At 62.3% G+C, this 922,746-nt stretch carries 731 protein-coding genes, 14 tRNA genes, 1 other RNA gene, 9 pseudogenes and 1 riboswitch (2 of these 756 only partly in view); of the genes and pseudogenes, 415 read left to right on the top strand and 340 right to left on the bottom strand.

What is annotated here, in order from left to right; genetic code table 11:
* The 4 genes from gcvP to IPM12_08095 form a co-directional block, all read left to right on the top strand.
* Nucleotides 1-2,249 carry the 3' portion of an aminomethyl-transferring glycine dehydrogenase gene (gene gcvP, locus IPM12_08110; GenBank protein ID MBK9147766.1) on the top strand. Its footprint begins 616 nt before the window's first position, so the window shows 2,249 of its 2,865 coding nt (coding positions 617-2,865); the start codon falls outside the window, past its left edge; its stop codon occupies nucleotides 2,247-2,249.
* Complete coding sequence (locus tag IPM12_08105) at nucleotides 2,249-4,006, top strand: hypothetical protein (GenBank protein ID MBK9147765.1); 1,758 nt, start codon at nucleotides 2,249-2,251, stop codon at nucleotides 4,004-4,006. Before gcvP ends, IPM12_08105 begins: the two co-directional genes overlap by 1 nt.
* A gap of 154 nt (nucleotides 4,007-4,160) precedes the next feature.
* Nucleotides 4,161-6,071 (top strand): T9SS type A sorting domain-containing protein, encoded by a 1,911-nt coding sequence (locus IPM12_08100; protein ID MBK9147764.1) that lies wholly within the window; start codon nucleotides 4,161-4,163, stop codon nucleotides 6,069-6,071.
* 263 nt (nucleotides 6,072-6,334) lie between these two features.
* Nucleotides 6,335-8,209, top strand: a complete 1,875-nt coding sequence (locus tag IPM12_08095) for a T9SS type A sorting domain-containing protein (GenBank protein MBK9147763.1) — start codon at nucleotides 6,335-6,337, stop codon at nucleotides 8,207-8,209.
* An 80-nt stretch (nucleotides 8,210-8,289) separates the two neighbouring features.
* Here the strand turns inward: IPM12_08095 and IPM12_08090 are convergent, their stop codons facing one another.
* Together IPM12_08090 and IPM12_08085 are read right to left on the bottom strand one after the other, a co-directional pair.
* Nucleotides 8,290-9,048: an ATP-binding cassette domain-containing protein gene (locus IPM12_08090; GenBank protein ID MBK9147762.1), complete on the bottom strand. Its 759-nt coding sequence runs from the start codon at nucleotides 9,046-9,048 to the stop codon at nucleotides 8,290-8,292.
* Nucleotides 9,045-9,755 carry an ABC transporter permease gene (locus tag IPM12_08085; protein MBK9147761.1) on the bottom strand — a complete coding sequence of 237 codons (711 nt, stop codon included), beginning with the start codon at nucleotides 9,753-9,755 and terminating at the stop codon, nucleotides 9,045-9,047. The genes IPM12_08090 and IPM12_08085 overlap by 4 nt, the downstream gene beginning before the upstream one ends.
* Before the next feature lie 295 nt (nucleotides 9,756-10,050).
* On the opposite strand from IPM12_08085, the gene IPM12_08080 reads away from it, so the two are divergent.
* The 16 genes and pseudogenes from IPM12_08080 (at nucleotide 10,051) to IPM12_08005 (ending at nucleotide 22,842) form a co-directional block, all read left to right on the top strand.
* On the top strand, nucleotides 10,051-10,716 hold the full coding sequence (locus IPM12_08080; protein MBK9147760.1) for a SprT-like domain-containing protein: 666 nt from the start codon (nucleotides 10,051-10,053) through the stop codon (nucleotides 10,714-10,716).
* Nucleotides 10,706-11,797, top strand: a complete 1,092-nt coding sequence (locus IPM12_08075) for an NTP transferase domain-containing protein (protein ID MBK9147759.1) — start codon at nucleotides 10,706-10,708, stop codon at nucleotides 11,795-11,797. Before IPM12_08080 ends, IPM12_08075 begins: the two co-directional genes overlap by 11 nt.
* Before the next feature lie 27 nt (nucleotides 11,798-11,824).
* Entirely contained in the window at nucleotides 11,825-12,949 is a 1,125-nt protein-coding gene (locus tag IPM12_08070; GenBank protein MBK9147758.1) for a ribonuclease D, read from the top strand.
* Between the two features lie 74 nt (nucleotides 12,950-13,023).
* Nucleotides 13,024-13,350, top strand: a complete 327-nt coding sequence (locus IPM12_08065) for a winged helix-turn-helix transcriptional regulator (GenBank protein MBK9147757.1) — start codon at nucleotides 13,024-13,026, stop codon at nucleotides 13,348-13,350.
* Nucleotides 13,351-13,352: 2 nt separating this feature from the next.
* Nucleotides 13,353-14,163: pseudogene (locus tag IPM12_08060) on the top strand (sulfite exporter TauE/SafE family protein).
* Nucleotides 14,164-14,207: 44 nt separating this feature from the next.
* Nucleotides 14,208-15,620: an MBL fold metallo-hydrolase gene (locus tag IPM12_08055; GenBank protein ID MBK9147756.1), complete on the top strand. Its 1,413-nt coding sequence runs from the start codon at nucleotides 14,208-14,210 to the stop codon at nucleotides 15,618-15,620.
* Nucleotides 15,621-15,651: 31 nt separating this feature from the next.
* Nucleotides 15,652-16,215, top strand: a complete 564-nt coding sequence (locus IPM12_08050) for a YeeE/YedE family protein (GenBank protein ID MBK9147755.1) — start codon at nucleotides 15,652-15,654, stop codon at nucleotides 16,213-16,215.
* A gap of 4 nt (nucleotides 16,216-16,219) precedes the next feature.
* Nucleotides 16,220-16,726, top strand: coding sequence for a YeeE/YedE family protein (locus IPM12_08045; GenBank protein ID MBK9147754.1), 507 nt, complete (start codon nucleotides 16,220-16,222; stop codon nucleotides 16,724-16,726).
* A 12-nt stretch (nucleotides 16,727-16,738) separates the two neighbouring features.
* Nucleotides 16,739-17,842 carry a c-type cytochrome gene (locus IPM12_08040; GenBank protein MBK9147753.1) on the top strand — a complete coding sequence of 368 codons (1,104 nt, stop codon included), beginning with the start codon at nucleotides 16,739-16,741 and terminating at the stop codon, nucleotides 17,840-17,842.
* Nucleotides 17,839-19,626 carry a 5'-nucleotidase C-terminal domain-containing protein gene (locus IPM12_08035; GenBank protein ID MBK9147752.1) on the top strand — a complete coding sequence of 596 codons (1,788 nt, stop codon included), beginning with the start codon at nucleotides 17,839-17,841 and terminating at the stop codon, nucleotides 19,624-19,626. Before IPM12_08040 ends, IPM12_08035 begins: the two co-directional genes overlap by 4 nt.
* Before the next feature lie 55 nt (nucleotides 19,627-19,681).
* Nucleotides 19,682-20,098 (top strand): DsrE family protein, encoded by a 417-nt coding sequence (locus IPM12_08030; protein ID MBK9147751.1) that lies wholly within the window; start codon nucleotides 19,682-19,684, stop codon nucleotides 20,096-20,098.
* A 3-nt stretch (nucleotides 20,099-20,101) separates the two neighbouring features.
* Complete coding sequence (locus IPM12_08025) at nucleotides 20,102-21,529, top strand: hypothetical protein (GenBank protein ID MBK9147750.1); 1,428 nt, start codon at nucleotides 20,102-20,104, stop codon at nucleotides 21,527-21,529.
* Nucleotides 21,530-21,600: 71 nt separating this feature from the next.
* The gene (locus tag IPM12_08020; protein ID MBK9147749.1) at nucleotides 21,601-21,906 is read left to right on the top strand and encodes a rhodanese-like domain-containing protein; all 306 of its coding nucleotides are present in this window, start codon (nucleotides 21,601-21,603) and stop codon (nucleotides 21,904-21,906) included.
* A complete protein-coding gene (locus tag IPM12_08015) occupies nucleotides 21,903-22,133 on the top strand; it encodes a hypothetical protein (protein ID MBK9147748.1) in 231 nt (76 codons plus the stop codon). The genes IPM12_08020 and IPM12_08015 overlap by 4 nt, the downstream gene beginning before the upstream one ends.
* Nucleotides 22,130-22,444: a thioredoxin gene (gene trxA / locus IPM12_08010; protein MBK9147747.1), complete on the top strand. Its 315-nt coding sequence runs from the start codon at nucleotides 22,130-22,132 to the stop codon at nucleotides 22,442-22,444. Before IPM12_08015 ends, trxA begins: the two co-directional genes overlap by 4 nt.
* A gap of 17 nt (nucleotides 22,445-22,461) precedes the next feature.
* The gene (locus IPM12_08005; GenBank protein ID MBK9147746.1) at nucleotides 22,462-22,842 is read left to right on the top strand and encodes a rhodanese-like domain-containing protein; all 381 of its coding nucleotides are present in this window, start codon (nucleotides 22,462-22,464) and stop codon (nucleotides 22,840-22,842) included.
* 65 nt (nucleotides 22,843-22,907) lie between these two features.
* On the opposite strand, the gene IPM12_08000 is transcribed toward IPM12_08005, so the two are convergent.
* From IPM12_08000 to IPM12_07985, 4 genes are all read right to left on the bottom strand, one after another.
* The gene (locus IPM12_08000; protein ID MBK9147745.1) at nucleotides 22,908-23,588 is read right to left on the bottom strand and encodes an acetolactate decarboxylase; all 681 of its coding nucleotides are present in this window, start codon (nucleotides 23,586-23,588) and stop codon (nucleotides 22,908-22,910) included.
* Nucleotides 23,585-24,979, bottom strand: coding sequence for a class II fumarate hydratase (gene fumC / locus IPM12_07995; protein ID MBK9147744.1), 1,395 nt, complete (start codon nucleotides 24,977-24,979; stop codon nucleotides 23,585-23,587). Before fumC ends, IPM12_08000 begins: the two co-directional genes overlap by 4 nt.
* 68 nt (nucleotides 24,980-25,047) lie before the next feature.
* Nucleotides 25,048-26,145, bottom strand: a complete 1,098-nt coding sequence (gene prfB, locus IPM12_07990; protein MBK9147743.1) for a peptide chain release factor 2 — start codon at nucleotides 26,143-26,145, stop codon at nucleotides 25,048-25,050.
* Nucleotides 26,146-26,208: 63 nt separating this feature from the next.
* Nucleotides 26,209-27,408: a proline dehydrogenase family protein gene (locus tag IPM12_07985; GenBank protein MBK9147742.1), complete on the bottom strand. Its 1,200-nt coding sequence runs from the start codon at nucleotides 27,406-27,408 to the stop codon at nucleotides 26,209-26,211.
* Nucleotides 27,409-27,497: 89 nt separating this feature from the next.
* Here IPM12_07985 and aroB point away from each other — a divergent pair, with 89 nt between their 5' ends.
* The 14 genes from aroB to ftsY all read left to right on the top strand — a co-directional run bounded on the left by aroB (nucleotide 27,498) and on the right by ftsY (nucleotide 43,071).
* Nucleotides 27,498-28,565: a 3-dehydroquinate synthase gene (aroB, locus tag IPM12_07980; protein MBK9147741.1), complete on the top strand. Its 1,068-nt coding sequence runs from the start codon at nucleotides 27,498-27,500 to the stop codon at nucleotides 28,563-28,565.
* A 346-nt stretch (nucleotides 28,566-28,911) separates the two neighbouring features.
* On the top strand, nucleotides 28,912-29,895 hold the full coding sequence (locus IPM12_07975) for a hypothetical protein (protein ID MBK9147740.1): 984 nt from the start codon (nucleotides 28,912-28,914) through the stop codon (nucleotides 29,893-29,895).
* A 205-nt stretch (nucleotides 29,896-30,100) separates the two neighbouring features.
* Entirely contained in the window at nucleotides 30,101-32,311 is a 2,211-nt protein-coding gene (locus IPM12_07970) for a tail fiber domain-containing protein (GenBank protein MBK9147739.1), read from the top strand.
* 68 nt (nucleotides 32,312-32,379) lie between these two features.
* A complete protein-coding gene (locus IPM12_07965) occupies nucleotides 32,380-33,600 on the top strand; it encodes a 3-phosphoshikimate 1-carboxyvinyltransferase (GenBank protein MBK9147738.1) in 1,221 nt (406 codons plus the stop codon).
* Nucleotides 33,601-33,670: 70 nt separating this feature from the next.
* Nucleotides 33,671-35,347, top strand: a complete 1,677-nt coding sequence (locus tag IPM12_07960) for a formate--tetrahydrofolate ligase (protein MBK9147737.1) — start codon at nucleotides 33,671-33,673, stop codon at nucleotides 35,345-35,347.
* Between the two features lie 79 nt (nucleotides 35,348-35,426).
* A complete protein-coding gene (locus tag IPM12_07955) occupies nucleotides 35,427-35,828 on the top strand; it encodes a hypothetical protein (protein ID MBK9147736.1) in 402 nt (133 codons plus the stop codon).
* A gap of 80 nt (nucleotides 35,829-35,908) precedes the next feature.
* Nucleotides 35,909-36,274: a hypothetical protein gene (locus IPM12_07950; protein ID MBK9147735.1), complete on the top strand. Its 366-nt coding sequence runs from the start codon at nucleotides 35,909-35,911 to the stop codon at nucleotides 36,272-36,274.
* Nucleotides 36,275-36,345: 71 nt separating this feature from the next.
* The gene (locus tag IPM12_07945; protein MBK9147734.1) at nucleotides 36,346-36,927 is read left to right on the top strand and encodes a tRNA-(ms[2]io[6]A)-hydroxylase; all 582 of its coding nucleotides are present in this window, start codon (nucleotides 36,346-36,348) and stop codon (nucleotides 36,925-36,927) included.
* 51 nt (nucleotides 36,928-36,978) lie between these two features.
* The gene (locus IPM12_07940; GenBank protein MBK9147733.1) at nucleotides 36,979-39,885 is read left to right on the top strand and encodes an insulinase family protein; all 2,907 of its coding nucleotides are present in this window, start codon (nucleotides 36,979-36,981) and stop codon (nucleotides 39,883-39,885) included.
* A gap of 138 nt (nucleotides 39,886-40,023) precedes the next feature.
* Nucleotides 40,024-41,286, top strand: coding sequence for a competence/damage-inducible protein A (locus IPM12_07935; GenBank protein MBK9147732.1), 1,263 nt, complete (start codon nucleotides 40,024-40,026; stop codon nucleotides 41,284-41,286).
* 136 nt (nucleotides 41,287-41,422) lie between these two features.
* Nucleotides 41,423-41,662, top strand: coding sequence for a 50S ribosomal protein L28 (gene rpmB, locus IPM12_07930; protein MBK9147731.1), 240 nt, complete (start codon nucleotides 41,423-41,425; stop codon nucleotides 41,660-41,662).
* 20 nt (nucleotides 41,663-41,682) lie between these two features.
* A complete protein-coding gene (gene rpmG, locus IPM12_07925; protein ID MBK9147730.1) occupies nucleotides 41,683-41,871 on the top strand; it encodes a 50S ribosomal protein L33 in 189 nt (62 codons plus the stop codon).
* Between the two features lie 23 nt (nucleotides 41,872-41,894).
* Complete coding sequence (locus tag IPM12_07920) at nucleotides 41,895-42,047, top strand: DUF4295 family protein (protein ID MBK9147729.1); 153 nt, start codon at nucleotides 41,895-41,897, stop codon at nucleotides 42,045-42,047.
* Nucleotides 42,048-42,114: 67 nt separating this feature from the next.
* Nucleotides 42,115-43,071, top strand: a complete 957-nt coding sequence (ftsY, locus tag IPM12_07915; GenBank protein MBK9147728.1) for a signal recognition particle-docking protein FtsY — start codon at nucleotides 42,115-42,117, stop codon at nucleotides 43,069-43,071.
* Here the strand turns inward: ftsY and IPM12_07910 are convergent, their stop codons facing one another.
* The gene (locus IPM12_07910) at nucleotides 43,072-43,317 is read right to left on the bottom strand and encodes a DUF2752 domain-containing protein (protein ID MBK9147727.1); all 246 of its coding nucleotides are present in this window, start codon (nucleotides 43,315-43,317) and stop codon (nucleotides 43,072-43,074) included.
* Between the two features lie 67 nt (nucleotides 43,318-43,384).
* Nucleotides 43,385-43,609 (bottom strand): TM2 domain-containing protein, encoded by a 225-nt coding sequence (locus tag IPM12_07905; GenBank protein MBK9147726.1) that lies wholly within the window; start codon nucleotides 43,607-43,609, stop codon nucleotides 43,385-43,387.
* Between the two features lie 294 nt (nucleotides 43,610-43,903).
* Here IPM12_07905 and IPM12_07900 point away from each other — a divergent pair, with 294 nt between their 5' ends.
* Nucleotides 43,904-47,290, top strand: a complete 3,387-nt coding sequence (locus tag IPM12_07900; GenBank protein ID MBK9147725.1) for a hypothetical protein — start codon at nucleotides 43,904-43,906, stop codon at nucleotides 47,288-47,290.
* Here IPM12_07900 and IPM12_07895 read toward each other — a convergent pair.
* Both IPM12_07895 and IPM12_07890 read right to left on the bottom strand, forming a co-directional pair.
* A complete protein-coding gene (locus tag IPM12_07895; protein ID MBK9147724.1) occupies nucleotides 47,272-48,270 on the bottom strand; it encodes a hypothetical protein in 999 nt (332 codons plus the stop codon). The two genes, IPM12_07900 and IPM12_07895, sit on opposite strands and share 19 nt — an antisense overlap.
* A gap of 15 nt (nucleotides 48,271-48,285) precedes the next feature.
* Nucleotides 48,286-48,726: a hypothetical protein gene (locus IPM12_07890; GenBank protein MBK9147723.1), complete on the bottom strand. Its 441-nt coding sequence runs from the start codon at nucleotides 48,724-48,726 to the stop codon at nucleotides 48,286-48,288.
* A gap of 156 nt (nucleotides 48,727-48,882) precedes the next feature.
* Here IPM12_07890 and IPM12_07885 point away from each other — a divergent pair, with 156 nt between their 5' ends.
* The 8 genes from IPM12_07885 to IPM12_07850 all read left to right on the top strand — a co-directional run bounded on the left by IPM12_07885 (nucleotide 48,883) and on the right by IPM12_07850 (nucleotide 55,687).
* Nucleotides 48,883-49,518, top strand: coding sequence for a response regulator transcription factor (locus IPM12_07885; protein MBK9147722.1), 636 nt, complete (start codon nucleotides 48,883-48,885; stop codon nucleotides 49,516-49,518).
* A gap of 73 nt (nucleotides 49,519-49,591) precedes the next feature.
* Nucleotides 49,592-50,620, top strand: coding sequence for a T9SS type A sorting domain-containing protein (locus tag IPM12_07880; GenBank protein MBK9147721.1), 1,029 nt, complete (start codon nucleotides 49,592-49,594; stop codon nucleotides 50,618-50,620).
* Between the two features lie 30 nt (nucleotides 50,621-50,650).
* Complete coding sequence (locus tag IPM12_07875; protein ID MBK9147720.1) at nucleotides 50,651-51,619, top strand: OmpA family protein; 969 nt, start codon at nucleotides 50,651-50,653, stop codon at nucleotides 51,617-51,619.
* A 57-nt stretch (nucleotides 51,620-51,676) separates the two neighbouring features.
* A complete protein-coding gene (locus IPM12_07870) occupies nucleotides 51,677-52,507 on the top strand; it encodes an AraC family transcriptional regulator (GenBank protein MBK9147719.1) in 831 nt (276 codons plus the stop codon).
* Nucleotides 52,508-52,565: 58 nt separating this feature from the next.
* Nucleotides 52,566-52,970: a DUF1761 domain-containing protein gene (locus IPM12_07865; protein ID MBK9147718.1), complete on the top strand. Its 405-nt coding sequence runs from the start codon at nucleotides 52,566-52,568 to the stop codon at nucleotides 52,968-52,970.
* Nucleotides 52,967-53,929, top strand: coding sequence for a PD40 domain-containing protein (locus IPM12_07860; GenBank protein MBK9147717.1), 963 nt, complete (start codon nucleotides 52,967-52,969; stop codon nucleotides 53,927-53,929). Before IPM12_07865 ends, IPM12_07860 begins: the two co-directional genes overlap by 4 nt.
* A gap of 207 nt (nucleotides 53,930-54,136) precedes the next feature.
* On the top strand, nucleotides 54,137-55,339 hold the full coding sequence (locus IPM12_07855) for a cation:proton antiporter (protein MBK9147716.1): 1,203 nt from the start codon (nucleotides 54,137-54,139) through the stop codon (nucleotides 55,337-55,339).
* Nucleotides 55,340-55,519: 180 nt separating this feature from the next.
* Nucleotides 55,520-55,687 (top strand): hypothetical protein, encoded by a 168-nt coding sequence (locus IPM12_07850; protein MBK9147715.1) that lies wholly within the window; start codon nucleotides 55,520-55,522, stop codon nucleotides 55,685-55,687.
* 7 nt (nucleotides 55,688-55,694) lie between these two features.
* Here IPM12_07850 and IPM12_07845 read toward each other — a convergent pair whose 3' ends face one another.
* The 4 genes from IPM12_07845 to IPM12_07830 all read right to left on the bottom strand — a co-directional run bounded on the left by IPM12_07845 (nucleotide 55,695) and on the right by IPM12_07830 (nucleotide 60,908).
* Nucleotides 55,695-56,204, bottom strand: coding sequence for an ankyrin repeat domain-containing protein (locus tag IPM12_07845; protein MBK9147714.1), 510 nt, complete (start codon nucleotides 56,202-56,204; stop codon nucleotides 55,695-55,697).
* Nucleotides 56,205-56,313: 109 nt separating this feature from the next.
* On the bottom strand, nucleotides 56,314-57,198 hold the full coding sequence (locus IPM12_07840; GenBank protein ID MBK9147713.1) for a T9SS type A sorting domain-containing protein: 885 nt from the start codon (nucleotides 57,196-57,198) through the stop codon (nucleotides 56,314-56,316).
* A gap of 91 nt (nucleotides 57,199-57,289) precedes the next feature.
* Nucleotides 57,290-58,498, bottom strand: coding sequence for a rhodanese-like domain-containing protein (locus tag IPM12_07835; GenBank protein MBK9147712.1), 1,209 nt, complete (start codon nucleotides 58,496-58,498; stop codon nucleotides 57,290-57,292).
* 7 nt (nucleotides 58,499-58,505) lie between these two features.
* Complete coding sequence (locus tag IPM12_07830) at nucleotides 58,506-60,908, bottom strand: ABC transporter permease (protein MBK9147711.1); 2,403 nt, start codon at nucleotides 60,906-60,908, stop codon at nucleotides 58,506-58,508.
* A gap of 148 nt (nucleotides 60,909-61,056) precedes the next feature.
* Between IPM12_07830 and IPM12_07825 the strand changes: the two genes are divergently transcribed.
* Nucleotides 61,057-62,202, top strand: coding sequence for a prolyl oligopeptidase family serine peptidase (locus IPM12_07825; protein MBK9147710.1), 1,146 nt, complete (start codon nucleotides 61,057-61,059; stop codon nucleotides 62,200-62,202).
* Nucleotides 62,203-62,371: 169 nt separating this feature from the next.
* Here IPM12_07825 and IPM12_07820 read toward each other — a convergent pair whose 3' ends face one another.
* Nucleotides 62,372-62,563, bottom strand: a complete 192-nt coding sequence (locus IPM12_07820) for a cold-shock protein (GenBank protein MBK9147709.1) — start codon at nucleotides 62,561-62,563, stop codon at nucleotides 62,372-62,374.
* Nucleotides 62,564-62,961: 398 nt separating this feature from the next.
* Here IPM12_07820 and IPM12_07815 point away from each other — a divergent pair, with 398 nt between their 5' ends.
* Complete coding sequence (locus tag IPM12_07815) at nucleotides 62,962-63,138, top strand: general stress protein CsbD (protein MBK9147708.1); 177 nt, start codon at nucleotides 62,962-62,964, stop codon at nucleotides 63,136-63,138.
* Nucleotides 63,135-64,226, top strand: coding sequence for an acyl-CoA desaturase (locus IPM12_07810; GenBank protein MBK9147707.1), 1,092 nt, complete (start codon nucleotides 63,135-63,137; stop codon nucleotides 64,224-64,226). The genes IPM12_07815 and IPM12_07810 overlap by 4 nt, the downstream gene beginning before the upstream one ends.
* Nucleotides 64,227-64,295: 69 nt before the next feature.
* Here the strand turns inward: IPM12_07810 and IPM12_07805 are convergent, their stop codons facing one another.
* The 4 genes from IPM12_07805 to IPM12_07790 all read right to left on the bottom strand — a co-directional run bounded on the left by IPM12_07805 (nucleotide 64,296) and on the right by IPM12_07790 (nucleotide 71,138).
* A complete protein-coding gene (locus IPM12_07805) occupies nucleotides 64,296-66,713 on the bottom strand; it encodes an ABC transporter permease (protein MBK9147706.1) in 2,418 nt (805 codons plus the stop codon).
* Between the two features lie 805 nt (nucleotides 66,714-67,518).
* Complete coding sequence (locus tag IPM12_07800) at nucleotides 67,519-68,694, bottom strand: PD40 domain-containing protein (GenBank protein MBK9147705.1); 1,176 nt, start codon at nucleotides 68,692-68,694, stop codon at nucleotides 67,519-67,521.
* A 54-nt stretch (nucleotides 68,695-68,748) separates the two neighbouring features.
* Nucleotides 68,749-69,114, bottom strand: coding sequence for a T9SS type A sorting domain-containing protein (locus tag IPM12_07795; GenBank protein ID MBK9147704.1), 366 nt, complete (start codon nucleotides 69,112-69,114; stop codon nucleotides 68,749-68,751).
* Between the two features lie 116 nt (nucleotides 69,115-69,230).
* A complete protein-coding gene (locus IPM12_07790; protein ID MBK9147703.1) occupies nucleotides 69,231-71,138 on the bottom strand; it encodes a tail fiber domain-containing protein in 1,908 nt (635 codons plus the stop codon).
* Between the two features lie 113 nt (nucleotides 71,139-71,251).
* On the opposite strand from IPM12_07790, the gene IPM12_07785 reads away from it, so the two are divergent.
* Nucleotides 71,252-73,114 (top strand): ATP-binding protein, encoded by a 1,863-nt coding sequence (locus IPM12_07785; protein MBK9147702.1) that lies wholly within the window; start codon nucleotides 71,252-71,254, stop codon nucleotides 73,112-73,114.
* A gap of 38 nt (nucleotides 73,115-73,152) precedes the next feature.
* Nucleotides 73,153-73,791, top strand: a complete 639-nt coding sequence (locus IPM12_07780) for a response regulator transcription factor (protein ID MBK9147701.1) — start codon at nucleotides 73,153-73,155, stop codon at nucleotides 73,789-73,791.
* 73 nt (nucleotides 73,792-73,864) lie between these two features.
* Here IPM12_07780 and IPM12_07775 read toward each other — a convergent pair whose 3' ends face one another.
* On the bottom strand, nucleotides 73,865-74,014 hold the full coding sequence (locus tag IPM12_07775) for a hypothetical protein (GenBank protein ID MBK9147700.1): 150 nt from the start codon (nucleotides 74,012-74,014) through the stop codon (nucleotides 73,865-73,867).
* Between the two features lie 238 nt (nucleotides 74,015-74,252).
* On the opposite strand from IPM12_07775, the gene IPM12_07770 reads away from it, so the two are divergent.
* From IPM12_07770 to IPM12_07760, 3 genes are all read left to right on the top strand, one after another.
* Nucleotides 74,253-74,570 carry a hypothetical protein gene (locus IPM12_07770; GenBank protein MBK9147699.1) on the top strand — a complete coding sequence of 106 codons (318 nt, stop codon included), beginning with the start codon at nucleotides 74,253-74,255 and terminating at the stop codon, nucleotides 74,568-74,570.
* A 95-nt stretch (nucleotides 74,571-74,665) separates the two neighbouring features.
* On the top strand, nucleotides 74,666-79,057 hold the full coding sequence (locus IPM12_07765; GenBank protein MBK9147698.1) for a CusA/CzcA family heavy metal efflux RND transporter: 4,392 nt from the start codon (nucleotides 74,666-74,668) through the stop codon (nucleotides 79,055-79,057).
* Between the two features lie 59 nt (nucleotides 79,058-79,116).
* Nucleotides 79,117-80,256 (top strand): efflux RND transporter periplasmic adaptor subunit, encoded by a 1,140-nt coding sequence (locus tag IPM12_07760; protein MBK9147697.1) that lies wholly within the window; start codon nucleotides 79,117-79,119, stop codon nucleotides 80,254-80,256.
* A 149-nt stretch (nucleotides 80,257-80,405) separates the two neighbouring features.
* On the opposite strand, the gene IPM12_07755 is transcribed toward IPM12_07760, so the two are convergent.
* From IPM12_07755 to IPM12_07730, 6 genes are all read right to left on the bottom strand, one after another.
* On the bottom strand, nucleotides 80,406-81,101 hold the full coding sequence (locus IPM12_07755; protein MBK9147696.1) for an ABC transporter ATP-binding protein: 696 nt from the start codon (nucleotides 81,099-81,101) through the stop codon (nucleotides 80,406-80,408).
* A gap of 37 nt (nucleotides 81,102-81,138) precedes the next feature.
* Nucleotides 81,139-82,383 (bottom strand): efflux RND transporter periplasmic adaptor subunit, encoded by a 1,245-nt coding sequence (locus tag IPM12_07750; protein ID MBK9147695.1) that lies wholly within the window; start codon nucleotides 82,381-82,383, stop codon nucleotides 81,139-81,141.
* 88 nt (nucleotides 82,384-82,471) lie between these two features.
* Nucleotides 82,472-82,897 carry an isoprenylcysteine carboxylmethyltransferase family protein gene (locus tag IPM12_07745; protein MBK9147694.1) on the bottom strand — a complete coding sequence of 142 codons (426 nt, stop codon included), beginning with the start codon at nucleotides 82,895-82,897 and terminating at the stop codon, nucleotides 82,472-82,474.
* Between the two features lie 5 nt (nucleotides 82,898-82,902).
* A complete protein-coding gene (locus IPM12_07740) occupies nucleotides 82,903-84,153 on the bottom strand; it encodes a pyruvate dehydrogenase complex dihydrolipoamide acetyltransferase (protein ID MBK9147693.1) in 1,251 nt (416 codons plus the stop codon).
* A 33-nt stretch (nucleotides 84,154-84,186) separates the two neighbouring features.
* On the bottom strand, nucleotides 84,187-85,221 hold the full coding sequence (gene pdhA / locus IPM12_07735; GenBank protein MBK9147692.1) for a pyruvate dehydrogenase (acetyl-transferring) E1 component subunit alpha: 1,035 nt from the start codon (nucleotides 85,219-85,221) through the stop codon (nucleotides 84,187-84,189).
* A gap of 78 nt (nucleotides 85,222-85,299) precedes the next feature.
* Complete coding sequence (locus tag IPM12_07730) at nucleotides 85,300-85,782, bottom strand: cytidine deaminase (GenBank protein MBK9147691.1); 483 nt, start codon at nucleotides 85,780-85,782, stop codon at nucleotides 85,300-85,302.
* Between the two features lie 85 nt (nucleotides 85,783-85,867).
* Between IPM12_07730 and IPM12_07725 the strand changes: the two genes are divergently transcribed.
* Together IPM12_07725 and IPM12_07720 are read left to right on the top strand one after the other, a co-directional pair.
* Nucleotides 85,868-86,629 (top strand): polyphosphate polymerase domain-containing protein, encoded by a 762-nt coding sequence (locus IPM12_07725; protein MBK9147690.1) that lies wholly within the window; start codon nucleotides 85,868-85,870, stop codon nucleotides 86,627-86,629.
* 17 nt (nucleotides 86,630-86,646) lie between these two features.
* Entirely contained in the window at nucleotides 86,647-87,297 is a 651-nt protein-coding gene (locus tag IPM12_07720) for a DUF4956 domain-containing protein (GenBank protein ID MBK9147689.1), read from the top strand.
* A gap of 8 nt (nucleotides 87,298-87,305) precedes the next feature.
* Here IPM12_07720 and IPM12_07715 read toward each other — a convergent pair whose 3' ends face one another.
* The 5 genes from IPM12_07715 to xth all read right to left on the bottom strand — a co-directional run bounded on the left by IPM12_07715 (nucleotide 87,306) and on the right by xth (nucleotide 94,395).
* Nucleotides 87,306-88,637, bottom strand: coding sequence for a DUF2851 family protein (locus IPM12_07715; GenBank protein MBK9147688.1), 1,332 nt, complete (start codon nucleotides 88,635-88,637; stop codon nucleotides 87,306-87,308).
* A 156-nt stretch (nucleotides 88,638-88,793) separates the two neighbouring features.
* The gene (locus IPM12_07710; GenBank protein MBK9147687.1) at nucleotides 88,794-90,869 is read right to left on the bottom strand and encodes a tail fiber domain-containing protein; all 2,076 of its coding nucleotides are present in this window, start codon (nucleotides 90,867-90,869) and stop codon (nucleotides 88,794-88,796) included.
* A 47-nt stretch (nucleotides 90,870-90,916) separates the two neighbouring features.
* Nucleotides 90,917-91,945 carry a hypothetical protein gene (locus tag IPM12_07705; protein MBK9147686.1) on the bottom strand — a complete coding sequence of 343 codons (1,029 nt, stop codon included), beginning with the start codon at nucleotides 91,943-91,945 and terminating at the stop codon, nucleotides 90,917-90,919.
* A gap of 850 nt (nucleotides 91,946-92,795) precedes the next feature.
* Complete coding sequence (gene pyrF / locus IPM12_07700; GenBank protein MBK9147685.1) at nucleotides 92,796-93,605, bottom strand: orotidine-5'-phosphate decarboxylase; 810 nt, start codon at nucleotides 93,603-93,605, stop codon at nucleotides 92,796-92,798.
* Between the two features lie 28 nt (nucleotides 93,606-93,633).
* Complete coding sequence (gene xth, locus IPM12_07695) at nucleotides 93,634-94,395, bottom strand: exodeoxyribonuclease III (GenBank protein ID MBK9147684.1); 762 nt, start codon at nucleotides 94,393-94,395, stop codon at nucleotides 93,634-93,636.
* A gap of 246 nt (nucleotides 94,396-94,641) precedes the next feature.
* On the opposite strand from xth, the gene IPM12_07690 reads away from it, so the two are divergent.
* The 14 genes from IPM12_07690 to meaB all read left to right on the top strand — a co-directional run bounded on the left by IPM12_07690 (nucleotide 94,642) and on the right by meaB (nucleotide 116,513).
* Nucleotides 94,642-96,312, top strand: a complete 1,671-nt coding sequence (locus IPM12_07690; protein ID MBK9147683.1) for a DUF1800 domain-containing protein — start codon at nucleotides 94,642-94,644, stop codon at nucleotides 96,310-96,312.
* Nucleotides 96,313-96,332: 20 nt separating this feature from the next.
* Nucleotides 96,333-97,916, top strand: coding sequence for a DUF1501 domain-containing protein (locus tag IPM12_07685; GenBank protein MBK9147682.1), 1,584 nt, complete (start codon nucleotides 96,333-96,335; stop codon nucleotides 97,914-97,916).
* Nucleotides 97,917-98,025: 109 nt separating this feature from the next.
* The gene (locus tag IPM12_07680; GenBank protein ID MBK9147681.1) at nucleotides 98,026-98,487 is read left to right on the top strand and encodes a DUF1573 domain-containing protein; all 462 of its coding nucleotides are present in this window, start codon (nucleotides 98,026-98,028) and stop codon (nucleotides 98,485-98,487) included.
* 18 nt (nucleotides 98,488-98,505) lie between these two features.
* Nucleotides 98,506-98,907 (top strand): DUF1573 domain-containing protein, encoded by a 402-nt coding sequence (locus tag IPM12_07675; protein ID MBK9147680.1) that lies wholly within the window; start codon nucleotides 98,506-98,508, stop codon nucleotides 98,905-98,907.
* A 96-nt stretch (nucleotides 98,908-99,003) separates the two neighbouring features.
* Nucleotides 99,004-100,233 carry a pyridoxal phosphate-dependent aminotransferase gene (locus tag IPM12_07670; GenBank protein ID MBK9147679.1) on the top strand — a complete coding sequence of 410 codons (1,230 nt, stop codon included), beginning with the start codon at nucleotides 99,004-99,006 and terminating at the stop codon, nucleotides 100,231-100,233.
* A gap of 120 nt (nucleotides 100,234-100,353) precedes the next feature.
* On the top strand, nucleotides 100,354-100,698 hold the full coding sequence (locus IPM12_07665; GenBank protein ID MBK9147678.1) for a hypothetical protein: 345 nt from the start codon (nucleotides 100,354-100,356) through the stop codon (nucleotides 100,696-100,698).
* The gene (locus IPM12_07660) at nucleotides 100,695-103,373 is read left to right on the top strand and encodes a hypothetical protein (GenBank protein MBK9147677.1); all 2,679 of its coding nucleotides are present in this window, start codon (nucleotides 100,695-100,697) and stop codon (nucleotides 103,371-103,373) included. Before IPM12_07665 ends, IPM12_07660 begins: the two co-directional genes overlap by 4 nt.
* 176 nt (nucleotides 103,374-103,549) lie before the next feature.
* A complete protein-coding gene (locus IPM12_07655) occupies nucleotides 103,550-103,999 on the top strand; it encodes a hypothetical protein (GenBank protein ID MBK9147676.1) in 450 nt (149 codons plus the stop codon).
* Between the two features lie 11 nt (nucleotides 104,000-104,010).
* Nucleotides 104,011-105,816, top strand: coding sequence for a hypothetical protein (locus IPM12_07650; GenBank protein MBK9147675.1), 1,806 nt, complete (start codon nucleotides 104,011-104,013; stop codon nucleotides 105,814-105,816).
* Between the two features lie 162 nt (nucleotides 105,817-105,978).
* Nucleotides 105,979-106,419 (top strand): hypothetical protein, encoded by a 441-nt coding sequence (locus tag IPM12_07645; GenBank protein MBK9147674.1) that lies wholly within the window; start codon nucleotides 105,979-105,981, stop codon nucleotides 106,417-106,419.
* Nucleotides 106,420-106,428: 9 nt separating this feature from the next.
* The gene (locus IPM12_07640) at nucleotides 106,429-109,896 is read left to right on the top strand and encodes a T9SS type A sorting domain-containing protein (protein MBK9147673.1); all 3,468 of its coding nucleotides are present in this window, start codon (nucleotides 106,429-106,431) and stop codon (nucleotides 109,894-109,896) included.
* A gap of 355 nt (nucleotides 109,897-110,251) precedes the next feature.
* Complete coding sequence (locus tag IPM12_07635) at nucleotides 110,252-114,889, top strand: T9SS type A sorting domain-containing protein (protein ID MBK9147672.1); 4,638 nt, start codon at nucleotides 110,252-110,254, stop codon at nucleotides 114,887-114,889.
* A gap of 65 nt (nucleotides 114,890-114,954) precedes the next feature.
* Nucleotides 114,955-115,518, top strand: coding sequence for a hypothetical protein (locus IPM12_07630; GenBank protein MBK9147671.1), 564 nt, complete (start codon nucleotides 114,955-114,957; stop codon nucleotides 115,516-115,518).
* A gap of 2 nt (nucleotides 115,519-115,520) precedes the next feature.
* Complete coding sequence (meaB, locus tag IPM12_07625; GenBank protein MBK9147670.1) at nucleotides 115,521-116,513, top strand: methylmalonyl Co-A mutase-associated GTPase MeaB; 993 nt, start codon at nucleotides 115,521-115,523, stop codon at nucleotides 116,511-116,513.
* Here the strand turns inward: meaB and IPM12_07620 are convergent.
* Nucleotides 116,485-117,021, bottom strand: coding sequence for a hypothetical protein (locus tag IPM12_07620; GenBank protein MBK9147669.1), 537 nt, complete (start codon nucleotides 117,019-117,021; stop codon nucleotides 116,485-116,487). The genes meaB and IPM12_07620 overlap by 29 nt on opposite strands.
* Before the next feature lie 99 nt (nucleotides 117,022-117,120).
* Between IPM12_07620 and IPM12_07615 the strand changes: the two genes are divergently transcribed.
* The 5 genes from IPM12_07615 to IPM12_07595 all read left to right on the top strand — a co-directional run bounded on the left by IPM12_07615 (nucleotide 117,121) and on the right by IPM12_07595 (nucleotide 122,432).
* Nucleotides 117,121-118,305, top strand: coding sequence for a pyridoxal phosphate-dependent aminotransferase (locus IPM12_07615; GenBank protein ID MBK9147668.1), 1,185 nt, complete (start codon nucleotides 117,121-117,123; stop codon nucleotides 118,303-118,305).
* Entirely contained in the window at nucleotides 118,302-119,297 is a 996-nt protein-coding gene (locus tag IPM12_07610) for a D-glycero-beta-D-manno-heptose-7-phosphate kinase (GenBank protein MBK9147667.1), read from the top strand. The genes IPM12_07615 and IPM12_07610 overlap by 4 nt, the downstream gene beginning before the upstream one ends.
* Nucleotides 119,294-120,016, top strand: coding sequence for a bifunctional demethylmenaquinone methyltransferase/2-methoxy-6-polyprenyl-1,4-benzoquinol methylase UbiE (gene ubiE / locus IPM12_07605; GenBank protein ID MBK9147666.1), 723 nt, complete (start codon nucleotides 119,294-119,296; stop codon nucleotides 120,014-120,016). The genes IPM12_07610 and ubiE overlap by 4 nt, the downstream gene beginning before the upstream one ends.
* A 43-nt stretch (nucleotides 120,017-120,059) precedes the next feature.
* Complete coding sequence (locus IPM12_07600) at nucleotides 120,060-120,785, top strand: PorT family protein (GenBank protein ID MBK9147665.1); 726 nt, start codon at nucleotides 120,060-120,062, stop codon at nucleotides 120,783-120,785.
* Between the two features lie 78 nt (nucleotides 120,786-120,863).
* Nucleotides 120,864-122,432 carry an FAD-binding protein gene (locus IPM12_07595; protein ID MBK9147664.1) on the top strand — a complete coding sequence of 523 codons (1,569 nt, stop codon included), beginning with the start codon at nucleotides 120,864-120,866 and terminating at the stop codon, nucleotides 122,430-122,432.
* Here IPM12_07595 and IPM12_07590 read toward each other — a convergent pair.
* On the bottom strand, nucleotides 122,414-123,181 hold the full coding sequence (locus tag IPM12_07590; GenBank protein MBK9147663.1) for an RNA methyltransferase: 768 nt from the start codon (nucleotides 123,179-123,181) through the stop codon (nucleotides 122,414-122,416). The genes IPM12_07595 and IPM12_07590 overlap by 19 nt on opposite strands.
* Between IPM12_07590 and IPM12_07585 the strand changes: the two genes are divergently transcribed.
* The 7 genes from IPM12_07585 to secA all read left to right on the top strand — a co-directional run bounded on the left by IPM12_07585 (nucleotide 123,180) and on the right by secA (nucleotide 134,028).
* Nucleotides 123,180-125,702, top strand: a complete 2,523-nt coding sequence (locus IPM12_07585) for a BamA/TamA family outer membrane protein (protein ID MBK9147662.1) — start codon at nucleotides 123,180-123,182, stop codon at nucleotides 125,700-125,702. The two genes, IPM12_07590 and IPM12_07585, sit on opposite strands and share 2 nt — an antisense overlap.
* Nucleotides 125,703-125,737: 35 nt before the next feature.
* Entirely contained in the window at nucleotides 125,738-126,538 is an 801-nt protein-coding gene (locus IPM12_07580) for an alpha/beta hydrolase (protein ID MBK9147661.1), read from the top strand.
* A 19-nt stretch (nucleotides 126,539-126,557) separates the two neighbouring features.
* A complete protein-coding gene (locus tag IPM12_07575) occupies nucleotides 126,558-127,340 on the top strand; it encodes a class I SAM-dependent methyltransferase (GenBank protein MBK9147660.1) in 783 nt (260 codons plus the stop codon).
* A gap of 81 nt (nucleotides 127,341-127,421) precedes the next feature.
* Nucleotides 127,422-129,560 carry a gliding motility-associated C-terminal domain-containing protein gene (locus IPM12_07570; protein MBK9147659.1) on the top strand — a complete coding sequence of 713 codons (2,139 nt, stop codon included), beginning with the start codon at nucleotides 127,422-127,424 and terminating at the stop codon, nucleotides 129,558-129,560.
* 31 nt (nucleotides 129,561-129,591) lie between these two features.
* The gene (locus tag IPM12_07565; protein MBK9147658.1) at nucleotides 129,592-130,143 is read left to right on the top strand and encodes a cob(I)yrinic acid a,c-diamide adenosyltransferase; all 552 of its coding nucleotides are present in this window, start codon (nucleotides 129,592-129,594) and stop codon (nucleotides 130,141-130,143) included.
* A gap of 128 nt (nucleotides 130,144-130,271) precedes the next feature.
* The gene (locus IPM12_07560; GenBank protein ID MBK9147657.1) at nucleotides 130,272-130,493 is read left to right on the top strand and encodes a DUF2795 domain-containing protein; all 222 of its coding nucleotides are present in this window, start codon (nucleotides 130,272-130,274) and stop codon (nucleotides 130,491-130,493) included.
* Nucleotides 130,494-130,656: 163 nt separating this feature from the next.
* The gene (secA, locus tag IPM12_07555) at nucleotides 130,657-134,028 is read left to right on the top strand and encodes a preprotein translocase subunit SecA (GenBank protein MBK9147656.1); all 3,372 of its coding nucleotides are present in this window, start codon (nucleotides 130,657-130,659) and stop codon (nucleotides 134,026-134,028) included.
* Between the two features lie 140 nt (nucleotides 134,029-134,168).
* On the opposite strand, the gene IPM12_07550 is transcribed toward secA, so the two are convergent.
* Genes IPM12_07550 through IPM12_07535 form a run of 4 tightly spaced genes read right to left on the bottom strand, consistent with a single transcriptional unit; the run spans nucleotide 134,169 to nucleotide 141,156 of the window.
* On the bottom strand, nucleotides 134,169-135,629 hold the full coding sequence (locus IPM12_07550; GenBank protein ID MBK9147655.1) for a T9SS type A sorting domain-containing protein: 1,461 nt from the start codon (nucleotides 135,627-135,629) through the stop codon (nucleotides 134,169-134,171).
* On the bottom strand, nucleotides 135,630-135,767 hold the full coding sequence (locus tag IPM12_07545; GenBank protein ID MBK9147654.1) for a hypothetical protein: 138 nt from the start codon (nucleotides 135,765-135,767) through the stop codon (nucleotides 135,630-135,632).
* Nucleotides 135,768-135,795: 28 nt separating this feature from the next.
* Nucleotides 135,796-137,283: a T9SS type A sorting domain-containing protein gene (locus IPM12_07540; GenBank protein MBK9147653.1), complete on the bottom strand. Its 1,488-nt coding sequence runs from the start codon at nucleotides 137,281-137,283 to the stop codon at nucleotides 135,796-135,798.
* On the bottom strand, nucleotides 137,284-141,156 hold the full coding sequence (locus tag IPM12_07535) for a hypothetical protein (GenBank protein ID MBK9147652.1): 3,873 nt from the start codon (nucleotides 141,154-141,156) through the stop codon (nucleotides 137,284-137,286).
* A 728-nt stretch (nucleotides 141,157-141,884) separates the two neighbouring features.
* On the opposite strand from IPM12_07535, the gene IPM12_07530 reads away from it, so the two are divergent.
* Nucleotides 141,885-142,241, top strand: coding sequence for a helix-turn-helix transcriptional regulator (locus tag IPM12_07530; protein ID MBK9147651.1), 357 nt, complete (start codon nucleotides 141,885-141,887; stop codon nucleotides 142,239-142,241).
* An 84-nt stretch (nucleotides 142,242-142,325) separates the two neighbouring features.
* Here IPM12_07530 and IPM12_07525 read toward each other — a convergent pair whose 3' ends face one another.
* From IPM12_07525 to IPM12_07490, 8 genes are all read right to left on the bottom strand, one after another.
* Entirely contained in the window at nucleotides 142,326-143,027 is a 702-nt protein-coding gene (locus IPM12_07525; GenBank protein ID MBK9147650.1) for an energy transducer TonB, read from the bottom strand.
* 130 nt (nucleotides 143,028-143,157) lie between these two features.
* Nucleotides 143,158-144,696 (bottom strand): YifB family Mg chelatase-like AAA ATPase, encoded by a 1,539-nt coding sequence (locus IPM12_07520; GenBank protein ID MBK9147649.1) that lies wholly within the window; start codon nucleotides 144,694-144,696, stop codon nucleotides 143,158-143,160.
* 1 nt (nucleotide 144,697) lies between these two features.
* Nucleotides 144,698-145,297 (bottom strand): D-sedoheptulose 7-phosphate isomerase, encoded by a 600-nt coding sequence (lpcA, locus tag IPM12_07515; protein MBK9147648.1) that lies wholly within the window; start codon nucleotides 145,295-145,297, stop codon nucleotides 144,698-144,700.
* Between the two features lie 35 nt (nucleotides 145,298-145,332).
* On the bottom strand, nucleotides 145,333-147,282 hold the full coding sequence (locus IPM12_07510) for a thioredoxin family protein (GenBank protein MBK9147647.1): 1,950 nt from the start codon (nucleotides 147,280-147,282) through the stop codon (nucleotides 145,333-145,335).
* A 104-nt stretch (nucleotides 147,283-147,386) separates the two neighbouring features.
* On the bottom strand, nucleotides 147,387-147,836 hold the full coding sequence (locus IPM12_07505) for a hypothetical protein (GenBank protein MBK9147646.1): 450 nt from the start codon (nucleotides 147,834-147,836) through the stop codon (nucleotides 147,387-147,389).
* Nucleotides 147,837-147,938: 102 nt separating this feature from the next.
* The gene (locus IPM12_07500) at nucleotides 147,939-148,226 is read right to left on the bottom strand and encodes a hypothetical protein (GenBank protein MBK9147645.1); all 288 of its coding nucleotides are present in this window, start codon (nucleotides 148,224-148,226) and stop codon (nucleotides 147,939-147,941) included.
* Nucleotides 148,227-148,292: 66 nt separating this feature from the next.
* On the bottom strand, nucleotides 148,293-149,636 hold the full coding sequence (gene tilS / locus IPM12_07495) for a tRNA lysidine(34) synthetase TilS (GenBank protein ID MBK9147644.1): 1,344 nt from the start codon (nucleotides 149,634-149,636) through the stop codon (nucleotides 148,293-148,295).
* Nucleotides 149,626-150,594 carry an anthranilate synthase component I family protein gene (locus IPM12_07490; GenBank protein MBK9147643.1) on the bottom strand — a complete coding sequence of 323 codons (969 nt, stop codon included), beginning with the start codon at nucleotides 150,592-150,594 and terminating at the stop codon, nucleotides 149,626-149,628. Before IPM12_07490 ends, tilS begins: the two co-directional genes overlap by 11 nt.
* Before the next feature lie 69 nt (nucleotides 150,595-150,663).
* Between IPM12_07490 and IPM12_07485 the strand changes: the two genes are divergently transcribed.
* A complete protein-coding gene (locus IPM12_07485; protein ID MBK9147642.1) occupies nucleotides 150,664-150,990 on the top strand; it encodes a hypothetical protein in 327 nt (108 codons plus the stop codon).
* Between the two features lie 4 nt (nucleotides 150,991-150,994).
* Nucleotides 150,995-152,317, top strand: a complete 1,323-nt coding sequence (locus IPM12_07480; protein ID MBK9147641.1) for a hypothetical protein — start codon at nucleotides 150,995-150,997, stop codon at nucleotides 152,315-152,317.
* Here IPM12_07480 and lnt read toward each other — a convergent pair.
* The 3 genes from lnt to IPM12_07465 are packed head-to-tail and all read right to left on the bottom strand — an operon-like array spanning nucleotide 152,303 to nucleotide 156,180.
* The gene (gene lnt / locus IPM12_07475; GenBank protein ID MBK9147640.1) at nucleotides 152,303-154,024 is read right to left on the bottom strand and encodes an apolipoprotein N-acyltransferase; all 1,722 of its coding nucleotides are present in this window, start codon (nucleotides 154,022-154,024) and stop codon (nucleotides 152,303-152,305) included. The two genes, IPM12_07480 and lnt, sit on opposite strands and share 15 nt — an antisense overlap.
* Nucleotides 154,005-154,709 carry a hypothetical protein gene (locus tag IPM12_07470; protein ID MBK9147639.1) on the bottom strand — a complete coding sequence of 235 codons (705 nt, stop codon included), beginning with the start codon at nucleotides 154,707-154,709 and terminating at the stop codon, nucleotides 154,005-154,007. Before IPM12_07470 ends, lnt begins: the two co-directional genes overlap by 20 nt.
* 1 nt (nucleotide 154,710) lies before the next feature.
* Entirely contained in the window at nucleotides 154,711-156,180 is a 1,470-nt protein-coding gene (locus IPM12_07465) for a proline--tRNA ligase (protein ID MBK9147638.1), read from the bottom strand.
* A 102-nt stretch (nucleotides 156,181-156,282) separates the two neighbouring features.
* Here IPM12_07465 and IPM12_07460 point away from each other — a divergent pair, with 102 nt between their 5' ends.
* Both IPM12_07460 and IPM12_07455 read left to right on the top strand, forming a co-directional pair.
* Nucleotides 156,283-157,281 carry a hypothetical protein gene (locus tag IPM12_07460; protein MBK9147637.1) on the top strand — a complete coding sequence of 333 codons (999 nt, stop codon included), beginning with the start codon at nucleotides 156,283-156,285 and terminating at the stop codon, nucleotides 157,279-157,281.
* Entirely contained in the window at nucleotides 157,278-158,774 is a 1,497-nt protein-coding gene (locus IPM12_07455; protein MBK9147636.1) for a hypothetical protein, read from the top strand. The genes IPM12_07460 and IPM12_07455 overlap by 4 nt, the downstream gene beginning before the upstream one ends.
* Before the next feature lie 49 nt (nucleotides 158,775-158,823).
* Here the strand turns inward: IPM12_07455 and IPM12_07450 are convergent, their stop codons facing one another.
* Both IPM12_07450 and IPM12_07445 read right to left on the bottom strand, forming a co-directional pair.
* On the bottom strand, nucleotides 158,824-159,639 hold the full coding sequence (locus IPM12_07450; GenBank protein MBK9147635.1) for a hypothetical protein: 816 nt from the start codon (nucleotides 159,637-159,639) through the stop codon (nucleotides 158,824-158,826).
* Nucleotide 159,640: 1 nt separating this feature from the next.
* On the bottom strand, nucleotides 159,641-160,735 hold the full coding sequence (locus IPM12_07445; GenBank protein ID MBK9147634.1) for a Nif3-like dinuclear metal center hexameric protein: 1,095 nt from the start codon (nucleotides 160,733-160,735) through the stop codon (nucleotides 159,641-159,643).
* Nucleotides 160,736-160,780: 45 nt separating this feature from the next.
* Between IPM12_07445 and lpxK the strand changes: the two genes are divergently transcribed.
* From lpxK to IPM12_07335, 22 genes are all read left to right on the top strand, one after another.
* On the top strand, nucleotides 160,781-161,881 hold the full coding sequence (gene lpxK, locus IPM12_07440) for a tetraacyldisaccharide 4'-kinase (protein MBK9147633.1): 1,101 nt from the start codon (nucleotides 160,781-160,783) through the stop codon (nucleotides 161,879-161,881).
* Nucleotides 161,853-162,665, top strand: coding sequence for a purine-nucleoside phosphorylase (locus IPM12_07435; GenBank protein ID MBK9147632.1), 813 nt, complete (start codon nucleotides 161,853-161,855; stop codon nucleotides 162,663-162,665). Before lpxK ends, IPM12_07435 begins: the two co-directional genes overlap by 29 nt.
* Before the next feature lies 1 nt (nucleotide 162,666).
* Entirely contained in the window at nucleotides 162,667-164,163 is a 1,497-nt protein-coding gene (gatB, locus tag IPM12_07430) for an Asp-tRNA(Asn)/Glu-tRNA(Gln) amidotransferase subunit GatB (protein MBK9147631.1), read from the top strand.
* A 353-nt stretch (nucleotides 164,164-164,516) separates the two neighbouring features.
* Nucleotides 164,517-165,305, top strand: coding sequence for a TlpA family protein disulfide reductase (locus IPM12_07425; protein ID MBK9147630.1), 789 nt, complete (start codon nucleotides 164,517-164,519; stop codon nucleotides 165,303-165,305).
* A 69-nt stretch (nucleotides 165,306-165,374) separates the two neighbouring features.
* Nucleotides 165,375-165,566 (top strand): 30S ribosomal protein S21, encoded by a 192-nt coding sequence (locus tag IPM12_07420; GenBank protein ID MBK9147629.1) that lies wholly within the window; start codon nucleotides 165,375-165,377, stop codon nucleotides 165,564-165,566.
* Between the two features lie 83 nt (nucleotides 165,567-165,649).
* Nucleotides 165,650-166,555, top strand: a complete 906-nt coding sequence (locus IPM12_07415) for a tyrosine-type recombinase/integrase (GenBank protein ID MBK9147628.1) — start codon at nucleotides 165,650-165,652, stop codon at nucleotides 166,553-166,555.
* Nucleotides 166,555-166,848: a ribosome-associated translation inhibitor RaiA gene (locus IPM12_07410; protein ID MBK9147627.1), complete on the top strand. Its 294-nt coding sequence runs from the start codon at nucleotides 166,555-166,557 to the stop codon at nucleotides 166,846-166,848. The genes IPM12_07415 and IPM12_07410 overlap by 1 nt, the downstream gene beginning before the upstream one ends.
* A gap of 161 nt (nucleotides 166,849-167,009) precedes the next feature.
* Nucleotides 167,010-167,082 (top strand) — tRNA-Thr (locus IPM12_07405).
* 15 nt (nucleotides 167,083-167,097) lie between these two features.
* Nucleotides 167,098-167,183 (top strand) — tRNA-Tyr (locus tag IPM12_07400).
* Between the two features lie 70 nt (nucleotides 167,184-167,253).
* Nucleotides 167,254-167,329, top strand: a tRNA-Gly gene (locus IPM12_07395).
* A 19-nt stretch (nucleotides 167,330-167,348) separates the two neighbouring features.
* A tRNA-Thr gene (locus IPM12_07390) sits at nucleotides 167,349-167,423 on the top strand.
* Nucleotides 167,424-167,528: 105 nt separating this feature from the next.
* Entirely contained in the window at nucleotides 167,529-168,716 is a 1,188-nt protein-coding gene (gene tuf / locus IPM12_07385) for an elongation factor Tu (protein MBK9147626.1), read from the top strand.
* Nucleotides 168,717-168,796: 80 nt separating this feature from the next.
* A tRNA-Trp gene (locus IPM12_07380) sits at nucleotides 168,797-168,872 on the top strand.
* Between the two features lie 21 nt (nucleotides 168,873-168,893).
* The gene (gene secE, locus IPM12_07375) at nucleotides 168,894-169,130 is read left to right on the top strand and encodes a preprotein translocase subunit SecE (GenBank protein MBK9147625.1); all 237 of its coding nucleotides are present in this window, start codon (nucleotides 168,894-168,896) and stop codon (nucleotides 169,128-169,130) included.
* A gap of 5 nt (nucleotides 169,131-169,135) precedes the next feature.
* Nucleotides 169,136-169,693 carry a transcription termination/antitermination factor NusG gene (gene nusG / locus IPM12_07370; protein MBK9147624.1) on the top strand — a complete coding sequence of 186 codons (558 nt, stop codon included), beginning with the start codon at nucleotides 169,136-169,138 and terminating at the stop codon, nucleotides 169,691-169,693.
* 112 nt (nucleotides 169,694-169,805) lie between these two features.
* Nucleotides 169,806-170,243 (top strand): 50S ribosomal protein L11, encoded by a 438-nt coding sequence (rplK, locus tag IPM12_07365; protein ID MBK9147623.1) that lies wholly within the window; start codon nucleotides 169,806-169,808, stop codon nucleotides 170,241-170,243.
* Nucleotides 170,244-170,254: 11 nt separating this feature from the next.
* Complete coding sequence (locus tag IPM12_07360) at nucleotides 170,255-170,953, top strand: 50S ribosomal protein L1 (protein MBK9147622.1); 699 nt, start codon at nucleotides 170,255-170,257, stop codon at nucleotides 170,951-170,953.
* Between the two features lie 13 nt (nucleotides 170,954-170,966).
* On the top strand, nucleotides 170,967-171,521 hold the full coding sequence (locus tag IPM12_07355; protein MBK9147621.1) for a 50S ribosomal protein L10: 555 nt from the start codon (nucleotides 170,967-170,969) through the stop codon (nucleotides 171,519-171,521).
* Nucleotides 171,522-171,608: 87 nt separating this feature from the next.
* On the top strand, nucleotides 171,609-171,989 hold the full coding sequence (gene rplL / locus IPM12_07350) for a 50S ribosomal protein L7/L12 (protein MBK9147620.1): 381 nt from the start codon (nucleotides 171,609-171,611) through the stop codon (nucleotides 171,987-171,989).
* A gap of 192 nt (nucleotides 171,990-172,181) precedes the next feature.
* Complete coding sequence (gene rpoB, locus IPM12_07345) at nucleotides 172,182-176,000, top strand: DNA-directed RNA polymerase subunit beta (protein ID MBK9147619.1); 3,819 nt, start codon at nucleotides 172,182-172,184, stop codon at nucleotides 175,998-176,000.
* A 47-nt stretch (nucleotides 176,001-176,047) separates the two neighbouring features.
* Nucleotides 176,048-180,346 carry a DNA-directed RNA polymerase subunit beta' gene (gene rpoC / locus IPM12_07340; protein MBK9147618.1) on the top strand — a complete coding sequence of 1,433 codons (4,299 nt, stop codon included), beginning with the start codon at nucleotides 176,048-176,050 and terminating at the stop codon, nucleotides 180,344-180,346.
* A gap of 91 nt (nucleotides 180,347-180,437) precedes the next feature.
* Nucleotides 180,438-180,758: a DUF3467 domain-containing protein gene (locus IPM12_07335; protein ID MBK9147617.1), complete on the top strand. Its 321-nt coding sequence runs from the start codon at nucleotides 180,438-180,440 to the stop codon at nucleotides 180,756-180,758.
* A gap of 54 nt (nucleotides 180,759-180,812) precedes the next feature.
* Here IPM12_07335 and IPM12_07330 read toward each other — a convergent pair whose 3' ends face one another.
* From IPM12_07330 to IPM12_07300, 7 genes and pseudogenes are all read right to left on the bottom strand, one after another.
* Nucleotides 180,813-181,052: a hypothetical protein gene (locus tag IPM12_07330; GenBank protein MBK9147616.1), complete on the bottom strand. Its 240-nt coding sequence runs from the start codon at nucleotides 181,050-181,052 to the stop codon at nucleotides 180,813-180,815.
* Nucleotides 181,049-183,331 (bottom strand): patatin-like phospholipase family protein, encoded by a 2,283-nt coding sequence (locus tag IPM12_07325; protein MBK9147615.1) that lies wholly within the window; start codon nucleotides 183,329-183,331, stop codon nucleotides 181,049-181,051. Before IPM12_07325 ends, IPM12_07330 begins: the two co-directional genes overlap by 4 nt.
* 72 nt (nucleotides 183,332-183,403) lie before the next feature.
* Complete coding sequence (locus tag IPM12_07320) at nucleotides 183,404-184,222, bottom strand: ABC transporter substrate-binding protein (protein ID MBK9147614.1); 819 nt, start codon at nucleotides 184,220-184,222, stop codon at nucleotides 183,404-183,406.
* 375 nt (nucleotides 184,223-184,597) lie between these two features.
* Entirely contained in the window at nucleotides 184,598-185,953 is a 1,356-nt protein-coding gene (locus IPM12_07315) for a pyridoxal-phosphate dependent enzyme (protein MBK9147613.1), read from the bottom strand.
* Nucleotides 185,954-186,080: 127 nt separating this feature from the next.
* Nucleotides 186,081-187,364, bottom strand: coding sequence for a UDP-N-acetylmuramoyl-tripeptide--D-alanyl-D-alanine ligase (murF, locus tag IPM12_07310; protein ID MBK9147612.1), 1,284 nt, complete (start codon nucleotides 187,362-187,364; stop codon nucleotides 186,081-186,083).
* Nucleotides 187,365-188,036: 672 nt separating this feature from the next.
* A pseudogene (locus IPM12_07305) lies at nucleotides 188,037-189,188 on the bottom strand (SUMF1/EgtB/PvdO family nonheme iron enzyme).
* Nucleotides 189,189-189,219: 31 nt separating this feature from the next.
* Nucleotides 189,220-190,149 (bottom strand): type IX secretion system membrane protein PorP/SprF, encoded by a 930-nt coding sequence (locus tag IPM12_07300; protein ID MBK9147611.1) that lies wholly within the window; start codon nucleotides 190,147-190,149, stop codon nucleotides 189,220-189,222.
* A 225-nt stretch (nucleotides 190,150-190,374) separates the two neighbouring features.
* On the opposite strand from IPM12_07300, the gene porU reads away from it, so the two are divergent.
* The 9 genes from porU to IPM12_07255 all read left to right on the top strand — a co-directional run bounded on the left by porU (nucleotide 190,375) and on the right by IPM12_07255 (nucleotide 201,691).
* Nucleotides 190,375-194,286, top strand: coding sequence for a type IX secretion system sortase PorU (gene porU / locus IPM12_07295; protein ID MBK9147610.1), 3,912 nt, complete (start codon nucleotides 190,375-190,377; stop codon nucleotides 194,284-194,286).
* A gap of 53 nt (nucleotides 194,287-194,339) precedes the next feature.
* The gene (porV, locus tag IPM12_07290; protein ID MBK9147609.1) at nucleotides 194,340-195,629 is read left to right on the top strand and encodes a type IX secretion system outer membrane channel protein PorV; all 1,290 of its coding nucleotides are present in this window, start codon (nucleotides 194,340-194,342) and stop codon (nucleotides 195,627-195,629) included.
* Nucleotides 195,629-196,141 carry a 2-C-methyl-D-erythritol 2,4-cyclodiphosphate synthase gene (locus IPM12_07285; GenBank protein ID MBK9147608.1) on the top strand — a complete coding sequence of 171 codons (513 nt, stop codon included), beginning with the start codon at nucleotides 195,629-195,631 and terminating at the stop codon, nucleotides 196,139-196,141. The genes porV and IPM12_07285 overlap by 1 nt, the downstream gene beginning before the upstream one ends.
* A 22-nt stretch (nucleotides 196,142-196,163) precedes the next feature.
* A complete protein-coding gene (locus IPM12_07280) occupies nucleotides 196,164-197,069 on the top strand; it encodes an SDR family oxidoreductase (protein ID MBK9147607.1) in 906 nt (301 codons plus the stop codon).
* A gap of 103 nt (nucleotides 197,070-197,172) precedes the next feature.
* Nucleotides 197,173-198,864: a sodium-dependent transporter gene (locus IPM12_07275; protein MBK9147606.1), complete on the top strand. Its 1,692-nt coding sequence runs from the start codon at nucleotides 197,173-197,175 to the stop codon at nucleotides 198,862-198,864.
* A 5-nt stretch (nucleotides 198,865-198,869) separates the two neighbouring features.
* Nucleotides 198,870-199,013 carry a hypothetical protein gene (locus IPM12_07270; protein MBK9147605.1) on the top strand — a complete coding sequence of 48 codons (144 nt, stop codon included), beginning with the start codon at nucleotides 198,870-198,872 and terminating at the stop codon, nucleotides 199,011-199,013.
* Between the two features lie 10 nt (nucleotides 199,014-199,023).
* Nucleotides 199,024-200,010: a helix-hairpin-helix domain-containing protein gene (locus IPM12_07265; GenBank protein MBK9147604.1), complete on the top strand. Its 987-nt coding sequence runs from the start codon at nucleotides 199,024-199,026 to the stop codon at nucleotides 200,008-200,010.
* Nucleotides 200,007-200,540, top strand: coding sequence for an adenine phosphoribosyltransferase (locus IPM12_07260; GenBank protein ID MBK9147603.1), 534 nt, complete (start codon nucleotides 200,007-200,009; stop codon nucleotides 200,538-200,540). The genes IPM12_07265 and IPM12_07260 overlap by 4 nt, the downstream gene beginning before the upstream one ends.
* Nucleotides 200,541-200,545: 5 nt before the next feature.
* Nucleotides 200,546-201,691 carry an acyl-CoA dehydrogenase family protein gene (locus IPM12_07255; GenBank protein MBK9147602.1) on the top strand — a complete coding sequence of 382 codons (1,146 nt, stop codon included), beginning with the start codon at nucleotides 200,546-200,548 and terminating at the stop codon, nucleotides 201,689-201,691.
* A gap of 17 nt (nucleotides 201,692-201,708) precedes the next feature.
* Here IPM12_07255 and IPM12_07250 read toward each other — a convergent pair whose 3' ends face one another.
* From IPM12_07250 to IPM12_07230, 5 genes are all read right to left on the bottom strand, one after another.
* On the bottom strand, nucleotides 201,709-203,238 hold the full coding sequence (locus tag IPM12_07250) for an NAD(P)H-hydrate dehydratase (GenBank protein ID MBK9147601.1): 1,530 nt from the start codon (nucleotides 203,236-203,238) through the stop codon (nucleotides 201,709-201,711).
* A 9-nt stretch (nucleotides 203,239-203,247) separates the two neighbouring features.
* Nucleotides 203,248-204,090 carry a hypothetical protein gene (locus IPM12_07245; GenBank protein ID MBK9147600.1) on the bottom strand — a complete coding sequence of 281 codons (843 nt, stop codon included), beginning with the start codon at nucleotides 204,088-204,090 and terminating at the stop codon, nucleotides 203,248-203,250.
* 74 nt (nucleotides 204,091-204,164) lie between these two features.
* On the bottom strand, nucleotides 204,165-204,575 hold the full coding sequence (locus IPM12_07240; protein MBK9147599.1) for a hypothetical protein: 411 nt from the start codon (nucleotides 204,573-204,575) through the stop codon (nucleotides 204,165-204,167).
* Between the two features lie 26 nt (nucleotides 204,576-204,601).
* Complete coding sequence (locus IPM12_07235) at nucleotides 204,602-205,432, bottom strand: hypothetical protein (GenBank protein ID MBK9147598.1); 831 nt, start codon at nucleotides 205,430-205,432, stop codon at nucleotides 204,602-204,604.
* Nucleotides 205,433-205,599: 167 nt separating this feature from the next.
* A complete protein-coding gene (locus tag IPM12_07230) occupies nucleotides 205,600-206,253 on the bottom strand; it encodes a protein-L-isoaspartate(D-aspartate) O-methyltransferase (protein ID MBK9147597.1) in 654 nt (217 codons plus the stop codon).
* A gap of 73 nt (nucleotides 206,254-206,326) precedes the next feature.
* On the opposite strand from IPM12_07230, the gene IPM12_07225 reads away from it, so the two are divergent.
* The 5 genes from IPM12_07225 (at nucleotide 206,327) to IPM12_07205 (ending at nucleotide 211,078) form a co-directional block, all read left to right on the top strand.
* Nucleotides 206,327-207,319: a Gfo/Idh/MocA family oxidoreductase gene (locus IPM12_07225; protein ID MBK9147596.1), complete on the top strand. Its 993-nt coding sequence runs from the start codon at nucleotides 206,327-206,329 to the stop codon at nucleotides 207,317-207,319.
* A 47-nt stretch (nucleotides 207,320-207,366) separates the two neighbouring features.
* Nucleotides 207,367-208,230, top strand: a complete 864-nt coding sequence (locus IPM12_07220; protein MBK9147595.1) for a hypothetical protein — start codon at nucleotides 207,367-207,369, stop codon at nucleotides 208,228-208,230.
* A gap of 107 nt (nucleotides 208,231-208,337) precedes the next feature.
* Complete coding sequence (locus tag IPM12_07215) at nucleotides 208,338-209,645, top strand: sugar transferase (protein MBK9147594.1); 1,308 nt, start codon at nucleotides 208,338-208,340, stop codon at nucleotides 209,643-209,645.
* 48 nt (nucleotides 209,646-209,693) lie between these two features.
* Nucleotides 209,694-210,581, top strand: coding sequence for a 3-hydroxybutyryl-CoA dehydrogenase (locus IPM12_07210; protein MBK9147593.1), 888 nt, complete (start codon nucleotides 209,694-209,696; stop codon nucleotides 210,579-210,581).
* On the top strand, nucleotides 210,578-211,078 hold the full coding sequence (locus tag IPM12_07205; GenBank protein MBK9147592.1) for a GNAT family N-acetyltransferase: 501 nt from the start codon (nucleotides 210,578-210,580) through the stop codon (nucleotides 211,076-211,078). Before IPM12_07210 ends, IPM12_07205 begins: the two co-directional genes overlap by 4 nt.
* Before the next feature lie 6 nt (nucleotides 211,079-211,084).
* Here IPM12_07205 and IPM12_07200 read toward each other — a convergent pair whose 3' ends face one another.
* Both IPM12_07200 and accC read right to left on the bottom strand, forming a co-directional pair.
* Nucleotides 211,085-211,771, bottom strand: a complete 687-nt coding sequence (locus tag IPM12_07200) for a DUF4294 domain-containing protein (protein MBK9147591.1) — start codon at nucleotides 211,769-211,771, stop codon at nucleotides 211,085-211,087.
* 79 nt (nucleotides 211,772-211,850) lie between these two features.
* Entirely contained in the window at nucleotides 211,851-213,350 is a 1,500-nt protein-coding gene (accC, locus tag IPM12_07195; protein MBK9147590.1) for an acetyl-CoA carboxylase biotin carboxylase subunit, read from the bottom strand.
* A gap of 63 nt (nucleotides 213,351-213,413) precedes the next feature.
* Between accC and IPM12_07190 the strand changes: the two genes are divergently transcribed.
* A complete protein-coding gene (locus IPM12_07190) occupies nucleotides 213,414-214,301 on the top strand; it encodes a hypothetical protein (GenBank protein ID MBK9147589.1) in 888 nt (295 codons plus the stop codon).
* Here IPM12_07190 and IPM12_07185 read toward each other — a convergent pair.
* A complete protein-coding gene (locus IPM12_07185; GenBank protein MBK9147588.1) occupies nucleotides 214,298-214,978 on the bottom strand; it encodes an alpha/beta fold hydrolase in 681 nt (226 codons plus the stop codon). The genes IPM12_07190 and IPM12_07185 overlap by 4 nt on opposite strands.
* A gap of 3 nt (nucleotides 214,979-214,981) precedes the next feature.
* Nucleotides 214,982-216,172: an ADP-forming succinate--CoA ligase subunit beta gene (gene sucC, locus IPM12_07180; protein ID MBK9147587.1), complete on the bottom strand. Its 1,191-nt coding sequence runs from the start codon at nucleotides 216,170-216,172 to the stop codon at nucleotides 214,982-214,984.
* A 70-nt stretch (nucleotides 216,173-216,242) separates the two neighbouring features.
* On the opposite strand from sucC, the gene IPM12_07175 reads away from it, so the two are divergent.
* The 6 genes from IPM12_07175 to IPM12_07150 all read left to right on the top strand — a co-directional run bounded on the left by IPM12_07175 (nucleotide 216,243) and on the right by IPM12_07150 (nucleotide 223,175).
* Nucleotides 216,243-216,896 (top strand): ABC transporter ATP-binding protein, encoded by a 654-nt coding sequence (locus tag IPM12_07175; protein MBK9147586.1) that lies wholly within the window; start codon nucleotides 216,243-216,245, stop codon nucleotides 216,894-216,896.
* Between the two features lie 33 nt (nucleotides 216,897-216,929).
* Complete coding sequence (locus IPM12_07170) at nucleotides 216,930-217,631, top strand: DUF4412 domain-containing protein (GenBank protein ID MBK9147585.1); 702 nt, start codon at nucleotides 216,930-216,932, stop codon at nucleotides 217,629-217,631.
* A 9-nt stretch (nucleotides 217,632-217,640) separates the two neighbouring features.
* A complete protein-coding gene (locus tag IPM12_07165) occupies nucleotides 217,641-218,258 on the top strand; it encodes a YdeI/OmpD-associated family protein (GenBank protein MBK9147584.1) in 618 nt (205 codons plus the stop codon).
* A 29-nt stretch (nucleotides 218,259-218,287) separates the two neighbouring features.
* Nucleotides 218,288-219,058: a TIGR02757 family protein gene (locus IPM12_07160; protein ID MBK9147583.1), complete on the top strand. Its 771-nt coding sequence runs from the start codon at nucleotides 218,288-218,290 to the stop codon at nucleotides 219,056-219,058.
* A gap of 853 nt (nucleotides 219,059-219,911) precedes the next feature.
* Nucleotides 219,912-221,798: a hypothetical protein gene (locus tag IPM12_07155; GenBank protein MBK9147582.1), complete on the top strand. Its 1,887-nt coding sequence runs from the start codon at nucleotides 219,912-219,914 to the stop codon at nucleotides 221,796-221,798.
* Nucleotides 221,799-221,993: 195 nt separating this feature from the next.
* A complete protein-coding gene (locus IPM12_07150) occupies nucleotides 221,994-223,175 on the top strand; it encodes a T9SS type A sorting domain-containing protein (GenBank protein MBK9147581.1) in 1,182 nt (393 codons plus the stop codon).
* A 5-nt stretch (nucleotides 223,176-223,180) separates the two neighbouring features.
* Here IPM12_07150 and IPM12_07145 read toward each other — a convergent pair whose 3' ends face one another.
* Genes IPM12_07145 through IPM12_07135 form a run of 3 tightly spaced genes read right to left on the bottom strand, consistent with a single transcriptional unit; the run spans nucleotide 223,181 to nucleotide 227,302 of the window.
* A complete protein-coding gene (locus tag IPM12_07145; protein MBK9147580.1) occupies nucleotides 223,181-224,233 on the bottom strand; it encodes an RluA family pseudouridine synthase in 1,053 nt (350 codons plus the stop codon).
* The gene (locus IPM12_07140) at nucleotides 224,233-226,494 is read right to left on the bottom strand and encodes a T9SS type A sorting domain-containing protein (GenBank protein MBK9147579.1); all 2,262 of its coding nucleotides are present in this window, start codon (nucleotides 226,492-226,494) and stop codon (nucleotides 224,233-224,235) included. The genes IPM12_07145 and IPM12_07140 overlap by 1 nt, the downstream gene beginning before the upstream one ends.
* Nucleotides 226,484-227,302 (bottom strand): PASTA domain-containing protein, encoded by an 819-nt coding sequence (locus IPM12_07135; protein ID MBK9147578.1) that lies wholly within the window; start codon nucleotides 227,300-227,302, stop codon nucleotides 226,484-226,486. The genes IPM12_07140 and IPM12_07135 overlap by 11 nt, the downstream gene beginning before the upstream one ends.
* Nucleotides 227,303-227,480: 178 nt before the next feature.
* Between IPM12_07135 and IPM12_07130 the strand changes: the two genes are divergently transcribed.
* The 5 genes from IPM12_07130 to IPM12_07110 all read left to right on the top strand — a co-directional run bounded on the left by IPM12_07130 (nucleotide 227,481) and on the right by IPM12_07110 (nucleotide 233,269).
* Nucleotides 227,481-228,536, top strand: coding sequence for a class I fructose-bisphosphate aldolase (locus IPM12_07130; protein ID MBK9147577.1), 1,056 nt, complete (start codon nucleotides 227,481-227,483; stop codon nucleotides 228,534-228,536).
* Between the two features lie 71 nt (nucleotides 228,537-228,607).
* Entirely contained in the window at nucleotides 228,608-229,453 is an 846-nt protein-coding gene (locus IPM12_07125; GenBank protein MBK9147576.1) for an acetyl-CoA carboxylase carboxyltransferase subunit beta, read from the top strand.
* Between the two features lie 72 nt (nucleotides 229,454-229,525).
* The gene (rpsO, locus tag IPM12_07120; protein ID MBK9147575.1) at nucleotides 229,526-229,795 is read left to right on the top strand and encodes a 30S ribosomal protein S15; all 270 of its coding nucleotides are present in this window, start codon (nucleotides 229,526-229,528) and stop codon (nucleotides 229,793-229,795) included.
* 146 nt (nucleotides 229,796-229,941) lie between these two features.
* Nucleotides 229,942-232,236, top strand: coding sequence for a polyribonucleotide nucleotidyltransferase (locus IPM12_07115; protein ID MBK9147574.1), 2,295 nt, complete (start codon nucleotides 229,942-229,944; stop codon nucleotides 232,234-232,236).
* A gap of 166 nt (nucleotides 232,237-232,402) precedes the next feature.
* Entirely contained in the window at nucleotides 232,403-233,269 is an 867-nt protein-coding gene (locus tag IPM12_07110; protein MBK9147573.1) for an RNA polymerase sigma factor RpoD/SigA, read from the top strand.
* Between the two features lie 49 nt (nucleotides 233,270-233,318).
* On the opposite strand, the gene gldC is transcribed toward IPM12_07110, so the two are convergent.
* Both gldC and IPM12_07100 read right to left on the bottom strand, forming a co-directional pair.
* Complete coding sequence (gene gldC, locus IPM12_07105; protein MBK9147572.1) at nucleotides 233,319-233,669, bottom strand: gliding motility protein GldC; 351 nt, start codon at nucleotides 233,667-233,669, stop codon at nucleotides 233,319-233,321.
* A gap of 103 nt (nucleotides 233,670-233,772) precedes the next feature.
* On the bottom strand, nucleotides 233,773-234,768 hold the full coding sequence (locus IPM12_07100) for a hypothetical protein (GenBank protein MBK9147571.1): 996 nt from the start codon (nucleotides 234,766-234,768) through the stop codon (nucleotides 233,773-233,775).
* A gap of 62 nt (nucleotides 234,769-234,830) precedes the next feature.
* Between IPM12_07100 and IPM12_07095 the strand changes: the two genes are divergently transcribed.
* Together IPM12_07095 and nadE are read left to right on the top strand one after the other, a co-directional pair.
* Nucleotides 234,831-235,535 carry an outer membrane beta-barrel protein gene (locus IPM12_07095; protein MBK9147570.1) on the top strand — a complete coding sequence of 235 codons (705 nt, stop codon included), beginning with the start codon at nucleotides 234,831-234,833 and terminating at the stop codon, nucleotides 235,533-235,535.
* A gap of 64 nt (nucleotides 235,536-235,599) precedes the next feature.
* A complete protein-coding gene (gene nadE, locus IPM12_07090) occupies nucleotides 235,600-236,397 on the top strand; it encodes an NAD(+) synthase (protein ID MBK9147569.1) in 798 nt (265 codons plus the stop codon).
* A 2-nt stretch (nucleotides 236,398-236,399) separates the two neighbouring features.
* Here nadE and IPM12_07085 read toward each other — a convergent pair whose 3' ends face one another.
* The gene (locus IPM12_07085) at nucleotides 236,400-237,389 is read right to left on the bottom strand and encodes a hypothetical protein (GenBank protein ID MBK9147568.1); all 990 of its coding nucleotides are present in this window, start codon (nucleotides 237,387-237,389) and stop codon (nucleotides 236,400-236,402) included.
* Between the two features lie 161 nt (nucleotides 237,390-237,550).
* On the opposite strand from IPM12_07085, the gene IPM12_07080 reads away from it, so the two are divergent.
* A complete protein-coding gene (locus tag IPM12_07080) occupies nucleotides 237,551-239,938 on the top strand; it encodes a TonB-dependent receptor (protein ID MBK9147567.1) in 2,388 nt (795 codons plus the stop codon).
* Nucleotides 239,939-239,982: 44 nt separating this feature from the next.
* Here the strand turns inward: IPM12_07080 and IPM12_07075 are convergent, their stop codons facing one another.
* The gene (locus IPM12_07075) at nucleotides 239,983-241,011 is read right to left on the bottom strand and encodes a 2-oxoacid:ferredoxin oxidoreductase subunit beta (GenBank protein MBK9147566.1); all 1,029 of its coding nucleotides are present in this window, start codon (nucleotides 241,009-241,011) and stop codon (nucleotides 239,983-239,985) included.
* Nucleotides 241,008-242,915 (bottom strand): 2-oxoacid:acceptor oxidoreductase subunit alpha, encoded by a 1,908-nt coding sequence (locus tag IPM12_07070; protein MBK9147565.1) that lies wholly within the window; start codon nucleotides 242,913-242,915, stop codon nucleotides 241,008-241,010. Before IPM12_07070 ends, IPM12_07075 begins: the two co-directional genes overlap by 4 nt.
* 231 nt (nucleotides 242,916-243,146) lie before the next feature.
* On the opposite strand from IPM12_07070, the gene IPM12_07065 reads away from it, so the two are divergent.
* Nucleotides 243,147-243,905 (top strand): T9SS type A sorting domain-containing protein, encoded by a 759-nt coding sequence (locus tag IPM12_07065; GenBank protein ID MBK9147564.1) that lies wholly within the window; start codon nucleotides 243,147-243,149, stop codon nucleotides 243,903-243,905.
* A 2-nt stretch (nucleotides 243,906-243,907) separates the two neighbouring features.
* Here IPM12_07065 and IPM12_07060 read toward each other — a convergent pair whose 3' ends face one another.
* The 4 genes from IPM12_07060 to IPM12_07045 all read right to left on the bottom strand — a co-directional run bounded on the left by IPM12_07060 (nucleotide 243,908) and on the right by IPM12_07045 (nucleotide 247,714).
* Nucleotides 243,908-244,924: a zinc-binding dehydrogenase gene (locus tag IPM12_07060; protein ID MBK9147563.1), complete on the bottom strand. Its 1,017-nt coding sequence runs from the start codon at nucleotides 244,922-244,924 to the stop codon at nucleotides 243,908-243,910.
* A gap of 68 nt (nucleotides 244,925-244,992) precedes the next feature.
* Entirely contained in the window at nucleotides 244,993-245,676 is a 684-nt protein-coding gene (gene rsmI, locus IPM12_07055) for a 16S rRNA (cytidine(1402)-2'-O)-methyltransferase (GenBank protein MBK9147562.1), read from the bottom strand.
* Nucleotides 245,673-246,938, bottom strand: coding sequence for a M20/M25/M40 family metallo-hydrolase (locus IPM12_07050; protein ID MBK9147561.1), 1,266 nt, complete (start codon nucleotides 246,936-246,938; stop codon nucleotides 245,673-245,675). Before IPM12_07050 ends, rsmI begins: the two co-directional genes overlap by 4 nt.
* Nucleotides 246,935-247,714 carry a hypothetical protein gene (locus IPM12_07045; GenBank protein MBK9147560.1) on the bottom strand — a complete coding sequence of 260 codons (780 nt, stop codon included), beginning with the start codon at nucleotides 247,712-247,714 and terminating at the stop codon, nucleotides 246,935-246,937. The genes IPM12_07050 and IPM12_07045 overlap by 4 nt, the downstream gene beginning before the upstream one ends.
* 97 nt (nucleotides 247,715-247,811) lie before the next feature.
* Between IPM12_07045 and IPM12_07040 the strand changes: the two genes are divergently transcribed.
* From IPM12_07040 to IPM12_07030, 3 genes are read left to right on the top strand one after another with little or no spacing between them, the layout of a single operon-like run.
* Nucleotides 247,812-248,408: a thymidine kinase gene (locus tag IPM12_07040; GenBank protein ID MBK9147559.1), complete on the top strand. Its 597-nt coding sequence runs from the start codon at nucleotides 247,812-247,814 to the stop codon at nucleotides 248,406-248,408.
* Complete coding sequence (locus IPM12_07035; GenBank protein ID MBK9147558.1) at nucleotides 248,405-250,870, top strand: bifunctional UDP-N-acetylmuramoyl-tripeptide:D-alanyl-D-alanine ligase/alanine racemase; 2,466 nt, start codon at nucleotides 248,405-248,407, stop codon at nucleotides 250,868-250,870. Before IPM12_07040 ends, IPM12_07035 begins: the two co-directional genes overlap by 4 nt.
* Nucleotides 250,871-250,887: 17 nt before the next feature.
* Nucleotides 250,888-251,553 carry a DNA alkylation repair protein gene (locus IPM12_07030; protein ID MBK9147557.1) on the top strand — a complete coding sequence of 222 codons (666 nt, stop codon included), beginning with the start codon at nucleotides 250,888-250,890 and terminating at the stop codon, nucleotides 251,551-251,553.
* Here the strand turns inward: IPM12_07030 and IPM12_07025 are convergent, their stop codons facing one another.
* Nucleotides 251,554-252,663 (bottom strand): hypothetical protein, encoded by a 1,110-nt coding sequence (locus IPM12_07025; GenBank protein MBK9147556.1) that lies wholly within the window; start codon nucleotides 252,661-252,663, stop codon nucleotides 251,554-251,556.
* Between the two features lie 35 nt (nucleotides 252,664-252,698).
* On the opposite strand from IPM12_07025, the gene IPM12_07020 reads away from it, so the two are divergent.
* A complete protein-coding gene (locus tag IPM12_07020; GenBank protein ID MBK9147555.1) occupies nucleotides 252,699-252,914 on the top strand; it encodes a DNA alkylation repair protein in 216 nt (71 codons plus the stop codon).
* 5 nt (nucleotides 252,915-252,919) lie between these two features.
* On the opposite strand, the gene alaS is transcribed toward IPM12_07020, so the two are convergent.
* Nucleotides 252,920-255,580 (bottom strand): alanine--tRNA ligase, encoded by a 2,661-nt coding sequence (gene alaS / locus IPM12_07015; protein MBK9147554.1) that lies wholly within the window; start codon nucleotides 255,578-255,580, stop codon nucleotides 252,920-252,922.
* A gap of 133 nt (nucleotides 255,581-255,713) precedes the next feature.
* On the opposite strand from alaS, the gene IPM12_07010 reads away from it, so the two are divergent.
* On the top strand, nucleotides 255,714-256,685 hold the full coding sequence (locus IPM12_07010) for a M23 family metallopeptidase (GenBank protein ID MBK9147553.1): 972 nt from the start codon (nucleotides 255,714-255,716) through the stop codon (nucleotides 256,683-256,685).
* Between the two features lie 13 nt (nucleotides 256,686-256,698).
* A complete protein-coding gene (locus IPM12_07005) occupies nucleotides 256,699-257,055 on the top strand; it encodes a MerR family transcriptional regulator (protein ID MBK9147552.1) in 357 nt (118 codons plus the stop codon).
* On the opposite strand, the gene rfaD is transcribed toward IPM12_07005, so the two are convergent.
* On the bottom strand, nucleotides 257,046-258,014 hold the full coding sequence (rfaD, locus tag IPM12_07000; protein ID MBK9147551.1) for an ADP-glyceromanno-heptose 6-epimerase: 969 nt from the start codon (nucleotides 258,012-258,014) through the stop codon (nucleotides 257,046-257,048). The two genes, IPM12_07005 and rfaD, sit on opposite strands and share 10 nt — an antisense overlap.
* 94 nt (nucleotides 258,015-258,108) lie before the next feature.
* On the opposite strand from rfaD, the gene IPM12_06995 reads away from it, so the two are divergent.
* The 6 genes from IPM12_06995 (at nucleotide 258,109) to IPM12_06970 (ending at nucleotide 262,382) form a co-directional block, all read left to right on the top strand.
* A complete protein-coding gene (locus IPM12_06995; protein ID MBK9147550.1) occupies nucleotides 258,109-258,528 on the top strand; it encodes a 6-carboxytetrahydropterin synthase in 420 nt (139 codons plus the stop codon).
* Entirely contained in the window at nucleotides 258,518-259,171 is a 654-nt protein-coding gene (folE, locus tag IPM12_06990; protein MBK9147549.1) for a GTP cyclohydrolase I FolE, read from the top strand. Before IPM12_06995 ends, folE (IPM12_06990) begins: the two co-directional genes overlap by 11 nt.
* Nucleotides 259,172-259,252: 81 nt before the next feature.
* Nucleotides 259,253-259,975 (top strand): Bax inhibitor-1/YccA family protein, encoded by a 723-nt coding sequence (locus IPM12_06985; protein ID MBK9147548.1) that lies wholly within the window; start codon nucleotides 259,253-259,255, stop codon nucleotides 259,973-259,975.
* Nucleotides 259,976-260,104: 129 nt separating this feature from the next.
* Nucleotides 260,105-260,995, top strand: coding sequence for an ACP S-malonyltransferase (fabD, locus tag IPM12_06980; protein MBK9147547.1), 891 nt, complete (start codon nucleotides 260,105-260,107; stop codon nucleotides 260,993-260,995).
* 61 nt (nucleotides 260,996-261,056) lie between these two features.
* Entirely contained in the window at nucleotides 261,057-262,115 is a 1,059-nt protein-coding gene (locus IPM12_06975; protein ID MBK9147546.1) for an Mrp/NBP35 family ATP-binding protein, read from the top strand.
* Nucleotides 262,116-262,118: 3 nt separating this feature from the next.
* Nucleotides 262,119-262,382: a NifU family protein gene (locus tag IPM12_06970; GenBank protein MBK9147545.1), complete on the top strand. Its 264-nt coding sequence runs from the start codon at nucleotides 262,119-262,121 to the stop codon at nucleotides 262,380-262,382.
* A 50-nt stretch (nucleotides 262,383-262,432) separates the two neighbouring features.
* Here the strand turns inward: IPM12_06970 and IPM12_06965 are convergent, their stop codons facing one another.
* The 8 genes from IPM12_06965 to rplU form a co-directional block, all read right to left on the bottom strand.
* Complete coding sequence (locus IPM12_06965; protein ID MBK9147544.1) at nucleotides 262,433-262,783, bottom strand: hypothetical protein; 351 nt, start codon at nucleotides 262,781-262,783, stop codon at nucleotides 262,433-262,435.
* A gap of 186 nt (nucleotides 262,784-262,969) precedes the next feature.
* A complete protein-coding gene (rsmA, locus tag IPM12_06960) occupies nucleotides 262,970-263,740 on the bottom strand; it encodes a ribosomal RNA small subunit methyltransferase A (GenBank protein MBK9147543.1) in 771 nt (256 codons plus the stop codon).
* On the bottom strand, nucleotides 263,737-264,045 hold the full coding sequence (locus IPM12_06955) for a DUF4286 family protein (GenBank protein ID MBK9147542.1): 309 nt from the start codon (nucleotides 264,043-264,045) through the stop codon (nucleotides 263,737-263,739). Before IPM12_06955 ends, rsmA begins: the two co-directional genes overlap by 4 nt.
* The gene (locus tag IPM12_06950) at nucleotides 264,042-265,895 is read right to left on the bottom strand and encodes a tetratricopeptide repeat protein (protein MBK9147541.1); all 1,854 of its coding nucleotides are present in this window, start codon (nucleotides 265,893-265,895) and stop codon (nucleotides 264,042-264,044) included. Before IPM12_06950 ends, IPM12_06955 begins: the two co-directional genes overlap by 4 nt.
* A complete protein-coding gene (locus IPM12_06945) occupies nucleotides 265,892-266,428 on the bottom strand; it encodes a hypothetical protein (protein ID MBK9147540.1) in 537 nt (178 codons plus the stop codon). The genes IPM12_06950 and IPM12_06945 overlap by 4 nt, the downstream gene beginning before the upstream one ends.
* A gap of 8 nt (nucleotides 266,429-266,436) precedes the next feature.
* Nucleotides 266,437-267,711 (bottom strand): serine--tRNA ligase, encoded by a 1,275-nt coding sequence (gene serS, locus IPM12_06940; protein MBK9147539.1) that lies wholly within the window; start codon nucleotides 267,709-267,711, stop codon nucleotides 266,437-266,439.
* Between the two features lie 110 nt (nucleotides 267,712-267,821).
* Nucleotides 267,822-268,088 (bottom strand): 50S ribosomal protein L27, encoded by a 267-nt coding sequence (gene rpmA / locus IPM12_06935; protein ID MBK9147538.1) that lies wholly within the window; start codon nucleotides 268,086-268,088, stop codon nucleotides 267,822-267,824.
* Between the two features lie 56 nt (nucleotides 268,089-268,144).
* A complete protein-coding gene (gene rplU, locus IPM12_06930) occupies nucleotides 268,145-268,630 on the bottom strand; it encodes a 50S ribosomal protein L21 (GenBank protein MBK9147537.1) in 486 nt (161 codons plus the stop codon).
* A gap of 175 nt (nucleotides 268,631-268,805) precedes the next feature.
* Between rplU and IPM12_06925 the strand changes: the two genes are divergently transcribed.
* The 4 genes from IPM12_06925 (at nucleotide 268,806) to IPM12_06910 (ending at nucleotide 273,861) form a co-directional block, all read left to right on the top strand.
* The gene (locus tag IPM12_06925; protein MBK9147536.1) at nucleotides 268,806-270,137 is read left to right on the top strand and encodes a HAMP domain-containing histidine kinase; all 1,332 of its coding nucleotides are present in this window, start codon (nucleotides 268,806-268,808) and stop codon (nucleotides 270,135-270,137) included.
* Entirely contained in the window at nucleotides 270,134-270,835 is a 702-nt protein-coding gene (locus tag IPM12_06920) for a response regulator transcription factor (protein MBK9147535.1), read from the top strand. The genes IPM12_06925 and IPM12_06920 overlap by 4 nt, the downstream gene beginning before the upstream one ends.
* A 72-nt stretch (nucleotides 270,836-270,907) precedes the next feature.
* A complete protein-coding gene (locus IPM12_06915; protein MBK9147534.1) occupies nucleotides 270,908-272,221 on the top strand; it encodes a hypothetical protein in 1,314 nt (437 codons plus the stop codon).
* Nucleotides 272,218-273,861, top strand: a complete 1,644-nt coding sequence (locus IPM12_06910; GenBank protein MBK9147533.1) for an amidohydrolase — start codon at nucleotides 272,218-272,220, stop codon at nucleotides 273,859-273,861. Before IPM12_06915 ends, IPM12_06910 begins: the two co-directional genes overlap by 4 nt.
* Before the next feature lie 5 nt (nucleotides 273,862-273,866).
* On the opposite strand, the gene holA is transcribed toward IPM12_06910, so the two are convergent.
* Entirely contained in the window at nucleotides 273,867-274,895 is a 1,029-nt protein-coding gene (holA, locus tag IPM12_06905; GenBank protein ID MBK9147532.1) for a DNA polymerase III subunit delta, read from the bottom strand.
* Between the two features lie 116 nt (nucleotides 274,896-275,011).
* Nucleotides 275,012-275,785: an AMP nucleosidase gene (locus tag IPM12_06900; GenBank protein MBK9147531.1), complete on the bottom strand. Its 774-nt coding sequence runs from the start codon at nucleotides 275,783-275,785 to the stop codon at nucleotides 275,012-275,014.
* A gap of 10 nt (nucleotides 275,786-275,795) precedes the next feature.
* On the opposite strand from IPM12_06900, the gene IPM12_06895 reads away from it, so the two are divergent.
* Nucleotides 275,796-276,269, top strand: coding sequence for a type I restriction enzyme HsdR N-terminal domain-containing protein (locus IPM12_06895; GenBank protein ID MBK9147530.1), 474 nt, complete (start codon nucleotides 275,796-275,798; stop codon nucleotides 276,267-276,269).
* Between the two features lie 19 nt (nucleotides 276,270-276,288).
* Nucleotides 276,289-278,934, top strand: a complete 2,646-nt coding sequence (locus tag IPM12_06890) for a S8 family serine peptidase (protein ID MBK9147529.1) — start codon at nucleotides 276,289-276,291, stop codon at nucleotides 278,932-278,934.
* Nucleotides 278,935-279,003: 69 nt separating this feature from the next.
* On the opposite strand, the gene IPM12_06885 is transcribed toward IPM12_06890, so the two are convergent.
* Entirely contained in the window at nucleotides 279,004-279,513 is a 510-nt protein-coding gene (locus tag IPM12_06885) for a hypothetical protein (protein ID MBK9147528.1), read from the bottom strand.
* Between the two features lie 115 nt (nucleotides 279,514-279,628).
* Here IPM12_06885 and IPM12_06880 point away from each other — a divergent pair, with 115 nt between their 5' ends.
* Nucleotides 279,629-281,983 carry an immune inhibitor A gene (locus IPM12_06880; protein MBK9147527.1) on the top strand — a complete coding sequence of 785 codons (2,355 nt, stop codon included), beginning with the start codon at nucleotides 279,629-279,631 and terminating at the stop codon, nucleotides 281,981-281,983.
* A gap of 25 nt (nucleotides 281,984-282,008) precedes the next feature.
* On the opposite strand, the gene IPM12_06875 is transcribed toward IPM12_06880, so the two are convergent.
* Nucleotides 282,009-283,034 carry a hypothetical protein gene (locus IPM12_06875; protein ID MBK9147526.1) on the bottom strand — a complete coding sequence of 342 codons (1,026 nt, stop codon included), beginning with the start codon at nucleotides 283,032-283,034 and terminating at the stop codon, nucleotides 282,009-282,011.
* Nucleotides 283,035-283,203: 169 nt separating this feature from the next.
* Here IPM12_06875 and apaG point away from each other — a divergent pair, with 169 nt between their 5' ends.
* The 4 genes from apaG (at nucleotide 283,204) to IPM12_06855 (ending at nucleotide 286,247) form a co-directional block, all read left to right on the top strand.
* On the top strand, nucleotides 283,204-283,590 hold the full coding sequence (gene apaG, locus IPM12_06870) for a Co2+/Mg2+ efflux protein ApaG (protein MBK9147525.1): 387 nt from the start codon (nucleotides 283,204-283,206) through the stop codon (nucleotides 283,588-283,590).
* A gap of 63 nt (nucleotides 283,591-283,653) precedes the next feature.
* Nucleotides 283,654-283,974: a hypothetical protein gene (locus tag IPM12_06865; protein ID MBK9147524.1), complete on the top strand. Its 321-nt coding sequence runs from the start codon at nucleotides 283,654-283,656 to the stop codon at nucleotides 283,972-283,974.
* A 58-nt stretch (nucleotides 283,975-284,032) separates the two neighbouring features.
* Nucleotides 284,033-285,598 carry a SulP family inorganic anion transporter gene (locus IPM12_06860; GenBank protein MBK9147523.1) on the top strand — a complete coding sequence of 522 codons (1,566 nt, stop codon included), beginning with the start codon at nucleotides 284,033-284,035 and terminating at the stop codon, nucleotides 285,596-285,598.
* A gap of 13 nt (nucleotides 285,599-285,611) precedes the next feature.
* Nucleotides 285,612-286,247 carry a carbonic anhydrase gene (locus tag IPM12_06855; GenBank protein MBK9147522.1) on the top strand — a complete coding sequence of 212 codons (636 nt, stop codon included), beginning with the start codon at nucleotides 285,612-285,614 and terminating at the stop codon, nucleotides 286,245-286,247.
* 6 nt (nucleotides 286,248-286,253) lie between these two features.
* Here IPM12_06855 and IPM12_06850 read toward each other — a convergent pair whose 3' ends face one another.
* The 3 genes and pseudogenes from IPM12_06850 to IPM12_06840 all read right to left on the bottom strand — a co-directional run bounded on the left by IPM12_06850 (nucleotide 286,254) and on the right by IPM12_06840 (nucleotide 289,290).
* Nucleotides 286,254-287,114 carry a hypothetical protein gene (locus IPM12_06850; GenBank protein MBK9147521.1) on the bottom strand — a complete coding sequence of 287 codons (861 nt, stop codon included), beginning with the start codon at nucleotides 287,112-287,114 and terminating at the stop codon, nucleotides 286,254-286,256.
* A 21-nt stretch (nucleotides 287,115-287,135) separates the two neighbouring features.
* Nucleotides 287,136-288,595: pseudogene (locus tag IPM12_06845) on the bottom strand (NADP-dependent isocitrate dehydrogenase).
* Complete coding sequence (locus IPM12_06840) at nucleotides 288,592-289,290, bottom strand: TetR/AcrR family transcriptional regulator (protein ID MBK9147520.1); 699 nt, start codon at nucleotides 289,288-289,290, stop codon at nucleotides 288,592-288,594. Before IPM12_06840 ends, IPM12_06845 begins: the two are co-directional and overlap by 4 nt.
* Nucleotides 289,291-289,359: 69 nt before the next feature.
* Between IPM12_06840 and IPM12_06835 the strand changes: the two genes are divergently transcribed.
* From IPM12_06835 to pruA, 3 genes are all read left to right on the top strand, one after another.
* Nucleotides 289,360-289,875: a mechanosensitive ion channel gene (locus IPM12_06835; protein ID MBK9147519.1), complete on the top strand. Its 516-nt coding sequence runs from the start codon at nucleotides 289,360-289,362 to the stop codon at nucleotides 289,873-289,875.
* A 9-nt stretch (nucleotides 289,876-289,884) separates the two neighbouring features.
* On the top strand, nucleotides 289,885-290,847 hold the full coding sequence (locus IPM12_06830; GenBank protein ID MBK9147518.1) for a sodium-dependent bicarbonate transport family permease: 963 nt from the start codon (nucleotides 289,885-289,887) through the stop codon (nucleotides 290,845-290,847).
* A gap of 63 nt (nucleotides 290,848-290,910) precedes the next feature.
* Nucleotides 290,911-292,533: an L-glutamate gamma-semialdehyde dehydrogenase gene (gene pruA, locus IPM12_06825; GenBank protein ID MBK9147517.1), complete on the top strand. Its 1,623-nt coding sequence runs from the start codon at nucleotides 290,911-290,913 to the stop codon at nucleotides 292,531-292,533.
* A 25-nt stretch (nucleotides 292,534-292,558) separates the two neighbouring features.
* Here pruA and IPM12_06820 read toward each other — a convergent pair whose 3' ends face one another.
* Nucleotides 292,559-293,419 (bottom strand): T9SS type A sorting domain-containing protein, encoded by an 861-nt coding sequence (locus IPM12_06820; protein MBK9147516.1) that lies wholly within the window; start codon nucleotides 293,417-293,419, stop codon nucleotides 292,559-292,561.
* 57 nt (nucleotides 293,420-293,476) lie between these two features.
* Nucleotides 293,477-294,106 (bottom strand): NifU family protein, encoded by a 630-nt coding sequence (locus IPM12_06815; protein MBK9147515.1) that lies wholly within the window; start codon nucleotides 294,104-294,106, stop codon nucleotides 293,477-293,479.
* A gap of 91 nt (nucleotides 294,107-294,197) precedes the next feature.
* On the opposite strand from IPM12_06815, the gene IPM12_06810 reads away from it, so the two are divergent.
* The 4 genes from IPM12_06810 (at nucleotide 294,198) to IPM12_06795 (ending at nucleotide 297,818) form a co-directional block, all read left to right on the top strand.
* Entirely contained in the window at nucleotides 294,198-294,593 is a 396-nt protein-coding gene (locus IPM12_06810; protein MBK9147514.1) for a hypothetical protein, read from the top strand.
* A 61-nt stretch (nucleotides 294,594-294,654) separates the two neighbouring features.
* Nucleotides 294,655-296,943, top strand: coding sequence for a TonB-dependent receptor (locus tag IPM12_06805; GenBank protein ID MBK9147513.1), 2,289 nt, complete (start codon nucleotides 294,655-294,657; stop codon nucleotides 296,941-296,943).
* The gene (locus IPM12_06800; protein MBK9147512.1) at nucleotides 296,940-297,296 is read left to right on the top strand and encodes a heavy-metal-associated domain-containing protein; all 357 of its coding nucleotides are present in this window, start codon (nucleotides 296,940-296,942) and stop codon (nucleotides 297,294-297,296) included. The genes IPM12_06805 and IPM12_06800 overlap by 4 nt, the downstream gene beginning before the upstream one ends.
* 3 nt (nucleotides 297,297-297,299) lie before the next feature.
* On the top strand, nucleotides 297,300-297,818 hold the full coding sequence (locus IPM12_06795) for a gamma carbonic anhydrase family protein (GenBank protein ID MBK9147511.1): 519 nt from the start codon (nucleotides 297,300-297,302) through the stop codon (nucleotides 297,816-297,818).
* Here IPM12_06795 and IPM12_06790 read toward each other — a convergent pair whose 3' ends face one another.
* The 3 genes from IPM12_06790 to IPM12_06780 all read right to left on the bottom strand — a co-directional run bounded on the left by IPM12_06790 (nucleotide 297,819) and on the right by IPM12_06780 (nucleotide 300,923).
* The gene (locus tag IPM12_06790) at nucleotides 297,819-298,703 is read right to left on the bottom strand and encodes an NAD kinase (protein ID MBK9147510.1); all 885 of its coding nucleotides are present in this window, start codon (nucleotides 298,701-298,703) and stop codon (nucleotides 297,819-297,821) included.
* Nucleotides 298,704-298,706: 3 nt separating this feature from the next.
* The gene (locus IPM12_06785) at nucleotides 298,707-300,107 is read right to left on the bottom strand and encodes a BamA/TamA family outer membrane protein (GenBank protein ID MBK9147509.1); all 1,401 of its coding nucleotides are present in this window, start codon (nucleotides 300,105-300,107) and stop codon (nucleotides 298,707-298,709) included.
* Between the two features lie 153 nt (nucleotides 300,108-300,260).
* On the bottom strand, nucleotides 300,261-300,923 hold the full coding sequence (locus IPM12_06780) for a CBS domain-containing protein (GenBank protein MBK9147508.1): 663 nt from the start codon (nucleotides 300,921-300,923) through the stop codon (nucleotides 300,261-300,263).
* A 72-nt stretch (nucleotides 300,924-300,995) separates the two neighbouring features.
* On the opposite strand from IPM12_06780, the gene IPM12_06775 reads away from it, so the two are divergent.
* The 6 genes from IPM12_06775 (at nucleotide 300,996) to IPM12_06750 (ending at nucleotide 307,269) form a co-directional block, all read left to right on the top strand.
* Nucleotides 300,996-301,709 (top strand): pyridoxine 5'-phosphate synthase, encoded by a 714-nt coding sequence (locus IPM12_06775; protein ID MBK9147507.1) that lies wholly within the window; start codon nucleotides 300,996-300,998, stop codon nucleotides 301,707-301,709.
* Complete coding sequence (locus IPM12_06770) at nucleotides 301,706-302,497, top strand: alpha/beta fold hydrolase (GenBank protein MBK9147506.1); 792 nt, start codon at nucleotides 301,706-301,708, stop codon at nucleotides 302,495-302,497. The genes IPM12_06775 and IPM12_06770 overlap by 4 nt, the downstream gene beginning before the upstream one ends.
* A gap of 272 nt (nucleotides 302,498-302,769) precedes the next feature.
* Nucleotides 302,770-303,309 (top strand): hypothetical protein, encoded by a 540-nt coding sequence (locus IPM12_06765; protein ID MBK9147505.1) that lies wholly within the window; start codon nucleotides 302,770-302,772, stop codon nucleotides 303,307-303,309.
* Between the two features lie 92 nt (nucleotides 303,310-303,401).
* A complete protein-coding gene (locus IPM12_06760) occupies nucleotides 303,402-304,451 on the top strand; it encodes an endonuclease/exonuclease/phosphatase family protein (GenBank protein ID MBK9147504.1) in 1,050 nt (349 codons plus the stop codon).
* 172 nt (nucleotides 304,452-304,623) lie between these two features.
* Nucleotides 304,624-306,174, top strand: coding sequence for a S8 family serine peptidase (locus IPM12_06755; GenBank protein ID MBK9147503.1), 1,551 nt, complete (start codon nucleotides 304,624-304,626; stop codon nucleotides 306,172-306,174).
* Nucleotides 306,175-306,243: 69 nt separating this feature from the next.
* The gene (locus IPM12_06750; GenBank protein ID MBK9147502.1) at nucleotides 306,244-307,269 is read left to right on the top strand and encodes a T9SS type A sorting domain-containing protein; all 1,026 of its coding nucleotides are present in this window, start codon (nucleotides 306,244-306,246) and stop codon (nucleotides 307,267-307,269) included.
* Nucleotides 307,270-307,361: 92 nt separating this feature from the next.
* Here the strand turns inward: IPM12_06750 and IPM12_06745 are convergent, their stop codons facing one another.
* Nucleotides 307,362-310,283: a gliding motility-associated C-terminal domain-containing protein gene (locus tag IPM12_06745; GenBank protein MBK9147501.1), complete on the bottom strand. Its 2,922-nt coding sequence runs from the start codon at nucleotides 310,281-310,283 to the stop codon at nucleotides 307,362-307,364.
* Between the two features lie 90 nt (nucleotides 310,284-310,373).
* Nucleotides 310,374-311,579, bottom strand: a complete 1,206-nt coding sequence (locus IPM12_06740; protein MBK9147500.1) for a GNAT family N-acetyltransferase — start codon at nucleotides 311,577-311,579, stop codon at nucleotides 310,374-310,376.
* 146 nt (nucleotides 311,580-311,725) lie between these two features.
* Here IPM12_06740 and IPM12_06735 point away from each other — a divergent pair, with 146 nt between their 5' ends.
* Complete coding sequence (locus IPM12_06735; protein MBK9147499.1) at nucleotides 311,726-312,946, top strand: YHYH protein; 1,221 nt, start codon at nucleotides 311,726-311,728, stop codon at nucleotides 312,944-312,946.
* Nucleotides 312,947-313,026: 80 nt separating this feature from the next.
* Here the strand turns inward: IPM12_06735 and IPM12_06730 are convergent, their stop codons facing one another.
* From IPM12_06730 to IPM12_06720, 3 genes are all read right to left on the bottom strand, one after another.
* Nucleotides 313,027-313,908 (bottom strand): hypothetical protein, encoded by an 882-nt coding sequence (locus tag IPM12_06730; protein ID MBK9147498.1) that lies wholly within the window; start codon nucleotides 313,906-313,908, stop codon nucleotides 313,027-313,029.
* A gap of 87 nt (nucleotides 313,909-313,995) precedes the next feature.
* The gene (locus tag IPM12_06725; protein MBK9147497.1) at nucleotides 313,996-314,331 is read right to left on the bottom strand and encodes a hypothetical protein; all 336 of its coding nucleotides are present in this window, start codon (nucleotides 314,329-314,331) and stop codon (nucleotides 313,996-313,998) included.
* Nucleotides 314,332-314,434: 103 nt separating this feature from the next.
* A complete protein-coding gene (locus IPM12_06720; GenBank protein MBK9147496.1) occupies nucleotides 314,435-315,739 on the bottom strand; it encodes an aminopeptidase P family protein in 1,305 nt (434 codons plus the stop codon).
* 229 nt (nucleotides 315,740-315,968) lie between these two features.
* Between IPM12_06720 and IPM12_06715 the strand changes: the two genes are divergently transcribed.
* The 3 genes from IPM12_06715 to IPM12_06705 are packed head-to-tail and all read left to right on the top strand — an operon-like array spanning nucleotide 315,969 to nucleotide 316,785.
* On the top strand, nucleotides 315,969-316,325 hold the full coding sequence (locus tag IPM12_06715) for a VOC family protein (protein ID MBK9147495.1): 357 nt from the start codon (nucleotides 315,969-315,971) through the stop codon (nucleotides 316,323-316,325).
* A gap of 17 nt (nucleotides 316,326-316,342) precedes the next feature.
* A complete protein-coding gene (locus tag IPM12_06710; GenBank protein ID MBK9147494.1) occupies nucleotides 316,343-316,549 on the top strand; it encodes a 2-oxoisovalerate dehydrogenase in 207 nt (68 codons plus the stop codon).
* Nucleotides 316,546-316,785, top strand: a complete 240-nt coding sequence (locus IPM12_06705) for a type II toxin-antitoxin system HicA family toxin (GenBank protein MBK9147493.1) — start codon at nucleotides 316,546-316,548, stop codon at nucleotides 316,783-316,785. Before IPM12_06710 ends, IPM12_06705 begins: the two co-directional genes overlap by 4 nt.
* 220 nt (nucleotides 316,786-317,005) lie before the next feature.
* On the opposite strand, the gene IPM12_06700 is transcribed toward IPM12_06705, so the two are convergent.
* Complete coding sequence (locus tag IPM12_06700; GenBank protein ID MBK9147492.1) at nucleotides 317,006-317,248, bottom strand: addiction module protein; 243 nt, start codon at nucleotides 317,246-317,248, stop codon at nucleotides 317,006-317,008.
* Between the two features lie 88 nt (nucleotides 317,249-317,336).
* Here IPM12_06700 and IPM12_06695 point away from each other — a divergent pair, with 88 nt between their 5' ends.
* Nucleotides 317,337-320,246, top strand: coding sequence for a hypothetical protein (locus IPM12_06695; GenBank protein MBK9147491.1), 2,910 nt, complete (start codon nucleotides 317,337-317,339; stop codon nucleotides 320,244-320,246).
* Nucleotides 320,247-321,076: 830 nt separating this feature from the next.
* Here IPM12_06695 and IPM12_06690 read toward each other — a convergent pair.
* Both IPM12_06690 and IPM12_06685 read right to left on the bottom strand, forming a co-directional pair.
* Nucleotides 321,077-321,592, bottom strand: coding sequence for a hypothetical protein (locus IPM12_06690; protein MBK9147490.1), 516 nt, complete (start codon nucleotides 321,590-321,592; stop codon nucleotides 321,077-321,079).
* A gap of 23 nt (nucleotides 321,593-321,615) precedes the next feature.
* Nucleotides 321,616-321,711: pseudogene (locus IPM12_06685) on the bottom strand (dihydrofolate reductase).
* 62 nt (nucleotides 321,712-321,773) lie between these two features.
* On the opposite strand from IPM12_06685, the gene IPM12_06680 reads away from it, so the two are divergent.
* The gene (locus tag IPM12_06680; GenBank protein MBK9147489.1) at nucleotides 321,774-323,342 is read left to right on the top strand and encodes a hypothetical protein; all 1,569 of its coding nucleotides are present in this window, start codon (nucleotides 321,774-321,776) and stop codon (nucleotides 323,340-323,342) included.
* 62 nt (nucleotides 323,343-323,404) lie between these two features.
* Here the strand turns inward: IPM12_06680 and IPM12_06675 are convergent, their stop codons facing one another.
* From IPM12_06675 to deoC, 8 genes and pseudogenes are all read right to left on the bottom strand, one after another.
* Nucleotides 323,405-324,073, bottom strand: a complete 669-nt coding sequence (locus tag IPM12_06675; GenBank protein MBK9147488.1) for an AbiV family abortive infection protein — start codon at nucleotides 324,071-324,073, stop codon at nucleotides 323,405-323,407.
* A gap of 21 nt (nucleotides 324,074-324,094) precedes the next feature.
* Entirely contained in the window at nucleotides 324,095-324,526 is a 432-nt protein-coding gene (locus tag IPM12_06670; protein MBK9147487.1) for a hypothetical protein, read from the bottom strand.
* A gap of 194 nt (nucleotides 324,527-324,720) precedes the next feature.
* Nucleotides 324,721-326,180 (bottom strand): annotated as a pseudogene (locus tag IPM12_06665) (aldehyde dehydrogenase family protein).
* A 79-nt stretch (nucleotides 326,181-326,259) separates the two neighbouring features.
* Nucleotides 326,260-327,984, bottom strand: a complete 1,725-nt coding sequence (locus IPM12_06660; GenBank protein ID MBK9147486.1) for a hypothetical protein — start codon at nucleotides 327,982-327,984, stop codon at nucleotides 326,260-326,262.
* Nucleotides 327,985-328,352: 368 nt separating this feature from the next.
* Complete coding sequence (locus IPM12_06655) at nucleotides 328,353-328,814, bottom strand: cupin domain-containing protein (GenBank protein MBK9147485.1); 462 nt, start codon at nucleotides 328,812-328,814, stop codon at nucleotides 328,353-328,355.
* A gap of 84 nt (nucleotides 328,815-328,898) precedes the next feature.
* Nucleotides 328,899-329,384 (bottom strand): DinB family protein, encoded by a 486-nt coding sequence (locus tag IPM12_06650; GenBank protein ID MBK9147484.1) that lies wholly within the window; start codon nucleotides 329,382-329,384, stop codon nucleotides 328,899-328,901.
* Between the two features lie 41 nt (nucleotides 329,385-329,425).
* Nucleotides 329,426-330,643 (bottom strand): T9SS type A sorting domain-containing protein, encoded by a 1,218-nt coding sequence (locus IPM12_06645; protein MBK9147483.1) that lies wholly within the window; start codon nucleotides 330,641-330,643, stop codon nucleotides 329,426-329,428.
* 95 nt (nucleotides 330,644-330,738) lie between these two features.
* Nucleotides 330,739-331,662, bottom strand: a complete 924-nt coding sequence (gene deoC, locus IPM12_06640; GenBank protein ID MBK9147482.1) for a deoxyribose-phosphate aldolase — start codon at nucleotides 331,660-331,662, stop codon at nucleotides 330,739-330,741.
* A 75-nt stretch (nucleotides 331,663-331,737) separates the two neighbouring features.
* Between deoC and cysC the strand changes: the two genes are divergently transcribed.
* From cysC to cysN, 3 genes are read left to right on the top strand one after another with little or no spacing between them, the layout of a single operon-like run.
* The gene (cysC, locus tag IPM12_06635; GenBank protein ID MBK9147481.1) at nucleotides 331,738-332,343 is read left to right on the top strand and encodes an adenylyl-sulfate kinase; all 606 of its coding nucleotides are present in this window, start codon (nucleotides 331,738-331,740) and stop codon (nucleotides 332,341-332,343) included.
* 5 nt (nucleotides 332,344-332,348) lie between these two features.
* Entirely contained in the window at nucleotides 332,349-333,254 is a 906-nt protein-coding gene (gene cysD, locus IPM12_06630) for a sulfate adenylyltransferase subunit CysD (GenBank protein MBK9147480.1), read from the top strand.
* 31 nt (nucleotides 333,255-333,285) lie between these two features.
* Nucleotides 333,286-334,560 carry a sulfate adenylyltransferase subunit CysN gene (gene cysN, locus IPM12_06625; protein ID MBK9147479.1) on the top strand — a complete coding sequence of 425 codons (1,275 nt, stop codon included), beginning with the start codon at nucleotides 333,286-333,288 and terminating at the stop codon, nucleotides 334,558-334,560.
* A gap of 66 nt (nucleotides 334,561-334,626) precedes the next feature.
* Here cysN and IPM12_06620 read toward each other — a convergent pair whose 3' ends face one another.
* The 5 genes from IPM12_06620 to IPM12_06600 all read right to left on the bottom strand — a co-directional run bounded on the left by IPM12_06620 (nucleotide 334,627) and on the right by IPM12_06600 (nucleotide 344,112).
* Entirely contained in the window at nucleotides 334,627-335,292 is a 666-nt protein-coding gene (locus tag IPM12_06620) for an energy transducer TonB (protein MBK9147478.1), read from the bottom strand.
* Between the two features lie 50 nt (nucleotides 335,293-335,342).
* On the bottom strand, nucleotides 335,343-335,726 hold the full coding sequence (gene vanZ / locus IPM12_06615) for a VanZ family protein (protein MBK9147477.1): 384 nt from the start codon (nucleotides 335,724-335,726) through the stop codon (nucleotides 335,343-335,345).
* Between the two features lie 5 nt (nucleotides 335,727-335,731).
* Nucleotides 335,732-336,112 (bottom strand): glycine cleavage system protein GcvH, encoded by a 381-nt coding sequence (gene gcvH, locus IPM12_06610; GenBank protein MBK9147476.1) that lies wholly within the window; start codon nucleotides 336,110-336,112, stop codon nucleotides 335,732-335,734.
* Between the two features lie 129 nt (nucleotides 336,113-336,241).
* The gene (gene sprA / locus IPM12_06605) at nucleotides 336,242-343,492 is read right to left on the bottom strand and encodes a cell surface protein SprA (GenBank protein ID MBK9147475.1); all 7,251 of its coding nucleotides are present in this window, start codon (nucleotides 343,490-343,492) and stop codon (nucleotides 336,242-336,244) included.
* An 8-nt stretch (nucleotides 343,493-343,500) separates the two neighbouring features.
* Nucleotides 343,501-344,112, bottom strand: coding sequence for a Holliday junction branch migration protein RuvA (locus tag IPM12_06600; protein MBK9147474.1), 612 nt, complete (start codon nucleotides 344,110-344,112; stop codon nucleotides 343,501-343,503).
* Between the two features lie 153 nt (nucleotides 344,113-344,265).
* Between IPM12_06600 and IPM12_06595 the strand changes: the two genes are divergently transcribed.
* Entirely contained in the window at nucleotides 344,266-344,964 is a 699-nt protein-coding gene (locus IPM12_06595) for an NAD-dependent deacylase (GenBank protein MBK9147473.1), read from the top strand.
* On the opposite strand, the gene IPM12_06590 is transcribed toward IPM12_06595, so the two are convergent.
* Nucleotides 344,954-345,706, bottom strand: a complete 753-nt coding sequence (locus IPM12_06590) for a T9SS type A sorting domain-containing protein (protein MBK9147472.1) — start codon at nucleotides 345,704-345,706, stop codon at nucleotides 344,954-344,956. The genes IPM12_06595 and IPM12_06590 overlap by 11 nt on opposite strands.
* Before the next feature lie 228 nt (nucleotides 345,707-345,934).
* On the opposite strand from IPM12_06590, the gene IPM12_06585 reads away from it, so the two are divergent.
* The 5 genes from IPM12_06585 (at nucleotide 345,935) to IPM12_06565 (ending at nucleotide 351,197) form a co-directional block, all read left to right on the top strand.
* Entirely contained in the window at nucleotides 345,935-347,665 is a 1,731-nt protein-coding gene (locus IPM12_06585) for an Omp28-related outer membrane protein (GenBank protein ID MBK9147471.1), read from the top strand.
* An 87-nt stretch (nucleotides 347,666-347,752) separates the two neighbouring features.
* On the top strand, nucleotides 347,753-348,247 hold the full coding sequence (locus tag IPM12_06580; GenBank protein MBK9147470.1) for a TlpA family protein disulfide reductase: 495 nt from the start codon (nucleotides 347,753-347,755) through the stop codon (nucleotides 348,245-348,247).
* A 10-nt stretch (nucleotides 348,248-348,257) separates the two neighbouring features.
* Nucleotides 348,258-349,952, top strand: coding sequence for a hypothetical protein (locus tag IPM12_06575; protein MBK9147469.1), 1,695 nt, complete (start codon nucleotides 348,258-348,260; stop codon nucleotides 349,950-349,952).
* Nucleotides 349,953-349,955: 3 nt separating this feature from the next.
* Nucleotides 349,956-350,813: an Omp28-related outer membrane protein gene (locus IPM12_06570; protein MBK9147468.1), complete on the top strand. Its 858-nt coding sequence runs from the start codon at nucleotides 349,956-349,958 to the stop codon at nucleotides 350,811-350,813.
* Between the two features lie 171 nt (nucleotides 350,814-350,984).
* Entirely contained in the window at nucleotides 350,985-351,197 is a 213-nt protein-coding gene (locus IPM12_06565) for a hypothetical protein (protein MBK9147467.1), read from the top strand.
* A 40-nt stretch (nucleotides 351,198-351,237) separates the two neighbouring features.
* Here IPM12_06565 and queG read toward each other — a convergent pair whose 3' ends face one another.
* Complete coding sequence (gene queG / locus IPM12_06560; GenBank protein MBK9147466.1) at nucleotides 351,238-352,176, bottom strand: tRNA epoxyqueuosine(34) reductase QueG; 939 nt, start codon at nucleotides 352,174-352,176, stop codon at nucleotides 351,238-351,240.
* A 160-nt stretch (nucleotides 352,177-352,336) separates the two neighbouring features.
* Between queG and cyoE the strand changes: the two genes are divergently transcribed.
* The 9 genes from cyoE to metH all read left to right on the top strand — a co-directional run bounded on the left by cyoE (nucleotide 352,337) and on the right by metH (nucleotide 361,537).
* Nucleotides 352,337-353,173, top strand: coding sequence for a protoheme IX farnesyltransferase (cyoE, locus tag IPM12_06555; protein MBK9147465.1), 837 nt, complete (start codon nucleotides 352,337-352,339; stop codon nucleotides 353,171-353,173).
* A complete protein-coding gene (locus IPM12_06550; protein ID MBK9147464.1) occupies nucleotides 353,170-353,898 on the top strand; it encodes a heme-copper oxidase subunit III in 729 nt (242 codons plus the stop codon). Before cyoE ends, IPM12_06550 begins: the two co-directional genes overlap by 4 nt.
* 23 nt (nucleotides 353,899-353,921) lie before the next feature.
* Nucleotides 353,922-354,824: a cytochrome c oxidase subunit 3 gene (locus tag IPM12_06545; protein MBK9147463.1), complete on the top strand. Its 903-nt coding sequence runs from the start codon at nucleotides 353,922-353,924 to the stop codon at nucleotides 354,822-354,824.
* A 41-nt stretch (nucleotides 354,825-354,865) separates the two neighbouring features.
* Nucleotides 354,866-355,237 carry a cytochrome C oxidase subunit IV family protein gene (locus IPM12_06540; protein ID MBK9147462.1) on the top strand — a complete coding sequence of 124 codons (372 nt, stop codon included), beginning with the start codon at nucleotides 354,866-354,868 and terminating at the stop codon, nucleotides 355,235-355,237.
* Complete coding sequence (locus IPM12_06535; protein MBK9147461.1) at nucleotides 355,237-355,977, top strand: SCO family protein; 741 nt, start codon at nucleotides 355,237-355,239, stop codon at nucleotides 355,975-355,977. The genes IPM12_06540 and IPM12_06535 overlap by 1 nt, the downstream gene beginning before the upstream one ends.
* Nucleotides 355,978-355,990: 13 nt before the next feature.
* On the top strand, nucleotides 355,991-356,542 hold the full coding sequence (locus IPM12_06530) for a DUF420 domain-containing protein (GenBank protein MBK9147460.1): 552 nt from the start codon (nucleotides 355,991-355,993) through the stop codon (nucleotides 356,540-356,542).
* Between the two features lie 56 nt (nucleotides 356,543-356,598).
* A riboswitch (SAM riboswitch) is annotated at nucleotides 356,599-356,711 on the top strand.
* Nucleotides 356,712-356,812: 101 nt separating this feature from the next.
* Nucleotides 356,813-357,838, top strand: coding sequence for a homocysteine S-methyltransferase family protein (locus IPM12_06525; protein MBK9147459.1), 1,026 nt, complete (start codon nucleotides 356,813-356,815; stop codon nucleotides 357,836-357,838).
* Between the two features lie 14 nt (nucleotides 357,839-357,852).
* Complete coding sequence (locus IPM12_06520) at nucleotides 357,853-358,749, top strand: hypothetical protein (GenBank protein MBK9147458.1); 897 nt, start codon at nucleotides 357,853-357,855, stop codon at nucleotides 358,747-358,749.
* Complete coding sequence (gene metH / locus IPM12_06515; protein MBK9147457.1) at nucleotides 358,715-361,537, top strand: methionine synthase; 2,823 nt, start codon at nucleotides 358,715-358,717, stop codon at nucleotides 361,535-361,537. Before IPM12_06520 ends, metH begins: the two co-directional genes overlap by 35 nt.
* A gap of 41 nt (nucleotides 361,538-361,578) precedes the next feature.
* Here metH and IPM12_06510 read toward each other — a convergent pair whose 3' ends face one another.
* Nucleotides 361,579-363,057 carry a hypothetical protein gene (locus tag IPM12_06510; protein MBK9147456.1) on the bottom strand — a complete coding sequence of 493 codons (1,479 nt, stop codon included), beginning with the start codon at nucleotides 363,055-363,057 and terminating at the stop codon, nucleotides 361,579-361,581.
* 141 nt (nucleotides 363,058-363,198) lie between these two features.
* On the opposite strand from IPM12_06510, the gene IPM12_06505 reads away from it, so the two are divergent.
* The 4 genes from IPM12_06505 (at nucleotide 363,199) to tsaB (ending at nucleotide 368,168) form a co-directional block, all read left to right on the top strand.
* Nucleotides 363,199-364,434, top strand: coding sequence for an OmpA family protein (locus tag IPM12_06505; GenBank protein MBK9147455.1), 1,236 nt, complete (start codon nucleotides 363,199-363,201; stop codon nucleotides 364,432-364,434).
* 99 nt (nucleotides 364,435-364,533) lie between these two features.
* Nucleotides 364,534-365,952, top strand: a complete 1,419-nt coding sequence (locus IPM12_06500; GenBank protein ID MBK9147454.1) for a TolC family protein — start codon at nucleotides 364,534-364,536, stop codon at nucleotides 365,950-365,952.
* 67 nt (nucleotides 365,953-366,019) lie between these two features.
* On the top strand, nucleotides 366,020-367,453 hold the full coding sequence (locus IPM12_06495) for an aldehyde dehydrogenase family protein (protein MBK9147453.1): 1,434 nt from the start codon (nucleotides 366,020-366,022) through the stop codon (nucleotides 367,451-367,453).
* Nucleotides 367,454-367,493: 40 nt separating this feature from the next.
* Nucleotides 367,494-368,168, top strand: coding sequence for a tRNA (adenosine(37)-N6)-threonylcarbamoyltransferase complex dimerization subunit type 1 TsaB (gene tsaB / locus IPM12_06490; protein MBK9147452.1), 675 nt, complete (start codon nucleotides 367,494-367,496; stop codon nucleotides 368,166-368,168).
* Nucleotides 368,169-368,181: 13 nt separating this feature from the next.
* On the opposite strand, the gene IPM12_06485 is transcribed toward tsaB, so the two are convergent.
* Together IPM12_06485 and IPM12_06480 are read right to left on the bottom strand one after the other, a co-directional pair.
* On the bottom strand, nucleotides 368,182-369,102 hold the full coding sequence (locus IPM12_06485; GenBank protein MBK9147451.1) for a hypothetical protein: 921 nt from the start codon (nucleotides 369,100-369,102) through the stop codon (nucleotides 368,182-368,184).
* The gene (locus tag IPM12_06480) at nucleotides 369,099-371,123 is read right to left on the bottom strand and encodes a thioredoxin domain-containing protein (GenBank protein MBK9147450.1); all 2,025 of its coding nucleotides are present in this window, start codon (nucleotides 371,121-371,123) and stop codon (nucleotides 369,099-369,101) included. Before IPM12_06480 ends, IPM12_06485 begins: the two co-directional genes overlap by 4 nt.
* Here IPM12_06480 and IPM12_06475 point away from each other — a divergent pair.
* Complete coding sequence (locus IPM12_06475; GenBank protein MBK9147449.1) at nucleotides 371,122-371,709, top strand: hypothetical protein; 588 nt, start codon at nucleotides 371,122-371,124, stop codon at nucleotides 371,707-371,709. The genes IPM12_06480 and IPM12_06475 overlap by 2 nt on opposite strands.
* Here the strand turns inward: IPM12_06475 and IPM12_06470 are convergent.
* Both IPM12_06470 and IPM12_06465 read right to left on the bottom strand, forming a co-directional pair.
* Complete coding sequence (locus IPM12_06470; protein MBK9147448.1) at nucleotides 371,699-372,145, bottom strand: LEA type 2 family protein; 447 nt, start codon at nucleotides 372,143-372,145, stop codon at nucleotides 371,699-371,701. The genes IPM12_06475 and IPM12_06470 overlap by 11 nt on opposite strands.
* A 53-nt stretch (nucleotides 372,146-372,198) precedes the next feature.
* Nucleotides 372,199-372,618 carry a DUF1801 domain-containing protein gene (locus IPM12_06465; protein ID MBK9147447.1) on the bottom strand — a complete coding sequence of 140 codons (420 nt, stop codon included), beginning with the start codon at nucleotides 372,616-372,618 and terminating at the stop codon, nucleotides 372,199-372,201.
* 166 nt (nucleotides 372,619-372,784) lie between these two features.
* Here IPM12_06465 and IPM12_06460 point away from each other — a divergent pair, with 166 nt between their 5' ends.
* Entirely contained in the window at nucleotides 372,785-373,222 is a 438-nt protein-coding gene (locus tag IPM12_06460) for a hypothetical protein (protein MBK9147446.1), read from the top strand.
* Nucleotides 373,223-373,346: 124 nt separating this feature from the next.
* Here IPM12_06460 and IPM12_06455 read toward each other — a convergent pair whose 3' ends face one another.
* Nucleotides 373,347-374,345 (bottom strand): T9SS type A sorting domain-containing protein, encoded by a 999-nt coding sequence (locus IPM12_06455; GenBank protein MBK9147445.1) that lies wholly within the window; start codon nucleotides 374,343-374,345, stop codon nucleotides 373,347-373,349.
* Between the two features lie 168 nt (nucleotides 374,346-374,513).
* Between IPM12_06455 and IPM12_06450 the strand changes: the two genes are divergently transcribed.
* From IPM12_06450 to IPM12_06400, 11 genes are all read left to right on the top strand, one after another.
* Entirely contained in the window at nucleotides 374,514-374,741 is a 228-nt protein-coding gene (locus IPM12_06450) for a hypothetical protein (GenBank protein MBK9147444.1), read from the top strand.
* On the top strand, nucleotides 374,741-375,040 hold the full coding sequence (locus tag IPM12_06445) for a type II toxin-antitoxin system RelE/ParE family toxin (protein ID MBK9147443.1): 300 nt from the start codon (nucleotides 374,741-374,743) through the stop codon (nucleotides 375,038-375,040). The genes IPM12_06450 and IPM12_06445 overlap by 1 nt, the downstream gene beginning before the upstream one ends.
* A gap of 393 nt (nucleotides 375,041-375,433) precedes the next feature.
* Entirely contained in the window at nucleotides 375,434-375,604 is a 171-nt protein-coding gene (locus IPM12_06440; protein MBK9147442.1) for a hypothetical protein, read from the top strand.
* Nucleotides 375,591-375,965, top strand: a complete 375-nt coding sequence (locus tag IPM12_06435; protein MBK9147441.1) for a PIN domain-containing protein — start codon at nucleotides 375,591-375,593, stop codon at nucleotides 375,963-375,965. Before IPM12_06440 ends, IPM12_06435 begins: the two co-directional genes overlap by 14 nt.
* Nucleotides 375,966-376,155: 190 nt before the next feature.
* Nucleotides 376,156-376,386, top strand: a complete 231-nt coding sequence (locus IPM12_06430; protein ID MBK9147440.1) for a hypothetical protein — start codon at nucleotides 376,156-376,158, stop codon at nucleotides 376,384-376,386.
* Nucleotides 376,383-376,682 (top strand): type II toxin-antitoxin system RelE/ParE family toxin, encoded by a 300-nt coding sequence (locus IPM12_06425; GenBank protein MBK9147439.1) that lies wholly within the window; start codon nucleotides 376,383-376,385, stop codon nucleotides 376,680-376,682. The genes IPM12_06430 and IPM12_06425 overlap by 4 nt, the downstream gene beginning before the upstream one ends.
* A 130-nt stretch (nucleotides 376,683-376,812) precedes the next feature.
* Nucleotides 376,813-377,025, top strand: coding sequence for a hypothetical protein (locus IPM12_06420; protein ID MBK9147438.1), 213 nt, complete (start codon nucleotides 376,813-376,815; stop codon nucleotides 377,023-377,025).
* Nucleotides 377,022-377,294, top strand: a complete 273-nt coding sequence (locus IPM12_06415; GenBank protein ID MBK9147437.1) for a type II toxin-antitoxin system YafQ family toxin — start codon at nucleotides 377,022-377,024, stop codon at nucleotides 377,292-377,294. The genes IPM12_06420 and IPM12_06415 overlap by 4 nt, the downstream gene beginning before the upstream one ends.
* A 248-nt stretch (nucleotides 377,295-377,542) precedes the next feature.
* The gene (locus IPM12_06410) at nucleotides 377,543-378,271 is read left to right on the top strand and encodes a DUF2007 domain-containing protein (GenBank protein MBK9147436.1); all 729 of its coding nucleotides are present in this window, start codon (nucleotides 377,543-377,545) and stop codon (nucleotides 378,269-378,271) included.
* 38 nt (nucleotides 378,272-378,309) lie between these two features.
* A complete protein-coding gene (locus IPM12_06405) occupies nucleotides 378,310-378,600 on the top strand; it encodes a hypothetical protein (GenBank protein ID MBK9147435.1) in 291 nt (96 codons plus the stop codon).
* Nucleotides 378,601-378,853: 253 nt separating this feature from the next.
* Entirely contained in the window at nucleotides 378,854-379,276 is a 423-nt protein-coding gene (locus tag IPM12_06400) for a hypothetical protein (protein ID MBK9147434.1), read from the top strand.
* 86 nt (nucleotides 379,277-379,362) lie between these two features.
* Here IPM12_06400 and IPM12_06395 read toward each other — a convergent pair whose 3' ends face one another.
* The 7 genes and pseudogenes from IPM12_06395 to IPM12_06365 form a co-directional block, all read right to left on the bottom strand.
* Nucleotides 379,363-379,554: a hypothetical protein gene (locus tag IPM12_06395; GenBank protein ID MBK9147433.1), complete on the bottom strand. Its 192-nt coding sequence runs from the start codon at nucleotides 379,552-379,554 to the stop codon at nucleotides 379,363-379,365.
* A gap of 86 nt (nucleotides 379,555-379,640) precedes the next feature.
* Nucleotides 379,641-380,477, bottom strand: a complete 837-nt coding sequence (locus tag IPM12_06390) for a hypothetical protein (protein MBK9147432.1) — start codon at nucleotides 380,475-380,477, stop codon at nucleotides 379,641-379,643.
* Between the two features lie 408 nt (nucleotides 380,478-380,885).
* Nucleotides 380,886-383,135, bottom strand: a pseudogene (locus IPM12_06385) (ribonucleoside-diphosphate reductase subunit alpha).
* Between the two features lie 271 nt (nucleotides 383,136-383,406).
* Nucleotides 383,407-384,408: a ribonucleotide-diphosphate reductase subunit beta gene (locus IPM12_06380; protein ID MBK9147431.1), complete on the bottom strand. Its 1,002-nt coding sequence runs from the start codon at nucleotides 384,406-384,408 to the stop codon at nucleotides 383,407-383,409.
* Nucleotides 384,409-384,909: 501 nt separating this feature from the next.
* Complete coding sequence (locus IPM12_06375; protein ID MBK9147430.1) at nucleotides 384,910-385,500, bottom strand: DUF3109 family protein; 591 nt, start codon at nucleotides 385,498-385,500, stop codon at nucleotides 384,910-384,912.
* Nucleotides 385,501-385,519: 19 nt separating this feature from the next.
* Nucleotides 385,520-386,092 (bottom strand): nucleotidyl transferase AbiEii/AbiGii toxin family protein, encoded by a 573-nt coding sequence (locus IPM12_06370; GenBank protein ID MBK9147429.1) that lies wholly within the window; start codon nucleotides 386,090-386,092, stop codon nucleotides 385,520-385,522.
* A gap of 8 nt (nucleotides 386,093-386,100) precedes the next feature.
* A complete protein-coding gene (locus tag IPM12_06365) occupies nucleotides 386,101-386,391 on the bottom strand; it encodes a hypothetical protein (protein MBK9147428.1) in 291 nt (96 codons plus the stop codon).
* Between the two features lie 408 nt (nucleotides 386,392-386,799).
* On the opposite strand from IPM12_06365, the gene IPM12_06360 reads away from it, so the two are divergent.
* The 5 genes and pseudogenes from IPM12_06360 to IPM12_06340 all read left to right on the top strand — a co-directional run bounded on the left by IPM12_06360 (nucleotide 386,800) and on the right by IPM12_06340 (nucleotide 390,981).
* On the top strand, nucleotides 386,800-388,341 hold the full coding sequence (locus IPM12_06360; protein MBK9147427.1) for a glycine--tRNA ligase: 1,542 nt from the start codon (nucleotides 386,800-386,802) through the stop codon (nucleotides 388,339-388,341).
* A gap of 95 nt (nucleotides 388,342-388,436) precedes the next feature.
* Nucleotides 388,437-388,691, top strand: a pseudogene (locus IPM12_06355) (GIY-YIG nuclease family protein).
* A 6-nt stretch (nucleotides 388,692-388,697) separates the two neighbouring features.
* Nucleotides 388,698-388,782, top strand: a tRNA-Leu gene (locus tag IPM12_06350).
* Between the two features lie 113 nt (nucleotides 388,783-388,895).
* Nucleotides 388,896-389,345: a dCMP deaminase family protein gene (locus tag IPM12_06345; GenBank protein ID MBK9147426.1), complete on the top strand. Its 450-nt coding sequence runs from the start codon at nucleotides 388,896-388,898 to the stop codon at nucleotides 389,343-389,345.
* A gap of 4 nt (nucleotides 389,346-389,349) precedes the next feature.
* Nucleotides 389,350-390,981: a S41 family peptidase gene (locus tag IPM12_06340; protein MBK9147425.1), complete on the top strand. Its 1,632-nt coding sequence runs from the start codon at nucleotides 389,350-389,352 to the stop codon at nucleotides 390,979-390,981.
* A gap of 47 nt (nucleotides 390,982-391,028) precedes the next feature.
* On the opposite strand, the gene IPM12_06335 is transcribed toward IPM12_06340, so the two are convergent.
* Complete coding sequence (locus IPM12_06335) at nucleotides 391,029-391,271, bottom strand: hypothetical protein (protein MBK9147424.1); 243 nt, start codon at nucleotides 391,269-391,271, stop codon at nucleotides 391,029-391,031.
* 127 nt (nucleotides 391,272-391,398) lie between these two features.
* On the opposite strand from IPM12_06335, the gene IPM12_06330 reads away from it, so the two are divergent.
* Entirely contained in the window at nucleotides 391,399-392,007 is a 609-nt protein-coding gene (locus IPM12_06330; GenBank protein MBK9147423.1) for a superoxide dismutase, read from the top strand.
* Between the two features lie 87 nt (nucleotides 392,008-392,094).
* On the top strand, nucleotides 392,095-392,475 hold the full coding sequence (locus IPM12_06325) for a TM2 domain-containing protein (protein ID MBK9147422.1): 381 nt from the start codon (nucleotides 392,095-392,097) through the stop codon (nucleotides 392,473-392,475).
* Here the strand turns inward: IPM12_06325 and glmS are convergent.
* From glmS to IPM12_06310, 3 genes are read right to left on the bottom strand one after another with little or no spacing between them, the layout of a single operon-like run.
* On the bottom strand, nucleotides 392,462-394,306 hold the full coding sequence (gene glmS, locus IPM12_06320; protein ID MBK9147421.1) for a glutamine--fructose-6-phosphate transaminase (isomerizing): 1,845 nt from the start codon (nucleotides 394,304-394,306) through the stop codon (nucleotides 392,462-392,464). The genes IPM12_06325 and glmS overlap by 14 nt on opposite strands.
* Nucleotides 394,307-394,312: 6 nt before the next feature.
* Complete coding sequence (locus tag IPM12_06315) at nucleotides 394,313-395,644, bottom strand: DUF4270 family protein (GenBank protein ID MBK9147420.1); 1,332 nt, start codon at nucleotides 395,642-395,644, stop codon at nucleotides 394,313-394,315.
* A gap of 14 nt (nucleotides 395,645-395,658) precedes the next feature.
* Nucleotides 395,659-396,483, bottom strand: a complete 825-nt coding sequence (locus IPM12_06310; GenBank protein ID MBK9147419.1) for a glycogen/starch synthase — start codon at nucleotides 396,481-396,483, stop codon at nucleotides 395,659-395,661.
* 87 nt (nucleotides 396,484-396,570) lie between these two features.
* Here IPM12_06310 and IPM12_06305 point away from each other — a divergent pair, with 87 nt between their 5' ends.
* The 8 genes from IPM12_06305 to IPM12_06270 all read left to right on the top strand — a co-directional run bounded on the left by IPM12_06305 (nucleotide 396,571) and on the right by IPM12_06270 (nucleotide 402,419).
* Nucleotides 396,571-397,419: a pantoate--beta-alanine ligase gene (locus tag IPM12_06305; GenBank protein MBK9147418.1), complete on the top strand. Its 849-nt coding sequence runs from the start codon at nucleotides 396,571-396,573 to the stop codon at nucleotides 397,417-397,419.
* A 70-nt stretch (nucleotides 397,420-397,489) separates the two neighbouring features.
* On the top strand, nucleotides 397,490-397,843 hold the full coding sequence (gene panD / locus IPM12_06300) for an aspartate 1-decarboxylase (GenBank protein MBK9147417.1): 354 nt from the start codon (nucleotides 397,490-397,492) through the stop codon (nucleotides 397,841-397,843).
* Nucleotides 397,840-398,862 carry a flippase-like domain-containing protein gene (locus IPM12_06295; protein ID MBK9147416.1) on the top strand — a complete coding sequence of 341 codons (1,023 nt, stop codon included), beginning with the start codon at nucleotides 397,840-397,842 and terminating at the stop codon, nucleotides 398,860-398,862. The genes panD and IPM12_06295 overlap by 4 nt, the downstream gene beginning before the upstream one ends.
* On the top strand, nucleotides 398,859-399,362 hold the full coding sequence (gene rfaE2, locus IPM12_06290; protein MBK9147415.1) for a D-glycero-beta-D-manno-heptose 1-phosphate adenylyltransferase: 504 nt from the start codon (nucleotides 398,859-398,861) through the stop codon (nucleotides 399,360-399,362). Before IPM12_06295 ends, rfaE2 begins: the two co-directional genes overlap by 4 nt.
* The gene (radA, locus tag IPM12_06285; GenBank protein ID MBK9147414.1) at nucleotides 399,355-400,731 is read left to right on the top strand and encodes a DNA repair protein RadA; all 1,377 of its coding nucleotides are present in this window, start codon (nucleotides 399,355-399,357) and stop codon (nucleotides 400,729-400,731) included. Before rfaE2 ends, radA begins: the two co-directional genes overlap by 8 nt.
* A 98-nt stretch (nucleotides 400,732-400,829) precedes the next feature.
* On the top strand, nucleotides 400,830-401,240 hold the full coding sequence (locus IPM12_06280) for a hypothetical protein (protein MBK9147413.1): 411 nt from the start codon (nucleotides 400,830-400,832) through the stop codon (nucleotides 401,238-401,240).
* Between the two features lie 60 nt (nucleotides 401,241-401,300).
* The gene (locus IPM12_06275; GenBank protein MBK9147412.1) at nucleotides 401,301-401,939 is read left to right on the top strand and encodes a response regulator transcription factor; all 639 of its coding nucleotides are present in this window, start codon (nucleotides 401,301-401,303) and stop codon (nucleotides 401,937-401,939) included.
* Between the two features lie 108 nt (nucleotides 401,940-402,047).
* Entirely contained in the window at nucleotides 402,048-402,419 is a 372-nt protein-coding gene (locus tag IPM12_06270) for a hypothetical protein (protein MBK9147411.1), read from the top strand.
* Between the two features lie 6 nt (nucleotides 402,420-402,425).
* Here the strand turns inward: IPM12_06270 and IPM12_06265 are convergent, their stop codons facing one another.
* From IPM12_06265 to IPM12_06255, 3 genes are read right to left on the bottom strand one after another with little or no spacing between them, the layout of a single operon-like run.
* On the bottom strand, nucleotides 402,426-403,007 hold the full coding sequence (locus IPM12_06265; protein MBK9147410.1) for a GrpB family protein: 582 nt from the start codon (nucleotides 403,005-403,007) through the stop codon (nucleotides 402,426-402,428).
* A gap of 4 nt (nucleotides 403,008-403,011) precedes the next feature.
* Complete coding sequence (gene fdhD, locus IPM12_06260) at nucleotides 403,012-403,833, bottom strand: formate dehydrogenase accessory sulfurtransferase FdhD (protein MBK9147409.1); 822 nt, start codon at nucleotides 403,831-403,833, stop codon at nucleotides 403,012-403,014.
* Nucleotides 403,834-403,847: 14 nt separating this feature from the next.
* Nucleotides 403,848-404,423 carry a DNA-3-methyladenine glycosylase I gene (locus tag IPM12_06255; protein ID MBK9147408.1) on the bottom strand — a complete coding sequence of 192 codons (576 nt, stop codon included), beginning with the start codon at nucleotides 404,421-404,423 and terminating at the stop codon, nucleotides 403,848-403,850.
* 51 nt (nucleotides 404,424-404,474) lie between these two features.
* Between IPM12_06255 and moaA the strand changes: the two genes are divergently transcribed.
* Nucleotides 404,475-405,464, top strand: coding sequence for a GTP 3',8-cyclase MoaA (moaA, locus tag IPM12_06250; GenBank protein MBK9147407.1), 990 nt, complete (start codon nucleotides 404,475-404,477; stop codon nucleotides 405,462-405,464).
* Between the two features lie 205 nt (nucleotides 405,465-405,669).
* Here moaA and IPM12_06245 read toward each other — a convergent pair whose 3' ends face one another.
* Nucleotides 405,670-407,316 (bottom strand): hypothetical protein, encoded by a 1,647-nt coding sequence (locus tag IPM12_06245; protein ID MBK9147406.1) that lies wholly within the window; start codon nucleotides 407,314-407,316, stop codon nucleotides 405,670-405,672.
* Nucleotides 407,317-407,475: 159 nt separating this feature from the next.
* On the opposite strand from IPM12_06245, the gene IPM12_06240 reads away from it, so the two are divergent.
* From IPM12_06240 to IPM12_06225, 4 genes are all read left to right on the top strand, one after another.
* Nucleotides 407,476-409,413 carry a T9SS type A sorting domain-containing protein gene (locus tag IPM12_06240; protein ID MBK9147405.1) on the top strand — a complete coding sequence of 646 codons (1,938 nt, stop codon included), beginning with the start codon at nucleotides 407,476-407,478 and terminating at the stop codon, nucleotides 409,411-409,413.
* Nucleotides 409,410-410,195: an MOSC domain-containing protein gene (locus tag IPM12_06235; GenBank protein MBK9147404.1), complete on the top strand. Its 786-nt coding sequence runs from the start codon at nucleotides 409,410-409,412 to the stop codon at nucleotides 410,193-410,195. Before IPM12_06240 ends, IPM12_06235 begins: the two co-directional genes overlap by 4 nt.
* 83 nt (nucleotides 410,196-410,278) lie before the next feature.
* The gene (locus IPM12_06230) at nucleotides 410,279-410,977 is read left to right on the top strand and encodes a queuosine precursor transporter (GenBank protein ID MBK9147403.1); all 699 of its coding nucleotides are present in this window, start codon (nucleotides 410,279-410,281) and stop codon (nucleotides 410,975-410,977) included.
* Nucleotides 410,974-411,498 (top strand): GNAT family N-acetyltransferase, encoded by a 525-nt coding sequence (locus IPM12_06225; GenBank protein ID MBK9147402.1) that lies wholly within the window; start codon nucleotides 410,974-410,976, stop codon nucleotides 411,496-411,498. Before IPM12_06230 ends, IPM12_06225 begins: the two co-directional genes overlap by 4 nt.
* Here the strand turns inward: IPM12_06225 and IPM12_06220 are convergent.
* A complete protein-coding gene (locus IPM12_06220) occupies nucleotides 411,495-412,487 on the bottom strand; it encodes a c-type cytochrome (protein ID MBK9147401.1) in 993 nt (330 codons plus the stop codon). The genes IPM12_06225 and IPM12_06220 overlap by 4 nt on opposite strands.
* A 69-nt stretch (nucleotides 412,488-412,556) precedes the next feature.
* On the opposite strand from IPM12_06220, the gene IPM12_06215 reads away from it, so the two are divergent.
* Complete coding sequence (locus tag IPM12_06215; protein ID MBK9147400.1) at nucleotides 412,557-412,730, top strand: hypothetical protein; 174 nt, start codon at nucleotides 412,557-412,559, stop codon at nucleotides 412,728-412,730.
* Here IPM12_06215 and IPM12_06210 read toward each other — a convergent pair whose 3' ends face one another.
* The gene (locus IPM12_06210) at nucleotides 412,731-413,531 is read right to left on the bottom strand and encodes a TIGR00266 family protein (protein ID MBK9147399.1); all 801 of its coding nucleotides are present in this window, start codon (nucleotides 413,529-413,531) and stop codon (nucleotides 412,731-412,733) included. It lies immediately after the preceding gene.
* A gap of 88 nt (nucleotides 413,532-413,619) precedes the next feature.
* On the opposite strand from IPM12_06210, the gene IPM12_06205 reads away from it, so the two are divergent.
* The 3 genes from IPM12_06205 (at nucleotide 413,620) to IPM12_06195 (ending at nucleotide 417,280) form a co-directional block, all read left to right on the top strand.
* The gene (locus IPM12_06205) at nucleotides 413,620-415,734 is read left to right on the top strand and encodes a tungsten formylmethanofuran dehydrogenase (GenBank protein MBK9147398.1); all 2,115 of its coding nucleotides are present in this window, start codon (nucleotides 413,620-413,622) and stop codon (nucleotides 415,732-415,734) included.
* 2 nt (nucleotides 415,735-415,736) lie between these two features.
* Nucleotides 415,737-416,381, top strand: a complete 645-nt coding sequence (locus IPM12_06200) for a phospholipase (protein ID MBK9147397.1) — start codon at nucleotides 415,737-415,739, stop codon at nucleotides 416,379-416,381.
* Nucleotides 416,382-416,467: 86 nt separating this feature from the next.
* Complete coding sequence (locus tag IPM12_06195; protein ID MBK9147396.1) at nucleotides 416,468-417,280, top strand: redoxin domain-containing protein; 813 nt, start codon at nucleotides 416,468-416,470, stop codon at nucleotides 417,278-417,280.
* Nucleotides 417,281-417,339: 59 nt separating this feature from the next.
* Here IPM12_06195 and IPM12_06190 read toward each other — a convergent pair whose 3' ends face one another.
* Both IPM12_06190 and IPM12_06185 read right to left on the bottom strand, forming a co-directional pair.
* Nucleotides 417,340-419,124, bottom strand: a complete 1,785-nt coding sequence (locus tag IPM12_06190; protein MBK9147395.1) for a M1 family metallopeptidase — start codon at nucleotides 419,122-419,124, stop codon at nucleotides 417,340-417,342.
* Nucleotides 419,125-419,304: 180 nt separating this feature from the next.
* A tRNA-Pro gene (locus IPM12_06185) sits at nucleotides 419,305-419,378 on the bottom strand.
* Between the two features lie 340 nt (nucleotides 419,379-419,718).
* On the opposite strand from IPM12_06185, the gene IPM12_06180 reads away from it, so the two are divergent.
* The 3 genes from IPM12_06180 to trxB are packed head-to-tail and all read left to right on the top strand — an operon-like array spanning nucleotide 419,719 to nucleotide 424,088.
* Complete coding sequence (locus tag IPM12_06180) at nucleotides 419,719-422,121, top strand: TonB-dependent receptor (protein MBK9147394.1); 2,403 nt, start codon at nucleotides 419,719-419,721, stop codon at nucleotides 422,119-422,121.
* Entirely contained in the window at nucleotides 422,103-423,086 is a 984-nt protein-coding gene (locus IPM12_06175) for a DUF4249 domain-containing protein (GenBank protein ID MBK9147393.1), read from the top strand. The genes IPM12_06180 and IPM12_06175 overlap by 19 nt, the downstream gene beginning before the upstream one ends.
* Before the next feature lie 51 nt (nucleotides 423,087-423,137).
* Nucleotides 423,138-424,088: a thioredoxin-disulfide reductase gene (trxB, locus tag IPM12_06170; GenBank protein ID MBK9147392.1), complete on the top strand. Its 951-nt coding sequence runs from the start codon at nucleotides 423,138-423,140 to the stop codon at nucleotides 424,086-424,088.
* A gap of 8 nt (nucleotides 424,089-424,096) precedes the next feature.
* Here the strand turns inward: trxB and IPM12_06165 are convergent, their stop codons facing one another.
* From IPM12_06165 to IPM12_06150, 4 genes are all read right to left on the bottom strand, one after another.
* The gene (locus IPM12_06165) at nucleotides 424,097-425,011 is read right to left on the bottom strand and encodes a hypothetical protein (GenBank protein MBK9147391.1); all 915 of its coding nucleotides are present in this window, start codon (nucleotides 425,009-425,011) and stop codon (nucleotides 424,097-424,099) included.
* A gap of 35 nt (nucleotides 425,012-425,046) precedes the next feature.
* Nucleotides 425,047-425,763 carry a hypothetical protein gene (locus IPM12_06160; protein MBK9147390.1) on the bottom strand — a complete coding sequence of 239 codons (717 nt, stop codon included), beginning with the start codon at nucleotides 425,761-425,763 and terminating at the stop codon, nucleotides 425,047-425,049.
* A 116-nt stretch (nucleotides 425,764-425,879) separates the two neighbouring features.
* An RNA gene (gene rnpB, locus IPM12_06155) (RNase P RNA component class A) lies at nucleotides 425,880-426,270 on the bottom strand.
* Between the two features lie 137 nt (nucleotides 426,271-426,407).
* Nucleotides 426,408-426,995 carry a Smr/MutS family protein gene (locus IPM12_06150; protein MBK9147389.1) on the bottom strand — a complete coding sequence of 196 codons (588 nt, stop codon included), beginning with the start codon at nucleotides 426,993-426,995 and terminating at the stop codon, nucleotides 426,408-426,410.
* Between the two features lie 18 nt (nucleotides 426,996-427,013).
* Between IPM12_06150 and IPM12_06145 the strand changes: the two genes are divergently transcribed.
* The 3 genes from IPM12_06145 (at nucleotide 427,014) to IPM12_06135 (ending at nucleotide 432,552) form a co-directional block, all read left to right on the top strand.
* Nucleotides 427,014-427,796, top strand: coding sequence for a TonB family protein (locus IPM12_06145; GenBank protein MBK9147388.1), 783 nt, complete (start codon nucleotides 427,014-427,016; stop codon nucleotides 427,794-427,796).
* Between the two features lie 237 nt (nucleotides 427,797-428,033).
* Nucleotides 428,034-431,519, top strand: coding sequence for a S8 family serine peptidase (locus tag IPM12_06140; protein MBK9147387.1), 3,486 nt, complete (start codon nucleotides 428,034-428,036; stop codon nucleotides 431,517-431,519).
* A gap of 139 nt (nucleotides 431,520-431,658) precedes the next feature.
* Nucleotides 431,659-432,552, top strand: coding sequence for a hypothetical protein (locus IPM12_06135; protein MBK9147386.1), 894 nt, complete (start codon nucleotides 431,659-431,661; stop codon nucleotides 432,550-432,552).
* Between the two features lie 82 nt (nucleotides 432,553-432,634).
* Here the strand turns inward: IPM12_06135 and IPM12_06130 are convergent, their stop codons facing one another.
* From IPM12_06130 to IPM12_06040, 19 genes are all read right to left on the bottom strand, one after another.
* On the bottom strand, nucleotides 432,635-433,120 hold the full coding sequence (locus IPM12_06130) for a sterol desaturase family protein (GenBank protein MBK9147385.1): 486 nt from the start codon (nucleotides 433,118-433,120) through the stop codon (nucleotides 432,635-432,637).
* On the bottom strand, nucleotides 433,117-433,617 hold the full coding sequence (locus IPM12_06125) for an SRPBCC family protein (protein MBK9147384.1): 501 nt from the start codon (nucleotides 433,615-433,617) through the stop codon (nucleotides 433,117-433,119). Before IPM12_06125 ends, IPM12_06130 begins: the two co-directional genes overlap by 4 nt.
* A gap of 1 nt (nucleotide 433,618) precedes the next feature.
* The gene (locus tag IPM12_06120; GenBank protein MBK9147383.1) at nucleotides 433,619-433,780 is read right to left on the bottom strand and encodes a hypothetical protein; all 162 of its coding nucleotides are present in this window, start codon (nucleotides 433,778-433,780) and stop codon (nucleotides 433,619-433,621) included.
* Nucleotide 433,781: 1 nt separating this feature from the next.
* Complete coding sequence (locus IPM12_06115) at nucleotides 433,782-433,943, bottom strand: hypothetical protein (protein ID MBK9147382.1); 162 nt, start codon at nucleotides 433,941-433,943, stop codon at nucleotides 433,782-433,784.
* A gap of 2 nt (nucleotides 433,944-433,945) precedes the next feature.
* Complete coding sequence (locus IPM12_06110; GenBank protein ID MBK9147381.1) at nucleotides 433,946-435,292, bottom strand: deoxyribodipyrimidine photo-lyase; 1,347 nt, start codon at nucleotides 435,290-435,292, stop codon at nucleotides 433,946-433,948.
* A gap of 1 nt (nucleotide 435,293) precedes the next feature.
* The gene (gene folE / locus IPM12_06105; GenBank protein ID MBK9147380.1) at nucleotides 435,294-435,977 is read right to left on the bottom strand and encodes a GTP cyclohydrolase I FolE; all 684 of its coding nucleotides are present in this window, start codon (nucleotides 435,975-435,977) and stop codon (nucleotides 435,294-435,296) included.
* Entirely contained in the window at nucleotides 435,971-436,525 is a 555-nt protein-coding gene (gene idi / locus IPM12_06100) for an isopentenyl-diphosphate Delta-isomerase (protein MBK9147379.1), read from the bottom strand. Before idi ends, folE (IPM12_06105) begins: the two co-directional genes overlap by 7 nt.
* Nucleotides 436,526-436,545: 20 nt before the next feature.
* Entirely contained in the window at nucleotides 436,546-437,388 is an 843-nt protein-coding gene (locus IPM12_06095) for a phytoene/squalene synthase family protein (protein MBK9147378.1), read from the bottom strand.
* Complete coding sequence (crtI, locus tag IPM12_06090) at nucleotides 437,385-438,872, bottom strand: phytoene desaturase (protein ID MBK9147377.1); 1,488 nt, start codon at nucleotides 438,870-438,872, stop codon at nucleotides 437,385-437,387. Before crtI ends, IPM12_06095 begins: the two co-directional genes overlap by 4 nt.
* Nucleotides 438,873-439,382: an RNA polymerase sigma factor gene (locus IPM12_06085; GenBank protein MBK9147376.1), complete on the bottom strand. Its 510-nt coding sequence runs from the start codon at nucleotides 439,380-439,382 to the stop codon at nucleotides 438,873-438,875. It lies immediately after the preceding gene.
* Nucleotides 439,383-439,573: 191 nt separating this feature from the next.
* On the bottom strand, nucleotides 439,574-441,100 hold the full coding sequence (locus IPM12_06080) for a hypothetical protein (GenBank protein MBK9147375.1): 1,527 nt from the start codon (nucleotides 441,098-441,100) through the stop codon (nucleotides 439,574-439,576).
* Between the two features lie 69 nt (nucleotides 441,101-441,169).
* Nucleotides 441,170-441,244 (bottom strand) — tRNA-Val (locus IPM12_06075).
* Between the two features lie 34 nt (nucleotides 441,245-441,278).
* Nucleotides 441,279-441,353, bottom strand: a tRNA-Val gene (locus IPM12_06070).
* Between the two features lie 72 nt (nucleotides 441,354-441,425).
* Nucleotides 441,426-442,643, bottom strand: a complete 1,218-nt coding sequence (locus IPM12_06065; protein ID MBK9147374.1) for a bifunctional folylpolyglutamate synthase/dihydrofolate synthase — start codon at nucleotides 442,641-442,643, stop codon at nucleotides 441,426-441,428.
* Between the two features lies 1 nt (nucleotide 442,644).
* On the bottom strand, nucleotides 442,645-443,400 hold the full coding sequence (locus IPM12_06060) for a hypothetical protein (protein MBK9147373.1): 756 nt from the start codon (nucleotides 443,398-443,400) through the stop codon (nucleotides 442,645-442,647).
* Between the two features lie 123 nt (nucleotides 443,401-443,523).
* Complete coding sequence (locus IPM12_06055; GenBank protein ID MBK9147372.1) at nucleotides 443,524-443,919, bottom strand: biopolymer transporter ExbD; 396 nt, start codon at nucleotides 443,917-443,919, stop codon at nucleotides 443,524-443,526.
* Between the two features lies 1 nt (nucleotide 443,920).
* Nucleotides 443,921-444,634, bottom strand: coding sequence for a MotA/TolQ/ExbB proton channel family protein (locus tag IPM12_06050; protein MBK9147371.1), 714 nt, complete (start codon nucleotides 444,632-444,634; stop codon nucleotides 443,921-443,923).
* A 45-nt stretch (nucleotides 444,635-444,679) separates the two neighbouring features.
* On the bottom strand, nucleotides 444,680-445,903 hold the full coding sequence (locus IPM12_06045; protein ID MBK9147370.1) for an amino acid dehydrogenase: 1,224 nt from the start codon (nucleotides 445,901-445,903) through the stop codon (nucleotides 444,680-444,682).
* Nucleotides 445,904-445,981: 78 nt separating this feature from the next.
* Nucleotides 445,982-447,034 carry an anhydro-N-acetylmuramic acid kinase gene (locus tag IPM12_06040; protein MBK9147369.1) on the bottom strand — a complete coding sequence of 351 codons (1,053 nt, stop codon included), beginning with the start codon at nucleotides 447,032-447,034 and terminating at the stop codon, nucleotides 445,982-445,984.
* Between the two features lie 130 nt (nucleotides 447,035-447,164).
* Here IPM12_06040 and dapF point away from each other — a divergent pair, with 130 nt between their 5' ends.
* Genes dapF through IPM12_06025 form a run of 3 tightly spaced genes read left to right on the top strand, consistent with a single transcriptional unit; the run spans nucleotide 447,165 to nucleotide 450,434 of the window.
* Entirely contained in the window at nucleotides 447,165-447,944 is a 780-nt protein-coding gene (dapF, locus tag IPM12_06035) for a diaminopimelate epimerase (protein MBK9147368.1), read from the top strand.
* A gap of 3 nt (nucleotides 447,945-447,947) precedes the next feature.
* Complete coding sequence (mltG, locus tag IPM12_06030) at nucleotides 447,948-448,973, top strand: endolytic transglycosylase MltG (protein ID MBK9147367.1); 1,026 nt, start codon at nucleotides 447,948-447,950, stop codon at nucleotides 448,971-448,973.
* Between the two features lie 60 nt (nucleotides 448,974-449,033).
* Nucleotides 449,034-450,434: a phosphoglucomutase/phosphomannomutase family protein gene (locus IPM12_06025; protein ID MBK9147366.1), complete on the top strand. Its 1,401-nt coding sequence runs from the start codon at nucleotides 449,034-449,036 to the stop codon at nucleotides 450,432-450,434.
* Here the strand turns inward: IPM12_06025 and IPM12_06020 are convergent, their stop codons facing one another.
* The gene (locus IPM12_06020; protein MBK9147365.1) at nucleotides 450,435-454,589 is read right to left on the bottom strand and encodes an FG-GAP repeat protein; all 4,155 of its coding nucleotides are present in this window, start codon (nucleotides 454,587-454,589) and stop codon (nucleotides 450,435-450,437) included.
* A 74-nt stretch (nucleotides 454,590-454,663) separates the two neighbouring features.
* Here IPM12_06020 and IPM12_06015 point away from each other — a divergent pair, with 74 nt between their 5' ends.
* Nucleotides 454,664-455,584, top strand: a complete 921-nt coding sequence (locus IPM12_06015; protein ID MBK9147364.1) for a DUF2279 domain-containing protein — start codon at nucleotides 454,664-454,666, stop codon at nucleotides 455,582-455,584.
* Here IPM12_06015 and IPM12_06010 read toward each other — a convergent pair.
* Complete coding sequence (locus tag IPM12_06010; GenBank protein ID MBK9147363.1) at nucleotides 455,575-456,141, bottom strand: NUDIX hydrolase; 567 nt, start codon at nucleotides 456,139-456,141, stop codon at nucleotides 455,575-455,577. The genes IPM12_06015 and IPM12_06010 overlap by 10 nt on opposite strands.
* Nucleotides 456,142-456,210: 69 nt before the next feature.
* Between IPM12_06010 and efp the strand changes: the two genes are divergently transcribed.
* From efp to IPM12_05995, 3 genes are all read left to right on the top strand, one after another.
* Nucleotides 456,211-456,774, top strand: a complete 564-nt coding sequence (efp, locus tag IPM12_06005) for an elongation factor P (GenBank protein ID MBK9147362.1) — start codon at nucleotides 456,211-456,213, stop codon at nucleotides 456,772-456,774.
* 85 nt (nucleotides 456,775-456,859) lie between these two features.
* Entirely contained in the window at nucleotides 456,860-457,783 is a 924-nt protein-coding gene (locus tag IPM12_06000; protein MBK9147361.1) for a UDP-3-O-(3-hydroxymyristoyl)glucosamine N-acyltransferase, read from the top strand.
* A 1-nt stretch (nucleotide 457,784) separates the two neighbouring features.
* Nucleotides 457,785-459,008, top strand: coding sequence for a PP2C family protein-serine/threonine phosphatase (locus IPM12_05995; protein MBK9147360.1), 1,224 nt, complete (start codon nucleotides 457,785-457,787; stop codon nucleotides 459,006-459,008).
* Here IPM12_05995 and IPM12_05990 read toward each other — a convergent pair.
* The 3 genes from IPM12_05990 to IPM12_05980 are packed head-to-tail and all read right to left on the bottom strand — an operon-like array spanning nucleotide 459,001 to nucleotide 462,432.
* Nucleotides 459,001-460,443, bottom strand: coding sequence for an O-antigen ligase family protein (locus tag IPM12_05990; protein ID MBK9147359.1), 1,443 nt, complete (start codon nucleotides 460,441-460,443; stop codon nucleotides 459,001-459,003). The genes IPM12_05995 and IPM12_05990 overlap by 8 nt on opposite strands.
* A 2-nt stretch (nucleotides 460,444-460,445) precedes the next feature.
* Entirely contained in the window at nucleotides 460,446-461,384 is a 939-nt protein-coding gene (locus tag IPM12_05985; protein ID MBK9147358.1) for a hypothetical protein, read from the bottom strand.
* On the bottom strand, nucleotides 461,374-462,432 hold the full coding sequence (locus IPM12_05980) for a hypothetical protein (GenBank protein MBK9147357.1): 1,059 nt from the start codon (nucleotides 462,430-462,432) through the stop codon (nucleotides 461,374-461,376). Before IPM12_05980 ends, IPM12_05985 begins: the two co-directional genes overlap by 11 nt.
* A 189-nt stretch (nucleotides 462,433-462,621) precedes the next feature.
* Here IPM12_05980 and IPM12_05975 point away from each other — a divergent pair, with 189 nt between their 5' ends.
* The 3 genes from IPM12_05975 to IPM12_05965 all read left to right on the top strand — a co-directional run bounded on the left by IPM12_05975 (nucleotide 462,622) and on the right by IPM12_05965 (nucleotide 468,282).
* On the top strand, nucleotides 462,622-465,393 hold the full coding sequence (locus IPM12_05975; protein ID MBK9147356.1) for a T9SS type A sorting domain-containing protein: 2,772 nt from the start codon (nucleotides 462,622-462,624) through the stop codon (nucleotides 465,391-465,393).
* The gene (locus tag IPM12_05970; protein MBK9147355.1) at nucleotides 465,390-466,844 is read left to right on the top strand and encodes a hypothetical protein; all 1,455 of its coding nucleotides are present in this window, start codon (nucleotides 465,390-465,392) and stop codon (nucleotides 466,842-466,844) included. Before IPM12_05975 ends, IPM12_05970 begins: the two co-directional genes overlap by 4 nt.
* 442 nt (nucleotides 466,845-467,286) lie before the next feature.
* Nucleotides 467,287-468,282, top strand: coding sequence for a hypothetical protein (locus IPM12_05965; protein MBK9147354.1), 996 nt, complete (start codon nucleotides 467,287-467,289; stop codon nucleotides 468,280-468,282).
* A 78-nt stretch (nucleotides 468,283-468,360) separates the two neighbouring features.
* Here the strand turns inward: IPM12_05965 and IPM12_05960 are convergent, their stop codons facing one another.
* From IPM12_05960 to IPM12_05915, 10 genes are all read right to left on the bottom strand, one after another.
* A complete protein-coding gene (locus IPM12_05960; GenBank protein ID MBK9147353.1) occupies nucleotides 468,361-469,803 on the bottom strand; it encodes an oligosaccharide flippase family protein in 1,443 nt (480 codons plus the stop codon).
* A 71-nt stretch (nucleotides 469,804-469,874) separates the two neighbouring features.
* Nucleotides 469,875-471,530, bottom strand: coding sequence for a hypothetical protein (locus tag IPM12_05955; GenBank protein MBK9147352.1), 1,656 nt, complete (start codon nucleotides 471,528-471,530; stop codon nucleotides 469,875-469,877).
* A complete protein-coding gene (locus tag IPM12_05950; GenBank protein ID MBK9147351.1) occupies nucleotides 471,530-472,090 on the bottom strand; it encodes a sigma-70 family RNA polymerase sigma factor in 561 nt (186 codons plus the stop codon). Before IPM12_05950 ends, IPM12_05955 begins: the two co-directional genes overlap by 1 nt.
* Before the next feature lie 63 nt (nucleotides 472,091-472,153).
* Nucleotides 472,154-473,917 carry a PKD domain-containing protein gene (locus tag IPM12_05945; protein ID MBK9147350.1) on the bottom strand — a complete coding sequence of 588 codons (1,764 nt, stop codon included), beginning with the start codon at nucleotides 473,915-473,917 and terminating at the stop codon, nucleotides 472,154-472,156.
* Nucleotides 473,918-474,065: 148 nt separating this feature from the next.
* Nucleotides 474,066-475,478 carry a T9SS type A sorting domain-containing protein gene (locus tag IPM12_05940; GenBank protein ID MBK9147349.1) on the bottom strand — a complete coding sequence of 471 codons (1,413 nt, stop codon included), beginning with the start codon at nucleotides 475,476-475,478 and terminating at the stop codon, nucleotides 474,066-474,068.
* Between the two features lie 53 nt (nucleotides 475,479-475,531).
* Nucleotides 475,532-477,556: a urocanate hydratase gene (locus IPM12_05935; protein ID MBK9147348.1), complete on the bottom strand. Its 2,025-nt coding sequence runs from the start codon at nucleotides 477,554-477,556 to the stop codon at nucleotides 475,532-475,534.
* Between the two features lie 49 nt (nucleotides 477,557-477,605).
* Nucleotides 477,606-479,093: a hypothetical protein gene (locus IPM12_05930; protein ID MBK9147347.1), complete on the bottom strand. Its 1,488-nt coding sequence runs from the start codon at nucleotides 479,091-479,093 to the stop codon at nucleotides 477,606-477,608.
* Nucleotides 479,090-480,535, bottom strand: a complete 1,446-nt coding sequence (locus IPM12_05925; protein ID MBK9147346.1) for a T9SS type A sorting domain-containing protein — start codon at nucleotides 480,533-480,535, stop codon at nucleotides 479,090-479,092. The genes IPM12_05930 and IPM12_05925 overlap by 4 nt, the downstream gene beginning before the upstream one ends.
* A complete protein-coding gene (locus tag IPM12_05920) occupies nucleotides 480,532-482,019 on the bottom strand; it encodes a T9SS type A sorting domain-containing protein (GenBank protein ID MBK9147345.1) in 1,488 nt (495 codons plus the stop codon). Before IPM12_05920 ends, IPM12_05925 begins: the two co-directional genes overlap by 4 nt.
* A gap of 37 nt (nucleotides 482,020-482,056) precedes the next feature.
* Nucleotides 482,057-482,215: a hypothetical protein gene (locus IPM12_05915; protein ID MBK9147344.1), complete on the bottom strand. Its 159-nt coding sequence runs from the start codon at nucleotides 482,213-482,215 to the stop codon at nucleotides 482,057-482,059.
* A 279-nt stretch (nucleotides 482,216-482,494) separates the two neighbouring features.
* Here IPM12_05915 and IPM12_05910 point away from each other — a divergent pair, with 279 nt between their 5' ends.
* Nucleotides 482,495-483,436, top strand: coding sequence for a glucosaminidase domain-containing protein (locus tag IPM12_05910; protein ID MBK9147343.1), 942 nt, complete (start codon nucleotides 482,495-482,497; stop codon nucleotides 483,434-483,436).
* On the opposite strand, the gene IPM12_05905 is transcribed toward IPM12_05910, so the two are convergent.
* From IPM12_05905 to IPM12_05875, 7 genes are all read right to left on the bottom strand, one after another.
* Complete coding sequence (locus tag IPM12_05905; GenBank protein MBK9147342.1) at nucleotides 483,433-483,804, bottom strand: group III truncated hemoglobin; 372 nt, start codon at nucleotides 483,802-483,804, stop codon at nucleotides 483,433-483,435. The two genes, IPM12_05910 and IPM12_05905, sit on opposite strands and share 4 nt — an antisense overlap.
* Before the next feature lie 21 nt (nucleotides 483,805-483,825).
* On the bottom strand, nucleotides 483,826-484,515 hold the full coding sequence (locus IPM12_05900; GenBank protein MBK9147341.1) for a TrkA family potassium uptake protein: 690 nt from the start codon (nucleotides 484,513-484,515) through the stop codon (nucleotides 483,826-483,828).
* A 6-nt stretch (nucleotides 484,516-484,521) separates the two neighbouring features.
* Nucleotides 484,522-486,279, bottom strand: coding sequence for a hypothetical protein (locus tag IPM12_05895; GenBank protein ID MBK9147340.1), 1,758 nt, complete (start codon nucleotides 486,277-486,279; stop codon nucleotides 484,522-484,524).
* A gap of 61 nt (nucleotides 486,280-486,340) precedes the next feature.
* Entirely contained in the window at nucleotides 486,341-488,896 is a 2,556-nt protein-coding gene (locus tag IPM12_05890; protein MBK9147339.1) for a hypothetical protein, read from the bottom strand.
* A 90-nt stretch (nucleotides 488,897-488,986) separates the two neighbouring features.
* Nucleotides 488,987-489,586: a ribonuclease HII gene (locus IPM12_05885; GenBank protein ID MBK9147338.1), complete on the bottom strand. Its 600-nt coding sequence runs from the start codon at nucleotides 489,584-489,586 to the stop codon at nucleotides 488,987-488,989.
* Between the two features lie 4 nt (nucleotides 489,587-489,590).
* Nucleotides 489,591-490,745 carry a glycosyltransferase family 4 protein gene (locus tag IPM12_05880; GenBank protein ID MBK9147337.1) on the bottom strand — a complete coding sequence of 385 codons (1,155 nt, stop codon included), beginning with the start codon at nucleotides 490,743-490,745 and terminating at the stop codon, nucleotides 489,591-489,593.
* A gap of 45 nt (nucleotides 490,746-490,790) precedes the next feature.
* Complete coding sequence (locus tag IPM12_05875; protein ID MBK9147336.1) at nucleotides 490,791-493,226, bottom strand: phenylalanine--tRNA ligase subunit beta; 2,436 nt, start codon at nucleotides 493,224-493,226, stop codon at nucleotides 490,791-490,793.
* A gap of 47 nt (nucleotides 493,227-493,273) precedes the next feature.
* On the opposite strand from IPM12_05875, the gene IPM12_05870 reads away from it, so the two are divergent.
* The 3 genes from IPM12_05870 (at nucleotide 493,274) to IPM12_05860 (ending at nucleotide 496,875) form a co-directional block, all read left to right on the top strand.
* Nucleotides 493,274-494,488, top strand: a complete 1,215-nt coding sequence (locus tag IPM12_05870; protein ID MBK9147335.1) for a sterol desaturase family protein — start codon at nucleotides 493,274-493,276, stop codon at nucleotides 494,486-494,488.
* Complete coding sequence (locus IPM12_05865) at nucleotides 494,485-495,015, top strand: GNAT family N-acetyltransferase (protein ID MBK9147334.1); 531 nt, start codon at nucleotides 494,485-494,487, stop codon at nucleotides 495,013-495,015. Before IPM12_05870 ends, IPM12_05865 begins: the two co-directional genes overlap by 4 nt.
* A 78-nt stretch (nucleotides 495,016-495,093) precedes the next feature.
* Complete coding sequence (locus tag IPM12_05860) at nucleotides 495,094-496,875, top strand: M28 family peptidase (GenBank protein MBK9147333.1); 1,782 nt, start codon at nucleotides 495,094-495,096, stop codon at nucleotides 496,873-496,875.
* On the opposite strand, the gene IPM12_05855 is transcribed toward IPM12_05860, so the two are convergent.
* From IPM12_05855 to IPM12_05845, 3 genes are read right to left on the bottom strand one after another with little or no spacing between them, the layout of a single operon-like run.
* Nucleotides 496,872-497,975 carry a hypothetical protein gene (locus IPM12_05855; protein MBK9147332.1) on the bottom strand — a complete coding sequence of 368 codons (1,104 nt, stop codon included), beginning with the start codon at nucleotides 497,973-497,975 and terminating at the stop codon, nucleotides 496,872-496,874. The two genes, IPM12_05860 and IPM12_05855, sit on opposite strands and share 4 nt — an antisense overlap.
* The gene (locus IPM12_05850; GenBank protein ID MBK9147331.1) at nucleotides 497,956-498,525 is read right to left on the bottom strand and encodes a sigma-70 family RNA polymerase sigma factor; all 570 of its coding nucleotides are present in this window, start codon (nucleotides 498,523-498,525) and stop codon (nucleotides 497,956-497,958) included. The genes IPM12_05855 and IPM12_05850 overlap by 20 nt, the downstream gene beginning before the upstream one ends.
* Nucleotides 498,526-498,531: 6 nt before the next feature.
* The gene (locus IPM12_05845) at nucleotides 498,532-499,284 is read right to left on the bottom strand and encodes a carboxypeptidase regulatory-like domain-containing protein (protein ID MBK9147330.1); all 753 of its coding nucleotides are present in this window, start codon (nucleotides 499,282-499,284) and stop codon (nucleotides 498,532-498,534) included.
* Nucleotides 499,285-499,418: 134 nt separating this feature from the next.
* On the opposite strand from IPM12_05845, the pseudogene mfd reads away from it, so the two are divergent.
* The 5 genes and pseudogenes from mfd (at nucleotide 499,419) to IPM12_05820 (ending at nucleotide 506,083) form a co-directional block, all read left to right on the top strand.
* Nucleotides 499,419-502,839 (top strand): annotated as a pseudogene (mfd, locus tag IPM12_05840) (transcription-repair coupling factor).
* 9 nt (nucleotides 502,840-502,848) lie between these two features.
* Nucleotides 502,849-503,616 (top strand): AraC family transcriptional regulator, encoded by a 768-nt coding sequence (locus IPM12_05835; GenBank protein MBK9147329.1) that lies wholly within the window; start codon nucleotides 502,849-502,851, stop codon nucleotides 503,614-503,616.
* A gap of 18 nt (nucleotides 503,617-503,634) precedes the next feature.
* Nucleotides 503,635-504,303 carry a hypothetical protein gene (locus IPM12_05830; protein MBK9147328.1) on the top strand — a complete coding sequence of 223 codons (669 nt, stop codon included), beginning with the start codon at nucleotides 503,635-503,637 and terminating at the stop codon, nucleotides 504,301-504,303.
* 245 nt (nucleotides 504,304-504,548) lie between these two features.
* Nucleotides 504,549-505,640, top strand: a complete 1,092-nt coding sequence (locus IPM12_05825) for a hypothetical protein (GenBank protein ID MBK9147327.1) — start codon at nucleotides 504,549-504,551, stop codon at nucleotides 505,638-505,640.
* Nucleotides 505,637-506,083 carry a GreA/GreB family elongation factor gene (locus IPM12_05820; protein MBK9147326.1) on the top strand — a complete coding sequence of 149 codons (447 nt, stop codon included), beginning with the start codon at nucleotides 505,637-505,639 and terminating at the stop codon, nucleotides 506,081-506,083. The genes IPM12_05825 and IPM12_05820 overlap by 4 nt, the downstream gene beginning before the upstream one ends.
* Before the next feature lie 19 nt (nucleotides 506,084-506,102).
* Here the strand turns inward: IPM12_05820 and IPM12_05815 are convergent, their stop codons facing one another.
* From IPM12_05815 to IPM12_05800, 4 genes are all read right to left on the bottom strand, one after another.
* Entirely contained in the window at nucleotides 506,103-507,317 is a 1,215-nt protein-coding gene (locus IPM12_05815; GenBank protein MBK9147325.1) for a hypothetical protein, read from the bottom strand.
* Between the two features lie 260 nt (nucleotides 507,318-507,577).
* Entirely contained in the window at nucleotides 507,578-508,990 is a 1,413-nt protein-coding gene (locus IPM12_05810) for a hypothetical protein (protein MBK9147324.1), read from the bottom strand.
* A gap of 73 nt (nucleotides 508,991-509,063) precedes the next feature.
* Nucleotides 509,064-510,488 carry a hypothetical protein gene (locus IPM12_05805; protein ID MBK9147323.1) on the bottom strand — a complete coding sequence of 475 codons (1,425 nt, stop codon included), beginning with the start codon at nucleotides 510,486-510,488 and terminating at the stop codon, nucleotides 509,064-509,066.
* A gap of 76 nt (nucleotides 510,489-510,564) precedes the next feature.
* Nucleotides 510,565-511,791 (bottom strand): hypothetical protein, encoded by a 1,227-nt coding sequence (locus tag IPM12_05800; GenBank protein ID MBK9147322.1) that lies wholly within the window; start codon nucleotides 511,789-511,791, stop codon nucleotides 510,565-510,567.
* 55 nt (nucleotides 511,792-511,846) lie between these two features.
* Between IPM12_05800 and IPM12_05795 the strand changes: the two genes are divergently transcribed.
* From IPM12_05795 to IPM12_05785, 3 genes are all read left to right on the top strand, one after another.
* A complete protein-coding gene (locus IPM12_05795; protein MBK9147321.1) occupies nucleotides 511,847-512,635 on the top strand; it encodes a TIGR00730 family Rossman fold protein in 789 nt (262 codons plus the stop codon).
* A 182-nt stretch (nucleotides 512,636-512,817) separates the two neighbouring features.
* Entirely contained in the window at nucleotides 512,818-513,447 is a 630-nt protein-coding gene (locus IPM12_05790) for a deoxynucleoside kinase (GenBank protein MBK9147320.1), read from the top strand.
* A 101-nt stretch (nucleotides 513,448-513,548) separates the two neighbouring features.
* Nucleotides 513,549-515,267 (top strand): hypothetical protein, encoded by a 1,719-nt coding sequence (locus tag IPM12_05785; protein ID MBK9147319.1) that lies wholly within the window; start codon nucleotides 513,549-513,551, stop codon nucleotides 515,265-515,267.
* 431 nt (nucleotides 515,268-515,698) lie between these two features.
* Here the strand turns inward: IPM12_05785 and IPM12_05780 are convergent, their stop codons facing one another.
* Together IPM12_05780 and IPM12_05775 are read right to left on the bottom strand one after the other, a co-directional pair.
* Nucleotides 515,699-516,148: a hypothetical protein gene (locus IPM12_05780; protein MBK9147318.1), complete on the bottom strand. Its 450-nt coding sequence runs from the start codon at nucleotides 516,146-516,148 to the stop codon at nucleotides 515,699-515,701.
* Nucleotides 516,149-516,319: 171 nt separating this feature from the next.
* Nucleotides 516,320-517,495 (bottom strand): sigma-54-dependent Fis family transcriptional regulator, encoded by a 1,176-nt coding sequence (locus tag IPM12_05775; GenBank protein ID MBK9147317.1) that lies wholly within the window; start codon nucleotides 517,493-517,495, stop codon nucleotides 516,320-516,322.
* 360 nt (nucleotides 517,496-517,855) lie between these two features.
* Between IPM12_05775 and IPM12_05770 the strand changes: the two genes are divergently transcribed.
* The 4 genes from IPM12_05770 (at nucleotide 517,856) to IPM12_05755 (ending at nucleotide 526,391) form a co-directional block, all read left to right on the top strand.
* Nucleotides 517,856-520,621 (top strand): hypothetical protein, encoded by a 2,766-nt coding sequence (locus tag IPM12_05770; GenBank protein MBK9147316.1) that lies wholly within the window; start codon nucleotides 517,856-517,858, stop codon nucleotides 520,619-520,621.
* 44 nt (nucleotides 520,622-520,665) lie between these two features.
* Nucleotides 520,666-523,503 carry a hypothetical protein gene (locus IPM12_05765; protein ID MBK9147315.1) on the top strand — a complete coding sequence of 946 codons (2,838 nt, stop codon included), beginning with the start codon at nucleotides 520,666-520,668 and terminating at the stop codon, nucleotides 523,501-523,503.
* The gene (locus tag IPM12_05760) at nucleotides 523,500-524,894 is read left to right on the top strand and encodes a hypothetical protein (protein MBK9147314.1); all 1,395 of its coding nucleotides are present in this window, start codon (nucleotides 523,500-523,502) and stop codon (nucleotides 524,892-524,894) included. Before IPM12_05765 ends, IPM12_05760 begins: the two co-directional genes overlap by 4 nt.
* 78 nt (nucleotides 524,895-524,972) lie before the next feature.
* On the top strand, nucleotides 524,973-526,391 hold the full coding sequence (locus tag IPM12_05755) for a hypothetical protein (protein ID MBK9147313.1): 1,419 nt from the start codon (nucleotides 524,973-524,975) through the stop codon (nucleotides 526,389-526,391).
* On the opposite strand, the gene IPM12_05750 is transcribed toward IPM12_05755, so the two are convergent.
* From IPM12_05750 to IPM12_05740, 3 genes are all read right to left on the bottom strand, one after another.
* Nucleotides 526,388-527,299, bottom strand: a complete 912-nt coding sequence (locus IPM12_05750; protein ID MBK9147312.1) for a phosphatase — start codon at nucleotides 527,297-527,299, stop codon at nucleotides 526,388-526,390. The genes IPM12_05755 and IPM12_05750 overlap by 4 nt on opposite strands.
* 74 nt (nucleotides 527,300-527,373) lie before the next feature.
* On the bottom strand, nucleotides 527,374-528,705 hold the full coding sequence (locus tag IPM12_05745) for an ABC transporter permease (GenBank protein MBK9147311.1): 1,332 nt from the start codon (nucleotides 528,703-528,705) through the stop codon (nucleotides 527,374-527,376).
* A 72-nt stretch (nucleotides 528,706-528,777) separates the two neighbouring features.
* Complete coding sequence (locus IPM12_05740) at nucleotides 528,778-529,719, bottom strand: ATP-binding cassette domain-containing protein (protein MBK9147310.1); 942 nt, start codon at nucleotides 529,717-529,719, stop codon at nucleotides 528,778-528,780.
* A 128-nt stretch (nucleotides 529,720-529,847) separates the two neighbouring features.
* Between IPM12_05740 and IPM12_05735 the strand changes: the two genes are divergently transcribed.
* From IPM12_05735 to IPM12_05725, 3 genes are read left to right on the top strand one after another with little or no spacing between them, the layout of a single operon-like run.
* Nucleotides 529,848-530,624, top strand: a complete 777-nt coding sequence (locus IPM12_05735; protein ID MBK9147309.1) for an ABC transporter permease — start codon at nucleotides 529,848-529,850, stop codon at nucleotides 530,622-530,624.
* 40 nt (nucleotides 530,625-530,664) lie between these two features.
* A complete protein-coding gene (locus IPM12_05730) occupies nucleotides 530,665-531,405 on the top strand; it encodes an ATP-binding cassette domain-containing protein (protein MBK9147308.1) in 741 nt (246 codons plus the stop codon).
* The gene (locus IPM12_05725; protein MBK9147307.1) at nucleotides 531,405-532,388 is read left to right on the top strand and encodes an MCE family protein; all 984 of its coding nucleotides are present in this window, start codon (nucleotides 531,405-531,407) and stop codon (nucleotides 532,386-532,388) included. Before IPM12_05730 ends, IPM12_05725 begins: the two co-directional genes overlap by 1 nt.
* On the opposite strand, the gene IPM12_05720 is transcribed toward IPM12_05725, so the two are convergent.
* Nucleotides 532,385-532,786 (bottom strand): DUF393 domain-containing protein, encoded by a 402-nt coding sequence (locus tag IPM12_05720; protein ID MBK9147306.1) that lies wholly within the window; start codon nucleotides 532,784-532,786, stop codon nucleotides 532,385-532,387. The genes IPM12_05725 and IPM12_05720 overlap by 4 nt on opposite strands.
* 132 nt (nucleotides 532,787-532,918) lie before the next feature.
* Between IPM12_05720 and IPM12_05715 the strand changes: the two genes are divergently transcribed.
* Nucleotides 532,919-533,287: a BlaI/MecI/CopY family transcriptional regulator gene (locus IPM12_05715; protein MBK9147305.1), complete on the top strand. Its 369-nt coding sequence runs from the start codon at nucleotides 532,919-532,921 to the stop codon at nucleotides 533,285-533,287.
* A gap of 1 nt (nucleotide 533,288) precedes the next feature.
* Complete coding sequence (locus tag IPM12_05710) at nucleotides 533,289-534,422, top strand: TonB family protein (GenBank protein ID MBK9147304.1); 1,134 nt, start codon at nucleotides 533,289-533,291, stop codon at nucleotides 534,420-534,422.
* A gap of 72 nt (nucleotides 534,423-534,494) precedes the next feature.
* Here the strand turns inward: IPM12_05710 and IPM12_05705 are convergent, their stop codons facing one another.
* The 4 genes from IPM12_05705 to IPM12_05690 all read right to left on the bottom strand — a co-directional run bounded on the left by IPM12_05705 (nucleotide 534,495) and on the right by IPM12_05690 (nucleotide 547,131).
* Complete coding sequence (locus tag IPM12_05705; GenBank protein MBK9147303.1) at nucleotides 534,495-543,881, bottom strand: T9SS type A sorting domain-containing protein; 9,387 nt, start codon at nucleotides 543,879-543,881, stop codon at nucleotides 534,495-534,497.
* Nucleotides 543,882-544,060: 179 nt separating this feature from the next.
* Nucleotides 544,061-545,125, bottom strand: coding sequence for a hypothetical protein (locus IPM12_05700; protein ID MBK9147302.1), 1,065 nt, complete (start codon nucleotides 545,123-545,125; stop codon nucleotides 544,061-544,063).
* A 20-nt stretch (nucleotides 545,126-545,145) separates the two neighbouring features.
* Entirely contained in the window at nucleotides 545,146-546,111 is a 966-nt protein-coding gene (locus IPM12_05695) for a T9SS type A sorting domain-containing protein (GenBank protein ID MBK9147301.1), read from the bottom strand.
* A gap of 3 nt (nucleotides 546,112-546,114) precedes the next feature.
* Nucleotides 546,115-547,131, bottom strand: coding sequence for a hypothetical protein (locus IPM12_05690; GenBank protein ID MBK9147300.1), 1,017 nt, complete (start codon nucleotides 547,129-547,131; stop codon nucleotides 546,115-546,117).
* A 181-nt stretch (nucleotides 547,132-547,312) separates the two neighbouring features.
* Between IPM12_05690 and IPM12_05685 the strand changes: the two genes are divergently transcribed.
* Genes IPM12_05685 through IPM12_05670 form a run of 4 tightly spaced genes read left to right on the top strand, consistent with a single transcriptional unit; the run spans nucleotide 547,313 to nucleotide 555,161 of the window.
* Nucleotides 547,313-547,909, top strand: coding sequence for a sigma-70 family RNA polymerase sigma factor (locus tag IPM12_05685; GenBank protein MBK9147299.1), 597 nt, complete (start codon nucleotides 547,313-547,315; stop codon nucleotides 547,907-547,909).
* Nucleotides 547,906-548,631, top strand: a complete 726-nt coding sequence (locus IPM12_05680) for a hypothetical protein (protein ID MBK9147298.1) — start codon at nucleotides 547,906-547,908, stop codon at nucleotides 548,629-548,631. The genes IPM12_05685 and IPM12_05680 overlap by 4 nt, the downstream gene beginning before the upstream one ends.
* A complete protein-coding gene (locus tag IPM12_05675; GenBank protein MBK9147297.1) occupies nucleotides 548,631-551,882 on the top strand; it encodes a CHAT domain-containing protein in 3,252 nt (1,083 codons plus the stop codon). The genes IPM12_05680 and IPM12_05675 overlap by 1 nt, the downstream gene beginning before the upstream one ends.
* 60 nt (nucleotides 551,883-551,942) lie before the next feature.
* On the top strand, nucleotides 551,943-555,161 hold the full coding sequence (locus IPM12_05670; protein ID MBK9147296.1) for a CHAT domain-containing protein: 3,219 nt from the start codon (nucleotides 551,943-551,945) through the stop codon (nucleotides 555,159-555,161).
* A 72-nt stretch (nucleotides 555,162-555,233) separates the two neighbouring features.
* On the opposite strand, the gene IPM12_05665 is transcribed toward IPM12_05670, so the two are convergent.
* The 4 genes from IPM12_05665 to folK all read right to left on the bottom strand — a co-directional run bounded on the left by IPM12_05665 (nucleotide 555,234) and on the right by folK (nucleotide 566,859).
* Nucleotides 555,234-557,831, bottom strand: a complete 2,598-nt coding sequence (locus tag IPM12_05665; GenBank protein ID MBK9147295.1) for a T9SS type A sorting domain-containing protein — start codon at nucleotides 557,829-557,831, stop codon at nucleotides 555,234-555,236.
* Between the two features lie 292 nt (nucleotides 557,832-558,123).
* On the bottom strand, nucleotides 558,124-565,107 hold the full coding sequence (locus IPM12_05660) for a T9SS type A sorting domain-containing protein (protein MBK9147294.1): 6,984 nt from the start codon (nucleotides 565,105-565,107) through the stop codon (nucleotides 558,124-558,126).
* A 34-nt stretch (nucleotides 565,108-565,141) separates the two neighbouring features.
* Nucleotides 565,142-566,128, bottom strand: a complete 987-nt coding sequence (locus tag IPM12_05655; protein MBK9147293.1) for a hypothetical protein — start codon at nucleotides 566,126-566,128, stop codon at nucleotides 565,142-565,144.
* Nucleotides 566,129-566,379: 251 nt separating this feature from the next.
* A complete protein-coding gene (folK, locus tag IPM12_05650; GenBank protein MBK9147292.1) occupies nucleotides 566,380-566,859 on the bottom strand; it encodes a 2-amino-4-hydroxy-6-hydroxymethyldihydropteridine diphosphokinase in 480 nt (159 codons plus the stop codon).
* 255 nt (nucleotides 566,860-567,114) lie between these two features.
* On the opposite strand from folK, the gene sppA reads away from it, so the two are divergent.
* On the top strand, nucleotides 567,115-568,905 hold the full coding sequence (sppA, locus tag IPM12_05645) for a signal peptide peptidase SppA (GenBank protein MBK9147291.1): 1,791 nt from the start codon (nucleotides 567,115-567,117) through the stop codon (nucleotides 568,903-568,905).
* A 130-nt stretch (nucleotides 568,906-569,035) separates the two neighbouring features.
* Here the strand turns inward: sppA and IPM12_05640 are convergent, their stop codons facing one another.
* A complete protein-coding gene (locus IPM12_05640) occupies nucleotides 569,036-569,809 on the bottom strand; it encodes a DUF2797 domain-containing protein (GenBank protein MBK9147290.1) in 774 nt (257 codons plus the stop codon).
* Between the two features lie 71 nt (nucleotides 569,810-569,880).
* Here IPM12_05640 and IPM12_05635 point away from each other — a divergent pair, with 71 nt between their 5' ends.
* The 3 genes from IPM12_05635 to IPM12_05625 all read left to right on the top strand — a co-directional run bounded on the left by IPM12_05635 (nucleotide 569,881) and on the right by IPM12_05625 (nucleotide 573,092).
* The gene (locus IPM12_05635; GenBank protein ID MBK9147289.1) at nucleotides 569,881-571,392 is read left to right on the top strand and encodes a GH3 auxin-responsive promoter family protein; all 1,512 of its coding nucleotides are present in this window, start codon (nucleotides 569,881-569,883) and stop codon (nucleotides 571,390-571,392) included.
* On the top strand, nucleotides 571,389-572,183 hold the full coding sequence (locus tag IPM12_05630; GenBank protein ID MBK9147288.1) for a hypothetical protein: 795 nt from the start codon (nucleotides 571,389-571,391) through the stop codon (nucleotides 572,181-572,183). Before IPM12_05635 ends, IPM12_05630 begins: the two co-directional genes overlap by 4 nt.
* A 153-nt stretch (nucleotides 572,184-572,336) precedes the next feature.
* Entirely contained in the window at nucleotides 572,337-573,092 is a 756-nt protein-coding gene (locus tag IPM12_05625; GenBank protein ID MBK9147287.1) for a deoxynucleoside kinase, read from the top strand.
* Between the two features lie 15 nt (nucleotides 573,093-573,107).
* Here the strand turns inward: IPM12_05625 and IPM12_05620 are convergent, their stop codons facing one another.
* From IPM12_05620 to IPM12_05580, 9 genes are all read right to left on the bottom strand, one after another.
* The gene (locus IPM12_05620; GenBank protein MBK9147286.1) at nucleotides 573,108-573,929 is read right to left on the bottom strand and encodes a glutamate racemase; all 822 of its coding nucleotides are present in this window, start codon (nucleotides 573,927-573,929) and stop codon (nucleotides 573,108-573,110) included.
* Nucleotides 573,930-573,941: 12 nt separating this feature from the next.
* Nucleotides 573,942-574,460: an OmpH family outer membrane protein gene (locus IPM12_05615; GenBank protein ID MBK9147285.1), complete on the bottom strand. Its 519-nt coding sequence runs from the start codon at nucleotides 574,458-574,460 to the stop codon at nucleotides 573,942-573,944.
* 12 nt (nucleotides 574,461-574,472) lie between these two features.
* Entirely contained in the window at nucleotides 574,473-575,126 is a 654-nt protein-coding gene (locus IPM12_05610; GenBank protein MBK9147284.1) for an OmpH family outer membrane protein, read from the bottom strand.
* Nucleotides 575,127-575,154: 28 nt separating this feature from the next.
* The gene (bamA, locus tag IPM12_05605; GenBank protein ID MBK9147283.1) at nucleotides 575,155-577,710 is read right to left on the bottom strand and encodes an outer membrane protein assembly factor BamA; all 2,556 of its coding nucleotides are present in this window, start codon (nucleotides 577,708-577,710) and stop codon (nucleotides 575,155-575,157) included.
* On the bottom strand, nucleotides 577,707-578,474 hold the full coding sequence (locus IPM12_05600; protein MBK9147282.1) for an isoprenyl transferase: 768 nt from the start codon (nucleotides 578,472-578,474) through the stop codon (nucleotides 577,707-577,709). Before IPM12_05600 ends, bamA begins: the two co-directional genes overlap by 4 nt.
* 28 nt (nucleotides 578,475-578,502) lie before the next feature.
* Nucleotides 578,503-579,348, bottom strand: a complete 846-nt coding sequence (locus IPM12_05595) for a hypothetical protein (protein MBK9147281.1) — start codon at nucleotides 579,346-579,348, stop codon at nucleotides 578,503-578,505.
* 225 nt (nucleotides 579,349-579,573) lie between these two features.
* Nucleotides 579,574-579,804, bottom strand: a complete 231-nt coding sequence (locus IPM12_05590; protein MBK9147280.1) for a hypothetical protein — start codon at nucleotides 579,802-579,804, stop codon at nucleotides 579,574-579,576.
* 28 nt (nucleotides 579,805-579,832) lie between these two features.
* Nucleotides 579,833-580,759: a hypothetical protein gene (locus IPM12_05585; GenBank protein MBK9147279.1), complete on the bottom strand. Its 927-nt coding sequence runs from the start codon at nucleotides 580,757-580,759 to the stop codon at nucleotides 579,833-579,835.
* A gap of 144 nt (nucleotides 580,760-580,903) precedes the next feature.
* The gene (locus IPM12_05580) at nucleotides 580,904-581,443 is read right to left on the bottom strand and encodes an RNA methyltransferase (GenBank protein ID MBK9147278.1); all 540 of its coding nucleotides are present in this window, start codon (nucleotides 581,441-581,443) and stop codon (nucleotides 580,904-580,906) included.
* A 60-nt stretch (nucleotides 581,444-581,503) separates the two neighbouring features.
* Here IPM12_05580 and mutS point away from each other — a divergent pair, with 60 nt between their 5' ends.
* On the top strand, nucleotides 581,504-584,143 hold the full coding sequence (mutS, locus tag IPM12_05575; GenBank protein ID MBK9147277.1) for a DNA mismatch repair protein MutS: 2,640 nt from the start codon (nucleotides 581,504-581,506) through the stop codon (nucleotides 584,141-584,143).
* A gap of 1,104 nt (nucleotides 584,144-585,247) precedes the next feature.
* On the opposite strand, the gene IPM12_05570 is transcribed toward mutS, so the two are convergent.
* Complete coding sequence (locus tag IPM12_05570; GenBank protein MBK9147276.1) at nucleotides 585,248-585,724, bottom strand: hypothetical protein; 477 nt, start codon at nucleotides 585,722-585,724, stop codon at nucleotides 585,248-585,250.
* Nucleotides 585,725-586,601: 877 nt separating this feature from the next.
* On the bottom strand, nucleotides 586,602-586,796 hold the full coding sequence (locus tag IPM12_05565; GenBank protein MBK9147275.1) for a hypothetical protein: 195 nt from the start codon (nucleotides 586,794-586,796) through the stop codon (nucleotides 586,602-586,604).
* Between the two features lie 56 nt (nucleotides 586,797-586,852).
* Between IPM12_05565 and IPM12_05560 the strand changes: the two genes are divergently transcribed.
* The 3 genes from IPM12_05560 to IPM12_05550 all read left to right on the top strand — a co-directional run bounded on the left by IPM12_05560 (nucleotide 586,853) and on the right by IPM12_05550 (nucleotide 587,355).
* Nucleotides 586,853-587,077 (top strand): hypothetical protein, encoded by a 225-nt coding sequence (locus IPM12_05560; protein ID MBK9147274.1) that lies wholly within the window; start codon nucleotides 586,853-586,855, stop codon nucleotides 587,075-587,077.
* A 44-nt stretch (nucleotides 587,078-587,121) separates the two neighbouring features.
* Nucleotides 587,122-587,194, top strand: a tRNA-Gly gene (locus tag IPM12_05555).
* Between the two features lie 76 nt (nucleotides 587,195-587,270).
* Nucleotides 587,271-587,355 (top strand) — tRNA-Leu (locus IPM12_05550).
* A 64-nt stretch (nucleotides 587,356-587,419) separates the two neighbouring features.
* Here IPM12_05550 and IPM12_05545 read toward each other — a convergent pair.
* From IPM12_05545 to IPM12_05490, 12 genes are all read right to left on the bottom strand, one after another.
* Nucleotides 587,420-588,403, bottom strand: coding sequence for a pyruvate dehydrogenase complex E1 component subunit beta (locus IPM12_05545; GenBank protein MBK9147273.1), 984 nt, complete (start codon nucleotides 588,401-588,403; stop codon nucleotides 587,420-587,422).
* Between the two features lie 54 nt (nucleotides 588,404-588,457).
* Nucleotides 588,458-590,296: a tetratricopeptide repeat protein gene (locus tag IPM12_05540; protein ID MBK9147272.1), complete on the bottom strand. Its 1,839-nt coding sequence runs from the start codon at nucleotides 590,294-590,296 to the stop codon at nucleotides 588,458-588,460.
* Nucleotides 590,297-590,583: 287 nt separating this feature from the next.
* A complete protein-coding gene (locus tag IPM12_05535) occupies nucleotides 590,584-590,862 on the bottom strand; it encodes a hypothetical protein (protein ID MBK9147271.1) in 279 nt (92 codons plus the stop codon).
* Between the two features lie 110 nt (nucleotides 590,863-590,972).
* A complete protein-coding gene (locus tag IPM12_05530) occupies nucleotides 590,973-597,701 on the bottom strand; it encodes a choice-of-anchor I family protein (protein ID MBK9147270.1) in 6,729 nt (2,242 codons plus the stop codon).
* A gap of 261 nt (nucleotides 597,702-597,962) precedes the next feature.
* Nucleotides 597,963-601,667: a T9SS type A sorting domain-containing protein gene (locus IPM12_05525; protein ID MBK9147269.1), complete on the bottom strand. Its 3,705-nt coding sequence runs from the start codon at nucleotides 601,665-601,667 to the stop codon at nucleotides 597,963-597,965.
* A gap of 68 nt (nucleotides 601,668-601,735) precedes the next feature.
* Entirely contained in the window at nucleotides 601,736-603,358 is a 1,623-nt protein-coding gene (locus IPM12_05520; GenBank protein ID MBK9147268.1) for a hypothetical protein, read from the bottom strand.
* Between the two features lie 319 nt (nucleotides 603,359-603,677).
* The gene (locus IPM12_05515; protein ID MBK9147267.1) at nucleotides 603,678-604,445 is read right to left on the bottom strand and encodes a hypothetical protein; all 768 of its coding nucleotides are present in this window, start codon (nucleotides 604,443-604,445) and stop codon (nucleotides 603,678-603,680) included.
* A gap of 9 nt (nucleotides 604,446-604,454) precedes the next feature.
* Nucleotides 604,455-605,822: a T9SS type A sorting domain-containing protein gene (locus IPM12_05510; GenBank protein ID MBK9147266.1), complete on the bottom strand. Its 1,368-nt coding sequence runs from the start codon at nucleotides 605,820-605,822 to the stop codon at nucleotides 604,455-604,457.
* Nucleotides 605,823-605,923: 101 nt separating this feature from the next.
* Nucleotides 605,924-606,847: a winged helix-turn-helix domain-containing protein gene (locus IPM12_05505; protein MBK9147265.1), complete on the bottom strand. Its 924-nt coding sequence runs from the start codon at nucleotides 606,845-606,847 to the stop codon at nucleotides 605,924-605,926.
* Between the two features lie 4 nt (nucleotides 606,848-606,851).
* Nucleotides 606,852-608,162 (bottom strand): T9SS type A sorting domain-containing protein, encoded by a 1,311-nt coding sequence (locus IPM12_05500; protein MBK9147264.1) that lies wholly within the window; start codon nucleotides 608,160-608,162, stop codon nucleotides 606,852-606,854.
* Between the two features lie 2 nt (nucleotides 608,163-608,164).
* On the bottom strand, nucleotides 608,165-611,224 hold the full coding sequence (locus tag IPM12_05495; GenBank protein ID MBK9147263.1) for a TonB-dependent receptor: 3,060 nt from the start codon (nucleotides 611,222-611,224) through the stop codon (nucleotides 608,165-608,167).
* 141 nt (nucleotides 611,225-611,365) lie between these two features.
* Nucleotides 611,366-612,730 (bottom strand): T9SS type A sorting domain-containing protein, encoded by a 1,365-nt coding sequence (locus IPM12_05490; protein MBK9147262.1) that lies wholly within the window; start codon nucleotides 612,728-612,730, stop codon nucleotides 611,366-611,368.
* Nucleotides 612,731-612,875: 145 nt separating this feature from the next.
* Between IPM12_05490 and IPM12_05485 the strand changes: the two genes are divergently transcribed.
* The 16 genes from IPM12_05485 (at nucleotide 612,876) to IPM12_05410 (ending at nucleotide 632,400) form a co-directional block, all read left to right on the top strand.
* Nucleotides 612,876-613,619: an electron transfer flavoprotein subunit beta/FixA family protein gene (locus IPM12_05485; GenBank protein MBK9147261.1), complete on the top strand. Its 744-nt coding sequence runs from the start codon at nucleotides 612,876-612,878 to the stop codon at nucleotides 613,617-613,619.
* Between the two features lie 51 nt (nucleotides 613,620-613,670).
* Nucleotides 613,671-614,609, top strand: coding sequence for an electron transfer flavoprotein subunit alpha/FixB family protein (locus IPM12_05480; protein MBK9147260.1), 939 nt, complete (start codon nucleotides 613,671-613,673; stop codon nucleotides 614,607-614,609).
* A gap of 120 nt (nucleotides 614,610-614,729) precedes the next feature.
* Nucleotides 614,730-615,323 (top strand): bifunctional nuclease family protein, encoded by a 594-nt coding sequence (locus tag IPM12_05475; GenBank protein ID MBK9147259.1) that lies wholly within the window; start codon nucleotides 614,730-614,732, stop codon nucleotides 615,321-615,323.
* An 81-nt stretch (nucleotides 615,324-615,404) separates the two neighbouring features.
* Nucleotides 615,405-616,787: a Na+ dependent nucleoside transporter gene (locus tag IPM12_05470; protein MBK9147258.1), complete on the top strand. Its 1,383-nt coding sequence runs from the start codon at nucleotides 615,405-615,407 to the stop codon at nucleotides 616,785-616,787.
* Nucleotides 616,788-616,892: 105 nt separating this feature from the next.
* Nucleotides 616,893-618,530 carry a hypothetical protein gene (locus IPM12_05465; protein ID MBK9147257.1) on the top strand — a complete coding sequence of 546 codons (1,638 nt, stop codon included), beginning with the start codon at nucleotides 616,893-616,895 and terminating at the stop codon, nucleotides 618,528-618,530.
* A 152-nt stretch (nucleotides 618,531-618,682) separates the two neighbouring features.
* Nucleotides 618,683-620,089 carry a chloride channel protein gene (locus tag IPM12_05460; GenBank protein ID MBK9147256.1) on the top strand — a complete coding sequence of 469 codons (1,407 nt, stop codon included), beginning with the start codon at nucleotides 618,683-618,685 and terminating at the stop codon, nucleotides 620,087-620,089.
* 209 nt (nucleotides 620,090-620,298) lie between these two features.
* Nucleotides 620,299-621,093, top strand: a complete 795-nt coding sequence (locus tag IPM12_05455; protein MBK9147255.1) for a thymidylate synthase — start codon at nucleotides 620,299-620,301, stop codon at nucleotides 621,091-621,093.
* Complete coding sequence (locus IPM12_05450; protein MBK9147254.1) at nucleotides 621,090-621,596, top strand: dihydrofolate reductase; 507 nt, start codon at nucleotides 621,090-621,092, stop codon at nucleotides 621,594-621,596. Before IPM12_05455 ends, IPM12_05450 begins: the two co-directional genes overlap by 4 nt.
* An 87-nt stretch (nucleotides 621,597-621,683) precedes the next feature.
* On the top strand, nucleotides 621,684-622,484 hold the full coding sequence (locus IPM12_05445; GenBank protein ID MBK9147253.1) for a hypothetical protein: 801 nt from the start codon (nucleotides 621,684-621,686) through the stop codon (nucleotides 622,482-622,484).
* A gap of 155 nt (nucleotides 622,485-622,639) precedes the next feature.
* Nucleotides 622,640-623,773 carry a histidine kinase gene (locus IPM12_05440; protein MBK9147252.1) on the top strand — a complete coding sequence of 378 codons (1,134 nt, stop codon included), beginning with the start codon at nucleotides 622,640-622,642 and terminating at the stop codon, nucleotides 623,771-623,773.
* Nucleotides 623,770-624,546: a response regulator transcription factor gene (locus tag IPM12_05435; GenBank protein MBK9147251.1), complete on the top strand. Its 777-nt coding sequence runs from the start codon at nucleotides 623,770-623,772 to the stop codon at nucleotides 624,544-624,546. The genes IPM12_05440 and IPM12_05435 overlap by 4 nt, the downstream gene beginning before the upstream one ends.
* Before the next feature lie 168 nt (nucleotides 624,547-624,714).
* Nucleotides 624,715-626,229, top strand: coding sequence for a hypothetical protein (locus IPM12_05430; GenBank protein ID MBK9147250.1), 1,515 nt, complete (start codon nucleotides 624,715-624,717; stop codon nucleotides 626,227-626,229).
* Nucleotides 626,230-626,341: 112 nt separating this feature from the next.
* Nucleotides 626,342-627,424, top strand: coding sequence for a DUF2911 domain-containing protein (locus tag IPM12_05425; GenBank protein MBK9147249.1), 1,083 nt, complete (start codon nucleotides 626,342-626,344; stop codon nucleotides 627,422-627,424).
* Nucleotides 627,425-627,517: 93 nt separating this feature from the next.
* The gene (locus tag IPM12_05420; protein ID MBK9147248.1) at nucleotides 627,518-630,076 is read left to right on the top strand and encodes a PIG-L family deacetylase; all 2,559 of its coding nucleotides are present in this window, start codon (nucleotides 627,518-627,520) and stop codon (nucleotides 630,074-630,076) included.
* 71 nt (nucleotides 630,077-630,147) lie between these two features.
* Complete coding sequence (locus tag IPM12_05415) at nucleotides 630,148-630,519, top strand: four helix bundle protein (protein ID MBK9147247.1); 372 nt, start codon at nucleotides 630,148-630,150, stop codon at nucleotides 630,517-630,519.
* Between the two features lie 78 nt (nucleotides 630,520-630,597).
* Nucleotides 630,598-632,400, top strand: a complete 1,803-nt coding sequence (locus IPM12_05410; GenBank protein MBK9147246.1) for a sodium:solute symporter — start codon at nucleotides 630,598-630,600, stop codon at nucleotides 632,398-632,400.
* Between the two features lie 50 nt (nucleotides 632,401-632,450).
* On the opposite strand, the gene IPM12_05405 is transcribed toward IPM12_05410, so the two are convergent.
* The 5 genes from IPM12_05405 to IPM12_05385 all read right to left on the bottom strand — a co-directional run bounded on the left by IPM12_05405 (nucleotide 632,451) and on the right by IPM12_05385 (nucleotide 637,032).
* Nucleotides 632,451-633,326, bottom strand: coding sequence for a DUF2911 domain-containing protein (locus IPM12_05405; protein MBK9147245.1), 876 nt, complete (start codon nucleotides 633,324-633,326; stop codon nucleotides 632,451-632,453).
* Between the two features lie 65 nt (nucleotides 633,327-633,391).
* Nucleotides 633,392-634,630 (bottom strand): ATP-dependent Clp protease ATP-binding subunit ClpX, encoded by a 1,239-nt coding sequence (gene clpX, locus IPM12_05400; protein MBK9147244.1) that lies wholly within the window; start codon nucleotides 634,628-634,630, stop codon nucleotides 633,392-633,394.
* A gap of 154 nt (nucleotides 634,631-634,784) precedes the next feature.
* Entirely contained in the window at nucleotides 634,785-635,462 is a 678-nt protein-coding gene (gene clpP / locus IPM12_05395) for an ATP-dependent Clp endopeptidase proteolytic subunit ClpP (protein ID MBK9147243.1), read from the bottom strand.
* A gap of 42 nt (nucleotides 635,463-635,504) precedes the next feature.
* Nucleotides 635,505-636,857 (bottom strand): trigger factor, encoded by a 1,353-nt coding sequence (tig, locus tag IPM12_05390; GenBank protein ID MBK9147242.1) that lies wholly within the window; start codon nucleotides 636,855-636,857, stop codon nucleotides 635,505-635,507.
* Nucleotides 636,858-636,950: 93 nt separating this feature from the next.
* A tRNA-Leu gene (locus tag IPM12_05385) sits at nucleotides 636,951-637,032 on the bottom strand.
* 84 nt (nucleotides 637,033-637,116) lie between these two features.
* On the opposite strand from IPM12_05385, the gene IPM12_05380 reads away from it, so the two are divergent.
* The gene (locus IPM12_05380; protein MBK9147241.1) at nucleotides 637,117-638,019 is read left to right on the top strand and encodes a flavin reductase family protein; all 903 of its coding nucleotides are present in this window, start codon (nucleotides 637,117-637,119) and stop codon (nucleotides 638,017-638,019) included.
* A gap of 42 nt (nucleotides 638,020-638,061) precedes the next feature.
* Nucleotides 638,062-638,454, top strand: a complete 393-nt coding sequence (locus IPM12_05375; GenBank protein ID MBK9147240.1) for a DUF3127 domain-containing protein — start codon at nucleotides 638,062-638,064, stop codon at nucleotides 638,452-638,454.
* Here IPM12_05375 and IPM12_05370 read toward each other — a convergent pair.
* Both IPM12_05370 and IPM12_05365 read right to left on the bottom strand, forming a co-directional pair.
* Nucleotides 638,451-639,593 (bottom strand): glycosyltransferase, encoded by a 1,143-nt coding sequence (locus IPM12_05370; protein ID MBK9147239.1) that lies wholly within the window; start codon nucleotides 639,591-639,593, stop codon nucleotides 638,451-638,453. The genes IPM12_05375 and IPM12_05370 overlap by 4 nt on opposite strands.
* Nucleotides 639,590-640,456 (bottom strand): flippase-like domain-containing protein, encoded by an 867-nt coding sequence (locus IPM12_05365; protein ID MBK9147238.1) that lies wholly within the window; start codon nucleotides 640,454-640,456, stop codon nucleotides 639,590-639,592. The genes IPM12_05370 and IPM12_05365 overlap by 4 nt, the downstream gene beginning before the upstream one ends.
* Before the next feature lie 9 nt (nucleotides 640,457-640,465).
* On the opposite strand from IPM12_05365, the gene ruvC reads away from it, so the two are divergent.
* Nucleotides 640,466-641,161 carry a crossover junction endodeoxyribonuclease RuvC gene (gene ruvC, locus IPM12_05360; GenBank protein MBK9147237.1) on the top strand — a complete coding sequence of 232 codons (696 nt, stop codon included), beginning with the start codon at nucleotides 640,466-640,468 and terminating at the stop codon, nucleotides 641,159-641,161.
* Here the strand turns inward: ruvC and IPM12_05355 are convergent.
* The 6 genes from IPM12_05355 to IPM12_05330 all read right to left on the bottom strand — a co-directional run bounded on the left by IPM12_05355 (nucleotide 641,158) and on the right by IPM12_05330 (nucleotide 651,574).
* Entirely contained in the window at nucleotides 641,158-641,547 is a 390-nt protein-coding gene (locus IPM12_05355) for an HIT family protein (GenBank protein MBK9147236.1), read from the bottom strand. The genes ruvC and IPM12_05355 overlap by 4 nt on opposite strands.
* Before the next feature lies 1 nt (nucleotide 641,548).
* Nucleotides 641,549-642,022 carry a transcription elongation factor GreA gene (greA, locus tag IPM12_05350; protein ID MBK9147235.1) on the bottom strand — a complete coding sequence of 158 codons (474 nt, stop codon included), beginning with the start codon at nucleotides 642,020-642,022 and terminating at the stop codon, nucleotides 641,549-641,551.
* Between the two features lie 73 nt (nucleotides 642,023-642,095).
* Nucleotides 642,096-643,142, bottom strand: coding sequence for a PorV/PorQ family protein (locus IPM12_05345; GenBank protein MBK9147234.1), 1,047 nt, complete (start codon nucleotides 643,140-643,142; stop codon nucleotides 642,096-642,098).
* A 25-nt stretch (nucleotides 643,143-643,167) separates the two neighbouring features.
* Nucleotides 643,168-647,187 (bottom strand): T9SS C-terminal target domain-containing protein, encoded by a 4,020-nt coding sequence (locus IPM12_05340; protein MBK9147233.1) that lies wholly within the window; start codon nucleotides 647,185-647,187, stop codon nucleotides 643,168-643,170.
* A 77-nt stretch (nucleotides 647,188-647,264) separates the two neighbouring features.
* A complete protein-coding gene (locus IPM12_05335; GenBank protein MBK9147232.1) occupies nucleotides 647,265-651,029 on the bottom strand; it encodes a carboxypeptidase-like regulatory domain-containing protein in 3,765 nt (1,254 codons plus the stop codon).
* Nucleotides 651,030-651,274: 245 nt separating this feature from the next.
* Nucleotides 651,275-651,574, bottom strand: a complete 300-nt coding sequence (locus tag IPM12_05330) for a hypothetical protein (GenBank protein ID MBK9147231.1) — start codon at nucleotides 651,572-651,574, stop codon at nucleotides 651,275-651,277.
* Nucleotides 651,575-651,623: 49 nt separating this feature from the next.
* On the opposite strand from IPM12_05330, the gene IPM12_05325 reads away from it, so the two are divergent.
* Nucleotides 651,624-652,064: a hypothetical protein gene (locus tag IPM12_05325; protein MBK9147230.1), complete on the top strand. Its 441-nt coding sequence runs from the start codon at nucleotides 651,624-651,626 to the stop codon at nucleotides 652,062-652,064.
* Nucleotides 652,065-652,070: 6 nt separating this feature from the next.
* Here IPM12_05325 and IPM12_05320 read toward each other — a convergent pair whose 3' ends face one another.
* Both IPM12_05320 and IPM12_05315 read right to left on the bottom strand, forming a co-directional pair.
* A complete protein-coding gene (locus IPM12_05320) occupies nucleotides 652,071-654,398 on the bottom strand; it encodes a TonB-dependent receptor (GenBank protein MBK9147229.1) in 2,328 nt (775 codons plus the stop codon).
* A 108-nt stretch (nucleotides 654,399-654,506) separates the two neighbouring features.
* Entirely contained in the window at nucleotides 654,507-655,472 is a 966-nt protein-coding gene (locus tag IPM12_05315; GenBank protein ID MBK9147228.1) for a hypothetical protein, read from the bottom strand.
* 336 nt (nucleotides 655,473-655,808) lie between these two features.
* On the opposite strand from IPM12_05315, the gene IPM12_05310 reads away from it, so the two are divergent.
* The 3 genes from IPM12_05310 (at nucleotide 655,809) to IPM12_05300 (ending at nucleotide 668,708) form a co-directional block, all read left to right on the top strand.
* Nucleotides 655,809-662,027: a hypothetical protein gene (locus IPM12_05310; GenBank protein ID MBK9147227.1), complete on the top strand. Its 6,219-nt coding sequence runs from the start codon at nucleotides 655,809-655,811 to the stop codon at nucleotides 662,025-662,027.
* 3,562 nt (nucleotides 662,028-665,589) lie between these two features.
* A complete protein-coding gene (locus IPM12_05305; GenBank protein MBK9147226.1) occupies nucleotides 665,590-666,525 on the top strand; it encodes a type IX secretion system membrane protein PorP/SprF in 936 nt (311 codons plus the stop codon).
* A gap of 2 nt (nucleotides 666,526-666,527) precedes the next feature.
* Entirely contained in the window at nucleotides 666,528-668,708 is a 2,181-nt protein-coding gene (locus IPM12_05300) for a carboxypeptidase regulatory-like domain-containing protein (GenBank protein ID MBK9147225.1), read from the top strand.
* 192 nt (nucleotides 668,709-668,900) lie between these two features.
* Here the strand turns inward: IPM12_05300 and atpC are convergent, their stop codons facing one another.
* Nucleotides 668,901-669,134 carry an ATP synthase F1 subunit epsilon gene (gene atpC / locus IPM12_05295; GenBank protein ID MBK9147224.1) on the bottom strand — a complete coding sequence of 78 codons (234 nt, stop codon included), beginning with the start codon at nucleotides 669,132-669,134 and terminating at the stop codon, nucleotides 668,901-668,903.
* Nucleotides 669,135-669,213: 79 nt separating this feature from the next.
* A complete protein-coding gene (locus tag IPM12_05290; GenBank protein MBK9147223.1) occupies nucleotides 669,214-670,725 on the bottom strand; it encodes a F0F1 ATP synthase subunit beta in 1,512 nt (503 codons plus the stop codon).
* Between the two features lie 221 nt (nucleotides 670,726-670,946).
* Here IPM12_05290 and IPM12_05285 point away from each other — a divergent pair, with 221 nt between their 5' ends.
* The 4 genes from IPM12_05285 (at nucleotide 670,947) to IPM12_05270 (ending at nucleotide 674,171) form a co-directional block, all read left to right on the top strand.
* Nucleotides 670,947-671,888 carry a bifunctional riboflavin kinase/FAD synthetase gene (locus IPM12_05285; GenBank protein ID MBK9147222.1) on the top strand — a complete coding sequence of 314 codons (942 nt, stop codon included), beginning with the start codon at nucleotides 670,947-670,949 and terminating at the stop codon, nucleotides 671,886-671,888.
* A gap of 8 nt (nucleotides 671,889-671,896) precedes the next feature.
* Entirely contained in the window at nucleotides 671,897-672,478 is a 582-nt protein-coding gene (locus tag IPM12_05280) for a leucine-rich repeat domain-containing protein (GenBank protein MBK9147221.1), read from the top strand.
* Between the two features lie 103 nt (nucleotides 672,479-672,581).
* Nucleotides 672,582-673,157: a nicotinamide mononucleotide transporter gene (locus IPM12_05275; GenBank protein MBK9147220.1), complete on the top strand. Its 576-nt coding sequence runs from the start codon at nucleotides 672,582-672,584 to the stop codon at nucleotides 673,155-673,157.
* Between the two features lie 282 nt (nucleotides 673,158-673,439).
* Nucleotides 673,440-674,171 carry a lysoplasmalogenase gene (locus tag IPM12_05270; protein MBK9147219.1) on the top strand — a complete coding sequence of 244 codons (732 nt, stop codon included), beginning with the start codon at nucleotides 673,440-673,442 and terminating at the stop codon, nucleotides 674,169-674,171.
* 5 nt (nucleotides 674,172-674,176) lie between these two features.
* Here the strand turns inward: IPM12_05270 and recG are convergent, their stop codons facing one another.
* Complete coding sequence (recG, locus tag IPM12_05265; GenBank protein MBK9147218.1) at nucleotides 674,177-676,276, bottom strand: ATP-dependent DNA helicase RecG; 2,100 nt, start codon at nucleotides 676,274-676,276, stop codon at nucleotides 674,177-674,179.
* 43 nt (nucleotides 676,277-676,319) lie between these two features.
* On the opposite strand from recG, the gene IPM12_05260 reads away from it, so the two are divergent.
* The 4 genes from IPM12_05260 (at nucleotide 676,320) to IPM12_05245 (ending at nucleotide 681,630) form a co-directional block, all read left to right on the top strand.
* A complete protein-coding gene (locus IPM12_05260; GenBank protein ID MBK9147217.1) occupies nucleotides 676,320-677,747 on the top strand; it encodes a hypothetical protein in 1,428 nt (475 codons plus the stop codon).
* Nucleotides 677,748-677,908: 161 nt separating this feature from the next.
* A complete protein-coding gene (locus IPM12_05255) occupies nucleotides 677,909-678,304 on the top strand; it encodes an RNA-binding protein (GenBank protein MBK9147216.1) in 396 nt (131 codons plus the stop codon).
* Between the two features lie 158 nt (nucleotides 678,305-678,462).
* On the top strand, nucleotides 678,463-680,976 hold the full coding sequence (locus IPM12_05250; protein MBK9147215.1) for an outer membrane beta-barrel protein: 2,514 nt from the start codon (nucleotides 678,463-678,465) through the stop codon (nucleotides 680,974-680,976).
* A gap of 27 nt (nucleotides 680,977-681,003) precedes the next feature.
* Nucleotides 681,004-681,630 carry a DUF4190 domain-containing protein gene (locus IPM12_05245; GenBank protein ID MBK9147214.1) on the top strand — a complete coding sequence of 209 codons (627 nt, stop codon included), beginning with the start codon at nucleotides 681,004-681,006 and terminating at the stop codon, nucleotides 681,628-681,630.
* A 163-nt stretch (nucleotides 681,631-681,793) separates the two neighbouring features.
* Here IPM12_05245 and IPM12_05240 read toward each other — a convergent pair whose 3' ends face one another.
* The 4 genes from IPM12_05240 to IPM12_05225 are packed head-to-tail and all read right to left on the bottom strand — an operon-like array spanning nucleotide 681,794 to nucleotide 686,928.
* A complete protein-coding gene (locus tag IPM12_05240) occupies nucleotides 681,794-682,645 on the bottom strand; it encodes a hypothetical protein (GenBank protein MBK9147213.1) in 852 nt (283 codons plus the stop codon).
* A gap of 41 nt (nucleotides 682,646-682,686) precedes the next feature.
* Nucleotides 682,687-683,640 (bottom strand): polyprenyl synthetase family protein, encoded by a 954-nt coding sequence (locus IPM12_05235; protein MBK9147212.1) that lies wholly within the window; start codon nucleotides 683,638-683,640, stop codon nucleotides 682,687-682,689.
* Nucleotides 683,641-683,642: 2 nt separating this feature from the next.
* On the bottom strand, nucleotides 683,643-684,506 hold the full coding sequence (gene rfbA / locus IPM12_05230) for a glucose-1-phosphate thymidylyltransferase RfbA (protein ID MBK9147211.1): 864 nt from the start codon (nucleotides 684,504-684,506) through the stop codon (nucleotides 683,643-683,645).
* Between the two features lies 1 nt (nucleotide 684,507).
* Nucleotides 684,508-686,928, bottom strand: coding sequence for an MMPL family transporter (locus tag IPM12_05225; protein MBK9147210.1), 2,421 nt, complete (start codon nucleotides 686,926-686,928; stop codon nucleotides 684,508-684,510).
* Between the two features lie 79 nt (nucleotides 686,929-687,007).
* Between IPM12_05225 and IPM12_05220 the strand changes: the two genes are divergently transcribed.
* Nucleotides 687,008-688,030: an SPASM domain-containing protein gene (locus IPM12_05220; GenBank protein MBK9147209.1), complete on the top strand. Its 1,023-nt coding sequence runs from the start codon at nucleotides 687,008-687,010 to the stop codon at nucleotides 688,028-688,030.
* On the opposite strand, the gene frr is transcribed toward IPM12_05220, so the two are convergent.
* Nucleotides 688,027-688,587, bottom strand: coding sequence for a ribosome recycling factor (gene frr, locus IPM12_05215; protein ID MBK9147208.1), 561 nt, complete (start codon nucleotides 688,585-688,587; stop codon nucleotides 688,027-688,029). The two genes, IPM12_05220 and frr, sit on opposite strands and share 4 nt — an antisense overlap.
* Nucleotides 688,588-688,651: 64 nt before the next feature.
* Nucleotides 688,652-689,362 carry a UMP kinase gene (locus IPM12_05210; GenBank protein ID MBK9147207.1) on the bottom strand — a complete coding sequence of 237 codons (711 nt, stop codon included), beginning with the start codon at nucleotides 689,360-689,362 and terminating at the stop codon, nucleotides 688,652-688,654.
* Between the two features lie 213 nt (nucleotides 689,363-689,575).
* On the opposite strand from IPM12_05210, the gene IPM12_05205 reads away from it, so the two are divergent.
* Nucleotides 689,576-690,094 carry a hypothetical protein gene (locus tag IPM12_05205; GenBank protein ID MBK9147206.1) on the top strand — a complete coding sequence of 173 codons (519 nt, stop codon included), beginning with the start codon at nucleotides 689,576-689,578 and terminating at the stop codon, nucleotides 690,092-690,094.
* Nucleotides 690,095-690,147: 53 nt separating this feature from the next.
* Nucleotides 690,148-691,371, top strand: a complete 1,224-nt coding sequence (locus IPM12_05200; GenBank protein ID MBK9147205.1) for a hypothetical protein — start codon at nucleotides 690,148-690,150, stop codon at nucleotides 691,369-691,371.
* An 8-nt stretch (nucleotides 691,372-691,379) separates the two neighbouring features.
* Here IPM12_05200 and IPM12_05195 read toward each other — a convergent pair whose 3' ends face one another.
* Nucleotides 691,380-692,591 (bottom strand): acyl-CoA dehydrogenase family protein, encoded by a 1,212-nt coding sequence (locus IPM12_05195; protein MBK9147204.1) that lies wholly within the window; start codon nucleotides 692,589-692,591, stop codon nucleotides 691,380-691,382.
* Between the two features lie 616 nt (nucleotides 692,592-693,207).
* On the opposite strand from IPM12_05195, the gene IPM12_05190 reads away from it, so the two are divergent.
* Genes IPM12_05190 through IPM12_05170 form a run of 5 tightly spaced genes read left to right on the top strand, consistent with a single transcriptional unit; the run spans nucleotide 693,208 to nucleotide 698,033 of the window.
* The gene (locus IPM12_05190) at nucleotides 693,208-694,107 is read left to right on the top strand and encodes a uroporphyrinogen-III synthase (GenBank protein ID MBK9147203.1); all 900 of its coding nucleotides are present in this window, start codon (nucleotides 693,208-693,210) and stop codon (nucleotides 694,105-694,107) included.
* Between the two features lie 48 nt (nucleotides 694,108-694,155).
* Entirely contained in the window at nucleotides 694,156-694,545 is a 390-nt protein-coding gene (locus tag IPM12_05185; GenBank protein MBK9147202.1) for a ribonuclease P protein component, read from the top strand.
* Nucleotides 694,538-694,786 carry a membrane protein insertion efficiency factor YidD gene (gene yidD / locus IPM12_05180; GenBank protein ID MBK9147201.1) on the top strand — a complete coding sequence of 83 codons (249 nt, stop codon included), beginning with the start codon at nucleotides 694,538-694,540 and terminating at the stop codon, nucleotides 694,784-694,786. Before IPM12_05185 ends, yidD begins: the two co-directional genes overlap by 8 nt.
* Entirely contained in the window at nucleotides 694,773-696,446 is a 1,674-nt protein-coding gene (locus tag IPM12_05175; GenBank protein ID MBK9147200.1) for a S41 family peptidase, read from the top strand. Before yidD ends, IPM12_05175 begins: the two co-directional genes overlap by 14 nt.
* A 12-nt stretch (nucleotides 696,447-696,458) precedes the next feature.
* Entirely contained in the window at nucleotides 696,459-698,033 is a 1,575-nt protein-coding gene (locus IPM12_05170) for an O-antigen ligase family protein (GenBank protein MBK9147199.1), read from the top strand.
* Here IPM12_05170 and IPM12_05165 read toward each other — a convergent pair.
* Complete coding sequence (locus tag IPM12_05165) at nucleotides 697,999-698,745, bottom strand: glycosyltransferase family 2 protein (protein MBK9147198.1); 747 nt, start codon at nucleotides 698,743-698,745, stop codon at nucleotides 697,999-698,001. The two genes, IPM12_05170 and IPM12_05165, sit on opposite strands and share 35 nt — an antisense overlap.
* 186 nt (nucleotides 698,746-698,931) lie before the next feature.
* Here IPM12_05165 and IPM12_05160 point away from each other — a divergent pair.
* From IPM12_05160 to IPM12_05125, 8 genes are all read left to right on the top strand, one after another.
* Nucleotides 698,932-699,003 (top strand) — tRNA-Arg (locus IPM12_05160).
* Between the two features lie 131 nt (nucleotides 699,004-699,134).
* Nucleotides 699,135-700,127, top strand: coding sequence for a gliding motility-associated C-terminal domain-containing protein (locus tag IPM12_05155; GenBank protein ID MBK9147197.1), 993 nt, complete (start codon nucleotides 699,135-699,137; stop codon nucleotides 700,125-700,127).
* Nucleotides 700,124-701,059: a type IX secretion system membrane protein PorP/SprF gene (locus tag IPM12_05150; protein MBK9147196.1), complete on the top strand. Its 936-nt coding sequence runs from the start codon at nucleotides 700,124-700,126 to the stop codon at nucleotides 701,057-701,059. The genes IPM12_05155 and IPM12_05150 overlap by 4 nt, the downstream gene beginning before the upstream one ends.
* A 13-nt stretch (nucleotides 701,060-701,072) precedes the next feature.
* A complete protein-coding gene (locus IPM12_05145; protein ID MBK9147195.1) occupies nucleotides 701,073-710,390 on the top strand; it encodes a gliding motility-associated C-terminal domain-containing protein in 9,318 nt (3,105 codons plus the stop codon).
* 4 nt (nucleotides 710,391-710,394) lie between these two features.
* Nucleotides 710,395-711,312, top strand: a complete 918-nt coding sequence (locus tag IPM12_05140; GenBank protein MBK9147194.1) for a type IX secretion system membrane protein PorP/SprF — start codon at nucleotides 710,395-710,397, stop codon at nucleotides 711,310-711,312.
* A 193-nt stretch (nucleotides 711,313-711,505) separates the two neighbouring features.
* Nucleotides 711,506-720,028, top strand: coding sequence for a gliding motility-associated C-terminal domain-containing protein (locus IPM12_05135; GenBank protein MBK9147193.1), 8,523 nt, complete (start codon nucleotides 711,506-711,508; stop codon nucleotides 720,026-720,028).
* Complete coding sequence (locus IPM12_05130) at nucleotides 720,025-720,948, top strand: type IX secretion system membrane protein PorP/SprF (GenBank protein ID MBK9147192.1); 924 nt, start codon at nucleotides 720,025-720,027, stop codon at nucleotides 720,946-720,948. Before IPM12_05135 ends, IPM12_05130 begins: the two co-directional genes overlap by 4 nt.
* Nucleotides 720,949-720,952: 4 nt before the next feature.
* A complete protein-coding gene (locus IPM12_05125; protein ID MBK9147191.1) occupies nucleotides 720,953-723,151 on the top strand; it encodes an OmpA family protein in 2,199 nt (732 codons plus the stop codon).
* Here IPM12_05125 and IPM12_05120 read toward each other — a convergent pair.
* Nucleotides 723,132-723,770: a polysaccharide deacetylase family protein gene (locus IPM12_05120; protein MBK9147190.1), complete on the bottom strand. Its 639-nt coding sequence runs from the start codon at nucleotides 723,768-723,770 to the stop codon at nucleotides 723,132-723,134. The genes IPM12_05125 and IPM12_05120 overlap by 20 nt on opposite strands.
* Before the next feature lie 4 nt (nucleotides 723,771-723,774).
* On the bottom strand, nucleotides 723,775-727,134 hold the full coding sequence (locus tag IPM12_05115; protein ID MBK9147189.1) for a DUF2723 domain-containing protein: 3,360 nt from the start codon (nucleotides 727,132-727,134) through the stop codon (nucleotides 723,775-723,777).
* Nucleotides 727,135-727,257: 123 nt separating this feature from the next.
* Here IPM12_05115 and IPM12_05110 point away from each other — a divergent pair.
* A tRNA-Gln gene (locus IPM12_05110) sits at nucleotides 727,258-727,330 on the top strand.
* 195 nt (nucleotides 727,331-727,525) lie between these two features.
* Here IPM12_05110 and IPM12_05105 read toward each other — a convergent pair.
* Nucleotides 727,526-728,041, bottom strand: a complete 516-nt coding sequence (locus tag IPM12_05105) for a hypothetical protein (protein MBK9147188.1) — start codon at nucleotides 728,039-728,041, stop codon at nucleotides 727,526-727,528.
* Between the two features lie 14 nt (nucleotides 728,042-728,055).
* Between IPM12_05105 and IPM12_05100 the strand changes: the two genes are divergently transcribed.
* Entirely contained in the window at nucleotides 728,056-729,063 is a 1,008-nt protein-coding gene (locus tag IPM12_05100) for an acyl transferase (GenBank protein MBK9147187.1), read from the top strand.
* Here the strand turns inward: IPM12_05100 and IPM12_05095 are convergent.
* On the bottom strand, nucleotides 729,060-730,382 hold the full coding sequence (locus IPM12_05095) for a tyrosine--tRNA ligase (GenBank protein ID MBK9147186.1): 1,323 nt from the start codon (nucleotides 730,380-730,382) through the stop codon (nucleotides 729,060-729,062). The genes IPM12_05100 and IPM12_05095 overlap by 4 nt on opposite strands.
* 67 nt (nucleotides 730,383-730,449) lie before the next feature.
* Between IPM12_05095 and IPM12_05090 the strand changes: the two genes are divergently transcribed.
* Nucleotides 730,450-731,448, top strand: coding sequence for an NAD-dependent epimerase/dehydratase family protein (locus tag IPM12_05090; protein MBK9147185.1), 999 nt, complete (start codon nucleotides 730,450-730,452; stop codon nucleotides 731,446-731,448).
* Here the strand turns inward: IPM12_05090 and IPM12_05085 are convergent.
* The 4 genes from IPM12_05085 to IPM12_05070 all read right to left on the bottom strand — a co-directional run bounded on the left by IPM12_05085 (nucleotide 731,388) and on the right by IPM12_05070 (nucleotide 743,958).
* Nucleotides 731,388-731,777 carry a DUF4296 domain-containing protein gene (locus IPM12_05085; protein MBK9147184.1) on the bottom strand — a complete coding sequence of 130 codons (390 nt, stop codon included), beginning with the start codon at nucleotides 731,775-731,777 and terminating at the stop codon, nucleotides 731,388-731,390. The genes IPM12_05090 and IPM12_05085 overlap by 61 nt on opposite strands.
* The gene (locus IPM12_05080) at nucleotides 731,774-733,111 is read right to left on the bottom strand and encodes a dihydroorotase (protein ID MBK9147183.1); all 1,338 of its coding nucleotides are present in this window, start codon (nucleotides 733,109-733,111) and stop codon (nucleotides 731,774-731,776) included. Before IPM12_05080 ends, IPM12_05085 begins: the two co-directional genes overlap by 4 nt.
* A gap of 4 nt (nucleotides 733,112-733,115) precedes the next feature.
* Entirely contained in the window at nucleotides 733,116-733,832 is a 717-nt protein-coding gene (locus tag IPM12_05075; GenBank protein ID MBK9147182.1) for a polyprenol monophosphomannose synthase, read from the bottom strand.
* Between the two features lie 109 nt (nucleotides 733,833-733,941).
* Nucleotides 733,942-743,958 (bottom strand): gliding motility-associated C-terminal domain-containing protein, encoded by a 10,017-nt coding sequence (locus tag IPM12_05070; protein MBK9147181.1) that lies wholly within the window; start codon nucleotides 743,956-743,958, stop codon nucleotides 733,942-733,944.
* 259 nt (nucleotides 743,959-744,217) lie between these two features.
* Here IPM12_05070 and IPM12_05065 point away from each other — a divergent pair, with 259 nt between their 5' ends.
* Genes IPM12_05065 through IPM12_05055 form a run of 3 tightly spaced genes read left to right on the top strand, consistent with a single transcriptional unit; the run spans nucleotide 744,218 to nucleotide 749,438 of the window.
* The gene (locus IPM12_05065; GenBank protein MBK9147180.1) at nucleotides 744,218-746,776 is read left to right on the top strand and encodes a TonB-dependent receptor; all 2,559 of its coding nucleotides are present in this window, start codon (nucleotides 744,218-744,220) and stop codon (nucleotides 746,774-746,776) included.
* Between the two features lie 24 nt (nucleotides 746,777-746,800).
* On the top strand, nucleotides 746,801-748,078 hold the full coding sequence (locus tag IPM12_05060; protein ID MBK9147179.1) for a choice-of-anchor J domain-containing protein: 1,278 nt from the start codon (nucleotides 746,801-746,803) through the stop codon (nucleotides 748,076-748,078).
* 34 nt (nucleotides 748,079-748,112) lie between these two features.
* Nucleotides 748,113-749,438, top strand: a complete 1,326-nt coding sequence (locus tag IPM12_05055; GenBank protein MBK9147178.1) for a carbohydrate binding domain-containing protein — start codon at nucleotides 748,113-748,115, stop codon at nucleotides 749,436-749,438.
* An 81-nt stretch (nucleotides 749,439-749,519) separates the two neighbouring features.
* On the opposite strand, the gene IPM12_05050 is transcribed toward IPM12_05055, so the two are convergent.
* Nucleotides 749,520-749,882: an arsenate reductase gene (locus tag IPM12_05050; protein ID MBK9147177.1), complete on the bottom strand. Its 363-nt coding sequence runs from the start codon at nucleotides 749,880-749,882 to the stop codon at nucleotides 749,520-749,522.
* A gap of 80 nt (nucleotides 749,883-749,962) precedes the next feature.
* Between IPM12_05050 and ygiD the strand changes: the two genes are divergently transcribed.
* The gene (gene ygiD / locus IPM12_05045; GenBank protein MBK9147176.1) at nucleotides 749,963-750,850 is read left to right on the top strand and encodes a 4,5-DOPA dioxygenase extradiol; all 888 of its coding nucleotides are present in this window, start codon (nucleotides 749,963-749,965) and stop codon (nucleotides 750,848-750,850) included.
* Here the strand turns inward: ygiD and asnS are convergent.
* Nucleotides 750,847-752,304 carry an asparagine--tRNA ligase gene (gene asnS / locus IPM12_05040; GenBank protein MBK9147175.1) on the bottom strand — a complete coding sequence of 486 codons (1,458 nt, stop codon included), beginning with the start codon at nucleotides 752,302-752,304 and terminating at the stop codon, nucleotides 750,847-750,849. The genes ygiD and asnS overlap by 4 nt on opposite strands.
* 196 nt (nucleotides 752,305-752,500) lie before the next feature.
* On the opposite strand from asnS, the gene IPM12_05035 reads away from it, so the two are divergent.
* Nucleotides 752,501-753,250 carry a response regulator gene (locus IPM12_05035; GenBank protein MBK9147174.1) on the top strand — a complete coding sequence of 250 codons (750 nt, stop codon included), beginning with the start codon at nucleotides 752,501-752,503 and terminating at the stop codon, nucleotides 753,248-753,250.
* A gap of 5 nt (nucleotides 753,251-753,255) precedes the next feature.
* Here the strand turns inward: IPM12_05035 and IPM12_05030 are convergent, their stop codons facing one another.
* Nucleotides 753,256-753,999: a DsbA family oxidoreductase gene (locus IPM12_05030; GenBank protein ID MBK9147173.1), complete on the bottom strand. Its 744-nt coding sequence runs from the start codon at nucleotides 753,997-753,999 to the stop codon at nucleotides 753,256-753,258.
* Nucleotides 754,000-754,138: 139 nt separating this feature from the next.
* Here IPM12_05030 and IPM12_05025 point away from each other — a divergent pair, with 139 nt between their 5' ends.
* The 4 genes from IPM12_05025 (at nucleotide 754,139) to IPM12_05010 (ending at nucleotide 760,933) form a co-directional block, all read left to right on the top strand.
* Entirely contained in the window at nucleotides 754,139-754,753 is a 615-nt protein-coding gene (locus IPM12_05025) for a TetR/AcrR family transcriptional regulator (protein MBK9147172.1), read from the top strand.
* A complete protein-coding gene (locus IPM12_05020) occupies nucleotides 754,753-756,081 on the top strand; it encodes a TolC family protein (GenBank protein MBK9147171.1) in 1,329 nt (442 codons plus the stop codon). Before IPM12_05025 ends, IPM12_05020 begins: the two co-directional genes overlap by 1 nt.
* A gap of 26 nt (nucleotides 756,082-756,107) precedes the next feature.
* Entirely contained in the window at nucleotides 756,108-757,265 is a 1,158-nt protein-coding gene (locus IPM12_05015) for an efflux RND transporter periplasmic adaptor subunit (protein ID MBK9147170.1), read from the top strand.
* Between the two features lie 116 nt (nucleotides 757,266-757,381).
* Nucleotides 757,382-760,933, top strand: a complete 3,552-nt coding sequence (locus tag IPM12_05010) for an efflux RND transporter permease subunit (GenBank protein ID MBK9147169.1) — start codon at nucleotides 757,382-757,384, stop codon at nucleotides 760,931-760,933.
* Between the two features lie 61 nt (nucleotides 760,934-760,994).
* Here the strand turns inward: IPM12_05010 and IPM12_05005 are convergent, their stop codons facing one another.
* The 3 genes from IPM12_05005 to IPM12_04995 all read right to left on the bottom strand — a co-directional run bounded on the left by IPM12_05005 (nucleotide 760,995) and on the right by IPM12_04995 (nucleotide 769,467).
* Complete coding sequence (locus IPM12_05005) at nucleotides 760,995-765,122, bottom strand: hypothetical protein (GenBank protein ID MBK9147168.1); 4,128 nt, start codon at nucleotides 765,120-765,122, stop codon at nucleotides 760,995-760,997.
* Between the two features lie 367 nt (nucleotides 765,123-765,489).
* Nucleotides 765,490-766,317 (bottom strand): DUF3108 domain-containing protein, encoded by an 828-nt coding sequence (locus IPM12_05000; protein MBK9147167.1) that lies wholly within the window; start codon nucleotides 766,315-766,317, stop codon nucleotides 765,490-765,492.
* Between the two features lie 126 nt (nucleotides 766,318-766,443).
* Nucleotides 766,444-769,467, bottom strand: a complete 3,024-nt coding sequence (locus IPM12_04995) for a leucine--tRNA ligase (GenBank protein ID MBK9147166.1) — start codon at nucleotides 769,465-769,467, stop codon at nucleotides 766,444-766,446.
* Between the two features lie 63 nt (nucleotides 769,468-769,530).
* Between IPM12_04995 and IPM12_04990 the strand changes: the two genes are divergently transcribed.
* The 8 genes from IPM12_04990 to rlmN all read left to right on the top strand — a co-directional run bounded on the left by IPM12_04990 (nucleotide 769,531) and on the right by rlmN (nucleotide 775,996).
* Nucleotides 769,531-770,406, top strand: coding sequence for a cell division protein FtsX (locus IPM12_04990; GenBank protein MBK9147165.1), 876 nt, complete (start codon nucleotides 769,531-769,533; stop codon nucleotides 770,404-770,406).
* 11 nt (nucleotides 770,407-770,417) lie between these two features.
* Complete coding sequence (locus tag IPM12_04985) at nucleotides 770,418-770,672, top strand: DUF3098 domain-containing protein (GenBank protein ID MBK9147164.1); 255 nt, start codon at nucleotides 770,418-770,420, stop codon at nucleotides 770,670-770,672.
* The gene (locus IPM12_04980; protein ID MBK9147163.1) at nucleotides 770,669-771,541 is read left to right on the top strand and encodes an undecaprenyl-diphosphate phosphatase; all 873 of its coding nucleotides are present in this window, start codon (nucleotides 770,669-770,671) and stop codon (nucleotides 771,539-771,541) included. Before IPM12_04985 ends, IPM12_04980 begins: the two co-directional genes overlap by 4 nt.
* A 4-nt stretch (nucleotides 771,542-771,545) precedes the next feature.
* Nucleotides 771,546-772,274 (top strand): tRNA pseudouridine(55) synthase TruB, encoded by a 729-nt coding sequence (gene truB / locus IPM12_04975; protein MBK9147162.1) that lies wholly within the window; start codon nucleotides 771,546-771,548, stop codon nucleotides 772,272-772,274.
* Nucleotides 772,275-772,411: 137 nt separating this feature from the next.
* A complete protein-coding gene (queA, locus tag IPM12_04970) occupies nucleotides 772,412-773,461 on the top strand; it encodes a tRNA preQ1(34) S-adenosylmethionine ribosyltransferase-isomerase QueA (protein ID MBK9147161.1) in 1,050 nt (349 codons plus the stop codon).
* Nucleotides 773,462-773,568: 107 nt separating this feature from the next.
* Nucleotides 773,569-774,231 (top strand): 2-C-methyl-D-erythritol 4-phosphate cytidylyltransferase, encoded by a 663-nt coding sequence (locus tag IPM12_04965; protein MBK9147160.1) that lies wholly within the window; start codon nucleotides 773,569-773,571, stop codon nucleotides 774,229-774,231.
* A gap of 22 nt (nucleotides 774,232-774,253) precedes the next feature.
* Nucleotides 774,254-774,886, top strand: a complete 633-nt coding sequence (locus IPM12_04960; GenBank protein MBK9147159.1) for a hypothetical protein — start codon at nucleotides 774,254-774,256, stop codon at nucleotides 774,884-774,886.
* 36 nt (nucleotides 774,887-774,922) lie between these two features.
* The gene (rlmN, locus tag IPM12_04955; GenBank protein MBK9147158.1) at nucleotides 774,923-775,996 is read left to right on the top strand and encodes a 23S rRNA (adenine(2503)-C(2))-methyltransferase RlmN; all 1,074 of its coding nucleotides are present in this window, start codon (nucleotides 774,923-774,925) and stop codon (nucleotides 775,994-775,996) included.
* A 65-nt stretch (nucleotides 775,997-776,061) separates the two neighbouring features.
* Here the strand turns inward: rlmN and IPM12_04950 are convergent, their stop codons facing one another.
* On the bottom strand, nucleotides 776,062-776,796 hold the full coding sequence (locus tag IPM12_04950) for a hypothetical protein (GenBank protein MBK9147157.1): 735 nt from the start codon (nucleotides 776,794-776,796) through the stop codon (nucleotides 776,062-776,064).
* 107 nt (nucleotides 776,797-776,903) lie between these two features.
* On the opposite strand from IPM12_04950, the gene IPM12_04945 reads away from it, so the two are divergent.
* The 3 genes from IPM12_04945 to dnaG all read left to right on the top strand — a co-directional run bounded on the left by IPM12_04945 (nucleotide 776,904) and on the right by dnaG (nucleotide 780,639).
* Entirely contained in the window at nucleotides 776,904-777,878 is a 975-nt protein-coding gene (locus tag IPM12_04945; protein ID MBK9147156.1) for a polyprenyl synthetase family protein, read from the top strand.
* 10 nt (nucleotides 777,879-777,888) lie between these two features.
* The gene (locus tag IPM12_04940) at nucleotides 777,889-778,320 is read left to right on the top strand and encodes a hypothetical protein (protein ID MBK9147155.1); all 432 of its coding nucleotides are present in this window, start codon (nucleotides 777,889-777,891) and stop codon (nucleotides 778,318-778,320) included.
* 369 nt (nucleotides 778,321-778,689) lie between these two features.
* Nucleotides 778,690-780,639, top strand: a complete 1,950-nt coding sequence (gene dnaG / locus IPM12_04935) for a DNA primase (protein ID MBK9147154.1) — start codon at nucleotides 778,690-778,692, stop codon at nucleotides 780,637-780,639.
* Between the two features lie 4 nt (nucleotides 780,640-780,643).
* Here dnaG and IPM12_04930 read toward each other — a convergent pair whose 3' ends face one another.
* Nucleotides 780,644-783,382 carry a tetratricopeptide repeat protein gene (locus IPM12_04930; GenBank protein MBK9147153.1) on the bottom strand — a complete coding sequence of 913 codons (2,739 nt, stop codon included), beginning with the start codon at nucleotides 783,380-783,382 and terminating at the stop codon, nucleotides 780,644-780,646.
* 216 nt (nucleotides 783,383-783,598) lie between these two features.
* On the opposite strand from IPM12_04930, the gene IPM12_04925 reads away from it, so the two are divergent.
* Together IPM12_04925 and IPM12_04920 are read left to right on the top strand one after the other, a co-directional pair.
* Nucleotides 783,599-784,525 (top strand): cation transporter, encoded by a 927-nt coding sequence (locus IPM12_04925; protein ID MBK9147152.1) that lies wholly within the window; start codon nucleotides 783,599-783,601, stop codon nucleotides 784,523-784,525.
* A 125-nt stretch (nucleotides 784,526-784,650) separates the two neighbouring features.
* Entirely contained in the window at nucleotides 784,651-784,794 is a 144-nt protein-coding gene (locus IPM12_04920; GenBank protein ID MBK9147151.1) for a hypothetical protein, read from the top strand.
* Between the two features lie 92 nt (nucleotides 784,795-784,886).
* On the opposite strand, the gene IPM12_04915 is transcribed toward IPM12_04920, so the two are convergent.
* From IPM12_04915 to IPM12_04885, 7 genes are all read right to left on the bottom strand, one after another.
* Nucleotides 784,887-785,711, bottom strand: a complete 825-nt coding sequence (locus tag IPM12_04915) for a hypothetical protein (GenBank protein ID MBK9147150.1) — start codon at nucleotides 785,709-785,711, stop codon at nucleotides 784,887-784,889.
* A complete protein-coding gene (locus IPM12_04910) occupies nucleotides 785,665-786,315 on the bottom strand; it encodes a hypothetical protein (protein ID MBK9147149.1) in 651 nt (216 codons plus the stop codon). Before IPM12_04910 ends, IPM12_04915 begins: the two co-directional genes overlap by 47 nt.
* A gap of 30 nt (nucleotides 786,316-786,345) precedes the next feature.
* Complete coding sequence (locus tag IPM12_04905) at nucleotides 786,346-787,290, bottom strand: hypothetical protein (GenBank protein ID MBK9147148.1); 945 nt, start codon at nucleotides 787,288-787,290, stop codon at nucleotides 786,346-786,348.
* 127 nt (nucleotides 787,291-787,417) lie between these two features.
* Complete coding sequence (locus tag IPM12_04900) at nucleotides 787,418-788,077, bottom strand: response regulator transcription factor (protein ID MBK9147147.1); 660 nt, start codon at nucleotides 788,075-788,077, stop codon at nucleotides 787,418-787,420.
* A 361-nt stretch (nucleotides 788,078-788,438) separates the two neighbouring features.
* Complete coding sequence (locus tag IPM12_04895; GenBank protein MBK9147146.1) at nucleotides 788,439-789,212, bottom strand: hypothetical protein; 774 nt, start codon at nucleotides 789,210-789,212, stop codon at nucleotides 788,439-788,441.
* Nucleotides 789,209-789,652 (bottom strand): hypothetical protein, encoded by a 444-nt coding sequence (locus tag IPM12_04890; GenBank protein ID MBK9147145.1) that lies wholly within the window; start codon nucleotides 789,650-789,652, stop codon nucleotides 789,209-789,211. The genes IPM12_04895 and IPM12_04890 overlap by 4 nt, the downstream gene beginning before the upstream one ends.
* A gap of 100 nt (nucleotides 789,653-789,752) precedes the next feature.
* Entirely contained in the window at nucleotides 789,753-790,382 is a 630-nt protein-coding gene (locus IPM12_04885) for a fibronectin type III domain-containing protein (protein ID MBK9147144.1), read from the bottom strand.
* 152 nt (nucleotides 790,383-790,534) lie between these two features.
* Between IPM12_04885 and IPM12_04880 the strand changes: the two genes are divergently transcribed.
* Nucleotides 790,535-790,909 carry a hypothetical protein gene (locus IPM12_04880; GenBank protein MBK9147143.1) on the top strand — a complete coding sequence of 125 codons (375 nt, stop codon included), beginning with the start codon at nucleotides 790,535-790,537 and terminating at the stop codon, nucleotides 790,907-790,909.
* A 150-nt stretch (nucleotides 790,910-791,059) separates the two neighbouring features.
* Here the strand turns inward: IPM12_04880 and IPM12_04875 are convergent, their stop codons facing one another.
* Nucleotides 791,060-791,758: a response regulator transcription factor gene (locus IPM12_04875; GenBank protein ID MBK9147142.1), complete on the bottom strand. Its 699-nt coding sequence runs from the start codon at nucleotides 791,756-791,758 to the stop codon at nucleotides 791,060-791,062.
* A 329-nt stretch (nucleotides 791,759-792,087) separates the two neighbouring features.
* Here IPM12_04875 and IPM12_04870 point away from each other — a divergent pair, with 329 nt between their 5' ends.
* The 3 genes from IPM12_04870 (at nucleotide 792,088) to IPM12_04860 (ending at nucleotide 796,693) form a co-directional block, all read left to right on the top strand.
* Entirely contained in the window at nucleotides 792,088-792,417 is a 330-nt protein-coding gene (locus tag IPM12_04870) for a hypothetical protein (protein MBK9147141.1), read from the top strand.
* Nucleotides 792,418-792,529: 112 nt separating this feature from the next.
* Complete coding sequence (locus tag IPM12_04865; protein MBK9147140.1) at nucleotides 792,530-793,534, top strand: hypothetical protein; 1,005 nt, start codon at nucleotides 792,530-792,532, stop codon at nucleotides 793,532-793,534.
* Nucleotides 793,535-793,546: 12 nt separating this feature from the next.
* Nucleotides 793,547-796,693 carry a zinc dependent phospholipase C family protein gene (locus IPM12_04860; protein ID MBK9147139.1) on the top strand — a complete coding sequence of 1,049 codons (3,147 nt, stop codon included), beginning with the start codon at nucleotides 793,547-793,549 and terminating at the stop codon, nucleotides 796,691-796,693.
* Here IPM12_04860 and IPM12_04855 read toward each other — a convergent pair.
* A complete protein-coding gene (locus tag IPM12_04855; protein MBK9147138.1) occupies nucleotides 796,683-796,919 on the bottom strand; it encodes a response regulator transcription factor in 237 nt (78 codons plus the stop codon). The genes IPM12_04860 and IPM12_04855 overlap by 11 nt on opposite strands.
* Nucleotides 796,920-797,384: 465 nt before the next feature.
* Here IPM12_04855 and IPM12_04850 point away from each other — a divergent pair, with 465 nt between their 5' ends.
* From IPM12_04850 to IPM12_04810, 9 genes are all read left to right on the top strand, one after another.
* Nucleotides 797,385-798,788 carry a hypothetical protein gene (locus IPM12_04850; GenBank protein MBK9147137.1) on the top strand — a complete coding sequence of 468 codons (1,404 nt, stop codon included), beginning with the start codon at nucleotides 797,385-797,387 and terminating at the stop codon, nucleotides 798,786-798,788.
* A gap of 30 nt (nucleotides 798,789-798,818) precedes the next feature.
* Entirely contained in the window at nucleotides 798,819-799,562 is a 744-nt protein-coding gene (locus IPM12_04845) for a hypothetical protein (protein MBK9147136.1), read from the top strand.
* Nucleotides 799,563-799,599: 37 nt separating this feature from the next.
* Entirely contained in the window at nucleotides 799,600-801,231 is a 1,632-nt protein-coding gene (locus IPM12_04840) for an SAM-dependent DNA methyltransferase (protein ID MBK9147135.1), read from the top strand.
* A 16-nt stretch (nucleotides 801,232-801,247) separates the two neighbouring features.
* On the top strand, nucleotides 801,248-802,414 hold the full coding sequence (locus IPM12_04835) for a restriction endonuclease subunit S (protein ID MBK9147134.1): 1,167 nt from the start codon (nucleotides 801,248-801,250) through the stop codon (nucleotides 802,412-802,414).
* Nucleotides 802,415-802,504: 90 nt separating this feature from the next.
* On the top strand, nucleotides 802,505-806,008 hold the full coding sequence (locus IPM12_04830) for a hypothetical protein (GenBank protein ID MBK9147133.1): 3,504 nt from the start codon (nucleotides 802,505-802,507) through the stop codon (nucleotides 806,006-806,008).
* A gap of 46 nt (nucleotides 806,009-806,054) precedes the next feature.
* Nucleotides 806,055-806,555, top strand: coding sequence for a hypothetical protein (locus IPM12_04825; protein ID MBK9147132.1), 501 nt, complete (start codon nucleotides 806,055-806,057; stop codon nucleotides 806,553-806,555).
* A complete protein-coding gene (locus IPM12_04820) occupies nucleotides 806,543-807,316 on the top strand; it encodes a Fic family protein (protein ID MBK9147131.1) in 774 nt (257 codons plus the stop codon). The genes IPM12_04825 and IPM12_04820 overlap by 13 nt, the downstream gene beginning before the upstream one ends.
* Before the next feature lie 54 nt (nucleotides 807,317-807,370).
* On the top strand, nucleotides 807,371-810,595 hold the full coding sequence (locus IPM12_04815) for a type I restriction endonuclease subunit R (protein ID MBK9147130.1): 3,225 nt from the start codon (nucleotides 807,371-807,373) through the stop codon (nucleotides 810,593-810,595).
* Between the two features lie 95 nt (nucleotides 810,596-810,690).
* A complete protein-coding gene (locus IPM12_04810) occupies nucleotides 810,691-810,984 on the top strand; it encodes a hypothetical protein (GenBank protein MBK9147129.1) in 294 nt (97 codons plus the stop codon).
* 137 nt (nucleotides 810,985-811,121) lie between these two features.
* On the opposite strand, the gene IPM12_04805 is transcribed toward IPM12_04810, so the two are convergent.
* The gene (locus tag IPM12_04805) at nucleotides 811,122-811,976 is read right to left on the bottom strand and encodes a 1,4-dihydroxy-2-naphthoyl-CoA synthase (protein MBK9147128.1); all 855 of its coding nucleotides are present in this window, start codon (nucleotides 811,974-811,976) and stop codon (nucleotides 811,122-811,124) included.
* Between the two features lie 11 nt (nucleotides 811,977-811,987).
* Nucleotides 811,988-813,472, bottom strand: coding sequence for a hypothetical protein (locus IPM12_04800; protein MBK9147127.1), 1,485 nt, complete (start codon nucleotides 813,470-813,472; stop codon nucleotides 811,988-811,990).
* A gap of 65 nt (nucleotides 813,473-813,537) precedes the next feature.
* Between IPM12_04800 and IPM12_04795 the strand changes: the two genes are divergently transcribed.
* The gene (locus IPM12_04795; GenBank protein MBK9147126.1) at nucleotides 813,538-814,518 is read left to right on the top strand and encodes a hypothetical protein; all 981 of its coding nucleotides are present in this window, start codon (nucleotides 813,538-813,540) and stop codon (nucleotides 814,516-814,518) included.
* 24 nt (nucleotides 814,519-814,542) lie between these two features.
* Here the strand turns inward: IPM12_04795 and IPM12_04790 are convergent, their stop codons facing one another.
* From IPM12_04790 to IPM12_04775, 4 genes are all read right to left on the bottom strand, one after another.
* Entirely contained in the window at nucleotides 814,543-817,314 is a 2,772-nt protein-coding gene (locus tag IPM12_04790; GenBank protein ID MBK9147125.1) for a S8 family serine peptidase, read from the bottom strand.
* A 111-nt stretch (nucleotides 817,315-817,425) separates the two neighbouring features.
* Entirely contained in the window at nucleotides 817,426-817,806 is a 381-nt protein-coding gene (locus tag IPM12_04785) for a phage holin family protein (GenBank protein MBK9147124.1), read from the bottom strand.
* Nucleotides 817,807-817,860: 54 nt separating this feature from the next.
* Nucleotides 817,861-819,387: a PDZ domain-containing protein gene (locus IPM12_04780; GenBank protein MBK9147123.1), complete on the bottom strand. Its 1,527-nt coding sequence runs from the start codon at nucleotides 819,385-819,387 to the stop codon at nucleotides 817,861-817,863.
* A 114-nt stretch (nucleotides 819,388-819,501) separates the two neighbouring features.
* Nucleotides 819,502-819,867: an RNA-binding S4 domain-containing protein gene (locus tag IPM12_04775; protein ID MBK9147122.1), complete on the bottom strand. Its 366-nt coding sequence runs from the start codon at nucleotides 819,865-819,867 to the stop codon at nucleotides 819,502-819,504.
* A gap of 201 nt (nucleotides 819,868-820,068) precedes the next feature.
* Here IPM12_04775 and carB point away from each other — a divergent pair, with 201 nt between their 5' ends.
* From carB to IPM12_04750, 5 genes are all read left to right on the top strand, one after another.
* Entirely contained in the window at nucleotides 820,069-822,879 is a 2,811-nt protein-coding gene (gene carB / locus IPM12_04770) for a carbamoyl-phosphate synthase large subunit (GenBank protein ID MBK9147121.1), read from the top strand.
* A 226-nt stretch (nucleotides 822,880-823,105) separates the two neighbouring features.
* The gene (locus IPM12_04765; protein ID MBK9147120.1) at nucleotides 823,106-823,600 is read left to right on the top strand and encodes a hypothetical protein; all 495 of its coding nucleotides are present in this window, start codon (nucleotides 823,106-823,108) and stop codon (nucleotides 823,598-823,600) included.
* A gap of 13 nt (nucleotides 823,601-823,613) precedes the next feature.
* Nucleotides 823,614-823,907: a hypothetical protein gene (locus IPM12_04760; GenBank protein ID MBK9147119.1), complete on the top strand. Its 294-nt coding sequence runs from the start codon at nucleotides 823,614-823,616 to the stop codon at nucleotides 823,905-823,907.
* A gap of 5 nt (nucleotides 823,908-823,912) precedes the next feature.
* Nucleotides 823,913-824,497 (top strand): Fic family protein, encoded by a 585-nt coding sequence (locus IPM12_04755; GenBank protein ID MBK9147118.1) that lies wholly within the window; start codon nucleotides 823,913-823,915, stop codon nucleotides 824,495-824,497.
* 35 nt (nucleotides 824,498-824,532) lie between these two features.
* Nucleotides 824,533-824,769, top strand: coding sequence for a hypothetical protein (locus tag IPM12_04750; protein ID MBK9147117.1), 237 nt, complete (start codon nucleotides 824,533-824,535; stop codon nucleotides 824,767-824,769).
* 123 nt (nucleotides 824,770-824,892) lie between these two features.
* Here IPM12_04750 and IPM12_04745 read toward each other — a convergent pair whose 3' ends face one another.
* From IPM12_04745 to IPM12_04720, 6 genes are all read right to left on the bottom strand, one after another.
* Nucleotides 824,893-825,255 carry a DUF5615 family PIN-like protein gene (locus IPM12_04745; protein MBK9147116.1) on the bottom strand — a complete coding sequence of 121 codons (363 nt, stop codon included), beginning with the start codon at nucleotides 825,253-825,255 and terminating at the stop codon, nucleotides 824,893-824,895.
* Nucleotides 825,255-825,488 (bottom strand): DUF433 domain-containing protein, encoded by a 234-nt coding sequence (locus IPM12_04740; protein ID MBK9147115.1) that lies wholly within the window; start codon nucleotides 825,486-825,488, stop codon nucleotides 825,255-825,257. The genes IPM12_04745 and IPM12_04740 overlap by 1 nt, the downstream gene beginning before the upstream one ends.
* Before the next feature lie 11 nt (nucleotides 825,489-825,499).
* Complete coding sequence (locus IPM12_04735) at nucleotides 825,500-825,646, bottom strand: hypothetical protein (protein MBK9147114.1); 147 nt, start codon at nucleotides 825,644-825,646, stop codon at nucleotides 825,500-825,502.
* A gap of 305 nt (nucleotides 825,647-825,951) precedes the next feature.
* Entirely contained in the window at nucleotides 825,952-826,251 is a 300-nt protein-coding gene (locus tag IPM12_04730; GenBank protein ID MBK9147113.1) for a type II toxin-antitoxin system RelE/ParE family toxin, read from the bottom strand.
* Nucleotides 826,248-826,475 carry a hypothetical protein gene (locus IPM12_04725; protein MBK9147112.1) on the bottom strand — a complete coding sequence of 76 codons (228 nt, stop codon included), beginning with the start codon at nucleotides 826,473-826,475 and terminating at the stop codon, nucleotides 826,248-826,250. Before IPM12_04725 ends, IPM12_04730 begins: the two co-directional genes overlap by 4 nt.
* A gap of 137 nt (nucleotides 826,476-826,612) precedes the next feature.
* The gene (locus IPM12_04720) at nucleotides 826,613-827,689 is read right to left on the bottom strand and encodes a prolyl oligopeptidase family serine peptidase (GenBank protein ID MBK9147111.1); all 1,077 of its coding nucleotides are present in this window, start codon (nucleotides 827,687-827,689) and stop codon (nucleotides 826,613-826,615) included.
* Nucleotides 827,690-827,977: 288 nt separating this feature from the next.
* Between IPM12_04720 and IPM12_04715 the strand changes: the two genes are divergently transcribed.
* Nucleotides 827,978-828,577: a heme-binding protein gene (locus tag IPM12_04715; GenBank protein MBK9147110.1), complete on the top strand. Its 600-nt coding sequence runs from the start codon at nucleotides 827,978-827,980 to the stop codon at nucleotides 828,575-828,577.
* 4 nt (nucleotides 828,578-828,581) lie between these two features.
* Here the strand turns inward: IPM12_04715 and IPM12_04710 are convergent, their stop codons facing one another.
* Nucleotides 828,582-830,045 carry a beta-lactamase family protein gene (locus IPM12_04710; protein MBK9147109.1) on the bottom strand — a complete coding sequence of 488 codons (1,464 nt, stop codon included), beginning with the start codon at nucleotides 830,043-830,045 and terminating at the stop codon, nucleotides 828,582-828,584.
* A 102-nt stretch (nucleotides 830,046-830,147) separates the two neighbouring features.
* Here IPM12_04710 and IPM12_04705 point away from each other — a divergent pair, with 102 nt between their 5' ends.
* The 3 genes from IPM12_04705 to IPM12_04695 all read left to right on the top strand — a co-directional run bounded on the left by IPM12_04705 (nucleotide 830,148) and on the right by IPM12_04695 (nucleotide 833,385).
* A complete protein-coding gene (locus IPM12_04705) occupies nucleotides 830,148-831,299 on the top strand; it encodes a T9SS type A sorting domain-containing protein (GenBank protein ID MBK9147108.1) in 1,152 nt (383 codons plus the stop codon).
* A gap of 278 nt (nucleotides 831,300-831,577) precedes the next feature.
* Nucleotides 831,578-832,276: a hypothetical protein gene (locus IPM12_04700; GenBank protein ID MBK9147107.1), complete on the top strand. Its 699-nt coding sequence runs from the start codon at nucleotides 831,578-831,580 to the stop codon at nucleotides 832,274-832,276.
* A 203-nt stretch (nucleotides 832,277-832,479) separates the two neighbouring features.
* Nucleotides 832,480-833,385: an SH3 domain-containing protein gene (locus tag IPM12_04695; GenBank protein MBK9147106.1), complete on the top strand. Its 906-nt coding sequence runs from the start codon at nucleotides 832,480-832,482 to the stop codon at nucleotides 833,383-833,385.
* A 102-nt stretch (nucleotides 833,386-833,487) separates the two neighbouring features.
* On the opposite strand, the gene IPM12_04690 is transcribed toward IPM12_04695, so the two are convergent.
* Complete coding sequence (locus IPM12_04690; protein MBK9147105.1) at nucleotides 833,488-834,999, bottom strand: hypothetical protein; 1,512 nt, start codon at nucleotides 834,997-834,999, stop codon at nucleotides 833,488-833,490.
* A 302-nt stretch (nucleotides 835,000-835,301) separates the two neighbouring features.
* Here IPM12_04690 and IPM12_04685 point away from each other — a divergent pair, with 302 nt between their 5' ends.
* The 3 genes from IPM12_04685 (at nucleotide 835,302) to IPM12_04675 (ending at nucleotide 837,012) form a co-directional block, all read left to right on the top strand.
* A complete protein-coding gene (locus IPM12_04685) occupies nucleotides 835,302-835,838 on the top strand; it encodes a dihydrofolate reductase (GenBank protein MBK9147104.1) in 537 nt (178 codons plus the stop codon).
* Nucleotides 835,839-835,880: 42 nt separating this feature from the next.
* Nucleotides 835,881-836,363: a DNA-binding response regulator gene (locus IPM12_04680; protein ID MBK9147103.1), complete on the top strand. Its 483-nt coding sequence runs from the start codon at nucleotides 835,881-835,883 to the stop codon at nucleotides 836,361-836,363.
* A gap of 109 nt (nucleotides 836,364-836,472) precedes the next feature.
* Nucleotides 836,473-837,012, top strand: coding sequence for a DUF4199 domain-containing protein (locus tag IPM12_04675; GenBank protein ID MBK9147102.1), 540 nt, complete (start codon nucleotides 836,473-836,475; stop codon nucleotides 837,010-837,012).
* A 34-nt stretch (nucleotides 837,013-837,046) separates the two neighbouring features.
* Here the strand turns inward: IPM12_04675 and lpxD are convergent.
* Nucleotides 837,047-838,073 (bottom strand): annotated as a pseudogene (gene lpxD, locus IPM12_04670) (UDP-3-O-(3-hydroxymyristoyl)glucosamine N-acyltransferase).
* A gap of 272 nt (nucleotides 838,074-838,345) precedes the next feature.
* Here lpxD and IPM12_04665 point away from each other — a divergent pair.
* Nucleotides 838,346-838,666, top strand: coding sequence for a hypothetical protein (locus IPM12_04665; GenBank protein MBK9147101.1), 321 nt, complete (start codon nucleotides 838,346-838,348; stop codon nucleotides 838,664-838,666).
* Between the two features lie 289 nt (nucleotides 838,667-838,955).
* Here IPM12_04665 and IPM12_04660 read toward each other — a convergent pair whose 3' ends face one another.
* The gene (locus tag IPM12_04660) at nucleotides 838,956-840,065 is read right to left on the bottom strand and encodes a hypothetical protein (protein MBK9147100.1); all 1,110 of its coding nucleotides are present in this window, start codon (nucleotides 840,063-840,065) and stop codon (nucleotides 838,956-838,958) included.
* A 243-nt stretch (nucleotides 840,066-840,308) separates the two neighbouring features.
* Here IPM12_04660 and IPM12_04655 point away from each other — a divergent pair, with 243 nt between their 5' ends.
* A complete protein-coding gene (locus IPM12_04655) occupies nucleotides 840,309-840,482 on the top strand; it encodes a hypothetical protein (protein MBK9147099.1) in 174 nt (57 codons plus the stop codon).
* Between the two features lie 24 nt (nucleotides 840,483-840,506).
* Here IPM12_04655 and IPM12_04650 read toward each other — a convergent pair whose 3' ends face one another.
* Nucleotides 840,507-840,929 carry a DUF1801 domain-containing protein gene (locus tag IPM12_04650; GenBank protein ID MBK9147098.1) on the bottom strand — a complete coding sequence of 141 codons (423 nt, stop codon included), beginning with the start codon at nucleotides 840,927-840,929 and terminating at the stop codon, nucleotides 840,507-840,509.
* Between the two features lie 329 nt (nucleotides 840,930-841,258).
* On the opposite strand from IPM12_04650, the gene IPM12_04645 reads away from it, so the two are divergent.
* On the top strand, nucleotides 841,259-842,206 hold the full coding sequence (locus tag IPM12_04645; GenBank protein MBK9147097.1) for a prolyl oligopeptidase family serine peptidase: 948 nt from the start codon (nucleotides 841,259-841,261) through the stop codon (nucleotides 842,204-842,206).
* Between the two features lie 227 nt (nucleotides 842,207-842,433).
* Here IPM12_04645 and IPM12_04640 read toward each other — a convergent pair whose 3' ends face one another.
* Nucleotides 842,434-843,534, bottom strand: coding sequence for a Fic family protein (locus tag IPM12_04640; GenBank protein MBK9147096.1), 1,101 nt, complete (start codon nucleotides 843,532-843,534; stop codon nucleotides 842,434-842,436).
* Between the two features lie 185 nt (nucleotides 843,535-843,719).
* A complete protein-coding gene (locus tag IPM12_04635; GenBank protein MBK9147095.1) occupies nucleotides 843,720-843,968 on the bottom strand; it encodes a hypothetical protein in 249 nt (82 codons plus the stop codon).
* Between the two features lie 141 nt (nucleotides 843,969-844,109).
* Between IPM12_04635 and IPM12_04630 the strand changes: the two genes are divergently transcribed.
* From IPM12_04630 to IPM12_04620, 3 genes are all read left to right on the top strand, one after another.
* Entirely contained in the window at nucleotides 844,110-844,316 is a 207-nt protein-coding gene (locus tag IPM12_04630; GenBank protein MBK9147094.1) for a hypothetical protein, read from the top strand.
* Nucleotides 844,313-844,753: a hypothetical protein gene (locus IPM12_04625; protein MBK9147093.1), complete on the top strand. Its 441-nt coding sequence runs from the start codon at nucleotides 844,313-844,315 to the stop codon at nucleotides 844,751-844,753. Before IPM12_04630 ends, IPM12_04625 begins: the two co-directional genes overlap by 4 nt.
* A gap of 298 nt (nucleotides 844,754-845,051) precedes the next feature.
* The gene (locus tag IPM12_04620) at nucleotides 845,052-845,240 is read left to right on the top strand and encodes a hypothetical protein (GenBank protein ID MBK9147092.1); all 189 of its coding nucleotides are present in this window, start codon (nucleotides 845,052-845,054) and stop codon (nucleotides 845,238-845,240) included.
* Here IPM12_04620 and IPM12_04615 read toward each other — a convergent pair whose 3' ends face one another.
* Genes IPM12_04615 through IPM12_04600 form a run of 4 tightly spaced genes read right to left on the bottom strand, consistent with a single transcriptional unit; the run spans nucleotide 845,241 to nucleotide 848,056 of the window.
* The gene (locus tag IPM12_04615) at nucleotides 845,241-845,882 is read right to left on the bottom strand and encodes a ribonuclease H family protein (GenBank protein MBK9147091.1); all 642 of its coding nucleotides are present in this window, start codon (nucleotides 845,880-845,882) and stop codon (nucleotides 845,241-845,243) included.
* Between the two features lie 16 nt (nucleotides 845,883-845,898).
* Nucleotides 845,899-846,675 (bottom strand): hypothetical protein, encoded by a 777-nt coding sequence (locus tag IPM12_04610; GenBank protein MBK9147090.1) that lies wholly within the window; start codon nucleotides 846,673-846,675, stop codon nucleotides 845,899-845,901.
* Nucleotides 846,676-846,677: 2 nt separating this feature from the next.
* Complete coding sequence (locus IPM12_04605; protein MBK9147089.1) at nucleotides 846,678-847,700, bottom strand: DUF4065 domain-containing protein; 1,023 nt, start codon at nucleotides 847,698-847,700, stop codon at nucleotides 846,678-846,680.
* An 8-nt stretch (nucleotides 847,701-847,708) separates the two neighbouring features.
* On the bottom strand, nucleotides 847,709-848,056 hold the full coding sequence (locus tag IPM12_04600) for a toxin (protein MBK9147088.1): 348 nt from the start codon (nucleotides 848,054-848,056) through the stop codon (nucleotides 847,709-847,711).
* A gap of 92 nt (nucleotides 848,057-848,148) precedes the next feature.
* Here IPM12_04600 and IPM12_04595 point away from each other — a divergent pair, with 92 nt between their 5' ends.
* Together IPM12_04595 and IPM12_04590 are read left to right on the top strand one after the other, a co-directional pair.
* Nucleotides 848,149-849,390, top strand: coding sequence for a DUF2130 domain-containing protein (locus IPM12_04595; GenBank protein ID MBK9147087.1), 1,242 nt, complete (start codon nucleotides 848,149-848,151; stop codon nucleotides 849,388-849,390).
* 23 nt (nucleotides 849,391-849,413) lie between these two features.
* Nucleotides 849,414-851,717 (top strand): AAA family ATPase, encoded by a 2,304-nt coding sequence (locus IPM12_04590; protein ID MBK9147086.1) that lies wholly within the window; start codon nucleotides 849,414-849,416, stop codon nucleotides 851,715-851,717.
* Nucleotides 851,718-851,835: 118 nt separating this feature from the next.
* On the opposite strand, the gene IPM12_04585 is transcribed toward IPM12_04590, so the two are convergent.
* The 3 genes from IPM12_04585 to fdhF all read right to left on the bottom strand — a co-directional run bounded on the left by IPM12_04585 (nucleotide 851,836) and on the right by fdhF (nucleotide 855,984).
* Nucleotides 851,836-852,507 (bottom strand): hypothetical protein, encoded by a 672-nt coding sequence (locus tag IPM12_04585; protein MBK9147085.1) that lies wholly within the window; start codon nucleotides 852,505-852,507, stop codon nucleotides 851,836-851,838.
* Nucleotides 852,508-852,515: 8 nt separating this feature from the next.
* Nucleotides 852,516-852,686 carry a hypothetical protein gene (locus IPM12_04580; protein MBK9147084.1) on the bottom strand — a complete coding sequence of 57 codons (171 nt, stop codon included), beginning with the start codon at nucleotides 852,684-852,686 and terminating at the stop codon, nucleotides 852,516-852,518.
* 433 nt (nucleotides 852,687-853,119) lie between these two features.
* A complete protein-coding gene (fdhF, locus tag IPM12_04575) occupies nucleotides 853,120-855,984 on the bottom strand; it encodes a formate dehydrogenase subunit alpha (GenBank protein ID MBK9147083.1) in 2,865 nt (954 codons plus the stop codon).
* 152 nt (nucleotides 855,985-856,136) lie between these two features.
* Between fdhF and IPM12_04570 the strand changes: the two genes are divergently transcribed.
* Nucleotides 856,137-856,685, top strand: coding sequence for a cupin domain-containing protein (locus IPM12_04570; protein MBK9147082.1), 549 nt, complete (start codon nucleotides 856,137-856,139; stop codon nucleotides 856,683-856,685).
* Nucleotides 856,686-856,800: 115 nt separating this feature from the next.
* Here the strand turns inward: IPM12_04570 and IPM12_04565 are convergent, their stop codons facing one another.
* The 8 genes from IPM12_04565 to IPM12_04530 form a co-directional block, all read right to left on the bottom strand.
* Nucleotides 856,801-858,420 (bottom strand): hypothetical protein, encoded by a 1,620-nt coding sequence (locus tag IPM12_04565; protein MBK9147081.1) that lies wholly within the window; start codon nucleotides 858,418-858,420, stop codon nucleotides 856,801-856,803.
* Nucleotides 858,417-858,731, bottom strand: a complete 315-nt coding sequence (locus IPM12_04560; GenBank protein MBK9147080.1) for a hypothetical protein — start codon at nucleotides 858,729-858,731, stop codon at nucleotides 858,417-858,419. Before IPM12_04560 ends, IPM12_04565 begins: the two co-directional genes overlap by 4 nt.
* A gap of 158 nt (nucleotides 858,732-858,889) precedes the next feature.
* On the bottom strand, nucleotides 858,890-861,010 hold the full coding sequence (locus IPM12_04555; protein ID MBK9147079.1) for an NAD(P)-binding protein: 2,121 nt from the start codon (nucleotides 861,008-861,010) through the stop codon (nucleotides 858,890-858,892).
* Between the two features lie 69 nt (nucleotides 861,011-861,079).
* Nucleotides 861,080-862,717 (bottom strand): FAD-dependent oxidoreductase, encoded by a 1,638-nt coding sequence (locus tag IPM12_04550; protein ID MBK9147078.1) that lies wholly within the window; start codon nucleotides 862,715-862,717, stop codon nucleotides 861,080-861,082.
* A gap of 66 nt (nucleotides 862,718-862,783) precedes the next feature.
* Nucleotides 862,784-865,990, bottom strand: coding sequence for an AAA family ATPase (locus tag IPM12_04545; GenBank protein MBK9147077.1), 3,207 nt, complete (start codon nucleotides 865,988-865,990; stop codon nucleotides 862,784-862,786).
* A gap of 327 nt (nucleotides 865,991-866,317) precedes the next feature.
* Nucleotides 866,318-866,653, bottom strand: coding sequence for an adenylate/guanylate cyclase domain-containing protein (locus tag IPM12_04540; GenBank protein MBK9147076.1), 336 nt, complete (start codon nucleotides 866,651-866,653; stop codon nucleotides 866,318-866,320).
* Between the two features lie 1,246 nt (nucleotides 866,654-867,899).
* Nucleotides 867,900-872,447: a hypothetical protein gene (locus IPM12_04535; GenBank protein ID MBK9147075.1), complete on the bottom strand. Its 4,548-nt coding sequence runs from the start codon at nucleotides 872,445-872,447 to the stop codon at nucleotides 867,900-867,902.
* A 408-nt stretch (nucleotides 872,448-872,855) separates the two neighbouring features.
* Complete coding sequence (locus tag IPM12_04530; GenBank protein MBK9147074.1) at nucleotides 872,856-875,036, bottom strand: T9SS type A sorting domain-containing protein; 2,181 nt, start codon at nucleotides 875,034-875,036, stop codon at nucleotides 872,856-872,858.
* Nucleotides 875,037-875,178: 142 nt separating this feature from the next.
* Between IPM12_04530 and IPM12_04525 the strand changes: the two genes are divergently transcribed.
* A complete protein-coding gene (locus IPM12_04525; protein MBK9147073.1) occupies nucleotides 875,179-875,592 on the top strand; it encodes a hypothetical protein in 414 nt (137 codons plus the stop codon).
* A gap of 3 nt (nucleotides 875,593-875,595) precedes the next feature.
* On the opposite strand, the gene IPM12_04520 is transcribed toward IPM12_04525, so the two are convergent.
* Nucleotides 875,596-876,570, bottom strand: a complete 975-nt coding sequence (locus IPM12_04520; protein MBK9147072.1) for an OmpA family protein — start codon at nucleotides 876,568-876,570, stop codon at nucleotides 875,596-875,598.
* Nucleotides 876,571-876,674: 104 nt separating this feature from the next.
* Here IPM12_04520 and IPM12_04515 point away from each other — a divergent pair, with 104 nt between their 5' ends.
* Nucleotides 876,675-877,388 (top strand): hypothetical protein, encoded by a 714-nt coding sequence (locus tag IPM12_04515; protein ID MBK9147071.1) that lies wholly within the window; start codon nucleotides 876,675-876,677, stop codon nucleotides 877,386-877,388.
* A gap of 6 nt (nucleotides 877,389-877,394) precedes the next feature.
* On the opposite strand, the gene IPM12_04510 is transcribed toward IPM12_04515, so the two are convergent.
* The gene (locus IPM12_04510) at nucleotides 877,395-879,092 is read right to left on the bottom strand and encodes an ABC transporter substrate-binding protein (GenBank protein ID MBK9147070.1); all 1,698 of its coding nucleotides are present in this window, start codon (nucleotides 879,090-879,092) and stop codon (nucleotides 877,395-877,397) included.
* Nucleotides 879,093-879,226: 134 nt separating this feature from the next.
* Between IPM12_04510 and IPM12_04505 the strand changes: the two genes are divergently transcribed.
* A complete protein-coding gene (locus IPM12_04505; protein MBK9147069.1) occupies nucleotides 879,227-882,718 on the top strand; it encodes a hypothetical protein in 3,492 nt (1,163 codons plus the stop codon).
* An 8-nt stretch (nucleotides 882,719-882,726) separates the two neighbouring features.
* Here IPM12_04505 and IPM12_04500 read toward each other — a convergent pair whose 3' ends face one another.
* A complete protein-coding gene (locus IPM12_04500) occupies nucleotides 882,727-883,635 on the bottom strand; it encodes a hypothetical protein (GenBank protein ID MBK9147068.1) in 909 nt (302 codons plus the stop codon).
* A gap of 87 nt (nucleotides 883,636-883,722) precedes the next feature.
* On the opposite strand from IPM12_04500, the gene IPM12_04495 reads away from it, so the two are divergent.
* From IPM12_04495 to IPM12_04480, 4 genes are all read left to right on the top strand, one after another.
* Entirely contained in the window at nucleotides 883,723-884,430 is a 708-nt protein-coding gene (locus IPM12_04495) for a ComF family protein (GenBank protein MBK9147067.1), read from the top strand.
* Nucleotides 884,431-884,481: 51 nt separating this feature from the next.
* The gene (locus IPM12_04490; protein MBK9147066.1) at nucleotides 884,482-884,967 is read left to right on the top strand and encodes a GAF domain-containing protein; all 486 of its coding nucleotides are present in this window, start codon (nucleotides 884,482-884,484) and stop codon (nucleotides 884,965-884,967) included.
* Nucleotides 884,964-886,571, top strand: coding sequence for an Ig-like domain-containing protein (locus tag IPM12_04485; GenBank protein ID MBK9147065.1), 1,608 nt, complete (start codon nucleotides 884,964-884,966; stop codon nucleotides 886,569-886,571). The genes IPM12_04490 and IPM12_04485 overlap by 4 nt, the downstream gene beginning before the upstream one ends.
* Nucleotides 886,572-886,742: 171 nt before the next feature.
* Nucleotides 886,743-891,650, top strand: coding sequence for a gliding motility-associated C-terminal domain-containing protein (locus IPM12_04480; GenBank protein ID MBK9147064.1), 4,908 nt, complete (start codon nucleotides 886,743-886,745; stop codon nucleotides 891,648-891,650).
* Here IPM12_04480 and IPM12_04475 read toward each other — a convergent pair.
* A complete protein-coding gene (locus IPM12_04475; GenBank protein MBK9147063.1) occupies nucleotides 891,647-892,426 on the bottom strand; it encodes an amidohydrolase in 780 nt (259 codons plus the stop codon). The two genes, IPM12_04480 and IPM12_04475, sit on opposite strands and share 4 nt — an antisense overlap.
* Nucleotides 892,414-893,562 carry a pyridoxal phosphate-dependent aminotransferase gene (locus tag IPM12_04470; protein ID MBK9147062.1) on the bottom strand — a complete coding sequence of 383 codons (1,149 nt, stop codon included), beginning with the start codon at nucleotides 893,560-893,562 and terminating at the stop codon, nucleotides 892,414-892,416. The genes IPM12_04475 and IPM12_04470 overlap by 13 nt, the downstream gene beginning before the upstream one ends.
* Before the next feature lie 89 nt (nucleotides 893,563-893,651).
* Between IPM12_04470 and dcm the strand changes: the two genes are divergently transcribed.
* Nucleotides 893,652-894,941, top strand: coding sequence for a DNA (cytosine-5-)-methyltransferase (dcm, locus tag IPM12_04465; GenBank protein MBK9147061.1), 1,290 nt, complete (start codon nucleotides 893,652-893,654; stop codon nucleotides 894,939-894,941).
* A gap of 5 nt (nucleotides 894,942-894,946) precedes the next feature.
* Here the strand turns inward: dcm and IPM12_04460 are convergent, their stop codons facing one another.
* Nucleotides 894,947-895,903: a hypothetical protein gene (locus tag IPM12_04460; GenBank protein MBK9147060.1), complete on the bottom strand. Its 957-nt coding sequence runs from the start codon at nucleotides 895,901-895,903 to the stop codon at nucleotides 894,947-894,949.
* A 144-nt stretch (nucleotides 895,904-896,047) separates the two neighbouring features.
* On the opposite strand from IPM12_04460, the gene IPM12_04455 reads away from it, so the two are divergent.
* On the top strand, nucleotides 896,048-897,367 hold the full coding sequence (locus IPM12_04455) for a 1-acyl-sn-glycerol-3-phosphate acyltransferase (protein ID MBK9147059.1): 1,320 nt from the start codon (nucleotides 896,048-896,050) through the stop codon (nucleotides 897,365-897,367).
* A gap of 117 nt (nucleotides 897,368-897,484) precedes the next feature.
* Here IPM12_04455 and IPM12_04450 read toward each other — a convergent pair whose 3' ends face one another.
* The 3 genes from IPM12_04450 to IPM12_04440 all read right to left on the bottom strand — a co-directional run bounded on the left by IPM12_04450 (nucleotide 897,485) and on the right by IPM12_04440 (nucleotide 901,162).
* Nucleotides 897,485-898,243, bottom strand: coding sequence for a two pore domain potassium channel family protein (locus IPM12_04450; GenBank protein MBK9147058.1), 759 nt, complete (start codon nucleotides 898,241-898,243; stop codon nucleotides 897,485-897,487).
* Between the two features lie 151 nt (nucleotides 898,244-898,394).
* Nucleotides 898,395-900,641 carry a catalase/peroxidase HPI gene (gene katG, locus IPM12_04445; protein MBK9147057.1) on the bottom strand — a complete coding sequence of 749 codons (2,247 nt, stop codon included), beginning with the start codon at nucleotides 900,639-900,641 and terminating at the stop codon, nucleotides 898,395-898,397.
* Nucleotides 900,642-900,763: 122 nt separating this feature from the next.
* The gene (locus IPM12_04440) at nucleotides 900,764-901,162 is read right to left on the bottom strand and encodes a hypothetical protein (GenBank protein ID MBK9147056.1); all 399 of its coding nucleotides are present in this window, start codon (nucleotides 901,160-901,162) and stop codon (nucleotides 900,764-900,766) included.
* Between the two features lie 108 nt (nucleotides 901,163-901,270).
* Here IPM12_04440 and yfcC point away from each other — a divergent pair, with 108 nt between their 5' ends.
* The 4 genes from yfcC to hflX are packed head-to-tail and all read left to right on the top strand — an operon-like array spanning nucleotide 901,271 to nucleotide 904,709.
* Complete coding sequence (gene yfcC, locus IPM12_04435) at nucleotides 901,271-902,686, top strand: putative basic amino acid antiporter YfcC (GenBank protein MBK9147055.1); 1,416 nt, start codon at nucleotides 901,271-901,273, stop codon at nucleotides 902,684-902,686.
* 45 nt (nucleotides 902,687-902,731) lie between these two features.
* The gene (locus IPM12_04430; GenBank protein ID MBK9147054.1) at nucleotides 902,732-903,166 is read left to right on the top strand and encodes a hypothetical protein; all 435 of its coding nucleotides are present in this window, start codon (nucleotides 902,732-902,734) and stop codon (nucleotides 903,164-903,166) included.
* Nucleotides 903,163-903,489: a cytochrome c gene (locus IPM12_04425; GenBank protein ID MBK9147053.1), complete on the top strand. Its 327-nt coding sequence runs from the start codon at nucleotides 903,163-903,165 to the stop codon at nucleotides 903,487-903,489. Before IPM12_04430 ends, IPM12_04425 begins: the two co-directional genes overlap by 4 nt.
* Nucleotides 903,486-904,709 (top strand): GTPase HflX, encoded by a 1,224-nt coding sequence (hflX, locus tag IPM12_04420; GenBank protein ID MBK9147052.1) that lies wholly within the window; start codon nucleotides 903,486-903,488, stop codon nucleotides 904,707-904,709. The genes IPM12_04425 and hflX overlap by 4 nt, the downstream gene beginning before the upstream one ends.
* Before the next feature lie 65 nt (nucleotides 904,710-904,774).
* On the opposite strand, the gene IPM12_04415 is transcribed toward hflX, so the two are convergent.
* Together IPM12_04415 and IPM12_04410 are read right to left on the bottom strand one after the other, a co-directional pair.
* Complete coding sequence (locus tag IPM12_04415; protein MBK9147051.1) at nucleotides 904,775-905,863, bottom strand: acyltransferase; 1,089 nt, start codon at nucleotides 905,861-905,863, stop codon at nucleotides 904,775-904,777.
* Nucleotides 905,864-905,888: 25 nt separating this feature from the next.
* On the bottom strand, nucleotides 905,889-907,718 hold the full coding sequence (locus tag IPM12_04410; GenBank protein MBK9147050.1) for an ABC transporter ATP-binding protein: 1,830 nt from the start codon (nucleotides 907,716-907,718) through the stop codon (nucleotides 905,889-905,891).
* Between the two features lie 82 nt (nucleotides 907,719-907,800).
* Here IPM12_04410 and rbfA point away from each other — a divergent pair, with 82 nt between their 5' ends.
* The 3 genes from rbfA (at nucleotide 907,801) to IPM12_04395 (ending at nucleotide 911,015) form a co-directional block, all read left to right on the top strand.
* Entirely contained in the window at nucleotides 907,801-908,139 is a 339-nt protein-coding gene (rbfA, locus tag IPM12_04405; GenBank protein MBK9147049.1) for a 30S ribosome-binding factor RbfA, read from the top strand.
* 77 nt (nucleotides 908,140-908,216) lie between these two features.
* Nucleotides 908,217-909,035: a class I SAM-dependent methyltransferase gene (locus IPM12_04400; protein MBK9147048.1), complete on the top strand. Its 819-nt coding sequence runs from the start codon at nucleotides 908,217-908,219 to the stop codon at nucleotides 909,033-909,035.
* Nucleotides 909,036-909,785: 750 nt separating this feature from the next.
* Nucleotides 909,786-911,015 (top strand): ABC transporter permease, encoded by a 1,230-nt coding sequence (locus IPM12_04395; GenBank protein ID MBK9147047.1) that lies wholly within the window; start codon nucleotides 909,786-909,788, stop codon nucleotides 911,013-911,015.
* Here IPM12_04395 and dusB read toward each other — a convergent pair.
* Nucleotides 910,991-911,983 (bottom strand): tRNA dihydrouridine synthase DusB, encoded by a 993-nt coding sequence (gene dusB / locus IPM12_04390; protein ID MBK9147046.1) that lies wholly within the window; start codon nucleotides 911,981-911,983, stop codon nucleotides 910,991-910,993. The genes IPM12_04395 and dusB overlap by 25 nt on opposite strands.
* A 62-nt stretch (nucleotides 911,984-912,045) precedes the next feature.
* Between dusB and IPM12_04385 the strand changes: the two genes are divergently transcribed.
* A complete protein-coding gene (locus tag IPM12_04385) occupies nucleotides 912,046-913,185 on the top strand; it encodes a cystathionine gamma-synthase (GenBank protein ID MBK9147045.1) in 1,140 nt (379 codons plus the stop codon).
* Here the strand turns inward: IPM12_04385 and IPM12_04380 are convergent.
* Entirely contained in the window at nucleotides 913,179-913,577 is a 399-nt protein-coding gene (locus tag IPM12_04380; GenBank protein MBK9147044.1) for a low affinity iron permease family protein, read from the bottom strand. The genes IPM12_04385 and IPM12_04380 overlap by 7 nt on opposite strands.
* Before the next feature lie 63 nt (nucleotides 913,578-913,640).
* On the opposite strand from IPM12_04380, the gene IPM12_04375 reads away from it, so the two are divergent.
* Genes IPM12_04375 through IPM12_04360 form a run of 4 tightly spaced genes read left to right on the top strand, consistent with a single transcriptional unit; the run spans nucleotide 913,641 to nucleotide 917,603 of the window.
* Nucleotides 913,641-914,531 carry a polyphosphate kinase 2 family protein gene (locus IPM12_04375; protein ID MBK9147043.1) on the top strand — a complete coding sequence of 297 codons (891 nt, stop codon included), beginning with the start codon at nucleotides 913,641-913,643 and terminating at the stop codon, nucleotides 914,529-914,531.
* A 36-nt stretch (nucleotides 914,532-914,567) separates the two neighbouring features.
* Nucleotides 914,568-916,319, top strand: a complete 1,752-nt coding sequence (gene aspS / locus IPM12_04370) for an aspartate--tRNA ligase (GenBank protein ID MBK9147042.1) — start codon at nucleotides 914,568-914,570, stop codon at nucleotides 916,317-916,319.
* A gap of 11 nt (nucleotides 916,320-916,330) precedes the next feature.
* Entirely contained in the window at nucleotides 916,331-916,810 is a 480-nt protein-coding gene (locus IPM12_04365) for a nucleoside deaminase (GenBank protein MBK9147041.1), read from the top strand.
* Between the two features lie 10 nt (nucleotides 916,811-916,820).
* Nucleotides 916,821-917,603 carry a zinc-dependent peptidase gene (locus tag IPM12_04360; GenBank protein ID MBK9147040.1) on the top strand — a complete coding sequence of 261 codons (783 nt, stop codon included), beginning with the start codon at nucleotides 916,821-916,823 and terminating at the stop codon, nucleotides 917,601-917,603.
* An 88-nt stretch (nucleotides 917,604-917,691) separates the two neighbouring features.
* Here the strand turns inward: IPM12_04360 and IPM12_04355 are convergent, their stop codons facing one another.
* The gene (locus tag IPM12_04355) at nucleotides 917,692-919,377 is read right to left on the bottom strand and encodes a Na/Pi cotransporter family protein (protein ID MBK9147039.1); all 1,686 of its coding nucleotides are present in this window, start codon (nucleotides 919,375-919,377) and stop codon (nucleotides 917,692-917,694) included.
* 124 nt (nucleotides 919,378-919,501) lie between these two features.
* Between IPM12_04355 and IPM12_04350 the strand changes: the two genes are divergently transcribed.
* Entirely contained in the window at nucleotides 919,502-920,536 is a 1,035-nt protein-coding gene (locus IPM12_04350; GenBank protein ID MBK9147038.1) for a sensor histidine kinase, read from the top strand.
* A gap of 3 nt (nucleotides 920,537-920,539) precedes the next feature.
* On the opposite strand, the gene IPM12_04345 is transcribed toward IPM12_04350, so the two are convergent.
* The gene (locus tag IPM12_04345; protein MBK9147037.1) at nucleotides 920,540-921,775 is read right to left on the bottom strand and encodes a DNA/RNA non-specific endonuclease; all 1,236 of its coding nucleotides are present in this window, start codon (nucleotides 921,773-921,775) and stop codon (nucleotides 920,540-920,542) included.
* An 18-nt stretch (nucleotides 921,776-921,793) separates the two neighbouring features.
* Nucleotides 921,794-922,746, bottom strand: partial view of a glycosyltransferase gene (locus tag IPM12_04340; protein ID MBK9147036.1) — the 3' portion only. 115 nt of this gene lie beyond the right edge of the window; the window shows 953 of its 1,068 coding nt (coding positions 116-1,068); the start codon falls outside the window, past its right edge; it ends in the stop codon at nucleotides 921,794-921,796.

The raw sequence follows: 922,746 nt of genomic DNA, 5'->3' as shown, positions 1-922,746 counted from the left end.
ACTTCGGCCTCGCGCTGCAATACCCGGCGATCGACGGCAGCGTGAATGATTACCGCGCGTTGGTGAGCAAGGCGAAAGCCGCTGGCGTGAAGACGGCCGTCTGCGCCGACCTGCTATCGCTTGTGCTCCTTGCGCCTCCGGGCGAGTGGGGCGCCGATGTGTGCGTGGGAAACAGCCAGCGTTTCGGCGTGCCCATGGGCTACGGCGGTCCGCATGCCGCCTTCTTCTGCTGCAGCGACGAATACAAGCGCTTGATCCCGGGCCGCATCATCGGCGTGAGCCAGGATCGCCGGGGCAAGCAGGGCCTGCGCATGGCGCTGCAAACGCGGGAGCAGCATATCCGCCGCGACAAGGCCACCAGCAACATCTGCACGGCGCAAGCGCTGCTCGCAGTGATGGCCGGCATGTACGCGGTCTATCACGGCCCCGAAGGCTTGAAGCGCATCGCCCGAAACGTCCACGCGCATGCGCGCTCGGTGGCCGAGGCGGCGAAGGCGATCGGCTACACCGTTGCGAACGGCTCGTACTTCGATACCATCACCCTCGCTGGCGTGAAGGATGTGAAGAAGCTGCGCGATGCGATGGAGGCGAAGGGCATCAACCTGCGCTACGAGGGCAGCAACGCGAGCATCACCCTCGACGAAACAGTGCGCCCTACGGATGTAAGCGACGTGATCACTGCGCTGGCCGAGGCCGCTGGCATGAAGGCGCCTGTCAGCGCTGGCAATGGCGCCAGCACAAGCGTTCCCGCCGATCTGCAGCGCAAGAGCGATTTCCTCACGCACCCGGTCTTCAACACGCACCATTCCGAGACCGATCTCATGCGCTACATGAAGCGCTTGGAGAACAAGGATTTCTCGCTCGTTCATGGCATGATACCGCTCGGCTCATGCACCATGAAGCTGAATGCGGCCGCCACCCTTTGGCCCATCACGAGGCCTGAATGGGCCTACATCCACCCCTTCGCGCCAGTGGAACAGGTGAAGGGCTACCAGCAGGTCTTCTCGGAGCTGAGCGAACAGCTCGCCAAGGCCACGGGATTCACAGCCGTATCGCTGCAACCGAACAGCGGTGCGCAAGGCGAATACGCCGGCCTTCTGGTGATCCGCGCCTACCACGCGGCGCGCGGCGATAAGCACCGCAACATCGCGCTGATCCCCAGCAGCGCGCACGGCACCAATCCCGCCAGTGCAGTCATGGCCGGCATGCAGGTGGTGGTGGTGAAGGCCGATGGCGAAGGCCATGTGGATGTGGCCGACCTGAAGACGAAGGCCGAACAGTACAAGGACACGCTGAGCTGCTTGATGGTGACCTACCCCAGCACGCACGGCGTTTATGAGGAGAGCATCAAGGAGATCACGAGCACCATTCACGCCAACGGCGGGCTGGTCTATATGGATGGCGCCAACATGAATGCGCAAGTGGGACTGACAAGTCCCGGTGAGATCGGCGCTGATGTGTGCCACCTGAACCTGCACAAGACCTTCGCGATCCCGCATGGCGGAGGCGGCCCCGGGATGGGCCCCATCTGCGTGAACGACAAGCTGAAGCCCTTCCTGCCCGGCCATCCGGTGATCAAGACCGGCGGAGAGCAAGCCGTTCCTGCCGTGAGCGCTGCACCATGGGGCAGCTCGCTCATCCTGCTGATCAGTTACGGGTACATCAAGATGCTCGGCGGCGAGGGCCTCACCGATGCCACGCGCTACGCCATCCTGAACGCGAACTACCTCCGCGCGAAACTGGAGAAGCACTACCCCATCCTCTACGTTGGCAGCCAGGGCATGGTGGCGCATGAGATGATCCTCGATTGCCGCGACTTCAAGCGCGCGGCCGGCGTGGATGTCAGCGATGTAGCCAAGCGGCTGATGGATTACGGCTTCCATGCGCCCACCGTGAGCTTCCCGGTGGCCGAGACGCTCATGGTGGAACCCACCGAGAGCGAGAGCAAGGCCGAGCTGGATCGATTCATCGAAGCCATGATCAGCATCCGCCAAGAGGTTGCTGCCATTGAGCAGGGCAAGGCCGACAAGGCCGATAACGTGCTGAAGAACGCGCCGCACACCAGCGAAGAAGTGTGCGCCAACGAATGGAGCCACCTCTACTCGCGCGAGCAGGCCGCATTCCCGGCGCAGGTGAACCGCGAGTGGAAATACTGGCCCACCGTGAGCCGTGTAGATAATGCCTTCGGCGATCGCAACCTCATCTGCACCTGTCCGCCGATCGAGGAGTACATGACCGTGGAAGCCTGATGCGGAGCCTGGTCCTTCTGCCCTTGGCGGCTCTTGTGCTCGGGCAAACCGCATCCGCGCAATCGCGCCAATCCACCTGCTTTTGGAGCGAGGACTTCGAGCAGGGCATTCCTGCGGATTGGAGCACGAATCAGGTCGAACGGCAGACTTCCTCCGGCACCGGCCTCGGCGAATTCGTACCGGCATTCTCAGCCGGAACAGCAATCGATGCCAACGCTGGCGGCTTCTTCCCGGTACCTGATGCGCCGGTGGGCAACCGCTTCGCCATGGCGAATGATGATGCCCCGCCTTGCAATTGCGACCTCGATTCAGCCGTGCTTGCCACACCAAGCATTGACCTCACCGGCCTCTTCGAAATTGCGCTCGATCTGCGCGTGCATCACACCCGTGCGCTCGGCGGCGGCGAGGCCCGCATCGACTTCAGTGCGAACGGCGGCGAATGGCAGCTCTTCGAGATGATCCCCTCCGGCGCTGGTTGGCAGCAACTCACCTATACCATGTCGCTGCTCGGCGGCATCAGCGATCTGCGCTTGCGTTTCCAATGGAGCGACAGCGCGAATTGGGCCAGCGGCTTCGCCATCGACGACATCTGCATCCGCGAGCGCTTGGATCGTGACCTCGCAGTGACCGGTGCGCGCATGGGCGATGCCACTGCTTCGCCCTTCATTCCCGGATCCAATGGCCTTGGCTACCGCCTGCTTCCGTTGGAGCAATCGCGCGCCATGGCCATGAGCGTCGATCTGCACAATGTGGGCATGGCCCAGCTCTTCGGAGTGGCTGTCAGTGTGATCGCCACGCATGATGGCGTGGATCACGGCCCTTACAGTGCCTCGCTCGATTCGATCAACAGCGGCGAACGCGCAACGGTCGTGGTACAGACTGACTGGGCTCCCGATGCACTTGGCGAGGTAACCTACACGGCAACGGCTTCCTCATCCACGGGTGAAGACGATGCAACGGATAACATCGGGATGGCGGTGATGACCATGACCGGACCGGGCTGGAACGATGGCTACGGAGCAATGGCGTTGGATGCTGGTACGGTGCAAGGACACGCGCGCAGCGAATCAAACTTCATCGCCGCCGTTCGATTCGAGTTGGTGAATGAAGGAAGCACTGCCCAGGGCATCAGCGCGGTGCTCGACCCGGGCTCTGAGGTGGGCCAGGAAGTGCGGGGCATTCTGATGGATGGCAACTTCGCCTTCATCGACACCACGCTCAGGCACGCCATTACATCAGAGGACCTTGCGGATGCGACGCAAGGCCTGCCGCTTTACCTGCCGTTTCCGACCCCGCCTGCGCTCTCCGCGGCGGACCTTTTTGCGGGGCTCCAGCGCTTGGAAGGCACTGGTCAGGTAGGATTGCTCACCAGCGGCAATGGCCCTGTTGGAGCGGCCGCCTTCATGGAGGGGCCCAACTTCGATATCGATTGGCTCACCGCCATGCCCATGGTAAGGTTGCACCTGAGCGAGTACGGGGTGGGCGTTGCCGAGCGGCTTGGAACGCCATCGAGCAGGATCTACCCGGTGCCCGTGAGCGGGGCGGCCATCCTCGAGCATGATTTCCGGACCGGTGTCCAAGCGGAATTGGTCCTGCACGATGCAGCTGGCCGTGTTATCCGGAGATTCGGCCTTGGAAGGCTCCATGGGCGCCAGACCATCCCTTTCGACCTTTCCGATGTGCCCTCTGGAGCCTATTTGCTGCGCATCGGCGGGGATGGATCCGGGGTCACCCTTCCGTTGATCGTAGCGCGCTGAGCCGCTGACCCCTACCGACGTAGCCGCTTCCTGATCGGAACCAACCACAACCTGCATCAAGCCTACCATTGAACAACGCATCCCCGGCTCATCGTGTCTTTGAGCGACAGTCCTTAGCTTCGTGCCCCTTCGGACCAGAAAACCCAACACAACAATGAACAAACGTTACCTCCTGCTCCCAGCCCTGCTGATCGCTGGCGGCGCCATGGCCCAATGGGCGAATGGCGTCCAGGCCCGCAAGGATTTCCGCGCCGCGACGCCCTCGCGTGATCATATTCAAGCCATTCCTGCCCAGGAGAACGACAGCCGCGATGGCGGTGATGTGATCTGGAGCGAGGATTTCGCCAACGGACTTGATGGCAATAACGGCGTTGGCCCTTGGACCGTGAGCGGTCCCAATGGCGCGATCTGGCGCCGGAAGACCACCGGCCCGCTGGGCGCATACACAGCGGTCACGCAGATCATCGGCAGCACCACGGCAGCCAATGGCTTCATGATGTTCAACAGCGACAGCGCCAACTGTACCTGGGTGGGCAATACCCCAACGGCATTGCCGGCCGATCAATTCATCAACTGGGAGGGCAGCTTGGAATCGCCCGTGCTCGACCTGAGCGCGACGCCTTATGTGGAGCTCCAATTCCAGCAGCGCTTGCGTTATTGCTGCGACAACTCACCGCACTATGTCGAGGTGAGCACCGACGGCGGCGCTACCTGGCCGGAGCGATTCGCGGTAGGCGCTGACATCGCGGTGAACGCCGTGAGCCCCACGCAGACCCGCAAAGTGAACCTGACCTGCGCGATCCAGGGCAACCCCAGCAGCGTGAAGTTCCGCTTCCGCCACGATGGCGACATGGGCACGAGCCACTACCAGTGGCAGGTGGATGACGTGCAGATCGTTGAACTGTACGATGCGGATCTCCGTGTGTTGAGCGCGTCGACCAGTGCTTTCGACCTCGACTTGGCCCTCACCTACGATTCGCTCCGCTATTCCCTTTACCCCTTCAACCAGCTGCGCCCTGTTCCTTTGAACATGACGGTGCTGAATAACAGCACTATCCCGCAGGATGGCACTGTAGCCAACTTCACCGTGGCGCAAGGCGGTAATACGGTGCTGAATCAGGATCAGAGCCTGGGTTCTTTCCCGCTCTGCCCCGCCGAGCAGAAGGTGTGGATCAATCCTTCGTTCACGCCCCCCGCTGTGGCCGGCACCTACGACGTCACCTTCGGCATCTCTGCCACCAACCCGGATAACACACCAGCCGATAACAGCGCCATGGCCAGCTTCGGCGTGAGCCAGTATTTCTACGGCCGAGACCTGGGCGCCATCTCCAGCTTCGAGGACGGCGCCGGCGACGGCAGCGTGCTGATCCTGGGCAACACTTTCTATGTAGCAAACGCCACTGACTTGCATTCGGCTCGTGTGGCTCTGAACACCGGTTCGGAGATTGGCGCCATCATCACCGCCGAGCTGCGCGATGTGAACCAGGCTGACTTCCCGATCATCGCCACCAGCGAGGAAGTGGTGATCGCACAATCGATGCTCGGCGGCAACGGAAGCAGCAATTTCACCAACATCACCTTCAACCCGCCCGTTGCCCTCGACGCCCAGACGGACTACCTGCTCACGGTGCACTGCTACGGCAATATCCGGGTCGGGAACAGCGGCACCAGCGAAGAGCAAACCTCCTTCATCTACTACATCAGCCCCACGCAAGGCGAGGACTGGTTCTACACCACCACCACGCCGATGGTACAGATGAACTTCGACCCGACGGCCAGCGTGGGCACGCTCACGGCGGTTGACGGCGTTGGTCTGGGGCAGAACATCCCGAACCCCAGCCGCAACACCACCGTGATCCCTTACACCCTGGATAAAGGCGCCAGCGTGGTGATCGAGCTGCACGATGTGAGCGGCAAACTGGTGAAGCGCATCGCTGAGGGTTACCGCCCGGCTGGCAGCTACCGCAGCCAACTCAATGTGCAGGAACTCACCGAGGGCCTCTACCTCTACACCCTGCGCGCGGGCGATGTGACCGTGACCAAGCGCATGAGCGTGGAGCGCTAGATCCAGCAGAGCTATCCAGCAGAAGCCGTCTCACCCCAGTGAGGCGGCTTTTGCGTTGGCCCTATGCCGAACCGTTCAGCCCACCCACCCGCCTCCAACCCGGCATAGCCGGCCAACACACGGATTACTCAGGGCCCATGAAGCCACCATTCGTCGGGCTCGCAAGATTGGCAGCCGAACTGCCACGCTTCATCCCTTGGAAATCAGGTGACGCGTGGTTTCTTTGCACCCTAACCCCTCGTGGATCCCGAAAACCAAAAACGATGAAGAAGATCTACTCGACCCTGCTGCTCTGCGTGGCCATTGCCGGCACCGTGAGCGCGCAGAAAACCGCCTATCAAGGCCCCCGCTTCACCGCCAAGCCCTCACTCGATCCTGCTGTTCAAGTGGGGCCGTTGCTGGGGGGCGCGCGCAGCACCATCCTCTGGGAGAGCGATTTCTCCAATGAAGCCGACTGGTCGATCAGCAGCGACCACCAAGGCACCCTTCCGAACAACAACCAATGGGAAATCGGCGTTGGCATCGCTGGAACGGGAGACTACCCCACGCCTGCCATCCAGAGCCCCACAGCCGGCAATGGATATGCGATGTACGACTCCGATGGCTTCAACAACAACACGGCTAACCTGGAGCGCGCCAATCTGACCACGGCCAACTCGTTCAGCACCGCTGGTTATCCGAACGTTATCGTTGAATTCCAGACGCAATACAGGGAGTACAACAACGAGCAGACCTATCTGGTGGTGAGCACGAACAACACGGATTGGCCCACCACGCTTGAGCCTGGTTCGGACATCAGCGGCATGAGCAATGTGTTCTACGTGTTCGAGCCCGGTGAACTCACCCAGGGTGTTTCGCCCGGCAACCCCACCCTGCGACGCATCAACATCTCTGCAGCTGCTGGCGACCAACCTCAGGTTTGGGTGCGCCTGCTCTTCGTGGGCATCTGGGGCTACACCTGGTACGTGGACGATTTCAAGGTGATGGACCAACCCCCTTACGATTTGGTGATGGAGAGCGGTTTCTTGAGCCACACCGGCAACGGCGAGGAGTATGGCCGCATCCCGGAGAACCAGCTGAACCCCACGATGCAGATCGGCGGCAATTACCTCAACTTCGGCGTGAATGCCATGACCAACGCCACCGTGGCGATGAACGTTACCGGCCCGACCCCCTTCCTGAGCACCAGCAACCCTGTGAACCTTGCAAGCGGTGAGGCTGGGCTTTGGGATGAGAGCTTCATGTTGCCGGGCGCCTTGGGTGTCGGCACTTACAACGCGACCTTCGGGCTTGCCGCTACGGAGACCCCGCAGGAGGACGACACGGACAACAACACCTACCTGCGCAACTTCGAGGTGAACAACGATTGGTACACGCTCGATGGAATCGGCAACCACCCTGCCGGTTACGAATCATTGACCTCCACGGGCACCAATAGCTTCACGGATGCCGCCGATGGCCTGGTGCTCTTCAATTACTACGAGATCAAGACGGCCACCACGATCTACGGCCTCGAGATCGGCATCACGAACGCTTCGGATGAGGGCGCCTACTTCTTCCCGGCCATTTACGACACGGTGCTCAGCGCCGCAGGCCAGCTCGAAGCCCCGTTGTACGAGAACCAGAACGTCACCGAGATCAACGCCGGGCACATCGCCGACGGCAAGGTGACCGTGGCCTTCGAGACGCCCTATGTGATCCAGCCCGGTGGCTACTACGTGGGCGTGAAGATGTACAGCAGCGGCGGCACCACGAACATGCGTGTCATCGACGACCTCACCGTGCCCCAGCCCGGCCTGGCCGCTGGCATCGAGATCCCTCAGGATCAGGTGTACACCAACGGCAATGCCTACCACATCCGATTGGGCCTGAACCCCTCGATCGGGATCACCGAGGCCAACGACCTCACCGGCATCTCGATCTTCCCGAACCCGAGCGCCGACGGCTTGCTGCAGTTCCGTGCTGAGCAGGGCGGCAGCTTCACCATCCAGGTCACGGACATGCTGGGCCGCGAGGTGCTTAACACCCGCACCACCGGCAGCTCCACCCTTGACCTCCGTGGAGAAGCCGCTGGCGTGTACACCGTGCGCGTGAGCGACGGCAAGGCCAGCACCGCGCAGCGCGTGACGCTGAAGTAAGGGATAGTCCAGAACGAGGAAGCCCCCGATGCGTCTGCATCGGGGGCTTCTTCGTTCTGATGATCCCGCAGCCCGCCGGATCAGCCGCCCATGGCCTTCTTCACCTGCCGCATGAGGCTGCCGGCGAAGACGAACTCGTTGAGCTCCTTGTTGTCGCTGTTGAGAAGCTCTTCCCGGCTGCCCTCCCACCATTTGCGGCCCTTGTGGATGAAGAGGATGTGCTCGCCGGTCTCCATCACGCTGTTCATGTCGTGCGTGATCACCACGGTGGTGATCCCGGCCTCCTCGGTGATGTCCTTGATCAGGTCGTCGATCACGATGCTGGTCTGCGGGTCAAGGCCGCTGTTGGGCTCGTCGCAGAACAGGTATTGCGGCTCCATGGCAATGGCCCGCGCGATGCCCACGCGCTTCTGCATGCCACCGCTCAGCTCCGCTGGGAACAGCGCATCCTTGTCGATGATGCTCACGCGCTTCAGGCAACTGTGCGCACGATCGGCCATCTCGCTCTTCGGCATGGTTCCGAACATCCGCAGGGGGAACATCACGTTCTCGATCACATTGAGGCTGTCGAAGAGCGCGGAGCCCTGGAAGAGCATGCCGATGCGCTGGCGGATGAGGCGCTTCTCCTCGGGCTCCATGTCATGGAAGGAACGCCCCTCATAGAGCACGCGTCCTTCTTCGGGACGGTGAAGCCCCACCATGCACTTGGCCAGCACGCTCTTGCCAGATCCGCTGCGGCCGATGACCTGGTTCACCTTGCCTTTGCGGAATTCCGCATCAATGCCCTCTAGCACCTGCACGCTGCCGAACCGCTTGCCCAGGCCTTCGACCGTGATCATAGCAGCAGCATCTGCGTGAGGATCAGGTTGGCCAGCAGGATGGCCATGCTGCTGAATACCACGGCCCGCGTGCTGCTCACACCCACCTCGCGGGTGCCGCCCCGGGTGTAATAGCCCTGGTATGCGCTCACCGTGGCGATCAGGAAAGCGAAGACGACCGTCTTGATCAGCGCGTACACCACGTGGTACACCTTGAAATCGAGCTGGATGCCGGTGAGGAAGTCGTCGCTCTGCACGATGCCAGTCTGCACGCCCGCGAACCACCCGCTGAAGATGCCCAGGAACATGCTGATCATGACCAGGAAAGGGTTGATCACCATGGTGGCCACGATCTTCGGGAGTATCAGGTAGCCGGCCGAGTTCACGCCCATGATATCAAGCGCGTCGATCTGCTCCTTCACGCGCATGGAGCCGATCTCGGCAGCGATGCTGCTGCCCACTTTGCCGGCCAGGATCAGCGAGATCACCGTTGGGCTGAACTCCAGGATGGTGCTCTGCCGGGTAGCGAAGCCAACGACCCAGGCCTGGATCAACGGACTGTCGATGTTGGTCTTGGTCTGGATGGTGATCACCGCGCCCATGAAGGCCGAGAGCAGAGCCACGATGCCGAGGCTCTTGACCCCAAGCAGGTCCATCTCTTCCAAGGTACGCGACCAATAAAGGCTGAGGCGCTCTGGCCGCATGAAGGTCTCGCGCAGCAGCAGCATGTACTGGCCGATATGGAACAGGACGCCCACGCTGGAGGTGTGCGGCGAATGTAGGCCACGCCCATACGCGCATACCTTGGCGCCGCGACTCGATGCCCACGCCCGCCCGTTCGATCCTGCTTGCCCTCCTCGTGGTCCTATTGGCCACGGCCTGCGGAAGCCGCCCCCGGAAAACGCTCAAATACCGGAAGAAGCGCGGCTGCGATTGCCCGAGCTGGGGCCATTTGCGCCCCCCTGTTGATGACAGCCTGGCGTTCCCGGGGCCGCAGCTGGGCGAACCTAGCTGAGCGGCACCATGCCCCCCCGCGCGCACGCTCTCGACCTCCTGCGCCAATCCCTGCCAGAAGGCGCTTGGCCGCCCGTGCTCGATTGGCTGCGCGCGCATCCCGTGCGGATCCGGATCACGCGGGCACGCGCCACCAAATTGGGCGATTACCGCAACGACCGATCGGGCCGATCGCCGCGGATCAGCGTGAACGGCGACCTGAACCCGTATGCCTTCCTGGTGACGTTGGTCCACGAGTTCGCCCATCACGCCGTATTCATTGAGGCTCCCCGCGCCGAACCGCATGGCCACGAATGGCGCATGGCCTACAAGCGATTGATGCGGCCGTATTTGAGCCCTGCGGTATTGCCTCCCGATGTGCTGCTGGCACTCACCCTGCACATGGGCCGCCCTCCCGCGAGCAGCTGCGCCGACCCCCAGCTCATGCGCGCCTTGCACCGGCATGACCCCAAGCCCGGCCTGCACTTGGAGGATCTGCCCGAAGGGGCCATTTTCAGATACCGCAAGGCCCTCTACCTGAAAGGCCCCCGGCTCCGGAAGAGATTCAAATGCAAATGCCTGAGCGATGGGCGCTCCTTCCTCATGGACCCGTTGATCGAAGTCGGGACAACCAAACCGGAAACGCTTCACTTGCCTGAGCCGGAGCCGATACCTTGCGCGCCGCATGAGCAATGAGAATACCTGGTGCGTGATCATGGCAGGCGGCGTTGGAAGCCGCTTCTGGCCCATGAGCCGCACCGCATATCCCAAGCAGTTCCTCGACTTCCTGGGATTGGGGCGCACGCTCCTTCAGCAGACCTACGACCGATTCGTGCCCATCTGCGGCAAGGAGCGCATCCTGGTGGTCACCAATGATCGGTATGCCGCCATCGTGCGTGAGCAGCTCCCCGACCTGGCCGATTGGCAGATCCTGGAAGAACCACAGCGCAAGAACACGGCACCGTGCGTGGCTTACGCGAATGCCGTGATCGGCAGGCACGACCCCAACGCAGCCATCATCGTGGCGCCAAGCGATCACCTGGTGCTGAAAGAGGAAGCCTTCCATGAGACGATCCGCACCGCGGTGAAGCAGGCGCGATCGGGCGATTGCCTGGTAACGCTCGGCATCGTGCCCAGCCGCCCAGATACCGGCTACGGCTATATCCAATTCCAAGATGGAGATGGCACCATGCATCCCCGCGTGAAGAAGGTGAAGACCTTCACGGAGAAACCCGATCATGCCACGGCCCAGCGCTTCATCGAGAGCGGCGATTTCCTCTGGAACGCAGGCATCTTCATCTGGACGCTCAAGAGCATCGACGCCGCTTTCCATCGCCATCTGCCGGAGATGCAAGCGTCGTTCGACAGGCGCAGCGGTTCGATCGGAACGGCAGAAGAGCGATCAGCCATCCAGGAAGTGTACGCCGAATGCGCCAGTGAGAGCATCGATTATGGCATCATGGAGAAAACCGCCGATGCCTTCACGGTGATGGGCGATTTCGGATGGAGCGACCTGGGCACCTGGGGCAGCTTGTACACCCACCTGCCCAAGGATGCGCATGGCAATGCGGCCATTGGGAGCTCCGTGAAGCTCCATGAATGCAGCGGCAATGTGGTGCATGCGCACGATGATCGGTTGCTCGTCCTGCAGGGCCTCGAGGATTGCATCGTGGTGAGCACCAACGACGCGCTCCTGGTCTGTCGCAAGCGTGACGAGCAGCAGATCAAGCAATTCGTGAACGAGCTCACCGCCGAGAGCGGCGAACGCTACATCTGACCCATTCGAAACGCTTCGCACACGAACGTGGCCAGCTTCGAACTAATCACCGCGCATGCCGCACTGGCCAAGTGCGCCACGGAACTCGGAGCGGCTTCGATCATCGCCCTCGACACCGAGGCAAGCAGCTTCCACCGGTACAAGGAGAAGGTATGCCTGGTGCAGCTCAGCACGCGCGACCGCACGTTCCTGGTGGACCCCTTGGCGCTGCCGGACCTGAAACCCCTGGCCGAGCTCCTCTCGGAGAAAGCCATGGAAGTGGTGATCCACGACGCTGATTACGACCTGCGGATCCTCGCGAAGTACCACGGCATCCGGGTGGAGAACGTATTCGACACGCTTGTGGCCGCAGAACTCATCAATGAGCCGGAGATCGGGCTGGCATCGCTGCTGCTGAAGTACCAAGGCGTGCGCGTGGATAAGAGATTCCAGAAGGCCGACTGGAGCAAGCGCCCGCTGCCCCCCGATATGCTCAGCTATGCTGCCGGCGATACCAGCCACCTGATCGCGCTGCGGGATGTGCTCAAGGAGAAGCTGATCGCCAAGCAGCGCTGGGAATGGGCCGAGGAGGAGTTCAGCCTGCTCACCGATGCGCCCTTCAACCTGCCTGTTGACGATGAGCCGGCCTACCTGAAGATCAAGACCGCGAAACTGCTGAAGCCCCAGCAGCTTGCCGTGCTCCGTGAGGTGCATGCCTTGCGCGAGCGGATCGCCGAGCGCATGGATCGGGCGCCCTTCATGGTCCTGGGCAACGAGCCGCTGCTTGCATTGGCCACCGACCCGCCGAAAGACATGCATGAACTGGGCAAACGGAGCGGCATCGGCGAACGGCTCCTGCAACGGCACGGGAAGGAACTGCTCGCCGCTGTGAAGCGCGGGCTCGAATCGCCGAAGGACCAATGGCCGCAAGTGCCTCGCGGCAAACGCTGGTCCCGCGATCCTGACTACGACGATCGCCTGAAACGCCTCAAACAGGTCCGGGACCGGCTCACCCAGGAGCAGGACCTGCGCCTCGGCATCGTGGCCAGCAACCAGATGCTCGCGGATATCGCCCGGACCTTGCCCGGCGACATCGAGGCGCTTGCAAGGGTGCCCGGCATGCGGCGCTACCAGGTGAAGCAATTCGGCGCGGACCTGCTCAAGGCCCTGTAGCGCGGGTCCCCCACGGGCTCAGTGAGCAAACTCACCGAGTCGCATAGAAGCATAGCTATACGTTTGCGCCCTCCATGACCGCGATCATCGCCACCGAGAGCCTGCACGAGCGGGTCGGACCTGAGAAGCTTGTTCGCGCCAGCGAATTGCTCAAGGCGTCGGCCCATCCGCAACGGCTCGACATCCTCGATGCCCTTAGCCAGCGCGCCCGGCTGTGCAACCGGGAGCTTGAGGGGATCCTCGGCATTGAGCAAGCCATCCTCAGCCAGCACCTCACCCTGATGCGCGACAAAGGCCTGCTCACCTGTGAGAAGGAAGGCAAGTACAGTTACTGGAGCCTGAAGCGCACCGAGTTCATGAATATCGTTTCGTGCCTGGAGAACTGCTGCGAGCAACTATGAGCATGGAGATCCTCGGCTACATCGGCGCGATCATCATGGGCCTGTCCCTCGGCCTCATCGGCGGGGGCGGCAGCATCCTCACGCTGCCCATCCTCGTGTACCTCTTCCACATCGACGCGGTGCTCGCCACGGCCTACTCGCTCTTCATCGTGGGCTTGACGAGCTTGATCGGGAGCCTCAGCCACATGCGCCTCGGCAATATCCACTGGCGAACAGCGGTGGTGTTCGGCATACCCAGCATCGCGGCGGTCTTCGCCACGAGGGCCTGGCTGGTGCCTGCCCTGCCCGACACGCTCTTCAACGTGAGCGGCGTTGCCGTGAGCAAGGCGCTGGGCATGCTCATCTTCTTCGCGTTGCTCATGGTGGCCGCAGCCTACAGCATGATCCAGAAACCCAAAGCGGCCTGGGACCCAACGAGCCGGCTGCCGGAGCCTCAGATTCAACTATCCACTGATCCTTGGGGAAGGTGCTGTTGTCGGCACCATCACGGGCCTGGTGGGCGCAGGCGGCGGATTCCTCATCATCCCGGCGCTGGTGCTGCTCGCGAAGCTTCCCATGAAGCAGGCGGTAGGCACCTCGCTCATCATCATCGCGGCCAAATCGCTGATCGGCTTCACCGGCGATCTCAAGGGCGATGAGTTCATCGATTGGGGCTTCCTCGGGATCTTCAGCGCGGTGGCCATTGTCGGCATCCTGGTAGGCAGCGCCCTTAGCAAACGCATCCCCAATGAGAAACTCAAGCCCGCTTTCGGATGGTTCGTGCTCGTGATGGGCGTGTACATCATCGGAAAGGAACTTTCAAAGCTCAGCTAACCGTGCGGGCGCATCATGACGCGCCCCAGCAACTCCAACTGAAAATGAAAATCGAACAGATCTACACCGGCTGCCTCGCACAGGGCGCCTACTACATCGAGAGCAACGGCGAGGCCGTGATCATCGATCCGCTGCGCGAAACGCATCCTTACCTCGAGCGCGCGAGGCAGAGCGGCGCCAAGATCAAGTACGTGCTGGAGACGCACTTCCACGCCGACTTCGTGAGCGGCCATCTCGACCTCAGCAAGAAAACCGGCGCGCCCATCGTGTACGGGCCCAATGCGAATCCGCAGTTCGAGGCGCACATCGCTTCCGACGGCGAGGTGCTGAACGTGGGCAAGGTGACCATCACCGTACTGCACACGCCCGGTCATACCATGGAAAGCACGACCTATCTGCTCAAGGATGAGAACGGGAAGCCGCACGCCATCTTCAGCGGCGATACGCTCTTCATCGGCGATGTGGGCCGTCCGGACCTGGCGCAGAAGATGGGCACACTGACGCAGGAGGACCTCGCCGGTTTCCTCTACGACAGCCTGCACAACAAGATCATGCCCCTGCCCGATGACGTGATCGTGTACCCCGCGCATGGTGCCGGCAGCGCTTGCGGCAAGAACATGAGCAAGGAGACCTTCGACACGCTGGGCAATCAGAAGCAGCACAACTACGCACTGAAGGCGGCCACGAAGGAGCAGTTCATCAAGGAGGTGACCGACGGCCTGCTTCCGCCGCCGGCCTACTTCCCGCAGAACGTGGCCTTGAACAAAGGCGTGATCGAAAGCGTGGACAGCGTGAAGGAACGCGGCATGCGCGCACTCACACCCGACCAGTTCGAGCTGGTGGCCGAGGCTGAAGGTGCGCTGGTGCTCGACACACGAAATGCTGAGGACTTCAAGGACGGCTTCATCCCGCGCAGCATCAACATCGGCATCAAGGGTGATTTCGCCCCGTGGGTGGGCAGCATGATCCCTGATGTGCAGCATCCGCTCCTGCTCGTGACCGATGAAGGCATGGAGGAGGAAGTGGTGACGCGCCTCGCCCGCGTGGGCTACGACAACGTGCTCGGCTTCCTGAAAGGCGGCATGAGCGCATGGAAGGCGAGCGGCAAGGAGATGGACGCCATCGAACGCATCGATGCGGAGGAATTCGCCAAGCGCTTCCACGCCGGCAAGCTGCGCGTGGTGGATGTGCGCAAGGATGGTGAGTACGAGGCCGAGCACGTGGATGGCGCCTGGCATGCATCACTTCAGTATATCAACCAGAACCTCGCCGCATTCAGCAAGGAGGAAACGAACTACGTGCATTGCGCCGGGGGCTATCGGAGCATGATCGCAGCTAGCCTGTTGAAATCGCGCGGCTATCACAACCTCGTTGAAGTGCGCGGCGGGTTCAATGCGATCAAGAAAACGGATGTGAAGGTTACGGACTATGTCTGCCCGAGCACACTGAAGAAGTGAACGCGGCGTGAACCATCGCCCCCCTCACCCCATGCTCGAGACCATCAAAGAACCCTGGCCCTGGTACGTGGCCGGCGCCCTTATCGGCCTCACCGTACCCTACCTGCTGCTCGTGGGCAACAAGAGTTTCGGGATCAGCAGCTCCCTGCGCCATTTGTGCGCGGCCTGCTTGCCCGCGAACATCTCCTTCTTCAAATACGATTGGAAGAAGGAAGCCTGGAACCTGTTCTTCGTGGGCGGCATCGCGGTGGGCGCTTTCATCGCCGCGCAATTCCTCAGCGACCCGAACCCGATGGTGCTGGCTGAGCCGACCGCCGAGTACCTCGCGAGCAAGGGCATCACGGACACGGGTCATCTGCTGCCTGCCGAGATCTTCAGCTGGGACCAGCTTTTCACGCTCCGCGGCCTGATCTTCTTCGTATTCGGCGGATTCCTGGTGGGCTTCGGCACGCGCTACGCCGGCGGCTGCACCAGCGGGCACGCCATCATGGGCCTCAGCAGCATGCAATGGCCGAGCCTCGTGGCCACCGTGATGTTCATGGTCGGTGGCATCACCATGACCTGGTTCATCCTTCCCTTACTCCTTTCCCTCTGAAGCCATGGAGCGCGATATCCTACAGGCGCCGGACGCCGACCTGAAGCAACGCGAGCTTGATGCGATCTGCGTGAATGAGAGCGAGCTGGTGCACCCGTGGTGGCACAATTTCAAGTACAGCGCTTGGGGCATCCTCTTCGGCATCGTCTTCGTGAAGGCCGAGATCATCAGCTGGTTCCGGATCCAGGAGATGTTCCGCTTCGAGAGCTTCCACATGTACGGCGTGATCGGCACGGCTGTGATTGTCGGGCTCATCAGCGTGCTGCTCATCAAGCGCACGAAGGCCAGGACCATCCATGGTGAGGAGATCCACATCCCGAAGAAGGAGTTCAACAAGGGCCAGGTGATCGGCGGCCTGCTCTTCGGCCTCGGCTGGGCCATCACCGGCGCGTGCCCTGGGCCGCTGTTCGCGCAGATGGGGGCCGGCTTCAGCGTGGTGATGGTGACCTTCTTGAGCGCGGTCGCGGGCACATGGGTGTACGGCCTCCTTCGCGAGAAACTGCCTCATTGATCGCGCACGGCCATGCTCGTGCCCGCGATCGTCCTGCTGGCCACCGTCCTTGTCCTGGTGGTGCTCTACGTGCTCGATGACGCGCTTGCCACCTTGCAGGAGCGCATCGGGAAGCCGCGCAAGGGAGGACTGAGCTGGAGCAAGCGCATCACTTGGATCCTGGTCGCGCTCGTGGCCGCGCAGTTCTTCCTCCCATCCGATATCCCGGACACGCAAGCACCGGATCCGTTGCCGCAAGCGGCCACGTACGATCCGGATGGGCTGTGGAGCGGCGCTGATACCGCTCGGCTCGCCTTCCTCGATGACGAGCGCGAGGACCTGGTCCGCTATGGTCGTGAGCTGATCACGAGCACGGCGCTTTACATCGGCCCGAACGGGATGGTGATGCGGAACACCAACGCGCTGAATTGCCAGAACTGCCACCTCGATGCAGGCACCAAGCCGTGGGGCAACAACTATGGCGCCGTGTGGAGCACCTATCCGAAGATCCGCGCGCGCAGCGGGAAGCTCGAGACCGTGGTGAAGCGCGTGAATGATTGCGTGGAGCGCAGCCTGAATGGAACCGCATTGGACAGCACCAGCCGCGAGATGCGCGCCATCCTCGCCTACCTGGAATGGTTGGGCACCGGCATTGCGCGGGACCAAAAGCCCAAGGGATCGGGCATCATGGAACTGGCTTTCCTCGACCGTGCGGCAGACCCCAAGCGTGGTGAGCAGGTCTTCCATGCGAAGTGCTCATCTTGCCACGGCACCGATGGACAAGGCATGCTGAAGGCCGATAGCATCACGCAACTCTATCCGCCGCTCTGGGGGCCTTTCAGCTACAATAGCGGTGCAGGGCTCTACCGCCTCAGCCGCTTCGCGGGCTACGTGAAGGCCAACATGCCGCAGGGTGCCACCTATCTTGCTCCGCAACTCACCGACGAAGAGGCCTGGGATGTGGCCGCGTACGTGAACTCCCAACCGCGTCCGGATCGGGATCTCACCGGTGATTGGCCAGACATCAGCAAGAAGCCCGTGGACCATCCCTTGGGTCCATACGCCGACCCCTTCCCTGAGCAGCAGCACAAATTCGGACCGTTCGGACCCATTGCATCCTATTACACGAAACCATGAGCGAGATCATCCACCCTCCTGGCTGCAGCTGCGGCGATCATGATGAGGCTACGTACAACGTGAGCCGCAGGCAAGCACTCAAATCGCTGGGCGCCCTGGGTGCTGGGCTCACGCTGGGCCCGACGGTGGCCATGGGCGCGTTGGCGGATCCGCAGCATCGCGAAGAACTGCTCGGCGCGCGAGCCGTGAGCACGGGCAAAGCAGGGAAATTCACCCTGCTATTCACCAGCGACATCCACGCGCAGTTGCACACGCATGACGAGTTCTTCCTCGAGAATGGGAAACCCGTGTACAAGAAGCGAGGCGGCTACGGCGTGCTGAAGACGATGATCGACGCGCTGCGCAACGAGGATCCCGCGAACACGCTGGTGATCGACGGCGGCGACTGCTTCCAAGGTGGTGGCGTAGCGGCCAAGAGCGAGGGGCGCGCGATCGTGCCCCTGATGAACGCGGTGGGCTATGACCTGCTGCTGCCCGGCAATTGGGAGGTGGTGTACGGCAAGGAGAACATGCTGAAGGACCTCGGTGGTTACCGTGGCGCGAAGATCTGCGCCAACATGTACCACGAGAAGCTGGCCGCCTACTGCGGCGATATGAAGGACCCGAATGCAGACCTCGCTGGCGAGATGATCTTCCACCCCTACTGGACGAAGCAGGTCGCCGGCATCAAGATCGGCTTCATCGGCTACAACGATCCGCTCACGCCCAAGCGCCAATCACCGGCCTACAGCTGCGGCATCAAGTTCACCAAGCCGGAGCTGAACGTCGCGAAGTACATCCGTATCCTGCGCGATTATGAGCAGTGCGCCATGGTCTTCCTCGTCACCCACATGGGCCTGGCGCAGCAAGTGGACCTGGCCAACAAGCCCGAAGTGGAAGGCGCGGACCTCATCCTTGGAGCCGACACCCACGAACGCGTGCGCACCCCCATCGAAGCCAAATACAGCAAGGTGGTGGAGCCGGGCGCCTTCGGATCATTCGTGGCACGCTTGGATGTGTTGGTGGAAGATGGCAAAGTGAAGGACAGCCACTATGAATTACTCGATGTGGACCCGGAGAAGTACCCCGCGGACAAGACGATGCTCGCGCTCGTGGATGAAGTGAGCGCGCCTTACAAGGAAGAGCTGAACAAGGTGGTGGGCAGCACGAAGAACACGCTGGTGCGCTACTACGTGATCGAGAATCCGATGGACAACCTGATCACGGATGCCATCATGTGGAAACTGAATCCCGACGTCGCCATCAGCAACGGCTTCCGGTTCTGCCCGCCCATCGTGGCCGATGGAAAGAACCCCGTTCCCATCACCAACGACAACCTCTGGAGCATGATCCCGGTGGACAGCGAAGCCAAGTACGGCGAAGCGACCGGTCAGCAGCTGTGGGACTGGCTGGAGAAGGAGTTGCACAACGTCTTCGCGAAGGATCCCGCCAAACGTTTCGGCGGCTGGGTGGTGCGCTTCAAAGGCATGACGGCCAACTTCACCATGCACAACGACCTGGGGAAGCGTGTGAACTGGATCAAGGTGGGCAAGAAGCCGATCGACCTGTCGCGCACTTACCTCATCGCCGCCTGCGAGCGCGAAGGTGATGCGGACGACACGCTCTGCCGCCTTGAGAAGGTGAAGAACCCGCGCCGGGCCGACATCACCATGCACACGATCCTGCGCGACTACTTCGGGGTGTTCTCCCCCGTCGCGCCCAAGGTGGAAGGCCGCATCACCGCGACCGATGCACCCCAGGATCTGCTGAGCCAACTTGAAGGCTACGACTACGAATTCCGCTGAATTGCGTGAGCCATATCACAGAACCGCGACCAGTCAGCTGCACACCTTTGCTGCCATGAAGAAGCTCCTCCTGCTGATTCCACTGCTGCTCGCAACCGTGACGGTGCCCGCCCAGGTCGGTATTCGCCAGCATCGCATCGTCATGCAGCTTACCAGCGGCGATACGCTCGTGCACAAGAACCTGATGAAGCAGATCAAGAACATGAAGGAAGCCGCTCCCACCCTTCAGCTTGAAGTGGTGTGCCACGGCCCCGGCTTGGACATGCTCTTGATCGACCGCAGCATCGTTCAAGGCAAGGTGAAGCAGTTCGCCGCACAAGGCATCGCTTTCCTCGCGTGCGAGAACACCATCCGCGAGCGTGATCTCGACCGGGCGAAAGTCCTCCCCGAAGCCGGTTACGTGAAGGCCGGCATCATCCACATCGTGGAGCGGCAGGAGGATGGCTGGAGCTACATCAAGGCGGGATTCTGATCCATGGCGCATCCGGGTTCGCACCGGTCGCGCAGCGGCCGGTACAGGGCACTGCTCATCCTTTGGGTCAGTTCGTCCATCGCTTCGCACGCACAGCAGAGCGAGCATGACATCCCTAGCAACGACAGCCTCCGCGGCGCGAGCCACCTGTACGACATCATGAAGCGCGGCGAACTCGAAGGCCGATTCCGCCTGTACAACATGCTGACGGTGAACGATGGGGCGACAAGCGACTATCACGCCGTCGCCTTCGGGGGAACGCTGGGATTCACTTCACTCCGTTGGAACGGCGCGCGCTTCAAACTGAGCGGCGGATACACCTTCGACCTGCGCTCGAGCGATCTGACCGCGAGCGATCCGTTGACAGGAGTGCCGAATCGCTATGAGATCGGCCTGTACGACGTGAATGACCCGCGGCGCACCAATGACCTGGCCTACCTGCACGAATTCCAGCTGGACTGGGCGTCGCACGATGAGCGCACGCAGATCGTGATCGGAAAGCAAGAACTGAACACGCCTTTCCTCAATCCGCAGGATGGCCGCATGCACCCCAGCCTCTTCGAAGGCATTTGGGCACAGCACCGAACGAAGCACGGAACGGTGCTGCAAGGCGGATGGCTCTACCGTGTGGCCCCGCGTGGCGCCAGCGAATGGTACACGGTGGACGAGAGCATGTCCGTTTTCCCGGTGGGCCGCAACGTGTACGGCGAAGGCGCACAGCATGGCGAGCATGTGGAGAGCGCGGGGATCTTCGCCGCGAGCATCACGCAGAAGATCCTACCGCGGGTGAATGTTACCGCTTGGGACCTGTACACGGAGAACGTCTTCAACAGCGCGTTGGTGCAGGTGGATGCGGGCAACAAGGACGACCAGTGGAGCATCTCCGGCATGGCGATAAAGCAGGACGCCGCCAAGGTCCACGGCCACACGAACGACTCGCTCCTCTACATGCCGCACAGCGAATCGTCGTGGGCCTTCAGCGGCAGATTGCGCCATGTCCTAGGCCGCTTCCGATGGCAGCTCAACTACACGCGCATCACTGCCCATGGCCGCTACCTGATGCCGCGCGAATGGGGCCGTGACCCCTTCTTCACCTTCCTGCCGCGCGAACGGAATGAAGGAGCGGGCGATGTACATGCTGCTTCGCTGAACCTGATCTGGAAGGCGGACAACGGCTGGCGGATCCAGGTGGATGGCGGATTGTCCCAGATGCCCGAACTCACCGATGCGCGGTTGAACAAGTACGCGATGCCATCCTACACGCAATTCGATGTGAACGCGCAGTACCGCTTCAAGGGTGGATGGAAAGGCCTTGCTGCGCAGTTGCTCGTGCTGGCCAAACTGCCGCTGGATGGTGGCCTCTCCGAGCGGCAGTCGATTCATAAGGTGGACATGCTGCACGCCGACCTGATCATCAACTATGTCTTCTGAGCCCCTGTGAGGCAAGTCACACTGTTCGCCTGTGCGTTGCCGGACCTTTGTGCCAACAGAAACACCCTCCCATGTTCAAGACATTGTTCGGCCTAGGAGGCCCCAAGGTGGACCTCAGCCAAATGATCAAGGAAGGCGCGCAGATCATCGATGTGCGAACGCCTGACGAATACCGCAGCGGCCATCCCAAGGGCGCGGTGAACATCCCGCTCGACCGCCTTCAAGGTCAGTTGGGCAAGCTCAGCAAGGAGAAGCCCGTGATCACGTGCTGCCGCAGCGGCGCCCGCAGTGGCATGGCGGCCGATGCACTGAAGAGCGCGGGCTTCGAGGCCTACAACGGTGGGCCATGGCAGAACGTGCAAGCACTGCTGTCATGACTGCGCTGCGCCACTGGCCTTGGACACGGTGGTTGCGGCTGGGGATTGGGCTGGCCTTCATCGGCCAAGGCTTCGCCAGCAGCGAGGCCTTCGCTCTCGGGGCGGGTGCCTTCTTCAGCATGCAGGCCATCCTCAACACCGGCTGCTGCTTCGTCGGCAGCTGCACGCCAGTACCTGCACGGGAACCGATCAACGACAACGAACTCACCTACCACGAAGTCAAATGACCGAAACTCAAAGAGCAACGAGCTTCAAGGACCTCATCGCCGGCGACAAGCCGGTGCTGGTGGACTTCTCCGCAGAATGGTGCGGCCCCTGCCGTGTGATGGGCCCCATCCTCGAGGACCTCAAGCGCCGCGTTGGCGACCTGGCCACAGTGATCAAGATCGATGTGGACCGCAATCCGGCGGCCGCGCAAGCCTATCAGGTGCAGGGCGTGCCCACGCTCATCGTCTTCAAGAAGGGCCAGCCCGTCTGGCGCCGCAGCGGCGTGATGAGCGCCGAGCAATTGCAACAGATCATCGCTCCGCATCTTTGACGCCCAACCTCGCTCCCATGAGACCTATCACACTCATCACCTCGCTCGCCGTTGCCATCCTCACCGCATGCGGGCAATCCACCGGTCCCGCATCGCTCGCTCCGGATGCATTCGAGAAAGCGATCACAGCCAAGGCCCAGCTGATCGATGTGCGCACGCCCGGGGAGTTCTCGGCCGGTCACCTGCCGGACGCACGCAACCTGGACTGGACCAGCGGCCAACTGGAAGCCAGCATGGGCCAGCTCGACAAGAATGCCCCGGTGCTGGTGTACTGCGCGGTTGGCGGCCGCAGCGCTGCTGCGCGTGAAGCCATGGTCAAGGCCGGCTTCTTGGATGTGCGCGACCTGGCTGGCGGCATTCAAGCGTGGAACGCCAATGGCAAGCCCATCGTGAGGTAGGCACACGTGGCTTGCCCAAGGAGGGGGCCCGGGGCGTATGCTCCGGGCCTCTCTGCCTCCCGTCATCAGGGCTTCCCGACAACGAGCACCACGCCCCCTGCCACGATCTTCAATGCATCCACATGGCCCATCACGCGGCCATCGCTGCTCAGGAAATGCATATGGATGAATGAATCGTGGTGCGTGAACACCGTGCGATGATGCCGGGAGAAAACACCGACAACTTCTCCTTCCGCTTCTTTCAAGCTGAAGTGCCGTTTGTAGCGCGCGCCTTCCATAGGACCGGTGAAAGTCGAGTCCGTGGGCAGGTCCCACACATGTATGTCCACCTCCTCGAAGCGGCCTGTCAAGCGGAAGAAGAAAGGTTCATCGTTGCCTCGCTTATCGAGGAATGCATCCAATTGCTCGGCAGACGAAACGTCGCTCGGGACCATGACTTCCTCCCATTGCGATACGCGTTCGTGCACGAAGAAGGGCGCCTTGGCTGCTGGATCAACGCATACCGCCAGTCTATCACCTACAACGCGCGCCGCAAGGCTTCGGCCATCGACCAGCGTGATCTCGCCGCGCATGTGCTCCAGTGGTCCCATGCCGTACGTGCCGGGCGCGCTCAACGAATCCATCGCGATCAATCCGCTGCGCTGGCCATCCCACATGGTGCGCTTGAGGGCGCCGGTGGCGATGACTTGGGCCTGCAGTGAACAGGTGAGCATGCTCGCGGCCGTGAGATGGGCCAAGCGGCTCATCCCTCGCTGCACATCTTGCTTGGATCCACCCACTTGTCAAAATCCTCCGCGCTCACATGCCCGAGCGCGATGGCGGCCTCCTTCAAGGTGGTGCCCTCCTTGTGCGCCTTCTTCGCGATCTCGGCGGCCTTGTAATAGCCGATGTGCGGGTTCAGGCTGGTGACCAGCATGAGCGAGTTCTCCAAGTGGCGCTTGATCACGGCCTCGTTCGGTTCAATGCCGACGGCGCACTTGTCGGTGAAGGAGACGCACGCATCGCCGAGCAGGCGGGCGCTCTGCAGCACGTTGGCGGCGATCAAGGGCTTGAAGACGTTCAGTTCGAAGTGGCCCTGCATACCGCCTACGCTGACGGCCACATCATTGCCGATGACCTGTGCGCACACCATCGTCATCGCTTCGGGCTGCGTGGGATTCACCTTGCCGGGCATGATGGATGAGCCGGGCTCGTTGTCGGGGATGATGAGCTCTCCGATGCCGCTCCGCGGGCCGCTGCTGAGGATGCGGATGTCGTTGGCGATCTTCATCAGGGAAACAGCGAGTCGCTTCTGCGCACCGCTCAGCTCCACCATGGCATCGTGCGCGGCCAGGGCCTCGAACTTGTTCGGCGCACTGGTGAACGGAAGCCCGGTCAGCTTTCCGATCTGCTCAGCCACCTTCGCCGCATAGCCCTTGGGCGCATTCAGGCCCGTGCCCACGGCCGTGCCGCCCAGGGCCAGTTCGCCCACCATGTGCAGCGCGTTGTCGATGGCGCGCAGGCCGTTATCCAGTTGCTGCACGTAACCGCTGAACTCCTGGCCCAGGGTGAGGGGCGTGGCGTCCATGAAATGCGTGCGGCCGGTCTTCACGATCGCATGGAAGGACTTCGCCTTCTGCGCGAGCGCTTCACGTAGCTTCTTCACGCCTGGGATGGTCAATTCCACCGTGAGCTTGTACGCCGCGATGTGCATGGCCGTGGGGAAGGTGTCGTTGCTGCTCTGGCTCTTATTGATGTCGTCGTTGGGGTTGAGGACCTTCTGCTCGTCGCTGAGGCTGCCGCCGTTGAGCACATGCGCGCGGTAGGCGATCACCTCGTTCACGTTCATGTTGCTCTGGGTGCCGCTGCCGGTCTGCCAGATCACCAGCGGGAACTGATCGTCGAGCTTGCCAGCGATGATCTCATCGCACACGCGGCCGATGAGCTCGCACTTCTCCTTCGGCAACTTGCCCAGCTCCAGGTTGGTGAGGGCCGCGGCCTTCTTGAGGTAGGCGAACGCATGCACGATCTCGCGCGGCATGCTGCCCGGCGGGCCAATCCTGAAATTGTTGCGGCTGCGCTCGGTCTGCGCGCCCCAGAACTTGTCGGCGGGCACTTTCACCTCGCCCATGGTGTCTTTCTCGATCCTGTAATCCATGTCGTTCTTCGTTCGGTTGCCAACAACCACTCATCGCCATCAGGTTCCGGGCGATGCTCGTATCGCCCCTACACTTTCTGGGATTGCCCGTGCATCATCAGGTAGGCTTTCAGGAACTCACCGATTCCTCCGTTCAGGACGTCATCCACGTTGCTCGTCTCATGCTCGGTGCGCACGTCCTTCACCAGCTTGTAGGGCTGCAGCACATAGTTGCGGATCTGGCTGCCCCACTCGATCTTCTTCTTGCCCGCCTCGATCTCGCTGCGCTTGCTGCGGCGCCGCTCCAGCTCGGCCTCGTACAGCTGCGACTTCAGCAGCTGCAGCGCCTTGTTCTTGTTCTCCAGCTGGCTGCGCGTCTCGGTGTTCTCGATGATGATGCCCGTGGGCCCGTGGCGCAGCCTCACGCCTGTTTCCACCTTGTTCACGTTCTGGCCACCGGCTCCGCCGCTGCGGAAGGTGTCCCATGTGATGTCGGCTGGGTTGATGTCGATCTCGATGCTCTCATCCACCAGCGGGTACACGTACACGCTCACGAAGCTCGTGTGCCTGCGCGCGTTGCTGTCGAACGGGCTGATGCGAACCAGGCGATGCACGCCATTCTCGCCCTTGAGCATGCCGAAGGCGAATTCACCATCCACTTCGAGCGTGGCCTGCTTGATGCCCGCGGCCTCGCCGTCCTGGTAGTCGAGCACCTTCACGCTGTAGCCTTCCTTATCGGCCCACATGCGGTACATGCGGAGGAGCATCAGCGCCCAATCGTTGCTCTCGGTGCCCCCCGCGCCGCTGGTGATCTGCACCACGGCGCTCAAGGGATCCTCTTCGGCGCTGAGCATGTTCTTGAACTCGAGTTCCTCCAGCACGTGCTCCGCCTTCTTGAACTGCGCCTCCAGCTCATCCTCGCTCACCTCCTTCGCCTTCCAGAAGTCGAACATCACGGCCGCATCATCCACCTCGCGCTTCACGCCCTCATACAGCCCCACCCAGCGCTTGAGCTCGCGGATCCGGTGCATCACGGCCTTGGCCTTCTTGGCGTCGTTCCAGAAGTCGGGGTCGAGCGTGTACTTCTCCTCCTCCAGGATGCGCCCTCGCTTCTCTTCGATGGCGAGGTATCCGTTCAGGGCTTCAAGCCGTTCCTGCAGGCCGGCGATCTTGTCGATTGTGATCATGAAAGCGGCGCGAAAGTAGGAGGCGTGGAGCAGCCCGATGCCGTGCGGCGCGCGCAGCCCGCTTCAACGCTTCGATCTCCTCGTCCTTTCCTCGATGATCAGCTTCAGCTCCCGGCCCATCTGCCCGGCCACGCTGGTGTTCTCCTGCGCGCGGCGGATCAGGTAGGGCAGCACGGCGCGCACCGGTCCGTAGGGCACGTACTTGGCCACCTTGTAGCCGGCTTCGGCCAGGTTGTAGCTGATGTTGTCGCTCATGCCCAGGAGCTGCGCGAACCACACGCGGCGGTCGTTTCGCGCGATGCCATGCTCTTCAAGGAGCCGCGCGAGCAACAGGGAGCTCTGCTCATTGTGGGTGCCGGCCATCACGGCCAGGCGATCGATGTGCGCCACGCAGAAGCGCAAAGCCTCATCGTAGTCGCGGTCCACTGCGGCCTTGTCGGCATGGATGGGAGAGGGGTAGCCCTTCTCCGCCGCGCGCTCGCGCTCCTTCTCCATGTAGGCGCCGCGCACCAGTTTCACGCCAAGGTGGTAGCCGCCTTTTTCAGCCGCCGCGAACGACTCCTTCAGGAAGGCAAGCCGGTCGTGGCGGTAGAGCTGTATGGTGTTGAACACGATGGCGCTCTTCGCATTGAATCGCTCCATCATCTGCGTGGCCACCGCATCAATCGCGGGCTGGTACCAGCTGTCCTCGGCATCGATGAGCACGGGGATGCTTGCATCGTGCGCGGCTTGGCAGATCCGTTCCACCCGTCCTTGCACGAGTTGCCATTCGTGCGCATCATCCGCGCTGAGCGCGTCGTTCTTGCTGATCTTCTCCAACAGCGCCGTGGGCGATAGGCCCGTGACCTTGAATACGCTGAAGGGAATGTCCGTGCGCTGCTTGGCGGCGGCGATGGTGAGCAGGATCTCGTCTCGCGTATGATCCAATGAATCATCGTCCTCCTGGCCCTCCACGCTGTAATCGAGGATGGTGCCCACGCCCACATCGCCGAGCTTCTGCGCGGTGAGCAGGCTCTCATCAATCGTCTCGCCGCCGCAGAAATGCTTGAAGAGCGTGGCCTTCACCGCCCAAGCAATCGGCAGGCGCAGCGCAAGGGCGGCTTGCGTGAGCACGCGGCCTGCGGCGTTGAGCCAGGGGATGCCGATGATGCGGAAGAGCCAATAGGCGCGCAGCAGGCCGCGATCGGTGTATTGGCGGAAAGCGATGCGGGTATCGCCGAGATCGGGAACCGTGATGGGTGGCGCTGGGGCCGTGGACGGCATGAGGGCTTCCTTCGTTCCTTTGGCCGGAAGGCCTTATTGAAGGGCGGCCAAAAGTAGAGATGGTCCCGAAGCGCGTGGAAGCAATCGTCATGGATGCCGGCCGCCATCCGGTGGCGCTCGGCGCCGATGCCTTGCGTGCCCTCGACCGTGATGTGAAGGAGACTGAGGCCACTGCGCATTTCATCCTCGGCGATGAGAATACCCTTCGGCACTGCCTGCCGGAACTGCTGGCCCATGCGCCGCGCTTGCGCGAAGCGGAGACCATCGGCGTGCCGGCGGGGGAGGCGAGCAAGAGCCTGGCGGTGTGCCAGGACATCTGGCAGCACCTCATAGCGCGCGCGGCCGATCGCGAGGCGCTGCTGATCTGCCTGGGCGGCGGCGTGGTCACCGATCTCGGCGGCTTCATCGCCGGCGCGTACAAGCGCAGCATCCGCTGCATGCACGTGCCCACCACGCTCATGGGCATGGTCGATGCGTCCATCGGCGGCAAGGCGGGCATCGACCTCGGCGGCGTGAAGAACGTGGTGGGCGTGTTCCACGATCCCCTGGGCGTTTACGTGCACGTGCCATTCCTGAAAAGCCTGGGCAAGCGCGAACTGCTCAACGGTGTGGCTGAGATGATCAAGCACGGCCTCGTGCGTGATGCATCGCACTACGAAGCGCTGCGTGAAGCGCCGCTGCACGACCTCGCCGCGCTCACGCCATTGGTGGCGCGCAGCGCGGCGATCAAGGCCGAAGTGGTAGCTGCCGACCCGCGCGAGAGCGGCATGCGCAAGCTGTTGAACTTCGGGCATACCATCGGGCACGGGATCGAGGCCTACTCCTGGGAGAGCCCGCAGCGCGCGCTGCTGCACGGTGAAGCCGTGGCCATGGGCATGATCTGCGAGGCCTGGCTCAGTTGGCGCCAGGGCCTGCTGCCGCGCGAGGACAGCGATCGCATCGCCGCGCATCTGCTATCGCTGTACAAGCCATTCGCCTTGCAGGGCGATGAGGACCACCGGATCATCGAGCTCATGCGCAATGACAAGAAGAACAGCGCGGGGCAATTCCGATTCGCGCTGCTCACGGGCATCGGCAGCGCGCAGGTCGATGCGGCCATCAACGCCGCGCAAGTGAAGGAGGCGCTGGATCATTACCGGCTGCTGGTGCGGGGCTGAGGCGGGCGGAGCTCCTGCATGTTGAGGTGACTGGGTGACATTGGTTCATAACTGGTTCGCACAGAGTGCATAACTCATAGTTCGATTTCCGGAAAGTGGAACTATAGCTTGTGAGCGCCTGTCGCGCCTCGGCTACAAGTGGCTTCGGCGAACAACGCATTAGCAGCATCGCACTTCGCAACGATTCAAGGCCAACACTGCTGTGCTGGCCAACTGCTGCGTTTGGCCGACTGGCCGACTGGCCGACTGGCATAGGTTTTCAACCGGGCAAAGTACCACCGACGCCCGAACGCCGGGTTTTGATCGCTGGCGGCGACGTACCTTCTTCGCTTCAAACCACATGGTCATGAAGCACGCCTGCATTTCTCTGCTCACGCTGGTTGCCCTCGCCTCGAGTGTTACGCGCTCACCAGCCCAGAACCTGGTGCCGAACGGGAGTTTCGAGGAGTATATCACATGCCCTTGGGCTCTGGCACAGGTCGATTCTTGTGTAGGCTGGAAAACGTGGTACTATACGCCTGATTACTTCCATTCGTGCAGTAAATCAAACTTGAATGGTGTTCCGCAGAACATTGTCGTGAACCAGTTGCCTTCCCACGGCGACGCATATTGTGGTTTTAATGCAGCACTTCCATTCCAAGACGCCGTTGAAATCCTTGGGGCGGAGCTTACCCAAGAATTAGACATCGGCGTCCCTATTCACGTTTCGCTGAAGCTCGCAGCAGGTATTGGAGGGACACAGATCAATTATCGCCACACCTGTGACAAGGTGGGTGTGCGGTTCACAACGACGGAGCAGCAATGGGTTTTAACAACGCCACTGCCGGATTATGCTCATCTGGTGCTGTCCGATCCGATTGAGACCATTGGCGAATGGACAACACTCTCAGGCACATTCGTGCCGGATTCAGCATACCGCTACATTTCCATTGGGCGGTTCCATACATGGGATTCCCTTCAATTCGTTGAGGTGAACCCGGATGGCACGAACCCAGGAGCTTACTTCCTTGTAGATGAGGTGTGCGTGGCTTTCGACCCTTTGGATTGCAGTTTCGCGCAGAGCCTTACTCAGAATGCGGGCTTTGAGGTAGATGTTTTCCCAAATCCATGCACTGAGGGGTTCTGGGTTCGAATGCGTGAATCAGGCATGTTGCCAATCCGCGTTCGGATCACAAATGGTATGGGCCAAACTGTGCGCGACCGGCGGTACACGGCGGGTGAGGATTGGTTCGTGAGCATGGAGGAGTACCCTGCAGGCTTATATGCTATTGAGCTAATGTCAGGCGGCCAATTGGTGCTGCCGATCAGAGTAGTCAAACTAACCCCCTAACCCATTCTCCATGAAGTACGGAGCATTTCGAACACTAGCCCTAAGCCTCACCGGTTGCATAGCAATCTCATCGGGGTTGGCGCAGAACGATGGTGATCACCCCGTTACTGATCCGGTCTTTAACGTAACGTATCTCGCTCCAGATGCGCAGGTGAACCTTGGAGCCACACAGCCCGCTGGCCTTACCGTGGGCACCGCACCTAGCTTGGCCGCCGCCCTCGTGGTTGATGGCGCGCAACTGGGCCATTTGAACACCTTCTGGACGCACGCCACGCAACCCAATTTGATCGACTGGCAGCGTTGGCAGATGAACAAGACGATACCGGGATTGGCCAACATCGGCATCGGAAGGCTTTTCAGCCGGGGCAACACGGACCATAGCTTCAACATCGACGCGATGTCCGGTGATCTGAGGCTATTCACGGATGGGCTGCCGAGGGCCGCTTTGTATTACCGCCCTGGCACTACCACGATCAATGGGGCAACCTTCAACCAGACCGGCTACTTCGCTCTTGCTGGGCGGCAGCAATTCTTCGACTGGACCACAGGCTCTGGTTCGCCCGGCCCCTTCAGCCGGTTCCACATGGTCGATGGTGCCGGCACCAATACGCCAGGCATATACGCGCCCACCTTGGGCTTCCGGGGCTGGCACCGAAACGGCATCACCATCACGGGCAACAGCGACCATTTGTACTTCGGCCACAAGTACGGCGCCAGCAACGGGCAGAGCCAAGCGGTGCTGCAATGGAGCGAGGGTACGCTCGATGCGAACCGGCAATCGCTGAGCTTCCGCTTTGCGACCACACCGGGCGCAGGGGGAGGCGCTGAGAGCGATGAGGGACTCGAGATCATGCGTCTTTGGCCGGAGAGCAACACCTCCGGCTACGTGGGCATCGGTGATTTCGTGGGCCAAGCCGCCATCCCCACCGAACGGTTGGATCTCTTGGACCGCACCATCCGCTTGCGCAACTTCACGGACAACACCTACCTGAACAACGATTTTGACCGTGTGCTGGTGGTGAATCCCGCCGATGGCCTCGTGCATTGGCGTGCTGCCAACACCTTGGGCATCGGCGATTGCGAATGGACGCTACAAGGCTCTGCTGGCACCAACAGCGATGTGGCTACGGCCTATCTTGGCAATACGGGTTGCCCTCAGGAAGATCGGGCGGTCGGCATCGGGATCCAACAACCGGCCTACAAACTCGATGTCGAGCATTCCGATGACTACATCCAACGACCGGGTGGACTCCGGGTGCGCGTGGAGACTGATAACGAAGGCTGGCGTTACGGCATTGACAGCCACTTGCAGCCGATGGCGGGAGGGGCCGAGCTGAAGTTCGCCGCAGGAGTGCTGTCCAATCTGAAGAACGTCGGTCTGTCAAGTGATGGCATTGCGGATGGTTATGCTGTGTTCGCACGGCACACCACCGATCAGGATCTGTTCGTGCGCAGTACGCACGGTGTTCATGGCGATGCCGTGGCAACTGCGGGCACGATCACCCTTGCGCATGGAGGCCTCTTCACTGCGCGCGTCACCGACGATGGCAACGTGTCAAGGAATTACGGCGTTTACGGCAGTGCTACTGGCGGCGCGGCGAACTTCAGCGTTTACGGGGCCTACCCAGGCGCCGGTGCGAATGACTGGGCGGGGTACTTCAATGGTGACGTCACCGTCACCGGCGCAGGTTACATCCCTGGTGGCACTTGGAACCCCTCTGATGAATCGCTGAAGACCAATGTGGAACCCATCGTCGGTGCTTCAGATGTGATCGCAGCACTGAACCCGATGAGCTATGAGTTCTTGGTGGATGAGCATCCCAATGCTGGCCTGCCGAATGGCTACCAAGCTGGCCTCATGATCCAGGATGTTGAACCCTTGCTTCCTCACCTCGTGCGCGATGTCGCAGTGCCTGCTTTGTTGGATTCAATGGGAAGCGTATTAGCTCCGGCTGAGACCATCAAGGCGATGAATTACACCGGTTTGATTCCCTATCTGATCGGCGCCATCAAAGAGCAGCAAGCCAGCATCACGGCGATGCAGGAGCAACTTGCAGCTACGCAGGAGCTAGTAGCCGCCTGCTGCGCCAACCCCGATGGCAGCGACGCCCGCTCCGGCTACGCGGTTGAAGAGGAGAGACTCTCCCCCGCCCAAGAGCGCCTGCTCCGCATTGCGCCCAATCCGTTCACGGACCGCACCACGCTCTTCTGCACCTTGGAGCGCGAGGGCCGCATGCAGCTCATGGCCAACAGCGCCGATGGCCGCAGCCTGATGGTGCTGAGCGAGGGCCAGCGAGAGGCCGGTGAGTTCCAGTATGATTGGAGCACGGAGAAGCTCGCACCCGGCGTGTACTACATCACCCTGCTGCTCGATGGCGAGCCGGTGGTGAAGCGCGCGGTCAAGGTGAAGAGGTAAGCGCCATTAGCATTGAACTTGTTCAGAAGGGCCCGGCGCATCTCCGCCGGGCTCTTCCTTTGCTGCCCATGTCCTCCATCACCATCACGCGCCCACCCGCGCCGATCCGCGCCCGCATCGCCCTGCCCCGCAGCAAGAGCATCAGCAATCGCGCTTTGCTCATGGCTTCGCTCTGCGGAGACCTCAGCCTCGTCTCCGGCCTGAGCGACGGCGACGACACGCGCGTGATGCGCGAATTGCTCGAACAGGGTCCGCGCATGATGGACTGCGGCGCTGGCGGCACCACCTTCCGCTTCCTGCTTGCCTGGGCCAGCGTACGCGTGGGCGAGGAGCATATCCTCACAGGCATCCCGCGCCTGCTCGAGCGCCCGCACGATGACCTTGTGAATGCGCTGAAACAGCTCGGCGCCGACATCGACCGTGTGCCCGAGGGTTTTCGCGTGCGCGGCCGATCATTGAAAGGCGGAGAGGTGCACTTCGATTCGCCCATCAGCAGCCAATACCTGAGCGCCTTGCTCATGATCGCGCCTCGCATGAAGGAGGGCCTCACCCTGCGCTGGACCGGCACGCGGCTGAGCGAACCCTTCGTGCACATGACCTTGAAGATGCTCGCGCACTTCGGCGTTTATCCGCGTTTGGAGCTCGATGGCGTGCGCGTGGATCCCGGCGACTACATCCCCGCGCCCATCGCCGTGCCGCCCGATTGGAGCAGCGCGGCGTTCTGGTACGAGATCGTTTCGCTCAGTCCCGGCAGCGAGATCATGCTGCAAGGCCTCACCGATGACACCATGCAAGGCGATCGTGAAGCGCAGCAGCTCTGGTCGCCGTGGGTGGAAACGCGCTTCACAGATGACGGTGCGCGCATCAGCCATCGCGCAACGTCGGGTAGGTGGGAGGAGCTTCCACGCAACCTCATGCCCGTGCCCGACCTCTTCCAGCCTCTGGCCTTCACCCTGGCCGCACTCAATCAGTCCGCGGTGCTCACGGGCCTTGACAACCTTCGCGTGAAAGAGACCGATCGCCTGCACGCCGTGGCCGATGCCATGGCCCGATTGGGCGGTGAGGCCGCCTTCGCCAATGGTGCCTTCGCCGTGAAGGGCGGTGTCACCCACGCTGCGGATGCGCCCTTTGACCCGGACCATGACCATCGCATGGCGCTGGCGCTCGCACCCTTGGCTTTGAAGTTCGGTACCATCACCATCACAGACCCGCAAGTGGTGACCAAGAGCTATCCGGGGTTCTGGGAGGATCTGCGGAGCGCGGGTTTCGGGGTGGGGTTGCACGAGTGAAGGCGATTGCGATCTTCGACCGGTCACCGCGTCCGTTCCATCTTTCCTATTCCAACATCAAGGTTCCCCCATGCCCTTCCCCACCGACCTCGAGATCGCGCAAGCCGCGCGCATGAAGCCCATCGCTGAGATTGCGAAGAACCTCGGCGTCGACCCGGAAGTGATCGAGCCCTACGGCCGCACCAAAGCGAAGCTTCCCATCAATCTCATTGACGAGAAGAAGCTGGCGAAGGGCAAGCTCATCCTCGTCACGGCCGTGAGCCCCACGCCGGCGGGTGAAGGCAAGACCACCACCAGCATCGGGCTGCACGAAGGGCTGAGCAAGCTGGGCAAGAAGAGCATCGTGGTGCTGCGCGAGCCGAGCCTGGGCCCCGTGTTCGGCATGAAAGGCGGCGCGGCCGGCGGCGGCTACGCGCAGGTGGTGCCCATGGAGGACATCAACCTCCACTTCACCGGCGACTTCAGCGCCATCGAGAAGGCCAACAACCTGCTCGCCGCGCTCATTGACAACAACCTGCAGAACCGCAAGCGCTCGCTGGGCATCGATCCGCGCACCATCGCCTGGAAGCGCGTGATGGACATGAACGACCGCGCGCTGCGGAAGATCACCATCGGCCTCGGAGGCGTGAACGGCGGCGTTCCGCGCGAGGACGGATTCAACATCACCCCAGCGAGTGAGGTGATGGCCATCCTCTGCCTGGCCACCTCGTTCGAAGACCTGAAGAAGCGCCTCGGCGACATCTACGTGGGGCAGCGCTGGGACCGCACGCCCGTGTATGCCCGCGACCTCAAGGCCGAAGCCGCCATGGCCATCCTGTTGAAGGACGCCATCAAGCCGAATCTGGTACAGACGCTCGAGGGCAACCCGGCGATCCTGCACGGCGGTCCTTTCGCGAACATCGCGCAAGGCGTCAATAGCGTGCTCGCCACCAAATTGGGGCTCAGCCTCGGCGACTACGTGGTCACGGAGGCGGGCTTCGGCGCGGACCTAGGCGCGGAGAAATTCTTCGACATCAAGTGCCGCGCTGCGGGATTGAAACCTGCAGCTGCGGTGATCGTGGCCACGGTGCGCGCGTTGCGCTACCACGGCGGCGTGGATGTGAAGGAGGTGAACAATGCCGCGCCCGACAAGCTAAAGGCCGGTCTCGCCAACTTGGGCCGCCATATCGAGAACATCAGCAAATTCGGTGTAAAGGCCGTGGTGGCCATCAACCACTTCCCCACGGATACAGCGGAGGAGATTGACATGGTGAAGGCTTACTGCAAGGAGCGTGGCACCGAGGCCGTGCTCGCTCAAGGCTTCGCGAAAGGCGGTGATGGCATGACCGATCTGGCTGCCGCGGTGCTGAAAGTGATCGACGAAGGCCAGAGCGATTTCAAACCGCTCTACGACCTCTCACTCTCCATCAAGGACAAGATCGCCACCATCGCCCGCGAGATCTACCGCGCTGATGGCGTGGACTACAGCGGCGATGCCGAGACCGCCTTGCGCCGGATAAGCAAGCTCGGCCTCGATGGCGTGCCCATCTGCATGGCCAAGACGCAGTACAGCTTCAGCGACAACAAGGAGCTGCGCGCCGCGCCCACCGGCTTCCGCATCACCGTGCGCGACATCGAGATCAGCGCGGGTGCCGGCTTCGTAGTGCCCATCTGCGGCGAGATCATGCGCATGCCGGGACTACCTGAAGTGCCTGCGGCGGAAGGCATGGACATCGATGCGAATGGCGTGATCAGCGGGTTGAGCTGATCTTGTGACAGGCCGTTCGCCGTGCCGTTACCTATTCGGTGATACCTGCATTCGATGGGAGTAACCAAACACACCCATCATGTTCAATCCAATCCCTCTCCTCGCTGCCGCGCTGTTTAGCGCCGCACCCTTCCATCCACGTGCAGCCGTTGTTCTCCCCGAAGACGGTGGCCCGCCCGCCATCCGCATCGCTGGCAAATCCGGCGGCGACATCACTGCTGCGCAATGGAACTCGATGAAGGCTGTGGACCTTGTGGGTTGCGTGCCTGGCGCCCGTATCGTCTCGCTGCGCCTGTGTGTGAGGGATTGCAAGGGGAAAGATGCCGGGCTGAATGCGAAGGAGCCCACGCTGACGGAATCGATGAAGGCGATGATCTCGAATCTGCCGGTGGGCACCCGGTTCCGCGTAGAGGTAGTGGTTACCGACCGCTCGGGGAAATCCTGGGATGTCCCGGATGCAGAGTTCGTGTGGAAGGGCTGATAGCCAATCGCTGTTAACGCAGTCCTGGTCCGTTGAACCCTGCGTGCGCGGCATCGTCACAGCCGCAAACAACCACGAACATGCGGAACACGATCATCGCTGCGATGCTGCTCTTCTCAGCGACAGCTGCGGCACAGGACAAGGTGAAGCGGAGCCCGGAGGAAATGGCAAAGGCGCGCACCGAGCGCCTGACCACGGTGCTCGAACTCACTCCAGAGCAGGCTGCGAAGGTGAATGCCCTCCATTTGGCCCATGCCCAGCATTCAGAGGCACGCCGCGCTGAGCAGGAAGCGAAGCGCGAAGCCATGCGCGCGGAGATGAAAGCGAAGCGCGAAAGGCACCAAGCGGAGATGAAGGCCATCCTCACTGCGGAGCAATTCGCGAAGTGGGAAGCGCTGAATGCCCAGCGCGATGAGCATCGCCGCCATCACGATACCGCGAAGTAGCCGCGCTGGGATCGGAGCCCCGCACGACATGCGGGGCTCCGCGCTTTCATCCCCCGCCCTTACTTCGCGCCATGCTCGGCCTCCAGCTCCCCACCGATCCGCGCTGGGCGGAACTCGTGAAGAACGACCTGCGCACCTTGCTCGTGGACCATGCCTGGTGCGAGCAGAAGGCCGCCAGCAACGCCATCAGCATGATCACCCGCTACCCGGAGAACAGCGCGCTGGTGGCAGAGCTGCTGCGCATCGCGCAGGAAGAGCTTGACCACTTCCGCCAAGTGGTGGAGCGCATCCACGCACGCGGCTGGGAATTGGGTCCTGAGCGAAAGGACCACTATGTGAACGAGCTGCTCGCCTTCGTGCGCAAGGATGGTTCGCGCGAAGAGCGCCTCGTGGACCGGCTGCTCTTCAGTGCCATGATCGAGGCGCGCAGCTGCGAGCGCTTCAAGCTGCTCACCGAGGAATGCCCGGACGAGGAACTGCGCGCATTCTACCGCGAATTGATGGAGAGCGAGGCGGGGCATTACGCCACCTTCATCGGCTTCGCTCGCCAGCATGGCGGGCGTGTGGACGTGGACCGCCGCTGGAAAGAGTTCCTGGCGCATGAGGCCGGCGTGGTGAGCCGCTACGGCACCGCGCCCACCATGCACGGCTGAGCCCCGGCGGTGCCGGGCTTTTCGGCATCTTCACGCCCCAATTCGAACCACATGCGCACCATCGGCCTCCTTTTGTCAGTGCTCTTCACGGCGCTCGTTTCACAGGCGCAGAAGACCTACCCCTACACCAGCGTCCCCGGGGATCCCCTCGAGGCGCGCATCTACACCCTCGACAACGGCCTACAGGTGTGGCTGAGCCGGAATGCTGATGCACCTCGCGTGCAGACCAACATCGCCGTACGCGCAGGCAGCAAGAACGATCCCGGCGATGCCACGGGCCTCGCCCACTACCTGGAGCATATGCTCTTCAAGGGGACCAGCCGGATCGGCACCAGCGATTGGGCCAAGGAGAGCGCGTTGCTGCAGCAGATCAGCGATGCGTACGAGCGCAGGCGCTGGTCGCGGGATGAGGGCGAGCGCGAGCGGATCTACCGCGCCATCGACAGCCTCAGCACGCTAGCCGCAGCCTACGCCGTGCCCAACGAATACGACAAGATGATCAAGAAGCTCGGCGCGCGCGGCACCAATGCTTACACGAGCACGGAACGCACGGTGTACATCAACGACATCCCGAGCGATGAACTGGAGCGCTGGATGGCCATCGAGAGCGAGCGCATGCAGGAATGCGTGCTGCGCCTCTTCCACACGGAGCTGGAAACCGTTTATGAAGAGTTCAACCGAGGGCAGGACAGCGATGGCAGGCAGCTCTTCCAGAAGAAGAATGAGCTGCTGTACCCGCTGCATCCCTATGGCACGCAGACCACGATCGGCACCGGCGAGCACTTGAAGAATCCCAGCATGGTGAAGATCCATGAGTTCTTCAAAACCTGGTACGTGCCGAATAACATGGCTGTCATCCTCGCCGGAGACATCGACTACGACAAGACCATCGCCCTGGTTGACAAGCATTTCGGCAAGTGGCAGCGGAGGGATGTCCCCGGTTTCAGCTTCAAGGAAGGACCTCCCGGCACCGGAAAGGCCGAAGTCTTCGGGCCGGAATCAGAATCCGTGAACCTCGCCTGGCGCTTCGATGGCTACACCCCGCGCAACGCCGCCATGCTCAAAGTCATTGATGGCCTGCTGAGCAACGGCACCGCCGGCATCATCGATCTCGATCTCGTGCAGCAGCAGAAGGTGCTGGAGGCTTATGCCTATACCAATGCGCAGACCGACTACAGCGAGCTCAACCTGGTGGGCAAGCCCAAGGAAGGCCAGCGGCTCGACGAGGTGAAGGACCTCTTGCTCGCTGCGGCCAACCGCCTGATCGAGGGTGACTACGACGACTGGCTCATCGGGGCCGTGGTGAACGACCTGAAGCAGCAGCAGATCCGCTATTGGAACGAGAACAACAGCCGGCGCGCCGCCGCCATGACCGATGCCTTCATCATCCGGAAGGACTGGAAGGATGAAGTGGCGCAGTTCGAGCAGATGGCGCAGTTCACGAAGGAGGACGTGACCGCCTTCGTGGGCAAGCGGCTGAGCCAACCCGATGTCCTGGTGTACAAGCGCACCGGCGAGAACAAGGGCGCGCACAAGGTGAGCAAGCCGAAGATCACGGCGATCGACATCAAGCGTGATGGCATGAGCGCCTGGCGGGCCGAATGGGAGAAGATGCCCAGCGGAACCGTGGCGCCTGAATTCATCGACTACAAGAAAGCCATTGACCGCAGGCCCTTGTCGAAGGGCGCTGACCTGGCGGTGGTGAAGAACCCCAGCAACGACCTCTTCAGCCTGCGATATATCGTTGACATGGGCACCCTGCACGACCGCGAGCTCGGCGTGGCCGTGGAGTACCTGCCCTTCCTGGGCACCAGCCGCCTGAGCGCCATCGACTTCAAGAAAGAACTCTTCAAGCTGGGCATGCAGCTCAGCGTATCCACCAGTGCAGACCGCTGCTATGTGACCCTGAGCGGGCTCGAATCGAACCTGGAGAAGGGCATCGACCTGCTGGAGGAATTGCTCGCGGATGCCCAGCCGGATAAAGAGGCCCTGGCGGGGCTGTTGGCCGACATCAGCAAGCAGCGGCAGGATGCCATGAAGGAGAAATGGCGCGTGCTCTACCTCGGGCTGTTCAATCAAGCGCGCTACGGAAAGCGCAATCCCTTCAACCATGTGCTGAACGAGAAGGAACTCGCCATGCTAACCCCGGAGGACCTGGTGGGCCGGATCAAGGGGATCATGGCTCACGAACACGCGGTGTTCTACTATGGCAAGCGCCCGGCAGACAAGATGGCCGAGCTGCTCAAGAAGAAGCATCGGTTGCCGGCCGCGCTGAAACCGGTGCCGCCGCCGGTGAAATTCGAGGAACAGCCCACCACCGAGAACCGCGTGCTCTTCGTGGACCATGACATGGTGCAGACCGAGATGCTGCTGGTGAGCAAGGCCGGTCCGTTCGACGTGGCGAAGCTCCCGATCGCATCGCTCTTCAACGAATACTTCGGAAGCGGGCTCAGCAGCATCGTTTTCCAGGAGATCCGTGAGGCCAAGGCCCTGGCCTACGGCGCCAACGCCAGCTACACCACGCCCGCGAAGAAGGACGAGGCCCATTACGTCCGCGCCTTCATCGGCACACAGGCCGATAAGCTTCCTGATGCCGTGGACGCCATGCTGAAGCTCATGAATGAGATGCCCGAGGCCGAAGCCCAGTTCGAGGGCGCCAAGGCCAGTGCCCTGAAGGTGATCGCCAGCACGCGCATCACCAAGGAGAGCATCTATTGGAACTGGGATGCGGCCAACCAGCGCGGGCTCGATACCGACACGCGCCGCACGACCTACGAGCGCATACCGTCCATCAGCATCCGGGACATGAAGTCTTTCTTCGACAATGAGATCAAGGGCAGGCCCTACACCTTCCTTGTGATCGGCAAGGAGAGCGCCATGGACATGAAGGCCCTGGAGCGCCTGGGACCCGTGATGAAGATCAGCAAGGAGCAGGTGTTCGGCTATCCGGAGAATTGAAACGATCCGGTTGCGCCAGGTGAAGGTTGAGCGGGTTGGGGCCGGCACGCGCCGCCTCAACCTGTCATTGCGAGGCTCCGCGAAGCAACAACCCCCAACCTGCCTTCGTCAAGCGAGCCTGAAACCCACAACCTGACCTTGAAGAAGGAAATCACCGCCGAGATCATCTCCATTGGTGATGAGCTGCTCATCGGGCAGACCATCAACACCAATGCTGGTTGGATGGGCGAGCAGCTCTCGCTCATCGGCATCAGGCCGATGCGTGTGCGCGTGATCGGGGACGACCGGCAGGCGATCCTGGATGCATTCGCGACCTCTACGGCTGACGTCGTGCTCATCACCGGCGGCCTGGGCCCCACCAAGGACGACATCACCAAGCAGGTGCTCTGCGAATACTTCGGCACGCGCCTGATCCGCCACCCGCACATCGAAGCCGCTATCGCCGCCTTCTTCCGCAGCATCGGTCGAGAGCCCTTGGAGGTGAACCTGGCACAGGCCGACCTCCCCGAATCCTGCACCGTGGTGCCGAACGACCGCGGCACGGCCAGCGGGATGTGGTTCGAGCGCAAGGGCCGCGTTTTCGTGAGCATGCCCGGCGTGCCTTACGAGATGAAGGCCATGATGCTCAAGCACGTGGTGCCCGATCTGAAGCGCGTCTTCCAACCGCCCACCATCGTTCACCGCACCATCCTCACCACCGGGTTGGGCGAGAGCCATCTGGCCCAGCGCATTGCGGCTTGGGAAGATAGCCTGGCCGCGGAAGGCATCAAGCTGGCCTATCTGCCCAGCCCCGGCCTGGTGAAGCTCCGCTTGAGCACCTACGCCAACAACGACCCTACCGATGCCCACCTACGCGTCGCGCGCAAAGCCGATCAGCTCTACCGCCTCATTCCGGAATTGATCTTCGGCGAAGGAGAGGAACGGCTGGAGGAAGTGGTGGGCCGCAACCTCAAAGAGCGCGGCGAGACGCTTTCCACGGCCGAGAGCTGCACCGGTGGCTACGTGAGCCACCTGATCACCGGAGTGCCCGGAAGCTCCGCCTACTTCATTGGTGGGGTGGTGAGCTACGCGAATGCGGTGAAGATGGAAGAGCTCGGCATCCCCAGCGATATGCTGGAACTGAATGGCGCCGTGAGCCAGCCCGTGGTGGAGCGCATGGCCTCCGGGGTGCGAGAGGCCCTGAAGACCGATTGGAGCATCGCCCTGAGCGGCGTGGCCGGGCCCGATGGCGGCACCGAGGAGAAGCCAGTGGGCACCGTATGGATGGCGGTTGCAGGCCCGGATGGCGTGCAGGCAGCCAAGGTCTATTTGCCCGGATCACGTGACCTGGTGATCAAGCGCAGTGCTTTGGCAGCCTTGAACATGCTACGCAAGTCCTTGTTGTTGAGGGCTGTAGATTGAGGGGTTGAGGGGTTGAGCCCCCACCTCCCGATACTTCAAGAATCCCACGGTACACAGCGCTTCCATCAACCTTCAACCCGTAGCCACCCAACTTCCATCTGAAACCCTAGATTTGCGCCCCGCAATTCAGAACGCCATGTCGAAAGTCTGCCAGATCACCGGGAAGAAGGTCACCGTGGGCCACAAGGTGTCGCACTCGAACATCAAGACCAAGCGCACCTTCGCTCCGAACCTCCAGGACCGCAAATTCTACATGCCCGAGGAGAAGAAGTGGGTGAGCCTGCGCGTGAGCACCGCTGGCATGCGCACCATCAACAAGATCGGCCTGGCTGAAGCCCTCAAGCGCGCCAAGGCGAAGGGATATCTCGCGGCTTGAACCAAGAACATCATTGAGCCATGGCCAAGAAAGCAAAAGGCAACCGCGTGCAGGTGATCCTCGAATGCACCGAGCACAAGACGTCGGGCCAGCCCGGCACCAGCCGCTACATCACCACCAAGAATCGGAAGAACACTTCCGAGCGGATCGAACTGAAGAAGTACAACCCGATCCTCCGCAAGGTGACCGTTCACAAGGAGATCAAGTAACCAGCGCCTAAGACCGAAGAGCCATGGCAAAGAAGACCGTTGCAACCCTGAAGAAAGCAGATGCCAAGACCTTCACGAAGGTCATCCGCATGGTGAAGAAGGAGACCGGCGGCTACTCATTCGTGGAGCAAGTAGTGCCCAGCGACGAGGCCGAGAAGCTCGCCAACGCGAAGTAGCGCGCGAAGACCCCATTGCCGGAAGGGCCTCCACACGTGAGGCCCTTTCGAGTTTCAGAGAACGACCATGGCATTGTTCGGATTATTCGGCAAGAAGAAGGAATCGTCGGCAGCGGCCGCAGAGCAACGGGCGCTTGATAGCGGGCTGCAGCGATCGCGCGAAGGCCTCCTGGGCAGGCTCACGCGCGCTGTCGCAGGCAAGAGCACCGTGGATGAAGAGGTGCTGGACGATCTGGAGGAAGCGCTGGTGGGCAGCGACGTCGGCGTGGAGACCACTTTGCGGATCATCGAGCGCATCCAGCAGCGCGTGAAGCGGGACAAGTACGTGGGCACCGGCGAGCTCAATGCCCTGCTGCGCGAGGAGATCGCCGCGCTGATGAGGGATCCTGCGCCGGTGGACCCGGCAATCAGGCCGTACGTGATCATGGTGGTGGGCGTGAACGGCGTGGGCAAGACCACCACCATCGGCAAGCTCGCCAATGCCTTCAAGAAGGAGGGCAAGAGCGTGGTGCTGGGCGCTGCTGACACCTTCCGGGCGGCGGCGGTTGACCAGCTGCGCATCTGGAGCGAGCGCGTAGGCGTGCCGCTGGTGCAACAGGGCATGAACGCGGATCCCGCCGCCGTGGCCTACGATGCCGTGGAAAGCGCCAAGGCCAGGGGCGCCGATGTGGTGATCATCGACACCGCTGGGCGCCTGCACAACAAAGTGGGCCTCATGAACGAGCTCACCAAGGTGCGCAACGTGATGCGCAAGGTGGTGCCGGACGCACCGCATGAGGTGCTCCTCGTGCTCGATGCGAGCACCGGACAGAACGCCATCGAGCAGGCGCGCCAGTTCACCAAGGCCACCGATGTCACCGCGCTCGCCCTCACCAAGATCGACGGCACGGCAAAGGGCGGCGTGGCCATTGGCATCAGCGACCAGTTCAGCATCCCCATCAAGTACCTCGGCGTGGGCGAAGGCATCGACCACCTGCAGGTCTTCGAGAAGAAGGCCTTCGTGGAGGCCCTGTTCAACGCCTGATCATGCGGCAAGGACCGATGTACGCCGTCCGGTGAGCAGGAGACGGATATTCCGGATCAGCTCACGCGCCCAAAGCCAAGCGAGCAGCGGAGCCAGGGCCAGGATGCCCCGATTGAATCGATAGGCATCCTCGAACTCGAGATGGAACAGGGAGAACACGCTGCGCGTCATGCCGCAGCCTGGGCAATCCGCCCCGGTGACACGTTTATAGAGGCACAGCGTGGGGCCTGAGCCGACCAGATCCATCGGGACCAAAGAGAGGGCTACCGGCAAGGCGATGAGCGCTGCGGTGACCAGGACCCGGATCCACCGGCTACTTCTTGAGCAGTTCGCGGCCCTGAGCATCCTTGAAGCTGCCGGTGGCGATCATGATCAGGTCAATGAGCGACCAGATGCCGCAGCCACCCAACGTGAGCAGTTGAACGATCCCGATGGCCGTATGGCCGGTGTAGAAGCGATGCACGCCCAAACCGCCAAGGAAAATGCAGAGCAGCAGCGCGGTGAGCCAATCTTTCTGAGGTGAGTTGATGATTTCCATGATGCATCCGGTTTGAACCGTCGGGGCGGGGATGATTGTTCGGGCCCAATATAGCAGGCGCTATCAACGGTGCTTCAGGCGCAGGTGGTGATCGACGCGAGCAACAGTCATCCCCTATTGTTCCTGTCGATGCACTGAAACGGATGATCCCTGTGGTCGAAGCCTTGCGGCTGTGCAGCCACGGCCATCAGAAGGCGGCTTGGAATAGAATCGAGCCCAGATCCATGAAGGGTATGACTCAGGGCTTGCTTCCTTCCGCCATGGATCCTCCAACTCCTCGAGCTACCTTGCTGCATGCTCCTACTCCGCCAAACCAACGGCAAACTGGCCCGGACCGTGGAGCGCATCACGTTCCGACAGGGCCACCAGCCGACGCATCATCGCGAAGTAGCCGTTCTGGACCGCGGCTGCGAGGTGGTGATCGACCTGAGCGACGCGCACAAGCAGCGCTGGCACGATGAGCACGGCGAGCGCTGCGACAGGCACAAGCGAGGCTGGCTAAGCGGCATGCGCACCACCCGCATCGTGCTCGTAATGGCACTTGTCCTTGGGTCAACATGGACAGCCGCTCAGACCGGTACGGTTACGTTCCATCACCTCACGATCGCGGATGGCCTGTCGCAGAATTCCGTGAACGCAATCGCGCAGGACCGCGACGGGTTCATGTGGTTCGGCACGCAGGATGGGCTCGACCGCTTCGATGGCCGCGAGTTCATCACCTACCGCCACAACGACCGGCCAAACAGCATCGGGAACAACTACATCTGGAGCCTGCTGGAGGACGTGGATGGCGGCTTGTGGATCGGCACCTTCGGCGGCGGGCTCGACCATCTCGACCCTAGCAACGGGACTGTTTCGCACTACCGCCGTGGCCCAAGCGGGCTTTCCGGCCACCGCGTGGTGGGGCTGCTCGAGCATCCCGTCGGGACGATCTGGGTGCGTACAAGCGTCGGGCTCGATCGCATCGATCGCGGCACCGGTGTGGTGACGCAGGTGCTCCGCAATGTGTTCGTGGAGGGCGATCTGATCGGCGCGATGGCACCCGCTGGCTCCGGGAGGATCCTGCTGCGCACATCTGCGGGGCTCTCCGAACTCGAGCTTCGCACAGGTAACCTGCGCACCATCACGATCGGTCAGGAGGTGAGCGCGCTCGCTTCGGCGGAGAACGGCTACTACGTCCTTGATGAGCACCGGCTCCTCCACATCGACAGGAATACGGGGAAGGAGGAGCTACTGGTACATGCTCAGGATGTACGTGAGGCCCATCCGCGCATCGGATCCCACTGCATGCTGATCCACGATGGACACATTTGGGTGGGGACCACGCACGGATTGATCCACAAGGATCCAATGGGCCGGACGACGCTTCACCGCCATGACCCGGAGGATCCGCGCAGCCTCGCTGACGACCATGTCCTTTCCTTGTTCGCCGGTAGAGGTGGCGAGATCTGGGTGGGCACGCGCAACGGCCTCGACCGCATCGAGCGCGTGGACCTTGTGGTGCATGGCCTCACCCACGTGCCGGGCGATCCAGTCTCCCTGCCCCATGCGAGCGTGACCTGTTTGCTCGAGGATGGGGACAAGATGTGGATCGGCACTCCGGCCGGCCTTGCCGCATGGGACCGTGCTTCCGGAATCATGGGCGTGCATCGCAACGACCCGCGCGATCCAGGGTCGCTCAGCGCCGACTACGTGCTCTCCACGGCGCGCGACAGCGCCGGGCGCATTCTCGTGGGCACGCTGGCCGGCGGTGTGAATCGGGTACTCACTGAAGGCCCTAAGATCCGGTTCCAGCGGTTGAGCGTCTCCCCGGACACCGATCCGAGGCGCAGCGCCATCGCACACGGGCTGCACACGGCGCACGATGGTCGCACCTGGGTGGCAACGGGCGGCGCCGGGCTGTGCTGCATCGGCCGTGATGGAGCCATGAGTTGCCTGCCCATCAACGGCCCCGGCGCTTCACCTCATCCATACCTCTTCACGGTGATGGAGGATGCAGCAGGTCACCTGTGGATGGGAAGCGCGGGCGGCGGTCTCGTGCTCTTCGATCCCACCACCACGCGCTTCGGTGCGTTGCGGAACAGCCCGGAGGACATGGGCAGCTTGAGCGATGACCTGGTCCTTTGCACCCATCAAGATCAGGATGGCCACCTTTGGGTGGGTACCGCGAATGGTCTTTGTCGATCGCATCGGCCACTGGATGATAGCCTCCGCAACGCCATTCTTGAGACGCGCACGCCTGCTGGCATCTTTCAGCGCGTCGGCCGCAGCGACGGATTGCCCAATGAGGTGATCTACGGCATCCTGGCGGATGGCGATCGACTTTGGTTGAGCACCAATGGCGGACTGGCTCAATTGGACCGATCGACCGGTCGCGTGGTACGCGTGCTTACGCGGTCCGATGGGCTGCTGGGCGATGAATCCAACCAGAACGCCTACCTGCGCACAGCCGACGGCACCTTGTACTTCGGTGGACCGAACGGGCTGAATTGGTTCCGTCCGATTGAACTGGCGATCGAGCGGTCCGCGCCGCCGGTGCGCTTCACCCGCTTCCTGCTGAACAACGAACCGGTGCCGCTGATCGCCGATAGCTCCAACGCCGCATTCGCCCTTCGGAACGCGATCCACCGCACGGAAGAGATCAGCCTCTCGTGGCGCGAAAAGGTGATCGGATTCGAGTTCGCCGCGCTCAACTTCATCGCGCCGGAAGGGAATCTGTACCGGTACAAGCTCGACGGCTTCGACGAGGATTGGGTGGATGCCGGCACGAGGCGCAGCGTCACCTACACCAACCTCGACCCCGGTGACTATGTGCTGCATGTGCAAGGCAGCAACAACGACGGGACCTGGAACCGGGAGGGCGCGTCGATCGCACTCAGCATCAGCACGCCGCCATGGCTCAGTTGGTATGCGTATCTGCTCTACGCGCTGGCTTTGCTCGGCATCGCCTATGGGTGGTACCGTTATCGCCTTCATGAGGCTACACGCGAATTCCAGACGGGATTGCGCATCGCGGAGGCGCGAAGCGAGGAGCGCGAGGACTTCCGGAAGCGCAGCGCAGCGGACTTCCACGATGAGAGTGGCGCCAGGCTCACGCGCATCGGCATGCATGCGGGCCTCGCGAAGCAGCACGCGCGCCATGATCCATTGCTATTGCCTCACTTGGAGCAGATCGAGCGGGCGCAGCGTGAACTGAGCGCCGGCATCCGCGACTTGATCTGGAGCATGGACCCTGGCCGGGATACGCTGCGCGATGTGCTGGACCGACTGGCTGATCTCGCCTTCGCGCTCTTCGATCGCACGGAAACGAGCTTCAAGCTGGAAGGGAACGATGATCGATTGAACTCGGTGAAGCTCGGCATGGAGCAGCGCCGCGCGATCATCCTGATCATGAAGGAAGCGATGAACAACTGCGCGAAGCATGCTCAAGCGCGGTCGTGCGCCCTCTCCGTAACAACTTCAGACGAGCACATCGACCTATTGCTGAAGGACGATGGCGTGGGTTTCGATGCAGCGCGATCGGATGCAGACCACTATGGCTTGCGCACCATGCCGGACCGTGCGGATAGCATCGGTGCGGAGCTGGTGATCACGAGCGCTCGCGGCCAGGGCACGGAAGTGCGATTGAGGCTCGGCGCGCGAACAGAGTCGCGCAAGGGCCCTCAGCAAAGCAGGCTGTAGCCGACCAACAGGCGACCATCCTTCCTCCATCGGATCCAGCCGGTGGGCGCGATGCGATCGGCGAGATCGTGCGTGCGCACCTGGAGCCAATCACCCTGCACTGCCACCGGGGCCAGCAGCGCATCGGCACCATCGGCCAGCACGGCGGCTGTTTCCAGGGGCTTCACGCGAATCGGATTCATCGCCGGATCGAGCGTCTCAACAGCGGTCGCGCTAATGATGAACTCCGGCCAGAGCCGCAGGATGCCCTGTGAGCGCGCCACCCATGCGGTGCGTCCATCGGTCTCATTCACGACCACCTCGACCCAATCGCTGGAGAGCGTGATCGCGCGCAGCAGCAGCAGGTCATAGTCGAGCTTCTTGTGCGCGGGCAAGAACCACGGCGGCCCGGAAGCGATATCGGCACGGTAAGGTCCTTGCGCGAAGATCAGGCTGTCGGTCACCGTCGGACCGTGCATCGGGTCGAGGAGGTCCGGTGCGGCATACATAGGCCATGCGCCCACGGCGATCGTGGGCGAGAACATGCCAAGGCCCATATCGACATCGCGGGAAACCGACGAAGCTGCGGCGATCACGGCGCCCTTCCACGACGCGAAACGAAGGGTGGCAGCGGGATCCGTCGGCCTCATGCGTTGCGGGCGCTCCTGTTCCTCCTGCCATGGCTCGATGGGCCCGCGCGCAACCGCGAGGATCCGGAAGGCGGTCCAAGCGATCAACAGCATCGCCAGCGGACCCATGATCACCAACGCGCGCACAGCATCGCGGCGTGGGCGCTTCGCGCACAGCAATCCAGCGAGCACCGCCAGCAGCGCACTCATCACGACCCCCGCAAGCGCAACGGTAGCCGCCCCAGCAAGGCCATCCGCTGGCTCAGCAAGGAAACGGCCCAGGAAACCACCGAGGAAAAAGCCGATGATTGCCACACTGAGCACCAAGCCGGCGACCGGCCAGCGCTTCGACGGTGATCCTGTCACCTCCATCTCACGCTAAACAGATCATTGGCCGGTCGCTGCCTTCATCTGTTCCAGCATGGCGGGGTCGAGGCCCTTGCCTTCCATCTGGATCATGGCCAGCTTCATCCCAAGATCGGCGATGCGTGGCGCGTACTCCAGGCTGATCGCATTGAACTCCTGCCAGCACTTGAGGCCCAATTCCCTCTCCCCGCGTGCTTCGATACGCTTGCTCAGCTCCGTGGCGCGCTCCGACCATTCGGCCTGCCGTGCTTGATCCACCTTGTGCGCTACCACCATCGCCTGCAGGCCGTCGGCGTAGTCGGCCATCAGGTCGCGGAACTCGCCCACGATCGGATCGCACGCCACGGCGGCTTCCACGGCAGGAATGGCGTCAGCTTCGTTCTCGATCACCACACCAGGGTCGGTGGGCTGGCCGCAACGCGCGAGGAGAAGCAGCAAGGGAAGCATCAAGGTGGCTCTCATATCGGTGATGGGTTGATCGGACAAAGGTGGATCGAAGCCTGCATCTCATCCACCACCCATTTGGGTGGATCGTTCATCGATCCACCTGGCATCCGTGAGCTCAGCGCCATCCATCAACGATCCGTCGTTCGCGCAGAACGGCCTTACATTCCCCTCATGAACGAGATCCCCAACTTGATCACCGTGGCCGTAGTAGAGGATGATCGCGAAGCACGCGAGGCCATCGCTGCGGTCATTGAAGCAGCCGATGGTTATGTGCTGCGTGGGGCCTTCTCGAGCGCGGAGGAGGCTATGGCGGCACTGCCTGACCTGGAGCCCGATGCCGTGCTGATGGACATCCAGCTGCCCGGCGCCAGCGGGATCGAATGCGTGCGCAAGCTGAAGGATCGATTGCTCGACACGGACTTCATCATGCTCACCGCGATGGATGATGAGGAGAGCGTGTTCCGTTCGCTGAGCGCCGGTGCCACTGGCTACCTGCGAAAAGGCGCCACTCCGCAGGACATCCTCGACGCGATCCGCGAGGTGAGGCAGGGAGGTTCCGCGATCACGCCCGGCATCGCACGGTTGCTCGTGCGCTCCTTCCAGCCGCAGCGCGATCCGGGGTTGAGCGATCGGGAGGCCTCGGTGCTTGCCCGGCTCTGCGAGGGCGAGAACTACCGCAGCATCGCTGACGCGCTCTTCATCAGCGCCAACACCGTGAAGGCGCACATCAAGAGCATCTACCTGAAGCTGCACGTGAACACGCGCGCCGAGGCGGTGCGTGCGGCCCTGCGCGATCGGCTGGTGTGACACGGATCCACCCATTTGGGTAATGGATGCCACTCGCGGGGCCCGATACGTTTGCCCCGCAACAACCATGGCCATGAATAGACCGCTACCCCTTTCCCTCGTGCTCTTCGCGGCACCCATCGCGCTGCTCGCACAGCCCACCATCAACCCCATCAACGTGCCGGTGATCGGCGATGTCGTCACCATCGGCTTATGCTCCGATATCGTGGATGCGAGCGCGCTCAATTCCAGTGCTGGCGCCATGCAGACCTGGGACTTCAGCGGATTAACAGAAACCACCGAGGAGGAATTCACTTTCGTTGATCCGGCGTCAACGCCTTGGGCGTCTGACTTCCCAGCATCGAACCTCTGCGGCATTAGTTGGGATGGTTCGCACAGCTATTACATCACCAATGCGAACGCGCTGGAAACGGAAGGGAACGCCATGGTCATTCCCGGATCGCCGCCGGAGGATACCGCCAAGTTCATCTTCGCCGTGGACCATGAACGGATCCTCGAACTCCCGTACACGTTCGGCGATGGGCATATCGATGGTTTCAGCGGAACTTTCAACGCCGGGGCCTTCATGGGCACCATGGATGGAACCATCGATGTGGATGTGGACGGTTACGGAACCCTCATCCTGCCGAACGGCACCTACACCAACGTGGTGCGCTACCATTTCAATCGGACCCAGAACAACACGATCCTGGGCAATACCACTACCCAGACAAAAGAGCAGTGGGGCTGGGTTTCTGAGGATCATCGTTTCTGGTTGCTGCTCATGGAGATCAACTTCGATGGTTTCGCGACGAACGATATCGTCTGGTACGACAAGAGCCCCATCATGGTGGGGCAGCAAGGCATGGATGATCCGGCCGGCTCATCGCTTGGCTTGTATCCTTCACCGGCCAGCACCGGCAGCAGCGTAACGATCACCGGGGCGACTAATCTCGCGAACGCGCACGTCCGGATCATCGATGCCTTGGGACGCACGGTGCTCATGGGCCCGGTTATGCGCGGCGCGTTCAGCACCACCGGACTCGTGCCTGGCCAGTACCTGGTCCGCTTGCTCGATGCCAATGGCCGTACCGCCCGCATCGGCCGCCTCGTGATCGAGTGATCCGAAATCCAGGACATGACCATGCGCCCTATGCGAACGCTCCTCCTCGCGCTGAACGTGTTGCTGTGCGCTTCATCTGCGCGTGCGCAGGACTCCGCCGGCTGCAAGGATCATCCGCTCATCACACGCTATCCCGGTGCCACGCTGGCTTGGTGCGAGGAGCAGAACCATGTGGAATACGCCATCGCCAAAGGCCCAGTGACCGGCTACAAGAAGATCGACGCGTGGAAAGAGGTGAAGGGCAGGCGTACTCGGCTCTATTACAGCATCAAGGGCGATTTCTCCATCCGCGACCTCTACCTCAACTACCAGAGCGCGCTGAAGAGCGCAGGCGCCACCATGCTCGCTGAAGGCCAGCAGGAGAAGTCCACCGCACCGGAAGTGGGCAGCCGCACCATGATCGGGATCCACTACTCGCGCAACGATTTCCCTTCGAGCGTGGGCATACGCCTGCTGCAAGGATCAGCGAGCAGCGGAGGCAGCTTCTACCTGGCTGGCTCGCTCGACAACAAGGGCACGCCGGTGCATATCGTGGTGAGCGGTTCGCAGTACACCAGTGAGGAGAAGGTGATGCTGGTGGATCTCATCGAAGAGGTGGGCGTGGCCACGGACAAGATCAAGGTGAACGCCGCGTGGATGAAGCAGCAGATCGAACTGCACGGCAAGGTGGCCCTCAACGACATCCTCTTCGATACCGACAAGGCCACGGTGCAAGCCGGATCACTGCCGATCATCGCCGAGATCGCGAAGCTGCTGGCGATGATGCCCGAACTGAAGGTGTTCATTGTAGGCCACACCGACATGACCGGTACGCTGGAACACAACCTTGACCTGAGCAAGCGCCGCGCTGCCGAGGTCGTGCGGCTGCTCACCACGGAGCACGGCATTGCAGCCGCGCGCCTCGATGCGCATGGCGCAGGCCCACTGGCACCTGCAGGCACGAACATGACGGATGCGGGCAGGCAGCTGAACAGGCGGGTGGAACTCGTTGCACGGTAGGCTGCCGGTGCATTCAGGGTGCATCAGCAGGATCGCGCTCGGCGGCTACATTGCCCCATGCTCCTGCTCTTCCGCCAGCCAGAGGGCCCGATCGCACACGCTGTAGAGCACATCACCTTTCATCAGGGCTATCACCCGCCGCACGCGCGCGAGGTCTTCGTGCCCGACGGCGGCTGCGAGGTGGTGATCGACCTGAGCGATGCGCCCAAGCAGCGCTGGCACGAGGAGCACGGCGAGCGCTGCGACGTGCATAAGCGCGGATGGGTGAGCGGCATGCGCACCTCGCGCATCGTGATCGGCGTGGGCAGCGGTGCGCCCATGCTGGTGCTGCGATTGCACCCAGGCGTGCTGCCTGCCTTGATCGGCATGCCAGCGAACGAACTGAATGATACCGTGGTGGACCTCGACCTATTGCTCGGCGCGCTCTTCAGCCCGGTGCGCGATGCGCTCGGTGAAACGCTGGAGCAACGCGGGGCACAGGCTATGATGGATGAGGCCGAAGATGTGCTGGCACCGCTCTTTCCCGCGATTACGGTGGAGCGACGGGTGGGGATCGCGTTGCACGCACTGCAACAACGCAATGGCATCGGAACGGTAGGCGCGATCAGCGATGAGCTGGGCTGCTCGAAGAAGCACTTGAACGACCTCTTCCGGCGCCATTGCGGGTTGGGACCGAAACGCTACGCGAGCCTCGTTCGCTTCCAAACGCTGCTGCGGCGCTTGGAGCACGAGACGGATCCCGATTGGGCGCAGCTTGCGCTGGAGCATGGCTTCTACGACCAGTCGCACATGGTGAACCAATTCCATGAGATGACCGGTTATACGCCCACCCGCTACATGCAGGTGAAGGGACCATTCCTGAATTGGCTGCCCGTGAACGACCGGTGAATTTTTTCCAAGCGGACCCTCATCACGGTCGGTTCCTTCGCGGCATACTCCTCATCACATGGACGTCCACCTGAACCACCTCGCCATCATCGTGGCCGCATTGAGCGACCTGCTCGTGGGCGCGCTCTGGTATTCGCCGCTGCTCTTCTACAAGCCCTGGCGCAATGCCAATGGCTTCACCGATGAAGGCATCAAGAAGGCTCTGAACCCAGCGAAGACCTACGGGCTCACCTGCCTCTTCGCGCTCATCATCAGCTACAACCTCGCCTTCTTCCTCGGCTCGCCGGACATGAACGCTTCGCAGGGTGCGACCTACGGCCTGCTCACCGGTGTATGGGCCGCGCTGGCCTTCATGATCGTCGGGCTCTTCGAGCAGCGCAAATGGGGCTACATGCTCATCAACGCGAGCTACATGCTGGTGGCCTTCACGCTGAAGGGGCTTATCATCGGGGCGTGGCGATGAAGACCCAACTCTTGCTCCTGCTTCTCGCGCTCACCGCATGCGGAACGCCACCGGTACCGCTCGAGGAGGCACCTGCGACACCGGACCTCCGCATCGCCTTCAACGTGTACACGAACACGCCCGAGGACAACTATGAGGTCTTCGTCATGGACCTCGATGGCGGCAACCGCAAGAACATCACGAACACGCCCGGTGTGGATTGGGTGTACGCGTCCTACGGCGATCGCCTCCTCTTCCTCAGCGACCGCGACACCTGCCACCGCTGCTACTTCCTCTACGAGATGGACGCAGAAGGCAACAACGTCCGTCGCATCAGCGATCGTCAATTACAGGACAGCTGGATGGGCTCGCGCTTCAACGGCACCGAGTTCATCGTGGATCCCAAGGGCATCAACGATACCGCCTTCTTCCGGATCGGCAAGGATGGCGTGATCCTAGACACGCTTTACCACGGCCTGACCTACGCCAACGACCCCTGCTTCTCACCAGATGGCGAACAGGTCGTCTTCCGGGGGGCGAGGGAGAAGGTGAAGCACGGCTATCCCGCCGAACTGCACATCATCAATACGGATGGCTGTGGCCTGCAGCAGCTCACGCACTATCCTGCCAACGATACCACCGCTGAATGGTGGGCCTATCACGCGGGTCCACCTCAGTGGCGGAGCGACGACCGCATCACCTTCTGCTCCAAGCGCAAGGGCAACCTCAGCATCTTCAGCATCAAGTCCGACGGCTCAGACGAGCAGCAACTGACGCCCGATGGCTTCGATGAGGACTGGCACGCCTGGAGTCCCGATGGCAACTGGCTCGTGTACAGCGGCACGCCGCTCGTGAGCGATGAGGAGCGCCCTGTTTACGACATCTTCCTCATGGACATGCGCACCATGCAGGCGAGACAGCTCACTACGGATACGCTGAGCGAACAGGCACCGGTATTCGTGCGGGCAGCCGCTCATTGACTGCCAAGGGTTCAAGCGGACTTCAACTCGTCCGGGAGAGCTGGCAGCTGTGGTTGCATTTCAGCCGTTCATCGTAAATGGCGCCCCCCCATGCAACCAAGCCCTCCAGTTGCATGAGGGGGCCCTCCCCCTCGCCAGAAACCATCGCTATGCATGGCCAATCCCGGCGATACGCGATCTTTCGCTCGCATGGACGCCTACAATGTGATGATCCTCCTGAGCGGGCTGGTCATCTTCAGCTACCTCTTCGACCTGTTCGCGCGACGCACACGGCTGCCGTCAGTGCTGCTGCTCCTCGGGCTCGGCATCGCGCTTCGCGCGCTCGTGAATTACTGGGGGGTGGCCGTGCCGCAGCTGGACGTGCTGCTGCCCACCCTGGGCAATGTGGGCCTCATCCTCATCGTGTTCGAGGGTGCGCTGGAACTGGAATACGAGCGCCGCAAGCGCCCCATGATCCGCAAGGCGGCCGTCTCCGCCCTGTTCCTCCTGTTGCTGACGACGGCGGCCATCGGGATCCTTTTCCACTACTGGCTCGGTATGGGCTGGCACATGGCCATCGCCAACGCGGTGCCGCTCAGCGTGATCAGCAGCGCTGTGGCCATCCCGTCGGTCGGCGGCCTGGGGCCGGAGAGTCGCGAGTTCGTGGTTTACGAATCCTCGCTCTCCGACATCCTCGGCATCATCCTGTTCAATTTCGTTGTTTCGAACACGGAGTTCGGCGCCAAGGCCGTAGGCGTGCTTAGCGCCGAGATCCTCGGGGTCCTTGCGTTGGGCGCCACTTTCTCCCTGGCCCTCCTATGGCTATTGGGCCGAATCAAGCACAAGGTGAAGTTCTTCCTCATCCTCGCCATTCTGGTGCTGGTTTACGCGCTCGGCAAGCAATTCCATCTATCCACGCTCGTGGTGGTTCTCGCCTTCGGGTTCTTCCTGGCCAACGTGGATCAGATCCCCTTGCGGTGGCTGCGTGAACGATTCCTATATCCGGCGTTCCACGACGATCTGCACCAGTTCCACTCGCTTTCGCGCGAGAGCGCCTTCCTGATCCGGACCTTCTTCTTCGTCCTCTTCGGGTTCACGGTGGTCATGGGCGAGGTGCTCAATGCCGAAGTCGCCCTGATCGGCGTTGCGCTGCTCCTGATCACGTATCTGCTGCGCGGGCTATTCCTGGGAGGCATGGTGCGCATGGCCCTGGTGCCGCTCATGTACATCACCCCACGCGGCTTGATCAGCATCCTGCTCTACTTCTCCTTGCCCGTTCAACTAAGGTCGCCGCAGGTGGGCATCGGATTGCTGTTCCTGGTGGTGCTAAGCACCTGCGTGATCATGGCAGTGGGCCTGCTGGCCACCGGCCATTCGGTTGAAGAATCCATCCCGGATGCCCAAGGGAATGGCACCGTCCAGGAACCCTGACCGTTGTCGGCGGGTGATCTTGCCGGTGGCGATTGGATGGCCCCTGCCCATGCCTTGAAGACAGGATTCGGCACCAGATGCGACAGGTGCTATGACAAACGCAGCGTGATCCGGCTCCACGTTAAGGCCCGCGGTGGCCTGCCGCACGCTTGCTGGCTTCGATGAGTATCCCAATGAACCATGACCGCAGGAGCACTGGGAGTGAACGCCGGCGCGCCGATCGTGTGCGATGAGGATCGTCCGGCCTACGACATCTTATTGATGCACATGCGCACCAAGCAGTCAAAGCAGCTCACCACGGATCCGCTGAGCGAGCAGGCGCCAGTGCTCGCGAAGGCACTACGCTAGCGCGGACTTAGGGCATCGGGAACTTCATCTCCGAAAGCCCAAGCCCTTGGATATGCTCCAGCAGCTCCTTCGCCGGTTCACCGCCGCGCGTCGCATGATGCAAGAGCGTGAGCCCGTGCGGACCCGTTGAGCGAAGCAGATTCGGGAAGGCCGCGAGCATGTTCCTTACTGCGGTCGTGTGCCCGAGCATCGTGAGCACGAAGATGTTCGCGCGCGCTCCTTGGCTGATGAGGTACTCTGCGATCTCGCGATCCCCCACATGCCCTGCGCCATCCAAGGCCGTTTCGAAGTCGCCGCCACCCACGTCCCAGCTCGCGTTCAGCAGGCCGGGGTGCTCCTTCAGCATGCGCTGCACCTCCGGCAGGTTGTTGTGGCCAACGCGCACGAACTCCTTCACCAGATCCGGCGCGATTTGCGTGGGCTTGGCGGGTTTCATGGCGTCTTGCGCGAGCAAAGGGGCGCCGCTGATGAAGGGAAGTCCAAGAGCGGTGGTGGCGAGGAAGCGGCGGCGGTGCATGTGGCAGATGTTATTCGTGACGTAGTGCCTTCACTGGATCCCTCTGCTCGGCACGAATCGTCCTGAAGCTCTCCGTGAATATCGCGATCGCAATGGCCTAGGCTGAGCGTTACAACTTCAGCACACGATGGCAACGGTTGGTCAGCCGAAGCAGGTAGGTGCCCGATGGCAGTGCGGCCAGATCAAGTTCCCCATGACCGCCTGCCCGGTGCATCGCGACCACACGGCCGGCGGCATCAAGCACGCTGACCAGCTGGCCGGCAGCGGCACTGCCAAGAACGCAGGCGTCGATCACGGGATTTGGGAATGGTTCAGCCGGTCGATCGCTACCCGGCTCCGCGACAGACAAGGCAAGGGATCCGCAACCATCCACGACCAGTTCATCGTCATGAATGGCGTAGGTGAGCAGACATCCGTATTCCTCAATGAACAGGCAGAGGTGGCCGAACAAACCGCTGCTCATGCCTATGCCTTCAATGATGTAACGGTCCCAGGGGCTGAAGTGGAAGCGCCTATGCCATGTGCTGCCAACCTGCACCGAGTCGACCGGACCCACCACATAGTTCTCGGCGCAATCGCCGAAGGTGCCGCTGAGCACCTGGCCTTCGATGAGGCCGAAGTCGTAGAGCAGTTCCTCGTTCAGGAATCCGGAGAAGACCACCCACCATTGCTGCTGCACGGTGTCCTCGCGCAAGGCACCGAGGTACTGATCGATGGGAACGATGGCGAAGGGATCCGTGCCCCCGATCGCCCAGAGTGTGTCAGTGCCCGTGCGTCGCAGGCGCTGGTAGTCCTGGCCACCGATCATTGTGTCGCCATCGAGCTGGATGACGAAGACGGAATGATGAAGGTAGCTCCCGTCGAAGTATGCGTATGTCTCCGTCCACGTGGACGTGGCGTGCAACCAGCCATTCTGGGACATGGCGGTACTGGCGCTTAGCACGATCGCAAACGCGCTGAGAAGGCCTCCGGTGGGTGGCAGGGTCAAAGCCATGCCGCAAGTTGGCCGCAAGCAGGGTCACGCACAGCATATGTGATGACCGGTCGTTGGATCGTCCACGAATGACGCGGCCTCCCCTGGTCCGTCACGGATCAACGAGCCAATGCCTCCACGCCTGATGATCATCCATGTTATGCACTGCCCAGCGCAGGCCCCAGATGCCACCGGCCAGGGTGCTTACATCAGTGTACCCTATGCTGCACAAGGTCCGCGCCGCGTCGAGCACAGGGCCGCCGGTCATGTCCCCAACAAGCACAACGGGAGTAGCCTTGTCGATGCCCATCTCCGTCATGCGCGACCCGATGTTGGTCGCAGGGAGATGCACGGCGTGCCGGAAGCGGTTCATCCGGCGCAGGCCGTTCGTACCCTCTTCGTTGTACACCTTCTCCGAGCGCACATCGACCACGTGACAGCGGCCTTCCTCGATCGCGTTGGTATCGAGTTCGGACAGTGGAGCTATCCTGTAAGGTGCTAAAGGGGTCCAGATCCCGTTCCGGCACGGGAACCTGGTGCTGTCCATCCCCATCAGGGACGCAAGTCCGTCGAACAGCACGTGCACATCGGTGAAGCCGTTCTCCTGGAGCAACATTGCTGCTCGAGGTGCATCACGTCCCCCCTCGTCGAGCAGGACGATCGCAATGTCCCGTGGCATTTCATTGTAACGGTCATGCAGCGCAGCCATTGGGATGTGCATGGAGCCCCTGATCGCACCCATGGCATTCACACGTTCGGGGCGCCTCGCCGGCGCGAGCAGTGAATCCGGGCGCACATCCAGGAGCACGACCGGCCGCGTCGCGACCATCTCGCAGAGCCCCTTCGCGTTGATGATGCCGTAGCTCGTATTCCGCTCGATGAGCGCACCAAAGTCGACGAGGCGGTCCTGTTCCAGCCAATAGAGGCTAATTCCAGCGTTCACGTTCACGACGTTCGTATAGCCACTATCGGCCAGGGCGTTGCTCACGCGCCTGCTGCGCCGGCTATGCGAGCAGTACACATAAATGGGCCGCTGCTTGTCGGACCCAAGCTCAGCCAGCCGCTGCGGCACTTGCTTGAAATTGATGTTGATGGCGCCGCGCAATCGCCCGATGTTCAATCCTGCCCATTCCGCCGTGTCGCTGAATTCGCCGGGTGAACGCACATCAAGAATCAATGCTCCAGACTGCTCCGCCAGTTCCGCAGGCAGGTCCTCCAGCGAGATGTTGCGGTACCGCACCCCATCGCCGGCGAATTGGGCCGCAGCCTGTGCGCATACCAGCAGGCAGAGCGGAACAAGGTGGATGCGGAAGCTTGTCACGTTGGGGTTACTCGTGACGAAGCGCCCGCACCGGATCCGTCTGCGCAGCCCGGATCGCCCTAAAGCTCACTGTGAACATCGCGATGAGCAGCACCACCAGTCCAGCGCCCACGAAGACCAGCGGCTCGATGTGCGTGCGGAACGCGAAGTTCTCCAGCCAGCGGCCCACGCCGAACCACGCAAGCGGCATCGCAACCAGCGCGCCGATGACCACCAGCAAAAGGAAATCGCGGGTTACCACCCAGGTGATTCGCATCGTGTCGGCGCCCATCACCTTGCGGATACCGATCTCGCGCGTGCGCTTCTCGGCGGTCCAACTGGCGAGCGCGAAGAGACCAAGGCAGGCGATGAACACCGCGAGCAGCGAGAAGATGCCGACCAGCGAGGCCAGACGGCCTTGTGCTTCGTACTGCATGTCGAGCTGGTCATCGAGGAACTGGTACTCGAATGGGAAATCGGTGGTGCGCGCGTTCCACTCCCTGCGTGCGGCCTCGATCACGGGCGTGGGGTCGCCGCCTTCGGTGCGGATGTAGATGTAGCGCAGCCATTGCCCGATATCGGTGGTCATGTCGAACACGAAGGGCTGCACGGCCTTGAAGAGCGGGTCGAAGGCGAAGTCCTTCGCGACGCCGATCACGCGCTCGTCGCCGTGCGGCGTGTCCATGCGGTCGCCGATGGCCTTGGCGGGATCATCAGGGTGCAGCTGCCGCGCGAAGGACTCGTTGATGATGACGCTGAGCGAATCGTCGCCGGGGAACTCGCGGCTGAACCAGCGTCCGGCGAGCAGCTCGATGTCCATGGCCTGCTGGAACTCAGGGTTCACGTACAGGCAGGGCAGGTAGGTCCATTTGCCCTGCTCCATGTCGGCCCAGTTGAACTCGTGGGTGTTGTGCTTCTTGCCGATGATGTCGTTGGCCCAGCTCACGGCCCTCACGCCGCTGATCTTCTTGAGCTCGGGGAAGACGGACATGTACACGTTGTACATCGGCGCGCGCACGGGAATGAGGATGACCTGCTCCTTGTTGAAGCCGAGCTCCACGCTCTGCAGGTGATCGTGCTGCTTCTTCACGAACACGGTGCCGATGATGAGCACCAGCGCGATGGCGAACTGCACCACGACGAGCGCTTTCCGTAATGCCTGTCCGCGCGAGGTGCCCGCCGCATTGGCCTTCAGCACCACCGCCGGTTGGAAGCTCGATAGGAAGAAGGCCGGATAGATGCCGCTGAGCAGGCCCACCACCACCGCGATGCCGAGCACGGCGGGCACGCAGGTCGTGGGCAGTGGGATCAATTCACCGGCGAGCTGGTTGAAGGCGGGCATCAGCAATTTGATGAGCAGCAACGCGATGACCGCGGCAACGAGGCTCATGAGCACGCTCTCCAGAAGGAACTGTCCGATGAGCTGCCCACGCGTGGCGCCGTTGGTCTTGCGCACGCCCACTTCGCGCGCCCGGTACGCGCTGCGCGTCGTGGCGAGGTTCATGAAGTTGACGCCCGCGAGCACGAGGATGAAGAAGCCGATGGCCCAGAGGATGTTCACGCTGCCCTTGTCTCCGTTCTGGTGCATCTCGAAATCGAGCTTGCTGGTCAGGTGGATATTATTGAGCGGCTGCAGCTCGTGGCCGATCTGGTTCTTCAGGAAATCAGGGTAGTATTTCTGGATGAAGTCGGGGAAGATCCTGTTCACCTCGGCCGCGCTGATGCCTTCCTTCAGCCGGACGTACGTCCAGCAGGGGTTCCACACCCAGTTGTTCTTCTCGATGTTGCGCCAGAACTGCGTGATGGTGTAGAAGGAGACGAGCCCCTCGAACTGGATGTGCGAGTCGCGCGGGATCTCGCCCAGGATGCCGGTGACCTGCACGTCCATGGCGTTGTCCCACTTCATCATCTGGCCCATCGGATCGGCGTCGCCGAAGTACTTCTTCGCCAATTCTTGCGAGAGCACAATGCTGCCGGGCTTGGTGAGCGCGGTCCTCGGATCGCCCACCAGCAACGGGTAGTTGAAGATGTCGAACACGGTGCTGTCCACCAGGTAGAGGCCGCTCTCGGTGAACATCTTGTCGGTGCTCAGGCTGTCGCCCACCTTCAGCGTGTGCTGCGGGTCCTGGAAATCGAACCAGCGGCAATAGCGCTCGATCAGTTCCGGATGGTCGCTGTACAAGGTCGGGCCGAGACCGAAGACCATGCTGCTGCTGTGCTCCCCTTGGCCTTCCATTTCAATCTCGCCCACCACACGATACACCCGCTCGTTGCTCGGCACGAAGCGGTCGAAGCTGCGCTGGTACTGCACGTACAGCCCGATGAGCACGAAGCACGCGATACCCGTGGCCAGGCCCAGCAGGTTGATGAGCGTGTAGAGCTTCTGCTTCCACAGGTTGCGGAAGCTGACGAGGAGGAGGTTCTTGAGCATGGGTGCAACGGGGTGATGCAAGGTCCCCCTGACCACCCTTTCGTTAGTTGGCTTCCGTGCGCTGAGGTTGCCTCGGTGACGGATGGTTCATGGCCGCCGCCATCCGACCTTTGCAGTGCCCGGTCGTCTCACCTGCAATTCCATTCGCATGCGCCGCGTCAGCCCACTCCTCTTCATCCTCCTCGCCATCACTATTCACGCCCAGACGGACACGATCACCGTTGGTGCCTTGGAGCGCACGTACACCCTCCGTTTGCCGAGCACCTATGACGGCACCGCGGACCTCCCATTGGTCATCGCCATGCACGGCGGTTTCGGCAGTGGCACGCAGCTCGAGAACCAATCGCAACTAACGGTGAAGGCCGAGCAGGAAGGCTTCATCGTGGTGTACCCCGATGGCTTGGGCGGCGCGCTCAATATCCGCACCTGGAATGCTGGCGGCTGCTGCGGCTATGCCATGAACAACGACATCGATGATGTCGGCTTCATCGACGCGCTGCTCGACACGCTCATTGACGGGTACAGCATCGACACATTGCGCATCTATGCCACCGGCATGAGCAACGGCGGTTTCATGAGCTATCGGTTGGCCTGTGAGCTGAGCGAGCGCATCGCCGCCATCGCCCCGGTGAGCGCGAGCATGACCATCGCCGCATGCGAGCCGGTGCGACCGGTGCCCGTGATCGGCATTCACTCCTACCTCGATACCAGCGTGCCCTACCTCGGCGGCATCGGCGATGGCGTGAGCAACCATTACAACTCGCCCCAGGACAGCGTGCAGACCGCCTTCGCCCTGCATGCCAATTGCGTTGTGCTCAATGACACGATCCAGCACGATGCGCAACTGACCGTGGTCCGCTGGCACGATTGCGATTGCCAGCAAGAGATGCTGCTCTACATGACCCAGGACGGCGGCCATAGCTGGCCCGGCGGCAACGGCACCGGCATCGGCGACCCGCCGTCGCTGACCGTTAGCGCTAACGACCTCATGTGGGGCTTCTTCCAGCAGCACTCCCTCGATTGCCTGAGCACACCGGTCGCCTCCGCCCCAGCGCAGGCATCAGGCATCACGGTCGGTCCGCAGCCGACCGATGGCTTCGTGCGCATCACCGGAGACGCGCTCATCGGTGTGGCGGTTCACGATGCTGCCGGAAGAGCGGTGGAACGATTGCAGGTTTCGCCCGCATCCTCCATCACCATCGACTTGAGCGCCATGCCCGCTGGCACCTATACGCTCTTGCTCACTGACGCCCGTCAGGTTGTGGCGACCCGGCGGCTGATCCTGCTCCGATGAAGCCCGCTATCGGTGGGTCCATCTGGCAGCAGCGAGGGGAGGTTGAAGTCATCCTCGCTGTTCTGCTCAAGCGCATTCACCGCAGAGGATCCGACAGGATGCGCTGAGACACGCACCAACGAAAGAGCCCCGGCGAATGCCGGGGCTCCCATCTTGCTCGTTGATGGCTTTAGGCCTTCTCCACGCTCACTGCATTCGCGCCTTTCGGGCTCTGCTCCACTTCATAGGTGACCTTGTCTCCTTCGTAGAGTTGCGCACGGGTGCCGGTCTTGTGGACGAACACGTCCTTGCCGCCCTCATCGGGGGTGATGAAACCAAAGCCTTTCTCCGTGTTGAAGAACTTCACTGTACCACTTGACATTGTACTGACTGTAATGCGTCCCGGTCGAAGCAGGACTTGTTGCAACCCGGCAAAAGCACCGGAGTGTTGGGGGCAAGGTAGGCCCTGAGCGCTCAGCAACCGGCCATTCGAAGGAATAAGTGCCGCATTCCCCCCAAAACATCACAATTCAGCCGGCCCGCGGCGGCATGGCCTACATTGTTCCCATGCCCGGCGACGCAACCGGGCATCCGAGGATCCCTGGATGATCCATTCCCGGTGAAGGTGCCGGGCAGCTGTGGCTGGTTGGCCCGGCACTGATCATCCAATGCTAGCCGGTTCGTGCTACCCGAAACGGCGAAGAGGCCATGCGCCCTCAAGCACCTCAACAAACCCATCCAATGGACGACCTCAATCTGCCGCAAGGGAAAAGATCGCTCTTGATCCCTCCAAATCGCTGGGGCCATAAGAAGATCAAGCTGAAGAATCGGTTCAAGCAACTGACAGACGCGGATCTGGATTTCAGCCCGGGCGAAGAGCACGAGCTCAGCTTGCGCCTGCAACAGCGCCTGGGCATGCAGGCCGACGAACTCCACTCCCTGATCGATTCCCTATGAGCCGCATCGCCGGAGCCCCCCGCTATGCAGGCTCGCCGGCGAACCGGGCCTTTGCCGCGAACGTGCGGTCCCGCGTGCATGCCTACTTCTCGGAAACCGGTACGCCCCTGAAGGCCGACGGCCGCCTGGTCATCAAGGTGGCGGCCATGCTCACGCTCTTCCTGGCACCGCTCATTGTCGTGCTCGTTGTCCCCCTCCCGGCATGGGCCGCTCTGCTCATGGCGCTGGTCATGGGCATCGGAATGGCGGGCATCGGAATGGGCGTGATGCACGATGGGCTGCACGGCGCCAGTTCCAGCAAGCCTTGGGTGAACGAACTCCTGGGCGGCACCATGTACCTGCTGGGAAGCGATGCCTTCACCTGGAAGCTCCAGCATAATGGGGCGCACCATACGCATACGAACGTGGACGAGATCGATCAGGACATCGACCCTCCGGATCTGCTGCGCTTCAGTGAGCACGCACCGCGCTGGCGCATCCACCGCTTCCAGCATATCTACTCCTTCTTCTTCTACGGGCTGCTCACCCTGGTGAAACTGGTCAACGATTTCTTCTCGCTGGCAAGGGCATCACGCGATCCAGGCAATCGCGGCCACAACTTCACCTTGCACTTCGCGGGAATGGTGACCGTGAAGCTCATTCACCTCTTCCTCTTCGTGGGGTTGCCTTGGTTGCTTACTCCGTTCGCGCTCTGGCAGGTGCTCATGGGCTTCCTGGCCATGCACTTCACCTGCGGCCTGATCCTGGGCACCGTGTTCCAGCTGGCACATGTGGTCGAAGGCGCCCAGCAGCCGCTGCCCGATGCACAGGGCGTTATCAACAACGACTGGGCCGTGCATGAGCTGCTCACAACCGCCGATTTCGCGCCGCGCAGCAAGCTCCTTGCGTGGTACACCGGCGGGCTCAACTTCCAGATCGAGCACCACCTCTTCCCCTACATCTCGCATCTGCACTATCCCGCCATCGCGCCTATCGTCGCGCAAGTGGCGGCCGAGCATGGCCTCGCGTACAACGTGAAGCCCACGCTCGCATGCGCCATCCGGTCGCACGTGCGGCGATTGCAGCAATTGGGCGGAAGCGCATCCTGAACGAGCTCAACCCTCAGCGCCAGAGACCCCGAAGCGTCCTGAACGACCGCGCGCGCTGCTCGGGTCTCCTCATTCATGCCGGAGCGCCCTAACCGGATCCGCCACCGCGGCACGATACGCCTGCACGGTGACCGTGAGCACCGTGACGGACAAGGTGATCAACACCGCTAACGCGTAGAGCAAGGGAGAGATCTCCGTGTGGTACGCGAAGGTCTCCAGCCAGCGCCCAATGGCATAGTAGGCCAACGGGAAGGCCACGATCAATGCGAACGCGAGGAGCACCACGAACTCGCGGTTCATGCGCTTCACGATGTCAGCGAGCGGAGCGCCCATCACGCGGCGGATTCCGATCTCGCGCGTGCGCTGCTTGGCGGTGAAGTACGCCAGCCCATAGAGGCCCATGACGGTGAGCAGGATGGTGAGCACGGCGAACGCGGTGAACACCCGGAATAGCTTGTCCTCTGCCTGGTAGAGCTGCGCGATGCTGTCGGTGAGGAAGCTGGCCTCCCAGTTGTCGTTCGGGCGCAATTGCTTCCAGCGCGCTTGCAGCGCGGCGAGCTGTGCGGCAGGATCGCCCGGGGCCAGCCGCAGGACCAGGTTGGCCACGCCGTAGCGGCGGTCGCTCTGGAACAGGCACATCGGCTCGATGGGCGTGTGCAAACTGGCGTAATGGAAGTCCTTCACCACACCGATCACGGAGAGCTCGTGCTCACCGGTATCACCGGGCACATAGATCTTCTCTGCCAGCGGGTCCTTCCACCCGAAGCTGCGCACAGCGCTTTCATTCACCACCACAGCGCGGTCGTTGTCGCTGGCGATCGCAGGATCGAACAGGCGGCCCGCCACCAACTGCAAGCCCAGCACGTCGGGGAAGTCGGGGTCCACGTTCATGGTGGGCATGGGCTTGTCGATCTTGCCCTCGGAGGTCTTCACTCGCAGCACCCAGCGACCGCCGCTATTGCCGGGCATGCTTTGCGTGAAGGCCGCGCCGGTCACGAAGCTCTCGCGCATGAGTTCCTGCTTCACCGGGCGCAGGGCATCCCATGCCAGCGTATCCGGCCCCGGCGGCTGGGGCATGGTGATGGTGAGCAGGTTCTCCTTGCGGAAGCCCATGTCAGTGCTGCGCAACCAGTGCAGCTGCGCGAAGACCGCGAGCGTGCCCACGACCATGAAGAGCGCGATGGCGAATTGCGCACCCATCAGCACCTTGCGCACGCGCTGCTTCCCGGATCCGCTCGCGATGCCCTCCTTCAGCAGCAGCTGCGGCGCGAAGCGCGAGAGGAAGAATGCCGGATAGCTGCCCGCCACGACCCCGATGAGCAGGACGATGAGCAGCACGACCACGAAGAAGCTGCCGCGCAGCAGGTAGCCCATGCCGATCTCCTTCCCAGTGATGGAGTTGAACGCGGGCAGGCAGAGCCACAGCAAGCCCAAGGCGACCACGATGCCGATGACCGCGATCAGTACGCTGGCGCCGATGAACTGTGCGACGAGCTGTCCGCGTTGCGCGCCGCTCACCTTGCGCAAGGCCACCTCCTTGGCGCGCCGCGTGGCATCGGCGGTGCTCATGTTGATGTAGTTGATGCAGGCAATGGCCAGGATGAGCACCGCGACGATCGCGAAGAGCGTGACGTAGGCCTTGTTGCCCTTCTTCGGCGTGTCGTAGATCAGTTCATCGTTGAAGTGCACCTCGCGCAGCGGCTCTAGGTTGAAGCGGATATCGCCCTTGAAGCCCCAGCCCTCCCAGCGCGGGATGATGTGCTTCGCCACGAACGCATCGATCTTGCCTTGGAAATCGCTCGCGCTGGTGCCCGGCGCCAGCACCAGGTAGTTGAAGCAGCTGTTGTTTCCCCAGCTCTGGGATAGCTGCTCCTTCGCCTGCGGCGGGAGGCCCATGCGGCTCATGAATACGCCCATGGGGATATGCGTGCTCTCCGCTTTCCCATCGATCACGCCCGCCACCTTCAGCGTGCGGCCATTGCGCGTGACCAGCTTGCCGATGGGATCCTCCGAACCGAACATGCGCGTGGCCATATCCTGCATGATCACGATGTGGTCCGGCTCATCGAGCGCATCGGGCCCGCCATGCGTGAAGGTGAAGTCGAAGGTGCGGAAGGTGCTGGTGTCGGCGTTGTAGCCGTTGTCGGCGCTGAAGCGCTGGCCTTCGTATTCGAGCGTGGTCTGGCCAAGCTGGAAAAGCGAAACGCCTGTTTCTATCTCAGGGTATTCCTGCAGCAGCACGTCCATGATCGGAAAGGGCGTGATACCGAAGTCATCCTTCGTATCGCCGAAGTGGTAATGGGCCTGGATGCGGAAGATGCGATCCGCTTTCCGGTGGTGCGCATCGAAGCTCAATTCATCCTGCACATAGATGTAGATGAGCATGCAGGCCACCACGCCGATGGCCAGTCCAACGACGTTGAGCGCCGCGAAGAGCTTGTCGCGCTTGAGGGTCCGCCAGGCGATGAGGAGGTAGTTCTTCCACATGCGCCGAAAGTGCGCCTTCGCCGGTCGCGGGGAAAGCGGGTGGTGGGCGGGTGTTGGGTGAGTGATGGATGGTTACGGCCCATTATACGGCGCTCTTGCTTGGCAACATCCCAGCGGACACGCTGTTGGAGCACATCATCGGTGCCCTCCCAACATCCGGAAATGATCGCGTCGGTTATCCCCTCAACAGTTAGGCTCACTTCATGGTATGGCAGCACCCCGCGCGGTCCCAGAAAGGAGCGCATGTCGCCCGGTTGTGCACGGAGCAAGACAGATCATGCGAAGCAGATCAAGAGAATGGTATCTCGTATAGCGGAAGTAGTAACAAATGGGTGAGTATCATTCACAATATTGCCTGTATCCCCCGTACAAACCGCGTTAGACCATTGTTCGCAGCTGCATGTGCAGCGCACCATGGCAAAAGGAATGATGGGCCTTGCACTTGGAGTTCTCCTGGTCAGATGCACTCCGGACGATGCTGCATCGCAGGTGGCGCCTTGTGCGGATGTGCCAGTTGCATTCAGGCAACATGTAAAGCAGGTTCTCGCCGACGCCGACGCCCGCTACTTCATTGACTATCCGACACCCGCACCGCTCACCTGCGAGCTGTTGGGATGTTGCAGTAGAGCAGGCCGGGCACCATCAACCTTTTCGGTTGGCGGCCCAAGGTGCGCAAGGACCGCGCCTACTTGAAGTACAAGCGGGCTATTACTTGTCCGGGCTTTGTGGAGCAGCAGCGGAAGTACTGCGAGGGGAACTAGGCGATAGACCTTCTGTAGATAACAACTGATCTAACGGCTGGCAGTCACTCGCGCGAGACCCGACCGAGCATTCGACCTCGTTGGTCGCTGATCAGGTATAGGCCTCGGGGCAACGAACTCAGATCCACTAGGACATCGTCCCGACCGATCCGCTGCAAGGAGACCACCATGGGTCGCCCGCGGGCATCAGTGATCGTGAAGCCTGCACCTGCATCGGTCCCGTGCACACGAACTGACCCATCGGTCGGATTCGGGAACACGCTGAGCCGATCACCATGCATGGTGGTTTCATCCACGCCCACGTCCAACCCCAGAGGCAGTGAGCCGGTCATGTACAGGATCTCTCCGCCCGGTGCTGTGGGGATGGTATCCACCAGCATGCTCCCGTCCGCCGCGATCTCCATCAGGCCATAGCGCCCGTTCAAGGAGCCTGCGGCGATGAAGCTCTCGCCGTTCTCGGTCCAGATAGCATTGCCCGTGAATGTGGCATTGGCGGTCGGAGCATTCCATGTGAGCTGCGTCAGGCTGTCCCCGTTCTGCTTGATCTTGTAGAAGTTCACCACGTTCAAGGCATAGTCCGCCGGCGAATACAGCGAACTGCTGCGACCGAAAATGATCCACTCTCCATCGGGGGACCAGGTGGGCCAGATGTCGTATTGGACCGTGTTCGGGATCGCCGTGCGTGCCGTGCCATCGCGTTGAACAGTGAACAAGGAGCTGAACACGTTGTGCCCTACGATCAGTTCATCGCTTTGCCGGATGCGGGGGAAGTCGTCGTTGCAGTCGGTGGTGATCGTACCCAGCACGGTGGCGTTGTCGAAACTGTTGTTGAGGATGTTGCAGGCGTAGGCCACTGCCGAGGTGCTGTCGCTGAGGAAGAGGTCGTAGCCTTGCGTGAAGTCGGTGCTGTTGAACAGCGTGAAATCATTGCCTGTGGCCAAGGTGCGCCGGTTCCATTGGCCGCCTGAAAGCAGGTTGTTGGCCGATCCGTTGATCAGGGTACTGCTCAGGTAGAGCAGGTAGCGTCCGTCCATGACCAATTGCGGCACGGTGGCGCTGTCGATCAGCATCGTATCCAGGCCTGCGCCATCGCTCAGGCGCAAGCTGGCGTGGTTGGCCTCAAGGCGGGAATAGATGATGCGGTCGGCATAGGACTGCGCGCTTAGTTGGACTGTGGCCGAAAGAGTGAAAGCCGCGATGATCACGTAGCGTGCGTTCATGTTCAATGGGTCTGAGGTGGGATGCCGATGTTGTTGTTGGAAGAAGCGGATCGCTCATTCCTGTTTCACGATCTTGATGGTCGTGGGTGGTTCAAGGTCGCGAACGATGCGCAGGAAGTAGTTGCCGGAGGATAGGGCGGACAGGTCGATCAGGAAGCGGTCATCCATGCGTTGGGCCACCATCGGGACCGACCGACCGGAAGCATCGAACAGGGCGAACTGCGCAACACCTACATGGAGTTCCGGCAGCAGGATGGTCAACCGATCACGCGTCGGGTTGGGGAACACGTCGATATCGGGAGGGTGTTCCTCTGGAAGACTGGTAGTGATGTCCGGATGGGTCTGCTGAAATCCCTGCGTGGCCATGAACGACGGGCTGACCGCTGTGCTCACCACCAGGTCTCCCAGCGATGCTTCCATGGATATGGTACCAGCGTTGGATAGCGCCCCCCAAGAAGACAGCAGGCTGCGCTCCAAGGTCACTTGCGCGGTTGCGCCGTGCAGCACTGCCCACCCAAGCAGCAGAACAAGGGCTCTCATCGCTTCTCCGAATTCATGGTCCCGATCAACTGCTGCAACCGTTCGACCTCCGCTCGCAGATCGATGATCATGTCCTGTTGCTCCTGCACGGCCTTCACCAAGGGCACCACGAATTGCTCGTAGCTCACGGTGTACAGTTGGTTCTCGTTCGGTGGTGGGGTCACGCCGCTGAATTCGTATCCGACCTCCTGCGCCGCGTGCTCCACCTGCTGCGCAAGGAAACCGCTGAACTTGATCCGCTCGATGTCGTACTTCTCCGGAAAGTCGCGTGTGGGCTTGTTCCCGGTGAGCTCGGCCTGCCGGTCGATATCCCGGTGGTAGGTGACGGGTCGAATGCGCAGGATGAAATCCAGGCCGTGCACGTCGTCGCGCACATCGGTCTTCACGCGTTCATCCGAGTAGGTGGACCACGTGACGTTCCCTCCGTTCCAAATGGTGCTCAGGTTGCCAATGAACGCCTGGTTGCCGAAGGCGTTCAGGTAACCCCAATTGCCGATGTTTATAGTGTTATTGAAACTGGCCGTGGTCCCTGATCCATATCCCACCGAGACATTGTCCCATCCACTCGTATTGGCACTCAAGGCATAGTTGCCGAGCGCTGTGTTATAGTTGCCGGAGTAGTTCTCGGCCATCGCTTCCACTCCGATCGCTACATTGTCATGCCCACTAAGGTTATCGACCAAGGCCGCATCGCCGACTCCCACGTTGTAGCTGCCATTGTTGTTCAACAGGGCCGATGCACCACACGCCGTATTGCTCGTTCCAATGATGTTGAAGTACAAGGAAGCATCACCGACGGACGTATTGTTGGAACCGGTGGAGTTGCCTGTCATTGCGAGCGCACCAACGGCTGTGTTGAATTGTCCGGTAAGATTGTTCTTAAGCGTATAGGCGCCGGCCGCGGTGTTGCGGAATGCGGTATTGTAACGCAAAGCCTGCACGCCCACTGCGGTGTTCTCGTAGCCATCCAGGTTGTTCTCCAGCGATAACCAACCAACGGCCGTGTTTTCCACCCCGGTCGTGTTGCCGAAGAGCGCGTCCTTGCCAACGGCGGTATTTTCCGACCCGGTCGAATTTGCTGTCAATGCCCCCGAACCCAGTGCCGTGTTGTTGCTGCTGGTGTTCGCGTACAGCGCACCGGTACCGACCGCAGTGTTGTGATCGCCGGCCGAGTTGAACGATAGTGCAGCTTGTCCGATGGCGGTATTGCTCGACCCCGTGGAATTGTAGCGTCCCGCGTAGCCGCCCACAGCTGTGTTGTATGATCCGGTGGAATTGGAGGTCAACGCATTCACACCGAATGCGCTGTTCACCTCACCGGATGTATTGGCGAGGAACGCGTTGGCACCCAGGCTGGTATTGCCGGTCCCAACGAGCCCGATCCTACCTGCTTCCACACCGGCTACTTTGAAGACCAAGGGCTGCGCGTCGCTCGTGCCGACGAAATCCGTGCTGGGATCGGTTCCGGAATTGCCGGTCAATCCCCAACCGCTCGGTCCACCGCCGCTGCTCTCCGCGTATTTGGCGTACGGCACGCTCACCATTTGTTGTGCGCCCAGGTCCACATACCCGCCACCAGGGTTCACTTCCACCTGCAGCCAATGGCTGTTCCCGCCCCAGTCGATCCCGGCGAAACTGCCGCTCACCACCGTGCCGCCACCCACCTGCGCGTTGAACACACCGTATGCATTGGTGGTCACACCATGCGTTTCGCGGTAGACGTTCGTGCCGTTGGCGCTGCCGGTCCGTATGGTGAACCGCACGGTGAGCGCCGTGTTCATCAGCACGATTCCGCCACCGTCGCGCGCAGCGGCCTGATAGTTCATCAGTGCCGGGGCTTGGGCGCTGGCATTGGCTGATGAGATCGTGATCAAGAGCAGGAGGAGAAGGGGACGGACCATCATGACGGAGACTATTGGCGTGTACAAAGGGAACCTGGAGGGATATCATTCTCCCTAACATCTTGATGCGAGGTGGATCCTGTGGTGGACAAGCCCACCTGTGCGACCTTTGGAGGATGATCCGCGCGGTCCGCATGTTGTTCCTGCTCGGCTCCTTGCTCTTCGGGCTAGAGGCCTTCGCGCAGCGGACCAACACGGATAGTCTGCTCCGTGTGGTCGATGCGTGGGAGCATCAGCACGCCCCTGGCGATACCACTGGCCTGGTGCAGATGAACAGGCTTGCCGTGATCTTCAGCATGCGGCTTCAGATCGATCAACAAGTAGACGTGCTGCGACGCGCAGTGGACGTCGCCGAGGCTGATCTCGCAAAGCTCCCACCGGGCAAAGCGCGGGATCGTGTGAGCAAGCACTTGATCGATAGTTACGGACTGCTCGGCGATGCGCTGACCTACCAAGGCGATCTTGAAGCCGCGATGCACAACAGCGAGCGCATGTACAGTGCGGCGCTGGAGATCGGGGACAGCGTTCAGGCGGCCGGTGCATGCCAGCACCTTTCGTTGCAATGCGCCATGATCGAGGACAACCAGCGTGCGCTGGAATGGTCGCGCCGTTGCCTGGCCTTGACCCCGAAGAGCAGTACCGTGCCGCTGGCCCAGGCTTACAGCGAACTGGCCCAACAGCTCTACCGGGCCGATGCCCCTGACAGCGCGTTGTTGCTGTGGCGTAAGGCGATCGCCCTTCACGTAGAGGACCGTGCTCCGATCACCGCGTTCGACGCGCACGACGGTTGTTTCCGCATCCACCTGGAAGCGGGGGACCTGGATTCCGCTGCGTTCCACCTGCGGCTGGCGCGCGAGGCGTTCGGTGCGGAACCGTCCGGCATCAATACCAGCCGCATGCAATTGATGGAGGCGCGGTATCTCATGGCGCTCGAACGGCCGGAGGACGCGTTACCCTACCTGCAACGAGCGGACAGCTTTGCGGTCGCCCACGGACTGCATGCGGGTCGGTATGCCATCGCACAGCTAATGTCCACCGTGTATCACAAGCTGGGCGATCTGCGCGCAAGCCGCATGGCCGCCGATACGGCGCTGGCCGAGGTCAAGCTTCACTTGGGCATCGACGAGGCCCGTCGCACGGCTGCATTCCAGGAGCGCATCACCGTGAAGGCAGAACAGCAAGCCTCCGCCGCTGCGCTTGCTGCACAGCGTCGGGTATTGGTCATCGCATCGATCGCCTGCGTGGTCCTGCTGATCGCCGGTGTGCTCTTGTTCGTCGCGGTGCGACGAGGCAAGCGTTACGCAGCTGAACTGGGGCGGACCAATCAACAATTGGTGGCCACCCAGGAACAACTGGTCCGTACGGAGCGTGAACGTGAGGCGGCGGCCGTGCGCACGAGGATCGCGCGCGACATCCACGATGAGCTTGGCGGGAACCTTACGAAACTGGCGTTGATGGGCGATCTGCTTCGTGGCAGCCCGGAGAATGCGCTGCCCAACGAGGTGTCCCTTGAGGCGTTGAGCATGGAGGCGCGGTCGCTTAAGGAAGGCCTGAACGATGTGGTGTGGGCCGTGGATCCAGGGGCCGATTCCGCGCAAGGACTGCTGGACCATGTTCGCGATCAGCTCACTCGGATGTTCGCGGGAACCACGACCCAACTTCATCTGGATCTGCGGACCAGCGGACCCGATGCCCTGCTCTCTCCGGATACGCGTCGTGCCATCTACCTCGTGGTCCGGGAGGCGGCGCACAATGCACTAAAGCATGCCAAGGCACAGTACGTTCAGATCGCGTTGGAGCTGGGCTTGGAACGCTTCCACGTGGAGGTCCGGGATGACGGTTCGGGTTTCGACCCGGACGCGATGGAAGGCCGAGGCCTGCCGAACATGCGCGAGCGCATCGCTTCACTTTCCGGAATGTTGGAGGTGAATGCGGCTCCAGGACAGGGTACACGTGTCTGTGCCTCAGGGAAGCTCTGACCCTGTGGCTTCGTCGAAGTACCTTGGTGTCCGCGATCATGGGCAACCCCGTACGGACGATCATTGTTGAGGACGACAACACGTTGCGCGCGATCATCTCCGCGTCGCTCAGCGCCGATCCACGCATCGAGGTGGTCGCCTCCTACCGCAATGGCGATGCCTTCCTGCAGGCGCTTCCTGCGTTGGAAGCTGATGTGGTGATCATGGACATCAACATGCCAGGGACCAGTGGCGTTGATTGCGTCGGTCAGGCCAAGCCCATGAAACCCGGAATGCAATTTCTGATGAGCACGGTGTTCGAGAATCCCACCTACATCTTCCAGGCCCTTTGCGCAGGTGCCACGGGCTATCTGGTCAAGAGCGTTCCGGGGGTTGAGCTTGCGAATGCCGTATGCGACATCAACAGCGGCGGTTCACCCATGACCCCGGCGATCGCCCGCATGGTGGTGGCCTCCATGCACGCGGCAGTTGCACCCTCTATCCGCCAGGAACAGCTCACGGATCGTGAACAGGAGGTGCTGGACGGATTGGCGGCAGGACTGATGTACAAGGAGATCGCAGCGAAGCACGGGATGGGCCTCAACACGGTACGCACCCATGTGCGCGGCATCTACGAGAAGCTGCAGGTGCATTCACGGCAGGACGCGGTGCGCAAGGCTTTTCCGGGTCGGGGGTGATCCGTTGAGCCGCAGGATCGATACGTGCCCAGCTGGCCTGGCAGGATGAATTGCATACCGGGTCAACGAGCCCTCACGTCTCAGCCACAGCTGCACGAACACGCCCCGGCCACTTGCTCACCATCGCGATCCAGGCGACCAAACAGATCCCGAAGATCACCATGCGCGAAGTGCCGCTCATGCCGTCCTGGATCAGTGCGTTGGTGCTGAGCAAGCTGCCCAAGAGGTGGAAGCACGCCACAGAGATCACCGAGCCCGCTTCTCCTCCCCCATCCGGTTGAAGATGCGTGACGGCAAGCGCACTGCGCGCTCAGTGCTTGACACGCACCCATAGCGGATATGACCTTCATCACACAAGCAGCGCTGGTGCCAGCTACTTTTGCGCGGTGAAGCCCCGCATCTGGTTCCTATTGCCCGTCCTTTGGGTGCAAGGGTTCTTGGTCAGCCCGGACCTGATGAGGATGCCCCTCCTCCTCGTGCACTACATTGAACATAAGGCCGCTTCCGAGGATCTCGACCTCGCCTCGTTCATCGCGCTGCACTACACGGACGAAGAGCACCATGCACAGGATCACAGCGGCCACGAGAATCTCCCCTTTCACCGCCATCACGGGGCTGGAATGGATCATGCATCGTCCAACGTGTTCGCCAACGAACCCCTGCGCCAAGTGAGTTTCCCCGCGCTTTCCGCTCTTTCGCCCATAGCGCTGCCCTACGACCAGGATGTGCTCGCTGGACACCATCCGGAGCTCCTGCGCCCGCCCCGAGCCCAGGCCTGATCCCAGGCCGGTCACAGCACTGCATTCTGCTCCGGTCGAACCGCTGGGCCATCACGCGTGGTTCGTGGTGCATTCAACCGTAAAGGAACTCATCCATGCTGGACCGCATCATCGCATTCTCCATCAAGCAGAAGCTCATCGTGGGGCTTCTCGTGCTCGGCCTCATCGGCTACGGTGCCTACAACGTCACCCAACTGCCCATCGACGCCGTGCCCGACATCACCAACAACCAGGTGCAGGTGATCACTGTTAGCCCTGCGCTGGGGGCCGGCGACATCGAACGCCTGATCACCTTCCCCATTGAGCAGGCCACGCGCAACGTACCGGGGATCATCGAGCAGCGCAGCTTCAGCCGCTTCGGGCTCTCGCTCGTCACCATCGTGTTCGATGACGCCACCGATGTGTACTGGGCTCGCCAACAGGTCACCGAGCGTCTGGCGCAGATCACCATCCCGGAGAGCCTTGGCAAACCGGAACTGGGTCCTGTTTCCAGCGGCCTCGGCGAGATCTTCCAGTACGTGGTGAAGCCCAAGCCCGGTTATGAGGGCAAGTACGACGCTTCGGAGCTGCGCACCATCCAGGACTGGATCGTGCGGCGCCAGCTCATCGGCACCGAGGGCGTGGCCGACGTGAGCAGCTTCGGCGGAAAGCTGAAGCAGTACGAGATCGCCGTGGACCCGGAGCGCCTGGGTGCAATGGGCATCACCATCGCCGATGTGTTCACCGCCGTGGCCCGGAACAACGCCAACACCGGCGGGGCCTACATCGAGAAGGGCCCGGCCATGCTCTTCATCCGCACCGAGGGCCTTATCGCCGACATGGAGGCCATCCGCACCATCCAGGTGAAGGTGCTGCCGGACCACACGCCCGTGCTGTTGCATGATGTGGCAGAAGTGCGCCTCGGCACTGCGACCCGCTACGGTGCCATGACCTACAACGATGAAGGCGAAGCGGCCGGTGCGGTGGTGATGATGCTGAAGGGCGCGAACTCCAGCGAGGTGATCAAGCATGTGAAGGAGCGCATCGCACAGATAAAAAAGACACTGCCTGAAGGCGTCACCATCGAGCCTTTCCTGGACCGCACCAAGATGGTGAACAACGCCATCCACACGGTGGAGACGAACCTGCTGGAAGGCGCGCTGATCGTGGTGTTGATCCTCGTGTTCTTCCTCGCCAACCTGCGTGCCGGACTGGTGGTGGCCTCCGTGATCCCGCTGGCCATGCTCTTCGCGGTGATCATGATGAACCTGTTCGGCGTGAGCGGCAACTTGATGAGCCTTGGAGCATTGGACTTCGGCTTGATCGTGGACGGCGCGGTGATCATCGTCGAGGCCGTTCTGCATCGGCTCCATGGCCACGGTCATGGGCTGGGGACCGGCCGGCTGGACCAGGAGCGCATGGATGAAGTGGTGCGCGGATCCGCGAGCCGCATGATGAACTCCGCCATGTTCGGGCAGGTGATCATCCTCATCGTGTACCTGCCGATCCTGTCCTTGTCTGGCATCGAAGGCAAGATGTTCAAGCCCATGGCACAGACCGTGGCCTTCGCTGTGCTGGGCGCTGCGATCCTCTCGCTGACCTACGTACCCATGATGAGCGCGATGTTTCTCAGCAAGAAGCTCAACCCACCTGCGACATGGACCGACCGGATGATGGAACGCCTCGGCAACTCATACCGGACCTGGCTCAACAAGGCCATCCTGAAACCCATGCTCGTGGTGGTGGCTGCGGTGGTGTTGCTCGTGGTGGCCAGCGGCATCATGGCGGCCATGGGCGGCGAGTTCATCCCCGAACTGGAGGAGGGCGACTTCGCGATCGACACGCGCCTGCTCACCGGAAGCTCCCTGACCAACACCGTGGAGACCTGCCAGAAAGCGGCCGCCATGCTGAAGGACCAATACCCCGAAGTGGAGAAGGTGGTGGCCAAGATCGGCAGCGGCGAGATCCCCACCGACCCCATGCCCATCGAAGCGGCGGACATGATGGTGATCCTGAAACCCAAGAAGGACTGGACCAGCGCGAAGACCTTCGATGAACTGGCCGAGAAGATGGGCAGCACCCTGAGCGTGTTGCCCGGCGTCACCTTCGGATTCCAATACCCCGTGCAGATGCGCTTCAACGAACTGATGACCGGTGCCCGCCAGGACGTGGTGTGCAAGATCTACGGCGAAGACCTCGACACCTTGGCCGCTTACGCCCACGAACTGGGCGAACTAGTGAGCAGCGTGGAGGGTGCTAAGGACCTCTACGTGGAGACGGTGGGCGGCCTTCCGCAGATCGTGGTGACCCATCACCGCGCCGCGTTGGCACGCTACGGGCTGGACGTGGAAGCGGTGAACGATGTGGTCCGCACGGCCTTCGCGGGAAGCGTTGCGGGGCAGGTGTTCGAGGGTGAACGGCGCTTCGACCTGGTGGTGCGCGCACGGTCCCAGAGCCGGTCCGACCTCAGCGATGTGCAGCGCCTGCTGGTGCCCACGCCCATGGGCAAGCCCGTACCGCTCTCGATACTCGCCGATGTGCGCATCGAAGATGGTCCTAATCAGGTGCAGCGCGAGGATGCGAAGCGCCGGATCACCGTGGGCTTCAACGTCCGCGGTCGTGATGTGCAGAGCATCGTGGAGGAACTGCAGGGCAAGGTGGATGCGCAACTGGACCTGCCTGTTGGGTACTACACCACGTATGGCGGGGCCTTCGAGAACCTCGTGGAGGCCAAGAAGCGCCTGGTGGTGGTGGTGCCATTGGCCCTGTTGCTGATCCTGCTCCTGCTCTACTTCGCGTTCGGTTCCCTGAAGCTGAGCCTGCTCGTCTTCAGCGCCGTGCCGCTCTCCGCGATCGGTGGCGTGTTCGCCTTGGCGGGAAGAGGCATGCCCTTCAGCATATCGGCGGGTGTGGGCTTCATCGCCTTGTTCGGTGTGGCGGTGCTCAACGGCATCGTGCTGATCAGTGAGTTCGAGCACCTGATGAAAGAAGGCATACTGGACATCAAGGAGCTGATCCGGACAGGAACAGCCAACCGCCTTCGCCCGGTGCTGATGACCGCCAGCGTGGCCTCGCTCGGCTTCCTGCCCATGGCCCTGAGCAACGGGGCTGGCGCGGAAGTACAGCGCCCCCTGGCCACGGTGGTCATCGGCGGCCTCATCACCGCGACCTTGCTCACCCTCTTCGTGCTGCCCTCGCTCTACATGCTGGCCTTCCGGAAGCCGAAGAACGGACGATCGAAGGGCCCGAAGCCTGCAGTGGCCATGATCCTGCTCGTCCTGCTTGGTGCTCCGCTGGCCGCACAGACGCAATCGACCGTGCTGCCCATCACCCTGGAACAGGCGGTGGACAGCGCCATGCGGAACAACCTCTACCTGAAGGGTGCGGCACTGCGCAGCGAGGCGGAGGAAGCGCTCATCGGCAGTGGATGGGACCTGCCCCAGACCAATGTCGACTTCGAGTACGGACAGGTCAACACCAACGCGAACGACGACCGCATCAGCCTCTCGCAGAGCCTGTCCTTTCCCACGGTCTATGCGCAACGGCGGAAGATGCTGAAGCACAACGCGGCCGGTGTCCGTTGGGAACAGGCCTTGCGCCAGCGTGAAGTGCGCGTGCAAGTGCACCAGACCTATCACGACGTGCTGATCCTGGGTGAACAAGTACGACTGCTTGAAGAAGCTGACAGCATCTACACCTTGGCCGTTGCAGGTGAAGAGCAGCGCTTCGATCTGGGATCAAGCAACGTGCTTCAACGTGCCACCGCCCGGACACAAGCCATGCTGATGCGTGCACGTGTTCAACAGGTGAGCGCCGATCTGGAACAGGCCCGCACACGCCTCGCGCAGCTGCTGAACCTGTCGAGTTCGCCGGAGGCCACCAAGTTCGTCCTCGAGCCTCAGCCGGTTCCGCTCAAACAGACCGTGACGGTGATACCTGGCGAAACGGCCGTTCAATCGCACCCAGTGGTCCGGGCTGCCAACGAACAGGTCGCTGCCGCTGATGCCCGTTGGCATATGGAACGCTCAACGATGTTGCCGAACCTCACGCTCGGGGTTTCGTCCATGACGCTGTACCAGTCGCCGTCCGTGCCTGATGGCTCGGTGATCTATGGGCGTGATGACCGTTTCACCATGGTGCGTGCAGGCATCGGTGTGCCGCTGTTTTTCGGCGCGCAGTCCGCACGCAACAAGGCCGCGCGCATCGACACGGAGCGCGCCACCAATGAGACCGCGGCGCTGACGCAGGAGATCCGCACGCAACTGCAACAGGCACAGCAACGCTACAGCGCCCAACTGGCCCGCGTGGAAGCCTTCGAACAAGGGGCCACGCAGGAAGCCGTACAGCTGCGCCGGTCAGCGGAGGAAGCCTACCTCAACGGCCAGATCGACCGGCTCGAATGGAGTTTGCTCACCGGCCAGTCCATCACCCTTTCCATGGAATACCTCGAGGCGCTCCGGGCCCTCGGCCGCGCCAGCATCGAGCTCAACGCCTTCAACGAACAATGATCCAACCACGCATCATGCGTCAGCACAATTCAATTCAGCACGTTCGACCCAGTGGGTCGATGCTACAAGTGCTTCTTGGCAGCACCTGCGCTACACTACTAACGCTTGCCTCCTGTACAACGGCGGAACCACCTGCGGATGCTGCCGCACCCGCATCGTCCGAAGCCACGGTCAGCCTCAGCGCCGACCAATTGAAGAACGCCGGCATCGTCACCGGCAAGGCGGAACGACGTTCACTCGGTGTGCTCATGCCCGTGCAGGGCGTGGTGGACGTGCCACCGCAGAACCTCGTGAGCATAAGCGCACCGCTCGGTGGCTACCTGCGCTCCACGGACCTGCTGCCCGGCATGGAGGTCCAAAAGGGGCAGACACTCGCGATCATGGAGGACCCGCGCTTCATCCAGCTTCAACAAGACTACCTGGTGACCGAGGGCAAGGTGAAGATGCTCACGCAGGACTTCGAAAGGCAGAAGGCCCTTAACGCCTCCAAGACCACCAGCGACAAGGTGTTCCAGGAAGCCACCGCAGAGCTCAACACACAGAAGGTCACCTTGCGCTCGCTCGGTGAACAGCTTCGGCTCATCGGTGTGGACCCGACGGCGCTCACCGCGGAGAGCATCTCGCGCAGCGTGGCATTACGATCACCGATCCACGGCTGGGTGGCGAAGGTGAACGTGAACATCGGGCGCTACGTGCAGCCCACGGACATCCTATTCGAACTGGTGGACCCCAAGGACATCCACCTGGCGTTGACCGTCTTTGAGAAGGATCTGCCGAACGTGCGCGTGGGCCAGGAGGTGCACGCGCGGCCCACGGCGCATCCCGATGATGAGTACGAGGCCGAGGTGATCCTCGTGGGCCGCAGCCTCGACGCGGACCGCAGCACCATCGTGCACTGCCACTTCACCAAGACCCACAAGGACCTGGTACCCGGCATGGCCATGAGCGCCACGCTCGAGATCGAGACCGATACCGTGTGGTGCGTGCCCGAAGAGGCCGTGGTGCGCAGCGGCGAAGGTCAGGCCGTGTTCACCGCCAACGCGGACGGCAGCTACACCATGGTGCCTGTTGCCACCGGGGCGAACGAGTACGGCTACTTCGAGCTCGTGGATCCCGGCGCTGAACTCCGGCAACGGTCATTGGTGGTCAAGGGTGCGTACAGCCTGCTCTCGACGCTGAAGAACAGCGGGGAGGAATGAAGTTGACCAATCGAGCCTCGACCCATTGGTCCGCCACACTCGACCGTGAAGCGGAATGCATGGCGTCGGACGCATTATCGGCCAGTCCAAGGGTGCATCACCCCTGCTGACCGCCGCGCATAACGGAATGGTGCGTGCGCCGAAGCGGATCAAAGCAGCGTCTGCACTGGCACATTCCCCTCCACCACCTTCCCGTCCAGCAATTTGATCGTGCGCTGCGCATAACCCGCATCACGCATGCTGTGGGTAACGATGATGATCGTGGTGCCTGCCTTGTTCAACTCGGTGAGCAGGCCCATCACCTCCTCGCCCATGGCGCTGTCGAGGTTGCCCGTGGGCTCATCCGCGAGGATGAGCTTGGGGCTGTTCACCACGGCGCGCGCGATGGCCACACGTTGTTGCTGGCCGCCGCTGAGCTGCTGCGGGAAGTGCTTGGCGCGATGCGCGATGCTCATGCGGTCCATGGCTTCCTGAACGCGCTGCTTGCGCTCGCCCTTGGGCATGCTCGTGTAGATCAACGGCAGCTCGATGTTCTCGGCGACCGTCAATTCATCGATCAGGTTGAAGCTCTGGAACACGAAGCCGATGGTGCTCTTTCGGACCTCGGCGCGCCTGCGCTCATTGTAGCCGCTCACGTCCTCACCGTTGACGAAGTACTGCCCGCTGCTGGGCGAATCAAGCAGGCCGATGATATTGAGCAGCGTGGACTTGCCGCAGCCGCTGGGGCCCATGATGGCCACGAATTCGCCTTGGGCGATGGAGATGCTCACCTCGTTCAGCGCGGTGGTCTCGATGGCATCGGTGCGGTAGATCTTCGAGAGGTTCTGGGTTTTCAGGAGGCTCATGGTTCTGGGGTTTGTCGGGGCCGGTCAGATCCGGCCCTTACTGGATCAAGAGTTCATCGGCGTCATTGAAAGCGGCATACCGGCTGGTCACTACGCGGTCGCCGGGTGCGAGCCCTTCGAGCACTTCGTACATCTCGGGATTCTGGCGACCGAGCCTCACATCGCGCTTGGTGGCCTTGCCTTCGGCATCCACCGCGTACACCCATTGCCCACCGGTGTCCTGGAAGAAGGGACCGCGCGGCAGCATCACGGCTTGCATGTCCTCGCTCAGCTGCAGACGCACCTGGAAGGTCTGACCGCGTCGCACCTCGGGACTCACGCCAACGAAGCGCAGGTCCACATCGAATTCGCCGTTGCTCACTTCGGGATAGACCTTGAAGACCTCAATCGCGTGCTCAGTGCCCGCGTGGGTGAAGGTGCCGACCAGGCCGATGCTCACACGGCTCACGTAATGCTCGGGGATGCGCGCACGCACCTTGAACCGTTCCAGCACATCAATCTGCGCGAGGCGCTCGCCGCGCTGCTTGGTCTGTCCCAGTTCGACGTTGAGGCCGCTGAGCTGACCGTCGATCGGTGCCTTGATCACCAGGTTCTGCAGGTTGTCACGCAGGAAGGCGAGGTTCTGGTCGATGAGAGCGAGGTTGCTGGTGATGGAGCCCACCTGGCTGAGCCGGAAGAGCGAATCGCTCCGCACGTTGGCCGCCAATAGCTTGCGCTTCTCGCGCATGTACTGCAGGTTCTCCAGGTTGCTCAGGTAGGCGTTGCGCGCCAGCAGCGAGTCCTTCACGAGCCGGTCATCCACGCGCTGGTCGCGCTCCAAGCGCCTCAGGTCCTTGTCGAGATTGAGCAGCTCATCCCTCAGCCGCGTGGTCTGCTGATCCATGGCCAGCCGCGTGTTGCGCAGGTTGTTCTGCTGATCGAGCAGTTGCGCCTCGCGGTTGATGGCATCCATGTGCAACTGCGGATTGCTCAATTCGATGATGGGCTGCCCCGCCTTCACCATGCTGCCGTCCTCTACGAAGCGGTGCTTCACCGTGCCGCCCTCGAGCGCGTCGAGGAATACCGTCTGGATCGGCTGAACTGTGCCAGTGATGGGGATGAACTCCTTGAAGAGCCCCTTCTGCACTGTGCCAATGGTGACTTTCGTCGCTTCTATACGCACACGGCTGGTTGCGAAGGAGCTGCTCCAGAAAGCAAGGATGAGCAATACGACTCCGCCAACGCAGCCAATGGCAACGATGCGTTTCCGGCGTGCCGGACGGGGATCGATCGCGCGGTCCATGAACGAGTGGACAGCAAGGTTCTCGCGCGCAAGAGCCGCAGGAAAGAAGAATGTGCGGACCGGAAGGGCGCGTGACGAACGGTTGCCCCTACCACACGCCTGGCAGCAGACGCTTGACGCCGCGCATGCGCTCGGCATAGTCCGGGTGCCTTGCAGTGAGCAGAGCCTCTTCGTGCTGGATCTTCAGCAGGAGAACCATGATGCAGACCGCCAGCGCCATCCACCGCAATGCGCTCGGCGAACCGAAGGCCAAGGCCGAGCCGCATAGCAGCACCGCCGTGTACATCGGATGCCGCACGAAACGGTAGATGCCGCGCGCGCTCAACGCATTCGTAGCCCGCGGATCAGGCATCACCGTGAGGTTATGGCCGCCTAGCGAGAACGCTGCCCAAACCAGTACGATCAGACCCATGCCGAAGAGCGCCCACGCCCACCACGGCAACTGCCAAGTGCCGCCCAACACGAGCGCACCGATGCATGTGAACTGGCCGATGACAAGCAGCACCGACCGCATCAGCCTTAGATCGCTCCCACCCCCAGCAGCAACGCCGGCTCTTCCATGTAGCCCTTGAAGGTCTGCAGGAAGGCCGCGCCGGTTGCGCCATCCACCACGCGGTGGTCGCAACTCAGGGTCACCTTCATGGTGTGGCCGGGCACGATGGCGCCATTCTTCACCACGGGCTTCTCCATGATGCCGCCCACGGCCAGGATGCAGGCATCGGGGGGGTTGATGATGGCGGTGAACTCCTCGATGCCGAACATGCCGAGGTTGGAGATGGTGAAGGTGTTGCCTTCCCAGTCGGCGGGCTGCAGCTTCTTCTCCTTGGCCTTCTTCGCGTAGTCGCGCACCTCGGCGCCAATGGTGCGCAGCGGTTTGCTATCGGCGAAGCGCACAACGGGCACGAGCAGTCCTTCCTCCACCGCGACGGCAACGCCGATGTGCACGTGCTGATTGAAGCGGATGCGATCGCCGAGCCAGCTGCTGTTCACCTTGGGGTGCTGCTTCAATGCAACTGCGACGCCTTTGATCACAAGGTCGTTGAAGGAAATCTTGTCGGGCGCGATGCTCTTGTTGATCGCCTCGCGCACTTGAACGGCGCGCCCCATGTCGATCTCGATCGTGAGGTAGAAGTGCGGCGCGGTGAACTTGCTCTCGGCCAGACGGCGCGCGATGGTCTTGCGCATCTGGCTCACCTCCACTTCGGTGAAGGCCTCCACCTGCGGTGCACTGTACGCCCCGCCACTGCCGCGATGGTTCTCGATGTCGCTCTTGGTCACGCGTCCATCGGGGCCGCTGCCACGTACGCGGCTGATGTCGATGCCCTTCTCCTCGGCCAAGTGCTTCGCGAGCGGACTGGCTTTCACGCGGCCGTTGGATGATACAGGGACAGGGGCAGGGGCAGGGGCAGGAGCAGGGGCAAGTGGCCTCGCTGCCTCCTGCGCCTGCACCTGCGCCTTGGGTTCTTCCTTCACCTCCGCCTTTTTCGGCGCTTCGGAAGCCGCGCTTGCAAGCAGGGCCGTGATGTCCTCCCCTTCCTTCCCGAACACGGCAAGGATGCTATCAACCGCAGCGCTCTTGCCAGCGGGCACGCCGATGTGCAGCAGCACGCCATCCACCGGGCTCTCAAAGTCCATGGTGGCCTTGTCGGTCTCGATCTCGGCGAGCAGGTCGCCGGTCTTCAGTTTGTCGCCCACGTTCTTGTGCCACTTGCTGAGACCGCCTTCGGTCATGGTGTCGCTCAGCTTGGGCATGCGGATGATCTCGGCCATGATGCACGCGCCGTTCTCCGGCGCAGGTTTAGGTCAGTCTTTCTCGAAGGGGTAATCGGACTGCATGTACACATCGGTGTACAATTCGCTGGCATCGGGCACGGGACTTTCCTCCGCGAACTTCACGGCCTCCTCCACTTCCTTCTTCGCGGCTTCGTCGATGGCCTCCAGCTCGCCTTCGCTAGCCCACTTGTTCGCGAGCAGGGTGGCGCGCACGCTCTCGATGGGATCCTGCTGCTTGTAGGCCTCCACCTCTTCCTTGGTGCGGTACTTCTGCGGGTCGCTCATGCTGTGGCCCTTGTACCGGTAGGTCTGGATGTCGAGCAGGATGGGCCCGTTGCCGCCGCGCACGTGCGCGCAAGCGTTGCTGATGGCCTCATGCACATCCTCGCAGCGCATGCCGTTCACGGCCACGCCGGGCATGTCGTAGCTCTCGCCCAAGCGGCGCAGGTCGTGCACATTGCTGGTGCGCGCCACGCTGGTGCCCATGGCGTACTGGTTGTTCTCAACGATGAAGATCACCGGGAGCTTCCAGGTCATGGCCATGTTGAAGGTCTCGTGCAGGATGCCTTGACGCGCTGCACCGTCGCCGAACATGCACAGGGTGACGTGATCCTCGCCGCGGTACCAATCGGCGAAAGCGATGCCGGCGCCGAGTCCGATCTGCCCTCCCACGATGCCGTGCCCCCCGAAGAGGTTCCGGCTCTTATCGAAGAAGTGCATGCTGCCGCCCTTGCCCTTGCTGGTGCCGGTGGTCTTGCCATAGAGCTCGGCCATGACGCGCTTGGGCGAATCGCCAAGGGCGAGCGGATGGCAATGGTCGCGGTAGCCGGTGATGATGCGATCGGTCTTGCGGATGGCGGTGACCATGCCCGCGAGCACGGCCTCCTGCCCGATGTAGAGGTGGCAGAATCCGCCGAACTTCTGCATCGTGTAGAGGTGGCCGCACTTCTCCTCGAAACGGCGCATGAGCACCATGTCCTTGAACCAGCGCTGGTAGGTCTCCTTCGGAAAGGCGGTGGAATCGGCCTTGGCGCGGCTGGCCTTGGCGGCGGTCTTGGTGGTCATGGGAAGCGATGGATCGCGTGCAGTGCGTGGCGGGCAAATATACCTGCCCGCTTTCCGGCGGCACCGGGCGCGGACCGCTCACTTCGGCAGGAAGGAAGCATCGAAATGCAGGGGCAGCAGATCAGCGGCCCGTGCCACTTCGACCACCGCGCCCGACGACGACGCTAACAGCACGCGCATGGGCGAGCCCTGCCGTGTTTCCTGCTCCAGCAGCGCTTGACGGCAGATGCCGCACGGCGAAACGGGCGCATCACCGGCCACTTGCGGCACCGCCACGGCGATCGCCTCCACCGAGGCCGATGCATCCATGGCCAAGGCATGGTGCAGGGCGGTGCGCTCGGCGCAGATGCCTGCCGGGAAAGAAGCGTTCTCTTGGTTGTTGCCTTCGATCACGGCGCCATCGCTCAAACGCAGCGCGGCACCAACGAAGAAGCGCGAATACGGGGCATAGGCGCGCTGCGATGCCTTGACCGCACGCGCCACCAGCTCCTGATCGGCGGGTGGAAGCTCCGCGAGCGGCATCCGTCGGTACATGAAGGTGTGCTGGTGCTGCTCGGCCATGCGACGGTCGAAAGGAGGGCGAATGTACTTGAACGCCACGCGGGCCCGAGGGTCGAATGGCGCCACTCGGTTAGTTTTGGCGGCCTTGCGGGAACCCGTGGATAACAGCTTCATCCTTCAGCGCTTCGAGCCGATCACCCTCGCGGAGATGGATGGCGTGAAGCTGCAGGACCGCGTGGACACCAAGTACGTGATCGGCGCCGACTCCCTGCCCAAGCTGCTGGAACAGATGCTCCCGCACTACCGCCTGCTCGAGGTGGATGGCAAGCGCGGCACGGCATACCGCAGCCTCTACTTCGACACGCCCGACCTGAAGCATTACCGCGACCACCACAACAAGCGCACGTTCCGCAGCAAGGTGCGCTTCCGCGAATACATCGGCAGCGGCCTCGCCTTCCTGGAGGTGAAGCGCAAGACGGGTCGCGGCCGCACGGACAAGGCGCGCATGCGCGTGGAGAGCATCCCGGAGCAGCTTGCCGGTGAACAGCTCCGCTTCGCGCAGGAGGCCGCGCACGATGCAAGCCCCTTGGTGCCCACCCTCTGGAACCACTTCACGCGCTACACCTTCGTGGCGAAGGACAGGCCCGAGCGCCTCACCATGGATGTGGACCTCCGCTTCTCCATGCCCGATGGCAGCGGGGCGCTCGATGGCATCGTGGTGGCCGAGCTCAAGCAGGAACGCGCCGACCGCAGCTCACCCTTCGTGAAGCTGGTGCGCGCCATGGGCGAGCGGCCCAGCGGCATGAGCAAGTATTGCATCGGCATGCTCACCTTGCGCCGCCCTGTGAAGCACAACGCCTTCAAGGAAGTGCTCCTCCGCCTCAACCGCCTGCGCAACGCCGCGTGAACAACTAAACGAACCGCATGAAATTCCTCGGCTGGGAGATCTTCCACGACGACTTCTGGGAACTCCTCTTCAAGTTCGGCCTCGACCTGCTGGTGGTGTACGTCCTGATCCGGTTGATCTACTACCCGATCCACCGCAAGAAGGACTTCCTCTTCACCTACTTCCTCTTCAACGTCCTCATCTTCTTCCTCTGCGGCCTGCTCAACAGCGTGAAGCTGAGCACGGGCTTCGCCTTCGGCCTCTTCGCGATCTTCAGCATCCTGCGCTACCGCACCGAGCAGATCAGCATCAAGGACATGACCTACCTGCTCGCGGTGATCGCCGTGGCGGTGATGAACGCGCTATTCGGCAAGAAGGTGAGCCTGGTGGAGTTGCTGTTCACCAACGCGCTGATCCTGATCACCACGTACGTGCTGGAGCACCTCTGGCTCACGCGCCACGAGGCCATGCGCCAGATCACCTACGAGCGCATCGACCTGATCAAGCCGGAGAACCGCGACAAGTTGATGGACGACCTGCGCGAGCGCCTCGGCGTGCGCCCGTCACGCATCGAGGTGGGCCGCATCGACCTGCTGCGCGACACCGCCCAATTGCGCGTGTTCTACTACGACGATGAGCAGGAGCTCGGTAGCTTCAACGAGCTGCCGCGCGATGATGGCGACGATTAGGCGTCAACTCATTTCAAGGTTGACCGCAGCAACTGCTGCCCGATGCCGCAATGCAGGCAGCGGCGCTTGTCGCAGTACTCGTTCTTGAGCTCGATGAGCGCTTGTCCTCGGCCGGCGTCCTGTGCGCTGAGCCCTGCAGCCTCCCATCCCTTCAGCACCGCATTCGATTCGGCCGGGAGCCGCTCGAGCAAGCGCATGGCACGGTCCGCATGGTCGGTGCGGCCCAGCACGCGGCCCAGGGCGAAGAGCGCGGGGACGACGGCGTTGATGATCAGGTGATCGGCGCCGACACGGCCCAGGTGCTTGGGTTTCGGCGCGCTCGGCTTGTCGAAGACCCAGTGATCGGTCCAATAGCCATCGGCTTCCACATCGAGCAGGGCCCGGACCTCACCGGGATCGTCTGATGCGATCAACGGACTCAGGTCGCCATCGCAGCGCATGATCAAGCGCGCGAACTGCGCCATGCGGATGGTGGGCAGGTTGATCGGCCGCATGCGCGCGAACTTCCAGGCGGCGAGCGGGGCCGGATGGAGGGCGTGCATGCGGGCGAGCAGGGCATGCTCGCGTTGCAGCGCGCGTGGGTGCTCGTCCACGAAATCGACTTGCAGCAGGCCGGCCTGACCGAAGAGCAGGGCCTCGGTGCGCAGCGCATCATCGCGGTACTTGTGCAGCACGCGCAGCGGCAGCGCCCGGGCCAGCATGCCGAAGGGCTCGGCATTCACCTTCAGGCCGAAGCCGCGCGCGAGCAGCTGGTAGAGCGTCTCCGACGCATCGCCGTTCAACTCACGGAAGAGCGATTCCACATGCGCCGTCTTGCGCTCCAACCGCTCCACCAGCACGCGCTCGAGCCAGGCGCTGGTGCGCAAGGGATCAGCCCGGTGCAGTTGCGCAGCGCACGGCACGAAGCCCTTGCCGCGCATGAGTGCTTGGTACAGACCGATGCTCTCCGTGGAGACGCGCGGCAGCAGCTCAACCGTGGGCAAGGTGCGGCCGCTCAAGGTGCAAGCCTCGGCATCGTGCTCATACACCACATGCAGCACCACGTTCTCATAGGCCGGGTCGTGGTGGTGGCCGTGCGCCCTCCACTCGCTCGATCGCAGATGCACCTCCACCGTGCCCGCCCAGAGCTGTCCATCGATCCGCACTTTCGCGTCGGCCAGATCGGGCCCACTGTCGCGCTGGATGCGGCCCGCCTTCACCACTTCCACAGGGCGTCCATCCGTGGTGCATAATCCTCGGCGCTCATACAGCCCTTGCTCCCAGATGAATTGGAGCAGGTCCTCGCCGTAGGGGAAGGCGGGGTCGAGGAGGATGGAGGGGGCGGGCGACGCGGAAGGCACTGGGTGAAAGTATCCGGAATAGGGTGTTGCCCGACAGCAGATGCCTTGCGTTAATGACCCCAAGGATCGCACCGCATCCAGCCGCCAATGAAAAGGGGGCCGTGCGATGGCGCGGCCCCCTTCCGACTTCGGCCTGAGAATCCGTCTGGCTGACTACTACCGCCCAACCTTCACCGCGCGCTTCACCACCGGCTCACCATCGAGCAAGAGGGTGATGTAGTACACGCCGGGCGACAGGTTCTCGGTGCTCCAGTCGTACTGGAATTCACCAGCCTCTCTCTCTCCCTCGCTCAGCACCAGGAGGCTGCGGCCATCGGCGCTGTTGGCAAGCAGCTGAATGCGGCCCGCGCGTTCGAGGGTGCAGAACAGTGTGGTGCGGTCCGTGAATGGGTTGGGCGCGATGCGGAGCAGGTGCTCTTGTGCAGGGGTGATTGCATCCTCGCCGGTTCCGCTACCGGAGGGGCCGATTCGGTGATCGCTATCCGTTGGCGCGGCGCAGCAAGCGGCGAGTTGTTGCTGAAGAATGATCAGCTGTGATTGCAATGCCTGCATCTGCTCTTGTGTGCTCGCTAGTATGGCCTGTTGCTCTTTGATCGCTGCAGTGAGCAGTGGCGTCAATGCGGTGTAGTTGACCGCTTTGAATGAGATTGCTGGTTCAAGTTCCTGGCCCGAGGAATCGACCTGAGCCGGACGGTTCACCACCCGAACCAATTGAGGGAGGACTGACTCCATCTCTTGCGCAATGAAACCCATTTGCTCACCTGAGGGCAGGTGGAGGTATGGGAACTGATCAACCGAGTATTGGTAAGTTCGAGGCTGTAGTTGTTCAATCAGGGCCAACGCGCCTGAGAGTTCGTCAACATCGGTCTTCAAGCTCGCATCCGACCCTTGGTAAGAGCCGCCATTGGAGTAGGTGCTGCCTTCGAACCAAGCGGCCCAATCGTTATTTGGATCCGTTGCGCCACTAGCCGCCCCCCATAGTCCCACGCACAGATCGCTGTTGGAGTTAGCGCGTGCTATTCCCATGACCCCAATGGTCTCTGCGGCATCCTGACCGCCCTGAGCGCCGGTAATGTCTGCCAAGCCATACACGCCAACCGATGAACGGGCGCCGTATGCACTGCCGCGCACGCCCATGGCCCGCATGGTCAGCAGCGGGCTTTGAGCGGTGGCCGGGCTCGCTTGCCCATGAACACCGGTGATCCATTGGCCTTGTTCATAGTCGAAGCTCGACTCGCCATAAATCGCGTCCGGCGCGAGCAGCGCATCACTGTTATGCACCACGTGCAGCTTGAACTTGGGGATCTGGATGCCAATACCCACACCATGGCGCCTGTTCCATGTGCAATTGCTTCCATCGTAGGTGTTCGAGACATGGGGCGGCGTATTGGGGAAGATGTCCTGCACCACCCAATCGCAACCTGCATTCAAGTTGATGTTGCGCCATTTCACCACACCGCGTTCGTTCGGGTCATTCGTATCATCCACCACCATCACTTTGAACGCCTGGTCCGTTTCCTGGTCATCGGGCAATTGCCGGATGCGCAGACGGCCGTCGAGCACATCGACGCGTTCGCCGGGAACTGCGCCGGCAGTGAAGAAATCGCCGACGCCAAGGAAGCCCTCATTGCCATTGATTGCCGGAACCATACGGGCCACCTCGAGGCCTCCGAGGCTGCTGGCCGTACTTGAATTGTCGGGCGTGCTGGTGAAGACGAAGCTCAGCGGGTCCATCTGGTTCTGTGCGTTGTCGTCATCCGACCAACTCAAAAGGCTGTGAGTCCCGCCGTTCCAGAGCCGCATGCCCGCGTACAGGCCATCGGACCCTTGCGTTGTGAACACCCCTACCCGCATCCATGGCCGGTAGCCTACCGTGATGCCGTTGAGCGCCGAGCTGTTGATGTGCAGATAGGTGAGCGGCAACTGCGGCGTGGGGTTACCAATGCCCAAGTGCCCGCTGAAATCCAGGTTGTTGTTCTGGTACCAGGCCCAGTTCTGGTTCAACAGCGTGGGGGTGAGCCGCATGCGCAGGAGCGCGTTCGTGTACCACTCGATCGGCTGATTGGCGTTGTGCCGCACCATCAGCGGGTCGTTAATCATCGTGTTGTCCCAGCCTAAATAGTCGCCAGGGACGCCCGCGTTGCCTAGCACAGATGCCTGACCAACCACCTGACCCGAGCTCAATAGCAATGCACCTATCGTCAGGTGCTTCAAGACGTTCTTCGTACTCATGTCTTTTCGTGTTTTTCAGTCCATCAAAAAGACCGGAACGATATTGCTTACTCGGCCAATACGAACTTATGGAACGTTATGCTCCTTCCACTATCCACACGCAGTGTGTAGCTGCCTCGCGCCCAATGCCGTACCAGCAAAGCATACCGCGCCCCGGACGATCGGCCCTGCCATACCACCCGCCCCAGTCCATCCTGCGCAGTTACCCATAGACCTTCCGCACCTTCCAATAGGAGTTGGTCAGTTGCTGGATTGGGGTATAGTGCCACCGTCGTCACTGAAGGTTCCTGGATCCCTTGGGCAAGCTCGCAACCCTTCGGGTTGGGCGACACGCAGACCGCGTCGATCAGTGTATATGCCCTCGGATACCAAGGAAAGACAGAGCTCGGAGAGGCAAAGTGCAGGGTATCCGTCAAGGCATTGCTGAAGAACTGCCCAATTATCACGTACTGGTACGCACTGTCTGCCACTAAGCTGCCGCTCACCAAGGTCCACCCCACCGTATCGCTAAGGACTTGGGGGTAATGGACGTGAGCTGTGTTCGGCGGTGATGGGAAAGGGTCACCCCAGGTCCACTCCCGGTCGTAGGTAGTGAACAGCATGCCCACCTTGTCGTTGGCCAGCCAGATTTGTGGATACTGCGCGTTACCCCCAAAGCCGGCATTGGCCCGGAAGCTGCAGTAGTAGGTCTGTCCAACTACCATAGGCTCCTGCAAGTGCGCCATAATCCATTCGCGCTGCTGGTCGGCAGGTCCATTCTGATGGTACGTGATCAGACCAACACAATTCTCACCCTCGAACGGGTACTGAAACGTGATCAAGTTCGACGGCAGACCATTTGCTGTACCGTAGGGTTGGCAACTCTGTAGATGGTCAGGGGTGACGTTCGCGCTATACCAATCCTGTAGTTCCCCAAGCCCCAGCCCGAAGGTGCAGCTATCGGTCTCCTCAAACCCCGGGTTGGGCACAAGGTTCTGCGCTGCGCAGCGGAGAGTAGCAACAAACCCTAGGCAGCCCAGCACCAAGCCGAGGCTAGCACAGGGCCGCTTGAGGTTCATCGCGCGTGTGGTCATCATTCGTTGTTCGTATCGGCCAGGAGCATCGTCCGGCCCGCCTCCTTGAGATACGGGTTGTCCGCGGCCATGGCGCCTTCCGCGTGCCCGCCCATAAGACCGCCTGGGCGGCGGGGGCGCTGCCCGAGACCTGCTCGGAGCAGCGCCCTACCTTTGCCTAGCTCGTTTCCATTTTCATAGCCGTGTTAGTGGGACATGGAGCAACCGGCCCCTGGCGTCGCAAGCGCTGGGGGCTTTTTCGTGAAGGAGGCCATGGCCTACCTTGTTGGGCTGGAAGAATGAGCAAGGCGCAAGGCGCAAGGCGCGGACGCCGCTCAGATATGAGGCATGGCTGGGCATGGTGAAGTAGATGCAAAGGGCTTCATTCAAGTTCAGACTAATCGAGCGATAGCTAACTGGTGGAACGAATGTATATGCTCGACGGGCAAATGCAAGCGATCGTGGAAAAAACGCGACGCGCGCCTCAAGTCTTGCCTGCAACGAACGTGCGAGCCTCGGACCGACAGCGTGTAGCGCGGTCGTGCGTTATGAACTGCTGTCTGGAACCGACCACCCTGTCCATGCACCCTTGGGACCCGGTCCGGGCTATCGCTCATCGACCACGGAACCGGTGCTTCGTCGTCGGCACAACGGCACCGAATTGAACTGAGAGCATATCGCCACGATTACGCTGCCGTGCCGCCGCCAAGCGCACCGGCCTCGCCCAAGCTCGCGCACCACCGGGTACTTCGCGCCTAAGGCTTCCACCAAGTTCGGCCGCGTCTTGACGACCGGCTTGCGCCGTGCAACGAAATCGACAGCGGTTTTAGCGCTGGTGCTGAAAAGCACATCCTCTTCAGACCAGTCCCTAGGCCTACATTCTCCGCGCCATCGCCTGCTGCATCTGCATCGCCGCCTTGCGCGCCATGGGGATGGCCTCTTCGCCCGCACCGGCATAGAGCACGCCGCGGCTGCTGTTGATGAGCAGGCCGCCATCGGCGATCATTCCGGCGTCGAGAACGGCGTCGAGGTCGCCGCCTTGCGCGCCCACGCCAGGCACGAGGAAGAAATGATCGGGCGCCAGGGCGCGCGCTTGTTGCAGCACTTCGGGTCGCGTGGCACCGGTGACGAACATGAGCTCATCGGGGCTTCCCCATTGCGCGCACTTCGCGATCACCGCTTCGAAGAGCCGCTGGCCATGCGCATCGGCGATGAACTGGAAATCGTCGGCGCCGGCGTTGCTGGTGATGCCGAGCACGATGGCCCACTTGCCGGGACGGTGCAGGAAGGGCTCGATGCTGTCGCGTCCCATGTAGGGCGATAGCGTGATGGCATCCACATCGAGCACGTCGAAGAAGGCCTCGGCGTACTTGCGCGCGGTGTTGCCGATGTCGCCGCGCTTGGCGTCGGCGATGATGAAGCAATCGCCCTTGCTGCGGATGTAGCCGATGGTGGCCTCGAGGTCGAGCCAGCCCTGATCGCCGAGCGCCTCATAGAAGGCGAGGTTGAGCTTGTAGGCCACGGCAAGGTCGTGCGTGACCTCGACGATCGCTTCGTTGAAGGCGCGAACAGGATGGCTCTCGGCGCGGAAGTGCTCGGGCACCAAGTGCTCCTCGGTATCGAGGCCCACGCAGAGCAGGCTGCGCTTCCGCTTGATGGTGCTGATGAGTCGCTGGCGCGTCACGGCCGCGAAGATGGCGTCAGCGGCCCGATCACCACACGATCCCTACCGGGCAATGATCGCTGCCCATCACCTCGTTGAGGATGAAGGCCTCCTTCACCTGCTTCTCGAAGCCCTTGCTCACCAGCACGTAATCGATGCGCCAGCCCACGTTCTTGGCGCGTGCGCCGAAGCGCTGGCTCCACCAGCTGTACTTCACCGCGTCCGGGTGGAGATGCCGGAAGGTGTCCACGAAGCCTGCCGCTTGCAGCGCGTCCATGCCGTCGATCTCCTGCTGAGTGTAGCCGCTGGTCTTGTTGTAGTTGTCCTTGGGACGCGCGAGGTCGATGGGCCGGTGCGCCACGTTCAGGTCGCCGGTGATGATGACCGGCAATTTGCCCTTGGCCAGCTTGGTGACATAGGCCTTGAACGCCGCATCCCATTCCGCGCGATAGCTGAGCCGTTTCATGCCCTCGCCGCTGTTGGGCGTATAGACGCAGACCACCACGTGGTCCTTGAAGGTGCAGGTGACCACGCGGCCCTCGTCATCGTGCCCTTTCATGCCGATGCCGAAATCGACCTTGGCGGGCTTCTCCTTGCTGGCGATGGCCGTGCCGCTGTAACCGAGCTTCTCCGCGCCATAGGCGTTCACGTGATAGCCGTTGGCGTCCTTCAGTGCAGCGGCTACTTGTTCCGGCGTGGCCTTGGTCTCCTGGAAACAGATGATGTCGGCATCGAGGGTGCGCAGGGTGTCGTGCAGGCCCTTGCCCACGCTGGCACGGATGCCATTCACATTGAACGAGATGAGCTTCATGGGTGCCCGTTGGGGGTTGAAGGTTGCCCCGGGTCAAGCCGGGATGACGGGGTTGCGGATTGCTGAAGGGCGCCGCAGCGCCCGGGCGAAGGTGGGCATCTGCCATGAATGCTGTGTTTCCGTCAGGGCAATCCACGCCTTCACCAGCGGTTTGGTGAGAACTGGTCCAAAACTTCTAGGAAATGATATGGGGGGCCGATCTAACTTTCCCCGACTTCGAGCGTCAACGCATCAACCTTCCTCCGCATGCCACTGACTCCGTACACCGGCCCCTTCGGTCGCCCGCAACTGCAGCACCTGCTGCGCCGCACGCTCTTCGGTTGCTCCAACGCCGACCTCGCCCACTTCCAAGGGCAGAGCCTCAGTCAGGTGGTGAATGCGCTGCTCACCGTCACCAACGACACCACGCCGCCCACCAAAGCGTATTGGGGGCTCAACGGCGGCAACCCGGACCCGAATGCGCTCGATCCGCAGGTGCCCTTCGGACAGACCTGGGTGGATACCGTGCGCTACGGCGCCAATGACACGGAACTCACGGAGCTCACCAGTGCGCGCCTGCAGAGCTTCCTGTGGTGGCGGACGGGGCTCATGGTGCACCAGGACCGCAACATCCGCGAGCGGATGACGCTCTTCTGGCACAACCACCTGCCAACGGAATTCGGCGCGATCTTCAATCCACGGCTCACCTATGTGTACGACCAGTTGCTGCGCACCCAATGCCTGGGGAACTTCCGCACACTGATCCACGACATCACGATCGATGGCGCGATGCTGGTGTACCTGAACGGCTACCTGAACACCGCCGCAGCGCCCGATGAGAACTACGCGCGGGAGCTGATGGAGCTCTTCACGCTGGGCGAAGGCAGCGGCTACACGGAAGAGGATGTGCAGGCTGCCGCGCGTGTGCTGACTGGCTGGACCGTTCGCGAGACCGATGCCTTGGGCGACATCGTTCTGCCCTATGTGGCCTATCGACCGAGCCAGCACGTCACCGCTGACAAGCAGTTCAGCGCCTTCTTCAACAACACGGTGATCCAAGGCGTTGCCGGAGATCCCGGCGGCGAGGCCGAGCTGAACGCCTTGCTCAACATGATCATGGCGAAGGAGGAAGTCTCGAGATTCATCTGCCGGGAGCTCTACCGCTTTTTCGTGCATGGCGAGATCGATGCTTCCGCAGAGACCAGCGTCATTGAACCGCTGGCCGAGATCTTCCGCGACAACGCGGCGGCTCCCGATCAGATGCGCATCGTGATGGAAGCCCTGCTCACGAGCGACCATTTCTTCAGCGCGAACGTGCAGGCCTGCATGATCATGAGCCCCGCCGACTGGGTGGTCGGCGCGGTGCGCAAGCTGGAAGTGCCCATGCCTGCGCCCACGCAGCTCGAAGCGCAGCACATGGTCTGGCGCGATGTGTACTATCTGATGGCCTATTGCGGCCAGCAACTGCACCAACCGCCCAACGTGGCAGGCTGGTCAGCCTACTACCAGTACCCAGCCTACGACGACCTCTGGCTCGATACCGCCACGTACCCGGCGCGCACCAACACGATCCAAGGGATCATGTACGCCGGCTTCTCAACACCGGCAGGCACTTATGAGCCGCAGAGCGCGAACCTCGAATTCAAGGTGAACTTCGTTTCGTTGGTGGGGCAATTCACGGATCCCTACGACCCGAACACCTTGGTGGTGGATGCGGCCGAACTGCTCTTTGCCATACCGGTGAGCCTATTGGTGCGCACCCAGTTGAAGATCAGCTATCTGCTGCTCGGTCAGATCACGGACAGCTATTGGACGGACGCGTACGAGCTCTATGTGCAGGACCCGAATACCACCGACATGACCGCCCAGCTGGTGCCCACCCTGCTGCAGCTGCTCTTCCTCGACATGGCCAAGGCCGCAGAGACCCAGATGCACTGAACCGCCGCAACACCAACCGCATGAACCGCAGGCAATTCCTCCGCACCTCTTCGGCAGCCACCGTAGGCGGCTTCACCGTGCAGGGCTTCAGCAGCCCCTTGATGCAGGCCCTCTGGAAGAATCGGGCAGCCGATGACCGCGTGCTTGTCATCATCCAACTCTTTGGCGGCAACGACGGCCTGAACACCGTGATCCCCCTCGACCAGTACAGCGTGCTCTCGGTGAAGCGCCCCTATGTGCTGATCCCGCAACCGCAGGTGCTGCCGCTGGCCGGCCTCGGCGGCACGGGCCTGCATCCCGCCATGACCGGTATGCAGGACCTCTGGCAGGACGGCAAGCTCGCCATCGTGCAGGGGGTGGGCTATCCAGAGCCGAACTTCTCGCACTTCCGCGCAACCGACATCTATGAGACCGGCGCGAATGCCGATCAATTGCTGAACTCCGGATGGACGGGGCGTTATCTCAATCAGGAGTACCCGAACTATCCAGCAGGCTACCCCAACGACGATATGCCTGATCCGCTCGCGATCCGGGTGGGCGGAGCGGTGGGCCTCGGCTTGCAGTTCCAAGGGCTCAGCATGGGTGTTTCCATCAACAGCACCGATGATCCGCTCAACCTCACCAACTACATCTATCAGGATCCGCCGAGTGCTCTATGCAATGGCGGCAAGCTCGATTTCGTGCGCCAGGTGCAGCGTCAGACGGACCTCTACGGCGATGTGATCGAAGCGGCCGCATCCGCCAACTGCGTGCAGAGCACCTTGTACCCCACGGGCAATGCCCCTGGCGCTCGTCTCGCGCAAGCGCTTAAAGTGGTAGCCAAGCTGATCTGCGGGGGATTGAAGACCAAGATCTACTGGGTGAGCCTCGGCGGGTTCGATACCCATGCCCAGCAGGTTCAGCAGGATGACCCTAGCATCGGCAATCACGCGAACCTGCTCCAAGGCCTGAGCGATTCGATCCATGCCTTCCAGGACGACCTGGGCCTGTTGGGCCTCGAGGACCGCGTGCTGGGCATGACGTTCAGCGAATTCGGCCGGCGCATCGTTGATAATGCCTCGCTCGGCACCGACCACGGCAGCACGCAGCCCATGTTCCTCTTCGGCACCAAGGTGATCCCAGGCATGCTGGGCACCAATCCGCAGATCCCGAGCAACGCCACCTACCAGACCAATCTGGCCATGCAGTACGATTTCCGCAGCGTTTACGCGAGCGTGCTCAAGGATTGGTTCTGCTTGGAGCCGAACGACATCGATGCGGTGCTGCTGAACACCTACCAGCCCCTGGCGCTGATCGATCCCGAGGGATGCCTGGGCACCAGCATCCACGAAGCCAACCAGCGCGCCGGTGATCAACTGCTGAACGCCTATCCGAATCCCTTCACCGAACGCACCACGCTTGATTACGTGAGCAACGGCGGCCGGGTCATGATCCAGGTCTTCAATGAGCAGGGCCAATTGGTGCAGACCGTCATGAACCAGCTCATGCCCCAAGGCAGCTACCGGATCGACGTGGATCTGGGCGACATGCCCGCAGGCGTCTATTACGCTCGCCTGCAGAACGAGGGGAACCAGCAGGTGCGCAACCTGCTGAAGGTACGCTGAGCGCTTGCCGCTGCCTGGGCTGTTAATGTCCTGTTAAGCGGGATGGGGCTCGTGAAAGGTCCCTCACTTTTGGCGTACCAACGTCGAAACAAAAACACCATTCACACCGATGAAGCAGCTCGTACTCTCTCTCGGATTCGGCCTAGCCGTGATCGCCGCCAGCGCCCAGCCCAACGCCAAGCCCGTTGGCGGAAGCGGCCCCATGATCAGCGTTGACAAGGACAGCCATGACTACGGCACCATTCCGCAAGGCGCCAATGGCACCTGCGAATTCACCGTGACCAATACGGGCGATGCTCCGTTGATCATCACCAATTGCCAGGGAAGCTGCGGCTGTACGGTGCCCAAGTGCGACACCACCCCGATCAAGCCCGGCGAGAAGAGCACCATCACCGTGAAGTACGACACCAACCGCCAAGGGCCCATCAACAAGAGCGTCACCATCACCAGCAATGCCGTGAACGCCCCGAGCAAGATCGTGACGATCCGCGGCACGGTCGAGGCATCGGCCGCTTCACCCACCTCGCCGGTGAAGGAGAGCAGCCCAATGGCGCCTGTTGAGAAGCATTGATCCGCTTTCCCCAACTCCATGATGAAGCTCCTTCCATTCGCATTCGCAGCACTGCTGGGAACAGCCTGCGCCGCGCAGACCGGTCCGATGATCCAAGTGGATAAGGACGTGCATGACTACGGCACCATCGCGCAAGGTGCGAACGGTGAATGCTCCTTCTTGGTGACCAACACGGGCGATGCCCCGCTGATCATCACCAACTGCAAGGGCTCTTGCGGCTGCACGGTCCCCAAGTGCGACACCACGCCGATCGCGCCTGGCCAGAAGAGCACGGTATCCGTGCGTTACGATACCAAGCGCACCGGGCCGATCAACAAGAGCGTCACCATCACCAGCAACGCCGTGAACGAACCGGATAAGATCGTGCGCGTGAAAGGCATGGTCTCGGGCGGCGCGGAGGACGGTGCCACGCCGAATTGAATTGAACCCGCCACTAAGGCGAAGCCCTTCCGAAAGGAGGGGCTTCGTGCTTTGCGGCGCATGACGAACTTCGCCCGCGCAACCAACGCCACGCCCATGCCTGCCATTTCGTCCAAAGGCCGATTGATGCCGCCATCGCCCATCCGCAAGCTCGTGCCCTATGCCGAGGCGGCCAAGAAGCGCGGCGTACAGGTCATCCACCTGAACATCGGGCAGCCGGACATCGCAACGCCCGACGTGGCCCTGGATGCCATGCGCAAGCTGGACCGCACCGTGATCGAGTACAGCCACAGCGCTGGGTACGAGAGTTACCGGAAAGGGCTGGCCGACTATTACGCAGGGCACGGCATCACGGTCACGCACGAGCAGATCATCGTAACCAACGGCGGCAGCGAAGCCCTGCTCTTCGGCATGATGAGCTGCTTCGAGCCGGGTGATGAGGTGATCATCCCGGAACCATACTACGCCAACTACAACAGCTTCGCGGTGAGCGCCGGCGTGAAGGTCGTTCCCGTACGCTGCTCCATTGACGATGGCTTCGCGCTGCCGCCGATCCAAGCCTTCGAATCCCTGATCACCCCGCGCACCAAGGGCATCCTGATCTGCAATCCGGGCAACCCCACCGGCTACCTGTACAGCCGCGCCGAATTGGAGACCCTTCGCAGCATCGTGCTGAAGCACGACCTGTTCCTCTTCGCCGACGAGGTGTACCGCGAGTTCTGCTACGATGGCGCCAGGCATGTGAGCGCGCTGGAGCTCGACGGCCTCGATCAGCACGCGGTGCTCATCGACAGCGTGAGCAAGCGCTACAGCATGTGCGGCGCCCGTGTGGGCGCCTTCATCACGCGCAACGCCGAGCTGCTCGCCACCGCGCTGAAGTTCGCGCAAGCGCGCCTGAGCCCGCCCACCTTCGGGCAATTGGCCAGTGAAGCCGCATTGCGCACCCCGAAGAAGTACTTCGACGATGTGGTGGCCGAATACGTGCAGCGGCGCGACATCCTGGTCGATGGCCTGAACACCATCCCCGGCGTGCGCTGCCCCAAGCCCAAGGGCGCCTTCTACTGTGTGGCCGAATTGCCCATCGACGACAGTGATGCCTTCTGCCAATGGCTGCTCGAATCCTTCAGCCATGAAGGGCACACCGTGATGATGGCCCCCGCCACCGGCTTCTATGCGGATCCGGAATCGGGCCGAAGGCAGGTGCGTCTGGCGTATGTGCTGGAACAGCCGCAGCTGAAACTGGCGGTCGATTGCCTTCGCCAAGCGCTGTCGGCATACCCGGGCAAGCCCGCAGCCGCCCACGCGGCAGTGGCCGAACCGAGTTAGGCCGGCCGTTCCCTTCCACTTGTCGGCGCACAATCCGTTGGTCCGCCTGTAACCGCTTTTCGTCGGATCCGTTGAAGCGGCCCGGCTTGGCCTACTCCGCCAGGCCCAATACGGACCGAAATGAGCACATGGAAACCATGGACAGGGCTGGTGCCGATGGCGTTCGCCCTCTTGTTCTCAGCCGACTCCAAGGCGCAGGGAGCCGAAGCGTTCACTGAAGAAGAGCACCGCTACCAGTTCAGCCTCACCGCTGCCCTGAGCGCCTATGATGAGAAGCTCTTCTTGGAGGCCGTCTCAGGCTTCGACCCGCGCATGAAGGTGAACATCGACCGGCCTTCGCGCTCGATGAAGATCCTGGCCTATCAACCGATCGATCCGCAGCAAGTGCTCAACCTCGCCGCAGGCATGGGCGTGGGGCTCGCGCCGCGCTCGAACCGGATCGACCCAAAATCCGAGAACCAATGAGCACCTCGATCACACTACCCAAAGTGCTGCGCGGCGCCCTCATCGGCCTGGCTATCACCATCTCGGACACGAGCGGCGCGCAAACCGCCACGAATACCTGCGGCTACAACGCCGGGAATGAGTACCCGGTAGGCACCTCCTGCACCTTCAACGACTTCAATAAGCCGGGATCCTTCTCCGCCACCTACACGGCATCCGGATGCACCGGCGGCAACTATGATGAGGCGTGGGGCTGGTTCACGGCAACCTACACCACCACGAACATCACCTTCGACCCGGACAACAACCACCGGCCGATCATGCATGTGTACACAGGGACCTGTACAGCCGGCCTCAGCCAAGTGGCCTGTGTGAACTCGGGCGGCAATGGCAACAACGCGGTGATCACCGGCCTGGCCACCACGCCCGGAACGGATTACATGATCCGGATCCAACGCCACAACGACAACAGCGGCATGGATGGCCGCCTCTGCATCTGGAGCCCCGTGCCTCCCGCGAACGACGAGCCTTGCTCGGCAACCGCGCTGACAACGAACACGTCATGCACCAACATCACTTCATCGAACCTCAATGCCACCGCTTCGGCAGGCATCCCTGCCCCGGGCTGCGCGAACTACGTGGGCGGTGATGTCTGGTTCACTTTCGTGGCCCCGGCGGTTGGGGCGATCACCTTGCAGACCAGCAGCAGCGGTGGCCTGGGCGACACCGGAATGGCCCTGTACAGCGCCGCCACTTGTTCGACGGGCATGGCACTGATTGACTGCAACGACGATGCGAGCGGTCTCGGGTTTTTCAGCAGGATCTCCGCTGGCGGCCTTGTTCCGGGGGCTACATACTATGTGCGTGTCTGGGGCTACGGCGGGGCAAGCGGGACCTTCAACATCTGCGCGATTGAACCACCACCTCCGCCGGCGAATGACAACCCTTGCGGCGCGATTGACCTTTCACCGGGAACGAGTTGCACACTAATCAATTACACCAACGTTAATGCGACCAACACCTCTGGGATCCCTGACCCAGGCTGCGCTGGCTACTCTGGCGGCGATGTTTGGTTCAAATTCACTGCACCCGCCTCCGGATTGGTGACCTTGCGCAGCACGGCTGGAACGCTCAACAACATCGGCCTGGCGGTATACAGTGCAACCGTCTGCAGCGGCTCCCTGTCGCTCGTGGTTTGCGACAATGCGACCGGACCCGGCAACATGCCCTTCATCACCCTTACTCCTCTTGAACTGAGTGCGGGCACCGTGTATTACGTGCGCGCTTGGAACAATGGCGGCGGCACTGGCACCTTCAACTTGTGCGCCTTCACGGCCCCCGGCACCGGAAATTGCGCCTATGCCTTGCACATGTACGACTCCCAAGGCGATGGCTGGGGCGGCAGCAACGTCAGCATCCAGATCGGTGCAGGGCCCGCGGTGAGCTACACCAATACCAACGCCGATCGTGATGTGGCCTACATCACAGCAACCATCGGACAGTCCATCCAGCTGACTTACAATTCAGTCGGCGGGAACCAGGGAGAAATCCGATACGTGCTGCAAATGATCCATGGCCCGGTCTATTCCGATGGCCCAACACCAGGCACCGGCCTTCGTTATGTGGGCACGGTCGATTGCCAATCAGCCACGCCCAGCACGAGCGACTGCTACGGGCGAACGGCCATCTGCGGCGCCCAGCAGATCAGCGACAATCCAACGAACACCGGACTCACGGCCGACCTGCATCTGCACTCGCGCGGTTGCCTCGGCTCGAATGAGCGCCAAGGCTCCTGGTACAGCTTCACGCCCTCTGCGGGCGGCACGGTCGGGTTCACGATCTCGCCGAACGATCCGGCCGACGATTATGACTTCGCCATCTGGGGTCCTTTCGTTACGCTGAGCTGCCCGCCTATGGCCACGCCGGTGCGCTGCAATTACAGCGGGGATCCCGGCGATACCGGCCTCTCCTCCGCAGGAACGAATCCCTCTGAGAATGCATCCGGGAATAAGTGGTCAACGCTGATGCCGGTGAGCACCGGTGAATTCTACCTGCTCTACATCAGCAACTGGAGCCAGAGCGGCCTTGCCTTCGACCTCACCTGGCAGCTCACCGATGGCGCCAGCCTCGATTGCAATCTGCTCCCGGTGCAGCTCGTGAGCCTGTTAGGGGCACCGGTGCCCGAGGGCATCCGGCTCGATTGGCTCACCGCTTCGGAGTCCGGCACCTCGCATTTCGTGGTGGAACGGCAGGACCAGACCGGCGCTTACCAGCAGATCGGCCAAGTGACCGCTGCGGGCAGCTCCGCCAGCAGCATTGCCTATGACTTCCTCGATGCCCAACCCCTGCCCGGCTTCAATTACTACCGGCTGAAGATGATCGATACTGATGGCAGCAGCGAACTGAGCGAGGTGGTGGCCGTGGCGAACCGCTATGGATCATTCGTCGGTGGTCTCTTCCCGAACCCGGCCGAGGACCAGATCAGCGTGGCGATCGACGCCGAGACCGACATGCTGGCTCATCTCCGCATCCTCGACTCAAGCGGCCGGCTCGTCCGCGAGCACCGATCCACTGTTGCCGCTGGACAGCAGGCCGTGACCATGCCGTTGAATGGCCTCGAAAGCGGGCATTACCTGCTCCTCGCTTCGTTCGGTGGCGATCAATCGCAGCACATCGGCCGATTCGTGGTGCGCTAGCCCGGGCCCCAACCCGATCATCAGCAAAGCCGGGCCATGAACCCGGCTTTGTGCATGGGGATCCTCTGCTGGACTTGGACGGATCGGAGCCAAGGCGTACTTTCGTCATTGACGCAGGAGGGCTAGACAACTTGACGGTGCAGCAAGCGTCTCTCAACTATACGGTTCACACGTTCATGATGCCGAATCGCAACGTACCCTGGAAACGCTTCCTTCGGATGTGGTGGATCGCCAGTGCATTCGCGGCCTTGGGCCACAGCGCCGCAGCGCAGGCACAGGCCGTGTACCACTTCCGTTGCGATGGGCTCTTGGATGGCAGCACCCTCAAGCACGCCGCCGAGAACCTCACCAGCCTCGATGATAAGGCGCTGCTATCGGCCGATGCGGAATACCTGAAGGTGCGCATCGATGCGTCCATTCCCTATGAGCGGATCCTTCGCGCGCTGAATGGCGGTGCCAGGCAATTCCAACCAGCCGCAGGAGCCACTGCCCAAGGGTTCCCGACGCGCGTGGATACTGGCGACCCCGCTGGTGACGACCTGCGCTACACGATCGCCAAGGAGACTTGGATCGCGGCGCATCAGCAGGAATACCAGCGGATGATCGGCGATGCACCACCACGTTGAACCGAGCAGCCATGGTTAGACACTACGCACGCCTCGCCTTCGCTGCTGCCCTGCTCGCCCCGGGTCCATCGGCCTTCGGCCAATGCCCGAATGACAACACCTATTGGCAGACCACCACGCCGGCGTGTCCCGGCACCACGGTGGCCAGCACCTGCCTCTTTGGCGGCGAGTACCAGCTCATCAATGTGGTGGCCGGCAACACCTACACGTTCAGCACCTGCGGAACCACCACCTGGGACACCCAGATCACCCTTTACAACAACGCGGGCGGCGGGTCGCTCGGCTACAACGACGATGCCTGCGGGGTGCAATCAAGCATCACATGGGTGGCCACTTTCACCGGGCAGCTGCGGGTGCTCATTGACCAATGGTCCTTGTTCTTCCCCTGCGGTTCGAATAGCTCTTGCGCCACCCTCACGGTCACCTGCACCACGCCTGTGGTTCCTCCGCCCGGCGGCTGCATCTACGTGCTCAACCTCTTCGATTCCTTCGGTGATGGCTGGGGCTCATCGAATGTGGGCGTGAGCATCAACGGAGGCCCCTTCCAGTACTACACGGTCACGGGAACATCGAACTCGGTGTCCATTCCGGTGATGCCGGGCAACAGCATCGTGCTTTCCTACAACAACTCGGGGCCCTATCAGGGCGAGAACAGCTACAACCTGACGCTGGGCGGCGGCGCGGTATTCAGCTCGGGCACGCCCCCAGCCAACGGGATCGTTTATGCAGGAACCCTGACCTGCGTGCCACCGCCTGCTCCGCCGGAGGATTGCATCGGAAGCGTCACCATCTGCAATGGACAGAGCTTCAACAACAACACCAACAACACGGGGCTGGTCGCTGACCTGAACCTTTCGACGGCCGGTTGCCTTGCCAATAACGAGCGCCAGGGCACCTGGTACAACTTCACCATCAGCGCCAGCGGCCAGATCGGCTTCACCATCAATCCGGCCGACCCTGCCGATGATTACGACTTCGCCATCTGGGGCCCCTTCCCGCCGGGCAGCACGCCGAGCTCCATCTGCCCTCCGCTCTCCGCGCCCTTGCGCTGCTCCTATGCAGCACCCAGCGGTGCCACCGGCCTGAACTTCACTGCTGGAGACCTCAGCGAAGGCGCCTTCGGTGATAAGTGGGTGCGGTACCTCGATGTCGTTGTCGGTCAGGTGTACCTCCTGTACATCAGCAATTGGAGCCAGAGCGGACTGGCCTTCAGCCTCGATTGGGACCTTCAGGGCGGTGCCTCGCTCGATTGCGCCATTCTGGGAGCCACCCTGTTGGGGCCCGAGGCCGAGGATGCGGGAGACCATGTGCGGGTGGAATGGCGGACCTTGGATGAACGCGAGGTCATCGCCTTCGAGGTGGAGCGTGCGATGGCCGGCGATGGCAGCTTCACCGCCATCGGCTTGGTTCAGGGCGCAGGAGGCACGGGGGGCACCACGAGCTATGAATTCATCGATCCGCACCCACAGGTCGGCCTGAATCAGTACCGCCTGAAGGTGCATGAAAGCAATGGCAGCGCCGGGTTCAGTGATGTGGTGAGCGTGCTGCATGGGGCCACCTTGGCCGACGCATCCATCAGCCCGAATCCGGCGAACGAGCAGGCCCTTCTCCGGTTCAATGCCTTGGCTGACGGGCCCTTGGGCGTGGAGCTCATCGATGCCGTGGGCCGCGTGCATCAGCGGCTCACGTTCACCGCCTCCGGTGGTTGGAACAGCCTGAGCCTCGGCGTGCATGGGCTTCCAGAAGGCCAGTACACCTGCAGATTGCAGCATCTGGGAGGCTCGCCGGTGCATCTGCGCCTGTCTGTGATGCGCTGAATGGATCGGATGGCGGCAACCCTTCGGGCATGCCGCGTCTTGGTCAGCCGGACCGGCTGATGATGGATTCAACCAGGCTGGTTGACAATCTGCTAGCACCGTCTATTACCTTGGAAGTCAGTTTCGTCTAATTTGGCGCCGCTGAATAAATCCACCCGAAACATGCGGTTCAAACTGCTGGTTGGCGTCGCTTGCCTGATTGCCGCTGCCTCCGTGCGCGCACAGCAAGGCCAGTTCATCTACTTCGAGGCTGCCCAGCCGGTGAGCATGGGGCAGTTGAAGCAACTCACCGAAGCGCTCCTCACCGTGGATGCCAATGCCACGGTGCACCACTCCGACGACATGCGGATCGTGCAGGTGAAGAGCAGCACGCTGCAGCCCGAAACCGTGTACCGCAGCGCCATGCAGGCACGCGGCGTGGTGCTATTGCCCGGAACGCGCAGCGCCGAAGAGCTCGGCATCCAGGCGCCGCCGGCCGTGCCGGTGTTCGTGCCCACGGGCGATGAGTCCGCGGACCTTGCGCGCTACCGCGCAGCCGTGGAGCAGTGGAATGCCCTGCACCCCGAAGCGCCCCTCAGCGCCACCCCGATCCACCACCGTTAATCAGGCACCATGATGAAGCATTACGCACTCGCGCTCTGCGCCGGCCTGATCGGGTTCTCGCTGCATGCGCAGCCGCCTTGCTTGGGCAATTTCACCACATATGCTCCTGGGCAGAGTCTGGTTAGCAACGCGTCCTGGAACCCCGCCTCCGTTCCACCGAACATGAGTGGCAACGTAGCCACCACCACCACCGCAGCCAGCACCACCGCAACGGTGCTCTCTGCGACTGGTTTGGTGATCGGCATGGGCGTATCGGGCCCGAACATTCCTCCCGGAACCACCATCGTGGGCATCGCCGGAACCACCCTTACGCTGAGCAACCCGGCAACAGGCACAGGAACCAATGTGCTGCACGCCTATACCACCTTGGCTCCTTGGGCCAACAACTATCCACCTACCAACCAGTTCAGCCCGGGTACAGCCACGAACTCAGCGGCTTGCTCCGTTTGCCCGGCCGTGTATTCCGTGAACATGTGCTCCGGCCAGTACATCACCGCCTATATGTGCGTTGGCAATGTGTACACCATCTCGATGTGCAGTGCCGCCTCGGCCTGGAATTCTGTCCTTGCGGTGACCACGACTGCAGGCACCGCGCTGGCATTGAATTCACCCCCATCATGGGACAACGACGGGTGCGGCACAGCAGGCGGCCATGCCACAGTGACCTATGCACCTCAAGTGACAAGCGCTTACCGCATTCGCCTTTGGAACAGCTCCTGCACCGTGAATGGCGCCAATTGCGGCACGATCCAGATCGCCTGCAACCCGGTGCCGCCGCCGCCGATCAACGATGAGCCTCAGACCGCCACCAACCTAGGCTCGCCAGCTCCCACCAGTTGCACCATGGTAAGCGGCACCGTGGCTTGGGCGACCACCTCAGCGGGCGTGCCGAGCGGTTGCACCACCGGTGGTTGCGCCACCGCTTCGGGCTCCTTCAGCGGCTACGATGTGTGGTACAGCGTGGGTGTTCCTGCCAGCGGCAACTTGTCGGTGATCCTGCAGGAGATCAGCGCCAACAACCTGGCCTTTGCGGTGTACACGGGCGTGCCCGGCGCGCTCACCATCGTGCCGAACAGCTGCAACTGCAACGACTTCGTTTCGCTGAGTGCCCTCACCGGCGGCACCACGGTCTATATCCGGGTATGGCCGCAGACCGGTGCGCCCAACATGGGCAGCTTCCAGCTCTGCGCCTATGAACCCATCCCCCCGCCCAACGACAGCCCGTGCGGAGCCACCGGACCTTATGCTTTGCCTGTGCCCACCTCGTGCTCGCTCACGCCGTTCAGCACCCAGAACGCCACCGCGCTGCCCGCGATCTACACCGTGCCCGCTCCTACTTGCGGAACCCCCGTGGCGGGCGGCGACGTGTGGTTCGCGGCGGTGATGCCCGGCACCGGTTCGATGACGATCAATACGCAGGCCGGCACGCTCAGCGACATGGCCATGACCGCCTATACCGTGTCCGGCGGCACCATGAGCACCAACTGCGCCACCCAAGGCGCCGTGACGCTCACCCAAGTGGCCTGCAATGACAATTTGGGAGCGAACCCGATGCCGGGCTTCAACCTCACGGGCACGCCGGGCGTCACCTATTACATCCGGATGTGGAACAAGACCACGGCGTTCGGAACGGCGAGCATCTGCGCCATCCAGAACGTTCCTCCGCCGAACGACAATCCGTGCGGAGCCTTGGCCTTGCCTGTTGCGGGCGGTTGCTATTTCAACCAGCCCTATTCCAACCAATTCGCTTCCACCACGGGCACCACGGCGCCCAGCGTGATCAACATCCCCAACCCGAGCTGCGGGGGCGCCCCGAACAACGATGTCTGGTTCACGGCCACGGTGCCGGCCAACGGGCAACTGCAACTGGATACGGATGACCTCCTGCTGAATGACGCCGCCTACGCGGTTTATACGGCCACGGGCAGCTGCGGCGGCAACAACCTGAGCCTGACCCAGGTGGCCGCGGGCAATGGCGGCTGCGCCATCGGCACCAGCACCAACGGTGCGAACATGCCTGCGGGCACGGTGACGGGCCTGGCGCCCGGGAGCACGGTGTACATCCGCGTGTGGCGCCAGTCCGGCAACGATGGCACCTTCCTGCTCTGCGCCCGCAGCACGGCCACGCCAGCTCCTTGCGCCTACACGCTGCGCCTCACGGATAGCGCGGGCGATGGCTGGAACGGCGGCTTCGTGACCTTGTGCATCAACGGCACCTGCACCAACTACACCGTTTACGGAGGCATCAGCAATGTGGTGTTCAGCGCGCCCTTGGGAGCCAACGTCACCTTGTCGTACACGCCGGTTGGCGGCTTCCAGAACCAGGTCGGCTTCAGCCTGATCGCGAACAACGGCTTCACCATGTACGCGAGCTCGAACCCGCCCACCAGCGGATTCAACCACGCGTTCACCGTGAACGGCACCTGCAATGTGCCACCGGCTCCGATCTCGGATTGCATCGGCGCCCAGCAGATCTGCAACTCGCAGTCGTTCACCTTCGCGCCGGGCAACTTCGGCAATTCGCAGGACCTGAACGCGACCAACCGTGGATGCATGCTGGCCAATGAGCGCCAGGGCGTCTGGCTTCGCTTCACCACGAATGCCCCCGGCACCATCGCCTTCAACGTGGCGGTGACCCCCGGCACGGATTACGATTTCGCCATGTGGGGTCCTTATGCGGGCACCCCACCCTGCCCACCCACCAGCCCGCCGATCCGCTGCAATTGGTCCGCCGTGGCGAACACCACCGGATTGAGCACCACGGCGCTGAATGCCACGGAGGGCGCCGGTGGCCCGCCGTTCTCCAGCGCGCTGCCGGTGCTTGCCGCACAAACCTACCTGCTCTACATCGATAACTACTCGATGAACGGTTTGTCGTTCACCCTGAACTGGAACAACACGCCGAGCACCATCCTCGATTGCAACCTGCTGCCGGTGGAGTGGTTGGGTCTGGCGGCGGAACCGAAGGGAAGCGAGGTGCTCGTGACCTGGCAGACCGCCAGTGAGCAGCACAGCGATTACTATCGCATCGACCGGTCGGAGGATGGCTCCTCGTTCCGGTCGATCGGCATGGTGGATGCGGCTGGGACGAGCCTTGCACCGACGTCCTACGCGTTCACGGACAAGCAGCCCGCCAATGGGCTCAATTACTACCGGGTGGAGCAGATCGCCATGGATGGGTCCGGACAACTCTCCCCCGTGGTCTCCGTGATGATGCGCGCGGGCGGCCAATTGGTGGTTTACCCGAACCCGGCCGGCGAGAGCCTTTGGGCCAGCTTCGAATCAGCGAACGATGGCCAGGCCAGTTGGCGGATCGTGGATGCCAGCGGTAGGGCCGTGGCGTGGGGCCGCACCAGCACCCTGACGGGCATGAACCAAGTGGAATTGCCCTTGACCATGGATGCCGGCAGCTACCTGGTTGAACTGGTGGATGAGCGCGGCGGCATGCTCGGCCACGCCCGCTTCATCAAGCGGTAGGCTCCCAAGCCTGACTCCATTCAACGCCCGGCTGCCTGCGCAGCCGGGCGTTGTTCATAGTGGGTCGGGAGAGCAGCCCGGCATTGGCCCGAATCCCTCGATTCCATTGGAGCGGTGCATGGAATTAACGGTGAATCACCACCTGCACTTATTCACCGTGGGGCAACCGCGCATATCGCCCACCGTCCCATGGTTGGGAAAACCCGATGCCCCCACCGCCGATTGGCGCTCAAAGCCCTCTCCAGGAATTGGCGCGAACCGACCGTAGCACTCGATGGTTATTCACATCAGACTGCTGGTATATTCACCCCCGCAAGTTCCGACTTGATTGAGGAACCCGCTCAGCCTCACCCGCATGACACGACGCTACTCCCTCCGCAGCAGGTCTTTCATCACGCGCTTGGCTCCCTTGGCCATGACCCTCGTGCTGGGTATCGCGTGGATGGCCGCACCGACCTCTTCGGCTCTGGCGCAATGCACCGGTACGGGCATGGGCGCAACGGCCTTGGCGCCCAATGGCAGTTGGCTGCCCGCTACAGTGCCTCCAGGGCCTCCGGCTTGGCCGAATAACTACCCGCCCATTGGCGCTTCTTTCGGGGCTCCTTTGACTTCTTCCTGCACCATCTGCCCGGCCACCTTCACGGTGCCGGTCTGCGGGAACAATTACGCGCAGATCTACATGTGCCAAGGCAACCAGTACACCTTCAGCCTTTGCACGAGCGCCCCGGCGAATAACTTCAGCCTGAGCATTACCACCGGCGCGTTCGCGGCTGTGGCGCCGGGCTATTACGGGCCCGCATTCGACAACGACGGTTGCGGCCCGGCCAATGGTCCTGCGCAATTGACTTGGACCCCGCAGACCAATGGCTTGTACCGGGTGCGCGTGTTCCAGAACCCTTGCGTGGTGAATGCGGCGCTGTGCGGCACCCTGGTGATCACGTGCAGCATCCCGACGCCTCCGCCGAACGATGTGCCCTGCAATGCCATCTCGTTCGCGGGCCCGCTTCCCATCGATTGCGTTTACGAGCCCGGAGCTGCTGTGTGGGGCAGCACGGAGACCGGCCTGGTACCCAATCCGGGGTGCGGCGCCTACTTCGGCCGCGACGTGTGGTACAGCGCCGTAGTGCCGGCCAGCGGCAACCTGCGGTTCGAGAGCTCATTGGTCAGCGCTGGTAGCCTGGGCATGGCCGTTTACAATACACCTGCTTGCAACGCTCCTCTGGCGAACTGGAGCGTGGTGGCCTGCAGCCCCGGCCCCACTCCGCTGCTGGATGTGAGCGGACTGGTCGTTCCCGGCAGCACGGTGTATATCCGGATCTGGCCGAACAGCAATATCGGCAACATGGGCACCTTCAACATCTGCGCGTTCGAGCCCACACCGCCCTTCAACGACCTTCCTTGCGGCGCCATCAATCTGCCCACGCCAGCGGCCTGCGCGCCACAGGAGTACGATACGGAATTCGCCACCAATAACCTGCCGCCGGGGCTCACCGCCGGCGCGCCCACCTGCGGCGGCGCCGTGAACAACGATGTCTGGTTCACGGTTACCGTGCCCGCTACCGGAGCCTTCACGGTGAACACCTTCGCAGGCACGCTCACCGATATGGCCATGGCGTGGTACCGGCTCAGCGTAGGCGGTGATGTCTGCCCTCCTGCCAGCGGCACGCTCACCCAGATCGCGTGCAACGACAATCAGTTCGCGGGGAACAACATGCCCCGGATCAACAGCCAGACCACCGCACCGGCCATCGCGCCGCCCTTGGCTCCGGGTGAGGTCATCTACATCCGCGTGTGGCCCCAAGGAGCAAACCTCAACGGCACCTTCAGCATCTGCGCCACGGAGAACCTTCCCCCGCCGAATGATGAGGCCTGCGGTGCCATCCCCCTTCCGACGAGCCTCACCTGCAACCTGGTCCTGACCACCAACGAAGGCGCATCGACCAACAACGCCTATGCGGTTCCGCCCTGCGGAGCACCCGTGCAGAATGATGTGTGGTATTCCGTGGTAGTGCCTACGAACGGCCAAGTGGAGATCAACTCGCAAGCCATTGGCCTGACCGACGCGGCGCTTGCTCTCTATACCTCTAGCGGTGGTTGCGCTCCTGCGAACCTCTCCTTGGTGCCGCCGATCAATTGCCAGGTGGGCGGCAGCTCATTCGGCGCCGCCATGCCGCAGCAGCTCTTCGCAGGCCTGACCCCGGGCAGCACCGTTTACGTGCGGGTATGGAGGCAAACGGGCAACGTGGGGCAATTCAACATCTGCGCGCGCCAGACGGCCGCCGCACCGATCTTCGGTTGCGACCTCAACAGCTCGGATAGCGGAGGGCCTACCGGCAACTACGGCAACAACGAGGTGTTCGAGCAGACCTTCTGCCCGGTGAACGCCGGTGATGTGGTGGCGATCGACTTCACCTCCTTCAGCACGCAGCTGAACGCCGACTTCCTCACCGTGTACAACGGGCCTTCGATCGCATCACCGGTGCTGGGCGTGTACTCCGGCGGCGCCTTGCCCCCGGGCCTGGTCTCTTCCGCTGCAGGGGGATGCCTTACCATCCGGTTCACCTCGAACGGCACCGTGGTGAGCACGGGCTGGGTGATCAGCGTGAGCTGCGGACCACCTATCCTGCCCGCCCCGGGGCCATGCCATACCACCACGGCTTCGGGCACGGTGCTCCAGGTCGTTGGCAGCAATTTCTATGATAGTGCAGGTCCAGCAGGTCAGTACGCGAACAATGAGCTGAGCACCTACACCTTCTGCCCCTCGGTGCCTGGTCAGGTGATCACCCTCACGTTCACCTCCTTCCAAACGGAGGCGAATTTCGATTTCCTCACGGTGTTCAACGGCCCCACAACGGCCTCGCCGATACTGGGTGGTCCATTCAGTGGCGCTGTAGCACCAGGCACTTTCGTGAGCACTCACCCTGGCGGCTGCCTTACCATACGCTGGACCTCGGACTTCAGCGTTTTGGGCAATGGCTGGTCGGCCATCATCCGTTGCGGTCTGCCACAACCGCCACCGCCGCCGCCGCCGCCGCCCACGGGCATTTGCGGCACCACCGTATATGACCCAGGAGGGCCGAATGCCAACTACTCGAACGCAATCAACCAGAACCCGAACAACTTCGGTGGGAACAACTGCTGGCCCTACACGTGCATCGGAGGTGGCGCGACCATCCCACCTGGATCCCCGAATTTCGGTGGAGCGGCGGGGGTGAACGCGTGGTGGCAGACCTACTGCCCGCAGATCCCAGGTGATGCCGTTACGATCAATTTCCTCACATTCAGCTTGGAGACTGGTTGGGACAATATGTACCTGTACAATGGGCCAGTGGTCTCCCCGAACAACGCGAATGGCACCCAGTGGTTGAGCGGTAACGGCTTGCCCACTTGCGGCGGACCGGCGGGTTGGTGCAATCAGACCTTGGGCGCTGGCGGCTTCACAGGCAATGCCAATCCGGGCTCATTCACGAGCACGCACCCGAGTGGCTGCATCACCATCGCCATGACCAGTGACGACATCGTGACCAATCCGGGCTGGTCGGCACTGATCTCCTGCCAGAGCTCCTTCAACCCGAATGCCGCCTGCATCTTCGCCTTGCGGATGTATGACATCTTCGGCGATGGCTGGGCAGGGTCGTCGATCACGGTGACCATCAACGGCGGAACACCCACTACTTACACCATGACCACCGGCCAGTTCGAGCAGGTGCTGATCAGTGCGAACAACGGAGACAACATCCAGATCACCTACAACGGCTGGGGCTACTTCCCGCAGGACAACTATTGGACGTTCGATCTGGTGGGCCAGCCCTACTCGATGTACCAGAGTGCGATCCCTGCCGTCTCGGGCACGATCAACCTCACGGGCGTGAACTGCTCCAACGCCATTCCACCGCCGAACGAGGATTGCCCGGGTGCCACCATCCTGTGCGACAACACGCCGGTGGTGATGCAGCCGACCAACAATGGCAGCGTGGGCGACCTCACCCCTGCAAACAGCGGATGCGTTGGCATCTATGAGCGTCCGGGCGAGTGGTACACCTTCCGTGCGGGCGCCACGCCAAGCATCGGCTTCAGCATCTCGCCGAGCATCGCGAACACGGATGTGAACTTCGCCATCTGGGGGCCATTCAGCCCCAGCCAGACGGTGCCGGACATGTGCACCCTGATGAACACCGCGCCCAAGCGCTGCTCTTTCGCCAGCGCGGCGAACACCTTCACCGCCACCTCCAGTTACAACACGGGCATGGGACACCCGGTGTATTCACCACCGCAGTTCCAACCCACCGCCACCATCGGGACCGAGACCGTGGCAGGCGATGGCTGGGTGCCCGGCATCACCGCAACGGCCGGCGACATCTTCGTGCTCTTCGTGAGCAACTACACGCAGAACCAGGCCCAGCTCACGCTCACCTGGACCAGTGGCACGGTCGATTGCTGGCTGCCCGTGGAATTCATTGACTTCAACGCTTATGCCCGTGAGGCGCATGTGGATGTGAAGTGGAGCACAGCGAGCGAATTGAATGCCGCCTGGTTCGATGTGCAGCGCTCCTCCGACAATTCGAGCTTCGAAACCATTGGCCGGGTGCAGGCGCAAGGCAATTCGTTGACCACCAACGAGTACACGTTCGTGGACCCGAAGCCGCTGATGGGGCAATCGTACTATCGCCTGCTGCAAGTGGACGCCGATGGCACCAGCGAGCTCACGCATTCCGTTCCCGTGTTCTTCAAGCCGAAGGATGCCCTGCTGCAGGTGTACCCCAACCCGGTGCGCGACGAGCTCTTCATATCGCTCGATGGCGCAGGTGAGGGCACGATCCAATGGCGCATGCTCGATGCCTCGGGACGCATGGCGATGACCGGCACCCTGGCATCGTCAGGCGGCACGCAGCAATTGCGGATCGGCACGGGCGCGCTGGAGAGCGGCGCCTACATGCTGGTGCTGCAACAGGGCACAGAGGAATTGGGGCGCAAGCGTTTCGTGAAGCACTGATCCGAAACCGAAAGGAGAAGCATCCGCCGCCGCAGCCGTACCTTTTCGCGCCTCAATCAAGCGTGATGAGAACGGTAGCGGCGACGCTCTTTCCCCTTCTGGTGCTCTGCGGTGGTCGGCCCGCACCGGTCGCCACGCACGTTTTCGGGATGAGCCTGATGACGGGCTTGAACAATGAGGTCTTCACCCTCTTCATCGTGAAGGAGTTCGAGGGTGAGGTGATCGAGGCCCAGCCGATCACACGAGGCCAGTTCGTGATGGAGGCGCAAGGAGCGGTGCCTAGCAAGGCCAACCCAAGCCGCTTGAACATGTTCCGGAAATACAAGGTCGAAGGCTGCATGCTGCCTCCTGCTCTTGACGACGGCACCCGCACGGTGAGCGACTGCGGGGTGTTCGACGATTTGTGGAAGCTGCGCTTCTGGGAATACCCATTCTTGGATCCCAGTGGTGGGCAACGCGGGCTCGGCTGGGCCGAGAGCCGCACGCAGCCCAGCCCGCGGCAGATGCTCCTGCTCTCGGGTTACGGGATCCATCGCCTCTCGGACATCACCTGCGGCGAGGACCTCTTCAGGCTCCTGCACGACATCGGCGACCCCGAATGGGTGGAGAATTACCAGAAGGGCTATTGAGGATGCCCGGGACTTCCGACCTCCTCGAGGCCCTGCGAAACGGCGACCGGGCCGCGCTGGGCAAGGCCATCACCTTGATCGAGAGCAACCGCGCTGCCGATCAGCAAGCCGCTCAGCAGCTCGTTGAAGCATGCCTGCCCATGAGCGGGATTTCATTGCGCTTGGGCATCACCGGCATCCCGGGAGCCGGCAAGAGCACCTTGATCGACGCACTGGGCATGCGGATGATCGAACGGGGTCATCGCGTGGCGGTGTTGGCCGTCGATCCGAGCAGCGCCCGCAGCGGCGGCAGCATCCTGGGCGACAAGACGCGCATGGAACGGCTCGCCGTGCATGAGGCGGCCTTCATCCGTCCGACACCTGCCAGCGGCTTGCTCGGCGGCGTGGCCCGTCGCACCCGTGAAGCCATCGTGCTCTGCGAGGCCGCTGGCTACGACCGCGTCCTGATCGAGACCGTGGGCGCCGGGCAGAACGAGCTCGAGGTGGACCAGCTCGCCGACCTCAACCTGCTGCTGCTGATCGCCGGCGCCGGCGATGAGCTGCAAGGCATCAAGCGCGGCATCATGGAATCGGCTGATGCGATCGCCTTCACCAAATGCGACGGCGATTCCCGGCCCAGGGCCGAAACCGCTCGCAGGGACCTCACGGGCGCGATTCAGCTGATGCCGCCGCGACCCAGCGGACGAAGGCCGGAAGTGATGCTCACGAGCGCGATCACCGGCGAAGGGATCGAAGATCTGCGCGTCCGGATCGAGGCGCTCCATGAAGAGGACCGTTCGCGAGGCGCACTTGAAGCGAAGCGCCGCGAGCAAGCGCTGCATTGGCTCGATCGCGAGATCGCGCATGGGCTGGAGCAGGCATTCCATGAGGATCGCGCCGTGGCGCAGGCCCTGCCCGCCCTTCGCGAATCCGTGCGCAAGGGGAGCATCACGCCATCAGCTGCGGCTGACCGGCTGATCGCCCTGTTCAGAACAGGCGGCGCACCTCGTCCTTGAGCGCCACGATGCCCTCTTGCGACGGGCTGTGCGTGAGCCGCGCGGAATTCTCGAACACCTTACGGCTTAGCTCTCCGCCGCTGGCGCCGTCGCCCACCTGCTCGAAGCTCATGTTCACCAAGCGGATGGTCTCTTCCTTGGCCTGCTTCACCTTCTGCCAGGCCCGGTCGCTCACATAGACCTGCTGGGTGACGTTGTGCTCGAACTCCTCCCGGATCGTGGAGGCCAGCGCCGATTGCAGGTCGCGGGCATCCATGTTGGCGCGATGGATGCGCAACACCAGCGGACCGGGCTGGATGCGCTCCAGGAAGAGCGTGAGCCTCTCGTAGGCCTGGAGCCGCAGCGGCAGCACCTGCTTGTGATCATCCTTGCGCAATCCGGCCAGCTGCTCGGCATGGCGCTCAGCGCTGCGCGCGCCGAGGAAATGGCGGATGGCGTAGAAGGCGGTGAGGAAGACCACCACGCTGGGCAGGATGGCCACCAGGACCAGGACAACTGGATCGTTCATCGTGTGGAAAGCGGTGGACGAATATCGGCCAAAGCGGCGGGAAGGCCGGGAAGCGCGGTGGTTAGATTCGCGCCTTGCCCGCCCATCGCAGGCCCATTCATGCAGCTATCGCCCGCCGTCCGATCCATTGTGGAGCCCGCCACCTTGCTCATGGCCCGCCGCAGCCGGGAGCTGCGCGCGCAAGGCCGCGACATCATCGACCTCAGCCTCGGCGAGCCCGACCATGCGCCGCCCGCCTTTGCCTTGGAAGCCGCGCACGAAGCCCTGCGCGGACCCTGGCACAAGTATCCGCCGGTGAACGGCTTCCTTGATGTGCGCGCGGCCATCGCGGCTAAATTCCAGCGCGACAACGGATTGCCGTACACCCCGGAGCAGATCGTGATCAGCACCGGCGCGAAGCACAGCATCATGAATGTGGTGATGGCGCTGTGCGGCCCCGGCGACGAAGTGGTGATCCCAGCGCCCTACTGGGTGAGCTACAGCGAACAAGTGAAGCTCGCTGGCGCCACTCCGGTGATCGTGCCCAGCACCCTCAACGAGGATTGGAAAGCACCGATGGAGCGCATCGCTGCGGCCATCACCCCGCGCACACGGCTGCTCATGTTCAGCTCCCCATGCAATCCCAGCGGTTCGGTGCTATCCCGCCAGGAACTCGATGCAATGGCCGCTGTGGTCGCGCAGCATCCCGGGCTGCACGTGATCGCCGATGAGATCTACGAGCACATCGTCTTCGATGGTGAGCATGTGAGCTTCGCTTCGCTGCCCGGCATGATGGAGCGCACCATCACGGTGAATGGATTGAGCAAGGCCTTCGCGCTCACCGGCTGGCGGATCGGGTACATCGGCGCCCCTTTGTGGATCGCCCAGGCCTGCACCAAATTGCAAGGGCAGTTCACCAGCGGTGCCAACAGCATCGCGCAGCGCGTCACCAAGGCGTGCGTAGAGGCCGACCCCGCGCTGCTCGCTCCCATGCGCGCCGACTTCCTGCGGCGGCGTGACCTCACGCTCAATGCCATGAAGGCCATTCCCGGCTGGCGATGCAATGTGCCGCAAGGCGCCTTCTACCTGCTGCCCGATGTGAGCGCCTCATTCAACCGCAACGAGATCAAAGGCGCGGTGGACCTGAGCCTATTCCTGCTCGACCGCGCTGGCGTGAGCCTGGTGGAGGGCGCGTCATTCGGTGCGGAAGGGACCCTTCGCATCAGCTACGCCACCAGCGACGAGAGGCTCACGGAGGCCATGGCGCGCGTGGCGAAGGCCATCACCCAGCTGGCACAGGCATGAGCGCTGCGGATGGCTTCCTCCCCAAGGCCGGACAGACCACCGTGCTGGTGGTGGGTGACGTGATGGTGGATGCCTACCTGTGGGGCCGCGCGGACCGCATCAGCCCCGAGGCCCCTGTTCCCGTGGTGCAGGTCACGCATCGAAGCGCGCGCTTGGGCGGCGCGGCGAATGTGGCCCTGAACCTGAAATCGCTGGGCAGCAGGGCCATCATCGCCAGCGTGATCGGGAACGATGACGATGCGGCGCGCGTAGAGCGCCTGCTCGATGAGCAAGGCCTGCCGCCCGATGGCATCATCAGGTCGCCGCTGCGCCGCACCACGGTGAAGACGCGCGTGATCAGTGCCAACCAGCACGTGGTGCGCGTGGATGAAGAGCAGGAGGACGACCTCAACGCAACCGACGAGTCAGCGCTGCTCGATCGCATCGCGCTGATCCTGCGCAACGACGGCCCGCAGGTGATCGTGCTCGAGGACTACAACAAGGGCGTGCTCACCGAGCGCGTGATCCACGGGATCGTCTCGCTCGCGAAAGAGCACAGCGTGCCCATTGCCGTGGACCCGAAGAAGAAGAACTTCCTCGCCTACCGGGGCGTTACCCTGTTCAAGCCGAACCTGAAGGAACTGCGCGAAGGCCTGAAGATGGACATCGACCCGACCGACGACACGAGCCTGAAGCGCGCGGTGATGGCACTTGAAGCGCACCTGGGCCACACGATCTCACTGGTGACCTTGAGCGAGCACGGCGCCTACGTGCACGATCGCAGCGGTGGGACGCGCATCGCGGCGCACAAGCGCAAGATCATCGATGTGAGCGGCGCCGGCGACACGGTGATCGCCGTAGCCGCGCTCGCCCTTGCCCAAGGGCTGAAGGCGGTGACCATTGCGCAGTTGAGCAACCTGGCTGGCGGCCTCGTGTGCGAGGAGGTCGGCGTGGCGCCCATCGACCCGGAACGCTTCAGGCTGGAATGCGAGCGCTTGAACCTGCCCGCATGACGGTGAAGCCATACACCGAGGATGGCAGCAAGCGCGCGCAGGTCGAGCACATGTTCGACGCCATCGCCCCGAAATACGACCTGCTCAACCGGCTCTTCTCGCTCGGCATCGATCAAGGTTGGCGCCGGAAGGTGATCCGCATGCTGAAGCAGGAGCCCTTGGAGCGGCTGCTCGATGTGGCCACCGGAACCGCCGACCTGGCGATCATGGCCGCAAAGCACGGCGCTGCGCCGCGAGTGACCGGTGCGGACATCAGCGATGGGATGCTGAAGCAAGGGCGGATCAAGGTGGAAGGCGCGGGACTCACGGATCAAGTGGAGCTGATCCGCGCCGACAGCGCCGAGCTTCCTTTCGCGGATGGTGCCTTCGATGCCGCAACGGTCGCCTTCGGCGCCCGCAACTTCGAGGACCTCGAAGGCGGCCTGCGCGAGATGCTGCGGGTGATCAGGCCCGGTGGCCGGCTCATCGTGCTCGAATTCAGCAAGCCCAAGGGCACCTTGATGGGCGCGCTCTTCCGCTTCTACTTCCACCGCGTGATGCCCTTCCTAGGCCGGTTGGTGAGCAAGGACAGCTCAGCCTACACCTACCTGCCCAAGAGCGTCGATGCGTTCCCGAGCGGCCATGAATTCGTGCAGGTGCTCGAGCGATGCGGTGCGCGTGATGCGAAGGCCTGGCCGCTCACCGGCGGGATCGCCACCTTGTACAGCGCCAGGGCCTGATGGCCGCACGCAACGATCACGTCCTACTTTCGTTGCCGAACACATGACCCACCTCGCGCGGCACCTCGCTATCGCCATATTGTCGGCCCTGGCCCTTCCGTTGGCCGCACAGCGTGATAAGCGCATCGTGCAGGAGAACCTGCCCACTTTCGACCTGCGCCCCTTCCATTTCGGCTTCCTGCTGAGCTACAACACCAGCGACCTTTTCCTGACGCTGAAGCCAAGCACGCTCACGGACACCTTGCTCGCCGTCGATCACATCCGCCAGCCGGGCTTCAACCTTGGCATCGTGGCCAGCTACAACCTCAACAAGAACTTCAGCGTGCGCTTATTGCCCACGCTCTCCTTCCAGGAAAGGAAGCTGCAATACACCTTCCAGCGCGCCGATGGCGTGGAGCTGATCTTCCAGAAGCCGGTCGAGAGCACCTACCTCGAATTCCCCGTGCTCGGGAAGTTCCGCAGCGACCGCATCAACAACTTCGCCGTGTACCTGATCGGGGGCGGCAAGTTCGCCATCGACATGGCCAGCCAGAAGGACGTGGACAACGCGCTCGATGATGAGATCGTGGTGAAGCTGGCCAAGTACGATTACGCGGCCGAGGCCGGCGGCGGCGTTGATATGTTCCTCCCCTATTTCAAGTTCGGCATCGAGCTCAAGGCCAGCTTCGGCATCCCGAACCTGTTGATCGACGACGATACCCGCTTCAGCCGCCCCATCGAGAGCATCCGATCCAAGGCCTGGGTGCTCACCTTCACCTTCGAGGGCTGATGGCCGGGCTGGCGGGAAGCCTGCGTGAGGCCAGCACCAGCACCATGGAACGCCGAGCGGGTTTCACCTTGCACGCCGATGCAGCGCACCGTTGAGATCGCACTCCCGCCTCGGGAAGCCACCGACCCCGTGATCGTGCGCGATGCCGCTGAGGAGGCAGCCTCGATGAAGCGCGGATCGGCCGTGGGCTCGCGGATCCTCAAGCGCAGCGTCGATGCCCGCAGCAAGCATCCGCTGATCCGCATGCGCGTGCTCGTAAGCGATGAGGCGCTCAGCGAGCAAGCCGTGGAGCGCCAGCATCTGCACGATGTGAGCGGCGCTGCTCCGGTGATCATCGTGGGCGCCGGACCCGCAGGGCTCTTCTGCGCGCTGAGGCTCATCGAGTGCGGCCTGCGACCCATCGTGCTCGAGCGGGGCAAGGATGTGCGCGCGCGGCGCCGCGACCTGGCCGCGATCAACAAGCTCCACACGGTTGACCCCGAGAGCAATTACTGCTTCGGTGAAGGCGGCGCAGGCACCTACAGCGACGGAAAGCTGTACACGCGCAGCCATAAGCGCGGCGATGTGGACGGCGTGCTGCGCGCATTGGTGGCCTTCGGCGCGAGCCACGACATCTTGATCGATGCGCATCCGCACATCGGCACCAACAAACTTCCGGGCATCATCACGGCCATGCGCGAGGCGATCATCGCAGCGGGCGGAGGAGTGCGCTTCGGCGCCAAGGTGATCGGCCTCCACCGGGAAGGCCCGGCAGTGAAGGGCGTGCTCATGGCCGACGGCAGCATGCTAAGCGCGGAGGCCACGGTGCTCGCCACGGGCCACTCGGCGCGTGACGTGTACCGTATGCTCCATTCGGGGGGGATCCGGATCGAGCGAAAGGACTTCGCACTGGGCGTCCGCGTGGAGCATCCGCAGGCGATCATCGATCAGGCGCAGTACCACTGCACGGTGCGCGACCCATACCTGCCGCCGGCCAGCTACAGCCTGGTGCAGCAGGTAGATGGGCTGGGCGTTTACAGCTTCTGCATGTGCCCCGGAGGGATCATCGCTCCGTGCGCCACGGCCCCCGATGAGGTGGTCACCAACGGCTGGAGCCCCAGCAAGCGCAACAACCCGTTCGCGAATTCAGGCATCGTGGCCACGATCTCCCCGGAGCACGCGCCCTCTTTGCCTTTCGATGGATCCGATCCGTTATGGTCCATGGGCTATCAGCGCATGCTGGAGCATCGTGCCTGGCAGGCGGGCGGCAAGCGACAGAGCGCTCCGGCCCAACGGCTCAACGACTTCATCGAAGGCTGCGCCTCGCAAGACCTTCCGGCGTGCAGCTATCCGCCGGGGATCGTGCCCTTCCGTGTGGATGAACTGCTGCCCGCGGAGGTCGCCGTGCGGCTGCGCGAAGCCTTCCGGGCCTTCGGGACGAAGATGCGGGGCTATCGCACCAACGAAGCCGTGGTGGTGGCCGTCGAGAGCCGCACGAGCTCGCCGGTTCGCGTTCCGCGCGATCCGCGCACGCTTGAGCACGTGGAGCTGGGCGGCCTGTACCCCTGCGGCGAGGGTGCCGGTTACGCAGGCGGGATCGTGAGCGCGGCGATGGATGGTCAGCGCGTCGCCGAGGCCATCGGCCTTCGCTACGGGGTGCGCGCCTGACGCATGAACTCCATGCAGAGCGCACTGGCCGCCATGGCCACATTGAGCGATTCCGCACCGCCTGCGCGCGGCACCGCGACCGTGATCGCACCGAGTGCGCGGATAGCGGCCGAAGGGCCGTGCGCTTCGCTGCCGAGGATCAGCACGGCAGGGCGCCGAAGCGCTACGGCGAAAGCCTCTTCGCCCTCCATGCTGGCGAGGTAGAGCGCGGCGCCGTCGGCCCGCAACCGATCGAGCTCGCGCCCAAGGTCGCTGCGCTGCACCGCCACGCGGAAGAGCGAACCCATGCTGGCCTGCACGCATTTCGGGTTGAACTCCTCCACCGAGTCGGCGCTGCAGAGCACACGCGTCGCACCGAACCAATCGGCCACGCGCAGGAGCGTGCCCATGTTGCCGGGATCGGCGATGCCGTCGAGCGCGAGCACCAGCTCACCAGCACGCAACGGATCGATGGGACCGGGCGTTGGCATCTCGGCAACGGCCACCACGGCATTGCCGCTCTCCAGCGTGCCCATTCGATCCAGCTCATGCGCGGGATGCACGCGCACCATTTCGTCCGGGAAGCCATGCTCGGCGCCTTCCGCCACATGCACGGCGCGCACGCGGATCGGCGAGGCCAGCAGCTCCGCCACGAGCTTGTGCCCCTGCACGAGGAACAATCCTTGCTCCTGCCGGCCCTTCTTGGCATGCAGCGCCCTTACGGCGCGCCGTTCCAAAGCTGTGCTCAACGCTCGGGTATATTTGGCCATGCCTGCGCAGGGCGCGCCAAGCCGGCCGCACAAAGTAGGCAGCACCTTCGGCTACTTGGGGCGCAGCACGCAGCATATCCTGTCAGGGCTCTCACTGCTGCTGCTGGCCGGTTGCGATCCAACGCGCCGCTTGGCGGCCGATCAGATCCTGGTCAAGCGCAATCAGGTGGAGCTCATCGGCACGCACGAGGTGCGGTCTTCGGAGCTCGAGGCCATCATCAAGCAGAAGCCGAACAAGCGGGTGCTCGCCATCCCCTTCTACCTGAACATGCACAACCTGCCCGACCCGGCGCGGATGCCGGTCTGGCAAGCGAAGAAGGATGCGCGGATCGACCGCAGGAATGAGCGCCGGGCCACGAAAGGCCGAGCGCCTGTGCCGTACAAGCGGACGCGCGCGCAATGGCTGCGCGAAACGGTGGGCGAGCCTCCCGTGATCCTCGATAGCACGCTCACCCAGCGGACCGCGGATCAGATGGTGCTCTACCTCTCGAAGGAAGGCTACTTCAAGGCGAGCGTGGATTTCACGGTGAAGCTCAGGCACCGGGCCTGGTGGGGCCGCAGGCTGCATCGGCCAAAGGCCGTCATCAGCTACACCGCGATCGCGGGCGAAGCCTATCGGTTGCGCGGCCTCCGTCATGAGGTGGACGATGAGCGCATCCGCTCCCAGGTGGAGGCCGATTGGGAGAAGCGCATGATCCGTGAAGGCCAGCGCTTCGATGGCGACCTGCTCGACCAGGAGCGGAACCGGATCACGGACGACCTGCGCAACAACGGCTACCTCTTCTTCACGCGCGACCTGATACAGTACCGGGCAGACACCACGGTGGGCGACCGGCAGGTGGACCTGGTGATGAGCTTCGAGCGGCTTGGTGCGCCGAATGACCGGGGCCTCACAGGCACGGCGGAAGGCACGCCGCATGACCTGCGCGACGTGTACATCAGCACCTTCAGGCCCTTACGCGGGAGCGTGGCCCCCATTGACACCCTGCGGGAGGGAGGATCCATCTTCCTCTATCAGGGTCGCTTGCGCTTCAAGCCGAAAGCCCTGCTGCACCAGGTGTTCCTGCAGTCCAGCGAGCGGTTCAACCAGGACCGCTCCGCGCGCACCTACCGCAGGCTGGTGGCCACCGGCGCATTCGACCGCGTGGATATCAACTTCGACACCACGGGCACGGGCCGTCCTGGCCTTGCTGATGCGCGGATCACCCTATTGCCCGCCCGGCAGCAGAGCGCGAGCACTGAAGGATTCGTGACCAACCGTGGCGGTGCATTGGGCACCTCGATCAATGTAGGTTATCGACACCGGAACATCCTGCGATCGCTGGCTTCGCTTCAGGCGCAGATGAGCGTGGGCTTCGAAGCCCAGCAGCGGATCGCAGGCAGTGGCGGCACGCAGGAATCGACCGGTGATGTGGGTGCGCTGACCACCTTCAATACGCTGAGCATCGGGCCCGAGGTCACCTTCTCTCTGCCGCGGCCCTTCGCTGGCCTCTTCAGCAAGAGCAGCGGCAGCCAGCTGCTGCTCAACGCGCTGTACAACTTCCAGCAGCGGCCGGACTTCACGCGCAACCTCACGAAGCTGAGCGCCGGCCTACAATGGCAGGAATCGCGCTCGAACACCATCGGCGCGTATCCGTTTGAAGTGAACTCGATCAAGATCCCGCGGATATCGGCCGGGTTCCGGTCCTATCTGGAGCAGGCGCGCAATCCGGTGCTGCTCAACAGCTACACCGACCACCTGTTCGTGAGCCACCGGGGCAGCTTCGTGCACAGCACCCCGGAGGCTTCGAAGGCCCGCGATGCCTATTACCTGCGATCCGTGGTCGAATGGGCCGGGCCCCTGCCCTCATTAATCAGTGAGAGCGCCACGGACAGCACAGGCCAGCGCTTCCGAACGGTATCGGATGTGCGTTACGCCGAATTCATCAAGGGAGAGCTCGATGCGCGTTGGCGCCGGCGGCTGCACGACCGCAGCAGCGTGGCCCTGCGCGTGGCCGGCGGCGCAGCCCTGCCATACGGCAACCTGGGCGTGCTGCCCTTCGAGAGCAGCTTCTTCGTGGGCGGCGCGAACGGCCTCCGCGCATGGCGCGCGCGCTCGGTGGGACCCGGCTCCTTCAGCGAGCCGCTCGTGGCCTTCGACCGCATCGGTGAGATGCGCCTTGAAGCCAATGCGGAGTACCGCTTCAAGCTCATCGGATTCCTTGAGGGCGCGCTCTTCGTGGATGCGGGCAACGTGTGGAACCTGCGCGAGAACCCGCGCCAGCCCGGCGGTGCCATCAGCAGCGAATTCCTCTCCGAGCTGGCCGTTGGCACCGGCGCCGGGGCGCGCTTCAATTTCGATTTCTTCATCGTGCGGATCGATGTCGGCCTGCAGACCAAGGACCCTTCGCTGCCCAAAGGAGAGCGCTGGCTGTACGAGCCTAAGGAGCAGCACGAGGCGCGTGTGACCGAATTACTCGGCAGCGCCTACCGCTACCGGCCGGAGGTGAATTTCAACCTGGGGATCGGGTATCCGTTCTGAGGGAGGCGGCCTGATGCCCCCGGTACCTTCGCGGCATGGCTTGGGTGCTGAGCGCGATCGGCGCGGCGCTGCTGATCTACGGCGGCGCGCTTGCCTTCTATTGGATCCTGCAGGAGCGCTTCATCTTCCTGCGCTACGACCCCGCGCTGCGCACGCGCTTCCGGTTCGGCGGCCGCTATGAGCAATGCTGGCTCGACAGGCCGGACGGCGCGAGGCTGCACGCGCTCTGGTTCAAGGCGCGCGAGCCCCGTGGCGTGCTGCTCTATTTCCACGGGCACTCCGGCAACCTCAAGCGCTGGGGCCGGTTGGGCGCGCGCTTCACCGCGCTGGGGCACGATGTGCTCATGCCCGATCCGCGCGGATACGGGAAGAGCTCAGGCCGCCTCAGCGAGCAAGCGCTGATCGCGGATGCCGTGGCCTGGCATGACTGGCTCAGTGAGCGCGTGGGCAGCGATCGCATCACGCTCTACGGCCGATCGCTCGGCAGCGCCCTGGCCACACCCGTGGCCGCGCAGCGCAATGCGCGCATGCTGCTGCTCGAGACGCCCTTCAACAACCTGATCGATGTCTGCTGGTCGCAACTGCCGCTATTCCCCTACCGCCTGATCCTGCGCTACCCGTTCCGGAATGAGGAGGCCATCCGCAACGCACGATGCCCGGTCCGGATCTTCCATGGAACACGTGACCAGATGGTGCCGCTGGCCTGCGCGCTGAAGCTCTATGCTGCCGTGCCGGGCCGGATCGATCGCGAAGCCATGGTGATCAAAGGCGCGCGTCACAACGACCTGTGGCGCTTCCCGCAGTTCCGCAACGCCATCCGGGACTGCCTCCGATGAGGCCTCTACCTTCGCCGTGATGAATGCCGCGCGCGTGAGCAGCTGGATCGCCCACCGGGTGATGGCCCGCACGCGGCATGGCGTCCACAGCCCGTTCGTCTTCCAATTGATCGAGCATGTTCTGCGCAGCAGGCCTGCGCTCCCGGCACATGCGCCCATTGAAGCGCTCCGCAAGGAATTGCTGCGCAGCGACCAGGTGATCGCCGTGCATGACCTGGGCGCAGGCTCGCGCGCTTTGCACGCGCCGTTGCGGCGCGTGGCCGACATGGCCCGCGTGAGCCTGAAGCCCGCACGGCAAGGGCGGATGCTGCAGCGCCTGGTGCAATGGACCGGTGCGCGCCACATGCTCGAGTTGGGAACCAGTTTCGGGATCACCACGCTGTATCTGGCGCAGGGCAACGAGGCGGGAAGCGTGACCACCATCGAGGGCTGCCCGCAGACGCATCGGATCGCGCTGCACCAATTCGAGCAGCTCCAACAACGCAACATCACCGCCGTGCTCGGGAGCTTTGAGCACGCCCTGCCCGAGGCGTTGCGCCGGATGGACCGGGTCGACCTGGCTTTCTTGGACGGGCATCATGCCGAGGAACCCACCATGGCCTATTTCGAGCAATGCCTTGCCAAGGCGCATGATGCCTCGGTGCTCGTGTTGGACGACATCCATTGGAGCCAGGGCATGGAAGCGGCGTGGGCGCGGATCAGATCCCATCCGCGCGTCGCCGTCACCATCGACCTGTACGACCTGGGGCTGGTGTTCCTGCGAAGCGGACAGGCGAAGGAGCACTTCCGCCTCCGCTACTGATCGGGGCCACGATCCGCTGTTCATCCGATTCGCGCTGCACCCATGCTGGACAAGGGCAATCCGCTACATTCGTCTTCCGAAATGGCCTTCGCGAATACCCAGCGGCTCCTTGTGCTCACGGCGCTGCTCGGCATGGCCGAAGCCCAGGCGCAATTGAGCAAATGGCCGCTCCGCTCCGGATCCGGTGAGGTGAGATTGATCGACTTCGCGGCAACGGAGCCGGTGGTCGGATCGCTGGTGCCTTCGCTGGGCCTTGGCGGAACGGAGGATGTGAACCTGATGACCGACGCGCAAGGCCAGGTGCTCTTCGTGACGGCAGTGGATGGCGAGGGCAGGATCTCGGTGCGGCGCCCGAATGGCGATCCGCTGGCCAACGGCACCAGTCTCCTCGGCAACAGCAGCAGCCAGGCCAGCGCCATCGTGCCAAGGCCCTGCCATCCGGGCCAGTACTACTTCATCCACCACGATGCCGACGCGCACCGCCACTACTACAGCACCATCGACATGAACGCGAATGGCGGTGATGGCGCGGTGGTCGAGAAGAACAAGCTGCTGCTGAACGATGTGGGCGAAGGCATCGCGGTTTCAAGGCAATTGCTGGCCGGATGCCGCTGGTTGTTCTCCTTCCGGGTGGTGGACGGCGCCTACCGGATCATGCGATCGCGCATCACGGCCAACGGGATCGAAGGAACAACGGCAGCAGGGACCTGTGCGCCCAGCGGCACCGCGCACTGGTGGAGCACGCTGAAGCTCTCGCCCGCGAATGACCTGCTCGCGGTGAGCTGTCCGGGCAGCACGCCGGCATCAGCGGACGACGTCGCGCTCTGGCATCTGGACCTGGAGCGCGGCGAATTATCGGGCCTCCACGCCATCGCCTTGAGCTCGCGCCCGGTGGTGGGCATCGAATTCTCGCCGGAGGGGCGCTACCTCTACTACGTGAGCAACACGGATCAACTCAACAACGATTTCGGGCGCTTCGACCTGGCCGCGCAAGCGGCGCAAGTGATCGACCCTGCCATCGGCTGGTGGATCGTGAGCATCGAATGCGCCGCGAACGGACGGCTTTACGTGGGAGCGCGCGGATTGGGAACGACCTTCCTTGCAGAAGTGCGCTACCCCGATGCGGAATCGATCGGCGCCCTCGGATACGACCCCGGGGCCATCAGCTTCTGGGGCTGGGGCATGATCCCGGCGCTGCCCAACAGCATCGAGGGCGAAACGCCGGGGAGCGCGCCGGCGCCGGAGCATGCGGCATTCGAGGTCATTGAGCAGCCCGATTGCGAAGGGCATCGATTCGTTCCATCGAGCTGCAATGGCACTGCCTGGCAATGGGATTTCGGCGATGGATGGACCAGCCAGGCAGAGCAGCCCGTGCACCATTATGGCGTGGGCACCTTCAGCGTGCGGCTCCGTGTATCGGCCTGCGGGCAATGGCATGAGCGCGTGCAAACCGGCTTGATCACCGTTGAGGGCATCCAACCCGAGGCCTCCTTCACGCATCCAGATACCGTGTGCCAGCGTGCGCCGGTGGGCTTCCAGAACACATCGGAGCATTCAACGGCGGCCACCTGGTACTTCGGTGATGGCGCTACGAGCAGCGCCATGGACCCGGACCATGCTTATGCGCAGCACGGCCCAATGACCATCACCCTCGTGGCGCGCAACGGTTGCATCATGGACACTGCCCGATCGGTCATGACCGTGCTGCCCGCGGGCCTCCCTTCGTTCCATACCAACAGCGACCCTTGCGATGAGCGCACCTATTTCATGAACACCAGCCTCGATGGCGAGCGCTACCTCTGGGACTTCGGCGATGGCGACACCACCGGCTCGTGGCACGATCCGGTGCACATCTTCCGAAGCGAGGGCGCCTTCGAAGTGCGCCTCACCACCGACCCCGGCGACCGCTGCGAGAACACATTCGCGCTCATGCTGCATGCGGGCTACGGCATCATCCCGGTGGCGTGGTTCGTGCCCAGCGCATTCAGCCCCAATGCCGATGGCGTGAACGATGTGCTTCGAATCAAGGGCCCTGAACCGTGTGAGTCACCGATGCTTAGCATCCACAACAAGTGGGGGCAGCTCGTATGGGAAGGCGATGCTGATAGCGGCTGGGACGGCTACCACGGCGGCGCACCTGCCCCCGAAGGCGTGTACGCGTACATCATGCGGCCCCGCTTGGGCGACGCGAAGCACGGCTGGGTGGTGCTGGTGCGGTAGTGCAATAGCTTGCGCCACCGGAAACCGTACCATGAAGATCTACACCCGCACCGGCGACCAAGGCCAGACTGGACTACTCGGCGGCGCGCGCGTGGCCAAGGACGATGCCCGCATTGAAGCGTATGGAACCGTGGATGAGCTGAACAGCCATGTGGGCATGCTGCGCGACATCGCGGCACCGCATCACGTGGAGCGTTTGATCGCGATCCAGGAAACGCTCTTCACCATCGGCTCCCACCTGGCCAGCAGCAGCGACGAGGAGCGCAAGCGATTCAAGGTGCCCGCCATCGATGAACAGATGATCGCGGCCCTCGAGCGTGCCATGGACGAAATGGACAGGGAGCTGGAGCCGATGCGCAGCTTCATCCTGCCCGGCGGCCACATCGCCGCATCGCAAGCGCACATCTGTCGCACCGTTTGCCGAAGGGCGGAGCGCCGCGTGGTGCAATTAAGCGGGGGCGCCGATCTGGACCCGATCCTGGTGCGCTACCTCAACCGCCTCTCGGATTACTTCTTCATGCTGGCACGGCACCTCAGCAAGCTGCACGGCGTGGCCGACACCACTTGGCAGCCGCAGGGCTGAAACGTTCCGAAAGCCTTGTCCGGCAAGGGATTGAGAGCCATTAACACCGGTTGAAAAGAAGCCGTGGCACGGAAGGGCATCCGTCTATATTTGCGCCCGTTTCAGAAAACCCTCAACAGGACCGCAGCATGTACTGGACCCTCGAACTCGCCTCTTACCTGGAGGATGCGCCCTGGCCCGCCACCAAGGAAGAACTCATCGACTTCGCCATGCGCACCGGCGCTCCGCTCGAAGTGGTTGAGAACCTCCAGGCCATCGAAGATGAAGAAGAGGTCTTCGAGAGCATCGAGGAAATCTGGCCGGATTACCCATCGAAGGAGGACTTCTTCTTCAATGAGGACGAGTATTGACCTCACCTGAACCATGCTCGGAGCCCCGCCAACAGCGGGGCTTCGTCGTTCCATCGGCCAGCGTGTCAGGCCGATCGCCGTGGCCCGGTCCGTGCCATCCGGCAGGCAGGTACATTTGCCAGCCTTTGTCCGGACACCCATCCGGCCCCAATCACACCGCATCATGATCGGCTCACTCGCCAAAGCCTTCAAGTCCGTATTCGGGGACAAGTACCAGCGCGACCTCAAAGAGGTGACCCCGCTCGTTGAGCGTACCAAGGAGGAATATGCCAAGCTCGCCGTGCTGAGCCACAATGAGCTGCGTCAGCGCACCGCCGACCTGAGGGCGCGCATCGCCGAGCGAACCAAACCCAATGATGATCGCGTGGCGCAGCTCCGTGCGGAGATTGACGCCGATGCGCGCATGGCGATCCACGAGCGCGAGACACGCTACGAGGAGATCGACAAGCTCGAGGAGAAGAGCGTGGAGCAGATCGAGGAAGTGCTGCTCGAGATCCTGCCCGAGGCCTTCGCCATCGTGAAGGAGACCGCGCGCCGGTTCTCGGAGAACAAGGAGCTGCGCGTGCGCGCCACAGAGCTCGACCGTGAGCTCGCCATCAAGCGGCCCGATGCCATCCGCATCGAAGGCGATGAAGCCATTTGGAGCAATTCCTGGATCGCGGCCGGCAACCGCATCACCTGGGAGATGGTGCACTATGATGTGCAGCTCATCGGCGGCGTGGCGCTGCACAAGGGCCGCATCGCCGAAATGGGAACGGGTGAGGGCAAGACGCTGGTGAGCACCCTGCCGGTCTTCCTCAACGCGCTGCCCGGCCGCGGCGTGCACCTGGTCACCGTGAACGACTACCTGGCCAAGCGCGATGCTGAGTGGATGGGTCCCATCCACGAGTTCCACGGCCTTCGCGTGGACTGCATCGACAAGCACCAGCCCAACAGCCCCGATCGCCGCAACGCCTACCTGGCCGACATCACGTACGGCACCAACAACGAATTCGGATTCGACTACCTGCGCGACAACATGGCGCACGCGCCGAATGCCTTGGTGCAGCGCAAGCACAACTTCGCCATCGTCGATGAGGTGGACAGCGTGCTCGTGGACGACGCGCGCACGCCGCTCATCATCAGCGGCCCCACGCCGAAGGGCGAGATCCACCAATTCGATGAGTACAAGCCGCGCGTGGAACGCCTCTACAGCGCACAGCGGCAGCTCGTCACCAAGCTGCTCACCGAAGCGAAGGAGAACCTCAAGGGCCTGGCCGATGGCAGCACCACCAAGGAGCAGCTCGAGAAGGGCGGCATGGCCTTGCTGCGTGCCTACCGCGGCCTTCCGAAGAACAGCGCACTGATCAAGTACCTGAGCGAGACCGGTGTGCGGGCGCACCTGCAGAAGACAGAGAACAACTACCTGCAGGACCAGGGCAAGGACATGCCCAAGGTGGATGCGGAGCTGTACTTCACCATCGACGAGAAGCAGCACGGCATCGAGCTGTGCGAGAAGGGCGTTGACCTCATCAGCGGCGATGTGAATGACCCCTCATTCTTCATCATGCCCGACGTGGGCAGCACCATCGCCGAGATCGAGAAGAGCGGCGCGCCGATCGAAGAGAAGGCCCGCCGGAAGGATGAGCTGCTGCGCGACTTCGGCGTGAAGAGCGAGCGCATCCACACCGTGAACCAGCTGATCCGCGCCTACGCCCTCTATGAGAAGGACGTGGAGTACGTGGTGATGGATGGCAAGGTGAAGATCGTGGACGAGCAGACGGGCCGCATCCTCGAAGGGCGCCGATACAGCGATGGCCTGCACCAAGCCATCGAGAGCAAGGAGAAGGTGAAGGTGGAGGCCGCCACGCAGACCTACGCCACCATCACCCTGCAGAACTACTTCCGCATGTACCACAAGCTCGCCGGCATGACGGGCACCGCCGAGACCGAGGCGCAGGAGCTGTGGGACATCTACAAGCTGGACGTGATGGTGATCCCCACCAACCGGCCGGTGATCCGAAAGGACAACGAGGACATGGTCTTCAAGACCAAGCGCGAGAAATACAATGCGGTGATCGAGGAGATCGACGCTCTGCGCAACGCCAACCGGCCCGTGCTCGTGGGCACCACCAGCGTGGAGGTGAGCGAGCTGATGAGCAAGATGCTCACCATGCGCAAGATCCCGCACCAGGTGCTCAACGCCAAGCAGCACCAGCGCGAGGCCGAGATCGTGGCCAACGCGGGCATGGCCGGCACGGTGACCATCGCCACCAACATGGCGGGCCGCGGCACCGACATCAAGCTCGGGCCCGGCGTGAAGGAAGCGGGCGGCTTGGCCATCATCGGCACCGAGAAGCACGAGAGCCGCCGCGTGGACCGCCAGCTGCGCGGCCGCGCCGGCCGCCAGGGCGATCCCGGCAGCTCGCAGTTCTACGTGAGCCTCGAGGATGACCTCATGCGCCTCTTCAACAGCGAGCGCATCGCCAAGATCATGGACACCATGGGCCTCAAGGAAGGCGAGGTGATCCAGGCAGGGATGGTCACGCGCAGCATCGAGCGCGCGCAGAAGAAGGTGGAAGAGAACAACTTCGGCATCCGCAAGCGCCTGCTGGAGTACGACGATGTGATGAACAGCCAGCGCACGGTGATCTACAAGCGCCGGCACAATGCGCTCTTCGGCGAACGGCTGAAGCTCGACATCCTCAACATGTTCCACGATGTGGTGAGCGGCACCGTGGCCGAATTCCACCCCACCGGTGACTTCGAGGGCTTCCAGTTCGAGCTCTTCCGGAAATTCAGCGCTGAGAGCGCGGTGGACGCGGAAGGATTCAAGCGCCTGAAGTCCGACGATGTGGTGGACAAGACCTTCGAGGCGGTAATGGCCACCTACGACCGCCACATGGCGCGCACGGCCGCTCAGGCCATGCCCGTGATCACCGATGTGTTCCTGAACCAGGGCGCGCAGTACGAGAACATCGTAGTGCCCATCACCGACGGCCTCAAGACCATGCAAGTGGTGGCGCACCTGCAGAAATGCTACAAGAGCGAAGGGCGCGAGCTGGGCAACAGCATTGAGAAGTACATCACGCTGGCCATCATCGACAACGAGTGGAAGGAGCACCTGCGCGAGATGGACGAGCTGCGGCGCAGCGTGCAGAACGCCGCACTGGAGCAGAAGGACCCGCTGCTGATCTACAAGCTGGAGAGCTTCAACCTCTTCAAGGCCATGATGGAGCGCATCAACGGCGAGGTGACCGGCTTCCTCGCCCGCGCCGGACTGCCCAGTGCACAGCCGCAGGTACAGGAAGCCCAAGCGCCACGCGCGCCGCAACAACGCTTGCAGACCAGCCGCTCCGATACGGCTCAATCAAGCGCATCCCGGCAAACAGCCCCTTCGCCTTCCGGCGGCCAAGGACCGCGAGGCCCCATGCCCCCGCAAGGACCACGTCAGCCCATTGCGCCCGTTCGCGTGGAGAAGGAGCCCGGCCGCAACGACCCTTGCCCCTGCGGAAGCGGCAAGAAGTACAAGCAGTGCCACGGGAAAGGGGTGTGATCGGCCATTCTCACGGAACCACGCATTGACAGGTCGCCGACGCATGGGCTGCAACTACAACGCACCCATCTCGTCGTCCATGAGCTCGTGCTCCTGAGGGATATTCTCCACCACTTTGCGCGCGGCTTGGGTCATCATGATCAATGCTGAATGACCACCCGCTGCACCACCGGCACATGCGCCTTGCTCCGCACTGCCACCGTGTACAGCCCTTCGGCATGCCGCGAGAGGTTCAATACCATGCTGGCACCGCTTATACGCTGCTGCATCACCATGCGGCCAAGGGCATCGCGCACTTCCACCTCTTCGCCACCGGAATAGCGATCCAGTTGAATGGTGAACTGGCCCGTGCTTGGGTTGGGGAAGACCTCGACATGAATTGGTTCCCGCTCACCTATGCCAACATTCAACCCATGCAACCGGCTCACGAATGCCTGCTGCGGGTAGTTGTTGGTGCCGTCGCCATAACCCACGTATGCGCCGTGTATGTAGTATTCGCCGTTGGGCGCGGGGACGATGCCCGCTATGTACCGGTAGTTCACCTCGATGCCCGTATAATCGCCGCAGCCAGGGCCGGTAAAGTAGTCGGCGCTCAGGCTCCCGTCCGCGTTGAGCAGAGCGATCGCCCCGCGTGCGACGCCATTGACGTGGTCGAAGCGGCCACCGATGATCATACGGCCATCGGCAAGGATGTGCGCGTCTTGCACGTTGGGCACCAAGCCAGGCGGGCCATCCTGCATGCTGATGCGCACTGGGGTGAACGAGGGATCCAACGAACCATCAGCCATCAAGCGCACCACGCCCAGCGTGTCGCTCACGCCAGTGATCTTGTAGCGACCCACCCCAAGTATCCGGCCGTCGCCCAGCTCCTGTAACTTGAACGAATAGCCGAAGGGATCCAATGGCGCGACAAAGCTGGGGTCGAAGGCGCCATCGGGCAATGCGCGGAAGATCCGCCCGACCGATTGCCCTTCGTAGGAACTGACAAAGCCGCTCAGCAGGAAACGGCCTTGTGCATCCTCGGTGATGGCCAATATGCTCCCATTCGCCTGCCGATGCACCCGCGTGGTATCCAAGTAGCCCGTGTTGCTGAACCAGATCAAGCGGTAGGGTCCTACGAAGCCCCTCGCCGTATCGTCCAGCAGGTGCGTGCCGGTCATCAGCACACGACCATCTGGGAACACATGGTAGTCGCCGCCTTGCAAGGAACTGAAGTAGAGGCTCTCGTACATCGGACCGAAAGACTGGTCGACCGTGCCGTCCAAGTTCGATCGAATCACTTCCTGCCCCCCAGAGTATATTTTATCGCTCCACCGAGTGAGTCTACCACCCATGCCTGGGTATTCTGCGAAGCCCATATCTCGACTTCCATCCCAGTTGAGGCGGGCACCATAATTCGGTATAAATGTGCTATTGCCCTCAAAGACCATCTTGCCCGAGACCACCAGATTACCATCCTCCATGACCAAGGCGGACGAGACATACTCCTGGATCAACTGGGTCTGGAAACTCTGGTCAAGTTCGAACGGTTGCTGTGCAGCAGCACTGGTGGCGGCCACCAGGGCCGCCACCAGTTTTGTGCTGTACAGCGTGTTGCGCATCTAGGGCTTCACGATCAGTTTCTCGGTCTGCATACGCTGGCCGTTGACCACGAGCTCCACATGGTAGAGGCCAGGCGCCACTTCGCGCGTGTCCCACACCAGTTGCCCGGCAGCTTGCTTCACCGCCAGGCGCTCCATGATCCTATGGCGGCTTGGGTCATCATGATCAATGCTGAATGACCACCCGCTGCACCACCGGTGCGCGCCCCTTGCTCCGAACCGCCAATGTGTATAGCCCATCGGCCTGTTGCGAAAGGTCCAACACCATGCTGGCCCCGGTGATGCGCTGCTGCAATACCATGCGGCCTAGCGCATCGCACACCTCCAATTCCTCAGCACCGGTGCAGCGGTCCAGTTGTATAGTGACATGCCCCACGCTGGGATTGGGGAAGACTTCGACGTGAATTGGTGCGCGCTCACCTATGCCAACATTCAACCCATGCAAACGGCTCACAAAGGCCTGCTGCGGGTAGTTGTTGGTGCCGTCGTCGTAGCCCACGTATGCGCCGTGTATGTAGTATTCGCCGTTGGGCGCGGGGACGATGCCCGCTATGTACCGGTAGTTCACCTCGATGCCCGAATAATCGCCGCAGCCAGGGCCAGCAAAGTAGTCGTCGCTCAGGCTGCCGTCCGCGTTGATCAGGGCAATGCCACCGCGTGGCACCCCGCGCACATGGTCGAAGTTGCCCGTGATGATCATGCGGCCATCGGGGAGCGGTAGGATGTCCATGCATTGCGGGAAGATCCAATTGGTGAATGCGCCTGAGGCACTAACCGGGACGGGATCGAAGGTGGCGTCCTGGGAGCCATCTGGCATCAAACGCATCACGGCGATGGTATCGTTGCCGCCCGCCAAGTGCCAGAACCCGCCCACAAGCGCACGCCCATCTGACAAGGGTTCGATCTCCACCACGTTCCTGAAACCACCGGAAGTTGTAGGTATGCTCTGAATAGGTGAGCTGTACGTGGGGTCCAAGCTTCCATCCGTCTCTATGCGGAAGACCACCGACACCGGCGAACCTTCGTAAGAGGTCATCGTCCCGCTGCACAGGAAACGCCCATTCAGCTCCTCTCTTATCAGCGAGATATTCGCGTTCGCCTGCCGATGAACACGCGTGGTGTCCAAGTAGCCCGTGTTGCTGAACCAGATCAGGCGGTAGTAGCCCACATAGCCGCGCGCCGGGTCGTTCAATTGGTGCGTGCCGGTCATCAGCACACGACCATCGGGGAATACATGGTAGTCGCCGCCCTGAAGTGAACTGAAGTAGGGACCCGCATTCATGTGAATAAAGGATGGATCAACGGTCCCATCCATGTTCAGCCGCCTCACTGTTTGACCACCAGAGCAATAAAATTGAGCACCGAACAAAGTAATACGACCACTCATTTCAGGATACTCCTGGAAAAGCAGATCTCGAGAGCCATCGGCGTTCAATAGGGCGCCAGCATTCGGAATAAACGTGCTATTGCCCTGGAACACGATTCTCCCGGACACGAGCAGCTTACCGTCCTCCACGACCAGCGCCGACGAGACGTACTCCTGGATCAATTGTGTCTCAAAGCTCGGGTCCAGGTCGAATGGCTGCTGTGCAGCAGCGCTGGTGGCGGCCACAAGGGCCGCCACCAGTTTCACGCTGTGCAATGCACTTCGCATCTAGGGCTTCACGATCAGTTTCTCGGTCTGCATACGCTGGCCGTTCACCACGAGCTCCACATGGTAGAGGCCAGGCGCCACTTCGCGCGTGTCCCACACCAGTTGCCCCGCAGCTTGCTTCACCGCCAGGCGCTCCATGCTGCGCCCTTGGGCATCCATGATCGTGATCCAGGCGTTCTGCGGTTCCATGGGCAGGGTGTAGTCAAATGTAGCCCAGGTAGTGGCTGGGTTGGGCAACACCACCAGAACGGGTTGCTCATCCGCGAGGAACGGCTTGCGGACCTCACGTGCGCTCTTCGGCGCGTTCTCCCCTCCCGTTACCGGCGGCGTGCAGCGGCCGTAGTGGAAGCAGAGCAGGTTCTGCGCCCATACCGCAGGGCGGTCGGCGTAAGGGCCCATCTGGGCTTCCAAGGCATCCTGTTCCGCTACGGTCAGTTCATCTTCTGCACGGTTGTCCGCTGCCACGGTTTCCATCAGGTCGATCAGCGCCAGCATGCGGCCGCGCTCGCCCATCTCATCGCCCTTCATTACATGCTCCTGCGGGATGTTCTCCACCACGGTACGCGCCGCCTGCCATTCGCCCACCTGCATGTAGCTGATCGCCTCGGCATAGCGTGCCCCTTGGCTGCGCACCTGCTGCCACACCATCCGCAAGCTGTCAAGCGGGTCGTTGATGCTGTCCTTGCTGAGCTCTTCCAGCCAGAGGTTGGCGGCCTGGGTCATCTCGGTGTGGTGGTCGGCCAGGGTGTTCTCCAGCTGGGTGCGGAAGGTCTTCGCTTCCCAACTGGCCACGATGCTGGCGACCATGCTCGGCGTCATGGGATACATGGCCTCGAATTCCAGCCATTTGATGAAGCCCTCCTTCTTGGTGGCATCGGGGTTGGCGATGCACACCTCCGCCTTCATGGCCATGGGGAAGCCGACCTTGTTCACCACGTCCTTCAGCACCTCCACCGTCAAGAAGGGGCTCTTGCTGAGCAGATAGGCGCGGAGGTCCCAGGCATCCTGGGGCCAGCTGGTCATGATCTCGGTGAGCACCTCGTCCCGGTTGCCGCCATCGATGAGCTGCTGGTAGAGGTATCGGGCATTGCCGTATGCCAGCTTCTCATCGGCCACACTCTGCTCCAATTCCACGATGCCGATGGTGGGCCCTGCCACGCGCACCAGTCGGCTTGCGCAGTTGTTCGCGGGACGTGTGATCAGCACGCCGTTCACCTCGTTGCTCTCTGTAACACAGGCGCCTGTAGTGGGATCGACACTCACGTAGATGGGCTTGTATGGCACATCTGGACTCGCCCACCAATAGCTGATGTGGTTGTTCGCGCAATGGTCATTAGCGAAGTCGATGCGGCCCGGCTCCTGATCGAAGGTGTTGTCCGCCGGGCGGTTCGAGCGGCCCTGGTTGGTGCGTATAGACTGGTTCTCGGGTGAGCCGCAACCGCTTACGAACCTGCTCCAGAAGTTCGTGGTGTTATCCGTGTTCTGGTTGCATTGGAAGTGCAGGCCCTTCACGGCACGCTCATCCAGGTCCACGCACTGCCCTTCGCCGATGTAGCCGCGCTCCAAATTGGTGGCGCTGTTGCGGAACACCATGTCGTTGTGGTCGCGGCTCAGGCCGATCACGATGCCCTCGGTGGGGTTGGTGCCCGCTTGCACCAGCGTATTGTCCTCTACGATGAAGCCGTAGCCGCTGAAGCTGTATATGCCGCGGTGATGCAAGGCCCACCAAGGATTCTCGATAGGATTCGTAGGCGGCACATTCCTATTCCCCAGCGAGAAATTGTTGCGCTTCGCCACGAAGTTGAGCACCCCGCTGCTGTACACCCCGCAGATGTTCTTGCTGAAGGTGGCGCGGTCCACGGTGAAGTTGCGCAGGACGTTGGGGCCGCCCAGGGCGTGTATGCCGTGGTCGAGGCCCTCGAACACGGTGGGCAGCACGTTGGCGGCGGGGCAGTCCTGGCCCGCGCCGATGATGGCATTGCAGCCGGGCCACACCTTGAACTCGCTCTCGTAGCTCTCGATGCCGTAGCCGAGGCCCATGCTGCCAAGCGGGTTGGAGCCCGAGGCGTACCAGGCATCGGCCACGGTGTTCTTGAAGGTGCACTGCTTGAACTGGATGCCGTTCACGCGATCGAGCCGGGCGTGGGCCGTGAAGGTGAAGACCCCGCCCTGTGGCTGCGACAGGTGGAAATTGGTGCGCGTGAAGCGGCTCTGGTTGGGCGCGGCCAAGGGGCCACCGGTGCTCCAGGACCACGGGTACTGGCGGAAGTCCACGCCGCGCTCGCAATTGCGCACGGTTCCGCCGTTCATGAGCACCACGCCACCGCCCTCGTAGGGCGAAGCCTGGAGGCCGGTCTGTGCCGCGCGGCGGCTCAACAGCACACCAATCTGCGCATTCTCAATGGTGGTATTCACCGCATTGAGCTTGCCCTGATAGGTTGGGATCTGGTAAGTGCCCGTGCTGATCTGGGTGTAGAAGGCATTGCCCCAGACCTCCACGCCCGGCCAGCGCGACTGATAGCAGGCCGTGCCGGTCAGCGTGCAGTTGTTCAGGTCCAAATAGCCGCCGGGCTTCACGATCACCTTGGCGTTGTTGGTGAAGCGCCAGGTCATGTTGCTGGCGAAGAGGCGCCCGCCGGGCTCCACCACCACATCGCAGTTGAAGACTACCTCATTGCTGCCAGGCTGTGCTTCATTGCTGGCACCGTTCCAGTTGCTCTGGCCCGCGGTGCGCGTGAAGCCGCCGGCAACTGCGCCGGGCACGGTCTGGAAGTACGAGCAGCAGGTTGCCTGGTTGCCGACCGAGAGGTGGGTGTCGCCTTCCACTGCCGTATTGAGAAAGCGGGGCATGTAATAGGATAGGTTACCACCGGCGAATACCGGCGGTTGGGCACCGATCAGTGGGGCCGTCTGGACACCCGCTGTCGTGGATCCCTCCCAGTTTGTCAGCAGCAGCACCCCCGAACCGTGCGGTACATAAACGCCTTCTTGGCTGGAGCCAGGCACGCGATTGCGATAGAACCGTGAACGCACATAGGCGCTTGCTCCCGGTATTGCTGCCGTCAGGTCCACCAAGGGACCGCCACTGAGCACCTGCCGTGCGATGTACGGGTACCAATTCGAGCAATCATCAGTAGCTTCCCCGGAAACAAGGATCTCACCTCCTGATGATGCGATAGAGCACCCTACTAAGCCGGGTTGACTGATGCCAGGAGCAGTGCCATTGCAGCCATTGGGTGGTGGGTGGATACGATAACCCTCAGTGCTGCCGGGTATCCACATCCCGGTGCCAGCCGTGAAACGGAGCGTGAGCAGGTTATAGGTCTCGTCCACTGCTGGCAAGGCATACATTCCATAGTTCGCAGTGATGGCCAAGCGAATTGACCCATCGGGAAGCCGTCTAGCGTCCGCGTCGTACTTGTACTGCTTGTCAGTCCAATCCGCGTCGTAAGGAAACCACAGGGGCATTTGGCCGAATGCGTTCGGCCCCAGCGCGCCAGCGGCTACGGTGTTAACGCGTGTGATTCCTTGGCTGGTGATGCTGTACACATACACTTGCGTGGTCATGATGGCGAACAGCAGCGTTGGTTCCCCAGGATTCTGCCCCTGAACCACACGCAGAATAGGCGATTGGCTCTTGCCATATTCCTCTTGACTCAGCCGGCTCACGTACAAGCTGGTTGGAACCTGAAGCTGCACCGGGACATCCGTGTTCTCCCAGATATATCCCAATCCTGCCCAAACGTCGAGTTCGGGGTGCAGGTTCCAGACCTCTTCGCTGAGCTCCAGTAACCTACCCTTGCGGGAGTTGCATGTACCTGGTGGTGCGTTGCTGTACGCAGTATTGTCCTCGCCCATGTCTAGGATAGACATCTGTACAAAGCCTTCCGTGAACTGTGTCCTCGCTCGTGCGGAAAACAAATAATACAGGTCGCAGTGACCAGGAATCGGAATGCTTACGAATTCCATGGTGCCCTGCTCCAAGCACTGCTGGCATCCTGGTGCCCGTTCATCGGCAATCAGGAACCCATCCCCATCGTACAATCGCCCGTCGACAGCGAAGAAGATGATTTGGCCAGCGCCGTTGGTCCGGATGTGCTGAGAGCGGGTCGGCATGGCGCCAGCGTATCCATACGCCCCGCCCGGTGTCGGAAGCGCGACTAGCGCAATGGACGAGCCCGATTGCACACCCTCCATGCGCGCCCAAGTGTTTCCTATTATCCACGCATCGGCCTGCCCCCTCACCTCCACTCTGCCCCAGCCGCACCACGCGGCTAGGCTTGCCGCGAAAGCGGCGGTTCGTATGGTCCTCGAAGTCCTCATGGTCCAAAGGGTTTTAGTGCAGCGGAGTTGCCGCCATCAAACCTTTTGAAGCCGGATATGCAAGTCCTTTGCAAGCGACGCAAATGATCTGCGATCTTCTTGCAGGCGGTGCAGATCTCTTGCGATCGGCGCAATCCCTTTGCATCGGGCGCAATTCGGCTGCAACCGGTGCATCTACGCTGGGCTGTAAATAATCGAGCGATGCTTGGAAGGGGATTCAGTAGCCTAACCCGATGCCGTATATCTTGGCGAGCACGATTATCCTATATCATCCGACAATGCACTTCGGCGAAAAACTCAAGAAGCTCCGGATTGATTTGGGGCTGGGGCAGAAAGAGATGGCCGATCGCTTAAGCATTGATGTGAGCACGTATTCACGCTGGGAGCACAAGGAGCGCCCAGCGATGCATGTGATCGAGCGCGTGAGCAAGGTCTTCGGGGTGCAAGCGATCGATTGGATACGCGAGCCGGAAGCAACCGATGCGGATCCTTCTGTGCAGCGACCGCGCGTGGTTCATCTGAAACCAGGGAATGAAGCAACGCATGCCGACCCCAACGAGACGGAGCGCTTGCGCTTATTCAACCGTGTGCTTGACTTCTTCGAGCGCGTGTTCGGCAAGCTGGGGGGGGGGTAGCAACCGCTTGTAATTCAGCATTTTAATACGCCGAGCGCCGGCCTTACGGGGCCGGCGCTTGACTATGGTGTATGGAATGTGGTTCTAGAACTGGACCGGCACGCGCATCTGCACGCGCACGGGTTGGCCTTTATCAGCGCCGGGCGTCCAGGGCTCGGTGCTCTTCACCGCGCCAGCGACGCTCTCACCGATCTTCTCATCCTGCCCTTGGATCACCTTCACCTCGCTCAATGAGCCGTCCTTCTCCACGATGAAGGTGGTGGTGTAGGTGCCCTTCACCTTGCGATTCGCATCCATCTCGACCTTCGTCTTGATGTGCCGCACGAAGGCCTTCTGGTCTCCATCCTTGAAATGCGGCATGGTCTGCGCACGGGTGTAAATGATATTGGCGAGCGGCTCCGGGTTGTAGATCTTCTCGGCCAGCGGCTCGCCCCAAGCGTCATAGCGCAACCATACGCCGGCCTTGCTTCCGTTGATGTATTGGCCCTTGCTCTCCACCCTGCCGTTCGGATGATAGAAGGTGAATTCGCCATGCGGCATGCTCATGGCCGCATCGAGATAGGTTCCTTCAACCTTCAGCTTGCCATCGATCGAATGCGTCTTCCCAATGAAGAGCTCGCCCTCCCTACCCGTCACTTCGCGGTAATACCTGGCCTTCTTCTTGGCGGCCGGCACCATTACCGCGCTCAGGTACTGGCGCTGGTCGTGTTCTCCTTGGGCGTAGGAGCTCTGCGAAGCAAGAGGCGCCATGAGCGCGGCGCAGAGGGCGATGGTATATGGATTCACGGTTGGGGGCTATTGAAGTCAGGCCCTTCCAACGGATAGTCCTTGCCTTGGTTACAAGCTACTCGATGGTTGAAAGTGGTTGCAGGTTGGCCACTGCGGTTGAGGGTTGCCAGAATCGCCAACCAAACCATCACCCCGCCCAGCCTTCCCGGTCCAAACTCCGGTACTGGATGGCCTCCGCCAGGTGCTCCGTGCGGATGTCCGCGCTGCCGGCCATGTCGGCGATGGTGCGGGCTACTTTCAAGATGCGGTCGTAGGCCCGGGCGCTGAGGCCGAGGCGCTCCATGGCTTTCTCGAGCAGTGCTTTTCCGGCGGCATCGATGCGGCAGATCTCGCGGAGCTCCTTGCTGCCCATCTGCGCGTTGCAATGGATTTTCTTTCCTGCGTAACGATCCTGCTGCACCTGCCTTGCTGCGATCACGCGCTCCCGCATCACGGCGCTCTTCTCGCTCGGGCGTTCCGCGCTGAGCTCGCTGAAGGGAACGGGCGTGACCTCGATGTGGATGTCGATGCGGTCGAGCAACGGGCCGCTCACCTTGTTGAGGTACTTCTGCACAACGCCCGGCGCGCACACGCAATCCTTGTCCGGATGGTTGTAGTAGCCGCAGGGGCACGGATTCATCGCCGCCACCAGCATGAAGCTGGCCGGGTACTCCACCGAGAAGCGCGCGCGGCTGATGGTGACCACGCGATCCTCCAGCGGCTGCCGAAGCACCTCCAATACCTGTCGCTTGAACTCGGGCAGCTCATCGAGGAAGAGCACGCCGTTGTGCGCCAGGCTGATCTCACCCGGCTGCGGGAAGGAGCCACCGCCTACGAGCGCCACATCGCTGATGGTATGGTGCGGGCTGCGGTACGGGCGAACGCTCAAGAGGCTGTCCTCCTTGCGCAGCTTTCCGGCCACGCTGTGGATCTTGGTGGTCTCCAGCGCCTCATCGATGGTGAGCGGCGGGAGGATGGTGGGCAGGCGCTTGGCGAGCATGGTCTTACCAGCGCCCGGTGGACCGATGAGGATGATGTTGTGACCGCCTGCCGCCGCGATCTCGAAGGCGCGCTTGATGTTCTCCTGCCCTTTCACATCGGCAATGTCAACCGGGTAGCTGCGGCTGCTGTTGGCGAATTCCTCTTCGATGTTCACCACCGTGGGTTGCACGCTGCTTCGACCATGCAAGAGGTCCACCACTTCGCGCAGGTGCTCCACGCCATACACATCGAGGCCGGTGACGATCGCCGCCTCGCGTGCATTCGCTGCGGGCAGGATGAGGCCCTTGAATCCGTTCTTCTTCGCTTCGAGCGCGATCGGCAACGCTCCCTTGATCGGGCGAACGCCGCCATCGAGGCTCAGTTCGCCCATCACCAAGTGCGTCTCCAGCAAATCGGCGGGCGCTTGCTCCGTGGCGCACAAGAGGCCCATGGCGAGCGGCAGATCGTAAGCAGTGCCCTCCTTGCGGATATCGGCGGGCGCGAGGTTGATCGTAACGCCCTTCCCCCTCGGTGCATACAACCCGTTGTTCCGCAGCGCGGCATCCATGCGCTGCTGGCTCTCCTTCACGGCGCTATCGGGCAGGCCCACCAGCTGGAAGAAGGCGCCCGTCTCCACGTTCACCTCGGCGGTGACGATGGTGGCGTTGATGCCGAAGACGGCGGCTCCGTATACCTTGACGAGCATATCAGTAACGGTCCTTGCGCGCCGGCTCGGCCAAGTCGCGTTCGATGTGATCAATGAATGCGTGGATAACCTTGATATGCACCTCTTGGATGCGATCAGCGAAGCCATCGTGGGGCACGCGTACCTCTACGGTGCAGAGCGATGCCAGCTTGCCGCCATCCTTTCCGGTAAGGCCGATCACGTGCATGCCTTTCTCGCGGGCCGCTTCGGCGGCGCGGAGCACATTGGGGCTGTTGCCGCTGGTGCTGATGGCCAGCAGCACATCGCCCTCTTTGCCGTGGGCCTGCACGAAGCGCGCGAAGACCTGCTCGAAGCCGTGATCGTTGCCCACGCAGGTGAGGTGGCAGGGGTCGCTGATGCTGAGGGCGGCGATGGGCGGACGATCATCGCGGAAGCGGCCGGTGAGTTCCTCGGCGAAGTGCATCGCATCGCACATGCTGCCTCCATTGCCGCAGCTCATCACCTTGGCGCCCTGTTTCAGGCAATAGCTCATGAAGGCGGCGGCCTGCTCCACCGCGGCGATGTTGGCGGGGTCGGCCAGGAAGCGCGCGAGCACGTCGGCGGCCTCGGTGAAATGGGAACGTATGCGATCGGCGGTCATCACGGCGAAGATGCGTCATCCCCGCGGACAACCTGCTACCTGCCCGCCTGCTGCCCCAGCACCTGCATGCCTTGCAGCCCTCGATCCAGGAAAGCCTTGTACTCATCGACCGCAGGCGTGTAGCCCACGGGATCGGTAAGCAACTTGCCATCGGGGCTCAACAGCGCATAAAGCGGCTGCGTGGCGCTCTTGAAGTTCTCGGTCTGCAATGTGGCCCACTTGTTCCCCACGGTGAGGATGGGCTTCTTGGTGCCATTGCTGGTCTCGAAGATGAACTGCTCATCCTTTGGCAGCTCGGCTTTCTCGTCCACGTACAGGGAGACCAGGACGTAACGCTCATTGATGGTGCGGTTGATCTCCGCCACGGGCCACACGTAGTCCTCCATCTTGCGGCAATTCGCGCAGCCATGACCGGTGAAGTCAATCAGGAGCGGTTTGCCCGACTTCTTGGCCTCATCCATACCGCTTTCCAGGTCGTGGTAGCAAGTGAGTCCGGCCGGGCATTCAGTGGCGAAGACCCAGCTGTAGCCCGGTGATGGCGAAATGCCGCTGAGCAGGCCAACAGGCGCCCAGGTATGCGACTTATCGTCGTAGCGGAAGCCCATGGCCATATACACGGTGAAGAGGCCGAAGGTGCTGATGAAGAAGATGCGCATGGGCGAATAACCCTTCACGGGGCTGTCGTGCGGGAAGCGGATCCTGCCGAAGAGGTAGAGCACGATGCCGATTCCGCAGATGACCCAGATGGCGAGGAAAAGCTCGTAGGGGATGAGGCCCCACTTCATCACGAGATCGGCCATGCTGAGAAACTTGAAGGCGAGCGCCACCTCCACGAAGCCGAGCACCACCTTCACGCTGTTGAGCCAACTGCCGCTGCGGGGCAGGCTATTCAGCCATCCGGGGAAGAGCGCGAACAAGCCGAAAGGCAATGCGAGCGCGAAGCCGAAACCGCCCATGCCCACGGTGAGCTGCCATGCGCCGCCATCGGCCGTGAGCGCGCCCGCCAGCAAGGAGCCCAGGATCGGGCCCGTACAGCTGAAGGATACGAGCGCGAGCGTGAGCGCCATGAAGAAGGTGCCAATGAGGCCGCCGAATTTGCTGGCGTTGCTATCCATCTTGTTCACCCAGCTGCTGGGCAGGGTGATCTCGAAATAGCCGAAGAAGGAGATGGCGAAGACGATGAAGATGACGAAGAATCCGATGTTGAGCCAGGGGTTGGTGCTGATCTCGTTGAAGATCTCCGGATTCACGCTGCCCAGCAGATGGAAGGGCACGCTGAAGAGCAGGTAGATCAGGAAGATGAAGCCGCCATAAGTGAGAGCGTTCTTCAATCCGGTGGCGCGATCGCTGCTGCTCTTGGTGAAGAAGCTCACCGTGAGCGGGATCATGGGGAATACACAGGGCGTGAGCAGCGCCACGAGTCCGCCGATGAAGCCGAGCATGAAGATCCACAGCAGCGAATTCTTCTCTTCGACCCTTGCGGCCGCATCGCGCACTACGGGGTTCGCGAGATCAACGTTGGGCAGCTTGAGGCCTGCGGCGTCGCTGCGCGTGGCGAGACCGGCGAACTTGGGATCGTTGGGATCAAAGGAGACATCGCCGAGCTCATAGGTGCCCGTGGCAAGGCCGATGATGAAGTACCGCACGATCGGTGGGGTGCAGCGCACATCATTGCAGGCCATGTACTCGAAGTACCCCGTCACCGGTTTCTCCGCATCGCTGGCCGCAATGCGCTGGAGGAAGTTGGCGCCCTGCTTGAACTTCTTCACCGGCACGCCGAAGACCGGATCCATGCCATCGACCACCTCAGGGCCGTCTTCATCGGCTTGGCCCAACGGCTTCACGCCCCCGACCGAATCCAAGACGATGAGGGTTGGCAAAGGCCCCATGTCACCCGCATCCTGCGAATAGATCCACGAACCCTTGGCCACCGTGGCGTGAAATCCGATCTGCCACTCGCCGTTACCGAGCTCCTTCGAGCTCATGGTCCATTGGACGGGATCGAACTCGGCTTCTTCATTCAACTGCGCTGCGACAGGCACTGCCATCATAACAGCAAGCAGCACGAGCACGGATCCGGCAATCGTTCTCATCGTCGCATCGTTTCAACATTCAGCCTGAATGGCACCACCACGGGCGGCAAACAGGTCTTGTCGTTGCACACCATGTACTCCACTTCACCCTCGACCAGGAGCGCACCCGGTCGGGCGGGTTTGATCACCTGCTCAAAGACGGGTGATCCATCGTGGTAGCGCACCAGCATGCCGAAGTTGGGATCGAACATTTCAATCGGCTCCGGTTCCGAGAGCTCACCATGCAGCGTGAACTCGTCGGAAGGCTTGAACCGGATGCTTGTGGCCAAAGGGCCTTCGTCGCTGGGCAAGGCGGTGGCGTAAATGTGCCAGCCATCCTCTACAACGGTGCGCAGCTCGATGTGAACCATTCCACCGCCAGCGGCCGTAGCCGCGAACTTCCATCTCACCGGACTCGATGGTTCGCTCGGGAGGAATGGGCTGAGCAACAGCAGGAGCGTGATCATGCGAGCAGGCGGGCAAAATTAACCGGGGCCACGCACCGTGCGGCACGGCCTTCCGGTCGGATCATAGGGATCCTGCCTTTCTAGCGATCCGTTAATGATTGTTCACGAAGGGAACTCGATGCTCACCACGCGCGACACGGGGATGATCATGCCGTACTTCAGCACGATGTTCTGCTGGTCGTAGGCCCAGATGGTGGTCTCCACGGCCTTCACGCCCTCATCATCCTGGAATACGATACGGCATTTGCCATGCTCGACGTTGCCAAGGCGCGTGGCCCATTCCATTTTCTGTTGGATCTCCTGATGCTCCTCGGCGCTCAAGGTCACGGCTTGGCGCGGGAAGCGGAGCGAGGGGATGCGCTCCTTCGGGATCATGGTATGCTGGGGCATGGCACCTGGGTTTTGGGAAGGGTGAAGTTAGCCGAATCCTTGGCCCGCGCAAGCGCCGGTGGAAATTCAGGCACCCGCTGAAAGCGCGATGCGCAGCACCCGCGTGCTCTGCCCGGTTGCTTGGTGGCCCTCGCCGATCCGGTGGCCCACGAGCCACGCGATCTCGCCGGTTCCGTTCACGAGCACATGCGTTGAATCCTTCTCGGTCATTGGAACCTTGGCGTCGATCAAGATGTCGCTGATGAGCTTGCTGCCCCCCAAGCCGATGGGACGTATGCGGTCTCCCGGGCGCCACGGGCGCAGGATCACGGGATCGATCAGCCGATCGGCATCGAGCACGGCCACCCGCATGGTACCGGGCCATTCCGCTGGCGGGCCATTCTCCACGCGCCAGCTGAATCCATTGGCCAGCCCGTTGGCCGCTTGAAGATCGATCCGCACCCATGAGTTGTGCGGTGGCTCCAACGGCTTCACGATGAGCACCTCGCGATCCACGAGCACCTGCCACTCGCCACTCTCGAAGGTGGCGCCCGTCACGCGTTCCGCGATGGCATCCTGCACCCGGTCAACGAGGTCAGGATGGAAGCCGAGCCCGCGAAGGGTGGAGTACAGGTACATCCAGGTGTGCTCATCGGCTTCCAGCGATGAGAACGGGATGCGCTGAACGGAATCGCGGGTAACCGGCTTCTGGTCGTGGAAGCGATGAATGGCTTCGGCTCCCAATTGCGTGAGATGCCGCAGCAGCCGCGTTGAACGTGCGATGGTGCGCTGCGCTCCAGGCCGGATGGACTCGAGCAGCGGCAGGAGCTCATGGCGGATGCGGTTGCGCTGGTACGGCTCGCTGGAGTTGCTCGAATCCTCTCGCCACTGGATGCCATGCTCACGGGCATAGGCCTCGATGTCGGCACGGTGAACGAGCAGCAGCGGCCGGATGTAGTCGCCCCTCCTCGGGCCCATGGCGCCCCAGCCCCCGCGGCCCGTACCGCGGAGCAGGTTGATGAAGAGGGTCTCCACCACATCGTCTGCATGATGGCCGACGGCACAGCGCATGGCCCCACAAGGGCCCATTATCTCATCGATCCACTTGTACCGGAGCTGGCGCGCGGCCATTTGGGTGGAGACCGGCTCTCCCGCCTTGAGCGCATGGACATCGGCGCGCGCCGAGCGGAACGCGATGCCCTCCTGCTCGCAATGTGCGCGCACGAAGTCCTCATCGCCATCGCTCTCCGCGCCGCGCAGTCCGTGGTTCACATGCAGCACACTGCAGGCGTGGCCCAGCTTGCGCAGCACATGCAGCAGCACCATGCTGTCGATGCCGCCGCTCACCGCTACGAACAAGGGCTCGCGGGGGGCCAACAAGCGCTCTCTCCGGATGAAGCGCCCCACGCAATCGGTCAGGTCAAAGGGCATCGGCGATGCTGTTGAACTTCACCAAGCATTCAAGCCACTCCGCATACGGATCGCATTGCGCCGTGAGCGCGCTTCCAGTGGGGATGGATAGCCTGCCGGTAGCGCTGTTGAAGAGCACCGTGCGAATCACAACGTTCAAGTCTGCCGTGCCGTCCGGGGCGAAGAATCCGAGGCTGCCGCTATAGAGCCCGCGCGCACGCGCTTCATGCGCATCGATCAGCTGCATGGCTCGGATCTTCGGGGCACCGGTCATGCTGGCCGGAGGGAAGGCGGCCTTCACCGCATCGAAGGGCGTGATGCCCGGTGCGCTCCGAGCCTCGACAACGCTCACGAGCTGATGCACCCGTGGATGCGTGCGCACGCCGAAGAGCTCAGGCACCTGCACCGTGCCGGGCACCGCAACGCGAGAGAAATCGTTGCGCATCACATCCACCGCCATCACGTTCTCGCTGCGCTCCTTGGGGTCGTTGGCCAACTCGTCGCGCAAACGGGCATCCTGCTCCGCATCGGCGCCGCGCGGACGCGTGCCCTTCATCGGCTCACCGGTCATGCGATCGCCGTTGAATGCGACGAAGCGCTCCGGCGAGCAGCACAAGGCAAAGCGGTGGCCCAGGCGATAGAAACCGGCGTACGGCGCATCGGTGCGGGCGAGCAGTGCATCGAAGGCATTGAAGGGATCGAAGGAACGATCGATGGCTTCGTGCGCGACGCAGTAATTCACCTCGTAGATGTCGCCGCGCTGGATATGGCCCAGCAGGGCCTGCGCGTGCGAGCGGTGCTCCGCCTCAATCGTTGAAGGCGCCCATTCGATCCCCGGTGGAGCGGCTTGTTCATCAATGCTCACCCGCATCGATTCGGCGAAGGCGAGACCCTCCTCACGGTCCTCCTCATAGGTGGACAGGCAGCATTCGCCATCCATCCACTCGAACACCCAATGCGGCACGAACCAATGGGCCAATGGCCAAGCGATCCCATCATCGAACCTGCTCGCCAGGGCTTCCAGCCGATCCTTGTACCCGTAGGCCAGATGGCCGAACCACCAATCATCCGCTCGGCCTTCGGCATCAAAGCGCGGCTCCTCACCGGCCTCGCGAACGCCTACAGCCAGCACCGCACGCCCGCGGTCGGCAACCCTTCGGTACAGGAAAACGTCATGCCCAGGCAGGGCACCCGGATGGAAGCGGAAATCGGCAGGCAGTGGGATGCGCTCGCGCATGCTTCGTTCGCCGCAGCGCAGCGTGCTGGCGACGGGACCAAGGTATCGGGGCTCCGCTCACCCGATCCGTGCACCATGGGATCGGCCCGCATCCATCAGAGCACCGATCCGCCTACCTTTCCGCTATCATTGAACTGAGCCCATGCGACACCACGCCAGCATCCGATGGGCCACCCTACTGGGAGCCACCGCTGCGAATGTGACCTTGGTGATCGGCCAAGCGCGCATCGTCTTCAACGACAACTCCTGGCTGCGGATCGATAACGGCGCCTGGGTGGTGGTTGAAGAACCCGGCACCGTTGGCGTACAGACCTTGGGCACGGGCGGCAATCTGCGCAGCGAAGGGGAATTCAACCGTTTGCGCTGGCAGATCCGCAACAGCACCGGCGTGTACACCATCCCCTTCACCACGGCCAATGGAGTGAAGATGCCCTTCACCTATGAGGCCCTGGGAGGCGCCTCGAACGAGGCGCAGGCCAGCATCTGCTTCAGCACCTACAACTACGGTGCGATCGCGGGCAACAACTGGGACAACAACACATACCGCCCCAGCGATGTCACGCACATGCACAACTGGTATGTGGGCCCGCCATCGAACAATTCCGACAACGTGGTTGACCGCTTCTGGCTGGTGGACCCTTACGCCGAACCTGCCTTCGCGTATTCCGCGAAGCCGAGCATCCGCTTGGGCTTCACCTACGATCCCGGCGCGGCAACCGGCGATGTGCGCACCGGCAATGCGATCACCGGCGCAACGGCCGTTGGCGCGCAACGCTTCAACCCCGGCCCGCAATGGTGGGGCGATTATTGGCCTTCCGGCACCTTCGCCGCTGGCGCCGTGAACTCGGTGACCGATGTGAATGCCACGCCGGCTGATTTCTTCCGTTCGTGGACACTGAGCAACCTGCTGCAACCCTTGCCGGTTGAGCTCATGCGTTTCGATGCGGACTGCGACGATGGCCGCGTACGCCTCTCGTGGACCACGGCCAGCGAGCACGGCAGCAGCCACTTCGTCATTGAGCGCAGCAGCGATGGCGAATCGTACAGCACCATCGGACAAGTGCAGGCCGCTGGTCAAAGCGCGAACGTGATTGATTACACGTTCCTGGATGAGCGCCCGCTGGGCGTGGCGTACTACCGCCTGCAGCTGGTTGACCTCGACGGCTCGAAGACCGAGAGCCCGACCGCATTCGTGCGTTGCGGCAATGGGTCCACCGCCTTGGTGAATGCATGGGACGGCGACGGCCTCCTGAACCTGTTGATCGCTTCGCAAAAGGACCAACCGGCGTCGTTGCGGGTGACGGACGCGGCGGGCAAGCTCGTGGCGGAGCAGCGGAGCATCGGCCTCATCGAAGGCATGAATGAGATCGCCCTGCCGCACGATGCCGCCGTGGGCCTGTACACGGTGAGCGTGTTGGCCGGTGACGCGCTGCTGACCCGGAAGGTGCTGCTAGGCCACCGGTGACCTTACGAACGGCCCGATCAGCGCGAAGGCCAACAGCATGGCGCAGAGCAGCATTGCAGCACGACCGATCAGATCGCCGTGGCGCACGAAGAAGGTGATCTCGGAATTGGGATGCACCAGAGCGCGGAAAGCGGCGGGCACCCACCAGTCCGTTGCGTGCGCGATGCGGCCTCGTTCATCGACGATGCAGGAGATGCCGGTGTTCGCTGAACGCACGATGGTGCGGCGCGTCTCAATCGCGCGGAGCGAAGAAAAGGCCAAGTGCTGCTTGTAGCCCGGTGAGGTGCCCCACCAGCCGTCGTTGGTCATCACGGCGATCAACTCACCGCCATTGAGCACGTGCGCCGCGATGTGCTCTCCGAAGACCGATTCATAGCAGATAGCCGGAACAACGGCGAGGCCGGACGACGCATCGCGCAACACGCTGCGTTCCTCCTGCTGGCCCAGGCTGCCGGTGGTGCCGCCGAGATCCAGCGCGAAATCGCCCAGCGGGCCGAGCACCTCCTCAAAGGGCATCAGTTCCACGCCGGCCACGAGCTTGCTCTTGTGGTAGCTCTCGATCGCGCCTTGCGCCGGCATCCATAGTGCTGCGTTGTATGCTGCATACCAGTAGTTGCTGCCGCGAATAGGCCTCGCGGTGCCCGGCCGCTCATCCCGCGGCGCGAACCACCGATCGCTGCTCATGCCCACGAGCATGGCCGCTTGCGGGTGCGCACGCTGGAACGCCTGGATGCGCCGCACGCTGCGCGAGCCTTCGAGATCATTCTCCCAGAGCCCGTTGAATTCGATGCCCTGATCCGTGAAGTGCATCGTGGCGTTCTCCTGCAAAGCTGTTTCGGGGAACACCACCAAACGCGTCTTCTCGGTGATGCGCTCTTCCGCTTGCGCGAGCATCTGATCCAATTGCTCCAGCGGATCCACTCCACCGAACTTCTCCTTGTAGGGGTCGATGTTGGGCTGCACCACCACGACCTCAATGCCGCCGCCCTCGTGGAACGGGATGCGCACGAACTCCAGCCAGCGCGAGACACCGATCGGAACGGCGCTCAGCAAGATCACGGCAGAACCTAAGCGCACGGCTTGCCGCCGCATGGTCGCCCATCGCGCAATGGCGGCGTCCAGCGCCAAGCACACGGCCCAGACCCACAGCGTTCCGCCGAAGACTCCCGTGTACTCGTACCACTGGACGAGCGCCGGCCAGTTCCCGAAAGCATTGCCGATGGAGAGCCAGGGCCACTGCAGGTCCCAACCGTGGTGCAGACGCTCATAGGTGAGCCAGGCCAATACAAGCATGAGCCTGCCCCAAGCCGCGCCGAGCCGTCGCTTCACCACACGGCTCAACCACCACGGAATGCCCATCAGCAGCGTGTTGCCCACCACCGGGATGCCGACGCTGATCAGCTTGGTGGCCATCGGCTCGCTCACCAGATAGAACCAGTAGGTCGTGAGCGCATTCCACAGGAAGAGGCCGGGCAGCACATACGGATAGAATGCGTGCTTGCGGTCCGAAGTGCGGGCATCGTGCAATCGCTCAGCGTGAAGCATGGGCAGCCACGCCACGAAGACCAGCGGCGCCCAACCGCCGATGGCAGGCCAGGCCAAGGCCATGATCACGCCGCTCAGCGCGGATCGAAGGAGGACCTTCGATCGTGTCGGCGGCATCGGGATTCCCAGCACGCGTGGCGGCTCACGTAAGGTCGTCCGCATCGCTCTGGAAACGGAACCCGAGCCGCTTGCCGGTGCTGATGGTCAGGTTGGCGTTGAGCTCGTTCATCTCGCTCACTGTGACCTGGTTCATATGGTCGTAGGGCGGCGCGAGCAGGTCGAATTCGAGCACATACAGCACCACGGACAGCAGCACATTCTTCAGGCGCTTGCGGTCGAGGTCATTTGCGGCGAGGTCATCGTACAGGAAACCCAGCTGGCGCTTGCCCTGCACGAAGAACTTCCTGTCACGATTGAGGAAGAGCCGTGCCACCAGGTAGCCCATGTCGCGCTCCCGGTTGTAACGGAAGGAATCGCTGAGGAAGTTGTACATGTTCACCACGCCGAAGTACCCGCGAAGCTCGTCCTCCTCGAGATAGCTGGTCTTCCAAAGGCTGTGGCTCTGGTCGAGCTTGAAGACGTTGGTGTGCATGTGGAAGATGATCACATCGCCGGCTACGCGAAGTTCACACGCGTGCGCTCCCTTGTCGGTGCAAGAGACGATGAGCCGCTCATCATGCGCCTTCACAATCGGCTCGAATTCCGTTGCGATCTCCTGAAGAAGCTCCTTAATCATCTCGAAGAGCTCCATGGTGCTCTGGTACACGTCCTGCTTCATGCACGACTTCGACCGCAGCAATCCCAGGATCAGCTCACACGCATCGGAGGTCGGCTTCCGCTGGCTCATGTCAGTAAGCTCTGGCGAAGATGACCCGACGGGCGCTCGGCGCGCCGGTGACCACGCAACGGCCCGGAGCGGCATCGGCATCGAGCGGGATGCAACGGATAGTGGCCTTGGTCTCCTCCTTCACGCGGGCTTCTGTCTCGGGTGTGCCATCCCAATGCGCGAGCAGGAATCCGCCCTTCTCGATCTCAACCTTGAACTCTTCGTAGGTATTCACCGCACGCGTGCCAGCCTCGCGCATGGCCAGCGCCTTCTGGAAGAGGTTATCCTGGATGTGGCCGAGCAGGTGCTCCACCTTGTCCGCCAGGTCAGTGATCTGCATCACCTGCTTCTCCAGCGTGTCGCGTCGCGCCACCTCTACCGTGCCGTTCTCCATGTCGCGCGGCCCAATGGCGATGCGGACCGGATACCCCTTGAACTCGTACTCAGCGAACTTCCAGCCTGGCTTCTTGGTGTCGTCGTCGTCGAATTTCACCGTGATGCCCTTGGCGCGCAACGCGCTGATGGCCGGGCCCGCGTACCCCTTCAGCGCCGCCATCTGCTCCGCGTTCTTCGCGATGGGCACGATGGCTACTTGGACCGGGGCCAACTTCGGCGGAAGAACCAGGCCGTGGTCGTCGCTGTGGGTCATGACCAGTGCGCCCATCAGCCTGGTGCTCACGCCCCAGCTGGTGGCCCACACGTGCTCCTGTCTGTTCTCCTTATTGGTGAAGAGCACATCGAAGGCCTTGGCGAAATTCTGCCCGAGGAAGTGCGAAGTGCCCGCCTGCAGCGCCTTGCCATCCTGCATCATCGCTTCGATGCAATAGGTCTCTTCAGCTCCTGCGAAGCGCTCACTGGCGGTCTTGATGCCCTTGATCACCGGGATGGCCAGCCATTCCTCTGCGAAGCGCCGGTACACTTCGAGCATGCGCTCGGTCTCTTCCACCGCCTCGGCCTTCGTCGCGTGGGCCGTGTGGCCTTCCTGCCAGAGGAACTCGGCCGTGCGCAGGAACAGGCGCGTGCGCATCTCCCACCGAACCACGTTCGCCCACTGGTTGATCAGCAGTGGGAGGTCGCGGTAGCTCTTGATCCAGCCCCGGTAGGAGTTCCAGATGATGGTCTCACTCGTAGGGCGGATGATGAGCTCCTCCTCCAGCTTCGCCTCAGGGTCCACCACCAAACCAAGCTCGGGGTGGCTCTTCAGCCGGTAATGGGTCACCACGGCGCATTCCTTGGCGAAGCCTTCGATATGGCTGGCCTCCTTGGCGAGGTAACTCTTCGGGATGAAGAGCGGGAAATAGGCATTCACGTGCCCCGTGGCCTTGAACATTTCGTCCAGGGCGCGCTGCATCTTCTCCCAGATGGCGTAGCCGTGGGGCTTGATCACCATGCAACCGCGCACATCGCTGTGCTCGGCCAGATCGGCCTTCAGCACCAGGTCATTGTACCATTGCGCGTAATCGTCGGCGCGCTTCGTCAAGAGATCGGCCATCGGCTGAACCCGGTACTATTTTTGTTCCTACCGGACGCGCCGAAAGTACGTATCACAACTTCGGCGCACCGGGCAGTCGGTCTCACCAACCTCCAGGGAACCATGGCCACACGAAGCATCCATCCGATCCTGTTCGCGCTTGCATTGATCCTTGGGTCGTGCGGCGCAACGCAACCCTTGGTGCAGTTCGACGACGACGTGTACTACATGCCCTCGCAGGCCAAGGCGGCACCGGTCAGGCCCGTTGAGGAACAACAGGCCCACCAGGCTCCTGCGGAGAGCGAAACGAACGACGATTACTACGACCCGGCCGCATCACGCGAATCGGGTGCCCAGCGCGGCTACTACGATATGGCATACAACGATCCGCATTTCTACAACTACGGGCGATTCGGATTCGGAATGGGCTGGCAGAACGGATGGAACGGACCGGGCTGGGGCATGGGCATGGGCTGGGGCAACGGAGGTTGGAACAATGGCTGGGGGAATGCCGGCTGGGGCATGAATGACCCGTGGAACCAACCATGGGGCTGGAACTCCTGGAACCAGCCTTGGGGTTGGAACGATCCCTGGGGCTACCAGAACGGCTGGGGCAACAGCATGAACGGATGGGGCTGGGACATGAGCGGCTATTCCGGCTGGGGCTATAACGGATGGAACTACTACGGGTACGGCTCTTATTGGGGCCCGTACGGACCGTGCCGCACCTGTTATGTGCCAATCGTGATTGGCAGTGGTAACGGCACCTACGTGGGCCATCGCTCTCCCGCCAACCGTTCGAGCAGCGCAGGCACTGGAAATTTGGGCCCGCGCATGACCCGCAACCCGGTGAGCCTTGCGCCGCGGCCTTTGCGCAACGAGCCGAACCGGGGCTTCGCCGAACCGGGAAAACCTGTGCTTCGGCCCGTGTCACCTGTAACGACACCTGGCCAGCCGCGCGAGCCTCGGCCGATCGATCGTGCGATTGAGCGCCGTCCGGCCACTGCGCCTTCTCGTGAGCGCCAGCCGATGCGTACCGTCGACCCGCCCATGGAACGCGGTGCTCCCGCGCCCTCGCGCGATGGAGGCGGATCATCACCCTCACGGCACCGCTCGCGATGAAGCGGCACGCTCGCCCTTGGGCCGCGATCACACTGCAGGCCCTGACGCTGGTCCCGAGCTTGGTTTCGGCGCAAAGTGAAGAGGATGCGCTGCGAACGGCAGCTCAACACCCCGGTGGCACCGCGCGGAGCAATGCGCTGGGCAATGCGTTCGGCGCGGTGGGTGCCGACCCGGTCTCGATAAGCATCAATCCGGCCGGGTTTGCGCTTTATCGCAGCACCAGCCTCTCGTTAAGCCTGGGGTTGGGCGTGGTCAACGATCGGAGCCTGCATTATGGTAGCACCACCAACGCCACGGATGCCCGAGTGAGCATCCCAAACCTGGCCTTCGTGATGCGCGGCACGCCCAAGGAGCAGGGCTGGTTCAAGGGCGGCACCTACGGCGTGGTGTATGACCGCATCGCCACCCACCACGTGCGCACCGATGCACTGGCGGAGCGCGTGCCCGGCACCATGCTCACCCAGTTCGTGAACCAAGCCAACGGAACGCCTTCGTATGCGATCTACGACGCCTTCCCATTCGGCGCCGCGCTGGCGTGGGACCTCTTCGCCATCGACACCGTCCCGGGCGACACGCTCAACTATTTCAGCGGGGTCCCTGCCGATGGCTTCACCCGGCAGCGGGATCTGATCGAGTCGAGCGGGGCCACCACGCGCACAGGCTTCTTCTACGCCGCCAACTTCGATGACCGCATCTATCTCGGGGCATCCATGAACATCATCGGGCACCGCTACCGGCGCACGCTGACGCACACGGAATACAGCCTCGAACCGAACAACGAGATCGAGCAAGTCGAATTCCAAGAGCGATTGATCACGCGGGCCAGCGGAGTGGAACTCTCCATCGGTGCGCTGTTCCGCGTGACCGAGCGGCTGCGTGCCGGTGCCGCGTTCCACGGTCCGCAATGGCTCTCGCTCAATGATGCCTACACCACCACTATGCGGGCTGGTTACGCCAGCGTGGGGGCACGGGGCGATTTCGATCAGGAGGCCGAATCGCCAGACGGTAGTTTCGCATACCGGCTCACCGCACCTTGGCGCGCTGTGGTGAGTGCCGCATACGTAGCCGGAGCGAATGGCCTGGTGAGCATCGATTACGAGTATGCCGATGCCGCGAACATGCGGTACCGCCGCTCGGCCACCCTCGAGGATCCCTATGACTTCGAGTCAGAGAACCTTGCTATCCGCAGCCGATTCGTGCCGCAGCACAGCGTGCGCGTGGGCACGGAATGGCGCTTCTCCAATTGGTACGGCCGCGCTGGCTGGGGCTTCGTATCCGATCCTTATCGCGCAGGCGACATCCTTCGCGGACAAGGGCAACGCAACTACGCAGCCGGCATCGGGTACCGTGGCCAGCACGTGACCCTCGATTTCAGCGCGAACTACGCCGTGCAGGGCGTGCGCTATCATGCGTACGACCCCGAACTGGTGGATGCAGTGGTGATCGATCGCGGGCGATTCGGTGCGATGGTAACGATCGGCCTCCGGCCCTGAACAACGAAGGCCCTTGGCGGGCCTTCGTCTCGATTCGGTCGTAAACGGCTTACTCGGCGCCGTTCACGCGGTCCACCACGTACTCATCAACGAGGATGCGGCCGCAATGCTCGCATACAATCACCTTCTTGTGGCTGCCGATGTCGAGGTGTCGCTGGGGCGGGATGGCGTTGAAGCAGCCACCGCAGCTGCCGCGCTCGATAGGCACCACGGCTAGTCCGTTGCGGGTATTGCTCCGCACCCGGTGGTAGGCGCTCAATAGGCGCTCCTCGATGTTCTTGCTGGCAGCGGCGCTCTTCTTGGCGAGCTCCTTCTCCTCCTTCTCCGTCTCGGCGATGATCTCGTCCAGCTCCTTCTTCTTCACCTCAAGATCCTTGCGGCGCTCGTCGTGCTTGGCCTTGCTCTCATCCACCACGCCTTTCTTGGCATCGATCTGCGCCTTGAATTCCTTGATGCGCTTCTCGGCCAACTGGATCTCCAGGTTCTGGAACTCGATCTCCTTGGTGAGCGAGTCGTACTCTCGGTTGTTGCGCACCTTGGCTTGCTGGCCCTCGTACTTCTTGATCTGCGACTTGGCGTCCTTGATCTGGTTCTGCTTCTCGGCCACTTGGTTCTCAATCTCCATGAGCTCGTCCTGCAGCTTCTTCAGGCGCGTCTCCAGGCCTGTCACCTCATCCTCCAGATCCTGCACCTCAAGCGGCAGTTCGCCGCGCTGGGTCTTGATCCGATCCACCTGAGAGTCGATGGTCTGCAAACGGTACAGTTCCACGAGCTTCTCGGCAATGGTGAGTTCGGCCTTGCCGAGCACAGGGGCTTTCTTGGCCTCCTTCTCCTTTGCCGGGGCCTTCACGTCGCTCTTCGCCATGTCAATAATGATGTATGGGGTCCGTGACGGTTTCCGTCAAACGGACGGCAAATGTAGGGAAATGTTCCCCTAACCGGCGTTGGATCAGGTGCATGGTGAATTGCTCGCTGCCGTAATGCCCGATGTCGGCTAATAGCAGCTTCCCATCGGATTCGAAGAACTCGTGGTACTTCACGTCGCCGGTGAGGTAGGCATCTGCACCAGCGGCCTTGGCGGCGTCAATAAGGAATGCCCCTGAGCCCCCGCAAAGGGCCACCCGGCGGATAGGCCCGCCGAGCAATCGGGTGTGCCGGATGGCCTGCAGGCCGAATACCTGCTTCAGCTTGGCCAGGAAGGTGGTCTCGGTCATGGGCGCCTCCCATTCACCCAAGAGGCCACTGCCGATGCCAGCGTGGGCGTTCAAGATCGGATAGAGATCGTAGGCCACCTCTTCATAAGGGTGCGCGGCCACCATGGCACCAAGGATGGCCTGTTCGCGCGGGGCATGATAGATGAACTCGAGCCGGAATTCGGCATCGCTGCTGCGCACGCCATGCGTGCCTGAGAAGGGGTTGGTCCCGGGCCCGGGCCGGAAGGTGCCCATGCCGCCGGCGGTGAAGCTGCACTCGTCGTAGTTGCCGATATGCCCGCCTCCAGCCTCGAAAACGGCGTTGCGCACGGCCTCGGCATGCTCCAAGGGCGCGAAGACCACCAGCTTGCGCAGCTGGCTCGGCTTCGGGGAGAGGGTGCGCACGGGCTTCAGGCCGAGTCGCTCGGCGATCTCGCCGTTCACGCCGTCGATCACATTGTCCAAGTTCGTATGGATGGCGTAGAGAGCGATGCCGTGCTTGATGGCCGCAAGCACCGTCCGTTCCACATGGCCTTTGCCGGAGAGGCTCTTCAGCCCGCGGAAGATCACCGGGTGGTGGCTGATGATGAGGCCGCAGCCCTTGGCCACGGCTTCCTCTACAACGGCCTCGGTGCAATCGAGGCAGACGAGCGACGAATCGACCTCCGCCTCGGGGTCGCCCACCTGCAGCCCGCTGTTGTCGTAGTCCTCTTGAAGCGATCGGGGCGACCAAGCTTCGAGCGGGGCGATGATGTCCTTGATCTTCATCTTTGACGCTTCGCGCATTTCGCGCGGGTTCGCGGCAAGGTAACCATGGCCATTCCACGCATCGTGCTCGCTCCTTTGGCCTGGCTGTACGGCGCCGCGCTCAGGGTGCGCCATGCCCTCTATGATGCCGGCTTGCTGAACTCCATCCGGCCAGCGGTTCCCACCATCGCCATCGGCAACCTGGCCTTGGGCGGTACGGGCAAAACGCCGATGCTCGAACTCTTGCTGCGCGTGCTGCATGGCACTATGCCCATTGCCACGCTGAGCCGCGGCTACGGCCGCGATGGCAGCGACATCCATGAGGTGCAGGCCACGGATGCCGCCGAGCGCAGCGGCGATGAGCCAGTGCAGGTGAAGCGCAAGTTCCCTGAAGCACGCGTGTACGTGGGCGCGGACCGATTGGCGGCCATTCAACGCATCCAGCGCGATGCGCCCCAGGTGCAAGCCGTGGTGCTCGACGATGCCTTGCAGCACCGCCGTTTGGATGCCGGCCTCAATATCCTGCTCACCACTTGCCAGCGACCATGGTGCGATGATGCGCTGTTGCCGGCTGGACGATTGCGTGATCTGCCTTCGCGCCGCAAATCCGCCCAAGTGGTGGTGGTGACGAAGTGCCCTGCCTTGCCCTCGGTGCAAGAGCGCAAGCGGTGGCGCGAGCGCTTGCAGCTGAGCGATGGACAGGAGCTGTTCTTTGCGGGAATAGAATACGACGAGCCCGAGCCGTCCGAAGCAGTGCGTCAGGCCCAGAAGGCAGGAGCAATAGGCAAGGCCTCTACACATGACCCCGGCCCGTTGCCGACTGCCCCTGCCTCCTGCCTCCTCTTCACCGGCATCGCCGATCCGCAACCGCTGCTCGACCATCTCCGCAAGACCGCCACGGTGGAGCATTTGGCGTTCCCGGACCACCATGCTTTCACACGCGCGGACCTGGAACGCATCGCGCAGCGCTACGCTACTTTCGCGCCCGGCCCGAAATCGCTGGTCACCACGGAAAAGGACGCCGCCCGGCTGGGTTCGCTGAAAGGCACTCCGCTCGAAGGCCTTCCACTGGCGACCATCGGCATGCGGGCCGTCCTCTTGAATGAACCGGAACGATTCGCCGAACTCATCCGCCGCCATGCTGGACCGCATCAAGCGCATCGCTGATCACCTGAAGAAGGCCACGAATGGCTTCGTACCCGAAACGGGCATCATACTCGGCACCGGCCTCAGCGGACTGGGCAAGGAAATCGAAGTGAAGTTCGCGATCCCGTACACCGAGATCCCTGAGTTTCCGGTGAGCACGGTGCAGGGCCATCCCGGGCGATTGCTCTTCGGCCACCTTGGAGGCAAGGCCGTGGTGGCCATGCAGGGACGCTTCCATTTCTACGAAGGCTGGTCGATGGACGAAGTGATCCTGCCCGTTCGCGCCTTCAAGTTCCTCGGGATCCAGCGCCTCTTCGTGAGCAACGCGTGCGGCGGGGTGAATCCGGCCTTCGAGGTGGGCGACCTGATGATCCTGAACGATCACATCTGCCTGTTCCCGAACCCGCTCATCGGCAAGCACGCCGATGATCTCGGCCCGCGATTCCCGGACATGAGCGAGCCGTACGACCACGCCATGATCGCCAAGGCGAAGGGGATCGCGGCCCTTGCTTCGATCAAGGTCCAGGAAGGCTGCTACGTGGGCTTGACCGGTCCGACGCTGGAGACGCCCGCCGAGTACCACTATGTGCGCGTGATCGGCGGCGATGCCGTGGGCATGAGCACGGTGCCCGAGGTGATCGCCGCGCGGCAAATGGGCATCCCCTGCTTCGCCATGAGCGTGATCACCGACATGGGCGTGAAGGGGCGCATCGAGAAGACCACGCACGAGATGGTGCAGCGCGTGGCAGAAGCTGCTGAGCCGAAGCTCACGCACATCATGAAGGAATTGATCGCCAGCTGCTGAGATGAGCACGAAGAAGGAAGCGGTTACCCGAACAGGCGCGCGCCATTGGAGCGAGAAGTACGACCTGGTGGTGGGCCTGGAGGTGCATGCACAGCTCATCACCGAGAGCAAGGCTTACAGCAGCGACCCCAACGCCTACGGAGACCACCCGAACACCAACGTGAGCGTGGTGACCCTGGGCCACCCCGGCACCCTGCCCGTGGCCAACAAGAAGGTGGTGGAGCTAGCCGTGCGCATGGGCCTGGCCACGCATTGCACCATCGCGCCGTGGATGCACTACGCGCGCAAGAATTACTTCTACCCGGATCTGCCCAAGGGCTACCAGATCACGCAGGACCAAACACCGATCTGCACGAAGGGGCATGTCCTCATTCCCTTTGAAGGCGGCGAGAAGCGAATCGGCATCACGCGCATCCACATGGAGGAGGATGCCGGCAAGAGCATCCACGACGTGGATCCCTTCAACACGCTGGTCGATCTGAACCGTGCGGGCGTGCCGCTGATCGAGATCGTGAGCGAGCCCGACATCCGCAGCGGCCAAGAGGCGTACGACTATCTCACCGAGATCCGCCGCTTAGTGCGCTACCTCGACATCTGCGATGGCAACATGGAAGAGGGCAGCCTGCGCTGCGATGCGAACATCAGCCTGCGACCGATCGGCCAGGAGGAACTCGGAACGCGTTGCGAGGTGAAGAACATGAACAGCTTCCGCAACGTGATGCGCGCCATCGAATACGAAGCGCAGCGCCAGAGCGAGGTGCTAGAGGCGGGCGGCGTGATCCACATGGAGACGCGCACCTTCGATGCCCCCAAAGGCATCACCATCGGCATGCGCAGCAAAGAGCTCGCGCACGATTACCGGTACTTCCCGGAACCCGACCTGCAACCCATCACCGTGAGCGAGGGCATGAAGGAGGCCCTCCGCGCGGCCATGCCGCCCCTGCCGCGCGAGCTGCGCGAGAAGTACACGACGAAGCTCGGATTGAGCGACTACGATGCGGGGATCCTCACCGACGACAAGGGCACCGCGCTCTACTACGAAGCGGTGATCGCGCGCACGGGCAATTTCAAAGGTGCCGCCAACTGGGTGATGGGCGATGTGCGCGGCTGGGTGAACGAGCGCGGCCTCGACATCGCGCAATTCCCTATCAACGCAGAACGGCTCGCTGGCCTCATCGCACTGATCGACTCCGGCAAGGTGAGCCACTCCATAGCCAGCCAGAAGCTCTTCCCGCTGATGATCGAGGATGCAGGCAGTTCGGCGGAGGATCTGGCCACGAAGCACGACCTGGTGCAGGATTCGAAGGATGATGTGATCGCTGGGCTCACGCGTGAGGTGATGGCCAAATACCCGGAGAAGGTAGCCGCTTACCGCAGCGGTCAAAAAGGGCTGCTGGGCCTCTTCATGGGCGAAGTGATGAAGGGCACCAAAGGCAAAGCCGATCCCAAGCGCGCCAATGAAGTGGTGCGCCAACTGCTCGAACAGGAAAACGAATGAAGATGAACCGCACCTTGATCGCCGCAGCCGCGGCATCCGTCCTTGCAGGTTGCACCGAAAGGAGCGGCGACGGCCGCCGCATCTCCCTGAGCGTGGAAGGCGCCGGCAACCAGATGGCCTATTTCGACCGCTTCGAGAACAGCCGCCCGTACCACGTGGACTCGGTGAGGCTTGACAGCGATGGTAAGGGGACACTGGTGGTTCCACAGCTGCCGCTCGACTTCTACCGCATCACCGTGGGCAATGAGCAATTGATCGTGGTGCTCGACAGCGCCGAGGAATTGAGCATCGATGCGCAAGGCGGCTTGTTCTCTGCGCCGCGCGGCCTGAGCGGATCGAAGCACACCGAAGCCATGCGGCGCTTCCAGGCCGAATCGCAAGGCTATGAGGCCAAGGTGGCCGGCTTGCGCGCAGCCTTGGCGCAGGACCCCTCGAACACGGCCAACCTCGATGAGCTCAACGCATCGAACGCCGCCTACTACGAGCGCTGCCTGCAGTTCGTGCGCGAGAACAAGGGATCACCGCTAGCTATCAGCGTGCTGGGCCGGCTGAACATGCAGCAGGAATTCGAGCTCTTCAAGGAGGTGCGCGATGAGCTGCGCAAGACCATGCCCCAGAGCGGGTATTTCAAGAGCTTCCGGGAGCAGGTTGATCGCTATGAGCAGGAGATGATCATGGTCAAGGCGCAGGAGGAAGAGATGAAGCGCCTGGCCAACCTGCTACCCATTGGGAGCCCGGCCCCGGAGATCCAGCAGAATACACCCGAGGGCGGCACCTTCGCCCTGAGCCAACTGCGCGGGAAGGTGGTGCTGATCGATTTCTGGGCCAGCTGGTGCCGGCCGTGCCGGATCGAGAACCCCAACGTGAAGCGCGTGTATGAACGCTTCCATAAGAAAGGCTTTGAGATCCTCGGCGTCTCCCTCGACAAGGACCATACGGCCTGGGTTGAGGCCATCAAGGCCGATGGCCTACCTTGGAAGCACATCAGCGACCTGCAATTCTGGAATAACGCGGCAGCGCAGGAGTATGGCGTGAGCGGCATTCCATACACCGTGCTGGTGGACCGGGAGGGCATGGTGATCGAGAAGGGGCTTCGGTCCGAGGCTTTGGAGGCTAAGCTGGAAGCGCTTCTCGGTGGTTGATATGGACCGCTTGCGACTTTGGTGGGCGCGTCTATATTTGCCGCCCCAATCGGAAAACGGACCACGACCATGCTGATCATCCCGGTCAAGGAAGGCGAGAGCATCGACAAGGCGCTCAAGAAGTTCAAGAAGAAGTTCGAGCGCACCGGCACTATGCGCAAGCTGCGCAAGCGCCAGAGCTTCACCAAGCCGTCCGTTGCGCGTCGCAAGGAGATCATCCGCGCTGCGTACAAGCTGAAGATTCAGACCGAGCAGGAATAGTATCCTGCTTCACCTTTCGAAGGCGGGAGTGCTGCGGTGCTCCCGCCTTCGCCTTTTCGAGCGCTTACCTTTCGCGTGCGCCCATGCTGATCGATCGATACCTCGAGCACCTCGCCCATGAACGAAGGGCGAGCCCTCATACGGTTGCCGCTTACCGCTCGGACCTGGAGGCGCTCGGAGCCTATTTGCGCGAGAGCGGCACCCAAGCCTTGGAGCATGCGGACGACCAGCAACTGCGCTATTGGGTGATGCAACGCATCGAGGCCGGCGAATCGGCGCGGACGATGGGCCGGCGGCTGAGCGCGGTGCGGGGCTTTTTCCGTTTCGCGCGTGAGGTGGGCGCCGTGGCCACCGACCCCACGGACCTGATCGATGCGCCCAAACAGCCCAAACGCCTGCCCGAGTTCATCGCGGAGTACAGCATGGCTGAAGCGTTCCGCACCGAGGCTTCGGATGATCCGAAGCGCGCAGCCGAAGACCTGGTGCTCGATTTGTTCTATTGCACGGGCATGCGACTCGCAGAACTGCTGAACCTGACGGACCATGACTTCGATCCCGGAGCATGCACGCTGCGGCTCCTGGGCAAGCGCAGCAAGGTGCGCATCGTACCGATCCCAGAGGCCCTTGCGGCGCGCTTGGTCAAGCACCGGGCCGTGCAACCGAGCGGCCCAATGGGAACGCCATTGCTGCTGCAGCCCGACGGCAAGCCCTTTTCGCGCAGCGGGGTGCAGCGCTTGGTTAAGCGCAGGCTCGGCGAAGTGACCACCCAGGGCAAGCGCAGCCCGCACGTGCTCCGCCACACCTTTGCCACGCATATGCTCAACCGAGGCGCCGACCTCAACGCCGTGAAGGAGATCCTGGGGCATGCCAGCTTGGCGGCCACGCAGGTTTATACCCACAACACCGCAGAGAAACTCAAAAAGGCCCACGCCCAGGCGCATCCGCGTGGAGGGCGGCGGGCCGCGAACCGCAAACCGAAGCAGGCATAATGAAGCTCAACGTGCAATCCATCCATTTCGACGCTGACGTCAAGCTCATCGACTTCATCCGCGAGAAGCTCCTGAAGCTCACCCAGTTCACCGACGGCATCCATTCGGCCGACGTGTTCCTCCGCTTGGACCACGATGGCGAGGAGCGCGAGAACAAAGTGGTGGAGATCCGCCTTGCGGTCCCGGGCAACGACCTGTTCGCCAAGCGCCAGGGCCGCTCGTTCGAGGAGGCCGCCACCGACGCCTCCGAGGCCCTGCGCAGCCAGATCATGCGCTCACGCGACCGTGCCTGACAGCGGCCCGATGGGGACCCTAGGCGCGCGGCGCATCATGGCCCGTGCCAAAAGCGTCGGAATCGTTTGGGAGCGAACGGTTCTTTTCTACATTTGCCCGCCCAAATCGGAGCCTATCGGCTCTGAGGCGGGTAGGAACCGTTCTTTTCCTTGTTGTACAGGCCAATGTAGCTCAGCTGGTAGAGCAGCTGATTTGTAATCAGCAGGTCGGGGGTTCGAATCCGTCCATTGGCTCCGTGATGCCGAACAGGGGAGATACCCAAGTGGCCAACGGGGGCAGACTGTAAATCTGCTGCTTCACAGCTTCGTAGGTTCGAATCCTGCTCTCCCCACCACTTCACACGGAGCCTTAGGCGTCGCTTCCAGGCGCCGAATGGAGCGAACCCCAATCTGAAGAAGGCGCATGCGGGAGTAGCTCAGTTGGTAGAGCATCAGCCTTCCAAGCTGAATGTCGCGGGTTCGAATCTCGTCTCCCGCTCCACCACGGACAAGGAAGTCAGGCCTTTGTAGCTCAGGGGTAGAGCACTTCCTTGGTAAGGAAGAGGTCACGGGTTCAATTCCCGTCAAAGGCTCCAGCAGCGAACAGCAGAGCAGCATCACAAAACCCCTCGCAAGAGGGCGGCCGGTACAGCAGAACGTAAGGACCGAACTGATCACGAACACCACAAGACCGAACGACCATGGCAAAGGAGACTTTCAAACGGGACAAGCCCCACGTCAACATCGGCACCATCGGCCACGTTGACCACGGTAAGACCACCCTTACCGCAGCGATCACCACCGTGCTGGCCTCCAAGGGCCTAAGCGAGGTGCGCAGCTTCGATTCCATCGACAACGCACCCGAGGAGAAGGAGCGCGGCATCACCATCAACACCGCGCACGTGGAGTACCAGACTGCCAACCGGCACTACGCCCACGTGGATTGCCCCGGCCACGCTGACTATGTGAAGAACATGGTGACCGGTGCCGCGCAGATGGACGGCGCCATCCTGGTGGTGGCCGCTACTGACGGCCCCATGCCCCAGACCCGCGAGCACATCCTGCTCGGACGTCAGGTGGGCGTGCCCAGGATCGTGGTTTTCATGAACAAGGTGGACATGGTGGACGACCCCGAGCTGCTCGACCTCGTGGAAATGGAGATCCGCGAGCTGCTCACCTTCTACCAGTACGACGGCACCAACACCCCGGTGATCCGCGGCAGCGCGCTGGGCGGCCTTAACGGCGAACCCAAGTGGGTGGATACCGTGATGGCCCTGATGGACGCCGTGGACAGCTGGATTCCCGTGCCCCCGCGCGAGACCGAGAAGCCCTTCCTCATGAGCGTGGAGGACGTGTTCTCGATCACCGGCCGCGGAACGGTGGCCACTGGCCGTATCGAGGCTGGCGTGGTGAAGGTGGGCGACAACGTGGAGATCATCGGCATGCAGGAGCAGAAGATGACCAGCACCTGCACCGGCGTCGAGATGTTCCGCAAGCTGCTCGATCGCGGCGAAGCAGGCGACAACTGCGGCCTGCTGCTGCGCGGCATCGAGAAGAACGACATCCGCCGCGGCATGGTGATCGCCGCCCCTGGCAGCATCACCCCGCACACGGAGTTCAAGGCGGAGATCTACGTGCTCAAGAAAGAGGAAGGCGGCCGCCACACCCCCTTCCACAACAAGTATCGCCCGCAGTTCTACTTCCGCACCACGGATGTGACCGGCGAGATCACCATGGAGGCCGGCCGCGAGATGATCATGCCCGGCGACAACGTGAGCATCACCGTGAAGCTGATCGTGCCGATCGCCATGGACAAGGGCCTGCGATTCGCCATCCGCGAGGGTGGCCGCACCGTGGGCGCCGGCCAGGTGACCGAGATCATCAAGTAACCAGCAACGCACAGGCGGAAAGGCCGGCTCGGGCAACCGGGCCGGCCTTCGCCGCCGAAATGAACGAGCAACAAAGACACACGGGTGTAGCTCAATTGGTAGAGCGAAGGTCTCCAAAACCTTAGGCTGCGGGTTCGATTCCTGCCACCCGTGCCAAGCCACCCCGAACCGAGAACGATGGCAAGCTTCAAGACATACCTGAGCGAGAGCTATAACGAGCTCATGAACAAGGTGAGCTGGCCCACTTGGAAGGAGCTGCAGGGCAGCGCCATCGTGGTGCTCGTTTCGGCGCTCATCCTCTCGCTCATCATTTTCGTCATGGACTACGCCTTCGGCGCGCAGAACATGGGAGCGCAGGACACCGGATTCTGGAAGGGCATGCTGGGCTTCATCTACAAATTCCTCGCATCCTAAAGGCCATGGCAGAGGTCTCAACCAAGAAGTGGTATGTGGTGCGCGCCATCTCCGGCAAGGAGAAGAAGGTGAAGGAGCTCATCGACATGGAAGTATCGCGCACAAAGGGCATGAAGGACCGCATCGCGCAGGTGCTTATCCCCATGGAGAAGTTCTATCAGATCCGCGACGGCAAGAAGGTGAGCAAGGAACGCAATTTCTTCCCGGGCTACGTGCTCATGGAAGCCGACCTCACCGGCGAGATCGCCCACAGCATCAAGAACCTGCCCAACGTGATCGGCTTCCTCGGAGCCGAGAAGGGCGGCGACCCTTTGCCGCTGCGCCAAGCCGAAGTGAACCGGATCCTGGGCACCGTGGACGAACTGGCCGATGCTGAGGCCACCAGCATGAATCCTTACCGTATCGGCGAGGGCGTGAAGGTCATCGACGGCCCATTCAACGGCTTCAATGGCGTGGTGGAGGAGATCAACGAGGACAAGAAGAAGCTGAAGGTGATGGTGAAGATCTTCGGCAGGAAGACCCCGCTGGAACTGAGCTTCATGCAAGTGGAAAAGGAGGTATAGGTTCGTAGTATGCTACAACCATAGACCGACGCGAACCGAGGGAACAGATAGCAAGCAAACCCGTCCGAGCCGACCGAGAAGAAGGCGCTAATCAGGACACAAACCAAGAACAATGGCAAAGGAAATCGCAGCGCTGATCAAGCTGCAAGTGAAGGGCGGAGCGGCCAACCCCTCCCCCCCCATCGGCCCGGCATTGGGCGCGAAGGGCGTGAACATCATGGAGTTCTGCAAGCGCTTCAATGCCGAGACGCAGAGCAAGGCCGGCAAAGTGCTGCCCGTGGTGATCACGGTATACGCCGATAAGTCGTTCGACTTCATCATCAAGACCCCGCCTGCTGCAGTGCAGATCATAGAGGCCGCCAAGATCCCCGGCGGCAGCGGCGTTCCGCACAGCAAGAAGGTGGGCAGCATCACCTGGGACCAGGTGCGGGCCATCGCGCAGGACAAGATGCCCGACCTGAACTGCTTTACGATCGACAGCGCCATGAGCATGGTAGCTGGCACGGCCCGCAGCATGGGCGTCACCGTAACCGGCGAGAAGCCCTTCTAAGCCCCGACGCCATGAGCAACATCAGCAAGAAGCGCAAGGCGGCGTTGGCCAAGTTCGACGCCTCCAAGATCTACAGCCTCCCCGAGGCCACGCAGATCCTCAAGCAAGTGAGCACCACCAAGTTCGACGCCACCGTGGATATCGCGGTGCGGCTCGGCGTGGACCCCAAGAAGAGCACCGAAATGGTGCGAGGAACCGTGAGCCTGCCCCACGGCACCGGCCGCACAGTGAACGTGCTGGTGCTGGCCGATCCCGCCAAATGCGAAGAAGCGCTCGCAGCGGGCGCCGACATGGCCGGACTCGATGACTATGTAGAGAAGATCAAGGGCGGCTGGACCAACGTGGATGTGATCATCTGCACCCCCGCCGTAATGGCCAAGGTGGGCGCACTGGGCCGTGTACTCGGTCCCCGTGGCCTGATGCCCAACCCCAAGACCGGCACCGTGACCATGGATGTAGCCAAGGCCGTGAAAGAGGTGAAGGCAGGCAAGATCGATTTCAAGGTGGACAAGGCCGGAATCATCCATGCGGTCATCGGCAAGGCCAGCTTCGATGCCAGCAAGCTCAGCGAGAACGCGCACGAGCTGCTGAACACCCTGGTGAAGCTGAAGCCCAGCACCGCCAAGGGCGCCTATATCAGGAGCATCACCGTGAGCAGTACCATGAGCCCTGGCGTGAAGGTCGATACACGAACCGTCCAAGTGGCCTAATCCAAATACGACCATGGCAACCCGCATCCAGAAAGACGAGGCCATCATCGAGCTCGTGAGCGAGATCAAGGCCACCAACGTGCTCTACCTCACTGACGCCAGCGCGATGAACGCCGAGGCCACCAGCCAGCTGCGCCGCGCCTGCAACAAGCAGGGCATCCGCATGCGCGTGGTGAAGAACACCCTGCTGCAGAAGGCGATGGAGCGCATCGAAGACAAGGACTACAGCGCCCTCTTCCCAACGCTTGCCGGGCAGACCGCCGTGATGTTCGCAGATAAGGGCAATGCCCCTGCGAAACTCATCCAGGACTTCCGCAAGAAGCACCCCGTCCCCAAGGATGTGGTGCCAAGGCCCCAGATCAAGAGCGCATGGATCGATGAGGCCGTCTTCATCGGAGATGACCAGATCGCCATGCTCGCCAGTCTGAAAGGCAAGGAAGAACTCATCGGCGACATCATCGCGCTGCTCCAGAGCCCGATCAAGAACGTCATCGGCGGCCTGCAAGGCGGCGGTGGCCAGAAGATCGCGGGGCTGGTGAAGGCGCTCGAAACCCGTGCCCAGGCATAAGAGATACCGAGGTCGGCCAGCGGGCCGCCCCGACAAACGCGTTACGCACAGTCCGCTTCCACGAACTAACCGCAACAACCCCGAACAATGGCAGATATCAAAGCACTTGGCGACCAGCTCGTCAACCTCACCGTGAAAGAGGTGAGCGAACTCGCCAACTACCTGAAGGACGAGTACAAGATCGAACCGGCAGCCGCTGCCGTAGCCGTGGCCGCAGGCCCCGCCGCTGGCGGTGGCGGAGCCGCAGCCGAAGAGAAGACCAGCTTCGACGTGATCCTTAAGAGCGGCGGCGCCAACAAGCTCGCCGTGGTGAAGCTCGTGAAGGAGCTCACCGGCCTCGGACTCAAGGAGGCAAAGGACCTGGTGGACGGCGCACCGAAGCCGCTGAAGGAAGGCGTCAGCAAGACTGACGCTGAGGGCCTGAAGCAGCAACTCACGGAAGCCGGCGCTGAGGTTGAGGTCAAGTAGGACCACCATCGCATCCGCAGAGCGGCGGCGCGGGAAGGCCCGGAACCGGGCCTTCCCCGCTACGCCGTAATCGCGGCTCTATCACGGCCTGCCGATTGGCAGGCCGCCGCCCGCAGCGAACCGATCCGGCGCTTCGGGCCAGTCACAAAGGATCACTGAATCGAACTCGCGTTCATCCCCCCGTTCATCCCCATGGCCCAGGCGAAGACCACCAAGAAAGGCAAGCGCATCGACTTCGGTTCCAGCAAATTCGGCATCGACTACCCGGATTTCCTGGAGATCCAGCTCAAGAGCTTCGAGGAGTTCTTCCAGATCGATACCCTCCCCGAGCATCGGGAGACCGAAGGCCTCTTCAAGGTCTTCAATGAGAATTTCCCCATCACGGACACGCGCAACCAGTTCGTGCTGGAGTTCCTCGACTATTTCATCGACCCCCCCCGCTACGCCATCGATGAGTGCATCGAGCGAGGCCTCACCTACAGCGTGCCCCTCAAGGCCAAGCTGAAGCTCTATTGCACGGATCCTGAGCACGAGGACTTCGAGACCATCGTGCAGGACGTGTACCTGGGGCAGATCCCCTACATGACTCCGCGCGGCAGCTTCGTGGTGAACGGAGCCGAGCGAGTGGTCGTCTCGCAATTGCACCGCAGCCCTGGCGTGTTCTTCGGCCAGAGCCGCCATGCCAACGGCACCAAGCTGTACAGCGCCCGGGTGATCCCATTCAAAGGCAGCTGGATCGAATTCGCCACCGACATCAACGGCGTCATGTACGCCTATATCGACCGGAAGAAGAAACTGCCGGTGACCACCTTGCTGCGCGCGATCGGCTTCGAGAGCGACAAGCAGATCCTGGAGATCTTCGGCTTGGCCGATGAGATCAAAGTGACCAAGGCGGCCATCAAGGAGGCCGTGGGCCGCAAGCTCGCAGCCCGTGTGCTGAAGAGCTGGGTCGAGGATTTCGTTGATGAGGATACCGGCGAGGTGGTGAGCATCGAGCGTAACGAGGTGCTGATCGACCGCGAGACCGTGATTGAGGAGTTCCATGTGGACCAGATCGTGGAGAGCGGCGCCAAGACCGTGATCCTGCACAAGCAGGGCATCAACGCGGCCGACTACGCGCTCATCTACAACACGCTTCAGAAGGACACCTCCAACTCCGAGAAGGAGGCCGTGGAGGTGATCTACCGCCAGCTGCGCAACGCCGAGCCGCCCGACCTGGAGACCGCCCGCGGCGTGATCGACAAGCTATTCTTCAGCGAGCAGCGCTACGACCTCGGCGAGGTTGGCCGTTACCGCATCAACAAGAAGCTGGGCCTGCAGAGCGAACTCAGCGTGCGCGTGCTCACCAAGGAGGACATCATCTTCATCATCAAGTACCTGATCGAGCTGGTGAATTCCAAGGCCGATGTGGACGACATCGACCACCTGAGCAACCGCCGCGTGCGCACCGTGGGCGAGCAGCTCCACAGCCAGTTCGGCGTGGGCCTGGCCCGTATGGCCCGCACCATCCGCGAGCGCATGAACGTGCGCGACAACGAGGTGTTCACGCCCACCGACCTGATCAATGCCAAGACCCTGAGCTCCGTGATCAATTCGTTCTTCGGGACGAACCAGCTGAGCCAGTTCATGGACCAGACCAACCCGCTCAGCGAGATCACCCACAAGCGCCGGATGAGCGCCCTCGGGCCTGGTGGCCTCAGCCGCGAACGCGCCGGTTTCGAGGTCCGCGACGTGCATTACACGCACTACGGCCGGCTCTGCACCATCGAGACGCCGGAAGGACCGAACATCGGCCTGATCAGCTCCCTTTGCGTGTACAGTAAGATCAACAACCTCGGCTTCATCGAAACGCCCTATCGCAAGGTGACCGAGGGCAAGGTTGATATGAAGGGCGATGTGACCTACCTGAGCGCCGAAGAGGAGGACAACCTCATGATCGCCCAGGCGAATGCGGTAATCAACGACAAGGGCGAGTTCGAGGGCAAGCGTGTGAAGGCCCGCCTCATGGGCGACTTCCCCGTGGTGGAGCCCAAGGAGCTGCACCTGATGGACGTGGGCCCGAACCAGATTGCCTCCATCGCCGCATCGCTGATCCCCTTCCTCGAGCACAACGACGCCAACCGCGCGCTGATGGGTTCGAACATGATGCGCCAGGCCGTGCCCCTGCTGCTTCCCGAGGCCCCCATCGTGGGCACCGGACTCGAAGAGCTCGTGGCCCGCGACAGCCGCGTGCTGATCACCGCCGAGGGCGAAGGCACCGTCAAATCCGTGGACAGCGACAAGATCGTGGTGGAGTACAAGCGGAGCGATGAGGACCGCATCGTGAGCTTCGATGGTGATGAGAAAGAGTACCGCCTCACCAAGTTCCGCAAGACCAACCAGAGCACCTGCATGAACCTGCGCCCCACCGTGCGCAAGGGCGAGAAGGTGAGCAAGGGCCAGCCCCTCTGCGAAGGCTATGGCACCCAGGACGGCGAACTGGCCATCGGCCGCAACCTGCAAGTGGCCTTCATGCCCTGGAAGGGCTACAACTTCGAGGACGCCATCGTGATCAGCGAGCGCGTGGCCTCACAGGACATCTTCACCTCCATCCATATCGATGAATACATCATGGAGGTCCGCGACACCAAACGCGGCCTGGAGGAGCTCACCAGCGATATCCCGAACGTCTCGGAGGAAGCCACCAAGGACCTTGACGAGAACGGCCTGATCCGGATCGGCGCCGAGATCAAGGAAGGGGACATCCTCATCGGCAAGATCACCCCCAAGGGCGAGACCGACCCGAGCCCGGAGGAGAAGCTGCTGCGCGCCATCTTTGGCGACAAGGCCGGCGACGTGAAAGACGCCAGCATGAAATCGCCTCCCGGCGCCAAAGGCATCGTGATCGACAAGCGCCTCTTCAGCCGCGCGGTGAAGGACAAGAAGACCAAGGGCAACGAGAAGGGCATCCTGGAGCAGATCGACAAGGACGAAGAGAAGGAGCTCGGAGCGCTCAAGAACCTGCTGGTGGAGAAACTCATGCTGCTGATCGGCAACGAGAACAGCAATGGCGTCTTCAACAAGTACAAGGAAGAACAGGTGAAGAAGGGCACCAAGTACGGGCCCAAGGTGCTCGCGGCCATCGACTTCATCACCGTGGATCCCACCGACTGGGTGGCCGACAAGCGCAAGAGCGAGCTCGTGCGCCAGCTGATACACAACTACACGATCCGCCACAGCGACATCAGCGGCGCCTACAAGCGCAAGAAATTCACCGTGAGCATCGGCGACGAGCTGCCCGCTGGCATCGTCAAGCTGGCCAAGGTGTACGTGGCCTCGAAGCGCAAGCTCACCGTGGGAGACAAGATGGCTGGCCGCCACGGTAACAAGGGCATCGTGGCCAAGATCGTGCGCGATGCCGATATGCCCTTCCTCGAGGACGGCACGCCGGTGGATATCGTGCTGAACCCGCTGGGCGTGCCCAGCCGCATGAACCTGGGCCAGATCTATGAGACCGTGCTGGGTTGGGCCGGCAAGAAGCTGGGCCGCAAGTACGCCACCCCCATCTTCGATGGCGCCACCATCGACGAGATCAACGCCGAGACGGACGAGGCCGGCATCCCCCGCAGCGGCAAGGCTTACCTGTACGATGGCGGAACCGGCATGCGCTTCGATCAGCCGGCCACCGTGGGTGTGATCTACATGATCAAGCTGGCCCACATGGTCGATGACAAGATGCACGCGCGCTCCATCGGACCATACAGCCTGATCACCCAGCAACCGTTGGGCGGCAAGGCCCAGTTCGGCGGACAGCGCTTCGGCGAGATGGAGGTGTGGGCGCTCGAGGCGTTCGGCGCCGCCAACATCCTGCAGGAGATCCTCACCGTGAAGAGCGATGATGTGATGGGCCGCGCCAAGGCCTACGAAGCCATCGTGAAGGGTGAACCGCTCCCGACGCCAGGCATCCCCGAATCGTTCAATGTGCTGCTCCACGAGCTCCGTGGCCTGGCCCTGAACGTGTCCCTTGAGTGATCCAGTTGTTGTCCTTGTCCGAACGAACGAAAGCACCCAGCGAGCACATGAAGAAGGACGTCAAGCTCAATAGCAACTTCAGCAAGATCGTCGTCAACCTGGCCAGTCCCGAGCAGATCCTCGAGCGCAGCCACGGCGAGGTGATCAAGCCAGAGACCATCAACTACCGGACCTACAAGCCCGAGCGCGACGGTCTTTTCTGCGAGCGCATCTTCGGCCCTGTCAAGGATTTCGAGTGCCACTGCGGCAAGTACAAGCGCATCCGGTACAAAGGCATCGTGTGCGACCGCTGCGGCGTGGAGGTGACTGAGAAGAAAGTGCGCCGGGAGCGCATGGGCCATATCCAGCTGGTGGTCCCCGTGGCCCACATCTGGTACTTCCGCAGCCTGCCCAACAAGATCGGCTACCTGCTGGGCCTCCCCACCAAGAAGCTCGATCAGATCATCTACTACGAGCGGTACGTGGTGATCAGCGCCGGCAAAGCCGTGAACAAGGAAGGCAACGCGGTGCAGTACCTCGACTTCCTCACCGAGGAAGAGTACCTCGACATCGTGGACCAGCTCGGCAAGGACAACCAATACCTCGACGAGAACGACCCGAACAAGTTCATCGCCAAGATGGGCGCCGAGGCCCTGCACGACCTGCTCAAGCGCCTTGACCTCGACAGCCTCAGCTACGACCTGCGCCACAAGGCCAACACCGAGACCAGCCAGCAGCGCAAGAATGAAGCCCTCAAGCGCCTCAACGTGGTGGAGGCCTTCCGCGATGCCAACACGCGCCGCCCGAACCATCCGGAATGGATGATCGTGAAGGTGGTGCCGGTGATCCCGCCCGAACTGCGCCCATTGGTGCCCTTGGACGGCGGCCGCTTCGCCACGTCTGACCTGAATGACCTCTACCGCCGTGTGATCATCCGCAACAACCGCTTGAAGCGATTGGTGGAGATCAAGGCGCCCGAAGTGATCCTGCGAAACGAGAAGCGCATGCTTCAGGAGGCCATCGACAGCCTCTTCGACAACAGCCGCAAGAGCAGCGCCGTGAAGAGCGAGAGCAACCGCCCGCTGAAGTCACTGAGCGATTCGCTCAAGGGCAAGCAGGGCCGCTTCCGCCAGAACCTGCTCGGTAAGCGCGTGGACTACAGCGCGCGCTCCGTGATCGTGGTCGGCCCTGAGCTCAAGCTGCACGAGTGCGGCCTGCCCAAGGACATGGCCGCTGAGCTCTTCAAGCCCTTCATCATCCGCAAGCTCATCGAGCGGGGGATCGTGAAGACCGTGAAGAGCGCGAAGAAGATCGTGGACAAGAAGGAGCCCGTGGTGTGGGACATCCTGGAGAACGTGCTCAAGGGCCACCCCGTGCTGCTCAACCGCGCACCGACCCTGCACCGCCTCGGCATCCAGGCTTTCCAGCCCAAGCTGATCGAAGGCAAGGCCATCCAGCTGCACCCGCTGGTCTGCACCGCCTTCAACGCCGACTTCGACGGCGACCAGATGGCTGTTCACGTGCCCTTGGGCAATTCGGCCATCCTTGAGGCGCAGCTGCTCATGCTCGCCAGCCATAACATCCTGAACCCGGCCAACGGCGCCCCCATCGCGGTGCCCAGCCAGGACATGGTGCTCGGCCTTTACTACATCACCAAGGGCCGCAAGAGCGATAGCGAACGCGCCATGAAGGGCGAAGGCATGACCTTCTACAGCCCCGAGGAAGTGATCATCGCCTACAACGAAGGCCGCCTCGACCTGCACACCTGGCTCAAGCTGCGCTGGCACAACCCCAAGACGGGCAAGGCCGAGATGATCGAGACCACATGCGGCCGCACGCTCTTCAATGAAGTGGTGCCGGACGAGTGCGGATTCATCAACGACGTGCTCACCAAGAAGGCCCTGCGCGACATCATCGGCTTGGTCATGAAGGAGACCGGCGTGGCGCGTGCCGCCCAATTCCTCGACGATATCAAGGACCTTGGCTTCATGAGCGCCTTCCGCGGCGGCCTCAGCTTCAACCTCGACGATGTGGTGGTTCCAGACAACAAGGAAAAGGTGGTGAAGGCCGCCCAAGCCGAAGTGGACGAGGTGACCAATAACTACGAGATGGGCCTCATCACCAACAACGAGCGGTACAACCAGACCATCGACATCTGGACGCATACCAACTCGAAGGTGACCTTCTCGTTGATGGAGCGCATCAAGAGCGACAAGCAGGGCTTCAACTCCATCTACATGATGATGGACTCCGGCGCCCGCGGCTCCAAGGAGCAAATCCGCCAGCTCAGCGGCATGCGCGGCCTCATGGCCAAGCCCCAGAAGAGCGGTGGCGGCGGCGGGCAGGACATCATCGAGAACCCGATTCTCTCGAACTTCAAGGAGGGCCTCTCAATCCTCGAGTACTTCATTTCCACACACGGTGCACGGAAAGGCCTCGCGGATACCGCGCTCAAGACAGCCGACGCAGGCTATCTCACCCGCCGATTGGTGGATGTGGCTCAGGACGTGGTGATCACCAACGATGACTGCGGCACCTTGCGCGGCCTGGTGGCCACTGCCCTGGTGAAGAACGAGGAAGTGGTGGAGAGCCTTTCGGATCGCATCCTGGGCCGGGTGGCGGTGCACGATGTGTACCACCCCCAGACCGGTGACCTCATCGTGCACAGCGGCGAGCTCATCAACGAGGACATCGCGGCGGCCATCGGAAAGAGCCCGATCGAAGAAGTGGAGATCCGCAGCGTGCTGACCTGCGAGCAGAAGCAAGGCGTTTGCGCCAAGTGCTATGGCCGCAACCTGGCCACCGGACGAAACGTGCAGTTGGGCGAAGCGGTCGGTGTGATCGCCGCCCAATCCATCGGCGAGCCCGGCACGCAGCTCACCCTGCGTACCTTCCACGTCGGCGGTGTGGCCGGCAAGATCACGGAGCAGAGCGAGATCCGCGCGAAGTACGACGGCATCCTCGAGCTCGATGAGCTGCGCACCGTGAAGAAAAAGGACCGCAAGGGCGAGGACGCCGAAGTGGTGATCAGCCGCAGCACCGAGATGCGGATCGTGGACGCCAACACCGGCATCGTGCTCACCACGAGCAATATGCCCTATGGGGCCTTCCTCTACGCCAAAGGCGGCAAGGCGATCAAGAAGAACGACCTGATCTGCACCTGGGATCCTTACAATGCGGTAATCATCTCCGAACTGGCCGGTACGCTGGCCTTCGAGAGCATCGAGGAGAACGCCACCTTCCGTGAGGAGATCGATGAGCAGACCGGATTCGCCGAGAAGGTGATCATCGAGAGCCGCGACAAGCGGAAGAACCCGACGATCCGGATCATGGATGGCAAGTCGAAGGAGGAGCTCAAGAGCTACAGCCTCCCCGTGGGCGCGCACATCATCGTGAAGGAGGGTCAGAAGATCGAAGCGGGCGATGTGCTCGTGAAGATCCCGCGCACCAGCGGCAAGGGCGGTGACATCACCGGCGGCCTGCCGCGCGTCACCGAGCTCTTCGAGGCACGTAACCCCAGCAACCCGGCGATCGTGAGCGAGGTGGACGGCATCATCTCCTACGGGAAGATCAAGCGCGGCAACCGCGAGATCTACGTGGAGAGCCGCACCGGCGAGCGCAAGACCTACATGGTGCCGCTAAGCAAGCACATCCTGGTGCAGGAGAACGATTTCGTGAAGGCTGGCCAGCCCTTGAGCGATGGTTCCATCAGCCCCGGGGATATCCTCGACATCCAAGGCCCCACCCGGGTGCAGGAGTACTTGGTAGACGAGGTGCAGGACGTGTACCGCATGCAGGGGGTGAAGATCAACGACAAGCACTTCGAGGTGATCGTGCGCCAGATGATGCGCAAGGTCGAGATCGAGGATCCCGGCGATACCCGCTTCCTCGAGCGCCAAAGCGTGAACAAGATCGACTTCATGGAGGAGAACGATTCCATCTACGACAAGATGGTGGTCACCGATGCGGGCGACAGCTCCAACATGAAGGAAGGGCAGATGGTGAGCATGCGGAAGCTGCGCGATGAGAACAGCGCCCTGAAGCGCCGCGACGCCAAGCCCGTGGAGGCCCGCGCCGCCAAACCCGCAACGGCGCGCACCATGCTGCAAGGCATCACCCGCGCATCACTGCAGACCGACAGCTTCATCAGCGCCGCCTCCTTCCAGGAGACCACCAAGGTGCTGAACGAGGCGGCCGTGAACGCCAAGGAGGACCACTTGAAGGGCCTGAAGGAGAATGTGATCGTAGGGCACTTGATCCCTGCCGGCACCGGTGCACGCGCATACCAAGGCACCTTCGTGGCCAATAAGGATGAGTACCAGCGCTTGGTTTCCGAGCGCCTCGAGGAGCAGGAGATCGATGAGTAACCCTGGAGCACGCAAGTAGCGAATCAGCGAGCGGCGAGTCCTGGACTTGCCGCTCGCCGCTTTGACCTTGTTGCCCCCTCAATGGAGAATCATGGCTGACCAGAAAGACCCCCCGCGCCCCAACCAGCTCAACATCGAGATCAGCGAAGAGGTGGCCGATGGCGTGTACAGCAACCTCGCCATCATCACCCACAGCAACTCGGAGTTCGTGCTCGATTTCGTCCGCGTGATGCCCGGTGTGCCCAAGGCGAAGGTGCGCGCGCGCATCCTGCTCACGCCTCAGCACGCCAAGCGCCTTATGCGCGCCCTCGCTGATAACATCGGCAAGTTCGAGCAGGTGCATGGCCCCATCCGGGATACCGAGATGCCCGAGATCCCCATGAATTTCGGCGGGCCTGCAGCACAGGCCTGATAGGTGCGTGGCCGTTCGTGGAACCCTCCCGCGCGGAGGATTACGTCATTCCGGTCAGAGCCGCATGGCTCTCAAGCGCTCGGCGACCCCTGAATCGGCGCAAAGTCGTTGCATCTCGCGCTCCACATGCTTCGCGTAGCCATCGCTCGCGTAACCATGCGCGATCAGGTGAAGCTCAAGCAGTAGGCCATCCACGGCTTCCCAGAGCGCTTCGTCCGGCTGCAAGCCCCACGGCAGCAATGCGTAGTCGCCTCTCACCGATTCGTAGGCGTCGAGCACGTCGTGCGTGATCATTCGTTCTCCTGCTGATTGAAGAGGATGTAGCCGAAGTTGAGGCTCCATGCCCAAGGCTCACGGAGCTGATCGAAGTAGCTCAGGTTGAACCAGACCGGCCCGATCGGGCTCTGGTAGATCAACGAGCCTGAGCCGATGTAGTAGCGCTCGCTGAATGCCGGTGCGGTCGTGCCCTGGTTGTTATCCCCGCGCACGATGGGCTCATACGGCTGGAACACGTACCCCTCCAGACGCAGATCGAGCCGCTCACGCGCCACCGCGATGATCGACCGCAGTCCGCCGGCGATGTACTTGGGTGCGCGGAATTGCTCCATGAAGTAGGTGCGGCTCTCAGGCGTTGGCTCGAAAGCAGGCGCCCGGATGATGCTGGCCGTGTAGTTCTGGAACATCGGCATGGTGCTGTAAACGCCCTCGGCAAGCACGCCGAATCGCACCTTCCCGCGTGGCAGGAGATACTGGTCCCATTGCGCCTTCACCGAGAACCAATCATGCTGGTCAAGGAATCGCTGTCCCGGCTCCGTCTGCGTGCTCCCGGCAACCGTGCGCTCCTTCCCGGAGTAGCCGCGGATGCAGAGGCTCAAGGCCTCGCCCGCATTGGGGTGCTGCTTTCGGTTGAGCGAGTTGCGCGTGAGGATCAGGCCGCTCGTTCCATAATCGAAGTACGTGACGTCGCTCGTATCGCGGCCGGTGAAGGCGTCGGCCTGGTAATAGCTGTCGCGCGTTTCGGCCACCTTGGCATCGAAGCGGAGCAGGCCTTTGTTTCCAATGCCCATGCCTGCGTTCAGGCCGCCCCAGGTCTCCTTCATCACCACGAAGCTGGGCTGCACTTCATCGAAGAAGGTGCTGAAGCTGCTGAAGTAGTCCCAGCGCTGAATGGCGAATGCCGGTTCCACATACATGGGAACGCGCGTGGCCAGATCGGCGCGCACGCGCACATGGGCCGATTGGTAATACTTGCCGAAGTACGAACTGGTTTGCGCGTACATGCTCGCACGGCTGAGGAGGTTGTAGCGCAGGGCGACCATGCCGGTGTTGATGGGTCGCGAGGAGAACATGCCGCCGAAGCGCACCTCCAGGCGTTTCTGTCGCTTTGCCGTGAGCGTGAGATCGTAACGGCTGGTCGCGGCGTTGAAGGTGGCCCGAGGATGCAGGAAGGCGATGTTGTGATCCGCGAGCAGTCGGAAGTACGCGCGCTTGAGATTCTCCGATTCGAGGGGCTTTCCGGAGCGATCCACCACGCGCGAGGCGTAGCGCGTGGCGGATCGCCGCAGGCCGACGATGCTCACCTGATCGAAGCGCAGCGCGGGCATGCGCGCACGGAAGGCCATGCGCCGTGCACGCAATCGGTCCGGATCGGTACGGGTGTGGATCTGCGCAAGGATCTCCGGAATGCGCTCCTGAGCTGCGCGGTACCCATCCTCGATGGCTCGCCCGGGGTCCGAGAAGTCGAAGAGCGAGACTTCCGTGCGGGGCTCGATGATCACACCGTTCTCGCAGATCACGGAGAAATTGGTGGGCTCCTGCATCATGGCGCGCAACTGGCTCACCAGGTCGTCTTCATCTGGGGGCGATGAATTGCTGCTCACGTTGCTTCCGATGATCAGGTCAGGGAAGAAGTCGGCGTACATCACATCGCTCGGGAAGTTGTTGTACAGCCCACCGTCCATCATCAGGTGGCCGTCGACGCGGATGGGTTTGAAGTAGAACGGATAGCTCATGCTCGCCCGTACGGCCAATGCCAGGTCCCCTTTGCGGAACACCACCGAGCGTTGCGCGGTGATGTCACTGGCCACGCAACGGAAAGGCACGAAAAGGCTGTCGAGGTCGTAGCCCGAAGCCGCAGCAGCAGGAGCGAAGCCTCGCATCTGTTCGAAGTCGAGCAGGGCAGGGCTGCGCAGGTTGGTGGGCAGGGAGGTCTGGATCAGCGTATCCACATCGAACCGCAGGTTGATCAGGGAGGCATCAGGCCGGTCCTGCTTGAAGTAGTACGTATGCCTGGCCTCTGTGCCGCCTTCGGCCATGATGCGGTACAGATCGGTGCGGAAGAGCGAATCCAACTCAGCCGGTGAGTAGCCCGATGCATACATGGCCCCGACCAACGCGCCCATGCTGCTGCCGGTGATGCAATCGATGGGAATGCCATTCTCTTCCAGCGCTTTCAGCACGCCGATATGCGTCATGGCCGTGGCCCCGCCACCGCTGAGCACTACCCCGACGCGCTGACCCTGCATGCGCGCTACGGCGAGCAGGAGCAGGGCGGCGGTCAATAGGCGGTGCATGTGGCGGGACGCAAAAGTAGCCTTGCCCCATTCGTGCCTTTGCCGCCAATGTGATCCGACGGCCGATGGCACTCAGGTCACGCTGCCTTCGATCCGCAATGAGGCGATCAGCCCGGTGAAGTAGGCTGGTGCTTTCAGTAATCGGCTGCCGTACCAGCTGAAGGCCTCGCCATCGACCAGGCGCACGGGCGTTCCTGGGCAGATCATGTTGAGCTCAGCGATGTGCTTCTCAGTGAAGGGGAAAGGTTCTGATGAGAGCAGGATCACGTCCGGATCGGCCTCCGCCACTTCCTGCGCCGTGATCTCCGGGTAGCGGGCATCGCCTTCATCGAAGACATTGATCAAGCCGCAGCGCTTGAGGATGTCGTTCACGAAGGTGCCTTGGCCCACCGCCATGAACGGATCCCGCCAGATGAAGTAGGCCACCGTGCGCGGTTCTTCCAACGGACGCAAGCCGACGAACGCCTGCCTGATTCCATCGGTGATGGAGTCAGCAAGGGTCGTTGTTCCAGTCAGTTCGCCCACTCGAAGGACCATTTCAAGCGCACCCTCCAGGTCGCGCACATCGCTCATCCACACCGGGAACTCCTGTTCCAGGACGTGGATGTCCTTCCGCTCGTTCTCTTCCTTGTTGCCGATGATCAGGTCGGGTTTCAGCGCACGTACCTTATCGAAGTCGACCTTCTTGGTTCCGCCTACGCGATGCTTGGTCTTGAACCAGGTTTCCGGATGGATACAGAACTTGGTGATGCCGACCACGCGATCGCCGAGGCCGAGGTCACAAAGGAGCTCGGTTTGGGAAGGGACGAGGGAGATGATGCGCTTGGGATGCTCCGGGACGATGACGGAGCGGTGCATTTGGTCAGCCGTGTACCTCATCGAAGCTGTCATTGCCACAATTGCTGGATACTCCGTCAATCATACACCCGAACCGAATCAACCACTGAATTGGCCGGATTCACATGCACATCCATATGAAAGAGTGCGGTCCATCCCAAGTCAAGGTACCACGTGCAAACGGATCGTTCTCTGTCCATGTCATTCGCTACGCCCAAGAGATCCTGCACATCATCGATACGCTCACCTTTCAATGGGTGCCGGTCCAGGAAATCCTTGTGCATCCTGCCCCGGTCGCGGTAATCACCTTCGAGCCATGCCGCCCGATTGAAAGGTGCGGACTCCGATTCACATCCGGCATGGAAGAGCGACCCCGCAAAAAGAGCAGCGATCGTCCCAGCAGAGCGCCAATCAAGCATTGCCTATTGGCTATTTCAGCTTCCCGATGATGTCCTGCTTCGTGATTATCCCATAGCCGTTCATCTGTTTCACCAGCACCGCCGGGCTTCCATTCCCAAGACGTTTGGCCACATCCTCCAACGTGGCATCGAGGCCGATCACGGGCAGAGCAGGGCCCATCACCACGCGGGCTTTCTGGTGGCGCACTTCTGCGTCCTCCAGGATCGCATCGAAGAGTCGCGCATCGGTGATGGTGCCAACGGGCTTGCCGCCTTCGAATACCGGCAGCTGGTCGATGTTGTGCTTGCGCATCTTTTCGATGGCGCTAAGCACGGGCTCATCGGCTTCGACGCTGAGCAACTGGAGGTCCTTGCCCTTGAGCAGGTCACCGGCGGTGGGCTTCTCCTCCACGAGGAAGCCGCGCTCGCGCATCCAGTCGTCGTTGAACATTTTACCGACGTAGCGCGTGCCGTGGTCGTGGAAGATCACCACCACCACTTCACCCTTCTTGAAGTTGTCCTTCAGCTGCAGCAAACCGGCCATCGCGCTGCCCGCGCTGTTCCCCACGAAAATGCCTTCGTCCTTCACAATCTTCCGAGTGAAGATGGCGGCGTCCCGGTCAGTCACTTTCTCGAAGTGGTCGATCAGGTCCATGTTCACGTTCGCCGGAACGAAGTCCTCCCCGATGCCTTCCGTGATGTACGGGTAGATCTCGTTCTTGTCGAAGATCCCGGTCTCCTTCAGCTTCTTGAAGACCGAGCCATAAGTGTCGATCCCCCACGCTTTCAGCTTGGGGTTCTTTTCCTTCAGGAAGCGCGCCGTGCCGCAGATGGTGCCGCCAGTACCCACACCCACCACGAGGTGATCGATCTTGCCGCTGGTCTGCTCCCAGATCTCCGGGCCGGTGCTCTCATAATGCGCCTGTGCATTGCTCGGATTATCGTACTGGTTGGCCTTCCAGCTGTTCGGCGTTTCATTCACCAAGCGCGAAGAGACCGAGTAATAGGACCGGGGGTCTTCGGGATCCACATTCGTTGGGCACACGATCACCTCCGCGCCGAAGGCCCGCAGGATGTCCACTTTTTCGCGGCTCTGCTTGTCCGTGGTGGTGAAGATGCACTTGTAGCCCTTGATGATGGCTGCGATGGCCAGGCCCATGCCGGTGTTGCCGCTCGTACCCTCGATGATGGTGCCGCCGGGCTTCAGCAGGCCGGCTTTCTCCGCGTCCTCGATCATCTTGATCGCCATGCGATCCTTGATGCTATTTCCGGGGTTGAAGGTCTCAACCTTGGCTAGCACGGTGGCGGCGACGTCCTTCGTGATCTTGTTCAGCCGCACCATGGGCGTATTGCCGATGGTGGTGAGGATGTTCTCATGGATCTTCATCGGGACGAAGGTAGGCGGCACAGAAAAGCCCTGCTCCGACCGCATCAGCGCTGAACTCCATTCCATTGCGCAGATCACCCGCTACGACTTGCAGGGTCGCAGCGCTTCGCCTAATGGGCCAACGGCTTCAGAGTGCTGTGAGCAGCTGCTCCAGCCGCAGGCCCCTCGAACCCTTCAGCAGGATGAGCTTGCCTGTTGGCCCTGCGTTCGACCATGCATTCAGCAAAGCCCCTGCATCGGAATGCGCGCCATCGGCCACGCGGCCGTAGATCGGACCTACGAGGATAACCGGCAACCTGAGCTGATCGCAGAGATGAATGATTCGCGCGTGCTCATCGGGGCCCTCCGGGCCGAGCTCAAGCATGTCGCCGAGCACGGCGAGCTTAGGGCGGTCGGCCTGCATTGCAGCGAAGTTCCGCAGCGCAGCCTCCACGCTGGTCGGGTTTGCATTGTAGGCGTCGAGGATAACCTGGTTCCGTTCGGTCTCGATCCATTGCGATCGGTTATTGCCGGGCTCATACCGCTCCAGCGCTTGCACGATCGCTTGATCCGTTGCGCCGAAAGTCCGCCCCACCGCCACCGCCGCGAGCGCGTTCGGCAGGTTGTAGGCACCGACGAGCCGTGTGCGCGCTTCCTTCCTTCCGCCGCCCGTTCCGAGGAACCAAAGGGCAAGCCGGGCCCCCGCATCAAGCAGCCCGCCGCGCACCTGGCATTCGCCGGTCCCGTATCCGATCCGATTCGGCACCCCGGCCAGATTCTCGACCAGCAACGCATCATCCGCATTCACAAAGGCAGTCCCACGGCGCTCCGCCAGCCATCGGTATAGCTCCGTCTTGGTGCGCAACACGCCTTCGGGGCCGCCGAAGCCCTCGAGGTGCGCCTTGCCGATGTTCGTGATAAGACCGTGGGTCGGCTCAGCGATCGCGGCCAGTTCACTGATGTCGCCAGGTTTGCTCGCACCCATCTCAATCACCGCGAAAGCATGGTCGGGCCTAAGGCGCAACAGGGTGAGCGGCACACCGATGTGGTTATTCAGGTTGCCTTCGGTGGCAAGCGTGCGGCCTTGCACCGATAACACAGCATGCACGAGCTCCTTGGTCGTGGTCTTGCCGTTCGATCCGGTGATGGCCAGCACCGGAATGTTGAATTGCCGGCGATGATGCCGAGCAAGCTTCTGCAAGGCGCTGAGCGTGTCCGTGACCAGCAGGTAGCGGTCATCCTTGGCATGTACAGGGTCATCAACCACAGCGCAGCGAGCGCCTTTGGCGATTGCTTCAGCAGCGAAGGCGTTGGCGTTGAACCGGGGCCCTTTAAGCGCGAAGAACATGGATCCGGCTGCAATGGCACGAGTGTCCGAGCTTGGCCCGGTCGAATCCAAGAAGCGGCGATGGAGCTCGTCGATGCCGGTCATGAAACAACGACCCCCGGAGGGGTCCGGGGGTCGAATGTAGGCTTGCTGTCAGGAGCGTCAGCGCTTCTTGGTATTCTCTAAGCCCTTGCGGCGCTTGTCGTCGCCGAGGCCCTTGGGGCTGCCCACACGGGTCATTGCGCAGCGGAAGCCGATCGTTGAAGTGCTCTGCCGCTCATCGAGATGGCGGCGCGTGGCCGGACCGGCCCAGTAGATGCGATCAGCCCAGGACGCGCCTTTGTAAACGCGGCTGCGGTCGTTCACCAGCGTGGTCTTCCCCCAATCGTACATGGCATTGCCCTCGAAATCCGGTGTCTCGTAATACACGCTGCTCTCCACATCGCCATCGCGGAAATCGATGTTGTCGCTCTGGCGGTAATTCCGACGGTCGATGTTCTCCTCAACGGTCACGTTCCGAACGCGCACGTCACCGGGCTGATCACTTTGGTAATCACTGATCCCTGAGAGCAGCTTGGGGCAGATCTCAAGGTCCTTGCCCTTGATGTTATCGATCATGTCCTGCACCCGCTGCATGGCTTGATCGTGCTTGCGCGTATTGGCAAACTCGATGGCCTGATCGATCTGGGTCAGCAGCTCGTCGATGAGGGCCGCTTCCTCATCAATCGCGCGTCCTTGCATGGCAAGCTGGAACTCCGTCAGGTAGTACTTAATACCATCAACATCGTAGATCACCTGATCGTGCTTGTCCTGCACGGCGCCATCGCTATTGAGGACTTTGGTCTTGAACACGTTGCCTCGGAAGGGCCGGAAATCATCCTTGTCCTCCGGGCTGAGGTTCCGGTACACGTCCATCACCCATTCGCTCACGTTGCCCGCCATGTTGTACAGGCCGTAATCGTTCGGCCAATAGCTGAAAACAGGAGCGGTCACATCAGCGTTATCGTTCAGGCTTCCGGCCACACCCATGTAATCGCCGCGGCCGCGCATGAAGTTGCCGCGGAAATCGCCATAGAAGGCGCCACCGCTCTTGCGGCTGTCATAGCGCACCCAGTGGCCGTTCCACGGATAGATGCGGCGCTCAACCACCCGCTCATCCACGGTGTTGCCAATGATCCCGTACGCGGCATACTCCCACTCCGCTTCTGTAGGCAACCGGTACCTGGGCAGCAGAACGCCATCCTCCATCTTGATGTTCCTGCGGTCCTTGTTCGGATCGAAGTCGATCACGCCATCCACCTTCTTACCGCTCTCGTACTGGCCGGCCAGATAGGCATCCGTGTTGAAATGGTCTTCATTGATCTGGCTGGTGTAGTGCTCGAAAAGGCCTTCCCGTATGAGGATGATCTCATTCACACGGTCGGTGCGCCATGCGCAGTAATCATTGGCTTGGAGCCAGTTCACCCCAACCACTGGATAATCCCTGTAGGCCGGGTGCCTGAGGTAATACTCCACAAAAGGCTCATTGAAGGCCAGCTTGCTGCGCCAGACCAAGGTATCAGGAAGCGCCTTCTTGTAGATCTCCGGGAAGTCCGCCGCGTACACGCGATCGAGCCAATAGATGTACTCGAGCCAGTAGAAGTTCGTCACCTCCACTTCATCCATGTAGAAGGAGGAGACCGTCACCGTGCGCGGGATGTGGTCCCACTCGTGGCGGAGGTCATCCGAGACCCGGCCCATGGTGAACTGACCGCCCTCGATGAGCACCAAGCCGGGTCCGTTCTCCTGGTCCTCATAGCTGGCTTTCTCGAAGCCTCCATTCTTGGAGTCATTGTAGTTCCAGCCGGTGGCGCCGCTCTTCTCGAAATTGCAGCTTGTCAGGTATGCGCTGGCCAGCAGCAGAATCCCTGTCTTCCTTGCAAGGCTCATGTGCTTGGAGTGTTTTTCGGTGTGACGCGGATCAGAACGTGGGGCAGGCCACCACGCGGAACCGCCGCTTCTTGGGCTTGCACTTGAATTGCAGCTGCATGCTCACCTCATGCGACCCGGCCGTGCGCGTGGTCAGCTTGCTGGTGGTGAGGTCGTAGCTGTATCCGAACTTGAACTTCTCGGTATGGAAGCCGATGAGCATGATGAACGAATCGCGGGTGCGGTACCAGACCCCGGCCGTGATGGGGCCGTGGTCAACGTACATGCCCAGGTTCAATTGACGGAACGCGGCTTGTTGCTGATAAAGTACGTTCGGCGAGATCTTGGTGCGCGCATCGCCGTACTTGCCGCGCATGCCCACGGGTATGGCTGCACCGGCATGCCCGGTGATCTTCATGGGGAGCCTGCTGGTGCCCACGATGAGCGACTCGTTCGGCTGGGTGAGGTGATGAACCGCGAAGCCCACGAAATAGATGTCCGTATACCCCAACAGACCAGCGCTGAAGTCCGCATTGCCCACCCGGCCTCCGCGAGGAACATCATTGGTGTTGTAGATGAAGCCCCGGCGGGGGTCGATCTGATCACCGAAGGTGAGCTTGCTCCAATCGAGCGATTTCTGGAAGTAGGTGGCCTGGAAACCGGCCTTTAGGGAGAACTTCCGCGAGATGGGCTGCTGGTAGGAGTAGATCCCGCTGACCGTGGTGGTGCTCAGCGTGCCTTGCCCGGCTTGGTCATTGGTCACGAGGAACCCGAGCCCCCCCTGCATCGCATCGATGTGCTGATCATAGCTGGCACTTGTGGTCACGAATGTGCCCGTGAGGGCGGGCCATTGGTTCCGGTAGTTGAGCACCACCCGGGGGCAGCGCGCGGTGCCGGCGAACGCCGGATTCAGGTACAGTGGATTCGCGTAGAACTGAGTGAATTGCGGATCCTGGGCCTGAACGGCAAGCCCAACCAGCATCGACCAAGCGAGTCCAACGCGCGCGCGCCAAGAAGTGCTTCTATTCATGCTCCTATTGCGGTCAAGGGCCAACTGCAAGCGCCAATTATACGGAACCCTCCCGAACCGGTTCCGAAGACCTTGGCAATATTGCTCGCCCAAGGCCGTTGGTCCCCTGCCCGAAAGCCAAGGGTCGAAGGTAGTAACTTGGTTTCGAAATGTTGAAAACCTGTTGATTGCGCCTTGATGAACACGCACCCGCGAACCACTGCCATTGCGTTGATGCTCGCCGCCTGGAGCTCAATTTCAGCCCAGCTCGATCCGTGGCGAAACCTGATCTGGGAGATGCCCGCGAAGGCTTCCACCGACCTTTCCGGAGCTGCATTGGATCAGGTTCCGGCCCTCAAGAGCGGCGAAATCGACCTCGAGAAGGACGGATTGCCTGTCCATGTTGAAGTCCTGCCGCTGAACAAGGGCTCTCGGATAGCCGGTGCACGGGTAGTTGATGCCGAGTACACGACGGTCAGCGGCGCCGAACTCCGTAAATGGCCATGGCTGAATGCGGCCGGCGTGGAACCTGAGGTGCATGCCCGGGTAAGCTATCAGCGCAAGCAGCCGCACCTCCTGATCTCAGTAGTGCCATTCAGGCGGAATCCGAATACCGGATCACCGGAGCGGCTTCAGCGTTTCCGATATGAATGGGTAGAGTCCAATGAGGCGCGGAGCGGCTCGCGCAAGAACGACTACCCCGATCATTCGATGCTGCAAACAGGGGATTGGTACAGATTCACCGTGGCGAAGGATGGCGTGTACAGGATCACTTACGATTTCCTACGCCAATTGGGCGTGAACGTATCTGGTTTGGCCAGTGATCAGCTGAATGTGTATGGCAACAACCAGGGGCTCCTCCCTTTCGTGAATAGCATTCCGGTGCCCACCGACCTGAAGACCCACGCGGTGGAGGTGGTGGATGGCGGTGACGGATCCTTCGGATCGGGGGACTACCTCTTGTTCTATGCCAATGGGCCACTGCGCTGGACCCAGAACGGAGACCTGTTCAGCCACACCAAGCATGTCTACACGGATTCTGCCACGTACTTCATCGGCATCGATGTTGAGCCGCCGGTCCGCATCGCAACGGTGATCTCTACCGACGATGCGCCGACACAGACCGTTACCCGGTTCAACGAACGCCAGGTGATCGACCGGGACTTGGTGAATCTGATCAAGAGCGGCCGCACGTGGTTCGCAGAGGCTTACGACCTGGTCACCACATACTCATACGGTTTCGATGTGCCCAACCTTGCAGCCGATGTGCCCGTGACACTCGATGTCTGCGTCGCCGCTCGCACCTACAACAGCGGCAGCGTACAGAATTACAGCTCGTTCAGCATCAACTCCACCAGCGGATTCTCGGGGACGCTTCAGGTGCAAGGCATCACCAACAGCCCCACCGGCGCAGTGGCCCGCGAGGCCTGCCAGACCTTCACATGGAATTCGGGCGGGAACAACCTGCCGATCACGGTCACCTTCAATAAGTTCGATCCTGTGAGCTCCGTGGGATGGATGAATTACCTGCGCCTCAACTGCGTGCGCGAACTGCGCATGAGCGGCGATCAGCTGCCATTCCGGTCGCTCGCATCAGTTGGCCCGGGCGAGGTGAGCGATTTCGTGATCGATCAGGCGCAGCAAGCCCAGCGGATCTGGGACATTACCGACCCTGCAAGCCCCTTGGCGGTGCAGTATGCAACCACGGGCAACCAGAAAACATTCAGGCTCGCCACGGAGAGCCTCCGGGAATTCATCGCCTTCCGCGACGCGAACTACCTGAGCCCCACCGTGGTCGGGCGGGTGCCGAACCAGGACCTCCACGCCACAACGTTGCCTACCGACCTGGTGATCGTGAGCCCTCAGTCGTTCCTGACGCAAGCGCAGCGTGTGGCAGACCGGCGCATTAGCGAGGGCTTGACCGTGAAGGTCGTTACCCCGCAGCAGGTATTCAACGAATTCTCCGGCGGCATGCGAGACGCTACGGCCATCAAACGCTACATGCGGATGCTTTACGACCGGGCGGGCGACGACGCTCCTGAACTGCTTCCACGCTACTTATTGCTCTTCGGCGATGGCTCGTACAACAACATATCGATGAGCGCCAGCAACCAGAACATCATCCCGAGCTACCAGACTGCTGATGCCGTTGACTTTTCGAAATCATACACTTCCGACGACTACTTCGGCCTGCTCGATGAGAATGAAGGTGAAGGCACGGGCGACCTGGTGGACATCGGCGTGGGCCGCATCATCACGCACACCGCAGAACAGGCCCGCCAGGTAGTGGACAAGATCCTGGGCTATGACGCGCTGCGCGGCATCCCGACCACCGGCGGCAGCTGCGGCAACGATGGCGATGGCGGAATCGCGGATTGGCGCACGCATGTGCTCTTCGTGAGCGACGACCAGACCGGCGATGGCTTCGAGGGCGTGATTCACATGGATCAGAGTGATTCCCTCGCGCGCCGCGTGGACCGCGAGCATCCGAACCTGAACGTGGACAAGATCTACCTTGACGCCTACCAGCAAGTGGCCACTCCGGGCGGCCAGCGCTATCCGCAAGCCACGATAGACCTGCGCGACAAAGTGCAGAAAGGCGCTTTGGTGGTGAATTACATCGGCCATGGCGGCGAGGTGGGCTGGGCGCACGAGCGCCTGCTCGACAACACCACCATCCTGGAATGGTCGAACAAGGACCGCTTGCCGATCTTCATGACCGCCACCTGCGAATTCAGCCGCTGGGACGATCCAGGCCGCACCTCCGCCGGCGAATTCGTACTGCTCAATCCGAGCGGTGGCGGGGTGGCCTTGATGACCACCACGCGCCTGGCTTACTCCAGCCAGAACTTCAAGCTGGCCAACTTCTACTACGACCACATCTTCGAGCCCTTGGACGAGCTCGGTCGCGAAGCCCGCATCGGCGATGCCTTCAGGTACACCAAGCGCGACATCGCCACCGAACAGCCCAACCTGCGCAATCATCGCAACTTCAGCCTGCTCGGCGACCCCAGCATGCGCATGGCCAATCCTCGCAAGCGCATTGAGATCACCGCGCTCTCCGATACGCTCGGCCAACCGATCGACACGCTCAAGGCGCTCAGCGTGGTGCGTATCACCGGATTCGTTGACGATGGCAATGGGCAGCCGATGCAGGATTTCAATGGCGTTGTGGTGCCCATCGTGTATGACAAGCAAACCTCACAGAACACCCTTTCCAACGATGGTGGCGGGCCATTCGCCTTCAAGGTGCGCAAGAATGTGATCTACCGAGGCCGCGCTTCCGTTACCAATGGCAGCTTCAGCTTCACCTTCGTGGTGCCCAAGGACATTAATTACCAGTTCGGCAAGGGGCGCGTGGCCTGTTACGCGGAGAGCCTCTCAGACAACGCCAGTGGCTACGACAACGACCCCATCGTGGGCGGCACCTCCGATGATGCCCCGCTCGATGGCACAGGCCCACGGATCGAGGTGTACCTGAACGATGAGCGCTTCGTGCGCGGGGGGATCACCAATGAAACGCCCTTGCTCTTCGCGAAGATCTTCGATGAGAACGGCATCAACACCGTGGGCTCCAGCATCGGACACGACCTGTTGGCCACACTGGACGAGAACACCGAGCAGGCCATCGTGCTCAACGACCTTTATGAGTCGGATATGGACACCTACAAGAGCGGCCAGGTGCGCTACCGCTTCGGCAAGCTCGCCGATGGCCCCCACACCCTCACCGTGAAGGCTTGGGACACGCACAATAACAGCAGTGAGAAGAGCACTGAATTCGTGGTGGCCTCCAGCGCGGAGCTGGCCCTTGCGCACGTGCTCAACTACCCCAATCCTTTCACTACGCGCACCGAGTTCTACTTCGAGCACAATCGCCCGTGCAACACGCTCGAGGCCCAGGTCCAGGTGTTCACCGTGAGCGGACGATTGGTGAAGACCTTGAACCGCCGCCTCACCTGTGATGGATTCCGCACCGAACCCCTCGCTTGGGACGGCCGCGACGACTTCGGCGACAACCTCGGGCGCGGGGTTTATGTGTACCGCCTCAGCGTGGCCGCCCCCGATGGCGCCAAGGCCGAGCAATTCGAGAAACTCGTGATCCTCCGCTGACCCGCCAAGCCCTGCACCGCCAGTATATTCGCACCGCTTTCCACGACCGCACGATGATTCTCCGCTCCCTCCATAAGCCGCTGCTCGCCGCACCGTTGCTCCTGCTCTCGGCTCGCGCTTCTTCCCAGAACAACGCCTGCGTGAACCAGATCAATGGCCGTGACTGCAAGGAGGGCAACATGAACACCATCACCACGGCGGTACCCTTCCTGATGATCAGCGTGGACAGCCGCGCGGGCGGCATGGGCGATGCGGGGGTAGCGGTGTCGCCGGATGCGAACTCGATCCACTGGAACCCCTCGAAGCTCGCCTTCGCGGACAAGGAGGGCGAGTTCAGCATCAGCTACAGCCCATGGCTGCGCAAGCTGGTGCCCGACATGAGCCTGGCGTACGTGACCGGCTACAAGAAGCTCGCGAACGATCGCAGCGCCATCGGCGGCAGCCTGCGCTACTTCAACTTGGGCAGCATCACCTTCACGGACATCAATGGCAGCACCATCCGCGAGTTCAAACCGGCCGAGTTCGCCATTGATGTGGCCTTCGCGCAGAAGTTCAGTGACTACTTCGGAGGCGGCATCGCGATCCGCTACATCAACAGCAACCTGACCGGCGGCATCAGCGTGCAGGGCGCCAACAGCAAGGCGGGGCAGAGCGTGGCGGCCGATGTGAGCTTCTTCTACCAGAAGCCGGAGATACAACTCGGCGAGAAGGACGCCACCTTCGCATTCGGCCTCAATGTGAGCAACGTGGGCGCCAAGATGAGCTATACCTCATCGGCCAACAAGGACTTCATCCCCATCAACCTACGCCTCGGGCCTGCGCTCACCGTGAACCTCGATGAGTACAACAGCCTCACCGTGAACATCGACGCCAATAAGCTCCTGGTGCCCACCCCGCCGATCTACGATCCCAAGGAGAGAGATCCAGCCACCGGTGAGTTCCTGGTGGCCAGCGGCCGCAATCCTAACGTGGGCGTGGCCGAAGGCATCTTCGGCAGTTTCAGCGATGCACCCGGCTTCGGTGAATGGAACGCGGACAGCTCGGCCTACACGGTCTATGAAGGCAGCAAGCGCCGCGAGGAATTGCAGGAGATCAACCTGGCCGGCGGCCTCGAGTACTGGTACGACAAGCAGTTCGCTTTCCGCGCGGGCTACTTCCACGAGCACTTCAATAAGGGCAACCGGCAGTACTTCACTGTGGGATTGGGCCTGCGCTACAGCAAGTTCGCCCTCGACATGAGCTACCTGATCGCCAACCAGCAACGCAGCCCGCTGGCCAACACGCTCCGCTTCACGCTGGGCTTCGTGTTCGATGGCAAGGGCTCCAAGAAGAAGGCCGGTTGATGGCCCCATCGGGCAGCCTCCCCTACCGCATCGGCTTCGGTTACGACGCGCACCAACTAGTGGTCGGCCGAGAGCTTTGGCTGGGCGGAGTGCGGATCGATCATGAAAGCGGCCTCGATGGCCACAGCGATGCAGACGTGCTCTTGCATGCCTTGTGCGATGCATTGCTCGGCGCCGTTGGCCTCGGCGACATCGGCCAGCATTTCCCCAACACCGATGCTACCTGGAAAGGGGCAGATAGCAAGCGCCTGCTCGAAGCCGTGGTGAAGCTCCTGCACGACAGAGGCTGGCGGGTGGGCAACGTGGACTGCACGCTGGTGATGGAGCGCCCGAAAGTGATGCCCCATGCGGCTTCGATGCGTGCCGCTATTGCGCCTTTGCTCCATGTTGCTGAAGATGCCGTGAGCATCAAGGCCACCACCAACGAACAGATGGGTTTCGTGGGCCGTGAAGAAGGCGCCTGTGCCTATGCCGTGGCGATGGTGCACCGTTCGGAAGCGGTGAGCGGATAGTTTCGCCGCTCATTCATTCCCCATGCGCATTCTCGTTACAGGATCGAACGGCCTGCTCGGTCAGAAACTCGTAGACGCCTTGCGCGACGATGCGGCCGTTGAGCTGTTCGCCACCGGACGCGGACCGGACCGCACGCCCGATCCGCTCGGCAATCGCTACCATGCGGTTGATTACACCATCCGGTCCGATGTGGATCGCGTATTCGAAGCAACGCGTCCCGATGCGGTGATCCACGGCGCGGCCATGACCAATGTGGATGCCTGTGAGACCGATCCGGAAGCGTGCCGATTGCAGAACATCACCGCGACGCATCACCTGATCGAGGCGGCCAAGCGGCATGGCAGCCACTTCATCTTCCTGAGCACCGACTTCATCTTCGATGGGATGAATGGCCCCTACCGCGAAGACGATGCGCCGGCTCCGCTCAGTGTCTATGGACACAGCAAGCTGGATGGCGAGCGTCTCGTGATGTCCTCAGGCCTCGCGAAGTGGAGCATCGCGCGCACCATCATCGTGTTCGGTGTGGCCCCAGGGCTGAGCCGGAGCAATGTGGTCCTTTGGGCGAAATCAGCCTTGGAGAAAGGCCAGTCGATAAAGGTGGTGGACGATCAATGGCGGATGCCTACGCTGGCTGAGGATCTCGCTGATGGCTGCATCCGCATCGCCAAGCAAAGCGCCACCGGCATCTACCACCTAAGCGGCCCGGATGGCATGAGCATCCTCGAACTCGTTCAGCGGGTTGGCGCCTTCTTCAAGCTCGAAACCTCGGTGGTGACCCCGGTGAAGAGCGACACCTTGGGCCAGCCGGCCAAGCGGCCACCGAAGACAGGCTTCGTGATCGATAAAGCGCGGAGCGAATTGGGCTGGAACCCGCGAAGCTTCGAAGAAGGGCTCGCCTTGGTGGAAGCGCAGCTCGCGCGCGGTTAGCGGACCGGAACGGTTGCCAACCATTCGCGGATCGGCAGCTAGGCAACAGGAACGAACAACCTAAGCGCTGGCCGACTACATTGGCCAACCTCAATCCTCTTGCATGGCGATCACTCCGAAAGAAGCGTGGGGCACGCGCGTGGGCCTTATCCTGGCGATGGCCGGCAATGCCGTAGGCCTGGGCAACTTCCTGCGCTTCCCTGTGCAGGCGGTGAACAACGGGGGCGGCGCATTCATCATTCCCTACCTCGTGTGCTTCCTGCTCATGGGCATACCGCTGCTCTGGATCGAGTGGAGCATGGGCCGCTTCGGCGGGCGCAGCAACAACCACAGCACGCCCTTCATCCTCGATACGATGACCAAGCGCGCGTTCTGGAAGTACTTCGGCGTCTTCGGCATATTCACCAACATCGCCGTGGCGGCGTACTACTGCTACATCGAGAGCTGGACCATGAGCTATGTATGGCACAGCATCGCCGGCACCTTCGATGGCCTTAGCCAAACGCAGGTGGCGCAGTTCTTCCGCAGCTACCTGGATGTGAGCAGCAGCCACACCGGGATCCCTTATGAAGCGGTGGTGTTCTACGTGCTCTGCTTGCTCCTGAACACCTGGATCCTTTCACGCGGCCTGCGCGGTGTGGAGCGCGCGGCGCAGATCGGCATGCCCCTGCTCATCCTCTTCGGGATCTTCCTCGCCATGCGCGGAATCACCCTGGGCACCAGCGGGGCCAGCACCGAAGTGCCCGGTGCGAGCGCATGGGACGGCCTCAACTTCCTGTGGACGCCGCAATTCGACAGCCTGAGCAATCCCAGCGTGTGGCTGGCAGCTGCCGGCCAGATCTTCTTCACCCTGAGCGTAGGCATGGGCACCATCCATTGCTATGCGGCTTATGTGCGGAGCAAGGACGACATCGCGCTCAATGCCGTCAGCGCCGGGTTCACCAACGAATTCGTGGAGGTGGTGCTGGGCAGCATGATCGTGATCCCGATCGCCGCCGGCTACCTCGGGCTCGACTGGGTGAAGCAGAACGCGGGCTTCGGCATGGCCTTCCAGACCATGCCCTTCCTCTTCGAGAAATGGGGGCCTTTCCTGAGCATGGCCGCAGGGGTGATGTGGTTCGGCCTGCTCTTCTTCGCGGGCATCACCAGTTCCTTGGCCATGGGAACCCCATGGATGGGTTTCATGCGCGATGAATTCGGATGGAGCCGAAACAAGGGAGCGTTGAGCTTCGGGGCCATTGTGCTCGCCCTCGGCCTGCCCACCGTGCTCATTTACCAAGTGGGCGCCAATGGCGCCGTGAACCAGGTCGTCTTCGACCAGTATGACTATTGGGCGGGCACCGTGGCGCTGGTCGTCTTCGCGCTTGCCGAGACCGTGCTCTTCGCATGGGTCTTCGGCATCGACAAGGGCTGGAAGGAACTCATGAGCGGCGCGGACCTGAAGGTGCCGACGATCTACAAGTTCATCATCAAGTACATCACACCGGCCATGCTGCTGGTCGTATTCCTCGGCTCGCTGTTCACCCCTGCCGGCAACGAATGGGGCGCCGCGCTCACAGGCCTGTTCTCCGGTGAAGGCTGGACCCTCGACAACGGCTCCATCATCAAGACCATCGGCAATGCGGGCCTGCACGATCAGCTAGCCGCCACCACGGATCCCGCCGGAATCGACGCCTTGAAGGACCAGCTGTTCTATACCAACGCCGCGCGGCTCATCCTCTTCGCCACATTCGCCGGGCTCGCCGTGCTGGTGTACCTCGCTGGCGCACGACGGCTCCGGTCAACCAAATCCTGATGGCCATGAACAGCCAAGCACTCTCCCTCATGCTGATCACGCAGCTCACCGTGGTCGCCATCACTGGCTACTTCTTCTATCGCGTGCTCACCACCAAACCCAAGCCTGAGCCGGACAGCTACGCGGAGAACGACGACGTCCCGCGCTGAAGACCTCGCCATGGCCTCCCCTCAAGACCGAGAGCAGGAGCGGCAGGCGTTCGCGAACAGGCCCTTCACGGCGCAACTGAAGGACTTGCTCCACCTGCATAAGGCCGAGCGGCGAGGCACCGCATTCATGATGGCGCTGATTCTTGCTGCAGCCGGCTCGTTCTACTATTACCGCCTGCACTATGTCCCAGGCACAGCCGATCTCGAGCCGGCGCGCCTTCAAATGGAGGTCTGGCTCGCAGCACGCGACTCGGCGGACGATGCAGCAGGACCAGCGGTGCTCGACCCCTTCCCCTTCGACCCGAACACCATAAGCATCGATGACTGGCAGCGGCTGGGGCTCACCGCGAAGCAAGCCGCATCCATCGAGCGTTACCGCGCCAAGGGCGGCCGCTTCCGATCGAAGTCCGATGTGGCCCGGATGTACACGATCAAGCCCGAACTCTATGCCCGGCTGGAGCCGTTCATCCTCCTGCCCGACAGCGCGCCGGAGCGGGAGCGATACCAGCCACGGTCCGCATGGCCCAAGCGCGACAGCGCAAGGACTTACCCTCCCCGCCAACGCGAATCACACGAGGCGCCGAGTGGCTTCGCCAAGCTCGAAGTGAACAGCGCCGATACGAACGCCTTGATCGCGCTGCCCGGCATCGGGCCAGCATTCGCGCGCGGCATCACCAAGTACCGTGAAGGCCTAGGCGGCTACCACTCCCTCGATCAGCTCGCCGAGGTGTACATCCTCAAAGACAAGCCCGACGCCGTCGAACGGCTGAAAGAGCTGCTCGTGGTGGACACGCTCCTCATCCGCCGCATCCCCCTGAACACATGCACCGCGGAGGACCTCGCCGCGCATCCCTACATCCGGTGGAAGCTGGCCAAGCCCATCGTTGCCTACCGCCAACAACACGGGCCGTTCAAGGAAATAGCCGCCATCAAAGGCCTGCACCTGATCGACGAGGGCCTCTACCGTAAACTTGCGCCCTACCTCAGCGTGGAGTGAGCGCCCTGCAGCAACGCCTCGAGGCCGCCATACGGGCGGTGCCCGATTTCCCGAGGCCCGGCATCCTCTTCCGCGACATCACTCCTGTTCTCGAGGACCCGCTGCTCTGCCGCGCCATCACCGAAGGCTTCCGAGAGCGCTTGCAGGACGTGCCCATCGATGCCATCGTGGGAATTGAGAGCCGTGGCTTCCTCTTCGGGATGCCACTGGCGCTCGCGCTAGGGGTGCCCTTCCTCACCGTACGCAAGAAAGGAAAGCTCCCTTGGAAGACCGTGAGCCACAAGTATGACCTGGAGTACGGCAGCGCGGAAGTGGAGATGCACATCGACAGCGTGAAGCCCGGCATGCGCGTCCTGGTGCATGATGATCTCCTAGCAACAGGCGGCACAGCTACAGCGGCCGCTGAGCTGGTGCGCATGCAGGGCGGAACCCTGGCCGGCTTCTCCTTCCTGATTGAATTGAGCTTCCTGCACGGCATGCGCAAACTCGAATCATACAATACCAAGGTGGTTACCTTGCTCACCTACTGACACCGATGGAATTCGCCACTACCGAGAGCCAGACCATGATCGCACAAGCAGTGCGCGACCTGTGTGAGCGCGAGCTGCGCCCGAATCTGATGGACTGGGACGAGAGCCAGCACTTCCCGAAGGACCTCTTCCGGAACCACTTCGGCCCCGCCGGCATGCTGGGCGTACTGGTGCCGGAGGAATACGGTGGTGCAGGCCTAGGCTACTATGAGTACATCAGCACCATCGTGGAGGTCGCCAAGATCTGCGGCAGCGTGGGCCTGAGCGTGGCCGCGCACAACAGCCTCTGCACGGGCCACATCCTCTATTTCGCAAACGAAGAGCAGAAGCGCCGCTGGCTGCCCAAGCTCGCCACCGGCGAGTGGATCGGTGCTTGGGCGCTCACCGAGCCCAACACCGGCAGCGACGCCATGCGCATGAAGTGCACGGCTCGGAAAGAAGGCAGTGAATGGGTGCTCAACGGCACCAAATGCTGGATCACTCACGGCATCAGCAGCGATGCTGTAGTCGTGATCGCGCGCACCGGCGAACTGCTCGACAGCAAGGGGATGACCGCCTTCGTGGTGGAACGCGGCACCCCGGGACTGAAGGCCGGCAAGAAAGAGAACAAGCTGGGCATGCGCGCCAGCGAGACCGCCGAAGTGATCTTCGAGGAGTGCCGCGTGCCCGAAGCGAATGTGCTCGGCAACGTGGGAGAAGGTTTTCAGCAAGCGATGAAGATCCTCGACGGTGGCCGCATCAGCATCGCAGCACTCAGCCTGGGCATCGCCAAGGGAGCTTATGAGGCGAGCGTGAAGTACGCCAAGGAGCGAGAGCAGTTCGGCCAGCCCATCGCGAACTTCCAAGCCATCGCCTTCAAGCTCGCTGATATGGCCACGCGCATTGAGGCCGCCGAGCTGCTCACCCTGCAAGCCGCCGATCTCAAGAACCGCGGCAAGAAGATGACCAAGGAAAGCGCCATGGCGAAGTACTACGCCAGCGAAGTAGCCGTATGGGCCAGCAACGAGGCCGTGCAGATCCACGGCGGCTATGGCTACACCAAGGATTTCCCGGTGGAGAAGTTCTACCGAGATAGCAAGCTCTGCACGATCGGCGAAGGAACAAGCGAGATTCAGAAGCTGGTGATCAGCCGGCAGGTACTGAAGGGCTGAGGGCTTCAACGTCTATTTCACTCAACCACCAACGCGCGCCAGGCCGCAGGAATCTCATTAACCAGATCCATGGCCGTCATGCCGTGCTGGCCAAGTCGCTTTGAGGCCAGATCGCCGGCGAGGCCATGCAGATGCACCCCGAGCTCAGCGGCTTCAATTGACGAGTATCCCTGTGCAAGCAGCCCGGTGAGGAGCCCGGTGAGTGCATCGCCGCTCCCGCCTTTGGCCATGCCCGGATTCCCTGTGGTGTTGAAGCGCACATGGCCCTCAGGCGAGCAAATGGCCGTGAAAGCGCCCTTAAGCACAATGGTGCAACGCCAGGCTTGCGCAGCCTCACGTGCAGCTTGAAGTCGATCGTAACCAGTTGTGAATGCGCGTCCAGTGAGCCGCTCGAACTCCTTCGGGTGGGGCGTGAGCACAGCGCGGTCCGGAATTGACTTCAACAGCTCACGATGCGCGGCCAATAGGTTGAGCGCATCGGCATCGAGCACCAGCGGCCCGGCATTTCGCTCAATCAACCGATGCAAGGCATGGGCCGATTCCCCTTGCATGCCCATGCCCGGCCCAGCACCGATCGCTGAATAAGCCGTGAGGTCTGGTACCTCAGCAAGGCATTCAATCCCGCAGCCAAGAGCGCACATTGCTTCCGGGGCTGAAGCCTGAACGATCGGAATGCCAGCTTCTGGAACTGCTGCTGTAACAAGACCGGCTCCGCTGCGCAATGCAGCTCGCGTGGCCAGCACCATCGCGCCCATCCTTCCTAGTGATCCGCCCATGAGCAGTGCATGCCCGAAATTGCCCTTGTGCGCGAATCGCGGGCGAGGACGGATCAATGAGCGTGCATCAGCAGCCTGGAGCAAATGGTATGGCGTGTTGCTCAATTGAACGAAATCCGCATCCAAGCCAATCGGAACGACCTGCCAGTCACCGACGAACCCGCCACTCTCAGGCAAGAGCAGGCTGAGCTTCGGCGTCTCCAGAGTGAGCGTGAGCGAGGCCTGCACAATTCCCTCCTTCCGATTCCCTGCGTTCGATTCGGCGAAGAGGCCTGAAGGCATGTCAATCGCGACAATGGGCCTGCGGCTGCGATTCATCCATTGCACGGCTTCCAGCGCAAGGCCCTCCAGCGGGGCGTTGAGGCCGGTGCCGAACAAGGCGTCGATGATCAAGTCCGAATCGATGGTCGAAAAATGCGCCGCGGATCGGCATTCCACCAGTTTGACGCCCGATCCGACCGCCAGGTCCCCTTGCTTCTGGTTGTCCGGGGAGGGTTCCGGTCGATGGGCGATGCGCACTGCGCTCACTGCAAGGCCCGCGCGCTCCAGGAGCAAGGCCATAGCCAGTCCATCACCACCGTTGTTTCCCATGCCCGCCACCACGAGCACCGATCGCACGGCGCCGAAGCGGCCGCGTTCGATTTCATGCATGAGCGCAGCTGCACAGGCTGTTGCTGCGCGCTGCATCAGCGCATGCGATTCAATCGGCTCATTCTCGATGGTCCATGCGTCGGCCTCGCGGATGGCCTGCGGGCTGAGCACCGGGATCATCGCGTAGGGCTACTCAGTGAACACCGCCCACTTCAGGTTGAAGGTGTAGCGGTCATCATCGGCCGTTCCGTCCGCATCCAGGATATCCGTGATGCGGATGAGGGCATAGTGGCTCACATTGGCCGGCAAACTGCCCAAGCGGACAATGACGATGTCGTTCACGGCGATGTTGTTCAGCTCCTCCACCGGCACCCCTGAGTTGAACGCGTTGCGCACGCTCACATTGGTGGCATTGGCGTAATCGAAGCCATTGAAGCGCACCATGCGCCCCCCTGCGGGCGAGACCCATGAACGGCTCAGTTGCGTGTCCGAGGACGAGGCCGGATTATCCTGGATATCGCGGCGAGCGCTATCAACCGTGTAGAGCACCGGCACACGCTCCTCCAGATCGAAGGCCGACTCGCCCTGAGTAGCGGAGTTCCGGGAGTAGAACTGGTGCCCGGTGGTCTCGGTGAGCAGGATGGCGCCCAAGGTCACGCTCAAGGTGCGGCGCGTTGACATCATGTCGCCATCCTCCTCGAAGAGCTCAAAGGTGATCTTGTTGGAATAGGCTGCGGTTGCGTGCGGGGCCAGGAATTCCCAATCCATGCTGAAGGCTGAGCCCGAGAGCGCAGAATCAATCACGGTCTGGGTGAAGTCATTGTCGCGCTTCGAGGTGATCAACAGGCGGCTCAAGCTCGATTTATCCGAGGTGCCTGTGATCCGGAATGAGATCACGTTGCCCGAGGTGACCGCGATCACCGGTGTGCCCGGCGAAACAGTCAGCACAGGGATGTCATTCCCGCGCTTGCACGAAACGAGGGCAAGGGCGAAGGTGATGGCGATGGGGATCGCTTGGATGGTGGTGCGCATGGGTGCGAAGGTATTGGCCATAAGCACGAGAGCCGCGGCCAATGGCCGCGGCTCTCGAAAGGAATGATGGCCGATTACTTCGACTTGATGCGGAAGGCCTTCGCACGGACCGTGAGGGTGGTGCGATTGCCCAAGAACATCTGATCGCGCACGCTGCTGGAGTTGATGGGGAGCACGAAATCGGCATCCTCACGCTGCATCAGCGCGTCGTAAAGGGCGTTGTTGGTCATGCGGTCCTGCGGGATGAGCCCGCCGCCGCCGATGGTTGCCACGTGGAAGCGACGACCGCCGATCGGGAGCACTCCGAACAGGAAGCTCTGCGTGGCCGTGCCGCTCACATCGCCGATGTACTCGAGGTCCTCCATCTTGAAGTGGATCTGCGTCTGCACCGAAGTACCAGCGATGGACTTGGTGTAGTACGTGCAGGAGGAGAACAGAAGCACTACGGCCAGTGGCAGCAGGATGATGGCTTTGATCTTCTTCATTGCTGCGTGTGGTTACGTAGTGATTCTTAGTTGAAGTAGATATTGAGCACCAAGCGGACCTGATCGTTCGTGTCCATGGTGTTGTACTTCTGCTTCACGCTGCTGTACTGCGTGTTCGCACCGCCAGCTTGGTTGGGGTCGCCGCCCACGGTGTAATACTCCCAGCTATCGGCTCCGCTCTCCACTTCATGCTTGGTCTTGTTGCCCAGCTGCCAGAAAGCGCTCCAGCCATACTCAACGCCAAGGGCGATGGGCAGGTCGAGCACGAACACGTTGAAGCCTACGATACCGCCCAAGCCCACGATCGTGTAGGGGGTGGTCATCTTGTGCACATCGTTGTCGTCCGTATCGCGGAAGATGTAGGACGTTACCATGCGATCACGTCCGAACCCGAGGTAAAGGTCAGCGCCGGCGTACACGTCGAAAATATTCGAGCTGCTGAAGTGCTTCTCGATACCGGGCACCAGCATGTACTCGCGGGTGCTTTGCTTGTACTCGAACTCAGCCAGGGTGGCGGGAATGAACTGGGTGGAATCCACTTCGCCTTTGATGGAGCGGGAATCGCGAGCCAGCCGGATGCCAGCACGGATCGCCACATCATCCTGAATGAACTTCTTGAACGTCAGCAGATTGCCTTTGCTCAGGCGATTCCAGGTGGAAATGCTGCGCACGGTTGAATCTGAGCCATCGCCGAAGGAGGCGTTGTTCAGGGTCAAGCCGAACACGAGGGCCATATCACCGGCCACAGGGCGACCGCCGAATTTGTACCGGGTATCCTGGTTCTCCCGGGTGGAGAGCTGAGCGCTCGCCACGGAGCAGAGACCCAGCAAAGCGAAGGACAGTAGCGTCTTTTTCATTGGGCTTAGTTTGGTTTAGTGCCTTTTGAACCCGGCCAAAAGTATGGCTGAGCGGCCGCAAACATAGGTGGAGCTATCGGCATTACCAACCTTGGAATGTTGAAGCGATGCCATAATGTTCACAAGATGGCCTGAGCCAAATCGGCGACGCCGGACCGAATTTCTGTTCACCTGGCCTTCTCAGCGAGCATGGGAACGAATCGGAAACTGCCCATCGGGCTCACGGAGAGGCCCCCCTCGCCATCCCTTCTGATCAGCTGCATCTGCTGCATATCGCCCTCCCCAACGGGTATGACCAAGGGTGCGTCCACCTTCAACTGCTCAACCAGTGATGACGGAACGAACGGCGCTCCGCAAGTCACCAATACCCCGTCGAAGGGTGCTTCGCGCGGCAAACCCGCGAAACCGTCGCCGTGCGAAAGCGACGCCTTGAATCCCAGCCTCGCCAACCGCTCCTTGGTCTGCAGGTACAAGGGCTTGTGCCGTTCGATGCTGAAAACGCGCACGCCCATGGCGCTCAGCACCGCCGTTTGGTAGCCGCTACCTGTTCCCACCTCGAGGATCCGATATCCAGGCCTTGGGTTCAGGAGTGCGGTCTGGAAGGCAACGGTATAGGGCTGCGAAATGGTCTGGCCACAGGGGATCGGAAAGGCGGTGTCCTCATAAGCGCGCATCTGGAATGCGCTGTCGTCGATGAACAGATGACGCGGCACTTCTCCGATGGCCTTCAGCACACCTTCATGCGCGATTCCTTTCCCGCGCAACAAGAGGACCAGCTTGCGCCGCATGCCCTGGTGCCTGAAATCGTCGGTTGCGCGCATCGTTGAGGCGGGCAAAGGTACCGGCTGTGAGGAGCGGCATCCGGCTATTTTTGCCCGCTTTTCATCAACCTGCATGGAAATCAGGAACCCGCTCCGCATCGGCGTGCTCGGTGCTGGCCATTTGGGCCGCATCCATGTGCAGCAGCTGCAGCATGTGCCCGCCTTCGAGGTGGTGGGCGTGTTCGACCCGCATCCGGAGAAGCGTGAGGCGATCACTGCGGAATTCGGCGTCAGGGGCTGGGCCTCGGCTGAGGAACTGCTCACTTCGGTGGATGCGATCGACATCGTGACGCCCACGGTGGTCCACCACCGGCTGGCCATGCAGGCCATGGGGCACGGCCTGCATTGCTTCATTGAGAAGCCGGTGACCGTAACGGTGGAAGAAGCCGAAGCCCTCCAGGCCCTGGCCGCAGAACGGAAGCTCACCGTGCAGGTTGGGCATGTGGAGCGCTTCAATCCTGCGTTCCAAGCCGCCCTCCCCTATTTCGGTGAACCCATGTTCATCGAGGGCCACCGGCTGGCGCAATGGAATCCGCGCGGCACCGATGTGAGCGTGGTGCTTGACCTGATGATCCACGACATCGACCTGATCCTGCATGTGGTCCGGAGCCCCGTAGCCTCGGTTACGGCCAGCGGCGTGGCCGTGGTGAGCGATACGCCCGACATATGCAACGCGCGAATCGCCTTCGCGAATGGCTGCGTGGCCAACCTCACGGCCAGCCGCATCAGCCTGAAGAACATGCGCAAGAGCCGGTTCTTCCAACGGGATGCCTACATCTCGGTTGACATGCTTGCGAAAGAAGCCGAAGTGGTGCGCATGCGGCCGGTTGAGGGCGAGCCTGACCCCTTCGCTGTGACGATTGACCTGCCTGATGGCAAAGGGAAGCGCGAGATCTCCTTCGAGAAGCCCGGCGTGCCGGTGATCAACGCCATCCGGGAGGAATTGGCCGCCTTCGCGGAGAGCATCCGGACCGGCGCTCCGGCGAGGGTGACATTGGGCGAGGCCGCCGATGCGCTGCGTGTAGCGCTGGCCGTGTTGGGTAGCATGGAACAGGGGAAATCATGAACTCGCATACTGATCGGATCCGGCGTGCGTTGGGCCGGTGTTCACGCATGCCCTACCTCTACGCGAAGCTGCCGCTCGCCGCACTAGTGATCACCGGATGCGCGAAGGGCGATAAGGTGCCGGCCTTCGTTGAGGTTCCGGCGGTGACCGTGAGCACCAGCGCCAATCAGGGCGGCGCCACCAGCAAGATCACGGATGCGTGGATCACGCTGAACGAGGAACTCATCGGCGTATGGGAGCTGCCTGCGCGCGTGCCGGTGCTCGCCGAAGGGCCTAACTTGATCGGCGTGGCGCCCGCCATCAAGCGCAACGGCACATTCGACGATCGCCTGCGCTACCCCTTCTACAATCCCTGGAGCGGCACGGTGGATCTCACGCGCGAGGGCACCGCGGTGGTGGCGCCCGGAACTTCGTACACCGATGAGACCTTGGTCTGGCACGAAGGCTTCGAGGACCTTTTCAGCCTGTTCTCCATCACGGCCAGCAGCGATACGCAATTACTGCGCTTCACCCCTGCCACTCATCCGGAACTGGAGTTCTTGGAGAATGGCCCCTGCGCGGGCTTCCGGCTCGATTCGGATCACCGCTTCGTGCGCATCGAGAGCGACGAGGATTTCCTGAGCTACGGAGGCCCGGCTTTCCTGGAGCTCGATCACCGCAGCGATCTGCTCATCACCGTGGGCGTGAAGTACTTCGCCGATGGGCTCGAGCGCATCGAGCCGTTCATCTTCCTGCCGCCGACGCACCGCAGCGACGGAAGCATGCCGTGGAACAAGGTGTACCTCGACCTGAGCGCTTTCTTCAACAGCGCGGTCAGCGAACGGGACGTTTACATCGAAGCCACGCTGCCCGATAGCCGAAGCAGCGCCGAGATCTATTTGGACAACATCAAGCTCCTGCGCATCCCGTGACCGGATCGAGACGCATCCAAGTGGCCAAGTACGTGATCGCCGATCTGGCGGGCGCGGCTGCCGCCTGGACGCTGTTCTTCCTATACCGGAAGGCCGTGCTCGAGCCGATGAAGTTCGGCACGGATGTGCCCATCGACCTCGATGCGAACTACTTCAAGGGCCTGGTGCTCGTTCCCTTGTTCTGGTTCGGGCTCTACACGGCTATCGGCGGCTACCGCGATGTGTTCCGCCGCTTCCGGACCAAGGAATTGGGCCAGACCCTGCTGGTAACCACCATTGGCGTGCTGGTGATCTTCTTCGTGCTGCTGCTCGACGATGAGGTGCCCAGTGCGAGCTACCACTACCGCAGCTTCCTGGCGCTCTTCGTGCTGCACTTCGGGATCACCTTCCCGCTGCGGTTCCTGATCACCAGCGGTACCGTGCGGGCCGTGCACCAGCGCCGCATCGGATTCAACACCGTGCTGGTGGGCGGCAACGAGCGCGCGGTCGCCGTGCACCAAGAGATCGAGGCCATGCCCAAATCGCCCGGCAACCGGTTCGTGGGCTTCGTGAACGTGAACGGCGGCGATCAACAGCTCGCTGGCATCCTGCCGCGCCTTGGCAAATGGCACGAGCTGCGGCAAGTGATCCTGCAGCACAGCGTCGAAGAGGCCATCATAGCCGTGGACAGCACCGAGCACGAGCACATGAGCAGGATCATGAATGAGCTGGAGGGCACTGGGGTGCGCATCAAGGTGATCCCGGACATGTACGACATCCTTTCCGGCTCGGTGAAGATGACCAGCATCTTCGGCACGCCGCTGATCGAGGTGAACCCGGAGATCATGCCCGCCTGGCAGTTCTCACTGAAGCGTGTCGTGGATATCGTGGTGAGCTCGATCGCGCTCGCAATCCTATTGCCTTTGTACCTGGCACTGGCCCTTCTTGTGATGCTCTCCGGCCCGGGGCCCGTGTTCTTCACGCAGGAGCGTATCGGCAAGCACGGCCGTCCCTTCCGGATCGTGAAATTCAGGAGCATGGTGAGCAATGCAGAGCAGGACGGCCCGCAGTTAAGCAGCGCCACCGATCCACGCATCACGCCCATAGGCCGCTGGATGCGGCGCACCCGCATGGACGAGCTCCCGCAATTCTGGAACGTGCTCAAAGGCGAGATGAGCCTGGTGGGCCCTCGGCCCGAGCGCCAGCACTACATCGATGCCATCACCGAAGTGGCCCCGCACTACCGCCACCTGACCAAGGTGCGGCCCGGCATCACCAGTTGGGGCCAAGTGAAATTCGGCTATGCCGAGAACATCGATCAGATGGTGCGCAGGCTTAAGTACGACATCCTCTACATCGAGAACATGAGCCTGGCGGTTGACCTGAAGATCCTCGCCTACACGGTGCTCATCATCCTTAAGGGGGATGGCAAGTAGGGGTCGACAATTATCGACCCCTACCTTGCCGCGCTAACGATTGATTCAATGAAGATCTCCGTCATCGGTGCCGGCCAAATGGGCAATGGCATCGCCCATGTGTTCGCGCAGCGCGGGCACACTGTCACCTTGATCGACATCGCGCAGGCCAGCCTGGACAGAGCCTTGGCGACCATCGGGAAGAACATGGACCGGCAGGTGGCAAAGGGCTCACTCACTGAAGAGCAGAAGAAGGACGCCCTTGCTTCCATTGCCACGAGCACCGATCTGGCTGCAGGCGTGAAGGAGGCCGAGCTCGTGATCGAGGCCGCCACGGAGAACGTGGACCTGAAGCTTCGCATCTTCAAGGATATCGATGCGAATGCACCGGTTTCGGCGATTCTGGCCACGAATACCAGCAGCATCAGCATCACGCGGATCGCAGCGGCCACCAATCGCCCTGGCCAAGTGATCGGCATGCACTTCATGAACCCCGTGCCGGTGATGAAGCTCGTGGAGGTGATCCGCGGTTACGATACCACCGATGCCGTGACGAAGACAGTGGTGGACCTGAGCTCGGCGATCGGCAAGGTGCCCGTGACCGTGAACGACTACGCTGGATTCGTGGCCAACCGCATCCTGATGCCCATGATCAACGAGGCCATCCAGACGCTCTGGCAGGGCGTGGGCGGTGTTGCTGAGATCGACAGTATCATGAAGCTGGGCATGGCGCACCCCATGGGCCCGCTGCAACTGGCCGACTTCATCGGACTGGACACGTGCCTTGCGATCATGCGCGTGCTGCACGAGGGCCTGGGTGAGCCGAAGTACGCGCCATGTCCCCTGCTCGTGCTGATGGTGACCGCCGGCAAGCTGGGCGCGAAGAGCGGGGAAGGCTTCTACGCGTACACCGCGGGCAGCAAGGACCTGTTGGTGGCCCAGGCATTCAGCAAGTGATCTCCATCCGCAGCGCAACAGCGCAAGACATCCCGCTGATCCAAGCAATCGCGCACGCCACCTGGCCGGTCTCCTACAGGGAAATGATCAGTCCGGAGCAAATCGCCTACATGCTGGAATTGATGTATAGCGAGGATTCGCTCCGTAAACAAATGGGCGCGAAGGGGCATCGATTCATCATCGCAGAGTTGAGCGGGGCCGCCGTCGGGTTCGCCGGATTCGAGCATCACCACGAGGACAGCACTCGAACCCGCCTGCACAAGCTCTACGTGCAACCCGGCACCCAGGGTGGCGGGGCCGGCAAGGCGCTGCTGCTAGACGTGATCGAGGAAGCCATGGGCTCCGGCGACACCGAGGTGGACCTCACGGTGAACAAGCGCAATCGCTCTTTGGGCTTCTACAAAGCCCATGGCTTCGCCATAGAGCGCGACATCGTGATGGACATCGGTGGTGGCTACGTCATGGACGACCACATCATGGTGAAGGCGCTGAGCTGATCGCGCTCAATTGGTGCTGGCCCGATCCACGGGGATGCCGTACTTCTTGTACAGCCGCGCCTTGCGCTTCTCGAGCCGCGCCTGCGCTTTCGCCGTTCGCGGCGGGCGCACCGCCACCGCAAGCTCGCCCCGCTCGATGCGCTGCACGATCACCTCCACCAGCTTATCGTCGCCGACAGGATCGTAGGTGCTGCGCAGATCGTGACCGAACATGCGCGCCATGCCTTGCCAAACGAAGGCCGTGAACGAACCGCGCAGCTGGCGCACGAGATCATAGCTGGTGCGCCCGGTCTCGCGATCGATGAGCTTGACCAGCAACTTGCCCTGGCTGATGGTGAGGTCCTTCACCTCAGCCTCGAACTCGGCACGCAGCTCCGCTTCGGCGAGCTTCACATAAAGATCTTGATCGCCGGAGCGGTCCATCATGGCCAGGTCATGCTCGTACTCGCGCAGCAGGTCGCCGGTGAGACGGGCATAGGGATAGACCTTGGTGACGTACCGCGTGAGCTTATCGTAGCGTTCGGCCTGCCTCCGGTCGCGAGCGGTCCATCGAACCTCCACGAATGCGGGCGGGAGGTCGACCACGGGCACCGTATCGCCATCCATAATCACGGCGCGATGCACGCTCACGGCGCCCTCCGATTGCGCATCAGCCTCAAGGAAAGCAAGGCTTCCCAACAAGATCAGGATCAAGTATCGATGGTAAGGGCGCATCAATGGCGATCGGTACAGCGAAGCTACAACGCTGGAAACCGCCGGGCCTTGTACTCAATCAGCGCCTCCTTAGTTTCCAAGGACTTGCGTGGCTCCCAGGAACCGCAACCCTGGCCGAAGGCGGCCTACTCTGGCGCATGAGTTCCGCAGCCACGAGACCAGCTGCCTGCGCCTCGGACTCACCAAGCCCCTCCAGGACCTCAGGCTTGAAATGGTCGCGCACGAAATGGGTATCGTACCGCCCGCTGCGGAACGCCTCATGGCCCATGACGTAGCGACAGAACGGCAAGGTGGTCTCCACGCCGGTGATCGCGTAATCATCGATGGCGCGCTCCATCCGCGTGATGGCCTCCTCTCGCGTGGCTCCATAGGTGATCAGCTTGGCGATCATGGGGTCGTAATGAATGGGTATCTCCATTCCCTCTTCAAAGCCATCATCGACGCGCACACCGGGACCCTGCGGAGGCCGATAGGTGGTGAGCGTGCCGATGTCCGGCAGGAAATTGTTCATGGGGTCCTCGGCGTACACGCGCACCTCGATGGCGTGGCCGTTGATCTTCAGATCCTCTTGGGCGAAGGGCAGCTTGTCCCCTTCGGCCACGCGGATCTGCAGCTTCACCAGATCGAGGCCCGTGATCATCTCCGTGACCGGATGCTCCACCTGAAGGCGCGTGTTCATCTCCATGAAGTAGAAGTCGCCGCCCTCGTCGAGCAGGAACTCCACGGTGCCCGCGCCCACATAGTCCACGCTCTTCGCCACGTTCACAGCGGCCTCCCCCATTCGCTTGCGCATCACGGGCGTCAGCGCCGCGCTGGGGGCCTCCTCCACCACCTTCTGGTGGCGGCGCTGCACGCTGCATTCCCGCTCGAAGAGGTAGCAGGTGTTGCCGTGCGCATCGGCCATCACCTGCACTTCGATGTGGCGCGGCCCGGCTACGTACTTCTCGATGAACACGCTGCCATCGCCGAAAGCATTCTGCGCTTCGCTGATGGCGCGCTCCAGTCCCTCTTTCAGCCCGGCCTCCTCCTCCACTACGCGCATGCCCTTGCCGCCACCGCCTGCTGCGGCCTTGATCAGGATCGGGAATCTGATGGTCTTCGCCACGGCGATCGCTTCCTCGATTCCGCTCACTGCGCCCTCGGTTCCAGGCACCAACGGCACGCCGAATTGCTTCACCGCCTCCTTCGCCGCGAGCTTATCGCCCATCACTTTCATGGCATGCGGTGAAGGCCCAACGAAGATGACGCCAGCCTTCTCCAGCGCCCGGGCGAAGTCGCCGTTCTCGCTGAGGAAGCCGTAGCCGGGATGCACCGCATCGACCTTCAGGTCCTTGCACGCCTTCACGAGCTTATCGATCACCAGGTAGCTCTCCTTGCTCGGGGGCGGACCGATGCACACCGCTTCATCCGCGAAACGCACGAAGGGCGCATTACGGTCGGCTTCAGAATACACGGCTACGGTGGCTATGCCCATCTCACGGGCGGAGCGCATCACGCGCAGGGCGATCTCGCCGCGGTTGGCGACGAGGAGCTTCTTGATCTTCTCGGTTCTTGCCATGTATAGCAATCTTGGGAGCGCGAAGATGCGAAGGGCTGGCCCGAACTTTGGCTTCGGCCTGCCATGCGACTCCTTGCATTCGTGCCCCTTCTCGCCCTGTGCGCGGCTTCTTCGGCCCAACCGAAGGAGCGCACCTTCAAGACCGATACCGGGACCGTTGTGGTACGCTACTTCACCAGTGGCCAAGTGAGCACCAAGGAATGGCGCGACAGGGATGACCGTTGGGGCCGCAGCTGGGCCTACAAGCAGAATGGCGAAGTCATCTTCGAGGGACAGACCCGTCGCTTTGCCGGGCATTCGTCGGTCCGCTTCAGCTACCATGCGAACGGTGCGGTGAGCAAGGCGGAAACGAGCGATGCGCCGGACGGTGGCATCCAGTGGCACCGGAGCACCACGGCTTTTGATGACCAAGGCAATAAGACCGGCTTCATGGAACAGGGGCACGACAACTACGGTCCCATTCCGCGCATGGATTGGCCTCCATCCCGAACGCCCCCCCAAACAAGCCCTCCCTCCGAGCTGTCAAAGCAGGAAGTGACCGAATGCCAGAAGATGTTCCAGAGTGAGCTCTTCGTAGTGAACCCGACGAACGCTGCAGTGCGCGTTGCAGCTACCCCGAAGGAGCCTTCGCCCGCCCTACCAGGTGGCACGTGGACCATGGCTCCCGACGATACCATCCGTATCGGCACGTACAGCAAGGGAGAAGCGTGGCCGGATTGGCATGGCCTCGTTGACCTGAACATCGTGCAGGTGGTCCTCGGCGACCGCAACAAGGCCGTAGCGCGCATCCGCACCGAAGAGAGGAAGATGAGCGCGGAGCACCGGAAGCTCTTCGTGGTGATCGAAGGATGGGCTGAGACCAAGGTCACGCCGGGGCAAGAGCATCTGCCGGGACTGCCGAAGCCTCCGAAGGAAGAGAAGAGGAGAAGGCGCTGGCTCTTTTTCCGCTAGGGGATCGCGAACCAGAACTCCATCAAGCGCGGGACGAAGAAGGCCGGATCCACCTTGCCCAAAGGGTGCGGCGTGTTGGGAAGTATGAGCACCTCAGCGCCTTTCACCCTTCGCGCGAAGAGTCGCGTGTCGTCGGGGACTGCCGTGCTATCGTTCTCGCCCACGCAGATGAGCGCCGGGCTTTGGATCCGTGAACAGACCTCCGGTGTCAGCAACGGCATCCGGGCAAGCTCGGTCATGCTCCTGGCGATGGCCCGCACAACGCTCCTCCATCGAGCCTTGCCATGCGCTTCGGCCAAGGCCTGTGCGAATACCGGCACCTTTTGCTCCATCGCCTCGGGATCGAGCATGCGCAGCTCCTTCTGCAAGCCCTCTTCGGTCCAGAGGTACTTGGTGCCCAGCGTGACCACCGACCGAACACGCTCCGGGTGCTGCGCCGCATAGAGCATGGCTGCATAACCGCCCATGCTGTAGCCGAAGAGATCCGCCCGGTCCCACTTCTGTTCCTTATAGGCGCGATCGATATCGCTGATGAATTGCTCGAATCGGATGCCCTCGGAGGGAATCCCGCGATCGCCGTGGCCCGAGAGGTCGATGGCGATTCCTCCGATGCGTTGCTGTAGATCCGCCAATTGGCGCGCGCTGCCCAAGGCACCGTGCAATAGGAGCAGGGCCATCGCTCAGGCCAGCACCTCCTTCACCCGGTCCGCAGCCTCTTGCAGCGCCACAGCGCTCAGCACTTTCAGGCCGCTCCTGTCAATGAGCTCCTTCGCCTCCACCGCGTTGGTGCCTTGAAGGCGCACGATGATGGGCACCTGGATGTCGCCGATGTTCTTATAGGCATCCACTATGCCCTGCGCGACGCGGTCGCAGCGCACGATCCCGCCGAAGATGTTCACCAGGATCGCCTTCACGCGCTCGTCCTTCAGGATGATGCGGAAAGCCTTCTCCACGCGCGCCGCATCGGCCGTGCCGCCCACATCGAGGAAGTTGGCCGGTTCGCCACCGCTGAGCTTGATGATGTCCATCGTCGCCATGGCGAGGCCCGCGCCATTCACCATGCAGCCCACATTGCCATCGAGGCGCACGTAGTTGAGGCCCGCTTCGCCCGCCTCCACTTCAATGGGGTCCTCTTCGGTCTTGTCGCGCATCTCCACGTAGTCGGGATGGCGGAAGAGCGCATTGCCATCGAGGCGCACCTTGGCATCAACAGCCGCGATCTTGTCATCGCTGGTCTTGAGCACCGGGTTGATCTCGAACATGGCGGCATCGCTGCTCTCGTATGCCTTGTAGAGCGCGGCCACGAACTTCACCATCTCCTTCTTCGCGTTGCCGTTGCAGCCCAGGTTCACAGCGATCTTGTTGCATTGGAAGGGGCGCAGGCCCACGCGCGGATCCACCTCCTCCTTGAAGATCTTCTCGGGCGTGCGCTCGGCCACCTCCTCGATGTCCATGCCGCCCTCGGTGCTGTACATGATGATGTTCCTGCCGCTGGCTCGATCGAGCAGCACGCTCATGTAATACTCCTTGGTCTCACTGGCACCGGGGTAATACATGTCCTCCGCGATGAGCACTTTGTGCACCTTCTTGCCCGTCGGCGGCGTTTGCGGCGTGATGAGCTGCATGCCAATGATGGCCTCGGCCTTCTCGCGCACCTCGTCGATGCTCTTGGCGAGCTTCACGCCACCGCCTTTGCCACGGCCGCCTGCATGGATCTGCGCCTTAACCACCCAGAACTTGGTGCCGGTCTCCTGGGCCAGCCGCTTGGCTTGATCAACGGCCTCATCGGCATTGTAGGCCACCAGTCCACGTTGGATGCGGACGCCATGCTGGGCGAGGATGCTCTTGCCTTGGTACTCGTGCAGGTTCATGCGGATCGATTCGGATGCGCGGCGAAAGTAGCCCGCGGCCCGATTCACGCTCCGTGGCTTCCTTTACGCCATGATCGAAGCCATCGGGATCCGCAAGCGCTACGGCGCCTTGGAAGTGCTGAAAGGCGTGGACCTGCGCGTGGCGAAGGGTGAGGTGGTGAGCATCGTGGGTGCGAGCGGAGCCGGAAAGACCACGCTCTTGCAGATCCTCGGAACCTTGGAGCGACCCGACGAGGGCCACCTTCGCATCAACGATCAGGAAGCCTCGAGGATGGGGCCGAAGGCGCTTTCCGCCTTCCGCAACGCTCATATCGGCTTTGTGTTCCAGTTCCACCATTTGCTTCCGGAGTTCACTGCGCTGGAGAACGTGATGATGCCGGGCCTGATCGCCGGCAAGGGCAAAAGCGAATGCGCGCCGCGCGCGGAGGAGTTGCTGAAGCGCTTGAACGTGCTCCCGCGCATGGAACACAAGCCCGCCCAACTGAGCGGCGGCGAGCAGCAACGCGTGGCCGTGGCCCGTGCGCTATTCAACAGCCCAAGCGTGGTGCTGGCCGATGAGCCCAGCGGCAACCTCGACAGCGCGCACGCCCGCGAGCTGCATCAGCTCTTCTTCGACCTGCGGAAGGAACTCGGGCAGACCTTCGTGATCGTGACGCACAACGAGGAACTGGCGGATATGGCCGACCGCAAGCTGGTGATGAAGGATGGGGTGATTCAGCCCTGAGCCCTTCTACCTTTCGGCCAAATCCCCACCGCCATGATGCGCGCCATCTTCCTCTGCCTGCTGATCACCGTAGGCCTCTTCACCAGTGCATCCCGGATTCCTGCCGGCAATGATGCCTTCATCGGCAGCTTCCGCATGGAGATGCACACGTACAAGAACGACAAGGAGGACAAGCATAGCCCGGTGAACATCCGCTTCTGGGGCCGCGCCGACATGATCCTATATGAACTGTTGATGCCCGACCAGGCACAGCAGATGCGCATGCTCACCGACCTGCGCGGCAACTGGAGCTACACGCTGATCGATAACGGCCAAGGCAGTCGCATGGCCATGAAGGTGAAGCGGCCCGAGCTCCCCGCTGACGGCAGCGCGAAGGGCGAGCAGCCGGTGGTCACCGTGACCAAGGAGACGAAGGTGATCGAAGGGCATAGCTGCACCAAGGTGATCGCCACCAGCAAAGAGGGAACATGGACGGCATGGGTGGCCACTGGCCTTCGCAACGCCTTCATCGACATGGCGCGCGGCATGGACGGCCAGGCCGCCCAACAGAACCGCCATGCCCGCACCGATGTCGAGGGCTTCCCGCTCGAGTTTGAGTGGTTGCCCGCGCAAGGCGATGAGCGGGTTGTCTGCTATATCAAGGAGCTCGTCGCTGGCAAGGTGGATGATGCCCTCTTCGACATCAGCGGGTACCAGCTGATGGAGATGCCCAGCTTCGCGATCCCGCAGCGCTAGCGGCCGCCAATGCCGACCAAGCTCGACGGGCTCGGACAAGTGGAAGTGACCAGCCGCGCGAAATGGCGCTCGTGGCTGAAGAGGAACCATGCTCGCAGTGCCGGCATCTGGCTCGTGACCTGGAAAATCCATCGGGCTGAACGATACGTGAGCTACGAAGCCGTGGTGGAGGAAGCGCTCTGCTTCGGGTGGATCGACAGCGTGCCCCGCAAGCTCGATGCTGATCGCCGCATGCAGTACTTCTGCCCGCGCAAGCCAAAGAGCGTCTGGAGCAAGCTGAACAAGGAGCGCATTGAGAAGCTCATCGCCACGAAGCGGATGACTGCCGCGGGGCTGAAGAAGATCGGGATCGCCAAGCAGAACGGATCGTGGACGAGCATCGATGCCGCCGAGGCCTTTGAGATGCCGGCGGACCTGCTGCGCGCCTTAAGGAAGAACAAGAAGGCACTTTCCCACTATGAAGCCTTCCCGCCCGGCGCGCGCAAGCAGATCCTCACCTGGGTGCTCGGTGCTCGGACCGGGCAAACGCGCGATAAGCGCATCGCGATCTCCGTGGAACTGGCAGCCAGGAACATCCGGGCAAATGGCCAGACCGTGAAGGCGCTTGCAAGCAAGGATCTTGGCTGATGCCGAGGCGACCGGAGGACCGGAATGGAATGAAGTCGCTCCTCGATGAAGCGTACGACCGGCTCGCGCGCCCTTCATTCATTACCGACGACCCGATCCAGGTGCCGCGCGCCTTCAGCAAGCGGGAAGATGCGGAGATGATCGGCTTCCTCACCGCCACCATCGCCTGGGGCCAGCGCAAGACCATCATCAGCAACGCGTGGAAGCTGGCACGGCTCATGGATGAGCGGCCCTTCGATTTCGTGATGAACGCCGACGCAACGGACCTTAAGCACGTGGGCGGCTTCGTGCATCGCACCTTCAACGGCACGGACCTGAAGCACTTCATCGTCGCGTTGCGCCACCTGTGCGCGAAGCATGGCGGCATCGAAGCGGCTTTCCTTGAGAACGAAACGACCGGCGATATGGGCTCCGCCATCGCGCGCTTCAAGCAACGCTTCTTCGAGCCGAAGCATCAGCCGCGCACACGCAAGCATGTCACTGATCCATCGAAGGGCAGCAATGCCAAGCGCATCAACATGTACCTGCGCTGGATGGTGCGGCCCAATGACCGCGGTGTGGACCTCGGTCTCTGGAAACGGATCAAGCCTGCCGACCTGATGGTGCCGCTTGATGTGCATACCGGCCGCGTGGCGCGTGCTCTCGGCCTCCTTACCCGCAAGCAGGACGATTGGAAAGCGGTGGAGGAGCTCACCGCCTCCTTACGCGAATTCGATGCCGCCGACCCGGTGCGCTATGACCTCGCGCTATTCGGCCTTGGGGTGGGACGTGCGCGGCTCGGCCGTGCATCACCCCGCTGAGCCGCTCATGCTGCCTCGCTGGCCTCAACCAGAAGCGCGAGGCCCGTCGTCACATTGCACGATCGCGACCGGCTGTGACCGAACGCAGATCGGTCTTGAAAACTTCTAGTTTTAACCTCCCAAAGCCAACCGCGATGAAGCCCAGCGCCCAACGCTACGAAGCTGCCTCACTTTCGCGGCGCTCTCCGCATCGGTAATGCTTCCAGCCCAGCAAGCCCCTCCCGATTTCTTCGATGCGGCCGGGAATCCTGCCCTCAGCTTCTGGAAGAATGAGGGCCAACTTCGCGACAACCTCGGTGTTGCATGCCCCGATGTGCTGTACGCCTCATCAGGCAGCCCATTGAATACTTTTCTTCAGGATAGCTCGCGGGTCACCTTCGCCGTTACGCTGCGCGATACGAGCGCCACCACACCCGACACCATCTTGAACATCCGGATGCTCTCCGCCGGTCCTGGGAGGAATTATGCCTCCCCGGAACCTTGGGGCGAACGCGGCCATGTCAGGCACTACTATGTGCCGCACACCGCACCGAACGGCGTGACAGCCATATCCGGATTCGAGGGGATCACATATCCTGAGTTCATTAAGGATGTGGACCTATCCCTGCACAGCCGAAGCAGCGGTCCTGTGATGACACTTACGTGCCGACCTGGTTTCAACCCGAACCAAGTGATGCTGGGATTCGAAGGACAGGACAGCCTGAAGGTGGATGTGGAGGGCGCGTTGAAGATCTGGCGCGATGGTAAGTTCATCAAGCTGAACCAGGTGCGCGCATTCCAACTTGATGCACAGGGCGTTCCGCAACCGCTTTCCTGGAATGCCGAGTACTTGCCGGACAATGGGCTGGACCTCGTGCGCTTCGAGTTCGACGCGTACGACACGGAGCTGCCGCTGTACTTGCAGGCGGGGCCCGAACCGGTCGCATATGATGAAGCGGAAGGCCTTTGCTGGAGCAGTTACCTGGGCGATGCAAATGAAGAATACATCTACGTTAGTGAAACGGATACCGCAGGCAACTACTTTGTTGCAGGCGTCACCAATTCAGCCTACTCCTTCTTCCCGAATGACCCTGGCTTCGACCTTCAATTCGCGAATGTTCCTTGGCCCATTTTCGTGACCCGCTTTGATGTGAATCATGTTTTGAAGTGGACCGCATTCTATGGCGGTAATGATGGCGTTGACGCACACGCCTATCCAAACGCGATGGCAGTGAGGAGCATCTTCGACGGAACGGACATTTACATCGGAGGTGAGATTCAGGACAATGGCCTCTACATCGACGAGAAACCCGGAGCATACAACGACAGCACAGGCACGGCAGGTGGCGTGGTCAACGGCTTTGTCGCACAATTCGACATCGATGGTAATCTGCGCTGGTCAACCTACCTAGGGAACTACTACTCGCGCGTGTATGGCCTCGACCTTGACAGTCTGGGGCGCCTGGTGATTGCCGGCGGCTCACAGGGCACAATGCCACAACCGGCCAATCAACCACCGGGCGCCTATGTCAGGCCACACTCTGGCGGGGTTGACGGCTTCATCATCGCGCTTGATGTTTCCGACAACCTGCGCTACACCACGCACGTCGGGGATGAACAGACCGACAGGCTCTGGAAGGTTCAATGCCACGGCAACCGGATCATTGCGGTCGGCACCAGCGAAAGCCCAGGATTCGAACCCATTCTGGATGGCGGTGCCAATGCCTACGACCAGCCGATTTATGCCGACGGTGGCGGTGACCTAGTGCTCGTGGAGTTCACCTTGGATGGTGACGTGCAGTGGGGGACCTTCATCGGTTGGGAAGGCATTGAGTATGTGGATGGAAAGAACATTCTGGAAATCGGTCCTTCCGGCAACATTGTGTTCGTGGCCGCCACGAATCAGGCTGTCGACGTCGTACCAGGCGTGGGGTGGCACCAGTACACGGAGAGCGATCAGGTCATCTTCGAGTTCGGGCAGGACCGTTCACGGACGTGGACCAGCTACCTCGCCAGCGGCCCTAATCGTATGGATGTGCAAGCCGTGCGCATTGACGCAAATGGCAACATCCACGTCGCCGGGCGCATCCTTGCGCAGGCCATTGGCGAATCGCCATTGAATGCTTCCGCCGAAATGAATGGGATTTACTTCCAGGACAGCATCATCACAGGCGCCCCCATGCTCGGTGCTGATGCATTCCTGATGACGTGGACGCCGGACCACTACCTGATTCTCGCCACTTACTTCGGCGGCGAAGAGCGCCAGCCGCCTTTCTTCGGCGGCTTCCCCTTCATCGAGACCATCAACTCTATCGCGCTCGCGCCCACACAATTGTATTTGAGCGGCTCGACATCGAAAGTGGCCGCGCCTGACACCTCTTTCTTCCCGTTGTTCAACCCCGGCAACGATGCCTGGTTCCAGACCGTTTTCAATGCCCAGGTGCCGAACGGCACGGACGCCTTCGTCACGGCCATTTGCATTGACGCATTCACCGGCTTGCCGGACGTGCAAACGTTGTCCACTCCAGACGTTTTCGCCATGGCCATTGGAACTGATCAATGGGTGCTCGGTGGTTTGCCGGATGGCAATTACCGATTCAGTCTCTTCGATGCAGAAGGCAGGCTTGCGAGACAAGCTAGCCTTCCTAGTAGCCAAGGCCGAAGCAGCCTTATCGACACCAGCGAGCTCGGCCAAGGGGTGTATTTGGCGCGAGTGGCCGGACTACGCGCAGCTGCCTTCAGGCTCATCGTAAGCCGCTAGCACATGGCTCGCATACTCGCATCGGGGGTTTGCTGCGCACATTTGGTTGCTGCATGTGCCCAGCCTCATTGGGCGCCCACCGCTTTCCCTGGTGATCAGTGGTCCACGGGCTACCTATGCACCAGCCCAGGCGAGGACACGCTGTACTATGGAGGCACACTCGCCTTGGGCAGCTTATGGTACAGCTCCAACCGCGTGCTCAGGTATGTGAACGCGGATTGGGACACCTTGCCCGGTGTGGTTCCTGGAAGGATTCTCAGCATTCTTCAGCATCATGACACGCTGTTCATAGGTGGTGACTTCGAAGAACTGAATGGGCAGCCCTCCAGCAGAGTGGCTTACCATGACGGAACTGCATGGCGCTCTTATGGCAGCGTCATCGGATCCGCTGTCGCACGCTTGTGCTCCGTAGAAGACACGATGTACGCGGTTGGCGCAATTGACTTTGCCGATGGGGTTCCAGCCCAAGGCGTAGCCAAACGCATTGGGAGCTCATGGGTGCCCATTGGCGATATTGATGACCCCGACAACACAGTAGGCAATATCGTGAAGTACAATGATCGGCTGGTTATCAGTAGTAACGCCTCGATCGGTACTGCGCGCTGCGTGTTCGAGTTGGTTGATGGCGAATGGCAGCCCCTTGGCCAAGGCATTCTTGGCGGTCTTTCCGGAGTCGGTTCGCTTGAGGTTTACGGGAACGACCTATACATCGGCGGGCAGTTCACAACGAACACCGGCAACGCTGGCATGAACATAATGCGCTGGGATGGAACCGCTTACCACTCCATGGGCTCCGGGATTCAAGTCAACTTGAACAACACAAGCACGCTATGCTCCGTGAAGATGCTCGTTCACGAAGGCCTGCTGTGGGTGCGGCACTTCTGCAACTATGCGGGTGGCGTTTCGAGCAAGGGTCTGGCTACATGGGATGGCACCGAATGGTGCGGCGTGCCGGGCGACCTCGTCTCTGACCCTGGTTCCCTTTCAGACATGGCGTTCTACAAAGACACGCTCTTCATGGTGAAGTTCGGCGACACGCTCGATGGCGTGTTCGTGAACGGAGTTGCCAAGTTCATAGGCGAGAGCTATGTAGGCGAGTGCAGCGGGCCGGTGGCGGTTGCAGAGGTTGTTGCGGCACCTCTTGAGCCTGCAATCGCTGCCGTTGGCGTGGACCAATGGGTAATGACCGAGCTGTCAAACGGGCGCTACGAGATGACGCTCTTCGACCAAATGGGCCGAATGATGTTTCGCAAGGCGCTGGTCAGCAACGCCGGTCGAAGTGACATATTCAGCACACAACACCTGCGTTCAGGTCTGTACTTCGTTCAGATCACCGGCCATAGTGGTTTTGTTGGGAAAGTGCTTGTGAGCCGGTAGCGCGCTCACTCCTCCCCTTCCAGCGGCTTCGCGCTAGTGTACGTGCGCCACTTCTCCAGCACCGCCTGCATGTCTAGGGGCAAGGTGCTCTCGAAGCGCATGCGCTTACCGGTGGCGGGGTGATCGAAATCGAGCGTGCGCGCGTGCAAGGCTTGGCGCGGCAGCAGCGCGAAGCAATTCTCGACGAATTGCCGGTACTTGGTGAAGGTGGTCCCCTTGAGGATGCGATCACCGCCGTACGCCGCATCGTTGAAGAGGGGGTGGCCGACCCACTGCATGTGCGCGCGGATCTGGTGCGTGCGGCCTGTCTCGAGCTTGCACTCCACCAGCGTCACATAACGAAATCGCTCGATCACGCGCCACCGCGTCACGGCGGCTTTGCCGTGCTCGCCCTCGGGGAAGACCTGCATCACCGTGCGGTCCTTGTTGCTGCGGCCGATGTGCCCTTCGATCAGGCCTTCATCCTCGGCGAAGTCGCCCCACACGATTCCGTTGTACCGGCGATCGCTGGTGCGATCGAAGAATTGCCGGGCCAGGTGCGAGAGCGCTTCCTCGGTCTTGCCCACCACCATCACGCCACTGGTGTCCTTATCGAGGCGGTGCACCAGTCCTGGGCGCGGGATCTCAGCACCGGGCACCGGTGGCAATTTGCCGAAGTGGAAGAGCAGTGCATTCACCAGCGTGCCGGTCCAATTGCCGTGGCCCGGATGCACCACCAGGCCGGCGGGCTTGTCGATCACCACCAGGTGCTCATCCTCGAAGAGCGTCACCAGCGGGATGTCCTCCGGCAGCAGTTCCACTTCGCGCTGCGGATAAGGCAGCACGATGCTGACCGCATCGCCCGGCTTCACCTTCTGGCTGGGCTTGGCGGGCTTCTCATTCACCAGCACATTGCCGGCTTTCGCAGCGGCCTGGATCCGGCTGCGGGAGGTGTTGGCCAGGCGGTCGAACAGGAACTTATCGAGCCGGATCAGCGATTGCTTCGGATCGCATACGATGCGATGGTGCTCGAAGAGCTCCTGCTCTTCGCCGAGCGATTCAGCCGGATCCTGATCCATCAGCGCTGGATCAGCAGGCGCTCTTGCGCGATCAGTGAGCCATCGGCATGGGCGATGCGCGCCACGTAGAGGCCGTTGGCCAGCGCACTCACGTCAACCAAGCGGCCGTCCGTGAAGAGGTCATCCGCCACGGTGCGTCCCATGGCATCACAGATAAGCAGCCGCGCGCCTTCAACCGGCACGCTCATCCGTGCCATCACCACCTCATTGGCCGGATTCGGGAAGAGGAGCACGCCTGGTCCATCCGCTTCTTCCGGCACGTTCGCGAACGGATCCACCGCCGCGACGAATACAGGGCGCAGCATCAAGGAGCCCTGCTGCGTGCTCGGCCCGAAGTTGAGCGTGAGCCTGCGGAAGAGCTTGTCCTGGTTGTTGCGATTGCGGTCGAAGCCGACGTTGAGCTTCACGTTGTTGGTCTGCACCCAGCCCACGTAGATGGTGCCTTCTACCATGATCGTGCTGTCGAGCGGGATCTCCACGAAGTGGTCGATGCCGTCGAGGCGGTAGGTGGGCGATGAGAAGGTGAAGTTCTGGTGCTGGATCACTTCCGGATCCAGGCTCTTCCAAACGGTGATCAGGAAACTGCCTTCCTCCGGGTTGGGCGAATCGTTGGGGTCATTCGCCTGCGGATTGAAGTACATGCGAACGGCGCGCAAGCTGTCCTGACCGCTGATGTCGAAGCGCAAGGCGGCAGCGGCGCCCGACGCCGTGATGCCATAGCCCATCTCCGCGCTGCCATCGTCGTAGGCCATGTAGTTGCTGATCTCCTGCACGAAGGCGACCGTGTCGTTGTACTTGTTGATGTCGGGCGTGGCGTTGGTCCAGAGCTTCACGCGCCAGAAGGCGGCATCGGTGCTGAGGGTGGGGTCGTACACGAAGTTATTCGGTGCGGCTGCGATGGGATGGTCGCTCGGGAAGATGGAACTGGCGTTGCCGCTGGAGTTGAGGCCGTTGCTGAAGGCCACGGGCCCATTGCCGTTCTCCTCGCGCGCGAGCATGCCGTAGGTGATGAAGCGGTCCTCGGTGTCCAGGTTCCGCTGCGATGCGGTGATGCTCGGGGCCATGTAGGTCGATGGCGTCTCGGCGAACTTCCCGAAGGTGACGCTAGTGTACGTCTGCAGCAAACTGGTCTCCGGGTACATGTAGGCCACATCGATCAGGCGCGTATCGTCGAAGCTGCGCTGCTGGTCGAGGCGCACATAATCGAGGTGCCAGTGATCATAGGAACCGCTCAGCCGGCCGTAGTTGAGGAAGCGGAACCGGAAATCGCCCTGGAAATACTGGGCGAGCTTGATGGGCACCAGCACCTGCTCGAAGGCTGCCTGGGGCACGTAGGGCGTACGCCACACGCGGTTCCAGAAGCCCAGCGGGTTCCAGAATTCGAGCACCAGGCTATCCACGGGCTGCACGTCGTTGTCGGCGCTGAGGCCGATGGTCTGGTAGAAGAAACTCAGGTAGAGGGAGTCCTCTGGTCCGAACGTGGAAAGGTCGATGGGCACCGAGGTCAGGTGGTCGGCGATTCCATAGGCCGTGAACTGCTCATAATCGTACGGGTAACCGGTGCGCGCCAATCCATCGAAGGTGGCCACTCCGATGGTGGGCGGCTCAATGGGATAGTTGCCGTTGATGTACACGTCGTCGTCCTCCCATAGGATAAGCGGGCGCACGCTGTTATCCGGGTTCATGTAGGTGCGCGTATCGATGGGAACTTCATAGACCAGGAGCGAATCCTGGATCAGCTCCGGGCTGGTGAGGAAGAGGATGTCGGGCGACGGGCTCTGGATGGTATCGAAGATGTTGTAGGCCGGCCAAGCTTCCACGACGAGGTCCGTGGGAGGATAAACCGTGACATCGCGCAAGAGCACCGTGATCGGCGGCAGCGGTGTGCGGGTGGTCACCGGGGGCACGGGATCCATGTCGGTGAGGTAGGTGAAGGTGGTATCGTCGCTGAAGACCATGTCCCAAGTGCTCGCGCCGGCCACTTCCAAGCGGTAAATGGTCTCCTCGAGGGTGACCCCGGGATCCGTGGCCTGCGCCCAGCGCTTACGGGTGCGGTCGATGGAGAAATCATCGACGATGGGCAGGGTCTGGGTGTCATTCAAGTAGATGAAGTGCTCGTTGAGGCCGTCGGCCTTCCGCAAGGCTCGGATGGCTTCGGGGACGGGCCGCGCCTGCAAGGGCGTGAGCACTTCAGCTTGTGCGATGAGCCCTTCGGCTGCAAGCAGGGCGATGCCCATGAAGAATAATCGGCTACGGTTCATGGAGGCTATCGGGGCTAGTGTAGCGCGAGGGGTCATTCCAATCATCGGCAGGTCGCAGGCCGGCGGTATCGGCGGTGAGCCAAAGGTCGATGGTGCTGCCCAAAGCGATGCGGTTGCTGGCGCCTGCGGCCGGGCTCTGCCTGCGCACCCGCGCGAACGCGGAATCCGCCGCAGTATTGCAGCCAAGGCATTCGACCTGCACCCCAAGGTTCAAGGATGCCATGTTCAACACCAACTGCACGTCGGCCATGCTCAGGCCGGTGAGGTCGGGCACAGGCACTCGCTCGCCCTTCTCCCCTGCCCCGAGCACCAAGGTGATGGCCTCGCCCCGGCGAATGCGCTCATCGGGTGCGATGGGATGGCCCTTGTACAGCTGCGCGATCACGCAATCCACGCAGGGATCGGGCTTGTACTGCATCTCCTTCACCTTGAGGCCGAGGATATCCAGCACGCTCAGCGCCTGGCGCTTGCTCAGATCCACGAGCTTGGGCATGTCGATCATCTTGGGCTGATTGGCATTCAGCACCAGGTACACCTTGCGCCCGGGCTTCACCTCCTTGCCGGCATCGGGATCCTGGTCCACCACGGTGCCTTTGGGCCGATCCTCCACGAAGACGCTGTCGATCACCACGGCGCTCAGGTCGCGCTTGGCCAGCAAGCCCTCGGCCTCAGCCAAGGTGGCCCCCGCCAGATCGGGCACGCGCATCAGCTCGTTGTGCCGGGTGTAGCCGCGCAGCCAGGCCCAACCGACCAGCAGCAGGCCCACAGCCACCACCACGGGAGCCAGAACGGGCAAAAGGCGTTTCATGCGACGGAAGTCCTTGGGGAAGAGGCGCGCGAAGGTACTTGCGGGCTAGAACGGCAACCGCACAGGCTTCGCATGCGCCACCCATGCAAGTGGCTGCGGATACTGCGCCCTAGACCCGCCAAGCCCGCTCGCCTACCTTCGCCGCCCTGAAAATCGAGCACGCATGCCCACGTTGACCATGAGCAAGATCGAAGAGCTCCTCGGCGCCGAAGCCCAGAGCCTGTTGAGCCACCAGAGCAAGACCATCGATAAGAGCGCACTGAACCTGCCGGGCCCCGATTTCGTGGACCGCTGCTTCGCCATGAGCAACCGCAACCCGCAAGTGCTGCGCAGCATGCAGGCGCTCTATGGCAACGGCCGTTTGGCGAACACCGGCTACATGAGCATCCTCCCGGTTGATCAAGGCATCGAGCACAGCGCCGCCGCAAGCTTCGCCCCCAACCCGATCTACTTCGATGGCGAGAACATCGTGAAGCTCGCGATCGAGGGAGGCTGCAACGCCGTGGCCAGCACCTATGGCGTGCTCGGCAGCGTAGCGCGCAAATACGCCCACAAGATCCCCTTCATCGTGAAGATCAACCACAACGAGCTGATGACCTTGCCGAACAAATTCGACCAGGTGCTCTTCGGCAACGTGCAGGATGCCTGGGATATGGGCGCCGTGGCCGTGGGCGCCACCATCTACTTCGGCAGTGACGAGAGCACACGGCAGATCACCGAGATCGCCGATGCCTTCCAGCACGCGCATGAATTGGGCATGGCCACCATCCTCTGGTGCTACATCCGCAACAGCGGCTTCAAGGTCGATGGCAAGGATTACCACACCGCCGCCGACCTCACCGGTCAGGCCAACCACTTGGGCGTCACCATCCAGGCGGACATCATCAAGCAGAAGCTGCCGGAGACCAACGGCGGCTATAACGCCATCGCCAACTACGGCAAGACGCACAAAAAGGTGTACAGCGAGCTCACCAGCGAGCACCCCATCGACCTGTGCCGCTACCAGGTGGCCAACTGCTATATGGGACGCATCGGGCTCATCAACAGCGGCGGGGCCAGCAGCGGAGCCAGCGACATGGCCGAAGCGGTGAAGACCGCCGTCATCAACAAGCGCGCCGGCGGACAAGGCCTCATCAGCGGGCGCAAGGCATTCCAGCGCCCCATGAATGAAGGCATAGGCTTGCTCAATGCGATACAGGACGTGTACCTCGACGAACAGATCACCATCGCTTAGGGAGAGAGGAAAGCCGAGAGCTGAAAGGCGGACGGTTTCCAGTTTCAGCTTCCATCCTTCAACTTTGCTCCATGGGTTGGTTCACACGCACTAAGGAAGGCATCACCACCTCCACCGAGGAGAAGAAGGAGACGCCCGAAGGCCTCTGGTACAAGTGCCCGAGCTGTGATGAGATCATGACCAGCGAGGACCACGAGAACAACCTGTGGGTCTGCGCCAAGTGCAGCCACCACGAGAAGATCGGGAGCGAGGAGTACTTCGCCCTGCTCTTCGACGACCACAAGTACACGGAGATCGGCGCCGACCTGATCGCCGGCGACCCGCTGCAATTCGAGGACACGAAAAAGTACACCGATCGGCTGGCGAAGACGCGGAGGGAGAGCGGGCTGAACGATGCCTTGCGCGCCGCTGAGGGCAAATTGGACAAGCATAATGTGGTTATCGCCTGCATGGACTTCCGCTTCATAGGCGGCAGCATGGGCAGCGTGGTGGGTGAGAAGATCGCCCTGGCCGCAGACCAGGCCCTCAAGCGCAAGTGCCCCCTGATCATCATCAGTAAGAGCGGCGGTGCAAGGATGATGGAGGCCGGCTTCAGCCTGATGCAGATGGCCAAGACCAGCGCCAAACTCACCCAACTCGCCAAGAAGAAGCTGCCCTACATCAGCATCCTCACCGACCCGACCACCGGCGGCGTCACGGCAAGCTTCGCCATGCTGGGCGATCTGAACATCGCCGAGCCCAAAGCGCTGATCGCCTTTGCCGGGCCGCGCGTGGTCAAGGAGACCATCGGCCGCGACCTGCCCGAGGGCTTCCAGACAAGCGAGTTCGTGCTGGAGCATGGCTTCCTGGACAAGATCGTGGAGCGCAAGGACCTGAAGGGCTTCCTGGCGAAGACCTTCGCGATGTTCAGGGGCTGAGGCTCAGGATTTTGCCAAGCGGGTGCATGGTTCGGGTTCTTCCTGTACATTCGCGCCCTGTTACGAACGACCATGTACCTGACCACCGAGGCCAAGAAGGCCATTTTCACCGAGCATGGCGGCTCGGACAAGAACACCGGCGCGGCGGAGAGCCAGATTGCCCTTTTCACCAAGCGCATCGACCACCTCACCGGCCACCTGAAGACCAACAAGAAGGACCACGGCACCGAGAAAGCGCTGATGGACCTGGTGGGCAAGCGCAAGCAGATCCTCAACTACTTGCGAACGCACGACATCGAGCGCTACCGGGCCATCATCGGCAAGCTCGGCCTGCGCAAGTGAAAAGGCGCGAAGCCGCAAATGCGGCACCAACAGGAAATTCCTGATCGAAAGGGGGCGGTCGTGAATCACGGTCGCCCTTTTCGTTGCCGCCGAACCCGAATAAGAACACCAACCACAAATACGGCGCGAAAGGCGCGCCCAAGAACATGAAGCCACAAGCAATCACCAAGACCATCGACATGGGCGATGGCAAAGTCATCACCCTGGAGACCGGCGTACTGGCCAAACAAGCCGACGGCGCCGTCATGGTCCGCCTCGGCGACACCATGCTGCTCGCCAGCGTGGTTGCCACCAAAGAGGCCCGCGAGGGCATCGACTTCCTTCCCCTGCAGGTGGAGTACCGTGAGAAATTCAGCGCGGCCGGCCGTTTCCCCGGCGGTTTCTTCAAGCGAGAAGCCCGCCCCAGCGACCATGAAGTGCTGGTGAGCCGCCTGATCGACCGCGCCCTGCGCCCGCTCTTCCCCGATGACTTCCACGGCGACACCCAGGTGATCGTGAGCCTGATGAGCGCCGACAAGAAGAACCAGGCCGATGGCATCGCCTGCCTGGCCGCCGCTGCGGCCCTTGCCGTGAGCGACATCCCATTCGGCGGGCCGGTTAGCGAGGTGCGCGTGAGCCGCGTGAACGGCCGTTTCATTGTCAACCCTACCGTGGATGAGCTCTCGGGCAACGACCTCGATCTGATCGTGGCCGGCACCAAGGCCGACATCCTCATGGTGGAAGGCGAGATGAAGGAGGTGCAGGAGGGCGATATGATCGAGGCCATCAAGCTGGCGCACGATGTGATCAAGAAGCAGTGCATCGCGCTGGAGGAGTTCGCCGCCCTGGTGCCCAAGAGCCAAGTGAAGCGCACCTACAGCCACGAGAACAACATCGAGGCCATCGGACAGAAGATCCATGACTTCTGCTACCAGAAGTACTATGACGTGGCGATGAACCCCACTGCGAAGGAGGAACGGAGCGAGCAGTTCGCCGCCATCAAGGAGGCCTGCCTGGCCACGCTGACCGACGAAGAGAAGACCGACAAGGCCATGCTCGCGCGCTTCTTCAAGAAGACACAGAAGAAGGCCGTACGCAATGTGTGCCTAGACCACGGCAAGCGCCTCGATGGCCGCAGGACCGATGAGATCCGCCCTATCTGGAGCGAAGTGGATGTCCTCCCTGGCACCCACGGCAGCGCCATCTTCACCCGCGGTGAGACCCAGGCCATCAACATGCTCACCTTGGGCAGCTCGATGGACGAGCAGACCATCGACCGCGCCACCCACAAAGGCAGCGAGCGCTTCATGCTCCACTACAATTTCCCAAGCTTCAGCACCGGCGAGGTGAAGCCGATCCGCGGCCCCGGCCGCCGCGAGGTGGGCCACGGCAACCTGGCCCTGCGCGCCCTGAAGCCCGTGATCCCTGGCATCGAGACCAACCCCTACACCATCCGACTTAACTGCGACATCCTCGAGAGCAATGGATCGAGCAGCATGGCCACCGTATGCAGCGGCACGCTCGCGCTGATGGACGCTGGCGTGAAGATCAGCGCTCCCGTGAGCGGCATCGCCATGGGCATGATCAGCGACGGCAAGCGCCATGCGATCCTCAGCGATATCCTCGGCGACGAGGATTTCCTGGGCGATATGGATTTCAAGGTCACCGGCACCGCCAAGGGCATCACCGCCACGCAGATGGACATGAAGGTGGACGGCTTGCCCTATGAAGTGCTCGCGCAAGCCCTTGAGCAAGCGCGCCAAGGCCGCCTGCACATCCTGAACGAGATGCTGAAGACCCTTGATGCGCCGCGCGCCGATTACAAGGACCACGCCCCGCGCATCATCACCATCACCATCCCGAAGGAGAGCATCGGCGCGGTCATCGGGCCCGGCGGCCGCGTGATCCAGGAGATCCAGGCCGAGACGGGCGCGCACATCAGCATCGACGAGATCGATGGCCTTGGCCACGTGGAGATCATGAGCGAGAATAAGGCGAGCATCGATGCCGCCCTCGCCCGCGTGAACGCCATCGCCAATCCGCCCCAGGCGGAAGTGGGCGCCAACTACAAGGGCAAGGTGAAGACCATCATGCCCTACGGGGCCTTCGTGGAAGTGATGCCCGGCGTGGACGGCCTGTTGCACGTAAGCGAGCTGGAATGGCGCCGCATCGAGCGCGTGGAGGATGTGCTGAAGGAGGGCGACGTGATCGAATTCCAGGTGGTGGGCAAGGACCCGCGCAGCGGCAAGCTGAAACTGAGCCGCCGAGTGCTGCTGCCCAAGCCCGAAGGCTACGTGGAACGCGAGCCCGCCATGTCCGGCGAGCGCCGTGACCGTGGCGATCGCCCGCGACGCGATGATCGTCCGAGACGCGACGACCGCCCTCGTCGCGACCATGGTGATCGCCAGCACCGCGACCACGACGGCGGCATGCAGGGCGGCCATGAGCCGAGCAATAACTGACCGGGGCCACGCCCCTAAGCGCGAAAGCCGCCCGACTGGGCGGCTTTCGCCGTTCATGGTCCATGCGCTGCAATTCGTCGTATGCGTGCCTGCCGAAGTAACCGGGCGCCCGCTCCGGGCGTTCAAGGCGCCTCATTCACCATACCACAGAGCACAGATGGCACGCATGCGACAGTTGAAGATCGTGAAGCAGGTGACCAACCGCGACACGCCGAGCCTGGATAAGTACCTCCAGGAGATCGGCCGCGTAAGGCTGATCACCGCACAAGAAGAGGTTGAGCTGGCGCGCCGCATCAAGCAGGGCGATCAGGAGGCACTGGAGGCCTTGGCCAAGGCCAACCTGCGCTTCGTGGTGTCCGTGGCCAAGCAATACCAAGGCCAGGGCCTTAGCCTGCCAGACCTGATCAGCGAAGGCAACGTGGGCCTGATCAAGGCCGCCACGCGATTCGATGAGACCCGCGGATTCAAGTTCATCAGTTACGCCGTGTGGTGGATCCGCCAGCAGATCCTGCAGAGCCTGGCCGAGCAGGCACGCATCGTCCGCCTGCCGTTGAACAAGATCGGATCGATCAACAAGATCAATAAGGCCTTTGCCCGACTGGAGCAGGAGCACGAGCGCCCGCCCACCGCGCACGAGCTGGCTGAAGTGCTGGAGATGACCCTCGAAGAGGTGAAGACCAGCCTGAACAACACCGGCCGGCACGTGAGCATGGATGCGCCCCTGCGCGACGACGGCGACAGCGGCACCATGATGGACGTGATGAGCAACCCGGACCTGCCGAGCCCGCTCGACGACCTGATGACCGACAGCCTGCGCAACGAGATCGAGCGCAGCCTGCGCGCCCTGCAGGGCCGCGAGGCCGATGTGATCCGCCTCTACTTCGGCCTGAACGGCAATCAGCCGCACACCTTGGAGGAGATCGGGCAGAAGTTCGACCTCACCCGCGAGCGCGTGCGCCAGATCAAGGAGAAAGCCATACGCCGCATGAAGCACGCCAGCCGCAGTTCCGTGCTGAAGGCTTACCTCGGCTGAGGCCGAACGCGGCTCCGATCAACTCGGCACCAGCGGCACGGAAAGGCGTTCAATTCGCAGGCCCCGTGCCCGGTGAGCCCTTCACCCCCAGCATGTGCTCCGCGAAGTAGGCCGCGAAGTCGCGCATCTGCGCGGCCATCCGACCTTCGCCCGTAGCACGCTCGAAGGTGTCGGACAGCGTGAGCAGGTTCTGATGGAAGAAGGCCTTCATCTCCTCCACGGTCATCTCCTTCGTCCAGAGATCGATGCGCAAGGTGTTATTCTCCTGCTCGTCCCAGAATGCGAGCAGCATGGCCTTGCTCACAGCCGTGCTCCCATTGTCCTCGGCCTTCCATTCAATGCGCTCCGGAACATGGTTGTCATCGAGCTGAACGGAGACGTTGATGTCGGAGGTCTTCATTGCTGAATGGTCGATTAGGGGTTACTGGAATCCTTCGCCTTGCCCTCGCGGGCAGGCTCGGGTTGACCGGCTGGTTGGCAGTCGCGCATTCCGATTGGATCGATCACCGCGGCTTGTAGTGCTTGAGTATCTCGCGTGGGTCGTTGATTGCGAAGAGCTGCGCGAAGGTGAGCTTGGGATTCACCTTCATGTACGCCTGAACCATGCGCAGTCCGATCCATTCACCGAGGTGGCCGGGGCTCTCGCGCGGCAATCCATTGGTGAAGGGCCCGTCATTCATCCAACGGCCGATGTCGTCGGACTTCTTGCTGTAGAGCTGCTCCTTGCTCACCAAGGCCTTCCAGATCCCATACTCATTGGCCTCGCACCAAGCGAGCTGCTCCGTGGTGAACGCAAGCTTGAGGTGGGGCTCCACTTCGGGCAGCAGGGCATCGAGCAGGGCCATGGCCTTGCCGGTCTCCACCAGGTGCGCGAGCAGCTCGGCGCCATCGACGGGCCTGGTGCAATGCACCAGTAGCCAGCCCTTCACGGCGCTGGGCACGAGCATCTCGGGCACCATGCGCTGCTTCATGTATTGCGGAAAGGTCTCTGGTGAGAGGTAACCGATCACCGGATGGTCCTTGCCGATGAACCATTCGACGCCGATGCCCAGCACGCTATCGGTGGGAAACAACCCGTAGTTGTATCCGGAGTTGAAGGCCACGACGCGGGGGGTGAGGCTATCGGGGAGATGCGCCTTCAAGCGCGTGAAGGCCTTCTCGAAGAGCGCGCGCTGCGGCTCCAGATCACCGAGCACGCTATCGACCGCATCCTGCGCCGCCCTCCAATCGGGGTCGAGCACGAAGCGGTGCAGTACCAGCGGCAGCCGAGGATCGCCAACCGGCGCGCCTTGAAGGATGTCCTCGATGTAGATGCGGTAGAAGTCGCCGTAGGTGGCATGAGCTTTCCTGCTGGCAGCGGCCATGCTATCGGGGGCGGCGTGGAAGAGGTGCTGATCAAGGCGGCCGATGGTGATGCGCACAGGGTCCGTGCCTTCTGGCAGCTCCTGCAATCCGTCGCCTTGGCAAGCCGCGAGGCCCACTGCCCCTGCGATCAGCACGCTTTTAGCAAAGCGCCGGACCGCCACGTTACTTTCGCCACCGCTTAACACGCGCCAAACCTATGAACAAGCCCATCGCTCTTCTCGCTTTCATTCTCTCCGCTGCAACGCTCACCGCACAGGATGATGTGGGCGTGCGCTTCGGATTGAAGCTGAGCCCGAACATGGCCTTCGTGCAGCCCGAGACTAAATCCTTGAAGAGCAACGGCACCGGGCTGGGATACACCTTCGGGCTGATGCTGGAACTGCCCATCGGCAACAGCGGCAACTATCGTTTCGCCACCGGCTTGAACCTGAACAACATGAAGACGAAGTGGAAGACCGACTTCGCCTACTACGATGCCTTGAACGAGCCGCAGAAGACCCGGGAATTGGAGACGGATGTGGCCCTGCAGTACGTGGAGCTACCGCTTACCATCAAGCTCATGACCAACGAGATCGGCTACATGCGCTACTTCGCCGTGGTGGGAGCCGGCAACGCATTCAACGTGAAGGCCAAGGCCGACCAGGTGGTACCGGTGTACAACGCCGTTGCGCCCACCATCGTGGATAAATTCGAGGAACAAGAGAACGAGAACGTGCAGGACGACATCGCGCTCTACAAGGCCTCACTGATCGTAGGCGCCGGCGCGGAGTACAACTTCAGCGGGAGCACTAGCGTGATGTTCGGCATCACTTACAACAATGGCTTCACCAACATCCTCGACATCGATGGCGCCAAGGCCAAGGCCCATTATGTGGAGCTGAGCCTCGGCGTGTTCTTCTGAGCCGCTGAACGAATCGATCGGAAGCCCCTTCGTCCTGCGCCGGAGGGGCTTTTCCTTTGCACCCATGAACACGCGGCGAGTCATCGACCATATCACGGAGTGGCTCCGCTCCTATTGCGAGCGCCATGGGCAGCAGGGCTTCGTGGTGGGCGTGAGCGGCGGCATTGATAGCGCCGTGACCAGCGCGCTCTGCGCCCGGACCGGATTGGCCACGTTGTGCGTGGAGATGCCCATCCATCAAGCGTCGACGCAAGTGGCGCGCGCGCAGGAGCACATTTCGTGGCTCATGCAGCGGCATACGAATGCGCGCATGGAAGTGGTGCAGCTCACACCCGTGTTCGACCAAATGATGGCCGCGCTGCCCGCTGTCGAGGACAAGGCTGCCATGGAGCTCGCGCTCGCGAACACGCGCGCCCGATTGCGCATGGCCACGCTCTACTACTTCGCAGGACTGCTCCGCTGCGTGGTGGCCGGCACGGGCAACAAGGTGGAGGACTTCGGCATCGGCTTCTTCACCAAGTACGGCGATGGCGGCGTGGACCTCTCGCCCATTGCCGACCTCACCAAGACCGAGGTGTACGCCATTGCCCGCGATCTGGGCATCATCGACTCGATCATGCAAGCCAAGCCAACGGACGGCCTCTGGGGCGATGACCGCAGCGACGAGGACCAGATCGGCGCGAGCTACCCCGAGCTGGAATGGGCGATGGACATCCGTGAGAAAGGCATTGACCCGGCCAAGCTTGATCTCAGCGCCCGGCAACAAGAGGTCCTCGCCATCTTCGACCGGCGCAAGGCCGCCAACCGCCATAAGATGGAGTCGATCCCGGTGTGCGTGATTCCTGCTGGGATCAAAGGCTGAGTTCATTTCAGCACCTCATCGAGGAGTCGCTGGGCCACGCTGTTCCCGAAGAGCACATTCACGCCCAAACCGAATGAGAAACCGGGCGTGATGGGATAGCGCGTGCGATCGGCATCGCTCCCGGTGAAGCGCAGGCCCTGCGTGATGGCGTATCCTGCATCCGCACGGACTTGGATGGTCCTGTTCACGCGGTGACGGAGATTGACGAAGGCCCGGAAAGCCGCGTGGTTCATATTCACCCGTTCGCCCTGCCATTCCAGTCCGGAGCGGAAACCGTCGCTTGCGAAGCCCGCCAGGAACCGTGTTCCGGATCTAGGGCTGTAACCGAATGCCAACTGCGCCGGCACCACATAGTGCAAGGACCACTTGCCGCCCAACGGCGCCTCCCCGCCAAGGAAGGGCAACGGCAGCACGAACCGATCGGAATAGCTGATTGCCAACCCGTAGAAGAACTGCCTGCGCAAGCCCTTCACGTGCAGCTTGCCGATGACACCGTTGCCGCGGAGCACGGCCTCATCGAGCGTGCGGTCCTCCTCGCTAACGTTCACGTTGGCGCTCCAGAAGAGCAAGCGACGGTTCCGCGTGAGCTTCACGCCCATGAGCCCTGCGCTCGCAGCCATCAGCTTGCGCGGTCCCAAACTGTCGAGGTCCATCTGCACCTCGCGGCCGGTGAAGCGCGCGGTAGCCAGCACCTGTGAGGCACGGACGCGAACGCTCTTCTTCAGGAAATCGCCGATGCCCCGTGCGCTGCTATCGGCCTCGAAGCCCAGGCTGAACTTGGAGTGGATCGGCACGGTGAACACCGCCGTGGCCTCCGTGAGGCCGAATCGCCCGGAAGTGTCGCGGTATGCGGCCTCGGGCAGAAAGCGGGCATCGAGGCGCAAGCGCGGCCTGAAGACCTGCTCGAACTGCTCCAAGTCGAAGGTCTGGGCGGAAACACGTCCGGCAACGGAGAGGAAGAAGAGGAGTTGCAGGGTCGGGAGCCGGATCATGATCAAGCGGTGCTTCGGACGGAGTCGCAATCAAGTCGGGAGGCTCCCCGATCCCGTACCCCATCCAGCGCGATGCGCGGTTCAGACGAAATCGGGTCAGAATGGTTTGATTTGGGCTATCCGCACGCATGCCCCGCACCCTGCTCATCGCTATCGGCCTCATGGGCATCACGCATCTGCATGCACAAGCCGTTCGCGGCGAGGTGATGGATGCTGAGAGCCTGATCGGGCTTCCGGGCGCAACAGTGGTGGTGGTGGGCAGCGATCCGATCATCGGCACCGTGACGGATCAGGACGGGCGCTTCACGTTGAGCGGCGCGCCATGGGGTCGCATCGCGCTGCATGTGCGCATGGTGGGCTACGAGGACCAGGTCCTCAGCGGCCTCGTGCTCACCAGCGCGAAGGACCTGGCGATCTCCGTGCGGTTGCAGGGCGCGCTCACTGAATTGGGCGAAGTGGAAATCGTGGGCGATGCCGCGCCGGGCGAGGTGCGGAATGAGATGGCCCTGCTGAGCGCGCGACAATTCAGCGTGGAAGAGACGGACCGCTATGCCGGAAGCCGCGGCGATCCCGGCCGCATGGCCAGCAACTTCGCCGGGGTGCAAGGCGCTGACGACAGCCGCAACGACATCGTGATCCGCGGGAACAGCCCCATGGGCGTGCTCTGGCGCTTCGAGGGCGTGAACATCCCCAATCCGAACCACTTCGCCATACCCGGCACCGGCGGTGGGCCCGTCACCATCCTCAACAACAAGTACCTCGCGAACTCCGACTTCTTCACCGGCGCCTTCCCCGCTGAATTCGGGAACGCCACTGCTGGAGTGTTCGACCTGCGCATGCGCAATGGCAACGCCGACAAGCACGAGTTCACCGCGCAGCTCGGCTTCCTCGGCACCGAGTTGATGGCCGAAGGGCCGTTGAGCAAGAAGCACCGCTCGAGCTATTTGGTGAGCTATCGCTACAGCACCTTGAGGCTCTTCGGGTTCATGGGCATCCGCATCGGCACCGATGCCATCCCGCAATACCAGGATGCGGCCTTCCGCTTGCACTTCCCGGGCAAGAATGGCTCGGTATCGCTCTGGGGCATCGGCGGCAGCAGCAGGATCGACATCGTGATCAGTGATCAGGCGAAGCCCGACACCGCCACCCTGATCTACGGCGAAAACGACCGCGACCAGTACTTCCGCTCGCGCATGGGCACCGTGGGCGCCACCGCCACGCGCACCCTGAATGAAAAGACCTACGTGAAGGCCACGCTTGCGCTCAGCGGCCAGGGCATCAACTCGGATCACCGCTACGTGTACCGCCGCGTGGTGGACGGACGCTTCGTGGTGGACAGCCTGCCACCTCTGCTGCGTTACCGATTCGAGGAGAGCAAGGTGATGCTGTACGTCTTCGCCAACCGGAAACTTGGCCTCCGCACCAGCTTGCGCGTTGGAGTGAACACGGAGCAGCAATGGGGCGCCTACCTCGATAGCGCGCGAGCGATCATCCCGGCGACGGTGGATGGAGACCCGAACGCATTGGGAACCTGGCGCGTGCGGTGGGATGCGGGCGTGAGCGCCACGCAACTGCAGCCCTATGCCCAGGTGCGCCACCGCTTCAACGAACAGTGGACTGCCACGCTGGGCATCACCTCGCTCTACAACTCGATCAACGCGAACAGCTTCTCGCCCATCGAGCCGCGCTTCGGCATCTCTTACGCGCCCGACACGCGGCAACGGATCTCCGCCGGCTATGGACTGCACTCCCAGATGCAGCCCGGCTACCTGCTCTTCTACGGCGCCACCACCTACGGCCACGATCCGCAGGAGCAGAACACGGGCATCGGCCTCACGCGCACGCATCATGGCGTAGTGGGCTACGAACGGCGATTGGGGCAGCGCGTGCGCATGAAACTTGAAGCTTACTACCAGTGGCTCTTCGACGTGCCGGTGAGCGTGGCGCCCTCCTCCTTCTCCTTCGTGAACACCGGCGCGGGCTTCGAGCGCTTCTTCCCGGACAGCCTCCACAACAAAGGCAACGGTTACAACCAAGGGATCGAGCTCACGCTGGAGCACGCCTTCACCAAGGGCTGGTACGGCCTCTTCACCGCATCGCTCTTCGACGCGCGTTACCGCGGCAGCGATGGCGTCTGGCGCAACACGTCCTTCAATGGCCGCAATGCATTCAACCTGGTGCTGGCGCGCGAGTTCACCACCGCGAAGAAGTCGGTGATCAGCATCGGCACCAAGTTCACCTACGCGGGCGGCCGCTGGTACGGACCGGTTAACCGGGAAGCGAGTAATGCCGCGCAGGAGGTGGTCTTCATTGACAGCCTGGTGAACACGCGGCAGTTCCGCCCCTACTTCCGCGCCGACCTCAAACTGGGCTACCGCTGGAACAGGCCGAAGGTGATGCATGAACTGGGCCTCGACCTGGTGAACGTGACCGGCCAGCAGAACATCCTCACGCTCACGTATGCGCCCGATCATCCGAGCGGCGATCCCATCCGTGAGGAGTACCAACTGGGCTTTTTGCCGCTGTTCTACTACAAGGTGGAGTTCTGAGGGGACATTCCTGGCTTTCAACAGGAACCTGGCAAGCACTCTGCCTACTCGATCACCCACGTATGCTCGCCCTTGAGCAACGCATCGAGATCCCCAAGCCCTTTCGCCTCTTTTGCGCGCTTCACTTGCGCTTGCAGCTTCTCTTCATGCGTGGCGCGCTCGTTCACATAGAAAACGCCGAACGGCCGCGGGAATGCGCCTTCGTGATTGGGGTCATCGAATAAGCGCACAAGGATCGAGGCCTTGAAATTGTCGCGCTCGTCATGGATCCAGCAGTCGTTGGGTGAGAAGTCCGGGCCGATGTCGATGATGCGCGGCTTCATCTCCTTGATGCAGATGCCTTTCGTTCCGTTCGCGAAGGTGAGCGGCTTGCCCTGCTCCACGAAGAGCGTGTTCGCGGGCTTGTTCGCCTTCTCCGTGAAGACCTCGAAGGCGCCATCGTTGAAGACGTTGCAGTTCTGGTAGATCTCCACGAGTGAGGTGCCGCGATGCGCGTCGGCGCGCGCCAGCACTTCGCGCATGTGCTTCGGATCGCGGTCCATGCTGCGTGCGATGAAGGTGCCATCGGCTCCCTTCACCAACGCGAGCGGATTGAACGGATGGTCGGTGCTGCCCATGGGCGTGCTGCGCGTCACGGCGCCTTCGGGCGAGGTGGGCGAGTACTGTCCCTTGGTGAGGCCGTAGATCTCGTTGTTGAAGAGCAGCACGTTCACATCCACGTTGCGGCGCAGCAGGTGGATGATGTGGTTGCCACCGATGCTCAGCGCGTCGCCATCACCTGTGATCATCCAAACGCTCAGATCCGGTCGCACGCTGCGCAGGCCGCTCACGATGGCGGGTGCGCGACCGTGGATGCCGTGCAGGCCGTAGGTGTCGAGGTAGTACGGGAAGCGCGAGCTGCAGCCGATGCCGCTGATGAAGACGACCTCCTCCTTCTTCTTGCCGCTCTGCTCCAGCAAGGTCTGCACCTGTTTCAGGATGCTATAGTCACCGCAGCCGGGGCACCAGCGTACTTCCTGGTCAGAGGAGTAATCGATCTTCTCCGGGGCAACGGTCCCGTTCACGGCGCTCATCGCTTCATCAGATTGAGCACGGCTTCCTTGATTTCCGCGCTGGTGAAAGGCAATCCTTGGATCTTGTTCAGGCCCTGAGCGTCCACGAGGAATTCGGCGCGCAGCATCTGCCGCAATTGGCCGCTGTTCATCTCGGGCACCAGCACCTGCTTGTACTTCTTCAGCAGTGGCCCCAAGTCTCTGTTGAAGGGGAACATATGCCTGATGTGCACATGCGCCACGCTGTGCCCTTCGGCTTGCAGCTCGAGAGCGGCTGTTCTGATCGCGCCGTAGGTGCTGCCCCAGCCCACGATGATCGCATCGCCTTCGGGCGGACCGCTATCCAAACGGATGGACTTGAAGCGGTCGGCGATGCGCGCGACTTTCTCGGCACGCAGTCGCACCATCAATTCGTGGTTCTTCGGCTCGTAGCTGATGTTGCCGGTCTTGTGCTCCTTCTCGATGCCACCGATGCGATGCTGCAGACCGGGCTGGCCGGGCAAGGCCCATGGGCGCACGCCGCGTTCGTCACGGATGTACGGAAGGAACTTCCCTGAAGCGTCATGCACGTCCGCCATGGTTCGCCTTGCGCCAGCTACGTCGCCGCTCGCAACGACCGTTGGCGGCACGATCTCCGGCAGATCCCTCGATTGCGGGAAACGCCATGGCTCCGCGCCGTTGGCGATGTAGCCGTCGGTGAGCAGGATCACGGGCGTCATATGCTCAATGGCGATCTGCACGGCTTCGAAGGCCATGTCGAAGCAATCGATGGGGGTGCTGGCGGCGATCACCGGGATGGGTGCTTCGCCATTGCGGCCGAAGACCGCTTGCCAGAGATCGGCTTGCTCAGTCTTGGTGGGCAGGCCCGTGCTCGGCCCGCCGCGCTGCACGTTCACGATCACCAAGGGGATCTCGAGCATGAAGGCGAGTCCCATCGCCTCGGTCTTCAGCGCAATGCCGGGACCGCTGCTCGCAGTGATGCCGATCGCGCCGCCGTAGCTGGCACCGATGGCGCTGCTGATGGCCGCGATCTCATCCTCCGCCTGGAAGGTGACCACGCCGAAATTCTTGTGGCGCGAGAGCTCGTGCAGGATGTCGCTCGCAGGCGTGATGGGATAGCTGCCGTAGAAGAGGTCGAGCTTCGCCTTCTGCGCAGCAGCGATGAGGCCGAGCGCGGTGCCCTGATTGCCGGTGATGCTGCGGTAGCTGCCCTTGGGCATGGGCGCGGGCTTCACCTCGAAGCGCGTGGTGAAGGTCTCGCTGGTGTCGCCGAAGTGGTAGCCGGCCTTCAGCGCGCGCAGGTTGGCCTCGAGCAGGTCGGGCTTCTTCGCGAACTTCTGATGCAGGAAGCGCTCGCTGTTCTCCATGCCACGGCTGTACATCCAATTGATGAAGCCGAGCACGAACATGTTCTTGCAGCGGTCCTTCTCCTTCATGCCGAGCGTGAGGCCCTCAAGCGCAGCGCGCGTCATCTTGGTCACATCCACGCTGTGCAGCGCATACTCGGAGAGGGAGCCGTCCGTGAGCGGATCGGCTTCATCGATATAGCCCGCCAAGCGAAGGTTCTTCTTGTCAAAGCCATCGGTATTGGCGATGATGGCGCCGCCCTTCTTCAGCTTGATCAGGTTGGCCTTCAGCGCAGCGGCGTTCATTACCACCAGCACATCGCACTGGTCACCGGGGGTCCACACCTCCACGCTTCCGAAGTGAAGCTGGAAGCCGCTCACACCGGCCAGTGTGCCCTGCGGCGCGCGGATCTCGGCCGGGAAATTCGGGAAGGTGCTCACGTCGTTGCCGAAGAGCGCGCTGCTGTCGGTGAACTGACTGCCGGTGAGCTGGATGCCATCGCCGCTATCGCCGGCGAAGAGGATGACCACGTTGCGCCGTTCCTCAACGGGCTTGGTCTTCGTAGGGGCTGTGGACATGGATTGCGGCGCGAAGGTAGCCGGGGGCGGATGCGTTGGCTGCGCTCAGCCTGCCTGACCAGGAACACCGGACCAGCGCATCCAGTTCATCGATCACCCGCATCCGATCCAGCTGGCAGTGCCAGATGAATCGATCAATGCGGCCGCGAACGCCCACGGGCCAGGACGTTCGGCCTGCCAGCCCTCCACCGTGACCTTTCGCTAAACTCGCATCACCAAACCCGTTCCACCATGAAGAACCGGATACGCTTTTCCGCGCTCTTGCTGCTCACCTGCACCGGCCTGCGCGCCCAATACTGCACCCCTTCCTTCGCCAACGGCTGCTTCAGTTGGCGAACCCTTGAGGTGCAGGCCGGCAGCATCAACTGGGCGTCCGGCGCCGATGATTGCTCCTTTTCCGACTACACGGCGGTGAGCACCACCGTGGATGCGGGCACCATGCTGCCCATGCGCGTCTTGAACGGCACCTGGTGCGGCTGCGCGGTCTGGGTGGATTGGGACCAGAGCAGCAGCTTCGAGGAGAGCGAGAACATGTACTTCATCTACGTGGGGGGATCACCGAGCTACGAATACCAGTTCGGCATCACCATTCCATTGTCCACCCCCACCGGCGCGTACCGCATGCGCATCATCTCGCCATGGGGCAGCGATGGTTTCCAGACGAGCAACGGGAACGGCTTCGGGCCTTGCGGCGCCTTCCAGTATGGCGACTTCAAGGATTTCACGCTCAACGTGAACGGCGTACTGGGCGTCACGGAGGAAATGAGCGAAGCCTTCGCGATCGCACCGAATCCCTCCATGGGCTTCACCACGATCACGGGCCTGCCAACAAGCGGCACCGTTGAGGTGATTGATGCGCGTGGCGCTGTGGTGGAGCAAGCCGTCGTGCGCCAAGGCCGCGCGCAATTCGATGCACAGGGCTGGTCACGCGGTGTGTACACGGTGCGCATGGCCGGCGCCCGGTTCTCGCGCCGCTTCGTGGTGGAATAGGCTTACCACGTAAGCGCCACCTTGCCCATGGTGGACCCGCTGGCCAGCAGCGCATGCGCCTCAGGCAACCGCTGGGCAGGCATCACTTCGTGCACGTGCGGTGAGATCAGTCCAGTAGCCTGAGCGGCCACCGCCTCGCGGAAGCAATGCGCCATCAGGTCGGGTCGATTGTCACCCAGCTTCAGCATGTTCACGCCGAGTATGCTCTTGCTCTTCATCATGAGGAAGATGGGCAACAAGGCGCCCATGCTCCAGACGAAGCGCAGCGTACCGAATGCGCCAAGGCCGCCGCGCTCCGCGCCGCCGAAGAGCACCAGCCGCCCACCGCTGCCGAGCAATTGCATGTCCTTCTTGAAACTGGTGCCGGCCACCGCATTGAAGCTCACATCCAATCGGCATTTGCCGAGCAGCGTGCGCAGCTGAGTGCTGTAATCACCGGAGCGTCGGTCGATGGCATGGGCTGCGCCCAGGCTGAGCGCGAGTTCCCGCTTGGCCGCGCCGCCCACGATCGCGATTACCTCGCAGCCGGCCTTCGCCGCGAGTTGCACGATCAGATGCCCCACGCCACCGGCTGCGCTATGCACCAGCACCCGCTCTCCAGCGTGCAACGGACAGAGCACACGCGCGGCGTACCAAGCCGTTGCGCCTTGCGTGGCCAGCGCTGCGGCCTTGCCGATGGGTAGCTCTTCCGGGATCACGGCGCAGGCACGATGGTCCGTGACGGCCATCTCGGCGTATCCGCCGAAGCGCGTCATGGCCACCACGCGTTTGCCGATGAGCTCCGGCGGAGCCTCTTGGCCCGCTGCGATTACACGTCCCACCGCTTCGTAGCCGATGATGCTCGGCAACGGCGGCGCCTCGCGATAGAGCCCGCGCGCGGCCATCACATCGGCGTAATTGAGGCCGAAGCCCTCGCAGCGGATAAGCACCTGATTCGGCTTGGGCTGCGGATCGGGATGCTCGCGCAGTGCGAAGGCGCGCTTAGGATCGCCATGCGCGATGAGGGTCCATGCTTTCATGCTCGCGAGGATATGAGGTTCAGGGGTTCAGGGTAGCAGGTTGCCCGCAGCGACGATGAGCAGAATGGCTATGCGCAGCCGCCGATCACCACCACGAATTCGCCGCGCGGCTCATGGGCATCGAAGTAGGCGGCCAACTCGCCCAGGGTGCCGCGCCTCGTCTCTTCGTGCATCTTGCTGATCTCGCGCGAGATGCTCGCGGGCCGATCGGCGCCAAAGGCCTCGGCGAGCTCGTTCAGCATGCGCGCGATGCGGTGCGGGCTCTCATAGAAGACCATCGTCCGTGATTCATCCTTCAGCGAAACGATGCGTGTCCGTCTCCCTTTCTTCTGCGGAAGGAAACCCTCGAACACGAAGCGGTCACAAGGAAGGCCGCTCGCCACGAGCGCGGGGACGAATGCCGTGGGGCCAGGAAGGCATTCCACCGCCATGCCTGCGGCGATGGCGGCGCGAACGAGCAGGAATCCGGGATCGCTGATGCCGGGCGTGCCGGCATCGCTGCACAGGGCGAAGCGCTCGCCCGCGCCCAGGCGCTGCACCAGTTGCTCCACCATGCGATGCTCGTTGTTGCTGTGGAAGGAGATCAACGGCTTGCTGATGCCGAGGTGCTGTAGCAGCCGGCCTGTCACGCGGGTATCCTCAGCGATCACGGCATCGGCCTCTTGCAGCACCTGCTTCGCGCGCAGCGTGATGTCGTCGAGGTTGCCGATGGGTGTCGGCACCAGCACGAGCGGGGCCCTGGAAGCGCTCACTTCAGCGCTTGGATGAAGTCGCGCAGGAGCGAATGAAGGTCCGCGAACTCGTTGAGGGGCAAAGTCTCCGCGCGGTCGTGCACATCGTGGTAGTGCGCCACGCCACCCAGCGTATAGATGTAGATCGCCGGCACGCCGCGCTTCACGAAGTGGCAATGATCGCTGTTGCAGGCCGGCCCGCGCGCCTTCACCTCCTTCACATACCCCTTCGCGCCATTGATCGCCACCAGTTGATCGAAGGCCTTGGGCTGCGCTGTGGCGTTCACCACCATGATGCCATCGTCGCCGGTTCCGAGGATGTCGAGGTTGATCATCATGCGCACGTCCTTCCAATCGATCGGGCGATCGACCGCGCACCACTCGCTCCCGATAAGGCCGGCCTCCTCGCCCGCAAAGGCGATGAAGAGGAGGTTGTGCTTCGGCTTGTCCTTCTTCCCGGCGAAGTGCTCAGCCAGGCTCAAGAGCATGGCTGTGCCGCTGGCATTGTCGTTGGCGCCGGGGAAGAGCGCATCGGAGCCCATGCGGCCGAGGTGGTCGTAGTGCGCGCCCACCACGATCCATTCACTGCCCTTGCCCTTCACCATGCCGAGCACGTTGCGGGCGGAATGCCTCGAGCGCATGCTGTTGCGCACATGCAGGGCGATGGTGGATGAGCTGTCGGCAAGCGCGTCGGCGGCCACTTCGATCAACGGGAAGCGGCGGGCATCCGTGGCCACGCTCCAGGTGAGCTTCTGCGCGGGCTTCACCACCACGCAATGGTCCATGAGCTCGCGCTCCCATTGCCGGAAGAGCCGGAGCGAATCAGCATTGCGCGTGGTCGGCCAGTGCACGCACGCAGCCTTCCCGAGGAGCACGCCCATGGTCATGCCGCGCCGTTCGGGGCCTTGCAGGTCGGCCGGCGTGATGTGCACCAGCGTGTAACTGCCGTTCGCGCTGCCGCTCTCCGCATCCACAATGAACTCGGCGCCGGCAGCCAGGGAGCGGCCGTCGATCGCCACCCGCACGCTGTCGGGGAAGCTGTTCACATTGAATTGGAAGGGCTGGTAGAAGTCGGCCTTCAAGGGCTTGACCCCGAAGGCGCGGAACTTCGCTGCGATCCATTCGCTTGCCAGGCGATCACCGTCGTTCACGTAACCGCGGCCGTGGAACGCAGGTGAGCAGAGCGTGTCCAGCCAGGCCCGTGCGCGCACGGTGAGCGTGTCCTGCGCCGAAGCAGTCGAGAGCGCGACGAGCGCGGTGAGCGCAACGGCTATCCGCATCATGCGAAACGGCGTTCGATCAACTCGGTGAAGGCACCCAGGGCCTCTGCATCGGGCGGCGACTTCAGCTTGCTCAGCAGCTCATCGCGCAGGAAGCTCATGGCCTCCCCTTCGTCCTTCGCGCTGTTGAGCAGTGAGACGCCCACCTCATAAGCCTTGGAATCGCCACCGAAGAGCTCCTTGGTGAACCAGAACTTGTCACTGAGGGTGATCGCCTTCGAGAGGTCGGCGATCCTGGCGCGTTCGAGCTTCTCGGCCACCGACTCCGCGGCCTTGGCCGCTGAGGGTTGCGCAGCTACGGCCTTTGCGGATTGCGCTTCCTTCAAGTACTCGGCGGCGGTCTTCATCACCGGGGGCTCGGCTTCGGCCAAGGCCTCCTCGGCTTCGCGCTGCTCTGAGGGCCTGATGTTGAGCCGGGTCGGCGCAGGCACCGCCGCCGGCACAGGTGGCGCGGTGGCTGCTTCAACCTTGGGCACTGCGCTCACGGGCGAGGCCGGCTTGGCTTCCACGATCACAGGCTCAGGGGTGTTCTCCGCGGAAGGGCTCGAAGCGCCCTTCTTCCCCGGCGCTTCCGGCTTAGCCTCGGCGGCTGGCCTGCCCAGAGCTTGCTCGCGCGCTCTATGACGGAGCACGATCAGGCGCTCATACAGGTCTCGCGCATCCAAAGCCGCGTTCTCCAGCGCTTCCAAGGAGAGCGATCCACCTCGCAGGCCGGCCTCGGCGCGCTGCAAGCCCTCGATCAGTTCGCTCATGGAACGGAATGCCTTCGTGTTGCTCATGATGGATGGGCCGTTGCAGGAGGCCCCGGACGAAGATCCCTATTTTCGCCGCACGCGCAACAGGAGCATCGCCGCGCGTTTCCACAGCCTCTTCTGAATGTTCCTGGAGCACACCGGCAGCCGCAGCCCCCGCAAAGGCTGGATCGAGGTGATCTGCGGCAGCATGTTCAGCGGCAAGACCGAAGAGCTGATCCGCCGGCTGCGCCGCGCCGAGTTCGCCAGGCAGCATGTGGAGATCTTCAAGCCCAGCGTGGACACGCGCTACGCCGAGGCCGAAGTGGTGAGCCATGACAGCACCAGCATCCGCAGCACGCCGGTGCCCAACAGCAGCAACCTGCTCCTGCTCGCCGGCGACATCGAAGTGGTGGGGATCGATGAGGCGCAGTTCTTCGATGAGGGCCTGCCAGCGGTGTGCGCCGAGCTCGCCGCGCAGGGCATCCGCGTGATCGCCGCCGGGCTCGACATGGATTTCCTCGGAAGGCCCTTCGGCCCGATGCCGCAATTGATGAGCGTGGCGGAATACGTGACGAAAGTGCATGCCATCTGCGTGCGCTGCGGCGCGCTGGCCACGTTCAGCCACCGGATCGCGGCCGGTGATGAGCTGGTGCAGCTCGGCGAGAAGGACAGCTACCAGCCGCTCTGCCGCGCCTGCTTCGATGCAGCGCGTTCACCGGCGCAAGCCAACGTGCAATGAATGGACATCGGCTCAGCGCATTGGCCGAGGCCATCGGCGGCGAATGGATCGCCCGGCACGGCGACCCGCTGATCGCGCACCTCAGCATCGATTCGCGCAAGCCCTTCACCGCGCACGATACGCTCTTCATCACGATCAAGGGCGAAAGGCACGATGGCCACCACTACCTCACCGACCTGCATGCGCGCGGCATGCGCTCGTTCGTGGTGAGTGACGCTTCCGCTATCACGGCTTTCCCGGAATGCAACATCCTTCTCGTGCACGACACGCTGGATGCCTTGCAGCGCATCGCTGCCTGGCATCGCAGGCACTTCCACGCGCCGGTGATCGGCATCACCGGCAGCAACGGGAAGACCGTGGTGAAGGAATGGCTCTTCCACCTGATGCGCGACAGCGAGCTTGTGGCGCGCAGCCCCGGCAGTTGGAACTCGCAGGTGGGCGTCCCGCTCAGCGCCTGGGCCATGCGCGAGGAGCATACGCTGGGCATCTTCGAAGCAGGCATCAGCAAACCCGGTGAGATGGAGCGGCTGCGCGCGGTGATCGAGCCCACCATCGGCGTGTTCACCAACATTGGTCCCGCGCACGCCGAGGGCTTCGCGGACGACCGCGCCAAGGCGAAGGAGAAGGCCCTGCTCTTCCGCGATGCGCAGGCCGTGGTGTTCTGCACCGACCACACGGAAGTGGCGCATGGGCTGCACGTGAACGGCATCGATCAGCGCGCGACGATGCTGGGCTGGAGCCGCGAGCGCAGCGGATGGCTGCACGTGGTGCGCGAAGAGCCGTCCTCCATCGGGCAGCGCATCCACGTGATCAATGACCAGGTGGACTTCGACTTCGAGATCCCATTCTCCGATCGCGCCTCGGCCGAGAACGCTATCCATTGCGTGGCGCTGATGCTGCATCTGGGCCGCACGCCGCAGTGGATCGCGGAACGCACGCCGCAGCTGCCGCCGGTGAGCATGCGCCTCGAAGCAGTGGAAGGGATCCACGGCATCACCTTGCTCAATGATGCCTACAGCAACGACACGGCTTCCCTTGCCATCGCGCTCGATCATCTCGATGCGCTCGCAGCGGGCCGGCCCAAGGCGGTGGTGCTCTCCGACCTGACGGGTGGCGAGGAACCGGAGCAGCGCTACCACCGGGTCGAAGAATTGCTGAAGCGGACGATGGTGCAATCAGTGTTCACTATCGGGCCCGAGCTGCGCTCACATGCGCTGCCATTCGCGCCACGTGTGGAGCATTTCAGCGATGCGCAAGAGCTGATCACTCAGGTGGATCCGGTCAGCCTCGCGGGTCACGCTGTGCTGGTGAAGGGCGCAAGGGCCTTCGGGTTGGAGCGAATCGCAGATCGTTGGCAGCGCCAAGTGCACGGCACCGTGATGGAAGTGGACCTCGAGGCCATCCGCCACAACCTGAACCACTACCGTGCCCTGCTCGGGCCCGCCACCGGCGTGATGGCCATGGTGAAGGCCTTCGGATACGGAGCCGGGGCACTGGAATTGGCTAGGCTCTTCGCGCATGAGCAGGTCCGCTACCTCGGCGTGGCATACGCCGATGAGGGCATCGCGCTGCGGCAGCAGGGCATCCACACACCCATCCTGGTGATGAACCCGGAGCCGGTGAGCATGGAGCTGCTGCACCGCTTCCGATTGGAGCCGGAGGTGTACGACGAGCGCTCTTTGCAAGAGGCGCTGCGTTACGCCGCGGTGCATCGCGACGCACCGCCTGTCCATGTGAAGCTCGATACCGGCATGCGGCGATTGGGCTTCACGGAAGATGAATTGCCAAAGTTGATCGGACTTTTGCGCGGAGCGAAGGGCCTGCGCGTGGCTTCGGTCCTTTCGCACCTCGCTGCTAGCGAGGACCCCGTGCACGACGCGTTCACGCGCGCGCAGATCGCCGCATTCACGCGCACGGCCGATTCGATCGAGGCCTCGCTCGGCTACCGGCCCCTGCGCCACATCGCGAACTCTGCGGGCGCCACGCGCTGGAAGGAGGCGCAATTCGACCTGGTCCGGCTGGGCATCGGGCTCTTCGGGATCGGTGTTGATGCCCGGGAGACCGCGCAATTGCAGCATGCCGTGAGCCTGCGCACGGTGATCGCGCAGCTGAAGCGCGCCACCAATGGCACCACCATCGGCTACGGGCGCGGGGGCTTGGCGCAAGGCGAGCGCCTGATCGCCACCGTGCCCATGGGTTATGCCGATGGGCTCTCGCGGCGGCTCAGCAACGGCGGGGGCCGCTTCTGGGTGCATGGCCATGCGGCGCCCATCATCGGTAGCGTATGCATGGACATGTGCATGATCGACGTTACCGGCATCGCGTGCGCCGTCGGTGATGAGGCCGTGCTCTTCGATGCCTCGCATCCCATCACCGATCTGGCGCGCGACCTCGGCACTATTCCCTACGAGGTGCTCACGAGCATCCCGCCCAGGGTGAAGCGCGTGCATTTGCGGGGGTGAGCATCCAACTTCGCCGCATGCACCCCTGGCTCACTCCGCTCCGAGCATCCTTCAAGCGCCACGGCAACCGCGAGGATGCGGCCGCCATGGAGGCGTACATGAAGGGCATCGCACCCTTCTTCGGGATAAAAGCGGTGCCACGGCGCGAACTGCTGAAGGAGCACATCGATGCTCACGGCGCGCCGCCATGGGATGAATTGCCGGCAATCGTCCGCGATGCCTTCGCTTGTCCGGAGCGTGAACTGCACCACACCGCCGTGGACCTGCTCATGAAGCAAGCGAAGAAGCTCGGTCCGGAGCACCTGCCACTGATCGAGGAGCTGATCACCACCAAGAGCTGGTGGGACACGGTGGATGCGCTCGCGATCCATGTGGCGGGCGTGATACTCAAGCGCAACCCCAAGGAGATCGCGGCATGGAACAAGCGCTGGATCACCAGCAAAGACCTCTGGCTGAACCGCACCGCCATCCTCTTCCAGAATCGTTGGAAGGAGGATACTGATCAATCGCTGCTCTTCACGAACATCGACCGCCACTATGACCGTAGCGAGTTCTTCATCCGCAAGGCCATCGGCTGGGCGCTGCGCGAATTGGGCGCCACGGATCCGCAAGCGGTGAGGCGCTATGTGAAGTCAAGGAAGCTATCGCCGTTGAGCGAACGCGAGGCGCTGCGGAAGCTGTGATCAGCGGACGATGACGACGGAGTGCCGCTCATCACCCAGGGCGCTGCTGATGGTCGCCGTGTAACGGCCTGCTGGAAGCCCGCTCAAATCCAACTGGGCGCCATCGACGATCACTGATTGCAGAAATGCGCGGCCCACTGCATCGATCATTGTAAAAGATGACGGCCCAGCATCGCGGATGCGCAGGGTCAGCGTTTGATCGGCCGGAACGGGATGGACGCTTGAGAACGATAGTGGCGCTTCCCTCATGGTAACGGCTCCATTCAGGGTGAAGCGCTCGAAGAAGAGCCAGATCTCTGTGCTGGCATCGAAATCCTGGCAGGTCACGCCGATGGGGATGGTGGCCCCGGGCCAGGTGTGCCCTCCGCCTGTAACGGCGATCAGGTCCACCTCTGTGCCTTGGGTGCAACCGCCGAAATCGGCGCGAGAAGCGGTGCACCCGTCGGTGGGCGCGGCGTCGGGAATGGGTGAGATCACGGCCGGGGTCGCGCAATCATTATGCGCCACCCAATGCGCGATCGCGTCGTTCACGGCGATATTCTGCACGCCTCCGGTGTAGGGCACAATGGCATCGGCGGTGCCGTTGATCATGAACACAGGAACCGGACGCGGCGGGTTGCAGAACGCGGGGAGCCCTTGCGCCATGCTGGCTGAAACGGTTGCGATCGCTGCGATGCGATCCGCCAATTGGCAGCTGAGCACGAAAGAGAAGTAGCCTCCTTGCGACATGCCGCAGGCGTACACGCGCTGCGGATCGACGTTATGGGTGAGGGTGAAACGGTCAATGAGCGCGCCGATCAAGCCAACGTCGTCCACTTGCCCAAGTCCCAGGTTCCAGGAATTGTTCTCGCCATCCGCATAGCAAACGAGGAAGCGCTCGAGCATGGCCACATCGTTCATCAATGAATAGGCCTCCTGCTGTTCCGCATTGCTACCTAGACCGTGCAGATTGAAGACAATCGCGGGGTTCTCAGTAGGAACGAATCCGGGAGGCACGAAAAGCCGATACGTGCGGTAGATGCCATCATGGAGGATGCTGTCGACGACCGACTGGGAGCGCAGAACGGTCGACACGGCGAGGATGAAAAGAAGCGTAATGGCCTGACGCATGGTGCGAAGATGCTAGATTCAGTGTGTGGTCAGCCATGCAGTCCAGAACCGGAGGAAGGAAGGACACTGATCACGCGCTGCTCTTCGCGAACATCGACCGGCACTCCGCGCACAAGGAATTCGCCATCTGCAAGGCTATCGGCTGGGCGCTGCGCGAATTGGGCGCCACGGATCCGCAAGCGGTGAGGCGCTGCGTGAAGTCAAGGAAGCTATCGCCGTTGAGCGAACGCGAGGCGCTGCGGAAGCTGTGAAGCAATCAGGCGAGCAGCTCCGCCGCCTTCTTCAGCGCTTCAGCCATGCCGCCAGGCTCTTTGCCGCCAGCCGTGGCGAAGTCGGGCTGGCCGCCGCCGCCGCCCTTGATCGCGGGGCTGATCTGCTTGATGATGTCCACAGCCTTGATGCCCATTGCAGCGAGCACCTCCTTGCCGAGCGAGACGGCAAGCAAGGGTTTGCCATCGATCACGGAACCGGCAACGAAGGCCAGGTCGGCGTGCTGATCACGCAAGGCGAAGCCAAGGTCCTTCAGGCCCTGGGCATCGAGGTCGAGCTGCTCAACGAGCACTCTTACGCCCTTGCTGTTGGCCGTCGCTTTGGCGGGGATGGCGGCGGCATAGCGCTTCACCTTCTCGCGGGCGGCCTTCTCCAGTTCCTTGCTGAGCGCGGCGTTCTGCTCAGCGAGCTTCTGCACAGCGGCCACCACGTCGGCGGGGTTCTTCAGCAGGGCCTCGATGGCCTCAAGCTTCGCGAGCTTCTCGTTGATCATGCGCTCGGCCTCCACGCTGGTGATGGCCTCGATGCGGCGGATGCCTGCGGCCAGTGCGCTTTCGCTCACGATGCGGAACGGGCCGATGGTACCCGTGCGCGGCACGTGCGTACCACCGCACAATTCCACGCTGGGACCGAACTTCACCACGCGCACGTTGTCGCCGTACTTCTCGCCAAAGAGCGCCATTGCGCCCATGGCCTTGGCCTCTGCGATGGGCACGTTGCGCTTGTCGTCGAACACGATGTCGTCGGTGATCATGGCGTTCACCTCGCGCTCGATGGTGGCGAGCTCCTCGGGCGTCACCTTGGCGAAGTGGCTGATGTCGAAGCGCAGGCGGTCGGGCGCTACCAATGAGCCCTTCTGCTCCACGTGGGTGCCCAAGTGCTTGCGAAGGGCGTGGTGCAGCAGGTGCGTGGCGGTGTGGTTGCGCGCGGTGAGGCCGCGGCGCTGGGTGTTCACCTGTGCGGTGAGCGGCTTGGTCACATCCTTCGGCAGCTCCTTGGTGAAGTGTACGATGAGCTGGTTCTCGCGCTTGGTATCGAACACTTCCACCTGGTCCGCGCCTTGAATCAACCAGCCTTGGTCCCCAACCTGTCCACCGCCTTCCGCATAGAACGGGGTTCGGTCGAGCACGAGCTGGAATTGGTCGCCGCCCTTGCCGCTCACCTTGCGGTAGCGCAGGATCCGCGCCTCGGTACTCAGTTCGTCGTAGCCGATGAAGTCCGTCTCTCCCTTGCCGAGCTCGACCCAATCACCTGTTGTGACGGCCGTGGCGGCGCGTGAGCGTTCCTTCTGCTTCTGCAGCTCGGCATCGAAGCCGGCCATGTCCACTTCGCGGCCTTGCTCGCGCGCGATCAAATGTGTTAGGTCGATGGGGAAGCCGTAGGTGTCGAAGAGCTCGAAGGCCTTGATGCCGGGCAATGTGCCCTTTGACTCAGAGAGCGCCTGATCCATGCGCTTCGTGCCCTGCTCCAGCGTGCGCAGGAAGGCTTTCTCCTCTTCCAGCATCACGTTCGTGATGATAGGCTGCTGCTTCTTCAGCTCATGGAACTGATCGCCCATCTGCGCCACCAGCACCGGTACAAGCTCGTGCATGAAGGGCTCGTTGAAGTCGAGGAAGCTGTAGCCATAACGAACGGCACGGCGCAGGATCCGGCGGATCACATAACCCGCGCCAGTGTTGCTGGGCAGCTGCCCGTCTGCAATGGCGAAGCTTATGGCGCGCAGGTGGTCGGCGATCACGCGCATGGCTTGGTCTTCCTTGACGTGCATCAATCCAGCAATCTGCTCCTGACCACTTGGGGCGGAATCAGCGCGCTCGGAAATGCCATACTCGATTCCGCACTTCTTTGAGATCACTTGGATCAGCGGCTGGAACACATCCGTGTTGTAGTTGCTGCGTTTCCCTTGCAGCACCATGCACAGGCGCTCGAAGCCCATGCCGGTGTCCACGTGCTGAGCGGGCAGCGATACGAGCGAGCCGTCGGCCTTGCGCTCGAACTGCATGAACACGTTGTTCCAGATCTCGATCACCTGCGGGTGGTCGTTGTTCACCAGATCACGGCCAGGCTTCTGCACCTTCTCCTCGGCGGTGCGCACATCCACGTGGATCTCAGTGCACGGCCCGCAGGGACCGGTATCGCCCATCTCCCAGAAATTGTCCTTGCGGCTGAAGGGCAGGATGCGTTCCTCGGGCAGATATCGCTTCCACAGTTCGCGCGTCTCGTCATCGGCGGGAAGGCCATCCTTCTCATCGCCGCCGAAGTAGGTCACGTAGAGATCGGCGGTGTTGATTCTGTACTCATCCACCAGCAGTTCCCACGCCCACTGGATGGCTTCGGATTTGAAGTAATCGCCGAAGCTCCAGTTACCGAGCATCTCGAACATCGTGTGGTGGTAGGTGTCGATGCCCACCTCCTCCAGGTCATTGTGCTTGCCGGACACGCGCAGGCATTTCTGCGTGTCGGCGATGCGTTTGTGCTGGGCGGGCCGGTTGCCGAGGAAGAGATCCTTGAATTGGTTCATGCCCGCGTTGGTGAACATGAGCGTGGGGTCGTCCTTGATCACCATGGGTGCGCTGGGCACAACGGCGTGGCCGCGCCTGGCGAAATGGTCGAGGAACTTCTGGCGGATCTGCTGTGATGTGAGCATGGGTCTCTGGAAGCGGCCGCGAAAGTATCCGGAAGGGGGCAGCGGCGATGGCCCGCCGATCAACACCGTTTAACACGACTGAGCCAATGACGGGAATACGGATCAGGCGAGCCGACTACCTTGCCCGTGCAAGATGCCTGAGCACAAGTACCGCTTCAACCCGAATACGCTCAACTTCGAGCGCATCCGGCTCACGGCGTGGCAGAAGGCCAAGCGCACGACGCTACTGCTGCTTCCTGGCCTGGCGGTGGGCCTGTTGGGGATCTTCCTCGTGTACCAGTTCATCGACAGCCCGAAGGAATCGTTGCTGCGGCGCGAGAATAAGCAGCTGCTCGTGCAGTACGAGCTGCTCAATAAGCAGATCGGTGAGCTCGAGCGGGTGCTAGCCGATGTGCGCCGCCGTGATGACAACATGTACCGTGTGATCCTGGAGGCCGACCCCTTGCCGGAGAGCATGCGGCAGGCTGGGGTGGGCGGCATCAACCGCTACCGCGACCTGAGCGGATACGCCAACAGCGACCTGGTGATCGAGACCACGAAGCGGCTCGACCTGCTGGCCCGCCAGCTGGTGGTGCAATCCAAGTCGCTTGACGAGGTGGGCGCGCTAGTGCTGCGCAAGCAGGAGATGCTGGCGAGCATCCCGGCCGTGCAGCCCATCGCCAACGACGACCTCACGCAGACCGCCAGCGGATTCGGTTGGCGCATGCACCCGATACACAAGATCATGAAGTTCCATGCGGGCATGGATTTCACCGCGAAGACCGGGACGCCGATCCATGCCACCGGCGACGGGGTGGTGGTGTATGCCGAGTACGGCACCAACGGCTACGGCATGCACGTGATCGTTGACCACGGCTTCGATTACCGGACGCTCTACGCGCACCTGAGCAAGCTCGAAGTGCGCAAAGGTCAGCGTGTGAGGCGCGGCGATGTGGTGGGGCTGGTGGGCAACACCGGACTGAGCGTCGGACCTCACCTGCATTACGAGGTGCACAAGGGAGGCCAGCCGATGGACCCTACCAACTACTACTTCAACGACCTCACGCCCGAGGAGTACGCGCGCATGGTAGAGCTTTCAAGGAACGCGGCGCAAGCGCTCGATTGATACTTTCGTCGCGATGCCGCTGAAGCCCAAGATCATCGAGAAGATCTACTGGACCATCGGTGAGGTGGCCGAGGAATTGGGCGTGGCCAACTCGAGCATCCGCTTCTGGGAGAAGGAATTCGGCGCATTCACCCCCAAGCGCACCAGTCGCGGCGACCGCCTCTATTCCCGTGAGCAGATCGAGCAATTGCGCACCATTCAGCATTTGGTGAAGGAAGAGGGCTTCACCATTCATGGAGCCAAGGAGAAGCTCAAGCGTGGCTTTGAGCCGGAGCGAGCGCCGTTGGAGGCCGGTGCCGTTCGCGAGCGCCTGCTCATCGTGCGCAGGAAATTGGTGGAACTGCGGAACGCCCTGCGCAATCAGCAGTAAGTGGCCTGCATCAGGTAGCTCTTCACGTAATCGGCCACGCCGTCCTCGAGCGCGGTGAAAGGCCGTTCATATCCGATCGCGCGCAGCTTGCGCATGTCCGCCTCGGTGAAGTACTGGTACTTATCGCGGATGTCAACAGGGGTATCGATGTAGCTGATGCGCTCCTCTTTGCCCATAGCGGTGAAGGTGGCGCGCGCGAGGTCGTTGAAGCTGCGCGCAGTGCCGCTGCCCAAGTTGTACAGGCCGCTGTCCTTGCGGTGCTCCATGAGCCAGATGCATGCATCGCAGAGGTCCTTCACGTAGATGAAGTCGCGCTGCTGCTCGCCGTCCTGGTAGTCTGGCCGGTGGCTGCGGAAGAGCTTCATGCCGCCTGTGTCGCGGATCTGGTTGAAGGCATGGAAGACCACGCTCGCCATGCGGCCCTTGTGGTATTCGTTCGGCCCATACACGTTGAAGAACTTGAGGCCCGCCCAGAAGAAGGGCTTCTTCTCCTGTTGCAGCGCCCACTGGTCGAATTCGTTCTTGCTCTCGCCGTATGGGTTCAGCGGCTTCAGCTTGAAGGGCAGGCCGTCATCGGCATCGCTGTAGCCGAACTCACCGCCGCCATAGGTCGCCGCGCTGCTGGCGTAAACGAGCGGGATGCCGCTCTTGATGCAAGCTTCCCAAAGGCGCTGGCTATAGCGCACGTTCAACTCATCGAACACGGCCACGTCGAAGAGCGTCGTGTCGGTCCTGGCGCCCAGGTGAAAGATGAACTGCACCAGCTTCTCATTCGCATCGAGCCAAGTGAAGAAATCCGTGCGGTCCACCTTCGCAGTGAGCACCTTCTTCAGCAGGTTGGGGGCCTTATCGGCCCGGCTGAAATCATCCACAGCCACGATATCCTGCCAGCCTTGTCGCCGCAATTCCCCGATGAGGCAGCTGCCGATGAAGCCCGCCGCGCCTGTGACGATGATCATGCGGCCAAGGTAGGGGCGCGTCCCGGGTCTAGCCCGGGATGACACGCGCCCCTACCTTGGCCGCACGATCAAGAGCCCGGGTCGATACTGAGCCATGCCACAAGTTTTCATCACACGCCGCGAACGCTTCGCTGCCTCCCATCGCCTGGCCCGCCCCGATTGGAATGACGCGAAGAATCTGGAGGTCTTCGGCAAGTGCAGCAACCCCAACGGGCACGGACACAACTACGAGCTGTGGGTCACCGTGAAAGGCGAGCAGGACCCGGAAACGAGCTTTGTGACGGACCTGAGCCAACTGAGCCGCATCATCAAAGAGGAAGTCATCGACCATTTGGACCATAAGAACATCGATGTCGATGTGCCCTTCATGCGCGGGCGGCTCAGTAGCACCGAGAACCTATGCGTGGCCATCTGGCAACAGCTGGAGGCGCCGATCAAGAAGCTCGGCTGCGTGCTGCATGGCGTGAAGGTGCAGGAGACCGAGAACAACACCGCGGAATACCATGGCGCGTAAAGCGAAAGGCAAGGCCATCGATGGCGAGCACGAGCCCACCGGCGAAGGCTACGAGCGCATCGATCTCTACGATGCGAAGTCCATCGCGCGCATCAGCGGGCACTACGGCGACATCCTCAAGCAGATCGGCGAAGACCCGAAGCGCGAAGGCCTGCAGAAGACGCCTGAGCGCGTGGCCAAAGCGCTGCAATACCTCACGCACGGCTACGACCTCGACCCGGCAGCCATCCTCAAGGGCGCGCTCTTCAAGGAGAATTACAGCCAAATGGTGCTGGTGAAGGACATCGAGGTGTACAGCCTCTGCGAGCACCACATGCTGCCCTTCTTCGGCAAGGCGCATGTGGCCTATATCCCCAACGGCTGCATTACCGGGCTGAGCAAGATTCCCCGCGTGGTCGATGCCTTCGCGCGCCGCTTGCAGGTGCAGGAGCGCCTCACCGACCAGATCCGCGATTGCATCCAGGACACGCTGAAGCCCATGGGCGTGGCCGTGGTGCTCGAATGCGCCCACCTCTGCATGCAGATGCGCGGCATACAGAAGCAGAACTCAGTGACCACCACCAGCGCCTTCACGGGGATCTTTCTCAATGATCCCCGGACGCGGGAGGAATTCATCAAGCTCATCGGCGCCCGCCTACATTAGCGCGGCGGCCGTCAGCAGCTTTCATCCCAAAGCCTCCGGCATCGTTGACCCTCCGGGTCAACCCACCGAAAACAACACTCCATGGAACAGCCCCAAGTACCAACCACTGGCCAGGTCATCTACGGCCCCGAGACCAATGTCCGCGCATTCCTGAGCCAGGTGTTCACCTACATGGCCACGGCTCTGGTGCTCAGCGGCGCCATGGCCTGGCTCTTCGCCAGCACGCCCGGACTGCTGCAATACCTCTACACTGCCGATGGCGGACGCAGCATCCTAGGGTGGGTGGTGATGCTCGCGCCATTGGGCCTGGTGTTCCTCATGAGCGGCATGATGGAGAAGCTGAGCGGGACCGTGCTGCTGCTCACCTTCATCGCCTTCTCGGCGCTCATGGGCATCAGCCTCTGCTACATCTTCATCCTGTACGCGCCGGATTCCATCATCAAGGTCTTCTTCATGAGCGCAGGCATCTTCGGCATCATGGCCGTGGCCGGCTACACCACCAAGACCGACCTCACCAAGCTGGGCAGCTTGCTCTTCATCGGCCTCATCGGCATCGTCATCGCGTCGGTGATCAACATGTTCCTCGGCAGCAGCACCATGGATTACGTGATCAGCATCATCGGCGTGGTGGTCTTCACTGGGCTCACCGCCTACGACATGCAGAAGCTCAAGCGCTTGGGCGAAGTGGTGGGCACCGGCTCCGAGACCGCGCAGAAGATGGCGCTCATGGGCGCACTCAGCCTCTACCTCGATTTCATCAACCTCTTCCTGATGCTGCTGCGGCTGTTCGGGCGGCGTGACTAGTTCAACGCAAGTTGAGGGTTGATTCGCGGCAGGTTGCGGGTTGAATGCCCGACACCCAATCATCGATTCGAGATTCTGCCCACCCCACACCCCTCCATCGACCTCCAACCCTCAAACTCCCGAAGCAGCATGACGGCCTACGTCTTCCCCGGCCAAGGCTCCCAGTTCCCCGGCATGGGGAAGGACCTGTACGACGCTGATAGCAACGCCCGCGTCTGGTTCGAGCACGCCAACGACATACTTGGCTTCAAGCTCACCGATGTGATGTTCAGCGGCAGCGATGCCGACTTGAAGCAAACCAAAGTGACGCAGCCCGCCATCTTCCTCCACAGCGTGGTGAAGGCCAAGGTGATGGGCGATGCCTTCCAGCCAGCCATGACCGCAGGGCATTCCTTGGGCGAATTCAGCGCACTGGTGGCGGCAGGTGCCATGGAGTTCGCCGATGGCCTGAAGCTCGTGGCGGCTCGCGCCAATGCCATGCAGAAGGCCTGTGAGCTGCAGCCGAGCACCATGGCGGCCATCATCGGCCTCGACGATGCGAAAGTGGAAGGGGTCTGCGCGGAGATCACGGCCAATGCAGGCAAGGGCGTGGTGGTGGCCGCGAACTACAACTGCCCCGGTCAGCTCGTGATCAGCGGCACCATCGACGCGGTGAACGCAGCATGCGAAGCCTTGAAGGTCGCAGGTGCGCGACGAGCGCTCGTGCTGCCCGTGGGTGGCGCCTTCCACAGTCCGCTCATGGAGCCCGCTCGTGCGGAACTCGCCACCGCGATCCAATTCACGCCGATCGTGAACCCGCGTTGCCCCGTCTATCAGAACGTTGATGCCCGTCCGCATACCGAGCCTGCGCGGATCAAGGCCAACCTCATCGCGCAGCTCACCGCACCCGTGCGCTGGACGCAGACCATGCAGAGCATGCTGAACGACGGCTCGACGAAAGTGGTGGAGGTGGGCCCTGGCAATGTGCTGCAAGGGCTCTTCAAGAAGGTGAGCAAGGAAGTGGAGGCCGTTTCGGGGTAGGTGCCGCGATCGCGCACTCCTCATCGTGCCGCGTTAGTTTCGCGCTTCCATCACCATGTCCATCACCCGCGACGCCGTCCTCTCCGCCCTTTCCCGCATCATCGAGCCCGACCTGAATAAGGACATCGTGGCGCTCGACCTCGTCCGCGACATCCGCCTGGAGGGCGATACCATCCATGTGAGTGTCGAGGTAAGCAACCCCGCTATGCACAGCCGCAAGCGCATGGAAGAGGCGGTCGTTTTCAATGTGAAGCAGGCGCTGGGTCAAGAGCTGAGCGTGATGGTGACGGTGAACCCGCTGAGCGGTGCGCGCGCCAACGTGCGCAAGGTGCTGCCCGGCGTGAAGCACATCGTGGCCATCGCCAGCGGCAAGGGCGGCGTGGGCAAGAGCACCATTACCGCCAATCTCGCTGCGGGCCTCGCCGCGCGCGGACTGCGCGTGGGCCTCATCGATGCCGACATCTACGGACCCAGCATGCCGTTGATGTTCGATGTGGTGCATGAGAAGCCTGGCACGCGCGAGCGCGACGGCAAGCATTGGATCGTGCCTGTGGAGAGCTACGGCGTGAAGCTGCTCAGCATCGGCTTCTTCGCGCAGACCGATCAGGCCATTGTTTGGCGCGGACCCATGGCCACCAAGGCGCTGGAGCAGATGATCAAGGATGTGGATTGGGGCGAGCTCGACCTCATGCTGATCGACCTGCCGCCCGGCACCGGCGATATCCACCTCTCCTTGGTGCAAGCCGTGCCCTTGAGCGGCGCCATCATCGTGAGCACCCCGCAAGCTGTGGCGTTGATCGATGCGCGCAAAGGCGTTGGCATGTTCCGTTTGCCCAGCGTGAATGTGGCGGTGCTCGGCATCGTGGAGAACATGGCTTGGTTCACCCCGGTCGAGCTGCCCGAGAACAAGTACTTCATCTTCGGCAAGGGCGGCGCGAAGGCGCTCGCGGAAGAACTGAAGGTGCCCTTCCTGGGCGAGGTGCCCTTGATCCAGAGCGTGCGCGAGGCCGGCGATGTGGGCCGCCCAGCCGTGCTGCAAGGCGATACGCCCGCCGCTGCGCCTTTCCGCCATCTTTGCGCCATGGTCTCAGACAGCGTGCTGAAGGCCATCCCCGCCTGAGCCATGAACCCCAAGGACCTCGAAGCCGTCGAACTGCGCATCCGCGAAGCGCTCGCTGAGCTGCGTCCCTTCCTCGAGGCCGATGGCGGCGACATCACCTTGGATGAGGTGACCCCCGATGGCGTGGCGCGCGTGCGCCTGCACGGCAACTGCCTCGGCTGCGCCATGGTGCCCATGACCATGAAGGCCGGCGTGGAGGAGGCGATCAGGCGTGTGGCCCCGCAGGTGAAGAAGGTGGAGGCGGTGAATCTCGATGTGACCGTCTGAAATGGCGGGGCCACGCGAATGCATGCCGCGCCGGCAGCGACCACTTCGGTTCAAGGCCTGATGATGAGCGCGCTAGGGACCGCTTCCAGCCAAGGCTTGCGTGCCTCGGCCGCGCGGCTCCAGCCCTTGTAGCTGCTCACGAGCACATCGTGCTCGGCAAGCAGTTGCGCATCGAGGCCGCGCCCGGTGAGCACCTCGATCCGATTGGAAGCCAGTTCCTGCAAGCGCTGCACGCCGTTGCGGAAAGAGGGATTGCGCTGCATCAGCCCAGCGGTGTGGAGCAAGGTGAGCCTGCGCCCATTGCCTTGCGGGACCCGCTCTTCATTATGCAGCAGGAACAGGTCGCGGGGGGCGCCCAAGGGCAGCACGATGAGATCGGCTTGAGCCAGGCCCTTGTCCATGAACACGCCCACGCTGCAGCGCGCCCCTTCGATCAGCTAGCGCACATTGGGGTCGATCCGATCGTCCGTGGGCAGCAGCGATCCCTTGCCTGTGAGCGTACCGAAGAGCAGCAGCGCAGCACCATCATAACGGATGCTCCTGCCCCCACCATCATACGGCTAAAGTAGAGGCCGCTGTCCGGCCGGCTAGGCCCCGGCGATCACCAAGGCTAACTCCACGAACTCCGCCACGCTCAATTGCTCCGCGCGCTTGCCGGCGAAGCGCTCCGGCAGCGGCGCTTTCAGGTCGGGCAGCGGCTTCAGCGCATTGTGCAGGGTCTTGCGCCGCTGGTTGAAGGCGGTCTTCACCACGCGGAAGAAGAGCGCTTCATCGCAGGGCAGCTTCTCCACCGTGTTGCGCTTCAGGCGGATCACGCTGCTGCGCACCTTCGGCGGCGGGATGAAGCTGCCCGGCTCCACATGGAAGAGCAGCTCCGCATCATACCACGCCTGCACGAGCACGCTGGTGATGCCATAGGTCTTGCTGCCATGCGGCGCGCGGATGCGGTCGGCCACTTCCTTCTGGAACATGCCCACCACTTCGGTGCAGCGATCGCGGTGCTCGAGCACCTTGAAGACGATCTGCGTGCTGATGTTGTAGGGGAAGTTGCCCGCTACGGCGAAGCGGCCATCGGTCACGCTATCCGGATCCATGCCCAGGAAATCCGCTTCGCGCACATCGATCCCGGAATAGTGCTCCAGCAGGTAGGGCACCGAATCGCGATCCACCTCAAAGCAGGTGAGCTTGAACTCGCTGCGCGCGAGCAAGTGCTTGGTGAGCGCGCCCGTGCCCGGCCCCACTTCGATAACATGGGTGTAACCGCCATGGCCCGTGAGTCCCTCAGCGACGTTGTGCGCGATGCTGTCCTCCTTCAGGAAGTGCTGGCCCAGGTGCTTCTTCGCGCGAACCTGGCTCATGCGTCATGCACCACTTCCAGCAGGGTGCGGAAGGCGTGGAAACGGCCGCCGAAGCGCTCATGCGCCTCGGCCTGCAAGCGCGGCGCGTGCTCATCGCGGTAGCGTGTATAGTGCTCCATGTCGGCGGCGGCGTACTGCACCGCGTAGGTGATCCCGCCCTCATCATCCGCCAGCACCTTGTGCATGCGGCTATTCATGAACTGCCCGGTAGCCAACACCCGGGGGATGTGCTCGTCCTTCATCCACGCCAGCCAGGCGTCGTGCGCATCGGCGTCGATGCTGATGGTGACGTTGTAGATGATCACGGTTGCGGATGCGGCGGCTTCTTCTCTTCGGGGGCATCGGGCGCATCGCCGCGCAGCCTGCGGTAGCGATCGCGCGCTTCGGGCACGAAGATGCTGCCGCTCTGGTCGAAGATGAGCTTCTCGTAGCAGGCCTTGGCCTTCTCTGTGTCCTTCAGCACGTCCTCGTAGAGCCTGCCGAGGTCGAGCAGCGCATTGTCCACGAGGATGTCGATCGGGAATTGCTCGAGCAGCTTCTCCAGAAGGGTCGCGGCCTCCGTGTACTGGCGGCGGGCCATGGCGATGCGGTAGCGCTCGTAGAGCGCATCGTCGCCGAGGGTGTGCATGGGGAATCCGGCATGGAGCGAATCGAGCGTGAGCAGGGCCTGATCGTAAAGGTGCTGCACGCGCAGGAGCTCGGCGCTCGCGAAGAAGCGCAGGGGCACCTCGTTGCTGTCGGCGCCCAGGGCATCGGTGATCCGCAGGCTGAGCTCGAGGGCATCGTTGGCGATGAGCTTGCTGGTGCTGGCCTTGAGCACCTGCAGCTGCGCTTGCGCCCAGGTGAAATCGCCGGCATAGAAGCTGACCCGGGCATTGCGCAGGCGGGCCTCGTGGCCGAGCGCATCGTGCTTGAAATCGAGGTCAACCTGGCTGAAGAGCAGGGAGGCCTCCCAGATGTCGCCGCTGATCAGGTGCACTTCGCCGAGGTCGAGCTTGATCTCTGCTATCTGCTTCGCATCGATGGCGGGCAGGGCGAGCCCCTCATCGAGCAGGGCGATGGACTCTGCGGGCCGGTTCAGGAAGTATGCCTTCAAGTGGGCGCGCTCGCGCAGCAGCTGAACGGTATGCTTGGCCAGGCCCATGTCGGTGAGCGTGGCCGCCATGCGCTGATCCAGGTCGAGAAGGTCAGCGGGCTGCGGCTCGGGCTGGTTGGTGAGCTGCACGTACCGCGCATGCACGGCACCGGTGCGCGCGCTGAAGTAATTGCCATCGTTCCGGCCGAGCCCGATCACATGGTCGTAGCATTTGAAGGCGATGCCGAAATCCTTGTTGGCCTCGGCGATTCGGGCGAGCTCCATCAGGCGCTCGCCGCCCTCATCGAGCCGCTTGTCCATGGCCTTGGCCTGAACGAAGGCGCCATCGAGGTCCTTCTGCTGGATGAGCATCCAGATGAGCATCTCGGGGAAGATGGCGCGCGAGGGGTCGCGCTGGATGCGGCGCAGCAGCTCGGTGCGGAGGACCTCCGTGCGCGGGTCCGCGGCATCGAACTCGAAGTGGCGCGAGAGGTTGTTCTGCACGGCCTGCGCGTATTGCTCGTTGGCCTCGAGCAGGTCCATGTACGCGGCCACCATCTTCGGCAGGTCACCTCGCAGCCCGTGCAGGTTGGCGATCTCGAAGGCGTAGCCCATGCCGTCCGTGGCGATGCGCTGGCCCTTCTCGTAAGCCGCGAGGGCGAGGTCCGTCTTGTTGTAGGACAGGAAGGCGTTGGCCGTGGCGCGCACGCTGTTCTGATCGCCGCGCATGAGCTTGATGGCGCGCTCGTACTCCTTCTGGGCCTTGTCCTGCTCATCCATCAGCTCCAGCACGCGCCCCATGTCGATGGCGACGCGCGGGTCATCGCTGTTGCGGCGCATGCGGTCCTTCACGAGTTTCTGGGCGGACTCCAGGTCGGGCACACCCATGTGGCTCTTCAGCAGCTGCTCGTAGTAATAGTCCGTCGGCTGCTTCTTGAAGAGTCGCTCATAGTAGAGCACGGCCTTGGTGAAATCGCCCTGCTGGAAGTACTGAGCGGCGAGCTGCTCGTCCGTGCCCGGCTGGGCAAGCAACGGCATGGCTGGGATCGCCGTGAGCAGGGCGAGGATCAGTCGTTTCATGGCGCGTCGGATCCTGCCAGTAGGAGCGCAACGGTATCGCGTCGGTCCCAGGCATGCTGGAGCAAGCGGTAATTATCGATCACGGCATGCACGTTCCCGATCACCGCGGTGTGCCGTTCCTGCTCGGCGCGGATCACGGCGGCCGCCTGCTCGTCCCGGAAGGCGCTGCCGGCGATGTCGGCGCGCAGGAGCCGGAGGCGTTCGGCGGCCTCGATCAGATCGGCCAAGGTGCGCTCGTGATCATCGCCCATGCCCGCTGCATGGCGCAGCGCGAGCCATTGATTGCCCAGGGCTCTCGCATCATCGGGGTACAGGGTATCATTGAATCGTTGCGCGAACAGCGCTGAATCGGCCGCGAGCAGCGAATCAGCCTCGGCATATCGGCCGCGATTGAGCTCGCGCAGGGTGAGCGCTGCGGCTTCGGTGGCTTCGATGAGCTGGTCCACGGCGGTGAGCTGCGCGGGGTCGGGGGCATGCTTGCACGACCCGAGCCCGATGCTGATGAGCAACGCAGTGCCAACGGGGAAGCGCATGCTTGCGGTCATCGTGTGATCATCGCGAAGCCGGTGTAGGGCTGCAGGGCCTGGGGGATCCGGATGCCCTCAGGGCCTTGGTTGTTCTCGAGCAGCGCGGCCACGATCCGTGCCAGGGCCAGTGCACTGCCATTGAGGGTGTGCGCCAGCCGGGGCTTCCCGTTCTCATCGCGGTAGCGCAGCTTCAAGCGGTTGCTCTGGAAAGTCTCGAAGTTGCTGATGCTGCTCACCTCGAGCCAGCGCTGCTGGGCAGCACTGAACACTTCCATGTCGTAAGTCATGGCGCTGGAAAAACCCATGTCGCCGCCGCAGAGCAGGAGCTGTCGGTACGGCAATTCCAACGCGCGCAGGAGCCCTTTCACGTGTTCCACCATCTGCTCGAGCGCGGCGAAACTGTTCTCGGGCTTCTCCACGCGCACGATCTCCACCTTATCGAACTGATGCACGCGATTGAGGCCGCGCACATGGGCGCCGTAGCTGCCGGCCTCACGGCGGAAGCACGGCGTGTAGCCCACGTTCTTGATCGGGAGCCGATCCGCTTCGATGATCTCGTCGCGGTAGAGGTTGGTGATGGGCACTTCGGCAGTGGGGATGAGGTACAGATCGTCCACGGTGGCGTGGTACATCTGGCCCTCTTTGTCGGGCAGCTGGCCCGTGGCGAAGGCGCTGTCGGCGTTCACCAGATGGGGAGGGATGATCTCGCGATAACCAGCCTCGGTGGCCTTGTCGAGGAAGAAGGCAATGAGTGCGCGCTGCAAGCGGGCACCCTGTCCGCTGTACACCGGGAAGCCCGCGCCGGTGAGCTTCACGCCCAGGTCCATGTGCAGGAAGCCGTACTCCTCGCCCAGTTCCCAGTGCGGCTTGGCGTGGGGCCCGAGGTCCGGGATCGCTCCTTCCTGCATCACAACGGTATTGTCCTCCGGCGTCTTTCCCGCTGGCACCTTGGCGTTCGGGGCATTGGGCAGGGTCACCAGGTGGTCGCGCAAGGACTGTTCGCAGGCCTCGAGCTTTTCGCGCAATGCCGGGATACCGGCCTTCAGCTCCGTGCTCTTGGATTTGGCGGCCTCGGCTTCTTCCTTCCTGCCGGCCTTCATCAGTTCGCCCACGCTCTTGCTAAGACTGTTCAGCTCGGCTTGTTTGCCATCGAGCTCGGTCTGGGTGGCGCGCCGGGCATAATCCAGTTCGCGCACGCGGTCAAGCGCGGCCTTCGCATCGATGTTGCGCTTCGCCAACCGCTGTTCGGCTTCGTCACGGTTCTCACGCAGGTAATTCAGTTCGAGCATTCGGCGGTCGGGTTCGTGGCCAAAGGTATCGGTAGCGGCAGCCGTGTCATTTCAAGCCGAAGCCCCTCCACCAAGGCGGAAGGGCTTCGCGTATTCCGAGGGACGGACGATCAGTCGGCCTTGGGGGCGGGCTCAACGCTCACTACGCTGCGGTCGCCGCGCTTCTTCTGGAACTTCACGGTGCCATCGGCGAGGGCGAAGAGCGTGTGATCCACGCCGATGCCTACGTTCTTGCCGGGGTGGTGCTTGGTGCCGCGCTGGCGCACGATGATGTTGCCGGCGATGGCTGCGCTGCCGCCGAAAATCTTCACGCCGAGTCGCTTCGAGTGCGATTCGCGGCCGTTCTGGGTACTGCCTTCACCTTTCTTGTGTGCCATGGCGATGGGGTTGTTGTCATTCCGGGCTTGACCCGGAATCGCGTTGGTCTATGCGTTTACTTCTTCTTGGGGGCCGCCTTCTTCGCGGCGGCTTTCTTCACCGGAGCCTTCTTGGCCGGCTTGGCTTCGACCGCTTCGGCCTTCACTGCTGCTTTCTTGGCCTTCTTCACGGGTGCAGCCACGGCCTTCGGCTTGGGGGCGCTGCTCTTGCTGGCGTCGAACTTCTCGCCCTTGCCCAGGATCGCCTCGATCCAGAGCTCGGTGAGGTATTGCCGATGGCCATTCATCTTCTGGTAGCCCTTACGGCGCTTCTTCTTGAAAACCAGGACTTTGTCGCCCTTGCCATGGCTCAGCACCTTGGCGGCTATGCGAACACCCTCCACGTTCGGGGTGCCCACGCTCACGGTCTTGCCATCGCTCACGAGCAGCACGTTATCCAACTCCACATGCTTGCCCTCCTCGGCTTCGAGGCGGTGCACTTTCAGCTTCTGGGCCTGCTCAACCTTGTATTGCTGGCCTGCGATGTTCACGATGGCGTACATGGATTCCGGAAATGGGCTGCGAATGTAGGTTGATCGGTTGGATTGACAAATAAGCCATTCATATGCATGGGGGGGGTGAGGGGCCCTCTCAATCCGCAAACCCCAGCGAGCCGAGGCTGCGAACCCTTGTTAACCCGGGCCGCCATCCGCCCAAGCGGCGACTAACATTGCGGGCATGGGACGCCGCGCCATCGGCACGCTGATGCTCCTGGCCACGCTGAGCGTGGTGGGCGTGGTGCTCATCCAGCTGATCTGGCTGCGGCAATCGTCGCAATACCGCCAGGAGCAGGTGGCGCTCAACAAGGAGCAGGCCTCGCAGCTCGAGAAGCAGTTCAACGACCGGGTGGTGATGGCCCTGAGCGACGTCACGGAGCAGATCCTCACCATCAACAAGGACAGCACCGATCTGTACGACGCCGTGAAGCAGGTCCGGCCCAACTACTTCGCCGTCACCATCAACGACACGCTGCACCCCTACCTGCTCGAAGCCCTGCTCCGCAAGGAGTTCAGCCGGCGGCACATCGAGGACGATTTCGAGTACGGCATCTACGACTGCTTCACTGACAGCATCGTGTACGGGAACTACGTGACACAGGACACGGCCGGCAGCGACACCATGCCGCACAGCGAATTGCCCGCGCTCGACAAGGACGGCCACTACTTCGGCGTGTACTTCCCCACCCGGCAGAGCACCTTGTGGGATGAGGACGGCGATACGGGCTGGACCTGGATCTTCCCGATGGTGGTGACGCTGATCGTCTTCGGCTTCTTCGCCTACAGCGTATGGGTGATCATGCGGCAGAAGCGCCTGAGCGAGATGAAGAACGACTTCATCGGCAACATGACGCACGAGCTGAAGACGCCCATCAGCACCATCGCCTTGAGCGCGGAGGTGATCGGCGACCCGGCCATCGTGCAGGAACCCGAGCGGCTGCGCGAGTACGCCCGCATCATCCGCAGCGAGAATGAGCGCCTGCGCACGCAGGTGGAGCGCGTGCTGCAACTGGCCACGCTCGACAAGGACACGATCAAGATGAAGCGTGAAACCGTGGACATGCACCAGGTGGCCAGTGCCGCCGCAGAGAGCATCAAGCTGCCCGCGCAGGAGCGTGACATGCGCGTGGAGCTCCACCTGGATGCCGCCATCAGCACCGTTGCCGGCGATCGCGTGCACCTCACGAACGCCGTCTTCAACCTGCTTGACAACGCCGTGAAGTACGGCAAGCCCGGCACTGCCATCGAGGTGCGCAGCAGCCAGCGAGGCAACGAATTGCTGCTCTCGGTGAAGGACGAGGGCATCGGCATCCGCAAGGAAGACCAGCGCCATGTGTTCGAGCGTTTCTACCGCGTGCCCACCGGCAACGTCCACGATGTGAAGGGCTTCGGCCTGGGGCTCCACTACGTGCAGCAGATCGCCTTCGCGCACGGCGGCGGCGTGAGCGTGCGCAGCGAGCTTGGCAAGGGCAGCATATTCACCTTATCACTACCCTTGAACCAGTCATCATGAGCGACAAACCCACCATCCTCCTGGTCGAGGACGACCAGAACCTCGGCTTCGTGGTGCAGGATGCCCTGAAGCGCAAAGGCTACACGGTGCATCTGGCGCGCGATGGCAAGGAAGGGCTGAAGAAATTCAATGAGCACCCGTACGACCTGTGCGTGCTCGACGTGATGCTGCCCGGCAAGGACGGCTTCAGCCTCGCCGAGGACATCCGCTTGGTGAACGCGCAGGTGCCCATCGTCTTCCTCACGGCCAAGAGCCAGACCGATGATCGCATCGCGGGCTTCAAGGCCGGCGGCGACGACTACCTCACCAAGCCCTTCAGCCACGAAGAGCTGCTGCTGCGCATCGAGGCCATCCTGCGCCGCACCATGGGCAAGAGCGACGATGCCCGCGACCGCGAGCGCTTCGAGCTGGGCGACTTCACCTTCGATTACCGCAACCTGATGCTGAGCCACCCCAACGAGGAGCGCAAGCTCACGCGCAAGGAGGCCGACGTGCTGCGCTTGCTTTGCCTGCATGCCGAACAAGTGCTGCCGCGCGAACTGGTGCTCAACATGGTCTGGGGCGACGACACCTACTTCCTCGGCCGCAGCCTCGATGTCTTCATCAGCCGCCTGCGCAAGTACCTGAAGCCTGATCCCAAACTGCAGATCGTGAACGTGCACGGCGTGGGCTTCAAGCTGGTGGTGGATAAGGCGTGATGCCTAGTGCCGTGACGGGCATCCGTGCTTCGCACTGCCCGTCCGTGAAGGGCATTCGTCACCTTCGCCCCCATGCCTGGCCTCTTCCTAGCCATTGCCTGGTTCGCACTGCTGCTGTACGGCATGCGGCGCGTGCGCTTCTTCCGCGATGCGCCGGGCCTGCCTATGCGGGCAGTGGCAACGCTATTCGCGCTGAAAGCCGTTGTGGGGGCAGCGGTGTGGGCCGTTTACACCTACGCGTATCCCGACCGTGGCACCGCAGACATCTTCAAGTACTTCGACGACAGCCGCGTGCTGCACGAAGCGCTCTTCACGCGCCCCGGTGACTGGTTCCGCATGCTCTTCGGCATCGGCAACGACACGCCCTGGTTCACCGATGCCTACTACAGCCAGATGAACCACTGGGTGCGCCGCTGGGACTCCGGCCTGCACAACGACGCGCACACCATGATCCGCTTCAATGCGGCGCTTCGCCTGGTCTCCTTTGGGCACTACCCCGTGCATGCCGTGTTCGCTGCGGCCGTGAGCCTCACAGGAGCGCTGGCGCTCTATCGCGCGCTGGAGCCGCTGGTGCGCAATGCACGGCGCGGGTTGGCGATCACGGTCTTCCTCTGGCCCAGCGTGCTGTTCTGGGGCAGCGGCGTGCTGAAGGAATGCCTGCTCCTGCTCGGTCTCGGCTTCGTGCTGCTCGCAGCGATCGGCCCTTGGTCGCGAGCACTCGATCCCCGCCGTGTGGTGGTGCTGGTGCTCGGCTCGGTGCTCATGGGACTCGTGAAAGCGTACGTGCTGCTCTGCCTGTTGCCGCCACTCATCGCTTTTGCATGGTGCCGATGGAAACCGGGCCGCACGGGATGGAAGTTCCTCGTCGTGCATGTCGCGCTTGTGAGCACTGCTCTGCTCTTCGGCCAACTGATGCCACAGGCCGATCCCTTCTATATCCTCGCGATGAAGCAGAGTGACTTCATCGGCCTCACGCGGGAAGTGCCCACCGGCAGTTTCATCGACCTGCCCATTCTAGAGCCGAATGCCCGGAGCTTCGTGGCCAACGCGCCGCATGCGCTCGCCAACGCTTTCCTCAGTCCCTTCGCTGTGCTCGGCAACGGGCCCCTCGCGTGGGTAGGCGCACTGGAGAGTGCCCTGCTTGTGGCCGCGCCGCTGCTTGCGCTCAGGCGACGTCGCCCGTGGAGCGCGATCAATCGACCCGCGCTGTTCTTCGCCCTAGCGTTCATCATGCTGCTCGCGCTGCTGATCGGCTGGACCGTGCCCGTGGTGGGTGCGCTGGTGCGGTATCGCGTGCCGCTCCTTCCGTTCGTCGGTTTAGTCGCTTTGCTCTTGGTCGATCCCGCTCGCCTTCCTTCGCGCCTGCGCACCTTCATCGCTCCATGAAACGACTGCTCCCCTTCCTCCTGCTCCCCTTCCTCCTGCTCCTCGCCGCCTGCGGATACCGCGACCGTGATGCCGATCTGGTGGTGCATAACGCCGTGATCCACGCCCTTGATGAAACAGACTCCGTGCATCAGGCCATGGCGATCAAGGATGGCCGCATCATCGAGCTCGGACCGGAGCATCGGATCCGCAACCGCTACAGCACCAAGGCCACCTACGATGCCGCCGGACAGCACATCTATCCTGGCTTCACCGATGGCCATTGCCATTTCTACGGCTACGGCCTCAATAAGCAGAAGGTCGATCTGCAGGGCGTGGGCGATTGGGAAGAGGCGCTCGCACGGATCGAAGCCTACGATAAGGCGCATCCCGGACAAGGTTGGATCCTGGGCCGTGGCTGGGACCAGAACGATTGGCCTGTGAAGGAATACCCGGACAATGCCAGGCTCAATGCGCTCTTCCCGGACCGGCCGGTGCTCATGCAGCGGATCGATGGCCACGCGGCGGTGGTGAATGATGCCGCGCTGCGTGCTGCGGGGATGGATCCCGAACGCGCGGTCGAGGGCGGCTTGATGCTGAAGCGCGATGGCCGCTTCACCGGCGTGCTGATTGACAACGCGGTGAGCGTGTTCCAACCAATCATGGAACAGGCCGATGAGGCCACCAAACGCCAGGCCCTGCTCGATGCGCAGCGCGACTGCTTCGCCGTGGGACTCACGATGGTGCACGATGCCGGCCTCGATCCCGGCACCATCGACCTGATCAAGCGCATGCAGGAGGAAGGCGCGCTGAAGATGCGCGTGTATGCCATGGTCACCGACTCCGCGCCCTACCTGGAGCAGTTCGCGCGCAGCGGGCCGATCGCCACCGACCGGCTCACCGTGCGCAGCGTGAAGGTCTATGCTGATGGCGCGCTGGGATCGCGCGGCGCCTTGCTGAAGCGGCCCTATCACGACCAGCCGGGGCACCATGGACTGCAGCTCGCATCGCGCGATCACTTCCGCGAAGTGGCGCGGTGGTGCATGGAGCACGGCTTCCAGATGAACACGCATTGCATCGGCGACAGCGCCAATAAGCTGCTGCTCGATGTGTGCGGCGAAGTGCTCGGCGGCAGCAACGACAAGCGTTGGCGGATCGAGCACGCGCAAGTGGTGAGCCCTGCGGACCACGCACTCTTCGCGCAGTACAGCATCATCCCCAGCGTGCAGCCCACGCACGCCACGAGCGATGGCCCCTGGGCCGTTGACCGACTGGGCGAGGCGCGCATCCGCGACGCCTACGCCTATGAGGCGCTGAGCAGCATCATGGGCCTGGTGGCGCTTGGCACCGATTTCCCTGTGGAGGGCATCGACCCGCTGCAGACCTACCGCAGCGCCGTGCTGCGACAGAGCGCCGATGGCTGGCCCGAAGGCGGATACCAGATGGCCAATGCGCTCTCGCGCTCTGATGCCCTGCGCGGAATGACCATCTGGAACGCGATCGCCGCATTCCGCGAAGAGGATCTCGGCACCTTGCAGGTCGGCAAGCGAGCCGATTTCACCGTGGTGAACATCGATCTGGAGCAAGCGCCGGCAGAGGCCCTGCGCCAGGCGAAGGTGGTGGCCACTTGGATCGAGGGCGAGAAGGTGTTCGGGAGGTAGGGCCTCTAGCCCATCACTTTCGCAAGCAATTCGCGCAGCAGCTCGCCATGGTCGGCGCCATCGCCGCCGAGGCCCTTGCTGCGCAGGTCGCAGGCGCGCAGGTGCCGCTGCGCCTCCACTACCCTGCCCAACGAGTAGTTGCGTGCCTGCGCGAGATAGTCCTTGAGGAAATAGGGATTCACCTTCATGGCGGCGGCCATTTCCTGCTGCGGCCGGCCTTGCAGCTGATGCACCATGGCCAGCTTGCTGAAGAAATTGTTGAGCGCGCCGATCGTGAGCGGCAAAGGGTTCTCCTTGGGATTGGCCGCGAAGTGATTGGCGATGCGCTGCGCCTTCGCGGCGTCGCGCGCGCCGATGGCGTTCTGCAGCTCGAATACGTTGTAGTCCTTGCTGATGCCAACGAAACGCTGGATCACCTCGCTGGTGATGGCGCCTCCTTCCTCAGTGACCAGGCAGAGCTTCTCCACCTCCTTCACGGCCTTGCCCAGGTCGCTGCCCAGGTGGCTAGCCAGCAATTGCGCTTCGGCTGCGCCGAGCTTGCGCTTCTGGCCCTTGGCGAATCCCACGAGCACCTCCGGCAGTTTCTCCTCACGGAGCTTGTCGCTGGTGAGCACGGCGGCACCGCCCTTCTGCGCGGTCTTCAGGATGCTCTTGCGCCCATCGATCTTCTTGTGCTTGTAGCACAGCACGAGGACCGTTGTGGGCGTGGGCTTGGCGAGGTAGGGCTCGAGCTTCTCCACCTGATCGATGCGCCAGGCCTGCAGCTCGCGCACGATCACCAATTGGCGCTCGGCCATCATGGGGTAGCGCAGGCACACATCCTTCAGCTGATCGGCGTCGGTATCGCGCGCATAGAGGATGGTCTGGTTGAAGTCGCGCTCGTGCTCCTGCAAGGCCAAGCGCTCCACTTCCTCCGCGATGCGGTCGATGAAGAAGCCCTCTTCGCCGTGCAGGATGTACACCGGGCGGAAGGTGCCGCCGCGGAGCTCCGCCATGAGCTTCTTATAGTCGTCGATGGTGGAGGCGGCAGCCATTCAGGGAATTGGAAAGATGGAAGATGAAAGTTGAAACGAACTCACTCTCGCCAGAAGATCGTTGGAAACCGGAGGCCGTTTCATCGCTCAGTTCTCACATTCCAGCTTTTCATCGGTCACTCGAACCTCAGGTGCTTCACGCTGCGCCCGCCGTTGATGATCTCGCGCAGGCTCTCGATGCCCACCTTCACGTGCGTCTCCACGAAACCGGTGGTCACCTTGGCATCGCTGGCGCTGGTCTTCACGCCCCAAGGCACCATGGGCTGATCGCTCACGAGCAGCAGCGCGCCGGTGGGGATCTCGTTGGCGAAGCCGGTCATGAAGAGCGTCGCGGTCTCCATGTCGATGGCCATCGCGCGCAAGAGCCTGAGGCGCTCCTTGAAGGCCTCGTCGTGCTCCCATACACGGCGGTTCGTGGTGTACACGCTGCCGCTCCAGTAGTCGAGCTCCATGTCGCGGATCACGTGGCTCACGGCGCGGTGGATCATGAAGCTGGGCAAAGCGGGGAGCTCAGGCGGGAAGTAATCCGTGCTTGTGCCCTCGCCGCGGATAGCCGCGATGGGGAGCACGAGGTCGCCGAGCTGGTTCTTCTTCTTCAGCCCCCCGCACTTGCCGAGGAACAGCACCGCTTCGGGGTTCACGGCGCTGAGAAGGTCCATGAGCGTGGCGGCGTTGGGGCTGCCCATGCCGAAGTTGATCATGGCCATGTCATCGGCCACGGCCACCTTCATGGCCTTGTCCTTTGACACCACCTGCGCACCGGTGAGCTGGCAGAAGATATCGAGGTAGTTGTCGAAGTTGGTCAGGAGCAGGTGCTTCCTGAAGTCGGCCGCTTCGATTCCGGTATAACGCGGCAGCCAGTTGGCGACGATCTCTTGCTTGGTGCGCACTTTTGCGGGGATGAGCGAATCGGGATCACCTGCCTTGGCGCTGCCCGACCACGGGGTCAAAACTAGGCATGGTGCCGATGGCGATCAGATCTTCGACCCGATCCGCCGGAAGTGGGTGGCGCTGTTGCCCGAGGAATGGGTGAGGCAGCACTTCATCAATTTCCTCATCCACGAGAAAGGCTGCCCGGCCTCCTTGATCGCCGTGGAGCGGCAGCTCATGCTGAATGGGCTGAGCAAGCGAGCTGATATCATGGTGCATGCGGCCGATGGAAGGCCTGTGGCAATCGTGGAATGCAAGGCGCCCGGCGTGGCGGTGGCACAAACGGTGTTCGAGCAGGCCGCGCGCTACAACACCGTTTTCAAGGTGAATTGGCTCATTGTCACCAACGGCATGCGGCACTACTGCTGCCGGATCGACCATTCCAAGGGAAGCGTGGAATTCGTGGTGGAGATCCCGGACCATGCCGGGCTATGCGCGCCCTGATCGCCGATACCTTCGTGCCATGCTGAACCGCTACGCCCTTGCATTCGCGCTCGCGCTTCCGACCATCGGCTACTCGCAAGACCCACAAGCTGCAGGCCAGCGGTCCCGCCGCGTGAAGATGGACATGCTGCTCGACCATCACCTGCGCCAGCCGCATGCTCCGGATGAGATGATCGACCTCTACATCCACGGATCGGTGGACGCCGTTTCGCACGCTTTGCGAGGATCCGGTGGCGAAGTGAAGATGAGCTTGGGCCGTTTGGTGAGTGCCCGCATGCCCGTGGCGAACGTGCGCGCGCTGGCCGAGCATCCCGCCATCGTGCGCTTCGAGTGGGGCGGCGACCGCATGAGCTACCTCGGCGACAGCATGCGGGTGAAGGCGCGCGTGAACCAGGTGCATGCGGGGGTGGCACCCTTGCCGCAGGGCTACGATGGAACGGGAGTGATCATTGGCTTCATCGATGATGGCCTGGGCATCGATCACCCGGACTTCCGCACTGCCGATAACACTACGCGCGTGCTGCACTACTGGGATCAAGGGCTCACTGGAAGCGGGGCGCCGCCTGAGTTCGGGTACGGCCGCGAGTGGAATAAGGCGCAAATCGATGGTGGGCAACTGGCCAGCGATTTCAATGGATCGGTGCACGGCAGCACGGTTGCGGGCACTGGTGCAGGCGACGGCAGCGCGAACGGCCGGCACAAGGGCGTGGCGCCGGGCGCCGACCTGATCGTGGTGAAGTACAGCAGCGGGTCCGACTTCCGCGCGCGCGTGGCCGATGCTGTGAAGTACATATTCGACCGTGCCGATGCTGAAGGCAAGCCTGCGGTGGTGAATGCCAGCTTGGGAACGTACAGCGGATCCCACGATGGCCTCGATGCCTCGGCGCTGCTCATCGACAGCCTGATCAACGCGCGGCGCGGCCGCTTCCTGGTGTGCGCCGGCGGCAATACCGGGTCCCAATTCCCCTACCACGTGCGCACGCAAGTGGGGGCCGACACCAGCTTCACCTGGTTCACCACCAACGCCAACGGGCTCGATTTCAATGTGTTCCCCTACCCGAACCTGTTCTTCGAGCTCTGGGCCGACCTCGATGATTTTGAGAACGTGCAGTATGCCATCGGCGCCGACCGCGTGGCGCCCACCCTGCAGTTCCGCGGGCGCACCGCCTTCCACAATGTGGCGCAGAACCTGGGCACCACCATCACCGAACCGCTCATCGGCGCCAGTGGCAACACCCTGGGCACCGTGGAGTTCCTGGCCTTGCCACGCGGCGAGCAGGTGCAGATGCAGATCCGCATCGCGTCGCCCGACAGTGCCGACTACCTCTGGCGATTCATGTCCACCGGCAGCGGGCGCCACGACATCTGGACGCTGACAACCGTGACCGCCACCAGCAACGTGATCGGGCCCGCGCTCGCGGCACCTTTGGGACTGCCCTTCCCCACGCCCGCTGAATACCCGGCCATGGCGCATTACGTGCAGCCGGACAATCTCTCGCACATCGTCGATAGCTGGGCCTGCTCCCCGCGAACGCTCACCACGGCGAACTATTGGAACCAGAAGGAGTACCAGCCCTGCGCCGGTGCGTACATCAACGCGCCCATCGAGCCTTATACGATCAGCAGCGGCAGCAGCATGGGCCCTACGCGCGACGACCGCTACAAGCCCGATATCGCAGCCCCTGGCGATGTGACCATGGCCGCCGCTCCCATGGCGATCATCAGCAACTGGAGCAGCACCAACGCCGACAAGATGGATGAGCTGTGCATGCATGTGCGCAACGGTGGCACTAGCATGGCTTCGCCTGTCGTGGCAGGCGTGGCGGCACTCTACCTGCAGAAGTGCCCCAGTGCTGATTGGCAGCAGGTGCGCAATGCGATCATCAGCACCGCATGGGGCGATGCGCTCACCGGCACCCTGCCCAACAACAGCTTCGGCTATGGCCGTGTGCATGCCTTCGATGCGCTGGTGGCCTCGAACATGCCGCCGATCACCATTACGGCGAGCGACGATGAGATGTGCTCGAACGAGACGGTGGAAGTGAGCGCTCCCGCAGGCTATGATGCCTATGTGTGGAGCAACGGCGCCACCGGAAATCCATTGGATTACACCGGCGCCGGACCGCTCACCGTTTCGGCGGCCACCGCAACCGGCTGCGCTGCGAGCAATGCGCTCGCCTTTGATCTGCTGCCCGCCCCGAACACACCCACCATCATGGTCGATGGAGGATTGCTCACCAGCAGCGCGGGACCGAGCTACCAGTGGTTCTTCAATGGCATGCCGGTGAACGGCGCCACCGGCCCCACTCTCTGGGCCGGCCAGGTGGGCGACTACACCGTGGAGCACACGGCGGCCAACGGCTGCAGCGCGATGAGCGCGCCAGTGAACATCACCGTGTTGGGCGTGAATGAGAGCGAAGCACGAGGCTTCGCGGCGTGGCCCTCTCCTGCGCGCGATGCACTTACGGTGCAGGTGCCCGAATCGACCGGATCAGTGACCATCGAGCTGATCGATGGCGGCGGCCGCATCGCTTTGCGTGAGCAACGCGCGGCGAGCATGCAGCATACCCTTTCAATAGAGGCCTTGTCGCCAGGCACCTACACGCTATTGGTGAAGGCCGATGTCACCATCTGGACGTCACGTGTACTGCGAATGCACGACTAATTGGAAGGGCGCAATGGAAGCGTCGGGCTATCCTCAAGCCGACCTGGTGATTGGTCGTGTGCACCTGCCTCAGAACGAGGGGCAGCCGATAGCCCGGCAACGCAACCGGAATACGAAGGGGAAGCGTTTCGATAGGTAGTACCGTTTACGTTCTTCCGCAGCTGCTAGGGGGTCGGTTGATTCCTTCTCCGCCCAGCAGCGCCCGCCGTCCCGTGCTCTCTGTTCCGAAACAAAAATCGGCGCATGACTGCGCGGCAAGGGCGATTGCTCCGTTGGAGCCGGATCGGTCGGCGTGCGCTGGGCCGACGCCGTGCTGAGGCTCAAGGCCGCGAGCGCCGCGAATGCTCCGCGCATCAGATCGCGCGGCATGGCGGGCAGGGTGATCTCGATCAAGTCGGGCTCCACTTGTTCCAAGCGGAAGTGGCCGCAGGTGCTCGGATGCTCTGCGAACCACGCGCGCAGGTCGGCATCCTTCCACGCCGTGAAGTCGATCACCGGCTTGGCGCACGATCCGCAGAACCGGTTGCCATCGGGCTGGGGCCGCATGTCCTCCCAGCGTTGCGGGCAGGAAAAGCGCATGCCATTGAACGTAGCGGAATGCTTGGCCATGCAGATCGGTCCGGCTCCAAGACGCGCGTGAGAATGGAAGGATGCCGCAGCGATGCGGACTACCTTGCACGGCAATCACGAGACCATGAGACCAGCATTGCTCCTGTTCGGCTTGATGGCCCAGTTCACGCTCCTGGCGCAGCAGCCGCGCTATGCCCGTGCGCGCATCGCGCTCGATTCGCCCGCTGGTGGCATCGCGCGATTGGCAGCTTTGGGACTGGCCATTGATCATGCGGTGGTTGAGCCGGGAATCGCCATCACCGCTGAGCTCTCCGAGCAGGAGCTGGCCATCGCGCGGGCGCACAACTTCCCGGTAGAGGAGCTGATTGCTGATGTACGGACCTTCTACCGGGAACGCGCGGATGAAGAGCCCTTGATCGCACCGCGCGGCGGGCAATCGTGCAACGCCGTGCTATACTACCCCACGCCGCAGCACTTCTCGCTCGGCAGCATGGGCGGCTATTTCACGTGGGAGGAGATGCAAGCCCAGCTCGATGCCATGCGCGCGGCATATCCTCAGTTGATCACGGAGAAGGACAGCATCGGTGCCACGCACGAGGGAAGGCCGATCCACCTGGTGCGCATGAGCAACAATGCCGATGTGGACCAGGACAAGCCCGAGCTGCTCTACACCGCGCTGCATCACGCGCGTGAGCCGGTGAGCCTTTCGCAGCTCATCTTCTTCATGTGGCATCTGCTTGAGAACTACGGCACCGATGCAGAAGCCACCTACGTGCTCGACCACTTCGAACTCTGCTTCGTGCCGTGCATCAATCCGGATGGTTACGTGTACAATGCGACCACCGATCCCGATGGTGGCGGCATGTGGCGGAAGAACCGACGCGACAACGGCAACGGAAGCTTCGGCGTGGATCTGAATCGGAACTACGCGCAAGGCTGGGGCATCGATGATCAAGGATCCTCAGGAAACAGCAGCAGCGATGTGTACCGTGGTCCATCCGCCTTCTCCGAACCGGAGACGCAGGCCATCCGCGACCTCTGCAACGCGCATGAGTTCAGCGTGGCCCTCAACTACCACGCCCACGGCAACCTGCTCATTTACCCGTGGGGCTATGGCTTCGACCTGTACACGCCCGACAGCGCGCACTTCGTTGCGGCCGGCCTGCATCTCACGCATGACAACCGATACCGCTTCGGCACCGCCAACCAGACGGTGTACTATGTGGTGAACGGCGGCAGCGACGATTGGATGTACGGCGAGCAGCAGACCAAGCCGAAGATCATGAGCTGCACGCCCGAATGCGGCGGTCCGCCCGACTGGTTCTGGCCACCGGTGTGGCGCATCGAGGAGATCTGCCGCGAGAACGTGCGGCACAACCTGCGCGCAGCCGAGCTATGCGGAGTGCTCGCGACAGTGGAGGATCGCGGCGCTGCCTTCGTGTCATCGGCGAATTCCCATGCCCGCTTCGCGATCAGGCGAATCGGCATGGAGCAAGGCCCACTGACCGTAAGCGTAATGCCGGGCACGAACGTGACCAGCGCCGGTGCAGCGATCACTTTCACCGACCTGGGCCTTCCGGAGGTGCGGCTGGATTCCATCGCGATCGCGATCGCTGCCAACGCTCAACCAGGCGATTGGGTCGAGTACGATTTGGTGATCAGCAATGGCGGGCTGTCCGTTACCGAGCATGTGCGCAAGCCATTCGGTGAAGACGTGACGCTCTTCAGCGACGATTGCAGCAGCCTGACGAACTGGAACACGGACCTCTGGGGAATCGAGCCCGCATCTGGGCTGAATGGCGGGGCCTGCATCACGGATTCGCCCTTCACGTTCTATGAGCCGCAAACAGGGAACACCCTCGAGCTGGCCAGCCCGATCGACCTCGGCTACTCGGTGGCGGCGCAGCTCACCTACATGGCCAAATGGGACATCGAGGGCCAGTTCGATGGCGTGCAGGTCTTCGCAAGCGATGATGGCTCCGCTTGGACGCCATTGTGCGGTCGTTTCGCTCACCCCGGTTACCCGGACCAGGGCTCGGGCGAACCGGTGATTGATGGCCAGATGCCGCGCTGGGCATTGGAGGAGATCGACCTCGGCGCGTTCTGCGGCGGGCCGCTTTGGCTCCGCTGGTCCTTCAGCAGCAATGCCGCGCGCCAGCACGATGGCTTCTGGCTCGATGAGGTTCGCGTTATCGGCACGCAGATCAATAGTGCGATCGCCGAACAGGGATCCGGCGCCGGGTTCAGCGTTTGGCCCAATCCCGCAAGTGATGCGCTCGAACTGAGGATCCACTCCACCGATCGTACAGGCGTTGCGCAGCTGATCGACGTCCGTGGCACGCGTGTGCTCGAGGTTCCGGTGCGAGCCGGACAAGCGCGCATCGGCCTTGAGGGGATCGCATCAGGGACCTACGCCGTTCGCTTCCTTGATCCGACCGGCACAGTGATCGGCACTCAACGAGCCGTGGTGCTGCACTGATCGTTCATGAAGGCCCGGGAGCCCTCTACTCGCGCACCACGCGCAAACGCTGGCCCATGCGCGTGAGCTCGATGGTGTAAATGCCCTTGGTGAGCGAACTGATATCGAGCAGCGCGCCGTGCTTGAGCGTGCCGCCCCCGACCAGCAAGCCGCGCGTATCGAGCAGCAGGTATGGCTCATCGCGAGAGAGCGGCGGCTCGATGCGCATGAGTCCCGATGTGGGGTTGGGCACTGCGCGCAGGGCTGATTCCTGGATCGACTCCGGCACCGCATTGCTGCAATCAACATCGAAGAGCGTGACCGTGTTATTGCCGCTGTTGGGGATGCAGATGCGGTTGTTCACGGGGTCGAAGTCGATGTCGGCGGGGTTGTTCAGGCCGGGTACGCCCAGATCCACTCCCGGCTGCGTGAAGGTGGGTTCGTAGCGCGTGATGCGGTCAGGGCTCCATGAGGCCACCAGGAAATTGCCGAGGCAGTCGATCGTGATGCCATCGATGTTGGTGAGCGCAGTGGTAGTGAGCGTGGACATGGCGCCGGTCTCCTTGTTCACCGCGGTGATGGCCGCATTGCTGCCCCAGGCCACCACCACCAAGCGGTCCTGGAACGGATCATACACGATGCCGTTGGGCGTGAACACGGTATTGCTCACCAATGTGGTCACGGTGGAAGGGGGCGTGACCTTGTAGATGCGCTTGGCGGTGAAATCGGTTGCGTAGAGATGCGTGCCATCGGTTGCGAGCCCGTTCAGGAAGGTGCCACCGACCGGGATGGTCGTGATCAGCGCGGCTATGCCGATCTCATAAGCCTTCAACGTACCGCCCGAACATGCCCACAGCACGCCGTCGAGCAGCTCCAAGCCGTAGGGTGCGGGACTGACGGTCACGAAATCGCTCACCGCGCCGGCCTGGGTGCGCACCTTGACCACCCCACCGCTGGTGTTGCTCACGAAGTAGCGGTCGCCGACGGGGTCGTACTCAACGCTCTCCGGGCCGTTGTATTGGGCCATTACACGGGATGAAGCAAGCAGCAGGAAGAGGATGGTCAGGCGCATGGGTTCAACTTCGGCACGCGATGCTAGGAAGACGCGGCTCATGACTCCAGCTTGATCCGACCAACTTGTGCACAGGCCGGATGTGAAGTGACGCCCCGCCGATGATGCAGGCAGCCGTGTTGGGCCAGGGGCTGAACGAACCGGCCCAGAGAGGCGTTAACTATGCGGCATGGGCACTGCGGTCACGCACGGCATCCGGGTATCGGCGCGCGCGCGCTACGAGCCGGCGCACAGCGACCCGAAGCAGGCCCGCCACCTCTTCAGTTACCGGATCACCATCAGCAACCGCGGAAGCGATACGGTTCAACTGCTGCGGCGGCATTGGATCATCCGCGACGCGCTCGCCGGACGGCGCGAGGTGGAGGGCCCAGGTGTGGTGGGCGAGACGCCCGTTCTTTCACCGGGCGAGGAGTTCAGCTACAGCAGTGCCTGCGATTTGCGGGGGGCCTTCGGCCGGATGGACGGCACCTACCTGATGCGGCGAACTGCCGATGGCAGCGAATTCCGGGTGGACATACCCCCCATCCAGCTATCGAGCGACCTGGCCACCAATTGAAGGCCCGATTAACCCTTCCGAAGCAATCCTTCCCAGCGCTTGGTTGGTAGATTCGCCCCCTGCATGAGACCTGCCCGCCCGCTGCACGCATCGAGCATGACCCTGCGAATGGCGGGCCTCTGCTTGGTGCTCTGCTCAGCCTTGGTCTTCACGCCTCAGGCCGTGGGTTGGATATGCAGCACTTCCTGGGTGGAGCTCGGTTTCAAGGCTCCGCCGATTCTTGAGGAGGAAGTAGTGAAGCACCGTGAGGCGCACGTCGATCACGGATGCGCGCTGGAGTGCCTCGCACGCGCGGTGTCCATGCGCCTTCCGCTCCCGATGGATGAGCAGCTCGTTGCGGGACCGCTTGCCAAAGTGAGCGTGCCGCCCCCGAAAGCGTATTGACCGACACACCTGCATCGCAGGCCAGTCCTTCCGTCAACCACGTTTTCACGCCTCATCCATGTTCTCCAGGATCAAGCAGGATCTTCCTGCATCAATCGTCGTGTTCCTTGTGGCCCTGCCCTTGTGCCTGGGCATCGCCGTGGCTTCCGGCGCACCGCCTGTATCGGGCCTGATCGCAGGCGTGATCGGCGGCATCATCGTGGGTGCGCTCAGCGGATCGCCGCTGGGCGTGAGCGGGCCTGCCGCCGGCCTCACGGCGATCGTGGCAATGGGCATTGCCGACCTTGGATCATTCGAGGCGCTCCTAGCGGCGGTCGTCGTCGCCGGCGCAATCCAGATCATCTTGGGAATCGTCCGTGCGGGCATCATCGCCTACTACTTCCCGAGCGCGGTGATCAAGGGCATGCTCGCGGGCATAGGGCTCATCATCATGCTGAAGCAGATCCCGCACGCGTTCGGTGACGATAAGGACCCCATGGGCGATGAGAGCTTCGACCAGCCGGACAAGCTCAACACCTTCCAGGAGATCATGGTGGCCATGGAAACGCCCAATTGGGGGGCGTTCGTGATCACCGTGGCCTGCCTGCTGCTCATGCTGGCCTGGGAGCGGCCATTCATCCAGAGGAACAATTGGTTGCGCTATGTGCCCGGGCCATTGCTGGCGGTGGCGCTCGGGATCGTGATGGCCATCGGATTCGATGGGCACCCGGTGCTCACCATCGGCGCCGGGCATTATGTTCAGCTGCCCGATCTCCTGAGCACGTCGAGCTATGCGCTGCCCTCCTTCGATGCCATCGGGCAGGGCGCTTTCTGGCGCGTGGCCTTCACCCTCGCGATCGTGGCGAGCATCGAGACCCTTCTCTGCGTGGAGGCCACCGACAAGCTGGACCCGCAGAAGCGCATCACGCCAGCCAACCGCGAGTTGTATGCGCAAGGCGCCGGCAACATCATCAGCGGACTGCTCGGCGGCCTGCCCCTCACGCAGGTGATCGTGCGCAGCTCCGCCAATATCCAGAGCGGCGGGCAGACCAAGCTCAGCGCCATCCTGCACGGCACATGGCTCATGCTGTCCGTGTTCGCCATCGCCGGTCTGCTGCGCATGGTCCCGCTCGCGAGCCTCGCTGCCATCCTGCTCCTGGTGGGTTACAAGCTCGCGAAGCCATCGCTATTCAAGGCCATGTGGCGCAGTGGGCTCCCGCAGTTCATCCCGTTCATCGTCACCGTAGGCTTCATGGCCCTCACGAACGACCTCTTGCGCGGCGTGGCCTTAGGCCTGGCCTTGGCCTTCATCCATATCCTGTGGAAGAACTTCAAGGTGCCATTCCACTACGACCCGAACCGCTACAAGCCCGGCATGCCCATCTACATCGAACTCAGCGAGGATGTCACCTTCCTGAACAAGGCCGGCATCAAGCGCACGCTGAGCGAGATCCCCGACGGCGCGCGCGTGGTGATCGATGGTGGCCGATCATACGACCTCGACCCTGACGTCCGCGAGATCATCGACGATTTCCAAGAAACCGCGGAAGCGCGGAACCTGCGCTTGCAATTGCTCAACATGCCACCAAGGCACGGCGAGGCGCCCGCAGCGCCACGGACCATGCTTGCCGATAAGAAACCCTGAAACCACGCACCCCATGGACAGTTACCATAAGCTCCTTCTGAACAACAAGGCCTGGGCGGAGAACACCGTTTCGCAGGACCCGGAATTCTTCCATCGACTGGAGAAGATCCAGCGCCCCGAATTCCTGTGGATCGGATGCAGCGACAGCCGCGTACCCGCCAACGAGATCACAGGGACCAATCCCGGGGAGATCTTCGTTCACCGCAACATCGCCAACATGGTGGTGCACACCGACCTGAACCTCCTGAGCGTGCTGCAATACGCCGTGGAGTACTTGAAAGTGAAGCACGTGATCGTGTGCGGGCACTACGGATGCGGTGGCGTGCAGGCGGCCATGACGCACAATTCGCTCGGGCTCATCAACAAATGGCTCCGTAACATCAAGGACGTTTACCGCTTGCATAAGGCCGAGGTGGACGCCCAGCCAACGGAACAGGACCGCTTGGACCGCATGGTGGAACTGAACGTGCAAGAACAGGTCCTCGACCTTGTGAAGACCAGCATCATCCAGAAATCATGGCGGGACCGCGGTGGCCCACACCTGCACGGCTGGGTGTACAGCCTGCACAATGGTATCGTTAAACCCATTTGCGACGTCCCCGCCGGATCGCCGGTGGATGACATCTACCGCTTCGACAACCTGGCCTGAGGGCGCTCACGGATTGCAGTGGCCACAATGCTGCGGGTCCTCCGCTTGCTTCCCATCCGGGCGTGGCGCGTACTGAACATGGCCGCAATGCCAGCAGCCTCGCTCTATGCTACGGATGCTCTCGGTGGGCCAGCCACATAAGGCGCACGGCAAGCCGCTACGGGTGCCGGTGATGCGGAACCAGCAGGCGCCGCAGACCGGGCATGGCTCGCCCAGCTCCGCGGCGAAGCGAACGGCCGTTTCGCCGATTGCTTTCATCCGTGTGGGGTTCATCATGGCCCGCATATCCGTTTCCACCCAGCAGGAACCGTGGTTGGCGATGAGGCGCTCCGCAATGCTTTGGAGAGCGTCACGGTCCACGATGCCCTTCCGCATCGCATCGCCGGCCGACCACTTCTCCTTGGCGCGAACCACCAGCCCATGCCCGGGGAACTTCATGCGCTCCGCGAAGGCGTTCACCTGCGGCCATGTGGTGCATGCCTCACCGCCGAAGACCGTTTCCAGCGAGACATGCCTCTTGAAGAAGACCTTGTCGCCACGCGCATCGTAGAGCACCAGCAATTCCTCATCGCAGGAAATGAAGGGCGCCAGCGGGTAGGGGCCGAAAGAGCCCTCGCTCGCGATCACCAGGTCCATGCCGCTCACTTCGGCTCCGTGCTTCGCTTTGGCGATGCAGGCCGCGAATGGATCGAGTGCGCGCTCCACCTCCCCGCTGAACGCGCCGAAGCGATCGGTGTCAACGTCCGGAATGACCTGGACACCGGCCAAGGGAATGGCGTTGATGAGCGCTGGGCCGATCACGCGCTCTTTGCCATGCTGCGTGGCCACGCCAATGGAACGGTTGGCGAAGCGTTCCAGGCCGATCATGGAGGTGCCCTTCGCCATGGGTCATTCGCCTTGGCCTAGAGAGAAGCCCCTCACACCATCGAAGAGATAGAGGTTCTCGGTCTTCACGGTATCGATGTGCGCTTCAGTAAGCAGGTGCAGCAATTGGTGGATCTGTCTATGCCCGATGGGCATGTAAGTGGCCTTCTCCATGTCGATTACCGCATCGGGCCCCACGAAGCGGCAGCGCCAGTGATCGGTGCAAAAGGTCTCCGGGAACCCCTGTGGCCACACTTTCACGCCGCGGTTCGTGATGAGCTTCAGCTTCAGCATGCCGCGCGAGGCCTTCAGGAGCCTGTCCGCGAGTTCTTCCGGCGTGCTGACGGGGTCGCAAACGAATACATCCACACCGCAGAGCTCGCGTTTCACATGCGGGCGCACGTAGCGGTAAGCGGGTGCGGCGCCGCCCTTCATCTCCACGCTCTTGAGCTGCTGCGGATTCTTGCCGAGCCGCGCGACCACCGCATCGGTGAATTCGCTGGTGCCCATGCGCTTCTTCGACACGCCTTCCTGGAACACGTCGCTGGGGTGCAGGCCGTCCTCCAGCGCACAGAGCCACGCGTTCTGTATGGCCTCGGCCTTATCCGATAGGCCCAGATGCACGAGCATCATGCACGCGGCATTGAGCATGGCGCTGGGGTTGGCGATTCCCTTCCCGGCGATATCGGGCGCGCTGCCGTGGATGGCCTCGAACATGCTGATGCGGTCGCCGATGTTGGCGCTGCCCGCCATGCCAACGCTGCCGGTGAGCTCGGCGGTGACGTCGCTGATGATGTCGCCGTACAGGTTGAGTGTCACGATTACATCGTAACGGTCGGGCCTTGTGGCCACGCGCGCGGTGCCGATATCGATGATCTGGATCTCCTGCTGCAAGCCGGGGTACTCTTTGCCCAAGCGACGGAACGTATCCGCGAACATCCCATCCGTGAGCTTCATGATGTTGTCCTTCACCAAGCAGGTCACCTTCTTCCTTCCGTTGCTGCGCGCGTACTCGAAAGCATACCGTATGATCTTCTCCGTCCGGGAAGGCTGAGCACTTTGAGGCATTGGTACACATCGGTGGTCTGGCGATGCTCGATGCCGGCATAGAGATCCTCCTCGTTCTCACGCACCACCACCACATCCATGCCCGGATGCTGGGTGCGCACGAAGGGATGGTAGCTGCGGCACGGCCGAACGTTGGCATAAAGGCCGAGCGTCTTGCGGATGGTGACATTCAGGCTCTTGTATCCCGAGCCCTGCGGCGTGGTGATGGGCCCCTTCAAGAACACGGGGTTCCTCCGCAGTGCGGACCATGACTCAGCGGGAATGCCGCTGCTGTTGCCGCTCAAGTACACCTTCTCGCCCACCTCGATGTGCTCGTAGGTGAGTCCGCAATCGGCGGCATCGAGTATCCGGAGAACGGCGTCGGTGACCTCGGGTCCGATGCCGTCGCCTTTGGCGACCGTGATGGTGCGATTCATCTCTTCTTGAGGGGTTGCGCGTGATCGATGTAGGTCAGGGTGCGGTGCAGCAGGTGCTGGGCCAACAGCTTCAGGTCCTTGCGACTGCTGAGCTCGGTGAGCGAGGGCAGGTGCTCCATGGCGAAGGGAAGAGAATGCGCCATCTCGATCACCGTGGTGGCGAAGGATCGCGGCCAAGGCACATCGGCGCGGCAATCAGTGATGCGTTCTGCCACGAAAGCGCTGAGCTCCTTGTAAGGCAGGAAGAGGCGGCGCGCATTGTCGTCGTCCACGTTCTTATGCAGGTAGCTCTTCATGCCCTCCTCAATCACCAGCTTGCGCAGGGCGCGCGGCTCGAGCTGCACGTGCGGGAGCTCCTTGGGCCAAACGCCGCAAATGGATTCAACCACGCGCTCCAGCCCCGCACGTGGATCCTTCGCCTGCTCGGCATGGCGTCCGCAGAGCTGCCGAAGCCAGAGCCAGTAGAGCTGGAAATAGTACTGCAGGAGCCGATGCTTGTTGGGGAAGTACTTGTAGAGGCTCACCTCCGTGCATCCGATATGGTCCCCGAGCTTCTTGAATGTGAAGGCCTCCAGGCCCAGCTCATTCATCAGCTCCAGGCCGCCGACGAGCATGGAACGGCCCAGCTCCGTGGCTTCGGGATCCTTCAGGGAAAGGGCTGGATCGGGCCGCAGGTGAAGATGGACGTTGTTCATCTGGGGGCGAATATAGTATTACTATACCTATCAGATAGTTTCACTTACTTCGCGCCCTCATCGACCAGGATGGACGATTTCATAATCGATCACCGCGTCCAGATCATTGAATCAGTCGTGGCTCTGGCGACGTTCTTCGTTGTCAGGGCCACGTCCCACTGGCTCGTGCGCGGCGCTGTGATGAAGCTGGCGTACAAGGCCAAGGAGGAGCGCGAAGTGATGCGCCTGATCCGCCTTCTGCTCTTGATGCTGATCGCCATCGTGCTCACTGCCATCTGGGGCGTGAAGCAGAACGAAATCCTCCTTTTCGCTGCTTCGGCGATCACGGTACTTGGCGTGGCCTTCTTCGCCGAGATGTCGATCCTTTCGAACATCACCGCCTTCCTTGTCCTGTTCTTCCAGCATCCGGTGAAGATCAGCGACCGCCTCCGGCTGAAGGACGGGGATCAGGAGGTGGAAGGCGAGCTCGTGGACATCACCTACTTCTTCACCTTCATCCGGCAGGACAACGGAGCAATGACCACGGTGCCGAACTCAGCACTGCTCAAGAGCTCCTTCACCATCCTAGCATCGAAAGCCCGCTAGCACGAACACATGGATTACTCCCACCTGTTCTCGAACCTCACCAACCCGACGCTGCTCTTCTTCGTGCTGGGCATCGTGGCCCATCTCGTGAAGAGCGACCTGGAGATCCCGCCCACCACCATCAAGTTCATCTCGCTCTACCTGCTCTTCGCGATCGGCTTCAAGGGCGGACAGGAACTGGCGCACGAGCACCTGAACGCGCAATTCATCAGCGAGCTGCTCTTCGGCATGGCCATCGCGAGCGTGATCCCCTTCTATGCCTTCTTCCTGCTGAAGCGCAAGCTAGGCGTTCAGAACGCCGGGGCAATCGCAGCGGCCTACGGATCGGTGAGCGCGGTGACCTTTGTTGCCGCCAGCGGTTTCCTGGAAGCGAAGGAGCTGCCCTTCAGCGGGCACATGGTGGCGATCATGGCGCTCATGGAGAGCCCGGCCATCATCGTGGGCATGGTGCTGCTGATGCGCTACGATAAGGAGAGCACTGAAAGGCCCACCCTCAGCCACATGCTCAAGCACTCCTTCACCAACGGGAGCGTACTCATGCTCATCGGTAGCCTCATCATCGGCCTCGTGGCCGATACCAAGCAGGCCGAGGGCATAAAACCATTCACCACGGACATCTTCAAAGGATTTCTGGCGGTGTTCCTGCTCGAGATGGGCATGGTAACGGCCGCGCGCTTCAAGGCTTTCAGGGACTACGGATGGTTCGCCAGCGCCGTAGCCCTGTTGCTCCCGCTGGTGAACGGTTGCGCGGTCGCCTGGATCAGCGGCTGCATCACCCCGGGCGCAGGCGACCGTTTCATGTTCGCCACGCTGGCGGCCAGCGGAAGCTACATCGCCGTGCCTGCGGCCATGCGCTTGGCAGCCCCGAAGGCCGATCCCGGGCTCTATATCCCCATGGCACTCGGTGTCACCTTCCCATTCAACATCACCTTGGGCATGCCTCTGTACATGGCCATTGTGCAATCAGCATGACCTCGCGCACCCGGCCCGGGCAATTGAGTCGGGTATCTTCGCCGCGATCCACATCAAGGTCCGATGAGCCAATACACCGTCCCCCAGCCGAAGAACGAGCCCGTCCTGTCCTACGCGCCCAACACGCCTGAGCGCGCTGCCCTGCAGGCCGAGCTGGACCGCCGCCTGCGCGCGCGCATCGATGCGCCCATGCACATCGCCGGGCATGCCATCGAGACCAAGGACCTGCGCCGCATGAGCCCGCCGCACAAGCACGCGCACCACCTGGGCAACGCGCATTTCGGTGAAGCGAAGCACGTGCGCGCCGCCATCGATGCTGCCCTCAAGGCTAAGCGCGATTGGGAGAACATGCCCTTCGCAGAGCGCGCGGCGATCATGCTCAAGGCCGCAGACCTCATCGCAGGCCCTTATCGAGCGAGCATCAATGCCGCCACCATGCTCGGCCAGGGCAAGAACGCGTTCCAGGCCGAGATCGATGCCGCTTGCGAGCTCATCGACTTCCTGCGCTTCAACGTGGCCTATGCGGAGCAGATCTACCGTGATCAGCCTGTCTCATCACCCGGCGTGTGGAACCGCTTGGAGTACCGTGCGCTCGAGGGCTTCGTTTTCGCGCTCACGCCCTTCAATTTCACGGCCATCGCCGGCAACCTGCCCGCCAGCTGCGCCCTCATGGGCAACACCGTGGTCTGGAAATGCGCCGACACCCAGGCTTACAGCGCACAAGTGCTCATGGAGGTCTTCATGGCCGCTGGTCTGCCGTCGGGCGTGATCAACCTGGTGCATGTGAACGGCCCCGTAGCGGGCGAGCAGATCTTCGCGCACAAGGACTTCGCGGGCATCCACTTCACCGGCAGCACCGGCGTGTTCCGGCACATCTGGCAGACCATCGGGAGCAACCTGCCCAAGTACCGCAGCTATCCGCGCATCGTAGGCGAGACCGGCGGCAAGGACTTCGTGGTCGCGCACCCCAGCGCCGATGCCAAGGTGGTGGCCACAGCGCTCTCCCGCGGCGCCTTTGAGTTCCAAGGGCAGAAGTGCAGCGCCGCCAGCCGCGCGTACATCCCGGCCAATCTCTGGCCCGATGTGAAGAAGGAATTGCTCGCCGACCTCGCCGACATGAAGATGGGCGACCCGCGCGACTTCTCGAACTTCATCGGCGCTGTGATCGATGAGCGCGCCTTCGACAAGATCAGCGGCTACATCGATGCGCTGAAGCACGACAAGAAGAATATCAAGATCATCGCGGGCGGCAAGCACGACAAGAAGGTCGGCTACTTCATCCAGCCCACCGTGGCCGAGACGAAGGACCCGAAGAGCAAGACCATGTGCGAGGAGATCTTCGGGCCGGTGCTCACCGTGTACATCTACCCGGAGAACAAATGGAGCGAGACGCTCAAGCTGGTGGATTCAACCGGCGAGTACGCGCTCACTGGCGCCGTGATCAGCAACGACCGCAAGAGCATCATCGAAGCCCAGGAGGTCCTACGCCATGCTGCGGGCAACTTCTACATCAACGACAAGCCCACCGGCGCCGTGGTGGGCCAGCAGCCCTTCGGCGGCGCACGCGGCAGCGGCACCAACGACAAGGCCGGCAGCTACCTCAACCTCATCCGCTGGGTGAGCCCGCGCACCATCAAGGAGACCTTCGTTCCACCGACGGATCACCGGTATCCGTTCTTGGGCTAGGCCTATTCGATCCTTATCGACCTGCTCACCGCGCGATCACCACGCGGATTCCGTGCAGAGCAGTTCCATCACGCACCTCAGCAACATAAACGCCTGAGGGAATCGATGAAATGCTCAAGGTGCTCCGGCCCGATTGCGGCGAAAACGCCGAAAGGACCTCGCGGCCGCTGCCATCGAGCAGGGTGATCCGCGCTTGGGCTGGTGCCTCAATAGTCAACCAATCCTGCGCGGGAACGGGATATGCGCGCACGCCGGACAGGGCGTGTTGAAAGTCGGCCACCGCATTCAGCCCGCAACCTCCCTCTGCACAATAAGTCACCGAGCCCATCACGGTCCCGGAATTCATATCGATGAAGGGCGGTGATGATACCGTGGGGGTGAGGTCGCAGAAATCGATCTCGCCCTGGATGGTGCCGGTGTTCTCCGAGAAGCCCGAAACGCAGATGCGGCCCTCGCCCTCGATCGTATCGTAGTTGCCGATATCATCGAGCGTGAGCGCCGCATCGGGGCCGCCCATGGTGAGCACGCCGTCGATGTGCATGACACCATCGATGTGCACGGTGCTGTTGTTGATCATGGCCCAGTCCACGTCGATGTCACCGATCAGGTCCATGAGCCCGTCGTTGATGACCGTATCCATGATCACCACCGAAAAGTACTCATCCATGAAAAGGCTGCCCACGGGAGTCACATGCACGCGCTGCATGAGGAAGGTGTTGCCAGCGATGCGCACTTGGTGCAGCACCTCCGCGTTGTGCACTTCGGGTATGCAGTTGCAATCCCAGGTGGCGGGGTCGCTCCAGTCGCCGTCCTGCACGGAATAGGTGATCTGCGCCTCGGCAAACAGGCAGCCTGTCGCAGCAATGCTCAACAGCAAGCTCCTCATGATCGCATGTGGAAGGATGACGAAAGTAGACCGTGATTCCTGTGTCCGATGAGGGCACTACAGCTCCTCCGCCACCACCTCCCGCACGCCCGGCACCTCGTGCTTCAGCAGATTTTCGATGCCCTGCTTCAAGGTGACCATGCTGCTGGGGCATCCACTGCATGATCCGCGCAGGGAGACCGTCACCTGACCGTCGATGAAGGAGCGGAAGGCGATGTGGCCGCCGTCGCCCTCCACGGCCGGGCGGATGTATTCCTCCAGCACGCGGATGATCTTCTCGTCGTCGGGGCCCTTCGCTTCGGCATGCGAGCTCGCGCGCTCGTTGGCATCGGCCAGGGCCTGCGCAGGTGCATCATCGTACACCACGCGACCATCGGTGTTCAGGAACTCTTGGATGTACTCGCGCAGCTCCAACTGCACCAGGTCCCAATCGACCGAGTTGTTCTTGGTGACGCTGATGAAGTTGCCGCTCAGGAGCACGCCGGTGACGAAAGGCAGGTTGAAGACCTTCTCCGCCAATGGCGAAACACCTGCTGGCTCGTTGGGCGAGCGGAACTCGAGGATGCGACCATCGGGCACCAGCAGGCGGCTGCTCACGAATCGCATGGTGGTCGGGTTCGGCGTGGACTCTGCGTACACGGTTACCGGCGGGCGCTTGCCGGTGATCATTGGCTCTGTGGCTTCCATGGCGACCGCGAATGTAGACTGGTGGCCTCCCAAGGCCCTGTAAGGATTGTTGGCGATCAGGCTCGGGATACCGCCCTACTTTAGCGCCGCAATGCGCGAGCTGAAGAAGAACCGCTGGATGCTGGCCTCGTTGGCCATGCTGCTGCTGCTGGTAACCAGCGGGCTCACGGTTTCGCGCATGAGCTGCCTCATCAGCGGGCACAGCGTGCTCAGCTTGGGCCTTGCCGATGATTGCTGCCCTGAAGAGGAGCACGGCGATGGCACCATGATCGGCGCCACCTGCTGCGAACTCGTGCAGGCCACCGCCGATCGCGTGGAGCTCCTTCCATCGGCCACCTTCGACCTGGTCGCCCTGCCGGTGACCGATACGGCCCCGACTTGGGATGCGGTTGCCTTCGAGCGTCAACCGTTGCGCTGGCTCGATAGCCGTCCGCCGCCCTTGCTGGGCCTCAAACGCTTGGCGCTGATCGGCGTGTTCTTGATCTAAGCGGCGCGGCTTCTTGGCCCTCGCGGCCCGGTCACGCTCCGTATAACGTTCAAGGACACGAATGCCTTTCCATCGAACTCCTCCTTTACTCCTGCTTCTGCTGCTGCAGCTTCCGCGGTTCGCTGCTGGAACGCACGCACAAACGATCACCGGCACGGTGAAGGCCGCCGATTCCGGCGAGGTCCTGCCCGGAGCCAACATCTATTGGCTGGGCACTACGCAGGGCACATCAGCCGATATGAACGGGGCCTTCACCATCGAATCGCCCGCGCAATGGCCGGCGAGCCTGGTCGCGTCCTTCGTTGGATACAAGCCGGATACGCTCAAGCTGATGCAAGCACCGGCCGCCGCAATGACCTTCAAGCTGCGCTGGGCCGCGGCCATTGGTCCGGTTGAAGTGGTGGAGCGCACCCAGGGCACGCAGCTCAGCACGCGCAGCATCAACGCCACCGAACAGATCGGCCAGAAGGAGCTGAAGCGCGCCGCCTGCTGCGATCTCAGCGAGAGCTTCGAGACCAACGCCACGGTGGATGTGAACTACAGCGATGCGGTCTCCGGCACCAAGACCATCCGCATGCTCGGCCTCGATGGCAAGTACGCGCAGATGAGCCTCGAGAACATCCCCTTCGTGCGCGGCCTCAGCACCAGCAGCGGCCTCACGCTCATTCCCGGCACCTGGATCAAGGACATCAACCTGAGCAAGGGCGCAGGCACCGCGGTGAACGGTCCGAATGCAATGACGGGGCAGATCGACCTCTGCCTGCTCAATCCGCTGGATGAGCCGCCGCTCTTCGTGAACCTCTATGGCAACAGCCAAGGGCGCATGGAAGCCAACGTCCATGCCGCGCAGCGTACCGGTGCCAACAGCGCGAACCTGCTGCTCGTGCATGGCAACTGGTTCGATCGGGCCATGGACCAGAACAGCGATGGGCTGCTCGACATGCCGCGCACCAAACGCGTGAATGTCATGAACCGGTGGATGCACCTCGGCGAGCGCAAGAGCGGGCAGTTCACCGTGCGCGCCGTGCATGACGAACGCGTGGGCGGGCAGGATGCGATGCATGCTGCTGACAATGGGCACGCGCATCACGGCATGGGGCTGTACCGCATCGATGTGCTCAACCGCATGCTCGATGGCATCGCGAAGCATGGCTGGGTGTTCAAGGGCGATGCGAGCAAGAGCATCGGTTTGATCGCGAGCGGGCGCTGGCACGAATCGAATTCGACCTATGGGCTGCGCAGCTACGCAGGCGAGCAGCGCAGTGCGTACGCCAGCGCCGTGTACCAGCAATTGCTGCGCGATGGCAACGACCAGGTCAAGGCCGGCCTGAGCTTCCAGTACGACGATTACGATGAGCGCTTCGCGAGTCTGCGCCATGATGCGCCCACCGACACGCTCCAATACCTCGACCTGGGCCGCACCGAGCGCATGCCGGGAGCCTTCGCGGAGCACACCTTGAAGCGCGAGCGTCTCACCGTAGTGAGCGGACTGCGCTTCGACGCGAACGAGCGATTCGGCAACGTGCTCAGCCCACGGGTGCATGCGAAGTACGACGCGAACCCGCTCACCGTGCTGCGCGCCAGCATCGGGCATGGCTTCCGCACCGCGAACCCACTGGTGGAGAACGCCGCCGTGATGGCGAGCTCGCGCTACATCGCGCTGGAAGGAACGCTCGGCATGGAGCGCGCCTGGAACTTCGGCGCCAGCGCGCTGCGCAAATTCAAATGGCTCGACCGCAAATGGGCCATCGGCATCGATGCCTATCACACGCGCTTCACGCAGCAAGTGATCGCCGACATGGACCGCGACCCGCTCACCCTCGCGCTCTACATGCTCGACGGGCAATCGTACGCCAACAGCGTGCTTACCGATGTGCAGGTGGATCTATCGCGCGCCTTCCAGCTGAAGCTGAGCCATCGCTGGTACGAGGTGCGCTCCACCTACGATGGCCGCTTGCGCGAACGACCCTTCACGCCCAGCCACCGCGGCCTCATCGACCTCGCTTACACCAGCCCCGCCGAGCATTGGCGATTCGACATCAACCTGAATCTCTTCGGCGAGGGCCGACTGCCCGACACGCGTCCGAATCCCAGCGAAGGGCTGCGCTTCCCGGAACGATCGCCAGCCTTCGCCACCTTGCATGCGCAGCTCACCTACTCCGCTGGCGCACTCGAGATCTACCTCGGCGGCGAGAACCTCACCAGTACCCTGCAGCAGCAGCAAGTCATCGCACCGGATGACCCCTATGGCCCGTACTTTGACGCCAGCCTGATCTGGGGCCCCACGAACAAAGCCATGCTATATGGCGGGCTCCGCTGCTCCATCAAACGCAACACCAAGCAACCATGAGAACCCTGTTCATCGCGCTCGCCCTGCTCCTTGCGGGGATCGCCAGCGCCCAAAAGAAGTCCGCCCACCTCGACATCGTGAGCAGCACCGTCTGCGACATGTGCAAAGAGACCATCGAGAAGGAGATGATCTACGAGAAGGGCGTGAAGAAGGTAAGCGTGGACCTCGCCACGAGCACGGTGCATGTCGAGTACGATGCGAAGAAGAATTCCCCCGAGAAGCTCCGCGCCGCGCTGATCACGCTCGGCTACGCTGCGGATGGCACGCCCGGCGATCCCAAAGCCTTCGAAAAGCTGCCTGCTTGCTGCCAGAAGGAAGGCTGCGGGAAATTGCCGGACGAAGGCAAGCACTGATCCATGGCGCTGATCCGATCCGTACGCGGCTTCACTCCGCAATTGGGCCATGACTGCTTCCTGGCCGAGACCGCCGTGGTCATTGGCGATACCGTGATGGGCGATGGCTGCAGCGTGTGGTACAATGCCGTAGTGCGCGGCGATGTGAACAGCATCCGCATCGGCCACCGCGTGAACATCCAGGATGGCGCGGTGCTGCACTGCACCTATGAGAAGTGCGGCCTCAGCATCGGCGATGATGTGAGCATTGGGCACAATGCGATCGTGCATGGCTGCACGGTGCATGACAAGGTGCTCATCGGAATGGGCGCCATCGTCATGGATCTGGCGGTGATCGGTGCCGGCAGCGTGATCGCCGCCGGTGCGGTGGTCACGCAAGGCACTGTGGTGGAGCCCGGCAGCCTCATGGCCGGGGTGCCCGCCAAGCGCATCGGTCCGGTCAGCGCGGACCTTTCGCAGAACGAGATTGAGCGCATCGCCCGCAACTACGGCATGTATGCCGGCTGGTTCAAGGAAGGCTGATCACACCCCTCCGCTTCGCAGGTCGAGCCCCCAGTTGAGCTTCTCGCGCAGCGTTTGCAGGAAATCGTGGCCATCGAGCTGCGCGATCTTCACGGTGAACGGCGCGCGGCGGATGGTGACGGTTGCTCGGCCATCGATGGTGTGGCCGCGCGCATCGAGGTTCAGCAGGCAGCGATCGCCGCGGGACTCCAGCTCCAGTCGGATGGCGTAGTGGTCGGGCACAACGAATGGCCGGACATTGAGGTTGTGCGGCGAGATGGGATTGATCACCAGCGCATCGCTCGTGGGGTAAAGGATGGGGCCGCCGCAGCTGAGGGAATATGCCGTGCTGCCGGTCGGCGTGGCGATGATGAGGCCGTCGCTCCAATAGGTGTTCAGATAATCGTCGCCGAGGAAGACGCGCACGCTGATCATGCTGCTGGTGTCGCGCTTGTGAACGCTCACCTCGTTGAGCGCGAAATCGTCCGTGCCGAGCTGCTCCGAATGGCCGATCACCTGCAGCAGGGCGCGGTCCTGCAACGCGTAACGGCCATTCCTGATCGCGGAGAGCGCCGCATCCATGTCCTCGTGCCGCACGCTGCTGAGGAAACCCAGCCGGCCCAGGTTGATGCCGACCACAGGGATGCCGGCGCGGCCCAGCAGCGCCACGGTATCTAGAAGGGTGCCATCGCCGCCAAGGCTGATGCAGAGGTCGATTTCCTGCCGCGCAGGATCGGCTTCGGTGAGCACGGCATCGGTCACTGGGACATCGCAGGCCGAAAGCCATTCGGCGACCTGCCGCGTGAGCACCGGGGTGATGCCTGCGCGGTGCATCCGCGCAAGTGAATCACCCAGCACCGGCGCCATGCCGCGATTCATGTCGCGTCCGTGGACTGCTGCGCGCATCGTTCAGAAGGGTTGCGAGAAATGTAGGAAGAAGCCGTGCTCGCCCAACGCGTTGAGGGTGTATTCGGTGCGCACCACCTGATCGTAGCTGGTCACCAGGTCGAGGCCGATGCCGTAGCCGCTCATCCATTGCCCTGCCAGGAAGTTGGCGTCGGCGTATCGGCTGTCCCACACGCGGCCCGCATCGGCGAACACATTGAGGTACACGGCGAAGTAGAGCGATCGGAAGGCCTCGGCCGGCATGAACTCCGCGCGCTGGTTGCGCGGCCGCACCAGTTGGAAGACCGCATTGGCCTTGCCGAGGGTGAAGTGCTCGCCATCGATCACGTAGTACTCATAGCCCCGCACGAAATGCCCATAGCCGAGGCCCTCCTGCGCATAGTACGGCGGGGTGCCCCAAGTGTGCTTGGCGCGCGCTCCGAGAGCGAGCGTCACCGGATCGCCGAGCCGCCACCACTTCTTCAGCGTCACGTAGGCCGTGGTGAGATCCGGCGCGTTTTCGCTGAGCAGGCCGAGGCCGAGCCGGTCGATGCGCCCTTCCGCGTAATGCCCGGCGCGCGGGTAGATGCGCAGGTCCCGGCGGTCCCAGATGATGCCGTAGCCGAGGGTGATGTAGCGCGCCGAGGCGGCATCGCCATTGAAATAGTCCACCGCCGTTGCGCGCACGGTATCGGTGATGCTGGCCTGTATGAATGCCGCGCGGAGGTAGTGGCGCACATCGTGATTGCGGCGCAGGCTCAGCTCCAGGTCGGCCTTCTGCTCGTCGCGGTTGGGCCCGTCGGTGCGGCGCAGCAGCACGCGCCGATTGCCCTCGGTCCCCGCCGTGACCTCGGCCTGCTCGGTGTAATGCGCACCGATGCTCAGGCCGAACCGCCCTTTGCGATCGACGCCCGGCACCTTGTAGCGGAATCCGAACTGCCGCGTGTAGCCGAATTGCGCCTTGATGTAGAGCGTCTCGTTCCGCCCGCGGAAGTTGTACTTGTACAGGTACGCGCCATAATTCACCCGGTCCGGGTCGCGGTTGAAGGTGCGCCACCAGGTGTTGAAGTTGGGGTCCGCGAGCTGGAAGATGGGCGAGGGCCAGATGGTCCATCGCTCGTGCACCTCAACCTCGACCACGACGCGCTGCAGGTCGATGTACAAGGGCAGGACCGCGGCCGTATTGAAGAGCCCCGTGTTCATCAGGTTCTGCCGGCTCCGTTCCAAGCGCTCCGAAAGGGTCACGGCTTCAAGCGTGTCACCCTCTTGCACGAGCAGCTCGCGGAGGATGATCCGATCCTTGGTGGCCTTGTTGCCGTTGATCGCGATGCCGAGCACGACGACCGGCGCCGGCGCCGCAGCCTGGCCCTTGACGGCCCCTGCCGTGATGGCGAAGGCGCAGATCAGGCAAAGGGCGCGCGGCATGGCCGCGAAGATGGGGTGTCTCGTTCTGGATGGTTGAGGGTTGCGGGTTGAACCCGCTGCCGGTTGCGGGTTGAACCCGCTGCCCACGGATTCCGGAGACAACTCGTGGAAACCGGCAACCCTCAACCGGCGCCAACCATCAACCCTCAACCTTCAAAGATTGATGAACCGCATCAGCTCATCGTACCGGCCGCGCAGGTCGTCATGGAGCTTGCTGCCCTGGTAGGTGCTCTTCACGAAAAGCTCATAGCGGTCGAAGCTGCGCAGCACCTCGCTGATGTCCTCCCGGTTGATCTTCAGCGTCACCTCCATGCGCGCTGAATCCGGAAGGGTGCGCGTGTACACGCTCAGCACCTTGCAGTCATTCGATTCCACGAGCCGTGCGATCTCGAAGAGGCTGTAATCGTTCTGGTTCATCTCCAGCACCACGATGCTGCCGGGCTCCTGGATGTTGGTGACCTGCGCCAGCCGCTTGAGCGCTTCGTGCTCGGTGATCGCCCCTTGGTACACGCCCATGTCGTCGAGCACGGGCACCACGGTGAGGCCACGCTCGCTGAACAGCTTCATCACCTCGTAGATGTGCTGTCCGCCGCGCGCGAACGGAATCTCCACGCTGTCCATCACGATGCCCACCGAGGCCCGCGGATCGTTGCGATCAACCAGTTCCTGGTCATGCACCATGCCCACGAGCCTTCGGCTCTCGACCACGGGCAGATGGCTCACCTTGAACTCCTCCATCCAGTCGAGGGCACGGCTCACATCGTCCTGCGGCTTCAGCGGCGGGATGTCGGCGGTGATCAGGTCGATGGCGTGCATGCGTTCGGCGGGCAGGTTGAGGGGCCTCTACTTTTGCGCACCCTCCAACGGGCGGGCCAAAGTAAGGTCGGCATGACGCGCTTGAGCGTGAACATCAACAAGCTGGCGACCCTGCGCAACGCGCGCGGAGGCAATAATCCCGATGTGCTCCGCTGGGCGGTTGACATCCAGCGATTCGGCGCACAAGGCATCACCGTGCATCCGCGCCCCGATGAGCGGCACATCCGCCGCTCCGATGCGCTCGCCTTGAGGCAGCTGGTGACCACCGAGTACAACATCGAAGGCTATCCGAGCGAGGATTTCATCGCCCTGGTGCTCTCGTGCAGGCCTGACCAAGTGACCCTGGTGCCTGATCCGCCGGGCGTGCTCACCAGCAACGCGGGCTGGGATGCGCGCGGGCAGGGATCGTTCCTGCGCGGGGTGATCGCGCGGTTCAAGGCTGAGGGGATCCGAGCTTCGGTGTTCATGGAGACCGACCTTGAGCAGATCGCCCATGCGGCAGATACCGGTGCCGATCGCATCGAGCTGTACACGGAGCCTTATGCCGCGCAGTACGCCAAGGATCGATCAGCCGCCGTGGCACCATTCGCAAAGGCGGCGAGCAAAGCGATGGAGCTGGGCCTTGGCGTGAACGCGGGTCACGACCTGAGCTTGGAGAACCTCGCCTGGTTCGTTCAACAGGTTCCCGGCGTCCTGGAGGCCTCCATCGGTCACGCGCTCATCTGCGACGCGCTCACCTTCGGAATGGAGAACGCCGTGCAACTCTATCGGCGCGAGCTGCGATGAGCACGGTCGCGCTGCATTACCGCCGACTTGGATCACCGGGTGCCACGCCCGTGGTGATCCTGCACGGGCTCTTCGGGACCAGCGACAATTGGGGGAGCATCGGCAAGGAGCTGGGCGAGCCCACCAACGGTGCAGCGCCGCTCGATGTGCTGCTGGTCGATCTGAGGGACCACGGCCGTTCGCCGCACACCGATGGCACCTCCTACCCCATCATGGCCGCCGATGCGCATTCCCTGGTCACCGGGCTTGGACTGAAGGACATCGTACTCGTGGGACATAGCATGGGCGGCAAGGCAGCCATGCTCTTCGCGCAGCGCTGGCCGGAGCTGCTCAAGCACCTCGTGGTGATCGACATCAGCCCGAAGGAGCATGCGAACAACCACGCACACATCATCGAGGCCCTGCGAACAGCGGACCTCAGCGCTGGCCGCACCCGCAAGGATGTCGAGATGCACATCGCTCAGCACGTGAAGGAACCGGGCGTGGTGCAGTTCCTCTTGAAGAACCTCTATTGGAAGGACGAAGGGCATTTGGCCTGGCGCATGAATGTGGAGGGCCTGCGGCGCGACCTAGGCGCCATACTCGCATCCATCGGTCCCGAAACGGTGCGCGTGCCCACCCTCTTCGTACGCGGCGGGCAGAGCGACTATATCCTCCGTGAGGACATCCCTGCCATCAAGGAGCAATTCGTGAACAGCCGCGTGGAGACGGTGCTATTCGCGGGGCATTGGGTGCATGCACAAGCACCGGATGAAGTAGTGGCGTGGATCAGAGAGGCGGCGGGGTGATCGGGAGAGGAAGCGAGGGTAAAGGAGTGGAAGAGGAATGCAGACTGTAGAATGCAGCATGGAGAGCGACTCAGCCGCGATACAGGGGCCGAGGAACAGATGATGGCAGCATGATTACTCGATGCGGACTGAACGTCCAGAAGACACGACTCTCGTCGCCGGCGATCATTCATGTTTCCTTCTGCTGGTCACTTGCTGTTGCGTTCGGCTCTCTCCATTCCCATAGTGCTCTCGCACAGCAGGATACCATCTGGGCGCCGTACAAGACTGGCATGCCGCTGCGTGAAGGCGTGTACTTCGATTTCCGAGCCTTCCGGCTGAACGCGCCAACGGTACCGCTGGAGCGCATCACCGACGATCAAGGTGTTGCCGTGAGCGACCTGCGCGGCGTGCTCAGCCGATTACGCTACCGGACGGACAGCGGAACCGTGGAGACCTTGCGCATGAACCGCATCTGGGGCTTCAGTCAGCGCGGCGTGGTGTACGTGGCGGCCGGGAACGGCTTCTACCGCATCGGGCAGATGGGCAGCCTGGCGCATATGATGTACGAGCAGAGCTACCGCGATTGGGACCCGTGGATGTACGGTCCAGGCACGGTGAACCGCACCGTACTGGTGCAGCAGGTCATCGATATGGACACCGGCCGCGCGCTGCCGTTCACTGCTGCCGGCATGCGACTGGTGCTCCAGCATGATCCCGTGCTGCTCGCTGAGTTCGATGCCTTGCCCAAGAAGGCGCGCAACCGCGATGAGGCGCTCTTCCGGTTCCTGCGGATCTACAATGAGCGGCATCCACTGCTGTTCCCGGAGTGATCAACGGCCAAGCGGCCGTCACCTTCTCTTCACGCCATGCGCCCGGCATGGTCTTCGTCTGCCGCGCGCGCAGCTAGCTTCGCCGCCGCACCATGACACATCGCCAAGCCCTCCTACTCGCCTTCGCTTTGCCCCTGGCCGCCTGCAGCCAGGACAAGAAGGAATACCTGGCCGCACTCGTGGGCTTCTACAATGTGGAGAATATCTACGATACGCTGGATGCGCCCGGGGTTGACGATGCCGAGTTCCTGCCCGGCAGCGCCAAGGATTGGAACAGCGCGCGGTACTTGAGCAAGCTCGATCGCGCGGCGGGGGTGATCGCCAGCATGGGGAAGGAGCTGCATCCGCAAGGCTTGGCCCTATTGGGCCTTGCCGAGGTGGAGAACCGGACGGTTGTCGAGGACTTGGTGAAACGTGATGCGCTGAAGGCCCGCAACTACAAGGTGGTGCACGTGGATGGACCCGACCGCCGTGGCGTGGATGTGGCCCTGATCTACAATCCCGCGCTCTACAAGGTGTTCGCGCACAAGAGCTACCGCCTCACGGCTGCTGACGATACCAGCTTCCGCACGCGCGATCAATTGCTGGTGAGCGGCGTGCTCGACGGCGACACCACGCACGTGATCGTGGCGCACTGGCCCAGTCGCCGTGGCGGCGAGAAGCGCAGCGCGCCCAAACGCAAGCTCGCCGCCGAGCTCGGCCGGCGCATCATCGATTCCTTGCTCGCGATCACCCCCGACGCACGCATCGTGTACATGGGCGACCTGAACGACGACCCCACCAACGCAAGCGTTACGCGCTTCCTTCGCGCAAGCGGCGATAAGGCCAAGGCCGTGAACGGCACCTTCTTCAACCCCATGCACGAGCCTTTCTCCAAGGGCATCGGCTCCCTTGCCTGGCGCGACTCATGGAACCTGTTCGATCAGGCCTGCATCTCTCCGGCGCTGGTCACCGGGGCCGGTGGGCGCTACCGCTATTACGGCGTGCGCATCTTCAACGAGCCCTACCTGCGCCAGACCGAAGGGAACTTCGCCGGCTATCCCTTCCGCACCTATGTAGGCGACAATTACCAGGCGGGCTACAGCGACCACTTCCCCGTGTTCCTGATCCTGGTGAAGGAAGCGGCGGGCGCCGCGAGATGAAGCCGGCGCCGGTGAAGCCATGTTCCGCTGACAGGGTGCGGCATGAGCAACGCCCCTATCGAGCGGCGCCGGTCTGGCTTCGCCCAATCCGCTATCGATACTGACGATCGCCCGGTTTTGGCCGTGTCGGTTCGGCGGAATAGCTTTCGTCGCATACCTTAAAACCCAACCCATGCGCCGCACCCTCGCCCTCCTGTTGATCGCAAGCTCGTTGATTGCCTGCCGACGCGAAGAATTGAATGGGTCAGCCGATGCGGGACAAGGCCCTGTGCTGCAAGAGCGATCCGATCTTCAGACCGTGCCCGACGGCGAACCGCTCACGCAAGACGATCTGGACCGAACCGTGATCGGCGTGCTCGAAGCGCGCAACGATTTCCGATGGGAGTGGGTGGACATGCGCACCCTCTGGAGCGCCGTGCAGTACAATGACCATAGCCTGGCAATCGGCTACCAGCCCGCCCATGCCAACAGCATTGAAGATGCCCTGCACGCAATCAATATCAAGAGCTCCCCATGGATCGATGTGCATGATGCGATCATCGACCGGGTGCTCACCGAGCTGAACAGCGGACGCACCACCGGGCGCATCACGCTCGATGACATCCTTGTGGAGGACGACCCCGTGCTGCCGGTCATCACCTTGCGCATCACGGATAAGCGCGTGATCACCATGCTTCGCAACCTGCGCAATGTGCGCTACCTCGAGCCGCTGGATTACTGGCCAGCGGCTGGCCAGGAGGGCGGGCGCAGCACGAGCGGGTGCAGCGCATCCACCACCGCGCTCAATGCAGCGGACGTCACCACCATCACCCCGAATGCCCGGCTGCCCTGGAACTTCAACAACCATTCAGTGCCAGCAGCCTGGAATAGCGCAACGGGTACGGGCATCACTGTGGGCGTGATCGACGCCGGCATCAGTTCATCACAGCCGCTTATCGGCAGCGACTTCAACAACGGCGACAGCAATGTGGGCCGTACCCTGAGCGCAGGCTACACGTTCGGCGGATCGGCTTACAGCAGCTGCACACACGGCACCAGCATGAGCGGACAGGCTGTGGGCCCGCGGAACAGCAATGGCGCAGCCACAGGCGTGGCCTATCGCAGCAACCTGGTCTTCCTGCGCGGCTGCGAGGACGTCGTGCTCAACCTGAGCAGCGAGAAGACAGCCGTGAAGAACGCGTTGATCCAGATGGGAGACAACCAAGCGGTGCGCGTGATCAGCATGAGCATCGGAACGCCCTTCAGCAGCGGTGTGCTGAGCGATGGCGTGAACTACGCCTATGGCAAGGGCAAGATGATCATGGCCGCAGCAGGCACCAGCTTCAGCTGGACGAGCTGGTGGGGCGTGATCTATCCGGCGGCACTGAGCAAATGCGTGGCCGTGACGGGCGTGAAGGAGAATGGGGCGAAATGCTCCAGCTGCCACGACGGCAGCCAGGTGGACCTCACCATCTGCATGGAGCGCAATGCGAGCAGCAACCGCAATTCGCTCAGCCTCCCATCCAGCGGCACCGCGCCCACGTACATCGGTGGCAGCAGCAGCGCCACCAGTACGGCGGCCGGCATCGCGGCGCTGGTCTGGAGCGCCAAGCCCAATGCCACGCGCGCACAAGTGCTGCAATGCCTCACCAGCACCGCGCAGTTCGCCGGATCGCCCAGCAGCAGCAAGGGCTACGGCAACATCAACGCTGCGGCTGCCGTGAACTGCGCACAGGCCTTGTAGGCTGTCGCGAACGCATGCTCCTGCGCTGCCCTTTCATAACGACCCCTGCACTGACCGACCACCCGACCCATGCGCCTCGCGACCATCGCCCTCGTCTCTGCCGCGCCGCTCTGCTGCAGCGCCCAAGTGCTGATCGACAGCATCTCCTACGAAGGCCTCAACCAAGGCCTATGGGGGATTCACGTCATGCCGGACACCATCTTCCTCGGGGCTGATTTCAGCGGAAGCGTTTACTACTCCGATCACGACGGCAACCTCCTGGGCTCGCTGCCAACCGGCTACGACTTCAATCACGGCCTCATCCGCAAGCCTGATTCATACCTTATCGCTGAAGACTTCACCACAGGCGGCGCTGGGCTCTATGAAGTGAGCCTCAGCGGAGCGCTGCTCAATTCATGGACATTCCCTCCGGTGATCGGCGGCAACTCATCGGGGATCGGCGACCTCTGCGCCGACGGTGATGCCGTGTGGTACACCATGTATTTCCCCGACTTCGACGCTTACCCTTATGCCTACGCCTATAAGTGGGTGCCCGGAGAGCCCACGCCCATCGACACCGTGCCGCTCATGGGCGAACAGCCATACGGCATCGCGCTTCGCGGCGATACGCTATTCTATGTCACCGACAATCTCAACGGCGACCTTGAGCGGATCTACGCCTACGACCTCACCAACGAGCAGCTGATCGGTTCCGTGCCGCTCCCCGACAGCGACAATGACCAATCGCCTCGCGGCCTATTCTGCAGCGGAGACCGGCTCTATCTGGTGGCCAATCGGTCCGGCGGATCGGCCTTCGCCTTCCAGATGGCGTACATCTACGCGCTCGATGGCACCACTTCAATTGATGCCTCGTCGGATCGCGGCGGATTCACGCTGCATCCATCGCCGGCCGATGAGCTCATCATGCTGCATGGCTTGCCCGCGGGAAGCGCGATCACCATCACCGACCTGAATGGCCGCGTGGTCATGGAACTGGGCGCCCATGGCCCGCAGCAGCTGGTTGATTCATCCGATCTCCCTTCGGGCATTTACGCCATCACGGTGCAGCCGCGCCATGGCATGGCCACCGCGCTGCGCTGCGTGATCGCGCATTGATCGGTGACCAGCGGCAGCGCGCTCTTGACCTTGGAACCGCGCAGAAGCCGTGCGCATGCGTCAGGCGGCCTCCTTCATCGCAGTCCCACGGATCACCGCAGCAGCGTGACATGCCCGATCACCGACTTGCGGCCCTGATAGGGCAGCTTGTAGAACGCCCGGAACACGTACACCCCATCCTTTGAGACCACGCCCGCATAGGTGCCGTCCCATTTCTGTTCGGGGTCCTCGCTGCGGAAGATGAGTTCGCCCCAGCGGTCAAAGACCATGATCAGGAACTCCTCCGGCTCGCACTCGCCCACCACGCTCCACCAATCGTTCCGGTCATCGAAATCCGGCGTGAAGGCATTCGGGATCCACACGGTGCACGAATCGGAGCAGTCGTCCATGGTGATGGTACGATGGAGGGTATCCACTCCGCAGCTCAGTGCCACGATCAATGTCACATCCACCTCTCCTTCCGCGCTGAACATGACATTCGGGTCGATCTGAGAAGTGGCATCCGCCGCATCGCCGAAGTCCCAATGCGCTGAGAGGATGGTGCTATCGGCAAGGAGCGTGAATCGGGCCGGCTCCTGGATGCAGCGCGCCTCTGCCTCGAAATCGGCCTCGCAGAGGCAGTCGATGGGCTGGACGTTCGCCAGGGCCTCATCGGAGCAGCCGTTCGCATCCGTGACCCGAACCATGTAGGAGCCACTGTCTGAGGCCGCGCTTGGATCCGCCACTTCAAGGCTGTCAAGCATGTAGCTCGCGCTCATGCCCTGCACCGGGAACACCGTGCTCAGGTCCACTGCCTGCCAGGGGCAAAGCGTGAACGATTGATCGGGGCCGAGATCGGGGTTATCATGCACCAGCAATTCGATCATGGCCGTATCGGAGCACCCGAATCCATTGCTGGCCACGAGCTGATAGGCACCGCTTGCATCGGCGGCAGCGGGATCGCCCACAGGGGCTCCATCCATCCACCATTCCGCGGTGAGGCCGGTGGTGTTGTATTCCGAGGTGAGGTCATGGGAGGACCCTGCGCAAATGCCAACCTGTGCATCGGCGCCGAGCGATGGTGAAGGATTGAACTGCACCGTGACCAAGGCTGTTGAGGAGCATCCAGCAGGATTGGTCAAGGTGATCTGGTAGCTCCCCGCAACCGTCACATCCGTGGGATCCGCGACCACGGCGCCGTTCAATGTCCAAACTGGCGTGCTGGCACCAGTGGCATAAAGCTGCGTAAGGTCAATAGCCGCGTTGTCGCAAGCGGTCAGCTGCTGATCAGGACCGAGCACCGGATTCGCAGCGATTGAGACCACGACGTTCGCTGCATCGCTGCATCCATTCGCATCGATGACTGTGAGCGTGTATGTGCCGGCGAACGTCACTGCGGTGGGATCAGCCACCACCGCGCCGCCAATGGTCCATGCGGCGTTGAGTCCGGCGGTGCTGAAGAATGGGGTCAAATCAACTGCTCCGCCGGCGCAAGCGGATGCGGCTTCATCAGCTCCCAATGCCGGGCCGGGCCAGAGCGACACGGTCGCCATTGCCGTATCCATGCAACCATTCGCATCGACAGCCACAAGCACATAATCGCCCCCGGCGCTCACCGCACCGGGATCGCTGACCGGCACGCCGATGATGGTCCAAACAGTGCTCAATCCGGTGGTCACGAAAAGTGAAGTGAGGTCGGTGGTGGTTCCGCTGCACAGGCCAACGGCTTGATCAGCGCCGAGTGATGGCGGTGGCTGAACATCCAGGATGGCCTCGGCAACATCGGTGCATCCGGCGGGGTTGGTGACGCTGACGGAGTACACACCAGCCTGCGTCGCGGCATCCGGTGGCGGTATGGGAGCACCGTCGAGTGTCCAATCGGCCGAAAGGCCACCGGTATCGAAGAGCGATGCGATATCGGCGCTGCTCCCCTGGCAGATGGTCAACGCCGCATCTGGACCCAGAACAGGGTCACTGTTGAAGGACAGAAGGATCTGCGCCGCATCGCTGCAGCCGGCATTCGAGGCGGTCAATTCATAAAGGCCCGGTACCGTTGCCGCCGCCGCGGTTGCCCCCGGGATTGCAGCACCATCCAGTGTCCATGCTTGACCAGTGGCACCAGCAGTGTTGAGGTAAGTCGTCAGATTCACCGGGCCCGCGCCACTGCACTCCGTCACGACCTGGTCTGGACCAAGGGCGATCGCTGTGCCCACACTCACATTATAGTAGCCATAATAGGTACAGCCGTTCCACCAGTCAATGACTTCGATGTAATAGGTGCCAGAAGCACCCACGGCAGATGGGTCGGGCACGGTCTGGCCTCCCCAATCCATGGAAACGGTTACCGTCGAGCTCGGATCCCACCACCAATTGCCCTCGAAATAACCGAGGACATCCACGGTCTCGCCCTGGCAGATCGCATCGGATGGCCAACCCATATCGATGATGCACGGCGGTGGCGGGCTGCTGAAACCGAAGGAGAAGGCACCCGTGCCATTGCCACCGGTGTACCATCCGGGACCCCAAGGGCCGCCACTGGGATCCGTTCCGCCGCCGGCACAAGCGGTATCGATGACCGTGATCGTCCAAACACCATCGGCGCTCTCACCGGAAAAGTCACCCAAGGTGCCCAATTGCGGGCTGAAGGAACCCGTGAACGGTGCAGATGCTGTGGTGATGTCGCCCCCGCCCCAATACGGGAAGTTCGTATTGGTGTAATTCACGCCGCCTGCGCCGTTGAAAGCCGAGAGCAGCAGGGTGGTGCCCGCTGGCGAGGTGAGCGTGATCTGCAGCGTCTGGGGGTGATTCGTGGTGATGTTCAGCACCACATTCTCCAGGAACGGCCCCCAATCCAACCCGTTCGGGATGATCAACCAGCCCACACCGCTCACGTTGGCCGTGAACGTACTGGTATCGCACATCGGGATAGGCCCGCTGGTGAAGGGGAAGGTCTGGGCTGCGGCGGGCTTGGCAGCAGCGAATGCTGCCACCAAGGCCAAGCCGGCTGTCATGCGCTTCAATTCCTTCGGTGCCATATGCGCGGTCGAAGCTAGTTCCTCCAACCCGGTGACGACAGGTTTCCCATCCGGTTGCCGAAGCGCCGATCGAATTCCCCGCGCCCTTCGCTATCGGCGGAATGGCAGGCGGGCCTCAAAGGCCGCAGGCTTCACCTTGCGGATGAAGGGACCGATGAGCTTGTTGGCCACTCGGCTGCGGTGCTTCACCAGCACGCGCATGCGCACAGGCACCGCCCCGATGCTGCTCTTGGCCTGTTCGGAGGTTCGGCCGAAGTTGATCCGACGGAGCCGCTTCACGATCGCCAATTCCACCAGCTCCGCCAGCATGCGCAGGTAAATGCCATGCTCACGGTTGCGCGCGTAGTCGATGCCGACGAACTGCGCGTCGAGGCAGTCCCCATTGACGAACGCCGCGCTGAAGCCCACGAGCTCCTCATCGAGGAAGTAGCCGCGCAACGACATGCCATCGCCGAGGATGCGCTTCCAGTCCGCGTACACGCCCAACTGCAAGCGGCCGAACACGAACGGCGATTGCTCCAGCACGGCGTCGAACAGGCGCTGCATGGCGGGCCGATGCTCGGTGATCCCCCGCACGTTCATCTCGAGCACATTCAGCTTCGCCGAGCGCTTCCGGATCGCGTTGAAGCGTGTGCGCGCCTTCGCGGTGAGCGCTGCCTGATAGTCCTCGATGGTCCTCCAGGAGGGATCGAGGTCCATGACCATGTTCGCATCCGTCGCCAGTTCGTGGTAGCCCTTGGCGAGGAGAGCCGGATGATCGTGTTCCGGTGCGGGCCAGTGCTCCTTGAAGATCATCGCCGAGACCCTCGGCATCAAGCGCTCATCGGCCCGGAGCTGCTCCATGGCCTGCTCCAGCGCGCGCAGCTGCAGTTCGCGAGCGATGCCTGCCGCGAAGTGCGCTCCATGATCCCCGCAATGGAACACATTGCCGCATACGAGGCTGCGCACCTTCAGGTCGCGTCGGATACGGGCTTCCAGGCCGCCCAATTTGCACAGGGCATCGGCCTGCTTGCTGCCGTTGTCCTCGAAATCGACCACTTGAAAAGCGGCAGCGCCCACCAGTTGGTATTGCGCATCGTGGAAGAGCGCGTAGCGGAACTCCATCCGACCGCGCATGGCATCCTCCAATGCGCAGAGGTAGGCATGGCCGAGGTAGGGCGAGCCTCCGCACGCTGCCCCATCCCAATCCGCGCGATGAACCAAGTGGATGGAATCGTGCAGGCTCAACCGGAGCGTTGGGTTGGCCGTTCGTTCGGCTTCAGCACCGGAGGCTCGGGGAATGGCAATGGCGCGCATCGGGGGCAAGATCGGTGCTGGCCCGGCTTGGCGCGAATTGCGGCGGCTTCCAGCGCACCCGGCGTGTTAGTGTCGGGCACCTGCCACGCGAGTCCCGGATCGAACCATGGCGATGGTCCGCCGTCATAGGCCGAACTTGCCCCACCATGAAACTGAGCGCAACCTGCATCGCCCTGCTCGCTACCGTATCCGCCGCCGCCCAAGGTCCCGCCGTCACCAGCTGGATCCTTAATCCGGGCAACGAGACGGGCTATGCGGGGATCGCGTCCAATGTGCAATCGGTCCACTACACGGCGAGTGATGCTTATGTGACTTGCACCTGCATCCCGGGCTACGACATCGGCCCGTGGACCGCCAACCCGAACCTGCCCGCCAACCAGGACTTCTGCTTCAGGATCACGCGAAACCCGGTGCAGAACACGGGCACCTTGGTGAACACGCCGTTTGGCCATATCGGCGTGTGGCGTAACGGCGTGAGCATCTTCAACGCCAAGGACGGCATGAGCTACAACAACCAGGGCATCTGGAACCGCGATGCGCTGGTGTTCGAGGGCATCAGCTTCGATGTGTGCCTGGGCCACCCGGCGCCGAACGGCGAGTACCACCACCACGTGAGCCCCAACTGCCTCTACGACCACCTCGATGATGAGTCGCACGGTGACCTGATCGGTTACGCCTTCGATGGCTTCCCCATCTACGGCGCGCATGGCTTCGCGAATGCCGATGGCAGCGGCGGTATCGTCCGCATGCGCAGCAGCTACCAGTTGCGGAGCATCGCCGACCGCACCACGCTGCCCGATGGCACCGTGCTCGCCGCCAATCAATACGGACCGGCGATCGGAGGACAATACCCCTTGGGCGCTTTCCTCGAGGACTACGAATACGTCACCGGCAGCGGCGACCTCGACGTGCATAACGGCCGCTTCTGCGTGACGCCGGAATACCCCGATGGCATCTATGCCTACTTCGTCACCCTCGACGCGCAATACCAGCCGGCCTATCCGTACGTGCTCGGCCCCACCTACTACGGCACCGTGCAGCCCGGAAACACCGGACCCACAAGCGGACACCACACGATCCCCGGCACAGCGGTGCTCTATGATCCGCTCGCAACGGCCGTCGAGCGCATCCATGCATTGACGCTCACGCTCTTCCCGGTCCCTGCGGATGGGATTGTCCACATCCGAGCAGGCGCGTCCGCAGTGCAGGCCTTGGAAGTGATCGATTCGCAAGGCCGCATCGCGCATGCTTCGTCCGCATCGGGCATCATGGAAGTGGATCTCAGCGAACTTCCCTACGGAGCGTACACGGCACGCCTCACCCTGGCCGATGGCTCCGTGCTGAACCGGGCGATCGTGCGCCAGTGAGCTCCGGCGGCCGGGAGCCATTGCGGGCTGCAAGGCCGCCAGGCAGGGGCAGCTGCCCCATGGCCGCCACCGCGCCGGTTCTAATGGAACGCGTACCGCGCCCCTATGATGCCGGCACCGGCGAACGCGATGCGGTTGACCGAATGCCCCGGCACGAATTGCCAGCCGATGCCCAGCCGATAATCCATGCCCAGCTGCCAGCGCGGACCGATGCGGAACTTGACGCCGGAAGGGATGAAGATGCGCGTGAAGTAAGCCCGCTTGGCGCCGACCGAATGCTTGTTCATCTCCCCTGCTTCCTGCTCCGAAGGATGCTCGCCATCGGCCAGGTACCGGCCTTCGATCAGGATCAAGCGGTTGTTCACCGTGGTGCTGCCGTTCGCGCCTAGCCCCGCGTGCCAATGCACGTAACGGCTCCATTGGCCACGCAGCAGGTAGGCCGTTTCGAGGCTGAGCTCCGTTTGAAGGTTGCAGTACACGATGCTGGTGTCCATGCCCTGATGCCGGTACGTGACCATGGCCTCGCGGGGGCTGTGCAGCCCCACGCCCACTTGCACCTCGCTGGTAGTGCCGGTGGTGGTCGGCATCGTCTTCGGTCGGCTGAAGCCAGCAAGGACGAAGAGCCCCAGGCCGCTGGTGGTGGTGCTCACCCGCTCTTCGAAGAGGCTGAGGTCGCGCTGCAGCTCAGAGCCGGACTTGGCAAAGGCCATGAGCTGTTGCAGCGACATCGTCTCGTAGCGGTCGGTCTCCACACCGGTCCCGAAATTCAGGCTCGTCAGGCGCCATGCAGGCGCGTTGGGCAGGACCACAGCGGCCTGCTGCGCGGCCGATTGGAGCGGGACGGAAAGGATCAGTAGAAGGGCTGGAAGGATCGGGCGATTCATGAAGGTGAAGGTATGCCACGGACAGGAGCCGGTGAAGAGCACCCGATGCATGCCCGTGCAATCCAAAGCGTTGACCATTCAGAGGAAGGCACATGTGACAGAACCATGGTTGGTCCTACAACGGTGGATGCGGGACTGCGGAAGCCTGCGCTTATTGATTCAGGATCAATTCACCCCTGGACGGGTTGCAGGCCGCAGCTGCGTGGCGAGCACCCACGCAGCGGTCGCCAGCAATCCCAGCATTAGGAGCGCGTTGGCCCCGGGCCAGTGCAAGGTCTTGAACACCATGCCGCAGAGCGCCGTGACGATGGCTAGTGCGAACCAGCCTGGCTTGCTGATCTGTATCGACCACGGCCCTCGCTTGCTCGCCATGCGGAGCACCATGGCCACTGCGGTGAGCAGCGCGCTGCACAGCATGATGGTGCCGGCTCCTGGCCAATGAAGGGTCTTGAACAGCACGCCGACGATGAGACCGGCCAAACCGAATGCGCGGAGGTTCATGGTGATGGGGGTTGCTTCATGCAATGCCGAGCCATCACCCAGGTAACGCCGATTGAGGCCCTCCGCCATTGGCTCCCTTTTCCGGCCGCGATGCGCAGCCGACCTAGGCCACGACCTTCTTCCGGCTCATCAGCTCCTCCACCGCCTCTGCCTCCACAGGGATGTCGGCGAACAGATCGATCGGGTTGTCGCGCGTAACGAGGATATTGTTCTCCAGGCGGATGCCCAGCTTCTCCTCGCGGATGTAGATGCCCGGCTCCACGGTGAAGACCATGTCCGGCTGGATCATCTCGTTCCACAGGCCCACGTCGTGCACATCGAGGCCCAGGAAGTGGCTGGTGCCGTGCATGAAGTACTTCTTGTAGAGGGGCTTTTCCGGATCCTGCTTCGCCACCTCGTCTTTGCTCAAGAGGCCCAGGCCGATCAGCTCGCTCTCCATGATCCGTCCCACTTCCTTGTGGTAGTCGGCGAGGAGGGTGCCAGGGCGCAGCAACTGCGTGGCCTCATTCTTCACGCGCAGCACGGCGTTATACACATCACGCTGGCGCTTGGTGAAGCGGCCGTTCACGGGGATGCACCGCGTCAGGTCGCTCGCGTAGCCGCCGTACTCGCAGCCGAAGTCCATCAGGATCACATCGCCGTCGTTGCACACCTGGTCGTTGGTGATGTAGTGCAGCACGCAGGCGTTGTAGCCGCTGGCGATGATGGGCGTGTAGGCATGCCCGCGCGAGCCGTTCCGCAGGAACTCGTGCGTGATCTCCGCTTCGATCTCGTACTCCTTCACGCCGGGCTTCACGAAGCCGCACACGCGCTCGAAGGCCTTGCCCGTGATCGCGATCGCGCGCTGGATCTGCGCCACCTCCTCCTTCGTCTTCCGGCTGCGGATGCGGTGCATGATCGGCGCGCTGCGCTTCAGTCCGTGCAGCGGGAACCGCGCGCGCAGCTCCGCATTCTTGCGGTCCTCGCGGGTTTCCACCTCGTTCCCCTGCCGCAAATGCTCATTGCTGTTCAGGTACAGGTGCTCGCATTGCGGCACCAGCCGCTTGATCGTCGCTTCGTAGCTGCTGGTCCAGAGCACGGTGGCGATTCCGCCCAGCTCGCTCGCTTCCTTCTGCGAGAACTTGGCGCCCTCCCAGATCGCGATCAGCTCGCTGGTCTCGCGCACGAAGAGGATCTCGCGGTCCTTCGGGTCCGCCGCATCAGGGAAGAGCAGCAGGATGGTCTCCTCCTGATCGATGCCTGTGAGGTAGAAGATGTCGCTGGCCTGCTTGAACGGCATCGTGCCATCGGCGCTCGTGGGCATGATGTCGTTGCTGTGGAAGATGGCGAGGCCACCCTTCTCCATCGCTTGGCGGAAACGGGCGCGGTGCTCGCGGTAGGTGGCGGCTGAGAGGGGGGCGTATCGCATGGTGCAGCGCTGTTGATCGGTGATCGGGTTCCTAGAAGCCTTTCGCGCCCAAGGTAGAATGGTGCGCTCGTTCATGGCGGTTCCTATGGCGCACGAGCCGATGCAGGCGCCCTCGCCCAGGCCAGGCAACCGGATGTGCTCGTTCACCCATGTGAGCAGCGAAGGCAAAGCGGCAAGCGGCATCTGCCTCCGTGCGACGCAGCCTACATTGGGCCATCCATTCTCACTCATGTCCCGACACGTCTCCGGCATCGGCGGATTCTTCTTCCGCGCGGACGACCACAAGGCGTTGGCCAAGTGGTACAATGATCACTTCGGCATCAACGACGAGGCGAACGGCTGGATCTGGCAACAGGATGCCGGCCCCACGGTGTTCTCGCCATTCAAGCGCGACAGCGATTACTTCGACGCCAAGCAACCCTTCATGCTGAACCTGCGCGTGCAGGACATGGATGGCCTGCTGAAGAAGCTCGAGGCCGACGGCGTGCGCATCGACCCCAAGCGACAGGACGAGGATTACGGCCGCTTCGCGTGGGTGTATGATCCCGAGGGGAACAAGATCGAATTGTGGGAGCCGAAAGGCTGAACACTTAAATTGGTGGCATGAAGGAGATCATCTTCATCGTTGACGAGTCGCCAGAAGGTGGCTTTGAGGCCCGTGCTTTGGATCACTCCATCTTCACCGATGGCGATGACCTTGAACAACTTAAGGCCAATGTGAAGGATGCTGTAGCTACACACTTCGAGGCCGATCAGATGCCCAAGGTGATCCGCCTGCACATGGTGAAGGAGATCGTGATCGCTGCATGAGGGTCCCGCGCGACCTCACGGGCAAGGAACTGATCAAGTCGCTGGGCAAGCTGGGATACGAAGTGACAAGGCAGAGCGGCAGTCACATCCGCTTGACCACCTCCCTCAAGGGCACGCATCACATCACTATTCCAGACCATCGGCCGATCAAGGTCGGCACGTTGGCAGGGATCCTGGGTGATGTCGCGGCGCATCATCAGCTAACGCGAGAGGAACTGCTTGCCTTGTTGTTCTGAGTGCATCTGAACATCGCCCTCGTCCTTGCTGAAGTGTGTTCGCTGGAAGTACCGGGTGCGGAGCATCCAGGTGTGCAGGTTCTCGGTACCGAGGCCCATCGGAGCCTCCAGCGATTGGTGCGGACCTGCGCCGTAGCCGTCGAGCGAGATGGTGTAGCTGTGGACCTGCCTGCGGCAGGCAGGCGATGAGGCGGGGCATGGGGGTTCCGCTACTTCTTTATCAAGCCTCCCCTCCCTTACCTGATCGAACCATCGCTCTCACTTCATCCCAGGTGTAGCTTTTGCCCTCCCCGCGCTTGTACGCTGCCTCGCGCTCCTTCACGATGTTGTAATGCTCGTCGGTGAGGTCGTCGTCCTCGCTCTTCGCAGCACGGAAGAGGTCGGCCACTTTCTTCAGCAGGCCTTCATCGGTCGTGCGCAGCAGGCGCTCGATCAGTTGGAGCTTGAGGGACTCGGTAGACATGACGGCGGCTTGTGTGACGAAGTTAGGACGTAACTCAGCTATGCACTGTAATAGATCCATTGGTACATTCATGCCGCATTAAACCCGTATGGCTGCGAACAATGAACATCCTTCCGAGGTCAATTCTGCTTCCAAGTTGTTCGCTTGGGCTGCGGACAATATCAAGAACCTTGCTGGCCTTCTCTTCGCTCTCCTTTACTTCAAGTATGCCATAGAAAAGCTTGTAGATAAGGAATTGACACTACAAGTGGTCTTCCTTGGGCTGGTCCCTTTGACCGCTATCTTCTTCGTCTATGGCAACTACCTGCCTAAACGACGGGCGCGTCTGGAGCGAATGCGCCCGAAGAAATTGTCAGGTCCGAGCCACTTGGATTACTTCACCACCGCCCCACGCGGGGAAAAGGATGCTGCCCTGTTCGCGGATAGGTACGAGCGCTTCGTTGACTGGGCGAAGGAACCGGCCAGCCCGGTACTTAGCCTGACCGGAGAATCGGGGTCCGGTAAATCCTCTGTGATCCGTGCTGTTCTAATGCCATGGCTTAAGGAGTATGGAGTGAGGATCATGCTCATAAGAAGCCATGATGACCCGCTCAAACAAATGGCTGAAGCACTCGGCGTTGAAGTGGGAGCGCAAGAAAACATGGCCGACGCCCTGGCCAATGCCATTCACACAAGAGAAGCTGCCCAGCCGGGGGGCGAGAAGCACCTGATCATCATTGACCAGTTCGAGGAGTTCTTCCTCATCGCCGATGAGGCCAAGAAGGTGGCCGCACTGGCAGCTAGGAAGCGGCAGGACGCGCTGAAGCACCTACTACATGAGCTGTTGCGGATGCCACCGAAGCAAACCGCCATTCTCTTATGCTATCGAAGCGATCACCAACAGTTGATCGACCGGCTCGAACTGCCCATGCGGATCGAGGGCAGGAACTGGATGGAAGTGGTCCCATTGCCTTTTGATTTAGCGCAGCAGTTCATTAAAAGTTGCCCCGGATTGGAGATACCGGAGGAACGCATGGAACTGGTGTTGAAGGAAGCCGCGCGCCAGGAGGGCTCCAACAAGGTGATGAAGCCCATCGTGGCGAACATCCTGGGCATCGTGCTCCAGCGCATGGCAACACACCCCACTGATTGGAAGCGCGAAAAGGACCTGTTGCGCGCTTATGTGTTGGATGGACTCGGAGACGAAGTGAAGCTGGAACGGGCCCGCATCTGCAAAGCCATGCTGAGCGACACCCGCACCGCCAAGGCCTGGGACATGGCCACTCTCGCCAAGCGTTGCGACGTTCCCATAACCACCCTGGAGAACCATTTGATCCATATGGGTTCCCTAGGGTTGATGCGCTGCCTGAACGAGCAGGAGCCACAGATCGGGAGAAGGACATGGCAGATCGCCCATGACTTCATCGCCAGCTTGATCGAAAAAGTAGTTTCCGGGGTGTACCGAACAGTCTGGCGCGTCGTCAGGCCATGGCTTGCTCCAGCAACGATGGTCTTAGCCGGTGCGCTCATCGTATCGTCCATACCCAGTGCGGAAGAGCGGGCTAAAGCCGAATTGGAAGCAGCTGGCCTGACGTGGAATGCCTCGACCCGGACAATTACCGTGGATCGCGAAAGCCATATGAAGAAGGTGGGTGACACGACGATGGTGGATTCTACCATCGGCACGTTCATCACTTCAGCAAGGCTTGTTCAGTTATCCCCGTTCTTTCGAACACTTGAACCGACTAGAGTTGATCTCAGCAAATGCGACAGCTTAACCAACGTGGACGGACTCCAGGGGCTGGGCGCATTGCAAACACTCGATCTCAGTAGCTGCTGGATGCTAACCAACGTGGACGGCATCCAAGGGCTCGGCGCTTTGCAAACACTCCACCTCAGATTCTGCTTGAGTCTGTCCAACGTGGACAGCCTCCAAGGGCTGGGCGCTTTGCAAACACTCGATCTCAGTGAATGCAGGACGCTGTCCAACGTGGACGGACTCCAGGGGCTGGGCGCATTGCAAACACTCGATCTCAGTGGCTGCGTTAGACTGACCAATGTGGACGGCCTCCAAGGGCTGGGCGCTTTGCAAACACTTAATCTCAGGGAATGCAGGAGACTGACCAATGTGGACGGCCTCCAAGGGCTGGGCGCTTTGCAAACACTTAATCTCAGGGAATGCTGGAGACTGACCAATGTGGACGGCCTCCAAGGGCTGGGCGCATTGCAAACACTCGATCTCGGTGACTGCAAGAGTTTGACCAACGTGGACGGCCTCCAAGGGCTGGGCGCTTTGCAAACACTTGATCTCAGTGGTTGCGATAGCCTGACCAATGCGGACGGCCTCCAAGGGCTGGGCGCATTGCAAACACTCGATCTCGGATACTGCAAGAGTTTGACCAACGTGGACGGCCTCCAAGGGCTGGGCGCTTTGGAAACACTCGATCTCGGATCCTGCAAGAGTTTGACCAACGTGGACGGCCTCCAAGGGCTGGGCGCTTTGCGAACACTCGATCTCAGCCGCTGCGATAGTCTGACCAACGTGGACAGCCTCCAAGGGCTGGGCGCTTTGCAAACACTTGATCTCACGGACTGCGATGGTCTGACCAACGTGGACGGCCTTCGGGGGCTGGGCGCTTTGCGAACACTCGATCTCAGCCGCTGCGATAGTCTGACCAACGTGGACGGCCTACAAAGTCTGAGCGCATTGCAAACACTCAATCTCAGCCGCTGCGAACAGTTGATCAACTTGTTCGATGCAACTGGTCTTAATCGTCTCAAGGTGCTGAAATTAGATGGCACCAAAGGAATCCGTTCGCTTACGCCCTTGTTCGAATGCGATTCCCTGCGGTTCGTAAGTGTGCGGCGATGCTGTTCGGCGTTGCCCCAGAATGAACTGAAGGAGCTGATCACCCTGGGTGTTGACACGCTGGCGAGTCGTGTCGATTCCGTGCGATTCTCTATCCACATGCAATTACATCGCGCTCGGACTGAGGGCCCTCAATTCAACGAGGAGTAATCCGCGCTCTGGTCTTGGCAGTCGGCATCCTTCTGTAGCTGCATCGGGATGTCGTTGGCCAGGCTGCTCGTAATGAAGAGGATCCTATGCGGTTGGCGGCTATTTACCCTTTGGCCCCTGGAGCGAGATGGTGAAACCGTGAACGATGAGGCGGGGCATGGGGGAACTGTCGTGGATCTAAGTTGGAGCCTCGAGTACGGTTACGCGTTCGCAGTCATGGTCGTTCTTGATGATAACTTGGCGACATGGCGAATCAGGGTGTATCCGCTGGCGCAAGGATCGAACGTGAGATCGCTCGAGAGAACTGGGCTGGTGCCCGTAAGCTCATCTCAGCGCAACTGCGAGAAGATCCGGACAACCATTGGTTGATCGCCCGACTGTCCCTTACGTACCACGAACAGCGACAATACACCAAGGCCCTGGAGCTTACTACAAAGGCCCTGCAACTAGCACCAACATGTCCTCTTGTCCTCTGGGACCATGCTGGCACCCTTGCCATGCTCGGAAGGACCGTCGAGGCGCTCGCCATCTATCAGCGCTTGGTCAAGCGCGGCGTCGATCGCATCGCATACGGCGCTTGCGGTGAGGGTTTGGCTTGGGCTCGCGGCCTGGTAGCCGACTCTTGGTACCGCTCTGCCCATTGCTACAGGGCCCTTAAGAAGACCAAACACGCGATCGGCGCATACAACCGACATCTCGCCATGAGAGGACCAAGATGTCGATCGATCTATCACCTGAAAGTTGTGCGCCAAGAGTTGAACGATCTGACCAGCCGCCGAGCGAGATGGTGAAAACGTGGACGATTAGGCGGGGCATGGTGGGCGTTCTTGTTATCGCATCAACAAATCCTTGAGGCGCACTGCCTCGGTTTGATACACGGAGGCCCACTCCCTTGTTGGATCACCTCCGCATCGCGTTGAACCCTCCAGGACGGCCTTGACCAAGTTGTTCTCATGAAAATAGAACCGAGCTTCCATGGTAACATCCTGAACGTCCAGATCAAATGAAGCCGTGCTGTCCACATATGCGAACTCCAAGCCTTGAGATGAGACGAGGACGAGCTGCGAATTCTCGAAGTAGTACTCTGTGATGTTGACACAACTCGAGAGCCCGATCCACTCGACGATCTTGACTAACGCTCCATTTCTCATAAGTCCGGTCAAATGCCCTCCGCCGTCCGTCATCTGTTCCAGAAACTCCTCGTTCTCGAGTGCCCTTACCTCATAGTCCTTCCCCGCGTTGATTTCTTGAACACGGCGGTCCACTGCAACGATGTACGCGCTGTCGATCTGCGCATGGGTCAACGTGCAGGAGCCAAAAGCTACGATGGTGACAAGTGCATTCATGCGATGGAAAGTTAGACGCTCACACCACCGATGCCGAGCGGAGCCTCCAGCGATTGGTGCGGGCCGGCGCCGTAGCCGTCGAGCGAGATGGTGAAGCCGTGGACGATGAGGCGGGGCATGGGGGAATGTTGGAAATCAAAGTTGAGTGCTTTCGTTCAGCCGTAGATCTTTTCTTTGAAAGATGGACGTGCAGAACTGCATCAAGACCATTCAAAGCAAGCCCACAGGCTTGTTCACGTTCCGCGTGTCATATCCGGAAAAGATCAGGTGCATCTCGGAATTGGCCAGTCACTCGGATAGGTACTTGGATGGCATCATCATCTCGGCTACACGTGATGATGAGCCCTACGTGCAAGAGATCGCAGCCGCTGTCATCATATCACGATTCAAGGAACTGAAAGGCGTGAGGGAAGTAGAGGAACGCATGAGCGGAATGCCGCTTCAGACAACGGACCCTGCTTTCTGGCAAGTCACGAGACCCCTTGATGAGGCCGTAACGCTAGTGAGCATTGCGAGCATCAACGGCAATGGCTACGTGCGTCAGGCAGCGCTGGAACAGATGTCGGTTTCGACCGACTGGCGGTACATCCCCTTCATCTTGCGCAGGGCTGGGGATTGGGTGCCGCAAGTGCGCGCGCAGGCCACGAAGGTGCTGGCGAGGTACAAAGCAACAGAGTTCCGCAAGGGGTTCTTGGGTTCCATCCACGACATCGAGTCCCTGTTGCAGGTAAAGCGCGTCGATCTGGTCTCGGTGTATCAAGAGGTGATGCGATGGCTTGTCCACGAAGTGGAGCCTGCCCAATTGCTGATCGACGTGCAAGCCCTTGGCGATGCATCGCGGTTCAGGGTCATTCGCTACTTGCTCGCCGAGCACGCTTGTGGTGAAGCGATGCTGCGCACATTTCTCTATGATCGCAGCTTCCTTATCCGCCTTGCCACGATCCGACATGTGGTCACACTCGCCGAGGACTGGTCGACGGGGTTGCTGGAAGGTGCTCTGAATGACCCATTCCCCAGCGTGCGAACCAGCGCACTCAAGGAACTCATCCGCCGTGACCGCGCGACACCGGCCGTGCTCACCCTTGGCCTGACCGACCCGTCATTCGATGTTCGCGACATGGCGGCTAAGCGGCTCGCCCTGTCCCGTGATGCACTCGTGGAACATTACCGTGAGCATCTCAAGCGTGGCATTAGGGTGGTTGGCTGCCTCCTGGGGCTACGCGATGTGAAGGGAAGCGAATACGTGACCGATGTCGTTCCCTACACAACACATTCGGACCCAACTGTACGACAAGCTGCGCTCATGGCGCTGGATAGCCTCGCACCGGACCAAGCGTACGAACACGCGATGTTGATGATCGTGGATCGGAACAAGCGGATCCGCGCAAAGGCTGAAGGCATCCTCCTCGAACGCCATGATCAGGCTGTGGTCGATAAAGCGCTGACCTTGCTGGCATCTGAACAAGTCATGCATCGTTTGGCTGGCCTGTCCTTGCTGAACAACTTCGGGGGCTGGGGATCACTTCCTCATACCCTCAAGGCTTGCTTGGATGCATCTCCAAAGGTCGCCGACCAAGCTTGGACCAACTTGAATGCCTGGGTGGCTTATGCCCGTCGGTTGTTCACGGAAGCACCCCCCCAAGAGGTCGAAAGGGCCCGAGTAATCTTGAATAACGTTCGAGCGGTTTTGACGCAGCTCACCTATGCACAGCGAAGAACACTCGATGCCGTTCAGGTATTCCTGAGCTAAGGTCTTTCGAGCGAGAGGGTGAAACCGTGGACGATGAGGCGGGGCATGGTGGGGGCTGATGCTCATAGGACAAAGCCGATCATATCCTTCGTCTTGCCCTTAGGTAGAATTCCCAAGTCCTCCGCTTCTTGATAGCAGTTAATCAGTGCCTGCTTCATCGTGAGCATATCCCTTCCTTGAACAGGCTTCATATGCTTCAGCCAGAGTTCGAGCGCAGGCTCGGTACACATCGACTTGTCCGTGCGAACCAGCACTTTCGCAATCAGCATGATGGCCTCCGCAAGTTCCTTCGTAATGGCCTGTTTCGGAGTAATCCAATCACAAGGACCAACAGCATCTGTGTAGAATGCGGCTTGCTTGAGACGATCAAGTTGTGCCCCGTGACTGCTATTCCGATCGAATAGTCCGCGAAACTCCTCAAGCTGTCTTGCTCCTTCAGCGACAAGTGCGGGCAGTTGCCATTGCACGTTCTTGCTTGTGTGGCTTCGATAGTCCTTCCACGAACGATTGAGCTCTTTGGGGTCGTCTTGAACCAGAATCTGTCGTAGGATACTCACCTTGCCCGCTTCTTCGATCGCAAGAATCGCGAGGGCTACAGATCGCTCATACCGCTCATTGTCGAATAGCAAGTGGGCGTCGGAAAGCAGGGAGATGGCGTTCTCCGTTGCAGCAGCCATTCCTTCTGCTGCCTTCCTTGGAGATAGCTTTTGGGAGTACTGTGCTCCTTTCATCAGCCTTAGTGGCAGGGATTCTCAGTCTTTAGGCTCTTCTACATCCCGCAGCAGCCATTCACACTCCGCTTCGAAATCGATCTGAATCGTCCAAGTCAGCTTCTCTCGATTCGGGCCCGGCCTACCACTGAGCTGTTCGCACTTCATCGCGAATCGTTCACTCACAATTGCTTCGTCCGCATGAAGCTGTCCCTTGAATTCCACCCGTCCCGGAAAATGGAACTTGCCACCGTATTGATGCAGACCATTCTCCAAACGGCCTAGCCATAACACCTCTGTTTCCTTTCGATAGTCGATACCGAGTTCATCGAACAACTTTCGCACCTCAGGTGGATAAACGTTCTCACGGTTCGCAATGAAGTTTCGACAGTCAGCACAGCCACAAAGCTCGGGACCACCTTTGGCCATTTTCACAAACCTCTCCATCACGTCGTTTGCGTCGACGATGAACACCCAATTGCGATATGTCACATGCTGTACCAAGATTATCTTCTGATGAAGCAGGGCATTGCATTTCGCGTTAGGGACAGCAGCGGAAAGCCCGGAGCCGCTTCGGCGAGGACTTGAAGCGAATGGCCCGACGGCGAATCTTCGAGCCGGAACGCCCACATCTCGACTCCGCTCGATGTGACAGCGTTCGGCATCACTCAATTCAAATTCAAGTACGCGCTCAACCCGTGCAAGCCGCCTTCCCGTCCATACCCGCTTTCCTTGTAGCCGCCGAAGGGTGAGGTGGGATCGAACTTGTTATAGGTGTTGGCCCAGATGACGCCCGCGCGCAATTTGCTCGTGAGGTTGAAGATCTTGCTGCCCTTGTCCGTCCACACGCCGGCGCTGAGGCCGTAGGGCGTGTTGTTGGCTTTCTGGATCACCTCGTCCACGGTGCGGAAGGTCTGCACGGCCAGCACGGGACCGAAAATCTCCTCCTGCGCGATCCTCGCGCTCTGCGCCACGTTGAGGAAGAGCGTGGGGCGGCACCAGAAGCCTTTGCTGGGCAGCTCGCACGCGGGCTGGTACATCTCCGCGCCGTCGGCCACGCCCACCTTGAGGTATTTGTTGATGGTGCCGAGCTGTTCCTTGCTGTTGATGGCGCCGATGTCGGTGTTCTTGTCCAGCGGATCGCCCACGACGAGCGAGCGCATGCGGTGCTTGAGCTTGCGGATGACCTCGTCGTGCACGCCTTCCTCCACGAAGAGGCGGCTGCCGGCGCAGCACACGTGGCCTTGGTTGAAGTAGATGCCGTTGATGATGCCTTCGACGGCCTGGTCGATGGTGGCATCGGCGAAGATGATGTTGGCCGCCTTGCCACCGAGTTCGAGCGTAGCCTTTTTGCCGGTGCCGGCGATGCTCTTCTGGATGAGCTTGCCCACGCCGGTGCTGCCGGTGAAAGCGATCTTGTCGATGCCCGGATGGTTGACGAGCGCCGCGCCCGTGGCACCTGCACCGGTGATGATGTTCACGACGCCATCGGGGAGTTCGGCTTCCTGGATGAGCTCGGCGAGCAGCAACGATGTGAGCGGTGTGGTCTCGGCGGGTTTCAGCACCACGGTGTTGCCGCAGGCCAGCGCGGGCGCGATCTTCCACGCGGCCATGAGCAGCGGGAAGTTCCACGGGATGATCTGCCCGGCGACGCCGAGCGCACGCTCGGTGTTTTACCCGGGAACGCATAGCCGAGCTTGTCGGCCCAACCGGCGTAGTAGAAGAAGTGCGCGGCGGCGAGCGGCACGTCCACGTCGCGACTTTCACGGATGGCCTTGCCGCCGTCCATGCTTTCGACCACGGCGAACTCGCGTGCTTTCTCCTGCAGCAGCCGCGCGATGCGGTAGATGTGCTTGGCGCGTTCGGCGGCGGGCATCTTGCTCCACACATTGTCGTAGGCCTTGCGCGCGGCTTTCACGGCGGCGTCCACATCGGCTTGGTTGGCCTCGGCGATGCGCGCGAGCTTCTGCTCGTTGGCGGGGTTGATGGTGTCGAAGTACTTGCCCGACTTGGGGGCGGTCCACTTGCCGCCGATGAAGAGGTCGTACTCCGGGCGCAGGGTGATGTGGTCCTTGGACTCGGGGGCAGGGGCCAGGGGCCAATCAATTGTCTTCTTCTTGGTTGCCATCGCGAGCGAAGTTAGTGGTCGCTCGTAGCAAGCGCGCCCATCCACTCATGGACGGGCGCGCTGATGGATTGGCGTATGATCACGGCATCACGAACCGATGCACCTGTCCGCCGCAACGCAGCAGGTACACCCCGCTGCGGAGGTCGGCGGTGGGAACTTCGTTCGCACCTGCGCGCAACACACCATTGCGCAATGCGCGGCCGCTCGCATCCACGAGCAACCAATCGGTCGCGGCCGCATTGCTCTGGATGAAGAGCGCACCAGCAGCCAGGTCCTGCCGGAAGCTGATGCCTGCTTCCCGCGCATCGGCGATGCCCGTGCTCAGAAATTGGAACGGCGGCGAGGTGTTCACGCAACCGAAGGAGTTCATGTCCACCGTGTAGGTGCCGTTCTGCGTGGGCGTGTGCGTGCTGGCAGTGGCGCCACTGATCGGCGATCCATCGAGGAACCATTGGATGGTGCCGCCACCGCTCACGGTGAGGTCCGGAAAGTCGAAGGAGATCACGGGCAAGGCATTCGCTTCCACATCCAGGCTGAAGCGGACCACAGAGCCATTGCCGTTGTTGTTGTTCGCGCCATAGGCGATGATGTCTCCTCCACTGAGCCGGAATCCGTGTGCGATGCTACGGGTGCTGAACGGTGACTGGAGCACGCCGTTGGAACCGAAGCTCGCGTCGGGTTGTCCACCGGGCGTCAACCGCAAGATGGCGCCAGGTCCATTGGTGATGTTGCTGAGCCGGTGAAAGAGCAACGCGCTTCCATCGGTATCCATCCAAAGTCCGCTGCCGACCGGATTGCTTCCTGTGACCTGGAAGATGCCATTGGTGCCGAATGTGAGATCGATGGAGCCATCGTCGTTGAACGCAGCAATGCTCGGACGTGTATCGCCATCGTGCGCGCCATAGCCAACAAGGAATCCTCCACCCGGACGCCGCACCATGCTCCAATCCTTGAAGCCATCCGGGCCACCGAGGTGGCTGGCGGATACGGTGGGGTGCAACGCAAGACCGTTGGTGCCGAAGGCGGGATCGGGGTCGCCATTGGGAAGGAAGCGCACCAGACCCATGAAGTAGGGGTCGAATGCGCTGGTACCCACCAGCCCTGCGATGGTCACCGATCCATCAGGGTCCATCACCGCTCCGAGGTCATCGTTGAACGGGGTATAGCCCACGGGCATTTCCGCGCGGCCATCCGCAGAGTAGCTGGTATCCAATATGCCGTCGGTGGTGAAGCGGAACACACCCAACTGTGCGTTCCCGATGATGGCGGCGAGGATGCGTCCGTTCGCATCGATGAAGACCTCCTCCACCTTGCCGGTGGCCGAGCCCGTGGAGAAGCCGGTGTTGTTGTAGCCGGTCCCGTTGAAGGTGCTGTCCACGGAGCCATCCGCGTTGTAGCGCCACACACCGGGGAATTGGCCTGAGCCCGCGTTGCTGGCCGCGATCAGACCACCGCCAATGATCTTCCCATCGGCCTGCACCGCGACGCTGCTGCAGATGGTTCGCTGCTCGAAGTGGTGCGCTTGCACGCCGTTCTGCCCGAAGGTGGGATCGAGCTCGCCGCACGCCGTGTCGATCCGCGCCATGAGGGCGTAGTACGGGAAGCCATCACCGCCCCAACCAGCCAGCACGAGCTTGCCGTCGGCTTGCAGTGCGTGGCTCTTGAAGGCCGCTGCCGTGGTGATGGGGAAGGCGATATCGGCACAGCCGTTGGTGCCGAAGATCTGTGCGGGCTCGGGGGTTTGTCCGAATGCGTTCAGAGAAGCGGTGGCGGCCACGATCGAAAGGGTGAAGAAGCGCTGCATGGCAGATGGATTTGTTCCGCAAACCAACCCAGGTCCGCAATGCGGCGCAATAGAACATTGGTTACACCGGCCCGGGCTCCTCCCCGATGACCCGGTCGCTGAGGCTCCGTCGACCATATCGTCACCAGAGCATTCACGCCCTAATGCGTGCGATCTTCTGCTCGTTGGCGAGGTTGATGGTATCGAAGCAGGGCTCCCCTGAGCCTGTCGAACGGATGCCGCACTTGGCTTCACCTACTTGCCGCCGATAGAGCTCGAATTGGGACTTCAGGGTGAAGTGGTCCTTGCTTTCGCGGGCTGGGGCAAGGGGCCAGGAGATGGTCTGCTATGCCATGGAGCGTAGGTCGCGGGTCGCAGAAGCGTACAGATCAGGTGAGCGGCGGACCGACCACGGGCATGTGATGGTCCTCCGCAACCTTCACCAAGCCATCTATCTGAGCGGGCGTAGGCGCAGCAGGCGTGGGCAACTCGGCGCGTTCCGCCGGACGCCACATCGCACGCAGGAAAAGTTCGAAGTCGCGACCGGTGGTGATGCTGAAGAAGTGTCCGGTGGCGGAATCGCAACGGAAGGTGTGCGGTGTGCCCTTGGGGATGAAGACCACGTCACCAGACTTTGCTTTCACTTCCGCATCACCTTGCCGGAACGTGAACTTGCCCGCGAGCAAATGGAAGATCTCGTCCTCGCGCTCGTGTATGTGCAGGGGCGGCGATTCGCCTTGGCCAACGTGATGCTCGATGTAGGAGATGCGGTCCGTGCCTTCATCGCACGAGACATGCACGCGGACAAGGGTATTGAGGAACCAATGGTAGGGGCCGGGTCCGGTAGCCATAGCGATTGTTTCGGGAAATTTAGTCGACGCCCAAAGACCGATCGCACCTGTGGGGTACGGCGTGCGGGTCTTGGCGACCTCACCCTACTTCAGCACGAGCAGGACCAACTGCCCCCGGTGATACGCCAGGTGGTTCGTGCGACTGATCAGCACGTTCAAGCGGTTGCGGTGGGGTTCCTTCGGGAAGTCGGCCTCGGAGATGTTCGCGTGGCGCGTGAACCATTCCCCAGGCGAAAGCTTGTTCATGTGCGCCATCAAGGTGTCGTTCACCTCCTTCCACTGAGCACGGAGCTGCGAGATCGATGGTAGGTCGGCGACGGCGCGGTCCGGCTCATCGTGAAAGGGTCCGTACAGGTCCGGATGGATCTTCTCTTGGAACCGCAGTAAGGGAAGCATCTGGTCGTGCACGGCGGTGAGGTGGCCGAGCAGGTAAATGCCGCGGTTGCGTCCGGGCGCGACCTCGCGAACCAGCTGCCCGTCAGAGAGCTTATCCAAAAGCGCGTTGGTGTGCTTGAGCTCGCTGTTCCAGGCGTCAAGCGCCATCTTCACGAAAACATCGGAGGTGATCATACCGCCAAGGTAGGATCACGCGCCACAGGCCAGTGAGCGGATCAGCGCTTCACCACGCGCACCGGGGCCACCTCCCCGCCTTCCACCCGCAACACGTAGGTGCCCGCGGCCAACGCCGAAAGATCGAGTCCCACCTGCGCGCCGCTAATCGTCCCGCGCAGTATTTCGGCACCAGCGATGTCCGCCAGATAGAAGGGCGCGCCTACGGCATGCTGCGGAACCGTCACGGTGATCAAGCCCTCGCCTGGGTTCGGGAACACGTTCACTGCTTGCACGGAAAGCTCCTGCACGCCAGTGCCGATGCAACGCCGGTAGATGCCCTGGCCCGGAGAGCTCAGGTTGTAGCCAACGAGCACGCAACCATCGTTCTCGAGGATGCCGCTTCCATTGAGGTCGGCGGCGTTCAGGTTGCCGGTGATGTTGGTCCAGCTGGCGCCCTCGTCCGCGCTCAGGTAGAGGCTGTCGCGGAGGCCGCCGGCGAAGTGGCGGGTCTCCATGTACAGGTTGTTGCCGAAGCGCTTCACCTCCAACAGGCCCAGCCCGAAGTGCGGCAGGCCCGCCCAGGTGCTCCACGAGGCCCCGCCATCGGTGCTCGTGTACTTGCCGCCACCCTGTGCGGTGTAGAAGAGGGCGCCGCCCATCACCCACAGGTTCTCCCCGTTGAGGTCGCTCATGGCGATGCCGGTGTTGCTGGCGCTCCAGCTGGAACCGCCATCCGTGCTGATGAACACACCACCGCCGATCGTGCTGGCGTAGAGGTCGTTGCCCACCAGCAGCATGCCGATGACATTGGTGTTGGCCAGACCGGTGTTCACGGTGGTCCAGGCGTCACCCGGCAGGGGCGACCGGAAGATGCCACCGGTGGAGGTGTAGGCGAACAGGTGCGTGCCGTTGGCCACGAAACCACGGACCACGGTGGTGGTGGGCGCCCCGACCACCGTGTTCCAGGTGTCACCGTTGTCGTTCGTCCAATAGATGCAGTCCGTGGAGGCGTTCATGCCGGCGTAGTAACGGCCGTTGAAGAAGGCGCCGCACTCGGTGGTATTATCCGCAACCGGTGGATCGATCTCCACCCAGTTGTCACCGTTGTCGGCGCTGCGATACAGCTCCGTCAGGGTCTTGGCGAAGACGTGGCTGTCGGAGGTGCCAAGGGTATAAGCGCCATTGGCCAGGTTGGAGATGCCATTGTTCACTTGCGACCATTGGGCGGCGACGGTGGCAGTGAAGGAAAGCGCGATGAGGGCGGAGCTGATTCTCATGATGTCGGGCTTGGTGGAGAGCGAACGTATCGATTGATATCGACCGCTACATCGAAGAGGCCGCGCGATATGAACAGCTGGCCTCTAGTGCCGGCTTAATCGTTGCTGAAATAATCCGCGCTCTGGTAGTGACCATCGGCCTCCTTTTGCAATTGCATCAGGATGTCGTTGGCCAGGCTGCTGGCGCCGAAGCGGAACCAGTGGGGATCGAGCCATTCGGGGCCGAGCTCCTCCTTCACCATCATCAGGTAATGGAGTGCTTGCTTGCTCGTACGGATGCCGCCGGCAGGCTTCATGGCGATCATCTGCCCGGTATTCAGATAGTGATCGCGGATGGCGTGCAGCATCACCAAGGTCACCTCCATGGTGGCGGCCGGGTTGATCTTGCCCGTACTGGTCTTGATGAAATCAGCGCCCGCCGCGATGGCGATATCACTGGCCAGGCGCACCTTGTCGTAGGTGCCTAGCTCGCCCGTCTCAAGGATCACCTTCAATCGGGCTTCGCCGCAGGCCTCCTTCACCGCAGCGATCTCCTCGAAGACGAACTCGTAATCGCCGCTGTGGAAACGGCCCCGGCTGATGACCATGTCGATCTCGTCGGCGCCTTCGTTCACGGCGAACTTGGTGTCGGCGATCTTCACATTCCGGGGCGCCTGTCCGCTGGGGAAGGCGGTGCTCACACTGGCGACCTTCACGCCGCTGTCGCCCAAGGCCCTCTTCGCCACCTTGACCATCGAAGGGTAAACGCAGATCGCTGCGACCGAGGGCAGACCGGGGAGGCTGTCGTGCAGGTGCATGCCCTTGTAGCATAGCTGCTTCACTTTGCTTGGGGTGTCGGCTCCTTCCAGGGTGGTAAGGTCGATCATGCTCAGGGCGAGCTTCATGCCCTGGACTTTCGTCTCCTTCTTGATGCTCCGCGCCTTGATGCGGGCCACCCGCTCCTCGATGCCCACCTGGTCGATTGCGGGCGCTGAAAGCGGAACGCGTGAACCTCGTGCGGCGAAGGTTTTCGGGGCCATGGCGCCAAGATAGGAGCACGGTGCGCAGCCCCTGCCAGCCGCAGCGGAAGCGCTACTTTCGCGACCCGAATCGGAATGCCTTCGCCCACGCACATTCATCCCGTGCACGACCGCCTGCTCCAACGCAGGGACAAGGAGGCCTTGTTGGGCCAGCGCGGGCTGGTGGTGTGGATGACCGGACTCAGCGGCAGCGGGAAGAGCACCATTGCCATCGCCTTGGAGCGTGAGCTTCATGAGCGGGGTCGCTTCTGCGTGGTGCTCGATGGCGACAACGTGCGCACGGGCATCAACAGCAACCTCGGCTTCTCCGATGCGGACCGCACGGAGAATATCCGCCGCATCGCGGAGGTGGCCAAGCTCTTCGTGCAGCAAGGGGTGGTCGTGATCTGCTGCTTCGTCTCGCCGACGGTCGCGATCCGTGAACAGGCAAAGGCGATCATCGGCGAAGGGGATTTCGTCGAAGCCTTCATCGATACGCCGCTGGAGGTTTGCGAAGCGCGCGACGTCAAGGGCCTTTATGCAAAAGCGCGCGCTGGCGTGGTGAAGGACTTCACGGGCATCAGCGCGCCATTCGAGGCGCCCCCTGCCCCGGCCATTCGCATCGCCACCGCCGATCGCAGCGAAGAAGCGAGCGCCACTGAACTCTTGAACTTTATCCTGCCGCGTATCTCGCGGAATTGATGCCCATGCATTCGTACCGACTGACGCACCTGAAAGAGCTCGAGAGCGAGAGCATGCACATCCTGCGTGAAGTAGCTGCTCAGTTCGAGAACCCCGCCCTGCTCTTCAGTGGCGGCAAGGACAGCATCGTGTGCTTCCACCTCGCGCGCAAGGCCTTCTTCCCGGCGAAGGTCCCCTTCCCGCTCGTGCACGTGGACACCGGCCACAACTTCGAGGAGACCATGACCTTCCGGGATAACCTGGTGAAGGAGCATGGAGCCAAGCTGATCGTGGGGAGCGTGCAGGAGAGCATCGACCAAGGGAAAGTGCAGGAGGAAACCGGCTTCTATGCCAGCCGCAACAAACTGCAGACGGTGACGCTTCTCGATACCATTGAGAAACACAAGATCGACTGCGCCATCGGCGGCGGCCGGCGCGATGAGGAGAAAGCCCGGGCCAAGGAGCGTGTGTTCAGTCACCGTGATGAATTCGGCCAATGGGACCCCAAGAACCAGCGACCGGAGCTCTGGAACCTCTACAACGGCAAGAAGCGACCGGGCGAGCACTTCCGGGCCTTCCCCATCAGCAACTGGACGGAGATGGATGTGTGGCAGTACATCCTGCTGGAGAACATCCCCATCCCCAGCATCTACTTCAGCCATGTGCGCGAAGTCTTCGATCGCGACGGCGTGATCTACGCGAACAGTTCCTTCATGCGCTTGAAGCCGGAGGAGAAGCCCCGGCAGATGCGCGTGCGTTTCCGCACCATCGGTGATATGAGCTGCACCGGTGCAGTGGATTCACCGGCGTCAACGCTCGAGGAGATCATCGAGGAAGTGGCGTCGTCGCGCGTGACGGAGCGCGGCTCGCGGATGGATGACAAGCGGAGCGAGGCGGCGATGGAAGATCGGAAGAAAGAAGGCTATTTCTGATCCCGGGATCAGGAGCTCAGACGATGAGAAAATGAAAGACAATAGCACGCACGGTTACTTGGATATGGACCTGCTGCGGTTCACGACCGCTGGAAGCGTCGACGACGGCAAGAGCACGCTCATCGGTCGTTTGCTTTATGACAGCAAGGCCATCTTCGACGATCAGATGGAGGCGATGGAAAAGGCCAGTTCCAAGCGGGGAACCGGAGAGGTCGACCTGTCGCTGCTGACGGATGGACTTCGTGCGGAACGTGAGCAAGGCATCACGATTGATGTGGCCTACCGCTACTTCGCCACGCCGAAGCGGAAGTTCATCATCGCTGATACACCGGGCCACATCCAGTACACGCGTAACATGGTCACAGGCGCCAGCACGGCGAACCTGGCGATCATCCTCGTGGACGCGCGCAAGGGCATCCTGGAGCAGACCTGCCGCCATTCGTTCATCGCATCCTTGCTCGGCATACCGCACGTGGTGTTCTGCATCAACAAGATGGACCTCGTGGACTACGACGAGGCCACCTTCACGCGCATCCAGAAGGAATTGGAGGACTTCAGCAGCAAGCTGGAGGTGCGCGACATCCGATACATCCCCATCAGTGCGCTGAAAGGGGACAATGTGGTGGACCGCAGCGATCGGATGAGCTGGTACCAGGGCCCCACGCTGATGTACCTGCTGGAGAACATCCACATCGCCGGCGATCTCAACCACATCGATCGCCGCTTCCCGGTGCAGTACGTGGTGCGCCCGATGACCGATGAGCACCATGACTTCCGCGGCTTCGCGGGCCGGGTGCAGGGCGGCATCTTTCGCAAGGGCGATGCGGTACAGGTGCTGCCCAGCGGCTTCCAGAGCACCATCAGGAGCCTCAACCTCGGCGAACGCGAAGTGGAGGAAGCCTTCGCACCGCAAAGCGTGGTGATTACCCTGGCCGATGAGATCGACATCAGCCGAGGCGACATGATCGTAAGTCCCAACAACGCCCCGGAAACCAGCCAGGACATCGATGTGATGCTCTGCTGGTTCAACGAGCGTCCCTTGCAGCCCGGCGGCAAATACGCGCTCAAGCACACCAGCCGCGATTGCCGCGCGATGGTGAAGGAGGTGAAGTACAAGATGGACATCAGCACCCTGCACAAGGCCGATGGCGACCAGACCATCGGCATGAACGACATCGGGCGCGTGCATCTGCGCACCACGGTGCCGCTGCACTTCGACAAGTACGCGCGCAACCGCTACACCGGCAGCATCATCCTGATCGATGAGGGCACCAATGAGACCGTGGCCGCCGGGATGATCGTATGATCGTTCCGCACAGGAATGAGGAAGGCCCCGGGATTCCGGGGCCTTCTTCATTCAGCTCAAGTATGATCAGCGAAGCGTGAACTTCACGGGCAGGTTGAACTGCACGCGCACCGCCTTGCCGCGCTGCTTGCCGGGCGACCATTGCGGCATGGCCTTCACCACGCGCATGGCCTCCTCGTCGCATCCGCCGCCGATGCCACGGAGCACTTTCACGTCCTTGATCTTGCCGTCCTTGTCAACCTCGAAGGTGAGGAACACGGTGCCGCTGATGCCGGCATCCTGCGCCATCTGGGGATACTTGATCGATTTGCCCAGGTACTTGCGCATCTCCACCTCGCCGCCAGGGAAGGTGGGCATCTCCTCCACGATGGTGAAGATCTGCTCTTCCACCACTTCCTCCTCCCGCTGCACCGGCGCTTCCACCTGGGTGTTCTCGGTCACTTCCATCTCAACCACCTCGGTCTCCTCCACTTCCACATCATCCTCAACAATCTCGATCACCTGGGTGGGTGCAGGCGGGGGCGGGGGCGGTGGGGGCGGCGTGGCACTCGGTGGGATCACCTCTTCTTCAATGAGATCCAGTTCCAAGGCGCCCAGGCCTTCCTGCGTCCGATCGAAGGCGGTCCATTCGAAGGCCACCAGGGTGAAGGCCAGTGCGGTGAGCAGGCCGATGGCCCAGAAGCTGGTCTTGCGCCGCTCGAGGTCGGCATCGGGGTTCTTGCGCGCTTGCATGGTGAATTGTGTTTCGGTTCTGTACCCGCGATCCGGGCAGCGGTTCAAAACTAGGCATTCGACCCGGTGATCCGGGCCCGGCGCTTGGCCCAGAGACGCCGTTGCCATGCCCATCCGAGTCCCACGCCGATGCCATTGGCCAAGAAGTCGTTCCAGTCGCCTCGCCGCCCTAGCGCCGGGAATTGCTGCATCAGTTCCAGCGCGCCGCCATAGGCCACGCAAGCCATAGCCGCCATCGCTGCGGCCTTCAGGGTGGGGTCGGGCAGGGCGCGCAGGACCAGCAGGACCAGCACCGCGAATAGGCCGGCGTGCACGAGTTTATCGATGCTGAAGAGATCGGCCCAATGCCAAGCGGGCAGCGCCGCCCCGGGCATCAGGCAGAGCAGGAGGATGAGCAGGGCCCAGAGCAAGGGCCAGCCCCACGTGCGCATCATCCTGCTCAGGCCCCCACCAGCGCGCGGTACTGTTCGGCGCTCAGCAGGTCGTTGGCTTGCGATGGATCGCTCAGCGTCAAGCGCACCATCCAGCCAGCGCCATAAGGGTCCTTGTTCACGCTGGCGGGATCGTCGGCCAAGCCGGGGTTCACTTCCTCAACGGTGCCGCTCACGGGCATGAAGAGGTCGCTCACGGTCTTCACGGCCTCCACCGTGCCGAACACGGCCTCGCGCTCGAGCGCCTGGCCAACGGAGTTGATGTCAACGAACACGATGTCGCCGAGCTCACCCTGCGCGAAATCCGTGATGCCCACCACGGCGCTGCCGCCCTCGATGCGGAGCCATTCGTGGTCCTTGGTGTACTTGAGGTCTGAGGGGATGTTCATTGGGCGCTGGTTGAAGGTTGTGGGTTGGGTGTTGTTGCGCGCTTGGCTGCCTGGAAAGGCGGCCGAAAGTAGAAACGAACCCGTATCGCGGAGCCAGGCAACGGACAACTCCTGATCATGGGAAAGGCCCTACTCTGTTAGCGTGAAGCGCAGGCTGATTCCGAAGTTGCTGTTGGCGCTGGGGAAGCTGGTGGTGATGAACGGCTTGTTCACCACGCGGTCATAGAACAGGCGCACATTGAGGCGCTGGTTCAGCACGTAATCGGCGCTGGTCTTGATGGAAGTGACGCGCTGGCCGGCCGTTACCTGATTGAGGGCCTGCTCCATTTGCCGGATCACCGTCACGTTCTCGCGGATGCTCACGTCCACGCGGATGTTCAGGTCGCTGTTGGGTTTCTTGTCGCCCACGTTGAAGGGCAGTTTCACGTTCTTGAAGCGGTAGCCCGTGCCGAACACGTATTCCTTGCCGCGCGTCTCGGTCACCTGGTAATTGGTGAGGCCCAGGCTCATGTTGCGGTCGCGGTTATGCTCCACCTTGGCGAGCAGCCCGTTCTTCAGCGTGGCATCGAATCCGATCAGCGGCCGCATGGCCTCCTGGATGGTGACGGCCATGATCTGCCGCTGGGGGATGTAGTTACCGGCGGCATCCACCTCATTGGCGCCGGGCACATAGAGCAGGTTGGTCTGGTAGCTGGCCACGCTGAAGGTGCTGCGGTAGCTGTTCTTCAGGGTGAAGGTGCGGAACCACTTGCTGAACGGCTCCATCTTGGTCAGGCCATCGTACGTGATGTCCCAGTTGGGCATGGGCGCCTGCTTGAACGGATTGAGGTTCACCGAATTGGCCGATCGGCCCGTGTAGGCGGCGATGAAGGCCGGGATCACCACGTCCTGATTGGTGCTTCCATAGCCTGTGAAGTAACCCGTGGTGTCGAGCACGGATTCCGGGTTGGTGGCCCCCAGACGGCCGCTGATCACCTGCCGGTTGGCGAGCATCTCATTGAAGACCGTGCTCACGCCGTTGTCATCGTCCTTCGTGAACGCCGTGCGCCAGGTGAACAGGCTTACGCTGAAGCTCCCGGTCTCGTTGGGATTGTCGTTCACGTAACTGCCCAGGTCCTCATTCCAGCGGAAGAAGGAGCGGGTGCTGCGGGCGCTGGTGCGGTTGGCGTTGAGCTCGATGCGCATTCCCTTGAAGGGCTCCAGGCTCATGCGCGCGGTGATGTTCTCGTTGCGCGAGGTGGTGTACGGGTTGAAGATCGATTCATTCTGCACCAGCCAGCCGTTGGCCGCTGCGGTGCGAGCGAAATCGCGCACAGGGTCGCCATTGAGGTCGTCGTTCTGCTGGCCCAGCACGAACCCAAGTCCCGGCGCGCCGAAGTTGTCCATGCCGATGATGTTGGTGGTTCGGCCATAGCCGGGCAGCAGCGTGCCGTTGGTCTGGCTGTAGGTGAAGGAGCCCGTGCGCACGGCCATGAGCATGCGCGCCAGGTTCTCGAGCACGTTGAATTTCTCCTTGGGCTTGTTCTTGTCGTCCTCGGGCTTGGGCGCCGCGCCGCCGCGCGCGGTCGCGGTCTGCGGACGCGGGGCCTGGCGCTTGGCCTTGTCGTTGATCTTCTTCAGCCACTTGCTCTTGTTGTAGAGCGACACGAAGTTGAGCTGGCTGTTCAGCGAGAGGTTGCGCGAGTTCTGCACCGTGTTGCCCAAGGTGTCCTGGGTGAAGGGCGCCCGGTCCCATTGGTAGCCTGCGGTGTAGCCCGCGTTGGAGGTGATCCAGTCCGTGAGCGGCAGCTTGTCGAGGGGCAGCGTGTAGGTGATGGCCGTGGTATGGTCGTAGCGGGTCACTTCGCCCCATTGCTGCAGGCTGGTGAGCACGCTGTCCTTCCAGAGGGCGTACTCGTCGCCGACCTTGGGGTTCACGCGGCCGGGGGTCTCCCCCACCACGGCCATGTTGTTGGCGTTGAAGTCCACCTTGAGCGACTTGGTGATGTCGTACTTGAAGCCGTACTGGCTCACCCAGTTGAAGTTCTTGTTGTAAGTGGGCCTGGGCGGCAGTGATTCGATGTCCGGGTTGGGCCGCACCAGGCGCTCGAGGTACATGCGGTCCATGCTGGTGCGCATGTTGATCTGCTTGAAGCCCAGGTTCAGGTTGAAGTCCTTGAGCAGCTTCAGCCACTTGCTCTTGCCGATGAGGCCGATGTCCTTGAAAGGCTCGAGGGCGAGCGGCTTGGGGGCGAACTGGTAGGCGATGCTGCCCCGGTAGGTGCGCGTGTTCTCGAACGCGGTGTTCACATCGAAGTACTCCTGGTCGGTGTAGCTGTACGTGAGTGCGAGGTTCTCCACGTCCCAGGCCCTCTCCTTCTTGCCTTCGCCGCGCTCCTTGCGCACGTTGGTGAGGTTCATGCTTCGCCGCCGCGTGTAGGTGCGCGAGGCCTTCAGGCGCTGGCGCCGCTCATCGGGGGTGAGCGCGCGTGTGGCGTCGTTCCATTCGATGTCGGGGTTGAGCGGATCGAACTGCGGATTGCTCACCTGCTCGCTGTAGCCGAGGTAGAGCGGCACGCGGAGCTTGGTGCTCTCAGGCAGGAACTTGCCCATCTCCAGGTTCGCGGCGATGTCCACGCCGTACTTGGTCTCGCGCTGGCGCTCGCTCACGCGCTTGTCGATGCTGCCCCAGAAGGGCGTGCTGTAGTTGCCGGCCACGCTCACGGTGCCCAGGTCGGCCAATTGCGCGTTCACGCGTGCGATGGCGGCCCAGCCCCCGCGCTGGTCGAAGTCGGTGAGGCGCAATTCATTCACCCATACCTCGGCGCATTTGGCCAGGCCGTTGTCAGCGCTGTAGGGATTGGCCTCTTCCCCATCCTTGCTGGGATTCCGGATGCCGATCATGATGCTGCGCAGCTGGCTGAGGTTGGGGCTGCCCTTGATGAACACGCGTCGGTCTCCATCGGTGCCCGCGAAGCGCAGGTTGCGCGGGAAGGCGCTCTGGTCGCGCTGGATCTTCAGGTCGTTGAGCTTGGCGAACTCGATCACCATGTCGTTCGCCTCAGGCCATACGTTGAAGGCGTCGTTGTTGAAGGGCGCGCTGATGGCCACGGGCACCTCGTACTCGTAGTAGTTGGCATCGAGGTCGTTGCCGATGCGCACGAACACGGTGATGTCGCCGTAGTTGAGCGGGTTGTTCAGGTCGCTGCTCTCGGCATGGATGAACATCCGCATCTTCTTGTAGCTGCGGATGTCGAAGCTCACGTTGCGGAACGCGCCCCGCGCATCGCCGTCGCGCAGGTTGCACACCTGCAGCTGCAGGCTCTGCTCATTCAGGTTGCGCAGGTTCGCGCTGGCCACGTCAACTTCCTTGTTGATGCCCGGCGGGAGCACGTAATTGATCGGATAGCGCGATCCGTTCTCCTCGATGTTCACGGCCGCCACGTTGAAGGTGGTGGGGTCCGGGTCGCTGGCGGGCACTTCCTGCGGGGTGAGCAGGGAGCTGGCGTACTTGCGCCATTCGCCCCGCACGAACTCCAGCCGTGCGAAGCGCAGGGTGGCCTGCTGCTGCCAGCCATGCAGGTACATGCGCATGAAACGGATGCTCCGGAAGTCCTGGATGCCATTCACACGGGCCGTGGGCTGGCGCACCGGGATCTTGAACTGGTACCAATAGACGCGCTTGGTGCCTTGCGGCGTGCTGGCATCGGCCTCGATGCGGTCGGTGATGAAGTTGCGGCCCACCACCATGTCCTGCGGGCGCAGCGGCAGCGCGTAGTGGAAGTAGCTCTCGCCCTCGGCCAGGTTCTGGTCCAGATTGATGTCCTCCGTGGTGGGGATCACCGTTTGCTGCGTGGGGTAATCCTCGGGGCTGTCCTCGTCGGTCACGCTGTTGCCCTCGGGGTTGTTGAATCGCTTGTAGCGCTCAAGTATGCTGGCTTGCTGGTTATCCAGCTGGCTGCCGCGGAAGAATTGGTAGTCGTCGTTGCTGGGGTCGGCCTGTATCCGTTGAAGGGCAGCCGGGTCGGTCACGGCGTTGGCAACCGCATTCACATAAGGGCCGAAGAACTGCTGCTCGTTTCCCTGCGGGGCATCGCCGAGGTTGCTGTGCAGGCCGTCCATGCCCACGTCCTGATACAGGTTGCTGTTGCTTTCCAGAAGGGCGAAGGCGTTCACCACGTTCTGCGTGATGGGCACCACGCCCCATTCGGTGGCATCGAATGGCGCGGCGGCATCCTGCGCATCCTTGGGCAGCCCGTTCTCGAAGGCCTTCCGCCCGTCGCGGAGCAGGTCCTCGCTGATGTTCCCCAAGTCGAGGTAGAGCGTCCCCCCCGTGGTATTCTGGCTATCCTCGTTGCTTCCGTTCGGCGCAGCATCGCTGAAGGGGTCCATCAGCCAGAACTGGATGCTCTCGATGTTGCTGCTCTCGAAGTCGGTGGTGGTGATCCGCCGCATGATCCCCGCCCAGTTCTCCTCCGGGTCGTTGAAGGTCCCGTCCGGATTCAATCGGGCCTGGTCGCTGAAGTAGTTGTAGGGCCCGCGCTCGTTCGGGTAATAGGTGAGGTCGAGCACGGGGATGTTGTTGGGCGTGCCCGCCGGGAGCTGACGGAAGGGGAACACCTCATTCTCGAGCACCTCGCGCATGCGGTGATCGCTGCGCATGGCGGGGTCGTTGGCGATGTGCGACGGGGTGAGGTTGTTGTTGCGGAAGAAGAGCGGATCGATCACGTACCAGCTGAGCTGCGCGCGGCGGAAGCCATTGCCCAGGCTGTTGACAAGGCTTCCCTCGGGGAAGAGCTCGATGCCCTGCGGCGTGCTGGCATGGAACCAAAGGCTCTGGGTGCGCAGGTCGATGGTGCTCACGCTGCCCTCGAAATCGTCGATGTAGCTGGTGCCGGCGTTGCCGATGGCGCGGCTGTGGCCGGGAATCAGGTATGCGCCTTCGATGCTGGCGTTCACGTTGCTCTCTTGCTTCGTGGCGAAGAAGGGCAGCTTGTCCACCACGTTGGTGAGCCATTGCGACTTGCTCTGCCAGTTGGCATCGAGGCCCACGATGGTGTTGGCGATGGGCTCTTCGCCGGCGTTCACCTTCTGCGTGAGCGGCCGTTCATACAGGTTCATGATGGTGCCGCCGATCACGAAGTCCTTGTTGATGGTGTAGTCGAAGCGGGCACCGGCCAGCGTGCGGGTCTGGATGCTGAAGAGCGAGTTGCTCTCGAGGGCGATGTTCACCGGGGTGCCGCTCTCGAGGATGCCCTGGTTGAGGATGCGCACGCGGCCCAGGTTGTAATCTACGGTGTAGTCCTGGTTCTCCACCAAGCGCACGCCACCGGCGGTGACCACCACGCTGCCCTGCGGGATGTTCACGCTGTTGAGGTTGATCACATCGCTGCTGGCGCTGCGGTAGCTGCCCTTCAGCTTGAATCGGTTGAGCTCCGGGATGTTCTGCGCGGCGATCTTGGTGCTGTCGTAGAGCTGCTGGTACACGATGGTCTTCCGGATCGCTTCAGGCTGCACCGGCGAGGCGGGGTTGGGGCCGATGAGCTGCCGGTCCAGGTAGCTGCCGAAGGGCTCGAGCACCGGGAAGAAGATGCGGCCGTTCTGCGTGTTGATGGTGCCGCCATTGGTGGCCGCGCCGTCGATGAAGTCGAACCAGCCATCGGGATTCGGCGCGTTGTTCGGGTCCAACCGGTCGAGGCCCACGGTCTGGATCAGCGGGATCTGATCGACGGGCGCGCGTGGGATGTAGTTGATGTCCACCCCGGTGACCGGGTTGTTGTACACCACATCGAGCCTGAAGTTCTCGCGGTTCACCTGGAAGGCGCCGAGCGAGTACACGTTCTTCATCATCAGGTCCCACAAGGGGATCCGCGGGTTGGTGATGGTGGCCTTGAGCAGGCGCAGGATCAGCGCATCGGGCGGGCTGATGCCGTCGGTGCTGAACTCGCCCACCTGGAAGGTCTGGCCGTCGAGGGTGTACTGGTAGGCAACAGCAAGCACCTCATCGTTGTTGAGCTGCTGGTTCAGGGTGATGAAGCCCAGCCGCACGTTCAGCGAGTACTCGTTGGGATTCAGCAAGCGTGCGCTCTCAAGCTTCTCGAAATGCCGCGCGGGCACCAGGCCCAACGCTTGCAGGGCGCCGCTGCTGTTCACGAAGCTGCGGATGCCCGCATTGGCGGCCACGGTAGCGTAAAGGCTGTTGGCCGCATTGTCCGCAGCGGTGCCCGGATTGTCGATCAGCAGGCCAGGCGGCATGTCGTTGCTCACACGGCCCGCATCGATGCTGGACTGGCTGGCGTCCTCGCCCAGGTCGGTGAAGGCCACCACGTTGCGGTTCTGGTTGAAGTCCTGCCGCAGGTTGGTGACCCACACCTCCACACGCGTGATCATCACGCCGCTGTTCACCGTGGGCAGGGTGCGCAAGGCGTTCTCGTACTGCTCCCGGAACGCGTAGCTGAGGAAGTAGTGCTTGTTGGCCTCGTATTCGTCGGTCTTGATGTCGAAGTTGGTGGTCTGCGCGCCGCCCTGGGTCTGCACGTTGCGCCGTTGGCCCTTCTCCTGGCTGAAGATGCCGGTGGCCGTGAGGCGGCCGAATTTCAATTGGGTCTTGATGCCGAAGAGGCTCTGGCTGCCCTGGATCAGGGTGCCGCGGAGCGGAAGGCTCACGTTGCCGGCCTCGATCTTCTGGATGATCTCGTCCTCGTAGCCCGTGTAGTCGAGCTTCACCTGGTTCTCGAAGTCGAAGGTCGCCTGCGTGTTGTAGTTGGTGGTGATCTTCATCTTGTCCCCGATGTTGCCCACCAGGTTGAGCTGGATGCGCTGATCGAAGTTGAAGGTGGTGATGCGCCGCTGCTGGATCGGGATCCGCGGGTTGTCCGTGCGGCTCACATTCAGTCCGAAGATGATCTCAGCCGAACCGCGCGGCTTGATGTCGATGGTATTGCCCCCGAAGATCCGGTCGAAGGCCTTGCCCCGCACCTTCAACGCAGGGATCATTCGCTTCTGGGCGCTCTCGCTCTCCTCCTCCACTTTGTTCAGCCAGAAGGTCTGCATGGATTGCTCCATGTCATAATTGAGGTACTCCTCAAGGGTCATGCTCATGGGAGGCCTGTAATCGAAGCTGCCACCCACGCTGCTATTCACGATGTACTGCCCCGTCACTGGGTCGTAGATCACGTCGTTCTGTATGTTCTCAGGGTCCCCCAGGTTCACCAGGCCAGTGCTGCCTGCGCCAGGAGCCGTAGGGTCGGTGATCGGGTACACGAGCTCCACCTCTGGGCTGTCCACCTGCAGCACGATGAATGCATCGGCCTCAGCGACCATGAGCAGCATGGCGATCAACAGGGCCGCGCGGAGCGCCTTCAGCACCGAATCGGAATAAAGGGTGGAAAAGGAATGCACGGCCCGGCTCACAGGTTCTTCAGTGTCAGCTTGATCAACTCTTCCAATGGCGGAGGTTCCGATCCGCGCTCGCTCAGCACGCCTTGCAGGGCCCGTTCGGCCTTCGCGCGGTCGAGGCCGAGCGAGACCAGCGCCGATAACGCCTCGCTCCGCAGCGTATTGCCCGCTCCTGCGGGAAGGCCGACCGGGACAGGCGATCCGCCCAGGCCCAGCTTGCCCTGCAGCTCACCGATGATGCGCTGCGCCAGCTTCGGCCCAATTCCCTTGATGCCCTTCAAGCCGCCCTCGTCTCCGAGGATGATCGATGAGCGGACGTCTTCGGCGCTTCGGGCGCTCATGATCGCCAAGGCCAGCGTGGCACTCACGCCCTGTACCTCGATCAGCTTGCGGAACAGCTGCCGTTCATCAGCTTGGCGGAAGCCGAAGAGCCGGTGCTCACTTTGTCCGGAGCGCACATCGACGCTCACGCTGTAATGGATGAACAAACGGCACGCCCCGCGCGTTGGCAGTTGCACCGCAACGATAGCCGGAAGCTGCACGAGGTAGCCCACACCGTGGCAGTCAATCACAGCGTGGTCGATTCCGCGCTCCAATAGCTCTCCGTTCAGGCTGTCGATCATCCTGTCCCTTCGTTCACGTATGGGATCCTACAAAGGGGGTAGAGTATTCTCGATCGGCAGCGGTTTCTCCGGAGGGGGGCCGGATTGAAGGGCCCGAAAATAGGTGGCGGCGGTTGAATGGCATGTGCTGGGCCTCAGCCATAAACTTGAGGCATGAGCAAGGAGCGCATTATCGTGTTCACCGGAGCGGGCGTGAGCGCAGAGAGCGGTTTGCGCACCTTCCGGGATAGCGGCGGCCTTTGGGAGCATTACCATGTGGAGGATGTAGCCACACCGGAGGCTTGGCGCCGCGACCCGGCCCTGGTGCTGCGCTTCTATGATGAGCGCCGTGCGCAAGTGCTCGCCGCTCAGCCCAATGCGGCACATGTGGCCATTGCGCGTTTGCAGGAGCGCTTCGATGTCATGGTGATCACCCAGAACATCGATGACCTGCATGAGCGGGCAGGGAGCAAGCAGGTGCTGCATCTGCATGGTGAGATCCTGCTGGCCCGCAGCACGACGAATCCCACGCTCGTCACTCGCATCAACGGGCCGTCACTCCGATTGGGCGACCGCTGTGCACTGGGATCCCAACTTCGCCCGCACATCGTGTGGTTCGGCGAGGCCGTGCCGATGATGGAGAGGGCCGCTGATGAAATGGCCCGTGCCAGCCGCGTGCTTGTGGTGGGCACTTCCCTGAATGTTTACCCCGCAGCGGGCTTGGTGCACTACGCTCCACGCACCGCTCCGATGGTCCTGGTTGATCCCCAAGCCATTGAATTGAACCGAGCGGGCGTACGCATCATCAAAGCATCGGCCACTGAAGGCGTGCCTCGAATCGCTGAGGAATGGCTGTTTGAACCTAGCGCGTGACCACCACCCGGCGCGTCGCCAAGGTGGCGCCATTGCGCTCGATGCTCACGAAGTACACGCCGGGTGTCCACTCGCTTGTGGGCAGCACGAGGCGGTTCTGGTTGGCGCCGAAGGGCACCCGGCGAACAGATGCACCGAGCATGTCATACGCCACCACTTGGGTTCCAAGCGCGGCACGGTCCAAAGTCACTTCGAGTTGCACGTCCTGCCCGCTCGTAGGATTCGGGTAGGCCTCAAGCCGGGCCGGGCGTCCATTCAATTCTTCAATGCCAACAGCCGCCACATCGAAGCGGATATCGACATACACGGTGTCCGTTGGAACTGCCGTGTTGTACCAGACATAACGGTAGGTGCTGACCCCAGCCATGCCCAAGGGCACATGGTAGGCGTGGAAATTATCGAGCGTAACGCCCGGCGCCATGGGCAGCAATGCCTCTTGCCCAGCGCTCCAGAACGGCAGCGTACCCGCAGGAATAGCATCGTAGCACACGCCCCAGCAGAAGTAATTCTGCGTGCCGACTTGAGCGCTCAGTTCATACCGCTTCACGTTCACGTTGATCGAAGTGCCGCCATTCCGGGTTGTGAAAAGGCTCCCCGTGAGCAGGGCTGCGTCAGCTTGTCCGTCGATGGTGACCAGCTGGCCGTTCACCACCTGGCTCTGGCTGTTGGTCACGTTGATAATCTGGGCTTGCGCTCCGAGGGTGGCACTGAGCAGGGCGAAAACGAGGTATCGTGCATTCATGAGGCTCGTGATTCTGTGCAACCCCTTGTTCGAGGTCGGCCTCAAATGTACCCGCTCTTTGGTACTTGAGCTTCCATATGGGATTCCCACACTAATCCATAGGATCCCAACGCGATACCGATCGAGGCCCTTGGACCACTGCACGTCGCCGACTACGTTTGGCGTCCCTGAGAAAAGCTCCCTTGATCGGGGAGATTTGATCATCCCGCAACCAACAACCCTTAACTGATGAAGAAGTCCTTACGCTACATTGCCATGGCCTCGGCGCTGGTGGCATTCACCCGCGCGCAAGCGCAATGCCCTTCTGGGGAGACCCAGGTGTCGGTGAATATCACTACTGACCAATGGGCGTCGGAGACCACTTGGTCGCTGACTGGCCTTGGAGGCACCCCGGTGTATGCTTCCGGTGGCCCGTGGACCAATCTGGGAGCTCCAGGCACAACTGACCGTCCGCCGGTGCTCGCCTGCGTGCCGGACGGGCCCATCATCGTGTTCACGATCAACGATTCATACGGCGATGGCATTTACAGCACTCAGTATGGTGCTGGCTTCTACACGGTCACCTCCAACGGAGGGGCAACCACTCACGCCAGCAATTACGCCTTCACCACCGCGCAGGACATCGCCTACTTCATCACCGGGCCCCAAAGCGCATTGGACTTGGGCGCGCTGTCTTTGAGCCTGCCTGCTGTTGTTGCACAGGGCAACCAGAGCATCACCGGCACGGTCCGCAACTTCGGCACCACGGCGATCACGGGCTTCAACCTCAACTACACGGTTGATGGCGGCGCAACGGTTTCAGCGCCGATCTCGGCCAACGTGGCCGTCGGAGCCAGCTACAATTTCACGCACCCCACTCCTTGGGCGGCCACAACCGGTAGCCATGTGATCAACGTGTGGGCCAGCGACCCCAACGGCAGCACAGATGGCAACCTGCTCAATGACGTGATCAGCGTGAACGTGAACGTTGCCTCCCAGAGCGTGCAGCGCGTGGTGCTCATCGAGGAGTTCACCAGCAGCACCTGCGCACCTTGCGCCAGCTATAACAACACGTTCGACCCGCTGCTCACGAGCCTGAGCACCAATACGGGCACCTCCAACATCGCCGCCGTCAAGTACCAGATGAACTGGCCGAGCCCCGGCACCGACCCGAGCTATAATCCCGATGGTGTTACCCGCCGTCAGTACTACGGTGTCAGCGGCATCCCCGATGTGTTCATCAATGGCCGCGATCCGGCGAACAGCTACACCAACAACGCCACCAACCTGAACAATGAAGCGGCGGTACCTGCATTCTGCAGCATCAACCTGAACGCCTCTTATGCCGGCAACACCCTCACGGTGTCCGGGTCCGTGACGCCCTTTGCCGCATTCCCCGGCAGCTACAAGCTGCACATCGCAGCGGTAGAGAGCTATTCATACCAGGGCACCACTTCCCAGAACCAGTTCAAGCACGCCCAGCGCAAAATGCTCCCGAATGGCAGCGGTATCACCCTCACCACCCTTCAGGACGGTGTAGCGCAGACCTTCAACCAGAGCTACACCTTCACCCAAGGTGGCGTTGCGCAAGGCAACTACAACCTATGGGGCCCGCTCGCCAACGTGAAAGTGGTGGCCTTCGTTCAGAACACCACGACGAAAGAAGTGCTGCAAGCCGCCTTTGTCGGCCAGCTCGCGGTGGGCATCGATGAGGCCAACGCCCTCGACCGCCGCCTCACTCTGTTCCCGAACCCCACCGACGGCCTGATGAACCTGAGCTTCGACCTGCCCAGCGCCGCGAACGTGCGCTTCCAAGTGCTTGATCTCGCTGGCCAGGAGGTGATGGTGGCCAACCGCGGCTTCGGCAGCGGCGAGCAGCGCCACGACCTTGACCTGAGCGCGCTCGCCAACGGCAGCTACCTGGTGGTGGTGACCGCTGATGGCCTGACCGCCACCCGCAAAGTGACGGTGAGCAAGTAGCTCATGGATTGACCTGACCGGAAGGCCAGCGGCACGGCGCGATGATTGCGTTCGGCCGCTGGCCTTTCAATTTCACCTGAACGATCCATGAGAACAGCCATCCTGAGCATCCTGCTCGCATCCGCCGCCACCTTCGCCAGCGCCCAAGGCACATTGCCATCCGTGCAAGTGCAGACCCTTGAGGGCAAGAAGGTGGACGCCAAGAGCTTCAGCAACAGCGGAAAGCCAATCATCGTGAACTTCTGGGCTACTTGGTGCGCGCCCTGCAAGAAGGAGTTGAGCGCCATCGCAGAGAAGTATGACGATTGGCAGGCCAAGACCGGTGTGAAGCTGATCGCGGTGAGCATCGACGATGCACGCACCAGCGCCCGCGTGAAGCCTTATGTAAGCGGCCAGGATTGGGATTATGAGGTTTACCTCGACCCGAACGGCGACCTGAAGCGGGCGCTCAACGTGAACAACGTGCCGCACACCTTCCTGCTCAATGGCGCGGGCGAAATCGTTTGGCAGCACAACAATTACGAGCCGGGCGACGAGAACGAGCTTTATCGCAAGGTGCAGGAACTGGCCGGAAAGAAGTGACCTTCGTCGCATGCGATTAAGCGAGATACGCAACGGCCTATTGGCTGTTGCAAGCTGTTCGTGGCCCGTTGTGGCTTTCACGCAGCAGCAACCCGCCGGTGGGCAGCTACACGGCAACTTCAGCACCGATGCGCAGTATTACAATGCCGATGACGCCATCGGCGCCATCCTGCCCAATCAGCGGCTGGCGTACAACGCATGGATGAACCTGATCTTCACCAGCGGGCCCTTCGAGGCGGGCCTGCGCATGGAGAGCTACGAACCGGCCCTGGCGGGCTACCCCGCTGGCCAGCCCTACAGCGGCTCAGGCCTCGGCTATCGCTACGCGAAGTACAAGCTCAGTGACCTTGAGGTCACGGCCGGCAACTTCTTCGAGCAATTCGGCCAAGGCCTGGTGTTCCGCAGCTATGAGGAACGCTACCTGGGCGTTGACAATGCCATGGACGGCGTGCGCGTGAAGTACAAGCCCTATCGTGGCGTTTACCTGAAAGCCCTAGCTGGCCGGCAGCGCCTGGCCTTCAATGGCGAGCAGGTGAAGGGCGCAGGCCTCGTGCGCGGTGCCGATGCCGAGGTCAACCTCGCCGAGCTCCTCGATAGCGCATGGACCCACGGCAGCAACCTCATCATCGGCGGGAGCTTCGTGAGCAAGTACCAAGAGGATCGCGACCCCATCTACGTGCTCCCTGAGAACGTGGCGGCCGGTGCGGTGCGCGTGAACTTCACCTCGGCACGCTGGGACCTCTATGCGGAATACGCGCACAAGGTGAATGACCCCAATGGCAAGAACGGCTATATCTACAAGCCCGGTGAAGCGCTGCTGTTCAATGCCACCTACTCCTCAAAAGGCTTCGGGGCATCGGTGGGGGCGCACAGCTTCGATAACATGTTCTACCAGAGCGATCGCAGCGCACCTACGCCGTTCGACCTGAACATCAACTTCCTCCCGCCTCGGGCCAAGCAGCACACGTACAACCTGCCGGCCACGCTCTACCCCTACGCCACACAGCCCAACGGCGAAGTGGCCGGTCAGGGTGAGGTGTTCTACAAGTTCAAGAAGGGCAGCGCGCTTGGCGGGAAATACGGCACCAAGCTCGCCGTGAACGCCAGTGTGGCTTACGCCCTCGACACCACCCGGCTGGGAGCCGCCGACGACACCACCCGGCGCTTGGGCTACACCAGCGCGCTGTTCGGCATGAGCGAACGACAGTACTTCTCGGACATCAATGTAGAGCTGCGCAAGAAACTCTCGGACAGTTGGGAACTGGCGGTGACGTACTTGAACCTCGCCTACGACATTGATGTTATCCAAGGCAAACCCGGCAAGCCTGTGGTATACACCGACATCATCATCGTTGAGGGCCTCCACAAGTTCAGCGAGCGCACTTCCTTGCGATTTGAGCTTCAGCACCTGAGCACCAAGCAGGACCAGGGCAACTGGGCTACGGCTTTGGCTGAACTCACCTTCAGCCCGCATTGGTTCCTGGCGGCCATGGACCAGTACAACTACGTGGGCAATCCCGAACTGGAGGCCAAAGGGCAGGAAGCCCTCCATTACCCCATTGGCTCCGTGGGATACATCAGGGGCGGCAACCGCTTCCAAATGAATTACGGCCGTCAGCGAGCGGGCATCTTCTGCGTGGGCGGCGTTTGCCGCCAAGTGCCCGCCGCCAATGGCCTTACCTTGTCGATCACCAGCACCTTCTGAGCCATGCGCGCCTGCCTCGCCGCCCTTGCGATTTCCGTGTTGGCCTTCTCTTGCGATAAGGTCGAGAACCCAATTGAGCGGCGTGATACTGGTGGGAGCGGCCCCACCACCGTGAAGCGGCGCGCGCTTTTGGAGGAATTCACAGGGCACCACTGCAACAATTGCCCGGCCGCGCATGTGGTTGCCGCGCAGCTCGACGGGCTCTATGGCGACGAATTGATCCTGGTGAACCTTCACGCCGCGCTCAATTTCAATTCAAGCTTCATCGCGCCCCAGAGCAATGCCGACGGGAGCTATGCCACGGACTTCCGCACGACTGAAGGCCAGGCTTACGCCACCACGTACCTGGTCACCTTCATGCCTTCGGGCTTGGTGAACCGAACGCCCTTCAACAATTCCACCTTGCTCAGCAACGATGTGTGGGGCAGCGCCATTGCCGATATCGTGGCGCAGGATGCCGCACTCGACATCTGGATCAGCGACCTCCAGCATGATGCGGCCGCCCATACCGTGTCTGCCACGGTGAAAGTGGCCGTTCTCGCGGATCTCACCGGTGAGCACAAGATCATCACCTGCCTCACGGAAGACCACGTGATCGACTGGCAGTACAGCTCCACCGGCCCGCTGGTGGACAACCCTGATTACGATCACCGCCATGTGTTCCGGAAGACCATGGATGGCGCTTGGGGCCAAGTGGCCGTTGCGACCGGGGCTACAGCCGGCGACACCCTCACCTTCACGTACTCTGGCGTCTCCATGGATCCAGCCTGGAACGCCGACGAATGCGAGCTCGTGGCCTACGTTTACGAGACGGCCACCAACCAGGTGCTCCAAGCCGCCGAGCGGAAATTCCAGCCTTAACATTCCCTGACGGGCGGTCCGGATACCGATCGGGGTTATCAACCGTTTCCCATACCGCTGCCTTGACCGCTTGTGGAAAAACGGCCCTTCCCCAAATGCCCTTCCCGAGCATCAAGCACTACTTTCAGCCCTGCTTTCCGCAAGGCAGCCTGCTAAACCCGAACCGTGATGATGGACCAAGGAAGAAAGATGATGGAGTTCAGCAAACAGGTGCTCCAGAAGGTCAGCTTCGACCCGCGCCTGTTCAGGAAGGAATTGATCAAGGCCCGCAAATGGGTGGGCCAAAGTGACCAGTTGGTGCTCAAGGCTTGGTGCCTGGCCACCTTCGGCCACTTGTACAAGGATGTGATCGTAGAGGTGTTCAAGAGCACTATGCGGAGTTGAGGCTGGCTGAGAGGCTGTAGGTTTCGACAACCCCAACCTGTCATCGACCTTCAACCTCCATCCGCAGGAATTCCAGATTCCGCTTCAGCCCATTGAACTTCGTGCGCTTCACAGCGCTGCCCTCGAAGAGGCGATCGAAGACGATTTCGGTGAGGCCATGCCACTCATCCTTCGTGAGGGCCATTAACTCGGGCTTGGGCTTGAACTCGGCCTCTTGGTGCGGTTCGGAGAACCGGTTCCACGGGCACACCTGCTGGCAGATGTCGCAGCCAAAGGCCCATCCGTTCAGCTTAGCGGTGAATTCCTCCGGGATGGCTTCCCTCAGCTCGATGGTGAGGTAGCTGATGCAGCGGCTTCCATCGACCCCGTAAGGGGTGATCGCATCCGTTGGGCAAGCGTCGATGCACCGGCGGCAAGTGCCGCAATGGTCGGTGGCCGGTGCATCAGGCGCGAGCTCGAGGTCGGTGATCAGCTCGCATAAGAAGAAGAAGGAGCCCCCGCCTTGGCGGATCACATTCGTGTGCTTGCCGCGCCATCCGATGCCTGCTCGTTCGGCCCATGCCTTCTCCATCACCGGTGCACTATCCACGAACGCGCGAATGGCCACTTCCCCGAATCGTTCCGCGATGAATTCCAACAAGGGCTTCAGCCGCTTCTTCACCACCTTGTGATAATCGCGACCATAGGCATAGGTGCTCAGCTTGGGCGCCGCGGGATCCAGCTGCACCTGCTCCGTGTGGTAATTGTAGGCCAGGCTGATCACGCTCCTGGCCCCGGGCACCAGCTTGCGAGGATTGAGCCGGAGGTCGAAGTGGTTGGCCATGTAAGCCATCTGGCCATGCTTGCCCTGCTCCAACCAATGCTCTAAGCGCGGCGCTTCCTCTTCCAAAAAGCCGGCAACTGCGATTCCGCAGGCCAGGAAGCCCAGCCGATGGGCCTCGGCCTTGATCTGCGCAGCACGTGCGCTGGCATCGGACATGGGGGGAAGGTAGGAGCGCGTGCTCGGCTGTGATTCATGGGTTTCAGGGATCGTTCCATGGGCGTCGCCGGTTCGGCCCAGCGGGGTACTTTCGCGGCCGTTGAGCAAGTCGCAGGCATACACGAGCAAGCGGAGCACGGCTCTCTGGCTTCGCGAGGTGATGGCCCTATTCAAGCTGCGGCTGGCCTCGTTGGTGGTGGTGAGCGCCGTGTTAGGCTACCTCTTGGGCATCGCCCCGGGCGCTTTCAGCGGAATCGACCTGCTCATGCTGGTGCTGGGCGGCACATTGCTCACCGGAGCCAGCAATGCGCTGAACCAGGTGTTCGAGGTGCAGGAGGATAGCCTCATGCACCGCACCGCCGAGCGCCCTTTGGTGAGGCGCACTTTGGGCATGGCCGAGGCCATCGGTGCCGCCTTCGTGGCGGGAAGCGCCGGTATCGCCTTGCTGTGGCTGGCCTTCGGCCCGCTCACGGGCATCCTTGGCTTCCTCTCCCTGTTCATGTACGCAGCGCTTTACACGCCCTTGAAGAAGCACTCGCCTTGGGCGGTCTTCGTTGGGGCCTTCCCTGGGGCATTCCCGCCGATGCTGGGGTATGTGGCGGCCACCGGCCAATTCGGCCTAGGCCCCGGTTTGCTCTTCGCCATGCAATTCATGTGGCAATTCCCGCACTTCTGGGCCATCGCGTGGGTGCTCGATGCGGATTATGCGCGTGGCGGCTTCCGCCTGCTGCCCTCACCCGGTGGCACCGATGGCCGCAGCGCTTTCCTGATCCTGCTCTACACGCTCTTCGTGATTCCGGTGGGCCTGCTCCCTTGGACCTTCGGCGTCGTAGGACCGGTGGCTGCCGTGGTTTCGGTCGTCATGGGGCTTGTGATGCTTTGGCCGGCCTTGAAGCTCTTCCGCACCCACGAACGAACCGATGCCCGGCGCTTGATGTTCGCCAGTTTCCTCTACCTGCCCATTGTGCAGGTGGCCTATGTGCTCGACCGCTTATGACCGCTGACCCCTTCACCCCGGCCGAGGAGCGCACCCGCGCCGCTCGAGCCCGGCGCTCCCTTACCTGGCTCCTCTGCTTCGCCATTGTGATGTTCTTCGCGGGCCTCACCAGCGCGTACCTCGTGAGCATGAGCGGTGGCTATTGGACCACCATTGCCATGCCCGAGCCCTTTTATTGGAGCACCGCCTTCGTGATGGCAGGGAGCCTCACCCTGCAACTGGCCTTATCCAGCGCAGCCAAAGGCCGAACTAGGCTGATGCTTCCCTTGATCCTCGCCACGCTGGGGCTCGGGGTGGCCTTCACCGCATCTCAAGTGAAGGGCTGGTCCCGCTTGGTGCAGATCGGGATCACCATCAGCCCGAACAAGCTCCTGGAGATCGGCGGGGTCTATGGCTCTGACTTCAGCGTGAGCAAGGACGGCCAGACCCTGGTCCCGGCCGATGGGCATTGGTACGCCGCGGACGATTCCGCGAAGCAATTCGCCCTAGATGCCGAGATCGCGGAGCAGAAGGACCGCACCGGGCCCTACTTCTACATCCTCACCCTTGCCCATGCCTTCCACGTGGCCTTCGGGCTGCTGAGCCTCCTGATCATGGCCTTGATGGCCTTCAAGGGGCGTTACACCGATAAAGAGCACGTTGGCCTCTGGGCCGGGGCGGTTTACTGGCATTTCCTTGGTGCCTTGTGGGTATTCCTCTTTTTGTTCCTGAAGTACGTTCACTAACATTGCCGCCGCATAAACAGGCCATGGCAGGAGACGCTACAAAAGCCCTGAGCAACGACGTCCTCTGGGGCGGCGGCCGCTCCCCGTTCAGCATCAGCTACGGGAAGATGATGATGTGGTTCTTCCTGGTGTCCGACGCCCTCACCTTCAGCGGCTTGCTGGTGGGCTACGGCTTCGTTCGCCACAGCACCACCGAGGCCTGGCCTATCGGCGAGGAGGTGTTCCGCGCCCTGCCCTGGCTGCATGGCTCCTTCCCGCTGATCTATGTGGCGCTGATGACCGCCATCCTGATCTTCAGCTCCGTTACCATGGTGCTGGCGGTGGAGGCTGGTCATCGGATGGATAAGAGCGGGGTGGTCAAGTGGCTCTTCGCCACGGTGATCGGCGGCGCCTTCTTCGTGGGCAGCCAGGCGTGGGAGTGGTACCACTTCAATCATGGCAGCGGCGGCTACATCACCCTCGAGAGCGGCGATAAGTACTGGGTGCACAACGATGCGCACGATACCCACGACCCCGCGCATGCCGAGGGCTTCCATCTGGTGAAGGCACTGCCCGGGCATTACCTGCTGCCCGACACCCTGCCCGGTGGCGCCGAAGCGCCCCCTGTGACCGGCGATGCCGCCCAGCAGCTCTGGAAGGAGAAGGTCGTGTACATGGCCGGCGCCCCCTTCCCTTGGAGCACGAATGGCATCGAGTTCAATGAGTACGGCCCACAGCAATACGCCAACTTCTTCTACTTCATCACCGGCTTCCACGGCTTCCACGTGTTCAGCGGGGTCATCATCAACCTCATCGTGCTGATCATGGTGATGAAGGGCATATTCCACCGGCGCGGCCACTACGAGATGGTGGAGAAGGCCGGCCTCTACTGGCACTTCGTTGATCTGGTGTGGGTGTTCGTGTTCACCTTCTTCTACCTGCTCTGACCCGCTAACCAAACCCCTCGCCGAGCTCTCGGCGGCTTGAAATGGAACGCGACGACATCATCGAATACAGCCTCGACGCCCACCACAGCGAAGAGGAAGGCAAGAGGATTCGCCGGAGGATCTGGATGGTGACCCTGCTGCTCGCCGTGGTGACCACCGTGGAAGTGACCTTGGGCGCCTATTGGAAGAGCTGGTTCGACCTGGGCGCCTGGAACACCATCAAATGGACCTATGTGGTGCTCACCCTGGTGAAGGCCGCCTACATCGTGATGACCTTCATGCACCTGGGCGATGAGCGCCGCAACATCCGCTCGATCATCCTGCTCCCCTACGCGCTCTTCATCCTCTACCTGCTCTTCATCGCGGTGTGGGAGTCGCAGTACGTCAAGTACCTCTGGGAGACTTACCTCTGATGCTGGTGGAGCCCTCGGGCCGTCGCAAGAAGTTCCTCATCCTGGGCGGCATCGCTGCTTTCGTCCTCGGCCTCTTCGTGTTCTTCTCACCGTGGCTGGGCTTGGCGAAGCACCGGTTCAATTTCCTGCCTTACTACGGTCCCAAGGAAGTGGTGGCCGTAGAGCGCGACGGCCAGGTCATCATCGACACGGTTTACCACCAGCTGCCGCCCTTCAGCTTCATCGATCAGTTCGGCCGTCCGTTCACGGACAAGCAGGTCGAGGGCAAGATCATCGTGGCCGATTTCTTCTTCACGCGCTGCGGCACCATCTGCCCGAAGATGAGCGGCCAGATGCAGCAGATGCAGCTCAAGCTCGACGATCCCGCCTTCAAGGATGTGGTCTTCCTCAGCCACACCGTGGATCCGGAGCACGACACGCCCGACGTACTGAACGAGTACGCGCACAAGCTGCAAGCCGATACCGCCCGCTGGAAGTTCCTCACCGGCGACAAGCAGGCCCTTTACCTTCAAGGCAGCGAAGGCTACCATGTGGCGGCTCGTGAAGACGTGATGGCGCCGGGCGGCTTCCTGCACTCCGAGACATTCGTCCTCGTCGATAAGGACCGGCACATCCGCGGCATGTACGACGGCACCACCATGAAGGGCATGATGGATTGCGCCAACGACATCAAGATGCTGCTGAAGGAGGAGAAGGTGAAGCGCGCCGAGGCCGTGCGTGAGGAAAGGAGGCAGCGGTGAGGCGTTGGGAAACATGAATCAGCCCTATCCCAAGCCTTCGCTCACCATCGCCGATGCCAAGGCGAAGCGGACCATCTGGATCTTCTCGGCCATCGTGTTCCTGGCCGTGGTGGTGCTCAATCGGGTGAAGGTGGGCACCCCCGGCGGCTTCGACCCGCATGTGTTCGCGCGCATCAACGCGGCCATTAATTCGCTGGTGAGCGCGTTGCTCATCGCGGGCCTCTTCACCGCGCGTGCCGGGCGGTGGACCGCGCACCGCAGCGTGATGCTCGCGGCCATGGCGCTCTCCGTGCTCTTCCTGGTGTCCTATATCCTGCATCACCTCTTCGCTGGCGATACCCCCTTTGGCGGCGAAGGCGCGATCAAGGTGCTCTATTACATCATCCTCGCCACGCACATCCTGCTTGCTGCGGGATCACTGCCCTACATCCTGTTCACGGCCTATCGCGCGCTCAGTGGCCGCTATGCCGAGCACCGCAAGCTCGCGCGCCGCACTTGGCCCATCTGGCTCTGCGTGAGCATCAGCGGCGTGGTGGTGTACCTGATGATCTCGCCGTTCTACTAAGGCCAACTCTGTATTCCCGCGTCGTGCTCCTACATTCGCGCCGTCGTTCTTTCCATCGCTTATCCAGAAAGGCAGAGGGACTGGCCCTATGAAGCCTTGGCAACCGTCCGGTGGGCAACCATCGGGTAGGTGCTAAATCCAGCCCGCCGAATAGCGGGAGAGATGAGCCGCGATCAGGAAGCAGTGCCCCCAGCAGGAGCAATGATGCCTCATCCGGTCCATCGGGTGGGGCTTTTTCATTCTGGGGCGATGCGGACGAACGACGGAACGATGAAGACACTCGAACAGCTCGCCCAGGAGCGCATCCTCGTCCTCGACGGGGCCATGGGCACCATGATCCAGAAGCTCGGCCTCACCGAGGCGGACTTCCATCCGAAAGGCATGGAGAACCACCCTATCCTGCTGAAGGGCAACAACGAACTGCTCTCGCTCACGCGGCCCGAGGCCATCCGAAAGATCCACGAGCAATACCTGGAGGCCGGCGCCGACATCGTGGAGACCAACACCTTCTCCGCCACCAGCATCGCGCAAGCGGAGCATGAGTGCAGCCACCTGGCGCGCGCGATCAACCTGGAATCGGTGCGCTTGGCGAAGGAGGCGTGCGCGAAGTACACCGCGATGGATCCGAGCAAGCCGCGCTTCGTGGCCGGTGCCATCGGGCCGATGAACAAGACCGCATCGCTCAGTCCCGACGTGAACGATCCCGGCTTCCGCGCCGTCACCTTCGATCAGCTCGTGGCCGCCTACAAGGGACAGGTGGAGGCCCTGCTCGACGGCGGCGTGGACATCCTCCTGGTGGAGACCATCTTCGACACGCTCAACGCCAAGGCCGCCTTCTTCGCCATCGATGAGGTCTTTGAGGCGCGCAACACCAGAGTGCCGCTCATGTGCAGCGTCACGATCACCGATGCTAGCGGGCGCACCCTCAGCGGCCAGACCATCGAGGCCTTCCTCATCAGCATCGCACACGTTCCTCTTTTTAGCATGGGCCTCAACTGCGCGCTGGGCGCGGCCCAGATGCGGCCCTACCTGGAGGTGATCGCCGAGCAGAGCCCCTGCCGCGTAAGCATCTACCCCAACGCCGGCCTGCCCGACCAGATGGGCGAATACCGCGAAACGCCCGAGGTCACCGCCCGCCTCGTGGGCGAGTTCATGGCCAACGGCTGGGTGAACGTGGTGGGCGGGTGTTGTGGAACCACGCCGGAGCATATCGCGGCATTAGCGGCTGAGGCCAAGCGGCACGCACCACGCCCGATCGAAGCACCCGTAGCGTCGACCCACGGGGTCGACCGTTGAACATGACGATAGGCATGAGCGAGCAGGTTGTTGGTTATGTGGGCGTGCCCCCGTCCCAAATGCGGCCGGGGTCGCGCTTTCCGCTGCAAGTCCTCGGCGGCTTCGTTCCTCAGCCACCTATGGGCTTTCCGCTGCAATCGCTCACGCGGATGACGCACTTACGTAAAGGTCCGTTCCGTTCTCCTTTCATGACGACACTTCGGTTTGCGTTGACCGTACTGCTCATGCAGTTGTCTTTTCACTCCTTCGGTCAGAAAAAGGACGATATGACCATCGTGTTCGATGTTACGGCTGAACCGGATTCAACCTTTTCCGAGATAGGGGTCGAGATCATCACCGACAATGCTCGAGAAAACAAGATGCGAGGTGAACGGAAAGCTCAAAGCTCAGCCGGAATTGGGCAATGGCGTTCGGTGAAGATGGATCTCTCGCGATCAGCCTTCGAAGGCCGATCAGTGACCATCCGTGCGTATACCGATCCGTCCGAGTGTATGGCTCTTTATCGCGATACAGGTGTTGTCCTGAATCATGGAGAGCACTATTCCATCCGCTTGGTTAGGGACGAGGCGCAATGGCAGGCACGCAAGACTCGTGCATCAATAGTGTTGGCATTTCCTCGAGAGATCGGGAGTATTGACACTTCGCTTTCGAAGATGATGCTCCGGACCGCTGAAGTCGAGGTTTTTAGTACGGATGTTGAAACGGTCCGAGCCGATAGTGCCTTGGTCACGTTCGACATTAGTGAGGATTGTGCGGTAGAGTCACGCAGGGTAAGTGTACCATTTGCTCAGCTCCGCTCTCCATTGGCCGTGCAGAGCTTCGAGTTGCTTCAAGACAACATTCGGAGATGGAACACGCGCTGTGCTCCTATGAAGGATGTCTCGCAGTGGATCTATTGGAAGCAACGTTGACTTCAGCCATGATCACGATCCATGCATTTCTCCGCGCCCTCTGCGCCTCTGCGGTGAACCCGCATTTCCAATGAGCATCCCCACCTACTCCGGCCTCGAGCCCCTCCGCATCTTCCCCGGTTCCAACTTCGTCAACATCGGCGAGCGCACGAACGTCACCGGCAGTGCGGCCTTCCGTAAGCTGATCAAGAACGGCAACTACGATGAGGCCGTGAGCGTGGCCCGCCAGCAGGTGGAGAACGGCGCGCAGGTGATCGACGTGAACCTCGACGAGGGCATGATCGATGGCGTGGAGGCCATGCGCAAGTTCCTCAACCTCATCGCCGCCGAGCCCGACATCGCGCGCGTGCCGGTGATGGTGGACAGCAGCAAGTTCAGCGTGATCGAGGCGGGCCTGAAATGCCTGCAAGGCAAGGGCATCGCCAACAGCATCAGCCTGAAGGAAGGGGAGGCCGAGTTCCTGCGGCAGGCCAAGATCATCCGTCGCCTCGGCGCCGCCACCGTGGTGATGTGCTTCGACGAGCAGGGCCAGGCCGACACCTTCGAGCGCCGCATCGCCATCGCGCAACGGAGCTACGACCTGCTCACGCAGAAGGCCGGCTTCGCGCCGCACGACATCATCATCGACGCGAACATCCTCACCGTGGCCACTGGCATGGCGGAGCACGATCGCTACGCCATCGACTTCATCGAAGGGGTGCGTTGGATCAAGCAGAACCTACCGGGTGCTTTGACCAGTGGCGGCGTGAGCAATGTGAGCTTCAGCTTCCGCGGCAACGAACCCGTGCGCGAGGCCATCCACACCGCCTTCCTCTACCACGCCATCAAGGCCGGGCTCGACATGGGCATCGTCAACGCCGGGCAGATCGGTGTCTATGATGACATTCCGAAGGACTTGCTCGAACACGTGGAGGATGTGCTGCTGGCGCGTCGCCCCGATGCCACCGAACGCATGGTCGCTTTCGCCGAGCAGTTCAAGGGCGCGCCTTCCGCAGAGGCCGTGGCCGCACAGGCCGCCTGGCGTGAAGGCTCCGTGGAAGAGCGCTTGAAGCATGCCCTGGTGCACGGCGTCACCGAGTTCATCGAGCAGGACACCGAAGAGGCCCGCGTGCAGTACGTGGACCCCGTGCTGGTGATCGAAAGTCCGCTGATGGCCGGTATGAACGTGGTAGGCGACCTCTTCGGCAGCGGCAAGATGTTCCTGCCCCAAGTGGTGAAGAGCGCCCGCGTGATGAAGCGCGCCGTGGCCTACCTCGAACCCTTCCTGCAGGAGAAGAAGAATGCGGCCGCACCCCAACCTCTCTCCGAGGGAGAGGGGCTTTCCCTCACCGGAACTCGTCAAGAAGGCGCGAAGAAGGTGCTGCTCGCCACCGTGAAGGGCGATGTACACGACATCGGCAAGAACATCGTGGGCGTGATCCTCGCCTGCAACGGCTGGCAGGTGATCGACCTGGGCGTGATGGTGCAGAGCGCCACCATCCTGAAGACCGCCCGCGAGATGCAGGTGGACATCATCGGCCTCAGCGGATTGATCACGCCTTCGCTGGACGAGATGGTGCACGTGGCCAAGGAGATGGAGCGCGAAGGGTTTGAGACCCCGCTGCTGATCGGCGGCGCCACCACCAGCCGTGTGCACACCGCCGTGAAGATCGCCCCGCACTACAGCAAGCCCGTGGTGCACGTGATCGACGCCAGCCGCAGCGTGCCCGTGGTGAGCAACCTGCTCAGCGACAACGAGCGCGACCGCTTCGCCGCCGAGGTGCTGGAGGAGTACGCCAAGGTGCGCAGCCAGTACGAAGGCCACCAGCGCGAGAAGGAGTACGTACCGCTGGAGGAGGCGCGTGCCAAGAAGTTCACCATCGACTTCGCCGCCGAGCCGCCCGTGGCGCCCAAGAGCACCGGCATCTTCAGCTACCGCAACTACCCGCTCGCCGAGCTGGTGCCCTACATCGACTGGACGCCCTTCTTTATGGCCTGGGAGCTGGCGGGCAAGTTCCCGCGCATCCTGGAGGACGAGGTGGTGGGTGCTGAGGCCACGCGTCTGTACAACGATGCCCAGAAGATGCTCGATCGCATCGTGAAGGAGCAGTGGATCCAGGCGCATGGAGTGGCAGGCATCTGGCCCGGGAATACAGTGAACGACGACGACATCGAACTCTACGGCGATGCCGCACGCACCAAGGTCATCGGTCGTGTCCATACGATGCGCCAGCAGAGCAAGAAGGCACCGGGCGTTCCCTACATCGCCTTATCGGACTTCATCGCGGCGAAAGGAACGCCTGATCACATCGGTGGTTTCGCGGTGAGCGCGGGCCACGGCGTGGACGAACGCGTGAAACGCTTCGAGGCCGCCCACGACGACTACAGCGCCATCCTGCTCAAGGCCCTCGCCGATCGACTGGCCGAAGCCTTTGCGGAGAAGCTGCACGAGGTGGTGCGCCAGGAGCTCTGGGGCTACGAGACCGTCCGCCTCAGCAACGAACAACTGATCAAGGAAGAGTACCAGGGCATCCGACCGGCACCGGGCTACCCTGCCTGCCCCGACCATACCGAAAAGCCGGAGCTCTTCCGCCTGCTGGACGCCACGAAGCACACGGGCATCACCCTCACCGAGGGCCTGGCCATGAGCCCGGCGGCAGCGGTCAGCGGCTTCTACTTCGCACACCCGCAGAGCAAGTACTTCGGCATCGGCCGCGTGGCCAAGGACCAGATTGCGGACCTGGCGCGGCGCAAGGGGGAGACCGTGGAATGGATGGAGCGGTGGTTGGGGAGCAATCTGGGGTACTGAGGCGCGGCCAACCGTTAGAGAGCGGGATTCCTAAGGAGAGCCTAAGGCGCAACCACCACGCGTTGCACAAGTGGCAGCCTCGCTCCAGCACCCGACACGCGGAGCAAGTAGCTTCCAGATGACAGTGAACTCGCGTCGATTGCCACGCGGCCATCGCTTGCCACTGCCGCCTCGGAGCGCACGATGCGGCCTAGTCCATCCTGCCATTCCAAGCGTACGCTGCCCTCCAAACCGGTCTGCACGAGCCAACCCGTATTCGAAATCGGGTTCGGGCTGGTCACGGCGCTGTACTCAGCGGACGTAGCCGGTGCAGCCGTGATTATCACAGGCGAATCGTGGTAGCGTCTCATGGGAGGATAGAATTCTGAAAAGGTCTTGAGGGTGGCCAGACCATCATGCACATAGTTGCATTGAGGCGCCGACAGTTCCGGTTCCATGATCACGCCAAGCATGGGCACGGCGAGCTCGTGGCTCCTGTAGATCCGTCCATCGGTGCCGCGCAAGAGCTGCTGGCGAACATTTCCGTTCACATAGTTGGGCTCGGCATAGGTATGGAGTACGGTGCGCGTCGCGGCTGCATCAGCTTCGTCCATGTCGTATTGCACCAACGTGAGATTCACTCCCGGTTGTCCCCAATTCGGTGCATGCTCAATAATGTAGAGGAAGCGGCCCGAAACGCTGAACTCGATGCCTTGCGCCCGCCTGCTCGGCAACGTGAGCTGATGACTCACCAGCCCGTTCGAGATGTCGAAGGCGAAGACCTCGGTCTCAAGCGTGTCTGGCACATTGCCCCCCGCACTGTTCGATTTTCGTTGGGTGTAAGCGAACCGGTCTCCCGCCGCATTGGGCACCCACTGGCCAAATTGCCAGTCGATGCTCCGGACCGGACCGGCGTCGCTGATGACTGGTGATGGACTGATGCCATTCTCGCTCACTTGGTAGGCGTGGAATTCATTCGAGCCGATCGGCTGCAACACGATCCAGTAGTCCTGTTCATTGGCATGCGGAACGGCCATGAAACTGGCGGCAACGTCCGTTGCCAACCAGTTCGTGCTTGGCTGAACCCCGCCAGATGGCGCTCCTTGCGCACCGATGTCCAAGGCAAGAACACCGAGTCGATGCATGTGCGGAGGGAAGGTGGTGTACCCGTTGATGAAGGCCATATATGCGCTATCAGGCGCATTGGGCTTCGGTATAAAGACGGCTTTGGAACCACCGCCCTGTGAAAGGCTCAGATTAACAGGCGTCCCAGGCAGCTCATTGTGGTCTCCGTCGAACAGGTGCCACGTTTGAAAGCCAGGGTATTTCCCCAAGTAAACCTTCAACTGCCCAGTAGTGTCACTGATGCTTGATAGCCCCAACCGCACGATGGAGTCCGCCACCGGCGGTTGGCCATCATTGAATGCAAGCCAGTTCCTTCCGGAGAGCACGTTCGCATTGCGCTTCTGCGCCATGGTCATGGCCGCGCCAAGGCCCAAAGCGCATGCGAGCATCGCGGCGCGTAGCAGTACGGCTCTCATGGTGTGTAAGGTTCAACCCGCCACCCGTGCGGGGCGGGCATGAGTTTGGGCTTTGGTAGAACGAATGTAATGGGATCGGTCGCGGTTGATACCCCGCACTTCTCCACGAACCCTCCTTGGCATTTCCCGTATGAACGGGCCGTGAAATTGGCCCGCAGTCTCTCCGTGCTGGTCGTTGCTGCTGCTTCGCATGCCGCGATGGCGCAGCAATCCGCTTCACCGTTGACCCAAGACAACGGCGATTGCTCCGGCGCCATCTTCATCGCCGATTCGGTCTTCCACCAGCCGCAGGCCGTGCGCGGTTTCGGCAACAAGCTCGAGATCAAGGAGAACCCCAGCGACCACACCCAGTGGTTCGAGCGCGAGCATCACAGCACCTGGTACAAGTTCCGCAGCCCGGCCACCACCATCCTCACGTTCGAGATCATCCCCGACAACATCGAGGACGACATCGACTTCCTGGTCTTCGAGGGGGCCATCCCCGGCATCTGCGACAAGATCGCCAGCAAGCAGGTGCAGCCCATCCGCAGCAACATCTCGCGCAACGACAAGAGCAACCGCTCCATCTGCGGCCTTCGCAAGGACGCCCCGGAGGACTTCGTCCGGAGCGGCGTTGGCAGCAGTTTCAGCCGCGCCATCGAGGTGAGGCAGGGCGACCTTTTCTACATCGCCATCGACTACCAGGATCGTCCCTTGGCGGGCTACACCATCAAGTTCCACTACGACCCGCCGCCGCCCCCACCAGAGCCCGAGGACAAGACCAAGCAGAAGCAACAGCTTTCCATAAGTGTGGTGGATGCCAAGACCGGCAAGCCCGTGGACGCCAACCTCACCATCGATGGCATGCGCTTCAATGAAGTGGTGGAAGCCAAGGGCAAGAGCAGCTATCAATTCGAGATGGACATGTACCGCAACCTGAAGATCGGCTGCGTACGCCAGGGCTACATGTTCCAGACCGTGCGGCTGAAGGGCAGCACCGATCCGGAGGTGAAGGTGGAGGTGAAGCTCAATCCCGTGGGCGCCGGTGAGCGCGTGGTGCTCGACGACATCCGCTTCGTGGGCAACGAGGACAAGGTGATGCGCCAGAGCGAGGCCAGCCTGCTGCTCCTGCTGCGCTTCATGCAGCTGAATCCCAAGGTGCGCATCGAGATCGAGGGCCATGTGAATGGCCCTACCTTCAAGAACAAGAAGGAATTCATCGAGCTGAGCACTTCGCGCGCGAGGACGGTCCATGACTTCCTTGTGGTCAACGACGTGGAACCTGACCGCCTTTCCCATGTGGGCTTGGGCAACTCCCAGATGCTCTATCCCAGCCCGAAGAACAAGGAGGAGAGCGAGGCCAACCGCCGCGTGGAAATCAAAGTGATCGCCAACTGATCGCCCCGCCAATCCGCCGCTCATCACAGGAGCCTTCGCTGGCCTGAGGCCCCCGGTACTTTTGGTCCATTCCCGCATTGTTGGCGGGAGAACCGGACCATGAGAGCCATCCCCGTCATCGCATCGATCGCCCTTTCGATCCCCGCCACCGCGCAGCAAGCATGGACCCTGGAGCAATGCGTGAAGCGCGCTGAGGAGCGCAGCCTCTCCGTGCTCAACGCCCAGCTCGATGCCGAGCTGGCCGACAAGACCAGGGACCAGGGCTATTGGTCGCTCGCGCCCGACCTGAACGGCGGTGCCACGCACGGCTACAATTACGGGCGTGTGATCGACCGCTTCACGAACACCTTCGCGAACGACCGGGTGCGCACCAATAACTTCTTCCTGAGCAGCACGCTCAGCTTGTTCGAGGGCTTCCGAAAGCAATCGGTGATCAGGCGGAATGAAGTGGATGCGAAGGCGGCGCGCCTGGGCATCGATGCTGCGCGCAATCAGGCCCGCCTCGAATCCGCGCAGGCCTTCCTCGATGTGGTGGCGCTGCGCGAACGAAAGGCCGCATCGGAGGCGCAGGCCGCCAGCACGCGCGAGCAGATCGCTCGCACGCAGGCCCTGGTCGAGGCGGGCCGGCTCGCTCGCGCCGACCTCCTGGCCATCGAATCGCAACTGGCGCAGGAGGAATTCGCCGTCGTTGACCTGGGCAACCAGGCCGACCAGCGCATGCTCGCGCTTGGCCGCGCGCTGCAATTGGAGCCGCAAGAGATGCTCAGCTTCAGCATCCAGGCACCGGCGATCACCGGCCTGCGGATCACCGAGCCCACGGCCGACCCCGCTGAGGTGCTGGCCAATGTCCTGCGCAGCAACCCCAGCTTCGCTCAAGCCGAAGCCCAGGCCCAGAGCGCTGAGAAGGGCATCGGCATCGCGCGATCCGGCAGCATGCCCACGCTCGGGCTGAATGGCTCCGTCGGCACGGGCTACAGCGGGCGAAACTTCCAGCAAGTGGGCGAGCCCATCATCGGCGATCCGGTGGTGATCGGCAGCACGCTCGGCGGAGATCTGGTGTATGCGCCCACCTTCAATGTGAACACGGAGCTCACGCCCTTCGGCAAGCAGCTCGACCAGAACCTCAACCAGAGCCTGCTCTTCCAGCTCAATGTCCCCATCTTCAACCAGATGCAGAACCGGCTGTCCATCGACCGCGCGCGCGTGCAGCACGAACGCGCTCGCAACAGCCTCGTTGCCGTGCGCAACGACCTGCAGCGCAATGTGCTCGATGCCATCGTGGCGCAGCGCTCGGCCTACAAGCAGTTCCTTGCTGCCCAGAAAGCGGTTGATGCCGCAGCCCTCAACGAGGCCTATGCCACCGAACGGCTCGCCCAGGGCGCCATCACGAGCATGGAGCTGGCCACCATCAAGGCCACGGTGAACCGCTCGCAGGCCGATCTGATCGCCGCCAAGTACCAGTACCTGATGGCGCAGAAGTACCTCGAGATCCTCCAAGGGATGCCCGTGGCGCTGTGATCGGTGCATCCGCCGCAGGTCCGTTCGTGCGGACATTTGCCCACGGCGCCGCGCAGGCGCCATCCGCATGACCGACCAGCGATTCAGCAATGTGGCCGAGGCCGAGCGCCTCTTCGCGCTGCAGCATGCGGCTGGGAATCTGCAGCGCCTGAAGGATTCCACTGTGAAGGATCGGCTCGAGCGCATCCGGGGCATCGAGCGATACCTGCTTGAGGAGAAACGGATGCGAGAATGGACCGAAGCCTTGCGCCTTGATCTCGGCCGATCTCCCGAGGAGAGCAAGGTGATCGAGCTGCTGCCCTTGCTCGCGGCATTCCGGCATGCATATGTCAACCTGCGCGGATGGGTGAAGGACCAGCCCGTACCGGTGCCCTTGGCGATGTCCGGCCTGAAGGCATGGACGCGCTACGAGCCGAAAGGGCATGTGCTCATCATCGCCCCTTGGAATTATCCGCTGCAGCTCGCAGTCCTGCCGCTCATGCATGCCATCGCTGCGGGCAATGCGGTGATCGTGAAGCCCTCGGAGGTCTCTGCGCATACGTCCGCTTTCATCAAGCGCATGATCGCCGATCTATTCGATGAAGCGGAGGTGGCCGTGGTCGAGGGCGATGTGCCCACCACCACAGCGCTGCTGGCGAAGCCCTTCCACCACATCTTCTTCACCGGGAGCCCCGCCGTGGGCAAGGTGGTGATGCGCGCCGCCGCGGAGCACCTGGCGTCGGTGACGCTGGAACTGGGGGGCAAATCGCCGGTGGTCGTGCACAAGAGCTTCGATATCCGGAAGGCGGCCAGCCTCATCATCTGGGGCAAGTGCATGAATACGGGCCAGACATGCATCGCCCCCGACTACGCGTTGGTGCGTGCTGATCAGGTCGATGCGTTCATCGCTGCGTGCGCGCTGGAGATCACGCGGATGTATGACCCCTCCGGCAAGGGCCTCGAATCCTCTTCCGAATATGGCCGCATGGTGGATGCGCGCAACTTCCAACGCGTGAAGGGCCTGATCGACGATGCCGTGGCGAAGGGCGCGCGCCTCGCCATTGGCGGCGGGCTGCATGAAGGCGACCGGTTCATGGCCCCGCATGTGCTCACGGGTGTTACCCCTGAAATGGCAGTGATGAAGGAAGAGGTGTTCGGCCCAGTGCTGCCCGTGATCGCTTACAGCGAGCTGGATGAGGCCCTGGCGGTGATCGCCAAGCTGGAGCGGCCGCTGTCATTCTACATCCTCAGCAACGATAAGCGCGCGACCGAGGCGATCATGCGCCGCACCACGGCCGGCACCACGGCCATCAACGAACTGATGGCCACGAGCTCGAATCCCTGGCAGCCCTTCGGCGGCGTGAATCACAGCGGCCTCGGCAAGAGCGGTGGCCGCCATTCCTTCCTCGCCTTCAGCAATGAGCGCAGCGTGCAGAAGCGCGTGTGGGGCACGCTCGCTCCATTGAAACCGCCCTTCAAGCCCTTCTTCATCCGCTGGGCCATGCGCTTGGCGCGCCTATGACGCGCGCGCCGCGTAGGATCGCCTTGCCATCTTCGCCGCCATGCCCGTGATCCTCTGCATCGAGACCGCCACCAAGCTCTGCTCCGTGGCGCTGGGCCGCGATTGCGTGCTGCTGGCTGAGCAGGAGCTTGCGAGCGATCGCTTAGTGCACGCTGAGAAGATCAATGTATTCATCGACGGGGTGCTGCGCGAAGCCGGCGTTGACATGCGGATGCTCGGTGCGGTGGCCGTTGGCATCGGGCCGGGCAGCTATACGGGCCTGCGCATCGGGCTCAGCGCGGCCAAGGGCCTCTGTTATGCGCTCGGTATCCCGATCATCGGCGTGTCCACCTTGGAGACCTTGATGCAGTCGTTAGGGCTGAAGGGACAAGTGCAATGGCCCATGATCGACGCGCGTCGCATGGAAGTGTTCACTCAGCCCTTCGGTCCCGATGGTCGCGCGCAGGGTGAAGCCGCACCGTTGATCCTGGATGAAGCATGGGCCGTCAGCGCTGGACCATGCACCGTGTTCGGCGATGGCGCCGACAAGGCCACGGAGCTCTGGTCCCGGCACCCGCGGATCACGCATCAGTCCGGCGCGCGGCCGCATGCGCGCGCCATGCTGGCCTTGGCAGAGGCACGCCTCGCATCCGGAGCGACCGACGACCTCGCCTACCTGGTGCCTCTCTACGGCAAGGAAGCCAAGGTGACCCAGCCGCGGAAGAAGGACGGATGAGGAACAGCGCGGATCAGCGCCGGGTCGTGACGAACTTCAGGACATGGATATGGCCTGAGGACTGGTCCTTGCGCAGCCGCGCCTTGGGCAGCATGGTGCCTTCCTCGTACACGTACTCGTCGCGCGAGACCTGCTTCTCGCCCAGCCAGTACTCGCTCTCGGTCACATTGCCGGCGGCATCGTAGCGCCACACCCGCCGGGTGATCCGGGCCTGTGCCAGATCGGGCTGCTCAGTGCGCTCGGCGAGCCGTCCCTGCTCATCGTAGCGGAAGGTGATCCGACCGCGCCGATTGCTCACCAGGTATCGATCCTCGATGGCGAGCAGGTAGCCGCGCCGGTCGCTGATGAAGAGCTGCTCGCGATAGGGCAGGTCCAGGTTGTTCAGGTATGATTTGCGCTCCGTGCTGTCGTTCAGGCGCGCATACCGGAAGTGCTCGTCGCTCACCTCGATGATGGCACCGGGCACCAATTCGTAGCGGTTGCTACGGAGGTTCTCGATCCGCTGATAGGTCTCCCGGATCACACGGCCCTCGGCATCGTACTGCTCCACGTAGGCGAAGTGGCCGCCGAGGTCGTTGCGCAGGCGCCGTTGCACGCGGCCCTCGGCATTGCGCTCGTAGCTGATGGAGGCGGTATCGCGCCCGGTGCCTGGTTGGCCGTAGGAGCTATTGCTGTAGATCAATCGGCCTGCGTCGTCGAAGCGGAAGAGCAGCCGTTCCCGCTCGCTGCGCATGGGTTCACCGTCGCGCTTCACCAGGCGCTCACCCACGATGCTGGCGATCCCATTGCGCGCGATGAATCGCTCGTTGAAGGCCGGCAGATCCGTTTCCTCCGCGCTCGGAAGCACGAGCAGGGCCTGGGAGACCGCCTGGCCGGCGCCGAACAGCAGAGCCATTGAAGGGAACAGGCCGCGCAGGCCGGTGAACATCGTCATCGCAACTGGGAGAGGGCTTCCTGAACCGTGGGAACGGGCAGCTGGCAGCTCTTCTCCACGCACACAAAGATCATGCTCCCGGGCAGGGCCTTATCGCGCAGCAAGGGCAGTTGCGAACGTCCCGTTGTGCCCAGGAAGAGCCGATTGGCGATGAAGCCCGCCGCGAAATCGCGCCGCAGCCGCAGCGCTTCAGGCCCCGTGATGGCAATCTCGTGCAGTGGCCATCCGCGCATCAGCGCGAGCTGGCCCCAATTGCTATGACCTGATGGATGCTCGGCGATGCGCGGGAGCATGCTCGCGAGCATGGCTTCGGCCATGCCGGTCAAACGGTCATCGTCGAAATAGGCGCCCAACACGAAGAGGCAGCGCGCCATCGCGGAATTGCTCGCCGGGATCACATTGTCTTCGAGCTCCATGGGGCGCGCGATCAAGGGCGCATCCTGGTCGCTGGTGAAGTGGAAGAAGCCAGTGGCCTCATCGCGGAAGTGGCGGATGGCATGTTCGGCCAGCGCTAGGGCCTCGGTGAGCCAGCGCTCATTGAAGGTGAGGCCGTAGAGCGCCAGAAGGGCCTCGATCGTGAACGCATAGTCCTCCAGGTAGCCATTGATGGTGGCGGCCCCTGACTTCCAGCTGTGCCGCAATCCGCCATCGGCCTTGCGGCATTCCTTAAGCAGATGCTCCATGCAACGCAGTGCTTGGCCGAGCCATCGCTCCTCGCCAAAGGCCTCGTGGGCATCGCACAGGCCGGTGACCATGAGCGCGTTCCAGCTGGTGAGCGATTTGTCGTCGAGGCCGGGCCGCACGCGCTTGCTGCGTGCCTGCATCAGCAAGGTCCGGATCCGCGCGAGGCGCTCATCCAGCTCCCCCTCGCCGATGCCGAAGGCGCGCGCGAAGTCGGCGTCGGGCATGCCGCGCCGCAGGATGTTGCGGTCATGCTCCCAAAGGGCCTGCCCGCCGATGTCGAAGTAGGCGCGGGCCAGGTCGTACTCGGGGCCGAGCACCTTCTGCAGATCGCCATCGGACCACACGTAGAAGAGGCCCTCCTCGCCCTCGCTGTCGGCATCGATCGCGCTGAAGAATGCGCCTTCAGGCGAGGACATCTCCTGCTCGATGAAGCCGATGGTGAGCGCGACCACCTCCTTGTAGAGCGGCTTCTTCAGCACTTGATAGGCCTGGCTGTAGAGCGATACGAGCTGCGCGTTGTCGTAAAGCATCTTCTCGAAATGCGGCACCTTCCACAGGGCGTCGGTGCTGTAACGCGCGAAGCCGCCGCCCACCCAATCGAAGATGCCGCCCATGGCCATGCGGACGAGCGTGAGCTCCACGTGCTGCAGCAAATCATTGTCGCTGGTGAGCACCGCCAAGCGCAACAGGAACTGGTAATTGTTGGGCATGGGGAACTTGGGCACTCGATCGGCCCCGCCGTGCTGCTGATCGAGGCGCGGCTTCCAAGCCTCAACCATGCGCAGCGCGGTTGCTCGCGCTTCGGTGATGGGCGCCGCCTCCTCCGGAGCGATCATGCTGCCGGCGACCCCGCGCTGCAGCCGCGCGGCCTGCTCCATCACGCGCTTGGGCTCTGCCTGCCAGGTCCGATCCAGGTCGGCGAGCACACGGCTCCATTGCTCCGGGGGGAAGTAGGTGCCGCCATACACGGGCCGGCCATCGGGCAGGGCGAAACAGTTCAAGGGCCAGCCGCCCCGGCCAGTCATCAACTGCACGGCGGCCATGTACACATGGTCCACGTCCGGCCGTTCCTCGCGATCCACCTTCACGCACACGTAATGGGCGTTCATCAGCGCCGCGATCGCGGGATCCACGAAGCTCTCGCGCTCCATCACATGGCACCAATGACAACTGCTGTAGCCGATGCTCACGAGCAGGAGCTTGTTCTCCGCGCGCGCTTTGGCGAGGGCCTCCTCGCCCCATGGGTGCCAATCCACCGGGTTGTGCGCGTGCTGCAGAAGGTAGGGGCTGCTCTCGCGGATGAGCCTGTTGGGCTGGTTACTTTGTCCGTGCGTCATGGATGCTTCAAAGGAAATCGCTCGCGCACCGGTGCGGACTGATGCCCGGCAGCGCGATCAACCATTCGCCGTTGGATCGGGGACCCAAGCGCAGGTGCGCGACCGCAGCTGGCCCGGCACCCTTATGGCCTTCGGTGTCTTCGTTGCTTTGGTGAGCGCGCTTACCGTGGTGCCCTGGACGCTCATCGACCATGGCCTGCTGATGCGCTTCTTCATCGGCCTGTGCTTCGTGGGCAACCTGCTGCCCTACGCGCGCTCCGGGCTGCGCATGGGCATGGAGCGCTTGGAATGGTTCCTCTTCAACCTCCTGTCCATTGGTCCGATTGTGACCAGTGCGCTGCTCTGGGCTAATTACTTCGGTCATGGCCCTGCATCCGTTAGCACGCATGCGGTGGTCGATGTCGAGAATCACCGCACGTACTGGACCTACACATTCTCCGATGACTTCCTGCAAGACCATTGGATGGCGCGAAGCATCTATCCCGACTTGCCCGATGCGCATGGCCACGTGCAGGAAGTGAGCATCGCCGAGGGCCTGCTGGGATTCGAGGTGGTGGTGCAGAAACGGCCGGTGGTCAGTCCCTGAGGCTGATCACCTGGCTCACCTCGAAGGGGAAGCGCTTCTTCAGCGCGCCTGCACGCCCGGCAGCGCTTCCCTTCGCCCCCACCTTCACCTCGCCGCTCAGCGCACTGGTGATCAGCATGGCCACCAACGGCCCGCCGGCGAGGTCGGCGTGCATGTACACCGGATAGACCGCGGTGGCCTTCTTATCGATCACCAGCGCCGAATCGAGCAGGGCCTTGCCGATGAAACGGTCGTTGAGGAAGAGGTCCACATCAGGCTCCTCCACATGGATGCGGAAGCCGTTGGGGTTCTCGATGCGCGCATCGATCCGCAAGGCGATGGCCTTGGCATTCATGCTGATCAGCTCGGCATCGGTGATCTCGTGCAGCACCACATCCTGATAGCGCGAGCAGGAGGCGAAGAGCAGGGCGACGGCGAGAAATTCAAGTGGGCGCATGGGTCTCATGATCGGCGGCGTGGCGAAGATGGTGCCGGGACGGGCCTGCACTGCTACTGCGGATGGGCCCTCCGGGTGGCTGCGATCGACTTCTTGATCATCGCCGTCAGCACGTTCAGGTCAATATCCTCGAGGCGCTTCACATAGAGGCAGCCCTTGGAGGCCCTGTGCTTCCCCAGCCTGGCAAGCAGATCCGGTTCCTGGGCCTCCGCGCCGAGGTAGATCACCAGTTCCGGCTTGCGCGGACTGAAGGCCGCCAGGGGCGCACTGCCCGAATGACCGCTGGCGTAGGAATAGTGGTAGGTGCCGAAGCCGACGATGGATGGGCCGTACATGTGCGGCGCCTCTCCGGTCAGCTCCTGCATCAACCTGATCAGCGCATGGCAGTCATCGCGAACCTGCTCTTTCGTCTGCTTCTCGATGAAGGCATCGACGCTCGCAGCGGTAGCGCGTGTCTTATTGGGCTTAGGCATGGGCTCTAAAGGGATTGCGCCAATGGCAAAGATCCGCCTTGATCGGAGATCCGCGCTGAAGGTCCGCTGAGCCGCCGCGGAGGTGGAGACATCTTGCGCGGATCCAGAGACACGGACACCCCACGCGCAGATGGGTGGCGACGCGGGCGGCTGCTATCTTCAGCCCATGCCCATCTGGATCCATCTAGCCAACCTCATCGTCTTGAAGCAAGCCGTGGAGCACAAATTCCCCGGAGGGCTTGAGGGCTTCCGCGCGGAGTACGAGATCGATGATCCGGAGAACTTCCAGCAAGAGGATGGCGAACTCTTCAGCATCAGCGCGATGAACGCCTCTGCACTGCAAGCCGATGCCGGACGACTGATCGACCTCGGCTTCCTATTCGATGAACGGAACGACGGCCCGAACGAACTGGCCATCCTCACGCGCTATGGCGGGGTGGCGGCCCGCCCGGCATGGCTATGCTTCAACTCCTTCTACGCCTGGCATAACGAATGCTCCGCGGCGTCGCGCGTAAAAGTGGAAGCCGTGCAGGGCATGGACCGGGACGCGTTCGAGGCCCAGCTGGCAAGCGGCGAGCTCCGTACTGGGGCGATATTTGAATAGCGGCGCGGCGCATGTGCGTGCTTGGTGCGCCGAGCCGTGGGGTCGTCCGTTTACCGCTGCGGAGGTGGTGCGCACGCAAGGATGCCCTGCGGGGGGCTATAGAGATTCGAGGGAGCGGGGTGCCTTACCCGCCTTTCACCAGCCTTTGCTTTACCACCCCATTCCCCGTGCTAATGCACAGCGTGTAGAGTCCATCCGCCACTCCGGATATGGAAAGCGTGCTTCGGGTACCCGAAACCTGTTCGCTCAGCACCATCCTGCCCTGACTGTCGATCAGCTCGATGTGACAGAGGTCGGATGTCGGTCGCTGGAGCGTGACCTCATCCGCGGCCGGGTTCGGGAACACGTGCATGCCGGGTGCCGGTGCCCCGCCATGCACCGCCGTGGTCAGCAGGCCAGGAAAACGGACATACATGGAACCACCGCCCATGCCGCCATCGAAGAAGGTCTGGTCCTCGAAGGAGACCAGGTATATGGGAATGCCGGGCTTATGGAACCGATGCGTGAGCAGGGTGTAGGTGGAGATATCCGGCACACCAACGACCTCGGTGGTCCACGCCATCTCGGTGCGGATCAGCACGCAATCGGTGTAGGTGCCCCATGGCATGATCACGGTGCCGTAGCCTTCGTAGGACACGTTCGTCGTTCCCGATAGGATACGGTCGAAGCCCCCGCCTGTCTCGAAACAATCATAGGTATCCATGAAGGCATCCTGGTAATTGAACGGATAGGTCACCAGGGTCTGTGGGTCATCACAAACGCGGTATTGCCCGCCGGCACTTATCCCCACTCCCAAGTACAGCTCCTCGGTGGGGCTCGATGCGTAGAAGAAGTCGGAAAAGTCCGGGTCGTGGTCGGTTGCCGTGGCATCGGGGTAATAGCTTGCCAGCACGGAGGTGGACGGGGCGATGATGTCGATGACATCCGCCCAAGCACCCGAGCCTAGGGAGCTGAAATTCCAGGTGAGCCCTGCACCGTATAGCGGGATCTGGTAAGCACTACTGCCATAAATCGTCCAGTTGTCACCGGGTGAATAGGCCAAGGCGCCAGACTGCAACGTGGGCTGAGCCAGGGTGCCCGTGGCCGTGGAGGCCAGCACAATGAGCATCAAAGTCGTTCGCATTGGAAGACCGGTGGTTGGTGTTTACAAGACGCCGGGGCAGCCCTGTGGTTGTCGAAGCTACGCTGGAGGTGGCGGCCACGACTCGCGGACTCGCGGCAGCGGGGGCTTCGTTGCGGTGGTAGCGCGGCACCATGATCCGATCCTATCTTTGGATCAAGCTCTAGCACCATGAAGCTCAACGAACTCAAGGTCTCCCTCGCCAAGCAGATCCTGGAATCCGAAAGCGAATCCGAATTGCATTCCGTGGACATGGTGCTCAACCAAGGATTCAACTTCGAGTTGAGCGCTGAGCAAAAGGTACAGCTCGACGCATCGCACCAACGCTACGTGCGTGGCGAGGGCAAGAGCTTCACGAGCGCGCAAATGGTGCGGCGGGTCCGTAAGGCGGTGCGTTGATGGCACCCACGCTCATCTACCGCGACGAGGCCACGGACGACATCGCCGAGGGCATGGCGTGGTACCGAGATAGAGCTGAAGGCCTTGATGAGCGGTTCCTGAAGGAAGTCCTTGCATGCGAAGCGGCCATCAGGAAGTTCCCGCGCGGCAGCCCCATCATCTACAAGCACTTCAGGAAGCTGCCTCTGCATGGCTTCCCCTATGTGCTGCTCTATGGCGAATGGAAGAATGCGGTGGTCATCTATCGCGTCTTCCACACCAGCCAACACCCGGGGAAGCGATTCCGAAAGAAGAAGTGATTGCGGCTACGTGCCGCGGGCTTGCCTGCCGAAGGCAGGGTCGTCCGTTAAGTGCACGGACTGACCGCTGCGGAGGTGGGAGGACACCCTGCGCGGGTCTAGCTGAGGAGGCGCCGCGCCCACAAGGACACCCTGACGCAGCTTAAAGAAGAAGTGATTGCGGCTACTTGCCGCAGGCTCGTCCGTTAAGTGCACGGACTGACCGCTGCGGAAGTGGAGAGGACACCCTGCGTGGGTCTAGCTTGGCACTCCGAGCTGCAGGGTCGTCCGTTAAGTGCACGGACAGACCGCTGCGGGAGCGGTGCGCATGCAGGACACACCTCCGAGTATTAGAGGCAGGCAGGTCTTGCGAAGGATGAATGCCAACCACCTGCTGCCGCTATCTTTGATCGCATGGTCACGATCATCAAGAAGAGAACGCCGAGGCGCCGTCTGCGTGCTGCCGTGAAGCGCGCCAAGCCGGTGCCGCAAACGGGCTTCGATGCGAAGAAGCACCTTGGCAAGTGGAAGCTCGATGAAGATGCGCTGACCACACAGAAACGGCTGAGGGATGAGTGGCAATAGCCTTGTCCTCGACACCAGCGTTGCCATCGACATCCTGGGCGGCGACGCGCGAGCCGCCGAACTGGTGCAAGGCGCCCAGGTTTACGTCTCTGCCATCACACGTGTGGAACTATTGAGCATCGCCAAGCCGCGCACGCATTCGCCGGAAGCCGCCAAAGCCTTCCTGGCTGATTGCAAGCTGGTGCAATTCACCAACGAGATCCAGGACATCACGATACAACTGAGGAAGGCCTACAAGCTGAAGCTGCCCGATGCAGCGATTGCTGCCACGGCAGTCTGGCTGAACACCCGCTTGCTCACCGCCGATACGTCGTTCACCAAGGCGGGAAAGGATATCGCGGTGCTACTGTACGAACGCTAGTTAGTGGCGGCAATCTAGGCTTCGAGCAGCAGGGTCGTCCGTTAAGTGCACGGACAGACCGCTGCGGAAGTGGAGAGGACACCCTGCGTGGGTCTAGGCAACGCATGCAAGGACACCGTGCCGAGGCTCAGGGGTAAGGCGGTGGGGACCCGATGCCTACGATCCTATCTTTGGATCAAGCTCTTGCACCATGAAGCTCAACGAACTAAAGGTCACGCTCGCCAAGCAGATCCTGGAATCGGAGAACGAATCCGAACTGAGGTCCGTGGACGAAGTGTTGAATCCACCCGCACACTTCAAGCTGAGCGCAGCACAGAAGACAGAACTTGATCGCGACTTCGCCAACTACAAAGCCGGCAAAGGCAAGAACTACACGTGGGCTGAAGTGAAAGCGCACGTTCGCGGTCTGCGTGCGAAATGAAACGCGCGCTCATCCTGCGGCCTTCGGCCCGAAAGGACGTCGCCGACGGTGACAAGTGGTATGAGGGGAAGAGCCAAGGTTTGGGCGATCGCTTCCTCTTGGAAGTACAACGCTGTCTTGGATACATCCTCGCTAACCCAAGCGGTTTTCAGCGGGTGCACGAACAATTCCGGCAGGCACCGCTGAAGGTGTTCCCGTATGTGATCGTCTATCGGCTTGATGGAGATCTAACTGTGGTCATGCGCGTCTTCCACACCAGCCAACACCCGGGGAAGCGATTCCGAAAGAAGAAGTGATTGCGGCTACGTGCCGCGGGCTTGCCTGCCGAAGGCAGGGTCGTCCGTTAAATGCACGGACAGACCGCTGCGCGGGAGGTGAGAACATCCTGCGGGGGTCCAAACTATCTTTGAGCACATTGCATCGCCAATGAAGACCAACGACGTCAACCATGTCATAGAGCAGTTCGATGCCCTTCCGATGGAAGAGAAGGAACTCGCTGCTGGCATCATTCGGAAGGCGTATGCCGAGGCCGCACGTGACGCTTTGGTTGCGCGCGCGAAGACCGCAGTGAAGAATGCCAAGGCGGGCAAGGTGCGCAAGGGCAAACTGGCCGACCTCCGCAAGGACCTTCGTGCATGATCGAGTTGGTCTGGGACTCTGGCTTCAAGCGCGCTTACAAGAAGCGTATCGGGAACGACCCCGCACTGAAGCAACGGTTCTGGGATGCGTTGGAAGTGTTCGTCGCAGATCCCTTCGCTCACGAGCTGCGCACGCACCCGCTTACCGGCAAGCTCCATGGCTGCCATGCCTTCAGCGTGGACCTCGACTGCCGGGTAGTGTTCATGTTCCTCAAGGGCCATAGCAAGGTGCTGCTCATCGACATCGGCACGCACGAGGAGGTCTATTGATCACGGATGTGAGCAGCAGGCTCGTCCGTTAAGTGCACGGACAGACCGCTGCGCGGGAGGTGAGAACATCCTGCGGGGGTCCAAAGGCTTTAGGTCTGTGGCCACGAGTCGCAGACTCGCGGCAGCGGGGGGGGCTTGTCGAGCGTAGCCGCAGGCTACGCTCAGATACCGGCCACGCTACGCGCAGTGGAGGGTTTGTGGCCACGAGTCGCAGACTCGCGGCAGTGGGGGTATTATCCTTGCTCTGCATGGACACCTTCGTCACCGTTGCCACCTTCATGTGGCCCACCGACGCCGTGGTTCCCTGTGCTCTGCTGGAGAGCGCCGGCATAAAGGCCCACGTGAAGGACGAGATGACCGTGCAGATCCAGAATCTCGCCTCTCAAGCCGTTGGAGGGCTGAAGATCCAAGTGCCAGCTGATGATGCCGAACACGCTCGCGATATCCTTCGCGAAGCAGGGTTCCTCGTCGAAGGCTCTGAAGAGAACCCGCACTTCTGGCTGGCAATTGACCGAGCCACACGAAGAGTGCCCCTCCTTGGTCGCATCGATTTGCTCATGGCACGCGTGCTTGTGCTCGTTGCAATCGTGTTGCTAGCCATTGGAATTCCGATTGCCATCATGTCGCAACCGGATGCCTACGAGCTCCTCTCAAGCTCGGATTGGTGCATCGATGGAATCGAGGTCAAAGGCCAGCCAGTTCAAGCACTCAGCACCTCTTCAGGACTCATGATAACGTATGCTGGCTGTGAAGAACGATTGACGCTTGAATCTTCAGGCAGCGCCACCTTGCCTGGATTCAACTCACCCGTTCAATACGCCGCTTGGCGGTTGGATGACACAGGTATTCACTTTGAAGACCTGGCCATGCATCAAGACGTCTATGGCGGATCTTTCTCGTACGAGGTGAACGAGTGGCATCTTACGCTCACTTCACCGACCACGACCATCTACTGCAGCAAGTTCATGCTCTGGTAGCCTCAATGAAGAATGAGCGTCTGCGCAAATAGTACCGCATGGCCGATGGCGTGAACTCAGCGATCCTTCGTTGCCCGCATTGCCATTCGGACAACGTGCGCCGGCACAAGTGGTCAGGCGGCTGGTTCGCGCTTCCATTGCTGCTTACCGGAATACCCCTCCTGATCCCGAGCAAGAAATACCGCTGCTTCCGGTGCAGCAAGGACTTCAAGATCGGGGTTTCGATAGCTGAAGCACCGCCGAACAAGAAACCGAACAAATGGAATCAAGCGCGCATCGTTGCGGTTGCCATCCTCCTGTTGCTCGTGATGATTGTGATGTTCTTGTAGCCACCACCTGCTACATGATGCCTTTGGCTGCCGCATTTGTTGTTGCCATGCGGCAGGTAGCCACAGGCTACCATGTTCCTGTTCTTGTTCAGCGCAGCCGCAGGCTACGCTCAGATTCCGGCCACGCTACGCGCAGCGGGGGGGCTTACAAGCACAATGCTCCCAAGCCAAGCCCGTTGATAGCTTTGTTCAGATGCTCGTGAGTCCAAGACATCGCAGAAGCGGACACAGAAGGACCTCTGTGCCTGCGGGCGTGACATTGCTACAGCTTGCCTTCATAGGCTTCGCGGTTGTTGGCGCGAACCAACTTGTCTTGATGGAAAGTGATGGAGTTGCCCGCCGGGGCACTTTGATGAAGGTGAACCTGCCGCTGGTGCAGGAAGGCTCCTTGGCGAAGTTCGACCGCAACAGTGAGTACATCATCATCGGCACGTCTGGAATTGTCAATTGTGATCCGTGTATTCAGCTGACCGACTTCTTCGCTGACTTGAGCGACATCGGCCCCTTCTTTCGTTCGAGTAGGGAGCGCCGAGATGACTCTCCGCGACCGAAGCAGACCGCGATAATTTATGCCGATAGGGATACTCCGATGGAAGTAATCACTGCTGTGAAGCAGGAACTACGACTCGCCGGCCAGCTTAGGGTCTGTTACGCAGTAACGCCGATAAATTGGTGATGCTGGCCGGACGGGCGCTGCCTTCCTAAGTAGACCGACTTGATAGCCACGAGTCACAGACTCGCGGCAGCGGGGGGCAGTTGGGCTTAAGGAGTCTTCTTGTTCGCGACCAACTTCCAGATGCCGTATCCGATCAAACCAACACCCAAGAGGAGCTTGATGATGTCCACCGTGCTCAGGCCCTCCTTGAAGAATGCCAATGCGACGATGCACACGCCAGCGCCGATGGAGAAGTAGTGGGGCCAGGGACTTTTCGGATTCTCTTTGACAGTTGCCATGGTGCTAAACTAGGTGTGCGGTCCGGATCACGGATCCGAACCAGCGGAAGAGATTCGCGGGAGCCGGGGGAATGAGTGGCCACGAGTCACGGACACTCGGCAGCCGGGGCCTTGGATGTGGTGTTCGCCGTGGCTAGGATTTTCTCGTTCATCGCTGTGGCGACCTCCTCAAGCAAATGGCTCATGCTCTCCTGAAGTCGGGTCACCTCATCCGGAGTGAATTGTATTTGGTCGCCAACTTGATACGCTTCAACATGAACTGTTCGAGCCGGAGCATGCTTGACAAGCGCAAGGAATCGGTCATCGACCCTCGCCAGGTTATGCACTATAATGTGACGCCCAGCGAGTGCAAGAATGACGTCATGTACTAGTGGATCCGAAAAGCCATCAACGCCCAGGAAGTCCTTGAAGGCTTTCAGGCCAGCCTGCATGTTCTGAAAATTGATGTCCTTCTTCTGGACAATCATCTTCCCAAGATGCTCACCAAGCTGAAAATCACACGCGCGGAGCTCACTGATTGAGAACTTCAGGTCCTCCTTTGTAGCCACAAGAAGGTCAGGGCAACAACAACACGCTTGGCTCACGCCCTGCACAAATAAAGCCTCGAAACCGGAGACAAAATATGAGACCGACAGGACCAAGCACTGGTTGTACATGTTCTCATACCGAATCCGCAACGAGCCATGCTCACGAATGTTTCGGAGAGCGTTCAATGTTGCCGTGGGAAGATGATACGCCGATGTAAGCTTGATCTCTTCATTATTCCGCAGCCGTTCATCGAGACCCTCAATGGCCGTGATGCAGTAGCCCAGAATGATGTCGTCGAAGCTCAGTAGGTGACGAACCTCCTCCTGATTCCGCTCGTGCTGTTGGAGCTCTTCCACAAAAGGGGCTGTGATATGCAGATCGTCAGAGAGTGTCATTACAAGGTGATTTGAGTCTAGAAGAGCGGCCTTTCGAGCCGCTCTTCCTTGTTGGTTGTTCAGCTCAATCTACCCACTGCACATCTCGCACCCCTCCGGATCATCCAGCGAGCAGGAGATCTCCGCCTGGGCTTGCGCCTGCTTGCTGAGCACGTTCATGCGCTCGGCGTTCTGCGCTTCCACGGCGCTCATGGGCAGGTCGTTCGCTTCGCTTCGCTCGCGATGACCGGCTTCGCTGGTGGAGTCCACAACGCGCGTAACGGTGGGGCCGGAGATCACGGGCTCCAGGATCACGGTGCTGCCAACGGCGATGCCGTTGCCTTCGATGGTGCTCCGCAGGCTCGAAGATGCCTTCGCTTCGCTCGGCATGACCGTCTCCGACTGGGGAGCTGCCAGCTTCGACTTGTCCACCGTGAACTTGATGGCGTCGGTGGCGGCCTTGGTGCGCAGGTAGTACATGCCGGTCTTCAGGCCCGCCTTCCAGCTGTAGAAGTGCATGCTGGTGAGCTTGCCGAAGTTGGCGTTCTCCATGAAGATGTTGAGGCTCTGGCTCTGGCAGATGTAGGCGCCACGATCCGCCGCCATGTCGATGATCACCTTCTGGCTGATCTCCCACGCCGTCTTGTAGAGGTCCTTGAGGTTCTGCGGGATCTCCGGGATGTTGGCCACGCTGCCGTTGGCACCGATGATCTTGTTCTTCAGGTCCTCGCCCCAGAGGTTCAGTTTCACCAGGTCGCGCAGCAGGTATTTGTTCACCACCACGAACTCGCCGCTGAGCACGCGGCGCGTGTAGATGTTGCTGGTGTAAGGCTCGAAGCACTCGTTGTTGCCGAGGATCTGCGCGGTGCTGGCCGTGGGCATGGGGGCCAACAGCAAGCTGTTGCGCACGCCGTGCTGCTTCACTTCGGCACGCAGCGCATCCCACTCCCAACGGTCGCTGGGCTTCACCTTCCACATGTCGGGCTGGAAGACGCCCTTGCTCATGGGCGAGCCTTCGTAGGTCTCGTAGGGGCCGTACTCCTTCGCCAGATCCTTGCTGGCGGTGAGGGCGGCGTAGTAGATGGTCTCGAAGATCTCGCGGTTCAGCACTTTGGCCTCCACGCTATCGAAGGGATAGCGCATGAGGATGAAGGCATCCGCCAGGCCCTGCACGCCGATGCCGATGGGGCGGTGGCGCATGTTGCTGCGGCGCGCCTCGGGGATCGGGTAGTAGTTCTCGTCGATGACGCGGTTGAGGTTCTTGGTCAACTGCATGGTCACCTCGAAGAGCTTGTCGTGATCGAACTTGCCCTTCTCCACGAACTTGGGCAGCGCGATGGAGCCGAGGTTGCACACGGCCACTTCGTCGGGGCTGGTGTACTCGATGATCTCCGTGCAGAGGTTGCTGCTCTTGATGGTGCCCAGGTTCTGCTGGTTGCTCTTGCTGTTGGCGGCGTCCTTGAAGAGGATGTAGGGCGTGCCGGTCTCGATCTGGCTCTCGAGGATCTTGAACCAGAGCTCCTGCGCCTTGATGGTGCTGCGGCCCTTGCCGGCGGCCTCATAGCCTTCGTACAGCTCCTCGAACTTCTCGCCGAAGGTGTCGCAGAGGCCGGGGCACTCGTTGGGGCACATCAGGGTCCAGTCGCCGTTCTGCTCCACGCGCTTCATGAAGAGGTCGGGGATCCACATGGCGTAGAAGAGGTCGCGGGCGCGCATCTCTTCCTTGCCGTGGTTCTTCTTCAATTCGAGGAAGTCGAACACGTCGGCGTGCCAGGGCTCCAGGTAGATGGCGAAGCTGCCTTTGCGCTTGCCGCCGCCCTGGTCCACGTAACGCGCGGTGTCGTTGAAGACGCGCAGCATGGGCACGATGCCGTTGCTGGTGCCGTTGGTGCCCTTGATGTAGCTGCCCTTGGCGCGCAGGTTATGCACGCTGAGGCCGATGCCGCCGGCGCTCTGACTGATCTGCGCGCACTGCTTCAGCGTGTCGTAGATGCCGCTGATGCTGTCGTCCTTCAGCTGAAGAAGGAAGCAGCTGCTCATCTGCGGCTTGGGCGAACCGGCGTTGAAGAGCGTGGGCGTGGCGTGGGTGTACCAGCCTTCGCTCAGGTCGTTGTAGGTGCGGATGGCGCTGTCGAGGTCGTTCTTGTGGATGCCGATGGCCACACGCATGAGCATGTGCTGCGGGCGCTCCACCACTTGCCCGTGCAGGCGCAGGAGGTAGCTGCGCTCGAGGGTCTTGAAGCCGAAGTAGTCGTAGTTGAAGTCGCGGTCGTAGATGATGGCGCTGTCGAGCACCTCGGCGTTCTTCTGGATGATCTCGTGGACATCGTCGGCGAGGAGGGCGGCCCGTGCGCCGGTCTTCGGATCGAGGTAGGTGTAGAGGTCCTTCATGGTCTCGCTGAAGGACTTCTTGGTGTTCTTGTGCAGGTTGCTCACGGCGATGCGGCTGGCGAGCTGCGCATAGTCCGGGTGCTTCACCGTCATGGTGGCGGCCACCTCGGCGGTGAGGTTATCGAGCTGCGTGGTGGTCACGCCGTCGAAGATGCCGTCGATCACTTTCAGGGTGACCTGCGTGGCATCCACGATGGGGTCGAGCTCATAGCAGAGCTTCTTCACACGGGCGGTGATCTTGTCGAATTTCACAGCCTCCCGGCGTCCGTCGCGCTTGACTACATACATGCTTCTCTTTGGGTATTGGCCTTCACGTGGGGCTCCCGCCTTGGGCGAAGGGGTTTGGGTGATTGGTTCTCCCCTTGGTGGCGCTCGGCGTGCCTGGCGTCGACCGGGGTTCTAAAAGTCTTGGTCTTGAATCCGCTTGCTAGGAGATCGCGAGGGTCTTCTTCAACTGATCAATGTGAGTTGTGGGGGCAGTGGGCAGTAGGCAATTGATTCCGCGATAGGCTAGTCGATCCTCGATTGCCTCCTGCGCTTGCCTCTTGCCTCCTGTTGTTCAGAAATCAGCGTCCAACGTGAACTTGGCCTCGTTCTTATCGCCCTTGTTGAGCACCCCGGCCTTCTGGTACTCACCGACGCGCTTCTCGAAGAAGTTGGTCTTGCCCTGGAGCGAGATCATCTCCATGAAGTCGAACGGGTTCAGGGCGTTGTACACCTTCTCGTTGCCGAGTTCCATGAGCAGGCGGTCGGCCACGAACTCGATGTACTGCTGCATGAGCTTGGCGTTCATGCCGATCAGGTTCACGGGCAGGGCGTCGGTCACGAACTCCTTCTCGATCTCCACGGCATCGCGGATGATGGTCTCCACGGTCTTCTTGGGGAGCTTGTTGAGCAGGTGCTTGGTGTAGAGCAGGCAGGCGAAGTCGCAATGCAGGCCCTCGTCGCGGCTGATGAGCTCGTTGCTGAAGCTGAGGCCGGGCATGAGGCCGCGCTTCTTCAGCCAGAAGATGGAGCAGAAGCTGCCGCTGAAGAAGATGCCTTCCACGGCAGCGAAGGCGATGAGGCGCTCGGCGAAGGTGCCCTTGCTGATCCACTTCAGCGCCCACTCGGCCTTCTTGCTCACGCAGGGCACGGTGTCGATGGCATGCAGCAGCTTGTCTTTCTCCAAGGGATCCTTGATCAGCGTGTCGATGAGCAGGCTGTAGGTCTCGCTGTGGATGTTCTCCATGGCAATCTGGAAGCCATAGAAGAAGCGCGCCTCGGGATACTGCACTTCGTGCAGGAAGTTCTCCGCGAGGTTCTCGTTCACGATGCCGTCGCTGGCGGCGAAGAAGGCGAGCACGTGCTTGATGAAGTAGCGCTCGTCGTCGTTGAGCTTGTCGGCCCAGTCCACGAGGTCGGCATGGAGGTCGATCTCCTCGGCGGTCCAGAAGGCGGCCTCGTGCTTCTTGTAGAACTGCCAGATGTCGTTGTGCTGGATGGGGAAGATGACGAAGCGGTCCTTGTTCTCTTTGAGGAGGGGCTCGTTGGTGAAGGCGGGATCGGGGGGGAGCTCCATGCTCATCTGGGTATCGTTGCTCATGGTGTTGGGAAAATGAAGAGGTCGGTAGTCCGTTCGGGTGGTGGGGCCCGTTAAGTGATTCTCGGTCTTGTCGGTTGGTCCGTCGGCGTCGATTCCGGAAGCACTCGGAGGAAGGCGTCGGCGGGTCACAAAAATGGACGCGATGCGGATCGGCAGCAACGGTCCGGGGGGGGCACTTTTTTGGACTTTTCAACACGGGCCTGAATCGCCCTGTTGACGGGCAAGGGATCGCGCGAGCACACTTGCAAGGAAAATCTTTTGACGATCGGTTAACAAGGGCCGAAGCGCGCGGATCCAGTGCGGTATGGCGCGCGGGCGAAGCGAATGGTCAGTCGCAGCGCGCGTTCCACGAGGCGCGTGCAGCGCAATGGCGCGCAGCCCGGGGGAAGGCGCATGCAGAATCCTGCACCGAGGCGTAGAACGCAATCCAATGCGGGCGCTTGATCCGGAACACGGCAGCTCTGCGAGAGCCATGCACTACTTCTTCCGCTCAGGCTCTTTGAGCCACTCTTCATAGATCCCTTCCAGCTCGGCGTACCACTCCGCTCCATACGCGCGGATGAGTGAATCCTTCAAGAAGCGGAACACGGGCACATCGAGCTTGGCGCCGCAGGTGCAGGCCGGCTTGCACAGGTTCCACTTGTGGTAGTTGAGGCCGTCGCGCTCGCCGACCTTCTCGATGCGGATGGGATACAGGTGGCAGCTGATCGGCTTGCGGAAAGGGACCTTGCCATCCTTCCACGCTTTCTCGATTCCGCAGAGCGCGATGCCCTTCTCATCGAAGACCGTGAACGCGCATTCCTTCTTGCCGTCCACGAGCGGCGTCACCAGGTCGCCGTCCTCATCGATCACGCTGAAGCCCTGCTCGGCCACGGCCTGCCTGCCCTTCTCCGGGATGTAGCTCTTGTACTTCGGCCAGAGCTTCTCGATCTGCTCGGCCTCTTCCTTCAGCAGCGGCGCGCCGCTCTCGCCTTCCACGCAGCAGGCGCCCTTGCAGGCGTTGAGGTCGCAGACGAAACGTTTCTCGAAGAGGTCCTCGGAGATGAGGGTGTTGCGGTGCTCGATCACGCGGCGAAGCTAGAGGTGGTCAGCGCAGAAACTCCTCAACCGCATTGCGAACGACCTGCTTCACACCTTCCCATGTTTGTTGCTTCAAGCTTACCGGTACTTCGCTCTCCTCCGCATCGGCGTAGTACACCAGCGCATTGGGTATGCTGATCGCGAGCATCTGATTGGGGTACTTCCGGGCGTGACAGTCGATCACACTTGCTAAGGTGCGGTGGCGAATGAGTTCGGCAAGGTCCCAGAAGTCCTTCTTGCGTCCCCGGCCGAGAATAGCTTGGACCTTCATTGCGGCGATATCGTCATCAGCGTACATCCGAACGTCACCGACGGTTGTAACCTCTGCGATCCTCGGATGCGGGTAGCGCACGATATCCACCTTGATCCCGTCGATGAAGCAGAACACGCCTATCGACTTTTGGGCAGGGGGCTCATAGCTGAACGAGGCCCCGAATTCGGACCGAAGCGCTTCGACCATCGCCTCATGCTGAAGTTCATGGCCGAACAAATCGAGGTCCACGGATAATCGATGACCATACCGAAGCGCCAATGCCGTTCCACCCACCAACGCGAACTGGTCGAGTGCCTCAAGCCGCATCAGGCGCTCTAGTATGGGAAGAGTCCCGGGGAGGAGCGCCTCAGTATGTAGCATCGGAAATTCTCAAGGGGCTCGCCGACCACTGCGCTGGCGAGGTGCATGCGTTGCTCTGGCAAGAATTTGGCGTTCAACAATACGGCCCTCACCTTCTCATCGCCATAGTACCTTCTACAGTTCCTTATGTCCTCCACATCGCCACGCTCGAACACCCGTTCGATCACGAAGGTCGCCTTCACATCGTAGTCTAACTTCTCAAAATCCACATCCCAGAAGATACGGCGGGCGAGGACGGGCTTCACGGATGGCACATGGCGAAGGTAACGCCGCTCATGCGAGCAGCCACCAGCCTGTAGCGAACAGGAGGACGACGGTGGCGACCAGCACTATCCGCTCCCAAACCAAACGACTTCGACGCTCAGCATCCAACTTTCCCCTTAGGGCTTCTCGCACCTCCCATGTCATCGGTTTCAAGAACTCCGGATTGACGCGCTGCGATGCTCTTACCTCTCGGTCAAATGGATTCCGGCGTGGACGAGTGTTTGCCTTAGCTCGAGCGATCATGTCCATGACGTGCCCAGCAAAGCTCATGGCACCAAGATAAGGCGCCCCGCTTCGTTGAGTACGTGCAGAAGAGCTGCCGATTGGGAGCGATTCCCCCATCTTTGCGCCGGCGACGCTGAAGGTTTCCAGAGCGCACGCTCCACTATATGAGCAATCAAGAAGACCGTCTCAAGACGTTGATCGGTCATGCCAAAGAGTATGGCTTCGTGTTCCCCAGCAGCGAGATCTACGATGGCCTGAGCGCCACGTACGACTACGGCCCTTATGGCGCCGAGCTGAAGAACAACATCCGGCAATACTGGTGGGCCGCCATGACGAAGCTCAACGAGAACATCGTGGGCATCGATGCGGCCATCTTCATGCACCCCACCGTGTGGAAGGCAAGCGGCCACGTGGACGCCTTCAACGATCCGCTCATCGACAACAAGGACAGCAAGAAGCGTTACCGCGCGGACGTGCTCTTGGAAGATCACATCGCCAAGTACGCGGACAAGATCGAGAAGGAGGTGGAGAAGGGGAAGAAGAAGTTCGGCGAGGCCTTCGATGAAGCGCAGTTCCGGGCCACCAACCCCAACGTGAAGCGTTCGCAGGAACGGATCGACGCGGTGGAAGGCCGCATGAAAGCCGCGCTCGAAGCGAACGACCTGGAAGCGGTGCGCCAACTGATCATCGACGAGGAGATCAAGTGCCCTGTCAGCGGCACGGCCAACTGGACCGAAGTGCGGCAGTTCAACCTGATGTTCGCCACGGAGCTCGGCAGCGTGAGCGGCGAGAGCAGCACCATCTACCTGCGGCCTGAGACCGCCCAAGGCATCTTCGTCAACTTCCTCAACGTGCAGAAGAGCGCACGCATGAAGATCCCCTTCGGCATCGCGCAGACCGGCAAGGCCTTCCGCAACGAGATCGTGGCGCGGCAGTTCGTGTTCCGCATGCGCGAGTTCGAGCAGATGGAGATGCAGTTCTTCGTGAAGCCCGGCTCCGAGATGGAGTGGTACAACACGTGGAAGGAGAAGCGCATCGCCTGGCACCGCGCGCTGGGGCTGCCCACCGACCACTACCGCTTCCACGACCACATCAAACTCGCGCACTACGCCAACGCCGCCTGCGACATCGAGTTCCTTTTCCCCATGGGCTTCAAGGAGCTCGAAGGGATCCACAGCCGCACGGACTTTGATCTCAGCAGCCACGAGAAGCACAGCGGCCGCAAGCTCACCTACTTCGACCCCGAGGCCAATGAAAGCTACGTGCCCTACGTGGTGGAGACCAGCATCGGGCTCGACCGCATGTTCCTCGCGATCCTCAGCGCAGCCTACGATGAAGAGAAGCTCGAGGGCGGCGAAGAGCGTGTGGTGCTCCGCATCCCCGCTCCGCTCGCACCGGTGAAGGTGGCCGTGCTGCCGCTGATCAAGAAGGATGGCCTGCCCGAGAAGGCACGGGAGATCATCGATAGCCTGAAAATCTCGCACAACTGCCAGTACGACGAGAAGGACAGCATCGGCAAACGCTACCGCAGGCAGGACGCCATCGGCACGCCGTATTGCATCACCGTGGACCACGAGACGCTCACCGACAACGCCGTCACCATCCGCGAACGCGACAGCATGAAGCAGGAGCGGGTGGCCATCGCCGATTTGGAGCGCATTGTGAGCGAGAAGGTGGATCTAAGGGGGCTGTTGAAGCGGTTGTAAGGCTATTTTCGCCGTCCCTTTAGCGGGGCACCCACCCAGGTGGCGGAATCGGTAGACCTGCCTTCGGCAGGCAAGCGCGCTGGGAGCACTGTCTAATGCCTGCCTCAAAATTCCACTGGTTCGTTTATGCTCTGAGGAGCACCGTGCGACGCTACATCTATGTAGGCATGACAACTGATATCATTGACAGGATTGAACGGCACAACGGCGGGCGTGAGAACACCACCAAGCATCATCGACCCTTCGAGCTCATTCATCTTGAGTTCGCCAACAGCAGCACAGAAGCCAGAAAAAGAGAGAAATATTGGAAGAGCGGAAGGGGAAAGGAGATACTTGCCCAAATTCGCAACCCCATTGCCCAGGTGGCGGAATTGGTAGACGCGCTGGTCTCAAACACCAGTGACCTCAACAGTCGTGCGGGTTCGAGTCCCGCCCTGGGCACTGAAGAATAACAGCTTGGAGTTCGGCGGGCTTGCCTGCCGAAGGCAGGTTCGAGTCCCGCCCTGGGTACGATTCGATCAGATGATCCGGCGATCAGACGATCAGAGGATTGAATGCAGCAGGATTCCCTGGTCTACGCTGACCCCAAGAAACAGGAGCGCTACGACCGCGCGTACATGCGCATGGCGCAAGAGTGGAGCAAGCTGAGCCACTGCACCCGCAAGAAGGTGGGGGCCCTGATCGTGAAAGAGGGCATGATCATCAGCGACGGCTACAATGGCACGCCCACCGGATTCCCGAACGATTGCGAGGACAGCAGCGGCCTCACCCATTGGTACGTGCTCCACGCCGAGGCCAACGCCATCATGAAAGTGGCCCGCAGCACCAACAATGCGCGCGAAGCCACGTTGTACCTCACCCACTCGCCGTGCAAGGAATGCAGCAAGCTCATCCTTCAAGCAGGGATCAAGAGGCTCGTGTACCTCGATGCCTACAAGGACTCATCGGGCCTCGAACTCCTGGAGAAAGGCCGTGTGCTGATCTCACAACTCGATCCGCACTGAACGCATGAGCGCCACCCGCCACCCGATCTCGCCCTACGTGCCGCTGCTGCTCTCCTTGGCGCTGGTGGCTGGCTTATTCCTCGGACGCAACCTGGGCGACGGTTCCGGTGGACCGCTCACGATCTTCCAATTGCGGCAACCCGCTGCAGCGGACAAGCTCGGGCAGGTCCTCGACCTCATCGACCGCCAATACGTCGATAGCGTGGAGAAGGGCGCCCTGGTGGAGGAGGTGCTACAGGAGATGCTGCACCGGCTCGACCCGCACAGCTACTACATCAGTGCGGCTGAACTGCGTGCTGCCACCGAGCCCCTCGAAGGCAGCTTCGATGGCATCGGCGTGGAGTTCGCGATTCAGCGCGATACCGTGGTGGTGGTGTCGCCGGTTGAAGGCGGGCCCAGCGCCCAATTGGGCATCCGCGCCGGCGACCGCATCCTGAAGGCCGACACCGTTCCATTGGCGGGCGTGGGCATCACCAACGACGGTGTGATGAAGCTGCTGCGCGGCCCCAAGGGCAGCCAAGTGAAGGTCGTGATCGGAAGGCCGGGCAAGAAACCGATGGACGTGGAGATCACACGCGGCGCCATCCCGATCAATAGCGTTGCGGCGGCACTGCTGCGTCCCGATGGCACCGGCTACATCAAGCTGAGCCGATTCGCGAAGAATACCCATGCCGAGTTCCTTGCTGCAGCCGATGGGCTGCGCGCCGAAGGCATGCAGCGCCTGGTGCTCGATCTGCGCGGCAACGGCGGTGGCTACTTGAATGCGGCGGTTGACCTGGCCGACGAGTTCCTGCCCGATGGCAGCGTGATCGTGTACACCCAGGGCCGCAGATCGCCTCGGCGAGACATGCTGGCTACCGGCCGCGGAGTGTATGAGAACATCCCATTGGCAATCCTCATCGATGAAGGCTCGGCCAGCGCGAGTGAGATCATTGCCGGGGCCCTGCAGGACAATGATCGGGCAACCATCGTCGGCCGCCGGTCCTTCGGGAAAGGCCTGGTGCAGGAACACATAGACCTGCCGGACCAGAGCGCTGTGCGGATCACCACGGCGCGCTATTACACGGCCAGTGGCCGCAGCATCCAGAAACCTTACGGCGCGGGGGTTGATTACGATGCCGATTATGAACGGCGAACCACCCATGGGGAGCTCTTCTCTGCCGACAGCGTGCGCATTGACAGCACGCAGGTCTTCCGCACCAAGGGCGGGCGCATCGTTTACGGCGGCGGCGGCGTGATGCCCGACCTCTTCGTGGCGGCCGATACCGCCGAGGGCTCGCAATTCCTCACGGACCTCTTCTTCAGCGGCACGCTCAACCAATACGCCTTCGACCTCGCTGACCGCGAGCGTGGCCGGCTGCTGGCCTTCGGCAGCCCCTCCGCGTTCAAGCTGCGGTACGCCTTATCCGAAACGGCGCTCGAAGGATTGCGCAAAGAGGCCAAGGAACAGGGCATCATCGAAAAGCCCGGAGAGCTTGAGCGCTCGCGGAAGCAGATCACCAACCGCTTGAAAGCCGGGGTGGCCCGGAATCTCTGGGGCGATCCGGGATTCTACGAAGTGATGCTGGACTCCGACTCCGCCTTCATCCGTGCTGCAGATGAACTCGCCGCCGGAAAGGCCGCCGGCCAGAAATGAAAAAGGGGCCGCCAGGCCCCCTTCCCATTTGCAGTACGGCCTGATTACTACTTGCCGGTGGTCATGGCAGCAGCAGCAGCAGCGATGCTGTCAGCCACGGCCTGAGCCTTGGCTTCAGCCTCGGCCTGAGCAGCAGCGGCCTCTTCGGCCATGCGGATGCTGTCAGCGCGCATCACAGCCGCGATGCTGTCGGCCGTGTTCTTGGCCTTGGCCTCAATCTCGGCCTGAGACGGGCCGCAAGCCACCACGAAGGCGGCGATGCCAGCCAAAAGAGCGAACTTCTTCAACATGTGAGTGGTACGGTTGGTGAAAGTGGGCGCAAATGTACCGGCGTTATGGATCCGTCAAAATCCGGATCAGCTTTTCGGGTGAATACCTTCGGCCCATCGACGGAAACCAACCACGAAACCACCAGTCATGCCATACCAGCTCCCCACGCTTCCCTACGCCCACAATGCCCTGGAGCCGCACATCGATGCGCGCACCATGGAGATCCACCACGGCAAGCACCACCAGGCTTATGTGACCAACCTGAACAAGGCCATTGAAGGCACCCCCATGGATGGCCAGCCCATCGAGGCCCTCATGGCCGGGCTCGACATGGCCAACATGCCCGTTCGGAACAACGGGGGCGGCCACTACAACCACAGCCTGTTCTGGAGCATCATGGCCCCCAATGCGGGGGGCGCCCCTTCTGGTGAACTGGGCGAGGCCATTGCCCGCGACTTCGGCTCGTTCGAGGCGTTCAAGGAGAAGTTCGCAGCCGCGGGTGCCTCGCGCTTCGGAAGCGGTTGGGCCTGGCTTTGCGTGCACAGGGGCGGCAAGCTCGAGGTGTGCTCCACCCCCAACCAAGACAATCCGCTCATGCCCGGCACCGGCTGCGGCGGAACCCCGGTACTGGCCCTCGACGTGTGGGAACATGCCTACTACCTCAACTACCAGAACCGCCGTCCGGATTACATCGCCGCCTTCTGGAACGTGGTGAATTGGGCCGAAGTGGCCCGGCGCTTCGCTGAAAGCAAGTAACCGGCAACCTTTTTCCTTGTGCGGCGCCAGGGCATGGGCTCTGGCGTTGTGCTTCCACGGTGTTCAGCAGCCTTCTACTTTTGAAGCATGTGGTTCCGTGCGATTGGCGCAGCGGCTCTGTCGCTTTGCGTTACCCAAGGTGCTGCCATGGGGCCGTACCACACGGATAGCCTGCTTTCCCAAATCGAGCCGAACCTACTGCAAACAGAGACCGTTGGATCCATGGCGCCGCCTGAGAATCGCCGCGGCATGGCCATCGCGCTGGCGGTCCTGTTAGGCCCATTCGGTGCGCATCGGCTGTACCTGGGCACCACCCCGAAAGTGGCAATCGCTTATGGTCTCACCTTTGGCGGCTTCGGCGTGGTGGCACTCATCGACCTGATCCAGCTGATAGCTGCCAAGGACCTCGTCCGATTCCAGGACTGCGACCGGATCCTGATGTGGGCTGGTGAGCCTACTCCACCGTGACGCTCTTGGCCAGGTTTCGCGGCTGATCCACGTTGCAGCCGCGCATCACCGCGATGTGGTAGCTGAGCAATTGGAGCGGGATCACGCTGAGCAGCGGCACCAGCGGATCTGCGGTTTCCGGAATCTCGATCGAATGGTCAGCCAGCTCCTTCACCACGCGATCCCCTTCGGTGACGATGGCGATGATGATGCCCTTGCGCGCCTTCACCTCCTGGATGTTGCTCACGACCTTTTCATAGCTGGCGCCCTTGGTGGCGATCACGACAACGGGCATCTGCTCGTCAATCAAGGCGATCGGCCCATGCTTCATCTCGGCCGCCGGGTAGCCCTCCGCATGGATGTAGCTGATTTCCTTCAGCTTAAGGGCGCCCTCGAGTGCCACCGGGAAGCTGTATCCGCGGCCGAGATAGAGCGCATTGGTCGCGTTCTGATAAATCCCGGCGATGCGCTTGATCTGCGCCTCAGCCTTGAGCAAGCGCTGCACCTTGTCCGGTATGGCGTCGAGCTCACTCAGCAGCCTGTAGAACGCACTGCCGCCCAACGTGCCTTTGCGCTGTCCGATCATCATGGCCATGAGCGTGAGAACGGTGACCTGCGCCGTGAAGGCCTTTGTGCTGGCCACGCCGATCTCAGGGCCCGCATGCGTGTACGAGCCGGCATGCGTGACCCGTGCGATGCTGCTGCCCACCACGTTGCAGATGCCGAAGATGGTGGCGCCCCGGCTCTTCGCCAGCTCAATGGCGGCGAGCGTATCGGCGGTCTCGCCGCTCTGGCTGATGGCGATCACGAGGTCGTCCTCGTTCACGACCGGGTTGCGGTAGCGGAACTCGCTGGCGTATTCCACTTCCACCGGGATGCGCGCGAGCTCCTCGAACAGATATTCGCCCACCAGCCCGGCATGCCAGCTGGTGCCGCATCCGACGATGAGCACGCGCTTGGCCTGCACGAATTTCTGCTCATGCTCCTTGATGCCCCCGAGCACCACCTCGCCCTTGGCCAGGTTCAGGCGCCCGCGCATGCTATCACGGATGCTGCGCGGCTGCTCGTGGATCTCCTTGAGCATGAAATGATCGTAGCCACCCTTCTCCAGCGCTTCGAGGTGCAGCTCGAGTTCCTGGATGAAGGGGGTCTTCACCTGGTTCTTGATGTTCCGGATCCGCAGGCCCTCGCCCCGCTGCATCACGGCGATCTCGCCATCCTCCAGGTACACCACGTTGCGCGTGTGCTCCACGATGGGCGTGGCGTCGCTCGCCAGGTAGTGGTCGCCGTCATCGCCGATGCCGATCACCAGCGGCGAGCTCTTGCGGGCCGCCACCATCAGGTCGGGGGATCGCGAATCGAGCACCACGATGGCGTAGGCGCCCACGACGCTCTGCAGGGCAAGGCGCACGGCTTCGGCCAAGTCAACGCCCTCGGTCACCCGTACATCATCAATGAGGTGAGCCAGTACTTCGGTATCCGTATCGCTCCTGAACACATGGCCGCGCTTCCTCAGCTCTTCCTTGATGGCCGCGTAGTTCTCGATGATCCCGTTGTGGATGATCGCCAGCTCGCCGCTGTTCGAAGCATGCGGATGCGCATTGATATCGTTGGGCGGTCCGTGCGTGGCCCATCGGGTATGGCCCATGCCCAGCGTCCCATGGGTGCTATGACCGGCCATATGCGCCTCGAGGTCACTGACCTTGCCCTGGCATTTGTGGATGCGCATGGCGCCATCGGCCATCAAGGCCACCCCGGCACTATCGTAGCCGCGGTATTCCAGCCGTTTCAGGCCGTTAATCAGGATCGGGTAGGCCTCCTTGGCACCCAGGTAAGCAACTATTCCGCACATGGCCCTTCAATAAGTGGTGAAGGTGATCTGAAGACGCAGGGAATCGGCCAAGGCTGCTGGTCCTTTCAGCGCGACCCGGTTCCCGGTGATGCCACCGCTCCCGGCTACCAGCTCAAGGCTGGGATCGGCCTGCTCGCCGTTGATCACGCTCTGCACGAAGCGGGTGATGTTGAATCGGTATTCCCTTGTTGCTTCGCGATAGCTGCCGTCCAAGGCGCCGATGCCGCCGATCAGGTCTGGCAGGAAAGCCTCATCACCCGTTTCATTCCTTCGGAAAGGCACCAGCAGCGCCGGTGGCGGGTAATACGGGTAATTCGTCCCATCGACCGTGATCACCAATTCAGCCTTGGCCACCACCCGCGATTGCCCAGCGTAACCGGTCAGGGATGGCATGCGGATCACAGTACGCAGCCCGGCCAACGACTGCAGGTACACCCGCTCAGCCGGTGCCATGCTATCCGCGAGGGCCAAGGCTACCTCATTGGTCGCCGCCACCGAGATATCATGCTCGACCACGGTATAGCGCACCGCGTTGGTGTTGATCGGGAAGTCGAGGGCGAGGGTCAGGTCCGGATCGGCGCTGTTCTGGTCCCGATAATACAAGGTTAGCTTGCTTGCTCCGCTGAGCAGATTGAAGTAGAGCAGTCCGCCCTGGAAGGGCGCCTGGCCATTGTTGCCCACCGTGACATACACACCCTTGAAGAAATCGAGGAAGGCATCATTCGATGCGAGGTCTGGCGTGTCGAAGGCGAGAAGAAACCTCTGTGCGAGGGCATCGCTGAGCCTCAGCCGGAGTTGTGGCAGAAGACTGTCGCCCAGGATGTACGGCTTGCGCAGCGGCTGCGGTTTGACGCGGCCGCGGCCCTCGAGCAGATCGGGGCCTTCGATCACCGGCACCCTGTTGCTCCTGTACGTGGAGTCAATGGAGAGCCGCTCACTGAGTTCATGCACGAGGAACTCCTGTTCATCCATATTCCCGTAACCGAAGTTGGCACCATCGAATCCCAGGGCCAGCACGATGCTATCCGCAACAAGGCCTGTGAGATCCTGAGTGTCTCCGATGTTCGCGGCACTGAGCCGCACCTGGGTTACCAGGCCGGCACGCGTGAGTCCGAAACGCGGGTCGATGAAGGAACCGAGCAACTGCCGCGAGAGCGCGCTGGATCGGAAGTTCGAGTCGGCGCGCGTGAAAGCGTGGATCTGAACGGTATCGACCACCACGCCCAGGGGATCACCAGGAAGCAAGCCGTTGCCCAAGTCGGGCTCCGGCTTGCGGCACGAACTGAATACCAGCAGCGTCAGCCCAAGTACCCCGCCAAGCAGGTTTCGAATTGGCATGCGGCGATGGCCAGTCACACCAGTGCGCACTCCATCACGGTGCTGTAGAACTCCAAGTGGCCATCGAGCAGCTCGGGGCCTTGGGAGTATGCCAAGGTCGGCTTGCCTTCGGCCTTGATCGCGGACTCCACGCCCTTGCTGAGCTTGGGGCTCCCTTTCACCACGGCATCACAGAAGCCCAAGCTGAATTTGTACAGGTCATCGGTGGTGGGCTTATTGAGCCCCTTGAGCAGGGCCTTGTCGAAGCCTTCGAGCGCAAGCTTCTTCGCCAGATCCTTGTCGAGCGCCTCAGGCTTCTGGTCATACACGCTCATCACCAGCTTGGCATTCTCGAAGTGCGGGTCGTCGGCATAGAAGTGCTTGATGTACAAGGGGACCAAGCCGGTCATCCAGCCATGGCAATGAATGATGTCCGGCACCCAGCCCAACTTCCGCACGGTTTCGATCACGCCACGGCCGAAGAACAGGGCGCGCTCGTCATTGTCCGGGTAAAAGGCACCTTCGAAGTCATGCGTGTCCGCCTTGCGCTTGAAGAACTCCTCGTTGTCGATGAAGTACACCTGCATGCGTGCGCTGGGAACGCTGGCCACTTTGATCAGCAGCGCGTGGTCGGTATCGTTGATGATCAGATTCATCCCGCTCAGGCGGATGACCTCATGCAATTGGTGCCGGCGCTCGTTGATGCAGCCCCACTTCGGCATGAACACCCTGATCTCGTTGCCACGGTCAAGGGTGCCTTGCGGAAGGGAGCGCGACACCTTGGCCATCTCCTCGGGTATGTCCATGAAGGGGGAAATGGACTGGGAGATGGTCAGCACCTTCGTGTTCTTCAAGCTCATCAGCGGGGAATCGGGACCGCAAAAATATAGACTTTGGGGGCCTTCTTCAACGCGCGGCTAGCTTGCCGCTTGAATACAAGGCGAACGATGCTTGTGCTCCGAAGCCGGATTGAGATGATGCGATGGTCAGCGGATCAGCGCCGTAGGGGCAATCGAATCGGGTTCGTGCCAACCATGGGTGCCTTGCATGAGGGCCACTTGGCACTGCTCGGAAAAGCACGGGGCAACTCACGAGCCGTAGCCGTCAGCATCTTCGTTAATCCCCTGCAATTCAACGACCCGCGCGATTTCGAACGCTACCCCGTGCAGCCGAAAAAAGACCGCCGGATGCTCGAATCCGGTGGCTGCGACGTTTTATTCATGCCCGACCGGGCGGAAGTGTTCGAAGGCCAAGAAGATGACCGTTTCCCACTCGGCGGGCTGGATTCGTATTGGGAAGGTCCGATGAGGCCGGGCCATTTCCAAGGGGTGGTGAACGTGGTTGACCGCCTATTCGGAATCGTGCGGCCCGATGCCGCATTTTTCGGCGAGAAGGACCGACAGCAACTGACTATCATTCAATGGGTTGCCTCCCAGCAGAGGTGGCCCGTGGAAATCATCCCGTGCCCAACCATTCGGGAGCAAGATGGCCTGGCAATGAGTTCCAGGAACCGATTGCTCGACCCTGTTCATCGGGGAATCGCCCCAATGCTCCACATGGCCTTGCAGGCCGTCGCCGATTCAGCCTTCACCCGATCGGTTCCGGAATGCCTCAACCAAGGCATGGCGGTGCTTCAGCGTGATTCCCGGATTGCCCTCGAATACCTCGGCATCGCCGATGCGCGCACCCTCCGGCCTTTGGAAGATTGGGCAGACGAGCCCCAGGTGGTAGCCTTGATCGCCGCGCGGCTGGGCGATATCCGGCTGATCGACAACCTGACGCTTGAGCGCCCGTGAGCCCATCCCTCTCAGGCTGGTAGCTTTGCCGCCCCTTGGCCTCCGGAACTCCCACAAGCCAAGATTCACCATGACCATTGAAGTGCTCCGTGCCAAGCTTCATCGTGTGCGCATCACGGAGGCAGACGTTGATTACATCGGGAGCATCACCCTTGATGAGGATCTGATTGATGCGGTGGGCTTCATCGAGGGCGAAAAGGTCCAAGTGCTCAATGTGAACAACGGCGAGCGCTTGGAGACCTATGTGATTAAGGGCGAGCGAGGCAGTGGTGCCGTTTGCCTCAATGGCCCAGCCGCCCTGAAGGCCCGCGTAGGCGATGTAGTGATCGTGGTTGCTTACGCCCGCATGAGCCTGGACGAGGCTCGGGCATTCAGGCCCCGGGTGATCTTCCCCGATGAGGCCACCAACCGCCTGCGTCCGTGAAGCGGACCGCGCTCGCTGCCTTGAAGCTGGGCCTGCCCTTGGCGGCAGGCGCTTGGCTCGTGTACAAGCCTTACAGCGCCATGAGCTTGGCCCAGCGGGAGGAATTGTTCGCGGCGTTCGGTCAGGCCAGCATGCTCTGGCTCGGACTGGCCATCGGCATCGGTTGGCTCTCGCATGTGAGCCGCGCCTGGAGGTGGCGGTATTTGCTCGAGCCCCTTGGGCATCGTCCCGGTTTCTGGAACTGTTACCACGGGGTGATGGCGGGTTATTTCATGAACATGTTCATCCCGCGTGCCGGCGAAGCGAGCCGTGCAGCGCTCCTGTACCGGGTGGAGCATGTGCCCTTCGAGAAGGGATTCGGAACCGTGATGGCCGAACGTGTGGTGGATATGGCCGTACTGCTCGCGATCGCTGGCGCAGCGGCCGCTATGCAATACGATAAGTTCGACCTCTTCGCGGCGCAGATCGAACGCTTCAGGCTTGAGCAGGGTGCCAATGAACCGGGCGACGGCTTCCCGTGGGGCTGGGTGATTGGCGCCACGATTGCAGCGGGCACTGTTGCTGCTGCCTACCTGTTGATCTCACGGCCAGCCTTGCGCGCCCGCTTGATGGATGGGGTCCGGGGCTTTGTGCAGGGATTGAAGACCGTGCTTAGCACGCGCAAGAAAGGACTCTTCATCGGGCACACCTTGTTCATCTGGGCCTGTTACCTGGGGATGTTCCAAGTGGGCTTCTATTGCCTGTCAGGCATGGACCAGGTGCCCTTTGCGGCCATTCTCGCGGGCTTCATCGCCGGAGCCATCGGCATTGTGCTCGTGCAAGGCGGCATCGGCGTGTACCCCGCTTTCGTTGCCCTGATCGTCGGCGTGTACATGGCACCGCCTGAAGGCGGAGGATTGCTGCGGCCCGATGCGCTGGCCATGGGCTGGCTGCTCTGGGCCGCCCAAACGCTGATGATCATCGTGCTCGGCGGCCTCTCTCTACTTTTGGCTGCCGTGCAGAAACCCGCCGCAACATGAGCACTGAAGTCGCGAACGCCGCAACCGATAAGCGCGTGGTGGATTTGATCGGCCTGAAGCGCTTGTGCAATATCTGGCGCATGAAGGGCGACCGGATCGTGTTCACCAACGGCTGCTTCGATATCCTGCATCGCGGACATGTGGAATACCTGCAAGAGGCCGCCGCCTTGGGAGACCGGCTGGTGGTGGGTGTGAACAGCGATGCCAGCGTGCGCCGCCAGGGCAAAGGCCCAGAACGGCCCCTGAACGATGAGCAGAGCCGCGCCAAGGTGCTGGCCGCGCTGCGCGGCGTAGATGCCGTGGTGCTCTTCGACGATGATACCCCGCTGAGCCTGATCAAGACCATCACTCCCGATGTGCTCGTGAAAGGCGGTGATTGGGGCGAGGACCGCATTGTGGGAGCCGAAGCGGTGAAGGCCGCTGGTGGCGAGGTGCGCAGCCTCAAGCTCGTGGAAGGATTCTCAACGACGTCGCTGGTGGAGCGGATCCGTCGTGGCTAAAGTCCGCGCCCATTTCGTTTGCCAGAGCTGCGGCGCCAGCCATGCTCAATGGCTGGGGCAATGCGCGCAATGCAAGCAATGGAACACGCTGGTGGAGGAGGTGCTCGATCGCGTGGAGGAGAAGCGCGGCACGCCGCTGAGCATCAAGGGCCGGCAGCCCAAGCCAGTTGCGATCCACGAGATACCCGCGCAGGACGGCCCGCGGATAGCCTTGCATGACCGTGAGCTGAGCCGGGTGCTCGGCGGCGGCATCGTTCCGGGCAGCATCACGCTGATCGGAGGCGAGCCTGGCATCGGCAAGAGCACCTTGCTGCTGCAGACCGCACTGCGCAACCCGCACCTGCGGGTGCTGTACGTGAGCGGCGAAGAGAGCGAGCACCAGGTGAAGATGCGCGCCGAGCGGCTCGAGCATGAGCATGGCCGCAGCGATCCGTCGAACTGCTTCGTGCTCACCGAGACCAACACCCAGGGCATCTTCAAGCACATCGAGGCACTGAAGCCCGGCTTGGTAGTCATTGACAGCGTGCAGACCCTGCATACCGCTGCCTTGGACGCCAGCCCTGGAAGCGTAGGCCAGGTGCGCGAATGCACCGCTGAGCTCATGCGATTCGCCAAATCGACGGCCACGCCCATGGTGCTCATCGGGCACATCACCAAGGATGGCTTCATCGCTGGGCCGAAGGTGCTCGAGCACATGGTGGACTGCGTACTGCAATTCGAGGGCGATCGGGACCATGCCTACCGCTTGCTGCGCCCGCTGAAGAACCGTTTCGGCAGCACCAATGAACTGGGCATCTATGAGATGCGCGGAAGCGGCCTTGCCGAAGTGGACGACCCGAGCCAGGTGCTGCTCGGTGACCGGCGCGAAAGGCCCAGCGGGGTGGTGGTGGCCGCCACGCTCGAAGGCATGCGCCCGCTGCTGGTGGAGGTGCAGGCCCTGGTGAGCAGCGCCGTTTACGGCACACCGCAGCGCAGCAGCACCGGCTTCGATCTGCGCCGCATGAACATGCTGCTGGCCGTCCTCGAGAAGCGCTGCGGCTTCCGTTTGGGCGCCAAGGACGTGTTCCTCAACCTCGCCGGCGGCTTCCGGATTGAAGAGCCCGCCATCGACCTGGCCGTGGTTTGCGCCGTGCTCAGCAGCAATGCCGACATCGCCGTGCCCATGGATGCCGCCTTCTGCGGCGAGGTGGGGCTCACCGGTGAGATCAGGCCCGTGACCCGTGCCGATCAGCGCATCGCAGAGGCCGCCAAGCTCGGGTTCCAGCGGATCTTCATCCCCAAGGGCACCAAGGGCCTTCCCGCGTCTGCCGGCATCACCGTGGTGCAAGTGGCGCGCGTGGAGGAAGTGCTCGCGCATCTTTTCGGCTAAGCCAAGCCAACCTTTCACAACGCGATCCGTCATGGGTCCATTCCGGATCAGCGCCCAGGCATTCGATGCTCCTGCTTACACGAGGAATCACCTGACGCATGCACCAACAAGCACCCGTTGACACGCCTTACTGCACCTTCAGCTTCGTTGAGCCGCGGCTCCTCGCGCAACGATTCAAACCAGAGATGCGGTTCACCCAAACCACGCTTGACCAGGTGGCTTCGGTAAGGGACCGATTGATCGGCGATACCCTTTGCGCCCTGCTCGTTTCCATCCCGAACGAGGTCCCTGTTGATCCAACCGCCACCAACGTCGATCACTTCACCACCGAGCGATTGAAGCGCCGGATCCTGGCGCTCGCGCTAGTGGCGCACGGCGATACGATGCGCAGCGTGAGCAAATTCTACTTCACCTGGTATCCGCAACCCTTCGAGGCCCGTGTATTCGCTCAAGAGGCCGAGGCGCTGACGTGGTTGCAGGATGCATTGGCGAAGGCGCTCAGCACCTGAACCGCTGGCGATGGCATTCAGGCTGCGCGCATTAGCTTGGTCCGTGCCAAACCGCCACGCGTGAAGCGCACCATCATCATTGCCGATCCGCTCGAGATCATCGCCATCGGAGTTCGAACCTGGCTTCAGGAGGAAACCGACCTTGAACTCGTGGGGCATGCCGCTACCGGACGTGACCTGCTCGACCTGCTCACCAACCGGCAGCCCGATCTGGTGCTGTTGGAGGTGTCGATTCCTGAGATGGACGGCATTGACACCATGAGGGCAGTTCGCAAGGCACATCCCGGTCAGGCCGTGCTCGCTTACAGCTCGCTCACCGGAATCGAGTACGTGAACAGCATGCTCATAGAAGGAGCGGTTGGTTACGTGACCAAGACCGAGAGCCGTGCCGTTTTCCTGGGCGCCATTCGCGCCGTGCTGAACGGCGAAAGGTTCCTGAGCGATCAGGCCAGGATCAGCGTGGCCGAGGGGTACAAGTACACGGAGAAGAGACCCGATGGCGAGTACATCGGGCTCACCCAGCGCGAAAGGGAGATCATCCGCCTCATCGCCCTGGAACAGACCAATGGGGAGATCGGCGCGGCGCTGTTCATCAGCGAGGAAACCGTGAAGGGCCACCGCAAAAGGCTGATGACCAAGCTCAATGTGCGCAGCACGGCCGGTCTGGTGAAATACGCCCTCGATCGCAAGTGGGCCTGAAGGCGCCTCGACGATCGTTAAGGCAATATGAAATTTCGGCGCTGAGCGTGAATCCGCGCCATCCGATCAACCACGACCTCGACCTTCACCCGGCGCGAAGCACCCGTCATGTCCATCCAAACCCAATCGGAGCTCCGTGATGCCATCGTACCTGCGGCATCGCGCTTGTTGGCTTCGGGTCGGCTCGAAGTCGTGCGCGTGATCAAGAGCATCCGGTCCAATCAGCATGAATTGGAGTTCGCTGTGGTGCCTGCTCGCGCCGGCAGCCTCGCCCGCCGGATCGTGGTCCACCTGGACAATTCGGGATTGGTTCATCAGCCACGGTTCGATGCCGCAAAGGGTGTCATCGACCTCTACTACCCGGAGCGCGACCACCCGGAAGTGCAGGCCTTGCTCAGTTCCAAGCGCAATCGCTTGTGCTACTACTGGGAGTCAGCCAAAGGCGAGCAGGCCCATGCGTGGCTGCTCAGTGCCGGTTAGCGCCCATCAACGCCACTTGGTGGCGCGCGCCTTGGCCAGGACCTCGTTCAGGTGGCTCGTCTTCGCAGCTGCGTAGGCTGCCCGGTTCTTCGGATAGCGCTGCGCCAGGTCGCGCTTCAGCTCCGCATATCGCTGGGCCTCTTCGGGGAATGCGCTTAAATAATCGCGGAACAGGATGCGCTCCATGCTGGCTTTGCCGGGCCGCACCACGTGCACGTGCGCGCACCGCCGTCCATCCGCATCACGGAGAATGAACCACGAGTAGAAGGGATCCTCGTCACCGATGCTCGGCCTCCACAAGAACTCGAAGCCAGCCTCCTCCATCAACGGAGCCACCAGGTCACGCACCTCATCCGCATCGCTGATCTCCACCTGCAGGTCGATGATCGGCTTCGCGCTGAGTCCCGGGACCGCTGTGCTCCCGATGTGCGCGATCCGTTGGATCAATCGGCGTGGGATGATGCGCTTCACCTCCTTCTCTAATTCCACGTAGCGCCCAGGCCATGCCGGATCATACGGGACAAGGTCGATCTGCTCCTTGTCCAAGGCCTTCAGCCGCTTCTCCGTTCGGGCGTCCATAGCGGGCACGAACCTAAGGTGCCGCGTACACATTGAACCGATTCCCCCTGAGGAAACCGATAAGGGTAACGCCGCGTTCATTCGCCAGCTGCACGGCCAAGGACGACGGCGCGCCTACGGCCGCCATCAGCGGGATCCCGGCAACGGCGCATTTCTGCACCAGCTCGAAGCCCGCCCGGCCGCTCACCAGCAGCATGGTCCGCGAGAAAGCCCGCCCCGATGCGATAGCCGCACCGATCACCTTGTCCACTGCGTTGTGCCTGCCGACATCCTCGCGGAGCAGCTGCAGCCTGCCGCCTGCATCGAAGAGCGCCGCTGCATGGATGCCGCCCGTATGCCGGAAGATGATCTGTGCTTCGCGCATGCGATCGGGCAAGGCCGTGATCAGGCCCGGATCAATGTTGCCCCATGGCTCAATAGTGCCTGTGCAGGCGGTCCGCACGGCTTCGATGCTGCTCTTGCCGCAAACGCCACAGCTGCTCGCGGTGTAGAAATTCCGCTGCCACCTGGTGGGGTCGACCTCAACCGACGGATCCAGCTCGGCGCGGATCACATTGCCCCGCTCCTCTTCCTTCACCCGCTCGCACGGCGCGATGCGCACGACTTCGGAGGGGTCCGCGATGACGCCTTCGGTGAACAGGAAGCCGCGCGCCAATTCCTCGTCGTGCCCGGGCGTGCGCATGGTAACGCTGAGGCGCAGTTCCTGCCTGGCATCCAGCGGTCCGTGGCCCAATCGGATCTCCAGCGGCTCTTCGGTCACCAGGACATCAGCAGCAGCTGCCCCGGTCCCTGCATCGAAACGGGTGATGGGCGTTGATGATACCGGCGGGCGCACGCCGCAAGGTAGCCCTAGCCCCTCGCCTTGCGGAAACAGCCATCGATGTGGTCATCGACCATACCGATTGCCTGCATGTACGCGTAAGCGATGGTGGTGCCCACGAAACTGAAGCCAGCCTTCTTCAGATCCTTGCTCACAGCATCGCTCAAGGGCGTGCTGGCGGGCAGTTGCTTCACGTCCTTCCAGTGGTTCACGATGGTCCGGTGGTTCACGTGCTTCCATAGGAAATCGTCGAAAGAGCCCTTACCCCTCTCCATGATGCGCAGCCATGCTTGAGCGTTCCTGATCGCGCTCCCCACCTTGGCGCGGTTGCGTATGATGCCCTCATCGGCGAGCAGGCGCGCAATGTCCTTCGGCCCATAACGCGCGATCTTCTCCACGTTCCAGTCATCGAACGCCTTGCGATAGCCCTCACTGCGGTGCAGGATGGTCTTCCAGCTCAGGCCTGCCTGCGCGCCATCAAGCACCAGCTTCGCGAAGAGTCTCCGGTCATCGTGCTCAGGAACACCCCATACGGTGTCGTGGTAGGCGATCATGCGCGGATCGCTCCCCGGCCAAGGGCAGCGGTTCAGATCCTTCGTTGCCATATCAATAAAAGCGTCAAGGTGCCGCGGTCAAGATAACTTGCACACGTGATCATGCCGCTCACCGACCGCCATGGCCGCACGCATCGTAGCCTGCGCATCAGCATCGTGGATAAATGCGACCTGCGCTGCACCTATTGCATGCCGGAGGACCAGCGCTTCCTCAAGCGCGAGGAGCTGATGACGCGCGAAGAGATCGCCCTCATCGCGCGGCTGTTCGTTGAGCGCTTCGGCGTCAACAAGATCAGGTTGACGGGCGGTGAGCCTCTGGTGCGCCCCGATGCCGTGGACATCGTGCGCGACATTGCCGGGCTCAACGTTACCATCGGCCTAACCACCAATGCCCTTTCGCTCCATAAGCACCTCGATGGCCTGATGGCTGCCGGATTGAAGGGCATCAACATCAGCCTGGACACCTTCGATGCCGAGCGATTCAAGCGGATCGCTCGGCGCGATGGGTTCTCTGCGGTGCATGGCAACATCCTGCTCGCGCTCACGCGCGGCCTGCGCGTGAAGGTGAACATGGTGGTGATGCGCGGGGTGAATGACGATGAGCTCCTGCGCTTCGTTGAGCTCACGCGCGACCATCCGATTCACGTGCGCTTCATCGAGTTCATGCCCTTCGCTGGCAACCACTGGGGACGCGAACGCGTGTACACCTACGGCGAGATGCTCGGGCGCATCGGCAGCGTTCATTCGTTCGAGAAGCTCAACGACGATGCCCACAGCACCGCGAAGGCCTACCGCGTGCCCGGATGGCCCGGCACCTTCGCGGTGATCAGCACCGTGACCGAGCCCTTCTGCGGCTCTTGCGACAGGATGCGCCTCACCGCCGAAGGCAGGATGCGCAACTGCTTATTCGCCCGCGAGGAGACCGACCTGCTCTCGGCGCTCCGTCGCGGCGAGGACATCACCCCGCTGATCGAAGCGAACGTGCTGGCGAAGCACGCCAAGCTGGGGGGGCTCCCGGTCTTCAATCCGGAGAAGGAGGAACAAGTGCTGCACGATCTGAGCGAACGCCCGATGGTGAGCATCGGCGGGTGATTGCGGGTGGGTGGCACCGTGGCCAGGCGCACCACGGGCCCATACGGACCCTACGCGACAGAAACAGGATTCGCGCAATACCGAGCCCTTCAAGATCGATGCGTAGGGCACTTTCGCATTGCGGCAGGGTCGAATGAGCGGTTCGTGCAGGAGGTATGAACGACAAGGCAGCACTGCGAATCAGCGCGCGGAATCTCCACGCAGCTCACCTCTTCCCGCCCGGCACCGCTCCTCCCCTTTGCTGTGGCTGCGCTTTCGGCGGCTCGGCCTGCTTGATCTGTCCGTCCTCGTACTCCACGGTCTTCGTGGGCTTCCCGCTGCGATCGTAGGTGGTCATGGTGCCATGCAGGCGGCCATTGCGGTAGTTCATCTCCTGCACCACCCGGCCGCGCTGGTCATAGACCTTGCAGTTGCCATGCGGGTCGCCGTTGAGCAATTCCTGCTCGCGCATCTTCACGCCGGCATCGTCGAAGTAGATCCAAGTGCCAGTGGGCGTGCCGTTGGCATAGAGCCCTTCGCTGATCGGAGTGCCATGCACGCTGTACGCGACCCAGCGCCCGCTCTTCTTCCCTTGATGATAGCTGCCTTCCTCGCGCACGCGACCGCCGGTGATCCTGCCCTCGCCGGGATCGAAGTAGAGCTTCCATGCACCGTGCTTCAGGTCGTCCTGGAACCAGCCTTCATAGTCGGGACTGCCATCGGGGAAGAAACCCTTCCACAGGCCATCCATGCGACCTTGCTTGAATGAGCCATCGGACTTCTGCTTTCCGTTCTCGAACCAGCTCTGCCAGGGGCCTTCTTCCTTGCCGTTCACATAGGGTCCTTCCTGGAGCTTCTGCCCGTTCTCGTAGCGCGTGGTCCAGATGCCGGTCTTCTGGCCTGCGGTGAAGGCGCCCTTCTTCCAGAGTTGGCCGCCTTCGTAGTAATAGACCCACTCGCCTTCTTCCTTGTCGGCCTTGAAGGCTCCGGTGCTCTGCAACTGGCCATTCGGATGGAAATGCTTCCAGACGCCGTCGCGCAGGTCATCCTTGAACGGGCCGCTCATCTCGACCTTGCCCTTCGATGAGAACCAGGTCCACAGGCTGTCCTTCTTGTCGTGCTTGTGCCAGCCGGTCACGTCGATGCTGCTATCGGGCCGGTACACGGTGTAGGCGCCGTGCAGCTTGCCGGTGTGGTAGCCGGCAACCTTCTCCGGTTTGCGCGCGCTGGAGAACCACTTCCATTCGCCATGACGCAGGCCTCCGGTGCAGGGGCCTTGCACCTTGATGTTGCCCGCCGGCCAGTATTCGGTCTGCACCCCATCGGGCACGCCGGCTTTGTACCGTTTCTCTTCGCTGATGGTGCCGCTGGGGAAGTACGCGCGCACAAACCCGTCGCCCTTGGTGACGGTTTGCGCACCGTCACGGTCCCACGCATCAATGACCACGGCGATCCCGAGGCTCCACCGCTCTCTCAGCATGGGCTTGCCATCGGCATAGAAATATTCCCATGGACCTTCCTTCACTCCCTTCTTGTACATGCCGCGCTCCATCATCTGGCCGTTGGCGTAGTAGCTGGTGATGGTGCTGTCCTGCACGCCGCGCCGCATGAAGCCATCGTGCTGCACTTGCACTCCGTCATAGTAGATGCGCACGCGCCCATCGCGCTCGCCGGCCTTGAACTCGCTCTGCTCCATCAAGCGCCCCTCCCGATCGTAGAATCTCCATTCGCCCCATTCGCGGCCGTTCACCATGAGGCCCTCGCTGCGCTTGATCGTCTTCTTGGCATCCCAGTGATCCACAAAGGGCTCGGCGCCTTGCGCGAGGGCGATGCTCGACAGGCTGAGGCAGATGAACAACAGGTGCGAACGCATGGTGCGAATGTATCCGGGCGCCAGGGCGCCGATGCGGCCAGGGCAGCCAAATCCCCACAATGCATGCCTGATGGCGAACCGTGCGCGCAGGCCCGTGTTGCTTCATGACGGGCATACGGCCAAGGGCCATTGCCTTGCCTTCTACCTTGCGCCACGAACATGCGGAAGAAGACCATTGTGCTAGGTACTGCGGCGCTGCTGGTGCTGCTGCTCTCGGCATGGGACTTCGCCATGCGCCCCATGCTCGGCCCGCACGGCCGCTTGGAACTCTCGCTGCTGAGAAGCGCTGACAGCCTGCCCGTGATCATCGGCACCTACTTCACCACGGCGGGCCGCTGCGCCGGCTGCCACGGACGCGACCTGCAGGGCATTGCCAGCATCGATGCGCAGGGCCGCGATGTGAACGTGGTGGATGATTGGCGCAGCACGATGATGGCCAACAGCGCGCGCGATCCCTTCTTCCGCGCCAAGGTGCGACACGAATCGCTGGTGAACCCGGCGCACGCCGACTCTCTCCAGAACAAGTGCCTGGGCTGCCATGCGCCGTTGGGCATGCACGAGGAACGGCTGCTCGGCCATGACCTCTTCACGCTCGCGCACCTCGACACCAGCCGCCTCGGCATGGATGGCGTAAGCTGCCTGAGCTGCCACATGCAGAGCGAGGCCACCGCAGGCAGCTTCTTCAGCGGTGAATTGCAGTTCGACTCGGCGCGCGTGTACGGGCCGTACAGCGACGACCAGATCAACCCGGCCATCATGCAGTTCTTCGTGCGCTTCACGCCGGGCTTCGGCAGCCACATCGTGAACAGCAAGGTGTGCGCTGGCTGCCACACGTTGATCACCGAGACCGCCGACCTGGAAGGCAACCTCACCGGCGACCGATTCGTGGAGCAGGCCACCTACCACGAATGGCTGAACAGCGTCTACAGCGCCAACGGCACGCAGTGCAACACCTGCCACATGCCGCGCATCAACGACGGCATCCTGCTCGCGGCGGAGTATCCCTTCCTGAATCCGCAGTCGCCCTTCGGCCTTCATCACCTCGTGGGAGGCAACGAGCACATGCTCCGCCTGTTGAAGCAATTCAAGGACACCCTCGATATCCCTGCCACCGACCTGCAGTTCGACAGCACCATCACGCGCACGCAGCGCATGCTCCGGCACCACACGCTCGATGCACAACTCAATTTGCTCGACCGCACGGCCGACACCGCCTACTTCGCCTTGAGGCTGGAGAACAGGGCCGGGCACCGCTTCCCCAGCGGCTATCCATCGCGGCGGGCCTTCGTGGAGTTCGTCGTGCTCACCACCGAGGGCGATACCGTGTTCAAGAGCGGCATGCTGAACAGCGCCGATGAAGTAGAAGGCCACGATGCACCGTACGAACCGCACCACGATGCGATCACCGGCGGCGACCAGGTACAGATCTACGAGTTGGTGATGGGAGATGTGAATGGCGATGTGACCACGGTGCTCGAGCGCGCCAGGGACCCGATCAAGGACAATCGCCTCGCGCCCGTCGGATTCACCAGCGCGCATTACGCCTACGACACCACGCGTGTGGCCGGCGTGCCCGTGAGCGACATCGACTTCAATCGCAATGCCTTCGGCGAGGAAGGCACCGGCGCCGACGTGGTGCGTTACCATGTGCCCATATCCGGAGTGCCCGATGCGCTGCGCGCCTTCGCCCGCGTATGGTATCAGCCCGTTCCTCCCGCATGGAACCAGGAGATGTTCAGCCACGACCATCCGGAGATCAACACCTTCCGCGATATGCTGGAAGCCAGTGACCGCTCGCCATCGTTGGTGGCCGCTGATTCGCTCTTCCTCGGGCCGGCGGGTATCGCCTCTCCGGCGAATGAACGCATTCGCATCGCACCGAATCCGACACCTGATGGCTGGATCACGGTCAGCGCTGATGGCCTCACGCGCATCGAATTCGTAGCGGCATATGATGCACGCGGATCTCAGGTTGCGGTGCGCACCGAACGCGCGGGAAACGCGTGGCGCATCCAACTGCCCGTTGCGCGAGGCACGTACTTCGTCCGCCTGCGCGTGGATGGCGAGGACCTCGTGAAGCGCGTTCTGCGGCCATGAGCCTCACGGTAGCGAGCCTGCACCTCTACCCGATCAAATCGGTCGGTGGGATAAGTGCAGGCGAGGCACGCATCACGGATCGTGGTTTCGCGCACGACCGGCGCTGGATGCTTGTTGATGCGAAGAACCGCTTCATCACGCAACGTGAGCAACCATTGATGGCGTTGCTGCGCTGCTCGGAGCAGGGAGAAGGCTTCCGCGTCACCGACATCCGCACCGGAGAATGGCTCGACCTGCCATGGAGCATCGATTCGTCGCAATGGGTCGATGCCACAGTATTCGACGATAGCGTGCGCGTGTTGGCAGGCTCAGCGGAATGGAGCACGTGGTTCAGCGCACGGCTGGGGAGCGCCGTTCGGCTCACGTACATGCCCGATGCCTCGCAGCGCACGGTCGATGCGCGTTACGCAGCAGGCATCAACTCACTGAGCGACGGCTTCCCCTACCTGATCCTTTCGCAGGCTTCGCTCGATGATCTGAACGCCCGGCTCGTGGTGCCCGTTCCGATGGATCGTTTCCGCCCCAACATCGTGATCGCGGGCGGCAGCGCTTACCAAGAGGATTCGTGGCGGGCAATCAGCCTCGGCACTTCGCGCTTCATGTTGGTGAAGCCCTGCGGGCGGTGCGTGATCACCACCACGGATCAGCAGACCGGTGCGCGGGACAAGGAGCCGCTGCGAACGCTGGCGAGCTATCGTTCCCTCGACGGCAAGGTGATCTTCGGGATGAATGCGATGGGCGAAGGGCAATCGGTCCGGGTGGGCGATCTTGTGGCCCTGTGATCCATTCCATCCTCTCCGATAAGGCCACCCGGCTCTTCCTCATCCTCGGCGGCTTCTTCGCGGCCAACGCGCTGCTGGCCGAGATGATCGGCGTGAAGCTCTTCCAGCTCGAAAGTGTCTTCGGCCTGGCAAAGGCCGACTTCACGCTGCTCGGTCAGGAGGGCATGAGCTTCGTGCTCAGCGTGGGCGTGCTTCCCTGGCCCATCGTCTTCATCATGACCGACGTGGTGAATGATTACTACGGGGTGCGTGGCGTGCGCTTCCTCACGCTGCTCACCACAGCGCTCATCGCTTTCGGCTTCGTGGTGATGTACTTCGCCATCGGCATGCCTCCTGCTGACTTCTGGGTGGACATGAACGCACAGCAGGGCGTGCCCGACATGCAGGCTGCCTTCGCGGGAATCTTCGGGCAGGGCATGAACATCATCCTGGGCTCGCTCACGGCCTTCGTGATGGGCCAGCTCGTGGATGCGCTTGTGTTCCGCCGGATCAAGCGCCTCACCGGAGACCGCCGCATCTGGCTGCGCGCAACCGGGAGCACCCTGATCAGCCAACTCATCGACAGCGTGGTGGTGACCTATGTGGCCTTCTGGCTCCTGCGCGACGACTTCAGTTTCGCGCGCTGCTCGGCCATGGTGCTCACCGCTTACGCGTACAAATTCATCGTGGCGCTGCTGAGCACGCCGGTGGTCTACCTCGCCCACGCAGGAGTGGAACGGTACCTTGGCGCGGAGCGCGCTGCCGCCATGCGTGCCGCTGCGCTGAAGGCACGTGAGTCATGAGCGATTCGGTCATCATCGAGCCCATCACCAAGGACGACCACCTCGGCCTGTTCAAATTGATCGACCGGGAGCGCGTGCGCCTGCAGCCCTACTTCCCGGTGACCTGCGCGCACTGCACCGACCCGCGCGCCACGCGCAGCTATATCAAGGACATGCTGGTGAAATCGAAGCGGCGCGAGTTCTTCTGCTTCGTGATGCGAGACTATGAAGGCAGCGATCCGATCGGCCTGGTCTTCCTGAAGGAGTTCGATTGGACCGTTCCGCGCTGCGAGATCGCCTACTTCATCAGCGCCATCTACGAGGGCAAGGGCATCACCACCATGGGCGTGATGTGGGCGGTTGACTTCGCCTTCACGCAACTGGGCATGGAGAAGGTGCTGGCCCGCGTGGATCCAGAGAACATCGGCAGCTGCACGGTGCTGGAGCGCTGCGGTTTTGAGCGCGAAGGCATCATGCGCCGCGACTACCGAACGGCGGATGGGCGCCTGCTCGACCTGGCGATGTACAGTGTACTGCGTTAGGATCCCGCAGGCGCAGGCGTCCACTTCTCCGGCCGGCCCGCCACGGGGGGCAACGCGCGCAGGTAATCGTAGATGGCTCCCAGGTCCTCTTCGGTCATGTTGGCGTACATCATCCAGGGCATCACGGTCTGGAAGTCGCCGGCCTGCCAGTCGACCTTGGGCGGCGCGTAGCTGCTGTCCGCATACTGCTTGAAGCGTGCGATGAAGGTGGCCTTGTCCCAGGCGCCGATGCCGTCGGTGGGATGTGGGGTGATATTGGAGGATCGCACGATGGAGCCGTTGGGCAAGTTGAAGACGAAATCGCCCGCGAAGGGCTTTCCGATCTTCTTCCCTTTCTCTGATTTCGTATGGCATTCAGCGCACGCGCCAGCGTTCACCACATACTCGCCGTACGCCGGGTCTCCAGGCTCGGGCCGACTCATGGGTGCGGCGGGAGCAGGTATGGTGCGCATGATGAGGTTGACCGGGAAGTCGATCACGCTGGCCGGATAGGGCTGCGTCTCAATGGGGTCGAGTGTGCGGAGGTAGGCGATGATGCTGTGGACATCATCCGTCGCCAGTTTGTTGTAGTTCCCGTACGGCATCACCGGGAAGAAGGGGTGGCCGTCCTTGCTGATACCGCTGGTGATGGCGCGATAGAGTTCGCCGTCGCTCCAATCCTTGACGGCGAAAGGCGTAATATTCTTCGAATAGAACTCGCCGGGGAACTGCATGGTGCGATCGAACTTCTCGCCCCCGGCGCCGAAGCTGCCGGGCTTCAGCGGGCCGGCGAAGAGGTCCCAGTCACGCGTGCTGTGGCAATCCATGCACACGCACAGGCTGTTAGCCAGGTATCGGCCGCGCTCGATCCGCTCGGGCGTGAGTTCCACCTTAAGGTCACCAGGCGCATCCACATCGGGTAGCGCGGTGCTCACGTAAAGGGCGGCGCCACCAGCGGCGAGCGCGATGAGCAGCACAAGCAAGCCAAGGATCCGAAGCAAGCGTTTCATGGGAGGGTAGGTTTGGTCGAACGAATCTAGCAGAATCGACCAAACCCTTCCGCGTGCGATCTTTCCGGCGTGACCGCGAAGAAGCGCATCACCAAGAAGGAGCTCGACGCCATCGAGCGCTCAGCCAAGCGCGAGGCCCAGAAAGCCGCCGGCGCTCTGGATGGGCGCTACCGCCCGCGCGTGGTGAAGAGCAAGAAGGGCTATGCGCGGAAGCCGAAGCACCCGCCAGCAGAAGAGGCCTGATCAGTTGTCGCCGTCCAGCATACGGCCCAAGCCGCCGAGGATGCTGCCCTCTTCTTTCCCTCGGCCACCAGCCTTCGGCGAAGCCGCGATGATGTTATCCGCGAGCCTGCTGAAGGGCAGTGACTGGATCCACACATGACCAGGACCACGCAACTGCGCGAAGAATAATCCCTCACCGCCGAAGAGCGTGTTCTTGATGCCGCCCACGAACTGGATGTCGTAATCGATGGTCTGCGTCATGGCCACCAGGCATCCGGTATCAACTCGGAGCGTTTCGCCGGGCGCGAGATCGCGTTGAATGGTGGTGCCTCCGGCGTGGATGTACACCTGCCCATCGCCCTCGAGCTTCTGCATGATGAAGCCCTCACCGCCGAAGAGGCCGGCGCCCAATCGCTTCTGAAAGGCGATGCCGATGCTCACGCCCTTCGCGGCGCAGAGAAAGCTGTCCTTCTGGCAGATCAGCTTGCCTTGGTAATCGCGGAGGTCGAGCGGCATGATCTTGCCCGGATAAGCGGCTGCGAACCATGCTGTGCGGCGCACCTGGCTCTGGTTGGTGTAGGTGGTCATGAAGAGGCTCTCGCCGGTGAGCAGGCGCTTGCCAGCGCCAAGCATCTTGTCCAGGAAGCCCTGCTGCTGCCCGCGCCCATCGCCGAAGATGGTCTGCATAGCGATGCCTTCATCCATCATCATCATGGTGCCGGCTTCGGCAACAACGGTCTCGCCGGGGTCGAGGGTGATCTCGACGCATTGCATGTCGTCACCGACAATGCGGTGATCGAGCTCGTGGGCTTGGCGGGTCATGGGTTCACAGAATGATGGGGCGAAGCTATCGCGGCGAAATCCGGAGGCTGCACCGGCCATCCTCTACCTTAGCCGCTCACGCACCACCATGGCCTTCACCGCCACCAAGAAACTCTCGAAACCCGGCACTACGCCCGATCAGGAAATCCTGCTCCGCGCATGGGATTTGATGTGCACGGCCAAGGCCTTGACCGAGCTGTACGAGGAGCACTTCAAGCTCACGAGCAAGTATGTGCATGCCACCAGCCGGGGCCATGAGGCCATCCAGCTAGCGCTGGGCATGCAGCTGAAAGCGCAGGACTACGTGGCGCCCTACTACCGCGATGACAGCATCCTGCTCGGCATCGGCATGGAGCCTTACGAGCTGATGCTGCAATTGCTGGCCAAGCGCGACGACCCCTTCAGCGGCGGGCGCACCTATTACGGCCATCCGAGCTTACGGCGCGAGGGCATGCCGCGCATCCCCCACCAGAGCAGCGCCACCGGTATGCAGGCCATTCCCACCACGGGCATCGCGCTCGGCCTCTGGTACAAGGAGCAGGCGGGCATCGCGCATGACCTGAACGGAAGCGCAGATCAGGAGTCGCCCATAGTGGTGTGCTCCATCGGCGATGCGGCGATCACCGAGGGCGAGGTAGCCGAGGCATTCCAGATGGCGGTGCTGAAGAAGCTGCCGATCATCTATCTGGTGCAGGACAACGAGTGGGACATCAGCGCCAGCGCCGACGAGATACGCGTGGCCGATGCGAGCGAATACGCGAAAGGCTTCCCCGGTCTCGAAGTCCGGAAGGTGGATGGAGCGGACTTCATCGCGAGCTACGGCACCTTGAACGAGGTGATCGGCTTGGTGCGCAAAGAGCGCCGCCCCTTCCTGGTGCATGCCAAGGTGCCGCTGCTCAACCATCACACCAGCGGCGTACGCATGGAGTTCTACCGCAGCGAGGAGAACCTGGCCGAGCATCGCAAGCGTGACCCCTATCCGCGCTTCTTCCAGCAATGCCTCGACAATCGCTTGCAACTCGATGGCCTGAAGCAGATCGAGCAGAAGGCCATCGCCAAGGTGAAGGCCGACTTCGAGCGTGCCCGCGAAGCAGATGACCCCACACCGGCCGACCTCACCACGCACGCCTTCGCGCCCACACCAGTGACCGAAGAGCAAGGCGATCGCGCACCGAAGGACCGTCAGCCCACCGTGATGGTGGACAGCGCGCTCTTCGCCATCCGCGAGCTCATGCAGGAGGATCCACGCTGTTTGCTCTACGGACAGGATGTGGGCGCGCGCCTCGGCGGCGTGTTCCGCGAAGCCGCAACACTAGCGCGCGACTTCGGCGGGCACCGCGTGTTCAACACACCGATCCAAGAAGCCTTCATCATCGGCAGCACCGTAGGCATGAGCGCTGCGGGCCTGAAGCCGATCGTGGAGGTGCAGTTCGCCGATTACATCTGGCCAGGATTGAATCAGCTCTTCACCGAAGTGGCGCGCTCGTGCTACCTCACCGTGGGCAAGTGGCCCGTGAGCTGCATCCTGAGGGTGCCCATCGGCGCGTACGGCAGCGGCGGCCCCTACCACAGCAGCAGCGTGGAGAGCGTGCTGTGCAACATCAAGGGCATCAAGGTGGCCTACCCCAGCACCGGCGCCGATCTGAAGGGATTGATGAAGGCGGCCTACCACGACCCGAACCCTGTGGTGATGCTGGAGCACAAGGGCCTCTACTGGAGCAAGATCAAGGGCACCGAGGAGGCGAAGACCGTGGAGCCGAGCGCGGAATACATCATCCCCTTCGGCAAGGCGCGCCTAGTGCTGGCGGCCGATGCGAATGCCGTTGCGAAGGGCGAAGCGGCGGTGATCGTCACTTACGGCATGGGCGTGTACTGGGCCAAGGCCGCCGCAAAGGACTTCACCGGCCGTGTCACCATCATCGACCTGCGCTCGCTGGTGCCCTTGGACGAAGAGACCGTGATGAATGCCGTGCGCGCGCATGGGCGCTGCATCGTGGTCACGGAGGAACAGCTCACCAACTCCTTCGCGCAGGCACTTGCCTCGCGCATCGGCAACGACTGCTTCGAGCAGCTCGATGCACCGGTGCGCACGCTGGGCTCTGTCGATATGCCCGCGATCCCGCTCAACAGCACCTTGGAAGCCGCAATGATCCCGAGCGCGGAGAAGGTGTCTGCCGCGTTGAAGGAACTCCTCGCTTACTGACCGTGGAAGAGCGCTTCATCCAGGTGCAGCGCACGGCGCGCTACCATGTGCTGGGCACCTTGGAGGCTTCGCCTGAGATCTGGGTCGTGATCCATGGCTACGGCCAGCTGGCGCGCTACTTCCTGAACACCTTCAAAGGGCTTGAGCAGGGCCGCTGCTTCGTGGCGCCGGAAGGGCTGAGCCGCTTCTACCTCGATGCCGAGCATTCGCGGGTGGGTGCGACGTGGATGACCCGCGAGGACCGGCTGCACGAGATCGATGATCATGTGGCTTACCTCGATGCGCTGTGTGATGAGTTGCGCAAGCAAGCCATGCCAGGCGCGCGCATCTGCGCCTTGGGTTTCTCGCAGGGCGTGGCCACGCTCATGCGCTGGGCGGTACTCGGTCGAACGAACATCAATCGCCTAGTGCTCTGGGGCGGCAGTTTGCCTCCAGACCTTGATGGCGAACGGTTGAAGGCTCGGCTTTCCAATGCGACCGTGCATCTGGTGCATGGCACGAATGACAGCCTGGTGCCTGAGCGAGCGATGCACGATGGCACGAATCTGCTGAAGAGGCATGGCATTGCCTGCACCACCGCCACCTTCGCTGGCGGGCATGAGCTTGACCGGATCGCGTTGAGCGAGGCGCTTCCCGCCAGCCGCTAGGATCCCCCGCCTGCGGTTCGATGCCACCCGGCGGAGGGCACCTCGTTGAGAAACATTCAGCATCTTGCTCAAATAAACTGAACATCATGAAACGACCCCTACTCGCATCGCTCGCTGTAGCTAGCGCGATCCTGCTCAATGCACAAGCCACCAACTATCCCAACGGCAGCCTGGTCGCCGATTTCACGGTGACCGATACCCACGGGAACGTGCACAACCTGTACTCCTACACCGCGCAGGGCAAGTACGTCATCCTTGATTTCTTCTTCGACACCTGCCCGCCCTGCCAGGCCACCTCGCAGTACTTCAGCCAGCTGTACGAGACCTACGGCTGCAACGGCGGCAACTTGATCTGCATTGCCATGAACAATGGCACGGACACGAACGCGGAGGTGGATGCGTATGAGTCCGCCTATGGCGGTCCATGGTCACATCCTCCGGCCATCGGCATTGAAGGCGGCTGCACGCCCGTGGACATTGCCTTCGGCGTGAATGCCTACCCGACCTATTGCCTGATCGGACCGGACAACCTGATGAAGAACCAGGACATCTGGCCGCTCACGGACATGAGCACCTTCGTGCAGGCCTTCCCCGCTGGCCACAACATCGCACCGATGAGCTGCCTCGTGGGCATCGGCGAAACGGCAGCGTTGCCCGCGTTCACCGCGTACCCCGTGCCGAGCTCGGGCATGGTGACGCTGGAGCTGCCCTCCGGGATGCGCGGCCTGATGCAAGCGGAAGTGAGCGACGCCGCTGGCCGCGTCGTATTCGCGGCTCCCATCAACGGCAACGGCATTGCTCAGCTCAACCTCTCGGCCTTGGCCGATGGCCGCTATCTGCTTCGCGTTTCAGCCGATGATGGGCAGATGGCCATCAGCCGCATTGCGATCAGCCACTAGATCATGGCTCAATCCACAGGAAGCCCCGGTGATGCCGGGGCTTCCTGCTTCAGGTCGGGTCAGAATCTCGCGGCTGGGCGGTTCTCCTTCCACGCCAGCAGCTCATCGAGGCTGCGCACGCTCACGCTGTGATAATTGCTGCGGGCTGCGGTGTAGATGGTCTGCGCCATGAGGCGTCCCTTTTCGCTCTTGTTCAACTCGGCGTAAAGCGGCATGAGGAATTTCCGGCGGCCCACCGTGGTGAGGAATTGGTCGAGGCGGTCGAAGGCGGGATCATAATCGTTGCGGATGCAGAGCTCGAGCCAGGCGCTGAGCACTTCGGCGTTCCCATTGGCCGTGAACATGAAGGCCTGATCAAGCTCCTTCATCTTCTGCTCGTCCAGTCCATCGGGCAGGTGGCGCAGGAAATGCATCCAATGGAAGGTGGTCCAGCCCTTCACGTCAATCTGCCCCGCTTGCGTGCCAGCGACCCACCGCGCGATCTCCGCCTCCACCTTCGTGAAGCTGTCGCTCTGCGGCTCAATGGCATTGGCCGGCAAACCCGCGCCATCGATCCATTCCGCCACATTCAGATCGATGCCGCTTGGCTTCAACAGGTGATCGTGGAGGTAGGCGGTGAAGTCGTCGGTGGTCATGCTGCGGAAGGCATGCGCATCGAAATATCCGCGCAGGAAAGCGTCGAACCGGTCGCGACCGGCCTTCTCCTCGAGCAGCTGCAGCAATGCGAACCCTTTCTCGTAGGCGATATCGTTCATGCCCTCGTCGGGATCGCGGCCCTCGAGGTGCAGGCGCAGATGCGTATCGGCATGCTGGCCCTTGCCTTCAAGCTTGGCGATGGTGGCGTGCAGGTCCTGACGGCCGAGCAATTGCAGCATGCGCGCGTATTCATCACCGTAAACGGCCTCGCAGATGCGGTTCTCGAAATAGACGGTGAAGCCCTCGTTCAGCCAGAAGTCGTTCCAGGTGGCGTTGGTCACGAGATTGCCGCTCCAGCTATGCGCGAGCTCGTGCGCCACCAAAGCCGTGAGCGAGCGATCTCCGGCGAGGATGGTGGGCGTGGCGAACGTGAGCCGGGGGTTCTCCATGCCGCCGAATGGGAAACTGGGCGGCAGCACGATCACGTCGTAACGGCCCCAGCGATAGGCGCCATAGAGCCCTTCGGCAGCGATCAGCATCTTCTCCATATCGGCGAATTCCCATGCGGCCTTCTGCACCACATCGGGCTCGGCGTACACGCCGGTTCGCTCGCCGATGGGCACGAAGGCCAGATCGCCCACGGCTAACGCGATGAGGTAGGCCGGGATCGGTTGCTCCATGCGGAAGCGGTACGCGCCATCGGCGTTCACCGCGGTCGGATTCTCGGCGCTCATCACGGCCATGAGGCCCTGCGCCACCTGAACTTGCGCGTTGTAGGTGAAGCGGATGCCCGGGCTGTCCTGGATCGGGATCCATGTTCGCGTGAGGATCGCCTGGCCCTGGGTGAAGAGGAAGGGCTGCTTCTTGCCGGAGGTCTGATGCGGCTTCAGCCATTGCAAGGCACGCGCGCCGGGACCGGTGCGGTAGGCGATCGCCACTTGCTTCGCCCCGGGCGTCAGTTCCACTTCCAGCGGGCGGCCCAGGAAGGTGCTATCGCCCAGCGCGAAGGCCGCGGCCTTTCCATCAACGGAGACGCCCTCGATGAACAGCCCCTCCGAATCGAAAAGGATGCCCTGGGCATCGGCGGCGGCGGCGATGGTGTAGGTGGCGGTTCCGCGGATGGCCTCAGCGCCCATATCCACGTTGATATCAAGGTCGAGGTGCGTTATGCGCGCCTCCTGCGGACGGGCGTGGCTGTGGGGGTCCATGGTGAAGATGGGCTGATTATCCTTCGGCTCCGGCGCATTGGAACACCCGGCAATGATGAAGAGAAGGGCTGCGGAGGGAGCGAAGGAGCGAGGACGCATGCGAGCTTGAGCGATTATTGGAGGGCGAAACGGCCAGTCAAAAGTGAAGGCCCCCGGCGATTCCGGGGGCCTTTCAACCAGTCGGGGTGACTGGATTCGAACCAGCGACCACTTGCACCCCATGCAAGTGCGCTACCGGGCTGCGCTACACCCCGAAGAGGGCGCGAATGTAGCAAAGCACAACAGCCCGCAAAGGCAGGGCCCAACGCCCAAAGGGCCTTCACCGCATCGAGCCATCGCGGATAGCTACCAGCCTTGGATCGGATCTACTGCAATCGCGAGCGCCCCTTGTGCGTGGCACCGCATGCACTTCCGCAATAGAAAGCGAGCGCAGGAGCCAGATGCGTTCCGGCACTGCTGCGCTAAGCCCGGGTAAACTCCACGTTCAATGCGAACAAGTCCGCGGGCACCGTGTTTGACGGGCGGCATCCGCTTGGGACCAATGGGTGGGCGCGCCCACCCGCCGCAGGTAGTTTTGCCGCCCTCATCATGACGATGCGACATATCCTCGCGGGCCTTGTCCTGCTGTTCCCTGCATTCCTAAATGCCCAGAAGCAGGTCACAATCAGCGGCTTCGTGAAGGATGCCACCAGCGGCGAAGCGCTGATCGGCGCCAACGTGTTCGTGAAGGAGACCATGCGGGGCACCTCAACGAATGTCTATGGCTACTACGTGCTGAACGTTACGCCTGGGACGCACACCGTGGCCATGAGCTACATCGGCTACGACGATTTCGTGAAGAGCGTGACGGCAGCAGCTGACCTGAAGCTGAACATCGAGGCGCGGCCCAAGGCCATCCTCGCAGAGGAAGTGGAGATCGTGGGCGAGCGGAAGCAGGAGAATACCGAGGACACGCGCATGGGCACGGTTGACCTCGACGTTCAGCGCTTGCAAACGCTTCCCGCGCTGCTCGGCGAGGTGGACATCCTGAAGACGATCCAGTTCCTGCCCGGCGTGCAGAACAACGGCGAGGGCAACAGCGGCTTCTACGTGCGCGGCGGCGGCCCTGACCAGAACCTGATACTGCTCGACAACGCCACGGTGTATAACGCCAGCCACCTCTTCGGCTTCTTCAGCGTGTTCAATGCCGATGCCGTGAAGAACATCGAGCTGATCAAGGGCGGCATGCCCGCGAACTACGGCGGGCGCATCTCCTCGGTGCTCGACATCAACATGAAGGAAGGCAACGAGAAGAGCTTCCATGCGCAGGGCGGCATCGGGCTGATCGCCAGCCGCCTCACGTTCGAAGGCCCCATCGTAAAGGACAAGAGCGCCTTCATCATCAGCGGGCGCCGCACCTACATCGATGTGCTCACCAAGCCCTTCATCAACGAGAGCAGCCCCTTCGCGGGCAGCGGCTATTACTTCTACGACCTGAATGCCAAGGCCAATTACACCTTCAGCGACAAGGACCGCCTGTTCGTGAGCGGCTACTTCGGGCGCGATGTGTTCTCGCTTCAGAACGGCGGATCCGGCGGGCCCGGCTTCCGCATCCCCTGGGGCAACAGCACCTTCAGCGCACGGTGGAACCACGTCTTCGGCCCCAAGCTCTTCCTGAACACCACCGCCACCTTCAGCGACTACAGCTTCCTCTTCGACGCCTCGCAGGACCAGTTCCGATTCAAGCTCTTCAGCGGCATCAAGGACTACGGGCTGAAGGCCGACCTGGGCCACTACCCCAACGGCCGGCACCGCCTCAAGTACGGTGCGCAGTACATCTACCATGTGTACACCACAAGCACGGTGGATGTGAGCAGCGGCGAAACGCAGTTCAACATCGATACGCCGCCCAAGCTGCACGCGCATGAGAGCGCCGTGTACGCCCTCGATGAGATCGACCTCACCGACGCGCTGCGCATCAATCTGGGCCTGCGCTTCAGCCGATTCGATCACGTGGGACCCTACACCCGGTACATCGTTGACGAGCGCGGCCGTTCGATCGGCAAGGAAGAGATCGCGCCGGGCACCCCCATCCGTACCTACCAAGCCCTGGAGCCGCGCATCAGCCTGCGTTACCGCACCGGCCGCACCAGCAGCATCAAGGCTTCCTTCAACCAGGGCCAGCAATACGTTCACCTGGCCAGCTTCAGCAGCACCGCGCTGCCCACCGATGTGTGGATACCCAGCAGCACGCGCGTGAAACCGCAGATCGGCACCCAATACGCGGCCGGTTACTTCCGCAATTTCCTCGACGACCTGATCGAGGCCTCGGTGGAAGGCTATTATAAGGACTTCAAGAACCTGATCGAATACGCCGATGGCGCAAGCCCGCAGGACAACGGCAACACCAACTACGATCAGCAACTCGTCTTCGGCAAGGGCTACAGCTACGGCGCGGAGCTCTTCGTGAAGAAGCGCACCGGCAAGCTCACGGGCTGGCTGGGCTACACGTGGAGCCGCACCATGCGTAGCTTCCCGGACATCAACAACGGCGATGAGTTCCCCAGCCGCTGGGACCGCCGGCATGACCTGAGCATCGTGGCCACCTACGAGCGCAACAAGCGTTGGACCTTCGGCGGCGCCTTCGTTTACGCCACGGGCCAAGCCGTGACGATCCCCGTGAACCGCTACTTCGTGGAAGGCCAGCTCGTCAGCGAGTACACCGAGCGCAACGGCTACCGCATGGCGGCCTTCCATCGACTCGACCTCAGCGCCACGCTCAACGGCCGCGAGACCCGCGAGGTGAAGGACCCCGCAACGGGCGAGACCAAATTGATCCCGAAGAAACTCGTGAGCAGCTGGAGCTTCGGGGTCTATAACGCCTACAACCGTCAGAACCCCTACTTCATCTACTTCGACACCGCAGGCAACCCCAGCGATGGCAGCTTCCAAGTGGTGGCCAAGCAAGTGTCGCTCTTCTCCATACTTCCCTCCATCACATGGAACTTCAAATTCTGACGGCCAGGCAATCGCTCCTGATCGGTGCGATGGGCCTTCTCGTAGCGGGCTGCGACAAAGAGATCACCGTGGACCTCCCCGAGACCGAAGCGAAGGTGGTGGTGGAAGGCAGCATCGAGACGGGCCAGCCGCCCATCGTCTTCCTTACGCGCACCCAGAGCTTCTTCGCGCCCACCAGCGTGGCCAGCATCGCAGGCACCTATATCAGCGATGCCGTGGTCACCGTGAACGACGGCGACAGCACCTACGCCCTCACGCGCCTCTGCAGCGACCTGATCCCCGACTCGCTCATCGATGAGGTGGCCGCGCAGACCGGGGTGAGCGCGGATCTGCTCCGCGCTGCGAGCATCTGCGCCTGGACCTTCCTGAACAATGAGCTGCTTGGAGAAGAAGGGAGGACCTATCAGCTGCGCGTGCTCACGGAAGGGAAAGAGCTCACCAGCAGCACCACCATCCCGCAGGGCGTGGCGCTTGACAGCACCTGGTTCAAGCTGGCCAACCAACAGCCCAACGACGATTCGCTCGGCTTCATCTGGGCGCGCCTCAGCGATCCCGATACCGCAGGCAACGCCTACCGCTGGTGGGCGCAGCGGATCAATGCAGGCGAAGATGGCGAGCCGAAGGATTCCCGCTTCATAGCGCCCGTCTTCAGCGTCTTCGAGGACCGCTACATCAATGGGCTCGCGTTCGACTTCGCCTATAACCGCGGCAACGAGCCGTACAGCGCGGCCGACGACGACCTCAACGAGGAGCGCGGCTACTTCAAGCGCGGCGATACCGTGGTGGTGAAGTTCGCGAGCATCGGGCTCAAGGAGTTCCGCTTCTTCGACTCCTACTACAACAACGCCTCCTCCCAAGGCGATGTGTTCAGCAACCCGTCCAACATCCGCAGCAACATCAATGGCGGTCTGGGCGTGTGGGCCGGCTACGCGCCGCGCTTCCGCACCGTAGTGTGCCAGCCTTGACGGACATCACATCCGGGCGCTGGCGGCCGCAGCTAGATTTGCCGCCCCAACATGAGCACCTCGCCTGAGCACGTCCATTGCCTGATCATTGGATCAGGGCCCGCCGGTTATTCCGCAGCCATCTACGCCGCACGCGCAGACCTGAAGCCGTTGATGATCGAAGGCCCGCTGCCCGGCGGCCAGCTCACGCAGACCACGGAGGTGGACAACTACCCCGGCTACCCCAAAGGGCGTACCGGCCCGGATATGATGGAAGACCTGAAGCAGCAAGCCCTGCGCTTCGAAACGCGCATCCGCAACGGGTGGGTGACCAGGGTCGATTTCAGCGGCCCTGTGCACAAGGTCTGGGTGGATGAGAAGGAGGAGATCCATGCCGATGCGGTGATCATCAGCACCGGCGCCAGCGCGAAGTGGCTAGGGCTGCCCAATGAGATCCGCCTGCGCGACATCGGTGGCGGGGTAACGGCTTGCGCTGTGTGCGATGGCTTCTTCTACCGTGGCCAGAACGTGGTGCTCGTGGGCGCCGGCGATAGCGCGTGCGAGGAGGCCACCTACCTCGCCAAGCTCTGCCCCAAGGTGTACATGCTCGTGCGCAAGGATCACTTCAAGGCCAGCAAGGCGATGGTGCACCGCGTGGAGAGCACGCCGAACATCGAGGTGCTGTTCAACACAGAAGTGAAGGATGTCCTGGGCGCGCATGCGGTTGAAGGCGTGCTGGCGATCAACAACGCGACCGGCGAAGAGCGCAAGCTCGATGTCACGGGCCTCTTCATCGCCATCGGCCATACCCCTGCCACAGAGATCTTCAAGGGCCAGCTCGAAATGGATGAGGCCGGATACCTGAAGCACGACCCAGACCGCACCAGCACCAAGGTGCCCGGCGTATTCGTCGCGGGTGATTGCGCCGACAAGGTTTACCGCCAGGCAGTGACCAGTGCGGGCAGCGGCTGCATGGCGGCCTTGGATGCGGAGCGCTGGCTGGCTGCCCAAGGAAAGCACTGAGCGCCTATTCAGGGCTCGGTCCTCCAGTCGCTGTACTCGATCCAGAACCGCACCAGCTCACGCTGCTCGAAGGGGATGTCCCAGTCGCCATCGTAGTGGACGCGCACGGGCACGAGCGCATCGCCGATACGGATGTTGCGCACGCTGATGGTGATGTCGAAGTCGAGGAATACGGAGGCGTGCGCGATCCGGTAGCTGCGCGCCAGGACATCGAATGTGTCCTGGTCGAACCAGGTGTCCATGGTCTTGATCACGGTCTTGCCATCGCGGTGCTCGGGCTTGGCCGCCGCACTGAACACCCAGCAGGGGCGGTCGCCGCGGGTGTCGCTCCAGATGCGGAAATCGTAGAGCGGCGCCATTTCAGGGCTGAAGAGCGCGAGCTTCCTGCCGATGAAGGGCACGCTGGCTATCTCGGTGCCGGGGTCGAACATGAATTTCTTCAGTTCGCCCTTGTACTTCTCGAAGCGGCTGCCGCGCTCCACAACGAGCTCGCGCCCTGCCACGGTGTTATCGGCGGTGAAGCTGCCCTTCGGGAAGAAGACTTCATCGTACATCTCGATGGTGAGGTAGCGGAAGCGCCCCTTGCGATCTCGGAGCCTGCCGGTCTCGCTCAATGAATCGATCACCTGCTCTGCGCCACGGCCGTCACGCACCAATCGCGCCCTGCGGAAGAGCGCTGCGGACTCCCGCTCGTCCTTGCGGCGCACCCGCGCCTCGCTGCGCAGCGTGTGCGGATGATAGCGCGTGTTCAGGAAGGCCTTGTGGAAGCTGCTGTCGGAGCGCACACGGTGCACGAAGGCCTCCACATCGAAGCCCTGTGCCTGCGCGGAGATCACGACCTCGTCGAGCGTGATGCGCTGGAGGAGGGTGTCGGGCTGGGAAATTCCTGAAAAGGGGAAGTGGAAGGCAGAAAGCTGAATCAAGAAGGCAGAAAGCTGAAACCGGAAGGAGCGCATCGCTAATGCCTGCGGGTGGGGCCGAGGCTGCCGTACAGCTCGTACTTCTTCTTCACGAAGAGCAGGAACTCGTACTGCGTGAGGCCCTTGATCACCTCATCGGGCACGGCGCAGAAATCGATGAAGTCGTCGAAGGAATCATCGCTTAGGTTGATGATGTCGTACTCGACGTATTGCTGCAGCAGCTCACGGAGCAATGCGCGCTTGCGGTCCTCGTTGCGCATCTGCGCCACCAGGCGCTTGCTGCGCTCGCGGCGGCTGAACTCCTGGTAGAGGAAGGTAATCGGGCTCTGCAGCGCATCCACCGAGCTGAGGCGGTAATCACTCTCCTTGTATCCGAGCTTCTCGATGTCCTTCTGGATCTGCTGCAGGGTGCGCTGGCTGAGCACCTCTACAGCTGCGAGCTGGTACTGGATGGGCAGCAGGCGAACGGCCACCCGATAACTCGGCTTGGGCAGGCTGTCGCGCATGCAGATCATGGCGGTGCGGTGGCCCACGGAGCCGATCATGATCGTATCGGTCTGCAACGCCTGCACCATGAAGCTGCCGTCGGGATTACCGAAAGCCCCGTTGCGGGTGCGCTTGTTCACGATCATGAGGTCGTAATAGGCGCGGTCGTTGGAGCTTGAGCTCACTTGGCCATGAATGGTGACCAGCTCCTGGCTGCAGGCTTCCGCTGCTATTAGAGAGATGATGGACGCGAGGAGGATGGCGCGCATGCGAAAGGCCAAATGTACCGGGCAACGACAGGCAGCTTCCGGGCCAGAGGAGGCTGCCTGCGAAAAAAGGTGAAGGGCCCCCGCAACGGCATGCGCCGAGCGAAGGCCCTTCATGAAGAGCCTGTGCATCTGTAAGCCGGGTCCTGTTCCCCGCTCGCGCGGGGCCTCCACCATCTATCTAGTCCCGCCGTCGCCAACGGGATCCATCGACCTACCCTCCGGGATCGGACGAGCCGCCCTTATCCGCCTTGCGGCGAAGCCCCGGTATACATGGTCTTTCAGCCCGTGGGGTTTACCAAGCCGCCGATGTCGCCACCGGCGCTGGTGGGCTCTTACCCCACCTTTTCACCCTTGCCCTCCTTGCGGATGGCGGTCTCCCTTTCTGCGGCACTATCCGTAGCGCCACCGTTCCCGGTTGCGCCCCTTCCCGTTAGGAAGCACGGTGCCCTACGCTGCCCGGACTTTCCTCCGCAGTTCTGCAAATGCGGCGGTGGAGCGATGCACAGGTTTATCAAAGAACTTCTTCGGTCGGAGGTTGAAGATTGCTCTTCGATTGGAGGTTGCAGGTGGATTCTGGTTGAGGGTTGAACTTCCCACAACCCCCAACCTCAAACCAACCCTCATCCTTTCAACTTCCAACCTATTCAACCCCTTCCCCTGAGTATTTCAACCTCCGTCGCCCCCACGCCATAACGCCGCATGTCAGCGTCGTAGAAGCGCACGCCATCGTAATACTGGAGCATCTTCCTCACCTCCTCGCGCAGCACGCCCTCCCCCACGCCGTGTATGACGATGAGCTTTCTCTTGCCGTTGCGGATGGCGCTCTCCAAAGCCCGCTCGAAGTAGCGGATCTGGTACTCCAGCTTCTCACCATCGCTCAACCGTGTTTCGTCCTCCACGAGCTCGTGCAGGTGAAGGTCCACCTCGGCCACGCTGTTGTCTTCGGGCTTCTTCGGCGTCTTGCCGGGACGGATCGGCGCCCGGGTGCGGCGCTTCTCCTCCAGCAGCTCATTGGCCACGCGCATGCCTACGGCATGGTCGCTCACGCGAAGGTGCGCCGCATGGGAACCCTCGGCCACCTGCACCAGTCGCCTCTCGGGCAGCTCCAATTCAAAGCCATCATCGGTGCGCAGCAGCACATGCCCCGGTCGGCCGGCGCGAAGCACCACCCCACCGCCCACGTCATCGATGAACGAGACGCGGTCGCCTTGCTGCAACTTTACCGCTGCCATGCGGCGAAATTAGCCCCCATGAAACGTCAATTCCTGTTCTTCACGGCATGCATCTGCCTCGTAGCGCCAACCCTTGGACAAACGGAAGGCGGCTGCATGGCCCAAGGCGGACGATCGGCGCTCGACAAGCTCTTCGAGCAGGAACTGCATTACCCGGCGGTGGCGCTCGAAGCCGGGATCAAGGGTGAAGTGGTGATCGCCACGAGATTGGAACCTGATGGATCGGTGAAATCGATCCAGGTGGGCAAATCGCTTTCACCCGAATGCGACCAGGAAGCGCTGCGCGTGGCGCGCATGATCCTTTGGCGCCCGGAGACGGCTGGGGAACTGTGCGGCAGCACGGAGATCTTCCTGGCCATTCCCTTCGAGCCGGGCAAATACAAGCGCTGGCTGAAGGATCGGGCTCCACGCACCGGCGAGCGCTTTGCATTGCCCGTTGCATCGCCCGACAGCGTAGCGAGCCTCGTCGTGTTCCAGGCCAGACAAGTCGACCAGCACATCGCACCCGGCATTCCGAATGGCATGGCCGGGCTGCCCGCTTACATCGGCAAGGAGATGCGCTACCCCAGTGAGGCCATGCGCTACAGCCTCGAAGGCACGGTGAAGGTGGAATTCGTGGTGGAGCCTACAGGGACCATCAGCAACATGCACGTGCTGCAATCCGTGGGCGGAGGCTGCACCGATGAAGCCCTCCGGCTGCTGTACCGCATCCCCTGGCAGCCCGCGGTGAAGAACGGCCAGCGCGTGCGCAGCGCGCTGCAGGTTCCGATACGCTTCGATCTGCCGAAGCAGCGGCCGTGACACATAGCGACGCTGACCTGAGCCCAACGTAGCCATAGAGCCTGGACATTTCACGGCGCAACCGGAATACTCCAATTTGGTAGTCCAATTGAGTAAGCTACCTTCGGTTTCCAATAAACTACGTCATGCAGCCACTCAGCCACTCAGCATCAAGGCAGCAATAAGAGTAAGTGCTATGGAGAACCGCAGCCGACTGTTCTTGGTCGAGTCCTATGTATCGGCGCGCTCTTGATTTCGATGGCTTCGCTTAATGATCTCCACGGGCAATTCTATGTGAACAAAGAATGGGTTCAGGCCAATGGTACTCCTGCCCAGCTCGAATGGGCGGCGAGCACCTTGGATGGACAAGGACATATCGTAGTTGTAAGCAACACGGTAGTTTCCTCCAACAATGCAGACCTCCTGATAACCAAGTACGGCCCAACAGGCGACTTGGTCTGGCAACAAACCTACGGCGGCATTGACGGCGGACAGGACTACGGCGTTGCCGTCGCAGCGCTTGCGGGTGGAGGATTCGTGGTGGCTGGCGTGCTCAGCCAGACCCTCACTTCACAGGACATCGTGCTTCTTGGAATCTCGCCAACTGGTGACATTGACTGGGAAGCTCTGTGGAACGGAAGCGCCAATGGCACGGATGTGCCAACCTGCCTGATCATTGCACCGGACGGGAACATCTATTTGGGCGGCACCACAACTTCTAGCCTCGGCAATCTTGACTATGTGCTGAACAAATACAGCTCGACCGGTGCATTGCTTTGGTCATCGACCTACGAATACAGCGGCTTCCCGGATGCGGGCGTTGGCCTCGCACTTGACGCGGATAACAACCCGATCATAACGGGTGCTTCTGCAACCGGACCGCTCTCTTGGGACTATGCTACAGTCAAGTACCACAGGAACACGGGTACGCAGATTGACGAGGCTCGCGTGAGCGTTCCTGGGTTCGGTCTGGATCAAGTGCTATCCATCGACCAGGATGATCAAGGCCACTTCTACATCACCGGATTCAGGGAGGTGAATGGCCAAAAGGACATCCAGACCGTGAAGATCACCAGCACGTTCACGGTGGACTGGGTAGTGAACTACGACGGTGAGGGGCTTGATGATGCAGGCCGGGCCATCAAGGGCGATGACCTAGGGAACGCATACGTTGCCAGATATTCACGGAAGGGTATCGGCGGCACTGACTTGGTCGTCATGAAGTACGACAGCGCAGGTACCGAGCTTTGGGAGAAGCGATACGCAGCCTTGAATCCTGCGCATTCGGTTGAACCGAAGCGCATGGCGGTAACCAATGATGGAGGCGTAGTTGTTGCCGGTGTTATCAACGATGGCGTCTCGGACAACTTCATCACGATCAAGTTCGGCTCGGATGGCAGCTTGCATTGGGACAGGCAATATGATGGACTGGCAGGGAATGACCAGGCGCTTGATCTGCTGGTAGAAGGCGATCACGTGTACGTCTGTGGGCCTTCAGCGACGATCACTGGGCCGATGCTGGCCACGGTGAAGTACTCCACCACAACGAAACCAGACGGGTGGCTGTATTCCTCAACGGGCACGCCGCTCTGCGTCGCCGAGGAGATCGTGGTCAAGTTCAACCGCCAGGTGATCGACATGGAGCTCGTGGATGATCCACGCTGGGAGTTCGGAACCTTGGAAGAACTCACTTCCGATAGCCTAGCCGGTGCGATCGGCGAGAAGCTGGGAATCGGTGCGGTGGCTGGAAAGCGCCTGCCCGTGTACAAGATCTTCCGGTGGATGACCTCGGCTGACAGCATCACCATCACACGCCTCGGTGAGGAGGAGCCCGTACCGGACTTCTGGAGCACATTCATCATCGGCATCGGCGATGCGGTAGAGGTCCATGTGGCCATGGATAGCCTGAGCACGATGCCGCAGCAGATCTTCTATGCTTGCGCGAACACGGTATATGAACCGACGGACCTGCCGAACGACCCGCTCCTTTATCGCCATTACAGCCTTGTTCCGACCGAGCCATACCTCAACGCCAGCATCAATATGGAACCGGCTTGGGCCATCAACACCGGCGAACCATCCATCAAGGTGGGCATCGTGGATCATGCGGTGGATGGCATTCATGAGGATCTCTCCGGAGTGGTCATTGGTGGATACGACTGGTACAACAATACTCCATGGGACCCCAATATTGGAGCGCCTAGCAGTCATGGGCAAGCTTGCGCAGGCATCGTTGCGGCCAAGCGGAACAACGGCATCGGCATCGCGGGCATAGCGGGCGGTGATCACGACGTCGCGAACGCCCCTGGTTGCTCCATCGTGAGCCTTGGAACGAACTACGAGAGCACCAATGCGGCAGTGGCCATCATTCACGGTGCGGGGGCCGTGCCGGGGAATTACTACCCTGGCTATGTACCAGGCCAATTCCCTTGGTTCGGCGTGCATGTGCTCAACAACAGCTACGGCTGCTACCTGGACAATATCCAATGCTGGAACCCGCTCATGCGCGACGCCATGCAGTTCGCCTTCCGCAACAAGACCGTGTTCGCGGCTGCCCGCGGTAATGGCGGCTCAGCCATAGGATTCTTGCCTGCCACCATCGCCGATGGCTTCAACGTGAACGATGCTGCTGCTTTGAGCGTTGGTGCGAGCGGCACGGACGGAGCGTATATGTCTGGATCGACTCCCGGTGACCTCAGCAGCAGCTTCAGCCAGGGTATGGATTTGATTGCACCGGGCACCGTGCGCTTGGTCACCTCCACTGCGGATGCACCCTTCAATTTCGAGCAGTGCATACCGGCACCGCCAGGCTACGATTGTTTCCGTGGCACCTCGGCAGCGGCCCCGCATGCGGCTGGCGTAGCCGCCTTGATGCACAGTGAGCACAACATCTCTTCAACGCTCTATCCGAACAATCTCGCACCAGAGGATATCGAGCGTATCCTGGAGAAGAATGCACAAGATGTGGTTGGAACCGCTGGAAGTCCGTACACCATCGGATATGATGCATACAACGGTCACGGCCTATTGGATGCAGGCGCAACCATGGCGCAGGTGGCCTATCCCTACTATGTCTATCACAATCAGCCGCCCATCAGCTCGTCATTCAACCTGTACCCGGCACAGCTGGTTCAGCTTTCCGGGAACGCGGGTGGATTCCCCGATGGCTACTACTACGCGGAGCGGGTTGATGCGACCCATACCTACGCCGATGCCTTCCTGCCGAACACCTTCATCCTGGACCATTGGCCGCGCGAGAGCAGCACCACCGGCACCAGGCCACAGAACTTCATCGATGGCAGCTACGGCAGCACGTATGCAGCGGTCGTCACCGATCACACGGCGCAGGTCACCATGACCACCACCGGCTGGTACGTGTTCCCCAATCAAGCAGGCCAACCCGGACCCACCTGGGTACCCACGAACCCGTACCAGGCCAAGACGGCCTACTCCCTGCACCTTTACAAGGAGTTGTCCGTTGGCGTGCAGGAACCAGCTTCTGAAACCACACGCTTATGGCCGAATCCGGCCACGGATCGTGTGCAGATCGGCTTCAACCACACGACTGCTTCGCCCATGGATATCCTCGTGGTTGATGCTATGGGCCGGTTGGTGAAGCGGCATCGCGTGCCACCCGGCGCAGACCGTGATGCAATCAGCCTGCATGGCTTGGCTCGCGGTGTTTATGCTGCGCGCTTCACCTGGGACGGTGAGATCAGTAACCACTCCTTCGTCATCTACTAGTCCGGCCATGAGAACCCGAGCGTCCCTCTGCTTGCTCCTTTTGGCCGCTGCCGCTTGTCGAAAGCCTGAGCCTGTGCCACCTTGCCCAGCGAATGGCGACGCACCCGGCCCCTGTGGGTCACATACGCCTTGCACCCCATTGCCCCAGCCTCCTTTAGGCGGTGATTGGAATTGGCAGTATCCGGAGAATTACGCTGGCAACGCCGTGTTCAACCCGAACAATGGGAACGAGATACTGCTTGAGCGTGTTCCCTACGGTGGCGGTTGGGTCAACTCACAGCTCTACCGGTTTGATTTGAGCAACGGCAACCTGCAGCTAGTACATGAAGGTGCCTTGAGCGGTGGCCGCTCATCATGGGGCACCAATGGCTGGATCACCTTCTCCCAAGCCAGCGCCCCCAACTGGAACATCTGGAAAGTGAAGGCCAATGGCGACAGCCTCACCCAGCTCACCTTCAATGGCAACAGCTTCAGGCCCATCTGGAGCCCGGACGGGACAGAAATCGGGTACGAGTCTGGCTTCCTGAGCCAACCCGCGCTCAATGGTTTGAATATTCGGATGAGCAGCGCGGGCACACCCATCGACACGCTATGGGATCTAGGAGCATTCGCCGGTCATCCGGTTTGGTTTTCACCGAATCGAACCTACAATGTCTTTGCTTGGGTCTATTCCTGCACTTGGGGTGCGAATTCAGGTACGGACCTGATTTATCAGCTCCCGGATTCAGTGATGCAACAGGGATTGCCACAAGGAGCGGCCTATGTGCCCGCCACGCATAGCATGGTCTGGTCCCATCGGACAGGCTTGTACCGAACGCATCTGACGACGGGCTACACGGAACGACTGATCGCGACCTGCAACTCTAGCCATTTCACCACCTTGGATTACTCCCCGCACACCAACAAGCTCCTGGCGGTGCGGGCCCGCGCCAGCACGCCCGACGGCGTGATCCTCAACATGGAGAATGATGTGCTGCTCATGAACCCCGATGGCACTTGCCCGCAGGTGCTACAAATACCGTGGCCGCGGTGAGCTTAAATAGGCATCAAGCTCCAAGTCGTGATTCGGTTTCTCGGATTCCGCCACGATCTGCCCAGGCAGCGGCAGTGATTCCTCAGGCCGCCGTCTTCTGCCCCAGCATGCGCTTGGCCTCGCGGTAATACTTGAAGGGCACCACCAGCATGCCGAAGCACTCGCCGTGCTCCTTTCCGAGGTGCTTATGATGCGCCTTGTGCGCGCGGCGGATGGCGAGGAAATAGGGGTTGTTCGTATTCCGCAGCCACTTGATTCGCTGGTGGATGAAGACCTCGTGCACGAAGAAGTAGAGGATTCCGTAGATGAGGATGCCCAGTCCTATCCAGAGCCAAGGGGAATGCAGGCCGAGCACGCTGCCCGCGATGAAGCAGCCCATCGAGGGCACGGCGAAGATCAGGAAGAAGCTGTCGTTGCGCTCGATGAAGTTGTAGTGGTCCTTCTTGTGGTGATCACTGTGCAGGTTCCAGAGGAAGCCGTGCATCACGTATTTGTGCGTGGCCCAGGCCACGAACTCCATGAAGGCTGCCGTGCCGAAAACGATGGCGATGATGGCCCAGATGCTCATGCTCGGGGAACGTTCGGGTTCACACTCCTGTTCGGTGCTGGGCCGAATAGCGCTTCAAGCACGGCCCAGCGGTGATCGAAGATGCGCTTCAGCCGACCCTTCACCACCCAATCGTGCATGAGCTCGCCCAAAGGGCCCATTGGCAGCTCGTACTCAACCCGGTCGCGCATGAGCACGCCGCCCTCCACCTCCTCAAAGCTGTGCTCATGCCACCAACGCTTGTAGGGGCCACGCACTTGCGTGTCCACGAATTTGAAGGGCGCCTGCACCTCCTCGATGCGCGTGACCCATGTGAGCGGTATGCCGAACAGCGGCTTCACCGTGTAGGTGATGAGCTGGCCTGAATAGGCTGGATGTTCATCGAAAGGCTCGCGGATGGCGAAGCCCAATTCACGGGGCGTGATCCTAGCGAGATTACGGGGCGTGCTGAAGAACTCCCAAGCCTCGCCCAGCGTGGTCCTGAGCAATTGGCTGCGCTCCAGGACATGGATGGCCATGCTACTTGATCACTTCCAGCTTCGGGTAGCGCTTCCGCCAGTTCTCCAGCGCTTTCTGGCTGCTCACGGTGATCACCGTGCGGGCATCGAGGCGGACCTTGATCTCCTTCACGCCTTTCTTGATGGGGCGCTCCAGGATAAGTGCTGGTTTCTTGCGGGGCATACTAGCTGATGATTTCGAGCTTGGGATAGCGTTGCCGCCAGAACTCAAGCGCTTTCTGGCTGGCAAGTGTAATCACTGTGCGGGCATCCAAGCGGACCTTGATGGCCTTGAGGCCGTTCTTCACCGGTTGGGTGAGTATGAGGGCTTTCTTTTTCCGTGGCATGGCTATGCGAAGAGATTGGTTTGTTTGTCGCCCGCTTTTCCCGCGCCTGACAGGGCTTCCTTGAAGACCCGCAGGACCCGGTCGCGCGCTGCTTCGTGAACAACGATAGGACGCGAATAGCTGGCCGATCCGTACTCTGGCACCCAGTGCTTTACATAGTTTAACTGAGGGTCGAAGCGCTCAAGCTGCAGCTTCGGATTGAAGACCCGGAAGTAGGGTGCCGCGTCACAGCCTGAGCCTGAGGCCCATTGCCACCCCCCGTTGTTGCTGCTGAGCTCAAAATCGAGCAGCTTGGCCGCGAACCAGGCCTCTCCCCATCGCCAGTCGATGAGCAGATGCTTGGTTAGGAAGCTGGCTACGACCATCCGCACCCGGTTGTGCATCAGGCCCGTTGCAGCTAATTCACGCATGCCGGCATCCACCAAAGGATAGCCGGTTCGACCCTCGGACCAGGACTTGAACTCCGATTCATCATTCCGCCAGAGGATGCGGTCGTAGGCCGGCTTGAAGGCCTTCTCCGGATGCGGATAATGCCAGAGGATCTGCATGTAGAACTCCCGCCAGATGAGTTCGTTGAGGTACTTCGGGCTGGTTTGCATGCTTCGCCGCACCAGTTCCCGCACGCTCACCGTGCCGAAGCGAAGGTGGGTGCTCATGCGGCTAGTGCCGTTCACTGCAGGATGGTCGCGCGTGTGCTCATACCCGGCCAGCAGCTCTTCGCTAAGCGTGGCGGGCGGCACATGCAGGTCCGTGCGTTGGAATCCGATCTGATCCAGTGTCGGCAGTGGCAAGGGTTCGGTCTTCGAAAGCCCGCTCAAAAGGCCTTCGCTCGGATAGGGCTCCGCCATCTCCGGGGTGAACCGCGCCCGCCATTTCCGCATGTATGGCGTGTACACGGTGTATGGCCCTCCGTCGTCTTTCACCAATTCACCACGTTCGAAGATGCTGACATCCTTGAAGCTGCGGAAGGGGACCCCGCGCGCGGCAAGCAGCTCGCCCACAGCGGCGTCCCGCGCGATCGCATAGGGCTCGTGGTCATGATTGGCGGTCACTGCGGTGATGTCGTATCGCTCCAGCAGCCGCTTCCAGACGTCGATGGGTCGTCCATGCTCCACGAGCAGGGTGGAGCCGCGCCCCACGAGCTCCGACTGCATGGTGGTCAGCGTTCGGTGGATGAAGTCCACCCGGCGGTCGGCCTTGTCCTCGAGCCGGTCCAGGATATCCGCGTCGAAGATGAATAGCGGCAGCGCTTCGCCATGCTCGCTCAGCGCGCGGAAGAAGCCATGGTTGTCCTGCAGTCGCAGATCGCGACGGAACCAGTGTATGCTGATGCGGGGCTTCGCGGCCACGTCAGCGCTTCACTTGGCCGAGGAATTCGCTCCGCACGTCAGGCTCCTCGAAGCGCCCGCTGAAGTGCGAGGTCACCGTGCTGCTGCCTTCGTCTTTCACGCCGCGCAGCTTCACGCACATGTGCTCCGCGTCGATGAGCACGGCGACATCCTCCGTGCGGAGCACGTGCTTCAGCTCGGCGGCGATCTGCTCGGTGAGGCGCTCCTGCACCTGTGGCCGTGCGGCGAAGTGCTTCACGATGCGGTCGAGCTTGCTCAGGCCGATCACCTGACCGCTGCTGAAGTAAGCCACGGCGGCCCTGCCGATGATGGGCACGAAGTGGTGCTCGCAGAAGCTGTGCACGGTGATGTCGCGCTCCACCAGCATGCCCTTGTAGCCGAACTTGTTGGCGAAGAGGGTCGGCTTGGGGTGGGTGGCCGGGTCAAGCCCGCTGAACACCTCGTTCACATACATCTTGGCTACGCGCCTTGGCGTGCCGTGCAGGCTATCATCATCCAGGTCGAGGCCCAGGGTCTCCATGATGCCGCGGAAGTGCCGCTCGATCCGGTCGATTTTCTGATCCGAGGTGAGCAGGAAGGCATCGGCACGCATGGGCGTATCGATCACAGGGGACTGGTGAGGCGCTCCGGCCTCTTCCAGGGGAAGTGCCAGCGGGATCACGGCACCGCTCTTCTTCATCAGCATGTTCGGGGTTGTTTCAGGGCCAGGGGGGCTTCGCGCGCGGCTTCTTCCTTTATGCGCCCCCAGCAGATGCGCAACCAGGCGGTGTACCGTTCCGGATAGTCGCGCAGGGCGGCATCCAGCTCTTGCATATCCATGTAGGCCCAGGCATCGGCCTCCTGCGGATCGGGCAGCGCCGGGCCGTCCCAGCGGCCGAAGAGGACATGATCCAGCTCGTGCTCGATGAGCCCGTTCTCGAATTCGGCTTTGTAGCGGAAGCTGAAGCGGTGGAACAGGGGCGCGTCGATGCCCATCTCCTCCATCAGCCGACGGCGAGCCGCCTCTTCGACCGTTTCCTCCGGTCTCGGATGGCTGCAGCAGGTGTTGGTCCACAGGCCCGCGCTGTGGTACTTGCCCGGGGCTCTGCGTTGCAAGAGCAAGCGGCCCTGATCATCGAATAGGAACACCGAGAAGGCGCGGTGCAGTGCGCCCTCCTGGTGCGCGCGCAACTTGCCCATAGCGCCAATAGGCTCGTCTCGCTCGTTCACGAGCACCACCTGCTCTTCGTCCATCGCTTGATTATGCATGGTGATCAGAGCATGCCGAAGCTATGGCGCAGGTAGCTGGTGGTGAGCAGGGCGATCTTCCTACGGTTGCGCACGCGCACGCGCTCCTGCATGATTCGTCCGGCCGGCAGCGCCTTGATCTTGCGGAAGAGGTTCACGTAGTAGATGTGGGCCATGTACACACCGAAGCGCGCGCCCTTCGGCAACTGGCGTATCCCGATCAGCGCCGCATCGAAATCGGCCTGGATGTCGGCCTCGATGGTGCGCTTGGTCTCCTCGTCCCACCGGCTCAGGTCGATGCCGGGGAAGTAGGTGCGACCTAGGTTCTGGTGGTCGTCTTTCAGGTCGCGCAGGAAGTTCACTTTCTGGAAGGCGGCGCCCAGTTTCATGGCCGCTGGCTTCAGCATCTGATAGAGCGCTTCATCGCCCTCACAGAAAACACGGAGGCACATGAGGCCCACCACCTCAGCGCTGCCTAGGATGTAGGTCTCGTAGCTGCGCTGATCATGGTGCCTGTCCATGAGGTCCATGGCCATGCTGTCCAGGAAGGTGTCGAACAGTTCCTGCTCGATGCGATAGTCGTTCACCACCTTCTGGAAGCTGTGTAGGATCGGGTTAAGGCTGATGCCATCCGCGATGGCGCGGTAGGCGTCTTCGCGGAAGCGCGAGAGCAGGCCGTCCTTGTCGAAGCCATGGAAAGTGTCCACGATCTCGTCTGCGAAACGCACGAATCCGTAAATGGCATGGATCGGTGCGTGGAATCTCTTGTCGAGTGAGCGTATGCCCAATGAGAAGGAAGTGCTGTAACCATAGGTGGTGTGCCGGCTCGCCTTCTGGCACACCTTGTCGTAGAGCGCGATCGTATTCATAGGACGATGGATTTGCGGGCGACTTCCTTCGCTACCAGATCGGCCACAACCTGCCCGCTGATGATCGCCGGCGGCACGCCAGGACCGGGTACGGTGAGTTGCCCGGTGTAGTACAGGCCTTCCACCTTGCGGCTCTTCATGCTTGGGCGGAGCGGACCCGTTTGCATGATGGTGTTCGCCATGCCATAGGCGTTGCCCCGGAAAGCATTGTAATCAGCCTGCAGGTCGTTGATGCTGTAGCTGCGCTTCACCACCACGTGCGGGCGTGGGTCGAAGCCAAGTTGCTTGTCCAGTCGCTCCATCACGATGCGATAATAGCGGTCCCGGGTCTCTTCACTGTCGTTGAGGCCCGAAGCGATGGGGATAAGGATCACCATGTTCTCCTTGCCTGCGGGCGCCACTGACGGATCGGTCTTGCTGGCGCAGCTGGTGTAGAACAGAGGCTTGCTGGGCCACGCGGGGTTGTCGTAGATCTCCGCGCTGTGACGGTCCAGCGATTCATCGAAGAAGAGCGTGTGATGCTCCAGGTTGGGCAGCTTCCTATCGAAGCCGAGATAGAACAAGAGCCCGCTCGGCGCCATGGTTCGTTTGTTCCAGTAGTCCTTGCTGTAGCCGCGTGCCTGCTCCGGTACGAGCTCCTGGTCCACGTGGTGGTAGTCGGCGCCGGCCACGACGATGTCAGCCTTCAGCACGTCCTCCTCCGTCTCCACGCCAACGGCCTTGCCATTTTCCACCACGACCCGCTTCACCGGGGTGCAGAAGCGGAGGGTGGCACCCTGTTTCTCCGCAACGCGAACAAAGGCCTCCACCACCTTGCCCATGCCACCCATGGGGTACCAGGTGCCGAGCTCCATGTCCGCGTAGTTCATCAGGCTGTAGAGCGCTGGTGTATTCTGTGGAGCAGCACCGAGGAAGAGCACCGGGAATTCCATCAGCAACCGGAGCCGATCATCGGTGAAATGCGCCTGCACATGCTTGCGCAGGCTGCGGAACACTTTGGTCTTCAAGAGGCCGCCAATAAGGCCGGGATGCATGTACTCGCCCCAGCTCAGCGAAGGGCGGTACACCAGCTCGCCCATGCCGAGGTCGTACTTCAGCTTGGCCTCGTTGAGGAATCGGCCCAGCTCGGCGCCGGCCCCTTTCTCCTTGCTCTCGAAGAAGGCGCGGAGCGCGATCGGGTCGGCCGGGACCGCCCATTTCTCTTCAGGCCCGAAAACCACGCTGTAAGAAGGGTCGAGCCGGATCAGGTCGTAGTGGTCACGGACACGCTCGCCGAAGCTGGCGAAGAAGCGCTCGAACACCTCGGGCATCCAGTAGAAGCTTGGACCCATGTCGAAGATGAAGCCCTGCTCGCTCCAAGTGCGCGCACGGCCACCGGGCTGGGCATTCTTCTCGAGCACGGTCACCCGGAAACCGTTCCGCCCCAACGAGGCGGCGGCGGCCAATCCGGCAAAGCCGGAACCGATGACCACGGCGTGCTTCATTCAGTTCTGGACGTGCTTATCGGTGAGCATCTCCTGCAAGCGCTGGCGTGCCTGATGGATGCGGCTCTTGACGGTTCCGATGGGAATGCCCATTTGCTCGGCGATCTCATGGTATTTGTAGCCTTCGTGGTGCATGAGGAAAGGCGTGCGGAAGGCCTCGTCCAAGCGTTCCAAGCTACGCTCGATCTCACTGCGCTTGACATTGGCCTCAACCGATGCAGGCGTCTGCACGCGGCTCACCACCTCCCGCTCACGCTCCACCGAGTCTAAAAGCACGCGCGTACGCTTATTCCGCCGATGACCGTTGATGAAGGTGTTCTTCACGATCGTGTACACCCACGCCTTGAAGTTCGTGTTATCGCGGAACTTGTCGCGGAAGGTGATGGCCCGCAGCATGCTCTCTTGAACCAGGTCAAGAGCGTTATCGCGGTCCTTGGTCAGGCCTAAGGCGAAGTAGTACAACTGCTGCCGCAGGCTCAGGAGCTGGTGGTTGAATTCGAGGGTTGACATGGTTTTGTTCAGTTTTACGTCTAAATGACTGGACAAATGAAAGAATAGTTGTCCAATGTTTCGTGTTCTTTCTTGAACATTTTTTCATTTTTCGGCTTCATCCCTCGTGAATAGACTGATAATCAGAGTGCTATACTGGAATCAGCGCGGCTCGTATCCGCGCACGCTTGCCGCCTTACAACCAAGCCGAGCTAGGGCACTCTTTGCAATGAGGCTTTTCCCAGCTCGATGACCCGCACCTCGGCATACGTGTGCTGCTGCCCAAGCTCCAGTTGTTCCAAGGTGCTCTGCAGGCAGCTATCGGGCGATTGCATAGGCGCCCGCCACAATAAGACGTGGGAAATGGGCACCGCGGTGAGCGCCTCATAGCGATCCACCTCTACGCACGGCGCATTGCTCGTTGAGAAATCACCCACGGCGAACGGTTGCATTTCCGGCCGCCATTGCACCGGCGAGAATGGCGCAGTGGCCACGAAATTGTCGAGCACCGTGGCGCGCCGGGTGGCTGCCACATAGTTGCTCAGGTTGCTGTGGACCCAATTCCCGCTGTAGTTCAGGGGGAGCACCACCGCCTGCTCGCCGATGGCCGCTGCCCCTGTGATCAGCTCCTCTGCTTCAAGTGAAAGGGATTGCGCCGTGCGCGCTTGAAGCACGGTGTGCCACGCATCGCCGAGCAGAAGCACGGAAGTGGCCGAGGCCACCGCCAATCGAGGTGTCGGACAAGCCACCAAGGCCAAGGATCCCAAGAGCATGAAATAAAGCAGTGCTCTTGGCGATGCACTGCTTCCACCGGCGGCTACATCTGGCAAAAGCAGGAATGCCACGAATGCACCAACCATGAGCAACAGCCAGATACGATTGTTCCTTTCGGTGCGCCAACCAGTGACCATGAGCAAGGCGCACAGCAGCACGACCGGTGCGGCACTCATTGCCGACGTGAAGGACTCGCCCTCGACACCGAGCGCGTTGTAGGCGCGGCCATTGAACAGCCATTGGAGCCGATCACTGATCGGCACCCATGCGGCCGTGCCCTGCGCCGATGGATGGCCGAACAGGTACCAGACAGAGAGCAGCGTACCGGGAGCGGCCGCAAGCGCGGCGTGCGCGGCTTCGCGCAGCCAGGCTCCTTTGCGCAGTCCGTTCCAGAACATGATCGATCCGCTGCAGGCGGCTGCCATCAGGAAGCTGGTGAAGTGCGTGAAGTAGAGCACCGTAAGCAGCACAAGGAGCCTCCACGGGAATCCGGCTTGCGCTTGCGCCCCGCGTTCCCAGGCCGCATGTAAGGCCAGCAGCAGCAGCGGCAAACTCAAGCAGAAGCTGATGAAGCCCATTGCAATAGCGTAGTGCAAGAGCAGGGGCATCGCCAGCAATGTGAGCCAAGCCTGGTCCGGCGTGATGGCCAGGCAGAGCCGGCGAAAGCTCCAAGCCGTTCCGATCACCGCCAGCGTGAACACCAACTTCTCGGCCAACCATGCCGGTGCCAAGGCCATGAGTCCAGCCATGACCAGCGGGCCGGTCCAGTACGGCTCCGGTGAGCGATGCAGGGCGAAGAACTGCTCGGTGAACGCATCACCTCGCAGCAGATCGAGCAGGATGCGGGCGTTGGACAAGTGACATGGCCCATCAATGGTGACGAACCAGGTGCCCGACCAGATCGGCCAGAGGTGAAACAGGGCCAGCGCCCAAAATAAAATCCAGGAGTTCGTCACCGAGCGCATGATGGCAAGGAACGAAAAAGCCCCGGTGGAACCGGGGCCTCGTCCGCCATTGCGATTGCGGCGGTGATGTGGGACCTACTGGATTCGAACCAGTGACCTCATGCGTGTGAAGCATGCGCTCTGAACCAGCTGAGCTAAGATCCCGGACAGGATGCGAAACTAGGAACTGCCATTGGAGTGGAGGCAGCCGGATTCGAACCAGCGACCCTCTGCTTGTAAGGCAGATGCTCTGAACCAGCTGAGCTATGCCTCCGGGCGTCTCGCTTGAAAGAACGGCTTCATCGGCAAGGTGCCCGAAGAAGGGCGGCAAATATAGACGGGCTTCCTATAGTGCCTCCGCCACCACGAAAACGCTGCCGGTCACCAGCACCAGATCGTGCTCTCCAGCTGTTCGCCGGGCAGCCGTGAGGGCCTTCCGCACGCTAGGGTGCGAAATGCCGGATAAGCCGAGGCCCCCCCCCCTCGTGCGTAACGCTCCAGCATCGAGCCCTCGCGGGATGTCGGCCTTACAGAAATAGTAGTTCGCCCCTGTGGGAAGCAGTTCCAGCACCGCATCGATATCCTTGTCATTCACCATGCCCAAAACGATGTGCAGCTTCTCGTGCTGAGTCCGCTGCAAGAGCGCATTCATTGCGCGCATCCCATCCACGTTATGCGCCACATCTGCGATGGTGAGCGGCGCCTGGCCGATCACCTCCCAGCGGCCGCGCAGGCCGGTGTTCGCCACCACGTTCCCGAAACCGCTTCTGACCGCTGCTTCCGGGATGCGCCATCCGCGTTCGCGCAGCACATCGAGCGCTGCCAATGCTGTTCGCCCATTTCGCTCTTGATGCTGGCCTGGCAGCGCACTCGCAACGTGCAGTGCCGAGTGCTGATCAACGAAAGTGATGGGCGATGACGACTCCAAGGCTTTTTGCTTGAATACATCCGCCACTTCTCCTCCCGCTTCGCCGATCACCACCGGAATGCCAGTCTTGATGATGCCCGCTTTCTCCGCTGCGATCTTCACGAGCGTGCCGCCGAGGAATTGCTGATGGTCCCAACCGATGTTGGTGATCACGCTCACCTCGGGCGTCACCACGTTCGTGCTGTCGAGGCGGCCGCCCATGCCGGTTTCAATCACGGCGATGTCCACCTGCTGCTCGCGGAACCACCACAGCGCGAAAGCCACGCCCCATTCGAAGAACGAGGGCTCGATCGGCTCGAATGCGGAACGGTGCTCCTCCACGAAACGCGTCACCGATTCATCGTTCACCATTGTTCCGTTGATGCGGAAACGCTCCCGGAAATCCTTCAGATGCGGCGAAGTGTGCAGGCCCACCTTGTATCCCGCTTCTTGCAGCGCGCTCGCGATGAGCGATGAAGTACTGCCCTTGCCGTTGGTGCCGGCAACATGCACGCACTTCAGCCAGCGCTCCGGATGACCGAGCGCTTCCATGAGCGCGTGCGTGTTGCTGAGATCGGCCTTGTATGCCGATGCGCCGATGCGCTGGTACATGGGCAGCCGTGCGTAGAGGTACGCGAGCGTCTCCGCGTAGGTCACCTTACTCCAGCTCGAAGATGAAGACCAGGAGGCCCATCTGCTCGGCAGGGCCATCGGTGCGTGCGGAGAACAGGCATTGCAGGGCGCCTTTCTTCGCGATGTTGAAGAGCACGGTGCTGGTGGTGGTGCTCTTGTCGAGGTTCTGCGTTACGCGCGTCACCTTGCCTTCGCGGTCCACCCAGATGTTCAAGGCCACCTTGCCGCCGTGATCCGGCTTGTCGGTGATGGTTGGTCCGCGCATGAAGCCGCGGCCCTCGAGTTTGCCCTCGAAGCCCTTGCCCTTGAAATCGCCGCTGCCTCCACCACCGGGCTGTGAACCGGGTGTGTTGCTGCCGCCTGGGTTCTGATTGGTGTTCTCGCTCGGGGTGTTGCTGGGCGTGAAGAGCGAGTTCGGGTTGGGCTTGGGGGGCTTGGGGGTCTCGGTGGTAGGCTTCGGCTTGGGGGTGGGCTTCACCGGCTTGGGCGTCTCGACCGGACTGTCTTCTTCCGTGGCCACCTCTTCCGGCGAGCTGGTTGACGGAACGGGCGGCGCAGATTCCTGCGGCGCGCCTGGATTGGGCAGTGGGTCGCCACCGGTCAATCCTCCGGCGCTTTCGAACACGAGTTCGATCATCTCTTCCTCCGGGAGCGGATTGGGCTGCGTGAGGCCGAAGAACAGGAACAGCAACAAGGCGATGGCATGTACCACGATGGTGGCGATGATGCCTGCGCGGCGGTCGCGGCCCTGTTCCTGGTGCTGGATGGCGATGGTGCTCATGGCCTTGGTGTTGTTCTGATCCCGTGCCGATCAACTCTCGTTCGCCGTTGGCGCGGCCGCCCTGCGCTTTGGTTCGGCCATGCGGCCTCACCTATGCGCAAGTGGGAGCGACATGTCGCGCCCTTACTCGGGTTTGGTTGCCAGGATGATCTTCCACTTGTTGCGCTTGGCGATGTCGAGCACGCTCACGGTGATGCCGGTGGGCACGCTCTGATCCACGTGCATCACCACGGCCTGATCCGCTGGGTGCTTGCTCATTTCGTCCTTCAGTACGCCTTCGAGGTCCGCCGGTTCGATCATGCGGTTGTTCACGCTGTAGTGCTGCTCGGCGTCGATCCGAACCGCCACCTTGGGCTTCTCTTTGGTCTTGTTGGCGCTCTTCGGTAGGTCCACGGGCAGGGCATACGGGCTCACCAGCGTGCTCACGATCACGAAGAAGATGAGCAGCAGGAAGACCAAGTCGGTCATGGAGCTCATGCTGAAGCCCGCATCGACCTTATGTGTGCTGCGCAGGCCCATGTTACTTGGCGGGTGATTCGAGCACGTCCATGAAGGCGATCGTGGTGGCTTCCATCTTCTGGATCACCTTGTTCACGCGTGCGGTGAGCGTGTTGTAGGCCACGTAGGCAATGATGCCGATCACGAGACCGGCCACGGTGGTGACCATGGCCTGCATGATGCCGCCGCTGAGCTGGGCGATCTCCACCCCCGCGCCGCTGATCTTCATGGTGTGGAAGGTGACGATCATGCCGATTACGGTGCCGAGGAAGCCGATCATGGGCGCGGCACCGGAGATGGTGGCCAGCACGGGCAGGCCCTTCTCCAACTGGTAGATCTCGAGCTTGCCGGCGTTCTCGATGCTCACTTCGATGTCCTTCAGCGGCTTGCCCACGCGGCTGAGGCCCTTGTCGAGCATGCGCGCCACAGGGCTCGAGGTCTGCGCGCAGAGGTTGCGCGCGCTGTCGATCTTGCCTTCATGCACATAGTCCCGGATCTTGTTCATGAAGTCCTTGTCTTCTTTCAGCGCACGGCGGATGGCCATGGCGCGCTCGATGATGAGGTAGATGGCGATGAGGCTCATGAGGCCCAGCGGCCCCATGATGTACCAGCCGCCATCGACGATGAGCTGCCAGATGGAGATGGTCTCGATGACGGGTTCGGCCGGTGCGGCTGCGCTGGTCTGTTCCAGGACCTCGCGGGCCTGTTCGATCTGCGTGAAGAGCGGGAAGTGCATGTTTTCGGGTTGTGATGGAACGGCGCGTGGCCGTGCTGAAGTATATCAGTTGAGCTTGGCGAGGGCGATCTCGAAGGCGGTGCGGGTGAGGTGCGTGCGCTGGCTGTTGCGGGCATGGCAATCTTCAATGGCCTTGGCGATCACCTGGCTCACATCCTCGAAGATGGCCTTGTCTGATAACGCATTGCCGGGATGCATGCAATATGCGAACACGCGCGCCATGCCGCAGTTGGCGATGAAGTCGGGGATCACGCTGGCGATGCCGTCGGCGTGCTCGCCAATGGGACCGTAGAAGATCTGCGGATCGGCGAAGGGCACGTTGGCGCCGCTGCTGATGACTTCCAAGCCGCCTTTTGCCATACGATCCACTTGGTCCTGCATGACCAACCGGCTGGCGGCACAGGGCAGGAACACTTCCGCACCGATGTCCCAGATGCGCGCGTTCACCTCCTCGAAGGGCAGCATGTCCTGGATGCGGAGCGCGTTCCCGGCCTTTTCAGTGAAGAGTCCTTTCACCTCCCCTGCACTGAAACCCTCAGGGCGGATGGCGCCGCCGTGCCGATCGATGATGCCCACGATGCTGGCACCCTGTTGAGCGAGGTAATAACCAGCAGCCGCGCCCACGTTGCCCCAGCCTTGCACGATGACTCGCTTGCCTTTCAGTTCCCCGCCGAACACACGGTAATAGTGGCGCACGCTCTCGGCCACGCCCCAACCGGTGATCATGTCGGCCACGGCGTAATTGCCCGCGGCCGGCACGTAGGCGGTATCGTCCACCACTTTGCTCACGCCTTCGCGCAGTTGGGCGATGGCCTTCAGCTTCACCTCCTCCTGCGTGCCGATGTGGCCATTGACCACGCCCTCTTGCGGATGGCGCAAGCCATACCGCTCGGTGATGGGGATCACATCGTGCAATTCGTCCACATTCAGGTCGCCGCCGGTGCCGTAGTAAGTCTTGAGCAAGGGCATCACGGCCTTGTACCAGCGGTCGAGCACGGCATTCTTGCGCGGGTCGGCGGGGTCGAAGTCGATGCCGCTCTTGGCACCGCCGATCGCGGGGCCGCACACGCTGAACTTCACCTCCATGGTCTTGGCCAGGCTCTCCACCTCGCGCTTGTCGAGCCCTTTGCGCATGCGGGTGCCGCCGCCGGCCGCGCCGCCGCGCAGGCTGTTGATGATTACCCAGCCGCGCGCGCCGGTGGGCGCGTCGTTCCATTCGAAGACGATTTCGGGGGCGCGCTCCTCGAAGCGCTTAAGGGCATCACGCATTTCCTATCGGTCGGGGCGAAAGTAGCCGCAGGCTTCAGCCGGTCGCCGCATAGGCGGCACGGTTATTCAAACCGCCTGTTAATAGGGCCTATGCACTGCCCCACCCGCACTATCCCGCTTCGCGCCCGTCACGCTGGCCAGCGCATTCGCCTCTCCGCGGATCCGCAGCACGCCGAGCAACGCGAACACCAGCGCTTCCTTGAAGTCGATGGTGGATCGGGGTGGCAGCACCAGTAATGCGCGGCTATGATCCGCGATGCGCTCGATGAGGAAGCGGTTGTGCGCACCTCCGCCCGTCACGAGCACAGGGCCCTCTGCTTTCTTCAATGCTTTGCGCAATTGCCAGGCGATATGCTCCACGACCGTGCGCAGCCGCTTGCCGACGGGCTGATCGCGATCGTTGATCAAGGGCAGCACCGCTTCCTCGAACCATTCGCGGCCCAGCGATTTCGGCGGCCGCTGCCGGTGGAAAGGCAATCGGTTGAGGTCGGCGAGCAGTTCGGCGCTGAAATGGCTGCCGCGCGCGATGTCGCCATTGCGGTCGAAGGGCTGACCAGCTTCGACCGCCAGGTGATTGAGCGCTTGGTTGCCGATGCAGACATCGTAGCCGGTGATGCGCTTGGGGCCATGCAGGCTGATGTTGCAGATGCCGCCGAGGTTGATGAAGGTGCTGTAGTCTGGGAAGAGGAGCTTCTCGCCCAGCGGCACCAGCGGCGCGCCTTGACCACCGGTGGCCACATCGGCGCTGCGGAAATCGCAGACGGTGGTGATGCCGGTGATGGCCGCGATGCGCGCGCCCGAGCCGATCTGCGCGCTGAAGCCCAACTCGGGCCGATGGAAGATGGTGTGCCCGTGGGATGCGATGAGCTCGGCTTTCTCTCCGCGCAGGAAGCGCTTGCTGGCCTGGCCGATGAATGCGCCGAGGTCGGCATCCAGTTGCGCGAGCTCCAACGCGCTGCCGTGCATGACGTTCAGCAGCCGATCGCGCAGCGCCGGTGGATAGGGCACCGTGCGCGCCTTGAGGATGGCATGGCGCCAGCGGCCGCGCTTCTCCTGCAGCTCGCACAGGGCGAGGTCCAGGCCATCGAGGGAGCTGCCGCTCATGATGCCGAGCGCGCGGTAGGTGGGCATGGGGCAAAGGAAGGGGTTGAAGAGGTTGAGGGTTGAATAGGTTGATCGCCTTCGCTATCGCTTAGGCGATTGAAGATCGGCCCAGTGTGCTAAAGGAGGATGAGGTATGTGAGCAGCGCATCTTTGCTGCATGCTCCTAGCCTTCTCCAAGTGGCACGGCACCGGCAACGACTTCATCCTGGTGGATGATCGCACGGGAGATTTCCCAGCGAGCGATCTCGAACTCGTGCGCCGCCTCTGCGACCGCCACTTCGGCATCGGCAGCGATGGGCTGATCCTGGTGCAGGGGCCGCGCGAAGCGGGCATGGACTTCCACATGGAGTTCTTCAACCCTGATGGGAGCAAGAGCTTCTGCGGCAACGGCAGCCGCTGCGCCTTCGCGGCGTGGAGCGCGTTGCAGGGCCGCTTGGAGCGCGCGCGCTTCACCGCGATCGATGGCGCGCATGAGGGCGCGTGGCACGGCGAGGACGTGGCGGTGACGCTCGGTTACGTGCCTTACGTGTCGCAAGGCGACGACCACGATTTCATCCACAACGGGTCGCCGCACGAGATCGTGCGCGTGGCCGATGTGGATGCGGTGGAGATCATGGTGGATGGACCGAAGCGCGCGCACCATGAGCGGCGCGGCTCCGGCGGCACCAATGTGAACTACATGCGCGTGGCCGAAGGCGTGATCCGCATGCGCACCTTCGAGCGCGGCGTAGAAGCGGAAACTTTGAGCTGCGGCACGGGCGTGGTGGCGGCGGCACTGAGCGCGATGGCCCGGCGGGAAGCGCAATCGCCGGCACGGGTGATCACGCGCGGCGGCCACTTGATGGTTGAAGCCGAGCGCGTGGATCGCGAAGGCTGGGGAAAGATCAGGCTCATCGGCCCGGCCGTGCGCGTGTTCGAGGGCAGCATCACGATCTGATCCATGGCGAAGCGCAAAGGCAAATGGCTGGTGGCCGGTGCGGTCCTGGCGGCTGCGGCTGGCCTAGCGGTTTTCGTGGCGTGGCATGAGGTGATGGGCCCATCGACGCGCTTCGCGGACGAGAGCCGCGTGCTGTTGATCCCCACCGGATCGGATCTTCGAACGGCCATGGACAGCTTGGGACGCATTGAGGCGGTGCACGATGAACGCGCGGCGGAACTGTTGCTGAAGCGTGGCACCATCAGGCCCGGCCGCTACCGCGTGAAGAAGGACATGAACCTGCGCGCCATCGCTCGCATGCTGCATGCCGGTGAGCAGGAGCCCGTGCGCATCACCTTCAGCAATGTGGATCACCTGCAGGAATTGTCGGGACGATTAGGACGCGCGCTGGAGCCGGACTCCGTTGCCTTCCTGAGGGCTTTCCTTGACCCCGACCAGCAACGCGAGGCGGGGCTGAGCGACGCCACCATGATCAGCCTGTTCCTGCCCAACACCTACGAGTTGTGGTGGACCACCACGCCCGAGCAGTTCATCGCGCGCATGCGGAAGGAACACGTTGCCTTCTGGAACGAGAGCAGGCGCGAGCGGCTCGCCGCATTGAAGCTCTCGGCTGCCGAAGCCAGCACGTTGGCCAGCATCGTGCAGGCCGAAACGGTGAAGATGGCCGATGCGCCCACGATCGCTGGCGTGTATCTCAACCGCCTGCGCATCGGCATGCCGCTTCAAGCCGACCCGACGCTCAAGTTCGCATTGGGAACCGGCGAGGTGCAACGCTTGCTCAATCGCGACAAGGAGGTGGATTCACCTTACAACACGTACCGCTACACCGGCCTGCCGCCGGGGCCCATCAACATGCCGGAGCCGCGCTTCATCGATGCCGTGCTCAGCGCGCCCAAGCACGATTACCTCTATTTCTGCGCACGCGCCGACCTGAGCGGCTACAGCGATTTCGCGCGCACTTACGATCAGCACCTGGTGAATGCGCGCCGTTACCAGAAGGCGCTGAACGCGCGGAAGATCTACAGGTGAGCGAGCTCCTGCGAGCCGCCTATTTTCGCGCCCGCTCCGAACAAGGGGAGCCAAGGACAGATGACCAAGATCAAATTCGGCACCGACGGCTGGCGCGCCATCATCGCGCAGGAATTCACGGTTGACAATGTGGCGCGCGTGAGCGTGGCCGTAGCGGATTGGGTGCTGAAGAAGCAGCCCGGCAACACCCGCATCGTGCTGGGCCACGATTGCCGCTTCGGCGGGGCGCTCTTCGCCGAGACCTGCGCCAAGGTGTTCGTGAGCCGCGGCATCGAAGTGCACCTGGCCGAAGGCTTCGTGAGCACACCGATGATCTCGCTCGGCGCGCAGCGCGTGCAGGCCGGCATGGGCGTGGTGCTCACCGCCAGCCACAATCCGCCCAGCTACAACGGCTACAAGCTGAAGGGCATCCACGGCGGCCCACTGATCCCCGAAGAGGTGCAGGAGGTGGAGGACATGATCCCCGCTGCGCACGGCATCGACCTCTCCTCAATCAATCTCGATGAGGCGCGCGCGAAGGGCCTGCTGAAGTCGATCGACCTCGAGACCATGTACGTGGATCACGTGGAGAAGAGCTTCGACATGAAGGCCATCCGCGAATGCGGCATGCGCTGGGGCTACGATGCCATGTATGGCGCTGGACAGAACGTGATGCGGCGCATCCTGCCGAAAGCCACCTTCCTCCATTGCGACTACAACCCCTCGTTCATGGGCCAGGCGCCGGAGCCCATCCACAAGAACCTCGGCGAATTCAGCGCGCTGATCAAGCAAGGCGGGATTGATTGCGGACTGGCCACCGACGGCGACGCCGACCGCATCGGCCTGTACAATGGACGCGGTGAGTTCATCGACTCGCACCACATCATCCTGCTGCTCATCCATTACCTGGTGAAATACAAGAAGTTCACCGGTAAGGTGGTGGTGGCCGTGAGCACCACGCCGAAGGTGAAGAAGCTCTGCGAGCACTACGGCCTCGAGTACCGCGTGACCAAGATCGGCTTCAAGTGGATCAGCGGCATCATGATCACCGAGGACGTGCTGCTGGGCGGTGAGGAGAGCGGCGGCATCGCGATCAAGGGCCACATCCCCGAGCGCGATGGCATCTGGATGGGCCTCACCATCTGGGAATTCATGGCCAAGAGCGGCAAGACCCTCGACGAGCTGATTGCCGAGGTGTACGCCATCGTGGGGCCCTTCGCCTACGAGCGTAACGACCTCCACATCAGCGAGGCGCTGAAACAGCAGGTGCTCAAGGACTGCGACAGCTACGCGCGCTTCGGCGACCTGGAAGTGCGCCGCGTGGAGACCATTGACGGCCACAAGTTCCACTTCGATGGCGAGCAATGGCTCATGATCCGCGCGAGCGGCACCGAACCAGTGCTTCGCTGCTACGCGGAATCGAGCACCATGGCCGGCGCGCAGGCGATCCTCGCAGCGTGCAAGAAGACGATCGGCGCCTGATCAGCGCTTGATCACGGAGGTGGAGGAGTGCACCTGGCCATCGGCATCGATGGCCTGCAGCGCGTAACAACCGGCCGGCCAAGAGGCCATATCGATCCGGATCCTTCCGGTCTCATCCGCGCGGCCCTCGGCCACCAGGCGGCCAACGGGATCCATCACGCGCCATCGGCCTGCGGGCACCAGCCAATCCACGTGATCAATGGCGGGATTCGGCCACGCCGCCGACATGCCATGCCCACCGCGAATGGCCACGACCGGCGAGAACTGCCCGGAACCATCACGGTCAACGATCCGCAAGCGATAGTAGCGCAAGCCATTGCTTCCCGCCGCGTGCAGATGCCGGTACGAAACCGGCGCGCTGCTCGTGCCGACGGCATCCACATAACCGATCGCATCGAAGCCGCGGTCCGCTTCCAACGACCGCTCGATCTCGAATGCGCTCACCCCTTGCTCCGATGCCGTGACCCATTCGAGCAGATCGCCGCCGGCTTCGGCCCGCCCGGTGAACGAGAGCAACTCAACCGGAAGGATGCCGATGTCCCCGAAGCCGGATGCATACCCGTAATGCCAGCGGCCGAAGCGCTGCCCATCGATGAGCTTGTTCTGCGGGTACTCCGCCCGCACGCGCCATTTGTAGCGCATGTGCCCCGGCGTCTTGTAAACGAGTTCCTTGATCTCGCCCCCTGTCAAAGGAAGGTTCGTCCAAGCCGCACTCACGCTCGTGAAGCCCATGCTATTGGTGATGGGTGCACCGCTGAATGGCTGGCCCTCGAAGACCACCTCCCAGCGCAAGCGCGCGGGGGTGCGCTGGATCGGGCTCTTCACGCGGTGGCCGATGCCGAACCAATCAGGCAGCAATGGGTCGAAGCTGTTGGTGGAGAGCGGGCTCACCAGGTCAGTGGCCAATTGGCGCGTCAGGCGCGAAAGGCTCAAAGCTTGGTTGCCGCGATGCAGATAGAACGCGCCTTCATTCGAGAATGCCGGCGCGGCGCTCGGCGCGCCTGCGATCAGGTCGGAATAGCCATCGCCATCGGTATCACCACCACCGGCCACGCTGATCCCGAGGTTCCAGCCCGGCACGTTGCTTTCGACGCTGGTGATCGCGCCGATGCCCGCTGGTGATCCCTCGATCACGTACGCGCGCCCCTCCGCGGCGTGCCCATTCGAGTAGAACGGTGCGCCGATCACCACATCGGCATATCCGTCGCCGTTCATGTCACCACCTTCATCGACCGACGTGCCAAGGCCGGCATTCACCTGATTGGGCTGCACGGTGATCATGCCTGCCGTGGTGGTGCCAGTTGCAGTGCCGCGATAGATGAATGCTCCGCCTTCACCTGCTTGTCCGTTGGCCCATGCGGGTGCGCCCACCACCACCTCATAGAAGCCATCGCCCGTCATGTCGCCGCAGCCGGCCACGGTGGTGCCGAAGAGCGCGTTCGCGAGGTTCGGCTCGAGCTGGATGGCCGGTGTCGTGTTCAGCCCGAATTGGTGGCCGTGATAAACGAAGGCGCCGCCCTCGTTCGCCTGTCCGTTGCTCATCAAGGGCGCGCCCACGATCACATCGCTGTACCCGGAACCGTTCACATCGCCTGCCGTGCTCACCGCCGCTCCGAAGCGGGAGCCGGCCGGGCCGAGCAGGGTGGCGACTGGCGCCGGATCGGTACCGCTGGCCGTGCCGAGATGAATGAAGGCGGTTGCCAGACCGGGGGCGCCCACCACCACATCGGCGAAACCGTCGGAATTCACATCGCCGGCCGTACACGCCCCGAAGCCCAGCTCCGAACCGGCTGATCCGGTGAGCACCAAGGCAGGCGTCGTGCTCAACCCGCCGCCCGAACCGTGGTAAACGTAGGCCCTGCCGTTGCCGCTGAGCGGCGCACCCACGATCACATCGGCGTAACCATCGCCGTTCACGTCGCCGGCGGTGGCCACCGATGCGCCAAAACGCGCTCCGGCCACATTCCCTTCGAGGATCAAGTCCGGCGTTGCCCCAATGCCAGCGGCACTGCCATAGTGAACATGCGCCAAACCCTCGCCGGCCTGCCCGTTGCTCGCTTCGGGCGCCCCGATGATCACGTCGCTGAAGCCATCGCCGTTCACATCGCCGGCATCAGCGACCGATTCGCCCATGCGCGCACCGGCTTGGCCCGAGGCTGCTGAGACGCTTGCAACTGTCGACACATTGCTGGCGCCGCCGTGATACATGAGTGCCCCGCCGGAAACACCGTAGAGCTTCATGCCGATGAGGAAGTCACTGTAGCCATCGCCGTTCACATCACCGGCCCCGCTCACGCTCTCGCCCATGTTGGCGCCCGTGATGTTGTATTCGTACCGCGTGGTGAAGGACGTCGGGATCCCAGCAGGCGAGCCAAGGAAGAGGAAGCCCGCGCCCTCTGACGCTTGCCCGCCTGTGAAGGTGGTGGCGCCCACCAGCACATCGGCATATCCATCGCCGTTCACATCGCCGGCGCACGAGACGCTGCGGCCGAACCAAGCATTGGCTTGGGTGTAGGAGAGCACGGTGGCGGGTGCCGCCTGGATTCCCGCAGCCGACCCGTGGTACACCAGCATGTTGCCAGCCTGTACCGGAGCCCCGCTGGCCCCACCGCGCCAATCGCCCACGATCATGTCGCTGTAGCCATCGCCATTCACATCACCGGCGCTGGCGAGGCTCCAGCCCATGTTGCTCACATGCGCGAAGGCATTGATGATCGAATTCGGCGCCGGGTTGGCGCCACCGGCGATGCCCACGGCGCTCCCGTGGTACACGCAAACGATGCCATCGTCGGTGCCATTGAGGTCGAAGCGGAAGCCCGCCACTCCGATGTCGCTGTAGCCATCGCCATTCACATCGCCGAGGCCTGCCACGGCGTTCCCGAATTGCGCGGCGCCCTGATTGCGCTCGAGGCGCTTGTGGAACACGGGGTTCAAGCCGGTGGCGCCGCCGAGGAAGACCCACGCACAGCCCTCAAGCGAAGTGGGGTAATACGCGTAGGGCGACCCGATCACCACATCGCTGTACCCGTCGTTGTTCAGGTCTCCGGCGCATGAGACGCTGAAGCCCATGAACTGATTGGTGGCATTCGGCTGCAAGATGTAATTCGCCACGGTTCCGATGCCGGCAGCCGAACCGTGGAACACGAACACGGCACCTTCCTGGTTCTCGGCCGCAGCACTCTCCCAGCTGCTGGCGCCCACGAGCAGATCGCCATAGCCATCGCCGTTCACATCGCCCGCGGTGCCCACCGAATAACCGAACTGCGAGGAAACCTGATTGGATTGCAGGGTGACGTTAGGCGCCGAGCTGATACCGGAGGGGCTGCCGTAGTAGACGAATACCACGCCTTCATTCGTCTCGCCCATCGACCCGCTTGGTGCGGAAACGACCACATCGCTGTACCCATCGCCATTCAGGTCGCCAGCCGTGCGCAGCGAGAGGCTGAACTGGCCGTTTGCGAGCGGGTTCACCAGCAGCAGGGTAGGAACGGCAGCCACCGGATCGATGGTGACCGGATAGCGCGCGTCCCGATCATCGACCGCGATCCACACCCGGTCCGTTTCCGCAGTGATGCGGGCATGGAGCGCCTTCCCGCAGGCGTCCCAGACCCTGAGCCCACTGTAGATGAGGCGCACGCTGCCATCCTCTCCGATGAACCGCAGTTCGTCATCCGTCGAAAGACGGGATTCCGAATCGCCTGCCACGGCCAATCCGACCTGTACCCGCCCGCATCCCTCCGGGCGCTCGTGGATCACGAAATTCTGCCGAAGCCCGGCCTGGTCATGCACGTACTGCACGCTGAGCCCATCGCCGAAGTACTCCAGCATCGCATCATCGACCTCGCGCCGTTGCGCGCTCCACGCATGGAGCTTCGTGCCCTCGCGACCGTGTCCGAGCACGCGCAATCCATCGGCTCGGCATTCCGTGCCCAAGGTCTCCACCAAGAAACCGCCTGCATCGATCCTGGCTTGCTGGCCGAGTTGCTGATTCACGGCCAGGAAATCGGCACCGTTGCCCGAAGGGTGGATCCGGAGCTGGTGCGCCTCGATCCACGATGCGGAAATCCGGTCCAATTCCGCATCCTGCGCCAGAAGAAGAAAAGGCGATCCGCAAAGGATCGCCGCGATGGAAAGGATGGAGCGGCTTGTGAGCAAGGGGCCGCAAAATACCTCTAACCGGCCCCGAAAGACAAGGCATGCAGCATGAAAGTACCTTTGGGCCAGCGACTTTGCCTCAGATCCCGAACTCCTTCACAGGCCTCTTGGCGGTGCTCATCGGCGCCTGTGCGAGCGCGTCTCCATGCGCGGCGCAGGCCGATGCGTCTTCAATGCAGAGCGTTGACCGGCGGCGCTGCCGTTGCCTGGCTTTCTCATCGGGTGGAGCGGTCGCGGGCGCCACGGCTGCATTGATCGCTTTGGATCAAGCCTGGTATGCGCAATATGAGCGGGAGCCCTTTCACAGTTTCGATGACAGTGACGAATGGCTGCAGATGGATAAGACCGGCCATCTGCTGAGCGGCTACATGCTCGGCGCTTGGGGCCATGCGGCCATGAAGCATTGCGGCACCGGCGATCGGAGCGCGCGTTGGGTCGGCGGTTCCGTTGGACTGGCGTTCATGACCGGCATCGAAATACTCGACGGCACCTCATCGGGTTGGGGCTTCTCGTGGAGCGACATGGCGGCAAACGCTGTTGGCGCTGGTCTTTTCATCGCACAGGATGCGATCTGGCACGAACAGCGGATCATGCCGAAGATCTCCCTGCGACTTACGCCTTATGCCTCGCAACGCCCCGACCTTCTAGGCGAAGGCGTTGCCGACCGCCTGCTGAAGGACTACAATGGCGTCACGCTCTGGTTGAGCTTCAACCTGAAGGAACTGAGCGGGGAGAGTATCCTTCCGCCGTGGATGGCTCTGGCTGTCGGTTATGGCGCCGAAGGGATGGTGAGCGCGCATCCGGAACTGCAGATCGGCGGTGATCCGGTGTTCCGGCAATTCTACCTGGCGCCCGACATCGATCTCACCCGCATCCGCACGCGGAGCAAGCTGTTGCGCACCCTGCTCTTCATGGCCAACAGCATCAAGGTACCCATGCCTGCACTGGAGTACCGCAGCAATGGCGTGTGGAAGGGGCACTGGCTCTACTTCTGAAGCGTGAGGCTGCCATCGCGCAGCAGGCAATCCACTTTCAGCACGCCTGCCACGGTGAGGCTGTCGCGCAATTCGCCGCGCACGACCATGGCCACGAGCTCACGGAAGGGCAGCTTGCGGATCTCGAGCTGCTCGTTGTGGTCAGGCTCAGGCTCAAAAAAGGTGAGCCCCTGCGCCACATAGATGATCGCCTCCTCGTCGCTGGCGCTGTTGCTCAGGTCCATGCGCAGCACCTCGGTCCAATGCTCGGCCATGATGCCTGCCTCTTCGCGCAATTCGCGAACCGCGCCCTCGATCGGCGGCTGGTCGCGCGGCGAGCCACCCTCAATGATCTCCCAGCTGTAAGCGTTGATCGGGTATCGGTACTGACCCACGATCCAAGTATTGCCATCGGCATCGAGCGGGATGATGCCCACTGCCAGGTTGCGGAAATGCACCACGCCGTAGATGCCCTCGCGACCACCAGGATCGATGATCTCGTGGTGGCTGACGCTGATCCACGGCGTGGCGTAGCGCTCCTCCGCCTTAAGGGTCTTCCAAGGGCCTCGTTCCTCCATGCGGCAAGTTTACCGGCACGCCGGTAACGGCCCTTCGGCTACATTCGCGGCCCATTCAAAAGCCCGATCATGGCCTCCACCTCCGACGTGAACATCGGATCGTACATCCGCTTCAACAACGACATCTGCCAGATCATGGAATGGCAGCACCGCACCCCGGGCAACCTGCGCGCCTTCTACCAGGGCAAGATGCGCAACCTTCGCAACGGCAAGCTCAACGAGCATCGCTGGCGCAGCGGAGAGACCATGGAGGTGCTGCGCGTGGAGGTTCATGAGCTTCAATACCTCTATCGCGAAGGCGACAACCTGGTGTGCATGGACCGGGAGACCTTCGACCAGAAGTACATCCCGGTGTCGCTCTTCGGCGATGCCATGAGCTACCTGAAGGAGGAGATGGTGGTGCAGATCGGCTTCGAGAGCGAAACGCCGATCTTCGCTCGTCCGCCAAAGGTGGTGGAGCTGCTGGTCACCGAGGCCGAGCACGCCGTGAAGGGCGATACCAGCAACAAGGTGATGAAACAGGCCAAGCTCGAGACCGGCGCCGCCATCACCGTGCCCATCTTCGTTGATGCCGGCACCATGATCCGTGTGGATACCGAGACCGGCGAGTACCTGGATCGGGTGAAGAAATAGGCCCACCGGCACGGAACCCAACGGAGCCCTCGATTGAGGGCTTCGCCATTCTTGCCCGGCTACCTTTGGCCACCAACTCTTCCGCGTGACGCTCGACAAGCCCCAGACCGCCGCTGAGATCGCCGCCCTGATCGGCGCTGAGGCACGCGGCCACACGCAGCGGCTGGTCACCGGCCTGAATGAGATCAACCGCGTGGGCGAGGGCGATCTGGTGTACGTGGACCATCCGAAGTGGTACGACAAAGCCCTGAACAGCGCGGCCACCACCATCCTGATCGACAAGGCCGTGGAGCCGCCCACGGGCAAGGCCATCATCATCAGCCGCGATCCCTGCCGCGATTACAATGCACTGGTGAAGCTCTTCATGCCACGTGCCGGCTGGGGTGCTGAAGGCATCGTGATCGGCGAAGGGTCGCAGGTCCATTCTTCAGCGGTGATCGGACCGCACGTGACCATCGGCCGTGATTGCATCATCCACCCGAACGTGGTGATCTACGAGCGCACCACCATCGGCGACCGCGTGACGATCCACGCCAATGCCGTGATCGGCGCCGACCCCTTCTACTATAAGAAGCGGCCATCGGGCTACGACAAGATGGAGCCCTGCGGCAGCGTGGTGATCGAGGACGATGTGGAGATCGGCGCGCTCAGCACGATCGATCGCGGTGTGAGCGCCGATACGCGGATCGGCCGCGGCACCAAGATGGACAACCACGTGCAGGTGGGCCACGACACGCGCATCGGCGAGCACTGCCTCTTCGCCGCGCACGTGGCCATCGCCGGGGCCTGCGTGATCGAGGATGGCGTCACGCTCTGGGGCCAGGTGGGCATACCGAGCAAATTGCGCGTGGGCAAGGGCGCGGTGATCCTCGGCCAGAGCGGCATCCTCACCGATGCCGAAGCGGGCAAGACCTATCTGGGATCACCTGCACGCGAGGCGAAGCAAATGATGCGCGAGATCAGCCTGCGGGCCAAACTGCCGGAGATCGCCAAGAAGCTAGGCATCTGAAATGGCCCGATTGGAGCGCATCATCGAGCGATTGGAGCTGAAGGAGTTCCAGTTGCGCACGCTGCTCGATGTGAGCAAGGCCATCAACAACAACGTGGGGCGCGAGGAGTTGCTGCGCCTCTTCGAGCGCATCGCGCATGATGAATTGGGCATCACGCGGCTCAGCCTGTATGAGCGCACCGATCACTGGGACCGCATCCTGAGCTACGGGCACGACGCGCGCGACGCGGCCATCGACGCCGAGCAGCTCTTCGGCACCTTCACCGACATCCAGACCATCAACGCGGAGATTGAAGGCCGGCTGGGCGCATTCGATGTGGCGGTGCCCGTGTACCACCGCGACAAGCCCCTCGCCTTCCTGCTCATCGGCGACATCGACGAGGAAGAGCAGCGCATGAGCCCGGTGGTGAAGCACCTCAACTTCATCCAGACCCTCGCCAACCTGGTGGCCGTGGCATTGGAGAACCAACGCATGGCGGGGCGCCAATTGCAGCAGGAGCTCGACCGCCGCGACCTCGTCCTAGCAGCCCAGATGCAGCAGCAATTGATCCCTGTGGAGCTGCCGCGCACCGATCGCATCGAGGCCGCTGCCTGGTACCAGCCGCACCGCCTCATCGGCGGCGATTACTACGACCTGCTCGACCTGGGCCAGGAGCGCTACCTGGCCTGCGTGGCCGATGTGAGCGGCAAAGGCGTGGCGGCCGCCCTGCTCATGAGCAACTTCCAAGCACAGGTGCGCGCTGCATTGGCCCAGGCGAATGACCTCGACCGCCTCATCCGCCAGCTCAACGAGCGCGTTTACGCCAGTGCTCGCGGCGAGCGCTTCATCACCTTCTTCGCCGGCCTCTTCGATCTGCGCGCAGGCACCTTGACCTACGCCAATGCTGGACATAACGACCCGCTGCTTCACGATGGCTCCGGCTCCCGCCCCTTGCACGATGGCAGCATCGCCCTCGGCATGATGCCCGTCCTGCCATTCCTGCGCATTGGCGAGCTTGCATTGCCGGCGGAAAGCACGCTGCTCTGCTACACCGATGGCCTTGTGGAGCAGGAGGACGCGCATGGCCACGCCTTCGATTCTGATCCACTTGCGCGGGCGCTCTCCGCCTTCGCAGGTGCAGGACCGGAAGGACTGGTCTCCGCCGTGCAATCGGCGTTCGAGGCGCACCGGGGCAGCGAGCCCTACCTCGACGACATCGCTGTGCTCTGCTGCAGGTTCAGGTGATCAGGGTGCGGCTCCGCGGAGCAGCGTAGCGCAGATCGAACAGCACGATCATGGCCGTGAAGGCCCAGAACGGCACAGAAGCCTTGTCGATGTCGAGGAAGTTGTTCAGTGCTCCGTGCAGATAGTAAGTGACCAGTCCCATGAAGGCCGCCGTCATCAAGCGCTTATCCGCTCCGGCAGGCATGCGGTGGTACAAGCGCATGGCCCGCAACGTGGTAATCACCACGAGCGCCAGCATCAGGATCATGCCGATGAAGCCCTGCTCGGCCAATGGCCCGAGGTACTCGCTGTGCGCATTGCCGCCCGAACCGAAGTTGGTGCTGATGATCGTGCGATCCTCCGAAGCCTGGAACGGCGCGTACTGGAACATGTAGGTGCCGGGCCCCCAGCCGAAGAGCGGGCGCTCCTGCCACATGCGCGCCGCCGAGTTCCAGCGGTTCAGCCGCTCCAGGTTGCTGGCATCGCTGCTGATATTCGAAATCGATTGCACATGCTCCTTCAGATCGTCGCTGCTCTCTTCCCGATTGCGCTCCAGGGCGATGGTGATCTGGTCTCGGTTCACGTAGTACCCGATGCCCGCGACCACGAGCAAGAGGCCCAGGACCCAGGCCGGCACGCGGAAGCGCATCACCGCGAACAGGCCGAGCGCGCCTACTAGGCTGAGCCATGCCGCTCGTGTATAGGAGAACACCAGCCCAGTAACGAGAATGCCAAGGAGCAGGATCGCAATGCCCTTCTCCGTGCGCGAGTAGCCCGGCATGCCCACGGCCGCCAGCATGAAGGGCAGCACGAAAGCGATCACGGCGCCATAGCTCGTATGGTCCTTGAAGAATGGGCTCATGACCCAGTGCGCCGGATCGTGCGCGAAGTGATGCAGCGAATGCTGGTAGAGCGTGTAGAGCACCACCACCACAAGCCCCGCCACGAAAGCCTTGATGAAGCGGTGCATGGCGCCGGAATCACGGAAGAGCAGGGAGGCGAGCAGGAACATGGATCCCACGAACCAGAGGCGCGCGATGAGGTATTTCAAGGATACCATCGGCATGCTGCTGGGGATGATGCAAACGGCCATCCAGACCAGTTGCGCGATCACCACCCAGGTGATGGGGTGGCGCACGAAGCCACCATCGAGCACGCCTCGCTGCAGCGCGATGCGGAGCATGAGCAGGAAGGCGAGGCCGAGCATGAGCGGCTCTGTGGGCAGCGAAACGCCGATGCCGCCAAGCTCCATCTCCTCGAGGTTCACGGAGAGCGGCGTGGCGAATGCGACGAAGTAGAGCACGCGTTCCGGCATCACCACCATGGCCCAGCCTGCCAGGAGCGCTGCGGGCAGCAGGGCGAGCCAAGGGAAATCACTTGCAGTCAGCAGCGCGTTCAGCACCACGAAGGCCGCACAGGCCCAGGCGATCCAATGCTGCCTGATCGAGGCCACCATGATCAGTTGCGGTGATCCCGCCAGACCAGCAGCACGAAGCAGAGGAAGAGCGCGGCGAGCGTGGTGGTGCTCACGATGAGCCAGCGCACGGGGTACACCTTCTTGTCGCTCACCTCGGGATGCACCACCACGTTGGTGTAGGTGAGCTCCTTGGTCACATCGTTCACCACGCGCTCGTAGTCGGTGAGCGCCCGATCGTAATTCTGGCGGAAGAGGTTGCTCAACTCGGAGAGCTCACGGAACTCGCCGCCCTTCTCCTCCAGGTCGCGCAGCCTGGCCTGCAGGGCCTCGCGCTGCGCTGCACTGCCGCCGGAAATGGCCTTCACCAGGCCCTTGGTGAGCTCCTTCACCTGGGCCTCGTAGCTGAGCAGCCCTTTCTCCTTCCGGAGCGCATTCAGGCGCCGCTCCACCTCATCAAGCTTGCCGCGCTCATGGGACAGCGTGCGCTCTGCGATCACCAGCACCTCCTGGCTCTTCTCGCGCTGCAGCCGTCGCGCTAGCAGGTTCACTTGCCGCAGCATCTCCAGGACCATGTCGCGCGCGACGATGGGGTCCTCGTCCACCACTTCCATCTGCACGCTCTCGAAACGCGTCTTCGAGATCTCCACCCGGTCGTTGAATTCGTTGTGCAGCGCCCAATAGCCGCCGCTCGCCACGGTGTCCACATCATACCTCGCCGGCAGGTGGAAGATTCGGATGAGGCTGTCGCGGATGCTGTTGCTCTCGAGCAGCTGCAGGAGCTGGTCGGTGCGCGTCTCGATGCTGTAGCTGTTGAGGTTCACCGGATAAACCGTGGCCGAGCTCATGTAGCGCGGCGGCATGAAGCCGGGGCCGCTGAGCACGGCGGAGAGCACGGCGGCGACGCTCCCAACAAATGCGAACAGCCGCAGATGCTTGCGGAAGGTGGCCAGATAGGCGGTGAAGTCGATCTCAGCGGCCATGGCTCTCACGCACTTTGTTGACGTTCTCCTGCACCACGATCAGCAGCAGGGCGAGCAGGAAGGCGCTGATCCCGCTCATGGCCACCACCAGCCACCGGACCGGGTACGATTTCTTGTCTGCGGGCTGCGCGCGGTTCACTACGAACTTGTGCGGCAGGTCGCTCTCGAAATCGGCCTGCGCCTGCTCAAGCTTCATGCGCATGATGCTCAAGCGCTTGGTCTCGTTGAAGAGGCGGTCCTGCAGAGTGACATAAGCGCCGCCATACTTGGCCAGCACCTTGAACCGCTCCTCGAACTCCTTCACCGCGCGCTGGTCGCCCTTCACGATGGCGGCGCCGAGGTACTCGTTGTAGCGCTCGGTCTGCGTGTGGTAGTCGTGAACGCCCAGATCGCGGAGCACGCGCATGCTGTCCTGCCAGACAACGATGTCCTGCTCGAGCTGGGCCACCTTGTCGCGTACGATGTTAAGGCCCTTCTCCGCGCGCTCATTGGCCATGTCCTTCCACACGCTGTCCACCTGGTCGGCGATGAAGTTGGCGATGTCCGAGGCCCGTTGCGGGTCCGGATCGTTAACCTCCACGCGCACGCTGCTGAACTTGGTGTGCTCGAACTTGATGTGGTCCTTGTATGCTTCGCGCAGCTCGGTATTGCGATGCTTGCTCTCCGGCTTGATGCGGTACACCTCGAGCAGGTTGAAGCGCGCGGCCACCCGGTCGCGGACGATGTCTGAGTGAAGCATCTGCAGCAACTGCTCGCTGTCCTCCTCATCGCCGAGCGCGAGGATGTCATCGCGGCCCGTGCTCTGCTCGGTGAGCAGCGCCTTCGAAACACTGTTGGTGATGGCGGGGAAGAGGATCACCTCGCTGCGGTAGAGCGGCGTGATCAGGTATGCAGCAGCCACGCCGGCAACAAGGCCGAACAAGGTGATGCCGATGATGAGCTTGCGACGTGCCCACAGGAAGAGCACGAGGTCGAAGGGTGCCGGGTCCGCGGGGCGCGTGAGCGCCGGGTCAGCAGGGGGGCGGCGCTTGGTCAGGGTATCGGGCATGCGGGGCCTAACGGTGAAAGGGTGGCGAAAGTACAGGATGCGGGTTGACGGGATAGGCGGCGTTGGTCTGGTCTTGATCGTGCTGCCCAAAGAAGTGGTGCCAAGTAGTTGATGGCCGGTTGAAAAAACGTGCTTGGATTCATGCAGAACGCTGGCCTAGATTCAACCTCCCAAATCCTACTGCCATGCTTGCTCAACGCTCAACGCCGGCGCATCGCGCTCAAGCTGAATGCAGGGCTTTACTTTTTAATCTTCGGCTTTCATACAAACGCGCAGTTCGTGGACCCCTTCGGTGATGCCGGAACAGGATCATGCTACCTGCGCGAAGAGAAAGGCCAGACACGCCGGGCAGATGGCACCTCGGTAACCGACTGCAAGTACTACTACGAGCGTACGCCGATGGGCATCTACCTGCGCACCAAGAGCAAAGTGAGCTTCGTACTAGCCGCATTGCACAGCGACAGCGTTACGAACGACACGGTCTATAACATTGGCATGGCCCTGGGCAATCGGGAGATATCCCCAACAGCCAGCGCGTCATTGGTTGGCGGTCTCGCCAACTATTACCTCGGTGGATTCACAGCCGAAGGAGTCCCGGCTCACGACTACGTGGACTATAAGGAAATCGCTGACAGCACGGACGTTCGCTTCTATTATGGCAGCACGGGACCGCGCATGGCGATTGTGATGCGGCCAGGAGCCGATCCTTCTGAGGTGAAACTCAGCTTTGCCGGTCAGGACAGCATTGGCATTGATTGGCAAGGGCACCTGAAGCTCTATATCGCCAACAAGTGGGTGGAGCTCAATGAAGCCATTGCCTATCAGGTGGATGACAACGACGAAATCATACCGGTGAATTGGCAGCCCAATTACGTCGTGGAACCCGGTAATGTCACCGTCGGATTCACCTATGAGACCTTTAACCCTGCGTGGCCGCTCATATTCCTGGCAGGATATCCTCCCATGCCGCCTCCCGTCGGCAATAACGTCGGGAACTTAGGCTGGAGCACCTACACCGCATCACCCTATGCCGACGAGATGACCGCGGTTGAGGTGGACGCCGCCGGCAACCCGTACACCTGCGGCTATTTCAGCCATCTGTTCTATCCGCTGAACCAAGGAATCACCGTTTACCCACCCGGGCCGGTATCGTTGGCCGAATCCCGTTGCGGTGTGGTGATGCGATTCAACAAGGACACGAAGATGATCCAGTGGGGTACCTATATCGGTGGTTGGGCGGATGGCGAGACCAGGGCGCACAAGCTCGCCCTATACACCGGAGTGCAACAGAATTTGAAGTACGCCTACGTCACTGGAAGCACGAACAGCGATGATTTCGAGAGCTCTGCGCGCCCTGATTTCGCATTCGAAGACGCTTATGTCGAAGACCATGTCGGTGGCATCAGCAGAATGTGGCTAGCCGCATGCAGGATGGAAAGTGGCGTGCTCGACTGGGCCACCACGCACGGCCAACCCGGTCCTGATAGAACATGGAGCACGCACGGCCTTGCCGTCACGATCAGTCGCCAAGGGCAATTAACAGTAGCGGGGATGATTGATAAGGGGTACAACAATGTCGAGCCCGAATTTCCCCTGGTCACACCGAACGGCGCTTTCAGCCGGGCACTAGGCGATGGTTTCCTCATCAGCTTTAAGCCGGACTTCACCATTGATTGGAGTACCGCATTGCTGGAGTTCTCCGGCAATAGCCGAATTGGCCGGATCAACGACTTGCGCAGCACTACCACCGATGGCGACCAATACGGCGTTTGGGCCGTAGGTGCAAGCGTGTACGGCACCAGCGAGCCGCTTGACCTGGTCCCGCCCCCGAGTGGCGGCTATTTCCAATCCGTTGCCGGGGGGGTCAGCGCGGTCATCATGCAGATTGACTTGAACAATCATCAGATTGTCTATTGCACGCGATGGGGCAGTCCCGGAACGGGCGCGTCCTCTTCTGCCTTGGCTGTGCATGAAACAGACGATTTCGTCTATGTGGCCGGGTTCTCTCAGGCCTTCGACCTCACGGCCACCGAATGCCCCTCCCCAGGCTCCGGAACCCAAGTTTTCTACACGACGACGAACGCCACCACTGGCGACCAAGCCTCGGATGGCTTCGTGCTCCGCTTCAAACGACTCTCCGGCTATCAACTCGATTACGGCAGCTTGCTTGGCGGCGATCGCGACGATATTGTCTTGGATGTGAACAGCGATGGTGCAGGGCGCATCTACCTGACCGGTGAAAGCCGCAGCAGCTACGGGTTGACCATTGCGATTCCAACGGACTACTACACCCAGCCACACCTCACCCTGGTGAACCGGCGCGACGCATTCATCTATGGCATCCAAGACGAAGAATGGCCTGCGATCTTCTGGGCCACGGCTTTCGGAGGCACGCAAAGCGAGCGCGGGTGGGGGATAGCGGCAAGCCCGGATGAGGTGTACCTGTGTGGCGCCACATCCACTGGGTACACCCAGCAATTTCCTTTGATGGAATGGAATACCGACCCGAACGACCCTGAATCGCTGCTCGATTGGTTTTGGGAAGCAAATCCGGCTGGCCTCGCGTATGAACTCGTGCCTTGGATGACATTCTTCCAGGCGATGGACTACGAGACCTTCGGTATCGACGTGTTCATTGAGGGCTTGAATAGCTGGCACGATGGCTACATCGCTTCCTTCAACATGGCTGCGGATGTGGCCGTGCCGGAAGGATTGGTACCAGCTCCACCCTCCTTGATCGCGGCATGGCCGACGGCCGACGGAGAGGGGTACATCGTGCAACTGCCCCAGGACGGACCCTGGCAACTTGAACTGTACGATGCACGCGGCCGACTGGTCGAACGCACCGCAGCGGCGAAACGGATCCACTACCTCCCACTCTCTCAAACGGCGCCGGGGATGTATGTGCTGAGGGCTTCACTAAATGGAAGCGCGCATACCATCAAGCTTGCACGGCCATGAGGGCGCTGATCGCACTAGCGGCAGCATGCCTGCCGCTGCTCGGCCATGCCCAGCACTGGCGGGCGCTCGGTGTTGGACCTTTGTTCTCCGCGATCAACAAAATCATGGCGGACACAGTGGTGGATCGCTTACTGGCTGCTGGCGACTTCAATTTCTACGTCAACGACGACGACACCGTGCGTTGTGCAGGCGTTGGGCAATGGCGCGGCGCTCGTTGGGACAGTATTGCACACAGAATCGTCAATACTGAAAGCAACGGTGCCGTTACCGCATACTGGCCGCTTCGTTTCCAGGGTGCGCTCTATTTATGCGGAGCTGGCTTGGTTGTGGATGACCCTGCGGGAAATCCGCACTTAGGCTTCGCTCGGCTTAACGAGCAAACCATGCGCTGGGAAACCTTCGGTTGTACGGCACCGACGGAAAGCAGCTTCTTGTTCGTTACACCGCGCGAGACTGCCGGGCAGAATTACATTTATGTATCGGGCACGGAATGGCCTCTTTGCGGTGGGCCTATTGCTTCTGTGTACCGCTGGAATGGCACCACTATGACGACCTGGACGCCATGGCTCCAATTGCCTGAACCCACGGGCAATACCGTGAACTATGTCTTCGAGTACCAGGGCAAGGTGTATGTCTGCGGCAGCATGAACAATCCGTTCGGTCCAGGAGGCAGAACCATCCTGCGCTACAATGGCACCAATTGGGAGGATGTCCCGGGCTACCTCGGCGGCCTGGTGGCGGATATCAGCATCTACCGCGACACGCTTTACGTAGCGGGCCAATTCCAAGGCAACAGCGGCAACGGGCTCTGCAAGGGTGTGGGTGCCTTCTACAACGACCAGTGGTACCCGCTTGGCGAGGGTCTTGTTTTCGAGCCAAGTCCGTCAGTCTCATCCGGGCACAGCCTCCGGTGGTTCAACGACGAACTTTACGTAGGGGGCGGCTTCAGCATGGCAGGCGGCATACCTGCAAATGGTTTCGCCAAGTGGAACCGGCGTCAATGGTGCTCCCTACCCGGCTTCGACGCTACATCGTTCGACAGTGGCTATCGCGTGGTACGCAGCATGGCCGTTTGGCGCGACAGCCTCTACGTTTCTGGCTCCTTCAACACGCTGGAAGGCATACCAATGCGCGGCGTGGTCCAATGGATCGGCGGTGATGCCGTAACCGACTGCAGTTCACCTGTGGGCATTCCGGAACCAGAGAGCGTATTGGAGATGCGTCCTTCACCAAATCCAACAAACGGCAGATTCCGCCTAATGAACTTGCCGAACGATGCTGTGCGCATTATCGTGCGTGATGGCCTAGGGCGACTTGTGCTCAATGAGAAAGCAGGTGCGGACGAGTATGACATTAGCTCTCTGGCCCATGGACCATATGAGTTAATCGCATACGACAAACAAGGAATGCTCGTGGCCGCGGCGCATTTATTTAAACTGGGCATCCCGTGATCTGGCATCAGCTTTTCGCACCAGGAATTGTCCTTTGGCCCACATGCGCTAGGTCGCAGCCGAATTGGAAGGAAGTCGGCCGTGGGACGAACACGTCGTCCGAAGTGCAAACGTTATTCGGTGATGCGCATCTGGACAAATTGCTCGCCGGCGGAACCTTCCACTACATCTACAACGAGGAGGATACAGTAGAGGGCACGGGCCAAGCAAGATGGAATGGGATACGATGGGACAGTTTGGCGCAGCGCATCGCCCCCTCAATTGGTCAGACGGCGTGGTTTTTTTTCGATACCAAGGGAGACTGTACTCGTGCGGCACCTATATCATGGAAGCTGCTCCCGATGTCGGCAACGCCTCTTTCGGCCGCCTCAATGAGGTGACCTCACGATGGGAAGTTCTTGAGTGCATCAATCCACCGCTAAGCGGTCTGAACCAACTGGTGATGAACAACCTGGATGCCACTTCCATCTATGCCACCGGCTTCGCCGAGAGCCTATGCGGCTACCCGGAAGCCTGCGTGTACCGTTACGATGGCAGTGCGTTCCATGAATGGGAACCGTGGGCGCTGATTCCGGACGCGCCGGATAACGGCGACTATGTTGCCTACGTCTTCGATTTCCAGGGCTACACTTACATGAACGGCGGATTCCAGAATCCGAATGGGCCGGGCATTCGCTACTTCATGCGTTACAACGGCACAGCCTGGGAAGATGTACCGGGCTGGAACAACGCGTACCACATCCGCGATGTTGAAGTGCAGGACGATGCGCTCTACGTATGCGGCACCTTCAAGCAGAGCAGTGGCGCTCCAGGCAACCTTGTGGCCTGCTTCGACGGGAGCACCTGGAGCGACATGGATGGTGGCCTTGCCTATTCGGATTTTCCGCCTGCGGCCACGGCCTTCCGCATGGAATGGCACAATGGCCTGCTGTACGTAGGGGGGCAGTTCGACAACGCCGGAGGTACGCCTCTCGGTTGCGGGTTGGCCATCTGGGATGGGAACCAATGGAGCGGATTGCCCGGTGCCTTCACCACCCCGCCTCCGCAAGCCAACGATTTCTCGCGCGTATATGACCTCACCTTCTGGCGCGACAGCTTGTATATCTGCGGGCCGTTCAACAGCATCGATGGTGAACCGATCCGCCAAGTGACGCAATACATCGGGGAGCTACCGAACTCAGTATTTGAGAATCGGCCAACTGGCATGAACCTGCTCACGGTGGCGCCGAATCCGGTTGACACCCATGCGCGCATCGAGAACTTACCCGCACAGGCCGACCGTATCATGCTTTTCGACAGCGTCGGGCGCTTGGTCGATGATCAACCAGCAACCCAAGGCAGCCTGCAGTTCGGCGTGTTGCATGCGGGGCATTATCAAGTCGTTGTGCTTGATGTTTCCGGAAATGCGCTAGCGCGTGCATCGCTGATCAAGAGATGAAGGTAAATCGGATACGGTGCATGCAAAGAGCTCCGAAAAGACTCGCTCACGTCCATCTGATTCGCATGGGTGATGGAATCAGCGTTTGTCATTCATCGCACTTCGCAGCTCTCCGAGCCTTATAAGCCCTGTGGCCCATGCCGAAACCAGCACGACCAACGTAAAACATATTGTAGCTGTCGATGAACCGATATCGCTAGCATCTAGGACGTGAATCACGGCGACCAGTAAACCAGCATGCACCAAGGACCTGAGCGCGATCACCGCAGTGCCTTTCAGCTTGTTCATGCGCGCAGCTAGGAATACCTGCACCAAAGCCGTGGCGCCCTGCGCGATCAGTGCCGCCCATGCTGCGCCTTCGGCCTGCATACGGGGGATGAGGATCAGGTTGAGCATGATGTTGAGGAGCGCGCCGCCCGCCGCCATCCAGTTCAGGGCACGCAGGTTCCCGCCCGCCGTGAGCAGGCTTCCGAAGACGTAGGTGGTGCACACCGCCACGAAGCTCCAGAGCAGCATGGGCAGCACGCGCGCCGAGCTCTCCGTGTCCTCATGATAGAGCAGCTCCATCACCTCCAGCGCATGCGCGCTGCCGAAGACTGCCACCGCGATGCTGCCGGCCATCACCAAGCGGAAGGCCATGCCGGCCAGTGGCGCGACGTCCTCCTTCTGTTTCAGCATACGACTGAACATGGGCAGGAGCAAACCGGCCACGAGGTAACCGAGCATGTTCAGCGCCTCGAACCAGCGGAAGCCCTGGTAATAGATGCCGGCCCACACCTGGCCATCGGGCAGCATCCGCTCGAGCATCACCGTGTCGATGCGGTAGTAAAAGGTCATGAGCAGGATCAGCAGCGCAAAGGGGAAGCTGCGCTTGAGCACCACCCAGGTGAAGGCGGGTTTCCATCTCAGGCTCACCGCTCCACTGAGGCGGCGCACCAGCACCAGCGAGACGAGGAGCGTGATCGCATAAGCCGCCGTCTGCGCCCACACGAACCATTCGATGCGGAAGAACGCGCCTTCTCCCCTGCCCCAGAGCAGCGCACCCACGATCACGATCAGCAGCACGCGGTCGAGCACGCTCAGCAGGCTGTCCTGCCGGAAGCGCTGCGCCCCTTGAATGTTGCTGCGCACGAAGAGGATGCTGGCCACCAGCGCTTGGTTGAGCATGAGCCAGCCGAGCATGCCGAGCTGCGCGCCGCGATAACCCAGCACGATGCCCGCTCCCACCGTGAGCACGGCATAGGCGAGCATCAGTCCGCCGCGCGCTGCTGCCACGCCGCCCAAGTACTTGCCCATGAGCGGGGTGTGCTGCGCGATGTGCCGCGTGTTGTAGTTGGTGATGCCCAGATCGAGCACGATGTTGAGCAGGAAGCCGAGGCTCAGCAAGGCTGCGTACATCCCATACAGCTCCGTTCCCACTGCGCGCTGCACCCCGGCATCGATGCCCAGGATGTAGAAGGGCTTCACCAACAGGTTCAGCGCCAGCAGCAGCAGCAGGTTGGTGAGGAAGGCGCGGCGCATCGGCGCGGTGAAGATGCGTAAGCGCAGGCCAAGCCGTCAGGGCAGCCTTCAAGGGAAACTCGAACAGCGCCTCAGCGCAACCGGTAGCTCAGCGTGAGCACGGCGCCCAAGCCGCTGGAACGCCGGTTCGCCGCCTTGCCGATCACGCCATCCTGGAACTGCCCGCGCGCCGAAGGCTCCACCCCGATGCTCCACGCGCTATTGAAGCGGTAGCGCAGGTAGGCACGGGCCGTCCAGCCGAACACGAACTGCCGCACTTCGGCAGCGCCCAGCTCCGCATAGCCGCCATCGCCTTCACCGGGCAAGGAACCGCTTCGCGTGGTGAGCAGGCCGATGGTGGGCCCGCCGCGCACCCCGATGCTCCATCGGCCTTGCACCAGATGCGCGTCGAGCAGCACCGGAACCTCGACGTAGCTGGTGCGATTCAAGCGGGTGCGGGCTTCGCGGATCAAGGAGGTCGTGTAGGAGGTGTCGTAAGCAGAACGGAGCACTTGCACGGTGGTGGGCACGTTCACGCCCGTGTGTACCGTGTTGCCGAGCGAATCGGTGGTGGTTCCGGTGATGATGAGCACCGTGGTATCCACGGCTTGAAAGAACCAATAGCGTGAGAGCAACGCGTCCGTGCGGCTCTCTTCGGGCGTGGCCAAGCGATCGGCGTAGGTGCCGTAATGAAGGCCGATGCCGTAGCCGAAGTTGCGGCCCATGCGCATGGCCTCTGCACCGAAAGACGCTGTGCGCTCCGGGGTGACGGACCAATCCTGCGCGCGCGCCCCCTGGTAACGGCTGGTGGTGCTGAACAGACCGGCCAGCGCGGTGATCTCCCATGGGCTGCGGGGCGAAACCAGCGGTACCATCGACGGCTCAGGTGTTGCGGCTGATGCGCAGTCTGCCGGAGGAGGATCAATTGATGAAGCCGCAGCACTGCTCGGCTCTTTCAGCTCAGGGTCCGCTGCAGATTGCGACTCGCTGTTCACCTCGCTGATCACGTCGGTCGCTAGCTGGTCCTCTGCGGGCTTCGGTTCAACTATTGGCGGCTGGACCACAGCATCAGGGTTGACCGCAGCAGCGCCTTCACCCGCTTCGGTTGCCCCATACTGTGGTACCCCCGAGGCCATCAGGTCGACATCGATGTCAACCACAGGCTCCACGGTATCCTGCACGTCGGCTGCATGTCGCCCATCCGCTTCCAGCGCTTCGAATGGCGGCACGATTTCATGTTCTTCCTTCTTTACCACCGGAGGTACCACCTGCGTCAAATCAGCGATCTGCACAATAGGCTGCGTTCCGGCCACGGCACGGTTCGGAGGCTGTTGCTGCGAGTCCTTTTCCGCCCTTTGATCCGGCGATCCGCTTGCCGCCATCTGACGCCGTTGCGAGTTCGCTTCTGTATCAATGGCTGCTGTTGCTTGCTCTTCAGCCGGGACTGAAGGCAGATTGCGCGCCGCTTCTGGCGCCTGTGTCTCAATCAATCCGCCGCCTTCCTTCACCGGCGCGTGAGAGTCGGCCTGCACGATCACTGCCGTCTTCTCGAAGGCCTTTGGCCACAAGCCCCACACGGCCAGTCCGATCGCAGTAACGCCTGCGAAGTACCAGAACGCCTTGGGTCGACGCCGTTTGCCTGCGGCCATCGCCTCTTGCGCCTGGAGCCATGCGCTCTCCTCGAAAGGGAAGGCGCGCTGCTCCAGCTTCTGCCGGGCGAGCTCGTCGAATTGCTCGTGGTGGTTCATCATGAAACGGTCTTGGCCATGGCAGGCGCCGCGAGGCGGGCAATGGCGTGTTGGAGGACTTGACGTGCGTGGCTCACATGCCACTTGCTGGTGCCTTCGCTGATCCCCAGCATCTGCGCGATCTCATGGTGCGCAAAGCCATCGATGGCGAAGAGGTTGAAGACGCGGCGGCTCATTTCGGGCACACGCTTCAGGAGGTCCGCGAATGCATCAGCGTCCATCTGATTCAGGTAATCGTTCACTTCAGAGAGCGTGCCCTCATCCAAGGGTGCATCCAGCGATTCCATGTCGCGGCGCTGCTTCTCCTGGCGGTGGTTATCGATCACGGTGTTGATCATGATGCGGCGGGTCCAGAGCTCGAAGGGGACTTCAGGGCGGCGTTTGTCGAGGTTGCTGAGGATCTTGAGGAAGCCCTGGTTCAAGCGGTCGAGGGCGTCGTCGCGGTTGCGCTCGTAGCGGCTGCAGATGGCCATCATTGGTCCGTACAGCGTCCGGTACAGCGCGTACTGCGCCTTGGGCTCCTGCTTGATGCAGCGTGCTATGAGCGCGGCGTCGACCATCCTTTTGTTGCGCCAAAGGGCGTCCGCCAATCGGCGGACGCCCTTCAGCATTCACGAGGCGCTTCAGTGCTTCACGAAGCGGATGTTCATGGCGTTGGCATCGGTGCCGATGCGGAGCACGTACAGTCCGGGCGCGAGTTGCGCTGCGGACAGGTCGATGCGGTTGGCGCCGCGGGCATAGGCCAGGTTGTCCTGCAGGAGTACACGGCCGTTGAGGTCGATGATGCTCAGTGGAACGTTGCCGCTAACGGTGCTGCGGAAGCTGATGCTCAGCGCATCGATCACGGGATTCGGCCAGAGGCGCGGCTCGTTGAAGGAGCGCTCTTCCACCGCCGTGGGCAGCTGGTTGAGCACATTGATCGTGAACCCGTTGCGCACCTCGCCATCCTGCGGTGCCAGGCCCCAATAGAGTCCGTCGCCGTCGATGCTGATGCTATCGCAGTAGGTGCTGGTGCAGCCCGCAGCGTCGCTCATGGTGAGGCAGAGGTTGTATGGCCCATCGTTGCCATAGACGTGCGTCGGGTACGGGTCGAAGCTGCTGGTGCCGTCACCGAAATCCCACTCGAACAGGAATGGGCTCAAGCCGGAGCTGAGATTCCACACCCACAATTCGTAGGGGATCGGCGTGGCGCCGCCGTTCGGGTTCAAGCTGTCAACCTCGTAGGCTTGGAAGACCCAGAAGCCGGCCTGGCAGCCCGTGGTGCTGGTGTCTGCTACGCAGATGCAGTTGGCATCCCAGTAACCGTTCAGTCCGGTAGCTGGATTCTGACAAGGAGCGCCTGGCACGTTTGGACCATTGAGTATGCCAAGGCAATCGGTGGCCACGCCCATTGTATCACACACGCAGTTGTTGCTCCACGTTCCAGTGAAGACCATTCCGCCGCCCATCACCGTGCAAGGAGTGCCGGGCATGGCCGGGCCGCCAACAACGCCTTCGCAATCGGTCAGCGTGTTGGCGATGCAGGCACAATTGGCGCTCCATATTCCCGTAACGCCAGCGGGCGTGGTGCAGGGTGTGCCAGCAACGGCTGGGCCATTAAGCACGCCATTGCAATCGTAGTAGAAGGTGCCCGTGTAAATGCTACCGAGGGAATCGACCATGACCGTGTCGCACAACGTGCTGGTGCAACCGCTGGCATCAGCGATCGTAAGGCAGATGCCATAGACGCCCTCCATGCTGAAGATGAAATTCGGGTCGGCCGAGTTCGACGCACTGCCGTCCGGCATCCACCATTGGTAGGTGAATGGCGCGTTTCCGCTACTGCAATTGGCGATGCTCATGCTCCATGGTGTTCCTCCTGTGCCATTCGGGTTCGCGCCGGTCTGGCTCACCGTAAAGCAGGCATTGCAGGAAGAGGTGTTCGCCACGCAAACACAATCAGTGCTCCAAGTGCCGGGCACCCCGAGGAAAGTGGTGCAGGCCGTACCGGGTAATGCCGTGCCGCCGGGAACTCCCAAGCAGTCATCCGTCTGGCCCCCGCAATTGAAATTGAGCACCACGGTAGCCGTGTCGAGCACGCCATTGAAGGAGGCGGTGTCGGTGGCCGTGAGCGCCATGCCACCGCACATGGTGGTCACCACAACACCGGCCGCTGGGCTGTTGAAATGGAGGATGGTATCATAGAAGCATGCATTCGGAGCCACCTCCAGTGTGTAGTTGTAGGATGGTACGCTGCCGGGTGTTGAAGCGATGTTCACCTGCTGCAAGGTGGTGCAGCCGGTGATGGTGCCTTCCACTATCAAGGTGTAGAGGGGTTGGGCATGGGCCACCAGGACAGAGGCCGAGGTGCCAAGTAAGAAGGTCAGCGTGCGGAGTGCGGTTCTCATGTTCACGGGTCAATTGGGTTTCGTTCCCATACACGGAATAGGACAGCTCATGGTTGGGCAGACTCGAAAAATACTCTGCCTTCTGTCAAGAAAGCGCGAAGGCCCCGCCAGCAGTGCTGGCGGGGCCTTCGGAACGGATGCTTGCTGCCTAGTCCGCCTTCACGAAGCGCAGGCTGATGGCCTTTCCGGTCCGGTCCGCTGCGCGCAAGGTGTACACACCGGCTGGAAGGGCTCGGGCATCGAGGCTGTGCTGGTTGCGGCCGGTGGCCATGGCGCGGCTCTCACGGAGAACCAGTCGCCCGCTCACGTCGTGGATGCTGATGTCGATCAGGCCATCGGCAAGGGAGACCGCCGCGAGGTTGAGTTCGCCGGAGGACGGGTTGGGCCAGATCGCCGCTTGGCTCAGCATGGCGGCATCGCTCACACCCATGACCAGCGGATTCTGCACATTGATCGTGAAGCCATCCTGGCGCGCGGCGCTTCCATCGGCGCCATTCTCCAGTGCCATACCTACGAGGATGCCGTCACCGTCCATGGAGATGCTGTCGCAGAACATGTCCGTGCAGCCCGCACCATCGGAGATCGTGAGGCAGAGGTTGTAGGGGCCGTTGCCGCTGTAGGTATGCGTGGGGTACGCGAGGTTGCTGGTACTGCCATCGCCGAAGTCCCAGTTGTAGGTCATGGCGCCGTTGCCGGTGCTCAGGTTCCATACCCAGACTTCATAGGGTATCGGACTGCCGCCGCCATTCGGATTGTTCAAGCTATCGAACTCCATGGCCTGCATGGCCCAGAAGGAGGCGCTGCATCCGCCACCGGTGGTGGTGCTATCCACGCATGCGCAGTTCGCATCCCAAAGGCCGATGAAGTTGGTGCCGAGTACCCAGCAAGGGGTGCCGGGAAGGTTCGGCCCATTCAATTGCCCGAGGCAATCGTAGGCACCGCCCATGGTGTCGGTGTCGCAAATGCAGTTGGCGGTCCAAAGGCCTGTGGCGCCGTTCGGCGTGTTGCAGGGTGTACCGGGTTGCGCAGGGCCGTTCGGCACGCCTTCGCAATCGAGGTTACTGTTGTTGGCCACGCAGATACAGTCCGCGCTCCAGGTTCCGGGCACGCCGAGGAAGGTGGTGCATGCCGTTCCGGGCATCGCGTTGCCTCCGGGCACGCCAAGGCAGTCGGTCATTGTATTGCCGCAGTTGAAGGTCACAGAGACCGCCGTGCTGTCGCCTAAAGCTGGCACCTGGTACTGCACGACCTGGGACTGGATGGCGCCCAGGCAAGGCACGCTCACCGTAAAGCCGCCGCCTTGCGAGGCCAACTCAAGCGTAACGGTGAATGTGCATGAGGGCGGCAGGACCGGCACATCGATATCGACGGCTGGCTGCACGCCGGGCAGGCTCACAATGCTCACGGATGAGTTGGCGGTACAGCCGACAACCGTTCCCGCGATGGTCACGGAGTATGGTTGCTGGGCCAAGGCAGTCAGGCCGAGCAGGGCCGCAATCGTCAATGAACTGGAGCGGAGAAGTGTCTTCATGTCTAGCGAGTTGGTTGCGTTCGCCCACATACACGGGCGAAGGTCCTGTGAGGTTGGGCGAAGGTCTAGAAAAAGAGCCGACCTCAACCCAAGGCCTTGGCCACCAAAGCGTCATCCGCCTCATTGGGCAGGGTCACCTTCAGCAGGGGCGTGCGCTTCATCTCCTGCTCGATGCTCCAGACCGCGTTGGGGTTGCGGGCCCATGCGCGTCGGGCGATTCCGTTATTCACGTCCCAATGCAGCATGCTCCGCAGGCGACGGTCGCTGTCGGCGCTGCCGTCGAGCACCATGCCGAAGCCGCCGTTGATGACCTCACCCCATCCCACACCGCCACCGTTGTGCAAGCTGATCCACGTGGCGCCGCGGAAGGCATCGCCTACGAAGTTCTGCACGGCCATATCGGCGGTGAAGCGGGAGCCGTCGCGGATGTTGCTCGTCTCGCGGTACGGGCTGTCGGTGCCGCTCACGTCATGATGGTCGCGGCCCAGCACGATAGGCGCACTGATCTCGCCCCTCCGGATTGCCTCGTTGAAGGCCCGCGCGATGCGGATGCGGCCTTCGCTGTCGGCATAGAGGATGCGCGCCTGGCTGCCTACCACGAGCTTGTTCTCTTGCGCGCTGCGGATCCAGTGCAGGTTGTCTGCGATCTGCTGCGCGATCTCGGGCGGGGCCTCCTTCCCCATGGCTTCAAGCACATCACCGGCGATGCGGTCGCTGGTAGCCAGGTCCTTCGGATCGCCGCTGGTGCACACCCAGCGGAAGGGTCCGAAGCCATGATCGAAACACATCGGACCCATGATGTCCTCCACGTAGCTCGGATACCTGAACTCTTCGCCATTCAATCCGCCGATGTTTGCGCCTGCGCGCTTGCTCTCCAGCAGGAAGGCATTCCCATAGTCGAAGAAGTACATGCCGTTCTCCGCAAGCGTATTCACGGCGTTCACATGGCGCCGAAGCGTTTCTTTGACGCGCTGCTTGAAGGCTTCAGGATCCTGCACCATGAGTGCATTGCTGTCCTCGTAGCTGAGTCCAACGGGGTAGTAACCGCCCGCCCACGGATTGTGCAAGCTGGTCTGGTCGCTGCCGAGATCAACCTTGATCTTGCGCGCGGCGAGGCGCTCCCAGAGGTCCACCACATTGCCAAGGAAGGCGATGCTGTGTGCCTCACCCTTCTTCTGCCATGCGATGGCGGCATCGATGCACGCGTCCACATCGCTGATCACCTCATCCACCCACCCCTGGCTGTGACGCTTGTGCGCAGCGGTCGCGTTCACTTCGGCGCAAATGGTGACCACGCCCGCGATGTTGCCTGCCTTCGGCTGTGCACCGCTCATGCCACCAAGTCCGGATGTCACGAAGAGCTTGCCCTTCGATCCGGCGTCCTTCAACATGCGGCAAGCATTGAGCACCGTGATCGTGGTGCCATGCACGATCCCTTGCGGACCGATGTACATGTAACTGCCCGCCGTCATCTGCCCGTATTGCGAAACGCCCAGCGCGTTCATGCGCTCCCAATCATCGGGCTTGCTGTAGTTCGGGATCACCATGCCGTTGGTCACCACCACACGAGGAGCATCGGCGTGGCTGGGGAAGAGGCCGAGCGGATGGCCGCTGTACATCACCAACGTCTGCTCCTCGGTCATCTCGCTCAGGTACTTCATCACCAGCCGGTACTGCGCCCAGTTCTGGAACACCGCGCCATTGCCACCATACGTGATTAGCTCTTGCGGGTGCTGCGCCACGGCGGGGTCCAGGTTGTTCTGGATCATCAGCATGATCGCTGCCGCTTGTTTGCACTGCGCTGGATAGTCCGTGATCGGCCGCGCGAGCATCGGATACTCCGGACGCAGCCGGTACATGTAGATGCGGCCGAACTCTTTCAACTCCTGCGCGAACTCCGGCGCCAACGTGGCGTGGTGCTTTTTCGGGAAGTAGCGTAGAACATTGCGCAGTGCGAGCTTCTTCTCTTCGGCACCGAGGATGTCCTTGCGCTTGGGTGCGTGGCTCACGCTAGGGTCGAGCGCACGGGCAGGTGGGAGGACATCGGGGATGCCCTCGCGGATGCTTTGTTGGAAGAGGACGAGGTCGGAGGTAGGGGCGACGGACATGTGTTTCATCCCGTGCTAGCGGGACCGCGAAGATCGCGCGAAGGCGGGACTAACGCACGATCACGAAACGTTGCGGGGGCTGCCCATCAATGGCCAGCATATACAGCCCCGGGCCCAAGGCTTTCAGGTCGATCAGCTCCGTTGGGCTCATTACCAATCCCTGGTGGACCATACGTCCGTGCGCATCGATGAGCCTGAAGGAGACACCCACTGGAGCGCCCGCGATCATCACATGGTCATCGGCCGGGTTCGGAGAGCAGGTAATGGACTGCGGTCCCTGAAGCTCACTGGCCGAGAGCGGCCCGTAAAAGTCATCGTTAGCCGATAACCAGCCGATGGTGTCGCCTCCAAGGCTGGCCCCCATGAAGATCAACTCGCACCACGATTCGAAGTTGGAGTTCTCAGTCCCTTCGATCATGCCGATGCCTTCCTTGAAGGTGCCGTGAACAGCCGCTCCTTCCAGCGGGAACAGCAGCGGGAAGCCTGCAACGGGTCCGTTGCTCAGCATGCTGATCGGCACCCCGCCATGCTGCCGCTGAAATGCGCCAATGACATGTCGACCGTCCGAGTCCGTCGAATGGACCGCGAGCGCTCTATTGAGCCACACCTGCGGTTCTAGGAAATGGCCGCAACCTCCGGAGGTGATCTGGTTTGGCCAGGTGGTGACAGGATGGAAGCGCTCCCGCACGATGGAATCGTTCATGGTGAAGGATCCGCTGAGCAGCCCCGTGACCCAGAAGCCCGGACTTGGTGGTGGGCCGCTCTGGTAGAAGCTCCCGGCGATGTAGTGGGCCACATATCCCTCCGCCAGTTCGTCCCGCCATAGGATCTCCATCTTCTGGGAACCACTGTAGAAGGTGAAAGGGAACATGCCGCCCGTCCAGTACGAGCCTGCACTGTGGTACTGGAGGGCGTCGCCGGCGTGGTAGTCGAAATAGCTCATGGGCGAGGGGAGCAGTTCGCCGACATCGGGCCCATGGATGCCGATGGCATCGAACGCCGTTCCGTTGGCTGCATCCGCGAAACGCAGGAGTCCATGGTCCTTCGATACGATGAGGGAATCGCCGGTGGACAGCAGGATGACCGCCGTGCTGTCCGACACTCCGAACACCGAGGACTCTTGCCTGGCGATGAGCGTCGCGGTGACCGACCCATCCGGCCTGAAGGGCCAGGCCGAACCGACCGCAGCATTCGGCAGGATGAGCATCGTATCAGGATCCACGAAGAGCCATGCCCCGCTCGAGACCATTACCCTACGCTGCAGGAATTGCGGCTGGTCCACCCAAACGTAGCAGCCATCGCAGAGTCCCCCGAGCTCAACACCGCATGTGTCGCATGGAATGCCGATCAGGTTCAGGTCGAACCGGAAGCTGTCCGGCCCAAACGTGTCGATGTACAGCACACGGATCTGGTTGCTGATCGTGTCCGTGCCGTCGTTGGAGTAGTTGTACTTGTAGGCCGGGTTGATCAGTGCCCAGTTCTGGGCATTCACAATGCCCTCGAGCGAGAAGGTGATAAGCAGGGCAAACGTTCTCATCGTACGATCATGAAGCGCTGTGGAAGCATGCCTTCGATCCGGAGGACATACATGCCCACCTTGAGGTCACGGACATTTATGGTCTCGTTGGAGGAGCTGATGCGTTGCTCGATCATCAAGCGCCCATCGCTGGCCACAACCCTTACGGTTGTTCCTATGGCCGCATTCGTGATGGAGATCAAGTCACTGGCCGGGTTGGGTGATGGTCTGATCGCACCAGTGACGCGTCCCGGTTCGGACACGGCAAGGATCTGGTCATCGGTGAGCACCACACCGGTGGTGTCGCCGCCCACAACGGTCGCATCGAGTACATAAGACATGCTCGTCTCGAAGAAGTTCCAACGGTAATAGACCAGGCCGCTGCCCTCGCGGTAGAGCGCACCACATGGCTGGCTCTCTAAACAGACATCGACTTGTGGGAAGAATTCGATCAGGCCTTCGGACACCTCCGAGAACTGCCATATGAAATGAGATGGTCCAGGAAGAGTATCGCAAGTGATGGTGTAGCGCCCGTTCTCGTCGATTCCGTGTTTCGCGATGCACCCATGTTCCGACCAGTTGTTTCCTGACCAGGTAACAGGCCAAACGAGCTGACCCGGATAGGATCGGATCAGGTCGAAGAACGGGAACTCACCGCTGCCCGCGATCCAATTCGTAGGTTCGTTCGCATAGGTGTACCAGTGCGATACGTTCCCGGAGAAGGGCGCGTGCCAGTGGTGCGTGTAGGAGGTAAACCAGCCGTCCCAGGCGATCGCGGTGTTCAGCACGTTCGACCCGTTGATCTCGATCTTGAACAACGACTCGTATCCGTTACATGGCCAACAGTTGCCGTAGCCGCGTATGTACTGCACCACATCGCCGGCTTGATAGGGGAAGAACGCGCTGAGCGAAGGCACCAAGCTGCCGACATCGGGCCCGTGCACGCCGATGAGCGAATGGCCGCTCCAACTGAGAATGCCGTATTCCTCGCTGAACACAAGTACATCACCGTTCGACAGTCCCACCGTCTTGCGCGGTATGTCGACGCCGAACTGATCGACCGTCACGATGGAAGTGATCGTCGCTTGAACGTTGGCAAGCGTGTCCAAGAGCCATGAGGTGCCGATATCCGCTTGCGGAAGGATCACGAACGACCCAGGTCCATGGAAATGCCAGACGTTCGATCCAATGTTCACGGTTCGTTGGAGGAATTGCGGATCGTTCGTCCAGAGATACAGGTCCGGACCTGCGCAGGTGTCGCACAGCTTCGCTACACCGTTCAACTCATACCGAAAACTATCTACACCAAGCGTATCGATGTGCGTAACGAAGATCTGGTTGCTGATGGTGTCGGTGCCGTCGTTGCTGTAGTTGTACCGGTAGGCGGGGTTGATGAGCGCCCAGTTCTGCGCATGGCCGCAGGTGGCGATCAACACAAGCAGGAGCGTGATCAGGTTCCTCATCGCACGATCATGAAACGTTGAGGGGCGAAGCCATCGATCTGCAACAAGTAAGCTCCAGGTTGGAGAGAATGGACATCGATCGTCTCGTTGGTCGCCGCTACGCGACGGGTGAGTATAACTCGGCCATTGAGGTCCGTGATGCGAATGAAGGGACCGGGTTCGGTGCTCGTGAGTTGGATCCGGTCATTGGCGGGGTTCGGGGTTATGTTAGATGGGTGGTTGGCAATCTCGTCGACCGACAACGTGATGAGGTAGTCGTCGGAGTGGACAGTACCAATAGTGTCACCAGAGACCACGGACCCAACGAGCACATACTCTTCGAAGGACTCGAAATAGTTGCCGAACAACCAGTTCAATCCCATGCCTTCAGTGTACAAGACCCCGCATGATTGATCAGGCGCTCCATTGCAATAATTCTGAACGCTTGCCGCAACTGGTTGATCGGGCTGTGGCGGGTCCGGAAATGGGTGCATGAACTGTCCTGGCGGCTCCCCCTCGAACAACGGTTCTCGCACATCCAAGCAACGTATCGTGCGATGGCCCATATCATCGATCCCGTGGTAAGCGATGCAAACGAGCGAATCGCTCCACCATTCCAGATCGTTCCTGTGTCCGATCAATTGGCCGGGATAGGAAGTCAGCAGATCGGCCCATGGCAACTCAGGCCGACCCGCGGTCCAGGTAGTGCCGAAGATGTTAAGATGGCCAGAGGTAACATAGATCGGCCCATTCCAGTAGCTCGTCCAGTTCCACCGATGGTCGATCATCGTTCCATCGAAGAGAACTGATGCGTTGGTCGGGTTGTCGTCGTCCACCGTGAATTTGTACAGCCGACCGTGACCGAAGTTGCTTGAAATGCCATCCGTACCTCCGGCATCGATCGAATACTCGACCACGTCCCCGGATTGATAAGGGAACATCTCTTCAAGCGATGGGATCAACCTCCCGACATCAGGCCCGTGCTCGCCAATTAGTTCATAGCCGTTCCAACTCAGCACACCGAAGGGTTCACTGATCACAATGCTGTCGCCATCGGATAGGCTGATGATCTTGCGCTGCACATCGCTGTCGAAGACCTGTATCGGATCGACCATGCTCACCGTGGCCTCGATGTTCGCCAGCGTATCGAAGATCCAACTATCGCCGAGGTTCGCTTGGGGCAGCAGTACGAATGAGCCTGGATCGTGGAAGTGCCAAGCCGTTGGTCCAACGTTCAACTTTCGTTGCATGAACTGGGGCTGGTCGAGGAGAATGAAAAGACCCGGCGACGTGCAGGTGTCGCAGACCTTGGCGACCAGGTTCAACTCATACCGGAAGCTGTCCACCCCCAGCGTATCCACATCCATCACGCGGATCTGGTGGCGGATGGTGTCCGTTCCGTCGTCGCTGTAGTTGTACCGATAAGCAGGGTTGAGCAGGGCCCAATTCTGGGCCAAAGCCGTAACGGTCGAAAAGAGTGAACCCAGGAGTACGATTCCCCGCATGGCATGGTGAAGATAGCCGGGCCCAGCGGAACGCTGCCTACCCCCTCACCTTCTTCACCCCCTCATGCCCAAAAGGGCAGTGCCTGCAGCGGTTCCCGCAGCAATAGCCGCGCTTGCGGTGGTACTGCTCCGTGAACACCAAGAAGCCCTCGGGCGAGAAGTAGTAATCGCCCTGCTCCAAGCCCAGTCGGCTCATGCGGTCATCCTCGGGCTTCGGAGAACTGGCGTCGCGGTCCATTGATGCTGCGTTAACACACGTCGAGGCGCTTGGTTCGCACAATCGGTGAAGTTCTGCGGGCAATCAGACGGAGCAGCGCTCCCGGCACGTTCTTTCCACACAGGCCGGTGGATGGCTCCGTGGATGGATCGTGAATAAGCCTCTGGAGCCCCGGTAGTTTCGCTGCTTCCAGAAGAACGCCCCTCGCCCATGGCCCGCGCTGTTGAAATGTGGATAACCCGCTTTTGCCTCTTCCTGATGTTCGGCTTGCCGCTGGCTCAGGCACAAGGGCAGCCGCCCTACAAGCGCTTCACGGCGGAGGAGTATATCGAGCAATGGAAGTCGGTTGCCGTGAAGAAGATGAACCAGCACGGGATCCCGGCGAGCATCACCCTGGCCCAAGGGCTGCTGGAGAGCGGCAATGGCAACAGCGAATTGGCGCGCGATGCGAACAACCACTTCGGCATCAAGTGCACGCCCGATTGGACCGGCGGCAAGAGCTACCACGACGACGACCGGAAGAACGATTGCTTCCGCAAGTACCGCGATGCCGCCGACAGCTTCGAGGACCACAGCACCTTCCTCAAGAGGGCGCGCTACGCCAGCCTCTTCGAACTGAAGCCTACCGACTACAAGGGCTGGGCGCGCGGACTGAAGGCCGCCGGCTACGCTACTGACCCCAGCTATCCGCAGAAGCTCATCAACCTGATTGAGCGCTATGAGCTGCACAAACTTGACGCGGGTGTGGACGTGGCGCATAGACCGGTGGGCAAGGAACAGCCCAAGCCCAGCCGTGAGCGCATGGGCCGTCGACCGGCCAGCGAAGGCGAGTCGATCACCATCATGCAGGGGCGCAACGTGGAAGTCTTCGAGGGCCGCATCAAGTTCGTGCGCGCCAAGCCCGGGGACAGCTTCCGCAAGCTGGCCGATGAACTCGAGATGACCGCCGGCATGCTGGCCCGCTGGAACGACATGGACAAGGAGGCTGCGCTCAGCGAAGGGCAGATCATCTTCACGCAGCCCAAGCGCAACAAGGCGAAGGATGCCGCGACGCATGCTGCCCGCGATGGGGAGAGCCTATGGGGCGTAAGTCAGCAATACGGCGTGAAGCTCGACCGCTTGGCGAAGTACAATGGCCTCGCGCGCGATGCGCAACTGAGCGCGGGCCAGCAGGTGTGGCTGCAGAAGCCGAAGCGTTAGGGGCTGCTTGCCGAAACCTTGTGGGCCATCACCGCCGCAATGGTGCGCGCACGTTGTTTGGCCTCATCGGCCTTCGGACCTGCGAATAGCTCATCCAAGGTGATCTCCCAAAGCGAAAGCCAGCGCTCGAAGTGAGCCTTGGCCATGGGATGCTCCCGGGCAAGCTGAATGTGCGCGGTCATCGGGTCACCTTGGTATTCACGGTTGCCGAGCAGCACCATGCGCCAGAACGAAACGATGCGCGGGATGTGATGGTCCCAATCGAGGTGCGCGAAGAAGTGGCCGATCAGCGCATCGGGCCGCGAGCGCTGATAAAACGACCGCACGAGCAGGTCGATGTCTCCAGCCGTGCGGATGTCGTTCTTCATCAGCCCCCAGCCAACCCGCCCTTAATCGTTCTCCCCAGTGAAGCGCGTTACCTCGTCCTTGGTTCCGAAGAGCACGAGGATATCGCCCTTGGTCGGCGCGAAGTCAGGGTCCATCACGCCGAGCGCGCCCAGCTGGATGGAGCGCCTACCCAGGAAGCTCTTCTCGCTTTCCTTGCGCAGCACGGTCACCAGGCCGAGCTTGCGCTCCTTGAGTTCATCAATCTGCCCAAGCGGCTTGCCCACGAACTTGTCGGGCACCACGATCTCGGCGATGGTCCATCCGCCGGGCAGCTCGAATTGGTCAACCAGCCGACGCAGGTTCAGCTTGCGCGCGAGGCCCTCGGCGGCCTTCTCCTCCGGGTGCACGATGTCGGTGACGCCCATGGAATTGAGCACCATCTCGTGCAGGGGGTTGATTGCCCGGCTGATCACGCGCTTCAGCTTCAGGTTCACCAGCAGGGCGGTGGTCATGATGTTGGCGCCCTCATTCTCGCCGATGGCCACCACGGCGGCATCGACATCGTTGAGCGGCAAGGTGCTCATGGCCTGCGGGTCGTTGCTCTCCAGGCACACCGCGTAGCTCACTTCGCTCTTGATCGCCTCCACCTTGTCCATGTCGTGGTCGATGGCGATCACCTCGTGGCCCATGCCCGTGAGCTTGATGGAGAGGTGCTTTCCGAAATTGCCGAGGCCGAACACTGCGATCTTCATGTGTGGTCAGTTGATGAGGATGTCCTCCTTGGGGTAACGGTACTTGCTCACTTGCACCTGGCGCAGGACGCTCACCAGCAGGGTCAGCGCGCTTACACGGCCTACGAACATCACCACGACAAGCGCGAGGCGAGCGGGATCGCCGAGCTCCATGGTGATGCCCATGCTCATGCCCACGGTGCTGAATGCGCTGAAGCACTCGAAGGCTACGGGCAAGAGGCCAAGACCGCTCTCGAGGCTGGCGACTACGCTGACCGAGAGGCCGAGGAAGACCAGCGACAGCACGATGGCCGCGAAGGCCCGCCGCGTGCTGAGGTTACTGATCTCGCGGCCGAAGAACTCGATGCGGCGGCGGCCGCGCGCGGTCGCGAATATGTTCAGGGTGGCCACACCGAAGGTGGTGGTCTTGATGCCGCCCCCGGTGCTGCCCGGCGAAGCACCCACGTACATGAGCAGCAGTATGACCATGAGCGATGGGATGGTCAAGGAGCCGGTATCCAAGACATTGAAGCCTGCTGTTCGCGGCGTGACACCGGTGAAGAAAGCCGCGCTGAAGCGGCCCCAATAACTGGCATGCTCGGCCAGCCCATGATTCCATTCGAACACGAGGATGGCCGCCGTGCCCACCAGGATGAGGAAGGCCGTGGAGAGCAGCACCAAGCGCGTGCTGAGGTTCACCACGCGCGGGTAACGGCTGCAGACCATGCCCGTGAAGACCCTGCGTATGCGCTCGTAAACCCACACGCGCACATAGCGGCTGAAATTGAACACGATGCCGAAGCCCAGGCCGCCGAATATGAAGAGCAACGAGACCACCCACATCAAGGTGTAGTTGAAGCGGAACGCCGGATCGTATAGCCCGAGGCTGTTGGTGCTGAAGCCCGCATTGTTGAACGCCGACACGGAATGGAAGACCGAGAAGAAAATGCGGTCGCCGGTGCCGGAGAATGACCCTGTCGGCAGGTTGATGTAAATGAGTACCGCGCCGACGAGCTCCACGATCAGCGTGAAGGCGATCACCTGAATGATGAAGGCCCGTGCGCCGCTGAGCGTTGTATTGGCGATGTCGCGCACGCGCAGCTGTTCCTCAAGCGAGCTGCGGCCCTTGAAGAAGAAGGCGAAGAAGCTGGTGAAGGTCATCACGCCCAAGCCGCCGAGCTGGATGAGCAGCAGCAGCACCCACTGGCCCATGACGCTGAGATCGCGGCCCACATCGATGGTGCTGAGGCCGGTGACGCACACCGCACTGGTGCTGGTGAACACCGCATCGACGATGCTGAGGGGGCGCGTGGTGGCATTGGGCAACAGGAACATCGCAGCGCCGATGGCGATGATGATCAGGAAACTGCTGACGAAGAGGAGCGCAGGATTGAAAAGCGTGCTGTTGCGGCCGATCTCGAGCCGCGAGAGCTCGATGAAGGAGAAGAAGAGCAGGAAGACCAGCATTGGCCAATGACCCGTGCCACTGAACACCGCCCCGCTGGCCCTGGCCCCGATGAGCGCCAGCGCCGCCATGAACCAGATGAGCTCGGCCTTCCGGATATGCTCACTGCGCAGGCCGGTGCGCAGCAGGCTGCCCAAGGTGACGAAGGCGGCCGCGATCACCAGGCCGAAACTGAGCTGCTCCAGCAGGTGGTAAGTGTTCGCATCGCTCGTGTACCCGAACTCGAGCAGCATCAGGAACGCCGTGAGGATGATGACCGTGACCCGCGCCAAGCCCACCACTTCCTTGCGGAGTACCGTGCGGAGAAGTGCTCGCTTCATGAGGCATGGTGGCAAGCGCCACCGGGAGGCCGCGCCAAAACTAGGGCTGCGAAGCCTGCTTTCACGGCGAAGGTGAGCGGTGCGCGGTGATCACTGCACGGCCGTCCGCCCCAACCAGTTCCAGCCCGCCATCGAGATTCAAGTCGCCAACCGCCCACCGGACTGCGCCCAGCACCGGTGGTTCAGCACCCGTGGCTGCATACCGCCAAGCCCGGCCGGTGGCCTCCTCGACTTCACCGAAGGCCAATTTGCCATCCGCAGCGATGGCCGATCCTGAACGGGCCCGACTCGCATCTGATTCCGCGACGATCACCTCCGGCACACCATCGCCGTCGAAATCGCGGACCGCAATGAACGCCGCGTCCTCTGTTTCGCCGTCCAATCGATTCACGCGTACCGACAGATCCTGGTCCATCCACATCACCCGTGTGTCCTTCACTTGCTGCCCGACTTCCACAGCCAGCACTTCCTTCAAGCGGGGGAGCGACAGCTTAACCGATTCCCGCGCATTCCCCTTGCGATCGAAGAGCTTCACCCTTCCCTCCGCATCCACGGCCAACAGATGGTCCTTGCCCGCGATCCGCAAATGGCGCACGGCATCCACCGCGGCGGATTCGAGCTTCGGCAAGAGCCATCCCTGCACCGCGGCCCAATCAAGATCCACATTCAGCAAGCGGCCATCGCTCAAGGGCACGATCACCCGGTAATCGCGCGTGCCCTCATAATCGAACACGGCCAGCGGCGATGCGGATTCAACCTGAAGTTTGAACGGCAGGCCCACATCCTTCCCATTGCGATCGATCAGATGGGCAGTGCGCGCCGTGCCCAGCAGCAATTGCAGCTTGCCATTCTTGAATCGATCGACCTGATGAATGGCACCGAGGATCGGGCCATCGAGCTGCCGCGACCAGAGCAGCTTGCCTGCGGCGCTGATCAAGTGAATGCGATGCAGGCTGTCCTGCACCAGCGCTTCGAGCGTGTTGTTGGTGTGGTTGCGCACCAGGTCAGGACGGCGTGTCACCGGCGCACCCACCGGGCATTGCCAGAGCACCGTGCTGCTTGCCGCCATCGCTGTCGCTGCCCCTTCGCGCGGAGCGCCCTGCGCGCCGACGGCCACATGCACCATGCCGCCGCTCGCTGGTGAGACCTGCACGGATAGCGCGCCCAAGCGTTGCAGCAAAGGCAACCACTGCGCGAAGTGCGGCTCGCGCGCAGCGCTCAATCCCCGCCCTAGCAGTTCGCCGCCCCGCCCTGGATCGCACCACCAGCTGAAGGCCGCCTCGTCACTCATGCGCTTGAACCAATCCTTTGCGCGCGGCTGCTCCGCCAGGCTGCCGCCATCATTCCATGCATCAACCGCGGAGCGCACCGCCTCCGCATCGTCGCTCATCACCAGCTGACGGCCGAGGATGGTCCACCACGGCTGCTGCGGAAGTTCGGCGACACGGCCCAAGAGCAACTCGAAGGGCCGCGCGGCGGGGAAGCGGGTGATGCGCGAGCCGCGATGGTTGAGCGTATCGCAGCCGGCATCCGCGCAAGGCGCATTGAGCTCTTCCATGGCGCGCTCCGGGTCGGCGGCCTCAGCAATGAACCAGCGGCGCCCATCGGCCGCCCCACGAGCGATGCCCACGGCGCCTCGCATCCATGGTGCAGCGATCTCCGTGGAGCGCGCGCGCTCATCCATGTCCTCGCGCGCGGCCAAGGCAGCCTCTGGGTCGCTCAGGTACCGCACCTCGCATTGCACGGCGTCGGCAGGAAGCACCCGCCCGATGCTCCAGGCACCAGCGCCTTGGGAGCGGATGCTGGCCACGGACGCGTCCGATCCCTCGTGGGCCAGCAGTCCATTCAACAGGATCGCGTCCGGCTTGGTGGCCAGGTCGAACGCAAGCCATCCATCAGGAATGCCCAAACGCTCGATCCGTGCCGGCTCCCAGATCAGGCTGAGCATGCCGCGCAGCCTCACGGTATTCACCAGCACGCGGGCCTCCGTGGCATTCCCCAATGTTGCACGTGCCTTGGCGAAACCTGCATCGGCACTGACCGGCGTGCCTCGCTCGAGCTGCAGCAGGCACTCATCGATCGCATCGCGCGATGGGGAGAGCATCCAGACCCCGTCGCGCAAGCATGCGGAGATCCCGCCCCATGCACTGTCGTTCGCGCACGGAACCACACGGCCTTCCGCGAAGCCTGAGGCATGCCCGGCCGCAACGCCCAGCAGCGAGGCGAGCTTGACCTTATCCATGCCGAAATCACTTCCAAGGAATACCGGATCGGCAACGCCGCTGCCTGAACGCAGCAAGGCGGCGATCACCGATGACGACCCCATCGCTGAACGGATCCCTTGATCGCCTTCGAGCGTGCGCGCCGCATGGTCCATGGCCAGCGCGAGCTGACGCGCGCCAGCCATGTGCTCCCAATCGGGCCAGAGCAAGGAGGTGTGGATGAAGCGGTCCCAAGCGCCCAATGCATCGGGCACTTCGATGACGAGGGCGGCTTCGGCGGGCACCGCTCTCCAGGGATCGCTCACAGGCGACAGCTGATTCTCCCAGCGCAAGAGCACCCACGCCGTCGCGCCTGCAACGGCGAGCAGCACGATGATGATCAGGATGCGGCGCATGGGTTCGCGCAAAGGTGCCCGCGAGCGCACATGGCCTCCGATGGCGCTTGCGGGGCTTGCGCACAGGTTGGTGTGGATCACGGTCGTCGATCAGAACAGAACAGGCTGATCGTTCAACAGGCGGAACGAGCGCCGATGATGCTCGCATGCGCCAAGCATCGCGATGGCCGCGCGATGGTCGGGGGTCGGATATCCCTTGTTGATGGCCCAGCCGTAAGCCGGAAAGGCCTGGTGCAGCTCGCGCATGATCGCATCGCGGTGCGTCTTGGCCAGGACGCTGGCCGCCGCAATGCTGCGGAAACGGCCATCGCCCTTGATGTGGCAACTGTGCGCGATGCCGGGATATGCGGTGAAACGGTTGCCGTCGATCAAGAGATGGTCAGGGCGCCGCTTCAAGGCATCGATGGCGCGATGCATGGCCAGAAAGGATGCGCGCAGGATGTTGATGGCATCGATCTCCGCGGGCTCCACGACGGCCACAGCCCAGGCCAATGCGCGCTCCTCGATCAAGGGGCGCAGGGCCTCGCGCGCAGCTTCGCTCAGCTTCTTGCTATCGTCAAGGCCCGGGAGGCGCACGCGTGGCGGGAGGATCACCGCAGCGGCAACGACCGGTCCGGCGAGGCAGCCGCGACCGGCCTCGTCGCAGCCGGCCTCCACGCGGCCTTGCTCTTGGCATGCAACCAGTGCCATCGGATCAATGCTTGGCGTTCAATGCAAGTCCTGCATCCCGGCACATCCGCTCGAAGCTGGCCCAGAGATCCGTTGCAGCCTTGTCCCAGGCGTAGCGCTGCGATCGCTTCAAGCCCGCAGCGCGGAGCTGTTCACAGAGCTCCGGATCGCTCCATACCTCATACAACGCACGACTGATATCGGCTACACTGAAGGGATCGCAATAGTGCGCGGCATCACCAGCGATCTCGGGCAAACAGGTCGCTTCGGCTGCCACCACGGGCACGCCGCAGCGCATGGCCTCGGCCACCGGGATGCCGAAGCCCTCGAAGTAACTGATGAAGGCCAAGGCATGCGCGCCGCCCATTGCCCTGTGCAGATCGGCCTGCGCCAAACGACCGGTGAAGCGTACGCGGTCCTGATGCTTCACTTGCTTCCATGCTTGCCCCATGCGCGCATCCCACCACATGCGCTCACCCACGATCAGCAACCGCAATTCCGAAGGATGCTGCTGAAGCAACTGATCGAAGGCCAGCAGCAAGCGTGCGATGTTCTTGCGCGGATTCAAGCTGCCCACGCAGGCGAAGTATGGATGGCCCTGCGTGAAACGATCACGCGCCGCTGTCTTCCCTGGCTCGTCCAGCGGCCGGAACACCTCGCCCACGCCATTGTACACCACATCGATGCGGCTCTCATTCACCTCGTAGCGCTTCGCGATGTCGCGGCCGCTGAACTCGCTCACCGTGGCAATGCGCGCTGCATGGTGCGCGAAGCGCGGGAAGTAGCGTCGGTAGTAGTTGCGGTATGCGCGCGGCAGATCCTCGGGGTAATGCTCGAAGTTGAGGTCGTGGATCACGGCGAGCGCGGGCACATTGCTGCGCAGCGCGAGGAAGCCATCGGGGCTGATGAAGGCGTCGGCGCTGAGGGCCTTCAGCTTGCGCGGCAGGAGCCAATCGAACCAGAGCCGATAGAGCAGCGGATGCCGAGTGGGCGGGTGAATCACCAACGGTGTCACGTTCGGGCCGTACACGAAACGCTTGTCGAATGCCCGGTCGAAGAGGAAGAGGAACTCATGCTCCGGATGAGCGAGCACGATGCGCCGCATGGTCTCATGCGTGAACCAGCCGATGCCCTCGAGCCTATCCGCGAGCAGCAGGCGGGTGTTGACGGCGATGCGCATGGCGGCAAAGGTGGCGAGCGCCTTCTCACGAAGGCTCGTTGCTTCTCACCCCCTCACCTCCGCCCCCGCCTCTTTCTCAAGCGCGGTGCGGATGCGCGCCATGGCCTTATCCACCTGCTCGTCGGTAAGGGTCCTTTCGTCGTCGCGGAGGACGAAGCTGAGCGCGTAGCTCTTCTTCCCGGCGGGCAGCTTGTCGCCCTGGTACACATCGAAGAGGCTCATGTCGCGCAGGAGCCTGCGCTCGGCCTGCAAGGCGAGCCGCTTCAGGTCATCGAAGCGCACGGCTTCCGCCAGGAGCAGGCTGAGGTCGCGACGCACGCTGGGGAAGCGCGGCACATCGGCATGCGTGATGCTGCCCGCGCGGCAGGCATCGAGCAGCGCCTCCTCATTCAGCTCGGCGTACACGACGGGTTGGTTGACATCAGCCGCCTGCAGCTCCTTCGGCTTCACCGAACCGAGCACGCCCACCGTACGCTTGCCGATGCGCAATTCGGCAGCGGCACCGAGCAGCGGATGCTCCGCATCAATCCAATGCGCGTGAGGAAGCAAGCCCATGCGGGCAAGCAGCCCCTCCACCTCTTCCTGCGCATCGGCGCGCTCGGTGGGTCGCTTGCCGCTTCGCCAGTTCTCGCGCCAGCGCCTGCCTGTGAGGGCCATCGACAAGGTCTCTGTTTCGCGCGAGCCGTTTGGGGTGGCACCATACACGCGGCCCCGCTCGAAGAAGCGCAGGTCGCGCTGCTGGCGGTTGGCGTTGTGCGCAACTGCCTGCAGGGCGCCGAAGAGCATGGTGGGGCGCAGGGCATCGAGCTCGGAGCTCAGCGGATTGCACAAACGGATGATCCCGGAGGGACCCGCAACGGCAGCGGCGACGGTCCGTTCCGCGCTCACCAGGGAGGGGGTCATGATCTCGCGGAAGCCGCGCGCGGCCAGGTGCGCACCCATCTCACGGCGAAGCGATTCGAGCGTGAGCGCCCCGTGCAGTACCGGCGGAGCCATCAAGCGCTCGGGCAACGGCACCCGATCGAATCCATGGATGCGCAGGATCTCCTCAATCACGTCCGCAGGGCGCGACACATCCACGCGGTAGGCCGGCACCTGCACCGTCAACGATTGCGCGTTGCGATCCAGCAGGCGGAAATCGAGCAGTTCAAGCACGCGCACGATCGCATCGGGGGCGATGGAGATGCCGGTGAGCCGCTCCACCTCGGCGAAACGCAGCTTCACCTCCGCGCGGCTCCGACGACCATGATCGATATCGGTGATGCCCGACGAGATGCGCGCGCCGCCCACTTCCTGGATGAGCAGGGCCGCGCGCTTCAATGCGTACACGGTGATCTCGGGATCCACGCCGCGCTCAAAGCGGAAGGAAGCGTCGGTGCTCATTCCATGCCTGCGCGCCGTGCGCCGCACATGGGCCGGATCGAAGCAGGCGCTCTCCAGGAAGACGGCGGTGGTGGCATCGCTCACGCCACTCAGCGTTCCGCCGAAGACGCCGGCGATGCAAGCCGGCTTCACCGCATCCGCGATCACGAGGTCGTCCGCATGCAGCTTGCGCTCAACGTTGTCGAGCGTCGCGAACGGCTCATCGGCCGCAGCCTTGCGAACGATGATCCGCCCGCCCTCGAGCCGATCGGCATCGAAGGCGTGCAGCGGCTGGCCGAGCTCGTGCTGCACGTAGTTGGTCACATCCACCACATTGTTGATCGGCTTCAGACCAATGGCCAGCAGGCGGTCCTGCAGCCACTTCGGCGAGGGCGCCACCTTCACCTGTGTGAGCGTGACGCCGCCGTAGCGCGGACAGGCCAGCGCATCCATCACTTCCACCTTCACTGCGCGGGCCTCATCGTCCTGTGCATAGGCCGAGACATCGGGCAGCTTCAACTCGAGCGCCTGCCCCTCGCGGTAATTGATCGCCGCGATGAGGTCGCGTGCCACGCCCACATGGCCCATGGCGTCGGTGCGGTTGGGGGTGAGGCCGATCTCGAGCACGTGATCGCTGACTAAGCCAAGCTGCACCGCAGCAGGTGTGCCCGGTACTGCGGAAGGATCGAGCACCAGGATGCCCTCGTGGCTCTTGCCGATGCCCAATTCATCCTCTGCGCAGATCATGCCGTTGCTCTCCTGCCCGCGGATCCTGCTCTTCTTGATGACGATGGACGTACCATCGTTCAGGTTCAAGGTGCAGCCCACCGTGGCCACGAGCACCTTCTGCCCGGCTGCCACATTCGGCGCGCCGCACACGATCCGCAACGGTTCGCCTTGGCCGACATCGACCACGGTAAGGCTGAGTCGATCGGCATCGGGATGCTTGGCGCACTCGAGCACTTCACCTACCGCAACGCCGGCCAGCATGCCTTTCACGGGCTCATGCGCCGTAACGCTTTCCACTTCGAGGCCCGTGCTGGTGAGCACTTCGGCCGCTTGCTGCGGGGACAGGCCGGTATCGATGTATTGCTTGAGCCAATTCCAGGAGATGCGCATGGGATCCGTGACGGTCGGCGAAGATACCTGCGGGTACATTCGCCATCGTGAAGTACATCGTGCTCGCCATCCCGGCCTTCTTCGTGCTCATGGCCATCGAGCTGGCGTGGAGCGCGTATTCGAATAGGAAGGTGTACCGCTTCAACGACTTCGTGGCGAACCTCGGCTGCGGCATCGGCTCGCAGGTGGTGGGCGCCTTCACCAAGACGGGCATCCTCGCCCTCTACCTGGCCGTGTACGACCATGGGCGGCTCTTCACCCTGCCCAGTACACCGCTCACCTGGCTGCTGGCATTCCTTCTCGTGGACCTGATGTACTACTGGTTCCATCGGCTCAGCCACGAAGTGAATTTCCTCTGGGCCGCGCACATCGTGCATCATCAGAGCGAAGAGTACAACCTGAGCGTGGCGCTGCGGCAGAGCTGGTGGCAAGGGCTCTTCAGCTTCTGGTTCTATGTGCCCATCGCGCTGCTCGGCGTGCATCCCATGGTGATCGTCTCCGTAGCCGCGATCAATACGCTGTACCAGTTCTGGATCCATACCAAGGCCATCGATCGCATGGGGCCTTTCGAGTGGCTCTTCAACACGCCGAGCCACCACCGTGTGCACCACGGCAGTGATCCGAAGTACATCGACCGCAACCACGCTGGCACCCTCATCATCTGGGACAAGTTCTTCGGCACCTTCCAACGCGAGGAGGAGGAGCCGGTGTACGGGATCACCTCGCCGTTGCGGAGTTGGGACCCGCTCACCGCCAACTTCCACTACTGGGGCGAGCTCTTCCGCCTGGCGCACCGATGCCGAAGCCTGAAGGATAAAGTGCTGGTATTCATCAAGCCCCCGGGCTGGAGGCCCACCTATCTCGGCGGCTTCGATGGCCCCAAGGCAAAGGATTCCACCACCTACCGCAAGTTCGATACGCGTGTGAGCAAGGCGGTTAACAGATACGTCGCTGTGCAATTCGCGCTCCTGCTCTTGGTCACTAGCTATTTCCTTTTCCAGCAGGACAAGCTGAGCATGCAGGCGCAATGGACCACGGCCGCGTTGATCGGCTGGTGGGTGATGAACCTGGGCGTGCTGCTCGAGGCGCATCGATGGGTGGTCCGCAGCGAGATCGGGCGGGTAGTGCTGCTGGGCCTCGCGATCGCATTGGTCCTCCCCATCGCACCCTCGCCGTGGAACCTGATCGTCGCCGGAACCATCACATCGCTCTCGCTGCTGCATGTATTGCTGGTGATGCGCTCCAAACAACTGGCATCGTGATCGTGCTCCCCATTCCCTCGTTGGCGGGCCTCACCACTGAACGCCTCCGGTTCCGGCCACTATCGCTGACCGATGCTGATTGGTGGATGGAGTACCTTAACGATGCTGAAGCGATCCGTTTCATGCCCTTCACTCTTGGCAGCCGCGCGGATTGCGAAGCGATGATCCAACGATCACTGGACCGCTATGCAACGGACGGCAGTGGGTTGCATGCCGTGGAACTGCTCAGCTCCGGCGAGAGGATTGGGCAATGCGGGCTGCTCACCCAAGTAGTGGATGGCATCGATGAACTGGAAATCGGCTACCATTTGCTGCCGCAGCATTGGGGGCACGGCTTTGCCACGGAAGCGGCAGTTGCTTGCAAACGGTTCGCATATGAGCAACGGCTCGCGGCCTCGGTGATATCGCTGATCGATCCGGAAAACCACCGCAGCCAGCTGGTGGCCCGCCGGAATGGCATGCTACCGGAGAGGCGCACCGTGCACCGTGGCGTCGAAGCCATCGTGTTCCGCGGAACGTTGCCTTGAAGCCTGAGAGTGCTGTTCAACTGTCACGGCTGGACGACATTGAACGGACAGTTACCTTTCGTCTCCTACCCTGTTGCCATGACACGCTCCTTGCTCCTGTTCACCGCGCTGCTTCCGGCACTCTCATCTGCGCAGTTCACCAACATCAACTGCACGGATGCGGAGGCGCTGCAGGCCATGAAGGGCCAGCACGACCCGGCGGACTACGCGGCATCGCTGGTGATCGATGATCCGGAGGAGATCATCTGCGCGCTGCGCACCGCCGTGAATGGCGATTCCATTCGGGCGCACCTCGAGCGCATCGTCTCCTTCGGAACGCGCCACACCTACAGCGATACCCTGAGCGAGACCACCGGCATCGGAGCCGCGAGGCGCTGGGCCATGTCCAAGCTTCAGCAATGGAGCACGTTGAATGAGGACCGCTTGCTGCCATCCTACATCCGTTTCGATTACGCGAACGAGCCCCTCAACTGCGGCAGCGGACAGGATTGGCGCAACGTGATCGCTGTGCTTCCGGGATCGAGCACGGTCAATCATCGTGTGATCATCATCGAGGCGCACCTGGACAGCCGCTGCGCCGACAACTGCGATCCCGATTGCGATGCGCAAGGCGCTGAGGACAACGGCAGCGGCAGCGCCCTGGTGCTGGAGCTTGCGCGCGTGATGAGCCGCTACACCTTCCCGCACACGCTCGTCTTCATGCTCACCACCGGCGAGGAGCACGGGCTCTTGGGCGCACGCGCCATGGCGCAGTTCTGCCAGCAGCAATCGATCGCGATCAAGGGCGTGCTCAACAATGATATCGTGGGCGGCATCCTATGCGGCGAAACAGCTTCACCGCCGGGATGCGGAATCGTGAACGAGGTGGACAGCCTGCAATTGCGCATCTTCTCGCATGCCGCGTCGCGTGGGCTGGCGCGCATGATCCGCCTCAGCTACGATGAGAAGCTCAGCGGCGCCGTGCCCGTGCCCATGCTGATCAGCGTGCTGGACCGCGAGGACCGCGTGGGCCGTGGCAGCGACCATATCCCCTTCCGGCAGGCGGGCTGGCCGGCCGTGCGCTTCACCGCCGCCAACGAGCATGGCGATGGCGATCCAGGCCAGGAGGGCTACGACGACCGCCAGCACACCAGTGAGGACATCCTTGGCCTCGACCTTGACGGCAACGGCACGCTCGACACGCTCTTCGTGGACTTCAACTACCTCGCCCGCAACACGGTGACCAACGGCGCTTCGGCCACCCTGCTCGCGCACGGACCGGAGATGCCGAGCTTCAATCTGCTCGATGAGCCCACCGGATTGCGCGCGCAGATCACCGGCTCACCGGAGCATGTGGCCTTCCGGGTGGGCGTGCGCGGCACCCAGAGCTCCGGCGATCTCGAAGCGGTGTACCGCACCACGGAGACCAGCTACCTGGTGCCCAATCTCCAATCGCCTGGCGTCTATTACGTGAGCGTGGCCGGCATCGACGCTCAAGGGATCACGAGCATCTTCTCCGCCGAGCAGGTGCGCGCCAACGATGCCGCCACGCCGCAAGCGCCGGTGGATGATCTTCCCTATGGATTGGGTTGCATGCCCATCGGCATATCGGAATCGAGCGATGCGCTGAACGTGATTGTCGCCATGCCCAATCCGTTCATTGCACGCGCAGAGCTGCGGATCGATCGATCCGTTTCGAGCACGGCCGAGCTGCTCATTCACGATGGCCGCGGTCGTTTAGTGCTCCGGCAGGCGATCGGCGCGGGTGATGCCGGGCGCTCGATCACGTTGCGCACTGATTTGGTCGCGGGTCTGTACCGATGCACACTGATGGATGGCGGCCGTGCGATCGCAGCGGTCAAGCTCGTTGCGCTCAACTAGTCGCTCGCAAGTTTCGCAATAGCGCGCTCCGCGTAGAACCCGCCCTGCGATGCGATGCGCGAAAAAGCCTCGCGCGCGGCATCGCGTTCACCGAGCTTCTCGAGCGTGAGCGCGTGGTACCAGGCGGCTTCCTCGTCGAACACATCAACCGGATGCACGGCCGCGCGATGGAGCAGCACGCGTGCTCGCGCATGCATCCCCAGGTTGTGGCTGCAGAGGCCGGCATAGAAGAGCGCGTTGGCGTCGTCGGGGTACTGCAGCAGCACGAAGCGCAGATCGTCCAGGCAGCCTTTGTGGTCGTTGCGCGCGAAGCGGCCGATCGCTTCATCCATGAATTCGAGGTAACCCAATCGGATCGCCTCGCCCGCTGCGCCCTGCTGCATAGCGCGATCGGCATATCGCGCGGACACGCCTGCATCCGCAAGCGCGAGCACGGGATCGGCCGTGTACAGTTCCTTCGGATGGATGAGCTTCAAGTCGTGCAGGAACACGAGTTGCCGCGACGACTTCGCCTTGCGGACCACCAGTGGCTTGGCCGCTTCGGCTGGATGGTCGATCGCGGTTCCGCGCGGAACGAGCGGCTCGATGCCCGGCTCGCGATCCACGGATGCCGAAGCCATCGCGGTGCGCTCAGATGCCATTGGATTCGCATGCAAGGCCAGCGGCTCGTGGCCGATGCGCAGCGATTCGGGCTGCTCCATCGCCGCTGCGATCTCTTCCGTGCGCAAGGGCTCCATCGATGCCCCAGCAGCGCTGGCCTGGTCAATCGTGATGCCTGCACTGACCATATCATTCGCCGGAGCCGGCCAGAAATACCATGCGGTCAGCAGGCCGATCATAACCGTGCCACCGGCCCACCACCAACGCGAAGCCGAACCGCTGCGGGGCCTCATGGCATCCAATTGATTCAAGCCAACTGCGGCACCCGGCATGCGCAAGCCATCCGCCGCATCGCGCACAAGTGCATCGGCCTCGATGTGCTCCTCCAAGACGCGCTGGCTTTCGGCATCGAGGCGGCCCTCGGCAAAGGCCTGCAATTCCTCGCGCGTGAGCGGGCGGCGCGGGGTGAAGGGGTCCGTATCAAACGTTCTGGTCGGCATGGCGAAGGAGCATGAGGCGCAGGTTGCGGCGGCCGTTCTGGAGGTGGCTGCGGACCTGCTCGATGGTGAAGCCCGTGCGGGCGGAGGTCTCGTGGTAGCTCAAGCGTTCAAGGTGGAAGTGGTTGATGCAGTCCCGCTGCGCATCATTGAGCTGCGCGATGGCGGCTTCGAGCTGCAGCAAGGGGGCTTCGCGCAGTAGGGCATCTTCGGCGGTGTCGCTGATCAAGTCTTCCAAGTGCGCATCATCCAAGCGGGCATGGCGCCCTTCGCCGCGCAGGCTGATCAGGCAGCGGTTGCGCATCACGGTATGCACCCACGGACGGAAGCGCTCGACTTGATGCTTGGCGAGCAGTTGCGGCAATGATGCGAAGAGCTCCACCACTTGATCCTTGGCGCGGTCGGGGTCCTTCAGGTACTTCATGCCCACGCCGTAGAGCAGGTGCGCATAGCGGTCCCACAGGGCCGCCAACGCAGGTTGGTGCCCGCCCGTGAAGGCGAGCACCAGCTCCTCGTCGGTGCCTTGGGTGGCGGCTCTTCGGCGCAGCAGCATCGGTGATCAGTCAAACGTATCGCCTTCCTCCTCTGCACGGATCGCGGCCATGCGACGGGCGTGCTGCACCATCTCCGCATAGCTCTTTGTCTCGATCACCACCACGCCGCCGGTGACATCACCGTACCGCGCAGGCAGCCCGCCGGTGTACACGCTCACGCTGCTGATGGCCGAAGGCGGTATGCTGGGCACGGCGCCCGGGATCTTCACACCATCGAGGAAGGTGGCCATGTTCTCAGCGCGCGAGCCGCGGAAGTAAAGGCCTTCACCGTTGGGAGCGGGGGTCACGCCCGCGAAGGCCTTGCCCAGGAACTGCACCGGGTTGCGGATGTTGGGGTCCTTGGCGATCTCCGCCGCGAGCAGGGTCATGCGGCTGGGGTCGTCCTTCTCTATCAAGGGCCTGATGGTGCCTCGGATCACCACGGGTGGCAGCTCCATGCCGCGCAATTTGGTATCCGGCAGGTAAGAAGCACGATCGGCGACCACGGAAACGCTGGCGTACTCATAGGGCTGCCTCCCGGAATAGGAGATGGTGATGGCGTAGTTGCCGGGAGCGAGCGGCTTCAATACGAAACGGCCATCGAGGTCTGCGGTGGTGCCGAAGAGCTCACCGTTCACTCTGGTGTACACGCTGGCCATGGGCAGCGAGTTGCCGTCCATGTCGAACACGCGCCCACGGACCTCGCCGAGGCCTTGGGCGCTGAGAGTACCTGCCAGCGCCATGGCGCTGAGCAGGTGGAGGAAGGAAGAGGTGCGCATGATCGAATCGTTTGATGAGAGGATGCGCCCGAACGGCGGATTGCATAAGCGGCATACCTACGGCCTAGCTTCGCGCCCTTCCCGAACCCGATGCCCGCGATGTGCGGCACCGGGTTTCGGGCTTTTAAGCGTTCATGTCCATCACCTCCCTCCCCGATCTCCTCTCCCTCTTCCGCAATGATGCGCGTGTGGCGCGGGTCGCTGAAGGCTTGCAACCGGCGAACGCACGCGTGCAGATCGCCGGCACCATCGGTTCGTCGCAGGCGCTGATCGCTGCATCGGTCATCGACCGCATGAAGGGCGTGCATGTGTTCGTGCTCACGGACAAGGAAGAGGCGGCGTACTTCATGAATGACCTGGAGGCCCTTCGAAGCAAGGACAAGGATATACGTAATGCGAAGAAGGATGAAGACATGCTCTTCTACCCTGCGCCGTCACGGTCGCCATACGATCCGGATGGCCACCACGATGGTGAACGGGTGAGCCGCACGGAAGTGCTGGAGGTGCTGATGAAGAAGCCGGAGCATCTGGTCATCGTGACGTATCCGGAAGCGTTAGTGCCACTGGTGGTCGGCCAGGAGACCCTGGTGAAGAACACGCTCACAGTGAAGCGCAGCGAAGAGCTGCCGATCGACACCCTGGAGGAATGGCTGCACGAAACGGGTTTCTCCCGCGTGGAGTTCGTATATGAGCCCGGCCAGTTCAGCATCCGCGGCGGGATCCTGGACGTGTTCAGCTACGGCAATGACAAGCCCTACCGTATCGAGCTCTACGGCGACACCGTGGAAAGCGTGCGCCGCTTCGATCCCCAGGACCAGTTGACAGTGGAGCGACTTGCCGAAGCCGTGATCGTGCCGGATCTCCAGGATGAGGATGCTGCGCGCCAACAACTCTTCTTCGCGCAATTGCCGGAGAACGCCACTATCTGGTTGCGCGATCTGCAAGCGATCGGTGATGCGGCTACGAAGCAATTGAAGCTGCTCGGTGAGGCCTACGAGCGACTTCCCGACAAGGACAAGCATCCGACCCCGGCTGATCTGCTCGCAACCGATGGTGCGTTGATCAAAGGCCTGCTCGGCTTCCGCAAGATCTTCTGGAAGAGCACCGTCGCGCCAGAAGCCACGAAGCAGCACGCGGATGTAGTTGTCGACTTCCAGCAGCGTCCGCAGCCAACGTTCGCGAAAGAATTCAAGGTCCTCAGCAGCGACCTGCACAACAAGCAGAACGCGGGCTACACGAACCTGATCGCGTGCAACAGCGCGAAGCAGAGCGAGCGCCTCTACTCCATTTTCAACGACATGGAGCACGAGGTCGCGTTCACGCCCCTTGTTCTGGACCTGCACGAAGGCTTCGTCGATCCCGAGCTGAAGCTGGCGCTCTACACGGACCACCAGATCTTCGAGCGTTACCACCGCTTCCGGCTGAAGGAGGGTTTCCGCCGGAACTCGCAGGCGCTCACGCTGAAGGAGCTGACGCAACTGAAACCCGGCGATTTGGTGGTACACATCGATCACGGCGTGGGTGTTTTCAGCGGACTGGAGAGGATCGATGCGGGCGGCTCGATGCAAGAAGCGATCCGATTGATCTATCGCGACAACGACATCCTCTACGTGGGCATCCACAGCCTGCACCGCGTGAGCAAATACAGCGGCGAGGAAGCAGGAGGCGCGCCGAATGTGAGCAAGCTCGGCAGTCCGGCGTGGAAGAACCTGAAGGAGCGCACGAAGGCGAAGGTGAAGGCGCTGGCCTTCGATCTGATCAAGCTCTACGCGCAACGCAAGAGCAAGCCGGGCTTCGCATTCCAGCCGGACAACTACCTGCAGCACGAGTTGGAGGCCAGCTTCATCTACGAGGACACGCCCGATCAGCTGAAGGCCACGCAGGACGTGAAGAAGGACATGGAGAAGGGGGTGCCGATGGATCGACTGGTCTGCGGCGATGTGGGCTTCGGCAAAACGGAAGTCGCGATACGCGCCGCCTTCAAAGCCGTGTGCGACAGCAAGCAGGTGGCGGTGCTCGTGCCTACGACCATCCTTGCCTTGCAGCATTGGAAGAGCTTTTCAGCGCGGATGAAAGGACTGCCGGCGCGTGTGGAGTACATCAACCGCTTCCGCAGCAGCGCCCAGCAGACGCAGATCCTCAAAGACCTGAAGGAAGGGAAGATCGACATCATCATCGGCACGCACCGGCTGGTGAGCAAGGACGTGGTGTACAAGGACCTCGGCCTGCTGATCATCGACGAGGAGCAGAAGTTCGGCGTGAACGTGAAGGACAAGTTGAAGACCCTGCGCGCCACGGTGGACACGCTCACCCTCACCGCCACGCCGATCCCGCGCACGCTGCAGTTCAGCCTCATGGGCGCGCGCGACCTCAGCATCATCAGCACGCCGCCGCCGAACCGCTACCCGGTGAGCACCATGCTGCAACCGTACGATGAAGTGGTGATCCGCGGCGCGATCGAGTACGAGCTCATCGCGCGGCGGCCAGGTGTACTTCCTGCACGACAAGGTGAAGAACATCGAGCACATCGCCGACATGATCCGCAAGCTGGTACCCGGCGCGCGTGTTGGCGTGGGCCACGGCCAGCTTGAAGGCCACAAGCTGGAAGAGGTGATGCTCGACTTCATCGAAGGAAACAGCGACGTCCTCGTATGCACCACCATCGTGGAGAACGGCCTCGACATCCCGAACGCGAACACCATCATCGTCAACGAGGCGCAGAACTTCGGTCTCAGCGATCTGCACCAACTGCGCGGTCGCGTGGGGCGCAGCAACAAGAAAGCCTACTGCTACCTGCTCGCGCCGAGCCCGCACCTGCTGCCTGACCTGTCGCGCAAGCGCCTGCAGGCCATCGAGCAGTTCAGCGACCTGGGCAGCGGCATCCACATCGCCATGAAGGACCTCGACATCCGCGGCGCGGGCGACCTGCTCGGCGCGGAGCAGAGCGGCTTCATCAACGACATCGGCTTCGAGACCTACCACAAGATCCTGGAAGAAGCCGTGCGCGAACTGAAGAACGAGCACTTCAAGGACCTCTTCGAGGACGCACAGGAAGGGAGTCATGCTCTCGCCCGCGGATCACGCCGCGACCAGAGCGATGACTGCATCATCGAGACCGACCTCACTGTGCTGATCCCCAACAGCTACGTGAGCGAGACCGCCGAACGCCTCGCGCTCTACCGCCGCCTCGACGACATCAAGGACGAGGCCGAGCTGCAGAAGTTCTCAGCGGAGATCACCGACCGCTTCGGCCCCATCCCGCCGCTGGTGAACGAACTCCTCGAAGCGATCCGCTTACGCTGGTTGGGCCAACGCATGGGCCTAGAGAAGATGGTGCTGAAGAAAGGCACGCTCATCGGCACCTTCATCGCCGACCAGAAGCATCCGTTCTTCGAGGGCGACGGCTTCAACGCGGTGCTCAGAGCTGTACAAGCCCAGCCGCGCCGGTTCAAGGTGTACGAGAAAGCCGGCACCTTGCGGATCAGCGTGCAGGATGTGAAGAACGTGCACGCGGCGAAGGAGGCGATGGAATCCGTTGTTGGGGTGGCCGTGTAGCTTTACACTATGACGTTCGAGGTCTTCCTCCCCGATCCGGCGTTGCGTCCGTTCATCCGACAGTACTGGCTCATCAAAGGCCGGAACGAACAACAAGGGCCTATCGAACTTCTTCCTGATGGAGGTGTGAGCCTGGTGCTGAACCTCGGCGATGGCATCGACAGTTCCCGCTTCGGTACGCGCTGGTGCGATGCACGTGCATTGATCGTTGGAGCGCAGACCCTAGGTGATACGCAGAAACTCCTTGGAGAGAGCTGCATGTTCGGGATCACCTTCAAGCCGGGTGGCTTCACCTTCTTCCACCGCTACGATCCGCTATATCGCATGGCCGATGAGGTGCAGCCCTTCGACCTGTCGTTGTTTCCTGATCCAGGGAGTATCCTTCGCCATCCATCAACCTATGTCGACCGCTTCTACCTGGATCGGATCAAGCATCCGCGCTACGCGCTGATCCCCGTTGTGGACGACATCGAACGCAACAAGGGCCGCGTGCGCATGGATGACCTGATGCATCGCCACTGCACCACGGCCCGGCAGTTGGAACGACAGTTCAAGCAGCAGATCGGCATCAGCCCCAAGGAGTACATCGACCTCACGCGTTTCAACCATGCGTTCGGTGTGGTGCGACGCGATGGCGGGGCGCGCAGCTTGATGGACATCGCCTGGGACTGCGGCTACTACGATCACGCACACATGGCCACCGACTTCAAGCGGCGGATGGGCCGTGCACCTTCGGACTTCCTTTTGTCGGATTCTTCCAAGATCATCGCCGCCTAGCTCACATAGCCTTGCACCATGGACGGATCGAGTTCCATGGCCAAGACCTATCGCGGCATCGTGCTGCTGGTGATCGCGCTGGTGCCACTGGGCTACTTCGGCTTCCGGGCAAGCTACTGGACGCACTTCCCGCGCTTCTTCGGCGTGGGATGGGAGGTGCACTTCCACCTGCTCACCATCGCGTGCTGGCTGTCGATGCTCGTGGCGCAGGCAAGGCTCGCGGCGAAAGCGCGTATCGCACATCACAAGCGGATCGGTAGGCTCTCCTATGTACTGGTCCCGATGATCTTTCTGGGCTTCGTCCTCGTCACCAACTACGGCCAATTGCGCCACAAGGAACCTGGATTATTGGGTGCCTCGTTCTTCGATGGCGGCGCCTTCCTGGTCTTCTATGCACTGGCCATCGCATACCGGAGGAATACGGCCTACCACTCGCGCTACATGATGCTCACCGCCGTGCCTTTCATCAACCCCACACTCGGCCGTGCGGTCGCGCCGGAAGTGAGCACCACGGTCGAGCTCGTGCTCATCATCGCCCTGTTGATCGCCGCCCGCGTTCGGAGGACGGCCTGGCAGCCCTACCTGGTCGCCTTGCTCACGCTGATCGCATTGACCCTGGTGATCGTTTACATCTCCGTGATCGAGCCGGGGATCATCGAGGGGCTCTGGGAAGCGATCTGGGGTTAGCCTTCCCGCTGCCTGCCCTCCAATTCTTCGATTGTCCATCACGCCGCCTCCAAGCGCACCCCGCTGTTTCCCGCAACGCGGGACTGCACCTTCCTCGGCTTGATCACCAGCATGTTCGTGATGCGCTTCTTCATAGGAACACCTTGTGCACGCCTCGGAACACTATCCCATTCACGATCATTGGCACGCCATCCGGATCGCGCGATCGGACCGGGGTACCTTGTCGAGCACTTTCCCCGACCCTCATGCTCCTTGGGCTCCACATCACTGTGGTCGCGTTCTTCTCTTCCGCGATGCTCATGACCTCCTGCAATGGAAAGGTCACGGCCTCCGCGGAAACTGATGTGACCGAACCGCTTGGTGTGACCCAGCCGTCAGGCACGGACACAGCGCAGGTCGCCGAGTACATCGTTGCGGCACATGAAGACAGCAAGGGAAATCTCTGGTTCGGCACCAACGGACAAGGTTTGGCCCGTTGGGATGGATCGGCGTTGCGCTACTACTCCATTGCGGAGGGCCTGATCGGCGATGTGGTCACCGGGATCGCCGAGGATCGCAACGGCGACCTGTGGTTCGGCACGCATTCGGGCGCTTCGCGCTATGACGGTAGCACGTTCACCGGCTTCGGAAGCGCGGAAGGACTGCATGGCCAAGGTTGCAAAGTGCTGGTGGATCGGAACGGGACGGTTTGGGCAGGTACAAGCGATGGCGTTTTCCGGTTCAGCGGTGAACGATTCACCGCATTCGAGGTGCCCATACCAGCGATCGAGGAGCCATCCTACAAGATGAACCCAGGCAAGATCTGGGACCTCTTCGAGGACATCAAGGGGAACATCTGGTTCGCGCGCGATGGCTATGGCGCCTGCAAATACGACGGCAGCACATTCACGCACTTCACCAAGAAGGATGGGCTCTGCAGCAACAACGTGGCGAGCATCGCAGAAGACAGGCACGGCCACATCTGGTTCGGTTCCATCACTTCTGACCACCCCAACTACATCGAAGAGAGCGGCGTGAGCCGATACGATGGAAAGACCTTCACACAGTTCCCGGATATGGACGGCCTTACCGATAACGACATCTACAACCTCTACGCGGATCGCGCAGGGAACATCTGGATCGGCGCTGTACGCAAAGGCGCGTATCGGTTCGATGGCAAGACCTTCACGCTCTTCGATAGGACCGACCGGCCGGACCTCACCAAGTACTTCGCCATACAGGCATTCGTGGAGGACCGTCACCGCACGCTTTGGTTCGGTTTCTCCGGCGGTCTGTTCCGCTTCAATGGATCCTCCTTCGTGAACGTGACGCGGGGCGGGCCTTGGAAGAGTCCATGAACAAGGAGGAAATCCTTCAGCACCTGCGTGCCCTTCTGCTTGAAAAGGTGAGCGCCGCGCAACAGGCCATCACCTCTACGCGCGCCTCGTTCGAGAACGAAACCAAGAGCAGCGCTGGCGACAAGCATGAGGTTGGCCGCGCCATGATCCAACAGGAACTCGATCAGCAGGAAGCGCAGCTGGACAAACTGCAAGCACACCTGCAGGAACTGGCGCGCCTGCCGATGGACAGGGAATTCGACTTTGCTGGCTGGGGCAGCTTGGTGGCAACGGATCAGGAAGGCTATTTCATCGCCATCGGCTTTGGCTACGTCGATCTGGCCGGTGAACGTTGTGCGGTAGTCTCCCCGGCTTCGCCCATCGGGAAGGCCCTCATGGGCAAGCGCATAGGGGATGTGGTCACGCTGAACGGGCGCTCCTTCATTGTGAAGGGGATCAGCTGAGCCGGTCCTGCCGGAGTGTCTACGACTTGCCCTGCCCCTCCAACTCCTCGATCGTCCTCCGCGCCGCCTCCAACCGCACCCGGTTGTTCTTGCTCACCAGCATGTTCGTGATCAGGTTCTCCATGCGGTGGTGCAGCGGTATCAGCAGCCCGGCGATCGCGGCCATGCACAGCAGCATCAGGATCGGCGAGTGGTGGGTGATCTCCCCGAGGAACGGATGCACCAGCAGGTTGATGAACTCGAAGAACAGCAGCAACGCGATGAGCGAGAGGTTCTTGATGGCCCGCGCACCCACCACCGCAGTTCGGCTGAAGATGAGCAGGAAGATGCCCAGCGTGATGACGATGAGGGCGATGATGCCGAACTGGATGTTGCGGGAACGTTCCTGCCTGGCCTCCTCACGGGCCTTCGCATCCTCACGGTCCTTCAGCTCCTGCGTGAATAACTGGTTCTGCAACTGGCTCCGGTTCTGCAAGGCCGTGAGCGAGTCGCGCCAGGCGTGGGCGAGCTTTGAATAAACCAACGCGCTATCGGTCATGCCGTTCGCCGCATAGGCATCGGACATGGCCGTGGTGGATCTGATCATGAGGGCTGGCTGCCGCACTTCGTCGGTTGCCGAGAATCCCTTGCGCGCCCAAGCAAGCGCCTCCGCAGCGCGCCCCTGGCCGATAAGCAGTTTCGCGTACCCGGCCGAACCATTTATCAGCGCATCCGGCGTTCCGGCTGAATCCGCCACCGCCAAGGCCCGCTTATAGTAGGGCTCTGCCACGTCGCTCTCACCACGCGCGGCATGCACAGTGGCCATGGCGAGCTTGTAACCGGCGTAGCCGTACGGATCCGTGCCCGGCACCTTCATGACATCAGCCAGGCGGGCATAGTAGAGTGCTGAGTCCAGGTCGCCGCGATCCATGTGGCACCTTGCCAGGATCGTCATCGAACGCCCATAGAACCCTTGACCCAAACCATAGGCCTGTGCCTTCCGCATGTAGCGCAAGGTGCCATCGATATCCCCGACCTGCTGGTACACGATCGCGGTCTCCTTGCAGGTCAGGCTCATTCGCATGCTGTCCCCGATCTGCTGGAAGCCATCGAAGGCGATGCTGAAGTGCCTCAGCGCCCCATTCACATCGCTAAGCTTGGTGAACGCCACACCGATACCGAAGTTGGCCAGGGCGAGCAGCGTGTCGTTCTTGGTCGCTTCCGCCAACTCGAGTCCCCGAATCGCCGCCTTCATGCAGTCCTCCGGGCGCCCTAGGAAAGCGTACTGGCCGGTAAGCCTGCTGATGGCTGCCAGCTTCGTCCGAGGGTCGGTCGCCGCCCGCTCGCGTGCTTCCAGTGAATCGACCGGAAGGCCTCGCAGCCTTGCAAAGAGCGTGTCGATCGGCTGGGCTTGCAGCTGCGCGATACAGACTAAAGCGATGACCAATGCCAGTGCCCGGATACTGAAAACCATCGGAACTGTGCGGTGTTGAATTGTTCGTAAGCCCATGGTGATCAACTGGCGTTGGTATCAGTTGGCCTTGCTTCAAGCTCCTCGATCGTCCTCCTCGCCGCCTCCAGCCTTACGCGGTTGTTCTTGCTCACGAGCATGTTGGTGATGAGCTTCTCCATGCGATGGTGCAGCGGGATCAGCAGCCCGGCAATGGCGGCCATGCACAGCAGCATCAGGATCGGCGAGTGGTTGGTGATGCGGTCAAGGAACGGGTGCACCAGCAGGTTGATGAACTCGAAGAAGAGCAGCAGCGCGACGAGCGAGAGGTTCTTGATGGCCTTCGCACCCACCACCGCCGTGCGACTGAAGATGAGCAGGAAGATGCCGAGCGTGATGACGATGAGGGCGATGATGCCGAACTGGATGTTGCGGGAGCGGGCGGCCGCTTCTTCTTCGCGCAGCTTGGCATCCTCCATGTCCTTCAACTGCTGCGCGAACAACTGGCTCTTCAACTGGCTGCGGTTCTGCGTTGCGACGACACTGTCGCGATAGGCGATGCAGAGCTTCGCGTAAACGAACGCGCTATCGGTACTGCCCCTCGCCTTGAACGCATCGGCCAAGGCTTCAGCCGCCCGCTCCAGCAATCCCGGATTGCGGACCCCCTCCGCGGACCGGAAACCCAACTGCGCGATGGTCAACGCCTCCTCTGTGCGGCCTTGTTCCAAGAGCAACGAAGAATACCCCGAGGCGAACTGAACGAGCGGAAGCGGTAGTTGGAACGAATCGGCGGCAGCAATCGCGCGCTTGTAGTGCAGTTCAGCGAGATCCGCTTCACGCCTGGCGGCATACACCGCCGCGAACGCACCGTTGGAATAGGTGTAGGTCCATGGATCCTCGCCTGGTGCATCGACCATTTCCACTTGCTTGGTGTAGTAGAGCGCGGAATCAAGATCGCCCTTGTCCATGAAGCAGCGCGCTATCGTTGACAGCCCCCGCGACCGGATCCCCGGAGGCATTCCATAAGCCAGCGCTTTGCGCATGTAGCGCATGGTGCCGTCGTTGTCGCCCACACGTTGATAGAGCACGGCGAGCTCCTTGCAGGCCGCACCCATCCAGATGCTGTCGCGCGCGCTCGTATAGTGCTCGAGCGCGATGTTGAAGTGCTTCAACGCTCCATTTACCTCATTGGCGATCACGAAGGAGAACCCGACCGAGAGATGGGCCCTGCCGATCAGCGTGTCGTTGTTGGTAGGTTCCGCGATCTCCAGGAGGCGGATCGACGTGGACATGCATTCATCCAGACGATTCAAATACAAGTACTTCTGGGCTAGCCGTGCGAGCAGCACGACTTTCATGCGGGGGTCGTCCGTCAGCTTCTCACGGGCGATCAAGCTGTCCACGGACAGGCCGCTGATCCGGGCGCTGAGCGTATCGAACGGCTGTGCGCGCAGCGTGCCGATGCAGGCCAAGACCATGGGAAATACCAAGGCTCGGATGCGAAAGACCATTGGAACCGTTAGGTGTTGAAGTGATGATCGGCTCATGGGGTCAGCCCGCGTTGTTGTCCGTTGGCCGTGCTTCAAGCTCCTCGATAGTCCGCCGCGCCGCCTCCAAGCGTACGCGATTGTTCTTCGATACGAGCATGTTCGTGATCAGGTGCTCCATGCGGTGGTGCAGCGGAATGAGCAGCCCGGCTATCGCGGCCATGCACAACAGCATCAGGATCGGCGAGTGGTGGGTGAGCTCCCCAAGGAAGGGATGCACCAGCAGGTTGATGAACTCGAAGAACAACAGCAGCGCGATGAGCGAGAGGTTCTTGATGGCCCTCGCTCCCACCACCGCCGTACGGCTGAACACCAGCAGGAAGATGCCAAGCGTGATGACGATGAGGGCGATGATACCGAACTGGATGTTGCGGGAGCGGGCGGCGGCTTCCTCCTCCTTGGCCTTCGCCTCCTCCACCTCCTTCAGCTCCTGCGCGAAGGCCATGTTCTGGAGCTTGTTCAGGTTGGTGGCGTTGATCAAACTGTCGGCATAAAGCACGCGCAGCTCGAAGTAGTGGTAGGCACTGTCCATGCTTCCGGAGGCCCTGAATGCTTCGCGCAGCAGGTCGGAGGATTCGATCAGGCCATCGAGATTGCCGCCATCACGGCTCACCTGCATCGCGCGCCGGCCATCGGCAATGGCTGGTTGCACGTCTCCTGCATCCAGTGCCATCCGACCTCGGGCCACCAACGAGCCATAGAGCGGTATCATCACACGGAACGAATCCGCCACCTCGATCGCTCGTGCGAAATGCACATGCGCCAGATCGCGATCGCCTTTGGCAGCGTACGCTGCTCCCAGCATGTAATAGGAACGCGCGTAGGCATAGGGGTCGCTTCCCGGATCAGTGATGATGTTGGAGCGTTGCGCCCAATAGAGCGCTGAGTCTGGCTGCCCCATCAGCCGGTACGTATCGCTCAGGTGCTGGCAGGTACGGCTGACCTGGTAGTTCGAATTCACATGAGCGATCGCGAGCTTCAACAACTCCAGCGCTTTGGGCAGGTCGCCGAGGGACTTGTATACCGTGGCGATCTGCTTGTACGCCGTGCCGATGTGGCCTGCGCTCCCGGAACGTTTCGCGTAGTCCAGCCCTTGGTAGAAGTACTTCAATTGCAAAGCGGCATCCGCCGAGCCGTTGAGCGCATCACCCAAGTGCTGGGAGGAGGTCGCGAGCAGCGTATCGACCCCCAGCTGCTCGGCCAGCGCGAATTCCTCCTTGGCGTTCTTCCTGATCTCATCCTTCAGCCCACGGTTGAAGCACGCGGCGCCATGCGCGTAGGTGATGAAGTAGCGCTCGATCAGCGGGCGGGATAGGTCGTGGCGCGTATCGAGGGAGTCGTACTGGACCCTATACTCATACTGTTGCGCGTTCGCCCGTAAAGCCGCCCCAGAAAGGATGAAGAGGAGGAAGAAGCAGAAGCGCGTCATGCGGTAAAGATGCGCGTGGCCTCCCATACGGGCATCGCGATGCCTGTTCGCGATATACGATGAGGACACAAGCTCCCTAATGCACGATCATGCGCTCCATCCATGAGCCTGCACCGCTCATGACCCGCACGAGGATCATTCCTCGCGTGTCGAGCGCGACGGTATTCACGCCTTGCAGCAGTGACCCATTGGCAACAGCGCGGCCCTGTGCATCGAAGCACTCGTATCGGCCGGCGTCCTTCGAGTCGATCAGCAAGCCATTCGCCGTACACCGAATCGACGGCGCGGGCCGCGACCCGGCTGAGATACCGGTCTCGAGTTCAACCTGGACCGCGCAACCCACCGGAGCATAGAACGGTGAATCGGTAACGATGCGAATGGCGTAACCCGCACCGGCCAGCGTTCCTGCCGGGATGCTGCACGGGATGACTCCTGTTGCCAAGGCACTCACGACCGAACCGATGGTGACGGGCGATGAGAAGTCCCCGCTCGCATCGGAAAGCTCCACGGTGAATGTCGTGGGCCCCTCAGGAATGCCGCCAGTGCTGTACGACACATCGAAGTCGCCGGCAACAAACTCGCTGACCACCACCGAACCGGTTGAAGGCGTGCAAGCCACGTTGTAGATCAGCGCGAGATCGTCATACCACACCTGGGTGCCCACTGCGCTGCCCGCGCTATCGCCGGCGGTGAGGATGAGCAGGATCCACTCCGGCTGCCAGTCGTTGAGGTACTGGAAGGGCGCGCTGAACCGCGTCCACTCCCCCACGTTGCCCAAGGGTGCTTTCCAGGAAGCACCGGCCACGTAGTTGCCCTCGGTGCCGAAGGCCGGTAATCGCCCGTCATCCACATGAAGCAATGCGCCCACATTGGCGCGGTCGCCGGTCTGCGGAGCGGCCTTGAACCAGCCCACGATGCTGTCCGGCCTGCTCGTCATCGCCGTGCGCCACTGCTCGTTGTCCTGAATGGTGTACATGTAGCTGTTGGCCACGTCGAGCTCCGCATGCACCCGGCCGTTGGTGAGTAGCCCGTTCGCCGCGCCGATCACCGAGCTCACCGTGCGCAGGTTCACGCTGTACTGCCCCGTCCGCGCGTCATCGCTCCGCCAGCAGAGCTGAGGCACCAGGCCGTTGATGAAGGCGCCGCCGTCACTGGTCTTCAAGGAGCTCCATTGCTGCGGCTCCTGGGTGGCCTGACCGGCATTGTCCCACGCCTCGAATGAGGGGTTCTCCAATTGCGGCTGCGCGATGAAGGCCAACGCATGCAGCAGGGCTGGCAGAAGGAGGGCTATGCGGGTTCTCATGGCCACCAGAACACCTTGACCAAGCCCGTTGTTCCCTCCAGCTAGCTTCGCCGCCATGGCACTGCCCCGGAGGGACCAACAGATCGATCTGCGCTTCTTGGAAGGCCCGCGCTCGCGCTGGAGGGAATTCGTGAGCGTGGTGAAGGTCGCCCGCGAATTCATCTATGGATTCCGGCACCTGCACTTCGTAGGCCCTTGCGTCACCTTCTTCGGCAGTGCGCGCTTCAAGGAGGATCATGCCTATTACCAGGCCGCCCGAGAACTCGCTCAGCGCGTGGGCCGCGTGGGCTTCACCATCATGACCGGCGGCGGCCCCGGCATCATGGAAGCGGCGAATCGCGGTGCGCGTGAGGTGGGCGCGCGCAGCGTAGGCTGCAACATCGTGCTGCCCCATGAGCAGCAACCGAACCCCTACCTCGATGTGAGCCTCACCTTCCACCGCTTCTTCGTGCGCAAGGTCCTGCTGGTGAAGTACAGCATCTGCTTCGTGGTGATGCCCGGCGGCGCCGGCACCGTGGATGAGCTCTTCGAGACCATCACGCTGATCCAGACCGGCAAGGTGAAGGACTTCCCGATCCTGCTGTACGGCCGGGACTACTGGAAGCCGACCCTGGACCAGATCGACCGCATGATCAATGAAGGCACCATCGGGCGGGAGGAACTACGCTTCTTGTTCGTGGCGGATAGCATCGAGGAGGCTACCGCGCTCCTCCAAGACCGCCTGGTGACCATGTGGCAGCGGGCGCGGGGCCGGAAGGACGCCCCGAAGTGGTGGTTCTTGGAAGACCGCGTGAACGGCAGGTCCTCTGCGGCCGGGAAGCCCGAGAAGCTGCCCCGAAGCTGAGCCGGCGACAGATTCCGCGTCTTTCAGCAAACGGGTGCAAACCGGCTCAAGGGTGCGAGCACGAGAGGCAGCGCCGCTCCAGCCTCCTCGCACAAGCAGATCGGCCATTTCTTTCTGGCCGCCTCAGTAATCTAGCGGCGGCCAAGGGTCCGCTTCGTCTCGCCCGGTACATCGAACTGCTCGTGCGCTACACCTACATCGCCATCGAAGGCCTGATCGGGGCCGGCAAGACCACCTTGGCGCGGCGGCTCACCGAACGCTGGAACGGCCGCTTGGTGCTGGAGGAATTCGACGACAATCCCTTCCTGCCGCGCTTCTACCAGGAGCCCGACCGATACGCCTTCAGCGTGGAGCTCAGCTTCCTGGCCCAGCGCTACCACCAGCTCAAGCGCGTCACCGAGCAAGACCTCTTCAGCCCGGTGACCGTGGCCGATTACAGCATCGGGAAGTCCCTGGTATTCGCCAGCGCCACCCTGCCGCCCGATGAGCACGCCCTCTTCCGCGACCTCTACCAGATCATGTACGCCGATCTTCCGCAGCCGCAGCTGATCGTCTACCTCCACTTGGGCATCGAGCGGGTGCGCGACCGCATCCGCCAGCGAGGCCGGGGCTATGAGCAGGCCATCGGCGCCGATTACCTCATGCGGCTGCAGGACCGTTACATGGATCATTTGATGAAATCGGCCGCCACCCGATCGCTGATCGTTGACCTGGGCGAAACCGATTTGTTGAACGATGAAGCCGCGTTCATCCGGCTTTTAAGCCTGATTGACGAGGAGGCGCCCTTGGGTCACCGGGTCGCAACCCTTTGAAGCGCACGGCTCTATGTGAAGAAAAGGCCGTTCGCCGTTCATGGGCGCCCGGAAAGCCGTGGTTATACTTGCCGCCGAAATCACCCAACCCGCCATTCTCAATGGAAAAGCGCCACCTGAAAGGCCTTTCGATCATCGCCGCAGCGGCCCTCGTGGTCACTGGCTGCGGTGGCATCGGCAAAATGAAGAAGTACGCCGAGACCATCAAATACACCGTAGAGCCCAACCCCCTGATCGTGCAAGGCGATTCGGTGGCCGTGGCCATCAACGGCAGCTTCCCGGGAAAGTACTTCTACCGCAAGGCGCAGGTGGAGCTCACCCCCACGCTCACCTATGCCGGCGGCGAGACCCCCTACAAGATGGTGGGCTTCCAAGGCGATAAGGCCGTGGGCAACTACACCGTGATCCCTTACGAGGCCGGCAAGAGCTTCAGCTACACCGGCAAGGTGGCCTTCACCCCGGCCATGGGCAACCAGAGCGAGCTGGTGGTGAAGATCCTGGGCAAGCAGGGCACGAAGAAGGAGATGCCCTTCGACCCCTTCAAGCTCGCCGATGGGGTGATCACCACCCCCTACCTCTTGCTCAGCGATGACAAGGTCATCATGGCGAAGGACGCATTCCAACGCATCACCAGCCACAGCGAGATGGCCACCATCAATTACCTGGTGAGCAGCAGCGTGGTGCGCCCCGGCGAACTGAAGGACGCCGACGTGAAGGCTTTGAGCGATTGGTTGAAGTCATCTTCCAAGGATCCCAGCATCCAGATCAAAGGCGCCAGCTTTGATGCTTGGGCCAGTCCGGAGGGCGAACTGAGCAAGAACGAGAACCTGGCCGGTGATCGCGCGAAGAGCGCCATGTCCTGGCTGAAGGGCGAACTGAAGCGCAATAAGATCAAGGCAGACAGCCTCGAGACGTTCTACGCCCAGAACCCGCGCGGCGAGGACTGGGAAGGCTTCAAGAGCGCCATGCAGGCCAGCACCACCGTGCCTGACAAGGAATTGGTGCTGCGCGTGCTGGAGATGTACCCGGACCTGACCAAGCGGGAGGAAGAGATCCGCAACATGGCGGCCACCTACAAGGAGATCAGCGAGCAGATCCTGCCTCAACTGCGCCGCAGCGAGATGCGCGTGAACTACGATCGCGTGGGCAAGAGCGATGAGCAGCTCATGGCCATGAGCAAGACCATGCCCGACAGCCTGAACGTGGAGGAATTGCTCTTCAGCGCCACCCTCACCACCGACCTCAACGAGCAGCTGCGCATCTATCGTGAGGCCAGCCGGATCTTCCCCGCCGATTACCGTGGCCCGAACAACGCGGGCTACGTGCTCTACCTGCAGAACAAGCTCGCGGATGCGGAAGCCGAGTTCCAGAAGGCCAACAGCATCCAGGACAACCCCATCAGCACCAACAACCTGGGTGCCTGCGCACGCCTCAAGGGCGACCGCAAGAAGGCGATGGAGCTGTACCGCAAAGCCACCGCTGCCGGTCCTGAGGTGAAGTACAACATGGGCATCATCAACATCCAGGATGGTGACTACGGCAGCGCCAGCAGCAACATGAGCGGCATGAGCAGCTTCAATGCTGCGCTGGCCAAGATGCTCGGCGGTGATGCCGCCGGAGCCCAGAAGATCCTCGAAGCCAGCAGCGACAAGGACAGCGCCGCAGGCCACTACCTCATGGCCATCATCGGCGCGCGCCTCAGCAATGGCGACATGGTTCGCAACAACCTCGCGATGGCGGTGCAGAAGGATGCCAGCCTGCGCGAGAAAGCGATGAAGGACCTCGAGTTCCGCAATTTCAAAGGGCAGCTCGGCATCTGATCCGTTGCCCCGCTCAGGTCAGAAGCCCCTTCGCGATCGCGAAGGGGCTTCTGCTTTCATCCGGAAGCAGCCGCAGCCTGTGCTTGGGAGCGGGCGCCTGCATCCGGCTCTATCCGGAAGGTTCCGGCATGGTCGCCCTAAGGTCTGCTGAAGAGCCGATGCCCACGCGGCGAATCCGTTTCGGTGCGGGACCCGAAGCAAGGCTGTTCGGGCCTCGCATGTCCTTCCGCAGTTTCCACCTGAGCCCAAGGCCCGGGCATCACCTCTCTCCTCTCCATTTCATGCGCACATGCCTTCTATGCGCTGCGTCCGATTCCGAAGCGATCCCGATCGGGCTCAGCAAGCGATGGAAGCGGCTGAGAACAACGAAGCCCCTTGGCTTGCGCGAAGGGGCCTCGTTGCGGCGTGAGGCGCAGGGTGATGACGCTACCTCACGCCACCTGGGGGTTCACGCGGCCCACCTTATGCGCCTTGGGCAGCGGAGCCTGGCCGCGCAGCGGGCCGAGGTATTGCTCATCGCTGAGCGCGAGGTTCAGGATGTACAAGCCATTGAGCACGATCACCAGGACCTTATCCAAGAGTGAGGTCTTGCCGAAACAGGCGATCACCTCGATCCACACCTTCGGGATGAAGTAGAGTTGGCCCCAGATGGGGATGAGCATCTTCCAGCCGTCGCTGGCCGGGCGTCCAACGATGCGCATGAACACGATCACGTTCCACACGGGAACGAAGGCGGCCAAGCCTGGCTGGCGGCACTTCTCATACAAGCGCCATTGCGCCAGGATGGCGATGGCGGCAATGAAGGCCAGGGCATAATAGAAGGCGTTGCCCAGGCGAAGGGTGTAATAGAAATAGTCGTGAAATTCCTTCAGGTTCTCCATGGCACGCAGGTTTTGTCGAGGACATAAGTCCCCGGATGGCAGGTGGTTCCAGACAAAGAGACGGCCCGGGTAGGCCTAAGTTGCCTTGCCAACGCAGGCGAATATCCCCAGCGTACTGTGCATTCGGCCAACGGGCGGGGCCAGTCGGCCAACGGCTGAAACGGCTGATGCTCAGGCGTGCGGCACCGCGTAAGCCTTCACGTCCCCCTCGGTGATCTCCTTGCCGCTGAGGATCACCAGCCGCTCGATCACGTTGCGCAGCTCACGCACGTTGCCGGTCCAAGGCAGCTTCTGGAGCTCCTTGATGGCCTTCTCGGCGATCTTCTTCGGCGGGATGCCCTGCTCGATGCAGACCAGGCTGATGAAGTGCTCGGCCAGCAGCGGCACATCGTCGAGGCGCTCGCTGAGGCTGGGCACGTGGATGGGGATCACGCTGAGGCGGTGGTAGAGGTCCTCACGGAAGTTGCCCTTCTCGATCTCCTTGCGCAGGTCCTTGTTGGTGGCGGCGATCACGCGCACGTTCACCTGAATGTCCTTGTCGCCGCCCACCGGGGTGATGCGGCCTTCCTGCAGCGCGCGCAGCACCTTGGCCTGGGCGCTGAGGGCCATGTCGCCGATCTCGTCGAGGAAGAGGGTTCCGCCATCGGCCAGCTCGAACTTGCCCTTGCGGTCCTTGATGGCGCTCGTGAAGCTGCCCTTCATGTGGCCGAAGAGCTCGCTCTCGATCAATTCACCGGGGATGGCGGCGCAATTCACTTCGATGTAGGGCGCCTCGGCCCTGCTGCTCTTCTGGTGGATGAGCCGGGCCACGCCCTCTTTGCCCGCCCCGTTGCCGCCGGTGATCAGCACGCGCGCATCGCTGGGGGCCACTTTCTCGATCATGTCGCGGATGGCTTGCAGGGCCTTGCTCTCGCCGATCATCTGCACGCCGCCGAGCTTGCTCTTTCCCACCTTCTGGCGCAGCACCTTCGTTTCCTGCATCAGGTTGCCACGGTCAAGCGCATTGCGCACGCTCACCAGGATGCGGCTGATGTTGGGGGGCTTCTCGATGAAGTCGAAGGCGCCCTTCTTCAGGGCATCCACGGCGGTGTCGATGGTGCCGTGGCCGCTGATCATCACCACGGGCAGCTCCTCGTTGTGGGCCTGGAGCTTCGTGAGCACTTCCAGCCCGTCCATCTTGGGCATCTTGATGTCGCAGAGCACCAGGTCGTACTTGCCCTTGATGGCCTTCTCCAGGCCGGCCATGCCGTCCTCGGCCTCTTCGACCTTGTGCTTCTCGTGCTCCAGGATATCGCGCAGCGCGGCGCGGATCGCTTTCTCGTCGTCGATGATGAGGATGTGGGCCATGGGTTCGCATTCCCGGCCGGACCGGGGCTGGCAAAGATGGGCAAGGCAGTGGTGCAGGCTAGCTGCTCCCGGCAACCTGGGGGCCAAGATGCGTCATCCAGACGCCCAGCATGTTCCATTGGACTCTGAAGCGATTGTGACCTCATTCTGTTCCGCCGAGGCTCGTTCGGTGCTAAGGCTCTGTCCATATTCGGGCTTAGCGATTCGGCACGTTGCGCCCGGAGGGCACTCCCGATATCGTGTACTGATGTCTCGCTCGATGGGTCGTTGTTGCGCCGGGGCGATTCGCTTCCGGGGCCGACGGACAGAACACCGAACTTGGTCGCTGTGCGAATAGCCTACTGAACCCAGAAACGAATCATGAGCAGCAAAGTGCCTTTGTTATTGGGTTGGGTGGCCCTGGCCTTCGGCCATGGAGCGCATGCCATCAGCGTGGAGGTCATCGTGACCCATCAAGCGGTATGCACTTATGGTGGCCGGATCTCGGGAACCATCTTCGGAGGAACACCTCCATTCGAGGTGAGTCTTAGTACCGGCCAACAACTGGTGTCGAGCTCCGCATCCTTCATCCTGGAGGATATCCCAGCGGGCAGTCACCAGCTCACGGTGACCGATGCCGTTCTCGATGCGGCATTCGCCAATGTGCAGATCAATCAGCAGAGCAGCTTCACGCAAGGATTCGCATTTCCGCTGCCTAGATGCGGCGGGCAGCAGCAGCGGACCATCGTGAAGAATTTCGGCGGCATCTATGAGATACCCGGGATCGGAGACCTGCCGGGGGTCCCTCCGTTGACCATCAACGCTCCGAATATCCCGGTCGCTCAGGCTGAGCCTTCGTGCTGGCAGAATGCCAGTTATCTAGTGGAGCTGGTGGGAGCACCGGGTACAACGAGCCCGCCGGTGACCTATGTGGATGCATTGGGCTGTCCAGGATCGTTCTACACGAATTTCACGTACCTGAGCTCGGCTCCGGAAGCCCAGTTCCTGGATATCGTCGGATCGTGCAGCAATCGCAATACCGGTCGCATCACCGTGAGCACGACAGGGGGGGCTCTTCAAGAGTGTGTCCTTCGAATGGTGGTGTATCGAAGTGACGGGTCGCTGTTCTATCCGAACTGCTTGAGCACATCACCGCTGTGCAGCTCATTACCCTGTGACAGGACCTTCGAGGGTCTCCCTCCGGGGTCCTATTTCCTGCGCTTGCAATTGGAGCATATCATCGAACGAGCGGGGAATTGGAATGCGGTTAGCTGGCCTTCAGATTGTGTTTCGGATTTCCCGTTCACCATCTCCGACCTCGGACCATGCGCCGTGGCAAGTGGAACGGCGGCTGTCGACAACAACTCGAACTGCACGATCCAGTTCTCGGAACCTCGCGTGCCTGATGCCGTGATCGAGGTGCTGCCCGGGCCTTTCTATGGCGTTACCTCAGCGGCCGGAACCTACGCCATCGCGCTGCCAGCTGGAGGAGCCCATACCATGACCTTGCAGCATCCGGCGGTGGAGGAGCATTGCGTGAATGCTCCGATACCGTTCACCGCGTTCCTCGGGAACACCACCACGACGAACATCGCAACGCTTCCCACAGTGCCGTTGGATGTCAGCGTCGCGCTGAGCGGTGGTGCCGCCCGGCCCGGGTTCCAGCTCACCTATGGACTGCTTGCCAAGAACCTGACCCCGGCACAGAGCGGCAATACGACGATGACCTTGGTGATCGACCCAGCCGTGACCTATATCAGCGCAAGCCCAGCTCCGACCACGGTCAATGGGAACACCTTGACATGGTCGCAGTCGTCGTTGAGCGCGTGGTCCACACGGAGCTATTCCGTGCAAGTGCAAGTGCCGCCGGATGTTGCTCTTATCGGCACAGACCTGCTGACCGTAGCTTCGCTCACCACTGCGAACACGGACGGGAACCAAGTGAACAACACGGCTGAGCGCGTGATAACCGTCACGGGCAGCTATGACCCGAATGACAAGCGCGCCGTGACCAGTTCGGGCAGCACGGTGCACTGGACCGTTGGCGAGGATGAATGGATCGATTATACCGTACGCTTCCAGAACACCGGAACGGATACCGCGTTCAGCGTAGTAATCCGTGATACGCTGGCCTCCAACCTTGACCCATTATCACTGGTGATGGGAGCTGCATCGCATGCCTACAGTTGGAGGCTGGAAGGACAGGGGGTGCTCAAGGTCCTCTTCCCGCATATCCTGCTGCCGCATAGCAGCGTGAATGAGCCGCGCAGCCATGGATTCGTATCGTTCCGCATCAGGCCAAGGCTCCCTGTCACATCGGGGGAGACGATCCTGAACACTGCCGGTATCTACTTCGACCTGAATCCGCCCATCCTTACGCCGCCGTCCATCATATTAGTGCATGAGCCCGTCGCGCTTGCTGCCAAAGTGATGCTTGCAGGTCCATACTCCTTGAATCTCATGAACGATGCTCTGCGCACTCTGCCGGCATTCAGCCTCGTCGAGCCATACACGGCCTTGGGATTCGGCAATGCTGCCGGTGGTGGCAGCGAGGCCACCAGTGCGGCCATTCTCTCAGCCAGCGGAAATGGGGCCATTGTTGATTGGGTGCATCTGGAATTGCGCAGCGCTTCAGATCCGACTGTGCTCATGGCCACAAGGAACGCCTTGGTTCAACGCGATGGGGACATCGTGAGTGCCAACGATGGCAGCTCGCCGGTCCGGTTCAACGCGCCGGCAGGTGATTATCACGTGGTCATCCGGCATCGCAACCATCAAGGAGTCATGACGGACTCTCCGATCACGCTTTCCTCATCTCCGACCCTCATCGATTTCACGAACCCTGGAACCCCCACGTATGGCATCAACCCGCAGATCAATGTCGGCGGCACCATGGTGCTTTGGCCTGGCGACACAAATGGAGACGGCGTGGTGAAATACGTGGGCAATGGCAACGATCGCGATCCCATCCTCACAGCCATCGGCGGCAGCACGCCCACCAACACAGTGAGCAACGTTTACAGCCCGCTGGACGTGAATCTGGATGGCGTGATCAAGTACATCGGCGCGAACAACGATCGCGATGTGATCCTGACCACGGTGGGCGGGAGCACGCCGAATAATGTGAGGGTGCAGCAATTGCCATAGCGATCATGAGAATAGAACCGTTGAACCTGGTTCTCTTGTCGTTCATGATTCCGATGCTCGCGGAATCATCCTTTGCGCAAGCATCCGCCAGTGAGCCCGGCGCACGCAGGGCGGCCAACACCAGCTTCGAGGAGAACAAGGGACAGGTGCGCACGCAGCACGGCGACCCATCGCCCGAGGTGCGCTACAGCCTCCAACAGGGGGGCACGACCATTTTCCTGTTGGGCAATGGCATCGCATACCAGTTCAATCGCGTGCATCACGCAGAGAGCTCCACAGGCCTGATGCGGAGCCCATTGGATCGCACGAGGATGGACGGATCGAATGACCATGCCCGGCTGGAGACCTATCGCATGGACATGGTGCTGGAGGGGGCGGCGGTCGCTCCCCATATCACCGCAGAGGGGCGGAGCAGCGACTACACCAACTACTACCAGCACGACGCACTCGGCGTTCACTGCTACTCGCGCATCGTTTACCACGACGTCTACCCCGGCATCGACCTGGTGTTCCATACCACGGAAAAAGGAATGAAGTACGACTTCATCGTGCATGCCGGTGCGGATCCCGCAGCAATCAGCATGCGATTCAAGGACCATGAGGAACTGCGGTTGGACAGCGACGGGCGCTTGATCCACGGCAACCGCATGGGGCGCTTCATCGAGGAGAGGCCGATGAGCTTCCAGGGCGGCGCAGAGATTCCCACGCGCTTCGCACTGAAGGGTGACCGGCTGAGCTTCACGATCGCCGAGTACGATAGGACACGGACGCTTGTGATCGACCCGCCACGGGTCTGGGGCACCTACTATGGAGGCCCGGATGAGGATCTCGGCAGCTCTTGCGCCGTGGGCCCCGATGGCAGCGTGTATCTCGCGGGACATGCGTTCTCGACTTCCGCCATAGCGAGCGGAGGCCACCAGAACACATTGGACTTCGGCCCCTCCGCCTTCCTGGTGAAATTCGCGCCGGATGGCACACGGATCTGGGGCACCTACTACTCGGGGAATTCCTACTCAGATTATCCTTCCTGCGCCGTGGATGCCAGTGGCAATGTCTACCTCGCAGGACGCACGGGCTCAACCTCCGGCATCGCCATCGGCGGGCATCAGAACATCAGCGGTGGCGACGACGATGCTTTCCTGGTGAAGTTCGACGCGGCAGGTGCGAGGCTGTGGGGCACGTACTACGGCGGAACAGGTCAGGACTTCGCCGACTGGGACCGCGCCTGCGCGGTTGATGCCAGTGGCAACGTCTACCTCAGAGGAGGCACGAACTCATCGTCGGCCATCGCCAGCGGCGGTCACCAGAATGCGCTGGGTGGCAGCTACGATGCCTTTCTCGTGAAATTCTCGCCAGACGGCGCACGACTGTGGGGCACCTACTACGGCGGGGCCGGGTATGACCGTGCTTGGTCTTGTGCCATTGACCCCGGCGGCAGCGTGTATATGTCGGGTGAGACCATGTCAACCTCGGGCATCGCCAGCGGTGGGCATCAGGGCCCTATCGGAGGCGGCACCGATGCGTTCCTGGTGAAACTGGCCCCGGACGGTACACGGATCTGGGGAACCTACTACGGAGGCGCAGCAACGGACGTAGGATGGTCCTGCGCCGTAGAAGGGTCCCCGAATGGGCACGTGTACCTCGCAGGCTGGACGACTTCGACGACCGGCATCGCGGCTGGAGGGTACCAGAACGCCTTGTCCGGGTCCGATGAGGATGCTTTCCTGGTGAAGTTCGATTCGGACGGTGGCCGGGTCTGGGGCACGTACTACGGTGGGCCGTCTTTGGACGGCGGCCTCTCTTGCGCGGTCGAGGAAGCGGTCGGCGGTGTTTACCTGGCAGGTCGGACCTATTCCGCGTCGGGCATCTCCAGCGGTGGCTACCAAATATCCCCCGGCGGCGGCGCGGACGCCTTCCTCGCGCGGTTCCATCCCGATGGAACCCGCAACTGGGCCACGTACTACGGCGGATCCGACCAAGATGGGGGCTACTCCTGCGCAACGGATCCGAACGGCCACGTGTACCTCGCCGGTACGGCACGTTCAAGCTCCGGCATTGCGAGCGATGGGCACCAGAATACCCTGGGCGGCCCTGCCGATGATGCATTCCTCGTGAAGCTCCATAGCTGGGGTTCGCTCGATGTGGAGATCGCTGCCCGTGTGCTCCTTGAGGGACCTTACTCAACGGTCACGGGCCTCATGGGTGATGCCTTGCGAGCAGCTTCCCTCCTGCCGACCACGGAGCCCTACACGGCCTTGGGCTACACCTATATGGGTTCGCCTGGAGCCGGCGGAACCGTGTCGGGAGACGTGTTCGCTTCCGTCGGAAACGATGCGATCGTGGACTGGGTGCTCGTCGAATTGCGCGGCACCTCGGGAGTGACCACATTGCGCCGGTGCGCGGCCATGGTCCAGCGCGATGGTGATGTCGTTGCGTTGGATGGATCGTCCCCTGTTCGCATACAGGCGAATCCAGGCAGCTATCGCGTCGCGATCAGGCACCGCAATCATTTGGGCGTGATGACCGGATCCGCTGTCGCATTGGGGTCAACGCCGCCGCTGATCGACTTCACGAGCACGTCCATGTCAACGTACGGCGGCGGCGCACAACGGACAATCGGATCGAAGAGGGTGTTATGGCCGGGCGAGACAACCGGCGATGGGGTGGTCAAGTACATCGGCGCTAACAACGACCGCGACCCCATCCTCGTGGCCATCGGCGGCAGCACACCCACGAACACGGTGAGCAACGTGTACAGCCCGCTGGATGTGAACATGGACGGGCAGATCAAGTACATCGGCGCGAACAACGATCGCGATGTGATCCTAACCACCATTGGCGGGAGCACACCGAATGCTGTGCGGGTGCAGCAGCTGCCATGAAACAGGCATTCATGCTTCTCGCCGCCGTGCTGGTCACTACGGCGCATGGCCAATGCGGCATGACCACGTATGTCGGCATAATACAAGGATGCCATTTCGCTCCCCAGGCGAACGTGAGCACGAATGGCGGCACACCGCCGTACACGATACAGGTGGAGAAGCGCAATGCGATAACGCTCGCATGGTCCAACGTCTTCACCGTGAGCAACGACGCTGACGGGTTCGTGGAGATGCCCGGTAGCCTACACGATTGGGACGACACCGACCGCGCCCGGGCCACGGTGACCGATGCCGTCAACTGCGTGGCCACTTGGACCGAGTCGTTCGGGACGTACGTGCATTTCAGCCCTGTGCCATCCGTTTCCATCGATTGCGTGGCGGGTACGAGCTCAATCAGCATCAACACCCAATTGTGCCCGAATGGCAACCTCTTCTCCTTGGACGGTGGCCCCTTGCAGAATTTCCTGTCGTACTGGTCGTCCACCAGTCCAGGAACCTATCGGTACAATGGCGTGCTTTCGCCCGGGACGCACTCCTTGGTCATGAGCGATACCTTCTGCTCCAGCGCTCCGGCATCACCCACCTACTGCTATGAGCCGACCTCGATCTCCTTCGCGCTGCCGGCAATCAGCGCCGGCGACTGCGGGGTGAACTTCAGGGTGCGGGCCGGACTTGATGGTGCATTGCCAACCGGCACGATCATGAATGACGCCTTGCGTACCGCCGGTCTCCTCCCAGCCACGGAGCCATACTCGGCCTTGGGCTACGCATACGTAGGACAAGCGCCTGGAGCCACCGTTTCACCGAGTCTGTTCGGTATAACGGGCAACGATGCAATCGTCGATTGGGTGGTCCTTGAATTACGGAGCGCATCCACCCCGACGACGGTGGTCCATTCCAAAGCCGCACTGCTGCAGCGCGATGGCGATGTGATGGACACCGATGGGGACGAGTACATCAACATGCCTGTGAGCCCGGGGAGCTATTACCTCGCCATCAGGCACCGCAACCACCTGGGCGTGATGACATCGAATTCAAGGGCGCTCACGCTCAACCCGACCAGCGCGATGGTCGACTTCTATGGTGCGAACTCAGGCTTCTGGGGCACTGCTCCGCGAGTGCAGCGCGGCACAGTCTGGTGCATGTGGACCGGTGATGCCAACAGCGACGGGACAGTGAAATACACTGGCCCCAACAACGACCGCGATCCCATCCTTGTGGCCATCGGCGGTAGCACGCCCACAAACGTGGTGAGTGGCGTTTACAGCACGCTGGATGTGAACATGGACGGGCAGATCAAGTACATCGGCGCGAACAACGATCGCGATCCAATCCTGACCACCGTGGGCGGGAGCACGCCGAATGCTGTGCGGGTGCAGCAATTGCCATAGGCGAATCGACACGGTCCCATCACGGGGCAACTGCGGATCGGCCGACCCGTCCTACTTTCACCGTACAACTCTGCGTGAATGCGAATAGCTGCCACCGCCCTTTTCCTGCTTGGCCCCGTAGCCCTCAGCGCGCAGTGCGACCTCTCGGCTTATGGCGGAATGCACGTAGAGTGCGGGGCCGGCCAGATCGCGGTCGGCTTCCAAACGGTTAGCATCTTCGGCGGGACGCCGCCTTTCACCGGCTGGTGGGAAATTGCAGGGCAGTATTACGGCGAGTTCAACGGAACGGCCACGACCGATTGGTACATCCCGGTTGGGACGCCTTCTCCAGATGGCCAGTACCTGTGCGGTCCCACCACGGTCCATGTAGAGGATGGTCTAGGCTGCACGACGACCTATACCAGCAGCGACTGCATCTACTGGATCGATCCCGCGAACCAATTCATTGTGGGTTCGGATACGTGGGATGTGCCCTCGGGCACCTCCACGCTCGTTCTCTTGGACAACCCCAGCGATCCTGGCAACGTGCTGAACGAGCCGGAAACGCAATTCTACCTTGAGCGGACGGACTTGGGCACGGTCGTTTCTTCAGGGACCTTGCAGGACATCCTTGCGCTCGCGCCTCCCCGGTTGGTGCTCCCGGGCCTTCCCCCAGGAGACTACACGCTGGTCCTGCTGCCCTCCAGCCAGTTCTATGGCTCCGTGTATTGCGAAGGGGCCGCAATCTCGTACACGATCACCGACCCTTCTCCCCAATTGGTGAGCCTGCGACCGGTCATGATGCTCGGCGGGGCGACAATCGCGGGCGGCTTGATGGGTGACCAGTTGCGAACGGCTGCGCTCCTGCCCCTCACGGAGCCATACACAGCGCTCGGCTTCGCGCACGTGGGCGGCGGCGGAGAAGCCACCACAGCGGCGGTCCTCAACGGCACGGGGCCGAATGCCATCGTGGACTGGGTGGTGGTGGAGCTGCGCAGCGCCACGGATCCGGCACAACGCCTGGCCACCCGTTGCGCGCTGCTGCAACGCGATGGTGATGTGGTGGGCACCGACGGCATGGCGCCCGTGACCTTCGCGGTGAGCCCTAGCAACTATCGGGTGAGCGTACGGCACCGCAACCATTTGGGCGTGATGACGGCCAGTGCCGTGGCGCTGAGCGCCGCGCCGGTGACCGTTGATCTCTCCACTGCATCAACTGCTGCGCAGGGTGGTGCTGACGCGCGCGTGAGCATCGGCTGGAGGCTTTGCCTGTGGCCTGGCGATGCGAGCCCCGATGGTACGGTAAGGTACGTGGGCAATGGCAACGACCGCGATCCCATACTCACAGCCATCGGCGGCAGCACGCCCACCAACACGGTCAGCAACGTGTACAGCCCGCTGGACGTGAATCTGGATGGCGTGATCAAGTACATCGGCGCGAACAACGATCGCGATGTGATCCTGACCACCATTGGCGGGAGCACGCCGAATAATGTGCGGGTGCAACAGCTGCCTTAGATCGTCATCACGGCAGCACCTTCCTTCAAAGCATATCGGCTCCACGCCATTTCGCGGATGCCGCCAGCCAGCAGCACGCGATCGATCTGGATCAGCGCGTAGGGGATGGTGTCCACGCGGTGCTCGGGAAGACCGTGCACTTGCAAGCGTTGAGCACGGTCCATGCGGAGCAGGCGGTCCTTAAGGGCATCGAACTCGAGCGCTGTGAAGCGGAGCGTGACTTCATCCGGCGCGAGCGCTTCACCGCGTTCCGCGCTGATGATGCGTGCCAGTGAATCAAAGCTGCCCGCGCTGCCCACGAGCACATGCGGCTCCTGCCGCTCAACCACGGCATAGAGCCCCTCCAGCTGATCGTCGAGGTGCGCAGCGATACGCGCTTCCTCCTCCACAGTGATGGGATCGCTGATGGGGATCCGCTCGCGCAAGCGCGTCACGCCCAGCTCGAAGCTTCGTTTCCACATGAGCGCCTTATCGGTAGCGAGGATGAACTCCGTGCTGCCGCCACCGATGTCCATCACCAAGGAAGGCAGCTTACCGAAGGCGACGGCTTGGCGCACGCCCGCCAGGATCAGATCCGCCTCCTGCTCGCCGGGGATGATGCGGATGGCGATGCCGAGCTCCTGTTTCGCCCTGCGCACGAAGTCCTCGCCGTTCCGCGCGTTGCGCAGCATGCTGGTGCCGAAGCCGTGGATGCTCGTAGCGCCGTGCTCCATCGCCGTCGCCTTGTGCGTCCGGAGCGCCTCCATGCCGCGCTCGTAGGCTTGATCGGTGATCCTGCCCTGCTCGATGCCGCCCTTGCCCAGGAACACCGGCAGCTCCACGCTGTGGAGGATGCGCAGGCCAGCTTCGCCCTGCTCATAGACCAGCAGATTGAAGGTGTTGGTGCCGAGGTCTACAATGGCCTTCATGGGTCATGGTCGACCCTGTGGGTCGACGCTACTGTCGCTCAACCTGCAACCGTCAACCTGCCTTCCATCAACCTTCAACCTTTGTACAACAACCACCTTCCCAACTCCTTCCAGCTCACTTTCTTGCCGTACATGAGGATGCCGGTGCGGTAGATGCGCCCCGCAAGCCACACGCTTCCGATGAAGGTGGCCACCAGCAGGGCCATGCTCAGCAGCAATTGCCACATCGGCACGGTGCCCATCACCACGCGCACCATCATCACGATCGGGGCGGTGAGCGGGATCATGCTTCCCCAGAGCACCGCAGGGCTCTCGCTGTTCACCACGGCGAGCTGCGCGATGAAGATGGCCACGATCATCGGGATGGTGACCGGGAACATGAACTGCTGGGTGTCCGTCTCGCTATCCACCGCGCTGCCGATGGCGGCGAGCAAGCTGGCATAGAGCAGGTAGCCGCCCACGAAGAAGAAGGCGAACACGGCGAGCACCAATGGGATGTTCACCTGCGCGATGAACTCCTCGACCTTATCGGCATCGACGGGTGCTGCGGCGGTTTGCGCCTGCGCAGCGATCAGCTGTTCCTGCACCTGGGTGGTCATGCCGCCCTCGGCCAGCACGGATGGATCGAATTTCGAACTGGCAAGCACGGCAAGGCCGATCACGAGCATCAGGGCGGTGATGCCGATCCAGAGCATGAACTGGGTGAAGCCCACCATGGCCACGCCCACGATCTTGCCCATCATGAGCTGAAAGGGGCGCACGCTGCTGATGAGCACCTCCACGATCCGGTTCTGCTTCTCCTCCATCACGCCGCGCATCACCTGCACGCCGTACATGAAGATGAAGATGAACATGAAGTAGCCGAAGAAGAAGCCGATCATGGCCTTCGCATCGGCCATCGATTCCTTGCCCAGGTCCTTCACGTCGAAGAGCTTCAGGTCGAGCGGCTTCCGCACGCGCGCGTAGGCCTCCCGGTCGATGCCCTCTTTCTGCAGCTTCGAGATCTCGAGGCTCTTCTCCAGCTCCGCGCGGATCCACTGCTTCGCGAACTCGCTCGGCTTGTTCTTGTAGATCAGATCGGCGCGCGGGTTCTCGGTGATGCTGCCCTCCAGCAGCCGAACCTGGATGTTGTACGGGCTCGCCTTGAAAGCACTGTCCGTCCAGACGGTTCCATCAAGGAAGAAGGTGAGCCGAAGCGCCTTGTTGTCCTCGAGCCTGCGGCTGATGAGGCCCTCTTGGTCCACCACGAGCACCTTGTAGTCCGTGGCCTCCTGCATGCCCACCCAAGCCATGGCCATGACCGCGCCTGCGATCAGCAGCGGCCCCAGGATCGTCATGATCAGGAAGCTGGGCTTGCGCACGCGGGTGATGAACTCGCGCCAGATGATGAGCCGGATCTTGTTCATCTGGGTAGTTGAGGGTTGTGCGGGTTGAGGTTTGTTGCTTCGCGGAGCCTCGCAATGACAGGTTGCTACAGCCTATTCAGTCATGCCTGGTGAGACTGTTTCCGGCGCCTTCTCGCTCACCACCTTGATGAAGATGTCGTGCATGCGCGGCACCTCCTCCTGCGCGCCATGGATCTCCACGGAAGGCAGGAGCTGCTTCAGCACGTCGTTCAACCGCGCATCCTTGGCCAGGCGAACGCGCGCGCGGCTGTATTCGCCATTCTCCTGTACATCGAGCAGCTCTCCGGTGAAGGCGAGGGCGTTGGCCAGGGCCACCTTGTTGCCCTTGTACTCGAGGCGGTAGGTGTTGTCGGCGTATTGCCGGCGGATCTCGCGCACGTTGCCGTGCAGCATCAGCTTCGCCTTGTCGATGAGGCCGATGTGGTCGCACAATTCCTCCACGCTGGGCATGCTGTGCGTGCTGAGCATCACCGTGACGCCCGCATCGCGCAGCCGCAGGATCTCGCTGCGGATCAGCTCCGCATTGATCGGGTCGAATCCGCTGAAAGGCTCGTCGAGGATGAGCAGCTTGGGCTCGTGCAGCACGGTGGTGATGAACTGCACCTTCTGCGCCATGCCCTTGCTGAGCTCCTCCACCTTCTTGTTCCACCAGCCCATCATCTCCCAGCGCTCGAACCATTGCTTCAGGCGCTTCTGCGCCTCCGCCTTCTTCAGGCCTTTGAGCTGCGCGAGGTAGAGGGCCTGCTCGCCCACCTTCATCTTCTTGTACAGGCCGCGCTCCTCGGGCAGGTAGCCGAGCTGGATCACATCGTCGGGGCCCATGGGCTGGCCGTTCAGCAGCACGCGGCCCTCATCCGGACCGGTGATGCGCGTGATGATGCGGATGAGCGTGGTCTTGCCTGCGCCGTTGGGGCCCAGCAGCCCGAACACCTGTCCGGCGGGCACCTCCATGGTGATGCCATCGAGCGCGGTGAAGGCGCCGAAGCGCTTGCTGACTTGTTCTACGCGGAGCATGAGCGGCGGCGAAGGTATCGGTGCATGGGCGCGATGGCGCGCCGCTGGAAGGGTTCCCGCTGCCGCTCGTGTAGTGGGGCATGATCAAACGCATGCCCGCGCGGGCACGGGCTGGATACCTTGCCCCCATGGTGAGTGGAACAGCCGCCAAGGTCACATCCGTGCTTCGTGATGTGGGCGAGCTAACGGCCTTCGCTGGCCGCTTCTTCCGGCAGGCTGCCCACAAGCGCTTCGAGTGGCGCGAGTTCTTCCGGCAGTGCTACATCAACGGCACGCTCACCCTGCCGCTGGTGGGCATCACCGCCTTCATCATGGGCCTGGTGCTCACGGTGCAGAGCCGACCCACGCTGGAGCGATTCGGGGCTGCGAGCATGCTTCCGGCCATGGTGGCCATCAGCGTGGTGCGCGAGATCGCTCCGGTGATCACCGCGATCATCGGAGCAGGCAAGATCGGCAGCAGCATGGGCGCCGAGTTGGGCAGCATGAAGGTGACCGAGCAGATCGATGCGATGGAGGTGAGCGGCACCAACCCGTTCCGCTACCTGGTGGTCACGCGGGTGTGGAGCACCACCTTGATGATTCCCGTGCTTGTGGTGATCAGCGATGCCATCGCCATCTGGGCCACCTGGGTCGGCGTGAACATCAAGGACGACGTGAGCTGGGGGCTGTTCTACCGCCAGGTCTTCGAGTCGCTCGAGTTCTCCGATTTCCTCCCCGCCCTCATCAAGAGCTATTTCTTCGGCTTTGCCATCGGCATCGTGGGCTGCTACCGGGGCTACAACACGGAGAAGGGCACCGAGGGCGTAGGGCAGGCCGCGCATTCAGCGGTGGTCACGGCTTCACTGCTCATCTTCATCATCGATCTGATGGCCGTGCAGATCACCGACATCCTTGGACTGAACTGAGATGGACGCGCCGGCAAGCCTGGAGCATGCAGCGATGGGGATGACCGACGAATGCGTGGTGGAGGTGCGCGGGCTGCGCAAGGCCTTCGGCAGCAACGTGGTCCTGGACGGATTCGATCTGGATCTTCGCCGAGGCGAGAACCTCATGGTGCTCGGCAAGAGCGGCAGCGGAAAGAGCGTGCTCATCAAGTGCATCATGCGGCTGCTGGAAGCCGATGCCGGCACGATCCGCGTGCTCGGTCAGGATGTGCTGGCACTGGACCAGGACGCCCTCGACCGCCTGCGCGTACGAATCGGATTCCTTTTCCAGAGCAGCGCGCTCTACGACAGCATGACGGTGGAGGAGAACCTCGAGTTCCCGCTGCGGCGCCATTGGATAGCGCGCAATCCCAAGCACACGGATGCGCTTGTCGATGAGGTGCTGGCTGCCGTCGGCCTTCCGCTTACGCGGCGCATGTACCCCAGTGAGCTCAGCGGCGGCATGAAGCGCCGCATCGGCCTGGCGCGCACGCTCATCCTGAAACCCGAGGTCGTGCTCTACGACGAGCCCACGACCGGACTGGACCCCATCACGGGCAAGGAGATCGTGGAGCTGATCCTCCAGCTGCAGCGCGCCTACAACACCTCGTCGATCATCATCTCGCACGACCTCAATGTGGCCAAGCTGGCCGCCAACCGCATCATCGTGCTGCACGAAGGCCGCAACCATGTGGAGGGGAGCTACGCCGATCTTCGCGCCTCCAACGACCCCGTGGTGCGCTCATTCTTCATCTTCATGTGATGGCCAAGGAAGGGAATGTCGCCGTGCGCCTGGGCCTCTTCGTGCTGGCCGGCACCGTGCTGCTCGTGCTCGGCCTGTATCTGTTGGGGAGCAAGCGCGGCCTCTTCAGCAGCACCATCACGGTAAGCGCTGAATTCCGGCAGGTGGGCGGATTGCGTCCCGGCAACAACGTGCGCTACGCGGGCATCAATGTGGGCACGGTGGAGCGCCTCACCATCATGAACGACAGCACGGTCCGGGTCGATGTCGCCCTGCGCGAGGACCAGGCGGCCCACATTCGCACGAATGCGATCGTGAGCATCGGCTCCGACGGCCTCATGGGGAACAAGCTCATGAACATCGAGCCCGGCGATGGCCCCGGTGAGCCCGTGACCGATGGCTCCATGCTGCACACGTCGATTCCGCTGGACACCGACGCCATGCTGGAGACGCTCGACCGCACCAACGACAACCTTGCCGCCATCACCACCGACCTGCGCCTGCTCGCCGAGCGGCTCAATCGTCCCGGAAGCGTGCTCGACCTCTTCAGCGACACGGCGCTCGCCGCGCAGTTGCGGGGCTCGCTCTCGGAATTGAATGCTACGGCCCAAGCGGCGCGCTCAGCCACCCAGCAGGCCAATGCCCTCATCGCCGACGTGCGCGACGGGAAGGGTGCACTGGGCACGCTCATCGGCGATCCGGTGGCCGAGCAGCAGGTGAAGGGCCTGCTCCAGCAGTTGCAGCTTCTCAGCGACTCGCTGTCAAGCGCTGCTGGCGAGGTGGAGCGCTTCAGCACCGGGCTCAATGATCCCAAAGGCCTCGCGCATGCCCTCACGCAGGACACCATCGTCGCCAGTGATGTGCGCCGCTCCCTCGCCAACCTGGAGCAGGGCAGCGAACTCCTCAACGAGAACCTGAAGGCGCTGCAGCGCAACTGGTTCTTCAGGCGCTATTTCAAGGAGAAGGAGAAAGACCTGAAGCGCGACGGACGTTCAAGGGACTAGGACATGAAGCGGCTTCGTTCCTCTGGATTGGGCAGCCTGCAAGCATCCCGCTTCCCGAACCAGCTGTAGCGATTGCGGGCCACCCAATCGTAGACCGCATCGCGCAGCGCGCGCGGGAACACGAACCAGATGCGGTGCACGCGCCGCCAACCGCCCAGGTCGATGAGGATCCGGAGCGCAGCGGTGGATCGGGTGAGCACCACGCCCTCGCGGAGATAGATCACGCTGCTCAGCGCATCGGCGAGGCCGGCCGGCAGGCGATCATGCGCGGTGCTGCCTTGCAGCGGGGCGAAGCGGAACATGCCGCCGCGGTCGATCCGAAGCAAGCGATCCACGAAGCGGTTGCACAGCCCGCAAACGCCGTCGAAGAAGATGATGCGGTCCTGGTCTGTGGTCATACCGGCCACAAGGTCCGAATGCCGACTGACCCGACGCCGTTCCTCCGCGAAAAGGCCCCGCTCCTTGAACGGCACGTCACTTTCAACTAAGAATCTCGCCATACAACTATATTCATAGTTATAATTGCCGCCATGGAGCGATTGACGAAGGCCGAAGAGCAGGTGATGCAGGTGCTTTGGAGGCTTGGGCCATCCTTCGTGAAGGATGTGGTGGCGGCCATGCCGAAGCCCCGCCCGGCTGTGACCACGGTGAGCACCATCGTGCGCATCCTGGAGGAGAAGGGCTATGTGGGCCATGAGGCCTTCGGCCGCAGCCACCGCTATCATGCCCTGCTGAACAAGGACTCGTATGGGCAGGGCAACGCCAAGCGCTTGCTGAAGGACTATTTCGGAGGATCTCCCCGCCAGCTGCTGAGCCACTTCATCGAGCGCGAAGAGCTGGACGCGCAAGAATTGGAGGAACTGCTGAAGCTCATCCAAGCCAAGAAGAAGAATCGCTGACATGGACGCCCTGATCTACTACCTGAAAGCGAACCTCGTGTTCGTCGCGCTCCTCGGCGCTTACCATCTGTTGCTGCGACGCGAGACCTGGTATGCCGCGCGCCGATTCTGGTTGCTTGCATCCGCCTTGCTTGCCATTGCGCTGCCCCTGCTGCCCTCCGGTCACCTGGCCGCAACAGCCATGACGATCCGCTTGCCGGAAATCAGCAACACCGGTTCATCGCTGCCCGGAGCGCATGGCACGGATTGGTTGCGCATCGCAGCGGTCGCGCACCTGGCACTGACCGCCTTGCTGCTCATCGTGCTGACCGCGCGCAGTGTCACCGCCTTCCGCGCTGTGGCGGCATCATCCGGCGAAGCGCGCTCATTCTTCAACCGGATCCACATCCCTGCTTCGGTCGTGGAGCAGGATCAAGCCGCGCTGCTGGCGCATGAGCGCGTGCATGCCTCACGCGGGCATTCTTTCGATGTGCTCCTCTATGAGGCAGCTTCCGCGTTCTTCTGGAGCAATCCGGCCTGGCGACTGGCTTTGCGTGAGCTGCGGCTGGTGCATGAGCTCGAGGCGGATGCCATTGCCCGGATGCGCCATCCCCACTACGAGGCCCTGCTGCTCGCCCAAGCATTCGGGGTGCCCACGGCCTCGCTCCTCAATTCGTTCGGATCAAACAACCTCAAACACCGCATGACCATGTTGAAGAACACCCGTTCCCCGCGCCTTGCGCGCCGCAAGCTCCTGCTCGGCATCCCGCTGCTCGCCTTCGCCGTGACGCTGTCTTCCTGGCAAGCCGCCCCGGCCATCATCGCCCCGGCATCCGAGGCGAAGACGTTTCCAGGAATCGACCAGCAACCGGAATTCCCCGGTGGACAAGAGGCCTTGATCAAGTACATCGGGGCGAATCTCACTTACCCTGCTTCCGCGAAGAGCGACCGCGTGGAAGGCAAGGTGTTCGTGGTGTTCACCGTGAAGTCCAACGGTCAGGTGGCCGATGCCTCCGTGAAGCGTGGCGTGCGCGAGGATATCGACAACGAGGCCCTCCGTGTGGTGCGGAGCATGCCCGCATGGAAGCCCGCTCAATCCGGCGGCAAGGCGGTGAGTGCGCAGATGACCCTGCCCATCGCGTTCAAGCTTGAATGAGTTGAGTCCTTCCGCAAATAGCTGGGGCCGGTTCGCAAGAACCGGCCCCAGCCATATTGTGTCACTGCGTCCTCAGCGCTGGATCACCAGTCGCTCGGTGTGGATCGCGCTTCCTGCAGCGATGCTCACCATGTACATGCCGCCGGCCAGTTCCCCGTTCAGGTCGATGGTGGTGTTCACGAGGCCGTCCTGCACGCCGATCGTGCGCTGGGCCACGCGCTTGCCGAAGCTGTCGTAGATATCCACGTTGATCGACTCAACACCCTCCTCCACGTTGCTCAGGCTCACGAAGAGCTGGTCGCCGTTGTTGGGGTTCGGGTACAGTCCCACGCTCCGCTCGGACTGACCGGCTGCGCTTGAAGAGCTCTCCTCAGCCATGCCGAAGCTGCATGTGGTGGTGAGCAGGCAGATGTCGCCGTAGGGGTCGCTGCTGTGGCACCAGGTAGCGCCATTGTCGAAGCTCGCGCGCACATCCACTTCGTAGGTCTTGCCGCAGGTGAGGCCGTTGGTGTTCACCCAGTACTGGCCAGTGGCGCTGGTCTTCACGATGGTGATGTTCTCCGATGGGATGCGGAAGCGGAACTGGTAGCGGTTCGCGTTCACCCAGTTGCAGTTGTTGTTCATGCGGCGCACCGGCTTGGCATGCACGTACACGTTGTTGCCGATGGCGCGGTTTTGTCCGCAGCTCAAGTATTGGTTGCCGGGCAGGTCCATGAGCTTGGTGCGGGGGCACTGGGCTCCAGCGCTGTTGAGCATAAAGCGGCAGGCAGGTCCCCAGGCGTTGTAATCGCCGTTCACGCGGCCGCGCACTTTCACGTTGTAGAACTGTCCTTCCTGCAGCTGGTTGCCGGCCCAGCCATTGATGCGGAAGTGGCAGGCACGGGTGTCGCTGGCGGGCAGTCCGTTGCTCGTGTTGTGGCTCTGGAAGCGCTTGAAGCTGTAACCGCCGTTGGGCGCGAACCACCACATCTGATAGCCGCTGTTGGCGTTGTTCACGCCGTACTCATTGCTCACGTCCTGATTGCCATTGGCCACTACGTATTCACCGCCACAGGGGCTGGTCTTCCAATCGCGCTTGTCGCAGCTGGTGAAAATCAGCCGGTCGGTGCCCACGGGCAGGCAGAAGCCCTCGTTGCCATCGATCTGGCTGTTGGCCCCGCTAGTGAATCCGCCTTCGCCGAAGATTCCGTACTGGTTATCGATGAGGCGCACGCTGCTGTTGATCCTCAGCAGGTAGCCGCCGTTCACGATGCCGTCCCCGCCGCTGTCGGATACCACGAGGTAGAAGCAGCCGTCGGGCAGGCAGGTGGCTTCGGAGCCGTTTCCGATCAAGGCGCCGCCGCCGCTCTGCATGGGATTGTTGGTGCCCTGCTCGAACAACTGCCAGTACAGATCATCAATGCCATCGGCCTGGTACACGAAGTCGAGGTCGGTGGTGCACGTGATGCCTGTCGGCGTTCCAGCGCAGGCGCAATCCGATCCTACCACATCATTCTCGGTGCTTGAGTTGTTGTCGTTGCATGCTGTGCCGGGCTCGGGCCCGCCGGGGCAGAGGTCACTGGCGTCGCACGTGCCGTCCTGGTCCGCATCAGCGAAGGTTCCTGCGCAGAGGCAGTTCGCATCGAAGACATCACCGGTGGTGCAGGGGTTGTTGTCGTTGCATGTGGTGCCGGGGATCGCAGGGCCGCCCGGAACGCCGTTGCAATCATTGCCCAGCAACGTGCCGGCGCACACGCAGTTCTCCTGAATGATGTCGTTGATCGTTGCGCCGTTGTTGTCGTTGCAGGTGGTGCCGGGTTCGGGTCCGCCGGGGCAGAGGTCGTTGGCGTCGCAGGTGCCATCCGCATCGGCATCAGCGAAGGTTCCTGCACACAGGCAGTTCGTACCGATTACATCACCGGTGGTGCAATCGTTGTTGTCGTTGCAGGTGGTTCCGGGTTCAGGACCGCCGGGGCAGATGTCGTTGGCATCGCAAGTACCATCGTTGTCCGTATCCTCGAACGGATGGGTCACCGATCCGTTCACGCAGATATCCGCTGTGCAGGGATCGCCATCGTCCACCGTCACCTGTGTGCATGAGCAGCCGTCGGTATTCACACCTTCACCTGTTGGTGTGCTGGCGCAATCGTCGTTCGCGTCGCACACGCCATCGGCATCCGCATCAGCGATCACCCCGGCGCAGTTGCAGTTCGCATCGAGCACATCGCCTGTCGTGCAGGCATTGTTGTCGTTGCATGCTGTACCTGGAAGCGCAGGTCCGCCGGGCACACCGTTGCAATCATTGGCCAGCAAGGTGCCGGCGCATACGCAGTTCGCCAGGATGATGTCGTTGGTCGTCGCACCATTGTTGTCGTCGCAAGGCGTACCGGGCTCGGGTCCAGCAGCACAGAGATCGAAGGCGTTGCAGGTGCCGTCCCCATCATCATCGTAGCAATGGATACGGTAGCTCACACCGCAAGTGCCGTCCTTCACGATCAAGCGGTAGATGGAACCCGCTGCGAGCGATGGAATTGTGAACGTCGTCGTTACTGGTGTGGAGGAACCTCCGACAGGTACTGTGAACGAACCGAATAGCGTGCCCGGATTGTTGCGGACCTCCAAGGGCATTGAACCTGCGCCGGCACCCACATGCTCAGCACTGATGGTCACAGACCACGGTCCGCCTGGATGTGTGAACGCGTAGTAATCATCGTCGGTGGTATTGTAGAAGGCGATGTGACCCTGTTGTTCCCCCGCATTCAGGTCCATGGGGGTGCCGGGACTGCTGTTGTTGGGCTCGGGGTCATTGGCATAAACAGGCGGTGTAACGGTCCAACTAACGCGGTACGAGGCACCGCAGACGTTGCTGGCCAGGTTCAAGTAGTAGGGAACCGCCATGCCGCGGCAACTCAAGCTGAACGAAGTGCTCGCGGGGGTCGAACTGGCTCCCACCGCAGCGTCCCATGTCGCCAGTGTGGTTCCCGTGCTCACCGATATGCGTGCGCCAACGGTCTCCGTCGTGGAGGCGCCAGAGTGCTCCGCTTCGATCGTCACGTTCAATACACCATCGGTCGGCAGGTTGATGCGGTAATAGTCGTTGTTCTCCCCGCCGCCGAAATTGATCTGCCCTGTCATCGGAGTGGCCACGGGCAGTACGATCGCCTGGCCCGTGGATCCGTTCGGCTCCACATCGTTCGCAAAGACCGGCGCGGCCATGGTGTACTTCCAGCGGTAGCTGGTACCGCAAGCGTGTGAGATAATGCGCACGTCGTAGTCCGTGGTGGATGTGCGGCAGGGGATGCTGAACGTACTGGTGACGGGAACACCGTTCGCGCCCACAGGGATGGTCCAGAATTGAATGGTGATGCCAGCCGATGTGTAAAGGCGCAACTCCATGGAGTCCGCAACGGCGCCTGCATGTTCGGCTTGTACCTCGAAGATCATCACCCCGTTCGTGGGAGGAACGATGTTGTACAGATCATGGTCGGTCTGGGAATCGAACTCGACGTGGCCATTTTGATACGTGTCATGCGCCACTGGCGAGCCGACGCCTCCGGGTGTTTGGTTGTTCGGTTCCGCATCGCTTGGAAATACCGGTGCGGTCATCGTGTACTTCCATCTGTAGCTGGCACCGCATGTCGCGGAGGAGAGGCGTACGTCATAATCCGTGGTGAACCCACGGCAGTTGATGCTGAACGTGCTGGTGTCCGGCACACCGTTCGCACCGACCGGAATGGTCCAGACCTGTATGGTGATCCCGACCGTGTTGATGAGTCGAACCTCCATCGAGCCTTCCACTTGACCAACATGTTCGGCCAGTACCTCGAAGGTCATCACCCCATTGATCGGTGGAACGATGTTATAGGTGTCGTAAGGACCCAGGTTGTAGAACTCAAGATGACCCTCGGCGTACGTGTCATGGGCCAGGCCTCCTCCGTCGTTGGCCTCCACGTCGTTCGCAAAGACAGGTGGTGTCACCGTGTAGCTGATCCGGTAGGATGTGCCGCAGATGCTGGAGCTTACGCTCAAATAATAGGGGAGTGTGTTTCCCAGGCATGTCTTGCTGAGCACCGTACTGAGCGGAATGGAACCGGCACCTATCGGTGCAGTCCAGGTCTGCAACACAGTGCCCGTGCTGATGAACAGCTGTACCGTGACGAGCGCGTTGGTCTGTACATCCGCATGCTCGGCCTCAAGGGTCACGTTCAAGACCCCGTCGCCAGAGAGGTTCGCCCGATAGACATCGAAATTGTCGCTTCCGAAATTCAATTGTCCTTGCGCGGTCTGTGTTTCGGGCAGCACGAAGGCCTGGCTGGTGCTGTTGTTCGGCTCGGTATCGTTGGTGAAGACGGCGGGCGTAAGTGTGTACTTGAGCTTGTATGATGCGCCGCATACGGACGATGCCAGGCGCAGATCATAGCTTGTACCGCCGTTAAGGCATGTGCGACTGAACGTGGTGGTATCAGGTACGCCATTGGCACCCACTGGGAAAGTCCAGGTCTGCAGCGTGGTGCCAGCGGTGTTCAAGAGAAGTACGGTGATGGTCCCCGGAACAGCACCCGTATGCTCGGCCTGCAGCTCCACGTTCACCATGCCATTGAAGTCAGGCATGATGCGGTAATAGTCGTACGTGCTTTCCGTATCGAAAGCAAGATGCCCTTCGGTGTAGGTGTTATGTGCGAGCGCCGTGCCCGGTGTGGTGTTGTTCGGTTCCACATCCTCCGCAAAGAGCGGCGGCGTCATCGTGTACTTCCAACGGTAGGAAACTCCGCAGCTCACATCGCGGAAACGCAGGTCGTAGTCGGTGATGTGGCTGCGGCAGGGCACGCTCACTGCTGTAGTGACCGGAACGCCGTTCGCGCCCACGACCATGGTCCATGCCTGGATGCTGATCCCGGCCGTTGTGAACAATTCCACCTGCATGGTTCCCGGACTTGCACTGGTATGCTCCGCCTGCACCTCGATGTGCATCACGCCATTGGTAGCTGGAACAAGGTTGTAGATATCGTCGTCGATCTGGTTGTCGAAGCCGATCTGGCCCTCGTACCAAGTGCTGTCCGCTTCTGTGCTGCCACCATAGGTTTCGTTCGGTTCCGCATCGATGGCGAAGAGCGGTGCGGTCATGGTGTACTTCCAGCGGTACGAAACACCGCAGGTCACATCCGAAAAGCGCAGATCATAGTCCGTGGTGAAACTGCGGCAAGGGACGCTCACCGTGGTGCTCACGGGAATACCGTTCGCACCGGCCACCATGGTCCATGACTGGATGGTGATACCCGCAGTGGTGAGCAACTCGACGTTGAACGTACCGGGGCTTGCGCCAGTGTGCTCCGCCTCCACCTCGATGTTCAACACACCATTGTGGGCAGGAACAAGGTTGTAGATATCGTCGTCAGTTTGGTTGTCGAAGCCGAGCTGGCCCTCGTACCAGGTGCTGTCCGCTTCGGTGCTGCCGCCGTAGGTCTGGTTCGGTTCCAGATCGTTGGCGAAGAACGGAGCGGTCATCGTGTACTTCCAGCGGTACGAAACACCGCAGGTCACATCCCGGAAGCGCAGGTCATAGTCGGTCGTGCTGCTGCGGCAGGGCACGCTCACCACGGTGGTCACAGGAACGCCGCTCGCACCGGCCACCACGGTCCATGACTGGATGCTGATGCCCGCAGAGGTGTACAGTTCCACCTCCATCGTTCCGGGGCTGGCACCGGCGTGCTCCGCCTGTATTTCAACGTTCATCACGCCATTGAAGGGCGGAACGAGGTTGTAGTAATCATCGTCGGTCTGGTTGTCGAAGCCGATCTGGCCTTCGTACCAGGTGTCGTGTGCTTCCGTACTTCCTCCTCCGCCGTTGTTCGGCTCCAGATCATTGGCGAAGAACGGTGCGGTCATCGTGTACTTCCAGCGGTAGGAAACACCGCAGGTCGTGGTAGCGAAGCGCAGGTCATAGTCGGTTGTGGAGCTTCGGCAGAGAATGCTCACGGTCGTTGTCGTGGCCGTGCTGTTCGCACCCACCGGCACGCTCCAGGTCTGAATGGTGATGCCGGCCGTCGTATACAGCACCATATCGATGGTCGCCGGGCTTGCACCCACATGCTCGGCCTGTACCTCGATGGTCATGACACCGTTGTGAGGGGGCACGATGTTGTAGTAGTCGTAGGTGCTTTCCCCATCGAATTGGAGATTGCCGTCCATGTAAGTATCATGTGCAGCCGTGGTGCCCGGCGTTCCGTTGTTCGGTTCTACATCGCCCGCGAAGAGCGGTGGTGTTACAGTGTACTTGAAACGGTACGACGTTCCGCAGACCGCTGAGTTGATACGGATGTGATAATTGCTCACCGTGCTCCTGCAGGTGATGCTCACCGTGCTGCTCACGGGTACACTGTTCGCGCCAACGGCAACGGGCCAGGTCTGCAACACGGTACCGCCGCTGGAGAGCAAGGCGACGGTCATGGTGCCCGGTGCAGCGCCCGAATGTTCGGCCTGCACGTCGATGTTCAGAATACCGTTGGTCGGCAGCAGGATGCGGTAGTAGTCGTAGGTGCTTTCGCCGTCGAAATTGTTCCGGCCATCCTGGTCGGTGTTGTAGGCCAGTTGTGTAGCACTGACGCCGAGCCCATCATTGGGCTCGGGATCGTTCGCGAAGACGGGTGGCAGCATGGTGTAAGAGAACGCGTAGTTCGTGCAATGCACGGTACTCGGGTTGTCCACTGCGATCCGGTAGGATGCTATTCCGCGGCATGGGAGCTCGAACGCTCCGGGCACCGGTACGTTGTTCGCACCGGCTGGCAGGATGAAGGTGCCCAGTGTGGTTCCTGCGGAGTTGAGCACCCGGAAAGTCACGTTGAGCGGTGCAGGACCGGTGTTGGACAAGCAAGCCTCCACGCGCAACACGCCTTGCGTGGTGGTGGTAAAGCTGTAATGATCAACGGTATTGTCTGGAAGCGAACACGGGCCTGTGATTCCGCTCAACGGCGTGTCGTAGGCAATGGCATTCGCGGTAGCAGCGGTGTTGTTGAGCTCGCTCTCAACAACATCAGCGCAGGTGCAATTCGTTGTGCGGTCGTTGATGGTGAGGTTCGTGCCGTTGTCCGTTCCCTCCACGATCGGGTTGCTGCCAACCACCCGGATGCGATAACCCGACCCAGGCGTAGTGCCGAGCGGAACGCTCGCGCTGATGGTGCCACTCCCCGTGCCGCTCAGGCTGCCGATGTCAACCGGACTTGCGAAGCTGCCTGACGCATCGGACAGTTCGGCAGTGAATGTGTTGCCGCCGTTGAATGCTCCCGATACAGTGAACGGCACGCTCACTGCCTGGCCAGTGCAGATCGGACCATTGATAACACTGGTGGCGATCGAGCGATCCTCGAACTTGACGAGGAAGGCGTCGTGGTCCCCACCGAACGTGTTCTGGAACCCATTTGCTGAAATGTTCATGGTGGAGGTGCTGATACCGGCCAGGAGCACGTTGCCACTGAGGTCTACAGTACATCGGCCACTGACGAACCAAGTTGGTTCCCAGAACCCACCCTCGAACCCAGTCCCGCCGTAATAAGTCCCCCATGCACGATCACCGTTCGCGCCAAGTTTCACAAGGAAGGCATCCGAAGCGCCGCCGCCGTAGGTGTTCTGGTGTCCATTGATGGCAATACCAGAGGTAGAGGATGTGAAGCCGGTCAGGTACGAACTCCCGGCAGCGTCAACTGCGCAGGAATAGGCGAAGTCCTCGTCGCTTCCACCGTAATAACTACCCCATATGCGCGTACCGCTCGTGTTGAACTTTGCGATGAAGGCATCACTGGTTCCTCCTCCGTAAATGTTTTGGTGTCCCCCGTTGGCGATATTGGTAGTGGATGAGGTCGAACCGGCCAGGCAGACATCGCCATCCGTGCCCACCGCGCACTGCCACGCCTGGTCACCGCCAGTGCCGCCATAATAAGTGCCCCATATACGGGAGCCGCTGCCTGTGAATTTGACCAGAAAGGCATCGTATGATCCGCCGAGCGTATTCTGGTGGCCACTGCTGGCAATGGAACTCGTTGAACCTGTACTGCCGGACAGGAAAACGCTTCCGCTGGCATCCACTGTGCACGAATAGCCAGCATCACCAGCGTTCCCACCGTAATATGTACCCCATAGACGTGTTCCGGTGGGGTTGAATTTGGCAAGGAATGCATCATCCATTCCGCCGCCATACGCATCTTGGTGCCCACCGGAAGCCATCGCAGAGGTTGAGGACGTTTGGCCGCACAAGTACACGTTCCCAACAGCGTCCACTTCGCAATGCAGGCCGCGGTCATGTCCGGTGCCACCATAGTAGGTGGCCCAAAGCCGGACGCCAGCAGCATTGAATTTGGCCAGAAAGGCATCTTGATCACCGCCGATTGCGTTCTGGTGTCCTCCGCTCGCAATGGCCGAAGAGGAGTATGACTCACCGGCAAGAAATACGTTTCCGTTCGCGTCCACAGCGCATTGGAAGCCCCCTTCGCCCTCAGGCCCACCATAGTAAGTCCCCCAGAGCCGGGTACCAGTAGCGGTGAACTTGACCAGAAAGGCGTCCCTGAAATCGCCATAGGTGTTCTGGTGTCCGCCCGCGGCGATGCCATTGCTGGATTCCGCTGATCCGGCCATGTACACATTCCCACTGGCATCCGTGGTGCAAGACCAACCAAAGTCCACGCCCTCCCCACCGTAGTATGTGGCCCACAGACGCGCCGGGTCTATGGTCAGCGTTCGGCTGCGATCATAGTTCTCCAACGCAAAGCGAAGCGCATTGCCTTCCAAGACAAAGCTCGTTGCAACCTCATTTCCATCTTGGAAACTCACCGGCCGCTCTTCGGTGAACCGCCCCATGCGGTTGCCATGGATCAAGTTGCCCTCGGCGTCCAGGGATAGTTCTTCATGGTGAATGAAGCGCATGCGGATGTGATCGGGATCCGCACCGGGCTGCACTACGAAGTCGTACTTCATTCCCTTCTCTGTGGTGTACACCACCCAGTCGATGCCGGGATAGATCTCGTGATAGGTCACCTTTGTGTAGATGTGCACATCCAGCGCCTCATGGTTGTAGTACTGGGTGTAGTCATCGCTCCGCCCTTCCGTGGTGATGCGTGAGTTGGGGTCTGCGCCCTCCAGTACCATGTCCATGCGATAGGTCTCAAGCCTGAGGTCCCCGCCCATTTGCTTTGCCCCCGCACGATCGGGACGCGCATGAGGAGCTGCCTCCTGGCTGCGCTGTGGATGGTGCAGTCGGCTGAACTGGTAGGCGATGCCGTTGTCAAGGAGGAACAGTTGCGTGTTGCCTTGGCTCAATCGATAACGGACATGTGGCGCAGGCTCACCTTCCACAGTGCACACCTGGCCCTTGTTCTCTTCGAAGCCAACGGAGGCGCCTGAGAGGTTCTCCAGCATGGCCGGAGTTGGCGGTGTGCCTGCTATGGCGGCGATGCTCACTACGAGGCCAGCGAAAAGGGTAGGGGTTCTCATGGGAAAGGGCTTGGGCGGTTGGTTGGCGGTGGGGGTCATCTCCATATCGGGGTGCCTGCACAGATGTGAACACACGCGGCCCAACCTTCTGGAGATGCTCTCCAGGAACAGGGATGCAGTGCCCGGAAACGAAGACCCCCGCCCATTGGGCAGGGGTCCGAAAAACGAGAGGGGTCCGCTCAGTTCGCCTGCGCTGCCACGCGCACCTGCATCAGCAGGTTGCCGCTGGCATCCGTGCCAGTGGCTACCTCGGTGCGCTCAAAGTGCGGCACATGGGGCAGCGCGCCGTCCTTGAAGGGGGATGCCGTTCCGTAGATCCCCATGTCCGTGCCATCGGTACCCGCGCCTACGCCGGGGCAGATGTTCAGCAGGTGCAGGTTGTCGCTGAACTGGAAATCGGTATCGGCTTCGCTGATGAAGATGGTGCCAATAGGAACGGCGAGGATGTTCCCGCTTTCAACGTAGCCGCTCATATTGCTCACCAGCGCATCGCTCACCAGCAGATTGTTCGTGAACGTGGAACCACCGCTTTGCCAGAAAGGCGCGGAGGTGCGGGTGAACACGCAATTGGTGATGGTTGCACCGCCAGCGTTGCCGATCCGTGTGCCGAGCCCGACGCAATTGAGCATGACCAGCCCGCCACCGTCGAAGCCCGATACCTCGGCGCCGGTGCCCGCCTGGTAGTCCAGGATGCAGCGCGTGAGCTGCGCGGCAGCACCGTCCGCGCCGAGCAAGCGGTTGTGGAAGACGCACTCGGTGAACGCCACCGAGGATCCGGATGGGTCATCCACGCCGACATACACTTCTTCCTGGAACGCGCACCGCGTGAACACCACGCTCACCACGGTCTGGTCCACGGCGGATATGCCAAGGCCCACCGACGTATTCGCGGCCATGTTGAAGCGGATGCCGGTGAAGGTGGAACCCGATGCCGCGCTCTCCAGGCGCATGAAGGTTGAACCGTCGGCAGAGGTGATGATCGTGCTGCTCGTTGCCTTGGTGCTGTCCGGAGCGATCCCCGCACCCACGAAGTGCAGGGTCTTGCTCAGGGAGAACCCGGTCGGGAGCACGAAGCAGCCTCCGCTCAGGTAGAGATCGCTGTTGGGCAGAGCTGCGGTGATGGCGCTGCTGAGGTCGCTGAAGACCTGTGCGGTGCCCGCGTGCTGCACCACGATGCGTGCGTGCTGGGCCTGTGCGTGAAGGGCTGTTCCGATCAACGCGAGGAGGATGAGTTTTCTGGTCATGGTCGTTCGGTTGATGGGGTTCATTGCTTCACGAAGGGCATTTGCATGGTGCGGTCTTCGCTGGAGATGCGCAGCAGATACCCGCCTGGGGCAAGGAACGAGGCATCCCAGCTGCGATGCGCGGTGCCTTGTACATTCCACGCACCGAGCGCTTGCACGGTACGGCCGCTGGCGTCCAGCACTTCGATGCTGAGGTCCTTGGCCATGGCCGCATCCACACGCAGGGAGAGCTGGTCGTTCACCGGGTTCGGGAACAACAGGTAGTTGCTCACGCCCGGGATCTCGTCCACGCCGATGATGAAGTTGAAGCTGCTGCTCAACGGCACGCTCCACCCACCATCCGCATCGCGGAAATGGATGGTGAAGGTGTGCGCTCCATCCGTTGTGGGCACGGGCAACGCCTCGATCAGGTCCACCACGCCTGCAGGACCGATGTCCGCGATGGTGCGGTCGGCGATCGCGTCGTCGATCCAGTATTCGTAGCCGGTGATCAGGCCACCGTTGCGGGTAAAGTTCTCCGTGAAGGGCACACTGCGCTCACCCTGTGCATCGATCGTGCGCACGGTCACGGTGTGGAATCCTACGGGCAATGCGGTTGCATCCAGCGGTGCGGTGATCAGTGGCGCCGGACCGGGCGTCACACTGGCCGTCGTGGCGTCGCCGATTTCATCATCGAACCAGTATTCAATCGCGCTCACCGTGCCGCTCCGTTGCACGAACAGGCTCGACCAGGGTGCGCTCCACAGCCCATCGGCATCGCGGAATTGGATGGTGGCGAGGTGATGGCCGGGTGCCAGCGAAGCGCTGTTCAGGATGATCTCGGCATCAACCGCAGGTGCAGGAGCCGTGTTCACAACCGTGGCATCCGCAATGTTGTCGTTGAACCAGTACCGGTACCCGGTGATGTTCTGGGCATCGGCGGTGCCCGCGCTGAGCAACAGCGCAAAGGCTGTCATCAGCTGCATATGGATAATGAAGGTTCGCATGGCTCAGTGGGTTTGTGCCGCCGTGCGGATCTGTACAGGCAATGCGCCGTTCCAGTCGGTGCTGGGAGCGATGGCGGCCTGGCTATAGTGCGGATTGTAAGGCACGTTACCCGGCTTGTAGGGCGAATGCGTACCGTACAGACCGGCGTCGTTGCCATCATTGGCCATGCCGATCGCGGGGCTGCCGGGGAGCAGGTGCCAATCGCTGGCGGGGTTCACGAAGATGGTCGCTATGTCAGCGCCCAGGATGTTGCCGCTTTCCGTGTAGCCGCTCATGTTGCCCACGAGGGAGGCGCTCACGATCAGGTTGTTCACGATCGTCATGCCGTTGCTCTGGTAGAAAGGAGCGCCGGTCCCGGTGAAAATGCAGTTCCGGGCGGTGGAGTAGTCGCAACCGTTCAGCCGTCCGCCGAGCACCACGCAATTGCTTAGGAAGAGCCCTCCGGTGCTGAAGCCGCTGATGGTGCCATGGGTCGCATTGCCCGCGAAGGGGAAGAGGCAGCGCGTTACAACAGCCGATCCGCCGTATCCATAGAAGCGGTGCCGGAACACGCACTCATCGAAGGTGCTCGTGGAGCCCGCGTTGAGGTGCGTGTAGGACATGAACTCACAGCGCTGGAAGACCACGTTCGTCGGTGAGTAATCAGTGGTTCCGTTGCCGAACTGCATGACGTTGATGAACCGGATCCCCGTGAACGTGCTGTTCAAGGCGGCGGTGAGCACTTGCGTTGATCCCGTGGGAGCAATGGCGGTGAGGCCTGTCACGTTCGTGCTGTCCGGGTTCACGCCCGCGCCGATGAAGTGCAGGGTCTTGTCGAGCACGAGGTCGCCCGTTACGGTGAAGTTGCCACCGCTCAAGTAGAGCCGATCGCCGCTTTGGGCAGCAGCCACCGCAGCGGCCAGGTCGGTGTACACCTGCGGCGCGCTGCTGCCATGCAGCACGATGCGCTGCAGTTGGGCGCTTGCAGCAGCGCTGAGCAGAAGCGCCGTCGCAAGAAGGGGAAGGGTCTTGGTTTTCATGGGCTATGATGTTGGGGTTCGACATCACATCGGGATGGGTGGTGGAACGTGAACGATCGGCGACCCGGATCTCCGCCCGTTCACATTCCCGCCCTTCCCCGATGATGTGCTCGGAGGGCAGGCCGATCGCGCCTGCGCACCATGGAAAGCATGCAGGACCTGACCGGATCTCCGTACTATCGTGCTTCGCTTCGCGCCACCTGTGGAAGCCACCGCCGATATCGCCGCATCGCCCGCGTGGGTGACGGGCCTGCGCCGCAACGATGCGGCCACGGTCCGCGCGCTCTACCAGAAGCACTTCCCAGCCATCAAGCAGTACGTGCTGCAGAACAGCGGCACCGCCAGCGACGCGCAGGACATTTTCCAAGAGGCTGTGACCGTGCTGTGGATGAGCGTGAAGGAAGGACGCCTGGTGCCCGATGCCGATCCCGGAGGCTTCCTCTACCGGGTGGCCAAGAACAAATGGCTGGACGTGGTCCGGTCAGCAGCGCACAAGCACATGAAGGTGGTGCATAACGACCAGGTCTTCGACCATCGCGCCGATGCCTCCGACGACATCGAAGAGCGCATCGTGCGCCTGCGTGGGGTGTACGACAAGCTCGATGACAAATGCCGCACGGTGCTCGACCGATACTACTTCGAGCGGAAGGATCTCGCGACGATCGCCACCGAGATGGGGGTCGAGGAGGATAGCATCCGCACCATCAAGTACCGCTGCATGATGAAGCTGCGGGCGTTCCGGAAGTCGATCAGCGGTGAAGATCAGCAAGCCAGATGAGCAACGGCGCATTGGATAGACCCACCTTCGAAGCCATCGAGTCGTACGTGCTCGATCGCATGGACGCGTTGGAGCGCGAGGCCTTCGAGCAGCGCTTGGCAGGCGATGCCGACTTGCGTGCCGAAGTGGAACTGGAGCGCGAGAATATCCGGGCCGTGGAGCTGGGCGGGGTTACGCGCATGTTGAAGGGGATCGTGGCGGAGGATGGTGCCCAAGCGAGCGGCACCCACTGGTCGCGCTACCTGAAATATGCAGCGGTCATCGCAGTGCTCATCTCCGGTGCCATCTGGTGGTCCATGCGCCCATCGCTTAACGAAAGGCTCTTCGCCGAGCATTTCGCAGCCGATCCGGGCCTGCCCGTCGCCATGAGCGCCACCGCCGATCCTGCCTTCGCCGATGCAATGGTCTCCTACAAGGAAGGCAATTATGCGGAGGCGCGTGCGAAATGGTCACCGCTGCTGCAGGCCGAGCCGATGAACGATACCCTGCGCTACTATATCGCCTCAGCGCACATGGCGGAGGGTGACGCGCGAGCCGCCGAGCCGATGCTGGCGGCGTTGGCGAACGAAGGTGCTTCGGTGTTCCAGGCCAAGGCGCGGTGGTTCCTCTTCTTGTCCTACGTGCGCACAGGTGAAGGAGAGAAAGCCTTGGCCATTCCGTTGGATGCCGACACGGTCTATAGTGAGCGCGCCCGATTGATCAAAGCTCAACTCCAGGAGTGATGCGCGCGGCCGTCCTGATCGCGGGGCTGGCATGGGGCGCGCACGGCGTGTTCGCCCAGGGCGATCCGGAATTGTTGGCCCGCGATAAGCGGATCAAGGAACTCAACGGCAGGAAAGATTACGCGCAGGTGATCGCCGAGATCAACGCCCAGGAAGCGGCCGCTGCGGGAACGTCCTGGCAGGATTCGCTCTGGAACTGCATCTATCCGCTCGGGAATGCCCACTGGCAGACGAAGGGGCCCGATGCCGGTGCCGCAGCGGCTGAAGGCCTCTATCAGCGGATCGCAGCCGCGAAGCGCTCGCCGCAATGGGAGGTAAAGGCCCTGATCAAGCTCAGCGCGCTCTACTACGACCTGTCCATGATGCAGGAGTACGAGCGCGTAGGCGAGCTTGCCCTGGCGACGGCCACGCGCAACGCCGACCGCATCCCGCCGATCATTCTGGCGGACGCGCACTATTGCATGGCGCTCACGCACATGGACCTGGGACGCTATGAGGCAGCGTTTCCGTTGATCGAGCGCGCGATCTCGATCGCCGAGGACATCGACCCGTTGCCGACGCAACGACTGCCCACCTACTTCAGCGGGAAAGGCGGCTCGTTGCGCCATCTCGGACGCACGCGTGAAGCAGAGGTCAGCTATGCGGAAGGGATCGCCATGACGGAGCGTGATACGGGCCTCGAAGCGCTATCAACCCGGGCCGTGCTGCTCGGGAATCTGGCGATCCTCGTGCAGGGCACGGGGAACCTGCACCGGAGCAAGGAGGTCAACACGCGTGCGCTGCATGCCATGAATGATGTGATTGCGAGGACCAAGGGCGATCCGCAACGACAGACCAACGCGAAATGGAACCGCACGCGCATCCTGATGAACCTGGCCTCGACCTACTTCGACATGGCTGATTTCGACCGGGCGGGCTCCTACTTGCGGACCGCCCAGGCAGAACGCAAGGAACTTCTCGGCGAGAAGCATCCAGCCGTGATCGACCTGAATGAGGGCCTGGCCGAGGTAGAGTCGATGGCCGGTAACCATGAGCGGGCCGAGAGGCTCCTGATGGAACAGATCGATGCAACAGAAGTCACGAACGAAGGCGGCGCGGAGCGGCTGATGAGCCTCCGGTGCAAACTCGCCCGCATGGCGGCCAAGCGGGGCCAGTTGGCGCGTGCGGATTCGATCTATGCCGAAGCCCTGCCACGCGACGACCGAATGGTACGCAGCTCATCAAGCAGGTACCTCGCCAACGCGCTCGGCGAGCGTGCCGACCTGCGGATCGCCCAAGGACGCCCTGCCGATGCCATCAGCGACCTCATGCTGAGCCGTGGCATACGCAGCAGGATCCTTGGTCCACGGAGCGAACGGCTCGCGGAGGCTGACGTCGTGATCTCCGGTGCCGCGCTCACCTTGGGCGACACCGCCTTGGCACGCCAGTTCGCTGATTCAGCGATCCAACTTCTTTCCAATCGCTTCGCGATCGTGAATGGCCCATTCGCACCTACCGCTTTTCGCGATCCCGCTCTGCTGGCCGATGCGGTCATGGCCAAGGTGGCGGTTGAGCGTGCCACACGACCGGATGGCAGCGGTGAGCGCGAGTGGCTGCAGCAACTCGAGCCAGCCTTCACTTCGCTTCACCGCAATATGAGTTCGTTGAGCGAGGAGGGCGCACGCTTGCAGATGGCGGGGTCGCATCGACGGCTGTTCGACCTCGGACTTGAACTCGCGCATGCGGCGCATGAACGCTTCGGTGATGGAACCGATCTCGACCGGTTCCTTCGGATCTCCGAGTCGGACCGGTCCATCCTGCTCAAAGGCCGTCTCAATGCATTCACCAGCCTGCGCTATGCCAATGTGCCGGGCAGCGTGCTCACCCGCGAACAGCAGTTGCTGAAGGCATTGAACGTCGATCCGGATGACCCCAAGGCAGGCAACGAGGTCTTCGAGCATGAAGAGGCCTACGCCGCGTTCCTCGACACGCTTCGCCTACGCCACCCCAGCTATTTCTCCCTGCGGTACGGCAATCCGAGCGTCACGGTCCGTGACCTCCGAGAGCAGCTTGTGACCGATCAGCGCGACCTGTTAGCGTATGCGGTCACCGGCGAGCACCTGTACATGCTCGTGGTCAGCGCGGACACGACCACGCTCATGCGCGTATCGAGCAAGGGCATTCCCGAAGCCGTGAAGGCCCTGAACGCATCCGTGATATCCCGGGATCACGAACGGTACATGAAGGCCGCCCACGAACTGCATGAAAAGGTCTTCGCGCCGGTGGCGCCGCTCCTGCGCAAGCCGGAATTGCTCATCATTCCCGATGGGGAACTGCACCGCATCAACTTCGAGGCGCTGCTGAGTGCTCCAGCCGGAGCGAGCGACTTCCGGAAGCACCTGTTGCTCCAGCGATACGCCATCGCCTACCTGCTCAGCGCCACCACGGCCGTGCAGTTCAGTGGACTCAAACAGGGCCGTCAGACCAAGGCGCTGGCGCTCGCGCCCGGATTCAGTGATGAGCTCAAGCAGCGCTACATCGCGCAGGTGAAGGACTCTGCGCGCCTCGATCGCGACTTCCTCGGCTACGTGCGCCAGCCCTTCGCGCTGAGCACCGCGCAGGAATTGGGCGAATTGCTCTCCGCCACGGTCATGGTGGGCGGTGAGGCTGACGAGAAAGGTTTCCGCGCGCAGGCCAAGGACTATGGCATCCTTCACTTGGGCACGCACGCTGAATTGAACGAGCACGCACCGATGTACTCGCGCCTCGTCCTCAGCAAGGACGGTGGCAGCATCGAGGCCGATGCCGATGGTTACCTGCACGCTTACGAGATCTACGAGATGGACCTGCGCGCGCAACTCGCCGTGCTGACCGCATGCGAAACAGGCGCAGGCAGCAACGTGGAGGGCGAAGGTGTGCGCTCGCTTGGCTACAGCTTCGCCTACGCGGGCTGCCCCAGTTTGGTCACCTCCTTGTGGGAGATCGATGAGAAGTCGAGCTCGGAGATCATTAAGCGCTTCTATGAGCACCTGGCCGATGGGATGCCGAAGCATGTGGCCCTGCGGCAAGCGAAGCTGGAATACCTGGAGGATGCCGGGGATGAGCTGGCCTTGCCTTACTACTGGGCGGGCATGGTGCTCATGGGCGATGTGGAGCCGATTGAAGGTGCGGAAAGGGGTTGGAGCGTGATGACGATGATGGCCTTGGTGCCCATCGGTCTTGCGTTGATTTGGCTCGCCTGGGCCTATCTGCGGCGGCGACCGCATTCGTGAGGGCTGTGCCATCTTCGCATCGCTCTATCCATGGCGGCGAGGACCAATCGACTAGGCGGCTTGGCATTTCTGTCGGCCTTGCTGGTCGTTTGCGCTTCCGTCCAAGCGCAGGTGCCGAGCGGGCTGGCCGCTCGTCATGCCCGCATCCACGAACTCTATGAGGCCGAGAAGTATGCGGAGACGATCAAGGAGATCGACGCGCAGATCAAGGAGTCGCCTGGCACGGCTTACGCGGATTCGTTGCACCGCTACCTCTACAAATACGGTCGTGCCCACCGCAAGCTGATGGACGCTGCGGCAGGAACGGCTGCGGCCGAACGCATCTACGCGCTGATCAAGCGGCGCGGAAACGCGAACAATGAATTGGAGGCCCTCTTCGACCTGAGCTGGACGTACTACGATGCGGGCGAGATGAAGCAGTGCGCGCGGGTGGACTCCATCGCCGTCACTGTTGCAGATGGCGATCCGAAGGTTCCGCTCGCCCAGCGTGGGCGCGCGCGGCAATACCTGGCCTTCGACTACAGTGTGATCGGCGATCACCGGAAATCGGCGAAGTATGCCCTCGCCGCGCTTGATCAGTACGCCAAGGCCGATTCCATTCCTCCTGCGCAATGGGCTGAATCCTACACCGCTGTAGGCGTAGCCTATTGGCACATGGGCCGCATCCGCGATGCGGAGGAGCAGTACATGAAGGCGCTGGAGGTGCTGGGCGACGGAACTGAGGAAGCGATCCTGATCCGCAAGGTGAGCACCAACGGCAACCTGGGCGTGATGTGGCAGAACGCGGGCGACTTCACGCGCGCCAAGTCCTACTACCACGAAAGCCTGCGCAACAGCGACCGCATCATTGCTGCCGTCACCGATCAGTTCACGCGCGACGAGGCCATCGTGAACCGATCACGCACGTATTTGAACCTCGCCACGGTGTACCAACAGATGGGCGATGAAGGTCGTGCGCGGGAATTGCTGGAGATCGCATGGAACGACCGCAGCAAAGTGCTGCAGCCTGATGATCCCCAGCTGTTGGTGGTCCGGGACCGCATGGCCGATCTGGAGCTTTCCTCCGGGGCGCTGGACAAGGCCGATGAATTGGTGAGCACCTACCTCGCGGCGTGCGAGAAGAAGTTCGGCAAGCGAAGCGAGGAGTACATCCGCGCCTGTTCCAAGCTGGGGGACATCGCGCAGCGCAAGGGCGAGACCTCACGGGCCGATTCGCTCTACAAGGTCAGCATCGCAGCAGGCCTGCTCAATACCGATGCAAGTACGGATGCGGTGCTCGCGCTCACCTTGCAAGGACGCGCGCGCATGCACGTGAAGGCGGGCCGTTTTGCCGATGCCGGCAGGGACCTGCAGGATGCGAGACGGATCCTGGCGAGCATCTACGACTCCACCCATTACAAGGTGGCGCACTGTGATGTGCTCCTGGCAGAGGCGGCATTCAACGGCGGTGATGCGACCGCAGCGCTGATCTTCAGCCAAAGAGCGCTTGATCTGTTGAAGGACCGAGCGCGTGCATTGAAGGCCACCAGCATCCCGCAGGCCTTTCCGGATCCGCATCTCCTGCCCGATGCCATCTACTGGAGAGTGCGCGCACAGCGTCTGCTGAACGAGAACGCTTCTCCTAAGAAGGAATGGAACGATGAGCTCGACCTCGCCATCCTTTCGCTTGCGAGGAACAAGGCGGCCGTGAAGGATGAAGCCTCGCAGCTCCTGCTCATCGGTGCGCAGAAGCGCTTGTTCGATCTTGCCATGGACCTGACCTACGATGCCCACGCGAAGTCCGGTTCAGAGGAGGATATCGAGCGCTTCCTAGCGCTTTCAGAAGCGGACCGCTCAATCTTGCTGAAGAGCCGCCTTAACACGTTCGCGGGACTTCGCTTCGCGGGCGTTCCCGATTCGATACTCACCAAGGAACAGGAACTGATCAACGCGCTGGACATCGACGAAGACGATCGCGCGTCCGCCACCGACATGGATCTTCGAGAGAAGGCCTATGCTGATTTCCTCGCTCGGTTGCAGAAGGAACAGCCCGCCTACTTCAACCTTCGGTATGGCGAGCAGCGGGTCACACTGGGCGATATCCGGAAGAAGCTATTATCCGGCGATCGGCAAGCGCTGGCCTATGCGATGACCGCTGGCCATTTATACCTGCTGGTGATCGCGCGCGACACATCCGCGCTGGTACGCGTGGAGAATGATGGCGTGACCGGAGACGTGGAGATGCTGAAGGCATCCATCGATCTGCGCACTCCGGACGCCTACTTTGGAATTGCGCACGAGCTTTACAAGAAGGTCTTTGCGCCAGTGGAACCGCTGTTGACCGGGAAGGAACTGCTCATCATCCCCGACGGTGCGCTCCAACAGGTGAACTTCGAAGTGTTGCTCGATCGGCCATCCACCGGGAAGGACTTCCGCGAGCACCTGCTGCTCCAGCGCTTTGCGATCGCTTACCTGCTGAGCGCCACCACGGCCATGCAATTCGCCGATCTCGCCCGTGCTGGCTCGAATGGGACGCTCGCCATCGCTCCGGGATTCGATGACGAACTGAAGAGGACATACGTCGCGGGCGTCAAGGACACGGCCCAGTTGGATAGGGATTACCTGCGCTACGTGCGCCAGCCTTTCGCGACCACTACTGCACAGGGCCTCGGTCCATTGCTCTCCGCCAAGGTGATGCTCGGCGGTGATGCGAGCGAGAGGGGATTCCGAGATGTTGCCGAGCAGTACGGCATCCTGCACCTGGGCACGCACGCCGAGATGAACGCCGCATCGCCCATGTACTCCCGGCTTGTCCTGAGCAAGGATGGCAGTGGCGTGGATGCCGATTCCGATGGTTACCTGCACGCCTATGAGATCTACGAGCTCGACCTGCGCGCGCAACTCGCGGTGCTTACGGCCTGCGAGACCGGAATCGGGAAAGACGATGAGGGAGAAGGTGTTCGCTCTATCGGCTACAGTTTCGCTTATGCCGGTTGCCCAAGCCTCGTCATGTCGTTATGGAGCATCGACGAGAAGGTGAGCTCGGAGATCATCGCGCGTTTCTACGAGCATCTCGCGGATGGCCTGCCGAAACACGAGGCACTGCGGCAGGCCAAGCTCGATCATCTCGCGAAGGCGGACGGGGATCTCTCGCTGCCATACTATTGGGCGGGATTGGTGATGGTGGGCGATGTGAATCCGGTGAATCTGGAAGGTCGCGGTCCATGGGGCGCTGTTTTGCTTGTTCTTGGCGTCGCACTTATTGGCCTTCTCTTATTCTGGCGAATGCGACGGACGTGAACGCAAGAGGCCCCGGCCTCCCGCTGCATTGCGGGATGACCGGGGCCTCTAAGCAATGCGTCTCGCTCGCGCCTACTTCTGTATCACCAGCCGCTCGGTGTGGATCGCGCTGCCGGCCGCGATGCTCACCAGGTACATGCCGTTGGCCAGTTCCCCGTTCAGGGCGATGGTGGTGTTCACGAAGCCGTCCTGCACCCCGAGGGTGCGCTGGGCCACGCGCTTGCCGAAGCTGTCGTAGATGTCCACGTTGATCGACTCAACACCCTCTTCCACATTGCTCAGGCTCACGAAGAGCTGGTCGCCGTTGTTGGGGTTCGGATACAGTCCCACGCTCCGCTCGGACTGACCGGCTGCGCTTGAAGAGCTCTCCTCAGCCATGCCGAAGCTGCATGTGGTGGTGAGCAGGCAGATATCGCCGTAGGGATCGCTGCTGTGGCACCAGGTAGCGCCATTGTCGAAGCTCGCGCGCACATCCACCTCGTAGGTCTTGTTGCAGGCCAGGCCGTTGGTGTTCACCCAGTACTTACCCGTGGCGCTGGTCTTCACGATGGTGATGTTCTCCGATGGGATGCGGAAGCGGAACTGGTAGCGGTTCGCGTTCTGCCAGAATGCGCTTGAGCAGGTGGGGCCTGGCTCCACCAAGCGCTTCACCGGACGTGCATGCACGAGCTGGCTGGTGCCGATCGTGCGGCTCTGGCCGCAGCTCAAGTACGGGTTGCCGGGCAGGTCCAGCAGCTTGGTGCGCGGGCACTGCGCCAGCGCGTTGTTCAGCATCATGCGGCATGCGGGGCCCCAGTTGTTGTACACGCCATTCACCAGACAGCGCACCTTCACGTTGTAGAGCACGCCTTGCTGGAGCGGGAGGGTGTAGAGCAAGCAGTGCGTGGAGGCTTGGAATCGCTTGAAGCTGAAGTCGCCATTGGGGTCGTAGAACCAGAATTGATAGCCGGTCGCGTTCGGGTTGATGTTGGCTACGATGAAGGCCTGACTGCAGGCGTAGGGCGCCCAGTCAAGCTTGTCGCAGCTGGTGGTGATCAGGCGGTCGGTACCCACGGGCAGGCAGAAGCCCTCATTGTTGGCGATGGCACTGGCATACCCACTGCTGAAGTTCTGGCTGTTGTCGACGACGCGGCGCATGGCGGGTTCCACCGTGCGCAACAGGTAGCCGCCGCCGGTTATCCCGTCGCCAGCGTCATCGGTCACCACCAAGTAGTAGCAGCCATTGCTCAGGCAGAAGCTCCAGCCCACGATCGGGCTTCCTTCAAGTACCCCGCCATCGGTCTGCACCAGCGCATTGGTCACCTGGTCGTACACGGCCCATTGGATCTCGCTCACGCCATCGGTCTGGAACTCGATTTCCAGGATGTTCTCCGTGCAGGGATCGATGGGCACGCCGGCGCACACGCAACCAGCGTCGAGCACATCGTTAACGGTGCTCGCGTCCCCGTCATCGCATGGCGTGCCGGCCGAACAGCCGCCCAGCAGCCGCGCCAGGCAGTTGCGGCCCGTACCGTTGAAGGAGGTGAAGTAGCCCCCGGTGACAGTACCGCCGCTGGGCTGCACAATGACCGCATTCACGCCTTGGCCGACCGGATCGTTGAAACCGGTGCCGGGGTCGAACGCGGTATCGAGCGAACCATCGGCCTGCAGTCGGGCGATCCTCCCCCGAGGTGACCCGTTGAATTCGAGGAACCGGCCAACGGCCACAATCTTGCCATCAGAGGCCAAGGCCATATGGAAGACTGGGCCCGAGGTGAAGCCAGTGCCTGGGTTGAAGCTGGTATCCAAGGCGCCGTCAGGCTCTAGCCGGGCAATACGGGAGCGGGCCGCGCCATTGACGTGCAGGAAATCGCCGGCGACAAAGAGGCGCCCATCCGGCTGGCGGAGCAGTGACCAAACACGGCCATCGGTACCACCGGTCCAACTCGGGTCCAAGGCACCGTCCGTTTCCAGGCGTACGAGGTTCTGCACCGGTGTTCCGTTGTACGCATTGAAGGCCCCGCTCACCAGCACCCGGCCATCGGCCTGCAGCACCAGATCGTCGACCTCGCTGGAGCCAGGAATGGGGAAGCCGGTGCCGGGGTCGAAAGCCGTGTCCAACGTGCCATCGGCGTTCAGTTGGGCGATGTAATTCCGCGCAATGCCGTTGAAGGTCTGGAAGTCCCCGCCCGCGATGATCCTGCCGTCCGGCCGCACCGCCAAGGCCATCACCACGCTGTTGAACCCGACCCCGGTATCGAAGGTGGAATCCACGCTGCCGTCCGCGTTCAGCCTGGCAATGAAGTTGCGCGGGACGCCGTTCACGGCCGTGAAGTCCCCGCCGATGAGCACCCGCCCGTCAGTCTGAAGTGCGATCACCGAAACATACCCGAAGAAGACGCCGCCTGTGCAACCGGTTCCAGGATCGAAGGTTGAATCGAGCGTGCCGTCCACGTTCAGCCGGGCGATGCCGTTCCGTGCGGTGCCATTGAACGTGCTGAAGCTACCGCCGACCAAGACCTTGCCGTCCGCTTGTTGCGCTAGCGCGTTAACGCCCACATAGAACTCGGAACCTTCGAAGCCGCTGCCGATATTGAATGTAGGGTCATTGCTCCCCGGCTGCGCGCTCAGGAACTGAAAGGGAAGCAAGACTGAAGCCGAGAGGATGGTTGATCGAATGATGTGCTTCATGATGCGGGGTGTTGGTTGAGTGAGCCCGTCGTTAGAATCGTGCGACCCACCTCGGAATCACCATCAAAGCTGGCTGCCGCGGACTGCGGCAACCCTGATGGTCATCACTTTCCAATCGATTTCCCCACATGCAAGCGCGGAATCCTCGTAGTTGCGGGATGCACGACGTCGTGCGGTGCGAGGCGATTGTGTGTGGGAACCCCTTGCTGTCGCCTGATGCTCGCAAGCACAGAGCCCAGTGCATCCCGGTCAACGACCGATCGGCGCGGGGCTCCGCATCACCTCTTTCTGCTTACTTCTGGATCACCAGCCGCTCGGTGTGGATCGCGCTGCCGGCCGCGATGCTCACCAGGTACATGCCGTTGGCCAGTTCCCCGTTCAGGGCGATGGTGGTGTTCACGACGCCGTCCTGCACCCTTATGGTGCGCTGGGCCACGCGCTTGCCGAAGGCATCGTAGATGTCCACGTTGATGCTCTCCACGCCCTCCTCCACGCTGCTCAGGCTCAAGCGCACCTGGTCGCCGTTGTTGGGGTTCGGATACATCGCCACGCGGGCCTCGTTAGCCGTTGTGCTGCTGCTCTCCTCAGCCATGCCGAAGCTGCACGTGGTGGTCAGCTGGCACACATCGCCGTAGGGGTCGCTGCTGTGGCACCAAGTGGAGCCATTGTTGAAGCTCGCGCGCACATCCACTTCGTAGGTCTTGTTGCAGGCCAGGCCGTTGGTGTTCACCCAGTACTGTCCGGTGGCGCTGGTCTTCACGATGGTGATGTTCTCCGATAGGATGCGGAATCGGAACTGGTAGCGGTTCGCATTCACCCAGTTGCAGTTGTTGTTCATGCGGCGCACCGGCTTGGCGTGCACGTAGATGCTGGCGCCGATCGCACGGCTCTGTCCGCAGCTCAGGTATTGGTTGCCGGGCAGGTCCATGAGCTTGGTGCGGGGGCACTGGGCCTCAGCGCTGTTCACCACTAGGCGGCAGGCAGGGCCCCAGCTGTTGTAGTTGCCATTGATGCGGCCGCGCACCTTCACGTTGTAGAAGCCGCCCTCGGTGAGCTGATTGCCGAGCCATGCGTTGAGCTGGAAGTGGGCCGCGCGGGTTGCGCTGGCAGGCAGTCCGTTGCTCGTGTTGTGGCTCTGGAAGCGCTTGAAGCTGTAGCCGCCATTGGGCGTGTACCACCACATCTGGTAGCCGCTGTTGGCGTTGTTCACGCCGTACTCATCGCTCACGTCCTGGTTGGCATTGGCCACCACGAACTCGCCGCCGCAGGGGCTGACCTTCCAGTCGCGCTTGTCGCAGCTGGTGTAGATCAGGCGGTCGGTGCCCACGGGCAGGCAGAAGCCCTCGTTGGCCGCGATCTGGCTGGTGCCGCCGCTGGTGAAGCCGCCTTCGCCGAAGGTGCCGTAGAGGTTATCGATCAAGCGCACGCTGCTGTTGATCTTCAGCAGGTAGCCGCCGTTCACGATGCCGTCGCCGCCACCGTCGGTGACCACCAGGTAGTAGCAGCCGTCGGGCAGGCAGGTGGCTTCAGAGCCGTTGCCGATCAGGGCGCCGCCGCCGCTCTGCATCAACGTGTTGGTGCCTTGCTCGAAGATCTGCCATGTGAGGTCGTCGTTGCCGTCAGCTTGGTACACGAAATCCAGGTCGGTGGTGCAGGTCGGGATCGGTGTGCCCTCGCAATCGCAATTCGCCGTCCAGGTGTCAGCCGTGGTGCCGTTGTCGTTGTCGTCACAAGGCGTTCCGGGCAATGCGCTTCCTCCGATTGCACCGAGGCAATCCACCGCGTCACCTCCGAGGTCTGCACTGGGGTCTGCCACACAGATCTCGCGCGGATTAGAAAGGCCGATGATGATGCGCGTGTACGGATCGGTGCCGCTGGCTGGACCGTATATGCCAGTCGCCCATCCGCCGATGGTGTAGTACGCTACGGTGCAGTTGGGGCGTGTGAAACCGGACAGCTCATGTGAGCCCTCCCATTCCACGATTGCGTCGAAGGTGTTGCTGCCCGGCGTGGCCTCATCGAGCACCCAAGTGCAGCCCACCACATTGTTCGAAACGGTGGTGCCCGTCTCCACGCCAATGGCGCCATACGAGGTGTTCACCGTGGGCCGCACGCGCACGCCGCAGACGTCCTGTGGGCCGCTCATCATGCTCAAGGTGATCGGGCAGAACTTCGAGGCAGTTCCCACCGGATAGAAGCAGTTGGCTCCATTGATCGCGCGGCGGAAGCGGCCTATGCCGTCGCACACGAAGTAGCTCAATGCGCTACCTCCGATCAATGCGCCTGCCGTCGGATTCTCCAACGAGAACCCGTACAAGCCATGCCGGATCACTCCATTCCCCAGTCGCGCGGTCATGCTCACGCGCACGTTGCCCTGAAGGTCGATGCCGGCCGCATTGTCGATGCGCACATTCGTGTAGGTGCCGTCGCCGCCCATCACCTGTGCCACGCTGGCTTTGAAGCGGAAGTCAGGGCACTGCAGAAGGCCGTGGCAGATCACCGCTTCGCCTTTCCAATCCACGGCGGCGGTGAGGTCCAGCACCGCGCCGAGCGAAACATGGATCTCACCGAACTGGTCGCCTATGAAGACGCCATCAAGAACCAGCGTGCCCTGCAGCACTTCGATCTTGCCGCCCACCAGATTGGTGAACGCGCCAGACTGGTGACGGAATAGGCAGCCACAGTTCATGCGGTAGATGCCCGCATTATTCAACGCAATGCGCCACGAGTCTGCTGGGTCTGATGTACCGGTGATCATGATCAAGCCGGCGCTCAAGTTGTTGAACAAGCCGTTGCCCCAGAGCTTGCCGCCCTCGAAGTTCCATGTGCCGCGATGGTGGATCACACCATGACAGAACACGCTCACCGTCGGGTTGAAGGTGGTGATCACGTTGATCGCAATGTCGATGATGGCCGATGCCTCGATGGTTCCCCCGATCCACTTGAAGGTGCCGCCATTGATCACCTTCACCATGAACGGACCGAAGACCTGCGCGCCGTCCTCCAGTTCAAAGTCCTTCACATCGAAATCCCAGTTCACCACCAGTGAAGCATCGCGGATCACCACGCGGCCGTTGCTGGCCTCGCCGCCGTTCTCGTTGTAGAAGGTGCCGCCGCAGCCGCAGAGCTTGCCGAGGCCGGCGTATGTGATATTGCCGTAGTTGTAGAAGCCGCCCTTGAAGCGGTACTCGCCATCAATGATGTGAACGAGTCCGCCCGCGAGGTTGTGGAAGTAGGTGGCGTAGTGGGTGAAGATGCCGCCATTCATCTTTCGGAACTCACCCGCGTTGTACACGAGAAGTCGCCACGAGAGGTCGAAATCGAGCACGCCGTAGATGTACACGATAGCGCCCAGGTAGTTGTGGAAGGTGCCGTCGCCCTTCAGGTCGCCGCCGTTGAAGTTCCAGGTGCCGCGATGGTGGATGACGCCGTGGCAGAACACGCTCGCCACCGGATTGAAGGTCGTCACCACGTTGATCGCGATGTCGATGATGGCCGATGCCTCGATGGTGCCGCCGATCCATTTGAAAGTGCCGCCGTCGATCACCTTCACCTCCAGCGGACCGAAAACCTGCGCGCCGTCCTCCAGCTCGAAGTGCTTCACGTCGAGGGCCCAGTTCACCACGAGCGATGCGTTGCGGATCACCACGCGGCCGTTGCTGGCCTCGCCGCCGTTCTCGTTGTAGAAGGTGCCGCCGCAGCCGCAGAGCAGCGCCGGACCGGTGGTGGCGATGATACCGTAATTGTAGTAGCCGCCCTTGAAGCGGTATTCACCCACAAGCACGTTCACCACGCCGCCGGCCAGGTTATGGAAGGCGCCGCCGTAGTGCGTGAACACCAGCGCCGTGCTCTTGTTGACGATTCCCGCGTTGTAGAAGACCAGCTCCCACGAGAGGTCGATGTCGAGCACGCCGTTGATCGTGAATACGGCCGTTGCCAGGTTGTGGAAGGCGCCGCTTCCGACCAGGTTGCCGCCGTTGAAGCTCCACGTGCCACCGTTGTAGATGACACCGTAGCAGTAGACACTCACGGTGGTGTTGAACACACTCACCACGCCAACGGCGAGATTGAGCACGCAAGAGGCGTGGATGGTGCCGCCCGTCCATGTGAAGGTGCCGCCCGTGATCACGTTGATCGGCTGCGGACCCTGCAGCAATCCGCCCTCCAACCAGAGGTGCAGGATGTCCAGCGGGGCCTGCGCGATGAGCGTACCGCCCGCGAGGATGATGCCCGCGGTGCTGGTGCTGCCGCCCACCTCATGCACGAAAACGCCGCCCGAGATGCGCAGCACTGAGGAGCCGAGGCAAACGAGCGTGCCTCCGTTGTTGAAACCGTAGGTCCAGAGCACGCCGTTCACCACGGTCACCACGCCGCTCACTTCCACATCCACCTGGCCGGTGAAGGCGAAGGCGATGGGCACATTCACATTGATGGCCCCGTGGCACACCAGCGCGTTCTGCCAGCTGTCATACGGATCCCACACGCCGGTGATGTTCACCACCGCCGTGCTCAGCACCGTGACGCTGCCGTTGCCGTGCAGGCTTCCGCTCACGTGGTTCCAAATGCCGCCGAGGTTGATGCTGCCGTAGTTGTAGAAGACCGTCGGTGCGTTGAAGTTGACCGTAGCCGTCACCGCGATGTCGATCGCACAGCCAGCGCTGATGGACCCACCGGTGCAGGTGAGGGTGCCACCGCCCAGCACGTACACGCCACCCGCACCGCTCACCGTGCCATTCAGCACATACAAGTGCAGGATGTTGAGCGCCGCGTTCACCACCAGATTGCCTCCGGCCACTACGATGGCGCCGCCGCTCACGCTGCCGCCCGCATTATTGATGAAGCTGCCGCCCACGATGCGCACCACGCTGCTGCTGGCGCAGGCGATGCTGCCGGTGTTCGTGAAGCCGTTCACCCAGATATCGCCGGTCAGAACGCTCACGCTTCCGCCCTGATTCACGAAGATGGAGGTGGTGAAGGTGTAATAGGTGGCCACGTTCACCTGCACGCTGCCAGCGTTGGTGAGGGCTACGGCCCAAGCGTTGTTGATGTCCTGCGCGCCTTGGATGCTGATCACACCGCTAGCCAGGTTGCTGAAGCTGCCCGTGCCGTGCAGGTTGCCGTTGAGCACGGTCCATGTGCCTGCATTCTGGATCACGCCGCCATGCACCAGCGTGCACGCGCAGTTCATGGTGGCCGTGCCGGAGGAAGCGATGGAGAGGGTGATGCCCGCGCCGGTCTCGCCGCCCGTCCAGAAGAACTGATGCACGATACGCACCGTTCCCGTGCCGGTGAGCAGACCGCCGGTGGTGATGGTGAGGCTGCCCAGCACATCCACATCGAAGCCTACGCCATCCATCACGGTGGCGGTGGAGGCCACGACGATTGCGCCGCCGCTCTCCACGAGTACTTCATCCATGGTGGTTGCGGCGTTCACGTTCACGGTGTGCGTGCTGCGCACGGTGATGGTGCCGCTTACATGCGAAGGCGGCGAACCCGCTGCGACCCAAGAGACGCCGTTGTGCCGTTCCCAGATCGCCGGGTCGGACCAGTCGCCGCTGTTGATCGTGCGATAGGCTGAGCCGCCATCCTCCACTTCGAAAGGGCGCGTCTCGGAATGGCTCCAGCGCGCTCCGCTGTCGCGCACGCGCAGGCCCACGCGATGCTGGCCGGGCGGTAGGGCGCCCGTTGCGAGCACCACGTTCACGTCGATGGAATCAGCAGGAGCGCCTGTGGCGAACGCGATGCCTGCGCCCTGGCCGGGGTCGCTGTCGAAGTAGTATTCGCCAACCACCAGCTCGAGCGCGCCAGCCGGATCCGGATAGATGAACGCCGGACGAGCCTGGGCTTGTCCCCATTTGCCATTCGCATCGCGGAAGCGCGCGCAGAAGTAGTGGAAGCCCAATGAAAAGCCGGTGAGATCAATGCTCGTGAGGGCATGGACCACGCTGTCCGCAGAGGTCACCGTGAACCCGCTTGCATTGCCGTTGCCGGGATCCGTGTCGAAGAAGTACTCGCCGGCCACCAAGGGTGCGTTGGCCGCATTCGCGAAGAAGGACGGAAAGACATAGACCGATTGGTGCGCGGCAAGGCCCCATTTGCCGGTGATGTCCTTATGGCGAACGCCGATCCGGTGGAAGCCCGCAGACAAGGCGCTGAGGTCGATCACAGTGGCCGTCGTGGTGCTATCGCCTTGAACCACGGGGAAAGCGTTGCCGTTGCCCACGCCGGGATCGGTATCCACGAAGTACTCGCCCGCTGTGATCGGCCCGGTTGCGGGATTGGTGAATGCGGGATTGACGATGAAGATGCTGCGTGTGAGCGCGTGGCCCCATCGGCCGTTGGCGTCCTTGTGGCGCAGGCCGATCAGGTGGAAGCCCGGAGTCAATGCGCTCACATCCACCACCGCATTGGTGATCGTGCTGTCGCCGGGCGTCACCGCGAATGCGGTTCCGTTGCCCACACCGGGGTCCGTGTCGAAGTAGTACTCGCCTCCGGTGATGGGAGCATTGGCAGGATTCTCGAAGCCCGGATTGAAGATGTACAGGCTGCGCGTGAATGCGAGGCCCCATTTGCCAGTGGCATCCTTCTGCCGCACGCATACCCGGTGCATGCCGGGCAGCAAGGCGCTCACATCAACCACCAGGTTGGTGGTGGTGCTATCGCCGGGAATGACGGCGAAGGCGATGCCGTTGCCCACGCCGGGATCGCTATCGATGAAGTACTCAGCCGCCGCGATCGCCGCGGTTGGCGGATTGGTGAAGCCGGCGCTGAAGATGTAGAGGCTCTGGCTGAGGATGTGGCTCCATTGCCCATCAGCATCCTTGTGCCGCGCGCAAATGCGGTGGAAGCCGGGCGTCAATGCGCTGGCATCGATGGTGAATGCGGTGGTGGTGCTGTCGCCGGGCGAGAGCGCGAAGGCCGCGCCATTGCCGACGCCGGGGTCGGTATCAACGAAGTACTCCGCGCTCGTGATCGGTGCTGCCGGCGGATTCGCGAAGCTCACCGAATGGACATAGACCGGACGTGCCAGCGCATGGCTCCAGTGGCCATCGGCATCGCGGTGGCGCACGCCGATGCGATGCATGCCCAAGGGCAGCGCGCCCAGCGGTACGTTCAGTGCTGTGGTGGTGCTGTCGCCGGGGGCCAAGCTGAAGGCGATCGCGTTGCCCACGCCCGGATCGGCATCCACGAAGTACTCCGCTGCCACGATGGATTGACCCATCGTCAGGCTCGGACTAAGGAGCAGTCCGAGCACGAGCTTGCGCGCCGCGTTCATCGGTTCCATGGTTCGGTTCGGAACAGATGCGTGCTCAGTTCTCCTTGTTGGCCTTCACGGTGGCGTTCACGGTGCCGCCTTGGGGCACTTGGCTGAATTGCAGGTTGAACTCACGCACGCGCGGGATGCGGGCCACGCCATTCTGGTTGGGCCATGGCGCAGGGCCGCCGTAGATCCCGATATCGGTGCCATCGGTGCCAGCGTTGTTCCCGGCGGAGGAAGGCGCCAGATCGTAATTGTAGGTGAAGTTCAGAGAGTTGTCCGGCGCATTGGTGAACTCCGGGTTCACGCCCACCAAATTGCCGGAGCCGCCATTCGTGCCATAGGGAATGGTGTTGTTCGCGGTCTGGTAGGTGATGTTATTGCTGAGGGTGCAGCCGGTCACCGAAGGCTGCACGGGTGTGCTCTGCCAGAAGATGTTGTTCGTGATCAGGGCGTTCGAAATGGTGTGCAAGGCATGCCAGTAATAGCCGATGAACAGGTTGTTCGTGATCAGCACCGAGGCGGAGTTCGATGTCTGGATGTACCCGCCCGAGTGCACGATGTTGTTCGCGAAGAGGACGCTGTTGGCATTGTTGAAGCCCGCGTAATAGATGTAGTTGTGGCGGAAGACCAGGTTGTTCAGCCCAGCGACCTGGGGTGAGATGTAGTACAGCCGTGAGCGCTCCAAAGTGACGTCGCTGCAATAGATGTAGATGGTGCTGTTGGCATCGATGCTCGAGAGCTTGGAGCCACCGGCATTGCTGTACAGGTAGATGGTGGAGATCACCGTGGGCTGAGCGGGCGCAGGCGGAGCGTAACCGGAGCCGATGATGGTGAGCAGCTTGTCGATGGTGATCGCCGGGTAGGCTGTGCCCGTTCCCAGCACGTACAACGTATCCCCGTTCGTGGCCGCATCAATGGCCACCTGCAGGTTGTTGTACTGCGCCGGTTGGCTCGGCGAATTGCTCACGGTGCGCACGGTGGCTTGTGCACTGGCGGCAACGAACAAAGCGGCGGCAAGGAGGATGGATGGTTTCATGGCAGCGGTGGTGTGTGGGTTGCGGTTTGGTTGTCGGCGCGGGAATGTGATGGGATTCCGCGCTCCATGTCAAGGCCAATGGTCAGATTCATGCGATTCCGTGCCGCGACCGGATCATTTGAGGTGCTGCGGCAGCGAACGGTCCCGGTTGGAAACACATGGCGCAAAAGGAGGCCCTGGACCAAGGGTCCGCAATACGGCAACAACCGCAAACCCCTACGGGATTCCCCGTAGGCACCGGTCGGAGGCGATCAGCCGCGGAACCGGACCTCCCCGGCAAGCTGGTACACCGTGCGGCCCAGCACCGGATGCACCCAGTGCGGCGCGATGTCGGCGGCGGGCTCCAAGGCGAAGGCCCGCTCGTGCATCCGCGGATGCGGAACAATGAGCCCGGGCCCCTCGATGACCCGATCGCCGATGAGCAGGATGTCGATGTCGATGCTCCGCGCCGTGCAGCGCTCCTGCGGCTCGCGCGTGCGGCCCAGTTCGGCCTCGATGCCGAGCAGCGCGGCCATCAACTGCTGCGGATCGTGCTGCGTGCCGATGATCAGCGCCCGGTTCAGGAAGAGCCGCTCGTCCGTGAAACCCCAAGGCTCGGTCCAATGGTCGCGGCTGCGCGACAGGATGGCGCCTGCACGGGCCTCAATCATGCGCTCGGCCCGACCGAGTGTCGCCTTTACCTCGCCGATGTTTCCGCCCAAAAGCAGCAGAGCCTCATACGGAACCGTCATCGGGCCAAAGCTATCGGCGGCGGTTGACCGGATGGCGAGGCGCGCGAATCGATCAGGGAATCGGAATAGAAGGCGAAGCTGCTGTGCGGGTACAACACCTCGGCGTCGGCCAGATCGCCATCGCGGCCCATGTCGGTGGCGGAATCGAGGCGACCAGCCCTCCCATCCGCCCTCCCTCCCGCTGGTGTAAGGCGGCCTGGATGCTGAGCGCGCGCAGGCCTATGTTCGCCTCCGAAACAAAAAGATCGCGCACCCATGGGACAGTTCCTCAAATTCATGTTCGCCTCCATGCTGGGCACCCTGCTCATCGGCGTGGTGCTCATCGTCCTCTTCTTCGGCATGCTGGCCGCTGCGGCCGCCGGCCTGGGCAGCAAGGGCAAGCCCACCAAGATCAAGGATGGCTCCGTGCTGCAGCTCACGCTCGACAACGAGCTCGTGGACCGCGGCGACGACGAGCAGATGGATTTCGACTTCGGCCCCTTCCAAGGCGAATCGAAGACCGGCCTAAACCAGGTGCTCGCTGCCTTGGATCAAGCCAAGTCCGATGAGAAGATCGAGGGCATCTTCCTTGACCTCACCAGCGTGAACTCCGGCTTCGCCACACTGCGCGAGATCCGCAACAAGATCATGGAGTTCAAAAAGGAGAGCGGCAAGCCCGTGGTGGCCTGGGCCGAGTTCTACACCCAGGGCAGCTACTACCTGGCCACCGCCGCCGATCAGGTGTACCTGCAGCCCAAGGGCATGCTCGACTACCGTGGCCTGCAGAGCGAGTACATGTTCCTCAAAGGGCTCTTCGACAAGCTCGACATCGACATGCAGTTCATCCGCGGCAGCAACAACAAGTTCAAGAGCTTCGGCGAGGTGTACACCGAGGAAGAGATGAGCCCGGCCAACCGTGCGCAGATCGAATTGATCCTGCGCGGGCTCTGGGCCGATCACCGCTCGGCCGTGAGCGAGAAGACGGGCCTGAGCGCCAATGAGCTCGATACCATCGCCAACACCTTCGCCGCGAAGGACGACGAGGCCGCACGCGACCTGAAACTGGTGGATGCGCTCATGTACCGCGACGAGCTGCTCGCCGACATCAAGGAACGCATGAGCCTCGACAAGGAGAAGGACATCGCTTTCGTGAGCCTGGGCAAGTACCTGCGCACCGACGATGAGAAGGAGGAGGAAGGCGATGCCAAGACCAAGCTCGCGGTGATCTATGCCGAAGGCGGCATCTCCAGCGGCGAAGGCGACGACGGCATCGGCAGCACCTCGCTCTCCGCCACCATCCGCGAGGCGCGCGAGGACAGTGCCGTGAAAGCCATCGTGCTGCGCGTGAACAGCCCCGGAGGCAGCGGCCTGGCCAGTGAGGTGATCTGGCGCGAGGTGAAGCTCGCCGCCGAAGCGAAGCCCGTGGTGGTGAGCATGGGCGATGTGGCGGCCAGCGGGGGCTACTACATCAGCTGCCCGGCCACCAAGATCTACGCGGAGCCCACCACCATCACCGGCAGCATCGGCGTGTTCGGCCTCATCCCCAACATGCAGGGCTTCTTCAAGAACAAGCTGGGCATCACCTTCGACGGCGCCAAGACGCACGAGTACGCCGACATGATGACCGTGAGCCGACCCTTGACCGAGACCGAGAAGCGCATGATGCAGCAATGGGTCGATGACTTCTATGATGGTTTCGTGGAGCGCGTGGCCGAGGGCCGCAAGCTCACCACCGCTCAAGTGGACAGCATCGGTCAGGGCCGCGTATGGACCGGCGCCGACGCCAAGGAGCGCGGATTGGTGGACGAGCTCGGCGGCTTGGAGGATGCCATTCGTGCCGCCGCCACGCTGGCCGGGATCAGCGACTACCTCAAGGTGGATCTGCCCGAACAGGAGGACTTCCTGAAGAAATTGCTGAAGGACCTCAACACCGAGACCAAGGCCTGGGTGGCGCGCGAGTACCTCGGCGAAGATGCCAAGCTCTTGAAGGAGTATCAGCGCGCACGCGAAGCCAAGGAGCAGACCGGCATCCTGGCCCGCATGCCCTACGACCTGATCATCCAATAGCTACAGGTGAATGCAAGCACGGGCGGCCGCCGTATGGCGACCGCCCGCTTGCCCTTTGTGATCAGTTGCCTGATCTAACCAAAACCCGGGTGCTGTAACGCGGGGCCCGTTCGATGGTTACGGTCGTGCCTCAACTTTCAACAACCACATGCACCCCGCTCTGGTTGCGGATGTTCACCACACGGCCATCCTCCCAGAGCAGGTACTGGCCCTTGATGCCCATGAGGGTGCCGCCGATCACCGGCTGCTTCTCGAAGGATAGGCTTGTGACCTTCGGCGGATAAGCGAGCACCGGGTAGTGGATCGCCTGCGGCTCCGAATCGTGCAGCAAGTGCTCCTGCAGATCGGCGCGCAAAGCGCCGATAGCCTGCGCTCGTGCGGCCCGCAATGCACTGTCATCGGGCTTCACCTCCTTCAGCATCGCGCGCCAGTTGGTCTTATCAGCGAAAATGCGCTTGAGGTCAACCTCGATGAGGCCGGCGAGCTGGCGGTAAGGAACACGGGCGATCTCCAGCGCCGCTACCGCGCCTTGATCGATCCACCGCGTGGGCACTTGGGTGGCGCGCGTGACGCCCACCTTCACATTGCCGGTGAAGCTCAGATAGACCACATGCTCGGTGTTGTGATGGTCCTGCTCCCATTGCGGATCACGGCCCTCGCCGAGGTGCGCGCGGCACAGCTCGGGATGCACGATGCACTCCGCGGCCTCCGGAGCGCTCACCAGGCACGGGTAGCAAAAGCCCTGCTGGAAGAGCTTCTTCACGCGCTTGCCGCAGCTCACGCAGCTCAGCACGCCCGTGGCGCGCAGGGTCAACGGTTGTCCAACCAGAGCGCTCAGATCGATCGGCGGGTCGAAGGGCAAGGCGTAGCGCACGGTGCCATCGGGCGCCAGTGCGGAGCGCATCTTCAGCAGAGGCTGTCCATCATCCATCGGCGGCGACTACATTTCGGCGGAAGATAGGCGCCTCCCCCACCATGCCCCTGAACGCGCTGTTCGGATTCCTCATCAAGAAACGGCTGCAGCAGATCGAGCTGTTCCGTGATCATCCGCACCTGGCCCAGCTCGAGCAGTTCCACTCGCTGCTGCGCATGGCGCGCTACACCGAATGGGGAAGGCAACACGACTACGGCTCCATCACCACCGTGGATGAGTACCGGGAGCGCGTGCCCATCCAGGACTACGAATCCGTGAAGCCCTACGTGGCCCGCCTGCGCAAGGGCGAGCAGAACCTGCTCTGGCCAACGGACATGAAGTGGTTCGCCAAGAGCAGCGGCACCACCAGCGACCGCAGCAAGTACATCCCCGTGAGCCGTGAGGCCCTGGAGGAATGCCATTACAAGGGCGGCAAGGACCTGATCGCGCTGCACTACCAGCAGCGTCCGGAGAGCAAGCTCTATCAGGGCATGAGCCTGGTGGTGGGCGGCAGCAGCGCCATCGAGCACTTGCGCGCCGATGCCTACACCGGCGACCTCAGCGCCATCATCATCCGCAACCTGCCGGTATGGGTGGAGGTGCGGCGCACACCCGTGATCGAGACCGCCCTGATGGAGAATTGGGAGGAGAAGATCGAGCGCATGGCGCGGGAGACCATGCGAGAGGATGTGCGCTGCATCGCGGGTGTGCCCAGCTGGACCCTCGTGTTGCTGCACCGCATCCTGGAGCTCACCGGCAAGCGTGACATCTTGCAGGTGTGGCCCAACCTCGAGCTCTTCATGCACGGCGGCGTGAGCTTCAGGCCCTACCGCGAGCGGTACCAGGACCTGATCCGCTCGCCGCACATGAACTACATCGAGAGCTACAACGCCAGCGAGGGCTTCTTCGCCGTGCAGGACCGCCGCGGCGCCGACGACATGCTGCTCATGCTCGACTACGGCATCTTCTACGAGTTCATGGCGCTAGACGAGATCGCTGCAGCCCGCCCGCGCACGCTGCTGCTGAATGAAGTGGAGCCCGATGTGAGCTACGCCCTCGTGATCAGCACCAACGGCGGGCTGTGGCGCTACATGCCCGGCGATACCGTGCGCTTCACCAGCGTGAAGCCGTACCGGTTGCAGGTGAGCGGACGCACCAGGAGCTTCATCAATGCCTTCGGCGAAGAGCTCATCGTCGATAACGCCGATCGCGGCATCGAGGCCGCCTGCCAGGCGACCGGCGCCGTAGTGAGCGAGTACACGGCTGCGCCGGTGTTCATGGGCAGCGATGCGCGCGGCGGGCACGAATGGGCCATTGAGTTCGCGCGCGATCCGGATGACCTCGGCCGATTCACCGACGCCCTCGACCAGGCCATGCGCGCGCTCAACAGCGACTACGACGCCAAGCGCCGCGGGGACATGGCCCTGCGAAGGCCCCTGGTGCACGCCTTGCCGGTTGGCACGTACCATGCATGGATGCGCGAGCGCGGCAAGCTCGGCGGGCAGAACAAGGTGCCCCGCCTGTGCAACGACCGCGCACTGATCGAATCGATCCTCGCCCCCGTGCACGCATGACCCTTCGAGCGCTGCTGCTGTTGATCCCCTTTGCGCACGCGCTGAAGGCCCAGCCCTCGCTGCCCTCCTACGACATCGAAGGCGCCTTCGCCACCTTCACAACCGATGAGCTCGGGTACGTGTATGCGCTGCAAGGCGATGAGCTCGTGCTGTTCGACGCCAAGGGCCGCTCCTGGCTGCGCAACAGCGTGAAGACCCTCGGCCGCATCGGCACCATCGATGCGTTCTATTCCCTGAAGCCCATGGTGCATGCACCCGAGCAGGGCCAGCTCGCCGTGCTCGACAATACCCTGGCCTTGCAGGGCGATGTGATCAACCTGCCGCGCGTGGGCTTCCCGCAGGCCGTGCTCGCCTGCGTGAGCGTGCAGAACGGCTTCTGGCTCTTCGACCAGCGCGAGATGGCGCTGCTGCGCGTGGATGCCCAGCTCCGCCCGCTGGCCAATACCGGGCGCCTCGACCAACTGCTGGGCTTCGCGATCGCGCCCACGCGCATGCTCGAGCACGAGAGCCGCCTCTATGTGATGGACCCGCGCAACGGCATCCATGTCTTCGACCTCTTCGGCACCTGGATGCGCACCATCCCCATCACCGGAGCAAGCAGCTTCATGGTGCGCGGACAAGCGCTGTGGAGCTTCGCTGACGGCACGCTCAGCGTGTACGACATGCGCTCCTTCACCCAACAGCCCATCGCGCTGCCCGCCGATGCTGAAGGTCCGATCCGTGATGCGCGCGTGGATCGCGGCTGCATCTACCTGCTCACCAAGCGCGGCATCAGCGTAAGGCCGAAGTAGCCTCCACGAGTTTTCCACGATCAGGCGCCGGGTGCGGCGCGCGGATAACTTCGCCAGCCGTTGAGCGGCCCGCAACAACCCTCAACCATTCAACGCGCCGAAGCGCTTCGCCGAGGCGGCCGACCTTCTCAACCCTCAACCTGCATCACGCCCATGCACATCGCCATCGCAGGCAACATCGGCTCCGGCAAGACCACGCTCACGCAGCTGCTGGCCAAGCACTACAAATGGGAGCAACTGCAAGAGGCCGTGGACAACAACCCCTACCTCTTCGACTTCTACAAGGACATGCAGCGCTGGAGCTTCAACCTCCAGATCTTCTTCCTCAACTCGCGCTTCGAGCAGCTGCTCGAGATCCGCAGCAGCGGCCGCAATGTGATACAGGACCGCACCATCTATGAGGACGCCTACATCTTCGCGCCCAACCTGCACGCGATGGGCCTGATGACCACGCGCGACTTCGAGAACTACCATCGCCTCTTCCGGAACATGGAGAATGCGATCCAGCCGCCCGACCTGCTCATCTTCCTCCAGGCTCCTGTGGAGAAGCTCGTGAAGCAGATCGCCGAACGGGGCCGCGATTACGAGGCCAGCATCAGCATCGATTACCTCAAGCGCCTCAATGAGCGCTACGATGCATGGATCGAGAAGTATGACAAGGGCAAATTGCTGGTGATCGATGTGGAGGACAATGCGTTCCACACCGATCCGGAGGACCTCGGCCGGATCATCAACCGGATCGATGCGGAGGTCCATGGCCTCTTCCCCATGGAGAAGCCGGCCGCCAAGGCGGAGATGAAGCCGCTGAAGAAGGGCACACTGAAGCCATTGCCCAGCAAGAACGGCACGAAGCCCGCGGCAGCGGTCAAACCCGCTGCGGCAGGCAGGGCCGTGGCGAAGAAGCGCTGAGCAGTCCCTGTTCGATCAGCCCGGGAGCACCAGTCCCCCGTTGGTCCAGACGGCCTGCTCCACGGACGTTGATGGCATGCCCATGCGCGCCATCATCCCGGAGAACGCCGTGGTATCACCGCTCGTGCATACGCGCGTGCCGCCACCGGCAGCCGCCTCGGCAAGCAGCCCGCGCTCGCCGAGCACGCGTGCCACTTGCCTGGTTACCGCAGGGGCAGGATCGATCACGCGCACCCCTGGGCCAACGATGCGCTCGATCATCGGCCTCACGATGGGATAGTGCGTGCAGCCGAGCACGAGCGCGTCGATGCCTTTCGCGAGCATCGGCTCCAACCAGCCGCGCAGCATCTGCTCGGTGCGCGGCGTGTCCAGTTCCCCAGCCTCGATCTGCTTCACCAATCCGGGGCAGGGCTGATGCAGCACCTCTACGCCCTGCGAGAAGCGCTCCACCACCGACGCGTATAGGACGCTCTGGAACGTTGCCACCGTGGCGATCACGCCCACTACACCGCTGTGCGTTTGCTCTGCGGCGGGCTTCACCGCCGGCTCCATGCCCACGAAGGGGAAATCGGGCCAGCGCGCACGGGCCTCTTTCAGCGCGGCCGCGCTCGCCGTATTGCACGCGATCACGATCAGTTTGCAGCCTTGGGCGATCAGCGCGCCGCAAATGGACAAGCTGAAATCGCGCACCTCATCGAGCGAGCGGGCGCCGTATGGCATATGCGCGTTGTCGCCGAAATAGAGCAGGCGCTCCCGGGGGAGCGCCTGCCGGATGGCCGTCATCACCGTGAGCCCGCCGATGCCGGAATCGAAGATGCCGATCGGTCGCGCGTCCACGGCGCCTGGTGCTTATGGCGTTGTGATGCCGAGCTTGGCCTTCACCAAGGGCATGATGTCCTCGCCCTTCTCGAAGTAGATCACCATGCCGGTGCTGGTATCGAAGATGTAGGTGAAGCCCTTCTCATCGGCCACATCCTTGATGGCCTGATTGGTCTTCTCGATCATGGGCTTGAGCAGTTCCTCCTCCTGCTTGGCGAGGTCCTCTTGCGCCTTCTCCTGAGCGGCCTGGATGCGCTGCTCCAATTCGTTGATCTCGCGCACGATCATCTCCTTCTCGGTCTGCGTCATGGCCTCCGAGCGTGCCTGCGCATCGGCCACCTTGGCCTGGTATTCGGCGCCCATGGCCTTCAGGCGCTCATCGAGCGTCTTGGCGAAGGCCTGCATCTTCTCCTCAGCGCCCTTGCGCTCGGGCAGGGTGAGCAATAGGCGCTGGCGGTCGATGTGGCCGAGCTTGGCGGATTGAGCGATTGCTGCTTGCGCGCCGCAAAGGAGCAGTGCGAGTGAAAGTCCGAGTTGCTTGATGTTCATGGTCGTGTCCGTCTATCGGGGTGGTTTCTGATCGCGTCCGCCATCGCCTCCGTCACGCGGCTGCTCCTGGGGCTGTCCTTCGTCCTTGCTGTCGTCCTTGTTCTCTTCCGGGTCCTTTCCGAACTCCTCGTCCTTGCCGCCGCCATCGCGCTTGGGGCGGATGCCGAGCTTCTTCAGCACCTGGTCGCTCTTGTCGAACTTGTCACTGGCGAAGAGCAGGTTGCCGCCGTTCTGCCCGCTGAGGTCGAACACGGCCACGTAGCTGGTACCGGCCACCTCCTTGACCGCATTATAGACGCGCTCCTGGATCGGCTGGATCAGCTCCTGCCTTTTCTTGAAGAGATCGCCCTGCGGGCCGAAGCGCCGCTTCTGCAGGTCGCGGGCATCGCGGTCCTTGTTCTCGATCTCTTCGAGCCGCGTGCGACGCATCTCCTCGGTGAGCAGGATCATCTCCGCGTTGTACGCGTCGCGCAGGCGCTTGATGGTCTGGTGCCGCTCATCGATCTCCTCCTGCCATTGCTTGCTCAAGCGGTCAAGCTCCTTCTGCGCCGTCTCGTACTCGGGCATCTGGTCCAGGATGTACTTGGTGTTCACGAAGGCGATTCGTTGCGCGGCGGCATCGCCGGCCAGGAGCGCCGCCAGGGCGAGGATCAGGAGGGTGCGCATGCGAGGGGCGTGAAAGTAGGCGGCGGGATCAGAGTTCGCCAAGATCTATGCCGATGGTGAAGTGGAACTGGCTCTTGGCCATGCCCGGGGCGGTGGGCACATCGTCCAGGCGCCAGCCGTAATCGAGGCCCATTGGGCCGAACATGGGCAGGAAGATCCGCAGGCCAAAGCCGGCGCTGCGGTACATCTTGAAGGGGTCGAAGCGCTCGGCGCTGCCCCAGGTGTTGCCGGCCTGCGCGAAGGCGAGGGTGTAGATGGTGGCCTGCGGGTTGAGCGAGACCGGGAAGCGCAGCTCGGCGGTGTACTTGCCCACGATGAAGTTGCCGGTGCGCGGCGAGAGCGAGGCCTCATCGTAGCCGCGCAGGGCGATGATCTCGCGGCCATCGAGCTGGAAACCGGTGAGGCCCGACCCGCCCAGGTAGAATCGCTCGAAGGGCGCATCGCCGATGGCGCTGTTGTAGCGGCCCATGAGGCCGTAGCCCGCGCGCAGCATGAGCACCAGGTCGTGCTGGTTCTTGCTCCGCGTGAGCCGGTTGAACCATTGGGTGGTGATCTTCCATTTGTGGAACTCCGCCCACTGGAAGCGCTCAGCGGCGGGCAGCGCGGCCCAGTCGCGGCTCGGCTGCAGCAAGGACCACGGCAGCGTTGCCTTCAGCGAGACGGTCACATCCGATCCGCTGCGCGCGAAGAACGGCGCATCCACCGAATTGCGGGAAAGTTGGATGCTGTAGGCAAGCACGTTGCTGGTGCCCTTGCCGAAATCGAAGACCACCTGGCCGAAGTTGAAGTTGTTGAGCCGGTAGTTCTGGTAGCTCAGGTTCTGGCGCAGGATGAAATAGTCATCGGGCACCGTGAGCCTGCGGCCCAGGCCCAGGGTGAGGCCGATGATGTCGAGCGATTGCAATCTGGGGTTGGCCTCCTTGCCATCGGCGGTACGGATGGTGCGCGCCTCGCCATTGGTCTGCCGGGTCACGTATGCCGAGAAGCTGAGAGCGTTCGGCTTGCGGCCGCCGAGCCAGGGCTCCACGAAGCTCAGGCTGTAGCTCTGGAAGAAGCGGCCGTTGGTCTGCGCGCGCACGTTCAGGGTCTGCCCATCGCCGGCGGGCAGCGGCTGGTAGGCCTTTGGGTCGAAGAGCTTCCTCAGGCTGAAGTTGGTGAACGAGAGGCCCAGGCTGAGGACCACGCGCTGCGCTCCGTAGCCGCCGCTCAGCTCCAATCGATCGCTTGGGCGTTCCTCCACGGTGTACTCCAGATCAACGAGGCCCGTGCGCGGATCGGGGATCGGGTTCACGCCGAGCTTCTCCTGGTCGAAGTAGCCGAGCTGCGCGATCTCGCGCTGGGTGCGGATCACATCGCTGCGGTTGAAGAGCTGGCCCGGCTTGGTGCGGATCTCCCGGCGGATCACATGCTCGTTGGTCTTCGTGTTGCCCTTGATGATCACGTTGCGGATGCGGTACTGCCGCCCTTCGCGGATGCGGATGTCCAGGTCGATGCTGTCGCCCTCAGTCACCAGCTCGATGGGCTCGGGGTAGAACGAGAGGTAGCCATCGTCCATGTACAGGGAGCTCACGTCGAGGCCGGTCTGGTTCATGTAAAGCCGGCTGTCGAGCACCTTCTTGCTGTACACATCACCCTTCTTGATGCTGAGGATGCTGTCGAGCCGCGAGGTCCGGTACTTGGTATTGCCCGTCCAGGTGATGTGCCGGAAATGGAACTTCTGGCCTTCATCCAGATCGATCTCCACGCGCACGCGCTTCGGGCCCACGCGGTACATGGTGTCGCGCACGATGTCGGCGTTCCGATAGCCCTCGTTGTTGTACAGGTCGATCAATCGCGCCTTGTCGGCCTTGTAATCCTCCGCGATGAACTTGCTGCTGCCAAGGAGGTTGTACCAGAGCCTGCGCTTGGTCTTCTTCAGCTTGCGGCGCAGCTTCGCGGCCTTGAAGGCGGAGTTGCCCTTGATCGCCACGTCCTGGATCTTCACGCGCGGGCCGGGATCCACATCGATGAAGACCACCACGCCATCGGAGAGCGCGCCCTTGAGCGTGTCGGGCAGTTGCGTGAACCGCGCGTCGGCGAAGAGGTATCCCTTGTCGGAGTAATGCTTGCGGATGACCTGCCGCGCGCGTTGCTCGGTGGCCTCATTGAACTGCTGTCCTCGCGCGAGGCCCACCTCCTCGTCGAGTTTGTCGGCCTTGGCCTTGGTGATGCCCCTGAATCTGTAGCGTGAAAGGCGCGGCTTCTCCTGAACGATGATGTGAAGGAAGATGGTGCGGCCGCGCACCTCGGCGGCCTCGATGGCCACATCGCTGAAGAGCTTCTGCTCCCAAAGGTTCCGGATGGCCCGGCTGATGCGCTCGCCGGGCACTTCGACCTTGTCGCCCACCTGCAGGCCTGCGAAGAGCTTCACCGCGCTGGGGTCCACGGTGCGCGTGCCGCTCACGGTGATGCCGCCGATCTCGTAGGTCTGCGGCAGCGTGGGGTCCATCACCGGGCGTTGCTCCTGCGCGGCGAGGCGCGCGGCTCCGTTTGCGAGCGCGCAGGCGAATGCCGCGAAGCGGAAGGTGGCCGATAGGATCCTCACGGGTGCGTCACTTGCTTGCTGGTGAGGCCGAAGCGACGCTCGCGGCCTTGGTAGTCGAGGACAGCCTGGAATAGATGCTCTTGGCGGAAATCCGGCCAGAGCACCGGGGTGAACCAGAGCTCGGCATAAGCAATCTGCCATAGGAGGAAATTGCTGATGCGCTGCTCGCCGCTGGTGCGGATCAGCAGCTCGGGATCGGGCATGCCGTGCGTGGCGAGGCGATCGCTGACCTGTTGCTCATCGATGGCTGCCGGATCGATCGCGCCCGAGCGTGCCTCCTCCGCGATCCGCCGGGCCATGCGCACCAGTTCCCAGCGCGCGCTGTAGCTGAGCGCGAGCGTGAGGGTGATCCGTGAATTGCCCGCTGTGCGCGCGATGGCCTGCTGCAAGGTGGCGCGGCAGGCATCGGGTAGGCTCTCGATATCGCCGATGGCGCGCAGGCGCACGCTGCTCTGGTGCAGCTCCTCGATCTCCTGTACCACGGTGCGCACCAGCAGGTCCATCAGGGCATCCACTTCGGCGCGCGGCCGATTCCAGTTCTCGGTGCTGAAGGCGTAGAGCGTGAGCCATTGCACGCCGATGGCGCTCGCACCGGTGAGGGCCTCGCGCACCCCGCGCACCCCGTTCATGTGCCCAACGATGCGCTCTTCGCCATGCTGCTGCGCCCAGCGGCCATTGCCATCCATGATGATGGCCACATGCTTCGGCACCCGATCGCGATCGATACGGGCCTTGAGCGCTTCGGTATGTGCTGCGTTCTCCAAACGGGCGGCGAAGGTGCGAAGAAGGCGCTCAGCGCTTGCGCTTCATCCAATTGTACTGCTCCTCGCAATCGCTGAAGCGGCTGAGGATGTAGGTGATGGTGAGGCCGGAGTACACGTACCAATCGCGCGTGTTCGGGTCGCCGCGCATGCGGCCGGTGTTGCTGTGGCCGGGGATGGCGTGCTCCAGGCCGCTGCGGTCGGCCAGCGCGGCGGCCAGTGGGCCGTTCTCGAAGGCCAGCAGGTCATTGTCGTAATAGGCGCCGCTCACATCGTCGATGTAATCCGTGTAGGTACGGCGCATGCCCCATTCCAACTGGAAATCGATGCGCTTCACGTTGAACTTCAGTCCAGCGCCGAAGGGAATGGCCATATGGTCCACCGGATAGAGCTTGGCGCCCTGTGTGGTGCCCTGCCCCTCGGTTCCCAGCTGCTGCAGCTCATACCAGCTGTCTTGGAACTGCGCCCTTGGGCTTGCCCGGAAATAGGCCAGCCCAGCGAAGACGAAGGGTGTCCATTTCTTGCCGTCCTTGCCGCGTTTGCGGTAAGGGAAGTAGTTGACCTCGAGCAGCATGGCCGCCTCGAAGAGCGGCGCGCGGAAATGCAGGTTGCGGGTGAGCTGGATAGGGTCCTCGCTGTTGCTGTCGTAGGCCTGCAAGGTGCCATAGATGCCCTGCAGGCGCAGCGCATAGCGATCATTCAGATTATAGCGGAACACGAGGCCGCCAGCCAGCCGGGAATCGGCCGGGAAATGCTTGTAGGGGTTCAGGTCACCGATGTAGTAGGTGGCGCCGATGGTGGCGCCAAGCTCATTCACCTGAGCAGAGGCGCTCAAGCCTTTTGCCAAGAGCAGGAGAACGGAGGCGGCGCGGCGCATCGGGGGCTTCAACGACAGTCCCGGGGCTGTGGTATGGCCTCGGAAGCCGGGCGAAGGTACCCCGTCGCCCCAACTGGCAAGGAGGCGCTGGGGCCTAGGGTGTTAAGGTGCGTGAAAGGGGGGAGAGGGACCGGTCGGGGAATGCCTGCGCTTCAAGGCATGCTAATGAATCGCCGCGAAGATTCTTCTCAAAGGCCGCGCAGAGCAGGATGCAGAATGCCACGCTCACATCTCCCACACCGTGCTTCGGCGCCGCAAGGGCTGCTTGATCCGCTCCTTGTGCTCCAGCACGAAGGCCATCACCAGGTACACCACCAAGTGGGCGCCGGCGGTGATGAAGCTCAGGTAGATGAAGCTCAGGCGAACCTGCTCGGCCTTCACGTTGAGCTTGCCCGCCCACCATTGGCAGACCCCGAAGGCCTGCTGCTCGAACCAAGAACGGATGTGCGCGATCATGGCGGATTCTGCGCGGGCCTGCGCGTTGCTAGAAGACGATCTTGGCGCGGCGGATGCGGGCGCGGTACTTCTTGCTGCCGCTCTTGTACTTGTAGAGCTTGTAGTCAGCGATGAACTTCAGGAAGAGATAGGCGTCGAGGTCCTTCTCGTCGCCGCGCTGCTCACCGGTCTCCGTCTGGCCCGGAGCGAGTGGGTTGCCCAAGCTGGGGTCAGCGAGGTAGGCCGCCACCTCACCGCGCTCCTGAAGCAGCACCTCGTTGTCGTAATAGCTGGTGCTCACGTCGTCGATGTAATCGGTGAAGGTCTTGGTGTACTGCAGCTCCAGGCCGCCGCTCCAATTCTTGGTGAAGGCCTTGCGGATGCCCAAGCCCATGGGGATGCAGAACTGGAAATTGTTGTACGATTCGGCGCCACCCTCAAGGCCCTGGCCCTCGGTGCCCAAGGGCTTGAGCCGCACCCACGTGTTGTTGTACCGAGCGCGGGGGTCGAAATAGAAGCCGCCCACCCCGGCGAAGAGAAAGAAGCCCACCCGACTGCCCTTGGTGCCCTTCACGCCCCGCAGGTCGTAGATGTGGCCCAGTTCCTCCCGATACAAGTGAAGCTCATACACCAGCGAGAGCTCGAACACATCGCTCTTGAAGCTCAGGTTCCGGTTCTGCCGGAAGGTCTCGGTGGTGAGGTTGTCGTTGCCGGCCAGGATGCCGTACGTGAAGCGCAGGCGCAGCGCCTGTTGGCGCGCCAGGTAATAGCGGTAGGCGAGGCTGGCCGCTGGACGGGTCTGGCTGAACTCCAGGTCCCAGACGAAGGGGGATCCGATCTGGTTCCGGCCGCCGAGCTCGCCCAAGAAGTTCGATACGCCGAATCCGAACTCCACCTCGGTCCGGTGGGTCTTCCAATAGGTCGATTGCCGGAAGTACTGCGCCCCGGCCTCATCGGCCAAGGTACCGGCGATCATGAACGACAGGATGAATCTGGGTAGGAATCGAAGCATGCGGCTCTTGGCGGGCAGCCAAATATAGAGGGTGGGCTCTTACGGCAGGGTGCGGCCTTGGGGTTCCGTACCACAAGACCCCCAGAAATGCGTACGGTTGCCTTCGGCTCAAGGCGCTTCCCGGAGCATGGCGTGCAGCACCACGCCTGCGCATACGCTCACGTTGAGCGAGTGCTTGCTGCCTCGTTGCGGCACCATCACGCACGCATCAGCGGCGGTCACGGCAGCCTCGCTCACCCCATGAAGCTCGTTCCCGAATACCAGCGCCACAGGTCCATCCAGGACATAGGCCAGGCTTTTCAGCGGAAGAGCGCGCTCGGTGAGCTCCACGGCTATGGTCTGGTAGCCTTCGGCTTTCAGCCGGGACAATGCCGTGATGGCATCGGCAGCATGCTCCCAGGGCACCGAGCGCGTAGCGCCCAGCGCTGTCTTCTCGATTTCATGGTGCGGCGGGCAGGGCGTGAAGCCACAGAGCACCAACCGCTCAACGCCGAAGGCGTCGCAGGTGCGGAAGATCGAGCCCACGTTGTGCCTGCTGCGCAGGCCGTCGAGCACCACCACCACTTTCTGGCGGAGGCTGGCCGCGTACGCCTCGGGCGCGATGCGGCCCAGTTCATCGGTCCTGAGCTTGCGGTCCCCTTCGGGCATGTCGGATCGGGCTGGAGGCTGCGGGATACCTTCGGGGCGCAATTTCGCGCAGCCCCACGCATGAGCAAGCCCGCCACCACGCCTTTGATGCGGCAGCACGCCGCCATCAAGGCCAAGCACCCCGATGCGGTGCTCCTATTCAGGGTGGGCGATTTCTACGAGACCTTCGGCACCGATGCGGTGACCGCCTCGCGCGTGCTGGGCATCACCCTCACCAGCCGCAACAATGGCGGAAGCCGCGAGGAACTGGCCGGCTTCCCGTACCACCAGCTCGACAACTACCTGCACAAGCTGGTGCGCGCCGGGCTCCGCGTGGCGGTGTGCGATCAGCTCGAGGACCCGAAACTGGCCAAGACCATCGTGCAGCGCGGGGTCACGCAGGTGGCCACGCCCGGCGTATCCTTCAGCGATCAGGTCATCGACCGTCGCGATAACCATTGGTTGGCCGCGCTCTGCGGTGGCGAAGGGGGCTATGGCGCCGCCTTCCTAGACGTGACCACCGGCGAGTTCCTGGTGGCGGAGGAAGGCGCCGAAGCCATGTCCAAGCTCCTCGACGGCCACGCGCCGCGTGAATTGCTTTACCCCAAAGGCCGCTCCGATGCCTTCATCGACGCCCACACGGGCCGTACGTACGGCTATGCGCTCGATGACTGGGCCTTCGCCGATGAATTCGCCCGCGAGCGTCTGCTCAGCCATTTCGGTACCGCTTCGCTGAAGGGCTTCGGCATCGAAGAGCTGCGCTTGGCGCAAAGGGCGGCTGGAGCGGTGCTCCACTACCTCAGCGAGACACGCAACGACCGGCTGGCGCACATCGCGCGTGTAAGTCGCTTACGCCCAGGCGATCATGTGGGCCTCGACCGCTTCACCATCCGCAACCTGGAACTGGTAGCGCCAACAAGCGAAGGCGGACGCAGTCTTTTACAGAGCATGGACCGTTGCGAGACGCCCATGGGCAGCCGCCTGCTGAAGCGCTGGATCCTCTTCCCACTTATTGACCGTGCTGCGATCGCTGCTCGGCACGATGCTGTCGGCGCGCTGAAGGACGCCCCGGCAGCCACGGAAATGCTCGGCACTGAACTGCGCGCAGTGGGCGACCTCGAGCGGCTCGTGGGCAAAGCCGCCGCCGCGCGCATCGCCCCGCGCGAACTGCTGCAATTGGCGCAGGCATTGGAGGCTTCGGAACGCGTGCGAATATCGCTCAGCTCCCAGCCGGGCGCTTTGTCCGAAGCAGCAGTCGACGTGACTCCACCGATGGAGCTGGCCAGCGAGCTGCGTGCCGGAATCGAACCGGAAACGCCTGCCACGCTGGCCAAAGGCGGTGTGATCCGCAGCGGCAACAGCATCGAGCTCGATGAGCTGCGACACGTCACAACGCACGCCAAGGAACTGCTGCTCGATGTGCAGCGCCGGGAGACCGAGCGCACCGGGATCAGCTCCCTGAAGGTGGGCTACAACAATGTGTTCGGCTATTACCTCGAAGTACGCCACACCCATAAGGACAAGGTGCCTTCGGAATGGGTGCGCAAGCAGACGCTCACCGGGGCTGAGCGCTACATCACTGACGAACTGAAGTCGCTGGAAGAGCGGATCCTTGGCGCCGAGGAGCGGATCCTCGCACTTGAACAGGAGCTCTATGCCGCGTTCGTGCAGCGCATCTCCGGCCATATGGGAGCCCTTCAGTCCACCGCGCATGCGCTAGCACGGCTCGATGTGCTGCGCGCCTTCGCCCTGAATGCCGCTGCGCTGCGCTATTGCCGGCCTGAGGTCAATGAGGGAAGGGCGATTGACATCCGCCAAGGCCGGCACCCCGTGATCGAGCAGTTGCTGCCCGCTGGCGAGACCTATGTGGCCAACGATGTGGTGCTCGACCCTGACGACCGGCAGATCACGGTGATCACCGGTCCCAACATGAGTGGCAAGAGCGCGCTGCTGCGTCAGACGGCGCTGACCGCGCTCATGGCGCAGATGGGCAGCTATGTGCCCGCGAGCGCCGCGCGCATCGGCTTGGTGGACCGCGTGTTCACGCGCGTGGGCGCCAACGACAGCCTGAGCACCGGCGAGAGCACCTTCATGGTGGAGATGAATGAGAGCGCGAGCATCCTGAACAACCTCAGCGACCGGAGCCTGGTGCTGCTCGACGAAATCGGCCGCGGCACCAGCACCTACGATGGCATCTCCATCGCTTGGGCCATCGCGGAACACCTGCATGAGCACCCCATGCGCCCACGCACCCTCTTCGCCACCCATTACCACGAGCTCAATGCAATGGCAGACAGCTTCCCGCGCATCCGCAACGCCAGCGTGGCCGTGCGCGAGGTGGAGGGCCGCGTGCTCTTCCTGCGCCGCCTTGTGCCCGGTGGCAGCGACCGCAGCTTCGGGATCCACGTGGCGCAGATGGCCGGCATGCCCGCAGCGGTGGTGCAGCGCGCGAAGAAGGTGCTCGCCCATCTTGAGCGCGCGCATGCGGGCAACCTAGGCGAGGACGAACCGGCCGGACAGCGTAGCTCCCCCAGCCTGCGCGGCCTTTCACACGAACCGCAGCTCAGCATCTTCCAACTCGACGACCCCGCCTTGGAGGCGATCCGCGAACAGCTCAATGAGCTCGACATCGACACGCTCACCCCGGTTGAGGCGCTGCTGAAGCTCAATGAAATCAAGCGCATGGCTGGCGCCGGGAAAACGAAGCTGCGAAAAGCTTGATCGCATGACCCCAAGTGCCCTCGACCAGCGCGCTGATGCGTGGGCAAGGCGCTGGGGATGGCTGCTGATCGCTGCGGCGGCGCTGCTGGCCTATTGGCCGTTGTCGAGCTTCCAGTGGGCACTGACGCACGGCGACACCCTCAACTGCTGGCTGCCCTGGCGATGGTTCATCGCTAGTTGCCTGCACGACGGGCAGTTCCCATTATGGAATCCGCATCAGCAATTCGGCTACCCCATGCACGCGGACCTGCAAGGCCCCAGCTGGTACGTGGAGGCCATCGCGCTGGGCGGCACCACCGGCCAAGGCATTCATGTGTTGCAGGCGCTCTTCCTGCTCTACATGATGATCGGTGGATGGGGCATGATGCGCCTCATCCGGAACCTGCATGGCGACGCGCGAGCTGGATTGCTGGTCGGCATGGCGTACGCGCTGGGCGGCTTCTTCACTGGCCATCAGCAGCACTTCTATGCGGTGATCAGTGCGGCTTGGATGCCGTGGCTCTTCGACGCCTTCCTGCGATTGATGCAAGGACCCGGCTGGCGGCCTGCCGCTCGCGTGTCGCTCTTCCAAGGCTTGCTGCTCACCGGCGGCAATCACACCTTCACCATCATCGGGGCCTATCTGCTCGGTGCCTTGTTCGCTCTGCGGGCGTGGCGCACTTGGCGAGCTGACGGTTCAAGGGCGCTTGGTCCGTTGCTATTGTGGAGCATGGCCGCTGCGATCGGATCGGCCGTGGTGGGTGCAGGCGCACTCCACGCTTGGATCGATGCCGGTCCGCATCTGGCCCGCAGCGGTGCATTGCCTTATGGGATCGCTACCCAGGGATCGGTCACGTGGCCAGCGCTCACTTCATTGCTCTTCCCTTTTGCAGTCGGGACTGATCAGGTGCGCATCGGTGCCGATCCGAGCATGGCCAACCTTTACATGGGCCTGATCACGCTGGTGCTCGCGACGGCATCCTTGCTCCGCCCTCGCACGGCAAACGAGAACCTTCTGCTGATCACCGGTTTGCTCTGCGCATGGATCGCCATGGGTCCGGCGATGCCTATTCACCGCTGGGCCTTCGAGCATGTCCCCGGCTTCGACCTGTTCCGCTTCCCCTCCTATTTCATGGTGTTCTCGTGGCTCGCGGCGATGATCCTGGCCGGAGGCACCATCACCGCGATGATCAATGGGCACCTCGCCCATCGGCACTTGGCCTGGCCGCTCGGCGCAGCGCTGCTCGCGGTGGCGGTGCTATGCGGAAATGCCATTTCCGGCATGGGTGCGGATGAACCCGGAATCAGCCTGTTCGAGCGGATGCGCGGCATGCACATGAGCAAGCGCTTGCTGCTCGGGGCTTGCGTGACACTGCCCGCATTGATCGCCGCCCTTGTGCTGGCATGGCGGCGCAGGCTTGGCTTCGCCGCCTTGATCACGCTGGTCGGCATCGAAATGGCTTGGAGCAGCTCACTCGCGGTTTGGAATACCGCCGTGAGCGATATGCCGCCCCAATGGCTGCACCGCCGATTGAGCGCGTTGAGCGAAGGGCCGGTGATCCCGGATGGCCGGCCTGTGGATTCGGATGCGGATACGCGCAACAAGCTGATCTACCTGGGCCACGCCACGCAGGATTATCTCGGCGGCTTTTCGCGCGATGGCGTGAACAGCTTCTGGCTGCGCAACGCCATGGACCTCGAGGTAGCGCACACGGCGCTATGGGAAGCGATGGCCCGGCAACCGGTGGCCTACTTGGCGGATTCGATCATCGCGTTCGATACCTACCGCAAGGAAGGAGTCTCAGCGAATCGTGACAGCGGTTTGGTGGTGCTCATGCCCGGGCACACCGCGACCATCGCCCAGCGATGCACAGGCAGTGACATGGCCTCCGTGACCTCATTCGATCGCAACACGTTCACCTTGGCATGCAGCACCGCCGGGCCAAGGTTGTTGATCCTGCAGCAGAGCTATTACCCCGGCTGGGAGGTGGTTATCGATGGATCGCCGAGTGCCCTGCTGAATGTGAACATAGCCGCCATGGCGGTGGAAGTGCCCGCTGGTGAGCATACCGTGGTGTTCCGTTACGGCAAGCCACTCGTTCCATGGCTGCTCGCGCTCTCGCTATTGGGCTTCTTCACGCTGCTCTTCGCACTGAGCTGGGCCCACCGCCTGAGCCTTGCAGGCGCCGGAGCGCTGGCTGCCATGGTATGCTGGTCGCTCTTCGCGCATGCGCCCAAGGAAGTGCGTCTGCCCAGCGCGGTGGAGAACATGATGGCGAGCCCGCCGCAGGAAGCAAGGGTCATTATTAATGACGATGGCCATTGCCTTGATGTCAAAGCGCGATCGCAACGAGACGTATCCTCGATCCGGGCCAGCGAGATCACGGATGTTCCCGAGCTGAAGGACCTGTTGGCATCCGCATCCGCTTTGCACTGGATCGACGCCGGACTGAAAGCCGACCCCGCCGTGCGCGCGGCGCTACTGGACCGATTCGAGGCGCATATGCACAGTCGGGATGGGGGTGCTGCACACGTTGAGTTGGAGCCCCGGGCCAGCGCCCCGCCATGGCAACTGCTCCATGCCGAAGAAGACGAGCTCCGAGCGCTGACCAAGGACCGGCCCTTCGGCCCCGGCCACGAGTTCGAGCTGGCCCCATTGAAGGAGCTCCGCCATGGAACCCTGGTGCTCGATGCCATGGCCACCGGCCCGGTGCCCGCGCCGTCTTCGTGGTGGAGCGCAAGAATGGCGAGCGCACCACGGCCTACATCGCCCAGCCCATGCAGGTGCCCGGTACGTTGCACGGCGCGGTGCCGGTGTACGCTACGCTCCCCATGGACGAGCTCTGGCGTGCCGATGAACGGCTCAAGGTGTACACCTGGTCGCACGAGGGCGACTCCATCGGCATCGGCGCCTTCCGGATCCGGATCGCTGACCGGCGCTTCGATCGCTGGTGAGCGCTTGCGGGCTCCGGTCGCGCATCTATATTTGCCGCCCCATTGCGAGAGTAGCTCAGTTGGTAGAGCACGACCTTGCCAAGGTCGGGGTCGCGGGTTCGAGTCCCGTTTCTCGCTCAGAAGATGCCTCACCGTTCGGTGGGGCATCGTTCTTTGCAGGCTGTCCGCCTACGCCCAGGCTTCGGCGGACTACGCCCGGGTGGTGAAATGGCAGACACGAGGGACTTAAAATCCCTTGGTCCGTAAGGGCCGTGCGGGTTCGAGTCCCGCCCCGGGCACAACCATGCGCTCATCGCGCCTGCGGAGCAGCGCGTATGCCCAGCCAATGGAATCGGGGGGATCCTACTTCACCAGGTACATCGCCTCCTTGACGGCGCGCACCACTTTGGTCACGCTCGGCAAGGACTCTTCGATGAGGCCAGGCGCGAAGGGCAGCGGCGTATCGGCCTGATTGATCCGCAGCACGGGAGCATCGAGGAAATCGAAGGCGTCCTTCTGCACGCGGTACGCGATCTCGCTGCTGATGCTGGCCACGGGCCAGTTCTCATCGACCACCACCAGGCGGTTCGTCTTGCGCACGCTGTTGATGATGGCGGCATGGTCCATCGGGCGGATGGTGCGCAGGTCGATCACCTCCGCATCGACGCCTTCCCTCTTCAGTTCATCCACAGCAGCGAGCGCCACCTTCATCATCTTCCCGAAGGAGACCACGGTGACGTCCTTGCCCTCGCGCGCGATGGCGGCCTTGCCGATCGGCAGCAGGTATTCGCCATCGGGCACCTCGCCCTTGTCGCCGTACATGCGCTCGCTCTCCATGAAGAGCACCGGGTCGTCGTCGCGGATGGCGGCTTTCAATAAGCCCTTGGCATCGTATGGATTGCTGGGCGTGATTACCTTAAGGCCGGGCACGTTGGCGTACATGGCCTCGAAGCTCTGGCTGTGGGTGGCGGCCAACTGGCCCGCGCTGCCGTTGCCGCCGCGGAACACGATGGGCACGTGGAATTGGCCGCCGCTCATCTGGAGCATCTTGGCCGCGTGGTTGATGATCTGATCGCTGGCGAGCACCGCGAAATTCCAGGTCATGAACTCCACGATGGGGCGCAGGCCATTCATAGCAGCGCCCACGCCGATGGCCGTGAAGCCCAGCTCGGCGATCGGGGTATCGATCACGCGCTTGGGCCCGAACTCCGCCAGCATGCCCTTGCTCACCTTGTAGGCGCCGTCGTACTCGGCCACTTCCTCACCCATGAGGAACACGTTGGGGTCGCGGCGCATCTCTTCGGACATCGCCTCATTGAGGGCCTCTCGGAACTGGATGGTGCGCATGTGCGGCGGACTGGCTGTGATGGGCTGCGAATGTACGCGGCTGCCATCAGGGGCCTATGAACGGATGCGCAGCCTGGCGATCGCCTTGGCGCCGTTGCCGGGGGCGCTCTCCCATCGCAATTCGCCGCCCTGCTCCTGCACGCGGGCCCGCAGGTTGACCAGACCCAGGCCGCCGCTGGCCTTCTTCATGTCGAAGCCCGAACCATCGTCGGCAACCGAGATCACAAGCTCATCGGGGTGCCGAACCAGATCGATGGTGATCCTGGATGCAGAGGCATGCTTCAGCGCGTTGGTCACGAGTTCTTGCACCAACCGATAGGCGGCCTCCTCTTCCTGCCTGGTCATGCGCTGCTCGAGGCCCTTAGCCCGCAGCTCCACCTCCACCATCCCGCTATTGGCGATGGAATCGCGCAGTTCGCTCAGCGCTCGCTCCAAGCCGTGATCGGCCAAGGGGCCCTCGGCAAGCTCATGGCTGAGCTTGCGCAGCTCCTCGCCCGCTCCGGCAATCTGCCGTTTCATATGGGCGAACTGCTCGTCCGCAGCGATGGCCGGTACCCGTGCCTCAAGCCCTTCGACCTGAAGCCGCAAGGTGGCGAAGGTGCCGCCCATCTGATCATGGAGATTGGCAGCGATGCGCTTGCGGGTATGCTCCTGCGCATGCGCCAAGATTTCGGCGTTGCGCGCTCGATGCGCCGCGAAGAGCTGATCGACCTGGTACAGATGCAGCTCATGCTCCTTGGCCGCCAGCCTCTTGCGCGCAACCAAGCTCCGCCACAGGAAAACGGCGGCGGCAAGGGACAGGAGCGCTAGTGCTGCGGAGAGGTTGCGCTGGAGCGCCTTACGGCGTGCCTCAGCGGCAGCCAATTGCAGGTGTTGATCCTGCTCGGCGATGAGCCGGTCCTTGCGCTCGGTCTCGAAGCGCACCTCCGCGTGGGCAATCCGCTCCTCGAGGCGCGCGGCATTGAGGGAGTCTGAGATCCTGGCATAAGCCGTGAGGTAGCGCAGCGCGGAGCGGTCATCACCCATCTCCGCGCTGATGTCGTGCATGGCCTGCAGGATGGCCGCCGCATCAATGTGCATCCGGTGCCGCTCCGCCAAGGCCAGCCCTTGCTCAAGGGTCCGCATGGCCGCGTTGCCATCGCCCTGCTCCGCCCTGATGCTCGCCAGCAGGCGCAAGGCCGACACCTTGCCATTGACGTAGCCGATCGAATCGCTGATGGACAGTGCGCGCTCACAGTGCCTCACCGCCGCATCCGACCGTTCCTCTGCCAATGCGATTTGCGCTTGATTCATGAGCAAGGCGGCCCGGGTGCTCGGGTTCGACTGGCCCAAGCTCTGCAAGAGGCTGTCGAGCATGCGTCCTGCGGCATCGTAATCGCCCGTTCCGGCTGCAGCCGCGGCCAGGTTGCTCGCGGCATTCCGAGCCAGCACATCATGCCCGCCCAAGGCTGCGATCCGGAGCGCTGATCGGAAATGCCGTTGCGCCGAATCGTAGCGGCCTTGCGTCCAATTGATTACTCCCAGCGTGAAATCTACCATGGCCCTGCCCCTTTCGTAATTCGCCGCATTGGCCAGGGCATCGGCGCGCCGCAAGGTCGCCAAGGCCATTTCGCTCTTGCCCTCCTCCAAATGCGCTTCGGCCAGCACCACGAGCAAATCAACCGCCTCGATGGGATAGGCGGCGGAATCCAATCCTTGCAGGCCGGCCTCCGCTTCACGGGTCGCCTCCGGTCCGTTCCTGAAGTGCGTGCTCACCATCGATCTGAACCGACATGCGATGGCGCGCACCGGACCGGCATCGGGATCCAAGCGAAGCAAGCTGTCGCAAAGACTGCTGCACAGGAGGAACCGATCATTGCGGTAGGCCGATGCGATCCGGGCGAGCAGGCTCAAGCGTCTGTCGCTAGGTGACCCGTTCCGCAACGCATGCTCGCCCAGTTCCCTCAGCTCCAAGGTATCGGCACGCGCACTGGCCTGTCGGAACCGATCAAGCCAGGCCGTTTGGTCCGACTGCCCGGACGCGCCGCCTGCGCTCAAGCAAATCGCAACTGCGCAACCAAGCCGGGTGATGATCGGCTGTAGGATGCCAGACAATCCCGCTATTCCAGCGCGTGCTTCATCCGGATTCCCGGGAACGAACCGCATGCGCTTCCATTGGACCATCAATCGCGGTACCCGACTTATCCTCCCGTTCGGACGAGCAGCACATTGATCTTCCGGACAGGCACACCCTCAAGTAAGATGTCAACCGTGATCTCGCGGTCCTCCGTCACGGAATCGACTCGGATCCCGGAATCGACATCATCGGTGGTGCTCGAGGAGGGCTCAACCATGATGTACTTGAGGGTAACCTCATCGCCGTTGAGGTCCACCCCATCCAGCTGATGGGTATTCGGGCGGGTCACTGCGTAGAAGTAATTCGGATCCCTGGCGACTGCGGTGATTTTGAAGTCTGACATAGCGTTGCGTTGTTGTTGGGGTTGAATGTAATCATGCGTTCCGGAATGAACAGGGCCGCCTCAGTTGAGGCGGCCCTGCATTGGGACTTGTTGCTGGATCGACCAGCCACTTACCTCTGGATCATCAATCGCTCGGTGTGGATCGCGCTGCCGGCCGTGAAGCTCACCAGGTACATGCCGTTGGCCAGTTCACCGTTCAGGGCGATGGCGGTGCTCACATAGCCGTCCTGCACGCCGATCGTGCGCTGGGCCACTCGCTTGCCGAAGCTGTCGTAGATATCCACATTGATGGACCCGACGCCCTCTTCCACTTGGCTCAGGCGCACCAAGAGCTGATCACCTATGTTCGGGTTCGGGTACATCGCCACGCGTGCCTCGTTCGCCGCGGCACTGCCGCCTTCCTCAGCCATGCCGGAGCTGCAAACGGTGGTGAGCGTGCACACATCGCCGTAGGGATCGCTGCTGTGGCACCAATTGGCGCCGTTGTCGAAGCTCGCGCGCACATCCACCTCGTAGGTCTTGCCGCAGACGAGTCCGTTGGTATTCACGAAGTACTGGCCCACAGCGCTGTTCTTCACGATCGTCACGTTCTCCGAGGGGATTCGGAAGCGGAACTGGTATCGGTTCGCATTGACCCATGCACAGTTCGCGTTTTGGCGCTTCGCAGGGCGGGCGTGCACATACACGTTGTTGCCAATGGCGCGGCTCTGTCCGCAGCTCAGGTATTGGTTGCCGGGCAGGTCCATGAGCTTGGTGCGGGGGCATTGGGCTGCAGCGCTGTTAAGCATGAAGCGGCAGGCGGGGCCCCAATTGCTGTACACCCCGTTCACGCGGCCGCGCACCTTCACATTGCAGAACTGGCCTTCCTGCAATTGGTTGCCGGTCCAGCCGTTGATCCGGAAGTGGGCCGCTCGGGTGGCGCTGGCCGGCAGTCCGTTGCTGGTGTTGTGGCTCTGGAACCGCTTGAAGCTGTACCCTCCGTTGGGCGCATACCACCACATCTGATAGCCGCTGGTGGCGGCGTTGGGTCCGCCGAACTCCACGCTCACCGCGCCATTGGCGTTGGCCACTACGTACTCGGAACCGCAGCTCGTGGAGCGCCAGTCCATCTTGTCGCAGCTGGTGCTGATCAGGCGGTCGGTGCCCACGGGCAGGCAGAAGCCCTCGTTGCCCAGGATGGCGCTGGTCGCTCCGCTGGTGAATCCTCCTTGGCCGAACACGTCGCTCAGGTTATCGATCAGGCGTGCGCTGCTGTTGATCCTCAGCAGATAGCCGCCGCCCATGATGCCGTCTCCTCCGCCGTCAGCGACCACCAGGTAGAAGCAGCCGTCGGGCAGGCAGGTACCATCGGTTCCGTTGCCCACGAGCAGGCCGCCGCCGTTCTGCACCAGGATATTGGTGCCTTGCTGCCGCAGCTCCCAGTTCAGGTTGTCCACGCCATCGGCCTGGTACACGAAGTCGAGGTCGGTGGTGCAAGTGAGGCCCACGCACGTGCATGTCCCATCAATCTGCCCGAGCACGAATCCCGGACCCGCATCGCAACTATCCCCCACCTTGCCGAAGAGCGTGGGGCAGTCATCCGTGGCGTCCGACACGTAGCCGCTGGGCGCACTGCCCGGGCAGTTCGTGGTGAAGTCATTCGGATCGCCGAAGCCATCACCGTCACTGTCCGCATAAAAGAGCGGCGGGAGGATGCAATCGGTGCGGTCGTTCACCTCTTGGATGCGTTCATCCAAGGATGCAGGTGTCTCAGCGAGCGCGTATGGGCCCGCATCGTGGAAGCTCTTCATGAACTCCGCGAAAGCATCCTGCTCGCTGCCGGGAATCGCGAAAGCCGCCACGCCCGGACCCGCATCGGGCAAGGTGTTCAGATCGGCGCGCGCCGTTCCAAGGGTATTGAATGGGTATCCATCGCCGCCATTGGCTAGGAAATTCAGGGTCACCACGCGGAAGGTGCGGCCGGGATCGCCGTGCACCGCGCCGTTCATCACCAGGGTGTCCACTGTGACGCCAGCGCTGTCGGTGACTACGGCATTGAGGATGCGGGCACCGGCGGTGAGCGTCTCATCATAGCTGAAGCGTACACCGCTCACTTGCGGGAAGCGGCCCTGCGTCTGGCCTGGACCGCTTGCCGCCACACCGTGCTCCAGGATGGTCCGGAGGTCGGCGGCGGTCAGGGTCAACGCGCTCAACAGGTTGTTGAAGCGGAGCGAGTTCTCGATGTCGAGCTGGCTGATGTCGCCCTGCTGCTTGCCCGCGAGCGGGTTCGCCTGCGGCGGCTCCAGGTTCACGTTGCCGCCCACGGCGTTCACGTAACCGATCGCGCTGCGGATGCCGCCACCGTTCTTGATGCTGATGGTCACGCTGGGGTCGTAACGACGTGCCATCCACTTGTTGGCGTCGGCGCTCACGTTGCCCAGGTTGGTCTCTTCCGTGCGCACGAAGTTGCGGCGGCCCTCCAGGAACACATCCGTCTTGCCGAAGAGGTTGCCGTCCTTGGCGATGATCACCGCTTCGATCGCGCCGGAGAGGTTGGCCACTTCCTGGCCACGGCTTCCGGGCGTGAAGGCATCGGCGTAATCGCCCCACACCTCCACTACCCCGAGGCTGTCCGCCGGATAGGCACCGCTGATCGCAGGGTCGATGCTCGCAGGGATGATCTCGCCGTTCTCGTCGAATTCAACGACCAATCGGCCGACGTAGCGGTATTCGCTGGTGGTGTTCACGATGGCCACGGGCTTGCCGTCGAGGCCGGTGGTGAGGTAGGGATAGGTCTCCGCAGGCACGTCACCGGTGCGCATTCGATCGGTGGCATCAGCCATCAACGTGTGCGAACCACCGGCGATGATCACATCCACGCCGTTCAGAAGCGGCGCCAGCGCCTTCTCGAGGGTGAGCTGCTGCAGGTGGCTGAGGACGATGATCTTGTCGATGGCCTCAACGATGCGGAGGGAGTCGATCACCGGTTGCAGGATGCCTGCCAGCGCAAGCATGTCGTCCGCATCGGGGCCAATGATGGTGGTGGCGCCGGGTGAGGAGATGCTCGCGAGGATCTGCGTGGTGGCGCCGACGATGCCGAGCTTCTCACCGTTCACCGTGATGATGGTGCTCGGCGCGAGCTTCTTGGTCGCAGCGATGGCCGGAGCCCCCATCGCGGGGTTGCTCTGGAAGAAGGTGTACTCCTCACGCGTGTTGGTGAAGAGGTTGCTCAGGTTCGCGTCAGCGCTGAAGTCCAGATTGCTGCTGAGGTAGGGGAACTGAGCGCCGAACCAGCGGATGTTCGTGCCGCTGCTCTGTCCGGCGATGATGTTCCGCAGCTCGCTCGTGCCAAGGTCGAACTCGTGGTTGCCCAACGCAGCGGCCTGGATGCCGATGAGGTTCATGATGGTGATATCCACCCGGCCGATGCCAGCGCGCAGATCGTTGTTGGCGAAGGGACCACCGTAGTAGTTCTCATAAGCGGTCTTCAGCGGTGCCACCAGCGAGGGGTCCTCACCGGCGCTCATGAAGGGACCAGGAAGGAAGTTGTCGCCGCTGCTCAGCGTGACCGAGTTCAGATAGGTGTGCTCCAGGCTGTCCACGATGGCGGCAAAGCGCGGGGCATCTTCCGTAGCAGGCACGGCTCCTTCGAAGTCGGAAGCGTGAAGGATCTGCAGCGTGAAGGTGGTCGGTGGCACGATCACATCCGCCGTGAAGCTCACGTTGTCAAAGCGCCAGGTGCCACCCGTGGCGATGCTCGTCACGTTGTTGGCCTGGCGGAATTCGCCGGTGGTGCTGTAGTGCGAAGCGAGGATGCGGATCCCGAAGTCCGGGTTGTTGTTCGCGCCGGTGATTCCGGAGAAGTCGATGACGCGACGGCCCCAGGAGTCGGAGACGTTGGTACCGATCGGATCCGAGGCATCGATGCGACCATCGTCCAGGCCACCGCGGTTGGCGCAGGCGCTGTTCTCGTAATTCGTGCCATCGAGCGTCAGGTTGATCCAATTGGTGCCATCCAGCGTGTACTGGATGCGCGCGGTCCGCGTGGATGAGTTCGAATGGCGATGGTCATACGAGAACACGATGTTCTCGTGGCCCACCGTGGATGTGCGGAACTCCACGCCGGAGGATTCGCTCGTGGTGCCGGGAGCGGCCGAGCCGATCTGCCAGGCCGTGGTGCCCGTGGCTTGCGCGCATCCCGTCGTGCTGCCGGCGGCCGTGGTGGCGCCGCTCATGCTTCCGATCACGGCGGACATACCACTGCCGATGTTCGGCGTGGGCGTAGCCGCTGCGCCCTGCAAGGGCTCGTAGGTCCACACGGCCAGGACGCCAGGAACGGGCGGAGCTTCTGTCTCACCATCCACGCTGACCGTACGGCTGATCGCACCTGTGCTCGCCAAGGTCACATTGCCGGAGTAGATGCCAGCGGTGATGCCGTCAAGGCGCACTTCGATGGTAGCGCTCAAAGCGGGTCCGGTCAGGTTGAGGCTGGAGCCATAGCTGCCGATGCCCTGCTCGCGCAGCTCGAAACCGGCAGGCGCGGTGATGACGAGGTCGGCGGTAAGGTCGCTGGCCGATATGGTGAAGGTCTGTTCAGCGCTGGGCGATCCTTCGGGAGTGCTGAAGCCCGTAAGGCTCGTGGGCACCGGCTCGTCGATCACCGCCACCACGGGCAGCTCGATGCCCTGGAAGGTCACGTTATCAAAGCGCCAGGTACCGGCCGTAGCGATGCTCGACACGTTGTTTGCCTGACGGAATTCGCCCGTGCTGCTGTAGTGCGCAGCCAGCACACGCACCCCGAAGTCGGGGTTGTCGTCCGCCCCAGCGATCGCAGAGAAGTCGATGGTGCGGCGGCCCCAGGAGTCGGACACGTTGGTGCCAGCGGGATCGGAAGCATCGATGCGGCCATTGTCCAGGCCACCGCGGTTGGTGCAGGCACCGTTGTCGTAGTTCGTGCCATCGAGCGTCAGATTGTTCCATGCGCTGCCGTCCAGCGTGTACTGGATGCGGGCCGTGCGCGTGGCGCTGTTGGAGAGTCGATGATCATAGGAGAAGGTGATGTTCTCGTAGCCCACGGTGGAGGTGCGGAACTCCACGCCCGACGATTCGTTCGTGCCCGGGGTGGCGGTGCCGATGGCCCAGGCGGTGGTGCCGCTGACCTGTGCGCAGCCGGTGGTGCTGCCGGTGGCCGTGGTGGCACCGGTCATGCTGCCCACCACGGCGGAGGAGCCGGTACCGGTGTTCGGCGTGGGCGCCGTGGCCGTGCCTTGCAGGGGCTCGTAGGTCCACACCGCGATGTCCTCGGGCGTGGGCGGCGGGTTGATGCGGAAGAGGCTCACCGTGCCGCTGACCTCGTTGCCGACGATCAGGAAGGGCTGCCCATCGGGGCTGTCGGCCGCGCTCACGAACTTGATGTCCTCGGGACCCAGGTCGAGCGCGGTGCCGGCGGCGGCATCCCCGTTGAAGTCGCGGTTGTTCAGGTATTGGATGAAGACCGGTGCGCTGGGCACGCTCACGTCGAAAACCACGATGCCACCGATGCGCTCCAGGCCGATGAAGGCATACGTACTGCCGAACACATTGGCCACGGTGATGGCCTCGGGCTCCGGGCCCTTGTCATCGCTTCGGTTGTCGAAGCTGCTGTTCGCGCTGTTGGTGCTGTTGAAGTTGGTCGGATAGGCCGCTGCGGTGATCTGCTCGAGCTGGTCGCCGCTGTCCCACACGATGACGCCGTTGGCATCGCGGATGGTGAACGAACGAGAACCGAACACATGGATCTCATCGAAGTCGGTGTCATCATCGGTATCGCCGGAGTAGATGGTGGCGTTGAGTCGGCCGAGGTTGGCATTCAGCTTCAAGGTGGCGGCATCGGGGAATACCGTCGGGTCAAGCACATAGGCGGCGTTGCCGATGCGGCGGGGCTCAACGAAGGTCCCCCATTCCCGCGCATCGCCTTCGTTGGCGTAGGCCACGTAGGTCTGTCCGCCGATGGTGAACGCGTCGATCGCGTCGGGCATGTACAGTCCCTTCACCGGCCAGTTCTGGATGTTGATGCCTGCGGGGCTGTCGCTCGCATCGAGGCCATTGCCCGGAAGGCTGTGATCCTTCATGCCCAGCGAAGTGATATGCTCGATCGTGTTCGTGGCGAGGTCGATCCGCACCACGGCATTGTTCTCCTGGCAGGCTACGAAGGCCTTCTGCGAATCATCGCTCACGGCGATGTACTCGGGCTCCATGTCCTGCGCCACCGTGGCGCCTGGACCGAAGATCCTTACGCCCGGCAGCATGGCCGGCGTGTAGGCGGTGAAACCGATGCTCGTCACGTTGGCGTTCGTCAAGGAGGCGAGGCCACCGCTGATGTCGATGATGCTGATGGAGCCTTCCGGGTCCACGCTGTAGTCATCGTTCGGTTCGCCCTCGTTGGCCGCGAGCACCTTTAGTCCATCCGGGCTCGCGGTGACATGGTCAGGCTGAGCGCCGACGGTCACCTGGCTTAGGAAGGTGCCGGCCGCATCGAAGAACACCACCTTGCCGGGATCGGTCTTCGGGCTGGCTTCCGCCGCTACCGCGATGCCACCAGGAACCACGCACAAGCTGTTCGCCACGGCGCCATAAGTAGCCATATCGATGGTGAAGGCAGGCGTGAGGCTGGCCGGATTGCTCGCGTTGAGCGCCACCACCTGGTTCAGCAGGGCGTTCACGAAGAAGATGCGGTCGCTCGAGGGATCGAAGGCGACGATCTCCGCAGAGGACGTGTTGTAGCTGCCCGTGGCATGGGTGCTCAGGTGGCTGATGCTGATCTGGGCGGAGGCCAAGGTGGCGGTGGCCATCAGGGTGATGGCGAGCAGCATCCATAGCATGGCCTCCTGCAAGCGGCTGCGAAGAAGGGGATGGGAATGAGGGGCGGACATTGGGGGGTTGGGTTTCGTTGGGCGCAAAGCAGCTACTCGGACGTTCTGCATATAAGGCGCCTGATCTAATCCTGATGCAAGCGTTCGTTTCGGCATCGCGACCTCGTTAACGTCAAGTGCATGTTCTACTCGGGCCGAGGAACCGTACCGCCCGGAATAAGTGCGGCCCGCGCTTTCGCGCGGGCCGCCCCTTATGAATCGTGCTGCTGCTTACGGCTGGATCACCAGTCGCTCCGTGATGGCATGCTCACCGGCAGCGATGCTCACCATGTACATGCCGGCGCTCAGCTCACCATTGAGGTCAAGCGCAGTGCTCACATAGCCGTCCTGCACGCCGATCGTGCGCTGGGCCACGCGCTTGCCGAAGCTGTCGTAGATGTCCACGTTGATGCTCTCAACGCCCTCTTGCACGCCGCTCAAGCTCAAGAAGAGCTGATCGCCGCGATTGGGGTTCGGGTACATCTGCACGCGGGCTTCCTGCTCGCCAGTGGCATTGCCGGTCTCCTCAACCAGGTTTCCGCCGCCGTTGATCGTCAGGGTGCAGTACTCGCCCCAGGGATCAACACTGGGCTGGATGAAGTCCGTGCACCAGGTGGCGCCGTTGTCGAAGCTGGCCCGCACATCCACCAGATAGGTGGTTCCGGGCTGCAGCGGGTTCACGCTCCAATTGAGGTTGAGCAGGTAGGTGCTGCTGGTGCGCACGGTGACCACGCTCTCGTCAGGCAGGCGGAAGCGGAACTGATAGCGGTTGGCGTTCTGAGTGCCCACGCCGCTAGCATTGATGCGGGAGACAGGACGCGCAGCGATGTAGTTGCCCGAGCCCCAGTTGCGGCTGCTGTTGCAGCTGAAGTACTGGTTTCCGGGAATGTCCATCAGCTGGGTGAGCGGGCACTGCGCGCGCAGGTCGTCGTACACGAAGCGGCAGGCAGGGCTCCACTCCAGGTAGGTTCCGTTCACACGGCCACGCACCTTCACGTTGTAGAGCACGTTCTGCTGCAACTGGTTGCCGACCCAGGCATTGAACACGAAACCTGAGGCGCGCGTCGCGCTCATGGGCAGGCCGTTGGCCGTGTTGTGGCTCTGGAAGCGCTTGAAGCTGTAGCCGCCGTTGGGGTTGTACCACCACATCTGGTAGCCGCTGTTGGCGTTGTTCACGCCGTATTGCGCGCTCACCAACGGGTTCGGATCGGCGTACACCACCTGGCCGAAGCGCCAATCGAGCTTGTCGCAGCTGTTGAACTTCATGCGGTCCGCACCGATCGGCAGGCAGAAGCCCTCGTTACCGGCGACCTGGCTCACGCCCACAGTCATATTCCCGGCATTGTCGATCAGGCGCTCGCCAGTGGCCAGGCGCAGCACGTAGCCGCCGCCTACGATGCCATCACCGCCATCATCGGTCACGATGAGGTAGTAGCAGCCGTCGGGCAGGCAGATGTCGAACGTGTAGGAGCCGGCAGGCGGGTTCACCGTACCGTTGGCGGTCAAGGTGTTGGTGCCCTGCTCGCGCACCTCGTAGCTCACGTTGCTCACGGCATCGTTCACCACTTCGATCTCCAGCTCGTTGAAGTCGCAGCCAGGGCCAACCGGGATGCCCACGCACTGGCAAGCCGCGTTCAGCTGGTCATTGATGGTGTTGGCATTGCCGTCATCGCAGGCCGAGCCGATCTGGCCGGGCTCGTTGGGGCAGTTGTCGTTGGCATCGCACACGCCATCGCTGTCGGTGTCCTGGAAGGTGCCTACGCAGTTGCAGTTCGCGTCGTACACGTCGTTGATCGTGCAGTCATCGTTGTCGTTGCAAGCGGTGCCGGGCTGGGCAGGGCCGCCGGGGACGCCCTCGCAATCGTCGTCGAGCAGGGTGCCTGCGCAGATGCAGTTGGTGACCACATCGTTCACCGTGCTTGCGTTGCCGTCATCGCAGGGATCGCCATTCACGAGGAAGGGCAGCAGTGGGCAGGCATCAATTGCATCGCACACGCCATCGCTGTCGGTGTCCTGGAAGGTGCCTGCGCAGTTGCAGTTGGCGTCGTACACGTCGTTGATCGTGCAGTCGTTGTTGTCGTTGCACGCGGTGCCGGGCTGGGCAGGGCCGCCGGGAACGCCCTCGCAGTCGTCGCCGAGCAGGGTGCCTGCGCAGTTGCAGTTGGCGTCGAGCACGTCATTGATGGTGGCCGTATTGCCGTCATCGCAGGCTGAGCCGATCTGGCCGGGCACGTTGGGGCAGTTGTCGTTGGCATCGCACACGCCATCGCTGTCGGTGTCCTGGAAGGTGCCTACGCAGTTGCAGTTGGCGTCAAGCGCATCATTGATGGTGCAATCGTCGCCATCGCTGCAGGCCGAGCCGATCTGGCCGGGCACGTTGGGGCAGTTGTCGTTGGCATCGCACACGCCATCGCTGTCGGTGTCCTGGAAGGTGCCTACGCAGTTGCAGTTCGCGTCAAGCGCATCGTTGATGGTGCAATCGTCGCCATCGCTGCAGGCCGAGCCGATCTGGCCGGGCACGTTGGGGCAGTTGTCGTTGGCATCGCATACGCCATCGCTGTCGGTGTCCTGGAAGGTGCCTGCGCAGTTGCAGTTGGCGTCGTACACGTCGTTGATCGTGCAGTCGTTGTTGTCGTTGCACGCGGTGCCGGGCTGGGCAGGGCCGCCGGGAACGCCCTCGCAATCGTCGGCGAGCAGGGTGCCTGCGCAGTTGCAGTTGGCGTCGAGCACGTCATTGATGGTGGCCGTATTGCCGTCATCGCAGGCTGAGCCGATCTGGCCGGGCACGTTGGGGCAGTTGTCGTTGGCATCGCACACGCCATCGCTGTCGGTGTCCTGGAAGGTGCCTACGCAGTTGCAGTTGGCGTCAAGCGCATCATTGATGGTGCAATCGTCGCCATCGCTGCAGGCTGAGCCGATCTGGCCGGGCACGTTGGGGCAGTTGTCGTCGGCATCGCACACGCCATCGCTGTCGGTGTCCTGGATGGTGCCCGCGCAGTTGCAGTTCGCGTCGAACACATCGTTGATCGTGCAGTCATCGTTGTCGTTGCACGCGGTGCCGGGAACGGCAGGGCCGCCGGGCACGCCGTTGCAATCCAGATTAGGCTGCGGGTAGATCAGCAAAGAGGACTGGATCTGTCCCACGTTCGGGCTCGTATGCACGTACTCTTCCGTGGCAGTGCTCGGCGAAGGCAGGATGAGCGCTACGTTCAGGTTGAAGGAGAAGGTTCCATCCGTAGTGAACTGGCCGATGAAGGCGATGTTGGAACCGGAAGGATCCACGCCAGTGATGCCACCGGTGTAGCCGTAGAGCGCATTGTTGAATCCGAACGAACCAGCCGGGGCGGGATCGCTCGTGAGCGCCTGGTAGTTGATGGATCCCAGGAACACGAGCGGGTCCATTGCGAAAGGAACCGGAATGTGGCCATCGGCACCGGTGAAACCGGGGTACACTCCGCAGGTGAACAGGTCGCCATTGGTATCGGTGGTGCGCTGCACCCCGAATTGCGAAGTGTGTGCGGTGGCGCCGCATGGCGTCGTACCCGTGGAGCTGGTGGACGCCGTGTTGATGGTGATGAAGGAATCGAACAGGTTCCCTTCATCGAGGCGACGGGTCTGGCCCGGGCCTTCGGAACCCCAGTTGTCATCGTTCCAGAAGGTGGTGGTGGTATTCACCGAGAGCGGTGAGTTCGGCGTTGCGAACACCGAGGTGAGGCGGTAGTTGGGCGCCATGTCCACATAAACGCGGTACGTCTTCATTCCAGCAACGAGCGGGAAGGAGCCGCCTCCGTGGTCATTGTTGTACGCATCGGCATCGGCCTGGGTCACCGTGTGGAACTCCTCCACGATGATGTTCTGCAGGCCTTGCGCCGTGGCAGCGGTGGCGCCCAGAAGGAGCGCCGCGCTACAGAGCAGGTTCTTGAGTTTCTGTTTCATGATCTTGGTTGTGTCGCCCTGCGAGCGCCGGAGCTCAGGCTCCGGCGCTCATTGGGCCTTGGTTTGGCTTAGTAGCAGTTGGTGCCGAAGGCGCCGCTGAAGAGGGTGAAGTCGGAGCTGTTGATGGATCCGTCCTTGTTGAGGTCGCCCACGCAGCCGGCCACGGTGCTCAGGTCAGCCTTGATGGTCTGCACCAGGGTCCAGCCCTTGGTCCAGGGCTCAGCACCGGGCTCGAAAGCGCCACGGTACTTCACAGCGGTGAAGAAGTCGTCGATGGGCGCGGTGATGGTGCTCTGCGCAGCGGCGGCGCCAGCAGCAGGCACGGGGTTCACCCGGTCGGTGACGGTGTTGCTGGTGAGCGGGCTGATCGCGAAGCTCGCGTCGATCAGGGTGTTGAAGCCGGTGGTGAGGTTGCCATCGGTGGCGAACTTCGTGTAGTCGGCCGCGCTGGCGTTCGCACCGTTCACACGCACGCGCTTGTAGGAGCTGCTGGGATCAACGTCGGTCTGGTCGGCACGGGTCTGGAAGGTGCAGTTCTTCACCTCGAAGGTGCCGTTGTTCCAGTTGGTGTACGCCACATCGCCGAGGCTGATGCCGCTGCGGTAGTTGGCGAAGATGCTGTTGTAAATCTTGCCGAGGGTCTCACGGCGCGCCTCGATGGCTTCATCGCCGCTGCCGCCCACAGCCGTCCAACGGCCGATGATGGTGGCGTTGTACAAGGTGGGATTGCTGCGCAAGCCGCTGAGGTTGCCCGGACCGTCGTCACCGTCGCACTCCAGTCCGTTATCGCCTTGGTTCAGGGAACCGCCGCTGTTGTCTGGACCTTGAAGACCGTAGAAGAATTGCACGCGACCGCGGTAGTCCTGATCCCAATCGAAGTAATCGTCATCGACGAATGAGCCAACGGCGTACTTGATGTCCACGGTGCCGCCGAAGGGCTCCACCGCGTCATCAAGGTTGCAGGCGGCCTCGATGAATTCAATCTTGGTGTTGCGGCCGACGCTGCCCAAGGTGATGCCGTTCACCTCGTTGCCCACGCCGATGATCTGGCCGCCGTGACGCACGCTCACATAGCGCAGGATGCCGCTGTTGTCATCGTCGTTCTCCTGGCCCACGGGCATGCCGTAGTAGTTGCGGCTATCGCCCAGCAGCAGGCCCTCGATCAAGCCCACGCCGTCGGTACCGGTGATGGAGGTGCTCGGGTTCGGGCCACCGTCCTTCAGGTCGGTGCTGCGCACGTTGTTGCGCGCGCGGCCCAGCACGATCAGGCCGCCCCACTTGCCACGGTTGGTAACGGCGTATGATCCGTCGAGCGGATCGGCAGCCGCGGTCAGGATGATCGGGCAGCTGGCCGAACCATTGGCCCAGATCTGTCCGCCGCGCGACACGATCAGCGTGTAGGCGTTGGTGCCAACGGGGGCTTGGTTTGCCTTGATCACAGTGCCAGGCTGAACGAAGAGGTCCTGCCCATCATTCACGTACATCGTCTGGTCGAGGATGTACAGGAAGTCGCAGGTGAGCGTGGTGGTGTTGTTGGTGAGGTTCCCGCCCGTGAGGAGCTCGGACATATTCTTAGTGGTCCGGCTGCTCACTGGAGGACATCCGCAAGCGGCGCCGATGCTCTGCGCGCTGCCCTGCGTGGCGATTCCCGCGATGCTCGCGGCCATGGCCAGTTTGAAGAGACGTTTCATGGTTCTTGTTGGGGTTTTGGGGTGTTGAGGTTCTCGCTGAAGTGCCGATTCTGTGGCGGGTCAAAAGTCCCCGGGCATCGGCGCTTGGGGGTTAGGTGCAGCGTATGCTTTGCTTACTGATCCATCAAGCCGCCATTAGCGGTCTTGGTGTCCTGGTTACAGCAGCTTAATGCTGAGCAGCGCATTGGCTAACAATGGAGACGAGCGCAAGCGCCCCCCCTTGCGTGGCGAAATCCAGATTCTGCTTTCGATGGAATCCGCGTTGGAATGAACACGCATGGCAACCGTTGCGAACGAGCAGAGCGTGCGGGCCCCGCACTCAGAAGCGCGCCTCCCCTCCAGGCTTCAAATGCAGCGCTGGATGCTGCCTCTCATCATCAGCCTTCGGCGTGTAGGCGAGCCATTTGATTATGCTACCGTCCGGCGAACGAAGGCCGGCATTGATCGCATAGCTCAGCTCGCCGTCCGTGGTCAACTGAGCGATAAGCACCACGTTCTCGTCGGTGGCCCCCTTCACATGGCCCAACACGCCGAAAGCGCCCACCTCGGTCTCGATCACATGGCCACTGAGATTCTCCAGGAAGCTGCGCGTGATGTGCAGGTACATCACCTCCGGCACGGTCGACGCAGGGACCAGACCGTCGCGCTTGCTCAACGAGTTGTTGTACGTGGTGATGCCTTCGCTCCTGTCGGCTTTCAGGATAGACCCATCCGGATCAAGATGCAGTGGCACAGCCTTGTGCGCGGAGCTCGCGAATCCGAAGGCCAGCCATGAATCGATCGCCGCAGGGTATTCGGCCAGCGCTTCGGCATCGACTAGCTCACCGCTGCCCGCGCCGTTCAGCGTATCGTTGAAGAAACGCGTTGTGGTGCGGAAGAAAAGGTTGCGGTCCTTCTCGCCGTAGACGCTCAGCAGCGCATAACCGGGTTCGAGGTCCAAGTAGATGCGGTAGGTCACCAGCGGAGCGGAACCGGGCGCAGCGCCGGGCATCTCGTGGTAGCGCTCCACGAGAACACCTTCCAAGCCTTGCGCGGAAACGCCAAGGCCAAAGAGTAGGGACAAAGCGGAGAGCAGCCGATGCTTCATGGAAAAGGCTCAATGCTTCACCACGCGGTGCTGGGAGCGAGCGCCTCCTCGTTGGATCACGAGCATATAAGCGCCGTTGGACACGCGGGAGAGATCCAAGGTCAGCAAGCGATCGACCGATGCCGTGCCGCTCAGGACGCGCGCACCGGCCATGTCGCGCAGTTCCCATTGCAGCGGTCCGCCAGCGCCCAGAAGCTCCACTTGCAGCTGACCTCTCGTTGGGTTCGGGCTCAAGCGCGCGCTTGCAGCGGTGATCTCGTTTACCCCGGTGAAGCCCTCGCAGATGCATCCGGGCTGCCACGTATCATTCACGGTGGCGGCGTTGCCATCGTCGCAAGGAGTGCCGGGCAGCTCGTTGCCGCCGTATGTGCCTGCGCAGTCCTGGCCCCAGCACACGCAGCCGGAGCTGTACACATCGTTGCTCGTATCGGCATTGCCATCATCGCAAACGCTTCCCGGAACGGCCGGTCCGTTAGGCACGCCCAGGCAATCAACCGTGGAGTTCGCGGAGTTGAAACAGAGCGTGGGATGCGAGAAGATGTTCTGGCCTGCAAAACCCTGACCCAGCGTATCGGATTGGAGCACCTCGCTGTAGAACTGCAACAGGGTGTGGCAATTCGGGTCGCTGCACACCAAGGAATCAGGGATGCGCAGCGCGAGGTTCAAGCAGAAACTGAGATCCCCATCGGTGGTGAACTGGCCGATGAGCACGCGATTGCTCTCCGTCGGTCCGCTCACTCCCCCGAGCACGGCCCACGCAACGTTCTCGTCGCTGAAACTGTTGCTGCCGCCTGGCTCGAAACAATCGGGAAGATTGCCCACTGAGTTGATGGTGCCAGGCGCCGTGCCAAGGTTGATCAGCCCATCCGCGATGGTGAGGGGAATGCCAGCTGCAACCGCATCATTCACCAAGAGTCCACTCTGGTTATTGGAACCGCCCACGACACTGCCATCAGCGTCCTCAGCTTTTAGGACGCCCCAATGCAGGGTGCTGGCTGCGCCGAAGCTGAGCCATGAATCAATGGCCACGGTGTTCTTGTTCAAGTGCTGCGCAGGGATGTCCCTGCCCCAGGCCTCGCCACGGTCGTCGTTGTTGAAGAAGCTCGTGGTGGTGCCGATCGTAAAAGGGTGGTTGGTGAAGCCGCCCACGCTCACCAGCTTATAGCCGGGCAGCATGTCCACGTAAACACGGTAGGTCTTTGCGCCTTCAACCAAGCCGGGGCCGCCATCGGTGTCGGCGGCATCATCGGCATCGGCCACGTAGTAAGTCTCCACGATGATGCCCTCTAGCCCGTTCGGGTTTGGCGGCGAGTAGTCCTGTGCAGCGGCCGCGATGGCCATGGGAATCGAAAGGGCGAGTGTCAGGATGCGGGCCATGGCGTTTCTTTCAGGGCGGCGAAGTAACCTCGGCATCATTGGGACATTCTTGTCCCATCGTGGTCATTCCGTATCCGTTCCATTAAGTCGCCGTTACCGGATCAGCGACGCATCGAGGCCTCGTGCTGGAAGAGATGGAAGCTTACTCGGTCCTTGTTCTTCAATGCCCACGAAACGAATTCAGGCGTGGCGAACATGGGGTCGGAGGGCAGGATCAGGAAGAGCTTGCGCGGCTCCTCGGCCAGGAAGCGCTCCAGCAGGTCAATGGCAAGGGCCGCTGTGAGCGCGCCCTCATGCACGCGCCATCGCGCATGGCCCCTGTTGCCGATGATGAAGAGCAAGTTGAAGCGCCCAGCCTCCCACAGCGGGCTCTCGATCAATGCGGGTTTGGTGCCGGGGCCGATCTTGCCCTGCTGCCTGGCCAACAACGGGGCCTGGCCCCACCAGCCTACGCGACCATCAGCTTCGCGGGCGAGCATGGCGATAACGGGATAGTCACGCTTGAGCCATTCCCGCATGCGCATCGGATGCTTCGCAGCCATCACGCGCATGGGCTTGTCCGGGGCAAATCCCCAGCGCTCGAGGTAGCTGCTCAGCGTGCGCTCCGGCAACAGCTGCCCGGTATCCCTTGCAACTAGCCAGCGCACGCTCTCACGGTTCCATAGGCGCTCGATGCCGCCCATCATGTCCGGCGTGCCTGAACGGATCAGCGCATGGAGGGCCCCCTCTTGCTCTGGACTGAGCTTGCGACGGTCCTGCTGCCGTTCACGTTTCCGGCTCACCGCAACGCCATCCGGCTGGAGCGAGAAGCGGTTGAGCGATTTCATGAGGTCGGGCAGGGCCACGCCGTGCAGGGCAGCGGCCAGCGATGGCTCCGCACCATCGAGCACTTCGTGCATGGCCATGCGCAGGGCGCGATCGAGCAGCGTCTCATCGGCCATGCCGGTGCGGTAAGGTCGATTTGACGGCAGCATCATGCGCTCCATGCGCTCGCGCGCCTCCATTGGGATAGGCTTCCATGGCATCGCATCAAAGCTTGAGCACGCGTGCTGCAGCACGTCCTGTTCCACCGTGAAGCACGATCATATAGGCGCCATCGGCCAGCCCTGAGAGGTCCGCATCCAGCGAGCCGTCCCGCGATACCTGTGCTGCCTCTCGGTGCAATGACCGCCCTGAAGCATCTATGACCTCGATGATGAGCGAAGTGCCCAAGTGGTCCGCACCAGAGATGCGCACCTGCCCATGCGTAGGGTTTGGCACCAGCAGCAGCTCAGCAGACGAACGTTCTTCGATCCCGATCGTGGGGCAGACCAGGTACGGGTCCAAGCCATTGCAATCGCTGATGCTGTAGCAGCAGAGTTGCGGCACGTTGAAATTGGCGGTGCTGCTGAAGTTGCAAGCCGAAGGATCGAGGCAGCCGAAGACAATGGCCGTAGCGCATGAACCATCGTCGCAACCGGCCGCCGGATCGTACTCCAGGAAGTCGGGATCCGTGCAGCCGCACGCGGGCGGGTACACGAGCAGCCCGCTCTGCTCCTCTCCAAGCAGCAACGTATCGCCGGGAGCCACGTACTTCTGCACGGTGCCATCCGGTTTCTCGATCTCCACATTCAGCCTGAACTCGAGGCCGCCTGCGGTGGTGAGCTGAGCGATGAGCACGATGTTCTCCGGGGTTGCTCCCTGCACGCCAGGGGTGGCACATGCGATCCGGGAGTCATTCGAATTGAACTCGCCAGTGGTGGTCTCGTCGCGGAACACAGCATCGAGGTCATCACCGGACACGAGGAAACTGGGCGGCACTACAGGCTGACCGCCAAGCGGCACCAAGCCATCGCTGGTGGTGAGGGCGATGCTCATTTCCGGTGCGTTGTTCACCAGCAAGCCACCCGGTATGGCCTCGCTGCCGCCGTCGTTGTTCGCGCCGCCCACCGCGCTTCCATCGGGGTCATCGGCCTTTGGAATGGTCAGGCGCTGGGTGCTGCCGCGCCCCATGCTCAGGTACGAATCGAGCGCAACGGTGCCCTCACCCAACGCGGTGTTGTTGAGTTGATGGCCGAATGTCCGCCCGCGATCGACGTGATTGAAGAAGGGTGCGGCGCTGGTGAGGGAGAGCGCATGATTCGCATCGGCGTATATGGCACGCAGGCCGCAGCCTTCGCATAGGTCGAGGAAGATCCGGTAGGTCACCGAGCCTACCGGTACGCCGCCACCTGTCACGTCCGTGGCGTCGTTGGCGTCACTCACATAGTAGGTCTCCACCAGCACGCCTTCCAAGGCCGGTTGCGCGCGCAGCATGGTTGCGCAAAGGAGGCAGAGGAGCAGCACGAACGTTCCGCGCATGATCACTTGATGGTATAGGTGAGGCCTGCGCTGTACTCAGTGCCCCAGGCATAGCTGTCGAAATCCACCGCATAGCCCTTCTCGAACTGGTAAGCGCGGCGGAAGGGTGAATTCAGCAGGTTGCGAACGCCCAGACGAAGGCCCCAATGCTTGCCGAAGCTCTTGTTCAATGTGATGTCGACCATGTGCCGGGGCATCTCGTAGGCGCGGATGCCTGTGGGGTTCACCTCGCTGTTGCTGATGGCCAGCTTCGGCCCTTGCACGTTGTAGCTCACCGAGAGGCTGGCGCGCGCGCTGTCGCTGCTGAAGGTGAGCATGCTGTTCACCATGTAAGGCGCCTGACCGAACATGTTGGTGGTGTATTCCACCGGCTCGGCAAGCAACGTGGTGCGCAGCACGCTCTGCGATTGCATGAGCGTGACGTTGCCGCGCCATTCGATCCAGCGCAGGATGCCCACGCGGCCCTCCACCTCAACGCCCGTGACCGATGAACGGATGGCATTGCGCCAGGTGTAGCCTCCCGATGCGGTGAAGACCAGCTCGATGTGGTTCTTGAACTCCTTGTGGAAGGCGCTCACCGACACATTGTTCCGACTGCGGAAAAAGCGTTCGATGCGCAGGTCGTAATTGTCCGCCGTGGTCATCTGGAGCTTCGGGTTGCCATAAACCGGTGCGCCCAGGATGTAGTCGAAGAGCTGCACTACGCTGAACTCGCGGAAGCTGGGACGGGCGAGCGATTTGAAGTAGTTCAGGCGCAGGTTCATAGGCGCCTGGTCATCGTCCTTCAGCTTGTAGATGAGGTTGATGCTGGGGAGGAAATCCCATTGGTCGAGGGCACCGGGCCGCGCAGGCTGCGGGTCAGGATTGGCATCACCGCCGGCAGACACGTCACCAACCGTGCCGCGCGCCGGATCCGATGGGTCCAGGCCCTGCTCGTAGTATCGGCGGATGTCGGTGATCATGTTGGTTTGCTCGCCACGCAGTCCCCCAACGGCGCGGAGCCTTTTAGAGAGGGCGTAATCGACCATGGCGAAGGCGCCGATGATGCGGTTCAATCCGATATCGTTGTCCTTGAAGGTGCCGAAGGGCCGGTAGAGCGAGGTGAAGCGGCCATCGCTGCGCATATCGAAACGGCCCGGGAGGTCCCATTGCGCGGGGCCAGGCGCGCCGAGCACGATGTAGAAGTCCTGCTCGTTGAGGCGCTCGTTCCGCAGATAAGAGCCGCCGACACGGAGCTTGCGCACCAGGCGCGTCTCATCGCTCAAGGGTACTTCGAGCGTGAGCCGTGCATCCAGGAGCGTCTCATCCAGGAAGCGGTAAGCGCGCGTCGGGGCGGTGAGCGCGGCCTCCACTTCGGTGATGGGCTCGCCCGGGGGCGGCTGCACATAGGTGAGTGCCTTGAAGTCGAGCAGGTCGCGGTTGCCGTCGGTGTACGAGATGTCCGCTTCCACCTTCGTGTTGATGGCGGGTATCAAGTGCCGCGAGCTCAACTGGTATACGAACATGCGGCGCTGCTCGTAATACTGATCCTCCGAAGCGTATTCATCCACGCCGATGCCCGGATTGCGGAAACGCTGGTAGCGCGCATTGGCCTGGCCCAGCGCATTGGCCATGGCCAGGAACGAGATGCTGTTGTTGCGGTTGAGCTTCAAGGAAAGGCTGGCCAATGCGTTCCAGCTGTGCGTGATCACGCTGATGGCCTGGGTGCCATTGCGCCCGAATTCATCGCCAGGGTTCTCATCATTGAAGGGCTCGCCGGTACGGATGTAGGTGGAGCCCGGGTCGTACTCGGTCTCGCGGTTGTACCGCAGGCCCACCAGGAAACCCAAAGTCTTCGGGTTCTTGCTCTTCTTGAACAAGGCGAGCTGATTCCCCAGCGAGAGATTCTGGCTGAAGTTGAACTGGCCTTGCACGGTGTCCACCCGCCAATTGGTGTTGTACCATTTGCGGTTGAGCTCGCCCAGCCGCCCATTCAACGTGGGGGAGAAATACGCGAGGTTGTAGGTGCCGTTGTAATTGCTCACGGCTTCCGCGATGGCGCTCTCGTTGTAAAGCAGTGCGGGTGCCAGCAATCCCAGCTCCACCAGCGGCAAGTGCTGCAGCGTATTGCTGGTGCTCATGTTGGTGCTCTGGTAGCCCGGCGAATTGGCGGTGATGCCATAACCGCTCAGGTAGCCGCCCAGTCCTAGGAAGGTGAGCTGCTCGTAAAGGCTCGGTTCGATGAAGAGCGGGTAATCGCCGCCATCGTCGGGGATGCCCTCCGGTATGCCGCGCCCGCCATCGTCGCGCGCGAGCCAATCGGTCTTGCCCGGGCGGCCGCTCACAATGTCCTTCCCGGTGCTGTTGGGATTGTAGCCGACGGTGGTGCCCACGCTCACGCGCAGCTTTTCCGGATAATCGCTCGTGTTCAGGCTGATGAGGGCACCGGCCCAATCGCCGGGCAGGTCGGGCGTGGCGGTCTTGGTGATCACGATGTTGTCCATCAACCCCGTGGGGAAGAGGTCGAGCCTCAGGTTGTTGGTGAGCGGATCGAGCGTGGGCAGGCGGCTGCCGTTCACGGTAGTCACGATATATCGGTCCGCCAAGCCGCGCACGGTGACGAAAGCGCCGACGGTGCTCACCCCCGTAATGCGCTTCACGGCCTGAGTCGCATCGCCATCGCCGGTCTTCAGCATGGCATCGCGCGAGATGAAGTCCATGCTCGCGGCATTGTTGATCTTCATGCGGTCCAGGTACGCATCGTTGGTGCGCACTGCCTTCGCCTCGATCTCCACCCCTTCCAGCGCCACTGAGCTCTCGCCCAGGATGATGTTGAGCACCACCACTTCCCCGCCCTTCGGGTTCACGGTCACCTCCTTGTTCTCGTAACCGATGTAACGCACCATGAGCACTTGCGGGCCGGGCGCATCGAGCACCAGTGAGTAGCGACCTTCGAGATCGGTGATGGTGCCTTTGCCGGGATCGCTCTTCAGCACTACGGCGGCCCCGATCAGGGTCTCACCCAGATTGTCCGTGACCTTGCCCCGAACGGTGCCCTGGGCAACCACAAGGCACTGAACCAAGAGCCCGAAGAAGAGGAGAGGAAGGCGGAACAACATGCTGGTGCAGGCCGGGCCGCGAAGGTGCCGGGGCACTCCGCTGCCCATGTTCCGGCACCATTAGCATTGATCTAGCGGATCATGTCCGCACGGTGAACGAATCGCTCACTCCTTCGCGAAGCGCACCATGCGGCGCTCGCCACCCGCCTCCAGCACCATCAGGTATGCGCCAGTGGGCAGCTTGGCCACGTCGAGCGTTGTGCGCTGCACCTGCGCATAGCTGCGCGCGAGCACAGTGCGGCCCAGGATGTCGGATACGCGCACAGTCGCATGCACCGCGGCCGAGGACAATTCAACATTCAGCTGATCGCTTGCTGGCTGCGGCCACACCCGCGCCATCGGCAAGCGCAGGTCATCGATGCCGGCGGTGACCACGTTCACGCAAGCGCTGGTGTCCACGCAGCCGTTCTGCGTGACGATCACTGCGTACTGCCCGTTGGCGGTGGCCGTGTACAAGGGGCTGATCGCATTGGGGATGATGGCGCCGGTGAGGCAGTTCATCCATTGGAAGGTGGCGCCCGTTGCTTGCGCCAGCAGCACATGGCCGGTCTGCGTAACGCCTACGTTCACCGTGGCCTGGGCGAGGGTGAGCGTCACCGTGCTGTCGCAACCGTTGGGCGTGGGAATCAGCGCCGTGTAAGTGCCGGGTGAGGTGATCAGCTGCCCATTGAAGCCGTAGGTCTCATTCGGGCAGATCTGCGCGCTCACGTTTCCGCTGAGGACCAAGCCTTGCACGAAGTTGCTGCTGGCACCGTTGAGCGCGAATCCCGAGAGCGTGCCGTTGAGGTTGCCGGCCGCATCGGTGAGCGTGGTGATGCCCGCATTGCTCCCGCCGGCCGTGCCTTGGTTCATCCTGTAGTAGAGCCGGAGGTCATCATCGCCGGTATCGGCGCCGTATTGCCGGATGCATTCGAGCTCTGCCGGGGTCAGCCCTCGACCCCAGAGGCCCACCTCTTCCACCTGGCCGTCGAGGTAGATCTGCGTGGAGCCCGGGATGGGCATGTTGCCGATGCGGAAAGTGCCCGTGGTGGTGGTCACCGTGCCCGAGGCAGGAGCCTCGCCGAGCAGCTGCGCGTCACGGTACATGCGCAGCATGCTCCCGTCGAAGGTGAGCGCCACGAATTGCCACGCGTTCAAGGTGAGCGCAGCGGTGCTGTCGAGCGTGACGATCTGGTTGGCGCTGTTGCGGAAACGGCCTTCCATGGTGGTGCCATAGGTCTGCAGCAGGTAGAAGTCGAATAGCAGGTTGTCCCGGAAGCCGGCGAAGGCCTCCATGTTGGGCCAATTCGCATTCTGGGCGGGATATACCCAGCACGTGAGGCTGAATCCCGTGGCGTTGGCAATCTGCGCGGAGGCGTTGTTCACCAATACCTCATCGTTCACACCGTCGAAGTCGAGCGCGTTCTGGGCTTGGGCGAAAGAGGCCATCGGAGCCAGGAGCGCAGCGGCCAGCTTGAGCCGGTTCAGCATAGCATTCCCCATCTGATCGGATTGTTGCGCTAAGGAAGCCATTCCGGTGCGAAAGGCCACCAATGCACAGGTTCGCGCGTGGGAGCCCGGGATTACATTCGCGGCCCGCCGAACCGGCTTTCACGCCCGGCGTTCATCAGCAGCCATGAAGATCCTCGTCCTTCTCAGCCAAGTGCCCGACACCACTGCCCGCATCGCCTTCACCAACGGCGATACCCAGTACGATGGCAATGGCGTCACCTTCATCATGAACCCGTACGACGAATGGTACGCCCTGGTGCGCGCATTGGAGCTGAAGGAGGCCAAGGGCAGCGGCAGCGTCACCACGGTGACCGTGGGCGGTGCCGATACCGAGGCCACCATCCGCAAGGGATTGGCGATCGGCGCGGATGAGGCGGTGCGCATCGATGCCCAGCCCGCTGACGCGCTGCAGGTGGCCGAGCTCATCGCGGCCTACGCCAAGGACAAGGGCTTTGACCTGGTGCTCACCGGCAAGGAGACCATCGACCACAACGGTGGCGCGGTAGGCGCCATGGTGGCCGAGCTGCTCGAATTGCCGTACGTGGCGCTGGCCAGCAAGCTCGATGTCAACGGCGACGCGGCCACGGTGGAGCGCGACGTGCCCGGCGGGGTGGAGGTGCTGGAGGTGAAGCTGCCCTTCGCGCTCAGTGCCGCAAAGGGCATGGCCGAGCAACGCATCCCCAACATGCGCGGGATCATGGCGGCGCGCACCAAGCCGCTGAACGTAGTGGCTGCCACCCCCACCTCCAATGCGGCCGCCACCGTGAGATTCGAGCTGCCGCCCGCCAAGGGAGCCGTGAAGATGATTCCCGCGGAAGAAGCCGGGAGGCTCATTGAGCTGCTGCACGCCGAAGCCAAAGTGATCTGATCGAAATCCATCGTACGAGCGGGGCATTCCCCGCCCCAACCGCCCTACTCCATGAGCACCATCGTATTCATCGACACCCGGGGCGACAAGCTCCCGAAAGCCGCGCAGGAAGCTGTGACCTACGCCAGCCAGCTCGCCGGCGGACCCGTGACCGCCGTGACCTTCGGCGATGCGCAAGGGCTTGAAGCGCTAGGCGCGTGCGGCGCGAAGAAGGTGATCGCGGCGCGCGGCGTGAGGGCCGTGGACGGCCAGCAGCTCACGCGGCTCGTATGCGAAGTAGCCGCCGCCGAAGGCGCCACCACCATCGTGTGCGTGCACGATGCCACCGGGAAAGCCGTTGCGCCACGCGTGGCAGCGCGCTTGAAAGCCGGCTTGGTCGCAGGTGCCACGGGCATGCCCGAAGGCGATCGCTTCAAGCGAAACGTGTTCAGCGGCAAGGCGCGCGCGCAGGTGGAGGTGACCAGCCCGGTGAAGGTGATCAGCCTTTCGCCCAACAGCATCGCGATCGCCACTTCCGGCAGCAGCGCGAGCATTGAGGAATTCAATGGCGACCTCGGCGCGGCGCGCATCACGGTGAAGGAGCTGCGCAAGGCCGGCACGGGCATCCCCTTGCCCGAGGCGGAGATCGTGGTGAGCGCAGGTCGCGGAATGAAAGGACCGGAGCACTGGGCGCCGGTGGAGGAGCTCGCGCAACTGCTCGGCGGCGCCACGGCATGCAGCCGTCCGGTGGCCGATATGCACTGGCGGCCCCACCACGAGCATGTGGGCCAGACCGGCGTGGCCATCCGCCCCAATTGCTACATCGCCATCGGAATCAGCGGCGCCATCCAGCACCTGGCCGGCGTGAACCAGAGCAAAGTGATCGCGGTGATCAACAAGGACCCCGAAGCACCCTTCTTCAAGGCCGCTGATTACGGCATCGTGGGCGACGCCTTCGAGGTGCTGCCCAAGCTCATTGAAGCCGCGAAGAAGCTGAATGCTGAGCGCTAGGCCGGTTGAGGATTGATCGAAATGCAGGTTGGGGGTTGAAGGCCACCCACCCCGCAACCTCTACCGACCTTCAACCCTCAACCGAAGCAACCACTACCTTCACGGCCCGCTGATCACAGCATGGAGAAGGTCGAGCTGAAGTTCCTCCGCATCACGTACAGCCACACGCACGCGGGGGCTTACGCCTTGATCCTCGCCGAGACCTTCGGCGATCGCCGCCTGCCGATCATCATCGGAGGCGTGGAAGCCCAGGCCATCGCCATCCAGGTGGAGAACATCAAGCCCGCACGTCCGCTCACGCACGACCTCTTCAAGAATGTCTCCGACAGCCTTGGCTTCAACCTGAAGGAAGTGATCATCAGCGACCTGGTCGAGGGCATCTTCCACGCCCAACTGGTGATCGAGCAGGATGCGCGCGAGGTCACCATTGATGCCCGCAGCAGCGATGCGATCGCGCTCGCCCTGCGCTTCGACTGCCCCATCTTCACCTACGAGCCCATCCTCAGCGCCGCCGGGCTCAAGGTGGAAGAGGGCGAGGAGGAGCAGGCCGAGGGCGAGAAGAAGGAGCGCAAGGGCCGCGAGAAGAAATCGCTGGCCTCCACCCCGATCGAAGAGCTGCGCGGCTTGCTGGATGAGGCGTTGGAGAGCGAGGATTACGAGCGTGCCAGCAAACTTCGCGACGAGATCAAGAAGCGGGAGCAGCAGGGGAATTAGTCCTGATCGGAGGTTGAGGGGTTGGGGGTTCCGGGTGGCATAGCCGAAGGAAAACCCATCTTCGCTCCCACCCTGAACGCCATGCTGAAACCGCTTCGCTCGCTTGCGCTCCTCGCCTTCGCCATGCTGGCCGTGCCTGCATTCGCTCAAGGATCACCGGCACCGCTCACCGGCGTGAGCGCCATTGGCGTCGTTCGCGGGCTCATAGGCATGCTCGCGATCATCGCCATCGCATGGGCCTTCAGCGCCAAGCGCAAGCAGGTCGATTGGAAAGTGGTGGGCATCGGCCTCGGCTTCCAATTGGCCATGGCCCTGCTGATCCTGTACGTGCCGCCCGCGCAATGGCTCTTCGAGGTGGTGGGCAAAGGCTTCGTGAAGGTGCTCGATTTCACCAAAGCCGGCAGCGAATTCCTGTTCCGCGACCTGCTCAACGTGAAGAGCATGGGCTTCATCTTCGCCCTGCAGATCCTCCCCACCATCATCTTCTTCAGCGCGCTCACCAGCGTGCTCTTCTATCTGGGCGTGATCCAGAAAGTGGTGTACGCGCTGGCCTGGGCGCTGAACAGGACCATGCGCCTGAGCGGCGCCGAGAGCCTGAGCACGGCGGGCAACATCTTCCTTGGGCAGACCGAAGCGCCGCTGATGGTGAAGGCCTACCTGGACAAGATGAACCGCTCGGAGATCTTCCTGGTGATGACCGCCGGCATGGCCACCGTGGCGGGCGGCGTGCTCGCAGCCTACGTCGGTTTCCTCGGCGGCGACGATCCCGAGCTGCGCCTCTTCTTCGCCAAGCACCTGCTCACGGCCAGCGTGATGGCCGCGCCCGGCGCCGTGGTGGTGGCCAAGGTCCTCTTCCCGCAGACCGAGGCCATCGACGCCAGGATCGAAGTGGGCATGGACCGTGTGGGCAGCAACCTGCTCGATGCCATGAGCAACGGCACCACCGAGGGCTTGAAGCTCGCCGCCAACGTGGGCGCCATGCTGCTCGTCTTCTTCGGCTTCATCGCCATGGCCAACTACGGCTTCTTCAAGCTCGGCGCGGTCACGGGCCTCAATGGCTGGGTGGCCGAGGTGAGCAATGGCAACTTCAAGCAGTTCTCCCTGGAATTCCTGCTCGGTTACCTCTTCGCACCGCTCATGTGGCTCATCGGCGTGGCCAGCGAGGACATCACGCTCACCGGACGACTCGTGGGCGAGAAGATCATCGCCAGCGAATTCGTGGGCTATGAGAGCCTCGCCACCTTGAAGGCCAACGGCGCGTTCGCTTACCAGCGCAGCATCGTCATGAGCACCTACATGCTCTGCGGCTTCGCCAACTTCGCCAGCATCGGCATCCAGATCGGCGGCATCGGGTCGCTGGCGCCCTCGAAGCGCGCATGGCTGAGCGAATTCGGGATGCGCGCGCTGCTGGGCGGAACCCTTGCCTCGCTGCTCAGCGCCACGATCGTGGGGATGCTGGTGTGAAGCCGGATCGCGCATCGCCCGCCGCTCGATGATGATCCAAGCGCTCCGCGTGCTCATGGCTCCGTGCGGCCGCGCTGTTACATTCATCGCCACAACCGATCCCGCATGCCGCGCATCCTCTTCACTCCGCTGCTCTTCCTCGCCGCCTTCCATGTATCGGCCCAAGCCGCGCTCAACCAGCAGGGCAAGCCATTCAGCAAGCCCCTGAAGGGCAGCAGCGGCGACATCTACACCGTGGTCGATGGCCTGTTCGCCGCCGACGGCAGGCACCTGCTCTATGTGGAAGAAGGGCTCACGCCGAAAGCCGTGCGCTTGGATGCGCTGCTGCAACCCAACGAAGAGCTCGCGCTCATGGACCTGCTGCTCGATGGCGCGAAATGGACCGGCGTGACGCCGTTGCGGAGCGACAAGCGCATGCATGTGCTCCTCGTGAGCGGCTCCAAGAAGGGCAGCGCCTTCGGCATCGGCGAATTGGATGCTGCCGGATCGCTGGCCTTGACGGGATTCCGCAGGATCGCCGAGTTCGACATCCCATACGCCAACGACCCGGCGAACACCATGGCCGTGCGCCCCTTGCCCGACCCGATCCTCTTCACGCGCGGATTGGCCTTCGCGCAGCGTGAGCGGCTGATCCCATCGCCCGATGGCCAGCATTACCTGCTCAACCACTACACGCAGCACGGCAAAGGCAACAAGCGCATAGCGACCGCCTGGCTCGACAAGGATCTCACCGTGCTCTGGAGCGCAACGGCCGAACTGCCCTACGAGGATGCGAAGAGCAGCATCCACCAGATCATTGTGGACAATAGCGGCAACGTGCGGCTGCTCACCTACCTGTTCAACTGCAAGGGCGAAGAGAGCATGGGCGACAAGAACTGCCACGAGCTGCATCTCACCACGATCGCCGAGAGCGGCAAGGCCGTGAGCGACCTCACCATCGAGAAGGATTTCGTGAGCAGCGCGCGCATGGCGATCCGCGAGCAAGGCGCGATCAGCATCGCGTTGCGCTATGGCGCGCTCACCGGACAGCCGGGCTTGGTGGTCACCTTCGATCCCGCAGACCCGAAGCTGAAGCCCGCGCCGATCGCCACGCAGCGACTGCCCAGCATCCGCAAGGCGAAACTGCTGGCCTTCGGCGACCCCGCCGCTGATCCACGCAAGCCCCCAGCGCGCACCGCGAAAGTGCCCGACGAGATCGTGGACCTCCAGGTCGCGCCCGACGGAGGCCTGCTGGTGACCGAGACCTACCTGCAGTACGACTTCATGCTCCCCGTGGGCGAAGCGCTCGCCATGCGGCACCTGAGCGGCCCGGTGCGCGTGAGCCATGTGCAGGCGAACGACAGCATCGGTTGGCAGCGCGTGATCGAACGAGCATTGATGACCACAGCCGGACCCTACTACGAAGGCAGCGTTGCGATTCCGATGGAAGGCAATCTCCTGCTCCTGCACGGCCACACCCCGCGCGGCTTCGAGGCCATCCTGCGCGCGGGCAGCCAAGCTGCGGGCACCAAGGAGCAGCGCCCCGCCGAGCCGCAAGTTCTGAAAGCGGTGATCGTGAGCACGGATGATGGCAGCGTGCAACGCGAAGGCACGGCCTTGATGATGGAAGAGGGATTCGTGCCTTGCCCGATGGACGCGGTGCTCGATCAAGGAGGCCGCAAAGCGCTGGTGAAGAGCTACGACCGTGGCACGCAGTACCGGTTCTCCGTGATCGATCTGGGAAAGTTGGGGGATGAGAAGTAGTTGGAGGTTGAAAGGTTGAGGGTTGATTGGAGGTTGAGGGTTGAACACCCGCCAACCCTCAACATGCAGCTGTGGCCCCTGCGTTGACAGCCATCTCCACCCCCCAAGCTCTCCCCAACTAGCTTCGCCCGCCTGCACGGCGCAGGCTTTCCATGCCAGACCGCAAAGAAGACTCCCACACCGATCGGTGGCTCGCTGCGGGCTCCGCCGTGATGGAGCGCGTGCGCCAATGGCTGGTACAGAGCCGTGCAAAGGAGTTCATCCTGCTGGCCCTTCCCTACCAGATCTCAGCGGTGCTCACCGCGCTGGTGGCTGTGGGCTACACCTGGCTCTTCAATTACGTGGGCGATCGCAACGCCGAGCTGCTGGCCATCGATCCGCGCCTGATCTTCATCACCGCGCCAGCGGGCTTCCTGCTCGCCTGGTTCCTCGTGTACCGGTTCGCACCGCTCGCCAGCGGCAGCGGCATACCGCAACTGATGGCGGCCGTGGAAGTGGCCACCGACAAGAAGCGCGACCGCAGCGGGCGCTTCCTCAACGTGCGCATCATCCTGGTGAAGATCGCCAGCAGCCTCTCGATGGTGATCGGTGGCGGAGCGGTGGGGCGCGAAGGGCCCACGCTCCAGATCGCAGGCAGCATCTACCGCACCGTGCATCGCCTGCTGCCGCCCTTCTGGCCCAAGGTGAGCCGCCGCATCATGATGATCACCGGCGGCGCCGCCGGATTGAGCGCGGCCTTCAACACGCCGCTCGGCGGGATCGTATTCGCGGTGGAAGAGCTCACCAAGACGCACATGGCGCAATTCCGCACCGCCGTGCTCACCGCCGTGATCCTCTCCGGAATGACGGCCCAATGGCTGCTCGGCCCCTACCTCATGCTCGGCTACCCGAAGCTGGCGCCCGCCACCGTGAGCTTCATGTACAAGATCCTCCTGCTCTCGGCCATCGCGGGCATCACCGGCGCGGCCTTCTGCCGCATCGTGCTCGCCATCGATAAATTCCGGCGGAACCTGAAGGGATCGCTCGCGCATGCCGGCTTCGCGCTGGCGGCGGCCTTTGCCTTCGCTACGGTGGTGTACCTGCTCGGCAACGTGGCCATCGGCAGCGGCCACACCCTGCTCGAGGACCACCTCTTCGCCGATGATCCCGATGCCGGTTTCCAGAATGTGGCCGCGCGCGTGCTCGGCTCGCTCTCCAGCGTGAGCGCGGGCGGGGCGGGCGGCATCTTCGCTCCCTCGCTCGCCAGCGGCGCGGCCATCGGCGGCTGGCTCACCGATGCGCTCGGCCTCGCCGACAACCGCGGCCAATTCAACCTGCTGGTGCTCGCGGGCATGACGGCCTTCCTCAGCGGCGTTACCCGCTCGCCCTTCACCAGCGCCATCCTGGTGCTGGAGATGACCGACCGCCACAGCGCCATCTTCCAGCTGATGTACGCCAGCGTGATCGGCTACCTCATCGCCTACGTCATCGACCGCAAGAGCTACTACGAGCGCATGAAGGAGCGACTGCTGAAGGCGATGCCGGAGTGGAAGGAGGGTGACGCTGAGGCGACGCGCTGATTGGCCTTGTCTCGGTCAAAGATGCTTTCCTGATCTGTAATGAAGTGGTTGATGGACGCGTCCCGTGAAGAAAACTATGATTGGATGCGGAGCGCAGGGTCGCCGACGACCAGAAAGTCCTTGATGATTGCGCTACGTTAGGGTTATCGACACACGTTAGCATCTACCTCCTCCTCCGCTGAATCACGCCGGTAAATTCGCGGCCGTTCATGCATCAGTACCACTCCCTCCTCTCCCACATCCTCGCCCACGGCGCGCAGAAGCACGACCGCACCGGTACCGGCACGCTCAGTTGCTTCGGCTACCAGATGCGCTTCGACCTGAACGAAGGCTTCCCGCTGGTGACCACCAAGAAGCTTCATGTGAAGAGCATCATCCACGAGCTGCTGTGGTTCCTCGCGGGCGATACCAACATCAAGTACCTGCAGGAGAACGGCGTGAAAATCTGGGACGAGTGGGCCGATGCCGACGGAAACCTCGGTCCTGTGTACGGCTACCAGTGGCGCAGCTGGCACGCCCCCGATGGCCGCGTGATCGACCAGATCGCGAACGTGGTGGGGGCCATCAAGAAGAACCCCGACAGCCGCCGCCTGATCGTGAGCGCATGGAACCCCGCCGACGTTGACCGGATGGCGCTGCCGCCCTGCCATGCGCTGTTCCAATTCTATGTAGCGGACGGCAAACTGAGCTGCCAGCTCTACCAGCGCAGCGCCGATGTGTTCCTGGGCGTGCCCTTCAACATCGCGAGCTATGCGCTGCTCACGCTGATGATGGCGCAGATATGCGGCCTGAAGCCCGGCGAGTTCGTGCACAGCTTTGGCGATGTACACCTTTACAACAACCATATCGAGCAGGCGAAGCTGCAGCTCACACGCGAGCCACGCGCACTGCCGCAAATGGAGATTGATCCGAGCGTCACGGACCTCTTCGCCTTCCGCTACGAGCACTTCACGCTGAAGGGCTACGAGCCGCATCCGCACATCAAGGCCGAGGTCGCGGTATGATCGTCTCGGCCATCGCAGCCGTGGCGGAGAACGGCATCATCGGCCACCAGGGCGATCTGCCGTGGAGCTTGCCCGACGACATGGCCTGGTTCCAGCGCCATACCAAGGGCCACCATGTGATCACCGGCCGCAAGAACTACGAGAGCATCCCGCCGAAGTACCGTCCGCTGAAGGGCCGCGTGAACCTGGTGGTGACGCGCAACGCTGGTTACGAGGCTCCCGGCGCGGTGGTGCTGCCCAGCATCGAGGCGGCACTGGAGATCGCACGGACCGCAGGTGAAACGGAGGCTTTCGTGATCGGCGGCGGCGAGATCTACCGCGAAGCCTTCGCCAAGGGGCTGGTTGAACGGCTCTACCTCACGCGTGTGCATGCCCACATCCCCGGCGATACACGCTTCCCGGAGATCGTCCCGGCCGAGTGGCGGGAGCTGAGCAGGCTGCGCCACCATGAGGATGAGCGTCATGCCCACGCCTTCAGCTTCATCATTTTCGAGCGGATCTGAACCCTTGGCGCAATGGATGCGTCAAAGGCCGCGTTCCAACCCAACTTAGCACAACCAAACGCCGGCGCCGGGCAACGGCGCACTACCATGAAGAACCGAAAGCTGATCCTCCTCATCCCTGCCTTCGCCATCGGCCTCCTCGCCTGCCGGAAGGATAAGACCGAGGCCCCCGACATGGACTATACCGCCGCCAGCGACAATGCCCGCGCGGACGACATCTTCAACGACATGCTCTCGATGGTGGACAAGGCCGTTGACGACAATGGCCTGCGCGATCTGTGCGACCCCACCGTGACCTTCGATACCACGACCACCCCACGAACCATCACCCTCGACTTCGGCGATGTGAACTGCACCGCCTCGAATGGCCGCCTGCGCCGTGGGCAGATCCTGGTGAGCTACACCGGCCGCTATCGCGACGAAGGCACGGTGATCACCATCACCCCGCTCAACTACTACGTGAACAACAACCTGGTCACCGGCACCAAGACCGTGACCAACATGGGACTGAATGCCAACGACCAGCCCTACTTCGCGATCGTGGTGAACGGCACCATCACCGCCGGCGACGGCAGTTGGGTGGCCACGCACCAGGCCCAGCGCGTGCGCACCTGGATCCAGGGCTCCGGCACGGTGCAGCTGAGCGATGATGTGTACCTGATCACCGGCGGCGGCAGCGGCGTAAACCGCAATGGCATCCCCTATGTCACGGAGATCACCTCGGCGCTGCGGATTGAACTGGGCTGCAACTGGTACGTGGTGAGCGGCACCGTGGTGGTTACACCCACCGGACGCCCCGATCGCACCATCGATTACGGCAACGGCGCCTGCGATGGGACCTTCACGGTGAGCGTGAACGGACAGACCTACACGATCACCATCGGCTGACCGCGCGCAACCTCCGCGCAGCAAGGCCACCGGTTCCCCGGTGGCCTTGCTGCTTCCAGTGCTCCGGATAGTCATCCAACCGCCCATCCCAGCCCTTGCCGCTCATCACCATTCGTCCCACCCAGCCTGCGCTTCGGGTCTAGTTTCGGTCCGCCATGACCTATTTCCGGCGCGTGCCCATCCGCTTCCGCATCGTGCTGATCACGGCTGCGGTGCTCGCCACGCTCTTCCTGTTCCAGGCGTACATGCACCACTACGTGTACAAGGACCTCAAGGAAATGGGCGAGTTCCGATGGTGGCGCGAGGCTCCGGTGCCCTACCTAAACTTCTTCTTCTGGGCCCTGCTCTGCCCTTTGGTGTACATCATCTTCCAGCGCTGGCCCTTCACAGCGAAGCCCGCATGGAAAGTGGTGCTCGCGCACGTAGGGCTCGGATTCCTGATCGCTACCTTCCATGAAGCCTTCACCTCCTCGATCTATTACGGGATCCTGCAGACGCGCGGCGAATTCGACTTCACCGACCCCAAGTACCGTGACTGGGCCTACCACGCGCTGCTGCCGGCCATCTTCACGCGCACCATGGAGTACTGGGTGCTCATGGGGGTTCTGGTGGCGCTCGACGGCGCGCGGCTCAGACGGGCAGAGCACGAGCAGCTGCTGCGCATGAAGAACGAGCTGCAGGCCACGCAGCTCAATGCCCTCAAGAAGCAGATGCAGCCGCACTTCCTATTCAACACGCTCAACACCGTGAGCGCCTTGATGGACGAGCACATCGGCGATGCCCGCAAGGTGCTCAGCCGGCTCGGACAGCTCCTGCGCATCACCCTCGATCAGAGCCGCGCCGACAAGGTGGCCTTGGAGCAGGAGATCGATTACGTGCGCAGCTACCTCGATATCGAGAGCATCCGCTTCCGGGACCGGCTGCATGTTCGCTACGACGTGCCTGCGGATCTGTTGAAGGCGCAGGTGCCCGGCCTGGTGCTGCAGCCCTTGGTGGAGAACGCCATCAAGCATGGAACCGATAGCGCGCATGAGCGTGTCGAGATCACCGTTCGCGCCCAACGGGTTGATGGGCGGTTGGCGCTGGAAGTCGCGGACAACGGGAAGGGCTGCCGGGATGTCCATAAGGCCATGAGCAACGGCGGGATCGGATTGCGCAATGTGCGCGAGCGCTTGCGGCTCCTGTACGGCGATGATGGCCAGCTCGCCCTCGCATCGGAAAGCGGCACCGGCTTCTCCGCCACGGTGAGCCTGCCGATAGATTTCAGCATTAACCCCAACACAGCATGAAGCAGATACGCACCTTGATCGCCGATGATGAGCCCGCTGCACGGGCGCGCCTGGCCAAACTGCTCGCGCAGGACGCCGAGGTGGAAGTGGTGGGCGAATGCCGCAACGGCCAGGAGGCAATCGATGCCGTGAGCAAGCACCGGCCCGACCTGCTCTTCCTCGATGTGCAGATGCCTGGCATCAACGGGCTCGAGGTGGTCGGGCGCGTGCCCGGTGACCGCATGCCCTTCGTGGTCTTCGTCACCGCGCACGACCGATACGCCTTGAGGGCCTTCGATTTGAGCGCAGTGGACTACCTGCTGAAACCGTACGATGATGACCGGTTCTTCGCATCGCTCGAGAAGGCCAAGCGGCACATCGACATGCAGATCAACCACCGGCTCACCGGAAGGCTCATGGACCTGGTGCGCGAGCACATGCACGCCAAGAGCGAGCACATCGAGTCCTTCACCATCCGCGACAAGGGGCGCGAGCACAAGGTGAACGTGAGCGACATCCTCTACCTGCAGGCCGAAGGCAACTACCTGCGCCTCCAGCTCAAGGACCGCCACTTCCTGCACCGGATGACGATGAACGCCGTTGAGAGTGAGCTGGACCCAGCGCGCTTCCTGCGCATCCACCGGAGTTATGTCGTGAACCGTGCACATGTGCGCAATGCCCGATACAGCGGCAACAACGAATTCATCTTCAGCATGGCCAACAACGAGCGCATCGTGAGCGGCCGCAGCTACAAGGAACAGATCGCGCAGGCGCTGCAGGAGCAGCAAGCCTGAGGCCGTGTATGAATTGACAGGTCGGCCCATTCCCCTATTTTCACGGCCCTTTTCGCCGTGGAAACTGAGCGCCTGCCCACCCTGCCGGACACCCGGCCTACGGAATCCATCCGCGCAGAGCCCGAAACGGCAGGGTCATCCCGGCGTCGTGGCTTTGATTTGCTGGCGATGCTGCTGCTATTGGCCGGTGTATGCGCCATGGCCGCTCAGGCCGTGCGCCATTCCATCGACCTCGGCGATGAAGGATTCCTGGCGCATAGCGCGCAACGCGTGCTCAACGGCGAGCTGCCGCACCGCGATTTCTATTCGCTGCAAGGCCCGCTCTCATCGATGTTCGCAGCGGCCTGGAGCGCCGTTGCCGGGCTGGGCTTCCTGAAGCTGCGCGTGCTGGGCGTGCTGCTGCATGCGGCCATGGTGCTGCTCGCCTACCGCATAACGCGCCGGATCGCAGGTGGGGCATGGGCATTGGCCGCCGCCTTGATCGTGGTGCTGGCAGGGCCTGCGTACATGCATTTCGCGCCATTGGCCGTTTGGCAGGCCATGGCCCTCAGCCTTGCATCCATCGCCCTGGCGATGCGCAGTGTGCGCCGTCGCGATTCGGGCCTTGCCTTCCTCTCTGGGCTGGTCGCCGCGCTTGCCATGCTCGTACGCCACGATCTGGGCACCTACTCGGCCGCGGCGATCGTGCTGCTCGCCGCCCTACTGCTGCTGGTGCCGGCCACACGGCTGGCGCCAGGCCCACGCTTGAAGCTGGGCGCATGGCTGATCGGTGCGGCCTCCGTGTCTCTGCCAGCCCTCGCGTTCTTCGCGTACGCGGGCGCACTTCCGGCCATGTATGATCAACTGGTGCTCTTCCCGCTCACGCGTTACGGCGACACGAGCGCCATTCCCATGCCCAGCCTCAATCAAGCCGGCCCGAATGGCAGCCTGTTGGCCGTCGTCGTTTTCCGCCTGACCCCGCTGCTGGCTGTTGTGAGCTTGGCAGCGGTGGCTATCCGTTGGCGGCGAAAGGGCTTCGGCGAAAGCGAGGCCGTGGGTCTTTTCCTGGCCGCGTGGGCCTTGCTCTTCCACGCGCAGGTGCTCGTCCGGTCCGACCTCGCTCATCTGGTGCTCACCATGCCGCCCGTGGCCGTGCTGCTGGCCTGGCTGCCCGGATACGCCGTTCGTGCCATCGGTGCTGAGGGTGTCCGTCAACAGCTCTGGCGCAAGGCCGCGAACATGGTTGGCGCATGCAGCATGGCGGTGCTCGCACTGGTGTGCTGGCACCTATTCGTGCCGCGCGCGCAGCATGGCGCAACGTCCATCGACGCATCATGCGCGGGCACCTTGGAAACGCGTGCCTCCGCGATCAACGGCGTGCTCGGGAGCATCGCGGAACATTCCGAACCTGGCGACGCCCTGCTCGCGCTGCCCTACCACCCCGCCTACTATGTGCTCGCCGATCGCCGCAACCCCACGCGCTGGGGCTACCACTGGCCAGGGGATCGCACCGATGCTGAATTGAAGGAACTGATCGCTCAAGCTCAAAGCAATCCACCCAGATTGGTCGTCATCTTCGATCGCGACAGCACGGCGACCTTCCTTGGCCCCGTGGTGCAATGGGTGGAGACGCATTACACGGCCATCGATGCGCACGCGGATCCCGTGATCTACAGGCAGCGGAATGAAGCGAGCCTTCGGTAGCGGCATGCCATGAGCGAAGGCTTCACCTTCGTCCCGTTTCTCACCGTTGGCATGCGCCCGGCCATTCGGCCTGTTCGGGGAGGATAGCTTCATGCCCATCAACCCCTCAGCCATGCGCAAGTTCTTTCATGCGGCGATGATCGCCGGCATCGCCGCATCCGCGTATCCATTCCGGATGAACGCGCAATACTCCCAGCTGGATCTGCCACGAGAAAGCCAGCACAGCACCGTGACGCAGCGCATCGGCATCACCGACCTTGCGATCTCCTACAGCCGGCCGGGCGTGAAAGGCCGTGCAATCTGGGGCGATATCGTGCCCTATGGTGAGGTGTGGCGCATGGGTGCCAACGAGAACACGGTGTTCACCTGCGCGCATGACATCACCGTGGAGGGCCAGCCCCTGCCCGCAGGCTCGTACGGCCTGCACGCCATCCCGACCAAGGACCGATGGACGATCATCTTCAGCAAGGACCACACGGCCTGGGGCTCATATTTCTACATGAAGGAGAAAGATGCCCTGCGCATTGAGGTGATACCGCGGACTTGCGAGATGACCGAGCAGGTGACCTTCGGCTTCGCGGATGCGAAGAAGGACGGGGCGACCTTGACGATGCGTTGGGAGAAAGTCGAAGTGCCGATCAGCATAGGCGTGGATGTGAATGGGATCATCCTCGGGAGCATCGACCAGCAGCTTCGGGGAATCGGCGCCTTCGCTTGGGAAGTATGGTACGAGGCCGCGCACTACTGCCACGAGCAGAAGATCGCGCCGGAGCGCGCCATGAAGTGGGTGGACATCAGCATCGCGCGCGGGGCCAACTTCGAGAACCAGAGCCTGAAGGCGACGATGCTCGAAGAGCAAGGCAGGGCCGCCGAGGCCGTGGCACTCCGCAAATCGATGATCGACGGCGCGACGAACGCACAATTGAACACCTACGCGTATCAATTGGCCAATGCCGGGAAGATGGATGAGGCCGTGCGCCTGTTCGAGCTGAACGCCAAACGCCATCCATCGGATCCGAACGTGCATGACAGTCTTGGTGAGGGCTACATGATGGCTGGCAACAAGGAAGCTGCGATAAAATCCTTCAAAAAGTGCCTGAGCATGAATCCTCCGGATGGCGTGAAGGCGAATTCGATCAAATGCTTGAAGAAACTGGGCGTGGATACGAGTCCGTGGGAGGGAACGAAAAGCTGAGCTGCTCGCTTCGAGCTACTAGCCTCTGGCTTGGCCCACATTGGGATCACGCTAGAGGCTAGTAGCTCGAAGCGCGCCCTCTACCTTCGACCCATGCACTTTCGCTTCTTCCGCATAGGGCTTACCCTCAGTGCGTTCCTCGGTCTTTCGACCATCTTCTTCGCCCAACGCCCACCCGCGCAGCCCCACGCCGCCGAAATCCTGCACCGCATGCAGAAGCTCAACGTGCTGGGCAGCGTGCTCTACATCGTGGCTCATCCCGATGACGAGAACACCAAGCTGATCGCCTGGCTGGCCAACGGCAAGAAGGTGCGCACCGGCAACCTCAGCCTCACCCGCGGCGATGGCGGACAGAACCTCATCGGTCCCGAGCTGGGCGATGCGCTGGGCATCATCCGCACGCAGGAGCTGCTGGAGGCGCGGCGCATCGATGGCGGCGAGCAGTTCTTCACCCGCGCGGTGGACTTCGGCTTTTCCAAGAACGCCGCCGAGAGCTTCGAGAAGTGGGGCAAGCAGGAAGTGCTGAGCGATGTGGTGCGTGTGATCCGCACCTTCCGGCCCGATGTGATCATCACCCGCTTCGCGCCCGACCGCAGCGCGGGCCACGGCCACCACGAGGCCAGCGCCATCCTCGCCGAGGAAGCCTTCGACCTTGCCGGTGACCCCAAGGCCTTTCCGGAGCAGTTGGAACAAGGACTGGAGGTGTGGCAGCCGCGCCGCCTCTTCTTCAACGGCAGCACCTGGTGGAAGAAGGACCTGGCCGACATCGCGAAGAACGACCCCGATTGGTTCAGCGTGGACGTGGGTGGCTATGACCCGCTGCTGGGCCTGAGCTACACGGAGATCGCAGGGCGCAGCCGCAGCATGCACAAGAGCCAGGGCTTTGGCGCGGCGGAAACGCGGGGGGAATCGCTGGAATACCTCAAGCTGATCAAAGGCGACCGGCCGAAGACGGAGGACATTTTTGAGGGGATCGATATGACATGGGGGCGGGTGAAGGGAGGGGCATCTATTGCGCGATCCATCGATGAGATAATAAAGGCATATGATGTTCGTGATCCGGCCATGAGTGTTGAGGCGTTGACAAGGCTTGGAATCTCTATGGATGAACTGCTTATGCGAGACGACACAGCTACTTATCTACAAGACATCTGGTCGATGAAACGTGAGAAGGAAGTTGCCCTCATCAGAGCGGCAAGCCTTGGAGCTGTTTATGAAGCTCTATGTGATCGGCCGTACTTCAGTGAAAGTGACTCCATCACTGTACTGGCGAAAGCTTTCTCACGCACCGGGAAGGAACTACATGCTGCCGCGACGATTAAGCACCCGACGGATAGTATACCCATGAATTTAATTGCACCTTCATACAGCGCATCTCTAGTTCTCGAACCAACTGCACGGCAGCCATATTACAGAACGACAGAACCTCATTGGCTCAGAAGACCACATTCCAACATCCATCAAATCAGTTCAAGGGAAATTGGGTTAGCCGTGACCAACGATTACCAGCGAGTGATGTTCGTTCCTACCAAAATGGAATCGGGAATGGACTGGTATCACTTCGGTCGTTTGGAACACAAATGGGTCGACCGCGTCGCCGGCGAGCGCATCCGCCCGGTGTACATCACGCCCGTGGCCTCGGTGATCCCGAAGACCGATGTGCTCATTGCTACTGGAGGCACGCAATCCATCACCGTGGAAGTGGAGGCGCTCACCGACAGCCTCACTGGTCAGCTGAACGTCACGCTGCCCGATGGCTGGGGCACCACCAAGGATCTGAAGCTGGTGAACATCGCCAAGCGCAATGAGCGGCAGAGCTTCACCTATCAAGTGACCCCCTCAGAGAATGCGAAGGGCGGTCCGGTCAAGTTCGAGTTCAGTGGTCCGAAAGGCAAGGCGGACCGCACACTGCACGAGATCGACTACCCGCACATCATGCCGCAGGTGTACTACACACCCGCCGAGGTGAGGCTGGTGCCGCTTGATGTGAAGACCACCGCCAAACGTGTGGGCTACGTGAAGGGCGCCGGTGATGATGTGCCGCAGGCCATGGAGCAACTGGGCGTGGTCGTGGAATTCATCGAGCCCGCTTCAGCTAAGTTGGAAGAACTATTGAAGTACGACGCCATCGTGGTCGGCATCCGTGCCTACAACAGCAACAAGGGCATGAAGGAGCTGCACCCGCTGCTGCTGCAGTACGTGGAGCAAGGTGGCACCTTGGTGGTGCAGTACAACACCACGCCGCGCTTCTTCTCCGGCGCAAGCGATTTCCAGATCGACCCCGCCACGTTGGGTCCGCATCCATTCACCATTGGTCGCGGTCGTGTCACCGTGGAGGAAGCGCCGCCCACTTTCCTTGACCCCAAGGACCCACTGCTGAACACACCGAACAAGATTTCCGCCGCCGACTTTGAAGGCTGGGTGCAGGAACGCGGCCTCTACTTCGCCAGCGACTTCGGCACGAACTACACGCCGCTGATCGCGTGGAACGATCCCGGCGAAGAGCCGCTGAACGGCGCGCTGATCGTGGCCGATCATGGCAAAGGACGATTCGTGTATACGGGGATCAGCTTCTTCCGGCAGTTGCCGGCGGGTGTTCCGGGCGCGTATCGGCTTTTTGCGAATCTGATCAGCCCGAGGGGAGGGAAGTGAAGGAGGGAAGAGGAAAGAATGAAGAATGTAAAATGTAGAAAGTAAAATGTAGAAACTCAAATTGCTGGGCGATGGAACGGAAGAACGATCTGGAGGAACGATGCTGTGTGTTCGCGGCGGCGGTGGTGAAGCACACCGACAACATGCCGAACATTAAGGCGGGCAATCACCTCGCAGGTCAACTGCTCCGGAGCGGAACAGCACCAGCGTTGCATTTTGGCGAAGTACAAGGCGCGGAATCATCCAAGGACTTCATCCACAAGATGAGCGGTGCGTTGAAGGAACTGCGGGAGTCAAAGAACAACCTCCGCGTACAGGTCCTCAGCGGCATGATGGATGCCAAGAACCAGGAGCACGCATGGCTGATCCAGGAGTGCGGCGAACTGGTCGCCATCTTCACCGCCAGCGTCAAGACCGCCGAACGCAACAACCCAAGGAAGTGACGCAGACCTCGTAGATCGAGCGATTCGCACTTCTACATTTTACTTTCTACATTTTTCATTCCTCACACCCACCCCGCTGTGCACTGGCTCGACTGGCTCATCCTCCTCGGCACCCTTGGCTTCATCGTGGGCTATGGCGTGTGGAAGACGCGCAGCGGCAATACCAGCGCGGACTACCTGCGCGGCGGCGGCAATGAACGCTGGTGGGCGGTGGGGCTCAGCGTGATGGCCACGCAGGCCAGCGCGATCACCTTCCTCAGCACACCCGGACAAGGCTACCTCGATGGGCTTGGATTCGTGCAGTTCTACTTCGGGCTTCCGCTGGCGATATTGGTGATCAACCGTGTTTTCATCCCGCTCTACTACAAGTGGAACGTTTACACGGCATACGAATTCATCGGCAAACGATTCGATGCGCGCACGCGGCTGCTCACGGCGGGGCTTTTCCTCGTCCAGCGCAGCCTGGCCGCCGGCTTCACCATCTATGCGCCGAGCATCATCCTCAGCAAGGTGCTTCATTGGCCGCTCTCGTGGACCTGCATCTTCATCGGAGCGCTGGTGATCGTGTACACCACATCAGGCGGTGCCAAGGCCGTAGGTGTTACGCACAAGCAGCAGATGGCCGTGGTCTTCGGCGGGTTGTTCATGGCCTTCGGCCTGCTGGTGTGGTACCTGCGTGAGCACATTGGATTCGGGGAGAGCCTGCAGCTCGCCAACGCGCTGGGCAAGCTCGATGCAATCGACACCAGCTTCGACCCGGGCAATAAGTACACGCTGTGGAGCGGCCTCATTGGCGGCTTCTTCCTCCAGCTGGCCTATTTCGGCACCGACCAGAGCCAGGTGCAGCGCTACCTCAGCGGGCAAAGCGCCGAACAGGCCAAGCGCGGGCTCTGGATGAACGCGACCCTGAAGATCCCCATGCAGTTCTTCATCCTGCTCACGGGGGTGCTGGTGTTCGTGTTCTACCTCTTAAACCCTGCTCCCATTCATTGGAACAGTGCCAATATAGAAGCCCTGAAGACCGCACAACCACCATCAGAGGGCTGGGTGGCAGAACCGATCGATCTTGAAGAGGTTGGTGTAGGTGAGATGATACCAGTTTACTCTGGAAAGAGCTGGAGCATGTGGGAGTCGTTGGATAGCGCCCACATGATGAACCGGAACAAGATCGAGCAGGAAGTAAACAAATGGCTGAGCGCTGAAAGAGGCACAACTGCTCCTGGTGATGCGTCAGAACTATCGCGTCTGCTTGAAGAGGATTCCAAGATCCGGAAGGCATATTCCACGGAGATCGCCGAGGCCTTCCCCGACCGCGACACCAACGACAAGGACTACATCTTCATCACCTTCATCATGGACCACATGCCCATCGGGATCATCGGGCTGCTGCTGGCCATGATCTTCAGCGCGGGCATGAGCAGCACCAGCGCAGAGCTGAGCGCGCTGGCCACCACAAGCGTGGTGGATGTGGTGAAGAAGGAGCGCACGGACGGCGAGCAGGTGCGGGCCACGAAATGGGCCACGGTGGCCTTCGGCCTGCTGGCCCTGGCCTTTGCGGCGCTCTTCCCGCTCTTCGAGAACCTGATCCAAGCGGTGAACATCATCGGCTCGCTGTTCTATGGCACCATCCTCGGCGTCTTCCTGGTGGCTTTCTTCATGAAACGGGTGGACGGCACAGCCGTGTTCATTGCGGCCGTGATCACGCAGGCGCTCACGCTGCTGCACTTCGCGCTGGATAAGCTGGATGCCTTCGCCACGGCCATGCCCGATGGCACGATGCGCGACCCCCTTGAGCTTGCCTTCTTGTGGTACAATCTGTTGGCACCAGCGGCGCTCGTGGCTTTGGCGGTGCCCATCCAATACTTGCAGCGGAAACGATGAAATGCAGAAGCCCCCTCGCGGGGGCCTCCGATCTCGCTTTGGACTGAGCGCTATTTCTTCGGCTTATCCCCTGTTTTCTGGGGTGCGGCCATCGCCTTCGTCCACTCCTCGATCCGCTCGCGGTTCATCTTCACGTAGTTCGCGTCCTTCTCGGCCTGCGCCAGCTCCATGCTCATGTTGGCTGCCTCAATCGCCTCCTTGTACTTGCCATTTGCGGCGCGGGCAAGGCCCAGCGTGTAGGTGTTCCAATACTTCTTCTCCATGCTCACGCTCTTCTCGGCCCACGCCAGCGCCTCGCTCAGGCGTACTTGGCGGTCGATGCAGAAGCGGGCGCTGCTGCTGTAGGCGTTGTACTTCGCATCGGGCTTCGAGAGCGCCTCTTCGATGTTCTTCAGGGCCTGATCAGTGCAATCGGCAACGATCGGGATCGGCAGCCAAGAAGCCTCCCAGGTGAGATTCAGGATGGCATCGTCACGCCGGCCCATGGTGAAGTCGAAGGTGAGCGTCTCCACCAGGTCAGCGGTCTTCTTCGGTTGCAATTTCGCCATGAGCACATCCTCTTCAGGCTTGCGCTCATCGGCGCCCCAGAGCTCCGTGTTGCGGTTGAGAATGAGCACCCACATCTCCGGGCCGGGAATGGTGAACAGGGAATACTTACCCGCCTTTACGGATTGGCCGGCCATGACGACCGGCGTATCGAACTCGATGGTGGTGCATTTGTTCGCACCGGTGCGCCAGACCTCGCCGAAGGGCACGATGTCGCCGAAGATGGTGCGGTCCTTCACGCTGGGCCTGCTGTACTCGATCTTGATGGTCGTGAGCCCGACGACCTGTTCAATCTTGCAGAGGGGACTGGGCTGCGGGAGTTTCTGGGCGCTGGCGATCAGGGGCGCTGCCAGTAGCGCTGCGGTGATGAGATGCTTCATACGGTTCTCCCGCCGACGGTAGGTCGCCGCGCGGGGACCGCGAAGGTAGCCGCGGGAGGCGGTCCTTAGGCTACCTTCAGGTTGCTCAGGCGCGAGCGGTCGAATTTTTCGCGCGCATAGCTGAGCGTCACGCGCAATTCGGCGGGCCTGTCCGGCGATCCGGGCATCTCGTACATCGCGTCGGTCATGATGGCTTCGCAGATGCTGCGAAGGCCGCGGGCGCCGAGCTTGTAGTCGAAGGCGCGGTCCACGATGAAGTCGAGCACCTTCTTGTCGAAGGTGAGCTTCACACGGTCCATGTCGAAGAGCTTCACGTACTGCTTGATGAGGGCATTCTTGGGCTCGGTGAGGATGCGTCGCAGGGCCTCGCGGTCGAGCGGGTCCAAATAGGTGAGCACGGGGAAGCGGCCGATGAGCTCGGGGATGAGGCCGTAGCTGCGCAGGTCGGCTGGGCTCACGTACTGCAGCAGGTTCTCGTCGCTGATGCGGCCATCGCGGCTGGCGCTGTATCCGACAGCACTGCTCTTCACACGGCGGGCGATGATCTTCTCGATGCCGTCGAAGGCGCCGCCGCAGATGAACAGGATGTTGCGGGTATCCACTTGCACGAGCTTCTGCTCCGGATGCTTGCGGCCACCCTGGGGGGGCACGCTCACCGTGCTGCCCTCGAGGAGCTTGAGCAGCGCCTGCTGCACGCCTTCTCCGCTCACGTCACGGGTGATGCTGGGTGTGTCGCTCTTGCGGCTGATCTTGTCGATCTCATCGATGAAGACGATGCCGCGCTCGGCCTTGCTCACGTCGTAGTCGGCGGCCTGGAGCAGGCGGCTGAGGATGCTCTCCACATCCTCGCCCACGTATCCTGCCTCGGTGAGCACGGTGGCGTCAGCGATGGCGAAGGGCACATTGAGCATGCGCGCGATGGTCTTGGCCAGGAGGGTCTTGCCGCTGCCTGTCTCACCCACCAGGATGATGTTGCTCTTCTCGATCTCCACGTCATCGACGCTGGTATTCGGTTTCTGGAGCAGGCGCTTGTAATGGTTATACACGGCCACGCTGAGCACCTTCTTGGCATCGTCCTGCCCGATCACGTACTCGTCGAGGAAGCGCCGGATGTCCGATGGCCGCTGCAGGATGAGGCTGCCCTCCATCTCTGAGCGGCTGCGCTGGCTGAGCTCCTCCTGGATGATGTTCTGCGCCTGGGTGATGCAGCCATCGCAGATGTGCCCGGTGATGCCGGCGATGAGCACGTTCGTGTCCTGCTTGTCGCGCCCGCAGAAGGAGCACTTGATTTCTTTCTTGTCCATGGGAGGGGGTCGAAGGGCCTTCTACGCGGCGAACGGCCCGCCAAGATACACCGCGGCCCCGCCGGAAGTGGCGGGGCCGTGGTCATCGGTCGATCGGGGCGCTTGTGCAGGGGCGCCAAGCGCACCCGGCCGTGGCGCTTGATATCCTGTGGCCCTATTTGGCGCGCACCAGCAATTCGTCGATCATGCCATAGGCCTTGGCCTCCTCGGCCTTCATCCAGTAATCGCGATCGCCGTCCTTCTCCACCTTGTCGAAGGGCTGGCCGCTGTGGCTGCTGATGATGTCATAGAGCTCCTTCTTGAGCTTCTTGATCTCGTTCACGGTGATCTCCATGTCGGTGGCCTGACCTTCGGCGCCGCCCATGGGCTGGTGGATCATCACCCGGGCGTGCTTCAGGGCACTGCGCTTGCCCTTTGTCCCGGCGCAGAGCAGCACGGCGCCCATGCTGGCGGCCATGCCCGTACAGATGGTGGCCACGTCGGGATTGATGTACTGCATGGTGTCGTAGATGCCCAAGCCGGCATACACCCCTCCGCCGGGGCTGTTCAGGTAGATCTGGATATCCTTCTTGGAATCGACGCTCTCCATGAAGAGGAGCTGCGCCTGGATGATATTGGCTACCTGGTCGTTGATGCCGGTGCCGAGGAAGATGATACGGTCCATCATCAACCGGCTGAACACATCCATCTGCGCCACATTGAGCTGGCGCTCCTCGATGATGTATGGTGTCATCGAACTGGTGATAGCCGAGGAGGTGTAGCTGTGCAGCGTGTTGCTGGAGATGCCGCGGTGCTTTACGGCATACTTGAGGAATTCGTCTTTAGGGTACATCGTTCGGGTTTGTGGCGAAGGAAGCGCGTTGCGCGGGCTGCCTCAGGCGGTTTGGGCCAAGTTTATGAACTCATCGAGGCTGACCCGACGCTCCTTCGGTTCCATCAGAGTGCGGAAATGAACGGTCATCTTCTGCTGCACGATGCTGTCGCGCATGCGCTGGAGCTGCTCCCGGTCGCCGAGCATGCGCGCGGCTAACTGCTGCAGGCGCTCGTCTTCTGGCGCTGGCATGCCGTATTGCATGAACTGATCGGCGATGTAGCGCTTGGCGAAGGCGTCCATCTCCTCGCCCTTGGCCTCCAGGCCGTACTTCTCCACCACGCGGTCCTCGACCAGTTTCCGCTTGAGGCCCTCCGCATAGCCGGGATAGCCCTCTTCCACCTTTTCAGCGGTGGTGGGCTGCTCGCTCGTCTCCTGGATCCAGCGCTTGAGGAATCCATCGGGCAACTCGATCCGGGCCTGCTCGTGCAAGGCCTTCAGCACGAGTCGGCGATAGATGCGCTCGCTGTCGCGCTGGAACATGGCCTCCATGCCCTCCTTCACTTTGGCCCGGAAACCGGCCTCATCGGTCACGGCGCCTTCCCCATACACCCGGTCGAAGAGCTCCTGGTTCAGCTCGGCGGGAAGCATTCGCTTGATCTCGGCGATCCGGAAGTTGAAGTTGCCCTCTAAATGATGAACCCGCTCGTGATCAACGCCCAGCATGCGGGCTAGGTCATCGTGGTCACGGCTCACCTTGTGGGGGTCCACCACCACTTCATCGCCCACGGCTTTGCCGGCGAGCGCGGCTTTCGTAGCGGCATCTTCCAGGAATTCAAGGCTGATGGTGGCGCGGTGCATGATGCCGCCTTCCTTGATCGTGCCATCGGCATTCAGCTCGATCATGTCGCCTAGCAGCATGTCCTTCTCGCTGCTCACATCGGCGCTCTCCAATTTGCCGAAGCGGCGTTTCATGTCATCGACCTCTTTGCTCACGAGCTCCTCATTCACATCCACCACCGGCATCTCCACCTTCACCTTATCAAGCTCCAACTCGAAGCTGGGAGCCAGGCCCATCTCGTATGCGAACTCGAACTCCGTAGGATTGTCCCAGTCGTTGCCCACGTCGCCCTCATTCTTCGGAAGCGGCTGCCCCAGCACGCGCAATCCGTTGATCTGGATGTAGTTCCTCAGATTCTCGTCGATCAAGCGCTCCACTTCATTCACCAGCAGCGCCTTGCCCACGCGCTTCTTGATCAGGCTCATGGGCACCTGACCCGGACGGAATCCGGGCAGCACGGCCTGCTTGCGTTGCTCCTTCAGCGCTTTCTCCACACCGGGTGCGTAATCGTCTGGGCTGAGCTTCACCTTCAGGGTCGCGGTGAGCGTGCCGGTGTCTTCTTTGAGGATGTTCATGGTCTGTTCAACATGGGCGGTGGTGCCGCTGATGGTTAAGGTGGTCCGGAATCTCCGCCTTCGACCGCTTGCGCTGGGCCGTGGCGGAATCTGTACGGACGGGGGGACTCGAACCCCCACACCTTGCGGTACCAGATCCTAAGTCTGGCGCGTCTACCAATTCCGCCACGTCCGTTAGCCGTAAAAAACGGAGCGCGAAAGTAGCCACTTGATGCTCCGGGCTGCGCGTTCGCCCGCCCGGCTACATTAGTGGCCCCTGATGAGCCATCTGCGATTCGACCCCAAGGAACTGAGCATCGGCGCCCTGCACGGTCATCTTGTTGGCGCCATCGGACCAAGGCCGATCGCGCTGGCCAGCACCATCGATGCGCAAGGACGGCCCAACCTGAGCCCATTCAGCTTCTTCAATGTCTTCGGCGCCAATCCGCCGCTGATGATATTCTCACCTGCCCGGCGCGGCAGGGACAACACCACCAAGCACAGTTATCACAACGTGAAAGCCGTGCCCGAGGCGGTGATCAACGTGGTCACTTACGCCATGGTGCAGCAGATCAGCGTGGCCAGCGGTGAATTCCCTGAGGGGGTGAACGAATTCGAGAAAAGCGGCCTCACTGCAATCGCAAGCGAGAAAGTGCGGCCCTCCCGCGTGAAGGAGAGCCCGGTGCAGTTCGAGTGCCGCGTGCAACAGGTGATCGAGACGGGCACGGGCGGAGGGGCAGGCAACCTGGTGCTCTGCGAAGTGGTGATGATCCACGTTGATGAAAAGGTTCTCGATGCCGAGGGCCGCATCGATCAGCGCCGGATCGATCTTGTGGGCCGCATGGGCGGGCACTTCTATGCGCGCGCGCACGGCGATGCGCTCTTCGAGCTGGCGCAGCCCAATACCCATTACGGCGTGGGGGTCGATGCCCTGCCGGCCGAGGCGCGCCTCAGCATCATCCTCACCGGAAGCGAATTGGGTCAGCTGGGCGCCGCGCTCAGCGTTCCCGATGAGACGGCGGTGAACGAGTACAAGCTCACCGAATTGAGCGATACCTTCATCGCCCTTCAGGAAAAGCCGCAGGAACTCATGACCGTGCTCCATCGCCACGCCCAAGCATTGCTCGCCCAAGGCCGAATCGAAGAAGCGTGGAAGACGCTGCTCTCCTTCAACTCCAGATAGGCGCCGCTTACGCATCACAGCACAACCTCAATAAATCCTACCATGGCACAAGTCACCATCTCTGGAACCATCAAAGTCGTGGGCCAGACGCAGCAGGTCAGCGAGAAATTCAGCAAGCGCGAGCTCGTTGTCACCGAGCAGGGCGGGCAATACCCGCAGATGATCCCCATCGAGTTCAAACAGGATAAGACCAGCTTGCTCGACGGTTTCAACCCCGGCGAAGAGGTGACGGTGACCTGCTACGTGAACGGCCGTGAGTGGACCGGCAAGGACGGCGTGACCAAGTACTTCCTCAGCCTCGCTGGCAATCGCATTGAGCGGAGCGGCGCAGGGGCTGGGGTCTCAGGCGGCGGTGCTGCACAAGCCGCGCCAGCGCCTACCATGGCCGACATGCCGCCCATCAGCGCGGATGGCGAGGACGATCTGCCGTTCTAGGAGGAACCCAGCCTCCTCCCCTTCCACTTCGGTCGCACCACCAGCGAGAGCAAGGCGATCAATGGTGCGTACACGGTGAATGCCAGAAGCGCCAGAAGCGTCGGTGCTGTTCCACTCGGCTTGCTGAAAGCGCGTTTCAGATCCTGCACCAACCCAATGATCGGGACTACCCAAAGCAGCCAGGCCGCGAGCAACAGGATGAACTGGTAGAAGCCATGCTGCCCCAACGCGCCGAGGATGCTGAAGCGCGCCGTGACGAGAGCCAGCGCCCAAGGCCATAACAATCCAACGGCGCCGAATACGCTGAACGAGCCGATCGCACCGCGCATCTTGCCCGCCCATCGCAGCCGCTGCGCGAAGAAACCGCGCCACGTACCCGCTGCCTCAACCTCCACGAGCGCTTCCGGATCGGCCAGTGCTCGCACCGGCTTTCCATTCGCACGCATGCGTCGCAGCAGGAACACATCGTCGCCGCTGGCGAAACGATCACCCTGGTACCCGCCCACATGCACGAACGCGGCGCGAGAGAATGCGAGGTTGGCTCCATAGGCCAGGAACGGGGAACCGTTCATCGCTGTGCCCAAAGCCACGCCGAGCAAGGCAGCCTGCTCCACTTCTTGCAACCCGCCCAGCGAGGCCTGCCCGTTGGTCCATACCGGCAGCACCAGCAATTCGGCGCCACTGCTGGCCATGCGCTCCGCTATGCAACGGATGCGCTGTGCACCAAAGCGGGCATCGGCATCGGTGAGCACGATGATCTCAGCCCTTGATGCAGAAATGCCCATTGCGATGGCGGCCTTTTTACCCTCGGACTCCGAGCGCACGACTTGCAACTGCGGCCAGCTCTTGCGCATGCCCTGGGCAATCTCAACGGTCCGGTCATCGCTGCCGTCATCAACCAACAATACCTCGATCCTCTCCTTCGGATAGTCCTGTGCATGCATATCCTGCAGCACGCGTGCGATGCCGCGCTCCTCGTTGCGCACGGGAATGATCGCGGCGATTGCCGGCAACGCATCATCGGGCAGTCGCTTCCGCTCCTCCTTGCGCGCGATCGCATCGCGCCAGCGCCCGATCACCATCGCCTGCGCCAACGCGACAGCGAACAACACTGAAGCGATCAGCAGCCCGGTGCTCATCCGCGTGCGCTTCGGATCCGTGCAACAAGCAGGATGATGCCGCCCAGCATGGCCGGTAGGCCAAGGTTGATGAGCCAGAGCGCCGTGCTCGCAAGGAACACGCCCTGATCATGCACGGCGGCGGGCGAGATCACCGCAACAGCAACCGATCCGCGGACGCCCAGTTCAGTGAGCATCACCGTGGGGATCAGCGTGGCCACGAGGAAGGTGACAGGTATGGCGGCGATCGCTCCGTCCAGGGGCACTTCGGCCAATGCGCCGAGCAGGAGCGCGAACTGCACGGTGAACACCCCGTAACGTGCCGCGCTGATGAGCAGCACACGGGTAAGCATGCTCGCGCTGAACCGCTCCAGCACGGCTGCATGCCGCTCCCACCGTTTGATCACGGGGAGGCGCGCGATCGCGGCGCGCAAGAGGTCCGGATTGAAATACAGCAGCAAGGTGGCCACAGCAACCAGGAAACACAATCCGATCCAAGCCGCCGCATCTGGCGAGACCTGGTCATGCTCCGCTTGCATCACCAGAGCGACCAGGCCCAACAGGCCAAGCACCACCGTGATCACGAACTGTGCGATGCTGCCGACCGCTGTGGCGAAGCTGGCCGCGATGCGATGCTCCGGCGAGAGGAAAAGCACGCGGCCAACGAACTCGCCCACGCGGTTCGGCGTGATCAGCCCGATGGGCGTGCCCGCAATGGTCGCGATGAACGCACGCCACTTGGAGATTGACTCGAGCTCGCGCACGAGCAGGCGCCACTTCCGCGACTCCAAGCCCCAGTTCACGAGCATCAGGGCCAGCACCAACGCAAGCACGAGCCGCATCGTCGGTTCGCGTGACAAGGCACCAAGGTCCTCAGCGCGCATCGGGGCATCATGGCCAGACAGGCGCATGAAGAGGAAGGCGCAAGCCAGCACGAATACGCCCCAGCGGAGCAGCAAGAGGGTGCGTCGGCTCACGGTACCTTCGGCGCGTTGGTGTTGAAGACGGCGAAAAGTACCCCGGTGGCCCAAGAACGCATCATCCTCGGTATCGACCCTGGCACCACGGTGATGGGGTTCGGCGTGTTGCTGGAGGAAGGCGGCAAGGCCCGCTTGCTAGATGCAGGCGCCATCCGCTTCACAACGGGCGATGACCACACGCTGAAGCTGCGCGCGATCTTCAGCGAGACGCTCGCGATCATCGAGCGGCACCATCCGGATGAGCTGGCCATCGAGGCGCAATTCTTCGGCAAGAACGTGCAGAGCATGCTGAAGCTGGGTCGCGCTCAGGGCGTGGCCATCGCCGCAGCGCTGCAACGCGAGATCGCCGTGGTGGAATACGCGCCGAAGCGCGTGAAGCAGAGCATCACCGGCAATGGCAATGCGAGCAAGGAACAGGTAGCCGCCATGCTCCTCAGCATTCTGGGCCTGCGTGAGCTGCCTTCGAGCACCGACGCCACCGATGCCGTTGCGGTAGCGGTATGCCATCACTTCGCGAATACGCGTCCCGGACTTGCGCGTGGCGCCCGCAGCGGCGGTAAAGGAGGCTGGGGCTCATTCGTGAAATCCAATCCGGACCGCGTGCGCTAGGCGTTCCGTATGCGCGCTGCGAGCGCGGCCAGTTCCTCGTGCGAAGGTTTCAGCTTCGGCCGGGAGAAATCCATGTCGCTCATGCGGTCCAGCGGGATCAGGTGAACATGCGCATGCGGCACCTCGAGCCCGATCACGCTCAAACCGATGCGGTCGCAGGGCACCGTGCGCTGGATGCGTTTGGCCACTCCCTGAGCGAAGGGCATGATGCCCGCGAGCAGTTCCTCCGGCAGGTCGAAGAAACGATCGACCTCCAGCTTGGGCACCACGAGGGCGTGGCCTTCGCGCACGGGCGCTATGTCGAGGAAGGCCAGATAGCGATCGTCCTCGCCCACCTTGTGGCAGGGAATCTCGCCGCTGATGATGCGGGTGAAGAGGCTGGCCATCTCAGCGGGTGATGGCGATGATCTCGAATCGCGTGGTGCCCGCCGGGGTCACCACTTCGGCCACTTCCCCGGCGGCCTTGCCCAGCAGCCCTTTCCCGATGGGTGAGGTCACGCTGATCTTCCCGGTGCGGACATCAGCCTCGCTCTCCGCCACGATCATGAATTCGCGCTGGCTGTTATTGTCCACGTGCCGCACCATCACGCGGGTATGGATGTACACGCGGCTCGTGTCCACCTGCGAAGTATCGATGATGCGCGCATTGGCCACCACTTGCTCCAGCTTCGCGATGCGCGCCTCCAGCAGGCCTTGCTCCTCCTTGGCGGCGTGGTACTCGGCGTTCTCACTAAGGTCACCTTTATCGCGCGCATCGGCGATCTGCTGGCTGATGTGCGGGCGATCCACCGTGCGCAGCTTGTTGAGCTCGTCGGTGAGCTTCTTCAGGCCCTCTTCGGTATAGTAGGCGGGGTTGCTCATGGCCGCTTGTTCTGGTGACGTAAAGAAACGGAAGAGGACCCCGAGAGGTCCTCTTCCTTGAATTGCGGAGCGATTAGATGGTGAGGCGGATGCCGATGCAGTGGAAGCCGCTGAACGGGTTCGTGGTGCGGTAGGCATAATCCAGCGCGAGCGCTGATTTCTTCTCCTCCCCGAATCCGAAATCAACGCTGAGCCCGGCGCTGGGCCCGGTGAACCAGGTGACGCGCTCGTCAGCGCTGTCACGCCTCTCGTAGCTGTAACCGGCACGCAGGTGCAGCATCTTGCGGAAGGCGTACTCCAAGCCGAACAGGGCCTGATCGTTGGTGAATGAGTTGGACACGAAGGTTCCTGCCACCGTGAGTCGATGCACCTCGCTGATATGCCAGTCATAAGCGGCGGCAATGTTCAGCAGCGAAGGGATCTCCTGCTTGGCTGAGCGCTGCTGAAGCGTGAGCTGATCGCTCCCTGCGATGAGCAGGCCCTGCACCGCGAGGCCATCACCGGAGAAACTCATGGCAGGACCCACGTTCTTCAGGGCGATCCCGAAGTGGACATTGTCCTTCTCCCCGGTGACGTAATGGATGCCAGCATCGAAGCAGACACCGGTTGAGCGCACGCTGGAGACGCTCTCGGACACCACGCGCAGCAGCAGGCCGCCGTGGATGCTGTTCGAGAAGCTCTTCGCGTAGGCCACTCCGATGTTCGACATGGCGGGCCTGAAGCCGCCCCGGCCGCCTTCCGGCACATCGTAGGTGGTCACCTCCAGCTCGCCGAAGGAGAAGACCGTGGCCTGCAGGCCGATCACGCCGCTGGCACCGAGCTTCTGGCCGAATCCCACCGTGTTCATCGACAAGCCCGCGCTGGGCAGCCGCATGTTGGAGAAGCCCACCTCGGTCTTGCTCACCATGGACAGCCCGGCCACATTGCCGAACATGGCCTCCGTGCCGCGCAGGCTCGCGCTGTTGGCCATGGCCCATCCGCTCGAGCGCGCGAATGGATTCAGCAGCAGCTGCGTGGCACCTGCCGACCCGGCTCGATCCGGGTTACCGGCGAATGCGCTGCCCGCGGACATCGTCACAGCAGCAATCGCCGCCAGCGCTTGATGATTGAATCGCTTCATGTCCTATTCTTCGTTGAGTGATTCGCTAGAAGTTCTGCAGGTCCAAGGGGCGCAGCACGCCGAACCACTTGAGCACCTTTTCGCCCACGTTGGGCACCTCCACATGGCAGATGTACACGCCACCGGCGATCGGGATGCTGTTCGAGTTCTTCAGGTCCCAATCCAAGAAGGTGAGCGGGCTGTCCTTGCGGTACCTGCGCACCAGGGTGCCGTTCACGGTGAAGATGGAGATCGTGCAGTTCTGCGGCAGGTTGATGAACTTCACCCGGTTGTCCAGGCGCGAGGTCTCGTAGCCGCTGAAGGCGTAGTACGGGTTGGGCACGATGTTGATCTTGTCCAGGAATTCGTTCGCCACGCTGGCCACATTGGTCTGCACGGCGTACTCACCGGTGCCGAAGGCATAGAGCGGCAGGCCGTTGTTCTGCGCCGGCGTGATGGGCGCCGGGCTGCCATTGTAATCCGTGTAGGCGCGGTAGGGCTTGCGCACATTCAGCCGGATGCGCACATCGGTGGCCATGAATTCGCTGCCGGGGATCTGCATGGCGCTTCCCACCCATGCCACTGCGCGAAGTGCGGTGGTGCGCGCTGCTCCGGTCGATGCCAATCCATCGCGGATGCCCTGGCCATCATCGTAAGGGCCGATGCGCGTAGGCTGGCCGCTCTGGCGCCGATCGTTCTTGAACACGTAGATCCAATGGCCGCCACCGAAGAATGGGCTGGGGATCTCGCCTTGGGGCGCGGGCAGCAGCAACTGGTCATTCGGGTTCCACACCATGTCCCTGCCGATGGCGCCGCCCCAGAAGCTATTCTCACCGAAGGCCATGTTCAAGCGCTCACCAGCCTCCAAGTCGATGGCGTATCCAGGGAACCAACCCATGCCCGTGGCATTGATGAACTCAGCCTCGGCCACATTGCAGCCCGGGTCGCCGGGCTTCAGGCCATTCTTGTCAACACTGGCTTGACCGCGCGGGAAGAGCTTCTGCACGCCTCCAATGGATACCGTGCCTGTATCCTGCTCAAGCACGGGCACACGGCTCCACTTGCTCTTGTCCTTGGTGATCACCACCAGCACGCTCGGCGTCTCATTGATCTTGGCCAGGGTGTTGGCTTGCTGACCGTCTGGCGTAGCACCCGGCTGGAAGCGCGCACCGCCAACCAGCGGCCATGGCGCCCAAGTGCCGCCGAGGATCTTCTCATAAGGCTGCAGCGCATCATCGTCAACGCCAGGGCGATCGGAATACGTCGCCGGCGTTACCACATCATCGATGAAGGTGCCGGATCGGATCCAGTTGAACGCGGTCACGCCTTCAGCATCAGGAATCCCGGTCAGCCAGGCTTGCGAGGAATTGTCGAACGTGATGGTGCCACCGATCGGTTCCGTGTAATTGCCGTCGTAATAGGCCTGACCGATCGCGATGGAGATCCCATACTTCGGCTCGATGAAGACCTGCTCGTAATCGAGGTTGATAGGCCGGTGCCCGGCGGTCACCTCTCCCGTGGTCACGTTCTTCAGGTACCAATAGGCATCATCCAGGTCCCCGGGCGTGATGCTGTCCTGGAACCAGACCTCGAATTGCGCATCAGGCACCTTCAAGGGATCGACCACGCGCACATTGATCGGTGCAAGGCCGCGCTTGTAGGTGAGTGCGTCCGACCTCCAAGGGAAGCCGCTCATGATCGCATCCTCGGTGCTCCGCTCGATATCGAGCTCGAGTTTGCCATTGCCCTGGCCCTCGAGCCGGGTCACTTGCATGGCATCGTCGAAGCTGGAGTTCTGGGTGGTGCCGAAGGATTCCGGACCTGGCTTGTGCGGGATGCCCACGTAGCTGCGGATCGAGCCGAAGGCGGCCTTGCGACCAGCGACATACGGGAAGGCCTGGCCTGTGCCCTCAGCCAGATCGTAGTCCAGGTAGTTGTTGTAGCCATAGGCAATCGCGATGTAGTAGTAGCTCTTGAAGTTCACTAGGCGCGGGTCGCCTTGCGCGAACTTGTCGGTGGTGATCCGGATCGCATGGCGCACGCCCGCATCTGCGCCATTCACCATTTCCGTCGGGACCGCTTGCTGGATGGCGGGGTCGTACGGGAAGTTCACGATCTGCCCGATGCCATCCTCAAGGTCTCCCTGGTACACCAGTCGAGCGAGTTCCACATTGTCCAAATCGGACACACTGGCCTCCGCATTCTTCATCTGGTACACCTTGTACCCTTGGAAGCGGTAGTAACGGTCATATGGAGGGCCTCCGCCACCGTCGTTGAGCGGGATGATGGGGTCGAGCTCCTCGTAGGTCAGGTTCTCGTTGTTGCTGCCTTCCGGATTGATCAGGTAGAGGATCAACTCGCGATCCAGTTCACGGATGCTGAGGTCCGGGGCATCTGGGCCATCCAGGATCTTGAAGCAGTTGTCGAAAAGGGCTTGCGCTTTGTCATCGGCCACGCGCAGCGGGCCCAAACTGCTGATGGCGCTGCCTACCGGTGAGCGCGCATACACCACGCCCACGGTGATATTGTTGAAGGCTCCAGCCTCCAGTGTGAAGGGGCCCGCGCTCTGCACGAAGCGTCGGTCCACGAAGGTGCGGTCATCATCGACCCAAGGCCCTTGAGGGACGCAATTGGTGCCCCAACCCACCGGGTCGGTATCGCCTGGGAACATGTAGAATGTGCGCACCCCATTTCCGCTCGGGTCGAATCCGTTCCCGCCATGCGTCATGGGCACGCCATTCTTCCAGATGCTTCGCAGGTAGTTGTAGTAGTGCGCGGCTACGCTGGGATCGGTTACGTTGGCATTGGGCGCTTCCCGGTTGAAGTAGAGGAATGCGCGCATGCCGAAGCGCTCGTTATCAGGAACGCCGTCGCCATAGCCGATGCCGATGCCGCGGTATGGGATGCCGTGCTGCTGTTGTGCTTGGAGGCAATCGAAATTCTCCAGATAGGTCGCAGGGCCGGGATTGTCGATGTCGTCGGAATCCTGGAATGGACCTTCAAAGAAATCCACACCGATGGCCGGCGGGGGCGGCGAAGGACCACCGTACCCGATGGCACCGAGGCAGCCTTCGTCCACATCATCCCAGTTATAGATGTAGCCCAGACCGCGGCGCACGTCGCAACCCGTGAAGTCATCGTTCGAGCATCCTAGGTCCGCATCCACGAAGTGGCCGAAATAGGTGTTCGTGAGCGTTTGAGAGGCCCAGTTGATGACCGTGTAGTTGTAGAAGGTCATATTGTTGATCTCGTTGTTCGAGCTGAAGGCGAAGGCCTGCGCTCGCACCTCGAGGCCGATCGGCTGGCCTTGCGTCTCAGTATGGGCATCGCCCTTGTCATTGAAGACCCACCAGATGTTGTAGTCACCGAATAGCGGCACCGGGTCTTCGCGGCGCTTGTTCTTGCAGTCTTCCACGGTCAGGTCGAAGCCGTAGTCCGGATAATCACCGTCATACGGGTTGTACTGCCCATCCTCATTGTAATCGAGGAAGGGCGCGATGTAGAGGTCCTGACCGGCTTCCACATCACCGATGGCCGGCCATTGCAGGAATGCAGTGGGCACGGAGTAACCGTTGGGGAATATGTCGGCTAGGTTGCAGTCAGGGTCCTCGCTGCAGCGGATCCACTGCAGGTGAGTCTCCGCTTCCGCACGCTGCGTGATCCAGAACTTGTCATAGGCCTGGCACACATCCGGTGTAACGCTCGCATCGGTGCGGTTCAAGGGCCCGGGCCAGAAGTCATTGCCGTTCGCACGGTACAGCACAGCCGCTAAGCGCAGCTGCCCTGCGGAGGAAAGGCCGCCCATCCAGAGGCCACCGGCATAGATGGCGTTGGGGCCGCTGAAATCCTCGGTCTTGGGCACCTCGTACCCGGAGCGCGCGCTGCCGCCGCGCCTGGTCCACAGGTTGCCGCCGTTCTCGATCACGGCGCGCACGTTGTTGTAGGCGAGCTGCGTGACCTGCGTGGCCGGCGAGCACGCACCGGCTTTGGGCGCACCTTGCGACCTTACCTGCTGGTTGCTGCCGCCATTGCCCGGAGGACCGGCGGCCAAGGCCAACAGGCCCATTGGGACAACAAGGCTCAGAGCGAGAGTTCTGGTGGTTGCTCTTTTCAGGCCTTTCATGGTTGTGCGTGTTCAGATTACTAGAAGCTCAGGCGCAGGCCCAAGCGGATGGTTCGAGGTGCGCCGAAGTTTCCGGGCGCATTGTTCTTGATCGAGTACAGATCGCGGTACGCATCGGGGTCGGTCTGCGAGCGATCGGTGAGTTGGGCGAGATAGCCGTCATTATTGGGCGATCCGGTGTAGCGGTAAACGTTGGTGATGTTCTCCGTGTTGAACACGTTCGTGATCAGCAGGTACACGTTCAGGTCCGCGCTCTTCGCCTTGTCGCCATCCTTGCCTTTGAAGGAGAGCGGGATGTCCCGGTCGATCTGCATGTCGGTGGTGAATTGCCAAGGGAGCCGGGCGCCATTCAGGGTGCCGTCAAGGCGGTGATTGCTGGCCCCGGTGGCCTCGCTCACCACCTGCGAGCTCCGGCTGTATGGCGTTCCGCTGCCCAAGATGCTCACTGCATTGGCGCCCATGCCCTGGAAGATGGGTTTGCCGAAAAGCATCGGGCCATTGTAGTCCTTGCCGCGACCATAGCGGAAATCGATCGTGGTCTGGAAGCGGTGGCGCTGATCGAAGTCGAGCGGTGAGATGGTGCGCAGGTTGGCCTGACCGCTGTTGATCAGGTTGATGCCGGTGTTCGGGCCGGACCCGGTTCCATCGGCGAACTGCAAGGTGTAGCTGGCGCGCATCCAGACGTTGCCCGTGCGGCGCAGGTCGAAGGTGGTGGTGAAGCCTTTGACTGTTCCGAAATCGAAGTTGTCGTAGGTGCGGTAGTCGCGCGGCCAGGCATTGAGAACGTTGCGCACCGTGATCTGATCGCGCAGCTCGCGGTAGAATGCCGCGACCTTCAGCGAGGAGGCTTTGCCCAGCACCTGCTGGAAGCCCAACTCGTAGTCGATGGTCTTAGTGGGCTTCAGATTGGGGTTATTCAGCACCGGGTTGTCGTTCTCAATGTAGGCGTAGCTCACCAGGTCACCACGGCTCTGCACGGCATTGGGGCGCTGGGTGAGCACATCGTAGTGCGCGAAGAACACGGCCTCATCGCTGATCGGGAAGGAGAAGGCAACGCGAGGCATGATGTTCACCACAGGCTTGTAATCAGCAAAGGCGGAGCGGCTCAGCGGCGATTCGCCCTCCAGGTCCGTGCGGTCATCGCCGCCGATCAGGTACGGCCGGATGCGGCCGCCTTGCTGGATCGCATTGCCATCGCTGAGCTCGGTGCCGTTGGCGCTGTACCAGGTATCGCCATCACGATAGCCGCGCACGGAGCTCGGATCATCGTAATCATCCACGTACACCACGAAATCGTCGCCGATGGTGCTCGGGCGGTTGGCGAGCTGCTGCTGGATGCCCGAGGAAGGAACCGCATCGCCCGCCTTGTACGCTTCGCGCCAGAGGTACTTGTCCTTGAGCACGTTCTGGTTGGCGTCGTAGCGGTCCACCCGCACGCCCACGTTGAAGATGATGTCGTCGAAGGCGAATTTGTCCATCACATAGCCCGCCATGTAGATTGGCTGGAAGGGCGCTTGGGCGCGCGTGTTCACGCCGCGGTCATCCTTCTGCGTGAAGAAGTCGTCGAAGCTGGGCTTGCGCGTGAGCTTGTTGCCGAGGTAATCGTAGCCCACGAAGCTCACCAGGGTCGAGTTGCCCGCATTGATCAGCTCATCCGGCTCGAACATCTCGAGCGCGAACACGCTGGGGTCGAGCGCATCCACATCGATGTAGTCGATGCCCTGCTCGTTGAGGCCGAGCGCGTTCCGCAGGCTCCGGCTGAAGAACCGGTTGTCGATATCGCTGTAGAGACGGTCATAGAAGTGGAAGGGGAAGGGGCTGTTCGGGAGCTGGATGATGCTGCTGGGCGGAAGCGAATCGCCCACGAAATTCTCCAGGTGGAAATTGGCCAGGCTGCGAGCCCGGGTCCATAGGCCAACCGGTGAGAGGTCGTAGCGTCGCTGGGTCAGCTGCTCATACTCGATGCCCACTTGGATGGCATGCTGCCCGATATCGGCGCTGCCCAATGCGGTGAAGCGCACCTGCTCATTCAGGCGCTTGCGGAACTCGGCGCCATTGGGATCGTCGATGAACCCGGGATTGTTCCACATCTGATACAAGGACACGGGCCTGTTCCCATTGAGCAGCACGCCGCGGCGCTGCACCTCGGTGAGGTCCTGGTAGTACCCGATATAGTCCCCGCCTTCGATCTGGGCGCCGAAGAGCTGCGGGATGGGGAATTGCTCGCGCGGCAGGGAATTGAAGTAGTAATCATCGAAGGCCGCCAAGTAGGGGTTCTGCGTGCCGGGTGAGAAAGTCACCAACGTGTCCCGCTCGCCCACCTGCACCCAACGGCTGCCACGCAGCTCGAACTGCGGCGCACGGTACGTGGTGAAGCGGCCGATGTAGCCGTAATCGAAGAGCCGCTCGCCATGCACGAAATCCTGTACATCGTTCTGGTAGCGGCTGTAATCGAACTGCAGGCTGTAGAAGGCATTCTTGATCGCGCTCTTCTTCTCCTCTTCCGCGGTGCGGTTGGCGAAGCGCTGGGTGTACTTGATGAAGGCCCTCCAGCTCAGCTCCTTGGTGCGCACGTTGCGCTCAGGGTTCAGCAGCGAGTTGTTGCGGTTGAAGGATTGGCGGTTGCTGTAGTCGAGCGAGCCGCCCAAGGTGAGCTGCACGTTCTGCGTGGTGGCGATGTCGATCTTGCCGGAAGCGGTGTAGATGATCTCGCCGGCGTTCTGGCGCGTGGGAATCGCCTCCACATCACCCGCGCGGATGAACTCCGTGCTGTTCACCAAGGACACATCATCACCGATGAAGAGGATGCGCCCGGGATTGGCTTCGATGCCGTCACGGACATCGCGGCGAAGGCGCACATCGCCCAGGTAGCTAGGGCCATTATCCACCACATTGGTGTACTGGCCGCTGAGGAAGAAGCCGATCAACGGACGGCTCTTGTTGCCCAGGCTATCCTTGCGGAAGAGCAGGGGCCCGCTCACACTCGCCTCCAGCTGGTTGAAGGCGAACTTGTCGAGGCCGACGATATCTGTGATGTCCTTGCCCACTTTGAATCCTGAGGTAAGGTATTCGGCCCCACCGAAGAATTTCCGGCTCGGACCACGTGTGGTGATGTTGATCAAGCCTCCGGTCACATCGCCGTAGTTGGCGGGAACACCTCCCGTGATCACCTGCACCTCTTCGATGGCGCCCTTGGGCAGGCCAGTACCTGCGCCAGCGGGCACCTTCACCCCATCGATGTAGTAGTAGGTGGCCTCGGTGCGCGCTCCGCGGATGCTGATGCCGCCGCCAGTGCCCGCATCGCTTGCGCCTGCCACCGTGGTGGCGATCGAAGCAGCGCTTCGCCCAGGCATCTTGGCGATGTCCTCCCGGGTCACGGTGCCGCCCGAGGCGCCTCCGTCCTTATTGATCAGCGGCACGCTGTACTGCACCACCTCGAACTCCTTGAGCTCGATGCCCGCATTGAGCTGGATGTTGAGGAAGGTGATGATGTTGCTGTTGATCACTACGCCGGCGTTCTTGTAGGGCTGGTAGCCCACGTAGCTCACTACCACATCATAGGTGCCAGGGTCGATCGGCTTGATGAAGTAGTTGCCATCGAAGTCCGTGGCGCCGCCGGTGACCTGTGAACCGCGGCTCTCCACCACGATGTTCACGAACGGCAGCGGTTCGCCGGTCTTCTTATCGGTGATCTTGCCCTTGAGGCTGCCAGCGCCCACTTGGGCGAACGCCGGAGCGGCTGCGATGAAACAAAGGGCGATTGCGGTGGATAGCCTTCTCACCATCAACGGTCAGGTTTTGCGTTCAGCTGTACTTTGCGACGAGGGGGCGCTAAACTATACGCTGGGTTCATACAACCGCTCACCACCTTCAATTGCCGGTGGTCACGGACCAAGGAGCGGTGGCCCGGGGGTTCGGCATCCCCTTCGGAACGCAACGGAATAGGCCTCATGGCGCCAAACTAGCCGCCGGGCCCATGCTGGCAACGCAGGCGCAACGCCATGTTCCTCGCGTTCTATACAAACTCCTTCTACCTGTTCCGGCGGAACCAGCGGCTCGGCCAAGGGTCGCGGTGGCGGCCCGTACCATGCCGGTGGGCGCGCCTGGCATGCCGCTTCATGCGTTTCTGCGTGCCCTTGTCCTGCAGGCTCAAATGGCGCTTCCGGTTCTCCTTCTCCTGATCGGCCTTCTGCTTCTTCTCCTCCTTTTCCTTCTTGGCCAGGATCTTCTCCTGCTTGCGCCTGCTGATGCCTTCTTCTTGGGCGAAGGTCGAGGAGGCCCCGGCAATGGCGACCACCAGCAAGAGGATGCGGGAGCAAGCGCGGAGCATGGCGCAAGGTTACGCCAGGCCCCTTGGCTTGTTGGCTACTTTCGCAGACGTGATTCCGCTCAAGGCCCGACTGTCCCAGTTCGCCCTATTGGCCATGGGCGCGGCATGCCTGGCTTCATCCTGCCGCAAGCCCACCACGGGAGGAGTGCCGCCGGTCACGGTCGATATCAGCATCAATGTGAACAACCCGGCCTACGCCGACCTGGCTGTGACCGGGGGCTGGCTATACTTAACCGGAGGCTCGCAAGGCTTGATCGTGTACCGTAGCAGTCCCTCGGATTTCGTGGCGCTAGACCGCCATTGCACCTATCAAACGGCCAACCTTTGCCGCGTGCATGTCGATAGCAGCCAGGTGATCGCGCGCGATACCACGTGCTGTGGATCAGCCTTCCTGATCACCGATGGCAGCGTGGTGCAGGGCCCTGCCGCACTGAACCTGCAGCGCTACAGCACCACATTCAACGGCACCATCCTGAGGATCTTCAATTGAGCCAGATCAGAACCGGAAGCTGACCCCCGCGCTGGGCAGCAACGGCAGCTGGTTCACGCGCTCGTAGCGAACCCGGTCGAAGTAGAAGATGTTCTCGCGGTTCAGCGCGTTGGTCACCCCCAGGTCGAGCTCAAGGCTCTTGTGCTCGTCGAAGCGCCAGGTCTTGGTCACACCGGCATCCACACGGGCATAAGCCGGCAGCCTGCCGTCATTGAGCGGGCCGAAGACGATGGCCAGATCGGCGTTGCTGGTCGCGTAGTTGGTATTGATATCGCCGTTGAAGGGCACCGCGCCGTAGAATCCCTGGGTGCGGGTGAAGGGGAATCCGCTGCCGTAGTTCCAGCGCAGGTTCACTTTCCACGCATCGAACTTCCCGAAGGCGTAGCTGGCCACCAGATTCACGTTGTGTCGGCGGTCCCACACAGGGTTGTACACCTGTACGCCATCGTAACGATCGACCACGGTGTAGCTGTAAACGCCCCAGAGGTAGAGCTGGCCCTTCTCGTACTTCAGCTGCACATCGGCGCCATACGCGCGGCCGGTCTCCACGATGAAGTCCTTCTTGAGCTCGTCGGGCTTGTCAGCGAATTCGGGCGTATCGAGGAAGTACTTGTTGCGGTTGATATTGGTGACCTGCCGGAAGTCCTTCAGGTACACCTCGAAGTTGAAGGTGAGCTCGCGGGAGAGATCATGCTCCACGCCGGCCACGTAGTGATTGGCGCGCTGCAGGGGATCCTTCAGTTCGCGCGAGCTGCCATCGCGCTCATTCACACGGGCGGGCAGATTCTCCGGTGCGGAGAGGAAGCCGTAGAACAGGTTCACCACATCGCGGTCGTTGTTGGCGGCCACCAGGTTCTGGCTGTAACGGCCCGCCGCGATCTTCAGCCGCCAGTTGTCGCTGATGTTCCACTTGGCGCCCAAGCGGGGTTCGATGTTGGCCACCGAGAGCGACGCGTAGTAGTGCAGGCGCAGGCCGGGATCGACAATGAGCTTGCCGAGCTTCTTGCGGTAGTTCACGTACCCCGCGATCTCGCTGGTGTTCTGCTCCTGGCTGAAGCCCCTGCCCAGCTCGTTGAAGAAGCTGAAACTGGTTCGGAAGCCGAGCAGCTCCACCCCGTAACGGGCCTCGTCGTCACCGAGGAAGTACTTGAAGTTGAGGGCGCCATTGAAACTGGTGATCTCGCTGGTGCGGGGCGCGAGCTCCGCTTCCTTCAGTTCGATCCCGTACCGGCTGTAACAGAACACGCCGTCGATCAGCACCGCGCTCCCTGCGGGCACGAGCACGAAGTTGGTGCCTGCGCCCCAGTTCTGCCAGGCCAGGTCGCTCACACCGCGGTAATTCACGCCATCGGTGAAATTGAAGCCGAAGAGGTTGAACTTGCTGCCGTTGGCGCCATTGAAGGAGATCTTGCCGTAGGCGTCGGTGAATCGGAATGGAAGCCCCAGGGTGTCGTTCACGTTGGCATAGAAAATCTTGCTGCTCTGATCGAGGTAGCTATGCCGCAGGTTGAAAAGGTAGCTGCTGCTGCCGTCACCGGGCTCCTTCTGCTTCTTGATCGGCCCTTCAATCAGTGCCTTGGCCGCGAAGGTGCTGGCACTCACCTTGCCGCTCAAGCGCGTACGATTGCCATCGCGGGTGGTGATGTCCATCACGGAGCTGATGCGCCCGCCGAATTCGGCATTAAAGCCAGCCGTATAGATGTCGGCATTGCGGATGATGTCATTATCGAACACGCTGAAAAGGCCAATGCTGTGGAAGGGATTGTACAGCACCATGCCGTCCATCATCACCTTATTCATGATGGGCGAGCCGCCCCGCACGTACAACTGGCCGCCCTGGTCGCCGGTGAAGATCACGCCAGGCACCACCTGCAGGTATTGAGCGAGGTCGGCCTCGCCGCCCACTGCTGGCATGCGCTCGATCTGCTTCGGGGTGAGCTTGGTGAGGCCCATGCGCACCTGGGTCTGGGCCTCTTGCTTCTCGCCGCTGATCTCCACCACGCCTATCTGGATGGTCGCTTTCACCATATAGAGCTTCTCGGTGGTGATCTGGTCGCGCGCCACGGTCACCTGCTTCTCCAGATCCTCATTTCCCAGGAAGGTGACACGGAGGGTGTGCTGGCCCACCGGCACTTTGCTGATGGAGAAGTAGCCGTTCACATCCGTGGCGGCGCCGAGGGTGGTGCCCTTGACCACCACGTTGGTGAAGATGATCGGTTCGCCGGTGGCCTGGTCGTAAACGAAGCCCCGGATCGTGCCTGTCTGCGCGGATGCGCAAAGACCGAATATCAAGGAGGCGAGGCCTGTGAGCAGGCGCGTGGCTGTGAATCGCATGCAAGAGTGGAAGTAGCCCCGGTTCAAGGGGCGGCTAAAGTAGGCGGCGCCCCCGCAGAGCGGAGGCGCCGTTTGATGAGCGGTGGCAGCCGATGGCTGGTTGTGCCTTTAGCGTTTGCCGGGAGGACGCGATGGTGCCCGGCTGGGAGCCGGGGCCTTTTGCGGAGGACGGCTCGGCGGTGATGTGCGCGGAGGCGCCGGTTGCTTCTGCGGGCGAACAGCGGGTTTACGCACGGGGGTCTTCGCGGGCTCCTTCACGCGCTCGCGCTCTATGGTCCTACCGGTTTCCCTCAATGGCTTCGGCTGGTTCAGGTCTTGCGTTGCCCGAGACGGCTGCGCAGCGGCCCTGCGGCCGAACGATGGTGAAACTGTTCGCCGGTGCATGTAAATGTTATGAGCCTGCTCCACGCGGCAGAAAGCCGCCGGGTGGTACCAGCCCCAATAAGGCCGTGGGAAGCCCCACCACGCGCTCCAGCCCCAGCAGCGCCACGGCCTCCACCACGGCGGGTAATAGCCCCAGTACCAGGGCGAATTCCATTCCCACCAAAGGGGCCCGTAACACCATTGCACGCTCGGCCATGACCATACGTTCACCCAAACGGTTACCTGCGCTGGCGGAGCCAGCGGGCCGCCGCGCTTCTGGCCGCCCTCCATGGCCTGCTCGGTGGGTTCTACGATCGTACCCTCCGGGTACAAGGCCAGGTCGCCGCGTATCTGCAAGGCCACCGCGCCATCGGCGTTGCGCTCCATTTGAATTGAAGCGATATCCTGACGCTCTTCCTTATTCACCTGAACGCTGAGCACCACCACGCGGGCATCGCCTTCAGCCAGGGTGCCCACTTGCACGAAATCCACCTCTCCGTCCTCATTGAGGTCGAGGTTGCTCACGTTATTGTCCGGGGAGTTGATGGCTTGTTCGAAGGACTCCAGATCCTTTGCCCTGCTGAACTGGTGCAAGGCGCCGCGCAGATCGAACTGATCCCCAGCCATGCCGGTGCTGTCTGGTTGCTGTCCAAGGCCGAAGGCTGCGGAAGCCAGGGCGGCGAATGCGATGGAGCAATGGATGCGTTTCATGGAGTTGCGGTTTGCTTGACGCACGCAACCATCGTACCGGACCGAAATGCTGCGCGCGCATGCCAAAGGAAGCACAAGCCGCAACCAACCTGACGCATCAGGTCCGCGCGCCGCACAAAGGCGTGTTGACAAGTGCGATATGCGCCATCCTAGCTTGGGAAGCCATGCCGATACGTTTGTCCGGCACCTGACCGTGATGCGTGGATCGCAGGGTACCGCAAGCGTCGGCAATGCTTCAAGCCGATGCGCGGACCTATGGCGAGGCGCAGCTCCCCAAACCCCTGGGGGTCTGCTTCGGCGTGGATCACGGCAGGCGCTCACCAAGCCGGCCGGCACATGACGGTACAACGACCCCTCCCCTTGGCGCTCGGTTCATCGCGCGCTGCCATCCACCGCACCTTTCTGATCCTGCTCCTCGGCATGGCCGCATTGCTGCTCCCGCAGCATGAAGCGAAGGCCACGCACGCCATGGGCGGCGAGCTGACTTATGAATGCGTGGGCTCGGGGCAGTACCGCGTGCGCTTGAATTTCTACCGGGACTGCAACGGTGTGGCCGCACCAACCAATTGCAGCAATGGCCGGCAATTCAGGCTCCGCAGCACCGCGTGCAACATCACCTTGAATCCGTGCTTCAGCCTCGACGGCGTTGATGTGGTGACTCCCTTGTGCTTCGGCGCCGCTGACCGTTGCTCCGACCCCGGCGCTCCGTATGGTATTGAGCGATACCGATACAGCGCCCTTGTGAATCTGAGCGCCTACGCGGCCTGTGGGAACGATTGGGTCATTGATTGGGACCTGTGCTGCCGCAACAATGCCATCACCTCCCTGAACAACCCGGGCAACCGCAACCTGTACCTGTACGCCAACCTGAATCAGACCGTAACCCCTTGCAACAACTCACCAGCCTTCCTGAACACGCCGACAGCCTTCGGCTGCGTGGGCCAGCCGGTGAGCTACAACCACGGCTTCAACGACGTGGATGGTGACTCCCTGGCTTTCGCGGTGGTGAACGCATTGGGATCCGGCGGTACGAACATCCCCTACAATGCGGGCTACAGCGCCGCGCAGCCCGTGGTGACCGCTGGTGGCGCCAATGCCGTGCAGATCAACCCGGTCACGGGCACGATCACGTTCACGCCGAGCATCCAGCAATTCGCAGTGGTGACCGTGCGCGTGCGCGAGTACCGCAATGGCGTGCTCATCGGCGAACTCATCCGCGATGTGCAGTTCGCCATCATCGCGTGCAGCAATGCACTGCCCCAGGTGAGCGGCGTGAACGGGACCAGCACCTTCACCTATGATGCATGCGCGGGCGTGCCCTTCTGCTTCACGGTGAACAGCAGCGATGCCGACGCCGGACAGACGGTGACGATGACGTGGAACAACGGCATTCCGGGGGCCACCTTCACCACCACCGGCGGACCCTTGCCCGTGGGCACTTTCTGCTGGACGCCCAGCGCTGCGGACATCGGTCAGAACCTGTTCTCGGTGAACGTGCAGGACAATGCATGTCCGCTCGTTGGCACCAACCAATTCGGCTTCGCCATTCAAGTCACGCCGCCGTTCACCCCGGCGAACGCGGGCCCTGATCAGAGCGTGTGCGGACCATCTGCCACCCTTGCTGGGCTGCTGCCCTGGCCGGTGCAAGGCACTTGGAGCGTAGTAAGTGGATCGGGCAGCTTCGCTGACGCGAATAGCCCCACCACAACGGTGAGCGGACTTGGCACTGGCGCCAACACCTTCCGGTGGACCGTGGACTATGGCACTTGCGGCACCACCAGCGATGATGTGGTGGTCACCAGCTTCAATCCGTCGCAAGCCTCGGCCAATGCCGGTCCCGACCAGAGCCTGTGCCTGCCCAGCACCACTACAGCGCTCGCTGCGAACACGGCGGCTGCGCCCGCATCCGGTCAATGGACCTTGGTGAGCGGCACCGGCGCCTTTGCCGATGCCACCAGCCCAAACACGAGTGTGAGCGGACTGAGCGTCGGCTCGAATGTGTTCCGATGGACCATCAACAACGGGCCATGCGGAGCGCCGACGAATAACCAGGTGACCGTGTTCGTGTTCAGCAATGCGCAAGCCGCCGCGAATGCCGGACCCGACCAGCAACTGTGCGCGCCCGCGACCAGCACCACGCTCACGGGCAACAGTCTGATAGCACCAGCAACCGGCCTATGGACCGTTGTCGCGGGTACGGGCACGTTCGGTTCGCCAACCAGCCCGAGCACCACCGTGAGTGGTCTGAGCATCGGAGTGAACACCTTCCGATGGACGATAAGCAATGGCCCTTGCCTACCGCCGACCACCCAGGATGAGGTCTCCGTCACGGTGTTCAACCCCGCCAGTCCGAATGCCAATGCCGGCCCCAACCAGCAAGTGTGCAGCAGCAGCACCACGCTGGCCGGCAACACGCCCATTGCGCCCGCCACCGGGACATGGACCGTGGTGAGCGGCACGGGAGCGTTCGCGAATGCGAATAGCCCCACCACGGACGTGAGCAACTTGAGCTTCGGCCCCAATGTGTTCCAGTGGTCATTGAACAATGGCCCTTGCGCCAACGGCCTCACCACTTCGCAGGTCACCATCACACGCTTCAACCCGGATACGCCTGTGGCGAACGCCGGTCCTGACCAGGAACTGTGCACCGTAAATGGAACCGGGCTCGCCAACGCAACCATGGCGGCCAGCGCTGCCGCTGCACCGGCAACCGGTGCTTGGAGCATCGTCAGCGGACCGGCGGGCGCAGTGATCACCACACCTTCAAACCCCACCACCACCATCACCAACCTTGCTGTTGGCACGCACACCTTCCGTTGGACCGTGAACAACGGCCCATGCATACCGCCGACCTCCACGGATGACGTGGTAATCCGCGTTTATGACCGCAACGCGCCCGCAGCGAACGCTGGCCCCAACCAGAACCTGTGCGCGCCAGTTGCATCGGTGACGCTTGCTGCCAACGCAGCAACGGCACCCGCGATCGGCACATGGACGCTGGTGAGCGGTCAAGGAAACTTCGCCGATGCCAACAGCCCAACCACCTCGGTGACGGGCATGGCGATCGGCACGAACGTGTATCGCTGGACCATCGTGAACGGACCATGCCCCGGCGCTACCACATCGAGCACTGTTACCATCACGCTCTTCGACCCGGCTGTAGCAACGGCCAATGCCGGTCCTGACCAATCGCTCTGCGGTCCCACCAGCACCGTGATGGCAGGCAACGCCGTGGCCTTGCCTGCGGCGGGCACGTGGGCCGTGGTCTCCGGCGCGGCCACGATCAGCAATCCGAATAGCGCCACAACGGCGATCACGGGCTTGATCACGGGCAGCGTGACCCTGCGTTGGACGGTGAGCAACGGACCCTGCGGCAGCAGCTTCGATGATGTGGTGATCCTGAACTACGACCCAGCCAACCCGATCGCGAACGCAGGTCCCGACCAGGAGATCTGCGTTCCCGTGGCGCCGAACACGGTCTTCATGGCCGCGAGCGCGGTCACCTCCCCCTCCACCGGCACATGGACCATCGTGAGCGGACCGGTGGGAGCGGCCATCAGCGATGCGAACAGCCCGACCACACAGATCGGAAACCTCACCGTAGGCACCTACACCTTCCGCTGGACGGTCGATAATGGCCCCTGCCCCACAGGAATCACGAGCGACGATGTGGTCGTGCGCGTATTCGATTTCGGCAATCCTATTGCGAACGCCGGCCCCGACCAGTCCCTGTGCTCCACCAGCGGTAGCACGGGCATGGCGGGTAGCAGCCTGATCAGCCCCGCCACAGGCCAATGGACGCTGGTTAGCGGCACGGGCATTCTTGCCAATCCGAGCGATCCGACCACAACGGTTACGGGCTTGCAAGTGGGCCAGAACATCTTCCAATGGACGGTGAACAATGGCCCATGCAGCGGATTGACCACGGACCAGATGAGCATCTTCATCTATGATCCGAACAACCCGGATGCTGCAGCCGGTCCAGATCAGAGTTTCTGCACACCGGTCACAAGCACCACCATGGCTGGAAGCGCCGTGACATTCCCGGCACAAGGCACTTGGACGCAGAGCGCCGGGCCCGCCGCTACAATCGTGAGCCCGAGCAGCCCCACCACGGCCATCACCGGCCTGCAAGTGGGCATCAGCCAGTTCACATGGACGGTGAACAATGGCGCCTGCCCCAACGGCGTGACCAGCAGCACCATGACCATCACGCTCGCCGATGGCGATGCGCAAGCCGCCGACGCCGGACCTGATCAAAGCGTTTGCGGAATCGCTAGCAACGTGGTGATGGCGGCCAATGCACCCATCGGGGTAGCCACAGCCAGCTGGAGCGTGGTGGCTGGCACGGCCAATTTCAGCAGCACAACCAGCCCAACGGCCACAGTCAGCGGTTTGAGCATCGGGCTGAACACGCTGCGCTGGAGCATCAACAACGGCGCTTGCGGGGTAACGAGCGACCTGGTGGACATCTACGTGTACGACCCGAACAACCCAGTTGCCAACGCCGGCCCTGACCAGCAGCTCTGCACGCCCAATACGAACACGACGCTGGTGGGCAGCTCGCTCACCTTCCCTGCTGTGGGCACATGGACCTTGGTGAGCGGCAGCGGCACCATCGCTAATCCCACGAGCCCCACCACCGCTGTGAGCGGATTGAGCATCGGCGCGAACGTATTCCAGTGGCAGGTGAACAACGGCGCCTGCCCCAGCCCGATCACCACGGACCAGGTCACCATCTTCCTGTATGACGATGATGCGCCGGCAGCGAATGCCGGACCCGACATCGACATCTGCACGCCCACCAATAGCGTGAGCATGGCCGCCAATAGCCCGGTAGGCGTTGCGGTGGGAACCTGGACCCTGACCGGAGGCACGGGCGGAACCGTGACCGATGTGAACAGCCCCAACACCACGATCACCGGATTGCCAGTGGGCACGCACACTTACGCGTGGACGATCGTGAACGGCAACTGCTCCACCACCAGCGATGAAGTGGTGATCCGCGTGTTCAGCTCACTGAACCCGGCGGCAAACGCGGGCAACGATCAGCAGCTCTGCCTGCCCGCCACCACCACCACCCTGCAGGGCAGCAACGTGATCAGCCCCGCTACCGGCGTCTGGACGCTGGTGGCAGGCACCGGCACACCCACCAATCCCACCGCGCCCAACAGCTTCGTGGTGGGATTGAGCGCAGGCCAGAACATCTTCCAATGGGCGGTGAGCAATGGCCCGTGCGCGAACCCGCTCACCACCGATCTGGTGAGCATCTTCGTTTACGATGATCAACAGCCAGCCGCTGATGCCGGTCAGGACATCGAGATCTGCACGCCAGACAACGATGTGACCCTTGCGGGCAATCCCGCCATATTCCCGGCTGAAGGATTCTGGTTCCAAGTCAGCGGCTTCGGCACCATCACCGATCCGAGCGATCCAGCGAGCACCGTGACCGGGCTGCCTGTTGGCGAGCACATCTTCCAATGGGAGATTGCCAACGGCCCCTGCGGCACCACGAGCGATCAAGTAGCCGTGCGCGTGTATGATGCCAACAACCCGGTGGCCGATGCCGGCCCGGACCAACAGCTCTGCACGCCGCAAACCAGCACCGCCATGGCCGGCAGCAGCTTGATCTTCCCGGCCACGGGCCAATGGACGCTCGTGAGCGGCCAGGGCGATATCGTCGATCCAACCTCACCTGCCACGGCGATCACCAACCTCGCCATCGGAGAGAACGTGTTCCAATGGACCGTGAGCAACGGACCGTGCAACGCCCCCACCTCCGACCTGGTGAGCATATTCGTATTCGATGAGGACAACGCCGACGCAGATGCAGGGCCGGATCAGGAGTTCTGCACGCCCACGAACAGCACCACGCTGATCGGCAACCCGCCCACCTTCCCGGCCACGGGATCATGGACGCTCGTAAGCGGCCAGGGCGATATCACCGATCCCACCTCGCCGATCACCACGGTCACGAACCTCGCTGTCGGCATCAACGTGTTCCGCTGGACGGTGAGCAACGGGCCCTGCGCGAACGGCATCACGCAAGATGATGTCACCATCCTGCTCTTCGACCTGAACAACCCGCCCGCGAATGCAGGGCCGGACCAGGAGCTCTGCACGCCGCAGACCAGCACCAATCTCGCAGGCAATTCGCCCACGGTCCCGGCATTCGGCACCTGGACCTTGATCAACGGCCAAGGCGACATCGCCGACCCGAACGATCCCAACACCTTGGTGACCAACCTGGCGGTGGGCGAGAACATCTTCCAATGGACCATCGACAATGGCCCCTGCGAGACCAGCGGCAGCAGCGATCTGGTGAGCGTCTTCGTGTACCTCGACGAGAACCCGGAGGCCAACGCCGGTCCTGATCAGGGAACTGTGCACGCCGAACGTGACCAGCACCACCTTGCAAGGCAGCTCGGTGACCTTCCCGGCCATCGGCACCTGGGTGCTGGTGAGCGGCACCGGCTCCATCGCGCAGCCGAACAACCCGAGCACCGCGGTCTTCGACCTGGAGATCGGGGAGAGCGTGTTCCAATGGACGGTTGACAATGGCCCCTGCGCCACGGGCATCACCACTGATCAGGTGGTGGTGCAGGTGTTCGATGAGAACACAGCGAGCGCGAATGCCGGCGCGGATCAGGACCTCTGCACCAGCGACGGCACAAGCGCGCAACTCAATGCCAGTGCGGTCACCTTCCCTGCCATCGGCACCTGGACCCTGGTGCAAGGCCAAGGCACCTTCACCGACCCGAACGACCCGAACACCACGATCACCAACCTGGGCGTGGGCGTGAACATCTGCGAATGGACCGTGGACAACGGTGCTTGCCCCAATGGCCTCACCAGCGATCAGCTCATCATAACCCTTTACGATGAGAACAACCCTATCGCCGATGCGGGCCCCGATCAAGAACTCTGCACGCCCACCGGCACCACGGCCGCCACGAACCTGCAAGGCAGCGCCATCATCTTCCCAGCCGTGGGCACCTGGAGCGTGGTGAGCAGCACGGGTACCATCCTCGATCCGAACGATCCGGTGACGGCGGTGCTGGGCCTTGAGGTGGGCGAGCACATCTTCCAATGGAGCGTGTTCAACGGCCCTTGCGATCCGAGCAATACCAATGACATCGTTGTGATCCGCGTGTACAATGAGAACAACCTCGATGCCGACGCCGGCGGTGACCAGCAGGTATGCACGCCTTTAACCAGCGCCACCATGGCCGGCAGCGCGATCATCTTCCCCGCAGTGGGCACCTGGACGGTGTTGAGCGGCAGCGGCGATATCGCCGACCCGAACGACCCGAATACCGAGATCACCAACCTTGGCCTGGGCGTGAATGTGTTCCAGTGGGAAGTCTACAACGGCAGTTGCGCCAACAGCCTCACAAGCGACCAGGTCACCATCACGCTCTTCGATGCGCAGGCGCCTGCCGCAGATGCCGGGCCCGATCAAGAGCTCTGCTTCCCGGATGCAGAGGTGACCGTTTCAGGCAATGCTCCGGTGGGTGCTGCCGTGGGCACCTGGTCAATCGTGAGCGGCCCTGGCAACATCACGAGTCCATCATCCCCCACGACCACGGTCACGGGCCTCGAAGTGGGTGAGACGCGCCTGCGTTGGACCATCACCAGCGGCGTGTGCGTGACCACCGACGATGAGATGAGCGTGTTCGTCTTCGACCCGAACAATCCGCCAGCCGACGCCGGCCTGGATCAGGAACTCTGCGTGCCGCAGGACAGCGTGTTCATGGCGGGAAGCTCATTGATCTTCCCTGCGCAAGGGACCTGGAGCGTGGTCGCAGGCGCAGGAACGCCCGTGAACCCGAACGACCCGCTCACCTTGATCGAGCAGATCGCCATAGGCGTGAATACCTACCAATGGAGCGTTTACAACGGGCCTTGCGGAAGCAGCTTGGATGAGGTGACCATCGTGCTCTACGACGATACGACGGCTGCCGCGAACGCCGGTCCGGACATCGAGATCTGCCTGCCGCTCACCGCGATCGATAGCCTCTTGGGTGAGCAGCCGCCACCGCCTGCTGAAGGCACCTGGACCTTGATCGCCGGCACCGGCATCATTGCCGAACCGAACAATCCGAACTCGCCGATCAGCGGCCTGTCGCAGGGCACCAACGTGTTCGTGTGGACCCTCGAATGGGATCCCTGCCCGAACAACGGCATCCTCACCGATACCGTGGAAGTGCGCGTGTACAACCCGAACGCGCCGCTTGCTGATGCAGGTCCGGACCAGGATCTCTGCGGCGCAAGCAGCACTACCATGGCCGGCAACGTGCCGGAGATCCCCGGCGTGGGCACCTGGACGCAGGTCCTCGGCGCACCGGCCACCATTGTATCGCCCAACAGCGCCACCACGGACATCACCGGCCTCGCTGTGGGCAGCTACCAATTCGTTTGGGAGATCTACAACGGCCAATGCGGGTTCGGTCCGCCCAGCCGCGACACGGTGCAGGTTAACATCTTCGATCCCGATGCTGCGCCTGCCCAGGCCGGCGGTGACATCAGCTGGTGCACGCCCACCAATAGCGCGGTACTGCTGGCCAACGACCCCGTGTTCCCCGCCACGGGCACCTGGACCTCGATCAGCGGTACAGGCACCTTCGCCGATCCGAACGACCCCAACACCGCCGTGTTCAACCTCGGCGTGGGCCAGCACGATTTCCTATGGACCATTGATAACGGCCCCTGCGGCAGCAGCAGCGATGAGATAAGCGTTCTCATCTACGACAGCCTGCAAACACCAGCGAACGCCGGACCCGATCAGGAGCTCTGCACGCCAACAACCAGCACCACGCTCGCGGGCAACAGCGTCACCTTCCCCGGCAGCGGCCAGTGGAGCGTGATCACGGGTACGGGCGTCTTTGCCGATGCCAGCAACCCGAACACCGGGGTCAGCGGCCTTTCGATCGGCACCAACACCTTCCGTTGGACCATCACCAATGGGCCATGCGGCGATACGCAGGATGAGGTGACGGTGGTGGTCTTCGATGGCAATCTGCCGGCCTCGGCCGCCGGTCCGGACCAGCAGATCTGCACGCCCACAAGCACTGTGACCCTGCAAGGCAGTGCGGTGAGCGCACCGGCGGTGGGCACCTGGGTGTTCGCCAGCGGCAATGCCACCATCAGCAACGCGAATGCGCCGAACGCCACGCTCAGCGGACTCACCGTGGGCACCTACGTACTGCAGTGGGTCGTGGCCAACGGGCCTTGTGGAACCACCACCGATGATGTGACCATCAGCGTGTTCGACGGCGATGCGGCTGATGCGGCCGCCGGTCCAGACCAATCGTTCTGCACGCCGATCACCGGGCAAGTGACCATGCTTGGAAGCAGCCCCACCGCACCGGCCAACGGCACCTGGACATTGATCAGCGGACAAGGAAGCATCGACCAGGCCAATGACCCATTCACGGTGATCACAGGCCTCGGCCTCGGTGCCAACGTCTTCCAGTGGACCATCGATAACGGCCCATGCGGCAGCAGCAATGACCAGGTGGCACTGATGGTGTACGATCACACCGTGCCGCCCGCCGATGCGGGTCCCGATCAGGACTATTGCCAGACCACCACGAGCACCACGCTCAACGCCGTTCCGGCCACCAGCACGGCCAGCGGGTTCTGGTCACTGCTTGCGGGCAGCGGCACCATCGCACAGCCCACGGACCCGGCCACCAACGTGACCGGCCTGGCGCTCGGCAGCAACGTGTTCATGTGGACGGTCACCAACGGCGACTGCGGCAGCACAACCGACACGATGACCGTGCTGATCAAGGATTGCGAGACCATCGTGGTCCCCGATGCCTTCTCGCCCAACGGCGATGGCACCAACGACATGTTCGTGATCACCAACATCGAGTACTACCCCAGCAACAGGTTCACGGTGTTCAACCGCTGGGGCAACAAGGTGTACGAGGCCACGCCCTACAACAACCAATGGGACGGCACGAGCCAGTTCGGATCGGCCTTCAAGGAGGGCCTGCCCGAAGGCACCTACTACTACATCCTCGACCTCGGCACGGACAAGGACCCCTACACCGGGTACATCTACCTGCGCCGCTAAGGCCGCATCATGAAGCGCCAAAAAGCAATCAAGATGAAGACGAGAATCGCCAGAAGATGGACCGGCAGCGCGCTGGGGATGCTCTTGGGAACGTCGCTCCTTGCCCAGCAGGACCCGCAGTTCACGCAATACATGTTCAACATGCTCGCGCTGAACCCGGCCTATGCGGGAAGCCATGATCGCCTGAGCCTGAAAGCCCTCACGCGCCACCAGTGGGTGGGCTTCGAGGGTGCGCCCACCACGCAAACGCTCACGGCGCACGGCCCGGTGTTCAACGAGAGCTTCGCGCTGGGCGGAACGGTGATGCGCGATGCGCACGGCCCCGTGACGCAGTACGGCTTCATGGTGGATGCAGCCTACCGCATGTTCCTGGGCAACAGCACGCTGGCCTTCGGCCTCAAAGGCGGCCTCAATCTGTTCCAAGGGAAGTTCGCCGAGCTCAATCCGCACACGCCCGGCGACCAAGTCTTCCAGGCTAACGTGAATACCAAGCTCGATCCGCAATTCGGCTTCGGCCTCATGTGGTACAGCGACCGGCACTACATCGGCCTGAGCACCCCGAAGCTGCTCCGCACGGAATTCTTCCAGACCGACTCGCTCGCCTTCGTGAGCCAACCCGGCCAGCGCCCGCACTACTTCCTATCGGGCGGCTACGTGTTCGACATCGGCATCTACCACAAATTCAAGCCCACCTTCCTGCTCAAGGCTGTGCAAGGCGCGCCGCTGAGCTTCGACCTCAGCGCCAACTTCCTCTTCTATGAGAAGTTCTGGCTGGGCGCCATGTACCGCCATACCGATGCCGTTGGCGCGCTGGCGCAGTACCACCTCACCGACGACCTCAGTGTGGGCTATGCCTACGACTTCACGCTCTCACCGCTCAGGAACTACAGCGGCGGAAGCCACGAGATCATGGTCGGCCTCAACCTGGGCAAACCCGTGAAGGGCGTCCGTTCACCCCGTTACTTCTGATCATGAGCCCACGCATGCACCGCATCCGTTCGCTGGCCGCGCTGGCGGCCCTGCTGATAGCCGCTACCGCGAGCGCGCAGAAGCTGCAGCAGCGCATGGCCGAGCGCTATACTGACGTTTTCGATTACGCCAAGGTGGCCTCCATCTACGAGGACCTCGATGCGCGCGGCAAGAGCGACGCTGAAACGCTGCGCCTGCTGGCCAAGGCCTACACCAAGCTCGGCAATCCGCCCGCGGCCGAAGGCGCCTATCGCCGCCTGATGATCGCCCCCGGCCGCACCATCGACGATGTGCGCGCCTTCGGCGATGCGCTGCGCGCGAACGGCAAGTACAACGAGGCCCTGGAGCAGTACCAGATCTTCGCGAAAGAGCGTCCGGATGATGCCCGCGTGAATGGCTATCTGCGCACACCGGACCTCTTCTACCGCCTCAAGCGCGATAGCGCCAGCGCCACCATCCGCAAGGTGCCGATCAACAGCCCGCAGGCCGATCTTGGCATGAGCGTGATGGGCGAGTTCCTGCTCTTCAGCAGCGCGCGCGGCGAAGGAACCGGCGGATCGCGCGGCTACGCCTGGGATGACGAGCCTTTCCTTAACCTCTACAGCGCCGAACTCAAGGGAGAGACCGCTGAGAATCCGCTGGTGATGCGGCAGCATATCAACAGCCGCTGGCACGATGGTACCGTGAGCTTCGACTCCCTGGCCAAGCGCATGTACTTCACGCGCAACAATGTCTGGTACGGCACCGCGCAGAAGAGCAAGCGCGGTGAACTGAACCTCGGCATCTACTTCAGCGATGTGGTCAAGGGCGAATTCGGCCAGGAGGAATGGGGCAACATCATCCCCTTCGACCACAACGACCCGGAATTCAATCTCGGGCATCCCAACGTCAGCCCCGATGGCCGGACGCTCTACTTCGCGTGCGACCGGCCCGGCGGCGAAGGCGGCGTGGATATCTGGATGTGCAAGAACCTGGGCAATCAATGGGGCGCGCCGGAGAACCTTGGGCCCAAGGTGAATACGCCCGGCGACGAGATGCACCCGTACATGGCCGCCAACGGCACCCTCTACTTCGCAAGCAACGGGCATCCCGGCCTGGGCGGGCTCGATCTGTTCTTCTCGCGCATCGGCAGCACCGGACCGGGCAACGTGTTCAACCTGGGTTACCCCATGAGCACGCGCTTCAACGACCACGGCTTGATCCTGATCAACGATAGCACAGGGTTCTTCGTGAGCGACCGCACCGGCGGTGCGGGCAGCGATGACATCTACGGCTGCACCATCCGGCCGCAGCAGATGCGCCTGGCCGGCCGCGTGATCGACAAGGCCACCAAGGAACCGATCGAAACGGCCAGCATCACGGTGAAGGACGGCAAGGGCGAGACCGTGCGCAACGCGATCGTGCAGATGCTGCCCGGCGGAAAGTTCAGCATCGATGCGGATTACCGCGAGCGCTACCTCCTCGCAGCCAACGCCACCGGCTACAATCAAGCGGAGAAGTCCGTGGCCACCAACGACGATCAGCTGGAGGAGATCGTGATCGAGATGGAGAAGTACGATTACCTCGCAGAGGGCACCGTGCTCGACGGCAGCACCAACCTGCCACTGGCCGGCGCCACCGTGGTGCTCACCGATGGGCAAGGCAACGAGGTGGCGCGCCACGCCACCGACGACAGTGGCCGATACAGCTTCCCGCTCTTGAAGGAGACCGACTACCGCCTCCAGGCGGACAAGGAGAACTACTTCAAGCAGAGCGCACGCATCAGCACGCGCACGGCAACGAGCCCTGTGATCCGCACGGATTTCCGACTCTTCCCGCTGGAAGTGAACCAGGTGGTGCGCCTCGACAACATCTTCTACGACTACAACAAATGGAACATCCGCCCGGATGCCGCCATCGAGCTTGACAAGCTGGTGCAGACCCTGCGCGACAACCCTACCGTTCGCATTGAACTGAGCAGTCACACCGATTGCCGAGGCAAGGACGCGTACAACATGAGCCTCTCGGAGAAGCGCGCCAAGAGCGCTGTGGACTACCTCATCAGCCAGGGCATCGAGAAAGGACGATTGATGAGCAAGGGCTACGGCGAAAGCAAGCCCAGCGAGGCATGCGCCTGCGAGAAATGCAGTGAGGAGCAGCACCAGAACAACCGGCGCACTGAATTCAAGGTGTTGAGCAAGTAACACGGGCTAACCGCCTGTGTGCTCGCACAGCGCACAACAGCATGGTCCGGGGTTAGGGGACCAAAGGGGGACGGACGGGTCGAGGCGCAAGCCGAGGCCCGTTCGTCGTTTCCGTGGTTCCCCGCGCATCCAATTCCAAACGGCGCCCTTTTGGAGCGCCGTTCGCGTCTGTTCCATAATCGATCCGGCGACTTACTCCGCGAGCACCAGCACCGTGTTCTTCATCACCTCCACCACACCGCCCTTCACCGGGAAGCGCTTCTCGCCTTCCGCGGTCTTCACCGTCACATCACCTGCCTTGAGCACGGTGATCAATGGCGCGTGATTGTTCAGGAAGCCCATGCCGCCATCAACGCCGGGCACGCCTACGTAGCTGGCCTCGCCCTTGAAGAGCTCTTTATCCGGGGTGATTATCTCGACTTTCATCTCAGTTGCCGGTTGGAGGTTATTGGTTGCTCTTGTGTCACAGGGCATTCAACCCTCACGGCAATTCAACCTTACCTCCCTAAGCCTTTGCCGTTTCAGCCAGCATTTTCTTGCCCGCAGCGATCACGTCCTCGATGTTGCCCTTCAGGTTGAAGGCGGTCTCGGGGTATTCGTCCATCTCGCCGTCGAGGATCATGTTGAAGCCCTTGATGGTCTCTTCGATGGGGACCATCACGCCCTTGAGGCCGGTGAACTGCTCTGCCACGAAGAAGGGTTGGCTCAGGAAGCGCTGCACCTTGCGGGCGCGGTTCACGGCCATCTTGTCCTCCTCGCTGAGCTCGTCCATGCCCAGGATCGCGATGATGTCCTGCAACTCCTTGTAGCGCTGGAGGATGGCCTTCACCCGTTGGGCGCAGTCGTAATGCTGATCGCCCACAATGGCGGGTGTCAGGATCCGGCTGGTGCTATCCAGGGGGTCCACAGAAGGATAGATGCCGAGCTCGGCGATCTTCCGGCTCAATACGGTGGTGGCATCCAAGTGCGCGAACGTGGTGGCGGGTGCGGGATCGGTCAAATCATCAGCAGGCACATACACCGCTTGCACGCTGGTGATGGAGCCGCGCTTGGTAGAGGTGATGCGCTCTTGCATGGCGCCCATCTCGGTGGCCAAGGTGGGCTGGTATCCCACAGCGCTCGGCATACGGCCGAGGAGAGCCGATACTTCGGAGCCGGCCTGCGTGAAGCGGAAGATATTGTCCACGAAGAACAGGATGTCGCGGCCGCCGCTCTGCTCATCGCCATCGCGGAAGTACTCAGCGAGGGTGAGGCCGCTGAGCGCCACGCGGGCACGAGCGCCGGGAGGCTCATTCATCTGCCCGAAAACGAAGGTGGCCTGCGAGCTCTCAAGCTGTGTGTAATCCACCTTGCTCAGGTCCCAGCCGCCTTCTTCCATGCTGTGCTTGAAGCCTTCACCGTACTTGATGATGCCGGCCTCGATCATCTCGCGCAGCAGGTCGTTGCCTTCGCGGGTGCGCTCACCCACCCCGGCGAACACGCTGTATCCGCTGTAGCCCTTGGCGATGTTGTTGATCAGCTCTTGGATGAGCACGGTCTTGCCCACCCCGGCGCCGCCGAACAGGCCGATCTTACCGCCTTTCGCGTAGGGCTCGATCAGGTCGATCACCTTGATCCCCGTGAAGAGGATCTCAGCGCTGGTGGTGAGTTCCTCGAACTTCGGTGCTTCGCGGTGGATGGGATAGCTCTTGCCGGTATTCAGCGGCTTCATGCCATCGATGGCATTGCCGGTCACATTGAAGAGGCGGCCTTTGATCGCATCGCCTACGGGCATGCTGATGGGCTTGCCCATGGCCTCAACTTGGTTGTCGCGGGCCACGCCGTCGGTGCTCTCCATGGATACCGCGCGAACGGTGTCTTCACCGATGAGCTGCTGGGTCTCCAATACGAGGATGCTGCCGTCCGGACGGGTGATGTGTAGGGCGTCGTAGATGTTGGGCAGGTCGTTGCCGCCTTCGAAGCGAACGTCGACCACGGGTCCGATGACCTGGACGACCTTTCCGATGTGCTTGGCCATGAGGGAGTTGGGCTGTTCTGTGGGGGCTGCCCCCGTTTTGCGGCCGCGAATGTAGGGCTTGCGGTCAGAAGGGCAAATGGGGGTTGCCAACAGGTGTTGGAGACTGAGGCCAGCGTCCGGGCGCAGCCATAGGTTGGGGGGTGGAGGTTGAAGGCTGGAGCAACTCCCAACCCTCATCAACCTCCAGCCCTCAACCACTCCTAGAACGACCTTCGCACCCGATGCTCGTCCACACAGACATCAACGATTTCAAGGGCGTGAAGCGCCCGGTGCTCACCACGGGCACCTTCGATGGGGTGCATCGCGGGCACAGAGCCATCATCGAGCGGCTGATCGCGCGGGCAAAGAAGGAAGAGGGCGAGAGCGTGCTCTTCACCTTCCACCCGCACCCGCGCATGGTGCTTTTCCCCGGTGATGGCGATCTGAAACTGCTGAGCACGCAAGAGGAGAAGCGCGCCTTGCTCGAAGCGGCCGGCCTTGACCACTTGCTGGTAGTTCCCTTCAGCCGGCAGTTCTCGCGCATGCACGCGCTCGACTACGTGCGCGACGTGCTGGTGGGCGCCATCGGTGCGCGCGCCGTCGTCATCGGCTACGACCATCGCTTCGGCCGCAACCGTGAGGGGGACCTGGTGCTCCTGCGACAGCTCGGCGAGGCCTATGACATCGACGTGGAAGAGATACCGGCCCAAGAGGTGGACCACGTGAAGGTGAGCAGCACCAAGATCCGCCAGGCACTGCAGGCCGGAGAGGTCGCCGCTGCGAACGAGCTGCTTGGCTATTCCTATCCGCTCCATGGCGTGGTGGTGAAGGGCGATCAGCTAGGCCGCACCATCGGTTATCCCACGGCCAATATCGGCGCAACGGATCCTTACAAGCTCATCCCCGGCAACGGAGTGTACGCAGTTGAGGCCTACTTGAAGGATGGCGATCGCAAGGGCATGCTGTATATCGGTGAGCGGCCCACCGTGAGCGGCGGCCTGCAACGCAACATAGAGGTGAACATCTTCGGGTTGGACCGCGATCTGTACGGCGAGGCCATCACCGTGCGCTTCATCCACCGCCTCCGCGGCGATCAACGATTCGAGAGCATGGAAGCTCTGAAGGACCAGCTTCACATAGACAAGCGGATGGCTATGGCGCACTTCAATCCCACCGAAGCATGAGACCGGCCATGCTCCTCCTGCTCCTATTGGCTTCGCTCATTGCGCAGGGGCAATTGCTCACGCAAGGCGCGCTCGACAGCACACGCACCTACAGGAGCCTTGAGCGGGCTTTGGCCGAACCGGAGAAAGTCTTCAAGCTCGACCTGAGCGGCAAGAAACTGAAAGCCGTGCCGGAGGACCTGCGAAAGCTGCGCAACCTGAATTCCCTCGACCTGAGCGGCAATAAGCTGAAGGAGTTCCCGGAATGGATGGGCGAGCTGCAGAGCATGCAGGAGTTCCGCGCATCGCGCAACAAGCTCAGCGCCTTCCCGGAGTCCATCTGCAAATGGCGGGCTCTCAAGCGGCTCGACCTGAGCCGCAATGCGCTACCTGGCGTGCCAAGGTGCCTGGGCCAATTGCGGCAGCTCGTCTCGCTCGATTTATGGGATAATGACCTCGCGGACTTCCCGAAGGAGCTCGATAAGTTGGAGGCGCTCCGCTTCCTCGATCTGCGCGGCATCCAATTCAGCGAAGAGGAAATGGAAGGCATCCGCGAGCTCTTCCCGCGCACCAAGATCGAGTTCAGCCCCAGCTGCAATTGTGGGATGTAGCTCAGGTGTAGTGCTGGCTTGATGAGGTAGTGTGTCGATGGTTGCGAATGCGCTCAGAACCCACAACCATCATTCTAGCAACCTGCAAACCCCAGCCATCGGCGTGAACTGGAATTGGCTTGAAGCCCTGGCCGCCGGCGGCAACCTGGCCTATACGGTACTGATGCTCTATGAGCGCCGTATCGGATGGGCCTTCGGATTCGTCGCGTCGGCGCTGGGAGTAGCACTCTTCCTGCATTCACAGGTCTATGCGCAGGCGGCGCTGAGCGCGTATTACATGGCCATGGGCGCCTATGGCTGGTGGTCGTGGGGCCGACACAATGGCAAGGAGCTCTCCATCACGCGCAGACCTGCCGGGTTCCATGCCGCCATGATCGTAGGAGGCCTACTGCTCGCCGGTGCGGTCAACTTCCTCTTGCTGCTCCTGCCCGATGCGCAATTCACGGTGCTCGATGGCATCGCAACGGCCTTCAGCTTGCTGGCGACCTGGATGCTGGCGCGCAAGATCCTCGAGAACTGGGCCTATTGGATCGCGGCCGATCTGGTGGCCATCATCCTGTACGCGCTGCTCGAACTTTGGTGGTACGCCGCGCTCTACGCCATATACGTGAGTATCTCCGCTGCAGCGCTGGTGCGCTGGGGCAGGCAGCATCGGGCGAAGGGGCGAGCAGGCGCTTGATGGCGCGCTCACCACCCGCCTCGCGCCGCTGCAATCGCGAAGATGATCAGCAGCAGCAGGAGGCCATAGGCAAAGGCTTGAGGCGGAGTGCGGCGTAAAAAGGTCTGCATGTGTTCGATGTTGGGCGCGAAGCAATCCCATTGATGTGCCCTGAATGGGAAGCGGGCGTGAAGAGCTTGCGTGACTTGGTCGTTCCGTTCCTCCGGTCCATCAGCCCTTGCGATGGATGTGTTCGCTGGCTGGGACCTCCGCGCTGCTCCGCATTTACCTTGCGCCCGAGCCATGCGTGCACTGAGGAACCATTGGTTGAGCGGGGCGCTCTTCGCTGCGGCCACCGCCGGCGCCATTCTTGGAGAGTGGCGCGGACAGCATCTGCTCGTTTATGCGTGCAAGCCGTTGATGATGGTGTTGCTTGGCATCTGGTTCTACCTCAACAGCCGCCGCAATGGCGATCGCTTCACGCTGCTGATCCAGGCCGGGCTGTTCTTCTCGCTCCTCGGCGATGCGGCCTTGATGTTCGATCACATCGACCAGTTCTTCTTCCTCATCGGCCTTGGTGCATTCTTGATCGCACAGATCTGCTACGCCCTGGGATTCGCGCAGAACGTGGCCGATGGCGGCAACAGCCCCGGCCTGCTCATCGGCATCCTAATCGCGGCAGTGGTGCTCACCTATGGCGTGCTCTTCGGCATCGACTTGCTGCAGAGCGTCGATGACGACGTCCTGGTTCCCGTGGGCATCTATGCGATCACGATCGCGCTCATGGGATCCGCCGCTGCGCTTCGCTTCGGCCGCACCTACCTTCCGAGCTTCATCATGGTGATGGCCGGCGCCGCGCTCTTCATCGCATCGGACAGCATCCTGGCCACGCATCGCTTCGTGCGCGTGATCGATCATGCGCCCTTCAGCGTGATGCTCACCTATGCGCTGGGCCAGTACCTGATCGCTCGTGGCTGCCTGAGGCATGTGCTGGACCCGGAGGAAATGCGCCGCCGCGCCGCGCTCGATACCTGATCCGATCAACTGATCCGGCCCCAGGCCACCTGCTGCTTCCGATCGGCGATGGCGCGAGCGATCGGTGCATGCTGCGGCGCGCGTAGCGCTGGATCCCAGTCGAGCACACGCTGGGCGGCCTGTCTAGCCTGCTGCAGCAGCTCCTGGTCCTCCACCAGGTCGGCGATCCGCAATTGCGGCAATCCGCTCTGCTGCGTGCCGAGCAGGTCGCCGGGGCCGCGCAGGCGCAGGTCGGTCTCCGCGATCTGGAATCCATCGTTGGTGCGCACCATGGTGGAAAGGCGCGTCCGTGCATCGCTGGAGAGCTTGTCGCCGGTCATGAGGATGCAGAAGCTCTGCTCGGCGCCTCGACCCACGCGTCCGCGCAACTGGTGCAATTGGGAGAGGCCGAAGCGCTCTGCGTTCTCGATCACCATCACGCTGGCGTTTGGCACGTCCACGCCCACCTCGATCACCGTGGTGCTCACCAGTATGTTCGTCTCGCCTTTCTTGAAGCGCGCCATCTCGTAGTCCTTGATCGCCGGATCCATGCGGCCATGGATGATGCCCACCGCGTATTGCGGCAGAGGGAATCGGCGGCTCAGGCTCTCGAAGCCATCGGTCACATCCTTCAGGTCGCTCTTCTCGCTCTCTTCGATCAGCGGGTACACCACGTACACCTGACGGCCCTTCGCGAGCTCTTCTTCCAGGAATCCGAACACCGCATTGCGCGCACTATCGAAGCGATGCACGGTGCGGATCGGCTTGCGGCCCGGCGGCAGCTCGTCGATGATGCTCGTATCGAGGTCGCCGTAGAGCGTCATCGCCAGGGTGCGCGGGATGGGCGTGGCGGTCATCACCAGCACGTGCGGCGGCACCTCGCTCTTGGCCCAGAGCCGCGCGCGCTGCGCCACGCCGAAGCGATGCTGTTCATCGATCACCACCAAGCCGAGGCGATCGAACACCACGCGGTCCTCGAGCAACGCATGCGTGCCCACGATGATGTGCACCTCACCGAGCCGGAGCGCTTGCAGGATGCTCTTGCGTTCGGCCTGCCTGGTGCTACCGGTGAGCAGGCGCACCACCACGGGCATGCCTTCGAGCATGCGTGAAAGCGTGGAGAAGTGCTGCTGCGCGAGGATCTCCGTGGGTGCCATGAGGGCGGCTTGGAATCCGTTGTCGAGCGCGATGAGCATGCTGAGCAGGCCCACGAGGGTCTTGCCGCTGCCCACATCGCCTTGCAGCAATCGATTCATCTGCTTGCCGCTGCCCATGTCCTTGCGTATCTCCTTCACCACCCGCTTCTGCGCACCGGTGAGCTCGAACGGCAGATGCTCCGCATGGAAGGTCTTCAGCTTCGCACCCACTTCGGCGAAGACATGGCCGCGCACCTGCTGCTGCGCGAGCAGCTTGTTTCGCAGCAGGCCGAGCTGGATGAAGAAGAGCTCCTCGAACTTCAAGCGCGTGCGGGCGAGACCGAGCCGTTGCGCGTCCGTGGGCGCATGCACCTGGCGGAAGGCCTCTTCACGCGTGATGCCGCCGAGCCATTGCACCTGCTCCGCGACCAGCGTCTCGGGCAGCGCGCCGACGACCTGCGGCAACAGGGCCTTCTGCAGCTTCCAGAGGGCACGGCTGGTGAGCCCGCGTGCCACCAGCTTCTCCGTGGTGCTGTACACCGGTTGCAGCGCGGCGTCGATTCCGCTGTCCCATGCCGAGGCGAGCTCGAGCTCCGGGTGCGCCATGTTCAGCTTGCCCTTGAAGGTGCCGGGCTTGCCGAACACCACGTACTCCTCACCTGGCTTCAATCCCTGCTGCACCCATTTCAAGCCCTTGAACCACACCAGCTCCAAGGTCCCGGTGGCGTCGCTGAAGGTGGCCGTGATCCGCCGCGCCTGCTTCTCGCCCATGAGCTTCGGCGCCGAGATGCGGCCGCGCAGCTGCGCCTGCTGATGCTCCTCGGGCGCAGCGGCCAGCTCCTTCACGGTGTGGAAACGGCTACGATCGATGTAGCGGAAAGGGAAATGCTGGAGCAGGTCGCCGAAGGTGGCTATGCCCAGCTCCGCGCGCAGCAGGTCGCCGCGTTGCGGACCAACGCCCTTGAGGTATTCGATCGGGCTATCGAGCATGGGCCACGGTGGAAAAGTACCGCCCTCACCTTTCTTTGAAGCGATGGCAGCAAACCCACCGGGCACGCATTCCGATTGGAATGAACGGCTGATGGCCGCGCTGCCCTGGCTCGTGCTCGGCTACCTCGCGCTCTTCGCGTGGCGCTTCGCGGATGAGCGCCTCTACGCCGATAGCGGCTACTACCTGGCGCGCGTGGTCAACGAAGGCGCCTTCCGCATCGAGCACGGCCGATGGGTGCTGGCCGTGGCGCAGGCGATCCCGCTCCTCGGCGTGAAGCTAGGCCTGCCGATGAAGGCGCTGATCATGCTGCATTCGCTGAGCAATGTGATCTGGATGGGGGCCTGCATGCTGATCGCGCAGCGTGTGCTCCGCGACCGCGAGGCTGCGCTGGCCATCGCAGCTTTGCATCTGATCGGCCTCACCCATGGGCTACTCTGCCCGGTGTTCGAGCTTTACTATGGCGCCGACCTGCTGGTGCTCTTCATCGCTGCGCGACGGAGCGCGATGGTTCCGGAGCCCTGGCGCTTGCTGGCGATGATCCTCATGGTCGCACTGATCGCCTCATGCCATGCGATCGGCTCCCTGTTGCTGGTGGCCGCGCTGGTCATGGAGCGCACATGTAGGAACCGGCGCGAGGCCACCATCCTCGTGTCTGCATTCGCCATCGTGATCGCCGTTCGCATGCTCACCGCCTCGGACTATGAGAAGGACAGTGCCTCGTTCATTCTGAAGGCGCGTGATCCTCTGGCGGTGGCCGAGGCGTTCTCCCCGACCGCGCTTTCGGGGCTGATCGCCTACGCCTTGCGGCACTATGCCGATGTGCTCGCCCTGGCCATCGCCGCCTCGGCGACGCTGATCAGGAGGCGAAGGCGTGCGGAAGTCCTGCTCTTCATCAGCTTCATTGCGCTGATGCATGCGCTCATTAGCCTGAAGCTGCCCGGATGGTTCCACGATCGCTACCGGGAGCAGGTGAACTTCGGCGTGGTCGCATGGGTGGTCATCATGCTGTTCTCAGAGGCGAAGCGCTCGCTGCACGCTCATGCCGGCTTCTCCTGGCTCCTGGCGGCAGCGCTCCTTTACCGGATGGTGGGGGCAGAGCGCATGGCTCCGCATTACTCGGAGCGTACCCAGCTCATTGAAGCGGGCATCGAGCAGGCGCGCCGCGAAGGCAAGAGCAAGGGAATCATCCCGGGCGCCTTCTTCGGTCCAGAGCACCATGCCATCGAGCTGCTCTGGTCGGTCCCGGTGGAGAGCCTGCTGCTCTCATCGAAGGGCGGACCAGCGGGCACGGTGTCCCTGATCACCACGGAGGACATTGACTTGGGCACGCTGCAAGGAGAATCGCATCGCTTCATCTTCAGGCGCTGGGATGTGATGGACCGCGGATGGCTCGATGAGCATTGGTTCCGGGAACCGGAAGGCGAATACACCCGGCTCGGATCCGCGCGGAGCGACCCCGGATCGCCATGATGCATGGTTCGGAATGTTGGCCCCGGCGGACCTGAAGCGGGCCACGGGCTTGCGGCGAAAGGTTTTCAGCCTACATTCGGCCCGCCCAACGGCCGGGGTGTTCTTTGGCGAGACCTCCACGGCACAGGCGAAAACGAACAAAAACCCAGTCAGTAGAACTCATGAACATTTACGTCGCCAACGTGCCTTACACTGTTAGGGACCAAGACCTCCGCGAGCTTTTCGAGCCTTTCGGAGAAGTGACCTCGGCCAAGATCATCATGGATCGCGCCACCAACCGGAGCCGTGGCTTCGGTTTCGTGGAGATGGCCGATGACAACGCTGGCCGCTCGGCCATCGAAGGCACCAATGGCAAGAATTTCCACGGCCGCGACCTGGTGGTGAACGAGGCCCGTCCTCGCACCGAGGGTGATCGCGGCGGCTTCGGCGGTGGCCGGGGCGGCGATCGCGGCGGCTTCGGCGGTGGTGACCGCGGTGGTTACGGCGGCGGCGGACGCGGCGGCGATCGCGGCGGATACCGCGAGCGCAGCGACCGCGGCGGACGCGACGACTACTAGGCCGGGAGCCTCACTCTGCAGAACAGGGGGCCGTCTCATCCGAGGCGGCCCCTTCCTTTTCCCGGTGCGTGAAAACCTGTTGCCGAATCGAACCATTCAGGTCGCCACGCATCCCGCTCGCGGCTCTTCCGCGAGCGAGCACGGTACTTTCGCCAGCCATGCCGATCCGCAGCACGTTCGCCTTACTCCTTTCGCTCATATCCGCATCCGTGATCGCGCAGCGACCCTCCGGCGCCCCGCCCTCCGGCCGGATGGCCGGTGGACCCGCGATCGGCAGGGTTTACGGGCGCGTGATCGATGCCGGCACAGGCAAAGGCGCCGAGTATACCACTGTGGCCGTGCGCCACGCATCCAAGGATAGCATCATCGGCGGCACCATCACGCGCAGTAACGGAGAATTCGCGGTGGACAAGCTCCCCATCGGGCCACCACTGAAGGTCACCATCAGTTTCATCGGCTACACGCCGTTCGAGAAACAGGTGCAGCTCACGCGCGACCGGTTGGAGCTCGACATGGGAAACATCACCCTGAAGCCCGATGCCGAGCAACTCGGCGATGTAGAAGTGACCGCCGAGCGCGCCACCATGGTGATGCAAGTTGACCGGCGCGTATTCACGGTGGATAAGGACCTGAGCGCGCAAGGAGGAACCGGCGTTGATGTGATGAAGAACGTGCCCGGCCTCAGCGTTGACCTGGACGGCAACGTGCAGATGCGCGGGGCATCGCCGCAGATCCTGGTGAACGGCAGGCCCACTTCCATGACGCTGGAGCAGATTCCGGCTGAGGACATCGAGAAAATCGAAGTGATCACCAACCCCTCCGTGGCCTTTGATGCCAACACCACCGGCGGCATCATCAACGTGGTGCTCAAGAAGACCACCAAGCCGGGCTACAGCGGGCAGGCGCAGCTCGGCGCGGGCACCAATAACCGGTACCAAGCCGGCCTCAACCTGAACATGAAAGAGGGCCGGTGGACCTTCGGCCTGAGCTACAACCACAACACCAGCCGCAACCTCACCGACGGCACCACCGACCGCACCGAGCGCAGCGCCGGCATCACAACCGGCTACTTCAACCAAGATGCCAGCAGCACCCATGCGCGCACCATGCATGGCGGCCGCTTCAGCGCCGATTGGCAGGTGACCAACCGCAACGTGATCAGCCTCTCGCAGAACATCCGGTTTCACGAGCATGCAGGCTCGGATCAGCTCGATGCCAGGATCCTCGGCGCAGGGAATGAAATGCTCTCCACCACGGAACAGCGCAACAGCAACGCAACGCAATCAGCCAGCGCCACAACCACGCTCGGCTTCCGCCGCAAGGCGCCGAAGGAAGGCCGGGAATGGGGCGCCGACCTCACCTACAACACCTGGAGGCGCAATAGCGTTGCGCAATTCGCGCAGTATAGCCGTGACATCGCCGGGAACGACCTGCCCTTCAGCCCGCGGGTGCAGGACAACAATGGCGGCAGCCGCTACGACCAGCTCTCGCTGCAGGCCGATTGGGCGGAACCGATCGGCGAACGCAATAAGCTCGAGCTGGGCATCAAATCGAGCTGGAAGGATGACAACACCTTCCTCCTGGCCTACGTGACCTCTCCACAGCTGGGCGAACTCGCGCTCGATACCAGCCTCACCAACGACTACTGCATCACCGACATCATCAACGCGGCTTACGTGAATTGGCAGCGCAAGCTCACCGATCACTGGGGCCTGCAGGCCGGATTCCGATTCGAGCAGACCTGGTTCGAGACAGTGGTGCGCAACAAGGACATCACCTTCAGTTACCGTTACCCCAATGGTGCGGAGAACATCGCGAAGGCGCTCTTCCCCGGGATCTACCTCTCACGCAAATGGGACAAGAGCATGCGCGAGCTGCAGGTGAACCTCTCGCGCAAGATCAGCAGGCCCAACTTCTGGCAGATCATGCCCTTCGTGATGTACGCCGACAGCCGCAACGTGCGCATCGGGAATCCAGCGCTCGCCCCCGAACTCAGCACCCTGGCCGAAGTGAACCACCTGCTGCCCTTCCTGAAGGACAAGGGCACCTGGCTCACCAGCCTCTTCGGCCGCCATACGCAGGACGTGATCACCAGCTACGCCACACCGCTCCCTTCGGACACCACCCTCCTGCTGAACACCTTCGTGAACGGCAGCTACAGCATGAGCGGTGGTTGGGAGAACATCGTGAAGCTTGAGCCGCTCACCGGCCTGCAGCTTACGCTGAGCGGCACTCTGCAGTACACCGATGTGGCCCTGCGCGCCAGCGACGGCGGCACGCGCAATGAGGGCTTCAATTGGAACGCGAAGGCGATGGTGGCCTGGCGCTTCATGAAGGATTGGAACATGCAGCTGAACGGCGAGTACGAAGGGCCGCGCATCCAGCCGCAAGGGCGCAGCATCGCGCAGTACGGCATCGACTTCAGCATGAACCACGACGTGACGCGCAAGGTGAGCCTGCTGCTCAGCGTGAACGATGTGTTCTTCACGCGGCGCTGGGGCAGCATCATCGACACGCCATCGCTCTACCAGGAGAGTTTCCGCCGCCGCGAGATGCGCTTCGTGCGCCTGACGCTCACCTGGAAATTCGGCGAGCAGAACACTTCGCTCTTCCGGCGCCGGCAGCAGCAGCGCCAGGAGCCTGGCACCACGGGCGGCGAAATGGACATGTAAGCCGCTTCGGCCGGGTACATTCGCTGCATGCGCACGGTCCTGCTCATCCCGGTGCTCCTGCTCATGGCCTGCAGCAGCTCGCGCAGCACCGTTCAAGAGCGGCGACTGCAGCACCGCAGGCACATGACCGGCTGGCACATCGATCTGAAGGCCCGGCGATCGGAACCGAGGACTCGCATCCGCGATCTGGAAGCCCGCAGTTTGGATCCTTCGGTCCTTGCAGGCATGGTTGAAGAACGGACTCCCATCGCGGCCGCTGCATTACCGGCCATTGCTTTCATCGCTGCGCGGGTTGAAGCGCACGCCAACGATGAAGGCGATCCGAGCGCGGCCATACCCGATGCAACCACCGGGCTCACGCCCATCGACCAGCAGGAAGAGGATGGGAACATCATGCCCCGCAAGAAATGGAATGCTCTGGCCGTGCCTGCATTCGCCTCCGGCCTGGGCACCATCGCGCTGGGCTTCGGCACCAACCTCTGGCTGCTCATCGGAGCCATCGCGCTCACCTTGATCCTCGCCGGCTGGAGCATCGCGCGCATCCGCAGGCGCGAGCAGGCCGGCAAGGGCTTCGCCATGGCCGCGCTGCTGATCGGGGTGTTCGCGGCGTTGCTCACGATCATGAGCATCGTCCGCTACGGCACCGAGCTCTGAACGACCGCTCAGCGCTGGCGCCCCATCAGGGCCAGGGCCAATGCGCGCAAGGGCTGCATTCGGTCCTCAGCAACAGCGATTGAACCGAGCGCATCCATGGCCTCTTGTTCCGTCGCGTGGATCAAAGAGCCGGACTCCTTGCACAGACCCGAGTAATGGACAATCAGTTTTCGCCGACAGGTTTCGGTTCGAATCCTCGATCACCTCCAACGTACCGCCAATAGAATGATGATCGCTTCTTGTAGGGCATTGAGTAAATTCTCTCCCCTGCAGATTGTCCCGGCGTCATTTTACCTTGGAACTGGCGGTATCTCATGTCATGCGCCTGGTTCACCCAAAACTCATCATCAATATAGAATACGTCCTTCATCTCCTCTGAAAAAGAGAGCTGTAGGAAGTTCCGAAACAGAGCGGGGGAATTCTGCTTTGAAAAAGTCATCTGTAGGATTTGCTCTTTTGCAGCAGGCCTATCTGGTTTGCTAACCTCAATCTCAACCACACTGCTTCCCGAAAAGTCAAGGAGCTCCGGTATCAGCCTGTACTTCTTCAAACCAATGTATGATTGAGGCGGAAGTGAAGAGATCATTTCGTTCCTAACCATCGAACCTGTCGTGACGCTCGCTATTGAGCTCGAAGCTCTTGATTGCGTCACCCATGCCCAATCGAAATCCATCACTGTACGAGTCGATGAAGTCGACTTGGTTGTTGCACTCCCGGAGAATTCAACAGCATCCGACCAATATTGCATTTTCTGGCCATTGAGAATGAGCGCAGAATTCTTCCAGTTGATGAACAGAGGTTTATTGGATTTATTGAAGATCACGAAGGACATGGATCCTCCAGAACCATAGAAGTTGTACAAGACGGCCACGGAATCATTCTCATGTAGCCATTGGTCATCCTTTAGCTCCAATTGATCGTTGGCTGTGTAGAATACTTGAATCCCCTGTCGAGCGCAGCTTGCGGTAAACAGAACGCAGATGCATATCGAGGCGACTTTCAGAACAGGGACCATGGTATTAGTGTTTACGGCTAAGTAAACACTCCAAAGGCTATCTAGCTCTTCCTGCCCATCAAGCCCATGGCGAGCTTCCGCAGGGGAGCCTTTCGTTCGTCAGCCACGGCCACGCTATCGAGCGCATCCATGGCCTCCTGTTCCGTCGCGCGGATCAGGGCATCGGATTCCTCACGCACGCCAAGGGCGATGAGCGCTTCCACCATGGCGCCCACATCGCGTGCGATGCTCAATTGGCCGAGAGCCGTGGTGAGCGCGCCGCCGCCATGCGCGCGCTCCAGCTCCAGTCCGCGGATCAGCAGCCAGGTCTTCTTGCCCGCACGCAGGTCGCCGCCGCGCTGCTTGCCAGTGACCCCCGGGTCACCGAATGCATCGATGTGATCATCGCGCAACTGGAAGGCCAGGCCGAGCTGCTCGCCGAAGCGACCGATCATACGCTGCTGCTGCTCGCTGGAGCCCGCCTTGATGCCGCCGATCTCCAACGCGCCCGCCAGCAGCACGGCCGTCTTCCGGCGGATCATGCCCATGTACTGTTCGGCGGTCACGGAGCTCGCCTTCTCAAACGCCATGTCGAGCTCCTGGCCTTCGCACACCTGCAGCGCGCATGAATTGAATGCCGCAAGTGCTCGCGCGTCGGCACCCATGCACTGGTAGGCCTTCACGAGCATGGCATCGCCACTGAGGATGGCCATGTTCGCGCCCCAGCGCACATGCACGGTGGGCTGCCCGCGCCGGATGGGCGATGCATCCATGATGTCATCGTGCATCAGGGTGAAGTTGTGGAAGAGCTCGATTCCGAGGGCGGCATCGAGGGCGGCATCCGGGTCGCCGCCGAAGAGCTCGCAGGCCATGAGCGTGGCCACGGGCCGCACGCGTTTCGCAGGCAGGTGCAGCAGGTAATCCATGGGCGCATAGAGAGCGCCCTTCGGCAAGGCGCCGCACCATTGCGCGATGCGCGCCTCAACGGCCGCGCGGTGCTCCTCAATGGTACGCATGATCAGCGCTTCAGCAACGAGAGCAGATACTGCCCGTAGCCGCTCTTCGTGAGCGGACGCGCGAGCGCCTCCAATTGTTCGTCGGTGATCCATCCCTTCTTCCAGGCCACCTCCTCGATGCAGCCGATGCGCAACCCCTGCCGCTCCTCGATCACCTGCACGAATTGCCCGGCCTGCATCAGCGAGGCGAAGGTTCCCGTGTCGAGCCAAGCCGTGCCGCGATCGAGGAGCTCCACGCGCAGCTTGCCGCGCCGCAGGTACTCCTTGTTCACGTCGGTGATCTCGTACTCGCCGCGCGCGCTGGGCTTCAGGTCCCGGGCGATGTCGAGCACGCTGTTGTCGTAGAAATAGAGGCCCGGCACGGCGTAGTTGCTCTTGGGCTTCGCCGGCTTCTCTTCGATGCTGAGCACCTTGCCATCGGTGTCGAAGTCCACCACGCCATAGCGTTCGGGGTCGCTCACATGGTAGGCGAACACCAATCCGCCGTCGGGCGTGGTGTGGCGGCTGAGCATGCGGCCCAAGCCGCCGCCATAGAAGATGTTATCACCGAGGATGAGCGCCACGGGGTCGCTTCCCACGTGCTCGCGCCCGATCACGAAGGCCTGCGCCAATCCGTTCGGGACGGCCTGCTCGGCATATGTGAACACGCATCCCATCGCAGAGCCATCGCCCAGGAGCTTGCGGAAGTGGGGCAGGTCGTGCGGCGTGCTGATCAGCAGGATCTCGCGTATCCCCGCGGCCATGAGCGTGCTCAGCGGATAGTAGATCATCGGCTTGTCGTAGACCGGCATGAGCTGCTTGCTCACCGCGAGCGTGAGGGGATGCAGGCGTGTGCCGGAGCCTCCGGCGAGGATGATCCCTTTCATGTCAATTCGATTCGTCCGTGATGATGGTGCTCTTCCGGGCAGCAGAGGCTTCGCCTTCGATCTGCAGCTCGGCGACATCGATGTCCGAATCCTCGTCCAGGATGTCGAGCAGCGGTTCGCTGAGGCTTCGCACGGCGATGCTCTTCTCGAAGCTGAGCAGCAGCGCCGGGAGGATGATAAGGTTGGTGAGCATGGCCACGAGCAGGGTGAAGGAGACCAGCAGTCCCAGGGCGCGCGTGCCGCCGAACTCCGAGAAGCTGAAGAGGCTGAAGCCGCAGAAGAGCACGATGCTGGTGTACATCATGCTCACGCCAGCCTCGTGCAAGGCGGCGATGGCGGCTTCGCGGATGGTCGTGGCGCCGGTGCGCATGGCCATGCGGTAGCGCGCGAGGTAATGGATGGCATCATCCACAGCGATCCCGAAGGCCACGCTGAACACGAGGATGGTGCTGGGCTTGACGGGTATATCCATGAAGCCCATGAGGCCCGCCGTGGCCACCAGCGGGACCATGTTCGGCACGAGCGAGATCAGCATCATGCGCGCCGATCCCAGCAGCATGGCCATCAGCAGGGCAATGATGGCCACAGCCATGGCCAGCGAGATGGCGAGGTTCTTCACCATGTACTTGCTGCCCTCGAGGAACACCACGCTGGTGCCGGTGATCACCGCGTCGAACTGGTCCGAGGTGAAAACGGAATCGACTTGCGCGCGCAGCTCCTTCAGCAACGGATCCATGCGCGTGGTGCCTATGTCGGCCACCTGCACGGTGAGGCGCGTTGTCTGCTTGTCGGCATCGATGAAGCCGCGCGCCACGCCGCCTTGCTCAGCAGCCGGCTCCAGATAGGGCAGGATGAAGGTCTTCTCCGTTCCGCCGATCAGTGCGTACCGGTCGGGATCGCCGCCATAGAACGATTGCTTGATGAACTTCACGGCATCGGCCACGGATAGTGAACGGGAGAGCTCCGGGTGCGTGGCCAGGGAATCCTGCAGCCGCGACAAGCGCTTCAGGTTGGCCTCTTTCAGCGCGGCGCCCTTCTTGCGCGTATCCACCATCACCTCCAAGGGCATCACGCCGCCGAAGCGCTCCTCGAGGAAGCGCATGTCCTGCATGATCGCATGGTGCTTCGGAAGGTCATCGACCACGCGGGTGTCGCTGCGCAGGCGTGAGACGCCGAAGAGCCCGACGATGGCGATGGCGATGGTCACCGTGTACACTGCCGGGCGATGATGCAGCACCAGTCGCTCGAGTCCCGACGTAGCGCGGTTCACCCATCGGCGATCGAGGTGGGCCAGGTGCCGGTCCTTGGGCTCGCCCTGGAAGCTGAAGAGGATGGGCACCAGCAGCAGGCTGAGCGCGAACACGGCCATGATGTTCAACGAGGCCACCACGCCGAATTGCCGCAGCGTATCGCTGTAGGTGAGCACGAAGGAGGCGAAGCCCACCGCCGTGGTGGTGTTGGTCATGAATGATGCGCGCCCCACGCGGTACACCACGCGGCCAAGCGCCTTCACGCGGTTGCGGTGGGCCACATACTCCTGATGGTACTTATTGATGAGGAAGATGCAGTTGGGGATGCCGATCACCACGATCAGCGGCGGGATCACCGCCATCACGATGGTGATCGGATAGCCCAGCAGCCCGATGCTGCCCAAAGCCCACACCACGGCCACCGCCACCACGGTGAGGCAAACGAGCATCACGCGCCAGCTCTTGAAGAAGAGCAGCAGCAGCGCCGCCACCACCGCGAGCATGGCGCCGGTGAAGAGCCTCAGCTCCGCCTTGGTTAGGCCGGTGACCACCGTGCGGATATAGGGCAGGCCGCTGCGCCGCACCTTGAAGCCCCCAGCCTCGAACTGCTTCACGCGCGCATCAATCAGGTCCACCATGTCGCCGCGCTGCTCGCTGTTGAAGCGCTCGGCGTTCACGAAGACCATCATCAGGCTCGTATGGGCCGTGTCGTAGATCAGTCCTTCGTAGAACCTCAGCGTCCGCACCAGCGCCCGCAGGCTGTCAACCTGGGCCTGGCTGTCCGGCGGTTCCGGCGCAATGGCCTGCAGGCGGAAGCGCTTGAGGCTGTCGTCGCGCAGCAGGTTGAAGAGGTGCGCCTCGGAGAACACGGAATCGACGCCGGGCTGCGCTTTCAGGTCGGTGCCCAGTTGCCACCAGGCGCGGTAATGCTCCAATTCGGCGAGCCGCGGGTCATCGAGGGCCAGCACGATCACGTTGCCATCCTCGCTGAAGCGGCTCAGCAGGCGCTCATACTGCACGTACGCGCTGTCGCTCTTGGGCAGGATGCCGCCGTAGCGATAGTACATCTTGGCGTACTGGATGTTCCAGCCCAGGAAGAGCGTGATCAGGCCGAGCACCACGAGGATGCCGTTGCGGTTGCGGAGGATTCGGCTGCTGAGCCAGGCCCACATTTGCGATCAGGCGCCCGTCTTTTCCGGCGCCGGGCAAAGGAACGCTTTCCGGCCTAGGCCATCGATCTACCTTGCTCGCATGATCGCGCGGGCGAAGGATGCGCTGGAATGGGGCCGCTATGCGACGCCACGGCGCCTGCTCAATGCCACCGCGCTATGGAGCAGCTTCCGACGCGCCAAGCGCAGCAAGGATCCGCGTATCGGCGGCCTGCCCTTCAGCATCAGCTTCGAACCCACCACTGCTTGCAACCTGCGCTGCCCCGAATGCCCCAGCGGCCTGCGCAGCTTCACCCGGCCCACGGGCAATCTGAAGCAGGACCTCTTCACGCGCGTCATCGATGAGCTCGCGCCCGACCTCTGGGCACTGACCTTCTACTTCCAAGGGGAACCGTACATCAACCCCGGCTTCCTCGACATGGTGCGCTACGCCCATGACAAGGGCCTGTACACCGCCACCAGCACCAATGCGCACTTCCTGGATGATGCCAAGGCCGAAGCCACCGTGCGCAGCGGGCTTTCACGCCTGATCATCTCGCTCGATGGCACCACGCAAGAGACCTATTCGCAGTACCGGCGCGAGGGCGAATTGGCCAAGGTGATCGAAGGCACGCGCAACATCATCACCTGGAAACGCCGCCTGAAGAGCCGAACGCCGCATGTGGTGTTCCAGTTCCTAGTAGTGAAGCCGAATGAGCACCAGATCCCCGATGTGCGCAAGCTGGCGCGCGAACTCGGTGTGGATGAGCTCTGGCTGAAGACCGCGCAGATCTACGACCCCAAGGACGACCATCCGCTGATCCCCTTGCAGGACAAGTACGCGCGCTACCGGCGCAGCGCATCAGGCGTGTGGGAGGTGAAGAACAAGCTGGATGACAACTGCTGGAAGATGTGGCACAGTTGCGTGATCACATGGGATGGCCGCGTGGTGCCCTGCTGCTTCGACAAGGACGCGCACCACGTGCTCGGTGATCTCCGCACGCACAGCTTCGGCGAGCTGTGGCACAGCGATGCCTACAACGATTTCCGGCGATCACTGCTGCAATCACGCAGCAGCTTTGAGATGTGCAGGAATTGCTCAGAAGGGAGCCCGGTGTGGGCCTAGACCTTCATGATGTCCTTCTCCTTCGCGGCCAGCAGTTCCTCGGCTTTCTTGCCCCAAGTGGACGTAAGCTTCTCCACCTGGCCCTCCAGGTCCTTGGCGTTGTCCTCTGGCAGGCCCTCCTTCTTGGCGGCCTTGATGGCCTCCATGGCTTTCTGACGGCTGCTGCGGATGCCCACCTTGGCGTGCTCCATCTCCGCATGCGCGCTCTTCACCAACGCCTTGCGACGCTCTTCGGTGAGCATGGGCACGTGGATGATCACGCTCTCGCCGTTGTTGCTGGGATTGAAGCCGAGGTTGGCGCCGATGATGGCCTTCTCGATCGCATCGATCATCTTCTTCTCCCAGGGTTTCACGAACAGGGTGCGCGCATCGCCGGTATTGATGCCCGCGACCTGCGATAGCGGAACCATCTGGCCGTAGTAATCGACACGAACAGTGTCGAGCATACCAGGGTTGGCGGCGCCCGCGCGGATCTTGGTGAGTTCGTGCTCGAGGTGCTCCACGGCCTTGCGCATGTGGTCCTCGCAGGTGTTCAGTACGGCAGCGGTATCGATCATGGTGCGGTGAGTTGGCCCTTGCTGGTTGGCAAAAATAGCGGCGTGCTGCGGGCGCGGAAATGCTTCAGAATTCCACCAAGGTGCCAACCCGCTCACCTGCGATCAGGCGCGCGAGGTTGCCGGGCTTGTTCATGTCGAAGACGATGATGGGGAGCTTATTCTCGTTGCACAGCGTGAAAGCAGTCATATCCATCACGCTGAGGCCCTTCTCGTACACCTCGCTGAAAGAGATGCGGTCATACTTGGTGGCGCTCTTGTCCTTCTCGGGATCGGCCGTATAGATGCCGTCCACGCGGGTGCCCTTCAGGATCACATCGGCCTCGATCTCGATGGCGCGGAGGCTGGCCGCCGTGTCGGTGGTGAAGTAAGGATTGCCCGTGCCCGCTCCGAAGATCACCACGCGGCCTTTCTCCAAATGCCGCACCGCACGGCGGCGGATGAAGGGCTCGGCGATCTGCTCCATCTTGATGGCGGTCATCAGCCGTGTCTTGTGGCCTTTGGCCTCAAGTGCGCTCTGCAAGGCCAGGCTGTTGATCACGGTGGCCAGCATCCCCATGTGATCTCCCTGCACCCGATCGATGCTGCCTTCGGCCTGCATGCCCCGATAGATGTTGCCGCCGCCGATCACCACGGCCATTTCGACACCTTGATTCGAGGCAGCGATGATCTCATCGGCATAGCGGCCGAGCCGCTGCGGGTCGATGCCGTAATCCCGCTCGCCCATCAGGCTCTCGCCGGAGAGCTTCAGGAGGATGCGCTTGTAGGTGCTGGCCATGCTCGGTTGGGGCGGGCCAAAGAAAGGGGTTGAATGGCAGTATCCACGCGCAAGCAGGAAAGTCAGTCCCGATCGGATGTTGCGCAGGCCGCTTGACTCCTGCCAGACGGCGCAACCGGACGCTGCGGGCGCCGATGCCCTAATATCACCCTAAGTGGGCATTGCTGTCCGCCAAGGCCAACGGCACCTTTGGCTCATCAAACAACCAGAGCCATGAAACCCGTATCGCACATCGCCGCCGTTGCAGCCGCGATCACCGCCAGCATATTTCACGTTCCTGCTCTCGCAGATGCCGGGCGCGAGAAGCCAAAGGAGGTGGTCTTCACCGGCTGGCTGCATGTGGAGGACCGCAACGTGGACGACCTGGTTCTCGTGGTGGAGGTGGCGGAGCATTGCCTCTATGCCGAAGTGCTGCCGAGCGGCCGCTTCGTGGTAGCGTTGCCCGTTGGCTCAAGCGCCCGGCTCGCGTTCATTAAGCCCGGCCACCTGATCAAGGAGGTGGAATTGGATACGCGGCACAGCGTGCCTGTTCGGATGGCCGAGCGCGGCAACCGCAAGGTGAATTTCGATGTGGTGCTGGAGCCCGAAGAGAAACGCCCCGGGCGCCGTTACGATGGGCCGGTAGGCTCCCTCGGATTCAACAAAGGCACAGGAAGCACTAAGGTGCGCCACACTTTGAAGGTGGTGGCCGGAACACCGAGCCTCTCGGATGCAATGGTCACTCCGCGATAACACCCGGCTATTTTCGCCGGGCCATGGCCACCGCTAACCCTCAGCATAACCCCGTGGCCACGAAGAGGAGCGAAGAGCTCCTCTTCGTATTTGCCGTGGTAATTTCCATTGCGGCACTTGTATTCCGCAGGCCGGACGCCTTCAGTATGCCTTGGTTCTATGGCGAGGAAGGGCGCGACTTCTTCGCAGATGCGTTCAACACGGGATGGTCTTCTCTCTTCAGCACGGCGAATGGGTACTTCCACCTTTACCCGAGGCTCATCGCCAATCTCGGCGTTGGGCTCGGGGTGCCGATCGCGCGAATGCCGTGGGTGAATCTGTTCGGTGCGCTGATCATCTACCTGGCCGTATGGCGAATCGCATGGACGCGCTTCCCGGGATCCAGGGCTGCGCGATTCTTCGCCGTATGCGCGATCACGCTCGTGCCCATGGGCAATGAGATCTGGATGAACCAGACCAATGTGCAGTGGCCGCTCTCGCTGGTGATCATCCTCCTTCTCTTCGGAAGACACGGCGCACGGTCCCGTGCAGGCATAACCGTTGACCATCTCATGCTCTGCCTCGCATGCTTCACCGGCCCATTCGCCTTGGTGCTGGCACCGTTGGCGGCATGGCGTGGATGGCCGGCATGGCGCGCGCGCAAAGAGGCTGGCCTCGGATTGCTGTTAGCGCCTGCAATCGTCCTCCTTGCGGCGTGCATCGTGGCTGGATCGCTGGCCAGCCATGGTACCGTGCAGCGCACCGATGGCGGATCCGCATCGATCAGCGCAGGAATCGTGCAAGCCGTATTCTACCAGCTCTGGTTCCCCTTGATCGGTAAGGGCATCCACGGCGCACCCTTCTGGTCGCAGTGCGCGGGTTTGGCCTTGGGCCTAGGCCTGTTGATCGCCTTGTGGCGCGGATCAGCCGCAAGCAACCGCTTCCCGCGCTTCGCCATCGCTGCCGCTGGTCTTCTCTTCATTGCGGTCCTTGCCAGCTATCGCGGTCTTCCCGAGTTCCTATCACCGTATTACGCTGGCATCCGCAATTTCTACATGCCGGCCCTGCTGGTCGCGTGGGCGCTGCTTGCGCGATTCGAGCTGAGGAGCGCGCGCGGCATAGCCATCGCTTCGGCGATCCTGGTCTGGTGGGCTGCGCAAACCGTGCTGTTCATAGGGCCTCTCAGATACCGGGATTCGCCCATGTCACTTGACATCGCGCCGCTCATGCGCGGTGGGGCCGTTGAAGTGCCCATCGACCCGCCTGGGTGGACCATGCGGCTGAAGGAGCAACCCTGAAGCGCTGGCTACTCGAACGCCTTGATCCCAGTGACCTCAGCACCGGTGATCAGCAAATGGATGTCGTGCGTGCCCTCGTAGGTCACCACGCTCTCCAGGTTCATCATATGGCGCATGATGGGGTACTCGTTGGTGATGCCCATGCCACCCAGGATCTGACGAGCCTCCCGTGCCACGGTCAATGCCAGGTGAACATTGTTGCGCTTGGCCATGCTGATCTGCTGCGTGGTGGCGCGGCCTTCGCTGCGCAGTACGCCCAGCCGCCAAGTGAGCAGCTGCGCCTTGGTGATCTCCGTGATCATCTCGGCGAGCTTCTTCTGGGTGAGCTGGAAGCCGCCGATCGGCTTGCCGAACTGGATGCGCTGCTTGCTGTAGCGCAGGGCCGTGTCATAGCACTCCATGGCCACGCCTAGCGTGCCCCAAGCGATGCCGTAGCGTGCGCTGTCAAGGCAGCCCATGGGCGCACCGAGACCGCTTTTGTTCGGCAGCAGATTGGCCTTGGGCACCTTCACGTTATCGAACACGAGTTCGCCGGTGGGGCTTGCCCGAAGGCTGAGTTTGCCGTGCGTGGTGGGCGTGGTGAAGCCCTCCATGCCGCGCTCGACGATGAGGCCATGTATGCGGCCCTCGGTGCTCTCGGCCTTGGCCCAAACGATGGCGAGATCGGCGAAGGGCGCGTTGCTGATCCACATCTTGGCGCCGTTCAGCAGGTAGTGGTCGCCCTTGTCCTTGAAGGTGGTGACCATGCCGCCGGGGTTGCTGCCGAAGTCTGGTTCGGTGAGCCCGAAGCAGCCGATCCTCCTGCCCTGCACCATATCGGGCAGCCATTTCTTCTTCTGCTCTTCGCTGCCATACTTCCAGATCGGGTACATGGCCAGTGAGCCCTGCACGCTGCACAGGCTTCGCAGGCCGCTGTCGCAGCGTTCGATCTCCTGCATGATCAGGCCATAGCTGATCTGGTCGAGGCCCGGCCCGCCGTACTCCTCGGGCACGAATGGGCCGAACGCGCCGATCCCCGCCAGCCCGGGGATGATGTCCTTGCTGAACTCCGCCTTCTCGAAGCGCTCCTCGATGATGGGCTTCAGGTGCGCACTCACGTGCTTGCGGGCGGTTTCGCGGATCAGCTTCTGCTCATCGGTGAGCAGTTCGTCCACCAGGTAATGGTCGTGGCTCTGGAACAGGTCGGTGGCGGCTTTCTGTCGTGCGGTGGAAGTGCTCATGGCATGTCCTGGCGATGATGGCGCGGCGCAGGCGGGCGCGAAAGTAGGCAGCCGTGCAGCGGGCATGCGCCCGGATACCTTCGCCGCCGATGATCGGCGAATCGCGCTACGTGGATCCGCTCACGGCCAACTGGGCAGGCGCGCTCTTCCTGGCTTGCCTGCTCGTACTGGCCACCGTGAACATCGGGTCTCCGCGCAAGTGGCGGGTGCTCCGCCAAGCCGCGTTCCGCGCGCGCCTGGGTGAGCAGACCTTGCGCGAGGAGGTGGACACGAGCGACCGGAACGTGATCGGCCTCCTGGCGGTGGCGGTGGCCGCGATGGCCATGCTCCTCTGGCAATCAGCCATGGTCTTCGGTACCGCAGCCCCGGAATACTGGAAGGTGTTCATTGGCCTTGCTGCCGTCCTGCTCGCGCAAGCGATCCTGCTCCGCCTGATCGCGGCGCTTGCGCGGACGAATTCCGGCATCACCGAATTCATCTATACCGGTGCCTTGCTGCACGCCGCCGTTGGGATTGCCGTCCTCCCCCTTTCGATGCTGGCGGCCTATAGACCCGAATGGCGCTCGGCCATGCTCGGCATCGGCCTTTCTCTGCTCGGTACCGGGTTGCTTTACCGATGGCTCCGTGCGGCATTGATCGGCCTGGGCGAGGGGGTCCCTCTGCGATACCTAATGATTTACCTTTGCGCCGCCGAAATCGGACCCTTGGCGCTAGCGGCCCACGCCCTCCGGAACAGCTCCGACCCACTCTCTTAAGCCTGCCGGCCTTGAAGATCAAACGGATCCTCGTTTCTCAGCCTGCACCAACGGACGATAAATCGCCGTACCACGAGCTGTCGCGCAAGCTCAGCCTGAAGATCGATTTCCGACCCTTCATCAAGATCGAGCCCGTAGCCGGGCAGGACTTCCGCCAAGAGCGCATCGGCATCCTGGACCATTCGGCCATCGTGCTCACCAGCCGCAACGCGGTGGACCACTTCTTCCGCATGTGCAAGGAGCTGCGCCTGACGGTTCCTGAATCCATGAAGTACTTCTGCGTGAGCGAGAGCGTGGCCTACTACGTTCAGAAGTACATCGTGTACCGCAAGCGCAAGGTCTTCATCGGCAAGCAGACCTTCGCAGACCTGATCGACGTGATCAAGAAGCACAAGGATGAGAAATACCTAGTGCCGTGCAGCGACATCCAGAAGGCTGAGATACCTGAACTGCTCGACAAGGTGGGCGTGAAGTACACCAATGCGGTGTTCTACCGCACTGTGGCCAGCGACCTCAGTGACATCAAGGAGCTTGACTACGACATGCTGGTGTTCTTCAGCCCTGGCGGCATCGAGAGCCTGAGGAAGAACTTCCCGAAGTTCAAGCAAGACGGCGTGTTCATCGCCGCCTTCGGGCCCACCACCGCCAAGGCCGTGGTTGACAACGGTTTCCGCCTCGATTTGCAGGCACCATTGCCCGAAGCCCCCAGCATGACCGGTGCCATGGAGCTCTTCATCAAGCGCGAGGCGAAGAAGAAGTGACCACGGTCCGTCACCGCGCCAACCATCGGCGCACACAATCGGCGCCGCATGGCAAAGCAGCGGAATACCTTCACCAAGAGCGAGCGCCTCTGCGGGCGATTGCGCCTGAAGGAAGTGGCCACCACCGGGATCGCCCTGCATGAGCCGCCCTTCCGCTTGGTGGGCAAGCTCATGGCGCTGCCCACTGCTGCGGCGGCTCAAGCAGCGTTCGCCGTGCCGAGCCGCAACCTGAAGCGCGCCGTTGACCGCAACCGCATGAAACGCCTGATGCGTGAGGCCTATCGCCTGCACAAGCACGGCCATCTCGCCGCCCTCGCCGCACGCGAGCAGCAGTGCGCATGGCTCTTCATATTCCAAGGGAGGGCGCCGATCACATTTTCCGAGACGCGCATCAGACTAACGCGCGCCCTTGACCGTTGGATGAGCCAGCATGGATAAAGTCCTCGCGCTGCCGTTGATCGCCCTGGTGCGCCTGTACCAAGGCGCCATCTCACCTCTGCTGCCCGGCGCATGCCGCTACACGCCGAGTTGCTCCGAGTACGGACTGACCGCCCTGCGGCGCCATGGCGCGTTCCGCGGCGGATGGCTCACCCTCAAGCGCTTTCTATCTTGTCACCCGTGGGGGGGCCATGGACACGACCCCGTTCCTGAAGCACACCAGAAGCATGAACACGCGTAGCACCTCGCTCGCGCCGCGTTGGCGCACCTGGACCATAGCCGGAGCCATCGCACTCGGCGGGGCCGTCACGATCGCCGCAGGCGACAATTACTTCGAGATCGGCAAGAACCTCGAGATCTTCACCGACCTGTACAAGGAGCTGAACATCTACTACGTGGATGATACGCAGCCCGGAAAGCTGATGAAGACCGGGATCGATGCGATGCTCAACTCGCTCGACCCTTACACCCAATACATCCCCGAGAGCGACATCGAGGACTACCGCTTCCAGACCACCGGGCAGTACGGGGGCATCGGGGCCCTGATCAAGCGCAAAGGCGAACGCGTGCTGGTGAGTGAGCCCTATGAGAACTTCCCCGCCATGAAGGCCGGCATATGGGCCGGTGATGAGATCGTGGAGGTCGACGGGCGCAAGGTGGCCGGCATGAACACCGACGAAGTGAGCAAGTTGCTCAAAGGGCAGAGCGGCACCACGGTGAAGGTGGTCACCCTGCGCAATGGCAGCACCAGCACCCATGATCTCACGCGCGAGGAGATCAAGATCCCCGACGTGCCCTACAAAGGCATCGTGGACCAGGCCAACCAGGTGGGCTACATCAAGCTCAACGCATTCACGCAGAGCGCCAGCGCTGATGTGCGCACGGCAATGAAGGACGTGAAGGAGCAGGGCGCCAACAAGCTCATCCTCGACCTGCGCGGCAACGGCGGAGGCCTATTGCGCGAAGCCGTGAGCATCGTGAACCTCTTCGTGCCGAAGAACCAGCTCGTGGTGGAGACCCGCGGACGCATCGGCGAATGGGACAAGACCTATAAGACCCTGAGCGAGCCCATGGAGGCCGAGATGCCGCTCGTGGTGCTGGTCGATGCCCAGAGCGCCAGCGCGAGCGAGATCGTGAGCGGCGCGCTGCAGGACCTGGACCGCGCTGTGATCGTGGGCGACCGCACCTTCGGCAAGGGCCTGGTGCAGCAGACCAAGGACCTGATCTACAACAGCAAGCTGAAGGTGACCGTCGCCAAGTACTACATCCCCAGCGGCCGCTGCATCCAGAAGCTCGACTATGCGCACCGGGACAGCTCGGGCAGGGCCACCGAGGTGGAAGTGGCCGGCAGCGCATCCTTCAAGACGCGCAACGGCCGCAAGGTGGAGGAGGGCCGCGGGATCATGCCCGATGTGGAAGTGATGGAGCCCGAGCTCGCCAAGGTGGTGGGTGGCCTCTTCGAGGCCGACCTCTTCTTCGACTTCGCCACGCGATTCCGTGCTGAGAATGCGGAGATCGGCCCGGCCGAGGACTTCAGGATCACCGATGCGCTCTACCGGTCGTTCGTCGATTTCGTGAAGGACAAGCAATTCGAATACGACACCGAGAGCATGGAGGCGCTCGCTGCGCTCACCGAGAAGGTGAAGAAGGAGCGCTACTACGAGCATGCCGAGGATGAGCTCGATGCGCTGCGCAAGGAGCTCGCACCCGACCGCACGGAGGACCTGGAACGCTTCCGCAGCGATATTGAAGAAGTGCTCCGCAGCGAGATCGTGGCGCGTTACCACTTCCAGACCGGCAGGGCCAAGGCCGCTTTGAGCACGGACCCATACGTGAAGAAGGCCATCGATCTTTTCGCGACGGGTGGAGTGGCGCCCATCCTTTCCGGCTCGAGGAACTGATCGGTCCGCGCGATGCAGCGAGCCGGACTGCGCATCGCCTTCCAACGCACGCATGCGGCCGCGCTGGCCCTCTGCGCCATATTCCTTCCCTGGAGCACTGCTTTCCTCAGCATGGCCCAGATGCTGCTCGCCGCGAATTGGATCGCCGGGGGGATCGTGCTGGGCGATTGGCGCGCGCGATGGGCATCGGCGCTAGGTGCTCCCGCCCTCGTGTTCTCCTCTTTCTTCGCCTTGCATGTAGCGGGCCTGATCTGGACCGATGATCTGGATTGGGGCCTTGACCTCTGCCGGATCCTGGCGCCTGTGCTCGTCTTCGGCGTGATCCTCGGCGGCAGCGAGCGGCTGGGCCCTACAGCATTCAACCTGATCCTGCGCCTCGGGGCGTGGAGCGCCATCGCCAGCGGAGCTTTCGGCCTGGCCTTCACTGAAGCGACACCCGGCGATTACCGCGGGCTGTCGATCTTCATCAGCCATATACGCCTTGCGCTCCTGTTGTGCATGGCCATAGCCGTGCTGCTGTGGCGCCTGCCGTCCGGAACCTGGCTCCGGGCCGCGCATGTGGTCGGGGTGGCCCTCGCGCTGTACCTGCTCGCGCGCCTTGGAAGCATCCAGGGCTTCGTGATCCTCGGCCTCATCGCGAGCCACGCCGCATGGCGCTGGTCGGTGAGCGCACCGCCGATCAAGCGATGGATGGTGCGCTCCGCCATTGCCCTTTTGATCGCCGCGCCCTTGATCGCGATCCGATCCGCCTGGAATGAACGTCTGGGCATATCGCATGAACGCCTGGAGGAAGCCAGCGCGGGCGGTGAGCGCTACCACCACGACACGCTCAGCACGCAGACAGAGAATGGCACGCACGTATGGACATACGTGGCTTGGGGAGAACTGGCCCGTGCATGGAAGCACCGCAGCAGCGCCGATCTATATAGCACCGATGCCCTCGGTCATCCACAGCTGTCCACGCTGGCGCGCTATCTCTCCTCCAAGGGCCTCCGCAAGGACAGCCTCGGCGTGATGGCGCTCACCGATGCCGATGTGCGCGCCATTGAGCAGGGTGTGCCCAGCGCGCACCGCAGCGCATGGTCCTTGAAGTCGCGCATGGACGAGGTGCTGTTCGAGTTGGAGCAGTACCGGAGCTCAGGGCGCGCCGATGGGCACTCCGTGGCCATGCGAATCGAGTTCCTGCGCGCAGGCTGGGCTATCGCTCGCGCCAATTGGCTGCACGGCGTGGGCACCGGCGACACCCAGCGGTCATTCGATGCGCATTATGAGCGCACCGGAAGCAAGCTGTCCGCGAAGTGGAGGCTCCGGGCGCACAACCAGTACCTCACGCTGTGGATCTCCTTCGGTATCCTGGGCCTGCTTTGGTCGCTCATCACCTGGTGCTGGCCTGCCTGGAGGCTCGGTGCCTGGCGGCACCCGCTCTTCAGGGCCTGGTCTATCGCCTTCGGCATCTCGTGCCTCACCGACGACACGATTGAGACACAGGCCGGAGCCACCTTCTTCGCGCTGTTCTATGCGCTGCTGGTGTTCGCGGCGCCAAAGGCCGGTCTCAGCCGCCCAGCTCCCGCAATTTCCGGTACTTGAGGCGAACCGAACGGGCGCTGAGCACGGCGATCCTCCATCCCGCCCAACCGTCGAGGAAGCCGAGCTGGAGCACGTAGCCCTGAACGAACCTGAACGCCGGTGCGAACCAGAGCTTCCACCACGACGCCTGCTTGCCGCGCTCCTTCATGGATCGCGCGTGCAGCGCGCTGTAGCGCTCGATCCGATGGACGTGGTCCTGTACGCTGCGGTAGCTGTAATGCAGCAGGTCGCCGCGCAGATCGGTGATCGCGCAACCGTTCGGCAGAACGAGCTCCTCATGCACGTGATCGCCCTGCCAGCGGGAGCCCTCCTTGGGGAATAGGCGCACCTTGGCATCCGGGTACCAGCCGCCGTGGCGCACCCAATGCCCACAGTAGTTGGTGAGCCGCTTCAAGCGGTAAGCGCCGGAGAGGCCTTGCGCGCTGTGCCGCAGCAGATCGGCGCGCAGCTCATCGCCCAGCGCTTCGTCGGCATCGAGCGAAAGGATGTAGCCATGGCGAGCGAGGGCATTGGCGAAGTTCTTCTGATCACTGTATCCCTTCCAGGCGCGCTCGTGGACGATCGCACCGTGCGCCATGGCGATCGCGCGCGTGGCATCGGTGCTCTCAGCGTCCACCACCACCACCTCATCAGCCAAGCCCTGCAACGATTCCAGGCAACGCCCGATGTTGGCCTCCTCATTGCGCGTGATGATGACCGCTGAGATGCGCACGGCGGAAAGCTACGCTGGCGCTCGTCTGGGTACTGGCGCAGACCGCTTCCCAGTGCACGGCGATGGCGCGATCGATGGGGCGAGCGCGCGCAACGGCCCCGGCTGCGTTCCGATCACGGCCTACTTTCGCGCCCGCTCGCCGCTTCCTGGCCGCTCTTCGCGCAAGTCGCTGGCGGATCGTCGCCGGACCCCATAGTTCAATGGATAGAATAGGAGTTTCCTAAACTCTTGATCCAGGTTCGACTCCTGGTGGGGTCACTTGCCGGCTGCGCGCCCCCTCAACAGAACGCTGTGTGAAAATGCGCTGCGGCCCGCGCCGGGCGCCGAGCGGGCTGCGGGCAACTTGCGGCGGGGCAGTGCGCGCGTGCGCGTGCCCCTTGCACGCACCCATGCGCCTGGCCCTCATCTCCCTGCTTTCGCCGCTCGCGGTGGGCACCTTCGCGCAGCCTGCCAACAGCGATTGCGCAACCGCATCGCAGCTCTGCGCGCAGCAATCCGCCACCGGGAACAACACCGGCGCCAATGGCGCGGTGCCGGCGTTCTGCCAGCCCGGTGGCAACCAGGTCTGGTACACCTTCACAGCCAACAGCGTGGGCGGTGCGGCCATCGTATCGCTCACCAGCATCAACTGCCCGCTGGTGGGCGGCATGGACAATGAGCTGAGCATGGCGGTGCTCTCCGGCACGCCCGATTGCAACCCGGCTTCTTTCAGTGCAGTGGGAGCCTGCGCCACCGACAGCCTGCCCTTCAGCATCACCACGCAGCCGCTCACGCCAGGGGCGCAATACTGGGTGGTGGTGAGCGGTGCGCAGAACAACGGCGCCACGGCGGCGGCGCAGTGCGATTTCACGATCAGCGTGAGCGGCCCCGGGGCTGATGTGGTAGGCGTTGACTTCACGGCAGGGCCTGATGCGGAGATCCCGCAGGGCGGCGCCGTGCAGCTCGATGCCGCAGGCGGCACCACCTACGATTGGTCGCCCACCAGCGGCCTCAGCGGCAACGGCATCCCTGATCCCATCGCCAACCCATCGAGCACCACCACATACACGGTGACCACCACCATCAATGGCTGCACCTACACGGATACGGTGGTGGTGGATGTGGTGCGGCTGGTGAATCCGCCCAACACCTTCTCGCCCAACAGCGATGGCCGCAACGATGCCTGGGAGATCCCGGGCATCCAGGATTACCCCGGTGCGGTGGTGATGATCTACGACCGCTGGGGCCAGCGCGTGTTCAATAGCAATGGCTACCGCGAGCCATGGGACGGCACGCGCAATGGCCGACCGCTGAGCGAGGGCACCTACTACTACTACATCGAGCTGAACCCGCTCGAGGGCCGCTCCGATCCCTACCTCGGCTTCGTATCGATCATAAGATGAGGCCCGCGCTGCTCCTTCCCTTCGCGCTCTTGGCCATGGCCGTGCAGGGGCAGCAGCTCGCGCAGTACACGCAATACGTGTTCAACCACTTCAGCGTGAACCCGGCCGTGGCGGGCAGCAAGGACTGCCTCGATGTGCGCCTGGGCTACCGCCGCCAATGGGTGGGGTTCGATGGCGCCCCCAACACCGGCTGGGCCAGCTTGCATGCATCCATCCAGAAGAAGGGGGCGGTGAAGAAGAACAAGCATGGCGTGGGCTTCTTCGCCGAGAGCGATCAGGCCGGAAACTGGGGCTACACGCGGCTCTCGCTCGCCTATGCGTACCACATCCAGATGTCGCGAGACTACCACGTGAGCATGGGCTTCTTCGGCGGGGCGCAGCAAGTGAAGTACGACGTAGGTGCCAGCACCCTGGTCGACTACAACGACCCCGCGCTCAATAGCCGAGCAAACACGCTGGTGGCGCCGGAGATCACACCGGGCCTCTTCCTGTACAACAAGAAGGCCTGGGGCGGCATCAGCATCCACCAGATCCTCGCTAACCGCATCAACGGAATCGGCACCGATTCAAGGCTGGCCCGGCAGCTCATGCTCAGCGGCGGCTACAAGTACCGCATCGGGCGCAACGTATCGCTGGCGCCTAGCCTGCTGCTGAAGAAGAGCAAGGCCGCGCCTTGGGCGCTCGACATCAACGGCATGGTGGAGTGGAACCGCAAGTTCGGCCTCGGGGTAGGCTATCGCGCCGGTGACGCGGTCACCTTCAACATGAAGGTGAGCTTCGCCAAGATCATGCAGCTGGGCTACAGCTACGACGTGACCACCTCGCGCCTGCGCTTCGGCAGCTCCAACACGCACGAGATCATCCTCGCCATCACCCCGTGCAGCCAAGAGAGCATCGGCCGCCGAGCCATCAACTGCCCCGCCTTCGACTAGAACCTGATCCGCGATGCGCACCCACTACCGCCACCTTCTGATCGCCGCCGCGCTGCTCCTGCTTACCGCCACCACGGCGCTGGGCCAGCGCCGCACCCTGTATTGGGTGGGCGGCAGCGGCGCCTGGAGCGATGCCGCGCACTGGAGCCTGACCGAGCGCGGACCGGGCGGCGCCGGGATTCCCGGGGCAAGTGACGATGCAGTGCTTCGGACGCAAGGCGAAGCAGTGGTGGGGATCGAAGGCAATGCACGCTGCAACAGCCTGCGCGTGGATGCGCGTGAAGGTTTCGCGCGCTTCACCGGTGCTCCCGGCAATGAGCTGCGCGTGCATGGCGACTTCGTGCTGAATGGAAGCGTGCATTGGGCCTTCGATGGCACCGTGCGCTTCTCGGGCGATGGACAAGGGCGCGAGATCGATGCGCGCGCGATCCCGATGCGCGGCCAGCTGCGCTTCGATGGCGGCGGTTCGTGGAGCATCGTGAGCGACCTGCACCTGACCGAAGGCGACATCATCTGGCGGGAGGGAACCGTGCATGCGGCGGGCGCCCTCGTGCGGGCGCGTACCCTTTGCAGCGAAGGGCGCGGCGCGAAGCGCTTGATGGCCGGCCGCAGCGTGATCCAGCTGGCGCAGGCCCCGGAGCTAGGAGTGATCGATCGCGTGGTGGAGCAGCAGCAAGCCGTGATCACGGTCGGCAATGCACCGATCAGCGCTGACCTCGCCATTCCGCCTGCTGGTGATGAACGCGATGTGGTGGTGTGCGCCACCGGTGGTGGGCAAACGCCCTTCGTGGCCACGACCTCCGCCACGACCGACTACAACGGATTCAACATCAGTTGCCGGGGCGAATGCGACGCGACCATCACCGTGAACGTGACCGGTGGCGTGGGTCCCTTCACCTACTCATGGCTCTTCGGTGGCCCGAATACGCAGACATGGGCAGGTGCCTGCGGCGGTCCGCAGATCGTGGTGGTCACCGATGAAGGTCAAGGGGTGAGCTGCGGCGTACCGATCAATGTCACTGAACCCAGCCCTCTGGGCGTGATCTTCTTCGGCGCTGGCACGCCTCCTACCTGCGCTGGTGTGTGCAATGGATCAAGGACGGCGCTGGCCATCGGCGGCACCGGTGCTCCCACCTACAGCTGGAACAACGGCGCTGGCACTGGATCGAGCTTCAACCAATTATGCGCTGGCATCAATACGCTCACCATCACGGATGCCAACCTCTGCACCTTCGATACCACCTTCACCTTCGACCTGGAACCGATCACGCCCAACCTCACCTTCACGGATGTAACGTGCAACGGGGTCTGCGATGGAACCGCGAGCGTGAACCCCACCGGAGGCACGCCGGCGACCAGCGTTACCTGGGCACCACCGCCGGGCGCGGGACAGGGCACCAACAACGCCACCGGACTTTGCGCGGGGCCGTACAGCGTGCTCTTGGTCGATGCGAACGGCTGCGACACCACGATCAACTTCATCATCAATGAACCGCCGCCGATCGTACCGAACCCGGCGCAGACCGATGCGAGCTGCTTCGGCGCATGCGATGGAACGGCCACGGTGAATCCCAGCGGAGGGATTGGGCCATACAGCTATGACTGGGTGCCGCCACCCGGCGGCGGCCAGAGCACCAATGCCGCCACCGGCCTGTGCGAGGGCAACTACACCGTCACCATCACCGATCAGGCCACGAATTGCACCACCACGCAAGACTTCACCATCGCCGCGCCGCCTGAGATCGACGTGCAGGGAACGGTGACGCCCGCGAGCTGCTCAGATGCGTGCGATGGGGAGATCAGCATCATCATCTCAGGGGTGCTGCCGCCCTTCACCATCACCTGGTCGCCTAACGTTGCGGGCCAGGGCACACCGAACGCCACCGCGCTCTGCCCTGGTGATTACAGCGTGACGGTAGCCACGCCCAATGGCTGCGACACCACGCTCACCTTCAATGTGCCTTCGCCGCCTCCCATCAACGCGCAGCTCACGCCGGTTGATGCCAGCTGCGCAGGTGTTTGCGATGGCGAGGCATCGGTGACCGTCTCTGGCGGAACGCCGGGCTACACCTATTTGTGGGCGCCGAACGTGAACGGTCAGGGCACGCCCAATGCCACCGGGCTGTGCGCAGGCAACTACACCCTGCTAGTAGCCGATGCGAACGGTTGCGATACGCTCATCGCCTTCGTGATCAATGAGCCGCCGCCATTGATGGTGACACCGAGTCAGACGGATGTGACCTGCGGCAGTGCCTGCGATGGCACCGCGAGCGTGACGGTGACCGGAGGCGCACCGGGCTACACCTACCTGTGGACGCCGAACGTGACGGGCCAAGGCACTCCGGACGCCACGGATCTCTGTGCAGGCCCGTACGCTGTGCTGATCACCGATGCGAACGGATGCACCATCACGCAGGCCTTCACCATATTGGATGCCGTGCCGTTGGAAGTCTCGCTGCAAGTGCTGCCTGCGAGCTGCCCGGACGCGTGCGATGGATCAGCGGGCGTGATCGTCACCGGCGGAGCAGGACCATACGCCTACGACTGGCAACCGCCGCCTACCGGCCAAGGCACGCCGAACGTGACGGGCCTTTGCGCGCAAGCCTACACCCTGCTCATCACCGATGCCGTGGGCTGCGATACGCTCATCGCCTTCACGGTGCCCGCTCCGCCGCCGATCACGGTGGTGAGCACCATGAATGATCCGACGTGCTCCGGCGATTGCAGCGGCAGCATCGGCGTGCAGGCCAGCGGCGGCAACGGCGTGTTCACCTACACATGGGTGCCGGACGTAACGGGCCAAGGCACGCCGGATGCGACGCAGCTCTGCGCGGGCAACTACCAAGTGACCATCGCCAGCGGTGGGTGCGATACCACGCTCACCTTCATCCTTGTTGATCCACCTCCGATCGATGCGGTGCTGACCACTGCGGACCCAACGTGCGCTGGAGAATGCGATGGCACGGCCACGGTGACAGTTACCGGTGGAACCCTGCCGTTCGCCTACGTGTGGACGCCCAATGTGACAGGCCAAGGCACCCCGAATGCAACGGAGCTGTGCCCGGGCAACTACACCGTGCTGGTCTCGGATGCGCTGGGCTGCGACACGCTCATCGCCTTCACCATCAATGAGCCGCTACCGATCGCGGTGGACCTCGTGACCACACCAGCAAGCTGCGGAGGCGCCTGTGATGGCACAGCCACCGCTACTGTCAGCGGTGGAACGGAGCCGTACCAATATGATTGGCAAGCGCCTCCTGGCGCAGGCCAAGGCACGCCCAACGCCACCAACTACTGCCCCGGCGCCTACACGCTCACCGTGACCGACGCGAATGGCTGCACGGTGGTCACGCCCTTCGCTATCACTACGCCATCGGGCATCGATGCGCAATTCTCCTCCACGCCAACGAGCTGCGGCGACGTGTGCGATGGCACCGCCACCGTGACCGCGACCGGTGGTGTTGAGCCCTACACCTGGCTATGGGATCCCTTGCCCGGTGGCGGCCAAGGCACGGCGAACGCAACCGGGCTCTGCCAAGGCATCTACACGCTGCAGATCACGGATGCCGCGCAATGCGACACGGTGCTCTTCATCAACATCACCGGACCGACGCCGATCGAGCCGAACGCCTCGCAGACCGATGAGGATTGCAACGGGCCCTGCAACGGCACTGCCACGGTGAACCCTACAGGCGGCAGCGGACCGTACACCTTCGTATGGAGCCCGCTCCCACCGGTCGGCCAAGGCACCAATAGCATCGCGCAGCTCTGTCCGGGCCTGTGGACGGTAGTAATCACCGATGCCACGGGCTGCGACACCACCGTGGTGTTCGACATCCTGCCGAAGGTGCCGCTCGACAACAACCTCACATGGACAGATGCCACCTGCCCGAACCAATGCGATGGGACCGCGAACGTGGCGGTCACCGGAGGCATACCGCCATACACATACGTGTGGGCTCCTGACCCGCCGAATGGGCAAGGCACGGCATCTGTCTCCGGTTTGTGCATCGGCCTCTGGAATGTGCAGGTGTTCGATGCCGTGGGCTGCCTGGCATCAACGCCCTTCTTCGTGGATGCCCCGGCACCGTTCGATGCAGCGCTGGTTGTTTCACCGGAGAGCTGCGCTGGCCCATGCACCGGCGCTGCTTCGGTAACACCAAGCGGTGGCACCGGACAGATCAATGTGCTATGGTTGCCGGGCGGTCAGACCACCACGCAAGTCACAGGCCTCTGCGCGGGAACCACGTACAGCGTCACGCTCACGGACGCTACCGGATGCGACAGCACCTTCACCTTCACGGTTGACCCCTTCGATCCGATACAGGCCAACAGCAGCAGCACGCCGGTGAGCTGCGCAGGCGCGTGCGATGGCACCGCCACCGTGGGACCGACCGGCGGCACCGCGCCATACACCTACATGTGGATGCCGGGCATGCAGGACACGCAGCAGGTCACCGACCTCTGCGAGGGCGTGTACACCGTGACGATCACCGATGCGAACAACTGCAGCATCGACGCGCAGGTGATCGTCACCGGCCCACCAGCAATCGATGCGAACGCCACCGTGACGCCGATCTCCTGCAACGGGCAATGCGATGCTTCCATCGAGTTGAACGCTTCAGGCGGCACGGGCAACTACACCTACACCTGGACGCCCATCCCTCCGAACGGACAAGGACAATCGAGCGCGACGAGCCTCTGCTCTGGAACTTGGGACGTGGTGATCACTGACGACAGTGGCTGCAGCGCACCATTCTCCTTCGAACTGACCGAGCCCGCAGCGCTCACCTTGAGCGTGACTGCGACACCGAGTGAATGCCAGGTCTGCATCGGCACCGCAACGGCAACCGTTGGGGGCGGCACCGATCCGCTCACGGTTGAGTGGTACAGCGCTGGCGGCAGCCTGGTGGGCGCTGGGGCGAGCATCTCCGATCTCTGCGCAGGCGTTTACACCGTGGTGGTCACTGACGCCAACGGATGCACGCTTCAGCAAGCAGTTCCGATCACTGACTCGGCGGGTGAGGACATCACGGCGAACGACGGAAGCACAAGCTGTCCGAACACCTGCGATGGCAGCGTGAGCGTGGACTTCGTGTGCGCCGATGCGCCGTGCGTGATCGCATGGTTCGACGCGCAAGGCAATGACCTCAACCAGAATGGCAACTCGCTCTCGAACCTCTGCCCCGGCGATTACCTCGTGCAAGTCACGAATGCATCGGGCTGCGTGAGCATCGATACAGCAACGGTGGTGGCGCCTGCGCCCACTGATCTGCTCAGCAGCAGCACGCCCGTGAGCTGCGCGGGCGAGTGTGACGGCACGGCCACGGTTGGTGTGAGCGGTGGCGTTCCGCCTTACACGTGGACCTGGTCGCCTGAACCGGGCGGCGGCCAAGGCACTCCACTCGCCACGGGCCTTTGCGCGGGCGTGTACACAGTGCTCATCAGTGACAATGGCGGATGCGACACCACCGCGCAGGTGCTCATCATCGAACCGCTGCCGCTTGCAGTTGATGCGGTGGTCACGGGCATCGCATGCTCAGGCGCTTGCAATGGCAGCATTGCGCTCACCATCACCGGTGGAACGCAGGCTTACACCGTGGTGTGGAACCCGGTTCCGCCGAACGGACAGGGCGTTCTCACGGCCACGGATCTCTGCGCGGGGCAATACACAGTGACGGTGACCGATGCCAATGGCTGCTCCTTCAATGCGAGCTACGACGTGAGCGAGCCGCAGCCTTTGCAAGCGAGCGTGAGCACCACGGCGAGCACCTGTCCGAATTGCGATGGCCAGGCCACAGCGACCATCACGGGCGGCACCGCGCCGTACGCTGTGAACTGGTACCTCGGCGGCGTGCTCGTGGGCGCGGGAGAGAGCATCAGCAACCTCTGCGGCGGCCTTTATGCGGTGGAGGTGACGGATGACAATGGCTGCACCGTCACGCAAGTGGTGCAAGTGAGCGATAGCAATGCCGAGGCGCTTACGCCCGTGAACGGCCAGACCACTTGCGGCAACTCATGCGGCGGCTCGGTGAGCGTGAGCTTCGTGTGCACTGCACCTCCCTGCAACCTGGTGTGGTTCGATGCGGGCGGCAACGTGATCGCGGTGAATGAAGGCGTGGTGGACAGCTTGTGCGTCGGCATCTATACGGCGCAAGTGACCAATGGCAGCGGCTGCGTGAGCTTCGCCGATGCTGAGGTGCTGCCCTCGCAGACGATCATACCCAACCTGAGCAGCACGCCCGTTTCGTGCTCAGGCGCATGCGATGGCACGGCCACCGTGGGCCCGACCGGCGGCATTGAGCCCTACACCTATCTGTGGTCGCCTGGTGGTGAGGACACGCCACAGGTCACCGGCCTTTGCGCCGGCGTTTACGATGTGCTCATCACCGATTCCACCGGTTGCGATACGACCGTGCAAGTGCTCATCACTGAGCCGCAGCCGCTTGATTTCAGCGCTACCGTGCAGGATGTGCTGTGCACTGGCGATTGCAATGGATCGGTCACCGTAATCGCCACGGGCGGCACGCAGCCCTACAGCTATGCTTGGTCACCGAATGCGAACGGGCAGGGCACACCAACGATCACGAATCTCTGCCCCGGCACCTACACGCTGACCGTGACGGATGCGAGCGGATGCAGCGCCACGCAGGACTATGCGGTGAATGAGCCGCAACCCCTGCAAGCGGTCCTGAGCACCACCCTGAGCGAATGCAGTCTTTGCAATGGCACAGCGACCGTTGCGGCGAGCGGCGGCACGGCGCCCTATTTCATCACCTGGCTGAGCGGTGCCTCGATCATAGGAACAGGGGATACGATCGTTGACCTGTGCGCGGGACTCTACGATGCCATCATCACCGACGCCAACGGATGCAGCATCACGCAGCTCTTGGCGATCAGCGATGCCGATGGCGAGCAGCTCACCATGTCCGATGGCATCACCAGCTGCCCCGGCGATTGCGACGGCACTGTGAGCGTTGACTACACCTGCTCTCAGCCCCCATGTAGCACAGCTTGGTTCGATGCGAGCGGCAACGACCTGAACGAGCCGGGCAACACCCTGAGCAACCTGTGCGCGGGCCTCTACCTCGTGCAGGTCACCAACGGCACCGGCTGCATCACCATCGACACGGCCTTCGTCACGGAGCCGGATCCCATCTTAGCCAACCTGAGCACCACGCCAGCCACCTGCGCGGGCTTCTGCGATGGCACGGCGACCGTAGGCCCAAGCGGCGGACAAGCGCCATACGAGATCCTCTGGCAGCCGAGCGCTGAGACCACGCCGACCATCACGGGTCTCTGCGCCGGACAGATCAGCGTCACCATCACCGATTCGGCGGGCTGCTCGATCACACAGGATGTGCTGATCCTGGAGCCGCAGCCGCTCAGCATCACGGACACGATAACGCCCATCACCTGCAACAGCGCATGCGACGGGGCCATCGCCGTGGTGGTCACAGGTGGCATTCAGGCCTACACCTACCTCTGGAGCCCAGCGCCTCCGGGCGACCCCACGCAGCCCACGATCACGGGCCTCTGCGCCGGCGATTGGACGGTGACCGTGACCGATGCCAATGGTTGCACCTTGTCCGAGACCTTTACGCTAGTTGATCCGCCGGTGCTCCTGGCGCAAGTGGCCACCACCGGCAACCTCTGCTACGGCGATTGCGAGGGCACCGCGACCGCGACCATCAACGGAGGTGTTGCGCCTTACGCGATCAACTGGCTCGATGCGGTCGGGAATACGATCGCGCAAGACACACTCGACGTGAGCAACCTGTGCGCAGGTGATTACACGCTGAATGTCACGGATGCGAACGGCTGCCTGCTCAATGTGCCCTTCACCATCACCCAGGGCGATGCGATCGAGGCCAACCTGCTGTGGACGAACGAGACCTGCTTCGGCCCTTGCGATGGCACCGCATCGATTACGCCCAGCGGCGGGGCTGAGCCCTACGCCATCGATTGGCGCGATCCCGTTGGCAACCTCATCGCGCAGGATGTGACCACCGTGGGCGGGCTCTGCGCAGGAACGAATACCGTGACGATCACCGATGCGCTGGGCTGCGACACCACCTACGCCTTCACCGTGCTGCCCTACACCTTAATCACCGACAATGCCACGGTGACCAACGTGCAGTGCAACGGCGATTGCGACGGCAGCATCGTGCTGGACCCGACGGGCGGCATCGGCGCATACAGCTACGCCTGGGACCCGGTTCCGCCGAACGGCCAGGGCAATGCATCGGCCACCGCGCTCTGCCCCGGCACCTATACGGTCACGATCACGGACGGTGTGGGCTGCAGCCAGGTGTTCAGCTATGACATCACGGAGCCGCCAACGCTCAATGTCGTCGTGGATCAAGTGGTGGATGCGAGCTGCGCGACCGCGAGCGACGGAGCGATCAGCGTGACCGCGAGCGGAGGTACGCCGGGCTACACCTTCGGATGGAACGGTCCCGGCGGATTCAGTTCAGCCAATGAGGACATCAGCAACCTGGCTCCGGGCAGCTATACGCTCACCATCACGGATGACAACGGCTGCACCACCTCGGTCACGGTTGATGTGGGTGCGCTCGCGACAGTGGTCGCGGATGCCGGTTCGGACCAGACCGAATGCTCTGGTGTGGGCGTAACCCTTGATGGCACCAACAGCACGGGTGCGGTGAACTATGCCTGGTTCGATGATCAGGGCGAACTGATCAGCGGATCACCTGTGCTCGATCTGGGCGGCCTCGCGCCTGGCAGCTACACCTTCACGCTCACCGTGAGCGATGGCCCATGCTCAGACAGCGATCAGGTCACCGTCACCATCCTCGACCTGCCCATCGCCGATGCGGGTCCGGACCAGGTGATCTTCCTCAGTGAGACCGCTCAGCTTGGCGGAGCGCCCACGGGCCCTGCAGGATCGACCTACCTCTGGCAGCCCGATTCGCTGCTGAACAATGCCAGCATCGCCGACCCGATTGCCGATCCATCGGAGACCACATGGTTCACGGTGCTGGTCACTGCTCCCAACGGTTGCGTCGCCCTGGACTCAGTGCTGGTCACGGTTGTGCCCGAAGTGGTCATCACCAACGGCTTCACACCGAACGGCGATGGTTGGAACGACGCTTGGGTGATCGACTACATCGACCTCTTCCCGGAGTGCGAGGTGGAGATCTACAATCGTTGGGGCGACATGCTGTTCCGCAGCGTGGGCTACAAGACTCCGTGGGACGGCCGCTATTCGGGCGGCTTTGTTCCGGTCGGCACCTACTACTACGTGATCAAGCTCAACGACCCGCGCTTCCCCGACCCTTACACCGGTCCGCTCACCGTGATCCGCTGAAGCCATGAAGAACCTCCGCCTCCTGTTCCTGATCGCCGCGGTGCTCATGGCCGCATTGCCCACGCATGCCCAGCAACTGCCGCAGCTCACGCAGTACATGCACAACGACTACATCTTCAACCAGGCCGTGGCAGGCAGCCGCGCGGCCTTCGAGCTGCGCAGCGGCCACCGCTACCAATGGGTGGGCGTGCAGGATGCGCCGCGCACCTTCACACTGAGCGGCCATTCGGCCATTGGCAGGCGCATGGGGGTGGGCGGGTACCTCTATACCGATCACGTGGGCCCTACGCGTCGCACGGGCTTTCAGCTGAGCTATGCCTACCACATCCCCATCACTGAGGAGCTCAAGCTCGGCTTCGGCCTCGGCTTCGGCATGCTGCAATTCTTGATTGATGGATCGAAGATCACCTTCCGCGATCAAGGCGACCCGGCGCTCGACGATCAGCTGCGCGGCGAAGTGAAGCCCGACGCTACTTTCTCCTTCCTGCTGCACCACCCGCGTTTCTGGGTCGGGGCAGCTGCGCCGCAATTGCTCAACACCGAAGTGAAGTTCCTGCATGAGAACACCGGCACGCTCAGCCGCATGGAGCGGCACTACTACGCCATGGGGGGGTATCGACTGCCTGTAGGAGAGGATTTCCGGATCGAGCCAAGCTTCATGCTGAAGTACGTTGCCCCCGTGCCGATGAAGCTCGATGTGAACCTGACCGTCCGCTACAAGGAGACCGTGTGGATCGGCGCCGGCTACCGCACCAACGATGCTTGGTGCGCGATGATCGGCTACTGGCATAAGAAGCAATTCCAGTTCGGCTACAGCTACGATGTGATCACCAGCAACCTGCGCAACTACAGCACGGGCACGCACGAGGTGACCCTGGCCGTGACCATACAGAAGCAAGGCCGGGAGCGCCCAGCGGAGTAACTGCAACGCCGGCGGCGCGTCCAGCGCAGGTGCACGCAACGCTGGTTTCGTCGACTCGACGCAGCCCGTGGTCGATAAGCCCTAGAGCGACGGGCCTTTGCTTGACCCTGCAGGGCTATACTGCCGTACTTTGCGGCCCCTTTTCGCGAAACCGCTGGGCACTCCCTTGGGCACCTTGAACTTCCTATCCAGTATGACTACGCGCCTGATGCTCGGAGCTCTGCTGCTCTCTGGAGCCATGGACGCCGCTGGCCAGGTGTGCATCGCTGATCAGGATCAGCAATTCGACGCCTGCACGGGGGAGTTCTATGACTCGGGCGGCGGCGCCGGCAACTACGGCAATAATGAGGATGTCACTGTCACCATCTGTCCAACCGGTGGCGCAGGATCCGGTCCGTCCACTTCGGTCCGGTTCATCACATGGAATATCGCGGGCGGCCTGCCTCCAGGCGACCAATTGGAGGTCTTCGACGGCGTGGGCATCCTTGGCCCATTGCTCAATGCCGGCACCAGCACGAACTCACTCGCCGGCCTCACCTTCACCAGTTCTGATGCTTCGGGTTGCCTCACCTTCCGTTGGCGGAGCGACGCGGTGGGCAATGCTGCGGGCTGGTTCGCGCGCATCGTCACCACACCATGGCCGGGCACCAACGGCAATAGCACGGTTTGCTCGAACGGGGCGAATGTGAATCTCTTCAACCTGCTTGGTGATTCACCCGATGCGGGGGGAGCTTGGACTGCTCCCGGTGGTGCGCCGCACAGCGGAACATTCGTCCCGACCAACGACCCCGGCGGCGTTTACACCTATACGCATGCGGGCACCGCTCCTTGCCCGGATGCCAGCGCCACGGTGACCGTGACCAAGGTGCAGGCGCCGAACGCGGGCACGAATGGAACGGCCACGTTCTGTGCGACTGGATCATCTGCGGCGCTGATTAATTTCCTCGGAGGGTCACCTGATCCCGGAGGATCGTGGACGGGTCCGGGCGGAGCCCACAGCGGCACCTTCAATCCGGCATCGGATCCAGCAGGCACGTATACCTATTCGGTCACCGGCACCCCGCCTTGCGCGAATGCATCGGCCACGGTGATCGTTACGGTGAACCAGCCGGCCAACGCGGGCACGAGCGGAAGTACAAGCGTATGCAGCAACGATGCTGCCTTTCAACTGTTCAGCGTGCTCGGCGGCAGTCCGCAGCCCACCGGCGCGTGGACAGGTCCCGGCGGCGGTCCCGTAGTGGGCACCTATACACCCGGCACATCAACGCCCGGTGTGTACACCTATACGGTGCCCGGTGCGCCGCCTTGTCCTTCAGCCGTGAGCACGGTAACGGTGCTGCAAACCACCACGCCCAATGCTGGCCAATCGCGCAGCATGACGGTATGCAGCGATGATGCACCCTTCAGCATGGTGGCGCAACTGCTCGGAACGCCCGATGGCGGCGGAAGCTGGGTGGGTCCCGGTGGTCCGCATGGCAATCAGTTCAACCCAGCGAGCGATCCTGCTGGGGCCTATGTGTACACCGTGGCAGGCACTGGACCGTGCGCGGATGCTTCCTCGACGCTCATGATCGCGGTGAACCAGCGGCCTGATGCGGGGACCAATGGCAGCATCACACTCTGCTCCACCGATGGCGTCTTCAACCTGTTCACGGCCTTGGGCGGAAGCCCGAATGTGGGTGGCACGTGGCGAGATCCGCTGAATAACCCGCATTCGGGCAGCTTCACCCCCGGTAGCAGTTTGCCGGGCACTTATACCTACACCGTGACAGGCGTGCCGCCATGCGCTCCGACCAGCGCCACGGTTGGTGTTGTCGTGAACACGGCACCAAATGCCGGTGCCGGAACCAGCATCACGCGGTGCTCGAACGACCCGATCGTGGATCTCTTCGCGCTGCTCACGGGCAATCCGGATGTCGGAGGCACTTGGACCGGTCCAGGCGGACCCCACAATGGATCCTTCGATCCGGCGAGCGATCCGCCGGGCTCTTACACCTACACCGTTGCGGGCCTTGCGCCATGCACGAACTCCGCAGCAACGATCAACGTGACCGTGAATCCCGCGCCGAGTGCAGGCACCAGCGGCAGCATCACCGTTTGCGGAAACGATGCATCGTTCAGCCTCATCGGATTGCTCGGCGGCTCGCCGAATGCCACAGGCACGTGGACTGCTCCGGGCGGCGGGGCCTTTGGCGGGACATTCAATCCCGCATCAAGCACGCCGGGCGTTTACACGTATACCGTCACGGGCCTGGCGCCATGCGTGCCCGCGACGGCCACGGTCACTGTGAACGTGGTTGCACCGCCGAATCCTGGAACCAACGGCAGCATCACGGTGTGCAGCAGCGATGCAGCGGTTGATCTCTTCAGCCTGCTGGGCGGCAATCCGCAAACCGGCGGCACATGGACAGCGCCTGGAGGCGGTGCGCACAACGGCACCTATCAACCGGGCACACAAGCGGGCGGCAACTACACCTATACCGTGCAAGGCGACAGCCCCTGCGGCCCATTGAGCGCTGTAGTGCAGGTGACCCGCGTTATCGCACCGAACGCCGGGGTGAACGGGACCATCACCGTGTGCAGCACCAATGCGCCCTTCGATATGCTGGGCGTGCTCGGCGGCAATCCGAATGGCACGGGCCTTTGGCTCGATGCCGCGAACCAGCCCGTATCTGGCACCTTCACGCCGGGCACCACTGCGCCGGGTAATTACAAGTACGTGGTGCTCGCCACGTCGCCGTGCGTGAATGATACAAGCTCCGTGACGGTGAACGTGAACCAGGCGCCCAACGCCGGAACCAACGCCGCGACGGTGGCCTGCAGCAATGATGCGCCCTTCGATCTGATCAATGTGCTCGGCGGCAATCCGGATGGCGGTGGCAGCTGGACACGACCGAACGGAACCGCGCATAGCGGCACATTCACGCCGGGGCAGAGCGCGCCAGGTGGATACACCTACACGGTGCCGGGATTGACGCCATGCTTGGCGGCAAGCGCTGTGGTAACGGTGAGCGTGACCACGGCGCCGAACCCTGGCACGGGAGGTTCGATCACACGGTGCAGCAACCAAGGGCAGGTGAACCTGTTCATGCAGCTCAGTGGCAATCCGAACAATGGTGGTACCTGGGGCGGGCCGGGCGGTGCGCATTCGGGCTTCTTGAATCCGGCGACCGATGCTTCGGGCGATTATGTGTACACGGTTCCAGGCACGGCGCCATGTGCGAATGCTAGCGCCACAATCAATGTCACGATCAATCCAGCACCGAACGCTGGTGGCGATGGCAGCATCACCATATGCCAAGGCACAGCCAGCGTGGATCTTTTCACCGTGCTCACAGGCAGCTTCGACCCGAATGGAACGTGGACCGAACAAGGCACTCCCACGGGCCAGCTCAGCGATAACTTCTTCAACTGCGGCAGCCTGCCGCCAGGGACCTACGAGTTCCGCTATGAAGTACCAGGCATCGGAAGCTGCGCCGCCGACCATGCGGATGTGGATGTGATCATCGTGGCCTTGCTCGATGCAGGCACCGATGGCACGCTGCCCGCATGCAGCAGCAACAGCGCGGTGAACCTCTTCAATGGATTGGGCGGCAATCCCCAGCCGGGCGGTCAGTGGATCGACTTGAACAGCACAGGTGCTTTGAGCGGACAGTTCTTCAACGCCACGCAGGTCGCCGCTCCCGGCAGCTATCAGTTCCGTTACCGCCTCACGGGGGCGCTGAGCTGCGCTGCTGATTCTGCGACGGTGACCGTGAACGTGACGCCGGCGGCGAATCCGGGCTGCGATGGCACTGCTGTCTTCTGCAGCACGGAGAACACTTCATTTCCGCTGATCGATTATCTGGGGTGCTCGCCGCAGCCGACCGGTGGTCAGTGGCGTCGTGATTCTCCAGGAGGAGCGCCCGCGTCACCGAGCTACAACCCTACCATCCACTTTCCCGCCACCTTCTTCTACGTCTTCAACCAAGCATCGCCCTGTACAACCGTGTTCGCATCGGTGACGGTCACTGAGGTGGATGGTCCAAACGCCGGCCTGCCCAACGCTGTTCAGGCTTGCAGCAACGATCCGGCCTTCAACATGACAGCCGCGCTCAATGGCAATCCGGATGCCGGTGGGCAATGGTTCTTCAATAACACGCCCCACGGCCCCACCTTCACGCCAGGGCTCGATGCACAAGGCGTCTATGAGTACAGGGTCGCGGGCACTCCACCTTGCGCCCAGGTCTCCGCATCACTCACGGTGAGCGTGACAACACGCGCGAATGCAGGCTGCAACGCATCAGTGAGTACCTGCACCAACTCAACACCCTTCCTGCTCTTCTCAGGCCTTACCTGCAATCCGGACAACAACGGCTTCTGGCTCGCGCCTGGTTTGGTGCCTCACCCTTCCGGGATTTTCACGCCCGGCTCGAGCGCGCCAGGCGATTATCTGTATGTGGTTGCGGGCAACGCGCCTTGCGCGAACGACACCGCCCTCGTGAGTGTCTTCGTGGATCCTGCGCCGAATGCCGGTTGCCCAGGCCCGGCTTCGCTCTGCACCGGTGGCGCCACGGTGAATCTCTTCAACTATCTGGGCTGCTCGCCCGATCCCTTTGGTACTTGGGAAGGGCCTGCTTCGTTGGGCAATCCGCCGTTCAATGGCTCCTTCACCCCCGGGGTGAGCACTCCCGGCTTGTACACCTACACGGTGACGAACGGCTGCGGCTCAGCATCGAGCAATGTGACCGTAGCCGTTGGCACTCCCGGCAATGCCGGCTGCAATGGCGCAGTGACGAAATGCTCCAATGACGGTGCGTTCGACATGCTCCTATTCCTCGGATGCAATCCGGAGGAGGGCGGAACCTGGCGCGGCCCATTGCCGAGCACCGCCAGCGTGAGCCAGGTCTTCACGCCAGGCACAAGTTTGCCGGGCACCTACGAATACGTGTTGGCGGGCACAGGCAGTTGCCCGGTGGCCACGGCTGCGCTCACGGTAACGATCACGCCTTTCCGTGAAGCTGGCGTGGGAACGAGCATTCCGTTGTGCGAGACCGATGGCGCTACACCGCTATTCCCGCTGCTCGGGCCAACCGCGATGACGGGCGGTCAGTGGTTCTTCAACAGCGTCACGCCTCATTCGGGAACAGTGCTGCCGAGCATCGATCAATCGGGCAATTACGTGTACCGCCACGCGGCCAACGGCGGGTGCCCGAAGGATTCGGCTGTGGTCGTAGTCACGATCCATGCCCAGCCGATTGCGGGCTGTGATGCGCTGACAACCACCTGCAGCAACGCGCCACCCTTTCTCTTGTTCAACCTCTTGACCTGTACTCCGGATGCCAACGGCGCATGGTTCAACCCATCAGGCGGCATCCACACGGGGATCTTCTCGCCCGGCATCGATGTGAGCGGCGCATACAAGTACCGCGTGCCGGGCAATAGCGGTTGCGCCGCTGATTCGGCTTACGTTACGGTACAGCAATTCACGGCCGTGGATGCTGGCGGGAACGGTGTGGCTCAGGTGTGCGGCAACGCCCCGTCCTTCCAGCTCATCAATCTCCTGCAAGGAGTACCGCAGCCAGGAGGCACCTGGTATGATCCGACCGGCGCCGTCCATAGCGGTTTGGGCACCTACACGCCCGGTGTTTCGCAGCCTGGCCAATACAAGTACAAGGTTTTCGGCACGAGCCCTTGTGCCAACGACAGCGCCTTCGTGAATGTGTTGGAGAGCGCAGCCCCGAATCCCGGCATTTCCACGCTCGGCCCCTTGTGCAGCAGCCAAGGTCCGGTGGCGCTCATCACCTTGCTGGGCGGCACGCCCGATGGCAACGGCGCGTGGACCTATAACAACAATCCCATCGGCCCGGTGATCGATCCGGATACGGCCGCGCAAGGGCAGTACACCTACACGGTTCCGGGAGTCTTTCCGTGCACGGACCTGAGCGCCACGGTGGTAATCACCATCACGGAGCAGGCAGTTGCAGGTGTTGGCGGTTCTATTACGGCATGCGAAGGATCAACAAGCATCGACCTGTTCGATGGCCTCAGTGACTACACCCCCGGAGGGCTCTGGAGCAACAACTGCGGGCTCGGCGTGCTCACTGGAGGAAGCTATGACGCGAGCGCCTTGGTTGCTGGCCAAGGCTGCACGTTCACGTATGCGCATGCTGCCGATGGCCCTTGCCCGGCCGCGAGCGCAACCGTGAGCCTGGGCATCGTCACAGCGCTTGATGCGGGCGGCGATAGTTCCGTGCAAGCCTGCCGCGGCGATGTGCTCGACCTGTTCGGCCTGCTGGGCGGATCTCCGCAAGCAGGCGGCTGCTTCGTGAACGTGGATAACGCATCGGGCGTGAATGGCTGCTTCACCTTCAACACGGGCGCCGTCGCGGGCGGCACAACTTGGCGATTCGATTACGTGCTGCCCTCGCTGCCGCAATGCCTGGGCGATACCGCCCGTGTGACGATCGAGGTGCTCGATGGGCCGTGGGCGGGCGTGGGCAACCAGTTGTCTTCGTGTTCCATCAGTGCACCGATCAATTTGGGCAATGGCCTTTCGGGCGGGCCGGATGCCGGTGGCCAATGGTTCAATCAGGACTGGGTCGCGATACCGGCCACCTATTTCCCGGGCAATGGATCCGGGGTGTTCCATTATGTAGTGGGTGGCGGCGGCATCTGCCCTGCTGATACGGCTACGGTTGAGCTGACCGTCACTCCAGCCTCGAACGCCGGTCTGAGCGCCCCATTCTCGATCTGCTCTACCGATGGGCCTTTCAACCTGTTCGGATTGCTGGGGCCGAATGCGCAGGCTGGCGGCAGCTGGCAGTACACCTCTGTTGTGCCTGCAATCAGCCACAGCGGCGTGTACAACCCTCAGTTCGACTCGCCCGGCAATTATGTGTACACCGTTCCAGGCAACAACCCATGCCCCAACGCAACGGCCACTGTCGTGGTAACCGAACCGCAGGCGCCGAATGCCGGAACGAATGCCTCCGTAGCCCTTTGCAGCAACAGCGGCACCGTCTTGATGCGGACCCTCTTGGGGGGGCAGCCTGCGGCCAGCGGTTCATGGGTTTATGTGACTGGCGGCAATGTGCCGCACGGTGAGAACTTCGATCCCGCGAGCGATTTGCCGGGCGAGTACCTCTACACCGTTGTTGGTGATGCTCCCTGCCCGAATGCCAGCGCAACGCTCACGCTCACGGTGAATCCCGCCACCAACGCCGGGACGAGTGATACCCTTCAGGCCTGCCTCACTCAAACGGACATCAATCTCTTCGCCGCTTTAGGGGCAGGTGCTCAAACCGGCGGGATTTGGAATGATGTGAACGGATCGGGCGCGCTCATTGGCAGCAGCTTCGACCCCTCCGTTGCTGGCAATGGAAACTGGCCATTCACGTACACGGTAGCAGGCATCTCGCCATGCACCACTTCGGTGGCCGCCATCACGGTGGAGGTGGGCGTGGGCGGCGCAGCGGGCGGCGATAGCATCGTTGTGGTTTGCGGCAACCTCACGGCCTTCAACCTCTTCACCGCTTTAAGCGGAAGCCCGCAGACGGGCGGTTCATGGACCGATGGATTCGGAACCGGTGCGCTCGGCCCCAACGGCATCTTGAACCCGAGCTTGTTGCCCTTCGGCGGGCAGTTTCCCTTCACCTACACCATCAACGACCCCAATTGCGGCTTGGTCACGGCCGTCGTGCGCGTCACGGCAGCGCCTTATCCCGTGGCGGGCATGGGTGCGAGCCTCACGCTCTGCAGCACATCGAGCTCAATTGACCTCTTCGATCAACTAAGCGGCGATCCGGATGTGGATGGGAGCTGGACTGATCCGAGCGGCCAAGCGCACGGCGATTTCTTCATCCCCGGAACGCACGCGCCCGGCGATTACACCTATACGGTTGCAGGCACCGCACCATGTGCCGACGCGAGCGCTGTGGTGAGCATCACCGTGAATGAACCGCCCAACGCTGGATCGGATGGCGCCTTGCTCGCCTGCGATACGCTGCAGTCGCTCGACCTCTTCACCGGGCTGCAAGGCTCGCCGCAAGCCGGTGGTGCATGGCAGGATTTGAATGGGTCCGGCGGCCTTTCGGGCGGAACGCTCAACACCATGAGCATCAATCCGGGAACCTATGCCTATAGCTACACGGTGAATGTTCCCGGGTGTGCGCCGGCCACGGCACAGGTGAGCGTGAATGTGGTGGGCGGGGTCGAGGTTAGCGATGTGCAGCGCGACTGCATCACGCGCGACCGCACGTACGTGGTCACCTTCATCATCACGGACGGCGATGCGGCATCCTATGAAGTGACCGGCCTCTCGGGTAGCATCAGCGCATCGGCACCATTCACCTTCACCAGTGAGCCGCTGCTCACCAGTCAGGATTTCGAGGCCATCGTACGTGATCAATACGGCTGCTCCGAAGTGCGCATCACTGGAGCCACCCCGTGCGATTTCGCCAACGACGTGTTCGTTCCGGAGAGCTTCTCACCCAACGACGATGGCACCAACGACCGTTTCGTGATCCCCGGCATCGAAGGCTTCCCGAGCAATAGCATCATCATCTTCAACCGCTGGGGCGCAAAGCTGTATGAGGCTTCGGACTACGACAACAAGGCGGTGGTGTGGGACGGCAGCACCGCGCAGGGCGAGGCTCCCGCAGGCACCTACTTCTATGTGCTCGACTTGGGCAACGGCAAGGATGCGCTCACGGGCTTCATCTACCTGAACCGATGAGGTGCAGCGTCCACATAGCCGTTCTCGCCCTTGCGCTCGCTGGCGTTCGCGCCTCGCATGCGCAACAGGACCCGCTCTACAGCCAGTACATGTTCAACATGCTGGCCGTGAACCCGGCCTATGCGGGCAGCGCGGACATCTTCACGGCAATGGCCCTGAGCCGCCATCAATGGGTGGGATTCGCCGGGGCGCCGAGCACGCAGACCCTGCTGGCCCACACGCCCCTGAAGACGGAGAGCATTTCGATGGGCCTCTCGGTGCTCAACGACCGGATCGGCCCTACACGGCAGACCGGCTTCTATGGCGACTGCGCTTACCGCATCCGCACCGGCAAGACCACCCGCCTTGCATTCGGTTTGAAAGGCGGCGCCAACCTGTATCAAGCCGATTTGGCGACGCTGGCCACCGTTGATCCCGATGCCGCCAATGCGAGCGTGCAAGGGAAGTGGCTGCCGAACTTCGGCTTCGGCGTGTTCTGGCATTCACCTACCTATTATGTCGGCCTCAGCGCGCCTAAGCTGCTCCAGAACGAGATTGACGCGGTGCCCGCCGCGGGCATCGTGACCGCCGTGGAGCGCAGGCATTGGTTCCTCGCAGCTGGCTATGTGATCGATATCGACCGCAGCGTGAAGTTCAAGCCCTCGATGATGCTGCGCATGGTGCAAGGCGCTCCGCTATCGGTGGATGTGAACGCCAACTTCCTTTTTCGCGAGCGCATCTGGTTGGGTGGCATGTACCGGGTGGGCAACGCCTTTGGTGTGCTGGGCCAATACCAGGTGAGCGATCAGCTGCGGATCGGTTACGCCTTCGACCTCACCACCACGCGCATCGGCGCCTACAATGCCGGCACGCACGAGCTCATGCTCAACTACGATCTGCGCTTCTTCACCGGACGGGCCTCCTCGCCGCGGCACTTCTGATCCCATGCGCGCGCTGTTGCTCACCCTCTTGCTGATCGCCGCTTCTCCATCATGGGCGCAGCGCAATACCGACCCATACGTGCGCGAGGCTGATCGCTACTACGCGCAGATGGCCTATGCGCGCGCGGCTGAGCTCTATCGCACAGCCGCTGAGCTCGGCGCCGTGAACGAGCATGTGACCAAGCGCCTGGCTATCTGCAGCGCGAAGCTCGGCGATGTGGCCGAGGCCGAACGCTGGTACGCCGTGGTGGTCAAGTTCCTCAACCGGGAGCCCATCGACCTGTACCACTACGCGGAGGCCCTGAAGGCCAATGCGCGCTATGAGGAGGCAGAGCTCTGGATGGACCGTTACTTGGCGCTGATCGAGTCCGAGGGCATCGAACGCCGCAGCAATATCGCGCTATTCGCGCGCAAGCTGCAGATGGACCAGGACCGCTTCAATGTGCGGCGGCTTAGCATCAACACCTCGGGAGCCGACCTTGCCGCAGCATGGATCGGCCCGAAGCGCGTGGTCTTCAGCAGCTCGCGCCAAGGCACTGGGCTGATTGAGCGGCGCGCCGCATGGAACGCACAGCCCTTCCTCGACCTCTTCACGGCCGATGTGACCGCGAATGGCGACCTGACGAACGTGGCTCCGCTCGAAGGCACGGTGAACACGCGCTATCATGAAGGGCCTGCATCGGCCAGCGCTTCCGGAGATGTGCTGTGGTTCACACGGAACAACTTCTACAAGGGCCGTGCGCGACGCAGCCAGCGGGGGGTGAGCCGCTTGGCCATATTCAAGGCGAAGCTTACGGCGGCAGGCTATGGCGCGGAAGAGCAATTCCTTTACAACAATTCCGAGGTGAGCATCGCGCATCCCGCCCTATCATCCGATGGCCGCTGGCTCTTCTTCTCGAGCGACATGCCGGGAGGACAAGGCGGCAGCGACCTGTACGTGTGCGAGCTGGCCGATGGGCAATGGAGCGAGCCGAGCAACTTGGGGGCGGCCATTAACACTCCGGGCAACGAGCTCTTCCCGTTCGTGGCGACCGATGGCAGCCTCTTCTTCGCCAGCAACGGCCACCCTGGGTTGGGCGGGCTCGACATCCTGCGCGCCACGCGCGGTGATGACGGCCGATACGCTGGCGCGCTGAACCTGGGCGCTCCTGTGAACAGCCCGCGCGACGACTTCGCCTTCATCATCGATGCCGAAGGCAGGCGCGGCTTCTTCACGAGCAACCGGCCTGGCGGCTCCGGTGACGACGACCTCTACGCCTTCGAGATGCTCTCGCCGCTCGAGGAGCGCTTCCTGGTCACGGGGCGCGTGATCGATGATGAGCACGATACGCCGGTGCCCGAGGTCGAAGTGAAGCTGATCGACCTGGAAAGCGGACTCGTCGGGAGCACCATCACGGACGCGAAGGGTGAGTACACCTTCAGTGTGCGCAAGGGCCGCAGCTACCGGATCACGGCCAGCATGAAGGGCCGGTACGATGGCGAACAGCACCTGAGCACCGCTTCGATCGAACGTGAGCTCATCGCCTCGCGAGATATCCATCTGGTGGCCGATGCCGGCGTCTGGATGCGCGGCGCGGTGCGCGAGAAGGACGGTCCGGGATTCGTGGGTGGCGCCAAGGTCTGCGCCGTGAATCTCAGCAGCTTCAGCTCCGATTGCAGGCTTACCGGCGCCGGTGGCGACGTGAGCATGCGCCTGCCTTCCAACGAAGAATTCGAGGTGGTGGTGGAGAAACAGGGTTATTTCAGCCTGAGCATCCCCATCAGCACCATCGGCATGCGCAGCGGCGTGATCGACCTGGGGCAAGCGCGCGAACTGGTGCTGGAACCGATCGCCATGGGCGAGCCCATAGCGCTTAAGCACGTGCGCTGGGCCGAGAAGAGCGCACAGCTCGATCCGCGCGCGAAGGCGGAGCTCGACCTGCTCGCGGAGCGGCTGGGCGTGAACCCCGCGATCAAAATCGAGATCGGTGTCCATAACGATTCCCGCGGCGACCAGCAGGAGCAAGAAGCGCTCTCCCAGAAACGCGCGGATGCGATCGCAGCGCACCTCATGCAGAAGGGGGTCGCAAAGGACCGGTTGAAAGCACGCGGCTTCGGAGCCACGCGGCTGCTGAACCATTGCGTTCCGGGCGTGCAGTGCAGCGAAGAGGAGCACGCCGTGAATAGACGCTCGGAGTACGTGGTCACCTCCGCTGGCGAGTGATCCCGGCCTGCGGGATCGCATTGAACCGGAAGCCCATCGCACCGAGCGCTTCCAGGGCCTCCGGCAACGCGTACCGCAGGCTCGGTTCCGCCTTGCGGCTGTCGTGGAACACGATGATGGAGCCGGCCCGCGCATGGCGAATCACGTTGCTCAGGCACGCTTCGGGCGCCACGCGCGCATCGTAGTCCATGCTGAGCGCATCCCACATCACCACCGTGAAGCGTTCACGGAGCCGTCGCGCTTGCTTGCGCGTGATGCGGCCGTACGGTGGACGGAAGAGCCGCGATTCAGCGAAGTCTTGCGCGCGCGCCGCATCAGCGATGTAGGCATCGAAGGGCGTCCGCCATCCGTTCAGGTGGCTGTAGGTGTGGTTGCCGATGGAATGGCCCTCGGCCCTGATCCGCTCGACGAGCTGCGGATGGCGCTCCGCATTCGCGCCCACGAGGAAAAAGGTGGCGCTCGCTCCATGTTCCTGCAGCTTTTCCAGCACCCAATCCGTGATGCCGGGCGTAGGGCCATCGTCGAAGGTGAGGTACACCGCGCGCTCTTCTGACGGCATGCGCCACAGCAGTCCGGGCCAGAGCAAACGGGCCAGGGCGGGCGGCCTCACCGGGAGCATGGCTTCAGAAGCGCATCCGCGAGGTCTTCCGCAGCCGTTCCACCTTGCTCATGCGGAAGGCTTCGTCGGCCGCTTGGAAGCGAGCCTCGAGGCGGGCACCGAATAGGCTATCCTCCTTGGTGGCTACTTCAGCCAAGCGACCCATGACAGCGTGCGTGATATCCGCCTCCTTCTCGAGCGGCCTGATGAACTGCGGCTCCAAGCTCATGAACCATGCGAGGTTCTCATCCATGATCGTGAAGAGGCGCTCTGCCACGCGGTTGGCCGTGGCCGTGTCGCCAACGGCGTACAAGGCCTCAACCGTTGGGAGTAGGACCCGGTCGAACGGTACGTTGCGGTCGGGCATCTTCTCGATGCTGAGGTTCAGGATCGCTCGCGCATCCTCCATGCGCCCCTCGGCGATGAGCTCCTCGGCCAGCGCGCTCAGTTGCAGCCGCAGGTTGGTGGTCATGCGCAGGATGTTCTCATCGAGGTAGATCTCACCCTCGGTCTCCATGTTGCCCCAGCGGAACTTCTCGGTTACCGTGCGGAACATGCGCTCAGTGGCCACTGCGCCAGCGCTGCCGGTGCGCGGATCGCTGGGCGTTACCAGCGGCACCACGCGGTAGGTGAGGCCCTCAAGCTGGAAGTGGTCCTGCAGGCCGATGTAGCTGTCAGGCCCGGTGGTGACCGCGAAGTAGATGGGGCGCGACCAATCATTGTTGGCCAGCAGGTCCAGCACGAGGAAGTGGTTCTTCATCACCGCGCTGCGGCCCACGCGCCAGGTGATGGCATCCACGATCCGCGCAGTGTCCTTGGGCTCCACTACGTTGCGGGCGAGCACCTGTGCTTTGTCCACCGGGATGGTGAAGGCATCGGCAGGGATGATGGCATAGCGGTCGCCGCCGGCGCTCTGCATGGTCTTGTCATTGATCGCGTAGGCGATGGCCTTGCGGAGGTCCATGGGCGGGCTGTTCTTCTCATCGCGCGGCACCAGATAGACGGCATCGCGCGTGCCTTGGCGGTACTTCTCGGGCGGGATGGAGAAAGGCACCGGATCGCTCTTGTAGGCCTTGCGGCGCATCTGGTCGATGTACCAATCGGTGTTCAGCAGGCTGAGATTCACCACGCGCACATCGGTACGGATGTTCTCCACTTCCTGGGCGTACCAGAGCGGAAAGGTGTCGTTGTCGCCGTTGGTGAAGAGGATGGCGTTCGGCTCGCAGCTCTCCAGATAGTTGCTGGCGAGGTCGCGCGCTGGATAGCGGTTCCCGCGATTGTGGTCGTTCCAGCCATCGGCCAGCATCACCGCAGGAACCGCGAGGCCGATCATCGTGGCCAAGAGGCCGTGGGCGGCATCGGAGCGCATGAGCTTGCCGAGCCCTGCGAAGAGCGCCACTGCACCAACCCCTACTGCGCTCATGAAGAACAGGATGTACGACACGGCGTGGTGATCATCGGCCAAACCTTCGACCATGAACTTCAACGCGGCCAGTCCCAGCGCGCTGCCCGCCACGACAGCAAGGTCGCGCATGGCGATTCCGCGTGCGGCATCATAGAGCGCGAACACGCCCAAGCCGATCCAGATCGCGAAGGCATAGAAGGATCCCACATAGGCGTAGTCGCGCTCGCGCGGCTGGTATGGCGTCTGGTTGAGGTAGATGACGATCGCCACACCGGTGAAGAAGAAGAGCAGCATGACCACGCTCCAATCGCGCCCATGCCGCAACAACTGGTACACGAATCCAACGAGGCCGAGGATCAAGGGCAGCAGGTAGAATTTGTTCAGGGCCTTGTTGAGGGTCATGCTCGACGGCAGCTTATCCTGGTTGCCCAGCCGCTGCTCATCGATGGCCTTGATGCCCGTGAGCCAGTTGCCATCCATGATGCCGCCGTGGCCTTGCACATCGTTCTGGCGGCCCGCGAAATTCCACATGAAGTAGCGCCAGTACATCCAATCGAGCTGGTAAGCGCCGAAGAAGCGGAGGTTCTCCAGTTGGGTGGGCTTGTAGATCTTGGTGGTGCGCCCCTGGCGATCGGTGCCGCGCATGGCCATGCCCTTGAATTCGCTCCAGCTCTTATAGGCGCTGATGTGGCTCGGGCTCGAGCTGTACATGCGCGGGAACATCATGGTGAACTGGGGGTCGTACACCACCTCGGAGCCTTTGCGCTCATCGGTGACGATGTACTCGTGCCGCACGGTGTGGCCGGGGTTCAGTTCCACGAAATGGTCGGCGCTCCATCGGTCGTAGAACTTCTGAACGGCCTTGCCGCCCTTCTCCACCACGTACGTGGCGGTGTGCACGGGCGTGCCATCCTTGCGCTCGTTGCTGTACGGGCTGTCCCAGAACTGGCCGATCAGCAGCGGGCGGTCACCGTACTGCTCGCGGTTCAGGTAGCTGAGCAGGTTGAAGACGTTCTCCGGGTTGTTCTCGTCGATGGGCGGATTGGCCACGCTGCGCACCACGATCATGGCATAGCTGCTGTAGCCCACGAGGATCACGGCCACGCCCAGGATGACCGTGTTCCAGAGCACCTTGCCGTTCTTCTGCGTCCAGATCAGGCCCCAAGTGGTCAGGCCGATCAGGAGCAGCGCATACACCAGCACGCCTGAGTTGAAGGGCAGGCCCATGCCGTTCACGAAGCGGAGCTCGAACCAGCCGGCCAATTTCACCAAGCCAGGGATGATCACCGCCTGGATGGCACCCAGGATCACCGCAGAGACCACGAAGGTGAGCACCACGCCCCAGGTCGTTACCGGGTATCGCTTGAAGTAGTACACGAATGCGATGGCCGGGATGCAGAGCAGGTTGAGCAGGTGCACCCCGATGCTCAGGCCCATGAGGTAGGCGATGAGGATGAGCCATCGGATATTATGCGCCTCATCGGCCACGCTCTCCCATTTGAGGATCGCCCAGAACACGATGGCGGTGAAGAAGCTCGAGAGCGCGTACACCTCACCTTCCACCGCGCTGAACCAGAAGCTGTCGCTCCAGGTGTAGGCCAATGCGCCCACTGCTCCGCTGCCGAGTATGGCGTAAACGGCGCCCATGGTGAGCTCCCGGCTATCGCGCACGGCGAGCTTGTGCGCCATGTGCGTGATGCTCCAGAACAGGAAGAGGATGGTGAAAGCGCTGGCCAGCGCGCTCAGCACGTTCATGGCCACCGGCACATTCTCCGGCCCCACGAATGCACTGGCCACGCGGCCCAGGATCATGAACAATGGAGCGCCGGGCGGGTGCCCCACTTCCAGCTTGTAAGCCGTTGCGATGAACTCCCCACAGTCCCAGAAGCTCGCCGTGGGCTCGATGGTGGAGATGTAGGTCCATGCCGCCACCAGGAACACCGCCCAGCCGGTAATGATGTTCAGCTTCTTGTAATCCATGCGTGAGATCTCGTTCGGGAAGCGGCGAAAGTACCGAAAGAAGCATGGGGGCCTCCTTGCGGGTTTGGCGCTTAACGGAGCCTGGTGCTACATTCGCCGCGCTTTTCGAGAGAAGGGCGGTATTGGCCGATGGTGTAACTGGCAACACGTCTGATTTTGGTTCAGAAGAGTCTAGGTTCGAGCCCTAGTCGGCCAACAAGAGAGCCCCGCGATACGCGGGGCTTTTCGTTTGCCGTCCGCCAGGCACGAAGGATATGGCGGCGCCTGTAAGCAGGGGCGGGAAGTTCATGCCGCACGACCTGGATGCGCCGTGCGCCCAGTGCAGAAGGAACCATCCTTCCAGGTGCAGTTGCATGGTGAACGAACCGGGCCGCCTGAGGACCCGTGAGGGTCAATAGACGATCCGCTGCTGGGGGCTCTCCACCGCATTGCTCACGTGCAAGGCGCGGTCCACCAGCGTGATGGTGAATCGAACGGTGTCCGCCGGCCAGCCCGTTGGATAGCCAATCAATGGCCACGGTTTCAGTGCCACGGCAATCTCGCCCTCAAGCGTCTTGTTCTGCCCGGTGGGCGTGATCACCGGCACGCGATAGTACAGGGGGAGCGTGAATTCCACACGGCGCCATGTCCCGTTCTCGAGCGTGTCGTATTCGATGAAGAGGTTGTGGTAATAGGTGCTCGATGTGTCGAAGGGCGGCTGGTTGTCGGAATCACTCAGGCCGATGTCGCCATCGCCATCGGTGAAGGCGATCACCAGCGAGGCGGAATCGCCGAATTGCGTGAACGACTTGAACTCGATGGCGGGCTCCGGAGGGAACACCTCGGGCTTCTTGCATCCGATCAGCGTCGCATGCGCCACGGCCATGCCCCCGGCTACTTTCGCGATCCTTATCAATGCGTTGCGCATAGGCCAAAAGTAGCATGACGCCCCGCCTCGACGGCACCCTTCCTCAATTGCGCGAACGCATATTCTCGCTGAACAGCTCCGCTGCCTTCAACCATCTGGCCATCGACCTCTTCCGGCTGCATGCCGAACGGAACCCCGTGTACAAGGCCTTCCTCGAGGCGCTGCCAGGGAGAACCGGAGTCGAACGGGCAGCCGACATCCCCTGCCTGCCCATCACGGTCTTCCGCAATCAGCGCGTGCTCCTTGATGGGCTCGAACCTGCCCTGACTTTCACGAGCAGCGGCACCACGGGCAGCATTGCCAGCACGCACCTGTTGCCTTGGCCCGAGCACTACGAGCGCTCTTTCATGAGCTCCTTCTCTGCGGCTTACGGAAGCCCTTCGGAATGGCGGATCCTAGCGCTGCTGCCGGCCTACCTCGAGCGCCAGGGCAGTTCGCTCGTGTACATGGCTGAGAGGCTCGTCGCTGCGAGCGGCGACCCCCGAAGCGGTTTCTACCTGAACCAGTACGATGAGCTTGCCGAGGTGCTGAGACGATCGGAAACCGAGGGCCGCAAGACCCTGCTCCTCGGTGTCACCTTCGCGCTGCTCGACCTGGCCGAGAAGCACCCGATGCCCTTGCGTCACACCACCCTCATGGAGACCGGTGGCATGAAGGGACGAAGGCCGGAGATCGTGCGCGAAGAGCTGCACGCCATCCTGAAGCACGCGTTTCAGGTGCCCTCCATCCACAGCGAATACGGCATGACCGAATTGCTCTCGCAGGCTTGGAGCATCGGCGATGGACTTTACCGTTGCCCGCCGTGGATGCGCGTGCGCATCCGCGAGGTGAATGACCCTTTCGCTTCCGTTCCTGTTGGGCGTACCGGCGGCATCGATGTCTTCGACCTGGCCAACATCGCGAGCTGTCCCTTCATCAGCACGCAGGACCTCGGGCGCCTGCACGCCGATGGCTCGTTCGAGGTGCTGGGGCGATTCGATAACAGTGATGCGAGGGGGTGCAATCTGCTGCTGGAGGCTTAGCCCACCACCTTCAACAGGAAGTAATTCTTCTTGCCGCGTTGCAGCAGGAGGTATTTGCCATGCACGAGCAACTGCGATGATGCACCCTGATTGGGGACGACCTTCTCCTTGTTAACTGACAATGACCCCTCCATAATAGCCCTGCGCGCTTCTCCTGCAGATGGAAGAAAGCGACAACGCCAAAAGAGCTTGTCCAACGGAATCCCCCTCTCAATCTGCTCCAGACTCACGCCTTTCGGTTCGAAGACATCCGGATTAACAACTGTCTCATAGTGGTCAAGGCTATCAAGCAAATCCTCCCACGACTTCTCGGGAAGCGAGAGCAGTAAATCCTTAGAGTTCCCGAAAAGCGCCTCGGACGTTCTCTTAGCCGCCGAAAGCTCCGCCTCCCCATGCACCCGCCGCGTGATATCCTCCGCCAGCGCCTTCTGCACCGCGCGCAGGTGCGGCGCCTTGGCATGCTCCGCGATCAAGGCCTCCACGCGCTCACGCTCCCACGTGGTGAAGATGCGCAGGCACTTGGCGGCTTCTTCATCGCCCACGTTCATCCAGAACTGGTAGAACTTGTAGGGTGATGTGCGCTTGGCATCGAGCCACACATTCCCGCTCTCGCTCTTGCCGAACTTGCTCCCATCGGCCTTGGTGAGCAGCGGCGTGGTGATGGCGAAAGCGGGATTGCTCACTGCTTCCTCGCCGCCCATGCGCCGGATCAATTCCGTGCCCGTTGTGATGTTGCCCCACTGGTCGCTGCCACCCATCTGGAAGTTGCAGCCCTTGTTCTTCCATAGCCAGTAGAAGTCGTAGCCCTGCACCAGTTGGTAGCTGAACTCCGTGAAGCTGATGCCCGTCTCCAGGCGGTTCTTCACGCTGTCCTTGGCCATCATGTAGTTCACGGTGATGTGCTTGCCCACCTCGCGGATGAAGCGCAGGAAGCCCATCTCCTTGAACCAGTCGTAGTTGTTCACCAGCTCGGCGGCGTTGGGGCCGGTGAAGTCGATGAAGCGCTCGAGTTGCGCTTGCACGCAATGCTGGTTGTGGCGCAGCGCGTCCTCGTCGAGCAGGTTGCGCTCGGCACTCTTGCCGCTGGGGTCGCCCACCATGCCGGTGGCGCCGCCCACGAGCGCGATGGGCGTGTTTCCGCAGCGCTGGAAATGCACGAGCATCATGATCTGCACCATGTTGCCTACGTGCAGGCTGTCGGCCGTGGGGTCGAAGCCGATGTAGCCGCGCTGCGGGCCCTTGGCCAATTGCTCTTCGGCGCCGGGCATGCTGTCGTGCAGTAGTCCGCGCCAGCGGAGCTCGGTGATGTAGTTGGTCATTTCGAGAGGCCCGCGAACGGGCGGCGGCGAAGGTAGATGCCGGGAACGCCCGCCTACCTTGCGCGCCATGGACCTTGTCACGGGCGCCACTGGCATCGTGGGCACGCATCTGTTGCTGGAATTGCTCCGCGATGGGCGCGCGGTTCGGGCATTGCGACGAGGCTCATCGGATACGGGCATCGTCGCGCGCGTATTCAAGCACTATGGCGCAGCGCATTTGGAGAATCGCATCGAATGGATCGAGGGGGACCTGCTCGACGCAGTGGCCCTCGCTGAAGCGATGGATGGCGCGGAACGCGTTTACCACGCGGCTGCGCTGGTGAGCTTCGACCCGCGCAGGGCGGACGCGCTGCATGCGGTGAACGTGCAAGGCACGGCCAATGTGGTGAATGCCGCGCTCGAGGCCGGCGTGAAGCGTCTCTGCCATGTGAGCAGCACGGCCTCGATCGGCGCCGCGCCACAGGGTGTGATGCGCGATGAGTCGATGGCCTTCACGGATGGCCGCAACAGTTCCGATTATGCGCGCAGCAAGCATCTGGCAGAGCTCGAGGTGCATCGCGGCATCGCGGAGGGCCTCGATGCCGTGATCGTGAATCCGAGCGTGATCATCGGTCCCGGGTTGCCGGGGCGCAGCAGCATGACGCTCATCGAGCGGTTGCGGAAGGGCACGCGCTGGTACACCAGCGGGTCGAATGCGTTCGTCGATGCGCGGGATGTGGCGGCCTGCATGCGCAAGCTCATGGATCAGGGCTTTCCCGGCGAGCGCTATTTGCTCGTCGGCGAGAATGCGAGCTACAAGAGGTTGTTCGAGCTGGCGGCTGAAGGCTTCGGGCAGGAGCCACCCGCCTCAGAGGCGAAGCCGTGGATGCTCGCTTTGGCATGGCGCGCTGAGCGCATGCGTTCGCTGCTCACCGGATCATCGCCACTGGTCACGAAGGCTACGGTGTCGAGCGCTTTGAGCACCCGCGCCTACAGCAACGCGAAGGTCACCGCCGTGCTCGCGCATCAATTCCTGCCGCTCGAGGAATCCGTGGCCAACACGGTATCGTTCGCCGCAGCGGGCTGAGACCAGCCGTCCTTCATGCGGCGCAAGCGCTCCACCACTTCATCGTAGACCGCCTTCATTTCCTCAGGACGCATGGCGTAATAGTCGAAGCTCCTGCGGAAGGCAACGCTATCGATGCCATGCTCTGCATAGAGCTCCTTGTAGTAGAGTGCCATCGGCGGCGCGTCAGCGGGCACCACCATCATCTCCTGGCTCATGCGCGCCTCGAGCAGCGTCATGCCAACCATCACCTCCGTGAATCGCTCACGGTCGAGTACGTTCTCAGGCCGCGGGGCCTCTGCTTCGCATGCGGAGAGCAACAGGATCGTGATGATGAGCAGTGCCTTCATCGGGCGAATCGGAGGCGTTCTCCACGCATGGATGTATCCACTCTTCCTTCTGCGTAGCAGAGCCTGCCGTTCACCCAGGTGCGCAGCACGCGCGCGTGGAAGCGCTCCCCTTCGAATGGCGACCAGCCGCACTTGCTCAGCACCCCTTCGCGCGTCACGGTCCACGGCGCATCGAGGTCAATGAGGACCAGGTCGGCCTTCCAGCCTTCGCGCACATAACCGCGGTCAGCCAAGTCGAAGAGCCGTGCCGGCGCATGGCACATCTTCTCCACCACGTGCGGCACGGTGAGCACTCCGTGGCGCGCCAGTTCCAGCATCGCAGGCAAGGCATGCTGCACCAAGGGGCCGCCGCTGGGGCATTGCGCATACGGCAGGGCTTTCTCCTTCAGCGTGTGCGGCGCATGGTCGGTGGCCACCAAGTCGATCCGGCCATCGTGCAGGGCGCTGCGAATGGCGTCCCGGTCGGCCATAGTCTTCACGGCGGGGTTCCACTTGATCAAACTGCTCTTGGCGGCGTAATCGGCATCGGTGAACCAGAGATGGTGCACGCACGCTTCCGCAGTGATGCGCTTGGCGTCCAACGGGCCCGGCTCAAAGAGCTCCAGCTCGCGCGCCGTGCTGATGTGCAGCACATGCAACCGTGTGCCGAAGGCCTTCGCCCGCTCAACCGCTTCACTGCTGCTCGTGTAGCAGGCCTCGGCGCTTCGAATCAGCGGATGCTCCTCGATGGGGATATCAAGACCGAAGCGGGCGATGCGCTTCTCCAGTTCGAGCTTGATCGTGGGGTCATCCTCGGCGTGGATGGCGAGGAGCATGTGCGCACGGCGGAAGAGCGTGTCGCGCGCGGCAGCTTCGCTGATCACCATGTCGCCGGTGCTGCTGCCGAGGAATGCTTTCAGCCCGCATACCATGCGCGGATCGGTGCGAACGACCTCTTCGATGTTGGCAGCGCCGCAGCCCATGTAGAAGGAATAGTTCACCACGCTGCTCGCAGCGCCCATCCGGTATTTCTCTTCGAGCAGCTCCTGCGTGAGCGTCTGCGGCACCGTGTTGGGCATCTCCATGTAGCTGGTGATGCCGCCCGCGGCCGCAGCCGCGCTCCCATGCGCGATGTCCTCCTTGTGCGTGAGGCCCGGCTCACGGAAATGCACTTGATCGTCGATGGCCCCAGGCAGGAGGTGCCGGCCCCGAGCATCGTGCTCCTTCGCGCCCGCCGCCGCCCCGATGCCTTCCGGCGCAACGCGCTCGATGCGGTCGCCATGCACGAGCACATCGGCGTGGAGCACGGTCCCTTCGTTCACCACCTGCGCATCGCGGATCAGCAGCTTCTCCATGGCATCACTTGATCCATCCGCCGAAGCGCATCTGCAGCACGCCGATGATGGCCTCGCGGAAGATGCTCGAGTTCATCTTGCTGGTGCCCTTGGCCCGGTCGATGAAGGTGATGGGCACTTCAACGATGCGGAAGCCCTTGCGCCGGGTGCGGTACTTCATCTCGATCTGGAAGGCGTAGCCTATGAAGCGCACTTCATCCAAAGGCAGCGCTTCGAGCACGCGACGCGTGTAGCACACGAAGCCCGCCGTGGTGTCGCGCACGCCAAGCCACAGGATGGCGCGCACATAGAGCGATGCGCAGTAGCTCAGGATGATGCGGTCCCAGCTCCAATCACGCACCTGGCCGCCTTTCACATAGCGGGAGCCTACGCTCATATCGCCGCCATCGGCGCAGGCCCTCCAGAGCCGCACCAGGTCTTCGGGGTTGTGCGAGAAGTCAGCGTCCATCTCGAAGATGAAGCCGTAGCCATTGGCCAGCGCCCACTTGAAACCGGTGATGTACGCCGTGCCCAGGCCTTGCTTGCCCGCTCGTTCAATCAGATGGATGCGGCCCGGGTGCAGGCCCTGGGCCGCTTTCACCAGCTCAGCAGTGCCGTCTGGCGAGCCATCATCAACGATGAGCAGGTCGAACGCAGGTTGCAGTCCGATCACATGCGCGATGACTTCGCGAATGTTCTCGCGCTCGTTGTAGGTGGGGATGATGACGAGGCGCTCGGGCAAGGCGGCAGGCTCATGCGAACGGTTCCGCAGCGAGCGCGGCTAAGATACCTGTCGGTACGAAGGCGAAACGCCGCTCCGCGCTCCGCCAACGCGCTTCGCGAAGGCGGAGTCAGCGCAGCAGGTTCACATGCCCGATGCGCTCCACCCGATCGCCGCTGTATGAATCCTTCACGCGCACCTGCCAGACATACACGTCCATGGGGGCATCGGACCCGTCGGCCATGCGGCCATCCCAAGCCTCGCCCGGTGTCTCGCTCATGAACACCCGCAAGCCCCATCGGTCGTACACCTCGAAACGGTAGAATCGCTCATCGATGCCGAAGGTGATCGGCACGAAGCCCTCGTTCTTGTTGTCGTTGTTCGGGGTGAAGGTGTTCGGGACCCAGAGCACCATGCCATCGGCGAGGGCGATGGTGCGGCAGATCGTATCAGCGCACGACGCGCTCGCATAAGCGATCAAGCAGACGCCGAATGCATCGCCGATCTGTGCGGGGAAGGTGTAGCGCAGGTCAAGCTCTTCGGATATAGGCTCTTCATTGATCTGCCAAGAATAGGCGTTGGCGCCTATGGTCGTATTGCTGAAGAAGCCGACCGGCTGCAGGGTGGTGATCACATCAGGCAGCATGGTGAAGTTGGCGATCGGCTGTGAGTAGGCGCTCACCGCATCTTCCACCGTCACGGTATCCGCTCCGCAACCATTGCCGGCATCGATGATCAAGGTCACATCGTAGCTGCCGGGCGCATCGATCGTGTAGGTGAGCGGCGCGCACCCCACGATGGCCGGCGCATTGCCGATGAGCCACGTGCAGGTGCCGGTGCCCGTATAGCCGTGCGAGAGGCTCACTTCCAATGGAACGCATTCACCATCGCTTTCTACAGTGAAGTCGGCTACTGCGGGCGGGATTACCAGAGCGCTGATCGTCGCGCTGACCACCGGGCATGGCGGCGCCGGGGTCACCATGTAGGTGTATGAGCCGCTGAGGCCCGTGCCCGGGTCGAAATTGCCCGTTGCCGGGCTTCCGTCAGGGCCGGTCCATGCACCACCTGCATCCGGAGCGCCTCCCAGAATCGTGAACAGGTCTATCGGATCATCGGTTGAGCAAAGCGTTACAGTGCCATCCATGCCTGCATTGCCCGCAATGCCTACGGACACCAGCACCGTTGCGTCGTCGCTCAAGCACGGCGCAATGCCGGTAACGGTGTAGGTGTACAACCCATCCTGATGGATGGCTGGATCGAATCCGCCGCCGAAGGGGGCGCCACCGGGACCGGTCCATGCACCGCCGGGATCAGGTGCGCCACCGAGCATCGTGATCAGGTTCACCACCGGCGCGGTGCTGCAGATGCTCAAGGTGCCATCCTCTCCGGCAACAGGAACCGGATTGATGATGACCTGCACGGTACTGCTGGCCGAAGGGCAAGGCGCGTTGCCTGCAACGGTGTAGGTGTAATTGCCGGCCAACGCGGTCGATGGGTCGATGGTGGTCCCATTCGGGCTTCCGTCTGGGGCCGTCCAGCTTCCCCCGGCATCCAGGGTGCCACTGAGACCATCAAACAAGGAAGTGATGGCGCCGCTCTCGCAAAGGGTGATTGACCCACCATTACCTGCGAGGGGCGCCGCAATCACTGAGATCGTAAGCATGGCTTCATCGTCCGGACAGCTGCCTGTGCCAACGACCGTATAGGTGAAGATGCCGGATCCGTCAGTGGCCGGATCGAAGGTCGGCGCAACGGGAGCGCCAAGGGCATTGGTCCATTCACCACCTGCATCGGGTGAGCCACCGAGCTGAGCAAGCATGTTGAAGGCTGCCTGCGCGTTGCACACCACGATGCTCGCATCGTCGCCAGCATTGGGCCCAGGCAAAAGGTTCACGGTCACTGCCGCAGTAGCATCTGGACAAGCCGCGCCCGCGATGGTATAGGTTTGATTACCGGGCGCGTCCACGGCTGGGTCGAAGGTGCCATCAAACGTGATTCCGTTCGGATGCGTCCATGTGCCGCCAGCTTGCGGGTTCCCACCGAGCAGGTTGAAGAGATCCACTGCCGCACTGCCAGGGCACAAGTCAATCGAAGCCGGCATTCCTGCATTCCCCGGAGCCTCCTCGGTGATGCTCACTACGGAACTGGCCCCCACGCAAGGCGCCACCGCTGCGATCGCATACGTGTAGCTGCCGGCCAGCATCGTCGCCGGATCGTAGCTGCCGCCGGCCACCGGCGAGGGGCCGCTCCACGTGCCGCCCGCATCAGGCGTGCCGCCCAGCAGCGCGAAGAGGTCGATCGCCGCGCCGCTCGCGCAGAGCGTGGCCGAGCCGTCGGTGCCCGCGTCCGGCGATGCGCTCTCGGTGACGGTGACCGTCGCGGAGGCGTCCGTGCAGGGTGCGACTCCGTTCACCGTGTACACGTAGGCGCCGGGATCCATCGTCGCCGGATCATAGTTCCCGCCGGCAACCGGTGACGGGCCGCTCCAGGTGCCGCCCGCCTGCGGTGCGCCGCCGAGCTGAGCGAACAGGTCGATCGCTGCCCCGACATCACAGACGGTAACGCTGCCATCGCTGCCCGCATCGGCCGGTGCGTTCTCGGTGATCGTCACCGTGGCGCTGCTGCCCACGCAAGGCGCCACCGCCGCGATCGCATACGTGTAGCTGCCGGCCAGCATCGTCGCCGGATCGTAGCTGCCGCCGGCCACCGGCGAGGGGCCGCTCCACGTGCCGCCCGCATCAGGCGTGCCGCCCAGCAGCGCGAAGAGGTCGATCGCCGCGCCGCTCGCGCAGAGCGTGGCCGAGCCGTCGGTGCCCGCGTCCGGCGATGCGCTCTCGGTGACGGTGACCGTCGCGGAGGCGTCCGCGCAAGGAGCGACACCGGTCACGGTATACACGTATGCGCCGGGGGCCATCGTCGCCGGATCGTAGCTGCCGCCGGCAACCGGTGACGGGCCGCTCCAGGTGCCGCCCGCCTGCGGTGCGCCGCCGAGCTGAGCGAACAGGTCGATCGCTGCCCCGACATCACAGACGGTAACGCTGCCATCGCTGCCCGCATCGGCCGGTGCGTTCTCGGTGATCGTCACCGTGGCGCTGCTGCCCACGCAAGGCGCCACCGCCGCGATCGCATACGTGTAGCTGCCGGCCAGCATCGTCGCCGGATCGTAGCTGCCGCCGGCCACCGGCGAGGGGCCGCTCCACGTGCCGCCCGCATCAGGCGTGCCGCCCAGCAGCGCGAAGAGGTCGATCGCCGCGCCGCTCGCGCAGAGCGTGGCCGAGCCGTCGGTGCCCGCGTCCGGCGATGCGCTCTCGGTGACGGTGACCGTCGCGGAGGCGTCCGTGCAGGGTGCGACTCCGTTCACCGTGTACACGTAGGCGCCGGGATCCATCGTCGCCGGATCATAGTTCCCGCCGGCAACCGGTGACGGGCCGCTCCAGGTGCCGCCCGCCTGCGGTGCGCCGCCGAGCTGAGCGAACAGGTCGATCGCTGCCCCGACATCACAGACGGTAACGCTGCCATCGCTGCCCGCATCGGCCGGTGCGTTCTCGGTGATCGTCACCGTGGCGCTGCTGCCCACGCAAGGCGCCACCGCCGCGATCGCATACGTGTAGCTGCCGGCCAGCATCGTCGCCGGATCGTAGCTGCCGCCGGCCACCGGCGAGGGGCCGCTCCACGTGCCGCCCGCATCAGGCGTGCCGCCCAGCAGCGCGAAGAGGTCGATCGCCGCGCCGTTCGCGCAGAGCGTGGCCGAGCCGTCGGTGCCCGCGTCCGGCGATGCGCTCTCGGTGACGGTGACCGTCGCGGAGGCGTCCGCGCAAGGAGCGACACCGGTCACGGTATACACGTATGCGCCGGGGGCCATCGTCGCCGGATCGTAGCTGCCGCCGGCAACCGGTGACGGGCCGCTCCAGGTGCCGCCCGCCTGCGGTGCGCCGCCGAGCTGAGCGAACAGGTCGATCGCTGCCCCGACATCACAGACGGTAACGCTGCCATCGCTGCCCGCATCGGCCGGTGCGTTCTCGGTGATCGTCACCGTGGCGCTGCTGCCCACGCAAGGCGCCACCGCCGCGATCGCATACGTGTAGCTGCCGGCCAGCATCGTCGCCGGATCGTAGCTGCCGCCGGCCACCGGCGAGGGGCCGCTCCACGTGCCGCCCGCATCAGGCGTGCCGCCCAGCAGCGCGAAGAGGTCGATCGCCGCGCCGTTCGCGCAGAGCGTGGCCGCGCCGTCGGTGCCCGCGTCCGGCGATGCGCTCTCGGTGACGGTGACCGTCGCGGAGGCGTCCGCGCAGGGTGCGACTCCGTTCACCGTGTACACGTAGGCGCCGGGATCCATCGTGGCCGGATCGTAGTTGCCGCCGGCCACCGGTGACGGGCCGCTCCAGGTGCCGCCCGCCTGCGGTGCGCCGCCGAGCTGAGCGAACAGGTCGATCGCTGCCCCGACATCACAGACGGTAACGCTGCCATCGCTGCCCGCATCGGCCGGTGCGTTCTCGGTGATCGTCACCGTGGCGCTGCTGCCCACGCAAGGCGCCACCGCCGCGATCGCATACGTGTAGCTGCCGGCCAGCATCGTCGCCGGATCGTAGCTGCCGCCGGCCACCGGCGAGGGGCCGCTCCACGTGCCGCCCGCATCAGGCGTGCCGCCCAGCAGCGCGAAGAGGTCGATCGCCGCGCCGTTCGCGCAGAGCGTGGCCGCGCCGTCGGTGCCCGCGTCCGGCGATGCGCTCTCGGTGACGGTGACCGTCGCGGAGGCGTCCGCGCAAGGAGCGACACCGGTCACGGTATACACGTATGCGCCGGGGGCCATCGTCGCCGGATCGTAGCTGCCGCCGGCAACCGGTGACGGGCCGCTCCAGGTGCCGCCCGCCTGCGGTGCGCCGCCGAGCTGAGCGAACAGGTTCACCGCGGCCCCATCGCTGCACACGGTGATCGCGCCGTCAGCGCCTGCGTTCGTGGCGGAGTTCTCGGTGACGGTGACCGTCGCTGATGCATCCGCGCAGGGCGCCACGCCGTTCACCGTGTACACGTATGCGCCGGGATCCATCGTGGCGGGGTCGTAGCTGCCGCCGGACACCGGCGAGGGGCCGCTCCAGGTTCCGCCCGCTTGCGGTGCGCCGCCGAGCTGAGCGAACAGGTTCACCGCGGCCCCATCGCTGCACACGGTGATCGCGCCGTCAGCGCCTGCGTTCGTGGCGGAGTTCTCGGTGACGGTGACCGTCGCTGATGCATCCGCGCAGGGTGCGACTCCGTTCACCGTGTACACGTAGGCGCCGGGATCCATCGTCGCCGGATCATAGTTCCCGCCGGCAACCGGTGACGGGCCGCTCCATGAACCGCCAGCCTGTGGCGCTCCGCCGAGCGCTGCGAAGAGCGATTGCGCGGCACCATCGCTGCACACGGTGAGCGCGCCGTCGGCGCCTGCGTTCGTGGCGGAGTTCTCCGTGACGGTGATCGTCGCTGATGCATCCGCGCAGGGAGCGACGCCGTTCACCGTGTACACGTATGCGCCGGGATCCATCGTCGCCGGGTCGTAGCTGCCGCCGGCCACCGGTGACGGGCCGCTCCAGGTTCCGCCCGCTTGCGGTGCGCCGCCGAGCTGAGCGAACAGGTTCACCGCGGCCCCATCGCTGCACACGGTGATCGCGCCGTCGGCGCCCGCGTTCGTGGCGGAGTTCTCGGTGACGGTGACCGTCGCGGAGGCGTCCGCGCAAGGAGCGACGCCGTTCACCGTGTACACGTATGCGCCGGGATCCATCGTGGCGGGGTCGTAGCTGCCGCCGGCCACCGGCGAGGGGCCGCTCCAGGTTCCGCCCGCTTGCGGTGCGCCGCCGAGCTGAGCGAACAGGTTCACCGCGGCCCCATCGCTGCACACGGTGATCGCGCCGTCAGCGCCTGCGTTCGTGGCGGAGTTCTCGGTGACGGTGACCGTCGCTGATGCATCCGCGCAGGGCGCCACGCCGTTCACCGTGTACACGTATGCGCCGGGATCCATCGTGGCGGGGTCGTAGCTGCCGCCGGACACCGGCGAGGGGCCGCTCCAGGTTCCGCCCGCTTGCGGTGCGCCGCCGAGCTGAGCGAACAGGTTCACCGCGGCCCCATCGCTGCACACGGTGATCGCGCCGTCAGCGCCTGCGTTCGTGGCGGAGTTCTCGGTGACGGTGACCGTCGCTGATGCATCCGCGCAGGGTGCGACTCCGTTCACCGTGTACACGTAGGCGCCGGGATCCATCGTCGCCGGATCATAGTTCCCGCCGGCAACCGGTGACGGGCCGCTCCAGGTGCCGCCCGCCTGCGGTGCGCCGCCGAGCTGAGCGAACAGGTTCACCGCTGCCCCATCGCTGCACACGGTGAGCGCGCCGTCGGCGCCCGCGTTCGTGGCGGCGTTCTCCGTGACGGTGACCGTCGCTGATGCATCCGCGCAGGGCGCCACGCCGTTCACCGTGTACACATAGGCACCGGGGTTCATCGTGGCGGGGTCGTAGTTGCCGCCGGCCACTGGTGAAGGACCGCTCCAGGTGCCGCCCGCCTGTGGCGTTCCGCCAAGCGCTGCGAAGAGCGATTGCGCGGCGCCGTCGCTGCACACGGTGAGCGCGCCGTCGGCGCCCGCGTTCGTGGCGGCGTTCTCCGTGACGGTGATCGTCGCCGTCGCGTTCGTGCAAGGCGCCACGCCGTTCACGGTGTACACATAGGCACCGGGGTTCATCGTGGCCGGGTTGTAGTTGCCACCAACAACAGGAGATGGTCCAGCCCATGCTCCGCCTGCTTGAGGTGCGCCGCCCAGCGCTGCGAAGAGCGATTGCGCCGCGCCATTGCTGCACACGGTCAGCGCGCCGTCGGCGCCGGCGTTGGTCGCTGCGTTCTCGGTGACGGTGATCGTCGCCGTCGCGTTCGTGCAAGGCGCCACGCCGTTCACGGTGTACACATAGGCACCGGGGTTCATCGTGGCCGGGTTGTAGTTGCCACCGACAACAGGAGATGGTCCAGCCCATGCTCCGCCTGCTTGAGGTGCGCCGCCCAGCGCTGCGAAGAGCGATTGCGCCGCGCCATTGCTGCACACGGTCAGCGCGCCATCGGTTCCGGCGTTGGTCGCTGCGTTCTCGGTGACGGTGATCGTCGCCGTCGCGTTCGTGCAAGGCGCCACGCCGTTCACGGTGTACACATAGGCACCGGGGTTCATCGTGGCCGGGTTGTAGTTGCCACCGACAACAGGAGATGGTCCAGCCCATGCTCCGCCTGCTTGAGGTGTGCCGCCCAGCGCTGCGAAGAGCGATTGCGCCGCGCCATTGCTGCACACGGTCAGCGCGCCGTCGGCGCCGGCGTTGGTCGCTGCGTTCTCGGTGACGGTGATCGTCGCCGTCGCGTTCGTGCAAGGCGCCACGCCGTTCACGGTGCACACTAGGCACCGGGGTTCATCGTGGCCGGGTTGTAGTTGCCACCGACAACAGGAGATGGTCCGGCCCACGTTCCGCCTGCTTGCGGTGCGCCGCCCAGCGCTGCGAAGAGCGATTGCGCGGCGCCATTGCTGCACACGGTCAGCGCGCCATCGGTTCCGGCGTTGGTCGCTGCGTTCTCGGTGAGGGGGATCGTCGCCGTCGCGTTCGTGCAAGGCGCCACGCCGTTCACGGTGTACACATAGGCACCGGGGTTCATCGTGGCCGGGTTGTAGTTGCCACCGACAACAGGAGATGGTCCAGCCCATGCTCCGCCTGCTTGAGGTGTGCCGCCCAGCGCTGCGAAGAGCGATTGCGCCGCGCCATTGCTGCACACGGTCAGCGCGCCGTCGGCGCCGGCGTTGGTCGCTGCGTTCTCGGTGACGGGCGATCGTCGCCGTCGCGTTCGTGCAAGGCGCCACGCCGTTCACGGTGTACACATAGGCACCGGGGTTCATCGTGGCCGGGTTGTAGTTGCCACCGACAACAGGAGATGGTCCGGCCCACGTTCCGCCTGCTTGCGGTGCGCCGCCCAGCGCTGCGAAGAGCGATTGCGCGGCGCCATTGCTGCACACGGTCAGCGCGCCATCGGTTCCGGCGTTGGTCGCTGCGTTCTCGGTGACGGTGATCGTCGCCGTCGCGTTCGTGCAAGGCGCCACGCCGTTCACGGTGTACACATAGGCACCGGGGTTCATCGTGTCCGGGTTGTTGCCACCGACAACAGGAGATGGTCCAGCCCATGCTCCGCCTGCTTGAGGTGTGCCGCCCAGCGCTGCGAAGAGCGATTGCGCCGCGCCATTGCTGCACACGGTCAGCGCGCCGTCGGCGCCGGCGTTGGTCGCTGCGTTCTCGGTGACGGTGATCGTCGCCGTCGCGTTCGTGCAAGGCGCCACGCCGTTCACGGTGTACACATAGGCACCGGGGTTCATCGTGGCCGGGTTGTAGTTGCCACCGACAACAGGAGATGGTCCGGCCCACGTTCCGCCTGCTTGCGGTGCGCCGCCCAGCGCTGCGAAGAGCGATTGCGCGGCGCCATTGCTGCACACGGTCAGCGCGCCATCGGTACCGGCGTTCGGCGGCGGGTTCTCTGCAACCGTCACGGTGGCGGTTGAATTCGCGCAAGGCGCGGGGTTGGTCACCGTGTAGGTGTAAACGCCTGGATTCATCGTGGGCGGATTGAAATTGCCGCCCACTACCGGTGAAGGACCGCTCCAAGCACCTCCCGCTGCGGGCGTTCCGCCTAATTGCGCGATAAGCGAGAACGACGCGCCATTGCCGCACACGGTGATGTTCCCATTGATGCCCGCGCTGCCTGCCGCACTTTGGTTAACCGTTACAGTTGCCGAGGCGTTCTGGCAGCCATTCCCCACCGTATAGGTATAGTCCCCATAAGCATCAGTGGCTGGATTGAAGGTGCCACTATGCGCTCCGCCAGGACCTACCCATACGCCACCAGCTTGAGGGGTGCCGCCAAGTTGGGCGAATAGGTTGATGGGCGGTGTGCCTGGGCAGCTGGCAACAATTGTCGAGGTTCCAGCATTCGGCGGGATGGGCGGCGCTGCCACCACATTGATCGTGAGCTGGTAATTGGAAAGGTTCTGCAGCGGACAGGCATTGTCGTTCACATCCACCAGCACGGAAACAGGCGAGAGGGCGAGCACGGGTGTCCAGCACAAGGTGGCCACCGCCGGGTTCGTGCCGTTGACGATGAAAGTTGCACCCGGCAGCTGGGCAGTGATCTGGGATGAGAGCGTGACCACCGCCAATGGATCCACATCCGTGAAGGTGAGGTCAACGCACGAAGGCACACCGTCGCACATCTCCACGGAAGTGGAACTGGTGATTACCCCGCTGGTGATCGAGGTGGGCCCAACATTATCCGCAGGCGGATCGGAGCAGGGGATCACGATGAATAGGAAGTCGCGCATCACCGTGCCGATGAGCTGTCCCATGGCATTGTAGGAGGCGACCTGCAAGGCGATGACGTAGCTGCCCGTGATCGTGGGCGTGAAGTTGATGGTGCCCGTGTTGGTGTCGAGCGTGATGCCCGGGATGGGCACGGCCGCGGTGAAGCCCGGCTGATAGGTCACGTTGGTGGGCAGAGGGGCGCCGAATCGCGCGCTGATGAACGAGTAAACCAGCGTGTTGCCGTCCGCATCGGTGACCTGCGGGTTGTAGGAGACCGGTTCGCCCACGCACACGTAAGGAATGGTCATGTCACCGAACTGCGGCGATTGGTCGCAGAGCCCGCCCAGGTTGTTGAGCGTGGCATTCACGTACATGCCGGGCGTGAGCAGCACGTTCTGGGTGGCGGACCGGCAGCAGATCGCCCAACTGATGTTCCAGCTGTTGCACGGCGACAGATTCAGTGTGACCTGGAACTGGTAGTGCATGACCCCGGGCAGCGTACCGCCGTTGCAGGTGCTGTTAAGCAATTGCGATCCGCATAGCTGCGAAACCTCGTTGGCCTGCACCAACGGGATACTGTTCAGCGTGAAGTTGACCCCGCAGTTATTCGTGAAGCTGAGCGCGTGCGGAGTGAGCGGTGCACCAGCGCAATCGAGGAATAGGTCGAGTGTGATGGTGTACGAATTCCCTCCATTGCACTCATAGGTGATGTTCGCGCCGCTGAAATGATCGGCGCGTACAGCCACGAATCCCATCGCCATAGTGACGAAGGCCGCAATGCGCTTCAGGGTTCCGGCGAATGGCATTTCAGTGCGCCCCGGCTAATGGACAGGGCCGTGTCCGAAGGGCGTCGAAGTTAATCAAACCCATTATCGTTCAGGTGGTTAAGGCATCATCATGATTGACGCTGGTACGTGAATGCCACATGAACTGTTCAACGCGCTGATTTAACCCGGCACTGTCCGACCAATCCAGCTGTGCGCGGCTACTTTTGCCGCCCGTGCAAAATGGCCTTGCCATGGATTGACGCGGATCCTTCGAACATCGGCGCCCCCCTTCGCCCTCATGACAAGACCCCGCCAACAATTCCCCGCTGGCCGTACCCTGCTGCTTCTGCTTGCCGGTGCTTTCGCTTTCGGGCTGGAAGCGCAGATTGACACGCTCGTGAATCCAGCGCCGCCGGACACATCATCGGCCAATCGCCCGCAACTGCCGGTCTTCACCCTTACCACTGACGACCTCGATGGTGAACTGGGAAATCAGGACATCAGCGGGATCCTGCAATCGTCGCGCGACCCCTTCACAGCAGTGGCGGGCTTCAACTTCGGCCAGGCGCGCTTCCGGATACGCGGCTACGATGGCGAGAACACGATCGTGACCATCAACGGGCTGCGCGTGAACGACCTGGAGACGGGCTGGGCCGTATGGAGCAATTGGGCGGGCTTGAACGATGTGACCCGCTGGATGCAGGTCCGCACCGGAATCGGCCCGAGCCGGGTGGTGTTCGGCGGGTTGGGTGGCACCACCGACATGGACATCCGTCCGAGCGCCTTGCGGAAAGGCGTCCGGGCGTCCTACGCCAGCGCCAACCGCGCGTACCGCAACCGTGCGATGTTCACCTATGCCTCGGGCGTGAATCCCAAGGGCTGGTCGATCGCGGTGAGCGGCTCACGGCGTTGGGCGGAGGAAGGCTATGTGGAGGGCACTTCGTTCGATGCGTATTCCTATTACCTCGGCGCGGAGAAACGGATCAATGCGAAGCACTCGATCAGCTTGAGCGCATTCGGTGCCGCCATCTCCCAGGGCAGGCAGGCGTTGGCGGTGCAAGAAGCCTATGATCTCACGGATAATCCCTGGTACAACCCGAACTGGGGCTATCAGGCCGGGCAGAAGCGCAACGCGAAGATGAGCCGCGACCACAAGCCGATGATCGTACTCTCCCATCGCATGCAGGTGAGCCCGGCCGCACGCCTCATCACCTCAGCCTATTACACCTTCGGACGCGATGGACTAACCGGCCTGAACTGGTTCGATGCCAAGGACCCGCGCCCGGACTACTACCGATACCTGCCGAGCTATTTCCGTTTCCAGGATGCCGAGCTGTTCGCGCCGCAGACCCGCGCCTGGCAGAACGATGTGAACACCCGGCAGATCAACTGGGACCAGCTCTGGTTCGCCAACGGCAAGAACATCTACCAAGTGGAGAACGCCAACGGGATAAATGGCAACACCGTCACGGGCAACCGCAGCAAGTACGTGGTTGAGGAAGCCCGGCAGGACCCTACCCGCTTCGGCCTGAACAGCGTTTGGGACAAGGCGCTCAGCGACCGCACCCACCTTACGGTCGGCGGCAGCTTCCACCAGCAGAGCACGCACTATTTCCGCGTGATGAATGACCTGCTCGGCGGCGACTTCTGGCTCGACATCGACCAGTTCGCCGACCGCGATTTCAATGACACGCTCATCTCGCAGAACGACCTGAGCACCACGAACAAGCTCGTCCGCGAGGGCGATGTGTTCGGCCACGACTACAGGATCCACACGCGTTACGCCAACCTCTTCGGGCAATGGGAGGGCAAATGGAACAGGGTCGAGGCGTACATCGGCGCCGACCTCTCGCACACGAGCTTCTGGCGCGAAGGCAACCTGCGCAACGGCCGCTTCCCCGACAACTCGTTCGGCGAATCGGAGAAGCAGGGCTTCCTCGGCTATGGCTTGAAGGGCGGCATCATCGGGAAGGTCACTGGCCGTCACTTCATCACGCTGAACGCGGCGCACATCGTGCGAGCGCCCAGCAGCAACAACGCCTACCTCTCGCCGCGCGTGCGTGACGCTGTGGTGGCGGGCTTGACGGCAGAGCGGGCGAGCGGCGCTGATCTGAGCTACGTGCTGAAGTCGCCCAAGGTGAAGGGCCGCGCCACGCTGTACTATACGCGCATCGCCGATCAGGTGTGGAACCGCAGCTATTACCACGACGAGTTCCTCACCATCGTGAACTACACCATGACCGGCGTGGATCAGGTGCATCAGGGCATCGAGCTCGGCGTGGAGGCCAACCTCACCAGCACATGGCAGCTCACGGCCGTGCATGCCGGTGGCGATTACCGCTACGATTCGAGACCAACGGCTACCGTGACGCGCAACAACAGTGATGAAGTATTCGCGCAGGACCGGACCGTGTACTGGAAAGGCTACCGCGTGGGCGGCATGCCGCAGAGCGCAACGTCGCTCGGGCTGCGCTACAACTCACCGAGATTCTGGTTCGCTGGCGCCAGCGCCAACCACTTCCGCCACATCTACCTCGACCCCAACCCTGATCGCCGCACGCAAGAGGCGCTGGAGAACCTGGTGACCAGCGATCCGCAATGGGATGGCCTGCTCAACCAGACGCGCCTCGATGACAACCTCACTGTTGACCTCTTCGCAGGCAAGAGCTGGATGTTCAAGCGCAAGTACCGCCTGGCGGTGAACGTGAGCGTGAGCAACGTTCTCGACAACCGCGATTTCCGCGTGGGCGGCTTCGAGCAGCTCCGCTACGACCGCATGGATCCTGACCGCTTCCCGCCGAAGTACAGCTACCTCTTCGGCCGGAACTACTTCGCCATGCTCACTTTCAGCTTCTGACCCAACGCACAACCGCATCATCCGATGATCCGCAATATCGCCATCGCCTTCTCCGCCGCCGCGCTCCTGATCCTTGCCGGCTGCGAGAAGGAGCTCGACTCCCCGCCCGTGCGCACGCTGCCCGTTGGGCAGGTGATGACCGTGGCGCAATTGCGCGCCTTGTTCACCGGGGTGCCGCACACCTTCACCGGTGACAGCAGCGTGTACGCCGTGGTGACCGCCGACGAGGAAAGCGGCAACCTGTACAAGAATGTTTATGTGCAGGACCACACCGGCGCCATCGTGCTGCGCTTGATCAACAGCGGGGGCCTCTATCAGGGCGACAGCATCCGCATCTATCTGCCGGGCACCATCCTCGGCGCCTACAATGGACTGTTGCAGCTGGACAACGTGGACGTTGACAACAATGTGGTGAAGCAGGCGGCCGGGGTGGAGAAGCAGCCGGAACTCGTTACCATCGCGCAGATCACGCCGGCGATGCAGGGCCGGTTGGTGAAGCTCGAAGGCGTGGAGTTCGTCGTTAGCGAGGCGTGCAATGGCCTCACCTATGCGGATGCCGCCGGACAGGAGACATTGAACCGCACCCTTACCGATTGCTCCGGCACCGTGCTTGTGCGCAATAGCGGCTATGCCAATTTCGCAGGTCAGCAGCTTCCCAGCGGCAACGGCAGCATCATCGCCGTGGTCGGCCAGTTCAATGATGACATGCAGCTCTTCATCCGCAGGGTGAGCGAGGTGCAGATGAACGGCGCACGCTGTGCGCCATGCCCGGTGCCCTGCGCCGCAGCAGCGAACCTCTCGCAGGATTTCGCCACAGCAGTGACCAACGTGGACTTCGCTGCGGATTGTTGGTACAACCAGGCCCAAGTGGGGAGCCGGTTCTGGCGCGGTACCAGCGTGAGCGGCAATATGGCGGTGCAAGCCACGGCCTTCGGGAGCAGTAACGCCAGCGATGTTTCGTGGCTGGTATCCGCACCTGTGAATTTTCAGCCCGGCATGGTGCTGAGCTTCCGCAGCCAGCGCGGATTCGGCGTTGCCACGCACGACCCTTTCTCGCTCTTCGTGAGCACCAACTACACGGGCCTCAACCTCGCGACCGCCAATTGGACACAGGTGACCGGCTTCCCATACGCCAATACCTCCACGGCGGATCAGGTATGGGTCGATAGCGGCCCTATTGATCTCAGCGCAGCCTTGCCCGGCGGATTCTCAGGGCCCTTCGTGGTTGGTTTCCGCTACACCGGCAGCGGCACGGGAGGTGAAACCACCAACTTCCGCATCGACGACGTAGCGATCCAGTGATTGCCTTCCCAACGCACCCCTAACCCTTCAGACCATGAGACACATTACCCTTCTCGCGTTCGCCGCGTTGCTCTCCGCTGCGGCCCACGGCCAAGTGATCTTCACCAGCGGCTTCGAGGACTGGAACGCCGGCTTGCCTACCGATTGGTACGGCAGCAAGAGCAACCTGCCGCAGAGCGGCGTGGAGCAAGTGACCGCCGATGTGCATGGCGGCGCGAACGCCGTGCGGCTGATCAAGGCCAGCACCGGTCATCAACGCTTCACCACGCAGGTGCAGACCGTAGTGGCCAATACCGAGTACGAAGTGCGCTTCTGGGTGCGCGGCGAAGGGCAGATCCGCCTGGGCCTCTATGACGGCCGCCCCACCAGCAGCGGCTACGCCCCCTACACCAGCTACTTCACCTCCACCGGGAACACCTGGCAGGAAGTGGTGCTCACGGTGATCGCAGCCATGAACGCTGGCGATGCGGAGTTCATCCTGAGCGTGCAGAGCACGGTCGCGCCAGAGCATCTGGTGGTGGATGATGCGACGGTCACGGCCCTGGAAGCGGTGGTGCCCCTGCCCGCCACCATCGTTGAGATCCAGCAGACCACCGCGCCTGATGGCACCTCCGCTTGGGTGGACAGCACCGTGATCACCGGTGGCGTGGTGAGCGCGCTGCTCTCCAACGGGTTCTACATCCAGGATGGCAGCGGCCCGTGGAGCGGCCTCTTCGTGTTCGCCACGCCTGGTGCGCTGGCCATCGGCGATTCCGTGGCGGTCACTGGCACCGTGGTTGAATTCAACGGTCAGACGCAGCTCACATCCGTGCTGAACCTGGTGACCCTAACCAGCGGCAACACGCTCACCCCCACCGTGATCAGCACGCTCGACGGCAACACCGAGCCCTATGAGAGCGTGCTCGTGAAGGTCGAGGCGGCCAACTGCACCGCACAGGGGAGCTTCGGCCAATTCACCGTGAACGATGGCAGCGGTCCGGTTCTGGTTGACGATGTGATCTATGCATATCCCTTCATGGTGGGGCAGTTCTATGACATCACCGGGGTGCTGCAATACGCTTTCAGCGAGTGGCGCATCCTGCCGCGCTTCGTGGAGGACGTGGAAGCGGTGACCGGCATCGGAGAGCTGAGCCGCGCCCCTGTGACCATCGGGCCCAACCCGGCCCGGGATCTCGTGCGCGTGGCAGTCGATGATGCGCGCGCCGCTTATGCGGTCTGCGATGCGATGGGCCGCACCATGCAGCAAGGCAATCTGATGAACAGCGTACTCATGGTGGATGCACTGCCTGCCGGCATCTACACGTTGATCGTTGCCGATGGCGCGGCCCTGCGCCAAGCCAAGCTGGTAGTGCAGCGCTGAGCGGATCGCACGCATCGCCGAAGCCCGCGTTGGATCGCCAGCGCGGGCTTCGTGCTTCATGGCATCAGCTATCCAAATGCCTCATGCAACCAGCGTCCGTGCAGCGTCGGTCATCGCTTCCGTCACCTTGGGCGCGTTTCCGATGAGGATCCGGTCATCGAGCACCATCACCGGCCGCTTCAGGAACGTGTACTCCTGCAGGATGTACTTGCGGTAGTCCTTCTCGGTGAGCGTCATCGTGTTCAGCCCGAGTGCGCGGTACTTCAAGGCCACGCGGCTGAAGAGCGCTTCGTAGCTGCCCGCAAGCTTCTTCATGTGGTCGAGTTCCTTCGCCGTGATTGGATCGCCTTTGATCTCGCGCAAGGCAAAGCCCTTGAGGTTGATGCCTTTCATGATGCGCTCGCAGGTGGAGCAGGTGCCGAGATAGTAGAAGAGGCGGGGCATGGCGGCGAAGATCGCTTGCGTTTCTTAGCGACGCTGGCGACCTGTTCAGAACATCGCAGGCGCACCTTTGTTCCACCGCCATGCACCGCAAGGATTTCCTCCTTTCACTCGCCGCGATGCCCTTGGCCGGAGCCGCCATGAAACTCAATGAGCTCGCGCGCATCACCGACCCGCTGGGCCCGACCGAGCGCTTGCCCGTACTCTTCCTCGGTCACGGCAGCCCGATGAACGCCATCGAAGAGAACGAGTTCGTACAGGGCTTCCGGAAGCTGGCGGCGGAGATCCCGAAGCCGCAGGCGATCATCTGCGTGAGCGCGCATTGGGAGACGCGGGGCACCTATGTGACCGCGATGGCCAAGCCGCGCACCATCCACGACTTCGGCGGGTTCCCCAAGGCGCTGTTCGATGTGCAGTATCCCGCACCCGGTGACCCCAAGCTCGCAGAGGAGGTGAAGCAAGCGGTGAAGGGCGCATCCGTCGGCCTGGACCAGAGTTGGGGCCTCGATCATGGCGCGTGGAGCGTGGTGAAACACCTGTACCCGAACGCCGATGTGCCCATCATCCAATTGAGCCTCGACCGCTCGCTCTCACCGGAGAAGCATTATGCGCTGGCCGAGGAACTCGGTGCGCTGCGTGATAAGGGCGTCCTAATCATCGGAAGCGGCAACATGGTGCATAACCTGGGCATGGTCGATTGGAACAAGCTCAATCAGCCCTTCGCCTACGATTGGGCACAAGAGGCCAGCGAAAGGATGAAACGGGCCATCACCACCGGGGACCACAAGCCATTGATCGAATTCCACGATCAGGGCCAGGCCTTCGAACTGGCCATCAACAGCAGCGAGCACTTCTTGCCTTTGCTCTACGCCCTGGCACTGCAGCAGAAGGATGAGCAGGCCACGCTCTTCAACGACAAGGCACTGGCGGGTTCGCTAACGATGACGAGCGTGAGGATCGGGAGGGGCTAGAACTCCGCGCTCTTCGGCGCCCGCGGGAAGGGGATCACATCCCGGATATTCCCCATGCCGGTAACGAATAGCACGAAGCGCTCCAGCCCCAGCCCGAAGCCCGCGTGCGGCACGGTGCCGAATCGGCGCGTGTCCAGATACCACCAGAGTTCTTCCGCAGGAACGTGCATCTCCTTCATGCGCGCTTCCAGCACATCCAGGCGCTCCTCGCGCTGACTGCCACCGATGATTTCGCCGATGCCGGGGAAGAGCACATCCATGGCGGCTACGGTGGTGCCCTTGTCGCTGTAGCCGAAGTCACCGGGGCCGTTGGTGCGCATGTAGAAGGCCTTGATCTTTCCGGGGTAGCCCGTCACGATCACCGGCTTCTTGAAGTGCTTCTCGACGAGGTAGCGCTCGTGCTCGCTCTGCAGATCTATGCCCCATTCCACGGGGAACTGGAATTGCCCTTTCTGGTGCGGTTTGCTGCGCAGCAGGATCTCTATTGCGTCGGAGTAAGTGATGCGCTCGAAGGGGTTGTCGAGCACGAACTTCAGGCGGTCGATCAAGCCCATCTCGCTTCGTTGCTCCTTCGGCTTGGTGGCTTCTTCCTCCTTCAGTCGCGCATCCAGGAACTGCAGATCGTCCATGCTGTTCCTCAGCACGCGGGCGATGAGGTGCTTGCATAGGCCTTCGGCGAGGTCCATGTCGCCCTTCAGGTCCATGAAGGCCGCTTCGGGCTCGATCATCCAGAACTCGGCGAGGTGTCGCGCGGTGTTGCTGTTCTCGGCGCGGAAGGTCGGACCGAAGGTGTACACCTTGCCCAATGCCAATGCAGCGAGCTCCGCTTGCAGCTGACCGCTTACAGTCAGCCGTGACTCGCGGCCGAAGAAGTCCTCCTTGAAATCCACTGCTCCTTGATCATCGAGCGGCGGTGCCTTCGCATCGAGCACGCTCACGCGGAACATCTCGCCCGCACCTTCCGCATCGCTCGCGGTGATGATCGGCGCGTGGAAATAGTTGTATCCGTTCAGGTCGAAGTACTCGTGGATGCCGAAGCTCACCTGGTGACGGATCCGGAAAATGGCGCTGTAGGTGTTCGTGCGGAAGCGCAGGTGGGCATTCTCCCGCAGGAACTCCAAGCTGTGCTTCTTGGGTTGGATGGGGTACTTCTCCGCGTCGCTGTCGCCCAGCACTTCCACGGCGGTCACCTGCATCTCTACGCGCTGGCCGCTGCCCTTGCTCTCCACAATCACGCCTGTGCACTGCACGGCGGCGCTGGTGGTGAAACGTGCCCGCGTTGCCGCATCAACCTTCTCCTGGTCGATCACGCACTGCAGGTTGCGGATGGTGCTGCCATCATTCAGGGCGATGAAACGGTCGTTGCGGAAGGTGCGCACCCAACCGGCCACGGTCAGGGTGGTGCCGGTAAGGGCGGTGTGGTCGAGGACCGTTTTGATAGAGGTGATGTCCATGGGGATCTACTGAGGCATTGCCCGGCCATCCGGCCCGCGGGAGAAGGCCGACAAAGATGGAGAGCGGCGCGCAACGCCTCGTTCCGGTCGATGCCGCCCGCCCGTTGAGCGATTTGAACCAACTTCGCGGGCGAAGCGTAATAACGTTGCCGCAACCAAGCAGCGCACAGCGCGGATCGAATTAAACCGAGCAAGCATGTCGAGCCGGATCCTGGTGGTCGAAGACGAAGGAATCGTGCGCAAGGACATCGAGCGCACGCTCACGCAATTGGGGTACGAGATCGCGGGCTCTGCGGCCGAGGGCCAGGCGGCCATCGATCTGGCGGAGCAGCATCGACCGGACCTGGTGCTCATGGACATCATGCTCAAGGGCGACATGAGCGGCATCGAAGCCGCCATGGTGATCGGCGGCGAGCTGGGTCTTCCAGTGATCTTCCTCACCGCCTATAGCGACGAGGCCACGCTGAACAAAGCGCGCATCGCCGAGCCCTACGGCTACATCGTGAAGCCCTTCAAGGTGGTGGAGGTGCAGGCGGCGATCGAGATGGCCTTGCACAAGCACATCCATGATTCAGAACTTCGCCGCGAGCGCGACCAGTTGCATGAGTTGGCCACCCGCGAGGCTTCCACGGGTCCGCTCTTCCTCAAGCACCAGGGTCGGCAGGTTCGCGTGGCGCTGGAGGATGTGTATTACATATCTGCGCTCAAGGACTACTTCAGCGTGCATGTGAAGGACAAGCGCTACATCGTGCACGGCACCATGAAGCACATCGAATCACGCCTGCCCACCGATAAGTTCATGCGCATCCATCGCAGCTTCATCGTCCGGCTCGACAAGGTGGAGGCCATCGACGCGCCGCATGTGATCATGGAGGATGGCAAGGGGTCCATACCCATCGGCGATTCGTTCTACGGCAAGCTGCTGGAGCGGGTGGCGTTGAAGTGACCCGCTCACTTCCCCCGCTCCGCCCACGCCTTTTCGAGTGCCTGCTGGAATACTGCGCTGCTCTGAGCCCCGCTCACCGCGAAGCGCCGGTCGAACACGAAGAACGGCACGCCGCTCACCCCGAGCTGTCGCGCCTCTTGCTCATCGGCGCGCACCTCCCGGACCCAAGCGTCGTTGTCCAGGTCGTAGCGCACTTCATCGGCATTGATACCCACCTCTTTCGCCAGTGCCACCAGCGTGGGCTTATCGGCCAAGTGCTTGCCCTCGGTGAAGTAGGCGCGGAAGAGCCGCTCTTTCATTGCATCGCCCTTGCCCTTGCTCTTGGCGTATTGCAGCAACCGGTGCGCCTGAAAGGAGGAGCCTACGATCACCTTGTCGTAGTCGTACTTCAGCCCAAGGCTGGCGGCGCGTTGCGTAACACCGCTCACACGCGCCACGGCTTCTTCCCGGCCGATGCGGTAGCGTTCCATGAGCATGCCATAGGTATCGTGCGGGGCGCGGTCGGGAGCATTGGCATCCAACTCGAAGCTCTTCCACACCACCTTCACCTGATCGCGGTGCGGGAAACGGGATAAAGCGCTCTCGAGCTCGCGCTTGCCGATGTAGCAGAACGGGCAGACCACATCGCTCCACACCTCGATGGTGAGCGGTTGATCAGCGCCGATGGGGGTGGTGGACATGGGTTGGAATTGAGCGGAAGCCGCGCTGGACAAGGCCCATAGGACCACGGAGAGGGTGGCGGCGCGCATGCGGGTCGGGCCGAAAGATCGGGTGCTCATCCAGCAATAGCACCGTTCATCACACCGGAAACGATTCATGTTGCATTTCGTTTCCTGCGTCCCCTACGTTTGCGCCCCTTTCCGAAAACGCCTCCCCAACCCCGCCGGAATGGACCCGAAGAAGCAAGAGATCCTGGAGCAGTCGCTGAAGCTCTTCATGCGCTTGGGCATCAAGAGCCTGACCATGGACGACGTGGCCACGCAGCTGCGCATGAGCAAGAAGACGCTGTACGAGCACTTCACCGACAAGAACGACCTGGTGGAACAGGCGGTGGCCGCGGTGTGCGGCTTCCACCGGGAGACCATCAATGCCATCTGCGAACGGAGCCTCAACGCCATCGACGAGAACGAGGAGATCACCAAGTTCATCGTGGGACAGATCGGAAGCATGCACCCCAGCGTGCAGTTCGACCTTCAGAAGTACCACCCCAAGGCGTGGGAGATCATGGAGCAGCGCGAGCAGGAGGATGTGTACACATGTGTGAGCTCCAACCTGCGCAAGGGCATCGCCGAGGGCCTGTACCGCGAGGACCTCGATGTAGAGGTGATCACGCGCCTGTACATCGCGCGCATCGATTCCACCTGGGACGGCCGTGTATTCCCTTCGGACCGATTCAACCTGAGCGACGTGCTCTGGAAGCACTTCGAGTACCACATCCGTGGCATCGCCAGCAAGAAGGGCGTCGCCTACCTCGAGAAGAAAGCCAAGAAAGAACGCGCCTGATGAGAACAGCCATCACCATCCTCATATCCGCAGCGGCCATCGCCACGCAAGCCCAAGGCCCCATCAGCCTCACGCTTAAGGAGGCCATGGATATGGCCGCGAAGCAGGCCTACGCCGTGCAAGCGAGTGCGCTGGAAGCCGAGAAGATGCAGCACCGCGTGAAGGAGATCACCGCCATCGGCCTTCCGCAGATCAACGGCGAGGTGCAGCTGCAGAACTTCATCGACGTGCCCACGCAGCTGATCCCGAACTTCTTCACGCCGGGTCAGGGCCCCGAATTCGTTGCCGCGCAGTTCGGGTTGCCCTGGAACGCCAGCGCCGGAGCCACCCTCAGCCAATTGCTCTTCGATGGCAGCTACCTGATCGGCCTGAAAGCCACCAAGGCCCTGGCCCAGCAGAGCCGCGAGGAATTGGAGAAGGCGCGTGCTGACGCGCGCAACCAGGCCGCCAAAGCCTACTACGGCGTGCTCGCTGCCGAGGAAGGCGCGCGGATCACCGCCGAGGGCATCCCGCTGATCGAGCAGAGCCTCCGCGAGGCCCGGGCCATGTTGGAGGCCGGCTTCCTCGAAGAGACCGATGTGGACCGCCTCACCATCCAGCTCGAGCAGACCACGAGCCTGGAGAACAGCTTCCAGCAGCAGGCCAATGTGGCGCGCATGCTGCTCGCGCTCACCCTCGGTGCCCCGCAAGGCACGCCAATCACGCTCACGGATGACCTGAAGGCATTGCTGAACGATGCTGATGAGACCGCCTTGAGCGAGCAGGCCTTCCAGCCTGCCCAGCACATCGAGCTGCAGGGCGCCGAGACCCTCGTTCGCCTGCAGACACTGAACATGCGCAATGAGCGCAGCAAGCAGCTGCCCAGCCTCGGCGGGTTCCTCAGCCACCAGCAGGTATGGAATGGCCCCGACTTCGACCCCGGCGGCACCTATCCGTTCTATCCGACCACGGTTTGGGGGCTCAAGCTCAATGTGCCGGTGATCAGCAGCGGCAGCAGGCATCACAAGGTGAAGCAGGCGAGCATCGCGCTGAAGCAAGTGGAGGTGAGCCGCACCGCCACCGAGCAGCGCTTGCTGGCCGAAGCGGAGCGCGCGCGCAGTCAGGCCCGCACCGCCTTCGAGAACTACCGCACCGAAGAGCGCAACCTGCTGCTCGCGCAGCGCATCGTTGAGCGCACCAGCATCAAGTTCGGGCAGGGCGCCGCCAGCAGCTTCGAGCTGACCCAGGAGCGCGGCAACAGCCTCATGGCCCAACAGCAATACGTGCAGCGCCTCGTGGAACTGCTCACCGCTCGTGCCGATCTGCGCCGCGCACTCGATCTCTACTGAACCGGACAATGAACATCCACACGACTATGCGTCAATCACTCCTGATCCTCCCGCTCATCGCAGTGCTCGCAGCATGCGGCGGCGGTAACGTCGATGCCGAACCGCAGCTGACGGCCAAGCGCGCCACACGCGACTCGCTGAAGACCGAACGCGACAAGCTCAACAAGTCCATCGCCGAGATCGAGAATTGGCTTGCGGCCAACGACCCTGACCTGAAGCGCTCCCTGCCCATGGTGACCACCTACTCGTTGCAGGTGAAGCCCTTCGCGCACTGGACCGAAGCGCATGGCAGCGTGCGCGCCGACCAGAATGCGCTGGTGTACACCACCAGTGGCGGTGAGGTGCGCCGCATCCTAGCGCAGCAAGGGCAGAGCGTGGCAAAGGGCCAATTGATCGTCGATATCGACACCGACGCGCTGCGCGAGAGCATCCGTCAGGCCGAAGCGCAAGTGGAACTGGCGCGCAAGGTGTACGAGAAGCAAGCAGGCCTCTGGCAGCAGAAGATCGGCAGCGAGGTGCAATACCTGCAGGCCAAGGCGAACAAGGATGCGGGCGAAGCGCAACTCCTTTCGCTTAAAGAGCAACTGCGCGGCGCCGAGGTGCGTGCGCCTTTCGCCGGCGTGGTGGACGAGATCTTCTCCAATCTTGGCGATATGGCCAATCCCATGCAGCCGGTTGCGCGCGTGGTGGCGCTGGGCAAGGCCAGCATCGAATGCGACCTGGCAGAAGACCTGCTCACCAAAGTGAAGGTGGGAGATCCCGTGGAAGTGGTGCTGCCCGAGACCGGTGAGAAGCTCATGGCCACCATCGACCAGGTGGGCCAGTACATCAACCCCAACAACCGCAGCTTCAAGGCCACCTTGCGCATGGACAACGGCACCAAGCTCCGTCCCAATCAACTCGCTAACGTGCGCATCCGCGACATGGACGTGCCCGAAGCCCTGGTGGTGCCCAGCCGCCTGGTGATGGAGAACAGCGCCGGCCAAGCCTACGTGTTCGTGCTGGAAGAGAACGGCGGACAGGCGCGCACACGCAAGCAGTTCGTGAAGGTGTTGAGCGCGCAAGGAGGCGAGTTGCTGGTGCAGCGCGAAGAGAACGGCCTCAAGGGCGGCGAGACGCTGATCGATCAGGGCGCGCGCCTAGTGGTTGATCAGCAGGAAGTGCAAGTGCTGAAGGGCGCTTGAGCACGGATGAAACGAATTCAAGTGATATAAACCTTGGCCGATGACGGATCGCACATTGCAGCTTGAGCGAATGCGAGCTCTGCGCCTCTGTGCCTCTGCGGCCATCAACTAGCCCCATGTCACACGACAACGGCCATTCCCTTTCCGACAGCAAGCGCTTCAGCATCTCCTCGTGGGCGGTGGACAACCGCGCCACCGTGATGGTGCTCAGCATCCTCATCGCCCTTATCGGCTGGAACGCCTACCAAGGCATGCCGCGCGAGGCCTTCCCTGAAGTGGTCACGCCGGAGATCTTCGTGAGCACCTTCTATCCGGGCAATGCGCCCGAGGACATGGAGAAGCTGGTCACCCGCCCCATCGAGAAGGAGATCAAGACCATCACCGGCGTCGATGACATCCTGAGCACGAGCGTGCAGGGATACAGCACCATCCATGTCAAGTTCGACTTCAGCGTTTCGCCCACCGAGGCGCTGCGGAAAGTGAAGGACGCCGTGGACAAAGCCAAGGCCGACCCCGACTTCCCCACAGACCTGCCCGCAGAACCCGGCGTGTTCGAGATGAACTTCTCGGAGATGATGCCGGTGATGAACATCAACCTCAGCGGCGACTACAGCCTTGACCAATTGAACAAGTGGGCTGAGCAGCTAGAGGACAAACTGGAGGATCTTGAAGAGGTGAACAAGGTGGAGATCCGCGGCGTGCCGAAGAAGGAACTGCGCATAAGCCTCGACCTGCCGAAGATGGAAGCGCGCCAGATCAGCTTCCAGGATGTGGCTGGCGCCGTGCAAAGCGAGAACCTCAGTGTGAGCGGCGGCGAAGTGCTGATCGATGGAATGCGCCGCACCGTGAGCGTGAACGGCGAATTCACGGATCCCGAAGAAGTGAAGGAGATCATCGTGAAGCAAGAGAACCTGGAGATCGTGCGCTTGGGCGAGATTGCCGAGGTGGCCTTCACCTACGTGGAGCCCACCAGCTTCGCCCGCGAGTTCGGTCAGCCTGTGGTGATGGTGGACGTGATCAAGCGCAGCGGCAAGAACCTGCTCGTGCTGAGCGATAGCGTGAAGGCGCAGCTCTCGCGCTTCCAACGCGATGTGCTGCCGCGCGACCTCAACGTGTCCATCACCGGCGATATGAGCGACCAGACGCGCACGCAGGTGGATGAACTGGAGAACTCCATCATCTTCGGAATCCTGCTGGTGGTTGGCGTGCTCATGTTCTTCCTGGGCCTGCGCAACGCGGTATTCGTGGGCATCGCCATCCCCATGAGCATGCTGCTGAGCTTCATCGTGCTCAACAGCATGGGCTATACACTGAATATGATGGTGCTCTTCAGCCTCGTGCTCGCGCTGGGCATGCTGGTGGACAACGGCATCGTGGTGATCGAGAACACCCACCGCCTCATGGGCGAAGGGCAGAACCCGATCCGCGCAGCGAAGAATGGCATCGGCGAAGTGGCGTGGCCCATCATCGCCAGCACCGCGACAACGGTGGCGGTCTTCATCCCGCTGCTGCTATGGCCCGGCATCATGGGTGAGTTCATGAAGTTCCTGCCCATCACCCTCATGGTGGTGCTGGCCTCATCGCTCTTCGTGGGCCTCATCATCAATCCCATGCTGGCGTCACGCTACATGCAGGTGAAGCAGGAAGGCCCCACGCGTTTCCTCACGTTCAAAGTAGGTGGGTGGATGACCGGCCTTGGCTTGCTCTTCAGCTTGCTCGGCCACTTCGGGAACAGCAAATTCCTCTTCACGCTCGGCAACCTCGCGCTGGCCTTCGGTCTCTTCGGATACCTGAACCATTTTGTGCTCTATCCCGCAAGCGTGCGCTTCCAGACCATCACGATGCCGCGATTGGAGCAGCGCTATCGCACCTTCCTCGTGTGGGTCCTGGAGGGCGGGCGTCCGCGCTGGATGTTCCTCGGCACCATCGGGCTGCTGTTCCTCTCCTTCGCGCTCACGGGCATCTTCCCGCCCAACACGCTCTTCTTCCCGGTGAACGAGCCGCTCTATGTGAACGTGTTCGTTGAGAAGCCCATCGGCACCGATATCCATGAGACCAACCTCACCACGCTCGAAGTGGAGCGCCGCATCAAGGAAGTGCTCGATCGCCCGGAGTACAACGACGAAGTGAACGACACCCTGCACGATGGCAGCACGGTGAAGAAGATGAGGAACTTCATGGTCACCAGCGTGATCGCGCAAGTGGGCGAAGGCACCAGCGACCCCATGAGCGGACCCAGCTTCGATGCCACGCCGCACAAGGGCCGCGTGCAAGTCACCTTCGCGAAGTTCGCCAAGCGCCGTGGCCTGCGCTCCATGCACCTGATGCACGAGATCCGCGAAGCCGTGCGCGGCGTGCCGGGCGTTACCCTCATCGTGGACAAGGATCCAGCTGGCCCGCCCGTGCCCAAGGCCATCAACCTTGAGATCAAGGGCGATGATGTGAACGCGCTGATCGCCGAGGGCGAGAAGGTGCGCGAGTTCCTCAAGGACCAGCACATCGACATGGTGGAGGAGCTGAAGCTCGACATCGAACTGGGCAAGCCAGAGATGCCGATCGTGATCGACCGCGCGAAGGCACGCCGCTACAATGTGAGCACCTGGGCCATCGGCGATGCGCTGCGCACAGCACTCTACGGCCGCGAGGTGAGCACCTACAAGCAGGGCGAGGATGATTACCCCGTGAACATCCGCCTGAAGGATGAATTCCGCTACGACCCAGAGGTGCTCATGGGCATGCGTGTCACCTTCCGCGACCAGACCAACGGCCAGATCCGCCAAGTGCCCATCAGTGCGCTGGCCTCGCCCACGTACACCAGCACCTTCAGCGCTGTGAAACGCAAGGACCTGAAGCGCATGGTGCAGGTGCATAGCAATGTCACCGATGAGTTCAAGAAGGAGCAAGTGGTGAACGAGGTTATCGCGGCCTTCGAGAGCTATCCGAAGGACCCGCGCTTCACCTACGAGTTCACCGGCGAGTTGAAGGAGCAGGCCAAGGAGATGTCATTCCTGAGCACCGCGCTCATGATCGCCGTCTTCCTCATCTTCATGATCATCGTCGCGCAGTTCAACAGCGCGGCAATCCCGGGCATCATTGTGAGCAGTGTGGTGTTCTCGCTGATCGGCGTATTCCTGGGCCTGGTGATCTTCCGCATGGAGTTCGTGATCATGATGACCATGGTGGGCATCATCTCACTGGCGGGCATCGTGGTGAACAACGCCATCGTGCTCGTTGACTTCATGATGCTGCTGCAGAGCCGTCGCAAGGCGGAGCTGGGCTTGGAGCCGCATCAGCGCCTTCCGATGCCGGAGGTGCTGGCCACCATCGAGGATGCCGGCGCGCGCCGCTTGCGCCCGGTGCTGCTCACGGCCATCACCACCGTGCTGGGCCTTATCCCGCTGGCCATCGGCATCAACATCAACTTCTTCACCCTCTTCAGCGAGCTCGATCCGCAGTTCGTGCTCGGCGGCGACAACACCGTGTTCTGGGGCCCCATGAGCTGGACGGTGATCTTCGGCCTCGTCTTCGCCACCTTCCTCACACTGGTGATCGTGCCGGTGATGTTCCTGCTGCTCACCAAGGTGCTTTACCGGTGGGTGCCCGTGCGCGGGCAAATGACGAGCGGGGATCAGGGGGCGGCGCCAGCGGCGCCACCTGCGCTTGGTTGAACGCGCTCCAACAGAAGCGGCCCTTGCATGCGCACGGGCCGCTAGCATCTCAGCAGTCTCGTTAAGGCAGTTGTTCCACGCGCGTGTTCGTGGGCAGGCTGCCGCCGATGTTCACAAGGATCGGGTCGCGGTCGTTGCCATCGCCAACGTAGCGCACAGTGCCGTCCAGGGTCACGTCTTCCGGGAGATATCCGCTTGCCGTGTTGGTGGGCACGCTGCCACCGATCCTCACCAGGATGGGGTCGCGGTCGTTGTCGGTGCCCACGTACTGCAGCACGCTGTTGAAGGTCACATCGCCCGCCCACAAGGCCTCTGCCGGGAATGCACCGGTGATGGTCTTGCGCGCCTCGGTGCCATAGGTGGCCAAGCTGGCCAACCGGAAATCGACCGTGGTGGCGGCAGCGCTCAGGGCTACGGGAGTTGCCGTCATCGCGCCCAAGTGATTGCGGTGACGGATTGCCACATGGTAATTTCCCGGAGCCACCGGGAAGCTCACCGGGTTGAGGCCATCGCTAGCCACTACATCGCCATCGCGCTGCACCAGCGCGCTGCTCGTGGACAGCACCGTGGCCGGTTCGCCGCCGCTGCGCAGCTCCACCACCGCCCAATCAACGATGGCATTGTTCCCGGTGGTGGTGAGCACCGGCGCCGCCACGGCTTCGCCGCCACCGCCCACATGCGCATAGCCCAAGGCGGTGAATGGCTCAGTGAGCGGGAAGGAAGGAAGCACGCGCAGGTTGTCGCGCATCAAGCCGGTGCCCGGATCATAAGCGCCTTCGAGCGCCACGCGTGCGGCCACCTGCACCTCGTTGCTGCCGGTGATCAGGATATCGTCGATGGCCATGTCGCTGGTGGAGCCTGAGCCCGTGATCCCCCGGAATCGTACGCGGATGGACTGGCCAAGCCAAGGGTTCAGCGAAAGCGTGCCCTGCATCCAGTTGTTGCCCTGGTTCCCCGTGCGGCTCCATGCGGCCTGCGTCCAGGCGGTGCCGTTCCACACATCCACGTTCAGGGTGCCCATGGTGGTGCCCCACATGTGGTACCAGAAGCTCAGGTCAGCGCTGGCATACGGTTCCAGGTCGATGCAGGGGCTGAAGAGTTCGGCGGTGCGCGCGGGGTTGTTGGGGCTGCTCGATTCGGTGAAGAGGTAGTTGCCGCTACCGGTGGTGTGGTCGCCTGTCGGACCGGTGTTGTTGGTGGGCGTGCTGCCGCTCTGCAGGGTCCAGTTGAAGTTATCGGTGATGCCTTGCGTCCACGAGCCCAGCCCGCTGGTGAAGCTTTCGCTGAATGGCAGCGTGCTGATGCAGGCGGTACCGAGGCAGAAGTTGGCCGACACCGTGGTGGTGAAGGTCGATGCCGAGGCCAGGGGTGCGCCGCTCGCGTCGAGTGCCGCGATGTAGCCGCTGCCGTATGCGCAGCACAGGCCGTCGCCGAAGCTGTCGTTCACGATCAGCGTGTAGCAGCCCGGAGGCAGGCACAGGTTCACATCGGGTTGCGGGTACGCGCCGTTGGCAGCTTGGTTGGTATAGGGTCCGCCGCTGGCCACCACATTGCCTCCGCTGCTCTGCAGGTTCCACGTGGTCTCGGCACCGTAGCGGTCCAGCACGATGCGGATGGTCACCGGCTGGCAATTGCTGGTGGTGTAGGACCAGATGGCCGATGGTGTTCCGAAGCCGCAGGCGTTGCTCGATTGCACACGCCAGTAATAGGTGGTGAGCGGCTGCGTGGCCACCGCCGTGTTGTAACTTGTAGCGGTGAGTCCGTTGCCGGTCTCCACGATGTTGGTCATGCCCGCATCGGTGGCGATCTGGATGGCATAGGATGCCGCATTGGGATCCGCATTCCATGTCAAAGGCGTGCCGCCGCCCACGCCCGATGCGCCATTGGCCGGCGATGCCAAGGTGACGGTGCCGGCAGGGGCGATCACCTCAAGCGTGAGCGCCAGGTTCTTGTTGCCGCTGGCGCTGGTGGCGGTGAGCGTGAAGTTGTAGGTGCCCGGCGCCACGCTGCCGGTGCCGTTGATGGTGAGCGTGCTGCTGCCACCGGGCGTTACCGGGTTGGGGCTGAACGATGCGCTCAGGCCCGACGCGAGGCCCGCGGTGCCCAGCGTGACCGCGCTGCTGTAACCGAGGATGCTGCCCACCTGCACCGCATAGGTGGAGTTGGCGGGTTGGCACGCGTTGGCCGTAGCGCTCGTCACGCTCAACGAATAGTCGGGCGTGGCGGGCACGGTGATCGTGAAGTTGGTGTTGCTGATGTCGTAGAAGATGTTGCCGTTGGCGCGCACCATCACGCGTGCAGTGGTCGTGGGGTTGCTGGGCACGGTGATCGACTGGCTGCCATCGTTGGGCGTGGCGGTGGCCAGGGTGATGGGATAAGTGAGGCCGCCATCAGTGCTCAACAGGATGTCGACGTTCGCGCAACTCACCGGCGAGACGTTGGTGCCGGCCACGTTCCAAGTCACCGTTGCCGAAGTGAGCGCCGTCCAGGCCACGGCCGTATTGGGCGCGGTGACCACGAAGGGCCCGGCCGTTCCATTCACCGTCACCACCATGTTGTCCTGCTTCGCGCAGCCACCGCCCACGGCATTGTCGCGCACGGTGAAGCGGAAATTGTAGGTGCGCGCCACGCTGCTGAGCACCTCCCAAGTGGGCGTGGTGTTGGCGATCACCGCTGACAGGTTGGGCATGTAGCGCACAGGCGTGGCTTGCGGCAACAAGGGCACCCAGGCCGGGCCGCCCGTGTTGGTAGCCGCGGGCGGTTGCGTGGCCACGGCGTTGTCCATTTGCTCCCAGCTATAGCTGAGCACGTTGCCAGGATTGGCGTCGGTGGCGCTGCCCGTGAGGATGAAGGGCGTGGAGCGCGGGATCACACGGTCCACGCCGGCATTCGCGGTGGGCTGGGCGTTGGCGAGCGCGGTGGTGGTTGGGCAGCCGCTGCTGGCGCCGGTGGTGATGTTGGCGGCGATCTCCTGCATGCTGTAGCCGCCGAACATGGCGATGCTGTTGCTGGCCACATCGGGCGAACAGATGCCGGCGTAGCCCATGATCGTGATGCCGCTGCCCACCTCCACGGCAGCGCTGGCGGCGCGGTTGCAGTTGTTGTTCTGGCTGTGATTGCCGCCGTACTGGTGCCCCATCTCGTGAGCCACATAGTCGATGTCGAAGGGATCGCCGACGGGTTCGGCTTGGCCGGTGACGCCCCCCGCCTTGTTGCTGGTGCAGGGACTGTTCAGGTAGGCCACGCCGCCGCCGCCGGTGCTGAACACATGGCCGATGTCGTAGTTAGCCGAGCCGATCACGCTGTTGCAGGTGCTGATGTTCTCGCCCAGCATGGTTCCGCCATTGCTGTTGGTGTACGGGTCTGTGGCGGCGTTGAGGTAGATGATGGCATCGTTGTTCGCGACGAGCAACATGGTGAGCGTAGCGTCCCTCTCATAGATGCCGTTCACCCGGTTGAGCGAGGTGGCCATCGCGGCCGCAGCGAAGCTTTTATCGTTGTTGGTGGTATTGCTGCCGTGGAAAGCGGCGTACTCGCCGGTGCAGGCCAAAGCCAGGTCGTAGCGACGCAGCTGGCAATCGCCCACGCGATCGACGCCCATCTGAGCGATCCATTCGCGCGACTGCTTCTGTGCGGCGTCGATGTCGTTCACCTGGTCATAGTGGCAGGCCTCGAAGTCGGCGGGCAGTTGTTTGCGGAAGTCGCGTTTGAAGTAGCTCTGGTAGTGGGCGGCATCGCCGTGAATGAGGGGGTCGATGAACCAGTCGTCGGAACTTGGCGTGAGCACCATGGCGTGCAAGCCATGCGGGGTAAGGTCCATTTTCAGCAGCGCGCCGTCCTCGAGCCCAAGTCCGGTGTACGTGCGGATCATGGGGTACCGAGCCTGCAGGTCGGGGTGCATCACCGGCACCTCCAGGAATCGGAATCCCGCGAAGCCCCCACCGGGCAGGGGCAATTCCAATAGATGCGAAGAGCTGCCCACCTGCTCGAGCGAACCGACGGGGACCGTGGCGAGGAATGTTCGCAGTCCTTCGGCATCGAGACTGAGCGTTCGTGCCCGATCGGGCACGATGCGCCGTTCACCGGGCATCTGGCCAGCACGCGCGGCGGGCAATTCGCTCCAGAAGCGACTCTGAGCGGTGGCGGTGAAGGCGGTGAGCAGCGAAAGGGCGAGTGCAAGTGATTTCATGGCATCATTGTGAATCCGACGGGCAAGGCCTGTGGGGCCGGCAAATTGAGTGATCCGGTCCGAATGCACTATGTCGAATATCACTGCGCTCATGGGTATCGCAAGTCAGCCAATCCCGGTCACCGGGTGCGTTCACAACCAGCCGCGATCCATTCGTTTGGCAACGGTTCTGCACGCACGCGCGGATTGCCGGGCGCGTAAGGGCGGGTATCCGGCGGTGCCGGATCACTTGAGCATCTGCAAAATAGGACCAGCACCAAAGGGCTTGTCCATTAGCCTGATGCTGGCCTTCGGGATGGTAGCCGCGTGATCGCCCTGGGCTGGCAGGCCATTCCTGCTTCGCGATCAGATCGCGCCGCATCTCACCTTAGTGCTTCGCGATCGGATGGCTCAGCCCTTCGTACTGGCTCAGCTCCATCTTGATCGAGCCCACGAGCACCTTGGCCTGGGCCAGCACGGGGATCTTGTTGCCGTCGTCGGTGATCCACACGTTCAGGTCGTCGTTGGTCTTGAACACGCGGCCCTCCTGCACCACGGGCTGGAACTTCATGCAGCGGTACTTCCCGTTCCGCAACTTGATCGTCTCCCTGCCGATGTACTTCATCTGCAAGGGCCAGAGCTCATCGTCGAGAAAGGTCTGGATGGTGTACACATCGCCGGGCTCGGCGTTGCTGAAGTCGATGGTGCGCGCGTAGTAGAAGGCGCTGAGCATGTCCTGGACGCTGGCCGGCACGGCATGCGTCTGCTGCTTCTGCGTGGTCACCTCGTTCCTGTGCTGACGGTAGAAATAGTCCTGCGAGAACTCGTAGCCGCCCTCGCTCACGCGCCGCTGGAAGATCCACGGGAACACGCCCTCCGCATCGAACTGGCTCTCGTAGTAGTCATCCACCTTGTAGAAGGCGTTGAAGGCGCCTAGGCTCCGGCCACGACCCACCGCGCGAAGCACCTTACGGCCCATGATGGGCTGCTCCGACTCACGGAGCTCCACAACCGCCTCCCCAGCGTTCATCCAGCCGTAGTGGACGATGTAGGTGAGCTTCTCGCCGGGCTTGAAGGCATTGTGGTTGATCGTGCGGTAAGTCGTGGAGGTCGCAGGGGCGGGAGTGCTGTTCGGCTCCGCCGGGCGATCACTCTGGGCGAAGGCCATGGTGAAGAGGCCGATGCCCGCGAGCAGGAAGGTGGAAGTGCGTGCCATGCCCTCAGGAACGCAAAGCGGGTGCCGATCGGTACGAATGCAATCCCTAGCTCCTAGCCACGAGCCTCTGGCCGGCTTCCGCCGAAGGCGGGCTAGCAGCTTGGGGCTAGGAGCTAGTGGCATGCGCTACACCACGATGTTCACGATCCGCTTGGGCACCACGATCACCTTCTTCGGCGGCTGACCACCCAGCTTGGCCTGCACCTCCGGATTCGCAAGTACTTGGGCCTCCACCTCTTCCTTGCTCAGCCCGATGGGGAACTCTAGCTGCAGCCTCGTTTTCCCATTGAAGCTGATGGGGTAGCTGAAGCTGTCCTCCACCAAGTGCTGGGCATCCCATTGGGGCCATTTCGCTCCGGTAACGCTGTCCGTGTGCCCGAGTTTCTCCCACAATTCCTCGGCGATGTGCGGCGCGAAGGGCGCCAAGGCAATCACCAACGGCTCCAGCACCGCGCACTTGTTGCATTTGAGCGCGCCCAGCTCGTTAGCCGCGATCATGAATTGCGCCACGCTGGTGTTGAAGCTCATCTTCTCGATGTCCTCGGTGATCTTCTTCAGCGTGGCATGCAGGACCTTCAGTTCCGGTTTAGTGGGAGCATCGTCGGTAACGCCGAATGCATCCCCATGGCCATGGAACAGGTTCCAGAACTTGCGCAGGAAGCGGAAGGTGCCTTCGATGCCGTTCGTGTCCCACGGCTTGCTCTGCTCCAAGGGGCCTAGGAACATCTCGTACAGGCGAAGCGTGTCGGCGCCGTACTTGGCGATGATGTCGTCGGGGTTCACCACATTGAACTTCGATTTGGACATCTTCTCGACTTGGCGATGCACCTCAAGTACGCCTTCGCTCGAAACGGCGAACCTGTAATTCACAGAAGATTCCTCACCCTTCCAATTCATGAATGCACCGGCCGTCACGTGTGCCTCATCTTCGAGTATGTCAATTGGAACAAGCTGGCCGGAATATCCGGTATGGTCGATGTGGAAGGAGGTGTAATCCTTGACTCTCAATCTCTCGTCGCTAGAAAGTAAATTGTCACAACACCATCTCTCGATAATTCCTTCATCCAATAAGTCCGTTGAAACGAAAACAAGAGGAGCTTCTTTCTCGAAGTACCCGATTGCACCAAGATCCCAGACTGCCTTTCCGAGAGGAATTATATATGCCGACACCCCCTGTATCATCCCCTGATTCACCAGCTTCTTCGCGGGCTCATCGAAGTTGATCCATCCGCGGTCGTGCAAGAACTTGGTCCAGAAGCGGAAGTAGAGCAGGTGGCCGGTGGCGTGCTCGCTGCCGCCCACGTAGAGATCGACCTGCTGCCAGTAGTTGATCGCTTCCGGTGACGCGAAGCGGCCTTCGTTCTTCGGGTCCATGTAGCGCAGGAAGTACCAGCTGCTACCAGCCCAACCGGGCATCGTCGTCGTTTCCAACGGATGGCCTTGGTAGTTCCAATTCGCAGCGCGAGCGAGCGGTGGTTCGCCGTCCTCCGTCGGCAGGAACTTGTCCACCTCGGGCAGTTTCAGGGGCAGCTCGCTCTCGGGCAGCGCGTAAGGCACATCGTCCTTGTAGTAGATCGGGATCGGCTCGCCCCAGTACCGCTGGCGACCGAAAGCGGCATCGCGCAAGCGGAAGTTGATGCGGCGTTCGCCGGCACCGAGCTTCTCCAATTCATCAATGGCGCGTTTGATCGCATCGGGCACCTTCAGGCCCTTGAGAAAACCTTCGCTGCTGATCGTCGCGTCTTTGCGCTCGTCGGCCTCCTTGCTGATGTCGGCGCCCTCGGTCACGGCGATGATGGGCAGATTGAAGTGCGTGGCGAAGTTCCAGTCGCGCTGATCGCCGCCGGGCACGGCCATCACGGCGCCGGTGCCGTAGCCGCCGAGCACGTAATCGCCCACCCACACGGGCACTTCCTGGCTGGTGAAGGGATGGATGCAGGTTGCGCCGGTGAAAACCCCGCTCACGCGCTTCACCTCCGTCATGCGCTCGCGCTCGCTGCGGTTCTTCGCCAAGGTGACGTAGGCCATCACTTCCTCACGGCGGTCGGCGGGCGTGATCACCTCCACCAATTCGTGCTCGGGGGCCAGCGTCACGAAGGTCACGCCGAAGAGTGTGTCGGGCCGTGTCGTGAACACCTCGATGTCGCCAGCCGCATCCTTCAGTTTGAAACGCACGAGCGCACCTTCACTCCGTCCGATCCAATTACGCTGCGCCTCCTTGATGCTCTCGCTCCAATCGAGCCCGTCGAGCCCGTCGAGCAGCCGCTGCGCGTAGGCCGTGATGCGCATGCTCCACTGCGGCATCCGCTTGCGCTCCACGGGATGGCCGCCGCGTTCGCTCACGCCGTCCTTCACTTCGTCGTTGGCGAGCACGGTGCCCAATGCGGGGCACCAGTTCACCCATGCCTCGCTGAGGTAGGCCAGTCGGAAGTGCTGAAGGATGCGCTGCTTCGTGCGCTCATCGTATGCCTTCCATTCCGCTGCGGTGAATGGGCCGAGTTCCTCTTCCACATCGCCGGTGAGGGCGCAAGCATCAGCGTGATGCCAGCCTTGGTGCTCGAAGCGCACGACCAAGGTGTGGATCGGCTTGGCCTTCTGCGCTTCGTGGTCGTACCAGCTGTCGAATAGCTGCAGGAAGATCCACTGCGTCCACTTGTAGAAACCCGGATCGCTGGTGCGCACCTCGCGGCTCCAATCGAAGCTGAAGCCGATGGCATCAAGCTGTCTTTTGTATCCCCTAATGACCTCGCCGCTGCTGTTTAGGGCCTCCTTCTTGATGCTGCCATCAGAGTTCAGATACTTCGGCAATATGTTGCCTTCATCATCAAGGCACCCATCAATGTTCACCTCGGTGGTCTTCGCGGGGTGCTGGCCGGTCTGTATGGCGTACTGCTCGGCAGGAAGCCCGAAGCTGTCGTAGCCCATGGGGTGCAGCACGTTGAAGCCGCAGTGCCGCTTGTAGCGCGCCACGATGTCGCTGGCGATGTAGCCGAGCGGATGCCCCACGTGCAGGCCGGCGCCGCTGGGGTAAGGGAACATGTCGAGCACGTAGTACTTGGGACGTGAAGCGTCGTTCTCCACACGGTAGGTTCCGCGCTTCGCCCATTCGGCGCGCCACTTCTTCTCGATCTCGTTGTGCTCGTAGGCCATCACGGTTGCTTGCGTGGCGAAAGGTAGAAGGGCGTCCGTACGCGCTCCTACCTTCGCCGCCCGATGAGCGCCCGCCGCAGCAAGATCCGAACCCGCACCACCAGCGTGGGCACGGTCATCGGCATCACCTTGGTGCTGTGCATGCTGGGCGTGCAGGGCTTCATCCTGCTGAATGCCCGCGCGATCGAGCGCTATTTCAAGGAGCAGGTGCGGGTGGAGCTATTCCTGAAGCGCGAGTTGAAGGAGGCCGACGTGCTGCGCTTCCGCAAGGAGCTGGACCTTCAGCCATACAGCGCCGGCACCCTGCTGGTGACCCCGGAGGAAGCCGCTGCGCAAATGAAGGAGGAGCTGGGCGAGGATTTCCTGGAACTGCTCGGCGGGGTAAGCCCCATCGATCCGAGCATCCAGCTGAGCGTGCAACCAGCATATGCGCACCCCGACAGCATGAAGTGGATCGTGGCGGGCCTGCAGACGGATGCCCGCCTGCACGATGTGGCCTACAACGCCGCCGTGATCGAGAACATGGACCGCAATTTCGTCACCCTCAACATCGGGGGGCTCATCTTCCTGGCGCTGCTGCTGGTGGTGGCCGTGGCGCTCATCAACAACACCATCCGGCTGGCCATCCACAGCCAGCGCTTCCTGATCCGCACCATGCACCTGGTGGGCGCCACCCGCTGGTTCATCAAGCGGCCCTTCCTCTTGGGCGGGCTCTGGCAGGGGCTGATCTCGGCCGTGCTCGCCGTGGGCGCGCTCGCCGGCCTCTTCTGGCTGGGCAAGCGCTACGTGCCCGACCTGCTGGCCTTCACCAACGCGCTCTCCCTGGGCCTGCTCTTCGCGGCCGTGGTGGCCGTGGGGTTGCTGATCGCGCTGATGGCCACTTGGGTAGCGGTGGGCCGCTACCTTCGCATGGATCACGAAGCATTGCACTGGAGCTGAACGAATCGCATATGGCCAAGCAGAACCACTTCAACGACCTGGCATTCACCGCCACCAATTACAGGCTCTTCCTGATCGGACTGGGCATCGTGGTGGTGGGCTACCTGCTCATGAGCGGCGGCGGCAACGGCGACCCGAACGCCTTCGACGCCTCGGAGATCTTCAGCGAGCGGCGCATCACCGTGGCGCCCATCGTGGTGCTGGTGGGCTACCTCTTCGTGGTGTACGCCATCCTCAAGCGCGACCGTAGCGGCGAGGCGCAATGACGCTGCTGCAGGCCATCATCCTGGCCATCATCGAGGGGCTCACCGAATTCCTGCCCGTCTCTAGCACGGGCCACATGATCATCGGCTCGGCGCTCATGGGCATCGAGAAGGATGAGTTCGTGAAGCTCTTCACCGTTGCCATCCAGTTCGGCACCATCCTCAGCGTGGTGGTGCTGTACTGGAAGCGCTTCTTCCAGAGCATCGATTTCTACATCAAGCTCCTCGCGGGCTTCATCCCGGCGGTGATCGCCGGCTTGCTCTTCAAAGAGCACATCGATGCGCTGCTGGAGAATGTCTTCGTGGTGGGCCTCGCGCTCTTCCTCGGCGGCATCGTATTCCTCTTCATCGATCGCTGGATGCCGGGCGGAACGGATACCGGGCCGCAACCCATCACGTGGCGCAAGGCCTTCACCATCGGGGCGTGGCAATGCCTGGCCATGGTGCCAGGGGTGTCACGATCGGCCGCCACGATCATCGGTGGCCTGTCGCAAGGCCTCACGCGCAAGCATGCTGCCGAGTTCAGCTTCTTCCTCGCCGTGCCCACCATGTTCGCGGCAACGGTGAAGTCGACATTTGATTACCTGAAAGATCATGGGGCGTTCGTCGAGCATCACAACGCCTTCCTTATGAGCTGGGATTTAGGCGGATTCATCGAGTACTTCTTCCTTAATAACATCATCACGACGGAACAGATCAAGCTCTTCTATATCGGGAATGTGGTGGCCTTCATCGTGGCCATCGTCGCCATCCGCGGCTTCATCGGCTTCCTCACCAAGCATGGCTTCAAGGCCTTCGGCTGGTACCGCATCGCAGTGGGCGGCGTCATCATCGCGCTGCACTTCCTGGGCATTCAGATGCAGATGTTCTGAGCCCATGATCCATGATCATGTCTTCGACCCGATCGCCGGTGGCCTCATCCTGGTGGACAAGCCCCTCGGCTGGACCAGCTTCGATGCGGTGAAGAAGATCCGCGGTGCCATGCGCAGCGTGGTGCAGCGCCGCAATTTCAAGGTGGGGCATGCCGGCACCTTGGATCCGCTGGCGAGCGGACTGCTGATCATGGCCTATGGCCCGCTCACCAAGCAGCTGCCCGCGCTCACGGGATTGGAGAAGACCTACGCGGGCACCATCACCCTTGGCAGCACCACGCCCAGCTACGATCTGGAGACGGCCACCGTGCCCAGCGGGCCGTGGGAGCACTTCAGCGACGTGGAGATACGCGCCGTATTCGCCCGCTTCATCGGCGAAGTGGATCAGCGCCCTCCGAATTATTCCGCGAAGCGCTTCGAGGGCGAGCGCGCCTACTTCCTGGCCCGCGATCCCGAGCGCGCCCACGAGGTGGTGATGCCCGTGATGAAAGTGATCATCAGTCAATTGGAAGTCACAGCCGTCCGGGGCGCTCAAGTCGATTTCGAAGTGCATGTAAGCAAGGGCACCTACATCCGCTCGCTCGCGCACGACATCGGCCAAGCGCTGGGCTGCGGCGCGCATTTGAGCGCTTTGCGGCGCACGGCCATCGGAGCTTACTCGGTGAAAGATGCGCACGAGCCCGAGGCATGGGCGCAGCACATTGCCCCTTTGCCCGACCGAGGAGCCCAATAGCCCGCCCAAGGACTTCTCGTGGCTGTTGAATTCCGGGTATAATCCCCTGAATGCGAAGTTCTTTGACCTTGGCTTAACCGTGACACTATATTCGGCCCCCCAAACCCGGCGAGGCCCCGTAAGACCCCGCATTCCACATGAAACTCAACGCATTCAAGTTCAACCTCCCGAAGGAGCAGATCGCCCTCTATCCCACCAAGGACCGCGACGGGAGCAAGCTGATGGTCGTGCACCGCAAGGATGGCAAGATCGAGCACAAGAAGTTCAAGAACCTCCTCGACTACTTCGACGAAGGCGACACCTTCATCCTGAACAATACCAAGGTGTTCCCGGCCCGCATGTGGGGCAACAAGGAGAAGACCGGCGCCAAGATCGAGGTGTTCATGCTGCGCGAGCTCAATCGCGAGAGCCTGCTCTGGGATGTGGTGGTGGACCCTGCGCGGAAGATCCGCATCGGCAACAAGCTCTATTTCGGCAAGGACGATGAGCTCGTAGCCGAGGTGATCGACAACACCACCAGCCGCGGCCGCACCTTGCGCTTCCTCTTCGATGGCCCGTACGAGGAGTTCAAGCGCACCATCACTGAGATGGGCGAGACCCCGCTGCCGCGCTACATCAAGCGCGAGACCGAGGCCAGCGACGCCGAGCGCTACCAGACCATCTATGCCAAGCACGAAGGGGCGGTGGCCGCTCCCACCGCGGGCCTGCACTTCAGCCGCGAGCTGATGAAGCGCATGGAGCTCAAGGGCATGAACTTCGCCGAGGTCACCCTGCACGTGGGCCTGGGCAGCTTCCGTCCGGTGGAGGTGGAGGACCTCACCAAGCATAAGATGGACAGCGAGCAGGTGATCATCACCCGCGAGGCCTGCGACATCATCAACAAGGCCAAGGATGCGAAGAAGCGCGTGTGCTGCGTGGGCACCACCACCATGCGCGGCATCGAGAGCAGCGTGAGCACCAACAACCACCTGAAGCCGATGAACGGATGGACGAACAAGTTCATCTATCCGCCCTACGACTTCAGCATCGCCGACAGCATGGTCACCAACTTCCACATGCCCGAGAGCACCTTGCTCATGCAGGTGTGCGCCTTCGGCGGATACGATCACGTGTGGAATGCCTACAAGGTGGCCATCAAGGACAAGTACCGCTTCTTCAGCTACGGGGACGCGATGCTCATCATCTGAAGATCAAGCCGCAAGGACGCTAAGGCGCAGAGAGGAGATGCTCTGCGCCTCTTTTCTTTGTGACAGCCCCTGCATCCCCGCGACTCTGCGCCCCCTCGGCAATTCCCATGCACCGCTCCACCATCATCGTCGCTGGCGGCTCCGGCAAACGCCTGGGAGGCCCCGTTCCCAAGCAGTTCCAAACGGTGAAGGGCCGTCCCCTGCTGATGTGGACCATCGAGGCCTTCCATCGCTTCGATCCGGGAATGGCGCTGATCGTGGTGCTGCCGCCGGAGCACTTCGACATCTGGAAAGCGCTGTGCATGGGCCATCGCTTCTTCATCGAGCACGAGGTGGTGGCCGGTGGCGAGCAGCGCTGGCACAGCGTGAAGGCCGGCCTCGAGAAGGTGGAAGGCGACGGGCTCGTCGCCGTGCATGATGGCGTACGGCCGCTGGTGAGCACTGAGCTGATCGCGCGCTGCTTCGATGCTGCGGACAAGCACGCCGCGGCGATCCCTGTAGTACCCGTGGTGCCGAGCATCCGCGAGACCACCGCCGAGGGATCACGTGCGCTCGACCGCTCGAAACTGCTGGCCGTGCAAACGCCGCAATGCTTCCACACCGATCTCTTGCGCAAGGCATTCGAGCAGCCGTACGACCCCGCCTTCACCGATGAAGCCACGCTCGTGGAGCGGCTTGGAGTGAGGGTGGCGCTGGTGGAGGGCGAAGAGAACAATATCAAGGTGACCGGCCGGATTGACTTGGAGATGGCCGGCTTGCTGCTGGCCTGAAGCCTGCGACTAGTTTTGTTCCATGCACCTCGGAAAGCGGCTCGTGCTGGGCGGAGGACTGGCATCCATGCTGCTTGCTCCGAGCGCCTCGACCGCGCAATCGGGCGAAGGGGCCTACGATAGTTTCATGGATTGGAAAATGGGCAATCCCGTTCCGGGAATCGATCCCAGCCTGCGCCGCACTTATCCCAAGAAGAAATATGAGAGCGTCACGTTCTGGGTTGAGCTGGACCAACGCCTGGCCCAGCTCAGGAATCTATGGGGCTTGGTTTGGGACGATACCTTGTATCTGAGCATCGACCGCAAGCACTTTGTGGGGATGAAAGAGATGGGTGCGTTCTGCTACTTCACAGGTCCACCGTACACCCCGCACGATCAGCAAGAGAGTCTCATGCGCAATACGGCCGTGCTCGGCAGGAACACCGGAGGTTTTGAGACCTGGAGCAGCGACGCGCGGAATGCAGGTTACACGCACTATGTGCTGAACGCGCGGACCGGCGTCGTCAACCTCTTGCTCCCCTCGTACATGCGCATCGTCCTGGGCGACCTCCCCGAACTCTTCGCACGCTTCGAGGCCGAGCCGGACAAGACGGACACCGAGACCATGCTCCGCTACCTCAGGGAGGCGAACAGGCAACTTGGTGCCACTCGCTGAGCCGGGGACAGGGCTGACCAACGACCTTTGCCCTGCATGGTGGTGACCCCCGACCTCCGCTCCCTACCCCTCGACGAGATCAAGTCGCTCGTCGCGGAGCTGGGTGAGAAGCCCTACCGCGCCAAGCAGCTCTGGGAATGGCTCTGGAAGAAGAAGGCCCGCTCGTTCGATGATATGAGCGACCTGCCCAAAGCCTTCCGCGCTGCATTGGCGGAGCGCACCGTGCTGCGGCCCTTGGTGCTGGCCGAGGAGCAGCGCAGCCAGGATGGCACCGTGAAGTGCGCGTTCCGGACGCATGATGGCCACGTGGTGGAAGGCGTGCTCATCCCAACGCCCACGCGCCTAACCGCCTGCATCAGCAGCCAGATCGGGTGCAGCCTGACGTGCAGCTTCTGCGCCACCGGCAAGCTCAAGCGCGTGCGCAACCTCGATGCGGGCGAGATCGTGGATCAAGTGGTGCTCATCGACCAGCTCGCGCAGAAGTACTACAAGCAGGGCCTCACCAACATCGTGTACATGGGCATGGGCGAGCCGCTGCTCAATTACGCCAACACCATGCGCAGTGCGGAACGGATCACCGCCGAGGACGGCCTGGGCATGAGCGCGCGGCGCATCACCGTGAGCACGGCGGGCATCGCGAAGATGATCCGCAAGCTGGCCGATGATGGCGCGCGATTCAACCTCGCGCTCTCCTTGCACGCCGCCAACGATGCCAAGCGCGACCGCATCATGCCCATTAACGAGCAGAACACGCTGGCCGAACTGAAGGATGCCTTGCGCTACTACACCCGCACGCTGCGGAAGGACGTCACATTCGAGTACATCCTCCTGCGCGGCTTCAACGATTCATTGGCTGATGCGCAAGAGCTGGTGAAATACGCGAGCGACGTGCACGCCAAGGTGAACCTGATCGAGTACAACCCGATCGACGGCGGTGAGTTCGGAAGGACCGAGAGCAAGGATGCCGAGGCCTTCCAGCAATACCTCGGCAAGAAGGGGATCGTGGCGCGCATCCGCCGCAGCCGCGGGCGCGACATCGATGCGGCCTGCGGGCAATTGGCCAATAAGAATGCAGCTGTGAAGGTTGTTCCTTCGCTCCGCTCGGAATGACCGGCTGAAGGTTGACGATGGTTGAGGGTTGATTGAACCTTCAACCGGCAACCGGCATTCCGCACTCAGAAACCCACGCCGATCCGCACCCCCAGGAAGAAGGCGATCACGTTTTTGTTCTCCCGGACATCGTCGTACAGGTACTCATCCGGCTCAGGGTCCGCATTGATGATGTGCGTCTCCCGCACCACGAGGTTGTCGCGATTGCGGAAACCAAGCCCGCCGTAGAAATCGAGGATCCAATTGCTGCTGTAGCCCAGGCTCTGGTAGCCGACCATCACGCGCACATCGTTGTAGGTGCGCTCGTCGAGCCGCTGGCGATCGCTGAAGGTCCCGTCCGCGTTCTTCTCCTTGATCAGCTTGCTGTACACCAGGTGCGCGAACTCCGGGTTGATGTACACCCCGGAAGGCTCCAGGTCGTCCGTGAGGTAGAAGCGCGCGCCGATGTGGTAGCTCGGGTTGTAGAGGATCTTGGTGCCCGCACCGTACTCATCGGCATCGTCGCCCACCCAGGAGAGCGCGAGGTAATTGCGCGCGGTGAAGCCCAGGCCCACCTCCAGGCTCAGCTTCGGGGTGAGCGCGCGCTCGTAGTAGAGCGGAACCTCGCCGCGGAAGAAGATCAGCGGGTTCAGCTTGAACACGTTCTTGATGCACTTCACCGTATCGAACTGCTGCGCCAGCTGTTCCTTGTAGAGCAGCACGCGCGCCTGCTGCTTGCTCTTCTTGGGCTTGTCCTGCGCATGCGCGAGGCCTGCAGCGCAGATGGCCAGGGCAAGGAGCACGGATCGGATGGTCATCATGGCGTTAGGCGGGAAAGGTAGCTGGGGAACAACCATCCCCTAACGGACGTTCGCCGGTGCCCGTGGTTGTCCCTTCCGGTGATGGCCCGCTGTCCATCTTTGCCCCGATGCCGACGATCGAAGAGGTGCAACGGCCCATCGCCGAGGAGCTCCAGGCCTTCGAGCCGCGCTTCCGCGAGGCCATGCGCAGCCGCGCCGCGCTCCTCGACCGCATCATGCACTACATCGTCAAGCGCAAGGGCAAGCAGATGCGGCCCATGTTCACCCTGCTCAGCGCACGCCTCTTCGGGCCGGTGAACGATAGCGCCTTCACCGCCGCCAGCCTCATCGAGCTGCTGCACACCGCCACCCTCGTGCACGACGATGTGGTGGACGACAGCAACATGCGGCGCGGCTTCTTCAGCATCAACGCGCTCTGGAAGAACAAGATCGCCGTGCTCGTGGGCGACTACCTCCTGAGCCGCGGGCTGCTGCTGGCCGTTGACAAGGGCGAGTTCGAGCTGCTGCGCATCGTGAGCCGTGCCGTGCGTGAGATGAGCGAGGGCGAGCTGCTGCAGCTGGAGAAGACGCGCGGCCTCAACTTCAGCGAAGACGTCTATTTCGACATCATCCGCCAGAAGACCGCCAGCCTCATCGCGGCCTGCTGCGCCAGCGGGGCCAGCGCCGCCGGTCAGGATGCCGATGCCGTGGAGCGCATGCGGCTCTTCGGCGAGCATGTAGGCATCGCCTTCCAGATCAAGGACGACCTCTTTGACTACGGCTCCGGTGCGGGGATCGGCAAACCCAGCGGCCTTGACATCAAGGAGAAGAAGCTCACGCTGCCCCTCATCCACGCGCTGCAGCAGGTGCCCAAGGCCGACCGCCGCTGGATGGTGGATGTGGTGAAGAACCGGAACACCGATGGGCAGGCCGTGAAGCGCGTGATCGCGAAGGTTGTGGAGGCCGGTGGCATCGTGCACGCCCAGCGCCGCATGCTCGAGCACCGCGACCGCGCGCTTGAGCTGCTGCGCGCATTCCCCGGCAACCCTGCCAGGGAAGCACTCGAAGGCCTCGTGCAGCTCACGGTCGAACGAACCAAGTGAACGAAGCAGCATGAAGAAGGCATCGCTCCTGACCGCCGTTATCCTGGCCACGCTGACCGCCGTCTGCTTCGTAGCCTGCGAAGGCGGCGCTGCGGAACCGCAGACGGCGGCGGCCCCGGCCGATACCGCGCAAGCCGATCCGCAGAATGGCCGCGTGGTGAAGGCCCTGCCCGATGGAGGCCGCATCGAAGGCACCATGCGCGATGGCAAGCGCGTGGGGCCCTGGCATAGCTACTTCGCGCACGGCGGCCCGCGCAGCCGCGTGGCCTACGTCGATGGCGTGGAAGAAGGACTCACCGAGGTTTTCTACGAGAGCGGCCTCACCTACTACGTGGGCCAATACCACCAAGGCCGCAACGCCGGCACCTGGATCTTCTTCGACGAGGAGGGCAACGAGATCAAGCGCGTGGTGTACGACAGCTTGGGGGTTGTGATCCGCTAGACGGTTATCGGTTTCGCGTCGCGTGCAGTGCTCAGCTTGGCGGTAGAGGGTTGTTGATAGCCCATAGCATCTCAAGACCTGGCACGGAAACAAGCTGGCCCTCAGCCGTCCGCCATGGATCGAAGTGAACAATCGCCGGTGATGCACGCATCATTTCAACAGACCAAGGCCCGCACGCCTCACGCTTCTACATTCACGGCCCTTTCGGCCCACCCCAACTGCCCACTGCCCCTGCTCCTGCCCACTGCCCCTGCTCCTGCCTCCTGCCCCTGCCCCCTGCCCCCTGCCCCCTGCCTCCTGCCCCTGCCTCCTGCCCACTGCCCACTGCCCCTGCTCCTGCCCACTGCCCCTGCCCCTGCCAACTGACTCATGATCTCCCCCTCTGCCATCCAATCCGTCAAAGACGCCATGCGCGTCGAGGAGGTCGTGGGCGAATTCGTCGCGCTCAAGCGCAAAGGCCCGCGCTACCTCGGCCTCTGCCCCTTCCACAACGAGAAGACGCCGAGCTTCAACGTCACCCCGAACCTCGGCATCTACAAGTGCTTCGGCTGCGGCAAGGCCGGCGATGCCATCACCTTCCTGCAAGAGCACGAGCACCTCAGCTATGTAGAGGCGATCAAGTGGCTCGCGAAGCGCTACCAGATCGAACTGCCCGAAGAGGAGCAATCGCCCGAGCAGCAGCTGGAGCAGAGCGAGCGTGAGAGCATCGCCGTGGCGCAGCAATGGGCCATGGCCTGGAGCGAAGAGCAGCTCTGGAACACCGATGAAGGCAAGCGCATCGGCCTCTCGTACTTCCACGAGCGCGGCTTCAGCGATACCACCATCAAGGCCTTCCACCTGGGCTACGTGCCCGAGCAGGGCAACGCTTTCGCCATCGCTGCGCAGGCCAACGGCTTCAATCCGGAGATCCTGGAGAAGGCCGGTTGGATCAAGCGCCGCGACGATGGTGGGGCCTGGGACTTCTTCGCCGGGCGCGTCACCTTCCCCGTCTTCGGCCTCAGCGGCCAGCCCATCGCCTTCGGCGCGCGCACGCTGAAGAGCGATAAGAAGCTCCCGAAGTACTTCAACTCGCCCGAGAGCGTCCTCTATGTGAAGAGCCGCTCGCTCTACGGCATCCATCACGCCAAGAAGGCCATCGTGGAGCAGCAGCTCTGCTATCTGGTCGAGGGCTACACCGATGTGATCTCGCTGCATCAGGCCGGCATCACCAACGTGGTGGCCAGCAGCGGCACCAGCCTCACCGAGGATCAGGTGCGGCTGATCAAGCGCTATGCGCCAACGGTGTGCATCCTCTACGACGGCGATGCAGCGGGCATGAAGGCGAGCCTGCGCGGCATCGACCTCATCCTGAAGGAGGGCCTCAACGTGAAGGTGGTCACCTTCCCCGAGGGTGAGGATCCCGACAGCTTCGCCAAGAGCCACAGCAGCAGCGAGGTGCTCGCACATCTCACCGGCACCGCGCAGGACTTCCTCGTGTTCAAGGCCACCTTGCTCATGCAGGATGTGGGCGACGACCCCGTGAAGAAGGCCGCCGCCATCCACGAGATCGTGGAGAGCATCGCGCTGGTGCCCGATCAAGTATTGCGCTCACTCTACATCCAGCAATGCGCACGCCTGCTCAGCGTGAACGAGCAAGCGCTCATTAGCGAGATGAACAAGGTGCTGCGCAGGCAGTACCGCAAGAAGCTTGGTGATGACCAGCCCGTGCCGGAGGAGCTGATCCCAACGGAGATCGCGCCGCCGCAACCCACGCTGGAGGAGGTGGGCACCACACCGCAGGAACGCGACCTGCTCCGCCTGCTGCTCGCCTACGGCCACGAACGCATCAGCGTGCCCGTGCTCGACGACGAGGGCAATCCCGCCGACGACGAGAGTACCGTGGCCGAAACGATGTTCGAGCTGCTTGCCCTCGACGACATCCTCTTCGACGAGCCGCTCTTCCGCGAGATCTACCTCGACTACCGCTTCGCCACCAATACCGGCAACGCCATCGATGCCTCGCGCTACGTGGCCCACGAGCGCCAGGACTGGCGCGGCACCGCCATCGATCTGCTCACCGACCGCCACGTGCTCAGCCCCAATTGGAAGGACCGCCACAAGATCCACGTGAAGCGCGAGAGCGAGCAGCTCTACGATGCCATCGAGGAAGCCGTGGACATCCTCAAGGAGCGCCGCGTGGACCGCATGGTGCGCGACCGCCAGGAGCGGCTCAAGACCGCCGACGATACGAACCTGATGATCCTCCTCGCCGAGATCCGCGCGCTCACGGAGGTGAAGCAGAAGCTCGCGAAGCGGACCGGGAGGGTGGTGGTGGGCTGAGGGGTCAGAAGCCCTTCGTGGCCAAATAGGCTTCCAGCTCCGGCCATCGCACCGTCGGATCCTCGGCCACAGCCCTGCTGTACTGCTGCGCCGCTTCAACGAAGCGGTCGTTCTTCGCCAAGGCCATGGCGAGCACTGTGCGATTCGGCGCGCTCGGCGCGAGCCGCATCGAATGCTCCGCGAGCGCGAGCGCTCTGGCGGGATCTTGCGTCAGGCCTTCCGCAAGGAGGAGGTAGGCCAGGTTCGAGGCCACCAGATCATCATGGGGCCAGAGCTCATGCGCCATGATGTAGTGGGTGAGCGCCTCGCGATCGCGCCCGCTGGCATTGAGCGCCAGGGCGAGCGTTCGGTGCGCTTGATGTGATCGCGGAGCCGCGGCGACCGCACGCTGCATGATGCGCACCGTGCCGTTGAGGTCCTGCAGGTCGAAGAGGATCCCGCCGAGGTTGATGAGCGCGAGCGTGTCGAAGGGATCGGAGCGCAGCGCAGCCTGGTAATGCGCCGCTGCTTTCGGCAGGTCGCGCACGCTGGCATCGCCGAGCCGATGGATGAGGCCCAGGTTCATATGCCCGTGCTTGCTCAGCGGGTCGATGGCCAAGAGCTGCTCGGCCACGCGCACCGCCTCGGGGTATCGCTTCAGGTTCAGCAAGGCCTGTGCATAGGCCTGGCCCGCAAGTACGTTGGTGCTGTCCTGCTCCCAGATCGGCATGATGAGGCTGATCGCCTCCTCATTGCGCCCTTGCATCAGGGCGGCGTTGGCTAATCCGATGGTGCGCTCGCGCTCCATCACCTGGTCGCTCAATCGCGCACGGGCGTAGAATGCCTGCGCCTTCTCGGGATCGGCCAATGGGGTCCTGGTGTACAATTCGCCCAGGTTGAAGAGTGTCCTGGCATCGGTGCTATCGATCCGGAAGGCATCGAGCAGCAAGGCCTCGGCCCGGCGATGATCGGCGGGACTCACGCGAAGGATCAGCAGTTCGGCAAGAAGGGTTCGCGCCTTGGCCGGAGCATTCCCGGTTGCGATGGCGCGCTCCAGGTGATGCATGCTCTGCGGCCAATCGCCTTGGGCATAGGCTGCGAAGCCGGCAAGGAACCTAGCCCGGCCCGATGTGCTGTCGGCCTCGATGGCCCGCAAGGCGAGCTCCAGGCCGCGTGCAATAGCCTGCGCGCTTCGATCGCTCGCGCCCAGGTACAGCTCGGCCAGGTCGGTGAGGATCCCGGTGTGCCGAGGCGCGCGCAGCAGTGCCTCCTCGTAGGTGGCGCGCGCTTCCGGCAGCTGGCCCAGGGTGTCGAGCACATTGGCCGTCAGCATCCAGCCATAAGCGTTGTCCGGCTGCAGGTTCACCATGGCCGTGGCTTCGCGCAGCGCTTCCTTGAACTGGCCCAGCCGTGCATGGCAATCGACGCGGAACCCGCGATTCACGAAATCGACCTCGGTGGTGGTGGGCTCCGATGCATAGAGCAGCTCCAGCGCGCGCGACCATTCCCCCTTGGAGGCATGCACGTTGGCCATCGCCCGGTCCAGGAGGTTGCCCGTGGTGGCCACGAGCAATTCGGTGGCGCGTTCGGCGAGCGTGCGGAAGCGCAAGGGCACAAGCCGGTTGGCCTCGCTGCTGTTCATGCGCCGCATCACGTAGTGCAGGCTCACGGCGCCGCTGTCCGTGGCCGTGGGCTCGGTAAGCTCGCCGTGGAAGAGCAGCCGCGCATGCAGGCTGTCCGCCAGACGCACCGCGTCGTCGCCGCTGAGCGCGCGTGCTTCGCGCAGCAACCTGATCTCCGCCGGTATGCCATGCGCCGCCGCATGCGCGTGCAGGTGCTTGCGCAGCACCTCCTCGAAGCGCAGCTCCAGGTTCGGGTCGTCCTGCAGCACCTGGAAAGGCAGCAGCACCACGCGCAGCACCGTATCGGCGGGCGCCGACCAGTCCTCGCCAAGTGGTTCCGCTTCGCCGGAAGTGCGCACGAGCATCACGCTGATCGCGATCCCAGCGGCTACAGCGGCCATCCACCACCACGTGCGTGACGTGCGCTTGGGCGCTGCTGCTTCCGCTGGGGGCGGCAGGGCCGGCGCGCCGGCGCGTTCCCCCTGCTTCTCCACCACCAGCCTCAACTGCGTAAGCTCCTTGCGCAAGGCCTGCCCTTCGTCGGCCTGCGCGCGGATGGCCGCCAGCTCTGCTTCAAGCGCTGCGCGCTCATCGCCCTTGCGCGCTTCTGCCGACGCTATCTCGTCCAAGCGCGCTTGCAACCCGGCAATGTGCGCGGCTTGGGCACGTTGCTCTTCTTCCTGTTTCCTGCGCTCGGCCTCCAGCCGGTCCTTCACCGCCTTGCCCGAAAGCGCTTCGGCCAGCTGCTTCGGCAGCGGCATGCGCAGGCGCTCTGCATAGAGCCACTGCACCAGGGCCGCCAGATGCACCGCGCCAATGGTGGCGGAGCTGCGCATCACCGGTTCGTCGTGCACCCCCTTGTTGCCCTGGATCTGCAGCGCCTTCAAGTGGTTCACCACTTCCTGCGGCACTTGCGCGTGCCGCTGCACCGAGCCGATCAAGAGCTGCAGGTTCGACCCCTCGATCACGCTGGCCGCCTGCAACGCGCTCACCTTCTGCAGCAGCAGCACCTTGCACGCCGCCTCCGCCGCCTTGCGCATGTTGCCCAGCGCATCGGCATGCTTCCCGCTGCGGTGCCGATCCAACGCATCGGCCACGTAACCGGCGAAGTCGTTCAGCTTGGCGGAAAGGGCATCGGGCATGCGAGCAAACGTAAGAGCGGGGCGGCGGGCGCTGGACTGCGTCATAGGCCCCACGTGCAGCCCGCATGGTGCGCGACCGCCAGGAGCAATTGAATGCCGCCGATCACACGGCCATGATGCTGCTGCTCGCGGAGATCCAGCGCCTCAGCGAAGCCAAGATGAAGCTGGCGAAGCGGACGGGAAGGGTGGTGGTGGGCTAGGAATACCTTTCGCCCCATGCCCCAACACGAGCACGCACACTCGCACACGGGCCATCACCACCACGAGCACGCCCACGGCCACGTTTCCGCCGCAAGTGCCGTAGCCCTCCGCACCGCCTTCTTCGTCAACCTCGCCTTCACGCTCGTAGAGGTCGTTGGCGGCTGGTGGACGGGCAGCATCGCGGTGCTCACCGATGCCCTGCACGATGCGGGCGACTGCCTGGTGCTCGGCACCGCGTGGTACCTGCAACGCGTGGCCATGAAGGGTCGAGATTCGCATTACAGCTACGGCTACGGTCGCTACAGCATGCTCGGCGGATGGCTCACCAGCGTGGTGCTCATCATCGGGGCGCTCTTCATGCTCACCGTGAGCGTGCCCAAGCTCTGGGCGCCGGAGCTGCCGCATTCACTGGGCATGATCGGCTTCGCGCTCTTCGGCCTCGCCATGAACGGCTTCGCCGCGTGGAAGCTGCACGGCGGGCAAACGCTGAACGAGCGCGGCGCTTACCTGCATTTGCTGGAGGACGTGCTCGGCTGGGCCGCGGTGCTCGTGGGCGGCATCGTCATCTACTTCACCAACTGGGCCATCGTCGATCCATTGCTCAGCGTCGCCATCAGCGCCTACATCCTCATCAACGCCATCGGTACCTTGAAGAAAGGAACCGGCATCCTCATGCAGGAGATCCCCGCGGGGCTCGACATGCAGCAGGTGCGCACCGACCTCATGGCCATCCCGCACGTCATCGACCTGCACGACCAGCACACGTGGACGCTCGACGGCAGCTTCATCGTGCATACCGTGCATGTGGTGGTTGAGGGCATTGATCACCGCGAAGCGCTCGGCATCAAGGCCAAGGCCCGCGAGGCGCTGCAGAAGCACGGCATCCACCACGCCACCATCGAACTCGAATGGGCCGATGAGGATTGCGGGACGAAATGCTGAGTTGAATGCGGGAAATGGAGGTGAAGGTGGTAATGGAAGCAAAGGAGGACTCCTCCCTCACCTCCCTCACCTCCTTCCCCTCCACCTAGCTTGCACCGACCTTCTCGTTCAGCACCAGCCATCAGATGAAGAAGCAGCTCTTCCGCATGCTTGCGAAACTGAACAAGGCCTTGCTCCCGAAGATGTGGGACAAGGATCTGCTCCGGCTCACCAAGACCCAGAAGCTGATCATCGCCTGGCGAATCTGGGTGACGAAGAATGCGCTGTGAAAAGGGCCGCAGAGGAATCCCCTTCCTGAACTGCGGCGTGGGTTCTAGGGAAGGCGTTGCGCCCATTCAGTTCCTATGCGCGCCCTTCCGTGTCAGGCGAGCCCCGGTCGCGGCGCGGCGACGAGCTCCGTGAAGGTCCACGTGCAGCCACGATCCGGTGCGCTGGCGCAATGCGCGCTGAAGCCGATGAGCGCGCAACGGTGGCGCAGAGTGTGCAGGCCGCCATTGCTTTCGGTGGCATCCGGGTCGAAGCCCCGCCCATTGTCCGATACGATGAGCGTGATGGGTGGGCCGTAGCGAAAGGTGATGGAGAGCGCATCGGCCCGGCTATGCTTGAGCGCGTTGTTCACCACTTCCTGGAAGATGCGGTAGAGGATGGTGCTGGTGTCGGCATTGATCGTGCGGGATTCGCCTTCCACCTGGAGCTGGGCGCTGATGCGCACCACGCGCTCAATGCGCGCGGCCTCGAAGGCCAGGGCCTCTGCCAGGGTCCGGTTGTTCCAGAGGTCCTCCCGCAGGTCGAGCGCCGTGCTGCGCAGCTCGGCGATGCCATGGTCGAGGGCCTCGATCGCGACTGCGATCCGCTGGGGCTCGTTCTCTTCGAGGGCCGTCATGAGCCCCACGCGCGCCATGGTGAACGTGTGGCCCAGGTTGTCGTGCAGCTCGAGGCCTACGTGATGCATGGTCTGCCGCGTGGCCTCGCGTTCAGCGCGCACCACTTCTTCCTGGAGCTTGCGCTGCGCGGCCTCCAGCTCCAAGCGGTGCTTCACCCGCCGGTTCGCATTCACCACCAGGAGGCCCGCCATGGCCACCCCCATCAGCAGCAGCACGAAGGTGATGACGACGACGACGAAGACGATCTGCAGCGGCTCACTCATGCTTCGCGCGCTGCTGTCCGCCCAGGAGCCAGCAGGCATAGGCGGCGAGAAGGTAGCGAACCGTGCAAAGCACGGGCATGATGGTCCAAAGGGTGGACGCGAGCTCCAGGTCCTGCTTGCGGAGGTAGCGCGCCAGGCCCATCACGGGCGGCAATGCGGTGAAGTAAAGGAGCATGCCAGTGAAGAGCCAGAATGCGGGCACCCTGAGCAAGGCGATCGTGCTGGTGTTGGCCATGCGCCAAAGCAGCGCGCCAAGCACGATGGCGAGCAATAAGGCGAACAGGACGATCGCTTCGAACAGCATGTCGTGCTGCCAGTCCACGAATCGTGCGTTCACCACGAAGCCGGCGAGTCCGAATGCGGCGACCAATAGCAGCACCTTGCTCCAATCGGGTTGCTCAGCGTGGACCATGGCCAGCACGAGCAGGAACTCCAGCACGATGAAGGAATTGTAGAACGGGGCGTTGATCTCTTGCTGAACCTTGGTGACATAGCCGATCAACTCCACGAGGAAGGCCAGCGCCATGAGCGCGCCGCCAAGCCGGAAGAGGCGGGGCCTTGGCCGCTGGATGCGCAAGAAGGCGGCGAAGGCCGCTCCGATGGCTGCAAGCATGAGCAGCTCGCGGAGGTGGTAGAGGAGCATCGGCGTGCAGAACCAGGTGCTATTCCGGGCTCATTTGCACGTGTGCCGGGGGCTGGTGGCCGCAGTCCAGAATTGGAACGGCGTATTCGGGCAGAGGTGCGGGCAGGGCGATCCCACATCCAGCGCCTTCGCCCGGAACGGCTCGTTCGTGTAAGTGGAATCGTCCAGGTCCACGCCCACCGGCACCCAGGCCAGGCCCTGATGGAAGCCGCGCTCTTCATACGTGCTGTCGGGGAGCAGGGCGCGGAATTGCGGCGTGGCAATGGGCACCAGCGAGAGTTCGCCTTCGCTCAAGCCGTTCTGTGCGATGAGGCCGCGCACCACATCCTCGCCGTGGATCGCCGAGTTGGGCTCCGATTCCGCATGGAGCCTGACCCAAGCTGAATTGTAGTCGGACTTGATCATCACCCTGGCCGCGTAGTTGGCCCAGCCTCCGCCCGCTGCACGCCACGCCACGAGCCCGCCCGTTTCGAGCTGCAACGAGCCGTCGGACTTGATCCGGTAGCAATCGTCCGATTCAGCATACTCGTATTCCTCGGTGGTGTCGTCGTACTTCAGGCAGAGCAGTTGCAGCCGCACATCAAACGCGTTGCTGTTCAGCCCATAGTGCACCACCACGCCGCGCACGATGGGGCCGCTGGGCTCACAGGGCTCCACCGCATCCAGTGCGCTCAGCAGGGCGGAGCACTTCACCTGGATGCCGCCCGATGGCAGCGGGATGGGCGCATGGCTGGTGGAATCGCCTTGGTGGATATGGTCCGTGAAGTCCGCTTCGGCACAGGCCAATTCGCCCTTGGGCACGTAGAGGTGCTCCGTGCCGAACACATCGGGCAGGGCGGATTTCAGGGCGGCATCGAGGACCTCGATCCCGTTGGTGGCCGGTGCCTGCTGCTCCGGGGCGGAAGGTCCACAGGCCAGCAAGGTGAAGGGCAGGGCGGTGAGCAGCAAGCGAAGGCGGGTACGGGGGTGCAGCATCGGGTACGGTATGAGCCATCAAATGAAGGCGATGCGGACCATGCGTGGCACCGGTGCTTGCACGGGTGCAAGGGGGCTTTTCACACGGGTCGCTTAAGAGCCTGTTTGAAGAGATTCCAAACGGGCTCTAAGGCAGTATGCCCCACTTGAAGGCGAAGACCACCAGCCCGGCCTTGGTCTTCACATCGCACTTGCGGTACACGGTTTCGCGGTAACCGTCAACGGTGCGGCGGTGAACACCCATGCGCTCGGCCACCTGGTCGTTGGTGAGCTCGTGCTCGTTGCACACCAGCCTGATGAAGGCAAGCTCCCGGTCCGTGAGGCTGCTCAGCGCAACACTGCGGCGCTGCTCGTGCTCCTTGCGCAGGGCCTGTGCCTGCCTCACCTCCGATGGGTGGTGGTAATGGCCCAGCACCGCCACCTGGTTCAGCGCATCGAGGAAGACGCTCTTGCTGATGTCCTTGCGCAGGAAACCGCAGGCACCGGCGCGCAAGGCCCTTTCCTGGGCCTCCTCGCTGCCCTCGAAGGTGAGGGCCAGGGCGCGCGTGCCGGGGGTGTTGGCGCGTATCCAGGCGATGGTCTCATAGCCGTCCATCAGCGGCATGTGCAGGTCCACCACCGCTACCGAGATCTCGGTGCCGTTCTTGATGGCGCGCATGTACTCCACGCCGTGGCTGGCCTCCAGCACCACCTGGTATTGGGGAATGCCGTCGAGCATCTCCGCCATCATGCTGCGGAACAGCGTGTGGTCATCGACAAGCGCGATGGGGATAGCGGGCGTTTCCATGGGAGAGCAACCGACCAAGTATAGCGTGTACGTTTTAATCGGGTGTTCACACGGCGCTGTTGGGCAGTGTCTTCGTGTCGACCGAAAGGACCTTCATGGGGAGGCACTTCGACCAGCACCACCTCTTTCGATATGGCACCATGCGACTAGGACGTGAGTGCGGTGGCGTCCACGATCCGCGCGGCGCGGCCGTAGCCGATAGTGCGGTAGGCCGTGTGGCGAAGGCCAGCGCTTGGATCGTGGTCGCCTCCCGAGCCGCAGGCGAAGGGATGGCTCCACCTTTTGGCGAAGCAAAAGGTGGAAGGAGAATTCAGCTCAATGGAACAGCGCGAGTTCCCGGAATATGAGGAGGCGCATGGAATCACATGCCGAAGGGTTCGGCATACAGCAGCTCCGGGCGGGCAACAGCAGGGCCCAGCACCAGGCGCGTGCCCACGGGCGTGCAGGCGTAGCCGCGCTCGCGCAAGTGCACCAACGCCGGGCTGCCATCGGGCAGCAACAGGTGGCGCTGTGTGGGGAAGAGCCAGCGTTGCAGCTCCAATCCGGCATGCGGCGCATCGGCCACGATGAGGCCATCGCCCAGCAGCGGCAGGGCGAAGCCGCGCACCACGCCGCGCTCCTCGTACACCTGTCCCAGGAATTCGTGTTCGGTAAGCAGCGCGTGCCGGTCCATGCCTGTGGCACGGCGGTCCAGGTGGAGCATGCCGAAGCGGTGGCGCGGTTGCAGGGGAACGACTTCGGCATGCGTGGCCTGCAGGAAACGGCCGCCTGCGCAGCGCAACACGGGCTCGTGCGGAAGGAATGCATGCGCCTGCCAGAGCGGAGCGTCCGCGTCGGGTGCGATCACCGTGATGCGGCTGGTACCGGCGGCAAGCAGGTCGTGCAGCAGCTGCGCGACCATTCCTGCGCGTGCATCGCAGGCGGTGCCGCGGTTGCTCAACAGGATGATGCGCGCGTGCGCATCGAAGAGCAAGGCGGCCGCGATGCCCAGGGAACGATCGCCCTCGTGCGCGTGCCATAGCCGGGCGTAAGGCGTACCCGCCAGCCAGCGCAAGCGCGGAAGCACGAGCGGCGCATGCTGCCATTGACGGAATACGGATTCCGCGTTGTGCGTGAGCGTGCTGGTGCGGATCATGCGCGCGCTTGCTTACGGCACAAGTGCACCAAGGTGGTCCGTCCATCGTCGTGCGGCAGTCGGCCCAGCACGCGATCCAGGTATTCCACGCCGCCGATGGCTGGCCTGCCGGCATGTTGCGGATCGCGCACCAGGTCCACTTGCAGCCTGCCCAGCAGCGGATGCTGCAAGGGGAAGCTGCACAAGAAGCGCCAGTGCGCGGTGCGTGTGCGGTACGATAGGAAGTGGCTGTAAAGCGCTGTGTGGTGCCAGATGGCGGTGAGGCGGCCGAAGGCATCGGCCACTTGCGGCAGGTGCGGGTATTGTGCGCGCGCCAGGGCCACCAATGCGCTTGGGTCGAAGGCCGTGCCGACCTCATCGTTCACGCGGGTGTACCAAGCGAGGTATTCGCGCTCGAAGGCCAAGGCGCTGCGCTCTCCAGGTGTTGTGCTTGTGTTCATGGTGCGGTTGGTTCTCACGCCCCCAACCCCGGAGCCTGCCTTTGCGGCCGACCCGGGGCGGGAGCTTTGCGTGAAGAAGGACCTCGATTGGCGGTGCGGCTCAGGCGGCCTTGCTCACCGCGCTGTCGCTGGCCGGACCGGCACCGGCGGTGCCAATGGCCTGCACGCGGAAGTAGTACACCGCATCGGTGGTGAGGCCCTCGGCCACCAGGTAGTTCTTGCTGGTCTGCGTCAGCAGGGTCCACCCCTCCTCCACGTTCGGGTCGCCGGCATTGATGTAAACGGCATACATCAAGCGGCCCTTCACGCGGTCCCAGCGCAGATCCACTTCACCGCCCAGCACGCCGCGCTTGGCCCGCAGGTTCTTCGGCGCGGGCACCACGCCGACCGGGCTGGGGGCCTTCCGCGTGGTGAAGCCCGCGCTCGCGATCTTCTCCGCATCGTTGGTGCACTGCGCCTCCACGTAGCCGGCCAGCTTGCGGATGAACTCCTCCACCACTGCGCGGCGCTCGTTGCGCAGCAGGTGATCGGTCTTGCCGCCGTTCTGCGATACCGCCATGTTCGACGATTCCAGCGCGTCGCAGGCCGCGGCGAAATCGGTGAGGAATCCAGCAGGCAGCGTAACGTTCGCGTTGTCCGTGCAATCCTCGATGTGGTTGCGGCCTTTTTCCACCAAGGCTGCGGGGGTGAGGCTTCTGAAGCCCAGTACGATGACCAGATTCTGTTTCATGGTCTTGTTGGTTTAATGCGCCGGGGAATTCCGGACACGGCCCCTCTTTCGTGGAAGCCCCTCTCGAGGTGACGTTTCCTGCTGGCGGGAAATCCGCACGCGCAGCGCGTAGTTCTACGCACGCCCTTCTGAATGCCGCGTCAATACAGGTCATGCCGTTGCTGCTTCAGTTGTTCGCAACGGCCGCGCGACTTGCTGGCGACGCCGCGCAACTTGATCGTGGCCACGTGCAGCATGATGCCCTTGCTGCGCGCTTTGCTCACGCAGCCCTGCAACTTGCTCCTGGCGCCGCGCAACTTGGCGCACCCACCGCGCCATGTGCTCTTGCCAGCACGCAACCTGATGGCAGCGCCGCACGGGCTGATGATGCCGTTGCGCAATTCGCTGCCGCAGCCGCGCAACTGGAGGGCGGCGACGCGCCTATCGATGGCCCCGTTGCGCGACTTGCCGACATGGTCACGCCGCTTGCCGATGCCGCCAAGCAACTTGCCCTTGCCGCCGTGCAGATCGATGCCGCCGCCAGTTGACTGATCACGGTAACGGGCGACCTGGCGATGCCACCGCGCAACCAGGCCAACAGATGATCAAGGCGCGGCACGCTGCAGCGCAATTGCACGGCGCAAAGACCTCCGTGCGCGACCCTCACGCACGGCCGCGCACCGGGGGCCTGTCACCTTTCAGGTAACAGGCCCAGGTGCTTCGTGCGCGGCAACCAGCCCGAGCCTGATGGCGCCAATGGCCAAGGCGGTCTTGCTATTCACCCCGAACAAGGCGCATAGCTCGGCCGCATAACGCTCCACGGTGCGGCGGTTCAGCTTCAGCTCCGCCGCCATGGCCGCGTAGGTGGGGTCGTCGCCGCGGCAAATGGCCTCCAGCACGCCCCAATGGCTCTGGGGTATCTGCGCCGCCAGGCGCTTGCGCCGCCGCTCCTCCACGGTGAGGCCGTCCGGGTTCTCGAGAAGCACGCGCTGGCTGTAGTCGGTGTGGTACACGGCGCCAGCAGCCAGGGTGTCCATGGCCACCACCAGTTGCTCCGCCGCCTCTTCCTTGCACAAGAAGCCATGCGCCCCGCCCCGGTAGCTGCGGATCACGGCAGCGTCATCGGCGAACTGGCTATATACCAGCACGCGCACCAGGGGCCGATGCTGCTTCAGCCAATCGAGCACGGCATACCCATCCATCACCGGCATGCTCAGATCAACAATGGCGATGGTCACCTGTGCGCCCGCTTCCAGGGCCTGCACCAATTCCTGACCATTGCGTGCATGCACCGTTACACGGTAGCGCTCACTGCGGTGCAAGAGGTCGGCGATGCCCGCGCGCATCAGGTCGTGGTCGTCGGCAAGGGCCACGTGCAAGACATCGGGTCCAGGCATTCGTGAGGAGATTTCCTTACCGCGAATTCACGGATCGGAAGCGTGAGAATGGATGTGGTGAATACCGGTGCTTGCGGCCAAGCCCAGCGGTAGCCTGCCCATGCGTTTCCAGCCCTCAGGGCCACGCTGCCCATGCCCGACAAGGGTTTGCGCACGCGATGGAGCGGTTGTGATTCCGAGGAGGACCCGTGTAAAAAGCCCCCCCGACCCGTGTAAGAAACCCCCTTGGGGGGGAGGGGGGGGATGGATGGGCAAAAGACGTTTGGCACGCACCGATTGCCTTGCACGAACCACGACCTACCTGAACAATGGAAACATCCTGCTCCACCATGAAACCCATCAAACGCGAGATAGAGCACTCGATAGTCGTGCTGAAGATGGCCAACAATATGGATATGCGCACTTATCGGCTCATCACGCAAACGTGTAACCAGGAACTCATTGGCAAGAAGCTCGATGCCGAAAGTGGATCACAGAGAAAGAGGTCCAGCGCCGCGACGAAGCCAAGCGCGGAAATAGTCGATACCAAGCGCCAAGCAACATTATGCAACACCCGCATGGCCGGCAGAACGAGTTGGCTTCGCCGTGGTTCCACTTGCGGTTTGATGACCGTCGGATACCATCCCCAATCCGGAGGGGGTATTCGATCCTTCGACTAACAAGGAAATTCCATTGAAGAACCCAGTTTGATCCAAACCAACAACAGCGAACCCCATGCTGAAGAAAGCCACACGTAAGCACCCGTGCCTACCAGGCCGCAAACTGCCCCCAATGAAAAAGGGAGGGGCCGGGCCGGTTATCCGCAAGCGGAAAGGGATTGAGCTGCTGGTACGCCTAAGCGTCGTCGACATGAAGGTCGATGCCTTTTCCTGCACCATCACCGTACGCAATGCAGGGAACGCACCCTGCTTCAATGGGCGCATCGATCTGTTCAAAGCAGGGGCATTATTCCACGGGCAAACCATTGCCGGGCAGATAAAAGTCGGCACCACCGCATTCGCGCTCGGCATTCAGGAACAGAAGGAGGTCCGTATCTCGCGCAACCGGCTTCTAGGGTCATTCGGGACTTTCACAGCAATTGCCTACGACCCGATCCTGGACCCTTTTCCTGTTTCGAGAGTCGGACAGCTCACGTGGCACGATGTGGACCTGCTCACGCACGACATCGGGCACTGGACGCAAATCCGTTATCCGAATGATCATCATTTCGCCAACGGCAGCGCGGTGGACAATGATCACCGGACGTGGTCCTATAGCCCGCTCACTCGATTCGGGAGAGGGATCCCGCACGATCCTCCGGCTCCTTCCCATGTCTATTTTCCTGGAACTCCACCTGCCAACGGTGTAAACGACGATGGACGCTACTCGGAGATCCAACAGGTGGTTCATCTGGAGGAGCACCCCGATCACGATTTCATCGAGCAGGAATCGGCGAAGGGGAACCTGAGCGCGAGATTGGAGTGCGATTTGGTGAACTGGGACCAGGATCCCCGTGATCAAGGGGGCATCGCCATTTCGGTGAGTCGCGGTGGCAGTTCCGTGGGGCAATTCCCGGAGTTGCTTCCCACGGTTTCGTCATACGCAGCATGGACTCGGCTAACCGTGGGACTTGGCACGACCATGCCCTTCGATCGGGTCACGGCCCGATTGTGCGCGCGTAGAAGGACCGGGAACAACAGCGATTCCTATTTCGGCAATGTGCGCTGCTTGGTCCTGCACCGGCAGGTCGCGCGTCGATCGAACCTATTCCTCACCCGGTTCCCATTACAACCCTGATACCAAGCCACCATGCCGAAGTACGGAATCCATCACATCATACTCGAGAAGGTGCGCGAGCGCCTCGCCGACGGAAACAACGACCAACGCGACCTGCACCGGATACTCGCCCAGAACCGGGTGGAGGGAAATCTCGGATGCATCGGGCCAGACCTCCTTTTCTGGGCCCCGGACTACGCCATCGTCGAGAATCTGAAGGACCTGGTCGAAGCATACGACCGCGTCATGCAGCTACTAGAGCCGATCAAGGAATTCGCGGAGGGTATCGAGGAGAACATCGAGGAAGGCGTGGAACAAGTCGTCGATGCAATGGAAGGCATCCCGATCATTGGACCTGCTGTGGCGGTTGCCAGCGACTATGCCGAAGCCATCAGTGCAATGACGGAAGCCTTCGAGGTGCTCGGTAACGGCTTGAAGGACGAAGTGAGTCAAGCGCTATTCCTGCGCATACTCGGACTCGACAGCGCGGCGGGCTCCGATAACAACACGCTTGCACGCAGCCTGTTCCACGGGCTCTTCCAAAGTAGCCAACAAGCCGGGCGCGAGGAGATGGACTGGTACTGGTTCGAGATGCTGCACTATCGCAAGACCGGCGACTTCGTGAAAGCGCTCATCCGAAATGCAGAGGCCTCCAACGATGAGGCGCAGATGGCATACGCCTATGGATATGCCACGCACTACGCTGCTGATCTGGTCGGGCATCCGTTCGTGAACACGATCTCCGGCTCACCGTATCGGATCAATGTGCAGCGCCATGTGGTAATCGAGAACTACATGGATCAATGGAAGTGGTCTGGCTCGGGGGCAGGGAACATCCGCAACACCTTGTTCGGGGCTTTCGGCTTCGGCGACATGCCGAACCTGCCAGATGGAATCGCTGCACTCATCGCTAGCACCATTGAGGAGGTGTATCGCGATGTCGTGCACCCCCTTCGCTATATCACGGATGAGAATACGCTCAGACTCGCCGAGAGCGTTGGCGTGAACAGCGCACGCGACGGCTTCCTATCCGCTAAGGATATCCAAACCTCCTACACGTTCCAGAAGTTGATGTTGAAGTTCCTCGGCGGCCAGGAAGAGCAGCTGCGGCCCGAGGAGCCCTTCCCGGGAGCGGATGCCTACCTGGCAGACTTGATGAGCGGAGGCGACCTCAACATTCCCTCGCCCCCTGGGCTCCCTTCGACGCCGCTGCCCAATAGCGTTGAAGATTTCTTCGCCGCCATCGTGGCTTGGTTCCAAGCGGCAGCGGAGTTCATTGAATGGCTCGTTGATGCAACGGTCGAGTTAGGGCGAGCAATCGGTGAAGCACTGCTCAACTTCCTGTCCGATCCGGCAGGCGAGCTCCTCAAGCTGCTCCAAGCACTCGCCTATGCGGTGCAGCTCTTTCTATATGATATCTATCGGATGATCCACCAAGTGCTCGCATTATCCGGCCTGGCCTATCCGGAGCCGGAGGATGCGGCGCTGACCAGCCCCATCGCCGAGGCCTTGGTCACAACGCGTAAAGTTGACTACAAGCAGTTCCCCATCGTGCGGCAGCCTGGACAGCCACACTTGGACACGCGTTCCTATGTACCTTTCTTGAACCATGCGAACCATCCGGATTTCTTGAACGGGCAGCACGAGCATCCGACCACAATCGCTTCCTTCTATACCCTCGAGGGCGCTGAAACGCCCGATGGCTTCATCGATTCGGTGCCATTGGACCTCAAGCTGCTCACGGCCTATGCGCGCGCCGAGACTCCTGAGGATACCCGAACGCTCCAACAGGAGAACGCCAAGAGCTTCGGTAACGCGGTGGATATCAGCCTCTTCATGCTTGCGAACCGCAGCACGAATAAGCTTGAGGACGTGGCGTTCTGCAATTGGAACCTCGACGGCGACCGCGGCTACGGCTATAAATCGTGGGATGGGATTCCCTTCACCGCCATACCGGGCGAGATTGACGGCGCCATCGATGGCAATGAGGACCTGGCTGAAGTGAGACAGCAGGGCTTCTCGGTGTGGACTTCAGTTGCCGAGACAGGCACCGGCACGGGCCGCCGCTCGCGATACACACCTGAGGTCTATGTTGGCAACAAGGAAACACGGCACACATTGCTAAGTGCCTTGAACATCTCGGAGCAGTTCGTCCCGAGCATGTTCACTGACCCCGAGCGCATGACTGGTACGCGGATTCAGCGCTGGTCCGCTATGGTGCCTGAGCGCCTGGCAATCCTTACGGCCAGTCCCTTCACCAACATGTTCTTCTGCAATGGCATGACCACCACGCCTTCATCCGGAATACGTTCTACGATGGCGCTGCAGAAGACCCTGAACGGCGCCTTTGAGGGTATCGCCGATACGGCCTTCCACCTCAAGCACCTCCATAACTACACCAGCTTGGAATGGGGTGATCACTACAAGATTGCCGACCTCGTCCAATCCATCGGGGTTGATTACCTCTCCAGTCTGATGAACACCGATGCCGTCCTTTCCGGTGGCACACCGCGCTCTGTGGTCAACCCCACGCAGGTGGCGGCCATGGCCCTGCTGCACCACGGCATGGAGCAGGACATACCGCTCGTGCTGTGCGGCCATAGCCAAGGCTGCATGATCACCGCCAACGCAGTCCTGGTGTTCAGCACGCTCGGGCAGGGCCACCGCGACTACCTGAAGAACAAGGTGAAGCTCTTCCACTTGGAGCCGGAGCTCATCATCTCCACACGCTTGCTCCTGCGCGATTTGGTGCGCGGCTATCTCGTGTACATCATGAACAACAGCGACCCCATGGGGTCAGATCTGCTAATGGAAGCCGCATCCGGCCCCTTCCCGCTGATACCGGGTCAACCGGGCGGGCTGGTGCGGGAGGGCGCCGGTATGGCCGCACTCAATGCGCTCATGAGCGATCCCGATCCCCTCAGCATCGAATTCTACACCAACCTGGCCGCCGTGGCCAGCGGCACCGGTAACGATCTCACCGAACTCATGGGCTACATCTCCCGCGTGAACATGACCGCGCATTTCATGCCCGTGCAGCTGCCCATCATCGCCGAAGACATCCGGCGGGATCGATTCCGAACCGACCCTGGCACGCTCTCCAACGGCCGTGTGCAGCTCTCCACCGCGAACACGCTGAATGCAACATCAATTCGTGTACGTGAGTTCCTCACCACATGAACGCATCATTCGCCACCGCGTAGCTGTCTATCACCGGAATGGCCAAATCCACGATGGCCAGCGCCACCTCCGCGCCGGCCACCAAGGCCTGCACCAGCTCATGGCCATTTCGGGCATCCACCGTTACGCGGCAGCGCTCACTGCCGTGCAAGAGGTCAGCGATGCCCGCGCGCATCAGGTCGTGGTCGTCGGCAAGGGCCACGTGCAAGGCTTCGGATCCAGGCATTCGTGAGCTGATTTCGATCCCACGAATTCACGGATCGGAAGCGTGAGAATGGATGTGGTGAATACCGGTGCTTGCGGCCAAGCCCAGCGGTAGCCTGCCCATGCGTTTCCAGCCCTCAGGGCCACGGATCCCGCACCCGGCAAGGGTTTGCGCACGCGATGGAGCGGTTGTGATTCCGAGCAGGACCCGTGTAATAAGCCCCCCCCGACCCGTGTAAGAAACCGGCTTGGGGGAAGGGAGGGGTTAACAGGAGGTGGGGAGGTTTGGCCAGCTAAAACCCCAACCAAATTGAACCCGAATAGAAGATTCCGCCTGTTGCTCCTGGTGGGATGCATTGGCGTGACCCTGACAACCAGCGCTCAACTTCCTCGACAGACTATAGATGAGGAGCTCCTGAGCGAGTTGGTCCTGGCCAAACAGGAGGAAGTGAAGGTGCGGGCGATTACGAACCTTGTACGTGGAAACGTGCGCACCCTCAACAAGACTACATACAATACCATTTACGATATGGTGGATATCCTGCTGACGGAGAAGAACAAGACCGTGATGACCCGCGGGCTTGTTTCCAAAGCAGCTGACTACGCACTCTCCTTTGCCTCCGCGCGCTATCTCATGCAAAGCCAAAGCGTATTCACCGGTGCGGAAGAATTGAAAGGGAAGTCTGCGGCTGAAATCGCGTCGAAACTGGCTGACGCCTACGATAAAGTCCAAGCACCAGGCGCTCTAGCGAGACAAGGAAATCCGATCCGTATTGGGAAGATCAGTGCGGGCGAGAGTGAGCAACACATGGTCGTAGTAGACAACTGGCTCTTGGACCAGATGTATATCCGGCTTTCGAGGAGCGCAAAGCTCAAGGAGCTTGGGTTCTTCAAGGTTGAAAGTGGCAGGACTTGGCAATACGACACGTTGAGGAGAGCTGACATCGACTACGTGAGCCTTTGGGAAGAGAATGCCACCGAACGGCAGCGCTTGACCAGCTTGATTGATGGCTACCGGATCTGGCTGGAAACCAACCTAGGGAATATTGATGAGGTGGCCAAGGCGGTTGAGGCTACAGACTGGAAGGCACTAAAGGGCCTCAACTTGACCAAGATCGCGAAACAGCAGGGCACAGTGGGAAACGCTGAAATCGCTGCTGTCATGAAGCTATTCCTCAAGACGATGGATCTCTACCGCTATCATGTCGGGCAGAACGCAACCCTTGTACGCATCGCCGATATCATCACTGACTACGTCATTTTCGAGCCAGAAGAGCTCAATCCAGTCGGCCTCTATGGATTCAGCATCGATGTCGAAGGAATCATTCTCACCTTGGAGGATAAACTGTTACGAACCACCTCGTCACCCACCAAGAACAGTTGGTTTAACATCAGGCCCTTCTTCACCATTGGGCTCAATTACGGGTACTTCAGCAGCTTCGACAGTACATTCATAGGTGAAGAGCGACTCGGAATCCAGCAGGTGGCTTGGGCAGGGGAGAAGCTCGGCCTGAAATGGTTCATATGGGATTGGAAGTACACCCGGGGCCAACAAGCGCAAGAGCCTTACCGCTTCCACGGCCGGATGTTCACCCGCTCCGTACGCCCGCGTGATCCGGTTGTGAGCAATTGGTACTGCAGCCTGTATGCTTCCGGCCTACTCTACACCATCGCCGACCTGCGCAGTGAGGCCGAATTCCAATATCCAATAGTGGGCACAGGCACCGGGGTCCGCTTCTTCAATGGACTAGAGCTCAATGCATCCTATGCCGTACCGGTGATCCCGAACAATCAACTCGACGAGAACATTGACGCGGGCTTCTGGAACGTCGGGCTCGACATCCCCATCTTCGAGTACATCCGCGCGGCCCGCGCCAAGCGCAAAGGGTAAATGATGCTGTACAACTAGACGGCGATTCGCATGACCTACTATAACATCCTGTTCGGGCTGCTGTTCATCGGCGCCTTCCGCGAGGTGCTGCACTCGCTCGGCACTTCCAACTTCTGGGCAGCCTTGCTCATCCTGTCCATCGTGGTAAACGACATGATCAATGTCACCGATCAGTTCGAGCAACGCGGGCATGGACCGATGTACAGTGTTTGGATGAAGCTCATCGACCTCATCTGCTTCATGGCGGTGGCGCTAGCGCTCATCTGCTTGGATCCCGAGGAGTCGTTCATGAAGATGGATGTGGTGAGGAAGATTCCCTGGCACGACCGGCCATGGTTGCCATGGGCCTTGCTCACCTTGTACTGGTCGCTGGCAGTGGCTTGGAACGCGCTCAGCAAGGAGTACTCATTCAAGAGAAATGGTGATCGCTATGACCTTTGGATCCAGATATGGTCCATCCTATTCATAGTGCCCTTTCTCTTCAACACCATTTGGGTGGCTGTATATGGGCCCGCCCCGCTGACCACCAAGTACGTGGCGTGTGGGACCCTGTTGGCGCTCGGAGCCTATGTGGTCTATTTCAAACCCAAATGGTGGAAGACAGGCAAACAGGCCCCGGTGCCGCACACGGCATGCGGTTATTCACCCCCGACACTGCCGACCTTTAGCTGTTCCGCACCGCAGCTTGCAGAACGGCTTGATGCTATGGAGAAGGCATTGGAACGGTTAACAACGAAGCCAACGGCGGAAGGGACGGGGGGCGGCCAAGGATGAGCGAGCACGCAAAGCGAGTTGCTACTTTCAGCGACCCATGCCAATACCCGTGAAACCCTATACCCGTGCGCCAAAGGCCAAGGGTCTTCAGGCACTTGGGCCCAATGGCCAAGAGGCCCCTGAGCCCAATAGCCGCAAGAAAGCCGTCGAGGCCTCCGAACCCATCGAAAAGCAGCTCTGGAAAACGGCCGACAAGCTCCGCAAGAACATCGACGCTGCCGAGTACAAGCACATCGTGCTCGGCCTCGTCTTCCTCAAGTACATCAGCGATGCCTTCGTGGAGCTGTACGACAAGCTGAAGGCCGAAGAGAGCGCCGGTGCCGACCCCGAGGACAAGGACGAGTACAAGGCCGAGAACGTCTTCTTCGTGCCGCCCGGCGCGCGGTGGAGCTTCCTGCAAAGCCACGCCAAGCAGCCCACCATCGGCAAGACGGTGGATGAGGCCATGGACGCCATCGAGCGGGAGAACGACTCGCTGAAGGGCGTGCTGCCCAAGGTATACGCCCGGCAGAACCTGGACCCCACCAGCCTCGGCGGCCTCATCGACCTCATCGGCAACATCGCCCTGGGCGATGCCAAGAGCCGCAGCGCCGATGTGCTGGGCCATGTGTTCGAGTACTTCCTGGGCGAGTTCGCATTGGCCGAGGGCAAGAAGGGCGGCCAGTTCTACACCCCGCGCAGTGTGGTGGAACTGCTGGTGAAGATGCTGGAGCCGTACAAGGGCCGTGTGTTCGACCCCTGCTGCGGCAGCGGCGGCATGTTCGTGCAGAGCGAGAAGTTCGTCACCGAGCACCAAGGCAAGGTCAACGACATCAGCATCTACGGGCAGGAGAGCAACCAGACCACCTGGCGGCTGGCCAAAATGAACCTCGCCATCCGCGGGCTGGACAGTTCGCAGGTGAAGTGGAACAGCGAGGGCTCCTTCCTCAACGATGCCCACAAGGACCTGAAGGCCGATTACATCATCGCCAACCCGCCCTTCAACGTGAGCGACTGGAGCGGCGATCTGCTGCGCACCGATGGACGCTGGCAATACGGCGTGCCGCCCGAAGGCAACGCCAACTTCGGGTGGATGCAGCACTTCATCTACCACCTCAGCCCAAGCGGGCAGGCAGGCGTAGTGCTCAGCAAGGGTGCCCTCACCAGCAAGAGCAGCGGCGAAGGCGAGATCCGCAAGGCCATGGTGGAGGCGGGCCTCATCGATTGCATCGTGAACCTGCCCGCCAAGCTCTTCCTCAACACTGGGATTCCAGCATGCCTTTGGTTCTTAAGTAGGAACAGGGCCAACGGCAAGTTCCGCAGCAGGACCAGCGAGATCCTCTTCATCGATGCACGGCACATGGGGCACCTGGTGAACCGCCGCACGCGCGAGTTCAGCGAGGCCGACATCAACACCATTGCGGACACCTACCACAACTGGCGGAACCCCAAGGGCACCTATGCCGATGTGCCGGGCTTCTGCTGCGCCGCCCCACTGAGCCGCGTGAAGGAGTTGGACTACGTGCTCACCCCCGGCCGCTACGTGGGCCTGGCGGATGAGGAGGACGACTTCGTGTTCGCTGAGCGCTTTGCCACGCTGCAAGCCGAGTTCGCGGCGCAGCTGAAGGAAGAGTCCGAGCTGAACAGCGCCATCCTGAAGAACCTGAAAAGCGTGAAGGTCGATGGGTGAGCTTCAGGAGTACCGATTGGATGAGATCGCAGAGGTGATAGACTGCGAGCATAAGACTGCACCTCGCGTTGAGCAGAGTGCATTCTACTCTGTCCGTACGCCTGACATCTTGAACGGCAGGATCGACTATGCCAACTGCTACCGTGTAGATGAACCCACCTACGAGCTCTGGACAAGGAGGGGAAAACCCGAGGCGGGTGATATCATTCTCGCAAGGGAAGCGCCTGTTGGCGAAGTTGGTTTGATACAGCCCGGATACAATGTGTGTCTTGGCCAACGCACTGTGCTGATCAAAGTGAATCGGGAGGTGGCTGATAGCAGCTATTTGACCTTTCATCTCTGTGCTCCTCCGATCAAAACAGAGCTGAAGGAACAATCAGGTGGAAGCGTGGTCTCTCACTTGAACATGAAGGACATTCGAGCCTTCCGGTTGAGTTTGCCAGACCTACCCGAGCAACGCGCCATCGCCTCGGTGCTCAGCAGCTTGGATGCCAAGATCGATCTGCTGCACCGGCAGAACAAGACCTTGGAGGCCATGGCCGAAACGCTGTTCAGGCAGTGGTTCGTGGAGGAGGCGGAGGAGGGTCTGACGCAACGGCCCTTGAGTTCCGTTGCGAACTACCTGAATGGAGTTGCCTGTCAGAAGTATCCTGCCAAGGACCCCGTGAATCGCTTGCCTGTTCTGAAGATCAAAGACCTCCGTGACGGTCTCTCGGAATCATCAGATTGGGCGACAACCGATATTGACCCCAAGTACTACGTGGAAGCAGGGGATGTGATCTTCTCTTGGTCCGCATCGCTGATCGTCAAGCTATGGGATGGCCCCAAGGCCATCTTGAACCAGCATCTGTTCAAGGTCACCTCGGATGAGTTCCCCAAGTGGTTCTACTTCATGTGGACCAAGCACTACGTGGATGAGTTCGTGAGTATCGCCGAAAGCCATGCAACTACGTTCGGCCACATCAAACGCGGCGATCTGGACGAGGCGATGGTGTTGGTACCAAGCCCCGATCGCTTGATTGAAATGACCTTGGTGATGGAGCCGCTGTTCGACAAGCACATGACCAACAGCGCGCAGATCAAATCACTCACCGCCCTCCGCGACACGCTGCTGCCGAAGCTGATGAGCGGGGAGGTGAGGGTGGAGAGCGTTACAGATTCAAAGGCATGGCCTCTCGGATGAAAGCCAACGACACCCAATGAGCACCTATATGACTTGTTTCAAGGCCGTCGATCACAATCGATACGAGCTGATGTTCGAACTAGTCGAGTGATGAGCGAATCTCCCCTTCCGAGCAATCCATCCTCCGCAGGAATGGAGGACGATCGTCCAAACTTCTGTCTTGTGATCGATATGATCAGCTCCACCGAGAAGCTGATCAAGTTGCCGCTTGATCAATTCCACGCGTTTGGCAGGGCCATGGTCGAGCAGATGAAGGAGCATTGGGAGGGCTTGGGTATGGAAGGGCAGATGGTGAAGTTCACGGGGGATGGTTGGATGGTATTCGGTACGACCATCAAGCATGTGCAAAAACTCTGCTGCCTAGCCTTGGTCATGAGCCGAAAGTTCAAGACGGAAATGGCCATGCGAACAGGCATGCCGGTCGACCAGATTCCGGACTTGCGACTCTTCATCTCAAGTGCATCTGATGCAATGGTGACACTCCCAAACGGGCAGCAGGACTTCATCAGTGATAGCGCGAGGCGAGCTAACAGATATGCCGACATGTGCCTCCCCAACGAGATTCTGACAGATGCATCGGTTCCTCACTACGGACCCAGGGATTTCGACTTCGTGCGGCTGACCGAAGAAGAACGTGCCACAAGGAACCAGCCGAAACACGATGAAGAGAGACTGGAAGTATATATACTCAAGGGACTTGGGGATGGTGTGAAGGCATGGGAAGGAAGGCCGACGCACTATGCATACACGTTTGCCCAGTCCAAGAGCCAGGAGGAGACTATTGCTGCTGTCCAAGAGTATGTATTGAACCTGCCCAAGAACGAGCCATTGAGCCCGGCAGCAGAGACGCCAGCCCAAGACCTGATTCAAGCATTCATCAGCGGTGCCCCGAGTGGCGCAACAGCAAGTGCTATCGTTGCCGCTGCACCGCGTGTCGCAAAGTTCCTTGATAGCAAGGGTTACACAATTCTCATTAGCAAACAAGCCACATACACTGATGCATTGGGTGTCTTGGGCGAGATGAGAAGAGGTGGCATCCTTGCAGATGTTTACAACTACAACGCACTACTGAACAAGACCGCCACCTTAGAGCAGGGCCTAGTCGTGCTAGGGATGATGAAGTCCGACCGGGTGTCGCCAGACGAAGTCACGTACAACACCCTGTTGAACCGGGCCAAGGGTTATCAGGAAGGCCTTGATGTAATAGAGTTGATGAAAGCTGATCGGGTGTTGCCCGACGTGATCACCTACAACACGTTGTTAAACCGAGCCAAGGACTATGATCAAGGTCGTGATGTCCTGGAGATGATGAAGACCGATCGGATGCTGCCTGACGCGATCACTTACAGCACATTGTTGAAGCGGGCGAAAGACTATCAACAGGGTCTAGATATTCTGGAGATGATGAAGGCTGATCGGGTGTCTGCCAACAATGTCACATATAGCATCTTGCTGAACTATGCCAAGAACTATCAGCAGGGGCTTGATGTAATGGAGATGATGAAGACCGATGGGGTGCCGCCTGATCAGGTCACGTATAGCACATTGCTGAATCGGGCGGAGGACTATCAGCAGGGACTCGAAGTACTGGAGATGATGAAAGTCGATCGGGTGGCTCCAGACGTGGTCACGTACAACACTTTGCTTAATAGGGCGAAGGATTATGAGCAGGGACTCGAAGTGCTGGAGATGATGACGGCCGATCGGGTGGCGCCCAACGATGTCACGTACAGCACATTGCTGAACAGAGCGAAGGATTTTCAGCAAGCCCTCGACGTGCTGGAGTCGATGAAGGCCGAACAGGTGCCGCCTAATGCATTCACCTACAATGCCTTGCTGAAAAAGACGAAGGATTTCACGCAAGCCCTCGACGTGCTGGAGATGATGAGAGCTGACCGGGTGGCGTTCGATGCGTTCACCTACAACACCTTATTGAACAGGGCCAAGGACTATCAACAGGGTCTTGATGTAATTGAGATGATGAAGGCTGATCGGATGCTGCCCGACGCGATCACCTACAGCACATTATTGAACCGGGCTAAGGACTATCAGCAGGGTCTTGATGTAATAGAGATGATGAAGGCCGACCGGGTGCCAGCCAACGAGGTCACCTATGGCACGTTGTTGAATCGGACCGAGGACTATCAGCAAGGCCTTGATGTACTGGAGATGATGAAGACCGATCGGATACTGCCCGACGCAATCACCTACAGCACATTGTTGAACCGGGCCAAGGACTATCAGCAGGGCCTCCGTGTGCTGGACATGATGAAGGCCGACCGAGTGGCGCCCGACGTGGTCACCTACAATACCTTGCTGAATAGGGCGAAAGATTATGAGCTGGCCCTCGACGTATTGGGGATGATGAAGACCGATCAGGTGCCGCCCGACGAGGTCACCTACAGCACCTTGTTGAACCAGGCCAGAGACTATCAACAGGGCCTAGTTGTACTGGAGATGATGAAGGCCGATCGAATGACACCAAACGAGGTCACCTACAGCACCTTGCTCGGCAAGACTAGGGACTATCAGCAGGGCCTTGAAGTACTGGAGATGATGAAGGCCGACCGGGTGCCGCCCAATGAGGTCACCTATGGCACCTTGCTTAACAGGACTAAGGATTTTCAGCAAGGCCTTAATGTGCTGGAGATGATGAAGGCCGACCGGGTGCCGCCCAACGATGTCACCTACGGCACCTTGCTGAACAGAGCCAAAGATTATCAGCAGGGCCTCGAAGTGCTGGAGATGATGAAGGCCGACCGCGTTCAACCCAACGAGGTCACCTATAGCACCTTAATGAACCGGACCAAGGATTTTCAGCAGGGGCTTGATGTCCTAGAGAAGATGAAGGCTGATCGGGTGCCGCTCGAGGAAGTCACCTATAGCACCTTGTTGAATCGGGCGAAGGACTATCAACAGGGCCTTGAAGTACTGGAGATGATGAAGGCCGACCAGGTGACACCCGACGTGATCACCTACAATACCTTGCTGAATCGGGCGAATGATTTTCAAGAGGGCCTGGAAGTGCTGGAGATGATAAAGGCCAACCGTTTGGTGCCCGACAATGTCACATACGGCACCTTGCTGAAGAAGACAACCAGTTTCGAGCAGGGCAAGCAGGTGATGCGCTGGATGAGGGATGTCAAGATTTCGCCGAATGCTATCGCCTTTACCACACTGTTGAGCAAGGCGACCACTTTCGAGCAGGGGCAACAGGTGCTGCGGTGGATGAAGGATGACAAGGTTTCGCCGAATACGGTCACCTATACCACACTGTTGAGCAAGGCGACCACTTTCGAGCAAGGGCGACAGGTGCTGCGCTGGATGAAGGATGACAAGGTTTCGCCGAATACGGTCACCTATACCACACTACTGAGTAAGACGGCAAGATTTGAGCAAGGGCAGCAGGTGCTGCGCTGGATGCAGGATGACCGCGTTCTGCCGAACGAGGTCACTTTTATCACGCTGATGAAAAAGGCGACCAGTATTGAGCAGGGGCAGCAAGTGATTGCGATGATGCGAGCAAACCGCATAGAACCTACAACCAACATGCTGTATCGGATGTCCAAACTTCCAAGTAGTCGGGACCTATGACCATTTGGGTACCCAGGAATGGGTTTCTATGTATGAAGTGAACATAATGACCGAAGACCAGATCGAACAGTTCGCCATCGCGCGCTTGAGCGACATGGGCTATGCCTACCAGCACGGCCCCGGCATTGCGCACGATGGCGAGCACTGCCGGGGCACCACGAAGAACCTCGCTCCGGCGGCATCAGCGCTTCGCGCTGACCCTTCTGGCGCACGCGTCTTCTTGCCCCATACTTCGTTGCTCCTCGGTCGGAGACTTCGTTCCAGTATCCTCTCCTCGTCGCGCCTCGTCTGGATCAAGAATACGCATGCGTGCCATCCGTTCGAGGTCCTTCGTGGTACCCCAAAGCGCGCGAGCTACGAGCAGGTGCTTCTGCTGGAGCGCCTGCGCGCGGCCGTGCGGCGCATCAACCCGCGCATACCGGCAGCGGCGCAGGAGGAGGCCGTGAAGCAGGTGGCGCGCATCGCCAGCCCGGAGCTGCTGGTGAACAACGAGGTCTTCCGCCGTTTTGCCCGCCAAGCCCGAACTTCACGCCTGTGGAACTGCTAACCCCGAAATACCTGCCTGCTTACCGCGCCCAATTGGATGTGGCGCTGGACCATGCTCTGGCCCAGTTGACAGAAGCTGTGAATGGCGGTTCAGGCGACCTGATGCGCCTATACGAAAGCGCTGTTTCCAGCAGCCAGGTGGAGGGCAGCAAGGTGACCTTGAATGTGTTCCGGGCCACCATGGAGGCTACCGGGAACAAGCCCACCACGCGCGATGTGCAGGAGGTGTACGACCTGGTGAAGGCCTACGACTTCGCCCGGAACAACCCGCTCACCCTGCCCAACCTGCTGGAGGCGCACCGCATCCTGAGCCAGCTATTGGTACACGGCAACGACCAAGGCGCGTGGCGCAGCAAAGGCGTGAAGGTGGGCAACGCGGATGTGACGGTGTACATGGCGCCGCACCAGACCATGGTGCCCGGCCTGATGGAGCAATTGATGCGAGAGGTGGACACGCTCAACGGCCGCACGCTCCATACCGACGAAGCCTTCTACTACGCGGCGTTGCTGCACCTGGTCTTCGTGAACATCCATCCCTTCATAGACGGCAACGGCCGCAATGCCCGTCTGCTGGAGAAGTGGTTCCTCGCCAGGCACCTCGGCCCCATCGCGTGGAGCATCCGCAGTGAGAAGTACGTGATCAACCACCGCGACGATTACTACGAGGCCCTTGCGCGGCTCGGAAGCCATTGGGGAACATTGGACTACGACCAGTGCATCCCCTTCCTCTTGTTGCTCCCCCGAGCACTGCGCAACAAATAGCCGCCCCGCAATGGTCGCTCTGCTGTTCATCCATTTCTCTGCTCGGCCCACGCGATGACCGAAGACCAGATCGAACAGTTCGCCATTGGGCGCTTGCGCGAGCTGGGCTATGCCTACCAGCACGGCCCCGGCATGGCACCCGATGGCGAGCACCCCGAGCGCGCGAGTTACGAGCAGGTGCTGCTGCTGGAGCGCCTGCGCGCGGCCGTGCGGCGCATCAACCCGCGCATACCGGCGGCGGCGCAGGAGGAGGCGGTGAAACAGGTGGCGCGCATCGCCAGCCCGGAGCTGCTGGTGAACAACGAGGTCTTCCACCGCATGCTCACCGAGGGCGTGAAGGTGGACTACCAGCAGGACGGCAACACCCGCGGCGACCTGGTGTGGCTGGTGGACTTCGCCAACCCCGCCAACAACGACCTGCTGGTGGTGAACCAATACACCGTGGTGGAGAACGGCAGGAACAAGCGGCCCGATGTGCTGCTGTTCGTGAACGGCCTGCCGCTGGTGCTGATGGAGCTGAAGAACGCCGCCGATGAGAAGGCGAGCATCCGCAGCGCCTACAAGCAGGTGGAGACCTACAAGGAGACCATCCCCGGCCTGTTCGCCTACAACTGCGTGGTGGTGATCAGCGACGGCCTGGAGGCCAAGGCCGGCACGGTGAGCAGCGGCTTCAGCCGGTACATGAGCTGGAAGACCAGCGATGGCAAGGTGGAGGCTTCGCCCCTGATCGGTCAGCTGGAAACGCTGATCGTGGGCATGCTCAACAAGGAGACCCTGCTCGACCTGGTGCGGCACTTCATCGTGTTCGAGCGCAGCAAGAAGGAAGACCCGAAGACGGGTGTCAACACCATCACCACGGTGAAGAAGATCGCCGCCTACCACCAGTACTACGCAGTGAACCGGGCGGTGGTGAGCACCTTGCGGGCGACGGGATACAAGGCGCCGCCTGCGGCGGCAAGCGGCAGCATTTCGATGGTGGCGGAATCGCCCGAGAGCTACGGATTACCGGGCGTGGCCAAGCAAGCTACCGGCGACCGCAAAGGCGGTGTGGTGTGGCACACGCAAGGCAGCGGCAAGAGTCTGAGCATGGTGTTCTACACCGGCAAGGTGGTGCTGGCCCTGGACAACCCCACCATCGTGGTGATCACCGACCGCAACGACCTGGACGACCAGCTCTTCGACACCTTCGCGGCCAGTGTGCAACTGCTGCGGCAGGAACCCGTGCAGGCCGAGGACCGCGACCACCTGAAGGAACTGCTGAAGGTGGCCAGCGGCGGTGTGGTGTTCACCACCATCCAGAAGTTCCAGCCCGAAGAGGGCAACGTGTACGACGAGCTGAGCCCCCGCCAGAACATCGTGGTGATCGCCGACGAAGCGCACCGCACGCAATACGGCTTCAAGGCCCGCAACGTGGATGTGAAGGACGAGGCGGGCGAAGTGGTCGGTAGCAAGATCGTGTACGGCTTCGCCAAGTACTTGCGCGATGCGCTGCCCAACGCCACCTACCTGGGCTTCACCGGCACGCCCATCGAGAGCACCGATGTGAACACCCCAGCCGTGTTCGGCAACTACGTGGATGTGTACGACATCGCGCAGGCCGTGGAGGACGGCGCCACGGTGCGCATCTACTACGAGAGCCGCCTGGCCAAGGTGAACCTGAGCGAGGAAGGCACGCAACTGATCAAGGACCTGGACGATGAGCTGGGCAAGGAGGAGCTCACCGACACGCAGAAGGCCAAGGCCAAGTGGACCCAGCTGGAGGCCTTGATCGGCAGCGAGAACCGGATCAAGAACGTGGCGCGCGACATCGTGACCCACTTCGAGCAACGGCAAGAGGTCTTTGAAGGCAAGGGCATGATCGTGGCCATGAGCCGCCGCATCGCAGCGGAATTGTACGCGGAGATCGTCGCATTGCGCCCGGACTGGCACGACAACGACCTGAGCAAAGGCACCATCAAAGTGGTAATGACGGCGGCCTCATCGGACGGTCCGCAAATGGCCAAGCACCATAGTACCAAGGACCAGCGCCGCGCCCTGGCTGAGCGCATGAAAGACCCCAACGATCCCCTGCAGCTTGTGATCGTCCGCGACATGTGGCTCACCGGCTTCGATGCACCGAGCATGCACACGCTCTACATCGACAAGCCGATGAAGGGGCACAACCTGATGCAGGCCATCGCCCGCGTGAACCGCGTGTTCATGGACAAGCCCGGCGGCCTGGTGGTGGACTACCTCGGCATCGCCGCCGACCTGAAGAAGGCCCTCTCCTTCTATTCCGATGCCGGTGGCAAGGGCGACCCCACCATCGCGCAGGAACAGGCCGTGGCGCTGATGCTGGAGAAGCTGGAAGTGGTGGCTAATATGTACAACGGCTTCCCCTACGAGGAGTACTTCCAAGCGGACACCGCGAAGAAGCTCTCCATGATCCTTGCGGCCGAGGAACATGTGCTCGGTCTGGAGGACGGCAAGCGGCGTTACATCAACGAGGTCACAGCGCTCAGCAAGACCTTCGCCATCGCCATCCCGCACGACCAGGCGATGGACGTGAAGGACGAGGTCGGCTTCTTCCAGGCCGTAAAAGCCCGCCTCGTGAAGTTCGACGGCACCGGAAGCGGACGCACCGATGAGGAGTTGGAGACCACCATCCGGCAGGTCATCGACCATGCGCTGGTGAGCGAGAAGGTCATCGACGTCTACGATGCGGCAGGCATCAAGAAGCCGGACATCAGCGTGCTCAGCGAAGAGTTCCTGCTGGAGCTGAAAGGCATGGCGCACAAGAACGTGGCCATCGAAGTGCTCAAGAAGCTCCTGAACGACGAGATCAAGGCCCGCGCCCGCACCAACATCGTGCAGGCGCGTTCACTGATGGACATGCTGGAGGACAGCATCAAGCGCTACCACAACAAGATCCTCAGCGCCGCCGAGGTGATCGAAGAGCTGATCAAGGTGAGCAAGGAGATCACCGCCGGCGATAAGCAGGCCGCCGACATGGGCCTCACCGAATACGAGTACGCCTTCTACACGGCCGTGGCCAACAACGACAGCGCCAAGGAGCTGATGCAACAGGAGAAGCTCCGCGAGCTGGCCGTGGACCTCACCGAACGCGTCCGCCAGAACGCGAGCATCGACTGGACGATCAAGGAAAGCGTGAAGGCGAAGCTGAAGGTGATCGTGAAGCGGACGCTGCGGCATTTCGGCTACCCACCGGATATGCAGAAGCTGGCCACGGAACTGGTGCTGAGGCAGGCGGAGATGCTGGCGGAGGGGTGGAGCGCCTAACAGAGACTCTACTCATGGAATCATCGCACCTCCAAGAAGCCAAACGTCAAGCCACCGCCTTACAAGCCGGTTGGTTGGCTCACCAAGGCCGGCGCGTGCTGCTGGTGGTATTCGAGGTACTGTTCTACATACTGGCTCTCGCCCTCTTCATCGGGGATCTGGTGCTGATGAGCGCGGGCCACAAACTCTTGATCGCCGAAGAGCGGCAGGGCACCACGCGCGCCGCAGCCACCATCGAGGATGACCGAGTCACAGTGATTCTGGTGGTGGTGTACATCCTCTTGGGCATGCTGGCCATCGGCAGCTTCATCATCGCGCGGCTCATGCGCAGTTCGCGCAAGCGCCGCGCGCAGGTGCAGGCTCTTTGTGCGGCCGTGGGGCGCTTGTGAAGCGTCAACACGGCCTCCGGCAGGGCACGTCCGTAGTTGGATCAGCCAACGCTCCTTGTGCATTGGCCTTGTAGGTGTCTTGTCTTCTCTGCCTCTCCGCGCGGTCATCCCGGGCTTGACCCCGTATGCGGCCATTCCTACGGTATCCACTTCCCCTTCCCGAACTGCGGCTTGCGCTTCTCGAGGAATGCGTTGCGGCCCTCCTTCGCCTCATCGGTCATGTAGGCGAGGCGCGTGGCTTCACCGGCGAAGACCTGCTGGCCCACCATGCCATCGTCGGTGAGGTTGAAGGCGAACTTGAGCATCTTGATCGCGGTAGGCGATTTCGCGAGGATCTCCTGCGCCCACTGCCACGCGGTGCTCTCCAATTCCGCGTGCGGCACGCTGGCGTTCACCATGCCCATCTCGTAAGCGCGGTCAGCGTTGATGTCCCGCCCGAGGAAGAAGATCTCTCTCGCGCGCTTCTGTCCCACCATCTTGGCGAGGTAGGCGCTGCCGTAGCCGCCGTCGAAACTCGTCACATCGGCATCGGTCTGCTTGAACACCGCGTGCTCCTTGCTGGCGAGGCTGAGGTCGCACACCACGTGCAGACTGTGGCCGCCGCCCACGCACCAGCCGGGCACGACAGCGATCACCACCTTCGGCATGAAGCGGATCAATCGTTGCACCTCGAGGATGTTCAGGCGCGGCGTACCGGCTCCGTCCACATAGCCTTGATGCCCGCGCGCGCGCTGATCGCCGCCGCTGCAGAAGCTCCACACGCCATCCTTCGGGCTCGGTCCTTCGGCGCTGAAGAGCACCACACCGATCTCGGTGTCCTCTTGTGCGTCATGGAATGCTTCGAGCAACTCACTCACCGTATGCGGACGGAAGGCATTGCGCACTTCGGGCCGGTTGAAGGCGATGCGTGCCACGCCATTGCACTTGCGGTAGGTGATATCGGTGTAGACCTTCGCCTCGCGCCATTCGGGCGGAGCGGCCTGGAGCTGCATGCGTGACTTGGTCATGTGCGCTTAGATATTGCGGCGGTGAAGTTCGCTTTGAGGATGTGTTGTGCCACGAACCCCGCACACGCCACGCCGATGAAGAGCACCGGCAAGGTGTAGCGCTCCTCCACGCCGCGTTGCACGTAGGCCAGGTAGAAGAGGTAGGCGGCGCAGCCGAAGGAGAGCAAGCGCACCGGCAGCGGCACGCGCAAGAGGAAGGCCAATGCCGCTGCTGCGATCAGTAACGCGTGCAGGATCGCGGAGAACCATCGGAGCGCTTCCATGGCCGGTTGGCCGCGCCAGGTGTGTTGGAAGACCCAGAGGTTGAGGTTCGAGTGCGCGGCCATCTGCTTCAGCACGCGCAATGGCACGATCACATGATGATGCCAACGATGCGTGCGGCGCCACTCGGCAGTGATGGATTCGAGCGCGAAGAGGATGCCTTGCTCGGAGCGCGTGGTGATGGCGATCGTGCCGCGCGCGCTCGTCAGCGCTGGCGCGAGCTCTTCGCAGTTGAAGCGCTGCCATCGGCTGAAGGCCTGCCGTGTCTCCGCTTCCAGTTCGGCGGTGAGCAGGCCCTCGGGTGCCAATGCGATGAACGCGTCCGCATGGCGCGAAGCCGTGTCGCAACGGATCGCCGCCCGGTAGCCGGCTTCCATCGCCGCGTGGAAATCATCGCCGCGCGCGCCCCAGCTCTTGGCCAGTTCCCAGAAGGCACCATGCGTGGGACGGTTGATGCCCGCAGCGCTTGCGGAGTACAAGGGGTGAAGGCCAACCAGTGCGTCGGCGCGCATCACGTTCACCAGCCACCAGCAGAGCAGTGGCGCCACGGCGAGCAGCGCGAATGCCGATGCGCGCAGCCGACCGATCCGCAGCAATCCCGGCAGCAGCGCAAGGCCTGTCCACAGCAAGGCGGGCCGCGTGAACATCAGCAGCGACCAGAGCAGCAGACCTGCGAAGAGCCAGCGGCGATGCGTGGCGTGCTGATCGCGCAACGCGCAGCAGAGCAGCAGCAAAGCGAGCGATGGCGTGATGCCTTCGGTGAGCGTGTGGAAGAGGAAGCCGTGGAAAGTCGGCAAGGCGGCGAAGGCGAGGATGAGCGGCCAGCGGATGCGGCCAGCGATGCCGCTGCGCACCAGCGTGTCCCACAGCATGGCCACCGTGAACGCGTAGAGCAGGCATTGCATCCACACCAGCGCACTGATGGCGGGCAGCGGGTCGAGCACCAGGCGGGGCAGCAGGTAGAAGAGGGAATAGCCCGGAGCGCGGAGCGATGGTCGGCGCGACTCTGGCGCCTGCTCGAGGTCGGGCCGGGCGCCGAGCAACCGATCAACGCCTTGCAGGTAGGAGGCATCGTCGGTGCTGGTGAGGGCACGGCCATCGCGGACATGGGCACGCGCCGGCGAATCGCCCATCGCGCCGATGTTGATGCGGTTCCAGGCTTGCGCGCAAACCAGCGCCAGCAGCGCGATGAGCAGGTGGGGGAGGAAGCGCGCCGGCATGCGTTCAGCCACGAATGTAGAAGTGCTTGTTGCGCGAACGCCCCGGCGTGCGCAGCTTCGGCGCCGTGAAACGCTCCCTCATCCTCCTCTGCTCGCTTGCGCCATTGCTCGCTGCGGCGCAGCGCGCAACCAAACCCGCGCGCTTCGACGCCGCCGTGGTGGCCATCATCGTCCCGAGCGACGACCCCGCGCACGCGGCGCTGAATCCCGCCGTGCAGGAGCCGCGCATCGTGCTGGCCAACAAGGGCACCGAGTCGCTGTCGGGCATCTCCGTGCGCTACGGCACCGTGGGCTTCGCTCCGCGCATGTTCGCGTGGACAGGCCGCCTGGCACCCGGCGCCACCACCGAGGTGAAGCTCACGCACCTGATCGACATGCGCCCGGGACTGAACACCTTCACCGTATCGCTCGGCGACCCCAATGGGCGCAAGGACCGCAACAAGGCCGACAATACGCTGAGCGGCACCTTCACCTCGGCTGATGCCTGGGGAAGCCCGCTCACCGTGCGCATGCGCTTGCCCGCGGGCAACGGCGGCCGCATCCGGTTGGAGAGCACGCGCGGTCCGGTGCATATCGATCACGCTTGGAAGGCGGGCAACGACACGGTGCTGAGCGAAACGCTCCGCTTGCCCCCGGGCAGCTACTTGCTGCATGCCGTGGACAGCGGCAAGGCCGATGCGGCATCGGTCCGGATCATCAGCGCCGGCGCCGAATTGCTGAAAGCGCTGCGCAGCTCACCCAAGGAAGGCGCGCTCTACCAATTCAAGGTGGAGGCGGATGCCTCGCTCGAGGCAACGGGCAGATCGGACGCCTTGCTGTTCGCGCAGCCTGGGCGCGGCAAGGCCCTGGCCGATGTCTTCGCCAGCAAGCCGGCGCGGCTGGTGGTGCTCGACAGCCGCGGGGAGGCGCTCATGGAATGGCAAGTGCCCGAGCAGCTGAACAAGTCCTACCCGATCGACTTATCCGCGCAGCCGGTCAGCAGCTACACGGTGCTGCTGATCGAGGAAGGCCGGGAGACCTCGCTTGGCCAGATCGACCTCTACTGAGCCGCTCCGCTCCTCGGGCGCTGCTCAGTACAGGTGCTCCACGATGATCCGGCCCGCGCGCAACGGCTCGCCATCGCGCATGATCCGGTAGCCATAGATGCCATTGGCCAGCAAGGCCGTGGTGATGGTGGCGCGTCCGTTGTCGATCCGCTTGGTGAGCACCCGGCGGCCGGTGGCGTCGATCAGCTCGAAGCTCAGGCGGCCCTGTGCCCATTCGCCGGTCACGTCCACGAAGAAGTCGCGGTCCGCCGGATGCGGGAAGATGCGCACGCCGCCTGCAGCCTGCTCATCAACGCCCTGCGGCAATTCCACCGTGACCTGCACGCGGTCGCTCTCGCACGCCACGTAGGGCAGGCTCACTTCCCAATCGTAGAAGAAGTAGTAATAGGCCGTGGCGTTGCCCCCGGTGGCCGTGCTGCCGGTCATGCTGCCGAATGCGCCTAGCGCATACGGATACGCCTGCGCGCTGCCCACGCCATCGCGCCAGAGGCCCACCGTGTTGCCGGTCAACCGGAGTCCGTAGTTGCCGGGGCCGGGCACGGTGAAGTTGAGGTTCACGCGGCTCTCGCCATTCGGGATGCTGAAGGTGCCCTGCTGGATCACGTTGCCGCCGCCATCGACCAGGGCGATGGTGCGGTTACCCGCCGCATTGGCGTAAACCTTCACGCTGCGGATGCTGAAGAGCTGGTTGGCGGTGAAGAGCTGGTAGTTGTTGCTGTTGGTGTGGTACTGCCCGCTGGTGGTGTTGTTCGTCTTCGCACCATAGCTGCTCACCACGCCGTTGGTGGTGGCCGCGCTGCACCAGAAGCTGGTGGTGGCATTCACGATGGGCGTCTCCCAGCTGTTGCCGCTGCCCACGGCGTTGCCCCCGGCAGGCGCATCGTACCAGGTGATGTTGCTCCCGGTGGCGTTCAGGGTAGCGGTGCCGGGGCCGGGCAATTGCACATTATTGGAGGTCGGTGCGGCTGGCGCCTCGAGCACGGTGACTTCCACCGGTGCGGAGGTGAGGGTGCCGCAGCCGTTGTCGAAGGTGACGGTGTAGGTGCCGCTCTCCGTGGGGGAAATGCTCGCAGAGGTCTGCCCGGAGCTCCAGGAAATGTCGTTCGCGATGCTGCTGGTGAGCGTGAAGGGCGATCCCGCGCAGAAGGTGGTGAAGCCGCTGGGCGTGATGGCAGGCGGCGTGCTCGGCGGGCCTTGCAGCACGGTGGTCTGGGAGAACCCGCTGAATTCGCCGCTGCACTCGGCTTCCGCCTGGAACTCGTAGGCCAGGCAGGGGTCGAGTCCGCTCACGGTCACGGTGGCCTCATCCACGTTGCTGATCACGGTCCAATCGGTGGTGCCCACCGCACGGTATCGCACGGTGAAGAGGCTGGCGCTGCTCACCCAGGTGTAGGTGCCGTCCGAGCCTTGGCGCGTGGCCTGACCGCCGAACGGCGCGGGGCACGAGCTGCATTCGTTCATGATCAGCTGCAGGCTGTTGCCCGAGCTGATGCGGCCGCCGGTGACGGTGTTGTTCGGCAGATTGCCCACCTGCTCCACGCCCTCGAAGAGCTTGGTGCGGATGTACAAGGCGCCTTGCACGGGGTCGGCGTTCACCAGGCCCATGAGGCTGGGGCAGGGCGCGCTGTACATGAGGCCGATGACGCCTGCGGTGAGCGGCGTGGCGAAGCTGGTGCCGCTGGTGTTGCCATAACCGCCGCCGATGCTGGTGGTGCGCACGCTGGAACCCGGGGCGCCCACGTCGATGGTGGTGAGGCCCCAGGCGCTGAAGGTGCGCGTGTCGTTCACGTCCGTGGCCGTGACGCTGATCATGAAGTCACTGCCGCAGGCCGTTGGCAGATCGCCCACCACGTCCACGTTCACGGCATTGTTGGCGGTGGCGCCGCAGTTCAGGATGCCCGCCGTGCCGAGCGTATCGAACATGGCGCACCACATCGGCGAGTTGGAAGGCTGTCCGCCATCGATGCCCCAGCTGGCGCTGGTGGCCACCACGAAGGCGCCGCGATCGCCGTTGCTGCTGGCATAGAGCCGGCGCATGCGCAAAGGGTACGTGTAGGCTGCCACCACCGCGCTCTCGCTGGTACCGCCGTAGTTCACGGGCATCATCTTCACATTCCAATTGGCGCCCACCACGCCGAGGCTGTTGTTGCCCACAGCGCCCACCATGCCTGCGCATTGGGTGCCGTGGCTGCCGCTGTACACGTTGTCGTTGTTGTTGGGCGTGTTCCAGCCGCGGCGGTCATCGACGTACTGATTGCCGTCGTCGTCGATGCCGTTGCCGGGGATCTCATCGTAATTGAGCCATGCGTTGGCAGCGAGGTCCGGGTGGGTGAGGTCGGCGTTCTCGATGATGCAGACCACGATGGTATCGCCCGTGGCCGTGACACCGCCGGTGGTGATGTCCCATGCCGCTTCGCTGTCGATGTTCTGGTGGTGCCACACCTGACCGTACTGGGCATCGTTGGGCACGATGCGCTCCTTCACCACGTGGTTGTTCTGGGCGAGCAGGATGCCGGGGTGCTCTTTCACGGCGCGCAGCATGGCCCACTGGGTCTGCAGCGCGGGATCAAAGTGCAGGAGCCAGGCGCGCATCTCGGTGCTCACCTCTTCGACCACCTGCATGCCGGTGGGCTGATCGTCGATGGTCGAGAGGTCGCGGGCAATGGCGTAAGGGTCGGCGCCGGGCTGGGTCATCACCAGCAGGTCGCCGGGGATGTACTCGGTATCGTTCAGCTGGGCGCTCGCCGTGCCGATGAGGAGGGTGGCCGATAGGCCAAGGGTCAGGAAACGGTTCATGGTCTGGGGCTGGTTCAGGACAAACTTAGGGGGCCGATGGTTCACCTTGGGGCGGCTGGGACGGAGTATGGCACCCGCCTGACAGATGTGCTTGGAAGGCCGATGGGTCCCTCAGGCCTTCCCTTCGGACGGCTTGCGGTCCATGCGGCTGAGCAGGCCTTGCACGATGGACACGATGAGGCTGAAGCCCAAGGCCCACCAGAAGCGCGGTGCACTGATCTCGAAGCCGGGAATGAGGTTATCCGCGAGCATCACCAATCCGGCATTGATCACCAGGAGGAAGAGCCCAAGGCTCACCAGGGTGATGGGCAGGGTGAAGAGGATGAGGATGGGCCGAACGAATGCGTTGAGCAGGGCCAGCACGGCGGCGGTGAGGATGGCGGTGAGCAGGCCATTCGTGGTTTCCATATCGCCGAGGGTGACCCCGCGCAGGAGCAGGTCGGCCACCAGCACCGCGATGGTGCCGATGAGGATGCGAAGCAGGACATTCATGGGTGAAAAATAGGAAAGGGCCTCGCGGCCCCTTCCCATGGAGACCCCTTCAGCTCACTCTTTCACCAGCTTCACCGTAGCCGTTCGGCCTCCTTGCCCGATCACCATGAAGTAGCTGCCACTGGCCTGGTCGCTGAGGTCGAGGGTGCGCTCGTAGCGACCCTTGAAGCCCACGATGCGCTCCTGGTACACGCGCTCGCCCTTGGCATCGTGCACGTCAACGGTCAGGTCTCCGCGCTCGGGCCGATCGAACTGCACGCGGAAGAAGCCGTTGCTCGGGTTCGGGAAGGCGCGCAGGCCCTCCAGCGGAAGCTCGTTGTCAACCGCCACGCCTTTCTTGCGCAGCACGGCCTTCTCCTCCTCGCTCAGCTTCCTGGCCTCCACGCGCACGCGCACTTCGCGGCGGATGTCCTTGCCCAGCTCACGGCGCAATTCATCCATCTCGCGGCGCAATTGGTCCATCTCACGGCGCAGTTCCTCGCGCGAGCCTTCATCGCTGCCATTCCAGTGGAAGCCGTGCATGCCGTCATGGCCCTTGAAGTAGGCACGCATCTCGCGCTCGCCGAGCGCGCCCGTGTGCTCCTGCGCCTGTCCGTCGCGCTGAGCGTTCACGGTGACCTGATCGCCGGGCTTCATCACGCGGATGCGCTCGGCCAAGGCATCGAAGTCGGCCACGGCCTCGCCGTTGATCGCCGTGATGCGGTCACCGGCCTTCAAGCCCATCTTCTCCGCGGCGCTTCCCTCTTCCACGCTGCCGATCATCACGCCTTCCTGCTCATCATCGTCCTCCCCGGGCGTTACGCCGAGGAAGGCTCGCTTCTCGCTGGTCCATGAGCCCATCTCGCCCAGCTTTCCCAGTTCACGGAGCTCCTGCAACTCACCGAGCTTCTCCAATTCCTTCAACGACTCGCCATCGAATCGGAAGGCATACGACTCGGACTTCCGCTCGGCCAGCTTCGCGCTCCCCTTCATGGCCTTGCCGGCACGGAGCCACTCCACCTTCACCTCGTCACCGGGCTTGTGCGAGCGCACCAGCTCCACAAGGCTTTCCGGACCATCCACGGCCTTGTCGTCCAATTCAACGATGATGTCGCCCTCTTTCAATCCCAGTTCCGCGGCAGGGGTCTCCTCCACCACTTCGATCACCACGGCTCCTTGCTTCACCGGTGACTTGCCCTTCTTGTCGTCGTCGTTCAGGTTGCGCGTGCTCACGCCCAAGTAGGCCTTGGGCTCACCGATGAAGGCCATGGGCGCATCGGGCGGCATGGGTGCGTTCGGCGCCATGGGCGCCATGCGCATGAAGACATCACCGTCGTCGCCATCACCGAAGCCACGGATGTCGATGGTGATGTCGCGCTCGCCGGGGCCGAGCTTCATCTGGTTGAGGACCCCCAATTCGCGCAGGGCCTCCTGCACCTGGGCATCGTCCGTGGCGTCGAACTCCTTGGTCACGCGCTTGGTCTCGCCGTTCTCGGTGGTCACCACCTCGATGCGCACCTTGCGGTCGGGCACCGGCACCTGCGGCTCTTGCTGCATGCCGATCACAGAAGCCAGCGGAAGGAAGAGGAAGGTCTTGAACATGGCGTTTCGGTTTGAAGTGCCGCCAAGCTATCCGCGCTCCGGGCTGGATTGTTCCCTGGAAACTTGAAAGAACGTTAAGCGGCGGGGCAGGCGGTTGGCTCCGGGGCCAATGGCTCACTCGCCCGTGAAGCGCTCGATGTCGCGGCGGTCGCGTTTCGTGGGTCGGCCTTCCCCTGCCGGACGGTTCTGCGCCTTCACCAGGCGCGCCATTTCGAGTTTCTCCAAGTCGGCGAAGTCGGTGCGCTCGGTCATGAGCGTCGGCACCAGCCTGGCGCCCACCCGCGATGCAGGCATTACCAGAATCTCCCAGCTGCGCCAGATCGGGGGCTCGCGCAGGGCGATCCGGTCGCCGGGTTTCACCTCCACGGAAGGCTTCACCACGCGGCTGTTCACCTGCACCTGCTCGCGGCGCACGGCATCGGTGGCGAGGCTGCGTGTCTTGAAGAGGCGCACGCACCAGAGGAATTTGTCGATGCGCATTGGGGCGAAGTAAGGGCCGCCTCCCGGTTCAAGCCCGGGATGACCACGCGGAGGTGCAGAGAATCCAATGCGATACCACGTGGCCCGCCCTCTGCGGCTCTGCGGCCATCCCCGCATTTCTCCACGATCCACCTACCTTTTCCACATTCCCTCCCCGGCCGGACCTCCCGGGGTACCTTCGCGGCCCGGATACCCTCCGGAATGCCCAAAGACCACAGCATCAAGTCCGTACTGCTCATCGGCAGCGGCCCCATCGTCATCGGCCAGGCCTGCGAGTTCGATTACTCCGGCTCCCAAGCTTCCCGCTCCCTCCGCAACGAAGGCATCGAGGTCACGCTGATCAACAGCAACCCGGCCACCATTATGACCGATCCGGTCACGGCCGACAACATCTACCTCAAGCCGCTCACCGTCGAGAGCATCGAGGAGATCCTCAAAAAGCACAAGATCGACGCCGTGTTGCCCACCATGGGCGGCCAGACCGCGCTCAACCTCGCCATCGAATGCGAGAAGCTCGGTATCTGGAAGGAGCATGGCGTGCGCATGATCGGCGTGGATGTGGCCGCCATCGACATCACCGAGAACCGCGAGCAGTTCCGCCTGCTGATGGAGCGCATCGGCGTGCCCATGGCGCCCAGCAAGACCGTCACCAGCTTCCTCGAAGGCAAGAAGGTGGCGCAGGAGTTCGGCTTCCCGCTGGTGATCCGCGCCAGCTACACCTTGGGCGGCGCCGGGGCCAGCTTCGTGAAGGACCCCGCCGAGTTCGACAAGCTGCTCAAGCACGGCCTGCAGATCAGCCCCATCCACGAGGTGATGATCGACAAGGCCCTGCTCGGCTGGAAGGAATACGAGCTGGAGCTGCTGCGCGACAAGGACGACAACGTGGCCATCATCTGCTCCATCGAGAACTTCGATCCGATGGGCATCCACACCGGCGACAGCATCACCGTGGCGCCGGCCATGACCCTCAGCGACCGCACCTACCAGCGCATGCGCACCGAGGCCATCAAGATGATGCGCGCCATCGGCGACTTCGCAGGCGGTTGCAACGTGCAGTTCGCGGTGAGCCCCGACGAGCACGAGCACATCTACGCCATCGAGATCAACCCGCGCGTGAGCCGCAGCAGTGCGCTCGCATCGAAGGCGACAGGCTATCCCATCGCCAAGATCGCCAGCAAGCTCGCCATCGGTTACCGCCTCGATGAACTCGAGAACCCGATCACTGGCACCAGCGCCTTCTTCGAGCCCACGCTCGATTACGTCATCGTGAAAGTGCCGCGCTGGAACTTCGACAAATTCGAAGGCAGCGACCGTCGTTTGGGTGTGCAGATGAAGAGCGTCGGCGAGACGATGGGCATCGGCCGCAGCTTCCAGGAAGCGCTGCAGAAAGCCTGTCAGAGCCTGGAGATCAAACGCAACGGTCTGGGTGCCGATGGCAAGGAGACCACCGACGTGGCCGTGCTGCTGGAAAGCCTCGCCAATCCCAGCTGGAACCGCCTCTTCCACGTGTACGACGCCATCAAGGCCGGCATCCCCTTCAAGAAGATCCAGGACCTCACCAAGATCGACATCTGGTTCCTGCGGCAGATCGAGGACATGATCCTCACCGAAAAGGAGGTGGAGAAGTACACGCTGGAGACCATCCCTCGCGATCTGCTTTTCGAGGCCAAACAGAAAGGCTATGCCGACCGCCAGGTGGCGCACCTGCTGAAATGCCTGGAGAGCGAGGTGTACAAGAAGCGCAACGCGCTCGGCATCAAACGCGTGTACAAACTGGTGGACACTTGCGCCGGTGAGTTCCCCGCGAAGACGCCCTACTACTACAGCACCTTCGAGGAAGAGAACGAGAGCATCCGCAGCGACCGCAAGAAGATCGTGGTGCTCGGCAGCGGCCCCAACCGCATCGGCCAGGGCATCGAGTTCGACTACTGCTGCGTGCACGGCGTGCTGGCCGCGAAGGAGATGGGCTACGAGACCATCATGATCAACTGCAACCCGGAGACCGTGAGCACGGACTTCGACACCGCCGACAAGCTCTACTTCGAGCCGGTGTTCTGGGAGCACATCTACGACATCATCCTCCACGAAAAGCCCGAGGGCGTCATCGTGCAGCTCGGCGGACAGACCGCGTTGAAGCTCGCCGAGAAGCTGGAGAAGTACGGCATCAAGATCATCGGCACCAGCTTCGCCGCGCTGGACATGGCCGAGGACCGCGAGCGTTTCTCATCGCTGCTGCGCGACCTCAACATCCCGTACCCCGCCTTCGGTGCCGTCAACACCGCCGAGGAAGGCATCGCCCTCAGCCGCACGCTCGGTTTCCCGCTGTTGGTGCGCCCCAGCTACGTGCTCGGCGGGCAGAAGATGAAGATCGTGATCAACGAGGACGAGCTCGAGGCCCAGGTGCTCGACATCCTCCGCCTGATGCCCGACAACAAGATCCTCATCGACCACTTCCTCGATGGCGCCATCGAAGCGGAGAGCGATTCCATCTGCGACGGCGAAATGGTGCGCATCATCGGCATCATGGAGCACATCGAACCGGCGGGCATCCACAGCGGCGACAGCAATGCGGTGCTACCTCCGTTCGACCTCAGCGACAAAGTGGTGCAGCAGATCCGCGAGCACACGCACAAGATCGCCCTCGCCCTCAAGACCGTGGGCTTGGTGAACATCCAGTTCGCCATCAAGGACGAAGTGGTGTACGTGATCGAGGCCAACCCGCGCGCCAGCAGAACTGTGCCCTTCATCGCCAAGGCCTACGGTGAGCCCTACGTCAACTGGGCCACCAAGGTGATGCTCGGTGCCAAGCTCAAGGACTTCCACTTCAAGCCGCACCTGGATGGTTACGCGATCAAAGTGCCCGTCTTCAGTTTCGATAAGTTCCCGAATGTGGACAAGAGCCTGGGGCCTGAGATGAAGAGCACGGGTGAGGCCATCTATTTCATCAAGGACCTGAAGGACCCGTTCTTTAGGCAGGTCTACGGTGAGCGCAGCATGTACTTGTCACGATGAAAGCTCTGGATCCGTTCCGTCACTGCGAGGCCTGGCTCTGCGGGCCGTGGCAGAGGCAGGTGTATGGGGAGCGGAGTATGTACTTGAGCAGGTAGGTTCTTGGGGCGTGCCCCGCGCAAAGCCTCGAGTCACGCTTTCCGCTGCAAGTCCTCGCCGGATTGCCGCCTGTGGGCTTTCCGCTGCAATCGCTCACGCTTGTATATTGGTCCTCTGAACTTCGAGCAACATGGCTGAAATATTTTGGCGTCCTGTTGTTGTCCGAGCAGTAGCTATTGTTGGCCTCTTGCTCAATGTTGGAATCTTTGGGTTCAGCCCCATAGGCACGGTGCCGGTATTGTCCGAATATGTAACCAACGCTAGTGAAACAGAGCGTGCTGGATTGACATGCTGTCGGGTTTGTGGACGACCAGGTGAGAAGAGAGGTTTGAGGAGTATCCATGGAGGTTCAACAATTGTTGCCTGCGAGAAGCATCGCTACAATTCCGGAGGAAGTGAGGGCCTATTGCTTCTGTCCCAAGGCGGCAGTCTCGTTGCTTGGATTGCGATATTGGTTGGCGGAGTCATTTTGATAGTAAAGGTTTTAGGACGCACGCCCGTTGATGATCGGCAGTTCTTGGAATGGCGAAACTTTTTGCTTCAAGCACCGGTTGTTGGAGTGTTGTGTCAGTTTATATGGTGGTTTGGCATTGGTGGTAGATATCTGGCCGAATGGAATTTCTAGTCACCCCTGCACCGTGCCCTATCGCCAAGGCCTACGGCGAGCCCTATGTGAACTGGGCCACCAAGGTCATGCTCGGCGCCAAGCCTGCCTGCCGGCAGGCAGGCTCAAGGACTTCCACTTCAAGCCGCACCTCGATGGATACGCGATCAAGGTGCCCGTCTTCAGCTTCGACAAGTTCCCCAACGTGGACAAGAGCCTCGGGCCTGAGATGAAGAGCACGGGGGAAGCGATCTACTTTATCAAGGACCTGAAGGACCCGTTCTTCCGACAGGTTTATGGGGAGCGCTCCATGTACTTGAGCCGATAGGCGGGATGAAGTACGATGCGCCCGGCAGCGAGGATGAAGTGCTCCCGAACTTGCTCGGGCTATCGGACAAACGCGCGATCGAATTGGAGGAGGCCCAAGGCTTCTTTCGGGCCGAGTTGGTCCTCTATGAAGAGTTGAACGACGACACGGTCTTCGATCTGGCGTACGTCATGCGTTCGCATCGGCTGGCTCTCGATCATCTCTATGCGTTCGCTGGAACGTTGCGCGAAGTGAACATCTCTAAGGGTGGCTTCGCCTTCCCAGCGGCCAAATTCCTCGACGCTTCCATGCGTGACTTCGAGGCGAGGGTCTTGCTCAAGGAACCGCCTGTACCTGCGTCGCGCGAAGCACTCATCGCGTATCTGGCCATCGTTCACGGCGAACTGCTTTTCATCCATCCCTTTCGCGAGGGCAATGGACGAACGGCCCGTTTGCTTGCGGATCTGATAGCCATGAAGCACGGCTATGGCAAGCTGGACTTCACTGTCATGAACAAGGACTTCGATGGATACGTGTCCGCTGTGCAGCGAGCCGCTTCCGGCGACTACGTTCCCATGGAGCGGCTTATCCGGGCTGCTTTCCCAAACTGAGTTGGGCCTTTCGAAGAAGGTCGCGCGCCTCCTCGATGGACAGCTTGATCCCCTCGATACTGAACGACGCGATCAAGGAGCGCAGCATCTGTTCCTCAGAGACCTTAGGTTTGCGTGAAGGCTTCTTCTCCGGTGCCATGCTGCCAATTTACCACATCTCACCCGACAAGTTCCCCAACGTGGACAAGAGCCTGGGGCCCGAGGCTGCCTTCGCGTTCCGCTTCGGCGGCCGAAGAATGAAGAGCACGGGGGAGGCCATCTACTTCATTTAGACCACTTGACCACCGCAGGGTATCTTCCAAACCACCGCCGGGTCTGTCCGCTGCTTTTGAGCGGACGACCCTGCGGTTCGTAGCCGTGCTCACCACGCCATCTACTCCGGGTCCTGCCGGTAGTTACCCCAGCTCAATAACCGAAAGCCGGTTGATGTCCACCTCGACGAGGAACCTCGGGCGCTCGTTCAAGCGGGCGATCTCGGCCAGGTTGTCGAACAGCAAGGAGGCCAGCACATGGTGCGGGATATTGCCGAGGTTCACCTTGATGAGTTTGCGCGGCGTGCCCTTCACGATGCAGCTGTCGCGGAAGTCGGAGTCTTTGGTAATGAGGATGCGATCCTCCATGTCGGCGATGCGCGCGATATCCTGATCGGACGTGTGCCAGCGAGCGGGCAAGCGGTTCACATGCTGGCAATCATGCCCGGCATCGGCCAAGCGCTTCGAGAGTTGAATGGAGATATGAACGTCGCAGAGAAAGCGCATCACGCCACGTCACCGAGCGAATGACCGGACACGGTGAGCTTGGCGTAGTTCAAGCAGGCCTGGATGTCTTCCTTCTCCAGTTCGGTATGCTCGGCGAGGATCTCATTCGTGGACATTCCTGAGCCGAGCATGTCGATGACCACCTCCACAGGCCAACGCATACCGCGCACGCAAGGCTTGCCGTGGCAGATGCTGGGGTCGATGGTGATACGGCCTAGCTGTGTGCGTTCCATGATGATGCAAGTTATATCATGATCAGGTCCACAGCCTTATTGGCCTCGCGCTCGGTAAGTGTGCGGCCCGCCTTCACGTCCTTCTTACCTCGGTTCACGGAGGCCTGCTGCTCCTTGGTGAGTTTGTAGGGTTCGAGGTCCGCTGCGTCAGTTCCCATCAGTCGAAAGGCCTCACGAAGCAGTGAGGGATTGCGCGACCGCTGGATGCGAGTGATCAGACGCTTCTTCAATTCCACTTCGGACATGGCCTTCGGTTTTGTAGGGCTAAGGTAAGCTGGGGCCACCGCAAGGTGTCCACCCAACCTCCGCCGGGTCTGTCCGCTGTCGCGAGCTTGCCTGCCGGAGGCAGAGCTGTCACTGCGAGGCTTTGCGAAGCAGTGCGAAACGACGAGCGGGCGACCCTGCCTCCGGCAAGCAAGCCTGCGGCCCGTTGCTTCGCGGAGCCTTGCAGTGACAGCCGTGATCACCACGCCATCTTCTCCGGGTCCTGCCGTGCATCGAAGATGTCCGACACGAAGATCAGGTCGTCGATGATCCGATAGATGATCTTGTAGTTGCCGCTCACCTTGCGTCGATGCCCGAGGCCGAGGTGATCAAGCAGAGGTTCTACCTGTCCCCCGCGCGGATGCTCCAGCAGCCAGTCGATGTCGTCCACGATCTTCTTGGTGATCTTGTCCGCTACTCGCTCACTGGCTTCTTCGGCGTAGTAGTCCCAGATCTCATCGAGCCGCGAAGCCGCGTATTCGGAAACATGGAGCCTCACTTCTTCTTGCGTGAGGCGAGACGTGTGCGCACTTGAGCCGTGCTCAGCACGCGACCAGCAGCAAGGTCTTCCTCAGCCTTCAGTGCCCTAGAGGTGAGCTTGGCTTTCAGCAAGGCATTCTTCGAACCTCCGCTGAGGATGCCTTTCAACACCTCCAGCACTGAGGCGTTCCTCTCCTTGGCGATGAGTTCGGAGAGTTCGGTGCGGAGTGAAAGGGTGCTCATGGCAGATGAGTGGGCATCAAAAGTAAACCACCACAGATTATCCTCCCAAACCACCAGCGGGGCTGTCCGCTGTCGCGAGGCTAGTCTGTACCACAGAAGGGTGTCCTCCCAAACCAGCGGCGGATCACCGCCTTTCCTTACTGTTTCAGGATGCGCAGCGTGCGGCCGCTTCCGTCCAGTAGCCGAAGAACATAGGCGCCCGTGCTGATTCCGTCAAGGCCGATGTGCGCCGTTCCGGGCTGTACTCTCCCGGTGAGCACCGAACGGCCCATGGCATCGATGAGCGTGAAGCCCGTGGACCGTTCAAGGCCTTGCAGGAAGAGCAGATCCCCTGCTGGGTTCGGCCAACCCGCAAGCTGAGGTGCTGAAGCGCTCTGCACCGCGGTGCTGATATCGCCGCAAGTGAACCCTTGGAAGAAGTCCCAGATCACGTTGGTGGCGCTGAAGGTCGATCCGGTGGGCCAGGTATGTCCTCCGCCGTCGATCTTGTAATGCACCACGCTGGCGCTGCCGCTGCAGGGCGAGTACACCTGCTGCTCCATGGTGGCATTGTAGGGTGTGACGACGGGCGGTGTGGCGCATGCGAGGTTCGAGGTCCAGAGGTCGAGCACTTCCTGCACCCCAAGCCCGCTGAAAACGCTGCCGTTGTAGCTCACGATGAAGTCGGAGGTGCCATGGATCTGCAGCACGCCCGGGGTGTGCTGCGGAGCGCAGTCGCCCACCGCCCCGTTGTTGATGGTGCCCGAAACCGAGGCGATGGCTGCGAAGCACTTCGGGCTCTCGCAGCCGAGTTTATGGCTCATATAGCCGCCTGCGGAGAATCCGCAGGCGTAGACCCGCGTAGTATCCACGCTGTACTGGGCCTGCAGGCTGTCCAGCAGGGCACCGATGTAGCCCACGTCGTCCGCCGTGCTGCCACCAGGAAAGGGAGAGTTCGTGTTCCAGCCGTTGTTCACGCCATTGGGATATGCCACGAGGAAGCCCTCCTGCTCGGCCAGGGCATTGAAGCCCGTCACGCCCATGATGGCCGAGGCGCTCTGGGTGAAGCCGTGCATCACGAACACCAGCGGGGTGGGGGTGCCCTGCACGTAGCTCGCGGGTACGTAGGTGATGTGGTTCCGCGTGATGCCATTGTGCGTAATGGTGCTATTCACCTGCGCACTGGTGTGCAGGCCGATCATGGCAAGGACAATGAAGTGGAGAAGACTGTTCATGCGTATATGGTTTCGGGAGTGCCAAATTCGGCGTTACAAGCTCTAACAGGGCAAGTTGGAAATGCAGTCGGACCGTTTCAAGGTATCTGGGTAGGTTGCCGCTCCTTCTTTCGCCGTTGCGCCATCCGTGACCAGCGCGCCTCCTTTGCGCTCTGGAGCACTTCGTCGCTCCAATTCCGCCATGGTCTTGCAAAGCTCCGGCCTTAAGGCGGCGTAACAGATCTGTTGCTCGAAGCGGGCGACCGAGTGAACCCTTACGCTCCCCTGTTGTTCCATTGTCCAACGCGGATGAAGCGCAAAGCCATGTACATACTGATCGGCCTGATCATCGCCTTCGTAGGCGTTCAAGCCTACACCACGATGAGCACCCAAGGCACCCCCCAGCAGCCCTACACGGTGCTGAAGACCATCGGGGATCTGGAAGTGCGCCGGTATCCGGAGGCGCTAACGGCCTCGGTTTTGAAGCCTGGCACTACCTACAAGGAAGTGTCCAGCTCCGGCTTCCGCAGCCTGGCGGGCTACATCTTCGGCGGGAACACCGAGGAGAAGAAGATCGCCATGACGGCACCGGTGCACATGGAGATGGGCGCTGATAGTTCTCGGATGCGATTCGTGATGCCGGAAGGACTGACCATGGACAGCCTGCCGACCCCCAATGACCCCAGCGTGAAGTTGGAGCGTGTGCCGGAGGAAGTGCTTGCGGTGCTGCGGTTCGGTGGGTTCTCCAACGATGAGAAGATCGCGGAGCACGCGGATGAGCTGCTTCAGCAAGTGAAGGCGGCTGGGCTCGAACCCATGGGCCCTGTGCGTTTCATGGGCTATGATCCACCTTGGCAACTGGTGGCGCGCAGGAATGAGGTGGTGGTTGCGGTCCGGTGGGTCGACTGATCAGCTACCAAGCGCCCCACATCCGAGCGAGGTTCCCACCGGGCCCCATGCAACGCACCAGGTATGTTCCCGCAGGAACCGTGCGACCAGTGCCGGGAGCCATCTCGAAGCGTGCGATCACGCGACCGGTCACATCATGCAAGGACGCCACGATGTTGGTGGTACCGGTCCAACTGATACGATCGCCGGAGAGGAGGAGCGCGTTGGTGGCATCGGCATGCGGCACGTTTGCGGACAGGCTGCAGGCGGGCACTGCATACTGGAGCAATGCCGCGTAAACGTCTTCCTCCACGCCATAGAACGCGCTGGTACTTCCGAACTGATAGGCGTTGCCCGGCGTGTAGCCGTTGGTGATGAACACGAGGCCGAAGCCCGTGGCGGGATCCACATACAGGTCGCTGATCAGGCCATATGCTTCGCCCGCATGACCGAACATGGCGAGCCCGGGGAATACGACATCACCGCCGCTCTGCGCGGTGATGCGATGCACACCCAGCCCCCATGAGCGGAAGAGCCCGTAGTAGTTATCGCCGTTGCTGCCGTTCCAAGTCCATTCATCGCCGAGCATCAGCGCCACGGTGCCGGGTTGCAGCAATGAAGTACCATCATAGGTGCCTTCGTTGTTCAGCAGGATCGCGAAGCGCGCCATTTCCAATGCGCTTATGCGCAAGCCACCCTGCGGTGCGAAGAACAGTCCGTTGGAGCCGATCACATACTGGCTCAGATCCGGCGCGGGCGGCATCACGCCGTTGAAGTTGTCGGCCTGGGGTGTGCTATTGCGGTACAGCACGGCGAGGTCATCCACGCTGTTCAGGTCCTGCACATTGTAACCGCCGTTGATACCAAGTGGCAACAGCACTTGCTGGCGCATGTACACGTCGAAGCGTTGCCCGCTCAGGGCCTCAATGAGCGTGCCCACGATGCCGTAGTTGGCGTTGCTGTATGTGAAGTAGGTGCCGGGTTGTTCGGTGCGCCATAGGTTGGCCGTGTACCAGTCGCCACCGGGCAGGGCCAGTTCGCTGATCGGGGGTGGCGGTGCGGTGCTGTAGGTGGCGTTGAGGAAATCGGCGTAACCGGTGCCGTCCTGGAAGCTGCTCGTGTGGCTCAGCAGCATGCGGTAGGTGATGGGCACAGTGGGGAAGGCGGGATTGCGGAAGCTGAAGCCCAGCGCGGTGCTCACATCGTCGTCCAACCCGAAGAGCCCTTGCTCGTGCAGCCGCATGAGGCCGATAGCGGCGACCAGCTTGCTGATGCTGGCGATGCGGTAGCGCGTGCTGTCCGTCACGTTGATATTCAAAGCGACGTTGCTCTTGCCGGTGTGTACCACGTCCTGCACGCCCGTGCCGCAGGTGGTGACCACGCTCATGCCGATGAGCCCATTGGCGGTGGCGACGTTCTGCAGTTGTTGCTGCAGGTTCTGCGCGAACCCGGCAACGGGGAGCAGCAGCAAGGTGGCGAGGAGGCGCATCAGGCCGAAAGTAATTGCTGTCCCCGGTGCGTTCGCTTTCGAAGAGCGATGAACCCTTCGTGCGGGGGCAGCGCTCCGTACTTTGCGTCGCCCAACCATCGCATGCGTTACTTCGGGTCTTTCGTCCTGCTTCTCGCGAGTGCTGCACTGCGGGCTCAATCCTATGTTCCGGGTCAGACCTACTTCAGCGCGAACGGCCATATTGAATACCGCTGCGGAGACCTTCCGTTGGTGATCTCCGTTCCGCACGGTGGTGCGTTGGCCCCGGCCGACATACCGGACCGCACCTGTAACAGCGCGGTGTACGATGTGGACGCCAACACCGTGGAGCTCGGTGATGCCATCGATTCGGTATTCGCCGTTACGGGCGGGTGCCGGCCACATGTGGTGATCAACCACCTCGCGCGGCGGAAGCTGGATGCGAACCGCAACCTCGCTGACGGCGCGTGCGGTGACCCCCAGGCTGCGCTGGCGTGGCAGGCTTTCCATGCCTTCATCGATAGTGCGAAGGCCCGCGTTTCGGCCACCGCCGCCAAAGGGTTCTACCTGGACCTGCACGGCCACGGGCACACGGTGCAGCGCTTGGAGCTGGGTTACCTTCTCTATGAAGATGAACTGGCGCTCTCGGACGCCACGTTGAACACCTCCACCTACATCGACTACAGCAGCATCCGCACACTCGCGCTGCAAAACCAGCTGGCTCTCACCCATGCGGAGCTGTTGCGCGGACCTCTGGCCTTGGGTACGCGGTTGGCCAGCATGGGCTATCCTTCCGTTCCCAGCCAGCCCGATCCTTTCCCTCAGCAGGGGCAGCCCTATTTCAGCGGAGGCTACAACACGGCGCGGCACGGCAGTTACAATGGCGGCGCGATCGATGGAGTGCAGGTGGAGTGCAACTTCATTGGCGTGCGCGACAGTCCGATGAACCGCGCGCGTTTCGCCGACTCGCTGCGGGTGGCGATCAGCACCTTCCTCACCGATCACTATTTCACGCAGCCGACGAACTGCACGGTAGGTCTCGCGCCAGAGGCTCAGGGAACCACGACCTTGGTGTGGCCGAATCCGGCGGAGGATATCGTGCACGTGGAAGTCCGTGGCAGGGCTGGTGGCGATGCCGTCCGCATCATCGATGCATGTGGCCGCACGCAACTCAATGGAACCACCGGAACGCCCATGGATGTGCGGTCGCTGCCTTCTGGGATCTATTTTATCAAGGTTGGGCCGGGTGAAACGGCCGCGTTCATCAAGCAGTGATCGCGGCCATCGGCGATGGAATGTGGTACTATCGGCTGCATTATGCTCCACCGAACTTCAGCATCCTTGAGCGGCTTGGACCACCGCAGGATGTCCACCCCAAACCTCCGCCGGGTCTGTGCGCTGCTCGCGAGGCGGTCACTGCGAGGCTTTGCGAAGCGATGAGGGGACGACCCTTCGGCTCGCTGATTCGCGGGGCTTCGGCTTATGGCCTCGCAGTGACCGCCGTGATCCCGCATCTCGCTCCACCGGGGAACACCCGTTCTTAGCTTTCGATCATGCGATGCGCGACAACCTTGTCCTTGTTCATGCTGCTCACGGGTTCACTGATCGCCCAGGATGACCATGTCTTTCCCGACACGCTCTACTTCTGCGCTCCGGTTGATGTGCAGCAGGTGACCGACCTGGACCGCCTTGGGACCGTGGTGGCGGAATTGCCGGAAGTCCACGCGAAGCTCGTTGAAATGACGGGCGCCTGGTACGGTAGGCGCTATGCGATCGCAGTGGAACAGGATGGTGGCTACGCTGTCCATCCTGTTCTCATGGATGGTGCCGTGAACGAGGTCCAGGCCGTCACGGCCGACATCCTCGGCAACGGCCACTTGCAGGTGGTGCTGCGCACGATGCACTACGTCGGTCACACCGGTTGGGAGCACGCCATCCACGAGCGGGATCGGGCCATCACCGTGTGGGACCTGCAAGCGGGGCGCTGCCTGTTGCGGTTGGTGCATGGCCAAAGCCGCGAGGCATGGACCAACACCTTCGGGTCCGGCAACGATTCATTGCCATACGACCAGCGCACCATCGTCGCCAGTGATGGGGAGCGTTCGTGTGCCCACCATGAGGTCAGCTTCACCACAGGCACATTCACCCTGACCCCGCAGCCCACCTGTCCCGATGGCATCCCTTCGGAAGGGGTCGAACTCGGCGGCGCCGTGCGCTATCAGCTTTTCGATGGCGGCTGGGTGAAGCAGTGATCGGCACGGACCCGAGTGCCAGAAACGTTCCCCGCTGGTGGGTCCAGCATGCGCACCGTACGGATCATGCGTTGGGTGGGAACACTTGCGACATGAGGGCGGCTTGCCCCGGGAAAGTGCGAGCTTTGGTGAGGTATGTGCTTGACCTCCGACGCCATCGGCAAGAGCTGCGTCGAACTGCGATAGCTGGACCAATGGACCATATGCGCCTTTCACTCCTCTTGCTGGCCCTGATACCCTTCGGCCTCACAGCACAGGAACGGGACTGGGCCTTCGTACACCACACGCCGCGGAGCCAGTACATGTTTCCGCAGGAAGCCTCACCGGTGTATGTGCTGCGCGGTGCTTCCGCACTGCGTTCCGCGCCATCTACGAATGCACCCCTCATCGTGTCGCTGGCTCCGGGCCGGAGCGTGATCGTGGAGCAAATCGGCACGGACACGCTGGTGGTGGATGGCGTGCGCAGCAATTGGTACCGGGTTACGACCGGCGAACGCAACGGCTGGATCTGGGGCGGCAACTTGACGGAGCAAGCGTTCGGCGGCACTGCGGACCCGTCGGTGAAGTTCTTCGCTGGCCTCGATCATGTGGTGCCGCCGGACACTTCGCGCATCGATGTCTCCTTCCGCCTTGTAGCGGTGAAGGATGGTGAGGAGATCGACCGGATCGTGGTGCGATCACCCGCATGGAGCTTCGAAGCGGTGCGCAACGCAGGCAACCTCGGTCTCCGGAACGTGGACGATGTGATCCTTCTGGACGTGCCCTGCATCGGCGGCTGCGGCTGCACCACGGGTATGGTGGTGGTGTTCTGGAGCGGCGGCCGTTTCCACCACGTGGCCGATCTGCTCGGTTCGCCCGACGGGGACTACAGCACGGACGAGAACTTCATCTTCCCCTCGGACATCGAAGGCCTGCCGGGCGTGATCATCCGCGAGACGAGCAATTACTTGGATCCCGACGAGGAGAAAGGGGAGCGGGAAGAAGAGGATGAGGGCCCGACGATCACGCGCACGTTGGTTCGTGAATACCTGCGCTGGGACGGAAGCGCCCTGATCCCTTCTGGGAAGGCCACGGAGCGCACGAGCTATAGGCTGCCGGTGGGCCATTGAGCCCTGCGGCCTCTGGAGCAGCGGGGCCTTGCTATTCGTCCTGCACGCCCACCGACCGGATCCCGCATGCGCTGCCGGTCCGTCCGCTGACAGGGGGCGCGTTCACTGCTCCAGCGTCATCTTCCGCGCGCTGCTGCCATCGCTGTAGCGCACGATCCGCAGGCCGTTGTACAGAGCATTCACCTGTTGCCCCAGCACATTGTAGCGGCCCGTTTCCACCTTGCTGGCTGATCGCTCCAACTGGGGCACACCGGTCACCAGCTCGGTGCCGTACTTCACCAGGAACGCATCGCCATCACCGGCGGAGACGAGCAGTTCGGTTCCCACCAGCATCGATCCCAGAAAGGCGCCGGTGGCATAGCAATTCCCATTGGGGTGGGTGGCGAGTCCGAAGCCGTGGTTGTTGGAGGAGCCACCGATCCGGGTCGCCCACAGGAAGCTCCCTGCCGGGTCCAGTTTGGTCAAGAAGACGTCCACCCCGCCATCACTGGTGAGACTGAAACCACCGACATTGGTGCTGCCGGAGAAATCGCCGATGACGTATGGGTTCCCGTTGCTGTCCACGATGACCTCCCACCCCAGCTCCGATGAGGCGCCTCCCATCTTATAGGCCCATTGGACGACACCGGCGGTGTTGAATTTGGCGATGTACGCATCGGCGAAGAGGTTGCCGTTCGCCACGAGCGAGAATCCTCCGATCTGGAGCTGATCATCGAAGCTTCCGACCATGTACGTGTTGCCGGCCGCATCGGCAGCCAAGCCCCATGCGTTCGCGATATTGGTGGAAGTGACGGGGCTCTGTGCCCACTGGTCCACGCCCGCCGCGTCGTATTTGACCAGGAAGATGCTATAGCCGGTTCCAATGGTGAAGGTATTCATACCGGCATCCACGGTCCCGGTGGCGGTGCCCGTTACGTAACAATTGCCCATGGCATCCACCGCGAGAGCGCGACCATAAGATCCACCCGTGGCGGCGAGCACACGGGTCCAGAGCGGTGTACCATCCGGATCCAACTTCACCAGGAACGCGTCGGTGGAATTACTGGTGAAGGAATCTCCGGCCACCGTGAGGTTCTGGTTGAAGTAGCCCGTCACGAGTATGTTCCCATCGGCGTCCAGCCCGATGTCCTGTGGAACATCCTCGAGCGTGCCGCCGAAAGCGGAGAACCACTGGACGTCACCATTGGCGTCAAGCTTGATGACGCAGACATCCCGCGAGTCGTTGTTGCTCGTGTAGGTCGTGCCATCCACCGTGATCTGGACCGACCACCGTGCCAGCACGAAGCTGTTCCCCTGCTCATCCACCGCGATCTTGTGCGCGAGATCATCCACCACCCAACCGAATCCACGCACCCAGATCCCGTTGCCCTGTTCATCATGCTTCGCCACGAAGACATCGTTGTTGCCAGCGCTGGTGATGGTCTGGGAGCCGACGGTGGTGGTGCCCGAGAACAGGCCGCAGGTATAGGCGTTGCCCAAGGCATCGACGCCCACGCCCCTGGAATTGGTCTCCGTTGGGTCTCCGAACCGGGTGGCGAATCCGATGGGCGGGACTTGGGCGCTGGCGCTCACCGAGAGCAGCAGGGCTGTCGCGAAGGCGTAGAGGTTCTTCATCCTGTTGGTGGTAATGCGAACGAAGATAGAAGCTTACCTACTTGGTCATCCTTGTTCGGAAGCGTGCAGCGTGCGCGGCCTTCTCCGTTCGCGAGGCCGATGACGGCGACAGTAGGAGCCGCCCTCCAGTGAGACCTTTCGTCCAGTGCGATACGCGGCGCACTTCATCAGGGTGCAATGTGACTCGTCCTGAACTGGGTGTCCGACGAACCTCCTCGGGTTTGTCCGCTGCTCGCGAGCAGAGGCCCCTGCAGCTCGTAACTCGGTTGCCCGACCGCGATGCGTTCGATTATTTTGGGTCCATGCAGCCCGTTTGTTCCGTCTTCTGCGGCGTCAGCCTCGATGGCTTCATCGCCCGACTCGATGGCACACTTGATTTCCTGGAAGGGGACGGCACCGCCGATATGGCCGATCACGGCTACGAGGCCTTCATCGGCGGCATCGATGCCATCGTGATGGGCCGCCACACCTTCGAGGTGGTGCTAGGCTTCGGGCAGTGGCCCTACGCGAAGAAGGTCTTCGTGCTCAGCACCGGAAACGCGGACCTCTCAGTTGCTCGGCAGCGCGGCGCCGATGTGGAGCTGCTGAACGCAACTCCCGAGGTGGTGATGCACCAGCTGGCCGCGCGGGGCTACAAGCACCTATACATCGACGGCGGTGGCACCGTGCAGCGCTTCCTGCGCTCTGGTCTAATCAATCGGCTCATCATCACGCACGTGCCCGTGCTCATCGGCCAGGGCATCCCGCTCTTCGGTCAATTGGAGAAGGACATCCGCTGGAAGTTGGTTGCCAGCCGGAGCTTCCCGGGCGGATTGGTGCAGAGCGAGTACGCCCGGTAGCAGCGCGCGCTGCCTTCCGCCACGATCCCGAACTTCGGCCCGATGGCCAAGACAGCTGACTTGCGCAGATCCGGTTTCTGGACCACCGTGGTGCTCTATGGCTTGGCACTGGCCGGGCTTGTCTTCTTCCTGAAGTACATCGAGTACCGCTTCTGGGTCCGCGACCTGCGGATGGAGGTGTACGTGGGCGTGGTGGCCGTGCTGTTCACGGCCCTGGGCATCTGGGTGGGCAAGAAGCTGCTCGAGGGCCGGCAAGTGGTTGCGCCGTTGACCGCGCCACCATCCCCTACCGCTCCTCCCCCAGGACCGAATCAGGCGGCCATCGCAGACCTGGGCATCAGCGGGCGCGAATTGGAAGTGCTTGGGCTCATGGCCAAGGGCTACTCCAACCAGGAGATCGCCGATCAGCTCTTCATCTCCCTGCCCACGGTGAAGTCGCACTCCTCGAACCTCTTCGTGAAGCTGGATGTGGGCAGGCGCACCCAGGCCGTGCACAAAGCCAAAGAGCTCGGCATTCTGCCATGAACCGGTCAGACCGAAGTATGGATCTTCGCCTCAACCAGCCGGATTCATACCAAAGGATGAGGGCAGGACGCCGCTGCCAGCCGTGCTTCGCAGCCACAACACCCAACCCATGAACAAGACAGTCCTCACCTACGGGATCATCGCCGGACTCATCGTAACGGTCATGATGTGGCTCACCCTCGGCAGCGGCGAGCACGACTTCGACAACGGGCTCTGGATCGGCTACACCACCATGGTCGTGGCCTTCAGCACCATCTTCTTCGCCGTGAAGACCTTCCGCGATAAGCAGAACAACGGAGCCATCGGCTTCGGCAAGGCTTTCCTGATCGGACTGTACATCACGCTCATCGCCTCCACCATGTACGTAGCCTCCTGGATGGTGCTCAGCGCTACCACCGGACAGGAATTCATGACCGAGTACTATGAGCATGAGAAGGCCAAGATGGAGAGCAGCGGCATGCCCGCTCCGGAAGTGGAGGCCAAGCTGAAGGAGATGGACGAGATGATGGAGCTGTACAACAACAATCCCGTGTTCAAGGCCGGGATCACCTACACGGAGATCCTGCCCGTGGGGCTGTTGATCAGCCTGGTGAGCGCGGCTTTCCTGAAGCGCCGCGGCCCTAGGGCGACCGATCCGGTTCAGCCTTAGGCGCGGTCCCGTCGGCGGTGATGGGGCGGATGGATCAAGCCTGCCCCTTAGCCTGCTTCTCCAGCTTGTCCACGCGCTCCACGAGCTTTTCCAGGTTGCGGAAGTGGATGTAGCTCTTGCGGTACTTCTGCACCTCGAAGGCCGGTGAGCCCATATAGGCCTCGCCCGCCTTGGTATCCTTGCTGATGCCGCTCTGCGCTGCGATGATGGTGCCGTCAGCGATCTTCAGATGGCCGATGATCCCCACCTGCCCGCTGAACATGCAGTTCTTGCCGATCCGGGTGCTGCCCGCCACCACGCCGCCCGCCGCGTAGTAGGTATTCTCCCCCACCTCCACGTTGTGGGCGATGTGGATGAGGTTGTCGAACTTGACGCCCTTGCGCAGGATCGTGCTGCCCAAGGTGGCACGGTCGATGGCGCAGTTGGCGCCGATCTCCACATCGTCCTCGATCACCACGTTGCCGATCTGCGGGATCTTGGCGCCGCCATCAGGCCCGGTCGCGAACCGGAACCCGTCGCTGCCGATCACCGTGCCGCTGTGGATGATGCACCGCGCGCCCACGACGCAATCGGAATAGATGGTCACGTTGGCGAATACCGTGGTGTTGTCGCCGATCACCGCATTGTCGCCGATGTACGCATGCGGATAGATTCTCACGTTGCTGCCGATCCGCGCATTCTCGCCGATGAAGGCCAGCGCCCCGATGTAGCAGTCCGTGCCGTGCGTGGCGCCATTGCTGATCACGGCCTGCGGCGAAACGCCCTTCTTGTCGAGCTTGATGGTGTTGTACATCTCCAGCACCTTGGCGAAGGCGCCTTGCGCATCGGCCACGCGCACCAGGGTGGCCTTCACCGGCGCGGTGAGCTCGAAGCTGTTACCGATGATCACCACGCTGGCGGTGGTGGTGTACACGTACTGCGTGTAGGCCGGGTTCGCCAGGAAAGAGAAGCGAGCCCTCGCCGCCCTCCTCGATCTTCGAGAGCCGCGATACGGTGGCGCCGGCATCGCCTTCAACGGTGCCCTGGAGGAGCTGCGCGATCTGCGCGGCGGTGAACTGCATGTGCAAGGTGTTATGGCGGCAATGTATCGTGCTTCGGCCGGTGCCAACCCGGCCGCGGGGAAAGCAGCAGCCGACAAGGCGCGTACCGCTTGCCGTGGCGCCAGTCCTGCTTATGGCCGCGGCGGCTTGTTCGGACCAATGCCTCCACGATGCACCTCATCGCCAGGATGAAGCCGGACCCAAGGACAGCCCGCCGATGAAACGTTAAAGACGCACATCGTGTGACCAGCGGGGTCGAGCGCGCCATAACCTCGATGCTTCAACCCGATCGCATGCGCACGAAATGCCTGGTGATGCTGACCCTTGTCGCTTCGTTCTTCGTGAGCTCGTTCCATGGGATCGCGCCTGGACCGGCCGAATTCGGTGATGATGCACTTCAGATCGTGCAGCGCACCTGCGCGCTCGAGGTGGTGATGGCGGAATTGACCGTTCTGCAGTTAGAAGCGCCCCGCCGCGATGGATTCGACAGTGCCGCACCGCCCCCCGTGCGAAACGGCAATCCGATGCTGGCCTGCATGCCACCGCGCGAAAGGCCCGCGCAGGATGACAGGGCCACGACCGTGCAGCCCTCGCCGAGCACCTCAGTTCAATAAGCCCGGCACGGCGCCATCCACTACGGTGTCTTGGTCTTCACGACCGGCACCGGCAACTTGAAGCGGCCTTTGGTGAGGTCGTAGTCAAGAAGCAGTTCGCGCCACGGTTTCTTCAAGGAAGGAAGTGGCCCGCGCCGGATTCGAGCCGAGCGACACGGTGAGGCCGACGATGAGGCCGTTGCGGAGGAGGTTGAACTTGATGCGTATTTGACGCTTCCGATGGCGAGCAGCATCCGCACGAACCAGAAGAGCATGGGCTCCCACCAATAGGTCTTGGGTTCCGCCAAGGTCAGCGGCCATCCCACGGTCCGCCGCGCGTCACGTTCACGAATGTGGAGCCGTTGAAGCGGAACAGCCCGCCACTGAAACCGAACCATTTCGTGCCCTGCCGGTCTTCCAGGAATGCCTGAATGGCGAAGTTCTGCACACGGTCCGGCCGGTCGGTTTCGTTGAACAAGGTGAAGCCCGTACTGTCGAAGCGGTAGGCGCCCACACCGACCGCAGCGACCCAGATGTTCCCGGCGCGATCTACGTTCAGGTTGTACACATCGCCCGCGCTAAGGCCTTTCACGTCGGGGAACTGCGTGAACGTCTTGCCATCATAGCGGGCCACACCGCCTTCCTGTACTGGCGGAAAGTCCGAGGTGATGGACCCGAACCAGAATCGGCCTTGCGGGTCCTCCACAATGCTCGCTACGTTGTTGCTGCAGAGGCCGTCCTCCTTGGTGAAATGGGTGAACGAGCGCCCGTCGTACCGGGACGCGCCAAAGCCATCGCGCCCGAACCAGATGTTGCCTTGGCTGTCCTCGATGATCGTCCACACTTTACCGGCCACCCACTTGTGTGATGGTTCCTTGATCGCTGGGATGGGAATGTGGAAGGGCTGGAAGCGCGTGCCATCAAAACGGAAGGCGCCATCGTTGGTGCCGGCCCACAAGGTCCCATTGCGGTCCACCAGCAGAACGCAACCAGGTCCGTGCAATCCCTCGGGTGCCTTGTACGCGGTGAAGGTCTTCCCGTCGAAGCGTGTGGCGCCATCGTGCGATCCGATCCAGATGTGGCCTTGCTCGTCTTCGACGATGCTGCAGGACACCATGTCGGCGAGGCCATCCGCCGTGGTGAAGTAGCGGAGGCGTTCATCTGGAGCAACCGATGCATCGGCATTGTAGCGGACCACACCATCGCCCACGGTGCCGAACCACAGGTTGCCCTGGCTGTCCTGCAAGGCCTCAACGATGTAGTCGGAGATCTGGGCGGTGTCCAGCGTTGTGATCGAGGCCACAGTGAGAGTATCAGTTCTGCCGGTCGCACCTTGTGTACCAGCCTGCCCGTTGCAGGAGGCGAGGCCCACCACGGATGACCACAGGGCGAAGGCATGGGTGATGCGGCGGTGGTTCATGCGGGACAAAGTAGCTCGGTGCGATCGCGTCCTGCGGAACGATACCCCCAATGATCGCAAAGCGCATGGGTTTCCGCCGCACGAGAACAGGGCCCTTGATGCCACGCGCCATCCAGCATCTCGGCCACCTGCTTCGGTTACACGAGCAATTGTTCTCCGCCGCTTCTCTCGCACCGTGCAAGGCGTTGCGCAACCCATCATGAGCGAATCGTTCCCGACCCCTGGCTAGTTTAGCCCGCCAACATGCAACGCCTTCGCACCATCACCATAGGCGTTCTCACGGTGCTGCTGGTAGGCCAGTACTTCTACTTCAAGCATTGGAAAGCGGAGCAGGCGCCCATGACCGCCACGGCGGAGAGCACGCGCTCGCACGCCATCGCCGTGCTGCCCTTCGTGAACAGGGGCGGCGAGTCGTAGATTCGTTACCACTGGAGGCGGCGATCACGCTCCTTGGAATTTCCGCCGGCACCCAACCCCGGTCGATTGCGAACCGTGTATCCTGATAGCAGCACCGCCGGCAAATGACTCCTCCCTCCGCTCAACCTTCTCGCCTTCACGGATGTCGATCGCGCGCCGCGTGCCACCTGTGCCGGGTGCATTGAAGAGCCCTGTGGGATCCGGCAGCGCCGCACCGTGCATGAAGGTGAGCTTCACCTTGTCCTTGTAGATCTCGCCGGTGCAGATGATGCCGCCGTGCGACCACACCGGCACACCGGCGGGGTTCGAGGGCTTCTTCCACTTCTGCTCCTCGGAGATGCCGGGATCGGCTTCGCGGATGAGAGTGCGCATGCGGGCAAGGGTGTCGTCGCGCCAATCGTTGAGGTCGGCTTTGCGTGTTGGCTTGGCGCTCTTGGCAGCTGGCATGGTAGTGAGCTTCGAGCACGAAAGTAGGAAGGGGCCAAGCGCAATTCCTGCCTCGGCTGAGCGTGCTCCCTGTTGAACGCGGTCCGCTCAATGCTACGCTCTGCGATCCTGTTCCTTGCCAGGGATCCCCGGCAAATGATGCGGAGGAGATAGTCCCGGTCCGGCACCTGGGCTTGTGCGATGCTATGGCCGCAGGCTTGCCTGCCTCCGGCAGGGTCGTCCGCTATCGCTTCGCAAGCCCTCGCGAGCAGCGGAGAGAACACTGCGGAGGTGGGAGGAGGAGACCCAACAGGGTAGAATGCGCATCTTCACCACAAACCCTGCGGATGATGCGCTCCCTTGTTCTCCTCGTTCTGGTAGGACTCGCAGCGCAACTCACGGCACAGGACGGTAAGCTCCTGGAGCGAACGCCATACACCGTTCCTGACAGTTCGATCGCCAAGTGGCGTTCGCGCATGCCCGATGTGGATACCATCCTGACGGGAGTGCGCATTTCACGCATCACCTACCTGAGCGACGGGTTGAAAGTGAATGGCTATATGGCTGTGCCCACGGGCAATGGTCCGTTCCCGAGCGTGGTCTTCTGCCGTGGTGGTAACCGGGAGATCGGCCCGCTCGACGACGGCGCCATCCTGCGTTACCTCGCCAATATGGCCAGCAGGGGCTATGTGGTGGTCGGCACCGCTTACCGTGGAAATGATGGCGGCGAAGGCAAGGAGGAATTCGGCGGAGCCGATGTGAATGATGTGCTCAACCTGCTGCCCTTGCTGGAAGAGGTGCCTGAGGCCGACACATCACGCATCGGCATCTTCGGCGGAAGTCGTGGAGGGATGATGGCCTACCTGGCCCTTGCGCGCACCACGCGTTTCAAGGCGGCTATTATCCGCTCCGGATTGTCGGACTCGTTCATGGCCTTGGCTGACCGGCCGGCCCTTGAGCAGAACGTGTACGCCCAATTGATACCGGGCTTTACCGCCAACCGCGACTCGCTGCTGCTCACCCGTTCGCCCGGGCGTTGGGCGGAACGCTTGTGCAAGACCACGCCGATCCTGATCCAAGCGGGCACCGGCGACAACCGCGTGAAGGCGGATCAGGCCATCGCCATGGCACAAGCGCTCTATGCTTGCAAGCATCCTTTCCGGATGCTTATGCTGGAAGGTGCCGACCATTACTTCACCGAGTACCGCGATGAGGTGGATCATGCTACGCGCCTGTTCCTGGATACCTATGTGCGCGATGGCAAACCTTGGCCGAGCTTGGTGCCGCACGGGGAGTGAACGTGGGCGCAGGAGACCCTGCGCGGACTCGGAGACAGGTGGGAAAGGCGGACCCCATTCCCCAGGAACAGCGTGAGGGCCACTTATTCGAGCGCTCTGCGAATGGCTTGGTGGTGACTTCGACCCAACGTTCTTCGATGTCTACAGTGTCAACAAAGAACTGCTCGCCTACAAGAAGCACTGTGGCACAACTTGAGGGAAGACCAACGAGAAAGCACAAGCGTGTGTCACGCGGGTACGAAATGCGTACTCCGTCCACCGGCGCGGCCCTTCTTCAGGATCTTTTTCTGCACCAGGTCCGCGATGTCGCGTGAGGCGGTATCCTGCGAAGTCTTCGACAGCTTGGCGTACTTGCTCGAGGTGAGGTTCCCCTCGAAGCCGTCCAGCAGCTTGTTCAGCACCTTCACTTGGCGCGGGTTCAGGATGGTCCTCGCATGCGTTTGCCAGAAGCGGTGCTTGTTCAGCACGGCGGAGAGCGTTTCTTCCGAGGACGCGATCGCGCGTTGAAGGCAGGCCATGAACCAAGCGAGCCATCCGGTCACGTCCAGGGATCCGCGTTGCGAGCGTTCCAGGATGTCGTAATAGCGTTTGCGCTCGGTGTGGATCTGCGCGCTCATGCTGTAAAAACGTTGCGGCGAACCATCGCTGCGTGCGAGCAACAGGTCGGCGATGGCGCGCGCGATACGGCCGTTGCCATCGTCGAACGGGTGCAGGGTGACGAACCAGAAGTGCGCGAGCCCTGCCTTGATCAGCGGGTCGAGCGACTTTTCGGTGTTCACCCATTTGAGGAAGGCTGTCATCTCCTTCTTCAACCGCCTGGCTACGGGTGCTTCGTAGTGAACGCGCTCCCGGCCCATCGCGCCGCTCACCACTTGCATCGGGCCGGTGGAATCGTCCCGCCATTGGCCCACGAGGATCTTGTACATGCCGCTGCGACCTGTCGGGAACAAGGCGGCATGCCAGCCGAACAACCGCTCGGCCGTGAGCTTCGCGCTGGCCTGCTGCGTGGCATCGAGCAGCATCTCCACGATACCTTCCACGTTGCGGTCCACCGGTGCTGCGCCCGAGACATCCAGCCCCAGACGGCGCGCGAGGGATGAGCGCACCTGCGCCGGATCGAGCACTTCGCCCTCGATGGCGCTGGTGCGCACCACGTCCAGGATCATGGTCTCCAGGTTCGCTTCGCTGCGCAGGTCGAAACCCACTGCCGCCATGCGGCCCAGCAAATGGCTCTGCATCTGGCGCGCCTTCGCCACGGCAGGCGCCAATGCAGCGTCGTCCCACTTGAAGGTGGGCCAGTCCTTGCGCTGGTGGATGTAGAGCGACATGGCCGTGCGGTATGCGGAGAAAGGTACGGACAATGTCCGCATATGTTGCGGAGATTAAGGACGGTATTCTCCGCAGAGGCTCACCGGGCTTGTGCGTTCCAATGGCTTCAGGGTCGTCCGCTCGTGCGTAGCGGACAGACAACTGCGCAGATGGGAGGAGGAGACCCTACACGGTGGGAGGCCTCTCACCGCGCCGAACTTCTGCCGGGCCCATGCCACTGCACCCGCAGCTCGCACCGCGTGGTGTCCCGGTGATTGACCTCCATCCGGCTCGGCAGGATCGTGCACGTGGTGGTACGGTAGCAGATGGTATCGTCGTGGATCTGCACCCAACCGCTGTCGGGCAAACCTCCCATGGTGCGCACGGCCAAGAGCAGCATGTTCCACTCCCGCGATGCCGGTTTCCAACTGTACACCTCGTATCTCGTGTTCATGTCCGGGTATTCCGCCAATACGAGATCATCCGTTCCGTTCCCGTCCAGATCCGGAACCACCGCGACGGAATGCTCACCGTGGAGAACGATGTCCGCGGGCAATACGACGTTTGACCGGGACCAGACTATCTTTGAACCACGATGACCGTACGCCGAAACACCAAGGACGAAGTGGTGATCACCCTCCCGCCCAAGATGAGGGGCGAGACCGTGCAGATCGTGCTGGACTACGTGCGCTACCTGGAACTGGCAGAAGGTTCAGCGGCGACACAAAAGCAGGCCGATGCGCTTGCTGACGAGATCAACGCGAGCTGGTGGAAGAAGAACCGCAAGCGCATTCTCGGGTGAAGGTCATCGTCGACGCGAACATCGCCGTCAGTTGTATCCTGAAGACGGACAGCCGTCTTTCCCAGTTGTATTTCGATGCCCAGCGTGTGCTACGGTTCATCGCGCCTGACTTCCTGCGCGAGGAAGTCATCGCCCGGCGCGAGAAGCTGATCAAGCTCTCCAAACAGCCTGCATCGCACGTGCTCCAACGGGAGTTCATCGTCCTTCAAGGCATCCACTTCATTGACCACGGCACCATCCGCAAGGAGCATTGGCTGCAAGCCGAACGGCTCGTGCTGGATGTTGACCTGAAGGACATCGCGTACGTGGCGCTCGCACTGCACACCGGCAGCCCCATCTGGTCCGGCGACAAGAAGCTGCGTGATGGCTTGGCGCGCAAGAAGTGGAACAACATCCTGGACGCTGACGACTTGCGAAGGTTGGTGGAGGCGATGTGAACTGGCGGTTCCAGGTGAGTTCGACCCCACACGATGCTGCTCTCAGCCATAGTGTTCCTTGCCAGGATCCCCGGCAACTGATGCCCAGGAGATAGCCCCGGTCCGGCACCGGGGCTTGTGCTGTTCCTATGGCCGCAGGCTTGCCTGCCTCTGGCAGGGCAGTCCACGATCGCTTCGCAACCCCTCGCGAGCAGCGGACAGGTCACTGCGGAGGTGGGTGGAGGAGACCCAACGGGGTATAGGCCCGATCGACATGCGGGCCTTAGGCGCGCGCAGAGCGTGCTACTTTTGGGTCACCATGAGCAACAAGGAACTCAAAGAGGCTATCGAGAAGAAGCTGAATGAAGTGCCCGACTCCATTCTGCAGGAAGTGCTGGACTACTTGAAAGGCTTCCAGGCCAAGTCGCCCGATGAGCAGAAGCGCGTGATCGGGCTCAAGCGCATCCTGGACGAAAAGCGTGATCTGCTCCTGCGTTTGGCGAAATGATCACTTCCTTCCGAAGTCCGCGGGGTTCTCACCCCAAGCTCGTGTCTCCCACTTGAGTATCGGCGTGGTGTACTCATTGGTCGCAAGCCATCGCTCCGCGCGATCGACCAACTCGAACAGCTTGGCGTTGCGCTCGCTTCTTGGCTGTTTGGTCTTGGCCCGCTTCTGTCGAACCCAGCTTATCGCATTGCGGCTGTCGGAATAGACCGGAACGACCAACCCGTGCTTCTTGCAATGGGCCAGCGCATGCACCAGAGCGAGGAATTCCGCGATGTTGTTCGTGCCATCGTCGAACGGACCTTGGTGGAAGACCTTTTCACCGGTCGCGTAGTTCACCGCTTGGTACTCGCATTCCCCTGAACCGGTGTTCCACGCACCATCCACACAAATACTCTCGCGTATGGGTTCACCCACCAAGGCGCGCTGCTTGGCCGATGGTGCCTTGACGAGTTCTCTCCGTTGCGTGAAGCTGTACTTCGGCGGCGTGCTCAATGCCTGTTCCGCCTCGGCCATCGTCTTGAACGACTTGAACTTGGCGCCCGGGAACGCATTCGTTTGTGCCGCGCACTCACTCCAAGTCTTGAAGATGCCCGTCTCCCGGCCCTCCCAGACGACGTAGAACTTCGGCTTTGGCTTGGACATGGCAACTCGGACGGAATCACATGGCAACCAATTGTGGCTGGTCTTCCACCACTGGCTGCTTGATCCGCTTGCGCCCGTACTCCGGGTCGATGGGGGCAAGAAGGTCCAGAAGTCGGCCATGCTTCAGAGAAATGAGCATGTCAAGGGCGAAGCTTATCAGGTTGGCAAGGAACAGGTCCATCAGTATCGCGAAGGCTGCCAACCGGATGTACCACGGCAACACCACTTCAATGCTGGCCGTGCTGTAGATGATCAAGAACTGGATCGTCAGTGAGATCGCGAGGCTCGCCTGATACACGTCCGTTTCCCGCTTCCCCTTGTCAACATCCTTGAGATAGTCATAGAAGCGGTAGAACTGAGTTCCCGGCCTGACTCCCGACGGCTCGATGACAACAACATCCACCATGTTGAAGATCCAAATGATGGCCGCGAGTACTGGTTGGTACCAAACCTTCCCGACCAACCCCGGTTCCTTGCGGATGGCTCTGGCCAACAATCTGTAGAGTCGCTCGGCTACGAATATCCCGTACCACGTCAATACATAGTGGACCAAACCAAAGCTCAACTTCCACACGATCAAGAACAGGGCGAAGGCCAGGACATAGGAGCCATCGAAGACCCTCTTCAGCGCCAATTCAGGCGAGGCCCAGACCCAGCTTCCAACATCATAACCTAGCCCGGTGGCCAGCTTGCAAGTCAACACAATGCTGAAGAGAACCCGTAGGGCCAAAAGCAGAATGCGCGTCCGCTGCTTGCGCTTCCGGACCAGAAGGTCGATCACTTGACTGAACATGGCTAGTCCTTATCGAATGCCTTCAACCCGAAGGCGAGGTTGTAATCGATGATGCTGTGATCCGCTTCGTGTTTCTTCCACGCTTCTTCCTCATGGCTTGTCGCGATGATGCTCTTGGCATCATCCTTCGCGAAGCGGGCTGCGACTTCACGCAACACCGCCAGCTCGCTCTCCTCGAACAGGATGTCACGGAACAGCCGTGGTTCGCGCGGCAGGAACTGCCCGCCAAGGTTGCCATCCGGCAACTCCTTCTGCACGAAGTCCACCTTGCCGTTGCGGGCCATGTGATCGAAGAGCGCATCGAACTGCTTGGGCACCGGGCCCCAGGTGACCGCACGGTATGGAGCGCCACTGATGGACACGCCATGCAGTTGGTAGTGCCTGAAGTCCGCATAGAAGAGCAACTTGTTCATCTTGGTCTTCCAAGGCTGCATCGCCTCCGTGAAGAACACGATCATCTCCGTGAGGCGATCCAAGCTCGGCTTGCGGTATCCGGTGGTATGGTCGGGTCCTGTCGCGGTCGGGTCGATGCCCATCACATACTCCTCCTCGGTGGTTCCCAAGTGCCAGCCGTCCTGGGTCTTCAACAACTCATCAACGCGCTTCAGGATCTTCTCCTTCGCCTTTTCGTCCAGGTGAACGGTCAGCCGCACCATTTTCCCGAACTCGGCCGGATCGTCGGCCACTTGGATCAAGCGCGCGTTGCTCTCGCTCGGCACCTCGCCCGCCTCGTAGTTGCGCCACACGTTCGCCCCGAAGCCGAGCACCTCGCTCATCTTCATCGCGCTCAGGTCGTACTTGGTGCGGATGGCCTTGATCTCGTCCGGGAAGGGCAGGTTGTACTTGTCGCGGTACTGGTTGTACACCTGGTTGATGTTCACCTCGTCGGTGAACGTCTCGGTATACTGCGCGCCATCGGTGTCCTTGTAGAAGTGGTACAGGATCTCGAACTCTTCCTTGCGGAAGGGGATCGTTCGCTTCTCCCGGCACAGCGGCATGTCGTTGCCCGTCATTGGGCTCTTGATGGTCGGTTTCATCGCAGGGGGAATTTCATGGGGTGTTCGGCCGCGTGGAAACTGATGCACAGGACATCACCGGTACGGGTGAAGCCGAGGGTCACTTTGATGTACAGATCCGTTCCCTTCAGGACTTTGCCGAAGACCCAAAGGCCCGGGCCGCCGTCCCAGTCCTGGATCGGGCCTTCGCTGTAGTCGGCCACCGTCAGTTCCCGAAGCACTTGTTTGCGCTGGTCGCGCGATATGCCGAGCACGACCAAGGTGGCCGTGTTCTTCTCTCGGTCGTCTCGGAACAGCACGTCGAAGACCCGCATCCTGGTCTGGAACTCTCGCAGGAAGGCTTCGACTTCGGCCGGTGTTGGCATCGCACTTCAAGATGGGGCGAAGGTAGCACAAGAGACTATAATGCAACTATAAAGTTGCATACCTTGGCAGCCCCTATCCTGAGAAGCCCCGAATGGAACCCCAGACCCAAGCCCAGATCAACTGCCCCAAGTGCGGTACCCCGGTCGACGTGAACAAGGTGCTCTATGACAAGGTACAGGCGGAGATCGGCCAGCAGTACGAGCGCACCATGGAACAGGAGCGCGAGAAGCTCGCCGATGCCCAGAAGAAGGTGGATGAACAGAAGAAGCAGTTGGAGGATCAGGTGAAGAGTGCCGTGGAGACCCAACTGGCCAAGGCGAAGAAGGAACAGGAGGACAGCCTGCGGAAGTCGATCCGTGGCGAGGTCGAGGAAAGTGTGACCGCCATGCAGAAGGAGCTTGAAGAAAAGAGCGTGCAGTTGAAGGACCTGAACCAGATGCGCGCTGCCTTGGCCAAAGCGCAACGCGAGAAGGATGAGCTGGCAGACAAGATCAACGCCGAGGCGGAGGTGAAACTCAACGAACTGCTGAAGCAGGAGAAGACCAAGATCGCCAAGACCGAAGCCGACAAGCAGGAACTGGCGCTGAAGGAAAAGGACGAATTGATCAAGTCGCTCAGTACGCAGATGGAAGAGATGAAGCGGCGGGCGGAACAGGGCTCCATGCAGTCACAGGGTGAAGTGCAGGAACTCGCGATTGAGGAATGGCTGCGCAGCGCCTTCCCTTTGGATGAGGTGGAAGAGATCAGCAAGGGTGTGCGCGGCGGTGATTGCATCCACCGCGTGCGCGACCGGTCAGGGCACGAATGCGGGTCCATCTACTACGAGAGCAAGCGGACGAAGCACTTCACAGCGGGCTGGATCGCGAAGCTGAAGCAGGACATGCAGGCCGCGAAGACCCACGTTGGTGTGATCGTTACGGAAGCCATGCCCGATGGCATGGACCGCATGGGGCAGCGAGAAGGTGTGAGGATTTGCACCTACGATGAGTTCAAGAGCCTGTGCTATGTACTGCGTGAGATGATGATGCAGGTGGGCACTGCCCTGGCGGCTCAGGAGAACAAGGGCGACAAGATGGTCATGCTCTACAACTACCTCACCGGCTCCGAGTTCGCCATGCACATCGAAGCGATCGTCGGCAGCTTCCGGAAGCTGAAGGGCGACATCGCCTCCGAGCGCCGTGCCTACGAACGCATCTGGAACGAGCGCGAGAAGAACCTTGACCTGGTGATCTCCAACACGGCGCAGATGTACGGCTCCATCAAGGGTATCGCTGGGGCTGCGATCGCGTCGGTGCAGAGCCTGGAATTGCCGGAGTCCGGAAGTGCCGCATAGCCCCGCAATCACCCCTGCACGCCATGTCCTCCACGCCCCCGCTCCCGATTGCGCGCATTGCGAAGATCAAGGACCATCGTGTCTTCCGGGACTTCGCCTGGCCCACTTCTTTGCACGACTTCGCCCGGTTCAACCTTGTATATGGATACAATGGGTCTGGAAAGTCGACCCTCTCCAAGCTGTTCGAGCACATCGCCCAACGACGAGTGGTGGAAGAAGGGCAAGCGGACTTCATTATCAATGCACATCCGGTGAATGGAGACGCTCTGGACACCGCCGCAAACCTCCCACAAGTCCGTGTGTTCGACCGCGAAGCTGTCGTCCGGACCATCGCCGAGGCAGATTCAGAGCTGGGACCCATCTACTACTTCGGTGAGGAGAACGTGGAGAGCCAGAAAAAGCTGGAAACCGAGTCCAAGCTTTTGGAGAAGGCCAAGAAGGACCTTGAGGCTGCACAGCTCACAACCCGATCGAAGAGCCAGACTTTTGAGGCCCACTGCACGGACAAGGGGCGCGAGATCAAGACGCTGCTGTCTGGTACGAACAGCACATACCTCAGTTACAACAGCGCCAAATTCAAGAAGAAGGCCGATGAACTGATGGCCCACGTCGGTGCGTTGCCAACTCGAACAGACGAACAAAAGACAGCGCTGAAGCAGAAGGCCGGTGCAATCTCCATGACCGAACTCAGCGAGTTGGTCTTTGATTATCCGGACCTGAACAAGGCGCAGGAAGTTGCAAGGGAGTTGTTGGCACGAACAGTGACTTCCAAGGTGATCGATCGCCTAGTGGATAAGCCGGTGATCGCAAAATGGGTTGAAGAGGGTCTCCACATACATAGCGGCGATGAGCCTCTGGCGACCTGCGAGTTCTGTGGCAATACGCTGACATCCGAGAGGATGAAAGATCTCGATGGACATTTCAATGACGTCTACAAGGCCTTCGTCCAAGACTTGACGAAAGCTCGCACGGCGTGTGAGCATCGTGTCAGTGCAATAGCTGCTTTGGTCAAGCATGACCCAGCCAAGCTGTACTCTGACCTAAGTGGCCGATATCAAGAGAAGCTGAAGTCCTTGAAGGAGGCCGATGAGCTTGTGGCGCAGTTTCTCAACGCACTGGCCAAAGGGCTTTCAGACAAGGCCGCGAATCCATTCCAGAGTCTACATCTCGACACCTACTTGGATGGACTATCGGTGACTGCCAGCGACGCGGCAAGTTCAGCACTCGCGGTCGTCAACGTTGTCCTGCAAGAACACAATGCCAGGTGCAGGGCATTTGACAAAAGTGTCTTAGAGGCGCGAAAGGAACTTGAGGCCGCAGTTGTTGCGGATACGTTTTCGACCTACCAGAAGAACCTGAAGGCGGTAACGGACTCAGAAGCGAATGAAAAGCGGCTCGGCGATGATATCAGGGGCTTTCAAGAAACGGTGACCAAGCTCGAGATGGAGTTGAAGGAGCATCGGACCCCTGCGGAACAGCTCAACAAAGAGCTCTGTGGCTTTCTCGGTCGCGGGGACCTTAGTGTCGCAGTACATGAGACGGGCTACACGGTGGTGCGCGATGGAATACCTGCGCTGAATCTGAGCGAGGGCGAAAAGACGGCAATCGCCTTCCTCTACTTCCTGAAGTCTCTCCACGATAAGACGTTCAATCTTGGGAAAGGCATCGTCGTAATCGATGACCCGGTATCCAGTTTGGACGCTCATGCGCTATTCAGCGCATTTGGTCAAATGAAGCAGGTGGTGAAGGAGGCCGGGCAGCTATTCGTTCTTACCCACAACTCCGGCTTCTTTCGGCAAGTCAAGAACTGGTTCGAAAGCATGAACCGTTGGAAGAAAGACCCGACGACTCGGCCCGCACGGTTCTTCATGCTCTCCGTGCGGATAGAACACGGGCATCGGAATGCGGCCATCACAGTGCTGGATCCACTTTTGGAGCGCTTTGAATCCGAGTACCACTATCTCTTCAAACAAGTTCATGTTCAGGCACAGCAGACAAGTATGCCAAGCGACATGCAGGTTCTTTATCCACTACCCAATATCGCCCGAAGGCTGTTGGAGGCCTTCCTTGCTTTCAAGGTGCCGTCCCCGACAAGCGATGGTCTGATGAAGAAACTTGATCTGATAACATTCGATCCCGCGAAGAAGACACGCATGCTCAGGTTCACCCATTCATACTCCCATAGCGATCGAATCGAGGAGCACGGAATGGATATGTCGCTTCTTGCCGAAGCTCCTCAAGTGATGCGGGAAGTGCTCGAGTTGATCCAGTTCGCTGATCCGCAGCACTATGATGGGATGATGGAGCAAATCGTTGCTATCTCGTGAGGATGTGAAGCAGCCGCCAGGCACGGATGTGCCTGAACGCATGAACCACAAGTGGGCGGCGATTGATTGCGTGAAGGATTCCTCGAACGAAGCAAGTTCAGATTGGAATAGGCTCACTTCATTGGGCCTCGAACTTGTTCGGCTGAATGCTCGGCAGGTCGATGATATTCCGATCAATGCAGACCAGACCGAAGCCCTTGCAATTGATGTATGCCCTGCATTTGTTATCGGTGAAGCGATCAATGCTGAAGACGAAGATGATTTTCTCTTCGCGGTTCAGTTGAGCGATTTGGTAGCCATGTTTGTTGTCCTGCTCAATGGTCTTCTGCAGATGATTCACGCCCTGATGAGATCGGGTCTCGGAGTGAACAATAGCGGCACCGACGTCGAACTCAAAGACGATTTCACAGGCATCCACATCCTTCGCGGTGTTGTTGATTAACTCAAACTCCTTGTGAATGCTGCTTGAGCCCAATTCAGCCTTTTCTTGTGTGGTTCGCAGAGTCAATCTTGGCAGCTTCTTCTCCGCCTCGCGGTCTTTCTTGACTTGCCACCTCGTGTAAACAGCACCGGCAAAGCCACCAGACAAGAACGAAGCGATTATTCCAACAACCCAAGGCCATGAGGCTCCGCTGCTGCTTCTAGTGTTATCTGCATTCTGGGCATCTGCGTTAGGCTCCGAGGCTGGTTGTACACCGCGATCCAAGCTCGACGTGTCCGCCTTGCTCGGCTGCTGAGCAGATGAGGTGAGTCCAAGGCAAAAGGCGAAGCAAGAAAGCAACGTCTTCATGGCATGGCCTACTCGTAGTTGAGCTGAAGATTATTGTTCGCATCAACCCAGTAGGTTGCGAACTTCACAGAGTAGATGCCATAGGTGCGGCAGAGGTTCTCGGCTTTCGCCCGGTCCATTTGTGGGACCATGAGGTAGAAAGTGCCGCCCAATGTCGAGTACTGTTTCCATTGGCTCACCTCGTTAACACTGACGGAATCAGATGTCTCAACTTCAATGATGTGCTGAACGTTGTTGCTGCTTAGCGGTGTCAGTATGATATCGGGGTACATGTTCCCAATCCCCGTAACATGGTTACTGCCAGGATTCGTGTAGACGCGAAAACCCGATTTGAGTCTATCCGCGGCAATCTCAATCACGCGATCGTGATAGTTCTGGTTCTGGGGGTTTCGAAGTGCCATTGCCTTAACCGTCGTTGCGCTGCCAAACTTAGTTAGATGGGTGCATCTCAGTGCTTGATGCATCACATCGATTCGTGCATCCTTGATTATTGCGTCTCGCTCGTGCTGTGCGTGAGCGATCGCAGCGGCAACCCGCGGGCCGGTAATCCGGCCGAGGAGTATAGCGGAGAGCGCGACGGTGAGGCTTTGCGAACCGGCACGCCCAAACCTTCTACGCCTTCGCCACCACTTCTCCCGCCTCCCTCAAATGCGTCTTACGTGCCTTCCTGATCCGGCAGCTCACCACCTTGTACTCTGGGCACATGGCCAGTGAGTCGCTCACGCTGCTGGTGATCAGGTTGAGCATCATTTCCGGGAAGTGGAAGGTGCTGCTGAGGATGCCGGGCTTCACCTCGTCGGTGATGAGGGCCTTGATGTCCACTTTGCCGCGCGCGCTTTCCACGCAGACCATGTCGCCCTCGGCGATGCCGTGCTTGGCGGCGTCGGCGGGGTTGATGAGCAGTACGTCCTCGGTGAGGATGGCGCCGTTGCCGGTGCGCCGCGTCATGGCGCCGCAGTTGTAGTGCTCCAGCTCTCGATTCGTCGTGATGATATAGGGGAATTCGGCCTGGTTGGCCTTCACCTCGGGGCTCATCTGCCACGCGTTGAAGTAGAAGTGGCCGAGCCCTCTTTTGAACGTGTCGGTATGCAGGATCTTGGTGTCGGTGCCGTCGGCGTTCACGGGCCATTGCTTGCCTTGCTCGCCGAGCTCGTCCCACTTCACGCCTTTGAAGAAAGGCGCGATGCGGCTGATCTCTTGCAAGATCCACTCAGGCTCGTAGGTGCTCTTGGCGTTGCCGCTCTTGCGACCGGTCTTCGCGGCGTAGCGCTCCATGATGTCGCAGATGATCTGCCCATCGGGCTTGGTGCCTTCCACGGGAGGCACGGCGGCGTTCACGCGTTGGATGCGGCGTTCGCCATTGGTGAAGGTGCCGCTCTTCTCCAGGAAGCTGGCGCCGGGCAGAACGACGTGCGCGAGCTTGGCGGTCTCCGTCATGAAGAGCTCCTGCACCACGAAGAGGTCGAGCGCGCCGAGGGCCTTGCGCACGTGGTTGGTGTTGGGGTCCGTCTGGCCCATGTCCTCGCCACAGACCCACATCGCTTTCAGTGTGCCGGCGAGCGCGGCATCATACATCTGCGGGATCTTCTTGCCCACCACGTTCGGCACGTGCACGCCGTAGAAGTCGTCGTAGAGCTTGCTGTAGTTCGGGTCGTCTACGGCGAAGTAGCCGGCCCCTTGGTGCGGCTGGCAGCCCATGTCGGCGGCGCCCTGCACGTTGTTCTGTCCGCGCAGGGGGTTCACGCCCACGCCGCGGCGGCCGATGTTGCCGGTCATCATGGCGATGTCGGCGATCTGCATCACGGTGAACGTTCCTTGGTAGTGTTCGGTGACGCCCAGTCCGTGGAAGCTCATCGCGGCGGGAGAACTCGCGTAAGCGATCGCCGCCTTGCGCACCAGCTCGCGGTCCACGCCCGTGACCTTCTCCATCTCGGCAACGTCCACGCTGAGCAATTCCTTCTTGAAGTCCTCATAGCCCTCCGTGCGCGTGTCGATGAACTCCTGCTTCACCAGGCCCTCGCTCACGATGTAGTACATGAACATGTTGAGCAGCGCCACGTTGGTGCCGGGGCGCAACTGCAGGTGGTACTTCGCGTAGCGGGCCAGCTCGGTGCGACGCGGATCGATCACGATCAGGGTCTTCCCCTTCATGATCTGCTGCTTGATCTTGGCGCCCGTCACCGGGTGCGCGTCCGTCGGGTTCGCGCCGATCACCATGATCGTGTGCGTGTCCTTCAGGTCGTCGATGCTGTTGGTGGCCGCACCGGTGCCGAAGGTCTTCTGCATGCCGAGCGCGGTAGGCGAGTGGCACACGCGCGCGCAACTGTCGATGTTGTTGGTGCCCACCTGCACGCGGAAGAATTTCTGCATGAGGTAGTTCTCCTCGTTCGGGCAGCGCGCGCTGCTCACGCCGGCCAGCGCGTCGGGTCCGTGCTTCTCCACGATGTCGGCGAAACGGTCCACGATGAAGTCGTAGGCTTCGTCCCAAGTCGCGGGGACCAACTCTCCGTTCTTGCGGATCAGCGGAGTACGCAGTCGCTCCGGGTGATCATAGAAGTGGAAGGCATAACGTCCCTTCAAGCAGGTATGCCCTTGGTTCGATTCGGCAGAGTATGGCGCGGTGATGGCGACGACCTTGTTGTCTTTGACCTTCACCTCCAGGTTGCAGCCCACGCCGCAATAGGTACATACGCTGCGCACCACCTCATCGGCCTTGGTCTCCTTGCTCTTGAACACATCGGTGATGGCGCTGGTTGGGCAGGCCTGCGCACAGGCGCCGCAGCTCACGCAATCGCTCTTGAAGAAGCTCTCGTCGGTGCCTTTGGCGATGTGGCTGTCGAAACCGCGACCGGCCATGGTGAGCACCATTTCACCCTGCACTTCATCGCAGGCACGTACGCAGCGGTAGCAACTGATGCACGCGCTGAGGTCGCTCACCATGTACGGATGGCTGGTGTCCATCTGCATATGCTTGTGGGTCTTCCCCTTCGGGTAGCGCACGCTATCGATGTCGAAGCCGACCTGCTGCACGACGTTGTAGAGTTCGTTCGCGCCGTGGTCCTCTTTCTTCAGCCGCTCGGTGTCGTAGTCGGTGAGCACCAGCTCGATGATGTTCTTCCGCAGCCGCTCCATGCGCGGGCTGTTGGTGGTGATGTACATGCCCTTGCCCACGGGCGAGTGGCAGCTAGCCATCACTTTGCTCGGACCATCCTCTTGCAGCGCGACCTCCACGGAACACACCCGGCAACTGCCGAAGGGCTCCAGGTTCGGCGCGTCACAGAGCGTGGGCACCGGGTTCGGACCGATGTGCCGGCGCATGAAGGCCAGCATCGTCTCGTTCTTGTTGATGGGGTAAGCCTTGCCGTCGATGTAGGCGACGTCGACCTCCACGGCTCCCTTATTAGAGGAAGCGGGTGCGGATTGTGTGCGAGCAACCGGTGCCGGAGAGTTGCCGGTTTTGGCCTGAGGGTGGTTCATGGCAAAGGCTTGAAGGCCGAAGATAGGAGGCGATGACCCTGTGGCCGTGGCGCGGGCCAAGGGTTGCCCGGATGACGGGTAATCATCAAATTCGCTCAGTACGATCCAAGCTCGGATCCACAGTCCACCACCAACACCTGCCATTCTCGAAGATGAAACGCCCCATCGACCTCCACGCCATCGGCGAGCGCATCCACTTCAACGACGCGCGCGAACGCACCAACGGCCGGCGCAGCGAGGCCACGCTCAGCCTCGGGCCCGGCAACAAAGGCCCAGGTCCGCATATCCATATCGGCCAGGACGAAGGCTTCAAGGTGGTGAGCGGGAAGCTGATCGTCACCATCGGGAAGAAGGAAGTCACCCTGGGGCCCGGCGAGAGCGCAGTGATCCGTTCCGGCGAGGCGCACAACTTCCGCAACGCGAGCACCACCGAGCGCGTGGAGGCGGAGTTCTGGTACGAACCCGCCTTGAACATCGAGTGGATGCTGCAATCGCTGGGCGAGGGGGCAATGGAGAACGGTGGGGATTGGAACAAGATGCCTGTGCTGCCAGCGATGCACATCATGTGGAAGATGCGGAAGGAATACCGCCTCGCGGGTATGCCCGCGTGGTTGCAGGATGCGATGTTCGGTTCCGGTGCATTCCTCGCACGGCTCACCGGCGCGCACAAGCGGTGGCCGCTGCCTGAGGGGCTCAAATGACGATGCCCCTTGAAACGCCTGGATCATGCATGTGCTCCCTACACTTCGCACGGACGCCACGATGCCGGTCATTCGTCCGCCAGGGCAGGCCCCGGAACCATCATCCGGCACGCGATCACTCCACCATGAACCGCGCTGCTCCCACGCCAAACGCTGCGTGGGTTAGGAGATAGATCCCCGGGGCGAGGTCCTGCATCGGGATGGAGCCAGTTCGACCGGCCGCCAGGATGTGCTTCACCATGCGGCCAGCCGGATCGGTGATTGCGAGCCTGACCGGGAATTCCGGGTCGAACCCCAGATTGAACAGCAGTACCCCTTGCGCGGGATCATGCACCACCATCAAGGTATTAGCCGGCACGTGCCGTACCATGATCGCCTCGCTCAACTCCTCCCGTCCGTCGGCATCAACCTGGCGCAGGCGATAATAATTGTCGCCGCGCAAGGGTGAAGGATCGACCGCCCTGTACTCCATCAGCCCCGCGCTGTGGCCAGCGGCCTCCACCTGTGCGACCGGCTCGAACCACCCGTTCTCAAGCGAGCGCTCCACGATGAAATGGGCGCTGTTCTGCTCCGAGGCCGTGGCCCATTCGAGGATGTTCACCGCGCCTTCGTTGCGGCCGCGGAACTCGAGCAGCTCCACGGGAAGGATCATGCTGAGGCATTGTGCGGTGGTGGCCGTTGAGCAAGGCGCACAGGTGGGCACGAAGAACATGCCCTGCGCCGCGGCCAGCCATTGCGTGTTGTTGCGCCCGGGCACTACGCTCGCCGACGTGCCGCCGTTGTTGTGCAGGGCATGCACCGCGTTGCCGCCGTTCCAGGCCGCGCAGATGTTCTTCTCCAGGATGAACGAGCCGATGCAATTGGTGCTCTCGTACAGCACGGTCTGGCTGCTGTAGCGCTGTGCGGTGCAGGAGAACATGGGCACGTTGAGGTAGGAGACCACGAAGCGCCGGAACGGGGCCACGCCCAAGGTCTGGTAGTACACGCAGCCGGGGGCCGCGCACAGTCCGGGATGGATGTCCTGCCAGGGATTGAGCACGCTGTTGGTGATCTGGGCCGGCGTCACAGCAGGCACGGGCACGGTGGGCCAAGGCGAATAGGTGCCCGCATTCGCCAGATTGAAGGTGACGTAGTTGTTCGAGGAGATCACGCATTGCGTGTATGCGGTGCTATTGTAGCAGAAGCTGAAGCCCATGTTGATGACAGCCGAATGGACATCGTCCGTCATGGTAAGCGGCGTGCCTGCGTATGCATCCGCCACGTACGGCGTTGCGGTCTGCGAATAGCACATGGGCACCGGAGGTGCCGCGCAGGTGATGCTCAGCGTGTAATTGCCCGTGGCGGCGCCGAAGCCATGCACCAGGATGCGATAGGTGACACCGAGCGCGGATAGCCAGGTGACCTGCGATTGGAGCCCGCAGAAATCATCGATGCCCACGACGCAAGTGAGCGCCGTGCAGGCGCCGGTGAAGACCCGGATCTTCGTGTCGTACGCGCTGCCGCACAGCGATGCCGTGATGCTGCCGCCGGTGCCGACGAAATGGTACCAGACGCCGCCACCGGTGCCGTCGGTGGTGCCGCAGAACGGAGCGACATCAACCCCATAGGCCGTTGTGTTCCCGGCGACCACCGCGCCACAGGCCAGCGCGGTCGAACCGGTGCACAGATCGCCTTGCGCACGGGCTTCGGTGCCGAGGAGCACGAGTGCAAGGAGGGCCACGAGCGCAGCCTTCATCGTAAAGGACTGGTGGAGGGAGGCAGCACGGAACCGTCGGAGCCGTGCACCGTTCCGGATAGCGCGTGGCCCGCACGCTGCAGCATGACCGACAATGCGGCGCGGTCAAGCGTATGGCGCGCGGTCAGTTTGAAGCAGGTGCACTCTGAAATGAACACGCAGGATGCCACTTCGCGCTCGGCCATCAACGCATGAACGATCGGTTTGGCCGAAGCCTGGTCGATCACGTCCGACACTTCGAAGCGGTAGACCACTTCCGCTCCGGTGGCCTGGGCAGCGCAGCGCGTAGAAGCGCCGGCCAGCACGCCCACGGTGATGATCAGCCAAACGGCATATCGGGTGCACGGAGAAACCATAGCTCGCCTCTTCATTCACGGCCGCCACCATCCTCCGCACTGCTTGATGCCCAGCAAGCTTGCTCCTCTGAACAGACGCGTCAATAGCCGCAGGTTGCCTTCGCACGCACGGCTCAGCTCCGATGATAACCGGCGATGCCCTTGTCGATCGGCAGGCCCAGCATGACGTTCGCAGCCATGAGGCCGCTCATCACCGTGCCCTCGACGCAACCGGCGTTGATGGGGTTCCAGGTCCAGTCGCCGGATACGATCAGGTTGCCGAATCCGGTGTTGTCGGCGCGCAGCCGGTGCTGCGTGCTTCTCGGCACCGAAAGCGTGTAGCGCTCGGTGGGATCGATGTTAACGCGCCAGAATTGCGAGTCGAATCGCGCTTCGCCGCTGGCGTTGGCGGGGTCCGTGAGCACCTGCCAATCCAGTGCGCCGTTGGTCTGCGTCGCCTTCGGCCAGAGGAAGCCCGGGTTCTTTCGCAGCCAGTCGAGGGCGATGTCCTTCACGGCCTGCAGCTCACGCTTGGGAGCGTCCACATCGCTCTTCGGCGGGATGCCGCCGGTCATGGTGCCGCAGAAGTAGGCGATGTTGTTCACCGGGTACGCGGGCGGCCATTGCTCGCGCACGATCAACTGGCTCATGTCCGCCCAGGTGTTGAAGGGCTGCGCGTAGCTGTCGATCACGGGGCTCGGATCGTTCCAACCCAATCCCTTCAGGTCGGGCTGCAGCCAGAGCTGCATGGCCAGCGTGCGCGTGGTCTGCACCTTCTCGCAGGAATTCTTCCATAGCTCACTCCTCGCGATCAGCTCCGCGCAGATGTACGGATGAGCCGCCACGGGGATGCCGAGCACCACGACATCGAAGTCCTCACCGCGCTTCAGCGTCTTGCGGCCCACGGGCTTCCACGTGCTCCAGAACGATTCGAGGTTCACCTGCTGCGCCTTCAGGGCTTCACCCTCCACGAGCTGGTCGTAGAGCGGCTCGGCGGGCCAGCACGGCAGCCCGTTCACGTCCACCAGCGGATCGTAGCCGGTGTTCACGTCCTTCACAGTGGCCTGCACATCGATGTCGATGCTGTCGATGGTGGTGCCATCGGCGCTCACGTGCAGCTGGTCCACGCTGTGGAAGAACTTGAATTCCACGCCGCGCTTCTTCAGCACTTGGTAGATGGGGCCGAAGATGGTATCGCCCATGCCGGCCTGCATCTTCCAGAACACCGATCCACGGTAGGTGAGGCACATGCGGATGGCGAAATGCAGGAATGTCCCCGCGCCGAAAGAGGGCTTGCTCACATCGCCGCCATCGTACGCGAACATCAGGTCGTACATGCCGTGGATGAGGCCGCTGTTGCACGTGGTCTCGCTGGCGCCATGGGACCGGAGCCATTCCACCGCGTCGAGCTCGTCGAGCTCATCGAAGTCGATGACGCCGCTGAGGATGCCCGAGCCGGCGACACCCTGCATGCAGGCTGCGGAAAAGTCGACCAGCACGTAGAGATGCCGGGCCAGGTCGTTGTCGAGGTAGTCGCCGTGACGGCCCTGGTTCCAGGAACGCATGCGCCGCACCATGAAATGAACGCCGTAGTGCGGCTGCGGCTTGCGCTTGCCAGCAGCATCCTTCCCGCCACCGAAGAGCTTCCGGAAGAAATGCAACAGCATGCCGCCAAGCTCCATGAACACCGCCGCGAGCAGGAAGAAAAAGGCCGCGATCCAGTCGAAGAGCTTGTCGAGCCCGTTGCGCTTGCGCCCGTGCGGATAGAAGTTCTCCGCAGAGCTGATCACCATGATGAGCATGCCCAGCACGCGGACCAGGTGCCGCCACATGGAAGGGATGCCGAGGCCCGCGCCGGGCGTCTCGTCGTTGGGCGTGAAGTTGAGCGGCCAGGTTCGCCAGCTCTTATTCCATTGCTCGGCCAGCAGCACGAAGTCATGGCGCTTGAAGGCGTCGCTCCATTCGGCCAGCGGGGTCCCGGGCTTCCGGCCGTTCTCCTGGTACACTTCGCGGATGGCACGGAAGGCATTCTCATAAAAGCCCATCCACACGTGCAGGCCGTGCTCCTCGATGCGGCCGAAGGCGCCGCGTCCGCTTGCGCCCTTGCCCCCGGAGCGCCAGCCCATCTGGTAAACCGTCACCGATGAGAAGCGCTTCCGCCAATCGGGATCCGCGGTGATCTTGAGCGCCGTGGTCATGGAACCGACGCCGCTGCCGAGGATGGCCACTTTGGAAGGAACTGGAGACTTGAGCATGGAGTGGGTGTTGCGGATGTCGGGAGCTGTGAAAGTTGCGCCGGCGCGTGGCCAGGTTCGCACGGCTGCTCAGATGAGGCTCCCGTCCCAAGGGAGCCCATCCTTGAATCGGTTGAGGTCGTGGTGCCGCCAGGGCCAGAGGATGTCAGGTTCGTGCAGCGGCCAGATCTCGCAAGGCGTGGCGTTCGAGCCGCTGGCGCCGATGATCCCGTTCACGGCGCGGCGCGCGGCCTCATTGGCGCCTTCCATGGTGGCCAGGTCGGTATTGGTGCGCACGTAATCCGAGGCGAGGAAGAGGTTCGGGATGAGCGTGGTGGCTTCGGGGCGAAGCGACCATGTGTTGATGAGATTCACCAGCAGCGGCTCCGCGTTGGAAGTGATAACGCCCTTGTTGTCGTCCTGCGCGACGATGTCTGGATCGAGGTACCAGGTGACGAGGTCCGCATCGCTGAGCACCTGCTTCCCGTCCACATTGAGGCTCGTCTTCAGTTCGTTCCACACCTCCTTCATCACGTCCTCGCGCGTGCACTCTCGGGCAGCCTTGCCATTGATCCCCTTGGTGGTCCAATCGCTGATATCCACCGAAAGGATGCCGTTCACCTTGCCGTTGCCGAATTTGCTCAGGTCCACATCCGCCCAGAACTGGTGCTGCGAGACGGACGTGAGGGACCACTGCGAATCGATGTAGATGGTGTGCCCGTGATCGATGGGCTCGTCCTGCGCCAGGTAGAACTGGATACCATTCATCCACTCCACGTTCTTCGCCAGGGTGGGCAGGCCGCCGAGCTGCTGATCGATCGCGATCATCTGCGGGGTGATCAGCGGCGCGATGCGCTCAATGGGCATGGCGCACAGGTAGTAATCGGCCGTCACCGTGGATGGGGCACCGGACACTTCGATGTCGATGCCGGTGATGCCCTTCGCGTCGCAGCGGAAGCCCTTCACTTGGGTGCTCATGTTGTACTCCACGCCCCGAGAGCGCAGGTAGCTGAGCCAGGGCAGGATCCACACATCGTCGGTGGGGCCGTTGAGAAGGCGGTCGGCGCTGACGCCCGGCCGCATGATATCGAGCATCATCTGCGCCATGATGTCGCCCATGGTGCGCGCGCTGGCCTTGTGCGCCTTGGCGGCCACGAGCGAGCGCGTGATGCCGTGCCCGAAGAACTTCTGGTAGGCGGGCGATTGGTTATCGGCATCGATGAAGCTCCACCAATTGATGGCCTCGTACTCGGCGAGGCGCCGCTCCTGGCAGCTGGTGAGGATCTGCCACATCTTCCCCGCGAAGACCTTCGTGTCGTGATCGGTGATGCCGGTATTCGAGTTCTCGAACATCTTGAACACCGTCTTCAGGTCGTCCAAGCTGCGCGGGAAGCGCGAGATGGCCACCACGGGCGCCTTGCCGTACTGGGCCATCTCGATGCGCGTGGTCTGCACCAGGTTGTCGGCGCATGACCCGCTGCCGTACGGGATGCGCGACATGGTGTCGGGCAGGTGCTTGTAGAAGCGCGGGAAGAAGCGGAATCCGTGCTCGCCCGGGAGGTCGCGCCGGCCGTCGGTGCCGCTGTTCGGCACATCGATGCTGCGCGCTTTGCCGCCCGGCACTGGCTTGTGCTCATACACCGTGACTCGGAAGCCGCGCTCGACCAGCTCGTGGGCGGCGCTCATGCCGGCGACGCCGCCGCCGAGGACAATTACATGCTTGGACATGGGTGAAGCGATGTGGGTTGTGATGATGAGGCCCGCGATCTCTTCGTGGGCACATGGATGGTCTCTTTAAGCAGTCAGCAGCTGGCGTGCTTCTTCAAGGTCGGGCAGGCCGTGCCCTTCAGAGAAGGAACTGAGCGTTGTCCGTAACAGGTCCGTAGGCGCTGGCTTGCCGAGCTTGCGGCTTAGGCGAAGCCTGCTCGCGGCGGCGCGAAGAAGCCAGAGCTTTTCGTTCCGCCTCGAGGCGATTTCGATGGCGATGCCGATCTCCGAGAGCGCCTCTTCCTCCCTCTTCAGCCAAGCCAGGGTCTCGCCCTTCACGCGGTGAAGCTCCGCTTCATAGAGGCCTTCCTTCGTGCGCGCGATGATCGCCAGTCCCTCATCGAGCGCCTTCAGTGCGGCCGCGGGGTCGGCGTCGAGCAGGTGGATCTCCGCCACGCGCAGATAGAAGTTCGGCGCCGCCAGCTCCGCCCCCATCATGCGCCATATCGCGGTCTGCTGCGTGGCCAGCTCCAGGCCCTCCTTCACCTCGCCGCGGTGCGCCAAGGCCCATCCCACATTCACGCTCGCGGCCGCCACCCACCAAGGGAAACCGTGCTCGATCGCGCTGTTGCGGAAATCATTGGCGGCCGCCTCGGTGCGCTCGATGTCGCGGATGGCCGCGTACATGTGCGTCTTGCACGTGTGCATGTAGTCCGTGGTCCATGGGTGGTTCAAGGACGCGACAAGCTTCTCCGCCACGCCCAGCTCCTTGATCGCGGTCTCAGGCATGCCGCAGATGGCGCGCTGCCACAGGTTGTGCGAGTGCGCTGTCACGCACGGATCCTCGCCATATACCCAGCCGTGGCCACGGTGCGCCACCGGATCGTAGAGCTGGATCACGCGCTCCAGGTTGGGGATCGACGCCTCGGCATCGCCCATCCAGAATTGCGCGGCGCCCACGGTGTAGAGCGCTTCCATGAGCAGCTCGTTGTCACCGGTGCTTTCCGCAGTCTCCTGCAGCTGGCGTGCGAGGGCGAGGCCGGTCTCGTACTCGCCGCGCACCAGCCGGAACTTCACCAAGCCGTGCAGGATGGGGAAGATCTGCGGCGGATCACCCATCACCTTGCACAGGTCGCGCGCGCGGGTGAACGCCTTCTCCACATCCGGATGGCCATAGCCCCAGCGCTGCATATTCGCCAGGCCGAGGAAGGTCTGCGCCATCAGCTCGCCGCCGAGGCTCGCCGGGCCCGGTTCAAGCTTCGCGCTGTGCTCCACCGCTTTGTTCAGGTGCGCGATCGCCTCCGGTATGGCCGAGCGCTGCAAGGCCAGCTGCCCCGCCTTCTGCCAGCAGCCCATGGCCTCGGCATGCATCTCGGCTTCCGCGTAGTGATGCGCGATCAGCTCAGGCTGGGCATTCATCAATTGCGGATGCCGCGTCCCGAAGGAATCGGCGATGGCCTTGTGGTACTCACGCCGCGTGCTCTTCAGGAGCGAGCCATAGGCGGAGTCCTGGATCAGGGCATGCTTGAACGTGAAATGCGCTTCGGGAACCGTTCCGTGCTGGAAGAGCAGGCCCGCATCCACTAGCCGCGCGAGCTGCGCGGTGAGGTCATCGTGGTGCTTGCCGGGGATCGAGTCGATCATGGAATAGCTGAACTCCCGGCCGATCGTGGCGGCCAGCTGGGCCACCGGCTTGGCTTCTTTCAGGCGATCGATGCGCGCAGCGAGCGAATCCAGCAAGGTGGCCGGTACCGGCAGCTTCTCCAGCGGCGCGCTCAACTCATACCCCTGTTCGGTCTCACGGAGCATCTCGCCCTCGGTCATCATGCGCGTGAGCTCCTCAAGGAAAAGCGGCACGCCATCGGTCTTCATCAGGATATGGTCCACCACTTCCCTTGGGAGCCGCTTGCCTTTCGCTGCCTTATTGATGATGGCCTCGGCATCGGTGCGCGGCAGGCCGGCCAGGTCCATGGTGGTCAGGTTAAGGCGCCCGGCCCAATCATGCGAGAACATCGGACGATGTGAGAGCAGGCATAGCATCCGGCTCGATGGCGCGCGGTCGATCAGCTTGTCCAGGAGTTCCAAGGTGGAAGGATCCGCCCAATGCAGGTCCTCCATCACGAAGAGCACGGGCTGCGCGGCGGCACGCTTCAGCAGGATATTGACGAGCAGCTGGATCGTCCGCTCCTTCTGCTTCACCGGAGTCAGGTTAAGCGGAGCGCGGTCCCCTAGGGGGATAGAGAGCAGGGCCGCGATCAGTGGCACGGACGTGTTCAGTTCATAACCGTACTGCGTGAGCCAGCCTTCCACTTTCTGCAGCTGGCTCTCGGGCGCTTCGCCCTCGGTAATCTTCAACACGACGCGCTCTAGGAATTCGATGACCGGATGGAACGTGGAGTTGACATGGTATTGCGAGCACCGCAATTCCGTGAGCCATGCGTTGGGCTGTGCGGCGGCATGCTCTTTCATCGCTTGGACGATGCGTGACTTTCCCACTCCGGGCTCCCCATTCACCACCGCGACCTGGCCATGACCGAGGCCCGCCAGGTCCCAAAGCGCACGCAACCGATGGATCTCGGCCTTGCGGCCGGTGAATGGCGTCAAGCCCTCGCCCATGGCTTCCATGCGGCTGAGTGCGGTGCGCTCGTGCAACGCGCGGAAGAGCTGCACGGGCTTCGCGATCCCTTTCAGCTCATGCTTCCCCTTGTCCTCGCATTCGAAGAATCCGCCCAGCAGCTTGTGCGTATCGCCGGTGATAAAGACGGTGTTGAGTTCTGCTGTCGATTGCACGCGCGCCGCCAGGTTGGGCGTCTTGCCCACAATGGCGTCGGATTCAAGTTCTGCTCCTCGGCCCATATCGCCCACTACGACCAGGCCCGTGTGCACGCCCACGCGCACATCGGCATCCACGCCGAAGCGATCCTTGTACTTCATGCTGTGCGTGCGCATCGCCTCCACGATGGCGATTCCTGCCGCGACCCCGCGACGCGCGTCATCCTCATGCGCTTCCGGATATCCGAAATAGGCCAGGACGCCATCACCGAGGAACTTGGCCACGTATCCATCGTATCGCTTCACCACCGAGGTGCACACCGTCTGGTAGTCGCCAAGGATCTCCCGGAGATCCTCGGGATCGAGTTTCTCGGAGAGCGGCGTGGAACCGGCCAGGTCGCTGAAGAGCACCGTGAGGTTCTTGCGCTCGGCCCCGGTCTCGCGCACTTCAATCTTGGCTCCGCAGTTGGAGCAGAAGCGCGCGTCGTCGGAAACGGTCGTTTGGCATTTGGGACAATTCATCGGCTCTTGTTCGGGTGGGAACCAATATAGGATCGGCCATCCGATGGCCAAAGCCCTAACCAAACGCATCCATGAATCACATGACACGAACGCTGACCAGTGGGAGCGCCTCGACCAAAACTGCCAGCCTGGGAGACTAGTCCGTTGTGCCGACCGGACCATACACCATTATAGAGGTGGCGCCTTCCATCGCTCATCGCGCCTCCTTGCCCGGAACGCGCCTGGCTCGTTGAGCCGCTTCTCATCTTCGACCGACGAAGAAGATGCGCACCTCCTCCCTTTCGCCTGCACCGCGTCGCACGGGTTAAAGCGCAACGAGGATTCGTCCTAGACCATAGCGCACGTTGCCTCACTGATGTTCACCTGGCCCGCTTCGCCGGATGATCCCAATCGGCTGACAGTGTCCACGGTATCGCTCCAGATGCCCCACTCGATGTTCTCCAATCCAACAATGCCTGCGACCATCGGCCCCGTATGGATGGCGATGCGCTTCTCGAAGCAGCATCGTGATGCCACGGCCTTCCGCGCGCTGCCCTCGGCGATGAAGTCGCGGCCCTCCAGCGCGGCATTGATCGCAGCGCAGGCCTGCAGGAGCTCGGCAGGCCGAAGGCTCTTCGCGCAATGCTGCAAGTCGATCGGCGCATGGCCTCGCTCCAACTCCATGTAACCGAGCCCGCACTCTGCGCTCACCGCATCGCCGGGCCGTGCGGTCGTGTTGGCGAGCCCCCGCCCCCCCAGGCAGAGCGCTTGCGCCGCGTACGGTTCGGACCCGTCGCGCTCACGACGAACGCGAGCAGCGCATCGAAGCGGATGCTGCCATGCGCCGGCCCTTCGATCACGCGCCGCAGCGAGTCCATTGTGCGACGGTCCTTCGCGCGCAGAGCCCATGGCAGCCAGGCGTCGCGGATCACGGCGATTCATCCGCGCATGGCCGCGAGTTGCTCATTGCACGTTCATCACGCGGCGCCCTCCTCAACCGATTGCGGGCCGGGCACACTCCGATCCACCTGGAATCCAAGGTGACGATCCGGGGCAACCGCGCGCATGCCACGCGATGCGTTCGCAGTTCTCGTGATCAGCGATGTCGCATCGACTCGAACGATCACGATGCGCGGAGCACGCACCTCAAGGATACACTCCGCTCCTTCTGAAACCCTCGCCCAGCTCGTCTTTCCAGCATGCACCTGATGCGGCTCAATCGTTCGCTCCCATCAACCGCATCATCATCGCGGTCGTCGCGCATCAATTCGCATCGCATTTGATCATGGCTCGACGCGCTGATCATCGCGCGATCAATGGATCATCGTTTCAACGATTTCAACATAGTATGGTGAGCAACATTCTCATCGCATGTTGCGTACACATGCCCGAACGATGCTACGTTTGGCATCAAACCCATTTCACCATGGCTAAGAAAGCTGCAAAGAAGGCGACGAAGAAAGCTGCCAAGAAGGGCGCCAAGAAGGCGACCAAGAAGGCTGCGAAGAAGAAGAAGAAGTAGTGTCGGTTCACCGACGCACGAAGGGGTCCGGGTAACCGGGCCCCTTTGCTTTTGCAGCCGGTGACGAACATCGTGAAGCCTCATTCCGCGCGGCACCCAGCGCATCATTGATTCGGCGCGTGGCGGTCGCGAACCAAGAATCGCACACGCGGATCTTCCTCATCGAACATGCTTAACGGCCATCGACCCGATCGCTGCATGAATGCATGCTCGATGCGAACGCTGCACGTTCTAACTCCGGACTCGGCGTCTGGATCAGCCGATCAATCGCGACGTTGGCGATCTGCTGGCGCTGTTGTCGGCTCCATCCGACTGGCTGATCACCGGACATCGACCGATGAGGTCGGGGCGCATACGAAACGGGGACGAGCATCCGCCCATCCCCGCTCACCCGTTACGCTCCGGTAGCTATTCTACGATGATCCGCTCATGCAGCACCCTGTCTCCCACCTGGGCGATGCAGACATATAGTCCTGCGGGAAGGCCCGATGCGTCCCACTCGACCCGCCTCTTGACACCAGCCTCCAGCATGCCGCTCGCGATCACCGCCACTTCTGCGCCCGTGGCATTGACCAGCGTGATGCTCAGTGCCGCATCGTCCCTGAGGGAAGGAAGCTCAATCGTCGTCCAGCCGCGGGTCGGGTTCGGGAACACCAGCAGGTTGGTACCCTCATCGTCGTGCGTCACTGCGCCCTCTTCGAGGGCCATGCCTTGAGGCGGACAGGTGAGCAATCCGCTATTCATGTTACCGCCTTGATATCCGGAGTTGATGTTCCGCACAATGGTGTTCACCGTGTTGAAGGTGTAGGTGCTCACGCAGCCGCCCAGGGTCTGGTCCGCCAGATTCACGATCTGCTGCACGGTCCAACCGGCGAAGGTGCCTTGGGCCACGACCATGTCCTTGAGCATCACCGACGATGAGCTGAAAGAGGCATTCACCTCGTCGAAGCGGACATTCAGCTTCAGCGCAGTGAGGTTGCCGAGGAGTGAGTTGTTCACGGCGCCACCGGGATTCACCGTGGTGCCTGTGGGCAACAGGGCGAAGTCGCCGTAGAGCGGCAGCGCAGCGGCCACGGCCTGCGAAGTGGTGAAGCGGACCTGCCGCTGACCACACCCAATGGTGAGGTAATTGGGCGCTGGGAAAGCCGCAGCGAAGTTGCCGTGCAGGTAGGCCACTTGAGCCGAAGTGGTGCTGGTGGACCCCCATGTCGACTGCGTCTCGGTGCGGATCCCGACGCAGCTCGCCGCGGCCAGCGTGATGGTGGTGGAACAGGAGGCCGAGCAACCATTGCTGCCTGTCACGGTGCAGGTATAGGTACCGGAAGCGCTCACTGAAGCGGTGGCCGTATTCTGCACAGGGCTGGTATTCCATGAATAGATGTATGGTGATTGACCGCCGGTAGCGGTAACGGACACTGTGCTGGTGCTCGCGCTCGAAGAGCAGGAAAGCGTGGGACCGCTGCCCGTGCTGACGGTGACCGCTGCGCTCGTGGCGCTGCATGTGCCATTGCTCACCACAACCGTGTAGCTGCCTGCTGTCGAGGTGGCGTATGAGCTGCCCGTTGCGTTGCTCAGATTGGTGCCGTTGCGGCGCCATTGATAGGTGAGCCCGGTGCCGGTATTCGCATTCAGCGTAACGCTTCCGCCCCCGCAGAGGCTAGTGCTGCCGCCTGGGGTGATCGAGGCCGCAGGCGCCGCGTTCACGGTCACGCTGATCGCAGATGAAGTGCTGCTGCAACCGCTGCTGGTCACCCGGACGGTGTAGCTGCCCGCCAAGGTGGCGGCATAGGTCGATAGCGTTGCGCCGCTGATGCTCGTGCCGTTGCGCCGCCATTGGTAGGTGAGGCCGCTGCCCGTATTCGCGTTGAGCATTACGCTTGCTCCGCTGCAGAAGGTGGTGGGCCCGCCGGCGGCGATGGTAGCGGGTGGCGCGCTGCCGGTTGCGACCGTGGTGGCTGCACTGGTGGTGCTGCAGGTGCCGTTGCTCACCACCACGGTGTAGCTACCGCTGGCCGTGGCCGTATAGCTCGACGCCGTGGCGCCACCGATGTTGCTGCCATTGCTCCGCCATTGATAGCTGAGGCCGCTGCCGTTGCTCGCGCTCAGCACCACGCTGCCACCGGCGCAGAAGCTCGTTGAGCCGCCGGCCGTGATCGTGGCCGTTGGGGCGGCGTTCACCGTCACGGTCACCGCAGAAGAGGTGCCGCTGCAGCCGCTGCTGGTAACCACCACGCTGTAGCTGCCGCTGGCCGTGGCCGTGTAGGTGGACGCGGTGGCACCGCTGATGTTCGCGCCGTTGTTGCGCCACTGATAGTTCAAGCCGCTGCCGGTATTCGCGCTCAGCAGGACACTGCCGCCGCTGCAGAAGGTGGTGGCGCCGCTCGCCGTGATAGTGGCCGTTGTGGATCCCCCGACCGTGACCGTGGTGGCCGCACTGGTGGTGCTGCAGCCACCGTTGCTCACCGCCACGGTATAGCTGCCCGCCAGCGTTGCTGTGTGAGAGATCGATGTGGCACCGCTGATGTTCGTGCCGTTGCGTCGCCATTGGTAGGAGAGCCCGCTCCCGGCGTTGGCGCTGAGCACGACGCTGCCGCCGGTGCAGAAGCTCGTCGAACCGCCCGCCGTGATCGTGGCCGAAGGCGCGTTGGTCACAGTCACGTAAACGGAGGCCGAGGCTGTGGTGCAGCTGCCGTTGTAAACCCGCACGGAGTATTGCCCTGTGGCCGTGGCGCTGTAAGTGGAAGACGTTGCCCCGTTGATCCAAGCGCCGTTCAGCCGCCATTGGTATGTGAGGCCTGTGCCGGTGTTCGCACTGAGCAGCACGCTGCCACCGCTGCAGAAGGTCGTGGGCCCGCCTGCGGTGACCGTCGCTGCCGGCATGGCGTTCACAGTAACGACCATCGGCGATGAGGCCGTGCTGCACGTTCCGCTTGTCACCACTACCGTGTAGCTGCCGCCCAATGTCGCGGTGTATGAGGCCGATGTTGCGCTGCTGATGTTCGTGCCATTGCGTCGCCATTGGTAGGTGACGCCCGTGCCGGCGTTCGCGCTGAGCTGCACCGATCCGCCGCTGCAGAAGGTGGTGGCGCCATTGGCCGTGATGGTGGCCACGGCTGAAGTGGAAGCGCCCACGCACTGGCAGTTTGCGTTCCAGGAATCATTGATCGTGCAGGCGTTGCCATCGTTGCATGCGGTTCCGGGCAGGGCGGATCCCCCGAGCACGCCGTTGCAATCAGCCACTACGCCGCCGGCCGTCGCCTTTGCGCCAAGCGACAAGTTGTAATAGCTGCCGCAAGGCTCAACCGTGAGCTTCACCGCGCGCACCATATAAGCCTGGCCAGCCACGAAGGGGACCGTTGCGCTCACATGGCTGGTGCCCGCAACCAGGCTGTTGGTGATCCGCGTGATCACGCCCGTGGTGCCGTGAATGCTATAGAGATGGTAACCATCGACCGTTTCGCTCGAACCGGCCCATGCGAACGATGCGTAGCCGTTGGAATTGGTCACGGTAAGGTTCGAGGGCGGAGCGACCATCTTCTGCCGCAGCGATGGGTCGCCCATCAGGCCCAAATGGCACCGTCCGATGCTGCCCTGCCAGCCATCATGCAAGGGGGTGTACAGCCCGGAGTTGTTCATGGTGATCAGGGTGCTCTGGCCGATATTGGCGCCCATGCCCATGTGGTGGAAGTACCATCCGGGGATCGCCGACCACACGCTGGTGAGCGCCTGCCCGCTGCCCAGGGGCGCGCGCAGGAAATTGTTCTTGTTGTCCCAGTCGCCGAAGTAGCTGCCGAACGACATGTTGAAGACGCCGTTCATGTTCGAGGCGGCATATTCCTGCGTGGTGCCCACGTTGCCGGCGCCGTTGTACGTGAGCACGCCATTCACCGTCTGCTGCGACCCGCCACCGCTGCCATAGGTCCAGAGGTAGCTGTTATTGTTCACCAGCTGATACATGGGCGTGGCGTTCTGGTTGGCCGCCGTGATGTTGGCCGGGCCCACGAGCGGTGCCATGCTGCGCCAGCCCGACGCGGCCAGCGGGTTGCCCACCCACTGGATGTTGTCGAACATCATCCCGCGCTGCTGCGGGGTCCACTGCTTCACCTTGTAGTTGTGCAGCTTGTTCAGGTATGCGCGCGTGAGCTCCGTTTCATTCAGGCTGAAGGCGGGCATGTCGTAGAGGTCGACTCGGCCCACCTGCAGCTCGAGCGCGCTGGGGAAATTGCTCTGGTCGAATTTGCCGTCGCCGGGCACATTCGCGTTGGCGGGCCGCTGCGTGCCGGCATTGTTCACCGAGTTGTCCGTCCAGGTTCCGTTCAGCTCGCCGTAATAGCCGTCGCAAGGCCACGCACCGCTGTGCTCGCTATGCCCATCAGGAGCCTGATTGCCGGAGTAGGGCACCGCCAGGTGGCCGAGGATGAAGAGCGCCTTGGTGTTGGCGGGGTCTGCATTGTACTGCGATACGATGGTGCTCTTCACGGTCGCCAGCGGAGTAGTGCGCGCGAGGTCGGTGCGCGATACGGCCCAGCCATCCGCGCGAAGGTCATCCACCAGCGTGGCGATCTCGTAGCTGAGGCTGCTGCTGAAGGTGTTATCAACGAGCAGGATCATCCTTCCGCGGAAATCGACTGGCGGCACCGCGATGCCCGATGCGATATAGCCTTGGCTGGTGACGCCCCCGGCCACGCGCACCACCTTGTATTCGTATGGCGTTCCGATCGTCACTGCGTTATCGGCATAGCTCAGCGCACTCGAGGCGGGTGTTGCGATGGCCGCGCCCCAGCTCGTGGCATCAACGAGCTTCCGATAGATCGTGATCGACGTGGTGCTCGGCAGGGAGGTCCAAGCCAAGGTGATGCGCGCCGGCGACGACTGCACCGTGGCGCTCAGTTGCACGGCGGCTTTCTGCGAATTGGTCTGCGCCTCGGCTCCGCCGGAAACGGCGAGCAGGATCAAGGCTGGAAGGAGTGCGCGCAATAGTCCCGATTGTCCTCTGCTCATGGTACCATCTCGCTCCCTGGTTTGGACTGGTCCATCGTTCGGCTCCCTTGCCCGAGCCGCCGCCTTTCTTCCCGCGTGGAGCATCGCGCGGGATTCGGGCAGCCTGCGATCCATGATCGCATGAACAATGGCCTGCAAACTAGCAGGCCGTTTTCGAATCCATCGCATCTCAAGCAGCCCTTCTGCGCGTGCTCAGCGGCATGTCGAACAGGTTCATCCGGCATTCACGCAACCTCGCACCCGCAAGCGCCCGGTTCGTCGGGTCCGCGCTCATTTCTACCAACCGGGCAGCGCCTTCGTCGAAATGGCCGGGCGCAAGAAGCCCCCGTTACCGGGGGCTTCCTAAAGCGTGTTAACAGAGCTTCATCGCTTCACGAAACGGCCGTGCGCCAATGGCCCTTCAGGACCGGTAACCTTCACCAGGTATATGCCGCTGGGCAACTGGCTCACGATGATGCTGGCCGTGGCGCTGACCGCCGGTTCAGAAAGCACCCGCCGGCCATCGGCACTTAAGAACTCGATTCGATCGGCGCCATGAGGAAGTTGCACCGATACGGCATCCATGGCCGGGTTCGGGTGCAAAATGATGGTTGCACTGGTCTGCTCCATGATGCCCACGCTCATCTCCGTGGTGAGCACGCTCGTGTTGGTCCGGATCGGGTCGTTGAAATCGAAGAAGATGTCCGCCTCGTTCTCGAGCACCGTGCCGATGCTTAATCCATCCACCGGCCGCAACCGGAAGCTGGCGAAGCCCTGGCTGCCGAGCAGGTCACTGGCACTGTCCGGCAGCATGATGCTCGGGAAGTCGAAGCGGAGCACGCGACCAGGGAGCAGTTGTGCCGTGAAGGCATGCGATGCGCCGAGGATCTGCAGCGAGGCCAGGTCGTAGAGCGCGGAGATCGTGTCGGTGAGGAACACGTTGATGGCCTCGGCCGTGCCGGTGTTCTGGAAGCGGATGGTGTAATCCACGTGCGCGTCGAGGTCGAGGTAATAGACCTCATCGCTGGCGCGGCTGCTGGTGGCGGCCAGCTTGTCGTTGGGGTCGTAGGAACCGACGATGGTGCGCGCAATGCTATAGCTGTCATTGGCCGGATCGCTATCCGCTGGATCCGCGGTTGCTGTCGCCACGGCATCCACCACGGTACCGATCAGCCCTGCATTCGCGGGCACCGCCAGATTCACGGTGAACTGCGCGGAGCTGAAAGGGGGCAATGCCGCGATAACCCACTCAACCGATCCGCCGCCCGCCACTGTAGGCGATCCGCTCGCAGAGGTGAAGCTCAGCAAGGGGTCGTAGGTGAGCATTGCAGTCACCTCGCTGATCGCGTACGGCCCATCGTTGGTCACCGTGAGCGTGTAAGTCACGGGGAAGCCTGGCCGATGGACTCCTGCTTGCAAGGAAACGAACGCGTCGGGCCCATCCAACGGGTCCAAGGCGATATCGATGGTCGCGCCGGGATCGGCCGCGTCGAGGATGAATGCGGCAGGGAGCGTGGGGCACAGCGGGTCGTAACCATCGATGGTCGCATCCAAGGCATAGCTGCCATAGAAGAGCCCCGCGGAATAGAGTCCATCCGCATCGGTCAGGATGAAATGCTCACCGGGCTGCACGGTGAGCACGCGGTACGGCAGGCCGATGTCCGTTCCGTTCTGCATGCAATCGCCGTCGAGGTCGGCGTAGGCAACGCCGCTCACGGCGCCGCAGGGGTCGGTCGAGACCGGCACATCGATCTGGAAGGATTGGCTGCACCAGTTGCCGCTTGTGCCTGGGGGCGTGGTAGGCGTGCTGCCCGCGCTCACCCAGAGCACGTAGCTGCCGGCTGCGAGATTGGTCGCCGTGAACACGTTCCCATTGAGCACGCCATTCGCGGTGCCCGGGTTCACGAGGATCGAATCCGCGTCGGTGAATTCAACGACGAAGCCACCAGTTGCACCATCCGGGCAACTGCCGAGAACCTCCAAGCTCACGATCTCCGGGTTCATCGGCCCTACTACGTCCAGTCCGGAAATGGTGCCGGTGCAGCCATTGATATCGCTCACCGTCACGTTGTAGGTCTCATTCGCGCAAAGCGAATTGAAATAGAAGCCGTTCGGGCTGGCTCCGCCTCCTGGTCCGGGCGGATCGAAGGTCACCGTAAAGGGCATGGTGAGTCCGCTCAGAGGGATGTAGTAGTTCCAGTAGGCGTCGCATCCGCCGGCGCATGACCATGCGGTCGGAGCATCGGTGATTGGCGGGAATAGATCGGCGGTGAGCACCACCGTGGTGTCGCTCGACAATTCATTTCCCACGTTGTCCGTGACCGTAAGCGTATAGGTGCCCGGCAACAGGTCCGTAATGAAGCTCGTGCCTTGGCCTTGCGGGGGCGAAGGAGTCCACATGAAGGCATACGGCGCAGTCCCGCCCCAGACCGAGGCGATGATCCCGCCGGTGGCATTGCCGCAGGTGGCATGCTGTACGCTGAAGGCGATGTTGAGCGGACCCCCTTGGGCGTTCACGAGCAAGCTGAGCATGAAAAGGAAGGGCGAGAGCAGAATACGGGACATGGGCGGCGGTTTGGTTGCCCGATTGACGCGCCGAGGTGCTGGACTGGTTGCCCCATCGCTTCGGCGTTGATACTTGCCAAGCCCCTGGCGCAAGGATGCGCCTCCGGTTGCCATGGGCGAAGAGCAAACGTCCTTTGCCGCCATGGACAATCATCCCAGACTGATCGACACCCGATTGGCAACGCTCGAGCGTGCGGCCAATGATGTGGTCGAGGTGCGGGTCAAGCCGGATGTGAAGTTGGATGCGGCAGGGGTCGGCGAGATCGTGCGCGCCAAACGAGACATGTGCGCCAGCGAGGCGTCAGACATACTCATGGTGCTGCCCGCCGAGGTCGATTTCGACCTGAGCGTGCTCGCTGTGGATCACCACGCCTTGAATGGCGGTTGCGGGCTTGCCCGGCGACTGGCCTTTGCCGCAACAAGCCCTTTCAATGAGCGCCTTGCCCGGATCTACTTCCGCTACCATCCACGCGATGGCGAGACGGCCGTGTTCCTCGAAGAGGCCGATGCGCGAGCATGGCTCACTCAGGGAATGCAGCAGCCATCGCTCTCGTAGCGCTCAGTCCTTCACGAGCTTCATCAGCTCATTCAGGTCGGGCGCCAGGATGATCTCGATCCGGCGGTTCTTCGCCTTGTCCGAGGCATCAACGGGCACATACTCGCTGCGGCCTGCAGCGGTAACGCGCAGGGGGTCGAGCTTGCTGCCCTCTTGCATGATGCGCACAACGCTGGTGGCCCGCATCACGCTCAGGTCCCAATTGTCCTTGAGCGCGCCGCTGCCGAGCACTTTGTCGGTATCGGTGTGGCCTTCAACCAGCACGTTCAGGTCCTTCTCCCCCTCGATGGCCTTGGCCAGCTTCACGATCAGGTCCTTCCCCTTCGCATCCACCGCATAGCTGCCGCTGGGGAAGAGCAGTTTGTTCTCCATGCTCACGTAAACACGGCCTTCCTTCTGCACCACGGTGAGGCCATTGCCCTCGAAACCGGTGAGCGCGCTGCTCACGCGATCCTTCAGCGCTTTCATCGCCGCGTCCTTCTGCGCGAGTTCGGCCTGCAATGCCGAGAGCTCCGCCTCCCGCTCCGCCAAAGCGGCTTGCTTATCGCTCGCGCGCTTCGCCAGCGCTGCAACTGAATCCTCGCGGTTCATCAGGTCGAGGCGCAAGGCCTCCAGGTCGCTCAGGAGCTTGCGATTCTCAGAGCCGGATCCTGCGAGCAGCTTGTTGTACTTCTCCAGCAGCTCGTTGTTGAGCTTGTTGATCTTGTCATACTGCACCGTCATGGTGCGCAGGGAGGTGCCCATCACCGAGGTGTCCTGCTCCAACCGGACCAGGCGGCGCTTCATCTCCTCGTTGCTCCCGCGCAGCTCTGTGAGGGCCGTTTCGGCATCACGTGACCTCGCCGCAGCGGCTTCGGATTCGGCCATGGCGGCCTTGGCCCGTGCCTTCTCTTCTTCATACTTGCGGCTGGGCACGCACGCCGCGAGCAGGGTTGCGGCCGTGAGCAGTGCAAGGGGCGTGTTGCGGATGAGGCTCATGGTTGATGGTTCGACGGCCAAAGGTGCCGCAGTCACCATTGGGGATAGACGCGGGGGAACATTATTTTTGAACAGCGCGTTCCATCGGCGCTGACGATCCGGACATGAGCACCTTGCCGAAGGATTGGGCCTACGCCCCCGCCTTGGATGCGGAACTGAAGCGGTACCTGCTGCTTGCCTACCTGCAACGCGTGGAGCGGTCGTTCGCGGAGCACAAGCTCTATCCGTTCCTCTCCGACCTCGACGCGCACATCACCGAGCTGCGCCGCCTTCGGTCCGACCTCGAGCGGATGCAGCGTGCGCTGTGCAAGGAGCTCAGCGGCTTCGATTCGGAGACCGGCGGCGCGATCCGCGAACCGCTGCCCCCCGATCCATGGCTCACCATCGTCGATGAAGTGATCGGAGCCTCCTTGCCGGAGCTGGCGCACATGCATGGCAATGGCCTCGCTCTGCGCGATGAGATCTCCAGGAGCATCAAGTTCGGGCCTGTGGGCCTGCTGCCCTTGGAGCCGCGGGCCGGATGGCTGCTCTTGCGCGCCGGGCGCGATGCGAGCGCCTATGCTTTCGAGCTCGCGCTGGTGCGCGCACCGCACGGCGATGATCCGCGCCGCACGGTCCGCACACGCTATGTCACGAGCTTCTCCATGGGGATCGCGAGCACCTTCGAGCGCATCAAGGAATCACTGATCGTTCGCGACCCGCTGCTGCCGAACCCAGCTGTCTTCGCGTTCGAGACGGATCTGAGCCTGCCGCGGATCGAGACCTACATGCCCGTGGCCAAGCAATTGCTCTATGAAGTGATCGGCAAGCCCGCTTGATCCGGCCTACTCGCTTCTCGGCTCCATCCACACGGTGCGCAGGTCGCGGTACTCCATGCCGTTGATGGGGAAATCCTTCACCCAGGATTGCACCAGCCGCACGCTGCGCTCATGGTAGAGCGGGATGAGAGGCAGGTTCTCCATGAGGCGGTCCTCAGCCAGTGCGAGCAGCCGCATGCGCTCGGTGGGCTCCGCGGTGCGCCCCGCAAGGGCGAAGAGCGAATCGAACCGGGCATCGCGGTGGCGCGTGCTATTCAGCGTGGAAGGCGCACTCGTATCGGCTGGCGCATTCCGGCCATAGAAGAGCGCGAGGAAATTCTCGGGATCCGGATGGTCGGCGATCCAGCCCTCACGCCAGAGCAGCGGCTGGCCCATCTCCACGCGCTGGAAATGCTGTTCCGCAGGGAGCACGCTGGTGATCACGCGCGCGCTCAGCTCCTGCTCGAGCATCGTGTGCACGGCCTCGGCCACCTTCACGTAGCCGAAGCCGTTGTTGTTCACCTGCAGGTGGATCGTGGGCAGGCCCTCGCCGCCCGCATAACCGGCCTCTGCGAGCAAGCGCCGCGCTTCCACAGGGTCGTATTGGATGCCCCGCACCAGGTCGTAAGGATAATCGGCCAGCCCCGGAGCAACCGGGCCATGCTCCGCCACGATGCCCAGTCCGTCGAGCACCGTATCGACGATGGCCTCCCGATCGATCGCCAGGGCGAACGCGCGGCGCACCCGTGGATCGCTGAACGGCGGCTTGCGCGTATTGAGGCCGAAGAACTGGATCGAGAGCGCGGAGGCCATCTGCACGATGTATCCAGCGTCAGGCCGCATCACCTCGGTGCGCCCTACCGGCAGTTCGTACACCACGCTTAGCGCACCGGCGAGGAAGGCATCGAGCTCATCCTCCTTCTCTGCGACGAAGGTGTAGCGCACCGCATCGAGGTAGGGCAGCGAGGCGCCATCGGAATCGGTTCCCCAGTAGTTCTGCCATCGCTCCAGCACCAGCGCTTTCCCGCGTTCGAAGCTCTTCACCTTGAATGGTCCCGTGCCCACCGGTCGCCAAAGCACATCCGCGCCGTATCGATCGATTGCCTCTTGCGGGTAGATCCAGCAGCCCTGATGGGCCAGTACATGCAGGAAGCCCGGCCATGGTGAGGAGAGCTCGATGCGCACGGTGCGCTCATCGGGAGCGCTGATGCCTTTCACGGGCTCGCTTGCAGGAGCGCCACTGGCGAAATGCGCGTTGGCTCCCAGCACGCGGTCCTGGAATAGCCAGAACATGCTATTGCCGGGATCCTGCGTGCAGATCCGGTTGAGGCAGAGCACGACATCGCTCGCTGTGAGTTCGCGGCCGGTACCATCCGGAAAGCAATCCGCATCATGGAAGCGAACGCCCGTGCGCAGGGTGAACGTGTATGCCAGCCCGCTGGGGTCGACCTGCCATGATTCTGCCAGGCCCGGAATCACCGAAAGGTCCTGGGCATCCATGCGCACCAGGCCTTCATACACCTGGGAGCCGATCCGATGCGCAGAGGCCTGCACCAAGCTGAGCGGGAACAGGCTGCGCAGCTCCTCGCTCTCATTGGCTGAGAAAACCCCGCCGTAATACTTACCCGAGGGGGATCGACGTTCGCGTGGGGCTTCCGGGGCGCCGCAGCCGGCTGTGAAACCAAGAACGATAAGGATCAGTGCCTTGCGCGCGGAGAATGGCATCGGTGAAGGTGGCGGGTAAAAGTACCCGGGCGCCCAACCTTGGGCGGCGGCTGCGGCCAGCCTCCATCAACAGCGCCTTGGTGAAGAGGGCGCGCATCCGGCGATCCGCCGTGCCGGTACTTTGCCACGACCGCATGCCCACCAACAGCCGATCATTGTTCACCCGAGCCTGCACGGTGCTCACCTGGCTGCTGCTCATGGCCTTATCAGGCGGTGCTCGCGCGCAATCGAACCTGCGCGAGCGATGGGTGAAGCCGGTCGGCGATACGATCCGCATCGACACCGTCAGCCTGGTGCCGGGCAGCCTCATGCTCTTCTCCGACAGCATGCCGGTGCCGGTTGAACGTTACATGGTGCTGCCCTACCAAGCCATCGTCGTGTGGAGGGGCGCACCGGATTCCGCGCTCGCGCGCTACCGCACCATGCCCCTGCTGCTCGGCGGCCGCTTTCAGCACAAGGACCCCGCCGGCATCATCAGCGATCCGATGCGCCCCGACCCATTCCGCTACGTGCCGCCCAAGCAGGAAGCCGACCTCCTGGGCCTGCGCGGCCTGCAGCGCAGCGGAAGCATCTCGCGCGGCGTGCTCTTCGGCAATAATCAGGACCTCTCGGTGAACTCGACGCTGAATCTTCAACTAGGCGGGCGCTTGACGGACCGAATAGGCGTGGCCGCCAGCATCACCGATAACAACATCCCTGTGCAGGCCGGGGGCAATACAGCCGAGCTCCAGGACTTCGACCAAGTGTTCATCAAGCTCTTCGAGGAAGGTGGCCCCGGGCTTGGCAACCGCTGGGAGCTGATCGCGGGTGATTTCGTGCTGCAGCGCCCCAAGAGCCATTTCCTCACTTACCTGAAGAAGGCCAAAGGGCTGAGCTTTGAATTGAACGGGAAGCTCGGTTCGGCCCGCACGAGCACCAGTGTGAGCGCGGCCGTCAGCAAAGGCAAGTTCGCTCGCAACGTGATCCAGGGCATCGAGGGCGTGCAGGGCCCCTACCGGCTGCGCGGCAACGAAGCGGGCTCCGTGATCATCGTGCTCTCCGGAAGTGAACGCGTGTACATCGATGGCCAAGAGATGCGCCGCGGCCAGGAGAACGACTATGTGATCGACTACAATACCGCCGAGCTCACCTTCACGGCCCGCCAGCTCGTCACCAAGGATCGGCGGATCACTGTCGAGTTTCAATACTCCGACAAGAACTACGCGCGATCGCTGCTACGCCTCGAGGAAACCATCATCTCCGGGCGCACCACCATGCGGCTGAATGCGTACAGCGAGCAGGACCATCGCAACCAGCCGCTGCAGCAGCGCCTCACCGATCAGGAGCGGCAAGTGCTGGCCGATGCCGGCGATGATCCGCTCGCCGCCGCTGCCAATGGGGCCGACAGCACCGGCTTCGTCACCGATCAGGTGCTGTACCGCCGCACCGATTCACTCGGCTACGCGCCCGTGTTCGTGTACAGCACGGATCCGGATTCCGCGCAATTCCGTGTGGTCTTCAGCCAGGTGGGAGACGGCAACGGGGATTATGCGCTGCAGGAATTCACGCCGAATGGCCGCGTGTTCCGATGGGTGGCGCCCGACACGGTCGATGGCATCGTTGTGCGCCGCGGCGATCATGCGCCCATCCGCCTCCTCGTGGCCCCGCGTTCCCAGCAGCTCTTCACCATCGGCGTTGAGCACCGGTTCAATGCCCGATCGAGCTTCAGCGCCGAAGGCGCGTTCAGCCACCTCGATCAGAACACCTTCAGTCCCAAGGACGGCGCGGATGACGACGGCTTCGGCCTGCTGCTGAAAGGAATGCATGCGATCCCGGTGAGCGCGAAGGACACATCGCTCCACCTCGTGCTCGGCGCCGAGGCCGAGGGCGTGAGCCGTCACTTCCGGTTCGTTGAGCGCTACCGCAGCGTCGAATTCGAGCGTAACTGGAACGTGCTCGGCCTCGCCCTCGCCGCCGATCAACTACTGGCTGGCGCTTCTGTGGGCATCCGCGGGCGCAAGCTCGGTCGTGCTGCCTACGGCTTCGGCACCTTCCAGGCCGATGAGGTCTACACCGGCTACAAGCACGACGTGCACAGCGACCTGCGCCTTGGGCGCGTCGACCTGCAGGGCACGGCCAGCTGGCTCACAGCCGATGCGATCCGCGCGAGCGAGTTCCTGCGCAACAAGGGGCAGGCGCGCTATCGCCTGAAGCCCTTCACCTTCGGCCTCAGGAGCGAGAATGAGCGCAACCTGTTCACAGTGCAAGGCCTGGAGGGGGCGCAGGCGGGCTCCTACGCCTTCGAGGACCTCGAGGCCTTCGTGCAAGCGCCCGATTCCGCGCGCAACAAGTGGCGCGCCTCGGCCGGCCGGCGCACGGACCATGCGCTGCGTGACGGATCTCTGCGCACCAGCACCGTGGCCGATGCCTACTCCGCCAGCATCGACCTGGCCAGCAACCCGCGCAACCGCTTCGCCGCAACGGCCACCTATCGCGCCTTGCGCGTCGTTGACAGCGCGCTCACCGCGCTGAAGCCGCAGGACACCTACCTCGCCCGCATCGATTACGACCTCACGCTCTGGAAAGGCGTGGCCATCATCGATCTATTCAATGAATTCAGCTCGGGACTCGAACAGCGCCGCGAGTACATCTACCTGCAGGTGCCGGCCGGGCAAGGGCTCTATATCTGGAATGATTACAATGGCAACGGCGTCAAGGAGCTCAACGAATTCGAGCTGGCCAACTTCGCCTACGAGGCCGATTACCTGCGCGTGTTCGTGCCGAGCAACGATTACGTGCGCAGCTTCGGCAACCAATCGAGCGCGTCGCTCGACCTGAGGCCCGGCGTGAAGTGGGCCGATGCCGACGGAGCGATGGGCTTCATCGGCAAGTTCTCCGACCTCTTCTCCATGCGCGTCGATCGCCGCTCGGCCAACCCGGATCCACTGCGCGTGCTCGACCCCTTCGCGCCAGAGCGCACCGACCCCTTGCTCACCTCCTTCGCGGCCAGTACCCGCAACACCGTGTATTATGATCGCTCCGGGCGCGTGTGGAGCATCGACCATAGCTGGCAGAGCGATCGCACGCGCAACCTGCTGCTCAACGGGTTCGAGTCGCGCTCCCGCGATGCCAACACGGTGCGCGCGCGCCTGAACATCACCCGCCGATGGACGCTCGACGCGGAAGGCGAGCGCGCGCGAACGGTGAGCTCATCGGACCTGCTCAGCGGCCGCTCATGGGCCATTGAGCAGGATGCGCTGAGGCCCCGCCTCACCTGGCAGCCGAACACCAGCGTGCGCGCACAGGCCGCTTACAAGGCCACCGCCAAGCGCAACCGCGCAGAGGGCGGCGGGGAGCGCGCAGACCTGCAGGACATCGGCCTTGAGCTCCGCTACAACACCGCCGGCAAAGGCAGCCTTCAGCTCGCCATGAACTGGGTGGAGATCCGCTATGATGGCGCAGTGAACAGCGCGTTGGGCAACGAGATGCTCGGGGGGCTTCGGCCCGGGACCAACGGCACCTGGAGCGTGAGCGTGCAGCGCAACCTCAGCGGCAACCTGCAAGTGGACCTCACCTACAACGGCCGCTTGAGCGAGGGCGCGCCCGTGATCCACGTGGGCGGCGCCCAAGTCCGTGCATTCTTCTGAGCGGCGTCCTACTTCAGGTTGAAGCTCGCCTTTGAAACGAGCGAGCCCGCCTCGTACACCTCTACGATGTACTGACCGGTGCGCAGCTCCTCACCGCCCGTCCAGAACACGCAGGCATCGAGCGGCTGGTTCTGGTAGTTCACCTCGCGCTTGGCGCTGTATTCGCCCTCAACGCCGTTGAACTTGAATCGGTTGTTGCCGTCGCTGGTCGGAAGCACCTTGCCATCGGGGCTGATCACGCGCATGTACAAGGTCTTGTCACCGGCGCTGGTCACCTTGTTCTCCCCGAGGGTGAAGCAGCACTTGATCATCTCGGCCTTGTTGGCGCGCTCGGTATCCACTTGCTTACCGCTGTTCCGCACGAAGAGCGCGCCGGCCGTGATCGAGGTGGTATGCAGCACCGCGCCCTTTGCCACGATGCCCTCGAGCGCCGCCTTCTCGGTGGCCAGAGCCTGCTTCTGCGCCTTTTCCTCGCCGAGCTCCTGCGTGAGCTGCTGCTTCTCGGCGGTGAGCTCCTGGTTCGCGCGGTTGAGGGAATCGATCTGCGCGATGTAGTTCTTCATGATCGCGCGCAGCGTCTCCGCCTCCTTCTTCGCTTTCGCGAGGCTGTAATTGCCGCTCTTCACCTTGTCCATCAATTCCTGGATCTGCTGCTTCTGCAGCTCCAGCTCCTGGCGGATGGTGTCGTTCTCGGTCTGGAGCGAGTCGTAGCTGTTGAGCGTGCGCTCCAGCATTCCCAACACGTCCTCATTGCGCGTCTCGAGGGCAGCCACCTGCTGCTGGCCTTGTTCCACCTCCTTGCCGCGCTGCATCAGGAGCCACAGCATCACCACATTGCTGATCAGCAGCAGCACCACCAGCAGCAGCAGGCCGGTATTCGAGCGGGATTTCCCGGCTTGCGGGGTGTTGGGTTCCATACGTTGAGGGATGCGTTTCGGCGGGCTAAATTACTCCCGGCCCGAGCGGCCTCATTCCCGCAACAGGCCCGCTTATCAACACGCACGATGGGAAAAGCACGCAGCACGCTGGGCCTGTTGATGCACGACGCCTGGGGCCTCCTGGTGCCGCTGCGCTGCGCGGGCTGCGACACCGCGCTGCTAAGCCATGAGGATTGCCTGTGCGAGGCCTGCCTGCGCGAACTGCCGCGCACACGCTTCAACCATGATCCGCTGAACCCGGTGGAGCGGCTCTTCCATGGAAGGATCGAACTGGCTGCGGCCGGTGCGCTGCTCACCTTCAGTGCAAAGGGCATGGTGCAGCGCATCCTCCATCGGATCAAGTACAAGCACGATCGCGAGATGGGCATGCTCCTGGGCCGCATGATGGGTGAAGAGCTGGCTGCATGCGACCGATTCAAGGGGCTCGATGGCGTGATCGCCGTGCCCTTGCACCCGCGCAAGGAGCGTGTGCGCGGCTACAACCAGAGCCGCCTGCTGGCCGATGGGATCGGCACCGTGCTGAACGTGCAGCCCTTGCACGCGCAGCTCCGGCGCGCCGAGCGGACCAGCACCCAGACCCGAAAGGGCCGCCTTGACCGCTGGCGCAATGTGAACGAGGCCTTCGTGATCAAGGACGAAGCCGCGCTGCGCGACCGTCATGTGCTCCTGGTGGATGACGTGGTGACCACCGGCGCCACCGCCGAGGCGTGCGCAGCCGCGATCCTCGAAGCTCCGGGCGCGCGCGTGAGCTTCTTCTCCGCTGCCACCGCCTAGCCGGTACTTTCGCGCCTGCTTCCGAAAAGGAAGGCCCGCATCACCGAACGCATGACCACTCCCTCGAAGAATAACTCCGCCGAGCGCGTTGCCTTTTACGATGCACTGGGCCCTCAATGGAAGGAACTGCTCGATGATGAACGCGACCTGATCGCCGCCATGGCGAATTTCTCCGCTTTGCTCAGGGAGACCTTCGGCTGGCATTGGGTGGGCTTCTACCGCGTGGTAGGGGCGGAACTCGTGCTGGGGCCGTTCCAAGGGCCGGTGGCCTGCACCCGAATCCCTTTCGGCAAAGGCGTGTGCGGCACGGCCTGGAAGGAGGAGCGCACGCAAGTGGTGCCCGATGTGGAGCGCTTCCCCGGCCACATCGCGTGCAGCCCGCATTCGCGCTCGGAGATCGTGGTGCCGCTACGCGACAGCGATGGCCGGATCGCCGCGGTGCTTGACATCGACTCTGCTGAGCTGGATGATTTCGGCACCGTTGACGTGCACGGGCTGGAGGCATTGTGCGAGACGCTGCAACCGCTCTTCGAATGAGCAGAGCAGCGGCGGCCGCTCTGCTCGCCGTGATCGCGGCAGGATGCGCACAGGTGCGCGAAATCACCGGTGGCGCCAAGGATGAGCAAGGCCCGCTGCTGATCAGTGGATCGCCCCCTCCGGGCAGCGTCCGTTTCACCGGCGACCGGTTCGTGATGCGCTTCAATGAGCGCGTGCAAGTGAAGCGGCCGGCGGCGGGACTGCTGGTTTCACCGCCGATCGATCCACCTCCCGTGATCAAGCTCGCCGGGCCAAGGGAAGTGGAGGTGCGCTGGACGGCACCGCTGAAGCCCGGCGCCACGTACAGCTTTGCCGTGGGCGAGGCGGTACAGGACCTCACGGAAGGGAATCCGGCGCTTGGGCTGGATTACGCCTTCAGCACGGGCGATGCCCTGGACAGCCTGATCATCGGCGGCAGCGTCGTGGATGCGTTCACCCAAGCGCCGCAAGAAGGCGTACGGGTGCTCGCATACCCACCGGGCGCCACCGCGTCATTCATGCAAGGGCGCCCGCTCTTCGCCACTCGCACGGACAAGCATGGCCGCTTCGTGCTGCGCCATCTGCCCGCGCAGCCTCTCATCCTGCGCGCGCTCAAGGACCTCAACGGCAACTACCTGTTCGACCTGCCCGCCGAAGAGATCGCCTTCCTGTCCGGTGCGGCGAATCCGGGCGTTGAGGGCGACAGCCTCAATCGCCCGATCGCCCTTCGCCTATTCCAAGAAGCAGGCTCCGAGCAGCGCATCCTCTCCGCTTCGATCACCGACGACCGAGCGTGGCGCGTGGTGCTCGCGCAGCCTGCGGAGCGCATTGCCATCCGCGACCTTGCGCGAGAAGGCGGCAAGCTCGAATGGAACGCCGAGTGGAACGCCGGGCGTGACAGCATCCTGCTCTGGCCCTCGGATACCACCGCACTGGGCGAAGGCCGCTATGAGGTGAGCACTGAGTCGGGCGCAATCGACACGTTGCGCTATCGCGCCATCCGGCCGATGCCGTTCCGATTGGCCGTGCGGGCCTTGGACCCAGGGCCATCAGCATCCGCCATACGACTGCTGGCTTCACGCCCCTTGGCCGCATTCGATGAGCGACTCATGAAGCTGCGGTCCGAAGAGATCGACCTTCGATTCTCGATTGAACGTGACAGCACCGATCGGCGCGCACTGATGATCACGGCGGATGGGGCCTTGCCGCCCAAGGCAACGCTCCTCCTGCTTCCTGCTGCGCTGCGTGACATCTATGGCGGCACCAATGACACGCTGCGGATCGCAGTCGGCGTAGCGTCCGCTTCGTCGTTCGGGATCCTGCGCATCACCGTTGAATCCGAAACGAGCTGGAACGGCGACGGGCTCTTGGAGCTGCTCGATGCGCGGGGGCTCGTGGTCAGGCGGCGGGAAGGCGTTCGTGCTGGAGACCGCGTGGATTGGGAAATGATCGGACCGGGCAACCATAGTTTGCGCCTGATCATCGACACGGATGGCAATGGACGTTGGAGCCCCGGTGTGATGCAATCGTTGCAAGAGCCTGAACGGGTCCTTTTGAATTCCGACCCGCTTCAGGTAAGGGCCGGCTGGGACACGGGGATCACGTGGCGCATACCGGCCGAATAAGCCCTGGCCCCTCTCCGAACCCTCGGCTATCCGCGCCGTACAAGGCCCGCCTCGAACCACTCTTCGGCGGCCCGGATGAAAGCCTTCGACCCTTATCGCGCTTGCCTTCGGGCATCGGCAATCTGCATGGCGGCACTTACCGCGATGGGCGCGTTGGCACAATCCGGCACAATGCTGCCTACGCGCGGCAAGGCTTTCTGGACCACCTTCATGCAGAACGGATTCGGGGCGCAAGCCCTGCGGATCCACGTGGCCAGTGAGAATGCGACGAATGGAACGGTGAGCATGCCGCTGCTGGGCTGGAGCCAAGCCTTCAGCGTGGCCGCCAATGGCGTAACGGTGATCGATGTGCCAACGAGCGCCGAGTTGAGCGGCTCGGGCTCAGCGCAGGGCAAAGGCGTGCTGATCCAGGCGCAGGACACGGTGAACGTGTACATGGCGAGCTTGCAGAACTACACCCACGACCTGAGCCAAGTGCTGCCGGTGAACTCCCTGGGCACCCTGTACCGGGTCGACGCGCACCATGGCCTTCCCAATTTCAATAACCTGCACAAGAGCGAATTCGCGGTACTGGCCATAGAGGACGGCACGCAAGTGCGCATCACGCCATCGGCCAATACCGCCAATGGGCAACCCGCCGGCGTACCCTTCATCGTGAACCTGAACGCTGGACAGGCCTACCAGGTGCAGGCTGCCACCGACTTGCTGAACCTGACCGGCAGCCTGATCGAAGGCACCGATCAGAGCGGGCCATGCCGCACCTTCGTGGTGCTTGGCGGTACCATGTGCGGAACCTCGCCGGCTGGATGCTCGGCTTGCGACCACATCTTCGAGCAATGCCTGCCCGTTACCGCTTGGGGCACGCGCTACCATACCGTGATGGCCAGCGGCATCGCCGTGATGACCTACCGGATCCTGGCGCATCAGGACGGCACGCTGGTCACCATCGACGGAGGCGCGCCGATCGCGCTCAATGCCGGGCAGCGCCATGAGGTGAGCGGGAGCACCGCGCCCGCATGCATCGAGGCGAACCTGCCGATCAGCGTCGCGCAGCTCCTGGAGGGCTATTCATGCGCCGGTGCCGGAGACCCTTCGTTGATGCTGCTTTCACCGGACGATCGCGCCTCACGGAGCGCCCGGTTCCACACGAGCAACAATGCCCAAGTGAATGCGCACAGCGTGAGCATCGTTGTGCCGGCATCGGCCACGGGGCAGGTCCAGATCGATGGCGTGCCGTTGAACCCAGCGCTCTTCCAGGCCTACGCCGCTTGCAGCGACCGGAAGCATGCCCGGATCCCGATCACGGCTGGTGCGCACCGCATCACGTGCCCCGTCGGCTTCCAGGCCTACGCCATCGGCACTGGCGCTGGTGAGAGCTACGCATCATCCGTGAATAACATCGCCTCGGTGACCGCGCCACAGGACAGCGTGGTGTGCGGATCAGGCCCGCTCACGCTCAACAGCCCCTTCGCACTGAACAATGCCGAATGGGTGGCCCTGAGCGATCCGCTAGTCGTTATCGGAACGGGTAACAGCATCACCATCACGCCCACGCAGAGCGAGAGTTACCGCGTGAGCGGCCAGCTGCCGGTGAGCGGCTGCCCCAGCGAATTCACCTTCCACGTGGGAAGCCCGCTCACCATACCCACCCTGCTCTCGGCCAACGGCCAACCGTCGATCAACGTGTGCCAGTACCAGCCCGTGCAGCTCAGCTTGGAGCCGCCACCGGATCCCGCATGGTTCAACGTGAGTTGGTGGCCCGTGGCCAGCTTGAGCGATGCCGCTTCGAATTCTCCGCTGGCCACACCATCAGCAACCACGTGGTACGGTGTGCAGGTCTCAAGCCCGAGCGGATGCGGGGATATGACCGACAGCATCCTGGTAACCGTGCAGCCCGGAGCGATCGTGGAGATGGAGACCACGGCGCAGCCCGCCACGGTTTGCCTCGGCAATACCACCCAACTGAGCAGCCAGGTGCTGCGGCGCCTGGCCAGCGATGCCTTCGAGGCCCCTGCGGATCCGATGTGGTCCGCCGTTCAGGGAGGCACCATCAGCACGGCATGCGGCAGCGCCTCCGGAACAGCGCTCTACTTCAACGGCAACGGACAGCGCAGCGCGCAGACCGTGGCCTACATCACCACGGGAGGCGGCGTCGTGCGCTTCAAATTGAAGATCGCGAATGGGTCCGCGCCCTGCGAGGATGCCGATCCGGGCGATGACATCGTGCTCGAATACTCGAACAACAACGGCATCAATTGGAACGTCATCGCCACGTACAATGAGGCGGCCTTCCCTGGCTTCGCACCGGTGAACGCTGCCATTCCGTCGGCGGCGCAGACCGCGAGCACCATGTTCCGCTTGCGCCAATTGGCCAACCAAGGTGCGGGACACGACAACTGGGCCATTGACGATTTCCTGATCGCGCGATACGACGACGGCTTCGCGAGCTACGCCTGGTCGCAGCCCTCCACATTGAATGATCCTGCGAGCCCTGCGCCCACCGCCACGCCGACAGCCAGCGGCTGGTACGTGCTGAGCGCGACGGATCCAACGGCCGGCTGCATCTATCAGGACTCGGTGTTCGTCACCGTGGCCCCGGCATTCCAACTGAATGTCACGCCCAGCACCACGCTTTGCTCGATCAATGGCGTGCAACTGAACGCGAACCCCAGCTCAGGGTCGAACATCGCCTATGCCTGGTCGCCGGCCAACGGGTCCCTCAGCGACCCTTCAATCGAAAACCCGATTGCCACTCCCTCGCAAAACACCACGTACACCGTGACCGCCACCAGTGGCGATGGTTGCACGGCTTCCGGGCAGACCACGATCACCGTGGGTCAGCTCTTCGGGCTGAGCATCACGGCAGCGCAGACCACGCTTTGCCAGGGACAGAGCACCGCGCTTGAAGCCCTGGTGAACGGGAGTGGCGCCATGACCTACTCGTGGCAGGGCGTTGGGTTGAACGACAATGCCATCCCTGATCCCACGGCCACACCCACCAGCACCACCACCTACACGTGCACGGCCACACATGTTCCGACCGGTTGCCAGCTTACCGCATCAATCACCATCACCGTGAACTCGGGCTACACCGCCGATGCCGGCCCCGACCTCACGCTTTGCTCCACGCTCGGCCATCAGCTCTCCGTGCAGCACAATGTACCCGGCGCCATCTACAGCTGGTCTCCTGCGGCGAACCTGAACTCGGGCAGCATCCAGTCGCCATCGATCCTCGTGGATGCCACCGCCACCTACACCGTGACCGTGACCGATGCCTTCGGCTGCTCCGTGAGCGATCAATTGACCATCACGCGCGCATTCGCCGGGGTTCCTTCGGCCCAGGCCGTGAGTGCTTGCGCCGATGCGCCGCCAACGCTCACCGCACCTGCCATCGGCGTGGGCTACCTATGGAGCACGGGCGCCACAACGCCTTCGATCGTGCCCAACCAGAGCGGGCCGCACACCGTGACCATCACCGACGCCAACGGCTGTCAGGCGATCAGCACCTTCAACGTCACGCTGCATCCCGTCCCTGCCGTGGAGCTCGGCCCTGATCTGAACGTCTGCGGCAACGCGCCGCAAACACTGAATGCCGGCAACACAGGCGCCGCCTATACCTGGAGCACCGGGGATCAGACGCAGGCCATCAACGTGTCGGTCAGCGGCAACTACAGCGTAACGGTGACCACGCCGCAAGGGTGCAGCGCCAGTGATGCGGTGAACGTGCAGTTCAATGCGCTGCCCGTGGATGCCTTGCAGGACGCGAGTGCATGCATCACATCGCCGCCGACCCTGGATGCGGGTAATCCGGGATCCAGCTATGCGTGGAGCACCGGTGCCACCACGCAATCGATCACGCCCTCGGGCAGCGGTGCCTACACCGTGACCGTGACCACCGCACAGGGCTGCAGCGCGAGCTTCGATGCCCTGGTGACACTGGCGCCGGAGATCAGCGTATCGCTCGGCAATGACACCACCATCTGCCAAGGACAGCCGATCCTGCTCGATGCGGGCAACGCAGGCGCCTCGTTCGCCTGGAGCACCGGAGCGCAAACGCAGAGCATCAGCACCGGCGAAGCAGGCAACTACTCCGTTACGGTGAGCAACGGCTACTGCGCGGCGACCGATGCCATCGCCATCGACGTAGCGCCCGCACCCGTGAATGCCCTGAGCGATGTGCTCCGCTGCGTCGGCGAGAGCGCCACGCTCAATGCAGGCAACGCTGGAGCGACCTACCTGTGGAGCACTGGCGTCACCACGCAATCGATTACGGTGAGCGCATCGGGCAGCTACTCGGTAACGGTAACGAATGCTGCAGGCTGCGCCGGAACCTTCAGCGCCAACGCCGAGTTCATCGCACCGCCTTCGGTGGAACTCGGACAGGACACGGTCCTCTGCGAAGGGCAGCTCCTGCAGCTGGACGCGGGCAACCCGGGTTGCACTTACCAATGGAGCAACGGCAGCACCTCCCGTGCAATCATGGTCGGAACACCGGGCACGTACTCCGTGACGGCGCACAACGGCGCCTGTTCGCGCTCGGATGCGATAACGGTGCATTTCAACCCTTCGCCAGCGCGCATGGCGGTGAATGAGTTCCACGCGTGCCTAGACGATGAGCCGCGCTATGTGGTGATCGATGCAGGCAATGCCGGCTCGCGGTATGATTGGAGCACCGGTGCCACTACGCGCGTGATCATGGCCAGCGCCTACGGCTGGTATTATGTGCACATCACCAACCAGTACGACTGCTCAACCGCCGATAGCGCCCGCGTGATCGAGCATTGCCCGGCCACCATCTTCATCCCGAACACCTTCACGCCCAACGGCGATGGCGTGAACGACATCTTCATCCCGCAAGGCAAGAGCATCGCCACCATGGTGCTGCGCATCTTCGATCGCTGGGGCGAGCAGCTCTTCGAGAGCGACGACCCGGCCGTAGGCTGGGACGGCACCTATGCCGGAGCGAACGTGCCGGACGATGTCTATGTCTGGCGACTCGAATACGCCTTCTTCCTGGACAAGGACGGCACCATCGGCGTTACGCAGAACCAGCTCGGCCATATCCAGGTGCTCCGCTAGGGCCGAAGCTCGAAATCATCGGCTTCCCTGGCCACCGGGAACTTCGCGCGGAAATCCTCCAGCGCCTCCCATCCGAGCACCGCGCTCGCCATGCCCTCGTGCGATCGCTCAACGCCCGCGATCGCTTCGCCGCGCGGATCGATGATCACGCTGTCGCCGCTGTAGTGGATGCCCTTGCCGTCCATGCCCACGCGGTTCACGCCCGCCACATAGCATTGGTTCTCGATGGCACGCGCGATCAACAGCTGGCTCCACGGGAAGCGCCGCGCCTCCGGCCAATTGGCCACGTAAAGGACCGCATCATAATCGCCCTTATTGCGCGAGAATACCGGGAAGCGCAGGTCGAAGCAGATCTGCAGCAGGATGCGCCATCCGCGCCAGGAAACCACCACGCGCTCGCTGCCTGCGGCATAGTGCTCCGTCTCGCCCGCGAAGCGGAAGAGGTGGCGCTTGTCATACGCGGTCACTTCACCATCGGGCGTCACGAAGAGGCCCCGGTTGAAGCACTTGCCATCCTGCTTGATGATGGCGCTGCCATACAAGGCCGCATCGAGCGATGCGGCCTGTGAACTCATCCAGTCCACCGTGGGGCCATCCATGGCTTCGGCGAGCTCCGCGCTGCGCATGCTGAAGCCGGTGGTGAACATCTCCGGCAGCACGATCAGGTCCGTGGAGCCCTGCAACGGCGCGATGGCCTCGGCGAGCATGCTGCGATTGGCAGCGGCATCCTCCCAATGGAGCATGCGCTGCACGATGGTGGCCCTCAGATCCGGCATAGGCGCTCGATGGCGGCGTCCAAGGTATCGTCGCGCTTGGCGAAGCAGAAGCGGAGCAGCCGCTGATCCATGCGCGGCTGCTTGTAGAAAGGCGATAGCGGAATGCTCGCAACGCCATGGTCGCGCGTCACGCGCTCGGCGAAGGCGCGATCGCCCTCATCGCTGATGGCACTGTAATCAGCGGTCTGGAAGTAGCTGCCTTCGCAGGGCAGCAGGCGGAAGCGCGAGCCGCGCATGCCCTCAGCGAAGCGGTCGCGCTTGGCCTGGTAGAGCGCGTGAACCTGAGCGTAATTGGATGGATCCGCGATGTAGCCGGCAAGCGCGTGCTGCATGGGCGTGCTCACGCTGAAGACATTGAACTGGTGCACCTTGCGGAGCTCGCCCATCAGCTCCTTCGGAGCAAGCGCATAGCCCATCTTCCAGCCGGTGGCGTGGAAGACCTTACCGAAGCTGAAGACCGTGAAGGCCCGCTCGCGCAATTCCGGATAGCAGATCACCGATGCATGCGGCTCGCCGTCGAAGACCAAGTGCTCGTACACCTCGTCGCTCAGCAGCAGGATGTCGGTTCCCCGCAGCATCGCCGCTATGCGCTGCATATCCGCATCGCGCAGGATGGTACCCGCAGGATTGTGCGGCGTGTTGATCATGAGCAAGCGGGTGCGCGGGGTGATGGCCTGCGCCACGGCTTCATGGTCGAAGCGCATATCAGCACCGAGGCGAACATGCACCGCCGTGCCGCCAAAAAGCTCCACGGCTGGGGCGTAGCAATCGTAGGCTGGATCAACGATGATGACCTCATCGCCCGCATGCACCACGGCCGCGATGATGGTGAAGATGGCTTGCGTTCCACCTGCGGTGATGGTGACCTCGGAGCCGGGATCGTAAGCATGGCCATAGAGTCGCGCCGCCTTGGCAGCTATGGCCTCGCGCAGCGCAGGCAGCCCTGGCATGGGCGCATACTGGTTGTGGCCAGCGCGCATGGCGGAATGCACCAGGTCGCTCAGGCGCTCATCAATGGGAAAGTCGGGGAAGCCCTGCCCCAAATTGATGGCACCATGCTCGTGGGCGAGCTGGCTCATCACGGAGAAGATCGTGGTGCCCACGTCGGGCAGCTTTGAGCGCGGGGTCAAGGGCATGGGCCGAAGCTAACCGGCATGCCCTTCCGGGAAGGGCGGCGCGGGACTTGATCGCTGGACGGGCGTGCGATATGTTTGGCGCGGCACCGATGAAGGAACCGATCCGGGTGGTAGAGCTGTTCGCGGGCGTCGGTGGATTCCGCATCGGGCTCGAGCGGGCATCAGAGCGCTTCCGGGTGGTGTGGAGCAACCAATGGGAGCCGGCTCGGAAGAAGCAGGATGCCTCGGAGGTCTATGTCGCACGCTTCGGTGCGCATGGCCATGAGAACCGCGACATCGCGACGGTAACGGCCGGCTCGATCCCCGACCACGATCTGCTCGTGGGCGGCTTCCCCTGTCAGGACTACTCCGTTGCCAAGACCCTGAAGCAGGCCAAGGGCATCGCGGGGAAGAAAGGCGTGCTCTGGTGGGAGATCCACCGCATCCTCGAGGCCAAGCGCCCGCCATTTCTCTTCCTCGAGAACGTTGATCGCCTGCTCAAATCACCGGTGAAGCAGCGCGGGCGAGACTTCGCCGTGATGCTGGCCTCGCTGGCCGATCTCGGCTATGCCGTGGAATGGCGCGTGATCAATGCTGCTGATTACGGCATGCCGCAGCGCAGGCGGCGCGTCTTCTTCCTGGGCTGCCATGCCAGCACACGCATGGCCGACGAGATGAAGGGAGCGAATCCATGGGAGTGGATCGCGAGCACCGGGCTCTTCGCCGAGGCGTTCCCCGCAGCTATGGGCCCATCGGGCGTTGCGGCGTTCAGCATCGAAGGCGACCTCGCACAGGTGACGCAGCGATTCAACATAGGGAAGGGCGCGACCAAGGGACCCTTCGCGGAAGCCGGCATGATGCATGGCCGGAAGGTTTGGACCACACGCGTAGTGCCGGCCTACGATGGTGCGCGGACCACGCTCGGCTCGGTGCTTCAACCAGAAGGCAAGGTGCCCGCCAGCTTTCGGATCAGCGCGCACCAGCTCGCGCAATGGAAATACCTGAAGGGGAGCAAGAACGAGACGCGCACCAGCAAGAGCAACGGTTTCGCGTACCGCTATTCCGAGGGCTCCATGGTCTTCCCGGATGCATTGGATAAGCCATCGCGCACCATCATCACCGGCGAGGGTGGATCATCACCATCCCGATTCAAGCATGTGGTGCGCACCGGCAAAGGCATCCTGCGCAGGCTCACCCCCATCGAGCTCGAGCGCCTCAACATGTTCCCCGACGACCACACCAAGGGAGCCAGCGATGCAAGGCGCGCCTTCTTCATGGGCAATGCGCTCGTGGTGGGCATCGTGGAAAGAGTGGGCGCGGTGCTGAAGGAGCGCGCAGAGCAGGAAGCAGCTCCTCCCCGCATGAAGAGCACCGGTCTGAGAGCGGGGCGCAAGCCCTGACCCGTTCAGAATTTGCTCAACCTGTATTTGCGTCCGTTGTTCTTGAAGAGGTAGCCGCTCCCTTTGGTCCGCTCCTCCAGGCCATCCTCTCCGGTGAAGAGCTTCGCGAAGTACTCGGTCACTTGCGCATCGGTCATGGTCACCGCCTTGCCGTTGTTGAGCGCCTCCGCGATGTACGCATCCACGAGTTGCGGGAATGCTTGCGCGAAGAGCGCGCTCGTAGCGAACACGTCGCAGCCGATCACCTTGTCGCCGCTGATGGCGATCACGCCGACCACGCGGCTGTTCGCGGCGGGCAAGCCCAGCAGCTTCTCGCGGTAGCGCTGCCGGTCAGCTTGGAATTCCTTGTCCTGCATCAAATGAGCATAGCTGCCGCTGCGCGTATCCGTTTCATTCTTCTTGATGTCCTTGGCCACTTCCTCCCACACGCGGGTCTGCTCCTTTTCGACCGCAGCGGCCTTGCGCGCCTTCTGGCCTACAACGCCGATGGTGCCCTTGAATTCATGGCCGGTGCTGCCGGCCTGCCAGCGGCCGCGCTCCACGCAGAAAGCTCCGATGTTCAGGGTTGCGCCCGGCGGCACGATCACATCCTGCGCCAGCATGCGGTCCTGCTTGCCGCCAACCACCACTTCGCCCTGCATCAGGTAGATGGTGTCCTTCGAGATGTTCTCCACTTGCAGCGTGTTCACCGTGGCTCCGCCTTCCTGCTCCTTCACCTTCAACCGGCCATCCTGAAGGGCCTTGTTCATGGGCACGAGCTCGCCCATGTCCTTGTAAGCATCCCGATAGGCGTCGTTGCCCATGATGGGGATGAGGCGGAGCTTCTCGCAATCGAAGCGCCCCGAGGCCTCTTGAGCGAATACGGGTTGGAGGTTCTCCGCATTCATCTGGGCCGTGCCGCGGATGGCTGAAACGGCGAAAAGGGCAGCAAGCCCGAGGCGGAATGATCTGAGCTGGAGCATGGTGGTAGGATTGGTGGATGGCGGTACACGCCGCCTGTGGAACGGTTCATTCACTGACACGCATGCATTGGAATAGCCAACGCTTCTAAAGCCCTCAAGCCCTCATGGAATGATGATCCGTGGCCATTGACCAACTTCGCCTTGATGTTCTATAGGCTATTGAAGATCCTGGTGCGGATCTGCACGGCGATCTTCTTCAAGCGGATCGTGGTGACGGGCCTGGAGAAGTTGCCTGATGGCGGGCCTGCCATCATCGTGGCCAACCACCCGAACACGCTCATGGATCCCTTGCTCATCGCTGCGGCGGTGAGGCAGCGGATCGGCTTCGTGGCGAATGCTGGACTATTCCGGAACCGCGCACTCGCCGCCGTGTTCCGGTACTTCCATGTGATCCCCATCTTCCGCAAGAATGATGTGGCCCCCGGCGAGAAGCCCGACAACACGCAGGCCTTCGCGCAATGCCATCAGTACCTCGCGCAACGCGGCACCCTCCTCATCTTCCCCGAAGGGAGCAGCCACTACGAGATCAACCTGCGCGAGATCAAGACCGGCACGGCGCGCATCGCGCTCAGCTATGCAGGGCCGGGCGAGCTGCGCATCGTGCCCATCGCGCTCGACTATTCCGACGCGATCCAGTTCCGCAGCATGGTGCGCGTAACGGTGGGGCGGCCGATCTTGGCCTCAGCGCACCGCGAAGCATACGGGCGCAACGAATCCGGGGCTATTGAATCCCTGACAGCCGATATCCGGAAGGCGCTGGCCAGTAAGCTGCCATGGACCACCGGCAAGGAACAGGAGGACCTGCTCATCAAGGCGCACACCTTCTACACGACCTACGCGGCCCCTGCCGACCTGCACGAGGACGCGCAGCGATCACTCGTCGTGCGCAAGCAGCTCGCCGATGCCCTGCACCGATTGCGCGAGGCGCGTCCCGACCTGTACACGCGCATCGGTGCCCGACTGCTCGCCTTCTTCGATGCTCTGCGCTCCGATCGACTCACGCCCGGCTTCTACTCCAACGCGTTCCTGGAGAAGAATTTCCTCCTGCTGTGCATCAGCTATCTGGCGGAGCTCCTGCTGCTCGCGCCGCTTTATCTATTCGGATTGATAACGAATTACCTGCCGTACATCCTGCCCTCGCAGGTGTTCAAGGCATCGCGGCTCGACATCGAGTACAAGGCGCCGGTTCAGATGATCGTCGGCTTGATCTGCTTCCCGATATTCTATGTGCTCGAGACCTGGGCTTTCCATCAGTTCGTGGATCTGCGTGCATGGACCAATCTGCTCTTCCTGGTCGCGCTCCCGGTTGCAGGCTATGCGACCATGTGGTACTGGACCGAGGTTCAGCGTTTCGCGCGAATGCTGCGCTTCCGCTTCGTGGTGCCGGCAGCACGCAAGCACGAAATGCTCCACGAGCGCGATGCCATCCTGGAGGCCATTGCCGAGGCCCGGAAGAGCTTGTGAGCATGGGGGCTATCCGGATCGGCGGAACAGCGGAGATCCCAGGGCGCCCTACGCCTTATGCAGGAACCTGTTCATTCACTGGCGGCCCACGTCCATCGATGGGGCGTTCGGGCAAGCTCATAAAAGAACGCAGTGGCAGAGCGGGAATCGTTGCGGGCTTAGGCCTCCTCGGCGCCTATCCAAACCCTCGAAGTAGCCTTTGTTGTGGCCCAGATTGAAGAAGCTGATGAAGAGCGCGATGTAGCTCAAGTAGAACACCGACTGGATGGAGATCACCAGCTTGCCGATCCCGCTGATCGGATAGTACTCGCCGAATCCGATGGTGCTGGTGATGACGAATGACACGTACACGGCATCGGTCCAATTCATGAGCTGGAGATTCATGTACTGGCCATCCATGTGGATCACCGCGAACGCAAAAACCACTTCCAGGTAGTTGATGAAGATGAGCAACTTGGAGCGGCGGTACGAACGGGGCGAGGGCAGTGCATCGGAAGCGAAGATCAGGGTGGGGATGTACAAGAGCGTTTCCACGGTGAACCAGATCACCATCCCGAGCACCACCGGCTCGCCCCACCAGCCCAACCAGAGCACAATCACGGGAAAGACCGTCTTGAGGAGCACAAAGACCTCAACGGCCAGATCCTGATGCACCGGACCGGATCGCCAGAACGCATGCTTGATGTAAACACCCGGAAAGAGGAACTGCGATGCGGCCAGGATCAGGCGCACCAGTTTCTCGAGCCCAGCATCCTCCTCGAACGAATTGTTCCATATCGCAACCACATTCTTCCAACGCCGCTCCAAGGTGCTGTGCCGCTCACCTTCATTCATGGAGGGCTTGCCCATGAAGAGCTTGTTCACTGTTCTTCGCATGGTTCTTCAGCTCGATTCAGCTGCATGCCAGCAAGGTATGGAGGCGCTCATCGACGCAGCATGCACTTCATCAAGGCGTGGTCTATCCGCTTGAATAGCATGAAGGCGACCCGCTTGGGCCGCCTTCATCACTAGTAGGTATTCGTGCCGACTACTTCAGGTCGAAGCGGTCGAGCTCCATCACCTTCACCCAGGCCTTCACGAAGTCCTTCACGAACTTCTCCTTGGCGTCGTTCTGGGCGTACACCTCGGCGATGGCGCGCAGCTGCGAGTTGCTGCCGAAGACCAGGTCCACGCGGGTACCGGTCCACTTCAACTCACCGCTCTTGCGGTCGCGGCCCTCGTAGGTGCCGGTGTGGCCGTTGCTGAGGGCGGTCCATGTGGTGCCCATGTCGAGCAGGTTCAGGAAGAAGTCGTTGGTAAGCTGCCCCACCTTGGTGGTGAAGACGCCGTGCTTGCTGCCGCCGGTGTTGGCACCGAGCACGCGCAGGCCGCCCACGAGCACCGTCATTTCCGGTGCGCTCAGGGTGAGCAGTTGGGCGCGGTCCACGAGCATCTCTTCCGCAGGGATGCTGTAGAGCTTCTTCTGGTAATTGCGGAAGCCGTCGGCCTGGGGCTCCATCACGGCGAAGCTCTCCACATCGGTCTGCTCCTGGCTGGCATCGCCACGGCCGCTGGTGAAGGGCACGGCAACGTTGAAGCCCGCATCCTTGGCGGCCTTCTCCACGGCAGCGCTACCGCCCAGAACGATCAGATCGGCGATGGACACCTGCTTGCCGTTAGCCTTGCACTCGGCCTGGATCTTCTCCAGCGCGCTCAGCACCTTGCCCAGCTGCGCGGGGTCGTTCACCTCCCAGAACTTCTGCGGTGCCAGACGCACGCGCGCGCCGTTGGCGCCACCGCGCTTATCGCTGCCGCGGAAGGTGGAAGCGCTCGCCCACGCTGTTGCGACCAGCTCACTCACGCTGAGGCCGCTCGCGAGGATCTTGCTCTTCAATGCGGTCACGTCGGCATCCGTGAGCTTGGTGCCGGCGGGAATCGGGTCCTGCCAGATGAGGTCCTCCTTCGGCACTTCGGGACCGAGGTAGAGGCTCTTGGGGCCCATGTCGCGGTGCGTGAGCTTGAACCAAGCGCGGGCGAAGGCGTCGGCGAAGGCCTGCGGGTCCTTGTGGAAACGGCGGCTGATCGGCTCGTAGTTGGGATCGAAGCGCAGTGAGAGATCCGCCGTGGTCATCGCAGGGCGATGCTTCACGTTGGGGTCGTGCGCATCGGGGATCATGTGCTCGGGCTTCACATCCTTGGCCAGCCATTGCCAGCCGCCGGCGGGGCTCTTCACCAATTCCCATTCGTAGCCGAAGAGCATGTCGAAGTAGCCGTTGTCCCACTTCGTCGGGTTCGGCTTCCAAGCACCTTCGAGTCCGCTGGTGATGGTGTCCTTGCCCTTGCCGCTGCCGAATTTGTTCGCCCAGCCAAAGCCTTGTGCTTCGATCGGCGCACCCTCGGGAGCAGGGCCCACGTTCGAATCGGGCGCGGCGCCGTGCATCTTGCCGAAGGTGTGACCGCCGGCAGTGAGGGCCACGGTCTCCTCATCGTTCATCGCCATGCGCTTGAAGGTCTCGCGCACATCCTTGCCGCTGGCTACCGGATCGGGATTGCCATCAGGTCCTTGCGGGTTCACATAGATGAGGCCCATCTGCACGGCAGCGAGCGGCGCTTCCAGATCGCGGTTGCCGCTGTATCGGCTGTTGGGCTTGTCGCTGGTGGCGAGCCACTCACCCTCGCTGCCCCAGTAGATGTCCTCCTCAGGTGCCCAGATGTCCTCGCGGCCACCACCGAAGCCGAAGGTCTTGAAGCCCATCGATTCGAGGGCCACGTTGCCCGCGAGGATGTACAGATCGGCCCAGCTGAGGCTGTTGCCGTACTTCTGCTTCACGGGCCATAGCAGGCGGCGGGCCTTGTCCAGGTTGCCGTTGTCGGGCCAGCTGTTGAGCGGGGCGAAGCGCTGATTGCCGTTGCCGGCGCCGCCGCGGCCATCGGCCGTGCGATAGGTGCCCGCCGCGTGCCAGGCCATACGGATCATGAGGCCGCCGTAGTGCCCCCAGTCGGCCGGCCACCACTCCTGCGAGTCAGTCATCAGCTTGGTGAGGTCGGCCTTCACCGCCTTGAGGTCGAGCTTGGAGAAGGCCGCGCGGTAGTTGAAGTCGGGGTCAAGCGGGTTGCTCACCGATTGATGCTGGTGCAGGATGCCCAAGTCGAGCTGCTCGGGCCACCAGTCCTTGTTGCGGCGGCCACGGCCGGCCACCGGGAGAGCTTGCGCGCCGTGCATCACGGGGCATTTGCCTTCGGACTTTGGATTCACGCCCTCGAGCGGAGCGCTGTGGTGATGTTCGTGTGCCATGGAGCTTGATTGGATTATGGGAGCGCGAAGTTGCGACATCAAAAGGCCGACCCGACTGACCGGTGACAGCAGTCACGATCGCGGACAAGCCCCGGCTCGGAAAAGCCGCCCGTACGCCTGCCTCAGGGCAATCGTGTGCCGATGGAGCCCCACCATGGATGCACTTCGTACTTCAGGCGGCCTGCTTTCACGAAGGGGTCCTTCAGCAACTGCTCCTCCACTTCTTCGCGCGTCTCGCAATCGTAGAGCAGCAAGCCGCGCCAACCCGAATCATTCTTGCCGAATGGCCCCGCCATGACGATGAGGCCCCGCTTACCCTGCGCATCCTGATGCGCGAGATGCTCTGCCTGCAAGTTGGCTGCGGTGAGGCTGTCAAGCGCAGGTCCATCACCTTTGGTGTATAGCACGAACCAATACTGCTTCATGTGGTAGGTGCTATCGGCGATCGTGACATCGAAGGTCCGCTGCGCGAGGGAGGGCATGGCCGCAGCGAGCAGCAGGAGAAGGAGGAGGTGGCGCATGTTGATCTACGTTGCAGCGCGCAAGGTCGGCAACGGATCGGATGAACGCGTCATCGTTCGGGCCCTGATGCATCTGGCCAATCCCCGCCATCCGCCTACTTTGGCCGCATGTCTGCACCTGCAAGTCCATCGCGCAAGGCGCCCGATGCGCTTCTGATCATCGCCGCTGTCCTCGCCTTGGCCGTGGCCTGCACCTGGCTGGTGCCCGCAGGCTCCTTCGAACGGGTAGAAGTGCAGACCGAAGCGGGCACCCGCACGGCCGTAGTGCCCGGCACCTACCACGCCGTGGATGCCACGCCGGTGCCCTGGTACGGCTTCTTCACCGCTCCGGTGAAAGGCTTCACGGACCACCAGGCGGCCATGATCATCGCGTTCGTGCTATTGATCGGCGGCGCCTTCGCTGTGTTGAACGCGACGGGCGCGATTGATGCCGGGCTGTATCGCGTGCTGCGCTGGGCCCGTGAGCATCCCGCTCGCAAGCGGCTGGTGATCCCCATGCTCATGCTCGCCTTCAGCATCGGCGGCAACACCTTCGGCATGGCCGAGGAAGTGCTGGTCTTCCTGATGATCACCATCCCGCTGGCGCGCAGCATGGGCTGGGATCCGGTGGTGGGCGTGGCCATCCCCTTCCTGGGGTCGGGCGTGGGCTTCGCGGGGGCGGCCTTCAACCCGTTCACGGTGGGCATCGCGCAGGGCCTGAGCGAACTTCCACTCTTCAGCGGCTGGGAGTTCCGCATGGTCCAATGGGCCGTACTCACGCTGATCGCGATCGTGTTCGTGATGCGTTACGCGGCGCGGATCGAGAAGGACCCGAAGGCCGGATTGCTTCATGGTCGCGCGGACACCGGGGCCGAAGCGGGCGAATTGGGAGAACGGCCCTTGACCAATCGGCGCATCGCGGTGCTGGTGCTGTTCGCCCTCACCATCGTCGCGCTCATCGTTGGGGTGAACAAGTACGATTGGTACATCGAGGAGATCGCAGGGCTCTTCATCGGCATGGGCGCGCTGGCGGCGATCATCGGCGGCATCGGGGCCGAGAAGGCGGCCAAGAGCTTCGTGGCGGGCGCGCGCGACATGGTGGGCGCGGCCATGCTCATCGGCCTGAGCCGCAGCGTGCTTCTGGTGATGCAGGAAGGCCAGGTGGTGGACACGGTGCTGCACGGCATGAGCTCCGCTATCAGCGGGCTGCCGTCCGTGATCTCGGCCCAGCTCATGTTCTTCGTGCAGTTCGCGATCAACTTCTTCGTGCCCAGCGGCAGCGGCCAGGCCGCGCTCACCATGCCGGTGATGACCCCCTTGGCGGATCTGCTGCACATCCCTCGGCAATCTGCCGTGATCGCCTACCAGCTCGGCGATGGCCTCTGCAACTTCATCATCCCCACGAGCGGCGTCACCATGGGCATCCTGGAGATCGCCGGCATCCCATTCAACCTCTGGCTCAAATGGATCTGGAAGCTCATGGTCGCTCTTGTCGTGGCGGGCATGGCTTTCCTCGCTGCCAGCGCTGTTGTCTTCGCCGGGTAAGCGCTGCCATCGCGCCTACCTTCGGCCCCGCAATACCGCACGGTCATGATCTTCGTTCACAGCCTGCTCCGTTACATCGTGATCCTCATGGTCCTGGTCGCCTTTCTGGTGAACCTGCGCGGCTGGCTGATGCAGCGGCCCATCATCATCTGGGAGCGCATGGCCACCATCTGGGCCATGATCACCTGCCACATCCAGCTCGTGTTCGGTATCGTGCTTTATGCCACCAACGCCGCAGCCTTCCACAGCAAGGATGCCGGCGCCTGGCAGAACTACATCATGCACGTCCACATCGGCAGCATGGTGCTCGCCATCGCGCTGGTCACGGCTGGCCGCATGATGAGCAAGCGGGCCCAGGATGAGCGGCGGAAGCAGATGCTCATCGCCATTCCATATGGCATTGCCCTGGCGCTGATGCTCTACGCTACGCCCTGGCCGCTCACGGAGATCGGCCGCACCTTCGGCAAGGGTTGGCTATGATCCGCGCAGCATCCTTCATCTCACCATTGGTGCTGTTCGCGATTGCCTGCGGCAATGCGATGGCCCCTTCGCCGGCCGATGCCGAAGTGGCGCCCAAAGGCGCACAGGTCTATAAGATGCACTGCGAGCTCTGCCACGGCGCCAATGGGAAGTTGGGCTTCAATGAAGCCAAGGACTTGACCGCATCGGTGCTGAGCCGCGCTGAGATGATCGCGCAGGTGACCAACGGCAAGGGCAAGATGATGCCCTATAGGAACGTGCTCACGGCCAAGGAGATCGAGGCGGTGGTGGACTACACGCGCACGCTGGGAAAGGCGAGATGATCGAATCGCTCGAGATCGCTGGCAAGGCCGAGAAGGCGGTGCTCGTGGGGCTGATCACCGACGCGCAATCGCCCGAGCAGGTGAAGGAGTACCTCGATGAGCTCGAGTTCCTGGCCACCACCGCGAACATCACCACGCTGAAGCGCTTCACCCAGCGCCTGCACACGCCCGATGGCCGCTCGTACATCGGCAGCGGCAAGCTCACGGAGGTGAAGGAGTGGATGGAGGCCAACGGCGCGGATTGCGTGATCTTCGACGATGAGCTCACGCCGGCGCAGCAGCGCAACCTGGAGAAGGCCATCGCAAAGCCGGTGCTCGACCGGCCGCGTTTGATCCTGGACATCTTCGCCCGAAGGGCCCGCAGCGCGCATGCCAAGAAGCAGGTGGAGCTGGCGCAGTACGAGTACATGCTGCCGCGCCTCACCAAATTGTGGACGCACCTGGAGCGCCAGCGCGGCGGCACCGGCACCCGCGGCGGCGCCGGCGAAAAGGAGATCGAGACCGACCGGCGCCTGATCCGCGACCGCATCGCGCTGCTCAAAGGCCAGCTCAAGGACATCGACAAGCAGATGGCCACCCAGCGCGGCAACCGCGGCAAGCTGGTTCGCGTGGCGGTGGTAGGATACACGAACGTCGGCAAGAGCACCCTGATGACCGTGCTGAGCAAGAGCGCCGTCTTCGCCGAGAACAAGCTCTTCGCCACCCTCGATACCACCGTGCGCAAGGTGGTGCTCGGCAACCTGCCTTTCCTGCTCAGCGATACCGTGGGCTTCATCCGCAAGCTGCCGCATCAGCTCATCGAGAGCTTCAAGAGCACCCTTGACGAGACCCGCGAGGCCGACCTGCTGCTGCACGTGGTGGACATCAGCCACCACAACTTCGAGGAACAGTACGAGACCGTGAAGCAGACCCTGAACGAGATCGGCGCAGGCGACAAACCTGTGATCGTGATCTTCAACAAGATCGACGCGTACCAGCCTGCGCCCCACGACCCGGACGACCTCGCCCCGAAGCGCGTGGAGCAATTCACGCTGGAAGAGCTCAAAGCCACGTGGATCGCGCGCATGACGCATGAAGAGTGCATCTTCATCAGCGCAGCCGACCGCACCAACATCGATGGTCTGCGCAAGCTCCTGTACGAGCGCGTGAAGGCGCTGCACATCGCGCGCTATCCTTATGAAAGCGACCTGCTCTTCAAGGACGAGTACTTGGAGGGTTGAGGGTTGCAGGTTGATTCGAGGTTGAGGGTTGAGCGATACGCATCTCCCCTGAACCCGCCCCTCACTCATCCTGCAGCACCCAACCTCAAGCTGATCCCATCGCGAAGCGCCATGAATCGTCGCTCCCAGAAGCGGTACACGAGCCAGCTCAATGCGATGCAGGCGATCCAGTACAGCAGCAACGGAAGCAAGAGACCTGCTTCGCGCTCCACCGCGAACCAGCGGTTGAAGACATAACGCATGGGCTGATGCACGAGGTAGAGCGCATAGCTCACGAGGCTGATGAAGACGATGGCACCGCCCCAGCGCGGTGCGCGCGACCATGTGGATAACACGGGGAGAAGCAGCGACATGGATAGCGCATTCAACGTGAAGTAATGCGTGCTGCTGAAGGCGAGCCGATCCGCGCCATAGGCCACCGCGCACCCGAGCATGCCCCCCATGCCAACGATCGCCAGCGGCCAACGCACTTGCCCCCACCCCGAAGGGAATCGCGCATGCAGCCACGCGGCGAGGATGCCCCAACCGATGGCATCGAGACGCGTGATCGCCAGCTTGCGCAAGCCCTGCTCCATGTGCCAAAGCGTGGGTGCTTCGGGCGCCAATTGGAATCGCACGAGCATCGGTGCGACGATGAAAAGCAGCGCCAGCTGCAGGTACGCGCGCCGTGCCGCAACGCCCGTGAGCGCGATCGCGCTGAAGAGCAGGACCGGGAAGAGCAGGTAGAACCACTCCTCGACCACCAGCGACCACGACTCCCAGAAGAAGAGGTCCACCGGCCTATAGAGGTTCTGCAGGAAGACCGCGTAGATCCACGTATTGTGATTGATGATGCCGCCGGAGAAACCAGCGAGGACCAACGCGATGTTCACCGCCAGGAAGAGGTAGTAGTTGGGCAACGTGCGCAGCCATCGGCGCTGCCAGAAATCGAGCAGGCGGAGGTGCCAAGGCGCCCCATCCATGGCCGCGTAGCGCAGTAGGATGCCGCCGATCAGGTAACCGCTGAGCACGAAGAAAAGGTCCACCCCATCGATGTGAGGCGGCAGCGCAATGCCCGGAACGGCCGCCCGCAGCACATCGGCGCTGTGCCAGAACACCACCAGCAGGATCGCCGTGGCGCGCATGAGGTCGAGGCCGAAGACGCGGGATTGCATCGGGGTGAAAGTACCCGTGCGCCCCTCAATCAAAAGCCTGCATATCGCAGAGCCTCCGGTAGTGCCCGCCCTTGGCAAAAAGCTCCGCGTGCGTGCCGCGCTCCACGATGGCGCCTTCCACGATCACGCAGATCTCGTCGCAATGCTGGATGGTGCTGAGGCGGTGCGCGATCACCAGGCTCGTGCGGCCCTCCATCATCTTGAAGAGCGCATCCTGAACCAACCGCTCGCTCTCGGTATCCAAGGCACTGGTCGCCTCGTCGAGGATGAGGATGGGCGGATTCTTCAGCACCGCGCGCGCGATGGCCAGGCGCTGCTTCTGACCGCCGCTGAGCCGGTTGCCCATGTCGCCGATCATGGTCTGGTAGCCGTTCTCGAGCTTCACGATGAACTCATGCGCATTGGCCACCCGAGCCGCGCGCTCGATGTCGGCCATGCTCATGCCCGGCTGTCCGAAGGCGATGTTCGCCGCCACGGTGTCGTTGAAGAGGATGCTGTCCTGCGTGACGATGCCCATGAGCGCGCGCAGGTCCTGGATCCTGAGGTCCCGCACATCGACGCCATCGATGAGCACCTGCCCTCCGGTGGCATCATAGAAGCGCGGCAGCAATCCGGCCAAGGTGCTCTTGCCGCCGCCACTGGTGCCCACGAGCGCCACGCTGCGGCCCTTCGGTATCGATAAGTCGATCGTTCGCAGCACGGCTTTCTCGTCGTACGCGAACTGCACGGCGTGGAACTCCACGCGCTCATTGAACGCGGTGATGGCCCTCGCATCGGGCTTCTCCTTCACGCTGTTCTCGATCGCGAGGAGCTCGAAGATCCGCTCCGCGCTGGCGCCGCCCTTCTTGATCCAATAGTAGCCCGTGGTGAACCCCTTCGCTGGCGCGAGCAGCTGGCTGAAGAGGATGATGTAGCCGATGAACTCGCCGCCGGAGAGCGTGGCGTTCTCACCGATCACGAGCTGTCCGCCGAAGTACACGAGCACAACCATCACCAGCGCGCCCAGGAACTCACTGAGCGGTGAGGCCATGTCGCGCCGGCGCAGCGTGAACACGTTCAGCTTGTTCAGCATCTCGTTCTCGCGGCGGAAGCGGCGGCGCATCTGCTCCTCGCCATTGAAGGCCTTCACCACCCGCATGCCCGTGAGCGTCTCCTCCACGGTGCTCAGCAGATCGGCGGCCTTCTGCTGCGCGCGCAGGCCCTCCTTGCGCAGGCTCTTGCCCACCCGGCCGATCAGCAGCCCGCTCACCGGGAGCAGCAGCAGCGCGATGAGCGTGAGCTGCCACGAGATGCCGATCATCAGCGCCAGCGAGAGCAGGATCGTGATCGGCTCACGGAACACCATCTCGATGTAGTTCATGATGCTGAACTCCACTTCCTGCACGTCGTTGGTGATGCGCGCGATGGTGTTGCCCTTGCGCTCTCCGGTGTGGAAGCGCATGGGCAGGTCGAGGATCTTGTCGTACACCTCGTTGCGCAGGTCGCGCACGGCGCGGTTGCGCAGGATGCCGATGGCCCAGAGCGCGAAGTAGCGCGTGAGGTTCTTCAGCAGGAAGCAGCCCGCCACCACCACACAGATGAAGACCAACCCGCCCATCTGCCCATGCTCCTGGATGTAGGCGGCCATGCGCCAGTTGAACAGGTCCGGCAGCCGCTTCATGCCTTCGATGCTCAGGTCTACCACTGGGCGCGCAGAAGGTGGAGGCGTTTGCCCGAAGAGGAGGTTGAGGAACGGGATGAAGACCAGCAGTGAACCCAGGTGGAACACCGTGCTCACCAGGTTGAAGGCCACATTGAGCACCGCATAGCGCCGGTAGGGCCGGGCATAACGGAGGATGCGGAAGAAGTTGCGCATGCTGCGCGGCGAATGTAGGTGGGCGTGTGGGCGCGCATGGCTCCGTGCGACGGGCCATGCACGACAGGTACATTCGCCGCCGATGGATAGCCTGAGACAGAACAAGGTGAACAGCCTGCTCCTAAAGGAGATGGCAGCGGTATTCCAGCAGGAAGGGCGGTCACTGCTCCCCGGCGGCCTGATCACGGTCACGGGCGTGCGCTGCAGCCCTGATCTCGGCGTGGCCAAAGTGTACTTGAGCCTGTTCCCGGTGAAGGACAAGTCCGAGGTGATGGGGCGCATCAAGGAGCAGAGCCACCGGTTGCGCGGGGTGCTCGGCGGCCGCATCGGCAAGCAGATGCGCGTGGTGCCGGAGCTGCTCTTCTACCTGGATGATTCGCTGGACCGGGCGGAGGCCATCGATAAGTTATTGAAGGGTTGAAAAGGTTGGGGGTTGAACGCTTCCTCTATGCGCAACCCTCAACCATCGCCAACCCAACCCTCAACCTTCTTTGAGAAATGCAGTATGACCCCGTCAAGCGCCGCCTCGGTGTGGTGTTCAACCGCACCCCAGCGCTGCGCAAGCTCTTCTACCAGCTGCTCGACCTGCTGCTCCTTCGCTGCTGGCACATCCAGCGCGAGCTGCGCTCGTGGATCGCGAAGCGGGTAGCGGATGGCAAGCCGATCACCGCCATCTACGATGCCGGTGCGGGCTTCGGGCAATACAGTTATTGGCTCAGCGGCAAGCTGCCGAATGCCGCCATCACCGCCATCGATGTGAAGGACGAGCAGGTGGCGGATTGCAACGCTTTCTTCCAGCGCATCGGAAGACCGCTGGTGAAGTTCGAGGTGGGCGATGTGACCAAGTTCACCAAGCCGAACACGTTCGACCTGGTGGTGTGCGTGGACGTGATGGAGCATATCCTGGAGGACGAAGCTGCGCTGCGCTGCTACAGCACCTCCTTGAAAGAGGGCGGCATGCTCATCATCAGCACGCCCAGCGACCAAGGCGGCAGCGATGTGCATGAAGAAGGCGAAGGCTCCTTCATCGAAGAGCATGTACGCGACGGCTACAACATCGACGATATCCGTGCGAAGGCACTGCGCAATGGCTTCAGGGCGGTGGAGGCGCGCTACAGCTACGGCTCACCGGGCAAGATCAGCTGGAAGCTGAGCATGAAGTGGCCGCTGCTGATGCTCGGCGTGAGCAAGGCCTTCTTCATCGTGCTGCCCTTCTACTACCTGCTGGCCTACCCTATCGCCTTCGTGCTGAACATGGCCGATGTGCGCATGACGCACAGCACGGGGACGGGACTGGTGGTGAAGGCGTGGAAGTGAAGGGTCTCACTCTTCCAAGGCGCTCTCCTGCCTTTCGCATCCCGCAGAGCCGTTTCGTCTCGTGGCAGCAACTGATAGGCGACAATCCCAATCACTTGCTCGGTCCAAAGCGGCGATAGGTGTCTATCCGAATGGTCCTTGATGTCCACGAGACCCTGGTAGTAGCGCAAGGCCCCTCGCCAGCGCGTTTAGCAATCGCTATGGATGCCTGGGCCGCAAGACCCGATATCGATAGCGCAAAAGCCGAGGTCCTTGGACTGCGAACTCAGTTAGGGACCGCTCGATGAACGCAGAGGTCTTGGGTGAACCAGCCCTGTTGCGCAGCAAGGTACCCGAACTGGAAGCCCCCGCCCAGCTGCATGCGCCAAGCATCAAGCTCCACCGACATTGGCAGCGATATGTAGCCCAGCCTGCGTTCTACCGACCTGTACATAGCGCCTCGGAGCCAATACTCATCACGACCACTGATGCACGTCCAATGGATGCCCGTCGCGAAATGCAGTGGCCCGCTGATAGCGTGACGAACCTGGAGCCCCGCCGACCAGCTTGGGCCGAAGAGGACCTTCTGAAACTCGCCTCTGCTCGCCACCGGCATGAGGTCGGTGGGCATACGGCCCAGACCCGCACCGCCGAATACGAAACCTCCGCCCATTGCGCACTGCCATGGCGGGATCAGGGCAAGAGAAAGCAGGTGACCTCATGGCACAGGTGTTGCGCTCGTCGAAGTTATGCGGCAACGATCTTCACGCCGTGAACCTCCCCCTCCTCTTCGCCCGGCGCTACCTGCTGGCCAAGCGCAGCACCAACGCGATCAACGTGATCACGTGGATCAGCATCGTGGTGATCGCGGTGGTCACCGGCGCCATGGTGGTGGTGATGAGCGCCATGAACGGCATCGCCGAGCTGGTGGACAAAATCTATTCGCCCTTCGACCTCGACATCACCATCACGCCAGCCGAGGGGAAGACGCTGGCGCGCGACTCCATCGACCTGGGCGCCCTGCTCGCGCGCGCCGATGTGGAGCAGGCCAGCTTCACCATCGAGGAGAACGTGCTGCTGCGCTGCGGCGACCAGCAGGCCGTGGCCACCCTGAAGGGCGTGGAGCCGCAATACCTCGGCATGTCCGACATGCAGCGGTATCTCTTCACCGGCAAAGCCGTGCTGGAGGGCGCAACCGGCCCAATGGCCATCCTAGGGCTCGCGCTGAAGGCCGACCTCGGCGTGCCGCTGGACGATGGCGTGTTCCAGCCATTGGAGATCAGCGCTCCCATCCGCGGCCGCAAGCTCAGCAAGTACAAGCAGGCCGCCTTCGAGCAAGCTGCCGTGGGGCTCAGCGGCTCCTTCAGCATGAACATGGAGTACGACAGCAAGTACGCCGTGGTGCCTCTGGAACTCGCCGCCGAACTGCTGCACTACGACAGCGCCGCCAGCGCCCTGGAACTGAAGCTGAAGCCCCAGGCGGACATGGACCGCGCGGCGCGAGAGATCGCCGCAGCGCTTGGGCCGCGCTACACCGTGAAGACCCGCTACCAGAAGAACGCGCTGATGTACCAGACCAATGCCACGGAGAAGCTCGTGGCGTTCGTGGTGCTCGCCTTCATCGGATTGATCGGCGCGTTCAACGTGATCGCCTCGCTCACCATGATGATGATCGAGAAGAAGGAGGACATGCGCACGCTGATGAGCATGGGTGCCGAAGCGAGCACGGTGCGCCGCATCTTCCTGCACGAGGGCTTGCTCATCGTCTTCGCGGGCGCTGCGGTCGGCATCGTGCTCGGCGTGGGCATCGTGCTGGCGCAGCAGCGCTTCGCCTTCGTGGAAATGGCTGAGGCGATGACCGATTCGTTCCCGGTGAAGCTCGTGGGCGGCGACCTGCTGCTGATCACGGCCACGGTGCTCGCCATCGGCCTGCTGGCCACCTGGGTGCCGCTGCGCGCGCTGAGCCGGAGGTTCCTCTATGCCACGGCGGCAAGGGTGTAGGTCGAGATCACCTCATCAAGGATCTCCTCGATCACCACCGGGTCCTTCTCCGTGCACAAGCGCAATCGCACTTCCTTCACATTCGGCAGGCCCTTCAGGTAGTTGCCATAGTGGCGTCGCATCTCCACCACGCCTTCCCAAGCGCCCTTCCAAGCAAGTGATGCGCGCAGGTGCTGGCGCGCGGCTTCCACGCGATCGGTGATCGTGGGCTGGGCCCGATGCGTGCCTTTGGCGATGTAATGCTTGATCTCGTTGAAGATCCACGGGTGGCCGATGCTCGCGCGGCCGATCATCACGCCATCCACGCCGTAGCGGTTGCGCTGCTCAACGGCCTTCTCCGGCGAGTCGATATCGCCGTTGCCGAAGATGGGGATGCGCATGCGCGGGTTGTTCTTCACAGCACCGATGAGCGTCCAATCCGCAGGGCCCTTGTACAGCTGCGCGCGCGTGCGGCCATGGATGCTCAGCGCTTGGATGCCCACATCCTGCAAGCGCTCCGCGACTTCGATGATGTTCTTGCTCTTGTCGTCCCAGCCGAGGCGCGTCTTCACGGTAACGGGCAGCTTCACGGCCTTCACCACCTTCTCGGTGAGGCGCACCATCTTATCGATGTCGAGCAGCAGGCAGGCGCCGGCGCCCTTGCTCACCACCTTGTGCACGGGGCAGCCGTAGTTGATGTCGATGAGGTCGGGCTTGGCGGCCTCGGCGATGCGCGCGGCTTCTTCCATCGCGTCCTCGCTCCCACCGAAGAGCTGGATGCCGATGGGCCGCTCAGCCTCGAAGATGTCGAGCTTCTTGAGGCCCTTAGCCGCCTGGCGGATGAGGCCCTCGCTGCTGATGAACTCGGTGAACATCAGATCAGCGCCGTGCTGCTTGCACAGCGCGCGGAAAGGCGGGTCGCTCACGTCCTCCATGGGCGCGAGCAGCAAGGGGAATTCCGGCAGGGTGATGGGGCCGATGCGCGGCATGCCGCGAAAGTACGGGGGTGCGTTCGGGGAGGCGTCTACCTTCGCCGCCCTTATCACGCACCATGAAATTCGGCACGAAAGCCATCCACGCCGGCGTGGAGCCCGACCCCACAACGGGCGCCATCATGACGCCCATCTACCAGACCAGCACGTACGTGCAGGCAGCGCCGGGCGATCACAAGGGCTACGAGTACAGCCGCACGCACAACCCTACGCGCACCGCTTTGCAGAACGCGCTGGCCGCTCTCGAGAACGGCACGCATGGCCTCTGCTTCAGCAGTGGCATGGCCAGCATCGATGCCATCATCAAACTACTGAAGCCCGGCGATGAGGTGGTCAGCACCAACGACCTCTACGGCGGCACCTATCGGTTGTTCACCAAGATCTTCGAGGGCTTCGGCGTGAAGTTCAGGTTCGTGGACATGGGCGACCTGAAGAACGTGGAAACCGCGATGTCCACGAACACGAAGCTCATCTGGGCCGAGACGCCCACCAATCCGCTGCTGCGCATCATCGACATCGCTGGCCTGAGCGCCATCGCGAAGAAGCACGGCTGCCTGCTCGGCATCGACAACACCTTCGCCAGCCCCTACCTGCAAACGCCCATCGACCTCGGCGCGGACATCGTGATGCACAGCGTGACGAAGTACCTCGGCGGTCACAGCGATGTGGTGATGGGCGCATTGGTGGTGAAGGATGCCAGCCTCGCCGAGCGCCTCGCCTTCATCCAGAACAGCAGCGGCGCCACGCCCGGTCCGCAGGATTGTTTCCTCGTGCTGCGCGGCCTGAAGACCCTGCACCTGCGCATGCAGCGCCACTGCGAGAACGGCAAGGTCGTGGCAGAGTTCCTCGTGAAACACTCCAAGGTGGACAAGGTGTATTGGCCCGGCTTCGCCACGCATGCGAACCATGCCGTGGCTGCGAAGCAGATGCGCGGCTTCGGTGGCATGATCAGCTTCACGCTCAAGGGCGACAACATGGCCGATGCCACGCGCGTGCTCAGCAGCACCAGGCTCTTCTCGTTGGCCGAGAGCCTCGGCGGCGTGGAGTCCTTATCCGGTCATCCGGCGAGCATGACGCACGCCAGCATCCCGCGCGAAGAGAGACTGAAGAATGGACTCGCGGACACCCTGATCCGGCTGAGCGTTGGCTTGGAGGATGCCGATGACCTGATTGCCGATCTGGAGCAGGCGCTTCACTGAGCGGAATCCGCATTTTGATCCTCCCGCTCCTTGCGGGCCAGTGCCAGGTAGATGGCCTTGATCCGCACAAGATCCTCTTCATCGAGCTCCTCCAGGTCGAGCAGCGCATTGTTCGCCTCCTTCTGCACGCGGATCAGCTCATCGAGCTTGATCTGCAGCGCCTCCGTATCGCGGTTCTGGGTGTTCTGGATCAAGAACACCATTAGGAAGGTGAGGATGGTGGTGCCCGTATTGATCACCAACTGCCAAGTGTCGCTGTACCCGAACAACGGCCCGGTTACCGCCCATGAGATGATGAGCCCGAGGGCGAGGATGAAGGTGAGGGGCCTTCCCGTGAAGAGCGAGACCCGCTTCGCGAAGCGCGTGAAAGGAGAATGGACGATGTGGACCATGGTGCGGTTGTGAGCCGTGAAGATCGGGAACCATCCCTTCGCGGCGACCTAGATTCGGGCGCGATGAAAAACCTCCTGCACGACCCCCGCTTCACCGTGAATGCCCGTGGCGGGTTCAGTATCAAGAACCACTTCTGCGACCTCCCGAAAGAGGCCGATAAGAAGGTGCTGAAAGAGCGGCTGGATAAAGACCGGACCCGCATCGCGGAGCTGCAGGAGGTGCTCTACGCAGCTGGCCAGCATGCCGTGCTGCTCATCTTCCAGGCCATGGATGCCGCCGGCAAGGACAGCTGCATCCGCCACGTGATGAGCGGCGTGAACCCCCAAGGTGTGCGCGTGTGGAGCTTCAAGGCGCCGAGCTCCCTGGAGCGCAGCCACGATTTCCTCTGGCGCCATTCACAAGCGGTGCCCGAGCGCGGCCACATCGGCATACACAACCGCAGCCACTACGAAGAGGTGCTGGTGACGCGCGTGCACCCGGAGTTCATCCTTGGGCAAAGCATACCGGGCATCGCATCGGTGAAGGACATCGATGCCGCCTTCTGGGAATCGCGCTATGCCGCCATCCGGGCCTGGGAGAAGCAGCTGGCCGAAAGCGGAACGGTGATCATGAAGTTCTACCTGCATATGAGCCGCACGGCTCAGAAGGAGCGCTTCCTCGATCGCATCGACGACCCGGCGAAGAACTGGAAGTTCAATCCCGGCGACGTGAAGGAGCGCGGGCACTGGGATGCCTACAGGCACGCTTATGAGCAGGCCATCGGTGCCACCGCCGCACCGCATGCCCCTTGGTACATCGTTCCCGCCGATGACCAATGGGAGACCCGAGCCATTGTCGGCCGATTGGTGCGCGAGCAGCTGGAGGTGCTGGACCTGAAGCGCCCGGAGCCCCCAGTGGAGACCCTGGCCCAGCTGCAGGAAGCCCGCGCTGCGCTAATGGCCGAAAAGGACTGAGCCGCGCCGGATACCTTCGCGGGCCTTCGACGAACCATGTACCGTACGCACACCTGTGGCGAACTCCGCCTCGCCGACGCCGGAAAGACCGTGACCCTCGCAGGATGGGTGCAACGCTCACGCGATCTGGGCGGACTCACGTTCACGGACCTCCGCGATCGCTTCGGCGTCACGCAGCTCAGCTTCAACATGGAGCGCGATGCTTCCCTGTGCGAAGCCGCGCGCGAACTGGGCCGTGAATTCGTGGTGCAGGTAACCGGCAGCGTGAAGGAGCGGGAGAACAAGAACCCCAACATGCCCACGGGAGAGATCGAGCTGGTCGTCACCGGGCTGAAAGTGCTGAACAGTGCGCAGACCCCGCCCTTCACCATCGAAGAAGAAACCGATGGCGGCGATGAGCTGCGCGCCAGGTACCGCTACCTGGACCTGCGCCGCGCCAACGTGCGACGCAATTTCGAGTTACGCCACCGCATGGCCATCGAAGTGCGCAACTACCTCAGCGCGCAGCAATTCCTCGAAGTTGAAACGCCCGTGCTGATCAAGAGCACGCCGGAAGGCGCGCGCGACTTCGTGGTGCCCAGCCGCATGCATCAGGGCGAGTTCTACGCACTGCCGCAGAGCCCGCAGACCTTCAAGCAATTGCTGATGGTGGCCGGCTTCGACCGCTACTTCCAGATCGTGAAGTGCTTCCGCGACGAGGACCTGCGCCAGGACCGTCAGCCGGAGTTCACGCAGATCGATTGCGAGATGGCCTTCGTGGAACAGGAGGACATCCTGAACACCTTCGAGGGCATGGCCAAGCACCTGTTCAAGGCCATCCATAAGGTGGGATTCGATGGCCCCTTCCCGCGCATGAGCTTCGATGAGGCGATGCGCAATTACGGATGCGACAAGCCCGACCTGCGTTTCGGCATGCGCTTCCACGAACTGAACGACCTCACGAAAGACGCGGGCTTCAAGGTCTTCGATGAAGCGGAACTCGTCGTTGGCATCAACACCGAAGGGTGCGCTGCATGGAGCCGCAAGCAGACCGACGCGCTCATCGACTTCGTGAAGCGCCCGCAGATCGGTGCCTCGGGCATCGTGTTCGTGAAGTGGACCGAAGAAGGCTTGAAGAGCACAGTGGACAAGTTCTACACGCCCGAGCACCTGCAACGCTGGGCCGAACGCTTCGGCATGAAGCAAGGCGACCTCCTCTGCATCATGGCGGGCAATGCCGACAAGACCCGCAAGCAACTGAACGAATTGCGCCTGCATCTGGGCGAGCTGCTCGGCCTGCGCGATCCCAAGGTGTACAAGCCGCTCTGGGTGGTGGACTTTCCGCTGCTGGAGCAGGACGAAGAGACAGGGCGCTGGCATGCCATGCACCACCCTTTCACCGCACCGAAGCCTGAGGACGCGCAGAAACTATTCGACCAGCGCGACCTCGGCAGCGTGCGCGCCAACGCCTACGACCTGGTGATCAACGGCACCGAGATCGGCGGCGGCAGCATCCGCATTCATGACCGCACCATGCAAGAAGCCATGTTCCGAGTGCTCGGCTTCACCGATGAGGAGGCCCGTTACAAATTCGGCTTCCTCATGGATGCCTTCGAGTTCGGGGCCCCCCCGCACGGTGGCGCGGCCTTCGGCTTCGACCGCTGGGTGAGCCTCTTCGGACACCGCACGGATATCCGTGAGTTCATCGCCTTCCCGAAGAACAACGCCGGGCGCGATGTGATGATTGACGCGCCGAGCCGGATCGATGACATCCAATTGAAGGAGCTGGGGATCGAGGTGAAGTCCTGACATTCGCTGTCATGGACCCTAATGACGAGCGCTTCCTCCGCGAAGCCATCGCCCTTGCCCGCGCCGGCATGGACCGCAACGAAGGCGGCCCCTTTGGATGCGTGATCGTGAAGGACGGCGAGATCATCGGGCGCGGCAACAACAAGGTCACCAGCAGCAACGACCCCACGGCGCACGCCGAGGTGGTAGCCATCCGCGAAGCGTGCCAAGCGATTGGCTCCTTCCAGCTCGAAGGCTGCACGCTCTACACCAGCTGCGAGCCCTGCCCCATGTGCCTGGGCGCCATCTACTGGGCGCGCCCCGATCGCATCGTGTTCGCCGCAACGCGCGCCGATGCGGCCGATGCGGGCTTCGACGACCAGCTGATCTACGACGAGCTGCCGTTGCCACCGGAGCAGCGCCGGATCTCAACCTTGGCACAGGTGCTGCGCGAAGAGGCGCGCGCTGTGTTCGCCGCCTGGAAATCGAAGGCCGACAAGACCGCCTATTGATCGATCCGAGATGGCGACCCGCCTGCTCGACATCATCGGCACCGTTGCCACGGTGGCTGCGGCGTTTGGGCTGAACAGCCTGCTGCGGCGCATGATGAAGCGGTCGCCCGGCCAAGGGCTGTCCGCGCCGCACAAGGCCATCCTCGCCAAGTACGCCATCCACTACCAGCGGCTCGATGACGCCGGGAAGCATCGCATGGAGCGCATCACCGCGGCCTTTATGCACGAGAAGGATTGGGTCGGCGCGGGCATCACCGTGGCCGAGGAGATGAAGGTGATGATCAGCGCCTGCGCCGCGCAGCTGCTCATGGGCTTCCCGGACCTGGTACTGCGGCACTTCGAGCGCATCGTCGTGTATCCGGACACCTACCGATCGCCGAAGAGCGGCCGCATGCACCAAGGGGAGGTGCGTCCCCGACCGGGCATCATCATCATCAGCTGGGAGGACTTCGTGCATGGCTATGCGCACAGCCGCGACGCGCACAACGTGGGCCTGCATGAGCTGGCGCACGCGCTCTGGTTCGAGGACATGATCGAGAACAGCGAGCACAACTTCCTGGACCGACGGCTCCTCTCCATGTGGAACCGCCTAGCCAGCGAGCATGTGTCACGCATCAAACGCCAGGAGCCGCACTTCTTCCGCGACTATGCGGGCACCAACCAGGCGGAATTCTTCGCGGTGGCCGTGGAGTACTTCTTCGAGCTGCCGCTGGATTTCAGGAAGGCCGAGCCTGAGTTGTATGCGACCCTGTCCGCCATGCTGAAGCAGGATCCCGCTGTCGCTCCACCATGAGCACTTTAAGCGCCCATCCTGCAGCCTCTCGCAGCCACATGAACGGCGCAATGGCCCCGCGCTGCAGCACTCGTCAGGCCGGCTTGGATCACATCTCGCCCGCGAGCGCCTCGCTTACATTGATCAGGTGGTCACCCACCTTCTCGCAACTGCTGAACAAGTCGTGGTACACCAGGCCGCTGCGCACATTGTAGTCGCCTCCCTCGATGCTGCGCCAGTGCTTGAGCCGGAGCTGGTCGCGCATGGCATTGATCCGCTGCTCCGCCTCCACGGCCGCATCGAGGCGAACAGCCTCCTGCTCCGCATCGAGGTTGGCGATCATCACCTCGAATGCCTGATCGAGCAACTCGAGCATGGAGAGCAGGTCCTGGCGCTGCTCTGGGGAGAACCAGAGCTTATCGTCGAGCTTGCGCTCCATCGATTTGCTCATCTGGAAGAATATGTCGCCCACGCGCTCCAGATCGCCCACGATGCTGAGCATGCCCCGGATCCGCCCGCTGAGCTCTTCATTGCGCGCTTCGGTGCTGGTCTTCGTGAGGTACTTGCCCACCTCCACCTCGATACGGTCAGTGATCTGCTCGTAACGCTCCAAGCGCTGCATGAGGCGGTCTCGCGCGATGGGGTCGCGCGCGGTGAGCAGCTGGCGAGTCATGCCCAGCATCTCATGCGTGAGCTTGCCGAAGCGCGCGATCTCGCGGCGCGCTTCGATCAGCGAGACCTCCGGGGAGAGCGGGATGTCGGCATCGAGGTACTCCAGCCGGAACTCCTCATCGAGCTGGGTGCGCGCGGGCACCATCCAGGTGACGATGCGCTCGAGCATGGGCACGAAGCTCACCAGGAGCAGGGTGTTGGCCACGTTGAACCCGATGTGCAGGGCGGTGAGGGCCCACTTGATGGACGAAGGCTCGTTGTAGGGCGATGCGCCGAACTGCCAGGTGATGAGGGCGTCGATGGCGTCGAGGGTGGGCCTGAACAGGAGCAGGGCCCATGAAACGCCGATGAGGTTGAAGAGCAGGTGCGCGCGTGCCGTGCGCTTGGCCCAGGCGCTGGCCACCAGCGCGGCGATGTTGGCCGTGAGGGTGGTGCCGATGTTCTCGCCCAGCACCAGGGCGGCGGCCATGTCGTAGCCGATGGTGCCGTTCTCGCAGAGCACGAGCGTGAGTGCGATGGAGGCGCTGGAGCTCTGGATCACGGCTGAGAGGGCTGCGCCGACGGCCACGAAGAACAGCACCGATAGCAGGCCACGGTCGCTGAGGCCGTGCAGGAAGCTGAGCGCCTCCGCCGATGGGGCGGGCACTGATTGCTTGAGGAACTCGATGCCCAGGAAGAGCAGGGCAACGCCCATGAAGAACTCCGCGCCGGCACGTGCCCGCGGTGACTTGATGAAGAGCAGCGGGAAGGCGATGCCGATGATCGGGATGGCGAACCTGGTGATGCTCAGGTCCGCGAAGACCGCCCAGCTGAAGAGGACCGCTTTGATGGTGGTGCCGATGTTGGCGCCCATGATCACGCTGATGGCCTGGCGCACACTGAGCAGGCCCGCATTCACGAAGCCCACCACCATTACCGTGGCGGCGCTGCTGCTCTGGATCACCGCCGTGCTCACCAATCCGGTCAGCACGCCTCGGAAACGGTTCGCCGTCATGCTCGAGAGCACGTTGCGCATGCGGCGGCCGGCCACCTTCTGCAAGCCCTCGCTCATCACCTTCATGCCGTAGATGAACAGGCCAAGCGACCCGGCAAGGGTGAGGATCTCAATCAATCCGAACGGCATGTGGCGTGAGCGTGCGGCAAGCTACCGGCGCCTTGTTGCGGCAAGGTTAATTCACCGGCTGAAGGCGATGCGATGCACAGGCCCGGGTGATGCACGAGTAAACTTGCGCGATTCCGCATCCCTCATGGACCAGCTCACTACGCGCCGTGTGGCCCTGCTCGCTGCCTTGGTGGTCGCCGTGGCGGGAGGGCTGCTGGCGGGCGTGGCCGTTGATGTGGCCAGCACCGGGCTGGCGCACTGGTGGACCTTCCTGAGCGCCATCCTGTTGTTCGCGGTGGCATACGCCACATTCGCTTTCGGCATCGAACGCTTCGTGCACGGCCGCATCAAGACCCTGTACCGCACGGTTCACGACCTGCGGCGCTCGAAGGCCGGGACGCAGGCCAGAGGAGGTGATGAGCTGAGCCGCGTGAACGCGGAGGTGGCCGAGTGGGCCAGTGAGAGGCGCACGGAGATCCGCGACCTGCAGGAGCGTGAGAAATTCCGGCGCGAGTTCATCGGTAACCTCGCGCATGAGCTCAAGACGCCCATCTTCAACATCCAGGGCTACATCCTCACCCTGCTCGAGGGCGGCTTGGAGGATGGCAAGGTGAACCGTGATTTCCTGGAGCGCGCATCGAATGGGGTGGAGCGATTGATGAAGATCGTGGAGGACCTGGACCTGATCACCAAGCTCGAAAGCGGCGTGATGGAGCTCCGAGTGGCGCGGATCGACCTTCGCGCGATCACCCTGGAGGCCATGGAAGGCCTGGAGCTGCACGCGCAGGAGAAAGGCGTGCGGCTGGTGAACGATGTGCCCGCCGGGACCGCCGTGATGGCCGACCGGAACCGCTTGCTCCAGGTACTGACGAACCTGCTCAACAACGCCATCAACTACGGGCGCGAAGGGGGCCGGTGCACGGTATCGTGCTATGGCATGGGCGAGCAGGTCGCCGTTGATGTGAATGACGATGGCATCGGCATCAGCCCCGAGCATCTGCCCCGTTTGTTCGAGCGATTCTACCGAGTGGGCAAGAGCAGGGCCCGCAACGAGGGCGGAAGCGGCCTTGGGCTGGCCATCGTGAAGCACATCATCGATGCGCACGGCCAGACCATCGCGGTGAAGAGCGTGGAGGGGCGGGGCGCCACGTTCACCTTCACCCTGCAGGGTGCCGCCTGATCATCAACGAACGGCCTCCTCGTACAGCCGCACCTCCTCTTCGTTGTTGATGCTGATGCGCGGGATGTCGTCGTACACGGTCACCTTGCCCGTGACGCAGACCTTCTTCTGCAGCAGCGCGGTCTCCGGATCGTAGCTGAAGTTGGGGCTGTTGTAGTCCCAGATGGTGGCGTAGAAATCCTGGTGCGGGTGCATCCGGTCGAAGTTGAGGTAGATGGCCTTCGCCTTCGCGGTCTTGCGCGCGCTCACCACCGTGCCACACACCGTGATGGTCTTGCCGATGTGGTGCTTCGCCTGCACCGTGTTGAACATGCCCTTGGGCAATGGCGCCTTCAGCGGCTCGGCCTCGCCGAAGAACGGGTCGCCCTCCGCATACCAATCCTTCGGCTCGCGCATGGCCTCGATCCGGTCCTCGGTGGCATCGTCGAGGGCATGGAAGAAGTCCAGGCCCGTGAGGCGCTCCACGCTGTCAACCGTGACGGCGTAGCTGATCGGCGGGTATTCCTGCGGGCCATTGCGCATCACGAAGCCGATGGCCTTGGGCTGGTCGCCATCGAGGTCGGCAATCACCTTCCAGTGCATCTCGGGGATGCTCACCTCATTCTTGCGGTCGGCCTTCTGGAGAGTGGGCAGGCCCTCGCGGAGCACCGGACCGGTAACGATGAAGATGCGGCGCTTGCTGTGGTTCACGTAGCGGCGCGCCCAATCCTCGAGCTCGGCCCACGCGCCCCGGTTCAGCTCTGGCTTCTGCGGGCTCACGTTGCTGTAGTAGTAGGTGGCGCGCAAGGCCTCCATGTTCCAGCGCATATCGGCGCTCGGCACCATGTGGCCCCGGTCGTAGCCGCTGTTCCAATAATCCGCAGTGATGGCGGTGCCTGTGAGCACCTTGGGATCCGCAACGAATGAGTCGATGCGGGCCAGGTTCCCGGTGATCAGGTCCGGCACGGCGATGTGGGCCACCCATTCGGGCTGCTCGTGTGGCTCGCTGTACACGAGCATGTGGCCCGGGTGCTCCACGACTGCCGCGCCCTCTGCGAGCTTGGGTAAACCCTTCGCGCGCAGGTCGCGGCGGATGATCGCGAGCTTGGCGCTGTCCAAGCGGTCCCGCAGGCGCGCCTGATCCGTGAGCATGCGCTGCTGCTGCTCTTCCAGCCGGCGCAGGTTGGCGTCAAGGTCGTACTGGCACCAAGCAGATGCCGGGAGCACCATGATCACGGACAGCAGGATGGCCTTGCGCATGGCGGCAAGGTAAGCGGGTCAGGCCATGAGGCCTGCGAGCTCATGGAGCGCTGCAGCCAAGAGTTCGTTCCCGTTGGCACGAGCTGTGGCCTCGTGCTTCCCGATTGATTTCATCGCAGCCATCAGATCGATTGATTCCTGTGACTGCACCAGGAAGCGACCCGTGCGCGCATGCAATCGGCCCAGGTACTCTTGCTCCTGCTGTCCGGGTGTGGGGATGATGAGCGCGCTCCTTCCCAGCGCCGCGAGGTCCATCAAGGTTGTGTAGCCGCTGCGCGAAACGATGAGGCGAGCCCCGCTCATGGCTCCGGCCAATTCATCGCCGCTCATGTGCGAGCGGATGGACACCGAGCCTGAGCGCTCGTTGCGCGGCTTGTCCGGTTGGCCGAGCACGAGCAAATGATTGCCGGGGATGCGGCTTAGTTGCTCCAAGAGGCGGTGCTCCAGCAAGGTGCGCTGCGGCTCCGGCCCACTGATCACGGCCGCGATGTCGTAACGCTCGCGGGCTGTTTCATGCATGCCCATGCGGCTCAAGGTGCCGATATAGCGCGCATTCTTCGGCAAGGCCGCGCCGTGCGAGAGCTCGCCGGCAAGTCCTGGCGCTTGGGGCTCGTCCATCACCCAGCAGCGGTCGAAGCGCGCGATATGGCGCAGGTTCAGCTTGCGCAGCGCTGCTTGCGCGAATGGCGTGAAAGGGAACACTTGATGCGTGATGAGGATGCTCGGCAGTTCGGGGCTGCGCAATCCGAAACGCTGATCGCTGATCACCGCATCGAGGCGCAAGCGGCCACGCAGGCGATCGAAGAGGGCGCGCTCTGCCTGCACGCTGCGGACCATGGCCGGGAACTGCCGCGCCATGCTCCAGAGCTGATTGCTCGTCTTCGAGTACCGCACATCGACACCCGGGACGCGCACATGCTCCAGCTCCGGGAACTCCGCGCGCAGCAAGGCCAGCGGCCCTCTGTCGGCGC

The sequence above is a fragment of the Flavobacteriales bacterium genome (genome assembly GCA_016716605.1).
Classification (GTDB): Bacteria; Bacteroidota; Bacteroidia; order Flavobacteriales_F; family PHOS-HE28; genus PHOS-HE28.
The sequence above is the reverse complement of the archived record's forward strand: the minus strand, read 5'-3'. Positions and strand labels throughout refer to the sequence as shown.

Excerpts from the sequence above, each read along its gene's own strand:
- IPM12_08105 (MBK9147765.1), top strand. The coding sequence starts at position 2,249 with ATGCGGAGCCTGGTCCTTCTGCCCTTGGCGGCTCTTGTGCTCGGGCAA.
- IPM12_08100 (MBK9147764.1), top strand. The coding sequence starts at position 4,161 with ATGAACAAACGTTACCTCCTGCTCCCAGCCCTGCTGATCGCTGGCGGC.
- IPM12_08095 (MBK9147763.1), top strand. The coding sequence starts at position 6,335 with ATGAAGAAGATCTACTCGACCCTGCTGCTCTGCGTGGCCATTGCCGGC.
- IPM12_08090 (MBK9147762.1), bottom strand. The coding sequence starts at position 9,048 with ATGATCACGGTCGAAGGCCTGGGCAAGCGGTTCGGCAGCGTGCAGGTG.
- IPM12_08085 (MBK9147761.1), bottom strand. The coding sequence starts at position 9,755 with ATGCTGCTGCTGCGCGAGACCTTCATGCGGCCAGAGCGCCTCAGCCTT.
- IPM12_08080 (MBK9147760.1), top strand. The coding sequence starts at position 10,051 with ATGCCCCCCCGCGCGCACGCTCTCGACCTCCTGCGCCAATCCCTGCCA.
- IPM12_08075 (MBK9147759.1), top strand. The coding sequence starts at position 10,706 with ATGAGCAATGAGAATACCTGGTGCGTGATCATGGCAGGCGGCGTTGGA.
- IPM12_08065 (MBK9147757.1), top strand. The coding sequence starts at position 13,024 with ATGACCGCGATCATCGCCACCGAGAGCCTGCACGAGCGGGTCGGACCT.
- IPM12_08055 (MBK9147756.1), top strand. The coding sequence starts at position 14,208 with ATGAAAATCGAACAGATCTACACCGGCTGCCTCGCACAGGGCGCCTAC.
- IPM12_08050 (MBK9147755.1), top strand. The coding sequence starts at position 15,652 with ATGCTCGAGACCATCAAAGAACCCTGGCCCTGGTACGTGGCCGGCGCC.
- IPM12_08045 (MBK9147754.1), top strand. The coding sequence starts at position 16,220 with ATGGAGCGCGATATCCTACAGGCGCCGGACGCCGACCTGAAGCAACGC.
- IPM12_08040 (MBK9147753.1), top strand. The coding sequence starts at position 16,739 with ATGCTCGTGCCCGCGATCGTCCTGCTGGCCACCGTCCTTGTCCTGGTG.
- IPM12_08035 (MBK9147752.1), top strand. The coding sequence starts at position 17,839 with ATGAGCGAGATCATCCACCCTCCTGGCTGCAGCTGCGGCGATCATGAT.
- IPM12_08030 (MBK9147751.1), top strand. The coding sequence starts at position 19,682 with ATGAAGAAGCTCCTCCTGCTGATTCCACTGCTGCTCGCAACCGTGACG.
- IPM12_08025 (MBK9147750.1), top strand. The coding sequence starts at position 20,102 with ATGGCGCATCCGGGTTCGCACCGGTCGCGCAGCGGCCGGTACAGGGCA.
- IPM12_08020 (MBK9147749.1), top strand. The coding sequence starts at position 21,601 with ATGTTCAAGACATTGTTCGGCCTAGGAGGCCCCAAGGTGGACCTCAGC.
- IPM12_08015 (MBK9147748.1), top strand. The coding sequence starts at position 21,903 with ATGACTGCGCTGCGCCACTGGCCTTGGACACGGTGGTTGCGGCTGGGG.
- trxA (MBK9147747.1), top strand. The coding sequence starts at position 22,130 with ATGACCGAAACTCAAAGAGCAACGAGCTTCAAGGACCTCATCGCCGGC.
- IPM12_08005 (MBK9147746.1), top strand. The coding sequence starts at position 22,462 with ATGAGACCTATCACACTCATCACCTCGCTCGCCGTTGCCATCCTCACC.
- IPM12_08000 (MBK9147745.1), bottom strand. The coding sequence starts at position 23,588 with ATGAGCCGCTTGGCCCATCTCACGGCCGCGAGCATGCTCACCTGTTCA.
- fumC (MBK9147744.1), bottom strand. The coding sequence starts at position 24,979 with ATGGATTACAGGATCGAGAAAGACACCATGGGCGAGGTGAAAGTGCCC.
- prfB (MBK9147743.1), bottom strand. The coding sequence starts at position 26,145 with ATGATCACAATCGACAAGATCGCCGGCCTGCAGGAACGGCTTGAAGCC.
- IPM12_07985 (MBK9147742.1), bottom strand. The coding sequence starts at position 27,408 with ATGCCGTCCACGGCCCCAGCGCCACCCATCACGGTTCCCGATCTCGGC.
- aroB (MBK9147741.1), top strand. The coding sequence starts at position 27,498 with ATGGATGCCGGCCGCCATCCGGTGGCGCTCGGCGCCGATGCCTTGCGT.
- IPM12_07975 (MBK9147740.1), top strand. The coding sequence starts at position 28,912 with ATGAAGCACGCCTGCATTTCTCTGCTCACGCTGGTTGCCCTCGCCTCG.
- IPM12_07965 (MBK9147738.1), top strand. The coding sequence starts at position 32,380 with ATGTCCTCCATCACCATCACGCGCCCACCCGCGCCGATCCGCGCCCGC.
- IPM12_07960 (MBK9147737.1), top strand. The coding sequence starts at position 33,671 with ATGCCCTTCCCCACCGACCTCGAGATCGCGCAAGCCGCGCGCATGAAG.
- IPM12_07955 (MBK9147736.1), top strand. The coding sequence starts at position 35,427 with ATGTTCAATCCAATCCCTCTCCTCGCTGCCGCGCTGTTTAGCGCCGCA.
- IPM12_07950 (MBK9147735.1), top strand. The coding sequence starts at position 35,909 with ATGCGGAACACGATCATCGCTGCGATGCTGCTCTTCTCAGCGACAGCT.
- IPM12_07945 (MBK9147734.1), top strand. The coding sequence starts at position 36,346 with ATGCTCGGCCTCCAGCTCCCCACCGATCCGCGCTGGGCGGAACTCGTG.
- IPM12_07940 (MBK9147733.1), top strand. The coding sequence starts at position 36,979 with ATGCGCACCATCGGCCTCCTTTTGTCAGTGCTCTTCACGGCGCTCGTT.
- rpmB (MBK9147731.1), top strand. The coding sequence starts at position 41,423 with ATGTCGAAAGTCTGCCAGATCACCGGGAAGAAGGTCACCGTGGGCCAC.
- rpmG (MBK9147730.1), top strand. The coding sequence starts at position 41,683 with ATGGCCAAGAAAGCAAAAGGCAACCGCGTGCAGGTGATCCTCGAATGC.
- IPM12_07920 (MBK9147729.1), top strand. The coding sequence starts at position 41,895 with ATGGCAAAGAAGACCGTTGCAACCCTGAAGAAAGCAGATGCCAAGACC.
- ftsY (MBK9147728.1), top strand. The coding sequence starts at position 42,115 with ATGGCATTGTTCGGATTATTCGGCAAGAAGAAGGAATCGTCGGCAGCG.
- IPM12_07910 (MBK9147727.1), bottom strand. The coding sequence starts at position 43,317 with ATGGATCTGGTCGGCTCAGGCCCCACGCTGTGCCTCTATAAACGTGTC.
- IPM12_07905 (MBK9147726.1), bottom strand. The coding sequence starts at position 43,609 with ATGGAAATCATCAACTCACCTCAGAAAGATTGGCTCACCGCGCTGCTG.
- IPM12_07900 (MBK9147725.1), top strand. The coding sequence starts at position 43,904 with ATGCTCCTACTCCGCCAAACCAACGGCAAACTGGCCCGGACCGTGGAG.
- IPM12_07895 (MBK9147724.1), bottom strand. The coding sequence starts at position 48,270 with ATGGAGGTGACAGGATCACCGTCGAAGCGCTGGCCGGTCGCCGGCTTG.
- IPM12_07890 (MBK9147723.1), bottom strand. The coding sequence starts at position 48,726 with ATGAGAGCCACCTTGATGCTTCCCTTGCTGCTTCTCCTCGCGCGTTGC.
- IPM12_07885 (MBK9147722.1), top strand. The coding sequence starts at position 48,883 with ATGAACGAGATCCCCAACTTGATCACCGTGGCCGTAGTAGAGGATGAT.
- IPM12_07880 (MBK9147721.1), top strand. The coding sequence starts at position 49,592 with ATGAATAGACCGCTACCCCTTTCCCTCGTGCTCTTCGCGGCACCCATC.
- IPM12_07875 (MBK9147720.1), top strand. The coding sequence starts at position 50,651 with ATGCGAACGCTCCTCCTCGCGCTGAACGTGTTGCTGTGCGCTTCATCT.
- IPM12_07870 (MBK9147719.1), top strand. The coding sequence starts at position 51,677 with ATGCTCCTGCTCTTCCGCCAGCCAGAGGGCCCGATCGCACACGCTGTA.
- IPM12_07865 (MBK9147718.1), top strand. The coding sequence starts at position 52,566 with ATGGACGTCCACCTGAACCACCTCGCCATCATCGTGGCCGCATTGAGC.
- IPM12_07860 (MBK9147717.1), top strand. The coding sequence starts at position 52,967 with ATGAAGACCCAACTCTTGCTCCTGCTTCTCGCGCTCACCGCATGCGGA.
- IPM12_07855 (MBK9147716.1), top strand. The coding sequence starts at position 54,137 with ATGATCCTCCTGAGCGGGCTGGTCATCTTCAGCTACCTCTTCGACCTG.
- IPM12_07850 (MBK9147715.1), top strand. The coding sequence starts at position 55,520 with ATGACCGCAGGAGCACTGGGAGTGAACGCCGGCGCGCCGATCGTGTGC.
- IPM12_07845 (MBK9147714.1), bottom strand. The coding sequence starts at position 56,204 with ATGCACCGCCGCCGCTTCCTCGCCACCACCGCTCTTGGACTTCCCTTC.
- IPM12_07840 (MBK9147713.1), bottom strand. The coding sequence starts at position 57,198 with ATGGCTTTGACCCTGCCACCCACCGGAGGCCTTCTCAGCGCGTTTGCG.
- IPM12_07830 (MBK9147711.1), bottom strand. The coding sequence starts at position 60,908 with ATGCTCAAGAACCTCCTCCTCGTCAGCTTCCGCAACCTGTGGAAGCAG.
- IPM12_07825 (MBK9147710.1), top strand. The coding sequence starts at position 61,057 with ATGCGCCGCGTCAGCCCACTCCTCTTCATCCTCCTCGCCATCACTATT.
- IPM12_07820 (MBK9147709.1), bottom strand. The coding sequence starts at position 62,563 with ATGTCAAGTGGTACAGTGAAGTTCTTCAACACGGAGAAAGGCTTTGGT.
- IPM12_07810 (MBK9147707.1), top strand. The coding sequence starts at position 63,135 with ATGAGCCGCATCGCCGGAGCCCCCCGCTATGCAGGCTCGCCGGCGAAC.
- IPM12_07805 (MBK9147706.1), bottom strand. The coding sequence starts at position 66,713 with ATGTGGAAGAACTACCTCCTCATCGCCTGGCGGACCCTCAAGCGCGAC.
- IPM12_07800 (MBK9147705.1), bottom strand. The coding sequence starts at position 68,694 with ATGAACGCACGCTACGTGATCATCGCGGCTTTCACTCTTTCGGCCACA.
- IPM12_07795 (MBK9147704.1), bottom strand. The coding sequence starts at position 69,114 with ATGGAAGCATCGCTGGGAGACCTGGTGGTGAGCACAGCGGTCAGCCCG.
- IPM12_07790 (MBK9147703.1), bottom strand. The coding sequence starts at position 71,138 with ATGATGGTCCGTCCCCTTCTCCTCCTGCTCTTGATCACGATCTCATCA.
- IPM12_07785 (MBK9147702.1), top strand. The coding sequence starts at position 71,252 with ATGATCCGCGCGGTCCGCATGTTGTTCCTGCTCGGCTCCTTGCTCTTC.
- IPM12_07780 (MBK9147701.1), top strand. The coding sequence starts at position 73,153 with ATGGGCAACCCCGTACGGACGATCATTGTTGAGGACGACAACACGTTG.
- IPM12_07770 (MBK9147699.1), top strand. The coding sequence starts at position 74,253 with ATGCCCCTCCTCCTCGTGCACTACATTGAACATAAGGCCGCTTCCGAG.
- IPM12_07765 (MBK9147698.1), top strand. The coding sequence starts at position 74,666 with ATGCTGGACCGCATCATCGCATTCTCCATCAAGCAGAAGCTCATCGTG.
- IPM12_07760 (MBK9147697.1), top strand. The coding sequence starts at position 79,117 with ATGCTACAAGTGCTTCTTGGCAGCACCTGCGCTACACTACTAACGCTT.
- IPM12_07755 (MBK9147696.1), bottom strand. The coding sequence starts at position 81,101 with ATGAGCCTCCTGAAAACCCAGAACCTCTCGAAGATCTACCGCACCGAT.
- IPM12_07750 (MBK9147695.1), bottom strand. The coding sequence starts at position 82,383 with ATGGACCGCGCGATCGATCCCCGTCCGGCACGCCGGAAACGCATCGTT.
- IPM12_07745 (MBK9147694.1), bottom strand. The coding sequence starts at position 82,897 with ATGCGGTCGGTGCTGCTTGTCATCGGCCAGTTCACATGCATCGGTGCG.
- IPM12_07740 (MBK9147693.1), bottom strand. The coding sequence starts at position 84,153 with ATGGCCGAGATCATCCGCATGCCCAAGCTGAGCGACACCATGACCGAA.
- pdhA (MBK9147692.1), bottom strand. The coding sequence starts at position 85,221 with ATGACCACCAAGACCGCCGCCAAGGCCAGCCGCGCCAAGGCCGATTCC.
- IPM12_07730 (MBK9147691.1), bottom strand. The coding sequence starts at position 85,782 with ATGGCCGAGCAGCACCAGCACACCTTCATGTACCGACGGATGCCGCTC.
- IPM12_07720 (MBK9147689.1), top strand. The coding sequence starts at position 86,647 with ATGAAATTCCTCGGCTGGGAGATCTTCCACGACGACTTCTGGGAACTC.
- IPM12_07710 (MBK9147687.1), bottom strand. The coding sequence starts at position 90,869 with ATGAGTACGAAGAACGTCTTGAAGCACCTGACGATAGGTGCATTGCTA.
- IPM12_07705 (MBK9147686.1), bottom strand. The coding sequence starts at position 91,945 with ATGATGACCACACGCGCGATGAACCTCAAGCGGCCCTGTGCTAGCCTC.
- xth (MBK9147684.1), bottom strand. The coding sequence starts at position 94,395 with ATGAAGCTCATCTCGTTCAATGTGAATGGCATCCGTGCCAGCGTGGGC.
- IPM12_07690 (MBK9147683.1), top strand. The coding sequence starts at position 94,642 with ATGCCACTGACTCCGTACACCGGCCCCTTCGGTCGCCCGCAACTGCAG.
- IPM12_07685 (MBK9147682.1), top strand. The coding sequence starts at position 96,333 with ATGAACCGCAGGCAATTCCTCCGCACCTCTTCGGCAGCCACCGTAGGC.
- IPM12_07680 (MBK9147681.1), top strand. The coding sequence starts at position 98,026 with ATGAAGCAGCTCGTACTCTCTCTCGGATTCGGCCTAGCCGTGATCGCC.
- IPM12_07675 (MBK9147680.1), top strand. The coding sequence starts at position 98,506 with ATGATGAAGCTCCTTCCATTCGCATTCGCAGCACTGCTGGGAACAGCC.
- IPM12_07670 (MBK9147679.1), top strand. The coding sequence starts at position 99,004 with ATGCCTGCCATTTCGTCCAAAGGCCGATTGATGCCGCCATCGCCCATC.
- IPM12_07665 (MBK9147678.1), top strand. The coding sequence starts at position 100,354 with ATGAGCACATGGAAACCATGGACAGGGCTGGTGCCGATGGCGTTCGCC.
- IPM12_07660 (MBK9147677.1), top strand. The coding sequence starts at position 100,695 with ATGAGCACCTCGATCACACTACCCAAAGTGCTGCGCGGCGCCCTCATC.
- IPM12_07655 (MBK9147676.1), top strand. The coding sequence starts at position 103,550 with ATGATGCCGAATCGCAACGTACCCTGGAAACGCTTCCTTCGGATGTGG.
- IPM12_07650 (MBK9147675.1), top strand. The coding sequence starts at position 104,011 with ATGGTTAGACACTACGCACGCCTCGCCTTCGCTGCTGCCCTGCTCGCC.
- IPM12_07645 (MBK9147674.1), top strand. The coding sequence starts at position 105,979 with ATGCGGTTCAAACTGCTGGTTGGCGTCGCTTGCCTGATTGCCGCTGCC.
- IPM12_07640 (MBK9147673.1), top strand. The coding sequence starts at position 106,429 with ATGATGAAGCATTACGCACTCGCGCTCTGCGCCGGCCTGATCGGGTTC.
- IPM12_07635 (MBK9147672.1), top strand. The coding sequence starts at position 110,252 with ATGACACGACGCTACTCCCTCCGCAGCAGGTCTTTCATCACGCGCTTG.
- IPM12_07630 (MBK9147671.1), top strand. The coding sequence starts at position 114,955 with ATGAGAACGGTAGCGGCGACGCTCTTTCCCCTTCTGGTGCTCTGCGGT.
- meaB (MBK9147670.1), top strand. The coding sequence starts at position 115,521 with ATGCCCGGGACTTCCGACCTCCTCGAGGCCCTGCGAAACGGCGACCGG.
- IPM12_07620 (MBK9147669.1), bottom strand. The coding sequence starts at position 117,021 with ATGAACGATCCAGTTGTCCTGGTCCTGGTGGCCATCCTGCCCAGCGTG.
- IPM12_07615 (MBK9147668.1), top strand. The coding sequence starts at position 117,121 with ATGCAGCTATCGCCCGCCGTCCGATCCATTGTGGAGCCCGCCACCTTG.
- IPM12_07610 (MBK9147667.1), top strand. The coding sequence starts at position 118,302 with ATGAGCGCTGCGGATGGCTTCCTCCCCAAGGCCGGACAGACCACCGTG.
- ubiE (MBK9147666.1), top strand. The coding sequence starts at position 119,294 with ATGACGGTGAAGCCATACACCGAGGATGGCAGCAAGCGCGCGCAGGTC.
- IPM12_07600 (MBK9147665.1), top strand. The coding sequence starts at position 120,060 with ATGACCCACCTCGCGCGGCACCTCGCTATCGCCATATTGTCGGCCCTG.
- IPM12_07595 (MBK9147664.1), top strand. The coding sequence starts at position 120,864 with ATGCAGCGCACCGTTGAGATCGCACTCCCGCCTCGGGAAGCCACCGAC.
- IPM12_07585 (MBK9147662.1), top strand. The coding sequence starts at position 123,180 with ATGCCTGCGCAGGGCGCGCCAAGCCGGCCGCACAAAGTAGGCAGCACC.
- IPM12_07590 (MBK9147663.1), bottom strand. The coding sequence starts at position 123,181 with ATGGCCAAATATACCCGAGCGTTGAGCACAGCTTTGGAACGGCGCGCC.
- IPM12_07580 (MBK9147661.1), top strand. The coding sequence starts at position 125,738 with ATGGCTTGGGTGCTGAGCGCGATCGGCGCGGCGCTGCTGATCTACGGC.
- IPM12_07575 (MBK9147660.1), top strand. The coding sequence starts at position 126,558 with ATGAATGCCGCGCGCGTGAGCAGCTGGATCGCCCACCGGGTGATGGCC.
- IPM12_07570 (MBK9147659.1), top strand. The coding sequence starts at position 127,422 with ATGGCCTTCGCGAATACCCAGCGGCTCCTTGTGCTCACGGCGCTGCTC.
- IPM12_07565 (MBK9147658.1), top strand. The coding sequence starts at position 129,592 with ATGAAGATCTACACCCGCACCGGCGACCAAGGCCAGACTGGACTACTC.
- IPM12_07560 (MBK9147657.1), top strand. The coding sequence starts at position 130,272 with ATGTACTGGACCCTCGAACTCGCCTCTTACCTGGAGGATGCGCCCTGG.
- secA (MBK9147656.1), top strand. The coding sequence starts at position 130,657 with ATGATCGGCTCACTCGCCAAAGCCTTCAAGTCCGTATTCGGGGACAAG.
- IPM12_07550 (MBK9147655.1), bottom strand. The coding sequence starts at position 135,629 with ATGCGCAACACGCTGTACAGCACAAAACTGGTGGCGGCCCTGGTGGCC.
- IPM12_07545 (MBK9147654.1), bottom strand. The coding sequence starts at position 135,767 with ATGGAGCGCCTGGCGGTGAAGCAAGCTGCCGGGCAACTGGTGTGGGAC.
- IPM12_07540 (MBK9147653.1), bottom strand. The coding sequence starts at position 137,283 with ATGCGAAGTGCATTGCACAGCGTGAAACTGGTGGCGGCCCTTGTGGCC.
- IPM12_07535 (MBK9147652.1), bottom strand. The coding sequence starts at position 141,156 with ATGTCTATCCTAGACATGGGCGAGGACAATACTGCGTACAGCAACGCA.
- IPM12_07530 (MBK9147651.1), top strand. The coding sequence starts at position 141,885 with ATGCACTTCGGCGAAAAACTCAAGAAGCTCCGGATTGATTTGGGGCTG.
- IPM12_07520 (MBK9147649.1), bottom strand. The coding sequence starts at position 144,696 with ATGCTCGTCAAGGTATACGGAGCCGCCGTCTTCGGCATCAACGCCACC.
- lpcA (MBK9147648.1), bottom strand. The coding sequence starts at position 145,297 with ATGACCGCCGATCGCATACGTTCCCATTTCACCGAGGCCGCCGACGTG.
- IPM12_07510 (MBK9147647.1), bottom strand. The coding sequence starts at position 147,282 with ATGAGCTCGAAGGAGCTCGGTAACGGCGAGTGGCAGATCGGATTTCAC.
- IPM12_07505 (MBK9147646.1), bottom strand. The coding sequence starts at position 147,836 with ATGATCACGCTCCTGCTGTTGCTCAGCCCATTCCTCCCGAGCGAACCA.
- IPM12_07500 (MBK9147645.1), bottom strand. The coding sequence starts at position 148,226 with ATGCCCCAGCATACCATGATCCCGAAGGAGCGCATCCCCTCGCTCCGC.
- tilS (MBK9147644.1), bottom strand. The coding sequence starts at position 149,636 with ATGCCCTTTGACCTGACCGATTGCGTGGGGCGCTTCATCCGGAGAGAG.
- IPM12_07485 (MBK9147642.1), top strand. The coding sequence starts at position 150,664 with ATGGCCGAACCACCAATCATCCGCTCGGCCTTCGGCATCAAAGCGCGG.
- IPM12_07480 (MBK9147641.1), top strand. The coding sequence starts at position 150,995 with ATGCGACACCACGCCAGCATCCGATGGGCCACCCTACTGGGAGCCACC.
- lnt (MBK9147640.1), bottom strand. The coding sequence starts at position 154,024 with ATGCGGACGACCTTACGTGAGCCGCCACGCGTGCTGGGAATCCCGATG.
- IPM12_07470 (MBK9147639.1), bottom strand. The coding sequence starts at position 154,709 with ATGAGCCAGCGGAAGCCGACCTCCGATGCGTGTGAGCTGATCCTGGGA.
- IPM12_07465 (MBK9147638.1), bottom strand. The coding sequence starts at position 156,180 with ATGGCCGATCTCTTGACGAAGCGCGCCGACGATTACGCGCAATGGTAC.
- IPM12_07460 (MBK9147637.1), top strand. The coding sequence starts at position 156,283 with ATGGCCACACGAAGCATCCATCCGATCCTGTTCGCGCTTGCATTGATC.
- IPM12_07455 (MBK9147636.1), top strand. The coding sequence starts at position 157,278 with ATGAAGCGGCACGCTCGCCCTTGGGCCGCGATCACACTGCAGGCCCTG.
- IPM12_07450 (MBK9147635.1), bottom strand. The coding sequence starts at position 159,639 with ATGGCGAAGAGCGACGTGAAGGCCCCGGCAAAGGAGAAGGAGGCCAAG.
- IPM12_07445 (MBK9147634.1), bottom strand. The coding sequence starts at position 160,735 with ATGAAGATCAAGGACATCATCGCCCCGCTCGAAGCTTGGTCGCCCCGA.
- lpxK (MBK9147633.1), top strand. The coding sequence starts at position 160,781 with ATGGCCATTCCACGCATCGTGCTCGCTCCTTTGGCCTGGCTGTACGGC.
- IPM12_07435 (MBK9147632.1), top strand. The coding sequence starts at position 161,853 with ATGCTGGACCGCATCAAGCGCATCGCTGATCACCTGAAGAAGGCCACG.
- gatB (MBK9147631.1), top strand. The coding sequence starts at position 162,667 with ATGAGCACGAAGAAGGAAGCGGTTACCCGAACAGGCGCGCGCCATTGG.
- IPM12_07425 (MBK9147630.1), top strand. The coding sequence starts at position 164,517 with ATGCGGCGCTTCCAGGCCGAATCGCAAGGCTATGAGGCCAAGGTGGCC.
- IPM12_07420 (MBK9147629.1), top strand. The coding sequence starts at position 165,375 with ATGCTGATCATCCCGGTCAAGGAAGGCGAGAGCATCGACAAGGCGCTC.
- IPM12_07415 (MBK9147628.1), top strand. The coding sequence starts at position 165,650 with ATGCTGATCGATCGATACCTCGAGCACCTCGCCCATGAACGAAGGGCG.
- IPM12_07410 (MBK9147627.1), top strand. The coding sequence starts at position 166,555 with ATGAAGCTCAACGTGCAATCCATCCATTTCGACGCTGACGTCAAGCTC.
- tuf (MBK9147626.1), top strand. The coding sequence starts at position 167,529 with ATGGCAAAGGAGACTTTCAAACGGGACAAGCCCCACGTCAACATCGGC.
- secE (MBK9147625.1), top strand. The coding sequence starts at position 168,894 with ATGGCAAGCTTCAAGACATACCTGAGCGAGAGCTATAACGAGCTCATG.
- nusG (MBK9147624.1), top strand. The coding sequence starts at position 169,136 with ATGGCAGAGGTCTCAACCAAGAAGTGGTATGTGGTGCGCGCCATCTCC.
- rplK (MBK9147623.1), top strand. The coding sequence starts at position 169,806 with ATGGCAAAGGAAATCGCAGCGCTGATCAAGCTGCAAGTGAAGGGCGGA.
- IPM12_07360 (MBK9147622.1), top strand. The coding sequence starts at position 170,255 with ATGAGCAACATCAGCAAGAAGCGCAAGGCGGCGTTGGCCAAGTTCGAC.
- IPM12_07355 (MBK9147621.1), top strand. The coding sequence starts at position 170,967 with ATGGCAACCCGCATCCAGAAAGACGAGGCCATCATCGAGCTCGTGAGC.
- rplL (MBK9147620.1), top strand. The coding sequence starts at position 171,609 with ATGGCAGATATCAAAGCACTTGGCGACCAGCTCGTCAACCTCACCGTG.
- rpoB (MBK9147619.1), top strand. The coding sequence starts at position 172,182 with ATGGCCCAGGCGAAGACCACCAAGAAAGGCAAGCGCATCGACTTCGGT.
- rpoC (MBK9147618.1), top strand. The coding sequence starts at position 176,048 with ATGAAGAAGGACGTCAAGCTCAATAGCAACTTCAGCAAGATCGTCGTC.
- IPM12_07335 (MBK9147617.1), top strand. The coding sequence starts at position 180,438 with ATGGCTGACCAGAAAGACCCCCCGCGCCCCAACCAGCTCAACATCGAG.
- IPM12_07330 (MBK9147616.1), bottom strand. The coding sequence starts at position 181,052 with ATGATCACGCACGACGTGCTCGACGCCTACGAATCGGTGAGAGGCGAC.
- IPM12_07325 (MBK9147615.1), bottom strand. The coding sequence starts at position 183,331 with ATGCACCGCCTATTGACCGCCGCCCTGCTCCTGCTCGCCGTAGCGCGC.
- IPM12_07320 (MBK9147614.1), bottom strand. The coding sequence starts at position 184,222 with ATGACAGCTTCGATGAGGTACACGGCTGACCAAATGCACCGCTCCGTC.
- IPM12_07315 (MBK9147613.1), bottom strand. The coding sequence starts at position 185,953 with ATGAAGATCCATGAGAACATCCTCACCACCATCGGCAATACGCCCATG.
- murF (MBK9147612.1), bottom strand. The coding sequence starts at position 187,364 with ATGACCGGCATCGACGAGCTCCATCGCCGCTTCTTGGATTCGACCGGG.
- IPM12_07300 (MBK9147611.1), bottom strand. The coding sequence starts at position 190,149 with ATGCTGGTTGGGCTTGCCGTTCAGGCCCAGGATCCGCAATTCACTCAG.
- porU (MBK9147610.1), top strand. The coding sequence starts at position 190,375 with ATGAACACGCACCCGCGAACCACTGCCATTGCGTTGATGCTCGCCGCC.
- porV (MBK9147609.1), top strand. The coding sequence starts at position 194,340 with ATGATTCTCCGCTCCCTCCATAAGCCGCTGCTCGCCGCACCGTTGCTC.
- IPM12_07285 (MBK9147608.1), top strand. The coding sequence starts at position 195,629 with ATGGCCCCATCGGGCAGCCTCCCCTACCGCATCGGCTTCGGTTACGAC.
- IPM12_07280 (MBK9147607.1), top strand. The coding sequence starts at position 196,164 with ATGCGCATTCTCGTTACAGGATCGAACGGCCTGCTCGGTCAGAAACTC.
- IPM12_07275 (MBK9147606.1), top strand. The coding sequence starts at position 197,173 with ATGGCGATCACTCCGAAAGAAGCGTGGGGCACGCGCGTGGGCCTTATC.
- IPM12_07270 (MBK9147605.1), top strand. The coding sequence starts at position 198,870 with ATGAACAGCCAAGCACTCTCCCTCATGCTGATCACGCAGCTCACCGTG.
- IPM12_07265 (MBK9147604.1), top strand. The coding sequence starts at position 199,024 with ATGGCCTCCCCTCAAGACCGAGAGCAGGAGCGGCAGGCGTTCGCGAAC.
- IPM12_07255 (MBK9147602.1), top strand. The coding sequence starts at position 200,546 with ATGGAATTCGCCACTACCGAGAGCCAGACCATGATCGCACAAGCAGTG.
- IPM12_07250 (MBK9147601.1), bottom strand. The coding sequence starts at position 203,238 with ATGATCCCGGTGCTCAGCCCGCAGGCCATCCGCGAGGCCGACGCATGG.
- IPM12_07245 (MBK9147600.1), bottom strand. The coding sequence starts at position 204,090 with ATGCGCACCACCATCCAAGCGATCCCCATCGCCATCACCTTCGCCCTT.
- IPM12_07240 (MBK9147599.1), bottom strand. The coding sequence starts at position 204,575 with ATGAAGAAGATCAAAGCCATCATCCTGCTGCCACTGGCCGTAGTGCTT.
- IPM12_07235 (MBK9147598.1), bottom strand. The coding sequence starts at position 205,432 with ATGAAAAAGACGCTACTGTCCTTCGCTTTGCTGGGTCTCTGCTCCGTG.
- IPM12_07230 (MBK9147597.1), bottom strand. The coding sequence starts at position 206,253 with ATGCGCGCAACCGACGATTTCAGGCACCAGGGCATGCGGCGCAAGCTG.
- IPM12_07225 (MBK9147596.1), top strand. The coding sequence starts at position 206,327 with ATGGAAATCAGGAACCCGCTCCGCATCGGCGTGCTCGGTGCTGGCCAT.
- IPM12_07220 (MBK9147595.1), top strand. The coding sequence starts at position 207,367 with ATGCCCTACCTCTACGCGAAGCTGCCGCTCGCCGCACTAGTGATCACC.
- IPM12_07215 (MBK9147594.1), top strand. The coding sequence starts at position 208,338 with ATGAAGTTCGGCACGGATGTGCCCATCGACCTCGATGCGAACTACTTC.
- IPM12_07210 (MBK9147593.1), top strand. The coding sequence starts at position 209,694 with ATGAAGATCTCCGTCATCGGTGCCGGCCAAATGGGCAATGGCATCGCC.
- accC (MBK9147590.1), bottom strand. The coding sequence starts at position 213,350 with ATGGCAAGAACCGAGAAGATCAAGAAGCTCCTCGTCGCCAACCGCGGC.
- IPM12_07190 (MBK9147589.1), top strand. The coding sequence starts at position 213,414 with ATGCGACTCCTTGCATTCGTGCCCCTTCTCGCCCTGTGCGCGGCTTCT.
- IPM12_07185 (MBK9147588.1), bottom strand. The coding sequence starts at position 214,978 with ATGGCCCTGCTCCTATTGCACGGTGCCTTGGGCAGCGCGCGCCAATTG.
- sucC (MBK9147587.1), bottom strand. The coding sequence starts at position 216,172 with ATGAACCTGCACGAGTACCAAGGCAAGAGCATCCTCGCCCAGCATGGC.
- IPM12_07175 (MBK9147586.1), top strand. The coding sequence starts at position 216,243 with ATGATCGAAGCCATCGGGATCCGCAAGCGCTACGGCGCCTTGGAAGTG.
- IPM12_07170 (MBK9147585.1), top strand. The coding sequence starts at position 216,930 with ATGATGCGCGCCATCTTCCTCTGCCTGCTGATCACCGTAGGCCTCTTC.
- IPM12_07165 (MBK9147584.1), top strand. The coding sequence starts at position 217,641 with ATGCCGACCAAGCTCGACGGGCTCGGACAAGTGGAAGTGACCAGCCGC.
- IPM12_07160 (MBK9147583.1), top strand. The coding sequence starts at position 218,288 with ATGAAGTCGCTCCTCGATGAAGCGTACGACCGGCTCGCGCGCCCTTCA.
- IPM12_07145 (MBK9147580.1), bottom strand. The coding sequence starts at position 224,233 with ATGGATCAGGATCCGGCTGAATCGCTCGGCGAAGAGCAGGAGCTCTTC.
- IPM12_07140 (MBK9147579.1), bottom strand. The coding sequence starts at position 226,494 with ATGAACCGTAGCCGATTATTCTTCATGGGCATCGCCCTGCTTGCAGCC.
- IPM12_07135 (MBK9147578.1), bottom strand. The coding sequence starts at position 227,302 with ATGAAACGCCTTTTGCCCGTTCTGGCTCCCGTGGTGGTGGCTGTGGGC.
- IPM12_07130 (MBK9147577.1), top strand. The coding sequence starts at position 227,481 with ATGAGCAAGATCGAAGAGCTCCTCGGCGCCGAAGCCCAGAGCCTGTTG.
- IPM12_07125 (MBK9147576.1), top strand. The coding sequence starts at position 228,608 with ATGGGTTGGTTCACACGCACTAAGGAAGGCATCACCACCTCCACCGAG.
- rpsO (MBK9147575.1), top strand. The coding sequence starts at position 229,526 with ATGTACCTGACCACCGAGGCCAAGAAGGCCATTTTCACCGAGCATGGC.
- IPM12_07115 (MBK9147574.1), top strand. The coding sequence starts at position 229,942 with ATGAAGCCACAAGCAATCACCAAGACCATCGACATGGGCGATGGCAAA.
- IPM12_07110 (MBK9147573.1), top strand. The coding sequence starts at position 232,403 with ATGCGACAGTTGAAGATCGTGAAGCAGGTGACCAACCGCGACACGCCG.
- gldC (MBK9147572.1), bottom strand. The coding sequence starts at position 233,669 with ATGAAGACCTCCGACATCAACGTCTCCGTTCAGCTCGATGACAACCAT.
- IPM12_07095 (MBK9147570.1), top strand. The coding sequence starts at position 234,831 with ATGAACAAGCCCATCGCTCTTCTCGCTTTCATTCTCTCCGCTGCAACG.
- nadE (MBK9147569.1), top strand. The coding sequence starts at position 235,600 with ATGAACACGCGGCGAGTCATCGACCATATCACGGAGTGGCTCCGCTCC.
- IPM12_07085 (MBK9147568.1), bottom strand. The coding sequence starts at position 237,389 with ATGATCCGGCTCCCGACCCTGCAACTCCTCTTCTTCCTCTCCGTTGCC.
- IPM12_07080 (MBK9147567.1), top strand. The coding sequence starts at position 237,551 with ATGGGCATCACGCATCTGCATGCACAAGCCGTTCGCGGCGAGGTGATG.
- IPM12_07075 (MBK9147566.1), bottom strand. The coding sequence starts at position 241,011 with ATGAGCGCCGTGAACGGGACCGTTGCCCCGGAGAAGATCGATTACTCC.
- IPM12_07070 (MBK9147565.1), bottom strand. The coding sequence starts at position 242,915 with ATGTCCACAGCCCCTACGAAGACCAAGCCCGTTGAGGAACGGCGCAAC.
- IPM12_07065 (MBK9147564.1), top strand. The coding sequence starts at position 243,147 with ATGAAGAACCGGATACGCTTTTCCGCGCTCTTGCTGCTCACCTGCACC.
- IPM12_07060 (MBK9147563.1), bottom strand. The coding sequence starts at position 244,924 with ATGAAAGCATGGACCCTCATCGCGCATGGCGATCCTAAGCGCGCCTTC.
- IPM12_07050 (MBK9147561.1), bottom strand. The coding sequence starts at position 246,938 with ATGATGCGGATAGCCGTTGCGCTCACCGCGCTCGTCGCGCTCTCGACT.
- IPM12_07045 (MBK9147560.1), bottom strand. The coding sequence starts at position 247,714 with ATGAGCAACACGAAGGCATTCCGTTCCATGAGCGAACTGATCGAGGGC.
- IPM12_07040 (MBK9147559.1), top strand. The coding sequence starts at position 247,812 with ATGTTCCTGGAGCACACCGGCAGCCGCAGCCCCCGCAAAGGCTGGATC.
- IPM12_07035 (MBK9147558.1), top strand. The coding sequence starts at position 248,405 with ATGAATGGACATCGGCTCAGCGCATTGGCCGAGGCCATCGGCGGCGAA.
- IPM12_07030 (MBK9147557.1), top strand. The coding sequence starts at position 250,888 with ATGCACCCCTGGCTCACTCCGCTCCGAGCATCCTTCAAGCGCCACGGC.
- IPM12_07025 (MBK9147556.1), bottom strand. The coding sequence starts at position 252,663 with ATGCGTCAGGCCATTACGCTTCTTTTCATCCTCGCCGTGTCGACCGTT.
- IPM12_07020 (MBK9147555.1), top strand. The coding sequence starts at position 252,699 with ATGCAGTCCAGAACCGGAGGAAGGAAGGACACTGATCACGCGCTGCTC.
- alaS (MBK9147554.1), bottom strand. The coding sequence starts at position 255,580 with ATGCTCACATCACAGCAGATCCGCCAGAAGTTCCTCGACCATTTCGCC.
- IPM12_07010 (MBK9147553.1), top strand. The coding sequence starts at position 255,714 with ATGCCTGAGCACAAGTACCGCTTCAACCCGAATACGCTCAACTTCGAG.
- IPM12_07005 (MBK9147552.1), top strand. The coding sequence starts at position 256,699 with ATGCCGCTGAAGCCCAAGATCATCGAGAAGATCTACTGGACCATCGGT.
- rfaD (MBK9147551.1), bottom strand. The coding sequence starts at position 258,014 with ATGATCATCGTCACAGGCGCGGCGGGCTTCATCGGCAGCTGCCTCATC.
- IPM12_06995 (MBK9147550.1), top strand. The coding sequence starts at position 258,109 with ATGCCACAAGTTTTCATCACACGCCGCGAACGCTTCGCTGCCTCCCAT.
- folE (MBK9147549.1), top strand. The coding sequence starts at position 258,518 with ATGGCGCGTAAAGCGAAAGGCAAGGCCATCGATGGCGAGCACGAGCCC.
- IPM12_06985 (MBK9147548.1), top strand. The coding sequence starts at position 259,253 with ATGGAACAGCCCCAAGTACCAACCACTGGCCAGGTCATCTACGGCCCC.
- fabD (MBK9147547.1), top strand. The coding sequence starts at position 260,105 with ATGACGGCCTACGTCTTCCCCGGCCAAGGCTCCCAGTTCCCCGGCATG.
- IPM12_06970 (MBK9147545.1), top strand. The coding sequence starts at position 262,119 with ATGAACCCCAAGGACCTCGAAGCCGTCGAACTGCGCATCCGCGAAGCG.
- IPM12_06965 (MBK9147544.1), bottom strand. The coding sequence starts at position 262,783 with ATGGACAAGGGCCTGGCTCAAGCCGATCTCATCGTGCTGCCCTTGGGC.
- rsmA (MBK9147543.1), bottom strand. The coding sequence starts at position 263,740 with ATGAGCCAGGTTCGCGCGAAGAAGCACCTGGGCCAGCACTTCCTGAAG.
- IPM12_06950 (MBK9147541.1), bottom strand. The coding sequence starts at position 265,895 with ATGAAACGACTGATCCTCGCCCTGCTCACGGCGATCCCAGCCATGCCG.
- IPM12_06945 (MBK9147540.1), bottom strand. The coding sequence starts at position 266,428 with ATGCGCTTCCCCGTTGGCACTGCGTTGCTCATCAGCATCGGGCTCGGG.
- serS (MBK9147539.1), bottom strand. The coding sequence starts at position 267,711 with ATGCTCGAACTGAATTACCTGCGTGAGAACCGTGACGAAGCCGAACAG.
- rpmA (MBK9147538.1), bottom strand. The coding sequence starts at position 268,088 with ATGGCACACAAGAAAGGTGAAGGCAGTACCCAGAACGGCCGCGAATCG.
- rplU (MBK9147537.1), bottom strand. The coding sequence starts at position 268,630 with ATGTACGCCATCGTGAACATCGCAGGCCAGCAATACAAGGTTGAGCAG.
- IPM12_06925 (MBK9147536.1), top strand. The coding sequence starts at position 268,806 with ATGGGACGCCGCGCCATCGGCACGCTGATGCTCCTGGCCACGCTGAGC.
- IPM12_06920 (MBK9147535.1), top strand. The coding sequence starts at position 270,134 with ATGAGCGACAAACCCACCATCCTCCTGGTCGAGGACGACCAGAACCTC.
- IPM12_06915 (MBK9147534.1), top strand. The coding sequence starts at position 270,908 with ATGCCTGGCCTCTTCCTAGCCATTGCCTGGTTCGCACTGCTGCTGTAC.
- IPM12_06910 (MBK9147533.1), top strand. The coding sequence starts at position 272,218 with ATGAAACGACTGCTCCCCTTCCTCCTGCTCCCCTTCCTCCTGCTCCTC.
- holA (MBK9147532.1), bottom strand. The coding sequence starts at position 274,895 with ATGGCTGCCGCCTCCACCATCGACGACTATAAGAAGCTCATGGCGGAG.
- IPM12_06895 (MBK9147530.1), top strand. The coding sequence starts at position 275,796 with ATGAGCGAATCGGGATCACCTGCCTTGGCGCTGCCCGACCACGGGGTC.
- IPM12_06890 (MBK9147529.1), top strand. The coding sequence starts at position 276,289 with ATGCTGAACCGCTACGCCCTTGCATTCGCGCTCGCGCTTCCGACCATC.
- IPM12_06885 (MBK9147528.1), bottom strand. The coding sequence starts at position 279,513 with ATGCGCTTTTCCTGCCCGCAACGCTGGGAGGACATGCGGCCCCAGCCC.
- IPM12_06880 (MBK9147527.1), top strand. The coding sequence starts at position 279,629 with ATGAGACCAGCATTGCTCCTGTTCGGCTTGATGGCCCAGTTCACGCTC.
- IPM12_06875 (MBK9147526.1), bottom strand. The coding sequence starts at position 283,034 with ATGCGCCTGACCATCCTCTTCCTGCTGCTTGCTTCATCCCGTGTAATG.
- apaG (MBK9147525.1), top strand. The coding sequence starts at position 283,204 with ATGGGCACTGCGGTCACGCACGGCATCCGGGTATCGGCGCGCGCGCGC.
- IPM12_06865 (MBK9147524.1), top strand. The coding sequence starts at position 283,654 with ATGAGACCTGCCCGCCCGCTGCACGCATCGAGCATGACCCTGCGAATG.
- IPM12_06860 (MBK9147523.1), top strand. The coding sequence starts at position 284,033 with ATGTTCTCCAGGATCAAGCAGGATCTTCCTGCATCAATCGTCGTGTTC.
- IPM12_06855 (MBK9147522.1), top strand. The coding sequence starts at position 285,612 with ATGGACAGTTACCATAAGCTCCTTCTGAACAACAAGGCCTGGGCGGAG.
- IPM12_06850 (MBK9147521.1), bottom strand. The coding sequence starts at position 287,114 with ATGATCGGCCTGGAACGCTTCGCCAACCGTTCCATTGGCGTGGCCACG.
- IPM12_06840 (MBK9147520.1), bottom strand. The coding sequence starts at position 289,290 with ATGAACAACGTCCATCTTCACCTGCGGCCCGATCCAGCCCTTTCCCTG.
- IPM12_06835 (MBK9147519.1), top strand. The coding sequence starts at position 289,360 with ATGGACGATTTCATAATCGATCACCGCGTCCAGATCATTGAATCAGTC.
- IPM12_06830 (MBK9147518.1), top strand. The coding sequence starts at position 289,885 with ATGGATTACTCCCACCTGTTCTCGAACCTCACCAACCCGACGCTGCTC.
- pruA (MBK9147517.1), top strand. The coding sequence starts at position 290,911 with ATGAGCCAATACACCGTCCCCCAGCCGAAGAACGAGCCCGTCCTGTCC.
- IPM12_06820 (MBK9147516.1), bottom strand. The coding sequence starts at position 293,419 with ATGAGGAGCTTGCTGTTGAGCATTGCTGCGACAGGCTGCCTGTTTGCC.
- IPM12_06815 (MBK9147515.1), bottom strand. The coding sequence starts at position 294,106 with ATGGAAGCCACAGAGCCAATGATCACCGGCAAGCGCCCGCCGGTAACC.
- IPM12_06810 (MBK9147514.1), top strand. The coding sequence starts at position 294,198 with ATGCGCGAGCTGAAGAAGAACCGCTGGATGCTGGCCTCGTTGGCCATG.
- IPM12_06805 (MBK9147513.1), top strand. The coding sequence starts at position 294,655 with ATGCCTTTCCATCGAACTCCTCCTTTACTCCTGCTTCTGCTGCTGCAG.
- IPM12_06800 (MBK9147512.1), top strand. The coding sequence starts at position 296,940 with ATGAGAACCCTGTTCATCGCGCTCGCCCTGCTCCTTGCGGGGATCGCC.
- IPM12_06795 (MBK9147511.1), top strand. The coding sequence starts at position 297,300 with ATGGCGCTGATCCGATCCGTACGCGGCTTCACTCCGCAATTGGGCCAT.
- IPM12_06790 (MBK9147510.1), bottom strand. The coding sequence starts at position 298,703 with ATGCGCGCAGCAGTCCACGGACGCGACATGAATCGCGGCATGGCGCCG.
- IPM12_06785 (MBK9147509.1), bottom strand. The coding sequence starts at position 300,107 with ATGCCGCGCGCCCTTTGCCTGATCTGCGCCTTCGCCATCACGGCAGGG.
- IPM12_06780 (MBK9147508.1), bottom strand. The coding sequence starts at position 300,923 with ATGCACGCCATCGACCTGATCACCGCCGACATCCCGCCGCTGAAGCCG.
- IPM12_06775 (MBK9147507.1), top strand. The coding sequence starts at position 300,996 with ATGACGCGCTTGAGCGTGAACATCAACAAGCTGGCGACCCTGCGCAAC.
- IPM12_06770 (MBK9147506.1), top strand. The coding sequence starts at position 301,706 with ATGAGCACGGTCGCGCTGCATTACCGCCGACTTGGATCACCGGGTGCC.
- IPM12_06765 (MBK9147505.1), top strand. The coding sequence starts at position 302,770 with ATGCCGCTGCGTGAAGGCGTGTACTTCGATTTCCGAGCCTTCCGGCTG.
- IPM12_06760 (MBK9147504.1), top strand. The coding sequence starts at position 303,402 with ATGACACATCGCCAAGCCCTCCTACTCGCCTTCGCTTTGCCCCTGGCC.
- IPM12_06755 (MBK9147503.1), top strand. The coding sequence starts at position 304,624 with ATGCGCCGCACCCTCGCCCTCCTGTTGATCGCAAGCTCGTTGATTGCC.
- IPM12_06750 (MBK9147502.1), top strand. The coding sequence starts at position 306,244 with ATGCGCCTCGCGACCATCGCCCTCGTCTCTGCCGCGCCGCTCTGCTGC.
- IPM12_06745 (MBK9147501.1), bottom strand. The coding sequence starts at position 310,283 with ATGGCACCGAAGGAATTGAAGCGCATGACAGCCGGCTTGGCCTTGGTG.
- IPM12_06740 (MBK9147500.1), bottom strand. The coding sequence starts at position 311,579 with ATGCGCGCCATTGCCATTCCCCGAGCCTCCGGTGCTGAAGCCGAACGA.
- IPM12_06735 (MBK9147499.1), top strand. The coding sequence starts at position 311,726 with ATGAAACTGAGCGCAACCTGCATCGCCCTGCTCGCTACCGTATCCGCC.
- IPM12_06730 (MBK9147498.1), bottom strand. The coding sequence starts at position 313,908 with ATGGTCAACGCTTTGGATTGCACGGGCATGCATCGGGTGCTCTTCACC.
- IPM12_06725 (MBK9147497.1), bottom strand. The coding sequence starts at position 314,331 with ATGAACCTCCGCGCATTCGGTTTGGCCGGTCTCATCGTCGGCGTGCTG.
- IPM12_06720 (MBK9147496.1), bottom strand. The coding sequence starts at position 315,739 with ATGCGATACGCCCCCCTCTCAGCCGCCACCTACCGCGAGCACCGCGCC.
- IPM12_06715 (MBK9147495.1), top strand. The coding sequence starts at position 315,969 with ATGTCCCGACACGTCTCCGGCATCGGCGGATTCTTCTTCCGCGCGGAC.
- IPM12_06710 (MBK9147494.1), top strand. The coding sequence starts at position 316,343 with ATGAAGGAGATCATCTTCATCGTTGACGAGTCGCCAGAAGGTGGCTTT.
- IPM12_06705 (MBK9147493.1), top strand. The coding sequence starts at position 316,546 with ATGAGGGTCCCGCGCGACCTCACGGGCAAGGAACTGATCAAGTCGCTG.
- IPM12_06700 (MBK9147492.1), bottom strand. The coding sequence starts at position 317,248 with ATGTCTACCGAGTCCCTCAAGCTCCAACTGATCGAGCGCCTGCTGCGC.
- IPM12_06695 (MBK9147491.1), top strand. The coding sequence starts at position 317,337 with ATGGCTGCGAACAATGAACATCCTTCCGAGGTCAATTCTGCTTCCAAG.
- IPM12_06690 (MBK9147490.1), bottom strand. The coding sequence starts at position 321,592 with ATGAATGCACTTGTCACCATCGTAGCTTTTGGCTCCTGCACGTTGACC.
- IPM12_06680 (MBK9147489.1), top strand. The coding sequence starts at position 321,774 with ATGGACGTGCAGAACTGCATCAAGACCATTCAAAGCAAGCCCACAGGC.
- IPM12_06675 (MBK9147488.1), bottom strand. The coding sequence starts at position 324,073 with ATGAAAGGAGCACAGTACTCCCAAAAGCTATCTCCAAGGAAGGCAGCA.
- IPM12_06660 (MBK9147486.1), bottom strand. The coding sequence starts at position 327,984 with ATGCAGCGCTTCTTCACCCTTTCGATCGTGGCCGCCACCGCTTCTCTG.
- IPM12_06655 (MBK9147485.1), bottom strand. The coding sequence starts at position 328,814 with ATGGCTACCGGACCCGGCCCCTACCATTGGTTCCTCAATACCCTTGTC.
- IPM12_06650 (MBK9147484.1), bottom strand. The coding sequence starts at position 329,384 with ATGATCACCTCCGATGTTTTCGTGAAGATGGCGCTTGACGCCTGGAAC.
- IPM12_06645 (MBK9147483.1), bottom strand. The coding sequence starts at position 330,643 with ATGAGAATCAGCTCCGCCCTCATCGCGCTTTCCTTCACTGCCACCGTC.
- deoC (MBK9147482.1), bottom strand. The coding sequence starts at position 331,662 with ATGGCCCCGAAAACCTTCGCCGCACGAGGTTCACGCGTTCCGCTTTCA.
- cysC (MBK9147481.1), top strand. The coding sequence starts at position 331,738 with ATGCCTTCGCCCACGCACATTCATCCCGTGCACGACCGCCTGCTCCAA.
- cysD (MBK9147480.1), top strand. The coding sequence starts at position 332,349 with ATGCATTCGTACCGACTGACGCACCTGAAAGAGCTCGAGAGCGAGAGC.
- cysN (MBK9147479.1), top strand. The coding sequence starts at position 333,286 with ATGAAAGACAATAGCACGCACGGTTACTTGGATATGGACCTGCTGCGG.
- IPM12_06620 (MBK9147478.1), bottom strand. The coding sequence starts at position 335,292 with ATGCAAGCGCGCAAGAACCCCGATGCCGACCTCGAGCGGCGCAAGACC.
- vanZ (MBK9147477.1), bottom strand. The coding sequence starts at position 335,726 with ATGATGCGCACGTGGGGCTGGCCCTTGCTCTGGGCCCTGCTCATCCTC.
- gcvH (MBK9147476.1), bottom strand. The coding sequence starts at position 336,112 with ATGAACATCCCCTCAGACCTCAAGTACACCAAGGACCACGAATGGCTC.
- IPM12_06600 (MBK9147474.1), bottom strand. The coding sequence starts at position 344,112 with ATGATCGACAGCCTGAACGGAGAGCTATTGGAGCGCGGAATCGACCAC.
- IPM12_06595 (MBK9147473.1), top strand. The coding sequence starts at position 344,266 with ATGAGCAAGGAGCGCATTATCGTGTTCACCGGAGCGGGCGTGAGCGCA.
- IPM12_06590 (MBK9147472.1), bottom strand. The coding sequence starts at position 345,706 with ATGAATGCACGATACCTCGTTTTCGCCCTGCTCAGTGCCACCCTCGGA.
- IPM12_06585 (MBK9147471.1), top strand. The coding sequence starts at position 345,935 with ATGAAGAAGTCCTTACGCTACATTGCCATGGCCTCGGCGCTGGTGGCA.
- IPM12_06580 (MBK9147470.1), top strand. The coding sequence starts at position 347,753 with ATGAGAACAGCCATCCTGAGCATCCTGCTCGCATCCGCCGCCACCTTC.
- IPM12_06575 (MBK9147469.1), top strand. The coding sequence starts at position 348,258 with ATGCGATTAAGCGAGATACGCAACGGCCTATTGGCTGTTGCAAGCTGT.
- IPM12_06570 (MBK9147468.1), top strand. The coding sequence starts at position 349,956 with ATGCGCGCCTGCCTCGCCGCCCTTGCGATTTCCGTGTTGGCCTTCTCT.
- IPM12_06565 (MBK9147467.1), top strand. The coding sequence starts at position 350,985 with ATGGACCAAGGAAGAAAGATGATGGAGTTCAGCAAACAGGTGCTCCAG.
- queG (MBK9147466.1), bottom strand. The coding sequence starts at position 352,176 with ATGTCCGATGCCAGCGCACGTGCTGCGCAGATCAAGGCCGAGGCCCAT.
- cyoE (MBK9147465.1), top strand. The coding sequence starts at position 352,337 with ATGGCCCTATTCAAGCTGCGGCTGGCCTCGTTGGTGGTGGTGAGCGCC.
- IPM12_06550 (MBK9147464.1), top strand. The coding sequence starts at position 353,170 with ATGACCGCTGACCCCTTCACCCCGGCCGAGGAGCGCACCCGCGCCGCT.
- IPM12_06545 (MBK9147463.1), top strand. The coding sequence starts at position 353,922 with ATGGCAGGAGACGCTACAAAAGCCCTGAGCAACGACGTCCTCTGGGGC.
- IPM12_06540 (MBK9147462.1), top strand. The coding sequence starts at position 354,866 with ATGGAACGCGACGACATCATCGAATACAGCCTCGACGCCCACCACAGC.
- IPM12_06535 (MBK9147461.1), top strand. The coding sequence starts at position 355,237 with ATGCTGGTGGAGCCCTCGGGCCGTCGCAAGAAGTTCCTCATCCTGGGC.
- IPM12_06530 (MBK9147460.1), top strand. The coding sequence starts at position 355,991 with ATGAATCAGCCCTATCCCAAGCCTTCGCTCACCATCGCCGATGCCAAG.
- IPM12_06525 (MBK9147459.1), top strand. The coding sequence starts at position 356,813 with ATGAAGACACTCGAACAGCTCGCCCAGGAGCGCATCCTCGTCCTCGAC.
- IPM12_06520 (MBK9147458.1), top strand. The coding sequence starts at position 357,853 with ATGAGCGAGCAGGTTGTTGGTTATGTGGGCGTGCCCCCGTCCCAAATG.
- metH (MBK9147457.1), top strand. The coding sequence starts at position 358,715 with ATGTCTCGCAGTGGATCTATTGGAAGCAACGTTGACTTCAGCCATGAT.
- IPM12_06510 (MBK9147456.1), bottom strand. The coding sequence starts at position 363,057 with ATGAGAGCCGTACTGCTACGCGCCGCGATGCTCGCATGCGCTTTGGGC.
- IPM12_06500 (MBK9147454.1), top strand. The coding sequence starts at position 364,534 with ATGAGAGCCATCCCCGTCATCGCATCGATCGCCCTTTCGATCCCCGCC.
- IPM12_06495 (MBK9147453.1), top strand. The coding sequence starts at position 366,020 with ATGACCGACCAGCGATTCAGCAATGTGGCCGAGGCCGAGCGCCTCTTC.
- tsaB (MBK9147452.1), top strand. The coding sequence starts at position 367,494 with ATGCCCGTGATCCTCTGCATCGAGACCGCCACCAAGCTCTGCTCCGTG.
- IPM12_06485 (MBK9147451.1), bottom strand. The coding sequence starts at position 369,102 with ATGACGATGTTCACCGGCCTGCGCGGCCTGTTCCCTTCAATGGCTCTG.
- IPM12_06475 (MBK9147449.1), top strand. The coding sequence starts at position 371,122 with ATGGATGCTTCAAAGGAAATCGCTCGCGCACCGGTGCGGACTGATGCC.
- IPM12_06480 (MBK9147450.1), bottom strand. The coding sequence starts at position 371,123 with ATGACGCACGGACAAAGTAACCAGCCCAACAGGCTCATCCGCGAGAGC.
- IPM12_06470 (MBK9147448.1), bottom strand. The coding sequence starts at position 372,145 with ATGCGCCCACTTGAATTTCTCGCCGTCGCCCTGCTCTTCGCCTCCTGC.
- IPM12_06465 (MBK9147447.1), bottom strand. The coding sequence starts at position 372,618 with ATGCCTAAGCCCAATAAGACACGCGCTACCGCTGCGAGCGTCGATGCC.
- IPM12_06460 (MBK9147446.1), top strand. The coding sequence starts at position 372,785 with ATGCCCATCTGGATCCATCTAGCCAACCTCATCGTCTTGAAGCAAGCC.
- IPM12_06455 (MBK9147445.1), bottom strand. The coding sequence starts at position 374,345 with ATGCGAACGACTTTGATGCTCATTGTGCTGGCCTCCACGGCCACGGGC.
- IPM12_06450 (MBK9147444.1), top strand. The coding sequence starts at position 374,514 with ATGAAGCTCAACGAACTCAAGGTCTCCCTCGCCAAGCAGATCCTGGAA.
- IPM12_06445 (MBK9147443.1), top strand. The coding sequence starts at position 374,741 with ATGGCACCCACGCTCATCTACCGCGACGAGGCCACGGACGACATCGCC.
- IPM12_06440 (MBK9147442.1), top strand. The coding sequence starts at position 375,434 with ATGGTCACGATCATCAAGAAGAGAACGCCGAGGCGCCGTCTGCGTGCT.
- IPM12_06435 (MBK9147441.1), top strand. The coding sequence starts at position 375,591 with ATGAGTGGCAATAGCCTTGTCCTCGACACCAGCGTTGCCATCGACATC.
- IPM12_06430 (MBK9147440.1), top strand. The coding sequence starts at position 376,156 with ATGAAGCTCAACGAACTAAAGGTCACGCTCGCCAAGCAGATCCTGGAA.
- IPM12_06425 (MBK9147439.1), top strand. The coding sequence starts at position 376,383 with ATGAAACGCGCGCTCATCCTGCGGCCTTCGGCCCGAAAGGACGTCGCC.
- IPM12_06420 (MBK9147438.1), top strand. The coding sequence starts at position 376,813 with ATGAAGACCAACGACGTCAACCATGTCATAGAGCAGTTCGATGCCCTT.
- IPM12_06415 (MBK9147437.1), top strand. The coding sequence starts at position 377,022 with ATGATCGAGTTGGTCTGGGACTCTGGCTTCAAGCGCGCTTACAAGAAG.
- IPM12_06410 (MBK9147436.1), top strand. The coding sequence starts at position 377,543 with ATGGACACCTTCGTCACCGTTGCCACCTTCATGTGGCCCACCGACGCC.
- IPM12_06405 (MBK9147435.1), top strand. The coding sequence starts at position 378,310 with ATGGCCGATGGCGTGAACTCAGCGATCCTTCGTTGCCCGCATTGCCAT.
- IPM12_06395 (MBK9147433.1), bottom strand. The coding sequence starts at position 379,554 with ATGGCAACTGTCAAAGAGAATCCGAAAAGTCCCTGGCCCCACTACTTC.
- IPM12_06390 (MBK9147432.1), bottom strand. The coding sequence starts at position 380,477 with ATGACACTCTCTGACGATCTGCATATCACAGCCCCTTTTGTGGAAGAG.
- IPM12_06380 (MBK9147431.1), bottom strand. The coding sequence starts at position 384,408 with ATGGAGCTCCCCCCCGATCCCGCCTTCACCAACGAGCCCCTCCTCAAA.
- IPM12_06370 (MBK9147429.1), bottom strand. The coding sequence starts at position 386,092 with ATGCGGCTTGAGGCACTCGACCAGTTCGCGTTGGTGGGTGGAACGGCA.
- IPM12_06360 (MBK9147427.1), top strand. The coding sequence starts at position 386,800 with ATGAGCAATCAAGAAGACCGTCTCAAGACGTTGATCGGTCATGCCAAA.
- IPM12_06345 (MBK9147426.1), top strand. The coding sequence starts at position 388,896 with ATGCAGCAGGATTCCCTGGTCTACGCTGACCCCAAGAAACAGGAGCGC.
- IPM12_06340 (MBK9147425.1), top strand. The coding sequence starts at position 389,350 with ATGAGCGCCACCCGCCACCCGATCTCGCCCTACGTGCCGCTGCTGCTC.
- IPM12_06335 (MBK9147424.1), bottom strand. The coding sequence starts at position 391,271 with ATGTTGAAGAAGTTCGCTCTTTTGGCTGGCATCGCCGCCTTCGTGGTG.
- IPM12_06330 (MBK9147423.1), top strand. The coding sequence starts at position 391,399 with ATGCCATACCAGCTCCCCACGCTTCCCTACGCCCACAATGCCCTGGAG.
- IPM12_06325 (MBK9147422.1), top strand. The coding sequence starts at position 392,095 with ATGTGGTTCCGTGCGATTGGCGCAGCGGCTCTGTCGCTTTGCGTTACC.
- glmS (MBK9147421.1), bottom strand. The coding sequence starts at position 394,306 with ATGTGCGGAATAGTTGCTTACCTGGGTGCCAAGGAGGCCTACCCGATC.
- IPM12_06315 (MBK9147420.1), bottom strand. The coding sequence starts at position 395,644 with ATGCCAATTCGAAACCTGCTTGGCGGGGTACTTGGGCTGACGCTGCTG.
- IPM12_06310 (MBK9147419.1), bottom strand. The coding sequence starts at position 396,483 with ATGAGCTTGAAGAACACGAAGGTGCTGACCATCTCCCAGTCCATTTCC.
- IPM12_06305 (MBK9147418.1), top strand. The coding sequence starts at position 396,571 with ATGCTTGTGCTCCGAAGCCGGATTGAGATGATGCGATGGTCAGCGGAT.
- panD (MBK9147417.1), top strand. The coding sequence starts at position 397,490 with ATGACCATTGAAGTGCTCCGTGCCAAGCTTCATCGTGTGCGCATCACG.
- rfaE2 (MBK9147415.1), top strand. The coding sequence starts at position 398,859 with ATGAGCACTGAAGTCGCGAACGCCGCAACCGATAAGCGCGTGGTGGAT.
- IPM12_06280 (MBK9147413.1), top strand. The coding sequence starts at position 400,830 with ATGCACCAACAAGCACCCGTTGACACGCCTTACTGCACCTTCAGCTTC.
- IPM12_06270 (MBK9147411.1), top strand. The coding sequence starts at position 402,048 with ATGTCCATCCAAACCCAATCGGAGCTCCGTGATGCCATCGTACCTGCG.
- IPM12_06255 (MBK9147408.1), bottom strand. The coding sequence starts at position 404,423 with ATGGCAACGAAGGATCTGAACCGCTGCCCTTGGCCGGGGAGCGATCCG.
- moaA (MBK9147407.1), top strand. The coding sequence starts at position 404,475 with ATGCCGCTCACCGACCGCCATGGCCGCACGCATCGTAGCCTGCGCATC.
- IPM12_06245 (MBK9147406.1), bottom strand. The coding sequence starts at position 407,316 with ATGCGTTCGCACCTGTTGTTCATCTGCCTCAGCCTGTCGAGCATCGCC.
- IPM12_06240 (MBK9147405.1), top strand. The coding sequence starts at position 407,476 with ATGCGGAAGAAGACCATTGTGCTAGGTACTGCGGCGCTGCTGGTGCTG.
- IPM12_06235 (MBK9147404.1), top strand. The coding sequence starts at position 409,410 with ATGAGCCTCACGGTAGCGAGCCTGCACCTCTACCCGATCAAATCGGTC.
- IPM12_06230 (MBK9147403.1), top strand. The coding sequence starts at position 410,279 with ATGATCGGCGTGAAGCTCTTCCAGCTCGAAAGTGTCTTCGGCCTGGCA.
- IPM12_06225 (MBK9147402.1), top strand. The coding sequence starts at position 410,974 with ATGAGCGATTCGGTCATCATCGAGCCCATCACCAAGGACGACCACCTC.
- IPM12_06220 (MBK9147401.1), bottom strand. The coding sequence starts at position 412,487 with ATGAAACGCTTGCTTCGGATCCTTGGCTTGCTTGTGCTGCTCATCGCG.
- IPM12_06210 (MBK9147399.1), bottom strand. The coding sequence starts at position 413,531 with ATGACCCGCCAAGCCCACGAGCTCGATCACCGCATTGTCGGTGACGAC.
- IPM12_06205 (MBK9147398.1), top strand. The coding sequence starts at position 413,620 with ATGGCCTTCACCGCCACCAAGAAACTCTCGAAACCCGGCACTACGCCC.
- IPM12_06195 (MBK9147396.1), top strand. The coding sequence starts at position 416,468 with ATGAAACGACCCCTACTCGCATCGCTCGCTGTAGCTAGCGCGATCCTG.
- IPM12_06190 (MBK9147395.1), bottom strand. The coding sequence starts at position 419,124 with ATGGACCCCCACAGCCACGCCCGTCCGCAGGAGGCGCGCATAACGCAC.
- IPM12_06180 (MBK9147394.1), top strand. The coding sequence starts at position 419,719 with ATGCGACATATCCTCGCGGGCCTTGTCCTGCTGTTCCCTGCATTCCTA.
- IPM12_06175 (MBK9147393.1), top strand. The coding sequence starts at position 422,103 with ATGGAACTTCAAATTCTGACGGCCAGGCAATCGCTCCTGATCGGTGCG.
- trxB (MBK9147392.1), top strand. The coding sequence starts at position 423,138 with ATGAGCACCTCGCCTGAGCACGTCCATTGCCTGATCATTGGATCAGGG.
- IPM12_06160 (MBK9147390.1), bottom strand. The coding sequence starts at position 425,763 with ATGCGCGCCATCCTCCTCGCGTCCATCATCTCTCTAATAGCAGCGGAA.
- IPM12_06150 (MBK9147389.1), bottom strand. The coding sequence starts at position 426,995 with ATGGCAGCGGTAAAGTTGCAGCAAGGCGACCGCGTCTCGTTCATCGAT.
- IPM12_06145 (MBK9147388.1), top strand. The coding sequence starts at position 427,014 with ATGAAACGTCAATTCCTGTTCTTCACGGCATGCATCTGCCTCGTAGCG.
- IPM12_06140 (MBK9147387.1), top strand. The coding sequence starts at position 428,034 with ATGGCTTCGCTTAATGATCTCCACGGGCAATTCTATGTGAACAAAGAA.
- IPM12_06130 (MBK9147385.1), bottom strand. The coding sequence starts at position 433,120 with ATGAGCATCTGGGCCATCATCGCCATCGTTTTCGGCACGGCAGCCTTC.
- IPM12_06125 (MBK9147384.1), bottom strand. The coding sequence starts at position 433,617 with ATGGCCATCCATGTCCTGGAGCGCAGCCAATTGCTCAGGACCACGCTG.
- IPM12_06120 (MBK9147383.1), bottom strand. The coding sequence starts at position 433,780 with ATGCCCCGCAAGAAACCAGCACTTATCCTGGAGCGCCCCATCAAGAAA.
- IPM12_06115 (MBK9147382.1), bottom strand. The coding sequence starts at position 433,943 with ATGCCACGGAAAAAGAAAGCCCTCATACTCACCCAACCGGTGAAGAAC.
- folE (MBK9147380.1), bottom strand. The coding sequence starts at position 435,977 with ATGCTGATGAAGAAGAGCGGTGCCGTGATCCCGCTGGCACTTCCCCTG.
- idi (MBK9147379.1), bottom strand. The coding sequence starts at position 436,525 with ATGGACGAAGAGCAGGTGGTGCTCGTGAACGAGCGAGACGAGCCTATT.
- IPM12_06095 (MBK9147378.1), bottom strand. The coding sequence starts at position 437,388 with ATGAATACGATCGCGCTCTACGACAAGGTGTGCCAGAAGGCGAGCCGG.
- crtI (MBK9147377.1), bottom strand. The coding sequence starts at position 438,872 with ATGAAGCACGCCGTGGTCATCGGTTCCGGCTTTGCCGGATTGGCCGCC.
- IPM12_06085 (MBK9147376.1), bottom strand. The coding sequence starts at position 439,382 with ATGTCAACCCTCGAATTCAACCACCAGCTCCTGAGCCTGCGGCAGCAG.
- IPM12_06080 (MBK9147375.1), bottom strand. The coding sequence starts at position 441,100 with ATGCGCTCGGTGACGAACTCCTGGATTTTATTTTGGGCGCTGGCCCTG.
- IPM12_06060 (MBK9147373.1), bottom strand. The coding sequence starts at position 443,400 with ATGAGCACCATCGCCATCCAGCACCAGGAACAGGGCCGCGACCGCCGC.
- IPM12_06055 (MBK9147372.1), bottom strand. The coding sequence starts at position 443,919 with ATGGGCCTGCGCAGCACACATAAGGTCGATGCGGGCTTCAGCATGAGC.
- IPM12_06050 (MBK9147371.1), bottom strand. The coding sequence starts at position 444,634 with ATGCACTTCCCGCTCTTCACGCAGATCGAACAGGCCCGCGAGGTCCTG.
- IPM12_06045 (MBK9147370.1), bottom strand. The coding sequence starts at position 445,903 with ATGCGTGATGCCCTTAAGCGCTTCGAGGAGCGCGCCCCCGAAATCGTC.
- IPM12_06040 (MBK9147369.1), bottom strand. The coding sequence starts at position 447,034 with ATGCCCACCTACCGCGCGCTCGGCATCATGAGCGGCAGCTCCCTCGAT.
- dapF (MBK9147368.1), top strand. The coding sequence starts at position 447,165 with ATGCTCCTAGCCTTCTCCAAGTGGCACGGCACCGGCAACGACTTCATC.
- mltG (MBK9147367.1), top strand. The coding sequence starts at position 447,948 with ATGGCGAAGCGCAAAGGCAAATGGCTGGTGGCCGGTGCGGTCCTGGCG.
- IPM12_06025 (MBK9147366.1), top strand. The coding sequence starts at position 449,034 with ATGACCAAGATCAAATTCGGCACCGACGGCTGGCGCGCCATCATCGCG.
- IPM12_06010 (MBK9147363.1), bottom strand. The coding sequence starts at position 456,141 with ATGGAGGAACGAGGCCCTTGGAAGACCCTTAAGGCGGAGGAGCGCTAC.
- efp (MBK9147362.1), top strand. The coding sequence starts at position 456,211 with ATGGCCTCCACCTCCGACGTGAACATCGGATCGTACATCCGCTTCAAC.
- IPM12_05995 (MBK9147360.1), top strand. The coding sequence starts at position 457,785 with ATGGCCCGATTGGAGCGCATCATCGAGCGATTGGAGCTGAAGGAGTTC.
- IPM12_05990 (MBK9147359.1), bottom strand. The coding sequence starts at position 460,443 with ATGGTGGCCTCGATCAGGCAGCATTGGATCGCCTGGGCCTGTGCGGCC.
- IPM12_05985 (MBK9147358.1), bottom strand. The coding sequence starts at position 461,384 with ATGGCCGCTGAGATCGACTTCACCGCCTATCTGGCCACCTTCCGCAAG.
- IPM12_05980 (MBK9147357.1), bottom strand. The coding sequence starts at position 462,432 with ATGCCCGATACCCTGACCAAGCGCCGCCCCCCTGCTGACCCGGCGCTC.
- IPM12_05970 (MBK9147355.1), top strand. The coding sequence starts at position 465,390 with ATGAGGGCGCTGATCGCACTAGCGGCAGCATGCCTGCCGCTGCTCGGC.
- IPM12_05965 (MBK9147354.1), top strand. The coding sequence starts at position 467,287 with ATGAACAACCTGGATGCCACTTCCATCTATGCCACCGGCTTCGCCGAG.
- IPM12_05960 (MBK9147353.1), bottom strand. The coding sequence starts at position 469,803 with ATGCGCCGCGCCTTCCTCACCAACCTGCTGCTGCTGCTGGCGCTGAAC.
- IPM12_05955 (MBK9147352.1), bottom strand. The coding sequence starts at position 471,530 with ATGAACCACCACGAGCAATTCGACGAGCTCGCCCGGCAGAAGCTGGAG.
- IPM12_05950 (MBK9147351.1), bottom strand. The coding sequence starts at position 472,090 with ATGGTCGACGCCGCGCTCATAGCACGCTGCATCAAGCAGGAGCCCAAG.
- IPM12_05945 (MBK9147350.1), bottom strand. The coding sequence starts at position 473,917 with ATGAGAACCGCACTCCGCACGCTGACCTTCTTACTTGGCACCTCGGCC.
- IPM12_05940 (MBK9147349.1), bottom strand. The coding sequence starts at position 475,478 with ATGTGGGCGAACGCAACCAACTCGCTAGACATGAAGACACTTCTCCGC.
- IPM12_05935 (MBK9147348.1), bottom strand. The coding sequence starts at position 477,556 with ATGTCCGTCGCCCCTACCTCCGACCTCGTCCTCTTCCAACAAAGCATC.
- IPM12_05930 (MBK9147347.1), bottom strand. The coding sequence starts at position 479,093 with ATGAGAACGTTTGCCCTGCTTATCACCTTCTCGCTCGAGGGCATTGTG.
- IPM12_05925 (MBK9147346.1), bottom strand. The coding sequence starts at position 480,535 with ATGAGGAACCTGATCACGCTCCTGCTTGTGTTGATCGCCACCTGCGGC.
- IPM12_05920 (MBK9147345.1), bottom strand. The coding sequence starts at position 482,019 with ATGCGGGGAATCGTACTCCTGGGTTCACTCTTTTCGACCGTTACGGCT.
- IPM12_05915 (MBK9147344.1), bottom strand. The coding sequence starts at position 482,215 with ATGAGCCGACTGGGCTTGGAGCAGGGCGATTACTACTTCTCGCCCGAG.
- IPM12_05910 (MBK9147343.1), top strand. The coding sequence starts at position 482,495 with ATGTTCGGCTTGCCGCTGGCTCAGGCACAAGGGCAGCCGCCCTACAAG.
- IPM12_05905 (MBK9147342.1), bottom strand. The coding sequence starts at position 483,804 with ATGAAGAACGACATCCGCACGGCTGGAGACATCGACCTGCTCGTGCGG.
- IPM12_05900 (MBK9147341.1), bottom strand. The coding sequence starts at position 484,515 with ATGAAGATCGCAGTGTTCGGCCTCGGCAATTTCGGAAAGCACCTCTCC.
- IPM12_05895 (MBK9147340.1), bottom strand. The coding sequence starts at position 486,279 with ATGAAGCGAGCACTTCTCCGCACGGTACTCCGCAAGGAAGTGGTGGGC.
- IPM12_05890 (MBK9147339.1), bottom strand. The coding sequence starts at position 488,896 with ATGCGCCGCATCCTGATCATCATCGTGCTGCTCGCCGTTGCAGGCGCG.
- IPM12_05885 (MBK9147338.1), bottom strand. The coding sequence starts at position 489,586 with ATGGCACTGGTTGCATGCCAAGAGCAAGGCCGCGTGGAGGCCGGCTGC.
- IPM12_05880 (MBK9147337.1), bottom strand. The coding sequence starts at position 490,745 with ATGCGCATCGCCGTCAACACCCGCCTGCTGCTCGCGGATAGGCTCGAG.
- IPM12_05875 (MBK9147336.1), bottom strand. The coding sequence starts at position 493,226 with ATGCGCATCTCCTGGAATTGGCTCAAGCAATACATCGATACCGGCCTG.
- IPM12_05860 (MBK9147333.1), top strand. The coding sequence starts at position 495,094 with ATGACACGCTCCTTGCTCCTGTTCACCGCGCTGCTTCCGGCACTCTCA.
- IPM12_05855 (MBK9147332.1), bottom strand. The coding sequence starts at position 497,975 with ATGCCGACCAGAACGTTTGATACGGACCCCTTCACCCCGCGCCGCCCG.
- IPM12_05850 (MBK9147331.1), bottom strand. The coding sequence starts at position 498,525 with ATGCTGCTGCGCCGAAGAGCCGCCACCCAAGGCACCGACGAGGAGCTG.
- IPM12_05845 (MBK9147330.1), bottom strand. The coding sequence starts at position 499,284 with ATGCGCACCTCTTCCTTCCTCCACCTGCTCAGCGCCATGGCGCTGGCA.
- IPM12_05835 (MBK9147329.1), top strand. The coding sequence starts at position 502,849 with ATGACGTTCGAGGTCTTCCTCCCCGATCCGGCGTTGCGTCCGTTCATC.
- IPM12_05830 (MBK9147328.1), top strand. The coding sequence starts at position 503,635 with ATGGACGGATCGAGTTCCATGGCCAAGACCTATCGCGGCATCGTGCTG.
- IPM12_05825 (MBK9147327.1), top strand. The coding sequence starts at position 504,549 with ATGCTCCTTGGGCTCCACATCACTGTGGTCGCGTTCTTCTCTTCCGCG.
- IPM12_05820 (MBK9147326.1), top strand. The coding sequence starts at position 505,637 with ATGAACAAGGAGGAAATCCTTCAGCACCTGCGTGCCCTTCTGCTTGAA.
- IPM12_05815 (MBK9147325.1), bottom strand. The coding sequence starts at position 507,317 with ATGAAGGCGGCGATTCGGGGACTCGAGTTGGCGGAAGCGACCAAGAAC.
- IPM12_05810 (MBK9147324.1), bottom strand. The coding sequence starts at position 508,990 with ATGGTCTTGGCCTGCATCGGCACGCTGCGCGCACAGCCGTTCGATACG.
- IPM12_05805 (MBK9147323.1), bottom strand. The coding sequence starts at position 510,488 with ATGACGCGCTTCTGCTTCTTCCTCCTCTTCATCCTTTCTGGGGCGGCT.
- IPM12_05800 (MBK9147322.1), bottom strand. The coding sequence starts at position 511,791 with ATGAGAACCCGCATAGCCCTCCTTCTGCCAGCCCTGCTGCATGCGTTG.
- IPM12_05795 (MBK9147321.1), top strand. The coding sequence starts at position 511,847 with ATGGCACTGCCCCGGAGGGACCAACAGATCGATCTGCGCTTCTTGGAA.
- IPM12_05785 (MBK9147319.1), top strand. The coding sequence starts at position 513,549 with ATGGAAAAGCGCCACCTGAAAGGCCTTTCGATCATCGCCGCAGCGGCC.
- IPM12_05780 (MBK9147318.1), bottom strand. The coding sequence starts at position 516,148 with ATGGAGAACCTGAAGGAATTTCACGACTATTTCTATTACACCCTTCGC.
- IPM12_05775 (MBK9147317.1), bottom strand. The coding sequence starts at position 517,495 with ATGGCCCACATCCTCATCATCGACGACGAGAAAGCGATCCGCGCCGCG.
- IPM12_05770 (MBK9147316.1), top strand. The coding sequence starts at position 517,856 with ATGAGCAGCAAAGTGCCTTTGTTATTGGGTTGGGTGGCCCTGGCCTTC.
- IPM12_05765 (MBK9147315.1), top strand. The coding sequence starts at position 520,666 with ATGATTCCGATGCTCGCGGAATCATCCTTTGCGCAAGCATCCGCCAGT.
- IPM12_05760 (MBK9147314.1), top strand. The coding sequence starts at position 523,500 with ATGAAACAGGCATTCATGCTTCTCGCCGCCGTGCTGGTCACTACGGCG.
- IPM12_05755 (MBK9147313.1), top strand. The coding sequence starts at position 524,973 with ATGCGAATAGCTGCCACCGCCCTTTTCCTGCTTGGCCCCGTAGCCCTC.
- IPM12_05750 (MBK9147312.1), bottom strand. The coding sequence starts at position 527,299 with ATGAAGGCCATTGTAGACCTCGGCACCAACACCTTCAATCTGCTGGTC.
- IPM12_05745 (MBK9147311.1), bottom strand. The coding sequence starts at position 528,705 with ATGAACAAGATCCGGCTCATCATCTGGCGCGAGTTCATCACCCGCGTG.
- IPM12_05740 (MBK9147310.1), bottom strand. The coding sequence starts at position 529,719 with ATGCTCCGCGTAGAACAAGTCAGCAAGCGCTTCGGCGCCTTCACCGCG.
- IPM12_05735 (MBK9147309.1), top strand. The coding sequence starts at position 529,848 with ATGGTGAGTGGAACAGCCGCCAAGGTCACATCCGTGCTTCGTGATGTG.
- IPM12_05730 (MBK9147308.1), top strand. The coding sequence starts at position 530,665 with ATGACCGACGAATGCGTGGTGGAGGTGCGCGGGCTGCGCAAGGCCTTC.
- IPM12_05725 (MBK9147307.1), top strand. The coding sequence starts at position 531,405 with ATGGCCAAGGAAGGGAATGTCGCCGTGCGCCTGGGCCTCTTCGTGCTG.
- IPM12_05720 (MBK9147306.1), bottom strand. The coding sequence starts at position 532,786 with ATGACCACAGACCAGGACCGCATCATCTTCTTCGACGGCGTTTGCGGG.
- IPM12_05715 (MBK9147305.1), top strand. The coding sequence starts at position 532,919 with ATGGAGCGATTGACGAAGGCCGAAGAGCAGGTGATGCAGGTGCTTTGG.
- IPM12_05710 (MBK9147304.1), top strand. The coding sequence starts at position 533,289 with ATGGACGCCCTGATCTACTACCTGAAAGCGAACCTCGTGTTCGTCGCG.
- IPM12_05705 (MBK9147303.1), bottom strand. The coding sequence starts at position 543,881 with ATGAGAACCCCTACCCTTTTCGCTGGCCTCGTAGTGAGCATCGCCGCC.
- IPM12_05700 (MBK9147302.1), bottom strand. The coding sequence starts at position 545,125 with ATGACCAGAAAACTCATCCTCCTCGCGTTGATCGGAACAGCCCTTCAC.
- IPM12_05695 (MBK9147301.1), bottom strand. The coding sequence starts at position 546,111 with ATGCGAACCTTCATTATCCATATGCAGCTGATGACAGCCTTTGCGCTG.
- IPM12_05690 (MBK9147300.1), bottom strand. The coding sequence starts at position 547,131 with ATGAAAACCAAGACCCTTCCCCTTCTTGCGACGGCGCTTCTGCTCAGC.
- IPM12_05680 (MBK9147298.1), top strand. The coding sequence starts at position 547,906 with ATGAGCAACGGCGCATTGGATAGACCCACCTTCGAAGCCATCGAGTCG.
- IPM12_05675 (MBK9147297.1), top strand. The coding sequence starts at position 548,631 with ATGCGCGCGGCCGTCCTGATCGCGGGGCTGGCATGGGGCGCGCACGGC.
- IPM12_05665 (MBK9147295.1), bottom strand. The coding sequence starts at position 557,831 with ATGAAGCACATCATTCGATCAACCATCCTCTCGGCTTCAGTCTTGCTT.
- IPM12_05660 (MBK9147294.1), bottom strand. The coding sequence starts at position 565,107 with ATGAACGCGGCGCGCAAGCTCGTGCTCGGACTGCTCCTTAGTCCGAGC.
- IPM12_05655 (MBK9147293.1), bottom strand. The coding sequence starts at position 566,128 with ATGAAACCATCCATCCTCCTTGCCGCCGCTTTGTTCGTTGCCGCCAGT.
- folK (MBK9147292.1), bottom strand. The coding sequence starts at position 566,859 with ATGACGGTTCCGTATGAGGCTCTGCTGCTTTTGGGCGGAAACATCGGC.
- sppA (MBK9147291.1), top strand. The coding sequence starts at position 567,115 with ATGGGACAGTTCCTCAAATTCATGTTCGCCTCCATGCTGGGCACCCTG.
- IPM12_05640 (MBK9147290.1), bottom strand. The coding sequence starts at position 569,809 with ATGCGCTCCGCACTGGCGCCCGATGGCACCGTGCGCTACGCCTTGCCC.
- IPM12_05635 (MBK9147289.1), top strand. The coding sequence starts at position 569,881 with ATGCCCCTGAACGCGCTGTTCGGATTCCTCATCAAGAAACGGCTGCAG.
- IPM12_05630 (MBK9147288.1), top strand. The coding sequence starts at position 571,389 with ATGACCCTTCGAGCGCTGCTGCTGTTGATCCCCTTTGCGCACGCGCTG.
- IPM12_05625 (MBK9147287.1), top strand. The coding sequence starts at position 572,337 with ATGCACATCGCCATCGCAGGCAACATCGGCTCCGGCAAGACCACGCTC.
- IPM12_05615 (MBK9147285.1), bottom strand. The coding sequence starts at position 574,460 with ATGAACATCAAGCAACTCGGACTTTCACTCGCACTGCTCCTTTGCGGC.
- IPM12_05610 (MBK9147284.1), bottom strand. The coding sequence starts at position 575,126 with ATGCGCACCCTCCTGATCCTCGCCCTGGCGGCGCTCCTGGCCGGCGAT.
- IPM12_05595 (MBK9147281.1), bottom strand. The coding sequence starts at position 579,348 with ATGCGCCGCGCCGCCTCCGTTCTCCTGCTCTTGGCAAAAGGCTTGAGC.
- IPM12_05590 (MBK9147280.1), bottom strand. The coding sequence starts at position 579,804 with ATGATCGCGCACATCCGTTCTTGGTTCGAGCAGCAGGCCTTCGGGGTC.
- IPM12_05585 (MBK9147279.1), bottom strand. The coding sequence starts at position 580,759 with ATGATCGCCGGTACCTTGGCCGATGAGGCCGGGGCGCAGTACTTCCGG.
- IPM12_05580 (MBK9147278.1), bottom strand. The coding sequence starts at position 581,443 with ATGCCCGAAGGGGACCGCAAGCTCAGGACCGATGAACTGGGCCGCATC.
- mutS (MBK9147277.1), top strand. The coding sequence starts at position 581,504 with ATGAGCAAGCCCGCCACCACGCCTTTGATGCGGCAGCACGCCGCCATC.
- IPM12_05565 (MBK9147275.1), bottom strand. The coding sequence starts at position 586,796 with ATGGCGGAGCTCCTTCAATGGGGCCAGCTCGAACTCGTGGCCGGGGCC.
- IPM12_05545 (MBK9147273.1), bottom strand. The coding sequence starts at position 588,403 with ATGCGCACCATCCAGTTCCGAGAGGCCCTCAATGAGGCGATGTCCGAA.
- IPM12_05535 (MBK9147271.1), bottom strand. The coding sequence starts at position 590,862 with ATGTCAGACTTCAAAATCACCGCAGTCGCCAGGGATCCGAATTACTTC.
- IPM12_05530 (MBK9147270.1), bottom strand. The coding sequence starts at position 597,701 with ATGCTATGGATGCTGCTCGCCATCACCCTGATGGCCACCGCCACCTTG.
- IPM12_05525 (MBK9147269.1), bottom strand. The coding sequence starts at position 601,667 with ATGAAACAGAAACTCAAGAACCTGCTCTGTAGCGCGGCGCTCCTTCTG.
- IPM12_05520 (MBK9147268.1), bottom strand. The coding sequence starts at position 603,358 with ATGAAACGTCTCTTCAAACTGGCCATGGCCGCGAGCATCGCGGGAATC.
- IPM12_05515 (MBK9147267.1), bottom strand. The coding sequence starts at position 604,445 with ATGAAGCATCGGCTGCTCTCCGCTTTGTCCCTACTCTTTGGCCTTGGC.
- IPM12_05510 (MBK9147266.1), bottom strand. The coding sequence starts at position 605,822 with ATGGCCCGCATCCTGACACTCGCCCTTTCGATTCCCATGGCCATCGCG.
- IPM12_05505 (MBK9147265.1), bottom strand. The coding sequence starts at position 606,847 with ATGCCATGGAAGCCTATCCCAATGGAGGCGCGCGAGCGCATGGAGCGC.
- IPM12_05500 (MBK9147264.1), bottom strand. The coding sequence starts at position 608,162 with ATGCGCGGAACGTTCGTGCTGCTCCTCTGCCTCCTTTGCGCAACCATG.
- IPM12_05490 (MBK9147262.1), bottom strand. The coding sequence starts at position 612,730 with ATGCTGAACCGGCTCAAGCTGGCCGCTGCGCTCCTGGCTCCGATGGCC.
- IPM12_05485 (MBK9147261.1), top strand. The coding sequence starts at position 612,876 with ATGAAGATCCTCGTCCTTCTCAGCCAAGTGCCCGACACCACTGCCCGC.
- IPM12_05480 (MBK9147260.1), top strand. The coding sequence starts at position 613,671 with ATGAGCACCATCGTATTCATCGACACCCGGGGCGACAAGCTCCCGAAA.
- IPM12_05475 (MBK9147259.1), top strand. The coding sequence starts at position 614,730 with ATGGAGAAGGTCGAGCTGAAGTTCCTCCGCATCACGTACAGCCACACG.
- IPM12_05470 (MBK9147258.1), top strand. The coding sequence starts at position 615,405 with ATGCTGAAACCGCTTCGCTCGCTTGCGCTCCTCGCCTTCGCCATGCTG.
- IPM12_05465 (MBK9147257.1), top strand. The coding sequence starts at position 616,893 with ATGCCGCGCATCCTCTTCACTCCGCTGCTCTTCCTCGCCGCCTTCCAT.
- IPM12_05460 (MBK9147256.1), top strand. The coding sequence starts at position 618,683 with ATGCCAGACCGCAAAGAAGACTCCCACACCGATCGGTGGCTCGCTGCG.
- IPM12_05455 (MBK9147255.1), top strand. The coding sequence starts at position 620,299 with ATGCATCAGTACCACTCCCTCCTCTCCCACATCCTCGCCCACGGCGCG.
- IPM12_05450 (MBK9147254.1), top strand. The coding sequence starts at position 621,090 with ATGATCGTCTCGGCCATCGCAGCCGTGGCGGAGAACGGCATCATCGGC.
- IPM12_05445 (MBK9147253.1), top strand. The coding sequence starts at position 621,684 with ATGAAGAACCGAAAGCTGATCCTCCTCATCCCTGCCTTCGCCATCGGC.
- IPM12_05440 (MBK9147252.1), top strand. The coding sequence starts at position 622,640 with ATGACCTATTTCCGGCGCGTGCCCATCCGCTTCCGCATCGTGCTGATC.
- IPM12_05435 (MBK9147251.1), top strand. The coding sequence starts at position 623,770 with ATGAAGCAGATACGCACCTTGATCGCCGATGATGAGCCCGCTGCACGG.
- IPM12_05430 (MBK9147250.1), top strand. The coding sequence starts at position 624,715 with ATGCTGCTGCTATTGGCCGGTGTATGCGCCATGGCCGCTCAGGCCGTG.
- IPM12_05425 (MBK9147249.1), top strand. The coding sequence starts at position 626,342 with ATGCGCAAGTTCTTTCATGCGGCGATGATCGCCGGCATCGCCGCATCC.
- IPM12_05420 (MBK9147248.1), top strand. The coding sequence starts at position 627,518 with ATGCACTTTCGCTTCTTCCGCATAGGGCTTACCCTCAGTGCGTTCCTC.
- IPM12_05415 (MBK9147247.1), top strand. The coding sequence starts at position 630,148 with ATGGAACGGAAGAACGATCTGGAGGAACGATGCTGTGTGTTCGCGGCG.
- IPM12_05405 (MBK9147245.1), bottom strand. The coding sequence starts at position 633,326 with ATGAAGCATCTCATCACCGCAGCGCTACTGGCAGCGCCCCTGATCGCC.
- clpX (MBK9147244.1), bottom strand. The coding sequence starts at position 634,630 with ATGGACAAGAAAGAAATCAAGTGCTCCTTCTGCGGGCGCGACAAGCAG.
- clpP (MBK9147243.1), bottom strand. The coding sequence starts at position 635,462 with ATGTACCCTAAAGACGAATTCCTCAAGTATGCCGTAAAGCACCGCGGC.
- tig (MBK9147242.1), bottom strand. The coding sequence starts at position 636,857 with ATGAACATCCTCAAAGAAGACACCGGCACGCTCACCGCGACCCTGAAG.
- IPM12_05380 (MBK9147241.1), top strand. The coding sequence starts at position 637,117 with ATGAGCCATCTGCGATTCGACCCCAAGGAACTGAGCATCGGCGCCCTG.
- IPM12_05375 (MBK9147240.1), top strand. The coding sequence starts at position 638,062 with ATGGCACAAGTCACCATCTCTGGAACCATCAAAGTCGTGGGCCAGACG.
- IPM12_05370 (MBK9147239.1), bottom strand. The coding sequence starts at position 639,593 with ATGAGCACCGGGCTGCTGATCGCTTCAGTGTTGTTCGCTGTCGCGTTG.
- IPM12_05365 (MBK9147238.1), bottom strand. The coding sequence starts at position 640,456 with ATGCGCGCTGAGGACCTTGGTGCCTTGTCACGCGAACCGACGATGCGG.
- ruvC (MBK9147237.1), top strand. The coding sequence starts at position 640,466 with ATGGCCAGACAGGCGCATGAAGAGGAAGGCGCAAGCCAGCACGAATAC.
- IPM12_05355 (MBK9147236.1), bottom strand. The coding sequence starts at position 641,547 with ATGGCCAGCCTCTTCACCCGCATCATCAGCGGCGAGATTCCCTGCCAC.
- greA (MBK9147235.1), bottom strand. The coding sequence starts at position 642,022 with ATGAGCAACCCCGCCTACTATACCGAAGAGGGCCTGAAGAAGCTCACC.
- IPM12_05345 (MBK9147234.1), bottom strand. The coding sequence starts at position 643,142 with ATGAAGCGATTCAATCATCAAGCGCTGGCGGCGATTGCTGCTGTGACG.
- IPM12_05340 (MBK9147233.1), bottom strand. The coding sequence starts at position 647,187 with ATGGGCCTGTTGGCCTTGGCCGCCGGTCCTCCGGGCAATGGCGGCAGC.
- IPM12_05335 (MBK9147232.1), bottom strand. The coding sequence starts at position 651,029 with ATGGTGAGAAGGCTATCCACCGCAATCGCCCTTTGTTTCATCGCAGCC.
- IPM12_05330 (MBK9147231.1), bottom strand. The coding sequence starts at position 651,574 with ATGCTCCGCGCTTGCTCCCGCATCCTCTTGCTGGTGGTCGCCATTGCC.
- IPM12_05320 (MBK9147229.1), bottom strand. The coding sequence starts at position 654,398 with ATGCGATTCACAGCCACGCGCCTGCTCACAGGCCTCGCCTCCTTGATA.
- IPM12_05315 (MBK9147228.1), bottom strand. The coding sequence starts at position 655,472 with ATGAAACGCATCCATTGCTCCATCGCATTCGCCGCCCTGGCTTCCGCA.
- IPM12_05310 (MBK9147227.1), top strand. The coding sequence starts at position 655,809 with ATGACGGTACAACGACCCCTCCCCTTGGCGCTCGGTTCATCGCGCGCT.
- IPM12_05305 (MBK9147226.1), top strand. The coding sequence starts at position 665,590 with ATGAAGACGAGAATCGCCAGAAGATGGACCGGCAGCGCGCTGGGGATG.
- IPM12_05300 (MBK9147225.1), top strand. The coding sequence starts at position 666,528 with ATGAGCCCACGCATGCACCGCATCCGTTCGCTGGCCGCGCTGGCGGCC.
- atpC (MBK9147224.1), bottom strand. The coding sequence starts at position 669,134 with ATGAAAGTCGAGATAATCACCCCGGATAAAGAGCTCTTCAAGGGCGAG.
- IPM12_05290 (MBK9147223.1), bottom strand. The coding sequence starts at position 670,725 with ATGGCCAAGCACATCGGAAAGGTCGTCCAGGTCATCGGACCCGTGGTC.
- IPM12_05285 (MBK9147222.1), top strand. The coding sequence starts at position 670,947 with ATGCTCGTCCACACAGACATCAACGATTTCAAGGGCGTGAAGCGCCCG.
- IPM12_05280 (MBK9147221.1), top strand. The coding sequence starts at position 671,897 with ATGCTCCTCCTGCTCCTATTGGCTTCGCTCATTGCGCAGGGGCAATTG.
- IPM12_05270 (MBK9147219.1), top strand. The coding sequence starts at position 673,440 with ATGCGTGCACTGAGGAACCATTGGTTGAGCGGGGCGCTCTTCGCTGCG.
- recG (MBK9147218.1), bottom strand. The coding sequence starts at position 676,276 with ATGCTCGATAGCCCGATCGAATACCTCAAGGGCGTTGGTCCGCAACGC.
- IPM12_05260 (MBK9147217.1), top strand. The coding sequence starts at position 676,320 with ATGGCAGCAAACCCACCGGGCACGCATTCCGATTGGAATGAACGGCTG.
- IPM12_05255 (MBK9147216.1), top strand. The coding sequence starts at position 677,909 with ATGAACATTTACGTCGCCAACGTGCCTTACACTGTTAGGGACCAAGAC.
- IPM12_05250 (MBK9147215.1), top strand. The coding sequence starts at position 678,463 with ATGCCGATCCGCAGCACGTTCGCCTTACTCCTTTCGCTCATATCCGCA.
- IPM12_05245 (MBK9147214.1), top strand. The coding sequence starts at position 681,004 with ATGCGCACGGTCCTGCTCATCCCGGTGCTCCTGCTCATGGCCTGCAGC.
- IPM12_05240 (MBK9147213.1), bottom strand. The coding sequence starts at position 682,645 with ATGGTCCCTGTTCTGAAAGTCGCCTCGATATGCATCTGCGTTCTGTTT.
- IPM12_05235 (MBK9147212.1), bottom strand. The coding sequence starts at position 683,640 with ATGCGTACCATTGAGGAGCACCGCGCGGCCGTTGAGGCGCGCATCGCG.
- rfbA (MBK9147211.1), bottom strand. The coding sequence starts at position 684,506 with ATGAAAGGGATCATCCTCGCCGGAGGCTCCGGCACACGCCTGCATCCC.
- IPM12_05225 (MBK9147210.1), bottom strand. The coding sequence starts at position 686,928 with ATGTGGGCCTGGCTCAGCAGCCGAATCCTCCGCAACCGCAACGGCATC.
- IPM12_05220 (MBK9147209.1), top strand. The coding sequence starts at position 687,008 with ATGATCGCGCGGGCGAAGGATGCGCTGGAATGGGGCCGCTATGCGACG.
- frr (MBK9147208.1), bottom strand. The coding sequence starts at position 688,587 with ATGATCGATACCGCTGCCGTACTGAACACCTGCGAGGACCACATGCGC.
- IPM12_05210 (MBK9147207.1), bottom strand. The coding sequence starts at position 689,362 with ATGGCCAGCACCTACAAGCGCATCCTCCTGAAGCTCTCCGGCGAGAGC.
- IPM12_05205 (MBK9147206.1), top strand. The coding sequence starts at position 689,576 with ATGAAACCCGTATCGCACATCGCCGCCGTTGCAGCCGCGATCACCGCC.
- IPM12_05195 (MBK9147204.1), bottom strand. The coding sequence starts at position 692,591 with ATGAGCACTTCCACCGCACGACAGAAAGCCGCCACCGACCTGTTCCAG.
- IPM12_05190 (MBK9147203.1), top strand. The coding sequence starts at position 693,208 with ATGGCTCCGTGCGGCATTGATCGGCCTGGGCGAGGGGGTCCCTCTGCG.
- IPM12_05185 (MBK9147202.1), top strand. The coding sequence starts at position 694,156 with ATGGCAAAGCAGCGGAATACCTTCACCAAGAGCGAGCGCCTCTGCGGG.
- yidD (MBK9147201.1), top strand. The coding sequence starts at position 694,538 with ATGGATAAAGTCCTCGCGCTGCCGTTGATCGCCCTGGTGCGCCTGTAC.
- IPM12_05175 (MBK9147200.1), top strand. The coding sequence starts at position 694,773 with ATGAACACGCGTAGCACCTCGCTCGCGCCGCGTTGGCGCACCTGGACC.
- IPM12_05170 (MBK9147199.1), top strand. The coding sequence starts at position 696,459 with ATGCAGCGAGCCGGACTGCGCATCGCCTTCCAACGCACGCATGCGGCC.
- IPM12_05155 (MBK9147197.1), top strand. The coding sequence starts at position 699,135 with ATGCGCCTGGCCCTCATCTCCCTGCTTTCGCCGCTCGCGGTGGGCACC.
- IPM12_05150 (MBK9147196.1), top strand. The coding sequence starts at position 700,124 with ATGAGGCCCGCGCTGCTCCTTCCCTTCGCGCTCTTGGCCATGGCCGTG.
- IPM12_05145 (MBK9147195.1), top strand. The coding sequence starts at position 701,073 with ATGCGCACCCACTACCGCCACCTTCTGATCGCCGCCGCGCTGCTCCTG.
- IPM12_05140 (MBK9147194.1), top strand. The coding sequence starts at position 710,395 with ATGAAGAACCTCCGCCTCCTGTTCCTGATCGCCGCGGTGCTCATGGCC.
- IPM12_05135 (MBK9147193.1), top strand. The coding sequence starts at position 711,506 with ATGACTACGCGCCTGATGCTCGGAGCTCTGCTGCTCTCTGGAGCCATG.
- IPM12_05130 (MBK9147192.1), top strand. The coding sequence starts at position 720,025 with ATGAGGTGCAGCGTCCACATAGCCGTTCTCGCCCTTGCGCTCGCTGGC.
- IPM12_05125 (MBK9147191.1), top strand. The coding sequence starts at position 720,953 with ATGCGCGCGCTGTTGCTCACCCTCTTGCTGATCGCCGCTTCTCCATCA.
- IPM12_05120 (MBK9147190.1), bottom strand. The coding sequence starts at position 723,770 with ATGCTCCCGGTGAGGCCGCCCGCCCTGGCCCGTTTGCTCTGGCCCGGA.
- IPM12_05115 (MBK9147189.1), bottom strand. The coding sequence starts at position 727,134 with ATGGATTACAAGAAGCTGAACATCATTACCGGCTGGGCGGTGTTCCTG.
- IPM12_05105 (MBK9147188.1), bottom strand. The coding sequence starts at position 728,041 with ATGCGCAACGCATTGATAAGGATCGCGAAAGTAGCCGGGGGCATGGCC.
- IPM12_05100 (MBK9147187.1), top strand. The coding sequence starts at position 728,056 with ATGACGCCCCGCCTCGACGGCACCCTTCCTCAATTGCGCGAACGCATA.
- IPM12_05095 (MBK9147186.1), bottom strand. The coding sequence starts at position 730,382 with ATGACCAACTACATCACCGAGCTCCGCTGGCGCGGACTACTGCACGAC.
- IPM12_05090 (MBK9147185.1), top strand. The coding sequence starts at position 730,450 with ATGGACCTTGTCACGGGCGCCACTGGCATCGTGGGCACGCATCTGTTG.
- IPM12_05085 (MBK9147184.1), bottom strand. The coding sequence starts at position 731,777 with ATGAAGGCACTGCTCATCATCACGATCCTGTTGCTCTCCGCATGCGAA.
- IPM12_05080 (MBK9147183.1), bottom strand. The coding sequence starts at position 733,111 with ATGGAGAAGCTGCTGATCCGCGATGCGCAGGTGGTGAACGAAGGGACC.
- IPM12_05070 (MBK9147181.1), bottom strand. The coding sequence starts at position 743,958 with ATGCCATTCGCCGGAACCCTGAAGCGCATTGCGGCCTTCGTCACTATG.
- IPM12_05065 (MBK9147180.1), top strand. The coding sequence starts at position 744,218 with ATGACAAGACCCCGCCAACAATTCCCCGCTGGCCGTACCCTGCTGCTT.
- IPM12_05060 (MBK9147179.1), top strand. The coding sequence starts at position 746,801 with ATGATCCGCAATATCGCCATCGCCTTCTCCGCCGCCGCGCTCCTGATC.
- IPM12_05055 (MBK9147178.1), top strand. The coding sequence starts at position 748,113 with ATGAGACACATTACCCTTCTCGCGTTCGCCGCGTTGCTCTCCGCTGCG.
- IPM12_05050 (MBK9147177.1), bottom strand. The coding sequence starts at position 749,882 with ATGCCCCGCCTCTTCTACTATCTCGGCACCTGCTCCACCTGCGAGCGC.
- ygiD (MBK9147176.1), top strand. The coding sequence starts at position 749,963 with ATGCACCGCAAGGATTTCCTCCTTTCACTCGCCGCGATGCCCTTGGCC.
- asnS (MBK9147175.1), bottom strand. The coding sequence starts at position 752,304 with ATGGACATCACCTCTATCAAAACGGTCCTCGACCACACCGCCCTTACC.
- IPM12_05035 (MBK9147174.1), top strand. The coding sequence starts at position 752,501 with ATGTCGAGCCGGATCCTGGTGGTCGAAGACGAAGGAATCGTGCGCAAG.
- IPM12_05030 (MBK9147173.1), bottom strand. The coding sequence starts at position 753,999 with ATGCGCGCCGCCACCCTCTCCGTGGTCCTATGGGCCTTGTCCAGCGCG.
- IPM12_05025 (MBK9147172.1), top strand. The coding sequence starts at position 754,139 with ATGGACCCGAAGAAGCAAGAGATCCTGGAGCAGTCGCTGAAGCTCTTC.
- IPM12_05020 (MBK9147171.1), top strand. The coding sequence starts at position 754,753 with ATGAGAACAGCCATCACCATCCTCATATCCGCAGCGGCCATCGCCACG.
- IPM12_05015 (MBK9147170.1), top strand. The coding sequence starts at position 756,108 with ATGCGTCAATCACTCCTGATCCTCCCGCTCATCGCAGTGCTCGCAGCA.
- IPM12_05010 (MBK9147169.1), top strand. The coding sequence starts at position 757,382 with ATGTCACACGACAACGGCCATTCCCTTTCCGACAGCAAGCGCTTCAGC.
- IPM12_05005 (MBK9147168.1), bottom strand. The coding sequence starts at position 765,122 with ATGAAATCACTTGCACTCGCCCTTTCGCTGCTCACCGCCTTCACCGCC.
- IPM12_05000 (MBK9147167.1), bottom strand. The coding sequence starts at position 766,317 with ATGGCACGCACTTCCACCTTCCTGCTCGCGGGCATCGGCCTCTTCACC.
- IPM12_04995 (MBK9147166.1), bottom strand. The coding sequence starts at position 769,467 with ATGGCCTACGAGCACAACGAGATCGAGAAGAAGTGGCGCGCCGAATGG.
- IPM12_04990 (MBK9147165.1), top strand. The coding sequence starts at position 769,531 with ATGAGCGCCCGCCGCAGCAAGATCCGAACCCGCACCACCAGCGTGGGC.
- IPM12_04985 (MBK9147164.1), top strand. The coding sequence starts at position 770,418 with ATGGCCAAGCAGAACCACTTCAACGACCTGGCATTCACCGCCACCAAT.
- IPM12_04980 (MBK9147163.1), top strand. The coding sequence starts at position 770,669 with ATGACGCTGCTGCAGGCCATCATCCTGGCCATCATCGAGGGGCTCACC.
- truB (MBK9147162.1), top strand. The coding sequence starts at position 771,546 with ATGATCCATGATCATGTCTTCGACCCGATCGCCGGTGGCCTCATCCTG.
- queA (MBK9147161.1), top strand. The coding sequence starts at position 772,412 with ATGAAACTCAACGCATTCAAGTTCAACCTCCCGAAGGAGCAGATCGCC.
- IPM12_04965 (MBK9147160.1), top strand. The coding sequence starts at position 773,569 with ATGCACCGCTCCACCATCATCGTCGCTGGCGGCTCCGGCAAACGCCTG.
- IPM12_04960 (MBK9147159.1), top strand. The coding sequence starts at position 774,254 with ATGCACCTCGGAAAGCGGCTCGTGCTGGGCGGAGGACTGGCATCCATG.
- rlmN (MBK9147158.1), top strand. The coding sequence starts at position 774,923 with ATGGTGGTGACCCCCGACCTCCGCTCCCTACCCCTCGACGAGATCAAG.
- IPM12_04950 (MBK9147157.1), bottom strand. The coding sequence starts at position 776,796 with ATGATGACCATCCGATCCGTGCTCCTTGCCCTGGCCATCTGCGCTGCA.
- IPM12_04945 (MBK9147156.1), top strand. The coding sequence starts at position 776,904 with ATGCCGACGATCGAAGAGGTGCAACGGCCCATCGCCGAGGAGCTCCAG.
- IPM12_04940 (MBK9147155.1), top strand. The coding sequence starts at position 777,889 with ATGAAGAAGGCATCGCTCCTGACCGCCGTTATCCTGGCCACGCTGACC.
- dnaG (MBK9147154.1), top strand. The coding sequence starts at position 778,690 with ATGATCTCCCCCTCTGCCATCCAATCCGTCAAAGACGCCATGCGCGTC.
- IPM12_04930 (MBK9147153.1), bottom strand. The coding sequence starts at position 783,382 with ATGCCCGATGCCCTTTCCGCCAAGCTGAACGACTTCGCCGGTTACGTG.
- IPM12_04925 (MBK9147152.1), top strand. The coding sequence starts at position 783,599 with ATGCCCCAACACGAGCACGCACACTCGCACACGGGCCATCACCACCAC.
- IPM12_04920 (MBK9147151.1), top strand. The coding sequence starts at position 784,651 with ATGAAGAAGCAGCTCTTCCGCATGCTTGCGAAACTGAACAAGGCCTTG.
- IPM12_04915 (MBK9147150.1), bottom strand. The coding sequence starts at position 785,711 with ATGCCTGCTGGCTCCTGGGCGGACAGCAGCGCGCGAAGCATGAGTGAG.
- IPM12_04910 (MBK9147149.1), bottom strand. The coding sequence starts at position 786,315 with ATGCTCCTCTACCACCTCCGCGAGCTGCTCATGCTTGCAGCCATCGGA.
- IPM12_04905 (MBK9147148.1), bottom strand. The coding sequence starts at position 787,290 with ATGCTGCACCCCCGTACCCGCCTTCGCTTGCTGCTCACCGCCCTGCCC.
- IPM12_04900 (MBK9147147.1), bottom strand. The coding sequence starts at position 788,077 with ATGGAAACGCCCGCTATCCCCATCGCGCTTGTCGATGACCACACGCTG.
- IPM12_04895 (MBK9147146.1), bottom strand. The coding sequence starts at position 789,212 with ATGATCCGCACCAGCACGCTCACGCACAACGCGGAATCCGTATTCCGT.
- IPM12_04890 (MBK9147145.1), bottom strand. The coding sequence starts at position 789,652 with ATGAACACAAGCACAACACCTGGAGAGCGCAGCGCCTTGGCCTTCGAG.
- IPM12_04885 (MBK9147144.1), bottom strand. The coding sequence starts at position 790,382 with ATGAAACAGAATCTGGTCATCGTACTGGGCTTCAGAAGCCTCACCCCC.
- IPM12_04880 (MBK9147143.1), top strand. The coding sequence starts at position 790,535 with ATGCCGTTGCTGCTTCAGTTGTTCGCAACGGCCGCGCGACTTGCTGGC.
- IPM12_04875 (MBK9147142.1), bottom strand. The coding sequence starts at position 791,758 with ATGCCTGGACCCGATGTCTTGCACGTGGCCCTTGCCGACGACCACGAC.
- IPM12_04870 (MBK9147141.1), top strand. The coding sequence starts at position 792,088 with ATGAAACCCATCAAACGCGAGATAGAGCACTCGATAGTCGTGCTGAAG.
- IPM12_04865 (MBK9147140.1), top strand. The coding sequence starts at position 792,530 with ATGAAAAAGGGAGGGGCCGGGCCGGTTATCCGCAAGCGGAAAGGGATT.
- IPM12_04860 (MBK9147139.1), top strand. The coding sequence starts at position 793,547 with ATGCCGAAGTACGGAATCCATCACATCATACTCGAGAAGGTGCGCGAG.
- IPM12_04855 (MBK9147138.1), bottom strand. The coding sequence starts at position 796,919 with ATGCCTGGATCCGAAGCCTTGCACGTGGCCCTTGCCGACGACCACGAC.
- IPM12_04845 (MBK9147136.1), top strand. The coding sequence starts at position 798,819 with ATGACCTACTATAACATCCTGTTCGGGCTGCTGTTCATCGGCGCCTTC.
- IPM12_04840 (MBK9147135.1), top strand. The coding sequence starts at position 799,600 with ATGCCAATACCCGTGAAACCCTATACCCGTGCGCCAAAGGCCAAGGGT.
- IPM12_04830 (MBK9147133.1), top strand. The coding sequence starts at position 802,505 with ATGAGCGAATCTCCCCTTCCGAGCAATCCATCCTCCGCAGGAATGGAG.
- IPM12_04825 (MBK9147132.1), top strand. The coding sequence starts at position 806,055 with ATGACCGAAGACCAGATCGAACAGTTCGCCATCGCGCGCTTGAGCGAC.
- IPM12_04815 (MBK9147130.1), top strand. The coding sequence starts at position 807,371 with ATGACCGAAGACCAGATCGAACAGTTCGCCATTGGGCGCTTGCGCGAG.
- IPM12_04805 (MBK9147128.1), bottom strand. The coding sequence starts at position 811,976 with ATGCAGCTCCAGGCCGCTCCGCCCGAATGGCGCGAGGCGAAGGTCTAC.
- IPM12_04800 (MBK9147127.1), bottom strand. The coding sequence starts at position 813,472 with ATGCCGGCGCGCTTCCTCCCCCACCTGCTCATCGCGCTGCTGGCGCTG.
- IPM12_04790 (MBK9147125.1), bottom strand. The coding sequence starts at position 817,314 with ATGAACCGTTTCCTGACCCTTGGCCTATCGGCCACCCTCCTCATCGGC.
- IPM12_04785 (MBK9147124.1), bottom strand. The coding sequence starts at position 817,806 with ATGAATGTCCTGCTTCGCATCCTCATCGGCACCATCGCGGTGCTGGTG.
- IPM12_04780 (MBK9147123.1), bottom strand. The coding sequence starts at position 819,387 with ATGTTCAAGACCTTCCTCTTCCTTCCGCTGGCTTCTGTGATCGGCATG.
- IPM12_04775 (MBK9147122.1), bottom strand. The coding sequence starts at position 819,867 with ATGCGCATCGACAAATTCCTCTGGTGCGTGCGCCTCTTCAAGACACGC.
- carB (MBK9147121.1), top strand. The coding sequence starts at position 820,069 with ATGCCCAAAGACCACAGCATCAAGTCCGTACTGCTCATCGGCAGCGGC.
- IPM12_04765 (MBK9147120.1), top strand. The coding sequence starts at position 823,106 with ATGGCTGAAATATTTTGGCGTCCTGTTGTTGTCCGAGCAGTAGCTATT.
- IPM12_04755 (MBK9147118.1), top strand. The coding sequence starts at position 823,913 with ATGAAGTACGATGCGCCCGGCAGCGAGGATGAAGTGCTCCCGAACTTG.
- IPM12_04750 (MBK9147117.1), top strand. The coding sequence starts at position 824,533 with ATGGACAGCTTGATCCCCTCGATACTGAACGACGCGATCAAGGAGCGC.
- IPM12_04745 (MBK9147116.1), bottom strand. The coding sequence starts at position 825,255 with ATGCGCTTTCTCTGCGACGTTCATATCTCCATTCAACTCTCGAAGCGC.
- IPM12_04740 (MBK9147115.1), bottom strand. The coding sequence starts at position 825,488 with ATGGAACGCACACAGCTAGGCCGTATCACCATCGACCCCAGCATCTGC.
- IPM12_04735 (MBK9147114.1), bottom strand. The coding sequence starts at position 825,646 with ATGGGAACTGACGCAGCGGACCTCGAACCCTACAAACTCACCAAGGAG.
- IPM12_04725 (MBK9147112.1), bottom strand. The coding sequence starts at position 826,475 with ATGAGCACCCTTTCACTCCGCACCGAACTCTCCGAACTCATCGCCAAG.
- IPM12_04720 (MBK9147111.1), bottom strand. The coding sequence starts at position 827,689 with ATGAACAGTCTTCTCCACTTCATTGTCCTTGCCATGATCGGCCTGCAC.
- IPM12_04715 (MBK9147110.1), top strand. The coding sequence starts at position 827,978 with ATGAAGCGCAAAGCCATGTACATACTGATCGGCCTGATCATCGCCTTC.
- IPM12_04710 (MBK9147109.1), bottom strand. The coding sequence starts at position 830,045 with ATGCGCCTCCTCGCCACCTTGCTGCTGCTCCCCGTTGCCGGGTTCGCG.
- IPM12_04705 (MBK9147108.1), top strand. The coding sequence starts at position 830,148 with ATGCGTTACTTCGGGTCTTTCGTCCTGCTTCTCGCGAGTGCTGCACTG.
- IPM12_04700 (MBK9147107.1), top strand. The coding sequence starts at position 831,578 with ATGCGATGCGCGACAACCTTGTCCTTGTTCATGCTGCTCACGGGTTCA.
- IPM12_04695 (MBK9147106.1), top strand. The coding sequence starts at position 832,480 with ATGCGCCTTTCACTCCTCTTGCTGGCCCTGATACCCTTCGGCCTCACA.
- IPM12_04690 (MBK9147105.1), bottom strand. The coding sequence starts at position 834,999 with ATGAAGAACCTCTACGCCTTCGCGACAGCCCTGCTGCTCTCGGTGAGC.
- IPM12_04685 (MBK9147104.1), top strand. The coding sequence starts at position 835,302 with ATGCAGCCCGTTTGTTCCGTCTTCTGCGGCGTCAGCCTCGATGGCTTC.
- IPM12_04680 (MBK9147103.1), top strand. The coding sequence starts at position 835,881 with ATGGCCAAGACAGCTGACTTGCGCAGATCCGGTTTCTGGACCACCGTG.
- IPM12_04675 (MBK9147102.1), top strand. The coding sequence starts at position 836,473 with ATGAACAAGACAGTCCTCACCTACGGGATCATCGCCGGACTCATCGTA.
- IPM12_04665 (MBK9147101.1), top strand. The coding sequence starts at position 838,346 with ATGCGCACGAAATGCCTGGTGATGCTGACCCTTGTCGCTTCGTTCTTC.
- IPM12_04660 (MBK9147100.1), bottom strand. The coding sequence starts at position 840,065 with ATGAACCACCGCCGCATCACCCATGCCTTCGCCCTGTGGTCATCCGTG.
- IPM12_04655 (MBK9147099.1), top strand. The coding sequence starts at position 840,309 with ATGCAACGCCTTCGCACCATCACCATAGGCGTTCTCACGGTGCTGCTG.
- IPM12_04650 (MBK9147098.1), bottom strand. The coding sequence starts at position 840,929 with ATGCCAGCTGCCAAGAGCGCCAAGCCAACACGCAAAGCCGACCTCAAC.
- IPM12_04645 (MBK9147097.1), top strand. The coding sequence starts at position 841,259 with ATGCGCTCCCTTGTTCTCCTCGTTCTGGTAGGACTCGCAGCGCAACTC.
- IPM12_04640 (MBK9147096.1), bottom strand. The coding sequence starts at position 843,534 with ATGTCGCTCTACATCCACCAGCGCAAGGACTGGCCCACCTTCAAGTGG.
- IPM12_04635 (MBK9147095.1), bottom strand. The coding sequence starts at position 843,968 with ATGAACACGAGATACGAGGTGTACAGTTGGAAACCGGCATCGCGGGAG.
- IPM12_04630 (MBK9147094.1), top strand. The coding sequence starts at position 844,110 with ATGACCGTACGCCGAAACACCAAGGACGAAGTGGTGATCACCCTCCCG.
- IPM12_04620 (MBK9147092.1), top strand. The coding sequence starts at position 845,052 with ATGAGCAACAAGGAACTCAAAGAGGCTATCGAGAAGAAGCTGAATGAA.
- IPM12_04615 (MBK9147091.1), bottom strand. The coding sequence starts at position 845,882 with ATGTCCAAGCCAAAGCCGAAGTTCTACGTCGTCTGGGAGGGCCGGGAG.
- IPM12_04610 (MBK9147090.1), bottom strand. The coding sequence starts at position 846,675 with ATGTTCAGTCAAGTGATCGACCTTCTGGTCCGGAAGCGCAAGCAGCGG.
- IPM12_04600 (MBK9147088.1), bottom strand. The coding sequence starts at position 848,056 with ATGCCAACACCGGCCGAAGTCGAAGCCTTCCTGCGAGAGTTCCAGACC.
- IPM12_04595 (MBK9147087.1), top strand. The coding sequence starts at position 848,149 with ATGGAACCCCAGACCCAAGCCCAGATCAACTGCCCCAAGTGCGGTACC.
- IPM12_04590 (MBK9147086.1), top strand. The coding sequence starts at position 849,414 with ATGTCCTCCACGCCCCCGCTCCCGATTGCGCGCATTGCGAAGATCAAG.
- IPM12_04585 (MBK9147085.1), bottom strand. The coding sequence starts at position 852,507 with ATGAAGACGTTGCTTTCTTGCTTCGCCTTTTGCCTTGGACTCACCTCA.
- fdhF (MBK9147083.1), bottom strand. The coding sequence starts at position 855,984 with ATGAACCACCCTCAGGCCAAAACCGGCAACTCTCCGGCACCGGTTGCT.
- IPM12_04570 (MBK9147082.1), top strand. The coding sequence starts at position 856,137 with ATGAAACGCCCCATCGACCTCCACGCCATCGGCGAGCGCATCCACTTC.
- IPM12_04565 (MBK9147081.1), bottom strand. The coding sequence starts at position 858,420 with ATGAAGGCTGCGCTCGTGGCCCTCCTTGCACTCGTGCTCCTCGGCACC.
- IPM12_04555 (MBK9147079.1), bottom strand. The coding sequence starts at position 861,010 with ATGCTCAAGTCTCCAGTTCCTTCCAAAGTGGCCATCCTCGGCAGCGGC.
- IPM12_04550 (MBK9147078.1), bottom strand. The coding sequence starts at position 862,717 with ATGTCCAAGCATGTAATTGTCCTCGGCGGCGGCGTCGCCGGCATGAGC.
- IPM12_04545 (MBK9147077.1), bottom strand. The coding sequence starts at position 865,990 with ATGAATTGTCCCAAATGCCAAACGACCGTTTCCGACGACGCGCGCTTC.
- IPM12_04540 (MBK9147076.1), bottom strand. The coding sequence starts at position 866,653 with ATGGAGTTGGAGCGAGGCCATGCGCCGATCGACTTGCAGCATTGCGCG.
- IPM12_04530 (MBK9147074.1), bottom strand. The coding sequence starts at position 875,036 with ATGTCCCGTATTCTGCTCTCGCCCTTCCTTTTCATGCTCAGCTTGCTC.
- IPM12_04525 (MBK9147073.1), top strand. The coding sequence starts at position 875,179 with ATGGACAATCATCCCAGACTGATCGACACCCGATTGGCAACGCTCGAG.
- IPM12_04520 (MBK9147072.1), bottom strand. The coding sequence starts at position 876,570 with ATGAGCCTCATCCGCAACACGCCCCTTGCACTGCTCACGGCCGCAACC.
- IPM12_04515 (MBK9147071.1), top strand. The coding sequence starts at position 876,675 with ATGAGCACCTTGCCGAAGGATTGGGCCTACGCCCCCGCCTTGGATGCG.
- IPM12_04510 (MBK9147070.1), bottom strand. The coding sequence starts at position 879,092 with ATGCCATTCTCCGCGCGCAAGGCACTGATCCTTATCGTTCTTGGTTTC.
- IPM12_04505 (MBK9147069.1), top strand. The coding sequence starts at position 879,227 with ATGCCCACCAACAGCCGATCATTGTTCACCCGAGCCTGCACGGTGCTC.
- IPM12_04500 (MBK9147068.1), bottom strand. The coding sequence starts at position 883,635 with ATGGAACCCAACACCCCGCAAGCCGGGAAATCCCGCTCGAATACCGGC.
- IPM12_04495 (MBK9147067.1), top strand. The coding sequence starts at position 883,723 with ATGGGAAAAGCACGCAGCACGCTGGGCCTGTTGATGCACGACGCCTGG.
- IPM12_04490 (MBK9147066.1), top strand. The coding sequence starts at position 884,482 with ATGACCACTCCCTCGAAGAATAACTCCGCCGAGCGCGTTGCCTTTTAC.
- IPM12_04485 (MBK9147065.1), top strand. The coding sequence starts at position 884,964 with ATGAGCAGAGCAGCGGCGGCCGCTCTGCTCGCCGTGATCGCGGCAGGA.
- IPM12_04480 (MBK9147064.1), top strand. The coding sequence starts at position 886,743 with ATGCTGCCTACGCGCGGCAAGGCTTTCTGGACCACCTTCATGCAGAAC.
- IPM12_04475 (MBK9147063.1), bottom strand. The coding sequence starts at position 892,426 with ATGCCGGATCTGAGGGCCACCATCGTGCAGCGCATGCTCCATTGGGAG.
- IPM12_04470 (MBK9147062.1), bottom strand. The coding sequence starts at position 893,562 with ATGCCCTTGACCCCGCGCTCAAAGCTGCCCGACGTGGGCACCACGATC.
- dcm (MBK9147061.1), top strand. The coding sequence starts at position 893,652 with ATGAAGGAACCGATCCGGGTGGTAGAGCTGTTCGCGGGCGTCGGTGGA.
- IPM12_04460 (MBK9147060.1), bottom strand. The coding sequence starts at position 895,903 with ATGCTCCAGCTCAGATCATTCCGCCTCGGGCTTGCTGCCCTTTTCGCC.
- IPM12_04455 (MBK9147059.1), top strand. The coding sequence starts at position 896,048 with ATGTTCTATAGGCTATTGAAGATCCTGGTGCGGATCTGCACGGCGATC.
- IPM12_04450 (MBK9147058.1), bottom strand. The coding sequence starts at position 898,243 with ATGCGAAGAACAGTGAACAAGCTCTTCATGGGCAAGCCCTCCATGAAT.
- katG (MBK9147057.1), bottom strand. The coding sequence starts at position 900,641 with ATGGCACACGAACATCACCACAGCGCTCCGCTCGAGGGCGTGAATCCA.
- IPM12_04440 (MBK9147056.1), bottom strand. The coding sequence starts at position 901,162 with ATGCGCCACCTCCTCCTTCTCCTGCTGCTCGCTGCGGCCATGCCCTCC.
- yfcC (MBK9147055.1), top strand. The coding sequence starts at position 901,271 with ATGTCTGCACCTGCAAGTCCATCGCGCAAGGCGCCCGATGCGCTTCTG.
- IPM12_04430 (MBK9147054.1), top strand. The coding sequence starts at position 902,732 with ATGATCTTCGTTCACAGCCTGCTCCGTTACATCGTGATCCTCATGGTC.
- IPM12_04425 (MBK9147053.1), top strand. The coding sequence starts at position 903,163 with ATGATCCGCGCAGCATCCTTCATCTCACCATTGGTGCTGTTCGCGATT.
- hflX (MBK9147052.1), top strand. The coding sequence starts at position 903,486 with ATGATCGAATCGCTCGAGATCGCTGGCAAGGCCGAGAAGGCGGTGCTC.
- IPM12_04415 (MBK9147051.1), bottom strand. The coding sequence starts at position 905,863 with ATGCAATCCCGCGTCTTCGGCCTCGACCTCATGCGCGCCACGGCGATC.
- IPM12_04410 (MBK9147050.1), bottom strand. The coding sequence starts at position 907,718 with ATGCGCAACTTCTTCCGCATCCTCCGTTATGCCCGGCCCTACCGGCGC.
- rbfA (MBK9147049.1), top strand. The coding sequence starts at position 907,801 with ATGGATAGCCTGAGACAGAACAAGGTGAACAGCCTGCTCCTAAAGGAG.
- IPM12_04400 (MBK9147048.1), top strand. The coding sequence starts at position 908,217 with ATGCAGTATGACCCCGTCAAGCGCCGCCTCGGTGTGGTGTTCAACCGC.
- dusB (MBK9147046.1), bottom strand. The coding sequence starts at position 911,983 with ATGCCGCGCATCGGCCCCATCACCCTGCCGGAATTCCCCTTGCTGCTC.
- IPM12_04385 (MBK9147045.1), top strand. The coding sequence starts at position 912,046 with ATGAAATTCGGCACGAAAGCCATCCACGCCGGCGTGGAGCCCGACCCC.
- IPM12_04380 (MBK9147044.1), bottom strand. The coding sequence starts at position 913,577 with ATGGTCCACATCGTCCATTCTCCTTTCACGCGCTTCGCGAAGCGGGTC.
- IPM12_04375 (MBK9147043.1), top strand. The coding sequence starts at position 913,641 with ATGAAAAACCTCCTGCACGACCCCCGCTTCACCGTGAATGCCCGTGGC.
- aspS (MBK9147042.1), top strand. The coding sequence starts at position 914,568 with ATGTACCGTACGCACACCTGTGGCGAACTCCGCCTCGCCGACGCCGGA.
- IPM12_04365 (MBK9147041.1), top strand. The coding sequence starts at position 916,331 with ATGGACCCTAATGACGAGCGCTTCCTCCGCGAAGCCATCGCCCTTGCC.
- IPM12_04360 (MBK9147040.1), top strand. The coding sequence starts at position 916,821 with ATGGCGACCCGCCTGCTCGACATCATCGGCACCGTTGCCACGGTGGCT.
- IPM12_04355 (MBK9147039.1), bottom strand. The coding sequence starts at position 919,377 with ATGCCGTTCGGATTGATTGAGATCCTCACCCTTGCCGGGTCGCTTGGC.
- IPM12_04350 (MBK9147038.1), top strand. The coding sequence starts at position 919,502 with ATGGACCAGCTCACTACGCGCCGTGTGGCCCTGCTCGCTGCCTTGGTG.
- IPM12_04345 (MBK9147037.1), bottom strand. The coding sequence starts at position 921,775 with ATGCGCAAGGCCATCCTGCTGTCCGTGATCATGGTGCTCCCGGCATCT.